This is a genomic window from Salmonella sp. WC3, from assembly GCF_042932255.1.
Classification (GTDB): Bacteria; Pseudomonadota; Gammaproteobacteria; order Enterobacterales; family Enterobacteriaceae; genus Salmonella; species Salmonella enterica.
Window position 1 is genome coordinate 2,813,059 of sequence record NZ_CP170629.1, and the last position, 922,746, is coordinate 3,735,804.

Sequence of the window (922,746 nt, forward strand, 5' to 3'; positions counted from 1 at the left end):
AACACCACGAAACTCTATCTCGATGAGCGTGATGATAAAGCTTATATGATGCTCTAATACTCCAATTTTCGTTGTGAAATAAATGTTAAATTTAATTTGATTGTGATATAACCAAAAAGACCGGAATACAGAAATTCGGAAAAATTTCGGAAAATTTCGGAAAACGGATCGTAAGCGATTGTTTTATAAGAAAAATAAAAAGAGACCGAATACGATTCCTGTATTCGGTCCAGGGAAATGGCTCTTGGGAGAGAGCCGTGCGCTAAAAGTTGGCATTAATGCAGGCTAAATCGCCTTGCCCTTTAAGAATAGATGACGACGCCAGGTTTTCCAGTTTGCGACGAAGGTGATTGAAAAAACCTGGCGTTTTGTCTGTCATCAGAGATAAAAAAACCGTAAGCCTTTTCGTGAAGGTTTACGGTTTTTTATTAAAAATCAGTCAGCTATTGGATGGATCACAAAGCTTTTGCGCACGTTCGATAAACGGCGCCAGACTCATTTTCTCACCGGGCTTCGCCGGGTTATCGATTTGAATGACGGCAATAGGCTGAGCGCGCGTTTTACCCTCCGCTACTTGCTGTTCGGCAATGGCATTCAAGGGATACTGCACCAGCGTACTGGGGTTGATCACATAGAGCGCCTGGCCAGGCCGACAGGTCAACATGACCTCTTCCCGATTAAACGCCCACTTGTCTTTTCCTACTTCAAAACGACTTACGGTAATCACCTGCGGCGCCGCCAACGCTACGCCCGAAGTGGCCAGCAGAAGCGCCGGAAGGAGTATTTTTTTCATTCGTTATGCCAGTCCATCAAAAAGGTTCGAGGGTTGCAAACAGGCTGACGATCGCCAGAACTATGCCTCCAACTCCCCATTCAATTTGCGCCATCCTGACAAACCATAGGTCAGTCCGGGGATTTTCCAGTCGCATACGTGGTACGAGAACATACCGATTCGTCAACGCAATTGCTACCATAAGCACGACCAGCGCACATTTTAACAAAAGCAACTGTCCATAGGTGGTCTGCCAGATAGCGGTAAATCCCGTGATAAATAGCGTGTTGCCAATGCCTGTGAGCAATACGCCCGCCACAAAAAAGTGACCATAACGAGAAAAACGCATCATGGCGCTAATAGCATGTTGACGCCAGCGTCCCTGAGCCATGCGCATACAATAAACCACTGGCAACAGCCCACCAAACCAGGCAGCGGCACAGAGTAAATGCAGAGCATGGTTAATCTGCTGTAATGTTCCCGCTACACCGTCGCGCATCGTCGCATGTCCAACGCCTGCCAGCAGGATAAACTGAGCAACGGTTAGAATAAGAAGCCGTCGTTGCATTTTTACCGGCGCAATGACTACCACCGCCAGCGTGACCAGCGCGAGGATAATTTGCCATATCCAGACCGCGCCAAAGCGGGTTTGCAGTACCGCGCCCCACACCGAGACGGAAAAAACATCGGGCCAGCCGCCGCCCATCAGCCCGCCCTGAATCGCCAGCATAAAAGCCGCGCTGATAACGCTCCAGGCGGCGGCATGTCGTTGCAGATGTAAAAATCGATGCGTCATTAAACGACGAATTGGTGCGGGTGCCAGCCAGGCGCCGTAAAGCGCGCAGCCGTAGACCAGCATCACACTAGCAAAATGAATAAATCGGAGAGTTATCCAGACGAATGTCAGCATCATTTATTTCACGCTGAAGGTGTATTTCCCTTTTGTTTTATGTCCATCCACCGACACAACGTGCCAGTCTACCGTGTAAGCGCCAGATTTTAACGGCTGCTCAAGCGGGATAATCAACTGCGTTTTATCCTGTTCATTTCGCTTTGCCGGGCGCGTTTTGATGAGCTCTTGCTGAGGGCCAGTAATGGTTGCGCCGCTGAACCCTGGCTCAATCCCTTCAGAAAAGTTCAGGGTCAGCGCCTGTGGCGAGGCCGTAACGGCAGCATTCGCCGCTGGATACTGATGCGTCAGGTGCGCATGTGCCCAGGCCGCTGGCGTCGCAAATGTCGATGTCAGCAGCAGTAAAGCTAAACGTCGCAATCGTGCAGAAGAAGCCATATTCACTATTCCTTTTTGTTATACCTACGTTACAAAGAATAACCTTCAACAATCAATGAGTCGAGGATCATCATTTCCATCTTGCCATTACCGCGGACTCTTAGTACCTTCTGGCGGCAACAAAAAAGGAGACACGTATGAAAACAAATCTGGCTCAGCTTGAACAAGCGGAAATGGATAAAGTCAATGTGGACCTGGCGGCAGCCGGGGTGGCATTTAAAGAGCGCTACAATATGCCAGTTGTCGCGGAGGCGGTCGAACGTGAGCAGCCAGAGCATCTACGCGCCTGGTTTCGTGAGCGGCTGATTGCCCATCGTCTGGCTTCCGTATCACTATCCCGACTCCCTTACGAACCCAAAGTTAAATAAAAATTATATAACGTTACACTTCCTTACATGCAGACGACTACATTATAAGGCGATTCTTAACCTATGCTTTTTAGAATGGCTGTAGAGACTATGAAAAGGAAGTCATTATGTCCTCCTGGAAAATTGCTGCTGCGCAGTATGCGCCCCTGAACGCCTCGCCGGCGGAGCATGTCGCCCATCATCTGGAATATATTGAGCTTGCGGCTCGTCAACAGTGCGAACTGCTGGTCTTTCCGTCGCTGTCGCTATTAGGCTGCGACGAAAGAAATAAACCGTTGCCCGCCCCGCCTGACGAGGCGCTTTTACAGCCGCTCACTCATGCGGCCGATACCCACCATATGACTATCATTGTGGGTATGCCTGTTGAGCATAACTGCCGCTTCGTAAAAGGCATCGCTATTTTTGCCCCATGGCTAACGTCGCCGCTCATGTTTCACAAAAGTCATGGCGCCTGTATTGCCAGGCAGCGAAGCGCTATCAACGTGGTGGATGAGCAGCCAGAAGGTGGTGATATAGATCCCTCATTTACGTTATTCACAACCAGTCAATGTCTTAACGAACCTGAACTCCATGCTTCTACCTCACGCTTACAACGTTTTTCGCATAAATATGCGCTGGCCGTACTGATGGCCAATGCCTGTGGCAGTAGCGCTCTGTGGGATGAAAGCGGGCAACTTATTGTTCGTGCCGATTGCGGTTCGCTATTACTGACGGGCCTGCGCACAACGGAGGGTTGGCAAGGCGATATCATTCCATTACGCTAAGGTCTTTCGGTGAGGAATGAATCATGTTGCGGATTATAGACACGGAAACCTGCGGGCTGCAGGGCGGGATCGTAGAGATAGCCTCTGTTGATGTCATTGATGGCAACATTGTCAATCCCATGAGTCACCTGATACGCCCCGATCGCCCTATTACGCCGCAGGCGATGGCGATACACCGTATTACCGAAGCCATGGTCGCCGATAAGCCGTGGCTTGAAGATGTCATACCGCTTTATTACGGTAGTGAGTGGTATGTCGCTCACAATGCCAGTTTCGACAGACGCGTATTACCTGAATTGCCGGGTGAGTGGATCTGTACCATGAAGTTGTCGCGACGCCTGTGGCCGGGAATAAAATACAGCAATATGGCGCTCTATAAATCGCGTAAACTAAGCGTACAAACGCCGCCGGGGCTGCATCATCACCGGGCGCTTTATGATTGCTATATCACCGCCGCCTTGCTGATTGATATTATGCGAACCACCGGCTGGACCGCGGAAGAGATGGTCAATATCACGGGCCGTCCTGCGCTGTTAACCACTTTCTCGTTCGGTAAATACCGCGGTAAGGCGGTATCTGAAGTCGCAAAACGCGATCCGGGCTATTTACGCTGGCTTTTTAATAACCTTGATAATATGAGCCCGGAACTTCGCCTGACGCTTAAACACTACCTGGAAGATGTTCAGGCTGGCGAGCAACGCAGCAATGGAACACCACAATAACCCGCGACGCTCACAAGCCGTTGCGGGCGCGCGTCTATGCGCTATGTAAGGTTCCCTGCGCCAGGCCGATTAAAAAGGCGAACTCCAGCGCGACGCCTTCGTAGGATTTAAACCGCCCCGACTTACCACCGTGCCCGGAGTCCATATCCGTACATAGCAGCAGCAGACGTTGGTCCGTTTTTAGCTCGCGTAATTTTGCCACCCACTTCGCCGGTTCCCAGTATTGCACCTGGGAATCGTGCAATCCTGTCGTCACCAGCAGGTGCGGATAGTCCTGCGCTTTGACATTGTCATAAGGACTATAGCTTTTCATATAGTCATAATACTCAATATCCTGCGGGTTCCCCCACTCTTCAAACTCTCCTGTCGTTAGTGGGATCGACTCATCCAGCATCGTGGTTAATACATCAACAAAGGGTACCTGGGCAATAACGCCGTGGAAAAGCTCGGGGCGTTCGTTGATAGCGACGCCCATTAGCATTCCGCCCGCGCTCCCGCCCATCCCATAACACAGCGACGGTGAACCGTAACCCAGTTTTAATAAGGCATCGCAGGCATCAAGATAGTCATTAAAAGTATTCCGCTTTTTGAGGAATTTGCCATCTTCATACCACTGCTGCCCCAGCTCACCGCCGCCGCGAACGTGTACGATTGCGTAAACAAAGCCACGATCCAGCAAGCTCAGTCGGCTGCTGCTGAAGTCGGCGTCAATACTGGAACCGTAAGATCCGTAGCCGTAAACCAGAAGCGGATTTTGCCCTTTACGAAAATACTTCTGATGATAAACCAGCGATACTGGCACTTCGACGCCGTCGCGTGCGGTGATCCACAGGTGTTCGCTCTGATAACAGCCAGAATCAAACCCAGGCACTTCCGTCTGTTTAAGTACCCGTCGTTCTCCGGTATCCATATCCAGTTCAAACAAGGTATCTGGCGTCGTCATTGAAGAATAGCCGTAACGCAGCCGGGAGGTCTCAGGTTCGGGATTATAGGCAAGCCACGTCACGTAAGCCGGATCGTCAAAGGCAATGCCTATCACTTCACGGGTTTTACGGTTAATTTGCCGCAGGCTGGTAAGCCCCCGTTGACGCTCTTCGACCACTAACCAGTCGGTAAACAGGGTAAACCCTTCCAGCATAATATGCTCGCGCGGAGGGATCAGCTCTTCCCAGGCGTTTTCATTGCGCACGCGGGTACGGTACAACCCAAAGTTTTTACCGTTCCGGTTAGAGCGCAGGTAAAACTTATGTTGATAGTGATCGAGACTATATTCGTGGTCTTTGCGGCGCGGTAAGAATGAAAACGGCTCGGCATCGGCCAGTTCCGCGTCAAGTAATAGCACTTCGCTAGTGGTGGCGCTGGCAAGATGAATTACCACATAATGCTGCGAAGTGGTTTTATGCAGGCTGACATAAAAGGTATCGTCTTTCTCCTCATATACCAGTTCATCTTGCGATGACGGAGTGCCAATCGTGTGCCGCCAAACCTGATAGGGCAGCAGCGTCTTCTTATGCTTACGCACATAGTAAAGGGTCAGGGAATCATTGGCCCAGACAAATTCAGGCGCAACGTTATCCAGCAGTTCCGGATACCAGTTACCGCTTTCGAGGTTACGAAAACGCAACCCATACTGACGACGGGATAAATAATCTTCTGCCAGCGCCATGATGGTATTATCCGGCGTAATGGCAAGCCCGCCGAGCGTATAAAATTCGCTGTGCGCGGCCCGCTGGTTCGCATCGAGCAAGGTTTCCCACACATTCCACTCTTCGCTTAACGCCGATTGTCGTTGATAGATGGCATATTCGCAGCCGGGTTCATAGATATAACGGTAGCGATAGCCGTTTTTCACATACGGAGCGGAAACTTCTCTGGGCGGGATACGATCGATAATTTCTTTTAGAATGCGGTCCTGTAACGCCTGCTGAGAGGACATGACCTTCCGGCCATACTCATTTTCCTGATGCAGGTAATCAAGGACTTCCGGCTGCGAGCGAGTGTCATCTCGCAGCCAGTAATAATTATCAATGCGCGTATCGCCATGTACGGTCATGGCATAGGGAATTCGATTGGCTTTTGGCAACATGTCGTTTTTTCTTTTGCGTTAATATTTGTTATATATCACGCGGCAAACATAGCGGCGTAGCATGGTAGTCCCGGTCGCTCACCTCGGTAAGCGCCTGAGATGTCACTGCTTCGCCGCTATCCTGCAACATGAATGACGTAAACTATCCATCCTATAAGGGTGGCAAAAGACACGCATGATGCAAGCGAAACATGTTACTTAATGGCAGGTTATCAGCCTGGTAGCGCCTGTTTTTGCTGCTGCAAGTCCTGCTCGATACCGTCCCGAACCTCCTGAGGAATTTTTAGTGCGTCTCCTAACGCATTCAGATAGCTACGTTCCATAAAGTGGTCAATATCAATGGCGGCGCAGCTCAGGAAGTAGATTTCCAGAGCTTCTTCTTCATTGCGAACGCCCTGTGCCAGACGTTGTGGATCAAGCGGCTGCTCAATAGCTTTCTCGATAAACACACGCCCTTGCTCTTCCACACCTGATTCTCGCAGTTGGTGCTCAATCGCCGCGCGTTCTTTGGCATCAATATGCCCATCGCTTTTTGCAGCAAAAACCAGCGCCAGGATCAGTCGCTCAGTGCGAACATCCAGCGGCGTACTTTGGCTGCCGAATTGCGGCTCCCCCTGATGCGCAGCGCGTACTTTATCTTTGTACTTATTCCACAATACGGAACCCGCCACCGCGCCGCCGCCCACCAGCAAAGCGCCAGTACCGTATTTGGTTAATAATTTGCGCGAAGACTTATTGGCGACCAACAGTCCAGCCAGACCGCCCAGCGCGCCGGGAACCAGCAGTTTATTTAACCCCTGTTCACCGGAAGGCGATGCAGAAGCGCCTTTTTGCCCAAGAAGTGATTGTAATTGGTTCAACCAGTTAGCCATAGTACCCCTCAAATACAGACCAATAATGGTCAAGCGTACCTGAGGGGATGTCAGGAATTGTCTGTTCCGGCAAAAGAAGCGCAAATTACGCTGCTAGCGGGGCTTATATTCCGCCTTGCCGGCTTTGCAATCAACGATGACCTGATAATGAATATCGGCGCTTTTACCGCGAACAGTTAGCGGAACTGTCCATTTATCATTTTGACCTACAACGTCCTGCACATTAACCCACGCGACCGGGTCAGCCTGCCCGACCTTTTTTTGGTCGTCGGCCCACCGCACGATACGATTTTGCTGGTAGTCGCGCTTCACGCTTGCCGCAATCCCGGCGGCATCCAGCCCTTCACACTGCGGAAACTTAACCGATTTACTCTCGGTGGATGCCGCAAATGCCGATACGCTGGCGGATAACAGTAGCAGGCTCAACAACGCTCCTCTTTTATTCATACTTTTCTCCTTAGCACAATGATTCAGGAAAAGCATGGTACAAAACGCCGGGAGCGCAAGTACGGGTTCAGGCGGCTTGCTTTTTCGTTTTACTCGCGGCGTCCTTTTCAACCGCCTGCGGAGAAGGCAACTTACCGGTTTTGAGGATAGTACTTAACACCTCTTTATGTTCCGCCAGCCACAGCGACAACGCCTCGCGCTGCCCATCTTCCAGCACGACTGGCGACTGCTCAAGCCAGGTATCAAGAAGATCGGCAGTATCGAGCATTTTGTCCCAGGCGTCTGCTTCCTTTTTACTGGTAAATGACATCTTCTCCTCACCCTCGCGAATGACTACGTATTTAACTTCAACCGCCATTTTGCAGCCCCTTATTTACCTGTGTTTATATACAGTATATTGCAAGACAGCAAGAAAAGCAATCTATTCGAAAAGACATACGCAAACGTTTTCGTATATACTGCGCGCAGGTAAATAAGGGGACAGAAATATGACGCTATTAGGCACTGCGCTGCGTCCGGCAGCAACGCGGGTGATGTTATTAGGGGCAGGTGAATTGGGAAAAGAGGTGGCGATTGAATGCCAACGCCTGGGGATCGAGGTTATCGCCGTCGATCGCTATCCTGATGCTCCCGCCATGCATGTGGCTCACCGTTCACACGTCATTAATATGCTGGACGGCGAGGCGCTACGTCATGTGATTACAGAGGAAAAACCGCATTATATCGTGCCGGAAATAGAAGCGATCGCCACCGATACGCTGCGTGAGCTGGAGGACGAAGGGCTGAATGTCGTGCCTTGCGCCCGTGCAACGCAGCTCACGATGAACCGCGAAGGGATCCGTCGCCTCGCCGCAGAAGAATTAGGTCTGCCGACATCGACGTATCGCTTTGCCGACAGTGAGGCCAGTTTTCATGACGCGGTAGCCGCAGTGGGTTTTCCTTGCATCGTCAAACCGGTCATGAGCTCTTCCGGCAAAGGCCAGAGCTTTATCCGCTCGGCCGAACAGCTCGCGCAGGCATGGGAATATGCTCAACAGGGCGGACGCGCTGGCGCGGGTCGCGTGATTGTGGAAGGCGTGGTTAAATTTGATTTTGAAATTACGCTGCTCACCGTTAGCGCCGTCGATGGCGTGCATTTCTGCGCGCCGGTCGGTCATCGTCAGCAAGATGGCGACTATCGCGAATCCTGGCAGCCACAGCAGATGAGCGAACTGGCGCTGAAGCGGGCGCAAGAGATTGCGCGTCATGTGGTACTGGCGTTAGGCGGTCATGGTCTGTTCGGCGTTGAACTCTTCGTCTGTGGCGATGAAGTCATTTTCAGCGAAGTCTCCCCTCGCCCGCACGATACCGGAATGGTGACGTTGATTTCTCAGGATCTTTCTGAGTTTGCGCTGCATGTGCGCGCCTTTCTGGGAATGCCCATAGGCGCTATTCGCCAGTATGGTCCCGCTGCCTCGGCCGTGATTCTGCCGCAGCTTACCAGTCAAAATGTGACGTTTGATGATGTACACGCGGCGGTAGGGGCCGGAGTGCAGGTACGGCTGTTTGGTAAGCCTGAGATCGACGGCACCCGTCGTCTTGGTGTAGCGTTAGCGACAGGTGAAAACGTTGAAGAAGCGGTGATAAGAGCGAAAAAGGCCGCCAGCCGCGTGACGGTAAAAGGCTAATGCGCCATCGCCTGATGGCGACGTTAGCGCATTTTTATCAGACCTGACTGATCGCCACTCGTAAGCCCGATAAGCAAGCGCCATCGGGCATTTAACGGCTTACTGCTTCGCGCCTTCTACCGCTTCGCGCGCCAGTTTGGTGATGCGATCGTAATCACCCGCTTCCAGCGCGTCGGCCGGCACCAGCCAGGAACCGCCGATGCACAACACGCTTTTCAGCGCCAGATAGTTACGATAGTTTGCCGGAGAGATGCCGCCGGTTGGGCAGAAACGTACCTGAGAGAACGGACCGGCAATCGCCTGCAACGCTTTAGTGCCGCCATTCGCTTCCGCCGGGAAGAATTTGAACTCTTTCAGACCATAGTCCATGCCCAACATCAGTTCAGAAACGGTGCTAATACCGGGAATCAATGGGATAGTGCCTGCCGTCGCGGCTTTCAGCAGTGGCTCAGTCAGTCCCGGGCTAATCGCAAACTGCGCGCCCGCTTCCGTCACCGCCGCCAACTGCTGCGGATTGAGAACGGTTCCGGCGCCGACAATCGCTTCCGGCACGTCTTTAGCGATAGCGCGAATAGCATCCATCGCGCAGGCCGTACGTAAAGTCACTTCCAGAACGCGAACGCCCCCGGCCACCAGCGCTTTAGCCATCGGCACCGCGTGCTCCAGTTTATTGACTACAATGACCGGGACAACCGGGCCGGTGGTCAGGATTGCTTCTGCACTTGTTTTCCAGTTTTTCATCGGAATTCTTCTCTCGCCTGATTACTAGTGTGTCATCTTAAAAAGTGATACAGGTTGCGCCCTGCTCCGCACCCGACAGCTTTTCGCGCAGCGCGCCAAACAACTCACGCCCCGTTCCGACGCGCGACGCGCTCAGGTCCGGAATATGAGGCTGACGAGCGGCAAGTTCCGCCTCGTCGACCAGCAGAGTTAACTCACCTGTCTGCCCATTCACGCGAATGATGTCGCCATCGCGCACTTTTGCCAGTAAGCCGCCATCGTAGGCTTCCGGCGTTACGTGGATAGCTGAAGGCACTTTACCCGAAGCGCCTGAAAGTCGTCCATCAGTAACTAACGCGATTTTGAAACGGCGGTCCAATAATACACCAAGTGGCGGCATGAGTTTATGTAATTCTGGCATTCCATTCGCTTTTGGTCCCTGATGACGCACGACAACGACACAATCCCGGTCAAGCAGGCCCGCGTCAAACGCAGGCAGCACATCATGCTGACTTTCAAATACCATGGCAGGCGCTTCAATGATCTGGTTTTCAACCGGTACCGCAGACGTCTTCATTACTGCGCGCCCCAGATTACCGCTTAGCACCTTAGTACCGCCGTGAGGAGAGAACGGCTTATCAAAAGAGGCAATGACATCGTTATCCAGTGACCTTTCCGCGCCTTCACGCCAGTCCAGCTCGCCGTTGTTGAGCCAGGGCTCCAGCGTATAGCGTTTCAGGCCGAAGCCTGCGACAGTATTAACGTCTTCGTGCAGCAATCCGGCATTGAGCAGCTCACGCATCAATACCGGTACGCCGCCCGCCGCCTGGAAGTGGTTAATGTCCGCCGGACCGTTCGGATACAGACGCGCCATCAACGGAACCACTTCCGACAAATCCGAGAAGTCATCCCAGTTGATCAGAATGCCCGCCGCGCGCGCCATTGCAACCAGATGCATGGTGTGGTTGGTGGAGCCGCCGGTAGCCAGCAGCGCGACAATGCCGTTCACCACGACTTTTTCGTCGATCATTTTACCGAGCGGCATCCACGTATTGCCGTTGCCGGTAAGACGTGTTACCTGACGTGCGGCAGCGGCAGTCAATGCCTCGCGCAGCGGCGCATCCGGATGCACAAACGAAGAACCCGGCAACTGCATTCCCATAAACTCCACCACCATCTGGTTGGTGTTGGCGGTGCCGTAAAATGTACAGGTGCCCGGCGCATGGTAAGAGGCGGCTTCCGACTCCAGCAGCGCCATTCTGTCTACTTTTCCTTCCGCATATAGCTGACGAATACGGACTTTTTCTTTATTCGGCAGGCCGCTCGCCATCGGGCCTGACGGAACAAAAATCGCGGGTAAATGACCAAAAGAGAGCGCGGCCATCGCCAGCCCCGGAACGATTTTGTCGCATACGCCGAGGAATAACGCGCCGTCAAACATATTGTGAGAGAGGCCTACTGCTGCCGACATCGCTATCACTTCGCGGCTGAGTAATGACAACTCCATGCCATCCTGCCCTTGCGTAACGCCATCGCACATTGCCGGTACGCCGCCTGCGACCTGACCTACCGCATTCACGGAATGCAGGGCCTGACGAATAATCTGCGGATAATGTTCATACGGTTGATGCGCAGAGAGCATGTCATTGTAGGAGGTAATAATGGCGATATTATTGCGCAACATACTTTTCAGCGAGGCTTTGTCCTCTGGCTGACAGGCGGCGAAGCCATGCGCCAGGTTGCCGCAGGCCAGTTGAGATCGGTGGACCGTGGCGGTTTTCGCCTGCTCAATGCGGGCAAGATAGGCTTCTCGGGTCTGCTTCGAGCGTTCGACAATACGCTGTGTTACGCGTAACAAATTAGGATTCATAGAGGCTCCTGAAATTTATCTGTCCGGCTACCGGGTTTACCATGCGTTTCATCAATGTGGAAAGACAGTGAAATACATGATGTCCGGTGATAATGGAGCAAAATCGTTTCAGGCAGTGTAATAAAAAAAGCCTCGCAGGTGAATCCACACGAGGCTTAAAAGTGCAAAAATGATTCTACAATCTGTGTTAGATCATGTTACCGGTAAAATACCACCTAAGAGTGAGTGGCAAATTTACTCAAACTCATTCCACGAACGACCGTCACGGGTAATCATCGCCACGGACGCTACCGGTCCCCAGGTGCCCGCCTGATACGGCTTCGGCGCGTCGTTGTCCATCGCCCATGCTTCGGTAATGGAGTCCACCCACTTCCAGGCTTCTTCCACTTCGTCACGGCGGACAAACAGCGCCTGAATGCCACGCATCGTTTCCAGCAGCAGGCGCTCATATGCATCCGCCAGGTGCGTCTGATTAAAGGTCTCGGAGTAGCTCAGATCAAGCTTCGTGATCTGCAGATTATGCTTATGATCCAGCCCCGGTACTTTGTTAAGCACCTGAATATCTACGCCTTCATCCGGCTGCAGGCGAATCGTCAATTTGTTCTGCGGCAGGTCTTGCCAGGACTCTTTAAAGAGATTCAGTTCAGGCGTCTTGAAATAAACCACGACTTCAGAGCACTTGGTTGGCAGACGCTTGCCGGTACGCAGATAGAATGGCACGCCCGCCCAACGCCAGTTATCGATGTCGACGCGGATCGCGACGAACGTTTCGGTGTTGCTGCTTTTATTCGCGCCCTCTTCTTCCAGATAGCCCGGCACCTTTTGACCCTGCGCAAAGCCAGCGGTGTATTGACCACGAACCGTTTTTTCACGCACGTTGGAGCGATCAATACGGCGCAGCGATTTCAACACTTTGACTTTTTCATCGCGAATACTGTCGGCGCTCAGGTCAGACGGCGGTGACATGGCAATCATGCAGAGAATTTGCAGCAAGTGGTTCTGGATCATATCGCGCATCTGACCGGCCTGGTCAAAGTATCCCCAGCGCCCTTCAATCCCCACCTCTTCCGCTACGGTAATCTCAACGTGATCGATAGTGCGGTTATCCCAGTTATTAACGAATAACGAGTTGGCAAAACGCAGAGCCAGCAGGTTGAGAACCGTTTCTTTGCCCAGATAGTGGTCGATACGATATACTTGGCACTCTTCAAAGTATTCGCCGACCCGATCGTTAATCTCACGCGAGGTCGCCAGCGAAGTACCCAACGGTTTCTCCATCACGACACGCGCCGGTTTGGCGTTGAGTTTAGCCTCCCCTAACCCTTTGCAAATAGCGCCAAACGTGCTGGGCGGCATCGCAAAATAGTTAATGGTGGTACGGTTTTTTTGATCCAGCATATCGCCCAGGCGACTGAACGCAGGCGTATCGTTAACGTCAAGATTACAAAAATCCAGACGGCCGCTCAGCGTATCCCACAAGCCTTCATCAATTTTTTCCTTCATGAAGGTTTCCAGCGCCTCACGCACGACGTGGGTATAAGCTTCTTTATCCCAGTCCGCGCGCCCCACCCCAATGATCCGGGTATCCGGATGGATCTGGCCGGCTTTCTCAAGCTGATACAGGGAAGGCAGCAGTTTCCGGCGCGCCAGGTCGCCTTTCGCGCCGAAAATGACCAGGTCACATGCCTGGGCTGTTTGCGTTACCGCCATGTCATTCTCCTCAGTTAATCTCCTGGTACTTTAGCCAGGATATCGTTGTAATTTTATTACACAGCACTGTACTGCTTTTACGAGATTACGGAAACCGTAAACGCCTTTTCATAGGTGAACCGGCGTTTGATTGGCAATATAATCGGCAAAACGCCTAATAAAATTGTCGCTTTTCCACACAAGCTGGAACTTAAAATCCGACGTCGGTCATGTAATGAAAAAAAACGACACCTTTTTTAGCCATTTTGCCCCCTTTGACAGCCTCCAGGAGTAATATCTAACAAAACGCGCTCGGTTTCGCGCATCATTGAAATCGCTAATACCCATGAGCCTTGCTAATCATGAATATGCTGGAAAAAGTCCAGTCTCAACTGGAACATTTAAGCAAATCTGAACGAAAAGTCGCCGATGTTATTCTGGCCGCCCCAGGCAGATCGATTCACTTAAGCATTGCCATGCTGGCCCAGGAAGCTAACGTTAGCGAGCCAACGGTGAACCGTTTCTGTCGCAGCATGAATACCCGCGGCTTTCCTGATTTTAAACTGCATCTGGCGCAAAGTCTGGCAAATGGCACCCCCTATGTTAATCGCAATGTGGATGAAGATGACAGCGTTGAGGCCTATACAGGAAAAATCTTCGAGTCCGCCATGGCCAGTCTCGACCATGTTCGTCAGTCGCTGGATAAATCGGCCGTCAACCGCGCCGTCGATTTACTGACCCAGGCAAAAAAAATCGCCTTTTTTGGCCTTGGTTCCTCCGCCGCGGTCGCGCATGACGCCATGAATAAGTTTTTTCGCTTCAATGTGCCGGTGATTTACTCCGACGATATCGTGCTGCAACGGATGAGCTGTATGAATTGTAACGATGATGACGTCGTCGTGCTCATTTCGCATACTGGCAGAACCAAGAGCCTGGTGGAACTGGCGCAGTTGGCGCGGGAAAACGATGCGATGGTGATCGCCCTGACCTCCGCTGGAACGCCGCTGGCGCGCGAAGCCACGCTGGCCATTACCCTCGACGTACCGGAAGATACAGACATTTATATGCCCATGGTCTCTCGACTTGCTCAGCTGACCGTGATAGATGTGCTGGCAACGGGATTTACTTTGCGTCGCGGGGCGAAATTCAGAGATAACTTGAAGCGTGTCAAGGAAGCGCTCAAGGAATCGCGTTTTGATAAAGAATTACTCATCAGGAGTGATGACCGCTAAAAGCAATAACAATGTTCTACCCTTTTCGTCATCCGGGGACGTTCATTTTATACCGTTAAGGTTTCAGAACGACCGGATCAATGTTCACGCAACACCAAGTTGTTTTAGTCAACGGAGTATTACATGTCCAGAAGGCTTCGCAGAACCAAAATCGTTACCACGTTAGGCCCGGCAACTGACCGCGATAACAACCTTGAGAAGGTTATCGCCGCGGGCGCAAACGTAGTACGTATGAACTTCTCTCACGGCTCGCCGGAAGATCATAAAATGCGTGCTGATAAAGTCCGTGAGATTGCCGCCAAATTGGGGCGTCATGTGGCTATTTTAGGCGACCTGCAAGGGCCAAAAATTCGCGTTTCCACTTTTAAAGAAGGCAAAGTGTTCCTCAATATCGGGGATAAATTTCTGTTAGACGCTAACCTGGGTAAAGGCGAAGGCGATAAAGAAAAAGTCGGCATTGATTACAAAGGGTTGCCGGCAGACGTCGTTCCTGGCGATATCCTGCTGCTTGACGATGGTCGAGTGCAGTTGAAAGTGCTTGAAGTCCAGGGCATGAAAGTCTTTACCGAGGTCACCGTCGGCGGCCCGCTGTCTAACAATAAAGGCATTAACAAGCTCGGCGGCGGGCTTTCTGCTGAAGCGCTGACCGAAAAAGATAAAGCCGATATTCAAACCGCTGCGCTGATAGGCGTTGACTATCTGGCCGTATCCTTCCCGCGCTGCGGCGAAGATCTGAACTATGCACGCCGCCTGGCGCGCGACGCCGGCTGCGACGCGAAAATTGTGGCTAAGGTCGAACGCGCCGAAGCGGTATGCGATCAAAACGCCATGGACGATATCATTCTGGCCTCTGACGTTGTGATGGTCGCACGTGGCGACCTGGGCGTTGAAATCGGCGATCCGGAGCTGGTTGGTATCCAGAAGGCGCTGATTCGCCGTGCGCGTCAGCTAAACCGCGCAGTCATCACCGCAACGCAGATGATGGAGTCGATGATCACCAACCCGATGCCGACCCGTGCGGAAGTGATGGACGTGGCGAACGCCGTCCTAGATGGCACGGATGCGGTTATGCTGTCTGCCGAAACCGCAGCCGGTCAGTATCCTTCTGAAACCGTTGCCGCAATGGCGCGCGTCTGCCTGGGCGCAGAAAAAATCCCCAGCATCAATGTGTCTAAACACCGTCTCGACGTGCAGTTCGACAACGTTGAAGAAGCTATTGCCATGTCTGCGATGTATGCGGCAAACCATCTGAAAGGTGTTACCGCGATCATCACCATGACGGAATCCGGTCGTACCGCGCTAATGACTTCCCGTATCAGCTCCGGCCTGCCGATTTTCGCCATGTCGCGCCATGAACGCACGCTGAACCTGACCGCGCTCTACCGCGGAGTAACGCCAGTGCATTTTGATAGCGCGGCTGATGGCGTTGTCGCGGCGCATGAAGCTGTTAATCTGCTGCGCGATAAAGGGTATCTGGTTTCCGGCGACCTGGTTATCGTGACTCAGGGCGATGTCATGAGCACCGTCGGTTCAACCAATACCACGCGTATTTTGACCGTTGAGTAAAACTCCTCCACGCCTGTTCATCAGGTAGTACAGGGTTTGTCAGCATAAAGCCTCTCTTACGAGAGGCTTTATTTATTTGATAGGATAAAGATCTTTACGCTTATACGGCTGAATCTCGCCTGGCTTGCGGGTTTTGAGCAGCTTCAGGATCCAGGTGTACTGTTCCGGATGCGGGCCGACAAAAATTTCGACCTCTTCGTTCATCCGTCTGGCGATAGTGTGGTCGTCAGCCGTGAGCAGATCGTCCATTGGCGGGCGAATCTGGATAGTCAGGCGATGCGTTTTACCATTATACACCGGGAAAAGCGGTATCACGCGTGCGCGGCACACTTTCATCAGCCGACCAATCGCAGGCAGCGTTGCTTTGTATGTCGCAAAGAAATCAACGAATTCACTATGCTCCGGGCCGTGATCCTGGTCCGGCAGGTAGTAACCCCAGTAGCCCTGACGAACAGACTGAATAAAGGGTTTAATCCCGTCATTGCGCGCATGCAAACGTCCGCCAAAACGCCGACGCACGGTGTTCCAGATATAGTCAAAAACCGGATTACCCTGATTATGAAACATCGCCGCCATTTTTTGCCCCTGAGAGGCCATCAGCATGGCTGGAATGTCGACGCCCCAGCCATGCGGTACGAGAAAAATGACTTTTTCGTCGTTACGACGCATCTCCTCGATAATCTCCAGACCTTCCCAGTCAACACGCTGTTGAATTTTTTTCGGACCGCGCATCGCCAACTCAGCCATCATCGCCATTGCCTGCGGCGCGGTGGCGAACATCTCATCGACAATCGCTTCGCGTTCAGCTTCGCTACGCTGCGGAAAGCACAATGACAGATTAATTAGCGCCCGGCGACGAGAACTCTTCCCCAGCCGTCCGGCAAAACGCCCCAGCGTCGCCAGCAAAGGGTCGCGGAATGATGCCGGTGTTAATGCGATCCCCGCCATTGCCGCCGCGCCCAACCAGGCGCCCCAATACCGCGGATAGCGAAAGGATTTTTCGAATTCAGGGATATACTCACTATTATTTTTTTTGGTTTCCATGCTTTTCCAGGGTCTGCTGACGCGAAAAGGAATTGTGAATAGTGTAGCGACGTCTGCGTCTCACACAAAACAAAAAAGCCGGCACACATCGCGTACCGGCTCTGTCAGCGCATTTGTTAATCGAAGCGCAGTTGCGGCAGAACCTCTTTCACCTGTGCCAGGTATTCACGACGATCTGACCCCGTCAGACCTTCCGTGCGCGGCAATTTTGCTGTCAGAGGGTTAACGGCTTGCTGGTTGATCCATACCTCATAATGCAGATGCGGCCCTGTGGAACGCCCGGTGTTACCAGAAAGCGCAATACGATCGCCACGTTTCACTTTTTGCCCCGGTTTCACCAGCAGCTTACGCAAGTGCATGTAACGTGTGGTGTAGGTGCGTCCATGACGAATCGCAATGTAGTAACCGGCAGCGCCGCTACGTTTAGCGACCACGACCTCGCCATCCCCCACCGACAGCACCGGCGTACCCTGCGGCATCGCAAAGTCAACGCCACGATGCGGCGCAACGCGTCCAGTAACCGGGTTCAGACGGCGCGGATTGAAATTGGAGGAGATGCGGAACTGTTTGGCGGTCGGGAAGCGTAAAAAGCCTTTCGCCAGGCCAACACCGTTACGGTCATAGAATTTACCGTCAGCGGCGCGAATGGCGTAGTAATCTTTACCATCGGAACGCATCCGCACGCCCAACAACTGACTCTGTTCACGCTTGCCATCCAGCATCTCGCGCGACATCAGAACCGAAAATTCATCGCCCTTTTTCAGCTTGCGAAAATCCATCTGCCACTGCATGGCTTTTATCACTGCGCTGATTTCGCTGCTGGTTAAACCGGCCTCTTTCGCGCTGGCGACAAAGCTACCCCCTACCGTACCTTTCAGCAGACTGTTAACCCAGTCCCCCTGCTGCATTTCACTGCTCATTTTAAAACCGTTGGCAGTGCGATCGTAGGTACGCGTTTCACGGCGGGAGACTTCCCATGTCAGACGCTGTAAATCGCCATCGGCGGTCAGTGTCCAGGAAAGCTGTTGGCCAATTTTCAGATTGCGCAGCTCCTTATCAGAAGCGGCAAGTCGGCTAATATCGCTCATATCGATGCCGTACTGATTCAAAATGCTGCTTAACGTATCGCCTGTGGAGACGACGTATTCATGGACGCCGACTTCGCCTGCGGTTTTATCGTCCAGCTCATCCTGAGGAATAGCTTCATCTTCCTGCGCGGCCTGATCGATGGGTTCGCTGGCCTCCGGTAAGAGGGAACGAATCTCGCTTTTCTCCAGTTCAATAGTTTTAACGGTTGGTGCGGATTCTGGGTGGTAAACATAGGGCCGCCATACGGCGACGGCCAGTGTCAGAACGGTAAGTGACCCCAGCATAACGCGGTGGGGTCGGGGCAGATTATTAAATGCCAGGGCGACAGAGCGGGCTATCTGTTGCACGTATTCACTTCCTCGTTAATCTCCTTTCAGGCAGCTCGCATACTGGTTGGCTAATTGGCTTAAAAACGCTGAATAGCTTGTTTTACCCAGTTTAATGTTCGTCCCGAGGGGGTCAAGTGTTCCCATTCGAACGGATGTCCCTCTCGCCACGGCTTCCACGACCGCTGGCCTGAATTGTGGCTCAGCAAAAACGCAGGTTGCTTTTTGCTCAACCAACTGTGTTCTTATTTCATGTAAACGCTGCGCGCCAGGTTGTATCTCAGGGTTCACGGTAAAGTGACCGAGCGGGGTGAGTCCGTAGTATTTTTCGTAGTAACCGTAGGCGTCATGAAAAACGAAATACCCTTTCCCCTTGAGCGGCGCGAGCTCGTTACCGACCTGTTTATCGGTTGCGGCTAATTGTGCCTCAAAATCCTTCAGGTTGGCGTCGAGTTTGGCTCGACTTTGCGGCATAAGTTCCACTAATTTTTCATGGATTGCAACCGCTGTAGCCCGCGCTATCTCTGGGGAGAGCCAAAGATGCATGTTATATTCGCCGTGATGGTGATGTACGTCACCTTTTTCATCATCCGCGCCCTTCATGAGTAACGGTTTCACATCGGCAAGTTGCGCAATGGTAACCTGCTTATTATCAGGAATATTCCTGACCGACTTCTCCATAAAGGCTTCCATTTCCGGGCCAACCCAGACGACTAAGTCCGCGCCCTGTAAGCGTTTTACGTCTGATGGACGCAATGAATAATCATGCTCGGAAGCCCCATCCGGAAGTAATACTTGCGTATCCGTAACGCCATCAGCAATGGCGGAAGCGATGAACCCAAGCGGTTTAAGCGAAGCGACAACGGCGGCGTCGGCAGCCTGGGTTGCACTCCCCCAAAGCGCGGCGGATAATGCTGCGAAAAGAAGCGTATTTTTCTGTAACATAATGCGACTAATCATCGTAATGAATATGTGAAATGTGATATTATAACATTCTATCACTTCTGCAAGCCTAAAATTAACATGACAAGTTTAGTTTCACTGGAAAACGTCTCGGTCTCATTTGGTCAACGCCGCGTCCTCTCTGACGTATCGCTTGAATTGAGCCCCGGAAAAATTTTAACGCTTCTCGGCCCTAACGGCGCGGGGAAGTCAACGCTTGTACGCGTGGTTTTAGGACTGGTAGCCCCTGATGAAGGGGTGATCAAGCGCAACGGGCAACTCCGTATCGGCTATGTCCCGCAAAAGCTCTATCTCGATACCACGCTTCCGCTGACGGTAAACCGATTTTTACGTTTACGTCCCGGCACACAAAAAACGGATATTCTCCCGGCGCTTAAACGCGTTCAGGCCGGACATTTGATTGACGCGCCCATGCAAAAACTCTCCGGCGGTGAGACACAGCGCGTACTGCTGGCGCGTGCTCTGCTTAACAGGCCTCAGTTGCTGGTACTTGATGAGCCGACGCAAGGCGTGGATGTCAACGGCCAGGTCGCGTTATACGACCTTATCGATCAGCTGCGCCGTGAACTCGATTGCGCCGTGCTGATGGTGTCGCATGATCTACATCTGGTCATGGCAAAGACGGATGAAGTGTTATGCCTGAACCATCATATTTGCTGTTCCGGCGCGCCGGAAGTGGTGTCTATGCATCCGGAATTTATCTCTATGTTTGGCCCGCGAGGCGCGGAGCAATTAGGGATTTATCGCCATCATCATAATCATCGCCACGATTTACAGGGTCGTATTGTACTGCGCCGGGGAAATGGTCACTCATGATTGAATTATTACTGCCCGGCTGGCTGGCCGGGATGATGCTGGCGTGCGCCGCTGGTCCTTTGGGCTCATTTGTGGTCTGGCGTCGGATGTCCTATTTTGGCGATACGCTGGCTCACGCGTCGCTTCTGGGCGTGGCGTTTGGCCTGTTGCTGGACGTTAACCCCTTTTATGCGGTAATCGCCGTTACGCTGCTGCTGGCCGCCGGTCTGGTATGGCTGGAGAAACGCCCTCACCTCGCGATTGATACCTTACTGGGCATTATGGCGCACAGCGCCTTATCTTTAGGACTGGTCGTGGTCAGCCTGATGTCCAATGTCCGTGTTGATTTAATGGCTTATCTGTTTGGCGATTTGCTGGCCGTGACGCCGGAAGATCTTATCTCGATCGCTATTGGGGTAGTTATTGTGCTGGCCATTCTCTTCTGGCAGTGGCGCAACTTGCTGTCAATGACTATCAGTCCGGATCTTGCCTTTGTCGATGGCGTGAAGTTACAGCGCGTGAAGCTGCTATTGATGCTGGTAACGGCGTTAACCATTGGCGTAGCGATGAAGTTTGTCGGAGCGCTGATCATTACGTCGCTGCTGATTATCCCCGCCGCAACCGCGCGTCGCTTTGCCCGTACGCCGGAACAGATGGCGGGCGTCGCCGTTGGTGTAGGTATGATAGCGGTTACAGGTGGACTGACCTTCTCAGCCTTTTATGATACCCCGGCAGGGCCATCCGTAGTGCTGTGTGCCGCGCTGCTGTTTATCTTCAGTATGATGAAAAAGCAGGCAAGCTAAGCGTGTGTTGCCCGGTGGCGCTGCGCTTACCGGGCCTACAAAATCGCCCAGGTCTGATGAGCGCAGCGACTTCAGGCGCTAAGGCATCTCTGGCGGCGTGATCCCGAAATGGTTCCAGGCGCGCACCGTTGCCATACGCCCACGCGGCGTGCGCTGCAAAAAGCCTTGCTGAATCAGATACGGCTCCAGCACATCCTCAATGGTTTCACGCTCTTCGCCAATCGCCGCCGCCAGGTTATCCAGTCCCACCGGACCACCGAAGAATTTATCAATAACCGCCAGCAGTAGCTTGCGATCCATATAATCAAATCCTTCCGCATCGACGTTCAGCATATCCAGCGCCTGCGCGGCAATTTCCGCTGAAATAGCCCCGTCATGCTTCACCTCAGCAAAATCACGCACACGTCTGAGCAGGCGGTTGGCTATACGCGGCGTACCGCGCGCCCGACGCGCCACTTCCAGCGCGCCGTCATCGCTCATCTCAAGCCCCATGTGCCTTGCGCTGCGCCCGACGATGTGCTGCAGATCGGGCACCTGGTAGAACTCCAGGCGCTGCACAATACCAAAACGGTCACGTAGCGGGGACGTTAACGACCCGGCGCGCGTCGTCGCGCCAATGAGCGTAAACGGCGGCAGATCGATCTTAATTGAACGTGCGGCAGGCCCTTCGCCAATCATAATATCCAACTGGTAATCTTCCATCGCCGGATAGAGTACCTCTTCCACCACCGGTGAAAGCCGGTGAATCTCATCAATAAACAGCACATCATGCGGTTCAAGATTGGTGAGCATAGCCGCCAGATCGCCTGCTTTTTCCAGCACCGGGCCGGACGTGGTTCGGAGATTGACGCCCATTTCATTGGCAACGATATTCGCCAGAGTCGTTTTACCTAACCCTGGCGGGCCGAAAATCAGCAAGTGATCTAGTGCGTCGCCACGCCGTTTTGCCGCCTGAATAAAGATCTCCATCTGGGAGCGCACCTGAGGTTGGCCGACATATTCCGCCAATAACTTCGGGCGAATGGCGCGATCGGCGACGTCTTCTGCGATCGTGGCGCCTGCTGAAATCAGGCGATCTGCTTCTATCATCCTTTACCTCATAACGCGGCGCGTAACGCGTCGCGAATCAGTGTTTCACTGCTTGCATCCGGACGGGCGATCTTGCTTACCATCCGACTGGCTTCTTGCGGTTTATAACCCAGCGCCACCAGCGCAGCAACTGCTTCTTGTTCTGCATCTTCCGAGGTTGGGCTGGCCGGCGACGTCAATACCAGATCGACCGCTGGCGTAAAGAGATCGCCATGTAGCCCTTTAAAGCGGTCTTTCATTTCGACAATCAGCCTTTCGGCGGTTTTCTTGCCGATACCCGGCAGCTTCACCAGCGCACCCAGTTCTTCGCGCTCAACCGCATTCACAAACTGCTGCGCCGACATGCCGGAGAGGATCGCCAGCGCCAGCTTAGGCCCGACGCCATTCGTTTTAATTAGCTCTTTAAATAGCGTGCGCTCTTGCTTATTGTTGAATCCGTACAGCAACTGCGCATCTTCACGCACCACAAAGTGGGTGAAGACGATTGCCTCCTGCCCGGCCTCCGGCAGCTCGTAAAAGCAGGTCATAGGCATATGTACTTCATAGCCTACGCCCCCTGTCTCCAGCAGCACGATCGGGGGTTGTTTTTCGAGAATAATGCCTCTGAGTCTGCCTATCACATGACGCTCCTGCGTAAAGGGCTGAAAAGATAATGCACTATCATAAAAAAAGACTGGATGTTTATCCAGATGAAAAACACGTTATTCGCCTATCTCAATGGCCTTCCCTTCGAATCGGTCGCGCAACACCACCGGGTGCCGCCGCGCCCCATGATGTGGAGATATAATAAGTGTCTATAATAAATATAATTCAATAACATTTTCTGTAAGAATAATAAATAAAAAGTCCAGATACGCATTATCACTATAGCTTGAATTTCCTCCGGTGAAAGCACATCCTTTATAAACATTTTTAATCATCTTGTTATTTAATCATTCAGGACAGAAATTCAATGTTATTGAAAAATATTGTCATAGGTGCATTAATGGCTATTCCTGCGCTGGCGTCAGCTAATAGCCTCACGGAAACACGGGAAAGAATGGCCATTGAGCAACAAGCTATCGCCTATACTGTCAGCCAAAAGTGGGACAAGCTGGACGCTATGTTTCAGGAATACAATACCGGATTCCCGACAACCAGCGGCGGAACTCATAAACTGTTTATCGCATGGGGAGGGATCTATAATCTTTTTTCAGTAGATGTTTCCGACAATGGTATTTCTGGCGTGGCAAAAGAGTGGCTTAAAGCAAACCCCAAATCCACGGGTGCAAGGCTGCTGCAAGCAATGGTTTTTGATGCTAAAGCCGTGAATTTACGCGGTGAAGGTGCGGCCAGCACGGTGGACTCTGATATATGGCCGAAATATAAGAAGCTGATGATTCAGGAAAAAGAGTATCTGTTAAAGAACAAAGATATTGCCGACAAAGATGTGACCTGGTATCAGGAAATGGAAATGGTCGCACGCAATCTTGAGGATAAAGAGCTGCTCTATAGCACTTTGGAAGAAGCCAGCAAAAAATATCCCGCCTATCAAAATATTTATATCGAGGCCATGGTCGCTCGTTTGCCTAAATGGGGTGGCTCTCCGGAAGAAGTCGAAAAAATCGCCAGAATGGCCGCAGAAAAAAACAAAGATCAATCGGGACTTTCTTACTACGCTTATATCTGGAATAATGCAATCTATTATCAACCTGAATTAATGGCTTTACTGAATAAACGTCAGATTGTCTCCTGGGACGATATGCTGCAAGGTTGGAGAGATCGCTACAAACAGTACCCATCAACCCGCACGCTTAATAATATTCTGATAACTTCCTGCATTGCCCGCGATAAAGACTCCTTTGTGAAAGCAGATAAAATGATTCAAGGGGAAACGGAGCGGGATACCTGGCCACAAGGGTTAAATTATCGGGAATGCCAGCAGTCCTTCCAATAATTGCCAGATTACCATCACAGTTTAATGCATAGCATTAATTGAATTAAGCCGCCTCAGCCGTTATATGCAGAGGTGGTTTAATGGAAAATGTCCTTCAACCTCTGGACCATGAACGAGATAAACGGTACCGTTGTTAATCACTTCCTTACCCTTTACAAGAATAATAATCAGCGATTGATGAACAGTACAAACTCGATATTTTTTTGACATTGTAACCTAACCTTTTGCACTTTCGCCTCCTGTTCCCCCTGGCGCTTAATATAACGCAGAGTCAGCCAAATATTTGCGCCAACCACTCTTGCCAGATCACACCTCAAATGCCTATTAAAAACAAAAGCAATATGCATGAAGAGAAACACAACCAGACAATAACATAGACTCAAAAAAAATATATGGCGATACAAACAATTATATAATATGGAAAGGACAGTCCACTTATTCCCTGCATTCGTCTATTTTCCCTTTCACTTTCACCTCTGGAAAGAGGTAAAAACATTATCACCGTAAATTATAATATTCATGATGGATATTTATTGATAATAATATCTTGTCATTATGTGAGTATAATGCTAATTATCCAATAGCGTAAAATAAAGGATATTATTTTAGGTAATAATGGAACGTGAACATGAAAAAACATTATCCTGTCCAATATGAAACCGGGGATATCGTCTTTACCTGTATAGGTGCCGCGCTTTTCGGCCAGATATCCACCGCTTCACAGTGCTGGAGCAACCATGTTGGGATTATTATTGGCCATAATGGTGATGACTATCTGGTGGCGGAAAGTCGCGTCCCCCTCTCAACCGTCACCACGCTGTCACTATTTATACAACGTTCAGCCGGACAACGTTACGCCGTTCGCCGTCTGCGCGGCGGCCTGACGGTCGAGCAGAAACTCGCCATCATGGAGCAGGTTCCCGCCCGGCTGAATAAGTTTTATCACACGGGGTTTAAATACGAGTCATCGCGCCAGTTCTGCTCGAAATTTGTGTTTGATATCTATAAAGAAGCATTGTGTATTCCGGTAGGCGATATTGAGACATTCGAAGAATTACTTCACAGCAATCCTGATGCGAAACTCACCTTCTGGAAGTTCTGGTTTTTAGGTTCAATCCCGTGGGATCGTAAGACGGTGACGCCAGCCAGCCTGTGGCATCATCCCAACCTAGATGTAATCTATCAGAGTCACTCTCAGGGGCATCTTCCCGAAGAAGCGGCATAACGCCCTGATATTTCCACTCGCGAGTATATCCTGACAGGCCGATACGAGGCCTGTCAAATGACTGACAGATATATTGTCTCTCCCGCCTCCCAACGTGCATTAGCGCGCCAGAGGAACGTATCCAACGTCAGCAATCAACCTTTGCCCTTGCTCGCTCAAAAACCAATCGATAAATTTTTGCGATTGCCGCGAGGGTTTTCCAGCGGAAACCATATATACATCAATAGTGTAAGGATATTTTCCATTGCGAATATTTTCGATGGTCGGCTCGATGCCATTCACCGCCAGCAAGCGCAAATCAGGGCTATGGTGAAGCTGCGTAGCATAATAGCGGAAGGTATACCCCAGAGCATTGGCGCTGTTCTGGTAATTTGCCACATTACGCAGCAATCCGATCATATCGTGAACGGATTCTGTTTCCAGCGGCTTGCGAAGTTTATCCTCGCCCATCACCGCAGCCAGCATAATCGTCTGGCTACCCGATCCCTTTGGCCGCTGATAGGGGTAAATACGCGCATCGTTGCCGCCGACTTCCAGCCAGTTGTTCACACGCCCGGAATAGATATCGCGAATCTGTTTTTCACTCAGTTGAGTCAGCGGATTATCCTTATGCGTGACAAAAACAAAAGCCTCGCGGGCAATGGGATAGAAGTGTAAATCAACGCCCTGCGCCTTCGCGCTGGCTTTTTGCTCGGCGGAAGGCTCAGCGACAAAAATGATATCCGCTTCACCATGAATTAACTTCTCCCAAGCACCAGGTGTCCGATCGCAGCGAACATATTTCCACACGCTGTCTACATCCAGGTTGTGATACAGCGCCTGCGCTGCCGAGGCGTACACCGGATAAACTGCCGTTGCGCCATTCAGTCGCGGCCAGTCGTTTTCCAGCGATAGCCCAGGTGATGCGCTCAGCGCCGTCAGTTTATTATCGGGGGTAAACGGGTCATATGTGCCAGGCTCAAAAGATTCCGTTATTTCCCTGGCCGGATCGTTAACCACTCGTCGCTCGCGACGATCATAAGTTTGCCAGGCCAATAATCCGCTAATGGCAATTGTCATTGCGGCAATGAGCAGAACAATACTTCGCCATCCGGTGACGTTTTCCAACTTATTATTCTGCCGGACGGTGATAAAACGCATGATGGTATACGACAGGAAGCCGACAAATGGAATCACTGGGGCAATGATCACCCTTGACGATGATATCTCATAAAATTCCGTCATTAAAGCCGATTTGATCAAGGCAGAATAGAGTCCAAACCACTGTATCCCGTGATAAAACACGCTACTTTCGAAGTCGCCGTCAGCGACGATAATCATTATCAGCCAAACGGTAAGAGAATAGAGAATCAGTAATAAGGCAGGTAAAAAACCAGGAATAAAACGCTCGCGTTCATCGATAAAGCGACCGCGAATACCGCCAGTCGCACAACCCACAAGAATGGTGGCCATCAGCGTGGCGATAAGCCCATAGATATCGCCAGCAATATTAAAAATAATGTTAAAGATACTGAATATTATTGCTAATATCGGCAACACCACGACCAGCAGCACGATTTCTGCCAGCCAAAATTTTATCGACTTTATTATCGCCATAGTACGGGTCTCCCTGACCCTGCATTTACATCAGCGCATTCTCCCACGCGCTAAATTCAGCCGCGATTCGCTCATTTGCATCGCGTTCTGGCTAACATGGCAATGCGTAATGGCGATAGCCAGCGCATCTGCGGCGTCTGCCTGCGGGTTAGCGGGGAGCTTCAGCAACGTGCGCACCATATGCTGTACCTGGCTTTTTTCCGCGCTACCAATACCGACGACAGTTTGCTTCACCTGACGTGCCGCGTATTCAAACACAGGCAGTTCCTGATTGACCGCGGCGACAATCGCGACGCCGCGCGCCTGTCCCAGCTTGAGGGCTGAGTCGGCATTTTTCGCCATAAACACTTGTTCGATAGCAAAATAGTCCGGCTGGAACTGCGTGATGATTTCCGTCACGCCTGCGTATATGAGCTTCAAACGAGACGGCAAATCATCGACTTTGGTGCGAATACATCCGCTGCCCAGATAGGTCAGTTGTCTGCCTACCTGGCGGATAACGCCATAACCGGTAATGCGCGAGCCGGGGTCAATACCGAGAATAATCGACACGCTATCCCCCCTGCTCGCAGGCGTTTAACAGCACCATTACAGGGTCGCCGCCACCTCATCAGAGATCTCACCGTTATGGTAGACTTCCTGGACATCGTCACAGTCTTCCAGCATATCGATTAGACGTAGCAGTTTCGGCGCGGTTTCCGCATCCATATCCGCTTTGGTTGACGGGATCATGGACACTTCGGCGCTGTCCGCTTTCAGACCCGCCGCTTCCAGCGCGTCACGCACTTTGCCCATCTCTTCCCAGGCAGTGTAAACATCAATCGCGCCATCATCATAGGTCACAACATCTTCCGCGCCAGCTTCCAGAGCGGCTTCCATGATGGTGTCTTCATCGCCTTTCTCAAAGGAGATGACCCCTTTCTTACTGAACAGGTACGCCACTGAACCATCGGTACCCAGATTACCGCCGCACTTGCTGAAAGCATGACGCACTTCCGCTACGGTACGGTTACGGTTGTCACTCAGACACTCAATCATAATGGCCGTGCCGCCAGGACCATAACCTTCATAGATGATGGTTTCCATGTTTGAGTCTTCATCACCACCCACACCGCGAGCGATGGCACGGTTCAGAGTGTCGCGGGTCATGTTGTTGGCCAGCGCTTTATCTACGGCCGCGCGCAGACGCGGGTTGGCATCCGGATCGCCGCCGCCCAATTTAGCTGCCGTTACCAGTTCACGAATAATTTTAGTGAAGATTTTACCGCGCTTGGCATCCTGCGCAGCTTTACGATGTCTGGTGTTGGCCCATTTACTATGACCTGCCATAAATATTTCCTCAAAAAAAGCGCGCCTTTTCAGGCGACGTTAATGACAAACTCTTCAATCGCTTGCCGGTTACTCCAGGACTTGGTAAGCGCCGCCGCGTCAGGCGCATCAAGCCACTGGTACGTCAGATGTTCAGTGAATATCACCTGCCGCTCATGCGGTAACGCAAGGCAGAACCAGAATTCTGTATTGTGCATGACGCCCGGCGCATAGCGATGACGTAAATGTGAAAAAATTTCAAACTCCACCGTACGTTGGCAGTCGATTAAGGTCAGTTGCTCTGCCACAACATCAATCGTGACCTCCTCTTTGACTTCACGTACGGCGGCCTGCAACGCGGTCTCCCCTTCTTCTATGCTGCCAGTCACTGACTGCCAAAAATCCGGGTCGTCGCGTCGCTGCAACATTAGCACCCGTTTCGTATCCTGCGCGAAAATAACCACCAGGACCGAAACGGGGCGCTTGTACACTTTATCCTTCACGCGACCTCGTTGTTGGCTGTTGGGTGACGCCGCGCATTGATGAGACTCCCCCTTGCGGGCCGCCGCGATATCACGCGAATGATGTCGTGTACATTGTTCATATCAGTTATTCTCGGCTTTCTTCACAACCTGAATCCCCAACTCCGTCAACGCTGCTTGGTTGGCGAAACTCGGCGCTTCGGTCATCAGACACGCGGCGGCGGTCGTTTTCGGGAAGGCGATAACATCACGAATATTGTCGGTGCCGGTCAACAGCATAGTCAGACGGTCCAGACCAAACGCCAGGCCCGCGTGCGGCGGCGTACCGTATTTCAACGCATCCAACAGGAAGCCGAACTTCTCGCGCTGCTCCTGCTCATTGATACCGAGAATACCAAATACGGTTTGCTGCATTTCACCGTTGTGAATACGCACCGAACCGCCGCCCACTTCATAGCCGTTAATCACCATATCGTAAGCGTTAGCGACGGCTTCTTCCGGCGCAGTTTTCAGTTCAGACGCCGTCATGTCACGCGGGGCGGTGAACGGATGGTGCATCGCGGTCAGACCGCCTTCGCCGTCGTCTTCGAACATCGGGAAGTCAATCACCCACAGCGGCGCCCATTTGTCTTCGTCGGTCAGGCTCAGGTCTTTGCCCAGTTTCAGACGCAGCGCGCCCAGCGCATCAGCAACCACTTTTTTGTTATCTGCGCCGAAGAAGATCATGTCACCGTCCTGCGCGCCGGTACGTTCAAGGATAGCGTCGACGATGTCGGCGGTCAGGAACTTGGCCACCGGACTGTTAATCCCGTCCAGACCTTTCGCGCGCTCGTTAACTTTGATATATGCCAGGCCTTTCGCGCCGTAGATCTTAACAAAGTTACCATAATCGTCGATCTGCTTACGGCTAAGCTGTGCGCCGCCAGGCACACGCAGCGCTGCCACGCGGCCTTTCGGATCGTTAGCCGGGTCCGCGAAGACCGCGAACTCTACCGATTTCAGCAGGTCAGCGACATCTACCAGCTCCATCGGGTTACGCAGGTCTGGCTTGTCGGAACCGTAGCGACGTTCCGCTTCGGCAAACGTCATGACCGGGAAATCCCCCAGATCCACGCCTTTCACTTCCAGCCACAAATGGCGCACCAGCGCTTCCATCACTTCGCGCACCTGTGGCGCGGTCATGAAGGAGGTCTCGACGTCGATCTGAGTAAACTCCGGCTGACGGTCAGCACGTAAGTCTTCATCACGGAAGCATTTGACTATCTGATAGTAACGGTCGAAACCGGACATCATCAGGAGCTGTTTGAACAGCTGCGGCGACTGCGGCAGCGCGTAGAATTTACCTTTGTGCACGCGCGAAGGCACCAGATAGTCGCGCGCGCCTTCCGGCGTGGCTTTGGTCAGCATCGGCGTTTCAATATCAAGGAAACCGTGATCGTCCATAAAACGACGCACCAGGCTGGTAATTTTGGCGCGAGTTTTCAGGCGCTGCGCCATTTCCGGGCGACGCAAATCCAGATAGCGGTACTTGAGACGCGCCTCTTCGGTATTAACGTGGTTAGCGTCAAGCGGCAGTGAGTCTGCGCGGTTGATGATAGTGAGAGAGGACGCCAGCACTTCAATTTCGCCGGTCGCCATATCCGCATTGACGTTTTTCGCGTCACGCGCACGCACGGTGCCCGTAACCTGAATGCAGAACTCATTACGCAGTTCAGAGGCCAGCTTTAACGCGTCCGCACGATCCGGATCGAAGAACACCTGCACAATACCTTCGCGGTCGCGCATATCGATAAAGATCAGGCTGCCAAGATCACGACGACGGTTGACCCAACCACACAGAGTCACCTGCTGCCCCACGTGGGACAGACGTAGCTGTCCGCAATATTCTGTACGCATGAGATATCCCTTAACTTAGCCGCAGGCGGATTATTGCCTGCCATGCAGGCGACGAAGTCGCAGCTTTAGCTGTATGTCACAACTGGATGAAAAAAGGCGGCTATTATACTGGAAATTCTGCCGCACGATAAGAGTCAATCCAGCATGGGAGCGATAACTTGCCCGTTTCATGCGTTATCGACACTTGGTTCATACTGACTGTACCCAGGTTTTTCACGCGGGTATTGCGTATGCTCACAAAAATTAACAATATTTGTCACCGCTTTCCTCTTTAATCGCGCTTAAGGTGTAGTGAAATACGCTATTTTTAGGAGAGTGATTATCATGCTGAAACTCAACGCGACCACAACCGCCCTGGTGGTTATTGATTTACAGGAAGGAATTCTTCCGTTTGCCGGCGGCCCGTATACGGCAAATGAGGTGGTCGCCCGCGCCGCGCGGCTGGCGGAAAAGTGTCGTGCCAACGGCTCGCCCGTGGTTATGGTACGCGTCGGATGGTCTGATGATTATGCCGAAGCGTTAAAACAGCCGGTGGATGCCGCAACGCCTGCGCACGCGTTGCCGGAAAACTGGTGGACCTGGCCTACGGCATTGGGTAAAAAGGACAGCGATCTGGAAGTGACTAAACGCCAGTGGGGCGCGTTTTACGGCACCGACCTGGAATTACAACTTCGCCGCCGGGGTATCGACACCATCATATTGTGCGGAATCTCAACCAATATCGGCGTCGAATCCACAGCGCGTAACGCCTGGGAGTTGGGATTTAACCTTATTATTGCCGAAGATGCCTGTAGCGCCGCCAGCAGTGAGCAGCATCAGAGCAGTATGACGCATATTTTCCCGCGCATTGGCCGGGTACGCAGCGTAGAGGATATTTTAAACGCCTTATGATCTACATTGGCTTGCCGCAATGGTCGCACCCGAAATGGGCGCGGCTCGGCATCACCAGTCTGGAAGAGTATGCCCGCCACTTTAACTGCGTGGAGGGCAACACCACGCTTTACGCGCTGCCGAAAGCGGAAATTGTCGATCGCTGGTATGCGCAAACTACGGACGATTTCCGTTTTTGCTTTAAATTTCCCGCCACCATTTCTCACCAGGCCGCGCTGCGCCATTGCGACGATCTGGTACAGGCGTTTTTTACCCGCCTGGCGCCGCTGGAAACGCGTATTGGCCAATACTGGCTGCAGTTGCCCGCCGCCTTTGGACCGCGCGATCTCCCCGCCTTATGGCAGTTTCTTGATGCGCTCCCCGCCACGTTTACCTATGGCATAGAAGTTCGTCATCCGTGTTTTTTTGACAAAGGTGAGGATGAACAGCGGCTCAATCGCGGGTTACACGCGCGCGGCGTAAACCGCGTGATCCTGGATAGTCGTCCGGTACATGCCGCCCATCCCCACAGCGAGGCCGTCCGCGACGCGCAGCGAAAAAAACCCAAAGTTCCGGTACATGCTGTCGTGACGGCCAGCCATCCAATGGTGCGTTTTATCGGTAGCGATAATATGGCGCAAAACCGTGAATTTTTCGCCGCCTGGTTGCAGAAACTCCCGCAGTGGCGGCAGACCACCACGCCTTTTCTGTTTTTACATACTCCGGATATCGCGCAGGCGCCGGAACTGGTGAATACGCTTTGGCATGATTTACGCAGCGTCTTACCGGAAATCGGCACTGCTCCGTCCATTCCACAGCAATCTTCTCTTTTCTGAAAATGCCCCCTATCATAGACAGTGCCATCAGCCATTTTAAAAGGGAGTTTGTATGGTAAGCGCGCTGTATGCCGTTTTGGGTGCGTTATTATTAATGAAGTTCTCTTTTAATGTCGTTCGCTTGCGAATGCAGTACCGTGTCGCCTATGGCGACGGCGGTTTTAGCGAATTGCAAAGCGCCATCCGTATTCATGGCAACACGGTGGAATATATTCCTGTCGCGCTGGTGCTGCTGCTGTTTATGGAAATGAACGGCGCCGAAACGTGGATGGTGCATATCTGCGGCATCATTTTAATCGGCGGTCGGCTGATGCATTATTACGGTTTTCACCACCGCCTGTTCCGCTGGCGGCGGGCGGGGATGAGCGCGACCTGGTGCGCATTGTTGCTGATGGTGCTGGCAAACCTGTGGTATATGCCCTGGGAGTTGGTTTTCTCCCTGTATTAGCGCACAATATGCGCCTTTATTTTTCCCGGATGTATACGTTATGTCTCACCGCGACACGCTTTTTTCTGCGCCTATCGCCCGTCTCGGCGACTGGACTTTTGATGAACGAGTAGCCGAAGTTTTCCCCGACATGATTCAGCGTTCGGTACCAGGCTACTCCAACATCATCTCCATGATCGGCATGTTAGCTGAACGCTTTGTGCAGCCGAACACGCAGGTCTACGATCTGGGCTGCTCGCTGGGCGCCGCGACGCTGTCTGTTCGGCGTAATATCCGCCATGAGCATTGTCGCATTATCGCCGTCGATAACTCCCCGGCCATGATTGAACGCTGCCGCCGCCATATTGATGCGTATAAAGCGCCTACGCCGGTTGAAGTCGTTGAAGGCGATATCCGCGATATCACTATTGAAAACGCCTCGATGGTGGTGCTGAATTTTACCCTGCAATTCCTTGAACCTGCCGAACGCCAGGCATTGCTGGATAAGATTTACCTGGGGTTGAATCCCGGCGGCGCGCTGGTACTGTCGGAAAAATTTAGCTTTGAAGATGCGAAAGTGGGCGAGCTGTTATTCAACATGCACCACGATTTTAAACGCGCGAATGGGTACAGCGAACTGGAGATCAGCCAGAAGCGCAGTATGCTGGAAAACGTGATGCTCACCGACTCGGTGGAAACACATAAATCGCGCCTGCGTCAGGCGGGTTTCGAACACAGTGAACTGTGGTTCCAGTGCTTTAATTTCGGGTCGCTTGTCGCGTTAAAAGCCGGAGTTGCCGCATGATCGAGTTTGGTAACTTTTATCAGCTCATTGCTAAAAATCATCTCTCCCACTGGCTGGAAACATTGCCCGCGCAGATTGCCGCCTGGCAACGCGAGCAGCAGCATGGCTTGTTTAAACAGTGGTCGAACGCGGTAGAATTTTTACCGGAAATGACGCCCTGGCGGCTGGATTTACTGCACAGCGTCACGGCGGAAAGCGAAACGCCGCTCAGCGAAGGTCAGCTAAAGCGTATTGATACATTGCTGCGTAATCTGATGCCGTGGCGTAAAGGCCCGTTCTCGCTTTATGGCGTAGATATTGACACCGAATGGCGCTCCGACTGGAAGTGGGATCGCGTACTGCCGCATCTGTCAGATTTAACCGGCCGGACGATCCTTGATGTCGGCTGCGGCAGCGGCTATCACCTGTGGCGGATGATTGGCGCGGGCGCACATCTGGCGGTCGGCATCGATCCTACACAGCTTTTCCTCTGCCAGTTTGAGGCGGTGCGTAAACTGTTGGGTAACGATCAGCGCGCGCATCTGCTGCCGTTGGGCATTGAACAACTCCCGGCGCTGAAAGCATTTGATACCGTCTTCTCGATGGGGGTGCTTTATCACCGTCGCTCGCCGCTGGAGCATCTGTGGCAGTTAAAAGATCAGTTGGTCAACGAGGGTGAGCTGGTACTGGAAACGCTGGTCATCGACGGCGACGAAAATACCGTACTGGTGCCGGGTGACCGCTACGCGCAGATGCGTAACGTCTATTTTATTCCTTCCGCGCCGGCATTAAAAAAATGGCTGGAAAAATGCGGCTTTATTGACGTGCGTATCGCCGATGTCTGCGTCACTACCACCGAAGAGCAGCGCCGTACCGAATGGATGGTTACCGAATCGCTGGCCGATTTCCTCGACCCGAACGATCGCAGCAAGACGGTGGAAGGCTATCCCGCCCCGCAGCGCGCGGTGCTGATTGCGCGTAAACCGTGATGGATTGTCGAATGATCGTTACGTATAGCACCGTTTCTCCAAAATAGTTCAAGTTGCAGCAAGGCGGCAACGCAGCAAATCCCCGGGAACGTAGGTAGCTACGTGACCGGGGTGCGCGAGGCGGCCAACGCTGCTGCGGCTTGAAATATGAAGGAGAAAAAAAGGCCCCTGTTGAATTGGCAGGGGCCTGGTACGAGCAAGCATCATATTGGGCGACATGATGCAACGGTAAAAATCATTTGGCCTGATGGCGAACAATGATTCCTTTCATTTCAGCGACCGCCGCACCCTCTACCCTATAGCGAGAATACTCGTCCGCCTGTATATCGGCAGACATCGATAACCCCTGATTGCGATAGCGCATCGGCGAAGGCAGTAAGACTCCGGCGGAACTGTGTACTTCCCGTACTCCGGCATCGAGGAAATTCTGCAGGTTATTTGCACGAACCCCCGCACCAGCCATAATGATTGGAGCATCCCCCTGGGCAATAAGTTCCATAATTATTGATAAACCTTGCGCCGCATCGGCTTTTTGTCCGGAAGTCAGTACTCTTGCTACGCCTGCGTCAGCCAGATTCTTTAGCGCATTGAAGGGATTAGCGCACATATCGAAGGCGCGGTGGAATGTCACCGCCAGCGGCCCGGCCGCCGCCATTATTTTTTCCATTCGCGACATATCGACATCCCCATCAACGGTCAACACGCCAGTAACCAGCCCGGGAAAAACCAACTCTCTGACGAGGCGAATATCTTCCAGCATGGCGGCAAATTCGCCGTCAGTGTAATAAAAATCCCCGCCGCGAGGACGAATAATCGGATGTACGGGAATCGTAATATGCTCGCGTACGCTGCGTAAGACGCCGAAAGAAGGCGTAAGCCCCCCTTCTTTCGGCGCGGCGCACAGTTCGATACGATCCGCACCGTTTCGCTGCGCGGTGAGCGCGCATTCCATGCTGTAACAACAGATCTCAAGTAACGCCATATTCACTCCGCTCGGCAGGTTAATGGGCCGCCTGTTCGCTGGCGACAATCGCTTCAATCGACCATGGATGAAATTTTACCGTGATGCGGCCATCGGTCACGGCCAGCGTAGGGTTTGGCAAACGTTCATGCTCGCCCTGTGGCGAACTGGTTTTAACCACTATCCCCGGCTGACTAAGCCCCTCATCCGACAACAACGCCAGGGCCCTCGCGTTCAAGGTCTCCGGCTCGCCGGGCAGCACGATTTCAATATGCTCCCACCCCTCGTGTGGATAGCGTTTTTCTCCCGGCCACGGTAATTCGATAACAGAAAACCGCCAGTGTTCCACACATACCGGTTCATGCAGTTTAAACAGACAAATCGGCCTGCCGTTGATGATATTTTCCGACAGTAGCTCACCGCATTGTTCAAAACCGCGACGCCAACGCTCCGCCGTCGTATTCTGGTGACAGCGCAATGAAATGTGATCGGCCTCAAGGGCGCTAATCTGCAGACCAAGGCGAGTGGAAAGTTCTCTGAACGCCAGAGTGAATCGCGGTAAATCTGCGGAAATATCATGCAGTTCATCAATGTGTTGCCAGTTCGCCATATCAGGACGCTCTTCTTGCTGTGAAAACCGCTAATTTACGCTGTTGCGCCCCGGCAACCAACCTTTGATTTGATTGGGCGTTTATTGAATGCTTATGCAGATTATTGTTGCGTATATTTCAGGCGACGCGCCGCGCGCGCAATGCTGACGCCAACGGGCATTTGCAGTATACTCCCGCCCTAATTCTTAAACTGGCGCGGGCAATACAGCCCGCTTCATAAACGTAAGGTATTCCGGTGAATATTCAGGCTCTTCTCTCAGAAAAAGTTAGTCAGGCCATGATTGCTGCAGGCGCGCCTGCAGATTGCGAGCCCCAGGTTCGTCAGTCAGCCAAAGTTCAGTTCGGCGACTATCAGGCCAACGGCATGATGGCAGTTGCGAAAAAACTGGGTATGGCCCCCCGACAACTTGCAGAGCAGGTGCTGACTCATCTGGATCTCAGCGGCATCGCCAGCAAGGTTGAAATTGCCGGCCCTGGCTTTATCAATATTTTCCTCGAACCGGCTTTTCTCGCTGAACAGGTGCAACAGGCGCTGGCCTCCGATCGTCTGGGCGTTTCTCAGCCGACTCGTCAGACAATTGTCGTTGACTACTCCGCGCCCAACGTCGCGAAAGAGATGCACGTTGGTCATCTACGCTCCACGATTATCGGCGATGCGGCAGTACGCACGCTGGAGTTTCTGGGCCATCATGTTATTCGCGCTAACCACGTCGGCGACTGGGGTACCCAGTTCGGTATGCTTATCGCCTGGCTGGAAAAACAGCAGCAGGAAAACGCGGGCGACATGGCGCTGGCGGATCTCGAAGGATTTTACCGCGATGCGAAAAAGCATTATGACGAAGATGAAGCGTTTGCCGAGCGCGCGCGTAACTACGTCGTCAAATTACAGAGCGGTGATGCCTATTTCCGTGAGATGTGGCGTAAGCTGGTTGATATCACGATGACGCAAAACCAGATCACCTATGATCGCCTGAACGTCACTCTGACGCGTGACGATGTGATGGGCGAAAGTCTGTATAATCCGATGCTGCCGGGCATTGTCGCCGATCTGAAAGCCAAAGGCCTGGCGGTTGAAAGCGAAGGCGCAACGGTGGTTTTCCTTGATGAGTTTAAAAACAAGGAAGGCGACCCGATGGGCGTCATTATTCAGAAGAAAGATGGCGGTTATCTGTATACCACTACCGATATCGCCTGCGCCAAATACCGTTACGAAACGCTGCACGCCGACCGCGTGCTCTACTACATTGACTCCCGTCAGCACCAGCACCTGATGCAGGCCTGGACCATTGTGCGTAAAGCCGGTTATGTGCCGGATTCCGTTCCGCTGGAACACCACATGTTCGGCATGATGTTGGGTAAAGACGGTAAACCGTTTAAAACTCGCGCGGGCGGTACGGTGAAACTGGCGGACCTGCTGGATGAGGCGCTGGAGCGCGCGCGTCGTCTGGTGGCGGAGAAGAACCCGGATATGTCGGCTGACGAGCTGGAAAAACTGGCTAACGCCGTCGGTATTGGCGCGGTGAAATACGCCGATCTGTCAAAAAACCGCACCACTGACTATATCTTCGACTGGGATAATATGTTGGCTTTCGAAGGCAATACCGCTCCTTATATGCAGTATGCCTATACGCGTGTGCTGTCTGTTTTCCGTAAAGCGGACATCGACGAGCAGGCGCTGGCGAGCGCGCCGGTTATCATTAGCGAAGATCGCGAAGCGCAACTCGCTGCCCGTCTGCTGCAGTTTGAAGAAACCCTGACGGTGGTCGCGCGTGAAGGTACGCCGCACGTCATGTGCGCGTATCTGTATGACGTCGCCGGGCTGTTCTCCGGCTTCTACGAGCACTGCCCTATTCTCAGCGCCGAGAATGACGCGGTTCGCAATAGCCGCCTAAAACTGGCGCAACTGACGGCGAAGACGCTGAAACTGGGTCTGGATACGTTGGGTATCGAAACCGTAGAACGCATGTAAACGCGCCGTCGTTAACATCATCAGGCCTGACTCCGGGTAACGGACTCAGGCCTTTTTATTGCCACAGCGGTATATCTGTAACAAATCACAAGGAATGACACATTTCTATAGAGAGATGGAACATCTTTTACCTGTGCTGGCGCTGACCGCCCCGTATCATTAGGCGGCGGATTGTTCAGGTACAGGTAATGACTTTTAAAGACTTTGATGCGGAAGAGAAACTCTTCCTGAGACGTGTGATTGTGGCGTTTGGTGTAGTGGTTGTCTGCTTTGGTATCCTGATCTTCAACCTCTATAACTTGCAAATCCGCCAGCACCACTACTACACCACCCGTTCGAATGAGAACGATATCAAGATGCTACCCGTCGCGCCCACGCGCGGCATCATTTACGATCGCAACGGCATTCCGCTGGTGCGTAACGTAACCTGGTATGATATCGCGGTTACGCCCTATAAAATTGCCGATATGGATGCGCTGCTAAAACAGCTCACCCCTATTGTTGATCTCTCCCCCGATGATATCGCCGACTTTCGCCATGCGCTAAAATCCAGTAGCCGCTATCGTCCGGTGGTGCTCAAAAACGCGCTAACGGATGTTGAAATCGCACGCTTTGCGGTCAATCAGTTTCATTTCAACGGCGTCACGATCAATAGCTATCAGGATCGGCAGTATCCTTACGGCGCGGAGCTGGCGCATGTTCTCGGTTACGTGTCAAAGATAAACGATAACGACCTTAAAGCGCTGGATAAAAAAGGGCTGGCAGAGAATTACGCGGCGGACCATAACATCGGTAAACAGGGGATTGAGCGTTACTACGAAAACGATCTTCATGGCAAAACCGGTTATCAGGAGGTCGAGGTGGATAATCACGGGCGTATTGTCCGCCTGCTGAAAGACGTTCCTCCCATCGCGGGTAAGAACATTCACCTGACGCTGGATCTCCATTTACAAGAGTACATTGAAAGTTTGCTGGCCGGGCAGCGTGCTGCCGTACTGGTTGAAGATCCGCACGATGGTTCAGTGCTGGCGATGGTATCTATGCCCAGCTACGACCCGAACCCCTTTGTAAAAGGCATTAGCTATCAGGATTACGGCAAACTGCTGCACGATAAAAATCTGCCGCTGATCAACCGCGTGACGCAAGGGCTTTATCCTCCGGCGTCAACGGTTAAACCCTATATGGCAATGTCCGCGCTGTTATGCGGGATTATTACGCCGCAAACCACCTTCTTTGGCGCGCCAACCTGGACGCTTCCCGGCACGCAGCGGCATTACCGGGACTGGAAAAAAACCGGACACGGTATGCTGGATGTCACTAAAGCGATTGAGGAATCTGCGGATACCTTTTTCTATCAGGTCGCTTATATGATGGGTATTGACCGTATCGACACGATGTTGTCTCAGTTCGGCTATGGCAAACCGACGGGCATCGACCTTAATGAAGAATATGACGGGCTGCTTCCCAGCCGCGCATGGAAACAGCGGGTCCATAAAAAAGCCTGGTATCAGGGCGATACCATTTCTGTCGGCATCGGCCAGGGTTACTGGATTGCCACCCCCATCCAGATGGTAAAAGCGATGGTGGCGCTCATCAACAACGGTAAGGTGATTGCCCCTCACCTGTTACTCAATGAAGAGAGCGGCAAAACGGTGGTTCCGTATCGTCCTTCAGGAACACCGGCACAGATAGCCGATCCGGCGTCGCCATACTGGGGACTGGTGCGTCAGGCGATGTATGGCATGGCGAATGCACCCAACGGAACGGGCTATAAGTTCTTTCACACCGCGCCCTACGGCATTGCGGCCAAAAGCGGCACGTCGCAGGTATTTAGCCTGAAAGAAAATCAGACCTACAACGCGAAAATGATCCCCATTCGCCTGCGCGATCATGTGTTTTATACCGCTTTTGCACCGTATAAAAACCCTAAGGTCGCTATTGCCTTGATTCTGGAAAACGGCGGAAGCGACGGCGTTACCGCCGCGCCCATCATGCGAAAAATCCTTGACCACCTGTTTGATCCACAGGCTGATACCACGCAGCCGGGTCAGGTGCCATAGTCAAATAAGCAAAGCGCCATCAGACAAGGATGCGCCCGGCATATCCGCATACATCAGAAATAGTTACGCAGATATTCCGTCAAACACAGCATAGCCATCGCCTGCCCGTAAGGCATAGAGGTCAACGGAATATGACGGTAAAAATCGAGATCGTGGCCCATGCCAGTGCCAAATGACGTTTGCAGCAGTTCGCCTTCCGGCGAGATATGTTTCACTATCCCCCGAATAGCTTTTTCCGCCACCTGCGCATAGTGCCGTTCGACATAGCGTTTGCGCACCGCTTTAAGAATACCGTAGGCAAAACCCGCCGTCGCCGACGCCTCAAGATAAGAGTGCGGATCGTCAAGCAGCGTATGCCACAAACCGCTTTCATCCTGACATTTCGCCAGCGCGGCGATCTGCGCATTCAGTACCTGGACCAGGTAACGGCGCACGGCATTATTTTCCGGCAAGTCCAGCAGTTCAAGAAAATCCGGGATCACAATGGTCAGCCAACTGTTGCCGCGCGCCCAGCGAGCGTTAGCGAAGTTATGATGACCGTCATAGCTCCAGCCGTGGAACCACAGCCCCGTCTCTTTATCCATCAAATTCTGTACGTGTAGCAGGAACTGATAGGTTGCCTCTTCCACATATTCCGGCCGGTTCAACAGTTTACCGATTTTCGCCAGCGGCAGCACCGTCATCATTAGCGTGTCGTCCCACATCTGCTGATGATTTTCCTCCGCCAGCGTGATGTGCTGCATTCCGCCGTGATCGGTACGGGGCATTTCATTCATCGCCCATTCGGCCCACGTTTCCAGCCACGGTAAATACGCTGGATTACGCGTCTCTTCATAGCGATACGCCAGCGTTAAAAACGGCGCCATCGTATTAACGTTTTTCGTCGTCGCGCCTTCCGCAAAACGATCGGCAAACCAGTCATCAATGATCTTACGCATCGTCTGGTCGCCGGTCTGTTGGTAATAGTGATACATTCCGTACAGGCCCACGCCGTGCGTCCACTCCCATCCGGCCCAGCCTTTAGTATCGATCACGCGTCCGTCGTCCAGTCGCAATAAAAATTCGCCTGTCTCATCTTTAATATTGACCAGGTTATGCGTCACCTTTTGCACCAGGGCTTTTAGTTCATCTCTGGCGATAAAATGCTCAGGCTGACGCAATAGCGGACTGTGTTTGACTGGATAAACCATCATTTGCTTAACCTCTGTGTAATGTCGAATTCAGTGCTGCGTGCAGTTTTACCGCCGACGCAGTCGATTCGCTACAGTAAAAGCTAAGCTGGGCGGAAACCTTTTTGTTTCTGCCATTGCCAGAGCGTAAATGGCAAAAACGCAAAGAGTCCGGCAACCTACCTCACCATTTTATAAAACAGTGTTTCTATTTATTCAAAAAGAGAGTCAGATCTGCTACCTGGCAAAGAAAGGGGCGGTTAGCGGTAGTTCACAATCACCTGATTGCTCCGCACTTTTAACGCCGGGATAAGTCGGCCGCCGCCGGGGACTTCCCAGACAAAGCGGAGCGGCTCGACTGCGGGAACATGAGCAAAACCGTGGGTCGTGCCACTCTGACCATCAAGTTCTACGCAACGGGACTGGGAACATAAACGTACCCGTAAGCCCGCGGGGGTCGGGCCATTCAGTTCATAACGCCAGGCGACCAGCGTCATCACACCGGAAACCGGCTGACGCGCCGACAATGGCGAAGACGATGCGGAGACGCCCCGGTAATTTAAGGTTACGCCCATGCCGCTATCATGCCACGCGCCTTCGCCTGCGGCCTGAACCGTCAGGGGAAAGAGCAACAACGCCAGCCATTTACGCATTATTTTCCTCCAATGGTCGCCGTCATGCGGATATGACGGTTATCGGAAAGCTCAAGGTTCGACAACACCACCAGCTGCGGTAAACTGCGCCGCAAAAAGCGGGACAATAATGGACGTAGCGCATGGTTAACCAGTAATACCGGCGGCGCGCCAAGCATCTCCTGGCGAGAAAGCGCCTCTTGGGTCTGCGCCAGCAGGCGATCCGCCAACCCAGGCTCAAGTCCACCGCCGCCCTGCAATGCCTGAAGCAGCAAACGCTCCAGCGCGGTATCCAGGCCAATCACCTGCACTTCTTCATTACCGGGGAACCACTGTTGCGTAATCGCTCGTCCTAATGCCACGCGTACCATGGCGGTTAATTCATGCGGATCGCTTTGTAACGGCGCATGTTCCGCCAGCGTTTCCAGAATGGTGCGCATATCGCGAATCGGGACTTTTTCCGCCAGTAAGTTTTGCAGGACTTTGTGTAAAGTCGTGAGGGTCACGACGCCGGGGACCAGATCTTCCGTGAGTTTAGGCATCTCCTGAGAGACACGATCCAACAGTTGCTGCGCTTCCTGACGGCCAAACAGTTCAGCGGAGAATTGGCCAATCAAGTGGTTAAGGTGCGTCGCCACAACGGTACTGGCTTCCACGACGGTAAAGCCCTGAATTTGCGCCTGCTCTTTCAGGGCGCTTTCAATCCAGATGGCATCAAGGCCAAAAGCTGGATCGACGGTTTTCTCGCCCGGTAGCGTTCCCGCCGCCGTGCCGGGGTTAATAGCCAGCCAGCGTCCCGGATAGGCGTCCCCGCTGCCGATCTCTACCCCTTTCATCAAAATACGGTAGCGCTCAGGCTGTAAATCCATATTGTCGCGAATGTGGACAACCGGCGGCAGGAACCCCATATCCTGCGCGAATTTTTTACGAATGCTGCGAATACGTCCGAGCAATTCGCCATCCTGTTGAAAATCCACCATCGGGATCAGGCGGTAGCCCACTTCCATTCCCAGTGAATCCTCAAGCTGTACGTCATTCCAGGTAGCTTCGACCACCGAGTTATTTTCCGGCATTTTTACCGGCTGCGGCTCCTCCGGCGCTTTTTCTTCGCGCCCGCGCAGCCACCATGCCAGGCCGAGCAAAGCGGCGGTAAAGAGTAAAAATACCAGGTTAGGCATTCCAGGCACCATGCCAAGCAGCCCCAGCACCGCCGCCGCCAGCAACATCACCCTTGGATTACTGAACAGTTGGCCAACCATCTGCTCGCCTACATCCTGATCGGTACTGACGCGGGTCACGATGACGCCCGCCGCCGTGGAGATAACCAGCGCCGGGATCTGGGCGACCAGGCCGTCGCCAATGGTCAGCAGAGTGTAGCTTTCCGCCGCGCTGCCTATGCTCATTCCGTGCTGCAATACGCCGACCAGCAGCCCGCCGACCACGTTAATGACCATGATGAGAATACCGGCGATGGCGTCGCCGCGTACAAATTTACTTGCCCCGTCCATCGAGCCGTAGAAGTCGGCTTCCTGAGTGACTTCCGAACGCCGTTTTTTGGCCTCGTCTTCACCAATCAGACCGGCATTAAGATCGGCGTCAATCGCCATTTGCTTACCGGGCATACCATCCAGCACAAAGCGCGCGCCGACTTCGGCAATACGTCCGGCACCTTTGGTGATGACCATGAAGTTGATAATGACGAGGATGATAAAAACCACAATCCCGATCGCGAAGTTACCGCCGACCAGGAAATGACCGAACGCCTCTACCACCTTTCCCGCCGCCGCCGCGCCGGTATGCCCTTCCATCAAAATAATGCGCGTTGAGGCGACGTTAAGCGCCAGACGCAGTAGCGTGGTAAACAGCAGGATGGTCGGAAACGCGGCAAAATCCAGAGTACGCTGGGTAAACATCGCCACCAGCAGCACCATGATCGATAGCGCAATATTAAAGGTAAACAATAAGTCGAGGATAAAAGCAGGTAGCGGCAGCACCATCATCGACAAAATCAGCAGAATGAGGATCGGCCCGGCAAGAATTTGCCATTGCGTCGATTTCAGGTTGCTGGGCAGGCGCAGCATCGCGACCAGATTAGCCATCAGTATTCTTCTCGTTCATAAAATCCAGCGCTTCTGGCACCGGAAGGTTCTCAGGTTGTGGAGGACGTTGCCCGCCCGCAAGCCGCCAGCGTTTAAGCTGCCAGACCCAGGCCAACACTTCCGCAACGGCAGCATATAACTGCCCGGGAATTTGCTGACCGATTTCGGCGTGGCGATATAATGCCCGCGCCAGCGGCGGCGCTTCTAAAGTGGGAACCCGATGTTCAGCGCCGATCTCGCGAATGCGCAGCGCTATTAATCCAGCCCCCTTCGCGACCACTTTCGGCGCGCTCATTTTGTTTTCGTCATACTGCAGCGCCACGGAATAGTGCGTCGGGTTAGTGACAATGACGTCCGCTTTCGGCACATCTTCCATCATGCGGCGCTGCGCGGCGGCGCGTTGCATCTGGCGAATTTTGCCCTTAACATGCGGATCGCCTTCGCTCTCTTTAAATTCGTCGCGAATGTCCTGCCGCGACATGCGTAATTTTTTCAGGTGGCTAAAGATCTGGAAAAACACGTCAAATCCCACCATCGGAATCACGCCCAGTACCACCAGTAACGCGCAGAGTCCAACCAGATCCAGCGCATTCCCCATTGCGACGATCGGCGACTCCGCCATCAGGCGCATCATTTGCGGCCAGTGATGCCAGAGATAAAAGCCGGTAACGCAGCCGACCAGCGTGGATTTCAACACCGCTTTTAGCAGTTCCGCGCCGGTCTGCGCCGAAAACATGCGCTTAATTCCCGGCAGCGGGTTTAATTTAGAAAATTTTGGCTGTAGCGACTTACCGCTAAAAATCAGGCCGCCAAGCATAACCGGCGAGATAAGCGCCACCAGCACCACGCCCGCGATGAGCGGTAGCAGTGCCATCATCGCCGCTTTAATCAGCAAAATTATCTGCCCCAGGATCAGGTTAGGATCGTTCACCATACGGTGATCGAAGTGCAGGCCTGCTGAGAGCATTCCCGCCAGCTGCCGCTCTAACGACTCGCCGCCGAACCAAATAATACAAACTCCCACCAGCAATATCAGCAGTGAGGTCAGTTCTCTGGAACGGGGGATCTGCCCTTCTTCCCGCGCTTTTTCAAGTCGGTGGGGTGTGGGGGCTTCTGTTTTGTCGTCGTCGCTCTCTTCTGCCACGCAGCAAACCCTGGATAGATTGATAAGCGAGAATGATGCCAGAACCGCTTTACGCCAATGGGCAGAGTAAGCGGTAAAAAAGGCGGGGTTTATGGCGTTAATAGAGATAGCCGGATACGATAAGAAAGTATCGTATCCGGCCGGGTTGACGGATTCGGACCCGATAAGCGCAGCGCCATCAGGTCAAAAAAGCTTAAAACCCAAGACTGTCCAGCAGGTCGTCCACCTGATCCTGACTAGCGACGACGCCAGCTTTCGAGGTATCCACCTGCGGGCCGTTGAGTAAGCTTTCGTTCTCGCGTTTTGGTCGCGCGCTCTGTTCCGGGATGTTTTCCAGCAGCACCATTAACAACTGGCGCTCAATCTCCTGAATCACGTCCATCATGCGTTTGATCACCTGACCCGTCAGATCCTGGAAATCCTGCGCCATCATGATGTCCAGCAGTTGCGCGTTAGTAAAGCTGGTATGGCCCGGGACATCCCTGAGAAACTGGCGCGTATCCGTCACCAGTTCACGGGCGTCGGAAAGCTCGATCGGATTGTCAAACCACTCGTCCCAACGTTGGGTTAGCGCTTTCGCCTCTTTTTCCATCGCATCCTGATGCGGCTGCGAGGCTTCGACACTGTTTAGCGCGCGTTCCGCCGCCTGCGCCGTCATCTGGACGACGTAATCCAGACGGTCGCGCGCATCAGGGATCGCCTCCGCCGCTTCGGCAATCGCCTGGTCCAGCCCCAGCTCACGCAGGCTGTCGCGCAGCATTCGGGTCAGACTACCGATGCGCGCAATGATGTCTCCTGCTGAACCTTCATCAGCAGGCTTGATAGATGGTTGCATCATCATCGCATCCTCACATGCCCAGTTTCTCAAAGATTTTGTTGAGCTTCTCTTCCAGAGTCGCTGCGGTGAACGGTTTTACGACATAACCGCTGGCGCCAGCCTGTGCGGCGGCGATAATATTCTCTTTTTTGGCTTCCGCCGTGACCATCAACACGGGTAACGCCGACATGGCGCTATCGGCGCGAATGGTTTTCAGCAGCTCCAGGCCATCCATGTTCGGCATATTCCAGTCAGAGATAATAAAACCAAAGCCGCCAGCCTGGAGCTTGTTCAGCGCATCGACGCCGTCTTCGGCCTCTTCCACATTGTTAAATCCAAGCTCTTTTAAGAGGTTGCGCACGATACGACGCATGGTCGAAAAGTCATCCACAACCAAAAATTTAAGCTCTTTATCCGCCATAAAATACTACTCCTGGTTCAAATACGTATCGCCTGTCCGGCACTGATTTTCGCCAGCATCTGCTGGCTTACCTGGCTAAGATCGACCACTTCGCTTACGCCACCCATATTGATGGCCTCGCGCGGCATGCCGAACACCACACAACTTGCTTCGTTTTGCGCAATGGTCCAGGCGCCAGCCTGGTACATCGCTAACATTCCAGCGGCGCCATCGTTGCCCATCCCCGTAAGAATGACGCCTACGGCGTTGCGCCCCGCGTGTTTCGCCACCGAATGAAACAGCACATCCACGGAAGGCCGATGTCGGTTTACCGGCGGGCCATCATGAATTTTGATTTGATAATTCGCCCCGCTACGCGCCAGCTCCATATGCTTGTCGCCGGGCGCAATGTAGGCATGACCTGGCAATACGCGTTCGCCGTCCTCCGCCTCCTTCACGCTGATTTGACAGAGTTTATTCAGACGCTCGGCAAACGAGCGGGTAAAACCAGGCGGCATATGCTGCGTAATAATCACTGCCGGACTGGAAAGCGGCAGCGGTTGCAGCACATGTCGGATAGCTTCAGTACCGCCCGTTGAAGCGCCGATAGCAATCAGTTTTTCGGAACTGAGCAGCGGACCGGCTTTTAAGGCTGCCGGGGCCGCCATCGGTTTATGTGCGGCGATGCGGGCCCGCGCGGCGGTACGCACTTTTTCGGCGATCATCTCGCTATACGCCAGCATACCTTCACGAATGCCAAGCTGCGGTTTGGTGACAAAATCGATGGCCCCCAACTCCAGCGCCCGTAGCGTCACTTCAGAACCTTTCCCGGTCAGCGAAGAGACCATCACCACCGGCATCGGTCGCAGGCGCATCAGTTTTTCCAGAAAATCGAGGCCGTCCATACGCGGCATCTCAACGTCCAGGGTCAATACGTCCGGATTAAATTTTTTGATGAGATCCCTGGCGACCAACGGGTCCGGCGCAGTCGCCACCATCTCCATATCGCTATGGCTATTAATAATTTCAGTCATGATTTGGCGCATTAGCGCGGAATCATCAACTGACAATACCCTGATTTTACTCATGCTTTATCCTTACTTAGCGCATACACCGTCTGTCCGCGCAGGCTAAACTCGCGCACGAGGTTGCTAAAGTTTTCTGAGTGACCGGCAAACAACAGTCCGTCAGGTTTAAGGAGTGGAACAAAACGGCGCAGAATGTCCTCCTGAGTCGTTTTATCAAAATAGATCATGACGTTACGGCAAAAAATCGCGTCAAAGGGACCGGGTACGTTGTACTGCTTTTCCAATAAATTAACGGAGGAAAATTCAACATAATTGGCCAGTTCCTGACGCACGCGCACCAGTCCTTCATGCGGCCCCGTACCGCGCATGAAGTAACGTTGTAGCTGCTGCGGCGATAACGTTTTCAGTTCGCTGAGGCGATAAATACCGCTTCTCGCTTTTTCCAGCACTTCAGTATCAATATCGCTGGCGAATACTTTCCAGCGACCGGGGGCCATCCCTAACGCATCCGCCAGCGTAATGGCGATACTGTAAGGTTCTTCTCCTGTCGATGCCGCCGCACTCCAGACGCGGTACTCGCCGTGGCGGCGACGCGCATGTTCCGCAAGGATGGGAAAATGGTGCGCCTCGCGAAAAAAAGCGGTCAGGTTGGTAGTCAGAGCGTTGATAAAAGCCTGCCACTCAGCGCTGTTTTGATTAGCCTCCAGCATACTGAGATAACGGCCAAAATCATCCAGTCCCAGGGCACGCAGCCGACGGACCAGGCGGTTATAAACCATATCCCGCTTATGGTCGGCCAGCACGATCCCTGCGCGCTGGTAGATTAATTGACATATCCGACGAAAATGCGCGTCGGACAGCGCGAGGCGCTGTGTCATCTGTAACAATACTGACGTTTGCCCGGAGGGCAGAGATGATGTCATAGCGCCTTCTTAATCACATTCAAAGTACAACGGGCGCGCCCTGCGGCAGCGCCATGCTTCCCGTATTACACATTTTTTGCTTTTATCTATGCGAACCAGACGAAATGTATCGGCGGGTTCGCAAATTAATCGAGAACCGACAGCGCACGTCGATCAGAAGGTTTCCCAGTTCGCATCATCCCCGGCGGCTACTGACCGCGGCGTATTGCCGGACTGAGCGTCCACTGACAAACGCATCTCAGGTTTATTTGCCACCAGCGGTCGCGATGCCAGGCGGAAAGCCGATACCGCCTGGGTCAGACGGCTGGCCTGCTCTTCCAGCGCGGCGGCGGCCGCTGCGGATTCCTGAACCAGCGAGGCGTTCTGTTGCGTTACGCGATCCATTTCGGAAACGGCCAAAGCGACCTGATCGATACCCCGGCTTTGCTCATCCGAGGCGGAGGCGATTTCGCCCATGATATCCGTGACGCGCGTAACGGCATTGACGATGTCAGTCATGGTTTCCCCGGCGCTTTCCACCAGCACAGAACCGGTATCGACACGCGAGACGGAATCTTCAATCAACGCTTTTATTTCTTTCGCCGCCTGGGCGCTGCGGCTGGCCAGATTACGCACCTCGCCTGCCACGACCGCAAAACCGCGCCCCTGATCTCCCGCGCGCGCCGCTTCTACCGCCGCGTTCAGCGCCAGAATGTTAGTCTGGAAGGCAATACCGTCGATAACGCTGATAATGTCAGCGATTTTTTTCGAACTGTCGGCAATTTCGTGCATGGTGTTTACTACGCCGTCGACCACTTTGCCGCCATGGCGTGCGGTCTCGGAGGCGCTTTGCGCCAGTTGCGAAGCCTGACGGGCGTTATCGGCGTTTTGCTTCACGGTGGCCGTCAGTTGTTCCATGCTGGCAGCCGTCTCCTCCAGAGCGGAGGCCTGCTGTTCGGTACGGGAAGAGAGGTCGGTATTACCGGCGGCAATTTCACTGGTGCCGGAATAAATCGCATCCGAACCTTCACGAACCTGCGTTACGGTGTCAATCAGCGAGCGTTGCATATGTTCAACCGTTCCCGCCAGTTCGCCAATTTCATTACGTCCTGAGACGGTGAGCGTTTTCGTCAGATCGCCGCTGGCAATTTCACGGATATGAGTAATCACTCGCGCTAATGGGTTAAGCAGGGCATGACGAATGCCGAACCAAACCACCATCAAAATCAGCACCAGCACAACCGCAAGCCCCCCCAGTTGCCATTGCGCAAAACGGTAGTCATGAGCGCTTTGATCAAATGTCTGGCGGTACAGGTTTTCGCTCACCCGGGCGTAATTGCCCAGCGCCTCGCCCAACGCGTTTTGCATTCCCTGGGTTGGCTGGGCGAAGTAGGCATCCATATTGCCATTGTCCAGAAACTGAATAAGTTCGGCTAATGCGGCCTGATAGCGCTGATATTTTTCATCGACGTTCGCGCTGGCCTCCGCCATCGCTGGCAATGGCGTCATGTTTTTGAAATTGGCGTAGTGCGCCGCCGCCTGTGCGAGGGTCGTTTTTGCATTCTGGAGTAAATCCGTTTTGGCGCTGCTCTGCTGGTTAGAAGCGTCCATCATCATGCGTGCGGCGGAGCGGCTCAGGTTAATGCGCGTTTGCAGCATTAAGTCCCATGTCGACGTGAGTTCGCTTTGTTGCTGACGTAATTCGTTAGAAATAACAAAACCTTGCTGGTTATGCTGTAATGAAGAAAACAGCAAACCACCGGAAACAAGCTGTAGCAGTGCGAAAACCCCCAGCACCATCATCAGCATTGTGACAACGCGGATACGGTTAAACATAAGGCACCTTCCTGATAACGAGTTATCAACGTTATCGGCACCTGCGGTGATAACTTTACTTTTGCAAAAAGGAAATACGCTGTTCCGGAAGACGATATTGACAATAACAGCGTCGCAGCGGCGATGTCGGCACAAAATGCAGGGGCTGGGCGCGGGCGATGAAGAGGAACTCTCACCGCTGGCGGAAGCATAACGGTGAATATTGCCGGATGGCGCGACGCCATCCGGCAACGTTATTACGCGACGTGTGATGCTGCGATATCCAGCAGCGCCATCTCTTCGCTGTTAAGCAGTTTTTCGATATTCACCAGAATCAGCATACGCTCGCCGAGCGCGCCCAATCCCGTCAAATATTCTGTTGACAAGGTCACGGCAAATTCTGGCGCCGGACGGATCTGTTCCGCCGTTAACGACAGTACGTCAGACACGCCGTCTACCACTATCCCGACGACACGTTGCCCCAGATTCAGTACGATCACTACCGTATTGTCATCGTACTCAACGTCGCCTTCGCAGAATTTCACGCGCAGATCGACAATGGGGACAATCACGCCGCGCAGGTTAGTCACCCCTTTTATAAAGGCCGGTGTATTGGCGATGCGCGTCACCTGGTCATAGCCACGGATCTCCTGCACTTTCAGGATATCGATGCCGTACTCTTCATTTCCCAGTGTAAACACCAGGAATTCCTGACCTGACGGCTCGCCGGCCAGTTTGCTTACATTACTCATACCGGTCATATTATTCCCTTCTCACTCAATCAGGCGGCTGTGATCGCCATACGTTGTTCGCGGTTTAAACCCTGCAATGCGGAAACATCAACAATCAGCGCGACGCTGCCGTCGCCCAGGATCGTTGCGGCGGAAATCCCCGGTACCTTGCGATAATTGCTTTCCAGATTTTTGACCACCACCTGGTGCTGACCGATGAGCTGATCGACCAGCAGCGCGTAACGGCGTCCCGCGCTTTGCAGGATCACAACAATGCCCTGCGTGGCTTCGGTTTTCGCCCCGTCCACGTCAAACACTTTCCACAATTCGACCAGCGGCAAATACTCGCCGCGAACTTCCAGAACCCGTTCGCCGCCCGCCAGCGGATGAAGATCCTCTTCACGCGGTTGCAGCGACTCCATCACCGCATTCAACGGCAGGATAAAAACTTCCCCCGCCACGCGAACCGACATCCCATCGAGGATGGCCAGCGTCAGCGGCAGCAGAATACGAATCGTGGTGCCGGAGCCTTGTTTTGACTGGATCTCAACGTGACCGCCCATCTCCTGAATGTTACGTTTCACCACATCCATGCCAACGCCGCGACCGGAGACATCCGTGACCTGTTCCGCAGTTGAGAATCCCGGCGCGAAGATCAACATGCCTACTTCATCGTCGGTCATGTTTTCATTCACCGCCATCCCCTGCGACATGGCCTTCGCCAGGATACGCTCACGGTTAAGCCCCGCGCCGTCATCGGTCACTTCAATACAAATATTCCCGCCCTGATGTTCTGCGGAAAGAATCAGATTGCCGACAACATTTTTCCCCGCCTCAAGGCGTTTTTCCGGCATTTCAATCCCGTGGTCGAGACTGTTGCGCACCAGGTGCGTCAGCGGGTCGATAATGCGTTCGATCAGGCTTTTATCAAGTTCAGTGGAGCTCCCCACCAGCGTCAGCTCTACCTGCTTGCCCAGTTTGCCCGCTAAATCGCGTACCAGACGCGGGAAACGGCTGAAGACGTACTCCATAGGCATCATACGAATCGACATCATCGACTCTTGTAAGTCGCGGGCGTTACGTTGTAACTGCCCCATACTGGTAATGAGATCGCCGTGGTTTACCGGGTCCAGCTCGTTAGAACGCTGGGCCAACATTGACTGGGTAATCACTAACTCGCCGACCAGGTTTATGAGCTGATCCACTTTCTCTACCGCCACGCGAATGCTGGTGGACTCGCGTTCACGCGCAGGTTTTTCACGCCCCGCATGATGTTCATGCGCCGCGCTTTTGGCGGCTGGCGCAACGACTGCCGGAGACGCTACCGGCGCTACCTCGGTTTTCTCTTGCACTTTTTCCACGGGCGCGGCGACCACTTTTTCAAAAGCGATCTGATCGGCCTCGATGACAAAACAGAGCACCGCGACAATGTCATCTTCCGCGACGCTGCCATCCAGAGTTGCCGACAGTGAATCCGCCCCCTTAACGACATCCGTCAGAGTAGCCAGATTGCCCAACTCTTCTTCAAGCAGATCGACCTCATTGGCTTTCAACCGTGAAAGTACAATGCGCAGTTTACTCTCGTCACGAGGCGATTCGGTTTCGGCTACGCTCTCTTCCTGGATCGCCGCGCTTAGTGCCGCGGTTTCTACGACCGCCGGCGTGGTTTCGCCTTTCGCCTCCAGCGCCAACTGGCGTAGCGCATTGCAGATATATTCGAAGCTTGCGGCATCCGGCTCTTCGGAGTTTTTACAGGCGTCGAGCTGTTCCTGCATAATATCTTTCGTTTCCAAAAACAGGTTGATAATGTCGGTATTGAGCTGCATTTCACCGCGTCGGGCTTCATCCAGCAGGTTTTCCATTAAATGCGTGGTTTCCTGCAGAATAGTGAAGCCGAATGTGCCCGCGCCGCCTTTAATGGAGTGCGCCGCGCGAAAAATGGCGTTCAGTTGTTCAGCGTCCGGGGACTCCGGCACCAAATCCAGCAGATGCTGCTCCATATCAGCCAACAGCTCGTCAGCTTCATCAAAAAATGTCTGATAAAAATCGCTAATATCCATGCTCACGCTATCACCTCGGTTCCGCTTTTGGCGATGTGGGTACGCTTGCCGGCGGGGCTGCCGCAGGCTGTTGTAATACACTTACCGGCTCATTCTGGCTTTCAGCGTTTTCATGCAAAATGGCCTGTTCCGCCTGTTTGTTTAACACCAGCAGGCTTATACGGCGGTTGATGGCGTCATCAGGACCGCGATCGCTCAGCCGCATCGTGGCGGCCATGCCAACCACCCGTAATACTTTTCCGTTATCCAGCCCGCCAGCGACCAGTTCGCGACGAGAGGCATTGGCGCGATCGGCGGATAACTCCCAGTTGCTATAGCCTTTTTCGCCGTTCGCGTAGGGAAAGTCATCGGTATGGCCGGCCAGGCTAATGCGATTAGGTATACCGTTTAACACTGGCGCAATCGCACGCAGGATATCGCGCATATACGGCTCAACTTCGGCGCTGCCGGTTTTAAACATCGGGCGGTTCTGGCTGTCGATAATCTGGATGCGCAACCCCTCCTGAACTAAATCAATTTTCAGATGCGGACGTAACGCGCGCAGTTTGGGATCGGATTCGATCAGTTGATCCAGATCGCCGCGCAGTTTGTTTAAGCGACTCTGCTCCATCCGTTTTTTCAGCTCGTCGATATTCGGCTGCTTTTCCACTTCACCCTGCTGTTGGGTGTAATCATCGCCGCCGCCTGGTATCGGGCTCTCGCTATTGGCAATCCGATTCCCCCCCGTTACCGCGGTGGCCAACGGCGTACGAAAATATTCGGCAATCTGAATTAATTCTTTAGGGCTGGAGATGGAAATCAGCCACATCACCAGAAAAAAAGCCATCATCGCCGTCATAAAATCGGCGTAGGCAATTTTCCAGGAACCGTGCGCCCCGCCGCCGTGCGGTTTGTGCCTGCGGCGTTTTACGACGACAATGGGATGAGCCTGATTTTTCATGCTTCCTCAGTCGTCTGCTGCTGGTTTGGGTTTCTCACTGCGCGAACGTGTTCTTCCAACTCAATAAATGATGGACGCTCACTGGAATAAAGCGTTTTACGTCCAAATTCCACGGCAATCGGCGGCGCATAGCCGTTCAGATTAGACAGCAGTGTAATTTTTACGCACTGCATCATCTTGGTGGTTTCGGCGCTCTTCTGGCGCAAAACGGTCGCTAACGGTGAAATGAATCCATAAGCCAGTAAAATACCGAGGAACGTACCTACCATGGCATGGGCAATCAGCGCCCCCAACTCCGCTGCCGGACGATCGGCTGAAGCCAGAGCGTGAACCACCCCCATTACCGCCGCGACGATACCAAAGGCAGGCAGCGAATCCCCCACCATCGCCAGACTGTTGGCCGGGACTTCCGCCTCGCTTTCATGGGTTTCAATCTCTTCATCCATCAACGCTTCAATTTCGAACGTATTCATGTTGCCGCTGATGATCAGGCGCAGATAATCGACAATAAAATCAAGCATTACCGCATCGGCCAGAATACGCGGATAACTGGCGAAGATTTCACTCTCTTTCGGATTTTCAATATCGCGTTCAAGGGAGAACATCCCCTGCTGGCGTGATTTGGCCATCAGGCGATAGAGCAACGCCAGCAAATCCATGTACATAGATTTCGTGTATTTCGAACGACGAAATAACAACGGGATCGCTTTCATCGTGCCTTTGATGGCCTTCCCGTTGTTGCCGACAATGAACGCCCCTATCCCCGCGCCGCCAATGATGACCAGTTCAGCAGGTTGATAGAGTGCCCCAAGGTGTCCGCCGGTCATGACATAACCGCCGAAAACTGTACCGATAACCACCAGGTAACCTAATAAGATAAGCACGACATCATCCTTCCGCTGTTGACTATGACAGGATGCGCAGTCGGGCGATTAACGCGAAGGCAAGGCAAAAAAAAGCAGCGGTAATGACTTACCGCTGCTGGAGTGTTTGTCCACACCGTTTCGGTTAAACAGCCTGTTCGATCTGTTCATCCAGCAGTTGTGGAATAATATCGGCAGCATCTCGGGAAAGTTTACGTCTTTTTACTGCGCGGGATGGCGGCTGGCATAAACTACACGCAAAGCTGCCTACGGGCTGATGCGCATGGGTAATAAAGTTCCCACCGCAGCAGTTACAGCTCGACAATTCAAGCAACCCACTTTCAACAAAACGCACCAGCGTCCATGCGCGAGTCAGCGCCAACAACGGCCCTTCAGGCGGTTGCGGACACTGCTCAAGATAAAGCCGATAAGCTTTAATCACCGCATCCACACCGCTGCATAAGCCGGTCTTCAGTAAAAATTGCCAGGCGTTGCAGAACATGGAGGCATGAATATTTTGCTCCCAGGTCATAAACCAGTCTGTCGAAAATGGCAGCATCCCTTTAGGCGGCGGGCTACCGCGTAATTCTTTGTACAGCCTGATGAGGCGACCACGGCTGAGCTGTGTTTCGCTTTCCAGCATTTGTAGACGAGCGCCAAGATTAATCAACTCCATCGCCAACTGTATATCGCGAGCTTCCTGAACAATGCTTTTTTCACTCATTATCATGCCCTTTTCTTACGCGCCGTATCGTCCACTTCATTGAGCAGACGCGTTGAAAGCATGATACCTGTGTGAATCTGCTGTAAGTCATCGACGCGCGAATCCTGAGTCAAACGGGTGATCGTCTGATGATCGTCAAACCGGAAATGACAAACTAACTGGTTCGTCTCCGCCAGTTTGACCATCTGCGGTAGGGTCAACGCGCCCAGTGTGTTTGCCATCTCTTCGTTGATACCGAGGCGGAACATCGCAGATGCTTTGTCCTGGACGATCAAACGCTGTGCAAGGAGTAAATATGACAAATTGATGTCATAAATGTGTTTTAGCAACTCGGATGTATGCATTGTTCCCATCCAGAATAACCAACTTTATTTTTGTGCGACGTAGCCGCACCCCGTGATGTCGCCGGGAAGGCCCGGTAAAAGAAGCAAAAAGGTCAAATGCATAGCAGCGCTCAGACATTGTGGACATTGTGACGTATAACGCAGCTTCCCACTGAGATTCGCCTTACACGTTTACATCAATTTTTACAAATGCCTAAGATTTTTCCTAATTCGACGCAACTCTACTCGTCAGCTTCGTGACATACAACGGAGCGGGACGGCGATTTTAGAAAATATGTGATGTAGATCACATAATTTAACGGAATACTTACGATAAAACCATCAGCATGGCTTTTACTTTGTTTAATTAATAACCTAATGTTCACTTTTTCTATTCCACACTGCTGAATAGGGGTACGTCAACACCAAATTCTTTTTTGTTTCTCTCTGTTAAAATAACGCCAGGATAATAGATAACAGGCTATTATTTCTATTTTAGAAACGATTTTATTTTACCTTTAGTAAACAGTGGCTTAAATATTAAACGTTATTAATTAATCTCGTCACAGCATACGCCCTCCGCTGTTAAAAATAAGCTCATTTGATTTAACTTTTAGCTTTCATTGTTCACCCGTTTAAATGAAGCATCCTGGTGGTGTGTAAAAAGTGTCTTATACCACGATTCTTTACATAAGAATAATTAATGATTAATTATGATATCCTTCACATTAATGTGGCATTAGCGCATTGCAGAAATGCGATAAACAGAGTAAAGCTAAAGCACAATCTCATATTCTTGCAATCAAGGAGCGAGTTATGAGCTACACCCATATTCTTGTCGCCGTTGCCGTCACCCCGGAAAGTCACCAGCTACTGGCTAAAGCGGTCTCTATCGCCCGCCCTGTCCAGGCGAAAGTAAGCCTGATTACTCTCGCTTCCGATCCTGAACTGTATAACCAGTTCGCCGCGCCCATGATGGAGGATTTACGCGCGGTTATGCATGAGGAAACCGAGAATTTTCTTAAGATGCTGGGGGAAAAGGCGGATTATCCGATTGAACAAACTTTCATCGCATCAGGTGAGTTAAGCCAGCATATTTTGGCTGTGTGCCGCAAACACCATGTTGATCTGGTCATTTGCGGCAACCATAACCATAGTTTCTTTTCGCGCGCATCCTGCTCGGCAAAAAGTGTCGTCAGCGCCAGCCAGGTAGATGTGTTGCTGGTGCCCTTAGCGGGCGACTAGTCGCCGCTCGCGATATTTCAGGCCAGCTTAGGGAACGTCGCCACGTTGTTCTGCTGCTGACGCTCAGGGCTACGCGGCGTGACCTCCTTTAGGTCATGAATAAAACGCTCCTGCCAGCGGTTAATGTCATTTTTAACGATCACGTCCAGCATCTCCGCATGACGCGAAATACGCTCGGCAAGGGGCATCGTTAGCGCACGATTGAGCGCCGCCGCCACGTCATCCCGATCGTAAGGATTGACGATTAACGCCGACGTCAGTTCATTCGCCGCGCCGGCAAACTGTGACAGTACCAGTACGCCAGGATTAGCGGGGTCCTGCGCGGCGACAAACTCTTTCGCCACCAGGTTCATCCCGTCACGCAACGGGGTGACGAGCCCGACGTCTGAATAACGGAATATCTTCATTAACAGTTTACGGTCGAAATGCTGATTCAGATAATAGAGCGGCGTCCAGCCCAATTGTCCATATTTCCCATTAATCCGGCCTGCTTCCGTCTCAAGCTGGTGGCGAATATCCTGATATGCCTGTACTTCGCCGCGTGACGTAGGCGCAATTTGGGTATAACGAATTTTTCCCCGATGCTGCGGGTAGTTTTCCAGTAGCGCTTCATACGCCAGAAAACGTTCCGGCAGCCCTTTCGAATAATCCAGCCGCTCAACGGAAAAAATATTCTTCACATTTTTCAGTTCCGCCTTGAGCTGCGCCAGTTTAGGCGGCAACGGCCCGGCAGCCTGCAGAGCAATCTCATCGGGCTCAATACCGATAGGATACACTTCTGTCTGGAAGTCTTTACCCCACGCGATATGCTGCTTGCCGCTGCGAGTCGTGACTCGCGTTTGACTCGAAAGGCTATCCAGAAAAGCCAGGCGATCATTTTCGGTCTGGAACCCCAGCAGATCAAAGTCACACAACTGCTCCAGCAGTTCATCATGCGGCGGTAAAGCGTTAAAAATCTCCGGGGTCGGGAATGGAATATGCAGGAAAAAACCAATTCGGTTGTTCACGCCGCGTTTACGCAGCTCGCTGGCGAACGGTAACAGGTGGTAGTCATGCACCCAAATGATGTCGTTCTCTTTAATGAGGGGCAATAACTTATCCGCTAATAACGCATTCACCCGCATATAGCCTTCCCATGCAGGACGCTGAAACTGTACCAGGTCCAGACGATAGTGGAACGCAGGCCAGAGAACCGCATTGGAAAATTGACAGTAATAATCTTCGTAATCTTGTTCACTCAGGTTAAACGATGCCCAGGTAATATTACCTTTTGTCACCTTTTTTAATGGCTCATCCTCGTTACCTGTCTCGCCACTCCAGCCGAACCACAACCCGCCAGCCGCTTTTAGCGCGCCAAGCACGCCAACGGCGAGGCCGCCGGCGCCGCCTTTATTATCCGGGGGGGCAATTCGATTAGATACTACGACTAAACGACTCATAGCCATCTCTCCTGTTATTCATTACTTGTTGTTCTTGTTGTGGATAATTGATTTGTTCCAGCCAGCGCCAGACATCGGGTACGCTTTCCAGCCGCCATGCCGCCTGGGTTGCCCCGACGCCCACTTTTACGGAAATTCCGCCAGCGTGATTCACCACGCCAAAGCCAGCCTCATCGGTCAAATCGTCGCCCACAAAAACGGGAATCCGTCCCGCAAAGGGCGCCTCCTGCATAAAGGCGGCAATCGCTTCGCCTTTATTGGTTCCCTTAGGTTTGATTTCCACAACACATTTACCAGGCTGCAACGCCAGTTGCGGCCAGTGCTGCGTAACGTGTTGCGCAAGCGCCAACAGCGCCGCTTCATGTTCCGGAGCCTGACGGTAGTGCAGCGCAAACGCCATCCCCTTCGTCTCCAGCTCCGTTCCGGGCAGCGCTACAAGCGTCGAACGTAATAACGCCTCCACCTCACGGACTACCGCTTCAGGAAGGCGCACGATATGGGTTTTACCATTGATGTCACGACGCTCTGCTCCGTGAACGCCAGCGAGCGGAAAGCGAAAAGGCTTCGCCAAAGCATCCAGCTCAGTCATTGAACGCCCTGAAATCAATGCCAGTGCCCCTGCGTTGTGCGCCGCGAGACGGTCTAACAACTGAAGGATTTTATGCGGTACCACTACCTGATCGGGATGAGGCTTTATCTCTGCCAATGTGCCATCAAGGTCAAAAAAATACGCATAGTTCGCAGTGAGTTCGGGGGATACGGTTAACGGTTCTGCCACCCTGGTCTCCTCCTTATCATCATATTGAGATTCACAAACGGTCTCATTAGTCATGTAAGTATAGACAGTGTGACGCTGCTCGCCATTTAGAAAGACCATCGCCAGCCGGGGTAGCGGTTGGCGATGACGTGAAGCTATACTGTTTAGTTGAGTGTTAATTCATCAAATCATACGCTTCGCTTTTTGCTTATAATGGTCGAAGATAACTGCTGCCAGAAGGATTCAGCCGCGAACCACGTACTGTGCAAAAGGTGAAATGTTGAGCAGGTTCATCGCGTTCTCCACCGTTCCTGATATCAGTACGCTCGCCACCACATATGAGATTTTTCCGAGGCCGCCTCTCAGGAAAACGCCCCCTAATACGCACGCAGAAATAACGATTAACTCATAACCCAGGGAAGTCATTGACCTGCTTTAGCGTTTTTTATGTAGGGTAAAATCAAACGATTTTTGTTAGAGAAGACGTAAAACGGTGCACTGTCTTTCATTCATTAGATAAATGCTGATGGCGGGAATAGTTTTAGCGGAAAATGACATAACCCAGAGCGAATTCATCAGCCAAAAGGCAGGAAAGCCAGCCCATTAATCCATAACATCAGCCAGCTAATCCTTATGGCCCTGGGTGAATAACGATTACCAGGGATAATAGATATGTTCAGCCTGTTCGCGAACCGGCGCATCGTCTCCCAGCAGTCTGGCGGAAAGGGTTAGCGCGAAATCAAAGACATGACCCAAGCCTTTGCCGCTAATTAAATTACCATCTTCAACAACGGGCGCATCCACATAGACACCTTCCGGAACCGCTTTCCACAGGTCGCCGGAACAGACATAACGACGCCCCTTCAGCAATCCGTGAGCACCCAGCACCCTTGCCGCCGCGGAACAGATAGGACAAATAAATTTGCCTGCCGCATCATGACGCGCAACGAAAGCGATCACCGCCGGATTAGCCGCCAGATTAGCGCTCCCCTGCGGACCGCCCGGCAGCACTACCGCATCAAAAAGCGCCTGCTGGCGTTCACTCAGCGTGCTGTCCGCAACCATAGGAATATCATGGTAACTCACCACCGCCCGTGATTCAGCACACGCCAGCGTTTCGACGTCGATATGCAAACGTCGCAGAATATCAAGAGTAACAATGGCCTCTGCTTCTTCAAATCCTGGCGCCAACAGCACCGCGACCTTTTTCATTGACTGCTCCTTGTTAACGAGTCACCCATCAAAACTGCGCTTAACCGAATAACGTGCTCGTATGATTAATGACATTAAAAATGATCTACCGCAAAATCGGCTAGTTTATAAAAACAGGCATATTTGCTCTCAACCGTTTATGCGTGTGATATCCAGACTGACTAATGTTTATTTTATTGAAATTAACATACTTGAAAGGCTTAACCCATGATCTGAAATAATGTTTCATAAATTACAAATCTATATAATATCATTTAACTTTCAAATGGTTGCAACTGCTCCTCATCCAAAATCATTACACCTGAAAAAATCACACCGCTGAAAATGTAAAAAAAGATAAACAATTGCATTTAAGGATTTTCTTATTTTTATTGACGCGCTATTCTCATTACCGATCGATAAACAGGAAATGAGATCGCATAAGGGACTGGCGGAACGGAGTTCTTCTGCTAAGAGTATTTATTGTGCATAGAGGTAAGAATGTGACAACGGCCCGTTGCATTCTCGTCTGTCATGCACATCAACACTTTCTGGAAATAAGGATATTGTTATGGCAGCTGTAGGAATGGTTCAAAAGCTCAACACGCCAATGAACCTTGAGTTTTACGCATCAAATCTTTACCTCCATCTAAGCGAATGGTGTTCTGAACACAGTTTAACAGGCACCGCCACCTTTCTTCGTACCCAGGCGCAAGGCAACGTGACGCAAATGATGCGCATGTTTAATTTTATGAAAAACGCCGGCGCCACCCCTATCGTTAAAGCCATTGACGTTCCGGGTGAAGAGCTCTGCTCTCTGGAAGAATTGTTCCAGAAAACCCTGGAGGATTATCAGCAACGCGCCAGCACGCTGTCGCGTCTGGCAGATGAAGCGAAAGCGCTGAATGATGCCTCAACGCTTGATTTTCTCCATACCCTGGAAAAAGAGCAGCAGCAGGATGGCGTACTTTTACAAACTATTCTCGAAGAAGTTCGCAGCGCTAAACGAGCAGGGCTATGCCTGGCGCAAACCGATCAGCATCTCCTTAACGTCGTGACCTATCAGCATCACTGATAGCGGCACCCCGAGCGACAATATTGAGACGTTATTAGCCGGATAGCAACGCGAAGCAGCTTATCCGGCCTACACCGTTTCTGATCTGTTTGCCAGAGGTGGTGCCTGTCGCTACTGGCGTATTATCGGCACATCATGCCAGCCGACAGGCGCGAAACGCCTCTGTCTTGTCTGGGCATTACCCCAGCATCTCACGTACAAACGCTTCTATTTCTTTATTCTGGCCGTTTTCAAACAAACATTGCTGGAAACGCGGCCCTGAAACCGCCGTTTTAACCAGTTCAGGATCGATAGCCCGTAGTGTATCCAGATAATTCTCTTTGACGACCGCGGCCTTAACCTGATTCAAAATGCCCGCATTGCGTACCTGCGGCGCTTTGCGCTCAGGCGGATACCCCTCGCCTTTACGCCCGGTAAACGCTTTTTCAAAGATGAAACGCACGTTCAGCTCAGCGCCCCAGCCAAAGCCTTTCGCAAATGGCAGGGACAACGCATTGCCGTTGTTGATCTGCGCAAACAGAAAAGCATCTGCCGGATCGATGCAATAGCCACAAATGACACCTGGATGAATATTTAACGACATCAGCGCGCCCTGACCGGTGCCACAGCCAGTAACCACAAAATCAACCGCGTTTGCATTAAGCAGAATACTCGCCATGATGCCTAAATGAATGTACGTCAGGTGATGGTCATTTTCGTCGCACATGCCAACGTTAAAAACGGGAAATCCCTTTTCATTGGCGACGGCGCTAAGTTCGTTATAAATGATGGCATTTTTGCTGGCCTGGCTATTTTCCATCATCAGTGCAATTTTCATCGTGTTCCTCCTGAATGCAGACGGTCGCGCCTGCGTAAATCATGACGTTTTGCCCACATTACACATTTGCGAACACACATTCAAATTTAATGAAACCAAGTTTCATTAAATAAAAAGACGCTCACACATTTTCTGTTCCCGCTGTAAATCTCCTGCCGTTACCTTTAATCAAGGCGAATCCGTAAGTTATTCCAGCCATTGACGGTGCAAGACACGAGGTAGCATGGTCTGATACCGAATTGTCGGAGCGATTTTATGAAGCCTCTTATTTTTACTCTTTCACTGCTAGCCCTGACGGGATGCACCATTACTCGACAAGCGCAGGTCAGCGAAGCCAGCCCGATAAGCGGCATCGTGCGCCTGACGTATAACCAGCCGCTATTTTTTACTTCACGGACAGATGACTATGTATCTCACGGGACCGCAACACGCGAATGCCAGCAGATGGGCTATGCCGATGCCGTTTCGTTTGGTCAGCCGGTAGGAACCTGTAGCATTTATGCGGGCTCGTTGTGTCTGAACACCCGATTTACCCTCTCCTGGCAGTGCCGGGGCGTTGCCGTCCCGCAAATCATGCCGCTTTATTATTAAGGCGGCTGGCTTAACGCCGACACCATCTACAATGGAGGAGAGTGCAGGGTCGCTATTGCCAGCATGAAGGTGCTGGCTTTCCTTTATTTTTATACGCTATACACTGGCGTTAATGCGTTTTATTCCCATTCGTATTTTTAATAATTAAATTTAATATTTTACCTTTTGCAAATAATAAAATAACAAATTATAGTGGCGCCACATTACCGTATATCTTTTGCTATTTGTGGAGCGGAACCATGCTGAAAACAGAAATGATCGACAAACTGAATGAGCAAATGAATCTGGAGTTGTACTCCTCCCTGCTCTATCAACAAATGAGCGCGTGGTGTAGCTATCACAGTTTTGAAGGCGCGGCCGCATTTCTTCGTCGCCATGCGCAAGAAGAGATGACGCATATGCAGCGCCTGTTTGACTACCTTACCGATACCGGAAGCCTGCCGCGCATTCATACCGTTTCTTCGCCCTTCGCTGAGTACGCCTCGCTGGATGAGCTGTTCCGCGCGACCTATGAGCATGAGCAGCTTATTACGCAAAAAATTAATGAACTGGCTCATGCCGCAATGACCAGCCAGGATTATCCGACATTTAATTTCTTGCAGTGGTATGTGGCAGAACAGCATGAAGAAGAAAAATTATTCAAATCTATTATTGATAAATTAACGCTGGCGGGAAAAAGCGGCGAAGGGCTTTATTTCATTGATAAAGAACTCTCCACCCTGGATACGCAAAATTAATCCAACACGTCCTTACACGGTGAGACGCGCTCTCACCGTGGCGTATTAATGGCGGCAGATTTTACTCTCATGCGTTGAAAAACCGTCCTCCACCGCAATAAACTTTCCTTTCGCCGCCAGAAACGCGACCAGTTCCGCCGCCGTCATATCTGATGCTGAACAAGTGTGAAATCGTGCCCGCTCGCCAAAGCGCGCTTTTATTGCCGCCTCCAGCAAGGTATGCGTGTACTGCTCGCCAGACTCAATCATCATGTTGAGCACTTCGTGACCATGAATGGAATCCATAACCCCTCCTGAATAAAACTCGTAGCCTAATGTGTCCGTGTACAAGCGACTTTGCGCTAGCGCAGGTTTACGGCGGTTGTCCGCGTCTCCTTCCATATTCGCTTTTATGCCCGGAACTGTAAATTTTACAGTACACCCATTGTAACGACCATTTGACGAAAATAGCGTAATGCCTTACCCTGCGCCGCGGATATCACCGTTCTTTGTTACCGGGGTAGTAGAAAGCGTGAAAAACAGAACTCTGGGCAGTATTTTTATCGTGGCAGGCACCACTATCGGCGCCGGGATGCTGGCAATGCCGCTGGCAGCGGCTGGCGTTGGTTTCAGCGTCACGCTGGGATTGTTGATTGGTCTGTGGGCGCTGATGTGTTATACCGCGCTACTATTACTGGAAGTATATCAACACGTTCCGGCGGATACTGGGCTGGGCTCGTTGGCAAAACGCTATCTTGGACGTTACGGACAGTGGCTTGCGGGATTCAGCATGATGTTCTTAATGTATGCGCTCACCGCCGCCTACATTTCCGGAGCCGGAGAATTACTGGCATCCAGTATTAATAACTGGCTTGGCGCCACGCTCTCGCCCGCTGCCGGGGTGCTGCTGTTCACCTTTGTTGCCGGTGGGGTGGTGTGCGTGGGAACCTCGCTGGTCGACCTTTTTAACCGCTTCCTGTTTAGCGCGAAGATCATTTTTCTGGTCATCATGCTTGCGTTGCTCACGCCACATATTCATAAAGTAAATCTTCTTACGCTTCCTTTACAGCAGGGGCTGGCGTTATCCGCCATACCGGTCATTTTCACCTCGTTTGGTTTTCACGGAAGCGTACCGAGTATTGTGAGTTATATGAACGGCAACATTCGCCGGCTGCGTTGGGTCTTTATGACGGGTAGCGCCATTCCGCTAGTGGCCTATATTTTTTGGCAGCTCGCCACGCTGGGAAGTATCGACTCGCCGACATTCAGAGGGCTACTGGCCAGCCATGCCGGGTTAAATGGCCTGCTGCAGGCTCTCAGAGAAGTGGTCGCTTCGCCACATATCGAACTGGCGGTCCACCTGTTCGCCGATCTGGCGCTGGCGACCTCTTTTCTAGGCGTAGCGCTAGGATTATTTGATTACCTGGCCGATCTCTTCCAGCGCCGCAGTACGGTGTCCGGACGTCTGCAAACCGGGCTGATTACCTTTCTGCCGCCGCTGGCGTTTGCGCTTTTCTACCCACGCGGATTTGTGATGGCATTAGGCTATGCCGGCGTAGCGCTGGCAGTGCTGGCACTGCTCATCCCAGCCATGCTGGTCTGGCAATGCCGTAAACAGAGCCCTCAGGCGGGATATCGTGTGGCAGGCGGCACGCCAGCGCTGGCGCTGGTGTTTATCTGCGGCATTGTCGTGATTGGCGTCCAGTTTTCGATCGCACTGGGGTTTCTGCCCGATCCAGGTTAATGCCAGGCAAAGATTACCGGGCCCGGACGCCGTCCAGGCTCGATAATCGTCACGCTATGACCGTTTACGAACCATTAATGCAGGCAGCACTGCTTAAATTTTTTGCCGCTCCCGCATGGACAAGGATCGTTACGCCCCACTTTCACCTCTGCTTTTATCGGCATCTGTAGCGGCGTCGTGTGCGGATGCGCCATCCACCAGGCATGCAGCTCAAGCGCCGCGATACGGATAGCGTCAACGCTTTTATCGAACGCTTCCGGGCTCATTTTATCCAACAGCGCAAAGTTTTCTTCCGTGCCGTGTAAGGCAATCGCTTCCAGCGCCGGTTTTAGCGTATCCGGCAAGTCAGACCAGTCGGACAGCGACACTCCGCGCATGTAACCAAAGCACCATTCTTCAACAATCGTTAATTCATGGCCATCAACTTCTCGCAGGCCAAACAGCGGCTCGAACTGTTCTGGATAGTCTTCAAGCCGGGCGGCTGTGTCCGCCATGTGCTGGAACACCAGATCCATAAATCGCGTCATTTCTTTTTCAGATGTCCAGCGCGGGACGTACGCGGGTCCCCCCCATATCGCGACCAGCCACTGTTCCGGCTCGATGGGACGCGGAGAGCTTAGTACCGCAGTAATCAGACCGTCCAGCTCCGCGACATCCAAAATAGCCTGATCGGTATTGTATTTCGTCAGCACATCATCCAGCCATTCCAGCTCGTTCTCGTTTAATGGTTCCATTTTCATAACGCTTTTCCTCAGTGATGACTTCCGCCTGTAGGCCTCTTACATTGCAGCGGATAAAAATAATTTTTTTGCAGGCAGTTGGATGGCAACCATCAGGGGCCAGATTAACACGAAATGAGGAGGATTCCGGAAGTTAACGCAACAAAAGGAGGATCAGGGCGCAGATTTTCCGCCAGGAAGCGCTCGCCCCACACAAAAGCGAGAGATGGGTTTCTCGCTATATTATACTCATGCTAACTTATACCACCGCCGCGGACAGATAAAACCGCCCTCTCAAATAGAGCTTATTTTCAGTAAAAAAGTGTTTAATGAGTTCGTCTACCGCTTCTCTGTCAGCAGAAAAGGTTATTTCCATAAACAGCGTATCGTACCCTATTTTGATATTTTTTTTCTTACAGTAAACACGGATCTCATCCTGCACACTCAGCAACGGCAGGCTAAATGTGTATAGCGGTTGCGGTTCTTTTTTCGCCGCTTTCTCAAAAACTTTAGTGACCAGATCCCCAAGATCGCGCTCTGACCGGGCACCGTTATTAAAATGCAATAAATTACGTCTTTTTACCACCCAGCCTCCAGCCAGATACCGCCAACAATAACTCTCACTTCAATGTGTGAGGCACATAATCACATCCAGAATCAGCTCCAGATAGTATTTCAAATAAACAGCCCGCACTATAGCGCATACTTTTTTCAGACACAGTTTACAGGGATACTCTCTTTATATCCACGCGCACGGTTGCCTTAATCATGTCTTCCGCGATAACACAGTTTGTCAACCTATTCTATATAACCAAGCTTAAACAGAACCTTACCAGCCAGTGATATCAGCTCAGGATTTTCAGGATAAAAACGCAGTAACGGCAAAAATACCGCCTCACCGATAATGCTCCGGCTATTAGCATGGTTTGGGCGCAATCCCCAGATATTCTGATAAGTCATCGGCACGACCTGCCCATTCATGGTTGTGTTACCGATATACAGCATAATATGCCCTGGAATATAGACCAGCGTAGTAAACGCTTTTCCGTATCTGGTGAGATAATCGATCCGCATTTGGGGATTTTTATGACTAAGATCGACCACCCGTCCAGCAGCCTCTACCTGCGCGGATGAATGTCTGGGCAGGAATATGCCAAACGGCATTAACAGGCTGCGGACTTCGGCTGAACAATCATTATAAAAGTTAAAATTTCCCCAACCGTAGGGGGCGCCGTGCATTGCTTTCATTAGCACGGCGATATTTTCCGGCGTCATTTTCCACGGCATAGCCGTAAACTCGTTACCGCTTAGCCAGACCCAATGGATAAACGCGCGACCGTTGCTGCCGCGAACTGGCGCCGCAATCAGGAACTGGCCCGCCCGTTGATGTCGGAACGGTAAAATAGTGCCCGGTCGCCCGGTGAAATAATAGACGCCTGCGACATGGACAGAAACCGGCGCGTTGATAAATGCCCCCAGTTGCTTATGAGCAAGCAAAACCCACTGTGTTATAAATTTCTGATCCGTACTGGCAATATCTTCACTATGAACCCAGCCAGTTACCGCTGGTGAAACGACATATTGCCAGCGTTGGTCTTTGCTCTTCGTCAGCGTATAGACCGGCGTACCGGGACGCAGCGAAGACATTTGTAAATTATCAAACGGGTACCCCTCGCCCGCCTGACGGGGATCGTTAAAGAGCGGGTCGTCCGTTGGCAGCGCTCTGACTAAACTTTCTCTGACCATAATACCTCGCCGGGAGGCATGATAGATATTGTCAATCTGCGTATCCGTATTCCCTCTAACCTCCTCTTTCCAGCGAGAGGTATAAAGTCTGAAGTTTTCCCCCCAATAAGCACTGCCGTCGCTAAGAAACTGCTTAATACTGGCATCCCGCGCCTGTGCTGCGTTTTTTTTCAGCAATGCGGTAATATAAAAACCATTCCACGGCGAGTGCGCTTCACTGTCCATTCCGAAATAATGAGATTTTAGTGCGTTAAAGTAGCGTTGTTGGGTAGCATTATCAATAACCGGAATAGTGTAATCAGCCGAGTCCGGAGGTATCCATTTATCAACCGACTGTGAATAATCCGCTAACGGAAAGCGTGTTTTTGTCGGGTCAATATAGCTCCCTGTGAGAATTTCATCTTTGGCTGTTGATCGGTAGGTCGTCTGGTGGCAAGCGGTGAGGCACAATGGTATCAATAAAACGACCCAGGTTTTCTTTTGCATCATCATCTCCGTAAAGCGGGGAAAGCATAATATAGAGACTGACCAAAACCGCCATTCACGAAAACCTGAAATTATCTGTAGTTGACCTGTTATTAAGACAATATTGCAAAACGTGATTAAAGCATGATGCGGATCACATTACCTTATGATGAATATTAGTTCGCTATCTACCTTTAATTAAACTGTGCAGAAAACACCCTGAACAGTTATATACTCGTTTAATTTGCATAAATACTCCACTGACCCGCCCCTGTTTTTTTCAGACAATACATACTGTAGCGCGTCAGTTCTACTTTTTTATATACTCTGCAAAGTCGTTTTCATCGACGTAGCCAATAAAATTACGCGCATCACATGTCGAAGAGGAAAGCTCTCCTGGAAAAGAGTAGGTTACGATTGCACTCTCAGGCTCATACAAAATAAAAAAAAGTAGCAAAGCGCAACCTACAATCCCAATATTAATGAAGCTAATAAATAATTTTGCATTATCGGTATATTTCACTGGCAGACCTACTCTCTTTAATAAAGCAGGCATAAAACATATCAGCATTTTTTATAGAGATTAATGGATTTTATCGGCTGATTTACCCGACGTTTAGTAATTACCAGGCATAAGTTCTTGCGGGTCGGTAGCACATAACTGTTGTACTGGCAGAAATGCCGCTACCGATGTTTTTTACTGTGTATCGCGCTGGAAAGTTCACGCTCGCGGTCGGCATACAAATTGAAGGCACAAAAAAACCACCCGTAGGTGGTTTCACGACACTGCTTATTGCTTTGATTATTCTTGTCTTTCCCATGGTACCCGGAGCGGGACTTGAACCCGCACAGCGCGAACGCCGAGGGATTTTAAATCCCTTGTGTCTACCGATTCCACCATCCGGGCTCGGGAAAAATTGGAGGCGCGTTCCGGAGTCGAACCGGACTAGACGGATTTGCAATCCGCTACATAACCGCTTTGTTAACGCGCCAAATTTTTTTGGCTTTTCAGCCAGCATCCGCTTTACGCCAATGCTTTTAAACTGGAGCGGGAAACGAGACTCGAACTCGCGACCCCGACCTTGGCAAGGTCGTGCTCTACCAACTGAGCTATTCCCGCAGTATCAAGCAACTTTGTTAATCACTTGATTTTGTTATCGTCTGGCAATCAGTGCTGCCGTTCGATGCGTTGCATTCTACTTACCTGACGCACTGAGTCAACGATATTTTTCGTCACTCACGATCGTTTGCTGAAATTTGCGGCGAAACGATCACTGATCAAGCAAATCTCCGCGTGCAGCGCTCAAATATTGCAACATGGACCACAACGTTAGCACCGCTGCGACAAAGAAAAGCGCGATCCCGGCATACTCTACCCAGATATTCGGACGCCACAAGAGCCACGCCAGCGCCACCATCTGCGCGGTAGTTTTGACTTTACCGATCCAGGAGACCGCTACACTACTGCGTTTGCCCAGCTCCGCCATCCATTCACGCAGAGCAGAGATAATAATTTCGCGGGCTATCATCGTCGCCGCAGGTAACGTCACCCACCAGCTATGATAATGCTCGGTGACCAGCACCATGGCGATCGCTACCAGCACCTTGTCGGCGACGGGGTCGAGGAAAGCGCCGAAACGCGTACTCTGGTTCCAGCGTCGCGCCAGAAAGCCGTCAAACCAGTCGGTAATAGCGGCAATACAGAAAATCAGCGCGCTGACCATCGGCGCCCAGGCGAACGGCAAATAAAACACCACGACAAAGAATGGAATCAGGATGACGCGAAACAGCGTGAGCAACGTAGGGATATTAAATTGCATAGTGACGGGTAACTATCTGTTGTCAGTGAAATTACCCCTATGTTGCTACAGTGGCCTCAATGTTTCAACGACCAGAAGATCTTTTCTGCCAGACCTTGCGAAATACCCGGCACTTTTGCAATTTCTTCTACGCTGGCGTTACGTAGTCCTTGCAAACCGCCCATATATTTCAGCAGCATCTGGCGACGTTTAGGCCCAACGCCTTCAATAGTTTCCAGCGTACTGGTATTTTTAACCTTCGCGCGTTTTTTACGGTGCCCGCCGATCGCGTGATCGTGCGACTCATCGCGAATATGCTGAATAACATGTAGCGCCGGCGAGTCCGGCGGCAGGCTAAACCCCTCGCCTTCCGGTTCAAAAAAGAGTGTTTCCAGACCGGCCTTTCTGTCCGCGCCTTTGGCGACGCCAAGCAGCAAAGGGCGATGCTTATCCCAGGGGACATCCAGCTCAGCAAAAACGGCTTTCGCCTGGGCGAGCTGCCCTTTTCCGCCGTCGATCAGAATAACATCCGGAATCTTACTTTCTTCTATAGCCTTGCCATAACGCCGACGTAGCACCTGATTCATCGCCGCGTAGTCATCACCCGGCGTGATGCCCGAGATATTATAACGACGATACTCGGCGCGTAACGGCCCGTTAGCGTCAAATACCACACAGGATGCGACCGTTTGCTCCCCCATGGTATGGCTGATGTCAAAACATTCCATCCGCTTGATCGCAGGAAGTTTTAATACCGCCGCCAGCGCGGTCAAACGCTGCGTGATGGTGGACTGCTGCGAGAGTTTAGTGATTAAGGCCGTTGCCGCGTTGGTCCGCGCCAGCTTGAGATAACGGGCGCGATCGCCGCGCGGTTTTGTCTGGACATGAATACGCCGTCCGGCAAGTTCCGACAACGAATCGGCCAGCAGCGTTTTATCACTCAGATTAAAATCGAGCAGTATCTCGCCCGGTAGCGTGCGCATCTGGCTACCCTGCAGGTAAAACTGCCCGACAAAGGTTTCCACCACTTCGCCCAGTTCCGTACCGCCAGGTACTTTTGGAAAATAGCTGCGGCTGCCCAGCACCTTACCCTGGCGAATAAACAGCACATGCACACAGGCCATACCCGCATCAAAAGCCACGCCGATAACGTCGAGATCGTCGCCCGCATTGGAGACAAACTGTTTTTCCGTGACCCGGCGTACCGCCTGGATCTGATCGCGAATACGCGCCGCCTCTTCAAATGCCAGATCCTGGCTGGCCTTTTCCATCCGGGCAATCAGCTGTGTTAAGACCTGGTCGTCCTTACCGGACAAAAACAACCGGACATACTCCACCTGTTGCGCATACTCCTCCTCGCTGACCAGTCCTGCAACGCAGGGGCCTAAACAGCGGCCAATCTGATATTGCAGGCAAGGACGCGAGCGGTTGCGATATACGCTGTTTTCGCACTGGCGGATAGGGAAAATTTTCTGTAACAGCGCCAGCGTTTCCCGCACGGCATAGCCATTAGGAAATGGGCCGAAGTACTCGCCTTTCGCATGTTTGGAGCCACGGTGCATCGCCAGACGCGGATGGGTATCGCCGCTCAGAAAAATAAAAGGATAGGATTTATCATCACGCAACAACACGTTGTAACGCGGTTGATACAACTTGATGTAATTATGCTCAAGCAGCAGCGCTTCCGTTTCGGTATGTGTTACCGTGACATCAATGTGTTGAATTTGCGCAACTAGCGCTTCGGTTTTACGCGAAGCCAGGTTGCTGCGAAAGTAGCTGGAAAGACGCTTTTTCAGGTCTTTTGCTTTACCGACATAAATAACCGTACCGCCGGCGTCATACATACGATAGACACCGGGTTGGCTGGTAACGGTTTTCAAAAACGCCTTTGCGTCAAATATTTCACTCACTGGCTTGTTAACGTCTCCGCATTACACAGGCCATGGCGGATTGCCAGGTGAGTCAGCTCAACATCACCATGAATGTTTAATTTACTGAACATACGATAGCGATAGCTGTTCACCGTTTTAGGACTGAGATTCAGCTGTTCTGAAATCTCATTGACCTTCTGACCCTTGGTGATCATCAGCATAATCTGCAACTCGCGTTCAGACAAACTGGCGAACGGCGTTTCCGTTTTTGCAGGCTCAATCTGACTGAGCGCCATCTGCTGAGCGATATCGGAGGCGATATAACGTTGTCCGGAATACACCGAACGAATAGCGCTCACCACCTCCTGAGGCGCAGCGCCTTTGCTGAGATAGCCAGCTGCGCCAGCCTGCATCACTTTGGCGGGCAACGGGTTCTCCGTATGGACGGTCAGCATGATCACTTTGATATCCGCTGTCGAGCGGGCAATTTTACGCGTCGCCTCAAGGCCGCCAATACCGGGCATGTTCATATCCATCAGCACGACGTCAACGGCGTTAGTACGGCACCATTTTACCGCATCCTCTCCGCAGCACGCTTCACCGACAACTTTAATGCCCTTTATATCTTCAAGAATGCGTCGTATCCCTGCGCGCACCAGTTCGTGGTCATCAACAAGAAGAACGTTGATCAAAGGAATATCTCCAGAATAGGGATAACGCTACTGATAGTTAATCGCCCTTATATTAGCTGGTTTTATCTCAACTTTGAAACGTAAAAAAACACCGGGTATTCGATTTTGCTCTCGTTTTTGGAAATTATGTTGTACGTCATGTGGCAACTGCCAACGTTGTAGCCCCTTCTGACAGCGCTGTCCCGGGCTGCTATTTCATAATGGTGACAAAAATTTCACGTTCCGCTGTCTAAACACTAATTAGGGAATCAACTTTGTAACAATAATTAACGAGTAAAATACGCGTAATAAACAAAGAATGAAGAAAATATATGCATCACGCGGCAACGTTTATTTTGTGGGTAACCCCTCCGCTTTTTGATCAAAAAACAACCACTGCTATTTTTAGCGTAGCTTATGGTATACTCCGCCGCCTTAACATCTGCTATCGCACATTTTCACTGAAACATAACGAGGAAAATAAATGAGTACGCCTGATTTTTCCACCGCTGAGAATAATCAAGAACTGGCTACTGAAGTCAACTGCCTGAAAGCCATGTTAACGCTGATGCTGCAGGCGATGGGCCAGGCCGATGCAGGGCGCGTGATTCTTAAAATGGAAAAACAGATCGCGCAGATGGATGATGAAGCACAAGCGGCGGTATTTTCCAGTACGGTTAAGCAAATTAAACAGGCTTACCGCCAGTAGTAAAAAACCGGCTGTTAGCATCGCTTTCAGCCGGTTTCGCGTCTGGCGCGAAGCATCGTCAGCAGTCATATCAGACCTGTCGCCGCAGCGTAGCAGGCAATCTGTGTTTTATTGGGCGCATTGAATTTCTTCTGCATGTTTTTCTGATGGAAGTTAACGGTATTTTCAGAAATCGACAGAATAATGGCGATCTCCGATGAGGTCTTCCCTTCCGCCGTCCACTTCAGAATCTCTTTCTCACGTTTACTGAAACGCATCTCAGGCGCCATCACCATGTCGTCTTCAAATCTTGTCAGCGCCGAAAGACTCTCCCGCGCCAGCAGTTGCAACCTCAGCTCCACTTCATCGTAGGTAAACGAGGAGCAGCGTAAACTGCTACGGGAGAAAGATAAAAAGCCCAGCGCCCGGTTCGGCAACATCACACACTGGGTTACGCCTCTGCGTAATCCGAAACGCTGGGCGGCATCCCACATCGCCTGCGCTTCATGAAATAGCACGTCATCCCAATGTAAATGACCCTGCCTGAAATTTTCCGGCTTTAATACCGGATCGATCGCAAAATAGTTTTCGGACTGGTAATGCGTTACCCACGCCGGAGGATAAGTGGTACGAAGCGATATTTTAGGCCGGGTAAAGGGGACGGGATGACGAACACACAGGGCATAATAATCAAATTCCAGCCGCTGTGTCTGATATTGCAATTCAGTATAAACATCCTCTGCTGCCGCCATCTCCTGAAAGCGTAACAACATTGCGCGTCGCCAGGTGAAGAAATCATTTTCCTGCATATTTTATGGTCACGCCTTTGATATTGATAATCATTATTATGAATAGCTTAAATTAACACATAAATAGTATTTATATATAAGAAATATCGGACGAAACGTAGAATACTTGAGCGGCATTACAGTTTTTTGGCTTCCGCCAGAGAGCGAGGTTAATAATCTGGCAGAATGACTTCATAATTATTCATTGCGCTCGCCCGAGGCGCGGCTAATTCGGGCGAGCGTTGAAAAGGTATTATTTCACTAAAAATTTCTCAAGGAACTGGCGGGTACGCGGATGCTGAGGCTCGGCGAACAAGGTTTTCGCCGGCCCCTGCTCGACGATTTGCCCCTGATCCATAAATATTGCCCGGTCAGCCACGTCACGCGCAAAGCCCATTTCGTGAGTAACGATCACCATCGTGCGCTTTTCCTGCGCCAGCTGGCGAATCGTATTAAGCATCTCGCCGACTAATTCAGGATCAAGCGCCGACGTGGGCTCATCAAACAGAATCACTTCCGGGCGCATCGCCAGCGCGCGCGCAATCGCTACGCGCTGCTGTTGCCCGCCCGACAGGCGGCGCGGATAACGGGTCTCTTTACCGGCCAACCCGACTTTGGCTAACAGTTCCCGCGCCAGCGCCGTCGCCTCGGCTTTCGGCTCTCCCTTTACAATCACCGGACCTTCAATGATATTTTCCAGCACGGTACGATGCGGGAACAGGTTAAAACTCTGAAAGACAAAGCCGACATGCTGACGTAGCTGGCGAATCAACCCTTTTTGCTGGCTGAATGGGCGGGCGGTATCGATGATAATATCGCCCACTTTAATGGTGCCCGCTTTCGGTTGTTCCAGCAGGTTAATGCAGCGTAATAACGTTGTCTTCCCTGAGCCGCTCGGGCCGATAATGGCGACGACTTCTCCGGGCTTTACCTCAAGGTCGATACCGTGCAGCACCGTTTGACCATGAAATTTTTTGACCAGGTTGGTGACTTCGATCGCACTCATTTTGGCTCTCTCTCCTGGCGGTTAAGCTGGTTTTCAAAATAGTTTTGCAGTGCCGATAAGACGGTCGCCATTACCCAGTAGATTAACGACGCGGCCAGATACATGGTAAACACCTCCAGCGTTCGCGAGGTAATTAACTGCGCCTGGCGGAACAACTCCGGCACCTGAATCGTCGCGGCGAGCGACGTATCTTTCACCAGGCTGATAAAGCTGTTGCTCAACGGCGGAAGCGCGACGCGGGCCGCCTGCGGCAAAATAGCGCGGCGTAGCGTTTGCCACGGCGTCATGCCAATGCTCGCCGCCGCTTCCCATTGCCCCTTGTCGATAGCCGAGATCGCCGCGCGCAGCGTCTCGGACGTGTAAGCCGCGGTATTGAGCGATAAACCAATCATCGCCGCCGGGATAGGGTCCAGCTCAATCCCAAATTGCGGCAGGCCGTAATAGATCATAAATAACTGGGCGATAAGCGGCGTACCGCGAAAAATCGAGATATAAAAGCGCGCCAGCCAGCGAACCAGCCATAGCGGAGACATCCGCATCAGCGCCAGCACAAATCCCAGCAGCAGACCAAAAAACATACCGCCAATACTCAGTTGCAGGGTAAAGACGGCGCCTTTAAGCAAATACGGCAGCGATTCAATAACCAGTTGGATACTTTCTTGCATTCGCGTTGATTACCTGGAGGTTATACATGAGGATGGTAGGCAAACAGCGCAGGCGCCCCACCGGTGTGAATAAAGAGAATCGGCCCGTCATCGTTAAAGCGTTTCTGGCTGATGCCGTCTATCAGACCCGCCATCGCTTTGCCGGTATATACCGGATCCAGCAACACCCCCTCCAGGCTCGCCAGCAGTTTCACCGCCTCCATCCCCGCGTCATTTGGCACGCCGTAACCCGGGGCAAAATAGTCATCCCATAAATGAATATCCGCCGTCGCCGTCAGCGCCAGCTGACCGGCAATAGCCTGCTGCAAGGCAATTACTTTGGGTTTCTGCTCGGCGACAGAACGTGAAACGGTCACGCCAATCAGTTCGACATCCGGCATCAGATGTTCCAGCCCGACAGCTAACCCGGCGTGCGTTCCGGCGCTGCCGGAGGCCACCACCACCGAAGAGAGCCCGACGACCTCTTCACACTGCTGGGCGATTTCCAGGGCGCTCTCTACGTATCCCATTGCGCCCAGCGCGCTGGAGCCGCCGACCGGAATCACATAGGGCCTGAACCCTTGCGCTTCAATACGCGTCGCCAGCGTTTGCAGCTGCGCATCCGGATCGGTTAGCGCATCGCACATCTCAATTTGCGTATTAAATAAATCCAGTAACAGGCGATTACCATTCGTCAGGTAATTTTCCGCGGTGGTACCGATTGGATTTTCCAGCAAAGCGACGCAATGCAGCCCCAATTTGGCCGCGACCGCCGCCGTCTGACGGACATGGTTCGACTGAATCGCCCCTGCGGTTATCAGCGTATCCGCCCCTTCTCGCAGCGCGTCGGCCACCAGAAACTCCAGCTTGCGCAGTTTATTGCCGCCCATTGCAATGGGCGTAACGTCATCGCGCTTAATGTAAATCTCACGGCCAAGATAATCAGACAATCGCGGCAGGTATTCGAGCGGGGTCGGCGCGCCAATAAGCTCCAGGCGAGGAAAGCGCGTTAAGTGATGTAGTGGCATTGAGCCTCCGGTAACGTTGTGGTGTGTTCTTTTTATTATGCACGTTGATCCAACGGAAATAAAAAAGGCGCCGATTCACGCGCCTCCGTTTGCTGACATAGTATGAGGTTGATATTGCCCGGCGGCGCTCTGCCTGCCGGGCAACGTAGAGCATTATTGGGTCACGTCAGCGCCAAACCATTTTTCAGAGAGCGCTTTTAAGGTGCCATCTTTTTGCATTTCCGCAATAGCGTTATCTACCGCCTTCAGCAAGTCTTCGTTGCCTTTACGTAACGCAACGCCGGACTCCTGACGCGAAAACGCATCACCGGTGACGGCCAGCGTACCTTTGGTTTTTTTCACCAGATCCAGCGCCGCCAGACGATCGACTAAAATCGCGTCAATACGGCCTACGCGTAGATCCTGGTATTTTGTAGGATCATCGTCATAAGTACGGATATCCACGCCCTGAACATGTTGACGTAGCCACTCTTCATAGTTAGTCCCCAGCCCAACGCCGACTTTTTTGCCCTGCAGATCGGCAGCCGTTTTGATCGTGCCTTCATTGCCTTTTTTCACCAGCGCCTGAACGCCGGAGACAGTATAAGGCGTAGAGAAGTCATATTTTTTCTTGCGGACGTCTGAAATCGTGACCTGGTTTATCACCACATCAATGCGTTTAGCGTCCAGTGACGCCAGCATTCCGTCCCATTTGGTTGGCTTCAACGACGCTTTAACGCCCAGATGTTTTGCCAACGCCTCGGCGAAATCGACTTCAAAACCGGTTAATTTGCCGTCTTCGCCCTGAAAGCTAAACGGCGGATAGGTACCTTCCAGCCCTACCAGCAGCGTGCCGCGTTCTTTAACTTTGTTCAGCAAACCCTCATCGGCAAAGCTCTTCGCGCTCATTCCCGCCACCAGCGCTACAGCCATTACTCCCATCAGTGCCTGACGTCCCAGCAGTGCTAATTTCATAGTAACCCCGAATATTGCCGTTAATGACCATAGACTGTGTCCCGCCATGGCGCATCGTCACGTCTCGCGAACCTTTGGGGGACTCAGCCTAATGTAGAAGGTTTGCCACGTTTCACCAACACGACTCTGCTACATCTTATGCTTTTTTAATATATATCAGAACTGGCGGTAAAGGGGGATTTCTGTCTGGGCGCAATCTGCTGATGCGCTTTATATTGCTGGTATTTACGTAGTGCGATACGGTAATTATTGGTGCTGGTTTCCGGCAACCATGGCGCCAGGCTTTCATCGAGAAAACCGTCCTGCAGCAGATCGTGGGAAATGTTTTGCTCGCTGAGGTAGTTGCCAAGACGTCGTAAACGCACGACATATTCCCGCACCGTGCCATGGCTCATCTCGGTTTGTTCAAACAAATACTGCTTGAAACCGATAATATCGAAAAAATCACTCTGCTTTTTGCAGTGCAAATCGCCGCAAAAGCGACACAGCGCCACCCACTCCTTCTGCTCCCGCTGCCAGGCAGCGTCGTCAAGTAGCATATCCAGCTGTGAAATAGCGATTTTATTAACGATCTTGCCACGGCGAACCAGCGTAATGCGGTCGAGCAGTTTGTGACAATGCGCGCAATGCGTCTGGCTGTGTTTAAAGTCTTTAAGATAGCGGCTCAAGGGCCGCCTTTTAGGTTGCTGCACCGTCATGAGAACTCCTGGTAGTCTATACGTTGTGCGGCACTTTTCGGGTGCGACCATGCGCGACCTATAACTTACCCAGTTTGGTGCGTAATCGTTTGATGGCCTGACTATGCAACTGGCTGACCCGCGATTCGCCGACTTCCAGTACCGCGCCAATCTCTTTGAGGTTGAGCTCTTCCTGGTAATACAGCGTTAACACCAGTTGCTCGCGTTCCGGCAGCGATTCAATCGCGTCCATTACCCGCTGTCGCAGGTCGCCCTCCAGCAGTTGATGTAACGGGTTTTCCTGTTGATGTTCTTCAGTCACCAGTTCGATGCTATCGCCATGCTCTTCCCGCCACTCATCGTAAGAGAAAAGTTGGCTGTTGTTGGTATCGAGCAACATCTGACGATACTCCGCAACAGGGATGCCAAGACGTTCCGCCACTTCGGTTTCCGTCGCATTACGCCCCAGTTCCTGCTCCAGTTGTCCCATCGCCTGCGCCACTTCGCGGGCATTACGCCGGACGCTACGCGGCACCCAATCGCGGCTGCGTAATTCATCCAGCATCGCCCCACGAATACGCTGCACTGCGTAAGTGGTAAATGCCGTTCCTTGCAAAGCGTCATATCGGTCGACCGCATTTAATAACCCGATGCCGCCCGCTTGTAGCAGATCGTCCAGTTCCACGCTCGCCGGCAATCGCACCTGCAGGCGCAATGCTTCGTGACGCACCAGCGGTACATAACGCTGCCACAGCGAGTGTTTATCCATTACACCTTCAGCGGTATACAGTGAATTCACGATAAACAGCCCTGCGTTAAATGAGTTATCGGCATGATTATCCGTTTCTACAGAGGGTTCTATCGAAGGAATAAGGCTATAAAAGAAGGGTTATTTCACTTATGTAACCTGTAGCACCTTTTTAGCGGCTCAAAGAGCAGAATAAAATCAGCCAGATAGGATAAACGGGATGCGCAAGCGCCCACCCCGAATAAAACTATGTCAGAAGATGAATCATCGACAGATCGTCGCCAGTACGCACCGTTTCTATATGGCGATGAAAATTCTTCGCCACCTCGCTGTTATGCTGGCTGCGGGAGTGAAAGCTATACACAATATTGGTAACGTCATCCCACTCAAGCCGCCCGCGCTCATGCACGCTGGCTGCCGTTAATAGCTTAATAAAGGCATATTCCGCCACGATAATATACAGCGCGCGTAACGGGTCGACATTCGGCTGGTTGGGGAAATTATTTTCCCAAATTTTATAGAGAATTAAATTTCTGAAGGCCCAATTCTTCTGCTGCTCATCCGCCTGTAAACAGCGCGCTAATGAGGACTCAATATCGCTAACCTTCTGCTCCATTGAAATGCCCTCTTCCGCCGTCAGCACCCGCAGAAGGCACTGGATGTAGTGATCGAGGATAACACTGCCACGATTAAGCGGGAGCGAGCGGAAATAGTTCTGCATCTGCAATACCAGCGAGGTTTTTACCTTGCTATCCGGCGCGATATTCATCAACTCCTGCGCCAACACGCCGGTCTGCAACTGTTCAAGTAACGCGGCATACACCTGTTCCAGTTCGCCCAGCGCGGCATCATCAATTTTGGCAAATTTCTGTGCATACATGACGAATTTAATCAACGCATAGAGCGCGGCTTCTGTACTGCTGTTGGCATGGTTGATCAGACTCAGGCAAAACAGATTGAGTAACTTTTGCTGCGCTGGGAATAACGGCGCAGTATTGAATGTCTGCTGAATGATTGTTTTTTCGCTGAGTGCCATTGCGTCAGGATCGTTTAAAATGCGGGACGTCACCTCCGGGCAGGCAAGACTCAGAGAGTTACGCACCTCATTTTTGTAGGTATGATGCGCCCGCGGGAAAGAGGAACAGGTATGACTTAATGCCTTTGCGCCTAACGTTTTTTGCACCCGGCACAGACGGTCCTCATCCAGATAAGGGCAATTCCCCAGCGCCGAAGGCAGCTTAATTTCCCCCCAGTGGCTGTTGTTCTTTTTCAGCAGGATAATATGGTCTTGCGCGATGGTACGAATCGCCGTGTCTTTACTGGCGAGATACTTTTTGACCGTCGTCTTATCCAGCGTGATTTTCCAGCCCTTACAACAGTGATCGCGGCAGGCCGAGCCAGAACAGGAAAAGTGGGTGACAAAGGCAGGTTCAGTGACGGTGATTTCTTTCATTACACAGGCTCCGGAATTAAAAAAGGCAGCTTTCGCTGCCTTGATTGTGTACCACGTGTCGGTGAATCAATCGCCGGATTAACGCAGTAAAGAGAGGACGTTTTGCGGAACCTGGTTCGCCTGCGCCAGAACGGAAGTACCAGCCTGCTGCAGAATCTGCGCGCGAGACATGTTGGAGACTTCGGTCGCGTAGTCGGAATCTTCGATACGGCTACGGGCAGAAGACAGGTTATTTACGGTATTGCCCAGGTTGGTGATAGCGGAGTTGAAACGGTTCTGTACCGCACCCAGGTCAGAACGCAGCGCATCAACCTGCGCCAGCGCGGCATCAATTTTAGCCAGCGGGTTTTCAGTGGTTGCAGCAGCCGCTTCAGCCAGCTCTGGCTGTGCTTTAAAGTTGTGACCAGCGGCTTTGCTGGCATTGTAGGTTTTACCGTCGATAGAAACAACTTCAGTTTTACCGTCTGCGCCACCCAGTTGGTTTAGTGCAGTTTTAGTGTTGCCGTCTTTATCGGTATATTCAGTGGTGTTAATGCTGAACGATCCATCTTTATTTTTTGTTGCAGCATAAATATCAGCCCCAACTTTAACACCGAAACCGCCATCAATAGTCTTACCGTTTTTATCCGTATAAGACATCTTAACCATTTCAGCAGTATCAGCGCCGGTCACATGGGCAGCAGTCAACTGAGCCTGGATAGCAGCTGGAGCAGCCACAGGTTTTTGGACTTGAGTAACTTCAGTAATACCTGTAGGAGTTGTAGCCTCTTTGGTGGTAGCCGCAGTCATTGTGACTGCACCATCATCAGCAACATTAACTTTATAGAATCCGCCTTTGTTGGTTTGATCGGTCGCATCGGTAAATTCTACTTCAACATAATAATTTTTAGAGGTGCTGTTATAGTAAACCTTACCATCCTTAATTGAACCAGTATCAGTTGTAGAACCGGTTCCGGTTTTGAGGCCAGCACCATCAAGTGCAGTAGTGCTTAATGTAGCCGAAGGCGTGACTGCTTCGCTCTTCACATCATATTTTTTCTGCACATTCAGCGTATCCAGACCCAGGGTCTGAGAGTTGATCTGCTTCAGATCGATATCGATGGTTTCACCGTCGTTGGCACCAACCTGGATGGTCAGGGTGTTGTCCTGCGCCAGGACTTTCACGCCGTTGAACTGAGTCTGGCCGGATACACGGTCGATTTTGTTCAGGCGCTGGGTGATTTCAGCCTGGATGGAGTCGAGGTCAGACCGGGAGTTGGTGCTGTTAGCAGACTGAACCGCCAGTTCACGCACACGCTGCAGGTTGTTGTTGATTTCGTTCAGCGCGCCTTCAGTGGTCTGCGCAATGGAGATACCGTCGTTAGCGTTACGGGAAGCCTGAGTCAGGCCTTTGATGTTCGCGGTGAAACGGTTAGCAATCGCCTGACCTGCCGCATCGTCTTTCGCGCTGTTGATACGCAGACCGGAAGACAGACGCTCGATAGCGGTACCCAGAGCGGACTGGGATTTGTTCAGGTTATTCTGGGTCAACAGCGACAGGCTGTTTGTATTAATGACTTGTGCCATGATCTTTTCCTTATCAATTACAACTTGATGTTATTGGGCTGTTGCCCACGGTTTCTCACCGTACCCCTTGTATCGTCACCTGAATTTCGAACTTTAGAAAATTTTTCACTTCCCCCGATCTTTTTCTTAGGCGGCGAAATAGCCGCTTTATGCATCATTATTCCGCGCATTATTTTTGCAAAATTATCATTAAACTTTGCCTCCAGATTGCCGATAACGCGCTTAACTACTGTTTGCAATCAAAAAGGAAGAAGGCATGGCTTCAATTTCATCATTAGGTGTGGGATCAAACTTACCGTTAGACCAGTTGTTGACAGACCTGACAAAGAACGAAAAAGGAGGCTTAACGCCAATTACCAAACAGCAGAGCGCGAATTCGGCAAAGCTAACCGCCTATGGCACATTGAAAAGCGCATTAGAAAAATTCCAGACGGCAAATACCGCGTTAAATAAAGCGGATTTATTTAAGTCTACCGTGGCGTCCAGCACGACAGAGGACCTCAAAGTCAGTACTACCGCAGGCGCTGCCGCAGGGACTTATAAGATTAACGTAACCCAGCTTGCCGCCGCACAGTCGCTGGCGACAAAAACCACCTTCGCGACCACCAAAGAGCAGTTGGGCGATACGTCGGTCACGTCCCGGACAATTAAAATTGAACAGCCGGGGCGTAAAGAGCCGCTGGAAATTAAGCTGGATAAAGGCGACACCTCCATGGAGGCGATCCGTGACGCCATTAATGACGCCGACAGCGGTATCGCCGCCAGCATCGTTAAGGTCAAAGAGAACGAATTCCAGTTGGTGCTTACTGCCAATAGCGGTACCGACAATACGATGAAGATCACGGTGGAAGGCGATACAAAACTTAACGATCTACTCGCTTATGACAGCACCACCAATACCGGCAATATGCAAGAGCTGGTGAAAGCAGAAAACGCGAAGCTGAACGTAAACGGCATCGACATTGAGCGTCAAAGCAATACCGTAACCGACGCCCCTCAGGGAATTACACTCACCCTGACGAAGAAAGTGACCGACGCGACCGTGACGGTAACGAAAGATGATACCAAGGCGAAAGAGGCGATTAAATCCTGGGTGGATGCCTATAACTCGCTGGTGGATACTTTTAGCTCATTAACTAAATATACCGCCGTTGAGCCGGGCGAAGAAGCCAGCGATAAAAACGGCGCTCTGTTAGGCGATAGTGTGGTTCGTACTATCCAGACCGGGATTCGGGCACAATTTGCCAATAGCGGCAGTAATTCTGCGTTCAAAACAATGGCGGAAATTGGCATCACCCAGGATGGGACTTCCGGCAAACTGAAGATTGATGATGATAAGCTGACCAAAGTACTGAAAGATAACACAGCCGCAGCGCGTGAGCTGCTGGTGGGCGATGGTAAAGAAACGGGGATCACCACCAAAATTGCCACCGAAGTGAAAAGTTATCTGGCGGATGACGGCATTATTGATAATGCGCAGGACAACGTTAACGCCACGCTGAAAAGCCTGACGAAACAGTACCTGTCCGTTAGCAACAGCATCGATGAAACCGTTGCCCGTTACAAGGCCCAGTTTACCCAACTGGATACCATGATGAGTAAGCTGAATAACACCAGTAGTTATTTGACCCAGCAATTTACAGCTATGAACAAGTCCTGATAACAGAGGTCACCATGTACACCGCGAGCGGTATCAAAGCTTATGCGCAAGTCAGCGTGGAAAGCGCCGTGATGAGCGCCAGCCCGCATCAGTTGATTGAAATGTTGTTTGATGGCGCGAATAGCGCTCTGGTGCGCGCTCGCCTGTTTTTAGAACAAGGCGATGTTGTCGCGAAAGGCGAAGCGTTAAGCAAAGCCATCAATATTATCGATAACGGGCTGAAAGCCGGCCTCGATCAGGAAAAAGGCGGTGAGATTGCGACGAATCTTTCCGAGCTATACGACTATATGATTCGCCGTTTACTGCAGGCTAATTTGCGTAACGACGCTCAGGCCATCGAAGAAGTGGAAGGGTTACTCAGCAATATTGCAGAAGCCTGGAAACAGATTTCACCGAAAGCATCTTTCCAGGAGTCTCGTTAATGACCTCAACCGTGGAGTTTATCAACCGTTGGCAGCGTATTGCGCTGCTCAGTCAATCGCTGCTTGAACTTGCGCAGCGAGGTGAATGGGATCTCTTACTGCAACAAGAGGTCTCCTATCTGCAAAGTATTGAAACGGTGATGGAAAAGCAAACTCCACCGGGCATTACGCGAAGTATTCAGGATATGGTCGCCGGATACATCAAACAAACGCTGGATAATGAGCAGCTCCTGAAAGGGCTGCTGCAACAGCGACTGGATGAACTGAGTAGTTTGATCGGACAATCCACCCGCCAAAAATCACTCAACAACGCTTATGGCCGTCTCTCCGGTATGTTACTCGTGCCAGACGCGCCTGGCGCCTCATAATATTTTCCCGTCTCGTATGAAAATTCTTCCATACTCCAGAGGTCGGCTAAACGACTTCTGGAGCACGGAAGATGAAAAACCCCACGTTATTGCAGTACTTCCACTGGTATTATCCCGACGGCGGTAAACTCTGGTCTGAGCTGGCGGAACGTGCTGATGGGCTGAATGATATCGGTATCAATATGGTCTGGCTACCGCCCGCCTGTAAAGGCGCCTCCGGCGGATATTCCGTAGGCTATGATACCTACGACCTGTTTGACCTCGGCGAATTTGACCAAAAAGGAACTATCGCGACAAAGTACGGCGATAAACGCCAGTTACTGACGGCGATAGACGCGCTCAAAAAAAATAATATTGCGGTGCTGCTCGACGTCGTCGTGAACCACAAAATGGGCGCAGACGAAAAAGAACGTATTCGCGCTCAGCGCGTGAATCAGGATGACCGCACGCAAATCGATGACAACATCATTGAATGCGAAGGCTGGACGCGCTACACCTTCCCTGCCCGCGCGGGCCAGTATTCCAACTTTATTTGGGACTATCACTGTTTCAGCGGCATTGATCACATCGAGAATCCCGACGAAGACGGCATTTTTAAGATCGTCAATGACTATACCGGCGATGGCTGGAACGATCAGGTTGATGATGAGCTGGGTAATTTCGACTATCTGATGGGTGAAAATATCGATTTTCGCAATCACGCGGTTACGGAAGAGATTAAATATTGGGCTCGTTGGGTCATGGAACAAACCCACTGTGACGGCTTTCGCCTGGACGCGGTAAAACATATACCCGCCTGGTTTTATAAAGAATGGATTGAGCATGTACAGGCGGTTGCACCAAAACAGCTGTTTATTGTCGCAGAATACTGGTCGCATGAAGTGGATAAACTGCAAACGTACATCGAACAGGTCGACGGGAAAACCATGCTGTTCGACGCGCCGTTGCAGATGAAATTTCACGAGGCCTCGCGCCAGGGCGCGGAGTATGACATGCGCCACATATTCACCGGCACTCTGGTAGAAGCCGACCCTTTTCATGCGGTGACGCTGGTCGCTAACCACGATACACAACCGTTACAGGCGCTGGAAGCGCCGGTAGAACCCTGGTTCAAACCATTGGCCTATGCGCTGATCCTGCTTCGTGAAAACGGCGTACCGTCAGTGTTTTATCCCGATTTATACGGCGCCAGCTATGAAGATAGCGGCGAAAATGGCGAGACCTGTCGGGTCGACATGCCGGTGATTAACCAACTGGATCGGCTGATCCTCGCTCGTCAGCGTTTTGCGCACGGTATACAAACACTCTTTTTCGATCATCCTAACTGTATCGCCTTTAGTCGCAGCGGTACTGAAGAGAATCCAGGCTGTGTGGTTGTACTTTCCAATGGCGACGACGGTGAAAAAACCCTCCTGCTCGGCGACAATTACGCTAACAAGACCTGGCGTGATTTTCTGGGAAACCGCAGTGAGCATGTTGTAACTAATGATCAAGGCGAAGCGACGTTCTTCTGCAACGCAGGCAGCGTCAGCGTGTGGGTCATTGAGGACGTATGATGAGCGTTCCCGGCGGCAGAGCGCTGCCGGGAAGCGAAATTACGGCAGCGGCGTCGGCAGCGGCGTTTTTTCTAACGCGGCGGCGCACTCCGGCGTCGGACGAGCGACCCGTTGCAGCGTCATGCCATCATATTCCAGGGTATTCCCGTCGCGCTCAATCTCATAGAGCTCACGCTTAACCGTAACATTGGTTAAGTCATCGGAGAGCATGGTCAGCTTGCCCGGCAGAGCAATAACGCGCTGCCACTGGCGGCAGTCCAGCGTATCGCCTTCTTTAGTCACCACCAGGCTGGCGATAGCTTCAGGGCTCACCAGCTTACGTTGCGGGCCTTTTGACTGCCAGTACCCTTCCAGACCGGCCGGCGCGGGCGTTTTCACCACATCATTATAGTTTTCCACCTCGGCGCATCCGGCCAGAACCAGCAATGCGCCAACGATCGCTACTTTTTTCATCATTCATCCTGCATCAGAAGAAAGAGGAATTGTGGCATTAAAGCCCTGACGCCGCCAGCCTTTCCAGGCGCTGGCCGCAATTTGATCCAGTCGGTATTACCGCTTATTAGGTGTAGGCAAATTCTGTGATCGGTGTAGTATGCGCACTTCTTGTTTCACACCTTCTGAGTTCAGAGGCTAAACACATGTCATGGCAACACTTCAAGCAAACCTGGTTAATTAAATTCTGGGCGCCGGCCCCTGCGGTGATCGCAGCCGGTATTCTCTCTACCTATTATTTTGGCATCACCGGCACGTTCTGGGCCGTGACGGGCGAATTTACCCGCTGGGGCGGGCAAATTTTGCAGCTTTTTGGCGTTCATGCCGAACAGTGGGGCTACTACAAGCTGATTCATCTGGAAGGTACGCCGCTGACGCGTATCGACGGCATGATGATCCTCGGCATGTTCGGCGGCTGTTTCGCCGCGGCGCTGTGGGCCAACAACGTAAAACTGCGTATGCCGCGCAGCCGAATCCGTATCGTACAGGCGGTGGTCGGAGGCATGATCGCTGGCTTCGGCGCGCGTCTGGCGATGGGGTGTAACCTGGCCGCCTTTTTTACCGGAATCCCGCAGTTCTCCCTACATTCGTGGTTCTTTGCGCTGGCGACCGCTATCGGCTCCTGGTTCGGCGCCCGCTTTACGTTGCTGCCGATATTTCGCATACCGGTGAAAATGCAAAAGGTCTCCGCGGCTTCGCCACTGACGCAGAAACCGGATCAGGCAAGACGGCGTTTCAGGCTCGGTATGCTGGTCTTTATCGGCATGATTGGCTGGGCGTTATTAACGGCAATGCATCAGCCGAAACTGGGGCTGGCGATGCTGTTCGGCGTCGGGTTTGGGCTGCTGATCGAGCGCGCGCAAATCTGCTTTACTTCGGCCTTTCGCGACCTGTGGATCTCCGGACGCGCCCATATGGCGAAAGCGATTATTTTCGGCATGGCGGTCAGCGCCATTGGTATTTTCAGCTACGTGCAGTTGGGCGTTGCACCTAAAATTATGTGGGCTGGCCCGAATGCGGTCATTGGCGGACTGCTGTTCGGTTTTGGCATCGTGCTGGCGGGCGGCTGCGAAACCGGCTGGATGTACCGCGCCGTAGAAGGCCAGGTGCATTATTGGTGGGTGGGCCTCGGCAATGTCATCGGTTCAACCATCCTGGCTTACTACTGGGATGATTTCGCGCCCGCGCTGGCGACCAGTTGGGATAAAGTTAACCTGCTGAATACCTTTGGTCCGCTGGGGGGTCTGCTGGTCACCTACCTGTTATTATTTGCCGCGCTGATGTTAATTATCGGCTGGGAAAAACGTTTTTTCCGCCGTGCGGGGCTGACGCCTGCTAAGGAATCTGTATGAAAAATATCGTCCCTGATTACCGTCTGGATATGGTTGGCGAACCTTGCCCGTACCCGGCGGTCGCCACTCTGGAAGCGATGCCGCAGCTAAAAAAAGGGGAGATCCTGGAAGTGGTGAGCGACTGTCCGCAGTCCATTAATAATATTCCACTGGATGCGCTCAATCACGGTTATACGGTGCTGGATATCCAACAGGATGGCCCGACAATTCGTTATCTGATTCAAAAATAAGCGCATACTCCCGCTGTACGTTACGGCGGGAGACCTTTTACGGCATAACCGGCAAAAATCTACAACGCATAAAAGAAATCAGACAAGGTCGTCTTGTGCGCCGTGGCATAAATCTATTATATAACGTATACCGTTTTAATTTTGTCTGAGCCGATGAAAAATCCAGGGTTATTTTAATCAAAACATAAAACAATTATTATTTTCCGTCTACGCCATAAAAGACTATCAGGTATTTATATTTTTACTCACTGACATCATCAGGTGATGATTTATTTATGCACAGCAGAAGCCAAAAAAATGATAAAAATTATTTTCATCTCCATTATTGGAGTCGTCTGTCTTGCCGCTGCCCGTTATTCACCCGTCACAGTGGCCAATGCACATCCGAGCGCCATTGCCCGCTGTCTCGCTGATAATCTGTCCCCGTATGGGTATATACTGGATCTCCATGAAACAGATATTCCAGGCATTAATAAAGAATTTACCGTGTATTATCGCAACGGCGCATATATTGCAGGAACATTCTGGATTGCAAACTCAATGACAATAGCGTCAGAACGAATAGTAGGAATGAATGGCGTCAGTAAACAGGCGTACCCTATTTTTAATAAGTCCCTGCAACAATGTGCAACCCGCTTATCAATAAAATGAGCGCGCCTCGCAAAAAACAAGCCCACATAATCACGCACTGGTTGCATGGGCGTCGCGTCCCCGTCGCTGACGTAGGTAAGCGCCCGGGAGTTCGCTGTGGATGTGTTGTCAGCCCTGGCTTAAACCTGCATAGACATCACTTCCTGATACGCGGCGACCAGCTTGTTGCGCACCTGAATCCCCATTTGCATGGAGACGGACGCTTTTTGCATATCGGCCATCACGTCATTAAGCGCAATGCCCGGCTCACCCAGAGTGAATTTTTCCGCCTGAACGCGCGCCGCCGTCTGTCTGTCGCTAATACGATCCAGCGCAGCATGTAGCTGGCCGGCAAAACTCACCGTCGACTGCGAGTGCGTGTCTTGCCCGCGCGCGGCCATCGCCGTCGCCTGTAACTGGCTAATAACCCCTTCAATCCCCTGTATTGCTGCCATGCTATTCCCCTGGATGATTTTTTACGCAGCAGAGATTACCAGTTTGTCAATAAGATAAAGGCGTTAAATAACGATAAAAAACCTCGGTTTTTAGCGCATAGAAAAATTCGAAACCACAAATAATGAGACCGTCAATTTTTCGAGTTTGCTGACCCGGGAGTGAGTCTTGTTCCACTTTGCAAAAAACGCCGTCCACGATCAGTCACGAGGTGCGAGATGAGTGCGACTGCATCGACTGCAACCCAACCTAAACCTCTCGAGTGGCTTAATCGCCTACGCGCGAATCCCCGAATTCCGTTAATTGTGGCGGGTTCCGCCGCCGTGGCGATCGTCGTTGCGATGGTGCTGTGGGCCAAAACGCCCGATTACCGCACGCTATTTAGCAACCTTTCCGATCAGGACGGCGGCGCGATCGTCGCGCAGTTGACCCAGATGAATATCCCCTATCGCTTTGCCAATGGCAGCGGCGCGATTGAAGTGCCCGCCGACAAAGTGCATGAACTGCGTCTGCGTCTGGCGCAGCAGGGGCTGCCTAAAGGCGGCGCGGTAGGCTTTGAACTGCTTGATCAGGAAAAATTCGGTATCAGCCAGTTCAGCGAGCAGGTGAATTATCAGCGCGCGCTGGAAGGTGAACTGGCCCGGACGATCGAGACGCTGGGTCCGGTAAAAAGCGCCCGCGTTCACCTGGCGATGCCAAAGCCGTCGCTATTTGTGCGGGAACAAAAATCCCCTTCCGCCTCCGTCACCGTCACACTGGAACCGGGCCGGGCGCTGGATGAAGGACAAATTAGCGCCGTGGTACATCTGGTTTCCAGCGCTGTCGCCGGTTTGCCGCCAGGAAACGTCACTCTGGTCGATCAATCCGGTCATCTGCTCACGCAATCCAATACCAGCGGTCGCGACCTTAATGACGCGCAATTAAAATTTGCTAATGATGTGGAAAGCCGCATCCAACGCCGTATCGAAGCCATTCTGTCGCCTATCGTCGGGAACGGTAATGTTCACGCTCAGGTAACCGCCCAGTTGGATTTTGCCAATAAAGAACAGACGGAAGAGCACTACAGCCCGAACGGCGATGCGTCGAAGGCCACTCTGCGTTCACGTCAGTTGAATATTAGCGAACAGGTAGGCGCGGGCTATCCCGGCGGCGTGCCTGGCGCGCTGTCGAACCAACCAGCGCCGCCTAACGAGGCGCCGATCGCCACGCCGCCGACCAATCAACAAAACGCGCAGAATACGCCACAAACCAGCACCAGTAACAACAGTAACAACGCTGGCCCGCGCAGTACACAGCGTAATGAAACCAGTAACTACGAAGTGGACCGCACCATTCGTCACACCAAAATGAATGTGGGCGATATTGAGCGCCTCTCCGTGGCCGTCGTGGTGAATTACAAAACGCTGGCGGATGGCAAACCGCTGCCATTGACCGCCGATCAGATGAAACAGATCGAGGATTTAACCCGTGAAGCGATGGGTTTTTCTGATAAACGCGGCGATACGCTAAACGTGGTGAATTCACCGTTTAGCGCAGTGGATAACACCGGCGGCGAACTGCCCTTCTGGCAACAGCAGTCCTTTATCGATCAGTTGCTCGCGGCAGGTCGCTGGTTACTGGTGCTGGTGGTGGCCTGGATTCTGTGGCGCAAAGCGGTACGTCCGCAGTTGACGCGCCGCGTTGAAGAAGCGAAAGCGGCGCAGGAACAGGCACAGGTTCGCCAGGAAACCGAAGAAGCCGTGGAAGTACGCCTTAGCAAAGACGAGCAGCTCCAGCAACGCCGAGCTAACCAGCGTCTGGGCGCCGAGGTGATGAGCCAGCGTATTCGCGAAATGTCAGACAACGATCCGCGCGTGGTGGCGCTGGTCATTCGCCAGTGGATGAGTAACGATCATGAGTAATCTTAGCGGTACCGATAAAAGCGTCATTTTGTTGATGACCATTGGCGAAGACCGGGCGGCAGAGGTGTTTAAACACCTCTCCACCCGCGAAGTGCAGGCGCTAAGTACGGCGATGGCTAACGTGCGTCAGATCTCCAACAAACAACTGACGGACGTACTATCAGAGTTTGAGCAAGAAGCGGAGCAGTTCGCCGCGCTGAATATCAACGCCAACGAATACCTGCGCTCCGTACTGGTTAAAGCGCTGGGCGAAGAACGCGCCTCCAGCCTGCTGGAAGATATTCTGGAAACGCGCGATACCACCAGCGGTATCGAAACGCTCAACTTTATGGAACCGCAGAGCGCCGCCGACCTGATTCGCGACGAACACCCGCAGATTATCGCCACCATTCTGGTCCACCTTAAACGCAGTCAGGCCGCCGATATTCTGGCGCTGTTTGACGAACGACTGCGTCATGATGTGATGCTGCGTATCGCGACATTTGGCGGCGTACAGCCGGCGGCGCTGGCGGAATTGACCGAAGTGCTGAATGGCCTGCTCGACGGTCAGAACCTGAAACGCAGTAAAATGGGCGGCGTAAGAACCGCGGCGGAAATTATCAACCTGATGAAAACGCAGCAGGAAGAAGCGGTTATTACCGCTGTGCGCGAATTCGACGGCGAACTGGCGCAGAAAATCATCGACGAGATGTTCCTGTTCGAAAATCTGGTGGATGTGGACGATCGCAGTATCCAGCGTCTGTTGCAGGAAGTGGATTCCGAATCGCTGCTGATCGCTCTGAAAGGCGCCGAACCGCCATTACGCGAGAAGTTCCTGCGCAATATGTCCCAGCGCGCCGCCGATATCCTGCGCGACGACCTTGCCAACCGTGGCCCGGTTCGTCTGTCTCAGGTGGAAAACGAGCAGAAAGCGATTCTGCTTATTGTGCGTCGTCTGGCGGAAACCGGCGAAATGGTGATTGGCAGCGGCGAGGATACCTATGTCTAATGAATTGCCGTGGCAAGTCTGGACCCCCGACGATCTCGCCCCGCCGCCAGAAACGTTTGTGCCGGTTGAGGCTGATAACGTGACCTTGACAGAAGATACGCCGGAGCCCGAACTCACTGCCGAACAGCAGCTGGAGCAGGAGCTGGCGCAGCTAAAAATACAGGCCCATGAACAAGGTTATAACGCCGGGCTGGCGGAGGGACGGCAAAAAGGACACGCGCAGGGATACCAGGAAGGGTTAGCGCAGGGGCTGGAGCAAGGACAAGCCCAGGCGCAGACGCAGCAGGCGCCGATTCATGCCCGTATGCAGCAGTTAGTGAGCGAGTTTCAGAACACGCTTGACGCGCTCGATAGCGTTATCGCCTCACGGCTGATGCAAATGGCCCTGGAGGCCGCACGTCAGGTCATCGGCCAAACGCCGGCGGTGGACAACTCGGCGCTGATTAAACAGATCCAACAACTGTTGCAGCAAGAGCCGCTCTTTAGCGGCAAGCCGCAGTTGCGCGTGCATCCGGACGACTTACAGCGGGTGGAAGAGATGCTGGGCGCCACGCTCAGTCTTCACGGATGGCGGTTACGCGGCGATCCAACGTTGCATCACGGCGGGTGTAAAGTCTCTGCCGATGAGGGCGATCTGGACGCCAGCGTCGCTACTCGCTGGCAAGAGTTGTGTCGCCTGGCGGCGCCGGGAGTGCTCTGATGACCACGCGCCTGACCCGCTGGCTTACCGCGCTCGACAACTTTGAAGCCAAAATGGCGTTATTGCCGGCGGTGCGTCGTTATGGACGTTTAACCCGCGCCACTGGCCTGGTACTGGAGGCCACCGGTCTCCAGCTTCCGCTGGGCGCCACCTGCATTATTGAGCGCCAGGACGGCCCTGAAACCAAAGAGGTGGAATCGGAAGTCGTCGGTTTTAACGGCCAGCGTCTGTTTTTAATGCCGCTGGAAGAGGTCGAAGGCATTCTGCCCGGTGCCCGCGTTTACGCCCGTAACGGACATGGCGACGGTCTGCAAAGCGGCAAACAGCTACCGCTCGGCCCGGCCCTGCTTGGTCGGGTGCTGGATGGCGGCGGTAAACCGCTCGACGGACTGCCTGCGCCGGATACGCTGGAAACCGGCGCGTTAATCACGCCGCCGTTTAACCCGCTACAGCGAACGCCAATCGAACATGTGCTGGATACCGGCGTACGCGCTATCAACGCGTTGTTAACCGTAGGGCGCGGTCAGCGTATGGGACTCTTTGCCGGTTCCGGCGTTGGTAAATCGGTTCTGCTTGGCATGATGGCGCGCTACACGCGGGCGGACGTGATTGTCGTGGGACTTATCGGCGAACGTGGCCGCGAAGTTAAAGATTTTATCGAAAATATTCTCGGCCCCGACGGTCGCGCGCGTTCGGTGGTGATTGCCGCCCCGGCGGATGTTTCGCCGCTGCTGCGAATGCAGGGCGCCGCCTATGCCACCCGCATCGCCGAAGACTTTCGCGATCGCGGACAGCATGTGTTGCTGATTATGGATTCGCTGACGCGCTATGCGATGGCGCAGCGTGAAATTGCGCTGGCAATCGGCGAACCGCCAGCCACCAAAGGTTATCCGCCCTCGGTGTTCGCAAAGCTGCCGGCGCTGGTCGAGCGTGCCGGTAATGGCATCCATGGCGGCGGCTCTATCACCGCGTTTTATACCGTGTTGACCGAGGGGGACGACCAACAAGATCCCATTGCCGACTCGGCACGCGCAATCCTCGACGGGCACATTGTCTTGTCCCGCCGTCTGGCGGAGGCCGGGCACTATCCGGCCATTGATATCGAGGCGTCAATCAGCCGGGCGATGACCGCGCTCATTACCGAGCAGCACTATGCGCGGGTACGGCTATTTAAACAGTTGCTTTCCAGTTTCCAGCGTAACCGCGATCTGGTCAGCGTCGGCGCTTATGCCAAAGGTAGCGATCCAATGCTTGATAAAGCCATTACCTTATGGCCGCAACTGGAAGCGTTTTTACAGCAAGGCATTTTTGAACGGGCCGACTGGGAGGACTCTCTGCAGGCGCTCGATTTAATTTTCCCGACGGTGTGATAAAGCAGGAGGGCGACGATCATGGCACAACATGGCGCTCTGGAAACACTCAAAGATCTGGCCGAAAAAGAGGTAGATGACGCGGCGCGTTTACTGGGCGAAATGCGTCGCGGCTGCCAACAGGCGGAAGAACAGCTCAAAATGCTGATCGATTATCAGAATGAGTATCGCAGTAATTTGAACACCGATATGGGCAACGGCATCGCCAGTAATCGCTGGATCAACTATCAGCAGTTTATTCAGACACTGGAAAAGGCGATAGAGCAGCATCGCCTCCAGCTTACGCAGTGGACGCAAAAAGTCGACCTGGCGCTGAAGAGCTGGCGTGAGAAAAAGCAGCGACTTCAGGCCTGGCAAACCTTACAGGACCGACAAACCGCGGCAGCGCTGTTAGCTGAAAACCGCATGGATCAGAAAAAGATGGATGAATTTGCTCAGCGTGCAGCAATGAGGAAACCCGAATGATCACCCTGCCCCAACTGATCACCACCGATACCGACATGACCGCGGGTCTGACGTCAGGAAAAACCACCGGTTCAGCCGAGGACTTTCTGGCGCTCCTGGCGGGCGCGTTAGGCGCAGACGGCGCACAGGGCAAAGACGCCCGCATCACGCTGGCCGATTTACAGGCGGCAGGCGGCAAGTTATCGAAAGAGCTACTGACCCAACATGGCGAGCCGGGCCAGGCGGTGAAGCTTGCCGACCTGCTGGCGCAAAAAGCGAATGCGACGGATGAAACGCTTACCGATCTGACACAAGCGCAGCATCTACTGTCTACGCTAACGCCATCGTTGAAAACCAGCGCTCTGGCCGCATTGAGTAAAACGGCGCAGCATGATGAGAAAACGCCCGCGCTGAGCGATGAGGATCTTGCCAGTCTGAGCGCCTTATTCGCCATGCTGCCCGGACAACCTGTCGCGACGCCTGTCGCCGGAGAGACGCCGGATGAAAATCACATCGCCTTGCCGTCACTGTTGCGCGGCGACATGCCATCGGCGCCGCAGGAAGAGACACATACGCTCTCTTTTAGCGAGCATGAAAAAGGGAAAACCGAGGCGTCGCTTGCGCGCGCCAGCGACGATCGCGCCACGGGTCCAGCACTGACGCCGCTGGTGGTTGCTGCCGCCGCGACCAGCGCGAAAGTGGAGGTGGATAGCCCGCCCGCGCCAGTAACGCATGGCGCGGCAATGCCGACGCTCAGCAGCGCCACGGCGCAACCGCAACCGCTACCTGTCGCCTCAGCCCCGGTACTCAGCGCGCCGTTAGGCAGCCATGAATGGCAGCAAACGTTCAGTCAGCAGGTCATGTTATTTACGCGTCAGGGACAGCAAAGCGCGCAGCTTCGATTGCATCCGGAAGAGTTAGGTCAGGTGCATATTTCGCTCAAGCTGGATGACAATCAGGCGCAGCTCCAGATGGTATCGCCGCACAGCCATGTCCGCGCCGCGCTGGAAGCCGCCCTGCCCATGTTGCGCACTCAGTTGGCGGAAAGCGGCATTCAGTTGGGACAAAGCAGCATCAGTAGCGAAAGCTTTGCCGGACAGCAGCAGTCTTCATCGCAACAACAGTCTTCCCGCGCCCAACACACGGACGCGTTTGGCGCTGAAGATGACATAGCGTTAGCGGCGCCGGCCTCGCTTCAGGCCGCCGCGCGCGGCAATGGCGCAGTGGATATCTTCGCCTAACGCCAGAGGTAGCATGATTATCCGCGTCTTTTCCACGCTTTGTCGTGGACAGGACACGGGATAATCAGCCAATAAGCAGTACCGAAACAGGAAGCCCGTATCAGATGACTGACTCCGCGATTAACAAAAAGAGCAAACGCTCGATTTGGATACCTTTGCTGGTGTTGATTACCCTCGCCGCCTGCGCGACCGCCGGTTATAGCTACTGGCGTATGCAGCAGCAACCGACCACGAACGCTAAAGCGGAACCGGCTCCGCCGCCCGCGCCGGTATTTTTTGCGCTGGATACGTTTACCGTCAATCTGGGCGATGCGGATCGCGTGTTGTATATCGGCGTGACCCTGCGTCTGAAAGACGAAGCGACGCGCGCGCGATTAAATGAATATCTGCCGGAAGTGCGCAGCCGTCTGCTGTTGTTGTTTTCCCGTCAGAATGCCGCCGAGCTCTCAACAGAAGCTGGCAAACAAAAACTGATTGCCGCCATTAAAGAGACACTGGCCGCGCCGCTCGTTGCCGGACAACCAAAACAGGTCGTCACTGACGTGCTTTATACAGCTTTTATTCTGCGGTAACGATATGGGCGATAGTATTCTTTCTCAGGCTGAAATCGATGCGCTGTTGAACGGCGACAGCGACACCAAAGACGAACCCACTCCCGGTATCGCAAGCGATAGCGATATTCGCCCTTACGATCCCAATACCCAGCGTCGCGTCGTGCGTGAACGCTTGCAGGCGCTGGAGATTATTAACGAGCGTTTCGCACGCCAGTTCCGGATGGGATTATTTAACCTGCTGCGCCGCAGCCCGGATATTACCGTGGGTGCCATACGTATTCAGCCGTATCACGAATTTGCGCGTAACCTGCCGGTACCGACCAACCTGAACCTGATCCACCTGAAGCCGCTACGCGGCACCGGGCTGGTGGTGTTCTCGCCGAGTCTGGTGTTTATTGCCGTCGATAACTTGTTCGGCGGCGACGGCCGTTTTCCGACCAAAGTCGAGGGCCGCGAGTTTACCCATACGGAACAGCGTGTCATCAACCGTATGCTGAAACTGGCGCTGGAAGGCTATAGCGACGCATGGAAAGCCATTAATCCGCTGGAAGTGGAGTATGTGCGTTCCGAAATGCAGGTGAAATTTACCAATATCACTACCTCGCCGAACGATATCGTCGTCAATACGCCGTTTCATGTGGAGATCGGCAATCTGACCGGTGAATTTAACATCTGTCTGCCATTTAGCATGATCGAGCCGCTGCGTGAGCTGTTGGTGAATCCGCCGCTGGAAAACTCGCGCCATGAAGATCAGAACTGGCGTGATAACCTGGTACGCCAGGTTCAGCACTCTGAACTGGAGCTGGTGGCCAATTTTGCCGATATTCCGTTACGTCTTTCCCAGATTTTGAAGCTGAAACCCGGCGATGTACTGCCGATTGAAAAACCCGACCGCATTATTGCTCATGTGGACGGCGTTCCGGTACTCACCAGCCAATATGGCACCGTAAACGGACAGTATGCGCTACGCGTAGAACATTTGATCAACCCAATTTTGAATTCGCTGAATGAGGAACAGCCCAAATGAGTGACATGAATAATCCGTCCGATGAGAATACTGGCGCATTGGATGATCTGTGGGCTGACGCGTTAAACGAGCAAAAAGCGACCACCACTAAAAGCGCCGCCGACGCGGTTTTCCAACAGCTTGGCGGCGGCGATGTCAGCGGTGCTATGCAGGATATCGATCTGATTATGGATATCCCGGTCAAACTGACCGTAGAGCTGGGCCGCACGCGAATGACCATTAAAGAACTGCTGCGTCTGACGCAGGGGTCGGTCGTCGCGCTGGACGGGCTGGCGGGCGAGCCGCTGGATATCCTGATTAATGGCTACCTGATTGCCCAGGGTGAAGTGGTCGTCGTGGCGGATAAATACGGCGTACGTATCACCGATATTATTACGCCATCCGAGCGTATGCGTCGTTTGAGTCGTTAATGATGAAGACAGAAGCCACGGTTTCTCAGCCCACCGCGCCAGCCGGATCGCCGCTCATGCAGGTGAGCGGCGCATTAATTGGCATTATTGCGCTCATTCTGGCGGCGGCCTGGGTGATTAAGCGTATGGGATTCGCGCCAAAAGGAAATAGCGTCCGGGGACTGAAGGTGTCAGCCAGCGCCTCGCTTGGCCCGCGCGAACGCGTGGTGATTGTCGAGGTCGAAAATGCGCACCTGGTACTGGGCGTGACCGCCTCGCAGATCAACCTGCTGCACACCCTGCCGCCCGCGGAGAATGACACGGAAGCACCCGTTGCCCCACCGGCGGATTTCCAGAACATGATGAAGAGCTTACTCAAGCGTTCCGGGAGATCCTGATGCGCCGTTTGTTATTCCTTTCTCTGGCGGGTCTGTGGCTTTTTAGTCCCGCCGCTGCTGCGCAACTGCCGGGGCTTATCAGCCAACCATTAGCGGGCGGAGGCCAAAGCTGGTCATTATCCGTCCAGACGCTGGTTTTCATCACCTCGCTGACGTTTCTGCCGGCGATTTTACTGATGATGACGAGCTTCACGCGTATCATCATTGTTTTTGGCCTGTTGCGTAACGCGCTGGGCACGCCCTCGGCACCGCCAAATCAGGTGTTACTCGGGCTGGCGTTGTTTTTGACCTTTTTTATTATGTCGCCCGTCATTGACAAGATTTACGTGGACGCTTACCAGCCGTTTAGCGAGCAGAAAATTTCTATGCAAGAAGCGCTGGATAAAGGCGCGCAACCGTTACGCGCGTTCATGCTGCGCCAAACCCGCGAAGCCGATCTGGCGCTGTTTGCCCGTCTGGCCAATAGCGGTCCGTTACAGGGACCGGAAGCAGTACCGATGCGTATCCTCCTGCCCGCTTATGTCACCAGCGAATTAAAGACGGCGTTTCAGATCGGTTTTACGATTTTCATCCCTTTTTTGATTATCGACCTGGTGATCGCCAGCGTATTGATGGCGTTAGGGATGATGATGGTGCCGCCAGCGACAATCGCCCTACCGTTTAAGCTGATGCTGTTTGTGCTGGTCGATGGTTGGCAATTGCTTGTGGGGTCGCTGGCCCAAAGCTTTTACAGTTAGAGGCGCAAAATGACTCCTGAATCCGTCATGATGATGGGCACCGAGGCGATGAAAGTCGCTCTCGCCCTGGCTGCGCCGCTGTTACTCGTCGCGCTGATTACCGGCCTCATTATCAGCATCTTACAGGCCGCGACTCAGATTAATGAAATGACGCTGTCGTTTATCCCTAAAATCGTCGCGGTATTCATCGCAATTATCGTTGCCGGCCCGTGGATGCTCAACCTGCTGCTGGACTACGTACGCACTCTGTTCAGCAATTTACCTTATATCATCGGATAAACAGAACGATGATTCAGGTTACAAGCGAGCAATGGCTATACTGGCTGCATCTCTATTTCTGGCCTTTGCTGCGCGTACTGGCGCTGATTTCAACGGCGCCCATTCTCAGCGAGCGCGCTATTCCCAAGCGGGTAAAGCTGGGGTTGGGAATAATGATTACCCTCGTTATCGCGCCGTCGCTACCGGCAAACGATACGCCGCTTTTTTCTATTGCCGCCTTATGGCTGGCGATGCAACAAATTCTGATCGGTATTGCGCTGGGATTTACCATGCAATTCGCCTTTGCGGCGGTGCGTACCGCAGGTGAGTTTATCGGTCTGCAAATGGGGCTTTCCTTTGCCACCTTCATCGACCCGGGCAGCCACCTGAATATGCCGGTTCTGGCGCGTATTATGGATATGCTCGCCATGCTACTGTTTCTCACCTTTAATGGCCATTTGTGGCTTATTTCGCTGCTGGTCGATACCTTCCACACCCTGCCCATCGGTAGTAACCCGGTGAACAGTAATGCATTTATGGCGCTCGCCAGGGCCGGAGGGCTCATTTTCTTAAACGGACTGATGCTGGCATTGCCGGTCATTACCCTCCTGCTTACGCTCAACCTGGCGCTGGGGCTATTAAACCGCATGGCGCCGCAGCTCTCGATATTTGTTATCGGTTTTCCGCTTACCCTCACCGTCGGCATTATGCTGATGGCCGCGCTAATGCCATTAATTGCGCCGTTTTGCGAACATTTATTCAGCGAAATTTTCAATTTGCTTGCTGATATTGTTAGCGAGATGCCGATAAATAATAACCCATAATTTTTATCCTGTTTTACTAAGGTTTATCCGAAAATAAATTTTAAAAAACATTCACCAGGATATATCCGCTGCCCCTTATTTGTTTTTACTTCACTCACATAACGCAACATTCACTTTACTTTAAGATGATTCCTGGCAAATTATATGTAACTTTACGGGATAGTAAGTTCGCCTGAAAAACCGCGTAAGCGTTGTCTAAGGTGACTATTCGTGTTCCGTCTGATTATGGTGAGTTATTCAGGTAAGGGGAATTATCGTTACGCATTGAGTGAGGGTATGCCATGTCAACGATTATTATGGATTTATGCAGTTACACCCGGCTAGGGTTAAGCGGGTATCTGGTCAGCAGAGGGGTGAAAAAAAGGGAAATCAACGACATCGAAACCGTTGACGAACTCGCTATCGCTTGTGGCGCGCATCAGCCTTCGGTGGTGTTTATTAATGAGGACTGTTTTATTCATACGCCTTCAGACAGTCAACAAATAAAGCAAATCATTAATCAACATCCTGACACGTTATTTATTGTTTTTATGGCAATTGCTAATGTGCATTTTGATGAATATTTATTAGTAAGAAAAAACTTATTGATTAGCTCTAAATCGATTAAACCTGACTCGCTGGATACCCTTCTTGGCGATATTCTGAAAAAAGAGTCGGGTATTTCAGGAACCATAAATTTACCAACATTGTCGTTAAGTCGAACTGAATCCAGCATGTTGCGAATGTGGATGGAAGGTCAGGGAACCATTCAGATTTCTGACAGAATGAATATTAAAGCAAAAACAGTATCCTCCCATAAGGGGAATATAAAAAGAAAGATAAAAACGCATAATAAACAAGTGATCTATCACGTAGTGCGGCTGACAGATAACGTCACTAACGGCATTTTTGTTAACATGCGCTGAGACATCCGGACTGGCAATGTATCTCCAGTCCGGCTCAATTAGTCCTGCTCCGCCTTCTCGACAAAAATACCATCCTGGTGACCTGACTCATTGAAGAACCAGATGCCGAGCGGGTAATCCTCCAGCGAAACCAGGTACATTGTGCCTTCACTAAATTCTTCCACTGCCAGTACCACGCCCGGTCGGCGGGGACCGCCGTCCGTTTTAACGGTTACCCGATCATTCACCTTCATCATTTTCCTCCTGTCGCTTTGTGCCAGTGTAGAACAATTTTCTGCGTCTGACAGCGCCTTGCCGGCGTGTTTGCTGGTTTTCTCAACGGTCTATACTTAGGCTGTCAGGAACCCGTGAGGTAGTGAAGATGAAAACGGCAAAAGAGTACAGTGATACGGCCAAGCGCGAAGTGAGCGTCGATGTAGATGCGCTACTGGCGGCCATCAATGAAATCAGCGAAAGCGAGGTTCACCGTAGCCAGGAAGATCCTGAGCGGGTGAGCGTAGACGGACGGGAATATCATACATGGCATGAATTAGCTGAAGCATTCGAGCTGGATATTCATGATTTTAGTGTAACAGAAGTAAACCGTTAAAAATGGCCGAAAAAAATCCCGGCCCTACGGGTCGGGATCAAACTTGCTTATGCAAGAAGCACTTGAAAATTCGTTACACCAGGAAATCTGATGTGAGATTTACCTTATCTGCAATTTTTTTGCATGACAAGTAAATGTTTTTTACATGAATGATTAAGCACGCTAATAGTCCGGTAGCAAAAGTGTGACAACGCATGTGCTGCCTGGAAGCGACGGGATCGGTTCCAGTTAGCGTTCGACTTCTTTCGGGTGTGCTTTAGGACTTTTCCTGGAAATAAGCCCGCCGTTGCAACGGAAAATGAGGAAAAAATGCTCTCAATCCATGACCCCTTGCTGATTTTTACCGATCTGGACGGCACATTGCTGAACAGCCACACTTTTGAGTGGCAGCCCGCGGCTCCCTGGCTTACACGCCTGCATGAAAGCGGCGTGCCCGTGATCCTCTGTAGCAGTAAAACCGCGGCTGAAATGCTCCAGCTCCAGACGACGTTAAATCTACAGGGACTGCCGCTGATTGCGGAAAACGGCGCGGTGATCCAACTGGACGTTCATTGGGAAGACCATCCCAACTATCCCCGCCTGATAGCCGGTATTTCTCACAACGAAATCCGCCTCGTCCTGCATAAATTGCGTGAAAAGGAACAGTTTAAGTTCACCACGTTTGATGACGTTGACGATCAGGTGATAAGCGAATGGACGGGCCTAAACCGGGCACAGTCTGCCCTAACCCGTCTGCATGAAGCGTCGGTGTCGCTGATCTGGCGCGATAGCGATGAACGCATGGCGCAGTTTGTCGCCCGTTTAAATGACCTGGGACTGCAATTTGTCCATGGCGCCCGTTTCTGGCATGTGCTGGACGCCTCCGCTGGTAAAGATCAGGCTGCCAACTGGCTGATTGAAGCATATCGTCGGCAGTGGCGCGCGCGTCCTCTGACGTTGGGACTAGGAGACGGCCCCAATGATGCGCCTTTACTGGATGTGATGGATTATGCGGTTGTCGTCAAAGGGATAAATCGGGAGGGCGTACATTTGCGTAACGACGATCCTCAGCGCGTCTACCGTAGCCAGAACGAAGGGCCGGATGGCTGGCGCGAAGGAATGGACTATTTCTTTTCCCGCTCCTGAGTCGCGTCGCTGGCGCAAATACGGTTACGTCCGGACTGTTTGGCGTAATAAAGCCGTTTGTCGGCCAGCGACTGCAACTGCTCAAAATCATAGTCGCCGTATTCCTCCGCGCTACTGATCCCCATTGACGCGCTGATACGAAGCGTCGTGCTTTTCGTCACCAGAATCTCTTTGTCATTAATGCGCTGGCGTATGCGTTCGGCAATCTGCAGCGCCTGCGCTTTCGTCGCGCCGGGCAGCACGATACAAAACTCTTCGCCCCCTACCCGTCCGGCGATGTCGTGCGCTCGAATGGTGCTGCCAATGAGCCCAGCGGCATGGGACAACACGCGATCGCCTGCCTGATGACCAAAGCGATCGTTAACGCTTTTAAAATAATCTAAATCCAGCTGTATCACAGAAAATGGCTGGCGGGCTTCCCGGTAGCGCTTTGCCAGCCTGGACGCTTTTTCAAACAGCGCGCCACGGTTATATAGCCGGGTCAGCGGATCGTGCCATGCCTGCCATTGCAGCGAATTTTGCAGAACAAACATGTTTTTGACCATATGTCGAATAACGCCCCAGGAGATCAACAGCATCGCCGTAAAAAGCACCCATAACAGCGTCAGCGCGATACTAATACTGCCAAAATTCCCTTGTATGCCTTCACGTAATGTATGCACGCGCAGCAGGATGCCATCAAAATGATCCAGCCGCTCCCAGCTTACATAATGCGTTCCTAAACGCAGCCCGCCCAGGGTATCTTTTTCTATTTCACGCGCCAGTAAGGCGCGCTCACGGTCATTTAACGTATTCGCGGTTTGTTGTTCCGACGCGGAGTCCGTCAACAAACGGAGATGGTTATCGTATAGCTGATATTCCCCTTCAATATCCTTTTCGGCCGCATCGCGCAGGAACCGCTGTAATGACGCGACGGGAATATCCATTGCCAGTACGCCATACCAGTAATTATCGTGATCCAGCGGTAGACTGGCTGTCACTTTTTTCTGCTCGTCAGTAACATAGGGCTGTGCGGAGGTAAACCACCGCACGCCGCGCTGTGAGTTACGCCGTTGGCTTTGCTCGATAAACCATGGCTGAGTCACGTACTGATAGTAACGGGAGACAATATCGCTACCGCACGCCGTAGGGAGAGTTGAGAGGTAAAACCCTGAGCGAGAAACATACATCGTCTCCAGCGCCAGCATGGCTGATGAGCGCGCCAGACGCGCCAGATACCCTAACTCCAGCGTGGCGGTTAATTCATTTGCCAGGTCACGACTCTCCCGCGAAAGAAGCGTCGTCCGGGCGACAAATTGATCGGAAACGCCATATAACGGCAATGTCCGCCGCTTATCCAACTCCAGTTGCCAGAAATGTCTGACGCGTCGTTGCTCAAACTGCGTCACCGCGCTTTGCAATGCGGAAAAAGCCAGCGGCGCCACCAGCGCTTCATGCATACCGTTGCGTAAAAAGATCAACCTGTCCATGTTGAATTGCAGTTGGCGGTCAAGGACATTCGCGACGCTCCCCAGATGATTGCGCTGACTGGCGACATACGCGTCTTTCAGTATCATCACTTCCCGCCAGGTAAGTAGCGTCGAGAACAGCATCACGATCAGAAAACAGGTGTTGACGACATGACCGGGACCAAAACGCCGCGCCAGCTTTTTAAACCAGCCTTGATTGTCTAACAGTGTTTCGTGCGGCACCCTGGTAACTCCTGGTTATTGATACAACTCCCCCTGATGGCTTACGGTAGCCAGACCTCATCAAGGGATACCACTCAATCCTGGCATAACCAGGTAGCAGCATGTCGCAGCGCGACGACTCTTTTTCTCCACAGCAAAACGCCCGGCATTAACCGGGCGTTTTGTCATCGGGCTTCGTCCCGCACGCGCCTTTCCTTGCCTGGCACGAGCTCATTCTCATGGAATGCCTCCCGCTTTACGCCAAAACCATCATACCAGCGACACTCTACCATTCCGCTGGAATAACCGGTGACGATCATCCGGGGCCCACCCTCTTTCACGGTAACTTCCTCACTGACAGAGAAGACCATACCTGCCTCCTGTATCAGATGAAACGCTTTCACCTTAGACGAGGATGGACAATTTTGCATAATTCATTGTAGAAAATCAGTGCGAAACACCGCGAATTTTCGCCACACCTTTCACCAGCGCCACCACAATGGCGCCGATAATAAAGCCGAGCACCAGATTCAGCCCCGCAGGGATCGTATGCGCCATGAAAGCCCCCTGCTGCTGCGCAAAATGTTCAATGGCATGGTGTAGCGGCGCAATACCGTGTACGACAATTCCGCCGCCAACCAGAAACATCGCCAGCGTACCGACAATGGATAATGCTTTCATTAACCAGGGCGCGATAATCAGTAATCCTTTACCGACGCCCTGCGCCAGCACGCTACGCTTTTCCGCCAGCCAGTACCCCATATCATCCAGTTTGACAATAATACCCACCAGGCCATACACGCCAATGGTCACAACCAACGCAATCCCCGCCAGTACCAACACCTGATTAAGCAGCGGCGCCTGCGCGACAATCCCCAGGGTAATGGCCACAATTTCAGCGGACAGAATGAAATCGGTACGGACCGCCCCTTTTACTTTATCTTTTTCAAAGGCCAAAGGGTTTTGCGCAGCCAGCGCCTCAAGACGTTTTTGCCGCTCCGCCGGGTCTTCTTTGTGTTTTCGCGCCTCAAAGGTATGCAGGACTTTTTCTACCCCTTCAAAGCAGAGAAACGCGCCGCCTAACATTAATAAAGGCGTAATGGCCCACGGGATAAATGCGCTTATCAACAGCGCCAACGGCACCAGAATAACCTTGTTGATTAATGATCCTTTCGCCACGCTCCATACCACCGGCAGCTCGCGATTAGCGCGAACGCCGGTCACCTGCTGCGCATTGAGCGACAGGTCATCCCCCAGTACGCCCGCGGTTTTTTTCGCGGCCAATTTGCCCATTACCGAAATATCGTCCAGCAGCGTGGCGATATCGTCGAGTAATGTCAGTAAGCTACTTCCTGCCAAAATGATTTCCTCGGTCTTTTCTTCTAAGACGTTAAGTATGTAGCAAAATGCGCAATGCCGAAACCGGCGGCGCGGGTCAACGCCTTTTTATTCCAAAAGGACAATTATAATGCTCGCCAGCATAATAATTTTGACGTTTACTATATTCACCCTTTTTATTTCACCGTGAGTGATTATGCGTTTCCGGCAGTTATTACCTCTTTTTGGCGCGCTTTTTGCCTTGTACATCATTTGGGGGTCTACCTATTTTGTTATCCGCATAGGCGTTGAAAGCTGGCCGCCGCTAATGATGGCAGGCGTACGTTTTCTCTCGGCGGGGATGTTGCTCATGGCGTTTTTGCTGTTGCGCGGCGAAAAACTTCCGCCGCTGCGCCAGACCATCAACGCCGCGCTGATTGGCCTACTGCTGCTGGCGGTGGGTAACGGTCTGGTGACGGTGGCGGAGCATCAAAACGTGCCATCGGGCATTGCTGCCGTCGTGGTCGCCACTGTCCCGCTATTTACGCTGTGCTTTAGCTACTTTTTTGGTATTAAAACGCGCAAATTAGAATGGGTGGGGATTGCCATTGGACTTGCCGGGATTATTCTGCTGAACAGCGGCGGCAACTTAAGCGGCAATCCGTGGGGCGCGATTTTGATCCTGATAGGTTCGATGAGCTGGGCATTTGGTTCCGTTTACGGCTCGCGCATCGCCCTCCCTGTGGGCATGATGGCGGGCGCGATTGAAATGCTGGCGGCGGGCGTGGTATTGCTTTGCGCGGCGTTTCTTTCCGGCGAAAAGCTCGCCACGCTGCCTGGTTTATCGGGGTTTATGGCCGTCGGCTACCTGGCGTTGTTCGGTTCTATTATCGCCATTAATGCCTATATGTACCTGATTCGCAACGTCAGTCCGGCACTGGCGACCAGCTACGCCTATGTGAATCCGGTTGTCGCCGTGTTGCTTGGCACTGGCCTGGGCGGTGAGAGGTTATCGCCCGTTGAATGGGCCGCGCTGGGTGTGATTGTGTTTGCCGTAGTGCTGGTGACTCTGGGTAAGTACCTGTTTCCTGTCAAGGCGGTGGTCACGCCGTGTAAAACGGAAGATTCACGCCAGTAGATGAATCCCCTGGGTGTCGATCTGCGCGCTGGCGCCGCCGCCGCAGATCCACTCTTCCAGGCGCTCCGCCAACGCCGCGTCGCTCAATTTCGCTCGCCCGCGCAAGGCGCACTCCCAGACGATCAGTACCCGCCAGCCAAGCGCCTGTAAACGCTGAATATCGCGCTCATCGCGCTCAACGTTCTTACCGATTTTTTCCAGCCAGAAAGCCGTTCGCGTGGCCGGCACTTTGAACAGATAACAGTGGTGATGATGCCAAAAGCAGCCGTGAGTAAAAATCACACAATCATAATCATTCACCACAAAGTCCGGCTTGCCCGGTAATGTCGCGTCCTGAGTATGAAACGTAATCCCCTGTGCGCTTAACAGGCCAGCAAGACGTTTTTCAATAGCCGTATCGCGGGTCGCTATCGCGCGCATATTTTTACTGCGCGTGGCTTTATCGTGAACGTCCGCCATCTACCGTCTCTCTCTGACGCAACGTCACCGCCTGGTGAATTTTGGGTTCCAACAGCTTTGCTACCGCAGCAAATACCGGCACCACCACGGAGTTGCCAAACTGGCGATAGGCCTGCGTATCCGAGACAGGTATCCTGAACTGGTACGTTTGCGGCGCCTCAAATCCCATTAAACGCGCGCACTCTCTCGGCGTGAGTCGGCGGGGACGATGTTGTTGGTTGCCAGCATCGTCGAAATTCACTTCGCCTTTCGCCATATCCCAACCACGATCGATCAGAATTTCGGCACCATCTTTGTAGTAGCGAGCAGATAACGTGCGCGCCACACTTTCCGGATTGTCAGGATAAACCATGCCATAGCCAAAACCGTTTCCCCGCGCCTGGTGCTTTTTCGCGTAGCGATATAAATATTTCCACAGCACCGGCGTCAGGATATATTTGGCTTCGACGACGGGCTCCAGCAGTTCTGCCAGCGTCGGACGGCGCGGTGGATAACAACGGGCGATATTGCGTAACGTAAAATCGGTTTTCAGGTTTAAATCGCGACGGAATCCCACCAACACAATACGTTCCCGATGCTGAGGAAGAAAGTGCTGCCCGTCGATAATTTTCGGATCGTCCGGGCCATTGTCAGCGGCATCCGCCACGTCATATCCCAGTTCATCGAGCGTTTGCATAATAATGCGGAAGGTGTTGCCCTGGTCGTGACTTTTAAGGTTTTTCACGTTTTCCAGCACAAACAGCGCGGGGCGGCGGGCGTCGATAATTCTTACGACATCAAAAAATAACGTCCCCTGAGTCTCGCAGGCAAAGCCGTGGGCGCGGCCCAGCGCATTTTTCTTGGAAACGCCCGCCAGAGAAAATGGCTGACAGGGAAAGCCCGCCAGCAGGACATCATGTTGCGGAATATGCTGGCGAATGTGTTCCGCCGCCTCATCATCGCTGACCCCTTCCCGGTGGCTCAATGTGATATCGCGGATATCTTCATTAAAGCGATGTTGCAGCGGATCGCAAAAATAGTTCGCTTTATATGTCCGTACCGCGTGCTTATTCCATTCGCTGGTAAACACGCACTGTCCGCCTATCGCTTCAAATCCGCGGCGAATACCGCCGATGCCCGCGAAGAGATCGATAAAACGAAAGGCGTAATGTGGATGATGCGCTGGCGGCGTCGGCAACTCTGTTTTAAGACAGGTGAGTTCATTGTCGCTCAAACGATGCCATGCCGCGTTCATCATTACGCGCTTTAAGATGGCCGGGCTCCAGTGCTGTTCGCCCAGGCCGTTAAGGTGCGCCACCAGCGTTTTAACATCGTAGATTTCCAGCAATTGACTCAGCATCGCCTGGATCTCGCTTCCGGCGTCGTCGGCGATGAGGTTCCGGGCGTGTGTTACTGAAATATTTTCCTGCATACATTTAACCGGCCAAAAATAATTGCCGACAGACTAACATAAAATGACGCGGTTTACGTTTCAGCGGCAGGGGTTACTGATGCGTAGCAAACATCTGGATGACCGCCTCATCCCGTGTTTCATAGTCGCCTTTCAGCTCAGCGCTCAGTTTCGCCATGTACGACACCAGAAAATCCGCATTACGCTGCGCCAGGCACTTGCCCCGTTCAGTCTGCATCGTCAGCGGCAGTTTCAGCAGTTTGGTTTGAAAATGGTCGAGCGCGAATTGCTTATCGTTAAGAGGCCGTCTGTCGGCAAAGGGATCGTCGGCATCAAACAGCGCGACGCCCAGCGCGCCGGAAACCGCGAAGACCCGCGCCAGACCAATGGCGCCCAACGCCTCCAGCCTGTCTGCATCCTGCACGATTTTTGCCTCTGGCGTGGTAGGCGCAATTTTTGCGCTGAAGCTATGCGCTTCGATAGCATGACAAATGCCCGCCAGTTTTTCTGCCGGAAAGTCAGGAAAATCCCGCAGAAAAATACACCGGGTTTCTGCCGCCAGAATGGAAGAACGATGCCGCTGCGGATGATTTTTCGCCAGGCTGACGATGTCATGGAAATAACATGCCGATAGCACCACCAGCCAGTCGACAGGACTGTTTTCCCCCAGCGTTTGCGCGGTTGCCCAAACACGACGAAAATGAAAGATGTCATGGGCGGCATCCTGTTCCTGGTGGTGGTGACGTAGCCAGTCTTCAAACTGCGATTGCCAGTATCCTGAGTCCATACGCCCTCTCTTTATAGCAGACCATTTTTATTACATGCCTGAGCACAGGGTTCGCTATCCTGACATATCCGCCACCACTTTACATCCTTGCGTGCTTGCGCGTTTCTGGCTTAGTGTCGGCGGGATACCCCCTGTTTTTGCGAGGCCGGGTGTACCAGGCAATACTCCCCAGAATAAGCCAGACGACGCCCAGCGAAAGCGCGTTAAGCCATTTTTCCGTTGCGCTGCCAGGAGTGCTGATTGGGCCGAGAACCGGCTCGGTTTGTATGGCGGACATCAGCCACACGCAACGCGCCATCGCCCAGATGAAGTAGCCGCAAAAGGTATAAAAAACCCATAACGCTAATTTACCGCCTATGCTACGGGTGGCGTTGTCCTCCCTAGTACTCAAACTTTACTCCGCTTTTGTGATGTAAGTCATAGGACATTAATTACATTATAATGTGATATTAATCACATTTCGACCATGGAATACCTCATCCACCTGTTCTGGCTATTCATTCCACAAATAGTTTATTCTCAGTTAATGTTACGTCTGGCGCTGAACCTGCTGTTAAATAAGGGAATGGTGATTGAATCGCACTCTGATGCAGAATAACCTATAACCAGAACAACTTATTTTTACGCACCGCGATAGCGTTTTATTTTATCAGCATTAAATGTCAGAATGATTCGGTTATTAGCCTTTTATCATTTATTTTATCATTACCCACATTACCGGCATTTATGCCGGTTTTTTTTATGCCTTTTCATAATCAAAGCATCAAATACATATAAAAAACAAATTATATTCACACCAACAGCCATCAAATCAAAACACATAAACCATTGATAAAAAATGATAATTATAGAATATATATTCTTAATTACTTATATGGCCTGTATTATAAAAAACCAAACAGAAACAAATTGAAATATTTTAAATACCTTTGTTATATGTTATTTTTTAAATTCCATGAACTTCATAGAATAGTATCAATTTGTAGTTTTGTTGAAGTGGCTACATGTTCATATAAATTATTATCATAAGGGAATACATAATGAACAGAAAAGTTCTGGCACTGCTTGTCCCGGCGTTATTAGTGGCAGGCGCAGCAAATGCGGCTGAAATCTATAATAAAAATGGCAACAAACTCGACCTGTACGGCAAAGTTGATGGTCTGCGTTACTTCTCTGACAATGCAGGCGACGATGGCGACCAGTCCTACGCCCGTATTGGCTTTAAAGGCGAAACGCAGATCAACGATATGCTGACCGGCTATGGTCAGTGGGAATACAACATTAAGGTGAACACCACCGAAGGCGAAGGTGCAAACTCCTGGACTCGTCTGGGCTTTGCCGGTCTGAAATTCGGCGAGTACGGCTCTTTCGATTATGGCCGTAACTATGGTGTTATCTACGACATTGAAGCCTGGACCGATGCGCTGCCGGAATTCGGCGGTGATACTTATACCCAGACCGATGTCTATATGCTGGGCAGAACCAACGGCGTTGCTACCTACCGTAATACCGACTTCTTCGGTCTGGTGGAAGGCCTGAACTTCGCGTTGCAGTACCAGGGTAATAATGAAAATGGCGGTGCTGGTGAAGGTACAGGTAACGGCGGCAGCCGCAAACTGGCCCGTGAAAACGGCGACGGTTTCGGTATGTCTGCCTCCTACGACTTTGACTTCGGGTTAAGCCTGGGTGCGGCCTACTCTTCCTCTGACCGTACGGACAATCAGGTTGCTCGTGGTTATGGTGATGGTCATCATTACTATGACAATAGCTATGCCGGCGGTGAAACTGCCGAAGCCTGGACCGTAGGTGTTAAATATGACGCCTATAACGTATACCTGGCGGCGATGTACGCTGAAACCCGCAATATGACCTCTTATGGAGACAGCGACTATCACTCTGCAGACGGTAAGTTGGGTGGCGGCGGTATCGCTAACAAAACCCAGAACTTTGAAGTGGTTGCGCAGTATCAGTTCGATTTCGGTCTGCGTCCGTCCATCGCCTACTTGCAGTCTAAGGGCAAAGATTTAGGCGGCCAGGATATGGATAGCCGTGGTAACTATCGTTACACCGACAAAGATCTGGTTAAATATGTTGACGTCGGTATGACTTACTACTTCAACAAAAATATGTCCACCTACGTTGATTATAAAATCAACCTGCTGGACGAAGATGATGACTTCTACGCAAACAACGGTATTGCAACCGATGATATCGTAGGTGTTGGTCTGGTCTACCAGTTCTAAGACGCTTTATGTTATTCAAGCCCGTGCTTAGCGCGGGCTTGTTATTATAGGGCAAGAATTAAATAACGGATAACGGCGCAAAGACAGGTGACCTGGCTTCATCGGATAGATGAGGACAACGTCGCTTTTTTCAGGCGCTGTCTGCAAGAGAAATAACACCTTTGGGGAAAGGTAAATGCCACTATAGATGATGGATGTCAGCGTCTATAGATGATAATCATCCGGGCATAAAAAAGCTCCTGTACGGAGCTAATATGAATTATTTTCTAAAATCTGGCGGAACCTGTCCTGAGCGAATGTATAATCCAACATTATCAAAAGTGATCATGGTTGACTTACAAAAAATACATTTCGCGCCAAACGGGTTTTGCTCAGTAACATCGAATGTCGATGTTCTGTATTGTGAACCATGGCAACATGGACACCGGAAGTGAATTTTATTAGTAATATTAGTTGCCTTAAAGCGCCACAACGTTGACCGTTGATGGACCTTTTGGTCCCTGTTCTACTGAAAACTCCACTTCCTGATTTTCATTCAGAGTGCGGAATTCATTACTTTGAATGGCTGAAAAATGCACAAACACATCTTTGCTGCCATCTTTAGGCGTAATGAAACCAAAGCCCTTTTCAGGGTTAAACCATTTTACTAAACCAGTGATTTTCGTCGTCATAATATTGTTACCTTTTGAATGAGCCCTTGGGCGAAATGGCCTGAAGAAAATTATCAGAGAGAAAAAAACCTAAAGGAGATCTCAAGAGGAACAAATGATGAGAAATATTACAATCACTACTTCAGATAAGTTTGTATCAAACCGCACAACCATTAACGCATGGTTAACTGAACATAGCAAGCTTTAGTTTTGTTAAAAAAATATTAATTGTTTTTTAGCATTATCACACTGATTGCCATACTCTTTTTATCCATGCCCATCGCTACGGCTGAAACCTGGCGTAAATAAGTGACGTCTCATAACGCCTACCTGGCAATAAACGCGCCACATTTCCTGATGTCGTAAACCAGGATACATGCGCCTCATCGTGAGAGGTTCCTGTGATCTTGTGCGACCAAAACCGGTTAGAGAACGGGGATGATTTGGCAACTATCTCATGCATTGATCGCACAAGTTACTTAACACGCAGTAGATCAGAGTATCTTGTGGTGTACCGAGGCGAAAGCATTTCTCGCTTCATAGCCCACTGTTGCGACATCCCCTGCCCGGCGAAGTACAGCGTCCCCTTCCCGTCTTTTGCGTTAAGATGGTCCAGTACTTCCATCAACTTCGCACTACCGGCGCGCGGCGCATTATCGTCGAAAAGGTTGAGTTGCGCTACGCCCTGACTGAAGAAGTCACCCAGCATCACCCCCGCTTTCTGGTAGCGATGGCCGTCGCGCCAGATTTTATCCAGGCATTTCACAGCCGCATTGATAATGTCGCGTGAATCCTGCGTGGGGGTGAGAAGCGTCACTGCGGCGCTGTTACCGTAGTAGGGCTCGTTCAGGGCAAAGGGGGATGTTTTGACGAATGTTGAGATGAAACGGCAGTACTGGTGCTCGCCGCGGAGTTTTTCTGCCGCGCGCGCAGCGTAGCTGTAAACAGCCTGGCGCATTTCCTCATAGTCTGTGACCCGCTCGCCGAAAGAGCGGCTACAAACGATTTCCTGCTTTGCCGGCGCAAACTCTTCAAGCTCCAGACATGGCTCTCCGCAAAGCTCTCTCACGGTACGCTCCAGCACGACATTGAAGTGTTTCCTGATGATCCAGGTACTTTGTTCAGAGAGATCGAGAGCAGTCTTGATGCCCAGAGCATTGAGCTTCTTACTGATGCGCCTGCCGACACCCCAGACATCCTCTACGGGTATCAGGGCCAGCAGCCGACGCTGGCGATCGATGTTCGATAGGTCAACCACCCCGCCGGTCTGGCGCTGCCACTTTTTCGCAGCATGGTTAGCCAGATTGGCAAGGGTTTTCGTCTGGGCAATGCCTACACCGACAGTCAGGTGCGTGCGCTTCAGGACCGTCGCTCTTATCTCGCGCCCGAAATCTGTCAGATCCCGGCAGTTTCGTACCCCCGTCAGATCACAAAAAGCCTCATCAATGCTGTAAATTTCTACCCGCGGCACAATCTCCTCGAGTGTGGTCATTACCCGGTTCGACATATCAGCGTAAAGCTCGTAATTACTGCTGAAGCAAACAACACCGGATCGCCGGAAGCGTTCTTTCTGTTTGAAGTATGGCTCACCTGGTGCGATACCGAGCTGTTTCGCCTCGGCGCTACACGCGATAACGCAGCCATCATTGTTTGATAACACCACCACCGGTCGGCCACATAAATCAGGACGAAAGACCGTTTCGCAGGAGGCGTAAAAGCTATTAACATCGCAGAGCGCTAACATAATCAACTGACCGCTTTAATGATAAAGGTCACCACCCCGAATATGTCGAGCGTGTCTTCACTGCCGACAGGTATAGGTCGATAGGCGCCGTTCATGGGGATTAACTGCACTGTCGGGCGCAACTGCAACCGTTTTACGGTGAACTCTCCTTCAATTGCCGCAATTACAATGTCACCGTGGTCAGCGTTCCGTGAGCTATCCACCACCAGCAGGTCACTGTCGCTGATGCCTGCTTCAATCATTGAATCCCCCGAGGCTTTGACAAAATATGTTGAGCTGGGATGAGAAACGAGCAACTCATTAAGATCGATACGCTGCTCAATGTAGTCCGCCGCGGGGCTGGGGAATCCACACGGCACTAAGTAACTGAAAAATGGGAGAGGAATAATTTCGCGCAACTCTGTAGGTCTGAAAAATTCCATAATCCATACCTCGAATACTGTTTTTATATACAGTAGTATTATTTAAACATGCGCGCAAGATACTGGAGTCGCTGCGGCTGTTGAAATCTTCGTCGCTTCGTTTGTAAGTTTCTCTCTCAGTTCAAATTATGCGTTTTGTAAATTTTCCGGTTGTATTGTCATGTGTGCATATTTAAGCCAGTCTGGAGGCCACATTTTCTGTACAGCGTCGACAGCCCCGCAGCGTAAGTTATCGCCACGCGCCAGCGCGTTTCCCTGACAGCAATTAATCTTTCGCCCTGCGCCCATGTCTACAGGGGAACATGTCGGGCAACAGGCCGGGTGCGACGATTACCGAGGACGACGGCGTTAAATCGCCGCTAGTGACATCAATATTAATCCAGATGGGAGACGGCGAAAGAGCGGGGCAGAAAACCAGGAGTTGACTTATGATCGAAAAGTAAAAATAACACTATCCTTGGCCCCCTCTTCTGGCAGAAAAAGCATAAGATGGCGATACGTTTTTCACGTAATATTCTAACAGAATATTCTAAGTGTATGCTAAGTGTGAGACTGATCGCTGAAAGAAGATGAGCTAAGTGTTTGAATTGTGGCGGAGAGAGGGGGATTTGAACCCCCGGTAGAGTTGCCCCTACTCCGGTTTTCGAGACCGTCCCAATATTCTTATTTAACATTAACTTATCTAATAACATGAGAAAAAAGTAGCATTTTTGTACGCAGTATTTTCAGAAAGTTAGCCTACTTATCAAAATCATTTTCTCACCATGATAGACTGTTTCTTAAACAAAACCATCCCCTTTATTGACTTCCCACAACAACATGCGTCATAACATCTTTGTGGCATCAGGTGGTTTCCGTCCTTAATCAGTTATGGGATTCCTACAGGTTCACCGGATGCCACAACCTTCCCTCATGCTTTTAGTTAGCGCGGTAATCCCGTTTTTTAACTCACTTCCGATCAGCCGATAACAGAATCCAGTACAGCCCGTGTGTCGACAGCGCCACATCATAAATAATCGCTACTGGCTGGTTTCTCCGACCAGTCAGGATTTGAGGTGTCAACCCGGTTTACCAATACCCTGTATTTTTTCCATTCGTCGAGTTGCGCTTTCTCATCATCTGTTGCGATTCCAGGATCCTGACTCTTCTGTGAAAAATTTTAGCTTAGCTGATTACTGCCCACAGTGTGTTTCACTGTATAAGAACCGAATTATTATCAGTAATATTTATATGCTTGTTGAAGTAATATACAGCATATACCAATAAAAATCAGATTGTTTTTGCGTCGGATGATGCTTCAATTGACCTTAATCACAACTTATCATAACAATCAGTTGCTTATAAATATTCTCAAATAAATGTATATTGCCATCAATAAAAGGTTCATACTGTTTTATGATTCAACCTGACTATTATCACAGCATATTAAAGCCAGTAAAATCAATCTGTTGTAACTCATAAATATTTTTCAGGAGTCGACCATGAACACTTTAGACATATCATCATACCCACCTAACTTACTTTCAGATATAGAGATTATTTATGGTAAAGCGTTACTGCAGCTCATCCTGGAGTCTAAAAAAATCAACAGCGAGAATCTTATCTCTCAGTTAAAACATGAACAAAAAGAGCAGCAATGGCTCGAAGATAAAGAACCATTATCTACTGCGCTGAAAATACTGGATAAATCATGAAAAGCAGCATAACATTGTCATCTTTACTTGTACTCACAGTTATAATAACAGGATGCTCGTCAGGTAAGAGTAAAGATGATTATAGCCAGGTGGATGGAATATACTTCTGGGGCCAAGATATAAGCGCATTTCAACCATGCCACACACGCCAGATATACTGGCTTAACGGAGAAAAAACCACACTGAGAAGCTTAAAAAAGCATCACAGTACAAATAAAAATGTCTATGCATCCCTGATCGTGCATAACGATGGATACCAGGACAAAGGGTCTTCAGGCACTTATGATGAAACTCTTATGCTTGAGAAAATTATTAGTACAGACAACAGTAAAAACCACGCTGATTGTCTGAACTTTATAATTCCCAGTAAAAAACACAAAGTTACATCCAAAAATGAACTTTCCAGATAAAAAACTGTCAAAGCAATATACATAATAAAATGTACTTCTGAGGATATATGGACAATACACTGATAATAATTTCCCTGCTTATCATATTCAGTATTTTTAGCTATGCTGTAATCAAAGTAGGAATAGGCATATCAAATAATCCAGACAAAACTGATGAGTAAAAACAAACATTTCCTGAATTAATGTCTCTACCTTACCATCAAAAAATTAACAATATTTTGAGGAACATTTCTTAATGAAATCAAAAGATACCCTAAAGTGGTTCCCCTCTCAACTTCCTAAAGTTCGTATTATCCTGGGTGATGCAGTAGTGGAGGTGGCGAAACAGGGCAGGCCTATCAATACCAGGACATTGCTTGATTATATCGAAGGGAATATAAAGGCCAAGGCATGGCTGGATAATAAAGAATTATTACAAACAGCAGTATCAGTTCTTAAAGAAAACCAGGATGCGAATGGGAAGATATAATATATTCAAAAAGGAGATAACCCAGACAGAATTTCGCCGTCTGACCATCACTCATTTATTACTTCAGGCTAGTGTATTTTATTGACTCTAACCTGTTTTTTCACAACGTCATATCACTGGCTTACAGGCACATCAGGCCAGTCAGGGGAAGCTGTATCCACACGGTTAACCATTACGCTGTAGAGTTCCCAGGCGTCCAGCCGTTTAATCTCCTCATCTGTGGCAATTTTTAGTTTTACTGCCCGCGCCAGTGGTGCAATGGCTGATTCAGCCTCAGCCAGGCGGCGAACTTTTTCAGCCTCCGCCTTTTTACGCAGCTCTTCCGGCGAATGAACCCGTTGAGCAACTTTACCGTCCTGATATAACCACATACCATCACCACGACAATCATCAGGACAGTCAGCAGCGGCTATTTCCGCAACAGACATATTAACCGGCCACAGCATTGATACAGCATATGTGTTTCCTCGTTGCGGGACTGGCTTATTAACAACACCCCAGATAACCCCCTCATGGTCGTACATGATTTTTGCGGTATCATCAGAAAATAATGACTGACATTCATACCAGTCCTGCCCGTCTTCCGATTCCAAAAAAAATGCACCTATATTTATTTCGGACTGCGTTTTACCCCTGTTTACGGGCGCGTCAATAAGTCTGAAATTTTTAATATCCTGATATTTTTTCATTATGCCGTTCCCCCTTGTACGGTATACCACTGATTCCCGACTCGTTTTTGCAAAGGCGCATAAGCAATACCATCAATATTTTCGCCCTGATAATCTTTCCAGACGGAGGTAACTACATATCCGGGAGTGTTAGGCCAGGAACCTGCATTGTTCCAGGTAGTCACTGATGTGCCAGCCCCTAACTGAACATCTGCGACGAAATTATTATTAATCCACAGACTCAGCCAGCTATTCCCCCAGACAGAACCAAAGATGTCGCCGTTATTCTGATAGATGGCCCCGCCTGCACGAAGCGTGTTAGCGGTGATATCGCCATTGACCGTAAAGACAATCGAACCATCAGGATTTCGCTGGCTGTACAGATGCCATCCCTGATCGTCGTCCAGTTCAATAACTGTTGGCCTGTTTGCATCGCCCCATAAATTAAACGTGGCTGTCATTGTCGAATTATTATTGCTCGTCAGTGAAAGCCTTTTTCCGTCACCTGCTCGTATGCCACCATTAGTGAGAACATCTACTGACATGTGTAACCCGGAATTATCGATATAACCGACCCGGGCATTATTGGCGTAAATACCCAGAACGCCGTCGCCATCCTGTTTAAACCCGGTATCGTTATCACCGAGCACAATTGAATTACCGCCCAGCGCATTGTCAGTACCAATGCCTAAAGACCCATTCAGTCGCCCTCCATTAACTGACAGTGCCTCAACGTCACCGGCTGTGGGTTTCATCAGACTATTAAACAGTGTATATGTCTGACCGCTGGTTGAGTTTCCCGGCTGAACTGATGAATATTCAGGCGTACTGTGCAGCGTGACATTTGCATTACCGGTGTAATCATATTGCGCAATTAACCAGTACGCATACTGGCCGATATTAATATAAATATCGTAGGTGTCGCCTGATGTATTAACCCATGCGACCTCGTTAGCAGCAGCAGGCGAGCGTCTCCACAACGTGGCAGTTATTCCAACAGGTGAACCATTACCGGCACGCAATACCAGTTCGCTGATTGCCGCCTGTTCAGGTGAACCAGCGTTAAACCCCGCCCCACCGTACAGTTTAATCACCGCAGTTGATGTAGCCTGCGGCATTACAACCGTGGCGATTTTGAACCAGCCTGATTCGCCAAGTGTAATGGTGGTTGACGTTACCGCACCGATGGTTCTCGCAAATTGTTTTTTGTCAGGAATATCGCCGCCGTTCTGCGATTTTTGCAGGGCCCCTGCAGCGAGATTTATCGTTTCTCCTAAACCAACGTTCTGGAGAAACAGCGGCTTATTCGGGATGTCCGCGCCATTCTGATTTTTTTCAAGACGGGTTTTAACCTGTTCATCGATCAGCCTGCCAATGGCGGCGTGAAGCTGCGTATGTTCGCCTTTACTGAGTGGTATGCCGGCGGCTTCAATAACAGTACAGACCTCTTCCTGGACTGCATCCCACATATCACTGTTGAGATCCGTTGCGCGGCGGCCCGTGGCGGGATCACCATTCGTAAATCCGTTTTTTCCCTGACCAAATTTATCTTTTTGCGCGGTGGGCGTATCAATTCTGTGCATTCTCTTTTCCTTCCGGATAAGCAAAAACAACAACCGTATGTGACGGACAAAGCTTATCAATCACACATTCAGCAACAGTATCGCCCCACGTTCTGATCGCAGAATCGCAGGTGCTTGTACAGGTCTGCCAGCTGATGTTCGCATCAGCCGGAATATTCACACGCCAGTAGTAACGCCAGAATTCCCCCCATTCAGGATCGGGTGTGCTGTCGAGATTCTGAAACTGCTCAATGGTGGCAGCGGTATACCCCAGCGCATCAAGCTGTTCCCGATAAAACCTCTCGTTTATACCGCCGGCAACATTCGCCTTTGCATCCAGACGTTGCTGGCGCTGCTGTAATGTCTGCACGCCTTCCGGTGCACAGGAATCAGGCAGGCCATACAGCTGTTCATAACGGTCTATGAGTTCCGTAGTTCTGGCCGGGTCAATTTCAGCCATCAGTTCATCCGCTCTCTGATGTACCCGGTTCAGCGACGGCGCCAGCCCTTCAATCAGTGGATTTTCTCCGTCCCAGGCAGGCCCTTCCGGCAGAAGGTGATAAAGTAACTGCGTATATTCGTCCTGTAATGCCATAGTTATCCGTTCTCCCCGGTATAGGTGGCCCAGGTTATATTCCCCAGGACAGGAAGTTCAGTTTTTCCCAGTACCACATCTGCCGTCGGCACACGCAGCTGATGTGCCACTTCCCCGGTCGCCAGGCTTATCGCCTCGCTGATTCGCGAAACATAAATTTTTCCGGACGGCGCGCCATCACGCAGCATCAGCGCATTTAGCTCCGCAATAATGGCAGTACGAATTTCCGGTGTATCTTTGGCCAGTGCGACTGTTACCGGAATGCTTTTTTCAGTGGCAGCGAAAACAAAGAGTCCGCCGCCAGCAACAGGTGCCAGCGGCAAAATATGGTCACGTACAGCCTTAACGAGATCGTCGCCAGGAGCCGGATTAACCGGGTTACTGGTAGCCACCATCACACCAACGGTGCCGGTCCCCTTATAATGGCGGAATGTCCACGCACGGGTTATTCCTGCGACTTCCTTTGCCCAGATGACGTAATCAGGATCAGCGCCCCCCTGGGGTATCCAGTAATAGCGCTCCATGACGCGCGCGCGCCACGTTTCAGGCTCCTCTGTATCAGCCCCCCCGGTCAGAGTGTCAGCGTAACCTGTAGAAGGAATACCAGTAATCGGCGTGCCAAGGCGTAACGCCGTACCATCGTCAGTATTACCGGCAGTTCCCGCCACATCAGCAATAACCGGCACACGTAACAGGCCGCCGGAAGCTTTCACCGTCTGCAGGGTCGTGAATGTAACCTGATCATCCCGCTGAATCTGTGTACCCGCGGGGATCTCCGGCGTTCCGGCAATACCATCCCAGCGTGCAAATCCCTTCGCAGATACGGCATTTTTCCTGGGACAACGCTTAATCCTCGCGTGACGGTAAAGCCAGTCCTCATCACACATATCAGGCAGCATATTCCGGGCCAGATAATCGATATAACCATACAGCGTATGTACGGCAGCAGCCTGTACCCGGCTGTAAACCTCGGCATCCATGCGACGTAACACAACATCCTGCTGAAAACGGGTCAGTAAATCGCTGCGAATGGTAGCAATCAACTGAGGAAGTTCAGGACGTGCAAATTGACTGTCAGCCATTAAGTTCGCTCCATATATCATCGAATGTAATATTGTGAATTACCCCGTCCCGCTGATATATCGTCACGCCAGCTGCCAGGGTATCTGTTCCTGTGCGTTCAGATGTCACATCAATACGTGCCGCCACGCCATCGTCTGTCATCCACGCCAGCGCCTGCTGCATGTATTCGCGGGCATCCTGCGGCGTTTTATTGGTGAGTTTGCGGCGTTTCAGCAGGTAGAGGCGGGAACCGATGCGGTCATTCTGAACAGCAGGCCAGGTGTCCCCCCACCAGCCGTATGGCTGTGGGGTCCTGTCATCCCGCTCCGCCCGGCGCCAGGTAAAAAGAGAAATCACCACTGCCCGCGTCAGAAGGTCGAGCGAAGCCGTGGCATCATTACGGATTCCATTAACATAAAGGATCATGATGTCAGCTCATGGGTTGGACAGGCTTATCGGTTATACCGCCGCCATCGCCATTTTCTTTATGGGTATGACCGTTATAGGTCGTGCGCATTTCAGCCATCGTTTTTCCACTGCTGTCACAGTTGTCCCTGATATCGCCAGTGGATTCGATCGGCATTTCAAAACGTGCTTTAGTGGCATTCGTGAAAATAACTGGCTTTCCGCCGCCATTTACCACTATTCCGGCGCGGGTTAATGTGACCGACTGCCCCTGATCGTCATATAGCGCGACTTCCCCGCGCGCCAGGCCTTTCAGTCTGAAGCGGCGGTCAGCCACAACCACAGCCACTCCGTGCGAACGGTCACCGCCGGGAAACAATACCACCGCTTCTGCGCCATTCTGTGCTGCAGAAGTGAAACCGTAAGGTTCAAGATGCTCCACATTTTCTTTTTTTTCACCGGCAATAAGTTTCAGTCCGGCAGTCTGGCATTTTCTGACGGTATCAATCGCGGTAATGACGGCGCGCGTTACCATGTTCTGAAGAGGATGGTTAGCCATCAGAAATCCGCCTCCTCACTGACTTTTTTCTTCGTTTTCGGCCTGAATGGTTCAGGAAGATAAGCATCCGCAGGCCCCACCCGGATTTCGGTCAGGGTGCCGTTATTGTCCTGACTGTACGTCACTTCGGCGATCACCAGCGTTTCATTGTCAAAACCGTTCAGCGGGTCATACACCACCACGGCCTGATTCGGTTTCCACAATTCGCCATTCCCCTGTCTCCATCCCTGTACGGTATAGGTGGTTTCCAGCGTTTTCGCCGCACGCTGACGGGCTTCAAATTCACAGCGGGATTTGCAGCTGTCAGTCGTGGCAGTACCTGACTGCTGAATGGTGTGGGGACGATACCGCGTGACGCCTGCATCACCAGTACTCTGCCGGATAGCAGCAATGGTTGCCTCGCCGAAATCGTCATCCGTACCAGGACGCTGCCCCGTAACCAGATAACTGGAGAAACGCTCGCGAACACTACGCTCGGTATCACAGGAAAGAATATTCTCGCCAAGTACCAGAGCCGTGGCTGCTTTCATACTGCCCGGCCTGCCGAGAACCAGCCGTCCCCGTTCGTCGTCATATGCCAGCGCCTGAGCCTGTCCAAGCAGCCTGTTCAGACAGTCCACAACCGTTTCACCATGTTCCGGCTGAGCCTCAATAACGGCGGCTGCCGGCGCGCCGGCATCAACAACGTCCACGCCGAATGGCCGGGCAAGTGCGCTGGCGATCAGGAATAAATTTTTCCCGTTATGCTGTGCAGGTGATGCAGAACAGTCGATAAGATCTGCCGTTTTGCTGCGCCCGACAATGCCCGTCATAATGGTCTGCGCATCATAACGTAGCGGTAACGCCTCAACCCAGCCGGTAATAACTAAATCATCGCCAATGAGTACCTCTACAGCGTCACCATTTTTTACTGGCGGTACGTCTTCTCCACCAGGCCACTGCCGGGTGATCGAGACATTAAAGTCCCGGGCAATACGGTCAATGCCCGCACTTATCCGTACCGACGTCCATCCTCCCCAGTCTCGCCCGTTGACGCGTAAAAAAACCGTATTATTCATCGTACCGGAACCCTCAGCGGCTCAACCGGGATAAATCCCGGATGGGGAACGGGATTACGAGTGAGGATGTCAGATTCCCGCCCGGCGTCGTCATACCAGGCTGCAGCCAGTACCAGTGCAGGCAGAACATCATCAGGCGTTCGCAATGCAGTACGTTCAACCTGTGCCAGTCGTGCAGAAATATCGCGATTGAGATCCGTCCGCATAACGGAAATTTGCTGGAAAAGCACATCATCCCGGATACGCAACTGCTCCTGGTCAATCGCAGCATTGAGCGCGGTCCGGATAGCTTTCAGATCTTCATAATTCGGTGGAGAGCTGCCATTACCGACTGTCTGTACACCATCCAGCGCCGGGTGCATGACAGTGATAATGTCTGAGTCACGGCCTGTTCCTGCAGGCTGATTTACGCCCCGGACACCAGGTACATCACACGGCTGCTTCAGTGTTGTCACGGCGTGGACGGCTGTGCTGATGGCTGTTGTCCTGATGGCGGCTGCGATCATATTGCGTTGCATTTTCTGTTTCGCAGCAGATCCGGAGTCAGTGGGCCAGGTGCCACGGGGGGAAAGACCGGGATCAAGGGTGATACCTGACATCGTTTTTATCATCGTGACCAGATCCGATGTACTGCCTCTGAGCCTGTCACCTGAGCGCCAGGCTTTTTGCAGTGCGTTAACGAAATCACTTGCGGCGCTCGGTGGCATCAGAATGACAGACAAATCCCCCTGTAACAGCCGCATTGCGGCAGACACGCCGGAGTCAACCATCCTGAAAGCATCGGCAACATCGCCCAGCATGGAGGCAGCATCGGCAATGACATCGTTCTGGATAAAATCAGAAATACCTGACAACGAGAATGTGGAAAACATACTGTCAATCGCATCGTCGAAAAGCCCGCCTGATATTTCCAGGCGCTTCGCCGTTGCCATTCCTGCCACCGGAAAAGAAAGTTCACCACTTTCCACAAACTGAAAGGAGACACGACACATGCGCCCTTCTGTACTGCTGTGAGTGATCCTGACCTGTCCGTCAATGCTGCCCTGCATTTCGCCATACTGCGGATGGACCAGCGTACCAGGGCCTGCGGTTTCAATGGCACCAATAAGACGATCCCGCCTGTCTGCGTAATCATCACCGACAAGATAAGCATTTATCGTCAGGCGGCGCGTGGCGCGACCTAAATCCTCCGTCCAGGGCTTATCCCTGTTCGGATATTCATGTACCTGTACGCGGCGTCCAAAGGTGCTTTCATCATCTTCAACGGAGAAAGGCACTCCACGAAATGATGCATCACGCAGGCGCCCGCGCCAGCCAGTTGAGGAGAAAAAAGCCATATTTACCCCATAAGAAAACCTGCCGGAGCAGGTTTATCGTGATGTACGAAAGGGTGAGTAACCCACATCATGGCTGATGTTCATCAATGGATTACCGGATTTCGGTATATCAGTCACACGCATACCTTGTGGTGCATTCTCAAATGTCACTTTGAGTTCACTGCGCTGCGTTGATGGCGGGACAGCTCGCTCGAGTACGCCAGAACGCCGGGTCAGTGGCACATAAGGTTGATAACGCCCCTGCGGAATCGGGGTGTCCATACCAAGAAGCTCTTTGAGTCTGGGAATAAAACCGTTATACCCGCGTTCACGCTCCTTCGTTTGCAGCTTCTGTACAGCGAATGCGCCAGCATCCATACCCGCATCCTTCGCCCCCTGCTCCAGATCCTTAAGCTCTTTAAAGAGTGACACCGCCACGCCAATTGTCAGCGTCATGGCCCCCATCCGGCCAATTTTACCCAGCAGGCCGGAAAGCCGTCCGGCCAGCAGGACGGACTGCTGCAGGGCACCAATGGTCCTGACGGTAAAAGAACCAGCCATAACCAGACCAACCCCTTCAATCACCGTCTCCCATCCGCCCATCTCCTGCGCAACGTTATCGACCTCCTGCCATACCGCCTTAATCACCGGAGCAACATCGTCCCAGTTCTCAATGATCAGCATAGCGCCGGCCACCAGCGCCGCAATGGCGACTTTCGCCGGAGAGAGATTAATGACACTGTTCAGGATTTTGACAGCCCGGGACAGGCTGCCAATGGATACGCCAACAGCCAGCAGCGCCGCGCCGAACTTCGCCGCAGACTGAACCAGTTCAGGATTCGCGCGAACGAATGTCCGGAGCTGCTCCAGGTAAGGCATGACCGCTTCTGCAGCTTCGTTAATGGCGGGCAGGAAGGTATCGCCCAGCGTTACCGAAATCGCATTGACGCTGTTTTTCAGCAGAACCAGCTGGTTTTCTGTTGTGGCCGCGCGGGATGCGTATTCCTTCTGCATCGAGCCGCCATATTCCTGGGCATCAGCCACACGATCAAAATTGGTGCGTAACAAATCCAGGTTGGTCAGCAGCGGGGCAATCGCGCTAAGTGACTCCTTGCCAAACAGCGCATTCATGACGGCGGCCTGTTTAGCTTTTGGCACTTTCGCGAGCGAGTCCAGCACCTTCAGCATGGCCCCGCGCGAATCCTTTTGCATATCCTCAGCGAGTTTCCGGGGATTCAGCTTCAGGAAAGCCATAGCCTGTTTCTGGGCTTTGGTTGCCGAATTACCTGCGGTTAACGACAGCATGAAGTTTTTGATACCAGTGGAGGCTATCTCCGATTCAACCCCCATCCCGGCAATGGTGGCTCCCATCGCGGCAATTTCGCCGGATGCCACTCCGGCAACACCGCCAAGCGGACCAATCCGCGTCACGATATCAGAAATTTTCTTCGCATTTGCCGGGCCGGTATTCCCCAGATAGTTGATTTTATCGGCCAGGACAACCACGTCTTCCTGCGTCAGTTTGAACGCTGTCCGCCACTGCGCCATCATCTGACCGGACTCTTCGGCAGTGGTATCAAACGCCACACCCATTTTCACTGCATCGTTCGCAAACTGCATCAAATCGCCGCGGGCAATGCCTGCCCGCCCGCCGCCACGATCTCTGCAATTCCCTCCGCCGCCATCGGTAACTGTGTGGACAGCGTCAGGATATCGTCACTCATCTGCGCGAATGCTTTTTTATCATCCAGGCCGTCAACCACCTTCCGGATGTCAGCCATTTTTGACTCAAAGCCGATCGCAGCATTCACGGGCAGCGCCAGCGCCCCAAGAACAGCGGTCCCGGCAGCAGCAGCACCGATCGCCAGCCCGGCCATTTCTTTCTGAAATCCCTTCAGTTCCCGCTGCATCCCTTTCAGCGGACCCGATAACTGGTCAACGGCAGTGATAATGGCCTTTAACTGGAAACTGTCAGCCATGCTTCATTTCCTCATTGATACGGACAGCCTCCGACTCCAGCTCCAGAAAATCGGATATCACCGCCCGCCGGAGCTCCAGGGGGTTTATTCGCCAGAAGTATGCGGTGTTGTAGACCCGCTTTCTGAGTCCTCCTCCGTCTCCGACCGGGTAAAAAAATTGAGGATCAACATACAGGCTTTGAAAATATCCAGTTTTGCCAGTTGCGCTGCCGAGGAGCGTGGAATACCTGCCAGCACAGGGATATATTTCAGCGCAACCGAACTGTCCAGCCGGACGCCGCCGTCACCGGAAACGGTGAACGGAAAACCAATGGCTTCGATTTCATCGTAGGACGGTTCGCGCAGCTCCAGCACATGAAGCTTTTCGTTATGCGCCATAATCGGCTTTTTGAGCACAAGTTCTTTTATCACTGGTAAAATCCCTCCTCACCGTGGAACTCAAGATCCACGGTGCCCTCTTCCGGGTTATGGTTGGCTTCGCCGTGCAGCCAGGCGTTTGAGAGAACATACACCTGACCATTTGCCAGCTCTGATGTGATGGTCATAACATCAGAAGACGTAATTTTATCGACCGGGAAGCTTTTCGGCACTTTGGCGGTCACCTTCGTATACGGTGCCCGGCTGGTTTCCTTGTAGTCAACGGAACCATCCAGGCCAATCACGTCGTCACGAACTTTGGTGTTCATGGGGACTTCAATCCCTCCGGTTACCGACAGTTGCTGTCCGTCGATTTTGAAATACGTTGTTCCCGCAATTTTTCCCATTATGCAGCCTCCTCGCTGTACTGCAGACGGAACTGGTTAAGCACTGCAAACACACGTAACTGATTGACATAATCAGGCGGAAACAGCACATCCAGGCGGTTCGAATCGTTCGCGTTACGCTCCACTATCAGATGTTGCTGGAACAGATCGAAGTTTTCCACGATGCCTTCCCGCTCCATCTGGCGATATGTTGATCCCAGCTCACCACGGATAACGGCAGGCGTGACAATGGCCTGACCAGGCCCGAAACGCGTACCATCATTGGCAAGTTTATGGCGCCCGTATTTACTGGTAATAACAGATTTCAGACGGCGCAACACATAAGCACTGGTATGCAGCGTCTCGCTGTCAAGGTAGCTGTTATCCGCCACACCATACGCATTTTTCCTGTACGTCGTGATATCCCGCTGAATACGCAGCACGCCGCTTTCCACATACGCCGTTGCCACACCGTGGGAAAGTAACGTCTGCTGTTCAGTCGTCGTGAAGCGTTTGCCTTTCGGTGCCGGCAGCATGTCCACCAGTTCCCCGGTCTGGGTCGGGCGCGCCGGATCGTTACGGATAAAAACCGCAGCACGGGCAGTACGGCTTGCAGCCAGTTCATCAGCAGGCGTCTGGGTGTCTTTCTCATAGCCCGCCAGGGTGATGTGCTGCAGGTTAAACTGGTCACCCGCGGCCACAAGCTCCGACAGAGTCCCCGTCTTCGCCGTATAAACGTGACCATACAACTGCCGGACATAACTCCAGCGACCGCTGGAATCATTCATTTCAGTTGCCATCGTGTTCACCGATGCCGTGTCGTTAAACGGAAGGCCGATATAATCGAACGGCTCATCTCCCATCGCTGCCACCGCGTCGTTAAGAGCTGGCGCACCGGCCCCCTTCACGCCGCTGGCAACCGTAATATTCACACCCGCCGGTAACACCTCCCCACCGCCAAAGCCGTAATAATTGAGAGTGACCGGAATTTCATTTCCATATAACCCCTTGTGGCGCGCAGTCAGTGTCACCACCCCCGCTTCTGATGTTGCCGTAAAGGGAAGATCAGGGTTTGCATTGACCACATCCTTAATGCTCACAGCCACCGCCGCAGCGTCATCACCGCTGGTCACGGGAGCCTGAACGCGGGTTCGGCCGGTATAGACATTCACCGTTCCGGTTTCCGTCGCTTCGCCAGTTACCGTCAAAGCGACGGTTGCTGCCGCGCCTGTGGATTCAGGTACGGCAATGACATACAGTTCGCCAAATGGATCGGTCTTACGGTACGCCCCGACCATACGGGCCAGCTGGCTTCCGGCACCGCAAATCTGACGGGCATAATCAACCGATGACACCAGAACAAGACTGTTGACGGCAATTGACGCATCATTGCTGGCGTGACCAATCAGCAGTGATGCCCCGCTGTCCCGGGCGGTATTTGCCGCCGAGTTATCCATCTCGGCATAAAACAGCGGAGCCTGTGTATCTGACGGGATGGAATTAAAACTAATCGCCATTTGTTTTCACCTTTTTATTCATGCGCCGGACATCACCAGCGGCCTCGCGGCGCAGCCAGTAGTTATTCTCATCAACATTTCGACCTCCTTCAGGTAAAAGGTCGCCACGGGCCGGATCGGGAACCGATCGCCCTTTTGCGGGTTTCACAAACATGGTTTATTCCTGAAATGTAATTTCGGTGTGGTGCTCGATGTCGCCATCTGGCCCGGTACCGGGTTCGATAAAATCAACATCAATACTGAGCGTTTTAAGGTCGGGCAGGCCGTCCAGATCATCCTGCTGGCGGGTGTCTGTTTCGGTAATTTCATACTTCACCGTGAAGTCGAACTGGTAATACAGTTCGTGGCGGTTCAGATCGAGAAGCATCCCACCCGCATACTGAATTTCATGCGCCTGCGGATCCGGCTCCCACCCCAGCAGCGCCTTCCAGATTTCCTGCCTGACGTCGTGAACTGCGTCGTAAGAAGCCCACTGCCCTTTTTCATCCCGTTCGTTGCTGAGTACCACGATGACGGAAAAACCCTCCGTCAAATCCTGCCAGTAGTCGGTCTGCGATTTCTGCTCGCCAGTAACATCTTCTGACGGTACAACATACGCTGCCGGCAGTTTCAGCTTACCGGCATCAGGAATGGCTTTAAACTGTGCGGCCCCCCCCACGCGGTTCTCAAAACGCGGACAACGGGCACGCAGTGCGGCAATAACGGGGGTCAGTCTCACTTTTTACTCCTTCTTTGTGGACGCAGGGATTTCCGGAGCTCGCGGGACAGTATGTAACGGGTCCAGCTGCGGCGTCGTTCCAGTACCTCCGCCATATAGTTGTTGCGGGGAGCAATTTTCCAGCCGCTGCCACCGGAGGCCTCCCGGTGATGCCCTTTTTTACGTTTTGCGCCGCGCCGTACACCGTAAAACAGAAATGCAGGGTAAAATGCGCCTGAGATCGGGCGGTTCCCTTCCCCGTTCTTCTGATTAGGGGCAATTTTCACCATCAATCCAGGACGGCGACTGGATGCCCGCGGAACGTAATACCCGATGGAGCGTGCCAGTTTTCCCGTTCTGTATGAAGGATTATCGCCGGGTCCGGAACGCCCCCGCTTCATGACCAGGCGGCGGGCATCACGCATATGTACCTGCCCGATACTGACAAACGCCCGGCGCAAACGCGCCCGGTTAAAAACAAGCGTTTCCGGTTGTTCAAAATCAACGTGTAAAAACGCTTTGTTCTGCATAGCCCTCTCCCCGTTCAGTGCCCAGTTCCTCGCATTCGAGTAACAGGAAACGACGTTTGCTGTTCAGGTCGCGTATGCGCCGGATGCGGTAAACCTGCCCGTCGCAGAACACTTCATGATCGGCGGTAATATTCCGGCGCCAGCGGATCGTGAAATAGTGCGTCACGATTTTTTCCGTCTGTACGGAGCCCTGATAGGCCGCCGCTCCGGGCTGGGCCATCTTCGCCCAGGTGCGGATTTCCTCCGGATACGAGGGGGACACGCCAAAATCATCATTCGGCTCATCCACACGCAGGCGAATCGTAACTCGCCGGTTCAGCTCACCGGGATCTGGCAGAAGATAAGTTGCACTGGTATTTACCGGGCTGTTTCTTGCTGAACGCATCCCCCCTCCTTCTACAGGCCGTAAATGCGATATGGTTGTAACAAGGCTTCAACCGCAAAAGGAGTTTCTGAAATCTCCCCCATCCCGGCTGGTTCACGATTTTCGTACCAGAATGCCACTAACAATAACAATGCAGCTCTCACGTTGTCCGTAAGCAACAGGCTGTCAGGATCTTCCCGAAAGCCATCATCCTCACTGGTCATATACAGCTTCCGGCGTGTCCATTGTTCAACATAAGCCACAGCTGCCCCTGTATAGAGACGCAATAACTCATCATCGTCAGTAATGTCAGGTTCCAGACGTAAATGCTGTTTCACTATATTCAAACCCAGCATTACCTTTTGACCTTTTTATCCGCTTTAGTATTCGGCTGTTCCGGCTGTTCCGGCTGTTCCGGCTGTTCCGGCTGCGCAGAATTATCGACCTCAATCAGATGTGCATATCCTTTATTAATCAGTTCGCGTCCGTGCTGCTCAATGGTTTCGAATACCGAGCCTTCGGTAACCACGTCGCCGTTTATGTACAGCGGCTTTTGTGCAATTATTTTCATAGCTCACTCCCATAAAAAAGCGGCCCGCAGGCCGCAGCAGGTTTTATGCGCCAGCAGGTGCCGGGACAGTGAAGGAACCATAGATGAATGCTTCCGGACGTTTGACTGCCAGTGCCAGACGCTCTTCACAACGAATTGAGATCATGTTTTTCTCAAAATCGTCGGCGTTTTCAGTGGAAATAACCACATTGGCATCCTCACGATCAAAAATCTGCGCACCAGCGTTAAATGCACCTGTCAGGAATTTTCCCTGGAAAGCAGCTGCTTCGGTGGCAACAACCGGAAGCCCCCACAGCGTCGGGCCCGTCAATGCCGCCGGGTTCGCTAGGATATAGCGCCCCAGGGTGTCTTTAGTCAGTTCGATTTTCGCCCAGTCCATGAAGTGCAGAACATGTCCGGATGCAGGGAAGCGGGCAAGTTGAGCCTGAAGCATTGCCAGGCGCAGATCGTCAATACCGTTCTGCTGCTCAACGGCAAATGCCGCGCTATAAGCCGTTGCCTGCAGCACGATGCCATGAAGGTGTGCGCCAGTGCCATCGCCGAACAAAATCTCCTGCTCTTCGACATACTTGAGGCCGTAACGCATTTCAGCATCAATCATGGACTGCAACTGAGCGAAGTCGTCCAGAATCTGCTTGAATGCCTTGAACATGTGTGCGATGGTTGTCACAGGAGTGATTTTCGGAGTGAACTCAATATTGCTGTACGGCTTGGCCGTATTCTCCGGAACCACTTTTGCAGCATTGGTAAAGCCGGTCTGCTGCACCCAGAAAATAGCCGGTGATCCAGTTCGCCCAGGCGCGATTAAATCTCGAATAAATAACCGCTGCTTTGGCGCTACATCAATACCTGGCAGTCTTTGTGGCTCAACAATACCTTCAGGAACGTCACTGGAGATCAGCGCAGCTTTTACAGGAACAGAAATACGCTTGTTCCCTTCGATGCTGGACGAAAGAACTTTAATGGCTTCTGCAGAAATAACCTGCTGGCCGACAGTCTCAACAACCATTTTTGCGTTTGCAAGTGGCATCTGCGCAACATGCTGCTCCAGTTCGCCCAGCGCAGCCTTTAGGGTTTTTTCGGCTTCTTTGAGTGCATTAAACTCGGTCGCCATTTTGTCTACGGTTTCTTTAGTTTCCGCTGACAATTTACCGTTCTTCTTCGCCTCAGTCAGAGCCTCTTCCGCTTTGGCGTTAAATTTGCCTGTTGCTTCTTCAATGCTGGCGGTAACTTTTTTCAGAATTTCATTTACTTCAGACATAAAAGGTCCTTATTTGACTAACGCAGCGAGGGCGTTTTCAAGAGAATTGATGATTTCAGGTTTTATTTCTTCGGCAGCGCCCCGGCGTGCCGTCATGGTTGGTGGCAGCGCCAGACATGCCACCGGACAGGGCTTTAATCAGTTTCCGGCGTTCAGATCGCGGAGTGTTGGTCTTTGCCAGCAACGCATCGAGCTTACGCAACGCTGCAGCAGGAGTTTCGTCACCGTCACTTACGGCATCAGCAGAAAGAAGGCTGTCGGCCAGACCTTTCTCCACGGCATCGCTACCGCCGATGTAGCTTTCGGCATCCATCAGTTTTTGCACTGTGGCCATATCAAGCCCGGAGCGTGCGGCGTAAATGTCAGCCATTGCGTTATCAAACGGTTCGAGAGAGGCAGATAATTCAGCAAAGTCATGCCGGTTACCCATTGCCACCACCCAGCAGTTGTGGATCATCAGGAAGGCCCCACGACCAATCTGAATATCATCCCCGGCCATCGCGATAACAGAGGCGGCGCTGGCGGCAATGCCCAGCACCTTGACCGTAACTTTCCCCTGGTATTCACGCAGCAGGTTGTAGATGGCCAGTCCTTCGAACATGTCGCCGCCCGGAGAGTTAATATTCACCGTGACGTCAGCGCCATTCATCACACGAAGCGCACCGGCAATGCGTTTCGCCGTCACCCCTCCGCCCCAGTAGTCCTGCCCGATAACATCAAAAACAGAAATGCTGTTATCGTCGGTGGCCGCAGCTTTGATCCCGCCGTTCCAGCGGTCCAGTGCGGAAGGAAGGGTTTCACAGGTAACGCGCGCACAGGGGCGCCCCGCCGGCGCTGCCGGAAGTTGTTTCTTGCTCATAAGGAAAGTGCTCCTAAGCGGCCTGTTTCAGCGGAGATTGTTCGTAAGGAATATCGGGGAATACATGGTTATGCAGCTCTCTGACAGCGAGCGCCTGAACTGCAGGGTTGACGCTTTCGAGGTTTTTCAGCTGCGTCAGGTTGAGTTGAACGGTGTAAATGTCCCCCCCCCTTCAATCGGCGGCATATTTTCCAGACGGCGAACATCGTTTCGCGACATCCAGCCATTCTGAAGCGCGCTGGTATAGTAAGCCGCACGGCCAGCGCTGTCAGCGCGCAGCAGTCCTTCAACGGAGAACTCCGCGAACACGTCATCATCGCTATCGAGCAGGCACCGGCCAATTTCCTGTTCAATATTCACCAGCAGCGGTCGAAGAGTGTGCGTCAGGAACTGGAGGTTCATCCCTTCAAGACTGGATGCCCAGCTACTTTGTTTAGTGGTATGACCGACCATGAAAGGAGGAACGCGAAACCAGCGGCAAATTTCCTCGATACTGAAGGAACGGCTTTCCAGCAATTGTGCCGCTTCCGGATTCATGGTGACATTCTGGTATGTGAGTTCATTTTCCAGCACCATCAGTTTTCCGGCATTTTTTGAACCGATAAAAGACTGAAGGTTTTGCCTCAGACGATCACGCTGCTCTTTGGTCAGCGCATTTTTTGAAGAAAGAAACCCTGTACTCTGAAGGCCATTTTCAAAGATTTTTGCCACGGCTTCATCCACCGACATTGCCGCACCAAACACATCGATGCCCGTCATCGCAGGCATCATGCCACATACACCATCCAGACCGAATCCACGGATATGCATAATCCGGTTTACAGGTATAATTCTCTGTTTTCCGTTCTCAGTATATGAGTACTGCAATTGCCCACTATCCAGTCGTTTTACTACCATGTTCTGTGGTAACAGCGGAACCAGCGATACCAGTTTTCTGCCGATAAACAGTTTTTCAACAAATGCATTTCCCCGCAGACAGATACTGGCGACCACCATCAGCATAAAACGTGACGGCGTCATTTCAGGATTGGGGCGCCGGCAAAGCACCTGGTAAGCAGGATTATCAGAAGCCAGTTTTCGGGAGCCATCAGCCTGCCGCTCGTAGATTTTCAGCGGTAACGTGGAAACCGATTCACTCAACAGCCTGACACAGGCCCATACAGCAGACAGGCGGATAATCTTATCAGCCGTCACAACTTTTCCACTGCTGCTGGTTCCGAACCACTCGCGCCAGAACTCGCCGTTAGTCAGGCTGACGGGGACGCCCAGCCAGTTTAAAAGGGCGCTTTTTATTCGCCCGGGGTGTTTATTATTCGCCATCAGATACCCACTATGATTGGATCATCAAAGAAACCATCAACATCGCCATCATCAGTGACATCCTCTTCTGATGCACCTATTGCCATAGCGGAAGCCACCACGCCATCAATACGTCCGGTACTTTTTTTCTTGGCAAAAATGCGGTTTTCTTTCTGATCGGCTTCGGTTACTGCGGAAGCTGCATTCCAGCGCAGGCAGGGATTAGTTTTAATAACGACTGCACCATCATCCAGCATCTGCTCAAATAGCTCGATAGAATGCGGCATCCACAGACCAGAATCTTTTGCCTTGTAGTAGCCCTGCCCATGCGGGATCAGCGGCACTGATACTGAGGCTTCGTCCAGTTCCGGCTCAAGGTATTTAATACGGTACTGATCGAAGGCAATGGCTTTGATGTCGAACTGCATTGCAAGATCTGCGATACGTTCAGCAACAAAACCATACTTCACGGCTTTACCTGGTGTGGTGTGGATGTATCCGTCCCGTTCCCATGCGTCATATGGAACCCGGTCTGTTTTCGCCCGGTCTGTCAGAGTGTCTTTTGGCGTCCAGAATTCCACCACCAACTTTCTCTTTTTCGGAAAGAACAGAGCCAGTGCTGTGAGATCCCGGCTGCCTGAAAGATCCAGACCGCCATAGCATTCCTCGCCCCGCAGCTCCTGCAGGTCGAAATCCTCCTCGCATCCCATCCAGACATCACTGCTCATCCAGGGATTATCAGCATCCACCCACTGGCAGAAGTTCAACCGCCGGACAATGCTTTCCTTCGACGGCATTCCGCGGGCCTGCGTGACCTGCTCACGCAAATAGCGCTCAGTAAAGGTGTGTCCCAGCGAAGGGTTAGCCTTTTTCCAGCAGGTCTCGTCCTTAAAGGGATCTTCCCCTTCGTCCAGCGAACAGATAAAAGAAAAGAAGCTGTCATCGTCAACTGAACCTTCAGCAACCTTGCGACCATATTCGTGATAGTCATAACAGACGCTGGTTTTATCATGGCCACTGTTAGTTATCATGAAAATCAGCGCCTGCCGGCGGCCTTTCGTTCCGGCGCGCATCATTTCCACGACCTGGTTATTTTTATGTTCGTGAATTTCGTCTATCAGAGCACAATGCGGGCGTGGCCCTGACTGGCCGTCGTCTGAGCTGATAGGCCGGAAAAAAGAACCGGTCTGCAGAAAAGCCAGATTCCACTCTTTCCCGGCACCGCCTGATTTGTTAATCCGCTGTGCCAGTGCTGGCGACTGGTCAACCATCGCCACAGCATCGCGAAACAGTATCATGGCCTGGTCTTTTTTCGTGGCGGCCGCGTAGACTTCCGCGCGTGGTTCCTTGTCGGCGACAAGGCAGTAAAGAGCGATACCAGCTGCAAGCGGTGATTTACCTGACCCCTTACCGGATTCGACGTACACCATACGGAACCGGCGATAGCCGTCTGAGTTTTGCCAGCCAAATATAGACCCCACGATAAAGCACTGCCAGGGTAACAGATTGAACGGCTTGCCTTCGTGTTCGCCGCCGTTAAGTTTCAGCACTTTCGCGAAAAAGTCGATGGCACGCTGCGCTGTTTCCGTATCCCATACCAGACCGCGGGCATGGCAGGACTCCAGATCCTTCAGGTGACGCTTGCAGGAATTGCGGATATCAGGTCCGGCAATTTCCTTACCGGACGCCACATCCATCGCATAACGAGTGGTGGGGTCAACCGAAGAACTGGTTGAGCGGGTCTTCTTTCTCTTCTCCACCATCAACTTTCACCTTTGTTCTGGCGGCCGGGGTGAGACCGAATTCGACCAGGTAACTTTTAAACCGTCGATCGGCATCAGCCAGCATCGCAACAGCCGGGTTCGCCTTAATCAAAAATCCCCCTTCAGTCTGGACTGTATAAGTTCTCCCTTCGTCCGCGATCGTCAGACGAAGCTGAAGGATATCTGCATAGATATCGCAAAGACGCTCCAGCGCCAGTGAATCGGCAACTGTAAGAATACCCATGCCATCAAGTAAAACTGTGAGCCTGCCCCACGCAACTTTTCCCCAGTCGCTAAGATGTGCTGGCGGGCTGGGGATTTCTTTTGCTGGTTGGGGTTCTTTATCGTTGAGTTTACGTTTGCCCGGGTTGCCGGTAACCACTTTCAGGTGGGTCGGTTTCGGGCGCCGTCCTGCCATCGGAACCTCCCGGAAAAAAACTTTTCATTTCGCGGTTGTGCACACAGAGGGGGGCGGGCGGTCACGCAGGCACAAAGCTGTGAACTTTTAACCCGCCCACCTCCTTCATAGCTGCCACACATATGAGAATTGTTATCGTCTGAACCAGTGCGATGCACGGTCAAGTGGAATACCGTTCTCGTCACAGCCCACGACGACACCACGTTTCTCCATTCGTTGTTTCGTAGAGTCGTGGTGCTGCTTACACAACCCCTGCCAGTTCTTCCGGCTCCAGAATAGCTTTTGTGCCTTCGCTATCGCTTCGGCGTTTCCACTATTCAGCGCCTCTTTCAGTTTGTGCGGAATGATATGATCGACCACCGTTGCCGCCGTCACTCTTCCCTGCTCATGACACATGGCACACAACGGATGAGTACGAAGGAACAGGAGGCGCTCCTGGTCCCATTTGCTGCCGTAGATACGGAGCTCTTTTTTCACATCCGCCCCTATGTGTTGCGGGGCTCCCCGGTCCGGTTTTGTCATGTGGATACCTTGTTGTATAGTCGTCACCATAAACCGCATGGAGAAATGATATGGCTGTCAAAATATTCAGAAGCGATCATCAACCAGCCAGCGAATTAGCTTACCGTAACTGGCTTCGTGATAACCCTGATGGATTTGTCGTGAATGCCTTAAAGAGCGCCAGTGGACAGAACACGAAAAGTGATAAGCGCTTTACCCGAATTCACCGGGCCAAATGTAAAACAATTAATCCGCTGCTGAGTTCAACGGAAAAATCTGGCTTCACCACAGGGCGATACCAAAAGCTTTGCGCCATAAATTTTGACGCCGTTAATAGCGAGGCCCGGATAGTTACTGGCCTGCCGACCATTAAACCATGCCGCTGCGTCAAATGAAGTTACGTTATTATGATGAGTCTGCCCATGGTGATGGCAATAGAAAAGGCCGCCATAATATGCGGCCTTTGGTTACTATCAGCTAACAGATAAAACACAACCCTCAGGAGCCACCTGGAAGAGTTATACCTAACCGGATAGCTGGCAACCTCTGCTTTATACTGGTATTGGCTGGCAGAGGTAAAATAAGAGTAGTTTGTTTTATTTTATCCACATTGATATATCAACGATGATGGCAGTTATTCTTATAAATAGAGAATTGTTTAATCATTCGACTACAAAGGCAGCATTATATCCTGTCAATACTGGGTTATTTTCATGAGGTGTGCCAGTTTTTAACGTCTGGTTACGCTGCGTTGATACATGAGATCTTTTTCTTCAGTACCATGGTATGTGACATACGTCCGTATATCCCCTTATAGGACATTTTGTGCTCTTTATGACACCCCGCAGGCCGGAACCGTAACCGTCCTGTGGGAATTTTTTATCTGCACTGCGTCCGGATGTACTCCTGCAAATACTTCAGTTTTTCCTGATCGCTGATGATTCCGGCGCGGATATCGAGAACGTTTTGTCCAGCAACTGGAGAGAGTTCGACGGTGGCAGCATTGCCCACGCGGCGGGTACTGGCGGTTTTGGTTGTGGTTGGCACTGTACAGCGTCCTTCGACACGCACCCGGCCACCAGCAGCAAGGAGGCGCTGCAAATCAGTATTCCTGTTTTGTGCATCAGCTAGTTCCTTTGTGTATTTTGCATCGAGGGCGGCAACGTCACGCTGGCGCACCTCCATATCGCTGATAGTCTCGTTCGCCAGCGTCAGACTATGACTGGCGGTATCACGCTGCGATTTATACTGAATGGCGTTGTCGCGGTAATGGTCTGTTGTCCATGCAAGTACAGCAATCAGCAAAGTCACTGAGAGTTGCAACCAGTATTTTTTCAGCAATACAGGTAACAGATTCATACCAGCACCGATTTTGCTTTTTCAAAGCGCTCTCGCCTGTCACCGATGCCGTTCTGCCCTCCGTTAATGATCTGCGTAACGCGCACCAGGTCGCCGGAGTATTTCAGACACCCTCTAGTCACAAAAAACCACGCTGCGGAACGGGCGGCATGACGATCCAGTTCAAGCTGTCCCGGATTCGCCACCAGATCCAGTTTCAGGGCAACGCCGCATCTGGTGTAATTCTCCAGCCCGGTAATCTGGATAAGCCCACGCCCGCGATACTTCCAGCCATCTCCGGCGTCTTTGTTACCCATGCGGCCACCGTAAACTAGATTGGCTATTTGCGGCTGGTGGGCCACCTGCTTACCATCGACACGCCCCAGCATTTCACACTGATACGGCGTCAGGCGTTTACCAAAGGTTTTCATCAGCCCATCTACCGAGTAGTTGAAGCTCTCGACCAGCGAGGTAAAACCAGCAGATTCATGCCCAACTTGTGCAATGAACATAGCCTGATCGTTAACTGCTGTAATACCAAACTCTTTCATTGCCGCAGTAATATGCGGATACCAGCGCGCGGCCAGTTCGGAGCTGATACCAGCCGCCTGCTGAAATTGGGATTCATTCATGATTAAACCTGTGGGGGGTTGCCACCGCCAAAGCGGTTACTGAAATACGTTGAAATGATGGTGCTGATTTTCTTCACGCCGATAAATCCGATAGTGCCGCCAATGGCTATTGTCAGACTTTTCGGCACATCAAAATAATCCAGCGCAGAAACCGCCGTCAGGGTCAGAGAACCACACAGCAACCCTTCAAACAGCGTTTCTTTCCAGCTGCTGCCGTTATAGACCATGCGGAAAAACGCAACAACGATTGCCATAACAACGCCGCCAATGGGTACGTCTCCCCGCCACCAGCTTTGAAAAAGTTCGCTCCAGCTGTCCCACGAATGGGGATCAAAGTGCATTTTCATGACCTCCCCCTGTCCGGGAGACTAATTACCCGGGTATCGGGTGAGTGGAAAAAGAAAAGGCCACGCGAATACGCAGCCTGTAATATAAGATTTATATATTCAGCGGCACTCCATCCAACAAACCACCCACGGTTGTACGGATTTTAACGGAGTGCTTTTGGATGAGCGCTGAGCCCAGTGGTCAGTATTTTTACACAGCAATTTTGCAAAAAACGGCACCCATTCAAACTCAGGCCGCTTTCAGTCACTATGGTAATCCCATCATCTCATACTGAAAAACTTTTACTGGAGCGGTCAGCGGAAATCAGACCTCGTGCCTACAGCTTAGAAATCTGTCCGGGTGAGCCAGTGGCGGTCGGTTGTTACGGTGCCGGGTGCCTCCCGGTGAACCACATACCAGTCGACATGGTTCGCGAGGAACATATATTAGACTGGTCGCCCCGCCGCTCAGGGGGATTCACCATAACTGTGTTTTTATCGGCTTACTAAAGTAAAACTTTAACAGCAGACATCCTCCACGCTCTAAGAAACAAGAAGGTCTACTGCACTACGGATAAAAGTTTACATAAGTTTTGATTAAGGCTATGTTCTTTACAGGAACATTTGTAGAACCTTATATCTCTTTGGCATTATTTTGCGACGATACAGGTGCCCGCTCTCTGTAGCGGGCTTTTTTTCGCCTGTAAAAAAGGCCCACCGAAGTGAGCCTTTGGGACACGCTATATTTGTTATCAGTATGCTGCAGTGCCGGGTGCCTCCCGGTGAATCTTTGGCTGGCTATACCGTGACTCGCGTGGCAAATAAACAGCTATTTCCATTGAAAACCAGTTACGCCCCACCGCACAGGGGGATTCACTGCAACCGCAATAACATAACGTGATAATTTACCACGTTTATTATTTTAAGAATTATCTGCTCACGTCTGGCAACAATGACCTGTAGATTGTGTTCCGCTGCACAGGCCCCTCAGTTATAAAGCGACCTTTGCCCGGCTTTATGAGGGGTAAACAAAAGCAATATCTGTGTAATTCCCGAGTGTCTTTATAGTAGTTGCTGCCCGCTCACTCCGGTGAGCGTTTTTTTACCAGAAATGCTAAATCATCTGAGAATAAATATGCCCCGATATTATAAAATCAGCCGCTCCTGGGAAGGCAGGAGATACATATACAGGAATGATGTCCTTCTGGAAGCCATTGTCACTTCAGATACAAATCAGAATACAGAGGAAACACTGATTCAATGGTTAAATGACCAAGAAAAGGGAACCACTACCGTCGATTATAAAAATATCACGTGCTGGTATTACGGTGGAGTGTGGCTGCATTATCTCATTAACAATGATGCACTGTCTTTATATATGCATTCAAGCGGTGAAGACGCTTTTGATTCGATCCATTTCTGTGCCCGTGAAATAGCAAGGATATTCTATAAAAATCATCCTGGTATTAATATCCGTTGGATTGAGCATCCACATAAACGCAACAATCTGAGACAAACATCAATAAACAGTGAGCCATAAAAACCCCCACCAGGCGGCAGGGTTTCGATGATTCATTTTGTTCAGGTACAACTTCACATGATTAGAAGCATACACGATAGTTTCGGACAAAATCAAGCTATATGTCGTGAAAATACTAAATTTTGTTGAAATCATCGCTAAAACTGGTCGCATTCTGAAAAGCAGCATCAGCCTTACGCTCTTCCCGGTAACAAATATCCACCAGCACCTCCAGGAATGGTTTCCAGTTGCGGGTCCATGTTCTGACATGTAATTCCGGAACTCGCCTGAGAATCGCTTTATATGCAGCCGTAGAGGGTACCGGAGAAAAACCATTTCCGGAACAGCGCTCACAGGTTTTGAACACCGGCACACCTCTTTCTTTTGTCGCCATGCGGTCGAGCACCTCCCCTTTTCCACCGCAACGGCACCGGGCGCTTATTGCTCCCTTACCGTCGCAAGCCTCACAGACTGCCGGCACTATCTCCGTTACCTCCGTCCATTTCTCCCAGTCAGACGGGCGGACAGCGCGGGAGTGGCTGGCCCAGTATGGTGCTTTCCCCCACGGGTAAGAAACTTTGCGGGTTGTCTGCGTTCGGGTAATTCGCCCGCTGCCTTTGCAGGTGTGACATGTCACGCTGGTAGCTGCCGAACGGGAATACTCAGCAAAGGCAAACTGCGCCAGTACCAGCATACACCAGCCAAATTCACCACCTGCAGCTTTGCGCACGTTCTTCGGTGCAGTATCCATCGCGTGACGCGCCAGCGCCTGAACCGCCAGTTGCTCATCCGTTTTGCTGATCCCGGCCTTTCCGAAGAAAGCAGCCAGGCCGAAGCGCGCACGGCTGCTGGTGGTACCAATAGCCGCCATTACATCTGTACCGGTGAGACGATCCGGAGAGGTTCCTTTCACGTCGTCGCTGATGTGCATTCCCTGAGGGCTAAAGTGTTTTAGTGATGCCTCCAGTTTCATTCTTCACACTCCCCTACCAAGTTAAACATCACCGCCGCGCCGTGGTTTTCCATGTACTGGCCCTTTTCACTTGCAAGGAACCAGCGGCACACCTCCTCGGCTTCAGCACGCGTCACGGGTTTGATGGTTGCCAGCAATCTTTCGAGATAACGCTCACGGTCATACACTGTTTTATGATGTTCAGAATAACCATATCCGTTACCGAGTTCCCTACCAGCAGTGTGGCGAACCATTTCACCAGACTTACCAACTTCAGAAGGATTAATCATTAAGCGTTCTCCATTTACGCCAGCACGCCAGTTGCCAGCGCGCGCTCGATAAAACGAAATATCAACTCCAGTTGAGAGCCGTATTTCTCTTCGAATGCCACGGTGTCCGCATGTAACTCATTGTGATGCGTTCTGCACAACGGCAGCACAAAGAGGTCATGCGCCTTTGTTCCCATCCCTCCCTGACCGTGGCCTGTCAGGTGGTGCGGATCATCCGCCTGCCTCCCGCAGCACGCGCACGGCTGGGATTTAACCCAGCGGGTATATCTTTCATTGATCCATCGACGGCGTTTCGGACGTAACATGAAGCTTTCCGGCGATTCCGGATCAACCCTGAGTGCCAGTACCTTTTTCGCCTTATCCTGTACAATGCTGGTGGCCGGCACCGAGGGGACAATTTCACTTTCACGGGTAGCTGACTGGACAATTGCCTTCGGCATCCTTAATGCTTTTCTCGCAGCGCTCTCCGGTAAGACTTCTGCCAGGTCATTGCGTACCATCCACCAGCACAGTTCCGGGAGCGTGACTGCGTGCATATCGTCAAAACCCAGATCACGACAAACAACCGATAAAACCCATTTTGTCGTGTTCTCCACAGCTATTGATTCCAGCCGTTCCGTAAACTGTTCGCGCAGCAGGTTATCGCAGTGCCAGCACAGTCGGATTGCCCCCGGGGCGTGGCGCATGGTTGTCATCTGTTCGCTGTGCCAGACTGAATGCGGCCACTGACAGCCATTCCCCCGGAGTAGCCAGCTTTCCAGACTATCGAGACCACCAGCACGATAGATAACCGACTCATTACGGAACACATCACGAACAGCAGGATCATCCGCCAGCGGCTGTGATACCGCCGGGACCGCGCCGCAGGCGAAAGATGAATATTGTTCCGGCTCTGGTTCAAGCAGAACACGCCCCTGCATAAACAGGGGCATCAGTTCCGATCCCGGCCTGAACAATACAACGCCCATACGAGGAGCAATTTCAGGGGTCAGTAACGCTCTCACGATCACCTCAATGAACGGTATCGAGCAGCTTCAGCAGCTCAGGGAATTTGGACTCGAAGAAATGCGGTTGCGTCTCGCGAGGGTTTGCCGGGCTGGTGATGTTTTTGCCGAACATGCAGCCTTTCGCCGTCAGCGACCAGAATTTTTTAATGCCGTTAATCGCGGAGCGACTGTAACGCTCACGATGTTCAACAACACCCAGCTTTGCTAACTGCTGATACGCCTGATTAGCCGTCATCCGGATACCATGCTGTTTTAACAGCGCGCTCAGTGCCAGTGTCGGGCGGCTTGAACCATCCGGCGCGCCAGCCGGAGCATCAATGGCATATTGTGGCGCCAGGTTAGGTAGTCCCACTGCCTCCTGGAGTTTCTGACACGCGCCCAGTACCGATGAATTGGACAGGTTTAACTCTTTGCGCATAAAACCCAGCAGAATCACCCCCGCCTGCATCTTATCGGCAGCCATACCAGAAGATGTTTGTGGCGCACTGGTAATCCGATCGAACGTGCGGATCACCTTGAGATGGAAAGACGGGCTGATCCACATTGCATAAGCAAACACCAGTTCTTTGCATACGTATGTACCTTGTTCAGCACCACCGCGAACAGTATTTACTGGAGCGATACCCAAACTTCGGGTATCACTACCGCCCTGAAAAAAGCTAACAGATTGATTTTGTTCCGAGGGTGGAATTCCGCCCTCGGTGAAAAGTTGCTCAATCAGCTCACGGGTTTGCTTATTATCAAGCCAGTACTTCGGACGGTATTTCTGCTCTCCACCCGCAGCCCGGTGCAAATCGTTAAGACAATAGCGCCCATGAACGTCGCGGCGAACTTCGATACCATCAATGACCATTAAATTATTCATGCTTCTTTCTCCATGTTCAGGCGGCTGCACCCGCCCCTGTTTCAAATTTCGTGATCGTGATTTCTACCTTCCCCTTCGGGAAAACGGGTCCCCACTCCAGCAGCATTCTCTTTACCTGGCTGTCGTCCTCCCAGACTCCTGCGTGGGTCAGTGCGTCAAACAGCGCCTTGTTGTAGTTGTCCAGATCCCTGATCCGCTTGTCTGGCGGATACAGGATAATTTCTACCGCTGCCGGGGCTGTTGAAGGTTTTGGCAGACGGCGTAACTGCTCAATCACTGCCGCGCACGCCTCGCTCTGATACTTCCGGCCGCTGGCGCTGACCATGTGACGACCTTTAAGCGATCCCTTATTCGGAGCCCGCCAGTAGGTGTTAACGCTGGGTGGAAATGGCAATGTCAGTTTCATGCCGCCCCCTACAGAATCGCCACGAGATCTTTCGCTGTCTCGCGGGTACTGCCCTTACTCGATATTGAGCGGCGGGCGCTGATATAGCGGATTTCGAAGCCGTGCTGTGAGTACAGGTCGATAACGCGCGGCGCGGTGGAATTGCCGATCACAACCCTGGCGCCGCGCTGATGAGCGGCAACGCAACATTCCGCCAGCGCGATATGATCATCCCAGGTAAATCCACCAGCGGCGTAATGAGTAAAACCAGCCGTGCCGGGCATCGGTTCGTAGGGTGGATCGCAGTACACAACATCACCCTCCCCCGCCAGCGCCAGCGTCCGGCGAAATCCCGCCGCCATGAATACGCAGTTGTGCGCCATTCTGGTAAATGCCCTGATTTCTTCTTCCGGGAAATAAGGCGACGGGTATTTGCCCCAGCCGACATTGAACTGGTTATTGCGGTTGTACCGGATCAGGCCATTGAAGCAGTGACGGTTAAGGAAAAGAAAAGCGGCGGCGCGTTCCGGACCGTCCATCACCTGAGCATTGAACTCTTCCCGTAACGCCATATAGCTTTCGGCGTCATTGAGGCGGTCAAACATTACCCTGGCGTGCCTTATCACCGTATCCGGTACAACAGCCAACATCTGGTACAGGTTGATAAGGTCGGTATTCACATCGGCCAGCAGGAAGCAGGCGTGTTTGTCTGAGTTGAGAAACACCGAGCCACCACCGACAAACGGTTCAATCAGGCGCATCCCTGCCGGAATGATCTGGTACAGATCGGGTAACATGGAGTATTTACCGCCAGCCCATTTCAGGAACGGGCGGCGCCAGGAGCGCGAAGCGGATTCATCAACAGATATCGTTACATCACTGCTTTCAATACAAACGGATTCACTGGTCATTCCACATTCCCCACAAATCGCCCTGCCAGATAAATCTGTTCACCCGGTCTGACCGGCTTTTTGCAACTATCAAGGCACCTCTGGCGCTGGCGCAAAAATGCTTCGCGCTCGCCAGTCAACTGGCTTTCGCTAAATGCCTCCAGCCACACCGCTGAGGCGCGCTTAAACAACCCTCTGGATTCCAGGTCTTCAGCGAGGCTTACCAGCTTTGCCAGCACCATCGGATCACCCGAACCTGTGCGACCTGACCTTTTCTGTCGTAGCGTCAAAATCACTGCCTCGTCCTTGCCTGCGTAATAGCGAAATACATCTCCATCCAGGCGGCGGTTAACACGCTTACACCGATACAACTTGCTCGCTGAACGCTGCACATCAAAGCGTGCGTATTCAGGAAAAGCATCGGCAATCTCATTTGATGTCAGCCCCGGATTAAGCTCGATAAACGCCTGCACTTTTGCTAACAGACTCATCCTCTGAATCCCTCCGGAATCGTTGTATCAACCGGACCAAAAGCCATCACATCGCGTTTCTTCGCCCCCCAGTCAGCGCGTTTAGGCCGTCCCTTCTGATCCCAGCGGGTAGCGCTTTGCAGATAGCTCTCGAATTTCTTCGGACCGAACAGCGTTTCCGGGCGCATGTACTGGTACTGCTCGTCGTTCTCGTGCCAGTGCTCATGCTTCAGGTCGATAACCAGTTGCAGGTCTGCAACGCTGTACCCCTCACGCAGTCGGGCACGGATGTTTTCCAGGGAGGTTTTTGACTTCTGATACCGGGAGCCACTTACCTGGTTCAGGTGGGTTAAAACCTCAATCGCCTGATCGGTGATCATCACTTCGGGGTCAGGTTGCGCCGCAACCGGACAAGAAGGGGTTTTACTCTCCTGTGTAATCTCCTGAGTAGTCTCTGTGTAATCTCCTGTAGGAAAGATTGTGGGATCGCCACATGCTTGTTCGTTGGGTTGCCCCGTACTTGTTTGCGGTGTTTCCACATTCTTGTTTGCGGCATTACCGCAATCTGGTTTGCGGGGTTGCACCAATCCAGATTGCGGGGTTTCCACATTCTGGAAGTCCCGCAATCTGGTTTTCTCCTGAGCGCCCTTTTTCACTGGCTTCGCCGTTTCCAGCAACAGCGCTTCAAGCCGTTCGGTGTTGATGCGGTAGTACATGGTGGCAGGTACACCGCGACGGGCTTCTTCCAGTACACCAAGTGCTACCAGACGTTTACGTGCTGTTTCCTGTTCGTCGCGGGTTAGCGCCGTTTCACTGGCAATATCAGCCTGTGTTTTGTACATCCAGCCGCCATCCATCCGGTTATGCCAGTAAACAAGCTGGGACAGGAATACTGCCGCAACCGGGCCAGCTTTTACCTTCCCGGCTTTCAGTTTTGCAAAAGCAGGGTTGTAGGCGATGGGGCGATCGAGTAATTGAATAAGGGAACTCATGCAGCACCTCCGAGATGCTTCATGTTTTTGCCGGAACGAAAGGCAATAAGCGGCATGTTGACGCGGTAATTACGCCCAAGAGGCTCACAGACAACCTTCTGACATTCGCGATCGACCAGGCTAATACGCAGAACGTACCCTTCTGGTGTGCTGTACCACTGTCCTGGACGAGGGCAATGAAAACGTTGGCTGGTGAACCGTTTAAAAATATTCCGGATCATTTGCGCCCCCTTACCTCTGAACGGTTCAGTGTCATATTGATAAGGCTCTCAAGCGCCGCAGCGTCATTGATGCGGTCGTACAGGCTTACGGCCAGCGGAGATTCCACTTTTTCCAGCATGGGATAAAGCTGCTGTAACCAGACCTGATGAATGGATGAAATGTAGGAATAGAGAACGCTGGCATTATGTGCTGCATCGCTCAGCACCGACGGCTTTGAAAGCTGTTTCTCCATCTGGTTAAAGGCATTGATGTATGCCTCTTTGAACTGGGCAGCACGTTTACCCGTGAAACCCATAGCAAGGAAAGCAAATCCGTCGCGGGTTATTTGATAGCAAGGTAGTTTGCGGCCAGATGCGTCGGTGTAATCACTCACCGCAAAATTGCGGGCAGTAAACTCAGGAGAGCAATCAAGTGCGCGGATCTTTTTCAGAACATCGTCATGACGTTTGGTGAAGTAGTCGGCAACAGCAAGGGAAGAAGTAACGGCTTGCCCGTTAATAACACTGATTTCAGGTTGAGCGAGAGTTGGGACTGTAGCCATGATGGCCGCCTCCGATAACTTGGATGTGACTCCACCACCGGAAACGCCAATTTCACTGGTGGTGAACTGAGCAGGGTTGGCGTAACCGGCGTTATCGGAAACCGGCGCACCTTTCGGTGCCCCCACCCAGCCCACCATAATTTGGATATAGCCGAGCTGCGACAATAAAAAAGACGCAGGCGCGTCATTTGTCGCCGATAACAATTCCAGGACGCCAATCCCGGCACCCGCTTTATGAGGTGCCTGAACAGTGTAACGTCCCGGAATTGCAGAATCAATGTGTTCCTGGCGCTTCACACTCAACAAAATCACGCCTGAATTTCCACAAAGGGCTAAAACACTCATGCGGATAGCCCTTGCGCAGATAGATAACGCGCTCAGTTTCTGGTTCCCAGCGAATGACATGGACATAAAGTCCCCTTCCATCCCGAAACCAGCGGTTAAGTTCCTGCACGAGTCATCCCCCACGGTCAGGCTGTGTTCCCTGTGGTTACGCACGACCAGGCTATTTGGTAATCTGCATTCATGACGCAACGGCCGGTACTCATACATCCCCGGTTGTTGCGACAAACGGTTATTTACCGTTAAACTGTTCATGCGTTGGTTTTCTCCATAAAATTTGACGCCACGGCGCCCGGAGCTGCACACTCGCGGGCGTCACCCTTTTCTGGCGCGCAAAAAACTCTGTATACCAGTGTCGAATGCTGTTGCAGCTTTGCGATCGCCTGATACAACTCCTCATCAATCACGGCTTTTTCATGTGGCTCAATAACGCCATCTTCGATAACTACCCTGATTTGCTGGGAATAACTGGTGATCTGCTCAATCGCTTCCAGCAGGCGCTGATTAATATCTGCGTTATCCACTTCTTCCATATCTGCCAGCGGAACAAAAACGCCACCTGATGCCCTGGCTACTGAATGTGCCAGGTGATAGGTTCCTCCGGCACGTTGCAGTACCAGCGCCCACCCAATCGGGAAGATCTGATCACCACCAGTACGCAGGCGGTTAAACAGAGCATCTTTGGTGACATCCAGCCATTCCGCAGCTTCTTCATAACCGCCATGCAGACTGGAAATCGTCTTTTTAATCGCAGCCACCAGCCAGCGGGGCTGCTTTTCAACTTTCCATTCAGGTTCATGTCCCACGGATCTACTCCTTCTGCTGTGGTGGCGGTCAAATCGCCGAATCACTAAGCTGATATCTGTTTGGATACAAAATTTGCATCTCGCTAATTTCTCCGGCGTAAAATTGAGCCAGGCGCTCAGCAAGCTCTGTTGAAGGAGCCTGCTCGCATCTTTCAACCCGGCTTAATGTTGCAGGATCAACCTGAACCCCTTTAGCGACGTGCTGTAAAGTATAGCCATGCGATTTCCGCAATTTTCTCAATGATGATTGCATAAAACCTCCTTCTTTTGCGTATGTCGCATGTTATTTCATATAACAAACTTGCGCAAGTTGATTTGCATAATGCGCAAAAAATTAATGTAATGAACGCATGAATATAGGAAACCGTGTCAGACAACTTCGCCGCGCGAAGAACATGAAAATTGCTGAGCTAGCAGAAGCCATCGGCGTGGATGCCGCAAACATCTCTCGTCTGGAGACTGGCAAGCAAAAGCAATTCACCGAACAAACACTTTCTAGGCTGGCTGACTGCTTAGGTGTTGATATAGCAGAACTCTTTACCTCAGACCCAAAAGGAAATACTGTATGTAAACACAGTGATATAAGGAAGGATTCAGCTAACGTGAAGGATTTGTTCCGTATCGAGATACTGGATGTCAGTGCAAGCGCCGGTAATGGACTCATTCAGGGCGGTGATGTTATCGATGTAATCCATGCTATCGAATATAACAAGGACAAAGCATTAGCTATGTTTGGCGGGCGCCCTGCCGCTGAGCTTAAAGTGATTAACGTGCGCGGTGACAGCATGGCGCCAACAATTGAACCGGGAGATCTTATTTTTGTCGATATAAGCATCAACCAGTTCGATGGTGATGGCATCTATGTCTTTGGCTTTGATGATAAAATATACGTAAAAAGGCTGCAGATGATCCCCGATAAATTATTGGTGATATCTGATAACACTAACTACAGGGAATGGAGTATTACCAAAGACAACGAGTGCAGGTTCGGCGTTTTTGGCAAGGTTCTGATAAGCCAGACGCAGTCACTCAAACGACACAATTAATAGAAAGCGTCGACAAGGCCACCATTATGGTGGCTTTTTTTTTGACTCAAAATTGCATATATCGCAATTTTATACTTGCGCAATGTGCAATTTAAAGGTAATTTGCATTCATAGAGCAGCGAACAGGCAGGACGCCCACGAAGTAGCCGCCGGTGGCATACGAATGACCGGATGAGTCGCAATGATGCATTACACAGGAGTTCAGATGAATAACTACTACACATGCTCCTTCTGCGGGGCCAATGAAATGGATGCAAAAAAAATTATCGCTAAAGGCGGTAATGCTGATCCAGCAATCTGTTCTGAGTGCGTTGTTCGCTGCGTAGGTGTTCTGGCAAATACCAGTACTACCGAAAGCACAAGAAGTACGGAAATGAATAATGCTGCCAGCATCGAATTCTGGCAGCTGATAACAGCTCTTTCAGAGATGGCTATTTCTTCTCTAAAAGCTGCTCAAGAGATGGGAGACGAAGAAAGCGCCTGTTTAATAGCCAAAAAACTGTCAGTTAAGTTCGATTATGCGCCTTGTCGAGAAACTGTTTAATCAGGTCAGCAAACTCAGATGCACTGCTCTCTCCTGAGTTATTTAACGCATCACAAACGGCATAAGGCTTGTGCTCCAGCGGAATTCTGGTAACCAAAAGGGCCACCGCAATCTTTAGAGCACGAACATCAGCGGCAAGGCCTTCATTGGAAGAATCACTATTCAACGTAGTTTCTAAAATAGGCATAAAAAATCCTTTAAAGCTGTGGGGCTTATAAGGATACCACCGAGCCTGATGTGGTGAAAAGACAGGCACACAACGATGAGAGTATTGACGAGCAAGGCATAAGTGCTGGTTCGATTCCAGACAGACCTCTTTAGTGAGGTGGGTTGGGCAGAGAAAAGGTCCGTTCAATTCGGACACCGGTAATGCTCTCATCGTTGTGGTGAATGCGGCTCAGCGCACGCGGGTAAGGTTGAAGCTGACAGTCGATCCTCTGTAGTTAAGCACCCGTCTGGCGTGCAACCTTCGCCAGATACCGGGAGGCACCCGGCACCACAATGTTATTGCTGTGTGAAGTCTTGTCGGCGTCCGGCTCTTCCAACAACAGGAGGAAGGCGACAGTGTTCTGCCGTGACGCCGACCTTTTTACACAACAGAAAAGAGCATCTCCGCGCGACGGGCTCATTACCCAATCCACCCGGAAAGCTGTTACAGCAGGTGCTCTTTTCTGTTTTGTGGAGAAACCAACTGGCGGTGGCAACCGCCATCTTGAGGGGTTAACGATGAATGATGACCGCATGACCGTAGTGCCCGACTTTCTGGGCGAACTGGATACCGGAGTGTTCATGAACAAAATCGCGGCAGCGCTGAATACTGTCGGATTAGGCGTTCTGAATAACGGCAATAAAGGCAAGGTAGTGCTCACCTTTGATTTTGAGCGCATGGGAAATTCAGTCGAAGAGAAGCGCGTCAAAATTAAACACAAGCTGCAGTACAGCACTCCGACGCCGCGCGGTAAAGCGTCAGAAGAGGACACAACAGAAACCCCAATGTGGGTTAACAAGGGCGGAAAGCTCACCATACTGCAGGAAGATCAGGGTCAACTGTTCAGTATTAAAGGCACTACTGACGGAAAGCTTAAAGCGGCTCAGTGAACCGCAGCTAACCAATTCACTGCCACCACTTCGATCATTAGTTAATAAGGAATTTTTATGTCTCAGTTAGACAGCGGCACTTTTCAGCAGGTAAAAGACCTGGTTCTTTCTGGCTATCACCTGAACGATATTCAGGGGCTGGCTTGCCCGACAGCATTATTGCCTGCCGGGACAGGTGTTGAAAGCCTCGAACGCTTTGCTCTGGAGCGTTTCCGCTTCCGCGGCGCCATGACTACCACCAGCATTGAAGACTTTGTCCGTTATTCAAAGGGCTATGCCAGTGCAACCGAAAAAGCACGCTGCTTTATTGATGCTGACCATATGACAGCTCGCTCAGTTTTCAATATTGGTACGCTGGATAACCCCGGTCATGCAGACAACGTTGCTTCTATCACGCTGAAACAGACTGCACCATTCCGCGCCCTGCTCCAGATCAACGGGGAACGCCTGAAACAAAAACAGATCGCCGAATGGCTTGAAGACTGGAGCGATTATCTCCAGGCGTTCGATTCTGACGGTAACACAATGCAGATTTCACAGGCTGCCCAGGCTGTTCGCCGCATTACGATCCAACAGGCAACCCAGCAGGATCATGAAGATGGCGATTTCAGCGGTAAGAAATCCCTTATGCAAAGCATTGAGGACAGCAGCAAAGACGTTATGCCGGTGGCTTTTGAGTTCAAATGTGTTCCGTATGAGGGTCTCGGTGAACGTGCGTTCAGCCTCCGCAACAGCCTCCTGACCGGTGATGAACCTCGCTTTGTTCTGCGTATCGTACAACTGGAAGCGCAGGAAGAAGCGATCGCCAATGAATTCCGCGACCTGCTGATCAGCAAATTCGACGGTGAATCAGTAGAAACGTTCATCGGTAACTTTAAAGCGTAATTGCTCTGCATTAAATCCCCGGCGCCGCGGGGATTTATTGAAGTGTAATTCTGTTAATTATCGCCACTAGGCGAGGGATTCGCACAACCAAAATTCACGCGGTGCAGCGCGAAATAAATTATAAGGAGAACCAACGATGAGTTTTATTCAAACACTTTCAGGTAAACAATTTGATTATCTCAGCGCAACTATTGACGACATTGATATTGAAGATATCGCCGTGGCGCTTTCCAATATTTGCCGCTTCTCCGGACATCTCCCTGAATTTTATAGCGTGGCGCAGCATTCCGTACTGTGCAGCCAGCTTGTATCACCGGAGTTTGCCTTTGAAGCCCTGATGCACGACGCAGCCGAAGCGTATTGCCAGGATATCCCTGCCCCATTAAAAGCGTTACTGCCTGATTATAGCGAGATTGAGAAACGTACCGATCAACTGATCCGCTTTAAGTTTGGCTTGCCACTGGAAGAAGCCAGCGTAGTGAAGTATGCAGATCTGACCATGCTGGCAACTGAACGCCGCGATCTGGATATTGATGACAGTATTCCCTGGGTAATACTGGAAGGTATCCCCCCGACAGATTTATTCGAAATCTACCCACTTCGCCCCGGTCAGGCTTTCGGCCTGTTTATGGCCCGCTTTAATGAACTGATGGAGCTACGCCAATGTGCTGCATAAAAGATAAAGAGTCTGTAGTGAAGGCAATCAGATCAAGACGTTTGTGGGAGCGCGTTGAAGGCGGTGCAGCATGACAGTCCATACATTGAAGCAATGCCGCCCGGACCAGGAAGAAACTGAGTATTTATGGAAGCTGTTTCATGCTGCACAACGTAATGATGCTCGCTGGCACGGTAGTGAAATCAGCATTATCGCCGATAAGCTATCCCGGACGGATTTAGATCGTAACCAAAAATTGTTCCTTCTCCGCTCCTGGCAAGTGCTGGTAGACGACAAAGGTGGATTCGGGTGCTTTATGGGTGCCTTTGATACTTACGTCTACAACATGCAAGACCCGGATGATGACTGCGTAGCGTGGAAGCCTGAACTTAGCAACCTGCTGTGTGACGGGCAATTGTTGGACGTGGTTATCGATGCTTATCAGTCTGCTCGGCAGCGCATAGCAGAACTGGAGGCGCGGACGGTCAACCTGTCAAAACGCAGCGTTGGCGAAGTCATGCACATGAGCGGATTCAGCCGGGATTATGCCGAGGGTTGGTGTGCTGGTAATGACAATGCGATACACGAAATACGCACCGCTGGCATCAAGGTTAAGGGGGAGTGATATGGCTACTTTGACGAAACAGGAAAAAGCCTGGGTAAAGAAACTCAATAAGCTACTGGCGGAGTGTCCCTCAAATCGGATCGCGTTTGCGACGACTGGCGATTGTGAAGTATCGCTGTTTGATGTGACTCGCTATGACGAAATTTTTGATGAAGTAGAGAAGGGGAAAAGCGAATTTATCCCTTCCGCTATGCGTATCGGCGCAACCTTTAATGAGTGCCTGACATTTCCTAACCAGGTTGAAAGCACGGCAGGCTGAGGACTAACCCATGACCACTATTACCAAAGAATGGCTACAGCAAACTATCGCTGAATTTGAAAACACTCGCGACGATATTCCGTTTGGTCTCGACGATGATGACGCCAAAATTTTGTTGGTGTTGAAGCGGGCGCTGGCATCGCTGGATGCTGAGCCCGTGCGATACCTGAATAAATTTTCCGGTACATGCGTGACGTTAGAGCAGCAGTCAAACGCTGCAGATGATGTTGCCGTGTATATACCGCTCTACACAGCACCGCCAGCGCCGGTAGTGCCGGAAGAGGCTTACAGCGACGACTGCCCTGACTTATACGCCAGTCAGCCGGAAGCTTGGGCTGCTGGCTGGAACGCTTGTCGCGCTGCCCTGCTTCATGGTGCCGAACCTGTAAGCCAAACTTACGAGTTGCCACAAACGCAGTTTGAGCAGGTTGCTGACCTCTACGAAATGCAATTTGATGATGGGCGCACCTGCGCATTCCACACAGATGGTGCAAAAGCTGCTCAGTGGTTGCTCGCATGCGATGGTAATAAGGTGCAGGAATACGTCAGGCTTGAGCGCTATCATGAGGCTCTTATTGGCAACTCTCCGGTAATTCCGGATGATTGGGTTATGGTGCCGAAGAAACTAACTGCTGAGAACGGTGCCAAGAGTTTGCTATCCGGTGAGTTTTTAGAAACTACTTTTATAAGCTTTCCTGAATGCTTGGCCGACGAAGAATGCGAAAGCTGCGACGGCAGCGGGCGAATTAAAATTGAGGTTCCTGTCAGCTGGACGACGATTAAGGCTATTTGGAATAAAGGCGTTGAACATTTTCGTAGCAGCACCGCAACAGGGGACAACTAATTTATGAATAACTTGATGATCGACCTTGAAACTATGGGTAAAAAACCTAACGCGCCTGTTGTCTCCATCGGTGCTGTGTTCTTCGATCCGCAAAGTGGTGAAATTGGACCTGAGTTCTATACCGCCGTTAGCCTTGAAAGCGCAATGGAACAAGGTGCCGTTCCTGATGGCGATACCATTCTATGGTGGTTAAGACAAAGCCCGGAAGCGCGAGCGGCTATTTGCGCTGATGCAGTATCTGTTACGACCGCGCTTATTGAGTTCAATGACTTTATCACCTGTCACGCCGACGATTTGAAATACCTGAAGGTATGGGGTAACGGTGCCAATTTCGATAACGTTATCCTGCGTGGCGCTTTCGAACGTGCAAGCCTCCCCTGCCTGTGGAATTACCGGAACGATCATAACGTCCGCACGATGGTTACTTTGGGTCGTGCAATCGGCTTCGATCCCAAACGTGACATGCCGTTCGAAGGCGATATGCACAACGCGCTGGCTGATGCCAGGCATCAGGCGAAATACGTTTCAGCTATCTGGCAGAAACTGATCCCGCCCACCAGCAACAATATCTGATTTAAACCGGGTGCAGCCGGTTAGATGGAGAAGCAACTCATGAGCGATCGCTTCCTGACTGAGGAGGAACTGGAAGATGCTACAGGAGCAAGCCAGAAGTCACTCCAGAAAGAAGTATTAACGCTGAACGGTATTTATTTTATAGAACGCCGGGACGGTTCAATCAGAACAACCTGGTATCATATAAATCACCCAGTTTCGCGCCTTCTTCCACCAGCAGGGTATCAGCCTGTACCAGGCATGAATTTTGACGCTATAGAGAGTTAACATGGGTCGCAAACGTGCGCCCGGTAATGAGTGGATGCCAAAGGGTGTATTCTTTCGCCCTTCTGGTTACTACTGGAAACCGGGAGGATCAACAGAAAATATAGCTCCAGCTGATGCAACTAAAGCTGAGGTCTGGGTGGCTTACGAAAAAAAAGTTGAGGGTAGAAAAAACAGAATTACATTCACACAATTATGGCGAAAATTTCTTGCCAGTGCCGATTATGCTGATCTGGCCCCAAGAACGCAGAAAGATTATCTGGCACATGAGAAATATATACTTGCCGTATTTGGTGATGCCGAAGCTAAAGCAATAAAGCCAGAACATATCCGGCGTTATATGGATGCCCGTGGGCAAAAAAGCCGTGTCCAGGCGAATCATGAACACAGCTCTATGTCGCGCGTATTTCGTTGGAGTTATCAACGTGGTTATGTTCCTGGTAATCCTTGCGTTGGTGTGGATAAGTTTCCTAAGCCTCAACGCGATCGATATATTACCGATGAAGAGTACAGAGCGATATATAATAACGCAACGCCAGCCGTCAGGGCTGCAATGGAAATAGCTTATTTATGTGCTGCCAGAGTTTCTGATGTATTGAAAATGAACTGGAATCAAATACTGGAGAAAGGAATTTTTATTCAGCAAGGAAAAACCGGAGTTAAACAAATTAAATCCTGGACAGATCGCTTACGTGATGCCGTTGAAATATGTCGTGAATGGGGAGAGGAAGGCCCTGTTATCAGGACTATGTATGGCGAGCGTTATTCTTATAAAGGATTTAACGAGGCGTGGAGAAAGGCGCGAAAGGCTGCGGGGGATGATCTGGGACGTCCTCTTGACTGCACTTTCCACGATCTAAAGGCAAAGGGGATTTCAGACTATGAGGGAACGGCGAAAGACAAGCAGAAGTACAGTGGCCACAAAACCGAATCCCAGGTTCTTGTTTACGATCGCAAGGTGAAAATGAGCCCAACCCTGGACAGGAAGCGTTGAGCTTTTCGATGTGCGCCAGTAAAAATTCTGGCGTTTTTTTCTCACCGAATTTTCTCATTTTTTCTCAACGTGATTTTCATCACTATAAGAAAATCACGTAAGTGCTTGAATAGTGGCGGAGAGAGAGGGATTCGAACCCTCGGCGGAGTTACCCCCGCAACGGTTTTCGAGACCGGTCCGTTCAGCCGCTCCGGCATCTCTCCGTATATTGCAATGATGCCAGGTAATTTGGCATTTTAACAGACCCTATTCGGGTAATTTTGTTCAAGTGACGAGTTTACGAGCAAAACGATGATTAAGTGGCCCTGGAAAGCACAAGAAATAACCCAGAACGAAGACTGGCCGTGGGATAATGCGCTGGCTATACCTCTTCTGGTAAACCTCACCGCGCAAGAACAGGCTCGGCTTATTGCGCTAGCCGGACGTTTTTTGCAGCAGAAAAGACTGGTAGCGCTACAGGGATTTGAGCTCGACTCGTTAAAAAGTGCACGTATTGCGTTAATTTTTTGCTTACCGATCCTGGAGCTCGGTATTGAGTGGCTTGATGGTTTTCATGAAGTGCTCATTTATCCCGCGCCCTTTGTGGTAGATGATGAATGGGAAGATGACATAGGTCTGGTGCACAGCCAGCGTGTCGTACAGTCGGGGCAAAGCTGGCAACAAGGGCCCATCATTCTGAACTGGCTGGATATCCAGGACTCGTTCGATGCTTCGGGTTTTAATCTCATTATTCATGAAGTCGCGCACAAACTGGATATGCGTAATGGCGATCGCGCCAGCGGCATCCCTTTCATCCCGTTGCGCGATGTGGCTGGCTGGGAACACGATCTCCACGCGGCAATGAATAATATTCAGGATGAAATCGATCTTGTTGGCGAAAGCGCTGCCAGTATAGATGCCTATGCCGCCACCGACCCTGCAGAATGTTTTGCCGTGTTGTCAGAGTATTTTTTCAGCGCGCCAGAACTGTTTGCTCCACGTTTCCCGGCGCTATGGCAGCGTTTTTGCCAGTTCTATCGCCAGGATCCTTCTCAGCGCTTACGGGTAAGCGCTGCCGAAGGCGACTACGGCGAGGAATCCGAACATTAATTCCTCACTTTGTGGGTTAATTAACCAATTGAATTGGCGCGTTAATTTTACTGTTGACACGTTATAGCCGGCCCAGTATTATGCGCCTCGTTGAAACAATTCCTCTGTAGTTCAGTCGGTAGAACGGCGGACTGTTAATCCGTATGTCACTGGTTCGAGTCCAGTCAGAGGAGCCAAATTAAGGAAAGCAGACGTTTACTGACGTCTGCTTTCTGCATTTATATCAACCGATTATCCCTTTCGTCAGGTTCACTCTCGTTCACTAAAAACCACTCGAAGCCATACCCTTTTGCTGGTAAAGCTGGTTCGATTTGCGTTTTACCAGCACGCGGAGGGAACCGTCATGTCACTGACTGATACTAAAGTAAAAAATGCCAGACCAGCGGAAAAGGCCGTCAAGCTCGCTGACGGGTTTGGCCTCTATCGATTCAAAATACTGGCAGTCAGGCTATCGCTTTAATGGCAAACAGAAGGTGTTTTCTATTGGGGTTTACCCTGCGGTTTCTCTTGCTGATGCCAGACAACGCCGTGACGAGGTCAAAAGGCTGCTGGATCAGGGGATTGACCCGAACGCAAAAAACAGGCTGATGAAAAAATCCTTCAGGAAAAGCGCGATAAAACCCGCTCGTTCCGTGTCGTCGCCAAAAGCTGATGCACCATAATTCTGCCTATGATATTGACGGAAATCTTTTCGCCTGCACCAGAAATTTATCTGCCATTTCCGCTACCGGCGTCAGACTGCCTGTATCAACCATTTTCACAAAATATTTCACGTCTAAAGTTCATTCTACTCCCTGCCCTTAATCTCTACGGCGTTATGTCTCAGAATTATTTGCCAAGTGCCTGCCAGTTTTTCACGTTTCATCAGACGCTGGTACATAGCCATTGCGGTAAGGTCACAGCATTTGACTTGTGCAATTACAGACAAAGTTGCGCCATGCCGGAGCAAAGTAGGAATTAGATCAAAACTTCAACGCTTTGTTGTTTTTGTCAGCAAACAAACGCGCAACCTTATTTCCCCCTTTGACAAGCCGATCGCACATCGTTACTATGCGCCCCGTTCACACGATTCCTCTGTAGTTCAGTCGGTAGAACGGCGGACTGTTAATCCGTATGTCACTGGTTCGAGTCCAGTCAGAGGAGCCAGATTTTAGTTTCGGGACATCCTGGCGAGTCCGGAGACGTTTAAAAAACAAGAAATTATCTTTACCCGGTTGATCTGATAAGGTTTGCCGGTTTTTTTGACATCCATAGTTTTTGGGGCTTAATCGGGCCTCACGGTTCGTTGAGTAAATGGAGCCCCCTCCTATGGCATTAACCGATACCGCTGGCGGCACGCAGACCGATCCGGGTACAGGAAAACCGTCAGAAAATCCACCCGCCGCTCCCAATAAGCCCACTCCACCGAAAGAAGAAACGCCGCCCGGCGCGCCGGAGAAATACGCGTTCACCGCCCCTGAAGGTCAGGAACTCGATACCAGCGCGCTGGCGCAGTTCGAACCAGTGGCGCGTGAACTGAACCTGACGCAGGAGCAGGCGCAGAAGCTGGTGGACGTCTATCCGAAAGTGCTGGCGGGAGTGCAACAACAGCAAGCGGAGTCATGGCAGAAGCAAACAGAAGACTGGGCTGCGGCAGTTAAAGCCGATAAAGACATTGGCGGTGACAAGCTGGCGTCTAATCTTGGCGCAGCTCAGCGGGCTATCGACACGTTCGGTACCAAAGAACTGAAAGAGTATCTCGATGGTACCTGCGCCAGATCTCTGGTCAATGCTGCACCGTGACGGAAGCGATTCCACCCGGCACCTGTTACCACATCAGCGCCTTTTACTTTACGGGCTGCGGCCTGCAAAGACGTCCGGCTTTGCTGCCGCGTGACCGTCAATCTGCGCCAGAATCCGCGATCTTTCGCGCCCGGCACTCAACCGGTGCGTCACTTTCGTCGCGCAAAGCGACAAAGTGACGCACAACCACTACACCGCGCCATGCCCCTGTTTTCAGGGTTCCGGCGTTCATTCCCGAATCTGACACGCCTTTTTGGGGCCGCTGTCAGCAAGAAAGAAGAGAAAAAGATCGATACCGAGGGAGGGGCTGATGCCCCGGAGAATTTCTGCTCACGCAGGCAGCCTGTACCGCGTACAGGCTGAAACTCCCTATACCTCAACAAACTGCCACTCCGGCGTAAAGGTATCGTTCTGGCGCAGCCAAAGAGCATACGCCGGAGACTGTTCGTGTTCTCAAAATCATAGGAGAAGTGTATGGGCAAGTTAGGTGGTGAAATGAAGGCACTGGCAAAGCACTGTGGCGGTAGCCATAAAACGGTGAACGATTGCATTCATATCGTGCAGCGTTTCGATCACCACTTACGGGCTTTGAACGTCCATATCCAGCGGGTTGCGCAGATTAAGGTGCGCCACATTGAAAGCTATATTCATGAAAGGTTGGCGCAGGGGATCGGCAAACGCACGCTGCAAAATGAAATGGCCTCGCTGCGCGCTGTTCTGCAACAGGCCGGGCGTAAACAGGTGGCAGAGCATGAGTGGCTGACTAATAAATCGCTGGGTCTGGCTGGTGCATCGCGCAGCGGGACGCGACAGGCGATCACGCCGGAACATTATCATCATGTTCTGGAGACGGCCCGCATGAAAGATCCGGGACTGGCGGCGGCGCTGGAACTGGCGAGGCTGATGGGCTTACGTTCACAGGAAGCGGTGCAGAGCGTGCAATGGATCTGGGGCATGGGGACGGGCGTGGGCGGTATGTGGCGCAGGTGTATGGGCAAATTTGACAGCTGGCTAAGAGCGAGCAGCGGATGGAGCAGGTTACCACCGTTCACAGTTAGTGAAAGACTGGGCGGAGGTGGTAAATATCAGGCTGCATTACCTTCCCCCTTACAGTCCAAACCTGAATCCGATAGAACGAATGTGGAAATTAATGAACGAACATGCCCGGAATAATCGCTACTTCAGCAGTACGCGAGAGTTCAGGGACGCAATATCTGTCTTTTTTAACCAGACGCTGCCGGATATAGCGGACTCACTGACATCCCGAATTAAAGATCACTTTCAGGTGCTCACTCCCGCATCTTGAGGTTTATTGGGTATATAATCGTTAATAATCATCAGCGCGTTATTATCAAATTAAAAACAACGCGCTCGTAATACTTAAATTATTCTTACTGGTAACTGAAGAAAACTCTCTCCTGCCAGAATATGCTCCTCGCATCCTTTACATTAACTCTTTGTTTCTATAGCATGAAATAAGTTTCAGGGAGTTATTATTCATACAAGGAGAACATCTTGAAGAAAATATTCATAACAATTATAGTTTCATTATATTGCGCGAATATATGTGCAAAACAATCCCCCAGTACAGAATCCAAACCCGTTAATTTTATCGCCCAAATTGAAAATATCGATTTTAATAAAACCGCCATTAGCAGTGACCTGAAACTTTTACTCGCCGACCGTTATTATTTTAAAGATAAAACACCCTGTAATACTAATACCCTTTCTGCGCGCGCAGAATCAATGGGACTGACGACAGAAGAATATATTAATAAAATACGCAGTTTAAGACCGGCTATTCTCGATGACCGTTATTTTTACCTGACGGTCGATCAGTGCGATGCTGGCGGCACGCCCATGCTGACTGGAATCGAGCTATGTACCGAAGCGCTGTGCGGTGCCGAATACATGAAAAGATCGTCTGACTTGTGGCTGGATGATGAACTGCAACCGACGGTTAAACGTCAGGCAACAACAGTAGTCCATATGCCCCTCCCCTATGACAAAGAGAAAAAATTATGGAAAGTCACCGGCTGGTATCTGGAATCCTCAGAAGAAACAGGGGAGGTGATGCAGAGTAAACAGATAGCCTTTGAAGGCTATACCAACGAAGAAAACTTCGCTAACCGACAACGTGTTTCTGTATTTAAATCTTTCTATGAAAGCGGCAATCTCAAAAATATTTATCATTATAATGCGCAAAATAAGCGTGACGGAAAAGCTGAAACTTACTTTGATGAAAAAGACAAAATAGCGGAAACGCTGACGTTTAAAGATGGTCAACCCGAAGGGGAATACATCGTATACCATGAAAACGGAGCCGTTGAAAGTAAACGTTACTTTGCCCAAGGTAAAATTAAAGATGGCGAATGCCCACATTTTTATGATAACGGCGTTTTAAAACAAAAACACAGCTATTTAAATCAGAAACTGGAAGGCCCGGCATTTGAATATTTCCCTGATGGGAAAATAAAGGGGAAATATTCATACAGAAAAGGCACCATTGTCGGCACCAGTACGGAATATTATTCTACCGGTAAAATTCGTGGTGTTTACCACAGAAATAACCAAGGTGAAAACGACGGAACGTTCGAACAATACAGTGAAGAGGGCAAACTCCTTTCTAAAGCGACTTATAAAAATGGCAAACAGCTTTCTGCTCAGAGCTGGTATGGAAATGGGCATCCCAAAGAAGAATCCTCTTTTGATAGTGAAGGCCGTAAACATGGTGCGGTCAAAGAATGGTTCAGCAACGGAAAGCCTGCCTCATCCAAAATGTATAAACATGATGTGTTAGACGGGGATTCCGAAAAGTGGTACGAAAATGGTCACCGCGAATCAGTCTATCCCTATAAAAACGGTATGCTAAATGGGGATGCTAAGCACTGGAATGAACAGGGCAAACTCACCTATACCACCGAATATAAAGACGATAAAAAGCAGGGAGCCGATCGCCGCTGGAGCGAACGTACCGGTAAACTTGTTGAAGAGGTTATGTTTGCTAATGATGAAAGAAACGGCCTGAAAAGAGAGTTTAACGATCGTACGGGTAAGGTCTTAAGTGCGCTGCCCTATGTCGATGGCGACAAGGAAGGTACAGAAGAAGCCTATGATGAAGACGGCATAAAATACATCCGTTGTTACCACAACGATGAAGAGCTTTCAGAGCTATATGCGCCGACTGACGTCACCAATAAGGCAAAGCAGGGTGACAGCACTGCGCAATATCATTTAGGTAAGTATGAGTTTGAATGCACAAACTACGATGCGGCGATGAAATGGTTAACTCAGTCCGCAGAGCAAAATCATCCCGGCGCGCTTCTCTTTTTGGCCTATGCGTACAACGACGGTGATGGCGTAGCGCAAGACAGCAAAAAATATCTCTCCTATTTATTCAAAGCGGCAGAGCTTGGCGAAAGTGATGCGCAGTTAGAAGTGGGATATTTAAATCTTATCGGCGAAGGAATGCCGAAAAACCTGCCGGAAGCCTATAAGTGGATTAAAAAATCCGCTGACCAGGGAAATGCTCAGGCGCACTATAACCTTGGACTCATGTACAGGAATGGTGATGGCGTTGAGAAAGACCTCAACAAAGCCAAACTTCATCTTACAGCGGCGATAAAAGGCGGCGTCAAACCTGCACTGGCAGCCTTAAAGGAATTAACGCCTCAAACTAAGTAAATATGACTTTGCTGTAAAGAGGCTATTCAAACGGAACTGAAAGGATACACGTTGCTATGAAATTTAAATTCGCCACATTACTCACAGCCGCCACGGTTTTTTACTCTTATCAGAGCGTTGCACAAAGTCAGCAATCGCCTGATGTCTGGTCAGTTGTCGAACAGAAACTGCAAAATGCCGTCCCTTTAAATGAAAACACCACTTTTAAATCGCAGGCAGCCTGGTTTGAATTACACAGGGAACTGTTTATGTACGGCCCGATGAGCCGTGCGGATGCATTACTGAAAAAGCTGGACACACAATCGAATGATGCGAAGTTTTCGCTAAACCATGAGGCCTCGTGGATCGCTGAAAATAATAGCCAGGATGCCGCGATGGTTTTCCTGTCCAAAATTGGTCTCGATAAACCGTCGAGCATTACCGCCTACGAGAGCTACGTTGATGGCTGGGTTAATCGCAAACAGCCTGAAAAAGCCTTAGCCCTTCTTAGCAAAAATGCCGACGCGAGGAATTTTTATTTAGCCACGGTTTTAAAATCCTGGCACTCAGATCCTGATAAAACCGCCTCTATTTATAATGAAAATTACGCTGATAAAATTGTTGTTCCTTATACTCAGCTAAAAATGCTGCTTATTATTGCGAAGCAGTACCATGCCAAGGGCGACACCGCAAAGGCGTTGGTTTACGCAGATAGCGCGCTGAAAATGTTTGATACGGCTATTGCTCAACAACCGAGTGCTGAAGCCTACCGTTATCAGGAGTATCTCGACCTGATGGAGATCTATTACGCCACGGGTAATAAAGAGAAGGCGATGGCGTTGTCTGCGAGATTGCGCAAAGCAACCGACAATAAAGGAAGCTATTTCCAGTATTCATTACCGGGATTGCTCTCTTTTTATAAGAAAAACGAGCTGACACAGAATTATCAGGAGACGCTTTCAACCTATGTGACGCAGGCCGATAAAATATTCAATTTTGCCCCTTCGCCGCGCATTGAAATGGAGCTGATTGATTTATTAAGCAAGCTTGATGATGTTGCGCTGATGAATAAGCGTATCGATTTGCTGATGAGCGCGCCGGAATATACCTGCTACGACGACAGGTATTGCTACGAGTACAAAATCAAAGCGCTGAAGAATCTCTTTCAGCATAAGCAGAATGCTGTGGCGGAAAAGCATATCGCAACCCTCTCCGCCGAGGCGCAAACCCTGACGTTCGCCGAATGGGAAGATGCAACAAATGAAATGGGTGAAGTACTCAAAGAAATTGGTCATCCTGAGGCAGCGCAAAAATTAGCCGTCAGCGCCGAGGCGATTTACCTCAGCCAAGCAAAAGCCTGGCCTGATGAAGATATGTCGCGTTCCTTTCAAAGACTTGCGGAGCTTTACAGCTATGGCAACGACACGGTGAATGCCAAACGGGTGTTACACCAGCACGTTCCCTCTCTCGAAGAGGAGGCGATGATCGACCACTACATGAATGCAAAACAGTGGAGTCAGGCAAGGGAATTGATGATTAACGCAGATAGGGTCGATAATAAAAACCTGATGCTGTTACGCCAGATTTGTTCTGAAAACACGCCCGAGTGTCAGGAACATATTACCTTTACGCTGAAAAAATTAACCACGCAGGCGTCGATTACCCGCCAGGACGACACCGGTAATCAGCAGCTTTATCAGATTGGGAATATTTTTCACAGATTGGGTATCATACCGGGAGCGGAACAGCAGGCGCTGATTCAGGCGTTGTATAACAAGGCCGCAGAGCCTAAAAAAGCCACGCCTTAATCGATTTACCCGCCCGGCCACCTTTCTCACATGCGGGAAGGCGGCGGGCGGGAAAAATCAATCGCGGAAGTTTTTGAACTGGAACGGCTGGCCCAGATTGCCGCCGCGCATCAGCACCATCGCTGCCTGCAGATCGTCGCGGGATTTACCGGTCACACGCACTAACGTAAATTCGAATCCAAACCCACAGAGATTACCGCAAGATATTAATGTTGACCCAACACCGCCTGCCGGAAGACCCGCGCTGGAACGCCCTGCACGAGGAGTTCAGCTTTGACGACGACGACAACCTGCTGGGCATGAACATGCCGCCCGAAGGTGGCGAGCATCAGGCGAAAGTCAAAGGCGACCGCCTGCTGCTACAGGGCAGACCACCACTATGAGTACGACGAGTTCGGCAATCCCATCGCTGACCGCTGGGGCAAGGCGCAGTGCCGGGAGCACCGATTTGAATGGAACGGCGAGCACCGGCTGGTGCGCTTTACCGACGTGCGCCACTATGATGATGAAGGCTTTCCGCGCCACTCGTGGCGCTATGAGTTCGATAATGGCGTGACCACCCTATATCCCTGTCCGACGCGAAAATCCTCAGTATCAAGCCTTCTGATAACCCCTTTAAGCTGATCGATTCTCACGGTCGGTATCTGCTTGTTAATCCGGGCTTGTGGGTCAGGCGCTCAAGGAGCGTGAAGTGTGGCGCAATGTTTTCGCCTTCCGGCGCGTTTCCTGGCATAGACGCGGTTATCGGCGACAGGTATCCGGCGATGGTGATGAAGCTCGCGGCACAATAAGGCCTTAGCGGGATGCAGAATCGCCTCCCGCTAAGGCTTCATTCAGCCGCTTTCCATATCACATAAATACGCCTCTTCCACTCCTGTCCGGCAGCAGGCGACAGCTCATTTCGTTAGCGAAACGGTGGCTCATTAAACGTGCGTAATTTACGTGAGTGCAAACGATCACCTTCTGCGCGTAGTAAATCAATAGCACGAATACCAATTTGCAAATGTTCTGAAATAGCCCCCTCATAAAACCGGTTTGCCTGCCCGGGCAGTTTAATTTCACCGTGTAAAGGTTTGTCAGAAACACAAAGCAGCGTGCCGTAAGGCACGCGGAAGCGATAGCCCTGGGCTGCAATCGTCGCGCTCTCCATATCAATCGCGACCGCGCGGCTAAGGTTGAATCGCAGCGCCGATGCGGAATAACGAAGCTCCCAGTTACGATCATCCGTGGTGACGACCGTTCCCGTGCGCAGTCGCTGTTTCACCTCTTCACCGGGCATTCCGCTAACCGCTTTGGTAGCGTCGTACAGCGCACGCTGTACTTCCGCAATGCTTGGAATAGGAATATCAGGCGGCAGAACGGCATCCAGCACATGATCATCGCGTAAGTAGGCATGGGCCAGCACATAATCACCAATCGCCTGACTTTCTCGTAACCCTCCACAGTGCCCAATCATAAGCCAGACGTCAGGCCGCAACACGGCCAAATGGTCGCAAATCGTTTTAGCATTTGAAGGGCCGACACCGATATTTACCAGCGTAATCCCCTGCCCATCTGCCGTTACCAGGTGCCAGGCGGGCATCTGATGCTTCTTCCAGGCCAGATCGGAAATAGCCTCTTCCGGCGCTTCCGTTTCTGCCGTGATCCAAATTCCGCCGGCACAGGAAAGCGCGATATAGGGACTGTCAGGATCAAGAATTTGGCTGCATCCCCAGCGCACAAACTCATCGACATAGCGGGTGTAGTTGGTAAACAAAACGAAGGGCTGAAAATGTTCAACCGGCGTACCGGTATAGTGCCGTAACCGGGCCAACGAGAAGTCAACACGACGCGCGTCGAAGTGCGATAGCGGATAGAATTCGCCGGGGTGGAACAGACCGTCTGCCGTCTCATCGCCAATCTGCGCCAGTTCTGTGGTAGGAAAATGGCGCGTTAGCCCGGCGCTCATAGAACGATCCAGCGTCAGAGCCGAGCCATCGATCACATAAGGATACGGGATCTCATGGTGCGAGGCCTCTACCGCAATATGCGCGCCATAATCATGGTAAACGAGGTTAAGCTGTTCCAGAAGATAAGCGCGAAATAGCGCAGGCCGCGTAACGGTAGTGGTATAACAGCCGGGATGAGTAAAGCGTCCAAAAGCGCGTGTTTTAGGCGGGTTCGGTGTCGCGCCATCCCAGCTTACAGACAGCGAAGGATAAACAAACAGTCCGTTAAGCCTGGCGTGGGGATCGGGCAGCGTACCGTTATCAACATAGTCAGCGATGGCTTCACGGAGCGCGTTAACCGACTGCTCGTACAGCTCCTCCAGGCGATCCAGCGCCTGCTCGGGCGTCAGGTTTGTGCCTTTATTTTCCATATTATTCTCCTTAGCGTTCACAGGTGAGGCACGTCATTCGATAGTATGACAGCAAATGAGGAAACTAAAGGGGTTAGCGTAAGGGTGGCGACAGTAAACATGAACCCTTTAAAAAGAAAAGAGAACTATCTTAGCGCCACCATCATCGCTCAAAAAGAAGGGTACTGGTACAGCCATTTGTTAAGTTCATTACAATTAGTCATATAACCATTTCCCGGCTTTTGCTGACTCGATCAGCATGCTGATAGTGAAATCTGGGACGGGTACAGGTTCCGTTTTCTTGAACGGATGCCATGAAAAAGGGTGATTAGGAAAATAGGTTTCTATTCTGAAGTTACCTCGCTCGACATTGAGTTTCTCGAAGAATTTATTCATGAGATCTTCGGCTTCAAGTTCATCAATGCTCAGATCAGTATCAAGGTCAATCTCTGGTGTTAATTCCACTTGCTTAATGTTGAACAGATATGTGCCAGCATAAGGCCGTACAAGCTCGTAAACTTGCTGTTCAATATTGTCTACCATAACTTATCATTGCCCCGAGCAATGGTATTGTAGTCGCGTATAGTGCGATATGTTATTTGTGACACATCTGCGGCAAGGATAATTTCCCCGATCAAAGGAATGAAACGTCCAACAAACGGCGCAATGTTACGAACCATAACACGTCTGGCTGTCCACGGGGTGTAACCGCCTAACCATGTCGGAAGGGATATTCCAAAGGGAAATTTTGACTTTTTAAACACTGCACGTGCAGTACTGGACGCGTATGATGTGCCTTTAGTCGCTCCAGCGGGTTTCGCCCTTGTCCAGAGATTATTACGACCTGATGCCAGAGCAACAACAGCCCCGAAATCTGCAACACCAATCCCAAACTGGCTTGCGGTATTCTCACAGAAAATCATAACAGAAGTTCGGCAGCAGTCAGATTGGATTTTCCTGCATAGAAGTATGTTCCATTTAGTTCTTCTACTGTATCCATTAGAAACTCTATAGTTACTATTTTGGTTTACTTATTGTACATCCTTGTTTCGAATGAAAGAAATCAATCTTTTGGGAAAGAACGGATCAAGATCACGGGAAATATCTGAAATCAGATGAAAGAGACAGTCGCGATTCCCACCAGGGGCATCACCTGGCAAGCTTGTGTGATCGCTCCGTTTGAACCGAACACATCTATATGTCAGCATACTGATACGGGTTTGATCTTGCGGATAGCGGTATCGGTTAATGCCATAGGTGGGGGCTCCATTTTCTCAGCGAACCGCGAGGCCCCGATTAAGCCCCTAAAAACTATGGATGTCAAAAAACCCGGTAAACCTTCTCAGGTCAACCGGGTAAAGATAATTTATTGTTTTTTAAACGTCTCCGGACTCACCAGGATATCCCGAAACTAAAATCTGGCTCCTCTGACTGGACTCGAACCAGTGACATACGGATTAACAGTCCGCCGTTCTACCGACTGAACTACAGAGGAATCGTGTGAACGGGGCGAATATTAACGAGGTGCCCCTGGCTTGTCAAAGCCTGTTTTCACAAAAAAAGTTCGTTTGCTGCTTTATTCCACACTTCGGTTAAAATTCACCGTTTCCTGATGATTTTCACAGCAAAAAGCGCTTACTCCCTCTTTACGCGCGGGTATCTCCACAGCCAGCGCCCGCTTATCAGACGCCAGTAAAACAGTGCGCCACGCACGGCCCAGTCAAGAAACATCCTCAGCCAAACCCCTACAACCCCCATACCCAGCACAATACCAAGCGTATACCCTGCCACAACGCGACAGCCCCACATCCCCAGCATCGATACCCACATCGCAAATCGCACATCGCGCGCGCCTTTAAAACCCGACGGCAACACCCACGCGGCCGCCCAAATTGGCATAAAGGCAGCATTAAGCCAGAGCAGAACTTTCACTACCTCTTTTACGTCCTGCTCCTGGGTATAAAATGAGGCAAACAGACCCGCAAACGGCGCCGTCCCCCAGGCAATTGCCGTAAGTACGATAGTCGACATCCAGAATACATGGCGCAGTTGACGCTCTGCCTGACCAATTTGCCCGGTACCAAGACGCTTACCGGTGATAATAGTCGACGCCGAACCAAGGGCGTTACCCGGCAGGTTGATAAGCGCCGCCACGGAAAAGGCAATAAAGTTACCCGCAATAACGTTAGTGCCCATTCCGGCGACAAACATTTGCGTCAGTAGCTTGCCACCGTTGAACAGCACTGATTCAATGCTCGCCGGAATACCGATACCCATCACTTCCCAGATAATGCCGAAATTCAGCGGCTTCAGATAGCTTTTCAGCGGAATGCGCAGCGCCGGATTAAAACCAATCATCAGCACCCAAATAATCGCTACCGCGCCGATGTAGCGCGAAATGGTTAATCCCAGCCCCGCGCCGGCAAAACCCAGCCCTTGCCAGGAGAAAGCCCCGTAAATCAGGATGCTGCTGATAATAATATTGAGAATGTTCATCCCGCCGTTAATCATCAACGGGATTTTCGTATTCCCTGCCCCACGCAGCGCGCCGCTACCGATTAGCGCAATTGCCGCAGCCGGATAACTCAGCACCGTCAGTTCAAGGTACGTTAACGCCAGCCCCTTTACTTCTGGCGTCGCCTCGCCTGCGACAATATTAATAATTTCACTGCCGAAATAATGAATGACCACTGCCAGCACAACGGCAAATAGCGTCATAATCACCAGCGACTGGCGCGCCGCCGCCCTTGCGCGTCGCCTGTCGCGCTTGCCGAGGCTAAAGGCGACCACCACCGTAGTACCAAGATCGATAGCCGCAAAAAAAGCCATAATTACCATATTAAAACTGTCGGCAAGCCCCACGCCCGCCATTGCTTCCTTGCCCAGCCAACTGACGAGAAAAGTACTGAGCACGCCCATTAGCAAAACACAGGTATTTTCCAGAAAAATAGGGATAGCAAGTGGGGTGATTTCACGCCAGAACAACACTTTGTAGCTCTTGCGTTTGGCATACCAGGGCGTACGGACGACAGCCTGGCGTAAGGCAGTGGAGACGTTCAAAATGGACCTTAAAGAAGAGAGTTGAAACCACATTTCAATAATGAGCGAGAAATCGTAAGGCTGCAAAGCTTTTTGCAGAAAAAATGTCTGCAAATGCAACAAAGTGATGAGATAACCCGCAATCGAATCTGTAAGAGGTTAAATGGGGTTTGACAAAAATTTTTCCGCCGCTAATATACGACCCCACACGATTCCTCTGTAGTTCAGTCGGTAGAACGGCGGACTGTTAATCCGTATGTCACTGGTTCGAGTCCAGTCAGAGGAGCCAGATTTTAGTTTCGGGACATCCTGGCGAGTCCGGAGACGTTTAAAAAACAAGAAATTATCTTTACCCGGTTGATCTGATAAGGTTTGCCGGTTTTTTTGACATCCATAGTTTTTGGGGCTTAATCGGGCCTCACGGTTCGTTGAGAAAATGGAGCCCCTGCCATGACACTCACTACTAATACAGATACTCCAGCCCATGAAAACCAGCAATGTGGCAGGATATTTAAAGGCCAGACCTGCCTGCGCTAATGTTGACCGGCATTCCGGAACGGCGCTCCAGCACCTCATTAACCCGCGAAGTATCAACGTCATCCCCTTTGATAAACGTGCGCAGCACTGGCGTAACGGGCAATGGAACTTTTTTGTCTGACTCAAATTCAGCACGGTTACGAGAAAGCGGTTCGTGTACCTCCAGCCAACGACTGCCATCCGGCTCTACCGAAAATTTAACGGGCCTGTCGATAATCTGAACGCGGGTTCCTACAGGAACATGGTCGAATAAATATTTAATATCGTCATTGCGTAAACGGATACAGCCCTGACTGACGCGAAGGCCAATGCCAAAGTTAGCGTTAGTGCCATGGATGGCATATAACCTGCCGATATATATTGCGTATAGCCCCATAGGGTTATCCGGCCCCGCAGGCACCATCGCGGGCAGCGTTTTTCCCTCTTTAGCATATTCCCGACGCGTATTAGCCGTTGGCACCCAAACCGGGCCATCTTGTTTGCGTTCAACCGCAGTTACCCAGTTGCGCGGCGTTTCACGGCCAGCCTGACCAATACCAATAGGTAGCACCTCAACCGTATTCGTGCCTGCGGGATAATAATAAAGGCGCATCTCGGCGACGTTTACCACAATACCTTCACGAACGGTGTCAGGCAGAATCAACTGCTGCGGCACTACCAGTGTGGAACCAGACTGAGGTAAAAACACATCCACGCCGGGATTCGCTTCAAGCATATTACTCAGCCCCTGACCGTAGCGGGCGGCAAATGACTCTAAGGGCTGAGTATTGTTCTGCGGTACGGCGATTGTGACAGGCTGTCCTACCAGACGACTGCCTTCGGGCGGCAACGGATAGCTTATAGCCAGCGAGAAATGGCTTACCAACAAGACGAAAAACGGAAAAAAAGGTGTGATACGACGCATTATATCCCTTCCTTTGTCGCGGCAGGTGTGCGTTAAGTATAGCTTTTTTCTCACATGGCTGGTGTTGTGCGCCCGGGTTATGTTGCGTTTGCGTTCCCCTCCGGCAGGACAATATTACTGGCCGCCAACTCCCCCATGTTGTGGAACATGGCGCACGCGGCTTCCACGATCGGCATCGCCAGCGCCGCGCCGCTTCCTTCACCTAACCGCATCGCCATATGCAAATAGGGTTCCATAGACAAATGCGCGAGCGCGATGCGGGCGCCCTTTTCCGCCGAAAAGTGCGACGGGATCAGATAAGGTCTCACCGCAGGCGCAATCTGACAGGCCGCCAGCGCTGCCGAGTAGGAAAGAAAGCCATCCAGCAATACGGGTAAGCCACACCTTGCCGCGCCAAGCATCACGCCGGTCATCCCGACCAGATCAAAACCACCCACCTTCGACAACACATCAATGCCGTCGCGCGGATTGGGCTGATTAATCGCAATCGCCCGCCGCACGACGTCCACTTTATTATCGATGCGGGAAGGCGGAAGATTCGCGCCAATCCCCACCACCTCTTTTGCATCACTTCCTGTAAAAACGCTGACCATCGCGGCGGCTGGCGTAGTGTTCGCCATTCCCAGCTCCCCTACGCCAAATAAGGTCACGCCGCGTTGCGCCAGGTCGCAGGTGTAGCGGGAAACCTCCAGCAAAAGCGCCTCAGCCTGCAAGCGACTCATCGCCGGGCCAACGGCAATATTTCCGCAGCCGCGCGCGACGCGCATATTAACTACGCCAGGAATAGGTTCGGCATCAATACCGACATCAATGACATGCACCTTCGCACCGGCCTGAGCGGCAAGCACGCATACGCCGGTTGTTCCCCGCGTCATATTCGCCGCCTGAATCGCCGTCACGATTTTGGGCGAAACCGCTACGCCTTCATCCCAGACGCCATGGTCGGCGCACATCACCAGCACCGCCTTTTCACCTACCTGCGGCGTACCGTTAAGACCCGGCATACCCGCGAGCTGAACGGCTAAGGTTTCCAGTCTGCCCAGGCTGCCCGGCGGTTTGAGCAGGCCGTCAATATGTTGCTGCGCACGCGCCATCGCCTCGGCGTCCGGCGCAGGAATGTCACGGAGTAAAGCGTGTAGTGTCTGCATAAGATGTCTCGTCCGTAATAATCGGCTCATAACAGAGCCAGCAGAAAGATCAATTCACCAAGTTCGATCGCCGCGCCCAGCGTATCGCCGGTTTGACCGCCAAGCGTACGTTTAAGCAACTGGCCAAGGATGAAAATCGCCGCGCATGTGACCACCATTGCGGCCAGTCCTTGCATACCAGGCAGTAATACCGTGGCGATGATTATCGCCAATCCCAGAGTAATGCAGGTTTGCCGTCCGCTGACTTTACCGATAAATACATTGCCAAGCCCCTCTTCACGGGCGTAGCGATGACGGTACATCAATAAAACGGCGCTGCCGCGTCCGGCCGCACAGGCCGCTGCCAGCGCCGCCAACATTGGCGTTCCACGTAACGCCAGTTCGCTGACCACCAGAATTTTTATCAGGAGCACAAAAATAAGCGCCAGCCCGCCATGGGTTCCCAGACGACTATCGCGCATAATCTCCAGCATTCGCTCACGGCGGCGCGCGGAAAAAATGCCATCGCAGGTATCGGCCAGCCCATCCAGGTGAAAACCACCGGTCAGCAGCGCCAGCGCCAGAATACAGAACAACGCCGCTAGCGGAATACCGCACCAGGGTTGTAGGAGGATGAAAATCAGGCCGCTTACGCCCCCCAGAATCAACCCGATAAAGGGAAACATCACGATCCCACGCGAATACTGCTCGAAATCCAGTCCCTGCGACCAGCGTGACGGCACGGGCAAGCGGCTAATAAAAGCGAGCATGGCCCAAAACAGCTTACTCATTTAATTTTGACTCCAATACCTGAGACCACCAGCCAGACCTCATCCGCCGCTGCCGCCAGTCGTTGGTTGACCCGACCGGCAATATCACGAAAATGGCGCGCCAGACGGTTTTCCGGGACGATCCCCATTCCCACCTCATTTGTCACCAGTACCACTTTCGCCGGGCAGCGCTGGCAGGCTGCAATTAAAATCTGAATTTCATCGTCAATGGCGCGCTCCATCGCCGCGTAATCCCACTGTTCGGGATCGTTCTCGCCTCCCAGCGCAAACAGCAGATTCGTCACCATGGTGGTAATACATTCCAGCAAAATCGCGTCGTCAGGGGCAAGATCCGCGGTAATCAACGTATCAAGATGCCGCCAGCATTCTGCGGTCCGCCAGTGTGCCGGCCTGCCATCTTTATGATGCTGAATTCTCGCCGCCATCTCGTCATCAAGAATCTGCGAGGTGGCGATATACAGTACCTGCGGCGCATCGCCAATTAAGGTTTCAGCATGACGGCTTTTACCACTACGCGCCCCGCCCGTCACCAGAATCATCATACCGGCTCCTGATGTTGTTGCATGATGTTATAAATTTTATCAATATCAATATGTTGCCGCATCGCTTCCGCCAGCAGATCAAATTGCCGCGCTTTATGCTCCGCATAACAAAAAGTCGTTTCCCACGGCGCAAGTCCTTTTCGCGCCCGTAACCCATTGACCACCGCACGGGTAAACGCATCGCTGTCAAACAGGCCGTGAAGGTAAGTGCCAAACGCCAGTCCGTCGGCGGTGACCGCGCCATCCGCCACAGAGCATCCATTTTTCTGTAACGTCATGGCCGTACAGCATCCTTCCTGCAGCACCGTTTCCCCCATGTGGATTTCATAACCGCGTACCGGTAGCCCCGCCGCGGCAGCCAGCCAGCTGGGCAGCTCGCCTGACATTGTCGCGTTAACCTGCGTCGTGATTTTATCCTGTGCAAAGCGAGTGATCGTATTAAGCAGCCCCAGGCCCGGCTGCGTACCCAGCCCCGACTCCACCTCATCCACAATAGTGTCGCCCAGCATCTGGTAGCCACCGCAAATTCCCATCACCGGCACGCCCTGCCGATGTGTCTGCAATACCGCATCCGCCATCCCGCTTTCGCGCAGCCAGGCGAGGTCGCTCAGCGTATTCTTACTGCCCGGCAGGATCACCAGATCAGCGTCAGTCAACGCTTCCGGGCGGCGAATATAGCGTATGCGCACATCCGGCTGCGCCGCCAGAGCGTTAAAATCCGTAAAGTTAGAAATATGTGGCAGTTGCACAATGGCAATAGTGATATCACGGGGGGCGTTACCGCGATATTTATCGTTTTGCAGCGCGACGCCATCTTCATCTTCCAGATCCACATCCAGCCATGGCATCACTCCCAGGACCGGGACGCCAGTAAGCGATTCGATTTGTTCGATACCGGAATAGAGTAGCGCCACGTCGCCGCGGAATTTGTTGATAATGACGCCCTTTACTCTGTCACGCTCCTGTTTATGCAGCAGCGCCAGCGTGCCATAAATAGCGGCGAATACGCCGCCCCGGTCGATATCCGCCACCAGAATAACCGGACACTGGGCCATTTCCGCCATTCCCATATTGACGATATCGCGATCGCGCAGATTGATTTCCGCCGGGCTTCCGGCGCCTTCCAGCACAATAACGTCATATTCCTGCGCCAGACTGTTATAAACCGCAAGGATTTTCTCACGCAAACGCGGTTTATAGTCATGGTAACTAACCGCATCCATATTGGTCGCCACTTTCCCCATCAGCACGACCTGCGCCTGGCGATCGCTGGTCGGTTTGAGCAGCACCGGGTTCATACGCACATCTGGAGTGATCCCCGCGGCTTCCGCCTGAAAAATTTGCGCCCGCCCCATCTCTTTACCATCCGGCGTAATACCAGAATTAAGCGCCATATTTTGCGATTTAAACGGCGCGGTACGCAGACCATCCTGATAAAAAATGCGGCATAAACCCGCCGCCAGCACACTTTTGCCGACGTCGGATGCCGTCCCCTGCAACATAACTGCCTGCGTCATGACGCCTCCCTGAATGCGCACTTTTGCATTCGATGAAAAAACTCCGTTTCTGTTTTACACAGCGGCAGTCCCAGTTGAGTATGAAGTTTGACCAGCCAGGGCTGGGTTAGCCCCGCTTGTTCCATCGCTTCCGTACACACGAAAACCTCGCCAGGCGCGCCATGCGTCAGGATCTGGCCCTGGCGTAATACGTATACGGCATCGCTAATTTCATAAATAAGATCGATATCATGGCTGGAGATAATGACATGATTGCCCTGCGCCACAATCCGCCTGATGATAGCAATCATCTGAGTGCGCCCTGCGGGATCGAGACCAGCAGTGGGTTCATCCAGCAATAGATAGCGCGCCTGTAGCACCAGCGCTCCGGCGATAGCCACACGTTTTTTTTGCCCATGACTCAAACACTGAATGGGCTGATGGCGAAAATGTTGGGCGTCAACCAGCGTTAGCGCCTCGTCGACGCGGCGCGTGATTTCCGCCTCCGGCACCCCCAAATTACGTAAACTAAATGCAATATCGCTATCGATATCAGTATAAAAAATCTGCTGTTCAGGGTCCTGAAAAACCGTCGCAACTTGCTGGCGCAGCGCCAGTAGTCCGCGCTTGCTGTAATCCAGCGGTTTTCCCTGCCACAACACGGCCCCTTTTTGCGGACGCAACAAGCCGCTCAGGTTCATAAAAAGCGTAGACTTCCCACAGCCGTTCGCGCCCACCAAACCGGTAACAGGCGAAAGCGAAAAATCCAGATTTAACCCTTTAAGTACCGGCTCATTCTGATAACGAAACCACAGGTCTGAAGTGGCAAGCATAATAGTCCTTACAGGTGAAAATCACCCTGATACAGTTTGATATCCAGCGTGGTGGTCATTTGCTGATAACGCATTAACACCCGCGTAAACAGGAGTCCAGCCAGCATCGCCAGAGATCGATAGCCGTTCGGCAGGCTGCAATAACCAAAACGCAGCGTTTGCGCACGACGGATTGCCACCGCCTCATCCAGAAGAATAAAGAGAAAGCGCCACGTTAACAGGATTTGCTCGGTAAGCAGGCGTGGAATATGCGCGCGCTTAAGCAAGCTAATTAACTGCGGAAACGGTAGGTTCATCACCAGCCACAACGTCGCGGACAGCGCCGTCAGGCTACGCCAGAACGTTTCATTCGCCGTAACCACGCCCGCACGGGTAATCCCGATCCAGTACGGCCCAACAGATATGCCAGCCAGCAGCATTTGCGGCTCGCGGCTGATGCTGAAGATAATCGTTATCACGCCGACCAACAAAAATCCAAAAGGTATCGCCATCCATCGACACCAGCGCCAGAGGGATATGCGCAATAGCCAACAGCTCAATCCGGCAATGATCAGCAGCTCAATGCCCTGCCCTACAGGCGGCAGAATAAACGCCAGTATCATCATCGCCAGCCACAGCAAAAACTTGCGCTGCGGCGCAACGTGTGCCCAGCGGCTTTGATAGCTGAGTCGATCAAGCCCGGTCATCACGGCGTTGTTTACCTTTGCAATACCCCAGGATATAAAAAATCACCGCCGCGCCAAGAGAGCCCTGAAGGGTAAACAGCAGGCTTTCAATTTCACCGCTGGCAGGTTCATATAACGGCTGAAACCAGGGTTTATACTGCGGCGCAATAGCCTGAATCTGGCTTTCCGCTTCGCCGTCTGAACCGCCATATTCACCGCCATGGTTAATAAAAAACGGCAGAATCACCAGAGCCACCACCATCGCTAACAACATCAACGTTTTTTTCATTTTAATGTCCTTGTACGGTAATCACTTGCCGTTTGGTTAACTGGTCATAAATCATGACGGTTAATAAACCTTCAGCAATGGCGACAGGAATCTGTGTGAGGCAGAAAATCCCCATAAACTTCACAACAGACCCTGTCGCTCCGGCATGGGGATCGGGAAACGCAACGCCAAACTGGACTGAAGTCACAAAATAGGTCGCCAAATCCGCCAGCATCGCGCACAGAAAAACGGCGACATCGCGGCGCAGTCCGGCACGGCAGGCCATTTTCCACACCAGATAACCGACAACCGGGCCAATCACCGCCATCGACATTCCGTTTGCGCCAAGCGTCGTCAGGCCGCCGTGCGCCAGCAATAGCGCCTGAAACAACAGCACAACCGCGCCGAGAATCGCCACCACCCCGGGCCCGAACAAGATAACCGCCAGACCAACGCCGGTCGGATGTGAACAACTCCCCGTTACCGACGGAATTTTGAGCGCGGACAGGACAAAAATAAACGCGCCGCACAGCGCCAGCAGTACCTTCTGATGATTATCCTCCTGCACAATACGCCGTAAGCGCACCAGCCCATACCACAAGCAGGGTAAAAACAGTAACCACCAGGCCAGCGCCCACACTGGCGGTAAAAAGCCCTCCATGATATGCATCGCAAACGCCTGTTGCGGGACAACCATCAGCAATAGCGCTGCAGCCAGTCCACTGAAAGACAACCGTCGAAGCTGCTGTTCAAGTTTCATTCTGCATACTCCCACTGTTTATTGACCAGAATGGTCGAAAAATAGGGCAACGGTCGATCATCGTTGACCTCGTGGAGATGGCGCCAGCACTGCTCGCCGGGCAGCGTGGCCTCGGACATCATTAAGGCGCATTCCAGCAGGCCAGCCTGCGCCAGCAACGCTTTAATACGAACGAACCGGCCATACACTTTCATCAGCACCAGGCTATCATGCTGTTGTAGCGCCTGGGCTATTTCCGCTTCCGGCGCGGTACAAGAAATAACCGCCAGCGATTGCTGTTCTATGGCGAGCGGCATTTTCGCGCGGGCGGCTATCGCGGCGAAGGACGTGACGCCGGGGACAATCTCCAGCCACTCCGGGCAGCCGATACGCTGGAGTAAAAAAATCCAGGTACTGAATAGCATCGCATCGCCTAGGGTAATAAAACCGACCTGTTTACCCGCTTTCACCTCTGCGGTAAGCGCGGCGGCAACCTCGTTCCAGACCGCTTCTTTCTAGGCGCCGTCAGCGCTCATAGGGAAATGGCAACAACGTACTTCCGTCTGCTCGCCGAGATAGTCGCGCACAATCGACAGCGCCAGACTATCGCCCCCCTTACGACCGGCGGGCGCATACAGAATGTCCAGCGAGCCAAGAATCCGCGCTGCGCGGACGGTTATCAGGTCGGGCGCGCCTGGCCCGGTGCTTAATGCGTATAATTTACCGTTCATGCCGCCTCCTCTACCGCCATGTTCAGCGCCTGGTGCAAATGCGCGACAAACATCGCCCGGATAGCCGGGTTTTCTCCCAGCCCGCTCAGCCACGGCGTCGCCGGAATGCCCGCCGCGTTAAAGCGCATTTTCCATGAGTCGCCGTCGTCTGAAGCCATATCATTAATGGCGTGATCGCCCGCCACCAGCATTAATGGCATCAAATGTACGCCGGTGACGCCTTCGTCACGCAGGCTGTCGATCAGGATGTCGACCTCCGGGTAGCTTTCTACGGCGCCGACGCGCGCCGGAAAGCGCTGCGCGGTCATCATATGATCGAGACAGGCATAAGCTGCGAATGCGTGATGGCTGGCGCCGTGGCCCATAAAAACGACTTTCTCCGTTTGTCTGAGCGATGGCATCTGTTGTCGCAACGCCTGCATTAGCTGCACATAATCGTTATGGCTGCTCAGCAACGGCACGCCCAGCGTCAGGCGAGTGAATAACGGACGCAAGAGTTGTACCTCACGGACAATTTTTTCATATTCGTCGCCGTTAATAATGTGCAACGACTGAATCGCCACGTCCTGATATCCCTGTGCGGCAAGCTTTTGCAAAGCCTGTAATGGCGTATCGATGTCGATACCGTCACGCTGGCGAAGCTTGCGAATGATCATTCCGGAAGTGAAGGCGCGAAACAGGTCGCGATCGGGACAGGACGCCGCCAGATCACGTTCGCACGCCACAATGTTTTTTTCACAGGTGTCGTGATAGCTGGTGCCAAAACTGACTACCAGAAGCGCTTTTTTCATTTTTACTCCTTAGCTGCGGCCAGCCAGCGCGATAAACGCTGCGCAAAGGCGGCCTGGCTTTCCAGTAACTCATCACCCGTCACAAGCGGCGTCGGGCGCGCAATAACGATGCAGGGAATGCCCGCATCCAGACAGGGCTGAACTTTTTCCTGATATCCCCCCTCCGCGCCGGACGCTTTGGTAATGACTACGTCGGCCCGGCACTGGTGGTAAAACGCGGCGTTAAAATCAGCGCTGAACGGCCCACACAGAGCGAAAATTTCTCCAACGCCGAACCCCAGTTCGCTGCAGCGTTGAATCACCTCCGCCACGGGCAGTACGCGCGCCAGCAACGTTTTTTCCGCCAGCCCGGCACGCCAGACGGCCAGATCTTTACTGCCGGTCGTCAGTAACACGCGCGGACCAAAACGCCTCGCTATCTCGCAGGCATCGGCAATACTGCGCGCCGTATAGAGAAGCGGATGCGTCAGATTGCTAAGCTGCTCCGGGCGCTGATAACGACTTAACAACACGCCCGCCGTTTCACAGGCGCGAAGGAGGTTATGGCTGACCATTTCTGCATAAGGATGCGACGCATCTATTACCCAGCGAGTACGATTTTCTTTTAGCCAGTCGACCATCTGCCCGTATTCCAGACGACCACAGCGCACCTGTCCTTTTATGTCGCCAGCCAGATCGTTTCCGGCTGGCGTCGCCACGGATAAGGTGTATGCGACGTTCGCCGCATCCAGTTGTCGGCATAACGCGCGCGCATCACTGGTGCCGCCCACCACCAGCACCACCCCCTCATTCACAGCGTGTAACCTCGCGGCGTTACCATCAGCCCATCCTGAACATAGGTCGTTTTATTACCGACGATGACCAGACTGGTCATATCTACCGGTTCAAAATTCATATCGCCGAGCGTAGTCAGCCATTTTTCCTCTTTCTTACGTCCGGCGGACTTCACCACGCCAACCGGCGTTTGCGCGCTTTTACTGGCGGCAAGCAGGTCAAACGCGCGCGCCAGATGCCCTTCGCGCCCGCGGCTGCGCGGGTTGTAAAAACAGATAACAAAGTCTGCCTCTCCGGCGGCAACGATGCGTTTTTCAATAACCGGCCACGGGGTCAGCAGGTCGCTGAGGCTGATATGACAGAAGTCATGCATCAGCGGCGCGCCCAGTAAAGAGGCGGCGGCGATGCTGGCGGTCATGCCTGGAATGAGCCGCACCTCGACGTCCAGTTTTTGCTTGCCGACCAGTTCCAGCACCAGCCCCGCCATGCCGTAAATACCGGCGTCGCCGCTGCTAATCAGCGCGACGTTATGCCCGGCCTGCGCTAGTTCAATAGCCGCCTGGCAGCGTTCAATTTCCTTACACATGCCGGTCTTGATCACCTGTTTGTCGCCAGTGAATGCTTTAACCAGATGGGTATAGGTTTTGTAACCCACGACGATTTCCGCCGCCTGAAGCGCCTCAATCGCCTCCATCGTCATCATTGCCTGCGAACCGGGGCCAATACCAATTACGCTCAACATCAGTGTGCAACTCCTAAAGTAATAGTGACGCCCTGTTCTCGCAGGGTCTCGCCTAACAATTGTCCCTGGCTTAATAACCACGCAGCCGGGCCGGATACGCTGCCAACGCCCACCGTTTTTCTGACGAAGCCAGAACCGGGAAAATGGTGTTCGAATTCGCGCAACGCTTCGGCGGTAAAGGTTTTAAAAGGCACGCGGCAGCAGGAGGCGAGCTGAATAAGCCCCGGCTCCCCTTTTTTGAGCGTGACGCTGCCAATCGCTTTTAACGCCAGCGGATCGAGTTTCTGCGCTTCAAGCTGACGCGCCAGTAATGTCGCTAACAGGGGAAATGGCGTATCGCGGCGACAGCCAATTCCCGCCACCACACGCTGGGGCACCAGTTTCCAGTGCAGTACGGGAAGCTCAGGGAGGTCATTACGCAAAGAGACGCAGATAAGCGCATCCAGCTCAGGCAACCGCTGCAAATCATCAACAGGGATAAAACCGCGAATATCGCACTGGCCGATCTCTTCCGTTAGTTCGGCATCCCACCATAACCCCACACGTTGATGACTGACCAACATCTGGTTAACGGTTTTTACCGCCGTGCGAAGATCGGTCATGCGGGCGTTAAGCTGGAAAGCTAAGGTGTCCAACGCGGACATCTCATTGACATCCGTTGCCGTGGTAATCACCGGATCGGCGCCTAACATTCCTGCCAGGTAGCGCGTCAAGGCATTGGCCCCGCCCGCATGACCGGAAAGCAGGCTAATGACATGCTGACCACGTTCATCAATGACGACCACCGCCGGATCGCTGAACTTGTCGTTCACTAACGGCGCCAGGACACGAACGGCAATGCCGGTCGCGCCGATAAAAATAAGCGCGGTATAAGTGGTAAAAGCCTGCCGGGCGGTATTAGCGAATCCGCCATCGAAGGGAATAAATCCCTCTTCCCGCAGTTTTTCACTGGTAAAGCAGGTTAACGGCAGCATCGCGGCGAGTCTCTTTGCCAGCGCCACGCCGCCGGGCGTCAGGCAAAACAACGCAATGGATTCAGGCTTTACGGTATTCATGGCTAAAGTCCGCTGCATAAAGTCTTGAGTAGTGATACTCCTTACCCAGAAAATTCCCGACCAGGATTAGCGCCGTCTTACGGATGCCAGCATCACGTACTTTGTCGCTAATATCCGCTAACGTGCCGCGAACGGTCTGACTTTCCGGCCAGGTAGCCTTATAGATGACTGCGACAGGCGTAGTTGCCGGATAACCGCCGGCAATGAGACGTTCCGCCACCCGATGAATACGCTGAACGGAGAGATAAATCGCCATTGACGTCTGGTGACTGGCGAAAGCCTCCAGTTGTTCGCGCGCCGGTACTGGCGTACGCCCTTCCAGACGGGTAATAATGAGACTCTGCGATACCTCCGGTACGGTATATTCCACACCCAGCTCTGCCGCAGCGCCGAGAAACGCGCTGACGCCAGGCACTACCTGCCAGTCGATACCGCGGCAGGTTAACTCTTCGCCTTGCTCACGCACGGAGCCGTACAGCGAAACATCGCCCGTTTGCAAACGCACCACCGTTTTTCCCGCTTTCACGCCCGCCGCCATCAGCTCGATAATCTGCTCAAGATGCAGTTCGGCGCTGTCGTAGCGTTCTGCCTGCGCGGGGCAGTAATCCAGCAGTTCGGTATTGATCAGCGAACCGGCATAGATAACTACCTGCGCCTGTTGCAGCAGGCGGTAGCCTTTAAGCGTGATCAGCTCGCGATCGCCCGGCCCGGCGCCGACGAACCATACACAGCGTGGATCAAATGTCTCTGACATGGTTTTCTTCCTTCTGACAGGCGATAACAAAAACAGGATTGTTCGGTTTGAAATAGTGCCCCGCCCCCAGCGGCGTTAACGATGAAAGCTGAAGCTGTACACAGTCCATTCGACATGCGCCGATGTGCGCAAGATGCGCCATCGCGCTATGAAGGTTTTCCTGCAAGATAAAGGTCATCACCAGACGGCCACCGGGATGCAGATGGCCCATCGCCCAGTCAATCAGCGCCGTCAGATGCCCGCCGCTGCCGCCCATAAATACCGCATCGGCTTTCCCGGTTATGGTCATTGGCGCTTCGCCAGGGAGAATATCGATATTGCCGCAGGCAAAGCGCTGACGATTCTCATCAAGCAGCCGTAGCGCGGCAGGATTACGCTCGATAGCCGTCACCTGCAACGAAGGAAATTGCAGCGCCGCTTCAATTGAGACGCTTCCCGTTCCCGCCCCGACGTCAATCAGGTGACTGGCGCGGTGGAGCTCAAGTTTCGACAGTGCCAGCGCCCGTACCGCCTCTTTGGTCATTGGCACGTTCTCGCCGCGCAGAAAAAGCTCATCTTTCATCCAGGATCACCACTGCATTCATTTCATAGTCGGCGTTGACCGCACTGACGGGTAGCCAGTGGATCCGCTCATTTTCCATCGCCAGATTTTCACCAATCACCATTAAGCGATGCCCTTTGCCCCGCGCGACCAGTTCCCGCGCGATTTCTCGCGGCCCGCAGCGGGCATCCGTGACCATCGCCACTTTGCGATGGCTCGCCAACTGATCGAAGCTGACGCAACGACCGTGGCTACTGGTCAACCACATGTCATTCATATCAATTCCAGCCTGTGCGCACAGATACTGTACGGCGCTGATGCCAGGGATAATGCGAACCTGTTCGATACCAAAATGCGCCACCAGGCGTGTACCGATGCCATAAAACAGCGGATCGCCGGAGGCCAGCACCACGATCCCTTTATCCCGACGGGTGGCAATCCAGGACAACAACGCGCCAATATCCGCGCCCAGCGTAAATCGTTCGCCGCCAAACGCCGGAAACTGCGCCAAATGCCGTTTACCGCCTGCCAGCGCATCGGCGTGGTCTATCGCTTCCAGCGCCGCAGGGGTCATCAAATGCCGTCCGGCGGGCCCCATTCCCACGACCGTTAGCATTGCAGCTCCTTAGCAATCTCGTCGACGGGACGATTACTGCCGAGAATATGGTTATCAAAAGAAAACAGGATGGCGTCGCAGACAGGCGGCGTTTTGGTAAAACGCAGCATCTGCATGACTCGCAAACAAATACGCCTGGCAAGATGGTTATAGATATGCCCGAAGCCATATGCTTCAATGTGCTCCATTGCCGCTTCAGTGGTATCGCAATCGCCGACCAGGGTGAGTAACTCCAGCGGCGCGCCCAGTAAAGCTAAATGCGCGACCAGCGTTTCCATGCGCGCATCGGCAATATGGCTATGGGTATGAAAGATCCCGGCGGCAATTTTGATCAGTTTTCCAGGATGCCCCACCAGCACTATCTGGCAAAATCCCAGCCGTACCGCCTCTTCAATCATGTAGCCGACAAAATTGCTCATGGTGACGACCGCCTGTGTGTCGACGCCCATTTGTTCGCGAACAAACCGTTCGCCGTGGTTGCCCGGCACGAGTATCACCCGCGTTAATCCTGACGCCCGTTTGATCTCCAGTTCCAGCGATAGCGAGCGTTTCCAGCTTTCTTCCGACATCGGTGTCACAATGCCGGTAGTGCCAATAATGGAAATGCCGCCAAGAATGCCAAGCCGCGAGTTATACGTTTTTTGCGCCCGCGCTTCGCCTTCCGGGGCAAAAATCTCCACATCGGCCCCACGCGCTGGGCCTATCGCTTCGCGCACCGCAGATTCAATGGTATGACGCGGCGTACGATTGATGGCAGCGCTCCCGAGCGGTAGTCCAACCCCTTTACGCGTTACCGTACCAATACCTTCGCCGCCAGTGAGCGTAACGCGGGCAAAAATCAGCATTCCGTGCGTGGCATCCACATCATCGCCGCCATCTTTACGAATTGCGGCTATCGCCTGCTGGCCTTCAATGTGCGGCGACTCCACGTTCAGGCATAGCGTGACGCCCGACGGCGTGACGATGGAGACCTGATGAATCAGATGTTGACGTAATACCATCAGCGAGGCGACTTTTGCCGCCGCCGTCGCGCAGGAACCGGTGGTATATCCTTTACGTAACGCTTTACCGTGGTGCCAGACCGGCGCGTCAAAAGAAAGCTCGCTCATCAGGCCTCCCGGAGGTGATAGAGCAACGCATTGACGATAGCGGCAGCCACGTTACTGCCGCCTTTACGCCCTAACGCGGCAACCGCGGGGAAATGGCTATGGGTGAGTGCCTCTTTGGACTCCGCCGCGCCGACAAAGCCTACCGGTACGCCCACCACGCCGCTCACCGTCACGTTATGTTCAAGCAAACGGAACAGGGCCGTCGGCGCATTACCGAAAACAAAGAGCTTGTTTTTCTCCTCCTCGGCGATAGCGATATCGACGGCGGCCATTGAACGGGTAATCCCCTGCGTTTGTGCGGCGCGCACCACGCGCGGATCGCTGATATAACAGCGACACTCGCCGCCAAACGTCGCCAGTAATCTTTTATTAATGCCGGACAGCGCCATCGTGGTATCGGTATAAATAATGCACGGATGGCGTAACGCATCACAAAGCTGCTCCAGCGCATCGGCAGAGAACCACAAAATGTCCAGCCAGTCGAAATCGGCGGTGGTATGAATAACCCGCTTGATAATGGCCTCATGGAGCGGACTGGCGAAACGGTAATCAGGACGCGTTTCGCGAATAATGTCGCTAATAATGGTGAAACTGTTGGCCTCAATGGTTTGGGGCTGCTGGATATAATGCATACTGTCGTCCTCAGGCCACGCCAGATAACCCGCACCGCGCCGCAATAAACAGCGCCAGCGCCAGGGTTGAAGCGACCCACATCAATCGAATCGTTCGGGAAATATCGTCCACGGAAATATCGCGCTGCGCGTCGCCTATCCAGGGCTTGTCCACACGCTCGCCAAAGTAGTTATTTGGGCCGCCGAGCTGGATACCTAAGGCGCCGGCCACACACGCTTCCGACCAGGCGCAATTTGGGCTACTGTGGTTATAACGGTCACGCCAGCCAATACGCAGCGCCCGCCAACCACTCAGGCGACACAGTCCTGCCGCAATGCCCAGCAACAGCCAGCTCAGTCGGGCAGGAAGATAGTTCGCTACGTCGTCCATACGGGCGCTGACCATACCAATCGCCCGGTATTTTTCATGTTTGTAGCCCACCATTGAATCCAGGGTATTGACGGCTTTGTAGGCCATCGCCAGCGGCGCGCCGCCGAGAAAGAGGAAAAAGAGCGGCGCGATAATGCCGTCAACGGTGTTTTCTGCAACCGTTTCCACCACGCCGCGATTGATCTGCGCTGGCTGAAGTTGCGACGTATCGCGCCCGACGATCCAGGAGAGTTTTATTCGGCTTTCCGCAAGGTCGTTCTCCCGCAACGGTCGTTCAACCTCCTGCGCGGCGCGGGCCAGAGAGCGTCCGGCCAGCGTGGTAAAGATCATCCAGACTTCGACGCTCCAGCCAAACCAGGGGTGAATCCGCTGCGCCAGCGCCAGTACGCCCCATGCCACGCCCCAGGTCGCCCCGACAACCACAACCCACATTACGCCGCCGCCAATCCGCAGCGCTTTATCGCCGGGACAATAGCGACGCACAATACGCTGCACAAACGTGATTAAACGACCTATCCAGCGTACCGGATGGGGCCAGTGTTGAGGGTCGCCGATGATAAAATCCAGCCCCCAGGCGATACACCAGGCAAGGATCGTCATAATACGCGCCTCGCCGCCGCCAGCCAGTGCTGCAACATTTCCAGACGCTGGGCGAAATGGACGTGCAGATAGCTGGCAAACGTGTTGCCTGTCTGCCAGCCGCCAGTCCATTCCTGTAACACGCGGCCATCGCGAACCTTACGACAGGCCATAACGGCGGGTGTTTCGGGAATAAAATCTGAGTAGTGAAATTCATGGCCGCGCACTATCTCGCCAGGCACCGCCAATAGCGTTGGCTGTATAGCCTGCGCCTCACAGTAACCAAAGCGGGTAAGTCGCTTACCCATTTTGCTGTGACCGGGGATAATATTCGCCATCTGATGAATTTCCCCACCGCTATCCTCCAGAGTGCTCCCCAGATACATCAGACCACCACACTCCGCGTAAATCGCCACGCCGCGCTGATGCGCCGCCCGCAAATGTTTTAACATCGCCGTATTTGCCGCCAGATCCGCGGCGTATAATTCAGGATATCCACCGCCCAGCCAGATCATCTGACAATCAGGCAATGCGCGGTCATGCAGTGGGCTGAAACGCACAATGTTAACGCCGGCGCGCTCCAGCAAATCGATGTTATCGGGATAATAAAAGTTAAAGGCCTCATCATCCGCCAGAGCAAGCGTCAGCCCTGCCCCCGCTGTGTTATCGGGGCGCTCAGGCCACATTCCCGTCGGAAGCGCTGATAACACGCTCAGCGAGAGTAGCGCATCCACATCCACTGTTTGTTCCAGCATGGCGGCAAAATCATGCCATGATTGCTGATTGACGAGGGATTCTCTGGCGGTAATCAACCCCAGGTGGCGTTCAGGTAATGCGACGCCGTCGCAAGGAGGGACATACCCCAGTACCGGCAGTGAGCAATAATGTTCAATGGCATTTTTGAGGAGCTGATAGTGGGCGTCGCTAGTGACGCGATTCACAATCACGCCCGCGAGGTTGAGGGTCGGGTCGAAGTGCTGAAATCCCATAACGGTAGCCGCAAGCGACGTTGAAACAGCCTTGCCGTCCACCAGTAGGATGACCGGGCAACCAAGCTGTTTGGCCATCGCGGCTGTGCTGCAGTAATTGAGGTCGACGCCATAGCCGTCATACAGCCCCATGACCCCTTCAATGACAGCGATATCCGCCTGCCGCATTTGTTCGCAAAATAAGGCGTTGAGAACAGGAGGAGGAAGCATGAAACTGTCAAGATTACGGGACGCCACGCCACAGATAGCGGTATGCCAGCCGGTATCAAGGTAATCTGGCCCAACTTTAAACGGCTGTACGCGCAGCGCGCGTTTTTGCAGCAGCCTCAACAAACCAAGCGTCACCGTGGTTTTGCCGCAACCGCTTCCTGTGCCTGCAAGAATAAATGCGTGATGCCTTGCCGCCATTACCCTGATCCTGTTCAGGGTGGTAGGGGTATACAGGTACGCGCATGTTCAGTCTTTCGACTGTACGCGTCTTCGCAACCCACTTCCCACCGAAGTTGTTGGTTATCACCGACAGGCAGGTCTTCTGGCTTAGCGTCCTCCTCGCCCGTCCTTCCCAATCTTGCGATCAGTGGTCTTTACGGGGTCGTCAGCATCACAGCAGCGGGGGCTGCGGGGGATTTTCACCCCCTTCCCTACCACAAATGTGGCAAACCTGTTGGTTTACGTTATGGCTGTACGGCACACCCATAACGGCAATTAATAATGTGCTACGTTTTACATTTCTGTGAGCAATAGCCTGAGCGGTTGCTCATCTGACGTTAATCTACTCATCCTTATCGGTATATTGACGATAAAACGTATCGACAAAGCGTAATAAAACTTATCTTTCCTGACACTGTACTTCATCACAAAAATAAAAACTGGTGCAGTTTATGCCTTAAATTTTATTATTTTGTTGCGCTATGACAATTTATTGTTACACCAGATAAATTTTCTTTCTGAAATGATTAAGATACAAAAGACTATCAAAAATCGGCAATAGCAAAATATTGCTATTCATAACGATGGAGGATGAGAATTCTCATTTATCTGCTGGCGATAAGCCTGCGGCGTAACCTGATAGGTCTGGCGGAAGACTTTGCAAAAATAACTGGTTTGCGAAAAGCCTAAATTACGCGCAATACTGGCAATACTCCAGTCACTATGGCAAAGCAATTCTCTGGCGCTAACCATTCTCTGGCGGTTCACCCACGCATTAAATCCGATTCCCTGATATTTTTTGAATAGCTTACTGAAGTAATAGGGGCTGAGATAGACATGTGAGGCGACATCCTCAAGACGAAGATCGTCGGACAAATGCGCATCAATATAGCGAAGCGCTTTTTTCATTTTACTGTCATGCGGAGTGGGACCACGAGTGGTTTTATTTGCCTCCGATTGCTGCGGATTGTCTTTGATAACCACGAAATTGAGCTGTTTTTTCAGGCAATTCTCAACTATCAGTTTAAGAAGATCGGCGGAAGCGATAACGCGTGAATAGTCCATCTCTGGCACATTCCGAAATTCATTCAAGAGCTCAGGATCAGCCTGCCAGCGATCGTCGACATTAAGAATGTTTACCAGCTCCACGTCATTACTTAAACGAACCTGCCCGCATAAAACAAAGCCAACTAAATGCCCTGCGATTACCAGCGGAATAGAAAAATCCGTTAGACCGGCATGACAACGATAAATACAGGGTTGATCGGACTTCGATGCCTCCAGTCCCCCGCAGCGATCGCTCATACGACAACGTGTACTATGCTGGGGATGCTGCCGCATCAACTGACAAAACGGCGTGAAATTGAATAGCTCAGATATTTCATCACCATGAATATTGACAACCACAACCGCCAGACCGGTGGCTTGTGCAAAATCCTGTGCGATTTTATTAATGAGTTCTGAGTTCAGAGCGCTCGCAGAAATCATGATAAAACCCCTCAGTTAATTTATTGTTATAAACAAAACACATTATTTACATTCACTTTTTATTAGCATTATCCTGGCCCTGATAAAAAGTACAATGACAATATCAAAAGTCTCCCATTGCTGGGAGACGTTTTGATCAGTTCGTGAAAGCAGATCACGAAATTATCTCACCTGTTTTTACGATACATCATTGCTGTGAATCTGGTTCGCATTTTCTTACAGTTCACAGCGGTTACAAGGTAAATTCTTACCAATAAAATAGCGATATATGGCTGCTCCGGCACAGGCGCCGATAACAGGCGCGACAATCGGCACGATAAAATAAGGGATCTCTCGCCCACCGCTCATCGCCATGTTCCCCCACCCCGCTAACCATGTGAACAGTTTGGGACCGAAATCACGCGCCGGGTTCATTGCAAAACCGGTAAGGGGTCCAGTAGACGCGCCGATAACGGCAACCAATATCCCAATAAGCAAAGGCGAAAGCGGCCCTTTAGGAATGCCATTGCCATCATCCGTCAATGCCATGATCATGCCCATCAGAATCGACGTAATGACCACTTCCACCAACGCAGCCTGCCATACATTTAGCGCTGCGGCCGGATAGGTACTGAAAATGCTGGCTAATTGCAAACTTTCGACGCTACCGCGCACCATATGATGCGCAGTCTCAAATTCAGTAAAAAGGCTACTATAAAGCACATACGCCAGCAGAGCGCCGCCAAAAGCGCCGGCAAACTGGGCAATAATATAAGGCAATACTTTCTGTTTGGGGAAGCAGGCAAACAGCCACAGCGCAATCGTCACCGCAGGGTTAAGATGTCCGCCGGAGATTCCGGCAGTAAGGTAAACGGCCAGTGAAATTCCAAGCCCCCAAATAATGCAAATCTCCCATAATCCGAGGCTGGCGCCTGCGACTTTGAGCGCGCTCAAACAACCGATACCAAAAAACAAAAAGAGTCCGGTGCCTAAAAATTCCGCACCACATTGCGCCTTTAGAGAATCATTCATGTGACACCTTCTGAGCAAAGTTCGTGTCCTGGCCAGCGCAAGTTTCGGCTGGCGGTAGAGTACAGCTAACCTCACTATAAAAAGTGCCGCCTGTAAATTGTTGGCAACCTGCGAACCTGTCTCCCGGAAAAATCGTGTTGCGATAGCAAAATTTTGCTTTTCCGATATTTTTAGCAGCCCATCATACGGAAGATTCGAGCTATAAAATACGCCTGTGAAAATAATAAAATATTGCACAAGCCAACTTATCAATTTCGAATAAGCATCACATTTTGCGTCTTTCACCATATCAAATAAAAATACTCTCGTCACTAACAAAAATGTAAAAATGAAATAATAAAAACAAAATAATCATATAGACAATAATAAATTAAATGTAATTTATCAATAAGTTATAAAAGCAAAAGACAATTTAGTCATATTGCTTTCCCATTATTTTCTGATGCTCAACAGCAAGTCAGCCATTCTTTTTCCTCGCATCTTCTTATAGTCCCAACTATCGGAACACTCCATGCGAGGTCTTTATGCAACAAGAAGCACTAGGAATGGTAGAAACCAAAGGCTTAACCGCAGCCATAGAGGCCGCTGATGCAATGGTTAAGTCAGCCAATGTGATGTTAGTGGGCTATGAAAAGATTGGCTCCGGGCTGGTAACCGTCATCGTGCGCGGCGATGTTGGCGCGGTCAAAGCGGCCACCGATGCAGGTGCCGCAGCCGCACGCAACGTGGGTGAAGTGAAAGCCGTACACGTCATCCCACGCCCTCACACCGATGTAGAAAAAATCTTACCGAAGGGAATTAGCCAATGAGCAGCAATGAGCTGGTGGAACAGATCATGGCGCAGGTGATTGCCCGTGTGGCAACGCCGGAACAACAGGCCATCCCTGGTCAACCCCAACCTATACGAGAGACGGCTATGGCAGAAAAAAGCTGCAGTTTAACGGAATTTGTCGGGACCGCCATTGGCGATACCCTGGGCCTGGTTATCGCCAACGTCGATACCGCCCTGCTGGACGCGATGAAGCTTGAGAAGCGCTATCGTTCCATCGGCATTCTCGGCGCCCGCACCGGCGCAGGCCCGCACATTATGGCGGCGGACGAAGCGGTGAAAGCCACCAATACCGAAGTGGTCAGCATTGAGCTGCCGCGCGATACCAAAGGCGGAGCGGGCCACGGTTCGCTGATTATTTTAGGCGGTAACGACGTGTCCGACGTCAAGCGCGGTATCGAAGTCGCGCTGAAAGAGCTGGACCGCACCTTCGGTGATGTTTACGGCAACGAAGCCGGACATATCGAGCTGCAGTACACCGCTCGCGCCAGCTATGCGCTGGAAAAAGCGTTCGGCGCGCCGATTGGCCGCGCCTGCGGCATTATCGTCGGCGCTCCGGCTTCCGTCGGCGTACTGATGGCCGATACCGCGCTGAAGTCAGCCAACGTTGAAGTCGTGGCGTACAGCTCTCCGGCGCACGGCACCAGCTTTAGTAACGAAGCTATTCTGGTGATTTCCGGCGACTCCGGCGCGGTCCGTCAGGCGGTGACCTCCGCCCGCGAAATCGGCAAAACCGTCCTTGCGACCCTCGGTTCTGAACCGAAAAACGATCGCCCGTCCTACATCTGATACCCACGAGGCTGATTCATGAGATCGAAAAGATTTGAAGCACTGGCGAAACGCCCTGTGAATCAGGACGGCTTTGTTAAGGAGTGGATCGAAGAAGGCTTTATCGCGATGGAAAGCCCGAACGACCCAAAACCGTCGATAAAAATCGTTAACGGCGCGGTGACCGAGCTGGACGGAAAACCGGTTAGCGAATTCGACCTGATCGACCACTTTATTGCTCGCTACGGCATCAACCTGAACCGCGCCGAAGAAGTGATGGCGATGGATTCGATCAAGCTGGCTAACATGCTGTGCGATCCTAACGTCAAGCGCAGCGAAATCGTTCCGCTGACCACCGCCATGACCCCGGCGAAAATTGTTGAAGTGGTTTCGCATATGAACGTCGTCGAAATGATGATGTCGATGCAAAAAATGCGCGCTCGCCGCACGCCGTCTCAGCAGGCACACGTCACAAACGTCAAGGATAACCCGGTGCAAATTGCCGCCGATGCCGCCGAAGGCGCATGGCGCGGGTTTGACGAACAAGAAACCACCGTTGCGGTAGCACGCTACGCGCCGTTCAACGCCATCGCGCTGTTGGTCGGCTCTCAGGTTGGTCGTCCGGGCGTACTGACGCAGTGCTCCCTGGAAGAAGCCACCGAGCTGAAGCTCGGCATGCTGGGCCACACCTGCTACGCCGAAACCATCTCCGTTTACGGCACCGAGCCGGTCTTCACCGACGGTGACGATACACCATGGTCGAAGGGCTTCTTAGCCTCTTCCTACGCCTCTCGCGGCCTGAAAATGCGCTTCACCTCCGGTTCTGGCTCCGAAGTGCAGATGGGCTACGCCGAAGGCAAATCCATGCTGTATCTGGAAGCGCGCTGCATCTATATCACCAAAGCGGCTGGCGTTCAGGGTCTGCAAAACGGCTCCGTAAGCTGCATCGGCGTACCGTCTGCCGTGCCGTCAGGCATTCGTGCTGTGCTGGCGGAAAACCTGATCTGCTCTTCGCTGGATCTGGAATGCGCCTCCAGTAACGACCAGACCTTCACCCACTCCGATATGCGTCGTACCGCGCGCCTGCTGATGCAGTTCCTGCCAGGTACCGACTTTATCTCCTCTGGTTATTCCGCGGTGCCGAACTACGACAACATGTTCGCCGGTTCCAACGAAGATGCGGAAGACTTTGACGACTACAACGTTATCCAGCGTGACCTGAAAGTGGACGGCGGTCTGCGCCCGGTTCGTGAAGAGGACGTTATCGCCATCCGTAACAAAGCCGCCCGCGCGCTGCAGGCCGTGTTTGCCGGAATGGGACTACCGCCGATTACCGATGAAGAAGTTGAAGCCGCGACCTATGCCCACGGTTCGAAAGATATGCCGGAGCGTAACATCGTCGAAGACATCAAGTTCGCCCAGGAAATCATCAATAAAAACCGCAACGGTCTGGAAGTCGTTAAAGCGCTGGCGCAGGGCGGGTTTACCGACGTGGCCCAGGACATGCTCAACATCCAGAAAGCCAAGCTAACCGGCGACTATTTGCACACCTCCGCCATTATCGTCGGCGACGGACAAGCGCTCTCTGCGGTTAATGACGTCAATGACTATGCCGGTCCGGCAACAGGTTATCGCCTGCAGGGAGAACGCTGGGAAGAGATTAAAAACATCCCTGGCGCTCTTGATCCCAACGAGATTGATTAAGGGGTGAGAAATGGAAATTAATGAAAAATTGCTGCGCCAGATAATTGAAGACGTGCTCCGCGATATGAAGGGCAGCGATAAACCCGTCTCGTTTAATGCGCCTGCGGCATCCACAGCACCACAGACCGCTGCGCCTGCGGGCGACGGCTTTCTGACCGAAGTGGGCGAAGCGCGCCAAGGTACTCAGCAGGACTAAGTCATTATCGCCGTCGGCCCGGCATTTGGCCTGGCACAGACTGTTAATATCGTCGGCTTACCGCATAAGAGCATCCTGCGCGAAATCATTGCCGGTATTGAAGAAGAAGGTATCAGGGCGCGCGTGATTCGCTGCTTTAAATCTTCCGACGTGGCGTTCGTCGCCGTTGAAGGTAACCGCCTGAGCGGCTCCGGCATTTCCATCGGCATCCAGTCGAAAGGCACTACGGTTATCCACCAGCAGGGACTACCGCCGCTCTCCAACCTGGAGCTGTTCCCGCAAGCACCGCTGCTGACGCTGGAAACCTACCGTCAGATTGGTAAAAACGCCGCCCGTTATGCGAAACGCGAATCACCGCAGCCGGTCCCTACGCTGAATGACCAGATGGCACGCCCGAAGTACCAGGCAAAGTCGGCCATTTTGCACATTAAAGAGACCAAGTACGTCGTGACGGGCAAAAACCCGCAGGAACTGCGCGTGGCGCTTTGATAAAGGATAACTCCATGAATACCGACGCAATTGAATCGATGGTCCGGGACGTATTGAGCCGCATGAACAGCCTGCAGGGCGATGCGCCAGCAGCGGCTCCTGCGGCAGGCGGCACGTCCCGCAGCGCAAAGGTCAGCGACTACCCGCTGGCGAACAAACACCCGGAATGGGTGAAAACCGCCACCAATAAAACGCTGGACGACTTTACGCTGGAAAACGTGCTGAGCAATAAAGTCACCGCTCAGGATATGCGTATTACCCCGGAAACCCTGCGCTTACAGGCGTCTATCGCCAAAGATGCGGGCCGCGACCGGCTGGCGATGAACTTCGAACGCGCCGCCGAACTGACCGCGGTACCGGACGATCGCATTCTTGAAATCTACAACGCCCTTCGTCCGTATCGTTCAACGAAAGAAGAGCTGCTCGCTATCGCCGACGATCTCGAAAACCGTTATCAGGCAAAGATTTGCGCAGCTTTCGTTCGTGAAGCGGCAGGGCTGTACGTTGAGCGTAAAAAACTCAAAGGCGACGATTAGCTTTCTCTAAGTAATTCGAGATGCATTGAGGCGGCAAGTGAGTGACAAATTCGTCTGGAACGAATTTGAACAGCCATAGGCTGGCTTTAGTGAGGGACAGGGATGTCCCTCATAATCCCGATGAGCTTACTGTAGTAAGTGATTCGGGTGAAAGAACGCAGCCAACAAAAAGGCAGTTTGAAGTACGACGAGAAAAAGGATATACGATGCGATATATAGCTGGCATTGACATCGGTAACTCATCAACGGAAGTCGCACTGGCGCGGCAAGATGAGACTGGCGCACTAACGATTACGCACAGCGCGCTGGCGGAAACGACCGGGATCAAAGGCACGTTGCGTAACGTGTTCGGCATTCAGGAAGCGCTCGCCCTCGTCGCAAAGCGCGCGGGGATCAATGTCAGCGATATTTCGCTCATCCGCATTAACGAAGCCACGCCGGTGATTGGCGATGTGGCGATGGAAACCATTACCGAAACCATCATCACCGAATCGACAATGATTGGCCATAACCCAAAAACGCCGGGCGGAGCAGGCCTTGGTGTGGGTATCACGATTACGCCGGAGGAGCTGTTAACCCGCCCTGCGGACTCGTCCTATATTCTGGTGGTATCGTCAGCCTTTGATTTTGCTGATATCGCCAATGTTATCAACGCCTCAATGCGCGCCGGATACCAGATTACCGGCGTCATTTTGCAGCGCGACGATGGCGTACTGGTCAGCAACCGGCTGGAAAAATCGCTACCGATTGTCGATGAAGTTCTTTACATCGACCGCATTCCGCTGGGGATGCTGGCGGCGATTGAAGTCGCCGTGCCGGGAAAGGTTATCGAAACCCTCTCTAACCCTTACGGCATCGCCACCGTATTCAACCTCAACGCCGATGAGACGAAAAACATCGTCCCGATGGCGCGCGCGCTGATTGGCAACCGTTCCGCCGTGGTGGTTAAAACGCCATCCGGAGACGTCAAAGCGCGCGCAATACCCGCCGGTAACCTGGAGCTGCAGGCTCAGGGTCGTACCGTGCGCGTGGATGTTGCCGCCGGTGCCGAAGCTATCATGAAAGCGGTGGACGGCTGTGGTAAGCTCGACAACGTCACCGGCGAGGCCGGGACCAATATCGGCGGCATGCTGGAGCACGTACGCCAGACCATGGCCGAGCTAACCAATAAGCCCAGCAGCGAGATTTTCATTCAGGATCTTCTGGCCGTTGACACCTCGGTTCCGGTGAGCGTCACCGGCGGTCTGGCCGGGGAGTTCTCGCTGGAGCAGGCCGTCGGCATCGCCTCGATGGTGAAATCAGACCGTCTGCAGATGGCGATGATTGCCCGTGAAATTGAGCAGAAGCTCAATATCGACGTGCAGATCGGCGGCGCTGAGGCTGAAGCCGCCATTCTGGGCGCGCTGACCACGCCGGGTACCACCCGACCGCTGGCGATCCTCGACCTCGGCGCGGGCTCCACCGATGCCTCCATCATCAACCCTAAAGGTGAAATCATCGCCACCCATCTCGCCGGGGCAGGCGACATGGTCACGATGATTATTGCCCGCGAACTGGGGCTGGAAGACCGCTATCTGGCGGAAGAGATCAAAAAATACCCGCTGGCTAAGGTCGAAAGCCTGTTCCACTTACGCCACGAGGACGGCAGCGTCCAGTTCTTCCCGATGCCGCTGCCTCCTGCGGTGTTCGCCCGCGTCTGCGTGGTGAAACCGGACGAACTGGTGCCGCTTCCCGGCGACTTAGCGCTGGAAAAAGTGCGCGCCATTCGCCGCAGCGCCAAAGAGCGCGTCTTTGTCACCAACGCCCTGCGCGCGCTGCGTCAGGTCAGTCCAACCGGCAACATTCGCGATATTCCGTTCGTGGTGCTGGTCGGCGGCTCGTCGCTGGATTTCGAAGTTCCGCAGCTGGTTACGGATGCGCTGGCGCACTACCGCCTGGTCGCCGGGCGAGGAAATATTCGCGGTGGCGAAGGCCCAAGAAACGCGGTGGCCACCGGCCTGATTCTCTCCTGGCACAAGGAGTTTGCATATGGACAGTAATCACAGCGCCCCGGCCATCGTCATTACCGTTATCAACGACTGCGCCAGCCTCTGGCACGAAGTGCTGCTGGGTATCGAAGAGGAAGGCATCCCTTTCCTGCTTCAGCATCACCCGGCTGGAGATGTCGTTGACAGCGCCTGGCAGGCGGCGCGCAGCTCGCCGCTGCTGGTCGGCATTGCCTGCGATCGACACTCGCTGGTCGTGCATTACAAGAATTTACCCGCATCGGCGCCGCTTTTTACGCTGATGCATCATCAGGACAGTCAGGCCCATCTTAATACCGGTAATAACGCGGCACGGCTGGTCAAAGGGATCCCTTTCCGGGATCTCCATGCTTAATCACAGGAGAACGGCAGTATGAATAACGCACTGGGACTGGTTGAAACAAAAGGGCTGGTCGGCGCCATTGAAGCCGCCGATGCAATGGTTAAATCCGCCAACGTACAGCTGGTGGGCTACGAAAAAATTGGTTCTGGCCTGGTTACCGTCATGGTTCGCGGCGATGTCGGCGCGGTTAAAGCAGCCGTAGATGCCGGCAGCGCGGCGGCAAGCGTCGTGGGTGAAGTGAAATCCTGCCACGTTATCCCGCGTCCGCACAGTGATGTTGAGGACATTTTACCGAAATCAGCCTAATCGATGGCGAATAAGGAGCACCGCGTGAAGCAATCACTGGGATTACTTGAGGTTTGTGGTCTGGCACTGGCTATCAGCTGCGCCGATATCATGGCGAAATCCGCTTCTATCACGCTGCTCGCCCTCGAAAAGACCAATGGTTCAGGCTGGATGGTGATTAAAATTACCGGTGATGTGGCCTCCGTGCAGGCGGCCATCACCACCGGTGCGCATTTCGCCGAACAGCGGAATGGCCTGGTGGCCCACAAGGTTATCGCCAGGCCCGGAGAAGGGATCCTGCTCGCAGAGGCTCCCTCCCCCTCCGTCATAGAACCTGAGCCTGAAGCGTCAGAGATGGCCGATGTCGTTTCTGAAGCGCCAGCCGAAGATGCCCCGCAGGAATCAGAACTGGTCAGCTGCAATCTGTGTCTGGATCCAAAATGTCCGCGCCAGAAGGGCGAACCTCGTACGCTTTGCATTCATTCCGGCAAGCGAGGTGAAGCGTAATGGATAAAGAGCTTCTGCAATCAACGGTCAGTAAAGTTCTCGACGAGATGCGCCAGCGGCCTATTCCGCTGGGAGTCTCAAACCGTCATATCCACCTGTCCGCACAGGATTATGAGCGGCTGTTTCCCGGCCATCCCATCAGCGAGAAAAAAGCGCTGCTGCAGCCGGGACAATACGCCGCGGGGCAAACCGTCACTCTGGTGGGACCGAAAGGGCAGCTCAAAAATGTGCGCCTGCTCGGCCCGCTGCGCTCGGTAAGCCAGGTGGAAATTTCGCGTACCGATGCGAGAACGCTGGGGATTGCCGCGCCGCTGAGAATGTCCGGCAACCTGAAGGGGACGCCGGGCATCCGCCTGGTCAGCCCCTTTGCCGAACTGGAGCTGCCTTCCGGGGTTATCGTCGCGCAGCGGCATATCCATATGTCGCCGCTTGATGCGCTGATCCTGCGGGTTTCCCACGGCGATATGGTCTCCGTGGCGATTGAAGGCGACGATCGCGGGCTCGGGCTGATTTTCAACAACGTGGCGATTCGCGTTTCACCGGACATGCGCCTCGAAATGCACATTGATACCGATGAAGCCAACGCCGCTGGTGCCGATAACCCACATGCCTTTGCCCGGCTGGTAGGCCCGCGATGAACGGCGAAACCCTGCAGCGCATTGTCGAGGAGATTGTCTCCCGGCTGCAGCGCCGTGCCCAGAGCACGGCGACGCTGAGCGTTACGCAACTTCGTGATGCCGACTGTCCAGCGCTGTTCTGTCAGCACGCGTCGCTGCGCATCCTGCTCGTCGACCTGCCGCTGCTGGGTCAGCTTGCGGATGCAGAAACCGACGATGCCGCCGCCCGGAAAATTCACGACGCGCTGGCGTTTGGCATCCGCGTACAGCTCAGCCTGCACAGCCAGTTGCTGCCGGTTATCCCGGTAAAAAACTGGCTCGTCTGCCGCTGGTATTCACCGACGAGCACGGACTGCCGCTGGTTCTGCATGCGGGTTCGGTGCTGAGCTATCGCGATGTCGCGCTGCTAAGCCGGGGGCGTCTGGTTGTCCACCGCAAATGCATCGTGACCGCCATGGCGCGTGACGCGGCCAATGCGCGGAATATTCAATTAATTAAGCAGGAGTAAATCATGCATCTGGCACGAGTCACGGGCGCGGTTGTCTCCACGCAAAAATCACCTTCTTTGATTGGGAAAAAGCTGCTGCTGGTGCGTCGGGTCAGCGCCGATGGCGAACTCCCCGCCTCGCCCACCTCCGGCGATGAAGTGGCCGTGGACTCCGTCGGCGCGGGCGTCGGCGAACTGGTTTTGCTCAGCGGCGGCTCCAGCGCCAGGCACGTTTTTTCCGGGCCAAATGAGGCCATCGACCTCGCCGTTGTCGGCATTGTAGATACGCTTTCGCGTTAAGGGGCGGTTATGGCGATTTATACCCGAACAGGTGACGCTGGCACCACATCACTGTTTACCGGCCAGCGGGTGAGCAAAACCCACCCGCGGGTTGAAGCCTACGGCACGCTGGATGAGCTGAACGCCGCGCTGAGCCTGTGCGCCTGCGCCGCTGCGGATGAAAATCACCGCACCTTACTCGAGGCCATCCAGCAGCAACTTTTTTGGTTTAGCGCAGAGCTGGCCAGCGACAGCGAGCAGCCGTCGCCCAAACAGCGCTACATCAGCAGCGAAGAGATTTCGGCCCTGGAAGCCGCTATCGATCGGGCAATGGCCCGCGTCGAACCGCTGCACAGCTTTATTTTACCCGGACGCTGCGAAGCCGCGAGCCGCTTACATTTTGCCCGCACGCTGGCGCGCCGCGCCGAACGCCGTCTGGTTGAACTGGCAACTGAAGTCAACGTACGCCAGGTGCTGATGCGCTACATCAACCGCTTATCGGACTGCCTGTACGCCCTGGCCCGCGCGGAAGATAGCGATGCGCACCAGGCCAACATCATCCGCGAAGTTAGCAAGCGCTATCTGGCTGCCAGCCAGCCGACCCGCAGCAAGGAGACAACGCCCGTGGCCCTCTCATTCCACGATCTGCACCAGCTCACCCGCGCCGCCGTTGAACGCGCGCAGCAACTGCAGGTTCCGGTAGTCGTCAGCATCGTTGACGCGCACGGCACGGAAACTGTGACCTGGCGGATGCCGGACGCCCTGCTGGTCAGCAGCGAGCTGGCGCCGAAAAAGGCCTGGACCGCAGTGGCGATGAAAACGGCGACCCATGAGCTGAGCGATGTCGTTCAGCCGGGCGCCGCGCTTTACGGTCTGGAAAGTCATTTACAGGGAAAAGTGGTCACCTTTGGCGGCGGTTACGCCCTGTGGCGCGACGGCATATTAATTGGGGGTCTTGGCATCAGCGGCGGCAGCGTTGAGCAGGACATGGACATAGCACAGACCGCCATCGCGGCTATTAACGTGGGAACTCATCAATGAATACTTCTGAACTCGAAACCCTGATTCGCACCATTCTTAGCGAGCAATTAACCACGCCGGCGCAAACGCCGGTCCAGCCTCAGGGCAAAGGGATTTTCCAGTCCGTGAGCGAGGCCATCGACGCCGCGCACCAGGCGTTCTTACGTTATCAGCAGTGCCCGCTAAAAACCCGCAGCGCCATTATCAGCGCGATGCGTCAGGAGCTGACGCCGCTGCTGGCGCCCCTGGCGGAAGAGAGCGCCAATGAAACGGGGATGGGCAACAAAGAAGATAAATTTCTCAAAAACAAGGCTGCGCTGGACAACACGCCGGGCGTAGAAGATCTCACCACCACCGCGCTGACCGGCGACGGCGGCATGGTGCTGTTTGAATACTCACCGTTTGGCGTTATCGGTTCGGTCGCCCCAAGCACCAACCCGACGGAAACCATCATCAACAACAGTATCAGCATGCTGGCGGCGGGCAACAGTATCTACTTTAGCCCGCATCCGGGAGCGAAAAAGGTCTCTCTGAAGCTGATTAGCCTGATTGAAGAGATTGCCTTCCGCTGCTGCGGCATCCGCAATCTGGTGGTGACCGTGGCGGAACCCACCTTCGAAGCGACCCAGCAGATGATGGCCCACCCGCGAATCGCAGTACTGGCCATTACCGGCGGCCCGGGCATTGTGGCAATGGGCATGAAGAGCGGTAAGAAGGTGATTGGCGCTGGCGCGGGTAACCCGCCCTGCATCGTTGATGAAACGGCGGACCTGGTGAAAGCGGCGGAAGATATCATTAACGGCGCGTCATTCGATTACAACCTGCCCTGCATTGCCGAGAAGAGCCTGATCGTAGTGGAGAGTGTCGCCGAACGTCTGGTGCAGCAAATGCAAACCTTCGGCGCGCTGCTGTTAAGCCCTGCCGATACCGACAAACTCCGCGCCGTCTGCCTGCCTGAAGGCCAGGCGAATAAAAAACTGGTCGGCAAGAGCCCATCGGCCATGCTGGAAGCCGCCGGGATCGCTGTCCCTGCAAAAGCGCCGCGTCTGCTGATTGCGCTGGTTAACGCTGACGATCCGTGGGTCACCAGCGAACAGTTGATGCCGATGCTGCCAGTGGTAAAAGTCAGCGATTTCGATAGCGCGCTGGCGCTGGCCCTGAAGGTTGAAGAGGGGCTGCATCATACCGCCATTATGCACTCGCAGAACGTGTCACGCCTGAACCTCGCGGCCCGCACGCTGCAAACCTCGATATTCGTCAAAAACGGCCCCTCTTATGCCGGGATCGGCGTCGGCGGCGAAGGCTTTACCACCTTCACTATCGCCACACCAACCGGTGAAGGGACCACGTCAGCGCGTACTTTTGCCCGTTCCCGGCGCTGCGTACTGACCAACGGCTTTTCTATTCGCTAACTGAGGTCGCGATGAATACCTTCTCACTACAAACGCGGTTGTACAGCGGTCAGGGCAGCCTGGCGGTGCTCAAGCGCTTTACCAATAAGCACATCTGGATAATCTGCGATGGCTTTCTGGCGCGCTCTCCGCTGCTGGATACCCTGCGTAACGCGCTGCCCGCAGATAACCGCATCAGCGTATTTAGCGAGATAACGCCGGCCCCCACCATCCACACAGTGGTTCAGGGCATTGCGCAAATGCAGGCTCTGCAACCGCAGGTGGTGATCGGTTTTGGCGGCGGCTCGGCAATGGACGCGGCGAAAGCGATTGTCTGGTTTAGCCAGCAGAGCGGGATCAACATCGAAACCTGCGTGGCGATCCCGACCACCAGCGGCACCGGCTCGGAAGTGACCAGCGCCTGCGTAATTAGCGACCCGGATAAAGGCATCAAGTATCCGCTGTTCAACAATGCGCTGTATCCGGATATGGCGATCCTCGACCCGGAGCTGGTGGTCAGCGTACCGCCGCAGATTACCGCCAACACCGGCATGGACGTGCTGACCCACGCCCTGGAGGCCTGGGTGTCACCGCGCGCCAGCGACTTTACCGACGCGCTGGCGGAAAAAGCCGCCAAACTGGTGTTCCAGTATCTGCCCACGGCGGTGGAAAAAGGCGACTGCGTGGCGACGCGCGGGAAAATGCACAATGCCTCAACGCTCGCCGGGATGGCCTTCAGCCAGGCGGGGCTGGGGCTTAACCACGCGATAGCCCACCAGCTTGGCGGGCAGTTTCATCTGCCGCATGGCCTGGCCAACGCCCTGCTGTTAACCACGGTTATCCGTTTTAACGCCGGCGTTCCGCGCGCCGCCAAACGCTACGCGCGGCTGGCCAAAGCCTGCGGTTTTTGCCCGGCAGAAGCCAATGATATCGCGGCGATCAATGCGCTGATTCAGCAAATCGAACTGCTTAAGCAACGCTGCGCCCTTCCCTCACTGGCCGTTGCGCTTAAAGAAGGAAGATCCAACTTTTCCGCACGCATTCCGGCGATGGTGCAGGCCGCGCTGGCGGACGTTACGCTGCGCACCAACCCGCGCCCGGCCAGCGCCGAAGAAATTCGTGAACTGCTGGAGGAACTGCTATGAGCACCGCCATCAACAGCGTTGAAATGTCCCTTAGCGCCGATGAAATTCGTGAGCACGTCCGCGCAGCGGGCGTTGTCGGTGCGGGCGGCGCAGGTTTTCCCGCTCACGTCAAACTACAGGCGCAGGTAGAGATTTTTCTGGTGAACGCCGCCGAGTGTGAACCGATGCTCAAGGTTGACCAGCAGCTAATGTGGCAGCAGGCCGCGCGTCTTGTCCGCGGCGTACAGTACGCCATGACGGCGACCGGCGCGCGCGAAGGGGTGATTGCCCTGAAAGAAAAATACCGCCGGGCCATCGACGCCCTTACCCCGCTACTGCCCGCCGGTATCCGCCTGCATATTCTGCCGGATGTTTATCCGGCGGGCGATGAGGTGCTGACTATCTGGATGGCAACCGGTCGTCGGGTCGCCCCTGCCGCGTTGCCTGCCAGCGTCGGCGTGGCCGTCAATAACGTGCAAACGGTGCTCAATATTGCCCGGGCGGTCGAGCAGCAGTTTCCGGTCACTCGTCGCACGTTGACCGTGAACGGCGCGGTCGCCAGACCGTTGACCGTTACTGTTCCCATCGGCATGTCGCTGCGGGAAGTACTGGCGCTGGCGGGCGGCGCAACGGTCGACGACCCTAGTTTTATTAACGGCGGCCCGATGATGGGTGGCCTGATTACCTCTCTTGATAATCCGGTGACGAAAACTACCGGCGGCCTGCTGGTGCTCCCCAAAAGCCATCCGCTTATCCAGCGGAGAATGCAGGACGAGCGCACGGTGCTTTCCGTCGCGCGCACCGTCTGCGAACAGTGCCGACTGTGTACCGATCTCTGTCCGCGACACCTGATCGGCCACGAACTCTCTCCGCACCTGCTGGTGCGGGCGGTGAACTTTCACCAGGCTGCCACGCCGCAGCTGCTGCTGAGCGCCCTTACCTGCTCGGAATGCAACGTTTGCGAAAGCGTGGCCTGTCCGGTGGGGATCTCGCCGATGCGCATCAACCGCATGTTAAAACGCGAGCTACGGGAGCAAAACCAGCGCTACGAAGGGCCGCTGAATCCGTCCGACGAAATGGCGAAATATCGCCTGGTGCCGGTGAAGCGGCTGATCGCCAAACTGGGACTAAGCCCCTGGTCCCAGGAAGCGCCGCTGGTTGAAGAAGAGCCGTCAGTAGAAAAAGTCACTTTGCAGCTGCGCCAGCATATTGGTGCCAGCGCAGTACCGACTGTTGCCGTCGGCGAGCGCGTGACGCGCGGGCAATGCGTTGCCGATGTCCCGCCTGGCGCGCTCGGCGCCCCCGTTCACGCCAGCATCGACGGCATTGTTTCGGCCATCAGCGAACAGGCCATCACGGTTGTAAGAGGTTAACCATGTCTCAGGCTATAGGAATTTTAGAACTCACCAGCATCGCCAAAGGGATGGAACTCGGCGATGCCATGCTGAAAAGCGCCAACGTTAATCTGCTGGTCAGCAAGACCATCTGCCCGGGGAAGTTTTTACTGATGCTTGGCGGCGATATTGGCGCTGTCCAGCAGGCTATTGAAACCGGTACGTCGCAGGCCGGCGAGATGCTCGTCGACAGCCTGGTGCTGGCGAATATTCATCCCAGCGTACTTCCGGCCATCAGCGGCCTGAACAGCGTCGATAAGCGCCAGGCGGTAGGTATCGTCGAAACCTGGAGCGTAGCGGCCTGCATTAGCGCCGCAGACCGGGCGGTGAAAGGCTCAAACGTCACCCTGGTGCGGGTGCATATGGCCTTCGGTATCGGCGGTAAATGCTACATGGTGGTGGCGGGCGACGTTTCTGACGTCAATAACGCCGTGACGGTTGCCAGCGAAAGCGCGGGCGAGAAAGGGTTGTTGGTTTACCGTTCGGTGATCCCACGCCCGCATGAAGCCATGTGGCGACAGATGGTGGAGGGATAATGGAAAGACAACCGACAACGGATCGCATGATTCAGGAATACGTGCCGGGGAAACAGGTCACTCTCGCGCACCTGATTGCCAATCCGGGGAAAGATTTATTTAAGAAGCTGGGCCTGCAGGATGCGGTGTCCGCCATTGGCATCCTTACCATCACGCCGAGCGAAGCATCTATTATTGCCTGCGATATTGCTACCAAATCCGGCGCGGTGGAGATTGGTTTTCTTGACCGCTTTACCGGCGCGGTGGTGCTGACCGGCGATGTTTCCGCCGTGGAATATGCCCTCAAGCAGGTGACGCGCACCCTGGGCAAGATGATGCAGTTCACCACCTGCTCGATCACCCGGACGTAATCCAATGAAGCGTCTGATGTTTATCGGCCCCAGCCAGTGCGGCAAAACCTCGCTGACCCAAAGCCTGCGTGGCGAAGCGCTCCATTATAAGAAAACCCAGGCCATTGAATGGTCGCCGATGGCTATCGACACGCCGGGCGAATACCTGGAGAACCGCTGCCTGTATAGCGCCCTGCTGACCAGCGCCTGCGAGGCCGACGTTATCGCCCTGGTGCTGAACGCCGACGCCCAGTGGTCGCCCTTTTCTCCGGGGTTTACCGCCCCGATGAACCGCCCGACGATTGGCCTGGTCACCAAGGCCGATCTCGCCGACCCGCAGCGTATTTCGCTGGTTGCGGAATGGCTTACGCAGGCTGGCGCACAGCAGATTTTTATTACCAGCGCGCTGAATAATTCGGGTCTCGACGCCGTGCTGGATTTTCTGAATTCGAAGGAACCTTTATGTCTTACAAAATAATGGCCATTAACGCCGGCAGCTCATCGTTAAAATTCCAGCTGCTGGAGATGCCGCAGGGCGACATGCTCTGCCAGGGGCTGATTGAGCGTATCGGTATGGCGGATGCGCAGGTGACAATTAAGACGCACAGCCAAAAATGGCAGGAAACCGTCCCCGTTGCCGATCATCGCGATGCGGTAACGCTGCTTCTGGAAAAGCTGCTGGGTTATCAAATCATTAACAGTCTGCGGGACATTGACGGGGTGGGCCATCGTGTGGCGCACGGCGGTGAGTTTTTTAAAGACTCGACGCTGGTCACGGATGAAACGTTAGCGCAAATCGAACGTCTTGCTGAACTGGCCCCGCTTCACAACCCGGTAAACGCGTTGGGTATTCACATTTTCCGTCAACTGTTGCCTGATGCTCCTTCCGTAGCCGTGTTTGATACGGCATTTCACCAGACGCTGGATGAACCCGCCTATATTTACCCGCTTCCCTGGCATTATTATGCTGAACTGGGGATTCGCCGTTATGGCTTTCATGGCACTAGCCATAAGTATGTCAGCGGCGTTCTGGCGGAAAAGCTGGGCGTACCACTCAGTGCATTACGGGTGATTTGTTGTCATCTTGGAAACGGTAGCAGCGTCTGCGCCATCAAGAACGGGCGTTCGGTCAATACGTCGATGGGCTTTACGCCACAGTCAGGCGTGATGATGGGCACCCGTAGCGGAGATATTGATCCCTCTATTCTGCCGTGGATCGCCCAGCGCGAAAGCAAAACGCCGCAACAGTTGAATCAGTTATTAAATAATGAGTCAGGCTTGCTGGGCGTTTCTGGCGTGTCGTCTGATTACCGCGATGTCGAACAGGCAGCCAATACCGGTAACCGGCAGGCTAAACTCGCTCTCACTCTGTTTGCCGAACGCATTCGCGCCACCATTGGCAGCTATATTATGCAAATGGGAGGACTGGATGCGCTGGTATTCACTGGGGGCATTGGCGAGAACTCAGCGCGCGCCAGATCGGCGGTGTGCCATAATTTGCAATTTTTAGGCTTAGCCGTTGATGAAGAGAAAAATCAGCGTAATGCAACATTTATCCAGACGGAGAACGCCCTGGTGAAAGTCGCTGTCATCAACACCAACGAAGAGTTAATGATCGCACAAGACGTTATGCGCATTGCGCTACCGGCCACGGAAGGGCTTTGTGTACCAGCCTGAGAGGTTTATACGACGCATTGCGGCAAGTCATGGTAATAACGCTTTTACCATGACACTATGCGCGCACACTATTCGTACCTGAAAGGTGATAACGTGGCTGTTGCGCAATGCCCCGCCTCATGCGGGGAACTTATCCAGGGATGGATTCTGGGCAGTGAGAAACTGGTCTCCTGCCCCGTTGACTGGTACAGCACCGTAGCAGTCACGGCTGCGCCGCCGTTGGTAAACGAGCGTCCATTGTCGCGGGCGATGGTGGAGCGAGTTCTGGCGCACTGGCAGTATCCTGCGCACTGGAGTAACGAGATTCGCGTCGATGTGCGTTCGTCAATTCCCGTTGCCAAAGGCATGGCCAGCAGCACCGCAGATATTGCCGCTACGGCGGTGGCAACGGCGCATCATCTTGGCCATTCGCTGGATGAAACCACCCTTGCACAGCTTTGCGTCTCAATCGAACCCACTGATAGCACCGTTTTTCATCAGTTAACGCTGTTTGATCATAATAATGCGGCCACGCAAATCGCCTGCGAGCCACCGCCGCCAATCGATTTGCTGGTACTGGAAAGCCCGGTCACACTGCGCACGCAAGATTACCACCGTCTCCCTCGCCAGCAGAAATTAATAGCAAGTTCACCAACCTTGCAGCAGGCCTGGAATCTGGTGCAGGAAGCCTGTATAACACAAAATCCGCTCCGACTGGGTGAGGCGGCTACGCTTAGCGCTATCGCCAGCCAGACGCTGTTACCTAAGCCGGGCTTTACCGCCCTGCTATCGCTGGTCGAAGAGTGTGATTTATACGGATTGAACGTGGCGCATAGCGGTAGCGTGGTGGGTCTGATGCTGGACCGGAAACGTCATGATATTGCGCGTCTGAAAGATAAGCTGGCAGAGAAAAAACTTACCCGACACTGGCCAAAACAACATTTACTCAAGATGGTCACTGGCGGGGTCAAACTGCAGTGAGAGCCTGATATACGCTCCCACTGCCGTAGCGCATTATTCAGCTTTTACATCGGCGTGTTTCATTTCGCCCATCGCTTTCAGCTTTTTGGAAATGTCGCGACGCTCTTTGGAGATTTCGGCATTTTTAATGATGTAATCATCAACGCGATCTTCATAGTCGCTTTTCATGCTGGCGATGATACCCTGAATCGCCTCAACGCTCATACCTGGCTTGATGTAGTCGCTCAGGTTGTCCAGCAGCAGCACACGCTTCTGGTTGTCACGGATCTTCTTCTCAATGTCCTGAATTTCACGCTGCAGTTTATTTTTACGACGGAACAGACGAACAAACTCCAGCACGTCCTGGAAAGAAGGCTTGGTTGTTTCCATTTTTACACCCCTGATAATGTGAGATTCGGATTCGTTAAGCAACTGCTAGTGGATAAACATTACGTTTATCCCCGTCATACTTCAAGCCGCCAGAGGAAACACCGTTACGTCGCCGTCTGGGGAAACCTGAAGGTTCGGGGATAAAATCGTTGCCAGTAGCACTCATTTTATCCTTATATTAGTATCATACTCTTAATCTTTGCTGAATCGAAGCAGCAACAAATTCATTCACCCCATCTGCTTTTTATTTGCGCAAAGCCCGGCAGATCAAATGTGAAAGCAGTTCCAACTGTCGGGCAGTTTCCATACTTAGCCAAACATAGCCGTGGATGGGGGTTTCAGCCACCGCGTCGCCCTGCTGCTCGTTCATTAGCTGCCGCAACTCGGCAGCAATATCATTCAGTTTACCGGTGTTTGCCAGTACCGGCTGCGGGTTGCCTTCAAACAACGCGTGGGCGATCGTTAGCAAGGTTTGCTGCGTCATCTGCTGGGTTTCACGCAATGTGTGCGCGTTAAGCATCACAAAATGGCTGGCGCGCGTCGCCCAGTGGGCATTGATTTGTAATTCAAGCATACAAACCAGGTTGCGGTTGATGGTCTGAATGGCCTCGAAAATAGATTTTTGTATCCGGGTTTCTTTACTGGCAGGCGTTATCAGCCCGCGCATTTTGACGACATCGTTCAGCAACCGTTGCAAATGTTTATCCAACCGGGGGCGCTCCAGCAAATTCGGCGACAGCGCTGCCTGATACACCCGATTATACGCCGTGACGCAATGAGCCAGTTGGATGCGCCAGTGCAAAAAGGCGCGCTGGGGCCAGATGCCGGTAAACAACATTGCCAGTAGCGACCCCAAAATCACATCCCCGCCACGCCATAATGCCGTATCCATATCACCAGCGGGAGCGCCGACAACAACGGCAAGCGTTATGCCTATCAGTAGCGCCTGATACGGTTTTTTCCCTAAGGCCAGCCAGCCGCACAAAAACATCGCTATCGCACACCACACCAGCATCAGCGGTAAGGAAAAGAGCTCCAGGCGTAACGCCACCAGCCCTAACGCCGCGCCCAGGATCGTACCGCCTATGCGCTCAAAAGCACGAGGCACTACATTTCCCCAGAATGAGATGGGCCCCATAATCACCACTAACGTGATTAGCGGCCATGTGCCCTCGGGAATAGAAAACAGACGAACCAGCAGAAAGGTAAGAATGAACGCCAGGGCGATACGTATGCCATGCACGATGCGATAATGACGGTACAACCGTATTTCAAAAGGGCTTAATGACTTATCGGCACGCACGCTTGCGCTCCTTACGGGAATGGCAAAAAATGCATTGTACCTGCTTTATAGCAAAAATAGCGCACTGGCGGACGGAACACATTATCCGTCCGCTCTTTTCAGACAGGAAACCAGTCGATCACTTCCGCTGTACTGGAATATACATTTCAATATCCCAGTATCCATCTTCCATGCCGTTATTCAGATAGGTTTCAAAACAGGGCGCAGAGGCTATCTGATAAGCGCTATCCTGCTCCAGGACGTCAAAAAACCGTTCCCACGGCTTCGCAAAGTCACGGTCTTCCACACGCGCGACAGCAGTGGCATATTCGCCGCCTTCAATGGCGGTCACGATTACGCCTTCGCTATTGTCCGGCAGGATGAAATTCTCTGCCACGGACACCACGGTATCGCAGCGGAGTTTTTCCGCAGGTACGACATCTGGATTGTCGTAATAGACGGCAATCCATTCAACTGGCACGATCCGCTGTCGATCCACCCACGTCATCAGTTGTTCAAAACCCTGCTTCACGGTGTGTTCCCATGGACCGACCATGTGGAAGCCGGCTATCTTGCGTTTTTGTTCCTGCCTGATTTCGTAATCCATGCTGCCTCCGTTACTTTATCATGCTGTATGTATATACAGTATAATTGCGGCATTTTACGGTCACAAGGACAGAGTGATCATTTTGTGAGCAACCTCGCACTCCCGCCCTTTTGACACTTCAGGTGACGGTGAACGGTATGTGACAACGGCTTACGCTTTATGCTGAAAATAGTCGCTCAGACGAGAGAACATACCGCCTTTACCCACCGATTCCAGAGTGACCAGCGGCCACTGAGCGATCAGTTTATCTCGATCGTAGAGCTCTATTTCACCTACCCGCTGATGAGCGGCGATTGGCGCCTCCAGATCTTTTCTATCCAGCACATATTTTGCTTTGATATGCGGAATTTCCGCTTTAGGCAGCGCCATCCAGAAGTCCTGTTCCGTACCCAGCGCAATCTTTTCTTTATCTCCATACCAGATTAGCTCGCTGCCCACTTTTTTACCGCTGTGCAAAATCTGCACCGTCGCAAAGTTTTGCTGGCCCCACTGCAACAGTTTTCGCGCCTGTTCCTCACGGCCTTTCGAACTTTTCGCCCCCATCACGACGGCGATAAGTCGACGCTGCCCGTCCACCGCCGATGCGATAAGATTAAACCCCGCCCCCGATGTGTGTCCGGTTTTAAGCCCATCAATATGCATGGTCTTATCCCACAACAAGCCGTTGCGGTTCTGCTGTGTGATGCCGTTCCAGGTCAGGCTCTTCTCGCTGTACATGTGATAAAATTCAGGTTCACCGTGAATAATCGCCCGGGAGAGTACGGCCAGGTCATACGCGGAGCTATGTTGTCCCGGCGCATCCAGACCGTGGACGGTTTCAAAATGGGTATCCCGTAAATTGAGTTTTTTCACATAGCTGTTCATCATCGCCACAAACTGCGGCTGCCCGCCCGCGATATAATCCGCCAGCGCCACACAGGCATCGTTACCGGAATCCACGATTAAGCCACGGCTTAAATCACGCACCGACACGCGATCTCCTTCTTTTAAAAACATCAACGAGGAGCCGACAAACACCGGATTATCCTTCGCCCAGGCGTCGCGCCCAACGGTGACGATATCGTCAGGGCTGATACGATGACTATCGATGGCGCGATCGACGACGTAGCCCGTCATTAGCTTGGTAAGGCTGGCGGGATTACGTTGCTGGTGTTCATTACCGGCGGTAAGAACCTGTCCCGTAGTGTAATCCATCAACACCTAGGCGCCTGCATCAATGGCTGGCGGTTGGGGAGCAAAACTTACGGCATCGGCCGCAAGCGCAGGAGAAAGGTGCATCGCGAATAAAGAAGCGGCAATAAACAAACGGCGTTTCAACAGCATGTCCTCAGGATGGTCTCAATTTGCCGTTCTTTTTACGGAAGTTCAGTTAAACAAACATGGATAAATTGCAAGAAAATGTGACACAAGGCACATTTTCTTGCTGACATTATTTTATGGATACGCTCAGACGGCGGACTTATCCCCGCGCGGCGCGGTACGATGACGATGATAGCCGTCAACCATGCTACGGAAAATTTGTCCCGGCGTGTCGCCAAGAGTACACAGATAGAGATGCGCGCAAATAAACAGTAAGCCGATGATAGCAAGCGCCATATGCAGCACCAGCATCACAGGGCCCAGACCCGCAACCTGCGGATAGAGACACAGCAAACCGGTGATGATTAACAGCGGTACCAGCGCGTACATAATCGCCAGATATGCCAGTTGTTGCAGTGGATTGAACTTATTCTGCTCTGTTGCCGCGAACGGATGCGCTTCCCCTTTCATAATGCCAAAAAGGTAAAAACGCGTCTGGCGTATGCAGCGCGTTACCAGTCCGGAAAAATTTACCCGATAGTGACGCCCGTTACCTGTGGTGAGGTTGATCAGCACAAACCCGACCCAGAAAGCCAGTAAGGCAAAACCACACCAGGTATGCACTTGTACCATTAGCGCTACAGGGCCGAGAGAAAAATGACCAAATAAACCGCTTAACAGTAATAAAACAAACAGTAACGCATTTCCCCAATGCCAACGGCGAATCGCCAGCGAGTAGAGATAGTCACGATGCTCTTCGCCGCCTGCCGTTTTTGGCGCCAGCATCCGGCGCAATAACGCATGGATAACCAACCCAACAAGCATGAGCAGCACCACGACGCCTGCGTAAATTAACCACAGCGGCCAATAATCTGGCGCATAATGTAGTTCCGCTCCCCAGATAGTATTCATGCTTTACCCTCCTGATGGACTTCTTTACGACGGTACAGACTGACCGCGCCGCTACGCGCCTCCTGCTGGCGATAGACCTCTTTCTGACCGACCCAGCGCTGGATCTCGCTCTCATCCAGTCTGCCGAATTTCAGCGCGTCCGTTGGGCAAACGGATACGCACGCCGGAGACTGGCCAGCCGCCAACCGCGTGTCGGCGCAGAAGTTACACTTGTCGGCGACACCGGTTTGCGGATTCAAATAGCGCACATGGAAAGGACACGCGGCAACACAATAATCGTAGCCAATACAGCGCGATTTATCCACCTGCACGATCCCGTTTTCATCACGATATGACGCTCCGGTAGGACAAACGCTGACACATGGCGCATTTTCACAGTGCTGACAGGAGACGCGGACAAATTGAAAATGGGTTAGTGCGTTGGATGCCTGTTCAGGGGCGCGAATTTGTACCTGTACGCGGCTAAATCCCTCCGGTACGTCATTAAGCACTTTGCAGGCAACGGTACACGCCTGGCAGCCGATACAACGTTTTTCATCATGCAGCATGACGTACTGATTCGTTAAATGATTCATGGTTCCCTCCTCCCTCATGCCCGGCTCAGCGTCACGCCTGCGGTATGCACTACCGTACTGGATACCGGACTCGTCACGTGCGGCAGTAAATTTCCGCAGTGGATACCGTGTGTCGTCGCCGCCGTTTTGGCCCCAGCTTTAGCGCCAAATCCCATATAGACAAAAAGCGTGTCCGGGCGGATACCGGGCGTCACCAGCGCCTTACCTTTCTCTTTACCCGTGGCATTTTCCAGCCAGATCTCATCGCCGGTCTTAATGCCTTTTTCTTGCGCCGTTTGCGGATGAACCCAGACCGCGTTATCCCACATTAGCTCGCTGAGTAAAGGTACGTACTGCGTCGCGCCATTGGTATGCACGGCCACCTTGCCCTGAATGAAGTAAAGCTCATTCTCTTTTTTCAGCGCAAAGTCACGAACGCGCGGAACGCCGTAGCTAGGGAGCAATTCCTCCAGGGTTGCGGAATAAAGTTCGATTTTGCCGGAGGGCGATTTGAAGCGAAGCTGTTCGCCATAGGTGTTGTCACTGTCCGTCGCGATAGCGCCGGGGTAACGCGCCGTAAACTGACGAACGGATTCTGGTTCGCGTAATAGCAGCGGAACGCCCCATTCGAGATACCCTTTCTGTCGCAGTTCCTTCGCTAAGGCATGGTCGCCGTTCAACTGATAGAGTTGGCGCGTCTGCATATCCTGCCACGGATAGTACTGCCCTAATCCCAACTGCTCGCCAAGTTCTTTCCAGATTTGCCAACTCGGACGCGCCTCGCCAATCGGCTCTACGACCTGTTGGCGCAGAGCGTAAGCCGGGTGCAGTCCCGACATATCGGATACCTCTTCGTCCCGTTCGAGATAGGTGCATTCCGGCAGCAGATAGTCGGCATATGCCGCGCTCTCGCTCAAATAGACATCGCAGCTGACCACCAGATCCAGTTGCTCAACGGTTTTTACCAGGTCCGAACGACAGGTGACGGTCTGGAAAGGATTATGCCGCGACATAATCCACGCCTTTATCGGGTAAGGCTTCTGGGTTAACGCCGCGTCAATAATGCTTTGCACCACGCCGCCAGCGGCGATATATTTAAACTGCGGTGCGACCAAATCGATGCGTTGCGCCGTCGGTTTCGGCATATTTTTAATGTTGAGTTTCGCCAGCGTTGGCGCGACCTTTTCTCCGGCCAGTTTATTGTAAACAGACGCGTTTTTTTTCTGATATAGCCCGCCTTCGCGCTCAATATTACCGAGCAGCACATTAAGCGTAAAAATCATACGCCGCATATTAATCTCTTCCTGCGAGAACGTCGCGCGATGACCAGGACTGACAATAGCGTGAGGCGCGCAGGCGGCCAGTTCGCGTGTCACCCGGACAATAACGTCGGCTGGGACATCGGCCTGCGCGGCGGCCCATTCCGGCGTCGTCTCTTTTACCGCCTGTGCTAACTGTTCAAATCCGCTGGTATAACGCTCAACAAAAGACGCATCGTAGAGCTGTTCATCAATCATGACGTGGCACATCGCCAGCAGAACCGCTAAATCCCCCCCCGGGACGAATAGCGTGCCACTCATCCGCCTTGCTGGAAAATATCGACAAACGCGGATCGAAGCTCACCATTTTGGCCCCCTTCTCCTGCGCGGTCATTAACTCATGGGTATCGGCAACTTCAATCCCTTCATACAAATTGTGGCCAAACGAAACCAGATAGCGCGTGTTAGCGATATCCATCGCCAGATCGCCGCCCATCATCACTTTTGCCGCAATGGCTTTCCCGGCAGGGCATGTTGAGGCGTGCGTAAAGGTATTAGGCGAACCAAAGGCCGTAGCCAGATGGAAAAGATGGCTAGAGAGCGAGCCCGATTTGGAAGAGAAAGCCACGCTCTCGGGGCCATGCTGCGCTTTGATGGCATTCATTTTCGCCGCGATTTCCTGGTAAGCCTGTTGCCAGCTAATCACCTGCCATTCACCGTCGCCGCGTGGCCCGGTGCGTTTCATAGGTTTTACAATCCGTTGCGGGTCATTGACCAGGCTGACGCCGCTCCCGCCCCTGGCGCATATGCGCGTCCCCTGCTGCGGCGCAGAAGGATTGCCCTGGATAAAAACGGTCTTGTTATTGACTACCTGCGCCTGAATAGGGCAACGAAAGGAACACATTTCGCACAAGCTTGGCGTTAGCGTGGTTTTACCGTTAATGCCGGCAATCGGGTTGCGCGCCAGCGCCCCGGGCGGAAAAGCGCCCAGCGCGCAGGCAGAGCAGCCGATGCCTACCCCCTGCAAAAAAGAACGACGACTAATGCTCATATAACCTCCTGTTATTAGATATAGCTGAAGATTATATTTAATTTGTATTATGAAATGTCGGCTTCAATCACAATTTGAAATAGTTGTTAAAATGAGCATGTCAACACGATAACACCTTTTATTTTATAAATATTTTACATTTCCTGAACACGCACATGGACTGTCATTGAATAATCAGCAGAATTACCAAACAACCCGCTGTTAATTATAAAAATGATACAATTCCAATAACACGTAATAATATTTAAAAGAAAACGATTATTTCCTGAAAAGCGATTTCACGCGCTTTACGCAGTTCTTTCTCATACGCGCCGGAACGTCCGCCGACGATATCCCGAATGCCGGTGAAAAACGCTGGTTGAGCATCGAAGCGGGTTTACTTTTGCGTGCACACGGGCTTCGTTACCCGACCCGCTCCCTTATGCCTTGATTTTTCCGCAGATACGTCAGCGTCCCACAATACGGTGACATGATGACAGGATGGACACTTTCTGAAAGAAACCTGCCAGATAACATGGTGAATTGTGATCTTCATCGCCATACCGACATATGAAGCTTACTTTTAAGGCGTTAAAAATCCAGACCGTTTTTCCATAATGATGTTGATAAGGAATTCTAATGAAGATATCATCAGGCGCAATTAATTTTTCTACTATTCCTAACCAGGTTAAAAAATTAATTACCTCTATTCGTGAACATACGAAAAACGGGCTCACCTCAAAAATAACCAGTGTTAAAAACACGCATACATCTTTAAATGAAAAATTTAAAACAGGAAAGGACTCACCGATTGAGTTCGCGTTACCACAAAAAATAAAAGACTTCTTTCAGCCGAAAGATAAAAACACCTTAAACAAAACATTGATTACTGTTAAAAATATTAAAGATACAAATAATGCAGGCAAGAAAAATATTTCAGCAGAAGATGTCTCAAAAATGAATGCAGCATTCATGCGTAAGCATATTGCAAATCAAACATGTGATTATAATTACAGAATGACAGGTGCGGCCCCGCTCCCCGGTGGAGTCTCTGTATCAGCCAATAACAGGCCCACGGTTTCTGAAGGTAGAACACCACCAGTATCCCCCTCCCTCTCACTTCAGGCTACGTCTTCCCCGTCATCACCTGCCGACTGGGCTAAGAAACTCACGGATGCAGTTTTACGACAGAAAGCCGGAGAAACCCTTACGGCCGCAGATCGCGATTTTTCAAACGCAGATTTCCGTAATATTACATTCAGCAAAATATTGCCCCCCAGCTTCATGGAGCGAGACGGCGATATTATTAAGGGGTTCAACTTTTCAAATTCAAAATTTACTTATTCTGATATATCTCATTTACATTTTGACGAATGCCGATTCACTTATTCGACACTGAGTGATGTAGTCTGCAGTAATACGAAATTTAGTAATTCAGACATGAATGAAGTGTTTTTACAGTATTCAATTACTACACAACAACAGCCCTCTTTTATTGATACAACATTAAAAAATACGCTTATACGTCACAAAGCCAACCTCTCTGGCGTTATTTTAAATGAACCGGATAATTCATCACCTCCGTCAGTGTCAGGGGGCGGAAATTTTATTCGTCTAGGTGATATCTGGCTGCAAATGCCACTCCTTTGGACTGAGAACGCTGTGGATGGATTTTTAAATCATGAGCACAATAATGGTAAAAGTATTCTGATGACCATTGACAGCCTGCCCGATAAATACAGTCAGGAAAAAGTCCAGGCAATGGAAGACCTGGTTAAGTCATTGCGGGGTGGCCGCTTAACAGAGGCATGTATCCGGCCAGTTGAAAGTTCGCTGGTAAGCGTACTGGCCCACCCTCCCTATACGCAAAGTGCGCTTATCCGCGAGTGGCTCGGGCCTGTTCAGGAACGTTTTTTTGCCCACCAGTGCCAGACCTATAATGACGTTCCCCTGCCGACTCCTGACACATATTATCAGCAGCGCATACTGCCTGTGTTGCTGGATTCGTTTGACAGGAACAGCGCCGCCATGACCACTCACAGCGGACTCTTTAATCAGGTGATTTTACACTGTATGACAGGCGTGGACTGCACTGATGGCACCCGCCAGAAAGCTGCAGCGCTTTATGAACAGTATCTTGCTCACCCGGCGGTGTCTCCCCACATCCATAATGGGCTCTTCGGCAATTATGACGGCAGCCCGGACTGGACAACCCGCGCTGCAGATAATTTCCTGCTGCTTTCCTCCCAAGATTCAGACACGGCGATGATGCTCTCCACTGACACGCTGTTAACAATGCTAAACCCTACTCCTGACACTGCATGGGACAACTTTTACCTGCTGCGAGCCGGAGAGAACGTTTCCACCGCGCAAATCTCTCCGGTAGAGTTATTCCGTCATGACTTTCCGGTGTTTCTCGCCGCATTTAATCAGCAGGCCACGCAGCGACGCTTTGGGGAGCTGATTGATATCATCCTCAGCACTGAAGAGCACGGGGAGCTGAACCAGCAGTTTATTGCCGCCACGAACCAGAAACATTCCACCGTGAAGTTGATTGATGATGCCTCAGTGTCGCGTCTGGCCACCATTTTTGCCCCCTTGCTTCCTGAAGGCAAACTCAGCCCGGCACACTACCAGCACATCCTCAGTGCTTATCACCTGACGGACGCCACCCCACAGAAGCAGGCGGAAACCCTGTTCTGTCTCAGTACCGCATTCGCACGCTATTCCTCCAGCGCCATTTTCGGCACTGAGCATGACTCTCCGCCGGCCCTGAGAGGCTATGCGGAGGCGCTGATGCAGAAAGCCTGGGAGCTGTCTCCGGCGATCTTCCCGTCCAGCGAACAGTTTACCGACTGGTCCGACCGTTTTCACGGCCTCCATGGCGCCTTTACCTGTACCAGCGTTGTGGCGGATAGTATGCAACGTCATGCCAGAAAATATTTCCCGAGTGTTCTGTCATCCATCCTGCCACTGGCTTGGGCCTAGTCCAGCCTCAACCCGCATGAAATTAAGGGACACAGCGTTGTGTCCCTCTGTACATAGACCCGTTTTAGTCCATGCATTTTTTGAGATCCCGGCCAGATTGCCCCTGGCCTAAATTCCATACAGTACTAAATCAGAATCAGTAATTTCAGATGGACCGGAATATGGTTTACCATAGAGGGAGCGTAGTTTAGTGTCGCTGATGGTCATTTTAGTATTTTGTACTCAATGATTTTAATGTTTATGTACTCACCATCGCATGTACGAACATTAGCAACAATATCAATTGGTGTACAAATACAATCAATCAACGACAAAATAAAAGAATAAAATATTTCATATACAGATAACATCAGGCGTGTACATCAAGTGACAGTTAAAAACGACAGCATACAGAGCACATTCCTCTTCCACGATTACGAAACCTTCGGTACGCATCCGGCCCTCGACAGACCTGCGCAATTCGCCGCGCTCCGTACGGATAACGACTTCAACGTTATCGGCGAGCCGGAGGTGTTTTATTGCAAACCCGCCGATGATTATCTACCGCAGCCCGGCGCGGTGCTGATTACCGGCATCACGCCGCAGGAAGCGCGTGAGAAAGGAGAAAACGAAGCCGCTTTCGCCAGACGCATTCATGCGCTGTTTACCGTTCCTAAAACCTGCGTTGTGGGCTACAACAATGTGCGTTTTGATGATGAAGTCACGCGCAATATTTTTTATCGCAACTTTTACGATCCCTATGCCTGGAGCTGGCAGCATGATAATTCACGTTGGGATCTATTGGATGTCATGCGCGCCTGTTATGCGCTGCGCCCGGAGGGAATTAACTGGCCGGAAAACGACGACGGCCTGCCCAGCTTTCGTCTGGAACATTTAACCCAGGCGAACGGGATCGAACACAGCAACGCGCATGATGCGATGGCGGATGTCTACGCCACTATTGCGATGGCGCAACTGGTGAAAACACGCCAGCCGCGGCTGTTTGATTATCTTTATAGCCACCGCAGTAAACATAAACTGGCGGCGCTGATTGACGTCCCGCAAATGAAGCCGCTGGTGCATGTCTCCGGCATGTTTGGCGCGTGGCGCGGTAATACAAGCTGGGTCGCGCCGCTGGCGTGGCATCCTGAAAACCGTAACGCGGTGATCATGGTCGATTTAGCAGGCGATATTTCTCCTCTTCTTGAGCTGGACAGCGACACCCTTCGCGAGCGGCTTTATACGGCCAAAGCCGATCTTGGCGATCACGCCGCAGTGCCGGTAAAGCTGGTGCATATCAATAAATGTCCGGTACTGGCGCAGGCGAATACCTTGCGCCCGGAGGATGCCGACCGGCTGGGAATTAACCGCCAGCATTGCCTGGATAACCTGAAAGTGTTGCGTGAAAACCCGCAGGTTCGCGACAAAGTGGTGGCGATTTTCGCCGAAGCCGAACCTTTTGCCGCCTCGGATAACGTTGATGCCCAGCTCTATGATGGTTTTTTCAGCGATGCCGATCGCGCAGCCATGAAAATCGTACTCGAAACCGAGCCACGTAACCTGCCCGCGCTGGACATTACCTTTGTCGATAAGCGCATTGAGAAGCTGCTGTTTAATTACCGCGCACGCAATTTTCCCGGTACGCTGGATGACGCAGAGCAGCAGCGCTGGCTAGAGCATCGCCGTCAGGTGCTGACGCCGGAGTTTTTACAACAATATGCCAATGAATTGCAGATGCTTTCTCAGCAGTATGCGGAAGATAAAACGAAGCTGGGGTTGCTGAAATCACTGTGGCAGTACGCAACTGAGATTGTGTAATTGACCAATGCCTGACGAGCATTGTTAATCCAGAGCGGATAAAGAGTGACGCCGCCATCCGGTAAACATGCTGGATGACAAACAAAAAACCGGAGGCACTGCCTCCGGTTTTACTATTGCCGATAATACGCGCGATTACGCGACGTCTTCGTACTGTGGAACCGGGTTGCGGAAGCTTTTAGTTACGCACGCCAGATAAATCAGCCCGATACCCGCCCAGATCAGGCCCAGTACCATTGAGCTCTCTTCCAGGTTAACCCACAACGCACCAACCGTGAGCGCGCCGCACATGGGCAGGAACAGATACTGGAAGTGATCTTTCAACGTTTTATTACGCTTCTCACGGATCCAGAACTGCGAAATCACCGACAGGTTAACAAAGGTAAACGCGACCAGCGCACCAAAGTTAATCAGCGCCGTCGCCATCACCAGGTCAAAATTAATCGCCAGCAGCGCGATCGCCCCGACCAGGATGATGTTCATCGCTGGCGTACGCCATTTCGGATGAACGTAACCGAAGAAGCTTTTCGGGAATACGCCGTCGCGCCCCATTACGTACATCAGGCGCGCTACGCCTGCATGCGCCGCCATACCGGAAGCCAGTACGGTGATAGTAGAGAAGATCAGCGCGCCCACCTGGAAGGTTTTACCCGCCACGTACAGCATGATTTCCGGCTGAGACGCATCCGGATCTTTAAAGCGAGAGATATCCGGGAAGTACAATTGCAGGAAATAGGTTGCAAAGATGAAGATCAGGCCGCCAATCAGCGCGGTCAGAAAAATCGCACGCGGGATCACGCGCTCAGCATCTTTGGTCTCTTCCGACAGGTTACTGATGCCGTCAAAGCCGGTAAAGGAGAAGCACAGGATCGTCGCTCCCGTAATCATCGGGATAACGTGCGCATCGCCGGACCAGAACGGACGGGTGCTCGCCAGCGTACCGGCGCCTTCGCCTTCAAATACGCCATAAACCACCATGCCCAGAATGACCGCAATCAGCACCACCTGTAGCACTACAATCACGGTGTTGAAGTTAGCGACCGATTTGAGGCTGCGCAGGTTAAAGGCCGTCATAAAGGCCACCAGCGCCACGACAAACACCCATGACGGAATGGAGGGCACCAGCGCTTCAAAATAAATTTTCGCCAACAGAATGTTGATCATCGGCGCGAACAGATAATCGAGCAGAGAAGACCAACCCACCATAAAGCCAACGGTCGGGCTGATGGATTTCTGGGCATAGGTGTACGCCGAACCCGCGGAAGGATAGCGACGCACCAGTTTCCCGTAGCTCAACGCCGTAAACAGAATCGCGATTAACGCGAATGCATACGCCGTCGGTACGTGACCGTCAGTGAGGCCTGAAACGATACCAAATGTATCGAACAGCGTCATCGGCTGCATATAGGCAAGACCCATCATTACAACCGGAACTAACATAAGCGTTTTACGTAATTCCACGCGAGAGGTGTTTGGAGTAACGTTATGCGACATGGTCATTCTCCTTTACGGCGAATGCCGTCGCGTAAGCAAAAAATTGCCCCATTTTCTGGATTCCTCAGCGACAACAACTGTCGATTTTTAAGTAAGTATCTATCCGGTACGAAGCCCGGCCTCTTGGTATTGAATGATGTGTTTGAAGCAAAAAAATAACCGACGCGTATTAAAACGTCGGTTAGTGTCATTTTTTGCAAGCGGCGTATTCTGCCCTAAATTGAAGTGAAATGACAAGAGAATGCGAGCGCGTTCAAAAAATTATTTTTCATAAGCGATTGATTTTTAAACCGGCGATTTTGCATACACCCCAGCAATAGCATTATTTGCTAAAATTTCATCCCGCCACCAGCCGCTGGCCAGCCCGGCGGTCTGTTCATTCCAGCCAACCCACACCGGTTCATAGACGATTTGCGCCACAACTTTCTTCTCTATAAGCGCGCCGCTTTCCAAAAATCGCTGCGCCAGATAACGCGGTAAATAGCCGCATCCCAGGCCGCTAATTTGCAGCTCCAGCTTGGTTTTAAAATCAAACACGGTAATCGCTTCCTGAGCGTCGAGCAGTTCAGACCCTATTGATCGCGAGGAATGGACGCTATCGCCAACCACAATCGCGCGAAAACGTTTGATCGTCTGGCGGCTAAGCGGTTCCTCTTCATGAACCAGCGGATGATGTGGAGCGACAGCAAACACCAGTTCAAGATCGCCCAGTCTTGCAAAGCCAAAGCCGGTGTCAGGCGGCGGCGCGCGCATGGCGCCAACAATAATATCCGCCCTTCCCTGCGTCAGCGTCTCCCATGAACCGCCGAGAACGCCATTGACAAATTTAAGGCGCGTCACGCTGTGGCGTTGATAAAAAGCGTCGATAAGCGGGGCCAGAAGAGAAAAGGGAAAGGTATCATCCACACCGATGACCAGTTCGTTCTCCCAGCCTTCATGCAGTTTAATCGCCTGCTTTTCCAGCTCGCGAACGGTGTGCAGCACTTCACGGCCTTTTTCCAGTAGCATCTTACCGGTTCGCGTAAATCGTGCGCGATGCCCGCTACGGTCGAGCAGTTGGATATTAAGATCGTTTTCCAGCTTATGAACGGTATAACTGAGGGCGGACGGCGTTTTAAATAATTTTGCCGACGCCGCCGCGAAGCTGCCTTCTTTTTCTAACGCATCAAGAATAATCAGAACGTCCAGCAGTGGTTTCATACTCGTCCCCTTGCGCTATATGGCGACCACCTGCTGGACAGCGACTCACTCCATCGGCATCACCAGCGGATCGGGATATTGATATTCAAATCCCAGCTCATTACAAATCCGGCTACCGTCGATAATCTTCCCTTTGCCGTTGTCCGGTGCGTCACGAAAATGCGGCGGCGCCATTCCCAGCAAGCGCGTCATTTGCGGATAAAACACGTTGCGGGCTGGATGCGCCGGCGCACATATATTATAGATGTGCCCCCCTTTTGGCGCCTGTAGCAAGAGGGTAATTGCGCCAACCACGTCTTCAAGATGCACCAGATTGACCCCGTGTTGACCATCCGGCGCGGTTTTTCCGGCAAAGAAACGACCGGGATGGCGTCCAGGCCCGACCAACCCCGCCAGCCGCAGAATATCTACTGACGTGCCCGGCAGATTATGCAGCCAATCTTCCAGTTCCTTCAGGGTACGCCCGCTGGCCGTGACCGGATTACGCGGCGTATTCTCTTTCACCACGCCTTGCGCATCGCCGTAAACAGACGTCGAACTGGTAAAAATAATACGCGGGATACGATAAGCCAGCGCGCTGTCGACCAGCTCCTGCATCGCCTGCAGATAAAAATCCTCTCCTGGACCGCTACGGCGCGCGGGCAGTGTTATCACCAGCGCATCGACATCCAGCAGAGCGTCAAGATCGTCCGCCTCACAGACCAGCTCCGGCTCCAGACGCAGCGGATAGCTTTCAATTCCACTCATACGGGCCGCTTCCACCCCGTCAAGGGTGGTTTTGCTGCCGGTAACCTGCCAGCCTCTCGCTGCCAGCGACATTGCCAGCGGCATGCCTAACCAACCTAAACCGACAATTGCGACCTTTTTCATCCATTTTCTCCTGACTTTAACGCCTTATACATAAGGCTACGCCAGCCCGCCGTGACTGACAATTCATACTATAAATGCGAAATGAAAAAAGCGCTTGCTTTAAGGCGTAAAAGTGGTTTAGGTTAAAAGGTATCAAATGAATAAGCATTCATCGGAATTTTTATGACACGCGTTCAATTTAAACACCACCATCATCACCATCATCCTGACTAGTCTTTCAGGCGATGTGTGCTGGAAGACATTCAGATCTTCCAGTGGTGCATGAACGCATGAGAAAGCCCCCGGAAGATCATCTTCCGGGGGCTTTTTTTTGGCGCGCGATACAGACCGGTTCAGACAGGATAAAGAGGAACGCAGAATGTTAGACAACACCCGCTTACGCATAGCTATTCAGAAATCAGGCCGTTTAAGCGATGATTCACGAGAATTGCTGGCCCGCTGCGGCATAAAAATTAATTTACACACTCAGCGCCTGATTGCGATGGCGGAAAACATGCCGATTGATATCCTGCGCGTGCGTGATGATGACATTCCGGGTCTGGTGATGGATGGCGTGGTCGATCTCGGCATTATCGGCGAAAACGTGCTGGAAGAAGAGCTACTCAACCGCCGCGCGCAGGGCGAAGATCCACGCTATTTAACCCTGCGCCGTCTTGACTTCGGCGGCTGCCGTTTATCACTGGCAACGCCGGTTGACGAAGCCTGGGACGGCCCGGCGGCGCTGGACGGTAAACGTATCGCTACCTCTTATCCGCACCTCCTCAAACGCTACCTCGACCAGAAAGGCGTCTCTTTTAAATCGTGTCTGTTAAATGGTTCTGTCGAAGTCGCGCCGCGCGCGGGGCTGGCCGACGCTATCTGCGATTTGGTCTCTACCGGCGCGACGCTTGAAGCTAACGGCCTGCGTGAAGTCGAAGTTATCTACCGCTCTAAAGCCTGTCTGATTCAGCGCGACGGTGAGATGGCACAGAGCAAGCAGCAGCTGATCGATAAATTGCTGACCCGTATTCAGGGCGTGATTCAGGCGCGCGAATCGAAATACATCATGATGCACGCGCCAAGTGAACGCCTGGAAGAGGTTATCGCCCTGCTGCCAGGCGCTGAAAGGCCGACAATTCTGCCGCTGGCGGGCGAGCAACAGCGCGTGGCGATGCACATGGTCAGCAGCGAAACGCTGTTCTGGGAAACCATGGAGAAACTGAAAGCGCTTGGCGCCAGCTCGATTCTGGTACTGCCGATCGAGAAGATGATGGAGTGATCTGACGCCTGATGGCGCTGCGCTTATCAGGCCTACGTAATGCGTTGATATTTTGGGTTCTGTAGGCCAGATAAGGCGGAACCCTGTGATGGAGTAAAGACCATGAGTTTCAATACCCTGATTGACTGGAACAGCTGTAGCCCTGAACAGCAGCGTGCGCTGCTGACGCGTCCGGCGATTTCCGCCTCTGACAGTATTACCCGGACGGTCAGCGATATTCTGGATAATGTAAAAACGCGCGGTGACGATGCCCTGCGTGAATACAGCGCTAAATTTGATAAAACAGAAGTGACAGCGCTACGCGTCACCCCTGAAGAGATCGCCGCCGCCGGCGCGCGTCTGACCGACGAATTAAAACAGGCGATGGCCGCTGCCGTCAAAAATATTGAAACGTTCCATTCCGCGCAGACGCTACCGCCTGTAGATGTGGAAACCCAGCCAGGCGTGCGTTGCCAGCAGGTTACGCGTCCCGTCGCGTCTGTCGGTCTGTATATTCCCGGCGGCTCGGCTCCGCTCTTCTCAACGGTGCTGATGCTGGCGACGCCGGCGCGCATTGCAGGATGCCAGAACGTGGTTCTGTGCTCGCCACCGCTCATCGCTGATGAAATCCTCTATGCGGCGCAACTGTGTGGCGTGCAGGAAATCTTTAACGTCGGCGGCGCGCAGGCGATTGCCGCTCTGGCCTTCGGCAGCGAGTCCGTACCGAAAGTGGATAAAATTTTTGGCCCCGGCAACGCCTTTGTAACCGAAGCCAAGCGTCAGGTCAGCCAGCGCCTCGACGGCGCGGCTATCGATATGCCTGCCGGGCCGTCTGAAGTGCTGGTGATCGCCGACAGCGGCGCAACACCGGATTTCGTCGCTTCTGACCTGCTCTCCCAGGCAGAACACGGTCCGGATTCGCAGGTGATCCTGCTGACGCCTGATGCTGACATTGCCCGCAAGGTGGCGGAGGCGGTAGAACGTCAACTTGCAGAACTGCCGCGCGCGGACACCGCCCGGCAGGCCCTGAGCGCCAGTCGTCTGATTGTGACCAAAGATTTAGCGCAGTGCGTCGCCATCTCTAATCAGTATGGGCCGGAACACTTAATCATCCAGACGCGCAATGCGCGCGATTTGGTGGATGCGATTACCAGCGCAGGCTCGGTATTTCTCGGCGACTGGTCGCCGGAATCCGCCGGTGATTACGCTTCCGGAACCAACCATGTCTTACCGACCTATGGCTATACTGCTACCTGTTCCAGCCTTGGGTTAGCGGATTTCCAGAAACGGATGACCGTTCAGGAACTGTCGAAAGCGGGCTTTTCCGCTCTGGCATCAACCATTGAAACATTGGCGGCGGCAGAACGTCTGACCGCCCATAAAAATGCCGTGACCCTGCGCGTAAACGCCCTCAAGGAGCAAGCATGAGCACTGAAAATACTCTCAGCATCGCTGACTTAGCCCGTGAAAATGTCCGCAACCTGGTACCGTATCAGTCCGCCCGCCGTCTGGGCGGTAACGGCGATGTCTGGCTGAACGCGAATGAATTCCCGACAGCGGTGGAGTTTCAGCTCACCCAACAAACGCTTAACCGCTACCCGGAATGCCAGCCAAAGGCCGTGATTGAAAACTACGCGCAATATGCTGGCGTAAAGCCGGAGCAGGTGCTGGTCAGCCGCGGCGCGGATGAAGGGATCGAGCTGGTGATCCGCGCCTTCTGTGAACCGGGGAAAGACGCCATTCTCTACTGTCCGCCCACTTACGGTATGTACAGCGTCAGCGCCGAAACCATTGGCGTAGAGCGCCGGACGGTTCCCGCGCTTGAAAACTGGCAGCTGGATCTACAGGGGATTTCCGACAACCTTGACGGCACAAAAGTGGTATTCGTTTGTAGCCCCAATAACCCCACCGGGCAACTTATCAACCCGCAGGATCTGCGCACGCTGCTGGAGTTGACACGCGGTAAAGCGATAGTCGTCGCCGACGAAGCTTATATTGAGTTTTGCCCACAGGCCACGCTGACAGGCTGGCTGGTTGAATATCCTCATCTGGTTATGCTGCGCACATTGTCGAAAGCTTTTGCGCTGGCGGGTCTGCGCTGCGGCTTTACGCTGGCTAATGAAGAGGTGATCAACCTGCTGTTAAAAGTGATCGCCCCTTATCCGCTTTCTACGCCAGTGGCGGATATCGCCGCCCAGGCGCTGAGTCCGCAGGGAATAAACGCAATGCGCGATCGCGTGGCGCAGACAGTGCAGGAACGTCAGTATCTGGTGAATGCCCTGCAACAGACCGCCTGCGTAGAACACGTCTTTGACTCTGAAACCAACTATATTCTGGCGCGGTTTACCGCCTCCAGCAGCGTGTTTAAATCCTTATGGGATCAGGGCATTATCTTACGCGATCAGAATAAACAACCTTCTTTAAGCGGCTGCCTGCGGATTACGGTCGGCACCCGCCAGGAAAACCAGCGCGTCATTGACGCCTTACGTGCGGAGCCAGTATGAGTCAGAAGTATCTTTTCATCGACCGGGACGGAACCTTGATTTCCGAACCGCCAAGCGATTTTCAGGTAGACCGCTTTGATAAACTGGCCTTTGAGCCAGAGGTGATTCCCGTATTGCTGAAGCTGCAAAAAGCCGGTTTTAAGCTGGTGATGATCACTAACCAGGATGGACTTGGCACGCAAAGCTTCCCGCAGGCGGACTTCGACGGACCGCACAACCTGATGATGCAGATTTTCACCTCTCAGGGCGTATGCTTTGATGAGGTGCTGATCTGCCCTCACCTGCCCGCAGACGATTGCGACTGCCGCAAGCCCAAAGTGAAGCTGGTGGAGCGTTATCTTGCGGAACAAGCGATGGATAGCGCTAACAGCTATGTGATTGGCGATCGTGCGACCGATATCCAGCTCGCTGATAATATGGGCATTACTGGTTTACGCTATCACCGTGAAACGCTGAACTGGACGATGATTGGCGAACAGCTAACGAAACGCGATCGTTATGCGCATGTGGTCCGCAACACCAAAGAAACACAGATTGATGTCAGCGTCTGGCTGGATCGCGAAGGCAACAGCAAGATTAATACCGGCGTCGGCTTCTTTGACCATATGCTCGATCAAATCGCCACCCACGGCGGCTTTCGCATGGAGATTACCGTTAAGGGTGATCTCTATATCGACGATCACCACACGGTAGAAGATACCGGACTGGCGCTCGGTGAGGCATTAAAACTGGCACTCGGCGACAAGCGCGGTATCTGCCGTTTTGGCTTTGTACTACCGATGGATGAATGTCTGGCGCGCTGCGCGCTGGATATTTCCGGTCGTCCGCATCTGGAATATAAAGCTGAATTTACCTACCAGCGTGTGGGCGATTTGAGCACAGAGATGATTGAACACTTTTTCCGCTCACTCTCTTACACGATGGGCGTCACTCTGCATCTCAAGACTAAAGGTAAAAACGATCACCACCGTGTCGAAAGTTTGTTTAAAGCCTTTGGTCGGACGCTACGCCAGGCTATTCGCGTGGAGGGCGATACATTACCGTCCTCGAAAGGAGTGCTGTGATGAACGTCGTCATCCTTGACACCGGCTGCGCCAATTTAAGCTCGGTAAAATCCGCCGTGGCGCGCCACGGTTACACCCCGGTGGTCAGCCGCGAAGCGGAAATCGTATTACGCGCTGACAAACTCTTTCTGCCCGGCGTCGGCACGGCGCAGGCCGCTATGGATCAACTGCGCGAACGTGAACTGATCGACTTAATTAAAGCGTGTACTCAGCCGGTACTGGGTATCTGCTTAGGGATGCAACTGCTGGGTCGTCGCAGCGAAGAGACGCGCGGCGTGGATCTGCTGAACATTATCGAACAAGACGTGCCGAAAATGACCGACTTTGGTCTGCCGCTGCCGCACATGGGCTGGAATCGCGTGTATCCGCAGGCGGGCAACCGGCTGTTTCAGGGCATTGAAGATGGCGCCTATTTTTACTTTGTTCACAGCTACGCGATGCCGGTCAACCCGTGGACTATCGCCCAGTGCAATTACGGCGAGCCGTTTACCGCGGCGGTACAGAAAGATAATTTCTTCGGCGTACAGTTCCATCCGGAACGTTCGGGCGCGGCGGGCGCACAGTTGCTGAAAAACTTCCTGGAGATGTAATGATTATTCCGGCATTAGATTTAATTGACGGCACCGTGGTGCGTCTCCACCAGGGCGACTACGCCCGGCAGCGGGATTACGGTAACGATCCCCTGCCCCGTTTGCAGGATTACGCCGCCCAGGGCGCCGGGTTGCTGCATCTGGTAGATCTGACCGGCGCTAAAGATCCGGCTAAGCGACAGATACCGCTGATTAAAACCCTGGTCGCGGGCGTGAACGTGCCTGTTCAGGTCGGCGGCGGCGTGCGTACCGAAGAAGACGTTGCGGCATTACTGAAAGCTGGCGTTGCCCGTGTGGTCATCGGTTCAACGGCGGTGAAATCCCCTGACGTGGTGAAAGGCTGGTTTGAACGTTTTGGCGCGCAGGCGCTGGTACTGGCGCTGGACGTTCTCATAGACGAACACGGCAACAAGCAGGTGGCGGTTAGCGGCTGGCAGGAAAATTCCGGCGTCTCGCTGGAACAACTGGTGGAGACCTATCTCCCCGTCGGTCTGAAACATGTACTGTGTACCGATATTTCTCGCGACGGCACGCTGGCGGGCTCTAACGTGTCGCTGTATGAAGAGGTATGCGCCAGATATCCGCAGATCGCCTTTCAATCCTCCGGCGGTATTGGCAATATCGATGATATTGCCGCCCTGCGCGGCACCGGCGTGCGCGGCGTGATTGTCGGACGCGCTCTGTTAGAAGGGAAATTTACCGTTAAGGAGGCCATCCAATGCTGGCAAAACGTATAATTCCGTGTCTGGATGTTCGTGATGGTCAGGTGGTGAAAGGCGTACAGTTTCGCAACCATGAGATCATTGGCGATATCGTTCCGCTGGCCAAACGCTATGCCGACGAAGGCGCGGACGAACTGGTGTTCTATGACATTACCGCCTCCAGCGATGGTCGCGTAGTCGATAAAAGCTGGGTGGCGCGCGTTGCCGAGGTGATCGACATTCCGTTTTGTGTAGCGGGCGGTATCCGGTCAATTGACGACGCCGCCAAAATTCTTTCTTTCGGGGCGGATAAGATCTCTATCAACTCCCCGGCGCTGGCTGACCCAACGCTGATTACCCGTCTGGCTGACCGTTTTGGCGTACAGTGTATTGTCGTCGGGATTGATACCTGGTTTGACGACGCCACGGGGAAATACCATGTTAACCAGTATACCGGCAATGAAAACCGTACCCGCGTGACGCAGTGGGAGACGCTGGACTGGGTGCAAGAGGTACAACAGCGCGGCGCGGGGGAAATCGTCCTGAATATGATGAACCAGGACGGCGTGCGTAACGGTTACGATCTGACGCAGTTGAAAAAAGTCCGTGACGTTTGCCGCGTGCCGCTGATCGCCTCCGGCGGCGCGGGCACGATGGAACACTTCCTTGAGGCATTCCGTGATGCCGATGTCGACGGCGCGCTTGCCGCCTCCGTTTTTCACAAGCAAATCATCAATATTGGCGAATTAAAAGCGTACCTAGCAGGCCAGGGCGTGGAGATCAGGATATGTTAACAGAGCAACAACGCCGCGAGCTGGACTGGGAAAAAACCGATGGCCTGATGCCAGCCATCGTGCAACATGCGGTATCCGGCGAAGTATTGATGCTGGGCTATATGAACCAACAAGCGCTGGACAAAACCATTGAATCCGGCCATGTCACGTTCTTCTCACGCACGAAACAGCGTTTATGGACCAAAGGCGAAACCTCAGGCCATGTGCTGAATGTCGTCAGCATTGCGCCAGATTGCGACAACGATACACTGCTGGTGCTGGCAAACCCTGTCGGGCCGACCTGCCACAAAGGTACCAGCAGCTGCTTTGGCGACGCCAGCCATCAATGGTTATTCCTGTATCAACTGGAGCAGCTACTGGCAGAGCGCAAAACCGCCGATCCGGCCAGCTCTTACACGGCGAAACTGTACGCCAGCGGTACTAAACGTATTGCACAAAAAGTTGGCGAAGAAGGTGTAGAAACCGCGCTGGCGGCCACCGTCAATGATCGTTTTGAATTAACCAATGAAGCGTCTGATTTGATGTACCACCTGCTGGTGCTGTTGCAGGATCAGGATCTCAACCTCACCACCGTGATCGACAATCTTCGTAAGCGTCATCAATAAGCGTAAAAAAAACCAGGCAATGCCCGGTTTTTTAGTGAGAAATTTTACCTTTCGTAGCCGGATAAGGCACTTGTGCCGCCATCCGGCAAAGAAGCTTACAAGGCTTTTGGCTTATAGCTACGTAGCGCATTGCGCCCCAGCACAATCCCGGCGCCGATCATCCCGCCCAGCAACACAGCCAGCACGAGGGTAATGGCTTTTTTCGGGCTATCGCGACGGACCGGCAGCGTCGGCTTCATCACATAACGATAGACGTGCACCGTATCGGCAGTCACTTTCAGATTTTTAATGTCCAGCAGTGTCTGCTTCGTCTGGTAATAGGCCGGAGAAAAGACCAGTGGACGCGTCGCTTCGTTCTGTATCATCGATTTTAGCGCATCGCTCCCCAGCAGGAACATCGTGTCCTGGGTAACATCCTGGGTTTGCTGAATCTGCGGCTGCGTGATTTTGGCCTCATCCGCATAGCGCAACGCTTCTTCGATTTGCTTAATACGCAGATCTTTTTGCTCCTGCGCCACAACTTCCTGCGTCTCAAGGGACTCCTGCAACGTTTTGGTTTGCAGCGTGATGTTATCTTTCAGGTCAACTTCCAGTTCCTTAGCGACCTCTTCATCCACCTGTTGGATATATTCCGCCAGCCGACGCTGCGCCCCTTCAGCGGTAGTGCTCACATAAGAAACCGAGAGCGGCAGCGTCTGCCCCTTTACCGACTGTTCAATGGTGAGCTTTTCCCGCTCTTTCTGATTATCCAGCGCTTCCGATAATGCGGAAAACGCAGAACTAAAGCGGCTTATAAAATTCGCCTGCACTTCAGAGATTTTGGGGGCATTCCCGCCATACAAGACGTTGAGCGCGTTGGTATAGGTGGCAACCTGCGCGGCATCAGGTTGGGTAATAATCGCCGTGGATGTCCATTTTTCTTTGGCTATCATCAGGTAGCCTACGGCCAGCAAAATGGCGATAATAACGGCTACAATAATGGTCATCTTCCCACGCCATAACTGTAGCAATAACTCAATCAAATCAATCTGTTCCGGATCGTTCCCACGCCCGGAAGACGTATTACTATCCACTGTCATAGATACCCTAACTAAAAAAAGGATGAAGCTGGAGACAGTGTAGTCATAAAGCAAATATATGCCATAGGATTAATGATAAAAATCAGACATTATTTCCATATGGTCAATAAATCATCGGGACTCATCAGCCCCGATTGCCTTATTAATCACTACCGAAAAGATCGCGGGTATACACTTTTTCAGCAACATCCAAAAGCTCTGCCGCCATCCTGTTGGAAATAATGACATCCGCCTGCTGTTTAAAGCAGTGCAAATCACGTTCAAGACGTGAGTTAAAGAAAGTATCTTCTTCCATTACCGGCTCATAGATGATGACCTCTACGCCTTTCGCTTTAATGCGCTTCATAATCCCCTGAATCGATGAGGCGCGGAAGTTATCGGAGCCACTCTTCATAATCAGGCGATAAATGCCCACCACTTTAGGCTTTCTGGCGAGGATAGCGTCGGCAATAAAATCTTTACGCGTACGGTTTGCTTCAACGATAGCGGAGATAATATTATTAGGCACCGACTGATAATTGGCCAGCAACTGTTTGGTATCTTTTGGCAAACAATATCCGCCATAACCAAAAGAGGGATTATTATAATGATTGCCAATACGCGGGTCGAGGCACACCCCTTCAATAATTTGTCGGGTATTTAATCCTAACGTTTCAGCATAGCTGTCTAATTCATTAAAATAAGCGACTCGCATAGCGAGATAAGTATTGGCGAAAAGTTTAATAGCTTCCGCCTCAGTGGAGTCCGTAAACAGCGTTGGAATCTCCTGTTTAATAGCGCCTTCCTGGAGTAATGCGGCAAATTCTCTGGCGCGCTCAGACTGTTCCCCAATCACGATACGGGAGGGATAAAGGTTATCGTAAAGGGCTTTACCTTCACGTAAAAACTCCGGAGAGAAAATGATATTTTCTGTCGCAAACTTCTGACGCATTGCCGCCGTGAAGCCAACCGGCACCGTAGACTTAATAATCATCACGGCTGCGGGGTTGATGCTGCTCACATCCTGAATGACCGATTCCACACTGGACGTATTAAAATAGTTGGTTTTGGGATCGTAATCCGTAGGCGTAGCAATGATGACGTAATCTGCATTCTGGTACGCATCAAACTTATCCAGCGTTGCCCTGAATCTGATGTTATCTTCCTTTAAAAATTGCTGAATTTCTTTATCAACAATCGGAGATATCCGATCATTTAACAGTTCAACACGGGAAGGAACAATGTCTAACGCCACCACATCATGATGTTGTGCAATAAGCAAACCATTAGACAAGCCAACATACCCCGTCCCGGATATCGTGATTTTCATTATTCGCTCTCAGAATTAACTTAATTATGAATCATGATGTATTTCGCATCCTGATAAGATATTAAAGTTTTAACGCCTGAGTATATAAAGTGCAACGCAGACGAAAACAATTCAGATTATCTTCATTACGATAAACACAGATTATTAAGTTAATATTAAGTAAAAGCGATAAATCAATAAGAATAGAGATAAAAAAAAGCCCGGCATTAAACCGGGCTTAAACATTTTGCAGAAATTATTCCAACCATTCGGTATGGAAAACACCTTCTTTATCAGTACGTTTATAGGTGTGCGCACCAAAGTAGTCACGCTGCGCCTGAATTAAGTTAGCTGGCAGTACTGCGGCGCGATAGCTGTCATAGTAGGCCACTGCCGCAGAGAATGTCGGCACCGGAATGCCGTTCTGCACCGCGTAAGCCACAACATCACGCAGCGCCTGCTGGTACTCATCAGCAATTTTCTTGAAGTAAGGCGCTAACAGCAAATTGGCAATACCAGCGTTTTCTGCGTAAGCATCGGTGATTTTCTGCAGGAACTGAGCGCGAATGATACAGCCCGCACGGAAAATCTTAGCAATCTCGCCGTAGTTGAGATCCCAGTGATATTCATCAGACGCGGCGCGTAGCTGCGAGAAGCCCTGCGCATAGGAGACGATCTTGCCAAGATACAGCGCGCGACGCACTTTCTCGATAAATTCAGCTTTGTCGCCTGCCGGCTGCGCTTTCGGCCCGGAGAGCACTTTAGATGCGGCAACACGTTGCGCTTTCAACGAAGAGATGTCACGCGCAAAGACGGATTCGGTAATCAGCAACAGCGGTTCGCCCAGATCCAGCGCGCTCTGGCTGGTCCATTTACCGGTCCCTTTGTTGGCGGCTTCATCAAGAATGACATCCACCAGGTAGTTTCCGTCTTCATCTTTTTTAGTGAAGATGTCTTTAGTGATGTCGATCAGATAACTGCTCAGCTCGCCGTTATTCCACTCAGTAAAAGTGTTCGCCAACTCTTCATTGCTGAGGTTCAGGCCGCCTTTCAGCAGGGAGTAAGCTTCAGCGATAAGCTGCATATCGCCATATTCAATACCATTGTGGACCATCTTGACGTAGTGACCCGCACCATCGGCGCCGATATAGGTCACGCACGGTTCGCCATCTTCCGCCACAGCAGCAATCTTCGTCAGGATCGGCGCCACCAGTTCATAGGCATCTTTCTGACCGCCAGGCATGATAGATGGCCCTTTCAGCGCGCCCTCTTCACCACCGGAAACACCGGTACCGATAAAGTTAAAACCTTCCGCAGACAGCTCACGATTGCGACGGATTGTGTCCTGGAAGAAGGTGTTACCGCCATCAATAATGATATCGCCTTTTTCCAGATACGGTTTCAGCGAATCGATAGCTGCATCAGTACCTGCGCCCGCTTTCACCATTAACAGGATACGACGAGGCGTTTCGAGGGATTCAACAAACTCTTTCACCGTGTAATAAGGCACCAGCTTTTTGCCGGGATTCTCGGCAATCACTTCTTCGGTCTTTTCACGGGAGCGGTTGAAAACGGAGACGGTATAACCACGGCTTTCGATGTTGAGCGCGAGGTTGCGCCCCATCACTGCCATACCGACGACGCCGATCTGTTGCTTGGACATTACATACTCCTGTCAGGTGTGGAAACCCTGCCACAAACGGTCATGGCAGGTTAAAGGTGAATAGTATGTTAACTCAAAGGTATGATATTAAGGTAGCGATTGATGCGTTCAGATTTTACGCAGGCTATTTTATACAATTATTATTCAGTACTTCTCGGTAAGCTTAATACGCACCATCTCGCCGCAAAACAACTTTCGCTGTTTTAAACAGAATGGCAATATCATTCCAAAGCGTCCAGTTTTTAACATACCAGGAATCAAAATAAACACGAGTGTCATAATCAACATCATTACGCCCACTCACTTGCCATAGACCTGTCATGCCCGGCTTTGCCATCAAATAATAATCAACATCATCACAATAACGCTCCAGTTCATCCGAAACGATAGGTCGTGGTCCAACCAGGCTCATATCACCTTTTAGTACATTAAAAAGTTGTGGCAACTCATCAAGGCTAGTTTTACGTATAAATCGACCTACAGCTGTGATTCGAGGATCATTTTTCAGTTTAAAATCTTTCTCCCATTCAGCCCTGGCAATAGGATCGTTAGCCAAAAGTTCTTTTAGTACCTCTTGAGAATTCATAACCATAGAACGAAATTTGTAGCATGGAAAAAGTTTTCCATGCCGACCTACTCGCTGGTGACCATAAATAGCCGGACCACCATCTCGAGTAACTTTATACCACAGATAAATCATAAGTGGTGATGCAATTATAAGAATCATTATTGAACAAACAATATCAAATGTCCGTTTGAGAAAACGGGACGACCTTTTAGCCAAGTTATTTTGTATCCTTAATAACATAACTTCATGGCTAAAGATAAAAGACATATCAGTATTATATAATGGCAATCCTCTAAACGAGGGGACTACAGTAACAGAACGACAATGATGTTTTGAAAGTTCACGTAGCCAAAAATGTGTTTTCTCCAACTCGGTGTATTCATAAGCAAGGATATAATGGACATCACCTGTACGATTTAAATCCCAAATAATCTCAGTATCCTTTATCACCGGCAACATATTTATTTCAGCATCTGACGCATCCGTATCAAAAAAAGCGATAACATCAAACCCCATCATCTCCTCACTTTGCAGCGCAGAATATGCACCACGAGCATTCTGTCTGCTCCCCAGGATGATAGTTTTTTTCTTCCAGATACCTAGCTTGTTCAATAAATGCTTTGTAAGTGCGCGAAAAAAAGGCACCAGGATTAGGGCAAAAGTCCAACAAAACACCCAGACATAGCGTGAAAACTGCCATTTTGTAAACGCTATCAGAGCCAAATCAAATATAGCAAAAATAACGATCGTACGAAAAATTTCTTTTAACTCATACCAAAATGGCTTGCGGTATGTATAATGTCGCAAACGAATCCAAAACCAACCGACACATACTACTGACAAAATAAAATGCGTAATAACTCTTGTATCTAATTGGTCTTGAGGAATAAATCGCTGTACTTGATCAAAAATAAAATAGACACATCCTAATGAAAACCATAAGGCTAAATTAAAAAAAATCAAATCCGATATAGCCAAAAAAATTTTACATAGCTGTGGATTATACTTATTATCAATATTATCCATTTAATCCTCACCCTCTGACCGTGCATAATATAAATAAAATAGGCATATTAAGTAAATAACATTCAATTTTTTTACAGCAAGCATCGTTTTTTAATATTAGCAAGCGTTGTATTTACAAGATCCTGAGCTCTATTTAATAAATTAGCTTCTGCATAGCAGCGTAACTCAGGTGCATTACCAGAAGCGCGCAAATGCACAATACATCCATCACGTAAAGTAATTCGCATACCATCTGTCATATCTGTAGAAATTGCACCTTCATTCTCCAAACCAATATAGCTTAAGAGGTTGCTCAGATTTTCTCTGCCCATACTAATTAAGGATTGACTTTTATCAGTTGTAATCCCCTGTAATCTGTCAGAATGGGTGTAACGAGTTGGGAGTTCATTGACTAAAGCGCTAATGCTGGTATTCCTACTTTTGTAAAGCAGCATTATTGCTGGTAATACAGCATCACGAGTTGGTAAGGCATGAAGATTCTGCTCGTTAATACAGATGTCGCTTCCTAATAAAAAACCGCCATTGGCTTCAAAACCGACAATACGACTATAACTCCGCGATAATTCATTAAAAGCTTCGATAACATAAGGCGAGCCAATTTTTGTAAGCTTAACATGTTTAAAAAAGCGGCCAGAAGAAATTATGCTGTTACAACTAACAGGAATAGCGACGGCTTCTGCATCCAATGCAAGTGAACATAATAGACCTAGTATATCGCCTCTTAGCCACTCACCGGCCTCATCAGCAATAAGAGGGCGATCACCATCCCCATCTGTCGAGAATATGGCATCTAAATCGAACTCTTTAGCCCATGAGCGAGCTTTTTCCCGATCCTCTTTGCTTACAGCCTCTGTATCTATAGGTACAAAATTATCGCTTCTACCCAAGCTAACGACTTCAGCCCCCAATGCAATAAATAAAGGCTTATAAAGATCACGCCCAGCGCTTGAATGTTCGTAAATACCAATACGCTTATTTTTCAGGAATGGAGTAGAAAATAAAGATGTATAACGAGATATATAATTAACAGCAGCCATTTCTGAAACTATGAGTTCTTTAAGCTCTAAATGGCTGCACGTATCTTCAACACTAAGGATCGCAGCCTCATCATGTTTCGTGATTTCACCATCAGGACGATAAAACTTGAGGCCGTTCCGCTCGAATGGAATATGACTTCCCGTAACCATTATCGCAGGCATATTGTCAGACATAGACTGAAAGGCCAAAGCTGGGGTTGGTACCACTCCATAAAAAATACAGTTAACGCCTTTATCCGCCAATGCAGCAGCACACGCCTGAGCCATCCCATAACTACTTGGACGATTATCTATTGCCAATGCTACGGTATCAAAGGAAAAATGTTCCTGCATAACGGCAATAAATGAAACCGTAAAAGCAGCACATACCTGAGGTGTAAAATCTTTTACAAGACCGCGAGCCCCACTCGTTCCAAACACAATACCTGATGAATAAATAACATCACGGCTATTATTAACTACGTTCATTAGTCCACTCCTTCGAAAATCCAGAACGTTGTTCTAAACGAATAATATCATCCTCACCAAGATAGGTACCTGATTGAATCTCAATTAACTTCAGGGGGATCATTCCAGGATTTTCCAGCGCGTGAATAGTATTCGGAGGAATAAATGTTGATTCATTTTCAGAAACCATATAAATCTGCTCTCCCTTTGTAACACGAGCAGTCCCGGATAATACTATCCAATGCTCAGCCCGGTGGTGATGCATCTGCGCCACAAATTTCTCACCCGGCTTAACAGTGATACATCGAACGAGGTAATTTTTGCCGCTATCAATCACATTATATTTTCCCCAGGGGCGGAAAACTTCTTGATGTTGTTTATATTCGTTCCTATCATTCCGTTTTAAATAATCGACAATTTTTTTAACATCTTGTACTGTATCTTTATTAGCCACCAGTAAAGCGTCTGTTGTTTGAACAATGACAAGATTGCTTACACCAATCGCACTTATAAACATATCTTCGGAATAAATGTAATTATCATTACAAGCATGTGCGAAGATATCTCCTTTTAAAACATTTCTCTGATGATCTTTATTCGATATATCCCAAAGTGAGGACCAGGAACCCACATCCGACCAGCCAGTGCTCATTGGTATCACCACCGCATGCTGTGTGTGCTCCATAACTGCATAATCGATAGAATCACTCGGGCATGACATAAACTCTTCTTTATCAATACGAATAAAATCAAGATCGGGATTTATATGTCCTACCGCCTTTTCACAAGCTTTATAAATTTCAGGTGATAAATACTTTAATTCGTTTAAATAAGAGCTTGCACGAAATAAAAACATACCGCTATTCCAGTAATATTTCCCTGATTTGAAATAGTCACCGGCGGTATCGATATCCGGTTTCTCCACAAATTCAGCCACTGCATAAGCGTCATTTCCTATCAACTCACCACGACGAATATATCCATAACCCGTTTCAGCATGCGTTGGAACAATACCAAAAGTTACAAGCTTACCATTTGCAGCGTATTCTTCAGCATGTCTGACAGCTTTCGTAAAAGCTATTTCATCCTGAATCACATGATCTGCAGCAAGAACCAACAAAAGAGGATCAGCATTATCAGCATTCTGGAGCGCACAAAACGCGGCAAGAGCGATCGCTGGTGCAGTATTACGGCCTACCGGTTCGAGAATAATATTATTTGCTAACTTGTCAATTTCACGGAGTTGTTCAGCGACTAAGAAACGGTGTCTGTCATTGCAAATGACAACGGGTTCTTCTGTAGAAAGTGAAGCTAATCGCTTTATAGTATTTTGCAGCATTGATAGTTTACCTTCAACGCTTAGAAACTGCTTCGGATGATATTCGCGTGAAAGCGGCCATAAACGGCTACCTGTGCCGCCAGCCATAATTACGGGAAGAAAAGACATTTATTTTATCTCTTTTGACGAAGAATATTGGATATTATTCCAATAACTCTTGTACATGCTAAAATAGCGACATGTAGACAACGGTAAAGATTGCCAATGCTTGCCTAATTTGTAACCCAAGAATTTAGCAAAGGTTGTTAATAAAGCTCTTGGAATCCAGAACGGTGCATTTTTAAGCAGGAATTGAATCTCTGATTTTACGAAGCGGAAACCCTCACCACCGGCTCCGCCAAAGTCACGCTGAATCCACGGAGAACAAGCATGAAATACACCAGTATCAAAATATCGTTGAAACTCTTCTCGCGGGGTATAATTATGGGAGTGTCTTACCACCGCTTCAGCGCAGTAGGCGATCTTATAACCCGCCTGAATCATCTTAGCCGCCATAAACATATCCTCGGCAAGAATTGTATGTTCAGGAAACCCACTTAACTCTTCAAAAACGGAACGGCGATAGGCAGCAAAAGAATTGGACATAAATACAGTTTTAATACCCAATTTTTCTATATCTGCCTTACTTTTAACAATAGATTTTGAACTATAATTAAAATTTCTGGCATGCACTGCAAGGGGATTAGCATCTTTATGAGGAAGTTGTCTACCACAAACCGCTGCTATCAATGGATCTGAAAAATAATAAACCAAATTTTTAATTGCATCCGAATCCGCGAGAATTGCATCTTGCGTTAGAAAAATTATAACATCAGCGTCCAGAGTTTTTGCAACTGCTAAATTTCTGGTTCCTCCATGATTAAAATCTTTAGAGTCAATATTAAATATTGATATATTTTTCAGGTCTGAGGCTAACGGAACCGTTTCATCTTTAGAACCTGAGTCTATAACAATCAATTTATCCGGATATATAGTTTGCTGCTTAATCGCATCCAGAACATTAGGCCAAAGCGACCCTGCATTATATGTGGGAATAATTAATGTTATTTTCATTTATTTTGATTCCGCCAACCAATTGCCAACCATCTGCTTCATATTATCAAAGTCATACCGTGCGACATAGTTGTTAAATCGGGAAATTGCATCAGGCAACTGCTCTATATTTTTAATTGCACTCTGCCAGCTTTTTTCATCATCCGGATTCACATATAATGCACCATTGGTTAACACTTCATGAAATACTGGTATATCGGACACTATAACTGGAGTATTTGATGCCATCGCTTCAATAGGAGGTATACCAAAACCCTCATCAATAGATGGATAAACAAGCGCGTAGGCTTTAGAATATAAAATCTTTAATTCATTAAATGAGACTTCATGTAAAAAAGTCACTTTATCTTTTAGCTCCAGATCAACGACCATTTGTTGGAGAGACATTGCATAGTCAGTACGACCACATACAATAATTAAATTATAAGAGTCAGACCAAACTTTTTTATTTTTTATGAATGAATGAATATTTTTATGTGGCCAACTTGCACCAACAGCTAAAAAGTAATTCTCTTTTTCTTTTTTTTGTATAAAATCAGATTTATTAACACTATTATAAATTACTGATATTTTCTCACTATCTACATTATAAGTTTTAGCAATGCTATCTTTAACGGTATAAGATACCGTTAAAACATGCTTACATCGCTTAACGGACATTTTTAATAAAAAGCGAAAATACACTTTCTGAATAAAACTATCTGGATAATAAAAAGGTCTTATATCATGTACGGTTATCGTTTGGTTTCTCAGTAAGGGGATAGTGTGATGTGTAGTACACACCAATTTTTTATTACCAAACTTAATTAAAACCCTCAGCGCAAGCCAGTAACTATATACATACCATACTAATGGTCTAAGTCGCGATGTTTTTGATGTGTTGCTAACAATATTCGGAACAGTAACTACTGCATAACCGAGCTTTTCAAAATAATCAGCGTGTACCTTGCTACAGATTATTGCGTCAACATCAGCTATTTCTCGCAGTGCCGTTAAAAATTTAATCGAGTATTGCCACATTCCCGTACCACTTTTACCTAAACGTGATAGGTTTACGATCATTGAATAGCTCTCCGTTTTTCCATACGCATCTTTAAAGCAATAATCATAAGGATAAATAATATTACGAAGCTTACACTAGGTGTAATTCTTAATAATAGAGTTAATGTAATACCGGCAGTAAAACACTACAAAAACAATCATAAAGAAATATATTATTATACTAACATTCCCAGAAAAAAAACATCTAAGTAGTTAAGCTATCCAAATTTATTTATATATATCAAATATGATTTTTCATTAAAAAGAAAAGTCAGTAACGTAAATCTAGCTGAATCCAGAAAGGTTAAATCTACATTTAATCTCAATATAATAACTTACTACTACTTAATTATCCGTTTAGTAAAATTCTTAAGCACGGTAATATTTTTCACTGCATATGCTAGTTTCCCAAATCGAAGTACAGTGTTAATCATATTTTTATTACAACCTAGCTTTGCATAAAATTCAGATAAATCTCTTTTTTCATCACTATTGCCATAACATGCCATAGCCAAAGTTGTATATAACCATGGTCTCTCTTTTAGCAAAACATTTTCAAATGCTCGTTTTAAAGATATATTTTTACTGTAAAAATCATTAGCTAATTTTAAATATGCAATAAAATCAATTAAAATTCGTCTGGCCTTTCCTTTCTTCTCGAAACTATCATTATCTCCTCGGCATATTACGAGTGGTTTTGATATATAATGCAAAAGGCACCCTGGCGTATTAAATACGCTCATCATGATAAATACATGAGGATAGGAAGTACCAATATAGGACGCATCAAAATCAATGGCATCCCATCGTTCTTTTTTTACTATTAAAGAACTTAGATAGCTAAATACACCACCAATAGATAAGCATCTACTGAGATAGATTTCCCTATCTAAATTATTATTAAACACATAAAGTTCATCATCTGTTCTGAGCCAAGAACGATGAGGATTTCTAATTTCAACTAAATCACACCCGGTCTCTTTTCTGTCACATAAATATATATCTGCTTGAGAATCGAGATAAGTTTGTAATATCGCCAACGAGTCTTTCGCAAGAGCATCATCACTGCCAAATATCCAACAATAATCCCCATTCGCAAGGGATACTGAAGCAAGAAAATTCCTATCTGGCCCAAGGTTAACGCTATTACGCCGATATATTATTGGGAAATTATAATTGTTCCTCCAAACATCAATCATTTCCTCTGTACCATCAGTAGAGGCATTATCTGATATACATATCTCAATATCTAAATTAAATTTTTCCTGATTATTTATACTATTCAACAACTCTTCAAGATATTCTTTTCTATTATAAGTTGGAATACAAAATGATATAAGCATATGATTATCCCTTATTTGCCTTAATTAAGTAAGTTAGTGGAAGCCCCCAAAAAACAGTTAAAGCAAAAGATATAATCAAGCCAAGCAGCACTCCACTGATTCCAAGCGTACTAGAAAAATACCATTGTGCTATTCCACCAATTATTGCTTGTAGTGGTACTAATATCCAAAGTATTTTTAAATAATTCATACTTTGCAATAACATTGCATAAGTGTCACACCAAACGCGAATACAGAAATATATGCCAATTAACAAAAAAGATAAAATAGAAACTTGATAATTAATATCTTTGGCTATTACTGAAAATATCTGTTCTTTAAATAAATAAATAAATATTGTACATCCAACAACATATAGTGAGCCAAGCAAAATATTGACACCTATCATTTTGTTAAGTTTTTTCCATTGCTGTTTGACTCTCAATTCAGCACATATAGGCCATAATGCTTGCAAAATAGCAGTATAAATAAAAAAGACTAAACCAAAAATTTTCATCGTTACTGTATATTGAACAATATCAGCAGGAGTTAGCCTTTGAGAAATGACCATATAATCTGTTTGAAGCACCACTATCGATAATAAAGTAAAAAGAAAAAACCCTGAAGATCTACGTAAAATTGCTATATAATGAGATTTTGTTGTTTTAACATGATAAAGCTTTATGTATCTATATACAATATAGCACAATGAAATCATACCCACTGGAAGATACAGGACTATTAGTGATAATTTTATGTCAACTGAGATCCCCCTATAGTATATATATAGCAAGCCGAGCATACCTATCATATAAGATAATGCGTTTAATAGATTAGCTTTCCACCCGACCAATTCGGCAAAAAGTATTTTATAAGCAATAGCTCCGATTCCAATAGAACTGAAAACCAGACATGAGGTAAAAAAGAGCATTCTGGTTTTGTCCTGTAATATCTCATGAAAAGAAGAAAGATATTTAGCGGAAATTACCCCAGAAAAAATATAAAATAAAGCAATAAAAAAAATAATAGCTATAAAGCTTAGATGTAATGCTGATTTAATATATGCATCATAACTTTTGTTTTTGGCTCTGCATTCTGATATATAATTTTGCAGTCCTGTACCTATGCCAAAATCAACAGCGCTACACCATACTAATAAACCAGTTAACAAACTAAAGATTGCATATTTCTCTTCACCTAGTATAGAAATAAGATATGAAATACTTGCTAACTGCACCCCGGCAATTATTATTTTGGATAACCATGATGAACCTGCAACAATTAAATGACTCGGAATTTTTAACAATTGAACTTTCACTATGCAATTAAACGACTTAGTTTTTACAACATAACGCGACTAATTTGTTAACGATTTATTTATTAAAAGATCATGAAAATCTCATAACCGTTTCAGTAGTTCTTCAATTCCTTTTTTATAATCGAAATTTGGTTTCCAGCCCATTGCTTTTAAATTTTTATTATTTGCTACAGAGAACATTATTTCATTATCTCTTTGCTCTATCGCACCAAATTCAAATATACTCGATGAACCTGGCATCATAGTATTTTGCAAATAAACCAGAAAATCTTTCAAACTTACCCCAGCACCAGTTCCAACTTGATACTCAGTATATGAAGGTACTTCTTTTCTATTTTCTAATATAGTTAAATAAGCATTTACCACATCATCTACAAAAATAAAGTCTCTTATCTGTTCGCCTGTTGTACATTTCACGCAACTCTGTTTTTTATTTAAGCAGTCGATAATGTATGGAATAAATTTATTTTCACCATCCCCAGGCCCATATACATGCTCTAATCGCATGTTTACAAATGAAATGTCATGCATATTAGCATAATAATGCCCAATTTCATCAAAGTGTCTTTTAGTAATTATATAAGGCCGCATATGTTGATAATTAAAATCTTTCTTGGCAAAAAAACTATCTGTATTTAAAAAGATATCCGCCCGATATTTTATTGCCAAATCAAGAAGCTTTAATGGTTTTATAACATTTGCATCTTCAATATTTATGAGAGATGATGTTTTATGCCCATATTCTGTTGCCAAATGAATGATACCAATTAATGCAGAATCAATTGATAACTCCTCGACTAATAATTCGATATTATCCCAACTGCACCATCTAACATTAGCTAATGCATTACTATTATTTTTTATTACATCTCGAGTGATTGCGACAACTGAAATCCCCGATTTTTTTAGCGCTTCGAGTAAATGCTTACCAATAAAGCCGGAAGCCCCACTGACAATTACATATTCTTTCAAAAAGGTCATCGCAATCACCAGATAGAATAAATTGAATTAGAAATTCAAACCAAAGAACTCTTCAAACTTGCTAACTACATAATCTAAATGCTCTGTAGTCAAGCCTGGATAAATACCAATCCAGAACGTTTGATTCATTATACGGTCGGTATTTGTCAACTCACCCACTACACGATATTTCACATTAGCAAAATACGGTTGGCGAATCAGATTTCCAGCAAACAGTAAACGTGTACCGATTTTTGCTTCATCAAGGAATTTCACCAGTTCGACACGGTTAACACCGCTAGTTTCTTTCAGGGTGATAGGGAAGCCAAACCAGGATGGATCTGATTTCTCTGTTGCTTCTGGTAATTCGAGGAATTCAGTGCAAGATTGCAAGCCCTGTTTCAGATAGGAAAAGTTAGCTTTACGCTGCTCTACAAACTCTTCTACGCGCTCCAACTGAGCCAGACCACATGCTGCCTGCATGTCCGTGATTTTGAGATTATATCCGAGGTGGGAATAAGTATATTTGTGATCATAGCCTTGAGGAAGTGATCCCAATTGCTGACCAAAACGTTTACCGCAGGTGTTATCGCATCCTGGCGCACAATAACAATCCCGGCCCCAGTCACGGAACGACTCAATAATTTTCTTCAGTTCACCTGACTTGGTGAATACAGCACCGCCTTCACCCATTGTGATATGGTGAGCCGGATAAAAACTAACGGTTCCGATGTCACCAAAGGTACCTACCATCTGGCCTTCATAAGTCGTCCCAAGGGCATCACAGCAGTCTTCAATCAACCATAAGTTATATTTATCGGCAATCCGACGAACTTCACTCAGGTTAAATGCATTACCGAGTGTATGAGCGATCATTATCGCTTTTGATTTCTCAGTAACTGCAGCTTCAATGAGAGAGGCATCGATATTATATGTCGGGATATCAACATCCACGAATACCGGTATTAAACCATTCTGGATCGCCGGGTTAACTGTAGTCGGGAAGCCAGCAGCGACAGTAATAACCTCATCACCAGGTTTGAGAGCTCGCTCGCCTAATTTTGGGGAAGTCAGCGCAGTCAGTGCCAGCAAGTTTGCCGAAGAGCCAGATGTAGTCGTTAAAACATGAGGAACCCCAATAAATTCCCCAAGTTTTTTCTCAAAGGCATCATTGAAACGACCAGTAGTTAGCCATCCATCAAGAGACGCCTCAACCATCAATTGTAACTCTTTGGCACCAATAACCTTCCCGGAAGGAGGCACAACGCTTGTACCTGCAACAAAAGGTTTCGGGCTCAATGCCACATTCGCATACTGAGCGACAAGCTGAGAGATTTGCTCACGCAGGTTATTTGCTGTCATTACTTTGATTCCTTAAACTTATTTTCTTAACGAGTAGTTGCAGACATATAGTCGCTGATTTCACGCTTTGAACAAATCAACATATCTTCGCCGCGAATCCATGCTTTATGCCATTTTACGATGCGACCAAGTGTTTCAGTCAATCCCCAACGCGGATGCCATCCTAATTGCATATTTGCTTTAGAGCAATCCAGTTTCAGGTAATGTGCCTCATGAGGATGATTCTCACCATCCAGTAACCAGCTTGCATCATCACCCCAAAGCGTGACCATCTTGTCAACAATAAATTCGACCGTCTTCGCATCTTCATCACGCGGGCCGAAATTCCATCCTTCAGAAAACTTAGCACCTTCTGTATATAAGCGTTGCGCCACCACAATGTAACCAGAAAGAGGCTCCAGTACATGCTGCCAGGGACGGATAGAATATGGGTTTCGAATAATAACCTGCTGGTTATTTTCAAATGAGCGCAGAATATCGGGAATTAAACGGTCTTTAGCCCAATCGCCTCCGCCTATGACATTACCAGCCCTCACAGACGCCAAACCAACGCCATGTTGCTCATAATTTGCAGGATTGAAGAATGAGTTCCGGAATGCAGACGCGACTAATTCTGCACAACCTTTACTATTAGAGTATGGATCGTACCCTCCCATGGGTTCGTTCTCACGATAGCCCCACACCCACTCACGATTGTCGTAGCACTTATCACTGGTGATATTTACGACTGCCTTTATGTTACCTACTTGCTTAACTGCTTCAAGCAAATGGACAGTACCCATAACATTTGTTGAGTATGTTTCGATTGGCTGTTCATAAGATAGGCGCACTAAAGGCTGGGCTGCCATATGGAAAACAATTTCTGGCTTAAATTCTGCAATAGAATTGCGCAGCTTTTCAAAATCACGAATGTCGCCAATATGAGATTCCATAAGATCATTAAGACGCACTATCTCAAATAAACTTGGAACAGTTGGCGCATCAAGTGCATAGCCTTTTACAATTGCACCCATTTCAGTCAGCCATAGCGAAAGCCAGCTTCCTTTAAAGCCAGTATGGCCGGTAACGAATACACGTTTACCTTGCCAAAAATTTTTATCAATCATCTACTTACTCCCAGGTTTTCCACGGAGCTTTACCTTTTTCCCACAGCCCTTCGAGGTAAACTTTATCACGTAGGGTATCCATCGGCTGCCAGAAACCTGGGTGTTCAAAAGCCATTAACTCCCCCTGTTGTGCCAATGTCATTAATGGCTCTTGTTCCCAGGTTGTTGCATCGTTATCGATGAGATCGATAACCGATGGATTCAACACAAAGAAACCACCATTGATCATTGCCCCATCGCCTTTCGGTTTTTCCTGGAATGACCGGACCTGACCAGCTTGGATATCTAATGCGCCAAAGCGTCCTGGTGGAAAAGTAGCTGTTAAAGTCGCTTTCTTACCGTGAGCCTTATGGAAATCGATAGTCGCTTTGATATCAAGGTCGGCAACGCCATCACCATAAGTAAACAGGAAAGCCTCGTCATCTTTTACGTATTCAGCAACACGTTTCAGACGACCACCAGTCATTGAAGAATCACCCGTATCAACCAATGTGACATTCCATGGTTCAACACGTTTATGGTGAACTTCCATACGGTTTTCAGCCATATGGAATGTTACATCTGACATGTGAAGGAAGTAGTTCGCAAAATATTCTTTAATCACATATCCTTTATAACCACAGCAGATAATAAAATCCTTGATACCATGCACAGAATACATTTTCATAATGTGCCAAAGAATAGGCTTGCCACCAATTTCTACCATCGGTTTTGGTTTTACAATTGTTTCTTCACTTAGTCTGGTACCAAGTCCACCAGCCAGGATGACCGCTTTCATAAATTATCCTCAATATTATTTAGATGCGGTAAATGCATCAGAATAGAAATGTTCTACAGAGAGATTTTTCATCATAAAGTCCTTTTTACTGGCATCGATCATCACAGGTGAACCACATGCATATATATCGAAGAACTCTAGAGAATCAAAATCATCCATCACGGCATGATGGACAAATCCCTTTCTTCCCCCCCATTCGGCATCATCACCAGAAACAACAGGGATATAATGAACGTTGTCGTGCTGTTCACTCCACTGCTGCGGTAATGCAGAGTAAAAATCTTTACTATATTGCATTCCCCAGTAAATGTAGATCTCACGACGACATTTTCCCTGAATGAGATGCTCAACCATTGATTTAACTGGAGCGAATCCAGTACCGCCTGCAAGGAAGATTATAGGTCTGTCACTTTCACGAATAAAAAATGTTCCGCAAGGCCCTTCAATGCGCATAAGAGTATTTTCTTGTAACTCCCCAAAAATGAGCGAACTCATCTGACCATTGGGAACATTCCTTACATGCAACTCAATACCATTCGACTCATCACTATTAGCGATAGAATAACTGCGAGTTACACCTTTATAATGTAAATTGATATACTGCCCTGGAAGGAAGCCAATTTTTGCTGTTGGTGGTGTGCGTAACTTCAAAGTCATAACATCGCCTGAAACCAGTACAGCACTATTTACCTTGCATGGGACAATTTTTTTTGTCTGTCCAGCTAGTTCAGGAAAAAAATGCGCATTTAGCTCAAGGGCGGTTTTAGGTTTACAGCAGCAGGTTAGTATTTTATCACCCTGTCCCAAAATATTACCTTTGGAGTCAACAACTTCTCCCGCCAACAAATCGGACTCACAGATACCACAATCACCCGCTTTGCAGCTATGTTCAAGATGGATGCCAGCCGATAGCGCAGCATCGAGGATTGATTCATCCTCTCTACCGGAAAATTCAATATTTGATGGAAAAATCTTAATAATATGAGACACGATGCTTACTCTGTTAACAAGGCTTGATGCAGTAAAGGTGCTGCAGCATCTTTTGCTGAAAGCTCAGGCAGCTGAGAAAAAGGCCATTCAATACCTATTGTCTCATCATTCCATAAAATGCTACCTTCCGATGAAGGTGAGTAATAATTAGTTGCTTTGTACAGAAACTCTGCATACTCACTAAGAGTAACAAAACCATGAGCAAAACCTTCTGGAATCCAAAGCTGTCGCTTATTCTCAGCAGATAGATTTACGCCAACCCATTGACCAAAAGTAGGCGATTCTTTTCGGATATCGACCGCAACATCAAAAACCTCACCGACAGCACAACGAACTAACTTCCCCTGTGCATTTTCTCCTCTCTGAAAATGTAGCCCTCTGAGTACGTTCTTTTTGGATTTTGAATGATTATCTTGAACAAATGTAACTTTACGTCCAATCAACTCTTCAAAGGTCTGCTGGTTATAACTTTCAAAAAAGAATCCCCTCTCATCGCCAAAAACTTTAGGCTCTAAGATCAAGACATCTGGTATTGCTGTTTTAATCACAATCATCACTTATAAACCTTTCACCATCTTCAGCAAATATTTGCCATAATCATTTTTTGATAATGGCCCGGCCAGTTCTATAACCTGTTGTGCATTTATAAAATTTTTACGAAATGCGATCTCTTCCGGGCAGGACACTTTTAGCCCCTGGCGTTCTTCGATGGTTGCAATAAAATTACTGGCCTCTATCAAACTCTGATGCGTCCCTGTATCCAGCCAGGCATAACCGCGCCCCATCATGGCGACAGACAATCTTCCCTGATCCATATAGATACGGTTAATATCCGTGATTTCTAACTCACCGCGAGCGGAAGGCTTAAGATTTTTCGCCATCTCCACCACGCTATTATCATAAAAATACAGCCCCGTTACCGCGTAATTACTCTTCGGTTGTAACGGTTTTTCCTCCAGACTAACGGCTGTGCCACTTTGGTCAAACTCAACCACACCGTAGCGCTCCGGATCGTTTACATGATAAGCAAAGACGGTAGCACCACTTTCTTTATTAACGGCAGCTTCCATTAACTTTGGTAAATCATGACCATAGAAGATATTGTCACCCAGTACTAATGCACAATCATCATTACCAATGAACTCTTCACCAATAATAAACGCCTGTGCTAAGCCATCCGGGCTTGGCTGTACTTTATATTGAAGATTCAGCCCCCACTGGCTGCCGTCTCCCAGCAGTTGTTGAAAACGCGGCGTGTCCTGTGGCGTACTGATGATCAGGATATCCCAAATGCCTGCCAGCATAAGCGTGGAAAGGGGATAGTAAATCATCGGTTTATCATAAATTGGTAGCAATTGCTTACTTACCGCCATGGTCACCGGATAAAGACGGGTGCCGGAGCCCCCCGCTAAAATAATGCCCTTACGCGTTTTCATTTCCATTTCTCATTCATAGAAAATGCCCTGATGGGCATTTAAATTTATCAGATGGTTGTCGTCGTAAACATTTCAGTCAGCATGCGCTTAACTCCTAATTCCCATTGCGGCAGAATAAGGTCAAAATTACGCTGAAACTTTTCAGTATTGAGACGCGAATTGCCTGGTCTGCTCGCCGGCGTCGGGTAGGCGCTGGTCGGCACAGCATTAAGCTCAGTCAGCGCAAGCGTTATCCCTGCTTTGCGCGCCTCGTCAAAGACTAAGGCCGCGTAGTCATGCCAGGTTGTGGTTCCCCCGGCAACCAGATGGTAAAGACCTGCGACTTCTGGATTCTTTAACGCCACACGGATCGCATGCGCCGTACAGTCAGCCAGTAATTCCGCACCGGTCGGCGCACCGTACTGATCGTTGATGACTGAAAGTGTCTGACGCTCTTTCGCCAGACGAAGCATTGTCTTTGCGAAATTATTGCCCTTACCTGCATAAACCCAACTGGTGCGGAAGATAAGATGCTTAGGGCAGTTATCCTGCAGGGCCTTTTCTCCCGCTAGTTTGGTCTTGCCATAGACATTCAGCGGCGACGTAGCGTCCGTTTCCTGCCATGGGATATCGCCGGTACCAGGAAATACATAATCGGTTGAATAATGCACTACCCATGCGCCAGTTTCGTTGGCTGCTTTAGCGATGGCTTCCACACTGGTGGCGTTAAGTAACTGCGCCAGTTCTGGTTCAGACTCTGCTTTATCTACTGCAGTATGGGCTGCTGCGTTAACAATCACATCGGGACGAAGCTTACGAACGGTTTCGGCAACGCCTTTCGGATTGCTAAAATCACCGCAAAACTCTTTTGAATGGACATCCAGGGCAATCAGATTCCCCACTGGTGCCAGAGAACGTTGTAACTCCCAGCCTACTTGCCCTGTCTTACCAAAAAGTAAGATATTCATTACTGGCGTCCTTCATAGTTCTGTTCTATCCAACTCTGATACGCCCCACTTTTAACATTGTTTACCCATTGAGTATTTGCAAGGTACCATTCCACTGTTTTACGAATACCGCTTTCAAAGGTCTCCAGCGGTTTCCAGCCTAATTCGCGGCTAATTTTACCTGCATCAATGGCATAACGACGATCATGGCCCGGACGATCCGCGACATAAGTGATTTGTTCACGATAAGAAGTCGCTTTGGGTACAATCTCATCCAGCAGATCACAGATGGTAAATACCACATCGAGATTTTTCTTCTCATTGTGTCCACCAATGTTATAAGTCTCCCCTGCCTTGCCTTCAGTCACTACCATATGAAGCGCGCGAGCATGATCTTCTACATATAGCCAATCGCGAATCTGATCCCCTTTGCCATAAATTGGCAAAGGCTTTCCTTCCAGTGCGTTCAAAATGACCAACGGAATCAGTTTTTCAGGGAAGTGATAAGGGCCATAGTTATTAGAACAATTGGTAACGATCGTTGGTAGACCATAGGTACGCCGCCAGGCACGGACTAAATGATCGCTGGATGCTTTTGACGCAGAATAGGGGCTACTTGGCGCATATGCCGTCGTTTCAGTAAATAACGGCAGCATAATGCTGTTTTCAACTTCATCAGGATGCGGTAAATCGCCGTAAACTTCATCAGTGGAAATATGATGAAAACGAAAATTATTTTTTTTATCTTCGCCAAGCGCCGACCAGTATTTACGCGCAACTTCAAGAAGTACATAGGTGCCGACGATATTGGTTTCAATAAATGCTGCCGGCCCGGTAATCGAACGGTCCACATGACTTTCCGCAGCCAAATGCATCACCGCGTCCGGCTGGTACTGCTCAAAAATACGCGTTATTTCAGCGGAATCACAAATATCCGCGTGTTCAAAATTGTAGCGATTACTTTCAGAAATATCAGAAAGGGATTCAAGATTACCGGCGTAGGTTAATTTATCAATATTAACTACAGTGTCCTGTGTATTCTTAATAATATGGCGAACAACAGCTGATCCAATAAAACCTGCCCCGCCAGTAATAAGTATCTTCACTTTTCTATTCCATAAGGCGTATTTAATGTGGTATTTAATTTGCCAATAAAAATTAATTGCTCAAGTCGTTACACACGCTACCGCCCCTGGCTCATCAGCTACCAGTGCACTGCGTACATATCGACTTGTTGCAAACCTCGCCCAGCAGGGCAAAGCTCACTAAAACTTAAACGCTAATTGTCTTATTAATTGCATCCGGAAACAAGGATTAATCTTATAAAATCAGCATTAAAATGCTCCAGATAACCCCTTGTTACTTAAGCCCTTTATACAAAACTAAAACGGCAGTCAACACTCGTTTCAGCCAACTTGCCGCTTCGAATGTTCACTGCCGTTATTATGTTTATCACCAACCATTTATCACGGTTGTTAATACTTATTCATGCAAAAGCTGCTCTATGCTCTTACGGAACTTCGCTCCTTCTTTCAGGTTGCGCAGCCCGTACTTCACAAATGCCTGCATGTAGCCCATTTTTTTACCGCAGTCATGGCTGTCACCCGTCATTAGCATCGCGTCAACCGACTGTTTTTTCGCCAGTTCAGCAATGGCATCGGTGAGCTGGATGCGGCCCCAGGCGCCCGGTTCGGTTCTTTCCAGTTCCGCCCAGATGTCGGCTGAAAGCACATAACGGCCTACCGCCATCAAATCGGAATCCAGCGTCTGCGGCTGATCCGGTTTTTCGATAAACTCCACAATCCGGCTGACTTTGCCTTCATTATCCAGAGGTTCTTTCGTCTGGATAACGGAATACTCCGATAAATCACCTTTCATGCGCTTCGCCAGCACCTGGCTGCGACCCGTTTCATTGAAACGCGCCACCATCGCCGCAAGGTTATAGCGCAGCGGATCGGCGGTAGCATCATCGATAATAATATCCGGGAGTACCACAATGAAAGGGTTATCGCCCACGACCGGACGCGCGCACAGAATAGAGTGCCCCAGCCCTAACGGCTGCGCCTGGCGAACGTTCATAATCGTCACGCCCGGTGGGCAGATAGATTGCACTTCCGCCAAAAGCTGGCGCTTAACGCGCTGCTCAAGAAGTGATTCAAGTTCATAAGAGGTGTCGAAGTGGTTCTCAACGGCGTTTTTAGACGCGTGAGTCACCAGCACGATTTCTTTGATCCCTGCAGCCACAATCTCATCGACAATGTACTGAATCATTGGCTTGTCGACGATCGGTAGCATCTCTTTTGGGATTGCCTTGGTGGCAGGCAACATATGCATACCCAAACCCGCTACCGGTATAACTGCTTTCAAATTCATCATTGTTTCTTCCACCTGTAAAATGGTTGCTGAATTATAGCTCTTTAGCTTGTTTTCGCCAGCATGAATTACTCTGCTGCCAGGGATAATGATGGCACGCTCTACATTACGTCTTAGTCGGCACCATAACATTAAGTATGAACAACTTTTTCCCAGGAATTTTCGTAAAAATAGCGGTACTTACCCTCCCCGCTTCGGCAGCGAAAAATTCACTGCTTCGACATTCACGGTTTGGTGATTAATCCTGTCGATATCCACGGAACTCTGCCCGTTTTCATTGATGGCATGAACATTAGCGAGGGAAAGCAGCGTGTCCTGGCGGGCCATAAATTGACCACGGACATCTTTACGCAAATCGAAATGCATTTTTAACGCCGGGCCAATCGCTGAAGTTTGCATCACGTTGATATTACGCAGAAAGAGGTGCTGCGGTTGATTATGCAGTTCCAGCGTAGCACGCGTCATCCGTACATTGGTGATGACGACAAAAGAGGGGGTGTTGCCGGAGGAAATTTGAATGCCGCGTAATTTATAAGCAACCTGGCGATTATCCAACCGAATAGCGTTTAATTTAAAGTTTTGCGGAATTGACAGGTATTTTCCTTTAACGACGCCATAGCCGATGAGCATCCCGGCACTATTCGTCATATCAATATTATCAATGACGAAATTATCACAGCCATAAATTGCGATCGTTGCGTTATCAATACCCGCATTTTTACTGAAATCGGGCGTGATGTTTTTGGCTTTGACATTGCGAATGACGAAATGTTTGCCATTTTCTACGTGCACAAGCTGTCGGCAATCAGATCCGGTAATATTGGCCACCACAAAGTTTTTTACTGCCTGGTCTTCAGGATAACTGTTGTCATAGGTGCTACCCGCCAGCCCGATGCCGATCCCCCAGTTGATTTTGCCATTGGTACAATCAATGCGTTCGATGACATGATCGGAAATCAGGATGTCGCGGTCGTGAATCGCGACATTCCACTCAATGGCGTCCCCCTGTAAATCGCTAAAGCGGCTATGCGTAATCCGCGCGCCATCCATTTGGTTATGAAATCCCTGGCGGAGAATGGCGTAGTTGGCGTGGGTAACGGTGATGTCATCGATAATGAGATTACGCATCACCTGCGGTTCCTTACCGCCGATGAAAATTTGCGCGACGGGGCCAAAGCCGCTCATCGTCACGCCTTTAATCACACAGTCCGACCCGCGAACATCCAGCGTCACATTGTGCAGACTGCCGCCCTGCTCCCCCACCACCTGACACCCGTCCTGCAAAATAAACCGTCCCCGGCCATTCCCACGCACCGCGCCCTGTACCCGCAGCGTTTTTCCCGCCGGAATCGTTATCGCCGCATTGATATTTTCACACACCCATCCTAGCGGCACGACCACAGTCTGTCCGTCGCCGAAGGCCTGTTTGAACGAGGCGATACCGTCATCCGCCGGATAATCCTTAATAACGACAGTCTGGCGAGGTTCACGCGCCTGTACCGGCAAGGCGCGCAGAAAAGGAAGAACAGCAAGCGCGGAACCTGCCGTCAGGAGGGTACGTCGGGAGAACTTATTCACGGGCATACAACCTCGTTTATATCGTTTGTAGCAGGCTGGCTAGCTGGCGATTAATCGCCTGCTGATTAAAATCTTGCGCCACTTTTTCACGGGCGCGCGTGATCACCGACTCCAGCGTGTCGTGGTCAATCCGGCTGAACTCAGCGAGTCGGGCCGCCAGCGCCTGCGCATCGTTTTCCGGCACCAGCCAGCCGGATTTGCCGGCCTCCACCAGTTCCGGAATACCACTATGCACGGTAGACACCACGGGAATCCCCACCGCCATCGCCTCCATCAGCGCTACCGGAATACCTTCCATATCGCCATCCGTACCGGTAATCGACGGCAGCAAAAAAACATCGGCGTCATCCAGCATCGCCTTCACTTCATGGCTCGGTTTAAACCCCGGCATCTCAATGACATCCTCTAGCTGATACTGCTCGATGAGCGTGCGCAGCCGACGTTCCCACGGGCCAATCCCCAGAATGTGGTAGCGAAACGCCACGCCCTGTGCTTTCAGTTGCCGACAGGCTTCAATCGCCACATGCAGGCCTTTTTTTTCTGTCAGGCGCGCGACGGAAATCATCTCCAGAGGCATCCCTGGCGCTTTCACCGAACGATGGGTAAAACGCGTCATGTCGACGCCCATGCGCGAAACGGCAATCTTTTCCGGCGGACAGCCCATACTTTTCAGGCGACCGGCCCACAGTTCGCTGATGGGCAGCATCAGATCGCCACGACGAAACAACTGCTGATACTCCGGCGTGTAATGACTGAGCACTTCGCGGCTGGAAATATCAATCCCGTGGAAAATAGTCACTATTTTGCCGCGAAGCACGCCCAGTTCGCGTAGTTTGGCCGCCGTCACGCCCGCCGGACCAAAGTGTGCGATAAACACATCCGCCACAAAAGGCTGGCTCACCTGCGCGCAAATCGCGGAAAGGATCAAATTGCGTGATTCATCGCCATAGCGGGTAAAATTGAGCGCTTTCCAGGTCGCCGCCCGATGCAGCCCCGGCAGCGTTTTACATGCCCGGTAGCGCAGTTTCGCCAGCCGTCCCTGGGGCTCATCCTGTAACCAGCGGGTTTTCGCCGCCAGGCCATACTTCTCCCAGGCGGCGTGAGTATGTTGGGTATCGCCTTTTTGTAACGCGACAATCTCCACCTCATGGCCCATATCAATAAACGCAGTAATCTGATTCAGCACAAAGGTTTCCGATGAGAGTGGAAATTTCAGCAGAAAAAAGCTGACTTTCATTGCGCCTCCCGAATTCTGTCGAGAACAGATTTGATCATCGTGAACCCTTTCGCCCGCTCCTCGGTGACGGCGTTAGCCACTTTTGCCTTTAGCGCAGGCAATTGATTGAGCGTATCGGCCACCACGCTTTGTAATGAACCGTTCAGCAAGTGACGGATATCGATGGCCAATTCCGCCAGGCCTAGCTGCTGCATAATCCCGGCGGATTTATGTTCATAATTAATGGCGATGGCGGGTGTGCCAAAATTCATGGAGATAATGGCGGAATGCAGGCGCGTCCCGATGGTCAGTACGCAGGAGGCGAGGATCTTTCCGATTTCCACGTCATTGAGTTCGTCCATCGCGATATGGAAATTCTCTGAGTCGTTTACATACTTCGCCATCCGTAACGCAACCATCCGGTCATCGCGGTTATAGCGATCGATACTGGTGCAGGTTGACAGCGCCAGTACCTGATAACCGTCCGCAATCAGGCGATTCACGACCTGGGCAAATGCCTGCTCATAGGCCTGCTGAGTGGTGCCCAGGCGTTTATCAAACGGCTCCAGATCGCGCAACGTAATCGCGACGGTTTTGCGGCGCGCGGTGACGTCCAGCCAGTGCTGCACAGCATAACTGGCAACAAACTCGTCGTGACGGCGTTCGACTAACCAGGCGGTATCCACCCCCTGCTCCACTTTCCGGGTATCGATCTGCGCGGCGGTCATCAGATCGCGGCTGACGGTTTCACGCAGGATCAGCGCACTGGTGCGCCCAAAAACATAATTGGCGAGCTGGTTAAAGTCAGGGTTCTGGAAAGGGCCGACGCTATGTCCCACCATATAAATTGGTTTGTTCGCCATAAACGCGCACAGCGGATATTCAAAGTGAGTCAAACCGTATAAGTCGACATAGTTTGAACCGCCCACCTGAATGACGGCGTCATACTGCGCAATAAATTGCGCGAATTCGGCAAATTCCGGCGCGATAGCAAAATTACGCAGCGATCCTTCCTGGGCGACTTTAGACAATAAAATTTTATGCTGAAAACGACGGCGTAATACTTTTTTCACCCGACCGTTAAGCCCTGCCGCCGCCTGCTGTTTCTGGCTTAACTGATACAGCGGGTCGGCAATAATCGGGCGCCCCTGCAACCAGGCGGAACTCACCGGGAAACGGCTCATCACATCCATCTCCGCCTCTGGCGCCTGTTGACGGATGGCATCAAGCAAACCGCGCATAATGGCGCTATCACCACGGTTGCCGCATGTGTGGTTGCCTAAAATTAATAATTTCATAAATAGCCTCTTATATCCCCGTCATCCGACACGTAATAACTTTTTCAGTTTTGCACTGCCAACAAGCTGATTTTTTATTTCCATCACCAGCGCATTGCGTGAAAAAATAATCATTAAAATAAAACTCAAAATACCGACCATAACCTGTAGTGCGAATACCCCCGACAACGGTAGATAACCGTCGACCAGCTTTCCTGCGCCGTAGCTGGTAATAAATGTTGGCAATGAGAGATAAAACGGTAGCCACAGGCTGAGAATATACTGACGATAGCTGGAGCCGAGTACCGGCTTAATCATCACGAAATAGCTCAGAATGGTGTTGATGATTTGCACCACCAGGAACCCCAGCGTCACGCCAATCGCCCCCGCCAGATGGCCGCCAATGAGAATTGCCGGGATAAACAGAAACGTTTTAAAGACGTTGAACTTAAAGCTGATATCCACGCGCGCTTTCGCCATCAGCAGCGAACCAATCGGGTTGCCGACCGAGCGCAACAGCCCCACCACGCACAGCAATTGCAGGATCGGGATAATTCTGTTCCACTTCTCGCCAAACACTAACGGCACAAAATTGTTCGCCACTACCATCAGGCCCAACAGCGCGGGAAAATTGATAATTCCCACCACGGAAAGCAACTTATAGAAGTTGACGCGCAGCTTCTCGGTATCGTCCTGGATTTTGGCGAATGCCGGAAATAGCACGCGAGTAATGATGGGGTTAAGCTTCGCCGGCGGCACAACAGCCACGTTGTACGCGAGGTTATATCCCCCGGCGACGCTTGCGCCGAGAATTCTCGCCAGTACCAGCGTCGATAAATTCGTGTTGATGTAATTGACGATACTGTCCGCCGTCAGCCACGCGCCAAAACGCAGGTTCGTGGACACCGATGCCAGCGAAAAATGCAGCCCCGGACGGTAAATCTTGCGGCCAAAGAAACCAAACAGCAGCGTTCGCACCGCGCTGTTCACCAGATAGCCGAGAATCGCGGTTAGCGCCAGCGGCCAGTAATGGGCGCTAATCACCGTAAAGGTGAACCCCGCCAGCACGGAGGTCGTTTCGATCATGCCGATCTTATTGAACTCCAGCTCTTTTTGCATCAGAGCGCGGAACTGCTGCCCGTGAGGGATCACGATAAACGCCAGCGACAACGTTTTGATTAACGGCGCGAGATCCGGGTTATGCAAAACATGGGCAATCGCATCGCTCAGCCAAAAGACCACCGCAAATACCACAATCCCAAGCCCAACGTTTAGCCAGTAAAGCGTGGTCAGCTCCAGATGCCCAATCGTTTTACGCTGGATAATCGAGTTCGCGATGCCAAAGTCCGAGATCGTGTCGGCCAGCGCGATAATCACCAGCGAGACGGTCAACAGGCCAAACTGGTGGTTGTCGATGATCCGCGCCAGCACCGTCATCTGAATTAACCCCAGACCGATAATCACTATCGTGGCGATAGCCGACCATTTAGCGCCGCTGATCGTTTTTTGTCGTAAACTCATTCTTTTCTCCAGAACCTGTTCACAAGGCATCATTGGCGCAGCCAGATTGAATACGGACAGCGCGGAAAAACCGGAGCGTACACGCTGCCCTGGTGCAATATGGCAAGTAAAATAGCCTTGTGGGTCAGGTTCTTAATACGCCGCTTTATTAACAAACCCTTTAAAAATCGTCAGAAAAACGATTTTGATATCGAACCAAATACTCCATTCGCGGATGTATTCCAGGTCGAATTCCACGCGTTTTTCCATTTTCTCCAGCGTATCGGTCTCACCGCGCCAGCCATTAATTTGCGCCCAGCCGGTGATGCCCGGCTTCATCTTGTGGCGTAGCATGTAACCTTCAATCAACTGACGATACTGTTCGTTGTGCGCCACCGCGTGAGGACGAGGACCGACGATGGACATCCCGCCAGTTAATACGTTGATAAACTGCGGCAATTCATCCAGCGAGGTACGACGCAAAAAGTTACCTACCCGGGTGACGCGCGGATCGTTTTGCGTCGCCTGGGTAACGACCTTATCGTTCTCCATCACCTTCATTGAGCGGAACTTCCAGACCTTGATCGGCTTGCCGTCCATCCCGTAGCGCGTCTGACGGAAAATCACCGGCCCGGGCGAGCTCAATTTGACCGCCAGCGCAATGCAGCACAGTACCGGTGAGATGAGCAGCAGAATCAGCGACGCCAGCACGATATCTTCTGCCCGTTTAAGCAGACGGTTAATCCCTGATAGCGGCGTGTCATACAGCGGAACGACCGGAACGCCGCTCATCTCCTCCACGCGCGAGTGGAGAATATTAAAGGTGAACACATCGGGAATAAGGATCACCGAGCAGGTGGTGTCGGCCAGCTCGCGCACCAGTTTTTTCACCATGGCGCCGTCGCTCATTGACATGGCGATATAAACATTGTGAATTCGCGAGGCTTTCGCATCGTCAATTAACTGCTCGAAGTTCCCGGCCCAGTCAGCAGAGACGCCGCCCGGTTTAGGATCGTGATAGACGCCCACCACCTCAAAACCCAGCCACGGCTCATTACGGAAGCTATCCAGCAACGCCTGGCCCGCAGGCAAATCTCCGGCGACGGCGACCCGGCGAGTGTTATAACCACGATTGCGTAGCCAGCCCGCGCCAAAACGAATAAATGAACGGCATAACACTAAGCCCAGGCTGGACAGCGCATACCAGGCCAGCCAGGTGGCAAGGCGGTTGTCAAAGTCATCATTAAACGCCACCAGACCGGCGCTGAAGATCAGGCTCAGCGTCCAGTTTTGCAGTAACAGCGTTAACTCTGTCGACATTTTGACGCCGCGCCAGGAGCGATAAAAATCGGTTATCCCGCCCAGCATTTGAAAAACAACCAGCGTAATCAGCGCCACCAACAGGTGCATGTACAGGAATGGCAGTCCACTGACTTCACAGATGAACCACAGCCCGCCAAACATGATGGTGATATCTGAAAAGCGTTGCACCATAGAGATTAACGATGCATTGGTTTTGGCTCGTTCGCGCTTTTTTAGATTTGTCATCGTTGTTCCTGTGATTGGCCCCTTACCCGCAGGCGGTAAGGGGAGATCTGACGTTACTGATTCAGCAGCGCCAGCAGAGTGCGTGTTCGCGCTTCCATCAGCGGAATATCGCCGCGTGATTCCACATTCAGGCGCACCACCGGTTCGGTGTTTGACGAGCGCAGGTTGAAACGCCAGTTGGCGAACGACATGCTGAGACCGTCCGTGCGGTCCACTGCCTGCGCCTCTTCCGCGAAGTGCGCTTCCACCCGCGCCATGGCCGCCGCCGGCTCCGCCAGCCTGCTGTTGATTTCCCCGCTCGCCGGGAACGCCGCCATCCGGTCGCGGACCAGCTCACCCAGCGACTGCCCCTTCAGGCACACCAGCTCCGCCACCAGCAGCCACGGGATCATCCCGCTGTCGCAGTAGGCAAAATCACGAAAATAGTGATGCGCGCTCATTTCCCCGCCATAAATGGCATCCTCCGTACGCATCCGCTCCTTGATAAAGGCGTGCCCGGTTTTTGACATCACCGGCGTCCCGCCCGCCGCCGCCACCACTGCCTCCGTGTTCCAGGTCAGGCGCGGGTCGTGGATAATCTTCGCCCCCGGGTGTTTTTCCAGAAACGCTTCCGCCAGCAGCCCGACGATGTAGTACCCCTCGATAAACTGCCCTTTCTCATCGAACAGGAAGCAGCGGTCGAAGTCGCCGTCAAAGGCGATGCCCATGTCCGCCCCGTGTTCAATAACGGCCTTGCGGGTGTCGTCGCGACACTCCGGCAGCAACGGGTTGGGAATGCCGTTCGGGAAGGTGCCGTCCGGGGTGTTGTGGATTTTGATGAACTCCACCGGCGCGCCCAGCGCCTTCAGACGCGCTTCGATGGCGTCAATGACCGGCCCCGCCGCCCCATTGCCGGAATTCACCACCAACTTCAGCGGGGTGAGATTGTTAACACTGATATAGCCGAGCAGGTGGTCGATGTAGGCGTCGCGCAGGCTGATTTGTCTGTAGCTGCCGCGCGCGGCCTCGTTCACCGGCGGGAAATTGCCCGCTTCTGCCAGACGCTGAACGTCGCGCAGACCGGTGTCGCCGCTTATCGGGCGGGCGCCCTCGCGCACCAGCTTCATACCGTTGTAGTCCATCGGGTTATGGCTGGCGGTCACCTCAATACCGCCGTCCACGCCGAGGTGGAAGGTGGCGAAGTAAATCTCTTCGGTGCCGGACATACCGATATCCAGCACGTCGACGCCCGCGTCCTGTAACCCTTTTGCCAGCGCCAGCTTCAGCGCCTCGCTGGTCAGGCGTACGTCGCCGCCCAGCACGATGGTTTTCGGTTTTAAATATTCGCCGTAGGCGCGGCCAATCCGCCACGCGATATCTTCATTGAGCTCTTCGCCCAGCCTGCCGCGAATGTCGTAGGCCTTGAAACAGGTTAATTTTGTCATGTTCTTACCCTTCTTCAGGCAACAGTTAGCCCTGACCGTAAATGGCCAGCATCGTTATTGTTATTCATTGCCGGATGGCGCGTTGCGCTTACCGGGCATAATTGCAGGCGTCAGACCCGACCGTAACGGTCCTCGAACCGCACCACGTCGTCCTCTTCGAGATACGAGCCGGAACGCACTTCAATTAAATCGAGCGGTATTTTTCCCGGATTTTCCAGGCAGTGAGTCGCCCCCAGCGGAATATAGATGGACTCGTTTTCACCGAGCAGCTTAACCTCGCCGTTGATGGTGACTCTGGCGGTCCCCGCCACCACCACCCAGTGCTCGGCGCGGTGATGGTGCATCTGCACCGACAGTCCTTCCCCCGGCTTGACGGTAATGCGCTTCACCTGATAGCGCTCGCCCGCGTCGATGGAGTCGTATTTGCCCCACGGACGGTAAACCTCGCGGTGCATGTGGTGCTCATGGCGTCCGTCGGCCTTGATCTTCTCCACCACCTTTTTCACGTCCTGCACCGCGTGGCGATCGGCAATCAGCACGGCGTCTTTGGTCTGCACCACCACCAGATCCTTCACACCGACGGTGGTCACCAGGCCAGATTCGGCGTAAACGTAGCTGTTTTCCGTTTTATGGCTGATGACGTCGCCGTGGTGGACATTTCCCTCCGGGGTGTGGGCGCTGATTTCCCACAGCGAGGACCACGAGCCGACATCGCTCCAGCCCGCGTCCATTGGCATCACCACCGCGTCCGCCGTCCGCTCCATCACCGCGTAGTCAATGGACTCTTCCGGACAGGCGAGGAAGGCCTCTTCATCCACGCGAATGAAGTCAAGATCCGGATCGACGCCGCGCATCGCCTGTTCACAGGCGGCCAGAATATCGGGGCGGAACTTTTTCAGCTCTTCCAGATAGCGTCCGGCGCGGAACAGAAACATGCCGCTGTTCCAGTAGTAATCGCCGCTGGCGACGTAGGCCTGGGCGGTTTCCAGCCCCGGCTTCTCAACGAACTGCGCCACCTCAAAAGCCACCGCATCCGTCGCGCCCGGCACGACATCACCGCGCCGGATATAGCCATAGCCGGTTTCCGGCAGATCCGGCACGATACCGAAGGTCACCAGTTTGCCCGCGTCGGCATAGGGCATGGCGCCGCGCACCGCGTCGCGGAAGGCCTCTTCATTGGCGATTGCATGATCCGCCGCCAGTACCAGCATCAGCGGATCGCAGTCCGTATGCTGGCGCGTCGCCGCCAGCGCCGCCAGCGCAATCGCCGGCGCGGTATTGCGCCCGGCGGGCTCAAGAATAATGTTCTCCGTCAGCTTATTGAGCTGGCGGAGCTGTTCGGCAACGATAAAACGGTGCTGTTCGTTACAGATCACCACCGGGCTTTCGCACTCCACGCCGTTCAGACGGCAAATGGTGGTTTGTAGCATGGTGAGATCGCCTTTCAGGCACAGAAACTGTTTTGGATAAAGCACGCGAGAAAGCGGCCACAATCGGCTACCGGAGCCACCGGCCATCACAACCGGGTAAAGTTTTGTCTGACGCATTATCATCCCCGAATATCTGCAATAAATTGGCGTAGCACGTTCTCTTTATTGAGCGTGCGTTCGGCGTATTCACGTGCCGTCGTGTTGTTTTTCGGCATGGCGAGCGCCTGGCTAATCCCGTTGACCAGCGCGTCGGTCGACTCCGGTTCCACGCAAACGGCGATGCCCGGATAGCGCGCGCAAAGTTGTCCTAATTCGGTGTGCGGCTCAGCGGTAATCACCGCATTACCGCCGACCGCCAGAATGTTAGTCAGCTTGGAGGGCAGTACCGCATCCGCCGCGCCGCGCTTTTGCACCACCAGATGGCAGTCGCCCATTTTCAGCAGCGCGGGTAAGGCGTCGTAAGGCTGCAGCGGGAGGAATTTAATATTTGCCAGGCCGCGTTCGCGGGCCATGTTCTCCAGCCGCGCCTTGCCGCCCCCCTGGCCGACAATCGCAAAAATCAACGGTCGATCGCGTAATCGTTCCGCGGCGTCAATCACCTTTTCCAGCCCTTGCTTTTCGCCGATATTGCCGGAATAAAGCACAATTTTTTTGCCCTCTGGCAAGCCAAGCTGCTGACGCAAAGCCGTCACGTCAGCGTCATTAACGTCCTGAAAGCGCGCCACTTCCGACCAGTTCGGAAAAAAGAGGATTTTTTCCGCCGCGACGCCCTTTTCCCGCGCTTTATTCATCATGGAGCGAGAGATGGTCGAAACATTATCAACGTTACGCAGCGCGCTGCGTTCAAAGGCCGTCGCTAACCGCGCTACGCTGCCGCGCTTGCCTTTTCCCGCCATTCCTAAGCCGAGCATGGCATCCACTTCGTAATCCTGAATATGCAGAACGGTACGCGCGCCGGAGAGTGTCGCCAGCAGGCGCATTCCCGGCGTACAAAAGAGCGTCGGTACAACGCCGATAATCCGATCCGGCTTCCAGCGACGCTGCGCCATCAGTGGGAAAAAACTGCTCAATGCAAAGCTCCCCAGATGAAGCAGTCGTTTTAAGGTGGAGGGCTGTTTCGGCACATACAGCGGGCAGCGCCAGACGGTAGCCTCGCCCTCTTCCCGGCGATAGCGCCAGGCGGAATAGCGCTCACCGACCTTCCACTGCGGGTAGTACGGCGGCGCAGTAATGACCCGCACCTCATGGCCTTCCTGCGCCATCCACGCCACCATTTCGCCGGTATATTTGCCGATACCGGTCAGTTCCGGCGAATAGTTAATGCCATAGACCAGGATCTTCATAGGCCCACCGCCGGCGCGTCAGGAAGGAAGTAGGCCCGACTGTTCTCATGAACATTGTCGCTTGCCAGAAGCTGTTCCGGCGTCAGCCAGCGGTAACTGCCATGCTGGGCATCAGGCAGGCGTAAATCGCTCTCCGTCACGCGCAGACGAAAGCCGAGCACGATGTAGTGAGTTGAAAAATCCTCACCGGAAAAGTTGTCGTCATAGAAGTGCTGCCAGACGCCATAAAACGTCCCTGCCGCCAGCGGCAGACGCACGCCCAGTTCCGCCTGCGTCAGGCGTGCAAAGGCGGCCTCCAGCGTTTCGTCTTTGCACACCCGCCCCCCCGGCACAAACCAGTAGCCCTGCGCCGGACGGTTGAGACGCTGGCCCAGTAAAATTTCCCCCTGGCCGTTTTCCACGATGAAATCGAGGGAGATGAGGGGCGTGGTCCGCACCACGGCGGCGAAATCTTCCTGACGTAAAAACATTGTCACCCCCGGAACCGGTGCTGATTCTCAAGGAACCACTGGTAAGTACCGGCAAGCCCTGCCTCCAGTGAAATTTCGTGATACCAGCCAAGCTGATGCAGGCGCGTGACGTCGAGCAATTTACGCGGCGTGCCGTCCGGCTTCGTGGCGTCGAACACCACCCGGCCCTGGTAACCCACCACCTTTGCGATAGTCTGCGCCAGCTCGCGGATGGTGCAGTCCACGCCAGTGCCGACGTTAATGTGCGACAGCATCGGAGCGGTGTTCTCCTGCCACACTTCGCGCGCCAGCTCCATCACGTGAATGCTGGCCGCCGCCATATCGTCAACGTGCAGAAATTCGCGCATCGGCGTGCCGCTGCCCCACACCACCACCTCCGGCGCGTGGCTCTGCGCGGCCTCATGAAAGCGGCGCAGCAGCGCCGGGATCACATGTGAATTGTCCGGATGGAAATTGTCATGCGGGCCGTACAGGTTGGTTGGCATCACCGAACGGTAGTCGCGACCGTACTGCCGGTTGTAGGACTCGCACAATTTAATCCCGGCGATCTTGGCGATGGCATACGGCTCGTTGGTCGGCTCCAGCGTCCCCTGCAGCAGCTCGCTTTCCGCCATCGGCTGCCTTGCCAGTTTCGGATAGATACAGGACGAACCGAGAAACAGCAGTTTGTTCACGTTGTGCAGGTGCGCGGCGTGAATAATGTTGCTCTCTATCATCATGTTTTCATAGATAAAATCCGCCGGATATGTGTTGTTGGCGACAATGCCGCCCACTTTCGCCGCCGCCAGATAAACCTGGTCGATACCCGCCCCGGCAAAGAACGCCTGTACCGCGCGCCCGTCGAGCAGATCCAGCTCATCGCGGGTGCGCAGCACCAGTTCCACGTCGCCGCGCGGCGCAAGCTGCCGTACAATGGCGGAGCCCACCATCCCGCGATGGCCCGCCACAAAAATTCGTTGCTTGTTCATTCTCAGGACTCCAGCGCGATGGCCACCTCGTAACCGTGAGATTTCAGCAGTGAGTGTTTTTTCGCGGCCTCCAGATCGTTCGCCACCATCTCGGAGACCATCTCCGACAGGGTGATTTCCGGTTTCCAGCCCAGTTTCTCATGCGCTTTGGACGGGTCGCCCAGCAGGGTTTCCACTTCCGCCGGACGGAAATAACGCGGATCAACGGCCACAATCACATCCCCCGGTTTCACGCCCGGCGCATCGTGTCCGGTAACGGATACCACGATCCCTTTCTCATTAATGCCTTCGCCTTCAAAGCGCAGTTTTATCCCCAGTTGCGCCGCCGCCAGCTCCACAAACTGGCGTACGGAATACTGCACGCCGGTGGCAATCACGAAATCTTCCGGCTGCTCCTGCTGTAACATCATCCACTGCATCCGCACGTAATCTTTCGCATGGCCCCAGTCGCGCAGCGAGTCCATATTGCCGAGATACAGGCAGGACTCCAGCCCCTGGGCGATATTGGCGATGGCGCGGGTGATCTTACGGGTGACGAAGGTTTCGCCGCGACGCGGGGACTCATGGTTAAACAGAATGCCGTTACAGGCGTAAATACCGTAGGATTCACGGTAGTTGACGGTGATCCAGTAGGCGTACAGTTTCGCCACCGCATAGGGGGAACGCGGGTAAAACGGCGTGGTCTCTTTCTGCGGGATCTCCTGCACCAGACCGTACAGTTCAGAGGTGGAGGCCTGGTAGAACCGCGTTTTCTTTTCAAGACCGAGGAAGCGAATCGCCTCCAGCAGGCGCAGCGTGCCCATCGCATCCACATCGGCGGTATATTCCGGCGACTCAAACGACACCGCCACATGGCTCATCGCGCCCAGGTTGTAGACCTCATCCGGCTGCACTTCCCGTAAAATGCGGGTCAGGTTGGAGGCGTCGGTCAGGTCACCATAATGCAGATGAAATTTCGGGTTGCAGCTGTGCGGATCCTGATAAATATGGTCCACGCGCTCGGTATTAAACGATGACGCGCGGCGCTTAATACCATGCACCTCATACCCTTTTTCCAGCAGAAATTCTGCCAGGTAAGACCCATCCTGTCCGGTTACGCCAGTAATGAGAGCGACTTTTGACATTTTCATTTCCTCAAATAGTCCCGTTAGGGAGTAACTTTCTGAACGCGCTGGCGTGTTACCACTGCGGGATTGCCCCGACAAATCGCATTTGCCGGTAATGATTTAAATACGCTGCTGCGCGCGCCGACGACGGTGCCATGACCTATCATCACGCCGGGCGCGACAAAAACATCGGTTGCCAGCCAACATTTTTCGCCAATAACAATCGGCGCGGCGTTAATATCGAAATGGGCGCTGGTATAATCATGGCTACCGGTACACAAATACCCTTTTTGTGAAATGACCGCATGTGCGCCAATATTAATTTCACCCAACGTATATAACACCGCGTCGTCGCCTACCCAGGCATAATCGCCGACGGTTAATTTCCACGGATAGGTAATTTTTACTGACGGTCGAATAACCACATTCTTTCCAATTTTGGCGCCAAACAGACGCAGCAAAAAGGCTCGCCAGCGATACAATATTTGCGGCGACCCGGCGAATAATGTCGCCTGTACCGCCCACCATAATTGTACTTTTAGCGCATTAGCGCCGCGGAACCCTTTCGGCACCGTAAAGCCGCTAAGATCCTGCATAATAACTCCCGGTGATTAGACTTTGTTATACCGCGCTTTTGTTTTACCCGTCGTTTTCAGACGTAATAAATAGGATAATTGCGCCCAAAATCCTGGCACACGTAATATTTTTCGCTGTACGTTTTTTGCATCCTGACATAATTCCAGATTATTCGAGGTTGACACGCCGCCCATTGAAAATTCAGATACCAGTCCGTTAATTCGCCGAAAAGGATAGCCTGCTTTATAGAGACGGGCCGCCAGCGCATAATCTGAAGAGACATGATATTGCAGATCATAAGGATACTTTTTTAACGCTGCCGTCGGGAAAAATATCGCCTGATGGCTGGCTGGCAAACTATGGTAGATATAATACCCGGGTTTAGCCTTCCGGCGTATTTTATGCCCGCCGCCGAAATCCAGCAGCGCGTCGCCAATATACATCGCCTCGCCCTTTTGCCGCGCCAGTTGCCGGACAAACAGAGCGGCATCATCATGGAACGCATCCCCGGAATTAAGAAACAGGGTATAGCGCCCCTGCGCCAGCGCAATGCCTTTGTTCATGGCATCATAAATACCGTGATCCTTTTCACTGATAAAACGCAGGTTAAACTCACCGTGACGTTTTTGCAGAAATTCGCGCGTGCCGTCCTCCGAACCGCCATCCACTACGATCCATTCAAATGACAGGCCCGGATCGCGCGCCAGATTGCGCAGCGAGCGCCAGGTTTTTACCACCCCTTCGTAATTGCGAAAGGCGACGGTAACGACGCTTAAAAACATGCAACCACCCCGTTATGAAATTTTTAACGCCTTGCGCAAAATGAACGGACAGACGATTAAAAAAGCATATTCCGGGCTAAATATTGAACCGGTAAAAAACAGCGACACCGGCGTAAAAAGATAGAGCTGCACCCGAAAATTACGATTATCGCCAAACGCATTTAGCGCCATTTTTAAAACTTTCCCCATATACCACAGCGTCATTAGCACTGCGAACCAGGAAAAATAAATAATCAGCAGATACAATCCATTGTCTATGGTTTTCCCGACATCCGCACCGTTAAAGATTCCGAATGATGCAACATATTCATAAAGTGAGCCAAATCTGACTACACCATCAATATGGGTCAAGGAATATCCGACCATGACTAACGGGCCCACAATACGATAATAAGAAGATGAGCCTTCCGTCCCTAAATCGCCAAGTCGTGTCGCGATATAAGGAAATGCAATAATTACCCCAACCAAAAACAGGGTTAATGAGACCAGCGCCAGTGGAAGTTTTTTCTTTATCGCATCCTTATTCAAATATTGGAACGCCCACTCCAGAAGGTAAAACAGGATAAAGGTCATTACCCCTGAAAATGATCCTGATAATATTATCCCTGCCAGAATCATAGCATCGCTTTTCGGTGTTTTGATACCAAACTGTTTGATGCTCAGCCAAATTGAGATTAGTGCCAAAGCGAAAAATGCCGGTTCAAAATAAAGCGCAGTGGTACGCTTACCGCCAAATTTTATGAAGTTCAGTACATAGCTATTACTGTAAATGAGATATTTCGAAATTCCTTCCATAATACTGCTGCCGCCGGTAAGGATAATTTGCGCCATCTCAACCGCGGCGAGCGCGACCACCATACCCACCACCAGATAAAAAAAACGCAAAATCTTTCGGTGGTTATGCGCGGAAATGGTTTTGAATCGGATACTCCAGACCATCCCGATAATGACCACAATATAGACAAACAGCATTGTGGACGTGACATATTTACCGGCATTCAGCGACTGGCCGAACAGGAAGTTAAATGCCGTAAGCCCCGCGCCGATGCCTAAGGCGATCATCAATTTTTTTACGCTAATGCGTTCCACAAATAACAGCAGCAACAGCGGTAAAAAAGTGACGATGGTAATGGGAAAGCTTTCCCCCAGTTGGGCAATCTTGACATTGACCAGTAGGTAGATCAGCGGCAGCAGCAGATAGCTACAGATTCTGATAGAACGAGACATACTCCTCCAGCATCTGTTGACCGCTGTACGCGACGCGGCTACGCATACGAAAGGCGTCCAGCGTTGCGCCAAACACCGCCTGAGCAATCTCTGGCTTACGCCGCTGCGCCAGGCGCAGTACATCTGTAGCGGCAAAGGTCTGGCCGCCGGATTTCGCCAGCACCTCCTGCGCCGCCTCGCTGTGGGTAGCGAGCACCGGTACGCCGATCGAGAGCGCTTCACACAAGATCAGCGGATAGTTATCGACCCGCGAGCTAAAGACCAGCGCATCCATCTCATTGAGCGCGCTCATTAATTTACGCTTATCGGTTTCAAAACCGTGATTAACAACGTTTTGGCCGGTAAAAGGCGAAAATTTACCAAAGGTATGCAGTTCAATTTTTTCGCCCAGCGCCATCATGTCGTGTACCAGACGCTGGTCAGTTTTGCCGTCATAACGCAAGTCATGCGCCACAATGGCGATCCGCGGTTTGCCCGGATTCAGCGGCACAGGTGATAGCTGCGCGAGAATCGCCTCGGTCGCCAGATCGATACCGTTGTTAATAATCTGGCAGCGCCCCGCGCCATAAACGCTGTTAAAGGCCTCGGCCACGTGCTGGCTCGGCGAAATAAACTGGCAGCCCAGCCGCAGCATGTCCCGAAAGCGCTGACGTTTGCCGCCAATAAGCTGGTGCGCCCGATCCACCCTGACCGGCGGATAATTGCTTAGGGTCGGGCATTTTTGGCAGCCGTTTTTCCAGCCCTCGCAACCGTCGGTGAAGGCGCAACGCCCGGTAACGCTCCAGTGATCGTGCAGCGTCCAGACCAGCGTGACGTCTGGTTTTTGCGCTTTGACTTTTTCGCAAAACGTCACGATGTCCGCCAGGTTTAGCCAGTAACTGTGGAGAACATGAAAATGCAGCACCAGCGGGCCGGATGTCTGGATAACCGTGCGGTAAAGATTGTCGAGATTGCCAAACAGATCGCGATTCAGGAAACGAAACAGCGCGATATTAGCGATTGCCGTGCCGCGCGGCGTCTGTTTTATCACCTGCGGATAACGGTGGTGGCTGACGCTTTTTTTTCCGCCTTTGCCATAACCATAGACAAAACGCGACGTCAGCCCTTTTTGCAGCGCCCGCAGATGGAGATCCAACGCCACTCCCGCCGCGCCGCCTTCCGCCAGCCGTACATTAAATTGCAGAATATTCATGTGCTGACCTTCACCCGTGCTTTTTCTCCCACCACCAGCGCATGGTCCGGAATACTGTCAAGCACCACGCTACCCGCGCCAATCGTGACGTGATTACCGATAGTAATATCGCCAAGCAGGATGACATTCGCCCCCAGCTCAACGCCGTTACCAATCACCGGACAAGCCAGGCTGTCCGCGCCGCGATTGCCAATGGTGACGCCGTGGCGAATGGTAAAATCGTCGCCGGCGACGACATGTTTGTTGATCACTACCGCGTAACCATGATGGATAGTGAACCGCCGACCAATGGTCACGGCGGCCTGGATTTCATACCCGAACAGGCATTCCGTGATCACGCGATACAGCACCAGCACCGGCGCGGCCCACAGATTATTCAGCACATTCTTTTTGCGCCAGACGGAACAAAAATGAGCGATACGGTAGGCCAGCACCATGCAACAGGGGCGTAAGCTCCAGCTATTCGCGCGTAAGTCTTCCAACATCGTTATCGCCCCCGCAGCCCGGCCGCCAGGCGTTTGCTGTTACGCACGGAGAGCAACGTCAGCAACGTGCGCCAGGTCATTCGCTTATTGCGAATTTGGTACAGGGTAAAAAGCTGGTATTTTTTGCTGGCGCGATCGAATTTATCTTTGTGCTTACGATAAAAATGGAAATAGCCGGAGAACTTTTTCGGCGAAGAGGTAATCTGCATCTCGCCGTGGTTGATATGTAAAATTTGCGTCGCCTCTTCGACTTTCCACGGTTCGCCATACTCCACCACCATGCGCAGAAAAATGTCGTAGTCCTGCGCCGCCTTGAGTTCGGTATCGAACAAACACGCTTTAAAACGCCAGGCCCAGGTAAAAACCTGATTGCCAATAATATTGCGCTTGTAGAATAAGCGGCGCGAATAAGGAGATTTCGGATACAGCGGCAGGCTGGCAGGCTGAGAGTAGACCTCGCCCTCGCACACATAGTCGTTGGCATACAAAAAGGCGTGTGTAGTTAACTGGTGTTTATGGGCCAGAAACACGCTCAGACGGTTGGGCGTCCATTCATCGTCATCATCAATACCGGTAATATAGTGTCCTTGCGCCTGCATAATGGCCTGATTGCGTACCGCGCAGGCGCCAGTATTCATGGCGTTATGAGTATAACGAACGCGCGGGTCGTTCAGCTCCTCAACAAATTGTTGTAGCTGCTGATAAGACGAGGAGCAATCATCCACGATGATCATCTCCCAGTGACGGTAGTCCTGACGTAGTACTGATTTAATCGCCCGGATAGCCAACTGCTGCCTGTTCCAGGTTGGCATATAAATTGAGATCAGCGGATTGTCTGTTGTCATGCTTATTCCCCAGATAGTTTTGCCGCATGGCGCTACGCTTGTCCGGCCTACAGTCACAGGCCGCGCCATCCGGCACGCCTTATTTTTTATTTGGAATCTGACTGGTATTCATACTCGTAATAGCCATAATCTTGGTAGCCCGTCGCCCGGCGGAAAATGGAGTTGAGAATGACGCCTTTGACCTGAATGCCATTCTGGTCAAAACGGCTCAGACTGGTTTCCACCTCTTTTAAAGTGTTGACGGCATAACGCGCCACCATCAGCGTCGTCCCGACGTGACGACCCACAATCGCGGCGTCCGTCACGGCCAGAATCGGCGGCGTGTCGATTAATACCAGATCGTAGCGGCTGCTTGCCCAGGCGATCAGCTCGCCGAAGCGCTCGCTCATCAGCAGTTCCGATGGATTAGGCGGCACCTGACCGCGCGGAATAAGATCAAAATTAGCGATCGCCGTGGGTTTCGCGCAGGAGGCTATCTCGCCTTTGCCCGCCAGAATGTCAGATAAGCCGTCCACGTTATTGGTGCCGAGCAGTTCATGGGTGTAGCCCTTGCGCATATCGCAGTCGATCAGTAATACCCGTTTATGCGTCTGGCTGATGACGGCCGCCAGGTTGGCGCAAACAAAGGTTTTACCGATAGAGGGGCTGACGCCTGTGAGCATGAGTACATTATTTTGCGCCTGCATCATGGCGAAATGCAGGCTGGTGCGCAGGCTGCGAATCGCCTCAATCGCCAGATCGGTCGGATTGCCCACCGCCAGCAGTTGGCTCTGCTTGTAACGCTTAATCCCTTTAATGGTTTTGACGCTATCGCGCGCTTTTTGCCATTCCGACAGCGGAATACTGGCATAGACGCTGATCCCGTGCTCCTCCAGCGCCTGCGGGCTTTCGATACCGCGATTAAACAGCGAGCGCAGCAGCACGCCGACAATCGATAACATTAATCCCAGAATAATGCTGCCGAGAATAATCAACGCCTTTTTCGGCTTCAGCACGCCCGGCTGGGTAATCGCCGGGTCAACGATGCGCACGTCGCCAACGGTGCTGGCTTCGGTGATTTTCAGCTCCTGCTGTTTATTAAGCAGTTGCATATAAACCTGCTGGCCGGACTCCACATCACGGGTCAAACGCACAATCTCCTGCTGGGTTTTCGGCATTGCCGTCACCCGCCCGTTCAGTTTGGCTTTTTCATCTTCCAGCGCTTTACGTTTTTCCAGCAGGGTGCGGTAAGCCGGATGCGCTTTGGTAAAGAGCTTGGAAATTTCCGCCTCTTTAAACGTCAACTCATTCAACTGGGCGTCGATATTAACCATCGAATCGAGCACCGCCTTCGCCTCCAGCGGTAAATCCACCGAGTCTTTATCCTGGCGGAAAGCGTTTAGCTTGTTTTCCGCCACATCCAGACGGCTGCGGACTTCCGGCAGTTGTTTTGCCAGAAACGCCAGGCTCTTCCCCGCCTCTTCAGATTTCCGCGCAATATCCTGTTGCAGATAGTTACGGGTAATACTGTTGAGAATGTCGCGGATCTGGTCGCGATCCTCTCCCGTGAACGTCAGGCTCAGAACGCCGGTATCTTTGCCGGTTTCCGTTACGGTGAGGTTATTTTGCAGGTTATTAATCATGCCAAGCGTTGAGAATTTACTCACCGTAAATTCTGTATCAGGACGGGCGTCAATCGCCTCTACCCGCATCGTCACGCCGTCTTTATTGAGTGGCTGGCCCACAACGCCCTGCGCGCTAAATCCGCCGTCGCTAACCAACTGATAACGTTTGTCGCCCAGCACTTTGAGGGTGAAGATCTGTCCGCTCATCGTCTCTGGTCGGGTGAATGTCGTGACTTTCACCATTTCATTGTGACGCCCCATCAGCCGTTCCCACCCGGCGCCAAAGAGCGGAAAAGTGTTTTTGGTGACGGCAATATCCAGATCCAGATCGTCAACGGTCTTCCCCAGCACCAGGCGCGATCGAATGAGCTGAATTTCCGCATCGGAAGCCGGCGGCTTATTCGCTAATGCGCTGTTGATATCCTGTACCAGCGAATTACCGGCGTTTTGTTCAATCTGCACCAGCGCATCGGCGCTATAGATGGGCGTGGCGAAGAACGTATAAATTACCGCGCACAGCGCAAATATGGCCGTCGTCCCCAACACCCACCAACGCGCTTCAATCACCGTTCCGACCAGACGCCCAATATCGATTTCATCGCTACCCGTAGCCGCCGCAGATTGTTTTACTTTTTCTGTCATGGTTTTCCCTGCTCTGCATTCAGTGCCTGCGCCCACTGGCGGGCAGACCTTTCCAGTAATGTGTACACCGCCTCAAACGCATCGCGGCTTTTGCGATACGGGTCCGGTATTTCACGCTCGCTGTCCCAATGACCAAACAGCATTACCTTGCCGCGCATTTCCGGCGCAATGTCGCACAGGGCGGCGATGTGACGTTTCTCCATCGTCAGAATCAGGTCATATTCCCGGCACAGACGCGCGGAAATTTGCCTTGCGCAGTGATTTTCCAAAGACAGATCGTGGGCGCTCGCCACGCTCGCCACCGCAGGATCGGCGCCTTTGCCGACCAGCGCGCCTAACCCGGCGGACGCTACCGTCAGCGAAGGATGAAAGCGCTTTAGCAAACGTTCTGCCGTCGGGGAACGGCAAACATTCCCCACACAGACCACTAAGATTTTGTTAAACATAACGATTACCAGGAATGAATGTCGCTGGCCGTATCCGTCATATAACGGACACCGCTAATGGTCGGCAGCAACTGATTGATCAGACGGTTCCAGCGAGCAACCGGCGCGGTCGTGACGTACACCACATCGTAAGGCTGAAGTCGGAATTCCGTCGCCATCACTAATGACGTGGCGTCAGACACATCAAGCTGGTAGATATTGGCGATCTTGCCGCCGCGTTCCCCCTCGCCTTTCAACGGACGAATCACAAAAATGCCGCTGGCGTTGGAGGTGGTCAGATCGATGCCTTCCGCATTGCCCAATGCTTCGGTGAGCGTCATGCCGCTGAAATCCATTTTGAGGGTGCTCTGTTTTTTCACTTCGCCCATGACAAAGACTTTCAGATCGTCATTGCGCGGCACATACAGAATGTCGCCAGGGTAGAGCAAGCGGTTCTGACTAAGATCGCCATTTTGCATCAGCGCCTGTAGCGAAATGCGCTGTTCTTTGCCGTTGTGCGTCAACACGACGTTGCGCCAGTCCGCCATATCGGTCAGGCCGCCCGCAGCGTTAATCGCATCCAGGACGGTTAGCGGTACGTTAGTAATGGCCTGCTGACCGGATTTATTCACCTGGCCGGAGATATACGCTTTTTGCGAGCGGAAAGCGGCGATATTGACATCCACCTGTGGGTCCGCGATGTACTTCGCTAAACGCCCGGTAATATCGCTGCGAATCTCTGACAAAGTTTTACCGACGACGCTAACCTTGCCAATGTAGGGATAAAACATGGTGCCGTCCGGCTGTACCCAGTTGCCGGTATCGCTTGAGCTACGGTACTGGCCCGCTGGCGTGGTCAATTCCGGGTGATCCCAGACGGTGACATTCAGCACATCGCCAGGCCCGACGCGATACTGATAGCTGGCGATCTCCTGGTCCAGCGACATATTCGGTTGCGCGACATTGGGCCGCGGGCGTAATTGCTCAACCAACCGTGGCGTCAGCGGATACACATTGACCATCCGGTCGAGATCAAAGTCAGCGTCTTGCTGTTTGATCACATCTTTCCCCATCGTAGACATATTGCTGCCCGGAAGTACTGTGCAACCACTTATCAAGCTGAGCGACGCCAATAATGGCATCAATTTCATTTTGGATTTCATCATTGATTATTTATCACTTTGGCAGAGTCATTATCCTGTGCAATTTAAATAGCGGCTTCGTCCGTGCACATTTACCTTTCAGTTAATAGCAGAGAAAATTAACTGGCATCATTCTGAAAAAAAATCAATTCATCCGCAGGCTATTGACAGAATAATAAAGGCTTATATTCAGGCTTTCAGGCACGCTACCGCCCCTGGCTTCTTAGCTACCAATACACTGATTATTCTAAATTTTCGCATTCCCCTCCGATTTCATCCTCGTTCAGATAAAAATCTTCAGCGAAATAAAGGTTACGTATTAATAGTTTTCTCGATGTCGTGACAGGATATTTAAGCGCGCTATCTTAATCCTGCAAGAATTGTTGCAGCTAACCTAATGACAGGCAAGGTAACAAACCCGCCATTCTATATTTTTAAGATTAATATTAAATGAATTAACAGATGATTTTAGGATTTTATTGATGTTGACAATATTTATTTACTCCACTCCACCTGCGATATTTCCTAAATATATTCTTGACATTATTTAGTTTCTGACAGAAACATTACGGCTATTTTAAAGTTATTTTATAGCCGAGTAACAAAGATAAATTGCGCTGCGGCATTGCATTTTTCCGCCGTATTATCCATGATCGAATTGTGACAATTGTCATATTACAGAAGGTATTGCTCTTACTATGGAATGGATTGCCGATCCGTCAATCTGGGCCGGACTGGTAACGTTAATCGTTATCGAACTTGTTCTCGGCATTGATAACCTGGTCTTTATTGCCATCCTCGCTGAAAAACTACCGCCGGGGCAGCGCGACCGCGCGCGCATTACCGGCCTGATACTGGCGATGATCATGCGCCTGCTGCTGCTGGCGTCAATCTCGTGGCTGGTCACCTTGACTAAGCCGCTCTTTAGCGTACAGGCGTTAAGCTTCAGCGCCCGCGATCTGATTATGCTGTTCGGCGGCTTCTTCCTGCTCTTTAAAGCCACCATGGAGCTCAACGAACGGCTGGAAGGGAAAGATAGCGCCAACCCTACCCAGCGTAAGGGGGCGAAATTCTGGGCGGTGGTCGCGCAAATCGTGGTGCTGGACGCTATCTTTTCTCTCGACTCCGTGATTACCGCCGTGGGGATGGTCGATCACCTGGCGGTCATGATGGCGGCAGTGATAATCGCCATTAGCCTGATGCTGCTCGCCAGCAAGTCCCTGACCCGATTTGTGAACAACCATCCCACCATTGTCATTTTGTGCCTTAGCTTCCTGCTAATGATCGGCTTTAGCCTGGTGGCGGAAGGGTTTGGTTTCCACATTCCGAAAGGGTATCTGTACGCGGCTATCGGCTTCTCGGTGATGATCGAGGCGCTCAACCAACTGGCTATTTTTAACCGCCGCCGTTTTCTTTCCGCTAACCATACGCTGCGCCAGCGCACAACGGAGGCCGTGATGCGGCTGATTAGCGGTAAAAAAGAGGATGCCGAACTGGATGCGGAAACCGCCGCGATGCTGGCAGACCATGACGACAGCCAGATTTTTAATCCGCAGGAGCGCAGGATGATTGAGCGGGTGCTGAATCTCAACCAGCGCACCGTAAGTAGCATCATGACGTCGCGTCACGATATCGAGCATATCGATCTCAACGCGCCGGAAGCGGAAATCCGCGCTCTGCTGGAAAAGAACCAGCATACGCGTCTGGTCGTGACGGGTGAAAATGAACAGGAAGATTTACTCGGCGTCGTCCACGTCATCGATCTGTTGCAACAATCGCTGCGCGGCGAACCGCTCAACCTGCGGGCGCTGATTCGCCAACCGCTGGTTTTCCCGGAAACATTGCCGCTGCTGCCTGCGCTGGAGCAGTTCCGTAACGCCAGAACCCATTTTGCCTTTGTCGTAGATGAGTTTGGCTCGGTTGAAGGCATTGTGACATTAAGCGATGTCATGGAGACTATCGCCGGTAATCTGCCGAATGAAGTCGAGGAAATTGACGCCCGCCACGATATTCAGAAGAACCCGGACGGTTCCTGGACAGCAAACGGCCATATGCCGCTGGAGGATTTGGTGCAGTACGTGCCGCTACCGCTGGATGAAAAACGGGAATACCATACGATTGCCGGATTATTGATGGAATATTTGCAACGCATACCGCAAACCGGTGAAGAGGTTCAGGTGGGCGATTATTTGCTGAAAACATTGCAGGTAGAAAGCCATCGAGTGCAGAAAGTGCAGTTAATTCCGCTGCATAACGGCGAGCCAGACCAGGAGATGTAACGTCTGTTCGCCTGCCCCGGCCTGCTTACCAGGCAGGCCGGAGGCGCGTTAGCCTCGCCATCCGGCTCTGCCCTTTGGCCAAAAACTACAGCTTATTCAGCAGCTTCTTCACATCTTTACCGTTGCGGGTATCTTTATTGCGATCCGCCCAGTCATTGAGCCGACGCTTCGCCTCATCCTGTAAATGCTTACGCAATAACTGATCCACTTGCAGGGTATAGTTCAGCTCCTGCCACTTGCCATAGACGCGCAACGGCACTGGCGTCTCTTTCAGGAAGGTGATCAGGTTGCTATCGCCGTTCCAGCCGCCCAGCACACGCAGATTAAATTGTGTATCACAGCTCTGCTTAACCAGATCCAGCGTTCCGCTGCCGGTTAACGCCAGCATAGAAGATTGCCCGACCATGTCGTCGAGCGTCAGCGTGCCCTTATTTAGCGTCAGATCGGTCGTGAAGCGATCCAGTCGGGTCGCGTTGTCCATATTTTCCTGCGACTGCTGCGCGTCGCCGCCGCTTCGCTCTACGGCCTGCTGCACCAGTTGCTGGAAATTCATTCCTTCGAGGCGCGTATTGCTCATGTCAACATGCGCTTTTCCTTTCCAGCTGTGGCGAAATGCCTCCGCGTCAATATCCGCCCCGGAGAAATCGCCAACCAGCGACATCTTACCGGTCAGGCTAATCGGATAATTGAAGGCTTTCAGGATAGTCCCAATCTCAACATGGTTGAGGCGAGGGTGGAATTCGATGCGCGGACTGGCGGTGCGGGCGTCCAGCGTGCCGGGCAGCGACATCTCTCCGTCGGCCAGTTTCCCCTGCAACTCAGTAATATCCAGCAATCCGGCCTGATTAGACATCTTCGTCGAAACCTGGGTAAAGTCCATTCCCCGCCAGCGAACTGAATCCGCCTGTAAAGCAATCTCCGCCGTAAAGCTTTGCAGCCCCTGATAAGGCGGCGCACCAACACGCGACGCGATAACTGGCCTGGTCAGGGGGAGCGTATTTTGCCCCTGCGACACCGCGCCGCCTGTCTGCGCCACGGCGCTATGATGCGGCAACAGGTTGTCCAGATTAAGCTTGCTGGACTGGAGGTCAATTTGCCATTCCGGCTGCTCCGCCAGCGTTACCTGAACGTGTCCGGTCAGAGAACTGTCATTCGCCGTTAAATTTAAGTGGTTAAATGAAAGACGTTTTTGCGCTTCCTGCCACTGAGCCTGCAGTTGTCCCTGCCCCTCAATCCCCTGCGCCGGTAAATCCGCGCCCTGCAATTGCCAGCGCAGTTGCTCAATACCCGCGGTTAAATTATGCGGATAATCGGAAGCATCCACCGTTCCGCTGAACGATAAAGCAAGATCCCGCTGATCGCGGTTCACGCGTCCCGAAAAATCAAACGTGCCGCGATGCTCGGCATCTTGTTCCATATTCAGACGAATATCGCGCACCGTGACCTGATCATCATTTTCATGCTGGAAAACCAGCACGCTGTCGGCAACGCGCAGGCTACGAATATCAAACGACCAGCCGCGATCTTCCACTATGTCCGGCAAGGTATTATCTTTCGGCGCGACCGGCGCATCATCGCTGCGTACCGCTTCCGTTTGCGGCGTCAATTGAATCACCCCGCCTTTCAGCATCACCTGCTTAACATGAAGCTGATGACTCAATAGCGGCCATAAAGCGACATCCAGGCGCATATTGTCAGCCCGCACCAGCGGTTCGCTGGCGCCTCGCGCCGTTAGCGTCATTCGCCCGGAAAGGATGCTGAGTTGCGGCCATACGTGCCAGCGCAGCGGCCCGTCCAGTTGCAACTGATATTCACTACGCGCGGCAACCTGCTGCACCATATAGGCGCGGAAATCATTCGGATTGACCAACAATACCAACGCAGAGAATCCGGCCACCAGTACGACCAGGAGAATCATCAGCGTCGTCAGAAATCGTCTCATGCTACCCTCAATGGACCGGCAGTATTGCGCCGAATGGCTCAGTCTTTATCAATCCGGCTGGCAACAGCGCCCTGCTGATCGCGATATTTGGCATCCTGACGGCGGTTATAAGGCCGCGCCGCCGGGCCGGACAGCGGCTCAAAGCTCAGCGCGCCGATGAGCATACCCGGACGCAACGCCAGCGGCAGCTTCCCGGAGTTGTAAAACTCAAGCACAATGCAGCCCGACCAGCCGGGATCGATACGGTGCGCCGTCACATGTACCATCAGCCCCAGACGCGCCAGCGAGGAACGACCATCCAGCCAGCCCACTAAATCCGGCGGCAGGGTAACGGATTCAAAGGTGACAGCCAGCGCCAACTCGCCCGGATGCAGATAAAATGCCTCGCCGTCCGGCAAAACGATTTCATCGCTCATCACGCGATCCAGCGCCGCGCTGACCTCATCTTTCGGCCCGCTCAGATCGATAAACGCCGCCGTATGGCCACGGAAGGTTCGAAATTTATTGCCAAGACGTACATCGACCGTCGCGCCATTAATGCGCTCTACGGGAGGTCGCGGGGTGATAGACAAACGGCCTTCATCCAGCCAGGCTTCAATATCTCGGTCGCATAAACGCATGGCACTTTCTCCTTTCGCGCATCAAGCCCTTAAATCAAGCACATCAAGGGCTAACCAGGTTATCACTGAACGGTACACAATTCGCCAGATTTATTCAAAGAACTGGCTGATTTTCGCTTTCAGAATATCAATAGCGATGCGGTTTTTACCGCCGCGCGGCACGATAATATCCGCATATTGTTTGGAAGGCTCAATAAATTGCAGGAACATCGGACGCACCGTTTTCTGATATTGCGCCATCACAGAATCCATTGAGCGACCACGCTCGTTCACATCGCGTTTGATACGGCGCATCAAACAGATATCCAGCGGCGTATCGACAAAAATAGAGAAGTTCATCTCTTCACGCAAACGCGCGTCGGTCAGTAACAGAATACCTTCAAGAATAATCACTTTCTTCGGTTCTACGCGAACCGTTTCCTGCATACGGGTATGCTCAACATAACTGTATACCGGTAATTCAATCGCCGAACCGCGCTTGAGCGCCTGAAGATGCTGAAATAGCAGGCTGTGATCCATCGCATTCGGATGGTCATAGTTAGTTTTTACGCGTTCTTCCATCGACAGATGGCTTTGATCTTTGTAATAACTGTCTTCGGGAATAACGCCAATATGTTCGTCACCCACTTGTTCACGCAATTCGCGGTAAAGGGTACTGGCAATAAGACTCTTGCCGGAAGCCGATGCGCCAGCGATACCGATAATGACGCACTGATGAGACTGATCAGTCATAAATTTAGCGACCTGATTAACCTGGATGTAAGGAAGGGGGCGCCGAAACGCCAAACGCGGCAATTATAGGGATTTCAGCAGCGCGATACCAGTCCGGCGCTATGCCACGGTGAATTTGTTGGCGGCGCATTCGACGTCGCGACGTAAAAGCGTTCAGTTTTAACGCGGGCAGCGGTTTTATCGACCCGTCTGGAGGAGGAATACGCCGGGAGCCACAATTTATATTCAGCCAGCGTATAAATCATTACGCGTTTATACTAGCATAATCACAGAGTAAACTGACGCGTCCGGTATTCCGCGACGTTACCGGCGATTCGGATAGAGTGGTAATGAGTAAACCATCCCAACATGTTTTCGTTACCGTCCCCCACCCGCTATTGCGTCTGGTCAGTTTAGGCCTGGTCGCGTTTGTCTTTACGCTCTTTTCGCTCGTATTATCGCGTGTCGGCACCCAACTCGCGCCGCTGTGGTTCCCCACCTCCATTATGATGGTCGCGTTTTACCGCCATGCGGGCCGTCTGTGGCCAGGGATCGCGGTCGCCTGCTCGCTCGGCAGCATCGGCGCCTCACTGACTTTATTTCCTGCCGCCTCGCTTAACTTTAGCTGGACGGCAATAAATATTATCGAGGCGGCCACTGGCGCGATACTGCTGCGAAAACTGCTCCCCAGCTACAACCCCTTACAAAATTTGAATGACTGGTTTCGTCTGGCTATCGGCAGCGCCGTGATTCCGCCGCTACTCGGCGGCCTGTTATTTTGGCTAATAGCGCCGGAAGCGGTCGCCTCGAAAGCGTTTCTGATTTGGGTATTATCGGAAGCCATCGGCGCGCTGACGCTGGTGCCGTTAGGTTTACTGTTTAAACCACACTATCTGTTGCGTCATCGCGACCCGCATCTGTTGCTGGAAACGCTATTGACGCTGGTCATTACGCTGGCGCTAAGCTGGCTCGCTATGCGCTATATTCCGTGGCCGTTTACGTGCGTTATCGTCCTGTTGATGTGGAGTGCGGTGCGCCTGCCGCGAATGGAGGCGTTTTTAATTTTTTTAGCTACCGTTATCGTGGTCTCGCTCATGCTGGCCAATGACCCCACGCTGCTCGCCACGCCGAAAACCGACGTGATGGTCAATATGCCGTGGCTGCCTTTTTTAATGATCCTGCTGCCTGCCAATATGATGACGATGGTGATGTACGCGTTTCGCACGGAGCGTAAACATATCACCGAGAGCGAATCCCGCTTTCGCAACGCGATGGAGTATTCCGCCATTGGTATGGCGCTGGTCGGTACGGAGGGTCAGTGGCTACAGGTCAATAAATCTCTGAGCCATTTTCTTGGCTATAGCCAGGATGAATTACGCACGATGACATTTCAGCAATTGACCTGGCCGGAAGACCTGAATAACGACCTTGAACAGCTAAACATGCTGGTGCGCGGCGACATCAACAGCTATTCCATGGAAAAACGCTACTACACCCGCAACGGCGATGTCGTCTGGGCGCTGCTGGCCGTCTCACTGGTTCGTCATAAAGACAATAAACCTCTCTATTTTATTGCTCAGATTGAAGACATTAACGATCTCAAGCAAAGCGAGCAGGAAAACCAGCGGTTGATGGAACGTATTACACAAGCGAACGACGCGCTGTTTCAGGAAAAAGAACGGTTGCACATCACGCTTGACTCTATCGGAGAAGCGGTGGTGTGTATTGATGTCGCGATGAATATCACCTTTATGAACCCGATCGCCGAGAAGATGAGCGGCTGGCGGCAAGAGGATGCTTTAGGCGCGCCATTATTAACAGTTCTGCGCATTACGTCAGGTGATAAGGGGCCGCTGCTGGAGGATATTTATCACGCCGCTCAGTACGCTTGATGGCGATAAGATTGGTTCGGTTCTGGTTATCTAGGACGTTACCGAATCACGAAAAATGTTACGCCAGCTCAGCTACAGCGCAACGCATGACGCCCTCACCCAACTTGCCAACCGCGCCAGTTTTGAAAAACAGCTTCAACAGCGCCTGCAAACAATACAGGAATCGCCTCAACATCATGCGCTGGTGTTTATCGATCTGGACCGTTTTAAAGCGGTTAACGACAGCGCGGGACATGCCGCCGGCGATGCCTTATTGCGCGAGCTCGCGTCACTGATGCTCAGTATGCTTCGATCCGGCGATCTCCTGGCCCGTCTGGGTGGCGATGAGTTTGGCCTGTTGCTGCCGGATTGTAATAGTGACAGCGCGCGCTTTATCGCGACGCGGCTTATCAACGCCATTAATGAATATCACTTTATGTGGGAAGGACGCCTGCATCGGATCGGCGCCAGCGCCGGGATCACAATGATAAATGAACATAACTGCCAGCTCACAGAGGTCGTGTCTCAGGCCGATATTGCCTGCTACGCCGCGAAAAATAGCGGTCGAGGCCGTCTGACCGTGTACGAACCGCAGCACGCATTAACCTCCTCAAAGGGAATGATGCCGCTGGAAGAACAGTGGCATATGATTAAAAATAACCACCTGCTGATGCTTGCCAGAAACGTCGCGCCGCCGCGTACGCCGGAGGCCACCAGCTTTTGGCTGGTCTCACTCAGGCTGTGGACCAGCGAAGGGGAAGTGATGGAAGAGCGCGCGTTCCGGGCAGGGTTAGCCGACTCCGCGCTGCATCACGCGCTTGACCGACGGGTATTCCATGAGTTTTTCCACCATGCGGCGACCGCCGTCGCCAGCAAGGGATTAAGCGTTGCGCTGCCGCTGTCCGCCGCAGGATTATACAGCGCGACCCTTATTGATGAGCTGCTGGAACAACTGGAGCATAGCCCACTACCGCCACGGTTATTACATCTGATTATCCCGGCTGGCGTTATCGTTAAGCAGGCGCAGACCGCCGCTGCGACTCTGCGAAAACTGCGGCAACGCGGCTGCCAGGTGATTCTCAGCCATGTCGGGCGCGATTTACAGCTGTTTAATTTACTGACCCCGCATATCGCCGATTATTTACTGCTGGATAGCGACCTTATCGCCAACGTTCATGAAAGTTTAATGGATGAAATGCTGACCTCGATCATCCAGGGACACGCCCAACATCTGGACATCAAAACGCTCGCCGGGCCGGTACAAAACCCACAGGTGCTGGATACGCTCTCCCGTATTGGCGTGGATCTGATTTATGGCGACACTATCGCTGAAGCGCAACCGCTGGATTTGTTACTGAATACCAGTTACTTCGCTATCCATTGACGGTTGCCAGCCGTGGGTATACCAGATATGCAGTAGCGCGTAGGAACGCCACGGTTTCCAGCGCTCCGCGTAGCGACGGATCTGCGCGGCCGTCATCCCGGCAAAGCGCTGCTTAATTAAGTAATCATCGGGTAAAAAGATATCTTTTGCCTGCCAACCGCGCAGGGCGAAATAGTTCGCCGTCCAGCGGCCAATTCCCGGAAACGTTTGTAAATTTTTAACGCTCTGCTCAATATCCGGCGGCGCGGCGAGCGCCAGTTTTCCCGCCAGCGTCGCCTGCGCCAGATGAATCAGCGCTTCGGCGCGCCGCAGAGGCATCCCCAGAGCTTTAAGCGCCAGCGGATCGGCCAACGCCAGCGTTTCCGGACCGGGAAAACAGACATAATCGGGCGCATCCGGCAACGCCTCGCCATAGCGGCGCGCCACTTTCGCCGTCAACCTGGCCGCCATCGCGACACTCACCAGTTGCCCCAGTATCGCCCGCACGCCTTGTTCAAACGTATCAACCGATCCCGGTAAACGCAGCCCCGGTCTGTCCTCGCCCAGTGGCCCCAGCACGGCGGCAACCTGCGCGGGCTGGCAGTCAAGATCAAACAGACGCGAAACCTTCGCCAAACACGCCGGCGCGACGGGAAGTAATCCGGCGCTCACGCTGACCTGCACAGTGTGGGTGGGCAGATGGGGGCTCACGCTGATCAGTCCGCGATGCTCGCCCACCACCAGGCTGCGCGCATAAAAGCCCTCGCCTACCGTTTCCACGCCGTCCACCGCACGCGCGGCAAGAAAGCCCAACATCCACGACCAGTCGTAAGGCGGCTGCCAGCTCAGGGTAAACATACTTTTCTCCTTTATTTGACCTTTCAGCATAAACGCTAATCGCACGTAACGCCTTGCTTTCATATTCCAGTTGTCGCCGCGACGACATTTCGCTAAAGTCACGCCCCTTCTTCACTGGCATGGGGATTTTAAGGTGTTTATCGGATTTGATTACGGTACGGCAAACTGCTCGGTCGCCATTATGCGCGACGGGCATCCACAGTTGCTGACAATGGAGAATAACAGCGCATTACTGCCGTCTATGCTGTGCGCGCCGACGCGCGAAGCGGTGAGCGAGTGGCTGTATCGCCATCATGATGTGCCGGCAACGGACGAAGAAACCCAGGCGCTGCTACGCCGCGCGATACGCTACAACCGCGAGGAAGATATTGAGGTTGGCGCGCAAAGCGTACAGTTTGGTCTGGCGTCGCTGGCGCACTATATTGACGATCCCCAGGAGGTCTGGTTTGTCAAATCGCCGAAATCCTTTTTAGGCGCCAGCGGCCTGAAACCGCAGCAGGTCGCGTTGTTTGAAGATTTGGTCTGCGCCATGATGGTACATATTCGTCATACGGCGCACAGCCAATTGCCGGAGGCCATTACCCAGGCAGTGATCGGTCGCCCGATCAACTTTCAGGGACTGGGCGGCGATGACGCGAACCGCCAGGCGCAGGGTATTCTGGAGCGGGCGGCAAAACGCGCCGGTTTTCAGGAGGTGGTATTCCAGTACGAACCGGTCGCTGCGGGCCTGGACTACGAGGCTACGCTGCGGGAAGAAAAGCGTGTGCTGGTCGTGGATATTGGCGGCGGCACCACCGACTGTTCCATGCTGCTGATGGGGCCGCAGTGGCGTCAGCGCGCCGATCGTGAAAACAGCCTGTTGGGGCACAGCGGTTGCCGCGTGGGCGGAAACGATCTGGATATCGCGCTGGCCTTTAAAAATCTGATGCCTTTGCTGGGCATGGGCGGCGAAACCGAAAAAGGCATCGCCCTGCCGGTGCTGCCGTGGTGGAACGCCGTGGCGATTAACGACGTCCCGGCGCAAAGCGATTTTTACAGTAGCGCGAATGGTCGTCTGTTGAACGATTTGGTTCGCAACGCGCGTGAAGCAGACAAGGTCGCGTTGCTGCTCAAGGTCTGGCGTCAGCGGCTTAGTTACCGCCTGGTACGCTGTGCGGAAGAGAGCAAAATCGCCCTTTCCGGCCAGGCGGATGTTACGGCGAGGCTGCCATTTATCAGCGACGACCTGGCGGTCGCTATCAGCCAGCAAGGACTGGAAGCGGCGCTGGATCAACCGCTGGCGCGTATTCTGGAACAGGTGCAACTGGCGCTGGACAGCGCGCAGGAAAAACCGGATGTCATCTATCTGACCGGCGGCAGCGCCCGTTCGCCATTGATTAAAAAAGCGCTTTCCGAACAGCTACCGGGTATACCCGTCGCTGGCGGCGATGATTTCGGCTCCGTCACCGCAGGACTGGCGCGCTGGGCGGAGGTCGTTTTCCGCTAAGCGCCTCGCAAGCCCAGCGCTGATGGATTGACATTATTCTTGATGTGGCTTAACGTCAGGAGTGAGGGTAAGGGAGGATTCCTCCTCCCCCTGGTGTCTTAGTAAGCTGGTAGGCTAATCACTAAGAGTATCACCAGTATGATGACTACCTTCATCATAACCCTTTCCTTATTTTGGCCCCTTCCTCGGGAGGGGCTTTCCCGTTTCAGCGTCCTGCTGAAATCGGTGGCTTACCTTCATTGCCGTGCCGCCACTTTACCGCACTCCGGCGCGTTAACGATTTTCACCGATGAGAGTTGCGTAGCGCCTCGCAAAGCGAGTCGCCATTCAGAATAATCCCGACCGTGTTCCATAATTCCTCCATTTTTCTCCCTTCCCTGCTGACTACAATAGAGGAAGCAACATTCCGCAAAACGTTTCAGGATGAGAAACTTATACCGATGAAAGGCAGTAATACTTTCCGCTGGGCAATAGCGATTGGGGTTGTAGTGGCCGCCGCCGCATTCTGGTTCTGGCATAGCCGTAGCGAAAGCCCGACCGCCGCGCCGGGCGTCGCCGCGCAAGCGCCGCATACCGCCGCCGCAGGTCGCCGCGGTATGCGCGACGGCCCTCTGGCGCCGGTACAGGCCGCGACCGCGACCACGCAGGCCGTACCGCGCTATCTGAGCGGGCTGGGTACCGTGACCGCCGCGAATACCGTTACGGTGCGTAGCCGCGTGGATGGTCAACTCATCGCCCTGCACTTTCAGGAAGGTCAGCAGGTCAACGCAGGCGATCTGCTGGCGCAAATCGATCCCAGCCAGTTTAAGGTCGCCCTGGCGCAGGCTCAGGGACAGTTGGCGAAAGATAACGCTACGCTGGCGAATGCGCGTCGTGATCTGGCGCGCTATCAGCAACTGGCAAAAACCAATCTGGTTTCCCGTCAGGAACTGGATGCGCAACAGGCGCTGGTCAACGAAACCCAGGGAACCATTAAAGCGGATGAAGCCAATGTCGCCAGCGCGCAGTTACAGCTCGACTGGAGTCGTATCACGGCCCCGGTCTCGGGACGCGTGGGTCTGAAACAGGTGGATGTCGGCAACCAGATTTCCAGCAGCGATACCGCAGGTATTGTCGTCATTACGCAAACGCACCCGATTGATCTCATTTTTACTCTGCCGGAAAGCGATATCGCGACCGTGGTTCAGGCGCAGAAAGCGGGGAAAACGCTGGTCGTAGAAGCCTGGGATCGGACTAACTCGCACAAATTGAGCGAAGGTGTGTTGCTCAGTCTGGACAACCAGATTGATCCCACAACGGGAACTATCAAAATTAAAGCGCGCTTTACCAATCAGGACGATACGCTGTTCCCCAATCAATTTGTGAACGCCCGGATGCTGGTCGATACCGAACAAAATGCCGTTGTGGTGCCTGCCGCGGCGGTGCAAATGGGCAATGAGGGCCACTTTGTGTGGGTGCTGAACGACGAAAATAACGTCAGCAAGAAGCGGGTAAAAATCGGTATTCAGGATAACCGAAACGTGGTGATCAGCGCTGGCTTGTCGGCAGGCGATCGCGTCGTTACCGATGGTATTGATCGGCTGACGGAAGGCGCAAAAGTCGAGGTCGTTGAGCCGCAAACCACCGTGGCGGATGAAAAATCCCCTTCCCGCCATGAAGGTCAAAAAGGAGCGCGCGCCTGATGCAGGTATTACCTCCGGGCAGCACGGGCGGCCCCTCGCGTCTGTTTATTCTGCGCCCCGTGGCCACCACTCTGCTGATGGCGGCGATTTTACTCGCCGGGATTATCGGCTATCGCTTCCTGCCCGTCGCCGCTTTGCCGGAGGTCGACTACCCCACTATTCAGGTTGTTACGCTCTACCCTGGCGCCAGCCCGGATGTCATGACCTCCGCCGTCACCGCGCCGCTTGAGCGCCAGTTCGGCCAGATGTCAGGACTGAAGCAGATGTCGTCGCAAAGCTCCGGCGGCGCGTCGGTGGTAACGCTACAGTTTCAGTTGACGCTGCCGCTGGACGTTGCCGAGCAGGAAGTACAGGCGGCGATTAACGCAGCCACCAATTTATTGCCTTCCGACCTGCCGAATCCGCCGATTTATAGCAAAGTCAATCCGGCGGACCCGCCGATTATGACGCTTGCCGTCACCTCAAACGCGATGCCAATGACTCAGGTAGAGGACATGGTAGAAACCCGAGTGGCGCAGAAGATCTCGCAGGTCTCCGGCGTCGGACTGGTGACGCTTGCCGGCGGGCAGCGCCCTGCAGTACGCGTAAAACTGAATGCTCAGGCTGTCGCCGCGCTCGGTCTGACCAGCGAAACGGTCCGTACCGCAATTACCGGCGCCAACGTCAACTCGGCGAAAGGCAGTCTGGATGGCCCCGAACGGGCGGTGACGCTTTCTGCTAACGATCAGATGCAGTCTGCCGACGAATACCGCAGGCTTATCATCGCGTATCAAAACGGCGCGCCGGTACGGTTGGGCGATGTCGCCACCGTCGAACAGGGGGCGGAAAATAGCTGGCTCGGCGCATGGGCGAATCAAGCGCCGGCTATCGTGATGAACGTTCAACGCCAGCCCGGCGCCAATATCATTGCGACAGCGGACAGCATTCGCCAGATGCTGCCCCAGCTTACCGAAAGCCTGCCAAAATCGGTGAAGGTCACGGTCCTGTCCGATCGCACCACCAATATTCGCGCTTCCGTGCGCGATACCCAGTTTGAACTGATGCTGGCGATCGCGCTGGTCGTCATGATTATCTATCTGTTTTTACGTAATATTCCCGCCACAATTATTCCCGGCGTCGCCGTACCGCTGTCGCTTATCGGCACCTTTGCGGTGATGGTGTTTTTGGATTTTTCCATTAATAACCTGACGCTGATGGCGCTCACTATCGCCACGGGTTTCGTGGTGGACGATGCGATTGTGGTGATCGAGAACATCTCGCGCTACATCGAAAAAGGAGAAAAACCGCTGGCGGCGGCGCTCAAAGGCGCGGGCGAAATCGGCTTTACCATTATTTCCCTCACCTTTTCACTGATTGCGGTGCTGATCCCGTTGCTCTTTATGGGCGATATTGTTGGTCGACTGTTCCGCGAATTTGCGGTGACGTTGGCGGTAGCGATTTTAATCTCCGCCGTCGTCTCTTTGACGCTCACGCCCATGATGTGCGCGCGTATGCTCAGCCAGCAGTCTCTGCGTAAACAAAACCGCTTTTCCCGCGCCTGCGAGCGGATGTTTGACCGCGTGATCGCCAGCTACGGACGTGGATTAGCGAAAGTGCTCAACCATCCGTGGCTTACATTGAGCGTGGCATTCGCCACGCTCCTGCTCAGCGTTATGCTGTGGATAGTCATTCCGAAAGGGTTCTTTCCGGTACAGGATAACGGCATTATCCAGGGAACGCTGCAGGCGCCGCAATCGTCATCGTATGCCAGTATGGCGCAACGTCAGCGCCAGGTGGCGGAGCGGATATTACAGGACCCGGCGGTGCAAAGCCTGACGACTTTTGTTGGCGTAGACGGCGCTAACCCCACGCTGAATAGCGCGCGCCTGCAAATTAACCTCAAGCCGCTGGATGCGCGTGATGACCGCGTGCAGCAGGTGATCTCCCGGCTGCAAACCGCCGTGGCGACGATTCCCGGCGTGGCGCTGTATCTCCAGCCGACGCAGGATTTAACCATCGACACGCAGGTCAGCCGCACGCAGTATCAGTTTACCCTGCAGGCCACGACGCTCGATGCGCTCAGCCACTGGGTGCCAAAACTGCAGAACGCGCTACAGTCGTTACCACAGCTTTCCGAGGTAAGCAGCGACTGGCAAGATCGGGGATTAGCGGCCTGGGTGAATGTCGACCGCGACAGCGCCAGCCGTCTGGGTATCAGCATGGCGGATGTGGATAACGCACTCTACAACGCGTTCGGACAACGCCTGATTTCAACGATTTATACCCAGGCGAACCAGTACCGTGTCGTGCTGGAACATAATACCGCCAGCACGCCGGGCCTGGCGGCGCTGGAGACGATTCGCCTGACGAGCCGCGACGGCGGCACCGTACCGCTCAGCGCGATTGCCCGCATTGAGCAGCGCTTCGCTCCGCTCTCCATCAATCATTTAGATCAGTTCCCGGTTACGACATTTTCGTTTAACGTGCCGGAGGGCTATTCGCTCGGCGATGCGGTGCAGGCGATTCTCGATACGGAAAAAACGCTCGCCCTGCCAGCGGATATTACAACGCAGTTTCAGGGCAGTACGCTCGCCTTCCAGGCGGCGCTGGGCAGCACCGTCTGGCTTATTGTCGCCGCCGTGGTGGCGATGTATATCGTGCTCGGCGTGCTGTATGAGAGTTTTATCCATCCGATCACGATTCTCTCAACGCTGCCTACGGCGGGCGTCGGCGCGCTACTGGCGCTGATCATCGCTGGTAGCGAGCTCGATATTATCGCCATTATCGGCATTATTTTGCTGATCGGCATCGTGAAGAAAAACGCCATCATGATGATTGACTTCGCCCTCGCCGCTGAACGCGAACAGGGGATGAGTCCGCGCGACGCTATCTTCCAGGCCTGTCTGCTGCGTTTTCGACCGATTCTGATGACCACGCTGGCGGCATTGCTCGGGGCATTGCCATTAATGTTGAGTACCGGCGTTGGCGCGGAATTACGTCGCCCGTTGGGGATCGCGATGGTGGGCGGCCTACTGGTCAGCCAGGTATTAACTCTGTTTACCACACCAGTGATTTATCTCCTGTTTGACCGCCTGTCGCTGTACGTGAAAAGTCGCTTTCCGCGCCATAAAGAGGAGGCGTAGATGCGCTTTTTCGCCCTTTTCATCTACCGCCCGGTCGCCACCATTTTGATTGCCGCCGCCATTACGCTGTGTGGCATTCTGGGCTTTCGTCTGCTGCCGGTCGCCCCGCTGCCGCAGGTTGATTTCCCGGTGATTATGGTTAGCGCCTCGCTGCCGGGCGCCTCGCCGGAAACCATGGCTTCGTCAGTGGCGACGCCGTTGGAACGCTCTTTGGGACGCATTGCAGGCGTCAATGAAATGACTTCCAGCAGCTCGCTCGGCAGTACGCGCATTATTCTCGAATTTAATTTCGATCGTGATATTAACGGCGCGGCGCGCGACGTGCAGGCCGCCATTAACGCCGCGCAAAGCTTGTTGCCAGGCGGAATGCCCAGCCGCCCGACTTATCGCAAGGCCAACCCGTCCGACGCGCCGATTATGATTTTAACGCTCACCTCGGAGAGCTGGTCACAGGGCAAACTGTATGATTTCGCCTCTACCCAACTGGCGCAAACCATCGCGCAAATTGACGGCGTCGGCGATGTTGACGTCGGCGGCAGCTCCCTGCCCGCAGTACGTGTAGGCTTAAACCCGCAGGCGCTCTTTAACCAGGGCGTCTCGCTGGATGAGGTCCGCGAAACGATCGACAGCGCCAACGTACGCCGACCGCAAGGCGCAATTGAAGATAGCGTCCACCGCTGGCAAATCCAGACCAACGACGAACTGAAAACCGCCGCCGAATATCAGCCGCTGATTATTCACTATAACAACGGCGCGGCGGTACGCCTGGGCGACGTCGCCAGCGTCACCGACTCGGTGCAGGATGTCCGTAACGCCGGGATGACGAACGCTAAACCCGCTATTTTGTTGATGATCCGCAAGCTGCCGGAGGCCAACATTATTCAGACGGTCGACGGCATCCGGGCAAAACTGCCGGAACTGCGGGCAATGATCCCCGCCGCTATCGATTTACAAATCGCCCAGGATCGTTCGCCGACGATTCGCGCGTCGCTGCAAGAGGTAGAAGAGACACTGGCTATCTCTGTTGCGCTGGTGATCCTGGTGGTGTTTTTATTCCTGCGCTCCGGGCGAGCCACGCTAATTCCCGCCGTCGCCGTTCCCGTTTCGCTCATCGGCACCTTCGCCGCCATGTATCTGTGCGGCTTCAGCCTCAACAATCTGTCGCTGATGGCGCTGACTATCGCGACCGGATTTGTCGTTGATGATGCCATTGTGGTGCTGGAAAATATCGCCCGCCATCTGGAGGCGGGAATGAAACCTTTGCAGGCGGCATTACAGGGTACGCGGGAAGTCGGGTTTACGGTCATCTCCATGAGTCTGTCGCTGGTGGCGGTATTTCTGCCGCTGCTGTTAATGGGCGGCCTGCCAGGGCGATTATTACGGGAATTCGCCGTTACCCTCTCGGTGGCGATTAGCATATCGCTGGTGGTCTCGCTCACGCTGACGCCGATGATGTGCGGCTGGATGCTTAAATCAAGTAAACCGCGCACCCAACCGCGTAAACGGGGCGTTGGCCGTTTGCTGGTCGCCTTGCAACAGGGTTACGGCACGTCGTTAAAATGGGTACTTAACCATACGCGTCTTGTCGGGGTGGTTTTTCTTGGCACCATTGCGCTGAACATCTGGCTTTATATCGCCATCCCTAAAACATTCTTTCCGGAGCAGGACACCGGCGTGTTGATGGGCGGTATTCAGGCTGACCAGAGCATCTCTTTCCAGGCCATGCGCGGCAAGCTGCAGGATTTTATGAAAATTATTCGCGACGATCCGGCGGTGAATAATGTCACTGGTTTTACCGGCGGCTCGCGGGTGAATAGCGGCATGATGTTTATTACGCTGAAGCCGCGCGGCGAGCGCAAAGAGACGGCGCAGCAAATCATTGATCGACTGCGGGTCAAACTGGCAAAAGAACCCGGCGCCAGGCTGTTTCTGATGGCTGTACAGGATATTCGCGTCGGCGGGCGGCAGGCTAACGCCAGTTACCAATATACGTTGCTGTCTGACTCTCTGGCGGCGCTGCGCGAGTGGGAGCCGAAAATACGCAAAGCGCTCTCGGCCCTGCCGCAACTGGCGGACGTAAACTCCGATCAGCAGGATAACGGCGCGGAGATGAACCTTATCTACGACCGCGACACCATGTCACGGCTGGGTATTGATGTTCAGGCCGCAAACAGTCTGTTAAATAATGCTTTCGGCCAGCGGCAAATTTCCACCATTTATCAGCCGATGAACCAGTATAAAGTGGTGATGGAAGTCGATCCGCGCTATAGCCAGGATATCAGCGCGCTGGAGAAAATGTTTGTTATCAACAGCGACGGAAAAGCGATCCCCCTCTCTTATTTCGCCCAATGGCGGCCCGCCAATGCGCCGCTGTCGGTGAACCATCAGGGACTTTCCGCGGCGTCCACGATTGCCTTTAACCTGCCGACCGGAACATCGTTATCGCAGGCGACGGAGGCCATTAATCGCACTATGACGCAGCTTGGCGTCCCCCCGACGGTACGCGGCAGTTTTTCCGGAACGGCGCAAGTGTTCCAGCAGACCATGAATTCGCAGCTTATTTTGATAGTGGCGGCGATCGCTACCGTCTACATTGTGCTGGGGATACTGTACGAAAGTTACGTCCATCCGCTGACCATTCTCTCTACTCTGCCATCGGCGGGCGTTGGGGCGCTTCTGGCGCTGGAGCTCTTCAATGCCCCTTTCAGCCTAATCGCCCTGATAGGGATCATGCTATTAATTGGCATTGTGAAGAAAAACGCCATTATGATGGTCGATTTTGCGCTTGAAGCGCAACGAAGCGGCGGCCTGACGCCGGAACAAGCCATTTTCCAGGCCTGCTTGTTACGCTTCCGTCCAATAATGATGACCACGCTGGCGGCGCTGTTCGGCGCACTGCCATTGGTGTTATCTGGCGGAGACGGTTCGGAATTACGGCAGCCGCTGGGGATAACCATTGTCGGCGGTTTGGTCATGAGCCAGCTCCTGACGCTCTATACCACGCCGGTGGTGTACCTCTTTTTCGATCGTCTGCGGCTGCGTTTTTCGCGTAAAAATAGCAAACCGGTAGTAGAGATATGACAGAACTTCCTGACAACACCCGCTGGCAACTCTGGATTGTGGCATTCGGCTTTTTTATGCAGTCGCTGGATACCACCATCGTCAACACTGCGCTGCCCTCCATGGCGAAAAGCCTGGGGGAAAGCCCGCTGCATATGCACATGGTAGTGGTGTCATATGTTCTTACCGTCGCCGTGATGCTCCCCGCCAGCGGCTGGCTGGCAGACAAAATCGGCGTGCGTAATATTTTCTTTGCCGCCATTGTGCTGTTCACGCTGGGTTCGCTGTTTTGCGCCCTTTCCGGCACGCTTAATCAACTGGTATTAGCGCGGGTTTTACAAGGCGTAGGCGGCGCGATGATGGTGCCGGTCGGACGCCTGACGGTCATGAAAATCGTGCCGCGCGCGCAATATATGGCGGCGATGACCTTCGTCACCCTACCGGGACAGATCGGGCCGTTACTCGGCCCCGCGCTGGGCGGGGTGCTGGTGGAATATGCTTCATGGCACTGGATCTTTCTGATCAATATCCCGGTGGGAATTGTCGGCGCTATGGCGACCTTTATGCTGATGCCAAACTACACCATAGAGACCCGGCGCTTTGATCTGCCGGGGTTCCTGCTGTTAGCTATCGGCATGGCGGTACTCACGCTGGCGCTGGACGGTAGTAAAAGCATGGGGATCTCGCCCTGGACATTAGCCGGACTTGCTGCGGGCGGCGCAGCAGCCATTCTGCTCTATCTCTTCCATGCCAAAAAAAACTCAGGCGCGTTATTCAGCCTGCGATTGTTCCGCACGCCCACGTTTTCACTGGGGTTGCTGGGCAGTTTTGCCGGGCGTATCGGCAGCGGTATGCTGCCGTTTATGACGCCGGTCTTTTTGCAAATTGGTCTTGGTTTTTCACCGTTTCATGCCGGTTTGATGATGATCCCCATGGTGCTGGGCAGCATGGGAATGAAGCGGATTGTGGTGCAGATAGTTAACCGTTTTGGCTATCGTCGGGTTCTGGTGGCGACCACGCTCGGACTGGCATTGGTTAGCCTGTTGTTTATGTCGGTCGCGCTGCTCGGCTGGTATTATCTCCTGCCGCTGGTACTGCTTTTGCAGGGAATGGTGAACTCGGCGCGCTTTTCTTCCATGAATACCTTAACGCTAAAAGACCTTCCCGATACGCTGGCCAGCAGCGGCAATAGCTTATTATCGATGATTATGCAGCTCTAGATGAGTATTGGCGTCACTATTGCCGGAATGCTGCTGGGTATGTTTGGCCAACAGCATATCGGGATAGACAGTAGCGCCACACATCACGTCTTTATGTACACCTGGTTATGTATGGCGGTTATTATCGCGCTACCGACGATAATTTTTGCCCGCGTGCCGAACGATACACAGCAAAACATGGTCATTTCACGGCGTAAAAGGAGCCTGTAATGAAAGTCTGGCGGCCCGGAATCACCGGCAAGCTGTTTCTGGCGATTTTCGCCACCTGCATCGTGCTGCTGATCAGTATGCATTGGGCCGTGCGCGTCAGTTTTGAACGCGGATTTATTGACTATATCAAACACGGCAACGAGCAGCGGCTACAAATGCTGGGCGATGCGCTGGGCGACCAGTACCAGCAACACGGCAACTGGCGTTTTTTACGCAACAACGATCGCTTCGTTTTCCAGATTCTGCGTTCATTTGAGCATGACAACGACCGGGATAAACCCGGCCCCGGTATGCCGCCGCACGGTTGGCGCACCCAGTTCTGGGTCGTCGATCAAAATGGCCGGGTGCTGGTCGGCCCACGCGGTCCGGTGCCGCATGACGGTACTCGCCGCCCCATTCTGGTCAATGGCGTCGAAGTCGGCGCGATTATCGCCTCGCCTGTCGAGCGGCTGACGCGCAATACGGATATTAATTTTGATATGCAGCAGCGGCGCGCCAGTTGGATGATCGTGGCGTTATCAACGTTGCTGGCCGCGCTGGCGACATTTTTGCTGGCGCGTGGCCTGCTCGCCCCGGTCAAACGGTTGGTCGAGGGTACGCACAGGCTGGCGGCGGGGGATTTTACCACGCGCGTGACCCCAACCAGCGCCGATGAGCTGGGAAAACTGGCGCAGGACTTTAACCAGCTTGCCAGCACGCTGGAAAAAAACCAGCAGATGCGCCGCGACTTTATGGCGGATATTTCCCACGAACTGCGCACGCCGCTGGCGGTATTGCGCGGCGAACTGGAAGCCATTCAGGATGGCGTTCGCCAGTTCACGCCAGAATCGGTTACCTCGCTACAGGCGGAAGTCGGTACGCTTACCAAACTGGTTGACGACCTGCATCAGCTGTCGTTGTCTGACGAAGGCGCGCTGGCTTACCAAAAAACGACCGTCGATCTTGTTCCCCTGTTGGAAGTCGCTGGCGGCGCGTTCAGAGAGCGCTTTACCAGCCGGGGGCTAACGCTACATTACGCGTTGCCGGATAGCATGACCGTCTTCGGCGACCCGGATCGCCTGATGCAACTGTTTAATAATCTGCTGGAAAACAGTTTGCGCTACACCGACAGCGGCGGCGGCCTGCATATTTCCGCCGAACAACGCGACAAATCATTATTCCTGACCTTTGCCGATTCTGCACCGGGCGTCAGCGATGAGCAGTTACAAAAGCTTTTTGACCGTTTTTACCGCACGGAAGTGTCCCGTAACCGCGCCAGCGGCGGTTCTGGACTGGGGCTGGCGATATGCGTCAATATTGTACACGCGCATAACGGTCATCTTCACGCCGCTCATTCGCCTTTTGGCGGGGTTAGCATTACAGTAGAGTTACCGCTGGATCGCGATTTACAGAGAGAAGTATGACTGAATTACCCATTGATGAAAACACGCCACGCATTTTGATTGTTGAAGATGAACCCAAGCTGGGTCAGCTGCTTATTGACTACTTACGCGCGGCGAGTTACGCCCCCACGCTCATCAATCATGGCGACAAGGTACTGCCGTATGTGCGTCAAACGCCGCCGGATCTAATCCTGCTGGATCTGATGCTGCCGGGTACCGATGGTCTGACGCTATGCCGGGAGATTCGCCGTTTTTCCGACATCCCCATTGTGATGGTCACAGCCAAAATTGAAGAGATCGACCGGCTGCTGGGGCTGGAAATCGGCGCCGATGATTATATCTGTAAGCCTTACAGCCCGCGCGAAGTCGTGGCCCGCGTGAAAACCATTTTGCGCCGCTGTAAACCACAGCGCGAACTCCAGCAGCAGGATGCCGAAAGCCCGTTAATGATTGATGAAAGCCGCTTTCAAGCCTCCTGGTGTGGTAAAGCGCTGGATTTAACCCCCGCTGAATTCCGTCTGCTAAAAACCTTATCGCTTGAACCGGGTAAAGTTTTTTCCCGCGAGCAGTTGTTAAACCACCTCTACGACGACTACCGTGTGGTGACCGACCGTACCATCGACAGCCATATTAAAAACCTGCGCCGTAAACTGGAATCGCTGGATGCCGAACAGTCATTTATACGCGCGGTGTACGGTGTAGGGTATCGCTGGGAAGCGGATGCGTGTCACCTGGTATAATGATTATTGGCATAACAATAACAAGGTCGTAAGACGATATTTTCCGCCAACGCTATTCTGGCGGAATTAACACACAGTCCTCTTTCCTTTGGCCGAGCGGTATCCCGAAAACCATGACGAACGCGATCGGGGACAATAAATTATTTGGCCGCTCTTTTTAGTTTACCGATATACTGTGAGTAGTTTTTTAAACTTATTGCGCATTAATTCATTAAGTGAATCTAAAAATACATAAACATAATACCAGCTTAATTATACATGGATTTTTATGACAGAAACGTCATCTCACCGCTATAAACCACGCAATATAATAAATGCGCCAAATGTAAAATCGTCTATTTTTTCCCGGAGCCAACAACGCGGCGACAGCGAGAATATCCAGCGCTGGTTAAGCAACCATTTTTATCGTTGGATCATTGGTGACTTTCCCCATGTTTATCCTGTGCGCTCCGTCGCCGATTATGCCGTTTATTTTAGCGCTGATGCAGAAATCCCCGCCTGGCTGGCGCCAAAGCTGGGTGGCGATGAGCGCTTTTACTACCTTAACGTTCAGCACCCGCAACTTGTGGCAATGGAAAGAGATTTAGTGGAATTTCTTTCGCGTCAGGAAGGAACGCGGCTGGAAACTAAACTGCAGCGCATCAACTGCTTTACCGTGCTGGCAATGCGCGAAGCGGAGCATCAAAAAATGCAGCGCCTGCGTGAACAAGGTTGGTATCCCTCCAACAGCGAGGCGCTAAAACCGGTGATGGCGGTGAATAACGGTGTACTGGTTGAGCTTGGTGCAACAAACCCCGGCCTGCGCAGTGAGATGGCGTATGAATCCTGGCATATGCAACACTGCGTCGGAGATTTTGATAATAAAGGCGCGCTTTCCGGCGGCTACGGCGATTACTACGCCCGGCAAATGGAACAACAAAAACTTCGCCTGTTCAGCCTGCGCGACGACAATAATATTCCCCACGTCACAATAAGCCTGGTGGTTGGTAATAACGGCCTGAGTATTGATCAGATTAAAGGTAAGCAAAATCGCCATCCTATTAAGAAATATGCTAACGATGTTTTATCTCTATTACGCCATCTGCAACCACTTCCTGAGCGCCACGCCGATTGCGAAGGGATGGGAATAGTTTATGAATCGACGCCGGAATATTCAGGTTGGAAATTTATTACGCATATTCATGACCTCAATTTTCTGCTCAATGTGCTGCATGACAATTTTCATTTAATGGAGCACTTCCCTACGCCTCCGGTGGCTTTACAGTGGCTGCTGCTGCACAGCGCCCCGGAGGCGCTGCGCTACCTTCAGGTTGTTGATCCTAACGTGGCGACGGCTGCGGAAATGCTGTTTCCACGACATGAATGGCACCCTACGCTTGCCGGAAAAAACACCAGTAGCGAACCTTTCGAAATTGAAAGCCTGACGCTACAAACCACGCGCTACCTCCCTGTCATCAAGGAGGTGCAATAATGTTCTGGATTGTTCTTATTATAGCCGCCCTATTTTTTAGCTGGCGCAACTACAAAAAAAACAAACCGCTGATTGCGGCCCGTATCGCCGAGGAGAAAGAAAAAGATCGTCTGAAGGATCTGCGTCGCGATACCCGACGGCGGCAATGGGCGCTGGCGCTAGCTGATATCCTCGCCCGGCGCAACGGGCTACCGATCAAAGGCGTTGAGCTGGTCTTCAAACTTGACGATGACAAACGCCGCTATCTGGCGCAGCAGGTAAAAAAAGAGCTGGGCTTGAGCGAAAACCTCGACGGCGCGGCGTTACGCCACAAGGTTGAGGATATCTTACGCCGCTGGCCTGCGGGCATCGGCAGCTCGCCGCGCACGTTTTATCATCATCTGGCGGCCCAGGGCCAGGTCCGCGACGCGCTGGCTTTCGACTGCATGCGCACCGCCTTTCTGACCCGCTGTATCGCCGGGCTCGGCTGGTGCGACGTACATCAGGCCTGGCTGGTGTTATTACTTAACGCCCAGCGCGCTCAGGACTGTTTTGATTCCTGGGAGGATTACGCCACCGCCTACGTTCGCGCCCGCCGGGTATGGCTCACGCTACGTGACACGCCAACAGCGCTTGCCGGACGGGATTTACAGGAAGCCACCCATTATTTGCAAGACCCGGTCAGCCGCTGGCGACAACTGCCGTGGAATGAATTCAAAATTTTCGAGCCGATTTAAAGGACGCTTTATGGAACAGGATGATCGTCTGCTCAACGCTATGTTTGAGATGTGCAACCACAAAAATCCCCTCAATGACGGGCAACGCGAATGGCATATCGCCGATATTCCCGGCCTGCTGCGCGAAGAACGCTATGACGAACTGGACGAACGCTACAACCAGGCGCTGACGGAGAGCTTTACCAGCCGCGAAGCGGAAAAGCGCTATTTCTTCGCCTGGAATCAAATGGACAACCCTTTTTACGATATGGACACGCTGGTTGAGGCTGGGCCGCAAGGATTAGCGCTGATCAAAAACTGGCAGCGCGCTCGTCCCCGCTCCACTCACGCCTGGCTTGCCGAGGCGCAATACTGGAATCACCGTGCGTGGCTTTACCGCAGCTATGGCTGGGCGAGAGAAACCACCCGAGCGATGTGGATCTGCGCCGCCGCCTGCAACGAACGGATGGTCATCGCCGCGCTCAATGCTATCGACTGTGAACCGCGCCAGTGGATGGCGGCGGCCCTGACCAGCACCAACTCAAAAGTCTTCGGCCAGCCCGACTGGCTGGTTGAGTTCCTCGTGGGCGCGGATGTTGCCGGGCAGCCATTAATGGAAGATCTGGCTGAATATCATCGCCATTCACCGCAGGAGGTGGACGCTCTGATGGCCCATTCCGGGCTGTCGTTTGCCGACGCGGTTTGCCCAAATTTGCCGCGCCCGTCCGTGCTGCCGGAGTGCAATGACTATGCCGGGCAAAAATACTGGCTCGCCGTCTGCCTGGCTATTTTCCCGACGGCATTTTACGTGCTGGATGAATATATCCCGTTTCGTATGCCACGCTGGAGAGGGTCTCACGAGGAAATCCGCGAATTTCTGGAATCAAGCGTATGCGATCACCTTTCTGCCGCAGAACGTGAACATCTGGAGCTATTAATCTGGTGGGACGATCACCGCGATCTGCGCATTAAAGAGGTTGACTCCCCGGCAGAACAGAAACGCATTATCGCCAAAGCCGAAGAGATTAGCCTGCGAGCGCATATCCAGGAATCTCGCCACAACGCGCTGGAGTGGCTGCGGGTCTGCTATAGCGATCTGGACGATAATGACGCGCTCTGGCGAACCCTTCAGCGTTCGATCGTGGAAAAAGTTAAACTCAACAATTACTTCTCTGATGACACGATAAAGTTCGCCCTGCGCGATTTTCCTGACACCTGGTGGATGTATAATTTTCTCTGTCAGAATGCGCAGCAAACGGAATTCGCAGTGCCGAAAATCCGTCGTGGCTACTTTCAGTACGCCGGGCTATTGGGTTTCGAAAAGGATGAGGCGCAAGGCCTCACCTGGCTCGATAGCGTCGCCGACATTCAATATAACCATAGCTGGCGGGCGGCGATTAAAAATTTCAACTGGTTCGGGCTCCCGGAACATTTCGTGCCCCTGGCAGAGCTGGGCGCACAAAGAAATATACCCGCCGCGCTAAACCTGCTGGGCCTTGAACACAATAATAAAGAGAACAACGGCCTACTACCTTACGATCCTGCCATCGCGTTAGGGTATTTTCAGCGCGCGGCGGAGATTTTGCACCGGCAGTTAGCGCTGCGCGAGAGCACTCCGTACAAATTAATAGATAACGGAGGCTATACCGACTATGAAAATGACCTGCAAAATATTCATTTCAGCATCGGCGTCTGCAACCAGCGTCTGAGTAAACAAGAACCTGATACCGAAAAACGTTCCGCTTATGAAAAAGAACTACTCGATAATCTCTGGCTGGCGCATCAGTTCGGGCATAAAGAGGCCTGGGGCTTGTTCCTGCTGAATATTTTTGAAGTGAAGGATATTACGCTGGCGCATAAGCATCTGGAACTGGTGCAACAAGAGGCCAACAAAGGCACGCTACATGCTATGGTGACCCTATCGCGCCTGCACGGTAATAAACACGATCGAACGCTGTTTAATATGAAGCTAAGCGCACGCTGGGCGCATTTTGCCTTCACACTTTACCCGGATAATGAAATCGTTATGGACTGCCTGGACCACCTGCATTTCGATTCTTTCTGGAAACGCTTTCGTTTCGCCTGGTATACCGTCCGTATCCCGAATTCAGAGCTGCCGGGACAGGTCAACTCAATGGTGTAAGGTGGTGATAATACAAAGAAAATCTCTATTTCTTTGCGCCCTGCTTCTACTCTGCGCCACCGCCAGGGCTGAAATTACGGAGCAGCAGATCGAGGCCGACTGCGCAAAAATTCCAGTTTTGGCCAGCCAGGGCGAACAGCTTTACAAGACCCAAAAGTATGCCAAAGCGCGCGACGCTTTTGAACAGCAGGCCGCATGGAGCGAAAGCTGCGCCCTTGACGACAGCGCCATCGCGACGGCCTACAACAACGTGGCGCTAACCTGGATACGCGAAGGCGAATGGCGTAAAGCCCGCGCCTGGCTGATGCTAAGGCCGAATGATAGCAAGTCGATCTACAACCTGAAACTGATCAAAGATAAGCTATCGGCCCTGCCGCCACCGGTTTTTGCGGCGGGTGAACACTGGCGCTATGCCGGGCGCGCCTCTTGGAACGTGCTTAGCGTGAAGGCATTACCCACCCCATCACGCTATCAGGTTAATTTTCAGGGTTACTGGTTCGGTTTAATGGGGATCTACTTCGGCCCCAATATCGGCGAGTTCTCCGCAACGGTAACGCTGGAAAACGATAAAACCATCGTGGCACTTCGGGAAGGCGATGATATTCACTGCGACATTTCGCTGGCTTTTTCTTCTGAAACCATTGATGCCAGCACCGATACGTTTGTGGACTGCGGTTTTGGCGCAAATGTCCGCGCCGACGGGCACTATCTGCGCGTTGAATAAATCTGGCGCGGAAACTGAAATTTTATGATTAACCTGAGATCAGTTGAAATTAACAATCTATTTATAATTCTCATAACGTTCCTCATTCTTTCCTGATATCCATATGACATTAACACCTCCATTACAATTATTAATGTCGTAAGCATGGTATATTTAACGCTCGCTTCTTTTTTTTACCCTGTGATACTTCATTTCTGGATATCAATTTGAACCGACCATTTTCCATTTGATATTGTTCCTTTATATAAATCTGAGGCGCCTGATCTTTAAACTTTATAGTTACAAGATGACCATCTTTGCTGTCTTCATACCACCTATATATAACATAACTATCAATGCTTATTGTGTAATCCTGACGAATGACAAAATCAGAAAAACGCACGATATCTTCATAAGCAAAAAAGCTACTAAGCAATAAAGCATCCACCAGGTTTCCTTTTGCATCATAACTATTTATTTGTACATTAAGCAATGACGTATCAGACTCTCCAATTTTATTATAAATTATCAATTTGTAAGTATTACCATCATGTTCAAAGTACCCTAATTCATAATAACGGACACCATCACCAATATACGGAGAAAGAAAATTCTCACCTTTTACCGGCACCTTAATTTCCTGTTGATTAAATAAGTTAGTTTTCTCTTTATATTCACTTGGTAATTTTAACTCCATTACATTATCATCGGAATTAATATCTTTATAATAACAAGCCAATTGTGCAAACTGCGTAGAAGCAACGCCTTACTCTTTTGAATATTACAACCAACACTTGTTAAAATAATGCCAAACAATATGGCCGAACGCAGTAAACATAAAGAAAAAGTTAATCTATAACTATTCATAGTCGGCATTAATATTGGGTTATATGTAGAAAACTATATAATAAAATATTGTCATCATGCATTATTGTATTTTTCAATTAAAAAACTCATGATATGATTGCTAAATAAGCGTCAATTATTAAGATGTGCAGATGACGGTGTTGATACCAATTTTTAGCGTTTTTGCTGTATCGCGCACGTCAGCACCATTAAAGGCCATATCAACAATGTGATCTTTGACGCCGGGCTTACGGGCTTCACAGGTATAAGACAACTGGAAAACGCGTCTACATGACCGGCAACGAAAGCGCTCGTGCCGGGAAGAACTATGACCATGACGATAAATTTCATCTGAATGACAACAGTAACCATAGAAAACCTAAAATAACAGTACATTACCATAAACTCTATCGATTGAAGGCATTACCCCTGCATCCTCCACAAAACGTTGCCCCGGAGGATGGAGTCGTTTACAAAACACCACATTATTCACACTTTATTCTTTCTGTACTATTTAAAGAACTTCCAAACTCATAAAAATCGTTCATATTAGTGATATAATCATGATAATTATCATCATTTAATTCACGTTCCTTCTGCATAACCAACGAAAACAATTCGCTGTCAGACTTAACATCATAGCAACCATGAACTGACATCACAGATAACAAATATATAATTGTCATTTTTTCAAAAGAGCTATTTGTGGTGGAAAGTTTGTCTCTCAATAGAGGAATAGCCTTCGATCCCATAGGGGCAATACCATCAGCCATCCATAATGGATATGGTCTTTTAGCACGCGTACCATAATAATAAAAATCATACCTTTTATCTAAAGGCAATCCCTTCATATACACCAAAACATCCTGGATAGAGTGCCCGTTGAGGGTACTCCTGACATATTCAGGAATGGAAGACTGGCAAGCTGTTATCGCCGCAACGAATGATATGACCATAATTATATAGAAAAATTTTTTTGACATAAATTATCACCTGCATCAGTTATTTTTTTCATATCAGATTTTATTTTATTCCCTGTCGCATAGGCATCCTTTTCAAAACCAATATTTCAAAGTCAGAAGAAATGCACGGCACGATAAGAACATTAGCTGGTATCTGACAATCAATCACTATCACTAAATTTGCGTCATTACCGGATTCTACATATTTAAATAAATACCGTCATGGTGTTCCAAAATTCCTCCAAGCCAGAGCATGTTCCTTAGATTTTACTCCCAATAACCCCTCTATTTCCCCCCATAAATATTGATTGGCGTCTGTCGATGTAACTATTGCCTCAACAAGACCTGTTGCTATGGCAGTGGCTAATTCATCATTATCTGAAGTTATTCCATCTTCAATATATTTAAATAATAACTCTTTTTTAACACAATCAAGTTCAGAAAATATCGCTACCAAAGACTTACCAATCTGCGAAAATAGCATAATCAACGGTGACTCATCAGGAATCCAATACTCATTAACGAACCCAATTGTTTCTGATATAGAGTCCGAAAAAGAACTAAATTTATCCACATAGTCAGCAATAATTTTATCCATTACTCTCCCCTTAAAGCTCGCTGTAAATCTTTCAATATATTCTCTGCCGCCGACCTTCTCACCAGTAGACAATTCATAAAGCACAGCGTCCGCAGTGCTTCTGCAAATAGTCCCGTTTTAGTTCAATGCATTTTTTGAGAGCCCGGCCAGATTGACCCTGGTTGAGTTGTATCCATTTCTTGTTTGGACCAACATCCCCCCCCCCAATGCTCTACTTTTCCATCAGAATATGGTCACAGTGGCAAAGGTGGAGTTTTCTCTCCGGCTCATGGTGTGGCTCCAGTTGCCCCGTCATCTGCTCCGGCGTCAGCCCGTCCCTCTTGACTAAAATTTACACAACCCATTGATAATAAAAAATATTTACATCATAGCTAATTCTTTAATTTTTTCAGTTCTTGTAGCTTGTTTTGAGCACCTATATCACCATTTTTTGAAGCCAATCCCATCCAATAAATAGCTTTGTCCAAATCATAATACTTTGAAAAGTCTGGGTTTGTATTGGATAAATAAATACCATAATTATATTGAGCTATGATATTTCCTTGAGATGCAGATATCTTCAAATACCTTAATTGTTCGTCAATGTTATTTATGGTGAAGCAATAATATTGATATAATCGAAATGATGCTTCCGAGTCTCCATCTTTCGATTTGTTTTCAAGCTCGAATTTTTGCTCATCCGTTAGATTATAGATGGTGGAAGTGGATTCCGACCTCCATTTATTATCGTCTTTAGACTTAGCCATTTTGCCACCAAATGTGTAAAATGATACTATTAACATTATAAATATAATAACAAATCGCATTTATTTCCTCATCATATAAATTTATTTTATATCTCCTGGTTTCTGAAGCGTTCCAGTGGTCGTTGATACGGGTTTAATCCCTCCATAAACCCTATCGGATCCTGCGTAATATATCTTCCCTGCCCCGGATTATAGTAACGGTGCCGATTATAATACAGCCCCCGATTCCTCATCATATTGCTGCCTCGGCAGCCGTATCAGTTGTTCCAGGTGATCCGGATTTTCCTGGCCCAATTGGTTTTCCCATTCATCATACTCCCCGCGCCACGCCACCGTATTGTCCGGGGTAATCAGCGCCCCCGCTAAACCCTGGACGATTTTCCCGCCCTTCATGGTCATGTCGTTCTGGCGCGCCGCTAGTTTTCCGCTCATCACTCAATTCCTTTTATTATTTAATTTGATGTGAGGAATAAGGTATGTACGTATTTATCACTTGTGATACTCCTCGTTTTTTATCATTTTCCCCACCAAAAAAAACCATTGAACATATCCACCAAATAAAAACCACCCCCATATTGCCACTGTCAAAACATATTCACTGTGAATGGTTGTAAAAATAAAACCAAAAGACAATAAAAATAAAAACAAAACAATAGCAAATATTATTCCTGTCGGAAATGATATTATTACCATCCCATACATCATAATACTATTCAGTTCACTTATATCGTAATTTGAATCTAACTGAGAAAGTCTAAGTAAAGAAACACATAATATAGAGATTGACATTGTTATCCAGATCATTTTTATACTTCTAATAAAGTGTTTCATTATAACACTCCAGTTAAAATAAATCTCATAAGCCGTCCTGCATTATTCCCGGAACATTTCATCTGACATATTTTTAAAGTATCATTAGACCAATCCTGACAATTATTGACCAATCCAAATTTCATCGGGAACATCCAGTCGGGTAATACGGTATAAAAAGGCCTTGCTCCTTTAAGTTTTTCTTTTAGGCAGCTTTAAATACAATCATTATCTGGTTCGACCGATTCGCACCGGCTAGCACCTTCTCTCGTATCGTTGCTCGCTTTTCCTGGTCCTAACATTCCATCAGTTGGCCATTCTCCTCGTTGATCCTGACTACCACAAACATATCCATTTTCCCCGTCAGGAACACAAAGATATTGATGATATAAAGGATTACCCCATATATCAGGGCCACTAGTTTCACCCGTACCTCCTAGTGAATGCAATGGTTTAGTACATTTTAGTGTTTCCAATCCTAATGGATCTATATCTGTGACCGGATTCAGCGGATATTTATAAAGGTTTCATCCCCCGGCTAATCCGATAGGATCCTGCGTGATATATATTCCCTATCCCGGATTGTAATAACGATTCCGGTTGTAATACAGCCCCGACTCCTCATCGTATTGCTGCTCCGGCAGCCGTATCACCTGCTCCAGGTGCTCAGGGTTTTCCTCACCCGACAGGTTTTCCCATTCATTAAATTCTACTAACTTATACAATACTTCTATTAACGCCGATTAACATCTGCGATAGTCTCTAATAACCACGATAATATAGGTGGTTTTTACCTACTGGTCACGATGCATGCCTCTACTGGCTCTCCTCGTTTGCTGCGTTTTTTCATCACGTAACTTTTCGATAAGGGCATCGACATCACGATCAAAGTGTGATGACTTTTTTATATATCGAATGATATCTTCCGATAAAAATTGGTCGGGATCAATAAGTGCCAACCTAACTAATTTCATCAATTCATCTTTAGATGGTTTCTTCTTTAACCACCAATGAAACGCGCCATTCCGATCATGATCCGAACTATCCTCATGACCAACCTCATATCCATTAAGTTGTTTTAAAAACAATAAATCAGGATACATATCAAGGTCTAACCACTCCATTGGAAAAGACATTAATGTTATAAACTCTATTTTGTTCATAAACCACCTTATTAAACAGGATCCGCACCAGTATATTTAATTTCTCCACCTAACCTTTCGAATATCTCACACATCGACACATCCCCACGCAAACACCCTTCTCAAGCAGCCCCCTTTGATATATATTGTAATAGTAAAAGGTCAGCACTTAATAACTTACCAAATTTAAAAATCATCTTCTGCCTGGCAGATAGAATTTTCTTACTTGCATCAGATAGTTTTCTACAAAATGAGCTTTGTTCCTTTGTCATTTTAGTTGAATCTGCTTCAGAAAGAGGTTTCCATGTATCGGTACTTACACGAGGACCATCATTTTTCGCTAAGTGAATATGATCTGGAGCATGGTCAGGCCGAGATCTGTGGCCTCTGGGCCAGGGCTCGCATGTACCGAAGTAGAACCATTAGCCCCAGGGATACCTTGTCCAATGTTAACCAGCCCCAAAGGGTCACTTCTGCTAATCGGATTTAGTGGATACTGGTACAGGTTCCATCCTCCCATCAGCCCAATCGGATCCTGCGTGATGTACCTTCCCTGTTCCGGATTGTAATAACGGTGCCGGTTGTAATACAGCCCCAATTCCTCATCATATTGCTGCCCCGGCAGCCGTATCACCTGCTCCAGGTGCGCCGGGTTTTCCTCACCCGACAGGTTTCCCCACTCACCATATTTCCGCACGTCGACAAAGTTATCTTAAATATCAGATCAGTCATGCCTATAGATTGTGTACCATGCGAAACATCGAGCCAACCTATCTGGAATATATGGAACATGATCTTTTACCCATTTTTCTATATTTTTTTCCTCTGATATTTCAGCCGCACCACTCCATATTGTGATAAAATCATCCTTAAACTCATCTCCAGAATAAAAAACAAACGCCTCATCGGCACCATATGTTTCTATATAGACGATTGAACTATTTTACTCTTTAAAAAATTCAAGTATATTTAATCGTTCTGTTTTTAGTTGCCTTTTGATATTATTTTGCAAAGAATCTCTTTGTGCAGCACTCAATTTATCAGACATATTAGTACATGGTGTTTTTGCAAATGAAAAACCACAAGCCAGGCAAAATACTAACGTACATTTAAGTATATTTATTCTTATCCATCTCATTATCTCACATCCCCAAACTTCATATTCACCCGATTTTTATTATTTCAAATAAGCTCTTGACATTTCCCCTTCTTATTCTGCAATCATCCTCGTTCATCGCTACATCCAAACGCCAGTGCAATTTATTTTCCACATCCCAATGACTTCTCATCACATTAGCAAATTTTTCTGCTGTTAAATCCGCTGAACTTATATAAAATCTCACCAACATTTCCGGTTCTTTCTTTCCGCTATGTTTCTCTGAACGAAAGAATACCGCCACACATAGCTTTTTTAACCCTTCCATTCAAATGTAAAATCAATTATCTCATCAGGAACATCACTGACAATATGAGTCATATGTTATTTAACATTCAATGAGAAATATATCTCTTTGTAATCTTTAAATAAGGGTGAATCCCCTACGCCCATAAAAATGAACATTATTTTTGTTGGTGGTAATGCCACCTCTGCCTGAAGGCACTGATCTATCAGGGAAAGACCATAACAACCATAACTCAAACATTAATTTATGAATTTAGTAATAACGCAACATTGATCTGTAAAATCCAGCACTGACTTGTATTTAAAAAGTCGTATTTAACGTGATAAATATACGACTCCTGGTTATTTTATTCTTTATCCCGGTGTGTACAAAAATATACTTTCATACTCTCGTCATGATGCTGAAGGTTAAATTTAATTCATTTTAAAAGGCTAACACCAGGATAAAGATCTACCTCGTTACCAAATCAATTTGCCACCACCACCTATATAACTCCGGCCTGGATATGGAAGTATAAACATGTCATCACATTTTTCCCTGGAACCCCCCCAGTATATCGTTTCCTTACCATCGGACCATTCTGCCGTGGCAGCAGCATTAATAGAAAAATGCCACTTTTTCTTATTATAAATCAACTCACCCGTTATTTCACAGGGAAACCAGAGCCAAAATCCAGTCATGGTATCACTCATTTCCTTATATTTATCACTTAACGAAAATATTTTTTCTATCTGACTTGCATTTAAAACCCATTTATTGCATAAGTTTCTATCCCCAGGCTCTTTATTATAAGGACTCATATAATGGGACTGATTTATTTTTAATATCTTCATATCAGCAAAACAATAACTCACAGAGGATAAAAATAGAATCACAAAAATAATCACATTATTCGCTTTCATATTAACACTCTATCCAGGTCGAACGCATACCTTTGTCGTTTAGTCGAGCGGCGGCGGGCATATAGTTTTCCTCATTATATATTGATGTAATTTTGTATCATTGCAATTATAATATTAAAGTTACCTTGCTCAGTTTAGTAAAAAAGCAGAATATGTTTGACGTCAATATTATCCAACGCTTCTATGAAGAAGTACAAATCCAAAATAACAGTTTGCACTTGCTTTTTGATTAAATAATGAGAAACTTTTACCTGACTTGTTCTTTGCCTAATTACTACAAATCCGTGAGTTTGTACTCGATTTTACATTATTGTCGATAGTCAGGAATTATTGATATACAATTCAGTAAATTTGACAAATTCGTTTCAGAATGACCTTGCTTTTATGTGGACTTCATTCATTTTTCAAGCCGTCTCATATAATGTTTTCATGCAAATTTTCTTGTCATACACATTGAAAACATATAACAAAAATATGTTCACGACATATCCAATTAATATTTAATACCATCATCAACTTCATTATCATAATTTATGAAATATAGAATTATTTTAGTGTGATACGTTTGAGTGGCAACCACTTACCAGGCTGAGAATATGAAAACATTTTTCCTTTTATATAATATGCTTTTCCTTTATTGCTTATCTCAAATTGCGGTGATGGATATGGACATGCATTTTCCTCGTCGCCGTTATAGTATAATGCCAAAACATCAGAATTGATTTTTAAAGAGTAGTCACCAATGCATGTTATCCCCGCATGCCAGGTTGTCATGGATAAAGAAGCACGATTATTTTTACTATCTATCTTTAAATTATATTGTAAAAAAACCTGACTCCCATCATTTAACTGCTCGCCAAGTTCCTCGACTCTAAAGTTACCATCCCATTGAGTTTGAGTAATCGCAAAAGTATTTGCGCTCCATAAGCAAGAAAAAATAAATAGATACTTTATAAAATCGCCCATACCACTAACCCCTGATTTAATATGTAGAAGGTATCAATTCAGTATTCAGCATTGCCACACTATACACAAAATCACTCAAGTTGCATCAAGGCGGCAAGGATTTGCTATTGCGCAATGCGTAAAAAATATCAAGAAAAATATATTTTCATAATAAAATCTACTAATAAGTAGATTCAATGGATTCCATCTTATCAATACGTAATTATCATTTTCTGTTCAACTTCAACCTGATTTCCTCTTAGTACTGAGTATCGTCTGCGATCGTTAATTCTACATCTGATGATATCTCGTTAAAAAATAACGCTACCGCCATACCCTGGTTTACAAACCTGCACCCCCTAAGATTACTCTCTTATCTGCATTAAGAATATCATTGTGTTTTTTTTCGGAATATATAAAGATTCCCCATAGTGGATACATAACGTGAGCCAAATTAGTTAAAGACGTAATCACTGACGCTATAATAAGTCAAATGACCTTTAGTATTTTCTTTAATGCATGTTGCCGAGGTAATTTCAAGTTTATTTTTAGTGAATTAGTTTAATATTCAAGAAATGCTTTATTTAAATCCTGAATATTGGGGGCAGTGTCATAACATCCTGATAGCAGAAAGATATAAATAAGCAGCTATTTACCCTGATTAAACATATATGCCTCACGCACTACAATCTTCCGTGACCAAATCCAGCAGCGTTAAACTCCACCCTTTGCCCAAGCCATGAAGCTCGCTCAGATGAAAAATCAAACCATCACCCCATTCTTTCGGCACTGCCACCACTCGCTCTGATTGCAGCTCAAGCCGCCTGGCGTTTGCTATACGGGTATCCGACGCCTGATCCCCACTATCCACTCCATTCACCATGCTAAACGTCAGCAGCGCATTATTAGTACCGGTATAGCTGACAAAAAAACCGGCGTGATCCCATCCCTTTTCACAAACGTATTCAACCTCCGTGTGGTGATCAAATTCGTTATCCACAGGAATATGCTCTGAAAACCAACCTACCTGCCCCAACAGGTAGTTAAAACCGGGTATCGGCTTATTAATATCAAAACTTTTCATCCACTTATAATCAACCCCAGCCCCAATTCGGTACAGCACATACATCCCAACTTTTTTATCAATCAGGGCATTAATTTTCGCGTTGTCTCGCTGCTGAAAAGCGATAATCACCTGTCTTGCCGTCTCTTCAAACGACGGAGCGGCACAAACGGGATGCGCGACCATTCCCAGCAGACTCAACGCGATGGCCGTGCGGCTCATTTTCATCATTGGCTCTCCATTAACATCCTGTGTTCTATTAGCGCCAATATACTCTCGCAATATTTACTCGGCCTGTCCGTAAGCGTACAATGCCCGCCCTTAAAGTGAGGACTCTCCTCAAGCCGCCTCATCAGGTGAGGCGGATCTGACCTGTCATCAGAACGAGAAAATGATGTTTAAACCAGAACTTCTTTCGCCGGCGGGAACGCTGAAAAATATGCGTTACGCTTTCGCTTACGGTGCCGATGCCGTCTATGCGGGCCAACCACGCTACTCTTTACGCGTGCGTAATAACGAATTCAATCACGAAAATTTGCAGCTTGGCATCAACGAAGCCCACGCGCTCGGAAAAAAATTCTACGTGGTGGTGAACATCGCCCCGCATAACGCCAAGCTCAAAACCTTTATCCGTGACCTGAAACCCGTCGTCGAGATGGGCCCGGATGCGCTGATCATGTCCGATCCAGGGTTGATTATGCTGGTACGCGAGCACTTCCCGGCAATGCCGATTCACCTGTCGGTACAGGCTAACGCCGTAAACTGGGCGACGGTAAAATTCTGGCAGCAGATGGGGCTGACCCGTGTGATTCTCTCCCGCGAACTGTCGCTGGAAGAGATTGAGGAAATTCGCCAGCAGGTGCCGGATATGGAAATAGAAATTTTCGTCCACGGCGCGCTATGCATGGCCTATTCCGGCCGCTGCCTGCTTTCCGGCTACATCAATAAACGCGATCCGAATCAGGGCACCTGCACCAATGCCTGCCGTTGGGAATATAACGTGCAGGAAGGAAAAGAAGACGTTGTCGGCAACATCGTGCATAAGCACGAACCGATTCCGGTACAGAACGTTGAGCCGACGCTCGGTATCGGCGCGCCGACGGATAAAGTGTTTATGATAGAAGAGGCCCAAAGACCGGGCGAATACATGACCGCGTTCGAAGACGAGCATGGCACCTATATCATGAACTCAAAAGATTTGCGCGCTATCGCCCACGTGGAGCGCCTGACGAAAATGGGCGTCCACTCGCTGAAAATCGAAGGCCGCACCAAATCCTTTTATTACTGCGCCCGTACCGCACAGGTCTACCGTAAGGCCATCGACGACGCCGCCGCGGGTAAACCCTTCGACCCTACGCTGCTGGAAACGCTGGAAGGTCTGGCTCATCGCGGCTATACCGAAGGTTTCCTGCGTCGCCATACGCACGACGATTACCAGAATTACGAGTACGGGTACTCCGTTTCCGAACGCCAGCAATTTGTCGGCGAGTTCACCGGCGAGCGTAAAGGCCAACTGGCGGCCGTGGCGGTGAAGAATAAATTCTCCGTTGGCGATAGTCTGGAGCTGATGACTCCGCAGGGAAATATCAATTTCACCCTAGAACAGATGGAGAACGCCAAAGGCGACGCTATGCCGGTGGCACCTGGCGATGGCTATACCGTCTGGATGCCCGTCCCGCAGGACGTTACGCTGGATTACGCACTATTGATGCGTAATTTCTCAGGCGAATCAACGCGTAACCCCCATGCTAAGTAGTTAATTGCGGTTATTTTTTCATGGCGGGAAGATTCTTAGAAATTGATCACATACCGCTTCGCTCAATGCGGGTATTATTCAACGCGCTGAAAAACATAACCCATAAATGCTAGCTGTACCAAGAACCACCTCCTTGGCCTGCGTAATCTCCCTTACGCAGGCTTATTTTTTGCGTATAATCAATAAAAAAGTGGTACTTCCCGCCATAGCCAACATTGACCACACTAACCAAAGCGCAAATGGGCGCTTAGGTTTACAGACCTCCCCTATTCATGGCCAGCCAGCAAGTCACAATCCTCCCCGCATCCGGTCGGACTCAGGACTTAGCATTCTGACTTTTACGTTTAACATCAGTGAATTAAATCAATAACTGCTTTGTGAGAACTTACACAAAAAGTTTCCAGATTATTAAATTAAGGTTAAAAACTGATAATTTAAGCGTGTAAAGGTATGGCACGTTTTAATGCCGCTTTTACAAGGATTAAAATAATGTTTCCCGGATTAGAGGTTTGATTTCATGTCAAAGTAATACTCAAACCATCGCACCTACGCTCAGTCCACCTTCATCAGGCCATGTAAGTTTTGCTGGGATTGATTATCCTCTATTGCCACCAGATCACCAAATCCCCTTCCCACCGTCACGTATAATCGGTATCCAGAGTTATTCCTTTATCCTGTAAAATGTGATACAGATTCTCCATTGATCTAATAACTACCTCAATTTCACATTCAAGTTTCTCTACAGAACTTTCATTTAGTGAGAAGTTGAGAGCCAATAATAATGATTGTGAGTTATTATCATAACACAAATGTGGTCCATTATTCTCTGCAAACCATAAATTAGCATTGAGAAATTCAAAAGCAAGATTATTATTATCCGGAGGTCTTCCGCAAAAACCGTATATCATTATATACTCACTGTTAGTGCTTGTTAGTAAGATACGGTAACGGTTATCTATAATAAATGAGCATAATCTGTTTTCGTCAAAGACAATTGAATCGGTATTTAATTTTAGTGAAAACTGTCTTAATAAGCGATCGGCTCTTGAATACATAACACCCCATACTCTATCTAAAGCGTTCCTATATAAGTCATAAGCCTCTGGTCTGGACGCTTAACACCCCGTGTCATCGTCGGAATTCGTCTTTTCCCTATGACTTGCTGTGTTTGCTCATTTATGGCCAGGCTGGCCGGGTTCTGATGCCATTTGCGCTAAGGTATAGTCCGGCGCATATTCCCATCATACCAATTCCCCCCATGCCAAACGATGCGCCTAAAACCGTCAGGGCGGTAGTATATGCAGTACCACTACTGACACTGGCGACAGCCCCTGAGCATACCCCACTGAAAACACCTGTAAACAATGCCGTGGTTCCCAGGCACATTAAACATCTGGGTTTATTGCCGTAAGCGTTAAAATCAACGATTTCAGCTACCGGTTTTTCGTCATTACCCCGTTCAGAAGGAGGGAGCAATGGCGTTTGCGCATTCACGCCTGAAGTGACATTCATATAAACCTCTTCATGCACATGCCTGTTTATGTTTATGAGAAAAGCGATACATCAGGCAACGGTACGACTATAGGACACCGCGCTAAGCCATCATCTAAATAGGTTTTATTTGATATATAGTAGCGTGCTTCTAATAGTGCGCCGTGTTTCTGCTAAAGAGTCTAAAGAACATTTCGATTTTATGCTATTAAAAAGTATGTTTGGTAATAAATATCAGGTTTTTATCTGATATTATGGTGTTTGAAATTAATACTGATAACTGACGTATGTTCGTCTTGTTAATTCTCCGTTTCGTTATCAAAGGCGCTATATCGGAAAGCGTCTGACTACCCCTTGTGATTTCCTTGCACTCTCACAAGCGCTACTCAATGCGCATACCGGCATCTCTCTTGTCGCCATTTGCCTTAAACCATGCTTCGCTTACCGCTGCGTACAGCAGGAAGAAAAACGGTAAAGCAATAAGTGCGCAACATTTCAATTTTCATCCTGTTCTGACCTCGCTTTTTCATTTCTGCTATACACTTTCTGGAGATTGTTGTTCAACCTATTAAGGCATAACGGATGGCTAACTTTCCCGCCAGCTTACTGATCCTCAATGGCAAAAGCGCTGATAACCAGCCGCTACGTGAGGCCATTACTCTACTTCGCGACGAAGGCATACAGATTCACGTTCGGGTAACCTGGGAAAAAGGCGACGCGCAGCGTTACGTTGATGAAGCCCGTAGACTGGGCGTTGAAACGGTGATTGCCGGCGGCGGAGACGGTACCATTAATGAAGTGTCGACCGCGCTCATCCAGATCCGCGACGGCGTAGCCCCTGCACTGGGCATTTTGCCGCTCGGCACTGCCAACGATTTTGCCACCAGCGCCGGTATTCCTGAAGCGCTGGACAAAGCGCTGAAACTGGCGATTGCCGGAAACGCGATGGAAATTGATATGGCCAGGGTCAATGATAAAACCTGTTTTATCAATATGGCGACGGGCGGTTTTGGCACCCGCATTACCACCGAAACGCCGGAAAAACTTAAAGCCGCATTGGGCGGCGTCTCCTATCTTATCCACGGTCTGATGAGAATGGATACGCTGACCCCTGATCGCTGCGAAATACGTGGCGAAAACTTTCACTGGCAGGGCGATGCGCTGGTGATCGGCATCGGCAACGGTCGTCAGGCCGGCGGCGGGCAGCAATTATGTCCCACCGCGCTGGTTAACGACGGACTGTTACAGCTACGGATTTTTACCGGCGAAGAGCTGCTGCCGGCGCTGTTTTCCACACTCACGCAGTCAGATGACAATCCGAATATTATTGACGGCGCCTCAGCGTGGTTTGATATTCATGCGCCGCATGAAATCACGTTCAATCTGGATGGCGAACCACTCAGCGGCCAAGAATTTCATATTGAGGTGCTGCCTGGCGCATTACGCTGTCGGCTGCCGCCAGACTGCCCGTTACTACGTTAATAACACCTGTCGCTGGCCGGATGCGTTCACATCCGGCTTTTCTTCGTTGAACTCAGGCGATGGTGACTTTGCTATCCAGATAGACATCCTGTACGGCGTTAATCAACTTCACGCCATCAGCCATCGATTTCTTAAAGGCTTTACGTCCCAGAATTAGCCCCATTCCACCGGCTCGTTTGTTGATCACCGCGGTACGAACCGCGTCGCCGAGATCAGTGTCGCCGCCGTCCGCGCCGCCGGAGTTGATAAGCCCGGCGCGTCCCATATAGCAGTTCGCCAACTGGTAACGTACCAAATCGATCGGGTTATCGCTGGTCAGTTTGCTGTACACGCGGTCATCGGTATAGCCGAAGTTGACTGCTTTATAACCGCCATTATTCTCGGCCATTTTCTGTTTCACAATATCCGCGCCAATCGTAGCGGCCAGATGGTTGGCTTGCCCCGTCAGGTCAGCGGATACATGGTAATCAACGCCGTCTTTTTTAAAGGAAGAATTACGCAGGTAAGCCCACAATACGGTCACCATACCCAGCTCATGCGCACGCTCAAAAGCGGCGGAGATCTCTTCAATCTGGCGACGAGACTGTTCCGAACCGAAATAGATCGTCGCGCCTACCGCCACGGCGCCCATATTGAACGCCTGCTCAACGCTGGCGTACAGGGTCTGATCGTACTCTGTCGGATAGCTCAATGTTTCGTTGTGATTCAGTTTGACCAAAAACGGAATACGGTGCGCATAGCGCCGTGAAACCGAGGCCAGTACGCCGTAGGTAGAGGCCACGCAGTTACAGCCGGCCTCAATCGCCAATTCAACAATGTTTTTTGGGTCAAAGTAGCGCGGGTTGGCCGCAAAAGAGGCGCCGGCGGAGTGCTCCACTCCCTGATCGACGGGCAGTATCGAAAGGTATCCTGTTCCCGCCAGGCGTCCAGTATTATAGAGCGTCTGCATATTACGCAGAACGGCTGGTGGACGATTATTGTCAATCATCACCCGGTCAACGTAATCCTTGCCGGGTAGATAAAGCTGATCGGAAGGAATGGTCATACAACGATGCTGTAAAAGGCTGTCGGCGTCTTTGCCAAGCAACTGCGCAATATCAGTCATAGCTATGCTCCCGTAAGTTCCGATAGGGTATCGGAAGATGAATAGTCCTGCCCCGCAGATTGCGGGTCGCAATAAGCCTGGTACTGACCGACCATTTTTGCCAACTTTAGCGCATTTTTTCGGCGCTATCTGCTGACTCGATTCACGTCCGAAAAAGTGTTAGATCGGTCAAAATTAATGCTCAATGGTATTTAAAAGGTATTATTAAATGGTATTGTCATGGCGTACCTTACCTGTCATGAAGGATTCAAAAATGAAAACGACCTTTAAACTGTCGTTCATGATGTTCGTGGAGTGGTTTATCTGGGGCGCCTGGTTCGTCCCCCTGTGGCTATGGCTAAATAAAAGCGGGTTTTCCGCCGGTGAAATAGGCTGGTCTTATGCCTGTACCGCCATTGCGGCGATCCTGTCGCCGATTCTGGTCGGCTCCGTTACCGACCGTTTTTTCTCAGCGCAAAAAGTCCTGGCGGTACTGATGTTTGCAGGCGCCGTGCTGATGTATTTCGCGGCGCAGCAAACCACCTTTGCCGGATTCTTTCCGCTGCTTCTGGCCTATTCATTGACCTATATGCCGACCATCGCGCTGACAAACAGCATTGCCTTCGCTAACGTACCGGACGTTGAACGCGATTTTCCACGCATTCGCGTTATGGGAACCATTGGGTGGATTGCCTCCGGCCTCGCCTGTGGATTCCTGCCGCAAATGTTAGGCTATAACGATATTTCCCCCACCAACATTCCACTGCTCATAACCGCCGCAAGTTCAGCGTTGCTGGGCGTATTTGCGTTCTGTCTGCCAGACACGCCGCCAAAAAGCACCGGCAAGATGGATATTAAAGTGATGCTGGGGCTGGATGCGCTGGTTCTGCTGCGCGATAAAAACTTTCTCGTTTTCTTCTTCTGTTCCTTCCTGTTTGCGATGCCGCTGGCCTTCTACTACATCTTCGCTAACGGCTATCTGACAGAAGTGGGAATGAAAAACGCCACCGGCTGGATGACGCTCGGCCAGTTCTCTGAAATCTTCTTTATGCTGGCGCTACCCTTTTTCACTAAGCGCTTTGGTATTAAAAAGGTATTGTTACTTGGTCTTATTACCGCCGCGATCCGCTACGGCTTTTTTGTCTATGGCGGCGCGGAGACGTACTTCACTTACGCCCTGCTGTTCCTCGGTATTTTGCTGCACGGCGTAAGTTACGATTTCTACTACGTCACCGCCTACATTTATGTCGATAAAAAAGCGCCGGTTCATATGCGTACCGCTGCGCAAGGGCTTATCACCCTCTGCTGTCAGGGATTCGGCAGCCTGCTGGGCTATCGTCTCGGCGGCGTGATGATGGAAAAAATGTTTGCTTATCCGCAACCGGTTAACGGTCTGACATTCAACTGGGCGGGCATGTGGACGTTTGGAGCAGTGATGATTGCCGTCATCGCGCTACTGTTTATGATTTTCTTTCGCGAATCGGACAAAGAGATCACTGCTATTGACGATCGCGATATTGCGTTGACACAAGGGGAAGTAAAATGAAAGCAGAACGTATTCTCGGTGCTCTTTACGGGCAAGCGTTAGGGGATGCGATGGGAATGCCCTCTGAGCTGTGGCCGAGAACACGCGTCAAAGCGCATTTTGGCTGGATTGACCGCTTTCTGCCCGGGCCATGCCGCCTGCTATTTTAACCGCGCGGAGTTTACGGATGATACCGCAATGGCGCTCTGCCTGGCCGACGCGCTACTCGAATGCGAAGGCAACATTGATCCCGAGATTATTGGGCGTAACATCCTCGCCTGGGCGGAACGCTTTGATGCGTTCAATAAAAATGTACTCGGCCCGACGTCAAAAATTGCGCTGAACGCGATTCGCGACGGCAAACCCATCGCGGCGCTGGAAAACAACGGCGTGACTAACGGCGCGGCCATGCGCGTTTCGCCGTTGGGCTGCCTGTTGCCGCCAACTAACCTGACAGCCTTTATAGCAGAAGTAGCGTTAGCCTCCAGCCCGACGCATAAATCCGATCTGGCGGTGGCTGGCGCCGTGGTTGTCGCCTGGGCCGTCTCGCGAGCGGTTAACGGCGACACATGGCAAAGTATTGCCGACTCGCTCCCCGCCGTCGCCCATCAGGCGCAGACAGCGCGTATTACAACGTTTAGCGCCTCGCTATCGGCACGTCTGGAACTGGCGCTAAACATTGTCCGCCACGCCGACGGCGTCGAATCTGCCAGCGAACAGCTCTATCAGATCATCGGCGCGGGAACCAGCACCATTGAATCGGTTCCCTGCGCTATCGCCATGGTGGAACTGGCGAATACCGATCCTAACCGCTGTGCCGTGCTGTGCGCTAACCTCGGCGGCGATACCGACACTATCGGCGCGATGGCTACCGCCATTTGCGGCGCGTTGCACGGGGTAAGCGCCATTAACCCCCAGTTAAAGCAAACGCTGGACGAGGTTAATCAGCTGGATTTTGCGCGCTATGCCGTTGCGCTGGCGAGCTATCGTCAACGGCGGGAGGCACTATGAACGGCGCACGGTTGCTGACATTATTACCGACCCTGCATACCCGGCGTCCGCTCACCGTTATCGGCGCGGCAGTGATCGATATCATTGCCGACGCCTGGACGTTGCCGCGTCGCGGAGGCGATATTGAACTGCAACAACAGAGCGTCAATGTCGGCGGCTGTGCGCTGAATATTGCCGTGGCGTTGAAACGACTGGGGATTGACGCCAGCAATGCGCTGCCGCTGGGCCAGGGCGTGTGGGCGGAGAGGATTCGCCGCCGTCTGGCAAAAGAGGGATTATCCAGCGTGATTGACGCGGTTGAAGGAGATAACGGCTGGTGTCTGGCGTTAGTCGAACCGGATGGCGAACGCACGTTTATGTCTTTTAGCGGCGTGGAAAACCAGTGGAATGCGGACTGGCTGTCGCAGCTCAGGACACCGCGGGGCAGTCTTGTCTACCTGTCCGGCTATCAACTGGCCTCGTCCTGTGGCGAGCCACTGATCCAGTGGCTGGAAACCGTCGACGATGTAACGCCTTTTATCGATTTTGGCCCGCGAATCGGTGATATTACAGACGATGCAATGGCGCGCATTATGGCCTGCCGGCCCACCGTCTCCCTCAACCGCCAGGAAGCCATCATCGCTGCGGAACGCGCCGGGCTTGCGACCGATACGCGCACTTTCGGCGAAGCATGGGTAAAACGCTTTTCCGCGCCGCTGGTGGTGCGCCACGATAAAGACGGAGCGTGGTATTTTAGCGCGCAATCTTCCGGCGTTGTGCCAGCGTTTCCGGCAACCGTGGTGGATACCATCGGCGCGGGCGACAGCCATGCTGGCGGCGTGCTGGCAGGACTGGCGTCAGGCTGGCCGCTCGCGGATGCCGTACTGCTGGGAAATGCGGTGGCAAGCTGGGTGGTCGGGCATCGCGGCGGCGACTGCGCGCCCACGCGCGAGGCGCTACTCCTCGCACACAAAAACGTATAGGTCGCTACGACAATAACTGATGCTGTATTCAATAGGCCGCTGCTGCTGATCGAGCGCCACCTGCTTAATCACCAGCACCGGCACTTTACCATCCATTTGAATATGCGACTGAAACTCATCATCCGGCATCCGGGCGCTGACGCGGGATCGGGTACGCTGAGGGTAAATGTGCTGGCGACGAAAATAGTCATACAACGAAATGCCAATCGCGTCGACATCATGAATCAGATGCGCGGGCACCCAGGACTCTTCAATCGATACCGCGTCCTCATCAACATAACGAATGCGTTTGAGTAAAAAGACGTCGCTGCCTGCGGGGATCGCCAGATGCTGCGCGACCTCATCCGGACAACTTACCACGCGTTTGTTAACCCATAGCGTATCCGGTTTTTTGCCGCGCAAGACAACCTGCTGAGAAAATCCCCGCGCCTCTTTCAGGGAATATTCAAAGATATTATTGATTTGCGTACCGTAACCACGGGCGCGCGTGACGACACCCTCTTCTTCCAGCGCCTGCATCGCTTTCCGTACCGTGATGCGCGAGACGCCGGTAAGCTGGCTGAGATCGCGTTCGCCAGGCAAAATATTACCGTGCTCAAGAATACCGCTGCGCACGGCATCCTTTACCGTCTGGGCGAATTTCATGTATAGCGGCGTATTATCCGCCGCTGAAATTCGTTCATTCAGTTGCGCGATGAGCCGGGTATGCGCTTGTTCCATTTATCTTTCCTGACGACGGGTCTGTAGGCAGTATACTACCACCACGCGTGGAAATGATGTACCGGACCAATGCCCTTCCCCACTTCCAGCGTGTCCGCCTGCGCCAGCGCCGCCGAAAGCCATGTCTTCGCCTCGTTTACCGTCTCTCCCCAACAGTGATGCCGGGGCCGTAACGCCGCCAGCGCCGCCGACAGCGTACAGCCCGTTCCATGCGTATTTTTGGTGTTCACACGCGGCGCGCTAAAACGTTGCTCGCCCTCACGGGTAAAGAGCCAGTCCGGGCTTTGCGCATCCTCTAAATGCCCGCCTTTCATCAATACCGCTTCACACCCCATCGCCAGTAACGCCCGCCCCTGCGCCAGCATCTCCTGTTCCGTACGCGCATGGGGCGCATCCAGCAACGCTGCGGCTTCCGGCAAATTAGGCGTAATCAGCGATACCTGCGGCAACAGCCGGACGCGTAATGTTTCTATCGCAGAGGGCGAGAGCAACGGATCGCCGCTTTTCGCCAGCATCACCGTATCCAGCACCACATTACGTACATGATGGCGCTGTAGTCGTTCCGCCACGGCCTCGACAATATCGGTTTCCGCCAGCATCCCGATTTTCGTGGTATCAATGCGCACATCGCTGAACACGGAATCAAGTTGAGCGGCGACAAAGTCCGGCTCTATCCGGTACACCGACTGTACGCCACAGGTATTTTGCGCCACCAGCGCGGTGATGACCGAACAGCCATATGCGCCCAGCGCGGAAAAGGTCTTGAGATCCGCCTGGATACCGGCCCCGCCGCTGGGATCGGTGCCGGCAATCGTCAGCGCGTTAATTCGTTGCATTGGCCGCCTCCACATCCAGATGATAGAGCGCATCAAGAAAAGCCGGGATGAAGCTGCCCGGTCCTTCGCTACGCTCTGCCGCGGCCTGTCCAGCCAGTTTCATCCAGCAGCAGGCCGAAGCGACATTGTCCAGCGCGGCGCCCGGTAACGCGCAACTGGCGGCGACGACCGCCGACAACGCGCAGCCGGTGCCTACAATGCGAGTCATTAACGGATCGCCGCCGGGAATGCTCAGCGTGCGCTGACCGTTAGTGACGTAATCTACCTCTCCGGTAACCACAACGATGCAGTCTATCTGACGCGCCAGCGCCTGCGCCGCAGGCAGTGCGGCCAACGCCGCCTCGGTGGTATCTACGCCGCGTCCGCCCAGCGCCATGCCGGATAACGCCAGGATTTCCGAGGCGTTGCCGCGTATTGCCGCCGGGCGCAGGGACAAGAGATCCAGGCAAAATCGCCGACGAAATTCCAGCGCGCCCACCGCGACAGGATCAAGGGTCCACGGCGTTTTGGCATCATAAGCGCTTTCTACCGCCGCACGCATCGCGTCAGCGCGTGAGGCGGTTAAGGTTCCGACATTAACCAGCAAGGCGTTGGCGATGGCGGCAAACGGTCTGGCCTCGACAGGATCAATCACCATGGCGGGTGAAGCGCCCAGCGCCAGCAGCGTATTGGCGGTAAATGTTTGTACGACGTCATTCGTCATACAGTGCGTAAGCGGGGAGTGCGCGCGAAAGTGTTTTAACGTATGCGCCGCAAGCGTGCGGCAGTGCAGGTCAGGCTGCATGGTTCAGCTCCTGCCCGCGTGAAGAAGGGACACGAGCAGTGTCAGACTTCCCTACGCTGGCATTATCCAGATCAGGTGGTACGGGTATTTCTCAGCCTTCACAAAGAAGGGCACCCCGAGTCGTCAAGCCCCGCCGTGTTAAGCGGGGGTTTCGCTATTAAGCATACTGTCTGCGCCAGACAATGTAAATTTACAGTCAGCGGCGGACGATAATTTCAGCGTTATCAGATAGTTCTCAAAACCTATTCGGTTCTGGCAAACTTGCTGGCGGATATGTTGCTGCACGACGCTTTCGTTTACACTTTTTACGAAAAGGGGCGTGAGATAACAAAATAGCGCTTGTCAGATACGTCACCAGCAGAAATGATACACACGATGTTAACTGACCCGCATATGTGGAGGGTAAAAGTATGAAAAGTAAGTTGCTGCCTTGCGCGCTGTTGCTTGCAACCAGTTTTGCATGGGCCGCCCCCGCGACAACGGGCATTGATCAATATGAGTTAAAAAGCTTTATCGCCGACTTCACCCACTTCAAGCCCGGCGATACCGTTCCGCAAATGTACCGCACCGATGAGTATAATATTAAACAGTGGAAATTACGTAATCTGCCCGCGCCAGATGCCGGTACTCACTGGACCTATATGGGCGGCGCGTATGTACTGATTAACGATACCGATGGAAAAATCATCAAAGCCTATGATGGCGAGATTTTTTATCATCGATAAAAAAAGCCCCCTCATCCAGAGGGGGAAATACAGCCCCATGTTACTTTTTTATTAGCCCTTAATCACTCTATCCCCTTCAAACCTCCTTTTTGTTGACTGCCTTCACTACCCGATTCGCTCTGGATCTCGCCCTTTTGAAACTACCGCATACCACATTAAAATTTATTGCAGAAAGATTGTCATCCCGGTCACTTATTATTGTAAGTGACCGGAAGTTCATTCACCTATCGCGCCATATATCTTAAATGTTTTTCATATATATTAATCGTATTTCACATAGATCAGCGCAGTCGCTTTTAGATCGCCTGGTTTTATATTGTCTCGGTCATAAACATAATAACTGGCGATAATAGGGATTGTTATCATATCACTGTTGAGCGGCGTGCCTACTTGATCCACTTTCCATAACGTTGAAGCATTACCCTGCTCTGCTGTATTTGAAATATTCACCGTTTTTCCACCACTCTCCAGTATAAATCCGACGCCATTATTCACAGCACCACGCAACACAGAATAGCTATCTGGTATTAAATCACTGCTGGAGAGATAAACCGTCATTTTACGCGATGTTTGTTTAGCATTACCAAAAAGATTATCACACTGGAGTCGAATATTATCCGCGGCATTTTTGTTGCTGACCTTGCCTGTGTTATATAATTCAGAAAGCGCAATATTCGGTAGCGTGATCGTCAGATCTTCAGGTTTGCAGGTTGTCTGCTTGCGATCGTAGGACACAAACAGATCAAATGAATATAACCCTGCACCTCTAAGATAACTATTATAATCTGCGGCACAGGCATTCCAGCCTCTTCCTGCTAGCAGGCACCCTAAAAACCGCAAACCGGCCGTAAACTGAGTTGCAGAAGAAGCGCTTGTTATTGATACCACCCCGTTGATTAGGACACTGTTCCCACTACCGGCAGAAATATTTACATTCGCCCCAGAGGAAGCGGGTTCAACCGTTACCGTATAGCCCGTTGTAAACGGCATTGTGAGAGTATTATTATCTGCCCAGGCGATTTTTAACTTCAGTTTTACTGTATCATTGTATAATCCCACGATGATATCGGAAGGATCCATACTCGTTATCTTATAAGTCCCTGAACAAGTTGTATCGTTAAAATTATGGCTATAAGTTGCGGACTGATTAGGGTTAATCGTAAAATCCTCACGAATAATTAAATTATCCTGATAAGTAATCTCTCCCGTACAGGCTGCGTATGTTTCAGGTAAAATCAATAACATCACGATAAAAAGAAAGAGTTTCATTTCACCACCTCACCACTACCGACAAATATAAACTTTACTTTCATCAACCGTTTTACCAAAGGTGATTGAACATGAAAGCCCCTGCTCTTTATCTACTGGTACACTGACTTCGGGCGGAATATCATTCGTTCGAATAAATAGCTGACTACCTTGTCCAACAATGCCCACATTATGACCATGATGATCTACTACATCATAACCAAAAATAAGAGGCGAGCCATCAGGACGCTGCGCTTTAATAAACCATGGTTTACGCTGGTCGGTATCAAAATTCACTAGCACGACGGCCCCTCGGTACGGGGCGGCAACTTTACGGTTACCGCGTAATTCCGTTTCACTGCTACTTTGCGACACATCAAGCATAAGATGGTTTTCGCGATATGGCGTAAGGTTGTCATAAACCACCGTTCCTTTTTTATTGGTGGTCCGATATTTTTGGCCGTTAACGTAGGCTCCTTCAAGTCCCGGAGCCTGCATAATCGTAAAGGTATCTGAAAGCCGGCTGGATAAATTCAACCCGCCACTCCAGGCTACAACCCCACCGGAAATACTTCCGCCGGTCTGAGTATAATTGGACGACTGGCTGTAACTACCATTAAGCGTTGCAACGGGCGTATTCCAGGTTAAATTCGTCCCCGCTGTGGTCTCACTATCCTGTCGCTGATGACTAACATTCACGCCGTAATTAAATTGATCGCGACTGCCTGCCGTACCGGTTAAACCAATATTGTTTGAGGTAAATCCATCATCATCAAAGGTCGTCGAGTTCGACACATTCAGATGACGCCGCGGGGTAGTAATACCGTCCCCCCAGTCAAAGGGAATTGAAATAAACAGGTTAAAACGTTTATCTTCATTATGATCCTCGTCGTAAGTCTGACTGGCGGATAACGTATAATTACTTTTCTGGAACGTATTGGAATAGCTTATTTGATAATCTTTACTGGTGCCGCTACGTCCCCAGTAATCACGCCATAATGCACTCAGTGATACTGCGCCCCATCCTTCTGGCAAGGATTGGCTCACATTAGCTGAAAACGTATTTTTACGCCCAAAATCGTTTTGATAATAATCAGCAATATCGTATACATCATTCTTATCGCGACGATAGTTATTTTTATTATTGGCCCAGACATGATCGTTAAATGTGCGGTAATCCTGTGATGAATACCGATACGCAGCCAGACCAAACCGAGTTAATGTTTGGGTCAGGTATTTATTATAAGCAATCTGATAACTCTGACCATCAAATACATCGCCATTATCCTGTTTACTGTGCGCTCGCGTAGCGTCAAGCGAAATGGCGCCAATCCGGGTATTCCACCCCGTGCCGAGGGTAAACGCATTATAATGGTTCGATAGCATCGTACCGCCATAAAGCGTCAACAGGTTATTAAGGCCATACTGATAACTGATTTGTGTAAAATCGGCCTGATTATCGGCGCCTTCAATATGACTACGGCCGGCGGAAAAATCATACTTAGAGACGCCAGGCTGCAACATGTTCGGTACGGAAGCGTAAGGCACCAGCCAGGTATTTATCGAACCATCCGCCTCACGCACGGTGACATCAAGATCCGCGCCACCGCCCGCGAGTTGCAGATCCGCAATGGAAAAGGGGCCAGGAGGAACCTCTTTCTGATAAACAACGAATCCGTTCTGTTCGATGGTTACCAAAGCGTTAGTCTGTGCAATCCCCTGCACCAACGGCGTAAAATTCTGTTTCGAGTTTGGCAACATTTGCATATCGCGGAACAGGCGAACGCCGGTAAATCTCACAGAATCAAAAATCTCTGACGAGGTATACTGATCCCCGGCGCGTAATGTGCCGAGGAGCTCAGCGATACCGCGCTCCAGATACAATGTGTTGCTTTTCCACTCACCGCTGCTGCCATCGGTTTTATTAAATGTGGTATCCGCATGCGCTTGCCAGCCCAACAGATTGAAACCGCTATTGAACCGAACGTAAGTACTTTCACTACTGCCAGAATTCTTATAGTCACTGTAATACTGGCTGGCATAGTAAGAAGTATAAAATGCATTGATGCCGCGATCCCAGTTTTCAGGCAATACATAACCCGCCTCGACCTCATTTACATAGGCCTGGGGAACGCTCAAATCCAGCCGAAAAACGCCAATATTAAAAGTATAGCCACCGCTTCTCACGACATCTTTTAACGCAATACAATCCGTTGCTCCCTGCGGTTGCAGACCATCGCTTATCACTCCAATATTTTTCAACAACTCAGTTGAAATACACGTGCTACCGGGTTCATCGGCAACAATGATATCGTATTTACCTCGCCATTGATTGTTGACATAAATATCCAGTTCGTACTGTCCCGGAATTGGCTTATTCTCATCCAGATGGAAATTTGTTATTTTTTGATCTCTCATTCCCCCCACCATAAAATGGGTATCAAACGTTTCCGTCGCGATAGCCTGCGTTTGCCAGGTAAACAGAGTCAATAAAACAAGCGAAGCGATGGGCGTCATCCTTAGCATGATGAACTCCTGTTTATTTTACATTGATTTTGCTACTAATATAGTTACCATTATCATCAATAATTGTTACTTCATACTGGCTTGTTGACGCATATTTCATGTTAATATTTTGCGTCGATAGCGGTGGCAGCATGATAGTTTGATCATTAATCTTAGTATTTCCTGCTTTTACATCCGTCACGGTAATCCAGTTTGCAGTATCATTTTTCATGATGACAGTTTTATTACTGCGAAATAAACCAATCCGCTGAAAACTGTCTTTGGTTACGGCGGCAATTCGACTGGGGCGCCATATTAATTTTATTCGATTCTGCATTGCGAATTTAAGCACATTTTTACCGGCGTTTTCCTGGCTGTTTGGTGGAATATCAAGCACATTCAGATAAAACAGACTTTCTTTGTTGTCCGGTAAGCTATTAGGCATTTTCTTGATTTTGATCTGCTGACCAGACTCAGCGGCAACGCGCGCCACTGGCGGCATCAGCATAAATGGCACCTGAATTTTTTCTGGCGGTAATGAAGTGTTACCGTCATCAATCCAGGACTGTACCAGCGAAGCTTGCTCGCCCTGATTCACCAATTGTACAACGACTTCTTTCTTCTCTGCCGGGTAAATCACACGCGTACCATAAATAACAATACCAGCATGCGCAGGCAAAATTATGGCAGATAATAATACTGCAGATAATATTTTCATATTTACACGGCCTTGCTTATAAAAAACCGGCGACGAACGCCGCCGGTTGAATAAATTAGTCAGTAACAACCGTTAAAGTCAGTGTTGAGCTAACATCACCAGAAGCAACATCACCGTCTAAACGCGCATAGCGTGCTAAAAAAGTCAGGTCGTATTCACCGCTGCTATTTGGATCTAGTGTCACCCCCGTCTCTGGATCAATCTGATTATCCGTACTTCCGTAGTAAACCGCAAAACCGACACCTTTGGCAGACCCGTTGTTAAATGTGATATCGCGGCTGTCAAATTGCGTTGAAGAGAAGGTAATACGCGGCGCTACACCCTGTTGACATTTTATTTTCAACGGCATCTGAGTTTGATTAGTTACTGCGTCATAAATCTGACCCGGGGTTAAATTAATTATTTTATCCGCACCAATTTCATTCAGTCTAATTTCAGCGGTGTTCGTACCCAAAAATTGGCAGGTAGTACCAACCACCTTTCCGTTAATATTCAGAGCGCCTGAATCATACTCATCAGCAGCAAAAACCCCAGCGCTCATAAATACAGCAGACAATACAGAAGCAGCAATAAGTGAACGTTTCATAATCTCTTCCTTAATGAAGTAATTTCTATTTGTTAAGAGTTATTAACCCTTGCAACGAAAATTCTCATAGACAGGAAGTTATCGCAATGTAAACAAGATGTTTTGTTGATTTAAAACAATTTACAGATTGCAATATAATTGCAACAAATAATCATTGCTTATCATTATTTTGTAAACTTATTAATTTCCGAAATTTACTGCCCTTAAATATAAACACAACAAATAAAAAAGCCCATATCATTGATATCAATGATATGGGCCTGCGGAATTAATAAGAATTAGTCGTAATGATTAACAACAATCTGTCGGGTGCTATCACCAGGCACCGTGTATAGCTGCGTTGTCACACCTCTCATCGGCGTAGCGGCGGGTGTTTGCAGAGTTGAAACGTGGATAGTGTTGCCGCAACGCTGCTGCAACTGTGCGTTTACCACTTCTGTACTGCACGTTGGCGCGGTCACTTTTCCACTGATGGTTAATGTTGCGGTGTCGGAGGCAAAAACAGGTACGCTTATCCCATAAGCCGAAACTATAATTCCCATCAGCAAATATTTTTTCATAGTGAGTAATTGTTCCTCTGGTGAACGTCAAACAGTATGCAGGCCGTCCTGATGAGCAGTATGAACGTATCGATACCTTAAAACCAATTGAAAAAATAAATCAGTAGGATAGGTATGATCAATTCAAATAATGTTTTTGCCGATTATTTCAGATAAACACCTGTCTGTTTAAGCAGGAATTAACAATGCGGGGGCTATTATTTTATTAATACATTCACTGCATCAATATATATTAATGCAGTGAATGTCATATTCTCTTTGGAATACGTCAGGAGGATTACACCGCGCGGAAGGCGATTTCTCCCGGAATCACTTCACCCTGCCAGTAAAGCTGTGCCGCAACGCGATCGGCCAGTTCGCGATAGATCGCGGTAAATTCGCTCTCCGGACGGCTAACCACCGTCGGCGTACCGCGATCGAGATCTTCACGCAGACTAATATGCAGCGGCATCTGACCCAGAAGCTGAGTATGGTATTTTTCCGCCAGCTTCTGCGCGCCGCCCGTGCCGAAGATCGGTTCGTGATGGCCGCAGTTGCTACAAATATGCATACTCATATTTTCCACAATGCCGAGCACCGGCACTTCCACCTTCTCGAACATCACGATACCTTTTTTGGCGTCGATTAGCGCGATATCCTGCGGCGTAGTCACCACCACCGCGCCGGTAACAGGAATGTTCTGCGCCAGCGTTAGCTGAATATCCCCGGTTCCCGGCGGCATATCCAGTACCAGATAATCCAGATCCGGCCACAGCGTCTCCTGTAACATCTGCATCAGCGCCTTACTGGCCATTGGGCCGCGCCATACCATCGCGTTATCGTCAGTCACCAGATAGCCGATCGAGTTGGTCGCCAGGCCGTGAGACATAATCGGCGCCATATGCGTACCGTCTGGCGATGTTGGGCGCTGATCTTCTGCGCCAAGCATGGTTGGGATCGACGGACCGTAAATATCGGCATCGAGAACCCCGACCTTTGCGCCTTCAGCCGCTAACGCCAGCGCCAGGTTTACCGCCGTGGACGATTTACCCACCCCGCCTTTACCGGAGCTCACGGCAATGATGTTTTTCACGCCATTAATGCCAGGCTGATTTTTGACGCGTTTCAGCGTCGCAATGTTGTACGACAGTTTCCAGTCGATCGCTTTTGCGCCCGTAATACGTAACAGATCGGCGCTGCATTGCTCTTTTAATACCTCAAACGCGCTGTTCCAGACGAACGGCATGACCAGCTCAACGTGCAGCGTATCATCCATCCAGGCGACGTGGTGCAACGCCTTAAGCGTGGTGAGGTTATGCTTCAGGGTTGGGTGCTGAAAATTCGCCAGCGTCCCGGCGACCATCGCTCGCAGGGTATCTGGTGATTTGGCCTGGGATTGTTCGTTCATCCCGACTCCTTTTGTAGTTCTGAAAAATACGATTGTAACTTTGTAGTTTACTCCAGCGGTAACAATTATTCATTTACGGATAAATGCCCTTATCGATTGGCGCAGTAATTACCATTTTGGTACTATCAAAGCCCTTTTTTACAACAGAAGAAGTAATACCCACTATGACTCAAGTCGCGAAGAAAATTCTGGTAACGTGCGCGCTGCCGTACGCCAACGGCTCTATCCACCTCGGCCATATGCTGGAGCACATCCAGGCTGATGTCTGGGTCCGTTACCAGCGAATGCGCGGCCATGAGGTTAACTTCATCTGTGCCGATGACGCTCATGGCACGCCGATCATGCTGAAAGCGCAGCAGCTTGGTATTACACCGGAGCAAATGATCGGTGAAATGAGCCAGGAGCACCAGACCGATTTCGCCGGTTTTAATATTAGCTACGACAACTACCACTCAACGCACAGCGACGAGAATCGCGAGCTGTCCGAGCTGATTTATACGCGCCTGAAAGAGAACGGTTTTATTAAGAACCGCACCATCTCTCAACTCTACGATCCGGAAAAAGGCATGTTCCTGCCGGACCGATTTGTGAAAGGCACCTGCCCGAAATGTAAATCCGCAGACCAGTACGGCGATAACTGTGAAGTGTGCGGCGCGACCTACAGCCCGACCGAACTTATCGAACCGAAATCCGTGGTGTCCGGCGCGACGCCGGTAATGCGTGACTCCGAGCACTTTTTCTTTGACCTGCCGTCATTCAGCGAAATGTTGCAGGCGTGGACCCGCAGCGGCGCGCTGCAGGAGCAGGTGGCGAACAAAATGCAGGAGTGGTTTGAATCCGGCCTGCAACAGTGGGACATTTCCCGCGACGCGCCGTATTTTGGTTTCGAAATCCCGAACGCGCCGGGCAAATATTTCTACGTCTGGCTGGACGCGCCGATTGGCTATATGGGCTCCTTCAAAAATCTGTGCGATAAGCGCGGTGACACGACCAGTTTTGATGAGTACTGGAAAAAAGACTCCGATGCCGAGCTGTACCACTTTATCGGCAAAGACATCGTCTATTTCCACAGCCTGTTCTGGCCTGCCATGCTGGAAGGCAGCCACTTCCGTAAGCCGACCAACCTGTTCGTTCACGGTTACGTGACGGTGAACGGCGCGAAGATGTCTAAGTCTCGCGGCACCTTTATTAAGGCCAGCACCTGGCTGAAACACTTTGACGCCGACAGCCTGCGCTACTACTACACCGCGAAGCTTTCTTCACGCATTGATGACATCGACCTGAACCTGGAAGACTTTGTCCAGCGCGTCAATGCCGATATCGTCAATAAAGTAGTCAACCTGGCATCCCGTAACGCCGGTTTTATCAATAAGCGTTTCGACGGCGTGCTGGCGGCTGAACTGGCCGATCCGCAATTGTATAAAACCTTTACTGACGCCGCTGCGGTGATTGGCGAAGCATGGGAAAGCCGTGAATTCGGTAAAGCTATCCGTGAGATTATGGCGCTGGCCGACATCGCTAACCGTTATGTTGACGAGCAAGCGCCGTGGGTGGTGGCTAAACAAGAAGGCCGCGACGCGGACCTGCAGGCCATTTGCTCAATGGGCATCAACCTGTTCCGCGTGCTGATGACGTATCTGAAACCGGTACTGCCGACGCTTTCTGAACGCGTTGAAGCCTTCCTGAACAGTGAGTTGAACTGGGATGCCATCGAACAGCCGCTGCTCGGTCACAAGGTCAACACCTTTAAGGCGCTCTACAATCGCATCGACATGAAGCAAGTTGAAGCGTTGGTTGAAGCGTCTAAAGAAGAGGTGAAAGCCGCAGCCGCGCCGGTTACAGGCCCGTTAGCCGACTTCCCGATTCAGGAAACCATCACCTTTGACGATTTCGTCAAAATTGACCTGCGCGTAGCATTGATTGAAAACGCCGAGTTCGTGGAAGGCTCCGACAAATTGCTGCGTCTGACGCTGGATCTGGGCGGCGAGAAGCGTAACGTCTTCTCCGGCATTCGTTCCGCCTACCCGGACCCGCAGGCGCTGATTGGCCGCCAGACGGTAATGGTCGCCAACCTCGCGCCGCGTAAAATGCGCTTTGGCGTCTCCGAGGGAATGGTGATGGCCGCAGGACCTGGCGGGAAAGATATCTTCCTGTTAAGCCCTGATGACGGCGCGAAGCCTGGCCAACAGGTGAAATAAGCAACAAGCCGGAGCATGCTCCGGCTTTTTTAACCGCTTAATCCTGACTGGCATATCACCCCATCCGCGTGTTTTAACTTTTTCCTTAATAAGCAATAGCGCTAAGACTCCATATCCGGACTGCTAAATAACGGCTAAAAGTCATATTCTATCTCTCCCTGATACATTGCTATTATTGGGTTAAATTAATTCATTGAAATTATTTTAAAAGCCCAATCATTATATAAAATGGAGTTTTAGATGAAAATTTCTGGCAAGTTATTGTCCGCGGCTTTGGCTTCCGTACTGGTGTTCTCTCTTGCTGGCTGTGGCGATAAAGAAGAATCAAAGACCTTTAACGCAAACCTGGCGGGGACAGAAATTTCAATTACTTACACCTATAAAGGTGACAAAATCATTAAGCAGACGTCTGAAAGTAAAATCAGCTATGCCACTGTAGGCGCTAAAACGAAAGAAGATACCGCCAAAATTCTCGATCCGCTGAGCGCGAAATATAAAAATATCGCCGGAGTGGAAGAAAAATTAACCTATGAAGATACCTATGCCCAGGAAAACGTCTCTGTGGATATGGAAAAAGTGGACTTTAAAGCGTTACAGCAAATCTCAGGGACAATGGTGTCCGGCGATACCAGCAAAGGTATCAGCATGAAACAAACCCAGACGCTGCTGGAAGCTGCTGGTTTTAAAGAAGCGAAATAACTGGCAGGCATAATGTATTGCATCGACTGATAAAGTCGCTCAGGGCGCTGCTTCGGCAGCGTCTTTTCTTTATGAATTCCGAAAAAAGACAGCCTCGCTGTAAGTCCCCTCGCCAAAGCCTATAATCCCTGAATTCCTGGCCACACCAATACTTAACGACAAGGAATTGTTATGCAGGTTCTACGTCTTATGGCACTGCCACTATTCGCGCTCTCTCTATCGGTTAGCATAACTGGCTGCGATCAGAAAAACGATACTCCCCAGGAAAAGCAAAATAACATGACAGCGTTTATCAAGAAGATAGCCGCTAACAAAGAGTCAGAGGAAACACAACGCTATGCAGGTAATCTCAACGGTATTGAAATCAAGTTAACCTATTACTACAAAGGGGATATCGTTTTACGTCAAATATCTGAACATAAAATACTTTATAAAACCCTGAAAGCCAATAATAAAGAAGAAGCACAAAAAATGCTGAGTCAAGTCGGCGAAGCTTATCAGGGTATGCCGGGTTTGACTGAACGAATCGACTATTATGATAGCTATGCTACGGAATATGTGGATATTGATTTTACCCAGGCAAAAATAAGCGACCTCTGTAAATTGCCAGGATCATCAATTGACAACTGTTCCGCGTACTATCTGTCAATGATTCGCTCGCAGAAACTGTTGGAAGAGAGCGGGTATCATAGAATCAATTAGTATAATAATGCGTTTTCCCGGTCAGACAGGACGCTGCCGGGAACAATACCGCAGAATTACTTCGCCGCGTGTTCACGGGCCGCCAGACCGCGCAGAAAATAACGCATAAACTGATCGCCGCATTCGCGGAAGTTCTTATGGTCCGGCGCGCGCATCATCGCGGTGATCTCTGGCATTGAGACACGAAACAACTGACCGGTAAGTATCGCCAGGATATCATCTGTTTTTAGCGAAAAGGCAATACGCAGCTTTTTCAGCACAATATTGTTGTTGATACGACGTTCCGCCGTCAATGCAGGCGCCGCCTCATCTTTGCCGCGTTTTTCATAAATGAGGCCATTGAGAAATGAGGACAACACGATATCCGGGCAACGCTGAAACCCCTCTTCCTCTTCTTTGCGCAACCAGATTGCAATCTGCTCCGGCGTAGCATCAACGTTACCCAGCGCCAGGATACGCGCCAGATCGGTATTATTAGCTTTTAAAATGTAGCGCACGCTACGCAGAATATCGTTACTCAGCATGAGGCCTTCGGTCGTTTCTATGGCAAAACGATATTCTAACAGTCTTTTACAGGCCAATCGCCTCTTTTACACTTTTCAGATAGCGACGGCTTACCGGCACCGTCAGGCCGTTGCGTAAAATCAGCTCTGCCTGCCCATTATCCTCCAGCCGAATTTCCTGCAAATGGGCCATATTCACCAGAAACTGACGATGACAACGCAGTAGCGGCGTCCGGCTTTCTAGCGTGCGCAGCGTCAGCTCGGTAAACCCCTCTTTCCCTTCACTGCTGGTCACATAAACGCCGCTCATACGGCTACTGACAAAGGCGACATCATCCATTTGCAACAAATAGATCCGGCTGTGTCCGGTACAGGGAATGAATTTAAGCGCCTGCTGGTTTTCCGGCAACAACGAAACATCCTGTTTACTGCGCTCCTGACGCAGACGATGTAACGTTTTTTCCAGCCGTTTCTCCTCTATCGGCTTGAGCAGATAATCAAAAGCGTGTTCTTCAAAGGCTTTGATGGCGTATTCGTCAAACGCGGTTAAAAAAACGATATACGGGCGGTGTTCCGGGTCAAGCATTCCTACCATCTCCAGTCCACTGATACGCGGCATCTGAATATCCAGACACAGCACATCAGGTCGCAACTTATGTACAGCGCCAATCGCTTCTACCGCGTTCGCGCACTCTCCCACAATCTCAATGTCATCCTGCCCCTGGAGCAAAATCCGCAGATTTTCCCGCGCTAACGGCTCATCATCCACAATCAGCACTTTAATCATGCGTCCTCCTCCAGTGGAAGTCGTAATGTAATTCGGGTAAAACAGTCCGGCTCGCAGGCCACGCTAATACCATAATCATCGCCAAAGTGTTCGCGCAGACGTTTATCCACCAGACTCATCCCCAGCCCGCTACTGCCGGCGGAAGGCTGATACAGTCCCGCATTATCTTCAATATCTAACATCAAATGCTGCCCTTCGCGCCGGGCGCGAATAGCGACGTTGCCGGTATCAAGCAGTTGCGACGTGCCATGTTTAATGGCGTTCTCAACAATCGGCTGTAACGTAAACGCAGGCAATTTCTGACGTGAAAGCGTCGATGGAACATCAAGCTGTACCTGCAGACGCGACTGAAAACGCGCTTTTTCAATTTGCAGATAAGCGTTCACGTGTTCAATTTCATCCGCCAGCGTGACGATTTCCGACGGGCGTTTTAAATTTTTGCGAAAAAAGGTCGACAAGTACTGCACCAGTTGGCTGGCCTGTTCGCTGTCGCGGCGAATCACCGCTTTAATGGTATTGAGTGCATTAAACAGAAAATGCGGATTCACCTGCGCGTGCAACAGCTTGATCTCTGACTGCGTCAGCAACGCCTTCTGCCGTTCATACTGTCCGGCCAGGATCTGCGCGGATAAAAGCTGCGCAATACCCTCTCCCAGGGTGCGGTTAATTGAGCTGAACAGTCGGTTTTTCGCTTCGTACAATTTAATGGTGCCCATGACTCGCTGATTTTCGCCACGCAGCGGGATCACCAGCGTCGAGCCGAGTTTACACTGCGGGTGGAGCGAACAGCGATACGGCACTTCGTTGCCATCGGCATAAACCACCTCTCCGGTTTCAATTGCTTTCAGCGTATAACCTGATGAAATGGGTTTGCCCGGTAGATGGTGATCGTCGCCAATACCAGTAAAAGCCAGCAGTTTTTCGCGATCGGTGATGGAGACGGCGCCGATATCCAGCTCCTGATATAACACCTGCGCCACCTTCATACTGTTCACTTCGTTAAATCCCTGACGCAGAATCCCCTCCGTTGACGCGGCGACCTTCAGCGCGGTAGCAGAAAATGCCGAAGTATATTTTTCGAACATGGCGCGCTTATCGAGCAAAATACGCATGAACAGCGCGGCGCCAACGGTATTCGTCACCATCATCGGCGCGGCAATATTACTGACCAGATGCAGGGCATCGTCAAACGGCCTGGCTATCAGTAAAATGATCAGCATCTGCACCAGTTCGGCAACACACGTAATTGCTCCCGCCGTCAGCGGGCTAAACACTTTGTCCGGGCGTCCGCGACGTATGAGAACGCTGTGTACCAACCCTCCCAGCAGCCCTTCGACGATGGTGGAAATCATACAGCTCAGCGCCGTCATGCCGCCCATAGAATACCGATGTAACCCACCGGTCAGGCCGACCAGCCCGCCGACGACCGGCCCGCCGAGTAGGCCACCCATCACCGCGCCAATCGCGCGGGTATTGGCAATCGAATCTTCGATATGTAGCCCAAAATAAGTGCCCATAATGCAGAAGATAGAAAACGTGACGTAACACAGAAGCTTGTGCGGCAGACGAACCGTGACCTGCATAAGCGGGATGAACAGGCGCGTTTTACTCATTAGCCACGCAATGACCAGAAACACGCACATCTGCTGAAGCAGCAGCAACACCAGATTAAACTCGTACATACCCGCAAACCACACTTCAATTAAAAGCGCGTAACATACATTGAGTACGATTAACTTTCTTTGAACTGTTGCATAAAAATATGAATTCGTGAATACGATCACTTAAACGCCGCGCCGCAACCCGCTACTTCGCGTTTTAATGCATAAAAAACAGGCAAAACTTCCTGGTTCCTAAAAGAGCGTCTAAAGTTAAACTGGGACCTCGCGAGCAAGGGTGAAACGATGGCGCTTTACACAATTGGTGAAGTGGCTTTGCTTTGTGATATCAATCCTGTCACGTTGCGCGCGTGGCAGAGACGTTATGGACTTTTAAAACCACAGCGAACGGATGGCGGTCATCGTCTGTTTAACGATGCCGATATCGACAGAATCCGCGAAATCAAGCGCTGGATAGATAACGGCGTCCAGGTCAGCAAAGTCAAAGTGCTGCTCAGTAGCGACAGTAGCGAACAACCTAACGGCTGGCGCGAACAGCAGGAGATCCTGCTGCACTATCTGCAAAGCAGTAATCTGCACAGTTTACGGTTATGGGTCAAAGAACGCGGTCAGGATTATCCAGCCCAAACATTGACCACTAACCTGTTCGTCCCGCTGCGGCGACGATTACAGTGCCAACAACCCGCCCTTCAGGCGCTGCTCGGCATTCTTGACGGTATCCTGATCAACTATATTGCGCTCTGCCTGGCGTCTGCGCGTAAGAAACAGGGAAAAGATGCGTTGGTGATCGGCTGGAATATCCATGATACCACCCGCCTGTGGCTGGAAGGTTGGGTCGCCAGCCAACAGGGATGGCGAATCGACGTGTTGGCGCATTCGCTTAGCCAGTTCCGCCCGGAACTTTTTGACGGCAAGACGTTACTGGTATGGTGCGGAGAAAACCAGACGCTGGCGCAGCAGCAGCAACTCCTGGCATGGCGCGCCCAGGGACGCGACATTCATCCCCTTGGCGTTTAAACAGCAGCTAACAAATTCGCTTTAATGTATACTCCTTTTATTAACATAAGGAGTACATAATGCGCGTAGCGAAAATCGGGGTGATCGCCCTTTTCCTGCTGATGGCTATTGGCGGTATCGGCGGCGTGATGCTGGCAGGTTACAGTTTTATTTTGCGTGCCGGGTAAGCGCGCGCGTCAGCCTTTCAAACAGGCGATCGATAATGATCGCCGCCAGCGCCACCAGCAGCGCCCCCTGGATAACATAGGCCGTATTAAAGCCGCTAAGCCCGATAATGATCGGCGTGCCTAACGTACTGGCCCCCACCGTTGAAGCGATGGTCGCCGTACCAATATTGATAATCACCGAGGTTCGGATGCCCGCCAGAATCACCGGCGCGGCCAGCGGCAGCTCAACCTGATACAACTGTTGGCGACGGCTCATTCCCATACCGCTGGCAACGCTCATCACGCTGGCAGGCACCGCGCCCAGCCCGGCCAGGGTCGCCTGCAGGATGGGCAACACCCCATACAGGATCAAGGCGATAATGGCCGGTTGCTGACCAAAACCCATGACGGGTACCGCGATCGCCAGTACCGCGACCGGCGGAAAGGTCTGCCCGACGGCGGCGATAGTCTCCACCAGGGGACGAAACTCTTTCCCACTTTCTCGCGTGACCGCAATCCCTGCGCCGACGCCCACCACGACGGCAAACAAACTTGAGATGCCCACCAACCAGAAATGGGCGAGCGCGAGGGCGGCAAAACTCTCCTGTTGGTAGACCGGGCGCGGTAAATCGGGAAACAGCGCGGCGAAGAACGGCTGGCTATAAGGCAATCCAAACAGCAGAAGCAAGAACAGAACAATAAGCCAGAGAAGCGGATCACACAGTCGTTTCACGGGGGGACGTCTCCGAAAGCAGATCGCGGAAATGGAGCGTACCGCAGGGCTCGCCCTGCTGATTCGCCACCGGCAGGACGTCGCACCGACGGGCGACAAACATCGATAGCGCATCGCGTAGCGTCATCTCTTCCACCAGCGCGTCGCCGCTGAGCTGTTCATGCCGACGTACATAATCGCCTACGCTACGTAACGAAAGCAGCCTTACGCCCAGCTCGCTGCGGCCAAAAAATGCCTGCACGAAATCATTTTCCGGCGAGGTCAGCATAGAAAGCGGCGATCCCTGTTGGATAACGTGGCCCCCGTCCATCAGCACCAGATGGTCGGCGAGGCGTAGCGCCTCGTCGATGTCGTGCGTCACCAGTACGATGGTGCGCCCCAGCAGCTGATGAATGCGGGCCATCTCCTGCTGCAATGCGCCGCGCGTTACCGGATCAAGCGCGCCGAAAGGCTCGTCCATCAGCAATACCTGCGGATCGGCAGCCAGCGCCCGCGCAACGCCGACCCGCTGCTGTTGCCCGCCGGAAAGCTGATGCGGATAGCGATCGCGCAGCGCGCTTTCCAGACCCAATAATGCCATCAGTTCGTCAATACGATCGTTAATCCGTGCACGCGACCACTTTTGTAGTTGCGGTACGGTGGCGATATTTTGCGCCACCGTCCAGTGGGGAAAAAGGCCGATAGACTGAATGGCATAGCCCATGCGACGACGCAGTTCAAGCACCGGCAGGCTGCGGATCTCTTCCCCGGCAAAACGGATCGTTCCGCTATCATGCTCTACCAGCCGGTTAATCATCTTCAGAGTGGTCGATTTTCCCGAACCGGAGGTGCCAATTAACACCGAAAAGCTGCCTTCGCTAAAGTGCAAATTGAGGTCGCTAACAGCCTGTTGATCGCCGAAGGTTTTACTGACATGGTTAAATTCAATCATCGGTTGCTCCCTTCAAAAACGCGATCCATAAATCAAACAGCGCGTCGATCACTACCGCCAGCGCAATCACCGGAATGACGCCCAACAGGACTAAATCAATGGCGCTGCTCAATAGCCCCTGAAACACCAGCGCGCCGAAACCTCCCGCGCCAATCAGCGCGGCGACGACGGCCATTCCCACTGTCTGGAGCATTACTACCCGCAGGCTACGTAAAAAGACCGGCAGCGCCAGCGGCAGTTGCACATGCCTGAAGCGCTGGCCGCTACTCATTCCCATTGCTCTTGCGCTCTCCAGCACATCGCGCGGCACCTGATTGAGCCCGGCGACCACGCCGCGCACCAGCGGCAATAACGCATAGAGCACCAGCGCTATCAGTGCAGGCGTCATGCCGGTTCCCGCGACGCCGAATGCGGCAAGCCACGGAAACTGTTTCACCAGCCCGGCCAACGGCGCAATCAGCAGGCCAAACAGCGCGACGGAAGGGATAGTCTGGATCACATTCAGCACGGTAAACACCGGCCCCTGGCGTGAGGCGGAAAAATAACACCAGACGCCCAACGGTAGTCCGATCGCCAGCGCCGGCAGCACCGTGCCCGCCAGTAACATCAAATGTTGCACCAGCGCGGCATCGAAAACATCCTGGCGATTGGTATACTCTTTCAGAAGCGAGAGGTTGTCGAACGTGCCTGAAAACAGCAGCGCCAGCGGGACAATGACAATTTGCGCGTGCAGCAACCAGCGCCACAGCGGCCCAGTGGTAATACGGCGGATCGCATCGCTACAGGCCAGCAGCATCAGACCGAGGCCCAGCCACAATCCACTTCCCAGACTGGTACGCGCCAGCGGACTGCCCTCCTGCGCCAACTGGGTCGCCGCCCTGCCGACTCCCCACAGCATGACAATAAAAAGCGTCTGCGCCATCATCAACGTCAGTACGCTACCGCGCTTACCGGGTACAAAGCACAGCGTAAACAGCGCGCATCCCGCGCCAGTCAGCATCCAGATGGTCGCCGGCCAGATCTCCCATAACTGGCGCCCCTCGCCGCTCACCAGACGATTCGGGGCGTAATTAATGAAAGGCAGCGCGACAGCAAGCAAGGTCAGAACAACCAACAGCAACAGCACACGATTAACCGTGATTTTTTTGGCAGTATCACTCACAGATTACTTCACCCACCCTTTTTGTCGGAGGTAATCTGCGGCGACTTTTTTCGCATCCAGCCCTTCTACGGCGATTCTGGCGTTCAACTGTTGCAGCGTTTTCTCATCAAGGCTGGCGAAAACAGGCTGCAGACAGTCGGCTATCTGCGGATAGGCCTGTAACACCGATTCACGCACTACCGGCGCGGGGGCATAGATAGGCTGGACGCCTTTCGGGTCGCTCAGGGTTTGCAGACCCAGCGCGGCGACCGGGCCGTCGGTGCCATACGCCATCGCGGCGTTAACGCCGGATGTTTGTTGCGCGGCGGCTTTGATCGTGACCGCCGTATCGCCGCCCGCCAGCGACAAGAGCTGGTTCTGATTCAAGGTAAAATCATAGGCTTTTTCAAATGCCGGCAGCGCATCCGCCCGTTCGATAAATTCCGCAGACGCCGCCAGTTTAAAAGTGCCGCCCTCTTTCAGATAACGGCTGAGATCGGCAAGCGAGGAGAGTTTATTTTTTTCAGCGATGTCCTGGCGTACCGCGATGGTCCAGGTGTTATTTGCCGGCGCAGGCGTCAACCAGACCAGCTTATTCTGCTCCGCATCCAGTTTTTTGACTTTCTCAAAGCCTTGCTTTGCATTTTTCCATGCCGGATCGTTTTCATCTTTAAAAAAGAACGCCCCGTTACCGGTGTATTCCGGATAGATATCCAGCTCTCCGGCGGTAATCGCGCCACGAACGACTGGCGTCGTCCCGAGCTGAATTTTATTGACCGTTTTAACGCCGTGGCTTTCCAGTACCTGCAAAATCATGTTGCCGAGCAGTGCGCCTTCGGTATCAATCTTTGACCCGACCGTCACGGGCGATGCCGCCTGTAGAGGTAAACTCACCGTCGCCAGCAACGCCAGCGAACTTACCCATAGCTTTGAGATCGTCATGATGCTTTCCTCATCCTTTTACGGCCTTTTTCAGAGACTTGAGAAAAAAGCATAGTTGAAAAGTCTGCGTTTAACCTGGGATTTTCCGGCAGTTTAAGTGACGTGGCAGGCAATAAAAGGGGGGACAGGAAAAGTCATTGCCAGACAGGGCGCTGCTATCGCGCCCTGTTGACGGCAGGCTTACAGTAGCTCGAACGATCCTTGTTTAACGCGAGCGGAATCCACGCCGATAAAGACGTTGAACTTGCCGGGTTCCGCGTCATATTTCATCTGCTGATTCCAGAACTTCAACGCCTCGATATCAATCGGGAAACTCACGGTTTTACTTTCGCCGGGCTTGAGGGTGATTTTTTCAAAGCCTTTTAATTGCTTCACCGGGCGGCTCATTGACGCCGTGACATCCTGTAAGTACATCTGGATGACCGTAGCCCCTTCGCGTTTACCGGTGTTCGTGACCTCTACGCTGGCCGTGACTTTGCCGTCGCGTTGCATTGTCGGTGAGGAGAGCGTGACGTCAGACACCGTAAATGTGGTGTAGCTCAGACCGTAACCAAACGGATAGAGCGGGCCATTCGCTTCGTCAAAATAACGTGAGGTGTATTTGTTTGGCTTTTCAGGATTATACGGGCGTCCCGTATTGAGATGGCTGTAATAGACCGGAATTTGTCCCACCGAACGCGGGAAGGAGATCGGCAGTTTGCCTGACGGGTTGTAATCGCCAAACAGCACATCGGCAATGGCGTTGCCGCCTTCCGTCCCGGCAAACCAGGTCTCCAGAATCGCATCGGCCTGTTGATCTTCTTTTACCAGCGCCAGCGGTCTGCCGTTCATTAATACCAGTACCAGCGGCTTACCGGTGGCTTTCAGAGCGGTGATTAAGTCGCGCTGACTCTGCGGAATGGTGATATTGGTACGGCTGGAGGCTTCATGCGCCATCCCCTGCGACTCGCCTACCACTGCGACCACCACATCGGCCTGTTTCGCCGCCTGCACCGCCTCATCAATCATCGCCTGCGGTGAGCGCGGATCGATTTTCACCGCCTCTTCATACAGGTTTAAGAAATCGACGATGTCTTTATCGTTAGTGATATTCGCCCCTTTGGCATAGAGGATCTTCGCCCCGTCGCCGACGGCATTTTGAATACCCGCCAGCACCGTCACCGACTGATTCGCGACCCCAGCAGCAGACCAGCTTCCCATTACATCACGTTGACTGTCGGCCAGTGGCCCAACAACGGCAATGGTGCCCGATTTTTTCAACGGCAGCGTTTCCAGCCGGTTTTTCAGCAGTACCACACTTTCCCGCGCCACTTCCCGCGCCTCATTACGATGCAGGCGGCTTTCGGCATTGGTGTCCACCGGATCGCTCTCTTTCGGCCCCAGATGGCTATAGGGGTCGTTAAACAATCCCATGTCATATTTTACGTTGAGCACATGGCGTGTCGCGTCGTCCAGTTCCGCCATCGTCACTTTGCCCGACTTAATCAGACCCGGCAGATATTTGCTGTAATACTCATCCGCCATGCTCATATCCACCCCTGCCTTTAGCGCCACGCGCACCGCATCTTCCGGGTCGGCCGCGGTACCGTGTTTAATCAGTTCTTTAATAGCGCCGTGGTCGGAAACGGTAATTCCCTTAAAGCCCCACTCATCGCGCAGGACATCTTTCAATAGCCAGGAATCTGACGTCGCAGGCGTGCCGTTCAGCGAGTTCAGCGCCACCATCACCGCGCCGCTCCCCGCATCCAGCCCCGCTTTGTACGGCGGCATGTAGTCATTAAACAGACGCTGGGAACTCATATCCACGGTGTTGTATTCTTTACCGCCTTCAACGGCGCCATAGGCGGCAAAATGTTTCACGCTGGTCATCACCGAATAGCGGTCCGCCGGGCTTTTGCCCTGCATCGCTTTCACCATGGTTTCGCCCATGATAGAGGTTAAATATGTATCTTCGCCAAAGCCTTCGGAGGCGCGTCCCCAACGCGGATCGCGGGAGACATCCACCATCGGCGCCCAGGTCATATTCAGGCCGTCGTCCGCCGCTTCATACGCCGATACGCGTCCTACGGTTCTTACCGCATCCAGATTAAAAGAAGAAGCCAGACCGAGGCTTATCGGGAAGACGGTTCGCTGGCCGTGTACCACGTCATAGGCAAAAAAGAGAGGAATTTTCAGGCGGCTCAACGCCATCACCTGATCCTGCATTTGACGGATATCCTGGCGGGTGACGGTATTGAAAATCGCCCCTACCTGCCCGTATTTGATCATCTCGCGAATCGCTTCTTTCGGGTTATCAGGGCCGACGCTAATCAGACGTAACTGACCAATTTTTTCATCGACAGTCATTTTCTTGAGTAAATCCGTGACGAACGCGTCGCGCGCTTCGGGCGTCAGCGGGTGATTGCCAAACAGGTTTTCCGCCAATGCTGGCTGCATCGCCAGACTCACAGCAACACCTACTGAACATAACCATTTCATGTTGAGTCTCTCTTTATCTTTATCCCGACGAGGCGGTAAAAACAGAATAAAAACCGCAGTTTGCCATAAGCCTAAACGCGAGAGGAGAAGAAAGCGAAGGTTATTCTCCTAATTTTCCGCACAGTCGAATACACAACCGCCAGCAAATGGTATCAAGGCGGCAAATGAATACCACCAACACAGAAACAATTTGAATGAGAAAGCGTATTGTCATACAAAGCGCTATGCTTAACGCTGATATTTTGTCCCACCACAAGGAGTGGAGAATGTCTTCCATAACAATGACTGATAATAAAACGTTCCTGAATGAGCTGGCCCGCCTGGTAGGCCATTCTCACCTGCTGACAGACCCCGCCAAAACCGCCCGCTATCGCAAGGGTTTCCGTTCCGGTCAGGGCGACGCGCTGGCCGTTGTTTTCCCGGGTTCATTACTGGAACTGTGGCGTGTGCTCAACGCCTGCGTTAACGCTGACAAAATTATTCTGATGCAGGCCGCCAACACCGGTCTGACGGAAGGCTCCACGCCGAACGGCAACGACTACGATCGCGATATTGTGATTATCAGCACCCAGCGGCTGGATAAGCTGCACTTACTGGATAACGGCCAACAGGTTCTGGCCTGGCCCGGTACGACGCTCTATGCGCTGGAAAAAGCGCTTAAACCGCTGGGCCGTGAACCGCACTCGGTGATTGGTTCGTCGTGTATCGGCGCGTCGGTCATCGGCGGCATCTGTAATAACTCCGGCGGCTCGCTGGTGCAGCGCGGCCCGGCCTATACCGAGATGTCGCTCTTTGCCCGTATTGACGAGCAAGGCAAACTGCAACTGGTCAATCATCTGGGTATCGATCTTGGGCATACGCCGGAGCAGATCCTGAGCAAGCTGGATGATGAACGGATTAAAGATGAGGATGTGCGTCACGATGGTCGTCATGCGCACGATCACGACTACGTGACGCGGGTACGAGATATCAACGCCGATACGCCCGCCCGCTATAACGCCGACCCGGACCGTTTGTTTGAATCTTCCGGCTGCGCCGGAAAACTGGCGGTTTTTGCCGTTCGCCTTGATACCTTTGCAGCGGAAAAAAATCAGCAGGTTTTCTATATCGGCACCAATCAGCCCGCGGTACTGACTGAAATCCGTCGGTATATTCTGGCGAACTTCGACAATCTGCCAGTGGCGGGAGAATATATGCATCGCGATATCTACGATATTGCGGAGCAGTACGGTAAAGATACCTTTCTGATGATCGATAAACTCGGCACCGACAAGATGCCATTCTTTTTCACGCTAAAAGGCCGAACCGATGCGATGCTGGAAAAAGTAAAATTTTTCCGACCGCATTTCACCGACCGCGCGATGCAGAAATTCGGCCATCTGTTTCCCAGCCATCTGCCGCCGCGAATGAAAAACTGGCGCGATAAATATGAGCATCATCTGCTGTTAAAAATGGCGGGAGACGGCGTCGCAGAAGCGCAACGCTGGCTGAATGAATTTTTTAAATCCGCTGAGGGCGGTTTCTTCACCTGTACGCCGGAAGAAGGCAGCAAAGCCTTCCTGCACCGCTTCGCCGCTGCTGGCGCAGCGATTCGTTATCAGGCCGTACACGCTGATGAAGTGGAAGATATTCTGGCGCTGGATATCGCTCTGCGCCGCAACGATACCGACTGGTTCGAGCATCTGCCGCCGGAAATCGACAGCCAACTGGTACATAAACTCTATTACGGTCACTTTATGTGCCACGTTTTTCATCAGGACTATATCGTGAAGAAAGGCGTCGACGTCCATGCGCTGAAAGCGCAAATGCTGGAGCTGTTGCAGGCGCGCGGGGCACAATACCCGGCGGAGCACAACGTTGGACATCTGTATAAAGCGCCGGAAACGCTGACGCGTTTTTATCGGCAAAATGACCCAACCAACAGTATGAACCCCGGTATCGGCAAAACGAGTAAGCGGAAATTCTGGCAGGAAAATACGCCCGACGAAACGCATTAACACCGTGCGGTTTACCGTGAAGCCCGGCGGCGCGATGCCTGCCGGGCCTGCGGCGACTTAATCGTTCTGTGCGGTTTGCGCCCCGGCACTGGCGCTGGCTGCCGCCATTTGCGCGGCTTTTTGCTTTTTATAGCTCAGCGCGGCAGCCGGAACGGGCATGACTTTACCGGTTTCAATCCATGTACGCAGGCGACTGGCGTCCGCAAAGTGGGTATATTTGCCGAACGCGTCCATGACCACCAGCGCGACCGGTTTGTTATTGATCACGGTACGCATCACCAGGCAATGCCCCGCCGCATTGGTAAAGCCGGTTTTCGTTAACTGGATATTCCAGTTATCACGGTAGACCAAATGGTTGGTATTGCGAAACGGCAGCGTATACGCCGGATGCGAGAATGTCGCCATATCTTCGCGCGTGGTGCTTAGCTGGCCAATCAGCGGGTATTGCTTCGTGGCAATCAGCAATTTTGTTAAATCCCGCGCGGTCGAGACGTTATGAATCGACAGCCCCGTCGGCTCAACGAAGCGGGTATGCGTCATGCCCAGCGCTTTCGCCTTCGCATTCATCGCTTTAATAAACGCGTTATAACCGCCAGGATAATAGTGCGCCAGGCTTGCCGCCGCACGGTTTTCGGATGACATCAACGCCAGCAGCAACATATTTTTGCGGCTAATTTCGCTGTTCAGGCGCACGCGGGAGTAAACCCCTTTCATTTCCGGCGTCTGGCTGATATCGACCTTCAGTATTTCATCCAGCGGCAATCGCGCGTCGAGCACGACCATCGCTGTCATTAATTTGGTTATCGAGGCAATCGGACGCACCAGATCCGGGTGGTTCGAATAGATCACTTTATTGGTGTTGAGATCAACAATCATTGCGCTACCGGAGGCAATCTCAGGTTGAGACGCCGCGGTTGTCGCTGCCGTTTTCGCCACAGCCTGCGGGGCAAAAGGAACGGCCAACATCAGAGCAAGGCTCAGGAATGAAGCTCGGAATTTCAGCATGATGAGATTTCTGATAATGATTCACGCGCGTCGTAACGCACACCGCCTGAGCTAAGATTATACTCAAGCTAGCAGTGGCATCATAGCGGCACGCCAGCGTTGCCGCTACAGAAGAATCGTCAGCAAATGCTGCATTGCTGGCTTTTGCGCCAGCCCTTTTTCGCATCAGAACAGGCGGTAGCCGTATCCCCACAGGATCACGGTGATCGCCAGTAGCACCTCCAGGACCAGCACGCCGATAGCGAGCGTCGAACTGGAGAAGCTTAATCCTTCCTCTCTATTAATGTTAAGGAAAGTCGGAATACCCAAATACAGCAAATAGCCGGTGTAAAAGAGCGCGACAGCGCCGACCAAAGCGCATAGCCATACCAGGGGATAGAGCGCCACCAGACCACTTAAAAACAGCGGCGTCGCGACATAGCCGGCAAAAACCATACAGCGCGCAAGCGATGGCCGTTGCGGATAGTTTCGCGCCATCCACCAGATGACGCGTCCCATCACCGCGACGCCCGCCAGCATCACGCCGTAGAACAAGACCGCCAGCGCAAAAGCGGTAAACAGCGAGAGTTGTAACACGTTGCCGTCGCCAAAATTCCAGCCGATTTGCGTCGTGCCGATAAAGGCGCAGACGACGGGAATCGCCGCCATCAGCAAAACATGGTGCGTATAGTGATGCGAAACGGTTTCGTTTTCGCTTTTGATCACCTGCATTTCCCGATCGGGATGGGAAAAAAGCCCCCATACATGGTTCATACTGCCCCCTTCTGCTGCCTCAGATGCCAGTATGTTCAAGTATAATTCAGTTTCTGGTTATTTTATGAGCAATGGCAAAATAGTCTCCGGCAAAACGTCGGCTTTGCCGCGCACGCCTCTTGCCAGGGTGTATGCTTAATGCCGGAGGTGGTTTACGCATGGATATCAACACGCTTATTACGCATTATGGCTATGCGGCGCTGGTTATCGGCAGTATGGCCGAAGGTGAAACCGTTACCCTGTTGGGGGGCGTCGCGGCGCATCAGGGATTACTCAAGTTTCCGCTGGTGGCGGCGGCCGTCGCGCTGGGAGGGATGATGGGCGATCAGCTACTTTACCTGTTAGGACGATGCTATGGCGGGAAGATCCTGCGTCGTTTCCCGCGTTATCATACGAAGATTCGTCGCGCGCAGAAAATGATCCAACGCCATCCGTATCTGTTTGTGATCGGCACGCGTTTTATGTATGGCTTCCGGGTGGTTGGCCCGCTGCTGATTGGCGCCAGCCGCCTGCCGCCTAAAATTTTTCTGCCGCTGAATATTGTAGGCGCGCTGATCTGGGCGCTGCTGTTTACCACGCTGGGATATCTTGGCGGCGAGGTGATCGCGCCATGGCTGCACGACCTCGATCAGCATCTCAGGCACGGGGTCTGGCTGATTCTGGCCATCGTCCTGGTAGTGGGCGTGCGCTGGTGGCTGAAAAGACGCGGCAAAGCGGAGGCCCGTTAAACCCGATGGTATCCGGATGGCATAACGCCGCCATCCGGCACCCGGCGTTTATTTTGCGTTGAATTGCGGATTCGCCAGCATAAACCCGCCGTCGACAATCAGCGACTGACCGGTGGTATAGCTTGCTCCTTCCGAACACAGCCAGGCGACGAGGCTGGCTATTTCATGCGTAGAACCCGGTCGGGCAATAGGGATCGAGGGTTCCGATCCCGGCTCAATGTCGCTGTCATCCATATCATTCATCGGCGTGGCGATAGCGCCTGGCGCGACGGCGTTGACCAAAATATGATGTTCAATCAGTTCCAGCGCCATGGATTTAGTCAATCCGCCCAGCGCATGTTTCGCCGCGGTATAGGCGCTGGCTTGCGGAAGCGGCGTATGCTCATGGACGGAGGTGATGTTGATAATGCGCCCTCCCTCTCCTTGTTTAATCATATGCCGGGCGGCGATCTGCACGCAGAGAAACGCGCCATCGACGTCCACGGTAAAAATTTGCCGCCACTGCGTAAACGGCATATCAATAAACGCGGATTTGGTCATCGCCCCGGCATTATTGACCAGCACGTCAACGCGCCCCAGGCGCTGAATAAGATGTTCAATGGCCTGCGCGCCCTCGGGTAACTGGCTCAGGTCAAGATGAATGGTCTCTGCCCGCACACCAAACTGCGCCGCTTTTTTCGCCGTCTCCTGCGCGCCGCGTTCATCGGAATGCCAGGTGATACCAATATCAAAACCGTTTTGTGCTAATAACAACGCACACGCTTTGCCAATTCCCGAATCTGATGCCGTTACAATTGCGACTTTGGTCATATTCCTCTCCGGATGAATCATACACAGCCTAAGTATAGGAACCCTGTCTGAATCATCCGGAAAAATCAGGAATGATAACCGCCGCCCAGCGCGCTGGTAAGCTGAATGGAGGCATCCAGCCACTGGCCCTGCAACAGCAAGCCGTTACACTGCTCGCGTAGTGCCGGGATTTTGGCCTCGCTCACGCAGGAACCCGCAATAATACCGGCATTAAAGCGCTCTTGCGCCAGACCGACCACACGCTTCGCGTCATGCTCAATCTGCTGCTGATGCTGATTTTTCTGCGCCAGCGTCTCTACCTGACTGGCGGCGCGCGCCACATCATTAACCGCATCTACCACCGCTTTGTTGTAGTTGGCGATAGAAAGGTTGCTTTGCGCTTTGGCGATATCGAGGTTGGCATTCAGCCTGCCGCTGTCGAAAATCGGCAGCGTCAGCCCGCCGGTAATGCCATATTGCTGTGCGGAATGGCGGAACAGATCGCTCAGATGTAACGCATCCTGCTGTAAAAAAGCCATCAGATTGATATCGGGATAAAACGCGGCCTTCGCGGCGTCAATGCTGCTCAACGAGGATTCAATGTACCAGTGCGCGGCCTGTAGATCCGCCCGGCGCGCCAGCAACGAATACCCCAGTTGCGACGGTAACTGGCTTTCAACGGCGGGGAGACTCACCTGACGCAGCTTGAGCGCCGCCGATTGCGTATTGGTTAACGCGCTGAGCCGCGCTTCAATAACCTTCATTTTACCGTTAACGTCATTCAACTGCTGCTGGGTTTTGCTGGCGTCGATATCGGTCTCGACCCCTTCAACAGAAGAAGTAATGCCGTGTTGATACAGCTCCCGGTTTACCGTCACCACGTTTTGCTGCTCATGCTCGATTTGCATCAGCACATTTTTCAGCGCCGCCTGCGTCTGCCACTCCCAGTAGAGTCGCGCCACGCCGCTTGCCAGCAGTTGTCGGGTCTGCTCCTGCTCCGCTTCGCGCGCTTTGACCGCCCCGATCCGCGCGGTAACTTCAGCGCGGTTTTTCCCCCATAAATCCAGATCCCAGCCCGCCGTCAGGCCGAATGTACCGTTGGTATACCACGGCCCGGTCGTTCCCGCCGCGGGGTCGGTAATCGCGAATGGCCCCATCAGCCCTTCCGCGGACATTCGCTGGCGCTCAATGTCGGCAGAAAAGTCGAGCTGCGGGCCGTCCTGCGCCTCAACCGCTTTCGCCTGCGTTTCCGCCAGTTGAATACGCTGTTCAGCCACCTGCATATCCGGCGAATGCTGTATGGCATTATCGATCAGCGCGTCAAGCTGCGCATCGTGATACGCCTTCCACCACTGGCTATCCGGCCAACCGTTTTTCAATGCCGCCGGCAGGCTGGAATCCACATAAGAAGAGGGCGTCTGCTGGGTCAGCGACTGGCGGGTATCGTGCATAGGGGCGCAGCCCGCCAGCAAAATAAAAAGCGGTAAGCTCGCTGTCGCGGCAAGGAAAGAATTACGATTCATGGAGGTGTTCTGATAAAAAAAGGTGCGCAGAGAGTACGTCTTACGGCGATCTATTTTTTAGTTACGCGTGGCAATACATCATCAGACAACAAAAGACATATTTTGAAATTTATATGATTAGCAAATAATTTCATGCAATACATTTTTTTGATGTGATATTTCAGTATAAAGCCCCACTAACTCGTTAATAAATGAACAATTTTGCTGCAATACCCGCCAGCAGCCTTCATGAGTTAAACGTCGCCGCGCCCAACAAGGCAGCAGATGGCTTAATACTTTCCTATACTTTGTTTGTATTTACCAATAAAGGGACAAACAATGAAAATTCTTTTATGGGCAATCTTAATTATTTTTCTGATTGGGCTGTTGGTGGTAACGGGCGTGTTTAAGATGATTTTCTGATTCCTGCGCCGGGCAGTGATAGTATCTGCCCGGCACACGTTCTGGACGCTGTAGAGATTAGATTTTAATAGCCTGAATCGCCCGCGCAATCTCGGACGAACGGTTTAACGCCCGAATCGACTGAAAGAGTTCCGTCGCCTCAATATATTCCTTACGTAAATATCCCAACCACTGTTTAATACGCGCGACATGATATAAACCGGTATCGCCCTGCTTTTCCAGTCGGGTATATTTTTGTAATAACGTCACCACTTCCGGCCACGGCATACGCGGCTCGTTATACTTCACCACCCGGCTCAGGTTAGGAATATTTAACGCCCCACGGCCGATCATCACCGCATCGCAGCCGCTGGTCGCCATACATGCCTGCGCGCTCTGCCAGTCCCAGATTTCGCCATTCGCGATAACCGGAATAGTCAGACGCTGGCGTATTTCGCCGATCGCCTGCCAGTCGATATGCTCGGCGCGGTAGCCCTGCGCTTTGGTACGGCCATGCACCACCAGTTCACTGGCGCCGGCCTGCTGCACCGCATCGGCGATTTCAAATTTTCTATCGCCGCTATCCCAGCCGAGACGCACTTTTACCGTCACCGGCAGATGCGACGGTACCGCGGCCCGCATCGCTTTCGCGCCCTGATAGATGAGTTCGGGATCTTTGAGCAATGTCGCGCCGCCGCCGCTGCCGTTCACCACTTTTGACGGACAGCCGCAGTTCAGGTCCACGCCATACGATCCCAACGCCGTCGCCCGCGCGGCGTTTTCCGCCAGCCACTGCGGATGCTGACCCAGAAGCTGAATACGCACCGGCGTGCCGGACGGCGTGCGGCTGGCGTGATGCAACTCCGGGCAGATGCGATGAAACACTTTTACCGGCAGCAGCTGATCCACCACGCGCACAAATTCGGTGATGCAGAGATCGTAATCATTCACTTCGGTCAGCAGCTCGCGCACTAACGCGTCGAGCACGCCTTCCATCGGCGCCAGTAAAACACGCATATCGGTATCCACAGCAAAAAAAGAGGCGCTATCATAACGCCTCTCTGCGATGAGCAAAACTTTTTGCCGGGTGGCGGCGCAAACGCCACGCTACGTCACGTAAAGTGCTCAACGCGGCTCAAGACAGTTATCTTCTTTCCAGCCGTACAGCCATTCAATACCGCGATAAAACGCCTCCTGCGATTTCCTTTTCCACAACAGATTACGCACCTGACGCTCCACCCCGGCGGCGTGATAGAGACGCCCCATCTCGCGGGTAGACCAGACGATACGCGCCGTGCGGGGAATACGCACCGACTCATACAGCGCAAATGCCTGCTGCGCGTCGCCGTCGCAGCGTTCCAGCGCTTTGCCTAGCGTGACGGCGTCTTCCAGCGCCATACAGGCGCCCTGGGCCATATATTGCGCCACCGGATGCGCGGCGTCGCCCACCAGAGTGATACGCTCGGTTCCCCATTTTGCGACCGGCTCGCGATCGGCGGTCGACCAGCGGCGCCAGGAGGTCGGCTTATCCAGCATCTGGCGCGGGCGGGGATGAATGCCGGCAAAATAAGAGAGCACCTCTTCTTTACTGCCGTCTTTCACGCCCCACTCTTCTTGCTGGCGGCTGTGGAATGTCACCACCAGATTGTACTGTTGACCTCCGCGTAGCGGATAATGGACCAGGTGACAATGCGGGCCTGCCCAAAGCACCGGTGCGTTAATACGTAAATCGTCCGGCATATCGTCGCAATCAATCACCGCCCGATAAACTACATGCCCCGTTACGCGCGGCGCATCGCCGAGTAAACTTTGCCGCACGACCGATTTAACGCCGTCGCAGCCCACGAGAATATCCGCCGTCCAGCTATTTCCCTGCTCATCAAACACCGTAACGTCATCCGGCGTCTGGCGGATATCGACAATATGGGTCGAGGTACGATACTCCACGCCAGGGTGCGTCAGCACCGCTTCCCATACCGTTGCATGAATATCTACCCGGTGAATTACCGCATACGGCCCGCCAAAATGGTCGCGGAACGCCTGTCCGGTTTCAATGCATACCACTTCTTCGGCATTCACGGCATCCATCATGGTAATGTGATCGGTAAACACCGCACGCTGGCGGGCAACATCGCCCACACCGAGACTATCCAGCGCCGAAAAAGCGTTCGGCCCAAGCTGAATACCCGCGCCAATCTCGCCAATTTCGTGCGCTTTTTCCAACAGCATGACTTTTATTCCCTGGCGCGCCAGCGACAGCGCGGTCGCCGCGCCGCCGATTCCGCCACCTACAATAATTGCGCTTGTCACGTGAGTCATGGTCATTCTCCTTTTCAGGCCGGGATTTTATCTTGTTGATTTTCCGGCGCGGCGGCAATAAACGCCGGTAGCTGTACGCAGGCGTCATAAACGGCTTTACAGCGCGGATAGCCTGATAAATCGCAGCCCATCCTGAGCGCATTCGCCCACTGAGGAATCAGGCAGCAGTCCGCAAGGCCTGGCGCGTCGCCCACGCAGAATCGTCCGGACTGACTTTTACGCAATAGCTGCTCTACCGCGCTTAACCCTTGTTGTATCCAGTGGGCGTACCAGCGTTTTTTATCCTCCTCGCTAACCTTCAGCTCATCGGTCAGGTAGCGCAACACGCGCATGTTATTGATTGGGTGTATATCGCAGGCGATAGCGTAGACAATTTCCAGCGCCTGGCTGCGCGCCGGGTCGCTCGTCGGCAGCAGCGGCGTTTGCGGAAAATGTCGGTCCAGCCAGTCGACGATGGCCAGTGATTGCTCCAACGATTCGCCGTCATCAGTGACCAGCGTCGGCACCAGGCCTACCGGATTCATCCGTCGGTAGGCCAGCGCATTCTGCTGGCCGATACGAATATTGACGCCCACTGTCTGGTAATCAATCCCCTTTAACGCCAGCGCAATACGTACACGATAAGACGCCGAACTATTAAAGAAACTGTACAGCTTCATCGTTCACCTCAGACAATTTTCACAGCAATCGGCGTCAGACCTTCTACGTTCCCGGTGATGACATCTCCTTTCACCACTGCGCCCACCCCCTCTGGCGTACCGGTGAAAATCAAATCGCCTGGCTGCAATTCAAAAAAGCCGGACAAATAGCTGATGGTTTCATTCACCGACCAAATCAGATGACGAATATCGCTGCGCTGATGGTCTTCGCCGTTAACCTGTAGCCAAATAGGGGCGTTATCCACATTATGCGTTTCAGCGGCTTTGTGTAATGGCGCAATGGGCGCGGAGAGATCGAACGCTTTGCCAATTTCCCACGGGCGTCCCATCTGACGCATTTCCATCTGACGATCGCGACGCGTCATGTCCAGACCTGTGGCGTATCCCCAGACATATTCATGGGCTTTTTCCAGCGGGATATCGCTCCCCTTTTTACCAATCGCCACCACCAGCTCAATTTCATAATGGTAGTTATCGGTCTGCGCCGGATACGGCAGTTCCAGGGTATCCCCCTCCGCTACCGGGACGACAGCGTCCGCTGGTTTACAAAAGAAGAACGGCGGTTCGCGATCGGGATCAAAGCCCATTTCACGGGCATGGGCGGCATAGTTGCGACCCACGCAGTAAACGCGACGTACCGGAAACTGCTCATCACTGCCCGCCACGGGTACTGTCACCGGGGCCTGCGGCTGGAATACATATTTGGTCATGTTCTCTCTCCCTAATTAATAACGTGCTTCGCGGAACAGCCCCAGGGCTTCCTGAACCGGCTTGTCCGAAAAGCTGAATAACACCGTGTCTTCGCTGCTGCGAAACGACACCTCATGCCAGGTCGGCGCCACAAAAATGTCTTTTGCGGAAAAATGAAAAGTTTCGTTGCCGATAGTGACCTGCCCTGCCCCTTCAACGACGTGGTAGATAGTGCTGTCGGTGCTCCGCGCCACACGCGAGGCAAAGCCTTTTGGCAGCAGTTGCAGGAACGCGCCCATCGACGGCATCGGATAACCGCCGGTGACGGGATTAACGTAACGCAGCTTGTAACCTTCCCACTCATCCGGATCGCCCATACGGGTCAGATCGTGCAGCGCCTCGCGACTGCGGTCGTAACGGTAGTTGAAAATCGGCGACGAGTTCCCGCGCTGGTGGCGCAGCGGCAGCATATTCGCTGCATAGCGCGGCAGATAATCGCCCTCTTTTCGCGTCACCGGCTGCTGATCTTCGGGATAGTCTTCCGCAAACCCACAGCCCAGGAGGTTGACTAACGGCAGATCCAGACCATCCAGCCATACCACTGGCTCTGACCCCGGATTACCATGATCGTGCCAGCGCCACTGCGGCGTCAGGATAAAATCGCCGGTATGCATTGGCGTGCGCTCGCCGTCCACCGCGGTAAATGCGCCTTTACCTTCGACGATAAAACGCAGCGCCGACTGGTTATGGCGATGACTCGGCGCGACTTCGCCGGGCAGGATCAGCTGTAAACCAGCGTATAAGGTCGCCGTGATCGACGACTGACCGCGCAATGCCGGATTTTCCAGCACCAGCACCCGGCGGATCGCCTCTTTCGCGCCAATGACATTGCCGCTTTCCATCAGTAGCGGACGAATTTCCTGATAATTCCAGTAGGCCGGCGCGCAGTTGGCGTTTGGCGTCTGCGGTACCAGGTGATGTAACGATTCCCACAGCGGCGTCAGATTCTGCCCGGAAATATGCTGGTAATACTGCTGACGGCTATCTTTTACGTTCTGATTTATTTCAGACATGGAGATTCTCCTTATTCGTTTACGACGCTGGCACGCGGCAGGTCGTCAGGTACAGAAATCGAAAGGCGGACAACCACCGTCAGCAGGGTAAGCATTACCGCGCTGATAGCCGCCGGAATAGCAATGACAAAAAACAACGTATCGAAAGAGAAATTGAGGGCCATCATCATGCCGCCGGAGAGCGAACCGACAATCGCCCCGCAGCGTCCAATGGCGTTCGACCAGCTCACGCCCGTCGCCCGGCTTTGGGTGGGGTACAGCGTCGCCGTCAGAGCATTCAGCCCGACCTGGGAACCGCTAATACCGATGCCGGTACCAAAAATCGCCAGCGCCATCAGCCAAAGGCCGTTTTCGCTCAGGCCTATCATGACAATGCAAACCGCGCCCAGCGCATAGCTCACCGCCAGTACCCGGAACGGGTTAAGCCGGTCCATCAACACGCCGAGTAACAGCGCGCCAAGCGTGCCGCCAACCTGGAATGCGGCAGTCACCCACGACGCCTGTTGCAGATCAATACCGCGATGGTTAAGTAACGTCGGCATCCAGCTGGAAAGCAGATAGATAATGAGCAGGCTCATAAAGAACACCACCCATAACATCAGGGTAATGACAAGCTGTCGCCCGGCAAAAAGCTGGCGAATACTGCCTTTGGCGATGGCTGCCGTCTCATGCAGAAAGAATTGCGTATCGTGATAGCGCTCGCCGGTAATGGCGCTGACCGTCCGGGCGACAACGGCTTGCGATAGTTGGCGACGTACCTGCCAGCGGGGAGATTCCGGCAGCGCGAACAGCAGGCCGAAAAACAGCATCAAAGGCAAGATGCCGCCTAGCGCCAGAATTCCGTGCCAGCCAATCAGCGGCACCAGTTGCGCGCTCACAATCCCACCCATCGCCGACCCCAGGGTAAAACCGCAGAACATCAGCGTGACCAGCGCTCCGCGTCGACGAGCGGGAAGGTATTCCGACGTCATGGTGATGGTATTCGGCATCGCTCCGCCCAGTCCCAGACCGGTTAAGAAGCGCAGCAACACCAGGGTTTCTATATCCGGCGAGAAAGCGGAAAGCAGGCTCAATGCGCCGAATAGCGCCACGCAAAGCTCAATGACCCGCTTGCGGCCAAAGCGATCCGCCAGCGGCCCGCATAGCAGCGCGCCGGCCGTAAGCCCCAGCAGCCCTGCGCCAAACAGCGGCGCAAGTTCGCTGGCGCTTAGCTGCCAGTGGGTACGAATATCCGGGGCGATGAAGCCAATCGCGGCGGTGTCGAAACCGTCGAGCATAACCACCAGAAAACAGCAGATGATAACGCGCCACTGCATTTTGCCGACGGCGCGGCATCAATAAGGGCTTGTAGATCACGTCGTTGAGTCATAGCTAATGCCTCAGTGCAGGGAGATAGATGTTGTTTTTATGTTTGCTATGTTACGAGTTTGTAGAGTGAGCGATAAAATGTACAATGGCTTTTCAGGCAGAGACATAACCTGGAGGTTATAGCGAATGGCGAACTGGGCGCAGAAATTGAAATTACATCACCTGCAAACGCTGGTTGCGCTGGGCGAACAGGGCAACCTGACGCACGTCGCCCGGATGATGAATATCTCCCAGCCGGCGCTATCGAAGTGGTTATCTCAACTCGAAGATGAGATAGGCATCACGCTTTTTGAGCGCCACAGTAAAGGGCTACGCCCCTCGGAAGGCGGTAAATTACTGCTCCAGCACGCCCAGCGCCTAATTAACGATCTGGAGCGTTCACAGTATGAAATCGCCCGTTTCAAGCAGGGCGGCCTGGTTGGCAGCCTGAAGATCGGCTGTTCGCCCGTGGCGACTGACTGCGTATCACAGGCGATTCTGAGCCTGCTTAACGAAATGCCGACGCTGCATCTGAATATTGAAGAGAAGGTAATGACGCCGCTGCTGCACGATTTGCTTGCCGGTCAGGTGGATGTGGTGGTAGGGCGTGTCGGCGGCCGCGCCCTGCAACTGCCGCTTAATTATCAGGTACTTTATACCGAGCCGGTCTGCTTTGTGGCGCGTCCGCACCATCCGCTGGCCGCGCGAGCGCAGATCGCCTGGAGCGATCTGGCGCACTGGCGGTGGATAGTCTGGCCAACCGGCACCCCTATTCGCATCAGTATTGATAACGCCCTCGTCGATAATGGCGTCATGCTCCCGGAAAACACCATTGAATCGGCGTCAATGAACGTCAGCACCAATTTGCTGCAAAGCAGCGATATGATCTCTATTCTTTCTTTACGGCTGGCGCAACGCTATGCCAGCCAGGGGCAACTGGCGATTTTAAACTTGCCAAAAATTGAGCAAAAAGGCAGCGTAGGGATGTTCTGGCGTAAGAATGAGACGCCGTCTTTGGCCCTGAGTCGCTTTTTGTATTTTTTAGCCCAGGTTTAGCGCCGCCGACCAGGGGCATTGCCCGATGTTCCTGCTGTCTATACCCACTATGCTAAGAATTCATGATGTGATCGGTAGCACGTTTTAACGTTTAATTGTATGATGAATCCATCTCATCAAGGGCTTTAAACATGAGTAAGTCACTGAATATTATCTGGCAATATATACGCGCTTTTGTATTGATTTATGCCTGTTTGTACGCAGGCATTTTTCTTGCATCACTGCTTCCTATCACTATTCCCGGCAGCATTATCGGGATGTTAATTCTGTTTGTATTGCTGGCGCTGCAAATTCTGCCGGCAAAGTGGGTTAACCCCGGCTGTTATGTGCTGATTCGTTACATGGCGTTGCTGTTTGTGCCAATTGGCGTTGGGGTCATGCAATATTTTGACTTACTGCGCGCGCAATTCGGCCCGGTGGTGGTCTCTTGCGCTATCAGTACGCTGGTCGTTTTTGTGGTCGTAAGCTGGAGTTCACATCTGATACACGGTGAGCGTAAAGTGGTTGGGCAGAAGGGAACGAAAAAATGATGACATATATCTGGTGGTCGTTACCGCTGACGCTGGCGGTATTTTTCGCCGCCCGCAGACTGGCGGCGCATTTTAAAATGCCGTTGCTGAATCCTCTGCTGGTGGCAATGGTAGTCATTATTCCTTTTCTGTTGCTGACCGGTATTCCCTACGAGCACTACTTCAAAGGCAGCGAAGTACTTAACGATCTGCTGCAACCGGCGGTGGTGGCGCTGGCCTATCCCCTTTATGAACAGTTGCACCAGATTCGCGCGCGTTGGAAATCCATTATTAGCATCTGTTTTGTCGGCAGTCTGGTAGCGATGATTACCGGGACATCCGTTGCCTTGCTGATGGGCGCAACGCCTGAAATCGCGGCATCGGTACTGCCTAAATCCGTGACTACACCTATCGCGATGGCGGTGGGCGGCAGCATCGGCGGCATCCCTGCGATCAGCGCGGTATGCGTAATTTTTGTCGGTATTCTGGGCGCGGTGTTTGGCCACACGCTGTTAAACGCGATGCACATCCGTACTAAGGCCGCACGCGGGCTGGCAATGGGGACCGCCTCACATGCGCTCGGTACTGCGCGCTGTGCCGAGCTGGATTACCAGGAAGGCGCGTTTAGCTCCCTGGCGCTGGTGATCTGCGGCATTATTACCTCGCTGGTAGCGCCCTTTTTGTTTCCGCTCATTCTGGCGGTAATGCGCTAACGACGGGACAAAAGACCGGGTTAAAATTTGCGATACGTCGCGCATTTTTTATTTAAGTTTCACAAGTTGCATAAGCAATGAGATTTAGATCACATATTAAGACATAGCAGGCCCGTAAACTACGGTTCCATTACATTGTTATGAGGCAACGCCATGCATCCACGTTTTCAAACTGCTTTTGCCCAGCTTGCGGATAATTTGCAATCAGCGCTGGCCCCTATCCTGGCGGACCACCATTTTCCCGCCATGCTGACCGCAGAGCAGGTCTCGACGCTTAAAAATACGGCGGGACTGGACGAAGACGCGCTGGCTTTCGCACTGTTACCTCTGGCGGCGGCCTGCGCCCGTACCGATTTGTCCCATTTTAACGTCGGCGCGATTGCGCGCGGCGTTAGCGGCAACTGGTATTTCGGCGCGAATATGGAGTTCCTGGGCGCCACCATGCAACAAACTGTGCATGCTGAACAAAGCGCGATTAGCCACGCCTGGCTACGCGGCGAAAAAGGGCTCGCCGCCGTCACCGTTAACTACACGCCTTGCGGCCACTGTCGCCAGTTTATGAACGAGCTGAACAGCGGTCTGGATCTGCGCATTCATCTGCCGGGCCGCGCGCCGCATACGTTACGCGATTATCTGCCTGACGCTTTCGGGCCAAAAGATCTGGAGATCAAAACGCTGCTGATGGACGAGCAGGATCATGGCTTTACGTTAACGGGCGATACGCTAACGGGCGATACGCTAACGCAAGCGGCGATTACGGCAGCCAATAAGAGCCATATGCCTTATAGCCACTCACCGAGCGGCGTGGCGCTGGAATGTAAAGATGGCCGTATTTTCACCGGCAGCTATGCGGAAAACGCCGCCTTTAACCCTACGCTTCCCCCGCTGCAAGGCGCGCTAAACCTGCTGAGTCTCAATGGCTATGACTATGCGGATATTCAGCGCGCGATTCTGGCGGAAAAAGGCGATGCAGCATTAATTCAATGGGATGCCACCGCCGCAACGCTGAAAGCGTTAGGTTGCCATAATATTGACCGCGTGCTTCTCGGCTAAGCAAATGTGCCGGATAGCGACGCACTGGCGTCTTATCCGGCCTGACTCTCCTCTCCCGCGACCCGATACAAGGGAAATCATGCTGAAAATCTCCGCAATCAGACGGCGGTTTCTTGCGCTACGTCTTCGGGTACAGTAGCCTGATCGTACTTTCATCCTGGTATCGAGTTTCCTGCATGTTAAAGCGCGTGTTTTACAGCCTGTTGGTCCTGGTAGGCTTGCTGCTGTTGACGGTGCTTGGCCTCGATCGGTGGATGAGCTGGAAAACAGCGCCCTATATCTATGACGAGCTACAGGATCTCCCCTACCGCCAGGTTGGCGTCGTGTTAGGGACAGCCAAATACTATCGCAAGGGTGTCATTAATCAGTACTATCGTTACCGTATTCAGGGCGCGTTAAACGCTTACAATAGCGGTAAAGTCAATTACCTGCTGCTCAGCGGCGACAATGCCCTGCAAAGCTATAACGAACCGATGACCATGCGCAAAGACCTTATCGCGGCGGGCGTCGATCCTGCGGACATTGTGCTTGATTACGCTGGCTTCCGTACGCTTGACTCCATTGTGCGTACCCGCAAAGTGTTTGATACCAACGACTTTATTATCATCACTCAGCGCTTCCACTGCGAACGCGCCTTGTTTATTGCGTTGCATATGGGCATTCAGGCGCAGTGTTACGCGGTACCTTCGCCCAAAAATATGCTGACAGTGCGCCTGCGCGAATTTGGCGCCCGCTTTAGCGCGCTGGCGGATCTCTATATTTTTAAACGCGAACCGCGTTTTTTAGGCCCGCTGGTACCTATTCCCACGCAGCATCAGGTGCTGAATGACGCCCAGGGATATCCGGCCGTTACGCCGGAACAATTGCTTGAACTGGAAAAGAAAAAAGGGAAATGATCATGGATGTACAGACGATATTTGTCATATTAGCCTTTCTGCTACTCCCGCTTTTTTGCTTCCGTGAGGCCTGGAAAGGCTGGCGAACCGGCGCGGTAGATAAAGTTGTCAAAAATGCGCGAAAACCGGTTTATGTCTATCGCCATGCCGATCCCGTACAATATTGGTCTTATCTTTTTCTTTATACCGGTTGCGGTTTTTTATTTACTGGAATGATTATTTATCTTCTTTTTTATCGTTAATCTATTTATTATCCCTTTAAAATTGAGAATAGTTATTATTATGATATAAGGAACAAATGCTGTTTTGCATTCTGGTTTCATTTTTTTGTGAATTCTTTCACAGAATACCCTTCTTTCAATGCTTAGGCTGGCGGTAGATTTTGGATCATTAAAACGCGTTATTTGCGTTTCGCCTTAATTTATTCAAGCATTAAGGAAGATTATATGCCGCAACAAAATTATCTGGATGAACTCACGCCTGGTTTTACGCCATTACTGGCAATAAAAGAGGCTTCACGTTGTTTATTATGTCACGATGCGCCCTGTAGTCAGGCTTGCCCGGCGCAAACCGATCCGGGGAAATTTATTCGTTCTATTTACTTTCGCAATTTTAAAGGCGCAGCGGAAACTATCCGGGAAAATAATGCGCTTGGCGCCGTCTGCGCCAGAGTCTGTCCGACGGAAAAATTATGCCAGCGCGGATGTACACGTTCCGGAATAGATAAACCTATTGATATTGCACGCCTGCAACGTTTTATTACCGATTTTGAACAGCAGACTGCCATGCAGATTTATCAGCCCGGGAGTAAAATACGCGGGAAAGTAGCGATTATTGGCGCGGGTCCGGCAGGTTTGCAGGCAAGCGTGACGCTCACGCATTTAGGCTATGACGTCACCATTTACGAAAAACAGCCGCAGCCCGGCGGATGGCTGCGTCACGGCATCCCGGCATTTCGTCTGCCGCAAAGCGTTCTCGATCAGGAAATTGCCCGCATTGTAGAAATGGGCGTCAATATTAAATGTAATTGTGAGGTGGGCGGGTCGCTATCGCTTGCGCAACTCAAAGCCGAATATCGCGCCGTGCTGATGACCGTCGGGATGTCCTGTGGTTCTGATTTACCGTTATTTGAGCAAGCCAATCACGTAGAGATTGCCGTTGATTTTTTACAGCGCGCCCGTCAGGCCGACGGCGATATTAGCGTTCCGCGTAGCGCATTAATTATTGGCGGCGGCGACGTAGCGATGGATGTCGCCAGTACGTTAAAAATTCTCGGCTGTCCTTCCGTCACCTGCGTGGCGCGGGAAGAATTAGCCCAATTTCCCGCCAGCGAAAAAGAATTTACCAGCACGCAGGCATTAGGCGTATCGATTATTGATGGTTTTACGCCTGTCGCCGTCAGCGGAAATAAAGTGACCTTCCACCATGTACGCCACTCAGGAGAACTGACGCTGGAAGCGGAAAATATTATTTTGGCCGTGGGGCAGCACGCGCGACTGGATACCTTTGCGGAGATAAAAGCGCAGCATAATATTATCGACACGCACAATTATCAAACCGACGACCCGGCGATCTTTGCCGCTGGCGATATTGTTAAAGGCGATAAGACCGTCGTTTATGCGGTAAAAACCGGAAAAGAAGCCGCTCAGGCTATTCATCATTATTTAGAGGAGGCCTGCTCATGTTAACAAAAGATTTGTCTGTTACCTTTTGCGGCATTAAGTTTCCCAATCCGTTTTGTCTTTCTTCTTCTCCGGTAGGCAACTGTTATGAGATGTGCGCCAAAGCCTATGATACCGGCTGGGGCGGGATCGTTTTTAAAACCATTGGTTTTTTTATTGCCAACGAAGTCTCTCCACGTTTTGATCACCTGACGAAAGAAGATACCGGTTTTATTGGTTTCAAAAACATGGAGCAAATTGCTGAGCATCCGCTGGAAGAGAATCTGGCCGCCATTCGACGGCTAAAACAGAATTATCCGGATAAGATGCTGATTGCTTCCATCATGGGGGAAAATGAGCAGCAGTGGCAAGAACTGGCGCGTCTGGTTGAAGAAGCCGGCGCGGATATGATTGAGTGTAACTTCTCTTGCCCGCAGATGACCTCGCACGCCATGGGAAGCGATGTAGGGCAAAGCCCGGAGCTGGTTGAAAAATACTGCCGCGCCGTAAAACGCGGTTCATCTTTGCCAATGCTGGCGAAAATGACGCCGAATATTGGCGATATGTGTGAAGTCGCGCTGGCCGCCAAACGCGGCGGAGCCGACGGTATCGCCACCATCAACACCGTGAAATCCATTACTAACATCGACCTGAACCGCAAAATCGGGATGCCGGTGGTTAACGGTAAATCCAGTATCTCCGGTTATTCAGGAAAAGCGGTGAAACCCATTGCGCTGCGTTTTATCCAGCAGTTGCGAATGCACCCTGAACTGCGCGATTTCCCGATTAGCGGTATCGGCGGCATTGAAACCTGGGAAGACGCTGCCGAATTTCTGCTGCTGGGCGCGGCGACCCTACAGGTGACGACAGGCATTATGCAATACGGTTACCGCATTGTAGAAGATATGGCGAGCGGCCTCAGCCACTATCTGGCCGATCAGGGATTTGCCTCATTACAGGAGATGATCGGGCTGGCGAATGGCAATATTATCCCGGCGGAAGACCTGGATCGCAGCTATATCGTCTATCCGCGGATTAATCAGGAGAAATGCGTCGGCTGCGGACGTTGCTATATCTCCTGCTATGACGGCGGCCATCAGGCGATGGAGTGGGATGAACACAGCCGCACGCCGCATTGCAATACGGAAAAATGCGTCGGTTGTCTGCTGTGCGGTCATGTCTGCCCGGTCGCCTGTATTGATTTAGGCGAGGTCAAATTTAAAAAAGGCGAAAAAGAGCACGCGTTAACGCTGTAGCTCGCGGTATGAAGCCCGGCGCGCAGTTTCGCTGCGCCGGGTTATCTGATAAGCAAGGCAATAGGTCTGGATAACTACTTCTTACGCGCGTATTTCAGCGAGTCCAGCGCCACGGCGAAAATGATAATGCCGCCTTTGATAATGTACTGCCAGTACGGGTTTACCCCGATATAGGTCAGGCCGTAGTTGATGACGGTAAAGATAATGACGCCGGTCACCACACCGAAGACCGTACCCACTCCGCCGCTAAATGATACGCCCCCGACAACGCACGAGGCAATCGCATCCAGTTCATACATAAAGCCGAGGTTGTTGGTGGCAGAACCAATACGCCCTGCTTCCAGTAAGCCGCCGAAGGCATAAAACACGCCGGAGAGCGCATAAATCATCAGCAGGTTCAGCGCCACGTTTACGCCAGAAACTTTTGCCGCTTCCGGGTTGCCGCCAATAGCAAAAATGTTTTTACCAAAGCGGGTCTTATTCCACAGCACCCAGACAAACGCTACCGCAATCAGGGCGTAAAAGGTGATGTAGGAGAGCCGGAAACTGCCCATCGCCACAAAGCCCTGCGCAAAGGTGGAAAAGCCGCTGTCAAAGCCGGAAATGGGCGAAGCGCCGACAAAGTCATAGTAAAGGGAGTTGATCCCATAAACGATAATCATCGTGCCAAGCGTGGTAATAAACGGCGTCACGTTCAGGTAAGCAATGATGATACCGTTCACCAGGCCAATCACCGCGCCAATCGCGCAGACAATCAGGATGACCAGCGCAATCGGCATGGTCGCCATTTCCGGAAACACTTTGTTGGCGTTTTCCATTGATTGCAGTAATGTTGCCGCCACAACCGCCGCCAGCCCTACCTGACGCCCCGCCGACAGGTCTGTCCCCTGGGTGACGATGAGTCCCGCCACGCCCAGCGCGATAATAATACGTACCGAAGATTGCGTCAGAATATTACTTAAATTCAGCAAACTTAAAAAAGTCGGGTCCTGGAAAATAATAATCGCCAGCAACACTAAAAGAACGACGTAAATTCCGCCCTCTTTCAGCCAGGTCAAAAAGCTTTTCTTGTTTAACGCACTCATAAGGAGCCCCTGATCTTAAAGGTGCAAAGAAGCAAGACGCAAAATTTCGTTTTGCGTTGTTGTTTTAGTATCGACAATGCCGGAAACGAGACCGTTACTCATCACCAGGATACGATCGGTAATCCCTAACAGCTCCGGCATTTCAGAAGAGATAATGATGATCCCCTTGCCTTTTTTCGCCAGTTCCGCAATAAGCTGATAAATTTCAAATTTTGCGCCGACATCAATGCCGCGGGTCGGTTCGTCCAGCATTAATATTTCCGGCTGCGTCAATAGCCAACGACCAATGATCACCTTTTGCTGATTGCCGCCGGAAAGTGAACCAATTTGCGTGCGATGCCCCGGCGTTTTTACCCGCATGGAATCAATAACCCATTGGGTGTCGCTTTTCATCCGGGAATTATCCAGTAACCCCACTTTATTTTTATAATTACGGATATTCGAAATTAATGAGTTAAATCCGATATCCAGATAGGCATAAATTCCGGTGGAACGACGCTCTTCCGTCACCAGCGCAAAACCGTGGTTAATCGCTTCGTTCGCAGTGTGATTATTAATTTTCTTGCCATGTAAAGTGATTGTCCCGGACGACTTCTCACGAATGCCAAACAGCGTTTCGACGATATCGGTACGCTTTGCCCCAACCAGACCGGCAATGCCCAGAATTTCGCCCTTGTGCAAATCAAAGGAGACATCGCGAATGGAAGGCTGGCGCAGCGAGGTCAGGTTACGTACCTCCAGAATCACGTCGCCCGGCTTATTTTCTTTATCCGGGAAACGCTGGTTCAGGGAACGCCCGACCATCATCGCAATGATCTTATCCATATCCAGCCCTTCCAGCGGCTGGGTGGCAATCCACTGACCGTCGCGCAAAATAGTAATTTCATCGCACAATTGAAAAATTTCTTCCATTTTATGCGAGATATAAACAATACCACAGCCGCGTTCTTTCAGCTTGCGAATAATCGTGAACAGATGATTAACCTCTTTCTCAGTTAACGATGAGGTCGGTTCATCCATAATAACGATCTTAGCGTTATAGGAAAACGCCTTCGCAATTTCGATCATCTGCATTTGCGAAACGGATAACGTTCCTACGCGCGCGCGCGGGTCAATATCGATATCCAGTTCATCAAATATCGCTTTGGTATCCTGGTACATTTTATCCTGGTCGACAAACATACCTTTGGTGGGATAACGTCCCAACCACATGTTATCCATGACCGAACGTTGTAATACCAGATTTAACTCCTGGTGTACCATCGAAATCCCATTCTCCAGCGCTTCTTTCGCCGAATGGAAGTCCACTTCTTTTCCCTGAAATACAATGCTGCCGGAATCTTTTTGATAAATACCGAAAAGACATTTTAATAATGTTGATTTGCCTGCGCCGTTTTCACCCATTAATGCATGAATAGAGTGCGGACGAACGTTTAAGTTGACATTATCAAGCGCTTTCACGCCGGGAAATGATTTGTTAATGCCACGCATTTCCAACAAATATTCACCCGACGACGGAGAGATCGTGCTGCCCATAATGATACCCTGTCGGCCTTTTTAATTATGACTATCCGCGCCGGATGGCAAAAGAAATACGTTATCCGGTCTGCGGCACGTCACCCTTCCACGGTTTCAGGGCGCAACAAAATTGCGCCCACAGACGGAAAAGTTATTTTTGGGTAAATTCGCTCAGATTATCTTTGTCCACGCCGACATAAGGCACGCGCACGATTTTGTTCTCAATCTTCCAGCTGGTGCCGTCAGCCGCGCCCTTGCCTTCGGCGAGGTTTTTCGCCAGATCGAATGTCGCTTTCGCCTGATTGTTGGCGTCATTCAGTACCGTACCGGCCATCGCGCCCGATTTCACCAGCGCCAAAGCTTCCGGTAACGCATCGACGCCAAAGACCGGAATCGACGATTTATTATGCGCTTTCAGCGCCTCTACCGCTCCCATCGCCATCGCATCGTTATTCGCGATAACCACTTCAATCTTGTTAGCGTTCGGGCCAGACAGCCAGGCATCCATCTTATCTTTTGCCTGCGCGGTATCCCACATGGCGGTGTCTAACGCCAGTTGCTCGGTCTGAATACCTTTATCATTTAACTCTTTCACCACATACGTCGTACGGGCTTCAGCATCCGGGTGCCCCGGCTCGCCTTTCAGCAGAACATACTGAATTTTACCGTCTTTATTCAGATCCCAACCCTGATTCGCCTGCCAGTGTTTGGCAATCAAGTCGCCCTGAATCACACCGGATTCTTTAGAGTCAGTCCCGACATAATACGCCTTGTCATAGCTGTCCAGCGCTTTGCGGGAAGGCTCTTTGTTAAAGAACACCACCGGCACATTTTGCCCGCGCGCTTTCTCAATCACCGTACCGGCGGCTGCCGGGTCGACCAGGTTAATCGCCAGAGCTTTAACCCCTTTCGCCAATAAAACGTCAATTTGATCATTCTGTTTGGACTGATCGTTTTGCGAGTCATTCATCAGTAGCTGAACATCCGGCGCGGATTTGCCATCTTTTTCAATAGCCTTACGCACCACGGACATAAAGTTATCGTCATATTTATAAATCGTCACGCCAATACGAGTATCAGCCGCGTGTGCGTGCGCGCCGAATAACAGACTTGCCATCACGGCAGAAAGGGTCAGTACCTTCTTATTCATGGTAGCTCCGGTTTTATTATATAGGGTATAGCGTAAAAAAATGCCCGGCTGTTCAGCACGTTAACGCGTGTTACTGAACGCCGAAGCGTATTTAGAGCCTATCTCACCAGGCGTTATTGGCGCAGCCAGTTTGGACACGGAAAGCGCGCAAAAACCGGAGCGTACACGTAGTACGTGAGGTTTGACTCGCTACGCTCGCCCTTCGGGCCGCCGCTAGCGGCGTTCAAAACGCTAACGCGTTTTGGCGAGCACTGCCCAGGTCCAAAATGGCAAGTAAAATAGCCCTAATGGGATAGGCTCTTATTCAACTCTTTATTTTTGTCCGGTAGTCGCGGGATATTGTGATAACGGTTTTTATAAGCGAAATACCCCAGCAAAACTGACAACTAACTGTTACACATTAGTTACAGTGCGACAAACGTTGTCATCATAGCTATCACAATGTTAATAAACTGTGAATTTACTCACAGATTGAAAACGGTTACATGCGGGGCGTAATCAGTTAGTGATCAGTACCGCATTCTGTCGCCATGCCACCGAATGGCGCCGCACCAGGGTCGGCATAAAGCAGTGCGTCGCCGTGATATCCAGCGTGCCTGCGGCCCCCTGTAACGCCAGCTCGGTCGCGATTTTCGCCATAGAAGCAATAGGATAGCGCACGGTAGTCAACTGAGGATCGGTATAACGAGCAATAGGGATATCATCGAAACCGATGACAGACAGATGCAAGGGAATGGCGATGCCGTTATCTTTTAACGCCGTCAGCGCGCCCGCCGCCATGTTATCGTTATAGGCAAATACCGCCGTCAGTTGCAGATTGCGTCCCAGCAACTCAACCATTGCCGACTCGCCGCCCTGCATGTCCGGCGTGCCGGTGCCTATCCAGCTCTCCGACGCAGCAATCCCCTGCTCTTGCAGCGCGTGTAACCCCCCTTCTCTGCGCATCGCGTCGTCTTCAATACGGTGGCTGGAGGCCAGGTAGCCGATGCGTTGATGTCCATTATTCAGCAACATTCGGGTCGCCATTCTGGCGCCGATCACATTGTCGAGACAAACACAACGATGCGCATAACCCGGCACGATACGGTTAATCAGCACCATACCGGGGATCTGATCCATAAAGTCGCTCAGCTCGCGATCGGTTAAGGCTTTTGAGTGAACAATCAATGCGTTACAACGCTGACGGATCAAGACTTCAATCGCATGGCGCTCTTTTTCCGCCTCATGATAACTGTTGCTAATGAGAACATATTTCTGGTGCTGCTGCGCGACCAGATCTACGGCTTTCACCAGAGCGCCGAAAAAGGCATCGGAAACATCCATGACCACGACGCCGATGGTGTCGCTCACCTGGGTGGCCAGCGCTTGCGCATTCGCATTTGGCCGATATCCCAGCAGGGTGACGGCCTGCATAACGGCGTCACGGGTGTCGGGACTGACCAACGCGCTGTTATTCAGTACGCGGGAAACGGTCGCTACAGACACGCCAGCCTGGCGCGCTACATCACGAATGGTGATCATATTCACTGCCCTGTTTGAGTTCAAAAATGCTCACAAATGCCCCGTTAACAGGCGGCTATTTTGTCAGCACCCTGCCCAGGACTACGTGAGAAACATCACAGGGATGGAAACGGTTACAGCGATTTTGTTAATGAATGTGATTCAGATCGTTATCTGAGCGATCCTGACGCGCGCAACGTGAGTTGACGCCATAACCACTCGACCGGTCCCTGTCGCCAGAAACGTAGCCAGATGACGGAAAAGAGAAGGTTTATTGCCCATACCGGAACGACAAAGAACAAGATTTCCAGCCGATTGAATTCCATAAATAAGCCAAACTGATAAAACAGCGTGGTACAGATGATCGTCTGCAGCAGATAATTGGTCAGCGCCATTCGCCCTACGCAGGCAATGGCAAGCGTCAGTCTGCATCGGCTAAGCTGCGGCCAGAAGCCAAACATCAGCGCGGCATAGCCCAGCGTTTGCAACGGCGCGCTCAGTTCGCGCGGCGCCTGCAATAAGAAGGCGCACCAGCGGTACGCCCAGTCCAGCCGCCATTGTAAAATGACCGCAGGCAGGTTGATCATTAGCCCTAACGCCACCAGCAGAGCCCCGGTACGGCGATAGTGCCGCAGACTGTACTGACCTTTCAGCCAGCCGCTACGCATTAGCGCGGCGCCCAGCAGCATCATACCTGCCAGTTGCCAGCCATACTGCGCGCCGAGCGCCAGTAAACTATTTGACAGCATCTCTGCCCGGTTGCTGATAGCCTCCATGCCGCCGTTCAGCTTCCAGTATTTTTCATACAATATTGCCGACGCATCCGGCGTCCAGGCGCGGCTGGTTTCGCTACTCGATACCACGCCCAGCAGCAGTAGCACGCCAATCCCGACCAGATAAAGGAGTATGCCGGTATTGAACAGGCTTTTTACCGAAGGCGCGTCGCGTACCAGTCGCCAGCAAATTAATCCGACCAGACCGTAGGCCAGCAGAATGTCGCCGTCCCAAAAGAATAACGCATGGATAAAACCTAACAGTACCAATAGCGTCAAGCGCGATTGAATCCACTGTTTACCACGCGGAAGCAGCATTTGTAGCCCCGCGCCAAACAACAACGCGAACAGCGTAAGAAACTTAGCCTGCGCCACAATATCGAGAATCGCCCAGGACCAGGCGTCTTCGGGAACGATCGCGCCGTACCAGGCGGGATTGAGATAAGCCGCCTTCGGCAATCCAAAGGCGCTAATGTTAAGAAGCAGGATACCGAGGATAGCGACGCCACGTACAAAATCCAGCGTGACATTACGCTCCATCGTCTCCGCCTTAATCATGGATGATGGCGAACGGCACGCAGAAACTCCTGGCGCGTATTCTGGCTGGACTTAAACAATCCGCCCAGCGACGTCGTCGTCGTGGCGCTGGTTGCGTCACGAATACCGCGCGCTTTCACGCAGTAATGCACCGCATCAATCGATACCGCTACATTATTGGTGCCGAGCAAGGTTTGCAGCGCCGTCAGAATTTGTTGGGTCAAACGTTCCTGAACCTGCGGACGCTGGGCGAAGAATTGCACGATGCGGTTAATTTTCGACAGGCCGATCACGGAATCTTTGGGGATATACGCGACGGTCGCTTTGCCATCAATGGTCACGAAGTGATGTTCACAGGTGCTGGTCAGCGTGATATCGCGGACGGTGACCATTTCATCCACCTTCATTTTATTTTCAATGAGGGTAATTTTCGGGAAATTAGCATAGTCGAGGCCAGCGAAAATCTCGTCAACGTACATCTTAGCGATACGATGCGGCGTTTCCATCAGACTGTCATCGCTCAAATCGAGATTCAGCAACTGCATAATCTCAGTCATATGCCCTGCGATAAGGCTTTTTCGCGTTTCATTATCCAGTTCATCCATAGGCGGGCGCAGCGGCGTTTCCAGCCCCCGGGCAACCAGCGCGTCATGAACCAGGGCCGCTTCTTTACTGAGTGATGGCATTAATCGTGTTCTCCTGCAGGTGTGGCGCCTCTGCCCTGCATGGGGCAAAGTTTGTCAATATTGTGACAGTGTGATTATTGTGCGTGAGGTAGCGCACATAATCCAGTATTCACGCCCATAATTGTTGAAATTGTCGCTGCCTTTCATGACATCTTTTCCGGTGCGAGAATGATGGCAGGACAAAGGGCATATTTGTTAACGCAACGTTATTTAAATGATGAAGCATGTTTATGTATTACGGAAGTGAAAGTTACTCACAACGCGGTGAATAATCTGTATTATGAAGAATCTGCATACCTTATCAGGTTCACCATAAAAGGAGCCCCCGCATGGAAATGCTCGAAGAGCACCGATGTTTTGGCGGCTGGCAGCAGCGCTGGCGTCATCATGCCGCCACGCTAAACTGCGCCATGACATTCAGCATTTTTCTTCCGCCGACTCAGGATAATGAACCGCCTCCGGTACTGTACTGGTTGTCCGGGTTGACCTGCAATGATGAGAATTTTACCACCAAAGCAGGCGCGCAGCGTATCGCAGCAGAACTGGGCATTGTATTGGTGATGCCGGATACCAGTCCACGCGGTGAACAGGTCGCCGACGATAGCGGATACGATTTAGGCCACGGCGCCGGGTTTTATCTCAATGCCACACAGCCGCCCTGGGCCAGCCATTATCGCATGTACGATTACCTGCGCGATGAGCTTCCGGCGCTTATCCAGACACAGTTTAACGTCAGCGACCGTTGCGCCATCAGCGGGCACTCGATGGGCGGCCACGGCGCATTAATCATGGCGCTGAAAAATCCGGGCAAATACACCAGCGTCTCTGCTTTTGCGCCTATCGTCAACCCCAGCCGCGTGCCGTGGGGAATCAAAGCGCTTACCGCTTATCTCGGCGAAGATGAATCAGCCTGGACTGAGTGGGATAGCTGCGAATTAATGCTGGCCAGCCAGCCGCAGGACGCCATTCCTGTGCTCATCGATCAGGGCGACAGCGATCAATTCCTCGCCGATCAACTTCAGCCCGCCGTACTGGCGGAAGCCGCGCGGCAAACCACCTGGCCGATGACGCTACGAATCCAGCCTGGCTACGATCATAGCTATTATTTTATTGCGTCCTTCATCGAGGACCATCTGCGCTTTCATGCCCGGTATTTACGGGACGAGCGTGAGACGTCACCAACATAATGAATTTTCCAGCGCCGCGCTGTAATTCACCTCCTCCGACTGCGGCGCGGAAGATTTATTATTTAAATCCGCGGCCTGCTGGCGTACCTGAAGGCGGCCGCTGCCCTCTCCACCTTCATAACTTTCGTGAAAATTACGCAGCTCGGATTCAAACAGCACCGCATCAAGATTATGCAACTTATCCAGCGCCCGCAGGAGAGAAATTAACGTATCAAGATTGAGCCCTCCCCCCTTCTCGATACGCTTGATGGTGGCAATGCCAACGTGCGCGCGATCGGCAAGCTGCTGCTGGGTTATCGAAAGAGACAGGCGCGTCTCCTTTAAGCGGGCGCACAACGACAGGATAATCTCGTCGTTATTCATCGTATTGTATTTCACGCTGTTACCCTCTCTTGCGCGGCTGAATTTTCCCCAGCGAACCATGATACGTTTCACGGTATTTAGCGCTCATGTCTTTACCGGTCTCGTACATCGCAGCAATGATCTCATCGAGCGAGATACAGGGTTCACTTACGCGACTCATCGCCATCGTCGCCGCGTTTATCGCTTTCACGGCAGAGATGGCATTTCTCTCTATGCAGGGAATTTGTACCTGCCCGCCCAGCGGATCGCAGGTCAATCCCAGATGATGTTCCATGGCAATTTCAGCGGCGCTCAGCGTTTGCTCCACGGATGCGCCCATCAGTTCAGCCAGGCCCGCCGCCGCCATTGAGCACGCCACGCCGATTTCCCCCTGACAGCCAACTTCAGATCCCAGAATAGAGGCGTTTTGTTTAAACAATATCGCGATAGCGGCGGCGGTCAGGAAGAAACGGGTCAGAGCACCGGGCTCCAGCGGCGTGACAAATTTATCATACCAGCAGAGCGCTGCCGGAATGATGCCGCACGCGCCATTGGTTGGCGCGGTAACAATCTGTCCGCCGCTGGCATTTTCTTCGCTTACCGCAATCGCGAAGGCATTGACCCAGTTCAGCGCGGTTAAAAAATCGCTGGCGGAGCGGTTAGCCTGTAACGTCTTATGTAACGCACAGGCGCGCCGCGGTACCGGGTAATACCCCCTCAGTATGCAGGCCGCGATAAACCGCCTGCTGCATCACGTCCCATATTTGCGCCAGATAATTCTGCAACATCTGTGGCGAGTGGCGGCACAGCTCATTTTTCATCATCAGCGCCGCCACGGACAGGCCGTTACGCCGACACAGCGCCAGCAACTGCGCGGCATGACTAAATTCAAAGGGCGACACTGTACGCAAAGGAAGCGATGGCGTCAGCGGCTCGCCATGTTTGCGAACCTGTCCGGCGCCGGTCGAAAACCAGGTCTCTTCATACACCGTGAAATAATCATCTCTGGCGCGAAACGTCATGGCATAAGGATGGCCTGGATGCGCCTGGTGATTGGCGATAATCTTGACTTTTATCGTGATTCCGCCCGCGTCGGAGAGCGGGAGTTCGATTTTGTTTTCATTTTCCGCACGCTTAATCACCGCCATATGCGAACGGAGATCGACATTCTCCGGCTGGCAACCCAGCAGCCCAAGATAAAGGGCGGTATCCACATTGTGGCACTTGCGGCTTAACGATAACGCGCCATACAGCTCGATTTCAATTTCCCGAATTAGCGGCAACGTCTCTTGTTCTCTGAGCAATGAAATAAAGTGACAGGCGGCGCGCATCGGCCCTACGGTACGTGAGCTGGATGGACCTATTACTATTTTGAATATATCAAGGCAACTCTCCATCGTTATATCAATCCTTTCAGTGTCATTCGCGTTCAGTTATAAATAACATCCTCGCACAGTTGGCATATCAAAAGTGATACCTTTTGTGTCTGAACTTTACCTGGTATCAAAAACAACGCTTTTTTAGCCCTTTTCTGGCTGTGATATCTGTGATAGCACGAGATTCCACGCCGCAAAAGAGCCATTATAATACCCGTAAATTAAGGGAGTTATCATATGAGCATTATTTATTTTATTACTACACAGGATATCGATACGTTTCAGAAAAAATTACAGGAAACGTTATTTAATGCCGTCACCATGCCGTTTCCGCTATTATTTGATAAACGTTATGCCGCGCTTATCAATACCGCTTATTTAAAGCTTACGCTGCCAGCGGAATGTCTGACGCCTGAATTTTATCGCTATTTACGCGAACTCTCATTGCAATGGCAGTTTGATTTTTTTATTAAGCCGCAGCCACTGCCTGCTAACGGTATTATCGCGTTTGATATGGACTCGACATTTATTGCGGAAGAAGGCGTGGATGAAATTGCCCGCGAGCTTGGCATGTCGACGCAAATCACCGCCATTACCCAACAGGCGATGGAGGGCAAGCTTGATTTTAACGCCAGTTTTACCCGACGTATCGGAATGTTGAAAGGCACACCGAAAGCAGTGCTGAACGCCGTATGCGATCGCATGACCCTTTCGCCAGGCCTGTTAACTATTCTGCCAGTCATCAAGGCCAAAGGATTTAAAACCGCGATTATCTCCGGGGGACTGGATATATTCACCCAGCGTCTAAAAGAACGGTATCAACTGGATTATGCCTTTTCGAATACGGTTGAAATACGCGATAACGTTCTGACGGATAACATTACCTTGCCGATTATGAATGCCGCAAACAAAAAACAGACGCTGGTTGACCTGGCTGCCCGGTTAAATATTGCCACGGAGAATATTATTGCCTGCGGTGATGGCGCCAACGATCTGCCGATGTTAGAACATGCTGGCACCGGTATTGCCTGGAAAGCGAAGCCGGTTGTACGGGAAAAAATCCACCATCAGATTAATTATCACGGTTTCGAATTGCTTCTTTTTCTTATTGAAGATGAATTATAACGCGACTCACCTCGCCGGAAGGGAATTTTAAAATGAGTATAAAAACATTTATTTTCAGCCAGCCCGATAAGCCGATTGTAAAAGAGAAAAAAGAGATAGACCAGACCTATAAAAAATTTCGTTTTGAGATTATCGCCTCGGTCTTTATCTCTTATGCCGTCTTTTATCTTACCCGTAAAAACTTCTCCGCCGCGATGCCGGCCATGCTGACGGAAACGTCGCTGACCGCAGAAGACTTCGCCATTATGTCTTCTATTTTTTACATTCTTTATGGCGCGATGAAGTTTGTCGGCGGGATGCTGGTCGATAAAATTAACCCGAAAGCCATGACCGGCCCGGTGCTGATTGGCGTGGGGATTGTAAATATTCTGTTCGGCTTTTCCGACAGCGTGGCGGCATTCTACGTGCTGTACAGTCTCAACGCGATATTACAGGGCACCAGCTTTCCGCCGATGGCGAAAATTATGGCCTCGTGGTTTTCGAAAAACGAACGGGGACGCTGGTGGGCTATCGTTGAAGCGGCGCACAATATCGGCGGCAGCCTCGCGCCGCTGCTGACCAGTTTTGCTATCGCCTTTAGCGGTAGCTGGAAAATGGGGTTTTATGTTCCCGGCGCCATTTCGCTGCTGATGGGGATAGTGGCGCTATTTACCATTAAAGATCGTCCCGGTACGTTAGGTTTGCCCAACGTGGGGCAGTGGCGTAACGACCCGACGGAACTGGCCCAGGTCAAGGCCAGCCCGGTCAACCTGAGCTTCTGGCAGATTTTTGTGAAATATATCCTGACCAATCCACTGGTATGGATCATTATTATCGGTGATATGTCGGTTTATATTGCGCGCACTATTCTTAACGACTGGCCGCAGATTTACTATTCGCAGGTTCACGGCTGGAGTCTGATAAAAGCGAACTCGATTATTTCCTGGTTTGAGGCGGGCGGACTGGCAGGTGGGTTGCTGGCAGGCTACTTGTCTGACTTTATGTTCAAAAGTAACCGCTGGATGACCGGGTTAATCTTCGCGTTAGCGCTGTGCATATGCATCGTGCTGGTGCCGCTGGTTCAGGATACCTCTTACACCCTCACCGCGATTCTGTTCACCATCATGGGCTTCGCCTTATACGGACCGCATATGCTTTTTGCCGTCGGCTGTCTGGATGTGACCCATAAGGATGCGGCGGGATCGATTACCGGCTTTCGGGGATTGTTCAGCTATGTCGGCGCGGCAATGGCCGGTGTGCCGGTAATTATGGTGAAAAATAGCTGGGCGTGGTCGGGCGTTTATATCTATGCGGTGATCGCCATTCTGCTAACGACTCTGTCGCTGGCGCTGCTCTCCAGGCTGCATCGGTTATAACATTCTGGCGACAGCGGCAAAACGCGGCTGTCGCCAGTCTCTGTCAGAAACGGTAATCCACCGCCATAAAGTAACGACGTCCGTCTTCGGTATAACCGTAGTCGTCGCGTTTGAGATCTTTATCGCCCACGTTCAAAACGCCCGCACGCAGTTTAACGTTTTTCGTCGCCTGCCATGCCGCGCCGGTATCCCAGACCACGTACCCGCCCGGCGTTTTCGCCGTTGCGCTGTCGGCCCGCTTACGCCCGGTATAATTCCCTGATACGTAGAATGACCAGTCTTCGAGCTGCACCGGTTTCCAGTCCAGCGTACCGTTCGCGGTGTGGAACGGCAGATCGGAAAGCGGCTTGTTCCCGCCATTACTGACGTCGCGTCCGTCGTTATAGGTGTAATTCAACGACAGTTTCCACGCCTCGTTAAACGGAACTTTCAACTCGGTTTCCACGCCCTGAATACGCGCTTTATTCACGTTGTAATAACGGAAGACCGGAACGCGCTGTCCCCGACTGTTGGTTTCGAAACCGACAAAGTTGGAATAGCCGGGCGCGGCGTTAACGTCAGGGGTACGACTAATGCTGATGCGATTGTCCACATCGTTACGGAACGTGGTAACGCTCGCTTCCACGCCCTCCAGTATGCCTTCTTCGCCCCGGTAATAAAGGCCGAGCTCCCAGCTTTCACTGGTTTCAGGTTTCAGATCCGGGCTACCGACAATGCGGCATCCGCCACGGCAGGAGTTGGTCGCCCAGTCCGGACTTAATTGCAATAGCGACGGCGCTTTAAAGGCCGTGGCCCACCCACCTTTCACCGTCAGGGTATCCGTTGCGTTATAAACCAGATAAGCACGCGGGCTCCAGTGATCGCCATAGGTTTCATGGTCATCCATACGAATACCGGTGGTCAGCGCCAGCGGTTCGAAGATGCGCCACTCATCTTCAAGGAACAGAGCATACTGGCTGGCGGAGGTTTTTGTACTGGAACCGCCGGTCAGGTTCACCGCATCGCTCAGTTTATCGTGACGCCATTCGCCGCCGAAGGTGAGGAACTGGTTGACAGACGCTAACGGCAGAACGTATTTCCCGTCAATCGAATTGCTTTCTGACGTGATAGGGCTACTGTTGCCGGGGTTTTTGTTTTCCACTTTTTCGCCGTAGAATTTGAGCTCGCTATTGCCGAGATCCCAACGTCCGTTATGGCTCAACGCGTAGTTTTGCCGTTCCAGACGATTTTTATCCAGCGAGTCGGAGTCCCGGTCCTGGCGATCAAAACCGTAGCCTGCGGTAACGTCATGATTTTCGTTTGGTGTCCAGGCAAACTCGACGTTTCCATCGCGGCTGGTAAATCCTTCAATGCGCGGCGTTTCACCCGTAGCGGTGGTGGCGGAGCTCTGCTGCTCGTCTTTTTCGCGTTTCGCCAGACTACCGTAGGCTTTCATTCCCAGCACGCCGTCGATCAGCGGACCGCTGGTAAAGAACTGACCGTTATAGGTATCGCCACGGTCGCGATGTTCCTGAATAGTGGAGTCAACCGTGACGCTGCCGTGCCATTTCTGACCAATTTTTTTGGTGATAATGTTGACCACGCCGCCCAGCGCATCGGAGCCATACAGCGAGGACATGGGGCCACGCACCACTTCAATACGTTCGATAGCGTCAACCGGTATCCAGTTCAGATCAAAATCATTATGGCGGAAGACCGCGTTACGGGAGTTAACGCGCTTACCGTCGATCAGGATCAGCGTATAACTGCTGTCCAGACCACGAATACTCACGCCTTTACGGTTATCCCCTTCGTTAGTGAGCTGTACGCCCGGCACCTCTTTCAGGACATCTTTCAGGTTTTGCACGGGCCTGCGCTGTAAATCTTGTTGGGTAATGACGCTGATACTTGCTGGCGCATCTTTCAGATTTTGTTCGATGGCGGACGCGGTAACGACCATAGTTTCACCATCATCCGTTGCCGCGGCAACCGGCCAGGCCAACGTAACTGCGGACATACAAAGCCCTACCCGAACGAAAGGGTTAAACCTAAACATTCCATTTCTCCATGAGGTAAATACGACAAAAAAAATCGGTTATCGCTCACAACGCATTACGTTTCGCCTGCGATAACGGTTATCACGGCGAACTCTTTTTATGCAGGCGAGTCGGGCTCATTAGTGACGGTCGCGCCCGAATCTTCATCCTTTCTGATTTCGAGCGTAACGATAAAGCAAACGATAATAATTATCAATTTAATTGTTAATAATTATGTCATTTGAACCAATCATAAAGAAAAAACAAAAAACCCTCTCGAATGAGAGGGTTAGAAGGGTCAGGTCCAGGCAGTCCGTGCCGGATGGCGGCATAAAGCCTTATCCGGCCTATGACGAGAATACTACGTTACTTTTTAACGCGTTCCGGGAAGTGCATTTCGCTATAGCGCACGAAATGCGTACCTTTTATCAGCTTGTAGCCGAACCAGATAAGCAGGAACAGCGGAATACCGATATAGGTCGCCGCGACACCGCCCCAGTCGATGGTATCTTTCAGGAACGCTTCATAGTTCTGCCCCAACGTAATAATCAGGCACAGTACAAAGGCGAAAATCGGCCCCAGCGGGAAGAACCCGGAACGGTACGGCAAATCATTCACATCATACCCTTGTATCACGTAACCGCGACGGAAGCGATAATGGCTAATGGCAATCCCCAGCCAGGCGATGAAGCCCGTCATACCGGAGGTGTTCAACAGCCACAGATAGACCGTCTGGTTGCCGAACATTGAGGTCAAAAAGCAAAGACCGGCAATCACGGTGGTGGCATAAAGCGCATTGCGCGGTACGCCGCCGCGGGACAATTTCGCAAAAATACGCGGGGCCTTACCGTCACAGGCCAGGGTGTAGAGCATACGGGTCGAGGCATACATCCCGGAGTTACCCGCAGACAGTACCGCCGTCAGGATAACCGCATTCATTATCGCCGCCGCAGACAACAAGCCCGCATGCTGGAACACTAAGGTAAACGGACTGACGCTAATGTCTTTGACGTCGTTACGCAGCAGGTTTGGATCGGTATAAGGAATGATCAGGCTGATAATCAAAATCGCGAAAACATAAAACAGCAGAATACGCCAGAACACCTGACGCACCGCGCGCGGAATATTCTTCTCCGGGTTTTCAGATTCCCCGGCGGCAATACCAATCAGCTCAGTTCCCTGGAAAGAGAAGCCCACGATCATCGCGACGCCAATCATTGCCGCAAAACCGCCAGCAAAAGGCGCATCGCCCGTCGTCCAGTTGCTCCAGCCGACCGGCTCAACACCTTTAAAGATACCGATAATCATCGCTACGCCAACGATGATGAAGATAATAACGGTCGCGACTTTAATTAACGAGAACCAGTACTCCGCTTCGCCAAAACCGCGCACGGAAATGTAGTTCAGCAAGAAAATGACGCAGAGGAATAGCGCGCTCCAGATCCAGCCCGGCGTGTCCGGGAACCACCAGCCCATCACCAATTGCGCGGCAACCAGGTCAACAGCGATAGTCACCGCCCAGTTGTACCAGTAGTTCCAGCCCAGCGCGAAACCAAAGCCTTCTTCCACATAGTTCTGACCATATGTCGCAAACGAGCCAGATACTGGCATATAGGCCGCCAGCTCGCCAAGACTGGTCATCAGGAAGTAGACCATCAAACCAATCAGAATATAAGAAAACAGCGCGCCGCCTGGCCCCGCCTGAGAAATTGTCGCACCAGATGCAACGAAAAGACCTGTCCCGATGGAGCCGCCAATGGCAATCATCGTCAGGTGACGCGCCTTTAATTCGCGACGTAGCGCGGGCGCTTCTGTGGTTTTAGTTTTGGAACCCATGTGAAAATGCTATCCATCCAAAAAATGAGGCGCGATTGTAACAGACGAAATACTATCCTTCCGACACAAATGCGCGGTTATAAGAGACCTTCATGACCGGCCACGGATTATAAGTAAAGCAGAGAATAACGTATACGTAAGCGGATACTAAAAATGGCGATGCCGCCCGGGCAGCCCTCCTCTTCACCTTTATTCACAGTAACTCAAAAAACGCTGCAACGCGTTAGAAAGATGTTTCTGCCGATGATGAACACGCCACAACGTGCGCACCAGGCGCGGTAACGGCACCGCGACTTCGCCCAGGGTTCCCGCCTGAAGTTGTTCAGCAATCACCCGGCGCGATAAACAGCTTATCCCCAGTCCATGACGTACCGCATGTTTGATCGCTTCTGAATTCCCCAACTCCATCGCCATATGAAAGCGCGGCAAATGCGACAACAGCAAATAATCGACAATTTCCCGCGTACCGGAACCGCGCTCGCGTAAAATCCATGGGGATGCCGCAAGCTGTTCCAGCGTCACCGGCCCCTGCGTCAGCGGCGAGGACGGCGCGGCAAAGACCACCAGCTCATCTTCCAGCCACGGCTCAGAAATAATCTCTGTACTGTGACATGGTCCTTCAATCAGGCCGATATCAACCCGAAAATCCAGCACCGCGTTAATCACGTCCTGGCTGTTTCCCACGCTGAGTTCCAGCGGTAAGGCCGGATAATGCTGGCGATAGCGGGCAATCATGGCGGGTAAAATGTAATTGCCGATGGTGCTACTGGCATAAACCCGTATCGCGCCGTTATCTTCACGAAATAGCTGCTCAATTTCTACCGCTTGCTCCAGCAACGCCAGCGCGCGCGGGTATAACAAGCGCCCATGTTCGTTGACCACCAGCCGTTTCCCCACCCGATCAAACAACTGTACGCCGAGCTGACCTTCCAGATCGGTGAGCGCGGCGCTAACGGCGGACTGCGATAATGACAGCATGACCGACGCCTGGGTTGTTGAACCGCTTTTCAGTACTTCAGCAAACACTTCAAGTTGTCGTAGCGTAATATGAATAGTCGTATCCCACCGATAGCGTTTCACTTACCACTTATAAAGATTAATTATAAATATATAATCAATTTTATTTTTAAACCAGATCACCGTAACCTTATTGTCCATATACAGGAGAAGGTTATGACAGAACTCACCTTGCAGAATCATCGTCGTACAATGTGGCATTTTATACCGGGGCTCGCTCTGAGCGCCGTCATTACAGGAGTCGCCCTGTGGGGCGGCGCTATCCCTGCCGTTGCAGGCGCGGGGTTCAGCGCCCTGACCCTGGCTATCCTGCTGGGTATGGTTATCGGGAATACCGTCTATCCACAAATATGGAAACAATGCGACGGCGGCGTGCTGTTTGCAAAACAACATCTGCTGCGTTTAGGGATTATCCTTTACGGCTTCCGCCTTACCTTTTCACAAATCGCCGACGTGGGTATTAGCGGTATTGTGATTGACGTATTAACGCTTTCCAGCACGTTCATGCTGGCCTGCTTCTTAGGCCAAAAAGTCTTTGGTCTGGACAGGCATACCAGCTGGCTGATTGGCGCCGGTAGCAGTATCTGCGGCGCGGCGGCGGTACTGGCGACAGAACCGGTGGTAAAAGCGGAAGCCAGTAAGGTTACTGTAGCCGTCGCGACTGTCGTTATTTTCGGCACCATCGCTATTTTCCTTTACCCGGCAATGTATCCGCTGCTGGCGCACTGGTTCAGCCCGAAAACTTACGGCATCTATATCGGCTCAACCATGCATGAAGTCGCGCAAGTGGTCGCAGCGGGTCACGCCGTTAGCCCGGATGCGGAAAATGCGGCAGTTATCGCTAAGATGCTGCGTGTCATGATGCTGGCGCCGTTCCTGATCATTCTGGCGGCACGCGTTAAACAGCTTTCACCGGCGACCGGCGCGGAAAAAAGCAAAATTACCATTCCGTGGTTTGCTATTTTCTTCATCGTAGTGGCGATCTTCAACTCTTTCCACCTGCTGCCGAAAGCCGTGGTGGATATGCTGGTGACGCTGGATACGGTGCTGCTGGCGATGGCAATGGCGGCGTTGGGTCTGACCACTCACGTTAGCGCATTGAAAAAAGCGGGGGCGAAACCGCTGCTGATGGCGCTGGCATTATTCGCCTGGCTGATTATTGGCGGTGGCGCCATTAACGTCCTAATCCATAGCCTTATCGCATAAATTATTACGTTTCACGCCTGTTAACCCGTTATCATAGCGTTCGTAATGAACCGTTAGCGGGTTTAACAGGAGTCTTTTATGAAATACATCGGAGCGCACGTCAGCGCTGCTGGCGGTCTGGCTAACGCCCCTGCCCGCGCGGCTGAAATTGGCGCAACGGCCTTTGCGCTTTTCACAAAAAACCAGCGTCAGTGGCGTGCCGCCCCCCTTACTCCCCAGGTCATTGATGACTTTAAAATCGCCTGTGAAAAGTATCATTTTTCAGCGGCGCAAATCCTTCCCCACGATAGTTACCTGATTAATCTGGGCCATCCGGTCAGTGAAGCGCTGGAAAAATCACGCGATGCCTTTCTCGATGAAATGCAACGCTGTGAACAACTCGGCTTAACCTTGCTTAATTTTCATCCCGGTAGCCATCTGATGCAGATTGCACAGGAGGATTGCCTGGCGCGGATCGCGGAATCCATCAATATTGCCCTCGCGCAGACCGAGGGCGTTACGGCGGTTATCGAAAATACAGCCGGTCAGGGCAGTAATCTGGGGTTTGAGTTTGAACAGTTAGCCGCCATCATCGACGGCGTGGAAGATAAGTCGCGCGTTGGCGTCTGTATCGATACCTGCCATGCCTTTGCCGCCGGATACGATCTGCGTACGCCAGAGGCGTGCGAAAAAACGTTCACCGAATTCGGGAAAATTGTCGGATTTCAGTATTTGCGCGGAATGCACCTGAACGACGCCAAAAGCGCCTTCGGTAGCCGCGTTGACCGTCATCACAGCCTGGGTGAAGGCAATATCGGCCACGATGCGTTTCGTTGGATTATGCAGGATGGGCGTTTTGACGGTATTCCGCTGATACTGGAGACCATCAATCCTGATATCTGGGCGGAAGAGATTGCGTGGTTAAAAGCCCAGCAAATTGCCGAAGCGGTGGCCTGACGCTCAATGTTCTTCAGGCAATAAAAAAGGCAGAGCGCGCTCTGCCTTTTTTAGCGTGTTTCTCTTACGCCGCTTTTGCCGCGACTTCCGTCTCCGGACGTTTCAGGACGGCATAAGCCAGCCCTGCCACCAGCGTACCGGCCACAATTGCCAGCAGGTATCCCAATACCGGCGTAATTGCGCCTGGGATAAGCAGAACAAACAGACCGCCATGCGGCGCCATCAATTTTGCGCCTACCGCCATAGAAATGGCCCCGGTCAACGCGCCGCCAACGATACAGCACGGCAGTACACGCATCGGGTCGCGCGCCGCAAACGGAATAGCGCCTTCAGTGATAAAGCACAGCCCCAGCACCAACGCCGCTTTACCGCCTTCCTGCTGCGCTTTGTCGAACTTACGACGCGCCACCATCGTCGCCAGACCCAGCGCTAACGGCGGTACCATACCTGCGGCCATGATCGCCGCCATCGGCGCGTAAGTTTGCGTACTCAGCAGACCAACGCCAAACGCATACGCCGCTTTGTTCACTGGGCCGCCCATGTCGGTACACATCATCCCGCCGAGAATCGCGCCCAACAGCACTGCGTTTGCGGTTCCCATGGTTTGCAGCCAGTGGGTGAGCCCTTCCAGAATCCCGGCAACCGGTTTACCGATCAGGTAAATCATTGCCAGCCCCACCACCAGACTGGAAATTAACGGGATGATCAGGATTGGCTTCAGCGCTTCCATACTTTGCGGAAGTTTCAATTTGGTACTGATAAGCTTCGCCATATACCCGGCAAGGAAGCCGGCAATGATCCCGCCGATAAAACCGGAACCGGTGCTAACCGCCAGCATACCGCCAATCAGACCTGGCGTAAGGCCTGGGCGATCCGCGATGGAGAAAGCGATATAACCCGCCAGTACCGGCACCATCAGCGCAAACGCCGAACCGCCGCCAATCTGCATCAGCGCCGCCGCCAGCGTGTCCGGCACCTTAAAGGCTTCAATACCAAAGGCGAAGGAAAGCGCAATACACAGTCCCCCGGCAACCACCATAGGCAGCATGTAAGAAACGCCCGTCAACAGATGCCGGTATGCGCCAGCGCTCTCTTTCTTTCCTTCGGTCGCCGCTTGCGATGCCTTACCCGCCGGTTGATACGGCGTCGCTTCCGCTACGGCTTTATCCAGCTCCTGCGCCGTCTTTTTCAGCGCCAGGCCGGTCGACGTGCGGTACATCGGGAGACCGGCAAACTTCGCCAGATCCACTTCGATATCCGCCGCCACAATGACTAAATCCGCTTCCGCCACCTCTTCCGGGGTGATAGCATTGCCAGCCCCCACGGAACCACGCGTTTCGACTTTTACCCACCAGCCGAGTTTTTTCGCTTCTGTTTCAATGGCTTCAGCCGCCATAAAAGTATGGGCGACGCCGGTCGGGCAGGCCGTTACCGCGACCACGCGTTTCGGACCGCCGCTCGCCGCAGGAGCAACCGCAGCAGGAGCGCTGTAAGGGGTCGCATGGCTTTTGGCTTCACTCAGAAACAGTTCCGGATGCGCGACGGCGCGACCAATATCCCCCAGCCAAACCTTTTTGCCGTTCAGAGCATTGTCGTTCGGCAGAGATTCGCCCAGCACGATCGCCAGCTCAGCATCATTCGGATTATCGATAATTTCCAGATTTGCTTTATGCGCCGCCGCTCCAAGCAGGGTTTTCGCCATGTAAGCGCGAGCCTGGCCGAGATTAGCGTCAATTATCAGCAGCGTTTTCATTATGCCTCTCCTGCTGTCAGTTAAACGGTTGTAAGTCGACGCGCGCCATCATTGCGGCCAACTGAGGACGATCGGTAATACCCACATTGCTCTGGCTGACCGCCAGCGCGGCAACCGCCGTCGCCAGACGCAGCGTATGTTCGCTGGACTCGCGCATCAGCAGGCCGTAAATCAATCCGCCAACCATGGAATCGCCTGCGCCGACGGTACTTACCACGTCAACCGCCGGTGGTTTAGCGATCCATTCTCCTGAGGCGTTAACCCACAGCGCGCCTTCCGCCCCCAGCGAAATCACCACATGAGCGATACCCTGTTCGCGTAACGCGTGCGCCGCATCAATTACATCTTTCATTTCCGGGAGCTTACGACCCGCCCAAATTTCCAGTTCGCGGCGATTCGGTTTCACCAGCCACGGCGCAGCTTTAAGACCGGCGACTAACGCTTCACGGCTACTATCAAAGATAATGCATGGACACTGGCTGCGCAGACGCGTCATCCAGTCGGTGAACGCTTCCGGACTCACGCCAGCCGGTAAGCTACCGCTGACGCAGACCATATCGAACTGGCCCAGCCAGCTCAGGGAGTCGTTAACAAAGCGTTCCCAGTCTGCGGGGGTCACGTCAAAGCCGGAAAAGTTGAAGTCTGTCACTTCGCCATCTTTTTCCGTCAGCTTCACGTTGATGCGGGTCCGGCCCTGAACCACCTGAAAGCGGTTAGCGATGCCCAGTTCGCTGAACAATTGCTGAAAACCGTCCTGGTTATCTTTACCGAGAAAACCGCCGACGGTGACGTCGATGCCTAAGTCTTTCAGCACCTTGGCAACGTTAATGCCTTTGCCCGCCGCGTGCAGACCCGTGGTTTTCACCAGGTTCACTTCGCCGCGTTCGATTTCAGGGCAAAACCCAACCAGATCGTAAGCCGGATTAAGGGTAATGGTGGCGACACGCCTGCTCATTATACGCCCTCCCCGAGACCGGCGGCGATCGCATCGCCAATCGCTTTCAGCGCCTGTTCAGCATCTTCACCCTGCGCGGTAAAGCGCAGACGATGGCCTTTCTTCACGCCTAATGCCACCACTTTCATCAGACTACGTCCGTTTGCCGGTTTGCCGGTTCCATCAAGGTTTGTCACGGTAATTTCACTGTTAAATTGTTTAATCGTATTCACCAGCATGGTGCCCGGACGGGCATGGAGACCATGCTCATTACGCACTACAAATTCCGCGCTCAGTACGTCATCCGTCAGCGCATCATCACTGGTCAGCAACGCCAGCAGCGTCGCGGCGTCAGCGCTCAGCAGACGATCGGCTTTATTGTTCAGCAACAGGTCGCCGAGGCGTTTTAGCACGGCAATCGGCTGCTCATCGTTCATCGCGACAGTGACTAATAAGGCTGCTTTTTCACCCTCTACGTCAAACGCCTGGGTCGCACGGCTTACCGCAACAGCGCTGCGCAAATTGCCTTCCGCGCTGTCGTTCAGCCAGATGCCTTGTCCCAGATTCATCGGACTATCGTTAATCGTTTTTGCGACGAACGCCGCATCAACCGCTCCCGCCTCTTTCAGACGCGCCGCATTTAGCGCCTGCAATGTGACCAGCGAGCTGGCGATGACATCCAGCGTCATCGTCTCGTTATCAAGTTTTAATTGTTCACTTTGCTTCTCGCCCATCAGCAATGCGCGCAGCTCTTCCGCCGTTGTCGCGGATTTCAGCTGTTCAGCCACGGAGTCATCGCTCAGCACATGCGTCAGCTGACGCAGCAGGCCGAGGTGTTCGTCCGAACTGGCGGCAATACCAATCGCCACGTAGGCGACCTGGCCTTCTCCCCAGGTAACGCCCTGCGGAAATTGAAAGACCTGGACGCCGGTTTTCAGCACCTGATCGCGCGTGTCTGTTGTGCCATGGGGAATCGCAATACCATTGCCAAGAAAGGTCGAGGTTTGCTGTTCGCGCGCCAGCATACCGTCAACATAGCCGCCCGCCACATTCCCCGCCTGCGCTAACGCGGCGGCGATTTGCCGAATGGCCTCTTCTTTATTTCCGGCCTGCTCGCCCGGATGAATGTCCTGAACCGATAACTGGAACATGTGTCTCCTCTCCTGCTGAATTGAAACGATTCAGCCACTATGAGAAAAAAAGCGCCAATCTGAGTTATCAAAAAAACCAGATCTCGCTGAAACGTTTCAAGAAGTCTGGATCTTTCTGCTTCAGCACGCAAGAAAAGTTACCGGTTTTGTAGCAATTTTTTGAGGTGAAGCACATTTTTTCTCCAACAGACCCTCAATAGCTGACGCATAAAAGGCTTCAGCTTTTTTCTTTCAGCTTGCGTCAGCACGCCCTGGTAACAAACTGGAATGCTATTTTGATTTTTCGTGTCGATTTTGATTCAGACGCCTGTTTATTTTCTGACGGGCAGCGTAAACTCCGCCTCTCTTCACACCACTGATATAGAAACATGCACAACAGTCCCGCCGCCGCTGCGCCCAAATCGTTTGACCTGACGTCTACCGCCTTTTTGATCGTCGCTTTTCTCACCGGTATTGCCGGTGCGCTACAGACGCCGACGCTCAGTATTTTTCTGACGGATGAGGTTCACGCCCGCCCCGGCATGGTGGGATTCTTTTTTACCGGCAGCGCGGTTATCGGCATTATCGTGAGCCAGTTTCTGGCGGGTCGCTCAGATAAAAAAGGCGATCGCAAAAAACTGATCGTTTTCTGTTGCGTGCTGGGCATGTTGGCCTGCGTGTTGTTTGCCTGGAACCGCAACTACTTTATTTTGCTGTTCATCGGCGTCTTTCTCAGTAGCTTCGGCTCTACCGCCAACCCGCAGATGTTTGCGCTGGCCCGAGAACATGCCGATCGTACAGGTCGTGAAGCGGTGATGTTCAGCTCAATCCTCCGCGCCCAGGTCTCGTTGGCCTGGGTCATTGGGCCGCCGCTGGCCTATGCGCTGGCGATGGGTTTTAGCTTTACGGTGATGTATTTGAGCGCGGCGGTAGCTTTTATCGTCTGCGGCGTCATGGTGTGGTTCTTTTTACCGTCAATGCGCAAAGATGCGCCGCTGGCAACCGGCACGCTGGAAGCACCGCGTCGTAATCGCCGCGATACGCTGTTGCTGTTTGTCATCTGTACGTTAATGTGGGGAACTAACAGCCTGTATATCATTAATATGCCGCTGTTTATCATCAATGAGCTGCATCTTCCGGAAAAACTTGCAGGCGTGATGATGGGCACCGCCGCCGGGCTGGAGATTCCCACAATGCTGATTGCAGGTTACTTCGCCAAACGGCTGGGAAAACGCCTGTTAATGTGCATCGCCGTTGTCGTCGGACTGTGCTTTTATGCGGGGATGTTGCTGGCGCACGCACCGGCAACGTTGCTCGGCTTGCAGTTGCTGAACGCGATTTACATCGGCATTCTTGGCGGGATTGGCATGCTCTATTTTCAGGATCTCATGCCAGGCCAGGCGGGTTCAGCCACCACGCTGTATACCAATACCATTCGCGTCGGCTGGATCATTGCCGGTTCGTTGGCGGGAATAGCCGCAGAAATCTGGAATTATCATGCGGTCTTCTGGTTTGCGTTAGTTATGATTGTCGCCACCATGTTCTGCCTAGCGCGTATTAAAGATGTTTAACTTGCAAGCCTGATACTTTTACTCTTCGACACATTTCAGCGCAGAGTTTATCTCTGCGCAATGTTCATGCGCGGTCATTCATTGTCTTTTTCTCAATACGATATTCTGTTAGCGCCCTCCTACATAAAAGACCGGTTATTGAGAAAATTACGCCCATCAGTCCGCAAAGGACCAACACCAGCCGCATCTTATATTTTGGTGTAACAGCAACATCTATCACTTCAATGTTAGCATTATTTTTAACCGCCTCCGACAACAATGATAGCTTTGCATATGTTTCCGTTTGTAACATATTTTTATGCACGCTATAACGTTTAATGTCACCGTCATCGATATACCATGCTGCCATTTTATCGACACTATTTTTCAGGGTGGAAATAATATTATTGACGCTTTCTTCCCTCTCCTGCGCCTTAAAAAGGACAAGCTGATTTTTCGCGTCAAAACTTATTTTATTTTTATAGTTCGCAGGCAAGAAACGGCTAAACTGGTTAAGGATAACCGTTGTTTTACATTGAATATCATTAGTATAGCCACATAACGCATAGGTAGCAGGCGTATCCAGATTAGGTTTGATCGTAATACTCACAACCTTTGTATCATGCTGCACGCTCACAAAAACATAGCCAATGGCGACAAAAATAAAGGTAGCGATCACGATACTTAGCCATTTTCTTATAAGGAATAAGGAAACGTCGACTAAATCAATTTCACTATTTTCTCCCCGCATTTCACATCCCTTTTAAAACGCTAATAGTCAACCCGAATACTGAAATAACAAAAAGCAACACCAGCGTAAAAATAAACGCCCTGGCTGCGAACGTATATTTCTTCATAAGATAAAACCCACACATAAGAATTCGAGTATTTTAAAGGAAAATAACAACACATTCACACTGGTTATATCGATCGGTAAATACATCAATGATAGGTATAAACTATCAAATTCATTATATCGATCGTTATAAATAATTAAAATCGATCAAAATTCCTCTTTTTAATAGATAAAAGCTATCATATGAATAAAATTGATCGTTTTTGTTTTATGTGACGGTTTATTCGGTACACGTTCAGGCACCAACGGGGTTGAGCGGCGACATCTACCGCTTCAGAAGCCACGAAATAAGGGAATCATGTATTACGCTATTTAATGGTAAAAGGAGGTAATTTGAGGCGCAGCTTTTGCAGACTATTTCGGGATATAACGTAAGCCCCTGCACATTTATCAAAAGCGGCTTAGATCATGGTAAGGTTTTCTGTTCGAGTTCCAGCAAATAAATAATGGCCTCTTCCCGGGTCGTTAAACACATGTCCCCTGTCGGTTGCAAACCAGAGCACACTTTTGGGCGTAAAGGCGAGCCAAAGATAAGGCACAAGTTATCTTCCGAAAGCTGCACGCATCTGGTATTCATCGGCTTGCCATTCGGCATTCCGGGTATCGGCGACGAAATTGAAGGCGCAATACAGCAAGCACCACAACCGCTACGACAGTCCATGCTCAGCCCCTCTATTTATAACCAAATGAAAGATAACAGAATTTGTCCAAAGAAAAATCCAGATTTAAAATGTGGACGTCATCATGATCAGGCCTGTCCTCAGACATTCCGAAGACAAGGCTGGAAACAGAAGGGACAACACAGCACACTTCCCCCCTCCGGGCGACATGCCATCGCGTATTCTCGTTGAACGCGGAGCGGAAAGCGGGCGAACAGTATCACCTTTTTTGCACCAGCAAAAGTGACAATTCCACTTGCCTGGACGGCCCGCCGCGAGTAGTTTTACGCGATATTTTAGATAATCTCTACAACAGGATCTCCTCGATGCCAAGAGCGAACGAAATCAAAAAAGGTATGGTACTGAACTACAACGGCAAATTGCTGATTGTGAAAGATATCGACATTCAGTCGCCTACCGCCCGTGGCGCCGCCACACTGTATAAAATGCGTTTTTCCGATGTCCGCACCGGTCTGAAAGTGGAAGAACGTTTCAAAGGCGACGATATCGTTGATACCGTCATCCTGAGCCGTCGCGGCGTTGACTTTTCTTATGTCGATGGCAACGAATATGTGTTCATGGATAAAGAAGACTATACGCCGTATACCTTCACCAAAGATCAGATTGAAGAAGAGTTGCTGTTTATGCCTGAAGGCGGAATGCCGGATATGCAGGTTCTGACCTGGGACGGCCAACTGCTGGCGCTAGAGCTTCCGCAGACCGTGGATCTGGAAATCGTCGAAACCGCGCCGGGTATTAAAGGAGCGTCCGCCAGCGCACGTAACAAACCCGCGACATTAAGCACCGGTCTGGTGATTCAGGTTCCCGAATACCTGAGCGCAGGTGAGAAAATCCGCATTCATATCGAAGAGCGCCGTTATATGGGGCGCGCGGATTAAGTTTCGCATTTTTCGGCTGCGCCCCAGGGCGCAGTCTGACCCTTTTCTTTATTGACTGTTCTGCACCAGGCAAGAGAAACGTTAAAAATTTAACATTTTCTGCTCTTAAGATGGCAGAAGCACGACTTCGTCAACTCAGCGCTTCTCTTTTTCACGTTTATTCGCCAGGATTATTAAAGTTGTTATGTTGTATCAATATTCTGGAGCTGACGTGACCAAAACCAATCTTATTACTGGATTTCTCGGTAGCGGAAAAACCACCTCTATCCTTCATTTATTAGCTCATAAAGATCCGGCTGAAAAGTGGGCCGTCCTGGTCAATGAATTTGGCGAAGTGGGTATTGACGGCGCTCTGCTTGCCGACAGCGGCGCACTGCTAAAAGAGATCCCCGGCGGCTGCATGTGCTGCGTCAACGGATTGCCTATGCAGGTGGGGCTCAACACGCTGCTGCGCCAGGGCAAACCTGACCGGTTGCTGATTGAACCAACCGGACTGGGGCACCCAAAACAGATTCTGGATTTATTAACTGCGCCGGTTTATGAGCCGTGGATTGATTTACGCGCCACGCTCTGCATCCTGGACCCTCGCCTGCTACTGGACCAACAGAGCGTCGCCAATGAAAATTTCCGCGATCAGCTCGCCTCAGCCGATATTATCATCGCCAATAAAACCGACCGCGCCACGGCGCAGAGCGATGCCGCCCTGCAACAGTGGTGGCGACAGTACGGCGGCGATCGTCAACTGATTCATGCCGAACATGGACAGATAGACGGTAAGCTTCTGGATTTACCGCGACAAAATCTGGCGGAACTGCCGGCCAGCGCCGCGCATTCTCACACTCATGCCAGTAAAAAAGGACTCGCCGCGCTAAATCTGCCCGCCCAGCAGCGCTGGCGACGCAGCCTCAATAGCGGACAGGGTCATCAGGCCTGCGGCTGGATTTTCGATGCCGATACCGTGTTTGACACCATTGGCCTCCTCGAATGGGCGCGTCTGGCGCCGGTGGGCCGGGTGAAAGGCGTTATGCGCATACAAGAGGGGCTGGTACGCATCAATCGCCAGGGCGATGACCTGCACATCGAAACACAGAGTGTCGCGCCGCCGGATAGCCGGGTTGAACTTATCTCAAACACAGAAACCGACTGGAATACGTTACAGACGGCCTTGTTGAAGCTTCGTTTAGCGACGCACGCGTAAGGTTGCCACCGTTTAAAAACTATGGCGAAATGACGATGAAAACCCGCTATTCCTTGATAATTCTGCTTAATGCCGCCGGTCTGGCGCTGTTTTTGTCATGGTATCTTCCCGTCAATCACGGTTTCTGGTTCACCATTGATTCCGGCATATTCCACTTCTTTAACCAGAAACTGGTGGAAAGCCACGCGTTCCTCTGGTGGGTCGCTATTACCAATAATCGGGCGTTTGACGGCTGTTCGCTGCTGGCGATGGGCGGACTGATGCTCAGTTTCTGGCTAAAAGAAGACGCGTCGGGCCGGCGGCGCATTGTGATAATCGGATTGGTCATGCTGCTAACAGCGGTGGTGCTTAACCAACTCGGTCAGGCGCTGATCCCCGTCAAGCGCGCCAGCCCAACGCTCTCTTTTGAGCATATTTATCGCGTCAGCGAGTTGCTGCATATCCCGACAAAAGACGCGTCAAAAGACAGTTTCCCAGGCGATCACGGTATGATGCTGCTGATATTTTCCGCCTTTATGCTGCGTTATTTCGGCAAAACGGCGGGGATTATCGCCCTTATTATATTTGTGGTTTTCGCGTTTCCGCGCGTTATGATTGGCGCTCACTGGTTCACCGATATTGTGGTCGGGTCACTCACGGTTATTTTGATTGGCCTCCCCTGGTGGCTGATGACCCCGCTCAGCGACCGGGCGATAGCGCTTTTTGAGAATTATCTTCCGGGCGGGAATAAACAAATTTTAAACAAATAACCTATGTAATTAACATTACCTTCAGCGATAGTTTTACATCGTTGAAGGTAATTTATGATGATATTTCCCCAGCCCATCATTTTTCGGTCATATTATTCCTCTTCAAAATGAACGGGTTGCACGATTTTTAAACGATTTGCGCTTAATTTGACCCGTGCTGATAGTTCACTTTTCGTATCATAAATTCTTATAAAAAATCACGCGAAATCGCTCGCAATGACAGCAACAATCGGGTAATCTCAAACTCGTTTTGCCTCGCCAGATAATTATTCTCATTGCGAATAAATTTGTGCGTTCCGCCACAGATTTGTGCACAAAGAATTGTCTCAAGCTGTGCAGGTAATTAGTCTCATCACGTTTGGCATTTTTATAACGATATTTATCGTTAAGGACTTCAAGGGAAAACAAACAACATGGTCAAATCTCAACCGATTTTGAGATATATTTTGCACGGGATTCCTGCGATTGCAGTTGCGGTTCTGCTTTCTGCTTGTAGCACAACCACCAATACCGCAAAGAATATGCATTCTGAGACGCATGCTGTGGGCAATAGCGATAGCTCTTCACTGCAAGCCTCTCAGGATGAATTTGAAAATATGGTGCGTAACCTCGACGTTAAGTCGCGGATTATGGATCAGTATGCTGACTGGAAAGGCGTGCGTTACCGCCTGGGCGGCAGCACCAAGAAAGGCGTCGACTGTTCCAGCTTTGTACAGCGCACCTTCCGTGAACAGTTTGGTTTAGAGCTTCCGCGTTCAACCTATGAACAGCAGGAAATGGGCAAAGCGGTTTCACGCAATAACCTGCGTACGGGCGATCTGGTTCTGTTCCGCGCCGGTTCCACTGGTCGTCATGTCGGTATTTATATCGGCAATAACCAGTTTGTCCATGCGTCTACCAGTAGCGGCGTCATTATCTCCAGTATGAACGAACCGTACTGGAAAAAACGCTACAATGAAGCGCGTCGAGTTCTGAGCCGCAGTTAATCTTCATCAGGCAGCACCTCCCTTGGCTTACCTGATGAGACGACATAAAAAGCACTGCTTCGGCAGTGCTTTTGCTTATTATCCCTTCTGAACCCGTTTTGCCGAATGGCGACGTGTGGCGTCTTATCCAGCCTACAACACACGAACGTAGGCCTGATAAACATAGCGCCATCAGGCATTCAGGTCGTTTCCCCCAACGGCTACTGCGACAATACGCTTTCCTGCGCATCACAGAAAAGCATGACTATCCGGGGTAATCCAGGCTATAGTCTTATAAATCAACCAGTTTAACCGGCATCCGCCTTTTCAGGTCACACCAGGAATTATGCTAACACGCGACTCCTCTTCCGGTCGGAAAATCCTGCTTACCTGTATCATTACGGGGATAGCGGCAGCATTACTTATTGGTAGCCTGCAATTTTTCCTGTCGTGGCATAAACGGGATGTTAAATACAATACGCTCCTTTCTGATGTACAACATTACCTGGCCAGCTATTTCGCCGACCTGAAAGCCACCACCGATATTCTTCAACCGTTGACGATCAACACCTGTCAGCAGGTTGGCGCAGAACTCACCTCAAGAGCCGCTTTTAGCCTTAATGTCCGCGCCTTCTTATTGATTAAAGATAAAAAAGTGTTCTGCTCTTCCGCCACTGGCGCCATGAATATGCCGCTTCAGCAACTGGTACCGGATATAGATATCCGCAAAGACGTTGCTATGGCGATTCTGCCCGGCACGCCAATGATGCCCAACAAACCGACAATGGTGATTTGGTATCGAAACCCATTATTAAATGACAGCGGCGTATTCACATCGCTGAATATTAACCTGACGCCCTACTTACTCTATACCACGCGCCAGGATGATTTTAACGGCATCGCGCTGATTGTCGGCAATACCGCTCTGTCGACCTTTTCTTCGCGTCTACTGACCGTCGCGGAGCTGCCGGGCACGCCATCACGACTGGCAACTATCAACGGCCTGCCGCTTAAAATACGGCTTTATGCCGATAGCTGGACCTACAATGACTTGTGGTATGCGTTGATGCTGGGCTGCATTAGCGGCATCGTAGCAGGGTTTATCTGTTACTTTATCTATGCCCTCCGGACGCGACCGGGCAAAGAGATTTTAACGGCGATCAAACACGAGCAGTTTTATGTGGTTTATCAGCCCGTCGTCGATACTCGTACGCTGAGCGTCACCGGGCTTGAAGTCTTACTGCGCTGGCGTCACCCTACGGCAGGAGAGATTCCGCCGGATGCCTTTATCCACTATGCCGAAGCGCAGCAACTTATCGTACCGTTAACGCAGCATCTGTTCGAGCTGATCGCCCGCGACGCGCCCACGTTACAGAAGGTGATGCCCGTCGGTGCCAAATTTGGCATTAACATCGCGCCGGAACATCTGCACAGCGACAGTTTTAAAGAGGATATGCACCGGCTCAGGGACGCCCTGCCCGCGCACCATTTTCATATCGTGCTGGAAATCACTGAACGCGATATGCTCCAGCAGTATGAAGCGGCCAAACTGTTCGAATGGCTGCATTCCGCCGGGTTTGAAATCGCTATAGATGATTTCGGTACAGGCCATAGCGCCCTGATTTATCTGGAGCGATTTACTTTAGATTATCTGAAAATCGATCGCGGCTTTATCCAGGCGATCGGTACGGAAACTGTCACGTCTCCGGTTCTGGATACCGTGCTGACGCTCTCCAGACGCCTGAATATGCTGACGGTGGCCGAGGGCGTTGAAACGCCGGAGCAGGCCCGTTGGCTACGCGATCACGGTGTTAATTACTTGCAGGGGTACTGGATTAGCCGTCCTTTACCCCTAAAAGATTTCGTGCTGTGGATGTCGGCGCCTTCCGTGCCTGAATGGTAGTCCCCTTACGGTTTTAACGGATTCACATCAGACGCAACGTCACTTATTATTCAGCGAAACGCCTGCCGGTTTGCAGCGGGCAATACGATAAGGAAACCGCCTTCAGATGATTGCGCGCGTAATGCTTCTGCTTGTCGCACTGGTTAGCGCTGGCGCCCAGGCCCAGGAAATCAAAGAAAGCTACGCTTTCGCCGTACTCGGCGAACCTAAGTATGCTTTTAACTTTGATCACTTTGATTATGTGAATCCTGCTGCGCCGAAAGGCGGTCAGATGACGCTTTCCGCCATTGGTACGTTCGATAATTTCAATCGCTATTCGCTGCGCGGCAATCCCGGCGTACGTACCGAAGCCCTTTACGATACGCTTTTTACCACTTCGGATGATGAACCCGGAAGCTATTATCCGCTGATTGCCGACCATGCCCGCTATGCAGCCGACTATTCCTGGGTGGAAATCTCGATTAATCCCCGCGCTCGTTTTCACGATGGCACGCCCATTACCGCCCGCGATGTGGCCTTTACCTTTCATAAGTTTATGACCGAAGGCGTACCGCAGTTCCGTCTGGTCTATAAAGGTACTACCGTGAAGGCGATTGCGCCTTTAACCGTGAGAATTGAGCTGGCGAAGCCTGGTAAAGAAGACATGCTTAGTCTGTTTTCATTACCGATCATGCCCGAAAAATTCTGGAAAAATCACAAACTTAGCGATCCGCTTTCAACGCCGCCCTTAGCCAGCGGGCCATACCGGATTACTCAGTGGAAAATGGGCCAGTACATTGTCTATTCACGCGTCAAAAACTACTGGGCGGCTAATCTGCCGGTCAATCGTGGACGTTTTAACCTCGACACTATCCGCTACGATTACTACCTTGATGACAATGTCGCTTTCGAGGCGTTTAAAGCGGGTGCATTTGATCTACGGCTGGAAAACGACGCTAAAAACTGGGCAACGCGCTACATCGGTAAAAATTTCGATAATCATTACATCATTAAAGAAGAGCAGAAAAACGAGTCGGCGCAGGACACACGCTGGCTGGCCTTTAATATTCAGCGCCCGGTATTTAAAGACCGGCGGGTACGTGAAGCTGTCACCCTGGCCTTCGATTTTGAGTGGATGAATAAAGCGCTGTTCTATAATGCCTGGAGCCGAACCAACAGTTACTTCCAGAATACCGAGTACGCCGCCAGAAATTATCCTGACGCCGATGAGCTGGTATTACTCGCGCCGATGAAAAAAGATCTTCCTCCTGAAGTCTTCACCCAGATCTATCAGCCGCCGGTCTCTAACGGCGACGGCTACGATCGCGAAAATCTTCTTAAAGCTGACGCCTTGTTGACGCAGGCCGGATGGGTGATCAACGGACAGCAACGGGTCAATAGCGTCACCGGTAAGCCTCTGACGTTTGAACTTCTCCTTCCTGCCAGCAGTAATAGCCAGTGGGTTCTGCCCTTCCAGCATAATCTTCAGCGTCTGGGCATTACGATGACTATCCGTCAGGTTGATAATTCTCAGCTCACCAACCGGATGCGCAGCCGCGACTATGACATGATGCCGAGGCTATGGCGGGCGATGCCCTGGCCCAGCTCCGATCTACAAATCTCATGGGCGTCGGAATACATTGACTCCAGTTATAACGCTCCCGGCGTACAAAGCCCGGTGGTGGATAAACTGATCGCGCAAATTATCGCAGCGCAGGATGATAAAGCGAAACTGGTGCCGCTGGGACGGGCGCTGGATCGCGTGCTGACCTGGAACTATTACATGCTGCCGATGTGGTATATGGCGCAAGACAGGCTCGCCTGGTGGGATAAATTCTCCCATCCGGCGATTCGCCCGGTATATACCATCGGGTTAGATACCTGGTGGTATGATGTCAACAAAGCCGCCAAACTACCGGCAGCCAGGAGGTAGTAAGAATCAATGGGCGCCTATCTTATCCGCCGTCTGTTACTGGTGATCCCCACGCTATGGGCCATTATTACCATTAACTTTTTTATCGTGCAGATCGCTCCCGGCGGCCCTGTCGATCAGGCGATTGCCGCGATTGAATTTGGCCAGGGCGGCGCGTTGCCCGGCGCCAGCGGCGAAGGCGTTCGCGCCAGTCATGCGCAAACCGGCGTCGGCAATATCAGCGACAGCCATTATCGCGGCGGCCGGGGACTCGATCCGGAGGTGATCGCGGAGATCACCCATCGCTACGGCTTCGACAAACCGCTGCATGAGCGTTATTTCAAGATGCTACGGGACTATCTCTCTTTTGACTTCGGCGACAGTCTGTTTCGCAGCGCATCCGTACTGACGCTAATCAAAGACAGCCTTCCCGTCTCCATTACCCTGGGATTATGGAGCACGCTGATTATTTATCTGGTGTCTATCCCGCTGGGGATTCGCAAAGCCGTCCATAACGGCAGTCGCTTTGATGTGTGGAGCAGCGCGTTTATCATTATTGGTTATGCGATCCCCGCCTTTCTGTTTGCTATTTTATTAATCGTCTTTTTTGCCGGCGGCAGCTACTACGATATTTTTCCGCTACGTGGCCTAGTCTCCGCCAACTTTGACACATTACCGTGGTACCAGAAAATCACCGATTATTTGTGGCATATTACGCTGCCGGTGTTGGCGACCGTCATCGGCGGTTTTGCCGCCCTGACGATGCTGACGAAAAATTCGTTTCTCGACGAGGTGCGTAAACAGTATGTCGTTACCGCTCGCGCTAAAGGCGTGAGTGAAAAAAACATTCTCTGGAAACATGTTTTTCGTAACGCCATGCTGCTGGTGATCGCCGGGTTTCCCGCCACTTTTATCAGTATGTTTTTCACCGGCTCGCTGCTAATTGAAGTCATGTTTTCACTCAACGGCCTGGGGCTGCTGGGTTATGAAGCAACCGTTTCGCGCGACTATCCGGTGATGTTCGGCACGCTTTATATCTTTACCCTGATTGGCTTATTACTGAATATCCTGAGCGATATCAGCTATACGCTGGTCGATCCACGCATTGATTTTGAGGGACGATAATGCCGCGATTAAGCCCGGTCAATCAGGCCCGCTGGGCGCGTTTCCGCCATAATCGCCGGGGCTACTGGTCACTATGGATTTTCCTGATCATGTTCAGCCTGAGCTTATGCGCGGAACTGATTGCTAACGATAAGCCATTGCTGGTGCGCTATGAAGGCCAGTGGTATTTTCCGCTGGTAAAAAATTACAGCGAGCGCGATTTCGGCGGCCCGCTGGCGACAACGGCGGATTATCAGGACCCCTGGCTACAACGGCAGCTTGAGAATCGGGGCTGGGTGTTGTGGGCCCCCGTACGCTTTGGTGCCAATACCATTAATTTTGCCACCACGCAGCCTTTCCCCTCCCCGCCTTCGGCGAAAAACTGGCTGGGCACCGATGCGAATGGCGGCGACGTTTTCGCCCGCATCCTGTACGGCACCCGCATTTCTATTTTATTCGGCCTGATGTTAACGATTTGCTCCAGCGTCATGGGCGTACTGGCGGGCGCGCTACAGGGCTATTATGGCGGCAAAGTCGATTTATGGGGGCAACGTCTCATCGAAGTCTGGTCGGGGATGCCGACCCTGTTTCTGATTATTTTACTTTCCAGCGTAGTGCAGCCTAACTTCTGGTGGCTGCTGGCCATAACCGTACTGTTTGGCTGGATGAGTCTGGTGGGCGTGGTGCGCGCCGAGTTTTTACGGACCCGCAATTTTGACTATATCCGCGCCGCGCAGGCGCTTGGCGTCAGCGATCGGGACATTATCCTGCGCCATATGTTGCCTAATGCGATGGTCGCTACCCTGACATTTTTACCGTTCATTTTATGTAGCTCCATCACCACCCTGACGTCGCTGGATTTTCTGGGATTCGGTCTGCCGCTTGGCTCCCCTTCTCTTGGCGAACTTCTTTTACAGGGGAAAAACAACTTACAGGCTCCCTGGCTGGGGATCGCCGCCTTTCTGTCTGTCGCCATTCTGCTATCGCTGCTGATTTTTATCGGCGAAGCGGTACGCGACGCCTTTGATCCTGCTAAGGCGGTATAAGATGACATCTCCATTGCTTGCGATTGAAAATTTATCGGTAGGTTTCCGTCAGCAACAGCACGTGCGCCCTGTCGTTAACGCCATTTCGTTACAGGTGAACGCCGGGGAAACGCTGGCGCTGGTCGGCGAGTCCGGGTCAGGAAAAAGCGTGACGGCGCTTTCCATTCTGCGTCTTTTGCCTACCCCTCCCGCCGTCTACCTCTCCGGCGATATTCGCTTTCACGGCGAATCATTGCTTCATGCCAGCGAGCAGACGCTACGCGGCGTGCGCGGCAATAAAATCGCCATGATTTTTCAGGAACCGATGGTTTCACTTAACCCACTGCATACGCTGGAAAAACAGCTCTATGAAGTGCTGTCGCTCCATCGGGGAATGCGTCGGGAGGCGGCAAGAGCGGAGATGATCGGTTGTCTGGATCGGGTCGGTATCCGCCAGGCGAGCCAGCGTCTGCGCGATTACCCTCATCAGCTTTCCGGCGGCGAACGCCAGCGCGTCATGATAGCCATGGCGCTGTTAACACGGCCGGAATTACTGATCGCCGATGAGCCGACCACCGCCCTCGACGTCTCCGTACAGGCGCAGATTTTATCTCTACTACGGGAACTCCAGCGCGAGCTTAATATGGGATTACTGTTTATCACCCATAACCTCAGCATTGTAAAAAAACTGGCGGATTCAGTAGCGGTAATGCAACACGGCAAGTGCGTAGAGAACCAACGCGCCGACACGCTGCTCTCCGCGCCGACCCATCCGTACACGCAAAAACTACTCAACAGCGAACCCACAGGCGATCCGGTTCCGCTCCCCGCCGGGCAGACGCCGTTGCTGGAGGTGGACAGGCTGCGCGTCGCCTTCCCGATCCGCAAAGGCATTCTGAAGCGCGTCGTGGATCATAATGTGGTGGTTAACAATATCAGTTTCACCCTGCATCCAGGCGAAACGCTGGGTCTGGTCGGCGAGTCAGGATCGGGAAAAAGCACCACCGGTCTGGCGCTGTTACGGCTTATCCGCTCCGAAGGCCGCATCGTGTTTGACGGTCAATCGCTGGATACGTTAAACCGCCGCCAGCTTTTACCTGTTCGCCACCGTATCCAGGTCGTATTCCAGGACCCGAACTCATCGCTAAACCCGCGTTTAAACGTATTGCAAATTATCGAAGAAGGCCTGCGCGTCCACCAGCCTACGCTTTCAGGCGCGCAGCGCGAACAGCAGGTGAAAGCGGTCATGATGGAAGTCGGCCTGGACCCGGAAACGCGGCATCGTTACCCCGCTGAGTTTTCCGGCGGCCAGCGTCAACGTATCGCCGTCGCCAGGGCACTGATTTTAAAACCGTCGCTTATTATTCTGGATGAACCGACCTCATCGCTGGATAAAACCGTTCAGGCGCAGATTCTTGCCCTCCTGAAATCGCTCCAGCAAAAGCACCGTCTGGCCTATATCTTCATTAGCCACGATCTGCATGTAGTACGCGCGCTGTGCCATCAGGTTATTGTGCTGCGGCAGGGGGAGGTGGTTGAACAGGGGCAATGCGAGCGCGTGTTTACCGCACCGCAACAGGCCTATACGCGTCAGCTACTCGCGTTAAGCTGACGCCTAAAAAGGATTATTGTTAGAAAAAGGTTCCGCTATCGCCACGCCGAAATTTTTCAGCCGACAGGTGGCGGCAAACTCATCCTGACGATTAACGAACAGGCACGGTTCCCCTTCGCACTCCAGCACGGAGCAAGGAACTTCAATATCGCTTAGCGCCTGACTGAGCTTATGCATCACTGACCACGCGCTATCGCCTGCCGGACTCAACAGTTTAAGCGCCACCAGACTATTCTCGGTGCTCTGCCCGTTTTGCGGAATCGGTTCAACCTTTGACCCCGCAAAACCCGCCGACCAGCGATAGTTTTGCGGCAGACGGTGAACAATTGAGAGCTGTAATGTATTCACTTTCTTTCCCCGGAAGCACAATTACTTCACAATTTACTTACATTTATATTAACACATCATTGACAACCCGTCCTTAAACAGATTGCTAACGCCCTTCTCTCCGTCAGTGGCTCTACAGCAAGCGGGAGTTAAAATAGTTTTACCGACGCGGAGATAGCGGCGGGCTATATGTACCCGTTTCTGCGATCTAACTCAACCTTTTTAACTACAATGATGTGACTTTTTACATAAATGGATTTTACATAAAATAAACATAAATGAGGAAAATGATGAATTGGTAATTGATATACATCAACTATGAAAGCCGTTTGGCTTTGCCATCGTGTAGCGGATAGCGTCCCCCAACGCCGCCTGCGCATTCTTCGGCGCCATTGAGGGACAGCGCGCCCGTCACCGTTTTTTGGGACGGCTGGCGTAGAGATAAAACAGAATGGAACAGGCGGCGCAAAGCGCAATCGACCAAATCATCGGCCACGCACTGGTAAAGGTAGCCAGCGACAGCAACGCGCCGACGATAGCGCCAATACCAAAGCGGAAAGTGCCCGCCAACGAAGACGCCGTTCCGGCCATATGCGGAAACTCATCCAAAATGACCGCCATCGCATTGGACGAAACCATCGACACACAGCCGACAAACGCCGCAACGCCGACCACCAGCGCCCAGAATCCAATGCCCATCAGCGCGCTGAAAACCATCCACACCGCCATCGCAAACTGAATCCATAGCCCGGCCCGAAACATGTTTAGCGCCCCTACCCGTCTGACAAAACGGCTGTTGATAATCGTCATCACAAACAGAAATACGATGTTCAACGCGAAGTAGTAGCCGAAATCCTGCGGCGGAACATGATTAATTTCGATATAAACAAACGGCCCCGCGCTCAAAAAAGAGAACATACCGGCAAAACTAAACCCGCTCGCCAGCATATAGCTCAGTACGCGTTTGTGGCGAAACAACGCGGCAAAGTTACCTATTGTGGTACGAATATGAAAAGGCTGACGCCGCTCAACGGGCAGCGTCTCTTTAATCAGAGCAAAGATCATGACTGACGCCAGAATCGCCGCAATGGCCAGTATCCAGAAGATATAGTGCCAGCTTAACCATACCAACACCCAGCCGCCGACAATGGGCGCCATTAACGGCGCTATCGTAGTGACCAGCATGACAAATGACATCATGCGCGAAAACTCTTCCTTTGGATAAATATCCCGCATCAGCGCATTGATGACGACGCTTGCCGCCGCGGCCGCCAAACCGTGAAAGAAACGCATCACGATCAGTTGATAGTCTGCGCCAACGCACAGGCGACCGCCGCAGCAGCAAATACCAGCGTCCCGCCCAGGATGACCGGCTTACGCCCGAGGCTATCCGCCATCGGTCCATAGATAAGCTGACCCAGCGCAAACCCCAGAATATAGGTGCTGAGCGTCATCTGCGCGCTACCGGCAGGCACGCCGAATTGCGCAGAAATCACCGGCAGCGCAGGAAGATACATATCAATCAACAGCGGCATTAACATGGCCAACAGGCCAAGGATAAAGACAATGGCAAAGGAAGAGTGCTGCCGGGTGGTCACATCGAACTCCTGAATTTAACGAGATAGTTAGCCGACGCTGGCGATTTCTTCTTCAGTCAACGGGCGGTACTCGCCGGGAGCCAGATTCTCATCCAGCGTAATGGCGCCAATCCGTTCGCGGTGCAGTTCCACAACGCGATTGCCTACTGCGGCAAACATCCGCTTCACCTGATGATAACGGCCTTCGCTGATGGTCAGACGGACCTGCACAGGCGTTATCACCTCCAGCGTAGCGGGTTTAGTGAGATCTTTTTCATTATGCAACTGCACGCCTTTCGCAAATTGCGCTATCGTATCGTCGGCCACCGGCGACTCCAGGGTCACCAGATAGGTTTTTTCACAGTGATGGCGCGGCGACGTAATGCGGTGCGACCACTGACCGTCATCTGTCATTAACACCAGACCGGTAGTATCGATATCCAGACGTCCTGCGGCATGCAGCTTATACGCCACCGGCTCATCCAGGAAATACAGTACCGTTGGATGATCGGGATCATCGGTTGAACAAACGTATCCCTGCGGCTTGTTAAGCATAAAATAGCGTGGCCCGTGTTGCTGCGCTAAGGGATTGCCGTCATACGCAACCGCATGTTCCGGGAGCAGTTTGAAGGCCGCATTTTTAATGATGTCGCCATCGACGGTAACGCGGTTACCACGAATTTCACGCCCGGCAATAGCGCGGCTGACGCCAAGCTGCTGAGCGATAAATTTATCAAGTCGCATGTGTGTGATTTAGCCTGTAATAATACGGAAATCGGGCATTCTACCCGAAAAAAGGGAATTGCTATCCGCTCAGTATAGCGGGCTAACTATATCCCTCAAGGGAAATGATTCATGGCATACTATTCCCGGAACCGTTTAACGTAGTGAGACCATGATTTTTACACTCCGCCCCTACCAGCAAGAAGCCGTAGACGCCACGCTCAGCCACTTTCGCCGCCACCGTACGCCCGCCGTGATTGTTCTGCCGACCGGCGCAGGTAAAAGCCTGGTGATCGCCGAACTGGCGCGCGTCGCCCGCGGACGGGTACTGGTGCTGGCGCATGTGAAAGAGCTGGTCGCGCAGAACCACGCCAAATATTGCGCGCTGGGGCTGGAAGCGGATATTTTCGCCGCCGGACTCAAACGTAAAGAGAGTCAGGGCAAAGTCGTGTTCGGCAGCGTACAGTCGGTGGCGCGTAATCTTGACGCCTTCCAGGAGGAGTTTTCGCTGTTGATTGTCGATGAATGCCACCGCATCGGTGACGATGAAGACAGTCAGTATCAGCAAATCCTCACTCACTTGAGTAAAGTTAATCCTCACTTACGTCTGCTTGGACTCACCGCCACGCCTTTTCGCCTCGGAAAAGGCTGGATTTATCAATTTCATTATCACGGTATGGTGCGCGGCAACGACAACGCTCTGTTTCGCGACTGTATTTATGAACTGCCGCTGCGCTATATGATTAAACACGGCTATCTGACGCCGCCTGAGCGGCTTGATATGCCAGTGGTCCAATACGATTTCAGCCGCCTGCAGGCCCAAAGCAATGGGCTGTTCAGCGAAGCCGACCTGAACCGCGAGCTGAAAAAGCAGCAGCGGATTACGCCGCACATCATCAGCCAGATTATGGAATTTGCGCAAACGCGCAAAGGCGTGATGATTTTCGCCGCCACGGTCGAACATGCGAAAGAGATTGTCGGTCTGCTTCCGGCGGACGACGCGGCGCTGATTACCGGCGATACGCCAGGGCCCGAGCGCGACGCGCTGATTGATAATTTCAAGGCGCAGCGTTTTCGCTATCTGGTTAACGTCTCGGTGCTGACCACCGGCTTTGACGCCCCACACGTTGATCTCATCGCGATTCTACGTCCCACGGAGTCAGTTAGTCTTTACCAACAAATTGTCGGGCGTGGTCTGCGCCTTGCGCCGGGAAAGACCGATTGCCTGATTCTTGATTACGCAGGCAACCCGCACGACCTGTATGCCCCGGAGGTCGGTAGCCCGAAGGGAAAAAGCGATAACGTCCCTGTCCAGGTATTTTGCCCGGCCTGCGGCTTTGCCAACACCTTCTGGGGGAAAACCACTGCCGACGGCACGCTGATTGAACACTTTGGCCGTCGCTGCCAGGGCTGGTTTGAGGATGACGACGGCCATCGCGAGCAGTGCGATTTTCGCTTTCGCTTCAAAAACTGCCCGCAGTGTAATGCCGAAAACGATATTGCCGCCCGACGCTGCCGGGAATGTGACGCCATTCTGGTCGACCCGGACGATATGTTAAAAGCGGCGCTCAGGCTCAAGGATGCGTTAGTCCTGCGCTGTAGCGGAATGACGATGCAGCATGGGCAGGATGAGAAAGGCGAATGGCTGAAAATCACTTACTATGACGAGGACGGCGCGGATGTCAGTGAGCGCTTCCGCTTGCACACGCCCGCCCAGCGTACCGCTTTCGAACAGCTATTTATTCGCCCGCATACCCGCACGCCCGGCGTTCCTTTACGCTGGATCACGGCGGCGGATATTGTCGCGCAGCAGGCGCTGTTGCGGCATCCCGATTTTGTGGTCGCGCGGATGAAAGGCCAGTACTGGCAGGTGCGTGAAAAAGTGTTCGACTATGAAGGCCGCTTCCGCCGGGCGCACGAATTACGTGGTTAATTGTACTTTTCATTGATGTAACGGCGATTTGAGTATAGAATCCCGCCCGCCTTTGCATACGCAAAGCAGATCACTTACCTGTTGCTGGGTCGCCTGTAGCAGGAATTATTAAAGAGAGATTTAAATGTTTACTATCAACGCAGAAGTACGTAAAGAGCAGGGTAAGGGTGCGAGCCGCCGCCTGCGCGCCGCTAACAAGTTCCCGGCAATCATCTACGGCGGTTCTGAAGCCCCGATTGCTATCGAACTGGACCACGACCAGGTGATGAACATGCAAGCTAAAGCTGAATTCTACAGCGAAGTTCTGACCCTCGTTGTTGACGGTAAAGAAGTAAAAGTTAAAGCTCAGGCTGTACAGCGTCACGCTTACAAACCGAAGCTGACTCACATCGACTTCGTTCGCGCGTAATCGCCTGGAAGTTGAATAAATATCCTCCGGCATAGCCGGAGGTTTTTCAGATGCGCCTGTAAGGCTCTCTTACCAGCCGCGCCCTAACAGGCGCATACGATCTGACATTTGCATCAAACTTCGTTACTTACGGCCCGTAAACGGGCTGCCCGGATAAGGGATCGATAATTGCTCACCCATTTTATCCTCTTCAAGCTGGTGCTTTATGTATTCCCGTATCTTCGCCGTGTTCTTACCCACCGTATCGACATAGTACCCTCTGCACCAGAACTCCCTGTTCCTGTATTTGAATTTTAGATCCCCAAACTGCTCGTAAAGCATCAGACTACTTTTACCCTTCAGATATCCCATGAAGCTCGACACACTCATCTTCGGCGGGATCTCCAGAAGCATGTGAATATGATCTGCACAACATTCCGCTTCCAGGATTCGTACGTTTTTCCATTCACACAATTTTCTTAATATGCTGCCTACTGCCCTACGCTTCTCTCCATAGAACGCTTGTCTTCGGTATTTGGGCGCGAAAACTATGTGATATTTACAGTTCCATCGGGTGTGCGCTAAGCTCTTTTCGTCCCCCATTGGGACCCCCTTTTGATTTCTTGTTGAACTTTTGCAGTTGCCAGACCGCAAGATGTTTTAACAAATCAAAAGGGGTTTTAATAACTGGCTTAAAGCTGAAAGCTTTCCGGAACCCCCAGCCTAGCTGGGGTTTTCCATAGACAAGAAAAACCCCGCTCCGGCGGGGTTTTTTTATGCGTTTAATTGAATTTGACGACATGCAGAGCAACGAGAACCCACTTTGCTTTTCTGCTTTCTTACACCTCGCCACATTCAATTAGCGCCTCCCCTAATCGAGGATCTGTAGTTTCCGACGCGGTATTCATACCTTTAAGCCGATTGAATAATGCCCGTTGACGAACGCTGGCACTTTCCGGTTTCCATGGCAAAATTCGTATTGGTATCGTTTGTCCGTCATTCAACGCATCAAATACCTTTTCATTGGTCAGTAAGTCGCCGCAGCTCCATGTCTTGCTATCAAACTGAAAATCAAATAAGACATGGAGTTCCAGTTCATCTACACGCACTTGACGCTTTGCATTATCGATGCGTATTTCCACCTTCTCTTTATGCGTCAAAGTTGCATCAAGATTGAGTCCATACCGTTTCAACTGCCCCTTGTCGTAATAGTAACGTATGCTGGACCAGGTTGATTTAAAAGCAAATCCAGTAATGAATAAACCACTTAACAAGAACAGCGGGCATATGAACAAGCTCAGTAACCAGTTGGTGCCATAAGTATAAAACAGTACCAACGAGAGAACGGTGAACACCATGCCGAGCATCAACATCATCAAAAATGCGACAATGTGCGCATACAAAACCTGCCGAAATAAACTGAAATTAACAGGCGGCCTCTGACGTATTCCTTTACTCACTACGGCGTCCTTTTATGTCGTATGCCTTTATTTCCCGCCCGACGTGCGTCGCTGCAACTGATCGCGCAAATTCGGCGGCGTCCCTTTGATAGTCAGGGTATCGGTCGCCGGGTCCCAGAAAATCCGCTCGCCCAGTAGCATCGCATCAAAGTTAATCGTTAACCCGCCGCCGCTGCCGGCATATTTGGTTAACTGGCGTAGCGTACTGCGATCTGCCGGGAAGCTCTCTTCCAGCTCATAGCCTTTTTCGGCGGTAAATTCGCTGAAGCTGACTTCACTGACGCCGGAAAGCTCTTTAGACAGCGATTCCAGTTCAATCTCTTCCCCGGCTTGTAATTGCTCATTGCAGTAGCTGTACACCTGCTGGCGCACGTTCTGACGTTCTGCTTTATCCAACTGCGCTTCTGCGGTGAAATCATCCACTGCCTGCAACAGGCCGCGATTCTGCGCTTTGGCGTTCAACCCTTCGCTGGCGCCGAGGAAATCCATAAAGAAGTCAGCAACCTTGCGCCCTACCCGACCTTTCAGGAACGTCAGATAGCGGGTCGATTGCGGATTAGTTTCCCACTCGGTAAGATCGATACGCGCCACGATATCCGCATGATTGATATCAAGATAATGCGTCGGGTTAATGTCCAGATTTTCATTGACCCGCATACTGCTCAGGTTGTTCAGTACCGTAACCAGCAGATACTCCACCGCCAGGTAACGATAATGGCAGAACAATACAATGCCGCCGTCCGCAAAGGGATATTTCGCCAGTTCGTCACGCAGGCGTCCGGTCGCCGCCCGGCTAAAGGCAAGAAAATCTTCTTCCCCCTGACGTTGCAACCGCAGCGCTTGCGCCAGTTCACTCTCTTCATTAAACAGGCCATACGCCTTATTCTTGGCGCTATAGACCCGATGCAGTTCAGCCACCATCTCGACAACGGTGGTTGTCGGCTCCAGCAATGAATCGCGCAAGACCAGCTCAAGATTTTGCTCATCGCGCTTGATAAGCTGGTGCAGGGCAATCTGGTTGATATCCAGACTCATGATAAACTCTCCTTTAAGACCGGGCGGTATTCAACCACCGCCTGCCGGAAGACGCAAGCAATCGCCCTGTCATTTCAGGCGTTATCCGTAACGCGAATGATTTAGGGGATAAAAATGCAGAAAAAAAACTGTTGCTACGGTAATATGTTGCCCTTTCATGAACAAACAGATTTTGATTTATGCCACAACTCTCCCGCTATAGTGATGAACATGTTGAACAACTGCTGAGCGAACTGCTCAGTGTACTGGAAAAACATAAGGCGCCGACCGATCTTTCCCTGATGGTGCTGGGAAATATGGTCACCAACCTTATCAACACCAGCGTTGCGCCGGCTCAACGCCAGGCGATTGCGAACTCTTTTGCCCGCGCCTTGCAGTCTTCGATTAGCGAAGACAACGCGCACTAAAAAGCCGACTCCGGAGAAACAAGCGACAGGTATGGTAACTCATCGTCAGCGCTACCGTGAAAAAGTCTCCCAGATGGTTAGCTGGGGGCACTGGTTCGCTCTGTTCAATATACTGTTGGCTACGTTGCTCGGCAGCCGTTACCTGTTTGTCGCCGACTGGCCGACAACGCTTGCGGGTCGCATATACTCCTACCTGAGCATTGTCGGGCACTTTAGCTTTCTGGTGTTCGCCACCTATTTGCTTATTCTTTTTCCGCTCACGTTTATCGTGATGTCCCAGCGGCTGATGCGGTTTTTATCAGCCATTCTGGCGACCGCAGGTATGACGTTGTTGCTTATCGACAGCGAAGTCTTTACCCGTTTTCACCTGCATCTTAACCCCATTGTCTGGGAGCTGGTCATCAACCCTGACCAGAACGAAATGGCGCGCGACTGGCAGCTTATGTTTATTAGCGTGCCGGTTATCTTATTGATTGAGATGCTATTCGCGACATGGAGTTGGCAAAAGCTGCGCAGTCTCACGCGCCGCCGCCATTTCGCAAGGCCGCTTGCGGCATTCTTTTTCGTCTCCTTTATCGCATCGCATCTTATCTACATCTGGGCAGACGCTAATTTTTACCGGCCGATTACCATGCAGCGGGCAAACCTGCCGCTCTCTTATCCGATGACGGCGCGACGTTTTCTTGAAAAACATGGTCTGCTGGATGCGCAGGAATATCAGCGCCGTCTGGTAGAGCAAGGCAATCCGGAAGCGGTCTCCGTTCAGTACCCGCTCAGCAATTTGCACTATCGCGATATGGGCACCGGTCAGAATGTGCTGCTCATTACCGTAGACGGCCTGAACTATTCTCGCTTTGAGAAGCAGATGCCGGAGCTGGCTACATTTGCCGAGCAAAACATCGACTTCACCCGTCATATGAGTTCAGGGAATACCACTGATAACGGTATTTTCGGCCTGTTCTATGGCATATCGCCAGGCTATATGGATGGCGTGTTATCCACCAGAACCCCTGCGGCGCTCATTACCGCGTTGAATCAGCAAGGCTATCAACTGGGACTGTTTTCTTCGGATGGCTTCGCCAGCCCGCTTTACCGTCAGGCATTACTGTCCGATTTCTCGATGCCGGCAGCGCAAACGCAGTCTGATGCGCAAACGGCCAGCCAGTGGATAGACTGGCTTGGGCGCTACGCACAGGAAGATAACCGCTGGTTCTCATGGATATCGTTTAACGGTACTAATATTGATGACAGTAACCAGAAAAATTTTGTTAAGCGTTACGCCAGTGCCACCAGCGACGTGGATGCGCAAATCAATCGGGTTCTGAACGCGCTGCGAGAGGCCGGTAAATTCGACAATACTGTCGTGATCATTACCGCAGGACGCGGCATACCGTTGACGCCGGAAGAAAATCGCTTCGACTGGTCGCAAGGTCATCTGCAAGTACCGCTGGTGATCCACTGGCCGGGGACGCCTGCGCAGCGTATTAATGTGCTTACCGATCATACCGATGTGATGACCACGTTGATGCAACGCCTGTTACATGTCAGCACGCCAGCGAACGAATATTCACAGGGCCAGGACATCTTTACCGTTCCACGTCGCCATAACTGGGTAACGGCGGCAGACGGCAGTACGCTGGCAATCACGACGCCGCAAATGACCCTGGTGCTCAATAATAACGGTCATTATCAGACCTATGACTTACACGGCGAGAAGATCAAAGATCAGAAGCCGCAGCTCAGTCTGCTGCTGCAAGTGCTAACAGAAGAGAAACGTTTTATCGCTAACTGATTAATTATAAATCAGTTAGCACCGTTTCCCCTTGCATTCGCGTTGGAAAGAGGTAGTATTAGCACCCACAAGTCGGCACGTAGCGCAGCCTGGTAGCGCACCGTCATGGGGTGTCGGGGGTCGGAGGTTCAAATCCTCTCGTGCCGACCAAAATTCCCCTTAAAAGCCAGCCTGCCAGGGCTGGTTTTTTTATATATCCAATTTGCAAATGGTGAAATGATGGTGAAATAGCTATCGAAGGTCACTGCAAATTGACTTCAAGCTCCCTCCAACGCGAAAAGTTGAACAGATGACTTAAATACATTGATTAGTCATCCTTAACCAGTAGAATCCGCCACGACTGGTAACTATTCAATACACGCACTATCGAACGATCGCCAGTTTGCCGCAGCCCGTTCTTGCATACAATGTGGCTGCGGCACACCATCACATCAGAAATTTGAAAATCAGGGTAAACCTGTCACTTAACCTGAAGCAGGTCTTCATAGCGGGTGGTATATCGGGATGACAGTATGTTTCTCTTCATAGCCCACTGTTGCTGGATACCCTCCCCGGCAAAGTACAGCTTTCCCCAGCCCTTCTTTGCATTCAGGTGATCCAGTACTTCCATCGGCTTCTCGCTACCGGCGCGCGGCGCGTTATCATCGAAAAAGTTGCGCCGCGCCCTGACTGAAGAAGTCTCCCCTATTTCACCTGTACATCATCCGTACTGTCTGATGTTGTTCGTCCGGGAATATCTTTGTCGCACCGCACCTCATTCACCTGGTGCATCAGTTACGACGCCACTGAACGTTCAGATAGCTCCCCAGCATCTCCTCCACAAGAGGTCGCAGGCCATCCAAAAATGTCTTTTTCGCGCTCTCCATCGCTCTTGCTCCGATAGTGCGCTCTGCATCGGTATTACCGACCAGCCCAGACGGTCTCAGCTCTGTGTCAGACAGCATCCGGTACGTTTCCTCATAATCCGATATTTGCTTTTCACGAAGCGCGTTAACGCGTTCCGGCGCTTTGCGCTCCAGCACTCTGTGTAACGGCCCCCACTGCAGTATCCACTCCCTGAACTCGCTTTTTTCAGCGGCTTTCACCTGAAGCTCCGCGTCCTGAAGGTCTGTAACCGTCACGCCGGATACGTCAAAGAAACGCATTTCTGACGTCACGCTGGTCAGCCCGAGTGATTTCTTCAGCTTATTCTGATACGCCAGCCAGACCTCAATTTCATCAACGAGAGCCAGCGTTCTGACCTTTTCCCGGGCAATCTGTTCCAGTTTTCCCAGACGGAACATCTCACGCCCCGTGGCAACCAGCGCCGCGAGATCGTTATCGTATTGCCCTTTTTCTGCATTATATACCAGCTGTACGTTCTTCATCTGGTGCAAAAAAATGTGACCCGGTCCTCGCAGCTTGAGGTTGCCTCTGTTGCCATAGCAAAGGTGTTTGCTCTCAACGCCTCATCTTCAGCCAGTTGTGCCAGCCAGGACGATATCTGTGCCTTAAACCCCGCGTCCTTTATGAAGTTTTCCGTCTCACTCAGTCTGTCCAGGAAGAGGCTGAAGGCGTCGGCGTTATCTTCCTGTCCGAACATATGCCATCTGTCTGCAGGAGCCGGTTCCCCCTTCCGGGCAGGCACCAGCCAGTCAGCGGCCGCCAGGTGCAGTGCCCGAGTTTCCCGGGGGGCGGAGGCTCCCGCCATATCGAATCGTATTATGGGGCCTGAATAGCCAGGCGCGCTGGTGATCTCCCGCAGCGCCTGCAAAGTACGTTCAGACAGTGGGTTCCCTTCCAGATTTACGGTTGTCTCTGAAGACAGATGAATGAGACTTTCCGGCAGGCGGGTCAGCTGGTTACGATAGACCGACAGCGACAGTAGTCCTGACGGCAGCATCGGCAGGCTGGTCAGCCGGTTACCAGATACCATCAGCTCCTTCAGTTCTGACGGCAGCACCGGCAGACTGGTCAGCCGGTTACCAGATACAATCAGCTCCTTCAGTCCTGACGGCAACGCCGGCAGGCTGGTCAGCCGATTATTATAGGCCCACAGCTTATATAATTCTGACGGCAGCGTCGGCAGGCTGGCCAGTTGGTTATCAGATACCGACAGCTCCTGTAGCCCTGACGGCAACGTCGGCAGGCTGGTCAGCTGGTTATTATAGGCCCACAGCTTACATAATTCTGACGGCAGCGCCGGCAGGCTGGCCAGTTGGTTATCAGATACCGACAGCTCCTGTAGCCCTGGCGGCAACACCGGCAGGCTGGTCAGTTGATTACCAAAGATCCACAGCTTACATAGTCCTGACGGCAGCGCCGGCAGGTGGGTCAGCGGGTTACTAAAGATCGACAGTTCCAGTAGTCCTGGCGGCAGCACCGGCAGGCTAGTCAGCTGGTTACCAGAGACCTCCAGCGTCCGCAGTTCTGGCGGCAGCGCCGGCAGGCTGGTCAGATTATTATCAGGAATAACCAGTGTGGTAATATGCGCGGGTAAACAGTCTGGCAAGGTGGTAAGACCTGATTCTCCCACGTTAAGCACTGCATTGCCATTATTCAGGCAGGCACGCATTTTCTGTACCACTGCTGCACGGCCGCGTGACTCTTCTGCGGGTGCAGCCCTTCTCCACGCTGACCAGACAGCATCATACTCTGCTGGCGTCTGTGGAGCCGTTGTTGCAGGGAGGAAGGATGTCCTGAATGTCCCGGATGCCCCTTCCGCGTGTCCTGTGCCCTCCTCACCCTGTGCTGTGTCCAAGGTGAGGCGATGTGTTTCACTGTACCCCTGGCAATTTACGGTATAGTTCCCGGCATCATCAAGGGTGACTGACAATATCTCCTGACTGTCTTCATCCAGAATACAGAAGTAATTTTCCCCGTGCTGGCCGGAATGAATGCTTTCCTCCCATCCGGCATACGCGAGCGTCCTGAGCAGTTCAAATCTGTTGATCACATCCTCCCGCGTCGTTCCGGCCGGCGGGTGACAAATCGCCCAGATGCACTCCAGCGCTTCAGTCTGGTGCGTTGAGCAAAAAAATTCCTTCATTTTTTCCCAGGAACTCATTTCAGGGGGGGTATCAGACCAGGCAATACGATAAATGCGACGGTTACTGATGGTGGCGGGAAGACATCCGCTTCCAATATGAAAGGGCATAACAAAAAACCTTTATAAATTTACATATAGTATCTGTCCGGCAGACATCATCTCTTCCTGGTCTTAATTTCACAATAAGGTTATCGGCGGATTCATGGTCGTCCTGCCATGGCGGGCTTCAGAAGGTGCAGAAGAAAAATCCGTTATGATGACCGGATGGCGGGACTGTCATTTTACAGCTAAAGTGTCGATTTTTCAGGGTCGCTTTCCACGATGACCAGATCATCCGGTATCAACGCCCGGGCGTTCAATTTTGGCAGGCAGAAGTCACCCGGCAGAAATTACTTAACGATTCAGATAATGCCATTAAGGACTGGCGCATAGAATTAACGCTGGGGATTATCAGTAATGAAAATAAAGCGGCTTTAATTCTGTGGATGAATGATATCAATGTTCTTAAATCGCTGGACTTAACAGGTGTTTCAGATGAGGCCACCTTCACAGCAATCAGGTGGCCTCCATTACCACAGTAACGACTACTGGCTGGTCTTTCCGGCCAGTCAGGTTTTGATGTGTCCACCCGATTAACCAGAACGCTGTATTCCTCCCATACCTCCAGTCGCTTCTGCTCCTCATCAGTCGCGATACCCAGCTTTACTGCACGCGCCAGTGGCGTAATAACGGCTTCGGCTTCTTCGAGCAGTTTTTCCTTTTTCGATTCTGCCTGCCTGCGCAGCTCTTCCGGCGAATAAACCCTTTGAACGACTTTACCGTCTTTAAACTGCCAGCAGCATGAATATCAGCGCGACGGTTTTCATCCGTATCAGGCAACTCTGCAACGCTCTGGCCAGCAGGCCACAGCCCGGAAACATCACGCGTAATACACGTAATAACATCGTTATCGTCGTAGGTAATTTTCAGCGTGTCTGCTGAAAATAATTGCTGGCACCCATACCAGTCCTGACCATCCTCTGATTTAAGATACGCCGCATCGGCGAATAATATGTCATCTGGTTCCGGTGCATACGGAATGAAATTTTTAATATTTAAAAACTGTTTGTTCTTTTTATTTTTTTTCCGCTGTCATAATTACTCCTTCTTATACACTTGGGGCTGTCACCCACGTATCACCAACCAGATACTGAATGGGACGTTGTCACCCGAATAGTCATCGCGCCACGCACTCCCATTACCTCAATCACTGCGCCAGCGAGACAGATATTACCGCAGCCAGTATCCGTGATGATTTTGTTATAAGCGTAAGACCAGGAGCCACGACACATCCAGTAAGGGTGATTGAATGCGCCCTGAGACTCCAGCCAGACGATAAACTCCGCCGTCGTCCACGGATTATCATCACAGCCGATAGTAACTGCGCCATCAAACGCTCGCGCGGCACCGATACGACGCACAAACAAATCCTTGTCCGGAATATCGCCGCCATTCTGTGATTTTTATAATGCATCGGCGGCACGACTTATGGTTTCTCGCAAACCAACGTATTCGATAAGACCGTCAACGCTTTTTCCTGACAGCGCCGTCAGGGTTTCGTCCAGCGGCTGCTTGCCCGCCAGTTTATTCAGTACCGTGGTGGCAAAGTTCGGATCATTTCCCAACGCGTCAGCCAGTTCCTGCAGGGTGTCCAGTGGCTCCAGTACGGAACCAACCAGCGCGGCAATCAGTTTGCGGACAAACTCCGCGTTTGTTGTCTGAAGCCCTTTAGCATCGCCTGGCGGCGTCGGTGTGGTCGGCGTTCCAGTGAATGCCGGGCTGTCCAGCGGCGCTTTGGTCCGTACCTCACCCATAACGGTTTTTACCGCCTTTGGTGTGGCCGCCAGCGCTTCGCTGTCACTGTCCGTGGCACTGCTTAATTTAACGATACCTTTTTTCGTCAGGCTTGCATCTTCCAGGGAAATCACGTCTGCGATATCCTCGGCCCGTTTCGCGGCCTCTTCGGCTCTGGTTGCCGATTCTCCGGCTGCAGCTCTGCTTTGCGCTGCCAGTGATGCGCTGGTATCAGATGCGGCGGCGTGGGTGGATGCCTACGATGCTGATGACGAGGCGGCTGCCGCCGTTCTGGCTGTGTCAGCCGACGCCGCGCTGGCTGATGCCTCCCCGGCTTTTGTGGTCGCCGTACCTGCGCTGCTCTCCGCAGATGCTGCGGATGAAGCTGCCGACCAAAATTCCCCTTGAAAACCAGCCTGTCAGGGCTGGTTTTTTTATGCCTACAATTAAAAAGTTAGCTGATGCCAGAGACGTTATTTTGCATGAACTGATTTTGCATGAACTGATTGGACATCTTTCCTGTGCAGTGGTCACAGTAAAGTCAATGCAGGCAACTAACGTAAACCATGTTTGTACTAAAACAGAAAAAGCGCATCTACACCCTATACTGGAAAAAATGTTTGCAGTGGCAGGTAAATGAGTAAGCAATCTGTCGCAGCAATAATAAAACGTTCTGGTAAGGTAAACGGCCTACCACGCCTTTGTCGCTAACAATTAGCCTCCCTGTCGCCATAGGGTCGATAACGATCGGCTATTCACAACACGTTTTGTAGACAACGTACGGTGATTAATTACTCCTTCAGCCAGCAACTCGCTAATTGTTATTCAACTTCAGAAATTATAACTAATTGAAGCACCTACAAAATTATGCCCTGAATTTTTATCCGTAAGTGATCCATTCGAGAAATGCCGGATATAAGCTTCTGTAGAAAAAGCCCCAAAGTTCCAGCCAAGAAACGCTTTTTCTCCAAAGGTAAATGCAGAATTGACACGCATATCATCTCGCGACTTAGATTTTATATAAGCCCCCAGACCAATACCGGTATAGATACCAGCGAAATGAACCAGCGCCACATCCTTCGAGATACCCAATACGCCCTGGTTATATTTATTGCAGGGAACGCTGCCAGAATGTTTACTGCAATCATCGCTACCCTTAGCCTTAAATCCTCCTAACTCCAGATTATTTCTTGCCTGTAAAAAGAAAAAATCGCTGGGTTCACTGTATGTCAGAAAAGCCGTATATAAGTGCTCAACCCCTCCTCTTCTTATACTTTCTCCCGCAGCAAAAGAGATCTGATGCTTGTTGCCCTTGCCAAAAAAAAACATTATCATTAGCAGAACATGCGAATGCACAAGGTAATAATAGATATATAAATATTCTCTTCATATACACTCCACCACCATTTCAATGTCAATAGTTATTTTTAACCGGCTAACATATTTAAAATTTTCTACGCCACGCTTACGCTCACAGAAACGGCTGATATAGCATCCACACTACGTTCTCCCCTTGAGTCGCCCCAACGGGTGCTCAAAACGCCGCGAGTGTTGTTCAGGCACATCCAGGATAAGTTATAAGTGAATGACACTCATTTCTGACCACATTTTCATTTATGATAAGAATATCGTCAGAATCTCTTTATCGCATAAAAATACCTCTGCTATTGACTTAATATTTAATTTAACAGATGTCGCGGTTTATTCGTTCTGCTCAGATGTATATCATTGACATTAATAAAACCATAAATAAATTCAGTTAAAATAATTTGTTAATAATGACAAGCTTTAGACGCTATGACTTTTAATAAGGAATTTCCTGCCAGTAAAGATAGTCTGGACTTACGGGTGCAAGGGCGCAGCAACATATGCCACACTTCTGTTATGTCACATTGTCCGAAAAAAGCGTCCAGACCAGTATTCAACTTCAGGGAGTATTCTGTTTTCTCTCACAACGGGTTGTTTTATCCTTTCTATCGTTCAGCTAATTACTCGCCTGTCACAGGTTTTACTACTTACCCATGCACTAATTAGGGTAAAATTTACGCGCTTGACAATGTGGCAAATCTGGACGATTTCCGCGCTGAAAACAATAATCATTCTAATAAAACTCAGGAGATACAGCATGCCTGAAGTAACACCTTTTCAGGTGCTTATTGTGGACGACCATCCACTTATGCGGCGAGGTATTCGTCAATTACTGGAACTGGACCCGGCTTTTCATGTCGTTGCCGAAGCGGGTGACGGGGCGAGTGCGATCGATCTGGCGAATCGCATTGAGCCCGATCTGATCCTGCTGGATCTGAATATGAAAGGTCTGAGCGGGTTAGATACCCTGAACGCGCTACGCCGGGATGGTGTGACGGCGCAAATTATTATTCTTACCGTCTCGGATTCCGCCAGCGACATCTACGCGCTGATCGACGCCGGCGCCGACGGTTATCTGCTCAAAGATAGCGATCCGGAAGTGCTGCTGGAGGCCATTCGCAAAGGCGCTAACGGCGGTAAAGTCTTTAGCGATCGGGTCAATGAATATCTGCGTGAGCGCGAACGGTTTGGCGCGCAGGAAGATCCCTTTAGTATCCTGACCGAACGAGAGTTAGATGTCTTGCATGAGCTGGCGCAGGGGCTTTCTAACAAACAGATTGCGTCAGTACTGAATATTTCTGAGCAGACGGTTAAGGTGCACATTCGTAATCTACTTCGCAAGCTAAACGTGCGCTCACGCGTCGCGGCGACCATTCTATTTTTACAAACACGCGGAATACAGTAACAAGCCAGGCCCGATGGCGCCACGCCACCGGGCCGTCAGGGCATTATTTCTCCTGCGCCAGCCGGATACTGCGCTCTATCACCGCCCGCCGGGCGTCACCCGCCGGCAGCAGCTTCAGCATCATCTCCCAGGCCGCCACCGCCTCGCCAAAGCGCTGCTGCTCAAAGGCGCTGAACGCATACAGGCTTAACACCCGGATATCCGTGTGGTCGCGGCTCACCAGCCGGCGCAGCAGCTCCCCGCCGCGGCGGTTATCCTCCGGGTCGGACGAGCGCGTCAGCGCCTCCGCGTAGCCCAGCGCCGCATCGCTGTTTTTCGGGTCCAGACGGTAAGCGTTCGCATAGGCCCCGGTGGCGGTACCGGCATTACCCAGTACCATACCGGTGCGCCCCAGCATGAGCCAGCCCTCAACATTGCCGGCATCATTCTGCAGGCGGGTGCGCAGCCCCAGCGCCAGCCGCGCCATCTCCTCCTCATTCAGCGGCTGCGCCTGCGGGTCCAGCGCCCGCGCCAGCAGTCCCGGCGTCTGCGCCGTTGCCTGCTGCCAGGCCCTCACCTGCGGATAGCTGCCGGTCAGGGCGTAGCTGCCGGCGCCGACCGCCAGCGCAATGACGGCCCCCGGCACGTAAACGCCCCACCCGGCGCGCGCGCCGCAAACCGGGGTGTCCGCCGGCAGCGGCTCCCGGCGCAGGCGCACCCGCCGGCGCGTCCGGGCGACGATTATCCACCCGCCCGCCACGATGGCGGCCAGCGGCAGCACCCACAGCAGCACCGTCAGCGGGGTCAGCGGCGGGTCGTAGGTGACAAAGTTGCCGTAGCGCGCCACCATATAATCGATGATTTCCTGGCGGCTCTTCCCCTCCTGCATCAGGTCATACACCCTGCGACGCATGTCGGTGGCTATCATCGCGTTCGAGTCCGCAATGCTGTTGTTCTGGCATTTCGGGCAGCGCAGCTGCTCCGTGAGCTGGCGGAACTGCTGCTCCTGCGCTTCATCTTTAAACGGCATCACGTCGGTGGTTGCCCGCGCTGACCCGGCGATAACCAGCGCCAGCATCAGCATCACCATGCCCGGTAACAGTCTCATTGCGCCGCCTCCCGGCTGTATCTGTCCCACAGCGGTTTCAGTTCACTTTCCCATACCCGGGCATTCAAATCGCCCGCATGGCGGTAGCGGATAATCCCCCTGCCGTCGATGAGGAAGGTTTCCGGCGCGCCGTACACGCCCAGGTCCAGCCCCAGCATCCCGTCGCTGTCCGATAAACTCAGCGCATACGGGTTGCCCAGTTCCTTTAACCAGGCCACCGCCTTCGCCCGGTCGTCCTTATAGTTCAGCCCCACCACCCGGATACCCTGCGCGGCCAGCCGGTTCAGGTACTGATGCTCGGCGCGGCAGGTCGGGCACCAGGTGGCCCAGACGTTAAGCAGCACCGGTTTCCCCTGCGTCAGCACCTCCGCCTCATAGTACTGACCCGGTGTCTCCAGCGATTCCAGGCGGAACGCCGGCACCGGCTTCCCGGTCAGCGCCGATTCGAGATTCGTCGGGTCATCCCCCTGCGCGTTGCGCGTCAGCTGCCACAGCAGCGCCGCGGCAATCAGCAGAAAAATCAGTAACGGTAATAACAGTACGTTGCGTTTCATCCGGCCTCCGGCAATGGTTTACGGCGGCGGTAGCGCGGGTCCGCCAGGCACAGCAGTCCGCCCAGCGCCATCAGCAGCCCCCCGGCCCATATCCAGCGGACAAACGGTTTGTAGTACAGGCGCACGGCCCACGCGCCGTTGTCCAGCTCCTCCCCGAGCGCGGCGTACAGGTCGCGGGTCAGCCCGCCGTCAATCGCCGCCTCGGTCATCACCATCCGGCTGGTGTTGTAGAGCCGTTTCTCCGCGTGCAGCACCGCCTCCGGCTCGCCGTGGCGCGTCACCCCGATGAGGGCCACCCCGCCGCGGTAGTTGGGGCCGGTGATGTCCCGCACCTCCCGGAAGGTGAAGCGGTAGTCGTGAATGGTCACGCTGTCGCCCGCCCGCATCCGCACGTCACGCTCCACGCTGTAATTCTGGCTGAAGGCGATGCCGGTAATCGTCACCGCCAGCCCGAGGTGCGCCGCCACCATTCCCCAGTAGCTGAGAGAGGTTTTCGTGCCGCGGGACACGCGCTGTACGGCTTCGGCCACCGCCAGCACCGCAATCCAGCAGGCCATCGCCATCCCCACCGCCGTCATGGCGATGATTTTATCTTCCAGCAGCCATGGCAAAAGTACCGACAGCACCAGGGTGGTGACAACGGCAGCCCACAGCAGTTTCCTGATGTTACGCGGCCGGTCCCGACCCCAGCGCACCAGCGGCCCCACCCCCAGCAGCAGGGCAAAGGGGACCATCAGCCAGGTGAACATGGTGTTAAAGAACGGCTCCCCCACCGAAATGCTGCCCAGCCCCAGCTGTTTGTGCACCAGCGGCAGCAGGGTGCCCAGCAGCACCACCAGCATGGCGGCCATCAGCAGGACGTTGTTGCCGAGCAGCAACGACTCGCGCGACCACAGCGCGTTGTTCACCCGCGAACGCACCCTGTGCCCGCGCACGGCGAACAGCAGCAGCGAGCCGCCGGTGACCAGCACCATAAAGGCGAGGATAAACATCCCGCGCGCCGGGTCGGAGGCGAAGGCGTGCACCGACACCAGCACCCCGGAGCGCACCAGGAAGGTGCCCAGCAGGCACAGCGAGAAGGCGCAGATGGACAGCAGCAGCGTCCACGCCTTGAAGCCGGCGCGCTGTTCGGTGACCGCCAGCGAGTGCAGCAGGGCGGTGCCCGCCAGCCACGGCATAAAGGAGGCGTTCTCCACCGGGTCCCAGAACCACCAGCCGCCCCAGCCCAGCTCGTAGTAGGCCCACGCCGAGCCGAGCACGATGCCCAGCGTCAGGAACACCCACGCCGCCAGCGTCCACGGGCGGGCAAAACGGGTGAACGCGCTGTCCAGACGCCCGCTCAGCAGCGCGGCGATGGCGAAGGCGAAGGCCACCGAGAAGCCGACATAGCCCATGTACAGCAGCGGCGGGTGGAAAATCAGCCCCGGGTCCTGCAGCAGCGGGTTCAGGTCACGCCCCTCCACCGGAAAGGCCGGCAGCGTGCGGGCGAACGGGCCGGAAGTGAACAGGATGAACGCCAGAAAACCGGCGCAGACCATCCCCATCACCGCCAGCACCCGGGCGACGATATCCGCCGGCACCTGCCGGCTGAACACCGCCACCGCCAGGGTCCAGCCGCTCATCAGCAGCACCCACAGCAGCAGCGAGCCCTCGTGCGCCCCCCAGGTGGCGGCCACCCGGTACCACACCGGCAGCTGCGTGTTCGAGTTGCCGGCGACATAGGCCACGGTGAAGTCGTTAACCACAAAGGCGTGTACCAGCACGAAAAACGCGCCCGCCACGCAGATAAACAGCAGCCAGGCGAACACCCCGGCCGACGCCATCATCCGCGCGTCGCCGCGCGCCACGCCCCACAGCGGGTAAACGGACAGCAGCAGCGCCACGCCGAGCGCCAGGCACAGCAGCGCGTGGCCGTATTCAGGCATCATGATGAGGTGTCCTTATCAGCGCGTTGCGGGCGGCGGTGGTTTTCCTGCATCGCCTTTTCCACTTCCGGCGGGGTGTAGTTCTCGTCATGCTTGGCCAGCACCTCGTGCGCCAGGACGTGGTTGCCCTTCTCCAGGATGCCCTGCACCACCACCCCCTGCCCCTCGCGGAACAGGTCCGGCAGTATCCCCTCATAGCTCACCGTCACCGCCCCCTCGGCGTCGTAGAGGCTGAAGTTCACCTTCAGCGAGTCCGGGTCGCGCCTGACGCTGCCGGGCATCACCATCCCGCCGACGCGCAAACGCTGGCCCGCCGCCGGCAGCTGCTGCGTCTCGCGCTTGCCGTAGAGGATTTCGCCGGGGGTATAGAACAGGTCGATATTCGCGCGCAGCGCGTACAGGACCAGGGCGGTGGTCAGCGCCAGGCCCGCCAGCACCGCGCAGACCACCCATAGCCGGTTTTTACGTCGCAGGTTCACGCGGCCTCCTGTTGCGCCTGTGCGGCACGCATCCGCGCCTCGCGCGCCCGCTGCTGCGCCACGCCGCGCAGAATGGCCCGGCGCTGCAGCACCGTGTGCAGCGCCAGCAGCGCCAGCGGCGCCACGGTCATCGCCACCGCCAGCCAGACAAAAAAGGCGTACCCGCCCATGGCGAAAAAATCGCTCCACGATGAAAATGCCGGACTCACCGGTGCCCCCTTTTCAGTATCAGTTCGCTCACCCACGGGCGGCGTTTTTCCATCAGTAAAATCAGGTTGCGCATCCGCATCAGCGAAAGCGTCATAAAGAGCAGCAGGAAGCCGGCGATGGCCCAGCGCAGCGGCGAGCGCATCGCCGGGTCGATACTCTGCTGCATCCGCGTCGAGCCCTGGTGCAGGGTGTTCCACCACTCGACGGAATAGTGGATAACCGGCAGGTTCACCACGCCGACCAGCACCAGAATGCCCGCCGCGCGCCCGGCCATTTTACGGTCGTCAAAGGCGTGCCACAGGGCGATGACCCCGGCGTAGAGAAACAGCAGCACCAGCTCCGAGGTCAGGCGCGCGTCCCACACCCACCAGGTGCCCCACATCGGTTTGCCCCACGCCGCGCCGGTGACCAGCGCGATGAAGGTGTACACCGCCCCCACCGGCGCCATCGCCGCGACGGCAAGGCTGGCCATTTTCATCTGCCAGACCAGCCCGGTGAACGCCGCCACCGCCATCGCCGCATAGATACCCATCGACCAGATGGCCGCCGGGACATGCAGGTACATAATGCGGTAGCTCTCCCCCTGCTGGTAGTCCGCCGGGGCGAAACCAAAGCCCCGGACCCAGCCGGTGGCCAGCGCGATGATGCCGGCCGCCGCCAGCCACGGCACGAGCCTGCCGCAAATCTGATACAGCCGGGGCGGCGCCGCCAGCTGATGAAGGGTTTTCCACATAGTCGTCACCTGACCTCCTGAAACCAGTAAAATGTCCGTCGTGCCGGGGCGCTACTGCGTACTGATGCGCAGCGCCGCCGCGGTGGCGAACGGGCTTAACGTCGCGCTGCCCGCCAGCAGCGCCCCCAGCACCGCCAGATAGCCGTCAACGGGTAAATGCATCGATGCCGCATCCATCGCCGCGGCGGCGAAAATCAGCACCGGGACACTCAGCGGCAGCACCAGAATGCCCAGCAGGACGCCGCCGCGCCGCAGGCCGGCCGTCAGCGCGACGCCCGGCGCGGCGAGAAACCCCAGCGCCGGCGTGCCGAGCAGCAGCGTCAGCGCCATGATTTTCCAGCCGTACACGTCCATCCCCAGCAGCAGCGCCACCAGCGGGGAGAGCATCATCAGCGGCAGGCCGGTCACCGCCCAGTGGGCCAGCACCTTCGCCAGCACCACCGCCGGCAGCGGCACCGGCAGCAGCATCAGCTGCTCCAGGCTGCCGTCCTGCAGGTCGTCGCGAAACAGCCGCTCCAGCGCCAGCAGCGAGGCCAGCAGCGCCGCCACCTGGATGATGCCCGGCGCGATACGCGCCAGCAGCTGCGGCTGCGGCCCGACGCTTAACGGAAACAGAGTGATGACCATCAGGAAGAACCACAGCGGGCCGGCGATGTCCGCGCCGTGGCGGAACGCCACGCGCAGTTCGAGACAGAAGACACGCCACATCACAGCCCGGCCTCCCCGCCGGTCAGCACCAGGCGGCGGACGGTGTCCGCGGCCCCCGGCAGCGGCTGGTGGGTGGTGAGAATGACCATCCCGCCCTGCGCCGTGTGCGCCGCCATCCGCCGGGTGAGGCGCGCCACGCCGTTAACGTCAATGGCGGTGAACGGCTCGTCGAGCACCCACAGCGCGGCGCGGGTCAGCCACAGGCGGGCCAGCGCCACCCGGCGCTGCTGCCCGGCCGAGAGCCGGGCGACCGGCACGTCCTCAAATCCCGCCAGCCCGGCCTGCGCCAGCGCCTCCGGGAGACGCGCGCCGTCGCCGGGGTGGAAAAAGTGCAGGTTCTCCCGCGCCGTCAGGCGGGATTTAATCCCCGGCTGGTGCCCTATCCACAGCAGGCTGCGATGGAAGCTGTCGCGCACGCGGCGCAGGGGCTCGCCCTGCCAGTACACCTCCCCGCCGTCCGGGCGCGCCAGCCCGGTCAGCAGGCGCAGCAGGGTGGTTTTTCCGGCGCCGTTGCCGCCGGTGACCTGCACCCACTCCCCGGCCTCCACGGTGAACGACAGCCCGCGAAACAGCGTCCTCTCGTCCCGCTCGCAGTACAGATCTCTGGCTTCAAGCATTCCCACTCATCAACGTCCTGTCAGAAACCTGGTTTAACATCACGCATATCCGGCAGTTTATGCGCGATCCCTTTGTGGCAATCGATACAGGTCTGTCCATCTTTTACCGCCTGATCGTGCATTTTCGCCGCGACGCCTTTTTGCGCGGTCAGATCCATAAAGTCGAAATTGTGGCAGTTACGGCATTCCTGCGAGTTGTTGTCTTTCATGCGCCGCCACTCATTTTGTGCCATTGTCAGGCGATGAGCTTCAAATTTCTGCGGTGTATCTATCAGCCCAAATACCTTCGCGTACAGCTCTTTACTGGCTTTGATCTTACGGATCATCTTCGGCCCCCACTCATGCGGCACATGGCAGTCAGGACAGGTGGCACGAACGCCGCTACGGTTGTTGTAGTGGACGGTTTCCATATACTCCTCATACACCGTGTTGCGCATTTCATGGCAGCTAATACAAAACTCTTCGGTGTTGGCCTTTTCCATTCCGGTATTGAAGCCGCCCCAGAAGATGATGCCGCCGATAAAACCGATTAACAGCAGCGTCCCCAACGCCAGGCGGCTGGGGCTGCGCCACCATCGCCAGACGCGCTTTATCCAGCCGGGTTTACGGTTAGAATTTTCCATAATGACCTCTTATTTCCCGTAACCTTGCGAGGGGGTAAAGGTATTGTCGATAATCGGCGCGGTATCAGACTGCGGTACGTGGCACTGCAGGCAGAAATAACGACGCGGCGCGACGTTGCCCGACACTTTACCGTCGCTGTCCATAAAGTGCGTCGGACTGATACGCGGCGCGCCCGTCGTACGATAACTTTCCACGCCGTGGCATTGCAGACAGCGGTTGGTATTGGTCGTCACCTGGTAGCCCTCGACGCTGTGCGGGATCATCGGCGGCTGGTTGACGTAATTTAGCGGCATACGTTCCTGCTCTTTCGGCATACGAATCGCCCCTTCCTGCGTCCCGGATACTTCCGGCGACTGGCTCAGATCCACTCCGTTTGCCGCCCAAACCGCACCACTTACCACCAGGGCAAGCGTGGCCATCCATTGACACAGCGCTTTCATCAGGTCATGGCTTTTCATTGTTTCGCTCCCGAACTCCATCGCATTTACACTTCATCCTTCGAGCTGCCTCTTTGTTGGCTGCGCTCGAAAATCCCAGTCACATCGTTATCTATGCTCCTGGAGATTTCCTCGCTTACCGCCGCGATGCATCCCGAATGATGTTGCGTATCGTTATTGTAAAAACATCCTCAGAACAGACATCCACGCAGCGACCGCAGGTCATGCAGTCGCGGTGAGTGACCTGCGCCGGGCTTTGCTCATCCAGCACCGGCGCACGTAGCACATGCGGTTCCGGGCAAACATGAAAACAATCCATACAGCGATTACATTTCTCACGTTTTTTGGCCGTCACGGTCACTACGCCTTTACTGCCCAGCACGCCATACAGCGCGCCCATCGGGCAAATATGGCCGCACCAACCGTGCTCAACGACTAATAAATCAAATAAAAACAAAGCAATAATCAGCAACGCGCCGCTACTAAATCCCATAACCAGACTACGGCCTAACAGCGACACGGGATTAATCCATTCCCACAGCAGCGTGCCGGTCAAGGCCGAACCGATTAACACCACCACCAGAAGGACGTACCGTATATGGCGTGGAATCGTCGCAGACTGGTTCAGGTCAAATTTCCTGCGCATCCAGTTAGCCAAATCGGTAACGGGGTTTAGCGGGCAAACCCAACTGCAAAATAATCGCTTTCCCGCCAGCGCATACAGCACAGCGATAATCACTGCTCCCGTCAGCGCCACGGTAGCGGGAAGATGTCCACTGGCGAGACTTTCCAGGGTAATCAGCGGATCGGTCAACGGGAGGGTATCGAACAGCAAACTACTGCTGTAGTTGCCATGCAAAACCCAAAAGCCCAGCCACGGGCCGCTGAGAAACATCCCCAGCACCATAAACTGGCTGATACGGCGTAACACCAGCCAGCGGTGGCTACGCCACCAGCCTTTTTTCGCCCGCGCTTCTCGCCCGGCGTCGCGTTTACGATTTGCCATCTTTCCCCTCCAGCCAGCCGAAGCGGTAATGGTGTCCTAACTCCCCTTTCGCCAATGACAACGGCAACACTTTTATCGCTGGTTGCTCCAGTACGCAGACTTTTTCGCATTTGCCGCAGCCGGTACAGGCGTCGCTGTGTACGGTGGGCAGAAAGCGCGCATGTTTGCCGGTGCGCATGTTGCGATCCAGTTCCAGCGTGATGGCCTCATCGATTTTCGGGCATTCGCGGTAACAAACGTCGCAGCGCAGCCCCTGAAAGTTGAGGCAGTTTTCCTGATCCAGCAGCACCGCCAGCCCCATGCGCGAGTCATCAATGGAGGCGATATCTTTATTCAGCGCCCCGCTGGGGCAGACTTTGGCGCACGGAATGTCTTCACACATTTCGCAGGGGATGTCGCGAGCGACGAAATAGGGCGTACCTGCCGATAGCCCGGAGGCCAGCGTCGCCAGTTTTAGCGTGTCGTATGGACACACCTGAACGCACTGCCCGCAGCGCACACAGGCGCTGGCGAAGACATTTTCATTCAGCGCGCCAGGCGGACGCAGCCGCACGCCCGTTGCGCGCGCGGTTTGCTGTTGCAAGCCCAGCGCCACGCCAACCGCCGCCAGCCCGCCCGCAGTGCGCACAACATCACGCAGGAAGCGGCGGCGGCCATTTTGGGGTTTCGCTGTACGGGACATAACGCGTTACACCTTCGCCAGCTTAACGGCGCACTTCTTGAAGTCCGTCTCTTTAGAGAGCGGGTCCGTCGCATCCAGCGTCAGGTTGTTCACTAGCTGAGCGGCATCGAAGAACGGCATATACACCAGTCCCTGCGGCGGACGGTTACGTCCACGCGTTTCGACAATCGAAATCACTTCGCCGCGGCGGGACGACACTTTAACCTTATCCCCACGACGCAGATCGCGCGCTTTCGCATCCAGCGGGTGAATAAAGACCACTGCTTCCGGGAAGGCGCGATGCAATTCAGGCACGCGGCGCGTCATACTGCCGGTATGCCAGTGTTCCAGCACGCGACCGGTGGAAAGCCACAGATCGTACTCGTTGTCCGGCGACTCCGCCGCGGGTTCAAATGGCAGCGCGAAGATCACCGCTTTGCCATCCGGTTTACCGTAGAATTTGTACCCTTCCCCCGCTTTTACATACGGGTCGTTGCCTTCGCTGTAACGCCATTGCGTCTCTTTGCCTTCGACGACCGGCCAGCGCAGACCGCGCGCGTTGTGGTAATCGTCGAACGGCGCCAGATCGTGCCCGTGGCCACGTCCAAACCAGGCGTATTCTTCAAACAACCCTTTTTGCAGATAGAAGCCCAGCTCACGAGACTCATCGTTTAACTGATCCTCTTTCAACTCGCTCAACGGGAATTTGCTGACCGCCGGCGTGGCGAACAGAACGTCATACAGCGTTTTGCCGCGCAGCTCCGGCTTCTGGGCCAGCAACGCCTCCGGCCAGACCTCCTCGGTTTTAAAACGACGGGAGAACTGCACCAGTTGCCAGAGGTCGGATTTGGCTTCGCCCGGCGCTTTAATTTGCTGACGCCAGAACTGCGTGCGGCGTTCGGCGTTGCCGTAAGCGCCTTCTTTCTCAACCCACATGGCGGTCGGCAGGATCAGATCAGCAGACAGCGCGCTCACCGTCGGGTAAGGATCGGAGACAATGATAAAGTTACGCGGATCGCGCCAGCCCGGCATCCGATCTTCATTGATGTTCGGCCCGGCCTGCATATTGTTATTACACATTACCCAGTAGACGTTCAGCTTGCCGTCTTTCAACGCGCGATCCTGCGCCACCGCGTGTAAACCCACTTTTGCCGGGATAGTGCCAGCGGGGATCTGCCAGTGTTTTTCGCAGATATCACGGTGTTTTTCGTTCGTCACGACCATGTCTGCGGGCAGACGGTGTGAGAAGGTTCCCACTTCACGCGCCGTACCGCAGGCGGAAGGCTGGCCGGTCAGCGAGAAAGGACCGCAGCCAGGCTGGGAGATTTTTCCGGTCAGCAGATGGAGGTTGTAAACCAGGTTATTCGCCCACACGCCGCGGGTATGCTGGTTAAAACCCATCGTCCAGTAAGAGATCACGCGCTTATTCGGATCGGCGTAGAGCTGTGCCAACTGTTCCAGTTGATCTTTCGGCACGCTGGTCATTTCAGCGGTCTTGTCCAACGTATATTCCGCCACGAAGGCTTTATACTCGTCGAAGCTCATCGGCTCGGAAGCGTCGGAGCCCGGATTCTTCGCCGCTTTTTCCAGCGGGTGCGTCGGGCGTAAGCCGTAGCCGATATCCGTCGCCCCTTTACGCAGATTCACATGCTTTGTGAAGAAATCCTGATTTACCGCGTTGTTCTGAATAATGTAATTCGCGATATAGTTAAGGATCACCAGATCGCTTTGCGGGGTAAAGACAATACCGTTGTCCGCCAGTTCAAAGCTGCGGTGCTGGAAGGTGGAGAGGACAGCAACCTTCACGTTCGGGTCGGACAAACGGCGGTTAGTGATGCGCGACCATAAAATCGGGTGCATCTCCGCCATGTTGGACCCCCACAGCACAAACGCATCGGCCTGCTCAATATCGTCGTAGCAGCCCATCGGTTCATCCATGCCAAAGGTGCGCATAAAGCCCACCACCGCCGAGGCCATGCAGTGACGCGCATTCGGGTCGATGTTGTTAGAGCGGAAACCAGCCTTGAACAGTTTCGCGGCGGCATAGCCTTCCCAGATGGTCCATTGACCCGATCCAAACATGCCGATCGCTTCTGGTCCTTTCTCTTTCAGGGAGGTTTTAAACTTCTCCTCCATCACATCGAAGGCCTGTTCCCAGCTCACCGGCGTAAACTCGCCGTCTTTGTGATAGCTGCCGTCTTTCATGCGCAGCATCGGCTGCGTCAGACGATCTTTACCGTACATGATTTTGGGAAGGAAATAGCCTTTAATGCAGTTCAGACCACGGTTGACCGGCGCGTCGGGGTCGCCCTGGCAGGCGACCACACGGCCCTGCTGCGTTCCCACCAACACACCGCAACCCGTTCCGCAAAAACGGCACGGCGCTTTATCCCATTTGATGGCTTCCTGCTGCCCGACAACGGCGCGGGCGACGCCCGGCACGCTCAGACCGGCAGCCGCCGCAGCGGCCGCAACGGCGTTAGCTTTCATAAAGCTACGACGACTGAGTTTCATGGTGTTTCCTCACCTTGCTCATCCTGCTGGTGATAAACCAGCGACACCGCCAGTACGCCCTCGACATTGCGTACTGACTCAATTGTTTGCATCAGCGTTTCACTCTGATCTGCTTCCGCCACCACGATCAGCTGCCCGCTTTCAACGTCGCTTAACGCGACTTCGCAACCCGACAACGTGTTCAACTGTGTGCCAATGGCGGCGATGTTCTGACTTTTGGCCTGCACGACCAGGCTACAGACCTGCCAGTTAGTGCGCATGGTGGTTCTCCGCTTTGATGGCTGACACGGGACAGATAGCCACACACGCCCCGCATCCGTTACAGGCCTGCGAGTCAAGCTGCGGCTGGTAAATGCCGGATAGCGTGGGACGAAAGGTAATGGCCATAGGTTCACAACTGTCCTGGCAGCGATGGCATTCAACCGATTGCCTGGCGAGGCAGTTTTCCGTGAGCGTAAAAACCAGATCCCAGGCCCTGGTGTGGCGCGGAAGAAAGAGAGATTCGGGACAGGCCTGCGCACAGGCATAACAAAAGCTGCACTCGCCCCGTTTGAAATCTACGCTCGGATATCCCCCCGCCCCTCGCTGCAGGATGTCGGCCTCACACGCCTGGATGCAGGCGTCGCAACGCAGACAATGTGCGAGAAAATAGGTCGTTTCTCTGGCCCACGGCGGAAGAATCCCATTGCTGGCGTTGCGCCAACTGCCGGTCAACATGCTTCGACGGGATAAATCAACCATGATATCGCCCTTCCATAACGACACGCTTCCATAGGGAGTGAATGCCAATAAAAACCGTACAATTTATGAGTAGTTATTTTTGTAAATAAGATATTTCAGGATGTGTAAGAGATGCATACCCCGATAGAGGTAAATGCTGTTGCTGGATCAAAAGAGTGCCGGGTAAAGACCCGTAAACGTGCTTTTTCTCACATTTCAATGAGTTATATAGATACTTATATAACGAAAATCACTAATAGTTGATAATTTCATTTACGTTATCAATATCGGAATATTCCACTATATAAAAAGACACTATTTTATTAATAATCTTGAAAATATGAGTAAATACAGATTAATAGATAAAATAAATATGTTAATCTGTCTCCCATGCATACCGAAAACAGCAGAAAGGAAATACTGTGAACAATCAAATGAAGATGTTTGTCCCTGCCGTCGTCTTCGCCGCCCTCGCCAGCGCCTCTGCCTGGGCTAACAATGGTGATACCGCCCAGCCGCTGGAAAAAATCGCCCCCTATCCGCAGGCGGAAAAAGGAATGAAGCGGCAAGTGATAACCCTTACCCCTCAGCAGGATGAATCTACCCTCAAAGTGGAACTGTTGATTGGTCAAACGCTGAATGTGGATTGTAACCAGCATCGCCTCGGCGGCACGCTGGAAACAAAAACGCTGGAAGGCTGGGGCTATGACTATTATGTCTTTGATAACGTCACCTCTCCGGTATCAACCATGATGGCCTGCCCTGAAGGTAAGAAAGAGCAAAAATTCGTCACCGCCTGGCTGGGTGAAGACGGGATGGTGCGCTACAACAGCAAGCTGCCGATCGTGGTGTATACCCCGGCGAATGTGGACGTGAAATACCGCATCTGGAAAGCGGACGCTAACGTACAGAACGCCGTCACGCGATAATGTTACGCTGCCCGGTCACACTTACCGGGCATCTGAACACGCCGACTCACGCAGCGCTCCGGGGTTCTTTTCAAAACACGTCTGGAAATCCGCTCGCCCGATGCCTGGTGGCGACGCGTAGCATCTTATCAGGCCTACCCGCGTGCGGACGTAGGGCTGCCATCAGGCGGTTCATCCGGCCATTACGCAGTACGCGCAACCGCATCACGCGAGGCGGCATCACGTTCGTCGCCGGTGAGTTCGGTTAGCTGTCCGTTGCGCATTTCAAGCAGACGATCGGCGTGAATAAAATAGTGATCATCATGGCTGATGGCGAAAATGGTTTTGCCCATTTCCTGCATTAACGGCAACAGCACCTGATAAAACTCCCGGCGGAAATGCGGGTCCTGATCGGCGGCCCACTCATCCAGCAAAATAATATCGCGCTCTTCCGCCAGCGCCAGCAGCAGCGCAATGCGCTTTTTTTGCCCTTTCGACAGTTTAAGATTCAAAATGCGCCCATCGTTTAGCTCCAGCTTGTGCGTCATTTTCAGATGCTCAAGCCACTTTTCGACCAGAGCGGGATTGGCGGGTTTCCCCTGCGGCCCCAGCAGGCGGTCGAATAACCACACATCGGTGAACACCGCAGAAAACAGTTTGCGATAATCTTCCGGCTGCCCGGCGGCAATAGGTTGACCATCAAGTAAAATCGTTCCCGATTGCGGCTGGTATAAACCGGTCAATAACATGGCCAGCGTCGATTTCCCGCTACCGTTGCCGCCAATTAAAAACAGCAGTTCGCCGCGGTGAATCGTCAGGTTGATGGGCCCCACGGAAAACGCGTTATCCTGATAGTAGAAAACCACGTTGCGCAGCTCCAGCGTCTTCCAGTCGGGAAAGGCTTTCGGCTGTGGAAAATCAGGCTTATACGGGGCGAGCGCGAATTTATTCAGTTTATTAAACGCCACCTGGGCGGTCAGTAGGGTTGGCAACGCCCCCACCGCAGACAGCAGCGGCGTGCGCAGGAACAGCAACGTCAGTGAATAGGTCGCCGCGACGTTGGTATCCGCCCAGCCGAGACTATTCGCCATCCAGAAGACCAGGCCTATCGCTCCTAGCATCATGATATTCGACCAGTTGACGGCGCTCAGGTGAAAAGTATCGGCACGGATAATGTGATGACGGTACTCTTTGGCATCCGGGGTATAACATTGCTGAAAAATCTGCTCCGCACGCTCGCGGTTTAGCGTCAGCTCTTTGCGTCCTTCCAGCACCGTCTGATAGTCGTTGTACAGCTTATCTTCGGTCTCGCGCAGGGTCGCCATATGCTGGTAAACCCGCGCCACCAGCACAAATCCGCCCCAGATAGTGACCGCCATCCAGATAGCCGTAACCAGCAGCATTTTTGTCGATAGCATCGCCAGATACGCCGCCGAGCCGACGGTGAGGATAATGCCCTGCACCAGCTCAGGCAGACGCACAAAGGCGATAGTAATATTGCGAATATCGCTGGTCAGACCGGCCAGTAAAGAGGCGCTGCCCAGTTGCTCAATGCGTTCAACGTGCGTATCCAGAATGCGCTTGATAAATTCGCTGCGCAGGCGGTAAACGAAATGGTGTCCCAGAGTGGTGAGCGCCAGTTGGGAACCTAATGTGACGACCATTAGCAACAGGAGCAGACCGAGAAATTCCGGCAGCACCATGACGGTGGTGTCCACCGTTTCAATCAGGCGCTGATTGATAAACGCGATCAGGCCAATCCCCAGCGCCGCGCTGGCGAGGCTCAGCGCCATCACGCTAATAAATGGCCAGCGGTACTGCCGCCAGACAAGAATAAGAAGTTCCATGCATACAACCCGGACCGATAATAACAGCCCGCAGTTTAACTAACTCCACCTGCACGGCAATAATAATTCTTATTTTTATTCTTTTTCAGCCGCCTGGCGGAAGGTGAGATTGTAACGAAATTCACCGGTCATGGGATGAAAGCCCGCTTTAAGCGGCTGGATACCATGATAAAACAGCCGGGACTCGCCGCCCCAGACCACGATATCGCCATGCTCCAGTAAGATCCGCTGGAGCGGATCGCTGCGACGCAGGCCGCCAAACTGAAAAACCGCCGGCCCCCCCAACGAAACTGAGACAATAGGCGCGCGCAGATCCGGCTCGTCTTTATCCTGATGCAGCGACAGTTTTGCGCCGGGCGCGTAGCGATTGATCAGGCAGGCGTCCGGTTGGAAGCTCGCATACCCTGCCGCGATTGCCGCCTGACGACATACGCTGGCAAACGATAACGGCAGCGCAGGCCAGGGTTTATCGGTCAACGGATCGCGCACGGCATAACAATAACCGTGACGATCGGTGGTCCACCCTAACGCGCCGCAGTTGGTCATCGCCACCGACATGGTGTAGCCGCCCGGCGTCACCATCTGACGAAACGGAGACTGACTGGCGACAAACCCGATATCGTCTAATAGCGACTGCGCCGCGCGAAACGCAAAGCGGCGCAACACCACCGCGCCAGGCGCCAGGGGCTCTTGCCAGGGCGCTTCATCAGCAAATAGATCCAGCATTGCTACTCCTCTTTTTGCGCTTCTCGCTTTAATAGCTGCGCTTTTCGACGCACGCCCCAACGATAACCGGAGAGCGCGCCATCGCGACGCACGACCCGATGACACGGGATCACCATCGCCAGTTTATTCGCGCCGCACGCGCTGGCGACCGCGCGTACCGCCGTGGGTTTGCCGATAGTCGCGGCAAGCTGTTGATAGCTTACGGTTTCGCCGCAGGGAATTGCGCATAACGCGCCAGACCTGCTGTTGAAACGCGGTTCCCTGGATATCCAGCGGCAACGAGAGCAGCACATCGCGTGTGTTGATAGCCGCGACAACCTGCCGCACCCGTTGCTGAAAAAGCGCGTCAGCAGGTTCGTGGCGGGCCGCCGGGAACAGGGTGTGTAATTCAGCCAGTAGCGCGTCGTCGCTATCACCGGGGAGAATCGCGCAAATCCCCCGCTCGCTCTCCGCCACCAGGCACCGTCCGTAAACCCAGTCCGTCAGCGCATAGCGAACGGAGACATTATCGCCGCCTTTGCGAAACTGTTTTGCCGTCATGCCCAGCGTCTGGTCGGCATGACGGTAGTAGCTACTGCTATCCGGGAAGCCAGCGCGGTAAATAGCCGCCGTGATCGGCTCTCCTTTCGCCAACGCCTCACGCAGCCGCCGGGCGCGCCACGCCTGCTGCCACCCTTTCGGCGTCATTCCGGTGCTCACTTTAAACAGACGGTGCAGATGAAACGGGCTCATCGCCACCGCCTGCGCCAGAGACGCCAGCGTTACCGGCGTCTCCTGCTCAAGTAAACGGCAGGCGCAGGCAATCTTATCCAACCGCCGTTGCTGCGCGCGCGCATTATCCGGCTGACAGCGCTTGCAGGGGCGAAAACCGGCGTCCAGCGCCTGCTCCGCGTTGGCAAAAAAGCTAACATTTTTACGTAATGCCCGCTTCGAGCGACAAGAAGGACGGCAAAAAACGCCGGTGGTTCGCACCGCAAAAACGAAACGCCCATCCGCGCTGGCATCGCGCGCCTGCACCCGCAGCCAGCATTCATCATCGGTAAGTAACGCTTTTTTCATCATAGACTCCTTCATTAAGCATAGTGCTTGCTTACATGCAGTGTGTCCGTAAATCCGCCCACAAAAACCCGTAATCTTGCGTTTTAATTCTTATCGCTCACCAGGAACGTTTTGAACTGCGGCGACATCCAGGTTTTAAAGCCTTCACCTTCTTTCATGATCATAAAGACCGCCAGCCCTTCCCGCCGCACGACCTCTTGCGCCTTTTGCGTACCGAGCACCATCAGGCCGGTGTCCCAGCCATCCGCTTCCAGCGCCGTTGGCGCAATGACCGTAACCGATACCAGGTTGTGTTCAATGGGGCGCCCCGTTTGCGGATCGATAACGTGCGAGACGCGCTTGCCATCCAGCTCATAATAGTTACGGTAGCTGCCGGAGGTGCTGATGCCATGCCCGTTGATATCCACAATCGCCTGCACCGCGTTTTCCCGGTCGGTCGGCTTCTGAATCGCGACGCGCCACGGCTGCCCCTGCGCATTCATCCCGCGACTGCTTAATGCGCCGCCCACCGAGACCAGATAACGCGCAATGCCCTCCTGCTCCATCAGACGCGCCAGATGATCCGCCGCATAGCCCTCCCCGACCGTGGAGAGATCAACATAAAGATCCGGCAGATCTTTTTGCAAAAACTGATGTCCAGCCCTGTCGATAACCTGCAAATGTTGCAGGCCTGTTTTCGCTTTTGCCGCATCGATTTGTGCTGGTGTTGGGATATGCAGCGGCTGCCGATCCGGTCCAAACCCCCACAGATTGACCAGCGGGCCCACGGTGATATCCATCGCGCCATCCGTCTTCGCGCCAATACGCAGCGCCGAGGTCACGATATCCGCCATGGCTTCGCTGACCGGCCAGGGCGCAAGGCTGCGTGAATGGTTAAAACGCATTAGCGCGGAGTCATTTTTATAGGTAGAAAGCAACCAATCATCAGCATCAAGCTGAGTCTGGATTTTAGTCTGTAACTCTGCGGCACGTTTCGCATCGATACCAACCACGCTCACCCGCCAGAGGGTCCCCATCGTTTTACCTTCCAGCACCTGAGCGGCAGGTGACGCTGTTGTCGTTTCGGGAGCCTCATCGCAGCCCATAAGTAAAAAAGCCGCCGCCAGACACACGGCCCGGCAAAAAGTCATTTTCATCGCTGTTTATCCTCATTCGAATGGACGCAAGCGTATATCAAAACGTCGTATTTGTACGCCGGAATAAGGCATGAAAAAAGGGCCCGCAGGCCCTTTAGCAACATCTTTTGCTGATTAGAACTGGTAAACCAGACCCAGCGCTACGATGTCGTCGGTGTTGATGCCCGCATCGCGGGTAAAGTCGTTTTTATCCAGCAGGTTGATTTTGTAATCAACATAGGTGGACATGTTTTTGTTGAAGTAGTAAGTCGCGCCGACATCAACATATTTTACGATGTCCTGGTCGCCATAGCTGGCGCCGTAGCCGTTGCTGATGTCCTTACCTTTAGACTGCAGGTAAGCCACAGACGGACGCAGACCAAAGTCGAACTGGTACTGAGCAACCACTTCAAAGTTCTGCGCTTTGTTGGCAAAACCGTAAGAGGTGGACGGGTTGCTACCGTTAGAGGTACCAAAACGGGTTGCGTTATAGGTCTGAGAATACTGCGCTGCCAGATAGATGTTGTTCGCATCGTATTTCAGGCCGCCGGTGTAAACCGTGGCGCGATCGCCGTTACCATACAGGCGAGCGTTAGCGGTGTTGTTCTGATCGGCAGTACGTTTAGACGTGGTGATAGCGCCACCGACAGAGAAGCCTTCGCCGATTGCATAAGTCAGCGATCCGCCGTAACCGTCACCGTTCTGGTTCAGCAGGCTGCGACCGTTGGTGTTTTCACCGCTCACGCTGCCGTTTTTGCCCTGATACTGCAACGCGAAGTCCAGGCCATCCACCAGGCCGAAGAAGTCGGTGTTACGGTAGGTGGCATAGCCGTTACCACGCTGCTGCATAAAGTTGTCAGCGCCGTAGGTGTCGCCGCCGAACTCCGGCAGAACGTCGGTCCAGGAGGTCACGTCATAGGTTACGCCGTAGTTACGACCATAATCGAAGGAACCTGCGTCAGCGAATTTCAGACCCGCAAACGCCACACGCGTCCAGGAGTCGTTGCTGCCTTCAGTCTGGTTGCCCTGAATCTGATATTCCCACTGGCCATAACCGGTCAGCTGATCGTTAACCTGCGTTTCGCCTTTGAAGCCGATACGCATGTAGGTCTGGTCGCCGTCGCTGCCTTTGTCGTCAGAGAAGTAGTGCAGGCCATCAACTTTACCAAACAGGTCTAATTTGTTGCCGTCTTTATTATAAATTTCAGCCGCATTCGCTGCGCCCGCCACCAGCAGAGCTGGTACCAGGAGGGACAGTACTTTAACTTTCATGTTATTAACCCTCTGTTATATGCCTTTATTGCTTTTTTATGCCACTGCTTACTGGTTAACCCTCATTAACCAGTCGGCAAGTCCATTCTCCGCAAAAATACAGAATAATCCAACACGAATATGATACTAAAACTTTTAAGATGTTACAGTTATCTACATAGATGTTTCAAAATATGAATTTTACGGAACTTTTTTAAAGCAAAAATCAAGTAAAAATAAGCACAAATAGACAAAATATATTCACGAAACTTTTAAAATCAACGGGTTAAATTGATGAAATTCATAGCACTGAATGATAAAACAGAATCTTCATTCGCAACTAAAATAGTGACCGCTATCATCATTAACTTTATTTATTACCGTCATTCACTTCTGAATGTCTGTTTACCCCTATTTCAACCGGATGCTTCGCATTCGGTTTTTTTTACCCTTTTTCAGACACACCCGGCTGATTTATGCTACCTGCCTAAAACTATCACGGTTATCCACTACCCTCCCCTGCTCGACCGTTCGTAAGACATTAGCAAATAATTTCTTGATATTTAGTGCTAAACATTTATAAGTAGTCTTTATATTTGTACCGTTCTGCGAAGGTTGTACGCTTTTCCCGTCCCGCCGACGGAGCGCGTGTTAAGTTGCCCGGCATGACGTAAGAGTCTGGAAATTCATTCATTACCCTTTATACTGCCCTTCACCTTCAGCGTTGCTTTTACAGGTCGTAAACATAAATGAGTCAGTCTGACACAACGGTCTCTACCCGATTCTCCCTTCTACCGGGAAGCATTACCCGTTTCTTCTTATTGCTGATCATTGTGCTGCTGGTAACGATGGGCGTTATGGTACAGAGCGCCGTCAACGCCTGGTTGAAAGACAAAAGCTATCAAATTGTCGATATCACCCACGCTATTCATAAACGCGTGGATACCTGGCGGTATGTTACCTGGCAAATTTATGACAACATCGCCGCGACCACTACGCCATCGACAGGTGAAGGACTTCAGGAAACGCGTCTGAAGCAGGATGTGTATTATCTTGAAAAGCCGCGACGTAAAACTGAAGCGCTGATTTTCGGTTCCCATGACAGCGCCACGCTGGAAATGACGCAGCGTATGTCAACCTATCTGGATACGCTGTGGGGCGCGGAAAACGTGCCGTGGTCAATGTATTACCTCAACGGACAGGATAACAGCCTGATTCTTATCTCTACCCTACCGTTGAAAGATCTCTCTTCCGGCTTTAAAGAGTCCACTATTGGCAATATCGTCGATTCCCGCCGGGCAGAGATGTTGCAGCAGGCGAATGCGCTGGATGAGCGCGAAAGTTTCTCCTCATTGCGAAAACTGGCCTGGCAAAACGGTCACTATTTTACGCTGCGCACGACCTTCAATCAGCCAGGACATCTGGCAACCGTGGTGGCGTTTGATCTGCCCATTAATGATTTAATCCCGCCGGGAATGCCGCTGGACAGTTTTCGGATAGAGCCTGACGCAACCCAGGCGACGGGGCGAAGCAGTGAAAAGGAAGCGCCAGATAGCGTCACGATTAGCTTTAACGGTTCAAAAATTGAGATCTCCTCAGCGCTTAACTCTACCGGAATGCGCCTGATCTGGCAGGTACCGTTCGGTACGCTTTTGCTTGATACGTTGCAAAATATTTTGCTGCCTTTACTGCTGAACATCGGGCTGCTGGCGTTGGCGTTATTTGGCTACGCCACGTTCCGTCATCAGCCGGGACGGTCGACGGAATCGACATCCGGCAACGCGGCGAATAATGAGCTTCGCGTCTTACGCGCCATTAATGAAGAGATCGTTTCTCTGCTGCCGCTGGGTCTGCTGGTCTACGATCAGGAAGGCAACCGCACCGTGATCAGCAATAAAATCGCCGATCATCTGTTGCCGCATCTTAACCTGCAAAATATTACCAGCATGGCGGAACAGCATCAGGGCGTGATTCAGGCGACAATTAATAACGAACTGTATGAGATCCGTCTGTTTCGCAGCCAGATCGCTCCCCGCACGCAGATCTTTATTATTCGCGATCAGGACCGGGAAGTGCTGGTGAATAAGAAGCTTAAACAGGCGCAGCGTTTGTATGAGAAGAATCAGCAGGGCCGCGCCGCCTTTATGCAAAATATCAGCAACACGCTTAAAGAGCCCGTACGCCAACTGGCGGTTAACGCCGCGGCAGTCACCACGCCGGAAAGCCTGAAACTGGCGGATCAGGCGGATGTATTGGTACGTATGATCGATGAAATCCAACTGGCGAATATGCTGGAAAATGACGCATGGAAGAGCGAAGCAACGCTGTTCTCCCTGCAGGATCTTATTGACGAAGTCGTGCCGGAAGTGCTGCCCGCCATTAAGCGTAAAGGGCTGCAACTGCTGATTAATAACCATCTTAGCGGCAACGATGAACGCTGGGGCGATCGCGACGCCCTGCGCCGGATTTTGCTGCTGTTGATTCAGTATGCCGTCACGACGACTGCTATGGGTAAAATTACGCTTGAAGTCGAGCAGGATGAATCTATCGCGGAGCGTCTGACTTTCCGTATTCTGGATACGGGCGAAGGTGTAACGTTAAACGAGATTGATAATCTGCATTTCCCGTATATGAATGAAACGCAGGGCGATCGTTACGGCAAAGCGAATCCGCTCACCTTCTGGCTGTGCAATCAACTGGCGCGCAAACTGGGCGGTCATCTCAACATTAAAGCGCGAGAAACGCTGGGCACGCGCTATACCGTTCATGTCAAAATGCTTCCTCACGATCAGCATACTCAGGTCGAAGAGCGCCTGCTGGACGACGTGAGCGTGATGGTCGATGTGACGTCCAACGAGGTTCGCGCGATTGTGCTGCGTCAGTTAGAAAACTGGGGCGCCACCTGCATCACGCCGGATGAAAGGCAGATAAGTCAAGAATATGATCTCTTTTTAACGGATAATCCGTCTAATCTTACTGCCTCGGGCTTGCTTTTAAGCGATGATGAGTCAGGCGTGCGGAAAATTGGCCCGGGTCAGTTGCGCGTCAACTTTAATATGAGCAATGCTATGCAGGAAGCTGTACTACAACTTATCGAAGAGCAGCTGGCGCAGGAAGAGATTCCCGCCTCCCCGCTCGGCGGAGATGAAAATGCCGAGCTTCATGCCAGCGGCTATTATGCGCTATTTGTAGACACAGTACCGGATGATGTTAAGAGGTTGTATACTGAGGCGGCAACCAGCGATTTCGCTGCGCTGGCCCAAACGGCCCACCGCCTGAAAGGGGTGTTTGCCATGCTTAATCTGGTACCCGGCAAGCAGTTATGTGAAACGCTGGAACATCTGATTCGTGAGAAAGATGCTCCAGGTATAGAAAAATATATCAGCGACATTGACGCCTACGTCAAAAGCTTGCTGTAGCAAGGTAGCCCAATACATGAACAATATGAACGTAATTATTGCCGATGACCACCCGATTGTACTGTTCGGTATTCGCAAATCACTTGAACAAATCGAGTGGGTGAATGTTGTCGGCGAATTTGAAGATTCCACAGCATTGATCAACAACCTGCCGAAATTAGATGCGCATGTGTTGATCACTGACCTCTCCATGCCGGGAGATAAATACGGCGATGGGATCACCTTGATCAAGTACATCAAGCGTCATTTTCCGAGCCTGTCTATTATCGTTCTGACCATGAACAACAATCCGGCGATCCTGAGCGCCGTGTTGGATCTTGATATTGAAGGGATCGTACTCAAACAGGGTGCGCCAACCGATCTGCCTAAGGCGCTGGCCGCGCTGCAAAAAGGCAAAAAATTCACCCCAGAAAGCGTTTCTCGTCTGCTGGAGAAAATCAGCGCAGGCGGTTACGGCGATAAGCGCCTGTCGCCAAAAGAGAGCGAAGTATTACGCCTGTTCGCCGAGGGCTTCCTGGTCACCGAAATCGCCAAGAAGCTCAACCGCAGCATTAAGACCATCAGCAGCCAGAAGAAATCGGCGATGATGAAACTGGGCGTAGAGAATGATATCGCGCTGCTCAACTATCTCTCTTCCGTCACCCTGAGTCCGACAGACAAAGAATAAATCGCTTTACGTTACCCAGCCTGATGGCGCTACGCTTATCAGGCCTACCAGTCGACTCATCTTTTGCAGGCCGGACAGGCGACGCCGCCATCCGGCATTTTTTATGCCCGCGTTTTACGTACCCGCTCGGCATACACCGCCAGCGTCTGTTTCAACACATCCAGCGTCACAGGCTTCGACAAACAGCTGTCCATACCGGACTCCAGGCAACGTTGTTTCTCTTCCGCCAGCGCGTTCGCCGTCACGCCGACGACCGGCAGCGTCAGCCCAAGCTGACGGATACGCTGCGTCAGGCGATAGCCGTCCATGTTCGGCATGTTCACATCGCTCAGAACAATATCGATAGCATTTTTACTCAGCACATTCAGAGCGTCCACGCCATCATTGGCTGTCTTACACTGATACCCCAGCGATCCCAGTTGATCGGCCAGCAAGCGGCGATTGATCGGATGATCGTCAACGACCAGAATCATCATGTCGTCATTTGAATCTGCGGTTTTATCCGTCGTCGGCAATGCGCTGGAAAGCGCTTCACTATCCAGCTCAATACTATAGATACGCGCCAACAGCGCGGGCAACTCATGCACCGACGCCACACTATGCACCCACTCGCCCGGCGCTCTTTCCAACGGAATCCCGATATGACGGCGGCAAAAGACGACCGCCGCCCTCCCCTGCCAGGTATGCTCCAGCGCGTCATCGACAATCAAAATATCGTCCGCGGCGGGTTCTTGCCCTTCATAACGCTGCGTATGAACGCCGCTACGCGCCAGACTGGTCTCAATAAACTGGCACAAAGAAGTATTGCGCACCGCCAGCCAACAGCAGGTTCCGGCGAGTCCTTCCACGCTCTTTTTCACAGGGTATTGCGCGCCATAAAGCGGGATGCGCAGCGTAAACTGGCTTCCCATGCCAGGCTCCGAATCGACGGAAATATCGCCGTCCATCATGCTGATCAATTTTTCGCAAATCGCCAGCCCCAGACCGGTCCCCTGAAAGTTACGCTGTACGCCGGTTCCCACCTGGAAGAAGGGATCGAACAGGCGAACCACCTCTTTTGCCGGAATACCGACGCCGGTATCCCGCACGCGAATGCTGAGATAATCCCCATCACAGCGCACATGCAGCACGATGCAGCCAATATCGGTAAACTTAATGGCGTTGCTCAACAGGTTTGAAATAACCTGCTGTAAACGCATCGGGTCGCCGTTCAGCGATACCGGCACGTCAGGCTCAATAAAACAATACAGACCGAGCTGCTTACGCACCACCAACGGCAGATAATTGGCGGTGATATGGTTCATCACCTCTCGCGGTGAAAATTCGCGCGGCTCAATCTTTAGCTGTTCCGACTCAATTTTCGAGAAGTCGAGAATGTCGCTGATAATTTTCAGCAACAGACTGGAGGAGTTATTCATCGCCGTGACCAGACGTTCCACGCCTTTTGGCAGCTCTTTGGTTTGCAGCAGATCGAGATTGCCAATGATACCGTACAGCGGTGTGCGCAATTCATGGCTGACCGTCGCAAGGAACATGGATTTAGACTGGCTTGCCTGCTCCGCCGCCTGCGCCATCTCTTGCAGCGACTCTTCCATTTTGACGCGCGTACTCACATCTACCAACACGCAAATCGCAACGTTTTCATTGCGATAGCGGGAATGGACGAAGCTAATTTGCAAATTGGTATTATTGCTGGTCAATACATCGACGAAGTTAACCTGCTGGCCGCAAATGATTTGCGTCAGGCGCTGTCTGTCTTCATGCGTGAGCATGTTCAGGTAGGTGTGCGCCAGTTCGTTACTCAGAATATTGACACCATCAATAGTGCGCAGAATACAGATCCCCACCGGCGCGGAGGCGACGATTTTACGGTTGAACTGTTCATGCTCTTCCAGACGCTGGGCATCGCTCTCCGCCGGAATGAAAATTCGCCGCTCATACATCCGCGCAAGCGTAAACAGCCCTGCACCCACCAGCACGTTCAGCAGGATAGCGTTCAGGATAAGAATACGAATACGCTCCAGGACTAAATCTACAGGCACAGAATAGACAATACTGAGCGAGGATGGCGGCAGGCTTTTTTTGAGTACCAGTTCGCGAAAACCTGGCGTATAACCAAACCAGGAGCGCTCCTGCATCCAGCGCGGCTCCGCTTTAATATTGCCGTCAGGACCGGTCAACGAAATCAGCGAATGGCCGTTCTCATCAATAATAGTGACGCCCATCGGCAAACTGCCGGGCGTGAAAAAATTTTCCATACGGATGGACTGCTCAACGCCCAGCAGCGCCTGCAGACGATTGGCCAGATACACCGGCGTCAGCGCATAAAAGTAGCCCACGCCCTGACGCGCGCCCTGGCTTATCCAGAAAAGGTTATTCCCACTTTCTTCCTGCGGCGCGTTGCGGTATTTCATAATCCGCTCATGTAACGCTTTTAACGCATCATCGCGCTCCACGGGCATTTCACGCAGGCCGAAATTCGCCATACAGAGGTTATCGCTGCCAATCAGGAAAACGCGGTTAAGATCATACGCCGCTGAAAAGTTGTCGCGCCAGTAACGCATAAACCATGCCAGCGACTCCAGCGATCCGCGCCAGGCGGAGCCCATCGCCGCACAGTCTGAGTCGGCAAATAGCGGTTCAAAGTCCGGCACCACCATTTTGTCATCACGCGCACGCGACGACATGACGCCGTTTTCCGCCGTTAAACGGTTCTCGGCGATATATTTGAGCTCTTTCATCACGTCCGACGTGCGCTGGATAAAACGCTGCGCCTGATCGGAGCTAAGGTTGAACTCCTGACGAATTTCAGACTCCCGCTGGAGCAGGGCATTGACGATGTAAAACACCGAAACAAAGGCGATTAAGAGCCAAATGAGTAACGCTAACGCTCTGAATAAGTAGCGCGAGACTTTCAGCGTAGTTCGAAAGGAAGCAAGGTATTTCAAAGGGGCGAAGCTCCGCCTCAGGATGTAAATAGAGTGTGACTAAGGTAGCGGTAAATGACGTAGCCCGCAACGGCAAAGAAAAAGGGCCGGATATCCGGCCCTCGCACAGCAATAACATTACTCGTCAGCGTCATCCGCAACGTCGTCATCGCTTTCCGCTTCCGGGGCGATATCCTCATCCCCTTCCGCCACGCTGCCGTCGATAGCGTCGAGTTCTTCGTCATCTACCGGTTCAGCAACGCGTTGCAGACCCACCACGTTTTCATCTTCCGCCGTGCGGATAAGGATAACGCCCTGGGTATTACGTCCCACTACGCTGATCTCGGACACACGGGTACGCACCAGAGTACCGGCATCCGTGATCATCATGATCTGGTCGCAATCGTCTACCTGTACCGCACCGACAACGGAACCGTTGCGCTCGGTCACTTTGATAGAGATAACGCCCTGCGTCGCACGAGACTTGGTCGGGTACTCGTCCGCTGCGGTACGCTTCCCGTAGCCGTTTTGCGTTACGGTCAGAATAGCGCCTTCGCCGCGTGGGATGATCAGAGAGACGACTTTATCGTCTCCCGCCAGCTTAATACCGCGCACACCGGTCGCGGTACGCCCCATCGCACGGACGGCGTCTTCTTTGAAGCGCACCACTTTACCCGCGGCCGAGAACAGCATGACTTCGTCAGAACCAGAAGTCAGGTCAACGCCAATCAGCTCGTCGCCGTCGTTGAGGTTCACCGCGATAATACCGGCGGAACGCGGACGGCTGAATTCGGTCAGCGCCGTTTTCTTCACGGTACCGCTGGCGGTCGCCATAAAGACGTTGACGCCTTCTTCATACTCACGAACCGGCAGAATCGCGGTGATACGTTCGTTGGCTTCCAGCGGCAGCAGGTTGACGATCGGACGACCGCGCGCGCCGCGGCTGGCTTCCGGCAGCTGATAGACCTTCATCCAGTACAGACGGCCCCGGCTGGAGAAGCAGAGGATGGTGTCATGGGTGTTAGCCACCAGCAGGCGGTCGATAAAGTCTTCTTCTTTAATACGCGCGGCAGATTTACCTTTCCCACCACGACGTTGCGCTTCGTAATCCGTCAGCGGTTGGTATTTGACGTAACCCTGGTGAGACAGCGTCACGACAACATCTTCCTGGCTAATCAGATCTTCGATATTAATATCGGCGCTGTTGGCGGTGATTTCGGTACGACGCTCATCGCCGAACTGATCGCGAATTAACTCCATCTCTTCGCGGATCACTTCCATCAGGCGATCGGCGCTGCCCAGAATGTGCAGCAATTCAGCAATCTGCTCCAGCAGCTCTTTGTATTCGTCGAGCAGTTTTTCATGCTCCAGGCCGGTCAGTTTCTGCAAACGCAGATCCAGAATCGCCTGCGCCTGCTGTTCAGTCAGGTAGTACTGACCGTCACGCACGCCAAATTCTGGCTCCAGCCATTCCGGACGCGCGGCGTCGTCACCGGCGCGCTCCAGCATCGCAGCAACGTTGCCCAGATCCCACGGACGCGAAATCAGCGCCGCTTTCGCTTCCGCCGGCGTTGGCGCACGGCGAATCAGTTCGATAATCGGATCGATGTTGGCCAGCGCAATCGCCAGAGCTTCAAGGATATGCGCGCGGTCACGGGCTTTACGCAGTTCAAAAATAGTACGGCGCGTCACCACTTCACGGCGGTGGCGCACGAACGCTGAAATGATATCTTTCAGGTTCATGATCTTCGGCTGGCCGTGATGCAGCGCCACCATGTTAATACCGAAGGAAACCTGTATCTGGGTCTGGGAGTAGAGATTATTAAGCACCACCTCGCCCACCGCATCGCGTTTCACTTCAATCACGATGCGCATCCCGTCTTTGTCGGATTCGTCACGCAGCGCGCTGATGCCTTCCACGCGTTTATCTTTCACCAGCTCGGCGATTTTCTCGATCAGGCGCGCTTTGTTCACCTGATAGGGAATTTCATGCACGATGATGGTTTCACGGCCCGTTTTCGCGTCAGCTTCAACTTCCGCGCGGGCGCGGATGTACACTTTGCCACGACCGGTACGGTAGGCTTCTTCGATACCACGACGACCGTTGATGATCGCGGCGGTCGGGAAGTCCGGACCCGGAATATGTTCCATCAGCCCTTCAATGCTGATGTCTTCGTTGTCGATATACGCCAGGCAGCCGTTAATCACTTCCGTCAGGTTGTGCGGCGGGATATTCGTCGCCATACCTACTGCGATACCGGAAGAACCGTTCACCAGCAGATTCGGAATTTTGGTCGGCATGACGTCCGGAATTTTTTCCGTACCGTCATAGTTATCCACGAAATCCACCGTCTCTTTTTCGAGATCGGCCATCAGTTCGTGGGCGATTTTCGCCAGACGGATCTCCGTATAACGCATTGCCGCCGCGGAGTCGCCGTCAATAGAACCGAAGTTACCCTGACCATCCACCAGCATGTAACGCAGCGAGAATGGCTGCGCCATACGAACGATGGTGTCATACACTGCGGAATCGCCGTGGGGATGGTATTTACCGATTACGTCACCAACGACACGGGCAGATTTTTTATAGGCTTTGTTCCAGTCATTGCCCAATACGTTCATGGCGTAAAGTACGCGACGGTGTACCGGCTTCAGGCCATCTCGGACATCCGGCAGCGCACGGCCAACAATGACCGACATCGCATAATCCAGATAGGAGCTCTTCAGCTCTTCCTCAATGTTGACCGGTGTAATTTCTCTCGCAAGGTCGCTCATCTAACCGCTATCCCTCTACTGTATCCCGGATTCAAAGGTCGCAAATTATAACACATTCGCCCACGTACTGGTAAACGGAATGCAGCCAGACAATGCTTTATTCGGGTGCCGCATGCTCTCTTCATTTATAAGCGTGGTCTCGGCGTTTATCGGCGATCGGCTTCAGAGGCGACACAGAGGAGATCTGGGCCTGGCCAGGAAGAGGCTGGAAAATCAATACCTCCCGTGTATACCCGTCATACTTCAAGTTTCATGTGCGTTGGCGGCAAGTTACTCGGCCCATCCCTGGGCCTCGCCCCGTCGGGGTTAGCGCAAGCGCTGTTCAAGACGGTTAACCATTTTATCCTGCAACTCGAATTATTTAGGGGATATGCCGGGAGGCATAAACCATAATCAGTATCACCAGATGCTATTTAATCACATAGGCCAGGTATTCTTTCACTACCTCATCGTTTAATTCCTGACCCAATCCGGGCTGTTCCGGCGCGATATAATAGCCATTTTCCGGCTGATAATCGTGGGTACAAAGTTCCCGAATAGATGCTTTCATCGCATTGGTATGATGTTCATGAATAATAAAGTTGGGAATTGCCGTTTCCATATGCAGCGCGGCTACCGTGGAAACAGGACCGCCGCAAACATGCACCTGTACAGTGGTGTCATAAATATTAGCATAGTCACAGATTTTCTTTCCTTCGGTAATTCCGCCGCAGAGACACAAATCAGGTTGCGCTACGGCAATAGACTGCTTCTCCAGTAATTCCCTGTATCCCCATCTTGTGTAGGAACGCTCGCCAGTGGCGATTGGAATCGTTGTTGAACGGGAAACTTTCTGCATATTATCAGAATTTAATGGATGGATCGGTTCTTCATAAAGAAAGATACGATACTTTTCTATCGCCTTCGCAAATTGAATAGCTGAGTTTGTACCGAGAAGAGAATGGATTTCTACGATAATATCAGCATCATCCCCCATTGCTTCACGCATAGCGGCAATTCGCGCTTCCCCCATTTTTAATTGATCGGCCAGTAACAATCCTGAATAGTTACGATTTCTATTCTGAAAAACACAGTCATCGCCATTACGATCGATTTCGAGTGGATCCACTTTAATCGCATCATATCCATCGTCAAGAGCCGCACGCGCCGCCTCAGCATATTCCTCAGGTGTCACTAATATCTGGCGTTTATCCCCCCAACCAAATTGTAACTGACTAGCATAGGTTCTTAATTTTTCATTAGTTTTCCCGCCAAGGAGCTGATAAACAGGTACACCTAAATATTTACCTTTGATATCCCAAAGAGCAATATCAATAGCGCTCATTCCGGCATAAAAAACGTTCCCGCCCCCCATCCCCCAAAAAGTCTTTCTGAAAAAGAACTCCCAAATTTTTTCGATATTTAGTGGATCTTCACCCACAATCAATGGCGCCAGATCTCTGATGATCCCTACGCCAGCTTTAGCGCCTGCGCCATAGGCCAGTCCTACTTCGCCAATACCACTTAATCCTGAGTCGGTATTCACCCGGATAAGTACTGGATTATAGGAGGACATCGTTTGATCTCTTTTTTTTAATTCACAGTCAAAAACTTCAATAGACGTAATTTTCATAATTTCTCCATTTATCAGGTTCGTGATACAACATTTGTTTGTTGGCTTTTTTCTTTTTTCACATCAATTTTCATTAACGCCAAAACGGCTACCGCAGCGAAGCAAAGTATTGCCTCTACAATAAATATTCCTGTCGCACCATAATGAGTAGAAACGAATCCCAGTGATTTATTAATCAGGAATCCGCCAAGACTTGAACATGAGTTAATAAACGCAATGCTGATAGCCAACCCTGACGGCGACAATAATGCAGAAGGCAGCGCCCAGTAAGGTCCGTAATAGCTGAGGATCCCAACACCATAGAACGTTAGCCCCAGCATTCTCAGCGACATTGAGGGGACAAGAGCAATCATCAGAAAACCACAGCCTGCCAGAAACATGGGTAATGCAGCATGCCATTTTCGTTCATTCTTTTTATCGGAATGCCAGCCCCACCAGGGCATGCTGAACATAGCGAAAATAAACGGAATACTCATGATTAAACCAACGTCAGTATCCGTAAAATCAGCTGAAAATCCCTTCACCAACCCCGGCAACCAGTAGTTTGCCGCCAGAGCAGCCGCCTGAATCAACATGTAGGCGAAAGAAAGCTGAAGCAAAACTGGATTTTTGATTACGGAAAGAAAGGATGAGTTGGTATTTTTATTTAATGCAGCTGCGGTTTCATTGTCAGTACGTAATTTATTAACTAAGGCCGATATCTGCTGTGGCGTAAGCCATTTAGCCTTTTCTGGACTGTCAGGCAGTAAATAAAATGTCAGGATGCCAAGGAATACGGTAGGGATACCTTCAATAGCAAAAAGCCAGCGCCAGCCTTCATAATCCGGGGTATTCAAATGCTCGATGATCCAACCAGACATCGGTGCAGCCAATACCGATGCAACAGCAATAGATAACATGAAGAAACTATTGACTTTTCCGCGTTCACGAGCCGGGAACCAGCATGCAAGATAATAAACCATGCCCGGGAAAAAGCCAGCTTCAAATACCCCCAAAAAAATGCGAGCCAGCAAAATATGTTGAGTATCTTTAGCAAAAAAAATCAGCCCTGTTACCGCTCCCCAGCCGATAATAATGGAACTAATCCATTTTCTTGCACCAAGCTTTTGCAAGCCAATGCTACTCGGAATTTGAAAGATTAAATATGATATGAAGAATATAGAAGAAATATTAGCGAAATCCTCAGGCGTAATACCGAGAGATTCATTCATGCGTAATGCAGCAAACCCAATATTGACACGATCCATATAGTTAAAAAAGTAAAGAATAAAGGCCAAAGGAATGATTTTCCTTTTTACAATACGAATTGCATCGTATAAATTTTCTTGTGGACTACTCATTTTGCATCACCTTTTATGATTCAATGAATAAGGGTATTGACCGGAATCGATGTTACGTAAAAAACAATACAATTCAAAAGCTAATGTGTCATATCTGATATATCAGCAAGCAAACTTAATGAAATATACAACAACAATAAAGTATGTAAATTTTCTTATATCTGATATATTAGATCCGTTAATTTTGAATAAATTAATTACAATGGAGCCGGGTTTAACCATGGAGGAGAAGAAAATGAAAAATAGATTAAAGCGTGACTTTAGTCACATATCAATTGAAATACCCAAATCCATCACCCAGGTGATTAAAGAGAAAATAAGGGAGATGATTATCCATGGCGATTTCGATCTTGGGCAAGCGATCAGTGAAAATGAACTATCAAATATTCTGATGGTAAGTAAAACACCAATTCGTGAAGCTTTTATTTGGCTGAGCTATAATGAAAACTTAGTCAACATCATTCCCCGCAGTGGGACATTTGTTTTTTCTGTCACCGACGAGGATATCAATGATCTCATCAAAATGAGGGTTATCCTTGAACAGGGCGCGATTCGTGAAGCGATGGAGAAAAATGCTAACAATGTCATAGTCGAATTAAGCAATATTTTATCGAAGTCAGCAAAAATTAATGCAGAGCGAGATACGCAAGCTTACCTCAAACTGGATCATGATTTTCATTATGTTTTTGTGAAATATGCCGATAATAAATACATTTCACAAGCACACCTGTTGATCTCAGCACGTTTATTGGCAATTCGCTACAGACTGGATTTTACCGCTGAATATATCACCAGCTCTAACCGTGGACATGCCACTATTTTGGATATGTTAAAAAATAACAACGTCGAGGGCGTCTGTAATTTTATCACGCACCACATCGGTAGCGGTTTTACAGAACGCGCAAGAAAACTTCTTGCGCTGAAAGCGTAATAAAGACGGCAGTAGATATAACGCAGCGACTTTGCACCTGCTATACTGCCCCGATAGATCAATAGCGGAATCTCATGTACTCATGAACACTGAAAAACCGTCGGTAGCTCACAACGTTGACCATAATGAAATCGCCAAATTCGAAGCCGTCGCGTCGCGCTGGTGGGATCTGGAGGGCGAATTCAAGCCATTGCATCGCATCAACCCTCTACGCCTTGGCTACATTACTGAGCGCTCAGGCGGCCTGTTTGGTAAAAAGGTACTCGACGTCGGCTGCGGCGGCGGCATTCTGGCGGAGAGCATGGCGCGCGAAGGCGCTACCGTTACCGGGCTGGATATGGGCTTTGAGCCTTTGCAGGTCGCCAAACTGCATGCGCTGGAAAGCGGCATCGAGGTAGAGTACGTGCAGGAGACGGTTGAGGAACATGCGGCAAAACACGCCCAGCAATACGACGTCGTTACCTGTATGGAAATGCTGGAGCACGTTCCCGATCCGCAATCGGTCGTCCACGCCTGCGCCCAACTGGTTAAACCCGGCGGCGAGGTGTTCTTCTCAACGTTGAACCGCAATGGAAAATCCTGGCTGATGGCGGTCGTCGGCGCTGAGTATATTCTGCGCATGGTGCCAAAAGGCACGCACGACGTGAAGAAATTCATTAAGCCTGCTGAACTGTTAAGCTGGGTAGATGAAACCGTCCTGAAAGAGCAACATATCACCGGGCTGCACTACAACCCGATAACTAATACTTTCAAACTCGGTCCCGGAGTAGACGTTAACTACATGTTGCATACCCGCGCTCAAAAAGCCTGACATCAAAGAATTTTCCTATAAGGGTTGCGTTAGATCATCGGGCGCAACCTTTCTCTTCGATGAAGAAATCAGCATTCGATCAAATTTTGATTTTTTTTTATGAATTGTTGACATCCTCTCCAGGCCTTATCAGACGCGCATTTAGCGATTCTTACGCTTTTGCAACCGCAATTTAACGCCAAAATCAACTCTTGTACTCAAAAGAATCCCTACTAGAATACTCACCATATAGCGTTTCACTTATCGATTACCCCCTATATATAGTATTTATCCACAGAGTTAGTCACAACGTGGCGTTGTGGATAAGCGGGGGGATATTTTTCTTTCACGGACAGGTAAACAGGTAGAAAACCACATGAATCAGAGTCTGCTGGTGACAAAGCGTGACGGCCGTACTGAGCGCATCAATCTCGACAAAATTCATCGCGTGCTTGATTGGGCGGCAGAAGGACTGAATAACGTATCGGTTTCTCAGGTCGAGCTACGCTCGCATATTCAGTTTTATGATGGGATTAAGACCTCCGATATCCATGAAACTATCATTAAGGCCGCCGCAGACCTGATCTCTCGCGATGCGCCGGATTATCAATACCTGGCTGCGCGTCTGGCGATTTTCCACCTGCGTAAGAAAGCCTTCGGCCAGTTTGAGCCGCCCGCACTTTACCACCATGTGGTAAAAATGGTTGAGCTTGGCAAATACGACAATCATCTGCTGGAAGACTACACGGAAGAAGAGTTCAAGCAGATGGATTCGTTTATCGTTCACGATCGCGATATGACCTTCTCCTACGCTGCCGTTAAGCAGCTGGAAGGGAAATATCTGGTGCAAAACCGCGTGACCGGCGAAATCTATGAAAGCGCACAGTTCCTCTACATTCTGGTAGCGGCCTGCCTGTTCTCGAACTACCCGCGTGAAACGCGTCTTGACTATGTAAAACGTTTTTACGATGCGGTCTCTACGTTCAAAATTTCGCTGCCGACGCCCATCATGTCCGGTGTGCGTACCCCAACCCGTCAGTTCAGCTCCTGCGTACTGATCGAGTGTGGCGACAGTCTGGATTCCATCAACGCCACCTCCAGCGCGATTGTGAAATACGTTTCTCAGCGCGCCGGTATCGGTATCAACGCTGGCCGCATTCGTGCGCTGGGCAGCCCGATTCGTGGCGGCGAAGCCTTCCACACCGGCTGCATCCCGTTCTACAAGCACTTCCAGACGGCGGTGAAATCCTGTTCGCAGGGCGGCGTGCGCGGCGGCGCGGCAACCCTCTTCTACCCGATGTGGCATCTGGAAGTGGAAAGCCTGCTGGTGCTGAAAAACAACCGCGGCGTGGAAGGCAACCGCGTACGTCACATGGACTACGGCGTACAGATCAACAAACTGATGTATACCCGCCTGCTGAAGGGCGGCGACATTACGCTGTTCAGTCCGTCGGATGTACCCGGGCTATACGATGCGTTCTTCGCCGACCAGGACGAATTCGAACGCCTGTACGTGAAATATGAACACGACGACAGCATCCGCAAACAGCGTGTGAAAGCGGTCGAACTGTTCTCGCTGATGATGCAGGAACGCGCCTCTACCGGTCGTATCTATATCCAGAACGTTGACCACTGCAATACTCACAGTCCGTTCGATCCGGTTGTCGCCCCGGTACGCCAGTCTAACCTGTGTCTGGAGATTGCCCTGCCGACCAAACCGCTGAACGATGTCAACGATGAAAACGGCGAAATTGCGTTATGTACGTTGTCTGCATTCAACCTGGGCGCCATTAAAACTCTGGACGAGCTGGAAGAACTGGCTATTCTGGCAGTACGCGCTTTGGATGCTCTGCTCGATTATCAGGATTACCCGATTCCGGCTGCCAAACGCGGCGCAATGGGCCGTCGTACGCTGGGCATTGGCGTGATTAACTTCGCCTACTGGCTGGCGAAAAACGGTAAACGTTATTCCGACGGCAGCGCCAATAATCTGACGCATAAAACCTTTGAAGCCATTCAGTACTATCTGCTTAAAGCGTCCAACGAACTGGCGAAAGAGCAAGGCGCCTGCCCATGGTTCAACGAAACCACCTATGCAAAAGGCATTTTGCCGATCGACACCTACAAAAAAGATCTGGATGCGATCGTCAACGAACCGCTGCACTACGACTGGCAACAGCTGCGTGAGTCGATCAAAACCCACGGTCTGCGTAACTCCACGCTATCGGCGCTAATGCCGTCGGAAACGTCGTCCCAGATCTCCAACGCCACCAACGGCATTGAGCCGCCGCGCGGCTACGTCAGCATCAAGGCCTCGAAAGACGGTATTTTGCGTCAGGTCGTGCCGGATTATGAGCATCTGAAAGACGCTTACGAACTGTTGTGGGAGATGCCGAACAACGACGGTTATCTGCAACTGGTGGGTATCATGCAGAAGTTTATCGATCAGTCGATTTCCGCCAATACCAACTACGATCCGTCACGTTTCCCGTCAGGAAAAGTGCCGATGCAGCAACTGCTGAAAGATTTGCTCACCGCGTATAAGTTTGGCGTGAAAACTCTGTACTATCAAAATACCCGCGACGGCGCGGAAGATGCGCAGGACGATTTGGCGCCTTCTATTCAGGACGATGGCTGCGAAAGCGGCGCTTGTAAGATCTGATGAATAGTGCCGGGTAGCGCTATGCTTACCCGGCCTACGATTGTACGGTTTGTAGGCCGGATAAGGCGCTTGCGCCGCCATCCGGCGCTCATCCCATAAAGGATTCACTTCAATGGCATACACCACTTTTTCACAGACGAAAAACGATCAGCTCAAGGAACCCATGTTCTTTGGCCAGCCGGTCAACGTTGCACGCTATGACCAGCAGAAATATGACATCTTCGAAAAACTGATCGAAAAACAGCTCTCTTTCTTCTGGCGTCCGGAAGAGGTCGACGTCTCCCGCGATCGTATCGATTATCAGGCGTTGCCGGAGCACGAAAAACATATCTTCATCAGCAACCTCAAATACCAGACGCTGCTGGATTCCATTCAGGGACGTAGCCCGAACGTCGCCCTGCTGCCGCTCATTTCCATCCCGGAGCTGGAGACGTGGGTAGAGACCTGGGCGTTTTCTGAGACGATTCACTCACGATCCTACACCCACATTATTCGTAACATCGTCAACGATCCGGCTGTCGTTTTTGACGATATCGTGACCAATGAGCAAATTCAGAAGCGCGCCGAAGGGATCTCCGCCTACTACGACGAACTTATTGAGATGACCAGTTACTGGCACCTGCTCGGTGAAGGCACCCATACCGTTAATGGCAAAACGGTTGTCGTGAATCTGCGTGAGCTGAAGAAAAAACTGTATCTGTGCCTGATGAGCGTGAACGCGCTGGAAGCCATCCGCTTCTACGTCAGCTTCGCCTGCTCTTTCGCATTTGCCGAGCGTGAACTGATGGAAGGCAACGCCAAAATTATCCGTCTGATCGCCCGTGACGAAGCTCTGCATCTGACCGGCACGCAACATATGCTGAACCTGTTGCGTAGCGGCGTGGACGACCCGGAGATGGCGGAAATCGCCGAAGAGTGTAAACAGGAATGTTATGACCTGTTCGTGCAGGCGGCGCAGCAGGAAAAAGAGTGGGCGGACTATCTGTTCCGCGACGGTTCGATGATCGGCCTGAATAAAGATATCCTGTGCCAATACGTTGAATATATTACTAATATTCGTATGCAGGCGGTGGGGCTGGATCTGCCGTTCCAGACCCGCTCCAACCCAATCCCGTGGATCAATACCTGGCTGGTGTCCGATAACGTTCAGGTCGCGCCACAGGAAGTGGAAGTTAGCTCTTATCTGGTCGGACAAATCGATTCGGAAGTCGATACCGACGATCTGAGTAATTTCCAGCTCTGATGGGACGCGTCACGCTGCGTATCACTGGCACACAGCTGCTGTGCCAGGATGAACACCCTTCGCTGCTGGCCGCGCTGGAATCGCATAACGTTGAGGTGGAGTATCAGTGCCGCGAAGGTTATTGCGGCTCCTGTCGTACCCGACTGGTTGCCGGCCAGGTTGACTGGATTACGGAACCTTTAGCGTTTATCCAGCCGGGAGAGATTTTGCCCTGCTGCTGCAGGGCAAAAGGCGATATCGAAATCGAGATGTAACTCAGTGCAACTCGCTGGTGGAAACCAAAGGCATCACGCCACGTTTTTTCATCTGCACGGCATACAGTGCGCCAGCGAGTACCACCAGCACCACGCCAGCGACATAAATCATACGATAGCCAACCGACTCAACCATCATTCCCATGATAAAGGCGCCAATCGCCATTCCGGCGTCCATCGCGTTAAAGAACAGTGAATTCGCCACGCCGATTTTATGCGGTTCAACCGAGCTAATAATTTGCGTCTGGAAAACCGGCGTGACCGAACCGTAGCCGATACCGATGAGACCGCCGGAAATAATCATTATGATGCTGCCATTGGTGTAACCCAACGCCACCAGACCGATGGTAAAAGCCAACAGGCATGGGAAAACAACATATTTCGGCCCTTTTTTATCACAAATATTCCCGGTGAAAGTACGGCATATCATCAGGAAAATCGCGTAGCACAGCAGGAAATTACTGGCCGCCGCCATTAAATCCAGCTCACGCGCATACAGCGCCAAGAAAGCCGACACGCCGGCATAGGAGAAAGTCATAAAAAAGGTGACCAGCGCAAAAGGCAGGGCGGCGCGGTCAAACATCGCGGCAAAACCCAGATTCGGTTTCGAACCATCGGCATGACGAATTACCGGAGGGACCGTCACAATCAGGGAAAGCACAATCCCTAACGCCGCTACAGCGGAACAAAGCCAGAATGCGGCAGTGAACGCGTCCCAGCGGGCCATATTCAAACCGATCCACGGTCCTACGACCATCGCCAGGCCCATCGCTAAAGAGAAAAAGCTGATGCCCTCTCCACGTCGGGAGGCCGGAATTAACCGCGCTGAAATAGTTCCTTTTACCGTGGTAATAACACCAAACGTAATCCCATGAAGTACGCGGATAAAGAGCAGCGACTCGATAGAATGGCAAACCGGATACAGCGCGGTAATCACCAAAAAAGCCAGAGAAGAGAGCACCAGAATCTTTTTATTCGAATATTTTCCCACCCATTGTCCGGCAAATGGCCGAATAACAATTGCCGCGGCCAGGAAACATGTCACTAACAGCCCGGCCTTATCTGCAGAAGCATGCAGGCGGTCAGCGATATAAATGGGTAATAAAGTTAGCAGTACATAAAAAACAAAAAAGATAATAAAACTGACTATGGTGATTGCCCAAAAATCCTTCGTCCATAATTTTTCTTTCATTCTTAACGACCCGCTCAGATGGCGCACGCAGGCAACGCTCAGCTCAACTGAACACCTATCAGGTGCGTCAAAATGTGATGTATTCGATAGAATCACAGTATAAACAAGTGCACTCTATTAGAGAAATTAATCGTTTTAATTATATTGATTAGGTTTTACTAATGACACTAACCCAAATCCACGCCCTGCTTGCCGTACTGGAGTACGGCGGATTTACCGAAGCCAGCAAACGGCTATACATGACGCAATCCGCCGTCAGCCAGGCCATCTCCGCGCTTGAGGAGGAGCTCGGCGTTGACATATTGATTCGTGAGCGTCGTAAAGAGATTGAGCTTACCGCCGCCGGTAGCCGCATCGTCAGGCACTTACGCGCGATCCAGCGCGACGTCAACGCGGTAAAAGAGATTGCCGAACAAGAAAAAAAGAACCCGGCCCGTACGCTACGGATTGGCTGTTTTCCCAGCGCCTGCGCCTGCATTTTACCCGGCGTCATTCGCTATTTTGAAAGCCATCATCCAAATGTAAAAATTATCCCTTATGAAGAGAACAGTACGGCTATTATTGATTCGCTGCAGGACGGAAGTATTGATGCCGGTTTCGTTCCTTTTCCGGTCAACGGTATGTATTGCGTCCCCATTTACCGGGATAAATTCACCGTAGTGGTGCCTGAAAATCATCCCCTGGCGGCCAATAGTACGGTAACGGTCGAAGAACTGATGGACGAACCACTTATTGTCAGTAAAGGTCGTTATGAATTAAGCATTATGGCGTTGTTTAAAGAAAAGGGTATTGAGCCGATATTTAAATATGAATTTAACCATCCCGATACTGCGCTGAATTTTATTCGCCAGGGATTAGGTATCGCCTTATTGCCAGAATTAACCTTAAAAGCCACGACAGGAAAATTATGCTCCGTGGCGCTGGAACCCACCTTTTATCGACAAATTTCCCTGTTAGCAAAAGAACCGCCGGTAGAAGGAAGTCCGTTATTTTTATTACAAAAATGTATGGAAACACTGACCGATGAGGGGTTGCTATAAAACAACCCCGCCTGATGGCATTGCGTTTACCAGACTTACGCTGGCAAACGTTGCGCCAGGCCGGATGAGGCGTTTATGCCCTCATCCGGCGCGTCACTTCGACTATGGCAAACCTTTAGTCATTTTTTTGCAGGAACATAACCGCCTTATCCGGGAAGTCAGTGAACAGCCCGTCGACGCCCGCCTTGTTATACAGGATGTCGTACAACTGATTGACGTCTGTGGCATAGTCCGGCAATTGATCGGCACGCACAGTGTAAGGATGCACTACCATCTTATTCTGATGCGCGTCTTGCACCATTCCAGTCAGCTTGATATTCCCTTTCGTTGAGCCTTCCGCAACCAGCATATGGTAATCCGGACCAATACCGTCCGCATATTCCGCCACCTGCTTCATAGCGCCCGGCTTAAACATCCAGTCGTAGTTGTAATTTACCCAACGACCGTCCGGCTGTTTCTGCTGTGTTTCATTCCAGTCGGTATACGCAATAAGTTGAACCAGATTGAGATCCATCCCCATTTTGGGTTCCAGTTCATTCTTAATACGTTTCAGCTCAGCGACATCAAAACACTGCAAATAGACATTGTCCTGCTTGCCGGTGTAACCATACTTCTTCAGCACTTCCAGCGTTTTCGCGGCAATATCTTTCCCTTCCTGATGATGGAACCACGGCGCTTTAATTTCCGGATAAATACCGATATTTTTACCGGTAGAGTGATTTAATCCCTGAACGAATTCAATTTCCTCTTCAAAGGTATGAATGCGGAAATCAGATTTTCCCATCGGGAAACGGCCCGGATAAGTTTGTACTTTTTTGCCGTTTTCAATATCAAACCCTTCGGTAAACTTCAGGGATTTAATTTCATCCAGCGTAAAATCGATAGCGTAATAGCGCCCATCTTTACGCGCCCGGTCCGGAAAACGGTCAGCGACGTCAGTCACCCGGTCAAGGTAGTGGTCATGGAGGACGACCAGATGGTCGTCCTTTGTCATCACTAAATCCTGTTCCAGATAATCTGCCCCTTGCGCATACGCCATCGCTTTCGCCGGTAGCGTATGCTCCGGCAGATAACCGCTGGCGCCACGGTGGGCGATAACGACTTTTTCAGCCGCCACGGCGCCGCTTCCGATGGTCATTCCTGCCAACATTAACGCCACGCTAAGGTTTTTCAGTGTGGTTTTCATGTTATTAGCCTCCGTTGCGTTTTAACTGCAGCTCATCATGATGGCGTTTTTCACCAATCATCACGACCACCAGCAGGATTACCGCCAGAATGCTGCCGCCAATCATCACCATAAAACCGCCATCCCAACCGAAGAAGTCAACGGTATAACCCACAATGGCGCTTGCAGCGACGGAACCGCCCAGGTAACCAAACAGACCGGTAAAGCCCGCCGCCGTACCCGCCGCTTTTTTCGGCGCCAGTTCCAGCGCGTGCAGACCGATCAACATTACCGGGCCGTAGATCAGGAAGCCGATGATAATCATACAAGCCATATCAACGTTCGGGTTCCCTGCCGGGTTCATCCAGTAAACGATGGTCGCGATAGTCACCAAGGTCATAAAGAATACGCCGGTCGCGCCACGGTTGCCGCGGAAGACTTTATCCGACATCCAGCCACACAGCAGCGTGCCCGGAATACCCGCGTATTCATACAGGAAGTAGGCCCAGGAGGATTTATCCAGTGCGAAATGCTTCACTTCTTTCAGGTAGGTCGGCGACCAGTCGAGGATGCCGTAGCGCAGCAGATAAACAAACACGTTGGCGATAGCGATGTACCACAACAGTTTGTTTGGCAGTACGTACTGCATGAAGATCTGCTTCGCAGTCAGCTCTTCTTCCGCTTTTTCGTTGTAGTCGTCCGGCTGGTCGTTTTTATACTCTTCGATAGGCGGCAGACCGCAGGATTGCGGCGTATCGCGCATCATTGCGAAAGCGAACAGCGCCACCACAATCGCGCCAAAGGCTGGCATATAGAGCGCCGCTTTCCAGTCGTTAAACCACGCCATCCCCAGCAGGAACAGCAGTGGCGGGATCCCGCCGCCGACGTTATGCGCACAGTTCCAGACCGACACAATGCCGCCGCGCTCTTTCTGCGACCACCAGTGAACCATCGTACGTCCGCACGGCGGCCACCCCATCCCCTGGAACCAGCCGCAAAGGAACAACAGTACAAACATCACGGCGATGCTGGATGTCGCCCACGGTACAAAGCCCATAAACAACATGACTGCTGCGGCCAGAATCAACCCTGCCGGCAGGAAAACGCGCGGATTCGAGCGATCGGACACCGAACCCATTATAAATTTCGAAAAACCATAAGCGATGGAAATCCCGGACAGCGCAAAGCCCAGATCGCCGCGTGAAAAACCCTGTTCTACCAGGTAGGGCATCGCGAGGGCAAAGTTCTTGCGCACCAGATAATACGCGGCATAGCCAAAGAATATCCCCAGGAAAATCTGCCAGCGTAATCGGCGATAGGTCGGATCAATCTCCGCCGCTGGCAAGCGCGCTTTATGCGGCGCTGGTTTAAAAATACTCAACATATTGTAGCCTCCGTGGCCCGTATTTTATTTAGAGGTAAACACCGCAGTTTGTTCAAACAACCCCGCTGCTCCCAGTGTGGCCGCGATGTTAAGTAAAGATACGTCACGTTAATGTGAATTACAGCACATATTGTTACAGTTTTATGACCAATGTTCAGAAAGGCGCACGAAATCACGTTTCATTTTCGAATGGTGAGCGATCATGCGCGAAATCAAACATTCCATATGATTTGTATGGCTAAATGATAAAAAACGAACTGTGAGGAAAAACAATGAAAACTCGCGACTCGCAAGCAAGTGACGTGATTATCATTGGCGGTGGAGCAACAGGCGCAGGGATCGCCCGCGACTGCGCGCTGCGCGGTTTACGTGTCGTTCTGGTGGAGCGGCATGATATAGCGACCGGTGCGACCGGGCGTAACCACGGGCTGCTGCACAGCGGCGCTCGTTATGCGGTTACCGACGCGGAATCCGCGCGCGAGTGCATTAGTGAAAACCAGATTTTAAAACGGATCGCCCGCCATTGCGTCGAACCGACGGATGGTCTGTTTATTACGTTGCCGGAAGATGATCTTGCGTTTCAGGCCACCTTTATTCGCGCCTGTGAAGCGGCAGGCATTCGCGCTGAAGCCATCGATCCGCAGCAGGCTCGCATCATCGAACCTTCCGTTAACCCTGCGCTCATCGGTGCGGTAAAAGTGCCGGATGGCACCGTGGACCCTTTCCGCCTTACCGCCGCCAATATGCTGGATGCCAGAGAACATGGCGCAATCGTGTTAACGGCGCATGAAGTGACCGGGCTCATTCGTGAAGGCGCAACGGTCTGCGGCGTCCATGTGCGCAACCATCTCACTGGCGAAACCCAGACGCTTCACGCGCCGGTGGTGGTCAATGCGGCAGGTATCTGGGGGCAACGGATCGCCGAATACGCCGACCTGAGTATTCGCATGTTCCCGGCGAAAGGCTCGCTGTTGATCATGGACCATCGGATCAACCAGCATGTCATTAACCGCTGCCGGAAACCATCGGATGCCGACATTCTGGTACCTGGCGATACGATTTCACTGATCGGCACCACCTCTACCCATATTGATTACAATGAGATAGACAGCAACCGCGTCACCGCAGATGAAGTCGATATCCTGCTGCGTGAAGGGGAAAAACTGGCCCCTGTCATGGCGAAGACGCGTATTCTACGCGCGTATTCCGGCGTCCGCCCGCTGGTGGCCAGCGATGACGATCCCAGTGGTCGTAACGTCAGCCGCGGTATTGTGTTGTTCGACCACGCCGAACGCGACGGGCTTGAAGGCTTTATTACCATTACCGGCGGGAAGCTAATGACTTACCGCCTGATGGCGGAATGGGCGACCGATGCCGTGTGCCGCAAGTTGGGCAATACTCGCCCCTGCATCACGGCGGATACGCCGTTGCCTGGTTCAAAAGAGTCTACGGAACATACGCTGAAACGCATTATCTCGCTTCCCGCGCCGCTACGCGGATCGGCGGTTTATCGGCATGGCGATCGCACGCCGGGGTGGCTGAGTGAAGGCCGCCAACACCGTAGCCTGGTCTGTGAATGCGAGGCCGTCACGGCGGGGGAAGTGCAGTATGCCGTCGAAAACTTAACCGTGAATAGCCTGCTGGATCTGCGCCGTCGCACCCGCGTAGGGATGGGCACTTGCCAGGGCGAACTGTGCGCCTGCCGCGCGGCCGGGCTATTGCAGCGTTTTAATGTGACGACCGCGGCGCAATCTATTACGCAACTCTCTGAATTTCTGAATGAGCGCTGGAAAGGCGTACAACCTGTCGCCTGGGGAGACGCGCTGCGCGAAAGCGAATTCACGCGCTGGGTTTATCAGGGATTATGCGGTCTGGAGAAGGAGCACCAGGATGAAATTTGATACGGTTATTATGGGCGGCGGTCTCGCCGGTTTGCTGTGCGGACTGCAACTCCAGCAGCATGGATTACGCTGCGCCATCGTCACCCGCGGACAAAGCGCGCTGCATTTTTCCTCCGGCTCGCTGGATCTGCTCAGCGCCCTGCCCGACGGCCAACCGGTGACCGACATTACCGCCGGACTTGATGCGCTGCGCCGCCAGGCGCCTGAACATCCTTATTCGCGTTTGGGCGCGCAAAAAGTCCTTATGCTGGCGCAACAGGCGCAAACGCTACTTAACGCCAGCGGCGCGCAGTTATACGGCGACGTACAGCAGGCGCACCAGCGTGTCACGCCGCTTGGCACATTGCGTTCAACCTGGCTTAGCTCGCCGGAAGTACCGGTCTGGCCGTTATCCGCACAGCGAATTTGCGTCGTCGGCGTTAGCGGATTACTGGATTTCCAGGCACACCTTGCGGCAGCGTCGCTGCGCCAACGCGACCTCAACGTGGAAACCGCAGAAATCGACCTTCCGGAACTGGACGTACTGCGTGATAACCCGACGGAATTTCGCGCGGTCAATATTGCGCGTCTGCTTGATAACGAAGAAAAATGGCCACTGCTGTACGACGCGCTGTCGCCAATAGCGACAAACTGCGACATGATCATCATGCCCGCCTGTTTCGGGCTGGCGAACGATACGCTGTGGCGCTGGCTTAACGAACGTCTGCCCTGCGCGCTCACGCTGCTGCCGACGCTGCCGCCATCGGTGCTCGGTATTCGTCTGCACAATCAGCTCCAGCGCCAGTTTGTCCGTCAGGGCGGCATCTGGATGCCGGGCGATGAAGTGAAGAAAGTCACCTGCCGTCGCGGTACCGTGAGCGAAATATGGACCCGCAACCATGCCGATATCCCACTGCGCCCGCGTTTTGCCGTACTTGCCAGCGGTAGCTTCTTTAGTAGCGGTCTGGTTGCCGAGCGCGAAGGGATCCGCGAACCTATTTTAGGGCTCGACGTACAGCAAACGGCCACCCGCGCCGAATGGTATCAACAACATTTCTTCGACCCACAGCCCTGGCAGCAGTTTGGCGTCGTGACGGATGACGCCTTCCGCCCCTCCCTTGCGGGCAACACGGTAGAAAATCTGTATGCAATAGGTTCTGTGCTGGCGGGATTCGATCCTATAGCTGAGGGATGCGGCGGCGGTGTCTGCGCAGTCAGCGCCCTTCAGGCCGCGCACCATATCGCTGAGCGTGCAGGAGAACAGCAATGAGCGACACACGTTTTGAAAGTTGTATTAAATGTACGGTGTGCACCACCGCGTGCCCGGTCAGCCGCGTTAATCCTGGCTACCCTGGCCCTAAACAGGCCGGACCGGATGGCGAGCGCCTGCGTCTGAAAGACGGCGCACTGTATGATGAGGCGCTGAAATATTGCATTAACTGCAAACGGTGTGAGGTCGCCTGTCCGTCGGACGTGAAGATTGGCGATATCATCCAGCGCGCCCGCGCGAAATACGATACGACGCGCCCGTCATTGCGTAATTTTATTCTCAGCCATACCGATCTGATGGGCAGCGTTTCAACGCCGTTCGCGCCGGTGGTCAATACCGCCACCGCATTAAAGCCAGTGCGCCAGTTGCTTGATTACGCGCTCAAAATCGATCATCGCCGCACCTTACCAAAATACTCTTTCGGCACCTTCCGCCGCTGGTATCGTAGCGTGGCGGCGCAGCAGGCTAAATACAAAGATCAGGTCGCCTTTTTCCATGGCTGTTTTGTGAATTACAACCATCCGCAGCTCGGAAAAGATCTGATTAAGGTGCTGAACGCAATGGGTACTGGCGTACAGTTACTGAGTAAAGAGAAGTGTTGCGGCGTACCGCTGATCGCTAACGGTTTTACGGATAAAGCTCGCAAACAGGCTATCAGCAATGTGGAGTCGCTACGCGAGGCGATTGCCGTCAAAGGTATTCCGGTCATCGCCACGTCATCCACCTGTACGTTTGCGTTGCGCGATGAATATCCTGAAGTGCTGGATGTGGACAACGCCGGGCTGCGCGAACATATCGAGCTGGCCACCCGCTGGCTATGGCGCAAACTGGATGCCGGGAAAACGCTGCCGCTTAATCCTTTGCCGCTGAAAGTGGTCTACCATACGCCGTGTCATATGGAAAAAATGGGCTGGACGCTTTACACGCTTGAACTGTTGCGGCAAATTCCGGGGCTTGAATTGACGGTACTTGATTCACAGTGCTGCGGCATTGCCGGTACGTATGGATTTAAAAAGGAAAACTATCCGACATCACAGTCCATCGGCGCGCCGCTGTTCCTCCAGATTGAAGAGAGCGGCGCCGACATTGTCGTCACCGATTGTGAAACCTGTAAGTGGCAAATTGAGATGTCTACAAGCAAACGCTGCGAACACCCCATTACGCTACTGGCCCAGGCGCTCGGCTAAGTAAATAGCGCCGGAGCCCCTCCGGCGCTATTACCCTACTCACCAGGGACGATTTTCCATCAGACATATACCCTTCATACTTCAAGTTGCTTATGTGTTGGCTACGGATTATTTTGGGTATAAACGCGGATGTCTCTTTGCAATAACCTGCCCTATTTGGTTAACCATGACCGCTAACCCACGGTGGCATGACAGATAACGACGTTACTGTTTATAGAGCAATATCTCTTGTATCGCCGCGTTACCAGCCTCCTTTAAAGAGGGGGATAACTGAATATCTCCAATAATAATTGAGTGTTATGTGAATAATAATAAAATCAGGTCTATGCCTGATTTAATATATCTCCCACTAACAATAATATTTTTACAAATAATTATACATGACATCATATTCGTTACTTTCACCTACTAGGAAACAGAGCAAAATGAATATATGTGTAAATTCACTTTACCGATTGAGCACACCGCAATTTCACAGTTTATATTCAGAAGATGTGAGCGATGAGGCGCTTGCGTTGTTGATTGGCGAAGTAGAGAACGGTAATCAGAATTGTATTGATCTGTTATGCAATCTTGCGTTACGCAACGATGACCTGGGACATAAAGTTGAGAAATTACTTTTTGATCTCTTTAGCGGAAAAAGATCGGGATCACCAGATATAGACAAAAAATCAATCAGGCTTGCCTTGTATTACATCAAATCGCCAATAACGATATAACAAAAAATAATACTGAGTGGAAAAAGCTACATGCCCCTTCCAGATTACTTTATATGGCCGGTTCAGCGACAACCGACCTTTCTAAAAAAATAGGAATAGCACATAAAATTATGGGCGACCAGTTCGCTCAGACAGATCAAGAACAGGTAGGAGTTGAAAATCTTTGGTGTAGTGCGCGAATGTTGTCGTCAGATGAGCTGGCAGCTGCAATGCAAGGTCTGGTTCAAGAATCACCTTTTCTCTCGGTAAACTATCCTATTGGGCTGATTCAGCCTACCACCAAAGAAAATATATTAAGCACTCAGCTACTTGAAAAGATTGCTCAATCAGGATTATCTCACAATGAAGTCTACCTGGTAAATACAGGAGATCACTGGCTTCTCTGTTTATTTTATAAACTTGCAGAAAAAATAAAATGCCTTATATTTAATACTTATTATGATTTAAATGAAAATACTAAGCAAGAGATTATAGAAGCAGCAAAAATTGCAGGCATATCAGAAAGCGATGAGGTTAATTTTATTGAAATGAATTTACAGAACAATGTACCCAACGGCTGTGGTCTATTTTGTTACCATACAATTCAACTCTTATCGAATGCCGGACAAAACGATCCTGTTACCACACTACGAGAATTTGCGGAAAAATTCTTAACGCTTTCAGTAGAAGAACAAGCACTATTTAACACCCAAACCCGGCGGCAAATATATGAATACAGTCTCCAGTAATGGTGAGTACTTAGAGCCTATCCCATTAGGCTCTTATCCTGAAATGATGCTCTGCGAAGAATTTATAAGTATATAAGGATGGGAAGGCCAGGCCTTCCCACTAAAAGTTCTATGCCGTCAATGATTCAACCACGTCTATCCAGCCATGCTCGCTGGTAATGTCCTCGCCATTAAGCCAACGGCGCAGCATATTTAGCGCCATCACCGCACAAACCTCCTGACGTATTGCCAGACTATACCGATAGGCGCTAAAACGCATGCGTAAGGCATACGTGCCATCCGGCATTTTTCTCAATAACTACGTTTTGCCGTGCTTACTGACTGAACAGATTTAAACATCGCCAACCTGCTGTCCAGCGCCTCGGTGTAGAGCATCGTATCTACCCCGACCGCGACAAAATTCGCGCCCCACGCCAGACATTTCTGCGCAATTGCCGGATCGACCGCCAAAAAACCCGCCGCTTTTCCGGCGGCGCGAATACGATAAATACACGATTCAATGATTCGCTGCACTTCCGGGTGTCCGGCATTATCGGGGTAACCCAATGAAGCAGAGAGATCTGCCGGACCGATAAAGACGCCATCAATGCCTTCAACCTCCAGAATCGCGTCAAGGTTTTCCAGCGCCACTTTGCTTTCAACCTGCACCAACAGGCAGAGCGACTCATTGGCCTGTGCCATATAGTTGTCGATTCTCCCCCAGCGCGCCGCACGCGCCACGCTCGCGCCAACGCCTCGTTGCCCCAACGGCGGGTATCGGGTAGCGGAAACGACCTGGCGCGCCTGTTCTGCGGTGTCAACCATCGGGATCAGTAGCGTTTGCGCCCCGATGTCCAGTACCTGTTTAATGAGCGCTTTACTTCCCTCGATCGGGCGAATCACCGGCTGGCTGGCGTATGGGGCGATGGCCTGTAACTGATGATACAAGTCCTGCACCGTATTAGGCGCGTGCTCGCCATCTATTAACAACCAGTCATAACCCGACGTCGCCGCAATCTCCGCCATATAAGAGGTGGTTGAACTGAGCCACAAACCAATTTGCGTATCCCCTTTACGTAATCCTTCTTTAAAAGGATTTGATAACAATGCGTTCATAGCGATCCTTACAACGTAGATAAGATTAATGATGCGTAGCGCCGGATTGCGCCACCGGACGATTAACGCTCAGCGTGAAGATAATTAATGAGCCAATGATGGCGACTCCGGCCAGCGTCAGCAGGCCCGCCGCATCGCTGGCAAACAACGTTTCCGCTTTTACGCGCAGAATTGGGGCAATAAAACCGCCCACAGCGCCAAACAGATTAACGAAACCAATTCCTGCCGCCAGAGCCGTACCGGAAAGTAGCTGCGTCGGCATGGTCCAGAATACGGGCTGAACGGCAATAAATCCTACTGCTGCAACACAGAGCGCCAGAATAGCGAGCACCGGAGAAACCAGACCTGACAGGCCAATGCCAATACCCGCAGCCAGTAACGTCACTGCCGCAACGTTACGGCGATCGCCGGTACGGTCGGAGTAGCGAGGAATAAGCCATGTGCCAAGCAAAGCCGCCACCCAGGGAACCGCTGTTACCACCGAAGCGGTAAAGCCCACTTTAGTGCCCAATAGCGCGGCAACCTGGGTCGGCAGGAAAAAGATGAGTCCGTATACCGCCACCTGAATCGTCAGATAAATAATAGCCAGTTGCCAGACGCGTCCATTACGCAGCGCATCCGCAAGCCTTGACGTGACCTTTTTCTCTTCTTCGCTCGCCAGTTGCCTGATAAGCGCGTTCTTTTCTTCCAGGCTAAGAAAACGCGCCTGCTGCGGAGTGTCATCAAGCCAGAAAAAGGTGAATATCCCTGCGCCAATCGCCAGTAGGCCTTCGATAACGAACATCCAGAACCATCCCGGGTGCCCCATAAAACCATGCATCTCCAGCAGAGCGCCGGAGAGCGGCGAACCCAACGTTAACGCCAGCGGCGCGCCCATATAAAATAGCCCCATAATGCTGGCACGGTTACGCTGCGGGAACCATTGTGAAGTTAGATAGATCATGCCGGGGAAAAATCCAGCCTCCGCCGCGCCCAATAGCGTGCGGATTATCAGAAATTTTGCTTCACTATCCGCCCAGGCCATCGCAGCAGAGAGAAAGCCCCACAGCAGGGTAGTCGTGCCGATCCAGGTTCTTGCGCCAAATTTGCGCATCAGCAGGTTAGCCGGTACGCCAAGGAAAGCGTAAACCACAAAGAAAATACCGGCCCCTAGCGCGTAGGCTTCATTACTTAGCCCGGTATCTATCTGATAGGTCTCTTTGGCAAAACCAATATTTGAACGATCCAGAAACGCCAGTACATACAGCGCCAACATAAAAGGAATTAAACGTGCGCGGTTTTTCTTCACTACGCCGTCAAGTAAAGTGATGCTCATAGCAATATCCTCAACAGGATGAGGGCGTTGCCGTACAAAGGCAACGCACGAGTTATTAGTGGCTATAAGGGCGTTTCAAGTGACAGTCACGGTTAAGCTCGACGCCGAAGCCCGGCTTATCCAGCACTGATTTATGGATGCGTCCATTCACCGGCACCGGCTCATCCAGGAGAATCGGGTCAAATTGCGGACGCAGGGTGGAGCAGTCCGGGCTGGTCATCAGGAACTCGCTGAAAGGGGTATTAGTGAAAGTAATAACTGCATGGTGCGAATAGACAGACGAACCGTGCGGCACCACCAGTTGCCCGCGCGATTTGGCAAGCGCGGCGATCTCAACCAGCGTGGTTAATCCGCCGCACCAGCCAACATCCGGCTGCATAATATCAATGCCGGTTTCTGCCAGAGTGCGGAAGGATTGCAGCGTACCATGGTGTTCGCCGCTGGTAACCATCATCCCTGCAGGCGCGTTGCGTTTTAATTCGCGATAGCCTTCATACTGCTGCGGCGGCAGACACTCTTCAATCCATTTGAGATTAAATGGCGCACAGGCGTGAGCCAGTTTAGTCGCATAGTTCACATCCTGACTCATCCAGCAGTCGAGCATCAGCCAGAAATCCGGCCCGCACTTTTCACGCATATCCGCCACCATCGCGGCATCTTTACGGATCCCCGCATCACCATCGTGCGGTCCCCAGTGAGTCGGCATTTTACCGCCGATAAAGCCCATTTCTTTAGCCAGATCCGGGCGTGCGCCGGTGGCGTAAAACTGAATTTCATCGCGCACCGCTCCGCCCAGCAATTTATAAACCGGCAGCCCAACCACCTTGCCAAACAAATCCCACAACGCCAGATCCACACAGGAAATCGTGTTCATCACCAGACCGCCGGAACCGGAGTAGTACATGGTCGCGCCGAGCATCTGATCGTGAATAAGTTTGATATCGCTTACGCATTTGCCTTCAATAAACCGGTTAAGATGTTTTTCTACGATAAAACAGCCCATCTCCCCTGCTGTCGAAACGGCGAACCCCGTCTGCCCATTTTCCGCCTCTACTTCGACAATCAGCGTCCCTAACACGTTGATCCCAAAAGACTGACGAGACTGCTCATAGTCGCGATATTTGCTCATGGGAGTGGCGATATGGTCATCAATCCAGTGATTTCCTCCCTGGTCGTGATAATCCCCGCCGCCAGCCCCTTTCTCTGCGGTAGCGCCCCCAATAAACCAGGCTCGAACGTGTTTAATTTTAGGAAGAGTCATAATATTCTCCATTTTAAGATGCGAGTGAGTCGAAGGGACTTTTCCATCCCAACAGGCGTGAAATATCTTTGGCACAGGCAATAGCTTTACCGGCCAAATAATCTAGATTCTCTTCGTTGATTTGCAGGCGCGTGCCGACCACTGAAATTGCCGCGGTCAGTTCGTTTCTGGCATTAAATACCGGTGCGGCAACGCAGCGGACATCCGGATAATCCTCCCCGTTATCAAAGCTCCATCCTCGCTGGCGAATGCGTTCCAGCTCATCATTCAATTGTTGCGGCTCGATGATGGTGGTCAGCGTGGCTCGCTCCCATACCAGTTGTTCAATAATGGCTTTGCGTACGGCGGCCGGCTGCCATGCCAGCAGGCATTTGCCGATGCCGGAACGATAAAGAGAGAGGCTTTTCCCCTCATGCGAGCGCACGCTGATAGTGGATGAGGATTCCACTTTCAGTATGTAATACGCATTTTCGTGGTCGATGATCCCCAAGTGACACAGCAGCCCGGTTTCATCCATCAGTTGTGTTAGACGAGGACGCGCCAGCTCCCGCAGATCCATCTTGCTGAGCGCATGACCCGACAATTCAACGAGCTTAGTCCACAGGCAGTAGTTATCCTGATGATCGAGGCTAATAAATCGCTGACGTTTTAATTCATTCAACAGCAGGTACGCGGTGCTTTTTGGAATACGCAGCGTTTCAATAATGATTGCCGCGCTGCATGGGCCAATACGCGCGATCAAATTGAGGATGTCGATTGCGCGAGTAAGAGCCGGGACTTTACTTGATTCCAACATATTGGACTCCAGTCTGAGACACTGGAATCAGTGTGAAAGGTCAGTAGGGAAAAAATTGTGAAGCGTGTCAAAGCTTATCCGCCTTCCAACGGAGTGGAAGGGTTAACCATATAAATGTGAATTAACGCACGTATTACTTTGTATTCAGTACAATTGGCTGGACAAAAAAGCAGATGATATTGCCGGATAATGGCATAGCGGCCTTATCCGGCTCACGATGTCGTTCCCATCGCAGATAAGAGAAAGGGATTATGATGTCAATGATTCAACCACGTCTATCCAGCCATGCTCGCTGGTAATGTCCTCGCCATTAAGCCAGCGGCGCAGCATATTTAGCGCCATCATCGCGCAGACCTCCTGACGTATTGCCAAGCTATACCGATTGGCGCTAAAACGCACGCGTAAGGCATACGTGCCATCCGGCGTCGCCAGCGCGAAATTAAGATGTTCGTTTTCCAGCCCCGACACGGCCAGCGCCAGACCGGCATAATGATTGCTGCGCCGTTCTGTCGTCCAGTGCGCCGTTTGCGCCAGCGTCTCTTCCTGAGAAGGAACGACTTCGCTGGCAAGAACAGGCGCCCCGGCGCGGGAAAGCTGTAGCGCCAGTAAGCCGCTGGTGTATTGCTCGCTCAACGTCAGACTCAACTGCCTTTCCTGCAGGCGGCGGGCTATTTGCGCCGGCAGGTTTTCCGTACCTTCAAAAATCAGGTTCTGCCCGGCAACCCGTTTGACCTCTGGCCATAACGCCAGCATCGCCTCCCGTTGCGTAGCCGGGCCGGTCAATTTCAGTTCAATGATCGGCATTGATGAGCGATACCCCATCGTCACGCCGGACGGCAACGGCAGTGAATCGAGACGCTGCGCGAGGTCACTTTCTGAACGTCCAAAAGTCGTTAACCGCAGGCAAAGCGGCGGCTCCGGCAGCGAAAAACGCGCGCGTAACCGCGGTAAGATTTCCTTCTCCACCATAACCTTAAATTCAGACGGTACGCCGGGGGTGAAAAACATCAGGCAGCGGTTGAGCTGTAGCGCAAATCCACAGGCAGTGCCGACCGGATTATTAATAAACTCCGCGCTGGCAGGCAGTTCCGCCTGTTTACGGTTGCTCGGCGCCATCACGCGGCCACGCTGCTGAAAGTAGCGTTCCATTTCGGTCAGCCACGCCTGGTGCAGTACTAATCCTTCGCCTTTTGCCGTTGCCGCGGCGAGCGCGCTTAAATCATCGCTGGTCGGCCCTAACCCGCCATTAACAATCAAAACATCAGCATGTTGACTGCGTTCACGCAAGATAGCGACCAGACTGTCCAGATTATCGCCTACCGTATTTCGCCGTGATAACGGAACGCCCTGATGAAAGAAAAAATCAGCCAGCCAGGCGGCATTGGTGTCAACGATTTGTCCGTGCAACACCTCATCCCCGGTGGATAGCATTTCCACATTTAGCATTGTGTTCTCCTGCTCTTATGATGAAAACACTATAACGCAAAGAGGAATAGGACGTGGAAAGAAGAATGACGGGAAAAGGAGGAATATGGCGCGACGATTGCCGCGCCGTTAGCATCAAAAGCTGGCGTTTACGCCAACATAAGGGCCGTCAGCAATCGCATTATCGCGGTTGCCGTCTTTACCCGCCAGGTTCAGGTAACGATAACCGGCTTCAATGCTCAGCGGGCGCATAATGGTGAAACGCGCGCCTGCATTCGCTTCTTCATAACTGTCGATACCGCTGGACAGCGAATCTGGTGAATAATAATACTCGCCGAACAGACGGAAGCTGTTGCCGATTTTCCATTGTAGCCCACCGCCGACAGCCGCCGCATAGCCTTCATCGCTGTCTTTCGGATTGGTATAAATACCTTTACCGCCGACCGTCGCCAGCAGCGGCCCCACCGGAATGTTCAGCCCCAGACCCACGCCCGCAGCATCGCCATCATCATCGTTGTGCATCCAGTTGCCGCTTAGCGCCAGTCCCGTCGATTCCGTACCAAAACCCACGCCAATGTTGGTGTAATCTTCGCCCGCCTGGCCGCTAATACTGATGGCCTGCGCCGATGCAGAAACGAACAGCATTCCGGCAAAACCTAATAATATGCTTTTTTTCATTTTTACCCTTTCCAGCAAGCACATAAAGAAAAACTCCCCAAAACGGCAGAATTGTACTGCCAGACGCTGAGGAATCAATGCACTAAGAAACCATTCCAAAAACATATTGTAACGAAATACTACTTTCGCCATGACGCATCATTGCGCCATCACATGGCGACGCCTGCATCAACAAAATTAACAAAAAACGCAGTCTGCGTTATCGCTTCCATTTTTCACAAAGAATTTCGCAGAATGATTTGTTAAGCTGATGGCCTGGTGGTTTAAGGAAGCGACTTATGCGTCAACGAACTATAGTTTGCCCATTAATTCAAAATGATGGCTGTTATCTGCTGTGCAAAATGGCCGACAACCGCGGCGTCTTTCCCGGTCAGTGGGCGCTGTCGGGCGGCGGGGTCGAGCCAGGCGAACGCATTGAAGAGGCGCTGCGTCGGGAGATTCGGGAGGAACTCGGCGAACAACTGATTCTGAGCGATATTACGCCGTGGACCTTCCGCGACGATATCCGCATTAAAACCTACGCTGATGGCAGACAAGAAGAGATTTATATGATTTATCTCATCTTCGACTGTGTTTCCGCTAACCGCGATATATGTATTAACGACGAATTTCAGGACTACGCCTGGGTCAAGCCAGAAGAACTGGCGCTGTATGATTTGAATGTAGCGACACGCCACACATTAGCATTGAAAGGGTTATTATAATGACGACAGCCGCTTCAGGCTGTCTTTACGCTTTTAACATGCGGCTAGCCGGGAACAAATTCACCATCTAAAAAGAGTTTTCCGTTTTCCGCATGCATAACGAGCGCATTAAGATAGTCCGGATCAAACTTTACGCCGCGCTTATTTTTTGCAATATACGTCAAACAATGATTATGGGTAAAAATGACTATATTTTTATTCTGCGACTTTTTCAGTAACGTATTGATTGAAGCATAAATACCGCTGCCGCAATCCATCATTTTTTTATCCACCGTAAGCGACCTGCCCGCAGAAAACCAGGTTGCCGACTGGATGGTGCGCACCGTATTACTGGAATAGAGATTGTAATTTTGTATATCGGCACTGAAGGCTTTACCCAGCGCTCTGGCATCTTGCGCACCCTTGACCGTAATCCCCGTGCTGTCTGACAGGCAGGTATTATCGGAACGATCGCACCGCTCGGCATGGCGGAATAACACGACTACCGGATGCTGCTTCGCCAGCGCCGCCAGCGCTTTACCGTTAATCTGCGGTAGACCGTTACCGCTCCAGGCATGTTGTGAGGCCAACCCAGCGATAATAACCAACGCCCCCGCCAGAATCGCGAAATAGCGTTTGTTTTTAATAAAGCGTAGGGTAAATGCCAGCACATTAACCTCTCAGGCAGACAGTGCAGCTAACTTAATAGCAATACAATTAAAATGAAATTCCGCGACGGAAGACCAGGCCAGAAACATAAAAACAGCTTTTGGGCATGCATAAAATGCCTTAAACTTTCGGCGAAAGCAAAGCATAATTCCGTTAAAAATTATCTTTTTACTTCACCTTAATTTCTTAATGTTAATTTAATCTTCATCCAGTAGGGTTCAGCTAAATGCGTTAAAAAATAAGCCCTTTTCTATTGCCGAAATATTTGAAAAGCGGCTTTCAATGGCTGAAGGAAAAATGATGTCGGACTTTTTGCCTTTCTCCCGTCCGGCGATGGGCGCGGAAGAGCTCGCTGCCGTTAAGACCGTACTGGACTCAGGTTGGATAACAACCGGCCCGAAAAATCAGGAACTGGAAGCGGCATTTTGTCGGCTAACAGGCAATCAATATGCCGTTGCCGTCAGTTCAGCCACTGCCGGTATGCACATCGCGTTGATGGCGCTGGGCATTGGTGAAGGCGACGAGGTCATTACACCGTCAATGACGTGGGTTTCTACGCTAAATATGATCGTTTTACTCGGCGCGACCCCCGTCATGGTCGATGTCGATCGCGATACGCTGATGGTCACGCCTGAACATATCGAAGCCGCGATTACGCCACAAACCAAAGCAATTATCCCCGTCCACTACGCTGGCGCGCCCGCCGATCTGGACGCTATTTACGCTCTTGGCGAGCGTTATGGCATCCCGGTGATTGAAGACGCGGCGCACGCGACAGGAACCAGCTACAAAGGTCGCCACATTGGCGCCCGGGGCACCGCGATTTTCTCCTTCCACGCCATTAAGAACATTACCTGCGCTGAAGGCGGTATCGTCGTCACGGATAACCCGCAATTCGCCGATAAACTGCGCAGTCTCAAGTTTCACGGGCTTGGCGTTGATGCCTGGGATCGACAGAGCGGAGGACGCGCGCCACAAGCGGAAGTCCTGGCGCCGGGCTACAAATATAATTTGCCCGACCTCAACGCCGCTATCGCGCTTGCTCAGTTACAGAAACTGGATGCGCTTAACGCTCGCCGCGCCGCCATCGCAGCGCAGTACCACCAGGCAATGGCAGACCTGCCTTTTCAGCCTCTGAGCCTTCCGTCGTGGGAACATATTCACGCCTGGCATTTATTCATTATCCGGGTCGATGAAGCCCGCTGCGGTATTACCCGGGATGCTCTGATGGCATCGCTGAAAACGAAAGGCATCGGCCCAGGGCTGCATTTCCGCGCCGCGCATACGCAAAAATATTATCGCGAACGTTTCCCAACGCTCACGCTGCCTGACACCGAGTGGAACAGCGAGCGGATCTGCTCATTGCCGCTCTTTCCGGACATGACCGAGAGTGACTTTGATCGGGTCATTACCGCCCTTCATCAGATAGCAGGACAATAAGCATGTTTGACGCCGCCCCCATAAAAAAAGTCTCGGTGGTTATTCCTGTCTATAACGAACAGGAAAGCCTGCCGGAATTGATAAGACGCACCACCACCGCCTGCGAGAGTCTGGGCAAAGCGTGGGAGATTTTATTGATAGATGATGGTAGCAGCGATAGCTCGGCGGAGCTGATGGTTAAGGCGTCCCAGGAGGCCGATAGCCATATCATCTCTATTTTACTCAACCGTAACTACGGTCAACATGCAGCGATTATGGCGGGGTTTAGCCATGTAAGCGGCGATCTTATCATTACGCTGGATGCCGATCTGCAAAACCCGCCGGAAGAGATCCCGCGCCTGGTGGCGAAAGCCGATGAAGGGTTCGATGTGGTAGGCACCGTGCGCCAGAACCGACAGGACAGCCTGTTTCGCAAATCGGCGTCAAAAATCATTAATCTACTGATCCAGCGCACAACGGGCAAAGCGATGGGCGATTACGGCTGCATGTTACGCGCCTATCGCCGCCCTATTATCGATACTATGTTGCGCTGCCATGAACGCAGCACCTTTATCCCTATTCTGGCCAACATTTTCGCTCGTCGGGCTACCGAGATCCCGGTGCATCACGCTGAACGTGAATTTGGCGACTCTAAATACAGTTTTATGCGTCTCATTAACCTGATGTATGACCTGGTGACCTGCCTGACGACGACGCCGCTGCGCCTGTTGAGCCTGCTGGGCAGCGTTATCGCCATCGGCGGGTTTAGCCTGTCGGTATTGCTTATTGTACTTCGCCTGGCGCTGGGGCCGCAGTGGGCGGCGGAAGGCGTATTTATGCTCTTTGCCGTCCTGTTTACCTTCATCGGCGCGCAATTCATCGGTATGGGGCTGCTGGGCGAATACATTGGTCGCATTTATAACGATGTCCGCGCCCGCCCCCGCTATTTTGTTCAACAAGTTATCTACCCGGAAAGCACGTCGTTTACTGAGGAAAGTCACCAATGAAAGCCGTTATTTTTGCCTATCACGATATGGGATGTCAGGGCGTGCAGGCCGTACTGGATGCCGGGTATGAGATTGCCGCGATTTTTACTCATGCCGACAATCCTGCGGAAAACACCTTTTTTGGCTCCGTCTCCCGGCTGGCGGCAGGATTAGGGATTCCGGTTTATGCGCCGGATAACGTAAATCATCCTATCTGGGTCGACCGCATCGCTGAGCTTGCGCCGGATATTATTTTTTCGTTCTATTACCGCAACCTGTTAAGCGAAGAAATTCTGCACCTCGCCCCGGCTGGCGCGTTCAATCTGCACGGTTCTCTATTGCCTGCCTATCGTGGCCGTGCGCCGCTAAACTGGGTTCTGGTTAACGGCGAAAGCGAAACGGGCGTAACGCTGCATCGTATGGTCAAACGTGCCGACGCCGGAGAGATTGTCGCCAGTCAACGCGTTGCTATTGCGCAGGACGATGTTGCGCTTACCCTGCATCATAAGCTATGTCAGGCCGCGCGCCAGTTGCTTAATAGCATCCTGCCCACCATGAAATGCGGCGATATACCTTCTGTTCCCCAGCGTGAGTCTGACGCTACATATTATGGTCGCCGCAGGCCGGAAGATGGCCTTATCGACTGGCACAAACCGGTTTCCACGGTGCATAACCTGGTGCGGGCGGTAGCCGCCCCCTGGCCCGGCGCGTTCAGCTATAACGGCTCGCAAAAATTCACTATCTGGTCTTCCCGAATTTGTCCGGATGCGCAGGGCGCGCTTCCCGGCTCGGTAATTTCGGTCTCTCCGCTGCGGGTCGCCTGCGCCGATGGCGCGCTGGAGATTATTACCGGCCAGGCCGGAGACGGCATTACTGTACAGGGCTCGCAGCTTGCACAGACGCTTGGTCTGGTGGCGGGCGCGCGTTTGAACCGTCCACCAGCGACCAGCGGTAAACGTCGCATTCGCGTTCTCATCCTCGGCGTCAACGGTTTTATCGGCAATCATTTGACCGAACGGTTACTGAATGAAGAGAATTACGAGGTCTACGGTATGGATATCGGCAGCAACGCCATTAGCCGATTCCTGCTCCACCCACGCTTTCATTTCGTGGAGGGAGATATCAGCATCCACTCAGAATGGATCGAATATCATGTCAAAAAATGCGATGTCGTACTGCCGCTGGTAGCAATTGCAACCCCGATTGAATACACCCGCAACCCGCTGCGCGTCTTTGAACTTGATTTTGAAGAAAACCTGCGGATTATCCGTTATTGCGTGAAATACCGTAAACGCGTGGTTTTCCCGTCTACCTCTGAAGTGTACGGCATGTGTACGGACGCCTCTTTTGACGAAGACAAATCGAATCTGATCGTCGGGCCGGTGAATAAGCCGCGCTGGATTTACTCCGTTTCCAAACAGCTTCTCGACCGGGTGATTTGGGCTTATGGCGAAAAAGAGGGATTGCGCTTCACGCTTTTCCGTCCCTTTAACTGGATGGGGCCGCGGCTGGATAGCCTGAACGCGGCGCGTATCGGCAGTTCACGCGCGATAACGCAGTTGATTCTGAACCTGGTAGAAGGAACGCCGATCAAGCTTATCGACGGTGGTCAGCAGAAGCGCTGTTTTACCGATATTCGCGATGGGATCGAAGCATTATTCCGCATTATTGTGAATGATGGCGATCGGTGCGATGGCAAAATCATTAATATCGGCAATCCTGACAACGAAGCCAGTATTCAGGAACTGGCGACGCTGTTGCTCGACAGTTTTGATAAGCATCCGCTGCGCTGCCATTTCCCACCATTTGCCGGTTTCCAGGTCGTCGAAAGCCGTAGTTATTACGGCAAGGGTTATCAGGATGTCGCACACCGGAAACCCAGTATCGACAATGCCAGGCGCTGTCTGGGCTGGGAGCCGTCTATTGCGATGCGTGATACGGTTGAAGAAACGCTGGACTTCTTTCTGCGCAGCGTAGATGTCGCGGAACGCGCATCATGACGAAAGTCGGTTTACGCATTGATGTTGATACCTTGCGAGGAACGCGTGAAGGTGTTCCCCGGCTGCTGGCGACATTGCATCGCCACGGCGTTCAGGCCAGCTTTTTCTTCAGCGTCGGGCCAGACAATATGGGACGCCATCTTTGGCGTCTGATAAAACCGCGATTTTTATGGAAAATGCTACGTTCAAACGCCGCCTCGCTCTACGGTTGGGATATCCTGCTGGCCGGCACCGCCTGGCCGGGAAAAAATATCGGCAACGCTAATGCCGGGATTATTCGTGAAACGGCAACATACCATGAGACGGGACTACATGCCTGGGATCACCATGCGTGGCAGACTCACAGCGGCCACTGGAGTATCCGCCAGCTTGAAGAAGATATTGCGCGCGGCATAACGGCGCTTGAGGCCATTATCGGAAAACCCGTCACCTGCTCAGCCGCGGCCGGCTGGCGAGCGGATGGGCGCGTTGTTCGTGCGAAAGAACCGTTCAACCTGAGGTATAACAGCGACTGCCGTGGAACCACCTTATTCCGTCCGCTACTGATGCCGGGCCAGACAGGGACGCCGCAAATCCCGGTCACCTTACCCACGTGGGATGAGGTTATCGGCCCCGCCGTTCAGGCGCAGTCGTTCAATACCTGGATTATTTCCCGTATGTTGCAGGACAAAGGCACGCCGGTATATACCATCCATGCGGAAGTCGAAGGTATTGTCCATCAGCCGCTGTTTGAAGATTTGCTCGTTCGTGCACGCGATGCGGGGATCACCTTTTGCCCTCTGGGCGAACTGCTGCCGGCATCGCCTGAGTCTCTGCCGTTGGGGCAAATTGTACGTGGACACATCCCTGGCCGTGAAGGTTGGCTGGGGTGTCAACAGGCAGCGAGCGCCTCATGATGAAATCGATACGCTATTATCTGGCTTTCGCCGCATTTATCGCGCTCTACTATGTTATTCCTGTCAATAGCCGCCTGCTCTGGCAGCCGGATGAAACGCGCTATGCCGAAATAAGTCGGGAGATGCTGGCGTCTGGCGACTGGATCGTGCCGCATTTTCTGGGATTACGTTATGTTGAAAAACCGATAGCCGGTTACTGGATAAACAGTCTGGGTCAGTGGCTTTTTGGCGCTACCAATTTTGGCGTGCGGGCTGGCGCTATTTTGACGACATTACTGGCCGCAGCGCTGGTGGCGTGGCTGACGTTCCGCTTATGGTGGGATAAACGTACCGCGTTGCTCGCCTCCGTTATCTTTCTCTCCCTCTTTGCCGTTTACAGTATCGGGACGTATGCGGTACTCGACCCGATGATCGCCCTTTGGCTTACGGCCGGGATGTGTTGTTTCTGGCAGGGGATGCAGGCCACGACCCGAATGGGCAAGATTGGGATGTTTTTGCTACTGGGCGCAACCTGCGGTCTGGGTGTATTAACTAAAGGCTTCCTCGCCCTGGCCGTACCGGTGGTGAGCGTGTTGCCGTGGGTCATTGTTCAGAAACGCTGGAAGGACTTTTTGCTTTACGGCTGGCTGGCGGTCTTGAGCTGCTTTGTGGTTGTCCTTCCCTGGGCGATCGCCATTGCGCGACGCGAAGCCGATTTCTGGCATTACTTTTTCTGGGTGGAACATATCCAGCGATTCGCCATGAGCGATGCCCAGCATAAAGCCCCTTTCTGGTACTATCTGCCGGTACTGCTCGCGGGAAGTTTACCGTGGCTGGGGTTACTGCCTGGCGCGCTTAAACTGGGCTGGCGCGAGCGAAACGGCGCATTCTATTTGCTCGGATGGACGATCATGCCGCTTCTCTTTTTCAGCATTGCGAAAGGGAAACTGCCCACCTATGTTCTTTCCTGTTTCGCACCGATAGCGATACTCATGGCGCGCTTCGTCCTGCATAACGTAAAAGAAGGCGTCGCCGCGCTGCGTGTCAACGGCAGGATCAACCTGGTGTTCGGGTTAGTCGGGATCGTCGCAGCGTTTGTCGTCTCCTCATGGGGCCCGCTGAAATCGCCGGTGTGGACGCATATCGAAACTTATAAAGTTTTTTGCGTCTGGGGCGTCTTTACTGTTTGGGCGTTTGTGGGCTGGTATAGCCTCTGTCATAGCCAAAAATACCTATTACCCGCGTTTTGTCCGCTGGGACTGGCGCTGCTGTTCGGCTTTTCCATCCCCGACAGGGTGACGGAGTCCAAACAGCCCCAGTTTTTTGTCGAAATGACCCAGGCGCCTTTGGCATCAAGCCGCTATATTCTTGCCGACAACGTGGGCGTCGCCGCCGGGCTGGCCTGGAGTCTGAAACGAGACGATATTATGCTCTACGGACACGCGGGCGAACTCAGGTATGGCCTTAGCTATCCTGATGTGCAGGATAAATTCGTTAAAGCCGACGATTTTAACGCCTGGCTCAACCAGCATCGTCAGGAGGGCATTATTACGCTAGTACTTTCAATAGCCAAAGATGAAAACATCAGCGCTCTTTCCCTTCCCCCTGCGGACAATATTGATTATCAGGGGCGTCTGGTGTTAATTCAGTATCGGCCTAAATGATCGGCGTCGTTCTGGTGCTTGCCAGTCTGCTCAGCGTTGGCGGTCAGCTCTGCCAGAAGCAAGCGACACGGCCATTGACGACGGGCGGACGCCGCCGCCACCTGATGCTGTGGCTGGGCCTGGCGCTGATATGCATGGGCGCAGCGATGGTGCTGTGGCTGCTGGTGCTACAAACCCTGCCGGTGGGAATTGCTTACCCGATGTTGAGTCTGAATTTTGTCTGGGTCACGCTGGCGGCCTGGAAAATCTGGCATGAACAGGTTCCGCCCCGCCACTGGTTGGGCGTCGCATTGATTATCAGCGGCATTATCATTCTGGGGAGTGCGGCATAATGGGCGTAATGTGGGGACTGATAAGCGTTGCGATTGCCTCCCTCGCCCAGTTGAGTCTGGGATTCGCCATGATGCGGCTGCCATCGATAGCGCATCCGCTGGCGTTTATTTCCGGGCTGGGCGCTCTTAATACCGCGACCCTGGCGCTATTCGCCGGTTTGGCGGGGTATCTGGTTTCCGTCTTCTGCTGGCATAAAACATTACACACGCTCGCGCTCAGCAAAGCCTATGCGCTGCTGAGTCTCAGCTATGTGCTTGTCTGGGTAGCCTCAATGCTGTTACCCGGTTTGCAAGGCGCTTTCAGCCTAAAAGCGATGCTCGGCGTATTATGTATTATGGCGGGGGTAATGCTGATTTTTCTGCCCGCCAGATCATGATGGCTTGCGCGTCAACCGCTGCCATTCGTCGCAGGAATAACAGCGTGCATCAACGATTTTTAAGGTCTGGTGTTTTTCCCGATTAATACAATACTGCGCATCCTGTAAAGGCGACAGGATATCGCCGGGACTCAGTAATATCATGGAATTCGCCTCGGCGATCATTTTTAGCGAACCGCCGCTATCGCACAGCACCAGAACATGGCACGCCCTCTTTTTGACATAATGCGATTTCTTAACCAACCATTCCATAGCGCCCCCGTTTCACGCTGATTGTTCATAACACGTTACACATCAACGGATAAACAAAACGGCAATAGCGATGGAATGGTTGTATATTAACCTAACATTAATTTTTACAGATCTTACACACCCACTGCTGGAGCGCACGGCGAGATATTTTAATCCCTCCGTTTTTCAGTTCTGACGGCAGCGTCAACCAGCGAACCGGCTGTTGAAAACGCGCCAGCTTATCGCGAACCCATTCAGCGAGGTTCACGTCTCCGGCCTGCGATGCATACTCCACAACCGCAACGGGACGATGGCCAAACTCTTTATCTTCTACCGGCACGACAAAGGCTTGTTGCACCAGCGGATGCGCGTTAATAACGCGTTCGACTTCCTCCGGCTGAATGCCTTCGCCGCCGCTAAAGAACAGGTTGTCCAGCCGCCCGGCGATGGTTAGCCTGCCGTGGTTCAGCTCGCCGCGATCGCGCGTGGCAAACCAGCCTTCGTCATTAACCAGCGGGATCAGTTTGCCATCACGCCAGTAACCTTCCGCCATACTGGCGGCGCGCAGCCAGACTTCATTATCGACGATTCTGATCTCTCTGCCGGGAAGCGGCGCGCCAATATCATCCGAACCATCGGCCTCTTTGGCGCATACCGTAGACGCGAACTCCGTGAGCCCATACCCGCACCAGCAGCGAATCCCTTGTTTGCTGGCCTGGTCGGTGAGTTCAACCGGAATCACCGCGCCGCCGAGCAAAACGGCTTTCAGCGTCACCGCCGCCCGATTCGCCAGCAACCGCCATAGCTGCGTCGGCACCAGCGAAGCATGAGTACACCCTGCCAGCATCTGCTCCAGCGGTTGCTTATCGCGTACCGTCATGCGCGCCCCGGCGAAGAGCCAACGCCACATAATACCCTGCCCGGATACATGAAACAGCGGCAGCGATAGCAGCCAGTCATCCTGAGGGCCAAACGGCATTAGCGAAAGCACCCCCTGCGCGCTGGCAAGATGCGCCTGGCACGTATGTACAGCCGCTTTTGGCAATCCTGTGGAACCCGATGTCAGCGTCATGGAAACCAGACGCTGCGGTTGCCAGTCCACAGCATACGCCGCTGTGCTCTTTTGTATCTGCAACGCGGTTAATCCGGAAAACGCGTTTTCGCCTTCCAGTGTCAGCGCAAAACGCAGCGTTAACTTCGGCACCAGCGCCTCCAGCAACGTCTGGGGCAACTGCGGATTGACGGGCAGAACCCGCGCGCCGCACTGCATCAGCGCAAGCCATGCCAACAGAGTGCGCGGCTGATTCCCGGCGCGCAGCAGGACACCGTCGCCCTCGCGTACGCCCTGCGCGGCAAACCCGCCCGCCAGCGCATCAATACGCTCACAGAGGGCGCGCCAGCTTAGCACTTCATCGTTCAGGCACAGAGCGGGCGCCTGGCTGCGAACCTGACGCCAGTGGCGCCACGGCCAGTCCGTGAATGTCATAACAGTCGTTCCAGCTCCTCACGCTTCAGACAAGGCAACGCGCTACCGGGCCAGGGGCGAATCTGTTGCGCCTGCATCAGATGCAAGGTATCCAGTCCGGGCAGCGTTCCCGGCGTCAACCAGGCGGCAATCCGCGCCAGTTGCGTCAGGCCGAGGCTGGACTCGATCGAAGAGCTGATAACCACCGTCAGTCCCAACGCATGGGCGGCAGCGACTTGCTCACGCACTTTATCAAGCGATCCGGTCAGAGTAGGTTTGATAACCACAGCCTTGACGCCCTCTTCGGCTTCAAAGGTGAAATCCGCTTCGCGCAGACTTTCGTCCCAGGCAATCGCGATGCCGGTTTCACGGGCAAAGGCGCGGGAATCATCCCACGTCTTACACGGTTCTTCGAGAAAGGCGATACGAGCGCGGTAGTCTGGATTAACATACTTTGCGAACTGTTGGGCTTTTAGCGGCGTCCAGGCGCGATTCGCATCCAGACGCAGATGCAGATCCGGGATCGCCTCCAGCAGCAAATTAACCACCATGCCGTCGCGTACCGCTTCATAGAGACCTACTTTGACCTTAGCGATTTTCTCGCTGGGCATATCGGCAAGCCGCAGCACCAAATCGTCAGGATCGCCAGTGCATAACGGCGCAGCGCGATAGTCCGCCGCCTCCGGCAAGACGCCAGTCAGTTCCGCCAGCGCGCAGCTTGCGCCAAACGCGACCGAAGGCATCTCGGGTAATCCCTCGCTCCCCTGAAGCCAGTCGTTCACCCACGTCAGAAGCGCCGTCTGCGCCTCTTCCCACGTTTCCTGACTGAACCCCGGCAGCGGGGAGATCTCTCCCCACCCTTCACGCTCGCCGTCACGCAGACAAACATACAGCCCGTCGCGAGTTTTTAACCGCCTGTCGCGCAGAACCACCCCCGCGTCCATGGGGATCTGCCAGCGGTATACCTGCGCGCTACGCATTATGGGTTCCGTTTGAATTTGCTGAAGTCAGGCTGACGCTTCTGGTTAAAGGCGTTACGGCCTTCCTGCCCTTCTTCCGTCATGTAGAACAGCATGGTAGCGTTGCCCGCCAGCTCCTGCAGCCCGGCCTGACCGTCACAATCGGCATTCAGCGCCGCTTTCAGGCAACGCAGCGCCATCGGACTGTTTTGCAACATTTCGCGGCACCAGCGCACGGTCTCTTTTTCCAGATCCGCCAGCGGCACAACGGTGTTAACCAGCCCCATGTCCAGCGCCTGTTGCGCATCGTACTGGCGGCACAGGAACCAGATTTCACGCGCTTTCTTCTGACCAACGATACGCGCCATATACGAAGCGCCCCAGCCGCCGTCAAAGGAGCCAACTTTCGGACCAGTCTGGCCGAAGATGGCGTTTTCCGCCGCGATGGTCAGGTCACACATCATGTGCAGCACATGGCCACCGCCGATGGAATATCCCGCGACCATCGCGACAACCGGTTTTGGACAGGTGCGAATCTGGCGCTGGAAATCCAGCACGTTCAGGTGATGCACGCCGGAGTCATCCTGATAACCGCCGTAATCGCCGCGCACCTTCTGGTCGCCGCCCGCGCAAAACGCTTTATCGCCTTCGCCGGTCAGAATAATCACGCCCACGTTGTCGTCGTAACGGGCATCCGCCAGCGCCTGAATCATCTCTTTGACGGTCAACGGACGAAATGCATTGCGCACCTGCGGACGATTAATAGTGATTTTTGCAATACCGTCGGTGGATTTTTCATAACGAATGTCGGTGTAACCCTCCGAGCAGTCGTGCCATTCTACCGGTGCGTAAAGCATTGTTTCATCAGGATAGATCATAGTGTGTCCTTTAGTCAGAGACGCAGAATCTGAGCCAGACTGTCTACCACGCCAGCGGGGTTTTCCCGATGTGCGTTGTGTCCGGCGTTACGAATGACATGGCATGTCGCCGCCACTTCCTGCGCCAGGGCGCGGAATTTGCTGTCGCGTTCGCCACATAAATAATAAAACGGAAATGCCAGCGCGTTGAGCGCCTCGCGTAAATCCGGCTGGACGGCAAGCGATGTCGCCTCCAGCATCGCAGTCAGCGTTTCGCCGTTATTCTGGCTACGCAGCGCCGTTAGCGCCTGTCTTTGCTGCGCCGTCAGCGAGGCGAACACCGGCTGCTGATACCAGTCGTGAAAAACCTCAGTCAGGGGTTCACGACGAAAACGCTCTGCCCAGCGCCCGTCGGACAGTCGTCTTTCAGCGCGCGCCTGTTCATTTTGCAGCCCCGGATGACCGCCTTCAACCACCAGGCCGCACAGGCCGGGTATTCCCTGGCAGGCTGCCATCATCGCCACCCGGCCGCCAAGAGAGTATCCTACCAACCAAAACTTTAGTATGTTGTAACTAATTAACGTAGCGCGCAGTAATCTGATGACATCGGCAAATCCGTCGACCGGAATAGCCGCAGATCCGCCATGTCCCGGTAAGTCAATATAGAGCCGCGAACAGCCGTGAAACTGTTCGCCAACCGGCTGCCATTCGTGGCAATCGCCAGAAAAACCGTGCAGGAAAACCAGCGAGGGCGTCCCAGGCTGTCCAGGCATGTGCTGCGCGTGCAACATCATAGATGGCTTACCTGAGCCAAAAGTTGCTGCAACGTCTGCGCGCCGTCCGTATCGTTTACCACCAGCTCAATCACCGTTGTCGCCGGGGTTCGCCACGCGCCAGCCAGCGCAGACTCCAGTTCTTCCCAGTTTTCCGGGCGATGATAGCGCAGGTTAAACATGGCGGCCGCATGGTCAAAATGGACGTTTTGCGGCATCAAATAAAAGCGCTCACGTTTGCTTTGCGGCGTCGGCAGCAGGGAAAAGATCTGCCCGCCGTTATTGTTGACCACAATCAACACAAACGGCGCGGATACCTGACGTAGTAACGCCAGCGCGTTAAGATCGTACAGCGCGGATAAATCGCCGACGATAGCCAACGTCGATTTGGCGCTGGCGCGCTGCACGCCCGCCGCCGTGGAAAGCAGGCCGTCAATGCCGCTCGCCCCGCGATTGCTGTATACCGGATAGCCAGCCGGCAACTGTGACAGCGCGTCGATCAGACGCACCACCAGACTATTGCCCACGAACAATTGCCCCTGCTCCGGCAGATAGTCGCGGATACGGTGCGCCAGCTGCGCTTCGCCAAAGGTGTCTCGCTGCGCGACCACCCGTTGCCACGCCAGTTCTGCCAGACGCGGGATCTCTACACACCACGGTTTACGTTTTTCCGCCGGATGCATCTCCAGCCAGTCGGCGATTTTCGCTACCAGTCTGCGTCCACGATGGTGCGCCGGGTCCAGACGACCTTCAATATTGTCGATTACCCAGTACTCTTCCGGCTCGCAGGTTGCCTGCCATTGCAGTAAGCGTTTTCCGGTAAGGCTACTGCCAAGCTGGACGACAATCTGCGCCTGCTGCAGTTCGGTCACCGCTTTGGCGTTGCCGAGCCACAGGTCGGCGCACGGCAGCGGCTGCCCGGTTTGCGACAATACGTCGCCAATTAATGGCCATCCCAGAGTTTGCGCCCACTGCGCCACTTTTTTGCCTTCTTCCGCGCTCATACGCCCGGCGACAACGACGCCGCGTTTTTGTCGCCAGAAGAACCAGTCGCGCTGTTTGTCGCTTTCCAGTCGACGCGCTTCGCGCAGCCAGGGCTTTTCATCCTGCCACCAGTCGCCGAGACGCTGCTGCCAGACCAGACCGGTGTCATTCATATCGCCATACAGCGGTTCGGCAAAAGGACAGTTAATGTGCAGCGCGCCCGCATGAAGCATGGCGAGCGCATTGTCGATGGTCGACACCAGCCAGCGCGCCGGAATATCCTGCGTGGGACGCGGCAACGACAGAGTTTGGGAGGGGTGCGAGGCAAACATCCCCGCCTGACGGATCGCCTGGTTGGCGCCGCAGTCAATCAGCTCCGGCGGGCGATCGGCGGTAAGTAAAATGAGCTTCTCGCCCGTCAGACCCGCCTCAATCAGCGCCGGATAGAGGTTCGCCACGGCGGTACCTGAAGTGACAATAACGACAACCGGCTGTTGGCTGACTTTCGCCAGCCCTAACGCCAGATGACCAAGCCCACGCTCATCAAAGTGCGTATGGTGAATAAAAGCAGGATTCTCTGCCGCCGCCAACGTGAGCGGCGTGGAACGGGAACCAGGGGCGATACAAACATGCCTGACGCCATGACGGGTTAAGGCTTCCAGGATGACCGCCGCCCAGCGCCGGTTAAATGCACTTACTGACATGAGTTTGTCCGGTATCAATCATTGGGACTAAGTATAAAGAGCTGCAAAAATGGATTATTGATATGGGTCGGGAATATGTGACTCATTACGCATCCATCTGCAATAAGGTACGTAACCCGGCCGCTTTATTATCTATTTCCTGCCATTCCTGTTCCGGATCGGAGCCGCGGACGATTCCCGCGCCGGCATACAATCGCACCACATTGGCCGTCACTTTGGCTGAACGTAACGTCACGCAAAACTCACTTTGCCGCGTGGAGAGATAGCCTGCCGACCCGGCATACCATTCACGTTCGAACGGCTCATGTTGTTCTATAAAACAACGCGCGGGTTCACGAGGGATCCCGGCGACCGCTGCGGTAGGCTGTAACTGGTGCAGGCAGAGCGTGTCGTCCGCCTGATTAAGCGCCGTCCAGATACAGCGGCGCAAATGCTGTACCTTGCGCAGTCTGAGCACCTGCGGCGGCAGCACATCCAGCGAGTGGGTGCAGTTTTGCAGTCGCTGGCAGATGTCTTCGACAACCAGCATATTTTCTCGCTGGTTTTTATCGTCTTTCATTAACCATTCGCCAAGCTGCCAGGCTTTATGGTTATCCGGATGGTTCGCCACCGTCCCGGCCAGAGCTTCGGTACGCAGCGCCGTTTCACGCCGCCGCCAGAGCCGCTCCGGCGATGATCCCAGAAAGGCGGTATCGGCGGAAAAGGCCATAAAAAAGTGGTAGCAGTTGAGATTTAAACGACGACTGGACGCCATCATCGCGGCGGCATTGACCGGACGGGAGAATTGTAAGTCGGTGGCCCGCGCCAGCACAACTTTATCAAACGCCTCTTGCGCAATGGTGTAGGTAGCCTGCTGAATCAGCTTCACCCAACCGTCTTTGTCCGGCCAGTGTTGTTCGCTCGTGAGCGAAAGGCGCAGCGCCGGAACAGGCTTAATACCGACCAGAGAAGCGAGAAACGCTTTCGCCAGGCGCGCATCATCACGTAGCGAAACGTCACTGTGCAGATGTAAGCGTAAGGTCGCCGTACCCCCGCTACGTCGCCACTCCAGCCTCGGCAGCAATAAGTAGCCCTCTTTCGGCTCGAACGCATTCAGCCCCCAAATACGCAGGTCAGGCTGCGCGTGCTGACGTAAAAACCGTTGCGCCAGATCGAGCGATGAAAAAACGGTGATTGCCCCGAGAACGGCAGCTTCTTCGTCGCCATTGCGCTGTTGCCAGTAGAATTGCGGAAAGGATGACTGGCTGGCCAGCCAGCTCAATGCATCGAAGGCATCGTTTAAAGGGAAAGGCGCATCGAAAACGCAAAGCCCTGGCGTCGCCGGTATCTCCTGCGATAGCTGACGCGTCAGATTTTCCAGCGCAGTAGTAATAGAATGCACGCGGCCCCTCCCTGTTAAAAACCCCACATTATACGGGGTACTGCCCTAAAAAAGCAGTACCTCATTTAGGGAGGGTTGCAATTCTGTTCAGTAGGGGGATTTAGCGCCGCGCCAGCAGCAGTCCAAGTACCAGTCCTACCGCCGCGCCTACGCCAATACCCTGCCAGGGTTTTTCATGAACGTAGTCATCCGCTTTATAAACGGCCTGCTTTGCCCGGTAATAATAGCTATCCGACGCATGGCTTACGCGGTTTTTCACCTCTTCCAGCGCTTGTTCCGCGCGGGCTTTCAGCTCAATGTATTTTTGATCGGCGGGATCGCCTGAGGAACGTAAAATCTCTTCCAGCGTTTCGCTGAGCAAAGTCAGATCATCATCAACACGTGATTCACCAAATTGATATGACATTCTCATTCTCCGTTGTGTTAACACCTGCTCCTAACTATAGTCAACGGTTTCGGTTTATGCCTGATGAACCTCCCGCGCCATTCCCCGGTGCGGAATGCCGTCTTCGTCATAAACATCGGTAACCGGAATAAAACCAAACCGCGCATAAAAAGGTTGTAGATGCGCCTGCGCCCCCAGATATAGCGGCTTATCCGGCCAGTGCCGCCCACAAGATTCCAGCGTTTTCGCCATTAATTGCTGGCCCAGTTTCGCCCCTCGCCAGGCATCGCTGACGATCACCCGGCCAATGACAACCGGTTCTGATTCGTTATCACTTTTCAGAATCCTCGCATACGCCACCAGCTCACCCTGATGCCAGCCCAGAATATGCCGATTGTCGCCGACTAAATCATCGCCATCCACATCCAGGTAAGGACAGCGCTGTTCTACCACAAAGACTGCGCAGCGCAATTTGAGTAACGCGTAAAGTTGAGGAACGGTAAGTTCGCTATGGTGGAGATCCTGCCAGTCAATCATGATGCGCTCCTGTGTTGTGGTAATCTTGGGTTAAACGATAACCAAACGTGTATGGACAAGATGGAATTAATTTTTTTAGGTACGTCCGCAGGCGTTCCCACGCGCTCACGCAATGTAACGGCAATTTTATTACATCTGCAACATCCAACGCAGCCGGGAGTGTGGCTTTTTGATTGCGGCGAAGGGATACAGCATCAAATGCTTAATACCGCGTTTCATCCCGGTAAGCTTGAGCGCATTTTTATCAGTCATCTTCACGGCGATCATCTGTTTGGCCTGCCGGGTCTGCTATGCAGCCGGTCGATGGCGGGGAATCCCCATCCGCTAACCGTATACGGACCTCAAGGCGTGCGTGAGTTTATTGCAACCACACTGCGCCTTAGCGGTTCATGGACCGATTTTCCGTTGCAAATTGAAGAAATTAGCGCGGGCGATATTCTTGACGACGGTCTGCGTAAAGTGACCGCGTTCAGGCTGGAGCATCCACTGGAGTGCTACGGATATCGCGTTGTTGAACATGACAAGCCTGGCGCGCTGAATGCCAGGGCGTTAAAAGCCGCAGGCGTTACGCCCGGCCCGCTGTTTCAGGCGTTGAAGGCAGGAAAAACCGTCACACTTGCCGATGGAAGGCAGATCAATGGCGCCGACTACCTTGCTCCCGCCGTGGCCGGGAAATCAGTGGCGATTTTCGGCGATACCGCGCCCTGCGAGGCCGCCCTCGCGCTGGCGCAAGGCGTGGATGTGATGGTCCATGAAACCACGCTGGATGCGTCAATGGAGGAGAAAGCCAACGCTCGCGGACACAGCTCCACCCGTCAAACCGCGACGCTGGCGCGGGAAGCTGCCGTCGGTCGGCTGATCATGACCCATATTAGCTCACGCTATGACGATAAAGGCTGTCAGCGCTTACTGGCGGAATGCCGCGCTATTTTCCCGGCGACGGAACTGGCTTACGATTTTTCTGTTTTCCCGGTTTAGCGCTCCATTTTTTGTCCTCATTGCCGATAACACTAAAAAAGGCAGGCTTTCATAATGAGGTTAGGATGGACAATTTTCAGAAAGATATTGATGACAGGGCCAATTTAACCCTGTCCAACCGTTTTGAACTGCTGTTATTCCGTCTTGGTACATCGCTGCATGAACAGAAGTCAGAGCTGTTCGGCATCAATGTATTTAAGCTGCGCGAAATCGTACCAATGCCCGCCTTTACGCGCCCGGCAGGCATGAAAGCGCCGCTATTGGGCATGGTCAATATTCGGGATCAGGTCATTCCGGTGATTGATTTGCCAGCGGTAGCGGGCTGCAAGCCGGAAACCGGGCTGAATATTTTGCTGATCACCGAATATGCGCGCAGCGTACAGGCATTTGCCGTCGAGTCGGTGGAAAATATTATGCGTCTTGACTGGCAACAGGTGCATACCGCCGAGAAAGCCGTCAACGGTCGCTACATCACCAGTATTGCCTGCCTGGATGATAACAAAGAAACCAACAACCTGGCGCTGGTGCTCGACGTTGAGCAGATCCTTTATGATATTGTCCCCTCCAGCCACGATCTGCGCGCCACCAATCTAAAGACCAATAAATTTTATATTACCCCAGGCGCGGTAGCCATTGTGGCGGAAGACTCCAAAGTCGCCCGCGCGATGCTGGAAAAAGGGCTGAACGCAATGGGAATTCCGCATCAGATGCATGTGACCGGCAAGGATGCATGGGAGAGAATCCAGCAACTGGCGCAGGAAGCGGAGGCCGAAGGTAAGCCAATTAGCGAGAAAATCGCGCTGGTCCTGACAGATCTTGAGATGCCGGAGATGGATGGCTTTACGTTAACGCGTAAAATTAAAACCGATGAACGGCTGAAAAAGATCCCGGTCGTTATTCACTCTTCCCTTTCCGGCAGCGCCAACGAAGATCATATACGTAAGGTGAAGGCCGACGGCTACGTGGCTAAGTTTGAGATTAACGAACTCTCTTCGGTCATTCAGGAAGTGCTGGAGCGCGCAGCAACAAACAGCCAGGGACCACTGATCAGCCGCAAAAGCGCCTGACGCTTAGTGAGACAAGCCTTCCGCCAGTTTTACCAGTTTAATAAACTCCGCGCGATAGCCTTGTCTATCTTCCCCGCGCGCCTGTTCACCCCATTTAATAATTTGCGGCCAGGTCGTATCTGCCAGCGTTTCTGAGCCACGCAGTTTTTGCCCGAAAGCCGCTACCGCCGCGCGGAAACGAAAATCTTCAGAGGCGCCAGCAAAGATCGGCATCTTTCCCATAACGACCGGGAACTCGGCTAATGTACTTTCGCTGCCCTGCGGCGCTTTCCAGCGCAATTTGATCCACGCCAGCTCGCTTGATTTTGTTGTCTTTGAGGCGGCTTTGTTCTGAGCGTAGCGCAGTTTATCCACCGAGGCTTTCTGCCCGTTAAGCGTCAGTTCAAAGAATAGCGTGACGTGTTTACCCGCGCCGATATCACCGGCATCAACCTTATCGTTATTGAAATCCTCGTCGCGCAGTTGGCGTTTTTCATAACCAATCTGCCGGTACTCAGTCACCCACTGCGGATTAAATTCGATTTGCGATTTTACATCTTTGGCAACGGTGACCAGCGTTTGATGCATCTCATCCTTGAGGACTTTTTGCGCCTCAGAGAGGGAGTCGATGTAGCTGTAATTGCCGTTACCCACATCAGCAATTCTCACCATCATGGCTTCGTTGAAATTGTCATCGCCGACGCCCAGCGTAGATAAGGTAATACCTTTCTCACGCTCTTTTTTTACCAGCGCTTCGATGTCTTTGGGATCGGTAATACCGAGGTTAAAATCACCGTCGGTGGTCAACAAAATGCGGTTAACGTCGCCTTTGATAAACCCTTTTTCGGCCTGCTCGTAGGCTAGCCGTAATCCCGCTTCACCACCGGTACTCCCGTAAGCATCCAGATTATCAATTGCCGCTTTAATCGCGGTTGTGTTATTTCCCGCTGTAGACGCCAGCGCGACGTGAGTGCCGCCCGCGTAGGTCACAATCGTGATGTTATCCTGCGCACGCAGATCGTTCACCAGCAGTTTTAGCGCCGACTGGATCAACGGCAGGCGTTCCGCTGGCTGCATAGAGCCGGAAGTATCAATGAGAAAAACCAGGTTGGCAGGTGGTAGATCTCTGGTCTGCATGTCCCGGGCCTGAACATCAACTTTTAATAGCGTACGCTGCGCGTTCCACGGCGAGGGAGCCAGTTCGTATTTAACCGCAAATGGCATCGGTATACAGGCCGCAATGGGTTTAGTGTTATCCTGCTTATCCGCAACGGGCTGAGGCGCGGGAAAATAATTGAGCATCTCTTCTACCCGCACGGCTTCCGGCGGCGGCAGTTGTCCCTGATTCAGAAAGCGCCGCACGTTAGCGTAGCTGCCAGTGTCTACATCCAGACTAAACGTGGCGAGCGGCGCCTGACTTACCTGTTTAATTGGATTTTCATCGTAGTGTTCGTAACGCGCGGTCCCCATTACATTACCGCCTTGTGCAGCGAACGCTTTTGGTGCCGCGGCACGTGTCTGCATTACATATTGCGGTGCTTCGGCTGTTGCCAGAGATGCCGCTTTGGCATCTGCCAGGGCTTTGGCTTCAGCATATTCGGCTGCTTTTTTCGCAGCCTGTTGGGCGGCCTCGGCTTGTCTTTTCTGGACAGTGTCATCCCCGGCCTGAGCGCTATTTTCTTTCTGGATAGTCCGCTTCTGTTTTAACTCAGCCGGATTATTTCCCTGCGGGTCGGAGGGCTCCGGCCCACAGCCCGAGAGAATAACCCCACCCAACAACAGCATTAATGTTTTTCCGTTAAGCATACAAATTCCTTTTCAATTATATTCGGGTAATTCTCTGCAGATGTCCTGCATTATATTCCGCTTTACTTTTATTATCAGCATGACGAAAGTAGAAAATAATATTACCTGCGTTAATAACCACCCATAATAAAAAAGATAATTATATTTTTGAGACAAATAATATTTACGTTTAAGATGACAGGCTTAATCAGTTGCTGCCGTTCGACCCACAGATTCTGCATGAAGAACACTATTTACAGTGACCGATTTACCAAAAGTGAATATATAAGATGGGGGACTATCTGCACTGTGCCCTCGCCAGCACTTCCTTTTACAACCCGCCAAACAGCAATCCATTAAGCCGTGCCAATACTCACGTTATTGATGGAAAGATATTATATGCCGCCGTCACACGAAATAATGAACTGAGCGCGATCGGACGCCCTGAAAAACGCTGACAGAAATACGCTTCAGATCAAATTTTTCCCATTGAAGTCGATGAATAAACATTTATCCGGGAAACGGGTCACGAAAACAGTTGGGAGAGTTGTTCCACTGCCTGATGCAAGAAATGGACAAACTGCTGAGTTTTTATCAGCGATCCTGAGAAATGACAGTCACGTTATAATTTTTATAGCGGAGTAATGGGCCATATGTTTAACACTTCGACAATTATTGTGAATTACCCATATGAAACCGCTGGCGCTTACGGAACCGCCCAACATCCGGCTCTTCGTTCGTCGGGACGTGTTGGGTATGAATTTGGGTTAGCTTCGCTCCACCCAACCTACGCCACTAATACAACGTTGATGCCGGATAGCGGCTACGCCTTATCCGGCATCTGGTTCTGTGTTCGTTGGAAAAGTGTTGGGTTTCGGCTACGCCTCACCCAACGAGTCTATGGTCTCTATGCGTCACAGGTTTTCATAAGTTGGATGCAATCCAACATTTAGAGGCTCCGGTGTTGCTCATCAGCCTCAACCGCCGATAAATCGGCGGTTATTGACATCATCAACGCGGCATTACATCAGCGGCATAGCCAGTTGCACAAGGCTAATCAGCGGCTGCGGCCAGACGCCCAGTACCAACACCAGCAACGCGGAGATCAGCACCACGATACCGCCTGCGCTGTACTGCCAGTTTGTCGGCGCGTCGCGTCCCGGTTGCTGCGGCGCGTGCAGGTAGAGACTCACCGCAACGCGCAGGTAGTAGTACAAACCAATCGCGGAACCCACCACCACGGCGGCGACCAGCCACCACAGGCTGGCCTGAACGCCGACCGCCAGCACGTAGAATTTGCCGATAAAGCCCAGCGTCATCGGGATACCTGCCAGCGACAGCATCATCACCGTCATCACCGCGGCAAGAACCGGGCGGTGCCAGAATAGACCACGGTAAGAGTACAGAGAATCCGCATCCGGGCCGCGGAACGGGCTGGACATCAGGCTGACCACGCCAAACGCGCCGAGGCTGCTGAACAGATAACCGGCCAGGTAAACGCCTACCGCTTCCATCGACATCTCGCCGCTCTGCAGGGCAATCAGCGCTACCAGCAGATAGCCGAGGTGAGAAATAGAAGAGTAACCGAGCAGACGTTTGATGTTGGTCTGGCTCAGCGCCATCAGGTTACCGAAGATGATAGAGGCAAAGGCGATAATGCCCAGCACCACGCGTACCGCTTCGCTGTCGCCTACCGGCGCATAGAGGAACAGACGCATTACCACGCCGAAGATAGCGATTTTGCTCGCCGTCGCCAGGAAGGTGGAAACCGGCGCAGGCGCGCCCTGGTAAACGTCTGGCGTCCACAGGTGGAACGGCACCAGAGAGAGTTTAAAGCCCAGACCGACAATCATCAGGCCAAAGCCCGCCAGCAGCAACGGCTCGTGCAGCATACCATCGCCGAGGCTCTTACCGAGCGCTTCGAAAGACAGGTTGCCGGACTGCGCATAGACCAGCGCCATCCCGAACAGCAGGAAAGACGAGGCGGCGGCGGAGAGGATGGTGTATTTGATACTGGCTTCCAGCGAGCGTTTCTGGCGGAAAGCATAACCAATCAGGCCGAACAGCGGCAGTGAGATTAGTTCGATACCGAGGAACAGCGCCGCCAGGTGGTTGGCGTTTGCCAGCAGAATTCCCCCCAGGCTGGCGATTAACACCAGCAGGTAGAACTCTTCCTGGTTATCGTTATAGCCTTCAAGCCACGGGTAGGCAAAGGTGCAGGTGGCGAGGCTCGCCAGCAGCACCAGCCCGGTGTAGAGCATCGCAAAGCCGTCAACGCGCATTAGCGGCGTGACGTCCATTGCCCCAGCCTGGCCGACAAACCAAAGCGAAACCAGAGCAGCGTTAAGCCCAATGACCGACAGCGTGGCATTGAGGAAGTGATTGCGTCGCCACGCAATGGAGAGCATCACAACCACCACCGTCAAGCCGACGATCAGCAGCGGTAGCAGCGCAATCAGGTGTTGTGGAGTTATTGTCATGGCGATTTACGGCCTTGTAGTAGTAACGGAATTAACAAACCACTGCTGGATGTTGCTCATCGCAGAATGCGAGGTATCCAGAATCGGCTGCGGATAGAAGCCAAGCAGTACCAGAAGCACCACCAGCAACAGAATGATAAACAGCTCGCGCAGCGACATCCCTGGCAGTTCCTGGCTGGCAATCTGGCTCTTCGCTTTACCAAAGTAAGCGCGATGCAGCATCGCCAGCGAGTATACAGAGGCGAATACCAACCCAAAGGTGGAGATCACGGTAATCATCGGCACCACCTGGTAGCTGCCGAACAGAATCATAAATTCGCCGACAAAGTTACCGGTGCCCGGCATCCCGAGCGTCGCCACCGCAAAGAACATGGACAGCGCAGGCAACCACTTCATCTTGCCCCACAGGCCGCCCATCATACGCATGTCACGCGTATGCAGACGTTCGTACAACTGGCCACACAGAATGAACAGACCGGCTGCGGACAAACCGTGCGCAATCATCTGAATCACCGCGCCCTGGTACGCCAGTTGGCTGCCGGTGTAGATAGCGATCAGCACGAAGCCCATGTGGGAAACGGAGGTATAAGCAATCAGACGCTTGATGTCGTATTGGGTAAAGGCCATCCACGCGCCGTAGAAAATGCCGATAACGCCAAGCCACATAGCGATCGGCGCAAACTCCGCCGACGCGTTCGGGAACAATGGCAGGGAGAAACGCAGCAGACCGTAAGCGGCGGTTTTCAGCAAGATACCGGCCAGGTCGACGGAACCGGCGGTCGGCGCCTGGGAGTGCGCATCCGGCAGCCAGCCATGCAGCGGTACCACCGGCATTTTCACCGCGAAGGCGATGAAGAAGCCCAGCATCAGCAGATATTCCACACCGTGGGACATCGGCGTGTTCAGCAGCTCTTCATAGTTGAAGGTCCACACGCCGGTCGCGTTGTAGCGCACAAAGACCAGCGCCAGGATGGCAATCAGCATCACCAGACCACTTGCCTGGGTGTAGATGAAGAACTTGGTCGCCGCCGTGATACGCGTTTTCCCGTCAGAAGCTTTGTGGCCCCACAGCGCTATCAGGAAGTACATCGGCACCAGCATCATTTCCCAGAAGAAGAAGAACAGGAACATGTCGATGGCCAGGAACACGCCGATAACGCCGCCTAAGATCCACATCAGGTTCAGGTGGAAGAAGCCCTGATATTTTTCGATTTCTCGCCAGGAGCAAAGCACCGCCAGAACGCCGAGCAGGCCGGTCAGCACCACCATTAGCAGCGACAGTCCGTCGAGCGCCAGATGGATAGAGATGCCAAAACGCGGGATCCACGGCAGGACAAATTCAGATTGCCACTGCGGAATACCGGCGGATTGCGTCAGTGAGTAGCCGCCCTGCAACCACAATTGCAGACCGAGCGCCAGCGTCAGCCCCATGGTAATCAGCGCTATCCAGCGCGGCACCTTCACGCCAAAGCGTTCGGTCTGCCAGCACAGAAAGCCGCCGATAAAGGGAATTAATATCAACCAGGGTAATAACATAGCTAAGTATGTCCCTTATGTTTACTCCTGCTCAGGCTATCTCACTCGTCAGCCCAAATCCTGCCAGTGCTCACACAAAACGCAGCGCGTTTTGAACGTCCGTAAGGACGGCCCCGTAGGGGTGAGCTTCGCGAATCATCCTCACGTACTTCAGTACGCTCCGGTTGCTGTGCGCTGGCGGTATCCGGTCTGACTTCGCCGATGACGCCTGTACTTCAGGAACAGATTTTCAACGAATTCTAAAAATTATTTTTGGGTTTGTAGGCCGGATAAGCACTGCGCCATCCGGCAGTCGTTCATCCAGCCAACAAACTCAACGCAGTACCATCAATAGTGCCAGCACAACGACAGCGCCGATGCTCATGGATGCCACATACCAGCGCAAATAACCGTTCTCGCTCAATACCAGGCCTTTGCCTGCAAAACGGGAAAGGATAGCCGGAATGTTCATCAACGCATTAAGCGGGTCGCGCTTCAGCAGCCAGGCGATACCGAGGAATGGCTTGACGAATACTTTGTCGTACAGCCAGTCAAAGCCCCAGGCGTTATACCACCAGGTGCCCAGCAGACGGCCCGGCGCGCTGTTGGCGATCGACGTCACCAGCGTACGTTTACCCAGCCACAGCCATGCGGCAATCAGGATGCCGGCAATCGCCACTACGCCAGAGGTAATTTCCAGCGTCATGACGCGACCATGCGCCAGTTCAGTTGTCTGCGGCAGCACCCCCTGCAGCGGCGGCACAATCAGCGCGCCAACAAAGGTAGACAGAATCATCAGGACAATCAGCGGCAGATGGTGGGTAATCCCCTTCCCTGCATGAGCATGAATTTGTTCTTTACCGTGGAATACGATGAAAATCATCCGGAAGGTGTACAGGGAGGTCATGAATGCGCCGACCAGACCCGCCACCATCAGATTGATATGACCGTTCGCCATCGCCCCGGCCAGAATCTCATCCTTACTGAAGAAGCCCGCAGTGACCAGCGGCAGCGCCGACAGCGCCGCGCCCCCCACCAGGAAGCAGGCATACACCAGCGGAATGGACTTACGCAGACCGCCCATCTTAAAGATGTTCTGTTCGTGATGGCAGGCCAGAATTACCGAGCCGGAGGCCAGGAACAGCAGCGCTTTAAAGAAGGCGTGCGTCATCAGGTGGAAAATCGCCGCATCCCACGCCTGCACGCCAAGCGCCAGGAACATGTAGCCAATCTGGCTCATGGTGGAATAGGCCAGCACGCGTTTGATGTCGGTCTGCACCAGCGCGGCGAAACCCGCCATGACCAGCGTAATCGCCCCGATAATGCCCACCAGATGCAGAATTTCCGGGGTCATCAGGAACAGGCCATGCGTGCGTGCGATCAGGTAGACACCGGCGGTCACCATGGTAGCGGCGTGGATCAGCGCGGAGACCGGCGTCGGACCGGCCATCGCGTCGGCAAGCCAGGTCTGCAACGGTAGCTGCGCAGATTTACCGACCGCGCCGCCCAGCAGCATCAGCGTCGCCCACATCAGCATGTTGTTGCCGTCAGCAAAGTGCGCTGGCGCCAGCTCGACCATTTCGCGGAAGTTCAGCGTGCCCAGTTCGTTGTAGAGGATGAACAGCGCGAAGGCGAGGAACACGTCACCGACACGGGTCACCACGAAGGCTTTCATTGCCGCCGCGCCATTCTTCGGATCGCTGTAATAGAAGCCGATCAACAGATAAGAGCACAGGCCCACGCCTTCCCAGCCGAGGTACATCAACAGCAGGTTATCGGACAGCACCAGAACAACCATGCTGGCGATAAACAGGTTGGTATAAGCGAAGAAGCGGGAGTAACCCTCTTCCCCACGCATGTACCAGGAAGCGAACATGTGGATCAGGAAGCCGACGCCGGTGACCACAGAGAGCATGGTCAGCGACAGGCCGTCCAGCACCAGGTTAAAACCGATGTTGAAGTTACCGACCGACATCCACGTCCACAGCGGCTGGCTGAACGCCTGTTTGCCGTTGGCGAAGAAATCCATCCCGACAAACGCTGTCACCAACGCCGCCAGACCAACGGAGCCCACGCCAATGGTCGCGGAGAGATTTTCCGACCAGCGTCCGCGAGAGAACGCCAGCAGTACAAAGCCAATCAATGGCAGAATAATGGTTAAGGCAAGCATGTTCATCCACGCATCTCACTTACTGAATCGATGTTCAGGTTCTGGCGACGGCGATGGAGTTGCAGCAACAGCGCAAGTCCAATACTCGCTTCCGCAGCCGCAAGGCTGATGGCGAGAATGTACATCACCTGACCATCGGTCTGGCCCCAGTAGCTCCCGGCGACCACAAAGGCCAGCGCGGAGGCGTTAATCATGATTTCCAGCCCAATCAGCATAAACAGCAGATTGCGGCGGATAACCAGACCGGTTAAACCCAGGACGAATAAAATCGCAGCGAGGATCAGTCCATGTGTTAAGGGGATCATGCGCGCTCCTCCGTTTTTCTTTTCGCGCGGTCATCGGCGCGGTTGCTTAGCACTTCGCCCGCACGCTCTTCACGACCGACGTGGAACGCCACCACCAGGCCTGCCAGCAGCAGCATAGACGCCAGTTCGACCGCCAGAACATAAGGCCCGAACAGCGTAATGCCCACCGCTTTCGCGCTAATCGGCGTGCCGTCGATGCCCTGGTCGTTAACGCCCAGAATGGCGTACACAATGACCGCCAGCATAATGGCCGACAAAACCGCCGGACCAATCCACACCTGCGGCTTCAGCCACTGGCGTTCCTGTTCGATTTCGCTGCCGCCGAGGTTGAGCATCATCACCACGAACACAAACAGCACCATGATGGCGCCTGCGTAGACGATAATTTCCAGCGCACCGGCAAAGTAAGCGCCCAGCGAAAAGAACACCCCGGAAATCGCCAGTAGCGATATCACCAGATACAACAGCGCGTGTACCGGATTGGTATGGGTGATCACTCGCAGGGTCGCGAGGATGGCTATCAGGCCACAGATATAAAAAGCGAATTCCATTGCCCTCTCCTTACGGTAACAGGCTCTTGACGTCGATAGGCTTGGCTTCGTTCTCTGCTTCGCCTTTATCTTTGCCGTCGATTGCCATACCCGCCATCCGGTAGAAGTTATATTCCGGGTATTTGCCCGGACCGGAAATCAGCAGATCCTCTTTTTCGTACACCAGATCCTGACGTTTGTATTCGCCCAGTTCGAAGTCCGGGGTCAACTGAATCGCCGTGGTCGGGCACGCTTCTTCGCACAGGCCGCAGAAGATGCAGCGTGAGAAGTTAATGCGGAAAAATTCCGGATACCAGCGGCCATCTTTGGTCTCCGCTTTTTGCAGAGAGATACAGCCTACCGGACAGGCTACCGCACACAGGTTACAGGCAACGCAGCGCTCTTCACCGTCCGGGTCGCGCGTGAGCACGATACGGCCACGGTAACGGGGCGGTAAATAGACCGGCTCTTCCGGATACATCCGCGTTTCGCGTTTGGCGAACGCATGCAGGCCGATCATCCAGATACTGCGTACCTGAGTGCCGAAACCTACTAATAATTCTTTTAAGGTCATGGTCTTTGTGTCCCTTATTGCGCCTGCCACAGAATGACAGCCGCCGTTACCAGCAAGTTGATGAGCGTCAGCGGCAGGCAAACTTTCCAGCCGAAGGACATTACCTGGTCATAACGCGGACGCGGTAACGACGCACGAATCAAAATGAACATCATCATGAAGAACGCGGTTTTCAGCGCGAACCAGACGAATGGCGGTAAGAACGGGCCATGCCAGCCACCGAAGAACAACGTTACCATCAGCGCGGAAACGGTGACGATGCCGATGTACTCCCCCACGAAGAACAGACCGAATTTCATACCGGAATATTCGATGTGGTAACCGTCCGCCAGTTCCTGCTCGGCTTCCGGCTGGTCAAACGGGTGACGGTGACAGACCGCTACGCCCGCGATGGCGAAAGTAACAAACCCAAAGAATTGCGGAATCACGTTCCACAGATGCGCCTGGTTATTGACGATATCGGTCATATTAAATGAACCGGCCTGCGCCACCACGCCCATCAGGGAAAGACCAAGGAACACTTCATAGCTCACCGTCTGGGCAGACGCGCGCATCGCGCCCAGCAGCGAGTATTTGTTGTTGCTCGACCAACCGGCGAACAGCACCGCGTAAACCGCCAGACCGGCCATCATCAGGAAGAACAGAATCCCGATGTTTAAATCGGCCACCACCCAGTTAGGGCTAACCGGCACAATGGCGAAGGAGAGCAGCAGCGAAGTAAACGCGATCATCGGCGCCAGGGTAAAGATGACGCGATCCGAGAATTTCGGGATCCAGTCTTCTTTAAAGAACATCTTGATCATATCCGCGACCAGCTGGAGCGAGCCACCCCAGCCAACGCGGTTTGGTCCATAACGGTTCTGGAACAGACCCAGCAGACGACGTTCGCCAAAGCTCATGAAGGCCCCGCAGGTGACGACCACCAGCAGAATCACCACCGCTTTGAGAATGCTCAGCAGGATCTCAATCAGATCCGGTGTAATCCAACTCATTGTTGCGCCTCCCGCAGATCCTCAAGACGCGCGCCAGCCAGAACCGGCGCGATGCCAGGCATACCCATCGGCAGCCCTACCTGCCCTGCCGCTAATCCTTCAGAGATTTCAACCAGCAGCGTCACCGTATTGCCATCGTAGCTAAAGGAGACGCGCGTCCCGGCATTGACGCCCAACTTCGCGGCATCCGCCGGGTTAAGTTTGATATACGGCTGCGGCATACGGCTCTGGAAGACCGGAGAACGCTGAGACAATTCGTCGCTGCCAAACAGGTGGTAATACGGCGCAATACGCCACTGACCGTCCTGCGCCTGGAAGCTTGCCGGCACGGTAGTGAAATAATCCAGACCGCCCTCAGTCGCTTCAATCAAACGCACGCCCGGATCGCCGTGACGCAGTTTGCCGCCCACTTCATCCTGGAATTTGTTCCACGCCTGCGGAGAGTTCCAGCCCGGCGCCCAGGCGAACGGAATTTCAGATCGCGGGGCTGTCGGTTGGTTATTCCCTTCCATTGAGAAGGCGAACATGGTGTCTTTATCCTGCGGCTGACGTGGTTCATGCACGCTGATATTGGCGCGCATCGCCGTACGACCGCTGTAACGATGCGGTTCGCGCGCCAGCTTCTGCCCACGAATGCGGAAGGTCGCATCCGGCGCGGCGTCCTTAATGCCGGCAAATTGCGGCATGGCGGCAATGACCGCGTCGATCACGTGGTCAAGCTGAGTCCAGTCCACTTCGCGGTTTTCGACGGTGCTGTGCAGCGAATGCAGCCAGCGCCAGCTTTCCAGCATAATCGTCTTGTTATCGTAGTAGGCCGGATCATAAACCTGGAAGAAGCGCTGCGCGCGGCCTTCGTTGTTGATGACCGTACCATCGCTTTCGGCGAAGCTTGCCGCGGAAAGCACCAGATGCGCGTTTTCCATAATCGCCGTGCGCTGATGGTCAACCACCATCACCAGCGGCGCTTTGGCGAGCGCGGCGTTCACGCGCGTAGCGCTTGCATGACAGTGGAGATCGTTTTCCAGCACCACCACCGCGTCCGCGCTGCCGGTTTCCAGCTCGCCCAACGCATCGTCAAGCGAACCGCCGCCCATCATACCCAGCCCCATGCTGTTCACGGAGCGGGCAATCATAGTAATACCGACGTCGGCGCCACGGCCTTTCAGCGCTTTCGCCACGTTGGCGGCCGCCTGAATCACCTCACTGCTACCGGCGTTAGTGCCGGAGATAATCAGCGGTTTTTTCGCGCCGGCCAACGCCTGCACAATGACATCAATTTTGTTTTGCAAGTCGCTGTCGATACCGTCAACCGCAGGCGCTGTATTGTCCAGCGCATGGGCAATCGCAAAGCCCAGACGCGCCTGATCTTCTACCGGCGCGCGATAGGTCCAGGCGGCGATATCATCCAGACGGGTGTCGTCCACGTTGGTCACGAACAGCGGATGTTTGGCACGCTGGCCGATGTTAAGGATGGCCGCAATCTGCCAGTCGGCCACTTTCTGCGCCGCCGCCATTTCACGCGCTTTACCTTTCACCGCCTGACGTACCGCCAGCGCAACGCGCGCGCCGGTCTGGGTAACGTCTTCGCCCAAGACCAGTACCGCGTCATAAGATTCGATTTCCCGCAGCGCCGGGGTGTAAATGCCGCCTTCACGCAGCACTTTCAGCGCCAGTTGCAGACGTTCCTGCTCGCCGCGCGCGATACCGGTGTAGAAGTTTTCCGCACCAACCAGTTCACGCAGCGCAAAGTTGCTCTCAATGCTGGCGCGTGGCGAACCGATACCGATCACTTTCTTCGACTGGCGCAGAATATCCGCCGCGCCCTGCATCGCCTGCTCGGCGTTGAGGGTGATGAAGTCGTCGCCACGGCGCTGAACCGGCTGACGCGGACGGTCTTTCAGGTTCACATAGCCATAGCCGAAACGACCGCGGTCGCAGAGGAAGTAGTGGTTAACGGTACCGTTGTAACGGTTTTCGATACGGCGCAGTTCGCCATAGCGCTCGCCCGGGCTGATGTTACAGCCGATGGAACACTGCTGGCAGATGCTCGGCGCAAACTGCATGTCCCATTTACGGTTGTAACGCTCGGAGTGCGTTTTATCGGTGAAGACGCCGGTCGGGCAAATCTCGACCAGGTTACCGGAGAATTCGCTTTCCAGCGTACCGTCTTCCGGACGCCCGAAGTAGACGTTGTCATGCGCGCCATAGACGCCCAGATCGGTGCCGTCGGCATAATCTTTGTAGTAACGCACACAACGGTAGCAGGCGATGCAGCGGTTCATTTCGTGCGAGATGAACGGCCCCAGATCCTGGTTGCGGTGGGTACGTTTGGTGAAACGGTAGCGGCGGAAACTGTGACCCGTCATCACGGTCATATCCTGAAGATGGCAGTTACCGCCCTCTTCACAGACCGGACAGTCGTGCGGGTGGTTAGTCATCAGCCACTCCACCACGCTTTCACGGAACTGTTTCGCTTCTTCGTCGTCAATAGAGATAAAGGTACCGTCGGTGGCTGGCGTCATACAGGACATCACCAGGCGACCACGCGTATCTTCCGCGTTTTGGTATTGCTTCACCGCACACTGGCGGCAAGCACCGACGCTTCCCAGCGCCGGGTGCCAGCAAAAATACGGAATATCAAGGCCGAGGGACAGACATGCCTGTAGCAGGTTGTCCGCGCCGTTGACCTCGTATTCTTTGCCGTCTACATGAATCGTAGCCATTAGCATGCTTCCAAATTAAAAATCGTTAACTCACCAGCGCTCTTTGAGCAGGTTCGGCTGAATACCATTGATTAAATGGGTATTGCTGAACGGCTGCTTGATGCCAGCTTCGAATTCTTCGCGGAAATACTTAATTGCGCTTTGCAGTGGCTCAACCGCGCCCGGCGCATGCGCGCAGAAGGTTTTACCCGGTCCGAGGAAACGACACAGTTGCTCAAGTGTCTCGATATCCCCCGGCTGGCCTTCGCCACGCTCCAGCGCGCGCAGAATTTTCACGCTCCACGGCAGCCCGTCGCGGCATGGCGTACACCAGCCGCAGGATTCGCGGGCAAAGAACTCTTCCAGGTTACGCACCAGCGATACCATGCCGATTTCGTGGTCTACCGCCATCGCCAGCGCAGTGCCCAAACGGCTGCCTGCTTTACCGATACTTTCGAACTCCATCGGCAGGTCAAGATGCGCCTCGGTCAGGAAGTCGGTTCCCGCCCCGCCCGGTTGCCAGGCTTTGAATTTCAGGCCATCGCGCATACCGCCCGCGTAGTCTTCAAGGATCTCGCGCGCGGTGGTGCCGAACGGTAATTCCCACAGGCCCGGATTCTTCACGCGGCCCGAGAAGCCCATCAGCTTGGTACCCGCATCTTTGCTTTTCGAGATGTTCTGGTACCACTCCACGCCGTTGGCGAGGATTGCCGGGACGTTGCACAACGTTTCGACGTTATTCACACAGGTCGGTTTGCCCCATACGCCGGAGGTCGCCGGGAAGGGCGGCTTGGAGCGTGGGTTCGCGCGGCGGCCTTCGAGGGAGTTAATCAGCGCCGTTTCTTCACCACAGATGTAACGCCCTGCCCCGGTGTGGACAAACAGTTCAAAGTCGAACCCGGTGCCCATGATATTTTTGCCAAGCAGCCCGGCCTCGGTGGCTTCAGCAATCGCACGGCGCAAATGTACAGCCGCTTCGATATATTCGCCGCGCAGGAAGATGTAGCCGCGATACGCTTTCAGCGCGAACGCGGAGATCAGCATGCCTTCCACCAGCAGGTGCGGCAGCTGTTCCATCAGCAGACGGTCTTTATAGGTGCCCGGCTCCATTTCATCGGCGTTACACAGCAGGTAACGGATGTTCATGGATTCATCTTTCGGCATCAGGCTCCACTTCAGACCGGTGGAAAAGCCCGCGCCGCCGCGCCCTTTCAGACCGGCGTCTTTTACCTGGCTGACGATTTCATCCGGAGACAGGCCGGTCAGCGCCTTACGCGCGCCTTCGTAGCCGTTTTTGCTACGATATTCATCCAGCCAGACCGGCTGTTTGTCATCGCGCAGACGCCAGGTCAGCGGATGGGTTTCGGGAGTACGGATAACGTTTTTCATTTATACCGCTCCAGTAGTTCAGGAATGGCTTCCGGGGTCAGATGGCTGTGAGTATCCTCATCAATCATCATGTTCGGCCCTTTATCGCAATTCCCCAGGCAGCAGGTCGGCAGCAGCGTAAAGCGACCATCAAAGGTCGTCTGCCCCGGTTTGATGTTGAGATTTTTTTCCAGCGCGGCCTGAATCCCCTGATAGCCGGTGATATGGCACACCACGCTGTCGCAGTAGCGAATCACGTGGCGACCGACCGGCTGACGGAAGATCTGGCTGTAGAATGTGGCGACGCCTTCGACGTCGCTCGCTGGAATACCCAGCACATCGGCAATAGCGTAGATCGCGCCGTCCGGCACCCAGCCACGCTGCTTCTGAACGATTTTCAGCGCTTCAATGGACGCCGCACGCGGGTCTTCGTAGTGGTGCTTCTCGTGCTCTATCGCTTCACGCTCTGCCGCACTCAGCTCAAAAGCCTCGGTTTGTGGTTGTTGATTCTCGTGCATAATTAGCGGTCCACATCTGACATAACAAAATCGATACTACCCAGATAGACAATCAGGTCGGAGACCAGGCTACCGCGGATCGCCGAGGGAATCTGCTGCAGGTGCGCAAAGCTCGGCGTGCGCACGCGGGTACGGTAGCTCATAGTGCTGCCGTCGCTGGTCAGGTAGTAACTGTTAATCCCCTTCGTCGCTTCCACCATCTGGAAGGACTCCTGCGCCGGCATCACCGGGCCCCAGGAGACCTGCAGGAAGTGGGTGATCAGGGTTTCGATATGTTGCAGCGTGCGCTCTTTCGGCGGCGGCGTGGTCAGCGGGTGATCCGCTTTGAACGGCCCTTCCGGCATGTTATCGAGGCACTGCTGAAGAATGCGCAGACTCTGGCGCAGCTCTTCCACTTTCAGCATCACGCGGGTATAGCAGTCGGAAACGCCGCCGCCCACCGGCACTTCAAAGTCAAAGTTTTCGTAGCCAGAGTATGGACGCCATTTACGTACGTCGAAGTCGATCCCGGTCGCGCGCAGCCCTGCGCCGGTGGTGCCCCACTCCAGCGCCTCTTTCGCGCCGTAAGCGGCAACGCCCTGCGAACGCCCTTTCAGAATAGTGTTACGCAGCGCGGCTTTCTCGTAAGAATCCAGACGCTTCGGCATCCACTCAAGGAACTCTCGCAGCAGGCGATCCCAACCGCGCGGCAAGTCGTGCGCGACGCCGCCGATACGGAACCAGGCCGGGTGCATACGGAAACCGGTAATGGCTTCCACCAAGTCATAAATTTTCTGCCGGTCGGTAAAGGCAAAGAAGACCGGCGTCATCGCGCCGACGTCCTGAATAAAGGTCGAGATGTACAGCAGATGACTGTTAATGCGGAACAGTTCGGAGAGCATCACGCGGATGACGTTCACACGATCCGGGACGGTGATCCCTGCCAACTTTTCTACCGCCAGCACGTACGGCATTTCATTGACGCAACCACCGAGGTATTCGATACGGTCGGTATAGGGAATGTAGCTATGCCAGGACTGGCGCTCGCCCATTTTTTCGGCGCCGCGGTGGTGATAGCCGATATCCGGCACGCAGTCGACGATTTCTTCACCGTCAAGTTGCAGGATAATACGAAACGCACCGTGCGCAGACGGGTGGTTCGGGCCGAGGTTGAGGAACATAAAGTCCTCGTTGTCAGTCCCGCGCTTCATCCCCCAGTCTTCCGGCTTAAAGGTCAGCGCTTCCATTTCCAGATCCTGCTTGGCTTTGGTCAGCTCAAACGGGTCGAATTCGGTCGCGCGCGCCGGATAATCTTTACGCAGCGGATGGCCTTCCCAGGTTTGCGGCATCATGATGCGCGTCAGGTGCGGGTGGCCTTCGATATCAATACCAAACATCTCCCAGGTCTCACGCTCGTACCAGTTGGCGTTAGGGAAAAGTTTAGTGAAGGTCGGCACGCGCAGGTCGTTTTCAGACAACGCCACCTTGAGCATGATATCGCGATTACGCTCAATGGAAATCAGGTGGTAGAAAACGGAAAAATCCGCGGCGGGTAACCCGTCACGGTGCGTACGCAGGCGTTCATCCATGCCGTGTAAGTCAAACAGCATGACGTAAGGTTTCGGCAGTTTCTTTAAGAAATCGCCAACCTCCAGTAGTTGTTCACGCTTGACCCAAACAACGGGGATACCGGTGCGGGTCGCCTGAACGGTAAAGGCATCCGGCCCAAAACGGTTGCGCAGTTCGCCGATAACCGGATCATCAAGATGATCGCGGGTACTCCATGCAGCGTCTTGCGCGGTTAAGTCGGTCATATTGTTCACCATTGCAAATGGTCCGTGGTGGTCGGCAGTGCTTCGCGCTATTAAAATAGTGGTTAGCGAAGTGAAGTGCTGCTGCCGACAGGCGCAAATTAAATCTCGTCCGGGGTACGCAGGTTCGTGACGGCAATACGCTCGCCGCGTTTACGTTCGCGTTCTGGCTGCATATTGGCGCGATACACGCCCTGATCGCCCACCACCCATGAGAGCGGACGGCGCTCTTTGCCAATCGATTCTTGCAGCAGCATCAACGCCTGCATATACGCTTCCGGACGCGGCGGACAGCCAGGGATATACACATCCACCGGGATGAACTTATCAACGCCCTGCACTACCGAATAAATATCGTACATGCCGCCGGAGTTGGCGCAGGCGCCCATAGAAATGACCCATTTTGGCTCCAGCATTTGGTCATACAGACGCTGAATAACCGGGGCCATTTTGGTAAAGCAGGTACCGGCCACCACCATCAGGTCAGCCTGACGTGGCGACGCACGCAGCACTTCCGCGCCGAAACGGGCAACGTCATGCACTGCGGTAAAAGAGGTCACCATCTCTACATAGCAGCAAGAAAGGCCGAAGTTGTAGGGCCAAATTGAGTTTTTACGGCCCCAGTTAACCATGTCATGCAGTTTGCCCATGAACACGTTTTTGTTAACTTCCTGCTCCAGGGGGTCGGTTACGATCTCCTGTTTTTGCAGGGGGTAACGGTCATTCTCACCGTTAGGATCTATGCGGGTGAGCGTATAATCCATCTTAATGCCTCGCGGTTAGCGTTGACGATTAGCGATACTGTTCGTTTCCGGGTTCATACGCTCGCGGCGTGAACGCGCGGGCGTCCAGTCCAACGCGCCAATACGCGCCAGATAAACCAGACCAGCCAGTAACACAAAAATAAAAATTGCAGCTTCCACAAAGCCAACCCAGCCGCTTTCGCGGATAGAAGTTGACCATGCGAACAGATACAGCGCTTCAACGTCGAAGATAACGAAGAACATGGCTACCAGGTAAAACTTGGCAGACAGGCGTAAGCGGGCGGTGCCGACCGAGTCGATACCTGATTCAAACGGAACGTTCTTGTGCCTCGCGCGTGCGCGACCGCCCAAAAACCAACCGCCTACCAGCATCAGGCAGCACAGGCCAATGGCAACGATAAGAAAGATAGCGAATGCCCAGTGATGAGCGATGACTTCAGTGGATGTTGACATACTCATTGCTTACTCATCAAAAGTAGCGCCAGTTTCTCTGCTCTTTACGGCAGATGGGCGCCACATCGATTCATGGGGAGGAATAAAAAAAAACCCTACAATTACTGTAGAAAATGATAAAAACAGCTAATTGATGTGGTTTTTTACTCCTTTCTATAACCTTTTGTCAACTTTAACAAAAGTTCCTTCACATTAATTTACATCAATTCATCACCATTAACATTAAGTGCCATCCTGGAGAAAATGACTCTTCGGCCAGGGGGGATTTTATGTTGTTGAATCGTGTCCGTTGTGAAGCAAAAGAAATAACACACACCTATTTTGACAGGAATTTGTGAAGATGCCTCCCCCTAAATGGGAGTATTTTCTTGATCTGTGACACGCTTTTGTTAATTCACCCCCTAAAACAGCAACAATTTCTCTAGTTTTTTAACATGCAAATTCATAAAATGGATGCTCTGGTTATTTTTTGCCCACATTGAACTGCGAATTGCTACTGGCTGATTTACCGCAACTTTTACAATTTGTGCGGTTAAGCGCGTACAGATGGGCACAAAAAAAGAGCCACTGAGCGTTTTTTCATCGCCAGCGGCTCTTTTTTACATTTACGACTTAGCGCCTTTTGCCTGCGAGCTACTCAAAACCCCCTTCCACCATCAGCGGATCATCTCCGCCCTCTGCAGAAAACTGGTTGTAATGCCATGGGTTTTGATAGCTTTCCATCGCATGGAAAATCACCATCGCCAGCTCGTTCTGGCTATTGGGATCGCGGCACAACAGATATTCCGTATCCGGCAAAGGCGGTAATCCGTCTGCGGCGCCCAGCACGCGAAGGTCGGGACTCATCATTTCGACAGGTCGAGCCGTTACGCCAAGACCGGCTTTAACGGCCGCGCGTACCGCCGGTAATGTAGACGCCACATAGGCCAGCCGCCAGGGAATACCCGCTGCATTTAGCGTCTCCAGCACCATATCGCGGAATGGACTGGGATCGTCCAGCAGGACTAGTGGTACGGGCTCTCCCCCTTGCAAAACATACTCAGCCGCACAATACCAATGGGTGGGCGAGGTCCGCAAATTCAGACAGTCCAGCGAATGAGGTTGGTTAGTCGTCACCACCAAATCTACTTCCTGCGATTTAACCATGTCCACCATATAGGCGTTGCGTTTTACCCGTACATCAAGCGCGAGTTTCGGATAAACCGAGCTGATTCGGCTAAGCAAAAAAGGCAGGATAGTATCAGCTGATTCATCAGAAGCGCCGATTGTTAACACTCCCTGAAGATTACTGAACATTAATGATGAACACGCCTCATCATTAAAACGCAGGATTTTTCTGGCGTACCCCAGAAGCTGGATACCGTGTTCGGTCAAAAGTTTGTTACGGCCATGGCGGGCGAACAATTCCTTTCCCACGAGTTGCTCAAGACGCTGCATTTGCTGACTGACCGCAGACTGAGTACGACATACCGCCGCCGCGGCGAAGGTGTTCAGATCGGCAACGGCCACGAACGTTCTCAGCAGATCGAGATCGAGGTTAATTATCGGACGATTTGCATTTATCATAATTTTTCACTTACTGGCGGGTCATATCGGGCTGACCTGGTTAATGCTGTGCATTCAGAAACAAGCAATTCCATTTGTAATGTGCATCCTTCGCAGTACCGCCTGGTTACCCAGGTAAATGTTAGAATGTAATTGAAAATACGACCAAAACACTTCTCTTACTTACTGATATAATACCAAATGCAACTGATCGGGATATATCAAAGAGAATGTGTCATACCTTTAGGCGTCTACAGATTTCTGCTAATGATGGACGTGTAAATCTTGTAACAGCGTCAAATAGTTTACCGAGACGCACAGATACAAAAACAATATATTGAACAATAGGTTATGTATAAAATCGCGTCATGATAATTAGCAGACAACGCAGACTACGCCCCCGTTTCGGATCATTATCTTAACCTAAAACCGCTATATTTATAAGTATTATTACGAATAATCTTAACCTGGGATATGTTATACTAATCGGACCAGAAAGATATTATTACGACTTTAGTAAATGCTTTTTAAATATTAAATAATAATTAATTAAGATTTCTACCATTCATTAATTATACTTAACAATAGTTTCACACCCCCCGCCGCCGGAAAGGTCTAACCTTCTCATTTTACCTTTAATACTCAGTATTTCCGAAATAGCCGACGCGACACTAATGATGAATGCTTATCTCTCATAAAACAGATAATTTCTGACAACATAAAAAACCACATTACAAGCAATCACATAGAACAAAACACTATACATACAGACAAAAATAGAAAATTCATCTAACCAAATGATTTTATGAAGTTTTAAACAGTACGAAAGCGCGTTAAAAATAAACAAAATCTTCTTCTGTTCACTCTTCAAAACTCACCGTCGTGGGAGTACATTGTTTCGTGCTGACTTCCACGGCAGGGAGTGGCAATAACAGCTAAAAGGTCAAGATTCATGTCCCCCATTGAAAAATCCAGCAAACTCGAAAATGTCTGTTATGACATTCGTGGCCCCGTTCTGAAAGAAGCGAAACGCCTTGAGGAAGAAGGTAATAAAGTTCTTAAACTGAATATCGGCAACCCCGCCCCCTTCGGATTCGAAGCGCCGGACGAAATTCTGGTCGATGTCATTCGTAATTTGCCGACGGCGCAAGGATATTGCGACTCGAAAGGGCTTTATTCTGCCCGTAAAGCGATTATGCAGCATTATCAGGCCCGTGGAATGCGCGATGTAACCGTGGAAGATATCTATATCGGTAACGGCGTTTCCGAGCTGATCGTTCAGGCGATGCAGGCGTTGCTTAACAGTGGCGATGAAATGCTGGTTCCCGCGCCCGATTATCCGTTATGGACAGCGGCGGTATCGCTCTCCAGCGGCAAGGCGGTACATTATCTTTGCGATGAATCTTCCGACTGGTTCCCGGACCTTGACGATATCCGCGCCAAAATCACCCCACGTACGCGTGGTATTGTCATTATTAATCCAAACAACCCTACTGGCGCCGTCTATTCTAAAGAATTGTTGATGGAAATTGTCAACATTGCGCGCGAGCATAATCTCATCATCTTCGCCGATGAAATTTATGACAAGATTCTCTATGACGATGCCAAGCATCACTCTATCGCCGCACTGGCGCCTGATCTGCTGACCATCACCTTTAATGGGTTGTCTAAAACCTATCGCGTCGCCGGCTTCCGCCAGGGCTGGATGGTGCTGAACGGGCCGAAAAAACATGCGAAGGGCTATATTGAAGGGCTGGAGATGTTAGCCTCAATGCGCCTGTGCGCCAACGTCCCGGCGCAACATGCTATTCAGACCGCGCTCGGCGGCTATCAAAGCATTAGCGAATTTATTCTGCCGGGCGGTCGACTGTATGAACAGCGTAACCGAGCCTGGGAGTTGATTAACGATATTCCCGGCGTTTCCTGCGTAAAACCGCGCGGCGCGTTGTACATGTTCCCCAGGATCGACGCTAAACGTTTTAATATTCACGACGACCAGAAGATGGTGCTGGACTTCCTGCTACAGGAAAAGGTGCTGCTGGTGCAAGGTACCGCCTTTAACTGGCCGTGGCCGGATCACTTCCGCATTGTGACGCTACCGCGTGAAGATGACCTGGAGATGGCCATCAACCGCTTTGGGCGTTTCCTCTCAGGTTACCATCAATAATCTTAAATTCAGGCTACTTCGGTAGCCTGAATTGCATCTTCATCCGCCTCCCCGCACAATGAAGTCTGCCGCAGTGAAAACAAAAGGTAATCTATGAAGCAGAGCCATTTTTTCGCCCATCTCTCCCGCATGAAGTTGATTAACCGCTGGCCGCTGATGCGTAACGTGCGTACGGAAAACGTCTCCGAACATAGTCTGCAGGTGGCGATGGTCGCCCATGCGTTGGCGGCGATAAAAAACCGTAAATTTGGCGGTCAGCTCAATGCTGAACGCATCGCGCTTCTGGCGATGTATCATGATGCCTCGGAAGTACTGACCGGCGATCTGCCGACGCCGGTAAAATATTTTAATTCCCAGATAGCCCAGGAATATAAAGCGATCGAAAAAATCGCCCAGCAAAAGCTGGTTGATATGGCGCCGGATGAATTACGCGATATTTTCGCACCGCTTATTGATGAGAATGCCTGGAGCGAAGAAGAACAGGCAATCGTAAAACAGGCCGATGCGCTTTGCGCCTACCTGAAATGCCTGGAGGAGCTCTCAGCGGGAAACAATGAGTTTGGACTGGCAAAAACGCGGCTGGAAAAAACGCTGGAATTACGTCGCAGCCAGGAGATGGACTATTTTATGGCGGTGTTCGTACCAAGTTTCCATCTCTCTCTTGACGAGATAAGCCAGGATTCACCGCTTTAAACGGTTTTGCCGGATGGCGACGTCAACGTCTTATCCGGCCTGGACGTAGCGTGATATCCGTAGGCCTGATAAGCGTAGCGCCATCATGCCTTTTCCTGTCTGGGGTTAAAACGGAAACAACATCGGAATCATCACAATACAAACCGCCATCACAATAAGCGTGAACGGCACGCCAAGCTTCACAAAATCGCTAAAGCTATAGTTTCCCGGCCCCAGAACCAGAGTATTGACCGGCGATGAAACCGGCGTCATAAAGGCGGCGGATGCCGCCATCGCCACCGCCATCGCAAACGGATAGGGCGACACCCCCATCGATTTCGCCGCCGCCAGCGCAATCGGCGCCATCAGCACCGCCGTTGCCGTGTTAGAAATGAACAGTCCTATGACGGCGCACAGCACGAACAGGCATCCCAGCATCATATACGGCCCATAGCCGCCGCCGATATCCATTAATCCTTGCACGACCAGAGAGACGCCGCCGGTTTTTTGCAACGCCAGCGCAAACGGCATCATACCCACAATCAAGATAATACTCGGCCAGTGGATCGCTTTATACGCGCTTTCAGCATCAATACAGCGAAATTTCCCCATCAGCAGGCAGGCGATAATCGCCGCGATCGGGTTGGGAATTTCATCGGTCAACATCAGCGCCACCATCAGTACCAGGCAGAAAATGGCGTGCGGCGCCTGGCTGTGCGCAGGAGAGGCTTCGCTGACCTCGACCGGCATATTCAGCACCACAAAGTCGCGGCCTTTTTGCCCCAGCAGGCTGATTAACTTCCAGTTCCCCACAACCAGAATGATATCGCCCATCAATAACGGTTCATCGGCCAGCGATCCTTCCAGCGCGACGCCGTCGCGTTTCAGGCCGACCACATTCAGCCCGTAACGTGTACGGAAGGCGATTTCACGCACCGACTTGCCAATCAGTTCAGACTCCGGAATAAGCGAAATTTCCGCCATCCCGACATCCAACGCCTGATCGGAAAAATATTCTCCACGCAATACCATCGGTTCCAGCAGTTGCTCGGCGCAGAACTCTCTGAGGTCAACCTCCGCCGCCGACATATCAATCAGCAGAACGTCGCGAGCGCGAAACTCCGATACGCCGTTCACATTGACGATAACCCGCCGAAAGCGCCGCCAGCGTTCAACGCCGATGACATTGGCGCCGTAACGTTCGCGCAGTTTAAGGTCGTCCAGCCGCTGTCCCACCATTGGCGAACCGGGGCGAATCGCCAGACGGCGAGCGCGCCCCGTCAGACGGTACTCGCGGATAAGATCGCGGAAAGTGCGACGCTTACCGGCCTGTTGTCCGGGCGCATCGCCTTTTAGCATGAAGCGCATCACCAGCATATAAACAATGCCGAGCGCCAACACCACTATCCCCAGCGGCGTCACGCTAAAAAAGTTGAACCCGTGCAGGCCTTCACGCAGCAGTTCACTGTTAACCACCAGGTTCGGCGGCGTCGCCACCAGCGTCATCATTCCGCTGATAAGCCCGGCAAAACTCAGCGACATCATCAGGCGCGAAGGCGAGGTTTGCATATGCATAGAAACGCTAAGAACAACGGGGATAAAGATCGCCACCACGCCGGTTGAACTCATGAAAGCGCCAAGTCCGGCGACGGTGATCATCAGTAAAACCAGCATTTTGATTTCACTGCTGCCCGCCATTTTAACCAGCCAGGTACCGACCACCGTCGCAACGCCGGTGCGCACGAGGCCGTCGCCAATAATAAATAAGGCGGCGATAAGAATGACATTCGGATCGCTAAAGCCGGAGAAGGCTTCCGGAAGGGTCAAGGTACCGCTAAGGACAAAAGCAACAATGACGAATAAAGCCACCGCATCCATACGTACTTTGCCCGTCGCAAACAACACGACGGCAATCGCCAGTAAAGAGAGAACCCAAATCAATTCACCGTTCACAACATATCCTTGTCAGATGAGAAGATAACGCGATTCTGCCATAAATATGCCCCGCCAAAGCGGGGCGATATCATGATCAGGTCTTTCTTAACACCACCACATCGCCGTTTGGTTGTTTAGCGACCGATAATTGCGTCAGGCTATCCAACGCAAAATCAACATCCGCCAGACGCGGCGTGTCGGCCGGCGCATTGACCGCAATGACGTGGCAGCCCGCAGCCAGTCCGGACAGCACGCCAGCCGGGGCATCTTCTACTACGACGCACTCCTGAGGGGCCAGGCCAAGCAGTTGTGCGCCCAGCAAATACGCATCCGGCTCCGGTTTGCCGCGTTTGACTCGTTCGGCGGTGACAAACACCTCTGGCGCTGGAAGGCCCGCGACCTGATGGCGCGCACGCGCGACCGGCATTGAACCGGAGGTGACGATAGCCCACGGAATGCCCGCTTTATTCAGGTGATTGAGTAAATCGACTGCCCCCGGCAACGCGGTGATCCCTGCGTTTTCAGTGGCTTCTATTTGCTCCAGGCGCGTAAACTCAGCGGCAATTTCCGCCTCCGATTTACCCGCCATAAAATGCCGCAACGAGGTGATCGCCTGTTTGCCATGAATAAAGCCCAGCACCTCATCATGAGCAAGGTTAAAACGATCGGCCCAGCTACACCACGCGCGTTCGACGGCAGGTAATGAGTCAACCAACGTTCCATCCAGATCAAACAGAAAACCTTTACACTGCACGCGAGCCTCCTCAGGCATTAATGATTTGATTGATTTCATTCGCGCTCAGGTGGTACTGACGCGGGCAGGCATGCCAGACATTCAACATCCGCTGGTATTTTTCCCACATCGGCGTCTGGGCATTAAAGCCGTGTGTCCCGGCGTCAAAGTGAGTGTAGCGTCCTTCTATATTCACCATAAAACGGACATAGCCGAGGTAGCGCGCTTCCGTCGCGGCGTCAAACCCCAGGAAGGTGACGCGACGTTCGTCGATGGCTTGCGTATCTTTGAGGTTGGTCCAGGAGACGTGCAGCGCATGATACATCTCCATAATATCGATGATGGTACGACAGGTCTCTTCCGTCAGCTCGCCAAACTCGCGATCCAGCTCGCGCATCTGCAGGCCGTAGCCGCGTTCAATAATTGTTTGTAAGCGACGGTAACGCTCGGCGTTGGTGGGATCGAGCATCGTCATCATTTTGTACTGGTTAGACAAAATCAGACGTTGCGCGTTGGTCATTTCCATTTTGAACTCCTGTATCACGCTATGGCGATGAAAAAAAGAAGGCATTGGTATGCCTTCTTTTATATGCGTAATCCGGGGTCAATTACAAATCATCCAGGAAAGTTTTATCCAGTTGTTTGAAGGCACGCTTAAGCGTGTCAGCTAATGCCTGGTAATCCGGCTTTCCTTCTACCGGCGCCAGCGCTTGTCCAGCCTCCTGCAATTTACCGCGAACTTCGTAAAACCAGTTGAGGATTGAAGGCGGCAATGGCGTCACGGAACGTTTCCCTAACCACCATAATCCCTGCATGGGCAAGCTCAGGGCGAACAGAGCGGTCGCCACGGCCGGGCCTAACTGACCGCCCAGCGCTATCTGCCAGCATAATGTAAAGACGGCGACAGGCGGCATAAATCGTATGGCATAGCGCGTCATACGAATGACGCGGTTTTCGACGAAAACGGGCGCCAGCCGCTTTTCCATCGGCCACGTCTTCGCGTAGTGCTGCCCCCGGCGAAATAAGCTAAAAAAATTTACGGAGCGATTATCCGGTGTCGACATGGCCTACCTCAACTTCACATATAAAATTTAAAAAATTTGTGCAAAACAACAACTGCGAGGGACAACGTTCAAAACATTTTGTCTTCGATACCCACTATCAGGTATCCTGTGTCGGCCTGTCAAAGGCCGGTAGTTTAAAATCATTGAGTCGTCAATATTACACATAGTATGCCATTGGCTGAAAAATACGCAAAATGGCATAGACTCAAAGGTATTTCTTCCATCATGCCCAAAAAAACTCCTGCGCATGATGTTAATCATAAATGTCAGGGCTATCATGCGCTACGCTCTATGGCACACTGACGTTTTTTTAGCCACGTATCATAAATAGGTACTTCCATGTCGAGTAAGTTAGTACTGGTTCTGAACTGCGGTAGTTCTTCACTGAAATTTGCAATTATTGATGCAGTTAATGGTGATGAATACCTTTCTGGTTTAGCCGAATGTTTCCATCTGCCAGAAGCACGCATCAAATGGAAAATGGACGGCAGTAAACAAGAAGCGGCTTTAGGTGCAGGCGCCGCTCACAGTGAAGCGCTGAACTTTATCGTTAACACTATTCTGGCACAAAAACCAGAACTGTCTGCGCAGTTAACTGCTATTGGTCACCGTATCGTACACGGCGGCGAGAAGTATACCAGCTCCGTAGTCATTGATGAGTCCGTCATTCAGGGCATCAAAGATTCCGCCTCTTTCGCACCGCTGCATAACCCGGCTCACCTGATTGGTATCGCCGAAGCGCTGAAATCTTTCCCGCAGCTGAAAGATAAAAACGTTGCAGTATTCGACACCGCCTTCCATCAGACCATGCCGGAAGAATCTTACCTGTATGCCCTGCCGTACAGCCTGTATAAAGAACACGGCGTTCGTCGCTATGGCGCACACGGCACCAGCCACTTCTATGTAACTCAGGAAGCGGCAAAAATGCTGAACAAGCCGGTAGAAGCACTGAACATTATCACCTGCCACCTAGGCAACGGCGGTTCTGTTTCCGCTATCCGTAACGGTAAATGCGTGGATACCTCTATGGGTCTGACCCCGCTGGAAGGCCTGGTCATGGGTACCCGTTCCGGCGATATCGACCCTGCGATTATCTTCCACCTGCACGACACTCTGGGCATGAGCGTGGATCAGATCAACAAAATGCTGACCAAAGAGTCCGGTCTGCTGGGTCTGACTGAAGTGACCAGCGACTGCCGTTATGTTGAAGACAACTACGCCACCAAAGAAGACGCAAAACGTGCGATGGACGTTTACTGCCACCGCCTGGCGAAGTACATCGGTTCTTACACCGCTCTGATGGACGGTCGTCTGGATGCAGTCGTGTTCACTGGCGGTATCGGTGAAAACGCCGCGATGGTTCGCGAACTGTCTCTGGGTAAACTGGGCGTGCTGGGCTTTGAAGTCGACCACGAACGTAACCTGGCGGCCCGCTTCGGCAAATCTGGTTTCATCAACAAAGAAGGTACCCGTCCGGCGGTGGTGATCCCAACCAACGAAGAACTGGTTATCGCGCAAGACGCGAGCCGTCTGACTGCCTGATTTCACACCGCCAGCCTCGCTGGCGGTGCTGTTTTGTAACCCGTCCCCAAAAGACGGTAACGAAAGAGGATAAACCGTGTCCCGTATTATTATGCTGATCCCTACCGGAACCAGCGTCGGCCTGACCAGCGTCAGCCTCGGCGTCATCCGTGCTATGGAACGCAAAGGCGTTCGTCTGAGCGTCTTTAAGCCTATCGCCCAGCCTCGCGCTGGCGGCGATGCGCCTGACCAGACCACTACTATCGTTCGCGCGAACTCTACCCTGCCGGCGGCTGAACCGCTGAAGATGAGCCACGTTGAATCTCTGCTCTCCAGCAACCAGAAAGACGTGCTGATGGAAGAGATCATCGCGAACTACCATGCGAATACCAAAGACGCGGAAGTGGTGCTGGTTGAAGGTCTGGTTCCGACCCGTAAACATCAGTTCGCTCAGTCTCTGAACTATGAAATCGCGAAAACGCTGAATGCGGAAATCGTTTTTGTCATGTCTCAGGGTACCGACACGCCAGAACAGCTGAACGAGCGTATCGAACTGACGCGCAGCAGCTTCGGCGGCGCGAAAAACACCAACATCACCGGCGTTATCATCAACAAACTGAATGCGCCGGTTGATGAACAAGGTCGTACTCGCCCGGATCTGTCGGAGATTTTTGACGACTCTTCCAAAGCGCAGGTGATCAAAATCGATCCTGCTAAACTGCAGGAATCCAGCCCGCTGCCGGTTCTGGGCGCGGTGCCGTGGAGCTTCGATCTGATTGCGACCCGCGCTATCGATATGGCGCGTCACCTGAACGCCACCATCATTAACGAAGGCGATATCAAAACCCGCCGCGTTAAATCCGTTACGTTCTGCGCTCGTAGTATTCCGCATATGCTGGAACATTTCCGCGCAGGATCATTGTTAGTGACCTCCGCTGACCGTCCGGACGTACTGGTCGCAGCTTGCCTGGCCGCGATGAACGGCGTAGAAATCGGCGCCCTGCTGCTGACCGGCGGCTATGAAATGGACGCACGCATTTCTAAACTGTGCGAACGCGCATTCGCCACCGGTCTGCCGGTCTTTATGGTGAACACCAACACCTGGCAGACTTCGCTGAGCCTGCAAAGCTTCAATCTGGAAGTCCCGGTTGATGACCATGAGCGCATCGAGAAAGTTCAGGAATACGTCGCGAACTACGTTAACGCTGAGTGGATCGAGTCGCTGACCGCCACTTCCGAGCGTAGCCGTCGTCTCTCTCCGCCGGCGTTCCGCTACCAACTGACTGAGCTGGCGCGTAAAGCCGGTAAACGCGTAGTGCTGCCGGAAGGCGACGAACCGCGTACCGTCAAAGCGGCGGCAATCTGCGCTGAACGCGGCATCGCCACTTGCGTTCTGCTGGGCAACCCGGATGAAATCAACCGCGTCGCGGCATCTCAGGGCGTTGAGCTGGGCGCAGGTATTGAAATCGTCGATCCGGAAGTGGTGCGTGAAAGCTATGTCGCTCGCCTGGTTGAGCTGCGTAAGAGCAAAGGCATGACCGAACCGGTTGCCCGCGAGCAGCTGGAAGACAACGTGGTGCTCGGCACGCTGATGCTGGAGCAAGACGAAGTCGACGGCCTGGTTTCCGGCGCGGTTCATACCACCGCCAACACCATCCGTCCGCCGCTGCAGCTTATTAAAACGGCGCCGGGTAGCTCCCTAGTCTCTTCTGTGTTCTTTATGCTACTGCCGGAACAGGTTTACGTTTACGGCGACTGCGCAATCAACCCAGACCCGACTGCAGAGCAGCTGGCAGAAATCGCGATTCAGTCTGCGGATTCCGCCATTGCCTTCGGCATCGAACCGCGTGTGGCAATGCTCTCCTACTCCACCGGCACCTCTGGCGCGGGCAGCGACGTAGAGAAAGTACGTGAAGCGACGCGTCTGGCGCAGGAAAAACGTCCTGACCTGATGATCGACGGTCCGTTGCAGTACGACGCCGCGGTCATGGCTGACGTAGCGAAATCCAAAGCGCCGAACTCACCGGTTGCGGGTCGCGCTACCGTGTTCATTTTCCCGGATCTGAACACCGGTAACACCACCTACAAAGCGGTACAGCGTTCTGCCGACCTGATCTCCATCGGGCCGATGCTGCAGGGTATGCGCAAGCCGGTGAACGACCTGTCCCGTGGCGCACTGGTTGACGATATCGTCTATACCATCGCCCTGACGGCAATCCAGGCTTCTCAACAGCAGCAGTAACAGTAAAAGCTAATGCCGGATGGCGGCGTGAACGCCTTGTCCGGCCTACAGGTGAAATACCGTTGTAGGCCGGATAAGACGCGTTAGCATCGCCATCCGGCATTCTGCTATTTACCCTGCAAAGCGGAATTTTTTGCTTAACTGCGCTGCATCAATGAATAACTATTCCCTTCTTCTCATACTTAGCCTCTTTGCTTTGCAACAGGGATAGTCCGTCATGTCTGTCGTTACAGAATCAAAAACAGCCAGAAAATGGGCAATGCCCGATACGCTGGTCATCATCTTTTTTGTCGCCATTTTAACCAGTATCGCCACCTGGGTCGTCCCCGTTGGGATGTTTGATAGCCAGGAAGTGCAGTATCAGGTCGATGGTCAGACAAAAACCCGCAAAGTCGTCGACCCGCACTCTTTTCGCATTGTGACCAACGAGGCCGGGGAAGCGCAGTATCATCGAGTACAATTTTTCACTACCGGCGATGAAAGACCAGGGCTGATGAATTTTCCGTTTGAAGGGTTAACATCCGGATCGAAATTCGGCACTGCCGTCGGCATCATTATGTTTATGTTGGTGATTGGCGGCGCATTCGGCATCGTGATGCGTACCGGCACCGTGGATAACGGCATTCTGGCGCTTATTCGCCACACGCGGGGCAACGAAGTCCTGTTTATTCCTGTGCTATTTGTCCTCTTTTCGTTAGGGGGCGCCGTATTTGGCATGGGCGAAGAGGCGGTCGCCTTTGCAATTATCATAGCCCCGCTGATGGTCAGGCTGGGCTATGACAGCATTACCACCGTCCTGGTGACCTATATCGCCACCCAAATTGGCTTTGCCAGTTCGTGGATGAACCCGTTTTGCGTAGTCGTCGCCCAGGGGATTGCCGGCGTGCCGGTACTTTCCGGCTCCGGGCTGCGTATTGTGGTCTGGATTGTCGCCACGCTGATTGGGCTGGTTTTTACGCTGGTCTACGCCTCACGCGTGAAAAAGAATCCGCTGCTGTCCCGCGTCCACGAATCCGATCGCTATTTCCGCGAACAGCAGGATGAAGTCGTCCAGCGCCCTTTCACCTTCGGTGACTGGCTGGTACTGCTGGTCCTGACCGGCGTAATGATTTGGGTCGTCTGGGGCGTGATTGTCCACGCCTGGTTTATTCCGGAGATCGCCAGCCAGTTTTTCACCATGGGCGTGGTGATCGGCCTCATTGGCGTTATCTTCCGCCTCAACGGTATGACGGTCAACGTGATGGCGTCCTCATTCACCGAAGGGGCGAGGATGATGATCGCGCCCGCCTTGCTGGTGGGTTTTGCCAAAGGCATTCTGCTGCTGGTCGGCAACGGCGAAGCCGGGGAACCCAGCGTGCTCAATACGTTGCTTAACAGTATCGCGCATGGCATCAGCGGGCTTAATAATGCTATCGCCGCCTGGTTTATGCTGCTCTTCCAGGCGGTATTTAATTTCTTTGTCACGTCCGGTTCGGGCCAGGCGGCGTTAACCATGCCATTACTGGCGCCGCTCGGCGATCTGGTCGGCGTTAACCGTCAGGTGACTGTTCTGGCCTTCCAGTTTGGCGATGGCTTCAGCCATATTATCTATCCGACATCGGCCTCGCTGATGGCCACGCTGGGCGTGTGCCGGGTCGATTTTCGCAACTGGCTGAAAGTGGGGGCGTCGCTACTGGGACTACTGTTTATTATGTCCAGCGTGGTCGTCATTGGCGCGCAGATGATGGGATATCATTGATCCAAAATGCCGGATGAGCATCAGCGCCATCCGGCAATATCTCCATGATTAAAGCAGTGATTTCGCGGCTTCTACAATCGCTTCGGCAGTGAGTCCGTACTCTTGTTATAAGAAATCCTGCGTTCCTACCTGCCCATAACGCTCTTTGACGCCAACACGGCGCATCGGCACCGGGCAGTTTTCCACCAGCACTTCCGCCACCGCTGACCCCAGTCCATTATGGATGCTGTGGTTTTCACACGTGACGATACGCCGCGTTTTTTCCGCGTAGTTTTTCACCAACATGCGATCGATAGGCTTTAAGGTGAACATATCAATGACTGCGGCGCTCACGCCTTCCTGCTCCAGTTGGCGCGCCGCCTCCAGCGCCTCCGCCACCATAATGCCGTTGGCGATAAGCGTAATATCATCGCCCTCGCGCAGTACGTTGCCCTTGCCAATGGTAAAGGTAGAGCCTGGCGCATAGATACTCCGCGCCTGCTTACGGATGGTACGCAGCCAGTAAAAACCGTCCAGGTCCATTAGCTGGCGTAAAATATCCGCGAACATCACCGCATCCGTCACCTCCAGTACTACGGAGTGCGCCAGCCCGCGAACAATCCCCATATCTTCAAAAGACATATGGGTGCCGCCGTTATGGCACGCTGTCACTCCGGCATCGGAGGCGATCACTTTGACGTTGTTACGCTGATAATCCAGCGCCATGAAGAGCTGATCAAAACAGCGACGGCTGGCAAAAGCGGTAAAAGTATGCACAAACGGTTTGCGACCGGTCAGCGCCAGCCCCGCCGCCGTGCCAATCACATTCGCCTCCATAATACCGCAGTTAATGACATGCTGCGGGTAGTCACGCGCCACGCTGTCCATCGCCATTGAGCTCATTAAATCAGCCTCAAGCGCAATAATTGGGCTTCCGGCCTCAATCTGCCCGGCGACAAAACCGGCGTAAACTTTGCGCATTTCGATATCGTCTTTAAGCCCTGCGGGCGCAAGCTTAATCATGCATGACCTCCAGTTGATGAATGGCCTCATTGAGCGTCTGCTTCATGCCATCCGTCAGGCGTAAGTGGTGAGAATTCGTTAACTGCTCCAGGCATGGCACCCCCTGCCCTTTAATGCTGTCAAGGATCACTACCCGTGGCCGGGCATCAGCGGGCGGCACAGGCTGAACCACCGCCAGTAGTCCGGCGATATCATCACCTTTGACGGTGACGACATCGAAACCAAACGCGCGGAATTTCCCTTCCAGATCGAACGGATTGATAATCTCCTCCAGCTCACCGTCAAGCTGCTGTTTGTTCCAGTCAATGAAAACGGTCAGATTATTCAGGCGGTGGTGGGCAATAAACTGAAACGCCTCCCAGCACTGCCCTTCATTCAGCTCCCCATCGCCGACAATGCAAAATACCCGGTTGGGTCGCCGCGCCAGTTTATGCGACAGCGCCATACCGCCCGCAATAGAGATGCCCTGTCCCAGTGAGCCGGTCGTGGCGTCCACGCCGCGCGTTTTTAGCCGATCCGGATGGCTGGGAAGACGGGTGCCGTTCTGGTTAAGCGTATTCAGCTCTTCGCGCGGGAAATAGCCTTTAATCGCCAGGGTACTGTACAACGCGGGGCCCGCATGGCCTTTCGACAGCACGAAGTAATCGCGCTCCGGCCAGTCCGGGTCGGCAGGGTCGATTTTCATCACCGCGCCGTACAGAACCGCCAGCGTTTCCACTACCGACATGCTGCCGCCATAGTGACCAAAGCCAAGATGGTTTAAGGATTTGAGCGTGGCGACGCGAATGTCGCGCGCCAGTTGGGTGATTTCGGTTACGTTCATTCTTTCGCTCCGCTATTTTCCTGCACTTCGGCAGTCGCTTTTTTGTTTTTGGCCAACACGTTGTACGCCACCAGTAGCGCGAATAGCGCCACCACCAGCCCCGTGATAGCCATCGGCGACAGATAACGCGCCAGGTTGCCCAGCAAAATACCGATTACGCCAAAGTCAGCATCCGAGAACGTGGTATTGGCGAAGCCGATCGCGCCGAGAACCGGCAGTAACAGCACTGGCAGGAAAGTGATTAATAGACCATTAGCAAATGCGCCGATCATCGCCCCGCGGCGACCGCCGGTGGCATTGCCAAAGACGCCTGCGGTCGCGCCGGTAAAGAAGTGCGGCACAACGCCTGGCAGGATTAACACAAGCTTCATCTGTCCAAGCAGGAACAGCCCCACCAGCCCACCGAGAAAACTGAACAGGAAGCCAATCAGTACCGCGTTAGGGGCATAGGGATACACCACCGGGCAGTCCAGCGCCGGACGCGCGTTTGGCACCAGTTTTTCTGAAAAGCCGGTAAAGGCCGGAACAATTTCCGCCAGAATCAGACGGACGCCTTGCAGAATGATGAATACGCCGGCGGCGAAGGTGATTGCCATGATAATGGCGTACACCAGATAGTTTTGCCCGCCGCTAAACGTCGCTTCGACATACTCACGCCCTGCGCTGACTGCCATGATCAGATAGATAATCATCATGGTCAGCGAAATCGAGATAGAACTGTCGCGTAAAAAACTGAGGTTTTTCGGCAGGTTCATCTCTTCCGTGGAGCGGGAGCCTTTACCACACAGGCTGCCAATCCAGCCGGAAAGCACATATCCCAGGGTACCGAAGTGACCAAACGCAATGTCATCGGTACCGGTAATCCGCCTCATATAACGTTGGGCCAACGCCGGGAAGAAGGCCATCACCAGCCCCAGGATTAGCGATCCGGTGAAGACCAGCCCTACGCCCTCAAACCCCGCCACGGTCAGGATTACGCCAATCATACAGGCCATATAAAAGGTGTGATGCCCGGTCAAAAAGATATATTTAAGACGCGTAAAGCGCGCCACGACAATATTGGCCACCATACCAAATGCCATAATTAACGCCGTGGACGCGCCATATTTTTCCAGCGCGATTGAGACTATCGCTTCATTATTAGGAATAATGCCCTGAATATTAAAAGCGTGTTCAAACATCCCCCCTAGCGGGTTTAATGAACCCACCAGTACGGTTGCGCCACCGCCAAGCACAATAAAGCCTAAAATGGTTTTAATCGTGCCTTTCACCACATCGGAAAACGCTTTTTTCTGCGCCACCAGACCAATCAGCGCAATTAACCCTACAAGCACCGAGGGCACTTTTAAAATATCAACAACAAAATTCAGCGTTTCAAGGATAAACATATCCACCTCGCCAGCAATAATTATTGTTTAGCGAACCATGCGCGCAGCTGCGTTTCCAGTTCGTTGATGTCGATGATGTTATTGATCACCACCAGTTGGCTTTCCGGTACGCTGGCGCTGGCCGCGATATCTTTGGCCATTACAAAAAGATCGGCAGCCCCGGGCGTGGCCGATGAGAGATCGGAGTGTTCCACTTCAGCGTCAATATTGAGTTTCTTTAATACTTTTTTAATGTTCATTTCTACCATAAAACTACTACCCAGGCCGGAACCGCAAATTGCCATGATTTTCATTATTGTCACCTTTTAAAAGTAGAGTTGGTCTGCATCACGCACGGGCGTAATGTTATTTACCGCAAGAAAATGAAATAAAATCAGAAACGGTCAATAATCGTTTTAATGTCCTCCAGGTTTTTTGCCTGATGTAATTTTTCCATATCTGCATCACTGGAAAATAATTCCGCCAGCGCCGATATCATTTCGATATGACTGTGCTTATCAGGCGCCGCCAGCATAATAATGATGTCAACCGGATCGAATTCGTCTGCGCCAAATGAAACGCCGCGCTGTAGTTTCAGTAACGATAAACCTAACCCTTTCGCCCCCTCTTCCGGCCTCGCATGCGGCATCGCTAACCCTGGCGCTAATACATAATATGGCCCAAGCTTTTGGTGCTGCTGAACAATCGCCGTAATGTATTCCGGTGCGATAACACCTGCGTCCAGCAGGGGTTTGCCGCAAATTTCCAGCGCCTGCGGCCACGTTTCCACGCTCTCCTGTAGCGTGATGGTTGCGTCAGATAACCAGGTTCCCAGCATGTTATTCGCCCCCACGGTGTATGAAATTATGAACAAACTTTATTCAAGCCATTCGATATTAGCTGCGATCGTTATCACAAAGATAGCGCTACCAGCGACTATTACTCAGAATTGTGATAGCGCTATCAAATTAAAATCATGGTGTGAAATCACAGCAAAAAAGCGGATTTAAGGCGTATACTGCCAGTCATGCGAAGCAAAGAACGACAATAAAAAAGCATCTCAACATGTTGTAATGACGCAGGAATTTGTATGTCGATACCCCGTAAACGGCGCAGTACCGGTAAAGTGACTATCGCCGATGTAGCCCAACTTGCCGGTGTAGGCACGATGACCGTATCACGAGCCTTACGCACACCGGAACAGGTCTCTGATAAACTCCGGGAGAAAATCGAAGCGGCAGTGCATGAGCTGGGCTATATGCCCAATCTCGCCGCCAGCGCGCTGGCGTCTGCCTCCTCGCACACCATCGCGATGGTCGTACCGAACCTTACGGAAGCGGGGTGTTCTGAAATGTTCGCCGGGCTGCAACAAATTTTACAGCCCGCAGGCTACCAGATAATGCTGGCGGAATCGCAGCATCGCGTGGAACAAGAGGAGAAGCTGCTCGAAACGCTGCTGGCCTCCAACATTGCCGCGGCGATTCTGCTTAGCGTCGAACATAGCACTACCGTGCGCCAGTGGCTGAAAAATGCCTCTATCCCGGTGATGGAGATGGGCGCGATTCGCAGCGATCCTATTGATATGAATATCGGTATTGATAACGTTGCGGCAATGTATGAGCTGACGGAAATGCTGATTCAGCGCGGTTATCAGAATATCGGGCTGCTATGCGCCAATCAGGAGCAGTGGATTTTTCAGCAACATCTGCACGGCTGGTACAAAGCGATGCTTCGCCACCATATGTCGCCAAACCGGGTGATTAATGCCGCCTTGCCGCCCAATTTTTCTACCGGCGCGTCGCAACTGCCGGAGTTTTTACTGGCGTGGCCGGAGCTGGACGCGCTGGTATGCGTATCGGATGAGCTGGCCTGCGGCGCGTTATACGAGTGCCAACGACGGCGGATCAAAGTTCCGGACGATTTAGCGGTGGTCGGGTTTGGCGATAGCGATGTCAGCCGGGTCTGCCAGCCGCCGTTAACCACCATGGCCGTACCGCACCGTAAGATTGGCAGTGAAGCCGGACGGGCGCTGTTGGAAAGGTTAAATCAGGGAAACTGGAGCGATCGAAAATCCATCGCCTCCAGTTTATGTATGCGGGAAAGCTGCTAAAACGCTTATTCCGTCTCTTCCGGTTTCTCCTGAAGCGCAGCTTCGTTTTTGGCGTTGCGGGTCATCCACAGCGCCAGCGCTTTGAGCGAGTCCGGCGTAAACTCATCACAGCGCGCGGTGATCTCCTCCGGAGTCAGCCAACACACTTCGCTGACTTCATCTTCCTGAAGCGCGAAAGGCCCGTGGGAAACGCAGCTAAACAGCGCGCCCCAAACCCGGCAATGTTGGTCTTCAAAGTAAAACAGACCGTGTTCGGCAAACGGCACGCCTGCAATACCCAACTCTTCTTCCGCTTCGCGGCGGGCAGATTCCAGTAGCTGCTCATCAGCCTGGACCACGCCACCTGCGGTAGCATCTAACATACCGGGCAAAAAATCTTTTGTTTCGGTACGACGCTGCACCAAAATTTTACCCATACCATCATGAACGACGATATACGTCGCACGATGCCGTAAGCGTTGCGCACGCATCTGTTCCCGGCTGGACTGTGCAATGACTTCATTGTCTTCATTCACAATATCCACCCATTCCGTACTTGCCAAACGACGCTGTTCCACCATCAGGAAACCTTCTTATTTCTGGCGCTCTTACGGCGCATTTACGTTTGTGAGGTAAATTACGAGTTAATTGCAACCTGCGCAATGATACTTTGATCATTGAGTGCGATTACGCTCAACACATTATCATCCAGAATACCGTAGCTTGCCGCATACCCGCCTTTCGGGATGCTCACTGACCCAGGATTAAAGTGATACAGTCCTTCCTGCTGTTGCGCCACCGGCAGATGCGTATGACCATAGACCAACACATCGCCAGTATGCAGAGCGGGCAGATGCGTCGGCCCGAAGAGGTGCCCATGCGTTAAAAATAGCCGCCTCTCTTGCGTCAATATTTGCTGCCACGGCGCAGTTATCGGGAAATGCAGCAGCATCTGATCCACTTCGCTATCGCAGTTGCCGCGCACGGCAATGATTTGCGTCGCCACCGCGTTCAGGCGTTCGGCGACCTGGGCGGGCGCATAGCCTTCAGGCAGCGCATTTCGCGGCCCGTGGTTAAGGACATCGCCTAATATCACCAGCCAACGCGCGCCGCTTTGCGCGAACCGCTCAAGCACGCGTTCCGTGGCGGGTAAAGAACCATGAATGTCCGATGCGAACATCAGTTTCATCGCTCACTCCTCGTTGTGAAAAACGGCGTTATGATACTGGAATATGAATAGATTTTCAGCCTGAACGCTTCGAGGAAAGCGCAATAAAACGCTGTACGGAAGCACGCTGCCACTGGAATGTCGCATACGCCGCCAGCGACGCCGGCACGTCATCGCCATGCAGCGCCAGACGATTGATCATCAATGCCAGATCGGTATCGGCAATGCACCATTCACCAAATAAATTTTGCGTCCCCTGCCCCAATAGCGCTTCAGCCGTCGCAAACAGTTTTGCCGCGCTGGCTTTTCCAGCCTCGCTTAGCGGCGCTTTTTTCGCCCCGGCAAACACCACGTCGGTAGGCCGTTCTTCGCGAAGCGGCAGTAAATCGCTGCGTAGCCACGCCTGAATCTGTCGCGCGCGGGCGCGTTTTTGTAAATCGTGCGGGTAGATACGCTCCCACTGCGGCGGCGCGAAACGCTCCTCCAGGTATTCCGCAATAGCGGACGACTCGCTCAGCTCAAAATTGTCGGCCTCAAGCACCGGTACGCGCTGCGTCAGCGTATATCCCCGCCAGCCAGGTTGCAGATGTTCTCCCTGGTCCAGATCGCGGGTTTTCAGAGTAAAGGAAAGCCCTTTTTCTTGTAATGCCACCCAGGCGGACAAGACGTAGGGAGAGAAAAAGTTCGCATCCGACCACAGCACAATAACAGGCTTACTCATAATGTCCTCTTGAGGGCGTATTAAGTTTCTTCCCAAAATATAGCGTCTTTCGCCTGCTGTCACCTGATGAAAACTCACACACATCAGGAGGCTTTCTATACTTAATTCAGCCCAGACTCTTTACGCACATGCAGGAGCCAAAATGATTGACCTTTACTACGCCCCCACGCCCAACGGGCATAAAATAACGCTGTTTCTGGAAGAGGCGGAGCTGGCGTATCGTTTGCTAAAAGTAGATATCAGCAAGGGCAATCAGTTTCGCCCTGATTTTTTGGCTATCTCTCCCAATAATAAAATTCCTGCCATCGTCGATCACGCCCCGGCAGACGGCGGTCAACCGCTTAGTCTTTTTGAATCCGGCGAAATTCTTCTCTACCTGGCGGAAAAAAGCGGCAAACTGCTTAGCGGGGAACTGCGTGAACGCCATACCACGCTGCAATGGCTGTTCTGGCAGGTCGGCGGGTTAGGGCCGATGCTGGGCCAGAATCACCACTTTAACCATTTTGCGCCGCAGGCCATCCCCTATGCGATTGAACGCTATCAGGTTGAAACGCAACGCTTATACAACGTCCTGAATAAACGCCTGGAAACCTCCCCGTGGCTGGGCGGCGACCACTACAGTATTGCGGATATTGCCAGTTGGCCGTGGGTTAACGCACATCAGCGTCAGCGAATCGATCTTGATACCTACCCGGCGGTGTATAACTGGTTTGAACGCATTCGCACGCGTCCTGCGACAGCGCGCGCACTGTTACAAGCGCAACTGCACTGTAACAGTACGAAAGCGTAACGCGGTGGCATACATCATGTATGATGTAGAGGTGTATACACGGAAAAAACCTGCGTCCGGCACCCTTATTCGTATTAAAAACCTGACATTAGGGAAGAGGAAATCCTCCCTACTCTGGAGGTCATATGCAGATTCTGATTACCGGCGGTACGGGCCTGATAGGGCGTCATCTCATTCCCCGGCTGTTAACACTGGGGCATCAGGTGACGGTTGTTACGCGCAATCCCGATAACGCGCGTCAGATTCTCGATTCCAGAGTGACATTATGGAAAGGGCTGGCGGAACGTGAGCACCTCAATGAGATTGATGCCATCATCAATCTGGCGGGCGAACCGATTGCCGACAAGCGCTGGACCTCGCAACAAAAAGAACGGTTGTGCCAAAGCCGCTGGGCTATCACGCAAAAGTTGGTGGATTTAATTCATGCCAGCGCTACGCCGCCCTCGGTGTTGATATCCGGCTCCGCCACGGGCTATTACGGCGATCTGGGCGACGTTGTCGTCACTGAAGATGAGCCGCCGCACAACGAATTTACGCATAAACTTTGCGCCCGCTGGGAACAGATTGCCTGTCGTGCGCAGAGCGACCAGACCCGCGTCTGCCTGCTGCGTACCGGCGTTGTCCTGGCGCCGCAAGGCGGGATTCTGGGGAAAATGGTTCCGCCGTTTCGCCTCGGACTCGGCGGTCCGGTGGGTAATGGTCGGCAATATCTGGCCTGGATTCACATCGACGATATGGTCAACGGCATCCTGTGGCTGCTGGATAACGATCTTCGCGGTCCCTTCAATATGGTCTCGCCGTATCCCGTCCATAATGAGCATTTTGCTCATGCGCTGGGTCGCGCGCTGCGCCGTCCGGCGATTATTCGCATTCCGGCGACGGCAATTCGCTTATTGATGGGAGAGTCGTCAGTGCTGGTGCTGGGCGGACAGCGGGCGCTGCCAAAACGGCTTGAAGCCGCCGGGTTCGCATTTCGCTGGTATGATTTAGAAGAGGCGCTGGCGGATGTGATTCGCTAGTTCCTAAAGCGCCGTATCCTGCCCGGTAAGCGATGCGCCGCCGGGCTTCTTTTATTTCAGCGAGCCTTTCAGGAATTGCTGTAAACGCGGGCTTTGCGGATTGCCGAACACCTGCTCCGGATCACCCTCTTCTTCAATTTTCCCCTGATGCAGAAAAATAACGTGCGAAGAGACATGGCGAGCGAAGCCCATTTCATGCGTGACCACCACCATCGTTTTGCCTTCTTCCGCCAGTTGTTGCATGATGCGCAACACTTCGCCGACCAGTTCAGGATCGAGCGCCGAAGTGGGTTCATCGAACAGTAAAACGTCAGGTTCCATCGCCAGCGCGCGCGCAATAGAAACGCGCTGCTGTTGGCCACCGGAGAGATGAACGGGATATTTGCCCTGAGCGCGCTCATCAATCCCCACCTTCGCCAGATATTTCAACGCCCGCTCGCGCGCGTCGTGCTTGCTTAATCCCAGTACCTGAATCGGCGCTTCCATCACATTTTCCAGCACCGTCATGTGACTCCAGAGGTTAAAGTGCTGAAACACCATCGTCAGGCGGGTACGCAACAAGCGTAGCTGATTTTTATCCGCCACTTTGAGCTGCCCGTCTTTGTCGCGCACCAGATTAATGTTCTGACCGTTCACGATAATCGCGCCTTCGCTCGGTTTTTCGAGGAAGTTAATGCAGCGCAAAAAAGTGCTTTTACCGGAGCCGGACGAGCCGATGATGCTAATCACATCTCCGGCGCGGGCCTGCAGCGATACCCCTTTCAGCACTTCATGACCGCCGTAGCGTTTGTGCAAATCGATAACGTGTAATTTATTTTCTGACATCATGTTACTCGAATTATTTAGAGGACACGTGCTGCAACCAGCGTCTTTCCGCCCGACGGAACAGGCTTATCAGGACATACGAAATGAGTAAATACAACACGGCGGCAATGCCAAACGCGGTAAACGGCTGGTAAGTCGCTGAGTTAATATCGCGGGCGATTTTCAACAAATCCGGCACCGTCGCGGTAAACGCCAGCGCCGTAGAGTGCAGCATTAAAATCACTTCGTTGCTGTAGGCAGGCAAGGCGATGCGTAATGCCGACGGCAAAATAATGCAGCGATACATTTTAAATGACGAGAAGCCATAGGCCCGTGCCGCTTCAATTTCACCGTGCGGTACCGAACGAATCGCCCCCGCGAAAATTTCCGTGGTGTACGCGCAGGTATTCAGCGTCAGCGCCAGTACGGTACAGTTCAGTCCACTGCGGAAAAACGCGTTAAGAAGATCGGTGCCTTTGACTATCTCCAGCGTATACATCCCCGAATAGAACACCAGTAGCTGTACGTACAGCGGCGTGCCGCGAAAAATATACGTAAACAGCCAGATGGGAAAACGGATGAATTTATTACTGGAAACGCGACCTACCGCCAGAATCACCGCCAGAAGACCGCCCATCACCACCGATGAAATTAACAGCCACAGCGTAATCGCCACGCCGGTAAAACGATAGCCATCCGTCCACAGCAGGGATTTCCAGTACTCCTGAATGATCTCAATCACAAATCGGCCCTCTTCACGCCCACGGAATAGCGACGCTCAAGTAAGAGCAGCACACCATTGGAAACGGTGGTAAATACCAGGTGGATAAGTCCACAGACCACGGCAAAATAGAAAGGCTCCCAGGTGCTTTTACCGGCAAGCTGCGTGGCTTTGACGACATCTTCCAGGCCCAGCAGCGACACCAGCGCCGTCGCTTTGAGTATCACCTGCCAGTTATTGCCGATCCCCGGCAGGGCGTAACGCATCATCGCCGGGAACATAATCCGCCGGAAGGTTTGCCCGTGGGTAAAACCAAAGGCCGTCGCCGCCTCGATATGGCCTTTCGGCACCGCCATAAACGCGCCGCGAAAGGTTTCGGTAAAATAGGCGCCGTAGATGAAACCAAGGGTGATAATACCGGCCACCATCGGATCAATATCTATCTGGTCGATACCCAGCGAATCGGTCACCACGTTAAGCGCGATTTGCAATCCGTAAAATATCAGCAGCATTAAGACCAGATCCGGCACCCCGCGAATCAGGGTGGTGTACCCTTCAAAAATAAGCCCCGTTACCCGGTTTTGCGAAAGCTTCGCCCCCGCGCCGACGAGACCAATAAGCACGGCCAGCACCACGGAACTGAGCGCCAGTTCCAGCGTGACGATCGCGCCCTGTAAAATTACGCCTGAAAACCCGTACAACATGCAGCCTGTCCTGTTGTGTGTGGTGAAGTAAGAAGCCTCTTTTGCATTTTTGCCTCACATCACGCCGGATGGCGGCTGTGCCTTGCCCGGCCTACGATGCTCCGTAGGCCTGACATGCACAGCGCCATCAGGCAATGCAGACAGTCAACATTCTTTGGGCTTTATCTGCACCGACGGTGATTAACCGCCATAAACATCAAAATCAAAGTACTTTTTCGCCAGCTTTTCGTAAGTACCGTCAGCACGCATTTCAGCAAAGGCTTTATTCAGCGCTTCGCGCAGCTCGTTATCTTCTTTGCGCAGCCCCATACCGGTTCCTACGCCGAATAACTTCTCATCTTTCACCGCCGGGCCGCCGAATTTATAGTCTTTTCCGACGGGCTGTTTAAGGAAACCTTCGCTGGCCGCGACCTCGTCCTGGAACGCTGCATCAATACGACCAGCCGTCAGATCGGAATAAATGTTGTCCTGCCCCTGGTAAGAGACGATCTCAATCCCTTTCGGCGCCCAGTGCTCATTGCCGAAGGTCTCCTGCGTCGTCCCTTGTAGCACGCCGACGCGCTTGCCTTTCAGCGACGCGACGGTCGGCTGAATATCAGAGTTCTTCGCCACCACCAGACGGGAATCAGCGGCGTAAAGCTTGTCGGTAAACGCGATTTCCTGCTGGCGCTTTTCAGTGATGGACAGCGAGGACATGATGGCATCAATTTTCTTCGCTTTTAAAGACGGAATCAGCGCATCCAGCGGGTTTTCCACGAACGTACACTGTGTGTTGATACGTTTGCACAGCTCTTTGGCCAGATCGATATCAAAGCCGACCAATTCACCTTGTGCATTTTTGGATTCAAACGGTGCGTATGTAGGATCGGTACCGATACGAATCTTTTGTGGAATAGCGGCAAATGCTGCGGTAGCGCTGGAAAATGCCAGCACCAGAGAAAGGGATAACGCCAGTTTTTTCATAACTATCCTCAACAGACTGTCTTTCCAGGAGATCTTTACAGATCCGATGCGACTATCGTGCCATTAATCAGGCCGACAAGGCAAAGCATTCTACCTTGTCAGCCGGTTTATTTTGCATAAAAATCGATTAAGTATGCATTTATGCGCCTGTTCCGCAACGGCTTATGCACCAAAAAGGTGCAAAACATCTATTTTGCACCGTGATAGTTCCCCAGCGCGGCGCGTTATCCCCTTCCCTCAATCGCCGTAAACATTAAAATCGAAGTACTTTTTGGCCATTTTGTCGTAAGTTCCGTCCTGGCGCAGTTCGGTCAGCGCTTTATCAAACGCGGCTTTTAGCTCGGTATCGTCTTTGCGCAGCCCAACCCCCGTCCCGTCGCCAAAATATTTTTTATCCTTCACGGAAGGACCGGCAAACGCATACTCTTTGCCCGCTGGCTGCTTCAGGAAACCTTCGCTGGCGGCGACTTCATCCTGCAATGCGGCATCCAGACGACCGGCGGTTAAATCGGAATAGATAAGATCCTGGTTGGCATAAGCCACCACATCCACACCTTTAGTGCGCCAGTTATCATTGGCGTAAGCCTCTTGCGTGGACCCTTGCAGCACGCCGACATGCTTGCCTTTCAGCGATTCCAGCGTCGGCTGAATGGGAGACCCTTTTGCCGCAATCAGGCGTGAATCCGCCGCGTAAAGTTTGTCGGAAAACGCAATTTCTTGCTGGCGTTTATCAGTGATAGAGAGCGATGAAATAATGGCATCAATTTTTTTCGCTTTTAGTGAGGGAATAAGCGCATCAAAGTCGCTGGCGACCCAGGTACATTTCACCTGCATACGCTTACACATTTCATTACCGAGATCGATATCAAAGCCAATAAACTCGCCTTTGGCATCTTTTGATGAGAAAGGCGCGTAGGTGGTATCTGTTCCAATACGAACCGTTTGTGGGAGCGCGGCGTAACTGGCCGCCGTCGCGCCCAGACCTATCAGCAAAGACAAAGCGAGAACGGTCTTCTTCATACATACCCCTCAAGTGGCGTCATTTTCTTATGTTTTACGTGGCGTTGTGTGTTTGCAGACTTTTTCATGCAGGTCTTATGCCATTTTCACGTCAGCAAAACGATTCGACGTTAAATTTGTTAATAAAACGTTGCAATATTGTCCTGATGTTGAAGATAGCAGGTATGACGGTTGAACCGCAGCGTTTCGGCGGCTTTTAACGAATTAAATGTTGAGGATATGATCGCGGTTACAAAATTGCCCTAAAACAGGGCAACAGGGACAATAATGCACGCTAAACAGACAACGCTATGCGCCCTGCCAGCGAACAAAAAGATCGTGCGGAAGGGGGATATCAAACTGATCCAAAACTCGGTTAACCGTTTGATTTATAACATCATCTAACGTCTGAGGAAGATGATAAAAAGCCGGAACCGGCGGCATAATCACCGCGCCTATCTCAGCGGCCCGGGTCATTAAACGCAAATGCCCGATATGCAGCGGCGTTTCGCGCACACACAGCACCAGAGGTCGCCGCTCTTTTAATATCACATCCGCCGCGCGGGTAAGCAGTCCGTCAGTATAACTGTGGACAATCCCCGACAGCGTTTTAATCGAACAAGGCAGGATAACCATTCCCGCCGTCGGGTAAGAGCCGGAGGAAATGCTGGCGGCAATGTCGCGCGCATCGTGCGTCACATCGGCCAGCGCCTGCACCTCGCGCAGCGAAAAATGGGTCTCCAGCGCCAGCGTTTGCCGGGCCGCCTGGCTCATCACCAGATGCGTTTCCACGCTATCGACATCGCGCAAAATTTGTAATAAGCGCACGCCATAAATCGCTCCGCTGGCGCCGCTAATTCCTACAATGAGTCGTTTCATGTTCTCTTACCGTTTACGAGTGCCGTTCATCCCACTGTGTTACGTAATCGGCTCAAAGTGGGTCTGAAGAGATACCATGACAAAAGAATCCCTATCATAAAAGCCAGCTCAACCAACATTATCACTACCCCCTGCTCACTAAACCAGGTGCCGACCATAATGGCAAAATTGGTGATAATGACAAATCGGGCCGTCCAGGGGAAAAGCGGCGATCGATAGCGTAGCAAATCGCTGGCGTACGTTCCATTACGCACCGATTGTCGGAAACGATACTGGCACCATCCGATGGTTATCCATGCCAGGCAACCCACCTGCCCGGTACTGGCGATCAGATATAAATAAAATTGCTGTGCGGGAATATAGCGGGTCAGCAACGACACCAACGCCAGCAAGGCCGTGATTAAAATAGCATACACCGGCACGCCGCCGCCGTTCGTTTTACCAAAGCAGGCTGGCGCAAAGCGATCGCCCGCCATAGACCACAGCATACGCGAACTGGCGTAAATGGCCGAGTTAGCGGCAGAAACCGCGGCGGAAAAGATCACCAGCGTCATCAGCGTATCCGCCCCCGGAATGCCCGCGTGGGAGAATACCCATACAAAGGGACTTTGTCCATTTGGCGTCAGTTCATGCGGATAGACCAGCGCCAGCACCGCAATCGCCAGGCCGTAAAACAAAATGATTCTGAGACCGATCCCCAGGATCACTTTCGGTAAAATAATGTGCGGCGATTCGGTCTCCCCTGCCGCATTTCCTACCAGTTCCACCCCCTGGAAGGAGTAAATCACGATCGTCATACAGACCACAATTTGCTCCCAACCGTGGGGAAACCACATTCCGTCTGTTTTTAACGTCGGGTGCCAGTCACTATGGCCCATTAGCGAGTAGATCATGACCCCGCCCGCGCAAATAAACAGCACGATCGCGAAAACCTTAATGGCCGAAAGCCAGTATTCGCATTCGCCAAAACTTTTTGCGGAGGTGAGATTGATGGCCGTCAGGATGAGCAGAATCGCCAGGCAGAACATATATACCGGAACCGCGGGGAAAAACTGGTGAGCAATAAACCCTGCGGCAGTGAGGTCGGCCGCAAGGGAAAAGACCCAGCTAAACCAGTAAAGCCAGCCAATGGTATAGCTCCAGCAAGGTGACGGCATAAACATCAGCGCGTAATGTTGAAATGAACCGGAGTGAGGAAAGGCGCATGATAATTCGCCAAGACACATCATCGTCGCCAGCATAATGCTTCCGGCAAACAGATAGGCCAGTAAGGTTCCCGCCGGCCCGACGCTGCTTAACGGTTCGGCAATGCCGATAAATAAGCCGGTGCCAATCGTGCCGCCCAACGACATCATCAGCAGATGCCGCTTCTTCAGGTTACGCCGCAGACCGCCTTCGGGCTCTGCTGGCGGTGGTTGTTGCAGGGTATCCATCGTTACTCCCTGTCTTGTGTGAGGTCAAAGATGCCGCCGCGACATAGCCGCGGCGGTTATGCGTTAACGCGTAAACCTCCAGGCGACGCCTTTGGTCTGGCAGGCCATTAACAGGCCCGTATAATCCAGCTCAAAGCGAACCACATCGCCTACTTTTAGCGACTGACGACAATCTTCAATATCCACCAGCGTATGATCGCTGGTTTGCCCTAAGATAGTGATAGCGTCGTCGCATGGCACACAGTTATCCGACGGCACATCCTGGCGACCAAACGCCAGCAATGCGCGTCGGCGTATGCCACGATCGACAAAGGTTTTACTTTGCAAAAAGGCATCGACGCCCAGCACCCCGACCGGGACGGTAGGTTTACTGTTCAGTTCGATGATTTCCGCTTCCAGGATATACATATCGGAACAGGCTTTATCGACCGGTTTTGCGGAGTGGTGAAATTCATTCAGGTATTTCATGTCCACATATTCAATGCCGAATTCATGCAGTCCGCCGATGCGCAGATGATTCAGTCCCTGCGGCCAGATACCTTTATCCAGCAGGTGATAGCTGGTGCAGTTTCCCGCAGAAAGCCGCCGGACAGGAATACCGCTGTCAGCTTCCAGCCGGGCGGCCAGCGCCAGAAAATCCTCGCCATTTTTTACCGTTGGCAACACGGTGCCGTAACAATTAAAGTTGGTGCCCAGTCCATATAATTCCAGACCGGGCAGACCAGTAATCAGAGTCACGGTCTCAAGAATGCATTGATATTCACCAAACCAGATACCCTCGCGTAAATCGCCCATATCCACCATCAGTAATACCTGATGCGTTTTCCCCTGGCGTTGGGCTTCTTGCGATAATGCCCGTAATACCACCGGCTCGCTATTTAAACTAATATCCGCGTAGCGCACCACATCTTCGATTTCACTCAGACACGGACTGCGTAACAGGCAGGTCGTACATCCTGTCTCGCGTATTTTTTTCAAATTATAGGTTCGTGATTCAGCGATAACGGTAATTCCGCCGTTGAACACCGCCTGCGCGGTTTCCACGCAGCCGTCAAAAACTTTATTGACAGCCATCACGTCAATACCGCTACTTGCCAGCAGAGCTTTTTCCGTGCGGGCGTTTTCTTCCAGCTTGCGTAGATTTATTTCCAGAACTGGCATATACATTTTATTTTCCTCCCGCCATGCTTAAACGGGCATTACGTTTCTGCGCCCGATGGTAAATGTACTCCGCGACGACAACCGCCAGCACGGCTCCGCCAATAATTTTCCCGGCGTACTGGAAATATCCGCCCATATCAATTTGAGAAGGCGGAATAAATAACAGCGCAACGGCAAAGGCGATAGAAAGAAAGCCCAGCGCGGGTAAAATAGCCGGTAAAACCTTGCCCGGAATTTTAAAACTTCTTGGCGTATCCGGCTGAGTCTTACGTAAACGCCAGAACGCCGGGAACATCACCAGGTAAGGAATAAAATAGGTGATGGTCGTTAGCGCCGTTAACATCCAGTAAGCCGCCGCAACGCTTGGCGAAATAAAAGTCGAAAAACACAGGACCGTGACAATAATCGCCTGTACAGTCAAGGCAAAGGCGGGCGTTTTCCACACCGGATGTAATTTGCCGATTCGGTCCCCCAGCAGATTATCTTCACGCGAAGCTTCCTGGAGCATATAAATCGGCCCCACCAGCCAGGAGTTAATCTGCCCGAGAGCGCCAAAAAACATACAGATGGCCATAACAGGAATTAACCACGGCATATGCAGCGTGTCCGCAGCAGCATGCATAGCCTGCATGACGCCTGCCACAATGTCGGTTTTCCCGGCGGGTAAAAGCGTGTTTAGCGCCCAGGTACCGACCATATAGATCCCAACGATAACGGCAGCGGAGACGGCCATCGCTCGCGGAAAATCACGCTGTGGATTACGGGTACGCCCGGCAATCATCGGGGCGACCTCCAGTCCGGCAAACGCAAACATCATGCTGGATAAGAAAACGATCGTATCCCAGTGTCCGAGATCCGGAATCCAGTTTTTCGCTGTAGTGTAGTCCGTCTGCATCTGGTGTCCGGTACATAGCCATATCACCGCCAGTAAAATGAGGATGGCGGAGGGAATAAATACGCCGCACCAGGCGCTGATGCTATTAATAATTTTTGTCCATTCCATCCCGCGGATATTCATCAGCGTTAATAGCCAGAAAATTACCGCGGAACCAATACCGATAAATGCTTTATTTTCCGCCAGGCCGCCGCCGATCATATAGCCCAACGCGGTAAAGCCGAATTGCAGCATTAATGGGAAAAACAGTACGCAGGAAAAGAGAAAACAAACCACAACAATCCATGCAATACGTTTACCAAATGCCTCTTTAATCCAGACAAATATCCCGCCATCTTTCGGCCAGCCGGTTGACAGCTCGCCGCATACCATCGCTAAAGGAAAAAACAAGCAGAATGCGGCGATCACCCATAACAACATGGCCGATGCCCCGTAAGGCGCCACGTTAGGGATTTGCCGCAAACTCAGAATAGCGATGACATTCATAAAGACAATGTCTTTGATGCCAAGTAAGCCAGAATTCGTGTTACTCATGGCCATCTCCTGTTATGCATTCAGGCATCACTGCCCTCTTCTTATCATCTGACGACGGGCTTCAGCATGAAACTGAAGCCCAAAACAGTATTAATAAATGTCGTACTTGACCATATCTTCGTAACTGTCTTCCCGACGAATCAGACGCGTCTCACCATTTTTATCGATCATCACCACGCCCGTGCGCGGACGGTTGTTATAAACGGTTTGACTTTCAATGGTGTATGCCCCCGCATCAAGAAACGCGACAATATCGCCAACATGAGTCTCCTTCGGCAGTAAAAACTCTTCGCCTTTCGCCCCCATGTGGAAATAATCTCCGCCATCACACAGCGGCCCGGCTAATTTTATCCAGGCGTCGTGCGCTGCCGTCATGCGAGAGGCGTTATAGACATAAAAGAACCAGTCAAAATGCTGGCTGTCAGAGAGTACGCTGTAACCAGCGTCGACAAATTTCCATTCAACGTGGCATTCCACATTGCCGTTAAGATCGTAATTTGTTTTACGTTTTTCGCAGGAGACTTCCGTCAGTAAAACCGCCGCCGACCCGGTCACTTTACGTCCGGGTTCAATACATATTTCCACATCGGTACGCCATTTATGCACTTCGCGAATGACCGCATCGGCAAAATCCTGGGCGGTAATACCGGCATACATATTATCTTTTAACGGGTCGCCATTCTCGTCGTCATATTTATAGGGAACCGGAATTCCGCCGCCCACGTTGATCAAATCAAATTTAATACCAAGCACCTCTTCCAGGCGACGGGATTCATCCACCAGCACTTTAGTCGCTTTTGCGAAAGGCTCTGACTCCGGCACCTGATCACCCACATGCATATGCAAGCCGCGCAAATGCACATAAGGCATCGCCAGAATGCGGCGGCAGGTTTCTTCCGCCTGTTCCAGGTCGAGACCTGACTTCGCATGGAAAGCGGTAACCAGTTCCGCATGCGTCGCCGAGGGAACATTCGGCTCTACGCGGACGCAAACATTGGCGACTTTCTTCAGCTTGCGAGAGATGGCATCAATATGTTCCAGCTCATACAGGCTATCAACATTAATAAGATACAGATCGTTAGCGATGGCATATTCCAGATCGGCAGGCTTTTTCACCACGCCGTTGAAGACGATCTGATCGCCGCGAAAGCCTATCTCCAGGCACTTGCGAACCTCATATTGTGAGTTTGCCTCCGCGCAAATTCCGGCGTCACGAATGGCTTTCAACACCCCCATGACCGAGCAGGTTTTTGACGCAAAGAAGGTTTTGGTATTTTTATGCGCCGCAAATGCCTGCTGGATTTCATGAATGTTACGAATAATCTCCGGCTCAGAAAACACATAGAACGGCGTGGGGTACTAGCGCGCCAGAGCGTCCAGATCGACCCCTTCAAAACACAAATGACCGTCTTTGTGCTGGAAACGGCGATCGCCGTTGATTACCTGCTCACGTAGCTGGTTGTAATTCTGCATAATCGAGTCAGTCATAACGCCCTCTGCTTAATGTTTATGGTAAAAATCCGCATTCTTTACAGGGATAAAGCAAAAGGCATGCCACTATTTTTTATCAAAATAATCAATTACTTATAAAAATAAACTTTTTCTCATTTTCGTCATTGAGTTTGCTATTCATCACAACGACGAAAATTCGTCACTTTTATAATGACAACATGAACAATAGATATGAGGAATGCATATATGGCATCCACCAATCAGGAGCTGGCCTCGGCGCTCAGGATGTTTTCCCGCTTTTTCGATTTGATTCATCAGCCGTTGGCCGTCATTAATGAGCGTGGTGAATACGTTTACTACAATCAGGAAAGCGCGGATCTGGACGGCTATAGTATTGAACGGGCAATGGGAAAACATATGCTGGATGTCTATCCGGGCATGAAAGAGACGCAAAGTACGATGCTTTCATCGTTAAAAAAAGGCGTGGAATACATTGGCCATTATCAAATTTATTACAATGCGCGAGGCCAGGCCGTTGACTATCAGCACACCACCGCGCCGCTCTATGCAAGCGATGGCGGCATGGTCGGCGTTATCGAAATCGGCAGGAATATGTCCGGCGTCAGGCGGCTCCAGGAGCAGGTGGTAGAACTGAACCAACTGCTGTATGCCGATCACCATGAGAAGCACCATGCCATTATTACCGAAAATCCGGAAATGCTCAGTAATATCGCCAAAGCCAAACGGCTGGCCGCCAGTAATATTCCGGTGACGATTGTCGGGGAGACGGGAACGGGTAAGGAGCTATTTTCCCGCCTGATACATCAATGCAGCAAGCGGGCGAATAAGCCATTTATCGCCCTGAACTGCGGCGCTCTACCGCCTACGCTTATCGAAAGTACGCTTTTCGGCACCGTGCGCGGCGCCTATACCGGCGCGGAAAATAGCCAGGGCTATCTGGAACTGGCAAACGGGGGAACGCTCTTTCTTGATGAGCTGAACGCCATGCCGATAGAGATGCAAAGTAAGCTGCTGCGATTCTTGCAGGATAAAACCTTCTGGCGGCTCGGCGGACAACAGCAACTCCACTCTGATGTCAGGATCGTTGCCGCCATGAACGAAGCGCCCGTCAAATTAATTCAACAAGAACGTCTGCGGGCAGATCTTTTTTATCGGTTGAGCGTCGGAATGTTGACGTTACCGCCGCTGCGCGCCCGCCCGGAAGATATTCCCTTACTGGCGAATTATTTTATTGATAAATACCGTAATGACGTGCCGCAGGACATTCACGGATTAAGCGAGACGGCGCGTGCTGATCTGCTCAATCACGCCTGGCCGGGTAATGTCAGGATGCTGGAAAACGCGATTGTACGCAGCATGATCATGCAGGAAAAAGACGGGCTGCTCAAACACATCATTTTTGAACAGGACGAGTTAAATTTAGGCGTACCGGAAACCGCGCCGGAAAATCCCCTTCCCTCGTCACCCGATCCGCAGTATGAAGGGTCGCTGGAGGTACGAGTTGCTAACTACGAAAGGCATTTAATAGAAACCGCGCTGGATACGCATCAGGGGAATATTGCCGCCGCGGCCCGCAGCCTTAACGTATCGCGCACCACGTTACAGTACAAAGTACAAAAATACGCTATTCGCTTCGGCGTGGTGCGTAATTGACATCGGCCAGCGGCATTGCGCCGCTGGCAAAGCCATTAGCCTTCGTTATGCATTTCCAGGTTTTCCATTTCGTTCTGGAACAGCACCGCTTTGGCGTCGTCATTACGTAATGAATCCAAGAAGTCGAGGTATTGCTGGTCTACGTCTTTGGTGACATATACCCCGTTAAATACCGAACATTCAAACTGCTGGATATCCGGGTTTTCCGCGCGTACGGCTTCGATCAGATCGTTCAGATCCTGGAAGATAAGCCCGTCTGCGCCGATGATCTGACGAATCTCATCCACCTCGCGACCATGCGCGATCAGCTCATTGGCGGTCGGCATATCAATGCCATAGACGTTGGGGAAACGAATTTCCGGCGCGGCGGACGCCAGATAAACCTTCTTCGCGCCGGCTTCCCGGGCCATCTCGATGATCTGCTCTGATGTGGTGCCACGCACGATGGAATCATCCACCAGCAGGACGTTCTTATCGCGGAATTCCGCGCGATTAGCATTGAGCTTACGGCGCACGGATTTACGGCGTAGCTGTTGGCCCGGCATGATAAAGGTACGTCCCACGTAACGATTTTTGACAAATCCCTGGCGGTACGGCTTGCCGAGAATACGGGCAATTTCCAGTGCGATATCGCAGGAGGTTTCCGGGATAGGGATCACGACGTCGATGTCCAGATCTTCCCATTCACGAGCGATTTTTTCGCCAAGTTTGGTGCCCATATTCACACGAGCGCTGTAGACGGAGATCTTGTCGATAAAGGAGTCCGGGCGAGCAAAATAAACGTACTCGAACAGGCAGGGATTACTGACCGGGTTATCCGCGCACTGGCGCGTGAACAGTTGCCCCTTTTCGGTAATATAGATAGCTTCGCCCGGCGCGACATCGCGCAGGAATTCAAAGCCCAGCGTATCCAGCGCCACGCTTTCAGAAGCGACCATATACTCCGTACGACCATCGCCAACGTCACGCTTGCCCAGCACTAACGGGCGAATGCCGTGCGGATCGCGAAAAGCCACCATACCGTGACCGATAATCATCGCCACGCAGGCATAGGCGCCGCGGATTTGACGGTTAGTCGCGGCAATCGCGGCAAAAATATTGTCGGCTTCCAGCGGATAGTGACGGAAGTTGTCGAGCTCGCTGGCGAAAATATTGAGCAGGATTTCGGAATCGGAGGTGGTGTTGATATGGCGGCGCTTTTCTTCAAACAGCTTTTTACGTAGCTCGTGCGCATTAGTCAGGTTGCCATTATGGGCCAACGTGATGCCATACGGCGAGTTAACGTAAAAAGGTTGCGCTTCCGAAGCGCTGGAGCTGCCTGCGGTAGGGTAGCGTACATGGCCGATCCCCATGTTGCCCTGCAAACGCTGCATGTGGCGAGCTTCAAAAATATCGTTCACCAGCCCGTTTGCCTTACGCAAGCGGAAGCAGTTATTCGCATCAATGGTGATGATACCGGCAGCATCCTGACCACGATGCTGGAGCACTGTTAACGCGTCATAAATCGACTGGTTGACCGGCATAACACCGGCGATACCGACAATACCGCACATACGTCATTTTCCTCGTTAAGCCACATCTCAGAACCTGTTACGTCCTGGGCAAGAAACTCGACGAGCTTTGCAGATAGTCAAAGAACCATCTGATGATGAAGCTGAACTGCGGGATGAGCTGCGATTTGCTCCAGTCTTCGCTTTTCGACAAGCCGGTAAAGGTATCAAGGAAGAACAGAATGGCGGCGACAATCAGCGCGCCTCGCAGTGCGCCGAAACAGATACCCAACACCCGGTCAGTTCCCGACAGGCCGGTCTTTTCTACTAGCTGACCTATCACAAAATTCACGATAGCGCCGACGATAAGCGTCGCGATAAACAGTACCGCGATAGCAATCCCATTACGAACCAGTTCGTCTTCAAAGCCCGTAAACCAGACAGACAGGTAAGTGTAGTAGTGACTGGCGACAAAGAAAGCACAACCCCACGTCACCAGCGATAACGCTTCACGAACAAAGCCGCGGATCAGGCTAACCAGACAGGAAAAAGCAATCACCGCGATAATGGCGTAATCAATCCAGACCATAGATGTCCCACGATTTTACGCCCTGTCGTCCTGTTCGGGGCGCATTCTAACAGAAAAAGAAAACGTTTGCGTAGGGATTTCCTTCCCACGCGTAAATAAAAATGGCGCTGAAAAAATATTCAACGCCATCACACTTTTTATCTCTTCGGGCACGACCAGAAGAGCTGCCATCGGCCTGATAAGCGCAGGATACCAGGTTTATTCCTTCTGCCGGATGGCGACGTAAACGCCTTATCCTGCCTACAGAACTTCGGCTATTTACCAGGTGAACACCGTAGGCCTTAACGCTGCGCGCTCAGGCAAAACGCGCCTTAGTTCGGGCTATATCCCATCACCACGCCGCTTAACCCGGAAATCTGCTTGAGCTCGCCAAGCGATCCTTTCATCTTATCTTTCGACGCATCCGGCCCGACGAGAATACGGGTTATTTTACCCTGTACCGGCGTTGAGGGGGAAGTATAAACCCGGAACCCGGCGGAACGAAGCTTGCCGACTATCTCGTTGACTTTATCCGCATTTTTCAGCGCGCCCAACTGTACGACATAGGCTTTGCCGGTCGGCGCAGGTTTATCGTCGGCGACTGGTTGCGGCGCGGGCGTCGGCGTGGAAGCGGCGACAACCGGCTGTTGCGGTTTAGGCTGCGGCTTCGGCTTTTCAACCGGCTTCGGTTTAGGCGTCTCCGCCGGTATCGGATCAAGCTCAACATTGTTAGACGCCATGCGCGACGGGTCCAGCGATGGCGCTGCCGCATCTCCCGCCCGCACCTCTTCAGCCGCCCCTTCCGGCGGCTGTGTCGGCAGCGCCTGCGTTGCGGCCGGCATCATATCCGGCTCATCACGGTCGCCAGGCTTCGGTACCAGTGGAATCGCAGCAAATTCATCCTGATAATGCTTTTTCTGTCCGTCCAGCAGACCGGGAAGCACAATAACCCCCAGCGCGACTAACACAATCGTGCCGACTAAACGATTCTGAAACTTACTCGCCACCGATTCTCCCCGCGTCTATCACTTCCATAACATGTGCGACGGTGTGGAACGATCCGCACACCAGCACGGTATCTTCTGGCTGCGCCGCGTCGATAGCGGCCTGCCATGCCTGCGCGACGCTATCATAGACATTCCCTTTCCCCAGATGTTCCAGAAGTTGTTCCGCCGTCGCGCCGCGCGGCCCCTCTAACGGAGCACAATACCAGTCGTCAACCACGCTTTTCAACCAGGCTAACGTGCCGGCGATATCTTTATCATGCAGCATACCAATCACCGCAAGCACGCGCCCGCGTTTCGGCAACATTTTCAGACGACCCGTCAGGTATTCCGCCGCGTGAGGATTATGGGCAACATCAAAGATAACGCGCGGCGACTCACTCACGATTTGAAAACGTCCCGGCAAGGTAGCCTGCGCAATACCGTCGCGAATCGCCTGCTCGTCAATGTTCAACCTGCTGGCGCGCAGCGCGGCCAGGGCGGTGGCGGCATTCGGCTGGGGAACCTGCGGCAACGGCAGTCCGGCAAGCGTGCCGTCGCCATCGGTAAACGCCCAGTGGGTCGCTGCCACCTCATAACGCCAGTCAACGCCGCGACGCCGCAACAGCGCGCCGGTCTCCTGCGCGACATCCGCGATGGTTGCCGGCATTTCCGGTTCGCCGACGATAGCGGGTTTTTCCGCACGAAAAATCCCGGCTTTCTCGCGGCCGATACTTTCGCGATCCGGCCCCAGCCAGTCAGTATGGTCAAGCGCGATGCTGGTAATTACTGCTACATCGGCATCCACAATGTTCGTGGCGTCCAGGCGCCCGCCCAACCCGACCTCCAGAATCACCACGTCAAGGTTAGCCTGTTTAAACAGCCACAATGCCGACAACGTACCATATTCAAAATAGGTCAATGAAATATCGCCGCGCGCCGTTTCTATTTCCGCAAAGGACGCGGTATGCGCGGATTCCGCTAATTCTTTCCCCTGCACGCGCACGCGCTCGGTGTAACGTACCAGATGAGGCGAACTATAGACGCCCACACGGTATCCCGCCGCGATTAACACCGACTCCAGCGTGCGACAGGTCGTACCTTTGCCGTTGGTTCCCGCAACGGTAAAAACGAACGGCGCAGGCTTGAGGATGTCCAGACGCGCTGCCACCTGGCTTACGCGCTCAAGGCCTAAATCGATACTCTTGCTGTGCAGGTTTTCCAGATAAGAAAGCCACGAGGCCAGGGGCGACGCAGCTTGAGGTATAGATTTGTTTTTCATTGATTCCGCTGCTTCTTTACGGTGAAAAGCAAAAGGGCAGAGCCTGCGGCCCTGCCCTTTTCAGTTATCAGGCCTCAGACTCCTGATCCGGCGCCGGAGGCACCACCACGCCTTCACGCGGGGCGTCCGGGTTCGGCGCGGGCAGATTCATCAGCTTCGCCAGAATGCTCGCCAGCTTCAGGCGCATTTCCGGGCGGCGGACTATCATATCAATAGCGCCTTTTTCGATCAGGAACTCACTGCGCTGGAATCCTGGCGGCAGTTTTTCGCGAACGGTCTGTTCGATAACGCGCGGGCCGGCGAAGCCAATCAGGGCTTTTGGCTCGGCGATGTTGAGATCGCCCAGCATCGCAAAACTGGCGGAAACGCCGCCCATTGTCGGATCGGTCAATACCGAGATGTAGGGCAGACCACGTTCCTGCATTTTAGCCAGCGCCGCCGAGGTTTTCGCCATCTGCATCAGCGACATCAGCGCTTCTTGCATACGCGCGCCGCCGGAAGCAGAGAAACACACTAACGGACAGTTATCTTCCAGCGCCTGTTCAACGGCGCGAACGAAGCGTGCGCCAACGACAGACCCCATTGAGCCGCCCATGAACGCGAATTCAAACGCGGCGGCGACAACCGGCATACCGTGAAGCGTCCCTTTCATGACCACCAGCGCGTCTTTCTCGCCGGTTTCTTTCTGCGCGGACGCCAGTCTGTCTTTATATTTTTTGGAGTCGCGGAACTTGAGCACGTCTTTTGGCTCCAGCTCGCTACCCAACTCCACAAGGGAACCTTCATCTAACAGGCTATGCAGGCGATTGCGCGCCGACATGCGCATATGATGGTCACACTTAGGACAGACCTCAAGATTACGTTCCAGCTCAGCGCGGTATAAAACCTGACCGCAGCTATCACACTTGGTCCACACCCCTTCAGGAATGCTTGCCTTGCGGGTGGGAGTAATGTTGCTTTTAATTCGTTCAATCCAGCTCATTGGTGACCTTTCTGCCTGAACCTTAGTCAGCTTTATTATAAGGGGCGCATAATGCCATTTTTGCCCCCAACAGACCATGAATGTTGCACATTAAAACATAACAGCCCGAAACTTTGGATAAAAAAGTGGTCGAACCGCTGAGTTACTTTCTATTTTGCGGCACGCGACGCAGCGCGCTTATGCCGGACAATCTCAATGACGCCAGGTAATATCGAAACCACGATAATCCCCACAATCAGCAGCTTAAGGTTATCCTGAATCAACGGTATCGTACCGAAGAAATAACCGGCGTAGGTAAAGAGCAGCACCCACAGCAGCGCGCCGATGACGTTATAGGCGGCAAAATGCCGATAGGACATGTGCCCCATCCCTGCCACAAACGGCGCAAAGGTTCTGACGATCGGCACGAAGCGAGCGAGAATGATAGTTTTACCGCCGTGTTTTTCATAAAACTGGTGGGTTTTATCCAGATAACTGCGGCGGAAAATTTTCGAATTCGGATTACTGAACAGTTTTTCGCCGAACAGTCGACCAATCGTGTAATTTACCGCATCGCCGACAATTGCGGCGATCAGCATTAACGCCACCATGACATGCACATTGAGATCGTTGGTTTCCAGCGAAGCCAGCGCCCCGGCGACAAACAGCAGCGAGTCGCCCGGCAGGAACGGCGTGACGACCAGGCCGGTTTCACAAAACAGAATCAAAAACAAAATAGCGTACACCCAGACGCCGTACTCCGCGACCAGCTCCGCCAGATGCACATCGATGTGCAGAATAAAATCAATAATAAAGTAGATCAGGTCCATATTTGTCTTTGCCTTTCTACCCGACACGTTTCGGGTGTGCGATTCGGATTAGTCCGCCAGAAATAGCGGGCCCATTGGCGGTTTTGGAAGGTCAAACCGGTCAGGGTAATCCACCGCAACCAAATATAGCCCTTCCGCCTTCGCCGTTGCCGCCGCCAGCGTTCTGTCCCTGGCCGCTAACAGCTCTGCGATCCAGCTCTCCGGCTGGTTGTGAGCGCCTACTTCCAGCAGGCTGCCGACAATATTCCTGACCATATGATGAACAAAGGCATTCGCTTTGATATCGACCACCACATAAGGGCCGTGGCGGGTAACGTTGATGTGCATCACATTACGCCACGGCGTGCGCGACTGGCACTGCACCGCGCGAAACGAGGTAAAATCATTTTCGCCAAGCAGACACTGCGCCGCGCGATGCATCCGCTCTGCATCCAGCGGCTCATAGTAATGCGTCACGCCTTTTGCTAACACCGCAGGACGCAGTCGATGATTGTAGATGATATAGCGATAACGGCGAGCCGTAGCGCTAAATCGCGCGTGAAAATCATCCGGTACAGTTTTCACCCAGCGCACGGCAATGTCACCAGGCAAATTCGCATTTACCCCCAGCGTCCATGCCGCATCTTTGCGCAATGCGGTCGTTTCGAAATGGACAACCTGCCCGGTGCCGTGAACGCCGGCATCGGTACGCCCGGCGCAGAACACGTTAATAGGTTCATTTGCCACCTGCGAGAGCGCTTTTTCCAGCTTTTCCTGCACGCTGCGCACTTCATTCTGACGCTGCCAGCCATAATACTTGCTGCCGTCGTACTCAATACCCAGCGCAATTTTATAGACCGGCGATGATTGCTGTCCGGACATCAGTACAGATACTCCTGCACCAGCTTCTCCGCAATTTTAACGGCCATCAGCGCGCCGCCGAAACGCACGTTGTCCGCCACTGACCAGAACTGAATTTGTTCCGGCATACCGTAATCATTATGCACACAGCCAATAGAAAGCTGTGGATTGCCGGAAGCGTCGCCCACCTGCGTCGGGTAATCCGTCTCTTCTGACAGTACGATATCTTCACCGCGGGAAAACGCCTCGCGCGCCTCTTCCGCCGCCAGCGGACGGAGCGCTTCAAAGCTCACCATCTGCGCATGGCCATAGAACACCGGCGACTGCACGACACTGGCGGAGATCATCACGCCATCGTCCTGCAAAATTTTACGCACTTCATCGACGATACGACGTTCCTGGCGCACGCTGCCTTCACGATCCGGCAGCAGCGGCAGCATATTGAACGCTAACTGGCGGCCAAAGAAATCATCTTCATCAATCGGTATGCCGTTAAGCAGCTTCGCACTCTGTCCAGCCAGCGCATCGACCGCTTTTTTCCCCTGTGCGGACGCTGATAACATACTGGTGACGGCGATGCGCGACAGTCCCCCCTGATCGATTAACGGCTTGAGCGCCGCCAGCAGTTGACTGGTCAGACTATCGGCGACCGCAATCACGTTACGGTTGCGGTAATCCGCCAGTACATACGGGTTAACTTCCGGCACGACCAGCGGCACATCAGGCTCCAGCGCGAACAGACCGCTGGAATCTATCACCAGGCAACCTGCATTGGTCGCGTCGTCTATCCAGGCAGCCGATGCCTCTGCGCCGGCAACGAAAAACGCCAACTGCGCCTGCGTCCAGTCAAAATCCGCCGCATCCTGGACAATGACCGACTTGCCACCAAAACGGAGGTGCTCGCCCGCGCTTTCATGACGCGCCAACGCATAAATTTCACCGACCGGGAACTGGCGTTCAGCCAGTGTTTCAAGCAGGGCTTCGCCTACGGCGCCCGTTGCGCCCAGAATGGCAATGTTCCAGCCTTCAGACATGGTGATTTACTCCAGAAATACATAAGCGTCCCTGTCGCATTATTCGACAGGGAGCATTAAGAAGACATTAATGTGCCGGGTGATGAACAGCGTTAAAACCTAGCTTACACAGCAAGGCGGCTGCCGTTTCGTCGTCACACATCACGTATAAAGACGACCATTCACGGCGCTCAAGATAATTTTTACGCAATTTATCAAATTCACCCGGAATTCCAGCGACTTTACGCAGCGGCGCATCGTCGCGGCGCACATCATACACCAAATGCGCCAGTCTTTTCAGCGTCGGTTGATCCAGCGGGCCATGAAGCGTAATACGACCAAACTCAGGCGCAGGCAGTAATGTCTCCAGCGCGACATGCTGCTCGCGGCCGATAAACGCGCTATACGCCTCAAAGACCTGGGTGGTGCCGCGCGCTTTGCCTTCCAGCGTATAGCCGGCAATATGCGACGTGCCGATATCCACAGCTTCCAGTAGCGCGACGTTAAGATCCGGTTCGCCCTCCCACACATCAAGCACCACGCTCAGCGGCTGCCCGGCATTAAGTCGCGCCAGCAACGCGGCGTTATCCACCACCGGACCGCGGCAGGCGTTAATGAGAATGGCGCCGGGTTTCAGTCGACGGATCAGCGTCTCATCGGCCAGATGCAGCGTTTTGTACGGTCCGTCTTTATAGAGCGGCGTATGGAAAGTCAGGACATCCGCTTCCTGCACCAGCTCATCCAGCGTACGAAAATCACCCTCGTCCCCGCGTGCGGCGCGTGGCGGATCGCACAGCAACGTGCGGATACCCAACGCTTCAAGCCTGGTCTGTAGCCGGCTTCCGACGTTACCCACGCCGACAATCCCTATAGTGCGATCGCGTAACGAAAAGCCGTCACGTTCGGCCAGCATCAACAGCGCGGAAAACACATACTCCACCACGGCGATAGCATTACAGCCGGGCGCGGCTGAAAAACAGATGCCCGCCTGCTTCAGCCATGCCTCATCCACATGATCGGTGCCTGCCGTAGCAGTACCAACGAAGTTAATCGGCGTGCCGCTCAGCAGCGATTCATTCACTTTCGTGACCGAACGCACCATTAACGCATCGGCATGGTTCAATTCTTCAACGGGGATCGGGCGACCCGGCACTGCCTTTACCTCACCCAGGCGGCTAAATAATTCGCGGGCGTAAGGCATATTTTCATCAACGAGAATTTTCACGACTGTCGTACCTGTTTGAGAACGAGAGTTAACCGGACAAGTGTGCCATAATCTGGCCGCCAGGCATATATTGCTCAGATTTATGGTTAAAGGATAATTAATTATGCATCCCATCTCCGGCGCCCCTGCACAGCCTCCAGGCGAAGGGCGTAATCCTCTTTCCGCTGCGAGCGAGCAGCCGCTTTCCATGCAACAGCGTACGGTACTGGAAAGGCTGATCACGCGCCTGATTTCACTGACCCAGCAGCAAAGCGCGGAAGTATGGGCCGGAATGAAACACGATCTGGGGATAAAAAATGACGCGCCGCTACTGTCGCGCCACTTCCCCGCCGCTGAACAGAATCTTACCCAGCGTCTGGGCGTAGCGCAGCAAAATCATGCCAATCGTCAGGTGCTTTCACAGCTAACAGAGCTGCTTGGCGTCGGGAATAATCGTCAGGCCGTCAGCGACTTTATCCGTCAGCAATACGGTCAAACCGCGCTTAGCCAGCTTACGCCCGATCAACTCAAAAACGTGCTGACGCTCCTGCAACAGGGGCAGCTTTCCATTCCGCAGCCGCAGCAACGTCCGGCAACGGATCGGCCATTATTGCCTGCTGAACATAATACGTTGAATCAGTTGGTGACGAAGCTGGCGGCCGCGACCGGCGAGTCAAACAAACTTATCTGGCAATCAATGCTGGAACTCTCCGGCGTGAAAAGCGGCGAGCTCATTCCGGCAAAACAGTTTACCCATCTGGCGACATGGCTACAGACGCTGTCACTACAACACGCGCCTACGCTACATACGCTGCAGGCTGCGTTAAAACAACCGCTGGAACCGGACGAACTCACAACGATCAAAGAGTATGCCCAACACACTTATCAAATTCAGCCGCAAACGGTGCTGACCACCGCCCAGGTGCAGGATTTACTTAACCATATTTTCCTGCGTCGCGTAGAGCGGGAGGCGGATGAGCTCGAACCGCTCTCTATTCAACCCATCTACCGCCCGTTTGCGCCGATGATTGAAACCGTGAAAAATCTGTCTGCGCGACCAGGCCTGTTGTTTATCACGCTAATAATTGTACTGGCGCTTTTCTGGCTGGTTTCTTAACCGCGCCGGAACGATAATATCGTCACCAGGATGCCAACCACCGCGGAGATCGCTCCCGCGAGGAATACGGAAGGATAGCCGTATGACGTGGCCAGCATGCCCGCCAGCGGGCCGGTAACGCCGTAGGAGATATCCTGAAACGCGGCGTAGCCGCCGAGCGCCGTACCGCGTACCTGTGCAGGTACGCGTTTCACAACCTCCACGCCCAGCGCCGGGAAAATCAGTGAACACCCTGCCCCGGTGAGCGCCGCGCCTACCAGCGCTATCCAGGCCGTCGGCGCCAGCCACAAGAGCAGCAACCCTGCCGTCTCAACCAGCAATGAGACAACGGCGACCTTCACGCCGCCAAAGCGGTCCGGCATCCAACCGAACAATATGCGCATCAGTACAAACGCACCGCCAAACGCGGTCAGGGTGAATCCCGCCATCGTCCAGCCATTGCTGACAAAATAAAGTGAAATAAACGTACCGATGACGGCAAAGCCCACGCCCTGCAATGCCAGGCCCAGGCCCGGTTTCCAGATAAGCCCGACCACGCTCCACAGTGAAGGTCGCTCCCCCGTATACGCAGGCACTTTACGCACGGTGCCGTTGAATGCCCAGGCCAGCAGCGGTAAAACCATCGTCGTCCCCGCCAGCGCCGCGAAGCCAAAGTGGCTATGGATCAGCAAGCCCAACGGCGCACCGGCCGCCAGCGCGCCGTAAATCGCCATCCCGTTCCACGACATCACCTTACCGGAACGCGTTGGGCCAACCAGCCCCAGTCCCCAGGTCAGGGTTCCGGTCAGCAGCTGGCTTTCGCCAAATCCGAGGATCAAACGCCCGACAATAAGCAGCGCGAATTTTATCGGCGCGGAAACCGGCAACAGCGCGGCCAGGAGCCAGGCGGCGCCCGCCAGCCCGCAGGCAAACATCCCCTGTAACGCCGATCGTTTAGCGCCATATTGATCCGCCAGCCGTCCGGCATAGCCGCGCGTCAGTACCGTCGCAAAAAACTGAATGCCCACGGCGATCCCAACCATCGTATTGCTATAGCCCAGTTCGTGATGGACAAAAAGCGGAATGACCGGTAACGGCAGGCCGACCGTCATATAGGTCAGGAAAACCGCAAAGGCGATGCGGAACAGCGAAAAATTCGCAGACGGGGTCGTTGTTTTTTGGCTAACTGCTGTCATGCATTACTCCAGAATGCAGAGTAAGGCGGGGGAATGCCACGCCCCCCTCTACCTGAACGTCAGGATTAAGGTGCGTTGGATAACGTTAAACGCTTACGCATTATCGGAAGGATAATGTAGAAAGTGAAGTCTGCCTGTGAGACGCGAAACTTGTCAACCTTGAAATTGCAGCCAGGGTATCAACGTGGCGGCGTGTCATCAAACAGAAAGGGAAAGACCGCTTTCATCCCTCTCACCTTAAACCGTCCGGTCACCTGCTTGCGCTGTTCTGGCGTCAGTAACCTGAACATCATCTCCCAGATATCTTCAGGCTCCGCTTCCTGTAAGGAAATGGGTTCTGGCGTCGGTTCCTCTCCGCTGTCGTCCAGATAACGATGAACATAGAGAGGGAAAACAGATATATGAAACTCCTCGGCCTTTGATTTAACACGCTTACGCCTGACCCCCGCTTTCCCTTCACTGTACTTATATAAACGTTCGCGAACCGCAGGCTCGCTTCCCGGAAACCCCGGTAAGCCAAGACATTCCTTAACCGTGAACCATTCCTTTGCCATCGGTTTCTTTCCTTTCCCCTGATGAAATAAAAATATTTCTTCTTTTTCGCGAAATTTTGCTTTCTTTCTGGCACTATTCTTAGCGTGAAAAAGAAAGTAACTTCCTTTTCCATGCGCTAATTTTCATCTTAAAAATATCGGCGCCGATAACACATCTTCTTAGGATTACAGAATGGAACCAAAAAGCCAAGACTGGCATCGTGCAGATATTAAAAGTGCACTGGAAAAAAGAGGTATTACGCTCAGAGATCTTTCTCGTCAGGCCGGTTTATCACCTGATTCACTGCGCAATGTCTTTACCCGCTCCTGGCCGAGAGCTGAACGGATTATTGCGGACGCGCTGGGCATCACGCCGCAGGAGATCTGGCCGTCGCGCTATGGCGATATGCAAATAAAAAATGATGCCAATACCGCAGGATAATATTTAATGTTGAATAAATTAGCCCTAACTTATCAATCTCAACAATTAATAAATATTTAAACTTATTCTATTGAAAATAGTAATAGCACGATCTGTCATGCTTCCCGAATCAAATACTGTTAAAGCATTACGTCATTGCTATTACGTATTTTATTAACAGGAATCATTATGAGTTGGGATAAAAGAGTGGCGGTTAATTATGCCAAAACGCATGCAGGTTCTCATTCTCAAGGCCGGTGTGCGGAATTTACCCGAAAGGCAATTCAGGCGGGCGGTATCACGCTGGGGCATACGTATCATGCGAAAGATTATGGCCCAATGTTAAGAAGCGCCGGATTCACCGCCATTGGTACCTATGAAATGCCGCGCGAGGGTGACGTCATCATTATTCAACCTTACGCTGGCGGAAACCCGAGCGGTCACATGGCGATATACGATGGCGCAGAGTGGTATTCGGATTTTAAACAACGCGATATGAGGGCCTGGCTACCGGGCAGCCAGGCCCTCATATACCATCTACAGGAAGAATTAATGAAAACGTTCTCCCTTGTCGCGCTTATCCTGTTGCTTTGTAGTTGCTCCACGCCTCATCACGACAGTACGCAGGCCGTGAAGCAGTTCTATACCTCATGGATGACGACGTTCACGAACGATGTGAATCCCCCTGACGACACCACCGCCTTAATGCAACGTTACGTTGCTAAAGAGGTTATTCATCGCCTGGCGCTAATACAGTCCCTTTATGAACAGGAGATTGTGGGGGCAGATTATTTTATGTATGCGCAGGACTATGCGCCAGAGTGGATTCCACAGTTACGGGTTGGGAAGGCACACCCTTTCCTCGGCGGAGAAAAAGTGGATGTTCTGTTGGCTACAGAGTCAACGCCCATCCACCTGGAAGTTTATACCCGTTGGGAAGAGGGACGCTGGAAAATTTACCGCGTTCGGGATGCTGACAGGGGTTATGAACAGCCGATTTATGACGCAGGCGCCATCACCCAGTCTGAGGCCTGGTCAGCGAAAGTCGCGCCGGAATATAAGAAGCATTAAAAAAGGGAACCGCCATCGGTCTCTTGTTCGTACCGGAGAGGTTAAAGCGCCTCTTGCATCAGGCGCTTATTCCGTCGCTGAAAACAGTAAGCCGAAAATAACCCAGGCATTATTTAAAATATGAAGTATTATCGGTATCATTAACCCTCGACTTCTCATTCGAACAACGCATAATATCGATGAAAAAACAAACAGATAAACAAAAGTCACCGCAAAGAGATATTGTGTATGCATAAATGCAAAAGCGAGTGAAGTAATAATAATACCGGAAGCTCTTGAGTACCGACCCCAACCGATACTGCTGTTTAATAAAAACCCTCTGAATATAATTTCCTCCGCCACAGGAGCCAGAAAGCACATCGCCAGAGTGTTAAGAAATTTATGAAGAAAAAATTGCCTTGATAACTCGGCCATCCAGGGTTCCGGGCCACTAAAAGCATTGTAGAGAACGGTAAGGCACACCAGGGCCAGCGCCGGAACAAAACACTCCACGAATGATAAGCGACCCAATGATAAAAACGGATAATACTTTGAATAAATACTCCAGGCGGCAATCGCATAGACAAAAACAATACTATATATAAAAGGCGCAGCCAGACCTCCCAAATAAAGCCAGGCATAGGAAGGCGAAAATGAGGCAAAAACAAAAATGCCGAACAAACCAAATAAAACAGCCACACAACTCAAACTATGCCTAATTTTATCTAATGTATTAGTTGTCATTTATATAATATCCATATAATTTGTTGTTCCCTGAATGAAAAAACAGGTCGCATTAGCGACCTGTTTCATTGTTGATACTACAACGTAATAGTCAGGCTTACAACTTACGCATCACCAGCGTGGCGTTGGTGCCGCCAAAACCGAAGCTGTTAGACATTACGGTAGTCAGTTCACGCTCGGTCGTTTCGGTCACGATGTTCAGACCCGCAGCCTGCTCATCCAGCTCTTCGATGTTGATACTCGGCGCGATAAAACCGTGCTCCAGCATCAGCAGAGAGTAGATGGCTTCCTGCACGCCAGCCGCACCCAGCGAGTGGCCGGTCATCGCTTTGGTCGCGGAGATAGCCGGGCTGTTATCGCCAAACACTTCACGGATTGCACCGAGTTCTTTCACGTCGCCTACCGGCGTGGACGTACCGTGAGAGTTCAGGTAGTCGATCGGCGTGTCTACGCCGTGCATCGCCATCTGCATGCAACGTACTGCGCCTTCACCAGACGGAGCAACCATGTCTGCGCCGTCGGATGTTGCGCCGTAACCGACGATTTCCGCATAGATATGCGCGCCGCGCGCCAGAGCGTGTTCCAGCTCTTCGACAACAACCATACCGCCACCGCCCGCGATGACAAACCCATCACGGTGCGCATCATAGGTACGGGACGCTTTTTCAGGCGTATCGTTATATTTGGTGGACAATGCGCCCATCGCATCGAACTCACAGGCCATTTCCCAGCACAGCTCTTCGCCGCCGCCAGCAAAAACGATGTCCTGTTTGCCCAGTTGGATCTGTTCAACCGCATTGCCGATACAGTGTGCGGAGGTCGCGCAAGCGGAACTAATGGAGTAGTTCACGCCATAAATTTTAAACGGCGTAGCGAGGCAGGCGGAAACGCCGGATGCCATTGCTTTCGTCACCACATACGGGCCCACGGCTTTCAGACCACGCGGGCTACGCATGGCGTCTGCGCCAAAGACCTGGAATTTCGGGGAGCCGCCGCCGGAACCTGCAATCAGGCCGACACGCGGGTTATTCTGATAGACTTCCGGCGCCAGACCGGCGTCGGCCACTGCCTGCTCCATAGACAGATAAGCATAGATGGAGGCGTCGCTCATAAAGCGCACGACTTTGCGGTCAATGAGGCCAGTGGTATCCAGTTTTACGTTGCCCCATACCTGGCTACGCATGCCGGCGTCCTTCAGCTCCTGAGAGAAAGTGATCCCTGAACGTCCTTCACGCAGAGATGCCAGGACTTCCTGCTGGTTATTACCGATGCTGGAAACGATGCCCAGGCCAGTAATCACTGCACGTTTCATTCAATACCTCTGTAATTCGCACTATTTTTAAGTTTCGATTGGCACAATAGCGTACACTTGTACGCCGAACAAGTCCGATCAGCCATTTAATACGGAAATTTGCGCCATCAGGCACACATCGTTAAGATCGCGATACCGCCCGTCAGACGAGTAACTTACGTGAAACAATACGCCATACAACCCGCCACACTCGAATTTAACGCTGAGGGTACACCTGTTTCCCGAGATTTTGATGATGTCTATTTTTCTAATGACAATGGACTCGAAGAGACACGCTACGTTTTTCTTGGCGGCAATCGTCTTACGGAGCGATTTCCCGTACATTCACATCCATTATTTATAGTCGCGGAAAGCGGTTTTGGCACCGGACTCAACTTCCTGACGCTGTGGCAGGCGTTTGACAGCTTTCGTTCTGCGCACCCACAGGCGACGCTGCAAAGGTTACATTTCATCAGTTTTGAGAAATTCCCGTTAACGCGCGACGATCTGGCGCTGGCGCACCAACACTGGCCGGAGCTCGCGCCCTGGGCAGAGCAGCTGCAGGCGCAATGGCCGCTGCCGCTCCCGGGGTGCCACCGACTATTGCTGGATCGGAGCCGGGTGACGCTGGATTTGTGGTTTGGCGATATTAATGAGCTGACCGACCAACTGGACGCCACGCTGAATCAAACAGTCGACGCCTGGTTCCTCGACGGTTTTGCCCCGGCGAAAAATCCGGATATGTGGACGCCAAACCTGTTTAACGCGATGGCGCGGCTGGCGCGGCCCGGCGCAACGCTGGCGACGTTTACCTCGGCGGGTTTCGTCCGTCGGGGATTACAGGAAGCCGGTTTTACCATGCAAAAACGCAAAGGCTTCGGACGTAAACGCGAGATGCTTTGTGGAGTGATGGAACAACACCTCATGCCGACCCTTTCCGCGCCCTGGTTTTACCGCAGCGGAAGCGAAAAACGTGAAACGGCGATCATTGGCGGCGGCATCGCCAGCGCGCTGTTATCACTGGCGTTACTGCGTCGCGGCTGGCAGGTGACCCTCTATTGCGCGGACGACCAGCCCGCCCAGGGCGCTTCCGGTAATCGACAGGGCGCGCTTTATCCGCTCCTTAGCAAACATGACGCCGCCATTAATCGCTTTTTCCCGACCGCATTCACCTTTGCCCGTCGCCTGTATGATGCCCTGCCCGTCTCTTTTGATCATGACTGGTGCGGCGTGACGCAGCTCGGATGGGATGAGAAAAGCCAGCAGAAAATTACCCAGATGCTGTCCCTGGCGCTGCCCGCCGGACTGGCCTCGGCGCTCAATGCCGAAGAGGCGGAACAGGCGGTTGGCGTGACGACACGCTGCGGAGGAATTACCTATCCGGCAGGCGGCTGGCTGTGCCCGGAACAATTAACTCGCGCAGTCATCGCACTGGCGACCGAACAGGGTTTACAAACGCGCTTTTGCCATACGCTCACGTCGCTCGTTGCGCAGGAGTCGCGCTGGCAACTGCGCTTTACGTCAGGTGAAACCGCCAGCCATGAGACCGTCGTTCTGGCGAACGGCCATCAGATTAACCGTTTTGATCAGACCCGGCCGCTACCGGTGTATGCCGTCGGGGGGCAGGTCAGTCATATTCCCACCACCCCCGCCCTCTCGGCGTTGCGTCAGGTGTTATGCTACGACGGCTATCTGACGCCGCAAAATCCGCATAATCAGCAGCACTGTATTGGCGCCAGCTATCACCGGGGTGACGAAAGCACCGTCTGGCGCGAAGAAGATCAGCGTCAGAACCGACAGCGTCTGATTGACTGTTTTCCGGATGCGAAATGGGCCACAGAGGTTGACGTTAGCGGCAACAGCGCCCGTTGCGGCGTGCGTTGCGCCACCCGCGACCATCTGCCGATGGTGGGCAATGTCCCGGATTACCACGCCACGCTGACGCATTACGCCGATTTAGCCGATAACAAAACGTCGGCGGCGCCTGCGCCTGTGTATCCGGGTTTATTTGTGCTTGGCGCACTGGGATCGCGTGGTTTGTGCTCAGCGCCATTATGCGCAGAAATTCTGGGGGCGCAGATGAGTAACGAGCCGATTCCACTGGATGCCGGTACGCTGGCGGCGTTAAATCCGAATCGGTTATGGGTGAGAAAGTTATTGAAGGGAAAAGCGGTGAAGTAATGGGTCAGTCAATAGCGGAAGGCGGCAAGCGTCGCCTTCCGGCCCACGGCGTTATTGTTTTGCCTTGTCGAACAAATTGTCCCACATCGCTTTGACTAACGCCTGATCGCGCGGCGACAGTTCGCCGGCGCCGATCGCTTTCTCCAGACTTTGGCTAACGTTGGCATAGACCGCCTCAACGGAGTGGTCATCACCGCTCTCCAGCTCGGCAATGGCTAACGTCAGGTGGCCACGCAGGTATCCACTGGCAAAAAGCTCATCGTCGCTGGCGTGCTCTACCATATCGTCAATTAATGCCAGAATGCGTGATTCAAACTCCGCGATCATCTTCTTTCCTCATTGTAAACGTGGCGCTGGCTTTAATTAAGCGCTTCCGGCCACGGGAACTGTTCCGCCTTAAGTTCGGGCGTGTGATAGTAATTCTGTAGCGCTTTGATGAAGCGGGCCGGACGTTCAGGAATGCCCTGCTCCAGATACTCCATTACCTGCGCATGAACCCGGCGCTGAAACGCCACGCGATCCGGCTCAATATCGCCTTCCAGATTGTCGCAACTGACGTTAAAGGGATACCCCGCCGCCACGCAAAACAACCAGTCGAAAGCCTGTGGCTTCACCTCGACGTCTTCAAATTGACTTTGGGTCTGCGCGTCGCGTCCATCCGGGCAGTACCAGTAACCAAAGTCAACCAGTTCGCGGCGCGCCTTACCGGCGATACACCAGTGAGAAATCTCATGCAGCGCGCTGGCGTAAAACCCATGCGCAAAGACGATGCGGTGGTACGGTACCTGCGCGTCAGCAGGAAGATAGATCGGTTCGTCGTCGCCTTTAATCAGACGGGTATTAAATTCTTCGGCAAAGCAGCCGTTAAAAATCTCAATTAACTGTTCGTAATGGTGCGTATTGTTCATTAGTTCATCCCCAACCAGTGGAGGATCTCCTGTCCGTGGCTATCATAAAGTAACCTGGCGCTCATTACCGCCGAGACAATAACGATCATCGGTCTGATAAGTTTTTGGCCTTTGCTCAACACCAGACGCGACCCCATTCGCGCCCCTAAAAACTGACCAACCAGCATCACGAAGCCCGTCGCCCAGATCACTTTGCCGCCGATGATAAATAACAGCAGGCCGCCAACGTTGGAGGTAGCGTTAAGCACTTTGGCATGTGCCGTGGATTTCGCCAGGTTATAGCCACATAAGGTGACAAACGCCAGAGCGTAAAACGACCCGGCGGCAGGCCCGAAAAAGCCGTCGTAAAACCCGACGCATCCCCCGGCTATCAGCGCGAACGGTAATCCATACAGGCGGCGCTGGCGATCTTCCTCGCCCAGCTTCGGCATCAATAAAAAATAGAGGCCGATGAAAATCACCAGGATAGGCAAGATCTGGCGCAAAATATCCGCCTGCACGTGCTGCACCAGCAGCGCGCCGCTCATCGAGCCAATGAACGTCATCAGAATATTGAGCTTTTGCTCGGCCAGGTTTACCACTTTACGGCGAATAAAATAGAGCGAAGACGAGAGGGAGCCGCCGCACGCCTGTAATTTATTGGTCGCCAGCGCGTTTGCCGGCGACATCCCGGCGGCCATCAGCGCAGGAATAGTGAGCAGCCCTCCGCCCCCGGCGATAGAATCGATAAATCCTGCCAGTACGGCGACAAAAAACAGCACCACCAGCAGCAGCGGGGAGACCATAAACAGATCATAAAAATTGTCCATCAGAGTACATGCTCATCCAGTAGCGCCTGGCAGGAAGGCGGCAACGGCGGCGGTGTCTTCTTCTCAGGCTTTGTGGTGCCAGGTTTTGGCGGTTCGAACCAGCTTTGCAGTTCAGCGCCGCATCCATCGCCCGGCGGGGGTAAAGGTTGATCTTCGCACTCCAGGCTGTCGGCAGGGCAGCGTAAACGCACGTGCATATGCGCGCGATGCTGGAACCAGGGGCGTACTTTACGTAGCCAGTCACGATCGTTTCCGGCATCGAGGCAAAGCTGTTGTTTAATAGCCGGATTGACGAAAATACGGGTGACGTCATTGTCTTGTGCCGCCAGTTTGATCAGACTGGCGATATCCGACGACCAGCGCGACGGCACGACGTGTTTACCGTCGCGGGACACCAGATCTAACGCCTGCGGGCGCAATAGCTGCGCCTGGCTCCAGCGCGTTTTCGGCAACTGCAAGAAAATATCCACATCAAGCCCGGTCTGATGACTGGCGTGTCCGCCATTAAAGCGGCCTCCGGCAGGCATCCCCATGTCGCCTATCAGGACGGTTCCGAGCCCCCGTTGCTGCGCCTGATGACTCAACCGCTGGATAAACATGACCAGATCCGGGTGGCCGAAATAACGGCGCTGATCGGTGCGCATCACCTGATAATTATCGGACTGTACCGGCAACGTGTCGGCGCCGATGATGCATCCGTTGGCAAAGCTACCGATAGACTGGGCGGCGCCGGGGACAGGATGGGTTATTTTCTGCCACGGCGTCGCCGCCAGGCTGGCGCTACTGACAAACCATGCCAGCAGCGCAATCGCGGTTTTTTTCATTTCTTACCAGCGTGGAATCTCTGTCTTTACATCCGCATTCTGTGCCCGATGGCGCAGCAGGTGATCCATCAGCACGATCGCCAGCATGGCTTCTGCGATCGGCACTGCGCGAATCCCCACACACGGATCGTGGCGCCCTTTGGTGATCATTTCGACTTCTTCACCCATCCGGTTGATCGTACGTCCCGGCACGGTAATGCTGGAGGTAGGTTTCAGCGCCATATGCGCCACAATGTGTTGCCCGCTACTGATGCCACCGAGGATGCCGCCAGCGTGGTTGCTCTGAAAACCCTGCGCCGTGATTTCATCGCGATTCTGGCTGCCGCGCAGCGCCACCACGTTAAATCCTTCGCCGATCTCCACGCCTTTCACCGCATTAATGCTCATCAGCGCATGGGCGATGTCCGCATCCAGTCGGTCAAATACCGGTTCGCCAAGCCCTGCCGGCACGCCGCTCGCCATCACCGTCACTTTCGCGCCGATGGAGTCACCCTCTTTTTTCAGCGCGCGCATCAGTTCGTCCAGCGCGTCAAGTTTGTCTGCATCGGGGCAAAAGAACGGATTAAGCTCAACCTGACGCCAGTCTTTAATCTCCAGCGGAATATCGCCCATCTGGGTCAGGCAGCCGCGGATTTCGATGCCGAACTTTTCCGCCAGGTATTTCTTGGCAATCGCCCCTGCCGCTACGCGCATCGCGGTTTCACGCGCGGAAGAACGTCCACCGCCACGGTAATCGCGCAGGCCGTATTTCTGCTCATAGGTGTAATCCGCGTGTCCCGGACGAAAAACATCTTTAATCGCGCTGTAGTCCTGCGAGCGCTGATCGGTGTTTTCAATCAGCAGGCCAATGCTGGTGCCGGTCGTCACGCCATCAAACACGCCGGAGAAAATTTTTACCTGATCCGGTTCGCGGCGCTGGGTAGTATAGCGCGAGGTGCCGGGGCGGCGTCTGTCGAGATCGTGTTGCAGATCGGCCTCCGTCAACGGGATGCCGGGCGGCACGCCATCGACGATACACCCAAGCGCCAGCCCGTGTGATTCGCCGAAAGTGGTTACGCGAAAGAGTTGTCCAATTGTGTTTCCTGCCATCACGGCTCCGTTATCGTTGTTGTCGTTTGCGTGTTTTAATCTTTATAAATGTTGAAATGTTCACGGGCCGCGAGCAACTGCGCTTTGGTCAACATAAAAACGCCATCGCCGCCGTTGTCAAACTCCAGCCAGGTGAACGGCACATCCGGATACTGCTCCATCAGATGTACCATGCTGTTTCCGACTTCACAAATCAGAACGCCATCATCGGACAGATAATCCGGCGCATTTCCCAGGATACGACGGGTCAATTTGAGGCCGTCAGTGCCGGACGCCAGCCCCAGCTCAGGTTCGTGGCGATATTCGTTCGGCAGATCGGACATATCCTCCGCATCGACATAGGGCGGGTTAGTGACTATCAGATCGTACTGAACTTTCGGCAGATCGCGGAACAGATCGGAACGGATTGGCGTCACGTGATGGATAAGACCGTGTTCTTCAATGTTATGCTCGGCGACAGCCAGCGCATCCGGCGAAATATCGACCGCATCAACCTCTGCGTCCGGGAAAGCATAAGCACAGGCGATGGCGATGCAGCCGCTACCGGTACACATATCCAGAATATATTTCGGCTGTTGGCTAATAAGGCCGGCAAAGCGGTTATTAATCAGCTCGCCAATCGGCGAACGCGGCACCAGCACGCGCTCATCGACATAAAATTCGTGGCCGCAGAACCAGGCTTTATTGGTCAGGTAGGCGACCGGGATACGCTCGTTAATGCGACGAATCACTCGCTCGACAATGCGGTGTTTTTCGCTGGACGTCAGCCGCGCGGTCCGCATATCCTCCGGAATATCCAGCGGCAGATAAAGAGACGGCAACACCAGTTGTACCGCTTCATCCCACGGGTTATCGGTACCGTGTCCATACCAGATATTCGCCGCGCTAAAGCGGCTTACCGCCCAGCGCAACATGTCCTGAATGGTATGCAGTTCACTTACTGCTTCATCGACAAAAATTTTATCCACGTATTCCTCCAGGGCATGCTCGCATTAAATTCGGCGGCTAGTTTGCCACGAAGACAGGGATAAATCAGCATTGACGCGGCGGGAGAATACGAAAAATCCGTTTTGACCGTTCGGATATCCTCCGGGTCGGGTAAACTAAGGCAAAAGATCAGACGAGACCCACGAATGAAAAAGAAAACATCGCTCAGCGAGGAGGACCAGGCGCTGTTCCGTCAGCTGATGGTCGGCACCCGAAAGATTAAACAGGATACTATCGTCCATCGGCCGCTGCGCAAGAAAATCACGGAAGTCCCTACCCGAAGGTTAATTCAGGAACAGGCGGACGCCAGCCACTATTTTTCCGATGAGTTCCAGCCGCTGCTCAATACGGAAGGGCCGGTAAAGTATGTCCGTGAAGATGTCAGCCATTTCGAGCTAAAAAAAATGCGCCGCGGCGACTATTCGCCAGAACTGTTTCTGGATTTACACGGCTTAACGCAGCTTCAGGCCAAGCAGGAACTGGGGGCGCTGATTGCCGCCTGCCGTCGGGAACATATTTTTTGCGCCTGCGTCATGCATGGACACGGTAAACATATTCTGAAACAGCAAACGCCGTTATGGCTGGCGCAGCATCCGCATGTGATGGCCTTTCATCAGGCGCCGAAAGAGTACGGCGGCGACGCCGCGCTGCTGGTGTTGATTGAAGTGGAAGAGTGGCAACCGCCCGAATTACCCTGATGCGGAATTGCCGGATGGCGGCGCAAGCGCCTGATCCAGCCTACGAACAGCCAACGCTGTCGTAGGCCTGATAAGCGAAGCGCCATCAGGCAGCAAAGATTAAATCGCTTTCGCCATTTTCAGATTGCAGGGACTCATTTGCCAGTTGAATGTCCCCTTGCCGCTTTCATCAAGCGTAACGTTGGCAATTGCGGACGTCGTGAACATCGGCGGCGTTTCGCCCGGACAAAGCTCAGATACCAGGTATCCGACCAGAGGTAAGTGAGAAATCACCAGCACCGATCCGATCTCTTCATTGGCCAGCGCCTGGAGGTAGGCGCTGACCAGACCGACATCGCCACAGGGCGTTAGCTCCGGCAGGACATCCACCTGAGCCGGCAGATTCATACAATCGCCGACCACATCTAACGTCTGTTCGGCCCGAAGAAACGGACTCACCAGAACACGTTCGATATCCACTTTTTGACCTTTCAGCCAGTTCGCCATCAGGCGAGACTCGTCACACCCACAAGGGGTCAAGGGACGAACCGAATCACTGGCGGCATCGAGGGCTGCGTCGCCGTGACGCATGATAAAAACTTGCATATTGCACCGCTTTTGTTAACCAGTTTCACCAACACGCTTACCACATGCCCCTATTGGCTGCGGCAAAAATGCGGTGGCCGGCATTGTGCCTTATCCATTCACTGAATGAAACGCTGTTTTTTACCTCAATGGCGTAAGTATAGTCAATCCTTGATTATTATTTCGCCACTAAGGAGGCATTCAGTGCGGATTCATATTCTCTTTGACCTCAATTTCCCTGGTCAGTTTCCCCATTCGTCCAGAAATGCTCCCTGCGCTCCGCCATGCGCACTAATTGTTCACAAGGCGCGTAACGAGGACCGTAAAGTGCGGCCAGGCGCTGTAATGTCGCCACCATTTCACCCGGCCCGAGAGCATCCATATAGCGGAACGGGCCACCGAGAAACGGCGGAAAACCGATACCAAACACGGCGCCAATATCGCCATCGCGCGCGCTGCGAATCACTTTTTCGTCGAAACAGCGCGCCGCTTCGTTAAGCATTAACATGACACAGCGCTCTGCCACCTGCTGCGCAGACAGTCGACTCTGCCCTTGCACGCCAATAAGCTTATAAATAGCAGGGTCAACCTGTTTTTTGCTTTTACGCCCTTTTTCGCCATAAAGATAGAAACCGCGACCATTTTTTCTACCTTTGCGATCGTCATTCAAAATTGAAGCGACAACATTTGCAGGCGCGCTAAAACGTTCTCCATACGCCGCCTCAAGCACAGGAATAATTTTAGTGCCCGTGTCGATTCCTACCTCATCCAAAAGTTGGATTGGCCCCACCGGAAAACCAAATTTTACCAGGGCGGCGTCAATATGTTCGACGCGTTCGCCTTCAGTCAGCATCCGAATCGCCTCATTGATATACGGCGCAAGAATTCGGTTAACATAAAACCCGGCTTTATCACTGACGACTATCGGGGTTTTACCCTGTTTTTTCGCCAGCTTAACGGTCGTGGCGATGGTCTGCGCGGAAGTAGACGCATGAGGAATAACCTCAACCAGCGGCATTTTTTCGACCGGGCTAAAAAAGTGCAATCCAATCACCTGTTCCGGTCTGGCCGCATTCGCCGCAATATCGCCAATCGGCAGGGAAGAAGTATTGGAGGCAAAAATGGTGTGAGCAGCGCAATTTTGCTCCACTTCCGCCACCATCTGTTGTTTTAACGGCAGATCTTCAAACACCGCTTCAATGACCAGATCACGATGACTGAAACCACGGTAATCGGTCGAACCTGATATCAACGCCAACTGTTTATCGCGTTCGCTGGCTTTGATATGGCGGCGGCGTACTTTTGTTTCAAGCAGATCCCAGCTGTACTTCAGAGCATGATTGATCCCCTGAGTATTTATATCCTTAATTCGTACTGGCAAGCCGCCTTTACAGGCCGTAACCCAGGCGATACCGCCGCCCATTAACCCGCCGCCTAAGATGCCCACGCTGTTCAGCGGGCCGGGCGGCGCATCGCTACCGGGATCTTTTTTCACCTCGGTACTGGCAAAGAAAATAGCGCGCAGCGCCTGCGATTGAGGCGTCATCGCCAGCTCACCGAAAGCGCGCGCTTCCGCGTCATAGCCGCTACTGCTGCCCTGCGCCAGTCCAGTTTCAATCACATCAATGATCCGCTCCGTCGCCGGATAATTACCCTGCGTTTTTTGCGCCGTCTTTTTACGCACCAGGCGAAATAACAGCGCGCGTCCCAACGGCCCCGCCAGGATACGTTCCCGGACCGGTAATGTCCGCTGCGCCAGACGTTCTTTTTTAGCCAGCTCGACAGCCGCTTCCAGTAAAATGGTTTGCGGCACCACATCATCAACCAGCCCGGCTTTAAGCGCCTGTCTGGCGCGAAGCTGTTTACCTGTCAGGATCATATCCAGCGCGGTACTGACCCCCACCAGCCGTGGAAGTCGCTGCGTTCCGCCCGATCCCGGTAAAAGCCCTAACTGTACCTCCGGCAGTCCGAGAACGGTTTTAACGTCGTCGGTACAGATACGCCGATGGCAGGCCAGCGCCATTTCAAGACCGCCCCCCAGGCAGGCGCCGTGAATGGCGGCGATAACCGGAACAGGCAACGCCTGGATCTCCGCCATCAGTTGTTGCCCCTGACGCGCCAGCGTTTCCGCTTCCTGCGCGTTTTGGCAGTGACCTATCATGTTGATATCAGCGCCAGCAATAAAGTTATCTGCTTTGGCTGAGATAAAAACAACGCCCTGCAACGCTTTATTTTCCCGGATCTGCTTCAGGATGGCGCGTACCTGCGCGGCAAACTCCGCTTTCAGGGTGTTCACCTTTTCTCCAGGGACATCAATAGCGACAACCGCGACATTATCCAGACGCACGTTAAGCATAAAAGCTGATGTGGTAGTCATTATTCCGCCTCCAGAACCATCGCCGCGCCAAGACCGCCAGCCGCGCAGGCCGTGACCAGGCCAAAACCTCCGCCCCGACGCCGTAATTCATGCAACGTTTGGGTTATCATCCGCGCGCCCGTTGCGGCAAAAGGATGCCCGTAGGCGATTGAGCCGCCGAGCACGTTGAATTTAGCGTCATCCACCTCCCCTGTCGCCTGCGCACGACCAAGCACCTCACAGGCAAATCGTTCGCTGCCCAGCAGTTGTAAGTTCGCCAGAGTCTGAGCGGCAAACGCTTCATGCATGTCAAAAAGCGTCAGATCGGCCATCGTCAACCCGGCCCGCTCCAGCGCCAGCGGCGTTGACCAGGCCGGCCCCAATAGCATGTCCTGCCAGACATCAATAGCGGTAAAGGCGTAGCTGCGCAGATAACCAAGCGGGCGCAGCCCCAGCTCTTTAGCGCGGGATTCGGTCATCAGAATAACGGCGGCAGCGCCGTCGGTCAGCGGTGTACTGTTGGCGGCAGTTACGGAGCCATGTTTTCTGTCAAAAGCGGGACGCAGTTTAGCGTAGTCCGCCAGCGTGGAGGCGCCGCGAATGTTGTTGTCTTCTGCAAAGGGGTTTTTATACGGCGGCACATAGGTCGTCATCACTTCTTCCGCCAGTTTGCCCTCCGCCCATGCCTGCGCGGCGCGCTGATGTGAACGATGCGCCAGAGCGTCCTGCTGTTCACGCGTAATACCATACGTTTTCGCCATCTGTTCGGCGGTATCGCCCATGCGCAGACCGGTGGAATACTCAGCAACGGCGGGAGGAACGGGCAGCAGGTCGCGTAAGCGCAGACGAGAAAAAAGCGTCAGCCGTTGGCGGGTCGTCCGGGCTTTATTGACATCAACCAGTACCCGCGCCAGGGCTTTACTCACGCCTATTGGCAGTACCGACGACGAATCTGCGCCGCCAGCGATACCCGCGCGTATCGTGCCGGCCATCAGGCTTTCCGCCACATTCGCTACCGCCTGAAAACTGGTGGCGCAGGCGCGGCTTACGCTATAGGCATCGGTATGAACATTCATCCCCGTACCCAGCACAATTTCGCGCGCAATGTTGGGCGCTTCCGGCATTTGTACTACCTGACCAAAAACCAGTTGCTCAATGGCATCGGCTGGAATTTCACTGCGCGCCAGCAGCTCGCCTACCACCATCTTGCCGAGATCAACAGCGGGAATACCATGAAATGCAGTGGCCTGACGAGCGAAGGGGGTTCGTAACCCACTGACAATAGCAATGCGATCGCCCTGGCGGGTGACCAACGGTAAAGCCTGACGCATAGTACTCCCCTGTAAAAAAATAAATTAGTGGTCTGACCTGATCACAGTCTTAACCAATTTTTTACATTTAGCCAAGCAGAGAGAAAAGAAAGTGGGAGCTAAGGCACAGTGAAGGGAAGCGACAAAAAAAGAAAACGCCTCCGCCAGATGATGACGGAGGCGTCGTGAATGAACGGATTAACGCAGGCCGAGCTGGAAGATCAGCGTTTCTGCTTCGCAGGCGAAAACAAAATCAATATCCAGACGAACGCCTTCGGATTCCTCGGTAAAGGTTGGCGTAATTTGGCAAGGTTCAGACTCCACGCTACGCGCTTTTTCGGTTAACGCCGCCAGCGTCTCTTCAGCCTCTGCGCGGGTAGCGAATACGCGGCTGTATGACGCGGTGCAATCGGAGTTGTCCATGATGGTTCCAACGTCCATACAGCAGCAAACCGGGGTTTCATCAGCACTGCATTTACTCATTGTAGATTTCCTCTGTATTTGCACCCAGGGTGCCAGATAAACGATGGGGATATTTTACGCTCCCGGCATTCGCCTCTCCAGTCGTTAATGGTGGGAAACGCGTTAAGTGACCGAAATCACACTTAAAAATGATCTAAAACAAAAATCTCGCGATCGGGTGACCGTTAAGCCCGCCGATTTTGCCAGCCAGATCTCGTTTCTAAGATCACAATTGAAAAAACTTATAAACATACTTGCAACATTCTAGCTGGTCAGACCTATACCCTCGCCACTGGTCTGATTTCTAAGTCGTACCGCAGACCCTACACTTCGCGCTCCTGTTACAGCATGTAACATAGTTTGTATAAAAATAATCAATGAGGTTATGGTCATGAGCCAGAAAACCCTGTTTACAAAGTCTGCTCTCGCAGTCGCAGTGGCAATCATCTCCACCCAGGCCTGGTCTGCAGGCTTTCAGTTAAACGAATTTTCTTCCTCTGGCCTTGGCCGGGCCTATTCGGGTGAAGGCGCAATCGCAGATGATGCGGGTAACGTTAGCCGCAACCCGGCGTTAATTACCATGTTTGACCGCCCGACGTTTTCAGCGGGCGCGGTTTATATTGATCCTGATGTTAATATTAGCGGGACATCGCCATCTCGTCGGACGTTAGATGCGGATAACATCGCGCCGACGGCCTGGGTGCCGAACGTCCATTTTGTCGCCCCGATTAACGACCAGTTTGGCTGGGGGGCTTCTATTACCTCTAACTATGGTCTGGCGACAGAGTTTAACGACACATACGCCGGCGGCTCGGTTGGCGGTACGACCGATCTTGAAACCATGAACCTGAATTTAAGCGGCGCTTATCGCTTAAATGAGGCCTGGAGCTTCGGCCTCGGCTTTGATGCGGTATACGCGCGTGCAAAAATCGAACGTTTTGCGGGCGATTTAGGCCAGTTGGTCGCGGCACAGAATCCGGCGCTGGCGCCGGTCGCGGGTCAGATTCCCAGCGACACCAAGATTGCCCACCTGAACGGTAATCAGTGGGGCTTTGGCTGGAATGCCGGTATCCTTTATGAACTGGATAAAAATAACCGCTACGCGCTGACCTACCGCTCGGAAGTCAAAATTGACTTTAAAGGCAACTACAGTAGCGATCTTCCCATCGCTATAAACCGATTTAACCTGCCTATCCCAACGGCAACCGGCGGCGCGACGCAGTCAGGCTACCTGACGCTGAATCTGCCAGAAATGTGGGAAGTGTCCGGTTATAACCGTGTGGCGCCACAGTGGGCCATCCACTATAGCCTGGCCTATACCAGCTGGAGCCAGTTCCAGGAATTGAAGGCAAAATCGACCGCCGGCGATACGCTCTTTGAGAAGCATGAAGGCTTTAAAGACGCTTATCGCATTGCGTTGGGTACCACCTATTACTACGATGACAACTGGACGTTCCGTACCGGTATCGCCTTCGATGACAGCCCGGTACCAGCGCAAAACCGTTCTATCTCTATTCCGGACCAGGACCGTTTCTGGCTGAGCGCCGGTACGACTTACGCCTTTAACAAAGATGCCTCTGTCGACGTTGGCGTCTCTTATATGCATGGTCAGAGCGTGAAAATTAATGAAGGCCCTTATCAGTTTGAATCTGAAGGGAAAGCCTGGCTGTTCGGTACTAACTTTAACTACGCGTTCTAATCTCTTTCTGAAACGGATCAAAAAGGTGAGCATTGCGCTCACCTTTTTATTTACTGCCGTTTATTCCGAGTCGATCTCTTTGAGTTCGTCCTGAATCGCCTGCGCGTTCGGGTTTTCCTGCGGCTTGAGTTTTCCGCCATTGGCGATAAAGTCATGACGCTGGAAGTACGCCTCGCGCACCATAATATAAGGATCGGAAGACTGGCGCAGCAAACCATCGGAGTCCAGCAACTGCGCGCGGGTTTCTATCCCTTCGATAGTCCATTTTCCTATGGACATTGGCCAGGTCAACCACGAGAGCACCGGATACAAGGTATCCGCCATATCCCCGCCATCTTCACGCAGCGTGAAGCTGCCGTAGAACGGAAGTTGCATATAAGGCCCATACCCCACGCCATAATGGCCCAGCGTACTGCCAAAGCGATGCGGTTCAACGCGCTGCAGCTTAGGATTCGCCATTCCCGCGACGTCAATAAAGCCGCCCATCCCTAATAAGGTGTTCAGGAAGAAACGGGTGAAATGCACCATACCCTGATAAGGATCGCCCTGCAGGAAATAGTTCACCATGATCGCCGGTTCTTCGAGGTTGCCGGTGAAATTACTTAAACCGTTACGCGCAGGCTGTGGAACATAATCACGCCAGGCGACCGCGACCGGCCGAACAACATACGGGTCCAGCACATTAAAGTTGAAGTTGTACATGGTGCGGTTAAACCCTTCAAATGGGTCTGAACGCCCCTGCTGTTCTGTACCGGAACTCGCACACCCGACCAGCAGTGTGGTTCCCAGCGCCAGCGCCGACAGGCGAAGCTTCATAGATGTCTCCCTGTGAATTATGGCTATCGCTGATTGCCATCCATGACGGAACGCTACCGTATCCGCCTGTTTAGGTGTGAGCGATTTTAACAGCACGTCAAACGATGTCTATATGCGCGATCTCATTGCTCTGAGCATAGCCTGGTAACGCAACAACGTGACGGCCCTATTCTAACGAAACAGATAAAAACGAGCGTGATCATTTTTATTTTTTCGGAGAATGCCCCGGCCTGGGTAAATGAAAAACCGCTACGCTTTATTAATATGTGTTAATCAGCAGAGATCATCATGGATAGCCTTAACGACGATAAAATTAACCGGCACAGCAGTGACCTGGAAGTTGAAAGCGAAGAAAAACAAAGCGGTAAAGAGATTGAAGTGGATGAAGATCGTCTTCCTTCCCGCGCCATGGCGATTCATGAACATATTCGCCAGGATGGTGAAAAAGAGATGGAACGCGATGCGATGGCTTTGCTCTGGTCAGCCATTGCCGCAGGACTTTCTATGGGGGCATCACTCCTGGCGAAAGGGATTTTCCACGTGCAGCTTGAAGGCGTTCCCGGCGGCTTTTTACTGGAAAATCTCGGCTATACCTTTGGTTTTATCATTGTCATCATGGCCCGCCAGCAATTATTTACTGAAAATACCGTTACTGCCGTATTGCCGGTAATGCAAAATCCCACTCTGAGTAACGTTGGCCTGCTGATGCGCTTATGGGGCGTAGTCTTATTGGGCAACCTTATTGGCACCGGGGTTGCGGCGTGGGCATTTGAATATATGCCTATATTTGATGAAGAGACCCGCGACGCCTTTGTCAAAATTGGTATGGAGGTCATGAAAAATAGCCCAACGGAGATGTTTGCCAACGCGATTATCTCTGGCTGGATCATCGCCACAATGGTATGGATGTTTCCTGCAGCAGGCGGGGCAAAGATTGTGGTCATTATTTTGATGACCTGGCTTATCGCGCTGGGCGATACCACCCATATTGTCGTCGGTTCCGTTGAAATTTTGTATTTGGTTTTCAACGGCACGCTGCCCTGGAGCGACTTTCTCTGGCCCTTCGCCCTTCCCACACTTGCCGGAAATATCTGCGGCGGCACCTTTATTTTCGCATTAATGAGCCACGCGCAGATCCGCAACGATATGAGCAATAAGCGTAAGGAAGAAGCGAGGCTACGCGGCGAGCGCCTGGAACGGGAGCGGAAAAAAGCGTAAAAACAGCGCTGAGTGGCGACGGTTTAACCAGTCAGGCGGCGCTACACTTACTCCGGCGAATAAAAAACGCTATACTGGCGCCGCGTTGTCCCCTTAGTTAAATGGATATAACGAGCCCCTCCTAAGGGCTAGTTGCAGGTTCGATTCCTGCAGGGGACACCATTGATACCCAGGACATTCTCTTCTTGCTGCATAACCTTTCGAGCGGTTCCCCTTTCATGTTGCTTTTATTGCCCCTATGCAATATCACCGGACATGCCATACGTTCAGCAAAAAGTCGTCATCGGCCGGTTATGACCGATGACATCCCGATGTGGTCTAGAAGCGGTACTGCAACCCCGCGGTAACCGTATAGTTATTATTAGCTATACCTGCGGCATCGCCACCAAAATACGCCGTATCACCGCTGGTTTTATCTATGATTTGCGTACCGCCCTTACCTTCTTCATATTTACTGTAAGCGAACTCAGCAAAGATTTTTGCATTACTGGTAATATAATATCCGGCGTCAATAGAAGCGCCATAATATCGTGAATTTTCCGTTTTTTCGCGGAAGGTAAGTTTGCGCATGTAGTGTTCGTCATTATCATGCGCATTTACCCAGTCGCTGTATTTAAACAGTACATTACACTCAAAGTCATTAATACGATAATCACCCGCCAGCCCGATATAGGGCATTTCGAAACGCTGGCTATAACCTATGCCGCGCACGCCATGAGGAAAATTACCAATATATCGACCATTATCATAAATATAAGACCCGCCTCTTGCCGTCCAGCTAAAACGGGTTTCCTGATAGCCCGCTGTTACGCCCGCCTTGTAGTTATCGCCCTGCAATAACCAACCTTTCACGTTCAAATCGTATTCATTAGCATAGTTGACGCTGGTGTCCGGATGAATTGAACGATCGGTCCAGCCTGGCTGCTCACTGCTCATCCAGTCATGGTCAACCATATGACCCGATCCCGACGCCAAAGACGTCCAGCCGCGGGCGTCCAGCGTCATGAACGAATAGGGTTCCCATGATAAATCCCCCTGCAACGTGGCGACATTTTTTATTTTCCAGTCCAGTTGACTCAGCTTCCGCCCGGTGTCGGTATCATAAACCAGCTCCCTGGATTTACCATTTAACACACCCACGGAAAGGGATGTCGTGACGCTATCAGGAGAGACGTCCGGAATAAATAAGGTAGACTCCGCATAAACCGACTCAGAAAATACGGCGATCATCATTACTGCAATAGCATGTTTTTTCATTTCTCTTGTCCTCATATTCAGATGTAATCTGGAGGGGTGATGAAGTTTTCATCTTGTCAAATCGTCGGACAAGAGTACATTTATTACGCCAGAGAACTTGACGCATTTTTACCTTATATTGAAGTTAAGAAATAGAATTTGATGCTCAGGTGAATAATAAGCAATCTATAATCATAATGGAATGATTTACCATTACGGTGATGTGACGTTATCTGGCTAACGACATCGTTGCTGTTGTTGTCAGCCAGATTGAAAGTAACTGTAATATCAGAATTTATAATGCTCTTTACTTAGACCATATTTTTTCATGCGCAGATAAAGTTTTTTACGGGGAATTTGCAGATACTCCGCCACTTCATTAATTCGTCCCTGATGAATATTTAATGCTTCGGTAATAATTTGTCGCTCATACTCTTCAACGCGCCGATCAAGCGGGCTCGGCTCCTGAAGAAGCAACTGCGGGTTGACCGTTTCCGCCAGCGGCAGCACGCCAACAGCAAAAAGCTCTGCCGCATTAGCCAGTTCGCGCACATTGCTTGGCCAGGCGCGTCGCATTATTCCTTTCAGTAATTCCCCCGCTATTTCCGGCACTGGATGATTGAGTCGCAGGCAGGCTTTTCGAAGATAATGGCGAAATAACGGCTCGATATCATCCGGTCGCTGAGAAAGAGACTGGCAGGCGATTTGGGTCATGGCGAAACAGTAGTAAAGCTCGGCCGCAATCTGGTTAGCTGCCGCCTGCTCCACCAGCGAAGCGCTGCCAACGCCCACCAAACGAAAAGGCCGATGCTCCAGGCTTTGTAAACGCGCCAGATGGTGCTGCTGTTCGCGTGTCAGATATTCGGGATGACTCAACACCAGCGTGCCTCCTTGCGCCTGGTCGATGAATGTCTCCAACTGCCCGGCATTCTCCGGCGTAAGTTCATAGCGTACAAACGGCCCTTTCGCGTTACGCCCCAGTTGATGGAGATAACGGGCGCCAGTCATACGTCCAGTGCCATGCTCACCATAAAACCATACGGCAATGTCCGTTTCCGCCAGTTGTTGTAACCGTTGTCGAAACTGATTCATCCACTCGCTGCGCCCAATCAGTTCAACCTGTAACGTCTGCTGGCAATATTGCCGCCGTGCAATGACCGACCGGCGCTGGCGTAGCGCGTCTTCAATTAATATCAACAGCTTGCCCGGATCGACGGGTTTTTGCAGAAAATCCCAGGCGCCCTTTTTCACCGCATCAACCGCCATCGGTACATCGCCATGTCCGGTAATCAATAAGATTGGCAGTTGATCGTCATCCTGATGAAACAGCGTCATAAGATCGATACCGGAACACCCCGGCATACACACATCGCTCAAAACGATCCCCTCCCAATCCGCTTTTACCCACTCTTTGGCCTCGAAAGGATGGGTAAAGCCACGCACGCGGTAGCCTGCCTGCTCAAGCATTTGGGTATAGGCGTCAAGTACATCAACGTCATCATCAATCAGCAAAATAGAACATTCATCATTCAACATCATCGACATCCGTTACCGAGAATTGCAGCACCACGCAAGCGTTACGCGTCAGCGTCGACGCCAGACGCAGGTCGCCCTTCATTTGCGCCATCAGCGACACGCTAATCGACAGCCCAATACCCAACCCGACAGCTTTACTGGTGGTAAACGGCTTGAGTAAAGAGGGCAACAGCGCCACAGGCCAGCCAGGGCCGTTATCTGCAATATAAACCTCCAGCGCCTCTCCCTGCGTCTGCCACGTCACCGCGATCACCGCATCATGCGAACAGGCGTCAAGCGCATTCGCCAGCACATTCACCAGAACCTGCTGAATACGCACTTCATCGCCGCTAACCCATACGGTGTCGGTTGGCAGTGAAAGCGCTCCCTGCCGGGATTGGTGGCGCATGGCCAATAACTCCCATGCCGCCACGAAGGTTTGGCGCAGATCAACGGGATACAATGGCGTTTCCAGCTCCGCCCGGCGGGTAAACTGCCGCAGCGAACGGATGATGGCGTCAATCCGGTTAATGAGCCCTTCCGCTTTGGTGAGCGTATTTCTCGCCTGTCCGCTCTGACCTTGTTCAATCGCGCGTCCCGCCGTAAATAAATACATTGAAAGCGCATTCAGCGGCTGGTTAATTTCATGCGCCAGCGTGGTCATGGTCTGGCCGACTACCGCCAGTTTCGCCGTCTGAATCAACTCATCCTGCATGGCGCGCAGGTCGGCTTCTATCTCTTTGCGCTCGGCGACCTCTTGTTCAAGCTGCCTGCGTTGCATATTGAGCTGGCCCAGCGTATGACGTAGCAAACGGGCTATCCGCCCTAGCTCATCGCGCCCGTAAACCGGGATAGTCGAGTCGGTTCTTCCCAGCCCTATCTGTACCACAGCCTGATTAAGCGCGGTAAAACGCTTTACCAGCCGGGAACGGATAAAATAGTGGTTGAGTCCCCAGGCCAGCAGCAACGCCAGGAGCGTTGCCACTAAAATAAGCCCGCCGCTAACGCGAACAATCTGTTCCAGGCGTTGATTGAACGTCTGCATTTGCTGGTGACTACTACCTAACTGCGCCTCAAGCAGCGTGCGAAAGCGCCCTAGCGTAGCCTCTCTGGCGCGGCTGGCGTCCAGTAAGGCTTTTTGCGCCGCAACATAATCGCGCATGGTATCGGGCATCTTATTTTTTACCATCCCGATTTCCAATAGTTCGTCGATGGTTTGCCGCAGCGTGATCGTACTGGGCCAGTCATCCAGCGCACGAATATTCTCATCCGCCGTTTTTTTTAGGTTTTCCAGATAGCGAATATGGGTCTCCACCAGCATCCCGTCATTATTGCCGGACTTGAGCTCATTCAATCTGTCGCGCAGGTCATCAACAATCTGATTTTCAATTCGCGCCAGGGTATATACCTGCTGCTGCTCGTTCTGCACCTCGCGCGAACGTTGCAAATACTGTGCTGCATCGCCCTGATTCGCCTCAATTTGATCGAGTAGCGTCCCTTGCTGCCAGGTAAAATCCTGTACCAGCGAATTTAGCTCCGTGGTGAAATCATCATGGAGCCAGTCGATGCGAGCGGAAAGCTCACTGACTTTCTCCCGCACCAAAAACATGTTGTAGAGGGCGTTGTCCAGCTCCGCCAGCAAGGTCCGGCTATCCTGTAAAATGACGGCCAGTTGCCGGCGCTCAGCAAGCTGAAGCCCCTGACTGAGACGCTCAATCTTATCCAGATGCTGAATAATCTGCGTACGTAACTGCAAACGTACCGTCGTGTTCGGCGCCAGCAAAAATTCATTGAGTTGATCCACGGCCAGATTCAGGTTCCCCTCAATTAAAAAAGCGGAGTGGATGCGAGGAAAATATTCATCAAGCGAATAGCGAACCTGCGAACTTTGCTCATGCCAGGAATAAAGGCTGACCATACTGACAATCAGCGTCAGTAATGCGCCCGTTAAAAATGCGCCCCGTAAACTGTTGCTGATACTGAGCTGACGAAGCCGTTGCAATAATCTCCCCTTCATTTCAGCTCTTCCAGTTTGTGAATCGCCAGCCGCTGATTGTTCAGAAACCAGATCTGCCACTCCATCATTTTTTGTTCGGCAAAGCTTTTATTATCAAACTGCGCCAGCCAGGTTTCATCCTCACTGCTTGCCGCATCCACCGGGACGCTGGTCAATAAAGCTCTGATTTCAGGTAAGGGGCGTTTAAGCCGCGTTTCTGCGCTGTGCAACGCTCGCCATGCATCTTTAAGCTGCGCGAGACGAAAACTGATCGCGGTATCAAACATGCGTTGTACCAGTTGCTGACGCTTCAGGATCAGACGATAGTTCAACGGCGGCTGGGCCATCAAACGCTGTTGTTGCGCGGCGCGAGGATTATCGGCGCTAAGCGGTGCGACGGGATACTTACCGGTATTCGCGTCAGCCAGTATCCTTTGCCCTTTCGGACTTAATAAGTAATGAATAAAAGCACGCGCTTCGTCTGCATGACGGCTGTTTTTCAACACCGCGACGTAAGTGGGCGACACCGCAGAATACGGGAAATAGGTAAAAGCAAGATTAGGATCGTTAAGTAGCAAATTAGCATAGTTATCAATGACCGGCCCGGCAACGCCAAGCCCGCTTTTGATTTTATCCGCTACGCCGAAACTGCGAGAGGAAATCGTGACCAGATTACCCGAGATTGCCAGCAGCGTCGCCCACCCTGCCGTCCAGCCTTTTTGCTGCAACAGCGACGCCACCATCAAATGATTGGTGTCTGAGCGTGACGGACTGCTCATTAATAGAGCGCCCTGGTAACTGGGCAGGCCCATATCCTGCCAGTCGGCAGGCGGCGGAAGATGGCGCGCAGCGAGCGCTGAACGATTGATCAATAGCCCAAATCCGGATACCGCTACCGCCACTGAAGTTGAGCGGATAGAACGCGGCACCAGCTTCTGGCTGGCGGCAGGCGCGCTATCCAATAGCGCCAGCTTTTGGTGCTCCTGAAGGTGTTGCAACAGCATGGGGGATGACGTCAGGATCAGATCGACATTTTCCGCATTCGCCGTATCAAGTAATTGCTCTAAAGAACCGCTGGTACGGTTGAGCGTACGAATCATGACGGAACCCGGCTCCGTCTGCCAGCGCTGGATAATCCAGGCGGTCGCGCTGGGTGAAAAGGTCGTTGCCATCACCAGCTCGCGGCTGTACGCCTGGCAAGAACCGAACATTGCCGCCAGCCATAGCGTAAAAGCGCCCACTCTGGCGAAACGACTACAGCATGAGAAAAGTCGATTTGTGATCCCGTTCATAAATATCGATATCACATAAAGAAAATATTGAGACAAAACTTACCCTTTTATTTCTGTTGGCATCCAGAACAACGTTATTTGAATAATAACGGGTCCGTCGCCCGAAAACATCAATAAAGCGTATCAGATCACTGGCAGCAAATTTGTTAATATCCGCACATGCTAACGATAAAACGGCCATGCCAATAATTAAAGTTTCACCACACCCTTCAGGATGGGTCAAAAATAACCTTTAAATTCACCCAATTGAGTCAATTTTGACACATTTCTTCGACTTGAATTTTATTGTCACTCCTTTCACTCTACCGACAAAACCTCCTGATGTTCATCTCACTATAAAATACAGGTGACTCCATGTTAACAATATTAAAAACAGGGCAATCGGCGCATAAAGTCCCACCGGAAAAAGTCCAGGCCACATATGGTCGATATCGTATACAGGCATTGTTAAGCGTATTTCTGGGATATCTCGCTTACTATATAGTCAGAAACAATTTCACATTATCGACGCCTTATTTAAAAGAGCAATTGGATCTCAGCGCTACGCAAATCGGCCTGCTGAGTAGCTGTATGCTTATTGCTTACGGAATCAGTAAAGGCGTAATGAGCAGTCTGGCGGATAAAGCCAGCCCAAAAGTCTTCATGGCGTGCGGTCTGGTACTCTGCGCGATTGTTAACGTTGGGCTGGGATTCAGTAGCGCATTCTGGATATTTGCCGCTCTGGTGGTCTTCAATGGCCTTTTTCAGGGCATGGGCGTCGGCCCCTCGTTTATTACTATTGCAAACTGGTTCCCTCGTCGGGAACGCGGACGCGTAGGCGCCTTCTGGAATATCTCGCATAACGTTGGCGGCGGGATCGTCGCGCCTATCGTCGGTGCGGCTTTTGCGATATTGGGCAACGAACACTGGCAAAGCGCCAGTTATATCGTTCCGGCCTGCGTCGCCGTCATTTTTGCCTTAATTGTTCTGGTCTTGGGAAAAGGTTCGCCACGCGAAGAAGGTCTTCCCTCACTGGAACAGATGATGCCGGAAGAAAAAGTCGTACTGAAAACGAAGAATACGGCAAAAGCGCCGGAAAATATGAGCGCATGGCAAATCTTCTGTACTTATGTGCTGCGCAATAAAAATGCCTGGTATATTTCGCTGGTGGATGTCTTCGTCTATATGGTGCGGTTTGGCATGATTAGCTGGTTGCCTATCTATCTGTTGACAGTAAAACACTTTTCAAAAGAACAGATGAGCGTCGCGTTTCTCTTTTTCGAGTGGGCGGCGATTCCCTCCACGCTACTGGCAGGCTGGCTGTCAGATAAACTGTTTAAGGGCCGCAGAATGCCGTTAGCCATGATTTGCATGGCGCTGATTTTTGTCTGTCTGATCGGATACTGGAAAAGTGAATCTTTGCTGATGGTAACGATTTTCGCCGCCATTGTAGGTTGTCTGATTTACGTCCCGCAGTTCCTCGCGTCCGTACAGACAATGGAGATAGTCCCCAGCTTTGCCGTAGGTTCCGCCGTCGGTTTACGTGGGTTCATGAGCTATATTTTCGGCGCCTCGTTGGGCACCAGCCTGTTTGGTGTAATGGTGGATAAACTTGGCTGGTACGGCGGATTTTATCTTCTGATGGGCGGCATCGTGTGCTGCATTCTATTCTGTTACCTCTCCCATCGCGGCGCGCTGGAACTGGAACGCCAGCGCCAGAATGCGTTACATAATCAGGACTCACTGCAGCTTGCGGACGCGCAATAAACGATTAGCCTTCCCGGGGAACAGAAGCGCCGACATTGTCGGCGCTATCTATTCGCTGACATCGTGTATACCCAAAATAATTCGAGTTGCTTAAAAGCGGCAAGGGAGTGAGTCCCCAGGAGCATAGATAACGATGTGACTGGGGTGAACGACAAATCTGCCGGGAACAGATTTGAACGTCGCGTGCGACGGCCGTCAGGGCGAGGCCCATCGATGGGCCGAGTAATCCGTAGCCAACACATCAGCAACTTGAAGTATGAAGGGTATGTACTGACTAACGCTTACCGTATCCCACCATAAAGCGAATAATTAACCCACATGCCGGTGCGAGAAAAAGCAATAATCCGCTAACGATGTCATCGCCATCCTGCAACCATACATTGAGTAAATAAATCAGCGCGGCAAGGATAACCATTCCCGTAAAAGAAGAAACCGCAGAAAAAGCCCCCATCACCTGACCGATATAGCCACTCACGGCAAGTATACTTATTGCAAGAAATGTCCATAAATAGATCATCTATAATACCTCCTGTCTATGGCAAGGCTTCCATATAGCCTTACGGTCCCTCTCACTTCTCCTTTAAGATAAACCTTATCAGCCCGTCATTTCCATAACATTTATCCCACATTTTATTTTTTTAATCATTTTTCAATGACCTTCGTCTGAAATAAAATTATCACTGTAAAAACAATGCATTAAAAATAATGATTAGCTTATTTTTGCTACGGGAGAAATATTTACGCTTCTTGATAAAGAATTTCTGGGCGCGAGTAAATAACTGGTGGTACATTAGCCTGCCTGGCGTTCATGCCCTCGTGGTTTAGTACTGACTTAGTTTTACACTCCTTACGGGAACCATTGTCGTACATGATGGCCTAACTATACGTAAATCATTCAAGTTACCCTGATGAGCTTACTCAAGTAAGTGCTTCGGATAAGCGAACGCAACTTGAAGGATGATGCGTATTTCAGAGTGTACCGCTGCGGATAATGACTCTTCTGCGATACATTATTTTCGTATCTACAGAAGGTATTTTATGTTTCCTCAAAGCAAATTTTCACGCGCGTTTTTGCACCCGCGCTACTGGCTGACGTGGTTTGGCGTTGGCGTCCTCTGGTTACTGGTGCAGCTTCCCTACCCGGTTTTGCGTTTTCTGGGCACCCGCACCGGTAAACTGGCGCGCCCCTTCCTGAAGCGACGTGAGTCAATCGCCCAGAAAAATATTGAACTCTGTTTTCCGACCCTCTCCCGGGAAGAAAGGGAAAAACTGATCGCCGAGAATTTCCACTCTCTTGGCATGGCGCTGCTTGAAACGGGCATGGCCTGGTTCTGGCCTGATAACCGGGTTCGCAAATGGTTTGATGTGGACGGGCTGGACAACCTTACCCGTGCGCAGGCGCAAAATCGCGGCGTAATGGTCGTTGGCGTGCATTTTATGTCGCTGGAATTGGGAGGCCGGGTAATGGGTCTCTGCCAGCCGATGATGGCGACCTATCGTCCGCATAACAATCCGCTCATGGAGTGGGTGCAGACGCGCGGTCGTATGCGCTCAAATAAAGCGATGATCGGCAGAAACAATCTGCGCGGCATTGTGGGCGCGCTAAAAAAAGGGGAAGCCGTTTGGTTTGCTCCCGACCAGGACTACGGCCCTAAAGGCAGCTCCTTTGCGCCATTTTTCGCGGTTGAAAACGTCGCCACCACCAACGGCACCTATGTACTGTCCAGGCTGTCTGGCGCCGCCATGTTGACCGTTACAATGGTAAGGAAATCCGATAACTCGGGTTATCGTCTGTATATTACCCCTGAAATGGAAGGTTACCCGGCAGATGAAAATCAAGCCGCTGCCTATATGAATAAAATTATTGAGAAAGAGATCATGCGCGCCCCGGAGCAATATCTCTGGATCCATCGCCGTTTCAAGACTCGCCCGTTGGGGGAAGCGTCACTCTACATCTGAAAAAGGCCGCAAGGCCTTTTATTTTGGCATTTCGCATTGTCATAATATTCATATCGTAAATTACTCATTCCTGCTTTTAGCGATAAGTCTCCTGTTTACAGGCGATTTTTTACTGTGTCGGCGGCGTCGCTCAATAGCGATTCATCACTGTCAGAAATTAAACTGTCGCCGATTCCCGACACTTGTAAGTTACTAAAAGTAAATAAGAAAATGCCTCTTGTTTCACCTCATTTTTAGGCGTACATTAGCGCCGTCTGGAGCGATGACGCGCAGAATTCTGAGGTGATGCAGGCGGTCGAAACACGAATAATTCTCAATTTCGTATTGTCCGGCATCAACTCTCTATAATCAGGTAAGTGTAAGTTCATTTAGGCGTACGACAGGTACGCGGAGAGATGAAACGTGAAATATTTCTTTATGGGCATTTCATTTATGGTCATCGTTTGGGCCGGTACTTTCGCCCTGATGATTTAAAAGTACAATGCAAAGAAAAACAGGAGCCATGAGGCTCCTGTTTGCTTTTCTACTCCGTGCTCGCTTCAACGGGTTTTGGATGTGACGGCAGCACGCCATCGGCGCGGAACATCGCTTTAATCCCTCTGACGGCCTGGCGAATGCGGTCGCGATTCTCTATTAATGCAAAGCGTACATGGGTGTCGCCATAATCACCAAAGCCTATCCCTGGAGAAACGCAAACCTTCGCCTCATTCAGCAGCTTCTTGGCAAACTCAAGCGATCCCATCGCCGCATATTGCTCCGGGATTTTCGCCCAGACGTACATTGAGGCTTTCGGCATTTCAACCATCCAGCCCGCCTCATGCAGCCCCTTCACCAGCACATCGCGACGACGTTTATACTGCTCGGCGATATCGCGCACGCACTGCTGATCGCCTTCCAGAGCGGCGATAGCCGCCACCTGAAGCGGGGTAAAGGTGCCATAATCGTGATAACTTTTAATGCGCGCCAGCGCGCTGACCAGGGTTTTATTGCCCACCATAAACCCAATACGCCAGCCCGCCATATTATAGCTTTTCGACAGTGTGAAAAATTCAACCGCCACGTCGCGCGCGCCGGGCACCTGCATAATGGATGGCGCTTTCCAGCCGTCGTACACGATATCGGCATACGCCAGATCGTGCACCACCAGCACATCATAACGTTTAGCCAGAGCGACCACTTTTTCAAAAAATTCCAGTTCGACGCACTGGGCCGTAGGGTTAGATGGAAAACCCAAAATCATCATTTTCGGTTTCGGATAACTTTCGCGAATAGCGCGCTCCAGCTCGTTGAAGAAATCCACCCCCTCGACCAATGGAACCGAACGCACCTGCGCCCCGGCGATAACGGCGCCATAGATATGAATCGGGTAACTGGGGTTCGGCACCAGTACCGTATCGCCATGATCCAGCGTCGCCAGCATTAAATGCGCCAGTCCCTCTTTGGAACCGATGGTCACAATCGCTTCGGTTTCCGGATCGATATCGACATCATAACGTTCCTGATACCAGTGAGAAATCGCGCGGCGTAAACGCGGTATGCCGCGAGACGTGGAATAACCGTGCGTATCCGGACGCTGCGCGACGGTGCAAAGTTTTTCGACAATGTGGGGAGGGGTTGCGCCATCAGGATTACCCATACTGAAATCAATAATATCTTCACCGCGCCGACGCGCAGCCATTTTGAGTTCAGCGGTGATGTTAAAAACATAGGGCGGAAGGCGATCGATACGCGTAAAGCGACGTTCAGGGCGGAAGTCAGCCATAATATCCTCAGATTAACGTTAGCGCCCGGACCGTCCGAGCGACGCTGCCACGATGGTGGCTCCTTTAGAAAATAGCCTGAAAATTTTCTTCCTGTCGAGAGGCTAATGAAAATATTTTTTAGCGACGAAAAAAGAGGAACAAGCGTAAAAATTTACCTTTTAAGCATGTCAGTTATAGCATCAAACAAATCATATTATTAACAACTTGATATCATTGAATTTACCTAATGTGGTGCAGCCGACGATAATTTCCTGTCAATAAACCTTATCTCAAATAATCCCCTTTTGATTTTGTGGTTTTTCCTCTTTAACCAAAATCCTTACTAATGATAATGGTATTCGATCATGTCATATTGCGGTATTTTTCAGGGACATTTCCCCGAAAATGAGGATCCTTTCCAGCAAGATGCCGCGATGAAACCGTAAATAAGGCAGCGAACCGGATACGTATAGTAAAATAAATCCCTGTTTTCGCCTGACTAACCGCCATGACATGATGACTCAACGCGCTGGTGTTTGACCTTTCGCTCAGCAAAAGTAAAGTGAAATAATTCAGTCAGTTGAAGCATTCATGCACAGGAAAGGCAATGAAAAAAACCGCGTGAGGCACGCGGTTTGAGACTGACAAGAGAATGTTTAATTGCCTGATGACGCTGCGCTCATCAGGCCTACAGATGACACACTTTTGTAGGCCGGATAAGGCGTTTATGCCACCATCTGGCTTATAGAATATGACCTAATGTCTGGCGCAGATGCGCGCCGGAGCCTAACAAGCCAGGATTATCATGGACAATCAGATAGACCGGAATACCGTGTACATAATCTTTAAAGCGGCCTTTATCTTCAAAGCCACCACGGAAGCCGGACGCTTTAAAAAATTCCAGGAAGCGCGGGACAATACCGCCAGCGATATAAACGCCGCCAAATGTCCCCATGGTTAACGCCAGATCGCCGCCAAATCGCCCCATGATGACGCAAAAGAGCGATAACGCGCGGCGACAATCGATACAGCTATCCGCCAGGGCGCGTTCGGTAATATCTTTCGGGCGCAGATTTTCCGGCAGACGGTTGTCGGACTTAACAATCGCCCGGTAAAGATTCACCAGCCCCGGGCCAGACAGCACGCGCTCGGCGGAAACGTGGCCAATTTCGGCGCGCAATATTTCCAGAATCATAGCTTCTTCTTCGCTATTAGGCGCAAAATCGACATGCCCGCCTTCGCCCGGAAGGCTAATCCAACGCTTATCCACATGCACCAGATGCGCCACGCCCAAGCCGGTTCCCGCGCCATACACCGCAATAGGTTTGCCGTCTACCGGTTCGCCGCCGCCGAACTGAATTAAATGCTCTTTTTTCAGCATCGGGATCGCCATCGACACGGCGGTGAAATCGTTGATGATTTCCAGATGGCTAAAGCCGAGATTTTTTTTCATTTCCGCAATAGAAAAAGCCCAGGTATGGTTAGTCATCGCTACCCAGTCACCGGTAATCGGGCAGGCTATGGCGATACAACCATCTTCCACGCTGACGCTATGCTCATCGAGATAAACGCGCACCACGGCCTCAAGACTGGGATAATCCAGGCCGGAATACGTTTTGGCCTGCGAGATTTCTCCACTGGCGATATCACACAGGGCAAGACGCGCATTCGTGCCGCCTACATCTCCTACTAAAGCATACTTTGTCATTCTTCTACTGCTCCGCTAAAGTCAAAATAAGTCTTTGTCACACTGTAAATTCATGGGGGCATAACAACAACGGCCATCAGGCTGACTGCCTATAAATATAGATCTTCATCACAGAATTACTTTCTTGTTTCAGCACCAATTGCAGCAATGCCGTCGGGCAGGCTGTGCAAAATAGGTATACGACCCCGTGTAAGGAAGAGATTATGTTCCACCCGCGTGCCCGAACGATGCTGCTGCTGTCGCTCCCCGCGCTGATTATTGGCGTAGCGTCAAGCCTGGTTTTAATCGCTGCGATGAAAGTCGCGTCGGTTTTTCAGCAATTTCTTTGGCAACGACTGCCCACCAGCATCGGCATCGCTTATGATTCGCCGTTCTGGATAGTGGGTATGCTCACGCTAACCGGGATCGTGGTGGGTTTGATTATCCGTTACAGTCCCGGACACGCTGGCCCCGATCCGGCCATCGAACCGTTAATCAGTATGCCGGTCTCGCCATCTGCGCTGCCCGGGCTGCTTCTCGCCTTAATCATCGGCCTTGCTGGTGGGGTAAGTTTGGGGCCAGAGCATCCGATAATGACAATAAATATCGCGCTGGCGGCGGCTTTCGGCTCCCGCCTGTTTCCGCGTATCACGGCGTTAGACTGGACGATTCTGGCCTCAGCGGGCACCATCGGCGCGCTGTTCGGCACGCCCGTCGCCGCGGCGCTGATTTTTTCGCAAACGCTTAGCGGCTCTAACGATATTCCCATGTGGGATCGCCTGTTTGCGCCGTTAATGGCGGCAGCGGCGGGGTCACTCACCACCAGCCTGTTCTTTCATCCGCATTTTTCGTTACCCATCGCCCATTACACGCAGATGCGGCTGGTGGACATTGCCAGCGGAGCGATCGTCGCGGCGATCGCCATTGCCGCCGGGATGGTCGCCGTCTGGTGCCTTCCGCGTCTGCATGAGTTGCTGCACCGCCTGAAAAATCCGGTCCTGATTCTCGGCATTGGCGGTTTTATACTGGGCATCCTGGGCGTCATTGGCGGGCCGCTTACCCTGTTTAAAGGCCTGGACGAAATGCAACAAATGGCGTTTAGCCAGACGTTGGGCGCGGGAGATTATTTTACCTTAACCGTCGTCAAACTCGCCGCGCTGGTCATCGCGGCGGCGAGCGGCTTTCGCGGCGGGCGCATTTTTCCGGCTGTGTTTATCGGCGCGGCGCTGGGGCTCATGCTCCATGCCCATGTTGAGGCCGTACCCGCGGCGATTACCGTCTCCTGCGCGATTCTTGGCTTAGTGCTGGTAGTGACGCGCGACGGCTGGCTCAGTCTGTTTATGGCGGCAGTCGTCGTACCGGATACCAATCTGCTGCCGCTGCTCTGCATTGTGATGCTCCCCGCCTGGCTATTGCTGGCGGGAAAACCGTTGCTGGCCGCCAACCGTCACGAACCCTAATCCGGCGCAGCGGGGGCCATTATCCCCCGTTGCGGGCTTCCAGCGCCCGGGTCACGGTACGCAGTAATTCCGGCAGATCGGCTTTTGGCAACATCACTTCAATAAATGACAGACGTTGTGGGCGCGCCAACCGTTCGAGGACCTCTGCCAGTTGGATAGCCTGCGTCACCCGCCAGCACTCCGCCTGTTGCGCCGCGTTTAGCGCCGGTGGTATCTGCGTCCAGTTCCAGCTCGCGATGTCGTTATACCGCTGGGCCGCGCCGTGAATGGCGCGCTCTACGGTATAGCCGTCATTGTTGAGCAGCAGGATGACCGGCGCCTGCCCGTCGCGTAACATCGAGCCCATCTCCTGAATCGTGAGCTGCGCCGCGCCATCGCCGATAATCAGAATCACCCGCCGATCGGGACAGGCGGTTTGCGCGCCAAACGCGGCGGGCAAGGAATAGCCGATAGACCCCCACAGCGGCTGTACCACAACTTCCGCGCCGTCAGGAAGCGACAGCGCGGCAGCGCCAAAAGCTGCAGTCCCCTGGTCGACAAGGATAATATCGCCGGGTTTGAGATACTGCTGTAAGGTTTGCCAGAAGCTTTCCTGGGTCAGTTCTCCTTTATCAATCCGCACTGGCTGTCCGGCGGAACGCGTCGGCGGCGGCGCAAAAGCGCATTCCAGGCACAGTTCGCGCAGCGTAGACACCGCCTGCGCCATCGGGAGGTTGAACCAGGTTTCGCCGATGCGCGACGCGTAAGGCTGAATCTCCAGCGTGCGTTCCGCCGGCAATTGTTGGGTAAATCCGGCCGTAAGGGTATCGACAAAACGGGTGCCGACGCAGATAACCCTATCAGCGTCCTCTATGGCCTGACGCACTTCTTTGCTGCTGGCGCCAGCGCTATAGGTGCCAACGAAGTTCGGGTGCTGTTCATCAAAAAGCCCCTTCCCCATCAGTAGTGTCGCATGAGCGATGGGCGTTTCCGCCATCCAGCGCTGCAACAGTGGTCGTAAACCAAAACGCCCGGCAAGAAAGTCGGCCAATAGCGCAATACGCCGACTGTTCATCAGGCACTGACGGGCGTGGTAACGAAAAGCCGTCTCCACGCCGCTTTGCGCTTCATGCACGGGCAACGCCAGCGCCTGCGTAGGTGGGATGGCCGTTTTTTTCGCCACATCGGCGGGCAACATGATGTATCCTGGCCTGCGTGCGGCAAGCATTTCACCCAACACGCGGTCAATCTCGAAACAGGCGTTCTGTTCATCTAATATTGCGCTGGCAGCGGATATCGCCTGACTCATGCGATAAAAATGACGAAAATCGCCGTCACCGAGGGTATGGTGCATCAATTCGCCACGCTGCTGCGCAGCGCTACAGGGCGCGCCGACGATATGCAAGACCGGGACATATTCCGCGTAACTGCCCGCGATACCGTTAATAGCGCTAAGTTCTCCCACGCCAAAGGTGGTGAGTAGCGCTCCAGCGCCCGACATGCGCGCATAGCCGTCCGCGGCATAAGCGGCGTTCAGCTCATTGGCGCATCCCACCCAACGCAGGGTCGGGTGGTCAATCACATGGTCAAGAAACTGCAAGTTATAATCGCCCGGTACGCCAAAAAGATGGCCAATGCCGCATCCTGCCAGTCTGTCCAGCAAATAGTCGGCCACGGTATAGGGGTTTTGCATGACAGCTTTCCTTCTGACGTTGATATTATGTTGAGTATTAAGGAATGCCGATGGCTGTCCAGCACGGTGGGGATGAAAGCCTGGAAAACAATGTTTACAGCGGCAAACAGTAAAAGCCGGATACCGCCTGGCGAGTGTAACCGTATACACTATTTATTCACGCCACAAGGGGAAAGGTCATGATTTATCAGCCCGATGAGAATCGTTATCACACAATGGAGTATCGTCGCTGCGGACGCAGCGGCGTCAAACTTCCCGCTATTTCGCTGGGGTTATGGCACAACTTCGGCGATACGACACGGGTAGAAAATAGCCGGGCGCTGCTGCAACGCGCGTTCGATCTGGGCATTACCCACTTTGATCTCGCCAATAATTATGGGCCGCCGCCGGGCTCCGCAGAATGCAATTTTGGCCGCATTCTGCAGGAAGATTTTTTACCGTGGCGTGATGAATTGATCATCTCCACCAAAGCGGGCTACACCATGTGGGATGGCCCTTATGGCGACTGGGGTTCACGGAAATACCTTATCGCCAGCCTCGATCAAAGCCTGAAACGTATGGGGCTGGAGTATGTCGATATCTTTTATCACCATCGTCCCGATCCCGAAACGCCGCTTAAAGAGACGATGAAAGCGTTAGATCACCTTGTGCGCCACGGCAAAGCGTTGTACGTGGGGATCTCTAACTATCCTGCCAATCTGGCCAGACAAGCTATCGATATTCTGGAGGATCTCGGCACGCCTTGCCTGATTCATCAGCCTAAATATTCGCTTTTTGAGCGTTGGGTAGAGGACGGGCTGCTGGCGCTGTTGCAGGAAAAAGGCGTCGGCAGTATTGCCTTCTCGCCGCTGGCGGGCGGGCAGCTCACTGACCGTTATCTGAATGGCATTCCGGAAGATTCCCGCGCGGCGAGCGGAAGCCGTTTCCTTAAACCAGAACAGATTACCGCCGACAAACTGGAAAAAGTTCGCCGGTTGAATGAACTGGCCGCGCGACGGGGCCAAAAATTGTCTCAGATGGCGCTCGCCTGGGTGCTGCGTAACGATAACGTTACCTCGGTACTGATTGGCGCCAGCAAACCGTCGCAAATCGAAGACGCCGTAGGAATGCTGGCCAATCGCCGTTTTTCGGCGGCGGAATGTGCAGAAATTGACGCTATTCTGGAGGGCCGGTTTTAGCAAAAAATGCTCTCCTTCATGATTTAAGAGTTAAGGCGATGAAACAAATCTTTACTGCTTTGTAATATTGCATTAACAGGCCGGCGACGGCTCGATCGTGAAGGAGAGAAAGTATGTTCAGGTCACTGATTCTGGCGGCAGCCTTGCTGGCTTTTACACCGCTTGCCGCGAATGCGGGCGAAATCACCCTGTTGCCCTCAATAAAATTACAGATTGGCGATCGCGATGATTACGGTAACTACTGGGACGGTGGTCGCTGGCGCGACCGGGATTACTGGCACAACCATTATGAATGGCGTAAAAATCGCTGGTGGCGCCATGACAACGGCTATCATCGCGGCTGGGATAAGCGTAAAGCGTATGAACGCGGTTATCGGGAAGGCTGGCGCGATCGCGACGATCATCGCGGGCGAGGCCGGGGTCACAAACATCATCACTAAGCCTCCTGCTGAATAACAGCCCGATGACGCCCACGCATCGGGCCTGCTATCTTTCTGTCTTTATGACAATCCCATCACCGTTCCAACCAGCAACCAGATATTCAGGGCGACGACCAGCACGACAATTATCCAGCCAATCTGTTTTACTCGCCGCGTGTTCACCAGCTCGCCCATTAGCGTAGCGTTACTGGTGAAAATCAGGAGCGGCACCAGCGCCAGCGCAATACCAAAACTCAGCAGCACTTGGCTCATCACCAGAATTCGGGTAGGGTCCAGCCCCATCAAAATCACAATAAATGAGGGCAGCATGGTAATGGTGCGCCGTACCCACAGCGGAATGTGAAAACGGACAAACCCTTGCATCACCACCTGCCCCGCCAGAGTCCCTACCACAGTGGAGGAAAGCCCTGCCGCTACCAGACTAAGACCAAACACCGTTGCCGCCGCATGGCTTAGTAACGGTTCCAGCGTCAGGTATGCCTGATCGAGGTCGGCGATGCCGGTGTGGCCGCTAAAATGAAACGCCGCCGCGGCGGTCGCCATCATTGCCAGATTGACAAAACCGGCAATCGTCATGGCAATAGCGACATCCCATTTCGTTGCTGAGTACCGTTGTTGCCGCGTTCCGCCGTGCAGATGCTGTGTTAATGACGAGTGCAGATAAATCACGTGCGGCATAATCGTCGCGCCAAGCACGCCGGCGGCTAAGAATACGGCTTCCGGGTTCGGCAGCGCCGGGATAACCATTCCTTTGCCGAGCTGCGCCATATCAGGCTGAGAGAAAAACAGTTCCACAATGTAAGCGGCGGCGACAAAAAGCAGTAAACCGCCGATGACTTTTTCAAGCGGTTTTTGACCGCGGCGCTGTAACATTAAAATCAGAAACGTCGCGATACCGGTCAATACCGCGCCCTGTAATAAAGAGACGCCCAGGATCAGCTTAAAACCTATTGCTGCGCCGATAAATTCAGCTAAATCGGTGGCCATCGCGATGATTTCCGCCTGTACCCAGTAAAACCAGACTACCGGGCGCGGATAATGGTCGCGAATTTGCTCCGCCAGGTTCTTGCCCGTGGCGATTCCGAGTTTTGCCGAGAGGATTTGAATCAGCATCGCCATCAGGTTCGCCCAGACCACCACCCAAAGTAGCTGGTAGCCAAAGCTGGCGCCGGCCTGAATATTGGTCGCGAAGTTACCGGGATCGATATAACCAATCGCGGCAATGAACGCAGGTCCCATTAATGCGAGCCTTAGCTTGCGCGCCGCCCGTCCGCTGCTATTCTCTACGCGATTGTCAGTCATCTTTTGCCTCAAAAACATAGCCTTTGCTATGTTTCATGCTATGTTTATTGATAATGATTATCAAGTGCATTTCAATGGGTACGGGTGATTACTTTGATAGTGTGAAACGATAGACCGATACGATGACGACCTGTATCAGAACAGTTTGGCTTAACATTACAAGATTAGCACACTGATATAACTTTTCATTTTCATATTCAGTACAGTAAAAGTGTATTACAGATCACTAATTTTGAATCTCGTCACAGGTCCTTATTATAGTGTGTGTTGGATCTCGTTTTCTTTACGGCTGTTGCATAGAATGTGCACGAAAATTAAACCTGCCTCATATTTGGAGCAAATATGGACCGCGTCCTTCATTTTGTCCTGGCGCTTGCCGTTGTTGCGGTACTCGCACTGCTGGTTAGCAGTGACCGTAAAAAAATTCGCATTCGTTATGTCATTCAGTTACTTGTTATCGAAGTATTACTGGCCTGGTTCTTCCTGAACTCGGATGTTGGCCTTGGCTTCGTAAAAGGTTTCTCCGAGATGTTTGAAAAACTGCTCGGATTTGCCAACGAAGGGACAAACTTCGTCTTTGGCAATATGAACGATCAAGGTTTGGCGTTCTTCTTCCTGAAAGTATTGTGCCCGATCGTCTTTATTTCCGCGTTGATCGGTATTCTTCAGCATATCCGCGTTCTGCCAGTGGTCATCCGCGCTATTGGTTTCCTGTTGTCCAAAGTAAACGGTATGGGCAAACTGGAGTCTTTTAACGCCGTCAGCTCGCTGATCCTCGGCCAGTCTGAGAACTTTATCGCTTATAAAGATATCCTCGGCAAAATGTCCCGTAACCGCATGTACACCATGGCAGCGACCGCAATTCGGTTTCATCGCGCTGATCGCGGCGCTGAACGCGCTGTTCGCAACTGTTACCGGTTGGTTCGGCTACAGCATCTCCTTCCAGGGCATTCTGGGTTACATCTTCTACCCGGTCGCATGGGTAATGGGCGTACCGTCCAGTGAAGCGCTGCAGGTAGGAAGTATCATGGCGACCAAACTGGTTTCCAACGAATTCGTGGCGATGATGGATCTGCAGAAAATCGCCTCTACCCTCTCTCCACGCGCTGAAGGCATTATCTCCGTCTTCCTGGTGTCCTTCGCGAACTTCTCTTCCATCGGTATTATTGCGGGCGCGATTAAAGGCCTGAACGAAGAGCAAGGCAACGTGGTTTCCCGTTTTGGTCTGAAACTGGTTTACGGTTCTACGCTGGTGAGCGTACTGTCCGCCTCTATCGCGGCGCTGGTACTGTAAGTCTGCGTTTAATGTAGAAACCGGGGAGCTATCCCCGGTTTTTTTATGCCGCTTATTTGCCTAACGGGCGCGGGCGGCCAATCAGATATCCCTGCAAACTGTGTACGCCAAGCTGCAATAGCAGATCGCGCTGCGCAGGCGTTTCAACAAACTCAGCCACGACGCTCAACGATTTCGCTTTCGCTAAATCAGTGATGGATTTCACGATCATCGCATCCAGGGAGTCCGTCAGAATATCTTTTACGAAACAGCCGTCGATTTTAATGATGTCCGCCTTGAGGCGTTTTAGCCGTTCATAGTTTGCATAGCCGGTGCCGAAATCATCAATGGCGATTTTTAGGCCAAACTTACGCAACTGGTTGATATTGTGCATACTGATTTCGGAATGAGAGAAGGCCTGTTCTTCAGTAATTTCGATGATGACCGAAGCAGGCGGGACGCCATAGCGTTTAAAAAGCTGCATAATGCGTGACGCCGTCTCTTTTTGCAGCAGCGTCAGCGGCATCAAATTAACCGAGAAACGCGCCCCCTGCTCCGCCGAAGGATGCGCGGACAACCATTGCAGGAGCGCTTCCATCACCTGCATATCAAACCGTACGCTCAGGTTAAACTGGGCGATAAGCGGAATGAACTGATTGGGCATCATGATACCGTCGTCGCACCGAAGCCGCGTCAGAATCTCGTCATACCCTTTTCCCTGCGAGTCGCGAATGGGTTGCGCATACAAAACCAGCGCGCCGCGCTCCAGCGCCTGACGGATTTTCTGCAACCGCAGCACCCGTTCCGTCGTCTGCCCGGAAGCGGCTTCAATACTCTGGGTCAGTGCAAGCACCCGACGGTGCGAACAGGATTGCTCCGCCAGCCAGCTTAATTGCCCCAACAGCGGTTGCAAGGTTTCCTGGCGACCATCGAATGTTCCCCACGATGCGCCGTATTCCATGTCCAGACCGGTATTGTTCCAGTAAATTTTGCGGTTATTAAGCACATTGAGCATATATTGCAGGCGGGCTTCCGTCTCCGGTCCCGTCAATACCAGCAATAACTCACTGCCCGGCAGATGGAAAATTTTCTCCTTTTCCAGCAGCAGCGGCTGCAACACGCGAAACACCTCGCGTTCGCAATGCACGCGCATCTGCATACCGTAATGACGGCTCAGAAATTCCAGGTTTTCCATGCGTAGATAACACACGCTTTGCCCGGCATCCTGTAAAAGAAACTGCTCCAGCGCACGCAGGTTAGGCAGTTGCGTCAACGGATCGGTTAATGCCTGCGAGTGCCACTGTCGATTCAACCATTCGCTACGCTGATTAATCCGCGCCATGTACAACAAACAAATACTAAAAGAAATGAGAACTGAAAGGATAAATGCCAGCGAATATTCTGAGCCCACGCCCTGCAGAAAATTGCGGTTATAGCTAAGCAGGAATAGCGCAGTGAGAGCCCAACTAAAATTCAACAGCGGATAGCTGATTTTCCCCACGCCGATGGTAAATCCAATGAACAGAACTGGCACCAGATAGCCAGCAATATACTTTGTCTCGAAAGGCGTACACAGCACCGCTAATAGCGTCGCCAGAGTGGCAAACCAGAGAAGCGTAAACAGGCGTTTTTCTTTGGCGAGATAAGGAGCGACATCCCTCCGCCAGAAAATACGAATATAGTGCGGGCTGACTATCATCCGCAGCGGATAATAGAAAAAGAGGGTAAAAATAAGCGCGGCAGAAATCAGACTCAATAAATCAACAATCGAGAAAATAGCGGTGCCGGTGCCAAAGAAGGTAGAGATTGTCACCGGGAAAGCCAGGTAGTGCCCCGCCAGATGCATACTGATTTTTATGCCAAACGGCGTCATTAACCCTAACCAGAAAACGCGTAGCCAGATGCCTTGGTTGGGTATTCCGTAGCGCCAGCGCGCGCCCAGCTGCCAGCGTACGATAGCGCAAACCAGCAACACGGGAAACGTCTGGCAAAATAGCAGCACCATCGCCTGTGGCAGAGGTAAATGAAAATTCCATTCATTAGTCAACATCATTCCGCCTACCATCGGCGCGACGCCACGGCGGCCAAATAAAAACAGCACGGAAAACATGACGCAGAGCGGTAGCCAGGCCAGAAAGATATAGCTGGAATCAATTGTGGCGCGGGGAGAAATGAGACGAGATAGCAGAATAGCCGGAACGGTCAGGCAGAAGGCCAGTAAGAATATTTTTATATTTTTTAATACGTTACACTTATCCGGCATTGCTTTAATGCTCACATCATTATATAAGGCGCATGAATAATAAGTATATTCGCATTATGAAGCAATCTAACAAAAGCTCATATTGACCGCAAAAGCAGCGGCAAACAAACGCACCTGAAGAGCAGATCAGAGGCCATAAATTTTGTGACAAAAAGCAAAAACCCCCGCTTTTCAGCGAGGGTTTGAATGTTGGTGGAGCTAAGCGGGATCGAACCGCTGACCTCTTGCATGCCATGCAAGCGCTCTCCCAGCTGAGCTATAGCCCCACTACGTAAAGCTTGTCGAGTTGACGGGCGGCATCATATGAATTCCCTCGGCATGTGTCAACGGCAAAATGAACTTGCCGAATTCAATCGCTGAAAAAGCATTCAAATAAAGGACATTGCGGCACAACTCGCATTCAGTAGTTAAACACGTCACGGTTTCGACTAAAATGGTGCTATAAAATGAACCACTAATTAACCCCACGACTATTCAGGGAATCGTTATGTTCAAGGAACGGATGACGCCAGAAGAACTCGCTAATCTCACCGGTTACAGCCGACAAACCATCAATAAATGGGTACGGAAAGAAGGCTGGGCAACATCGCCCAAACCTGGCGTCCAGGGCGGTAAAGCCCGTCTGGTTCATGTAAACGAACAGGTTCGTGAATATATCCGCAGCGCTGAACGTTCAGTTGACCATCACGCAGACACATTTATGCCTGCCAGCAACGCATCGCTTGAAGCGCTGCTCATGACGCTTGCCAAAGAGATGACCTCATCCGAGCAGAAACAGTTTACCTCTCTCCTCGTGCGTGAAGGGATTACCGGTTTGTTACAACGCTTAGGGATACGCGATAGCAAATAATATGAAAAGATTACGCAGTAAAATGACCACTGAAGAGCTGGCTGAATGCCTCGGCGTGGCCAGACAAACCGTCAATCGCTGGATCAGAGAACAACACTGGAAAACCGAAAAATTTCCCGGCGTCAAAGGCGGACGCGCAAGACTCATCCATATTGATGCCAGCGTGCGGGAGTTTATTCTCAATATTCCGGCTTTTCGCAAACTGCCTGCGTTTTATCAGGCGGAAGAGGCTTTCGCAGAATATGCGAACGCGGCGCACAGTCACGCTTATCGACAAATTATTGATGCCGTTGAAAATATGTCTGCTCAGGAACAGGAAAAACTGGCGCTGTTTTTATCGCGGGAAGGTATTCGCGGATTTCTGACGCGTTTAGGTATCAATGAGGCGGACTAACAAAGAATAAACGGCAGGCGTCTGCCCTGCCGTTTATTCTATTTCAGCTGGCGTTACTGCTGACTTTCACGCTCGGCGATAAAGCCTAGCGCTTTGTTGATACGCTCAATGCTGCGGGTTTTACCAATCGCATGTACGGTGACATCCAGCGCAGGCGACTGCCCGGCACCGGTCACAGCCACACGCAGCGGCATCCCCACTTTACCCATCCCCACTTCCAGCTCATCCGCCGTGGCCTGAATCGCGTGGTGGACGTTTTCTGCTGACCAGTCCGTAATCTCCGACAGCTTGTCGCGCACCACTTCCAGCGGCTGACGCGCCACCGGGCGGAGGTGTTTTTTCGCCGCATCGGCGTCAAACTCGCTGAAGTCTTCATAGAAGTAGCGGCAGCTCTGCGCCATCTCTTTCAGAGTTTTGCAGCGCTCGCCCAGCAACTTCACCAGTTCAGCAAGCTGCGGGCCGTTACGGGTGTCGATATTTTCCTGCTCGATATGCCACTGCAAATGCGTCGCCACATATTCCGGCGCCAGCGTATTGATATAGTGGTGGTTCAGCCACAGCAGTTTATCGGTGTTGAACGCGCTCGCAGACTTGCTCACCGCACCGAGGGAGAACAGCTTGATCATCTCTTCGCGAGTGAAGATTTCCTGATCGCCGCTGGACCAGCCCAGACGCACCAGATAGTTCAGCAACGCTTCCGGCAGATAACCGTCATCGCGATACTGCATCACGCTCACCGCACCGTGACGTTTAGACAGCTTTTTACCGTCGTCGCCGTTAATCATCGACACATGCGCGTACATCGGCACCGGCGCGTTTAACGCTTTCAAAATGTTAATCTGGCGCGGAGTATTGTTGATATGGTCTTCGCCACGAATCACATGGGTAATTTCCATATCCCAGTCGTCAACCACCACACAGAAGTTGTAGGTCGGCGAACCGTCGGTACGACGAATGATCAGATCGTCCAGTTCCTGATTGCTGAATTCGATCGGGCCACGGATCTGATCATCAAAAATAACGGAACCGTCCTGCGGGTTAGCAAAGCGCACCACGCATGGCTCATCGTCGTCATGATGTTCGTGACTGTGACGGCAACGCCCGTCATAACGCGGCTTCTCGCCTTTCGCCATCTGCTCTTCACGCAGTTGCTCCAGACGCTCTTTAGAGCAGTAGCATTTATAGGCTGTTCCCGCCTCCAGCATCTCGTCAATCACCGCGTTATAGCGTTCAAAACGTTTGGTCTGGAAATATGGGCCTTCGTCCCATTCTAGGTTCAGCCAGTTCATACCATCCATGATGGCTTCAATGGCTTCCGGCGTGGAACGCTCAAGATCGGTGTCTTCAATACGCAGCACGAACTCACCGCCGTGGTGACGTGCGAAAAGCCAGGAATAAAGAGCAGTACGCGCGCCGCCGACGTGCAGATAACCTGTCGGGCTAGGCGCGAAGCGAGTTTTGATTTTCATGAAATGGCCTTACGTTTATAAAGATGCCGACAACCGGCAAATCCTGGAAAGATGAATAGCCTTGTATTCTATCACTGTGGCTTGATTCCTCAATGTTGATCCGGTCAGAACACTGCGCTTTGCTATTTCCGTATAGAAATCATGCAGTGCGGGGTAATTCACGATCGTTTTGTTTAATTTTACGACGAACAAACAAAAACTTTAGAAAATGCGTTGACTCATTTTCAACTCTCCCTATAATGCGACTCCACACAGCGGGGGTGATTAGCTCAGCTGGGAGAGCACCTCCCTTACAAGGAGGGGGTCGGCGGTTCGATCCCGTCATCACCCACCAACTACTTTATGTAGTCTCCGCCGTGTAGATAAGAAATTGAGAAGTGGGTGATTAGCTCAGCTGGGAGAGCACCTCCCTTACAAGGAGGGGGTCGGCGGTTCGATCCCGTCATCACCCACCACTTCGGGTCGTTAGCTCAGTTGGTAGAGCAGTTGACTTTTAATCAATTGGTCGCAGGTTCGAATCCCGCACGACCCACCAATGTAAAAAGGCGCCCTAAAGGCGCCTTTTTGCTATCTGCGATTTATAAGATTCGAACCTGCCGCAGGTTCGGGTCTTGCCTGATGCGCTGCGCTTATCAGGCCTACAGACGACACTGCACACGTAGGCCGGATAAGACGTTAATCGCCATCCGGCACAGACGACACCGCACACGTAGGCCGGATAAGACGTTAGTCGCCATCCGGCACAGACATCATACCGTCAACGCCGCCACCAGTTTCTCCAGTGCTGGCGTTGCCTGCTGCTGGTCATACACAATATACAAATCCGCCGGAATACGTTCCTCTAACGGACGGAACACCACACCCGGCCAGCTCATTTGCGCATAGCCATCAGCCATCAACGTAATCCCGATCCCCATACTGATCATCGCCAACACCGTTTGCGGCTCAACCACTTCCCGAATAATCATTGGCGAGAAACCCGCCTGTTGGCATACACGTTGTAAAAATCCCCAATCAGAATGTACGGAAGGCAACGTAACAAAATATTCATTGCGCAACGCCGACAGCGGCACAGAATCTCTGGATGCCAGATCGTGATCTTCCGGAACTGCAACCATGAATGCAGATTCATGCAAACGTATGCTGGTAAAACCGACTGCCGGTTCGATAGCCATACGCCAGATCCCTGCATCAAGTTCCCGACGCTCTAACAACGCCATTTGCATACCTGGAGACTTTTCGCGAAAAAGTACTTCAACATTGGGATTTACTTTCAAAAAGTGACGCATCGCAGGACGCATTCTTCCCCACAGCGCCGTACCAACCACACCCAGTTCAATGCGCCCCGCTTCACCGCGACCAATCTGCTCCACTCGCGCCAGCGCCTGATTTGCATTGGCTAACAAGCGACGTGACTCCTCCATTAAAACTTTCCCGGCATGGGTTAATGCAACGCTGCGGGAATGACGAATAAACAGCAATGTACCCAGTTGCTGTTCAAGTTCTTTGATATGGATACTCAAGGGAGGTTGTGACATATTTAACCGGGCAGCAGCCCGGCCAAAATGCAATTCTTCTGCAACAGCGAGGAAATAACGTAATAGCTTTAGATCAATACGATGGGCTCGTTCCATCACTATCGCACTCCAGGAATAAGGGATAACGTCTGGAATTTACCATATTACCTAGTAAAAAATAGATTTAACGACAAGATACCCAATATACATAAATACAATAGATAATACCCCGGGTAAAACATTTGGTGCGGGAATAGGTATACGGCATAAAGTAAAAAATGCGCCAATACCAAATCCAATACCGGAGGAGAGAATAATTTCTTTCATACTGTGTCCTTGTTCATAAAAATGGACTGGCGAACATCCTCTCGCCAGTCAAATAAAATTAATGTGCTAATGATTTGGTCGACAGTTTTTCTGGATGGTGCTGATATTTAAAGAACAATGCAAAAATAACGGCCAATGCCAGAGCGTAGGCGGCAAAAACCAGCCAAATGGTTTGCCAATCTTTTACACCATCAATAGAAAAATAATCCACGGCCATACCGCTTAAAAGAGACCCAATCCACGCCCCCACGCCGTTAACCATGGTCATAAATAGCCCCTGCGCGCTGGCGCGAATACTTGAGTCCACCTCCTGCTCTACAAATACTGACCCTGAGATGTTGAAGAAATCAAATGCGCAGCCATAAACAATCATCGACAGCAGCAGTAGCACAAAGCCAAACGGGGATGGATCGCCAAAGGCAAAGAAGCCGAAACGCAACGTCCACGCCAGCATACTCATCAGCATTACCGTTTTAATACCAAAGCGTTTAAGGAAGAACGGAATGGTGAGGATAAAGCCCACTTCCGCCATCTGCGAAACTGAAAGCAAGATAGAGGGATACTTCACCACAAAACTATCGGCAAACTCAGGATTACGGGCAAAATCATGCAGGAACGGATTACCGAAGACATTGGTAATTTGCAGCACCGCCCCCAACATCATCGCAAACAAAAAGAAGATTGCCATGCGTGGATTTTTAAACAGAACAAAAGCATCCAGTCCGAGCTTACTGACAAGCGTGGTGTTCGCCTTCTTCTCGGCTACCGGAATTTTCGGTAACGTCAGCGCATACAGGGCCAGCAATAACGATGCGCCAGAAGCGATGTATAATTGCGCACTGCTCAGTTCCAGCCCCATCAGGCTCACCGTCCACATCGCAACAATAAAACCTATTGTGCCGAAAACGCGCACGGGCGGAAATGACGTTACCGGATCCTGACCTGCTTTCGCCAGACAGGAGTACGAAACGCTATTGGGTAATGCAATCGTTGGCATATACGCCATCGCATTAACCAACATCACCCAGAACATCGTCTGGGGATCGGTAACGGTGGTGGCGTACAATAACGCCCCCGCGCAAACCAGATGGCAAAGCATGTAGGCTCGCTCAGCGCGCAGCCATTTATCAGCAATGATCCCCATAATGCCCGGCATGATAATCGCTGCCAACCCTTTTGAGCTGTAGACCATACCGACATTCGCGCCGGTAAAATCCAGAGTGTTGATCATGTAAGAGCCCAGGGTAACCAGCCAGCTCCCCCAGATAAAATATTGCAAGAACGACATGACTTTTAAGCGGGACGTAATACCCATTTTTTATTCCTTGCCGTGAGATAAAGCCCCAATACGGGGCCGTAGTCATTGTGGTTAGGCCAGCTTACGTAAAAAGCCGCAAATCAGATTTATAAAGTTCTGCCGGGAAAGTTCAGCCGCCGCCAGCGTTTGCGCATGGGAGAGTTTTACATCGCCCAGCCCTTCCGCCAGATTGGTGATCGCTGAGACGGCAACAACTTTGAGACCACAATGACGTGCGCTAATCACCTCAGGGACAACGGACATTCCGACCACATCGCCGCCAATAATCTGCATCATGCGGATTTCTGCCGCCGTTTCGAAGTTCGGACCCGGATAAGAAACAAATACGCCTTCAGTGAGGGGGAATCCCTCCTCTGCCGCAACGGACTGAAGCATGGCGCGATAATCTGCGTCATAAGCATTAGCCAGCGAGAAGAAGCGATCGCCATAACGATCATCGTTTGGCCCCACCATCGGCGTACCGGGCATCGTATTAATGTGATCGCTAAGCGCAACCAGGCTACCCGGCCCCACTTCCGGACGCAGAGATCCTGCCGCATTGGTGCAGAACAACACTTCACAGCCCAGTAATTTCAACGTGCGAATGGCATCGGTCATCACCGCCATTCCACGCCCTTCATAAAAATGTCCGCGGCCTTTCATACAGGCCACCGGAACCCCCGCCAGATGGCCGAGCACCAGTTCACCAGCATGGCCGTGTACGGTGCTGACGGGAAATCCCGGCAATTTCTCGTAAGAAATGGCTACCGCATCTTCGATTTGATCCGCCAGAGCACCCAACCCGGAGCCTAAAATAAACGCGACGCGCGGGGTAAATGCCGGTTTATGTGCATGAATAATATCAACACAATACTCAGGATTATGAGAAAAAATAGCGTGAGGCATAAGTTTCCTTGTTCTATCGGATTTAATTTGACTCCTTTTTATAACGACCATCGCCCCTTGCTGACCAATACACTTTTCACGTGTCATCAATAGCCATTTAATATCGATAGATTTAGATCGCTTCTGTATTAATACAGAGGGAAAACAGTATTGGTTTTTGCTTGCACTTCATATTAACAATATGCCGCTTTCATATTTATAAATTGCCTCTTTTTAATTAACCCATTAATAATTATCGGCATAGGGAAATATGCTATGAAAAAAATTCTTACTCTAACGCTTTCTTCTTTACTCATTATTCCCGCACTCACCCATGCGGAATTTAAAGGCGGGTTCGCCGATATCGGCCTCCATTACCTCGACTGGACATCAGACACCACGGAAAAAACCAGTAAAAAATCCCATAAAGATGATTTTGGGTACCTGGAACTGGAAGGCGGAGCGAATTTTAGCTGGGGAGAAATGTACGGGTTCTTCGACTGGGAAAATTTTTACAATGGCCGCCACGCTAAACCAGGCAGCGAACAGCGTTACACCTTTAAAAATACCAACCGTATTTATCTGAGCGATACAGGATTAAACCTCTATCTCCATGCCTACGGGACGTACGGTTCACCTCATCGCGCTAATTTCCATGATGACATGTTTCTCTATGGTTTAGGCTATAACTTCACGGGTAACGGTTACTGGTTTAAACCCTTCTTTGCCAAACGTTATACCGATCAGACCTACTACACAGGCGATAATGGTTATGTATTAGGTTGGGTGGCCGGCTATAGCTTCTCGTTGGGTAGTGAGAAATTCAGCGTAACGAACTGGAATGAGTATGAGTTTGACCGCGATGCGTCCTACGCTGCGGGCAATGGCGGGAAAGATGGCATTAATGGCGCAGTAGCGCTGTGGTGGAATGCGACTCCTCACCTGACCGCAGGAGTACAATATCGTTACGCTGATAATAAGTTAGGAGAATCCTTCCTGCAGGATGGCATTATTTATTCCATCAAATACCTGTTTTAACACACAGCCCTGTCAAAAATGGCAGGGCAAGACCGCACCTCACACACGGACAGATAGATATTTATAGCTGATACAGCGGATCTTTCGCCCTCGCGGCGGTTAATTCGCTGGCCTGAGTACGCACCACGTCCCACAACGCCTGCGCCGCCGTGGAGAGCGATCGGTTTTTTCGCCGCGCCAGCATGAGCTGCCTTTCAACTACGGGCGTCAGCCGTTTAACCTGTAAGTGGCTGCCCTGCGGGAGCGGTAACGCCAGCGCGGGCAGCACGCTGATGCCGATTCCCGCTTCCACCATTGGAAACAGCGTGGCCGGGTGACCAATCTCCTGCACGATATCCGCCTCAATAGCAAAATGGGCCAGCGCCGCATCAATCAGCGGTCGACTGCCGGAAGCATAATCCTGTAAGACCAGCGAGGCCTGTTTAAGATCCTGCCAGCTTACCCATTCCTGATGCGCCAGCGGATGATCCTGGCGACACAACAGTAAAAAAGGCTCTGATAAGATGGCTTCACACTGTAAATCCACCGCTGCGCCGGGATCGATAACGATGCCAAAATCCACTTCACCCTGGCGGATGCTCTCCAGCACCCACTGCTGCGGACGATCGTGCAATACAAAATCAATAGCGGGATAAAGTGAATTACTTTGGGCAATGCATTGCGGAATAAGATGCGCAGAAATGGTTTGGCTCGCGGCAACGCGCACGGTGCCGGTTAATTGTGTCCCTACTCTGCCTGCATCGCGCAGTATGCTGTTCAGTTCATCAAGCACCCGCTCCAGACGCGTCGCCAGTTGTTGCCCCGCCTCGGTCAGCACCACCTCACGCGTGGTGCGATCCAGCAGTCTGACGCCGGTTTGCCGCTCCAGCTCTTTTACGCTATGACTGACCGCAGACTGGCTCAGTCCAATCCTGTCCCCTGCCCGACTGAAACTTTTGGCCTGGGCGACGGTAATAAAAATACGCAGTTGACGCAGTGAATAGTTCATCGACTAGATTCATATATAGATGCAATAAATCAATTTTATTTCTCAAAGCGAAAAACGCAAAATAGCTGCACCGACTTTCAGGAGTTTTTATGAAACTTTTTCGTATCCTTGACCCTTTCACGCTGACACTTATCACCGTGGTACTACTGGCCTCTTTTTTCCCGGCGGAAGGCGGCTTTGTGCCTGTCGTTGAAGGCATTACGACAGCGGCCATCGCTCTGCTGTTTTTTATGCATGGCGCGAAGCTTTCGCGTGAAGCGATCATCGCTGGCGGCAGCCACTGGCGGTTGCATCTGTGGGTCATGTGCAGCACTTTTGTGCTCTTTCCTGTCCTCGGCGTACTGTTTGCCTGGTGGGCGCCTGTCAATGTCGACCCTATGCTCTACAGTGGCTTTCTGTATCTGTGTATTTTGCCCGCCACCGTGCAGTCTGCGATTGCGTTTACTTCACTCGCGGGCGGTAACGTCGCGGCCGCGGTGTGCTCAGCGTCTGCGTCCAGCCTGCTGGGCATTTTCCTGTCGCCGCTGCTGGTCGGTCTGGTAATGAATATTCATGGCGCGCAGGGCAGTCTGGAAGAGGTGGGCAAAATTATGCTGCAACTGCTGCTGCCTTTTGTGCTGGGACACCTGTCTCGCCCGTGGATCGGCAATTGGGTCGCGCGCAACAAAAAGTGGATCGCGAAAACGGATCAGACCTCTATTCTGTTGGTGGTCTACTCGGCGTTCAGCGAAGCGGTGGTCAACGGCATCTGGCACAAAGTCGGCTGGGGATCGCTGCTGTTTATCGTCGTGGTCAGCCTCATACTGCTGGCGATCGTCATAGCCATTAACGTCTTTGTCGCCCGTAAATGCGGCTTCAATAAAGCCGACGAAATCACTATTGTCTTCTGCGGTTCGAAAAAAAGCCTGGCCAACGGGATCCCGATGGCCAATATTCTGTTTCCGACGTCAGTGCTGGGTATGATGGTATTACCGCTGATGATCTTCCACCAGATCCAACTGATGGTCTGCGCAGGGCTGGCGCGGCGCTACAAACGCCAGACCGAGAAGTTACAGGCGCAGCAGGAAAGCCGCGCCGCGAAAGCTTAAAGCGGGCGTTTCAGGGGCTGTACCAGTTGCGTCAGCCCCTCGGTTTTAATCAGCAGCGTGATTTGCATCAACTCCCCTAGTTTACCCGCCGGAAATTGATCTTTACGGGCAAACCACAGCAAATACTCTTCCGGAAGGTCGATCAATCGACGTCCCTGATATTTGCCAAAGGGCATCACGGTGTTGGCGATTTCAACCAGCTGCTCTTTTTCCATCTCAGGCACCCAGTAAGCGGATCATTTCCGCTTCATCAATCACGGTAATACCCAGTTCCTGCGCTTTGGCCAGTTTGGAGCCCGCCGCTTCACCGGCAATCACCAGATCGGTTTTCTTCGATACGCTGCCTGCCACTTTCGCGCCCAGCGCCGCTAAACGCGCTTTAGCGTCATCGCGGGACATCTGGCTCAGGCTACCGGTTAGTACCACGGTTTTACCGGCAAACGGGCTATCGATCTCTTGCACATTAATGACTACCGGCGCGGGCCAGTGAACCCCTTCCGCCAGTAGCTGCCCAATCACGTCACGATTGCTCTCTTCGGCAAAAAAGTTAAAGACGTGCGTAGCGACCACAATCCCCACGTCGGGTACTTTCTGCAACTCGTCAATGGTAGCGGTCTGCAGCGCCTCCAGCGTGCCGAAATAAGCCGCCAGCCCCGCCGCCGTCGCTTCACCCACTTCACGGATGCCCAGCGCATAGAGAAAACGCGCAAAAGTCGTCGCTTTGGCTTTTTCCAGCGCGTTTACAACATTTTGCGCGGACTTTGGCCCCATTCGGTCCAGGCCGGTCAGTTTACCCGCCGTCAGACGGAACAGATCCGCTGGCGTATGGACATACTCCCTTTCCACCAGTTGGTCGATGATCTTATCGCCCATCCCGTCTACATCCATCGCCCGGCGCGACACAAAATGTTTCAGCGACTCTTTACGCTGCGCGCCGCAAATCAGCCCGCCGGTACAACGGGTAACGGCTTCGCCTTCAACGCGCTCTACGTCCGATCCGCACACCGGACAGTGCGTTGGAAACACAATCGGACGCGTCTCTTCAGGGCGTTCGGACAGAACCACGTTGACCACCTGAGGGATCACATCGCCTGCCCGACGGATAACCACCTTATCGCCAATGCGCAAGCCAAGTCGCTCAATTTCATCGGCATTATGCAACGTGGCATTGCTGACCAGCACACCAGCCACCTGAACCGGTTCCAGACGCGCCACCGGCGTAATCGCCCCAGTGCGCCCGACCTGAAACTCAACATCGCGCACAAAAGTCATCTGCTCCTGAGCAGGAAATTTAAACGCCACCGCCCAGCGCGGCGCGCGGGCCACAAAGCCCAGCTGTTCCTGCAAAGCCAGCGAGTTGACCTTAATCACCACGCCGTCGATATCAAAACCGAGCGTGGGGCGATCTTTTTCGACGTTGCGATAAAAATCCAGAACCGCCTGGGGAGAATCGCACAGCGTCACGCGATCGCTGACCGGTAACCCCCACGCTTTAAATTGCAGCAAACGTCCCAGATGCGTATCCGGCAACTCGCCGCCTTCCAGAATACCGACGCCGTAGCAGAAAAATGTTAGCGGTCGCTTCGCCGTAATACGCGGATCGAGCTGACGCAGCGAGCCCGCCGCCGCGTTACGCGGGTTAGCAAACACTTTGCCGCCAGTGCGGCGCGCGTCTTCATTGATCTTTTCAAACCCGGCCTGCGGTAAAAATACCTCTCCGCGAACTTCAAGACGCGCCGGAATGTTATCGCCGTGCAGCTTTAACGGAATGGCGCGAATCGTGCGCACGTTTGAAGTGATATCTTCACCGGTGGTGCCGTCGCCACGCGTCGCTGCGCTCACCAGCACGCCGTTTTCATACAGAATGCTGACCGCCAGGCCATCCAGCTTTAGCTCGCAGCACCAGATGACATTTTCCGTGCTTTTTAGACGATCCTGCACTCGCTTGTTAAACGCCAGGAAGCTTTCTTCATCAAATACGTTATCGAGCGACAGCATCGGTACTTCATGGCGAATCTGGTTGAATGCCGTCAGCGGCGCCGCGCCAACGCGCTGCGTGGGCGAATCCGGCGTGATAAGGTCCGGACGTTGCGCCTCCAGCTCTCGCAGTTCCCGCATCAGGCGGTCATATTCGGCGTCGGGAATCTCTGGCGCATCCATCACATGATACAGATATTCATGATGGCGAAGCGTGGTTCGCAGTTCTGTCAGTTGTTGTTCGATTGGTTCCATATCACACCATCAATGATAAAAAACCCCCGACAGGCGGGGGTTACGTTAAAAATGTCACACCTGCGTTAACCTCAGGCGTTAGCGTCCATCACCTCGCGGATGCGGTCCTGATATTCGCGCAGTTTCTGCGGCGTCATCATCCGACGCTGGTCATCCAGCACGACGCCACCGACCTCATCAGCGATATGCTGCGCGGATTGCAGCATCAGCTTGAAATTCTGCAGCGCATCGCCGTAAGACGGTACCTGCATAAAGATAGTGACGCCAGGCGTAGTGAAGTCCGTCATTTCAGGATCGAACGTTCCCGGATTGACCATATTCGCGAGACTGAACAAGGCCGGGCCGCTGCCGTCCGGGCTCAAATGACGATGGAAAATATTCATATCGCCAAATTTAAAGCCTGACTGCTGAATACTGTTCAGTAACACTTCACCATTAAGCTCGCTGCCATGATGGGCCGCGACGTTCATAATGATGACCGCCTCTTTACGCTGCGGTTTTTCCACAACCGGCGCTTCTTCCACTACCGGTTCCGCCTCAACCACAGGTTCCGCAGGCTGGAAGGTTTGCGCTGATGGCGGCGGCGCGGGCTGCGCAACAGGCTGCGGCGCTTGCGACGGCGGTGCAGGCTGCTGTTGCGGCGGCTGTACCGGCGGCGCAGATGGCTGAACCTGCTGAGGCTGCGGCGCAGGTTGGACCGGTTGCTGAACCGGCTGTTGCATCGGCGCTTGCGGCTGCGGCGGCGCCGCTGGACGCGGTTGCGCAGACGCATAAGGCGGCTGGTACTGGTGTTGCGGCGACTGACGAGGGGCATCATGCTCCTGCGACTGGCCGGGGGCATGATTTACGCGGTGAACACGAACTTCACCCACGCCTTCGTCTTCTTCGACATCGTCGTCATACGAGTCGTCGTCGCGTTTCGATTTCATGCGTTTTAGTGGACGATCGCGGAACATAGAAGATCGTTCTTTACGGCTGGTCCAGAAACCATGTACCAGTAAAGCGATTATGGCGATCGCGCCAACAATGATTAATATCAGACGCAAATCCTGCATCATTATATTCTCTGTTGTTCTAACACCTTGCCACCACGGCAAACATTTACTCACTAAGAGTATTTGCCGATTACGTCAAGTGCAAGTGTACTGTTGGCTTTCGCAGCATAAAGATGAAGGAAAATGTGCTTTTTGCTGTTTTTTCGAACATTTCCGAACTATCCACCGTCTGATAACCGGGTAAGATATCCCACGTTTACCCAGGGCTTTAAGAAAAAGGAGTATGTCCTGAATATGGTTTCATCATCCACAACCGTACCACGTAGCGGCGTCTATTATTTCTCGCAAGGATGGAAGTTAGTCACCCTACCGGGAATCCGCCGCTTTGTTATTTTACCTTTGCTGGTCAACATTGTGCTGATGGGCGGCGCATTTTGGTGGCTGTTTACCCAGCTTGACGCCTGGATACCTTCGTTGATGAGTCATGTGCCGGACTGGCTGCAATGGCTGAGCTATCTGCTGTGGCCGATTGCGGTTATCTCTGTTCTGTTGGTCTTTGGCTATTTTTTCTCTACCCTCGCCAACTGGATCGCCGCGCCGTTTAACGGCCTTTTAGCCGAACAGCTTGAGGCGCGGTTAACCGGCGCCACGCCGCCAGATACCGGCATACTCGGCATCATGAAAGATGTACCGCGCATTATGAAACGTGAATGGCAAAAGCTGGCGTGGTATCTGCCGCGCGCTATTGTGCTGCTGGTTCTCTATTTTATTCCTGGCATTGGCCAAACCATCGCGCCGGTGCTGTGTTTTTTGTTCAGCGCCTGGATGCTGGCGATCCAGTATTGCGACTACCCGTTTGATAACCACAAAGTGCCGTTTAAAACGATGCGCGCCGCGTTGCGCACGCAGAAGGTGGCGAATATGCAATTTGGCGCGCTCACCAGCCTCTTTACGATGATTCCGGTGCTTAACCTGTTCATTATGCCTGTCGCCGTCTGTGGCGCGACGGCAATGTGGGTTGATTGCTGGCGTGCTAAGCACGCGTTATGGAAATAACGTAAAAATGTATAAATAAGAGATGGCTTATGCTGTCTCTTATTCCATACTGATAACCATTATTTCCCATCAGCATATAGATATGCGAAATCCTTACTTCCCCATATCTGGCTGGAAGGTATGCTGGGAAGGTATCCCAATTTCATACAGTTAAGGACAGGCCATGAGTAAGATTTATGAAGATAACTCGCTGACTATCGGTCATACGCCGCTGGTTCGACTGAACCGTATCGGTAATGGACGCATTCTGGCGAAGGTGGAGTCGCGCAACCCGAGCTTCAGCGTCAAGTGCCGTATCGGCGCCAATATGATTTGGGATGCCGAAAAGCGTGGCGTACTGAAACCTGGCGTGGAACTGGTGGAGCCGACCAGCGGCAACACCGGTATTGCGCTGGCGTATGTCGCCGCCGCGCGCGGTTACAAACTCACCCTGACCATGCCGGAAACCATGAGCATTGAACGCCGCAAGCTACTCAAAGCATTAGGCGCGAATCTGGTGCTGACCGAAGGGGCGAAAGGGATGAAAGGCGCTATTCAGAAAGCCGAAGAAATTGTCGCCAGCGATCCGCAAAAATATCTCCTGCTCCAGCAGTTCAGCAACCCTGCCAACCCGGAAATCCATGAAAAAACCACCGGCCCGGAAATCTGGGAAGACACCGATGGTCAGGTGGATGTGTTTATCTCCGGCGTCGGCACTGGCGGTACGTTAACCGGCGTCACGCGTTATATCAAAGGGACGAAGGGTAAAACCGATCTTATCACCGTTGCGGTAGAACCCACTGACTCCCCGGTTATTGCCCAGGCGCTGGCTGGTGAAGAAATCAAACCGGGCCCACATAAAATTCAGGGCATCGGCGCAGGCTTCATCCCGGGCAACCTGGATCTGAAACTGATTGATAAAGTGGTTGGCATCACCAATGAAGAAGCCATTTCTACCGCGCGCCGTCTGATGGAAGAGGAAGGTATTCTGGCGGGAATTTCTTCCGGCGCCGCGGTTGCTGCAGCGCTTAAGCTGCAGGAAGATGAAAGCTTTACCAATAAGAATATTGTGGTTATCCTACCTTCATCAGGTGAGCGTTATCTGAGCACCGCGTTGTTCGCCGATCTCTTTACTGAGAAAGAACTGCAACAGTGATGCCAGCATGTTAAAAACGCGTAAAAAAGCACCTTTTTGGGTGCTTTTTTGTGGCCTGCTTCAAACTTTCACCTCACCTGGCATTGATTCACCCTGCCGGAACTGGTATTTAACCAGACTAATTATTTTGATGCGCGAAATTAATCGTTACAGGAAAAGCGTTAGCTGAATCGATTTTATGATTTGGTTCAAATCTTCCTTTCGCGGCATAATGTTTAATGACGAGCGAAACGTCAGCGGCCATAAGTTGCCAGCTAAGTTGCCAGCAACGGATTGCGTAGAACACCTTTTGTGTCGCGTCCCGTTTACGCCGGCGCTAACAATACAGGCTAAAGTTGAGCCGCCAGGCTAGACTTTAGTTCCACAACACTAAACCTATAAGTTGGGGAAATACAATGTTCCAGCAAGAAGTTACCATTACCGCTCCGAACGGTCTGCACACCCGCCCTGCTGCTCAGTTTGTTAAAGAAGCAAAAGGCTTCACTTCTGAGATTACTGTGACTTCCAACGGCAAAAGCGCCAGCGCGAAAAGCCTGTTTAAACTGCAGACTCTGGGCCTGACTCAAGGCACCGTCGTCACCATCTCCGCAGAAGGTGAAGATGAGCAGAAAGCGGTTGAACATCTGGTCAAACTGATGGCGGAACTCGAGTAAGTTTTTTTCCGGGTTCTTTTAAAAATCAGTCACAAGTAAGGTAGGGTTATGATTTCAGGCATTTTAGCATCCCCGGGTATCGCTTTCGGCAAAGCACTGCTGCTGAAAGAAGACGAAATCGTCATTGACCGGAAAAAAATTTCTGCCGACAAGGTTGATCAGGAAGTTGAACGTTTTCTGAGCGGTCGTGCCAAGGCATCTGCGCAACTGGAAGCGATCAAGACAAAAGCTGGTGAAACGTTCGGTGAAGAAAAAGAAGCCATCTTTGAAGGGCATATTATGCTGCTCGAAGATGAGGAGCTGGAGCAGGAAATCATAGCCCTGATTAAAGATAAGCACATGACGGCTGACGCAGCCGCACATGAAGTTATCGAAGGTCAGGCCACTGCCCTGGAAGAACTGGATGACGAATACCTGAAAGAGCGTGCGGCTGACGTACGTGATATTGGTAAGCGCCTGCTGCGCAACATCCTGGGTCTGGCCATTATCGATCTGAGCGCGATTCAGGAAGAAGTTATCCTGGTTGCCGCTGACCTGACGCCGTCAGAAACTGCACAGCTGAACCTGCAGAAAGTGCTGGGCTTCATCACCGACGCGGGCGGACGCACGTCTCATACCTCCATCATGGCGCGTTCTCTGGAACTGCCAGCGATCGTAGGTACCGGTAGCGTCACCTCTCAGGTGAAAAACGGCGACTATCTGATTCTGGATGCCGTAAACAACCAGGTTTACGTCAACCCGACCAACGATGTTATTGAGCAACTGCGCGCCGTCCAGGAGCAGGTTGCGACCGAGAAAGCGGAACTTGCAAAACTGAAAGATCTGCCGGCAATCACGCTGGATGGACATCAGGTTGAAGTTTGCGCCAACATCGGTACCGTTCGCGACGTTGAAGGCGCTGAGCGTAACGGCGCGGAAGGCGTTGGTCTGTATCGTACTGAATTCCTGTTCATGGATCGCGACGCGCTGCCGACGGAAGAAGAGCAGTTTGCCGCCTATAAAGCGGTCGCTGAAGCGTGCGGCTCGCAGGCGGTTATCGTCCGTACCATGGACATTGGCGGCGACAAAGAGCTGCCGTACATGAACTTCCCGAAAGAAGAGAACCCGTTCCTGGGCTGGCGCGCCGTGCGTATCGCCATGGATCGCAAAGAGATCCTGCGTGACCAGGTTCGCGCGATTCTGCGTGCCTCCGCTTTCGGTAAATTGCGCATTATGTTCCCGATGATCATCTCTGTTGAAGAAGTTCGCGCGCTGCGCAAAGAGATTGAAATCTACAAACAGGAACTGCGTGACGAAGGTAAAGCATTTGACGAAAGCATTGAGATTGGCGTGATGGTGGAAACACCGGCTGCGGCGACAATTGCGCGTCATTTAGCCAAAGAAGTTGATTTCTTTAGTATCGGCACCAATGATTTAACGCAGTACACCCTGGCAGTTGACCGTGGTAATGATATGATTTCACACCTTTACCAGCCAATGTCACCGTCCGTACTGAACTTGATCAAGCAAGTTATTGATGCTTCTCATGCAGAAGGTAAATGGACTGGCATGTGTGGTGAGCTTGCAGGCGACGAACGTGCTACACTTCTGTTGCTGGGGATGGGTCTGGACGAATTCTCTATGAGCGCCATTTCTATCCCGCGCATTAAGAAGATTATCCGTAACACGAACTTCGAAGATGCGAAGGTGTTAGCAGAGCAGGCTCTTGCTCAACCGACAACGGACGAGTTAATGACGCTGGTTAACAAGTTCATTGAAGAAAAAACAATCTGCTAATCCACGAGATGCGGCCCAATTTACTGCTTAGGAGAAGATCATGGGTTTGTTCGATAAACTAAAATCTCTGGTTTCTGATGATAAGAAAGACACCGGAACTATTGAGATTGTTGCCCCGCTCTCTGGCGAGATCGTCAACATCGAAGACGTGCCGGATGTAGTTTTTGCTGAAAAAATCGTTGGTGATGGCATCGCTATCAAACCAACCGGTAACAAAATGGTCGCCCCTGTTGACGGTACCATCGGCAAAATCTTTGAAACCAACCATGCGTTCTCTATCGAATCCGATAGCGGCATTGAGCTGTTCGTTCACTTCGGTATCGACACCGTTGAGCTGAAAGGCGAAGGCTTCAAGCGTATTGCTGAAGAAGGTCAGCGCGTGAAAGTTGGCGATCCGGTCATCGAGTTCGATCTGCCGTTGCTGGAAGAAAAAGCCAAGTCTACCCTGACTCCGGTTGTTATCTCCAACATGGATGAAATCAAAGAACTGATCAAACTGTCCGGTAGCGTGACCGTGGGTGAAACTCCGGTTATCCGCATTAAGAAGTAATTCTTGCCGCAGTGAAGAATGGCGCCTTTGGGCGCCATTTTTTTTGCCTGTACTTGCGCCGCCATCCGGCGATGGTGTGGCGCACTGCCTGATGGCGCTACGCTTATCAGGCCTACAAGGTTGCGAACATTTCAGCGCCAATCCACGGGTTACAACTGCGAGGTCACCGGGCGAAAGCACTTCTCGCGCATCAGGATCTTCATCCCATCCGGGCCACTCTCCAGCATCCTGCGTTCGGAATCGGACACTTGCAGCTCGCACTGATAGCCGCCAGTGATGCCAAACATCGCTCGCGCCACGCAGATATCTTCCAGCGCGTCCAGCCCGCTCGTTTCAAAATGCCCCACGATACGCCCCTGCTGGCGAACTACCAGCCGATAACTCTTCATCGCGCCTCCCCTGCCGGCGGCAGAATTAACTCATCACAGCCACACTGCTGTGTCCAGGTCATCACCTCCAGCACGCGCTGCGCCGCATCTTTTGCCGCGGTCGTCAGTTTTTTTCCCTGCACAATACCGCTGACCAGCTCGGCGCAGAAGAGATCTCCCGTCCCTTTTAATTCCGTCGCCACCCGCGGATGGGCAAAGACCTCCACGACCTGCGCAGTAACGACCGCAACCGTTATGGTCTCCAGAGACTCGCCCGGCGCGCTGGTGATAACCACCCATTTCAGCGTATCGGAAAGCAGCGATTGCGCCGCCGCCACCGCCTCTTCCAGCGTGCGGCACGGTTTACCACTCAGCATCTCCAGCTCAAATACGTTCGGCGTTAGCCCCTGCGCCTGCGGCAACAAATGTGTGCGATAAGCCTGCGGAATTTCCGCCTGCACATACATTCCACTGTCGGTATCGCCAATGACCGGATCGACAAGAATACACACCTCCGGATGCGAAGCCCGGATCGCCATTAGCCACTTCGAAAGCAAGACAATTTGGTCTGCGCTGCCCATGTAACCGGTGGTAATCGCTTTTAATTCACGTAGCGCATCGCGCTCATTCAACGCCGTAAGGTAGCCTGCAAACCACTCGGCGGGAATAATGCCGCCATAAAAGGTTTTATAGTGCGGCGTATTGCTGAACAGCACCGTCGGGACCGCCGTCACGCGTAGTCCCTGCGCTTTAATGGCCGGAACAGCGATACTGTTGCCTACGCTGCCGTACACGACCTGTGACTGGACGGCGACGATATCGGTCTGTAATGCCCGATGGTTGTCGTCGAAGAGCACTGACTGAATATCACTCTCTTGTCCCATAAAATTTTCCTCTCGCTGGACAGCAGGCTACCGCCTCATTATCATTATCATTATCATTATCATTATCATTATCATTATCATATGCTAAAATTCATTTTGTCATAGGTCAATAATGATCGACGGAAAAACCGCTAACGAAATTTTTGACAGTATCCGTCAACACATTATCGCCGGCACGTTACGGGCGGAGGATTCGCTCCCGCCGGTACGGGAGCTGGCAAGCGAATTAAAGGTGAACCGCAATACCGTCGCAGCGGCGTATAAACGGCTGATAACGGCGGGACTGGCGCAAAGTTTAGGCCGCAATGGGACGGTGATTAAAGGCAGTCCGTCTCCCGTAGCGCTGGAAGGCGGCGATCCGCATACGCCTCTGCACGACCTTTCCGGCGGCAATCCCGATCCGCAGCGTCTGCCTGACCTTAGCCGTTATTTTGCCCGTCTCAGCCGCACGCCGCATCTCTACGGCGATGCGCCCGTTTCCCCTAAACTACACGCTTGGGCGGCGCGCTGGCTACGGGATGCCACCCCCGTCGCAGGCGAAATTGATATCACCAGCGGAGCTATCGACGCCATTGAAAGACTGCTTTGCGCGCATCTGCTGCCGGGCGACAGCGTCGCGGTGGAAGATCCCTGTTTTTTAAGCAGTATCAATATGCTGCGCTATGCCGGTTTTAGCGCCAGCCCGGTCAGCGTAGATAGCGAAGGAATGCAGCCTGAAAAGCTGGAACGGGCGCTAAATCAGGGCGCGCGGGCAGTGATCTTAACGCCGCGCGCGCACAACCCTACCGGCTGTAGCCTGAGCGCTCGCCGTGCCGCTGCGCTGCAAAATATGCTGGCGCGTTACCCTCAGGTACTGGTCATTATCGACGATCACTTCGCCCTGCTTTCTTCGTCGCCCTGGCAGCCGGTTATTGCGCAGACAACGCAACACTGGGCGGTGATACGCTCCGTTTCCAAAACCCTCGGCCCCGATTTACGTCTTGCTATTGTCGCCAGCGACAGCGCGACCTCGGCAAAACTTCGGCTGCGGCTAAATGCCGGTAGTCAGTGGGTCAGCCATCTGTTACAGGATCTGGTCTACGCCTGCCTGACCGACCCTGAGTATCAGCACAGGCTGACGCAAACGCGGCTGTTTTACGCCGCCCGGCAACAAAAACTGGCCCGCGCCCTACAGCAATATGGCATCGCCATTTCTCCCGGCGACGGCGTGAATGCCTGGCTCCCACTGGACACCCATAGCCAGGCTACCGCGTTTACGTTGGCAAAATCCGGCTGGCTGGTACGTGAGGGAGAAGCCTTTGGCGTAAGCGCGCCGTCTCACGGTCTACGTATCACGCTGTCGACATTAAATGACAGCGAGATCAACACGCTGGCGGCTGATATCCATCAGGCGCTAAATCGCTAACAGGAGAAAATAACGTGCGAGTTCATTTTGTTGTCCATGAGTCGTTTGAATCCGCTGGCGCTTATCTGAAATGGGCTGAAGATCGCGGTTATACCATTTCATGGTCGCGCGTCTATGCCGGAGAAGCGCTACCGCCCAATGCCGATGAGTTCGATATGCTCGTGGTATTTGGCGGTCCGCAGTCGCCGCGCACCACCCGCGAAGAGTGCCCGTACTTTGACTCTCGCGCCGAACAGCACTTAATTAATCAGGCGATTACGGCCCGGCGAATGGTTATCGGCATTTGTCTTGGTTCGCAGCTCATTGGCGAGGCGCTGGGCGCCGCTGTGTGCCAAAGTCCGGAAAAAGAGATTGGTCACTACCCTATTACGCTCACTGAAGCCGGTCTGCGGCATCCGCTTATCACCCACTTTGGCTCCCCGTTAACCGTCGGCCACTGGCACAACGATATGCCAGGACTCACCGATCAGGCGACCGTGCTGGCCGAAAGCGAAGGCTGTCCACGTCAGATAGTGCAGTACGGCAATTTTGTCTACGGCTTCCAGTGTCATATGGAATTTACCGTCGAGGCGGTTGAAGGATTAATCCAACATTCGCAGCAGGAGCTGGCTGACGCGCAAGGGAAGCGTTTTATCCGCTCGGTTGCCGAGATGCGCGCATGGGATTACCAGCAAATGAATGAAAAGCTGTGGCGTTTTCTGGATGAACTCACGCTGGCGCACTCACAGAAATAACCACACCAGGAGTGCAACTTATTACCCGGCTAACGGTCTGAGGTGCAGTGATTATCGCATGAAAAAGGATTTTACCATGAAGAAAATTGTCTGCGCCGTCGTTGCGCTCCTGCTAACCCTCCCCGCCTGGGCGAAGCTAAACGCCCACGAAGAAGCGCGCATTAACGCCATGCTGAATGCGCTGGCGCAGAAAAAGGATCTGACATTCGTTCGTAACGGTGATGCGCATAACTGCGAGGAAGCCGTATCGCACCTGCGCTTAAAACTGGGTAACACGCGCAATCGTATCGACACCGCCGAACAGTTTATCGATAAAGTCGCGTCGTCGTCGTCCATCACCGGAAAACCCTATATCGTTAAAATTCCCGGTAAAAGCGATGAAAACGCGCAGCCTTATTTACATGCGCTTATTGCGGAAACGGATAAGAATGTTGAGTAAGAAAAAATCATAATGCCAGGCGTGTTACTGTGGTTTTTTAAAGGCGTTATCGCGCTTCTGTTAGCGTTTGCTGTAGGGTTAATCGTTTACTATTATCTGGAAATTCGTCCCATAGCCCAGACCGCATTACAGAGCGCCTCTTTCTGGTTGTCCGAATCGCCGCAGACGCGTTTTTTGCGCCGCGCTACGGCCAAAATACACCCCAAATCTTATACTGCCAGATTGCTCTATACCCAAGCCGGCGTGGATGGGCATTTCAGGACCGCGATCTGGGTGTTCTGGTTGGACAGCCTGTACCGCGACGACGAGCTGTATGCCATGATGCTGGCGCAAGCGTATTATGGCCGGGATTCGCAGGGTAACGCGGTTTACGGTACGAAAAATGCGGCGTTAACGTTATTTCACGTACCAGTGACAGAGATGACCTGCCAGCAACAAGTACAACTGATTTATATGTTTAAAGCGCCGTCACTTTACCGGCCTGGTTCAGCCAGGCTGGTAGAAAGCAGCAAGCATTACATGACGCTTTGCCAGGAACAAATACAACAATAAGAACAACAGACGAGCTTTTATTATAAAAGGCGGCGGTAATGCGCTGGCGCACATAGAAAATCGGCAGGATATTCCCGCCTGTCAAAGGCGCCGTTGCCTGTGTTTATCCCAATCAGCTGAACCCATTAGTTTAAATCCCTGCCCCCTGGCTGAAATGCTCTTCACCAAACACGCCGGTCGAAAGGTAACGGTCGCCGCGATCGCAGATGATCGCCACCACTATCGCGCCGGGCGTGGCTCGTGCGACGCGTAACGCGCCCGCTACCGCGCCGCCGGAACTCACGCCGCAGAAAATGCCTTCACGAACGGCCAGTTCACGCATGGTGTTTTCGGCATCATTCTGATGAATATCCAGCACCTCATCTACCAGCGAGGCGTTAAAAATGCCCGGCATATATTCCGCAGGCCAGCGGCGAATGCCCGGAATACTGCTGCCCTCTTCCGGCTGTAGGCCAACGATGGTGACCGGTTTTTCCTGCTCGCGCAGAAAACGCGACACGCCGGTAATGGTGCCGGTGGTGCCCATGCTGGAGACAAAATGGGTGATTCGACCTGACGTTTGCCGCCAGATTTCCGGGCCGGTGGTGGTGTAGTGCGCATATGGGTTATCGGGGTTATTAAACTGATCGAGCAGTTTACCTTCTCCACGTTCAGACATAGCGAGCGCTAAATCGCGCGCCCCTTCCATTCCCTGCTCTTTAGTGACCAGAATCAGCTCTGCGCCACAGGCCCGCATTGCCGCCCGACGCTCCTGACTCATGTTGTCTGGCATCAACAGCTTCATGCGATAACCTTTCAGCGCGGCGATCATCGCCAGCGCAATGCCCGTGTTGCCGCTGGTCGCTTCAATCAGGACATCGCCCGGTTTAATTTCCCCGCGCTTTTCCGCCTCGACAATCATCGATAGCGCCGCGCGATCTTTCACCGATCCTGCCGGATTATTGCCTTCCAGCTTAACCCAGATTTCACTGCCGTTATCCGGCGCCAGACGTTGTAATTTGACCAGCGGCGTATTGCCGATGGTTTGTTCTAATGTATTCACGTTTTCAGCTCGTAAAAAAGCCCGGTATGCGTAGCGCCACCGGGCGATAACTATACAAATTAACCTATCAGGCCGATTGCGCCAGAGCAAGTTCCTCTTCACGCGTTTCAATACGCTGGTCGCCGTTATACAGACGCGCTTTTTGCAGTCCAACAAACAAACGCTCGCCGCGAACCGGAACATCCTCACCCGCCATCACCACCGTCAGCGGATCGTGATACCACCCCAGCGGCTGTACCACTAACTGTGTATAGTGACCTTTCGGGCTGGCCTCAATGACCTGTACTGGTAGCGGAGAATCCAGGCTGGTGCGGCGGCTAATATCCACCTCCCACGGACGCAGGAACAGATCGACCGGCCCCTGGTACGCGGGCGTATAACCCAGCGGCCAGCGATGCGCGCCAACGTAAAACTGCCCGCCGCGGACGGTGCCTGTCAGGCGGTTCACCTCGCCCATAAACTCCAGTACGAAGCGGGTTGCCGGTTCACGCCACACTCGATCCGGCGCATCAGCCTGTTCGATATTGCCCTGACTCATCACCACCACCCGATCCGCCACTTCCGTCGCTTCTTCCTGATCGTGGGTGACAAAGACGCTGGTGAATTTCAGTTCTTCATGTAACTGGCGTAACCAGCGACGTAACTCTTTACGTACCTGGGCATCCAGCGCGCCAAACGGTTCATCCAGCAGTAGGATTTGCGGTTCCACGGCAAGCGCGCGCGCCAGCGCCACGCGCTGTTTTTGTCCGCCGGAAAGCTGGGCGGGGAAGCGATCCGCGAGGTGCGCCAGTTGCACCATCTCCAGCAATTGCGTCACTTTCGTTTTAATCGCCGCCGCAGTTGGGCGGTCGCGTCGCGGCAGCACCGTCAGGCCAAAAGCGATGTTGTCAAACACCGTCATATGGCGAAACAGCGCATAGTGCTGAAACACAAAACCGACTTTACGCTCACGCGCGTGCAGGCGGCTAACGTCCGTACCGTGGAAACGAATATGGCCGCTGGACTGATGTTCCAGCCCGGCAATAATGCGCAGCAGCGTCGTTTTACCGGAACCTGACGGCCCCAACAAGGCAACCATCTGGCCGGAAGGAATATCCAGCGAGATATCATTCAGTACCTGAGTGCGACCAAACGATTTCTTAATTCTGGCGATCTCAATGCTCATGATTTTCCTCCTGTTGCGCGCGTTTTTCCTGATTCTCCAGACGCCATTGCAACATGCTCTTCAAAAACAGGGTAATAATCGCCATTAGCGTCAACAATGCGGCGGCGGTAAAGGAGCCGACGGTGTTGTAGTCCTGCTCCAGTAATTCAATCTGTAACGGTAGCGATAACGTTTCGCCGCGAATCGAGCCGGACACCACCGACACCGCGCCAAACTCGCCAATCGCGCGGGCGTTGGTTAATACCACGCCGTAGAGTAGCGCCCAGCGAATATTCGGCAACGTCACGCGGCGAAACATTTGCCAGCCGGATGCGCCCAGCAAAATAGCCGCCTCATCTTCCTGACTGCCCTGGCTGAGCATTACTGGCACCAGTTCGCGCACCACAAACGGACAGGTGACAAAAATAGTGACCAGTACCATCCCCGGCCAGGAGAACATCATTTGTAAATTATGCTCATCCAGCCAGCCGCCCAACGGGCCGTTGGAACCATAAAACAGCAGATAAACCAGACCGGCCACCACCGGCGAGACGGCAAAGGGAATATCCAGCAGGGTCAGCAGTAGCTGACGTCCGGGGAAGTTAAAGCGCGTCACCAGCCACGCCAGCAGAATGCCGAACACCAGATTCACCGGCACTGCGATCAAGGCAATCAACACCGTCAGCCAGATGGCGTGCAGCATGTCCGGATCGGCCAGATTTTGCAGTACCGGCATTAACCCTTTGCTGAACGCCTGCACGAAGATGTAAATCATCGGCACCAGCAGGATAAACGCCGAAACCAGCATCCCGACGCCAATCAAAAACCATTTTCCCCAGTTAATGCGGGGGACGTCGTATCGCTTCAATTGAGTCACTTCCGCCATTAATGACCTACCACACGTCGACCAAAGCGACTTTGCAGAGTGTTAATTGAGAACAGCAGCAGCAAGGATGCCGCAAGGATCACCGAGGCAATGGCGCTGGCGGCGGGGTAATCAAACTCCTGCAAACGCACAAAAATCATCAGCGAGGTCACTTCTGTTTTCCAGGCGATATTTCCGGCGATAAAAATCACCGCGCCAAACTCGCCCAGGCTACGGGTAAAAGAGAGCGCCACGCCGGCAATCAGCGCAGGCGACAGCTCAGGCAGCACGACTTTGCGAAAACTTTGCAGCCGGGTGGCCCCCAGCGTTTGTGCCGCTTCTTCATATTCCGGCCCCAACTCTTCCAGTACCGGCTGGACGGTGCGCACCACAAATGGAATGCTGGTAAAGGCCATCGCCACCGCAATACCGAGCCAGGTATAGGTCACTTTGATATCAAACTGCGCAAGAAACTGACCGTAGAAACCGTTCACTGAGAACAGCGAGGCCAGCGTTAACCCCGCTACCGCTGTCGGCAGCGCAAACGGCAGATCCATCAGCGCATCCAGCAACGTGCGCCCTAGAAAACGGTAGCGGGTTAAAATCCACGCCATCAGCAGGCCAAACACGCCATTAAAAATCGACGCTACAAATGCCGCCAGTAGCGTCACTTTATAGGCAGCCACCACCTGAGGGTTGGTCACGACATCCCAGTATTGCGCCCAGCTCATCTGTGAGAGCTGCATCACCAGCGCGCTCAACGGCAACAGTAGGATCAGGCAGACAAACAGCAAACTGGTGCCGAGGCTTAACGTAAAGCCGGGCAGCACGCGTCGGGAAGAAACGGCAAGCATTACTTACGCCCCGCCGCCAACAGTTTGTCCAGCTCGCCGCCGCTGGCAAAGTGCGTTTTCATCACTTCCGGCCAGGAACCAAACTTTTCTTCCACGCGGAACAGTTCGGTCTGCGGGAATTTATCTGCTTGCTTGCCCATGATTTCCGGGTTATTCACGCGGTAGTAGTAATGGGTGATGATGGTCTGCGCCTGCGGGCTATACAGCCAGTTCAGGTAAGCTTTGGCGGCTTTTTCTGTGCCGTTGGCCTGCACGTTTTTATCCACCCAGGCAACCGGGAATTCAGCAAGAATGTTCGTTTTCGGGATCACCACTTCAAATCCCTGGGCTTCATATTGTTTGCGGATATTGTTCACTTCCGACTCAAAACTAATCAGCACATCGCCCAGACCACGCTCGGCAAAGGTAGTCGTAGCGCCGCGACCGCCGGTATCAAACACTTCGACGTTTTTCAGGAACTGGGTCATAAACTGTTCGGTTTTGGCTTTATCGCCGCCGTCCGCGTTATCCGCCGCGCCCCATGCCGCCAGATACGTGTAACGGGCGTTGCCGGAGGTTTTCGGGTTAGGGAAAATCAGCTTCACGTCGGAACGTACAAGATCGCTCCAGTCGTGAATATTTTTCGGGTTCCCCTTGCGCACCAGGAAGCCCATCGTGGAATAGAATGGCGAACTGTTGTTCGGCAGACGGCTTTGCCAGTCGGCAGGGATCAGTTTGCCTTTATCATGGAGAATCTGTACATCGGTCACCTGATTGTAGGTCACGACGTCTGCCTTCAGTCCCTGCAAAATCGCCAGCGCCTGTTTTGATGACCCGGCATGAGACTGCTTAATCGTCAGCTTATCGCCGCCGTTATCCTTCGCACATTGTTGCTCAAACGGTGGGTTAAGGGCGGCAAACAGCTCGCGGGAGACATCGTATGAGCTGTTCAGCAGTTCCGTCGCCTGTACCTGACCGACCAGTAACAGAGACGCCGCCAGCGTCAGAGCATTTTTTTTCAGGAAGTTAACGGCCATTGCGCACCCTTATAAATTTAATGACTTTCTTATGATCATCATATTTATAACCAGCGCTAAAGGAGTAACGGTTTTATATACCGTTTGTTGATTTGAAAGTTGAAAAGGGAATAAGAGAATCCCTCCCCACGCGGCGCGGGGAGGAGACCGGCATCAATCAGACGCCTACGCTTACGCTTTCAGGCAGGGTACTGCCGCCATCAATGACGTTTTGCGTTCCGGTAAGATAGCTGGACTCATCGGAAGCCAGAAATGCCGCCAGTTCCCCTACTTCCAGCGGATCGGCAAGGCGGCGTAGCGGAATGGCTTTTGCCATTTCCGTTAATACCGACTCCGGATCGTCAGGATTAGACTGACGGGCAATGCTTTCCGCCATCGGCGTTCTTACATAACCGGGGCAAATGGCATTCACGCGAATACCGGACTGCGCATACTCTACCGCCAGCGATTTGGTTAAACCGACAATGGCGGCTTTTGACAGCGCATAGGCCGTTTCACCCGGGTCCGCCACCATATCTCCCGTGACGGAAGACATCATCACAATGCGGCCATCTTTACGTTTAATCATCTCCGGCAGGACGGCTTTGGTGACGTTCCAGACACCTTTAATATTAATATCAATGTGGAAATCGCGATCTTCTTCACTCATATCGAGGAAGTTGCCCAGACGGCACACGCCAGCGTTATTCACCAAAATATCAATTCTACCTTCAGTCTCTTTGGCGCGCGCAACCGCCGCCTGCACCGAAGCAAAATCTCTGACGTCAGCCTTAACGGCAGTACAGCGATGTCCGCGCCCGCCCAGCTCATCCGCCAGCTTTTCAATCTCATCGGAGATATCCAGCAAGATTAAGTTCGCGCCGTGGCGTGCGAATACGCGAGCGATCCCTTCGCCAATGCCCTGCGATGCGCCCGTAATCAATGCTGTCTTGCCCGTGAGTTTACCCATTTTCAATGTCTCCTTTTGAATATGGAGTCTTACACTCCATTAACACTGAAAATACAGTAATAACAAATAAGTGCTGAGGAATAGCTCACTAATTCAGGTAAATATTAGGTAAAAAAATCCCCGCGGAGGCGGGGATGGGCATTTTCATGCTGTTTCATGCTGTTCTGCCTGATGGCGCTGCGCTTATCAGGCCTACCAATCGTAGGTCGAATAAAGCGTTTGCGCTGCCATCCGACAGGGTTTTACCTTATAGCGCTAACAGGCGATCCAGCGACGGCGCAAAATAGTAGCCGCCAGTCACCGGTTTGGTGAAGCGCAGCATCGCGTCGCGTTTACCGTCGGTATCGCCGAACATACTCAAAAGCTGCTGTTCGATATTGTGCAGACGTGCGCAGTAAGCGCAGAAATAGAGACCATGAGTACCGCTGGCGGTGCCGTATGGCAGGCTCTGGCGTACAATCTTCAGCCCTTTGCCATCTTCTTTGAGATCGACGCGGCTCAGGTGAGACGTTGCCGGACGCGCATCGCCATCAATCTCTTCATTGGCTTCTTTGGTACGCCCGATCATCATCTCCTGATCGTGAATACTCATCCGGTTAAGTTGCTTGAGATTGTGTTCCCAACGCTGCACGAACACATAACTGCCGCCGGCATCCACGCCATCTTTGATCACCGCCACTTCACGACGCGTCTCTTCGCCCGCCGGGTTCTCTGTCCCGTCGACAAAGCCGCTCAGATCGCGTTCTTCCACCCAACGGAAGCCGTGAACTTCTTCTTTCACGTCGATACAGTCGCCGAAGGCTTCCATCGCCGCCTGGGCAACAGAAAAATTCACATCGTGGCGCAGGGAAAGGATATGGATCAGCACGTCATACTGCGTGGCCGGCGCCAGCCCTTTACCATAAGGAATAAAATCTTTCAGTTCTTCCGCCCCGACGCCGCCGCTCAGAGCGCGCCAGGTGTTGTTGCCAAACGCCACAACGGCCCCAAGATGGGCGTCCGGAAATTTGACTTCGAAGGTCGCCAGTTTATCGGCAAATGTTCTGCTGGCCGCGCGCAGGGCGTCCAGGTCGCCTTTCACATTGGCTTCAATCCAAATTGCCGCACGGCAATGTTCCGGCAAAATGCCACTTTGAACCTGAGACATGATTCCTCCTGAAAATGAGAATGCCACGCAGTCGTGGCATTAATGGAGGCTATTTTACCTTGTTTTTAAGCGAAGCGGTTTGTTCAGGCGCAAATTAACGACGCCAGATAATTTTGCGCACGTCCCAGTTTTTTAAGACGTCATCAGGAGGCATTAAGCCTTCCGGTCCGCTCCACTCGCCGGAGAAAACATAGCTAATATGCTGACTTCCCTCGGCTTTACATTCGACGCTGGTATGGCTATCGCTGGAAACCGGCTCGCAGTGACCAAAAGCTTTGCTGTAAAGGTCGCTAAACGGCGTACCGATTTTGCCCCCCGCGGCGGTTGGGATATCGCTGTTCAGCACATCAATACGGCTCACGGTTCCCTGCTCGCCGTTGATCACCATCGCGACATTGTCGCCCTTCATCGCTTCGAAAAAGCGCACCACGTTGCCGTTATCGGTTTTCATACCGCTACGCAGGCGATAATCGCCATCTAATGCCCCTGCAATAGCCGGCTCTTCCAGCGGCGTGGCGGCGGTCAGCGCTCCCACGCCTTGCTCAGTGACTTCTGTCGAGGAACCAAACCAGCTCCACGGATTTGCGGCAGACCAGTTGACCGAGGAGAGCGTCGAGCAGCCGGTCAGCGCCAGCGGCAGTGCGAGTAAAGTCAAACGCAGCGATTTCATCTCACTTCCTTTCTTTTATTAATTAACGTTGGTTGGAGTGCGGGTTCGCCAAAAAGTGCCGTTATTCTTTCTCAAGGGAAAAACAGGCACGCAAACGTTGATTGGTTAACAGCCAGATCAGCGCGACGATGTCCGCCAGCAGCAGCGCCAGCCCGACGCCGTTGACCGGGTCGCCACCCAGCCACATCACCGGCAGCCAGCACAACGACACCAGTTGAGCGAGGATCAGGAGTCCGCGTAGCCAGCGCCACACACCAGGAACCGCTTCACGCCGCCCGCTGAGTAAAAACGCCACTACCGCCGGAACGCCGGGCAACAGCCCCAGCCAAAAATTATCATGGTCGGGATAAAAAAAGTTTAACAAAGTATTACCCTGTCCACGGGATGAACCGGCAATGACAAAGAGTACCCAGGCGCGCGCCTGAAGTAGCAGTACGCACCAGAACAGAAACGGCAGGCGTAAACGTCCGTTTACATCATAATCGGCTGGATGAAACTCAGTACTCTTCATCTTCAATCAGGCGTTTACCCAAACTTAGGGCGTCAGAATGCTCATACCCCAGACGTTCATACATGCCCAGCACAACGTCGTTATCATCGCGCACCATAATTTGGATTTTCGGACACCCGCGGGCGATGAGTTTTTTTTCCAGCCGGTTAAGCAACGCATTCGCAATGCCGCGCCCGCGGAACTCCGGGTGAACGCCCAGGTAATACGCCGAGCCGCGATGCCCGTCATAACCGCCCATTACCGTACCGACGACTTCGCCGCTAACTTCCGCAACGAGGAACAAGCTGACATCGTGATTCACCTTGCGTTCAATATCCATTTCAGGATCGTTCCATGGACGCAGCAGGTCGCAACGCTCCCAGAGGGTAATCACCTCTTCGAAATCTTCCTGGCGAAAAACGCGTATTTCCATGGTATTCGTTGCCTTTTCGGGTGGAAAAACCAAGATTATGGCGCAAACATCTGATTCAGCCAATATCTGACGCGATGTAGCGGAAAAAATGGCATAATGGCGATGTGTCACGTATTGAAATGAAAAGTAAAACAATTCTCATCACCAACCGTCGTAACGGATTACGCGATACGATATAACATCTTGAACTTAATTTTCACAACTCAGGCCGTATGAGCACTTTTAAACTCCTAAAAACTCTCACTTCGCGCCGCCAGGTACTCAAAACAGGTCTGGCGGCCCTGACGCTGTCAGGTATGTCGCACGCAATAGCCAAAGAAGAAACGCTAAAAACCAGTAATGGTCACAGCAAACCCAAAACCAAAAAAACCGGCAGTAAACGGTTGGTGATGCTCGACCCCGGACACGGCGGCATCGATACCGGCGCGATTGGCCGCAACGGTTCTCAGGAAAAACACGTCGTACTGGCAATTGCCAAAAACGTGCGCGCTATTTTGCGAAATCACGGAATCGATGCGCGTTTAACCCGGACAGGGGATACCTTTATTCCGCTGTACGATCGGGTGGAAATCGCCCATAAGCACGGCGCGGATCTGTTTATGTCTATTCATGCCGATGGTTTTACTAACCCGAAAGCAGCGGGCGCTTCCGTTTTTGCGCTTTCCAACCGCGGGGCCAGTAGCGCCATGGCGAAGTATCTCTCCGAGCGTGAAAACCGCGCGGACGAAGTGGCGGGTAAAAAAGCCACTGACCGGGATCATCTATTACAACAAGTTTTGTTTGATCTGGTGCAAACCGATACGATTAAAAACAGTCTGACGCTGGGTTCGCATATTCTCAAGAAAATCAAACCTATACATAAATTACACAGCCGCACTACCGAACAAGCGGCTTTTGTGGTGCTAAAATCACCGTCAATTCCGTCGGTACTGGTCGAAACCTCGTTTATTACCAATCCGGAAGAAGAACGCCTGCTGGGCACAACGGCGTTTCGCCAGAAAATCGCTACGGCGATCGCCAACGGCATCATCAGTTATTTTCACTGGTTTGATAACCAGAAAGCGCACACGAAGAAACGGTAATCATGAAACCCGATGCACATCACGTAAAACAGTTTCTGCTACGCCTGCAGGATGATATTTGCCAAACGTTATCCGCTGTGGATGGCGCAAACTTTGTCGAAGATAGCTGGCGACGCGAAGCGGGCGGCGGCGGACGCAGCCAGGTATTACGCAACGGCGGGATTTTCGAACAGGCGGGCGTTAATTTCTCTCACGTTCACGGCGATGCAATGCCCGCGTCCGCCACCGCGCATCGGCCAGAACTCGCCGGGCGTAGCTTCGAAGCGATGGGCGTATCGCTGGTGGTGCATCCGCACAATCCGTATATTCCCACCAGCCATGCTAACGTGCGCTTTTTTATTGCCGAAAAACCGGGCGCCGATCCGGTGTGGTGGTTTGGCGGCGGGTTCGATTTAACGCCCTACTACGGCTTTGAAGAGGATGCCGTTCACTGGCACCGCACCGCCCGCGACCTGTGCCAGCCGTTTGGCGACGATGTGTATCCGCGCTATAAAAAGTGGTGCGACGACTACTTTTTCCTCAAGCATCGTAACGAGCAGCGCGGTATCGGCGGCCTGTTTTTTGACGATTTGAATACGCCGGATTTCGACCACTGTTTTGCTTTTATGCAGGCGGTCGGTAACGGCTACACCGAGGCGTATTTACCGATTGTCGAACGACGCAAAGCGATGGTCTGGGGAGAGCGGGAGCGTAATTTTCAACTTTATCGCCGCGGTCGCTACGTGGAGTTCAATCTGGTATGGGACAGAGGCACCCTGTTTGGTCTGCAAACCGGCGGGCGCACTGAATCTATCCTGATGTCGATGCCGCCGCTGGTGCGCTGGGAATACGACTGGCAGCCAGAAGCGGGTAGCCCGGAAGCGGGTAGCCCGGAAGCGGCGCTGAGCGAGTTTATTCAGGTACGCGACTGGATTTAACTTATTTATAAAGTAAAACAATGCAAACAAATACACGGAAAGTAGTAACCAGTGACGCCAAATGGCATCCCCATCTGGGTATAAGTTTTATTGGCTGCCTGCTTGCCATTACACTAGAAATATATTTTGAAGAAAGAATATTCATCCCTCATAGCGGAGGGGTGAGCTTCGGTCTGATCGTGCTTCTGGTTATCAATATGGTGACCATCCCTGTGGTCATGGCCCTGATAGCATTACTCTGCTTTATTATTCATATTCCGCGTAAAAGCGTTAACTGTATCTTGCTATGCCTACTGTCATGTATTTTGACGATAGCCGGTTTGTTTATCGCCTATCCGGTTGGCCGTTGAATAAAAGCAGGCTCGTAGAAATAAACGAGTTCATTGTAGATAAAGAATTCGGATAACCGCCCGCTGCCGTTATCATTAGTAAAACAGTACAGTAAGCACTCGTAGAATTTGCAGTGGAGCACTACCGCATGGACGAGCGTATTCCTTGTAAAAACCCGCAATGCTCACACTTCATCCTGCCAGCAACGGCTGCCCGCACGGAGGGCTATTGTATGCCCTGCGTCCAGGCGCGCTATCGGCAAGAGCAGGAAGAATATATCCGGAAAAACAGAAAAACGATCGACGCGTTCAGTGGCATTACCAACCCTGTTGAAATGCTTAAACTCGTTCATGAACCCCGGGAACACGATCCGTTAATCGAGTGGATTCCCTGCCCCATTCCGACCGATGAGCTTTACAAAAAGCTCTCCGATGATGAAAGCCGCGACATGGTCGATTATGCAGAAGAATTATTTGATTCCGGATGGCAGGAGGAAGCTCAGGAAATTGCGCTGTGCCTGGCGGCATTTACCCGGGCCAATCTGGATAATTTCCTGCGCCAGGTAATAAATGAAGAAGAACTGGAGCTCTCTTCACCCCTACCTTTTCACCGTGCGCCGCCTGACGTACGCGACGCGCTTTTGCAGAAGGTGGAAACCGATGACGAAAACCGTGACGGCATTCTTTGCGCCCTGGCCTGGATTGGCGATGAGGTTGTCGTTGAGCATTTTAACCGCTGGCGCCAGGAACCACCTGCGTGGAGTGCTTCACTTCATATCCTCCCTCATCGCTATGCTCACCAGGCGGGATGGGAGCTCACTGAAAATGGCCGCAGGCGCGATCTTTACTTTACGCAATGTACCCATCTGGTAAAACAGGCACCTGAACAGCCTGCCGTTTTTCGCGCCGTCGCAGAATATGGTGAAAACTGCCCACACTGTTCCCTGCCGCTAATCAATCTGTTTGAGGTTGCGCCGAGCGCCGTCGGCCTCAGCACGCAGGGTTGGCCCGGTCAAATTCGTATTCTGACCTGTCAGTGTTGTACGGCATATAACACCGTTTTCGCCACCGTCGATCCACAAGGCCAGCCGCGATGGTGCGAAAAAAATGCGCTCTCGACGCTGGCGGTGGAGAATTCCTCTGACTGGATAACGCTACCGCTTGATGTTCTGCACCCCGGGGAATCCCGTTTGCCGCTATTCGCTGCTGAAATATTTTTACCCACCACCTTCTCACAGCTCGGCGGCCATCCCGCATGGGTTCAGGATGCAGACTATCCCACGTGCCCAACGTGCGCGCAAACGATGATGTTTCTTGCGCAGCTAAGCTATGAAGATATCGAGGAAGAGGAATATGCGGAAGGAATGCTTTATGGGTTTATCTGCCCCTCCTGCCAAACAACGGCAACGTCTTATCAGCAAACATAAACGCTCATCCTCATGATCTGATGACAAAACTGTTTTGCACGTTGTGCGCGCGGTTCCCCGGAGGCGGCGCTGGCGCGCCTTGTCCGGGCTACCAACCACAGACGGCAGCGAATCCGTAGGCCCGGTAAGGCGCCAGCCGCCACCGGGCAATTCCCGACACGCGCACGTTATCAGCAACCGGAGAGCCTACCCATCAATATCAAGCCCATTGCCGCATCCGTTGATGCAGCGTCAACGACGGTTTTTCGGCAAATAATTGCTGATAATCGGTGGCAAATTGCCCCAGATGCCAGAATCCCCACTGCATCGCGGCATCTTTGACCGTGGCGCTCTGCGACCACGGGCTAATCAGTTCCCGGCGTACTGCGTTTAAGCGAATACGTTTCAGCCACGCATTGGGGCCAATGCCCAAAATGGCGTGAAACGCATTTTGCAGCGTGCGACGGCTTACGTGTAGCTGGTTACATAAGTCGAGCACCGTCAGCGGCTCCGACATATTTTCCAGCACATATTCCCGCGCCCGCGACAGTAGCCTACGATATCCCTGATGGCTGATGCTCTCAGCGCTATGAATCGGCTTCGCCTCTTCCAGCATCGTGCCCATCGCCAGCAACAAATTATCACTCAAGACCTTACGCACCGCAGGTTGATGCAGGGTTTCAGGACTCTCGCTGAAGGTGGCCAGCGCCTGCTGCACAAAACCCCACAGCGCCGCTTTATGCTGCTCTTTTACCTCCAGAGCTAACTGGTTACGTAGCATATGCAGCACCCTTTCCGGGTTATGCAAAAACGTGGCCTGACGGGAAATAACATCTTCCGAGATAACGACGCCCAGAATGGTGTAATCATCCGGCGTACTCAGTTCAAACTCGGTGCCTCCCGGTCGGGTGGCAATCTCGGCGCTGCCGAGCCCCTGCGCGCCGATAAATCCCTGTTCGCCGCGCGTCGCCGGAATACCAAACCAGAAAGAGTTTGGCCAAACCAGACACGACTGACGCAGCGCCAGGCCGGTGTATTCACGGAACACCTGAATCTCATCAAGCAGGATTTCCGTGAACTCGCCATGAAATTTACCCGGGTGTAACTGATCGTAGATCTGCTGCCAGGCGGTGATAGTCAGAGCATGTTCATAGACATCCGTCGTCCGTCGCTGATGAACATTGTCCACCTCGACTCTGGGCGTAAGTTTAACGTCTTCGGGTAACGCTTCATGATAAAGATGGTGCAAATTCGCTGTACGGGTCTTTTTCATGATCTTCTATGCCGGACGCCCGCCAGGACGCCCGGCCCTCCGACAGATTAATTTTTGATGCGATAGCGACTACTGCGTTTACGCAACGCTCCGTCAGAAAAGAGTTGTTCCAGCACGTTTCTGGCCTGCTCCAGCGGCCAGCCAAAATGCGCGGCCACCTCTCCCGCCGTCATTCCCTGGCGTACTGATGCCAGCAGCGCCAGTAACGCTTCGGCGAACTCAGGCGTTGCGGGTACCTGGGGCGCTTTCTCAGTCGGCATTGTCGCACGCGCAAACCCGCCAATCAGCCACTGGGTGTCCTCTTCCGGGCGACCAATTTCTTTGCGGCTAATCACACGACCTGTGCGCTGCGCGGCGGCGCTTCCGGCATCCAACGCCGCACGACACGCCGCCAGATCGCCCTCCACCACCAGAGTGAGCCTGCCAGGGTCGAGCACTTGATGACTGAGCAAACGCACGTTGGCCGCTTTCAGCATGGCATCCGCCGCATCGACGGCGGCGACCATTCCGTCCACTTCCAGTAATCCCAGGGCATTGATCATTGGCAACCTCCGTTACGCACGCTGGACAGGGTTACGAGCGATATCCAGCACGGCGTCGGTAAAGGCGTTGCAGGCGGCTTTACACGCGGCCTGGCTTCCCGTTAAGAACGCGGCCGAATAGTTGGTTTCCGACGGCGGCGGCACGTAAGTCACCAGTTGAACGTCAGCGGATTTCATCGCCGCGTCAATGCCGAATGTCGCTTCCAGCGGCGGCGCCACCAGATAGGCCATCGGATCGCCCAGCGCGATACCTGCGGTAGACGAGAGGTACGAGCCGGTACGCGAAACCACATGCGCCAGGAACGCGGTATTTTCCGCATCGTTCGCCCACTGGAACGCCGCGCCGTTTTCAATACTGGCAACCATCGCATCCAGACCGGCGCGCACTTCCGCCGGGTTCGGTCCGCCCAGCATAATCAACACCTCACCGGCGGTCGGCGACGGCCCGTGAGCCGCCCCGGCATAGAGGGAGCGGCCATAGACCACTTCCACCATCGCCTGTTTTGTCGCTTCATCAGCGGCAATATAGGTCACATCATCAGAATCTGCCGTGATGAGTCCGAGGCTACGTATATGTGGCGGTAATTTAAGTTCCCGCGCAAAGCCGTCATTCACGGAGGCAATCACGCGCATGGCAGTCACTGAAGGTCGAATCAAATCTAATGCAGGCATGATGTCTCCTTAACGGGTCATGTTAATGCCGGACGCTTTCTGCTCCAGCATCCGTTTGGCCAAATCCACAATCACGGCGGCAGCTTCTACTGGCGGCGTCCCCCCCTGATGAATGTTTGAAATACAGGTTCTGTCGGCCTCGACGGTGGTCGCCACGCGCGGGGAATAGACGGCGTAGCAGGAGAGGCTTTCCGACTGCCCCAGCCCCGGACGTTCGCCCACCAGCAGGATGACGACCTTCGCGCCGAGAATTTCGCCAATCTGATCTTCAATCTTCACGCGGCCATAGCGCACAAAGAACGGCGTGCCGACGTTCAGCCCGGCCTGCTTCAGACCGGCAAGCAGCGGCGGCAGGATCTCTTCATAGTTGGCAGTGATCGCATCCGTAGAGAGGCCATCGGAGACCACTACCTGCACATCCGGGTTCATCACGCACTGCGACTTCAGCGCGTCAATGGCTTCCGGGCTCAGGCGACGCCCCATATCCGGGCGCGTCAGGTACAGGTTTTTGTCGCTGATTTCCGAACGCACTTCCAGCAGCCCTTGCGCTTTTACCCACTCTTCCGGCACTTCTTTGAGCACGGTATCTTTCGAACGGGAGTGATCCGCCAGGAAGCGCAACAGCGCCTGGGTGCGCGGACGCGGCCCGGCACGCCCCGTACAGACGCGTGCCGCAGTACTGCGACGCAGTTCGGTCAGCACGTCCGCACGATGCGGATTCTCGACGCCAATCCAGGCTTTTGCCTCTGCGGAACCTAAATCCAGCGCGCAGCTTTCGGTCACCGTCGGCGCGGCGCACTGCGGCTTTGCGCCTTCCTGCGTTGACGGCGCGACGGGCTGCGGTACGTCCTGTCCCATTGACGCCATCACGCTACGTACAATTTCTTCAATCTGTTTTTGATCCATGGTGTTATCCCCGCGTCATCAGAAGAATAGTGACGGATCGCCCGCCCGTTTGGTCAGACGACCGTTTGCCATAATGCCCATCGTTTCCAGCCAGCGTTCAAACTCCGGCGACGGCCGTAAATTCAGCAACTGACGGACGGTGGCGGTATCGTGGAAAGCGGTAGTCTGGTAGTTGAGCATGATGTCGTCGCCGAGCGGCATCCCCATGATGTAGTTACAGCCGGCAGTGGCGAGCAGAATCATCAGGTTTTCGTTAAGGTTCTGGTCGGCGTCGGCATGGTTGGTATAGCAGCAGTCGCAGCCCATTGAGATGCCGCTCAGCTTGCCCATAAAGTGATCTTCGAGACCGGCGCGGATAATCTGCCTGTCGTTGTAGAGATACTCCGGCCCGATAAAGCCCACCACGGTGTTCACCAGGAACGGATCGTAGTGGCGAGCCAGCCCGTAGTTACGCGCTTCCATCGTCACCTGGTCGGCACCAAAGTTCGCGCCAGCAGAGAGCGCAGACCCTTGCCCAGTTTCAAAGTACAGGCAGTTTTCCCCGGCGATGCGGTTGAACTCCGCCCCCACGGCCCGCGCTTCATCGAGCATAGCCAGCTCGACGCCGAACTCTTTTAAGCCCTTCTCGCTGCCGCAAATGCTCTGGAAAATCAGTCCGCCCGGCGCGCCGCGGCGAATCGCTTCAATCTGGGTGGTGACGTGCGCCAGCACGCAGCCCTGGGTCGGAATATTGAATTTATCGATAACGCCGTAAACGGTGTCGAGCACGCGGGTCAGGTTCTCCACGTCATCGGTCACCGGGTTAACGCCGATCACCGCATCGCCTGCGCCGAAAGAAAGCCCTTCGTAGATTTGCGCGGCGATACTCTGTACATCGTCACGGGTATCGTTCGGCTGCAAACGGCAGCTAAAGGTGCCCGGAATACCGATGGTGGTATTGGCTTTTTTGATCACCGGCATTTTCTTGCCGCCGTAGATCAGGTCAGCGTTGGAGCAGATTTTCGCTACTGCCGCCACCACTTCGGAGGTCAGGCCTTTGCGGGTAAACGCGATGTCGTCCACGGAGGTTTCATCGCTCAGCACGTATTCACGCAGTTCGCTGATGCTCCAGTTTTTAATCCGGTTATAGGCCGTTTCGTTGACGTCGTCCTGAATCAGGCGCGTCACGCAGTCCTCTTCATAGGCAATCACCGGATTGTTGCGGATATCCGCCACCGTCATTTCCGACAGTACCTGTTTTGCCGCTACGCGCTCCTGCGAACTTGCCGCGGCAACCCCGGCCAGCACATCCCCCGAACGCAGTTCGTTGGCTTTAGCCAGTACCTCTTTTACATCCTTAAACTGATAAACATTGCCGAACAATGTGGTCTTTAGTTTCATAAGTCGTTCCCTCAGGAAGGAAATGCGAGTGATTTCACCGTCACCGGCACAACCGATCCGCCAAAAAGAGGCGTACCAATGTCGATATAGTCTCCCGCCCGCACGACCACCTCATCGATGACCGCCAGCGGAAGTTGCGGTAACTGTGGGCGCAATAACATGCCCAGCGCTTTACCAAAATCCTGCTCGGCCACCACCAGCAGGGGATGTGGATTGGGATAACGCGCGACAAAAGCCGTCAGCGCGTTGATGACCGTGAGTAATGCGGCGTAACGCACCGGAAGCGTGGCGGGAAGCGCCAGCACGTAAGCGTCGGTTTGCGGGTCGAGATCAAGCTGGAGAAGCGCCTGCCGCCAGGCGTTCACCAGATCGGCGTCATCCTGCGGGATCGCCACCGGCAGGTTGCGCAGCGGCAGTTGGACGTCTTCCAGCCAGATAGTACTGCCGGAAAGCGAGAGCGTATGGGCCCCTGCGCCAATCACCGTGGCGCGTACGGTTTGCGCCGGAAACTGCACGTTCATCTCGCGCAGACGCGGGTGCTCATGCAGCGCGGTCGCCAGCAGCGGTCCAATGTCAGAAAAGCAGAACGGATCGGCAGGCTGATGGCGATAGCACTCGCCCACCCCGCCGGAAAGAGTGATCACCTCCGGCGTAATATCGGCGGGCAGCAGCCCGGTTTGCATCAGCGATTGCGCCAGCGGCGAAAGCGCGCCGGTGATAACCTCGACGATGAGATCCGCCATCCGCCGCGCCACCTGCCCCAACTGTGCGGCAGCTAAGGCGCGAGCATCAGTACCCGAACCGAATACCTCATCGATAATCATCTGCCCCGGCTGATGGGCATAAACCACGCGCCCCTGAGCGTCGGTTTCCAGCAGGCGACCACCGACGTTAAGGCAGGCGGTGCCGCTGACTTTTCCCGCGTCAAACAGCGCGTAGTTAGACGTGCCGCCGCCGATATCAATATTCAGCACCCGGCACATCCGCTGCTCAGACAAGCTTTGCGCTCCGGCGCCGTGACCGGCAATGACCGATTCCAGATGCGGCCCGGCGCTGGCGACCACAAAGTCGCCCAGCGACTGCGAGAGCGCCATGACCGCCGGACGGGCGTTGCGGGTTTTGGCGCTTTCGCCGGTGATAATGATAGCCCCTGAGTCCACCGATTCAGGCGCGATGTCTGCGGCCTGATACTGGGCCAGAATCAGCGCTTTAAGTTCGGCCTCTTTCAGACCGCCCTGCTTATCCACGGGCGTAAAGAAGACCGGGCTTTGCCAGCTAATGTCGCGTTTGATGAATTCGTAGCGCGGCACCTGCGACACCGCCGCACGGTTAACCAACTCCAGGCGCGAGAAGATCACCTGCGTGGTGGTGGTGCCGATATCGATACCGACGCTCAGTAGCTGGCGAGTGTTCACGATTGCGCCTCCGCTTCGGTTTTCACCTGGGCGGCGTCATCTTTCGGCACCAGCATCATCGCCACGCCAATCGCCGTCACGCCGCCGATCAGCTTGCCGACAATCATCGGGAAGATCATGGCGTTCATGTTGGCGGCGGCGAAGCCTAAATGGTCGCCCAGCGCGAACGCCGCAGAGACGGCAAATGCGCAGTTAATCACTTTGCCGCGGGTATCCATCTGCTTCATCATGCCGAACATGGGGATATTGTTCGCCAGGGTCGCTACCATGCCTGCCGCCGCAATATTATTTACGTTCAGCAGTTTACCGACATTCATCAACGGTTTTTCAAACCAGCGGGTCAGTAACAGCACCATCGGATACGCGCCAAGCAGCACGCAGGAGATAGAGCCGATCACTTCAATGGCGCGCATCACTTCGCCGGGTTTGTCGCCTGGCGCCATAAAGATCGGGTCGAGTCCCGGAATCAACTCCCAACCCAACAGGAATTTAACCACCGCAGCCGCCAGACCGATGGTGATCAGCGCCACCAGAAATTTGGCGAAAATCTGGAAACCGTTGATCATTTTTTCCGGAATGAACTTCAGCCCCAGCGCTACCAGCACCGCGACGATCAATACCGGGATCATGTTCATCAGGATCAGCGCGAAGGTAAACTCCACTGGCTGACCATTGATCTGCACGCCTGAGTACATGGCGATCAGTCCCCCCGCAATGCAGCCAATGGGAATGGTGACGATACCCGCGAGTACGCCAAGCGCCAGGTAGCGGCGGTCAGACGGTTCGATAATGCCGAGCGCCACCGGAATGGAGAACACAATGGTCGGCCCCATCATCGACCCAAGTATTAACCCTGAGTATAGCCACGCCGCGACATCACCGCCGGCCAGCTCTTTGGCGAGGAAGAATCCGCCCATATCACAGGCCAGCAGCGTACCCGCGAACATGGATGGGTTCGCGCCCAGCATTTCGTATACCGGGATAATAACCGGCCCCAGTACATGCGCCAGCACCGGCGCCAGCGCGGTCATACCGACCATCGCCAGCCCCAGCGCGCCCATCGCCATAAAGCCCTCTTCAAACTGGCCGCCAGACCCCTCGATACTCTTGCCGAATTTACCGAGGAAGCGCGCCGACCCGCCGAACTGCGACAGGATTCTGTCCACGGCGGCAATCAGCATAAAGAACATCATGATGTACATGATGATTTCGTTAATTCCCATAGCCCCTACTCCCTGTCATTTTTGATTTGTAAATCGGATAAGACGTTTACGTCGCCTCCGGCATTAACGCCGTGTTATTGCCGGATGGCGGTGCGAGCACCTTATCCGGCCTACAGGCATTACCCGGCAGCCGCGTACAGGTCGATAATCTGTGCCTGTGTGGCGGTGCGTGGGTTACTGCGCAGACAAATATCCTCCAGCGCGGCTTGCGCCCACGCGCTGTAGTGTTCGGGTTTGGCGCCAGCGTCAGCCAGCCGTTTGCTCTGCCCCACTTCGGCAATCAGCTCGCTCACCGCCGCAATTGCATCGCGATCGTCCGATTTCTTATTGGTTAACGCCCGACCGATTTGACTGAAGCGCTCGCGGCATACCATCCGGTTAAAGCCCATGACCGTCGGCAGCAGCATGGCGTTGGCCTGGCCGTGCGGAATATGCAGCGCCGCCCCTGGCTGGTGCGCCATCGCATGACACAGCCCCAGACCAGCGCTGGAAAAGGCCATTCCCGCCATACAGGAGGCCAGTAACATATTTTCACGCGCCGCCAGATCGTGGCCGTAACCCACGGCTTTCGGCAGCGATTTGCCAATCATCGCTATCGCGCCAATCGCCAGGCTGTCGGTAAACGGCGTGGCGTTGAGCGCGCTGTAGGCCTCAATCGCATGCGTCAACGCATCGATACCGGTCATCGCCGTCACGTTTGGCGGAACGCCTTCGGTCACGGCAGCATCAAGAATCGCCACGTCCGGCATTAGTGACGCGTGCGCCAGCACCTGCTTGCGCCCGCTGACCGCGTCGATAATCACCGTCACGTTGGTGGTTTCAGAACCGGTTCCGGCGGTGGTCGGCACCGCAATCAGCGGCAGACGCGGGCGTAATGTACTGCGCTCGGTCATGGCGCTCAGCGTCTGGTCAGGGTTAGTCACCAGCAGGGTGACCGCTTTCGCCGCGTCCAGCACCGAACCGCCGCCAAAGGCCACTACGCCGTCGCACGCCGCCTCACGCAGTTGCGCCACCGCCGCGCAAACATCGGTGATGCACGGCTCGCCTGGCGGACACGGCCAGACCGTCATCGCCACGCCTTTCATCGCCAGGCTGCGTGCCAGCGGCGCGGTCATTCCCGCCTGATGCAGGAAGCTGTCGACCATCACAAACAGATGGCTTACGCCTCGCGCTTGCGCTTCCTGGCCGCAGGCGCCGAGCGCCCCAAGTCCGCACAGCGTGACCGGCGGTACGCTGAACGTTTTCACCCGTTGCAGATTCAGGGTGTCGAATGCCTGAAACAGCGCCGTCTGTAGTTCAGCTTGCATAGAGTCCCTCCGCTTTCGCTCTCCCGCTGTTAGCTATCGCCAGCGGGGTCATAAACAGGCTGTGCTGCGGTAAATGCACCTGTAACTCCGGGAAACGCTGGCGAAATAACGCCTCCACGCCCGGCTGCATACAGGAACCGCCCGCCAGCCATAAATCAGCAATTCCTTGCCCTTCAATGTGGCGAGCAACGATTTCCGCCATCTTTTCGTACACCGGCTTCACTACCGGCCAAATCTCCTGCGCATTGCTGCGCTTGTACTGTTCCGCCTCTTCCAGGGGAATACGGCGGTTGCCCGCCAGCGTCAGGGAGATATGGTGCCCGCCAGTGGCTTCATCGGCGGAGTAAGTCACCTTGCCCTGTTTGACAATGGCAATGCCGGTAGTGCCGCCGCCAATATCCACCACGCCTGCATTATCAAGCGCCAGCAGATCCGCTACCGCCGTCGGTTCATCCAGTACATGGCTGACTTCTAACCCGGCAGACTCCAGCACGTTGATCGAAATACGCGGGTCGGTGCCTGGCGGAAACGAGGTCGCCGCGTGGGTAAAGCGGCAGCCGAGCTGCTGTTCAAGGGTGTCGAGATGGCGGCGCACGAGGGTGACGGCGCCGAAGAAATCCCAGACGATGCCGTCACGCACAACGTCGGCCCAGTCAAGGCACACCGCCACCGGCTGGGCGTTGCCGTCGACCACCATCGACACCACGTCGCAGGTGCCCAAATCGACGCCCAGCCACAGCGGTGTATCGCTGGCGGCGGGCGTCTGGTTACACAGGGCCGCCGCTTTTTGCAGTCTTGGGGTGAGCCAGAGTTGTTCGTCGTGCGCCATGAGTCATCCCTTATACAATGCGAAACGCATCCACCAGCACGCATCGACGCAGCCGCACAAAGGTACGCGCGCTGGTCACCCCTTCGCCGGTTGGCGTAGTGATAGTCATGGTGGTCCAGCCTTCTCCGCCCAATCCAAGCCCGGCAATGCACGGCCCGTTTTTGACGAAAATGCTGGTGTCGATGGCGTTCGCCATCTGGTTCATGTTGTCGATATTGCGCGAGTGCATCGCCGCCGTATGGTGGCAACCGCCTTCAAGCTGAACCGCCAGGGCGATGGCTTCTTCGACGTTGGCGACCCGCACCACCGGCAGTACCGGCATCATCATTTCAGTAACGGCAAACGGATGGTTGGCGGGCGTTTCCACAAACAGCAGGCGCGTTTGATCCGGGACGTTCAGGCCGATGGCTGCGGCGATCTTGCCCGCGTCACGACCGACCCAGTCACGGCTGACGGTGCCTTTGCCGCGTTCATCGATATTCTTCAGCAGCACCGGCTGGAGCTGTTCGGCCTGAGCGGCGGTCAGTTTCACCGCGTGCTGACCTTCCATCAGACGCATCAGCTCGTCGGCGACGCTATCCACCACAATCAGCACTTTTTCGTCGGCACAGATGATGTTGTTATCAAACGACGCGCCTTTGACGATGGATTGTGCAGCGCGCGGCAGGTCGGCGGTCTCATCCACCACCACCGGGGGATTACCGGCACCGGCGGCGATCAGGCGTTTATTAGTATGTTTACGCGCCGCGTCCACCACCGCTTCGCCGCCAGTCACCACCAGCAGGCCAATACCGGGATATTTGAACAACCGCTGGGCGGTTTCGATATCCGGGTTCGCCACGGTGACCAGCAAATTTTCCGGGCCACCGGCGGCGACCACCGCCTGATTGAGGAGAGTGATTGCCCGCTGAGAGACCTTTTTCGCCGCCGGATGCGGGGCAAACACGACGCTGTTGCCTGCGGCAATCAGGCTGATGGCGTTATTAATCACCGTCGCCGCCGGATTGGTGGACGGCGTGACCGAGGCCACCACGCCCCACGGCGCATTTTCAATCAGCGTCAGGCCGTTATCGCCGGTCAGCACCTGCGGAGATAAACACTCGACGCCCGGCGTGCCGCGCGCCTGCGCCACGTTTTTGGCAAATTTATCGTCAACGCGTCCCATGCCGGTTTCGCTGACGGCAAGTTCCGCTAATTCTCGGGCGTGTTTTTCGCCCGCTTCGCGAATGGCATGAACAAGCTGGCGCATCGCCACGCTCTTCAGCCCCTGCTGGGCCCGTTTTGCTGCCGCCACTGCGTCATCCAGGGAGGCAAAAACGCCCATCTCATGAACAGTACTGGCCGGCTGGCTGCTGTCTTTCATTTTCAGCAGTACCGCTTTCACCACCTGTTCAATATCCTGTTGATTCATGATGTTCAATCCTATTTATGGAAAACCACTTTCCCGCCAGCCACCACTTCATCGACGATGCCAATGACGCACAGATCGACCGGTGATAATTCGCTGCGATGCGCCTGGCGTGCGGAACTGCCGCTGACCAGCAGTACCCACTCTCCGGTTCCCGCCCCGATACTGTCGATGGCGACGGCACACTGCCCGTCGGGGTTGCCCTGGGCATCGATCATTTCCACCATCAGCAATTTGTCATGCGCCAGTCCCTGATGGCGGACGGTACATACGATTTGTCCTGTGACGACTGCCAGTTTCATATCCGCCTCCATGGATTGCCCGTTGGGTCGTAGGCCTTGAATCTGCGCACCATCAGGCAATGGCGCGCATTCATGCCGGATGGCGACGCTGCGCGTCTTATCCGGCCTACCATCAAATGTTGCTGTCGCCTTTGAAGCTGATCGGGAACACTTCTTCCAGATCGCCGTGCGGGCGTGGAATCACGTGTACAGAGACCAGCTCGCCAATGCGCTGCGCCGCAGCGGCGCCAGCATCGGTTGCGGCTTTGCACGCCGCCACGTCGCCACGCACCATGGCCGTACACAGGCCACCGCCAATCTGCTTCACGCCGACCAGCTTCACGCGTGCGGCTTTTACCATCGCATCTGAGGCCTCAATCAGCGCAACCAGGCCCCGGGTTTCAATCATTCCTAATGCTTCCATCGTGTTTTCCTCTCATTAAAGGGGTCCAGAACGGGACCGTTCATTCAACCAGTGTGTGTAAGCTGCGTTCGCGGCTCACGTCAGCCTGGCGCGGCACGGCTGCCACCAACGCCAGTTCGATAATTTCCTGCACGCTACAGCCTCGGGAGAGGTCGTGAAGCGGCGCGGCAAGCCCCTGAATTAGCGGCCCAACAGCGCGATAGCCTCCCAGACGCTGAGCGATTTTGTAGCCAATATTGCCCGCCTCCAGCGACGGGAAAATCATCACGTTGGCGCGGCCTTGCAGCGGGCTGTCAGGCGCTTTTTGCGCGGCGACCTCCGGGACGAAAGCGGCGTCAAACTGCAATTCACCGTCCACAAGCAGTTGCGGCGCACGTTCGCGAACGAGCTCTGTCGCCTGCTGCACGTTGGCGACATTGGGGTGACGGGCGCTGCCTTTGCTTGAAAATGACAGCATCGCCACGCGCGGCTCTTCGCCGGTAATGGCCCGCCAGGTGTCGGCGCTGGCGATAGCGATATCCGCCAGCTGCGCCGCCGTCGGCTGCGGCACTACGCTGCAATCGGCGAACCCTAATGCCGTGCCGGCATACTGCGGCAGCATCAGGAAAATAGACGACAATGTTTTGCACCCGGGTTGCAGGCCAATCACCCGCAGCCCTGCGCGCAGCACATTCGCCGTTGACGACAGGTTGCCTGCGATACACACATCAGCCTCACCGGCGCTCACCATGGCGGCAGCGAACATCAGCGGGTCGCTAAGCTTTTCCACTGCGTCCGGCGGCGTTTTTTCTCCGGCACGGGCAAGCCAGCGTTGCGCAAAACGCTGGCGCATACTCAGGTTGCTGTGTGGGTCGATGACCTGAATGCCATCCATCGCCATACGATGACTCAGGGCAAACTGACGCAGCGCAAACGGACTGGCGACCAGAACGGGGCGAGCCAGACCGTACTGTTGCAGGTAATGCGCCGCTTTCAGCACGCGTTCGTCCAGCGCATCGGGAAAGACGACTCTGGCGGGGGCGCGTACCGCTAGTTCGCGGGCGCGTTCAATGATCATGGCTTCTCTCCCAACCGTTGTTGAATTTGGGCGACCGTCAGCGGATGTTTCGCCACGCTCAAAATCATCATCACGTAAACCGTGCTGGAGAGACGGTTCAGCGCCTGTAAAATGTCCGGGCGCAAGACCTCAAAACTACGGGTAATAAACACTTGTGCGGCGAGGGTTTCCGTTTCGCGGACTTTGGTTCGCAGCAGATTAAGCAGCGCCGCATCGCGACCGTGGCTGGCCTCCGGCACCAGGTGATCGTGGTCGAGATAGCGCAGCGGCTGGTGGGAAAGCCGATGCAGCTCATCCTCGTTCAGCCCGACGATAGACTGCGCCGCCAGTGGTTCATCTATAGCGTCGGCGCGCATAATGTTGCCCAGCCGCGAGCGGATATCGAAAAGCCACGGCTGCCAGGGTTCCGCCAGTTCGATTTGTAGCCACACGGTCAGCGCGATGGCGCTGTCGAGCGCGGCGCGAAAGCCGAGGCGCGGGTCGCTTTTGGCGACCATTTTGTCCGCCGTCAGATGGGTCAGCGTATCGGGCTTTTTCACCACCGGCTGGCGGCACAGTTCACAGCAGGCCTGTGGGTGCGTATCGCTACTGGTTAAGCCATGTACCGGCTGCGGCTGCTGTTCGTCATCATCGACAAACAGCCGGCCTTGCGGATCCAGAAACTTAATGCGCAGGCGACGACTTTCCAGCAGTTCCCGGGCCGAGGGCGTCAGGCGGGCATCAGCGGGCAGATGGATTTCCGATCCTTCGCTGAGCGTGTGATTCGCTCTGAGCCACGTTTCGGTGATGAAATCGTTCATACGGATTGCCAGTTCGCAGGCCAGGCGACGTACAGGAAGCGCACGGACGTTGGCGTGCCAAATTCAATGCTGGAGCCTTTAGGGATGAACATGACATCTCCGGCTTTGGCAATCATGGTTTCGCCTTCATGGCGTACATGCAATTCGCCCTCAAGCACCATGTCGATTTCGTCGTAGTTCAGCGTCCACGGGAAAAAGGCGTTGTCCCACTGCATAAACCCGGCGGCCATGCTGCTGCCGTCCTGCTCTGTAACCAGATCGGTTAAGCCGACGCAGTGCGGTTCGGCGCCGTCGAAGCGGCCAAATTTCACGCTGCTGCCGTCAATGACTTTCACGCCGCCTTTACCCGTGACGGAGGTAAAGCTCGGCTGCATCGTCCCCAGTTCCAGCGACTGCTTTTCCTTCAGCACTTTTTCCATCAACTGCGCCACCAGGCTTTCAGTAAACTGCCCTTCCGGGAGCTGCGCGATGATGGCTTCCCGAATGCGCTGGCTTTCGCTTTTACACGCCTGCGCCGATGTGGATGCCGGGACGGACTCGTCGCATTCGGTAATCGTGAAGCCCAGTAGTTCCGCCACTTCGCGAGCCTCCGGGGTAATAATGCTGGCGCGCAGCACTACCGACATCGCCTGTTCGCCGCGGGCGTGGGCCGCACGAATATCGTTAGCTGTGATAAGTTTTTTCACCTGCCTCTTCCTCCTGTTCACTGAGAGCCGCCAGATAATCCACCAACTGCCGCACGCTTTGCGGGTCGTGGCCGTTGAGCTCGAAAATCGGCTCCCGGAATCCAATCTCGCAAAGCAACTGCCGCGTAGCGGCGACGTCGGCATCCGGCATGTCCGTTTTGCTGATAACGGCGATATGTCGTTTACGGGTTCCAACATCCAATAACCCGGCAGGTAAGCGACTTTCTTTATCGTTTGCCGCGTGGACATAAATCAGCGTGTCCACATCCTGCAACGTGGTAATTAAGGCGTGATACCAACGGGGATGGCTAAAATATTCACCCGGCGTATCGATATCGCCATGATCATTAAATTCCACGGCCTGCGTTTTTCTGGCGAGGGAATAATTTCCCCGTAACACGTTAAAAAGCGTTGTTTTTCCGGCACCGACCGCGCCGACAAAAGCAATACGTTTCATTACCGCCACCAATTAACTTTTTGTTAACTCACACAGGGTAAAGTTTAATAATCGCCCCAGCCCGCTGACCGTCTGTAATAGCGCTTCTTCTACTGCGCCGACGGTGCCATAAATCACCAGCGCGCCGCTAAATCTATCGAGAAAACCGATGTGTACATCCGCAGCCTTCATCGCTAAATCGCCAGCGATCATCGCCGTTTCCCCCGGCGTTAAAGTCATAATGCCAATCGCGCCAGCATCGGGAACGCCGATCTTTTTCGCCAGTTCTTCACCAGGGTGCGCAATGAGATGCGCCAGCGTGACCTGTTTGCCCGGCACAAATTCCTGAATAATGCGTTCTTTATTCATTGCTCACCGTCTCCACTGAAACTGCCGTCATCGTGGCAATTTTTTGTCGGAGTAAATAACAAAATTCGGCAAGGTGATGTAAAAGGTGAGGTAGATCACTAAGAGAAAGAAAATAAAAGTGACTTCTGTCGAAGGTGTTAACGATAAATATCGTGGTGCATCACATTTTCAGGCGACATTCTGAATTTAAGCCTGTTCCGCAATAAATACTTACCGACTATTCTTTGTATTACTACCATTGATAAAAATAATGCGTATCACTCGCTTTGTGCATAGTACAGATTCAGTGAAATAAGTAGGGGTAAGCGCAACAGGTTCCAGAATATCCCCACCCGAGCCTTTCATGCCATGGCGAAGCCCAGCGGCGCATAAAAAAAGCGCAGGAGAACCTGCGCCAGAAGAGAGAGTAATGCGTTATTAAAGCGGCGTGGTTTGCGCTTCAACTACCGCTAACGCCACCATATTCACGATACGGCGTACAGAGGCGATCGGCGTTAATACATGTACCGGTTTAGACACGCCCATCAGGACCGGGCCGACCGTGACGCCTTCGGAACTGGAGACGCGGAGTAAGTTGTAACTAATGCGAGCGGCTTCCATATTCGGCATCACCAGAATATTGGCGGCTCCCTTCAGCGGGCTATCCGGCATCCGGTCATTACGAATACCTTCCACCAACGCCGCATCACCGTGCATCTCACCGTCAATCATCAGATCGGGCGCTCGTTCGCGTACCCGCTCAAGGGTTTCGCACATTTTGCTGGCGGACAGCGAATTTGAGGAACCAAAGTTAGAGTGCGACAACAGCGCGACTTTCGGCTCAATACCAAAGCGGCGAACGGTTTCCGCCGCCATTACGGCGATCTCCGCCAACTGTTCCGGCGTGGGATCTTCGTTAACATAAGTATCGGCGATAAAAGTGTTGCCGCTTGGCAGCAGTAAGGCGTTCATCGCCCCTGCCGTATGCACGCCGTCACTGTAGCCAAAGACGGCTTTCACGACACTGAAATGCTCATGGTAGTCGCCGATGGTGCCGCAGATCATCGCATCCGCTTCCCCACGCTGCACCATGATCGCGCCAATGGCCGTATGGTTGCCGATCATCGCACGCTGCGCCTGTTCCTGAGTTACCCCGCGACGCTTCATGATCTGGTAATACTCGCTCCAGTACTCTTTGAAGCGCGGATCGGATTCATTATTCACGATCTCGAAATCAACGCCCGCTTTGATCTGTAGCCCCAGTTTCTGGATACGCATTTCGATCACGCTCGGACGTCCGATCAGGATGGGCTTCGCCAGCCCCAGGGTTATCAACTCCTGGGTTGCGTGCAGCACGCGCGCCTCTTCCCCTTCCGGCAGCACTACGCGCTTCGGATCTTTGCGTGCCTGCGAGAAGATCGGCTTCATGAACAGGTTGGTTTTGTAGACAAACTCGGTCAGTTTATCGATATAGGCATCAAAGTCAGCAATCGGGCGCGTCGCCACGCCGGAATCCATTGCCGCTTTCGCGACCGCCGGAGCGATTTTGACAATCAGACGCGGGTCAAACGGTTTCGGAATAATGTATTCCGGCCCAAAGCTCAGGTCCTGATCGCCATAGGCCGAGGCCACCACTTCGCTCTGTTCGGCGTGCGCCAGCTCGGCAATCGCACGGACCGCCGCCAGTTTCATCTCTTCGTTGATCGCCGTCGCGCCGACGTCCAGTGCGCCGCGGAAGATAAACGGGAAGCACAATACGTTGTTCACCTGGTTCGGATAGTCGGAACGACCGGTACAGATAATGGCGTCCGGGCGCACTTCTTTCGCCAGCGGCGGCAGAATTTCCGGTTCCGGGTTAGCCAGCGCCAGAATCATTGGCGCGCGGGCCATTTTCTTCACCATCTCCTGAGTCAGCACTTTCGGGCCTGAACAGCCGAGGAAAATATCCGCGCCGTCAATGACCTCATCCAGCGTGCGCTTGCCGCTGTCGTCTACCGCATAGGCCGCTTTGGTCTCCGCCATATTCGGCTCACGGCCTTTGTAAATAACGCCCTTAGAGTCGCACACCACGATGTTGTGCTTTTGCATCCCCAACGCGACCAGCAGGTTCATACAAGCGATTGCCGCCGCCCCTGCGCCGGAGACGACCATCCGCACGTCGGAAATATTTTTCTCTACGACTCGCAGGCCATTAAGAATGGCGGCCGTACTGATGATCGCCGTTCCGTGCTGATCGTCATGGAAAACCGGGATGTTCATGCGCTCGCGCAGTTTCTGTTCAATATAGAAACATTCCGGCGCTTTAATGTCTTCGAGGTTAATGCCGCCAAAGGTCGGCTCCAGCGCTGCGACCACATTGATAAATTTGTCCGGATCAAGCTCATCGACTTCAATGTCAAACACATCAATGCCGGCGAATTTTTTAAACAGAACACCTTTGCCTTCCATGACCGGCTTGCCGGCCAGCGCGCCAATGTTGCCTAACCCCAGCACCGCTGTACCGTTGGAAATGACCGCGACAAGGTTGCCGCGCGCGGTGTATTTGTAGGCTGCCAGCGGATCTTTTTCGATTTCCAGGCAAGGCGCCGCCACGCCTGGCGAGTAAGCCAACGCCAGATCGCGTTGGGTGGCAAGGGGCTTAGTCGGAGAAACCTGAATTTTACCGGGTACCGGAAATTCGTGGAAATCAAGGGCGCTTTGTTTTAACTGCTCATCCATCTTGTTGTTCCTTTCACGTATCGTTCAAAAAGTGACGCGGCCTGGTGCGCCGCACATTATCACCGTACTGCGCAACACAAACTTTGAAGGTCTGCAAACTATCACGACGCAGCGCAAGAGTTTGTTATCAACTTATAACGGCCATGTTACCTGCTTATACCAGCAATACCATGCCTGTCTGCTATGCTTTTTGGTTATGTAGTGTATCAATCTTTCAGAAGTGTGAATCAACACACTCATCTAACACTTTACTTTTCAAGGAGTATTTCCTATGAACCAGCTAGACGGCATCAAACAATTCACTACCGTCGTCGCCGACAGCGGCGACATTGAGTCCATCCGCCACTACCAGCCGCAGGATGCCACGACAAATCCCTCTTTACTGTTAAAAGCCGCCGGGCTTGAGCAGTATGGTCATTTGATTGAGGATGCGATTGCCTGGGGGAAAAAACACGGCGGTACGCAGGAACAGCAGGTTGCGGCAGCCAGCGATAAACTGGCGGTTAATTTTGGCGCGGAAATACTGAAAAGTATTCCCGGTCGCGTCTCCACTGAAGTCGACGCGCGGTTATCGTTCGATAAAGAAAAAAGTATCGAGAAAGCACGCCATCTGGTGGATCTCTACCAGCAGCAGGATGTTGATAAATCACGCATTCTGATCAAGCTCGCCGCGACCTGGGAAGGTATTCGCGCCGCCGAACAGCTCGAAAAAGAAGGCATTAATTGCAACCTGACGTTGTTGTTCTCTTTTGCCCAGGCGCGCGCCTGCGCCGAAGCGGGCGTCTATTTAATCTCTCCGTTCGTGGGCCGAATTTACGACTGGTATCAGGCGCGTAGTCCACTGGAGCCGTATGTCGTGGAGGAAGATCCCGGCGTGAAATCGGTACGCAATATCTACGATTACTTTAAACAACATCGCTATGAAACCATCGTGATGGGTGCAAGTTTCCGCCGTACTGAGCAAATCCTCGCGCTAACCGGCTGCGATCGACTGACTATCTCCCCTAACCTGCTTAAAGAGCTGAAAGAAAAAGAAGAACCGGTGATCCGTAAACTGGTGCCTTCCTCGCAGATGTTCCACCGTCCTACGCCAATGACGGAAGCGGAGTTCCGCTGGGAACATAATCAGGACGCGATGGCCGTAGAGAAGCTGTCGGAAGGTATCCGTCTTTTTGCCGTTGACCAGCGCAAACTGGAAGACCTGCTTGCCGCCAAACTATAAACCTTGCATGGAGTGATTTATGTCCCGTAAAGACCTTGCCAATGCGATTCGTGCGCTGAGCATGGATGCCGTTCAAAAAGCCAATTCCGGGCACCCCGGCGCGCCGATGGGGATGGCGGATATCGCTGAAGTGCTATGGAACGATTTTCTTAAACATAACCCCACCGATCCGACCTGGTATGACCGTGACCGTTTTATCCTTTCCAACGGTCACGCCTCCATGCTGCTCTATAGTCTGCTGCATTTAACCGGTTATGACCTGCCGCTGGAGGAGTTAAAAAACTTCCGTCAACTGCACTCTAAAACGCCTGGTCACCCGGAGATTGGCTATACGCCCGGCGTTGAAACCACCACCGGGCCGCTGGGCCAGGGGCTGGCGAATGCCGTCGGGCTGGCGATTGCCGAGCGTACGTTAGGCGCACAGTTCAACCGGCTGGACCATGAGATTGTCGACCACTACACCTATGTCTTTATGGGCGACGGCTGTCTGATGGAGGGGATCTCGCATGAGGTGTGTTCGCTGGCTGGTACGCTGGGACTGGGCAAACTGATCGGCTTTTACGATCACAACGGCATCTCCATTGATGGCGAAACCGAAGGCTGGTTTACCGACGATACCGCCAAACGTTTTGAAGCCTACCACTGGCATGTCGTACATGACATTGACGGGCACGATCCGGAGGCGGTGAAAAAAGCCATTCTCGAAGCCCAGAGCGTAAAAGACAAACCTTCGCTAATTATCTGTCGGACGGTGATAGGTTTTGGCTCGCCGAATAAAGCCGGGAAGGAGGAGTCGCACGGCGCGGCGCTGGGCGAAGAAGAGGTGGCACTGACCCGCCAGAAGCTGGGATGGCATCATCCGGCGTTTGAGATCCCAAAAGAGATTTACCGCGCGTGGGATGGCCGTGAAAAAGGCGAGAAAGCGCAGCAGCAGTGGCAGGAAAAGTTTGCTGCTTATGAGAAGGCTTATCCTGAGCTGGCCGCGGAGTTTACCCGCCGGATGAGCGGCGGACTGCCGGAGGCATGGGAATCCGCCACGCAAAAATTTATTAACGACTTGCAGGCTAATCCGGCCAAAATCGCCACCCGTAAAGCATCGCAAAATACGCTCAATGCCTACGGTCCCCTGTTGCCGGAACTGTTGGGCGGATCGGCGGATCTGGCGCCGAGCAACCTGACTATCTGGAAAGGTTCGACCTCGTTGAAAGAGGATCCAGCAGGTAATTACATCCACTATGGCGTGCGCGAATTCGGCATGACCGCCATTGCCAACGGCATCGCCCACCACGGCGGCTTTGTACCGTATACCGCCACGTTTTTGATGTTTGTCGAATATGCGCGTAACGCGGCGCGTATGGCGGCCTTAATGAAAGCCCGGCAGATTATGGTCTATACCCACGACTCCATCGGTTTGGGCGAAGATGGCCCGACGCACCAGGCCGTGGAACAACTGGCGAGCCTGCGCTTAACGCCAAACTTCAGCACCTGGCGTCCCTGCGATCAGGTTGAGGCGGCGGTCGGCTGGAAGCTGGCCATTGAACGTCAGCACGGGCCGACGGCGCTGATTCTCTCGCGGCAGAATCTGGCGCAGGTGGAACGCATGCCGGAACAGGTGAAAGCGATTGCCCGCGGCGGTTATATTCTCAAAGATAGCGGCGGCAAGCCGGATATCATTCTGATCGCTACCGGATCGGAAATGGAAATTACCCTCCAGGCGGCGGAAAAATTGACTGGCGAGGGGCATAACGTTCGCGTGGTGTCGTTGCCTTCAACGGATATTTTCGATGCGCAGGACGAGGCATATCGCGAATCAGTGCTACCGGCGCACGTGACCGCCCGCGTCGCGGTGGAAGCCGGTATAGCCGACTACTGGTATAAATATGTTGGCCTAAAAGGCGCAATTATCGGCATGATGGGATACGGTGAATCCGCTCCGGCTGACAAACTGTTCCCGTATTTTGGCTTTACCGTGGAAAATATTGTAGAAAAAGCCCGCCGGGTGCTAAACATCAAAGGCTAAGGCGAGCGTTAGCAACACAGACTTTGCACAGTCTGCAGACCTGTTCTGTAGGCTGTGCAAAATTACTTCGTAGACTCAGGCGCATCTGACTGCCCGATGACGACCTCATCAATGGATTTATGGCACATCAGGCAAAAGGCCTTTTTTTTATGCGCCTGTAATGTTGAATCCCATGCCGCTGATCCGCCTTCTTTATTCACTTTCTCTCTTATCGCCGCCAGCCGATCTATTTCATAATAAGCGCTCAGGCAGCCACAATGGGGGCATAATACGGGGCCATTATTTATTTTCATACTATTTCCTGCTGTGGTGAGGCTATCGGGTAAAGTAACAATCCTACCGTAACGTAGCAATCTCTATACCATAAATGAAACCTCAATAGGTGTATCCCTATTCTGAAAAGGGGATAACAACCAGGATTCAACGCGTGATCCACAGCGTAGGCCAGGCATCCGGCCCGTGCCAGCTATCGCAGCTCGGTTCTTCGGCATAACGTACCAGACGAAAACGATCGCCATCATAGCGCCAGCGCGTCTGGATACCACAGTCGGTTAACCCCCGCCCTTTCGCCAACGTCACCAGTTCGCGCGTTTTCTCGTCAAAGAAGGCGTTCATCAACTCCATGTCATTACTTTCGACGCCGCGATTAAACGGCAGCCGCAAACGTACGGCGCGCGAGACGAGCGTTTTTTTGCGTGAAACTACCCAGGCGAGATCAATAGTGTTATAGGCGCCGGCTTCGCAGTTAACAATCAATAACGCTTTATCATCCGTCAACGCGCTGACCTGCGTCTCGCGACGCAGCGGGTCAAGCGAACAACGAATGCCGTTTACCCGCCATGCTGCGTAGTCCAGCAGATCGTCGCGTTCTTCCTCACTCAGCGGTACGGGCGTTGGATTAATCACGGCGATCCCCTTTAATGCCGGCGCCGGGGGCACGCTGAGCGGCGGTTCGTTTCCTTTTTCAATCCAGGCGGTTTCGCTGCCCACACGTTTTTGTTGCGCGTCGATAAACAGTAATGCCGCTTTTAATCCCGCCAGCGAAAGCGTCTGAACGCCGTTTTTTAAGGTGATGGCCTGCGCATCCTGAATCGTCTGTAAAAATGCGGTGATGGTGGCAGGATCGCCGGTCATGAGATGCCAGGGCGACACGCGCCAGTGTGGACTGTTGAACGAAAGCGGTTTGCCATCCAGCAATAAGCGAGGCGCAATTGCGGCTTCTTTAGCGTCGGGCGGCGCCAAACCGCCGCGGTCGATACGCAGTACCGCATCGGTACGCGCCCCGGCGCTGCGGCTTAATGTCATCACCAGCCCATGATGTTCGCCAGTATTGCGCGCTACGCAAAAATTTTGGTTATTGCAGGTGACCTGCCAGTCGGAAAAAGTCCGTTGCGCTGGCGCAGCCCACAGTAGCTGGACCGGCAACAGGCCAAACAGACAAAAAAGAATAACGCGGTAGCGCATGAACGGAACAACCCCAGATTCAGAACAACACAGCTAAGGCGGTATCTTCCTTGCGCGCCTCAGGGTTCTCAATCAGATTTATCGGATTGGTCTTTTTTGTGTAAAGAAATATATTTCTTTTTTTTCAGTCCATTAGATGAGACGTCTGTAAATAGTTAAGCAATAACACGGTCTTACCGTCCCGAATCTCGCCTGAGCGCACCATTTCCAGCGCCCGGGAAAACGGCAGTTCAAGCACCTCAATCTCTTCGTCCTCCACGCCGCCGCCGATGCTGGCACGCTCGCTATCATGATATTCGGCAATGAAGAAATGAATCAGCTCCGTGACGCCGCCTGGCGACATATACAGCTCAAATATCTTGCGTACCTCACCAACGTCATACCCTGTCTCTTCAATGGCCTCTTTACGGATACAGACCTCCGGCTCGTCGTTATCAAGCAGGCCAGCGCAGGTTTCAATTAACATACCATCTTGATTACCGTTGACCCATGTCGCCACGCGAAACTGGCGAACCAGAAGCACGGTTTTTTTAGTTGAGTTGTAAAGCAGAATGGTTGCGCCATTCCCGCGATCGTAAACCTCACGCTTGTGACGGATAACCTCGCCATTACGACGGGTCAGGTCATAGGTAATGTTGCGCAGAGTAAAATAATTATCAGAAAGAATTTTATCCTTAATAAGCGTAATGGTTTGCGACATGCTGGCTCCAGGGTGTAAAAAGAGCATTAATATTACGCCGTGAGGTCGGTTTTGTCTGCTGAAGGGTTAATCCTTAATGCCGACTGAACGGACGTACAGCCATATTTTTCTGTCACTGCCATGACTATATTCTGCTTCTCCGGGCCGCAGAGTCCATGCTCGCGATATGATTTGACGGCCGGAGTGAGACTGAGGGAATCATCATGAAATTTACTCTCGTTGCGACGGTTCTACTGACGTTTTCCCTTTCAGCTTTTGCCGTTGAGTATCCGGTATTGACCACCGCGAGCCCTGATCAGGTGGGGTTTGATAGCCAAAAACTTCACCGACTTGATGGCTGGATTCAAAATCAAATTGATGCCGGATATCCCAGCATCAATCTTCTGGTGATAAAAGATAATCATATTGTTCTACAAAAAGCCTGGGGCTATGCCAAAAAATATGACGGTTCCACGCTGTTAGCCCATCCCATTCGGGCGACCACTAACACGATGTATGATCTGGCTTCAAACACAAAAATGTATGCCACTAACTTCGCATTGCAAAAACTAGTGTATGAAGGAAAAATAGATGTCAATGATTTGGTATCAAAATATATCCCCGGCTTTAAGGATATGCCTGGGGATAAAATAAAAGGCAAAGATAAACTCCGCATTATTGATATTCTTCATCACGTCGCGGGCTTTCCTGCCGACCCACAATATCCCAATAAAAACGTCGCCGGTAAATTATTTTCACAGAGTAAAAGCACTACTCTGGAGATGATTAAAAAGACACCGCTGGAATATCAACCTGGGTCGAAGCATATCTACAGCGACGTGGATTATATGATTCTTGGTTTTATCATTGAATCGATAACGGCAATGCCATTAGATCGCTACGTCGAAACCACCATTTATAAACCGCTCGGATTAAAACATACCGTCTTTAACCCGCTGATGAAAGGCTTCACGCCGCCGCAAATCGCCGCAACGGAACTACATGGCAACACGCGTGACGGCGTGATTCATTTCCCCAATATTCGCACCAATACACTATGGGGCCAGGTGCATGATGAAAAAGCCTGGTACTCAATGGGCGGCGTTTCAGGACACGCCGGACTGTTTTCTGACACCCATGATATGGCTGTGTTAATGCAAGTCATGCTCAATGGGGGCGGCTACGGTAACGTGAAGCTATTCGACGACAAAACGGTTGCGCAGTTTACTCGCCGCTCGCCAGAAGACGCTACCTTTGGTCTGGGGTGGCGCGTTAACGGCAACGCCTCAATGACCCCCACGTTCGGGGTATTAGCCAGTCCGCAAACGTATGGACATACCGGATGGACCGGCACGCTGACGTCTATCGATCCGGTTAATCATATGGCGATTGTGATTTTAGGTAACAGGCCGCACTCGCCGGTAGCAAATCCTAAAGTGAATCCGAATGTTTTTGTCAGTGGGTTATTACCTGCGGCGACGTATGGCTGGATTGTTGACCAGATATATGGTTCCTTAAAATAAAAATTAAGAGCCTATCCCACCAGGCGTTATTGGCGCAGCCAGTTTGGACCTGGGCAGTGCTCGCCAAAACGCGTTAGCGTTTTGGCGAGCACTGCCCAGGTCCAAAATGGCAAGTAAAATAGCCCTAATGGGATAGGCTCTAAGAAGGGATTCTGATAGCGTCCCTTCCTTCAATTTACACTCTATTTTCAATACTAAGATTGACCTTATCAGGCCCGTTAAACGTCGACCCGACGGGAAAATGTTTATCGCAGGGCGTTCAGCCCTGCGAGCGTCAACATTTCTGCAAACGGAGTAAGGTTAGCCAATAAGTTTAAGATTTTTTATCACTCAATCATTTAACCGTTCCAGGCCTTAACCGGCCTACAAATACGCTTATTTAGCTAACCAGTCGAGTATCCCCTGCGCGGCATGTCGGCCTTCTGCCATCGCCGTCACCACCAGATCGGCGCCGCGCACCGCATCGCCGCCGGCGAAAATTTTCGGGTTGGACGTCTGGTAACGAAACTCGCTCTCGACGCTGGCGGCAATACGTCCCCAGTTATCCACCTTCACGCCATGCGATTCCAGCCACGACATACCATGCGGATGAAAACCAAACGCCATAATGACCGCATCCGCCGGCATCACGAACTCGCTGTCCGGTACAGGTACCGGGCGGCGTCGCCCCTGACCATCCGGTTCGCCAAGCCGCGTACGCAAAAAGCGAATACCGCTGGCGCGCCCGTGCGTATCCAGCACCAACTCAACTGGCTGAACGTTAAATTCAAAGTTCGCGCCCTCTTCCCGCGCGTTTTTCACCTCTTTTTTCGACCCCGGCATATTGGCCTCATCGCGGCGATAAGCGCAGGTGACGTTAGCAGCGCCGTACGTACGCAGTCCATTGCGGTGTCACCGCCGCCCAGCACAACCACGTTAAGGCCCGCAGTATCAATAAACGGCTCGTCAGGCAACGCCGGAAGCCCCATCACCTGTTTGGTATTGGCGATGAGGAATGGCAACGCATCATATACCCCCGGCGCATCTTCATTCGGTAAATCAGCCTTCATGGAACGATAGGTTCCAACCCCAACAAAGACGGCGTCATAACTCTCCAGCAGCGTCTCCAGAGAAATATCTTTCCCTACTTCGCAGTTAAGCTCGAAACGAATCCCCATCGCGCTGAAGATTTCCCGACGGCGCGCCAGCAGAGATTTATCCAGTTTGAAAGCCGGAATACCAAAGGTGAGCAAACCGCCGATTTCCGGATGGCGATCGTAGACGGTGGCGCTTACGCCATGGCGCGCCAGCACGTCAGCGCAGGCAAGACCTGCCGGCCCCGCGCCGATAATCGCCACGCGCTTATCGCTCTTCTGTACGTCCGACAGGTCGGGACGCCAGCCTTTGCTCAGAGCGCGATCGGAGATATAGCGCTCAATGTTGCCGATGGTAACCGCGCCATACTCATCGCGGAGTGTACACGCGCCTTCGCATAGCCGGTCCTGCGGACAGACGCGCCCGGTAATTTCCGGCAGGCAGTTGGTCTGGTGAGAAAGCTCTACCGCCGCATCAATATCGCCAGCTTTCACCAGTTCGATCCACTGGGGAATATGGTTATGCAGCGGACAGGTCCATTCGCAGATACTGTGTTCCCCGCATGTGAGGCAGCGGGACGCTTCACGCTCCGCCTGCGCGGCGCGAAACGGCAGATAAATTTCCTCAAAGGTGGTTTTACGCGCTTCAATCGCCAGTTTATCCGGTTCGCCGCGCGGCGGCGTCGCCTGCATACGCTCGACTTTGCTGCTTGCTGTCCCACTGTGTTGTGTATCCACGGTATGCCAGGGGCGAATCTCCTGCCGGGCGGTACGCAGCCGTCGCGTTTTAGCCAGACGGGTCAACGAGTCTTCGGTGACCAGTTGCAGCGCATCCGCCGGGCAATTTTCCACACAGGCCGGGCCCTGTTCACGTCCCTGACACAGATCGCATTTATGCGCGCTGGCTTTGAACTGGTTTGGCGCGACGGGCGTCAATACCATCTGCATGGTGCCGAATGGGCAGGCGACGACGCAGGATTTACAGCCTATACACTTCTGCGCATTGACCTGCACGCTGTCGTTAATATGCGCGATCGCGCCGTTCGGACAGCTACGGGCGCAGGGCGCATCTTCGCAATGGTGACATGTGACCGCGCTGCGCTGGTGCTGATGTTTGATGACAGTAATTCGGGGCTGATAGCGCTGTGGCGTCAGGACATGTCGCTCATCATTGTGAGCCATTACGCAGGCGACCTCGCAGGCATGGCATCCCAGACACTGCTGGCTATTGGCCATAATAAAACGATTCATGGCGTCCTTCTGTTTTGGTTGCAAAAACCTTATTCTTTATATGAGGATTGTTATTAACTGACGAAGGCGGGGTCGGCAATGTTCATCTGCCCAGGAAGCACAACTATCTGTCCAGAACCTGTGGCAGATCAATTTATTTCAAAGCAAATGAAATTGCGGTTCAGCTAAATGCGGGGAGTACCAGTGTGACGGTTAAACGCCCGGTCTCGGCCAGTCTGGCTAAGGCTTTTTTCTATATTGTGCTGTTGTCTATTCTGTCCACCGGCAGCGCATTACTGACGCTGACCAGCAGTTTACGGGATGCCGAAGCGATCAATATCGCCGGTTCGCTACGAATGCAGAGCTATCGGCTGGGTTACGATCTGCAAAGCCGTAGCCCGCAGATTAATGCGCATCGTCAACTTTTCCAGCACGCGCTCAACTCGCCGGTACTGCAAAATCTCAACGCCTGGTATGTGCCGCAGGCGGTAAAAACTCGCTACGCGCGCCTGCACGCCAACTGGCTGGAGATGAATAGCCGCCTACAGGACGGCGACATTGCCTGGTATCAGACCAATATCAACAATTACGTCAATCAAATTGATCTCTTCGTTCTGGCGTTACAGCATTACGCCGAGCGTAAAGTCATGCTGGTCGTCGCCATATCGCTGGCGGGCGGTATCGGCATATTTACGCTGGTCTTTTTTACCCTACGACGTATCCGCCAGCAGGTCGTTCGTCCACTGAATCAACTGGTCACCGCCAGTCAGCGTATTGAGCATGGTCAGTTCGCCCCGCTGCCGCTGGATACCAGCTTACCCAATGAGCTGGGATTATTGGCGAAAACGTTTAGTCAGATGTCGAGCGAGCTGCATAAACTTTACCGTTCGCTGGAAGCCTCGGTGGAAGAAAAAACGCACGATCTGCACGAAGCGCACCGCCGCCTGGAGGTGTTATACCAGTGCTCCCAGGCGCTGAATACCAGCCAAATCGACGTCCACTGTTTTCGCCATATTTTGCAAATTGTCCGTGAACATGACGCCGCCTGGTATCTGGAGTTAACCGTGGGCGATAACTGGCGGATTAGCGAAGGCGCGCAAAGCCCCGACCTGCCGATGCAAATGCTGCCAGTGACGATGCAGGACACGGTCTATGGCGAACTCCACTGGCAAAGCCCCAACGTTAATGCCTCTACGCCGTTGCTGAACAGCGTCTCCACGATGCTGGGGCGTGGTTTGTACTTTAATCAGGCGCAAAAACACTTCCAGCAACTTTTGTTAATGGAAGAACGCGCGACAATTGCCCGTGAGCTACACGATTCGCTGGCGCAGGTACTTTCTTATTTACGTATTCAGTTAACGCTTTTGAAGCGCGCCATTCCAGAAGATAACGCCGGCGCGCAAAGCATCATGGCGGATTTTTCCAGAGCGCTGAACGACGCCTACCGTCAGCTTCGCGAGCTACTCACCACGTTCCGTCTGACGTTACAGCAGGCCGATTTACCCTCCGCATTGCATGAGATGCTGGAAGATTTACAGAGTCAGACCCCGGCCAAACTCACGTTGGATTGCCGTTTACCCACGCTGGCGCTGGATGCGCAAATGCAGGTGCATTTGTTGCAAATTGTGCGTGAAGCGGTCCTGAACGCCATTAAACACGCCAACGCGAGCGAAATCGCCGTGAGCTGCGTCACCGCGCCTGACGGCGATCATACCGTTTATATTCGCGATAATGGCATTGGTATCGGCGAACCGCATGAGCCTGCCGGACACTATGGTCTGAATATAATGCGTGAGCGCGCGGAGCGCCTTGGCGGCACGCTGAATTTTTCGCAACCCTCCGGCGGCGGCACACTGGTCAGTATCAGTTTTCGCTCCTCCAACAAGGAAGAGAGTCAGTTAACGTAAAGAACGGCAAATCGCCGGAAGGCCAGATGTCAGGCTTTCCGGCGTTGGCACAAAAAGTATGCTGTAAAAGCGCATGATAATTTACATTATCTCCTTTATTTCTCCACGTTTGGCTCGTAGCTTGCCGCTACAGTGAAGCAGTTCAAATCTATAACGATATGTAGAAACACGAGGTTCCCCTTTAATGGCTAATTTTTTTATCGATCGCCCCATTTTTGCCTGGGTGCTGGCTATCCTGTTGTGTCTGACAGGGGCGTTAGCCATTTTTTCTTTACCTGTTGAACAATATCCCGATCTGGCACCGCCCAACGTACGTATTACCGCGAATTATCCGGGAGCGTCGGCGCAAACGCTGGAAAATACCGTAACCCAGGTTATTGAGCAGAATATGACGGGCCTCGATAATCTGATGTACATGTCATCACAAAGTAGCGGCACCGGACAGGCGACCATCACCCTGAGCTTTATTGCGGGAACCGATCCTGATGAGGCGGTTCAGCAGGTGCAAAACCAGTTACAGTCCGCGATGCGTAAACTGCCGCAGACGGTACAGGATCAAGGCGTCACGGTACGCAAAACGGGCGATACCAATATTTTGACCATCGCTTTCGTCTCTACCGACGGTTCTATGGACAAGCAGGATATCGCCGACTACGTCGCCAGTAATATTCAGGACCCGCTCAGCCGCGTCAACGGCGTCGGCGATATTGACGCTTATGGTTCACAGTACTCTATGCGTATCTGGCTCGATCCTGCCAAATTGAATAGTTTTCAGATGACCACGAAAGACGTGACCGATGCAATTGAGTCGCAGAATGCGCAAATCGCCGTCGGGCAGCTTGGCGGTACGCCTTCGGTCGACAAGCAGGCGCTGAACGCCACCATTAATGCGCAGTCACTGCTGCAAACGCCGCAACAATTTCGCGATATCACCCTGCGCGTTAATCAGGACGGTTCCGAGGTCAAACTGGGCGATGTCGCCACCGTGGAGCTGGGGGCGGAAAAGTATGACTACCTCAGCCGTTTTAACGGCAATCCGGCTTCCGGTCTTGGCGTTAAGCTGTCCTCCGGCGCGAACGAAATGGCGACCGCGAAGCTGGTGCTGGATCGCCTCAACGAGCTGGCGCAGTACTTCCCTCACGGCCTGGAATACAAGATCGCGTATGAAACCACCTCCTTTGTCAAAGCCTCGATTATCGATGTGGTCAAAACGTTGCTGGAAGCTATCGCGCTGGTTTTCCTGGTGATGTACCTGTTCCTGCAAAACTTTCGCGCCACGCTCATTCCGACGATCGCCGTGCCGGTAGTATTAATGGGCACCTTCTCCGTGCTTTATGCGTTCGGCTACAGTATTAACACATTAACCATGTTCGCGATGGTGCTGGCGATCGGGCTCCTGGTCGACGATGCCATCGTGGTGGTGGAAAACGTCGAACGTATCATGAGCGAAGAAGGGCTCACGCCGCGTGAAGCGACGCGCAAATCCATGGGACAAATCCAGGGGGCGCTGGTCGGTATCGCGATGGTGCTGTCTGCGGTATTCGTGCCGATGGCGTTCTTTGGCGGTACCACCGGGGCAATTTATCGTCAGTTTTCTATTACTATTGTCTCGGCAATGGTGCTGTCGGTGCTGGTCGCCATGATCCTGACGCCAGCGTTGTGCGCAACGTTATTAAAACCGCTGCACAAAGGCGAGCAGCACGGGCAACGCGGATTTTTCGGCTGGTTTAACCGTACCTTCAATCGTAATGCCGAACGTTATGAGAAAGGCGTAGCGAAAATTTTGCATCGCAGCCTGCGCTGGATTCTGATTTATGTTCTGTTGCTTGGCGGCATGGTGTTCCTGTTTTTGCGCCTCCCCACCTCCTTTCTGCCGCAGGAAGATCGGGGCATGTTCACTACGTCTATCCAGCTACCGAGCGGTTCTACGCAACAGCAGACCCTGAAAGTCGTTGAAAAGGTTGAAAACTATTACTTCACCCATGAGAAAGACAACATTATGTCGGTCTTCTCGACGGTCGGTTCCGGCCCTGGCGGGAACGGGCAAAACGTCGCGCGCATGTTTGTTCGCTTGAAAGACTGGGACGCGCGCGATCCCACCACCGGCTCCTCGTTCGCCATTATTGAGCGGGCGACAAAAGCATTTAACCAGATTAAAGAAGCTCGCGTCTTCGCCAGCAGCCCGCCGGCAATTATCGGTCTGGGCAGCTCCGCCGGTTTTGATATGGAATTACAGGATCACGCCGGAGCAGGCCATGACGCGCTGATGGCCGCACGAGATCAACTCATTGAGCTGGCCGGGAAAAACAGTTCCTTGACCCGCGTGCGCCACAACGGCCTGGACGACAGCCCGCAACTGCAAATTGATATTGACCAACGGAAAGCGCAGGCGCTGGGCGTATCGATTGACGATATCAACGACACCCTGCAAACAGCCTGGGGGTCGAGCTACGTCAACGACTTCATGGACCGGGGCCGCGTGAAGAAGGTCTATGTTCAGGCCGCAGCGAAATATCGTATGTTGCCGGATGATATTAATCTTTGGTATGTCCGTAACAAAGAGGGCGGCATGGTCCCCTTCTCCGCCTTCGCCACCTCGCGCTGGGAAACCGGATCGCCGCGTCTGGAACGCTATAACGGCTATTCGGCGGTAGAAATTGTCGGAGAGGCCGCGCCGGGGGTCAGTACCGGGACGGCGATGGATGTCATGGAGTCGTTGGTGCATCAGCTACCGGGCGGTTTTGGCCTGGAATGGACAGCCATGTCTTACCAGGAACGGCTCTCCGGCGCGCAGGCGCCTGCGCTGTACGCTATTTCGCTATTAGTCGTCTTCCTGTGTCTGGCGGCATTGTATGAAAGCTGGTCGGTGCCCTTCTCGGTGATGCTGGTTGTGCCGCTCGGGGTCATCGGCGCGTTACTCGCCACCTGGATGCGCGGGCTGGAAAACGATGTTTACTTCCAGGTGGGGCTGTTGACCGTTATCGGCCTCTCGGCGAAAAACGCGATTCTGATTGTGGAATTCGCCAACGAAATGAATCAGAAGGGACACGCGCTGTTAGACGCCACGCTGTACGCCAGCCGCCAGCGCCTGCGACCGATACTGATGACTTCGCTGGCGTTTATCTTTGGCGTATTGCCGATGGCCACCAGCACCGGGGCAGGCTCGGGTAGCCAACATGCTGTCGGAACCGGCGTGATGGGGGAATGATCTCAGCAACCGTTCTGGCTATCTTCTTTGTACCCCTGTTTTTCGTGCTGATACGTCGCCGCTTCCCGCTGAAGCCGCGCCCGGAATAAGATCCCGGCCAGCCTGATACGAGGTGTCGGGCACAAAAAAGGCGACTTTCGTTGAGTCGCCTTTTCTTATCCTCTATGGGAGCGCGGTGCCTTCCAGGCATTTATTTACGAAGCATGACTTCGATAAAATCTTTCCAGTTCCCCAGTTCACGTTCAATCATAATAGCCTCTCTTATTATTATGGGTATTCTACGTAGTTAGCGGTATAGAGAGAAGTTCATTTAACCGATTGTTGCGATATCCTCTGGTTATGCTATCTATGATATTACTATGGCGCTGTAGCCGTAAATTTTATGTGACTTACTGCAATATTTAGCAACATTAATACCTTTTCTACTACTTTATCAAATTGGGTTAAAAAACAAACAATTGCATATGCACAAAATAGGATTTATTCCACGAAGTATAAACAAGCCACATCTGGAACGTTTTGGAATCATTATTCACATTCACTCAACAATGTTATATTGATTGCCGATCAGTGCTGGATAAATAACCATAAACGGCCACACTTATTATCCCGCAGACGATACTATTGATTATTTATTCGAATTTCGCGTTAAAGGATTCAATATGATTACCCTCTATGGCATTAAGAATTGCGACACGATCAAAAAAGCGCGCCGTTGGCTGGAGGAGCATGGCATTGATTATCGTTTTCACGATTACCGTGTGGATGGCATAGACCTCCCTCTTCTTAATACCTTTATTGCCGAACTCGGCTGGCAGCCTCTACTGAATACGCGCGGCACAACATGGCGCAAACTGGATGAAGGCCACCGCAGCGGGATTACCGATGCCGACTCCGCCGCTGCTCTCATGGTTGAACAGCCGGCAATCATCAAACGCCCATTGCTCTGCGCGCCCGGGAAGCCTATGCTGCTTGGTTTCAGTGAATCCCGTTATCAGCAGTTTTTTGATGAGGTGTAGTCTATGTCGTGCCCGGTTATTGAGCTGACACAGCAACTTATTCGTCGCCCCTCCCTGAGTCCGGATGACGCAGGCTGTCAGGCATTAATGATTGAACGCCTGCGTAAAATCGGTTTTACCATTGAGCATATGGATTTTGGCGACACGCAAAATTTTTGGGCATGGCGTGGGCGTGGCGAAACGCTGGCGTTCGCCGGGCATACTGACGTCGTACCGGCAGGCGATGTCGATCGCTGGATCAATCCGCCGTTTGAGCCTACGATTCGCGACGGAATGTTGTTCGGTCGCGGCGCGGCGGATATGAAAGGTTCACTGGCGGCCATGGTGGTGGCTGCTGAACGATTTGTTGCGCAGCATCCTCATCACCGGGGCCGCCTCGCGTTTTTGATTACCTCTGATGAGGAAGCCAGCGCAAAAAATGGCACCGTAAAGGTGGTTGAAGCGCTGATGGCCCGTCACGAGCGGCTGGATTACTGTCTGGTCGGCGAACCCTCCAGTACCGAAATTGTGGGCGATGTCGTCAAAAACGGACGTCGCGGTTCTCTCACCTGTAACCTCACTATTCATGGCGTTCAGGGGCACGTCGCCTATCCGCATCTGGCGGATAACCCTGTTCATCGCGCTGCGCCTTTTCTTAATGAACTGGTCGCTATCGAGTGGGATCGGGGCAATGACTTTTTCCCGGCCACCAGTATGCAGGTAGCCAATATCCAGGCAGGCACCGGCAGCAATAATGTCATTCCCGGCGAACTGTTCGTGCAGTTTAACTTCCGTTTCAGCACGGAACTGACCGATGAGATGATCAAAGAGCGGGTACATGCGCTGCTTGAGAAGCATCAGCTACGCTATACCGTAGACTGGTGGCTTTCCGGCCAGCCGTTCCTGACCGCACGCGGCAAGCTGGTGGACGCGGTAGTAAACGCCATTGAGCACTATAATGAAATTAAACCGCAATTACTGACGACGGGCGGTACGTCCGACGGACGTTTTATCGCCCGTATGGGAGCGCAGGTGGTAGAACTGGGGCCGGTGAACGCCACCATTCATAAAATTAATGAATGTGTGAATGCCGCCGATCTCCAGCTACTGGCCCGTATGTATCAACGCATTATGGAACAGCTCGTCGCCTGATGAGCGTTCCGGTAAGAGGAAATAAGCATGGACTGGCTGGCAAAATATTGGTGGATTCTGGTATTGGTGTTTCTGGTAGGCGTACTGCTGAATGTGATCAAAGATCTCAAACGCATCGACCATAAGAAATTCCTTGCCAATAAACCTGAGCTGCCCCCGCATCGCGATTTTAACGATAAGTGGGACGATGAAGACGACTGGCCGAAGAAAGATCAGCCGAAAAAGTAACCGGATATCATGCCGGACAGGTATCGCTATCCGGCATGCTCCCCACCGCCGGGCATTACGTCGCGCAAACGCTGCGTTCGTCCGGCATCCAACGCAATCAGCGCCTGCGCCGCCTGCGCACGCTGCAACGCCAGCAGAGCTTTACGGCCTGAAATGCGTAGCCGGGCGCACAGTTCGGCATCGCTGGCTTTTTCCTCCAGCCGCCCTCTCAGCGCCGGTAATGGCAATGCGCTGTATTGCAGTAAACGATGCAGGCAACCTAACGATGTCAGTAGCGGGCGGTGCGCGAACGCAAAGCCGACCAGCTCACGCCAGTCTTCATCATTAAGCGCCTGTTCGTCTAACGCCGCCAGCGGTATCGCCTCGCCGTTCCACTGCGTCAGGATGTCCGCATCGCGGCGCAAACGCCGGTGTTCCTGCTGCGCCAGCCGTTTTCCCGCGTCGCTCAGCGGCAATAACGCCATCGCCGTATAGCAACCGCTGCTCGCCTCCCGATGGTTGCCCATCCGTACCAGTACAAAGCCGCAGCGTTGCCAGAAACGCCACAGCTCCGGCGTATAGCCGAAGCTGACGGAAAGATAATCACACTGCGCCGCCTGCATGCACGCGCAGGCAATCAACTGCTGACCGATGCCTTCACGCTGGCGAGCGGGGTGCACTGCGATACGGCTTACGCGACGCCCAACCAGCGTCGCGGCTAAAGGGTCGCTACCGTGCGCCGCCAGCGACTGCGCCACCAGATTCCCACGCGGCCGCCGGAAACCGCACCATACAGCCTGACTGAGTTCTGCGGATAACCCACCCTCTTCGACCAGCCAGAGGGCGCCCGCCACACGGTTATTCGCCGTAGCCTGCAAGAAATGCTGTCCTGGCGCATCCATCATTCGGCGCAGATCCAGCGGCGAAGTACGATAGTGCGCCCCCGACAGTAACTGATACACAGCCCTCGGCAACGCGGGCGTCTTCCCCCAGGCCTGTTGGTAAAACGCCGAGATTGCTATCGCGCCATGTGGCGCCTGCGCAAACGCTTCATCGTCGAATATCAGCGCCTCGCTGACGATATTTTCCAGCGGGCATTCTGGCGCCCAGCGGACAGGCTGACGAAGCGTGAAGCGGTGAAGCTGCGGAAAACGGGCGCAAAACTTAAGTAAAAAACCGCGTCCGGTGCCTTCGTAGCCCTGAACGGTGGTGGTGAGTAGTATGCGGGGAAAGCGCGAAACCAGTTGCAGCAGCAGCGGCGTGGGGATTGCCGCCGCCTCATCAACCACCAGCCAGTCGGCTCTTGCCCCGCTCGCCAGCAACGCATCCGGCGCCATAAAGCAGAACCGCTCACCGGCAAACGCTGCCAGGATATCCGTTGCCGTTTTCGCCGGTGCGGTCACGATAGCCGTGCCCGCCATCCGGGAGATGAATTGCCCGGCCAGCGCCGATTTGCCGCGCCCACGGGGGGCAATCACCGTCGCCACGCCGGGCGGCATTTCACGTAAACGCGATAAGATAGCCGCCTGCTCCGGCTGCGGCTCGCCGGTGGCGGGTCGCCAGCGTTCACGGGAAGGATAAGATGGCCAGCAAAACGGCTGGCGCTGTCGCCACAGCAGCGTTTGCGGATCGCGGGAGAGAGTCCGTTTAAGATGCTGTGCAAACTGCGGTGTAGGGATAGGCTGCGCGCAGTCGCTCCAGCGCAGTGAATCGGTATCAGGCCGGCTTTCCCACGTCTCATACGGCGGCATCAGCAGAAGCAGCCAGCTTCCGGCCTGCAAGGTCCCGCTCAGGGCGGCAAACGCTGCGGCGTCAAAGCCCTGCCAGGCATCAAATATCGCATGACGGAATTCACGGCCCAACAGCGTTTGTAACGCCTGTGGCGTACAGCACGGCTGTGCGGGCGCGTCAGGCGCGACCCACAGCCAGTCACCGGGCAATGCAGCGCGTATCGCCTCGGCCCGCTCCCGGCACCACGCCGCATCGCCGCTGATGACCAGTAAACGGCGAATGCCTTCCTGTGTCATTTGCGACGTTAACGCCCGTAGCGCATCGATATCAGACATCCCTGCCCCGGTTTATCAAAAGTTTTTGCCAAACGTATTACATTGCGCCGGGTCACCGCTGTCAAATCCACGCTTAAACCAGCTGTAGCGCTGTTCTGAGGTGCCGTGGGTAAAACTATCCGGCACGACGCGCCCCTGCCCCTGTTGCTGTAAGCGATCGTCGCCGATAGCCTGTGCGGCATTGAGCGCCTCTTCCAGATCGCCCGCCTCCAGTACGCCTTGCTGCTGCATACTGTGTCCCCACACGCCGGCAAAGCAATCCGCCTGTAGCTCCATGCGCACCGAAAGGCGATTCACCTCCGTTTGCGACGCGTTTTGTTGTAACTGGCGTACTTTCGGCTCAATACCTAACAGTTTTTGTACGTGGTGGCCGACTTCGTGGGCGATGACATAACCCTGGGCAAAATCACCGTCCGCGCCCAGCTTATTTTTCATATCATCGTAAAATGAGAGATCGATATAGACGGTGCCGTCCGCCGGGCAGTAAAACGGCCCCATCACGGACTGACCCGCACCACAGCCGGTGCGCGTCATACCACGGTACATCACCAGTTTTGGCTGCTGATAGCCGCGCCCCATTTTTTGAAAGAGTTGCCCCCAGGTATCTTCGGTCGTCGCCAGAATCACCGAGGTAAATTTTGCCGCTTCATCATCATTGGGGCTTATCGAACGCGTCGACTGCTGCTGCGAAACCGGCTGACCGGTCAACAGACCGGTTAAATCCACCCCATAGTACCCTGCGACCAACACCACCACCAACAGAATGATGCCGCCTTTCCCGCGCGGAAGACGAAAGCCTGGGCCACCCAGCGAGGGGCCGCCTGGCCGATTACGTCTGTCCTCTACATTGTTGCTTTCACGACGCCCTTGCCAGCGCATAATCACCTCATTCTCTCTTTGTTATACAGATGATCGTAGGCGGTCAGGCGCAGGATTACCACAGGTAAACGCTATCAGAATGAGGAAAGGATGATACCGGAGAGCGGTTGCCCCCCGGTCAGAAGCGGAATTAATCTAATTTCACGCCCAGGCGATGCGCGACGGCTTCATAGGCTTCAATCAGACCGCCCAGACTCTGGCGGAAGCGGTCTTTGTCCATTTTGTCCAGCGTCTCTTTATCCCACAGGCGGCTGCCGTCCGGCGAAAACTCATCGCCCAGCACCACTTCGCCTTTATACAGGCCAAACTCCAGTTTGAAATCCACCAGGATAAGACCCGCGTCATCAAACAGTTTTTTCAGTACGTCGTTGGCTTTGTAGGTTAGCTCTTTCATACGCGCCAGATTTTCCTGACTTACCCAACCGAACGTTTCACAGTAGGAACTATTCACCATCGGGTCGTGCAGCGCGTCGTTTTTCAGGAACAGATCGAATATCGGCGGGTTAAGCTCCATGCCCTCTTCCACGCCCAGACGCTTGACCAGCGACCCAGCCGCACGGTTGCGCACCACACATTCAACCGGCACCATCTCCAGCTTCTTCACCAGACACTCGGTATCAGACAGCAAACGTTCCATCTGGGTCGGGATGCCCGCCTCGGCCAGTTTGGTCATAATGAAATGGTTGAATTTGTTATTTACCATGCCTTTGCGATCAAACTGTTCAATGCGCGCGCCATCCCCTGCTGACGTATCATTGCGGAATTCGAGCACCAACAGGTCCGGGTTTTCCGTGCTGTATACGGTTTTCGCTTTACCACGATACAACTCAGCTTGCTTTTGCATCTTTAACACTCCTGGGTGTGAATTAACGATAAGTATTCATTTCCTGCTACGCCTGCCGGAGACGTCGGCCTGTAATTGTGGTGCGAAATAGCGGTTAAATCGCGTTTTTGTACCGACGCACACGTTTGCGTATCTTATCAGAAAAAAGGGCCGGATTACTCCAGCCCTGTTAAATTACTTGTTGAACGCTGCCTGGAAGACGGCAACCAGCGCGTCGTTCTGGCTTTGCGTCAGAGTATGCCCCTTAGGATCGATAAACTGCAAGCTGCTGCGGTTATCTAAATCGCCGACCTGCAATTTATAGTCTCCGGATGCCAGGCCCGGGTCGCTAGCGCCCAGATCCCGCCAGTCGCTGTCAGACAACGGTTTGTACGTTACCGCCATGCTGCCCTGAGAGCGAGTGCTGTCGGTGACTTTCATGCCCACTTTTTCCAGCGCGGCCGGGAGGCGTTGCCACACGAGGTTGAACGGACCGCGAACGACCAGCATAGGTAAACCGGTATCATCAGCGGCGCTCTGCACATCCATCGTTGCGGCGGAACGGTTCTGCGCGGCATTTGCCGCATCCGTAGCGGTCTTATCCAGACCGGCGGAAATGACGTTCATCATTTCCGTGCTATAGCGCTGCAGCGACGCCGCGTCAGCGACCGGCTTGCCAGCCTGTTCCAGATTAACCAGTTTTACCGTTACCGCCTGCTGATAGCCCTGCGGCTTCACCGAGATTTGATAACGTCCACGATACTGTTCGTCTTCATCCAGGCGGTTCCAGTTCACCCAATCGGTCGTCAGGGTCTGGCTGGCATCGTCACGTTTTTCAATCGGATAATTTTTCGCCTGAATCACGCTGACGACTTGCGGCCACAGCGTGCTGCTACGACCATTTTCCACCAATAGCGTAGCGGTATCGCCAGAGAACTGGGTACGCGCGCCGCTCACTAACGCTAACGGCTGCGCTGGCGGACGGATATCCAACGCCTTACCAACCGCGCCGCTCCCCTTCGTGACCGGAATAACGTAGTCGCCGGTCGTTATCGGCAGGATCATTCCTGCCGGGGCGTGAAGTTCAGCAAGCGGCGCAGCATCCAGATAGGATTCATCGCCGCTTACCTGGCGCTTGTAGCGCGAATCGGAACTACAGGCAGCGAGCAGCAAAACAAGCGAAACACCCGCAACCTTCGCCAGGCGCGACTTTTGTACTGAGTAAGCCATCAAATCTCCCTAAACTTTACAGCAGGCCAGCATGCTGAAGCGCTGCTTTGACGATGTCACGACCATGGTCCGTGATAGGCGTCATTGGCAGGCGCAGCGTGTCGGTCGCCACAAGACCCAATGCCTTACATGCCCATTTCACCGGGATAGGATTGGGTTCGACAAATAGTTTGTTGTGTAACGGCATCAGACGCTGGTTGATAGCGCGCGCCTCGGCAAATTGCCCTTCCGCCGCCAGTTTGCACATGTCAGCCATCTCGCGCGCCGCTACGTTAGCCGTAACGGAAATCACGCCATGACCACCCAGTTGCATAAAGTCCAGCGCAGACGCGTCATCGCCGCTAAGCAGAATAAAATCGTCTGAAACCAGCTCTTTGATCTGGTGAACGCGGGTTAAGTTCCCTGTCGCCTCTTTGATAGCGATAATATTTTTTATTTCCGCCAGACGACCCACGGTTTCCGGCAACATGTCGCAACCGGTACGGGACGGCACATTATACAGAATTTGCGGCAAGTCAGTGTGTTCCGCGATGGCTTTGAAATGCTGGAACAAACCTTCCTGCGTGGGGCGATTGTAGTACGGCGTTACCGTCAGGCAGCCTACAATACCGCTATCGTTAAAACGCTGCGTCAGGCTAATCGCTTCCGCGGTCGCGTTTGCGCCCGTGCCGGCGATAACCGGAATACGTCCGTCAGCCAGTTCCAGCGTCATCATCACGACATCGCCATGTTCATCATGGCTTAGCGTGGCAGACTCGCCGGTAGTGCCAACCGAAACAATCGCCGAGGTACCGTTGGCGACATGATAATCAATGAGTTTTTTCAGGCAAGACCTACTGACGTTACCTTTCTCATCCATCGGCGTAACAAGCGCGACAATACTTCCCGTGAACATGGGCCATCCTCTGTGCAAACAAGTCTCTCAATGGTACGTTTGGTATGGCAATAAAAGCAAGCGACCAAAGCCGTTCTGATTGTTGTATGCAGGTTTTTTTTATGGTTTCCTTAAGATTACCTCACCGCTCAAAGGAATAACTGGTTTGACACCGTCATCACAACACTATTTGGTTATCACTGCGCTGGGCGCCGACAGGCCCGGTATTGTGAATACCATTACTCGCCATGTCAGCAGTTGCGGCTGTAATATCGAAGACAGCCGACTGGCGATGCTGGGCGATGAATTCACGTTTATTATGCTGTTGTCCGGCACGTGGAACGCGATTACCTTGATTGAATCGACATTGCCGTTAAAAGGCGCGGAGCTGGATCTGCTGATTGTGATGAAACGGACGTCCGACCGCCCCCGCCCGGCAATGCCCGCGACGGTATGGGTTCAGGTTGAAGTCGCCGACTCCCCGCATTTAATTGAGCGATTCACCGCGCTGTTTAATAGTCATGAAATGAATATTGCGGAGCTGGTCTCCCGCACACAGCCGGCTGAAGGTGATAAAGCTGCGCAATTATTTATTCAAATCACCGCACATAGCCCGGCGTCGCAAAATTCCGCAAATATTGAGCAAGCCTTTAAAGCACTATGTACAGAACTCAATGCGCAAGGCAGTATAAACGTCGTCAATTACTCACAACATGATGAACAGGATGGAGTTAAGTAATGAATCCACTGAAAGCCGGTGATATCGCACCGAAATTTAGCTTGCCGGATCAAGACGGGGAACAAGTAAATTTGACCGACTTCCAGGGACAGCGCGTTCTGGTTTATTTCTACCCAAAAGCCATGACACCCGGCTGTACCGTGCAGGCCTGCGGCTTACGCGATAACATGGACGAGCTCAAAAAAGCAGGCGTGGACGTGCTGGGCATCAGCACCGATAAACCTGAAAAACTCTCCCGTTTCGCTGAAAAAGAGCTGCTGAACTTTACCCTTTTGTCCGATGAAAACCATCAGGTGTGTGAACAGTTCGGCGTCTGGGGCGAAAAGTCGTTTATGGGCAAAACGTATGACGGCATTCACCGCATCAGCTTTTTGATTGACGCTGATGGTAAGATTGAACACGTCTTTAATGATTTTAAAACCAGCAATCACCATGATGTGGTGCTGAACTGGCTGAAAGAAAACGCGTAAAAGCCTCAGGCCGCGCTGATGTGCGGCCTGGAAAGGGAATGCGCCGTCAGACTTGCCGCGCCAGACGCCATATCGCCGCCACATTGCGCGCCGACAGGCTCAGGTTATATTCCGCCTCATGTAAGGCTTCCGGCAGCGTAACGATATGCGACAAAATCGACAGCGCCGCATCGATACCCTGCTGATACACAACGTGATGATCGTGTTGCAGCCCACCGGCGAGCGCGATAACCGGTTTATGATACCGCTTCGCCACTCTGGCGACGCCAATCGGCGTCTTGCCGCAAATACTTTGGCTGTCCAGCCGCCCTTCTCCGGTAATCACCAGATCGGCATCTTTAACCGCCTGCTCAAGCTGTAGCGTTTCCACGACAATCTCTACGCCGGCGCGTAATTCCGCATTGAGCAACCCTAAAAGCGCGGCGCCCATTCCACCTGCCGCGCCCGCGCCGGGAGCATTAATCACCTCACGCCCCGTAGCCTGATAAATATGTCGGCCCCAGTTTTCCAGCGCCGCGTCCAGGGTGTTCACCATTTCCGCTGTCGCCCCTTTTTGTGGGCCAAAGATGGCCGATGCGCCCTGGGGACCACACAACGGATTGTTGACATCGCACGCCACGGTTATCGATACCTTACGCAGCAATGGGTGACAACCGGACAGATCGACAGAGGCCAGCGCCGCCAGCGCCTCGCCGCCCGGAGAAAGCGAGCGCCCCTGTTTATCGCGCAATATAACGCCAAGCGCCTGCATCATCCCCGCGCCGCCGTCATTCGTCGCACTGCCGCCAATTCCCAGAATAATACGCTTTACGCCACGCTCCAGCGCCGCGACGATTAACTCGCCGGTGCCGTAGCTGGTGGTATTAAGCGGGTTGCGCAATTCAGGCGAAACGTGATGCAGCCCGGATGCCGCCGCCATTTCAATCACGGCGGTATCGCTATCGCCCAGCATTCCCCAGCGCGCGGCCACCGGTTGCCCAAGCGGGCCTTGTACCCACTGGTCAACATAACGCCCGCCGCTGGCCTCCACCATTGATTGTACGGTTCCTTCCCCGCCATCCGCCATGGGCACTTTAATGTAGTCGGCGTCAGGATAAATTTCGCGGAACCCCTTTTCTATCGCCTCAGCGACCGCCATTGCGGACAAACTTTCTTTAAATGAATCAGGAGCAATAACAATTTTCATAGGGATTATCCTGCAAAACCAAAGAAACCGAACATCAGAGTAGAAATAAAGGTAATGGCTAACCCCACCAGCGTTTCATACGGCATTAGCTTTAAACGTTCATGAATTTGCATATTGACGCTGCCGCCCGTCGCGTGGAAAAAGCTGCCGTGCGGCAGATGGTCCAGCACCGTGGCACCCGCATGGATCATAGCGGCTCCCGCCAGGGCGGAAACGCCAAGTTCAAGTAACGTGGGAGAGAAAACGCCGGACGCCACCGCCATTCCCGCTGTGGTTGAGGCCGTCGCCATTGACATCATGGCGCCAGACACGGGCGCCAGCAGCCAGGACGGCAATCCCGAAGCGGTGAGGCCATGAATCAGGACATCTTTAAGTTCAGAATTAGCGATAATGCCGGCCAGCGTACCGGTTCCCAGCAACATAATAGCGACAGGCGCCATACGCATCAGACCGGCGACCATGTACTGGTTACAGTGGCGCGCGCGTCCCATCAACAGCAGACCGACCAATCCCCCTACGGGCAGGGCAATTAACGGGTCAATGGAAATGCCGGCAAACGGACGGAGAGAAAGCAGGAAAATAGCGACCAGCGGCGCGCTAATCGCCACCAGAAAACCGGGTCTGGCGACGGAGTCATCATGGTGAGTCACTTCATGATCGGCGACGCCCGCGCCTTTATTATTCAGCCGTTTCGCTAACAGATAGGCGATAATAAGCCCAACGATGCCCGGAACCACGCCCGCCAGCATAATAGAGGTAAGAGGAACATGAAACACATCAGAGGCGGCAATAGCGTTCGGGTTGGGTGACATCACGTTACCCGCTTTGCCGCCGCCAACCATCGCCAGCAGAATAGCGCTTTTTGACAGGCCTGCATTACGCGCAATCGACAGCGCAATCGGCGCGACGGTAATCACCGCCACATCAATAAATACGCCGACGGCGGTCAAACATAGTGTGGCAATGGCTAATGCCAATAATGCCCGGGTTTCCCCCACTTTGCGGACAATCGTCTCAGCAATCGTATTCGCCGCCCCGGACTCAATTAATACGCCCGCCAGTACGCCTGCGGCCAGAATACGCAATACGGCATTAACGATGCCCTGCGCGCCTGACACCATCAGCGACACGGTTTGCAGAAGATCGGCGCCGCCAATCAAACCGCCGACCAACGCGCCCGCCATCATGCCGTAGGCTGGCGACACTTTTCTTAAAATTAATACGATGGCCACAACCAATGCGGCAATGGCTCCCAGGGTGGATATCGACGTCATATACTGCGCCTCCTTTAACATGGAGCGCGCAGTATGGAAAAACCCGCCTAAAAATCCGCTGGAGCTTTCAACAAATTTCGATTCGACCTGGCAGCGGTAACTTGTCGGACGGTACAGATTCGGCCTGGAGCTCCATACCGATATAAAGCCAAAGCGTACTTTTTAACTCGTTGATTTTTATGTGCGTAATATCCTCACAGCGCTGTAAGCGATAGCGCAATGTATTCACATGAATATGCAATGCTTTGGCCGTTTGCGTCAGGTCACAATTATGTTCAAACCAAGTCCGCAGCGTCTGTTGCAATACGCCTTTCGCGTCATGTTGCGCCAGTTGCAGCCACAGACGCGATAACTCCTGCACTTGCCAACTTTCAGACAGCCCGCTTAGCAGCGCGGGAAGCGCGTGGTCATGATAAAAAAATGTACTGGCTGCGCAGCTTTTGTCTTTTCGCCATCGCCTGCGTGGCTCTCGCTGTGAGCAAAGATCGGTGCAATCCCGTCTCGCCGGCAAAATAGCCCCCAACCAAAATACGGCTAAAGCCCGATGATGCAGCCCATGATTTAAAAATCTGCAATTCGCCCATTTCCTGGCGGGTATTCCACTTTCCCTCTTTTAACGTGATAGGCTTAATAATGATTAATTCATTAAATTCGGTAAACGTCACCAAATGGTTACGCGCGTGATTCTCGAAATAATCCATTACATTGCGCAGCGCTTCGCGATCCGGCTGGGAAAGTTCAATAATCAGCACCACTCTGGGAACCGCCAGATCAATACCCAGATAGACCGCCATGGAGCGCAACGACTCTGTTGAATTTTCTCGCAAAATCAATTGGTTGATCAGCTCTTCGCGATAGCGTTTATCCCATTGTCGCTGTTCGATCAGCACCATATGCTCGATCACCAGCTCCGCCGCCATTTTAACCAGCTCGGCATACGCGCGAACCTCCTCCGGCTCGCCGGTAATGCCGACCACGCCGATAAGCTGTTCATGAAAAGAGATGGGAAGATTAATGCCGGATCGCACGCCTTTAAGCTGATTGGCGGTAGCGGAATCAATTTCTACAATACGGTTTTCCTTCAGCGCCAGAATGGCCCCTTCGTGACGCTGGCGAAGCCGCGAAGGTTCGCCAGACGCGATAATGACGCCATGCTCATCCATGACGTTTACCGAGTAAGGAATAATTTTCATGGCTCGCTGTACAATTTGCCGCGCGGTATACCCTTTCAAGTAATGTTTTCTCAACACACTCATTCCCTGTTTCGTTATCGCTTCACATTAAAAAAACAATCTCGCATCAATGATGTCACTTATTAACGAATTTCTCAGAAGAATGCTTAGGCTAAGTCACCAAATTTTGGCGGCTTTACAGCGAGAATTTTGTAGATTCCGACAATAAAAATGCCGCAACACGGTGCGGCATTAAAAAAAAGAGCGGCTTTCTAAGCGCTTGTCCCTCATCAGGCGTGCGCAAAATGGCGGCAGGGCACTATGATGTCGTTCACGCTTTACAACTTTTGTACTGACCGCTCAGGATGAGGCATCCGTCACCTGACCATCCGGCCAGGCATGGACAACGGCTTTAATCAGCGTCGCCAATGGAATGGCGAAAAACACCCCCCAGAATCCCCACAGACCGCCGAAAATCACCACTGACAGAATAATCACCAGCGGATGCAAATTCACCGCTTCGGAGAAAAGTACCGGTACCAGCAAATTGCCATCCAGCGCCTGAATAATCAGATAAACGGCAAAACAGCTCCAGAATTCCGTCCCCAGACCAAACTGAAACAGCGCGACGCCCACCATCGGAATTGTCACCACAAAGGCGCCGATATAGGGGATCAGGACCGAAAAGCCCACCAGTACCGCCAGCAGTAGCGAATAGTTGAGGCCAAACAACAAAAAGCCCAGCCAGGTCGCCACGCCCACCACTACCATCTCCAGCACTTTTCCGCGGATATAGTTGGTGATCTGCTGATTCATCTCATTCCACACCTGCCCCGCCAGCCCGTGATTACGCGGCAGCACGCGGCGCACGGCATTCAGCATCTGCTCTTTATCTTTTACCAGGAAAAAGACCATCAGCGGCACCAGCACCAGATATACCGCCAGCGTCAGTAGCCCGACTAACGAAGCCAGCGAATACTTCACCACCGAATCGCCCATGTTAAGCATCCGGGTACGCATGTTTTCCGCCATCGCATCAATAATGCCCGCATCCATCAGCGCCGGATAGCGTCGCGGCAAGGTCGCGGCGAAATCGGACAGTTTATTCAGCATACCGGGCATATCACGAATCAGGTAAATACCTTGCTGCCAGGCAATCGGCATCACCACAAACGCCATTAATAACAAAATACCGACAAAGAGGATAAGGACAATGGAGGCTGCCCAGCGCCGGGAACAGCCAATCGCCTGCAGGCGCGCCGTCGGCCACTCCAGCAGGTAGGCCAGTACGATAGCGACCAGCAGCGGCGCTAACAGGCCGCTAAAGAAAAAGAGGATGCTAAAACCAGCCACCAGAATGACCAGCAAGGCAATCGCCTCCGGGTCGCTGAAGCGACGGCGATACCATTGTATTAACATTTCGAGCATAAAACCCTTCCCAGAACTCAACTGCGGGATTGTGATGCCGAATTGTATCGAAATGTCACAAAAAAGACTTCGCTTTTTATCGTTGATTCAGGAAACTAAAATAGTGAGTCTGTGCTCATCACAGTTACACTTATGAAGTGTCGGAGCGTGGAACGATATTTCACGACGTTGGTCAAAGGGCTATCTCAAAACAACAGGATAGAGGTTATGTTCAGGCAGTTGAAAAAAAACCTGGTGGCAACCCTCATTGCAGCATTGGCTCTCGGTCAGGTCGCGCCCGCATTTGCCGACCCTGCCGACACGCTGCCCGATATGGGAACCTCGGCAGGAAGCACGCTTTCTATCGGACAAGAGATGCAAATGGGCGACTTTTATGTACGCCAGCTACGCGGTAGCGCGCCGTTAATCAACGATCCGCTGCTGGTGCAATACATTAACGCGCTGGGGATGCGTCTGGTCTCGCACGCCGACTCCGTCAAAACGCCCTTCCATTTTTTCTTGATCAATAATGACGAAATCAACGCGTTCGCGTTCTTTGGCGGCAATGTGGTGCTGCACTCGGCGCTTTTTCGCTACGCGGATAACGAAAGCCAGCTAGCTTCAGTCATGGCGCATGAAATCTCCCACGTGACGCAGCGCCACCTGGCGCGCGCGATGGAAGATCAAAAGCGCAGCGCGCCGCTTACCTGGGTGGGCGCGCTGGGTTCCATTTTGCTGGCCATGGCCAGCCCACAGGCCGGTATGGCGGCGCTAACCGGTACTCTGGCGGGAACGCGCCAGGGAATGATAAGTTTCACCCAGCAAAATGAGCAAGAAGCCGACCGTATTGGTATTCAGGTACTGCAACGCGCCGGATTTGACCCACAGGCGATGCCCTCTTTCCTCGAAAAACTGCTCGACCAGGCGCGTTACTCCACGCGTCCGCCTGAAATTTTGCTCACTCACCCCTTACCGGAAAGCCGCCTTGCGGATGCCCGCAACCGTGCCAACCAGATGCGCCCGGTCGTGGTGCAATCTTCCGCCGACTTTTATTTCGCCAAAGCGCGCGCCCTGGGAATGTACAATTCCGGACGTAACCAGCTCACCAGCGACCTGCTGGATCAGTGGTCTAAAGGCAACGTGCGTCAGCAACATGCGGCGCAATATGGCCGGGCGTTGCAGGCGATGGAAGCGAGCAAGTACGATGAAGCGCGCAAAACGTTGCAGCCGCTATTAAGCGCGGAACCGAATAATGCCTGGTATCTTGACCTCGCCACCGATATTGACCTGGGGCAGAAAAGAGCCAACAACGCGATTAATCGCCTGAAAAATGCCCGCGATCTGCGCGTTAATCCTGTGCTGCAGTTAAACCTCGCCAATGCGTACCTCCAGGGAGGCCAGCCGAAAGCGGCGGAAACCATTCTGAATCGCTACACCTTTAGCCATAAAGATGACGGTAACGGCTGGGATCTGCTTGCTCAGGCCGAAGCCGCGCTGAACAACCGCGATCAGGAGCTAGCGGCGCGCGCTGAAAGTTATGCGCTGGCGGGACGACTGGATCAGGCAATTTCACTGCTCAGTAGCGCCAGCGCCCAGGCAAAACTGGGTAGCCAGCAACAGGCGCGTTACGATGCGCGTATCGACCAGTTGCGCCAGTTACAGGAACGCTTCAAGCCATACACGAAAATGTAATCGCCGTTTATTAGCCGGATGGCGTCACAAGGAGAACTCATGACCGACACGATTAAAATCTACCATAACCCGCGCTGCTCGAAGAGCCGCGACACGCTGAACCTGCTGAAATCTAACGGCGTGGAACCGGAAGTGGTGCTTTATCTGGATACGCCCGCCGATGCCGCCACCGTGCGTGAACTGCTGCGTATGTTGGGCATGTCCAGCGCGCGCGAACTGATGCGCCAGAAAGAAGATCTCTATAAGACGCTTCACCTGGCGGACAGCCAGCTGAGTGAAGAGGCGTTAATCCAGGCGCTGGTTGAACACCCTAAACTGATGGAGCGCCCCATTGTGGTGGCAAATGGTCAGGCGCGCATTGGCCGACCGCCTGAGCAGGTGCTGGACATCCTCGGTTAACCGTTGAACGCCGCCGTCGCGGCGTATTACAGTTTCAGGATCTCTTTGACAAACGGGATCGTCAGTTTTCGCTGGGCAGTGATCGACGCATGATCGAGCTGATCCAGCGTCATAAACAGCGTACGCATTTCGCGATCAAGACGTTTGAGCAAAAACCGCCCGACATCTTCCGGCAGTTCAAACCCCCGTAACCGGGCGCGCAACTGTAGCGCCTGAAGTTTGTCTTCATCGGAAAGAGGCTGGAGTTTATAGATTTGCCCCCAGTCCAGACGGGAAGCGAGATCGGGCAAGCCCAGATTTAACTGTCTTGGCGGACGATCGCCGGTGATCAATAACCGCGTCTTACCGGACTCCAGAATGCGGTTATAGAGATCAAAGATCGCCATCTCCCACAGTTCATCGCCAGCGACACACTCAATGTTATCAATACACACCAGCGAGAGGTGTTCCATACCGTCGAGCACTTCCGGCACAAACCAGGTGCGTTTATCGAGCGGGACATAGCCTACCGCATCTCCACGCTGCGACAATTCAGCGCAGGCGGCGTGCAGTAAATGGCTGCGGCCCGCGCCTTCACGCGCCCAAAGGTAGATATATCCACTATGTTCCTGGCGCAACACGTTTTGTAACGCGGCCAGTAGAGAGGCGTTATCCCCCGGCCAGAAACTTGCGAAAGTTTCGTCGTCAGGAAGATAAAGTGGCAAAGAGAGCTGTGCCGGTGTGTTCAGAGATACCTCAACCCAGGATGACATAAAATCGCGCTGAGTTTACCACATAATTCCCGTGAGATAGAACCGGGCAGCATCGCTGCCCGGCAACCCGTTACTGATGCGGGGGCTCCGCATCATTTGCCTCCAGTACCACTTCTTCCGGACGCAACAGGCTAATCAGTTTAAAAATCAGGCTCAGGCAAATCCCGACGATGGTCGCCAGCGCCATCCCTTTCAATTCTGCCGCGCCGATATGCACTTTCGCGCCGCTCACGCCGATGATCAAAATCACCGAGGTGAGGATCAGGTTTTGCGCTTTATTGTAGTCGACTTTCGATTCGATCAATACGCGAATCCCCGACGCGCCGATAACGCCGTACAACAGCAGCGAGACGCCGCCCATCACGGGTAACGGGATAATCTGAATCGCCGCCGCCAGTTTGCCAACGCAGGAAAGCAGAATGGCGAAAATCGCCGCGCCGCCGATAACCCAGGTACTGTAAACGCGGGTGATCGCCATGACGCCGATATTTTCCCCATAGGTAGTATTCGGCGTGGAGCCGAAGAAACCGGAAATGATCGTCGACAGTCCGTTAGCGAACATCGAGCGGTGCAAACCGGGATCGCGCACTAAATCTTTTTTGACGATATTCGCCGTCACCACCAGATGACCGACATGCTCGGCGATCACGACCAACGCCGCGGGCAGAATCGTCAGGATCGCGAACCATTCAAAACGCGGCGTATAGAAGGTCGGCAGCGCAAACCAGTGCGCCTGGGCAATCGGCGTGGTATCGACCACCCCCAGCGCGAATGACAGCGCATAGCCCGCCAGCACGCCGATCAAAATCGGAATGATCGCCAGGAAACCGCGAAACAGTACGGAGCCGAACACCGTCACCGCCAGCGTGACCATGGAGATAATAATTGTTTTCGTGTCCGGCGACTGCCCTTGCGCAGGCAGTAATCCGGCCATCCCCGCCGCGACGCCAGCCAGCTCCAGACCGATGACGGCAACGATTGCGCCCATTGCCGCAGGCGGGAACATCACATCCAGCCAGCCGGTGCCCGCTTTTTTAACGATGAAAGAGACCAGACAGAACAACACGCCGCACATAATAAAACCGCCCAGCGCCACTTCATAACCCAGCGGCAACAACAGTAATACCGGGGAAATAAAGGCAAAGCTCGATCCGAGGTAGGCAGGAATTTTACCTTTGCAGATAAAGAGATACAGCAACGTTCCGATACCGTTAAACAGCAGCACCGTCGCGGGATTGATATGAAACAGAACTGGCACCAGCACGGTCGCGCCAAACATAGCGAAAAGGTGCTGTAAACTAAGCGGGATTGTCTGTAAAAGCGGCGGTCTTTCACTCACCCCGATAGCACGGCGCGTCATAGTGTTTTCCTCTAAGTGTGTTTGTTATGAGTGGTTTTATTCAAAAAAAAGCCGACTCTTAAAGTCGGCTTTTAATTATTTATTCACTTATTTGGTACCAAAAATCTTATCGCCGGCATCGCCAAGCCCCGGAATAATGTATCCGTGCTCGTTAAGCCCCTGATCGATAGAGGCGGTGTACAGTTCAACGTCCGGGTGCGCTTTTTCCAGCGCCGCAATGCCTTCCGGCGCGGCGACCAGCACCAGCACCTTAATGCTGCTACAGCCTGCTTTTTTCAGCAGGTCGATGGTCGCGATGACAGAACCGCCAGTCGCCAGCATCGGGTCGACGATCAGCGCCATGCGCTCATCAATGTTCGATACCAGTTTCTGGAAATAAGGTACTGGCTCAAGCGTCTCTTCGTTACGGTACATCCCGACTACGCTGATACGCGCGCTCGGTACATTTTCCAGAACGCCTTCCATCATGCCCAGACCCGCGCGCAGAATCGGCACAACGGTAATTTTTTTACCTTTGATCTGGTCGATTTCCACCGGGCCATTCCAGCCTTCGATGGTGACTTTTTCCGTTTCCAGGTCGGCTGTCGCTTCATACGTCAGCAGGCTGCCTACTTCTGAGGCGAGTTCACGAAAGCGTTTAGTGCTAATGTCGTTTTCACGCATCAGACCCAGCTTGTGTTTGACGAGTGGGTGTTTGACTTCCACGATCTTCATACTCTTCTCCTATCCTCAGATGACTGGCAACCACAAAAAAAATCGCCGGATTATACCGCTTTTCCTCTCTGACGCAACACAATGTATGCTTGACCTGGATCAACCAAAAGCGCTGATAGCGGAAAAGTGAGTATAAATCACTCACGTTGAAACAGGCGATAAAGGCTAACAACCGTTTGAATATTAGCAATTTTAAGGGTGAATGACCTGTCCCGACCGCCTGTCGTAAACCAAGTGCTGGATATCCTTTTCTTTTTTACCAACAGGGAAATTTTCAAGCAGCGACCGAAACCATGCAAAAAAAATCGCCCGGATAACCAGGGCGCAGACCACGCTCGCAAACGTTTGCTTTCCCTGTTAGAATTGCGCCGAATTTAACTTTTACCGCAAGAAAAAACGTGGGGAACCAGGCAGTGACCGATAAGACCTCTCTTAGCTATAAAGATGCCGGCGTCGATATTGATGCGGGTAACGCTCTGGTTGATCGAATCAAAGGCGTAGTGAAGAAAACTCGCCGCCCGGAGGTTATGGGCGGTCTGGGCGGTTTCGGTGCGCTGTGCGCGTTGCCGCAAAAATATCGTGAACCGGTACTGGTTTCCGGCACTGACGGCGTAGGTACCAAACTTCGCCTGGCGATGGACTTAAAGCGTCACGACGCTATCGGTATTGATCTGGTGGCAATGTGCGTAAACGATCTGGTCGTTCAGGGCGCGGAACCGCTGTTTTTCCTCGATTACTATGCCACGGGTAAACTGGATGTCGATACCGCCGCCAGCGTGATCAACGGTATTGCCGAAGGCTGCCTGCAATCCGGCTGCGCGCTGGTCGGCGGCGAGACGGCGGAAATGCCGAGCATGTATCACGGCGAAGATTACGATGTGGCGGGTTTCTGCGTCGGCGTAGTCGAAAAATCAGAAATCATCGACGGCTCCCGGGTTGCCGAAGGCGACGTGCTGATTGCACTCGGCTCCAGCGGCCCGCACTCGAATGGATATTCGCTGGTGCGGAAAATTATTGACGTTAGCGGCTGCGACCCACAAACCACTCTGCTGGAAGGGAAGCCGCTGGCCGATCATCTGCTTGAACCGACCCGTATCTACGTAAAATCGGTTCTGGAACTGATTGAAAACGTCGATGTACACGCTATCGCCCACCTCACCGGCGGGGGCTTTTGGGAAAATATTCCGCGCGTTCTGCCGGAGAATACCCAGGCGGTAATTAATGAGTCGTCCTGGCAGTGGCCCGCCATCTTTACCTGGCTGCAAACCGCCGGTAATGTCAGCCGACATGAAATGTACCGTACCTTTAACTGCGGCGTCGGCATGGTGATTGCGCTCTCCGCTCCGGAGGCGGACAAAGCGCTTGCTCTGCTAAACGAGAAAGGTGAAAACGCATGGAAAATCGGTATCATCAAAGCCTCTGATTCCGAACAGCGTGTGGTTATTGAATAATGAATATTGTGGTGCTGATTTCCGGCAATGGAAGCAATTTACAGGCGATTATCGATGCCTGCGAAGCGAAGAAAATTAAAGGCACCCTCAGGGCAGTATTCAGCAATAAGGCCGACGCGTTCGGCCTTGAACGCGCCAGAGAAGCCGGTATTCCGGCGCAAGCGCTGACTGCCGATCGGTTTGACAGCCGCGACGCCTTCGATCGCGAGTTGATTCGCAAGATAGACGCGTATGCGCCCGATGTGGTCGTGCTGGCCGGTTTTATGCGTATTCTGAGTCCGATGTTTGTCGCGCATTACTACGGGCGTCTGCTGAACATTCACCCTTCCCTGCTGCCAAAATATCCGGGGTTGCATACCCATCGCCAGGCGCTGGAAAACGGCGATGAGGAGCACGGTACTTCGGTACATTTCGTGACAGACGAACTCGACGGCGGCCCGGTCATTCTCCAGGCGAAGGTGCCGGTTTTTGCCGACGACAGCGAAGATGATATCACCGCACGCGTACAGACTCAGGAACATGCGATTTATCCGCTGGTGATTAGCTGGTTTGCGCAGGGGCGTCTAAAGATGCGCGATAACGCCGCCTGGCTGGACGGGCGTCGTCTGCCGCCGCAAGGTTATGCGTCTGACGAATAATACGTCATCGGACAGGACTGCGTCTGCTTGCCGGATGGCGGCATAAATGCCTATCCGGCCTACTCTTTTCCCTTCCTTTATGCTATCAGTTTATTGTCATATTTTTCTGGCGCAGTTGGACATTAACGCGTAATGCTCGCCATAATCATCAGGCAGTGTCCCGTGAATAAAACGGAGTATAGGTAGTAATGGGTCAGGAAAAGCTATATATCGAGAAAGAACTGAGCTGGTTAGCATTTAACGAACGCGTGTTACAGGAAGCGGCGGACAAATCCAACCCGTTGATTGAGCGGATGCGGTTTCTGGGAATCTATTCTAATAACCTCGACGAGTTCTACAAAGTGCGTTTCGCTGAACTGAAACGACGCATTATTATCAGCGAAGAACAGGGTTCAAATTCTCATTCACGCCATTTGTTAGGCAAAATTCAGTCTCGCGTGTTGAAAGCAGACCAGGAGTTCGACGGCCTGTACAACGAATTACTGCTGGAAATGGCGCGTAATCAAATCTTTCTGATCAACGAGCGTCAGCTCTCGGTGAACCAACAAAGCTGGTTGCGCCACTATTTTAAGCACTATTTGCGCCAGCATATTACCCCGATTCTCATTAACCGGGAGACGGATCTTGTTCAGTTTTTAAAAGATGATTACACCTATCTGGCGGTGGAGATTATCCGCGGCGACACCATCAACTATGCGCTGCTGGAGATACCGTCCGACAAAGTCCCACGCTTCGTTAATCTGCCGCCGGAGACACCGCGCAGACGCAAGCCGATGATCCTGCTGGATAATATTCTGCGCTACTGCCTGGATGACATTTTTAAAGGGTTCTTCGACTATGACGCGCTTAATGCCTATTCGATGAAAATGACCCGCGATGCCGAATATGACCTGGTGCATGAGATGGAATCCAGTCTGATGGAGCTGATGTCTTCCAGCCTGAAGCAGCGCCTGACCGCTGAACCTGTGCGCTTTGTCTATCAACGCGATATGCCCGCCGCGCTGGTCGACGTACTGCGGGAAAAACTAACGATCTCCCGGTATGACTCAATCGTACCCGGCGGGCGCTACCACAATTTTAAAGACTTTATTAATTTTCCGAATGTCGGTAAAGCCAACCTGGTCAATAAACCGTTACCGCGGTTACGCCATCTTTGGTTTGATAAAGAGAAGTTTCGTAACGGTTTCGACGCGATTCGTGAACGTGATGTGCTGCTCTATTATCCTTATCACACCTTTGAACATGTGCTGGAACTGCTGCGTCAGGCGTCGTTTGACCCAAGCGTGCTGGCGATCAAAATCAATATTTATCGCGTAGCGAAAGACTCGCGCATTATTGACTCGATGATCCATGCCGCCCATAACGGCAAAAAAGTCACCGTGGTGGTGGAGTTGCAGGCGCGCTTCGATGAAGAGGCAAATATTCACTGGGCCAAGCGGTTAACCGAAGCGGGCGTCCATGTTATTTTCTCTGCGCCCGGGCTAAAAATTCACGCCAAACTCTTCCTCATCTCACGAAAAGAGGGCGATGACGTGGTGCGTTATGCGCATATCGGCACCGGTAACTTCAACGAAAAAACAGCGCGGCTGTATACCGATTATTCGCTGCTGACCGCCGATGCGCGCATTACCAATGAAGTGCGTCGGGTCTTTAATTTTATTGAAAACCCCTATCGCCCGGTCACTTTCGATTATTTGATGGTTTCTCCACAAAACTCACGGCGTCTGCTGTATGAGATGATCGATCGTGAAATCGCCAATGCCCAGCAAGGCTTACCGTCAGGGATTACCTTAAAGCTTAACAACCTGGTTGATAAAGGGTTGGTCGACAGGCTATACGCCGCGTCGGGTTCGGGCGTCCAGGTCAATCTGCTGGTACGCGGTATGTGTTCTCTTATTCCGCAACTGGAAGGCATTAGCGATAATATTCGCGCGATTAGCATCGTGGATCGCTATCTGGAACACGATCGAGTTTATATTTTCGAAAACGGCGGTGATAAGCAAGTTTGGCTCTCTTCAGCTGACTGGATGACGCGTAATATTGACTACCGTATCGAAGTCGCTACGCCTATCCTCGACCCGCGGCTTAAACAGCGCGTCCTGGATATCATTGACATTCTGTTTAGCGACACGGTAAAAGCGCGTTTTATCGATAAAGAACTCAGCAACCGCTACGTACCGCGCGGCAATCGCCGTAAAGTCCAGGCGCAGCTGGCAATTTATGACTACATCAAATCACTCGAGCAACCAGACTAACGCTATGCCAATTTACGATAAATCCCCTCGTCCGCAGGAGTTCGCTGCGGTCGATCTCGGCTCAAACAGCTTTCATATGGTCATTGCCCGCGTGGTTGACGGCGCAATGCAGATTATCGGGCGTTTAAAACAGCGCGTCCATCTGGCGGACGGGCTGGGCGCAGATAATAAACTCAGCGAAGAAGCCATGGAACGGGGGCTTAGCTGTCTGTCGCTGTTTGCTGAACGCTTACAAGGTTTCTCCCCTTCCAGCGTCTGTATCGTAGGCACCCATACGTTACGTCAGGCGCAAAATGCCGCTGATTTTCTCAAACGCGCGGAAAAGGTTATTCCCTACCCGATAGAGATTATTTCCGGTAACGAAGAAGCGCGCCTGATTTTTATGGGCGTAGAACATACGCAGCCGGAAAAAGGCCGCAAGCTGGTGATCGATATCGGCGGCGGGTCAACAGAGCTGGTCATTGGCGAAAACTTCGAACCCAGGCTGGTTGAAAGCCGTCGTATGGGCTGCGTGAGCTTCGCGCAGCTCTACTTTCCCGGCGGCGTTATCAATAAAGAAAACTTCCAGCGCGCCCGAATGGCGGCAGCGCAAAAACTGGAAACCTTAACCTGGCAGTATCGTATTCAGGGTTGGAACGTGGCGATGGGCGCTTCCGGTACGATTAAGGCCGCTCATGAAGTTCTCCTGGCGCTGGGTGAGAAAGATGGCTTCATTACGCCGGAGCGCCTCGATAAACTGAAGTCAGAAGTGTTGAAGCACCGCTCCTTTAATGCGCTCAGCCTGCCGGGTCTGTCTGAAGAACGAAAAGCGGTCTTTGTGCCGGGCCTGGCGATTCTGTGCGGCGTTTTTGATGCTCTGGCTATCCGCGAGCTTCGCCTTTCCGACGGCGCGTTGCGCGAAGGCGTGCTGTATGAAATGGAAGGCCGCTTCCGCCATCAGGATGTTCGCAGCCGTACCGCAAAAAGTCTGGCCAATCAATACAACATTGACAGAGAACAGGCCAGACGCGTGCTGGAAACCACCATGCAGATGTACGAGCAGTGGCAGGCCCAGCAGCCAAAACTGGCGCATCCGCAGCTTGAAGCGTTGCTCCGCTGGGCGGCAATGCTGCATGAGGTTGGACTGAATATTAATCACAGCGGTTTACATCGCCATTCGGCTTATATTCTGCAACACAGCGATTTGCCCGGCTTTAATCAGGAGCAGCAAATGATGATGGCGACGCTGGTGCGTTACCATCGTAAAGCCATAAAACTGGATGATATGCCCCGCTTTACGCTGTTTAAGAAAAAACAGTATCTGCCGTTAATTCAGCTACTTCGGCTGGGCGTATTACTGAACAACCAGCGGCAGGCGACCACTACGCCGCCGACGCTGCGACTAACGACCGATGACAGCCACTGGACGTTATGTTTTCCGCATGACTGGTTCAGCCAGAATGCGCTGGTACTGCTTGATCTGGAAAAAGAACAGCAGTACTGGGAAGCGGTAACTGGCTGGCGTCTCAATATTGAGGAAGAAAGCTCGCCGGAGATCGCCGCGTAAATTGTGAGCCAGACGCCGCGCCGCGGCGTCTGTCTTTACTGAATCTCAGATAATAGCTGCGGCTCGCCAATTAAATATCCCTGAAGATAGTCGATCCCCAACGAGAGCACGACGCTTCGTATTTCTTCGCTCTCGACATACTCCGCGACGACCTGCATATTTTTCATTCGCGCTAAATGACAAATAGAAGCCACAATCTGATAATCGAGACTGTTTGACACTATATTGCGAATAAAACTGCCATCAATTTTAAGAATATCGGCGTCAACGTTTTTCAGCCGCGCATAGCTGGCGTAGCCAGTACCGAAATCATCAATCGCTATCTGACAGCCAAACTGCTGTAGCTGTCCCAGCGTCAACTGCGCCTGCTCAGCATTGGTGAGAGAGTTGCTTTCCGTTACCTCAAAAACCAGTTGCCAGGGTTCAACCTGATATTGCGTAAGCAACTGCTTAACTTCTGCAGGGAAACGAGCGCGGCATACCGATGTTGGCGACAGATTAATGGCAAAACGATGCGCGGGCATATATTCCCGGCTGGCCGCCATAAACCGCAGCGTGTTTTCAATCACCCAGAGATCGATAGCGGAAGACAAACCAAACTCATGCGCCACGGGTAAAAAATTGTCCGGGTTGATAACGTCGCCGTTGTCATCCCTGAGTCGCAGTAAAATTTCATGGTAAACGTCCCCACGAACGCCGAAAATAGGCTGCGCCATCAGGAAAAAATGATCGTGCTCCAACGCCTGTTGCAGCCGATTCATCATCGCAATTCTGCCCTTCAAATCGCGCTGCAGGTGCATTGCGCCGCTGTAAATCCTCCGGCGCGTTAGTCGTCAACGAAAGATCGGAACTGGTGCTTAATTCGCCCAACAGCAGATAAAGGTGGCTAACCGGAGAACGCACGCAGCAGTAGCTCACGCCGACAGGCGGCTGTAGCGGCAGTCCATCCCAGATAAACCGAAACTGCTTAATATGTTTATCCAGCGCTTCAATACGCTGCTGATGCGACTCTGTATTAAGACGCAGCACCAGGTCGTGCCCTGACATCTGGTAGACGCACTCATTTGAGGCCAGCATCGGCGTAATCCAGTGAGAGAGCTTTTGCTTATACTGGATGCGTAACATGACGCCATAATTTTTACCCAATAGCTCCAGGCCCGGCACGTGTAAAAAACAGATCGTAGACCAGGGCGCATTTTGGAGCGCGCGGTTTAACGCACGTAAATTGGGAAGATGTACAACCGGGTCAAGATAGGCCAGCCGCCGTGCGCGACCACTCACTACGCGCTGGCGCGTGGCCAGTACAGACATATAATTAACAATAAAAGAAAAAACCAGATAGCTCGAAGAGGTAATCGCTAATTGCGTATCATAACCTGAATACCAGGGCATATAACGCTGATAATAATGAATCGACGTAATTAGCACGACGGCCCAGATAATTGAAATAAACTTATAGCCATAGCGCATCGCACCCCACAGCATGACCGGCAATAATAACGAAAGCGTATAGTTGGTACTAAATATTGAACTATTATCAGTCAATGGCATACACAGTATAAACATTAGTGTAGTCAATACGGCCAGCCAAATAACGATCTCTTTTTTAGTGGCCTTGCTATCAATCTGTAGCTTTAATTGCTGATAATACCCCCGCAGGTGCAGCGGATTGCGGAGAGTACGAATAATAAAATAGCACAATGGCACGCCGACAAGGTTACCGACCAGTAACGCCTGGTAATTAATCAGCGTGTTGATATTAAAGGGCATTACCCCCATCAGGCTGGCTTTGCTTTCGTACATGCCAACAAAAGCGGCAAACTGGTAGATGACCAGAAATAATGTTGCAGAACAAAATACCTGCCAGAATATTCGTTGAAACAGCAGGTGGGCGTCGCCGTGGGAAACATTGTTTCGCCGGGGGGAAAAGACACGATAGCCGCCCCAGCTTAGCACGATAGTAATGATAAAGTGCATCGTCACAGAAAGGGTTTCATACAGCCCTGTCTGCGGGTATCTGCGCCAGAAGATAGCAAGCACAATGCCCGGCAGTGCTGCCCAGCCGAAAAAGAGCATCAGGCTAAGCATAAAAGCTAACGGCAGGTAAAAAAGAACCACATTTCCAGTGCTGGTAAGCGCATAAGTATTTGCGCTACTTAAAACAGGTAGTAAAATCGAAGGAAGGATGAGCGGTAGTCCCCACCATTTATCTCTGATATTTATATAAGTTTTATTTAGTTTCATGGATGCTCAGCAGAACCCCCCAATCCCAAAGGGGCGTTAACAGACAGGCATCCCACCTGACTTTAAATTGATGATGCGATATACATCACACGATAGTCATCGATTGTAATTATTAAACAAAAGTAACATTTGATTTAAGTCAATTATTACCTTTCTCCTGCAGCCTTTATTCGCCTTTTTATTCTTTGTTATCATTAATTTATTATTAATGTAAATACTAAAATTATCTTCCATAACAATATAAGATAAATCAACTGACGCAATTTTACATTAAGAGGAATTGACCATCGGTTCGCAGTATGCCTTAATGTAGAGTGAACGCAGGCTTGTTACGTTCTTCGCCTTGATAATACCCTTGAAGAACCCAGCCTGATCCCGCCCATACCGCTGGGCCAACGTTAAGGAACCCTTTGTGAGTCAGGCCAACAGTATGCGAAAACGACATCGATTTAACACTCGCATGACCCGTATCGTACTGCTTATCAGTTTTCTCTTCTTCTTTGGACGTTTCGTCTACTCTTCTATCGGCGCCTGGCAGCACCATCAGGATAAAAAAGAAGCGCAACAGTCATCGCTTTCTGTCACCACGCCGGGACAACGTTAAGCTGTTATCCGTTAAAAAGCCCGCGCAAGAAAAAGAAGCTTTAGCGTTAACGCAAAAAGACAACCCACTCAATGGGTTCAGGCCATGATCAGACGCTTAAAGAGCAACCGCGGGATATCCTGCCTGGGTGATAAGATCACATGCGCGGTTACTAAGATTCCCTTGACCGAATACAAAACCCGATAGCCTTCAGCGTGGTTAAACTCCCGGTAGCTGGCACAAGTTCAGGGCAAATCTGGCATCCCAGCGGGCACTGACGTACGGTACTCTCAAACTGTGTAAGTATCTCTGCGATAGCCGGATGCGGCTCAACCTCAACGCACTTAAGGAAACCCGCTATTGTGTCGATGCAGTGCTTTACCGTAAACGTATACTCAAAGGTCACCTGCGGCTCCGACCTATCCGCCAGAGTCAATGCGAAATCAGGAAGATAACCATCGTGGGAGGAGAATAAGGTGACCAGTCCTATACGTCAGAATTTGTTTTGTAAAGAGCCACCTGGGATCAGATTACCAACGTTGACAGGCAAAACCATCAACTCATTACAGCTAAGCTCAACGAATAATTTAGGTCGTTTCGTTGGTCGTAATGTACCCTGGCTCGGTTGGGTTATGACATTCACTACGATTTATGATATCCAGCGTGATATTAAAGATACATTTAATCGTGTGGCGGTTCCTAAAGATCGCATTCAGTGGACGTGCTTCTAATGAGAGATATTGAGAAAGAAATTATCGATTTTATCGATCAGGAATATAACACTAAAAAGTACTTTCTCTGTGGGCCAAAGCGAACCATCACGCTTGATACCAGTATTAGGGATGATCTAAAACTCGTTTTTGAAGATAGTGAAGAACTTCTACAAGAGTACTTCAAGCGTTGGAATGTAGATTCAGAAGGATTTGACATACTCAACTATCTGAATCCAGAGTACTTTGGAAGTAAAGAGCCTGATCCGCGTAAGCCACTAACAGTTGGTATGCTCGTTGAAAGTGCTAAAGCTGGACGTTGGTTATATAGTTGAAGAATAAAGTTACTATATTTTAAATACCCCTTATTTGGGCTGAATCGCCACGGATAACCTGGACACTTCTGAGTCGTTGGTAGATCTTTTTCTTTATCCGTTCACGCTTCAGTAGCTGGAAAAAGCTTTCTGCAACCGCATTGTCATAACAGTTGCCACGACGGCTCATACTGCCTTCCAGTCCGTGCGATTTCAGCCATTCATAGCGGGTGTACTGACTACCCTGATCAGAATGAACCAGCACCTGTTTTTGGGAATGACGTCGCCACACGGCCATCAGAAGCGCATTCAGGACAATATCTTTTGTCATTCGTGGTTGCATTGACCAACCGATAACTTTGCGCGAGAACAAATCAACGACCACGGCAAGATACAGCCAACCTTCGTGGGTTCGTAATTACGTCAAATTTGCCGTCAGGAGCTGTGCGCTACACAGAAAATGCATCTATGCACATAAATAAAAACCCTCTGCAAAAACAGAGGGTTAAATTCACTTTTACCTGTTCATGAAAACACAGGAAGGATTATCGGCTTATTCCCACTCAATGGTAGCCGGTGGTTTACCGCTGATGTCATACACCACACGGGAAATCCCGTTGACTTCATTGATGATGCGGTTGGAAACACGACCCAGGAAATCATACGGCAGATGCGCCCAGTGCGCGGTCATAAAGTCGATGGTTTCGACGGCACGCAGGGAGACCACCCAATCGTACTTACGACCATCGCCCATGACGCCAACGGAGCGTACTGGCAGGAAGACGGTGAACGCCTGGCTGACTTTGTCGTACAGATCCGCCTTACGCAGCTCTTCAATGAAGATAGCGTCCGCGCGACGCAGCAGGTCGCAGTACTCTTTCTTCACTTCGCCCAGTACGCGTACGCCGAGGCCCGGCCCCGGGAACGGGTGACGGTACAGCATGTCGTACGGCAGGCCCAGCTCCAGACCAATCTTACGCACTTCGTCTTTGAACAGCTCTTTCAGCGGTTCAACCAGCCCCATCTTCATCTCTTTCGGCAAGCCGCCGACATTGTGGTGAGATTTGATGACGTGCGCTTTACCGGTTGCAGACGCCGCAGATTCGATAACGTCAGGGTAAATGGTGCCCTGCGCCAGCCACTTCACGTCTTCCAGTTTGAGCGCTTCTTCGTCGAACACTTCTACAAAAACACGACCGATGATCTTACGCTTGGCTTCCGGATCGTTCTCGCCAGCCAGCGCGGACAGGAAGCGCTCTTCTGCCGGTACGTGAACGATATTCAGGCCAAAATGGTCGCCAAACATGTCCATCACCTGCTCGGCTTCGTTCAGGCGCAACAGGCCGTTGTCGACGAAAACACAGGTCAGATTTTTACCGATGGCGCGGTGCAGCAGCATCGCGGTGACGGAAGAATCCACGCCGCCGGAGAGACCGAGGATCACTTTATCGTCGCCTACCTGCTCGCGAATGCGCGCCACGGCGTCGTCGATGATCTTCGCCGGCGTCCACAACGCTTCACACTGGCAGATATCGCGTACAAAACGCTCCAGCATGCGCATACCCTGGCGGGTGTGAGTCACTTCCGGGTGGAACTGTACGCCGTAGAAGCGTTTTTCTTCGTTGGCCATAATGGCGAACGGACAGCTCTCGGTGCTGGCGACGGTCACGAAGTCGGACGGAATCGCCGTCACTTTATCGCCGTGGCTCATCCACACGTCCAGCAGCGGTTTGCCGTCTGCGGTCAGGGAATCTTCAATACCGCGAACCAGCGCGCTGTCGGTCAGCACTTCGACCTGCGCGTAACCAAATTCACGCTCATTAGAACCTTCTACATGACCGCCAAGCTGCATCGCCATGGTCTGCATCCCGTAGCAGACGCCAAATACCGGCACGCCTGCTTCAAAGACATACTGCGGCGCGCGCGGGCTGTTTTCTTCGGTAGTGCTTTCCGGGCCGCCGGAAAGAATAATGCCGCTTGGGTTGAAGTCACGAATTTGTGCTTCTGTCACATCCCACGCCCACAGTTCGCAGTAAACACCCAGCTCACGCACGCGGCGTGCAACCAGTTGAGTGTACTGAGAACCGAAGTCCAGAATGAGGATGCGATGCTTATGAATGTTTTCCGTCATTGACGCTTATTCCGAGGCAAGTGAAACAGATTAAATAAATCGCCCGACGCGAAGGTCGGGCGAAGAAAATCAGGAGCCCAGACGGTAGTTCGGGGACTCTTTGGTGATGGTCACGTCGTGAACGTGGCTTTCCTGGATACCCGCACCGCTGATACGCACAAACTCCGCTTTAGTACGCAGTTCGTCGATGGTAGCACAACCGGTCAGCCCCATACAGGAGCGCAGGCCGCCCATCTGCTGGTGAATGATCTCTTTCAGGCGACCTTTATAGGCTACGCGGCCTTCGATACCTTCCGGCACCAGTTTGTCGGCGGCGTTGTCGCTCTGGAAGTAACGGTCGGAGGAACCTTTGGACATCGCGCCCAGCGAGCCCATCCCGCGGTAAGATTTGTACGAACGGCCCTGGTAGAGTTCGATTTCGCCCGGGGATTCTTCGGTACCGGCCAGCATAGAGCCCACCATTACCGCGCTCGCGCCTGCGGCGATGGCTTTGGCGATGTCGCCGGAGAAACGGATACCGCCGTCAGCGATAACCGGAATCCCGGTGCCTTCCAGCGCTTCCACCGCGTCAGAAACAGCGGTGATCTGCGGAACGCCCACACCAGTCACGATACGAGTCGTACAGATAGAGCCAGGGCCGATACCCACTTTCACCGCGCTGCAACCGGCTTCCGCCAGTGCGCGAGCGCCTGCGCCAGTGGCGACGTTGCCGCCGATGATTTGCAGGTCAGGATATTTAGCACGGGTTTCACGGATACGTTGCAACACGCCTTCAGAGTGACCGTGAGAGGAGTCGATCAGCAGTACGTCAACGCCTGCCGCCACCAGCGCGTCAACGCGCTCTTCGTTGCCCGCGCCTGCGCCGACCGCCGCGCCGACACGTAAACGGCCCTGCTCATCTTTACAGGAGTTTGGTTTACGTTCCGCTTTCTGGAAATCTTTTACGGTAATCATGCCAAGCAGATGGAAGTTATCATCAACGACCAGCGCTTTTTCTACGCGTTTTTCGTGCATTTTTGCCAGCACGACTTCACGGGCTTCGCCTTCACGAACGGTCACCAGACGCTCTTTCGGTGTCATGTAGACACTCACCGGCTGGTTCAGGTCAGTCACAAAACGCACGTCACGACCGGTGATGATACCCACCAGCTCGTTATCTTCAGTCACCACCGGATAGCCCGCGAAGCCATTACGCTCGGTCAGAGCTTTCACTTCATGCAACGTGGTGGTTGGCAGGACGGTCTGCGGGTCGGTCACTACGCCGGACTCGTGTTTCTTCACGCGGCGAACTTCTTCCGCCTGGCGCTCGATGGACATGTTTTTGTGGATAAAACCAATGCCGCCTTCCTGAGCCAGGGCAATTGCCAGGCGCGCTTCCGTCACGGTGTCCATCGCCGCAGAAAGCATAGGAATATTCAGACGAATAGTTTTCGTCAACTGCGTGCTGAGATCGGCAGTATTCGGCAAAACGGTGGAGTGAGCGGGAACAAGGAGGACGTCGTCAAACGTCAGGGCTTCTTTAGCGATACGTAGCATGGGCAATATCTCACCTGGGAGGTTAATAAATATTGCCGCGGCATTATACAGAACGTAATCGGTTGCATCTACATTTTTTTGCAAATAGTGCTTGCGATCCCCCGTGAGCAGGTTACTATTGATTGAATAACCTGCTGATTTAGAATTTGATCCCGCTCACATGTTATCCTCTCAAACTTCCTCAATTTTTACCGTAAGCCGCCTTAACCAGACGGTTCGTCTGCTGTTAGAACAGGAGATGGGACAGGTATGGATCAGCGGCGAGATTTCTAATTTCACGCAGCCTGCGTCGGGCCACTGGTACTTTACGCTCAAAGACGATACCGCTCAGGTGCGCTGTGCGATGTTCCGTAACAGCAACCGCCGGGTGACGTTCCGTCCGCAGCACGGACAGCAGGTGCTGGTACGCGCCAACATTACGCTGTACGAGCCGCGCGGCGATTATCAAATCATCGCCGAAAGTATGCAGCCGGCTGGCGAAGGCTTGTTGCAGCAGAAGTATGAGCAGCTAAAAGCCAAACTCCATGCCGAAGGCTTGTTCGAACAGCAGCATAAACAGCCGTTGCCCTCCCCGGCCCACTGCGTGGGGGTGATCACCTCGAAAACCGGCGCGGCGCTGCACGATATTCTCCATGTGCTGAAGCGTCGTGACCCATCCCTGCCCGTTATTATCTATCCAACCGCGGTACAGGGCGACGACGCGCCGGGGCAGATCGTTCGTGCTATCGAACTGGCGAACGCGCGGGGCGAGTGTGATGTACTGATCATCGGGCGCGGCGGCGGTTCGCTGGAAGATTTGTGGAGTTTTAACGACGAACGCGTGGCGCGGGCGATTTTTGCCAGCCGCATTCCGGTGGTCAGCGCCGTCGGTCACGAAACGGACGTCACGATAGCTGATTTTGTCGCCGACCTGCGCGCGCCGACGCCATCAGCAGCGGCAGAAATTGTCAGCCGCAACCAGCAGGAGTTGTTGCGTCAGATCCAGTCCGCCCAGCAGCGTCTGGGCATGGCGATGGACTACTACCTCGCCAACCGCAGCCGTCGTTTCACGCAGATTTTTCACCGTCTGCAACAACAACATCCGCAACTGCGTCTGGCCCGTCAGCAAACCGCGCTGGAACGTCTACGCCAACGGATGGGATTTGCGCTTGAGGCCAGGATTAAGCAGGCCACTCAGCGTCAGCAGCGCGTAAGCCAACGCCTGAGCCAGCAAAATCCGCAGCCGCGCATTCACCGCGCGCAGTCGCGCATCCAACAGCTGGAATATCGTCTGACGGAGAATATCCGCTCACGGTTAAGCGAACAGCGCGAACGCTTTGGCAACGCGGTTACGCATCTGGAGGCGGTAAGCCCGTTAGCCACGCTGGCGCGCGGCTATACGGTTTCGACGACAACGAACGGCAAGGTGCTGAAAAAGATCAAACAGGTCAAAGCAGGCGATATCATGACTACGCGACTGGAGGACGGCTGGCTTGAAAGTGAAGTCAAATCCGTCACGCCGGGAACGTAATCCAATATTCCCCCACCCTCGGCAGCGCAATGTTGGGTTTCGGTTTCGCCTCACCCAACCTACGCGCCACGTCGGATAAGGTGTAGCCGCAATCCGACGCTCAACCGATTTGTCATTCGCCTCAAAACCGGGCAGGGAATACCCGCCCGGTTTTGTCGCTCACTTACCAGTTATAGCGCAGATTCAGGCTACCGTTCAGATCGCCAAAGTCATTGCTGCCAGTCTGCCCGGCAACCTGAGCGCGAACGCTCCACTGCTTATCGATATCTGCCTGCAGACCCACTTTCAGCTCCGCACGGTTAGCCGGAAGATCCTGTTTCACCGTGGCATCATCAAACGATACCGACACATCATCGCTGGTGTGCAGCCAGTTAGCTTCAGCAAACGGCTGGATAACCGTACGGCTGCCTTTGTACAGCTTGCCGTCAACACGCAGACCCAGGCGCGTTGTCCAACTGTCGCCATCCTGACCGTCGATCCGGGTGCCGTAGTTATCCTTCACGCTATCCGCTGAGTAGTTCTGCCAGACAACCTGCGCCTGCGGCGTCAGACTGACGGTATTGCCGTTGCTAAGCGCAATATCGTATCGATAACCGGTTTCCAGCGAGACAGCGTTAGCGGTTGAATCGTAAGATTCAGAACCCGCATCACCGCTCTCTACGCTGTTGTTGTAGAAACCATATTGGTACCAGCTGTCGACATACGCGCCGCTATGCGTTTGGGCATCGGCAAACCAGGTGGCATAAACACCGAGGTTGTAGCCGTCTACGTTGCCGCTACTGGTGAACTGGCTACCGTCCGCGCCACGGTTACCGGTGCTGTCGGTATCGGCGTTGATGTAGCTCGCCATGACGCCAACGGTAACGCTCTGCTGGCCGTTGCCCCAGGCCAGAATGTCGCCGCCTAACTGGAACTGGGAGTAGTTGCTGTCCATATCGATATTGCCGCTGACAGCCTCGGATTCCGCTTTACCCGCTTTGAAGCGCGCCCATACGCTGCCATCGGCATTACGATACTGGCTGCCCTCGCGGTCATAGAGGGTCTGCATTTGCAGGTTGCGCGCCATCCACTGGTTGCCCATGTACGCGCCGATATCCGCACGGTACTGTGGTGCGACATCGCCGCCGTCGTCCGGAGGCGTGACATTACCGCCATCGCCGCCGTCGTCCGGAGGCGTGACATTACCGCCATCGTCACCGCCATCCGAAGGCGTGTCATCACCGCCGCTGTCGTCATCATCAGACTGTGCTTTTGACGCCAGATACCAGTCGTTGTCACTTTCATTCCAGTACAGACGGTAGGTATAGAGACCGGCGTTAACCTCATTTTTTAGCTCAAACGCATCGCGGGTCGATACGCCGCCAACATCCACCACTTCGATACCGTTAGTGGTCTGTGCTCCATCGCCGATGCCGTTGATGTACAGATCGGTGGTGCCGGAGGCATCGCCGGTAATCACCAGCTTATCGGTCGCCGAATCATCGTCGCCCAGGACGGTATTCAGATAAAGCGAGCCGCCGTTGCCGGTGTAATTGCCATCAACATAAAGCGTATTGCCCGGCGTGCTGGAGGTGCTGCCGCTGGCGATCGTCCCCATGTTGACCAGATCGCCATTGAGGGTGAAGATAGCGCCTGTCTCCTCGCTGTCGCCGAAGACCAGCGTCCCTTCATTGGTCACCTTACCGTTAACGGTCGTACCATTGCTGCCGCCGAAGGTCGCCCCAGAAGCGACGTTCACCGCCTGCTGGCTGCCCACTTCGCCAATCGTACCGTCTCCGGCCAGCCACAGCGTGCCTTCCTGTACGTTAGTATCGCCGGTGTAGGTGTTCACGCCGCTCAGCGTCAGTTTACCCGCGCCCAGTTTGGTCAACGTTTTACCATCCCAGTCGCCGTTGCCGGTTTTATCGCCCAGTACGCTGGTGACTTCAAAGCTATCGCCTGCGCCCAGAGTGAAGGTGCCGTGTGCTGGCGTCGCTGACGTGGCGGTCGCATTCCAGCTCAGCCCTTCGGTAAGCAGATATTCTGACGCATCTTCAGGATTGATTGTCCCGGTTACGGTCAGATAGTCCGGCTTGTCAGTGAGGTTCATCGTCAGGCTGGTAAAGTCGCCGCTGATATCGCTGGTCATATCCATCAGTTTAAAGGACTGGAACTCCGCGTCGGAGGCGCGCGATTGCAGGCTGGCGTCGCTGACGACCAAATCGCCGCCAAGCGTGGCGCTGCTGCCGGTAATCAGCGGTTGCACTGAGTCACTATTCAGCTCAACGTTCAGCGTACTGCCATCTTGCTGAATTAACGCGCTGTCGCCGAGATCCAACGAGGTGCCGAGCGCCAGTTGGGTCGTCGCGCCGCTATGAGTGGTGATGCCGCCCACCGCGCTGACTTCACCGTCTGCGTCCAGCACCAGCGTGGCATTATTGTCTACCAGACCGGTGCCCAGCGCCGTCGTACTGGCGGCGACCAGCGTACCTTCATTGATGGTGGTGCCGCCGCTGTAGTCGTTGTCGCCAGAGAGGATCAGCGTGCCTGCGCCTTCTTTGGTCAGCGATTTACCGTCCCATCTGCTACCCGGATCCAGCGTATCGTCAACGTCTGTCAGTGTAGCCGCAACGTTAAAGCTGCCGTCAGGGTCGCTCAGGGTAAAGGTGCCGTGGGCGTCGGTAGTGGCGTTGTCTCTGTCCGCATACCAGGAGAGGGAGGCCGTCAGATCATAGTGGGTGTTGTCCGTTTCATCGACTTTTCCGTCGATAGTCAGGAAGTCAACATCTTCTCTATTCATTCCCGCGACGGTCAGATTGTCGAAATCGGTCGTAATGGCGCTGTCGCTGTCAATCAGCGTGTAGGTGTATGCCTCAGGCGTCCAGCTGTCTGTAACGCTGCCGATGCCGGTAACGTTCAGCGTGCCGCCCAGCGTGACGCTGTCGGCGGTAATCATGGCATCGTTGGTGGCCGCACCGAGGTCAATACTTAGCGTACTGTCGTCTTCCTGAGTGAGCTGGCCCGCGTCAAGGGTGCTGCCCGCCGCCAGCGCGGTCGTGGTGCCGGTATGGGTGGTGATGTTCGCAAGCTCGAATGCGCCGTTGGCATCCAGCATCAGCGTACCGCTGTTGTCGACATCACCGCCGCTCAGCGCGTTAACGTTGGCGGCAATCAGCACACCGTCGTCAATGGTGGTGCCGCCGGAGTAATCGTTATCGCCGTTTAACGTCAGCTCGCCTGTGCCGGTTTTCACCAGCGAACCGCTGCCGGAAAGCGTATTTTCCAGCTCGCCCTCGCCGACCTGAAGCACGCCGCTGTTAGCGATAGCGCCAGTGCCCAGCGAATCCGCATGGTCAGCCGTCAGCGTACCGCCGATAATGGTGGTGCCGCCGGAGTAACTGTTATCGCCGCTTAACGTCAGTTCGCCCGTACCGGTTTTGACCAGCGAACCGCTGCCGGAAAGCGTATTTTCCAGCTCGCCCTCGCCGACCTGAAGCACGCCGCTGTTGGCAACAGCTCCGGTACCCAGCGAATCCGCATGGTCAGCCGTCAGCGTGCCGCCGGTAATGGTGGTGCCGCCGGAGTAATCGTTGCCGCCGCTTAACGTCAGCTCGCCGGTACCGGTTTTCACCAGCGAACCGCTGCCGGAAAGCGTATTTTCCAGATCGCCTTCGCCCACCTTAAGCACGCCGCTGTTATCGATATCGCCGCTGCCCAGCGAATCCGCATGGTCAGCCGTCAGCGTACCGCCGGTAATGGTGGTACCGCCGGAGTAAGTGTTGTCGCCGCTTAGCGTCAGCTCGCCTGTGCCGGTTTTCACCAGCGAGCCGCTGCCGGAAAGCGTATTTTCCAGCTCGCCTTCGCCGACCTGAAGCACGCCGCTGTTAGCAACAGCCCCGGTACCCAGCGAATCCGCATGGTCAGCCGTCAGCGTACCGCCGGAAATAGTGGTGCCGCCGCTGTAAGTGTTATCGCCGGTCACGATCAGCTCATCGCTACCGCTTTTGACAATTTGGCCCTCGCCGGTCACGTTGTTATCCAGCGTGCCCTGGCTCAGCGCAAGCGTTGCGCTTTCTGCAATCGTCACATCGCCAGTGCCGAGCGCGGCGGCGTCTTTGGCGGCCAGAATGCCGCCGTCAATTTCAGTATCGCCGTAGTCGTTGCCGGTGTTGCTGAGGATCAGCGTGCCGTCGCCTTGTTTGGTTAGCTTGCTGCCGTTCCAGTTGGAGGTCGCCGTGGTTTCGTCCAGTTCGCTGGTGACGGTAAAGGTACTGCCTGCATCAACGGTAAAAGTGCCATGCGCAGCGCGCGCAGAATTTGCGCCCGCGTACCAACTCAAGCCCGTAGACAACTCGTAGTTGGTATTATCATTCGCATCAACGCCCGCGTTGATCGTCAGATAATCCGGCATAGCGGAGGTGTCAGCATCCAGTGTTACGCTGTCAAAATCGGTAGTGATTGCGCTTTGTGAATCAATCAGCGTGATCGATCCAAAGTGTTCGTCGGTTTCGGGCGCGACAAAGGTGGCCGTTGAGCTAAGGTTCAGCGTCCCGTCCAGCGTGACGTTGGCGGCTTTGATAATTGGCGCGCTGTTGGCGGTATCCAGCGTCGCGTTTATCTGGCTGTTATCCTGTAAGGTCAGGGTATTGTCCACCGTCAGCAGCGTACCTGTCGAACCGCTCGCGTTGCCCAGCGTAATATCGCCGTCGTTGGTCAGATTGCCGACGGTTGACGGGTCGGTCATGTTCCACTGGCTGGTGTCGTCGAGCGACAGCGTAGTAAACATCGCATCTACACTACCGGTTAACGTGGACCCCTGGCTTAAAGAGAGCGATGACGATGACATGTCACTCTGAGCAACGTCACCGATCAATGTCGTATTGTTGGCCTGAATTACCGCCTTGCTGCCAAGCTTGATCACTTCCGGCGCTTCAAATGTGCTGTCGGTCAGCACGATAGGAGCGTTAATCGTCGTGCCAGTGTCCACATGCAGCGCAATCGTGTCTGAATTAACCTGTGCTTTGTTGACCGTCAGCGCGTTGAGATCCTCATACCCGTCGAGTTTTCTTTTGCTGGTTATAAAGATACCGTCGCCGTCGGCGTTGATGGTGGCGCCGTCGATCCTGGCGTCCGACGCCAGAATATACACGCCCGTACCGGCAGAGGTAATGTTGCCGCCTGTAATATCCAGGGTAGTGGCGTTATTGGCCTGTACCGCCGCGCCGCTGGCATTGGTATGTGTTATGGTCGCGTTGGTGAGATTAAGAGCGGCCTTATTGGTACCCTGGATGGTGCTCATCGTACCTGCAGAGCTGACCGAGCTATCAGACAGGTTCAGGGTGGAACCCTCGTCTGTCGCGGTGTTTCCGGCAACAACGTTTATCTGGCCTTGCGCCAGGGTGATTGTGCTACCGTCCAGCACGTTCAGCGTACTGCCTTGTTGCACCTGCGCGCTGCTGCTGTTAGCTGCCTCAACGATGGTACCGTCCAGCGTTGCTTCTGAACCCGTATACAACGTCATTACGCCGAAATTGCCGTCAATTGTTAGCGTACTGTCCGTTAACGTCAGTGTGCTGCCATCCGCTGCGGAAATACCCTGGGTATAAATACCCGTAGTGGTTATCTTCGCGTCGGTAAGCTCAAGGATAGCGTAATGATCCAGCGAAATGGCGTTGGAAACATACTTACCGCCATCCGGATCATCAGCCCCGCCTCCGCTTGTTTCAATGACGAGCCCAGTCCCTGTGACCGTGGTGGGCTGCCAGCCGACGGTGGCGACACCCGAGACATATAGCGCCGCGCCTTCATCGGTGCCCGAATAGCTCATCGGCGGCGTTGACGCATCCAGAACGTGGGTCTGCGCATCAGCATATGATACCTGATTGTCGGCCATGGCCAGCGGGCTGAAAAATCCGAGCGCTGCAGCCACGGCGCAAGCCAGCGCCGCGCGCGTTGCTTTTATTATTTGTCCATATTCGGACTTTTTGTTTAGGGAATGGATTTCACTCGCGCATACTTGCGCTTTAACTTTGCTGTGGCCTCGCGCCAGTTCTGAAGCCACGACATACATATTTCGCACGGCGCTCCAGACAATACTGTAAGTCCTGTTCAATTTTTAAATTTCCCTTTAATAACGTTCACGAAGCAAACTGGATTTTGATTGGGCTACAAATAGCCTTTAAATGCTACATTATCAATGAGTTAAATAATAAATAACAAAAATACAGCTCTATGAATGGTTGCAATCACCTGAAACAATATATTATCCAAGCCAAATTATTAACTAATTTCAAAGCTTATTTCAATGCCAGGTCAATTTCTGGTTGATTTATAATTGATATAAATACATTCATCCATTTAATAAATATTTATATCGTGAATAACATTTAATAACTTCATATATTGAAATAAATAAATGCGTGAAACAAAAAGGTGTGATTATCATGCGACACCTGGCGTTATTTTAAATATACTCGTCATACTTCAAGTTGCATGTGCTGCGGCTGCGTTCCCTCACCCCAGTCACTTACTTTAGTAAGCTCCCGGGGATTCGCTCGCTTGCCGCCTTCCTGCAACTCGAATTATTTAGAGTATATACGTAGCGCCAGATGCCGGGTTGCAGAAGGGAGACGGCGCTTTTACACACGCGTGGCAAACGGTGGTGACGCCAATTAGCAGAACATATACTTTTCAATGAATGCTACTTTCACTTTTTCATGAAGCTCAATTGAATGTGAAAAGCAGATTATTTTCGTGCCAGACGCATAATACGTTACTCCACGCACGTCGCATAACCCGCTGTGCCTGCCGGCTTAATGGCGCAGTTTTGACTCTTGGTATTCTCATCTACGCCGCAATACATGCCGCCGCTCGAGGTTGATTTAGATAAATAGGGATAGCCCAGCGTCGGCCAGCCTAACGAGCTAATTGAATGATACAGCGTCAACAGGTCGTTATTATCCGGTGCTTTGCTAAGGCTACCGCACTGTTTGGCAATATCCCATTTCGTGTTGTCCACCGTATGCGCCATCGCCCAGTACTCGTTATTTGCATGCACTCCGTTGGTAAATACTGGCGTCACGCCTGACAGCATCTCAGCCTGAAGCCACGGACGATGCAGCGTTTTTCCGTTGACGGATGTCGTATCCGACATATTTCCCCAGAACAACGCTTTATCCGTATCCGGGCTGGTAAGTACCATAAAAATCACATCCAGCGATGCGTGAAGAGTCGTATTGTCCGTCACTTTCACCGTGAGTGGCGTTTTCAACCCCAGGCTTTTATCCTGATTAAGCGTAAACGTTGCCGTACCGTCGCTGCCGGTAGTGCCGGTAAAGACAATCCCGGTGGTGGTCATACTTTGGCTGGCGCTTGCGGGAGTCAGCTCTTTAAGCATGAGATCGTCTGCTCCGGCATCCGCTGCCACGTCGCCATCCGTTATCACCATACCTGCCCGATTTTTCGAATCGCCACGTGACAACGTAAAACCGACGTTGGCGACCGGGTTACCGCTGCTATCTTTTACCGTCACCGTTAACGGCATCGCGCTTCCCTTCGCCACTACTGCCGCATTTTTCGCGCTGTCCATCGCCGTCGAGGTCAGCGTAATACTGGCAGGAGTAGAAGTACGCGGCTCGACCAGACACACCTGAGCGCCGGTGGCAGTCGATGAACTGGCGGTGCCCTTACCGCCGCTATTCAGGTTTATAAATTGGTAATATCCGGTATTCGGCGCACGATCCGCCACCCACCAGGATTTGTTCCCCGCCACCGGCCAGCCGTAGTTTGTACCGATTGCGCCGTTAGGATTGTCGCCATACAACGTTTGCAGATCGCCTGACAACGGCTGGTATTCCGCATCACAGCCGGTTGCGCCCGCTTTTTCAGTGTTCGCTGCGGTGACTAAGGGCCATGTTTCATTGTTAACCAGGTAAGTACCGCTATTCGACGTCATCTCCACCGCCAGCAGCGGACGCCGGAACTTCACGCCCGCGCTGTTGGTCACGGTTTCCGGCATGTGTCCCCAGTATTTGGCTTTATCGCTGTCCGGGCTGGTAATGACGGTGAAAATGACGTCCATATCGCTAACTGTCAGCGGATCGTCGACAAGCATCGCCTGCAGCGGTGTTCTCAGGCCACGGGAATCATCCTGCGTCACTTTGAGTTGCGCTTTACCATCCTCATCCGTAATGCCATACCAATAACTTGTGCACGAAGATACCGTGCAGTTAAACGTCATTGAGCCCGTAGACGGCGCAACCGATGTGAGTACCATGCCTCCGCCGGAACTGCCATCAACGACACCCGCCCGGTCTATCGAAAGCGTTCGTCCCAAACGGATAGCGGTATTGGGCTGCGGCGTGCCGGAACCATCCCTCACAGTGACGGTCAACGGCAGGCTCTCGCCCTTCTTCGCCACTGGAGCGCCTTTATCCGCATCCATGTCGCTGGAGGTGAGTTCTATCGACAAGTCCCGGCGCTTTGCCAGACAAAGCTGCGCCGTGGCGGTATTGGCTTTGGTTGTCAGCGTATTATTATCGCTGAGTCTGACATACTGGAACTGACTGTCTGAGTGCGTGGCATCCGGTACTGAGTTACCCGCCCCCCAATATTTTCCTGATGCCACCGGTAGGCCAAGCGTTGTCGTGAGTGCGCCATTGGGATAATCGGTATATAGCGTCTGTAAATCATTTACCGTCGGCAACCCCAGCCGATCGCACGGGCTGGCGGTGTCCTGATACATATTCGGATAACGGCTCCAGGTATACCAGGTCTCGTTATTTTCCGTATAACCCGACGTGTCCGCCGTTGAAGAAAGTTCAGCGCGCAGCAGCGGTCGCTTAAATTCCCCCCCCTTACTGTTGGTAAAGGTTTCCGGCATATGGCCCCAGTATTTGGCCTTATCGCTGTCCGGGCTGGTCACTACGGTAAAGATTGCGTCTTTGCTGTCTGTCAGGTTGCTGCCGTCCATCGTGGCGGCGCTGATAGTGGTTTTTAAACCGGCGGTACTGTCCTGCGCAAGGGTAAATGTCACCTGTCCCTGGGCATCGGTTTGCGCATACAGATATTTCGCCGAGGTATCCAGCAGGTATGTCGCCAGGCCGGACGGCATCACATTACGCAGCGTAATATCGTCTGTGACGCTTGAGGACGATGTGGCGCTGTTGGCGCGATTGTACGAAGATCCGCGGCTGATTTTCACCATCACGTTTTTCATCGGCTGACCTGCGGCGTCTTTCACGTCGATGGTGGCGGCCATCTGCTCGCCCTTCTTCGCCTTTGCGCTTCCGGTGGTTTCATCCTGGCCTGCCAGCGTCAGCGTCAGGCTGGCGGCGGCGCTGCGCGGCGAGGCAAGACAGGTCTGCATGTAGTACATCGAGGTGCTGGTCGTCGTTTTGACATCATTGCCGTCGTTAAACAGGTTGACCGCCGCGTAGAGCGACTGCGTGCCGTCTGACGATATCACGTAATCCCCCGCCCACCAGTAGCGGCTGACGTTGTTGTTGCCTGAACTGGTCATCGGCCAGCCGTTACGGCTGCGCATGGCGTTATCCGGGTATGTCCCGTACAGCGTCTGGAGGTTGGCTACGGTCGGCAGCGCGTTGCGCCCACAGCCGCCGCCGGTGCCGTTCCAGGCTTTATCGACGGTTATCATGCCCCAAGTTTCGCCTTTGTCGTAGTAGCCGTTGGCGATGGTCAGCGTTTTGCCGGGCGTAGCGCTAAACTCGCTGGCCAGCAGCGGACGCCTGTACGCCACGCCGCTGCTGTCGGTCAGCGTTTCCGCCATATGGCCCCAGTAGTTGGCCTTCGGCGTGTCCGGACTGGTGACCACGGTAAAGATGACTGGCAGCGGCGCGCTCGTTACGCCGTTGTGTTCTATCGCCGCCGTCAGCGGCGTTTTAAAGCCCGCGCCGCTGTCCTGGCTGATATTCAGCGTCAGCGTGCCGTCGGCGCCCGTGGCGGTGTAATAGTTAGCGCCGCTGCTACGCCCGTCGCTGTGGTTTATCTGTATATCCGCCGCCGCCGAGCTATTCACCTCCTGATTCGCGCGCCCGACGCTGTCGCCGCGCGTAAAGATAACCGGCGTGTCGGCGGCCGGGTTGCCCTGGGCATCCCGCGTGGTGATGATGACCGGGATGGTCTCGCCGACTTTCGCTTTGGCGAATCCGTCGCTGTCGTTATACACAGGCGAAGTGAGCGTTATCTGCGTCGCCGCCGGATGGGCGTTTTGCAGGCAGACAAAATAGAGTTGTTCATTCCACAATAGCGAACCGACGCCGCCGTCGCGCAGATTAATCGACTTAACGTAGCGGTTTTGCGTACTCCGGCTCAAATCGACGGTGCTGTCCTGGTAGTTTTTACCATCCAGCGGCCAGCCCTGCTGGGTATTCATGGCGCCGCCGGGCCTGGCGTCGTACAGCGATTGCATATCGGCAAGGGTCGGCACGTATCCCGCGCCGCAGGCGTCGTTCGCCATTTCAAAATCGACGATTCCCCACGCTTCGTTGTTTTCCGTATTGTCGCCGTGGGTAACGCCGCTGGCGATTTCAGCCGATAACAGCGGGCGCTTAAACACCTCGCCGTTGGCCGCCGTCGTCGTTTCCGGCATATGGCCCCACATTTTGGCTTTGTCGCTGTCCGGGCTGGTGACCACGGTAAAAATAGTATCGATGCTGGCCGTCGCGCTGGCGTTATTGTACAGCGCCGCCGTAATCGCGACTTTCGTCCCGTGGGCATCCGGGCGGGTGACGTTGATGATTTTGCTGCCGTTTTCACCGGTCATACCGCCGATTTGGGTGGCGCTGTCGTTGAGCGAATCGCCGTCAATCACCACCGCCGAGACGATGCCGTCGCCGCTACCGGCGATATGTTTCTCCCCCTGGCGGGTATAGCCGTCGCCGCGGCTTAACACGAACGGCGCTTGCGGCAGCGGATTGCCGCTGGCGTCTTTTACCGTCACTTTAAGCTGGAGCGTATCGCCCTTTTTCACCTTCACCGCGTGTTCGCTGTTTGCGTTATACCACAATGCCGCATCCACCGGCTCAATGGTGATAGACGCCGCCGTCGGATTTTTGCTGACCAGACAGCTCACGTAGTCCGACGCATCGCCGGAAGCGGTATAGCCGCCCGCAGCCAGTGATACCGCCTGCCATGTAGCGGCGCTGGCGAAGGTGGAAGACCAGTAGTCATACGTCGTCGGCCAGCCGGATACGGTGTGGATTTTATTGCCGTCGCTGGAGGCATACAGTGCGGCAAGCTGATCGGCGCGCGGCAGATGGCCGGCCTCGCAGCCCCCGGCGTTGGGGTTATTCAGCGCGTCGGCGTGGCTGACGCGCGCCCAGGTTTCGTTATCCTGCTCCTGGGTACGGGTGGCGGCAGTCGCTTCCGCCGCCAGCTTTGGCCGCTGGAATTCCATACCACCCACGGTGAGCGTGTCCGCCATATGGCCCCACATCTGCGCCTCCGGCGTATCGGGGCTGGTGGGAACGGTAAATTTCACGCTGCGGTTGATGGGCGTGGTAATCAGTGAGTTGACCGGCAGGACGCTCAGCGGCGTCAGCAAGCCCACGCCCTGCGGCTGTTCAATCACCAGCGTGGCGTTGCCCTCGGCATCGGTCATGCCCTGGTACGTCATCGACGCCTGGGAAGAGCCGAAAGGCGTTCCGCCCATCACCAGCGTTCCGTCGCTGGGATCGGTAAAGCCCGTGGTGGCGTTGGCGCGATTTTTGCCGTGCGCCAGAGTGACGGTAAAGCTGGCGTTGGGCACGCTTAACCCATTCAGCGCATTGACGGAATGGACGTTCATCGTAATTTTTTCGCCCACTTTGGCTACCGCATTACGTAACGACTCGTTGCCATCAAAGTAAACGTCCAGACTGGTCACCAACTCATTGCCGGAGCAGGAGAGATAGTTCGGTTCGGCGCCGCTGAACATGCTGTCCGCGCCGGTCGCCAGGTTGACGTGCGCGGTGGTGGAACCATCAGTATCCGCCGCGATATAGCTGTGTTTCTGCGTCGGCCAGCCGTAGGTCGTTTCCATCGCGTTACCGGAATGGGCCTGATACAGCGTATCCAATAGCAGTTGCCCCGGCACCTGGCCGGTACCGCACTGGTTCGTCGCCGCCGTTACCGAGTTAAACGTCGCCCAGTATTCGTTATTCTCAAATTCGGAACCGGTATCCTGCGCGGCCTCTTCTGCCAGCAGCGGGCGTTTGTAGATATTGCCCGCTTCCACCACGCCCTGCATATGGCCCCACATGCGCGCCTGCGCCACGTCCGGGCTGGTGACGACGGTAAAAATCACGTTCTGCGTCGCTTCCGTGCCGTCGAACAGCACCACGCGCACCGGGGTTAATACGCCCGCACCCTTATCCTGAGTCAACACCAGCGAGAACTGACCGTTGGCGTCGGTGACGCCATGATAGTGGCCGTCGCTGCCTGCCAGATTGGTGATAATTACCGGATCATCCGTCCACTGATGCCCGCTATCAATATCAGCGTTCTTTTGATTCTGGCGATTTTGCTCGTCGCCCAGGTAGACGTTAAAGTAGCGATAAGGCAGCGGTTTATTGGTGGCGCTGTCGGTGACGGTGATCTTCATGTTGATCTCTTCGCCCACCTTCACTTTCGCCGCGTTGACCGTTGAATCAAAATTATCGGCGCTAATCACTAATTTCGGCGTGACCGCAGGCGGGGCTTTATCCACGCAGCTAACCAGCGATTGCGTGGCGTCCGGCATCTGCGTGAGGCTGCGGCTGCGCATATCAATGCTGATATGGTCAGTGGCAGTCGATCCCTGGGAGGAGGACCAGTACTCTTCATCACCGGATGTCAGCCCTACCGGCCAGCCGAGGGTGGTGGCCAGATCGCCGCGCGCAATTTTTAACCCTTCCAGTTGGCGTGCATCCGGCAGAATATCGCAGTGCGCGTCGGCGTGACCCCAGTTGAACTGCGCCCAGGTTTCATTGTTGATGCTGGCGGTGCGGTCTTCACCGTCGGTTTCCGCCGCCAGTTTGGGGCGGTAAAAGGTGTAGCTTGCGCCGTCCACCGTGGCGGTGGACGTCTCTGCCATATGACCGTACATGTTGGCGCTGCTGCTGTCCGGGCTGGTGAGGGTGGTAAAAATCACGTCCACGCTGGCTTTCAGCGCTGGCGCGCTCGACGGGTGCGCTATCAGCGGCGTTTTAACGCCCGGGCCGTTCGCCTGGGTGACGACCACGGTCGCCACGCCCTCGGCGTTGGTCGTACCGTGATATTCCGTGGCGGTGGTGGTCAGTTCGGTGTTGCCGACGCGCACCGGCGCGGCATTGTTTACCACGCCCTGGCGGTTTTGCGCGTCGCCGCGGGTAATCACGAAATCAACGTTGCCCTCCGGTTCGCCGCCGCAGTCTTTGGTCGTTACCGTCAGCATGATGCTTTCGCCCGCTTTGACCTTCGCGGCGTTGAGCGACTCATCCAGATGATCGGCGGCGAGCGTTACCGGGTCGCCCACGGCGGGCGCGATATCCACGGCAAACTTTTGATCAAGCACTTCGACCGCCGTGTTATAAGGCACGCCGGTGCGGGTAAGCAACCACAGCGGCGGTATGGCGGTTGAGGTATCCAGTTGCGACCAGACCACCAGATGGCGGCCCGCCAGATTCTGCGCGCAGAAACTTATATTGCTGACGGGTTGTGGATCAAGCGGCGTGTCCGGCGTGGCGGCGTCGGCCCACACCAGCGTGACGGTGGGCGCGCGTTCAGCCTGCCAGACCAGCGGCGGCACGGCGAAGATATCGCCTTCGGTGTCGTGCGGATTGGTTAAGGTCAGCGCGCTGCCAGCATCACTGGTGCTGAACTGGCTGGGCTTCGCGGAGTAGTCAACAGGATTCGCCGCATCAGAGCGCAACTGCACGCTGCCCTGATATACCGGGATCGTTACACTGTCGGCCTGAGGCGGAGTGCCATTAATAGCCGCAGTTTGCTCAGTGAGTTCCTGCCATGCGCCGCTGCTTCGCACGGCCTGCGCGAAGAAAGGCGTTAAACTGAGGGCGCATAGCAGCAGCCAGGGTAAAAAACCGACACACTTTTTCGATTTCACTGACGTACCTGAGAAAAGTCCATTTCGTTGCAGTTCATTCCATGAATACAAAAACGTAAAAATACATCGCTACCGGAACAGCGCCAGCTACAAGGGATACCCAAGTTGGGCGCCGCAAAGCGTCACCCAACATTCAAACGAGCTCCCGGCCCCATTCCCCATTCACTACGGCACCCGGCACGAGCCTAAGCCCGAGGTCGTCGCTTTTTCACGAGTACAGGTTGTCTGGCCGGTCGTTTCGTTAAATGAACAGTAGTACTTATTGCTTTGACCTTCATCTTGCGACACATAATCCCAGGACGATGTCGTCGGCCATTGCAACGTGCCGATAACACTCTGCAACGCTTTCAGATCGTCCAACGAGGCCATATTTTCCTGCGATCCGCAAATATGTGTCAGCGATGTTTCCACGTGTTCGGACTGATAATAATAGTTCGTCCCCCAGAATTCATTATTAAACGGCCAGGTATCCCGGGGCGCGGCAGAGAGCTCGGCTTTCAGGTACGGGCGGCGCAGCGTAACGCCGTTCACCTGCACGGTATCCGGCATATGACCCCAGTATGACGCATACGGCGTGTCCGGGCTGGTTTGTACCGTAAAGATTGCATCCACGCTCGCCGCCTCATCAAATTGATTCGCAAGCGCCGCCGTGACAGACGTTTTTAACCCCAGCGATTTATCCTGAGTTAACGTAAACCGCAACTTACCGTCATCGCCGGTGAAGCCAGACCATTTTGTGCTGAGGCCATTCTGGTTATTAAACGCCACTGCCGTACCCGCAGGTGCAACCGGCGTCAGCATCATATTCGCCGGCGAAGTTGTAAACGGAACCGGCTCGCCAATCACGCCTGGTTCAATGTATTGCTTATCCACCGCACCGCGCGAATAAGCGTAATCACGCGTCAACAGTACGGCCACCCCGGCCTGCGGCTGCCCGGCGTCGTTAGTCACCGTTACCGTCATCGGTATCGTTTCGCCTTTTTTCGCCACGGCCGCCGATTTATCGGCGTTCCATGCGTCGGAAGAGAGCGCGATATTCAGCCCGCTGCGCGATGTTGTCAGGCAGAGTTGTAAGTAGTAGTTACCCGGGTTTTCCGACATGCTGTAGTTTTTCCCCGTCTTGAGATCTTTATACTGCCAGTAAAGGGTTGAGCCTTTCAGCAGGCTATCCCCCGCCCACCACCGCTTCCCGACGGGCAATCCAATATCGGTCGCCACCTTGCCGCTTGGGTGATCGTTGTACAGCGCAGTGAAATCATCTATCGCAGCCATCTGGTTCATCGGACACCCGCCGTAATTGCCGGTATTAAAACTATTCACCATGATCCAGTTTTCATTGGTTTCGAAATAGGTATCCGTGTGCGCCTCCGATGAGGGCTCGCCTGCCACCAGCGGGCGCTTAAACTCCGCACCGTTGCTGGCGGTGAAGGTCTCCGGCATATGGCCGTACATGTTGGCCTTATCGCTGTCCGGGCTGGTGAGGACGGTGAACACCACCGGCAGCGATGAGGTCGCCGTCGGCGTATCGTTCAGATTCGCGGTCAGCTGGTTTTTCAACCCTATGCCGCCGGGTTCGGCAAGCGTCAGGGCCAGCGTACCATCCGCGCCGGTGGCGCCGGTCAGAACCGATGTGGCATAGTAAAACTGTTGCTGCGCACCGGTGAGCGGCGTCACCGTCATGTTGGTGGCGTTGGTGGTGTTAAATTTATTATAGTCGGTGTTGCGCGCCTTCCCGGCATCGCGTTTAAGCGAAAAAGTCGCATAAGGCACCGGGTTGCCCATCGCATCGGTAGTGGTGATGAGTAGCGGGATCGACTCGCTGTTTTTCGCCTTTACCGCCTGAATAGCGTCATCCATCGCCTGCGGGGAGGTGAGGGTAATCTGCGTGGCCTGCGGCAGCGGCGTCGTGGCGCAAATTTGATACTGCCAAGCAGTGCTGGTCGCGCTGTTTTCTGACCGACGCGAACCATCAGCCAGATCGACTGCGTAATAGAAGTCAAGTTTTGCCCCGCTGGAAAATGACGTCGAGTTCGATCCGCTCCAGTAAGAATAGTAGACCGGCCAGCCCTGGGCGGTATTTATCGTTCGGCTCGGGTATTTGCTGTAGAGCGAATCCAGCGCCTCAACGGCAGGGTAATAGCCCGCCGCGCAACGGGCCGGATTGGCCCCTTCACTGGCTGGCCCATGAAAAACCGCCCAGGTTTCGTTGGTTTCTTGCTTAGACGCAGTATTGTCCGTACTGGACAGCTCAGCGTACAGCAGCGGGCGCTGGTACACCGCGCCATCCGCCGCCGTCAGCGATGGCGCCATATGCCCCCACATGCGGGCGACGCTGACATCCGGGCTGGTGACGACGGTAAAGATAGTGTCGATGCTGGCACTCACGGCGGCATTTTCATACAGCGTCGCGTTAATCGCGGTGCGGGTGCCGTGGGTGTCCGGGCGGGTGACGCTGATGATACGGGTGCCGTCAGTGCCGGTCTGCGACCCCATTTTGGTGGTGGTCCATGCCAGCGATTCGCCGTCGATCACCACGGGCGTCACGATGCCTTGCAGATCGTCACCGTCCTGAGCGGTATACTTTTCGCCCCGGCGATCGTAACCGTCGCCGCGGGTGAGCACAAACGGCGCTTCCGGGATCGGGTTACCGCTGGCGTCCTTCACCGTCACCTTGAGCTGCATCGTCTCGCCCTTTTTCACTTTGACCGCGTGGACGTCGCTGCCGTCGTACCACTGCGACGGATTGACTGGTTCAATGGTGATGGACGCCGCCACCGGGTTATCGCTGGCCAGGCAGCTGGCGTAAATCGAGACGTTGCTGTTGGCAAATTCACTGCCGTTCGTCAGCGCGATCAGTTTCCAGGTGGTGGCGCTCTGGTAGGTGGACGACCAGTAGTTAAGATAGGTCGGCCAGCCCTGAATGCTGTGAATCTTGCCGCCGCTGTTGGCGTTATACAGCGCCTCAAGCTGGTCGATGCGCGGCAGGAGGTTCGCCGCGCAGCCGCCCGCATCCGGGTTGCCCACCGCGTCGCTATGGGCCACGCGCGCCCAGGTCTCATTGCTCTCGTCCTGGGTACGCAGCGGGTTGCTCACTTCACCCGCCAGTTTGGGCCGCTCAAAAGTCCAGTCGCCCACGGTAATCGTGTCGGCCATATGGCCCCACATTTTGGCCGCTGGCGTATCCGGGCTGGTGATGGTGGTGAAAATGACGGCGGTTTCAGCCGTAAGCGCCGGAAAGTTGACCGAGCTGACAACCAGCGGCGTTTTGACGCCGGGGCCTTCCTTCTGGGTGACCACCACCGTGGCGTTGCCGTTGGCGTCAGTGACGCCGCGATATTCCGTTTGGGTGGTCGTGAGCTCGGTATCGCCAACGCGAACCGGGTTGGCGTTATTGACCACACCCTAGCGGTTTTCCGCATCTTTACGGCGGATGACAAACGGCGCGTTGCCTTCGGGCGTGCCGTCGCACGCTTTGGTGGCGATGGTGAGGGTGATGCTTTCCCCCACCTTCACTTTTGATGCCTCAAAGGCCGAATCAACGTGATCGCCGCTGACTGTAACCGGCGTGTCGGTGGCCGGTTTAATGTTGAGCGCCACTTTCGGGCTTAACAGCGGAATGGTCGCATAATTCGGCACCCCGGTATTCGTAAAGAGCCACAGCGCGGGAACGTTGGTTTCATCTTCCACCTGCGCCCAGGCCACCAGCTGTCGCCCGGCGAGGTTTTGGGCGCAAAAGGTCAGGTTCGGAACCGGCTGCGGCGAGAGCGGCGTATCGGGCGTGGCGGCATCGGCCCATACCAGACCCATGGCGGGCGGCTGGCGGTTTTCCCAGGCGATGGTGGGCGGATCGCTAAAGAGATCGCCTTCGGTATCGGTGGAATTGACCGCCCGCATCGAGGTTGAGGTAGCATCCGCGCTAAAATCGCGCGGCATGGCGCTGAATTCAATATCGTGGGTTTTGCTCGGGTCAAGCAGCGTACTTCCCTGGTAAAGGGGGATAATAGCGCCGTCGGCCAGCGGCGCGGTGCCGTTAACCGCACCGGTGACTGAGTTCAGCTCTTGCCAAGTTCCGCCCTTCAATAGCGCCTGCGCAGGTGCGATCGACACTGCAAACATGATCAGTAATGTCAGTAAGAAATGTACAACTTTATTCACTTGCCGATTCCTGTCCATGAGCGATAGCCACCCGTTTTCATTCTCTGTCGTAATTCAACCCACTTTGCTTAGCGCGCGGCTAAGCAAAGTGCGCGGAAAATACCACTCCCCGCGGGGAGTGGTATGTTGAGGACAACTTATTTGCGTTTGTAGTCGATGGACAGACCAAAGCCCTGGACACCGTCGCTACCCACGGTAACGCCGCCGTCTGCTCCCTCGAACGCCGTTTTCGCTTCGGCGTTGGTGACAGGGATGACAAGGTCTTTATCGTTCCAGCTTTCGTTGACGATACCGCCGGTACCGGTACCTGCAATTTTACTGGTGCCGACGAATTTCCAGCGGTAGTCATACTGGCTGGTAACGTCTTCACCAGTATCATAGGTGCCGTTGCTGTTCTTATCGCTCCACAGCAGCACTTTATAGGTAGTGTCGGTTTTGAGCGGAGTAGAGGTACCCAGCAGGTTGGTGGCTGAGCCAGACTCATAGATAACCACATGGACGTTTTCATCCACCACCGGACCTTCCGGAATGTCGTCGCCATCCGCACCACCGCCCGCATCGGTCGACAAGTCTTTCAACAGCAGTTCGGTTGCCACGGCAGGGTCACCGGTGGTAGTGGTTGGCGTGATTTTGATACCGATATAACGATCCGCATCAGCGGCCTGGATTTCATAACTGTCACCAGTACCAAGATCTTTGGGGTCGCTGCCATTCTGATCGCTAAAGCTCACCCATTTCACGGTGGCTTTAGTTGCCGTGTTGTCGGTGTCCAGGTCGCCTTCCGTATCGCCAATCGCCCAGTTCACCGTGACCTTATCGCCAACGTGGAACTGCTTATCGCCTTCGGTCACAATTTTACGATCGCCGCGATCGATAGTTACCGTTACGTGATCTTTGTCGGTATCCGCAGTTTTATCCGCCGCACGGGTAATCCACGGCACCGTACCCTGAATGGTGCCCGTCTGTTCAGAGACAATCTGCCACTGCCCCGATTTCAGATTACCGTTTGCCGCCACCGCTGGCGCGGCGCAATACCCGGCAACTACTAATGCTAAAGCGACCTTCGTCAGCCGCCGTTTTACTGTTGCTTGCATTCAGACTCTCCTTTTTCTCAAAATTCAGCGGCTGGCTGGTCAGCCACAACGCTGACGCTATTTCTGACTATACGTAACGCGTATGCCGTAACCCTGAACGCCATCTTCCACATTGGCGGCAAACTTCTGCGCCGCCTCTTTATTGGTTACTGGCAGGACAAGATCTTCATTCATGGTGTTGGCCAGCGCGCCGGTATGTCCGTTTGTACTCTGCCCGGTAAACTCCCACTGGTAGTCGTACAGCGCCATCTCTTCTTCCGTGAGCTGCTCGGACATCTGGAATATGCCGTCTTTATTTTTGTCGCGCCACAGCAGGAAACGGTAAGCATTATTGACCGTAGGGTGCTTATCTTCTTTGCCGATAAGGTTGACAGGGTTGGCGGCTTTGACCTGATAAATCACCGCATTCAGCGCGCTCAGGTTGTCGCCGATAAAAGTGACATCAACGTAGTTACTGTCGCCATAGGCGTCTGCTTTCGCCTTCCAGCGGAAAGTGCCTGGCAGGGTGCTGGAAAGCGTCACCGTCCCCGCTTCTTTGTCACGACTGGCAATAAACACGCAGGGGGTTTCCGTGGTGCAGGGCGTCTGGGCCAGGGTGACTTTTTTATCATTGCTGTCGTACAACACGGGCGTCATGGCATCGTCCACCAGTTCGTTACCATTGCGATCCGTGGAGTCGCCAAAGGAATCGGTGATCAGCAGATCCATCACCACGCCGTCTTCGCCATCGGCCAGCGCGCTGGCTTCATGGCTGTGATCGCTGCGATCGGTATCGGCAATGTTGTCGACGATCAGCTCAATTTTGCGATCCTGCTGGACGGTGATTTCCACCACGCCGGAGTTCTGCTTATTGCCCTTTTCATCTTCCAGCGTCATGCGTACTTTCCAGGTGTTCAGGGCGGTGCGCTGCTCTTCGGTATCGGCATTAACCCAGGCAGGAAGCACCAGATTCCAGCTGTTATTGTTGCCTTCGGTTAACGCATTAGCTTTTACCACCGGCATCACCAGCGTACGGGCGGCGTTGTTTTTCGCCTGCCAGGAGGCAGAAATAATTTTGTAATGGTGGTTAATCAGCGCGTTGACAATCCATTTGCACTTTTCCAGACCAACAGCGGCCTCAGGCGTATCTTCAATCACGCATTCCGGGTGTTCATTGGTGGCGTCAGCCTTCAGCCACAACGTGACATCCAGCGGATCTTTCTCGCGATATTCGAGAATGATGAAATTGTTACGATCGACAAAATCGGTGCGGCTGCCCATTAAGGAGTGCTGAATTTTAACGTTTTCCGGATCGAGCTGCGCCGCCAGCGGCGTGCCTATCTGGTAGTTCACGGTCGCGTTAACGCTAAAGTCGTTACTATCGCCAGTACCGGCTTTGTAATCCGTACCAACCGTGACCAGCGGTACCGGCGTATATTCCAGCCCCAAAGTGACGGCATGAGGATCTTTTTGCAGATTATCGGTGCCAAACAGCGCTACTTCATCGCCGTAGTACTGTTCGTAAACTAATTTAGCGCCAAGCTGCGGATAAAACGGCAGCCAGCTTTCCATGCGGAAATCCCAGCCGCGCGCGGGTCGTTCTTCATAAAAGTCGAAATCTTCGGAGTCTTTCCAGTCAGAAAGAGGATGGTAATAGTTGCCGGAGAATTTCAGATAATCCGTCCAGGCTTCGGTTCCCAGACCTAATCGACGGTGACCGCGCGTAAAATCGTAGTCATAGAATGCGTTGCCGCCAAGCAGCCAGTTGCCGACGTTCTGGCGAACGCCAAGCCCAAAGTTACCAATGGTGCGGTCTTCCTTACGCTGAGCCGAAATCTGGCTAAAGAAAAGCGTGCTCTGGTTGTCATACCAGGGAATAAAATAATCCAGCGAACTGCCGTCCAGATCGCCGCCTTCGCCCACGGACAGGCTGGTACGGATCTTGCCATAAGGTGACATTACACCTTCAAGATATGACTGTGCTGAGGAAGTGATTTGGTTTTGCAAATAGCTACGCGCCTGGGATTCCAGCGCTTCCGGGGTGAGATTATCAAAGCCCTGGGTGGCGGAATTAATAAAGTAGTCAGCGCCCTGTTCTTTAAAGGACTTTCCTTTATTTTCCTGTTCTTCTTTTTTCGCGGATTCGCTGGCTAAATCAGGCAGGGAGGAGTGGCTTTCATCATTTGCAGATGCAGAGTTATCTGCGCCAGAAGCCGCAACTGAGACTCCAGACACTAATAGCAAAACCAGAATGCGAATCCTTCGCACCATATGATATCCCTGTCGTTAAATAAACACGCCTCTATGAAAAGATATTATATGGATGATTCAGATGGAATCATAACTAACAGGCCTAAATATATTCCTAAAAAGAAAAGTTTAATATAAAACAGATTTATAATATTGATATAATAAATAAAAAGAAAGCTGTTATTTATTTCTAATATTAATTTTCGGGAATAATATTCCCTATAAATAGTTGAATCAATAAAAAGAATAAAATAACCGCCGGGCAGGATACTATGCTGATATTACGGGAGTATCGAATAACGCTTTTGCCCTTAGCCGGATAAGACGTCGGCGCCTCTGCTCTGCGGCGCAACGTCGACAGCGGTTTTATTGATCGGAAATGACGAAGTTAACCCGTTTTTTTGAAATTAAACCATGACCGTTCTGGCAAAAATAGTCCACTGCGCCGCAGGCTTTCAAAACCTGTAACGGCTGGCGGCAGTCAGGACACATTGCCTGTAACGAGAAATCTTTAGCGCATGTCTCGCAATGCGCTGTATCGCCATTGCGCTCCAGCGCGTGATGGCAAACGGGGCAGGTTATTTCCATAACATTCTCCTCAGGCGCGTGACTTACTTTTACTTGAAAGGCCTGATAGCGCAGCGCTTGTCAGGCCTGGAATATTACTGAAAAAGCATTACTTGCTTTTCTTGATATGTTTCATCAGACGCTTACGTTTGCGCATTTGCGTTGGCGTCAGTGTGTTACGCTTGTTCGCATACGGGTTCTCCCCTTCTTTAAACTGAATGCGAATCGGCGTCCCCATCACTTCCAACGACTTGCGGAAGTAGTTCATCAGATAGCGCTTATAGGAGTCTGGCAGATCTTTTACCTGGTTGCCGTGAATCACCACAATCGGCGGGTTATAGCCGCCAGCGTGGGCATATTTCAGTTTTACACGGCGACCACGCACCAGCGGCGGCTGATGATCTTCCACCGCCATCGTCATGATACGGGTCAGCATCGCAGTGCTCACCCGGCGAGTGGAACTGTCGTAAGCCTCGCGTACGGACTCAAACAGGTTGCCGACGCCGCTGCCGTGTAGCGCAGAGATAAAATGGACGCGGGCAAAATCAATAAAGCCCAGACGGAAATCCAGCGTCTCTTTCACCTGCTCTTTGACTTCCTGGCTCAGGCCATCCCATTTGTTGACTACGATAACGAGTGAGCGCCCACTATTGAGGATAAAGCCCAGCAGAGACAAATCCTGGTCGGAGATCCCCTCGCGCGCATCGATAACCAACAGTACGACGTTAGCGTCTTCAATCGCCTGCAACGTTTTAATCACCGAGAACTTTTCTACCGCATCGGTGATTTTTCCGCGCTTACGCACCCCCGCCGTGTCAATCAGCACATATTCCCGTTCGTCGCGTTCCATCGGGATATAAATGCTGTCGCGAGTGGTGCCCGGCATGTCGTATACCACCACGCGCTCTTCACCGAGAATACGGTTAGTGAGTGTGGACTTACCTACGTTCGGGCGACCAACAATCGCCAGCTTTATCGGCAGGCTTTGCGGGTCAAAATCATCTTCCGGCGCTTCTTCACCATTTTGTTCCGCCTCGAACTGCGCCCAGTATTCCGCGTCTTCATCCACCTCTTCCTGCGGCGCGACATCATCCATCCACGGCAGAAGCACATGTTCCAGTAGGCTCAATACGCCGCGACCATGTGAGGCGGCGATAGGGTAAATTTCGCCTAATCCCAGCGAGTAAAAATCGACAACCGCCTGCTCGGGATCGAGACCATCCGTTTTATTCGCCACCAGGAAGGTCGGTTTTTCACGGGAACGTAGATGTTTGGCAATCGCTTCATCCGCCGGCATCAGGCCAGCGCGCGCATCAACCATGAATAACACCACATCCGCTTCTTCAATCGCCAGCAGCGACTGTTCCGCCATCCGCGTTTCGACGCCGTCTTCGGTGCCGTCAATACCGCCGGTGTCGATACAGATAAACTCGCGGCCTTCAACCTCCGCACGACCGTACTTACGGTCACGAGTCAGACCCGGGAAATCCGCAACCAGCGCATCTCGGGTGCGGGTCAGACGGTTAAATAGCGTGGATTTTCCGACGTTAGGGCGCCCGACAAGCGCGACCACAGGTACCATGTTTAAAGCCTCATTAAAAAAATCATCAGACAACGCGCGCATTTTGCGCCATTGTTAAAAACAGGAAAACGGCCCCTACACCAAGAGCCGTTTTTTAAAACGCACAACCGTGACGATTAACGCGTAATCGCGTAGACCGTACCGTCTTTGGCCTGGATGAGCAGTTTACCATCCGCCACCGTCGGTTCGGTCAGGAAACCGGAACTGTCTACTTTTTGTTGGGCCACAAAACGCCCGTCATCAACATTAATCCAGTGCAGATAACCTTCGCTATCGCCGACGACTAAATCACCATTATACAGCACCGGGGAGGTCAGCAAACGGTGCAGCAGATCGCTTTGCGTCCACAGCGTTACGCCGCCGTCAGTGGTCAGCGCCAGCACGCGATCGTTCTGATCGACCAGGTAGATACGGTCGCCGTCGACGATAAAGTCATTGACCGAACCCAGCTCGCGTTTCCACATAATCTGACCGCTGCGCAGATCCAGCGCCGTTAAGTTACCATTATACGCCAACGCGTAAACGACGCCGTTTACCACAACCGGCGTGGTATCAACGTCGCTCAGACGGTCAATTTCCGTTGGGCCAGTGGCCTGGGAGATACGCTGTTGCCAAATCATCTGGCCTTGTTGCATCAACACGGCGCTGACGCGGCCATTGTCGCCACCAACGATAGCCGCGCCGAACGCGGTTGCCGGCGCAGATTCCCCGCGCAGCGACAGCGAAGGCATATCCAGGTTCACCGTCCATTTAATGGCGCCATCCGCCTGATTTAGCGCCTGCAACTGACCGTTGCTGGTATGGATAAGGACGATTCCATCACTGACAACCGGACGAGACAACGCTTCGCCTGCGACCTTCGTCTGCCATGCTGTAGTGCCGTCGCTGGTATTCAGCGCATAAACCTCGGCCTTTTCACTGCCGATATAGACGTGACCGCCCGCAACAGTGACGCCGCCGGACAACAGCGCGGACGAACGAGAGAACCAGCCGTCTTTCTCGCCCAGATTCACAGACCAGATCTCTTTGCCATCATCCGCATTGAGCGCTTTTACCACGCCCGCGCGATCGGCTGCATAGACCACGTTATCTGCCATTACCGGATGAAGGTTAGAATAAAATTCGCCAATTCCGTTACCGACAGAGGTGCTCCAGACAGTGGTCGGGGTAAACTGGTTTTCAACCTGCGGTAATGGAGACATCTTGACGACATCTTCTTCGCCGCTAAACAGTGAACAGCCGCTGAGCAGGGTAACGGAAAGCAACCCTGGCAGAAGTAATTTACGCAATTGCATCGGGTCCCTCTCAGATGGACAAATTATTGATTTTCATCTGCATCATTTCGCTCAACGCCGGAGAAGCATCGCTATTGACGCCCGCTTCCCATGCGCTGCGCGCGCCTTTTTTATCACCCTTACTCAGCAACGCTTCGCCGCGCAAATCAGCGACAATGGCTGTCCATCCTTCGCCTTTAACGGCATCCAGAGTTTTCAGCGCGGCGTCGGCTTGCTTAAGCTGCAACTGAACGCGAGCGAGACGCAGATTAATCACCGCTTTGAGATTTTCATCGCTGGTGGCCGCCAACCCCTGCTGCAACTGGGCTTCGGCTTTTTTAAGTTCATTCTTATCCACAAACTGCTGCGCCAGTTCCATAGACGCCAGCGCACCATAGGTGTTTTTATTCTCAGCCGCGAATTTTTCAGCGGCGGGAATGCTATCCGGCTTATCGGCGCTTACCGCCGTCACCGCATTTTGATACGCCAGAGAAGCAGCACGCGCGGACTCCGTCTGATGGCTGCTCCAGTAACGCCAGCCAACCAGCGCGCCAACCCCTAAAATCACTCCGACAGCCAGCGCTTTGCCGTTTTCGGCAAAGAAGCGTTTAATCGCATCCACCTGGTCGTGTTCGTTCTCGTAAATTTCCACGCTGTCCTTCTCCTTAGCCCAATAAAGTGCGCAAATGCGCGGCAACGCTGTCCTGCGCCACTGCCGTTTGCTCACCGGAGCGCAAATCCTTCACTACAACAGTCCCATCAGCGACTTCAGATTCGCCAAGAACCAGTGCAATACGGGCGCCCCACTTATCGGCGCGGGCAAACTGTTTCTTAAAGTTGCCGCCGCCGTGGTTTGTCATTAGCTTCACGCCTGGCATTTCATCGCGCAGCCGCTCCGCCAGCGTCATTGCCGCAGACTGCGTTTGTGCGCCGGCAGCTACCAGGTATATATCGACAACAGGAGAGGCAATAAATTCCGGATTAACTGCCTGAACTAACAAAACAAGTCGTTCCAGGCCCATCGCAAAGCCCACTGCCGGGGTAGCGCGACCGCCCAGTTGTTCCACCAGACCGTCATAACGACCACCCGCACAGACAGTGCCTTGTGACCCCAGACTGTTTGTTACCCATTCAAATACGGTGCGGTTGTAGTAATCCAGACCGCGTACCAGACGCTGGTTGACGGTGTAGGCAATCCCCGCCGCGTCCAACAATTTACACAGGCCGGCAAAGTGCTCGCGTGAATCGTCATCGAGATAGTCGCCGAGAGCGGGCGCGTCGTTGAGCAGCGCCTGCACGTCCGGATTTTTTGAATCCAGCACGCGCAGCGGATTGGTATACATACGGCGTTTGCAGTCTTCGTCCAGCGTCTCTTGATGCTGTTCGAGGAACGCGACCAGCGCATCGCGATAGTTCGCACGCGCCTCTAAGGAACCAATAGAGTTCAGCTCCAGGCTAACGTGTTCAGCGATGCCCAGCGCGCGCCACCAGCGTGCGGTCAGCATAATCAGTTCCGCGTCGATATCCGGGCCTTGTAAGCCAAAGACTTCGGCGCCTAGCTGATGGAACTGACGGTAGCGACCTTTTTGCGGACGCTCATGACGGAACATCGGCCCGATATACCACAAACGCTGTTCCTGATTGTACAGGAGACCATGTTCGATGCCGGCGCGTACACAGCCCGCCGTACCTTCAGGGCGCAATGTCAGGCTATCGCCGTTGCGATCCTCAAAGGTGTACATCTCTTTTTCAACCACGTCAGTAACTTCACCGATCGCGCGTTTGAATAACGGGGTCTGCTCTACAATCGGCAAGCGGATTTCACTGTAACCGTAGCTGCCGAGCACGTTTTTGAGTGTGCCTTCAATGCGCTGCCAGATGGCGGTTTCGCCAGGCAGATAATCGTTCATGCCGCGAATGGCTTGAATGTTTTTTGCCACGTTTATTCTCTTTCTGAATATAAAAATGAACCCTCAGCGCTTCCCCGAACGAACCGGGAGCCATGCGGGTTCAATCATACACGGGAAGCGCGCCGCTTCCCATCACGTTCTTATTTTTCAACCTGCAGCACGTCAATCCGACGCGCTTCATCAAGTTGACTTGCTTTCGCGCGAATACGGGATTCAAGCTGCGCGATCATATCGTCGTTATCGAGTCTGTCCTTGCGCACGCCGTCTTCATACAGGCCGCTTTTCTTATTGCCGCCCGTCACGCCCAGCGTCGATACCAGCGCTTCGCCCGGTCCGTTCACCACGCAACCGATGATCGAGACGTCCATCGGGGTGATGATATCTTCCAGACGCTGCTCCAGCGCGTTCACCGTGCCGATAACGTCGAACTCCTGGCGAGAACAGGTCGGGCAAGCGATGAAATTGATGCCGCGCGCGCGAATGCGCAGCGACTTCAGAATATCGAAACCGGCTTTGATCTCTTCCACCGGGTCGGCCGCCAACGATACGCGCAGCGTGTCGCCGATACCTTCCGATAACAGCAGACCTAAACCGATCGCCGACTTGACCGCCCCGCTACGCGCGCCGCCCGCTTCGGTGATCCCCAGATGCAGCGGCTGATCGATCTGTTTAGCCAACAAACGATAAGACTCAACGGCAAGGAATACATCGGACGCTTTTACGCTCACTTTGAACTGATCAAAGTTGAGACGATCGAGATGATCGACATGGCGCATGGCTGATTCCAGCAGCGCCTGCGGCGTCGGCTCACCGTATTTTTCCTGCAGATCTTTTTCCAGCGATCCGGCATTTACGCCGATACGAATAGGGATGTTTTTGTCGCGCGCGCAGTCCACCACCATACGAATACGTTCTTCGTTACCGATATTGCCGGGGTTGATACGCAAGCAGTCAACGCCGTATTCCGCCACCTTCAGCGCAATGCGGTAGTCGAAGTGAATATCGGCAACCAGCGGGACGTTAACCTGCTGTTTGATAAGCTTGAACGCTTCGGCGGCGTCCATGGTCGGTACAGAAACACGAACAATATCTGCGCCAACGCGCTCCAGCGCTTTGATCTGATTAACCGTCGCTTCCACGTCAGTGGTACGCGTGTTAGTCATCGACTGGACGGCGATGGGGGCGCCATCGCCAATCGGCACATTCCCAACGTAAATACGTGTCGATTTTCTACGTTGAATCGGAGCCTGGTTATGCATGAAAAACCTCCCGCGTTACCCGTCTGTTACTGCGCCGGTGTCGGTTCGGCATTAAGGGTCAGACGCGCAACCTGATTAGTTCTGATAAAGCGGCTCAGATCGACAGGTTTTCCTTGATACTGGATCTGCACCGCGGCCGGCGCGCCAATTTTAAGTTTATAAGGCGCCTGACCGGTTAGGTTTAAATTACCATCTTTACGCTGCATACCGCTAAACAGCTTCTTACCCGTGGTGTCAGTGACTTCGAGCCAACAGTCAGCGGTAAAATTCATCACCAGCGCGTTCGGATCGGCAGCAGGCGCCGCTACGCCAGCCTGACTGGTCGGCAGCGCGGACGGCGTCTCCGTTGCCGCTGGCGCGGCAGATGTCGCAGCCGTATCGACATTCGCCTGCGAAGGCGCGACTACCGTATTTTGCGTCGCCGCCGCCGTTGGCGCTGGCGTTTGCGTTTGCGTCGCCGCCGTCGAATCAACCGGCGTCGCAGGCGCCGGAGCCGTTTGCGCTGGCGTCGTATCCTGGCTTGTCACGGCACCGGTGTCCAGCGGTACGCTTTGGCCGCTGTCTTTATCTGCGTTCAGTTCAGCCGTGCTTTGATCGGCCATTGTCGTGATCTCTTCCTGCTGCGCCTTATGGTTCTGCCACCACCAGGCGCCGGTCAGCCCTACGACCACAAACAGTACCAGCCAGGTAAAAGACATTAACCAGCCGTCGCGTTTTTTACGACGCTTTCCTAATGAGAAACTCTGCATCGGGGCGACTTTAGCGGCGCGCAGCGGGGCCTGCTTTTCCAGCCCCGGCAGCAGTTCCTCTTCTGGAACATGCACCAGACGCGCATATGAGCGGATATATCCGCGCAGGAAGGTTGAAGCAAGATCGGACGGCGCCTTATCTTCTTCAATATCGCGTACCGTAGAAACCTTCAGGCAAAGTCGCTCAGCGACAGCCTGCTGGCTGAGTCCGAGTTGTTCACGGGCATTGCGCAGACGAACGCCGGTGGTTTGTGCTTCATTTTGGTCGTGCGTGGCTTCAGTATTCATTCGCTACAGCTACAGGTACGTGTAAATTAGGATTCAGGCGCCGACGAGCCGTAATGCCCGCCCACACCGCGAAACATCAGGTTAGTTAACCTTAGTCAGACAGTATAAGCCTGTCAGGCCGCAGATGACAAAACCGCTAAGACACAAGGCTAAACTCTTGTTGCACCATTACATACTGCCTTAAAGTCGACAAAAACGCACCGTTATTATTGACCAGACAAGTACAACGCCAGACATTATTCAACTGACATTGCGCCACGGTATAATGAATGCCCCGTGGCGCAACTGCTATCAAATAGCCTTGATGTCAATCACCTCTCCCTGCATACGCTTACGCAGGGTACGTTTGGTACGGTCAATCACATCGCCAGCCAACTGTCCGCATGCCGCATCAATGTCATCGCCACGCGTCTTGCGTACGATGGTCGTGAAACCATAACTCATCAGAACTTTAGAAAAGCGATCGATACGGCTGTTAGAGCTGCGGCCATACGGCGCGCCAGGGAACGGGTTCCACGGAATCAGATTAATCTTACAAGGCGTCTCTTTTAGTAGCTCCGCCAGTTGATGCGCGTGTTCAGTGCCGTCGTTAACGTGGTCAAGCATCACGTATTCAATCGTCACGCGCCCCTGATTGGCGTTGGATTTCTCCAGATAGCGGCGAACCGCGCCCAGGAACGTTTCGATATTGTATTTTTTGTTGATCGGGACGATTTCGTCGCGAATAGTGTCATTCGGCGCATGTAAGGAGATAGCCAGCGCGACATCTATCATATCGCCCAGTTTATCCAGCGCAGGCACTACGCCGGACGTTGAGAGCGTGACACGACGTTTGGACAGGCCGAAACCAAAGTCATCGAGCATAATTTCCATCGCCGGTACGACATTGGTCAGGTTAAGCAATGGCTCGCCCATCCCCATCATGACCACGTTGGTGATCGGACGCTGGCCGGTGACTTTGGCCGCGCCGACGATTTTCGCCGCACGCCAGACCTGACCGATAATTTCCGATACGCGCAGGTTGCGGTTAAAGCCCTGCTGCGCAGTTGAACAAAACTTGCACTCCAGCGCGCACCCTACCTGTGAAGAGACACACAGCGTAGCGCGGTCGTCCTCCGGGATGTAGACCGTTTCAACGCGCTGATCGCCGACAGCAATCGCCCACTTAATGGTGCCGTCTGAGGAACGCTGCTCTTCAACGACCTCCGGCGCGCGGATTTCCGCGACCTCTTTTAATTTGCCGCGCAACACTTTGTTGATGTCGGTCATCTCATCAAAATTATCGCAGCAATAGTGATACATCCATTTCATCACCTGATCGGCGCGGAAAGGCTTTTCACCTAAGTTTTTAAAAAACTCGCGCATCTGCTGACGGTTGAGATCCAGCAGGTTGATTTTTGTTTCGTTGTTAAGAACTACCGGGGTACTGCTTTCAGGTGTGACAATTTGTTCAGACATATGCTATTCCGGCCTCGTTATTACACGTTATGGCCCCTGGAGGGTTGAAAAAAGAAACGCCCCGGTAAGCTTACTGCTCGTCCGGGGGCGCTGCATTGTACAAATTCTGGCGTAAGGATGCCACGTCTGCACGCGGCATTAGCAAAAATAATATTTGAACCGATAATTTATCGCCAACGCATTTACAGCGTGAAAGACGAAGGAGATTAACGGGTGCGCGGGCACACTTCGCCTTCACCGAAGAAAAAGGCGATTTCGCGCTGCGCGGATTCCAGCGAATCCGAACCGTGGGTGCCGTTTTCAGTTAAGCTATCAGCGTAGTCGGCGCGCAGCGTACCCGCCAACGCGTTCGCCGGATTGGTGGCGCCAAGCAGATCGCGATGACGCTGTACCGCATTTTCACTTTCCAGCACGGATACCACGATAGGGCCAGAGGTCATGAACTCCACCAGACCGTCAAAGAACGGCTTGCCGTCGTGCTCAGCATAGAAGCCGCGCGCCTGCTCAACGGTCAGGTGCAGCATTTTAGTGCCAACAATTTTGAACCCTGCAGCTTCAAAGCGCGCAAAGATGCTGCCAATAACGTTTTTTGCCACCGCGTTGGGTTTAATGATGGAAAAAGTCCGTTCAATAGCCATGTTTACCTCTGAAATATGTTCTGTTGTTATGTCAGGCGCGGATTATAAAGAGCATCCCATCAATTGCCTATGGATGCAGGTAACATTTTTTTAAAATAAAATGAGCATTAGCAACAAAAGTTAAAGGCGCACAGCAAACTCAGGGGACTGACACAGCACGCAGTGCGTGTGTTCAGGCGTGAGAGCATGAAAAGTACGTTTGCAGCTTTCGCAGGTGAGCGTATACGCCGCACTATGCCGCGTTGAGGCGGGTTCCACGTCAAACCGCAGCCGCAGCGCCTGATGCGGACATACCGCCGCACAGCCGCCGCATCCCGTACAACGCGCCGCCACTATCGTCAGGGTATTGTCGTCAAACTGGATAACGTTCTCCGGGCAGCTTCGCCAGCAGGCGCCGCACATCCTGCACTCTTGCGGACTGATTTCGGGTACGCATTCGCTGAACGCGGAAAACGCCTGTCTGAGACTCCGTTTCCCCGGCTCGACGGCGCACGGGGTAATGGCGTCGCGCGGAACATGAAACAGAGTGCGCCGCGAGGCGTTAATCTCCGCGCCGACAACGTGTTTGAAAGACCAGCCCGGCTCGCCGTAGCGGCGCAGCGCTAAATTTAGCCCCGCCAGCGCCATCAGCCACTGCGCCGATCGCTCCACCGCAATATCAATAAAGCGAATACCGTACTGGCTGTGCCAGAGAAGCAGTTCATCGACCGTTGGCGCCTGTAGCGAAAACGGCCCCACCAACGTATCCCCCTGCACAAAGCGTTTAACCGGTTTGATACCGGTAATGGCGTCAACAGGACAGACAAACAGACAGTCGCCACAGGCTATGCAGCGCGTCGTATCTATGCTGACCTGCCCCTGCGCCAGCGAAAACGCCTGCGCCGGACAAACATTGGCGCAAGCGCGGCAGGAAGAAAAACGAAAGCGACGACGGACGCAAGCCTGCGTCACGTCTACCGCCGGATCGATCGTCAGGTTAACCATCAGCCAATACTAAAGAAGACGTAGCGCAGCATAATCTCGCCGATAAGCAGCAATACGCTGCCCGCCACCAGCGTCCCTCTGGCGTTTCGCAGACCGCCTGCGGCAAAGCAGAGCATTCCCGCCGCTGAGACACACCAGCCGAGAAGATAGACGTCACGCAACTGCGCCAGCGCCTGTAGCGGATGATGCGGGAAAGTGACGACCGTCGTATCCACCGCATTAATATCCGCCAGCCATAGCGGCTGCATGATCAGGCGAATCAGCACCATCAGTGCGACCACCACCACAGCGCAGCGCATTGCGGCGCCAGCGTTGCGCAGATAAGCCAGCGCAATGACTACCGAGCCGATAATGCCTGACGTGCCAAAGAACAGCGCCAGCGTGTTGCTATGCTGCCAGGTCGCCACCGAGGCATGGATATAAACTTGGGCCATGCAGAATACATCCACCAGCCCGAACGCTGCCGCCAGCGCCAGCAGCGGCTGCCAGCCTGGCTTTCGGAAAAACAGCAGCACAACCCCCAGTCCCAGCGCCGCCAGATAAAGGCTGGCAAAGACGATTTCGCGACTCAGCCACGAACTGGCGACATGACGTAACGCGTTTAGCGCATTCAGGGGATAGCCCATGTGCAGCGCTGAAGCAAGCAGCCCCACGCAGGCCAGTACAAACGCCCCCGCCATCGCGGGAAGCGCGCCGCGTGCAGGCACGCGTCCCCCTACGACGTACTGGCGGCCCAACGCCAGCCACAGAGTCACGCCCACGGACCCTTGCAAACAGAGCGTAAAAATCAGCAGCGGTAACTCATGCATGGCGTTTACCCTCTTTTTCTGCGCCCTGATGCGCTTTGACAACCAGATTAGGTTTGGTTATGGATGAATCTGGCAGCCCGTTAACGTCGCATACGCTACCGTACTTCGCGCGCAGTTCATCAATCGGACCAAACTTGATGGCCTCCAGCGGACAGGTCGCAACACAGACGGGCAGTTCACCTTTCGCCAGTAAATCAACGCACATGTCGCACTTGGACATTTGGCCGCTCTGCTCGTTAAGCTGCGGCGCGCCATAAGGGCAGGACCAGGCGCAATAGCCACAGCCGACGCATTTGTCGGTATCAACGCGCACGATGCCGTCGCCCGGGCGTTTATGCATAGCGGTAGTCGGGCAATTTTTGGTGCAGACAGGGTCCGCACAGTGATTGCAGGAAATAGAAAGCGTATAAGCAAATACGTTATTGCTGACCCCGCCCTGCCCGGTCGGGATGAAACTTCCGCCCTTGACTTCATAGACGCGGCGGAAACGACGGCCTACTTCCAGATTGTTTTTGTCTTTGCAGGCCACCTGGCAGGCTTTACAACCGGAGCAGCGTGAGGAGTCGATGAAAAATCCCAGTTGTTTATCGCTCACCGGCGGGTAATGTGTAAACTGACTCATGCTTTAGCCACCTCCACCAGCATGGTTTGATGTGAATTTCCTTTCGCCAGCGCGGTAATACGGGCCGAGCTGAGGACGTTCGCACAGCCGCCTTTATCAATACCGTTCTCATCCGGCTGCCACCAGGCGCCGGCCTGCATCGCGACAACGCCAGGAATAATGCGCGGCGTCACTTCCGCCGGGATTTCGCAAATCCCGCGTGAGTTATGAATACGCACCATGTCGCCATGCGCAATGCCGCGCGTTTGCGCATCCTGCGGGTTGATCCACAATGTCTGCTGCTGCACTTCAATCAGCCACGGGTTAGCGTATTGCGTTGAGTTGGCGCGGTTTTTTCCTTTCCACGTAATTAACTGGAGCGGAAAATCTTTCGCCAGCGCATCCTCCGGGCCTTCATGCGCGGGAACGTAGTGCGATAACGCCGGGATTTCCGGATGCTGCATGTCGTACAGGCGCTTCGAGAAGATCTCTATTTTCCCTGACGGCGTCGGGAACGGATGATTTTCCGGATCGCGAATATTGTCTTCAAAGGCGATAAATGGCGCGCTTTTGAACAGATGCTGACGGGTCTTTTGCAGCGTGGCGAAATCCGGCAGATTTTCGTCCGGCATCGCCAGGCGCGTCTGTTCCCAGATGTGTTCAATCCACGCTTTCTCATCGCGCCCCTGGCTAAATTCATTCTCAATGCCTAATTTCGCCGCCACCTCACGTAGCCAGTCGTAGTCGGAGCGCCGCTCAAATTCAGGCTCGATCAGTTTTTCAGAGAGTATCAGGTAGCTTGCCGTGCCCCAGGTTTCACCGATGTTCCAGCGTTCCATAAAGCTGGTTTCCGGCAGCAGTAGATCAGCGTATTTCGCGCTCGGCGTCATAAACAGATCGCTGGCGACAATAAACTGGATCTTTGATTCATCCTCCAGTACGCGTACCGCCTGGTGCAGATCGGGGTTCTGATTCGCCAGATAGTTCCCGGCCAGCGAGAACAGAATACGGATGTTACTGTCCAGCTTATCGGCATCTTTCAGCCCCATATCCGGCGTCACTTTGCTGGCGTCGTCTGCGGCCTGCACCCAGTTCATCACCGAAATTTTGGCTTTTACCGGGTTATCCGGCATCTCCGGACCCGCGGCAAATTTACGGTTAGCGCAGCCGCCGTAACCCGCAGCCCAACCGCCTTTGATGCCGACATTACCGGTAATGGTCGCCAGTAGAGTCGAGCCGCGCGCGGTGCGCTCGCCGCAGTTGTGGCGCTGTGGTCCCCACCCCTGAATCAACGCGGCGGGTTTGGTATTCGCGTAATCACGCGCTAACTGGCGTATGGTTTGCGCCGGCACATGGGTGATCTTTTCCGCCCACTCGGGGGACTTAACGACACCGTCTTTGGCGCCGGTCAGATACGCCACCAGCGATTCGTTAGCCGGTACGCCTTCCGGCATTGAGTCTTCGTCAAAACCGATAGCGTAGCGCGCAATAAATGCGCGATCGTGCAGATTCTCGCTGATGATGACGTACATCATCGCGTCCATCAGCGCATTGTCGGTGGTGGGCAGCAGCGGGATCCACTGATCCGCCAGCGACGAAACGGTGTCGGAATAGCGCGGATCGACCACAATAAACCGCGTACCGTTCTGCTTCATCTTCTGCAGGAAATAGTTGGTATGACCAAAAATGGTCTCCGTCGGGTTATGGCCCCACAGAATCACCAGTTTGGTCTCCAAAAGCGTATCCAGCGAACTGCCGCTGGCGGCAATGCCGTAAGTATAAGGCGTCGCGGCCGCCGTATTGCCCATACTCACAGAATGGTAGCTTTCGAGATAGCCGCCGGTCAGATTCAGCAGGCGACGCGCCATTTTATCGCCGGAAAAGGTGCCGCCGGAAACGGCGGTGCCAACATGAACATAGCGCGAAGCCGGGCCATATTTTTCAGTAATCGATTTTAAATTATCGGCGATTAAGGTTGTCGCTTCATCCCAGGAAATTCGCTCGAATTTTCCTTCACCGCATTTTCCTACGCGCTTCATGGGATATTTAAGTCTGTCAGGATGATAAACAAATTTACGGTATGCGCGTCCACGAACACAGGCACGCATCATCGGCATTTGCGCATCCAGCGCATTATCCGGTCGCGTTGAAATTCGCGTCACGATACCGTCACTAATATGCGCCCGAATATCGCATTTGCCCCCGCAGTCAAAAGTGCTGCATGTCTGAACGACTTTTTCCGCAGGCCTGTTTTCAGTTGCCGTCACAGCGCGCGCCTGAGCGGTAGCTGGCGAGGAGACAAACGGTAACGCAATAAGCGCGGAGCTGGCCTGGATAAAGTGGCGGCGAGAAATAGCGGGCTGTTCGCCATTTCCCTGGCTTTTTATATTTTTCATGATCCGACTCGTCAAATAAAAACCCATTCTCACGTTTTTATGCGCTGGTTCTCTTGATATTTATCAAGCTCCCTCATTAAGGGTAATTCCGGAAAAATTAATAATTCTCATTAACTTTAAATTAAATGAAATTCATAATTTATTCTGAAGAGTTGTTAACGTATTAATTCAAAATTAACCGCTGCAACCTGACCGGACTCATCCATTACGACAAGTTGATAACGTCCAGCGATATTGAGTAATAAAGAAAGGCGATTATTTTCGCCATTAACAGGTTCGCCATTTAAAAACCACCAGCGACGCCCTTTACCGCCGGTAGTCGAGACGGGCAGCGTAACGTTTTCCTGGCCTGGCAATTGCCTGATCACCGCGCCATCCCTCACTCCTGACAGCATTAACGGCGCGGCATCACTGCCCTTTAGCGGCGGACAGTGGTCGGACGCCGCGGGCAAGCGGGCGCTACGTCTTTCCGCAGGCGGCAGCCACGGCTCCAGCGGCCGCGGCCAGACGATAAACGTATGCGCACGCGCCAGCGGACAGTCGGCAGCGACACGCCGCCCCGTATCATCCAGCCAGACCGGGAAACGAATACCGTTGATGTCTTCCTGCTCAGGTAACAGCAGCGTGGGCGGCTGGCTGTCATCGAGAAGCCATGTCGCCAGGCGGCGGCGACAGTTGCTGTCTCCGGCAGGCAGAGTCTGTCCGCCCGGCCAGCAAATGACGCCGCGGCTTACCGCCTGCGGACGCGGATCTTCCGGCAGGCGTCCCGTATGCGCCAGTAACAGATTATTGACCTGATTAAGCAATGGCACCGCGCTGGCAAAACCAAATTGCCCCACCACAGGCGTGCCGTCGGGTCTGCCTGTCCAGATGCCGATGATATAGCGCGCGTTAACGCCAATAGCCCACGCATCGCGATAGCCGTAGCTGGTGCCGGTTTTCCATGCCAACGGCACAATGCGCGGCAGCGCATTATCCGGTAAGGGTTGCGCTTCATCCGCCATAATCCGCCGAATGATCCACGCCGCTCCCGGCGACATTAATGGTCTTTCCGACAGCGGATCGTCCGGCTGTAACCGTAGTTTCGCCGCTTTCCCATGACGAGCGAACGCGCTGTATGCCGCCGCCATCTCGTCAAGCCGCGCGCCCGCGCCGCCCAGAATCAGCGAAAGATTGGGCGCCGCGCCAGCAGGCAAATATAGCGGCAGGCCGACGTTACGCAGTTTTGCCGCAAATCGTTTCGGCCCATAGGCTTCAAGCACCTGAACGGCTGGCAGATTCAGCGAGCGTACCAGCGCGTCGCTTATGCTGACCGGGCCGTGAAATCCGCTGTCGAAGTTTCCCGGGCGGTAATCTCCGGTGCGGCGCGGAACGTCCTGTAATAATGATGCGGGATGGATCAAGCCGTCATCCAGCGCCAGACCGTACACAAAGGGTTTGAGTACCGATCCCGGCGATCGGATCGCCGTTACCATGTCGACATGACCAAAACGGCTGTCGTCATTAAGGTCTACCGATCCTACCCAGCCGCGCACGCTCATATCGGTATGATCGACAACGATCATCGCCAACGAACTGCGTGCAGGCAGCCGCCCTTTCCATGCCCGCGCCAGATCTTCCAGTTGCCGCTGCAATCCGGCGTCCAGCGTGGTCACAATTTTGTCGTTCTGGCTTTTACTCAACATCATTCGGGCAAAAAGCGGCGCCAGTTGCGGCATTTGGCGCGGCGCCAGCCAGACCGGTTCTTCACGTGACTCACGTACCGTTTCGGCAGGCCAGACGCCCTGCGCCGCCATCCGATCCAGTACTTTATTTCGTGCCGCTTCGGCTCTCGCAGGCCAGCGGTCGGGGCGTAGCCGGCTCGGCGCCTGCGGCAATACGGCCAGCAGCGCCGCGTCAGCGTAGCTCAGGCGCGCGGGCGGCTTGCCGAAGTAGGCCCAGCTTGCAGCGCCAATACCCTGTAGCGTGCCGCCGAACGGCGCGCGGTTCAGGTACAGCGTCAGGATATCGCGCTTGGACAAATGCCATTCAAGCTGGAGGGCGCGCCAAAGCTGGCGGATTTTACCGCCGAACGTGCGCGAATGCGGGTCCAGCAGTCTCGCCACCTGCATAGTCAGCGTACTGCCGCCGGAAATAACGCGCCCGGCGGTAAGATCCTGCCATGCCGCGCGCGCGACGGAGAAAGGGTTAACGCCAGGGTGCCGCCAGAACCAGCGATCTTCGTAATTGATTAGGGCCTCCAGGTAGCGGGGAGAGACCTCTTCAATCGTCACCGGATAACGCCAGATCCCCCCGGCGTCGGCAAAGCGCCACAGCGGCGTACCGTCATGGGCGACCACGACCCGCGCAGGATGGACCTCATTGAGCGGCAGCGGCCAGAGTTTATCCGCTGCCCATAACGCCAGGAAAATAAAAAGCGGCGCGCCCGCCAGCCACAGCCAGCGGCCACGTTTACCACGCCAACCGTTCATTTAAGGCGTCACAATCAGCAGCCCCTCGCTCGCGCCGGTTGCCCGCCACTGAGGCGCGTACATCGATTCCACCTGCGGTTGCGCAAGCTGGTACGTCCCCGGCGTTACCGCGCGCGCCAGGTAGACCAGCGTCACGGGCTGGCCCTCATTGACAACGACGGCAGCCACAAACCGATCGTCGCGGAATTCCATATACTGAATATCCGCCTGCTGCATCTGATTAAGCAGATTTTGCACTTCGCTACCGCTCTCCGGCAGGCTGGCGCTGCTGTCAGCCAGATTCTGGTTTTCCAGCTCCAGCCCGGCCGGGAGCAGGTCCACCACCAGCGCATCCGGCACATTGCGATCGGCCACTACCGTTAACCAGACCAGCACCAGTTCGCCGCTACGCAACGAGGACAGCGATTTGCGCTGACCATCGGTCCCCAGTATTTGTCGTTCAATCTGCAAAACGTTGCTGGCAGGCTCAGGCGCAGATGAGGGATAGCCGCTGCTATCCAGACGCAGCCATAGCGGCTGGCTACCGGTGTTCGTCACCTCAAGGGCGCCCAACTGGTCAGCATCCAGATTACGGGTCAGCGCCTTGTCGCCCGACAGCGGCTGCGCCTCTAACGAGGTCTGCGCCTGCCAGGCGCCCGCGCTGGCCTGTCGCGAATGCGCGGCGAGGAACAAGGCATTGTTCTCCTGGGTAGAGAGCCAGCGCTGACCGAAGGCCTGCTCAGAAAGCGAGCTTAATAGCGCGTTTTGCGCGTCCGGTCTGAGGTTGTTCTCTTCCAGTAACGACAACATCAGAGCGTTATCGCGCAGAGAACTGCCGTAATCCGCTATCCATTGCCGTTCGTCCTGACGCGGCGTATTCAGAGCCAGCGTAATGGCCTCTTCGCCGCGTCTGGCATCACCCATCGTGTTTAACGCGATGCCCAATTGCATCAGCGGCAGTCCTGAAGCCGCCTGACTACGGCGCTCCCAGATTTCGCGCAGCGCGCCGAGCGGCGCTTTCTGCTGGCGCGCCAGTACCAGCGCGGCGTAAGCCTGAGCGGCAAAAGTACTGGCCTGAGTATTATCGCTATAACGAATCAGCATCGTGCCGGGATCCTGCAGATAGCGCAGCAGTCGCTCATTGCCCCGGTTAATGGCTTCCGGCGGGACGCTATATCCCTGCTCGCCCGCGCGAATGAGGAAATCCATCGCGTAGGCCGTTAGCCAGGGCTCTTCCGCCCCATTTTCATCCCATAGCGCAAAACCGCCGTTATCACGCTGCATCTGTAGTATCCGGGAGATGCCGATATCCACCGCGGCGCGCCGTTTTTCATCGCTATCGCCGGTAATACCGAGCGACTGCAATTGAGCGGCATTGGTATACAGCGCCGGGAATAACCCACTGGTGGTTTGTTCCAGGCACCCGTACGGATATGCTTTCAGCTCGCGAATGTAGCGCGCCAGATTGAGCGGCGGTTTTCCGCTTAACAGCAGTTGTCCCTGTAACGTGGCTGGCGAGACGTTTGCCAGATGCTGCTCTGGTACATGCCAGCTCTCTCCCGGCGCCAGCGCAATGCCGCTATTTACCGTTTGGGCAGGCCAGGCCGGACGCACGCCGATTTGCCACTGCTTATGCTGCGCGCCGAGGGTTTCTCCCGGCAGATTCAGACCGCTAATGGTCGCCTGGATTTCGCCTTCGCCAAAACCTTCCAGCGCGCGTACCGGAACGAATAAGGTGGCGCGCACGCCCGGCGCCAGGTTGACCGGTTGCGGCTGCTGGCTAAGCAGTTCCAGTAACCCACTGGCGGCGAGCGCAATATTCAGCGTCTGCGGGCGGTCGGTCAGATTGGTGACGTCCAGCACCAGTCGCGAAACATCCCCTCCCGCCAGAAAACGCGGCATATTCAGCTCGGCAATCACTGGCGCGGCGACAACGACTTTGCTTTCGCCGCGACCAAAATCGTCCGCTGTCCATGCCTGCGCCATAACCCGCAGTTCGCCGTTAAAGTCGCCAATCGGCAGCGTTACGACCCCTTCGCCCTGCTCATTGAGCGTGATCGGCTGCGCCTGCTGCGCGATGATATTGACATGGTTTACCGGCGGTTTTCCGCCGCGCTTAAGGTCGTCGCCATCGCCGCCAAAACGCAACGCCGCCAGCCGCCCCTGCCCTTCAATGACCTGGCCGTAAATATCGTAGATATCCGCACCGTAGCGTTTTTGACCGAAGAACGCCTGCCACGGGTCCGGCGTCGCGTAATCGGTGATGTTCAATACGCCGCTATCGACCGCGGAGACCAGCACGTTGATCTGTTTTGGCATTTCGCCGTGTTTAACGCTGGCTTTAACCCTGACGGTGAGCGGCTGATTCGGGCGCATTTTAGCCGGGCTTTCCAGCGCCAGATCGAGGCGGCGGTTGTCATCCCCCAGCGGTAGATGTAGTAACCCCACGGCGCGTTTTGGCGTCGCGGAACGAGATTTATCGCCGGGACGCACCACCAGCGTACTGAGATAGAGATCGTGGCGATTCCAGGTTTTATCCACCGGAATCGTGAGCTCCAGCCCCTGCGCCGGCACGTCGATCGCCTGCCACCACAGCGGACCATCGCTGGACTCCACCATCGCATAACCTTTACCGGCGACCGGCGCGGCGATATGCAATTTCATGGTATCGCCTGGACGATAATTCGCTTTATCCAGTTTGAGGGTGACGCGATCCGGACGCGCCGCGCCGCTACCGTCGCTGTTATCCTGCCAGCTATAGCCGGCCCAGAAACGAACGCTGCTGACCGTCTCATTCGGCGCTTTGACCTCCAGACGGTACGCGCCCCATTCCACCGGGAAGCTGACTTTTCCGGTTTCATCCGCGTTCAGATCCAGCGTCTGCTCGCCCTCCACCAGATCTTTTTGATCAAACTGCGACTGCCAGCCTTCGCTTTCCGACCAGTTCCAGTAATAGTCGCGACGCTCGCGGATGAGCCGCACCTGTAAACCGGACACCGCTTTTTTCTCGCCCTGCGCGTTGGCGTAAACAATATCGAATGCGGCGTTGCTGTCTTCGTCGACAATCGGTTGATTAACGGTGGTATCCGTACGGTAGTCGTATACCGCTTTGGCGGCGAACTGTGGACGAATTCCCGGTAACGTATCGGCAGGCCAAATCGCCTGCTCTACGCGACGAGTGACCGGACGACCGCCAGACTCCAGCAGGCTGGCCTGTAGAATTACCTGCAGCGGCGAATGCGCTTCTTGCCACTGGCTGGCAGCACTCACTTCACCACGTCCGCCTTTATCCAACGTCAGTTGAACTTCGTCCAGGCTGCGCGAAAGATTCTCTTCGGCAATATTGCCGAACTGGAAGCCAGGCAACGCCGCGACAGCGTCGCGCAGCGGACGCAGGAAAAGTTGCCCTTGCAGGGTATTGCCGTTAGCAGGCGCGCCATACAAGTAATAGCCGACAACGGAGAATTTCACCTCATCCGCAGGCGCCAGCGGTGTTTTTTGCGCCGTCAGGTTGAGCGCCATCCGCTCCGGCATAAAGTCTTCCACGTGGAAATCCCAACTCCGCAGCAAATTATCGCCGGTGTTGGCGCGGACATGCCACAAGCCGGTCGGCGCGTTGATATCCAGCGGATAATTCAAACGGTATAGCCCGTTTTCCGGCTGGCTGACGACGGTACGCATCACCTGTCCGTCTGGTTTTACCACTTCCAGCTTAACGGGTTGATCGGGCAGCGTTTTACCGTCGCTATCGCGCAGTAATCCGTTGAGGATAACCGTTTCGCCCGGTCGGTAGAAATCGCGCGGGCCGAACATAAAGAACTGCTTGCTGTAGCCGGGCGCGCCAGCGACATTAAATTCCGACAGATCCAGAGCCGGAAGCGTGAGATCGAGCAGCGTGGTCTGCTCCTCTTTACGCGCCAGTAATAGCGCCGCCGCTTTATCAGCTTCCAGTTGCACATGTCCCTGCGCGTCGCTCGTCGCCTGCGCCAGCGTCTGACCTTTATCATTCAGAAGAACGATCTCAATTCCCGACTGCGCCGCGCCGTTTTCCAGGCTTTGCGTAAAGATATCCAGACGATGACGATTATGGTAACGGTGCGCGGACACGCCGATATCGCTAAGGGTAAACAACGTAGCGGCATTACTATAGTTGTAGTGTCCAGCCTGATTCATTACCGCCACATATACGCCCGCCTGTTGCAGCGGCTTAATATCGCTTAATGGCAACAGCAGTTTCTCACGCGTATTGCGCGCCGGATTAAGATCAAAACGACCGGTATAAACCAGATCCGCCATTTTCAGCAGATTGTCGGACTCCCAGTTAGAGAGAGAACTACGGTACTCCCACTGGCTGACAAATGACGCCAGCGATCCGGGCTTAACGCGGAAAAAGTTCACATCAACGTGGTTGACGTTAAGCGCCATGACCGGCAGTCCTTCCGCGATTTTCCCCGGTAGCAGCGATCCCCGGCTGGCAAAGCCGACGCTGGGCTGGACATCACGCGTGGTAATCGTTTTTTCATAAGACTTGCCGAAGGTGGCGTTATTCAGCGCTTTAACGGCGGGATCAACCGTGACCACCAGCACGCGTTCAGGTTCCAGATGACGTAACCTTAGCTCTTTTAAATTTGGCGCCAGCTCCCATGCGCCGTCAACGCTGCCGCTTTTCTTATCAACCACGTGAACCACACGGGAGAAATCCTGTTCAGGATCTAAAGGAATTGAAAACGTCAGCACCAGCGTCGCCGCGCCGTCAAGCTGCGCTTCGGAGGCGTCTAATAGCGTGAGCGCTTTGCCCTGGCTTTGCTGCGCCAGCTTTTGTAGCTGTGCCGGGTCTTGCGCGGGCGAGGGCTGCGCTACGGCTGGCGCTTCGCTTTTAGTCGTCGGGGCGGTTTTATCGTTGTTATCGCATCCCGCCAGCGCCAGCATGATCATGCAGGCCACCACGCGTAAATGTTTCATCTTTCATCCCTGGCCTTAACGGCCTGTCAGCAACGGTTGATGAGATATTATGCGCGAGAAATTTTATTGTGTAAGTCCGTATTACTGTGATGATGCGAAAATTTTACGCAGAAATGTGGTTTCGCCAGCCAAAACAGCCTCTTCTACTTGTCCCTTTTCGGGAAACGTCCGACAATTTGATCATAATCAGGTAACAATGGAGATGCCCATGACCACCGCCTTTTTTGTCGCCGCCGACTGGCTTGCCGAACATATTGATGATCCGGAAATACAGATTCTTGACGCCCGTATGGCGCCGCCAGGACAGGAACATCGTGATATGGCGGGCGAATATCGCGCCGGACATATTCCGGGCGCGCTGTTTTTTGATATTGAAGCGCTTTCCGATCGCGCATCGCCGCTGCCGCATATGATGCCGCGCCCGGAAGCGTTTGCGATGGCCATGCGTGAACTGGGTGTTCGTCAGGATAAACACCTGGTCATATACGATGAAGGCAATCTGTTCTCCGCTCCGCGGGCATGGTGGATGCTGCGCACGTTCGGTGCCGAGAAAGTGTCCATTCTGGCGGGCGGACTGGCGAGCTGGCAGCGCGACGAATGGCTATTGCGCGAAGGCGAGGAGGCGCATGAAGGAGGCGAGTTTGAGGCGAAATTCACGCCGCAAGCCGTGGTGCGTCTCACCGACGTATTGCTGGCAAGCCATGAAAAAACCGCGCAAATTGTTGACGCGCGTCCGGCGGCGCGTTTTAACGCTCAGGCTGATGAACCGCGTCCGGGGCTGAGGCGCGGACACATTCCTGGCGCGCTAAACGTCCCATGGACGGAACTGGTGTATGAGGGCGAATTAAAGACCACTGACGAACTGAATGAGGTTTTTTTCAGCCACGGCGTGAGTTTCGACAGACCGATTATCGCCAGTTGCGGTTCCGGCGTGACGGCCGCGGTCGTGGTGCTGGCGCTCGCCACGCTGGATGTGCCTGACGTCACGCTTTACGACGGCGCGTGGAGCGAATGGGGCGCGCGTACCGATTTACCGGTTGAACCCGCTTAATATCCGCCATGCCGGATAGCGCTCACGCTTATCCGGCCTACCGTTCAGGCTGATGTAAAACGATCTACAGACATTGTTTTTATTCAGCTCTTTTCTGCTGTCCTGCAAACGGGCATTATTTTCTCTTAATAAAATCCTATTTTTTATCGGTAAATACTTTACGCCGGGTATAAGGAGTATCATCACCGCTGTTTTGGTTTTCACCGGGAAATAACTCCTGTAAATATAATTTTTAAGGATGGAAAATGGATATTTCACTCGCTAATTTAATTGAGTTGGTTAAAAAGGTTAACCGTAATAAGGTACCTACTCCTATGCCTGCCGAGGAAATAAGTCGTCTGCGAGTGCGTAAGTATCGCGATCCGCAAAATACGGAAACCACTGAGTTACCTGAAAGCCTGAAGGCGCTACTGGCCTACGACCGCGATCTACTTAGCAATTATAATATGCCTGTGATTGAAACATTACAAAGATCTATTGATAAAGAGGGAGTAATTCATTCTTACTCCCCTGATGAAGAGGCGTATTACGGCGTTGGCATGGATAGCTCAGGTATTGATATTGAAGATCTGATGCCTGTCTGGAGTAACGATCCCCGTCTTCCGGCATTAATTCGTATCGATCATGTCGGCGATCAGGCCATTTTTATCTATATCACAGAACGGGATGCCAACGGCGAATACCCTATTGCCCGCATGGAACGTAATGAATTCTGGCTGGCGGAGTCTTCCCTGGTGGAATATCTCTATAATATTATTTCGGGCGCTAAAGACATTGGCTTTACCGAAGAGGATTTACATCTTTCGCAATGGAAGGCACAGCAAAAAATGAATGAAAAACGCGATGCCGCTTTACTTGACCTAGAGGATTATCATGAGGCGTTTTGGGCAAAACTGGACGCGCTCGGCGATTAATCGACACGATGTCGGATGGCGCTCACGCTTATCCAGCCTACCGTTCAGGCTGATTTAAAACGAATCTACATAAATTCGGTTTAAGCAGGCCACAAAAAAACCGCTCAATTGAGCGGTTTTTTTGTGCTGGTCCGGTTCGCGGCCTTTCCAGCAGGCTTTGTTGCCATAGCAACGCAGGCACACCGTAGGGGATTAATACTCCCTTTTAAGGGAGCAAATGTCAATATAATTTATCAGGAAACTATTCAACATTTGAGGTATTATCTTTCCCGGCCCTTTCCGCCGTCTCGCAAACGGGCGCTGGCTTCAGGAGAGGATAACCCATGGCCGTAAGCGCAGGCACACCGTAGTGCCTGCTATCACGGCATTATCGCCAGCGGTGCTGCCGTGATGCGGTCTTCGCAAGGACCGCAACATGAAGGTACGATGCTTTTGTGTCGTGCTTCTTGTTTCTGGCACGTTGTGTCTTCACGCAGACAGAAGCTACCCAGGTAATTCTGTTCCCGTAACTCTCAACGTCCAGAGCAGGTAAGCCAGGAGGCCGCCCTGTTGGGCGGCTTTCTTTTCTTCAGATGATGCGGTTCTATTTAAAATCGCGCAGGAACCCGCCCCAGCGGCGCTCGTAGAACGGCGCGATATGCTCAGTGATAAAGTGGCTGATACCCTGCTCGCCCTTCCTCACCTGACAAATATCGATCGGTTCGTCACCCGGTAACGTGTCGGTCGCCACATTGCCCGCTGCGTGAATGATCTCTTCAATATCGCCGTCAGCCTCAATGCCAATCAGCAGATTGGGTTGGGCGTCCGCATGTTCTTTAATCGCGCAGAGAAATGCGCGTTTCACCGGTTTGATGGTTTTAAACAGCGTAGTGAGGGAATCAATCATCTGCGACGGCGGCTCGGCCACTTCGGATAAAATAAGCGACTCGCCGCCTTCCAGCACTTCCTGCGTACTTAACGGACTGCCTTCCTCAGCGAGAAGCAGGCTGATTTCACGCGGCATAAACTCTTTGCCGGTCGGCAATTTAGCGTTGAGGAATAACGTTTCGCCAAGCGTCATTTCAAACAGCGTGCGCGCCGGCATCACCACAAACGCCTGTTCGTCTTCCACGGCCTGCTGCAGCGCCTCCAGAGAAGTAAAGAAGGGAATGACGGTCGTGCCGTCTTCTTTTTCCCAGTGCTGCAAATCCAGAGCGCTGTCTTCCACAATCGCCTCGCCTTCGGCAGCGCTGCCCGGCACCCAGACGGTGGACTCCAGTAAGGTACGGAAAAATGCCGGACGATACGCGGGCTCAGTCGCCGCTTTCTCCAGCAAGATTTCTAATTCATTTTTAGTTTCGGACATAGGAATCACAAATTATGTATATGGGTTGTAGGCCTGATAAGACGCACGGCGTCGCCATCAGGCAAAATGCCGGGTGGCGCTTCGCTTACCCGGCCTACAAAAACACCGTTCAGGCGGTCAGCAGATTCGCGATGGTGCGCACACCCAGACCGGTTGCCCCGGCAGCCCACTGCTCAACCGGCGCTTTGCGATAAGTGGCGGAACAGTCAATGTGCAGCCAGCCTTCGCGGTAATTTTCAACAAAGTGCGACAGAAAACCTGCGGCGGTGCTTGCCCCGGCGGGATAAGCCGCGCTGCCGGTGTTGTTCAGTTCCGCAAAGTTAGACGGCAGCTGGTTACGGTGGAACTCCGCCAGCGGCAGACGCCAGAACGGTTCATTTTCTTGCGCCGCGCTGGTCAACAAGCGCCCCGCCAGCGTATCGTCAAAACTGAATAGCGCATGGTAGTCGTTACCCAGCGCCGTTTTCGCCGCGCCGGTTAACGTCGCCATATCAATGATTAGCTGCGGGTGTTGCGCGCTAGCGTCAATCAGGCCATCCGCCAGCACCAGTCGCCCTTCCGCATCGGTATTCATGACTTCGACATTCTTGCCATTACGGTAGCGAATAATGTCGCCCAGTTTAAACGCATTGCCGCTGATCAGATTATCGGCGCAGCACAGGAACAGTTTTACGCGTTTATTCAGCCCACGGGTAATGGCGAACGCCAGCGCGCCCGTTACTGTCGCCGCGCCGCCCATATCGGGTTTCATTGAGTCCATAAAAGCGCTTTGTTTGATACTGTAGCCGCCGGAGTCAAAGGTGATACCTTTACCGACCAGGCAGGCATAAACCGGCGCATCTTTGTCTCCCGTCGGGTTGTAATCCAGCGCCAGCAGTACCGGTGGACGCTCAGAACCACGGCCTACGGTATGCAGCCCCATATAGTTCTGCTCGCGCAGATCTTCGCCTTTGGTGATACGGTAAGTGACGCTATCGCACGCGACGCTGCACAGCAGATCCACCGCGCGCTGCGCCAGTTGCTCCGGCCCAAGCTCTTCCGCCGGAGCATTAATGGTGTCGCGCACCCAGTCAATAATGGTCAGGCGGTTATCCAGTTCCTGACGTTGGGCATCGTCTAAATCCGGCCACATTACGGTACGGACGCCTTTTGGTCCTTTGTAACCCGCCCAGAATGCCCAACAACGCTCGGTATCCCATCCTTCGCCTGTCAGCGCGACCTGTTTTATTCCCAGGCCGTCGATTTTACGCGCCGCACGCTGGATCAATCCCAGATCGTCTTTACCGTTAAGATGCAAGGTAATACCGTCGTTATTAATACTGTAAGTGGCTTTATCGCCCCAGCGCGCATCGGCAGGCTGCGTGGAAAGCGTAATTTTCATGGCTTCTGTCATTGTTATTTTCCTTATTAGCAAACGGGCCGCCGTAGGGCAGCCCGTTATTTGACTTACTCTGCTTCATCCAACCAGACTAGCAGAATCGCCTCCAGAATTTTTTCATTGGATGCGTTAGGGTCGTCGTCAAAATCGTCCAGTTCGCAGATCCACTGATGCAGATCGGTGAAACGAACGGTTTTAGGATCGACATCAGGATATGCGTCGTATAACGCTTCGCCGATCTCGCGGCTATCGGTCCACTTGAGTCCCATACTACCCTCTGTTAATGCTCACGCGCATGGTTGATTGTGTAACGTGGAATTTCGATAACCAGATCGTCGTCGGTAACGCGGGCCTGGCAGCTCAGTCGACTTTCCGGCTCCAGCCCCCACGCTTTATCCAGCATATCGTCTTCTTCTTCCGAACTTTCCGGCAAGGAGTCGAAGCCTTCACGTACAATACAGTGACAGGTGGTGCAGGCGCACGATTTCTCACAGGCGTGTTCAATCTCGATGCCGTTGCGCAGCGCAACGTCAAGAATGGTTTCACCGGTCTCAGCTTCCAGAACTGCGCCATCCGGACAAAGATCCTGATGAGGCAGAATAACAATCTTCGGCATGTTAAACCTCGTCTACGGAATGGCCTTTCAACGCGCGACGAACCGACTGGTCCATGCGGCGAGCGGCAAATTCCTGGGTTTGTTTATCTACGTTTTTAATGGCTTGTTCTATGGCGTCAACATCATCGCCTTGTGCGACCGCGCTCAAATGTGCGGCGGCATCATCAATGCATTGACGTTCTGCGGCGCTTAACAGCGCGGCGTCGGCAGTTAGCGCGCCGGTCAAACTTTCCAGCACGCGCGCGGCTTCGACTTTTTGCTCCGCCAGCATACGCGCTTTCACGTCCTGCTCGGCAAAACTCATGGAATCCTTGATCATCGAGGCGATTTCGCTATCGGTCAGGCCATAGGAAGGTTTGACCTGAATGGAGGCCTCGACGCCGGTGGATTTTTCCATTGCGGTGACGCTCAACAGGCCATCGGCGTCTACCTGGAAGGTCACACGAATATGCGCCCCGCCCGCCGGCAGCGGCGGAATCCCGCGCAGCGCAAAACGCGCCAGCGAGCGGCAGTCCTGCACCAGTTCGCGTTCGCCCTGCATCACATGGATAGACATCGCGGTCTGACCGTCTTTGAAGGTGGTGAAATCCTGCGCGCGCGCCACCGGGATAGTGGTGTTGCGCGGAATGACTTTTTCCACCAGGCCGCCCATCGTTTCCAGCCCAAGAGAGAGTGGAATCACGTCCAGCAGCAGCATTTCGCTGTCCGGCTTGTTGCCGACCAGAATATCGGCCTGAATCGCTGCGCCGATAGCGACCACTTTATCCGGGTCGATAGCGGTTAACGGCGTGCGGCCAAAAAATTCGCCCACCCGCTCACGCACCAGCGGTACACGGGTCGAACCGCCGACCATGACCACTTCCAGAACGTCCTGGGGCTCAACGCCGGCATCTTTCAATGCGCGACGGCAGGCCAATAGCGTGCGCTTAACCAGCACGGAAATGAGATCGTTAAACTGCTCGCGAGTGATCTCCCCCTGCCAGCCCGCAACGTTAACGCGAACAGTATCGGCATCGCTTAAGGCGATTTTCGCCGCAATCGCGGCATCCAGCAGTTCGCGCTGAACGCGATTGTCGCTACGATCGGCAATTCCCGCCTGCTCGCGAATATAGTCCGCCAGCAGATGGTCAAAGTCATCGCCGCCGAGCGCAGAATCACCGCCCGTCGCCAGCACTTCAAACACCCCGCGGCTCAGGCGTAAAATAGAGATATCGAAGGTACCGCCGCCGAGATCGTAAACAGCAATAACGCCTTCTTTGCCTGAGTCCAGACCGTAGGCAATCGCCGCCGCCGTCGGTTCGTTGAGCAGGCGCAGCACATGCAGGCCAGCCAGCCGCGCGGCGTCTTTCGTCCCCTGACGTTGGGCATCATCGAAATAGGCGGGAACGGTAATCACCACGCCATCCAGCTCGCCGGAGAGCGATTCGCTAGCCCGCGCGGCCAGCGCTTTGAGAATATCAGCCGATACGCGTACCGGATTGAGCAATCCAGCCGACGTGTCAATCATCGGCAGCCCATTAACGCTTGCCTTAAACCGGTAAGGCAGATGCGGATAGCGCGCCTGGATATCCGCCAGCGAGCGTCCCATCATGCGTTTCACAGAGCTGATAGTGTTGGCCGTATCCTGCGCGGCATTGTCACGCGCAGCGTAACCGACCGTATGGCCCTGCTGCTGATAGTGAACCACTGAAGGCAACAGGTGGCGCCCTTCGTGGTCAGGCAGAGTTTCCGCCTGGCCGCTGCGAACCGTCGCAACCAGAGAGTTGGTAGTGCCTAAGTCGATGCCCGCCGCCAGACGACGCTGATGCGGCGCGGCGCTCAGACCAGGCTCACTAATTTGTAATAAGGCCATGTTAGATTCCAGTTAAAAATCGAGCAGCTTTTCTTCGAGTTGTTCTGCGCTGCTTCGCAGTTTATCGAGAAACCGCAGTTTGCGCACCGTATCCGCCGCCGCGTCCCACGCGGCGTTGTCCAACTGTTCCACCATTTGCTGAAGACGAGCATCAAACATCTTTTGTACGCGTTTGATGAAGCTTTCCAGCCGCACGTCGTCTTTTGATTGTTCGATATCGTCCAGCTCTTCGCGAAGCGTGAGTTGTTCCATCAGAAACGCGGTGTCGCGTACCGTATGTTGCTCGCTGGCCAGATCGAACCCGTGTAAGGAGAGCAGATACTCCGCGCGCGTCAAAGGGTGACGCAGCGTTTGCCAGGCCTGGTTGATCGTGGCGGATTGCTGGACGGCGGCAAGCTGCTGCGCCTGAGTGCCGTTGGCAAATTTGTCAGGGTGATACTGGCGTTGCAGATCCTGAAAACGAAGGCTCAGCGCCTGGGTGTCAATCTGATAACGGGCTGGTAAGCCAAAGAGGGTGAAGTAATCCATAACATTCTCAGGGATAGCCTGTCAGAACAAACCCCACACGCAGGCGACCACGGTGGGGTTATACCTTCTTACTTCGCGCCGCAGATGCGTTGTCTGCGCGGGTTCCCCCAGTCATTTACTCAAGTAAGCGCCTGGGGATTCACTCGCTTGCCGCTTTTCTACAGCACGAATGCTCGGTATAACAGCGGAACACGGTTACACGTGGAAGCTTTCGCCGCAACCACACTCATCTTTCACATTCGGGTTGGAGAATTTAAACCCTTCGTTCAGACCTTCTTTTACGAAGTCCAGCTGTGTACCGTCCAGAAATTGCAGGCTCTTGCCGTCAACCACTACCTTAACGCCTTTGTCTTCAAACACGGTGTCTTCCGCCGTTGGCTCGTCAACAAATTCCAGTACATAAGCCATACCTGAGCAGCCGGAGGTTCTCACGCCCAGACGCAGACCAAACCCTTTACCACGGTTGGCCAGGAAGGTATTAACTCGCGCTGCTGCACTGTCGCTAAGTGTAATCGACATAACAAAACCTCAATGTTAACGTTCTATTTTATTTCGCTTCGCGTTTGCTTTTGTAATCCGCAATAGCGGCTTTAATCGCGTCTTCCGCAAGAATAGAGCAGTGAATTTTCACCGGCGGCAGCTCCAGTTCGTCTGCAATGTCGGTGTTTTTAATCGCCTGCGCTTCGTCCAGGGATTTCCCTTTCACCCACTCCGTTACCAGAGAGCTGGAGGCGATAGCGGAACCGCAGCCGTAAGTCTTGAAGCGCGCGTCTTCAATGATACCTTCATCGTTAACTTTAATCTGCAACTTCATGACGTCGCCGCAGGCCGGCGCGCCAACCATGCCGCTTCCCACGTTATCGTCGTTGTTGTCAAACGACCCTACGTTACGCGGGTTCTCATAGTGATCGATTACTTTTTCGCTGTAAGCCATTATAAATTCTCCTGATTCCGATACCGATTAATGATGTGCCCATTCGATGCTGTTCAGATCCACACCCTGCTTGTACATTTCCCACAGTGGAGAAAGGTCACGCAGGCGGCCAATGGATTTACGAACCAGATCAATGGTGTAGTCGATCTCTTCTTCAGTGGTAAAACGACCTAAAGAGAAACGGATAGAGCTATGCGCCAGCTCGTCATTCATGCCCAACGCGCGCAGCACGTAGGACGGTTCCAGACTGGCGGAGGTGCAGGCGGAACCGGAAGAGACCGCCAGGTCTTTCAGCGCCATGATCAGCGACTCGCCTTCAACGTAGTTAAAGCTCACGTTGAGAATGTTTGGCGCGCCCTGCTCAAGGTCGCCGTTCAGGTAAACTTCTTCAATATCTTTGATGCCGTTCCACAGACGGTTACGCAGACCGCGCAGACGGGCCATTTCGGTCTCCATCTCTTCTTTCGCGATACGGTAAGCTTCGCCCATGCCGACGATCTGGTGGACAGGCAGAGTACCAGATCGCATACCGCGCTCGTGCCCGCCGCCATGCATCTGCGCTTCAATGCGAATACGCGGCTTACGACGCACATACAGCGCGCCAATGCCTTTCGGACCATAAATTTTATGACCGGAGAAGGACATCAGATCCACTTTCAGTTGGCTCAGATCGATAGGCAGTTTGCCCACGCTCTGGGTGGCATCAACGTGGTAGATGATACCGCGCGCGCGGCACATTTCGCCGATGGTCGCGATATCCTGCACCATGCCGATTTCGTTGTTCACGTGCATGATGGAAACCAGAATGGTGTCGTCACGCATCGCTGCTTCGAGCTCGTTGAGATCGATGATGCCGTTGCGCTGGGGCGCCAGGTAGGTCACTTCAAACCCTTCGCGCTCAAGCTGACGGCAGGTGTCCAGCACCGCTTTGTGCTCGGTCTTGCTGGTGATGATGTGCTTGCCTTTTTTCTGATAAAAGTTGGCAGCGCCTTTAATCGCCAGGTTATCGGACTCCGTCGCCCCTGAGGTAAAGACGATTTCACGCGGGTCGGCGCCGACCAGTTCAGCAATCTGGTTGCGGGCGATATCGACGGCTTCTTCAGCCTGCCAGCCGAAACGGTGTGAACGAGACGCCGGGTTCCCAAAGGTTCCGTCCAGGGTCAGAAACTGCATCATTTTCTCGGCAACACGCGGGTCCACCGGCGTGGTTGCGGAGTAGTCGAGATAAATCGGTAATTTCATTGCTCTTAAACTCCGTACATCACTCAATGCAAGGAATCAGGCAACCGGCTGGATGTACGACCGTGTTGACGGGACGTCCGCGTCCCGGCCTGATTCTGAATTCTTTTTTACGCTTCATCCTTCAGACGACCGCGGCATTCACCGCATGAGGCCGCCAGAAGAGATGGCGTAATATTTTAATTAAGCGCGTAATTTAACGTCGATAGCGTCCTGCGCACGACCACTGGCGCGCGGCGCGTCATGCGTGTGCTGGCGACCAGACACATCCAGAACTTCCTGGTTATTCACCAGCTCGCCTAAGGTAATATTGTTGAGAAAGCCGGTCAGGCGATCGCTTAAATCACGCCACAGCGCATGGGTCAGGCATTTATCGCCGCCCTGACAGCCGCCTTTCCCCTGGCAACGGGTCGCGTCAACGGATTCATCAACCGCGCTGATCACTTCGCCGACCGCGATACTGCCAGCATCTTTACCCAGCAGATAACCGCCGCCCGGCCCGCGTACGCTGGAAACCAGACCGTTTTTACGTAAACGGGAAAATAGCTGTTCCAGATAAGAAAGGGAAATCCCCTGACGTTCAGAAATATCAGCCAACGGTACCGGGCCCGCTTCGGAGTTGAGCGCAACGTCTAACATTGCGGTCACGGCATAACGCCCTTTAGATGTCAGTCTCATGTCTTACTTAACCTCAAACTCGCCCCTGCCCGGGGTTTTTTATTGTAAAATGGGGGTATTGCATAGCAGGGACAAGTCTGACATTCCCGAGTAATTTGGTCAACTATTTACTTGAGTAAATTAGTCAGGTATTTAGCGTTCCGTGCGATATTGACGCGGTTACTTGCCTTTATTCTGCTGCTCAATAGACGCCAGAATCCCACGCAGAATATTCAACTCCTGGCTTTCCGGGCGGGCGCGGGTAAACAGACGGCGCAATTTATTCATCACCTGCCCCGGATGGTTTTCGCGAATAAAGCCAGTGGAGAGCAACGTTTGCTCCAGATGGCCGTAGAAGCGTTCAAGATCGTCCACCAGCGGATACGGCGTCTCTTCATGATCTGCCGCGTCGCCGTTTTCCTGCGTCGCCAGCCAGGCCATGCGGACTTCATACGCGATGACCTGTACCGCCATCGCCAGATTCAACGAGCTGTACTCCGGGTTAGCGGCAATAGCGACGTGATAATGGCATTTTTGCAACTCATCGTTAGTCAGCCCGACACGCTCACGACCAAAAACCAGCGCAACCGGCGTATTTGCCGCTTCCGCCACGCTTTTTAAGCCGCACTCGCGCGGATCAAGCATCGGCCACGGCAAAGTGCGGGAACGGGCGCTGGTGCCGACCACCAGGCTACAGCCAGCCAACGCTTCATCCAGCGTATCGACGATCTGCGCATTACCGATCACATCGCTGGCGCCTGCCGCCAGGGCGATAGCCTGGGAGTCTGGTTTCACCAACGGGTTTACCAGCCACAGGTTAGTTAAGCCCATGGTTTTCATAGCGCGAGCCACAGAGCCCATATTGCCGGTGTGGGAGGTTTCCACCAGCACAATTCGAATGTTTTGCAGCATTGTCTTTCTTCAGCTAAAGATTATTCTGACATCTTACCATAAAACCAAGACAGATTCCGATCTCGCTGCTATACTCTGCGCCGTTTTCCCGTTCTTTAACATCCAGTGAGAGAGACCGATGCATCCGATGCTGACCATCGCCGTGCGCGCAGCGCGCAAGGCGGGTAATGTAATTGCCAAAAACTATGAAACTCCGGACGCTGTAGAAGCGAGCCAAAAAGGCAGTAACGATTTTGTGACCAATGTAGATAAGGCCGCTGAAGCGGTAATTATCGACACCATTCGCAAATCTTACCCGCAACACACTATTATCACCGAAGAAAGCGGTGAGCACGTTGGCACAGATCAGGATGTTCAATGGGTTATCGATCCGCTGGATGGCACCACCAACTTCATCAAACGTCTGCCACACTTCTCTGTTTCCATTGCTGTACGCATTAAAGGCCGTACTGAAGTGGCTGTCGTTTACGATCCGATGCGTAACGAACTGTTCACCGCCACCCGCGGTCAGGGCGCGCAACTGAACGGCTACCGTCTGCGCGGCAGTACCGCTCGCGATCTGGACGGCACTATCCTCGCTACCGGCTTCCCGTTCAAAGCCAAACAATACGCGACCACCTACATTAATATTATCGGCAAGCTGTTCACCGAATGCGCCGATTTCCGCCGCACCGGTTCCGCCGCGCTGGATCTGGCCTATGTGGCTGCAGGTCGTGTCGATGGTTTCTTTGAAATTGGCCTTCGTCCGTGGGATTTCGCCGCAGGCGAACTGCTGGTTCGTGAAGCGGGCGGTATCGTCAGCGATTTCACCGGCGGTCATAACTACATGATGACCGGTAATATCGTGGCGGGGAATCCGCGCGTCGTTAAAGCCATGCTGGCGAATATGCGCGACGAACTGAGCGATGCGCTGAAGCGCTAAGTCTCTTCGGCGGATGGGGCCACTCATCCGCCGTGCCTTTTCAGGCGTTTTTCCTAAACACAGCCTCATCGCTTTACTTGCCTGCATGTTTTTGTACGATCGCTCCCTGCTCCGCTATTGGCATAAAGCGGCAAGGAAGCGAACATGACCCTTCAACATACCCGACGCATCGTCAAATCCCTTTTTATTCTGTTTATCATTGTGGTCTGTATTTATCTGCTACCCCGCGTAGCGATCAATGCCTTTTATTACCCGGACAATAAAGTCTATGGGCCAACCCCTGCCGAAGCTGAATCCATTACCTTTACCGCCAAAGATGGCACGCATCTGCACGGCTGGTTTATTCCCACTGCTTTCGGCAGGCCGGAAAACGCCGTCGCGACGGTGATTCATGTCCATGGCAACGCCGGAAATATGTCGGCGCACTGGCCGTTAGTCAGTTGGCTGCCAGAACGCAACGTAAACCTGTTTATGTTTGATTACCGTGGTTTTGGCGAATCGGAGGGTACCCCATCACAAGAGGGGCTACTGGACGATACGAAAAGCGCGATAGATTATGTGCGGCATCGCGCCGACGTTAACCCCGAGCGCCTGGTACTGCTGGGGCAGAGCCTGGGCGGCAATAATGTACTGGCCGCCGTAGGCCACTGCGTAGGCTGCGCAAATATGCGCTACGCCGACCAGGCGGGGATACGTGCGATTATCCTCGACTCAACGTTTTTATCCTATTCCTCCATCGCCAACCAGATGATCCCGGGCAGCGGCTATTTGCTTGATGACCGCTATAGCGCGGATCGCAATATCGCCAGCGTCAGCCCCATTCCGGTATTGATTCTTCATGGCACGGCAGACCATGTTATTCCCTGGCAGGACAGTGAGAAATTGTATGCCCTCGCCCGGGAACCCAAACAAAAAATCTTCATTCCTGACGGCGATCACATTGATGCTTTTTCCGGACGTTATGCAAACCTTTACCGTGATGCAATGATTAAATTTATTCAGACCGCGCTATCCGCTAAATAGCGCGACGCTGTATATATGCATATTTTATGATTAAGAATATATTTATTATACCGATAGTAAAAACCATTTTTTCCCGTTAGCGAAGGCGGTGGATTAGCGCTAGCGTAACAGTAATATTCAACTGATTTTTATAACAATTTATTTTCATTTGTTTTTCCTGAATATTACTGTGGAGTATGTGATGGCTATCAAAATTACGCCTGACGAGTTTAGTTTGCTTATCCAGCGATTAAACAAAAAATGGCGCGTGTTTGCCCCGTCCGCAGAGTTTCGCGGCGGACGTTTTTCCGACACTGACAACATTATTTATCAACGGATTAGCGGCTGGCGCGATCTCATCTGGCACGAGAAATCGCACATGTCGCCGAATACCATTATCGCCCCTATCACCGAAACGCTCTTTTATTTCGATAAAGACACCATTCAAATTGCCGAGACAGACACTTCCCCGATAATCATCTTTGCCCGCGCCTGCGACATTAACGCCATGTCGCGGCTGGATTATATGTATTTATCAAATGGGAATAATTCCGATTACAGTTATCAACTGCTACGGGAGCATATTCGTTTCGTCCTTATTGAGTGTGAAGAAAGCTTCGAAAATTGTTTCTGCGTCTCAATGGGTACCAATAAAACTGACTGTTATAGCGCCGCCATGCGTTTTAGCGATGAGGGCGCGCTTGTCAGCATCCGCGATCCCTTTATCGAGGCGGCGATACAAGGGCTGGGGCAGGAGGCTGACTATACCCCCTCTTTCGTCAGCGAAAACCGGGAAACCGTCGTCACGCCGGACAGCGTTTGCCGCGATCCGCAAAAAATTCGCGACATTCTCACCCGCCATCCGCTATGGGACGCCTACGACAGCCGCTGCATCAGTTGTGGCCGCTGCACTACCGGGTGCCCAACCTGTACCTGCTATAGCGTCTTTGACGTCGCCTATGATGAAAATCCGCAGCGCGGCGAACGCCGTCGCCAGTGGGCAAGCTGCATGGTGCCGGGCTTTAGCGACATGGCCGGCGGTCATGGTTTTCGCGAAAAACCCGGCGAGCGTCTGCGCTACCGCGCCCTGCATAAGGTCAATGACTACAAAGCGCGCAACGGCATTGAACATATGTGCGTCGGCTGCGGCCGCTGCGACGATCGCTGCCCGCAATACATCAAATTTTCTTTGATTATCAATAAAATGACCGCTGCCGTTCGGCAGGCGCTGGCAGAGGAGGCATAACGCATGTCACATTGTTCCTGTCATGATAAACCGCAGCACAGTTTGCTGCCTGCGGCGTACCGCATCCTCAGTATTACTCGCCACACGCCGCTGGAGTGGAATTTCCGCGTGGCCGTCGATTTTCCCGCGCACTGGGGGCAATTTGTTGAGGTGTCGCTGCCGCGCGTCGGCGAAGCGCCCATCTCCGTTTCCGACTACGGCGACGGCTGGATAGATCTGCTGATTCGTAATGTCGGAAAAGTGACCAGCGCCCTCTTTACGCTGAAAGAAGGCGACAACGTGTGGCTACGCGGCTGCTATGGCAATGGCTATCCGGTCGATACGCTGCGCCATAAACCCTTGCTGGTTGTCGCAGGCGGCACGGGCGTCGCGCCGGTGAAAGGTTTAATGCGCTATTTCGTTGAGAATCCCCAGGAAATTGGTCAACTGGATATGATTCTCGGCTATAAAAATCGCGATTGCGTGCTGTACAAAGAAGAAATGGCGACGTGGCGCGGCAAACATAATCTGGTGCTCACGCTGGATGAAGGCGAGGCTGATGACCGTTACCAGATTGGTCGGGTGACCGATCGGCTTGCCGACATGACGCTTAGCGATATCGACACCATGCAGGCCATCGTCGTTGGGCCGCCAATAATGATTACCTTTACCGTAAAAATGCTGCTGCAAAAAGGGCTCAAGCCGGAGCAAATTTGGGTGGACTACGAACGCCGGATGGCCTGCTCCGTCGGGAAGTGCGGCCACTGCCGTATGGGCGAAGTGTATGTCTGCACCGACGGCCCGATATTTAACTACGCCGTCGCGCAACGTTTTGCCGATTAAGGAGAACATCATGAGCATTGATATTGATATCATTAAAGCCCGTGCGAAAAACGAATATCGCCTGTCAAAAGTGCGCGGCGAAGCCATGATCAGCGTCCGCATTCCCGGCGGTATTTTGCCTGCGCATTTGCTAACGGTGGCGCGTGACATCGCCGAAACCTGGGGCAACGGACAAATTCACCTCACTACCCGCCAGAAGCTGGCGATGCCGGGTATCCGTTACGAAGATATCGACAACGTGAACGCCGCGCTGGAGCCGTTTCTTCGCGAGATTGAAATAGAACTGTGCGACGTCCAGGTTGAGGATACCAAAGCGGGCTACCTCGCTATTGGCGGGCGAAATATTGTCGCCTGTCAGGGGAACCGCATTTGCCAGAAAGCCAACACTGACACGACCGGTCTGTCCCGTCGTCTTGAAAAACTGGTCTATCCCAGCCCTTATCATCTCAAAACGGTCATCGTTGGCTGCCCGAATGATTGCGCGAAGGCGTCAATGGCAGATCTGGGAATTATTGGCGTGGCGAAAATGCGCTTCACTGCCGATCGCTGTATCGGCTGCGGCGCCTGCGTGAAGGCCTGTAGTCACCACGCGGTAGACTGCCTGGCGCTGAAGAACGGCAAAGCGGTCAAAGAAGAGTCCGCCTGTATCGGCTGCGGCGAGTGCGTGCTGGCCTGTCCGACGCTGGCCTGGCAACGTAAGCCGGATCAGCTCTGGCAAGTCCGTCTGGGCGGACGCACCAGTAAAAAGACGCCGCGCGTCGGCAAGCTCTTCCTCAACTGGGTGACTGAAGATGTGATAAAGCAGGTGATCGTTAACCTGTATGAATTTGAAAAAGAGATGCTCGGCGGAAAACCGATCTATCTACATATGGGCCATCTGATCGACAAAGGCGGCTACCTGCGTTTTAAAGAACGGGTACTGCGCGGCGTTCAGCTCAATCCGGAAGCGATGGTCGCCGAACGCATTTACTGGGCCGAAGACGAATCCGTCGCGCGGATGCATCTCAAACCCGTCGGGCACTAATCAACCACGCCATGGCCGCAGCCCGCCCACAGGCTGCGGCACGCTAAACCACATGACCAACGCCGCAACAAGCAGTATGACCCCTCCGGCCAGCGCCAGCGTTGACCAGCCTACCTGCCGCCATAAAGCCGGCGCTTTGTTTCCACTGAGTTTCACCGCCAGAGCACGAAAAGTGTGTACCAGCAGCGCCAGCGAGGTAATCGTTAGCGAGGTTCCCGCCGCCATTGCCAGTACCGACGCCATTCCCCAGCTAAAAACGCCAATCACTTTACTGAATAACAGCACCATTATCGCGCCGGAACAGGGCCGCATCCCCATAGACAGTACGATCATGAGTCGCGCGCGCCAGTCATCGCCGCTATGCAATTGTTCCTGCGTCGGTAGATGCTGATGTCCGCAGCCGCATTTTTCATGGTGAACATGGCGCGGCGTAAAAGCGATAAAGGCAGGTTTACGTAGCAGCGCGCGTAACCTTTTTATGGCCCGCCAGCACAGCAAGATGCCCAGCCCGCCAACTAACGCATAGCTCCCCTTTTCCATCCAGAAACCGCTCAGATGGAGCTGCCTGGCCGGAAGTTGCAATACGGTCAGCACGCCCACCACCAACCCGATAGCCACGAACCCCTGTAATAACGCGGCGGCGAGGGTTAACACGATACTTGATTTCAGCTTCGAAGGATGCGTCGCCAGCCATGTCGCGATCACCACTTTGCCGTGTCCCGGCCCCAGCGCATGAAGCACGCCATACATAAAACTCAGCAGAAGCAACGATCCGCCCGCCCGCTCAGGATGCGTCGCCACCGCATTAAGCAGCGCGCTCAACTGCTGATTTACGTCCCGCTGCCAAAGAGCGCTTTTCAACATCACCTGCGGCCAGGCCTGCCATATCCACAGACCGCCAACCAGCATTAGCAGCAGGAATAACGCCAATGGCCACAGCGAGAGCCAGCGTCGCCCCGGAGTGCGTTGAGAAAAAATTACTGACATTGCAAGGTCACCGTTTGGGCAAACTGTTTACCTAAATCCATATCCTCCGGCGGCGCGTCCTCTTTATCCAGCGACTGGGCGAAACGTAGCATCTCTTCGCCGGGCGCAGGAGTATAAACCTGAATCCGACACTTTTCGCGCAGCGGTTCCGGCATCGTGATATCGCTGTCCTGGTCATAATGCATATCGACATAATAAGAGGGATCAAACGTTGAAAAGGTATAAGTCTGTCCGCTTAACGGCTGCGGTTCAGCCAGCGGTAGCGTAAAGGTCAATACCGCCTGATGCGCGTCACGCGTCATACCGTATTCTGTCGGCCTGTTTTTAAACTTCACTTTCGCGCCATTGCGCCACACTTCTGTAAAGTAGTGCTGCCCAAGTACGTTAGCCATCACTTCCGCCGCCAACTTTTTCCATATTTCTGACCCCGGTGCCGCGTTTCCGGCGTCATACAGCAGATCTGCGGACGTCAGCGCGTCCATTGTCCAGCGCATTTTTAACGCCACAAATTGCTCATTTTCACTGACCACCTGCGTTTGCAGACGGATGAAGCTGTGCGGATGCGCCGCCGCCACGAAAGATAAAACGGCAAGAAATAGTGTTAAGGCGCTGCGTTTCACTGGCTTCATCTGTTCCTCGCGATAAAAATTCTGTGACACTCCTCAGCATTCCTGGCCTAAAAGCACGCTTATCACATTTTTCACACGCAAACTTTAGCTATCCTTACCAGACAAACTAACGGGAGACCTGACAGATGATGCCGACAATTGCCCCACCATCTGTACTTTCCGCTCCCCAGCGCCGCTGTCAGGTATTGCTGACGCTTTTCCAGCCGGAGCCAATTGCCACGGTGGAAATCTTCAGCGCGCTTAATGGCGTTGATGATGATACTGCCCGTGAGGATATCACTGAGACAAGTCTGGAGATCCAGCGCTATCATCGCCTTGCCATCACAACATGCCAGAACGGTTGCTATCGGATCGAAGGTACAGCACTCGATCAGCGCCTTTGCCTTTTACACTGGCTCAGGCGCGGCCTGCGTTTATGCCCGACCTTCGTCACGCAACAGTTTACCCCGGCCTTAAAAAACGCGCTAAAGCAGCGCGGTATCGCGCGTCCGCTGTATGACGATATTAATCTGCACGCGCTCATCAATCTGTGCGCCCGCCGGTTGCAAAAACCATTTGAACATCGCGACGTGCAGTTCCTGCGCCTTTTTTTACAGTATTGTCTGCTACAACACCATGCCGGCATCACCCCGGAATTCAACCCTGTGCAGCAGATTTGGGCGCAGTCGTGCGCGGAATATCCACTCGCCCAGGAAATTGGTCGTCACTGGCAGCGCCACGTGATGCAGGCCGCACCGCTCAATGAAGCGCTGTTTATGGCGTTACTGTTTTCAATGATTCGCCTCCCCGACCCGATTCGCGACACGCATCAACGGGCGCAGCAACTGCGACTGGAGGTGGCGCGGCTGGTGCTGCGCTTTCGAGAAAAAGGGAACGTACGCTTCAGCGACGAACAAGGGCTTAACGATCAGCTCTATGTCCATCTCGCCCAGGCGCTGAACCGAAGTTTATTCACGATTGGCATCGATAATACGCTTCCGGAAGAGTTCAACCGTCTTTATCCGCGTCTGGTTCGCACCACACGTGAGGCGCTCGCCGGGTTTGAAGCCGAATATGGTATCCACTTTTCCGAGGAAGAGACGGGGCTGGTGGCAGTGATTTTCGGCGCCTGGCTGATGCAGGATAACGATTTGCATGAGAGACAGATCGTATTGTTAGCGGATAAAAATGATGCGCTGGAGACGCATATTGAGCAGCAACTGCGTGAACTGACCCTATTGCCGCTGAATATCAGACGGATATCGCTCCAGGCGTTTCAAAAAGAGGGATGCCCGCGCGGCGTAGCGCTGATTGTTACCCCTTACGCCACGCCGCTACCGCTCTTCTCACCGCCATTAATTCATGCGGATCGCGCCCTCACAGAGCACCAACAGCAGCAGATCCGCAAGATCCTGGAATCATGACGCGGCAACCACTTTGGGCCGAAGGAAGATAGCGGGCAATGCCACCAGCGCCATAATCCAGAATACGCCGCCGCCCAGATGTTGATACAGAAAACCGGCAAATACCGTCATAATCGCGATACTGCCGCCCATCGCCACAGCGGAATAGACGGCCTGCAAACGAATCACCTCGCTTCCCTGACGCGCAGCGATATAGCGCATGGCGGCCAGATGGCAAACGGTAAACGTGCCACAGTGCAGGATTTGTATCACAATCAGCCACGGCAACGCCGTACTCCAGCCCATCAGTCCCCAGCGTACCACGCCGCACACAGCGGAAAGCAACAGCAAGTCGCGGGCGCTAAACCGGCGGAATAGCTTTTTACTCAGGGCAAAAATGATCACTTCCGCCACCACGCCCAACGACCATAAATAGCCGACCGCCGATGCTGAATAGCCAGCCCCCTGCCAGTAGATGGCGCTAAAACCGTAGTAGGCGGCGTGCGCCCCTTGCAGCAAACAGACGCAGGCGAGAAAACGCCAACTTTGTGCCACCAGCGTACGCCAGGCGGGCCAGCCTGCGCTCTCCTGCTGACGGCTTTCCCCTTGCGGCGGCACGCTGGGACGTAACAACATACCCAGCAACATCGAGGCGACGCCGAGCGTCAGTAGCGCCAGAATCGCCTGGTAATCGTATAAACTCACCAGCTTACCGGTCAGCGCCGACCCTATCACGAAGGCGATGGACCCCCACAGCCGCACCCGACCATAGTCCAGGGTAATTTGCTTTTGCCAGGTATTGGCCAGCGCATCGGTCAGCGGCACCAGTGGTGAAAAGAAGAGGTTAAACCCAACCATCACCACCATTAGCCACGCGACATGCGTTCCTGCCCAAAATGCCAGCGCAAATACCAGCGTCAGCAATGCCAGTACGCGCAGCGCGGAGAGCAACCGCGAAGGATCGCTTACGCGAGGCGCAATGAGCAGACTACCGAGAAAACGCGCGACCAGACCCACGCCCAGCAGAAGACCGATGGTTTCCGGCGTTAGCCCAAGACCTTTGAGCCAGACGCTCCAGAAGGGCAGAAAAATACCGTAACTAAAGAAGTAGGTGAAATAACTGAGCGCCAGCCAGCGCGTGGAATGCAATGCCATGATTCCCTCCCGTTTGGAGGCGATAGTCTGGCGGTAAACGGTTGCGCTGGCAAGGGTAACATAAGGTTAACAGGCGGAGGGAGAAGTTCAAACGGCAACGCCGCCGGATAATGACTTCCGGCGGCGTCACGTTATGGCGCATAAGTAATGCCCGACAGACGCAGCGCCATCGGGCCATTTTCACAACACAAGCGCTTATGCGTAAACCGGGAAGCGTGCGCAGATATCCAGCACTTTCGCTTTCACGCGTTCAATGGTTGCTTCATCATTGATGTTGTCCAGCACGTCACACATCCAGCCAGCCAGCTCTTTCACTTCCGCTTCTTTGAAGCCGCGACGAGTAACCGCCGGAGAACCAATACGGATACCGGAGGTCACGAACGGGCTCTTAGGATCGTTCGGCACGCTGTTTTTGTTCACGGTGATGTTAGCACGGCCCAGCGCGGCGTCAGCTTCTTTACCGGTCAGGTTTTTATCCACCAGGTCCAGCAGGAACAGGTGGTTCTCAGTGCCGCCAGACACCACTTTGTAGCCGCGGTTCAGGAACACTTCCACCATCGCTTTGGCGTTTTTCGCCACCTGCTGCTGGTAAACTTTGAACTCCGGCTCCATCGCTTCTTTCAGCGCTATCGCTTTACCCGCGATCACGTGCATCAGCGGGCCGCCCTGCGCGCTTGGGAACACGGCGGAGTTCAGTTTTTTATACAGCTCTTCATCGCCGCCCTTCGCCAGGATCAGGCCGCCGCGCGGACCCGCCAGGGTTTTGTGGGTGGTGGTGGTGACCACATGCGCATGGGGAACCGGGTTCGGGTAAACGCCTGCGGCAATCAGGCCCGCCACGTGCGCCATGTCGACAAACAGGTATGCGCCGATGCTGTCAGCGATTTCACGCATTTTTGCCCAGTCAACCACGCCGGAGTAGGCAGAGAAGCCACCGATAATCATCTTCGGCTTGTGCTCTTTGGCCAGCTTCGCCATCTCGTCATAGTCAATTTTACCGGACTCATCGATACCGTAAGGTACGATGTTGTACAGTTTACCGGAGAAGTTAACCGGGGAGCCGTGAGTCAGGTGGCCGCCCTGCGCCAGGTTCATACCCAGAACGGTATCGCCCGGCTGCAGCAGCGCGGTGTAAACAGCGAAGTTAGCCTGAGAACCGGAGTGCGGCTGCACGTTAGCGTAGTCGGCGCCGAACAGTTCTTTCGCGCGGTCGATAGCCAGCTGCTCAACGACATCAACGTATTCGCAACCGCCGTAGTAGCGCTTGCCCGGATAACCTTCAGCGTATTTGTTGGTCAGCTGAGACCCCTGCGCCTGCATCACGCGCGGGCTGGTGTAGTTTTCGGAGGCGATCAGTTCGATGTGCTCTTCCTGACGTACTTTTTCCTGCTCCATAGCCTGCCACAATTCGGCATCATAATCGGCAATGTTCATTTCACGCTTTAACATCCGCATCTCCTGACTCAGCTAACAATAAAATTTGTGCCTGAAAAGGCAGTCCGTGGGACTTCGGCCAACAGTATAACCGAATCATTCTTCGATAACAGGTCTTGACAAAGGTTTTTACGCAAACGATTACCTATGCGTCAGATAAGGGTTTCCTGAACGAGAGCCTGACGAATTTCAACGGATTTCTTTTCAGCTTTGTGATGCAGATTTTTCACGTTGTTACCTCCATAACGTAAAGCAGAGAAGATCCATTTACAATGCAAGGGTATTTTTATAAGATGCATTTGATATACATCATTAGATTTTCACATAAAGGAAGCACGTATGCTTGACGCACAAACCATCGCTACAGTAAAGGCCACCATTCCCCTGCTGGTTGAAACAGGACCGAAACTGACCGCCCACTTCTACGACCGTATGTTTACGCATAACCCGGAGCTCAAAGAAATCTTCAATATGAGCAACCAGCGTAACGCCTCCCAGCGTGAAGCCCTGTTTAATGCTATCGCGGCCTACGCCAGCAATATCGAAAATTTACCGGCGTTGCTGCCGGCGGTAGAAAAAATCGCGCAGAAGCACACCAGCTTCCAGATTAAGCCGGAGCAGTACAACATCGTCGGGACGCATCTGCTGGCGACGCTGGACGAAATGTTCAACCCAGGCCAGGAAGTGCTGGACGCGTGGGGCAAAGCCTATGGCGTACTGGCTAACGTCTTTATTCATCGGGAAGCCGAGATTTATCACGAGAACGCCAGCAAAGACGGCGGCTGGGAAGGCACGCGCCCCTTCCGCATCGTTGCGAAAACCCCGCGTAGCGCACTGATCACCAGCTTTGAGTTTGAACCGGTCGACGGCGGTACGGTGGCGGAATACCGTCCCGGGCAGTATCTGGGCGTCTGGCTGAAGCCAGAAGGTTTTGCGCATCAGGAGATCCGCCAATATTCACTGACCCGTAAACCCGATGGCAAAGGGTACCGTATTGCCGTGAAGCGTGAAGACGGCGGCCAGGTATCAAACTGGTTACACCATCACGCCAGCGTAGGCGATGTGGTACATCTGGCTGCGCCGGCAGGTGACTTCTTTATGAATGTCGCCGCTGATACCCCCGTTTCGCTGATTTCCGCTGGCGTCGGCCAGACGCCGATGTTAGCGATGCTCGATACGCTGGCGAAAGAACAGCATACCGCGCAGGTGAACTGGTTCCACGCGGCGGAGAACGGCGACGTCCATGCGTTTGCCGACGAAGTGAGCGAGCTGGGCCGTACACTGCCGCGTTTCACTGCCCATACCTGGTACCGCGAACCGACCGAGGCCGATCGCGCCCAACGCCTCTTCGACAGCGAAGGGCTGATGGATTTAAGCAAACTGGAAGCCGCGATCAGCGATCCGGCAATGCAGTTCTATCTTTGCGGCCCGGTAGGTTTTATGCAGTTTGCCGCAAAACAACTGGTTTCACTTGGCGTGAATCACGAAAACATTCATTACGAATGCTTCGGCCCGCATAAAGTGCTGTAATTGCAAGAAATCCTCTGAAAAAACGGGCGTTATCGTTAAGGCGAACGCCCGTTTTCCTCCCCGTTCCCCTGCTTATTGCGCTGCTTTTTATGCCTTTCTTTTACAAAAAAGGGGAATAAAAAAAGTCTGTGCAAATCGTGTTATTATTAACGTTTGACTTAGCTCGTTAGGGCATCTTTTTATGCAGCAACCTGTTGTACGCATTGGAGAGTGGCTGGTTACACCTTCTGTTAATCAGATCAGTCGTCAGGGACGCCAGATTACTCTTGAACCACGGCTGATCGATCTTCTGATGTATTTTGCGCATCACCCGGATGAAGTGTTAAGCCGGGATAACATTATTGATCATGTCTGGATGCGCACCATCGTGACCAACCATGTTGTCACCCAAAGCATTTCTGAACTACGCAAATCATTAAGAGATGGCGGAGACAGCAATGCTGAATACATCGTTACCGTACCTAAACGCGGCTATAAGCTGACGGCGCCGGTTATCTGGTGCGAAGAAAATAGCGATGAGATCGATAATTCATCAACGTCGCCGCCGCCGCCGATCGCAGCGACGAATGCAGAACCGACGGAGGGGGTTACTGCCGCTACGCCTGTGCTGCCCGCCTCTTTGCAAACGCCGACTAAAAAGGCGAAAAAGCCGCGTATCGCCGCTTTCTGGACGTGGGTGATGTTCCTGCTCTCGCTGGCGACGCTGGTGGTGTTTATCGTGATGTCGGTGGTAGATCATAATGCCGCGGTAACAAAAACGCGGTTATTACTTAACCCACGAGATATAGATGTTCGTTTTGAAGGCGGCAATTCCTGTAATAACTGGGTCTCGCAGGAGTCCTACGCCATCGGTCTGGGCGGCTTAATCACCGACCTGCTGAACACCTACTCGACTTTTATGGTGCACGATAAAACCAATTACCGGGTCAATGAGCCAAGCAGCTCCGGTAAGACGTTAACCATTCAGTTTGTCAATCAGCGCCACTATCGGGCGCAGCAGTGCTTTATGTCTGTAGTGCTCATTGATAACGCCGATGGTTCAACCATGCTGGATAAGCGTTATTTCGTCACCAATACTAACCAGTTGTCCATCCAGGATGATCTGTTTAATAGCCTGTCTTTCGTTTTAACACAGCCCTGGCCTAATCGTATGCGAGAACAACTGGCCCTGTTCAGAACGCCGCAAAATACCGCGCTGATGCGTTTTTATGAGGCGCGCCAGCTTATTCTGAGCGGCGATGCGCAGGCGCTAGGTAAAGCCAGCGATATTCTGAATGGCATTATTAAGGAAACGCCTGATTTCAACTATGCCTATGAATATAAAGTGCTGGTAGATGTATTACGGCAATCACAACAGCCGTTTGATAAAGAACAAGTGGCTGCGCTGAACGAAGAGTTTAAAAAAATAGATCAAATTCCGGGCGTTGAGAAAACGTCTGTTTATTATAAAATCAAGACCGTTGATCTTTTGGGCAAAGGTGATATCGATGCAGCGTATGAGGAAATCAATAAAAGCATCGAGCTTGAAATGTCGTGGTTTAACTATGTCCTGTTGGGGAAAGTTTACGAAATGAAAGGTGAGAATCGTCTGGCCGCTGATGCCTATCTGACCGCCTTTAATTTACGTCCAGGTGAAAACACGCTGTACTGGATCGAAAATGGCGTATTTCAGACATCCGTTCAGAAAATTGTCCCTTATCTGAATAGTTTTCTGGCAGAAGATTAAATTTAACGCTGAACCATGACAAATAAAAGCGAAAAGATATTAAATTTTTCGCTTTTATTTTGTGAAAAACATGTTGCCAAAAATAGCTTATGTTAATTTTGGCAACATATTCATTGCAAAGATATGTAAATATAACTCTTTGTAATTAAACGATGTTTATCCTTTCATGATATTTTCTATGATATTTATATGTTAATTCAAAAAAAAATCAATCTATCAGTTTTTTCATGTTTGTGTTTATTTCACTTTTTCTTTAGGACTTATCTCAACCCATTCGTTAATCTTGTCGACAGTTGAACGGGCACGCAGCATATATGAAGCATAAGCCCGGTTCTTAAAAATACAGCTCAGGAGAAATGAACATGAGTTCCGTCAAAAAGATCGGGCTATTTGCCTGTACTGGTGTCGTTGCCGGTAATATGATGGGGAGCGGGATTGCATTATTACCCGCCAACCTTGCCAGTATTGGTGGCATTGCCATCTGGGGCTGGGTAATTTCTATTATTGGGGCAATGTCGCTGGCTTATGTTTATGCGAGGCTGGCAACCAAAAACCCTCAACAGGGTGGCCCTATCGCTTATGCTGGGGAAATATCTCCGGCGTTTGGTTTCCAGACCGGCGTTCTTTATTATCACGCAAACTGGATTGGTAACTTAGCCATCGGCATTACCGCTGTTTCTTATCTTTCTACGTTCTTCCCGGCATTAAATAATCCAATACCGGCAGGTATTGCCTGTATTGCTATCGTCTGGCTGTTCACCTTTATTAATATGCTGGGCGGGGCCTGGGTCAGCCGCTTGACAACGATTGGCCTATTCCTGGTGCTGATCCCGGTAGTCTTGACCGCAGTCGCCGGCTGGCATTGGTTCGATATCGCGACCTATCACGCAAACTGGAACACGTCTACGACGACCGACTCTCACGCCATTGTTAAAAGTATTCTGCTCTGCCTGTGGGCGTTCGTTGGCGTTGAGTCTGCCGCCGTCAGCACCGGCATGGTGAAAAACCCGAAACGCACCGTACCGCTGGCAACCATGCTGGGTACCGCGCTGGCAGGCATCATCTATATCGCCGCGACTCAGGTTATAGCCGGGATGTTCCCAGCTTCCGTTATGGCCTCTTCCGGCGCGCCGTTCGCTATCAGTACCTCCACGATTCTGGGTGGCTGGGCTGCGCCGCTGGTTTCCGCCTTTACCGCTTTCGCCTGCCTGACGTCTCTGGGCTCCTGGATGATGCTGGTCGGCCAGGCTGGGGTTCGCGCCGCCAACGACGGCAACTTCCCGAAAATTTACGGTGAAATGGATAAAAACGGTATTCCGAAAAAAGGTCTGCTGTTGGCTGCGGTGAAAATGACGGCGCTGATGATTCTGATCACCATCATGAACTCCAGCGGCGGTAAAGCGTCCGACCTGTTCGGCGAACTGGCCGGGATTGCCGTACTGCTTACCATGCTGCCGTACTTCTACTCCTGTGTTGACCTGATTCGCTTCGAAGGGTTCAACATCCGTAACTCGGTAAGCCTGATTTGTTCTGTACTGGGCTGCGCATTTTGCTTCATCGCACTGATGGGCGCCAGCTCCTTCGAACTCTCCGGCACCTTTATCGTCAGTCTGATCATCCTGATGTTCTACGGTCGCAAAATGCACCAGCGCCAGAACAACGACAGCGACAACAATACGGCTGAAGCGCTTTAACCGCTAACTCCTTTTTCTCAAAGCCCCTTTCGTCACCTGCTATAGCGTAGCGGGAGGGGCCCACTTTACCAGGAACAAGACTATGAACGTTATTGCTATCATGAACCACATGGGCGTCTACTTTAAAGAAGAGCCTATTCGTGAACTGCATCGTGCACTGGAAGGTTTAAATTTCCGTATCGTCTATCCAAACGACCGAGAAGACCTGCTGAAGCTGATTGAAAATAACTCCCGCCTTTGCGGCGTCATTTTCGACTGGGATAAATATAACCTTGAGCTTTGCGAAGAGATTAGCAAGCTGAACGAGTATATGCCGCTGTACGCCTTCGCCAACAGCTACTCTACGCTGGACGTCAGCCTCAACGATCTGAGAATGCAGGTTCGCTTCTTTGAATATGCTTTAGGCGCCGCAGCCGATATCGCGGCGAAAATTCGCCAGAATACCGATGAATACATCGACAATATTCTGCCGCCGCTGACAAAAGCGTTGTTCAAATATGTGCGCGAAGGGAAATATACTTTCTGTACGCCTGGCCACATGGGCGGGACCGCTTTCCAGAAAAGCCCCGTCGGCAGCATCTTTTATGATTTCTTCGGCCCGAACACGATGAAATCCGATATTTCGATTTCCGTTTCCGAACTGGGTTCACTGCTGGACCACTCCGGCCCGCATAAAGAAGCGGAAGAGTATATCGCCCGCGTCTTTAACGCCGAACGTAGCTACATGGTGACGAACGGCACCTCTACGGCGAACAAAATCGTCGGTATGTACTCCGCGCCGGCAGGCAGCACGGTACTGATTGACCGTAACTGCCATAAATCGCTGACCCATCTGATGATGATGAGCGACATTACGCCGATTTATTTCCGCCCAACCCGTAACGCCTACGGTATTCTTGGCGGTATTCCGCAAAGCGAGTTCCAGCACGCCACTATCGCTAAACGGGTAAAAGAGACGCCTAACGCAACCTGGCCGGTCCACGCTGTTATTACTAACTCAACCTATGACGGTCTGTTGTATAACACTGACTACATCAAGAAAACTCTGGATGTGAAGTCCATTCATTTTGACTCCGCCTGGGTGCCTTATACCAATTTCTCCCCTATTTATCAGGGTAAATGCGGTATGAGCGGCGACCGTGTAGAAGGCAAAATCATTTATGAAACCCAGTCCACGCATAAACTGCTGGCGGCGTTTTCACAGGCATCCATGATTCATGTTAAAGGCGACATTAACGAAGAAACCTTTAACGAAGCCTACATGATGCATACCACCACTTCTCCGCACTACGGTATCGTAGCGTCTACTGAAACCGCAGCGGCGATGATGAAAGGTAATGCGGGTAAACGCCTGATTAACGGCTCTATTGAACGTGCGATTAAATTCCGTAAAGAAATTAAACGCCTGAAAAGCGAATCTGACGGCTGGTTCTTTGACGTATGGCAGCCGGAACATATCGATGGAGCTGAGTGCTGGCCGCTGCGTTCAGATAGCGCATGGCATGGCTTCAAAAATATCGATAACGAACACATGTACCTCGACCCGATCAAAGTCACTATCCTGACGCCGGGGATGAAGAAAGACGGTACGATGGATGAATTCGGTATTCCGGCAAGTCTGGTCGCCAAATATCTCGATGAACGCGGCATCATCGTAGAAAAAACCGGTCCATACAACCTGCTGTTCCTGTTCAGCATTGGTATCGACAAAACCAAAGCTCTGAGCCTGCTGCGCGCGCTCACTGAATTTAAACGCGCCTTTGACCTGAACCTGCGCGTCAAAAACATTCTGCCGGCACTGTACCGCGAAGCGCCTGAGTTTTATGAAAATATGCGCATCCAGGAACTGGCGCAGAATATTCATAAACTGGTCGAACATCATAATCTGCCGGACTTAATGTACCGTGCGTTTGAAGTGCTGCCGAAAATGGTGATGACGCCGTATACTGCGTTCCAGAAAGAGCTGCATGGCGAAACGGAAGAGGTGTATCTTGAAGAGATGGTTGGACGCGTCAACGCCAACATGATCCTTCCTTACCCTCCGGGAGTGCCGCTGGTGATGCCTGGTGAAATGATCACCGAGGAAAGCCGTCCGGTACTGGAATTCCTGCAAATGCTGTGCGAAATCGGCGCCCACTATCCGGGCTTCGAAACCGATATCCACGGCGCCTATCGTCAGGCAGACGGACGTTACACCGTTAAGGTGCTGAAAGAAAATACGAAATAAGTACCAAAGGGAAGTGGCTTGCCACTTCCCTTTTTTCACGCAGCAAGGAGACTTTATGAAAACACCCTCACAACCGCGCGCGATTTTTTACATCGTGGCGATTCAAATTTGGGAATACTTCAGCTTTTACGGCATGCGTGCCTTACTCATCCTTTATCTTACCCACCAGCTTGGTTTTAATGACAGCCACGCGATCAACCTCTTCAGCGCCTACGCCTCTTTAGTTTACGTTACCCCTATTCTTGGCGGCTGGCTTGCCGACCGCCTGCTTGGCAACCGCGTGGCGGTTATCACCGGCGCCTTATTGATGACGCTGGGTCATGTGGTATTGGGCTTAGAATCTAATTCAACGCTGAGTTTATATGCGGCGCTGGCCATTATTATCTGCGGCTACGGCTTGTTTAAATCCAATATTAGCTGTCTGCTGGGCGAACTTTACGCCCCTGATGACAACCGCCGCGACGGGGGATTCTCGCTGCTCTACGCCGCCGGGAATATTGGATCGATAGCCGCGCCGATCGCCTGTGGTCTGGCGGCGCAGTGGTATGGCTGGCATGTCGGCTTTGCGCTGGCGGGCGTCGGAATGTTCATCGGCCTGCTCATCTTTTTAAGCGGTCATCGCCACTTTCAGCAGACGCGCGGTGTTAATCGCCCCGCGCTGCGGGCGGTTAAATTCGCCCTTCCAACCTGGGGTTGGCTGGTATTAATGCTGTGTATCGCGCCGGTATTCTTCACCCTCCTGCTGGAAAATAACTGGTCTGGCTATGTGCTGGCCATTGTCTGCGTCTTCGCGGCGCAACTTATCGCCCGTATTATGGTTAAATTTCCCGAACACCGTCGCGCCTTGTGGCAAATCGTTCTGTTAATGATCACCGGCACTCTCTTCTGGGTTCTGGCGCAGCAGGGCGGAAGTTCGATCAGTTTATTCATCGACCGTTTTGTCAACCGCCACTGGCTGAACATGACCGTCCCCACCGCATTGTTCCAGTCGGTCAATGCGATTGCGGTGATGGCGGCGGGCGTGGTGCTGGCGTGGCTGAGCAGCCCGAAAGAGAGCGCCCGCTCGGTGCTGCGCGTCTGGCTTAAATTTGCCGTGGGACTGGTATTAATGGGCGGCGGTTTTATGCTGCTGGCGCTAAACGCGCATCAGGCCCGGTTAGACGGGCAGGCATCAATGGGAATGATGATCGCAGGGCTGGCACTGATGGGCTTTGCAGAGCTGTTTATTGATCCGGTCGCGATGGCGCAAATTACCCGCCTCAACCTGCCTGGCGTCACGGGCGTGCTGACCGGTATTTATATGCTGGCGACCGGCGCGGTCGCTAACTGGCTGGCTGGCGTCGTCGCGCAACAAACCACGGAATCGCAAATTAGTGATACGGCGGTAGCCGCCTACGGACACTTTTTCTCGCAAATGGGCGAGTGGACGCTAAGTTGCGTGGCGCTGATCGTCGCCATTGTCGGCCTGAGATGGGTTTGCACCCGGACTACATCGGCGCTACCGCAGGGCGATTAAACGGTGGTTCGCTGCCCACAAGGAGGAGACGGGCAGCGAATCGGCACATCAGATAGCCGCGTCGTCTTCTTCGCCAGTACGGATACGAATAACGCGGGCGACATCAAAGACAAAGATCTTACCGTCGCCGATTTTCCCCGTCTGCGCGGTACGAATGATGGTATCAACACAGGTATCCACGATATCGTCAGGCACAACGATTTCAATTTTTACCTTCGGCAGAAAATCCACCATATATTCCGCGCCGCGATACAGCTCGGTGTGGCCTTTTTGACGGCCAAAACCTTTGACTTCAGTGACCGTCATGCCGGTAATACCTACCTCGGCCAGCGCTTCACGGACATCGTCCAGCTTGAAGGGTTTAATAATCGCATCAATCTTTTTCATGCTATTCCTTGAAAAGGTCGCCTGTGTTTTGATCGGTTAAACGTAACATATTTCGCACTACTTTACGGCATGAAAACTACTCTTTGAAATCATTCGCATCCAGTTCGTGACGGGAGAGTAGCTTATAGAATTCCGTGCGGTTGCGCCCCGCCATCCTTGCCGCGTGCGTCACGTTACCTTTGGTAATTTGCAGTAACTTGCGCAGATAGTTCAGTTCAAATTGGTTTCGCGCTTCGGCAAAAGTTGGCAGCGCGGTGTTTTCGCCTTCCAGCGCCTGCTCGACCAACGCATCGCTGATCACCGGCGAAGAAGTTAACGCCACGCATTGTTCAATGACGTTGACCAGTTGGCGCACGTTGCCCGGCCAGCTTGCCGTCATCAGCCGTTTCATTGCATCAGTAGAAAAGGCGCGAACAAACGGTTTATGCCGCTGTGCCGACTGTCTGAGCAGATGATTAGCCAGCAGCGGAATATCCTCGGTACGCTCCGCCAGCGCCGGAATTTTCAGGCTCACGACATTCAGCCGGTAGTACAAATCTTCACGAAATTCGCCCCGCGCCATCGCCTTCGGCAGATCGCGGTGCGTCGCGGAAATAATTCGCACGTCGATATCAATATCGCGATTACTGCCCAGCGGCCTGACTTTGCGCTCCTGTAACACCCGCAGCAGCTTCACCTGTAACGGCGCGGGCATATCGCCAATTTCATCCAGAAACAGCGTGCCGCCTTCCGCCGCCTGGAACAACCCTTCACGATTGCTCACTGCGCCGGTAAAGGCGCCGCGCGCATGGCCGAATAATTCGGACTCCAGCAACTGTTCCGGCAACGCGCCGCAGTTGATGGCGACAAACGGCTTGTTACTGCGCGGGCTGGCATTATGAATCGCCTGTGCGAAAATCTCTTTCCCGGTGCCGCTTTGTCCGTTAATCAATACGCTGACATCCGACTGCGCGACCATGCGCGCCTGTTCAAGCAGTCGCAGCATCAGCGGGCTACGGGTAACGATAGCGTTGCGCCAGCTATCGTCCGTCGCGGGAGCGGACTGCTCCAGCGCTTCATCTATCGCTTTATATAACGCGTCTCTGTCGATCGGCTTCGTCAAAAAGCTGAATACGCCCTTCTGGGTAGCGGCCACCGCATCCGGAATAGAACCATGCGCCGTCAGAATAATAACCGGCATTCCCGGCTGTACTTTCTGAATTTCTGTGAACAGTTGCATACCATCCATTTCGTCCATGCGCAGGTCGCTTATTACCAGATCCACTTTTTCCCGATGCAGTACCCGTAGTCCTTCCTGGCCGCTCTCTGCGGTCACTACGCTGTATCCTTCACTGGTCAGGCGCATACCGAGCAATTTCAGTAATCCGGGATCGTCATCGACCAGCAGCAGGTGCGCCGGTTTACGGCTTATCATGGCGTTACCTCATCTTGTGACGGCGACGGCGCCGCGCCATCTCCAGACGTCGCGGGTTTGTCATTCGTATGCGGCGTATCGGCGTTGTAATTCCCTGCCGGTTTTCGTGTCGAAAGCTGGCGCTCAATATCGGTTAAACTCTCCAGCTTACGGGTGGTAAGATCGAGCTGCGTTTGCAAGGCCTGTTGCTGCTGGCGCAGCGCATCCAGCTCACTATCTGACGTTTGCTGGAGTTTGCTATAACGCTGACGTTCGGCAGAAAGCGCCAGTTGCAGCGCCTGACCGTCATGCCAGATTTGGTAGACGGGCCGTACCTGAGCCGGTATTTGCGCGCTTAACGCCTCCAGGCGGGTCACTATGGCGCGCCGCTCCGGCGGCGTAATTTTTGCGTCCGCCAGTAAGATCCCGCGCCTGAAGGCATTTTGCCAGTTATCATCCGTCAACGCGCGCGCCTCTGCGCGCGACTGAACCGGCATCAGACGATCGGCGCAGTCAATCGTGCGTAGCCAGTACAGCGGATTCGTCTCCACCGCCTGCCCGCGTAGCGACCAGATATCCGCGCACGCCGTCGGGAGATAATCCGCCAGTTGATAATGGGGGAGCGTGTCCTGCGCTGCGCTACCGGGCAGTTGCTGTGAAGCATGGGGAACACATGCGGTCAGCGCCAGACACGATATGCCCACCGGTATTCCCCACCGCAAAAGGCATCGTTTAATAGTTTGGACGAAAACGTGTGACATACGCACCAAGCTTAAATTCATATTAGTGTTTGTCAGATGCAGGCAGCGGCAGCGAGATGCGAAAACAGACTTCCTGCGCTTTGTCATCCACCAGTTGGATCTCTCCCTGCATTCGACGAATACAATCTCTGGCGATACTCAGCCCTAACCCACTGCCTTTTACCGCCCCTTTTCGCTGGTGGCTTCCCTGGAAAAAAGGCTCAAAAATCATTTCTCTTTCGGTTTGCGGAATCGGCTCGCCGCTATTAACCACATCGATATAAACCGTGGAGCCCTGAGAGCGACTACGGATACAAATGTTACCGGATTCAGCGCCATAGTGCACCGCGTTGGAATAGAGATTATCCAGCACGCTCATCAGCAACATGGGCTCTGCTATGCAGCGTTCGGCCTCCAGGTCGACATCGGTATGCATCATTTTAGCGCGGGCAGGCAAACTGTGGGCGGAAACCACCATATCCACAAGCGGTGCGATATCGACCGCTTCCAGCTCTGTGGCACTGTCTACCAGTTTCCGGTTGTAATCAAGCAATTGCTCAATCAATTTTTGTAAATTACGACTGCTGCCATCCAGAATATCGACCACCTCTTTTTGCTCCGGCGTCAGCGGCCCAACCACCTGATCGGCCAGCAGCTCTGTCCCCTCGCGCATACTGGCCAGCGGGGTTTTCAGCTCATGGGACAGGTGACGTAGAAACTGATGGCGCTGGGATTCCAGCCACGCCAGACGCTCACTCAGCCAGATAATGCGCTGCCCCACCGATCGTAATTCACGCGGACCGGTAAAGGTGACGGTATTCCCTAAAGAACGGCCTTCGCCCAGGCGATTAATCATCCGTTCAATTCCTTTTACCGGCCCGATAATCATGCGGGTAAAAAGTAGCACCATCGCCAGGCTCACCAGAAATAGCACCAGCGCCTGCCAGCCGAAAAATTGTCCGCGCTCGGCGATTTCTTGTTGTAACTGCTGCCCGCGCGAGTAAACCACAGTACGCGTCGCCTGCACCATTTCCGTATTCGCGTTGGCAAAGGCCTCCAGACGCGCGGCCGCTGCCGCTTCCGGGCCGCTATCTTTACACTGCAATTGCGCCAGCGCGTTTAAATCCTGGCGTAACGCCTGATACAACTTATCATCCGGCAATACGCCGGCATGGGCATACAGCATATCGCTATAGCGCTTACGCTGGCTTTGATACACTTTTGCCAGCGTCGGATCGTCAAGCACGCAATACTGTCGGTAGCTTCGCTCCATCTCCAGCGCGACGTTGGTCATCGCCTCGCTGCGCCGGGCGTCAATAAGCGTGCTGCGGTTAATCACCGCAGCCTGATCGCTTAACGCGTTAAGGCTTTGCCACGCCTGCCAGGCCAGAACCAGCAACGGCAGCAGGATCAGCAAAAAGGCCAGCATGACCAATTGTCGTAAAGAACGGGGGAAAACAGACCAGCGCTTCAACGTGTCGCTCACATAAAAGAAGAATAAAAAAGATGCTAACCGAGGGAAGCGCCAGATACAACAAAGCCGGGCTAAACCCGGCTTTGTTATGGAATAAGGCGGTGCCTAACTCGACGTTTCGCCCGGAGGTTGATAAAGCTACGCTATTATCAGAAGTTGGACGGCAGGCACCTTGTTGTGCGTCATTCGAAGTTTATGTAGCGCGTCCCTAAGGGGCTGACATAAGAAGGTGAATGAGCCACTGGTTATCATTATGCAGTAATTGTGCCAGGTTGCAAAACAATTAATTAACATGATGATTTTAATATATTTTATAACTTAACCTCACTCTGGCGCTAACGAGCAAAACTTAAGCAATATGTCGCCAAAAGGCAACACTAAACACCATCACCTTAATATTAATCGAAAAACAATGAGTTAAGTGTCACCTTTTAGCGACACTGTATTTAGGGTGATGTCGGCATTTCGCGACACCACCCAAATACGGGACGGCGACGAATGGAACTACCCTAGCTGCTTACGCGCATTACGGAAGATACGCATCCACGGGCTATCCTCGCCCCAGTTTTCCGGGTGCCAGGAGTTGGCGACGGTGCGGAATACACGTTCCGGATGCGGCATCATAATCGTCACCCGACCGTTTTCGGTCGTCACCGCCGTGATGCCGTTCGGCGAACCGTTCGGGTTAGCCGGATAGGTTTCGGTCACCTTACCAAAGTTATCAACGTAGCGCAGAGCGACCAGGCCTTTGCTCTCAAGCGCGGCAAGATGCGCATCGTCACGCACCTCAACGCGCCCTTCCCCATGGGAAACCGCAATCGGCATCTGTGAGCCTACCATTCCTTGCAGCAGCAGCGATGGGCTTTGCGTCACTTCCACCAGGCTGAAGCGGGCTTCGAAGCGGTCAGAATGGTTACGTACAAAACGCGGCCACAGTTCGCTGCCCGGGATCAGCTCGCGCAGATTCGACATCATCTGGCAACCGTTGCACACGCCCAGCGCCAGCGTCTGCGGACGATGGAAGAAGGTTTCGAATTCGTCGCGCACCCGATGGTTAAACAGAATGGATTTCGCCCAGCCTTCGCCCGCCCCCAGCACGTCGCCGTAGGAAAAGCCGCCGCAAGCCACCAGCGCATGGAAATTGCCCAGACCGATACGACCGCCCAGCAGGTCGCTCATATGGACGTCAATCGCGTCAAAGCCCGCACTATGGAACGCCGCCGCCATCTCCACGTGAGAGTTCACCCCCTGCTCGCGCAGTACAGCGACTTTCGGTCGTGCGCCTGTCGCAATGTACGGCGCGGCGATATCTTCATTAATATCAAACGACAGCTTCACGTTGAGGCCCGGATCGGCATCATTCGCTTTCGCCTCGTGTTCCTGGTCAGCACATTGCGGATTGTCGCGCAGACGCTGCATCTGCCAGGTGGTTTCCGCCCACCAGACACGCAGCGTAGTGCGGCTTTCGCTGAATACCGTCTGGTCATTAGCGGTAATTACAAAGCGATCGCCAGCCAGGGCCTGACCAAGGTAGTGGACGCAGTCAGCAAGGCCGTACTGCGCCAACAGCGCTTCGACCGCGTCTCTGTCTTCAGCGCGTACCTGAATCACGCCGCCCAGCTCCTCGTTGAACAGTGCGGCCAGATGGTCATCGCCCAGCGCGGCGATATCGACCTGCACGCCGCAGTGGCCGGCAAAGGCCATCTCGGCCAGCGTCACCAGCAGACCGCCGTCGGAACGGTCGTGCCAGGCCAGTAATTTACGCGCAGCGACCAGCGCCTGCATGGCGTCATAGAAGCCTTTCAGTTGCGCGACGTCACGCACGTCCGCGGGTTTGTCGCCAAGCTGACGATAGACCTGCGCCAGCGCCGTTGCGCCCAGCGCGTTGTGGCCCTTGCCAAGATCGATCAGCAACAAGGCGTTATCTTCCGTTGACAGCTGCGGCGTAAGGGTGTGACGCACGTCTTCCACGCGGGCAAACGCGGAAATCACCAGCGACAGCGGCGAGGTCATTTCGCGCTGTTCGTTGCCTTCCTGCCAGCGGGTTTTCATCGACATCGAATCTTTGCCCACCGGAATCGTCAGGCCAAGCTGCGGACAGAGTTCCTCTCCCACCGCTTTAACCGCGTCATATAAACCGGCATCTTCGCCAGGATGACCGGCTGCCGCCATCCAGTTAGCGGAAAGCTTGATGCGCTTGATATCGCCAATCTGCGTCGCGGCAATGTTAGTCAACGCTTCACCGACGGCCAGACGGGCGGAGGCGGCAAAGTCCAGCAGCGCCACCGGCGCGCGCTCGCCAATCGACATCGCTTCGCCGTAGTAGCTGTCGAGGCTGGCGGTAGTGACCGCGCAGTCAGCCACCGGGACCTGCCACGGGCCAACCATCTGGTCACGCGCCACCATACCGGTGACGGTACGGTCGCCAATAGTGACAAGGAAGGTTTTTTCCGCCACGGTCGGCAGATGCAGAACACGATTTACCGCGTCGGCAATCGTGATATCCGCGCGGTTCAGCGCATCGCCTTTCGCCTTCAATGTTTGCACATCGCGGGTCATTTTCGGCGTTTTGCCCAGCAGGACATCCAGCGGCAGGTCGATCGGCTGATTGTCGAAATGGTTATCATGCAACGAGAGATGCTGTTCTTCGGTAGCGTCGCCAATGACCGCATACGGCGCGCGTTCGCGCTTACACAGTTCATCGAACAGCGGCAACTGGTCAGCCGCGACCGCCAGTACGTAGCGCTCCTGGGATTCGTTACACCAGATTTCCAGCGGGCTCATGCCCGGCTCGTCGCTAAGAATGTCGCGCAGTTCGAATTTCCCGCCGCGCCCACCGTCGCTTACCAGCTCCGGCATCGCATTGGAGAGACCGCCCGCGCCCACATCATGGATAAACAAGATTGGGTTGGCGTCGCCCAACTGCCAGCAGCGGTCGATCACCTCCTGGCAACGACGCTCCATTTCCGGGTTATCGCGCTGAACAGAGGCAAAATCGAGATCCGCATCAGACTGGCCGGAAGCCATTGACGATGCCGCGCCGCCGCCGAGGCCGATATTCATCGCCGGGCCGCCAAGGACAATCAGCTTCGCGCCTACGACGATCTCGCCTTTCTGCACGTGATCGGCGCGGATATTACCGATCCCGCCCGCCAGCATGATCGGCTTATGGTAGCCGCGCAGCTCTTCGCCGTTGTGGCTGTTCACTTTCTCTTCATAAGTACGGAAGTAACCGGTCAGCGCCGGGCGACCAAATTCGTTGTTAAACGCCGCGCCGCCCAGCGGACCTTCGGTCATGATATCCAGCGCGGTGACAATACGTTCCGGCTTGCCAAAATCCTCTTCCCACGGCTGTTCAAAGCCCGGAATACGCAGGTTGGAAACGGAGAAGCCCACCAGCCCGGCTTTTGGTTTCGCGCCACGCCCGGTGGCGCCTTCATCACGAATTTCGCCGCCGGAACCGGTCGCCGCCCCCGGCCACGGAGAGATGGCGGTTGGGTGGTTATGCGTTTCGACCTTCATCAGAATGTGCGCGGGCTCCTGATGAAAATCGTAACGGCCGGTATTGTGGTCGGCGAAGTAGCGCCCCACCGCAGATCCTTCCATCACCGCGGCATTGTCTTTATAGGCAGAGAGCACATAGTCCGGCGTGGTTTCGAAGGTGTTTTTAATCATTTTAAACAGCGACTTCGGCTGCGGTTTACCGTCGATAATCCAGTCGGCGTTAAAAATCTTGTGGCGGCAGTGCTCGGAGTTCGCCTGGGCGAACATGTACAGTTCGATATCGTTCGGGTTGCGCCCCAGTTTGGTAAACGCCTCCTGCAAATAGTCGATTTCATCTTCCGCCAGCGCCAGACCAAGACGCAGGTTGGCGTCAATTAACGCCTGACGGCCTTCTCCCAGCAGATCGACACTGGAAACCGGCGCAGGCTGATGGTGGATAAACAGTTTTTCCGCATCGGTTAAAGAAGAGAACACCGTCTCCATCATACGGTCGTGCAGCTCTGCGGCCACTTGTCGCCACTGTTCCGCCGTCAACGTCGAAGCCTCGATATAGTACGCTACGCCGCGCTCCAGACGATCAACCTGTTGCAGGCCGCAGTTGTGGGCGATATCCGTTGCTTTTGAAGACCAGGGGGAGATGGTACCAGGACGCGGTGTGACTAACAGGAGTTTACCCGCCGGCGTATGGCTGCTAAGCGCCGGGCCGTATTGCAGCAGACGGGTAAGCTGCGCCTGCTCGCTATCATTTAACGGGGCGTTCAGGTCAGCAAAATGGACATACTCAGCGTATATATTGTGGACCTGGAGGTTGGCAGCCTGAAAGCGCGCCAGCAGTTTATTGATACGGAATGCAGACAGTGCAGGCGAACCACGCAGAATTTCCATCATAAGTCTCTCGTCTTCTAAGCTTCGGTGTGCGCAAGGGGGGAAACGGCCGTCATTATAAAGAATCTGACGCGCCGACGAAACCGTTTGCGTAGAAATAAAATCACCGCTTTTTCTTGTCATACGGTGCGGCTATCGTTGCGAATAAGTTGCCAACTGGCGCATTGTTACGCAAAATGCCGCTCATTAGTGACTTATCTATTGCAGCAAAACATCTTTTTCAGCCCGAGGCAACGCACGATCCAGAGAATTAACTAATTGAAAAAATTAAAGATTAATTATCTGTTCATCGGCATATTGACGCTGCTGCTGGCAGCAGCCCTTTGGCCCTCAATCCCCTGGTTCGGTAAAACCGAAAACCATATCGCCGCGATTCAAGCCCGGGGGGTACTGCGCGTCAGTACGATCGACTCGCCATTAACCTATTCCGTTATCAACGGTAAAAAATATGGTCTGGACTATGAACTGGCGCAGCAGTTCGCCAACTATCTCGGCGTGAAGCTGAAAGTGACGGTGCGCCAGAATATCAGCCAGTTGTTTGACGATCTGGATAACGGCAATGCCGACCTGCTCGCGGCAGGGCTGGTCTACGACAGCGCGCGCGTTAAAAACTATCAGCCCGGCCCCATGTATTATTCGGTTTCGCAACAGCTCGTCTACCGGGTCGGACAATATCGCCCACGTTCGCTGGCGACCGTTAACGAGAATCAGCTTACCATTGCGCCAGGGCACGTCGTGGTCAATGATTTACAACGTTTAAAAGAGACAAAGTTTCCCGACCTGAGCTGGAAAGTGGATGATAAAAAAGGCTCGACGACGCTGCTGGAAGAGGTCATCAGCGGCAAACTGGATTACACCATTGCCGATTCAGTGGCGATCAGTCTGTTTCAGCGCGTTCATCCCGAGCTGGCCGTGGCGCTGGATGTCACGGATGAACAGCCCGTGACCTGGTTTAGCCGACTGGACGACGATAATACGCTCTCCGCCGCGCTGCTCGATTTTTTCAATTCGATCAATGAAGACGGGTCGTTGGCGCGGATCGAAGAGAAATATCTGGGACATGGCGATGATTTCGACTACGTTGATACCCGCTCTTTCCTGCGAGCGGTAGATAACGTCCTGCCGGAGCTGGAACCGTTATTTAAAAAATATGCCAAAGAGATAGACTGGCGCCTGCTGGCGGCGATTTCTTATCAGGAATCACACTGGGACCCGCTGGCGACCTCGCCAACCGGCGTGCGCGGCCTGATGATGCTGACTAAAAATACCGCCCAAAGTCTGGGGCTGACCGACCGTACCGATGCGGAGCAAAGCATCAGCGGCGGCGCTCGCTATCTTGAAGATATGATGGCTAAAGTTCCCGAAACCGTTCCGGAAGACGAGCGTATCTGGTTTGCTTTAGCCGCCTACAATATGGGTTATGCGCACATGCTCGACGCCAGATCGCTGACGGTAAAAACCAAAGGCAATCCGGATAGCTGGACCGATGTGAAGCAGCGTTTGCCTCTGTTAAGCCAAAAACCGTATTACAGTAAGCTAACCTACGGTTACGCGCGTGGACATGAGGCTTATGCTTATGTGGAAAATATCCGTAAATACCAGATAAGTTTGGTGGGGTATTTGCAGGAAAAAGAAAAGCAGGAAGCGGAAGCTATGAAACTGGCGCAGGATTACCCGGCGGTGTCGCCGGAGGAGCTGAATAAAGCACCCTTCCCCTTCCTGTCGTTTTTATCGCAGTCATCAGGCTACCTGACGCATTCGCCGTCTTTACTGTTTACGCCGCAGAAGAAAGAAGAAAAATAGCGCGATGGTCTTATCGGATGGCGACGCGCAACGTCTTATCCGGCATTGCGCTATACTGCCGGCCCCGCGCCTTCCGCACGGTCGGCTTTCTTCAGAGCTTTAATTTCCTGACGACGCATACGGAAAAAATCACTGAGCAGCGTCGCACATTCATCGCGCAACACCCCTTCAATAATGTCGACCCGGTGATTCATTCCCGGATGGTGCAGCACATCAATTAGCGATCCGGCCGCGCCGGTTTTTGCATCGCGCGCGCCAAAGACAACGCGTCCAATGCGGCTATGCACCATAGCGCCTGCGCACATCACACAGGGTTCCAGCGTGACATACAGCGTGGTATCCAGTAACCGGTAATTCTGCAATACCAGACCGCCCTGACGCAGCGCCATTATTTCAGCATGCGCAGTAGGATCGTGGCGGCCAATGGGTCGGTTCCAGCCTTCGCCAATGACGCGATGGTTATGCACCAATACCGCGCCAACCGGAACCTCGCGTTCGTCCCAGGCGCGTTTCGCCAGCGTCAGCGCGTGGCGCATCCAGTATTCGTGATCTAATTCGACATCAGACAAAGAGGTAACTCCGGTAATGAAAGCGGGCGGCATTATACACAGACGCTATGCGTTTCACTATTCGAGCTGCTGCAGCTCGCCGTGCGGCGTCACCCGCCAGCGATGCTGGCAAAAATAAAGCAGCGGGTTATCCTGTTTGCTGTCGCTGTAGCCGCTATAAAGACGCAGCGGCGTACCGATTTTACGTTCCAGTTGCGCGACTTTTTCATGGCCCAGACAGCGCACGGTTAATACCCAGCCGCCATACCGTCGCGCCATCTGGCTGGCGATGAGGTTAACGCGCGGCAGCCACGGCGTATCAAAATAGACTTGCTCTACCAATGATTGCGGAGAACCGGTAATAAGCCAGATATCCGCGTCAGAGCTCAATAGATAGGTGGTCAGACGCTCCTGTACAACCGGAAACGCCGTGACGTTAGCGCGAAACCAACGGACAAAATCCGCCTGATGCGCCTGCAAACGCGTTTCGCTATGGCCAAAAGTACAGCCCCACAATAACAGACTCATCGGCCAGCGGGCCGCACGCCCTTTTACCAGTAAACCGATACCGATAATGGGCAACAGCGGCAGTACGAGCAGCGCATTTAGCGGCTGACGGCGCAGCAAATAACGCAGAAAACTGCCGAACATATCCTGTTGATGTAACGTTCCATCCAAATCAAAAAAGACGACACGACGCTCGTGGCTGACCAAACCTTACTCCTCTGGATCATTGAACCCCAGCAGCCAGGTAAAAATAAACCCGGCAATTACCGCTATTAAATAGCCTAACAGATAGAACAGGACTTTTCCGGCAACAATTGTTAATGCCAGCGGCAAACCGGAAATACCAAAGGTAATTACCGTCGCCACTTTCCAGTAGCTGATCAACGCCCCGCCTACCGCGCCGCCGAGGCAAGCGCCAATAAATGGCTTACCCAATGGCAGCGTGACGCCAAAAATCAGCGGCTCGCCAATCCCCAGCAGTCCGACAGGAAGCGCGCCTTTAATCACCTTTTTGAGTCGCGCATTGCGGGTTTTCATCAGTACGGCAATGGCCGCGCCTATCTGACCAACGCCCGCCATCGCCAGGATGGGAAACAGCGCGTTATAGCCGTGCGCTTGCACCAGCTCCACATGAATAGGCACCAGCCCCTGATGCAGCCCGGTCAGTACCAACGGCAGGAAGGTTCCGGCTAACACCGCGCCCACCAGAAAACCGCCGCGATCGATAGCCCAGGACGCGCCGTGAGCGATAGCGTCTGAAATCCAGCCGCCAAGCGGTTGCAGAGCGAAAATCGCTACCGCGCCGGTGATAACAGTCGTCAATAAAGGGTTAAGAATTAACTCCAGCGACCCCGGCAGCAGCTTACGGAACTGGCGCTCAATCCAGCACATTAACGCTACCACCAGCAGGACGGCGATGACGCCGCCCCGTCCCGGCTGAAGCGCCTCGCCAAAGAGCGTAATCTGCGCCAGTTGCGGGCTGGAAAGGCTCCCCGCCATCACGCCGCCTAACGCCTGCGATCCGCCAAAAACTTTCGCGGTATTGACGCCAACCAGAATGTTCATGATAGCGAACACCGCGCTACCAAATATCCCCATCAGGCCCAGCAGGTTAGGATAGTGGACGGCAACATCGCCAACGATATCCGGACGTTTAAGAATATTGATAATGCCGGTAATCAAGCCGGATGCGATAAAGGCAGGGATAAGCGGAATAAAAACATTCGCCAGCTTACGCAACGCATCGCTCATCGGCGCTTTATACTTCGCTTTCGCCTCGGATTTGGTACGCGCCATAGCATCGTCCGGCTTTACATCACCTGCGGCAATCTGCACGCGCATCGCATCAACCACCTGTGCAGCCTTCCCCGGCCCAACGATCAGCTGATGTTGCTCCCCTTGCTTTACGTATCCACTGACGCCAGGCAACGCTTTTAAGCGCGGAATATCCAGTTGGCTGTCGTCCTGTACCTCCACTCTGACTCGCGTCATACAGTTTTCCAGGCGCAGAATATTTTGCTCTCCGCCGATACCACGTAAAATGTCGCTGGCGAGCGCTGCCGTCTTATCCATACACACCTCTTTAGTGTTCTAACGCCGCCCTTAAAAAGCCCTGATGAGCGGCGAGTTTTTCCCTGGCGGCTGCAGCATCCAGCCCCGTAAGCGCCATCAAAATGGCGGGCTTAACCTCAAAATCGGTCTGTTCCAGCAACGTTTCCGCCTCTTCACGACCTATCCCGGTCGCTTCAACGACCATCCGACACGCGCGATCGACCAGTTTGACGTTGGTGGCTTTCATATCCACCATCAGGTTCTGATAGACCTTGCCAAACTTCACCATCGCGCCGGTAGAAATCATATTGAGCACCATTTTCTGCGCGGTGCCGGATTTCAGCCGCGTGGAGCCGGTAAGCGCTTCCGGCCCGACAACGGGCGAAATAGCGATATTAGCCTCCCGCGCAATAGGCGAATCTGGATTACAGGAGACGGCAACAGTGGTACAACCGGACTGTCGCGCATAGCGCAGGCCGCCAATCACATAGGGTGTACGACCCGACGCCGCGAGCCCCACGACCAGATCCTGTTCTTGCAGATTTAGTGCGACAAGATCGTCTTCGCCTGCCTGTTGGCTGTCTTCCGCGCCTTCGACCGCTTTCAACAACGCGCCCGGCCCGCCGGCAATCAGCCCGACGACCAGACCGTGCGGAACGCCAAACGTCGGGGGGCATTCTGAGGCATCCAGTACGCCAAGCCGACCACTGGTGCCCGCGCCCATATAGATGATACGTCCGCCAGACTTCAGCGCCGCCGCCGCGGCATCAACCGCACGCGCAACGTCAGGCAGAGTGGCTTTTACTGCTTCCGCTACCAGCGTATCCTGTTCATTAAAACGCTTAACTAATTCAGGAGTAGGCAACGCATCCAGATCCATCGTTTTCGGGTTACGGGTTTCAGACACTAAGGTACCAAGATTCATTTTTGTCCCTCTGGAATTTTTAATTCATAATAAGCGTCCATGATGGAATAGAATATTCCCCCAGGCGAGTGAAATTTCGTTTTGTCGTCGCCATCACGTTTCGCAGGAGCTGCCCATGAACTGTTTGATTCGTATTCGCCAGCGTTATCCGGATCTCGCGCAAAGCGACAGGAAACTGGCGGATTATCTGCTCGCGCAACCGGATACGGCGCGGCATCTGAGCTCGCAGCAACTGGCGGCCGAAGCGGGCGTCAGCCAATCCAGCGTAGTCAAGTTCGCGCAAAAACTGGGGTTTAAAGGGTTTCCGGCGTTGAAACTGGCTATCAGCGAAGCGTTGGCCAGCAATCCTAATCCGCATTCCGTTCCCGTTCATAACCAGATTCGCGGCGACGATCCGATGCGCCTGGTCGGGGAAAAATTAATTAAAGAGAATATGGCGGCGATGCACGCCACGCTGGACGTTAACAGTGAAGAAAAGCTGTTAGAAAGCGTCACGATGCTGCGCCACGCCCGCCGTATTGTGATCACCGGGATTGGCGCCTCTGGGCTGGTGGCGCAAAATTTTGCCTGGAAGCTACTGAAGATTGGCATTAACGCGGTGGTTGAGCGCGATATGCACGCCCTGCTGGCGACGGTGCAGGCGCTGGCGCCGGAGGATCTGCTGCTGGCGATCTCTTATTCCGGGGAACGGCGCGAGCTGAACCTGGCGGCGGACGAAACATTACGCGCAGGCGCGAAGATCCTGGCCATTACCGGTTTTTCTCCCAACGCCTTGCAGCAGCGCGCCACCCGCTGTCTGTATACGATTGCTGAAGAGCAGGCGACGCGCAGCGCCGCTATCTCCTCGACACATGCGCAAATGATGTTGACCGACTTACTGTTTATGGCGCTGGTACAACAGGATTTAGAGCGGGCGCCGGAGCGTATTCGCCATAGCGAGGCGCTGGTAAAAAAACTGGTTTGAAATGGCTCTTCCGCCTCATGCAGAAGAGCCATCAAGTTTATTGCGCTTCTTTAGCGTGAATCAATTGCGTCAGGAGTGTGTTAACCGGTACGGCAATATTGTTCTGAGCGCCGATTCGCGCAATCGCACCATTTAAATAGTCGATTTCAGTCAGTCGGCCTTTATGTAAATCCTGATGCATAGAAGGATAGTGGTGGCCGCTCTCACGCGGATCGAACACTTTCTTCACCGTATTCATCACCATTTGCTCAGTCAACGGAATATTCTGGCTGGCAGCAACTAACACAAACTCATCAACTACCGCTTGCGCTAAATCTAAAGCACCAGGCCGCTGACCAAATCCGCCGACATTACAATCCAGTAGCGCGCAATAGGTGTTCATTACGCTATTAAAGGCTGCTTTCTTCCAGATCGATAATAATACGTCAGGGCTTATTTCAGCATTCAATCCAGCGCTATTAAGGGTGGCAATGACCTTAGCCTCTTGAGCCGAATCCTGGCTGGCAATCGGCTGCAGTTCAATCGTTCCGGTACCGGTGGCCATAATATGCCCAGCCCCCTCCAGTTCGCTGGACCATAACGTCACACCCGCATAGATTTTCTGCCGATCGACATATTTCTCCAGCGTTTCGATATTTCCCAAGCCGTTAGATAAAATCATCACGACCTTCGCGGCTGGCAGTAATGGCTTGATACGCTGTAACATGCTATCCAGCTGCATTGCTTTGGTAAACAGAATAACCAGCTCAAACTCCCCCTGGGATTCATCAGCCAACATAGCAGGGATGGGGTAATACTTCTGAGTCGTTTCCGTTTCGACAAACAACCCCTTGCTACGAATAGCGTCGACATGCTCCTGCCAGCTATCGATAAGCGTCACGTCGTGCCCGGCCTCCAGCAGCATATAGCCAAAACGACACCCCATAGCGCCTGCACCTGCGATTGCAATTTTCATTTTTATTTCCTTATTATCTGATTAATGAATTTTGGCTAAAACCGTTGCGACATATTTTTTCGTTATCAGGGTCAACACGACTCCAATAAGCAATAGCACCGTTGTCAAAATAAATACTGTATTGTAGCTTCCGGTATATTTTGCAATAGCGGACGTTACATAAGGAGCAATAACCGCACCGACGGCAAAACCAAAATACATAAAGCCGTAGTTTAGCCCCTGGTTACGCATACCAAAATTCTGGCTGGTCAAACCAGGGAAGATAACTAATATACCGGCATAAGCAAAACCCACGCCCAGAGCGCTGAAATAAAATACCGAAGTATTGCCATTGAAGAAAAATAACAGCAGCATACACAAGCAGGTAAAGAGGTAAACAATAACCAGCGTATTATAGCCGCCTAATTTATCGGTTAACCCTCCCCAGAACAGGCGACCGATCGAGTTAAATATCGAGACCAGGCTAACGACTAATGCACCGGACAGTAAACCGTACTGCGTCATACCAATTTGCGCAGAACTTGAGCTAATTACCATCCCAGAGAACACGCCCAGCGCCAGAATCATAAACAGCAGCCAGAAGCGCAGATCTTTCAGCATGTGCCGATAGTCTTTATCCAGTGGCGACGCTTTAATTCCTCCGCTATCTTTTGCTGGCGCGCTACGAATAAAGAACTGGACGATAAAAATAACCACCAGATAAACAATACCCAGATATAACAACGCCCGACTAACATCGTGAGTTTGCGCCATAAAATATTCGGCCAGGCGGGTGCAAAGTAGCGTCCCGACGCCAACACCCGCCAGTACGATACCGCTGGCCAGACCGCGACGGTCAGGGAAAAATTTCAGAATATTATTAAGATTACCCGTAAAAGCCAGGCCCGATCCCAACCCGGCAATGACGCCGTAGGTTAAAAACAGCATGGGCAAATTATCCACAAACCCGGACAAGATAAAACCTAAAGAAAACAGGATACCGCCGATAACTATCGCCTGCTTTCCTTTACCATTGTCGATCATTCTCCCGCCCCAAATCATCGGTAAAGGAATGATCCCCATGTTGATAGAGAATGCTAACGCCAGCGTAGCCGGATCCCAGTGATATTGCGCCATGAGTGGTGTTTTGAAATAGCTAAATGCGTAGACGCCCCCGAGCACAAAATTGATGCACACGTGAGCGGCAAGCATTCCCCAGCGGTTGATTGATGCCGACATAATTTTCCCTTTTTAAAATGCACTGATCACAGTTTAAAAAAAGCAAAATAGGCAAACAATTTGGTATTTTTTATAATCGTTATAACAAAACCCAATCGATTGGCATTAAATTTTAATGAATATCAAACAACTACACTCCTTCCTGATATTGTGTGATGAATTACATTATGGTCGGGCAGCCAGTCGCCTATTTATCACTCAGCCATCATTAAGTCAGCAAATCAAACAACTTGAGTCATCACTTAAAACAATATTATTTAAGCGAAAAGGCAGAGGAATTAAATTAACAAAAGCAGGCATTATTTTGCAACGACACGCTAACAAAATAATGCTGGATTTAAAAAATGCCGAAAATGAACTTCTTCCCTATCAGGATCAACAGCGCGATACTATTTCAATCGGGGTGTCAGGCAGCTACCTGGTCCTGCCCGCTTTTCGCAACTTTATGGCGCACCATCCGGAAATATCTTTAAATGTTAAAGAGTTCTCAACTGAGCAAACCATTAAAAAGCTGACGGATAGCGCCGTTGATATTGGCATTGTTTATCGAACAGCGCTCCCTGCCCAGCTAAGCTCGACCATGCTGTTTGAAGATGAAATTATCGCTGCAATCCCACTTTCTCATCCTCTGGCGACACGCGAACGTCTGCATCTAAAAGATTTAAACGACCAGCCCATTATCGTGCTTAATGACTCTCTGCTATTAAGAGGGATCATCACCACAGAATTTAATAACCGCAAAGTCGTTCCTAACGTCATCTGCGAACTGGATAACCACTACTCATGCCTTGAGTATGCCGAAGCGCAGATTGGCATCGCATTTATTACCCGCTCGCTAACCCATTTATCGACACCCAAAAATGTTCGCCTGGTTTCACTGGACATCCCCGCATTCTTTATTCCTGTCATGCTGGTGCACAGTAATGACCTTTCACTGGATAACGCAACCATCTGCCTGCTCAAGCAGATCAAAAATTTTTACACTGTAGATAACAAATCAGCGCCAGAAAAGAGCTGGCCCGAGTAGAAAATAGGCGTATAATGCCCGCCCGATTTGTGTTGTTTCTGAGAATTTCCTGATGGCGCTGTTAATCACCAAAAAATGTATCAATTGCGATATGTGCGAGCCGGAGTGCCCGAATGAGGCGATTTCAATGGGCGACAGCATTTATGAGATTAACAGCGACAAATGCACCGAGTGTGTAGGCCATTACGAAACGCCGACCTGTCAGAAAGTCTGCCCGATCCCCAATACGATTTTGCAGGATCCCGCCCATGTCGAAACCGAAGAACAGTTGTGGGATAAGTTTGTTCTGATGCATCACGCAGATAAATTGTAAGCGGGTTAACGCACTTCCAACGCAACAATGCCTGATGGCGCTATGCTTATCAGGCCGACAATATATCGGCCTGTAGGTCAGATAACGTGTTTACGCCGCCATCCGGCAAATCTAACTTTCCAGAATGACCGTAGCGCAGGCGTAATGGCGTTCATCGGCCAACGTGACATGCATGTGCGCCACACCGAGTTTTTCCGCCAGCGTTAACGCCTCGCCCCACAGCCGCAAACGTGGTTTTCCCAGCTCATCGTTAAACACTTCGAACTGATTAAACGCCAGACCGTTGCGGATGCCGGTGCCAAAAGCTTTCGCTGCCGCCTCTTTGACCGCAAAACGCTTGGCGAGAAAACGCACCGGCTGCTGATGCGTCTCCCAGATAGCCCACTCGTTGTCACTGAGCACACGCCTTGCCAGACGTTCGCCGGAACGGGAGATCACTGCCTCAATGCGGGCAATCTCTACAATATCCGTTCCCAGGCCGAGAATCGCCATTAGCCGCGCGCTTCCAGCATCAAACGTTTCATTTCAGCCACCGCCTCTTTCAGCCCCGTCATCACCGCCCGACCAATAATGGCATGACCGATATTGAGCTCGTGCATTTCCGGCAGTGCGGCAATAGCTTTGACGTTATGGTAGGTCAGGCCATGACCCGCATTTACTTTTAGCCCCAGACGGGCCGCCAGGGTCGCGGCGCTGGCAATACGCGCCAGCTCTTTTGCCTGTTCCGCATCGGTTTCTGCGTTGGCGTAGCAGCCGGTATGGATTTCGATAAACGGCGCGCCGACTTCCGCCGCCGCGTTGATTTGCGCTTCATCGGCATCGATAAAGAGCGAAACCTGGATGCCAGCCGCCGCCAGGCGCGCACAGGCATCACGCATTTTATCGCGCTGTCCGGCCACATCCAGGCCGCCTTCGGTGGTGACTTCCTGGCGTTTTTCCGGTACCAGACAACAGAAATGCGGCCTGGTTTCTACGGCGATCGCCAGCATCTCTTCGGTCACCGCCATCTCCAGATTCATACGCGTATGCAGCGTCTGACGCAGAATGCGCACATCGCGATCGGTAATGTGGCGACGATCTTCGCGCAGGTGTACGGTAATGCCGTCCGCGCCTGCCTGTTCAGCAATAAACGCCGCCTGTACCGGATCCGGATAGTCGGTGCCGCGCGCATTACGTAACGTGGCAATGTGGTCAATATTGACGCCTAACAGTAATTCAGCCATGACAATCCTCGTTAATCTTTCTTCGTTTTTACTGTGCGTTTGGGCATAAATTGCCGGAACAGCTCCCGGCTTTTTAACGGTTTTCCCCCAAGATACGGCTTTAATGCCATACGGGTAAAGCGTTTAGCGGCACGCAGAGTATCTACATCCGGAAATTCCCGCGCCTCCAGCGCTTTCAGGTGCCGTCCGGTAAAGGTGTTGTTATCGATGACGACGCTGGCGAAAAAGCCTTTTTCTTCGCGGTAACGGTAGGTCATGGTGTCATCCACCCGTTCGCCGCTGCCTGCACAGTGGGTGAAATTGACGCCATACCCCAGATGACCCAGCAACGCCAGTTCGAAACGTCGCAACGCCGGTTCAGGCGAGCCGGTGGTTCCCGCCAGCGCCTGAATACAGTTCAGATAATCAAAAAAGAGTTCGGAGAAGCGCGTTTCATATTCCAGTACGCGAGAGAGGAGTTCGTTGATGTACAGGCCGCTATAGAGCGTAATACCGCTTAACGGCAGCGCCAGAGAAACTGCCTCGGCGCTGCGCAGGGTTTTCACCTCGCCGCGTCCGCTGTAGCGTAGCAATAACGGCGTAAAAGGCTGTAACGCGCCTTTCAGATTGGAACGTTTAGATCGCGCGCCTTTGGCGACAAGGCGCACGCGCCCCGATTCTTCCGTGAAGACGTCCAGCATCAGGCTGGTTTCGCTCCAGGGGCGACTGTGCAAGACAAATGCGCGCTGCCACCCTTCCACGCTGTGTTAACTCACAGATCGTCTACGTAACCGAGACTGCGCAGAGCGCGTTCGTCATCGGCCCAGCCGGATTTCACTTTCACCCACAGTTCCAGGTGTACCGGCGCTTCAAACATCTCCTGCATGTCTTTACGCGCTTCAATACCAATGGTTTTGATTTTGGCGCCTTTGTTGCCAATCACCATCTTCTTCTGCCCTTCGCGCTCGACGAGGATCAGCCCGTTGATATCATAGCCGCCGCGTTCGTTGGTAACAAAACGTTCAATCTCAACGGTAACGGAATACGGCAGCTCGGCGCCGAGAAAACGCATCAGCTTTTCACGAATGATTTCAGACGCCATAAAGCGCTGAGAGCGATCGGTGATGTAATCTTCCGGGAAGTGATGAATCGCTTCCGGTAAATGTTTACGCACGATACCGGCAATGGTATCGACGTTCATACCCGTTTCAGCAGAGATCGGTACGATATCAAGAAAGTTCATCTGGCTTGCCAGGAACTGGAGGTGCGGCAGCAAATCGGCTTTTTCCTGCACGTTATCCACCTTGTTAACGGCGAGAATAACCGGCGCTTTGCCATCGCGCAGTTTGTTCAGGACCATTTCGTCGTCCGGCGTCCAACGGGTGCCTTCCACAACGAAAATCACCAGCTCAACGTCGCCAATCGAACTGCTCGCCGCCTTATTCATCAAACGGTTAATGGCGCGCTTTTCTTCCATATGCAGTCCCGGGGTATCGACATAAATTGCCTGATACGGGCCTTCGGTATGAATACCGACAATGCGGTGGCGCGTGGTCTGCGCTTTACGGGAAGTGATTGAAATCTTCTGCCCAAGCAGTTTGTTCAGCAAGGTGGATTTGCCAACGTTCGGACGTCCGACGATGGCAATAAATCCGCAGTAAGTTTTGTCAGTGCTCATTCCAACTCCAGTTTTTTCAGCGCCTGTTCGGCGGCAGCCTGCTCCGCCTTACGACGGCTGGAACCCGTGCCAACCACCGGTTCGCTCAGGCCGCTGACCTGGCAGTGGATAGTAAATTCCTGATCGTGCGCCTCGCCGCGTACCTGCACAACCAGGTAAGATGGCAGCGGCAGATGGCGACCCTGCAAATACTCCTGCAAGCGCGTTTTAGGATCTTTTTGTTTATCGCCCGGGCTTATCTCATCCAGACGGGTTTTATACCAGTTAAGGATTAACTGCTCGACGGTCTGGATATTGCTATCGAGAAATACTCCGCCGATTAACGCTTCCACGGTGTCCGCCAGAATGGACTCCCGACGAAATCCGCCGCTTTTTAATTCGCCCGGCCCTAAACGCAGGCACTCGCCTAAATCAAATTCACGGGCTAATTCCGCCAGCGTATTACTACGTACCAACGTGGCGCGCATACGGCTCATATCTCCCTCATCCACCCGTGGGAAACGGTGATAAAGCGCGTTAGCGATAACGAAGCTCAGGATTGAATCGCCTAAAAACTCCAGGCGTTCGTTATGTTTACTGCTGGCGCTGCGGTGAGTTAATGCCTGCTGCAACAGCTCCTGATGATTAAAAGTGTAGCCCAGCTTCCGTTGAAGCCGATTAATTACGATGGGGTTCATGCGATACCAATAAATGAATGCGTCAACAATCCAGCACACGAAACAGACCTGATACACGTTATCTGTCCTGCCGCATCGCTGCAGCGGAAAGAAGGTTGTCTATAACCAACGCTGTTTCGTGTGCCGTGGCGACCAAACGGCGCCAACCTAAAACTTCGGGGGAATATTCTATACACAACGACAGGGGATGTCGTTAGTCTGAGGGAATTTATCCAGGAAATAATTCACGCTGCCGCTAAAAAGACGGCAGCGTGAACGATCATTTCGTCACAGTTAGTGAATACCGCCGATACGACTCAGGCGTACGCCTGTCGGCCACTCCCCTTCCTGCTTGTCAAAGCTCATCCAGATAGCGACCGCTTTACCGACCAGATTCGCTTCCGGAACAAATCCCCAGTAACGGCTATCCGCGCTGTTATCGCGGTTGTCGCCCATCATGAAATATTGCCCCGGCGGTACAACCCAGGTCGCCAGCGGTTGTCCTGGCTGTTGGTAATACATGCCCAACTGATCCTGAGCTATCGGCACCATCAGGATGCGGTGGGTCACATCGCCTAACGTCTCTTTACGTTCGGTCAGGCGAATGCCGTTTTCTTTTGTCTCGTTTAGCGGAACCTCAAAGAAACCGCTGGTCGCTTCTCCGCCGTTACGGCGGGCAAAAGTCTGTACAAAATCGCTCGGCTCAACGTTAGAGTAGGTAACCGGCAGCGCATTTTCGCACGCCTGACCGGAGCTACAGCCAGGCTGAATCGTCACCTCTTTCGCAACCGGATCATAAGTGATTTTATCGCCCGGCAAACCGACGGCGCGTTTGATGTAATCTAACTTAGGATCTTCCGGATATTTAAATACCACAATATCCCCGCGCTTTGGATGACCGGTTTCAATCAGGGTTTTCTGGTAGATCGGATCTTTAATGCCGTAGGCAAATTTTTCCACCAGAATAAAATCGCCGATAAGCAGTGTCGGCATCATTGAGCCTGACGGGATCTGAAAGGGTTCATAAAGAAATGAACGAACGATCAGAACGATCGCCAGAACCGGGAAAACCGACGCCCCGGTCTCCAGCCAGCCCGGCTTAGGCGCCACTTTATTGAGCGTAGCGTTATCCAGCGCATCTCCCGACGCCGTTTGCGCGGCAGCCTGGCGCGCCCGACGTTTTGGCGCGAAAACAAACTTATCAACGCACCATAAAATGCCCGTCACCAGTGTGGCTATCACCAGAATCAGGGCAAACATGTTCGCCATGCCAACTCCTTAGGGATTATTTATTGTCTTTACCGACATGCAGAATGGCGAGGAACGCCTCCTGAGGCAGCTCGACGTTACCGATCTGCTTCATGCGTTTCTTACCTTCTTTCTGTTTCTGCAGCAGTTTTTTCTTACGACTGATATCACCGCCGTAGCACTTCGCCAGCACGTTTTTACGTAACTGTTTTACCGTCGAACGGGCAATAATATGCGTACCAATCGCCGCCTGAATCGCGATATCAAACTGCTGACGTGGGATCAAATCTTTCATCTTCTCCACCAGCTCGCGACCACGGCTTTGCGAGTTATCACGGTGCGTGATCAGCGCCAGCGCATCGACACGTTCGTTGTTGATTAACACATCAACACGCACCATGTCGGAAGCCTGGAAGCGCTTGAAGTTATAATCCAGAGACGCATAGCCGCGCGACGTTGATTTCAGACGGTCAAAGAAGTCGAGCACCACTTCCGCCATCGGGATTTCATAGGTCAACGCGACCTGGTTACCGTGATATACCATGTTAGTTTGTACGCCGCGTTTCTCAATACACAGCGTAATAACGTTACCTAAATAGGCTTGTGGTAACAGCATATGACACTCGGCGATAGGCTCGCGCAGTTCATAAATGTTATTCAACGGCGGCAGCTTGGAGGGGCTATCAACATAGATAGTCTCTTTCGCCGTTGTTTCTACTTCATACACCACGGTCGGCGCAGTGGTGATCAGATCCAGATCGTATTCGCGTTCCAGACGCTCCTGAATGATCTCCATGTGCAACAGGCCGAGGAAGCCGCAGCGGAAGCCAAAGCCCAGCGCCGAGGAGCTTTCCGGTTCATAAAACAGTGAGGCATCGTTCAGGCTCAGCTTGCCGAGCGCGTCGCGGAAACTTTCATAATCGTCGGAGCTGACCGGGAACAGACCTGCATAGACCTGCGGTTTCACCTTTTTAAAGCCCGGCAACGCTTTTTCCGCTGGGTTACGCGCTGAGGTTAAGGTATCGCCAACCGGCGCGCCGAGGATATCTTTAATGGCGCAGACCAGCCAGCCTACTTCGCCGCACTTCAGCTCGGTACGATCAACCTGTTTTGGCGTGAAGATCCCCAGGCGGTCAGCGTTGTAGGTCTGCCCGGTGCTCATCACTTTAATTTTGTCGCCTTTACGCATGGTGCCGTTTTTAATACGCACCAGCGATACCACGCCTAGGTAGTTATCGAACCAGGAGTCAATAATCAGCGCCTGCAGCGGGCCGTCCGGATCGCCTTGCGGCGGCGGGATATCGCGCACCAGGCGTTCCAGAACATCCGTCACGCCGATACCCGTTTTGGCGGAGCAGCGTACCGCGTCCGTCGCATCGATACCGACAATGTCTTCGATTTCTTCCGCCACACGCTCCGGATCGGCGGCCGGCAGGTCAATCTTGTTAAGCACCGGCACCACTTCAAGATCCATTTCCATCGCGGTGTAGCAGTTCGCCAACGTTTGCGCTTCTACGCCCTGGCCGGCATCCACCACCAGCAGCGCGCCCTCGCAGGCGGCTAACGAACGGGAAACTTCATAGGAAAAGTCAACGTGTCCCGGCGTGTCGATAAAGTTCAGTTGATAAGTTTCACCATCAGACGCTTTAAAATCCAGCGTCACACTCTGGGCTTTAATAGTAATACCGCGCTCACGCTCAAGATCCATCGAATCAAGTACCTGAGCTTCCATTTCACGGTCAGACAGGCCACCGCAGATTTGGATAATACGGTCAGACAGCGTCGATTTACCGTGGTCAATGTGAGCAATGATGGAGAAATTTATTATGTTCTTCATAAATATGAATTTTTTAACTCGCTATGCTGATAAATTTTTCTTGATGGACACAGCGGTGGACATTCCACAATAACTACCCCATCAACGACTGGCGTGCATATTACACTGTAGCTTTGAAATCGTCAGCATACGATCTGCTGATCAACATACGATGTTACATCACAATAGAGGTCTATACGATCTATAAACCTATAAACACGGTTACAGTCAGTCCTGACTAAACAGCAGCCGGCCTACCGCAGTCACGTTCTTGCAGACAACGTGACTGCGGTAATCCATCCCACCGGATTGTCTTCAAATTCTCCATGTTGCTGAATCGGCTAACAGCTTCTTAAACGATCGGTATTAGGCTAGGTTCTAAATCTTGCCTGAATGAAAATAAATGTAATAATGATAGCTTGGTATTGACATATAGATTGAAAAAGCGCATGAAAATAGGATTCCAACCAGCCATATTGCAATATGCATATACAAGTAACGAGGCGACATCAAACCTTGAGTTATTAAATAAATGGAGAATAGAATCCCCAGATATTGAGAAGGAGGAGCGTAATAGTATTTACGACAAAATAATAGCAGCAAATCATACCGGGAGCTTATCAATTACTGCTCATCATGTTACCTCTATTCCGGTATTTCCTGATAATTTATCCGAGTTGAATTTATCTTCATGCTATACACTGGAGTCTATTCCAAATCTTCCTGATGGGTTAAAAAGTTTAACTATATCTGGAAATCAGACCATTAAAATTTCATATTTCCCAGATAGCTTAGAGTCACTATCTATAGATATGCAGGCATATGAAGAAAATTATACTTTCCCCGCATTACCTTATGGATTAAAGAGTTTTACTGCGTGCTATGGTAAATTTTTGCCTCCCCTTCCTCCGCATCTATCTTCTTTGTCATTGCAAAATTTCCCTGAAATATTATGTGCTGAGTTACCATATAAATTAGATAAATTAGACTTACAAAATTGCCCTTTCTTGCCATTAATGAAAATGTTACCTGAGGGGTTAAAAGAACTAAGTATTGAACTTATACAAACAGTTCCCGGTACTGTTATAGATGATATTTTGCCTGATAAGCTAAAAAAATTAAGTATCAACTTTTGTGATAATATTAAACTTCCAGTTAAGCTTCCTGTTAATTTAAAGTCTATCAATTTATCCTCAAGGACCCCTATTGTATGGGAAATACCAACCTGCAATCTGCCTGCACATATAGATATTAGTACCGATGGTTATGTTAAGCTTAATCCTGAATTTCTTACCAGGAGTGATATTACCTTTAGTAACAAACCTGCAGGAGATGCGTTAAGTTTTCAGCCTGGAGATGTGGTTTATGGTTTATGTAAGGCAAGAGATCGAGTAAATACTTTAGTTAATTCGTTATATTATTTTTCAAAAAAAGATATTATTATTCAAAATACATTAACAGATGCGGTCTGGGACAGGAAGAATAGAGCCGTGTTTAATAAAGATGAGAAGATAGCAGAAAGATTGAATGATGTTCAGAGAGGGACTTTTTTTAGAGAATTTTTATCTCAACATAAAAAATACAATATTACCGAAGATAAATATTCAGACTTATCCAATGAGGAGTGCTGGATAAAAACAAGTAAAGCCGGTCTTGAATTCCAAACACGATTAAGGGAACGGTCAGTTATTTTTGTCATTGACAATTTAGTTGATGCTATAAGTGATATCGCAAATAAAACAGGAAAGCATGGTAATTCTATTACAGCACATGAGCTAAGATGGGTATATCGGAATCGACATGATGATCTGGTAAAACAAAATGTTAAATTTTTTCTTAATGGTGAGGCTATTTCACACGAAGATGTTTTTTCATTAGTTGGTTGGGATAAATATAAGCCTAAAAATGGAGTCTGATATTTAACGTATGATTCATAGAAATCGTTGACTTTAAAAATAAAATATGCAATTAATATATTTATATATAGAGCAGTCCTATTGGAGTTAAGAATATATACTACCCCTAACTCTAGACTACATGCCAACTTTACTTAGTATCATATTTTCTTGCTACATATCTGTTTGGCAAGGGTATGAATAAAAAAACAAGATTAATTTAATTGATATCGCAACAGATAAGCACTTGCATTTATCTTTAAACTTTTTTATGGTCAACCAGATTTTTCACCATCTGCGCACGTTTATTCGGGCATGCGTTGAAAACCTGCAAAAAAGAAAAATATCGATGCTTATTATTTTTTCTTTAAGTAAATTTTCGCTCAACAAACTTAATTGTTTATTCAATGACGATGAAGCGTGAACTATGCTGGAAATGAAGGAAGTCAACAGTAAGGATAGTCTGAATATTCACGGGTGATATTATGAGACATCGTATATTTTTCCCATTGCTTCTGGTGTTGTCGGCTACAGCCTTTTCGGCATCGGCGATGGCCGCCAGTGATACAAAACCCCCACCAGATAATACAAAATCCGCCTCCAGTGGACTGCCGCCAATACCCGCCCCATTTATTCGTCCCCCCTGGTGTGACAACTGGCCACCAGATATAGAAAAACCACCAGAGTGGTGTCAGATTTGTGGTTGTTAATTTTTTACAGAAGGCTGTAACAACCATATCAGTACTGATGGTATATCTGGTTATTATGCTTCATCAGTTCCTCCTGAACTGAATATTACTTCAGGCTGGTGTATTTTATTAATGCCAGCCTGTTTTTTCACAACGTCATATTACTGGTTTACAGGCACTTCCGGCCAGTCAGGCGCAGATGTATCCACCCGGTTTACCATTACGCTGTAGAGTTCCCATGCCTCCAGTCGCTTCTGCTCCTCATCAGTCGCGATACCACGCTTTACTGCACGCGCCAGTGGCGCAATAACTGACTCTGCCTCAGCAAGAAGTTCCGCTTTTCTGGCTTCAGCCTGTGCAACCAGCTCTTCAGGTGTATATTCGCGATGCTCAACCAGTACCGGGCCTCCTTTCCTGTGTTCAATATATTTTCCGTCCACCTGGCCCTGCATAAGCTCTCGGTAATGCTCATCTGTCAGGGGAATTAAATCGTCAGGGTAATTATCGGATTCGGTATCCGGTTGCCAGAAAAAACCTTTTTCTTTAAAGCTGTAATAATATTCGCTCATTGATATTTATCTCCCAATCGCAAACCAGGCTACAGGAAAATTATTGACCAGATTGGCCATTCCTGATGACTTGGTGGCGGCAAAAAACTGACTGTTGCTCACCGGGTATCCGAATGCGTTATCCACCTGGGTGCCCTGAGCGTTGGTATTGGTTACAAAAACGGCAAAGCAACCAACAGGGAAAGCGCGCGGGAAATTGTAGGTTCCGTTTGAGTTACCAAGTGTTCCCCACTGCATTATAAATCCCGTGCTGTCGTCCAGAATCCAGCCCCAGTCCTGAATGCTGCCGGTATTTTTACGGGCGAAAGTCTGGTTAACATAATCAATGGTGGCGCGGGTGTTGATGTTGTTGTCACGAATTGCCAGTTCACTATTGATCCAGTCAATCGTTCCACGGGTATTTAGCTGATTAGTAATCCAGATACTCAGCCAGTTATTCCCCCACACGGAACTAAAAATGTCCCCATTAGTGGTCATGCGCGCATTATCGAAATGAATATCAGTGAGCATGTGTAATCCGTTACCATTGATATAACCCACTTTGGCACCGTTACAGTAAATATCCAGTACGCCATCCGCGCTGCCGATAAATCCACTGTCACTGTCACCGATATTTATACACGGTGTGCTGCCGTCAAAAACGCCGGTTCCGATATTGCCAATACTCACGCGTTTTGTTGGGTTAAGCGTTTCCTTCATGCCGAGGTGTTCAATAAATGAGGCTTTATCGGGAATATCGCCGCCGTTCTGCGATTTTTGCAGGGCGCCAGCTGCTTGCTTTGCTGTTTCTCCCAAACCGAGGTATGTGAGAATATCCGCAATGCTGGCTTTTCCGATGATGTCGCGCCCAACAGAAGTAAGATCTGTCTGTCCGGCTGTATCATCCCCCGTAAAATACGGGAGTTTATCTGCACCGGTAGCCAGACCAGCGAGCGCCGTTAGCGTGGCATCAAGAGTCTGAAAATCCTTACCGAACGCAGCGGACATTTTGGCGATAAAGCCGCTCAGGTCACCATCATCGAGTACATCCCTGTCCGCTCTTGCTGGCTGTGTACTGTGCCAGTGCTGCAGCGATGAAGCTCGCCTGACGCAGCGCTTTATTTACCTGTGCACTGGATGCCTTTCCCGCAGTAAAACCAGACAGGAGCGCCGGCAGCGCTTCCCAGTCAGGCTGTGATGTAACATTAGCACCCTTACCCGTCGCAAACGGTTTAAAATCATTTTTAGCCATCAGAGTAATGTCCCCCATGAACCGGCATCAAACCCGCTGATATATTCGTTATCCATATCAAACCCAAAAAACCTGTTTCCTTCAGAAGGCGTTTCCACCGAAGGTATTTCAATACTTCCGCCCCATACACCAGCGGCCTTTACCGTCAGATACCCTTGTCGTATAGCAGCAATAAGTTCGAGAGAGACCGATGAAATATCTGTTTCAGGAAAAACCCAGATACCTATGGTCATATCCTGGTTATCGACGATCTGCATCTTCAGACCGGCCCCGTCCAGTGCGGCGTCAAGAATGGGAGGCAGGGAGTCGTTTCTTCCGTCCCAGTTGTTAATTGCTATCTTCGTTTTTAGAACGATGCGATAGGTTTCATCGCTCAGCGAGGTATAACCCGAATCCGGATCATATGGCCCCTGCCAGACGCCCTGGTCATATCCAAGTCCGTCAGTGTCCCAACTGAAATAGACACCGCTTATTGGCTGGCTTACAACCCGGCTTAACCCTATCCACTGGCCGAGAATATCGAGTTGTATTCCTGTCGCATAATCAATATCAAAAGCGCTTATTAGCCCATTTATTGCGGCTGAGATTTCAGCTAACGGCCTGGTCACTAAATCGATGTGTTCAACGAATTTAGGTTTTGTCGCATGATAGTTAATAATTAAGTCCGTATATTTGCTCATGCTGCCACCGTAATAATAATATTTTCCGGCTTACAGGAGGCAGATTCGTCGTAAGCAATATTAATATTCGCCGCAGCAACAGCTTCCGGAGATTTGCCGATCAGCAGCTCCTGAATATCGTAATAGCGTGCATTTCCACCACTGACGACCCCAAGGTTAGCAGGAGAATAAATCCGGCTCAGCAGTACCTGATCACCAATCATCAGTCTGTTAATGTAATCCGCAACAGCCTGCTGAATCTGCACACCTATCTGAGAGGTGTACCCGGCAAAAACTTTTAAGGTGATTTTTCCGTAAACAGGGACATCAGTTGGTCGCGAAAAACTGATTATGTGAGGATTGCCATATTTATCCGGTACGGTTACGGATGTTTTCCCCCAGGTCCGGACCCCCTGCCCTTTATTTCCCCGGATGGTTCTGGCTATTTCGGTCACATCACCACCATCAACAATGGCCGAGATGGAATGCGGAGGAAGCCCGTTACCGTCAGTCTTTCCTGTATCATTTTCATAGAGCTTGTGGCGCGTCACACCAGCAATATTAGCGATCGCCCCGTCCACACCTTCAAATGGTGTGATGGATGGTATCGCGACACTCTGCCCCTGCCTGATGCGCAGTTCTGCGTCCGTTTCTGCAGGTGCGCCAACGGTGGCCGCTGCCGGGTTGGCTACTGACGTCCAGCCACGGGTCGGTGTATTGATAGTGGTAATCGCCCCGGCAGGAGCTGCAACCGCTCCGCTTTTGGAACAAATTGCAGTTGCCGTCACGGTGCCATCAACACCAATCACCACTGAAGCAGGAAGACGCCATATCACATTATTAGTGTCTTTCACGGTGCCGTTCGTAATGGTTGTTCCTGCGGTGCCAGTGAGCAGTAAATCCACGGTAGAGTTCGTTGCACCTTTGCGCGCGATACCGTTAATTTTTACGTTACTGGTCAGCGCTGCGCCGTAACCCGTAGCAGGTGAGAAGCAGTTATAGACGGAAATGGCTGTGTTATTGGCATCGTGAATAGCAAGCGCCACCAGCGCCACCATCTGGCCGTCTTTGCTGTCCGGCTCCAGATAAGCGTCACTACCATAAATCTGCTGGAAATAGCTCGTCAGGGTATCGAGTATCGTCTGGCAATCAGGCGCACTGATCCCCTCAGCGGTTACCGTTGCCGATAAGCCGAGTGTGTCCAAATTGAGGGCCATTTATGCCTCGCTGGTTACTGTCGTTGTTCCGTAGATAGTGTCGATTTCAGCGAAGAACTGGACGCGGCGCGTCGTCGTGTTCACTGTGGTATTGAAAGAGAGGATGGATTTCACGCCCCGCGTTTCGAGGATGCGCTTGCGGATCGCCAGATTGTAGGTTTCCGGCTTTTGCTTACCGAGCACAGACTGAATCCATGGTGTTCCCTCTGTCTTATCGAGGAACCACTGCCCGTACCACAATGCGAATCGTGTTTTTACCGCCTGCGCGACAGCTTCTGGCGAGTTAATCAGCCAGGTGTCATCACCACTACCAAAAGTGTAATCACCTTCTCCGTCTTCACGTCTGTACCGCATTAGTTAGGCGCTCCTGTATTACCACCGCCAGTCTGTACCCCGCCGTGGGTATGCGTCATCAGGCTCTTACCGCCAGCCGTTACATCGTTTGTCACCGTGACAGGACCGAGCATCGTTGCGCTACCGCCGCCCTCCCCCATCCCCTGCGACAGATTGCCGTTAATGGTTACGTCACCGTTTAGCGTAATGGTGGGTGATGTGATCGTGGTTCCGCCTTCTGCAGTAGCCGTCAGCGCGCCGGGGGTTTTAACAGTAACGTTATGGCCTGCGGCCACTTCCACAAAAGCAGCCCCATCCTCGGTACGCAATTGCGCGGCGCTGGTGCTGATTCCGCTTATTTTCTGCGCCTGAGACTGCGGCCCTACGATACAGAACGCATCCGATAAATCATGCACCCGATCGTCGACAGGCTCCTGTACCCCGCCGTTCTGCCAGCAGAAATCGATGCAGCGATCGGCAAAAATCACCAGACATTCATCACCAGCTTTAACCGGGAACGTTAGCGTGCAGCCACCGCCGCGAGGAAATACCACGGGCACATCCACCAGCAGTGGTAATGTCGTCGACTGGCTAACGCCATTCGAATCCGGCTCATAGCCTTTGATAGCGGGTTGAACAACTGCGGTTACGGTGTCGGGATCAAATGACTGGACGATGCCAGGCATTGAAACTCGCAACGCAGACATGATAGAGCTGGCAAGCCTTGTATCAGCCTGTTCTTTACTGCCGAGTTGAGAGGAAAGTGAAACTGGCATATTTTCTCCAGACATAAAAAAACCCGCTCGACGGCGGGCTTGGTATTAATTATCTGTTAGTAATTAAGCTACATCAGCACCATGAATAAGATGGCGTAAGGCTTTTACGCCCTCAGCGTTATAGCGAAACGCTTCGACCTGCTTACTGGAGTGCGCGGATTTATCAAGGAAGAACTTGCCGTACTGCTCAGTTTTAAGGTTGTTTGCGTTAGCGATGCGACCGATTTTATTGGCGCTGACACCTATTTTCTCACCCGCTTCCGCTGCGGTGTAGTAATGCTCTTCAATCACCGGCAAGGGGATCGCGTCATAACCGATAATCGGATTAATCAGCGAAGCCGCCAGCGTCTGGTGGGACATAGGGTCAAGACGGGGCAGCATCACCATCAACTCACGAGCGGATGCGATATTTTTTTCCAGCGCCAGCGCTTTCAACTGTTCGGCCTTTGCAAGACGGTATTCAGGAAGACCGGAATTACTTTGCGCAGGAATCTGGATGGTTTGCATATCTTCCAGTTTATCGACCAGTGAGCGACGCACCGCTTTTGATTCACGAGCGGCCACTCGAAGGGCTTGCTTAATTGACATAACAACTTTTTCAGAGGTTGTTTTGTTTGCTTTTTGAACTACGAAAATTTCGTAGTGCTCACCTTCAAGCTCATCCTTAATGCGTCCAATAAAGTCGTTGTTGCGGACTTCTTTTTCACCGCACTGTTTACGAGCCTGATTTACCATCTCAAGCAGGTACTGGCTATCAATGGTTTTATCCGTGACAACAGATCCGAGGTTTGCTACATTCTTAGAAGTCATTCGACATTCCTTATATGATGATAGGGTTTGTGACATAGGCCGCCAGCAGCAACTGGCGGTTTTTCTTTTTGCTACGATAAAACCTGTATTGCCCCCATTATTCCTTTTGCTACCTCATCTCTTGGGGCCACTATCCATCCCTTCTTCCTGAAATAGCTGACAAATGCATCAAATGACATGACTACCTGATCTTTATTCAATGGGTACGTATTGATGACGTCCCCTTTGGTATCAAGGTAAAGCATTACCCTCTGATGAAATTTGGTTGGTAGACGATCGCTCCCTGCGGAACCCACTTCCCGATCTAGGATATCCAGAACCCAGCGGCGGAATTCTTTGGCTACTGGAGTATTGGCGAACATGGAGATAAGGTGAGCACCGCGAAGGGAGAAAACGCGTACCGGAATATCTACCGCCCCAGTTTTCCTAACGACACTCATTTTGAGGGTCGTTGACATGCTTTCTGTAAACTCGTCGTGATATCGGCTATAAATCTGAGTTACTGCATCTGATTTTTTGTAACCCAATGCCTTAGCTAATTCTGATGAGGTAAGCCAGATTTGATTTTCATGGCTTACCTGGTTAAAAGTGACGTTGTGGAATGTGAGTTCATTTTTCTGTACACTGTTCATGTCGATATTTCCTAGCCTGGAATCATTTGACACCGAAGCCCTGACTGTTCGAGCAGTTGGGGCTTCACTGTTTTACACCTGCAATAAACCATCTTCTTTCAAACTCCGTTCGATGCGCTTAATCACCTCGCTATTCAGTGAACGCCCCTCCTCTTTAGCTGCTTTCTTAATAATCTCTTTCAGTTGCTCAGGGAATCGAATCCCTGTTGGTGCGATATTACGTGCGTTTTCCATCATCCCTCCAATATATTGGCTACATCATGTAGCCATCAATAAAATACTACATCATGTAGCTATCATGTCAAATGAATTTTAACTACATTATGAAGCTAGTTTTGTGCGAGGAATCACTATGAAAGGTGCAAGCTTGATCGCCCCATTCGGTCTGCGCATGCCGGAAGAGCTAAAAGAGAAAATTGCAGAGCGAGCAAAATCTAATGGGCGCTCCATGAACGCCGAGATTGTTCAAATACTTGAAGACACTGTGACGTGCGAGCAATTACTTGATGGATTTATGCTGGATGATGCAAAACGATCCGGCGGAGTTCAGTCTCTCAGCAAAAATGAACTTGAAGAAATGATGGAGAGAATTGTCAGGAAAGCATTGAGTGAATTTACACTATCTCTAATTGATCAAGGCGGTAGTGTCGAAGGCAAAAAGCCCACCTGAGTGGGCTCACTTCACCTTCCGGCAGTCATACGTCCAGAACTCTCGCGGCTCGTCCATATTTTTGCGGATAACTTCAACGTTGAGGATCGGCTTGCCATTTCTGGCCACAAAGTCCATCCCTAACCAACGTCCATTACCCGGAACCATCCATTGGATGTTCACATTGTCATAATCCCCTTTTTGTTTGAGAAAGGTGATTTTCTGTGTCTCCGGTTTCTGTCCATCAATCCTTGCAAGTCCGTCTTGCGCTTTCCAGTTGATCGTGAATGGTCCGCACCCGGTATCAGCAAAGGAAGTGAAGGAGATACAAACAAGTAAAGCTGCCAACAATAGTCTTTTCATGTGTATTTCGCCGCATCAATCCCTTTCGAGTTAAGCAATTCTTTGCCACCTTTAGCCAGGCAAAGCAGGTCCATATACCACGCCTGCCCGCGAGTGTCGCCAGTATAATCGATGCTGCCCACAATGTAATCACCATCAGTATTAATGCTGGCAGGCTGTGACATGCCGGGCAGGCCGTTAACGTAGAGATTACCGTCGCTTTCCGATTCATCCAGCCGTGCTGGCGATTGCGCTATCTGGTCATTACTCAAAGAGGCCCGGTAGACAGATGCCTGATCCAGACGAATAAGCCCCCCCAGCTTAATGTTTGGATTAATCAGGCATCTGACGTTTACGCCTGCACCCATTGTTTGCTGAGGCATACCGATTAGCCCTGTATTGGCATTCAGCACCGTAGCGACACCGATATAGTTATCTTCCGGCACAATGTTGACCTGATTATTCTCATACCACCAGTTAGCGTTACACTGTCCGGCGATATGATTCATCAGCCTGGCTGTGCTCTGATAGACAACCCGCCCACGGGGGAAGACCATCTCAGGCATGTCAGGAACTGCACCTGATTCGATACCATAAGGCCCGAATGATTTCATGCCAAGGCTGAAAAGATCACTGTACTTCCATCCGGCAGCCACTGTGGTTTTCACACTGGCGTTCAGGTGGCCTTCCCAACTGTCGATACACTGCAACATAATCCAACTGTCTGTCGCATTATCTTTCCCGGTGACAGTGAAACGGATATCTCCGTTGAATATCATACCAACGTTTTCATCGGGATAATTACCCGTTGCATCCGGTTGTCCCTTATATCCGGCTATAACCTGTATACGCGAGAATTCCTTCTGCATAATCCGGTTCTGAGTGGTAGGGGACAGGTTATAAACCTTAAAATTTCCAACGAATCCATTAAATATGGTCGCAGGCATTTTCTGAATATTGAAAGTGACTTTAAGCTCAGAAATTTTTATCCCGTCGCCCTTATCGTCAACCAGCAATAATTCAAAGTGACGCATCCAGTTTTTTGACATTGTTACTCCGTGAAGACATAGAGGTGTGAGAACGTTCCGAGATCGAATTGCGTCGGGTTTTCCTGCCCTGCCACATCGCAGAGTACCACCAGCGAAAACCCGAGATTCATATATCGATACTGCGCCAGCAGGTCAGCCCCCGTAATCATCGGCATACCTGAGATAATGGCGGAACCATTGCTGTCAGCAAGATCCAGAACCCAGTACTCTCCGCGCCAGATGACATACAGGTGATAAACCGTACCGTTAATTGTGGTGGCAAAAGTCTGATTATCAGCGACCAGTGGGATTTCTACGGCCTCCATGAATCACCTTCCCAGAAATAAATTGCTCAGATACCCATCGACAGTGGTGACACCTTTTTGCGCCATCTGTGGCAGCGATTTCAGAATGGAATTATTCGGCGGTACCGTGGTTTTGGTACCTGTATTCTGCACAGCAGACGTCCCTACTCCCTCGGTCATATTGTTTTTCGAGGCAACCCTGATTGACTGCGTGGAGGTAATAATCACCTCCCTGAGGGTAAGGGTCGCCAGAAGCACATTCTCACTACTCTTGTCAGTCGTCACCGCCAGCGTTTTTATCAACATATTGTTGTAAATACGCTTGCCGGTTGTTACATCGAAAGGAATACGATCCCGCTGCAGGTTAAGCAGCTCCTGATACAGTTCTTTCGGGCTCAGCCCCAGTGAAAGACCAATAGCGGAAGTATCAGCAAAATCAAGCAGCGATCCGCCTCCGGAAAATCCGGTTTCCATCACAACTTCTGAAGGTCGCCTGAATGCGTGTTCTGATATGTAACCAGCGCCCTCACCACTGGCACCAGCATTCGTGGGTTGTTCAACCGGATGTTCCGTAATTTCCAGAGCGTCAGTATGCTTTTCGGTAATAACCACATCAGGAATAATTATTCCTATCGAGCGGGTTCGCTGCTGCAGCAAAACAGATAAAAAATCCATTACGCAGGTCCTTTCAATTGCTGTACCGCCCTGGCATTCACAGCACCCTGCTTGTCAGCGATCAGGTTAGCCGCCTCCTGAGGGTTGTTCACGCCGTGGACATTTATAACAGTCTGCTGGTTGAGGCTGCCGCCAGCGGCCTGATACGCCAGCGGGCTGTTCCAGTTTGAATACCCTTCTTTGCGCGCCATCGACTGCATCAGCGCGGCCATAGTTTCCGGGTTGGCGAGGTTCAATACAGTGTTCGGTGAAACGCCCATCCATTTTGCAACATCCTGCGCATACTTTTTCGGGTCGTTGTTGTCACCAGCCGGCGCCCAGGTACTGACAATATCCTGAATGGTCTGTAATGCCCGCCCGGTTGTTTTCCCTGTAAAGTAGCGCATAAGCTGGTTTTTCATCGCCTCCCAGCCCTGAAGGGCGGACTCGAAGAACCGGAAGCCGTTACCGCCCACCGGGCGAATGTTACCGGGGTTATTGTTGCGATCTGCAAGAGTGCCGCCACCGGGGATATCTGGCTGGATGTTGGAACCATACACTACGCCGTTACTCTGTCCCTGCCGGATAACTTTACCGGGTCCCCCGTGCAGCCAGTCCATCCACGCAGGCCATTCACGAACCTCACTGACATCCCTGCGTCCGATATCTGTTTTTATACCGATAGCGGTTAGCGTGTCGCCGATAATTCGCTTCGTATAACTCAGTGAAGATTTTGCGCTATCGGCAATATTCTCTCTGTCGCTGACAATATAGCCTGCGTAAAGCCCCCACAATTTTAGCCAGGGTGGGATCGGAAGACCGGAAATTTTCCCGAAAGCACCAAGAACTTTGGATACCCAGACACCAGCGATAAACGTTCCGAGGATTTCGAGCGATTTTTGCCAGCCGCCTACGCTATCCTTAAGTTCGAGCAGGTGATCACGGAGCCAGACCATCGCATCCTTCGCTTTGTCTATCGCTGGCTGCCATTTTTCCCAGTCAATAAGACTGTTACCGCCTTCTTTCCATGTTTTGTAGTCCTCCCACAAGAGACCGAGCGCCACGATCAGGCCAGTAATCAGCCCTACAGGTGACATCCAGAAAGTAGAGTTAAGTATCCGCATGGCGACAACCAGACCACCGATAACCTCTATCAGGGTTTTCGTTTCTTTATCCAGTTTTCCCCACCAGTCGATAATATCCCCTACACCTTCAACAATTCGAAACGCCACGCGACCGACGATATCCCCCAGCCAAAGAATCCCCTTCACAATCTTTGTGATAGTGGTTTCAATTTTGGGGAAATTTTCGAGTATGCGTTTGCGAAGATTATCAATCGAACCAGCCATTCCTTCAACAAGGTTGGAACCGATTTTGTCTCGGGCCATACCCGCCATTTCACCGAATGCCTTCAGTGAAGTCATAAACCGATTTGACGACACAGCGGCCTGATCCGCATTGAAGCCAATCGCCTTTGTCATTTCAGAATACTGAGCGCTGAATTGCCCGATCCCGCGACGCATCGCCATAAGGGTATTTTCATCAATGCCCAGCATCTGCGCATACTGGTTAGCCCGGTAATACGGCATGCTGCTGAGCTTCTGACCTACACCCGTAAAAATGGCGGCCATATCGCGCATATTCCCGCTGGCATCACGGGTCTGTACACCCAAGCGGTTCAGAAAGCCTTCCGCGCCGGGATTATTACGCACAAACCGGGAGAGGCTTTCCAGCGAAGTCCGCGCCGCGTCCACACTACCGCCCACCTGCGAAACTGCGTAGCCAATCGACTGAATCCCCTGAACCGTCGCGCCGGTGCGTTGAGATGCCCAGTAGAGATTATCCAGACCGGAGGCAATTTTCGCCGTAAACGCAACAACGGACAGCGCCGCACCTTCCACCGCCAGCCCTGTTTTTATGGCATTTGCGGTGACGCCAGCAAGAACAGATTCAAATTTCTCGTATCCGGCTTCATCAATACCAAAGCCAAGGGAGACCAGAAAATCTTTAATAGTCTCAGCGTTCATTATCCTCTCTCCATTTCTCAATACGGCGCTGGTTGTCAGCCTTAACGGCCAGATGGTCATTCATCAGCGCGATATCGCACAGATCGACAGACCCATCCTTCAGCGCGTAATAAGGGATTAACCCGGCATCAACCGGATCGAGGAGATAAGACAGCCCGTCAGGCAGGCTGTTAAGGATTAATCCTGAGACTGCCCCGGCGTCGCGCTGGTAGGGTTCACGGGCAAAAAATTTCCCAGAGAATCGGCGACCACCCGCGCCACCAGCTGGAGCATGGTCAACAGGTCGATATCGTCAAACATCAACTGACCGCTGTTAAATACCGGGGTCCATCCACCCATATGTTTGCGTGACACCACAGCCAGGCAAGGATGAATAATCGCGTTGGTGTCTTCTTCGGTCAGGGAAGACAGTTCCTCAGCGATGCGCGGAAGCAGGTTTTCAAACACCGGCTTAAGCGCATCAAACTTAGCGCTGTCGATTTTGCCATCCGCAGGCAGAAGGGAGCGAATGCTCCCGAAATCTGACATCATGCCCGCCAGTACCGGCAGCAATTTACGGGTGACTTTCAGCTGGTCAAAAACGCTGAGTTTCGCCACGCGATAATCGTGGCCTTTGACTGAACATTCCATCTGTTAAAACTCTCCGAGTACCTGGTCGATTTTGCCGCAGTCAAATACCCAGGGCATCGTATTACCGGCTTTAGCGTTGGCGTTATCCGGCTGTTTCTGGAACGCCACACTGCGCGCCGTGATGATGTCTCCGCTCACCTTATTTCGGATCACAATGACGTTGTTTCCCCAGGTACCTGAGGACTGACTCTGTGCGTTATACGCCAGCGACAGTTTTTTGTTTGTCGGCGAGGTCTTCAGCAGATTGACAGTTACCGTACCGCTTTTATCCGCGTGCAGGCTGTGCATCACTTCGCCGTCAGCACCGATGGTCATGGTGTTTTTGGGGCCGCCCATTGCAACGGTGATCCCCTCCTCTGAACTGGCGGAACCGTAGCCCAGGTCAATCTCGCCAGTCGGGCCGGAGAGGGACGCCGTGACGTCCATAAAACTGTAAGTTGAACCCATATTTATTTCCCCTTAGCGAACGACGTTGATCTGAACATCAGCGAAATGCACTGCGCCAGCCAGCTTACAGGCCACCTGAATAACCGGTGCCTTACGTGCTTCGCGGTCTGCCTGCGCCTGCTCGGAAATCGGCTGCGCGTAGACGTAATACCCTTTTGTCAGCGTATCGCCGGAATCCAGTTGCCCGATTGGGCCACCGTTCCAGACGCCGGCAGCCACCAGCCCGTTCGTCACGGACTGATCCATAGACTGCTCAACATTGGACAGAAGACGTGTAACACCCGCATCGGTCTGAGGCACTTTGGTTGTACTGGTGTACAGCAGGTTATACAGGTTGGTCTGAACGTAGTTCTGCAGCCAGTCGAGCCCGTGGCGCTCATCAAAGAAATCACCGCTGGACATGACGCCCTGCTGCAGGATTGCCGTATCGTTCTGGTAATACACAAACACGTTGCATTTTTTGGCATCCAGCGCCGCCGCCTGATCAGTCGTCAGAGTTTCGTAAGTGATCCCCGGCTCCTGTTTAAATTTCAGGGTAATGGTGGTATTGCTGCCGTTGAAATTCACCGTAAACGCGCGGCCAAATGCAGACAGCGCAGCGTACTTGCTGCTGGAGGAATACTGTAGGAACGTGCGCCTGTATTTTGCCGCCTTCAGCTTGTAGGCCAGATCCCCGGTTGAAGTGGCGTCAACGGTGGCGGGATCGCTGGTGGTAATTGCCAGAATGCGGCTGACGCCCGAAGCTTCTACGGCTGCAGCAACTTTCAGCCAGTCGTCATCTGCAATATCCTCTTTGTCTGCAATACCGAGACCATACCAGTTGGTGTAGCCCATTACGGCGTTAACCGCATCCATCAGATTTTCAGCAGCACCCGCCTCACCCGTTGCCAGTGTCTTAGCCCAGCGACCTACATATACTTCTTTAGGGCGTGGTGATTGCGAGAAATAGACTGTTGCTGCTTCATATTCGGGGCTGTCCACGCCGAAATCAGATCCGATGTCCTCCTTTGAGGAGTAGAGGCAAAGACGCTCTTTCACCGGAATTACCGTGGATGTCCCGAGAATAAGCAGTGAACCAAAATTTCGACCAGTAGCCGCGCGCGGCCCAATGATCACGTCGACATTAACGACGTTTGATACAGGTAATCCCTGCAGCATAATTTAATCTCCGAAGAATGAAACTGGTGCATCCACCAGCGATTTAATGCCGTACTCGCGTACCACCTTGCGACGAAGGCGCACAGTAATGTCGTAACGGCGAACCCACTGCTGGTTGATAATTTCCGGGAAAGGGGTCAGACCGGTGTAGTCCCCCATGGACAGGCCAAGCGCGTTCAGTTCGGCGTTGTTTTGCGCAACAGAAATACCATCGCGAAAACGTGACGCAAACGTCATGCCCGCCGGGCCATAAAATGACGCCATGCACTCAAAGGTTTCATGTCGCCAGAGCTGCGCGCCCTCTTCAGTCTGGTTAGTGAATGCGGGGCTGTTATCTATGGGCCATCCGGTAACGCCGAACGCGCACCAGTTCGTTTCAACTGGCAGCAGTGGCGGTTGATCTTTCTGCCAACGCGGGCGAACCATCCCAGCAGGCAAGCCGGAAACGTTGCGTACCCACTGGCTTAACAGCCTGTCGAGCGCCTCGTCATAATCCGGATCGCCGCTGACAGGTGTAAGCCATCCCGGCTCCGTACTGGAATTATTGCTCAACGGGAAATCCTCCATCGAACGGCAGCAGCTCGCAATGCGCCTGTACAAAGCCGGCGCCATATGCGGTGTACGGGTCGACGAATGTCACACGATAATCACGGTTCTGATACGTCACGATATCGGCATCACGGCCAGTCTGCCCCTGCGTGAGTCGCTCAGTCGTCACGATAAGGATTGCTCCACTGATAACCTGCCCGGACTGCATGCGGCGGTTTTCCAGTGAACGGTCAACGGTAACAACCCCGGCAAACTGCGTTTTAACTTCGCTGTCGCTACCAATCCCGTCTTCGTCCACTGTCTGTACCCGACGCGTTACCCAAAGGTTGAAGTCACAAAAATCCGGGTCGAAAAGAACATCGGTTACATCAAGAGTCGGCATCTTTATCCCTCACTACATGGGTTATTGAGGCGAGATATTTGCCAGTATCGTAAAGAGGCTTAGCCAAAGTGGTGCCCGGAGATTCACCAGCAGCACGCCGCGCAAGTTCCGCTTTCGCACCTTTACGCCCACGGCGCGCGCGCGCTTCAACGGTGCTATCTGCAAGCGGAGTAAAATTGGCAGCTTTGATGTGATTTTTCACCCCTCTTGCAGCCACTGTACCCGCGCGGTTGAGTGCTCTTTCCGCTCCCGCCGCATTACCATCAAGCGCAGCCTGTGCCGCAGCTTTAAGCTGTGGCATCGTCTGGTCTTCAACTGATTTAACGCCGGGTACAAGATGCGGACGTGGTGGGATGTTTTGTGCAGGTGAACCGTATTCGTTGATATACCCAATCCCGGCATTACCGAACGGCACATCATCCCGATCGCTGTCTTCCGCAGGGATACCGACCAGCACATCCTTTTTGGTTAGCGACTTTAGCGCATCCAGTATTGCCTGAGCGTTATCAACCCTCGTTGTTACACCGCTTTTGAAACTCATAGCTGGCGTCCCCCCGCACCGAACATCGTAATCAGCTGATAAAATTCAGCGCCATACCGGGTGTTATTCCAGAAGCCTGCGTCAGGGTTTAGCGTCGCGCTGGTGTCATAGCTGACGCTTACCTTGTCAACGGACTTGGAGGACTGCACACCATTGGTTGAACCGCCCGGACCGCCAACGAGCATTGCCCGGCTATCTGCCGCCCATAACGTCATGTAGTGAGCCAAAAACAACTCAGCAAAGTACGGAAACAACGCTTTGCCGGTGACGTTTTCGCTCAGCAGCACATCGGCCAGATTCAGACGAAACTGGATTTGTGCTTCGGGATATCTGGCAGGGTCAGCAAACTGCGGGAAGTCGCGGCGAAAATCACTTACTGTTGGCAGGCTTTGATTCTTTGGCATCTTTCGCCCCATTACCGCCAGTCCGGGCGGAAGTAATCTGCGCCTGCAGGCTGTCGTTCTGCTCCTGCAGCTTGAGCAGAGCGTCTTTCAGATCGGCAATCAGTTTATCTTTATCGGCAATCTGCGCCTGAAGGCTGTCAATAACGGGTTGCTGGTCATCAGTTTCATTCGATCCGCTTTCGGAAAGCTCAGCGTGCGCCCGGGTAAACCAGTGCGACGCGACCTCTTCTGGTACGTTATGCCGTCCCCGGCCAAACTCCTGTTTTGACTGATCGCCGAGCGTCAGCGTAAACGGGGTGTGAACATGGATGGTAACCAGCTTTTCTTTCGCCATTTTTAGTTTCCTTCTGGCCCCTTTCGGGGCCGTTCTGGTTATCAGATACCGTCCACGTAGGACAGGGTTTCTTTGTACACTGGCTCAACCGCACCGAGCTTGCCGTAGTAGGTCGCAATCTGGTACAGACCACGATACTGAACAGGAACGCTTTGCAGCGGAACCAGTGGATAGCGGACGTATTTCTTATCGTTGGTGTAGGCGACCATACGGTCTTTACCGCCAACCCCGCGCCCTTTTAGCCATTTGACCGCTTTGATTTCCAGCGGAACGCCGTTCTGGTGGAAAGCGATAGTGTTCACAGCCAGATAGGTCAGCAGTGACTGGTTACCCGCTTCGGAAACCTTACGGCTCGCCAGCAATGAATACTGCTCTGGCGGAATGCGCAGATCAGAAGGCACAACGGAATAACCGGATGCTGCCCAGGCATTCGACAGAATGCTGTTTACGCTGTCGAGGATCTCATCGTTGGTGGAGTTAGCCCAGGTCTTCGTCGCGTTGTTCAGCGTCACACCAACGAGATTCGTCAGACCTTTCAAACCAAGCGCTTCGTCTCCGACGTAAACCTGTTCGTCGTTATCCATCTGCCATTTAAGCTGCATCCCGTCGTACTTCTGAGTGTCGATCGGACGGCCTACTTGCTGTGCCGCAGCCAGCTCAACAACAGTCCATCCCAGCTCCATCCCCCAAAGGTTCAGCGGATTGCCGTCTTTACTGATATCAACATTAACGCCAGCAATGGCAGTTGAATCTTTGCCTACCCAGTTTTTACCATTCGGATTAGCGCCAGAACCCGCCACGCCAAAACTGGTATTCGTCCAGCTGGAAATGTCATCTGCGATAGAGACGTCTTCGCGCAACTGGATATCACGTGTCCAGGTATAACCCACCAGTGGCAGATTCAGCCCCTGGTCGAGTCGCTCCAGCTCCCCGATGAGAAAGGCACCGGAGCTATCAACGGTTGCCTGATCAAAAGTAATCATTCGTCTGTTCCTTAAATCTTCCAGGAGATTTCTGCGTTGCCGTTAGCGTCACCGGCCCCCGTAAAAAAAGCATCAGGTAACGCGGCTGTTTTGCCTGTCACCTCTGCCGCCGTGATCCCACCAAGCGGAACCGGGATGGAAGCATCGGCTGATACCACGATGTACACCACGCCCCCTTTTTTAACGGACGAAGCATCAGCACCCACGTTTACCGTCATGTACCCACGCTTCATGGCGTCGCCCGGGAAATTCTTATCAGTACCCACCTGGCGAACCATGTCTGGCTGCGATGTGGTCGGATACGGACGAACGTAGATACCCTTCACCTTGTCGACGGTGTCACCCTCCGCCAGCGGCACGAAAAAACCGTCAGCGTCGTATTTGCCAGCCAGACCATACGCTGCGAAGGCGTTATCGGATTTAAGGATCACCGGTTCGACGGTTAAGTCCTGCGGGCGAGAGATAGCCCCGGCAATGCCAACAGGCATCCGGTACAGATATGCAGTCATTGGATTATCCTTTGCGGTTAGACCAGAAGTCGGCGTTTTGTTTGTTCAGGGAAGCGATGCTGGTCATGCCCATGCCTGGACGTTGTGCATCGCCCGTGGTGCTGCGGGTGTTTCTCCCCTTGGCAATCTCAGATACGGCGTTAAACGCCATATCAACCGATTGTTTAGGTAATTTGCGGATATCAGCGTCACCGACAACCTGGCGAACCAGTGTTTTGTCTGCGGCCGCCAGCACATCACGTTTAAATGCGGTCGGTTTCACCTTACGGCTCAGATCGATACCCGGGATAATGACTTCAGCGCGATAGGCAGAATCACCAGTAATCGTGGTTTCCTCTTCGTTGTCCTCGCCGTCGCCGGTCGGGTCTTTCTTATCTTTATCATCAGGGGTGTCAGCATTATCGCCTGTTGCCGTTCCTTCCAGCTTAGCCAGTAGGGCCTTGAGCAGGGTTTTGATATCGTCCTCGCCGTCGCCGGTCACATCTCCGCCCATCTCCGGCTTTTTGTCCGGCAATGGTTGTTGTGGTGAAAGGTTAATGTTGAGATTGACGCCGCCCGGCAGATCACCTTCATCCCCCGTTACAGCCGCTGGCGCTGAGTCCAGCAGTTCGTTCATGGTGTCCGAGTCACCTGTTTTGATGGCCGTGCGCATGCGGGTCCACCAGCTTTTCTTTTGATTTGCCATTGTGTCTCTGTCTCCAATTGCACAACGATTTCCGGCTCTGCCTTTGGGGACAAGAGCCACATGGTTTCCGGTAATATCGACCTGCTCAGCCTTACCCGGCTCAGCCTGTTCATATTCCGCGTCATAGCCACACGACACTTCGCGCAGACCATCTTCGATAAGCTGAATGGCGCTTTCGTCTTTGACGATAAGGTCAGCCAGCATCAAATCAGACTGCTCACCAGTCCCGCGCCGGACATTCTGAAGATGACCGACCGCAAGCTCTTTCCAGTTCTCGGGATTGACCAGCCGGACGTTCCCGTTTTCATCCTCCGGATGCAGGATCGTGATGCTCATCCCTTCGAAGGAGGCAAGCGTGGCCGGATGGAATACCTGCTCAGGAGAGCGCGTTACGACTATCTCACCGAACTTGTCAGGCTTGAGGTTTGGCAGATCAGCAGCGCCGTAAAGCTGCTTACCCGTTCGACCTATCGGCACGTCTCTGCACAGCAGCGAGCCGTCAGCCAGCTGATAGCGGGTTTCCCCCAGCCGGGTATTGAAAAAATATTTCATGTTTTACCTGCGATTCAGGCGAGATAAGAATGAGGGTTGGGGAAGACGATTTCTTTATAACAGCGGCAGTTCGGGAGCTCGCCAGCGTGACCGGTCATGCCGTCAAGCGTTGGGGGTCGTCCCCATTCGACAAACTTCCCTTCCATCTCCCGATGAGAATGCCGGACGTCGCCATCTTCGGCTGTACGCCAGATATAACCATTCGAGCCGATTGACAGCGCTCGCGCCTGATCGAGCGCGCCGGTTGCACGTCCAAGCTCGGTACGGGCGATAAGGTCAGCCCTGGACTTTGCTATATCACCCGATGCTGCAATTTCTTTAGCAAAATGCTCCGCTCTCCCACCGGTCACAACAGCTTCAATCGCCCGATTCTGGATGTCGTATACCCTGTCAGCAGCCTCGAGGGGTAGCGATTTAATGTACTTAACCTGTTCGGCAACGATGGATTTCATCACCTGCCCTGGCGGGGCATTGCTCACCAGATTGCGTAGTTCACGACTGATGGTTTTGCTGTGTTTCCGCCACTGCTCATCATTCTTGCGCACAATGTCGGCGGTAAAGTTCTCAGCAACCTTCGTCGCCCACACGGCGTTATAATTTCGCTGTAGCGCTCCAGGGCTTCCATGATTTCGGTGACGCTATCATTTGAACCATCGTAGTGCCCATTTACGATATCCCCGACCGCCCGCGCTATCTGCCGTAGGCTCGTTCGATATCGGATCTCCGCCTGTCGGCTCTGGCGGTTTGTCGACAAGTTCGCCGATGCCTGGTGGCGCTTCGTCTTCGGCATTCTCGATATCCTCGTCGGTAATGGATGCACCGATGCCAGTAACATCGGAGTTCTCACGCAGGTCGGTCATAGCGGCTTTGGTTGTCATCAGACCTGCATCCAGCGCATTGACAATCGCCGTGGTGGTATTCACAGCCACCGTTGAGCGGTCCACATCTGACATCTGCCATAGCGGGTTAAACTCAAACGTGAAATCGTCCGGCAGCGGCTTACCGAGCTCCGAACGATGCATAATGTCCAGCACCCGGCGCACTGGCAGGCGTAAGCGACGCTCCTGCAATGAACTGACCCGGTCATAATAGTTGGCAAGGTCTGCGTCACCCGTTGAGAAACCTTTAGGGGACTGCCCGAAGAGGCGCACCAGTGGAATGCCAACAGCACCGCTAATCTGCTCGGCGAACTGCGAAAGAATGTCATCCAGACCGCTGAAACTGTACTGGTGGGTTTCGAAGGTATCCTTGGCATCCATTAGCGTCATGCCTTCATTGCTCTGAAACTGGCGGATCAGATCAATGTTTTTCAGCAACGCCTCGAATGCCGGGCCGCCCAGTGCAATAAGCTCACGGAGTTTTTCCACTTTGTAGGTCCGCAGATGCGCTTTGTAGACCAGCTGCGCCGCACCGACAGTGGCGCTGTCGAACGCAGTAAGCCGATCCCAGATACGCTCTACAACCGACATGCCCCATTCGTTCTCGGTCATCTTCTGCTGGAATGGCAGCGTCACCCCATCGAAGCGAATCAGGCGGCTATGGTGAATACGCCAGGCGGGGATGCCCGTTGCGGTGGTCACCACATCATAAAGCTCAGGCTTGCCGAGATTCGGCCCCATTTCTTTAATGCGGCGGGTCAGTACCGGGTTAATCATCCAGCGGTCAAGCGGAAGAATCCCCTTAAACTTGCCTTCACCAATGGTTTCGAGCCGTAGCGGGGTCATGGGCGCCTGACCTTCTATCATGATGAAGCCCACCGCGCCGCCGTAGAGACGAGACCATTTCAGTACGTCGTTCAGCGCATCCCAGATTTGCAACTGATCCAGTTGCGCTTCGAGAGTGCCACGGTCTTTTGCGTCAATCTCAGAAGTGATGCGAATGCCTTTGCGGGTCATGTCGTCGGGGATAGCATCTACCGCTTCACCGATGAGCCAGGATGAGCGATAGGACCATTCCACCAGCATACGGTTGCGGCTGGTGAAGTTCGCCCGGTAGGTCGATGCGGAGTGCTGGTTAGGCGTCTGCATCCCCACGCGGGCGACAAAGTTCTCGTAGCCGTCGGCCGTGGCCTGCACCGTTCGTCGCGAGGCTTGTTTGTTTCGTGCCATCAGGCCTGTCTCCCTAGCAGCTCCCAGATATTGAGGGCTGAATTCATTGGCGCGTAGCTGATCATCACCGAGTCGGCGAGGTTCGGCGACCTGGTACCGTCAGGCTGTTTATCCACAACGATTTTCCCCACGCCGTTAATGGAGTAGGTTGGCTGCGAAAGCTCGATGATGAGTTTGTCTTTGCTCTCCATCGTGCTGCTGATGGAGATAATTTCGTCCGGGTTGTAGGCCATACCCTCAACAACGGCGCGGTAGGTATTCCGGAAGAGCTTGCGTAAGTACCACCAGCTCTGTGCCTTGGCGTTGGCGAAGAAATCCTTGTTCAGGCGTGCGGCCTACCCATTGTCGCCCCGTACGGCTTCGTCATCAGGATCGAATACCGCGCCGCTACCACGAAACGGTGTGGCAAGTACTGGCGGCCTGCGGGCGGCTTTGCGTAACTCGTTAATGGCGCGCGCATCGCCGCGAACGCCAGCCCCCAGGCCGTCCTCGTCGAAGCGAAACTCTTCGAGATTATCCTGTTCACAAAAGCCGAAGACCTTCTCAACAGACTGGTAAATGTCGCTGCCCACGCCGGACCATTCCCGCACATTCTCCAGAAGGAAACCGTGACGGGTTGAAAAGGCGTTTTTGTCCCGACCTTCGTCGGCGACGTCCATCGCCCCCAGTCGTTTGCCAGTTGGCTGGATGCCCAGCCTGATATGTGCATCAACAGCAGCCTGTACCCAGTCTGAGGGGATCAGGACACCTTCCGCTGATGCGCTGTAGTTCAGGTCAAGCTCCTGCGCCACTACCACCGGATTGTCGATTTTCTCGCATTCCCTGCGATACCACTCATCATCCTTACGGGGGTCGCTGCGCCAGTGGAATGTGAATACCGGTATCTTTCCGCCGTGGCGTTTCTGCGCAAACGGGTTCGCCATGCCGTTGACCGAACTCAGGTCAATACGGCAACGGGTGGTTTGCGATAACGCCGCATCAATCAGTAGCGGGCGTTGCAGAAATGCAGCCTCATCCACCAGATAGAGTGTGGTTCGGTCACCACGTCCAATATTGTCACCAGCCTCGCCCTTGATGACCGCGCCTGTCTCAGGAAATTCAACACGCATGTACGGTGCATGCTTCTTCTCATTCCACGACCCACGAAACTCGACGGGCAGCGTCTCTACAAACTTGCGCGCCTTCCAGAACAGCGCCTTAGGGTCACCAGTACTGTCGACATATTCCTCTTTACGGGAACCGAAGCCGATGACCATCTCTTTGTTAAACAGGCAAAGCGAGCAGGCCATCCCGATCGCCGTCCAGCTCAGCCCCATTTCACGGGATTTTTCGGTGATACCGTTCTCCCGCTTGCCCCAGCGTTCCATAATCCAGTGAATCCACTCTTCCTGTTTCGGGAATAGCAGAAAAGGGATGGTGACCGGCAGGCCATAATCGATATTACGCGGGTCCGTCGTCATACCCCAGTCGATGATGAACTGAGCCGGGTTAGTACGATAAAACTGCTTCAACGCGGGAAGCATCTCAGGATGCTGGCGAATGCGCTGTAAGCGTTCCATCCGCCATTCAAACACCATCTGGTAATCTGGATGTTTGAAATCGAAGGAGAATGGTAACGGCATAATTAACCCATCATTTTTTTGTATAGCTCCGCTGCCTGATCAGTTGTCAGATCAGTATTTTTTCCTGGTAGAGGCGTTTTTTCTGGTTCACTGACAGCACCTATACTCCATGCTTCTCTCTCCAGGCCGATCAACGTTTTCAGGCTGTCGCTCAGGTCTTTCAGAGATTTCACACGGGAAGGCAAACTGATGACTTTTTGATAAGTTTCATTGAGCCGGTCACGGCCTTTATCGTCAGGATCGAACATGATGTCACCCAGTTGCTCCAGCACCACCACATCAGCACACTGCGCACCAAGTTCATCAAAAAGCGTGTTTGTGAGTTCCCGGGCCCGGCGAATATCGCCCCGGTGCTCCATGCGTACCGAGGCTATTACCTCCGCTGTGGCCTCTATCAGTACGCGTTCTGTAAGTTCCGTTTTGGTGCGTACCGTTTTGCGTACTTCCTGTTTGCGTACCAGATCGTCAGCCTTTTGCTGAATCCTGGCGTTAAGATCACGGGACCAGTCATCACGCTTTGCACGCTTGCGGATAGCACCTTCACTAATACCATGATGTGACGCAATTTCACGGAGGGACATCACTCCGGCCCGGTATGCCGTCTCGATGGCCTCCCAGTCCGGTTTTGCCATATTTTCTCCAAAAAAAACCGCCCTGAGGCGGTTAAACTTTGTTGAATGCAATGCACTGTATCCAGAGGTTTTCTCTCAGCCTCTGTTTTTCAGCCATTAAGGATTCGAATATTTCATGCGAGGATTGTTCACCATCGCAATTGTAGACTTCACCATACGAATACGCCGGTAAGTGCTCCCATGTGGTTGCATCGTAAGCATTCCACGAAAAAAACCATTGCTCTTTATGTTTCATATTTCCTCCCTAACAGGAGGAGCTATTGTGCATTATCGCAGACACTCAAGGAATGCCTGCTGTAATACTTACTTACGTAACCGTTCCAGCAAATCTTTTTCAAATATCCCGGTACTTTTACACTCCACCGGCTTCACCTTATCGTTACCGTCGGCAGTATCCAGTCCGGCAGTGCCTGTCACCATTACCGAAACATTACTGCCTTCACCGGCACTCCAGACCTGCGCGACGATACGGTAATGCTCCTGGATATTTTGTGTCTGCGGTAACAGTGAACAGTCCAGATACAACGAACTCAGTTCCGGGTCATCCCCTGTACCGGCGATAATACCTGTGGTCTGGTCGTTAACACTGGCTGTGATGGCCTTCTCCCTGAAATACAGCGCCACGGCATTCAGCAACTCATCCGGTTTACGGTTACCGATGAATAAGGTTGATATCTGTTCGCTCATCCCTGGCTGCTGCCCGGCCTGGCTGTCCTGCTGTTGCTGCCCTCCTGTTTTAACCGGACCATACACAGTAATGCAGCCGCCAAGACAAAGTGCGGCAGCGGTGGCTAATATACGGCGCATAGTCATTACCGATAATAAAGCGTTGTACACCCGGCGAGGGACACACATACCAGGGCCAGTACGAATAATTTTGCCTTCATTAATTTTCCTTGTTATCAGGTTTCAGTTCTGCCCGGTCACTTTGTCCCAGGTACGTTCGCATGTGCTTCCGGCGACATAACGCTCATCAGCCTCTTTTGCGAACTTTCCCGCCAGATCGTCAGCTTCGCCAAGCAACTGGGCGAGCAGTATTCCGGTCTCGGCTTTTGCCTGGCTTGCTGCGGCAAGAGCGGAAAGCCTGCCGGTTTCACTTCCTGCAAGTTGCCGTTGTACTGCTGCGAGCTGCTGTTGCAGCCCACCGCGAGCACGCTCAGCAGCATCAGCATCGGCCTGTATTTTTGCCAGTTCTTCATCAGCTCTTTTCTGTTCTTCATCTGCGGCGTGCTGGCGACGCTGCTCTTTCGCTCTTTCGGTTACTTCACGCTGCAATACGGTGGTCGCATCAGTAAGGTCTCGTTGCGCCCACTGGAATTTCCAGGATGTATCCGCCTTCTGATAACCTCGTGAATAACACCAGTACGCACCAGCACATAACAAAAAAGCCACCAGCAGTATTTCTGCTAATGGCTTCCAGAATTTTTTAAGCAATTTCAGCAGTACTATCATACGAGCACCGATTTTGCTTTCTCAAAGCGCTCCCGCCGATCACCGATGCCGTTCTGCCCTCCGTTGATGATCTGCGTTACACGGACAACATCACCTGAATACATCAGACAACCACGTAATGTGAAATACCATGCAGCAGAACAGGCTGCATGCTTCTCCTGTGTCAGCAACTCTGGTGTGCTGATCAGATCAAGCTTCAGCGCCGCACCGCATTTAGCGTAGTTCTCGCGACCGGTGATTTGAAGCAGGCCACGACCACGATATTTCCAGCCATCATCATGGCTGTTATTCCCCATGCGGCCACCGTAAACCAGATTGGCTATTTGTGGCTGGTGGGCAACCTGGCGACCATCAATACGCCCCAGCATTTCGCACTGATACGGCGTCAGACGTTTACCAAACGTTTTTTTCAGCGCCTCCACCGAATAATTGAAGCTTTCCTTCAGAACAGTAAATCCGGCTGATTCATGTCCCGTTTGTGCAATAAACATGGCCTGATCCAGTGGCGCAGTGATACCGAATTCGCTCATTGCCGCCGTAATATGTGGATACCAGCTCGCAGAAAGCTCGGCGCTGATACCAGCCGCCTGCTGAAATTGTTGTTGATTCATCAGTGCCTCAGTGCATCGACCAGACGCGCCACATTACCGCGAGCCCACAGCACAGTGGCGCAGATAAGGATATTCACCATCACCACCAGCCAGTGGGATGATTCATATAAACCAAAAACAAACCGGAAAGGGACGCTGGCATATACCAGCACCATGACATAGGCCAGTAACGAAATCAGGGGACGGTGTGTCGCATCACCGCGTCGGTAAAACATCAGAACGATGACTATCACCCCACAAATTACGGCATTCAGAACTGCAGAAGGGTCATTTGCTACCATTTGCTCCCCCTCCCCTGATACGAGAAAGAATACTGAACAGGCTGTTCAGATCCTGACTGTTAAGAAAAGTGAGAAACTTTATACACATTGCAGAAATAATCACTGCGCCAAGTGCATCCAGTGGTTTTTCATAATGCGTTATTGCCGCAAGCTTAGTACCTATCAACCCGGCGCCAAGCACTCCCACAATAAATGATGTAATAAAATAAGCGACCAGCCTGATGCGTCCGATGTTGGTTGCCGTGGCGACATAAAACACCGCGCCGGCAAAAGCACCGAATACCACACCATAATCGGTTCCGGTTGCCAGACCGAATACACTGGCCCCCATTAATCCACCAGCCAACACTGTCGCACTGGATACAGGTTCGGACATTCATCCCCCTCTGGTTATGTGGGTCCTCTCAGTTATGAGGGGAAATAAAAAAGGCTGCCTGATGGCAGCCCTGATAAGGTTTAAGTCATTTAAACTGGCGGCTGTAACGGCCCAGACAGTACTTCTGCTTCACCGTTATGGCAGATATCATCACCCCTTGTCAGATGCCAGACACCGACAATAAGCTGTCCTGATTCCAGATCGTCAACTGTGTCATTCGTATAGTATGCCACCTGAGCAACACCGTTATGCTGAATCCAGTAATACCCTTCTTTCATTCACACCTCCGCAAGACTAAGCAAATAGTATAAGGCGAAGCAGAAAATGCCGCGGTGCAAGAAGCCACAACTCAAATCCTGTTGTACAGGCTGCTCTTTCCAGTCATAGCCTCACCACCGATAGCTCGGATGGCGCAGTGTGAAGTAGGAAGGCCGCCCGGTGGATTAACAACAAAACTCAGAGGGATTATTCCGGACGGCACAAACAGAAAAGCCCCGGCAATCACCGAGGCTTAAATTGTTGCCGGTTACCGCTCCGGCGCGATCAGCAAAAGCTATCGCGGTATCAGATTGTGGTCCTGCCTGTGTGAGCTTTGCGGTCGGCTGGAACATGTAGACTCCGCATCACTCCCCGCACTTTGTCTTATTGGCGTCGGGAATCCATAAAAGAAAACCCCGCCGAGGCGAGGTTCTTAATTCTTGTAACGTCACAGGCATAATAACCCATCGTTGGAATCAGGTTAGCCATTTTCCGTTAAGTTTGCAATAGCTAAATTATTTTGGTCATCGAGTCACGTTTCCCAGAACCTTTTCTGCATACGATTCCTCAATATGGCAATGCTCCACCAGCCGATCGAAAAACAGTTTATAGTTGTACCGCCATACCATTTCCGTTACTCCTAGTGCTTTAAAAATCTCGGTATCTTTGAGACGTGGGTAGCCTCTTCCCTTGCATCTTGGGCATTTTTTATAAACCGGCACGCCCTGCAACTCAGATTTTTTCTTATCGAGAATTTCTCCGCGTCCCCGGCAACGACATTCATTTTTCACATGGCCTTTGCCATCACACGCCTTACACACTACGCGTACCTGCTCACGAACTGATTTCCACACCTCCCAGTCGGACGGAGAAATACCTTTCGTATCTTTTACCCATTTTGGTGGCTTACCATCTGGGTAGGTAACCTTGTTCGTGAAAACCTCAGCATCAATTAATTTAGCACCATGACAGTTACTGCACGTCACCAGGCTGGCCGCGCTGAGGGAATAATCGCGAAATACATAACGCGCCATAGTGTCGAGAAATTTTGAACGCTTACCCTCTTCCATTTTCCGTAATGCCCCATACCGTTCTGCACGCTGCTCTGCTAATAGCCTGATATAGGCGATGATATTTTCAGAAGATAAAACCCCAGCTTTTGCAAGATACAATTCAATACCCACTGCGGCTTTTGCAGTAAGTAGCCCGAGTGATGCCATTACGTCAGTAATAGTCAGCGTATCAGACGTTATTCCGCATGGTACTGCGCCGGGCATCATGGATTTAGGTGAAAAATATTTCGGTAAGGACTCAAGATTCATTTCGATGCTCCCGTTTTGCTTCAATGCGGACGTAATTACGAAGAATGCGGTATGCCACAGGCAAAGATCCCCGGTATCGATAAATTCGGAGACGCAACCAGCGCATGCGGAGTATCTCGATCAGTTCTGGTTTCATGCTGCATGTTCCTGCCGACGTGCGCGGCGCTTCTCCAGCGCCCAGGCTTTGCGGGTGAATATGGATTTGATGCGTTTCAGGTACGGGATATCGAAACGACGTGGCGCATTGTCAGATTCAAGACGCTCCACCCTTTCCAAGCCTATACGCCTGATGAGGCGTATTCGGTATTCGACCGCATTACCGCTTAACTGCCGGTTGCAGCGCGTGCAGGCCGAATGAACGTTGAATACGTTGAATTTGAGATGTGAGGCGGCACCGCGCGAGCGGTAATGGCTTGCATCGATGGCGCTTCCGGTCAGGAAATTGCTTTTACCAACCAGCGGCGCATCGCAGCTAATGCAGGGTTTACCTTCATCCCGTATCCTGATGTAACGGTTAAAGGCGGCCTGCGCCTCTTTATCCCACTGAGCTTTAGTTTTGAACGACTCACGCTTAGCCTGGCGGCGCTGGCGTTCGGCTTTATCCGCCTGGTGTTTCTCCCTGATACGCCTGGCTGCGGCTTTAATCTTTTCTTTGGCACGCAGTTCCAGGGCATAGATAGCGCCATGTTCAGGACAGCACCAGACAACGTTGCTGTAAGCAGGATGAAACCATTCCCGGCAAACTTTGCACTTACGGCGCGGTAATTTAGCCATGTTCACCCCCAGACCTTTTGGCGTAAGGATTTTGGCGTCCGCACCCGGTGTGCATATTCAGGTAATTTCGCGCTGACAGTCCAGGTAATGAAGTCAGGGTTCAGGCTCTTTTCTGTCCTTACGCCCCGCTTCTGATAATCCGATACCAGCGTGTCGGCCTGCTCGGTTGTGCAGTCGTGATGATGGAACCAGGAGTATTTCATCGCCATCACCCCGCAAAGCTCATGAGCTGGGCGGCGGCGTTCTCGGCCTCGCGCTGAGTACGAAATGTACGTGATAAAATCCACCGCCAGAGCACATCAAGCGCGGATTTATACAACTGCTGAAATTCGACCTCATCCATGCTGGAAAAAGCGATGCTGCGGGGATGTTTGCGAAGGGTGCCGTCCGGTAGCTGGATGGCGTCATAGTGACCAGCCTCAACCGTCACCCATGCGCGGTAGGCATCGAATGATTTACACAGGCTAATCCCGTTTGTTACCCGGCGGTTTGCAATCTGTTCCAGATACTGTTCAGCCGCATCCAGTAATGCGCCCTCATTCCCGCCATATGCAGCGAGAAACTTTGCATAACCGTTTACCAGTTTGCGTTCATTGGCAGAAATGGCGCCGCCGGTGGGTTCCCAGTATTCAAACCCAAGATTAAGCAACGCGAAAAAGCGGCGATGGAATGCAGGATTCCTCACCTGACGGAACTCAGCCACCAGCACGGCGCCGAGTTTGATTTTTGATTGCAGAATATCACTGGTCTCCGGCGTTGCGGGGATCAGAATTCCAGATGACTGCTTGATGAGTTGTAATTCGTGCGCCATGGTGTTCTCCGTGGCGCAGCAGGTGCAGGTTGTTCAGGCCTACATTTGAAGTGTATCAAAGCAACGGGTAATTCGATAGCCTGCCTTTTCTAACATTTGCGTAAATAATGTTGGAGTTCCAACTATGTCATCAGGATGAAGGGGAACAAAAGATATCTCGTCACCACGACGATACATCAGAGCGCGTCCGCTATCCGGAATACTACCGAACCTTGCCACTACACAATGATCGTAACAACGTATAACCGCATACCCTGATTCTGGTAAGTCTTCTAACATGTAACCCCCCGTCACACTGACTTTATTTCTGGAAACGTCTGCGACTCCACGATGCTTAATATGCATAAAACCAGTCGTCAGCGCTTTCCCACGTTTCCTGCAGAATGCTCTGTATACGTTTTTTATCGCCATCAGCAGCACCGACGATACTCAGACCATCCTGACTGCCTCGACGGATGGTTAAGTTGCAGTTTTCATACTGATTCTGGAGACGGGTAATTAATTCTTTTTCAAGCGCAGGAACGGCACCTTCCGGAAGCTGTTTTGTCCGGCTGATAACAAGTTCAATTCTCATAATTCCCTCTACATTTAACTACTGTATATAAACACAGTATACCTGTTAGAAAGAATATTCAAGAGGTGAATAGCACTTTTTGCAAAAGCTAGCATGTTGTTTCATATCAGATTTTAGGCGAAAAACCCGCCGCAGCGGGTTAAGATAAAAGAAATCCCCGCGAGTGCGAGGATTGTTATGTAATATTGGATTTAATCATCTATATGTTTTGTACAGAGAGGGCAAGTATCGTTTCCCCCGTACTCGTGATAATAATTTTGTACGGCATCAGTCATTTCTCGCGCATTGCAAAATGGGGATTCGTCTTCGTTAGACTTATAAACCTTCATTGAATATTTGTATGCCGACTCTATATCTACACCTTCATCTACATAAACACCTTCGTGATGCCTACATAGAGACAAGACACCGGATCTGCACAACATTGATAACGCCCAATCTTCTTGATCAGACTCTAACTCATTGATACTCATTTATAAAGTCCTAGCAGTGCATATGGTTTCAGCTAAACGATATCAGTAATGTTTATGTAAAGAAACAGTAAAATGATACCTAGCCTGATGTTAGAGTACGGTCATCATTTGATACTACCAGTGCTGGCGGTGCGATGTAGAACTTCGTTCCCAGCGGCAACCGCTTCATCGCTTTTTATCCCTTAATGATGCGGTAAGTATATTCCCCACCAAGGTCTACAATTCCATCCATAACAAGACCATGCCGCTTCTCTGAAACTTCACCAATAGCCTCCTCTTCGAGCGATGCCAGCGCGATACGAGCAATCTGGCGAATTTCATCGTTAACATTAAACATGCGCGGGTCATTGGCGTATTGCTCAATGCGTTCTTTGGTAATAGTGGTCATGGGTTAGTCCTTCACAAAAATAATCCAGTGGGTTTTATCGTTCTTGCCGGTGCGCTGGCCAATAATTGGTTTCACGTCAGTAAGCGCCAAAATCTGGCTAACCGGAATCTGCGTTTCGTTCCATTTGAAAATGAGAACGCCGTGTGCCCTCAGCACCCGAAACGCCTCTTTGAATCCGGCGCGGAGGTCAGAACGCCATGTTTTTTGTTGAGTCTCCCGTACTTTTTGCCCATCCAGGCCGTTTGGCCGACACGTTCCAGGTGAGGCGGATCAAACACCACGACCGGAAACGACGCATCAGCGAACGGTAGCGCACGAAAATCAGCAATGAGGTCAGGACTGATGACCAGGCGGCGACCGTCGCACAATATATGCTCCTCGGCGCGGATATCGGCGAATACGGCGCGTTCATCGCGCTTATTAAACCAAAACATGCGCGAGCCGCAGCACATATCCAGAATAGATTGCGATTCCATCACGACTCCTTAACCTTGATGCCAGCGGTGCGTATTTCGTGTATCGCATTATTATTACCAGCACACCAACCCTCGGCATAATCCCGGCTGAATCCGCTCATGTGCATGACTTCTCCAACGCTGAGTTTTGACAGGTTGACCTTCCGCGCCTCCAGTTCTGCCACCCGGCGAGCCTCACGGGTTGCAATTCCCGCGTATTCAATCAGGCGTTGGTCCAGTTCGGCTATGAGGCGTTCTGCTGTATCCAAATCCTCGCCTAACTTCTGCGCCATCCGAAACCAATTGGCGCGCTGTTCCTCTTTGGTTTCCAGCTCATCCAGCAGCGCCAGCATGGTGGCGGGGTTGGCTGCGGCGATAAATTCCGCGTCACGTTTCTCAACAGTATGGGCCAACGTCACTTCTTCACCGCAAAGAGAAAATGGCGTTACCGTGATGCCATTGAACAGTGATGAGGTGCGGCGCCAATTCCCCGGCGTAGCCCTCTCAGCCACTTCACGAAGCGCCCGTTTGTCGATGTTGCTCATTGGGCTCCCCCCTTGTTGATGCTCATTTTGGATGCTCCATAAACCTGCATTACCGGGCTTTTCTCCAGCACCGGCAGCGCTGAAAATCCCGTTACCTGACTACTGCTGTATCGCCTGAGGTCATAATCAATCACCGCACGCTGGTCTCGGAAAATGCCGCAGCGGCCATGACGAATGAAGCCGCCTCGCTCCAGCGCGATACGTAGATATTTCTCCGCCGTGGTTCGGTGCACGCCAAAAATCGCAACGACGTCGTTCGTCGTGATGCGCCCCTGCTCTTTCACCAGACCGATAATCCGCTCAAGAATAATCATCCGTTCGCTGTGTGTTTTAGGTCGGGCCATTTTTAACCCCTTATTTCACAATCCGGAGGTGGCTAACGTTTTTCCGGTAGCTTTCCCAGTCAAAATTCACCCACATCCCTCCGTCCATCTGGAGGCGATCGATAACCCTCGCGCCCAGTGAATCCAACAGCCCCTCGTGGTTAAGATTCGTCAGAACGCCAACAGGTCGCATCGATGAGAGACGGCGATCGATAACCTGATTGAGAATGACCTTCTCACCACTGCTCCCGCGCTGAATACCGACTTCATCCAGTACCAGCAGGTCAACTTTGCAAAGGTCATCAAGCAGGGACGCTTCTGATTGCCCACCGTCGTAGCACTCACGAACCCTGAGCATCAGGTCAGGAATGGTTACCACCAGAACGCTATGACCGCCGGCCAGCAGATGATTTCCGATTGCCGCCGCAAGATGGTTTTTCCCGGTTCCCGGACCACCGCTGAACACAAAGCTCGCAAATCCACTACCGAAGTTCTGGGCATAACTTTTTGCCATCGTGTACGCTTTTCGCTGCCCCTCCCCGCTTACTTCGTAGTTAGCAAACGTACAGCTACGATGGAGATCCTGAATGCCAGATCGCCCGAAAATCTTCTCGGTGCGGGATTTCTGATTCATCCTGTCAAGCTCTTCACTGCGTTTACGCCCTTCGGCTTCCTGCCATGCCCGCCACTCATCAGCAGTCGAGAATTTCGGCTGCACACTGGCTGGGATAATTCTTTTCAGGCGATCAAGCGCACTGCCAGTACCGATTACGTTTTTCATCGTTACCCCCTGAATCCGGTAGGAATGGTTTTGTCTGGCGCAGAAATGTGGTTCACATCTCTGCCAGCTCTTCGGTCGTTGAGAGCGAACTTCGGTTTGAATAGTCCCTGGTAGCCGTTGGCAATGCTTGTGTTGATGACGTTTACCGGATCGTGGCCTTCATCCAGGCACTCCTTCAGAAGCCTGAAAGCTTTTGTTACCGTCAGTTCGGTTTTTATGGGCTTTCCGGATTGCTGGCGGTATGTGACCCATTCGTTCCACGACGCAGCATTCAGCCATTCGGGAACAGGAATACTCAACGGATCAAACTTCACTTTTCCCTTAGGGGGATTAAAGGGGGTTAGATCTTTTATATTTGTCTTTGGAATAATGTCTTTGGTGTTCCCTGTTTTCGGGGATGCCCTTCCCCCTTTTCGGGGATAACTATCCCTGGTTTCGGGTACAGAAATAATCCATGTGGCAATTTCATCATCAGGAAAAGACACCGGACATTTTGAGCAATGTGGCTTGGAATAAGCCCATTTATCCAGGTTTGTATTAATCCCTATGTATCTTGTTTGACCAATACGGCGCAGGATAATGATGTTACGATAGGCAAGACTCAGCACCGCTTCGGATACATGCTTTACCTTCAGTGTTGTCTTATCTGCAATGAGGCTGTTGGCAATACGATCTGATTTTTTCGACCAGCCATAAGTCAGCCGGATAATCGCATTCAAAACACGGAACTCACGCCCCGATAGTTCAACGATACACAAGGCGTCCTGGATCTGATTAGCTAAACGTAAATAGCCATTTTCCAGATCAGCCATACGGCACTCCTGTTGCGTCGGTATCGGCGCAGGGAATTTGTATATTTCAGCGGTATTTGACATACTCATCTCCGCAATTACCTACCGTTTTTGCACCAGAAAGCCGTTGGTGACCCCTCACCGCGGCTTTCGCCTTTTTGGTTGCTGTCATTTTCAGTCCCACCCCAGCGCATCCGGCCTGGCTCGTTCAGCCTTTAGCCCGGCATCAGCGAGAATCTCTACTGCTGTGAGATAGTTTCTGGATACCAGTACCGCCTCCGGTGGCGCGGCCTGAATCCCAAGAAAAGCCAGCTCTTTCGCCATGTTGCAGAAATATCCCTCAGCTTTACGCCTGCTGACTGTCGACTCGCTGATGCCCATATGCTCGGCGTATGATTTCTGCCCTACTGATGCAAGCCGGTTGAGCAGAACACTCTCTATCTCAATCGGGTTGATTTCTGGTGGGTCTAACTTTCGTGCAATTGCGTTCTCCATGGGTAAATATCCTCTATGGTTATTTGGCTGATGCCTCTTGGCTTGGTAAGCCATCGGTTGGGTTTGGGTAGAGATCAGGACGCAGTTCGTGTGGGGTGACTTTCCAGTCAATAGCTCTTGCCACTCGAACTACAAGTTCGCCGGGAACTTTGTTTTTAAACCAGCCGTTAACGGTCTGAGCACGGCGACCAAGTCGGCGTCCCAACTCAGCCTGGCTACACACGGAAAGGATCTTGCGTTGAACAGTTACTTTCATTGGTCGGTCTCATTGAGTGAAGATACAACCAATTATTCAAATTTAATCGATACTGTCAAATTATTTCGATAGCCATACCTACAGAAAAAATCTGTATAATGAAACCATGTAATTGTGCGAGAACGAAAAATGAACTTTGGAGAGCGTTTACAAAGAGTGCTTAATGAGACTGGGATCACCCAATCTGAGTTAGGTCGTAGAGTCGGCGCTACCTCTCAATCAGTTAATGGTTGGTGTCAGTCCGGCATTCTTCCCCGAAAAGATATCTTAGAGTTGTTACCTAAGGCCACGGGTAAGCCGTTGTATTGGTTCTTCATGGAGGATGATGAGGAATCGGATGTGCCTGAACGTCTAACACAAGGTGGTCCAACAGATCTCAATGACCGACAAAAGCGGCTCTTAGAAATATTTGATCAGCTACCGACTGTTGAACAAGACCGTTTTATTGAGCTGGCAGGCGCCAGACTTCAAGAATTAGACGATTTCATGGCTGAATACCAAAGACGCAGAAAAATCGAGCCTCCTTCTCGCTAAACCAGCTTTAAAACTACTAACCGCCTTAACTGGCGGTTTTTTTATGTCATTAATTCACCCACATCTCGCTTTCTTAATCTTCCCTGTAAAATCAATCATCAAATTTAATTGACATATATCGATTGAATCGATAATACTTAACCTATCAAACGCAGCAACGAGTCATCAAGGCAGGACGCCCACGAACTAGCCGCCCGGGGCATACGAAGACCGGAATGAGGTGGAAAAGTTAACGCGCAGAAGGTGATAAACGTTCCGCTGGCCGGCGATAAGGCAAACGAGGGTGAGAATGATTGATTTCGCACGTAAACCAGCTCGACAGCAGGCCGTCCCGCTCAACCGGATTGAGGTTTTAATCCGCCGCCTCTGCTACCTGCTGGCGCAGAAAGGAGATCCGGATGCTTAAACAATGCGGTTACTGCCGCAAATCCATTGATGAAGGCAAAGAAGTAAAAAACACCCTTCTCTATCTCAACGGCTCGCAACTGGCGCGCAAAGAAAAGGAATATTGTTCCAGGCAGTGCGCTGAATACGACCAGATGGCGCACGAAAGTTAAATAGTAGTTCCGAAATATGAAATGAAAAATTCGCCATTAATTTGGCGTGGCTTCCTACACCCTGAATTTAAGACTGGAGAAATTATGGAAATCGTAAAAATAGAAATGAACCTGAAAGCAGTTAATAAGAGCATTGCTTTATTCAATTGCGAAAAGAAAGTCTCAGGCGTTATTCACTCAAATTCAACTGGCGAAACCACTGTGATTCTCGACGGTGGATATGTACTCGGAAAGTTCGACTGTCCTCATTGTGCTGTAGAAGCCATTTCGCTGCTCACAGTCAAGGTAAGTGATGGAGAACAAGCAGGGTTTGGTAATTACCGAAGTTACAAGCTTGATTACTCAGAAAAATTTTATCAGACCATCCATTAAGAAAACGCCCACCGAAGCGGGCGTGCCCTGTCCGGTCCAACCGACCAAAGCGAACCGGACCTAACAACCAGATATATCGGGGTGCTGTTAAGGCACCTCCATTCTACACGAATTGAGGACAAAACAATGAGTGGAATTAATCCTGTATTTTTAGTCCGCAAAGCAAAGAAATCATCAGGCCAGAAAGACGCTGTACTCTGGTGCAGTGATGATTTTGAAGCGGCAAATGCAACACTGGATTATCTTCTGATTAAATCCGGTGCGAAGCTGAAAGATTATTTCAAAGCTGTCGCTACTAATTTCCCTGTCGTTAACGAGCTGCCGCCGGAAGGCGAACTGAGCCTCACTTTCTGCGATTACTATCAACTCGCTAAAGACAATATGACCTGGACGCAAATCCCCGGCGTCACCCTGCCATCATCTGAAGCCGCCGCCGCGGCGCGCCAGCATATCGTCGATGGTGTTGATACCGAAACAGGCGAAGTGCTGGAAGACCACACCGAAAATTTTGGTAACGAAAGCAACAGCCCTGCCCAGGCAACAGCCCCAGCCCCCGAGCTGACTGTTGTCGCAACTATGCCTCTCCGTCACCGCGTTCTTGCTCAGTACATAGGTGAAGGTGAGTATCTTTATCACGTCGACGCCTCCCAGAAAAAAGAAATTCTGCGTCTCGAAATGGACACCGATAATTCATATGTCCAGAACCTGCTGCTTGCCGCCGAGAATGTTGAAGCGTTCAAGAAAGCCATTGAACATGACATTCACAAAATAGTGAATGCCGTTAAAAAAATATTCCCTGTCGATGGAAAAACTCCTGAACTGGCGACTGTTATCCAGTTCCTTAAAACATGGTTCGAGACGGAGCATATCGATCGCGGTTTGCTCGTTAAGGAGTGGGCGAAAGGCAACCGTGTATCGGCTATTCAACGCACTGAAAGCGGCGCCAACGCTGGCGGTGGCAATAAGACTGACCGTAACCCTGATTACGAACATACTCTCGATACTCTGGACGTAGAGATTGCAATGGCCACTTTGCCTATGGACTTTAATATCTATGAGCTACCTGGCAGCGTTTACCGTCGCGCAAAAGAAATCGTAAAGAAAAAGGAAAGTCCGTTCAAAGAATGGTCCGCAGCACTTCGCGCAACGCCCGGTATCCTGGATTATTCCCGCGCCGCTATTTTCGCGCTGATCCGAAGCGCGCACCCTGAGTTTTATCACTACCCCGGACGCCTTCAGGGGTATATCAACGCCAACTTAACGGAGACTGATCACGAGAACCCCACCGAGGAAGCTCTCACGGCTGCCCGACACACTCCGGAAAAAGACGCGGTAGAAGAAGCCAACCGACAGCTTGCCGCCGCGCGCGGTGAATATGTGGAAGGCATCAGCGACCCGAACGACCCAAAATGGGTGAAGACCGGGACAAGCCAGCCGACCACCGAACCTGAACTGGTTAAAAATGTTGGCAACGGTATTTTCGACGTGTCCGCTTTAATGCAGAACTCATCAACTCATGGCACAGAAACGAATCCGGAGACCACCAGCAATGTGCAGGTTCAAAAAGCTGACAGTGATGAAAAACAGGCTGGTGATGCGGTGCAGGCAGGCGAAGGCGATCTGGGTACTGGTAAAGAAGCCGTTACCGTAGAGAACCAGAATCAGGCTGAGACGCACCAGAACAACGATTCTGTGAGCCAATCTGAACCTGAGGCGCAACAAAACGTACCGGAATCGCAACAAGAAGAGCCAGAAGCAGCCTGGCCGGAATACTTCGAGCCGGGCCGCTATGAAGGTGTACCAAACGAGGTTTACCACGCCGCCAACGGGATCAGCTCAACTCAGGTGAAAGATGCTCGCGTGTCGCTGATGTACTTTAACGCGCGTCACGTAGAGAAGACTATCGTCAAAGAGCGCTCTCCAGTGCTTGATATGGGCAACCTGGTACATGTTCTGGCTCTACAGCCGGAAAACCTCGAAGCGGAGTTCAGCGTAGAGCCGGAGATCCCTGAGGGTGCTTTCAACACCACCGCCACCCTGCGCGAGTTCATCGACGCGCACAACGCCAGCCTGCCAGCGCTGCTGAGTGCTGACGATATCAAAGCGCTGCTGGAAGAGTACAACGCCACCCTGCCGTCGCAGATGCCGCTTGGAGCTTCGGTAGATGAAACCTATGCATCGTATGAGCAGCTTCCCGAAGAATTCCAGCGCATTGAAAACGGCACCAAACATACAGCCACGGCGATGAAAGCCTGCATCAAAGAGTACAACGCCACCCTGCCCGCGCCGGTTAAAACCAGCGGCAGCCGTGACGCGCTGCTGGAGCAACTGGCAATAATCAACCCTGACCTGGTCGCTCAGGAAGCGCAAAAATCGTCGCCGTTGAAAGTCTCTGGCACGAAGGCCGATCTGATTCAGGCCGTGAAATCAGTCAACCCGGCAGCGGTATTCGCCGACGAATTGCTGGATGCGTGGCGGGAGAACACCGAAGGGAAAGTGCTGGTCACCCGCCAACAGCTCAGCACCGCGCTGAACATTCAGAAAGCCCTGCTGGAGCACCCGACCGCCGGCAAATTGCTGACTCACCCAAGCCGCGCTGTCGAGGTTAGCTATTTTGGGATTGATGAGGAAACCGGGTTGGAAGTTCGGGTACGCCCTGACCTTGAGCTCGATATGGGCGGCCTGCGCATTGGCGCCGACCTGAAAACTATCAGCATGTGGAACATCAAGCAGGAAGGCCTGCGTGCGAAGTTGCACCGGGAAATCATCGATCGGGACTATCACCTGAGCGCGGCCATGTACTGCGAAACTGCGGCGCTGGACCAGTTTTTCTGGATTTTCGTCAACAAAGACGAGAACTACCACTGGGTCGCCATCATTGAGGCGTCTACCGAGTTGCTGGAACTTGGCATGTTGGAATACCGCAAAACAATGCGAGAGATAGCAAACGGCTTCGACACTGGTGAATGGTCAGCGCCTATCACAGAAGACTACACCGACGAACTGAACGATTTTGATGTGCGCCGCCTTGAAGCGTTGCGCGTACAGGCATAAGGGGAAAATCATGGAAAACACAAATATTGTTACCACTGAGCAGCAGGCACCAAACACCATTTCTGCCAGTAACGCAATTTTTAACGTTCAGGCACTGGGTCAGTTAACAGCTTTCGCTAACCTGATGGCAGACTCACAGGTGACGGTACCGGCACCCTTGCAGGGAAACCAGCCGACTGTATGGCTATCGTCATGCAGGCTATGCAATGGGGCATGAACCCTTACGCTGTGGCTCAGAAAACACACCTGGTTAACGGTGTTCTTGGTTACGAGGCACAACTGGTCAACGCAGTAATCGCAAGCTCCAGTGCCATTCATGGCCGTTTTCATTACCGCTATGGGGGTGACTGGGAGCGCTGCACCAGGACACAGGAAATCACACGCGATAAAAACGGTAAAAATGGGAAGTACACCGTCACTGAGCGCGTTCGTGGCTGGACGGATGAGGACGAGATCGGCCTGTTCGTTCAGGTTGGTGCCATTCTGCGAGGTGAATCTGAAATCACCTGGGGAGAACCTCTTTACCTCTCCGGCGTTGTTACCCGCAATTCTCCGCTATGGGTTTCAAACCCTAAACAGCAAATTGCCTATCTGGGCGTTAAATATTGGGCTCGCCTGTACTGCCCGGAAGTGATCCTCGGCGTGTACAGCCCTGATGAGGTTGAGCAACGAGAAGAACGCGAGATTAACCCTGCTCCAGTCCAGCGCATGAGCGTACAGGAAATCACCAGCGAGGTTAGCACCAGGACCAGCGCGCAGGAGTCGGCAGCTAACGTTGATGCTGTTGCCGACGATCTTCGCGAACGCATTGATACAGCAAGTTCCGTTGATCAGGCAAAAGCAATCCGTGCGGATATCGAATCACAGAAAGCGTTGCTGGGTACTGCGCTGTTCACCGAATTAAAAAACAAAGCAGTGAAGCGCTATTACCAGGTCGATGCACAGAACAAAGTCGAGGCAGTGATCAACTCAATTCCAAACCCTGGCGAACCGGAAGCCGCAGAGATGTTTGCTAAAGCTGAAAGCACGCTTGGCGCTGCTAAACGTCATCTTGGCGACGAACTGCACGATAAGTACCGCGTCACCCTGGACGATATGAAACCGGAATACATCGGCTAATTGCATCGGGAGGGGTTACGCCCTCCCGCCTGAGGAGGTTTTATGCGCCTAATAAATCGCAGTAAGCAATCGCCATTGGGCCGTCGCGCATGTGATGTTGCACTGGCGGCGCATCATGAAAAGTTCGGCGATTACGGCAGACAAAAGCACGTTACCAATTACACCGTTGTAGTGGATGGCGTAAAGGTGCCTGTTGAAGTAGTTAACCGGGCCACCAGCTACGTAGCCACCGCAATGATCGGCGTCCGGAAACTTAGAAATCTGCCAGCACAGGCAAACTGAATATTAGCGATGGCCCGCTGCGGGGCCACTGGAGAAAACGATGAGCAAAAAAATTAGAGACTTTGAATTGATGAGCACCCGCGAAATTTGCTGCCAGCTCAGGATTTCTTCCAGGACGCTGGAGCGTTACCGTAAGCGACCAAGCGACAACAACCCATTCCCGGAGCCTGACTGTTCATATATGGGTGGCTCCAACAAATGGATTAAAACCAAAGTCAATGAGTGGCAGGTCAGGGAAATGTCACGACCAACACGCCGTCCAATGTCGCATCTGAATCTGCCCCGTGACAACAAAGGTCGACTCATCCGGTCTGACGTGGCGTGAACTCCAGAACATCGGGCTCGATGATGCTCATCAGTCGGGCCCACCATTTACTATAAGCTTCTCTCATTTCTTCGATATAGGTGTATTTGTCGTACACCGACCACACTCCAGGCAGTTTGTGCCCGAGCATCATCTCAGCAATATGTGGTTCAGTCAGCTCGGAGAAATTCGTTCGCGCAGTTCTGCGTAGATCATGGATCGTAAAGTGCGGAACCTGCTCGTTATAAGCCTTCAGCATGAACTTAACAAGGTTGCTGCTGATGCTCATATGAAAGCCTTCGCTCATCGGCTTGTCTGCATATTTTGAGAAAACAAAACGGCCTGGCGCCAGCTCAATGGCTCGTTGTATCAGCGGGAGCATTTCAGGGATGATCGGGCGGATTATCGGCTTCTTACTTTTCCGTCCCGTTTTATGATTTTCCCACGGTACGGTCCAGACGCCCTCCTCAAAATCGAAATGCGAAACTTCAGCCTGACGGAGTTCACCGACCCTGCACGCCCATATCAGGGACAATTTATAAAGGATCTTGTTTCGCTCAATAAGGCGGGAATCCTCAATAGCTCGCCAGACAATCGCAATTTCTTTGCGATCCAGTGTTCTCTCCCCCATTTTCTTCTGAATACCAAAATCACGACCGGACATTTCAGAAAGTGGGTTAACCTCAAGCAACTGGCGCTTCACTGCCCATGAGTAGCACTGCCGACCGTTACTAATTACTCGCCGGGTGATCTCAGTGTATCCCTGCGCCAGTCGGTCCAGAACTGTAAGCCAGTTGTGCAGCGTCAACTGATGCGCCGGATACTTACCCAGCTTAGGGAATACATGCAGCTCAAACGAACGCAGTATTTGATCGGATGTTTCTTTCTGAACGCATACCATCGCATGCCATTCTCTGAAAAGTTCCTCGAATGTGTACTGGCTGTTGATTTTAGCTTTATCGAGGCTTTGCCTGATCCGCGGATTTTCTCCCCGGGCAAGAATGGCGGCCCACTTAGTTACCTCTTCGCGCGCGGCCTTCAACCCGAATTCCGGGTAACTGCCGATCGTCATCTTGTCCTGCTTACCCAGGAAACGGAATCGGTAGAAAAAAGTGACGGCGCCCTTTTTGGAAATGCGCACCCACAGACCGTCCCGGTCTGCCTTCTCCTCAACTTTATCGCGTTCGCGCCCGAGGCACGACTTTAGATAACTATCTGAAATAGCCATGATTTATCCCTGCATGTGTCCATCAGAACGGAAGATTCTGTGTCCATCATAGGATATGGACGCACTGGTGGACACAAAAACCATGACTCATGATGTCGTAGGTTGACTGTGCATGCAACCAGTATCATTTTTGTGAGCGCTTATTTTGCGGGGATCTTGAGAGGATTTTGTCGTATGTTTGCGGAGGGTGGCGGGGTATCAATTATCGATGTGAGCAATGATCGAAAAGTTACGTATGTTCTTCATAGAGATAAATTATTATGCCTTACGCCTGGTTGACCAGACTTTAGAGGTCGCTGTTCTGAGCTTAACGTCTGTTTTAACTGAAACGCCGCATTCTACACTACAACGCTAAGGCGAGGAAATGTTCATAGTGTAAGGAGAGCGGGAACTGGAAAACGCCTCGCTTTTTTCCTGTAAAACACCGCAACGCAGGAAAAGCGCATGCTTATCGGGACAACAACCCAACGCGGCAGGTGTACCGTTGGGCAAAACGTTTACTGGCGCGTTTCGATTGAGGTAGTTTCGACGCGAACAAGGTCCGGCGGGAGGGCAACGTTTAAAATCACCGGCTGCCAGGCGTCGCGCTCCGCCAGTTTTCGGGAATAGCCGCGGGCAACCAGAAAACCGCCCACGCCGCCCAGCACGGCCCCGCTTAATGCGGCAAGGTCAGATCCAAACAGCATCTGAAAAAGCGCCGCACAAAGAAATAGCCCCGCTAAAGGCGACATATAGACCAGCAACGCCGAACCTAAAAGGCTTTTTTCGGCGATGCCCAACTCGACTTTCTGCCCCGGCGCCAGCGGCTCCGCGCTTGGCACAACAATGGTATGGGTGGTTTGCGGCCCTAATTTATTCAGCACGCGACTGCCGCATCCCGCACGGGAGGCGCAGCTGCTGCATGACGCTTTAACGTCGCAGCTCACCACCGCCTGACCATTCTGCCAGGAGACAACGGTTGCCCACTCTTTAATCATTGTACTGCCCTGAATTTGATACTGTCGGCAATGCGCTTCGCCGTTTGCGGCGGAAGCTCGCCGACAATGGTGATTTCCGCGTTGTCGCGAACGCTGCTATAAACCGTTCGGCGCCCGGTGCGCAGCATCTGATCGCTGCTGTTTTGCGTCGCCCGGTTCACATTGACGGAAAAGCTAAACAGACCGTCAGAATAAAGCCGCGATTCGATAGGCAGGTTATCCATCGTCGGCAACGGACGACGGCTGCTGGAAACTTCGCTAAAGCCTTGCGGCACCCAGGATGGACTCCAGTTAAATTTCGTTTTTTCGCCACCGGGAACAGAAAGCAGCGGCGGCAGATTCGCCTTCGCCAGCGCCTGCATGTTGCTGCCGATATCCTGACTCACCGTGAACGCAATAACGCGGAACTTCTCCAGCGTCTCGCCATCGCGATCCAGCAGATCAACACGCATCGGCAGTTTGGTGTCCATGTCCATCCAGACGATATAGCTGTAACGCGTACCATCGCGCGCCACAACGCGGATAACTTCGCACAATCTGTCTGCGATACGGGTGCGTCCGACAGAAATAAAGTCGTAGTAAGGCGCCAGGCGCTTAAAGTCGGTGTAAATCAGGGAAGGCAGAGAATCGACAATATAATCACCGTTCAGGGTGAACGGCTCAAGGCCCGGTTCAAAATAACTGATTTCATTACCACGCTGTACGACCTCCCGGCGGGGACCGTCCAACTGTAGCAATTGCGCAAGCGGGCGACCATCCAGGCGTGCGTGTCGATAACGTAGAGATTCAACGCCTTGTTTCGTGATGCTGACGAATGACAGCTCGTAATTCAGTGACTGACTGGCGATGTTCATCTGCTGCAATAACGCCCCGGACGCAGGGTCGGCCGAGGCGTTTGCAGAGAAGAACAGGCTAGCCGCCACAAGGGACATGGCAAACCAAAGTTGCTTCATTACTGCGATTGCGTTCCTAAAGTTTGGATTCCTGGCACCTGTACCGCGGCTTGCTGGGTTTGCGCCTGCTCAAACTGAAGCTGTTCGGAGTGCAGTCGGCGCTGCAGTTCATAGTCCTGCAACATGGCATTAATGCGACGACGCTGCTCCTGTACCTGCTGTTGCTGACTGCCGACAGGCGCTGCTTCAGAAGGCACTCCCAGACTTACCGGGCTGGCTTTCCCCATCATAGGCAGGGTATTGAAAACCGGCGTTTCAGGTTGTTGGGATGTTTCAGATTGCCCATTATAGTGCTGGACACCGACGATAACTGCAAGTGAAACGCACGCCGCCACGCCCATTTGGGTAAGCTGCGCCGCCCACGGACGCACTTTTTTCCAGAACGGCATTTTCTGCCATTGCTGCGGAGCGGGTTGGGCCTCAGGGATTAATGGCGACACCTGACGTACTGGCTCGTTTTCAATAGCGGCCATCACGCGAGCGGATATATCGAAATGGAGAACGTCAGGCGTATCCCCCCGCATTGAATCGCGGATCAGGTGATAACTCTCCCAGGTTTTCTGCATTTCCGGGTCGTGCGTAAGCGCTTTGAGCAGCTCACTATCCAACGTTTCGCCATCCATCAAAGCGGAAAGTTTTTCTTTCTGCATGCCTAATACCTTTTCCAGTATCCCGCTATCGTCAACGCCTGATAAGCGGTTGAACTTTATTATCAATAGCTTCCCGCGCCCGGAAGATACGTGAACGCACCGTCCCCACCGGACAATCCATGATAGCCGCTATCTCTTCATAGCTCAGGCCATCCAGCTCCCGTAAGGTGATTGCCATACGTAAATCTTCCGGGAGGGACTCAATAGTTCGGAAAACTATCTGTCTCAGTTCTTCTGACAACATTAAGTTCTCAGGGTTCGAAATTTCTGTCAGCGCGCCGCCGCTTTCAAAGTTTTCTGCTTCAATCGCGTCTACATCACTGGAAGGCGGACGACGCCCCTGCGCAACCAGGTAGTTCTTCGCGGTATTGACCGCAATGCGATACAACCAGGTATAAAAAGCGCTATCCCCCCGGAAAGAATCCAGCGCGCGATAGGCCTTAATAAATGATTCCTGTACGACATCGGGAACGTCGCCCGATGGCACATAGCGGGAAACCAGACTCGCCACTTTATGCTGGTAGCGCACTACCAGTAAGTTAAAGGCTTTCTGATCTCCCTTCTGGACCCGTTCAACCAGGACCTGGTCCGTTAACTGCTCGCTCATCCGAGGTAATGTCTCCCCAAACCAAATTTCCACGCGCTTTCGAAACGCCACTCCATAAGCCGCACTATGAGCAAGCAACAGGTTAGAGTGTCTATGTTTCGTAAAGTTCCGTTACGCATTTGTTTTTGTTTGTCATGTTGTAGACAGGTCTTATCTTCCATTATAAGTCTACAGATGCTGAACAACGCACTATCTGTACAGAAATGCCCATTTCGTCGTTTGCAGAGTAACCTAACAGCATCTTTATTTCACTACAAAATCCGACGCTAACACCCTGCCCTATAAAATATTTTTTGCCGTTTATCTCTCGCCGTATTTTTATTTTATGTTTAATAAGCACAACACTTTTGAAATCATAACGTGCTTTTTAGCGCCATATAGTGCTAATCTGCCACAACCATGTTTAGTAAATTAAACAATAACCATGATGACAACTCCTGAACTGTCCTGTGATGTGTTAATTATCGGCAGCGGCGCGGCCGGACTCTCGCTGGCGCTGCGTCTGGCTGAAAAGCATAAGGTTATCGTCCTGAGTAAAGGGCCGGTGAGCGAGGGCTCCACGTTTTATGCGCAGGGCGGTATTGCCGCCGTGTTTGATGAAACCGACAGTATTGCGTCGCATGTCGAAGATACGCTGATTGCCGGTGCCGGAATTTGCGATCGCCACGCGGTGGAGTTTGTCGCCAGCAACGCCCGTACCTGCGTGCAGTGGCTTATCGATCAGGGCGTCCTGTTTGATACGCATGTCCAGCCAAACGGCAAGGAGAGCTATCATCTCACGCGTGAAGGCGGCCATAGCCATCGCCGTATCCTTCATGCCGCTGACGCTACCGGAAAGGAAGTCGAAACCACGTTGGTCAGTCGGGCACAAAATCATCCTAATATTCAGGTGCTGGAACGCAGCAACGCCGTTGATTTAATTATCTCCGATAAAATGGGTCTGCCGGGGCCTCGCCGGGTCGTCGGCGCCTGGATCTGGAATCGCAATAAAGAGTGGGTTGAAACCTGTCATGCGAAGTCGGTGGTGCTGGCGACCGGCGGCGCCTCAAAGGTGTATCAATATACTACTAACCCGGATATTTCCTCCGGTGACGGTATCGCGATGGCCTGGCGCGCAGGCTGTCGGGTCGCTAATCTGGAATTTAACCAGTTTCATCCCACCGCCCTTTATCACCCGCAGGCGCGTAATTTTCTGCTTACCGAAGCGCTGCGCGGCGAAGGCGCATACCTTAAACGTCCGGACGGTTCACGGTTTATGCCGGACGTTGACGAACGCGGGGAACTGGCGCCGCGCGATATTGTCGCCCGCGCTATTGACCATGAGATGAAACGACTCGGCGCAGACTGTATGTTTCTCGATATTAGCCACAAGCCTGACGATTTTGTCCGCCAGCACTTCCCGATGATCTATGCGAAACTGCTCGATTTGGGGATGGATTTAACCAAAGAACCGATTCCCGTTGTTCCTGCCGCGCACTATACCTGCGGCGGCGTGGTCGTCGATGATTATGGTCGTACCGATGTAGACGGCTTATATGCCATTGGCGAAGTCAGTTACACCGGCCTGCACGGCGCTAACCGTATGGCGTCCAACTCGTTGCTGGAATGCTTAGTGTACGGCTGGTCCGCAGCAATGGATATCGACAGGCGAATGCCTTCTGTCCACAGCGTTGACGTCCTTCCCGCCTGGGATGAAAGCCGCGTGGAGAACGCCGATGAGCGGGTGGTGATTCAGCATAACTGGCATGAACTGCGCCTGCTGATGTGGGACTATGTGGGCATTGTGCGCACGACGAAACGGCTGGAGCGCGCCCTACGGCGTATTACCATGTTGCAACAAGAGATTGACGAGTATTACGCCAACTTTCGCGTCTCGAATAATTTACTGGAGCTGCGCAATCTGGTGCAAGTGGCCGAACTGATTGTGCGTTGCGCGATGATGCGTAAAGAGAGCCGGGGGCTGCACTTTACGCTGGATTATCCGCAACAACTGGCTGAATCAGGCCCATCGATCCTTTCGCCGTTAACGCCTCACATAAACAGATAAAATGCCTGGGTCAGCGCCGTATAACTTTCAGAATAATGCTGGTCTGACCCGCGAATTACTAATCTGTCGCTAAAGCACTCCCCGGCTTGCGGGGAGAATGCGAGCAAAACCCGGTGCGGCAAGCGCGCTTCGTTTTCCGCAACGTCAGTACGTAATCGCAAATGCCATCCCATGTTGAGCGCTTGCTGCGTAAAAGCGTTACCTATTTGTTCCGGCAAGACTACGCAAAAAAAGCCGTCTTCGGTAATACAATCCGCCGCAATAGCCAATAACGTCTGGTGATCCAGCGTAGCGGTGTAACGCGCCTGCTCCCGCTGCGGCGTGGCGCATTCCACACCGGGTTCGTAATAAGGCGGGTTGCTGATAATAAGATCAAAGCGTACCGTCTGGCGAGGCGCCCAACGCTGAATATCGTCAGTATGCACCGTTATTCGATGCGGCCAGGGAGAGTGAGCCACGTTTTCCTGCGCTTGCATGGCAGCCCCGGCATCCAGTTCCACGGCGTCAATAGGCACATTGTCATCCGTCCGCTGCGCCAGCATTAACGCCAGCAGACCGCTTCCAGTACCGATATCCAGAATTCGCTTTACATCCGCGACCGGCGCCCACGCCCCGAGTAAAATACCGTCAGTTCCCACTTTCATCGCACACCGATCGTGTGCGACAAAAAACTGTTTAAACGTAAATCCGTTACGACGAAGAACGGAGCCAGACTGAGACATGTAAAAACAACCTTGCAAAAAACGGCGACAGCGCCGAGTGAAAACAATACCTGAGAAGGGATATCCATACAAACAGATGAAGATTGCGGCCGTAACGTCTATAATCAGCGCCCCACACAGAGGTAGAACATGACTGTAACGACTTTTTCCGAACTTGAACTCGACGAAAGCCTGCTGGATGCCCTCCAGGATAAAGGTTTCACTCGCCCGACCGCCATTCAGGCTGCCGCCATTCCGCCTGCGCTCGATGGCCGTGATGTACTCGGTTCTGCGCCGACAGGCACCGGTAAAACGGCGGCATATCTGCTGCCGGCGTTGCAGCACCTGCTCGACTTTCCGCGTAAAAAATCGGGGCCGCCGCGTATTCTGATCCTGACGCCAACCCGCGAACTGGCTATGCAGGTTGCCGATCACGCTCGTGAACTGGCTAAGCATACTCACCTGGATATCGCCACGATTACCGGCGGCGTGGCCTATATGAACCATGCTGAAGTGTTTAGCGAAAACCAGGATATCGTGGTCGCCACGACGGGCCGTCTGCTGCAATATATAAAAGAAGAGAACTTTGACTGCCGGGCGGTTGAAACACTGATCCTTGACGAAGCTGACCGGATGCTCGACATGGGCTTCGCTCAGGACATTGAACATATCGCTGGTGAGACCCGCTGGCGTAAACAAACGATGCTGTTCTCCGCCACGCTGGAAGGCGATGCGATTAAAGATTTTGCCGAGCGCCTGCTGGAAGACCCGGTTGAGGTTTCCGCCAATCCGTCAACCCGCGAGCGCAAGAAAATTCACCAGTGGTACTACCGTGCCGACAATTTCGAACATAAAGTTGCGCTGTTGAAGCACCTGCTAAAACAAGACGATGCAACCCGTTCTATCGTGTTTGTACGTAAACGTGAACGCGTCCATGAACTGGCTGAAACGCTGCGTCTGGCAGGGATCAACAATTGCTATCTTGAAGGTGAGATGGCGCAGATCAAACGTAACGAAGGTATTAAGCGTCTCACCGACGGTCGCGTTAACGTGCTGGTCGCGACCGACGTCGCGGCACGTGGGATTGATATTCCTGACGTCAGCCACGTCATTAACTTCGACATGCCGCGCAGTGGCGATACCTATCTGCATCGCATTGGTCGTACAGGCCGTGCTGGCCGCAAAGGCACTGCAATCTCGCTGGTAGAAGCCCACGACCATCTGTTGCTGCTGAAAATCGGTCGCTACATCGAAGAGCCGCTAAAAGCGCGCGTCATTGATGAGCTTCGCCCGACCACGCGTGCGCCCAGCGAAAAGCTGACCGGCAAACCGTCGAAAAAAGTGCAGGCGAAACGCGCCGAGAAGAAAAAAGAGAAAGAAAAAGAGAAGCCGCGCGTGAAGAAACGTCACCGCGATACAAAAAATATCGGTAAGCGCCGCAAGCCAAGCGGTACAAAAATGCAGGAGCAATCCAGCGAAGAGTGATGATAATGCCGGGTTCGTTAACCCGGCATTTTTTTATCTTCCACGGTAAAACACGCCTCCATACACTGTATAAATATCTGCATTGCCGGGCTGACCGCTTTCCCGGCATGATGGGCGCACAGCGCCATGATCGATAGCGACGGCGCGCCAAACGGCAGCTCTTTCAACTGACCGGTACTAAGTTCTCGTTCAACGGTAAAACGTGGTAAAAAGCTGATGCCCAGGTTAGCAGCCACACACTGTTTAATACTTTCAATACTCCACAGTTCAATGGTGTTTTCCAGCGTAATCCGCCTCTGCCGTAGCGTACTTTCAAATAGCTGGCGGAAGACACATTGCGGTTCATTGATGATGAAGCTGCAGGGGATATGCTGATCTGGCTGCGTAAAATCAGCATCCTGTAGCAGTGGAGAGGCCACCAGCGCCAGCGACTGCTCCCCCAGTTGCTGCATCGTGAGCGCGTCATCATTACCTACGCGATAAAAAACGCCCAGATCGACCTCGTCATTCAGCAACGCATCACGTATCACATAGCAATTCAGCGACTGTAGCGACAATTTGACATTCGGCGCTCGCAGCTTAAAACGTTGTAGAACCTGCGGCATTTTGTACGCCAGTAAGGTTTCACCTGTCGCCACGCGCAGCTCTCCGCCGGGTTCCGCATCCTGCCTTGCGGCTTCACGAATCAACTCCATCACACGCGTCAGTTCATGGATATGCGGCATCAGCTTTTTCCCCTCAGTGGTCAGGCACATTCGGCGCCCTATTTTCTCGAACAGTTGCAGGGAAAACTCACGTTCAAGCTGTTGAATATGAAAAGTTACCGTCGACTGAGTGCAGCACAGCTTTTGCGAAGCCCGCAGAAACGAGCCCTCTTCCACTACCGTTTTCAGCGTAATAAACCGACGCAGATCCATAACCACCAACCTATCGAAAATCTCGAATTCAGAATTAAAAAACATTCATTTTTTTAAATATTTCATATCGGGTACTGTCTGCTAAAACAGAGGAGATGACAAGTGACACCAATGCTTTTAAGCGCTTTCTGGACTTATACATTAATCGCCGCCCTTACCCCCGGCCCTAACAATATTCTCGCGCTTAGCGCAGCAACTGCACATGGTTTTCGGCAGAGTATTCGTGTACTGGCAGGTATGAGTCTGGGATTTTTGGTCGTCATGCTGCTGTGCGCCGGGATCGCGTTTTCCCTTGCGGTTATCGATCCGGCAATCATTCATTTGCTCAGTTGGGTGGGGGCTGCGTATATCCTGTGGCTGGCGTGGAAAATTGCCACCAGTCCAGCGGCAGATGAGAATGTCAGACCAAAACCGGTTGGCTTTTGGGTAAGCTTTGGCCTGCAGTTTGTGAACGTCAAAATTATTCTGTACGGCATTACCGCTCTGTCTACATTTGTTTTACCGCAAACGCAGGCGCTGAACTGGGTCATCGGCGTCAGTATATTGCTGGCATTGATCGGCACGTTCGGTAATGTGTGCTGGGCGCTGGCGGGACATCTGTTTCAGCGGGCGTTTCGCCATTATGGTCGCCAGTTAAATATCATTCTGGCGTTACTGCTGGTGTACTGCGCGGTGCGGATTTTTTACTGACCCAAATAAAACAAAAGCGGAAAAGGCCCGGCCTCTTCCGCTTGTTATTACCGGATAAGCCTTACAGGCTTTCGGTAAAGGTACGAGCGATAACGTCGCGCTGCTGTTCCGGCGTCAGGGAGTTAAAACGCACCGCATAACCAGAAACACGAATAGTCAGCTGCGGGTATTTTTCCGGATGCTTAACCGCATCTTCCAGAGTTTCACGACGCAGAACGTTAACGTTCAGATGCTGACCACCTTCAACGCGTACTTCCGGTTTAACTTCCATCGGAATTTCACGGTATTCAATCTCGCCCAGTTTGCTGACAGCCACAACTTCATCTTCAGCAAAGCCGGATTTTGCAACGATGCAGCGCGCTTCGCCTTTTTCGCTGTCCAGCAGCCAGAAGGAATTCAGCAGGTCGTCGTTAGCGGCTTTAGTAATCTGGACACCTGTAATCATGTGATGCCTCCCCAGGCAAAATTATTTGATTTCGGTCGGCCTAATCCCGGCCAATTGGTAAAACCATTGTTGCTTGAGTGTATATATACCCTTCGATCACCCTTCATTCTTTGATTTAAATCAATAAAAACCACACCATAAAAAGGGTGATGAAGAGAATTTATTGTTTTACATCAACTTACACCATTCAGACCTATAAATTTTTTACATAAATTTTCAACTATCTTTTGTAGGTAACCGTTTTTGTAGCACGCAGGATTTTGCACTGCAGAAAGAAGCAGTTAAGCTAAGGGAACTGGAAATTCGCAGGAGAGCGAGATGGCGACTGAGTTAACCTGGCACGATGTGCTGGCTGATGAGAAACAGCAACCTTACTTTATCAATACGCTTCACACTGTTGCTGGCGAGCGTCAGTCGGGTATCACGGTCTACCCGCCGCAAAAAGATGTGTTTAACGCCTTTCGCTTCACAGAACTGGGCGACGTTAAGGTGGTGATCCTGGGACAAGATCCTTACCACGGCCCCGGCCAAGCACATGGTCTGGCGTTTTCCGTGCGTCCTGGGATCGCTCCCCCGCCGTCATTAGTGAATATGTACAAAGAGCTGGAAGCCTCCATTCCCGGCTTTGTTCGCCCCGCGCACGGTTATCTGGAAAGCTGGGCACGCCAGGGCGTACTGTTACTGAATACGGTGCTCACGGTACGGGCAGGCCAGGCGCACTCTCATGCCAGCCTGGGGTGGGAAACCTTTACGGATAAAGTGATAAGCCTGATTAACCAACACCGCGAAGGGGTCGTCTTCCTGCTGTGGGGCTCGCACGCCCAGAAAAAAGGCGCGATTATTGATCCACAGCGCCACCATATTCTGAAAGCCCCGCATCCCTCGCCACTCTCTGCGCACCGTGGATTTTTTGGCTGTAACCATTTTGCGCTAACGAACCAATGGCTGGAACAACACGGCGAGAAAACTATCGACTGGACGCCAGTATTACCGGCTGAGAGTGAATAACGTTGGCGACTCGCCGTTTTATCGCCCGAATAACGGCGCGAAAGCGCCTTGTCTGACCGGGCGGCAGGAAGTACATAATCGGCCCGGCGCGCGTTGCGTCACCGGGCTGCAGCCCTTACGCTTTATTCTGTCGCCACCACTCGGCGAGCAGTACGCCTGTCGCAACCGACACATTCAGGCTTTCCACGTTCCCGGTGCCGTTAATTTTCACGCACAGATCGTCGGGTTCGCGCGCCGCTTCCGGCAGGTAGTCATATTCACGGCCTAAGACCAGCACCATCTTTTCCGGCAGGGTCGTACTAAAGAGCGCCTGACCGCGATCGCTGGACGTCGTCACCACGGTGTACCCCGCCTGACGAAAATCATCCAGTACGTCAACAATGCTTTCACCAGTGATCGGCTGGACATGCTCCGCCCCGCCTTCCGCGGTACGAATCGCCGCGCCGGACTCCAGCAACGCCGCATCCTGTACCACCACGCCTTTCACGCCGAAGTGCGCGCAGCTACGCATCATGCCGCCCAGATTATGCGGGTTAGCGACATCTTCCAACGCCAGCACGCAGTCTTGATCCGCCGCCTGCTTTACCCATTGCTTAACGGTCGTACCGTTACGCTTTTTAATCAGGAAACACACGCCACCGTGGTGCTCGGTGCCGGAAGCTTTTGCCAGTTCGGCTTCATCCACCACATGGTAGGCTTTACGATTCGCCGCCATCCAGCGCAGCGCCTCTTTAAAACGCGGAGTCACGCTTTGGATAAACCATGCGCGCACGATGGCGTCAGGACGGCTCTGGAATAGCGCCTGGCAGGCATTTTCGCCGTAGACGCGCGTCTCTTCCGCACGCTGGCGACGCAAAACTTCAGGGTCGATAAAACTTTTACCGCTAATACCACCATGATCGACTTTCTCAGGCGTTTCATCGCCTGGCGCGCGGGACACGGTGCGCCACGGCGAAGTTTCATGTTTACGGTCACGGCTCTGATTATTTCGCTCATCACGGGCGGGGCGACGTCCACCGTCAGTGCGAGACTTTGCTGGGCGGCCTCCCTCTTTCCCGGTACGCGGGTTATGGGTGCGTTTATCAGAGTCATCATCACTACGGACATACATCACTTTGACTTTGCCGCTTTTGTTTTTTAATTCATCGTTCATGCTTTTCTCCACCAGCGCTGCGCGAAGCGCGAAGATTACCCGATGTGCATCCGGTTAGCCATGATTTCGTTTAAAAGCTTGCGACTATTGTACTCATTGAATAAAACACATTGTTGTTTAGCACAGACTCCTCGATAATATGTAACATTATAGAAACATCCCGCGCGTAGCGGGACGTCTTCCGACGTATTCAGAGATTAGCTATGAACACCGTTTGTACCCATTGTCAGGCCATTAACCGCATCCCCGACGATCGGCTTCAGGACGCGGCAAAATGTGGACGCTGCGGTCATGAGTTGTTTGACGGAGAAGTCATTAATGCGACCGGCGAAACGCTGGACAAACTGTTGAAGGACGATCTTCCAGTGGTGATCGACTTTTGGGCCCCCTGGTGCGGCCCTTGCCGTAACTTTGCGCCAATCTTCGAGGATGTCGCAGAAGAGCGCAGCGGTAAAGTCCGTTTCGTCAAAGTGAATACCGAGGCGGAACGGGAACTCAGCGCCCGTTTCGGTATTCGCAGCATCCCGACGATTATGATTTTTAAACATGGACAAGTGGTCGATATGCTTAATGGCGCAGTGCCTAAAGCGCCTTTCGACAGCTGGCTGAACGAAGCGCTGTAAACGCCACGGGGCGCATCTTGTGCCCCGTTTTCACCTCTGCCACAATAGCGTTTTTCTCCGCAAACGCTTTCTATGACCAATAACGCTGTCCTTCAGTTACGCGCCGAACGGCTTGCGCGCGCTACACGCCCTTTTCTTGCCAGAGGCAATCGGGTTCGCCGCTGTCAACGCTGCCTGCTGCCGCTAAAATCTTGCCTGTGTGATACGTTAACGCCTTCTCAGGCGAAAAGCCGTTTTTGTCTGGTCATGTTTGACACTGAACCGATGAAACCCAGTAATACCGGCCGGCTGATAGCCGATATTTTGCCGGATACCGCGGCGTTTCAGTGGTCGCGTACCGAGCCGCCGCAGGCGTTGCTGGAGTTGGTACAGCATCCGGATTATCAACCGATAGTGGTCTTTCCTGCGTCCTACGCCGGCGAAGCGCGCGAGGTCATTTCCACCCCGCCCGCCGGGAAACCGCCGCTGTTTATTATGCTGGACGGCACTTGGCCCGAAGCACGTAAAATGTTTCGTAAAAGCCCTTATCTGGATCATCTGCCGGTCATTTCCGTCGATTTATCGCGTCTTTCAGCTTATCGTCTGCGTGAAATCCATGCCGAAGGGCAATATTGCACCGCCGAAGTCGCGATAGCGTTGTTAGATCTGGCGGGAGATACCGAGGCGGCAACCAGTTTAGGTGAACATTTTACCCGTTTTAAAACGCGCTATCTGGCAGGAAAAACACAACATCCGGGAAACGTCACAGCATAAAATAGCGAAAGCGTTTAAAATTATCCGGTCACTTCTGTGTAAGGGAAACCGGTATGAGCCAGCAAGGACTGGAAGCGCTACTGCGACCAAAATCGATCGCGGTGATTGGCGCATCAATGAAGCCCCACCGCGCGGGTTACCTGATGATGCGTAACTTGTTGGCGGGCGGATTCAATGGCCCCGTCCTTCCCGTGACGCCCGCCTGGAAAGCCGTTTTAGGCGTCATGGCCTGGCCGGATATCGCCAGTCTTCCTTTCACACCCGATCTGGCTATTTTATGCACTAACGCCAGCCGTAACCTGGCGTTACTGGACGCGCTTGGCGCGAAAGGGTGTAAAACGTGCATTATCCTTTCTGCTCCCACGTCGCAACATGAAGAACTTCTTGCCTGTGCCCGGCATTATAAAATGCGTCTGCTGGGTCCAAACAGTCTTGGGCTTCTCGCGCCGTGGCAAGGGCTGAATGCCAGCTTTTCTCCCGTCCCGATTAAACAGGGCAAGCTCGCTTTTATTTCCCAGTCTGCCGCAGTTTCCAATACTATTCTTGACTGGGCGCAACAGCGTGAAATGGGCTTTTCCTACTTTATCGCGCTGGGCGATAGCCTGGATATTGATGTCGATGAACTACTGGACTATCTGGCGCGCGACAGCAAGACCAGCGCGATTTTGCTCTATCTGGAACAGTTAAGCGACGCCCGCCGTTTTGTTTCCGCCGCCCGTAGCGCTTCACGTAACAAACCGATTCTGGTGATTAAAAGCGGCCGAAGCCCGGCAGCCCAGCGTTTACTTAATACCAGCGCGGGAATGGACCCTGCGTGGGATGCGGCCATCCAGCGCGCAGGCCTGCTGCGAGTCCAGGATACGCACGAGCTTTTTTCCGCCGTCGAAACACTGAGCCATATGCGTCCGCTACGCGGCGACAGACTGATGATTATCAGCAATGGCGCCGCGCCTGCCGCGCTGGCGTTAGATGAGTTGTGGTCGCGTAACGGCAAGCTGGCGACGTTGAGCGAAGAGACCTGCCTGCAACTACGGCAGGCGCTTCCCCCGCACATAGATATTGCCAATCCGCTGGATCTGTGTGATGACGCCAGCAGCGAACATTACGTCAAAACGCTGGATATCCTGCTCGCCAGTCAGGATTTTGACGCGCTTATGGTTATCCACTCTCCCAGCGCTGCCGCGCCGGGTACGGAAAGCGCCCATGCTCTGATCGAGACGATTAAGCGCCACCCCAGAGGCAAGTTTGTTACGCTGCTGACAAACTGGTGCGGCGAGTTCTCGTCTCAGGAGGCAAGACGGCTATTCAGCGAAGCCGGATTACCAACCTACCGTACGCCGGAAGGCACGATTACCGCGTTTATGCATATGGTGGAATACCGGCGTAACCAGAAGCAACTGCGGGAAACGCCAGCGTTGCCGAGTAACCTGACGTCCAATACCGCTGAGGCGCATAATCTGTTACAGCGGGCGATTGCGGAAGGCGCCGCCTCACTGGATACCCATGAAGTACAGCCGATTTTACACGCCTATGGGCTGCACACGCTCCCAACCTGGATTGCCAGCGACAGCGCTGAAGCGGTGCATATCGCCGAACAGATAGGCTATCCGGTAGCTCTCAAGCTGCGCTCGCCCGACATTCCGCATAAATCTGAAGTTCAGGGGGTCATGCTTTACCTGCGGACCGCAAGCGAGGTACAACAGGCCGCGAACGCCATTTTTGATCGTGTAAAGATGGCCTGGCCGCAAGCGCGGATTCACGGTTTGCTGGTACAAAGCATGGCTAACCGCGCCGGCGCGCAGGAGCTTCGTGTGGTGGTCGAGCACGATCCGGTGTTTGGTCCTTTGATTATGTTGGGTGAAGGCGGCGTAGAGTGGCGTCCGGAAGAGCAGGCTGTCGTCGCGCTGCCGCCGCTCAACATGAACCTGGCGCGCTATCTGGTGATTCAGGGCATTAAACAGCGGAAAATTCGCGCCCGTAGAGCGCTGCGTCCGCTGGATATTGTCGGTTTAAGCCAATTGCTGGTCCAGGTTTCAAACCTGATTGTCGACTGCCCGGAAATTCAGCGTCTGGATATCCATCCGCTGCTGGCTTCCGCCAGTGAGTTTACCGCGCTGGATGTGACGCTGGATATTGCCCCGTTTGATGGCGATAACGAAAGTCGACTTGCGGTACGCCCCTATCCCCACCAGCTTGAAGAGTGGGTGGAGATGAAAAATGGCGATCGCTGCCTGTTCCGTCCTATCCTGCCGGAAGATGAGCCCCAACTGCGACAATTCATCGCACAGGTCACCAAAGAGGATCTTTACTACCGTTATTTCAGCGAGATCAACGAATTCACCCATGAAGATTTAGCCAACATGACGCAGATCGACTACGATCGAGAAATGGCCTTTGTGGCCGTGAGGCGGATGGACAACGCTGAAGAGATCCTCGGCGTAACGCGCGCGATCTCCGATCCTGACAACGTAGATGCCGAATTTGCCGTATTGGTGCGTTCAGATCTCAAAGGGTTGGGTTTAGGACGCCGTTTAATGGAGAAATTGATTGCCTATACTCGCGATCACGGATTGAAGCGGCTGAACGGTATTACGATGCCAAACAATCGCGGCATGGTCGCGCTGGCCAGAAAACTGGGATTTCAGGTCGATATTCAGCTCGAAGAGGGCATCGTGGGATTGACGCTGAATCTGGCCAAATGTGATGAATCGTGAGTAATGTACTGGAAATGTTGACCACTTTAACGGGTACTGATGTTATTATTGCTCGCTTATGTCGTCTGCATAGCACAGAGGACCCTTCAATGAACAGAGAAGAAATGCACTGTGATGTTGTCAAAATTTAAGCGTAATAAACATCAACAACACCTTGCCCAACTCCCTAAGATTTCTCAGTCAGTTGATGATGTAGATTTCTTTTATACTCCTGCTACTTTTCGGGAGACACTGCTGGAGAAAATCGCCAGCGCGACGCAGCGTATTTGTATCGTTGCCCTGTATCTGGAACAGGACGATGGGGGTAAAGGTATACTCGACGCGCTCTATGCGGCTAAACGGCAGCGTCCTGAACTGGACGTGAGGGTGCTGGTCGACTGGCATCGCGCGCAACGCGGGCGCATTGGCGCAGCGGCCTCGAATACCAATGCAGACTGGTATTGCCGACTGGCGCAGGAAAACCCCGGCATTGATGTCCCGGTTTACGGCGTACCGATTAATACGCGAGAAGCGCTTGGCGTACTGCATTTTAAAGGCTTTATCATTGATGATAGCGTCCTGTACAGCGGTGCCAGCCTGAACGATGTCTATCTCCATCAGCATGATAAATATCGCTACGATCGCTACCAGCTGATTCGCAATCGGCAAATGGCAGACATCATGTTTGACTGGGTGACGCAAAATCTGATGAATGGCCGTGGTGTGAATCGTCTGGATAATACCCAGCGTCCGAAAAGCCCGGAGATTAAAAACGATATCCGCTTATACCGTCAGGAGCTGCGTGATGCGTCATATCATTTTCAGGGTGACGCTAATGACGAGCAGCTCTCCGTTACGCCGCTGGTCGGGCTTGGCAAATCCAGTCTGCTGAACAAAACCATTTTCCATCTCATGCCCTGTGCGGAGCATAAGCTCACCATTTGTACCCCTTACTTCAATCTACCAGCGGTACTGGTGCGGAATATTATTCAGCTACTGCGCGATGGAAAGAAAGTCGAAATCATAGTTGGCGATAAAACCGCGAATGATTTTTACATTCCGGAAGATGAACCGTTCAAGATCATTGGCGCGCTGCCCTATCTCTATGAGATTAACCTGCGCCGCTTCCTGAGCCGTTTACAGTATTACGTCAATACCGATCAGCTTGTGGTGCGTCTGTGGAAAGATGACGACAATACCTATCATCTGAAAGGGATGTGGGTAGATGATAAATGGATGCTACTCACCGGCAACAATCTGAATCCCCGCGCCTGGCGTCTGGATCTGGAAAACTCCATTCTGATCCACGATCCTAAGCAGGAGCTTGCCCCTCAGCGGGAAAAAGAGCTGGAACTTATCCGAACGCACACAACCATCGTAAAACATTATCGTGACCTGCAGAGCATTGCCGACTATCCGATAAAAGTGCGTAAATTGATTCGCCGTCTGCGCCGGATCCGCATCGACAGATTAATTAGCCGTATCCTGTAATCGAAGCCCCGTCCTGTACGGGGTTTTCTCTTAGGAGTGAACTGGTGCGCGTGTTGATTCCTTTTACGGTGTTGTTTCTCTCCGGGTGCAGCCATCTGGCTAACGACCGCTGGAGCGGTCAGGATAAAGCCCAACATTTTATGGCATCAGCGATGCTATCGGCAGCCGGTAATGAGTATGCGCGTCACCAGGGAGTAAGCCCTGACCGCAGCGCAGCGATAGGGCTGATGTTTTCTTTGAGTCTCGGAGCCTCAAAAGAACTCTGGGACAGCCGCCCGGAAGGCAGCGGCTGGAGCTGGAAAGATTTTGTCTGGGATGTCGCTGGCGCGACAACCGGTTACGCTATCTGGCAAATGGCGCGATACTAAAGGCGCAAGCCCTTTCCTTTACGGTGCAACATCAGCGAAACCAGGAAAGCCAGAATGGCCATCGCGGTAACATACCAGAAGAACGAACTCTCCATACCGACAGATTTTAGCGACAGCGCGACATATTCCGCAGAGCCGCCAAATAACGCGTTTGCTACCGCGTAAGATAAACCGACGCCCAGGGCGCGAACCTGCGCCGGAAACATCTCCGCTTTCAGGATCCCGCTAATCGAGGTATAGAAACTCACAATCAATAGCGCGCACATCACTAAAGCAAATGCGGCATAAGGCGACGTCACATTCTGCAACGCGGAGAGAATTGGAACGGTGAAAAGCGTCGCGAGCGCGCCAAAACATAGCATAGAAGTGCGCCTGCCAATCTTATCGGATAACGCGCCGAATAACGGCTGTACCAACATGAAAACACACAGCGCGACCGTCATAATGCCGCTGGCGACATTGGCATGCATACCTGCTGTATTTACCAGATATTTCTGCATATAGGTGGTGAAAGTATAAAAGCACAGCGAGCCTGCCGCGGTGAAACCAAGCACCATCAAAAAGGCTTTGCGATTACGCCACAAACCTTTCAACGAACCGGCTTCTTTTAATGCGCGAGTCTCATGCTTCGAGGTTTCATCCAGCTGGCGACGTAGCCATAACGCCACAACCGCCAGCACGGCGCCCAGCGCAAAGGGAATACGCCATCCCCAGGCACGAAGTTCAGCATCTTCCAGAACCTGCTGCAAAATCACAACGACCAGCAATGCCAGTAGTTGGCCATCGATAAGCGTAACGTACTGAAACGAGGCGAAAAATCCCTTACGACCTTCAAGCGCAACTTCACTCATATATGTCGCGCTGGTCCCATACTCTCCCCCTACCGAGAGCCCCTGAAATAACCTTGCAATAAGGAGCAGCGCCGGCGCCCAGGTGCCGATGGTATCGTAACCAGGTAAGCAGGCAATCACCAGCGACCCCATGCACATCATGCACACCGAAATCAACATTGAGGCTTTGCGCCCGCGTCGATCTGCAATGCGTCCAAACAGCCAACCACCGATAGGCCGCATTAAAAAACCGGCGGCAAAGACGCCTGCCGTTTGCAAAAGCTGAGTAGTGGTATTACCAGAAGGAAAGAAGATATGTGCAAAATAGAGCGAGCAGAAAGAGTAGACGTAGAAATCAAACCATTCCACTAAGTTTCCGGAAGAGGCCCCCACGATAGCCCATATGCGTCGCCGCATCTCCGGAGCCTCAGCGTTGTTTTTATCTATACGCTGAATAATTTCTGCCATACTGTTCTCCTTGTTGCCAGGCTTAATCGGCCTTTTATTTTGGAGATTCAGATTACGCGAGACCCAAAAGTAAATAAAGTGTTAATTATTTGTTTGCTAATTTTTATCCCCACCGTGCCTGATGCTGGCGTTTCCGTTTCAGATAGTCTTCGTCCTGACGGATTTTATCCCACCAACCTTTGAAAACCGTTGCCGCCGCGGCCTTAATAGGATCATTACCCCGTGTATTCAGGCTGCCGTCTTCTGCATACTTTTTACCGCCTTTATAGTTAGCGTATCGCCTGGCGCGGGTGTATCCCATCTGAATAAATTTACGCGCCATGTCCATACCAACGAAATCATCCTGCTGCCGGTAAGCTTCGAACAACTGGTAGATCTGTTCTGCGGATTTCATCGCCGATGCTTCATCTTTATAGCGCCAGAAAGGAAGAATTTCGCTTTTGTAGGGTTCAACCAGTAGCACCCCCTGCTCGCCTCGTCCAACCTGATACAATTCAGGCTGCTGGCGGAAGTCAATGCTGGAAAAGTCCTGCTGGTAGTTAAAAGGTTTGATAGCCAATGAAAATCCTCACTGCTTATATAAGCACGTGTAAAGGATAGTTCATCGTTAACGATTGGGTGGGATGTACTCTTGTCGGTTCTACAAGAACACCAGCTTCGTAGGCGGGATAATTCCTGTAGGCCGGATAAGGCGGAGCCGCCATCCGGCAGAAACAGACAAAAACAAAAGGCCCTGTCTTCCGACAGGGCCCTTCGTTTTATTTGATGCCTGGCAGTTCCCTACTCTCGCATGGGGAGACCCCACACTACCATCGGCGCTACGGCGTTTCACTTCTGAGTTCGGCATGGGGTCAGGTGGGACCACCGCGCTAGTGCCGCCAGGCAAATTCTTTGTGCTCTGTACGCAATTCTTTATCGCATCAGCGGCGTTGCCTGCGCTCGTAAACTCAGTCACATACTTCTGTATGCTCCTTCCTTTCCTTCGCTTGCCGCTGCGCAAATTATTGCGTACTCAACTCTGAATCTGAGCTGAAAATCGTCTCTCATCCGCCAAAACATCTTCGGCGTTGTAAGGTTAAGCCTCACGGTTCATTAGTACCGGTTAGCTCAACGCATCGCTGCGCTTACACACCCGGCCTATCAACGTCGTCGTCTTCAACGTTCCTTCAGGAGACTTAAAGTCTCAGGGAGAACTCATCTCGGGGCAAGTTTCGTGCTTAGATGCTTTCAGCACTTATCTCTTCCGCATTTAGCTACCGGGCAGTGCCATTGGCATGACAACCCGAACACCAGTGATGCGTCCACTCCGGTCCTCTCGTACTAGGAGCAGCCCCCCTCAGTTCTCCAGCGCCCACGGCAGATAGGGACCGAACTGTCTCACGACGTTCTAAACCCAGCTCGCGTACCACTTTAAATGGCGAACAGCCATACCCTTGGGACCTACTTCAGCCCCAGGATGTGATGAGCCGACATCGAGGTGCCAAACACCGCCGTCGATATGAACTCTTGGGCGGTATCAGCCTGTTATCCCCGGAGTACCTTTTATCCGTTGAGCGATGGCCCTTCCATTCAGAACCACCGGATCACTATGACCTGCTTTCGCACCTGCTCGCGCCGTCACGCTCACAGTCAAGCTGGCTTATGCCATTGCACTAACCTCCTGATGTCCGACCAGGATTAGCCAACCTTCGTGCTCCTCCGTTACTCTTTAGGAGGAGACCGCCCCAGTCAAACTACCCACCAGACACTGTCCGCAACCCGGGTAACGGGTCCACGTTAGAACATCAAACATTAAAGGGTGGTATTTCAAGGTCGGCTCCACGCAGACTGGCGTCCACACTTCAAAGCCTCCCACCTATCCTACACATCAAGGCTCAATGTTCAGTGTCAAGCTATAGTAAAGGTTCACGGGGTCTTTCCGTCTTGCCGCGGGTACACTGCATCTTCACAGCGAGTTCAATTTCACTGAGTCTCGGGTGGAGACAGCCTGGCCATCATTACGCCATTCGTGCAGGTCGGAACTTACCCGACAAGGAATTTCGCTACCTTAGGACCGTTATAGTTACGGCCGCCGTTTACCGGGGCTTCGATCAGGAGCTTCGCTTGCGCTGACCCCATCAATTAACCTTCCGGCACCGGGCAGGCGTCACACCGTATACGTCCACTTTCGTGTTTGCACAGTGCTGTGTTTTTAATAAACAGTTGCAGCCAGCTGGTATCTTCGACTGACTTCAGCTCCGTGAGTAAATCACTTCACCTACGTGTCAGCGTGCCTTCTCCCGAAGTTACGGCACCATTTTGCCTAGTTCCTTCACCCGAGTTCTCTCAAGCGCCTTGGTATTCTCTACCTGACCACCTGTGTCGGTTTGGGGTACGATTTGATGTTACCTGATGCTTAGAGGCTTTTCCTGGAAGCAGGGCATTTGTTGCTTCAGCACCGTAGTGCCTCGTCGTCACGCCTCAGTGTTAAAGTGAACCGGATTTACCTGGAACACACACCTACACGCTTAAACCGGGACAACCGTCGCCCGGCCAACATAGCCTTCTCCGTCCCCCCTTCGCAGTAACACCAAGTACGGGAATATTAACCCGTTTCCCATCGACTACGCCTTTCGGCCTCGCCTTAGGGGTCGACTCACCCTGCCCCGATTAACGTTGGACAGGAACCCTTGGTCTTCCGGCGAGCGGGCTTTTCACCCGCTTTATCGTTACTTATGTCAGCATTCGCACTTCTGATACCTCCAGCATGCCTCACGACACACCTTCACAGGCTTACAGAACGCTCCCCTACCCAACGAACGTATCCTTAAACCGACTCGACTTTGTATACGCTTTGACGTCGCTTCGCTCCGTCAATCGTAACCCGCTGAATCGCTTTAAGTGATACGTTCGCTGCCGCAGCTTCGGTGCATGGTTTAGCCCCGTTACATCTTCCGCGCAGGCCGACTCGACCAGTGAGCTATTACGCTTTCTTTAAATGATGGCTGCTTCTAAGCCAACATCCTGGCTGTCTGGGCCTTCCCACATCGTTTCCCACTTAACCATGACTTTGGGACCTTAGCTGGCGGTCTGGGTTGTTTCCCTCTTCACGACGGACGTTAGCACCCGCCGTGTGTCTCCCGTGATAACATTCTCCGGTATTCGCAGTTTGCATCGGGTTGGTAAGCCGGGATGGCCCCCTAGCCGAAACAGTGCTCTACCCCCGGAGATGAATTCACGAGGCGCTACCTAAATAGCTTTCGGGGAGAACCAGCTATCTCCCGGTTTGATTGGCCTTTCACCCCCAGCCACAGGTCATCCGCTAATTTTTCAACATTAGTCGGTTCGGTCCTCCAGTTAGTGTTACCCAACCTTCAACCTGCCCATGGCTAGATCACCGGGTTTCGGGTCTATACCCTGCAACTTAACGCCCGGTTAAGACTCGGTTTCCCTGCGGCTCCCCTATTCGGTTAACCTTGCTACAGAATATAAGTCGCTGACCCATTATACAAAAGGTACGCAGTCACCCCACCACTAAGCCCCCTCTGCTTCTTTTGAGGTTGAACGTCGCTTTCGCTCCGTTAACCGTATCCTCAGCAAAGGATGCGTATGTGGAGTTCACCACTGGCTTAGTGGTGGGGCTCCCACTGCTTGTACGTACACGGTTTCAGGTTCTTTTTCACTCCCCTCGCCGGGGTTCTTTTCGCCTTTCCCTCACGGTACTGGTTCACTATCGGTCAGTCAGGAGTATTTAGCCTTGGAGGATGGTCCCCCCATATTCAGACAGGATATCACGTGTCCCGCCCTACTCATCGAGCTCACAGCACATGCGCTTTTGTGTACGGGGCTGTCACCCTGTATCGCGCGCCTTTCCAGACGCTTCCACTAACACACATGCTGATTCAGGCTCTGGGCTCCTCCCCGTTCGCTCGCCGCTACTGGGGGAATCTCGGTTGATTTCTTTTCCTCGGGGTACTTAGATGTTTCAGTTCCCCCGGTTCGCCTCATTAACCTATGGATTCAGTTAATGATAGTGTGACGAGTCACACTGGGTTTCCCCATTCGGGTATCGCCGGTTATAACGGTTCATATCACCTTACCGGCGCTTATCGCAGATTAGCACGCCCTTCATCGCCTCTGACTGCCAGGGCATCCACCGTGTACGCTTAGTCGCTTAACCTCACAACCCGAAGATGTTTCTCGCGATTCATCATCGTGTTGCGAAAATTTGAGAGACTCACGAACAACTTTCGTTGTTCTGTGTTTCAATTTTCAGCTTGATCCAGATTTTTAAAGAGCAAATATCTCAAACGTGACTCGTAAGTCAGTTTTGAGATATTAAGGCAGGTGACTTTCACTCACAAACCAGCAAGTGGCGTCCCCTAGGGGATTCGAACCCCTGTTACCGCCGTGAAAGGGCGGTGTCCTGGGCCTCTAGACGAAGGGGACGTATCAGTCTGCTTCGCAAGACGCCTTGCTATTTACTTTTCATCAGACAATCTGTGTGAGCACTGCAAAGACCGTTTCTTTCAGGTAAGGAGGTGATCCAACCGCAGGTTCCCCTACGGTTACCTTGTTACGACTTCACCCCAGTCATGAATCACAAAGTGGTAAGCGCCCTCCCGAAGGTTAAGCTACCTACTTCTTTTGCAACCCACTCCCATGGTGTGACGGGCGGTGTGTACAAGGCCCGGGAACGTATTCACCGTGGCATTCTGATCCACGATTACTAGCGATTCCGACTTCATGGAGTCGAGTTGCAGACTCCAATCCGGACTACGACGCACTTTATGAGGTCCGCTTGCTCTCGCGAGGTCGCTTCTCTTTGTATGCGCCATTGTAGCACGTGTGTAGCCCTGGTCGTAAGGGCCATGATGACTTGACGTCATCCCCACCTTCCTCCAGTTTATCACTGGCAGTCTCCTTTGAGTTCCCGGCCTAACCGCTGGCAACAAAGGATAAGGGTTGCGCTCGTTGCGGGACTTAACCCAACATTTCACAACACGAGCTGACGACAGCCATGCAGCACCTGTCTCACAGTTCCCGAAGGCACCAATCCATCTCTGGAAAGTTCTGTGGATGTCAAGACCAGGTAAGGTTCTTCGCGTTGCATCGAATTAAACCACATGCTCCACCGCTTGTGCGGGCCCCCGTCAATTCATTTGAGTTTTAACCTTGCGGCCGTACTCCCCAGGCGGTCTACTTAACGCGTTAGCTCCGGAAGCCACGCCTCAAGGGCACAACCTCCAAGTAGACATCGTTTACGGCGTGGACTACCAGGGTATCTAATCCTGTTTGCTCCCCACGCTTTCGCACCTGAGCGTCAGTCTTTGTCCAGGGGGCCGCCTTCGCCACCGGTATTCCTCCAGATCTCTACGCATTTCACCGCTACACCTGGAATTCTACCCCCCTCTACAAGACTCAAGCCTGCCAGTTTCGAATGCAGTTCCCAGGTTGAGCCCGGGGATTTCACATCCGACTTGACAGACCGCCTGCGTGCGCTTTACGCCCAGTAATTCCGATTAACGCTTGCACCCTCCGTATTACCGCGGCTGCTGGCACGGAGTTAGCCGGTGCTTCTTCTGCGGGTAACGTCAATTGCTGTGGTTATTAACCACAACACCTTCCTCCCCGCTGAAAGTACTTTACAACCCGAAGGCCTTCTTCATACACGCGGCATGGCTGCATCAGGCTTGCGCCCATTGTGCAATATTCCCCACTGCTGCCTCCCGTAGGAGTCTGGACCGTGTCTCAGTTCCAGTGTGGCTGGTCATCCTCTCAGACCAGCTAGGGATCGTCGCCTTGGTGAGCCGTTACCTCACCAACTAGCTAATCCCATCTGGGCACATCTGATGGCAAGAGGCCCGAAGGTCCCCCTCTTTGGTCTTGCGACGTTATGCGGTATTAGCCACCGTTTCCAGTAGTTATCCCCCTCCATCAGGCAGTTTCCCAGACATTACTCACCCGTCCGCCACTCGTCAGCGAAGCAGCAAGCTGCTTCCTGTTACCGTTCGACTTGCATGTGTTAGGCCTGCCGCCAGCGTTCAATCTGAGCCATGATCAAACTCTTCAATTTAAAAGTTTGATGCTCAATGAATTAAACTTCGTAATGAATTACGTGTTCACTCTTGAGACTTGGTATTCATTTTTCGTCCGGGGACGTTAAGAATCCGTATCTTCGAGTGCCCACACAGATTGTCTGATAAATTGTTAAAGAGCAGGTGCGACGCGGCTTTCAGCTCACCGTCGCGAGGTGGCGTATATTACGCTTTCCTCTTTTTGAGTCAAGCCTTTATTTTCGCTTTCCTCACAGACTTCTTAACGAAGCCTTCCTGACCCGGCGGCCTGTATGCCGTTGTTCCGTGTCAGTGGTGGCGCATTATAGGGAGTTATTAGAGCCTGACAAGACCTAAATGCAAAAAAAAGCTCAACCGTTCACTTTTCAAACAACATTTGAACCAAAAGCCTATTTTCGCCTGGTTTTTAAACAAAAACGAGCCCGTCAGGGCCCGTTTTATTCAAATTTGTGACTTACTGCACTGCCACAATACGATCATCATTGGCTTCAAGGCGAATCACTTTGCCAGGAACCAGTTCACCAGACAGGATTTGCTGCGCCAGTGGGTTTTCGATCTGCTGTTGAATAGCACGTTTTAACGGACGCGCCCCGTAGACCGGATCGTAACCGTTGGCGCTCAACAGTTTCAGCGCCTCGTCGGAGATATGGATTTCATAACCACGTTCTTCCAGACGTTTGTACAGACGCTGCAGCTGGATCTGAGCAATAGAAGCGATGTGTTGCTCACCTAACGGATGGAATACCACAACTTCATCAATACGGTTGATAAATTCCGGACGGAAGTTTTGGCTAACCACACCCAGCACCATCTCTTTCATTCGACCGTAATCCAGTTCGCCAAAGCGCTCCTGAATGAGATCGGAACCGAGGTTAGAAGTCATAATGACCACCGTATTACGGAAGTCGACCGTTCTCCCCTGCCCGTCAGTCAGTCGACCGTCGTCCAGCACCTGCAACAGAATGTTGAATACATCCGGATGCGCTTTTTCCACTTCATCCAACAAGATGACGGAATAAGGGCGACGGCGCACCGCTTCCGTCAAATAACCGCCTTCTTCATAGCCGACATATCCTGGAGGCGCCCCGACCAAACGAGACACGGAGTGTTTCTCCATAAACTCAGACATGTCGATACGCACCATCGCGTCGTCGCTGTCGAACATAAAGTTAGCCAGCGCTTTACACAGTTCGGTTTTACCGACCCCCGTCGGCCCCAGGAACAGGAAGGAACCAATCGGACGGTTCGGATCGGACAGCCCAGCACGGCTACGACGTATGGCGTTCGATACTGCTTCAACGGCTTCATTCTGCCCGATCACACGGCTGTGTAACTCTTGTTCCATACGCAACAGTTTTTCACGTTCGCCTTCCAGCATTCTGGAAACCGGAATACCGGTCCAGCGCGCCAGCACTTCGGCAATTTCCGCATCCGTTACTTTGTTACGTAACAGACGCATGGTTTTACCTTCCGACTGGGTCGCGGCTTCCAGCTGTTTTTCCAGCTCCGGAATTTTGCCGTACTGCAGTTCAGACATTCGCGCCAGGTCGCCAACGCGACGCGCCTGCTCGATGGCAATCTTCGCCTGCTCCAGCTCCGCTTTAATAGTTTGCGTACCAGAGAGCGACGCTTTTTCCGCTTTCCACTCTTCTTCCAGCTCAGAATACTGGCGCTCTTTGTCGTCCAGTTCTTCGTTGAGCATATCGAGACGTTTTTTACTCGCCTCGTCAGACTCTTTCATCAACGCCTGCTGTTCCAGTTTGAGCTGAATAATGCGGCGGTCGAGTCTGTCCAGCTCCTCCGGCTTAGAGTCAATCTGCATACGAATGCTGGATGCCGCTTCATCGATGAGGTCGATAGCTTTATCCGGCAACTGACGGTCGGCGATATAGCGGTGAGATAATGTTGCCGCCGCCACAATCGCCGGGTCAGTGATCTGCACATGGTGATGCAGCTCGTAACGTTCTTTCAGGCCACGCAGAATAGCGATGGTGTCTTCCACTGAGGGTTCTGCGACAAACACTTTTTGAAAACGACGTTCCAGCGCCGCGTCTTTTTCAATGTACTGACGGTATTCATCCAGCGTGGTCGCACCCACACAGTGCAGTTCACCACGCGCCAGCGCCGGTTTCAGCATGTTACCGGCATCCATGGCGCCATCAGCTTTACCTGCGCCAACCATGGTGTGCAGCTCGTCGATAAACAGGATGACGTTGCCTTCCTGTTTCGCCAGATCGTTCAGCACGCCTTTCAGACGCTCTTCAAATTCGCCGCGATATTTCGCCCCGGCCACCAGCGCGCCCATATCCAGCGCCAGCACGCGACGGCCTTTCAGGCCTTCCGGTACTTCACCGTTGATAATACGTTGCGCCAGCCCTTCAACAATGGCGGTTTTACCTACGCCTGGCTCACCGATTAACACCGGGTTGTTTTTAGTACGACGTTGCAATACCTGAATGGTACGGCGAATTTCTTCATCACGACCAATTACCGGGTCAAGCTTACCTTGTTCAGCCCGCTCGGTCAGATCGACGGTATATTTTTTCAAGGCCTGACGTTGGTCTTCAGCCCCTTGATCGTTCACGCTTTCACCTCCGCGCATCTGTTCAATTGCCTGAGTGATATTGGCCGTGGTCGCACCGGCTGATTTCAGCAGATCGGTTAACGTGCCGCGAGACTCAAGCGCCGCCAGAACAAACAGCTCTGACGAAATAAAATTGTCCCCCCGTTTTTGCGCCAGCTTGTCGCAAAGGTTCAGTACGCGTACCAGTTCCGAAGAAGGCTGTACGTCGCCGCCGGTGCCTTCCACCTGCGGTAAACGGCTCAGCGCCTGATCGATAGCAGTGCGCAACTGACCAGCATTAATACCGGCGGAGGTTAATAAAGGACGTATCGATCCCCCTTCCTGGTTCAGCAAGGCGCTCATTAAATGAAGAGGTTCGATGAATTGGTTGTCGTGCCCCAGCGCGAGCGACTGGGCATCGGCAAGAGCAAGCTGGAATTTGTTAGTAAGACGATCCAGACGCATAACTCCTCCCATAACAGGTCAAAATTGCTACTGGAGATTAAATGAGGTCATCCCTCAATTATTCAAGGTGAATGACCTGAATTATGTGAAAAGAAAGTTACCCGTACCGGATCGTCTTGATTCTTTAGGTTATATCAGCCAAATAAAACTTGCCATACGACCTGTCGTCTTGTCGCGACGATAAGAGAAGAAAGTCTCACTTTCGCTAAAGGTGCAGCGATCCCCGCCATAGACATGTTCAACGCCGGTATTCGCCAGACGTTGGCGTGCAAGCTGATAAATATCCGCCAGAAATTTTTCCCCGTGCGGCAAAAATGCGCTATCGGCTTGCGCATCTTTTGCTAAAAATGCGTCACGCACTTCCGGCCCCACTTCAAACGCGGTCGGGCCGATCGCCGGACCTAACCAGGCGATGATATTTTCTGGTTTGTCAGCAAAGCAGGTGACAGTTTCCTCCAGTACGCCTTCACATAATCCGCGCCAGCCCGCATGAGCCGCCGCCACTTCTGTTCCCTCACGGTTACAGAATAGCACAGGCAGGCAGTCTGCCGTCATTACCGCGCAGACGGTTCCTGGCGTATTGCTGTAAGACGCATCCGCACGTTTGGAGGCATAAGGTTCTCCGGTAAGCCTCAACACATTTTTACCGTGAACCTGTTCAAGCCAGACAGGTTTCGAAGGCAGATTGCCCGCCGCAAACAGACGCTTGCGGTTCTCTTCAACATGCTCCGGGTTATCGCCGCAATGCGCGCCCAGATTCAGCGAGTCGTAAGGCGGTAAACTCACCCCGCCAATACGGGTAGAACTACAGGCTGCGACGCCTTTCGGCAGCGGCCACTGCGGGACAATCAGTGCATTCATAACCAGTCCACATCATCTTTATGATCTTCAAAATCGGCGCGCATCGCATCGATAAGGTCCACCATATCTTGTGGAATCGGCGCGTGCCACTCCATTTCGATACCCGATACAGGATGGTAGAGACGCAGCATCGTTGCATGCAGCGCCTGGCGGTCAAACTTACGCAGCGTGGAAATAAATTCTTCCGATGCGCCTTTCGGTGGACGTGGACGACCACCGTAGACCTGATCGCCCACTAACGGATGCGTAATATGCGCCATATGCACGCGGATCTGGTGCGTACGCCCGGTCTCCAGACGCAACCTAAGACGCGTGTGCACACGGAAATGTTCCATAATGCGGTAGTGGGTCACCGCCGGTTTGCCCATAGGATGCACCGACATATGGGTACGTTTGGTCGGGTGACGACTGATGGGTTCATTCACCGTTCCTCCCGCCGTCATATGTCCGATCGCGACCGCTTCATATTCGCGGGTGATCTCGCGCAGCTGCAAAGACTCCACCAGGCGCGTTTGCGCCGGAACGGTTTTGGCCACCACCATCAGCCCCGTCGTGTCCTTATCCAGACGATGCACAATGCCCGCGCGCGGAACATCCGCAATCGGCGGATAATAATGTAGCAACGCGTTCAGTACCGTACCGTCCGGGTTACCCGCGCCAGGATGTACCACCAGATCGCGTGGTTTGTTGATAACCAGAATATCGTCATCTTCATAAACAATATCTAACGGGATATCCTGCGCTTCAAAACGAATCTCTTCGTCGATCTCCGCATCAATAGCCACCCGCTCGCCGCCTAACACTTTTTCTTTTGGCTTATCGCAAAGTTGACCATTGACCAACACGCGCTGATTCAAAATCCATTCTTTTATACGCGAACGTGAATAATCCGGGAACATTTCGGCCAAAGCCTGATCTAAGCGTTGACCGAGTTGGTTTTCGGAGACCGTTGCGGTGAGTTGTACTCGTTGTGCCATATACAGCTTCTTCGTTTAACGTTGGGTTTTACGGCTTTGCCGTTTAATATAGTGTGCTATTGTAGCTGGTCTTAACCGGGAGCAGGAACAGAGAATCTCCCGTAAAACATTTTGAGGAAAGTCAAAACGTCATGACGCGCATGAAATATCTGGTGGCAGCAGCCACGTTGAGCCTGTTTCTGGCGGGTTGCTCGGGTTCAAAGGAAGAGGTGCCCGATAATCCGCCGAATGAAATCTACGCGACTGCTCAGCAAAAGCTGCAGGACGGTAACTGGAAACAGGCAATAACGCAATTGGAAGCATTAGATAATCGTTATCCATTCGGACCGTATTCTCAGCAGGTGCAGTTGGATCTTATCTACGCCTATTACAAAAACGCCGATTTGCCGCTAGCGCAGGCCGCTATCGATCGTTTTATGCGTCTTAATCCAACGCACCCTAATATTGACTATGTCATGTACATGCGCGGCCTGACGAACATGGCGCTGGATGATAGCGCGCTGCAGGGTTTCTTTGGCGTCGATCGCAGCGATCGCGATCCGCAACATGCGCGGGCGGCGTTCAATGACTTTTCGAAACTGGTACGCAGCTATCCTAATAGCCAGTACACCACCGACGCCACTAAGCGTCTGGTATTCCTGAAAGACCGTCTGGCGAAATATGAATATTCCGTCGCAGAGTACTATACCGCGCGCGGCGCATGGGTTGCGGTCGTAAACCGGGTAGAAGGTATGCTACGCAATTATCCTGATACGCAGGCCACGCGCGATGCGTTGCCGCTGATGGAAAACGCCTATCGTCAGATGCAGCTGAATGCGCAGGCTGACAAAGTCGCGAAAATTATTGCCGCTAACAGCAAAAACACCTGAAGCAATACCAACAAGCAAAACGGCAGCCGGAAGGCTGCCGTTTTTTTATTCGATATCTGATGCAACAGAAATGATTTCACTGCAACGCATCCAGTCAAATATGGCCTGCTTTCAGCCATTCCTCAAGTAAAAGATCGCTTCTTCCTGCGATGCCTCACAAAAAGTTCGCCTTGACAAAAAGTGACAAAATAATGTGATTTACATCACGCATTTTGACATTAAGAACGGTATGCTGGAATCACCAAGACGGGAAAGACAAGAGGTAAAATTTATGGCAATGAACATTACCAGTAAACAAATGGAAATTACTCCGGCAATTCGCCAACATGTCGCAGACCGTCTCGCCAAACTGGAAAAATGGCAAACTCACCTGATTAATCCTCATATCATTCTGTCTAAAGAGCCACAGGGCTTTATTGCTGACGCCACCATTAATACACCGAACGGACATCTGGTCGCCAGCGCAAAACACGAAGATATGTACACCGCTATTAATGAATTGATCAACAAGCTGGAACGGCAGCTCAATAAAGTGCAGCACAAAGGCGAAGCCCGTCGTGCCACCGCATCGGTGAAAGATGCCAGCTTCGTCGAAGCAGAAGAAGAGTAGTCCCTTACATTGAGTGTATCGCCAACGCGCCTTCGGGCGCGTTTTTTGTTGACAGGATTAAAACAGTACGGGTACTGTACTTACGTACACAAAGGAAACAGTTATGAAGCTAACCCGGTTTTTCTTCGCATTCTTTTTTATCTTCCCCTGACCGGGAGGCGTTTCGTCATGTGATAAAGAATGCGAAGACGAACAAGAAGGCCTCCCCCACCGGGAGGCCTTTTTTATTGATAACAAAAAAGGCAACACTATGACATCGGAAAACCCATTACTGGCGCTGCGAGATAAAATCAGCGCTTTAGACGAAGAGTTACTGGCCTTACTGGCAAAACGACGCGCGCTGGCGATTGAAGTGGGACAAGCAAAACTACTGTCGCATCGTCCGGTTCGGGATATCGATCGTGAACGCGCGCTGCTGGACAGGCTCATCCATCTCGGTAAAGCCCACCATCTCGACGCACACTACATTACCCGGCTGTTCCAGCTTATCATTGAAGACTCCGTGCTTACTCAGCAGGCGCTGCTGCAACAACATCTGAATAATACTCACCCTCATTCGGCACGTATTGCGTTTCTTGGGCCGAAAGGCTCCTATTCTCATCTCGCGGCGCGCCAGTATGCTGCACGCCATTTTGAGCAATTTATTGAGAGCGGCTGCGCAAAATTCGCCGATATTTTTCATCAGGTCGAAACCGGCCAGGCCGATTACGCCGTGGTTCCGATAGAGAACACCAGCTCCGGCGCTATCAACGATGTGTACGACTTATTGCAACACACCAGTCTGTCAATTGTCGGTGAGATGACCGTCACTATCGATCACTGCGTGCTGGTTTCCGGCGCTACGGATCTGAATACCATCGAAACGGTGTACAGCCATCCGCAGCCGTTCCAGCAGTGCAGTAAGTTTTTGAGCCGCTATCCGCACTGGAAAATCGACTATACCGAGAGTACGTCGGCAGCGATGGAAAAAGTCGCGCAGGCAAACTCTCCGCGCGTCGCAGCGCTCGGCAGCGAGGCAGGCGGCATGTTGCACGGTTTACAGGTGCTGGAACACATCGCCGCAAACCAGACGCAGAATATCACCCGCTTTCTGGTACTGGCGCGCAAAGCCATCAACGTTTCCGATCAGGTTCCGGCAAAAACCACTCTGTTAATCGCCACCGGGCAGCAAGCTGGCGCGCTGGTCGAAGCGCTGCTGGTGCTGCGTAACCACAATCTCATCATGACGAAACTGGAGTCGCGCCCCATTCACGGCAATCCGTGGGAAGAGATGTTTTATCTCGATATTCAGGCGAACCTGGAGTCGCAGGTAATGCAAAGCGCGCTAAAAGAGCTGGGCGAGATCACGCGCTCAATGAAAGTGCTTGGCTGCTATCCCAGCGAAAACGTCGTGCCGGTAGAACCTGCCTGACGTTCAATAAAACGGCTTTTCTTCATCCCTGCGACGGCTACCTGCAGGGTGAAGATGGCGCCGGAGAGCGGATAATCCGCCACTTCCTGAGCAGACATATTTTCTCTGGTAGTTGTAATAAACAGCGTTTTCATATCTGCGCCGCCAAAGCAACCCATCGTCGGACAACGTACCGGCAACCGGTACTCTTCCAGCTGCTCTCCTTGCGGTGAGAAACGCGCCACGCGCCAGCCGTCAAACATCGCGCTCCAGTAGCACCCTTCGCTATCCATCGCCGCGCCGTCGGGAAGTCCTTCTCCTTCGCCAAAATGGCGAAAAAGTTCACGCTTGCCCGGTTCGCCATGCTTATCAAGTAACGTGCGGTATATCACGCCATTCGGCGTATCGGAGGTATACATCCACTGGTTATCCGGGCTGAACGCCAGGCCGTTGTGTCCCTGGATATCGCACTGGATCACTTTTGCCGTCAGGTCATGATCGATCCGCATCAGCAACGCGCCATTATAGTCACCTGGCGCCCAGAACGTTCCGGCATAAAAACGTCCATCGCCATCAGTGCCGCCATCGTTGAAACGCGCCAGTTTCGTATTAGAGGGATTGTCGCAAACCTTACGCTGCAATAATCCATTTTTATCGGCCAGCCAGATAGCATGACGCATGGCCACAATAAATCCGCCCTGCTCACGCAAGGCAAAACAGCCCACCTCTTCCGGAAACGCCAGCACGCTATGCGTCCCGCTCGCCGGATGGTAACGATGGATCTCCTGTTCCAGGATATCGGTCCAATACAGCGCGCTTTCATCCTCGCTCCATGTGGGGCATTCTGGTAGATGTCCGACATAATCAAATAAAACGTACGGCGTAGTTATAACGGTTCCTTAAACGAAAAAAGCCAGCAAAGCTGGCTTTTAGTATAGATGTCATCATTATGGTCGGCTGTCATTCGCCTGACGCAATAACACACGGCTTTCATTCTGGAAGCGTCTGGCATAATCGCCAAACCAGCGTTCAACTTTGCGAAAACTGTCGATAAAAGCCTGCTTATCACCCTGTTCCAGTAACCCGATAGCATCGCCAAAACGTTTATAGTAACGCTTGATAAGCGCCAGATTGCGCTCCGACGACATAATAATGTCCGCATACAGCTGCGGGTCCTGGGCGAACAGACGCCCGACCATCGCCAGCTCCAGTCGATAAATCGGCGATGAAAGCGCTAGAAGCTGCTCAAGCTGGACGTTCTCTTCCGCCAGATGCAGCCCATAAGCGAAGGTAGCAAAGTGGCGCAACGCCTGGATAAAAGCCATGTTCTGATCGTGCTCGACTGCGCTAATTCGATGCAACCGCGCGCCCCACACCTGGATTTGCTCAAGAAACCACTGATACGCTTCCGGTTGACGCCCATCACACCAGACCACCACCTGCTTCGCCAGGCTCCCGCTGTCCGGGCCAAACATCGGATGCAAGCCCAACACGGGGCCATCATGGGCCGCCAACATTGCCTGCAACGGACCGCTTTTCACCGATGCCAGATCGACCAGAATACAGTCGGACGGCAGGGGCGGCAGTTGCGCTATGACCTGTTCAGTAACATGAATCGGCACGCTGACGATCACCATTCCGGCATCGGCGACAATGTCCCTGGCGCGCGGCCAGTCCTGTTGTTCCAGAATACGGACCTGATAGCCCGACAGCGTGAGCATTTTTTCAAACAGACGCCCCATCTGTCCGCCGCCGCCCACAATGACGACCGGACGCAGAGAAGGACAAAGCGTTTTGAACCCCTTATCATTTTCGCTGGAGTAAGATTCACGCATTACCCGGCGCAGGACATCTTCAATGAGATCGGGCGGGACACCGATCGCTTCTGCTTCCGCCCGTCGTGAAGCCAGCATAGAGGCCTCACGCTCCGGCACGTAAATAGGCAGGCCAAAACGGCTTTTCACCTCGCCGACTTTGGCAACCAGTTCCAGGCGCTTAGCCAGTAAATTCAACAACGCTTTATCGACATCATCTATTTGATCGCGTAACGCGGTCAATTCAGCAACCATAACAACCTCTTATGCGACGCGCACCGCCAGCTGGCCGCTCAAATCTTTATGAATTTCACGTAACAGGGCATCGGTCATCTCCCAGCTAATACAAGCATCGGTGACGGAAACGCCATACTTCATTTCGCTGCGCGGCTGTTCGGAAGACTGGTTACCCTCATGAATATTACTTTCAATCATTAAGCCAATGATTGAACGATTGCCATCTTTAATCTGCGCAACCACAGATTCGGCAACGGCTGGCTGGCGGCGATAATCTTTATTGGAGTTACCATGACTGCAATCTACCATCAGCGAAGGACGTAGTCCCGCCTGTTCCATCTCTTTTTCACACTGAGCGACATCTGCCGGGCTATAGTTTGGCGCTTTGCCGCCACGCAGAATCACATGGCCATGCGGATTTCCCTGGGTTTGCAATAACGCAACCTGACCGGCCTGGTTAATGCCAACAAAACGATGAGGTTGCGCAGCGGCGCGCATGGCGTTAATCGCTGTCGCCAGACTGCCATCCGTGCCGTTTTTAAAGCCGACCGGCATAGAAAGACCAGACGCCATTTCGCGGTGGGTTTGCGATTCGGTTGTGCGCGCGCCTATCGCCGACCAGCTAAACAGATCGCCCAGGTATTGCGGGCTGTTCGGATCCAACGCTTCGGTCGCCAATGGCAACCCCATATTCACCAGTTCCACCAGTAGCTGACGCGCTATTTTCAACCCGGCTTCCACATCAAATGAGCCATCCATGTGAGGATCGTTAATCAGCCCTTTCCAGCCGACGGTAGTCCGCGGCTTTTCAAAATAGACGCGCATTACCAGATAGAGGCTATCGCTGACCTCTGCGGCAAGGGCTTTAAATCGACGGGCATATTCCAGAGCGGTTTCAGGATCGTGAATAGAACAAGGACCGCATACCACCAACAGACGCGGATCGCGCCCGGCAATAATGTCAGAAATGATTCCCCGGGACTGCGCTATCTGCGCTTCCTGCGCCAGGCTCAACGGAAAGGCCGCTTTAAGCTGCTCCGGCGTCATTAATACCTGTTCATCGGTGATACGTACGTTATTCAGCGCGTCTTTTTGCATGATGGCGATCCTGTCTTTTCTTGTTTGCGATAGTTGATCCTCCACGAGGATGTTTAAACCATACCACAAAAAGTAAAGATTTCAATCCATATTACGTAAAATAAACTTTACACCATGCGCAATCGTCGATTAAACCCCTCCATTTCGTATCAAAAACTTTACACAACAAGTGAATTATTTTATTCCCAGCCTCAGAAAAACGGTAAAATGAGCGATGCTCGCCATTTTTTGATTATTTTTTCTCCGCACGCATAATTTTACTTTCTGATATAGGGTGATTAATACCATTATCACAAGAATTTAATATCAGGGACGCCACTTAAATTATTCATATTATCAATAAGACATAATGACGATATGGCAAAATAATGTTATTTTGCTACAAACAATCACGGATGTATTTTAATGCTTTACGACTGAAGATGGTGGGGACTTGTTAATGCGTTTTTCTCACCGATTTATCCTTCTGTTATCGCTATTATTAGCAAGCTTGCCTCTGTATGCTCAACGCGTCACGGAAGAAGAGAAATCCGTACGCGCCATCGTCTCCGGTATCGTCAGTTATACACACTGGCCGGCGTTATCCGGGCCGCCAAGGCTATGCATATTTTCATCTGCGCGTTTTGTCAGGGTACTTAGCGAAGAGGCTGACTGGGCTTTCCCTTATCAACCGCTTGTCATCCGTACCACACAGGAAGCCCTGAGCGCCCGCTGTGATGGTTTTTACTTTGGCAATGAATCGCCAGCTTATCAGGTGGAGTTAACGCGTCATTATCCAGTTAATGCCTTGTTATTAATTGCCGAGCAAAATACCGAATGTATTATTGGCAGCGCATTTTGTCTGATCATTAACAATGATGAAGTCAAATTTTCCGTCAACCTGGACTCCCTCTCGCATAGCGGCGTGAGAGTGAATCCAGAAGTATTAATGCTTGCACGGAATCAAAAGCATGAATAAGGAATTTTCTCTGTCCAGACCAACATTTAAACGCACACTACGGCGGATTAGTATAATCAGCGTGCTGCTTACAATGACATTGATCTGGCTATTAATTTGCGTTGCGTCTGTCCTTACGCTCAAACAGTATGCGCAAAAAAATCTCGATTTGACCGCCGCCACAATGGCCCATAGCCTTGAAGCGGCACTGGTATTTTCCGATAACGCGGCCGCAGCGGAAACGCTCGCCACACTGGGACGCCAGGGACAATTTTCAGCGGCGGAGGTCCGCGATAAAAATGGCCGTACTATCGCTTCATGGCGCTATGATGCGCGAGCCGCAGACGATAAGCTCATCGGCTTAATTAGCCACTGGCTTTTTCCATTGCCGGTATCGCAACCCGTCTGGCACAACGGCAGGGCTATCGGCGAAGTACGGCTTGTCGCCCGCGACAGCCTTATTGGTCATTTTATCTGGCTATCGCTGGCAGTGCTGACAGGATGTATTCTGCTGGCATCCGGCATTGCCCTGCTGCTCACGCGTTATTTACACAATGGCGTTGTGGATGCGCTGCAAAATATTACTGAAGTTGTACACGACGTTCGCACTAACCGAAATTTTTCACGCCGGGTACCTGATGAGCGTATTGCGGAATTTCACCTGTTTGCGCAGGATTTCAATAGCCTTCTGGATGAGATGGAAGAATGGCAGCTACGGCTTCAGGCTAAAAATGCCCAGTTACTACGTACCGCGCTGCACGATCCGCTGACGGGGCTTGCCAATCGCGCGGCATTTCGCAGCTGTATTAACGCGCTGATGAAGGACAATTCCGCTCGTAGCAGTTCGGCATTGTTATTTCTGGATGGCGATAACTTTAAATATATTAATGATACCTGGGGACATGCGGCAGGCGACCGCGTACTTATAGAGGTTGCCAAAAGATTAGCGGAATTCGGTGGTAGCCGTTATCAGACTTACCGACTCGGCGGCGATGAATTTGCGATGGTGCTTTACGATGTACATTCGGAATATGAAGTACAACGTATTTGCGCAGCGCTATCCCAGGCGTTTAATCGACCTTTTGAACTGCATAACGGCCAGCGGATAACGATGACCCTGAGTATTGGCTTTGCGCTGACATGGGAACATGCCACTGCCGAAAAACTACAAGAACTGGCCGATCGAAATATGTATCAGGCTAAACACCGGCGTGCGGAACGCTCGCTAAACTAAGGAACGGGCCAGGCCGTTTCTGACTCAGCGTTGAGACCACAGACCCAGACTAATCATGCAACCGTCTATGGCGTGGAGCAACCCCATAAAAAAGGGGCCAGCGTAATGCCAGCCCCTTCTTTTCTACAAGCTTTCGGATGTTGCGAAAGCGCGTTCTTAGTTAAGACGCTCTTTGATACGAGCCGCTTTACCAGTACGCTCACGCAGGTAGTACAGTTTAGCTTTACGAACAGCACCACGACGTTTAACAGCAATGCTGTCAACTACCGGAGAGTGAGTCTGGAAGACACGCTCAACGCCTTCGCCGTTGGAAATTTTACGAACAGTGAATGCAGAGTGCAGACCGCGGTTACGAATAGCGATAACCACGCCCTCGAATGCCTGCAGACGTTTCTTGGTACCTTCAACAACCCATACTTTCACTTCCACGGTATCGCCCGGACGGAAGGAAGGTACGTTCTGCTTCATCTGCTCTTGTTCAAGTTGCTTAATAATGTTGCTCATAATTTAATCTCTTATCCTGGGTAAACTGATATTTGGGGGCCTATGCCATCCCATCATGTTTATGCTGCTGTTGTGCGTGTTCTGTTTTGAACTCCGCCAGCAACCTTGCTTGCTCTTCAGTCAGAGCCAGGTTTTCCAGAAGTTCAGGTCTTCTAAGCCAGGTTCGGCCCAGCGACTGTTTCAAACGCCAGCGACGTATCTCGGCATGGTTTCCCGACAGCAATACTGGCGGTACTTCCATCCCCTCTAACACTTCAGGGCGCGTATAGTGCGGACAATCCAGCAACCCACCAGCAAACGAATCTTCGATTGCTGATGCCTCATGCCCCAGAACCCCCGGTATAAACCGGGCGACGGAGTCAATCAGCGTCATTGCCGGTAGTTCGCCACCGCTGAGAACGTAATCGCCAATTGACCATTCTTCGTCAATTTCGGTCTGAATTACGCGCTCATCTACGCCTTCGTAGCGACCACACACCAGAATAAGCTTCTGATTCGTGGCCAGCTCGCTAACGCCCGCTTGATCAAGCTTGCGTCCCTGAGGCGACAGATAAATCACTTTAGCGCCTTCACCTGCCGCGGCTTTTGCTGCGTGAATGGCGTCCCGCAAGGGTTGCACCATCATTAACATCCCTGGTCCGCCGCCGTAAGGACGATCGTCCACGGTACGGTGCCGGTCATGCGTGAAGTCGCGAGGACTCCAGCTTTGGATGTTCAGCAGGCCATTTTTTACTGCCCGGCCAGTTACCCCGTAATCGGTAATTGCGCGGAACATTTCAGGAAACAGGCTAACGATGCCAATAAACACAAGCCAATCCCCATAACGCCATTTATTACCGTTTATTCGGTGGTTTAAAAACCAGGATCCCAGTCTACTTCGATAGTACGAGTAGCGAGATCGACTTTCTTGATAACCTGCCCATCGAGGAACGGTACTAGTCGTTCCTTGATACCAAATGCATCTTTCAGGTTCGCCTTAATGACGAGAACGTCATTCGACCCGGTTTCCATCATGTCGATAACTTTACCGAGATCGTAGCCTTCAGCGGTGACTACCTGGCAGCCCATCAGGTCTTTCCAGTAGTAGTCTCCCTCCTCAAGCGCAGGAAGTTGCGAGGAATCCACGACAATTTCGCAATTTGTCAGAAGATTCGCGGCATCTCGATCGTCAACGCCTTTCAGCTTGATGATCAGATCCTGATTGTGGTGCTTCCAGCTTTCCAGCTGTACCTGCTGCCACTGACCCGCCTTCTGGATAAACCAGGGCTGATAGTCAAAAATGCTTTCGGCGTCTTCAGTGGAGGAAAACACTCTGAGCCAACCACGGATACCGTATGAAGAACCCATTTTCCCCAGTACAACCGGTTCAGCGGGTACTTGTGCGGCGAGTTGCTTGCTCATCATGACCACCGTGACAGATTAAGCTGCTTTTTTTACTTCTTTGATCAGCGCCGCAACGCGATCGGAAATGGTTGCGCCCTGGCCAACCCAGTGAGCGATGCGATCCAGATCCAGGCGGGTGCCTTCTTCTTTTTCGCTAGCGATTGGGTTGAAGAAACCAACGCGCTCAATGAAGCGACCGTTGCGTGCATTACGGCTGTCGGTGACAACAACCTGGTAGAACGGACGCTTTTTAGCGCCGTGACGAGCTAAACGAATAGTTACCATAACATCCTCTTGTGTGAATAAAACAACCGGGCCCCATCGAGGAACGGAGCCCGGCGTCATATTAAAAGCCCGAAAATTTTACTGATTTCTGGGAAAAAAGCAATCAACATGTGATGAAGCTTGATTCCAGGGCGTGACCGTTGCAGCCAGTTTGGCGTCGGCGTGCGCGCAGAAAGCGGAGCGTACACGCAGTACGTGAGCATTTCGAGCACACTCCGGCGTCAAAATGGCAAATAAGGTAGCCCGATATATTTATCTACCCGGGAAGCCTGGCGGCATCATCCCCTTCATACTCCGCATCATCTTCGCCATCCCGCCCTTCTTCATCTTCTTCATCATGCGCTGCATGTCGTCGAACTGTTTCAGAAGACGGTTAACGTCCTGCACCTGCATCCCACAGCCCTGCGCGATACGACGCTTGCGGGAACCTTTGATGATTTCCGGCTTCGCGCGTTCTTTCAGCGTCATCGAATTGATGATCGCCTCCATACGCACCAGCACCTTGTCATCCATCTGCGATTTAACGTTGTCCGGAATCTGCCCCATGCCCGGTAATTTGCCCATCAGACTGGCCATACCGCCCATGTTTTTCATCTGTTTGAGCTGTTCCAGGAAGTCGTTCAGGTCGAAACCGTCGCCTTTCTTCAGTTTGGTCGCCAGCTTCTCAGCCTGTGCGCGGTCAACTTTGCTTTCGATATCTTCGATAAGAGACAGTACGTCGCCCATGCCGAGAATACGCGAGGCGATACGATCCGGATGGAACGGCTCCAGCGCGTCGGTTTTCTCGCCGACACCGAGGAATTTAATCGGCTTGCCGGTGATATGACGAATAGAGAGCGCCGCACCGCCACGCGCATCACCATCAACTTTGGTCAGCACCACGCCGGTCAGCGGCAACGCTTCGTTAAAGGCTTTTGCGGTATTCGCCGCATCCTGACCGGTCATCGCATCGACGACAAACAGCGTTTCTACTGGCTTGATAGAAGCGTGGACCTGTTTGATTTCGTCCATCATCGCTTCGTCAACGTGCAGACGACCGGCGGTATCCACCAGCAGCACGTCGTAGAATTTGAGCTTCGCTTCTTTCAGCGCGGCGTTGACGATATCAACCGGTTTCTGGCCGACATCAGACGGGAAGAAATCCACGCCAACCTGCTCAGCCAGCGTTTCGAGCTGTTTGATCGCCGCCGGGCGATAGACGTCGGCAGAGACGACCAGCACTTTCTTCTTGTGCTTCTCGCGCAAGAATTTCCCCAGCTTACCGACGCTGGTGGTTTTACCCGCCCCCTGCAGACCCGCCATCAATACTACGGCTGGCGGCTGCGCAGCTAAATTCAGCGTCTGGTTCTCTTCGCCCATCGCCGCAACCAGTTCGCTACGGACAATCTTGACGAACTCCTGCCCTGGGGTCAGGCTCTTGTTAACTTCATGACCAACCGCTTTCTCTTTTACGCGATTGATGAACTCACGCACTACCGGCAGCGCAACGTCAGCCTCCAGCAGCGCCATGCGCACTTCGCGCAGCGTCTCTTTAACGTTGTCTTCAGTAAGGCGCCCACGGCCACTGATATTGCGCAGCGTGCGCGACAAACGATCGGTTAAATTATCAAACATTGTCTCTCGCCTGGGGTGGAAACGGTTGGTCGCCGCAGCGACACAGTTACAGAATTTCGCCACAGTATACCATGAAGCCGTCTTTGTTGTTATGCAACGGTTGGAGCTGCGGTCACGTAACGCTATACTGCTTCTCTTTCTCACTGGTCAACTGTCGACACAACTATGCCCGTTTTTGCTTTACTTGCCCTTGTCGCCTACTCCTTCAGCCTCGCGCTGATCGTTCCCGGACTGTTGCAAAAAAACAGAGGCTGGCGGCGTATGGCTATTCTTTCTGCGGTCATCGCGCTGGTGTGCCATGCTGTCGCGCTGGAATCGCGTATTCTGCCCGGCGGCGACAGTGGACAAAACCTGAGCCTGCTGAATGTCGGTTCGCTGGTCAGTCTGATGATCTGCACGGTGATGACCATTGTCGCGTCGCGTAATCGCGGCTGGCTACTTCTGCCCATTGTCTATGCTTTTGCGCTGATTAACCTGGCCTTCGCCACGTTCATGCCTAATGAATATATTACGCATCTGGAAGCGACCCCAGGCATGATGGTGCACATCGGTCTGTCGCTTTTCTCTTACGCGACGCTGATAATCGCCGCGCTGTATGCGCTACAACTGGCGTGGATCGACTATCAGTTGAAGAACAAAAAGCTGGCGTTTAGTAATGAAATGCCGCCATTGATGAGCATTGAGCGCAAAATGTTTCATATCACGCAGATTGGCGTCGTACTGCTGACCCTTACTCTGTGTACCGGCCTGTTTTACATGCATAACCTGTTCAGTACTGAAAATATTGATAAAGCCGTGCTCTCTATCGTGGCATGGTTTGTCTATATCGTTCTGCTGTGGGGGCATTACCATGAAGGCTGGCGGGGTCGGCGGGTCGTGTGGTTTAACGTCGCAGGCGCGGGTATTCTGACGCTGGCCTATTTTGGTAGCCGCATATTACAGCAATTTGTAAGCTAAGCTTTTAAAGGAGTTTCCCCTGGAACACATCTCCACCACCACGCTGATTATCATATTAATCATCATGGTGGTCATCTCGGCCTATTTTTCCGGTTCCGAAACTGGAATGATGACGCTAAACCGTTACCGTTTACGCCATATGGCGAAGCAAGGTAATCGCTCGGCAAAACGGGTAGAAAAATTATTGCGTAAACCCGATCGACTGATAAGCCTGGTGCTGATCGGCAATAACCTGGTCAACATTCTTGCCTCGGCGCTCGGCACGATTGTGGGTATGCGGCTTTACGGCGACGCCGGCGTGGCTATCGCCACCGGGGTACTGACGTTTGTCGTGTTAGTTTTTGCTGAAGTCCTGCCCAAAACTATCGCCGCGCTCTATCCGGAAAAAGTGGCCTATCCCAGCAGCTTCCTGCTGGCGCCGTTACAGATACTGATGATGCCGCTGGTGTGGTTACTTAACACCATCACCCGCCTGCTGATGCGTCTGATGGGAATTAAAACGGACATCGTGGTCAGCGGGTCGTTAAGCAAAGAGGAATTACGCACTATCGTGCATGAATCCCGTTCGCAAATCTCTCGCCGCAATCAGGATATGCTGCTGTCGGTTCTCGATCTGGAAAAGGTCAGCGTGGATGACATCATGGTGCCGCGTAATGAAATTATCGGAATCGATATCAATGACGACTGGAAGTCTATCGAGCGGCAGCTTACCCACTCGCCGCACGGACGCATTGTGCTCTATCGCGATTCGCTGGATGACGCCATCAGTATGCTGCGCGTGCGTGAAGCCTGGCGGTTAATGGCCGAGAAAAAAGAGTTCACCAAAGAGATGATGCTGCGCGCCGCCGATGAAATCTATTACGTCCCGGAAGGTACGCCGCTCAGTACGCAACTGATTAAATTTCAGCGCAATAAAAAGAAAGTCGGACTGGTCGTCAACGAATATGGCGATATCCAGGGGCTGGTCACCGTGGAAGATATTCTCGAAGAGATCGTTGGCGACTTCACCACATCGATGTCGCCCACACTGGCGGAAGAGGTCACGCCGCAAAACGACGGTTCGGTCATTATTGACGGTACCGCCAACGTCCGGGAAATCAATAAAGCGTTTAACTGGCACCTGCCGGAAGATGACGCGCGCACCGTCAACGGGGTGATTCTGGAGGCGCTGGAGGAAATTCCGGTTGCTGGCACGCGCGTGCGCATTGAGCAGTACGATATCGATATTCTCGATGTACAGGAAAATATGATTAAGCAGGTAAAGGTTGTACCGGTAAAGCCGCTGCGCGAGAGTGTGGCGGAGTAACACAATGGCGAACTCCGGTTCGCCTTTTTATCGCCGTCTTTTAAGATTCCATCAATTCCTGCCATTTACTTAACAATGCAATAATGTCTTTTCAGGCATTCAGAAAGGATATTGATGTTATGTCAGAAGATTATGTAATTGAATGGGATAAGAATTTTACAGACGACCTCAACGTCGTCGCTAACGTTTTTTTATCGCACAACCCAACCTTATGGCCCACTATTTTCTCTCAACTTTCGACGCAACCTGAAATCTTTGAAGACGAAGATGAAGACGAATATGGGTTGCAGGACGTCCTGGATTGTAGCGGTGGCGATCTCGGAAATAACGAGCTGGCACAGGCATTTTTACAAGTTCTACGCGGCGAAGGATTTATTCACCTCGTTGACTGGAAAGGTGAAGATGAAGAAGGCGAACTGGCTAATTTTGCTGCAGATCGCTTTTATGAACTCACAAAAAACCTGACGGCCTCTGAGGAATTAAGGAGTCTTCTTGTCGAAATAACCCAAGAGGATGAAATCTCCGATGTCTGTGAAGCCGGAGACCGTTACCTTGACGAGATCTTTGAACGCATCCAGACCGAACTCAATAAGAGGGGCTTCCAGATTTTTGATCTGAATGAAGGATCTGACACCTATAATGTGGTCGTTCTGCCAATGAGCGAATATAAAAAAATAGAGGATTTCAACACGCCGTGGCTGGAAGTGCAGGATTTTTTAAGCTAAAAAAATGGCCGACTTTACATCGGCCATCAGACTTTTACTTCGCCTTCGCTACAGTCACCATCGCCGCGCGAATGGTACGACCGTTCAGCGTATAGCCTTTCTGCATAATACCCAGCACATTGCCTGCCGGAACCTCTTCCGACTCCACCATCGCAATCGCCTGATGCACGTTCGGGTCCAGCGGCACGTTGGTCTCAGCAATCACTTCCACGCCGAACTTACGCACCACATCCAGCATAGACTTCAGCGTCAGCTCAATCCCTTCGACCATTGCCGCCATATCCGGATTGGCTTTGTCTGCGACTTCCAGCGCGCGATCCAGGCTATCGATGACCGGCAGCAATTCGTTGACGAACTTCTCGAGAGCGAATTTATGCGCTTTTTCGATATCCTGTTCAGTACGACGGCGCAGGTTTTCCATTTCCGCTTTGATGCGCAACACGGTGTCGCGTTCGCGAGTCTGGGCTTCTGCAAGCTGAACTTCCAGATTCGCAATTTTTTCATCGCGCGGATCCACCTGCTCAGCAGAATCGTTTGGTTCAACTGCCTCAACCTCTTCGTGCTGATCCATGATAATTTCTTCCGGGGCTTGCCCCTCAGGCGTTTTCTGTTCTTTACTACTCATGAATTTCTCCGCGTTTTTTTTCGCATTCATCTCGCTAACTTCGCTTATTATGGGGATCAGATTCAGGGTTTCAAGGGAAGTACTCACATTGTCATCAATCTTCGCTACAAGGACCTCAGAAAAATGAATAATCATTTCAAGTGTATCGGCATTGTGGGGCATCCGCGTCATCCCACCGCACTCACGACACATGAAATGCTCTACCGTTGGCTATGCGCTCAGGGTTATGAGGTCATTGTGGAGCAACAAATCGCCCACGAATTACAGCTAAAAAATGTGCCAACCGGCACGCTGGCGGAAATTGGTCAACAGGCGGATCTGGCGGTAGTTGTGGGCGGCGACGGCAATATGCTTGGCGCAGCGCGTACGCTGGCGCGTTATGACATCAATGTGATTGGCATTAACCGCGGTAATCTTGGCTTCCTGACCGATCTCGATCCGGACAACGCCCTGCAACAATTATCTGATGTGCTGGAAGGGCGCTATATCTCCGAAAAACGTTTTCTGCTGGAAGCGCAGGTCTGCCAACAGGACCGCCAGAAGCGTATCAGCACAGCCATTAATGAAGTAGTGCTGCATCCGGGAAAAGTGGCGCATATGATCGAATTCGAGGTTTATATTGATGAAACCTTCGCTTTTTCACAGCGCTCTGATGGTCTGATCATTTCTACGCCGACCGGCTCCACCGCCTATTCGCTCTCCGCAGGCGGCCCTATTCTGACCCCTTCACTGGATGCCATCACCCTGGTGCCGATGTTCCCGCATACCTTGTCGGCGCGCCCGTTAGTCATTAACAGCAGTAGCACGATTCGTCTGCGTTTTTCGCATCGCCGTAGCGATCTGGAAATTAGCTGCGACAGCCAGATAGCGCTGCCTATTCAGGAAGGAGAAGATGTGCTGATTCGCCGCTGCGACTACCATCTCAACCTGATACATCCCAAAGACTATAGCTATTTCAATACATTAAGCACAAAACTCGGTTGGTCAAAAAAATTATTCTAATTTTACGTTAGCCTCTTTACTGTATAAAAAACCAGTTTATACTGTATTTAATTACAGTCATGGTTTTTCATACAGGAAAACAGCTATGTTGGCGCAACTGACCATCAGCAATTTTGCTATCGTTCGTGAGCTTGAGATCGATTTTCAGAGCGGAATGACCGTCATTACTGGTGAAACCGGCGCGGGTAAATCTATTGCGATTGATGCCCTGGGTCTGTGTCTGGGCGGTCGCGCTGAGGCCGATATGGTCCGTACCGGAGCGACCCGTGCCGATTTGTGTGCCCGCTTTGCGCTGAAAGACACGCCTGCGGCATTGCGCTGGCTGGAAGAAAACCAGCTTGAAGAAGGTCGCGAATGCTTACTTCGCCGCGTTATCAGCAGCGATGGCCGCTCACGGGGCTTTATTAACGGCACCGCTGTGCCCCTGTCTCAATTGCGCGAGCTCGGTCAGTTGCTGATTCAAATTCACGGCCAACATGCGCACCAGCAGCTTACCAAACCCGAACAGCAAAAATCGCTGCTGGATAGCTATGCCAACGAAGCCGCTTTAGCGCAGCAGATGGCTGCTCGCTACCAATTATGGCATCAAAGCTGCCGCGATCTCGCCCATCACCAGCAACAAAGCCAGGAACGCGCCGCGCGCGCGGAACTGCTGCAATATCAGTTAAAAGAGTTGAACGACTTTAATCCGCAGGCCGGCGAATTCGAGCAAATTGACGAAGAGTACAAACGGCTGGCCAACAGCGGGCAGTTGCTTACGACCAGCCAGAACGCTCTGGCGCTACTAGCGGACGGCGAAGACGTTAACCTGCAAAGCCAGTTATATAGCGCAAAACAACTGGTTAGCGAGCTGGTAGGTATGGACAGCAAGCTTTCCGGCATCCTGGATATGCTGGAAGAAGCCACTATCCAACTCACCGAAGCCAGCGATGAATTACGCCACTATTGCGAGCGTCTGGATTTAGACCCCAATCGCCTGTTTGAGCTTGAACAGCGCATCGCTAAACAAATTTCGCTGGCGCGAAAACATCACGTCAGCCCGGAAGCGCTGCCGCAGCTTTATCAGTCACTGCTCGAAGAACAGCAGCAGCTCGACGATCAGGCCGATTCGCTGGAAACGCTAACGCTGGCGGTTAATAAGCATCACCAACAAGCGCTGGAAACGGCGCAAGCGCTGCATCAACAGCGTCAGTTTTACGCCCAGGAGCTGGGGCAGTTGATCACTGAAAGTATGCATTTACTTTCGATGCCGCACGGTCTGTTTACTATCGACGTGAAATTTGATGAGCATCATCTGAGCAACGACGGCGCCGATCGCGTGGAGTTTAAAGTGACGACAAACCCGGGTCAGCCGCTGCAGCCTATCGCTAAAGTCGCGTCTGGCGGTGAACTGTCGCGCATTGCGCTGGCTATTCAGGTGATTACCGCGCGCAAAATGGAAACGCCGGCGCTAATTTTTGACGAGGTCGATGTTGGCATCAGCGGCCCAACCGCCGCCGTGGTCGGTAAACTCCTGCGTCAGCTTGGCGAATCCACTCAGGTGATGTGCGTCACTCACCTGCCACAGGTAGCCGGGTGCGGTCACCAGCACTTCTTTGTCAGTAAAGAAACAGACGGGGCAATGACCGAAACCCATATGCAACCTTTGGATAAACGTGCGCGTTTACAGGAACTGGCCCGCCTGTTGGGAGGAAGTGAAGTTACGCGTAATACGCTGGCAAACGCAAAAGAACTGCTGGCGGCGTAAACTTTTTTATCTCCCGAAGGTCTGAGTTCACAACAAAAACGCCGTAAGACCCGACAGCAAAAGGTTTTAAAGTGATGAAAGGTCTATTATCATCGGCATATTAATATGAGCCACGTACTGCTCAGGCCCGAAAAGGAACCCAATCACTATGCGCTGTAAAACGCTGACTGCTGCCGCAGCAGTACTCCTGATGTTGACCGCAGGCTGTTCCACTCTGGAGCGAGTGGTTTACCGACCTGACATCAATCAGGGGAACTATCTTACACCTACGGATGTCGCCAAAGTGCGTGTTGGTATGACGCAACAACAGGTTGCGTATGCTTTAGGCACGCCGATGATGACCGATCCTTTTGGTACGAACACCTGGTTTTATGTCTTCCGCCAGCAGCCAGGACATGAGAACGTGACGCAGCAGACTCTGACGCTCACCTTTAACAGCAGCGGCGTGTTAACCAATATTGATAACAAACCGGCGTTGACGAAGTAATTTTGTGATACCGCCTGATGAGGTTACGTTCATCAGGCCTGCAAACCTCTCCCCCGCCATTTGGTACGAATTTGCCTGATGGCGCTACGTTTATCTGGCTTACAGGCACGCCTGTGCTTCAGGTGTGGTACGGCTTTCACACCGTTATCCGGCAAAAGAGGCTAATTATCTGCCAGCCGATTTTTCGGCACGCTGGCGGCGTAATGCTTTTGGATCGGCGATTAAGGGACGGTAAATTTCAACCCGATCGCCATCCTGCACCGTATCGGTGAGTTTTACCGGACGACTGTAGATACCTACTTTATTTTTCGCCAGATCGATATCCGTGCGCAATTCCAGCAAGCCGGAAGCGCGAATCGCCTCTTCGACCGTCGCGCCCTCCTCCAGTGTTACGCGCTGCAAATACTGCTTTTCCGGCAGCGCATAAGCCACTTCAACCACAAGTTTATCCGGCACGGTAAACCTCTTTGGCGCGAACCGTAAACGCCTGCACCATGTTGGACGCTAACTCTTTGAATATACGACCAAACGCCAGCTCAATGAGTTTATTGGTAAACTCAAAATCAAGCTGAAACTCAATGCGGCACGCCTCGGGGCTGAGCGGGGTAAATTTCCAGCCGCCGATCAGCTTTTTAAAGGGGCCATCCACCAGATGCATCAGAATACTCTGGTTACGCGTTAGCTGATTACGCGTCGTAAACGTCTTGCTGATACCCGCCTTCGACACGTCAACAGCCGCCGTCATCTGTGCTGGCGATGACTCCAGGACGCGACTACCAACACACCCAGGCAAAAACTGGGGATACGATTGCACGTCATTCACTAACTGATACATCTGTTCCGCACTGTAGGGGACTAAAGCAGTCCGACTAATCTGAGGCATAGCAATTCCCATCAACATAAATCGTGTAAATAATACCACTTATCAGCGAGTAAAAAAAATGCTGTCCCCAACCGTCATGCCTTAATTGTGCGTGCATAGCCCAACTCATGCTAAGATAGATTTTTGCACCTCATCAGGACGTAATGGGGTGTTTTCGATATCAGATTACCTATGAATTCACGACACTTATGACGAAGAAAAAAGCACATAAACCGGGCTCAGCCACCATCGCGCTGAATAAGCGCGCCCGGCACGAATACTTTATCGAAGAAGAGTTCGAGGCTGGTCTCGCCCTGCAAGGCTGGGAAGTAAAATCTCTGCGCGCAGGAAAAGCCAATATCGGCGACAGTTACGTTATCCTCAAAGATGGCGAGGCCTGGCTGTTTGGCGCAAACTTTACGCCGATGGCGGTCGCCTCGACACATGTCGTATGCGACCCAACCCGAACCCGCAAATTGTTGTTAAATCAGCGTGAGCTTGATTCGCTGTATGGCCGTATTAATCGTGAAGGTTATACTGTCGTCGCGCTTTCTCTGTACTGGAAAAATGCCTGGTGCAAAGTGAAGATCGGCGTGGCGAAAGGTAAAAAACAACATGATAAACGTTCCGATCTTAAAGAACGTGAGTGGCAACTGGATAAAGCACGCATTATGAAAAATGCAGGCCGATAATAGACATTTTTTGTGACCAGCTTCTCAGTATGAAGCTGGTCAATGTTCATATCTCATGCATGCCTCGAAAATATATTCTCTGTGTCTGACGCTTATCAATAGCAATAAATACCACAACAAGAATATATTCTTTGTTTAAAAAATTTTTATAGCCTAATAACACAATACTTCAAATGATTTTTATAAAATTTAATATTGCTGAATACCTTCACAAAAAGTATTGTTTTTATGTTAAAAGAGAAAAAGAAGAAAAAATTAAAATTCATTATAAAACATAAAGATAAATAAAAAATTATCATGCATTGTTAGCCCACTCCACCTCTACTTAACACAAACTCCGTTATATTTCAGACGCACTAACACCTTTATCAATAGATCTTAATTTGCAGAAAGATTTTTTTCTGACTATATCATCTAATACGAAAGCACTAGTCAGGCACAAAAAACAAAGGGTTATTCGGCGAGAAAACCAGACCTCCACCTACGCTCATAAAAAAGAATATGGCTACGGAAATTCATCTCTCACGATGAACGGGAAGGCTCGTCTACGCATTTTGCCCTGAACGTCGTGCCCGTTAATTAATACACAGAGCAAATCCATCAGGAGCTAATTTATGCGTCTACTCGCCGTGGTTTCGAAATTGACTGGCGTCTCCACCACTGTGGAATCCTCAGCGATCACTCTTAACGCCCCGTCAATTGTTAAATTATCAGTGGCCCGGGAGGAAATTAGTCAACTTACGCGCATTAATCAGGATCTGGTGGTGAGGCTCCATTCCGGCGAAACGATCACGATTAAAAACTTTTACGTTACCAACGATCTGGGCGCAAGCCAGTTAGTACTGGCGGAAAACGATGGCACGTTATGGTGGGTAGAAAATCCTCAAGCCGGGCTACATTTTGAACAAATCGCTGATATTAATGAGCTGCTGGTCACTTCCGGCGTTTCCCATGAAGCAGGCGGCGCCGTTTGGCCGTGGGTACTGGCTGGCGCGGTGGCGGCTGGCGGCATTGCCGCTATCGCGTCTTCCGGCGGCGGCGATTCCCACCATCATTCGGATGGCGATAATCCGCCCCCCGATAACACCAATCCTGACGGTAATCCCCCTGATAACAGCAATCCCGGCGGCAGTACCCCCAACGGCAATACTCCAGGTAGCAGTAATCCTGTAGATACTACCCCGCCTCTCGCTCCCGGCGAATTATTGATTTCAGCGGACGGAAAAACGGTAAGCGGGCAAGCCGAAGCGGGCAGTACCATTACCATCAAAGATCCCTCAGGCAACGTCGTTGGCGAGGGCAAAGCGGATAGCGACGGTAAATTTAGTATTGATCTGACAGCGCCACAGCTTAGCGGCGAACAACTTACCGTGACCGCGACTGACGATGCCGGCAATACCGGCCCATCCGCAACCATTGATGCGCCCAACATTCCTCTCCCCGATACACCAGCTATCACCGCCGCTATCGATGATGCCGCTCCCCTCACCGGCACGCTGAGCAATAATCAGTTTACGAACGACAATACCCCCACGCTGGAGGGCACCGGCAGCGCTGGCACAGTCATCCATATTTACGCCAATGGTCAGGAAATAGGCTCCACAACGGTTGATAGCAGCGGAAGCTGGCGTTTTGCCATTACCAGCGCGCTAGCGGATGGGGAAAATCATTTCACCGCCATTGCGACTAACGTTAAAGGCGAAAGTAGCGAATCAGCCCGCTTTACACTGACTATCGACACACTCAGCCCCGATGCCCCACGCGTTGAACTGATTGCCGATAACACCGGTTTGCTCACCGGGCCGCTACAGAATAATGACCGGACTGACGAGGCAAAACCGCTATTTTCCGGGCAGGGAGAGGCAGGCAATACCATCACGATTAAAGAGGGTTCAACCGTTATCGGCAGCGCTACCGTAGACGAAAATGGGCGCTGGACCTTTACGCCGACTACGCCGTTAAGCGATGGCGAACATACCTTTACCGTCGAACAAAGCGACAAAGCCGGAAACACGAGCCGCGTGACGACAACGCCTACTATCATTGTGGACACCACACCGCCGGACGCCGCTACCATTGATAATGTCGCGAAAGACGGCACAACCGTTAGCGGCACCGCTGAAGCTGGCAGTACCGTGTCGATCTATGACCCGGCGGGAAATTACCTGGGCTCCACGATTACCGGAGAAAATAACCACTTCAGCATCACGCTGAATCCAGCCCAGACCCACGGCGAGCGTCTGGAAGCGCGTATTCAGGACGCCGTCGGTAACATCGGCCCCGCCACGGAGTTTACCGCTTCTGACTCACAGAATCCTGCCCAGCCGACTATCCTTACCGTGACGGATGACGCTGGCACCGTTACCGGGCTGTTGAAAAATGGCGATACCACAGATGATAACCGCCCAACCCTCAGCGGTACTGCTGAACCAGGCAGTACGATATCGATTAACGATAATGGCTTTCCTGTACCGACCTTTCCGCCCATTGTCGCTGACGCTGACGGCAAATGGAGCTTTACCCCCTCGCTGGCGCTTGCCGATGGCGACCATGTCTTTACCGCTACCGCGACCAACGATCGCGGCACCAGCGGGCAGTCCGTCTCCTTTACCATTGATATCGACACGCAGCCGCCGGTGCTGGAAGGCCTGGCGGTTAGCGACGTCGGCGACAGACTCACCGGCACTACGGAAGCTGGCAGCACTGTGGTTATCAAAGATAGCCTGGGAAATACGCTCGGTAGTGGAACGGCAGGCGACGACGGTACCTTCTCAATAGGTATTAGCCCGGCGAAAATTAACGGCGAAACATTAAGCATTAGCGTTACCGATAAAGCCGCGAATAGCGGTCCGGTAGAAACGCTGAACGCGCCGGATAAAACTGCGCCTGCGGCACCGGACTGTCTTACCGTGGCGACCGACGGTCTGTCCGTAAGCGGTCAGGCGGAAGCCGGGGCAACGGTCACTATCCGCGACAGTAGCAACACCGTACTTGGCAGCGCCGTCGCTAATGGCAACGGACAATTTATCGTTCCGCTGAATACGGCGCAGACTAACGGCCAGGCGCTTATCGCTACCGCCACCGATGTCGCGAAAAACGAAAGCGCCGCCGCGACGGTTATCGCGCCGGACAGTACCGCGCCGGAAATGCCGAAAAACGTGGTAATTAGTGAGGATGGCACCAGTATCAGCGGCACCGCCGAACCGGGTAGCGCCATCACGATCGCCACGCCGGACGGCAAGCCGCTTGGCAGCGGCAAAGCAGATGGCGAAGGTCATTTTACCCTTCCCCTCGTCCCCGCACAGACCAACGGCGAACAGGTTACCGCCACCGACAGCGCCAACAACGTCAGCCCGCCAACCACAGCGCAAGCGCCCGATATCACCGCCCCGGATAAGCCCATTATCACTCAGGTGCTGGACGATGTTGAAAGCTTCACCGGGCCGCTGGTTAACGGACAAACCACCAACGACAACCGTCCCACCCTTAGCGGTACGGCGGAGGCCGGCGCGCGTGTCGAAGTCTTTGATAACGGCGTTTCACTGGAACTCGCCACGCTACAGCCCAACGGTGCCTGGACGTTTACGCCGTCGCAAAATTTAGGTGAAGGCGCGCATCGACTGACCGTAATCGCAACCGACGCTAAAGGCAATGCCAGTCAGGCCGCGTCATTCGACCTGGTGGTCGATACGCAATCGCCGCAGCAACCGGTAATCACCTTCATTACAGATGATGCGCCGGGTATTCTCGGTAGCGTCGCGCATCTGGGGCTCACTAACGACAGCACGCCAACGATTAATGGTACAGGTGAACCGGGTTCCACAGTACACCTGTATCAGAATGGCGCCCGGATAGCAGATATTATCGTCGGTAATTCCGGCGTCTGGAGCTACGCTTACACCACGGCCTCGCCACTGGCGGACGACACCTACACCTTTACCGTGACGGCCAGCGACAGTAACGGCAACACCACGCCTTTTTCGACCGATTTTACGATTACCATTGATACCCAGGCCCCTGCCGCCCCCGGCGTTATCGGCGTAGCTAACGGCGACGGAAATACGATTGATACCAATCAGATTACCCAGGAATCCCAGCCCCGGTTGAGCGGTAGCGGCACCGCAGGCGACACAATCATCCTTTACGATAATGGCAATGCCATAGGTCAGGCGCTGGTCGGCACGGACGGGCGCTGGCAGTTTACGCCGCCTGCCGCGCTGGGCGACGGCGACCACCATCTGACCGCTCGCGCCAACGATCCGGCGGGGAACGAAAGTCCCGAATCCCTCAGCTTTACCCTGCGCGTCGATACCCAGGCGCCGGATGCGCCGCAGATCGTGTCAGCCGCCATCACCGGCGGAGAAGGCGAGATGCTACTGGCAAACGGCAGTATTACCAATCAGCGTATGCCGACCCTCAGCGGCACCGGCGAACCCGGCACCATCATCACCCTGTACAATAACGGCGTAGAACTGGCTACCGTCCAGGTCAATCCACAGGGTAGCTGGACCTATCCACTAACCCGTAATCTGAGCGAAGGGTTAAACATCCTGACGGCCACCGCCACGGATGCCGCAGGCAATAGTAGCCCCACCTCCAGCGTTTTCTCCGTTACCCTTGATACCCAGCCTCCAGCGCAGCCTGACGCGCCGCTAATCAGCGATAACGTCGCGCCGGTTATCGGCAACATCGGCAATAATGGCGCAACGAACGATACCACGCCGACCTTCAGCGGCACGGGAGAGATCGGCAGCACGATTATTCTCTACAATAATGGCAGTGAAATTGGTCGCACAACGGTAGGCGATAACGGAAGCTGGAGCTTTACGCCTGCGGCACTGACGCCAGAAACCTATACCATTACCGTCACGGAAACCGATATAGCGGGCAATATCAGTCCACCTTCCGCCTCAGTCACTTTTACGCTAGACACCACTGCGCCCGCCAATCCAGTTATCACTTTTGCCGAAGATAACGTCGGCGAAGTCCAGGATACTATTGTCAGCGGCGCAACCACTGACGACAATACACCAGTCATTCACGGCACTGGCGACATCGGCAGCATTATTACGCTCTATAACGGCAGCAGCGTTTTAGGCGTAGTCACCGTCGATGAGACCGGCACATGGACGCTGCCGGTGACCAGCGCGTTGCCGGATGGCGTCTACACCCTGACCGCCATTGCCGCCGATGCAGCCGGAAACAGCAGCGGCGTATCGAACAGCTTTACCTTCACCGTCGACACCGTTCCGTTGCAGCCGCCCGTCGTCAATGAGATCCTCGACGATGTTGCACCAGTGACCGGGCCATTAACCGATGGCGCCTTTACTAACGATCGGACGCTGACTATTAACGGCAGCGGCGAAAACGGCAGCACCGTCACGATTTACGACAATGGCGTGGCAATCGGGACGGCGCTCGTCACCGACGGGGTCTGGACATTCAATACGCCCGAATTATCAGAAGCCAGCCATGCGCTAACCTTCAGCGCGACTGACGATGCTGGAAATACCACGGCGCAAACCCAGCCGATCACTATTACCGTGGATATCACTGCCCCGCCCGCGCCAACGATCCAGACGGTGGACGACGATGGCACGCGCGTCGCCGGACTTGCCGATCCTTACGCTACCGTTGAAATTCACCATGCCGATGGCACCCTGGTCGGCAGCGCTGTCGCTAATGGCACCGGTGAATTCGTCGTTACGCTCAGTCCGGCGCAAACCGATGGCGGTACGCTGACGGCAATTGCTATCGATCGCGCGGGGAATAACGGCCCGGCTACGAATTTTCCCGCTTCCGACAGCGGTCTGCCCGCCGTCCCGGCCATCACGGCGATTGAAGATGATGTCGGGAGCGTACAGGGGAATATTGCGGCGGGCGGCGCCACGGACGACACCATGCCGACGCTGCGCGGCACCACGGATATCGGCTCTACCGTTGAAGTTTTCATTGATGGCGATTCGGCAGGCTTTGCCACCGTTGACGCCAGCGGGAACTGGATCTTTGAGATCGCGACGCCATTAAGCGAAAGCACACATTACTTCACCGTCCAGGCAACCAATGCGAATGGCCCGGGCGGCCTGTCCGCACCGGTCGGGATCACTGTCGATCTTAGCGCGCCGGCGCAACCGGTTATTACCAGCGCAACGGATGATGTCCCCGGCATGACCGGTACGCTGGATAACGGCGCGCTCACCAATGATTCACGCCCGACGCTCAACGGAACGGGAGAAGCTGGCGCCACGATCCGCATTCTGGATAACGGCGTAGAAATCGGTTCCGCCACGGTAGATCAAAGCGGCAACTGGCGCTTCACCCCGAACGCGCCGCTAGAGAGCAACGCGCACATCTTTACCGCCGTGGCGACCGATCCCGCTGGCAATAGCGGCCAGCCTTCGGACGGCTTTACGCTGAACATTGACGCGCAGGCGCCAGATGTGCCGGTTATCACGTCCGTGATTGACGATAACAATCAACCGACCGTTCCGGTGTTACCGGGGCAATCCACCGACGATCGGCAGCCAATACTGAACGGAACTGGCGAACCTGGCGCGACAATCACCATTTTTGATAACGGTACGCCGCTTGGCACGGCTCAGGTAGGCGAAAACGGTAGCTGGACCTTCCCGGTGCCCCGCAATTTGTCAGAGGGAAGCCATAATCTGACGGTTAGCGCTACCGATCCGGCGGGCAATACCAGCGCGGTCTCCGCGCCGTGGACGATCGTGGTCGATATTACGCCTCCGGCGATCCCGGTTCTCACCTCCGTCGTGGATGACCAGCCCGGAATTACCGGCAACCTGGTTAGCGGGCAGCTAACGAACGATGCGACGCCCACCCTGAACGGGCGCGGAGAGGCAGGCGCGACGATTAATGTCTATCTTGACGGTAATCCCGCGTCCATCGGTACCACGACGGTGAATAGCGACGGCACGTGGAGTTTCACGCCGCAGACGCCGCTTGCAAACGGTAGCCACACGTTCACCCTTAGCGCCACCGATCCGGCGGGTAATAGCAGCGCGGTGTCCAGCGGATTTGTGCTGACGATTGACGCCACACCGCCCGCCGCGCCGGTTATCGCCAGCGTGGCAGATAATACGGCGCCGGTAACGGGCATCGTCCCCAACGGCGGCTCGACGAACGAAACCCGACCAACACTCTCGGGTACCGGTGAGGCGGGTACAACCATCTCGATTTATAATGGCAGCGCGCTGGTCGGTACGGCGCAAGTTCAGGCCAACGGTAGCTGGAGCTTTACACCGTCTACCTCGCTGGGCGCGGGCGTCTGGAACCTGACGGCGACAGCAACCGATGCGGCAGGCAATACCAGCACCGCGTCCGAAATACGCTCGTTTACTATTGATACCACGGCTCCCGCCGCGCCTGTTATTGATACGGTCTACGACGGTACGGGCCCCATTACCGGCAATCTGAGTTCAGGACAGATCACAGACGAGGCGCGCCCTGTCATTAGCGGCACCCGTGAAACCAACACAACTATTCGTCTCTACGATAACGGCACGCTGCTGGCTGAAATTCCCGCCGACAATAGCAGTAGCTGGCGCTACACGCCCGACGCCTCGCTGGCGACGGGCAACCATGTAATTACCGTCATTGCCGTTGATGCCGCAGGCAACGCCAGCCCCGTTTCGGACAGCGTTAATTTCGTCGTCGATACTACGCCGCCGCTGACGCCGGTAATCACATCAGTCAGTGACGATCAGGCGCCAGGCCTCGGCACGATCGCGAACGGCCAAAATACCAACGATCCTACGCCAACCTTCAGCGGCACCGCAGAAGCCGGCGCCACGATCACGCTCTATGAAAATGGTACGGTCATTGGCACGACAACGGCTCAGCCTGACGGCGCGTGGAGCGTCTCCACCTCAACGCTGGCAAGCGGAACGCACGTCATCACCGCCGTCGCCACCGATGCCGCAGGAAACAGCAGCCCGAACAGTACGGCTTTCACCCTGACGGTCGATACCACCGCGCCGCAAACGCCAATCCTGACGTCCGTGGTGGATGACGTCGCGGGTGGGGTCACAGGAAATCTCGCTAATGGTCAGATAACCAATGATAACCGCCCCACGCTGAACGGCACTGCCGAAGCGGGCAGCGTGGTCAGTATCTATGATGGCGACACTCTGCTTGGCGTCACCTCGGCTAACGCGAGCGGCGCGTGGAGCTTCACGCCGACGACAGGGTTAAACGACGGCACGCGCACATTAACAGTGACCGCCACCGACCCGGCAGGCAACGTTAGCCCGGCCACCAGCGGTTTTACTATCGTGGTCGATACCCTTGCGCCAACGGTTCCGCTTATAACCAGCATCGTTGATGATGTCCCGAACAACACCGGTGCCATTGGCAATGGACAATCGACCAACGACACACAGCCGACGCTCAACGGTACTGCGGAAGCCAACAGCGCGGTAAGCATCTTCGATAATGGCGCGCTGGTCGCGACCGTGAACGCCAATGCCAGCGGCAACTGGAGCTGGACGCCAACCGTCGCGCTCGGCCAGGGAAGTCACGCCTATAGCGTTAGCGCCGCCGATGCGGCTGGCAACGTTAGCGCCGCTTCGCCATCGATAACGATTATCGTGGATACCATTGCGCCCGGCAACCTGGTCATCAATGCTACCGGTAATCGCGTGACGGGCACCGCGGAAGCAGGCAGTACAGTGACGATTACCTCTGATACTGGTGTGGTACTGGGAACCGCCACCGCCGACGGTACAGGCAGCTTCACCGCCACACTCACGCCCGCGCAGACCAATGGTCAGCCGCTACTGGCATTTGCCCAAGATAAAGCAGGCAACACAGGCATTGCCGCCGGATTTACCGCGCCCGATACGCGCGTGCCGGAAGCACCGATCATCACCAACGTAGTGGATGATGTGGGTATTTATACCGGCGCTATCGCCAACGGTCAGGTCACTAATGACGCACAACCCACATTGAATGGTACCGCTCAGGCGGGCGCCACGGTGAGCATTTATAACAACGGGGCGCTGCTCGGCACCACCACGGCGAACGCCAGCGGAAACTGGAGCTTTACCCCGACAGGTAATTTGACCGAAGGCAGCCACGCCTTCACCGCCACCGCGACTAACGCCAACGGTACAGGCAGCGTCTCCACCGCCGCGACGGTGATTGTCGATACGCTGGCGCCCGGTACGCCGTCAGGTACGCTCAGCGCCGATGGCGGTTCACTTTCCGGACAGGCAGAGGCAAACAGCACCGTAACCGTCACGCTGGCGGGCGGCGTGACGCTCACCACCACCGCCGGCAGCAACGGCGCATGGTCTCTCACCTTGCCGACAAAACAAATTGAAGGTCAGCTCATTAACGTGACGGCCACTGACGCTGCGGGTAACGCCTCCGGCACGTTAGGCATTACCGCGCCGGTTCTGCCGCTGGCGGCAAGGGATAACATCACCAGTCTTGATCTGACCTCGACCGCCGTCACCAGCACGCAAAACTATTCGGATTACGGCCTGCTGCTGGTTGGCGCGCTTGGCAATGTCGCCTCGGTTTTGGGTAACGATACCGCTCAGGTTGAGTTCACCATTGCTGAAGGTGGTACGGGCGACGTCACCATCGATGCCGCCGCAACGGGAATCGTGCTTTCGCTGCTCAGTACTCAGAAGATTGTGGTACAGCGCTACGACACCAGCCTCGGCGCCTGGACGACGATCGTCAACACCGCCGTTGGCGACTTCGCGAATTTGCTTACCCTGACCGGGAGCGGCGTTACCCTGAACCTGAGCGGCCTGGGCGAAGGCCAGTACCGGGTACTCACTTATAACACCAGTCTGCTCGCTACCGGGTCATATACCAGCCTGGATGTCGATGTACACCAGACCAGCGCAGGTATTATTAGCGGGCCAACCATCAGTACCGGCAACGTCATGGCTGATGATACCGCGCCGACGGGCACCACGGTCACCGCCATCACCAACGCCAACGGCGTCAGTACGCCGGTCGGCGCGGGCGGCGTGGATATCCTGGGGCAATACGGCACGCTGCACATTAATCAGGATGGCAGTTACACCTACACGCTGACTAAGCCCACGGCGGGATACGGACATAAAGAGAGCTTCACCTACACCATCACCCAGAATGGCGTCGGTAGCAGCGCCGCGCAACTGGTTATTAATTTGGGTCCCGCGCCTGTACCGGGCAGCGTGATAGCGACAGACAATAACGCCTCGCTGGTCTTTGATACTCACGTTAGCTACGTCAACAACGGCCCCTCGACACAAAGCGGCGTCACGGTATTAAGCGTCGGACTTGGTAATGTACTGAACGCGAATCTGCTTGATGATATGACTAATCCGATCATCTTTAACGTTGAAGAAGGCGCTACGCGAACCATGACGTTACAGGGAACCGTCGGCGGCGTCTCACTGGTTTCCACGTTCGATCTGTACGTTTATCGCTTCAACGATGCCATTCAACAATATGAGCAGTTCCGGGTGCAAAAGGGCTGGATTAACACCCTGCTGTTAGCCGGACAGTCCCAGCCGCTGACCCTGACGTTGCCTGGCGGCGAATACTTGTTCGTGCTGAATACCGCCAGCGGCATTAGCGTCCTCACTGGCTATACGTTGGCGATTTCCCAGGACCACACCTATGCCGTTGACAGTATCACCGCCAACACCACCGGCAACGTACTGACCAATGATGTCGTCCCTACGGACGCCCTCCTCACTGAAGTAAACGGCGTGGCGATTGCGGCGACCGGCACAACGGAGGTAAACGGGCTGTATGGCTCGCTCATCATTGACGCAAGAGGCAACTATACCTACACGCTGAAGAACGGCGTCGGCGCCGACAGCATTAAAACGCCGGACAGCTTTATCTATACGGTCAAAGCGCCAAACGGCGATACCGATACGGCCTCGCTCAATATCACGCCAACCGCCAGGGCGCTGGATGCGATTAATGATGTCAGCGATACCCTCAGCGTCGCCACGCTTCAGGATACCGCTGCCTGGCTGGACTCCAGCGTCGGCAGCGCCAGTTGGGGGCTACTCGGCAAATCGGGCAGCGGGAGCGGCACCTTTGACGTTGCAACGGGCACCGTACTTAAAGGCGCGTCACTGGTTTTTGATGTCTCCACGCTCATTACGCTGGGCAATCTGAATATTAGCTGGGCCATTCAGGAGAACGGGACCGTCATACGCAACGGAACCGTTCCGGTGGCGAATATCACGCTGGGCAGCGCGACGGTGACCGTTAACCTGAGCGGCCTGGAGCTGGATGCCGGAACGTACACGCTTAACTTCACCGGCACCAATACCCTGGCCGGGGCGGCGACAATCACGCCACGCGTCATCGGCACCACCGTCGATCTGGATAATTTTGAAACGTCCGGAACGCATACCGTTCCCGGCAATATTTTTGACGGCAGCGATGCGGCGGGGGCGATGGATCAGCTTAATACGGTGAATACCCGCCTGAGCATTAGCGGGTATAACGGCAGCGCCGCCACGCTGGACGCCGCGGCGAATACCACCAGCGCCACGATTCAGGGACATTACGGCACATTGCAAATTAACCTTGATGGCGCCTACACCTACACCCTGAATAATGGCGTCGCGATGTCGTCCATCACCAGTAAAGAGGTCTTTACCTATCAACTGGATGACAAGATGGGTCATACGGATAGCGCCACATTGACCATTGATATGGCGCCGCAAATCGTCAGTACCAACCAAAACGATGTTCTCATCGGCTCAGCCTATGGCGATACGCTGATTTACCACCTGTTAAACGGCGCGGACGCGACCGGCGGCAACGGCGCCGATCGCTGGCAAAACTTCTCCACCGCGCAGGGCGACAAGATCGATATCCACGAACTGCTGACCGGCTGGGATCACCAGGCGGCGACGCTGGGTAACTTTGTGCAGGTTCATACCAGCGGTGCCAATACGGTGATATCCGTCGATCGCGACGGCGCCGGTAGCGCGTTTAAATCCACTGACCTTGTCACGCTGGAGAATGTGCAGCTCACGTTAAATGATCTGTTGCAGAACAACCACCTGATAACCGGCGGTTGATAAAAAAGCCCCGAACGCCACGACGTTCGGGGCAACAAGCGGTGATATTTAAAAGGGATAAACTATGGGAAGAGTCGCGCCTGTCGCCATCGTACTGGCATTTGCTTTGTTTCATCACCAGCCCCGGGGCGCAGAAGCGCTGCCAATTATCACATCCGAAGGATTAGCAACGGACCAGATGCTTCCTTCGCTGGATGGCTCCGCCGCTGAGTTGCCGCTCAGCGCCGCCGTGCCGGGCAACCTGACGCTCAATGACGCGGTCAATCGCGCCGTTAACTGGCATCCTTCTATTCGCGAAGCCATCGGCAAACTGCTCGCACAGAATGAACAAATAGAGGTCGCCAAATCGAAATATTATCCGCAAGTCAGCGCTGGCGTGAACAATGGGTACAGCAATACCTACACCGATCACGGGTATAGCCCCTCGCTAGTGCTGTCGGTATCGCAAATGCTTTATGACTTCGGCAAAGTGGCAAGCCAGGTTCGCGCCGAAACCGCAGGCGCAGCGCAGCAACAGGCCAATGTGTTGCTCAGTATTGATACCGTCGCGCACGAAACCGCCAACGCCATTGTACAAACGCAGAGCTGGCAGCAAATGGTAGAAGCGGCGGAAGAACAGCTCGTCGCGCTGGACAGCATCGGTAAACTTATCCGGCAGCGCAGCGATGAAGGCGCTACGTCGCTCTCTGACGTGGTGCAAACCGAAGCCAGAATCGAATCCGCCCGCTCGCAACTGGCGCAGTATCAGGCCAATCTCGATAGTGCGAAAGCCTCACTGATGAGCTGGCTGGGCTGGAATTCGCTTAACGGCATCAATAATGACTTCCCGGCGAAACTCGCTCGCAGCTGTGAGACGGCGACTCCCGACGATCGACTGGTGCCCGCGGTACTGGCCGCCTGGGCGCAGGCCAACGTTGCGCGGGCGAATCTGGACTATGCCAGCGCGCAAATGACGCAGACGATTTCGCTCGAACCTTCTGTACAACATTATCTTAATGATAAATATCCCAGTCATGAAGTGCTGGATAAAACCCAGTATTCCACCTGGGTGAAAGTTGAGATGCCGCTTTACCAGGGCGGAGGGCTGACTGCCCGACGCAACGCCGCCAGCCATGCGGTAGACGCGGCTCAGTCGACCATTCAGCGCACCCGGCTTGATGTCCGCCAGAAACTGATGGAGGCGCGCAGCCAGGCAATGAGTCTTGCCAGCGCGTTACAAATCCTTCGTCGGCAACAGCAGCTTAGCGAACGTACGCGCGAACTGTATCAGCAGCAATACCTTGACCTCGGTTCCCGCCCGCTGCTCGACGTGCTTAATGCGGAGCAGGAAGTTTACCAGGCGCGTTTTGCCGAACTGCAAACGGAAAGCCAGTTGCATCAGTTACAACTGAACTGTCTGTATAACACCGGCGCGCTTCGTCAGGCGTTCGCGTTAAATCATCGCAGCATTCAATCCGTGGAGATCCAGCCATGACCCGCGCCGCCCCCGATGTAGAAGAGGTACTCAGTGAGCGCGCGCTAAGCCAATGGGCGCAGGCCATCAGCCATGTCGCCGGTCATTATCGCGTTGCCTGTTCTCCCGGTTCAATTCAGGCCAACGCCCCGTGGTTTAGGGGTAAAAGCAGAACGACCGCCTTAACGCAGCTCGCGCGGCAGGCGGGTTTATCCTTTCATGCGCCGGACATAGACAAAACGGCATTTAGTCAGTGGCGATTGCCGTTGGTTGTCGAGCTCCGGGACGGGCAGTTATTGGTCATCGAACATGTTAATGGCGAAGATGCGGTAGACGTTTTTGTGATTGAAGAAGAGGGTCAGCGTAACCGCCTGACGCTCAGCGAGTTATTGCCGGAGATCCTCTATGTTGCCGCGCTACGCCCGCTATCGGCGCTCAAGGATAGCCGCGTCGACCGCTATATCTCCCGCTTTAAACCTGACTGGATGCGCGAGCTGGTTCTGCAGGATATTCGCCCTTATTTACCGGTAATGGTCGCCGCCTTTCTGATTAACGTGCTGTCGCTGGCCGGGATTGTGTTCTCTATGCAGGTTTACGATCGGGTGATCCCCGCTCAGTCATATCCTACCCTGTACGTTCTCTCCTTCGGCGTGCTGGTAGCGGTGCTGTTCGGTTTTCTGCTGCGTGAAGCGCGTACGCACATTATGGACGTGCTCGGTAAACGCGCCGATATGCGCATTTCCGATCGGGTATTCGGTCATGCGTTAAGGCTGCGCAACAGCGCTATTCCCCGTTCCACAGGCAGTTTTATCTCGCAGTTACGCGAACTGGAACAGATCCGCGAGATGATTACCTCTTCAACGCTGGCGACCATTGTCGATCTGCCTTTCTTTTTCCTGTTTATGATAGTCCTGGCGATTATTGCCCCACCGCTGGCATGGATAGCGCCCGTGGCGGCTCTGCTGATGATCCTGCCGGGCGTCGCACTGCAAAAAAACTGGCTGTCCTCGCCAACCAGGCCGCCCACGAAGCGACGCTACGCAATGCAGTCTTGGTCGAAAGCGTTCAGGGGCTGGAAGATATTAAACTGATGCAGGCGGAGAACCGCTTTCTTCAGCAGTGGAATAGCTATATCCGTATTACCGGCGAGTCGGGTCTACGCACCCGCAAACTCACGCAAGGGCTTATCAGTTGGGGGATGTCGGTACAAAGTCTGGTGTATGCCGCAGTGATTATGTTCGGCGCGCCGATGGTCATTGAAGGCAGTATGACTACCGGCGCCGTGGTCGCCGCGTCGATGCTCGGCTCGCGGATGATCGCGCCAATGGCTAACCTGTGCGGCGTGCTGGCGCGCTGGCAGCAGGTGAAAGCGGCGAAGATGGGTCTCGACAACATTATGCAACTGCCCACCGAGACACAGCATGACGATAGCCTGATACACCGCGACATCCTCCACGGGCATTACTTCTTTGAAAACGCTCAGTTTCGTTACCATAACGACGATCAACGCATACCGTTGCGCCTCGTGCGTCTGGAGATCATGCCTGGCGAGCGGATTGCGATACTGGGGCGTAACGGTGCGGGTAAATCCACACTTTTACAGGCGATGGCGGGTGGCCTGGAGATGATTCAGGGAGAGGCCCGGCTTGATAATCTCAGCTTGTCGCACATCGATATGGCGGATTTACGCCGCAACATCGGCTTTCTTAGCCAGAACGCGCGGCTTTTCTTCGGCACCCTACGAGAGAACCTGACGCTCGGCGCGCCGCACGCCAACGATGAACAGATTTTTGACGCGCTCGAAGTCAGCGGCGGCGCCGTCTTCGTCAGGCGGCTGGCAAAAGGGTTGGATCATCCCATTATGGAGGGTGGTAACGGCCTGTCCGGCGGGCAGCGTCAGTCCCTATTGCTGGCGAGAATGCTGCTGCGCTCCCCCAATATTGTGCTACTTGATGAACCCAGCGCCTCGCTGGACGAGCATACGGAACGAGAGTTTATTCAGCGGTTACATCAGTGGCTTGGCAACCGTACCCTGGTCGTCGCGACGCACCGGGTACCAATACTGGAGCTGGTTGAGCGTGTCGTTGTCCTGAAAGAAGGGCAACTGGTGATGGATGCGCCAAAAGCGCAGGCGCTTAACGCGGATCGGATGCAAAGTCACCGTCGGGAGTGGAAAAATGAAAACCAATCAGCATGATGCCGCGATGGACGATTTCGATATTCAGCGTGAACGGGCGTTTTCCGGCGCGGGTCGTATTGTTCTGATCTGCTCACTGTTATTTCTCATTTTCGGCATCTGGGCGTGGTTTGGCCGACTGGATGAGGTTTCCACCGGTAACGGGAAAGTGATCCCCACTTCACGCGAACAGGTTCTGCAGTCGCTGGATGGCGGCATTCTGGCGCAGTTGACGGTGCGGGAAGGCGACAGAGTTCAGGCTAACCAGATTGTCGCCCGGCTTGATCCGACGCGTCTGGCATCCAATGTTGGTGAAAGTGCGGCAAAATATCGCGCTTCACTCGCCTCCAGCGCACGGTTAACCGCGGAAGTCAACGACTTACCTCTCGCCTTCCCCGCTGAGCTGAACGGCTGGCCGGATCTGATTGCCGCAGAGACGCGTCTCTATAAAAGCCGCCGCGCGCAGCTGTCCGATACCGAAGCCGAGCTACGGGATGCGCTGGCGTCGGTTAATAAAGAGCTGGCCATTACCCAGCGTCTGGAGAAAAGCGGCGCGGCCAGTCATGTTGAAGTGCTGCGCCTGCAACGACAAAAAAGCGATTTAGGCTTAAAAATTACCGATCTGCGCTCACAATATTATGTGCAGGCACGCGAAGCGTTATCAAAAGCGAACGCTGAGGTCGATATGCTCTCCGCCATTTTAAAAGGACGCGAGGATTCCGTCACCCGCCTCACCGTGCGTTCGCCGGTACGCGGCATTGTTAAAAATATCCAGGTCACGACGATTGGCGGCGTGATCCCGCCTAACGGCGAGATGATGGAGATAGTGCCGGTAGACGATCGTCTGCTGATTGAAACCCGCCTTTCGCCGCGTGATATCGCCTTTATTCATCCCGGCCAACGCGCATTGGTTAAAATTACTGCTTACGATTACGCCATTTACGGCGGGCTTGACGGCGTGGTGGAGACCATTTCACCGGACACCATTCAGGATAAAGTGAAACCGGAAATTTTTTACTATCGCGTATTTATCCGCACCCACCAGGACTATCTACAAAATAAATCAGGACGCCGTTTTTCGATTGTTCCAGGCATGATCGCCACGGTGGATATCAAAACCGGTGAAAAAACCATTGTCGACTATTTAATCAAACCGTTTAATCGCGCGAAAGAAGCGCTGCGCGAGCGGTAAATCGTTGAAGATAAGAATATACGGGGGCTGGTCACGCGTGTCACAAGTCTGTTATACTTACCTTACACATTGGGGCTGATTCTGGATTCGACGGGATTTGCGAAACCCAAGGTGCATGCCGAGGGGCGGTTGGCCTCGTAAAAAGCCGCAAAAAATAGTCGCAAACGACGAAACCTACGCTTTAGCAGCTTAATAACCTGCTTAGAGCCCTCTCTCCCTAGCCTCCGCTCTTAGGACGGGGATCAAGAGAGGTCAAACCCAAAAGAGATCGCGCGGATGCCCTGCCTGGGGTTGAAGCGTTAAAACGAATCAGGCTAGTCTGGTAGTGGCGTGTCCGTCCGCAGGTGCCAGGCGAATGTAAAGACTGACTAAGCATGTAGTACCGAGGATGTAGGAATTTCGGACGCGGGTTCAACTCCCGCCAGCTCCACCAAAATTCTCCATCGGTGATTACCAGAGTCATCCGATGAAGTCCTGAAAGCCCGCATGGCACAAGCCCTGCGGGCTTTTTTGTGTCTGTCCTTGTCCGAGAACATCCGGCTAAATCCGGTGATTATTGGTATACGTTTAGGTATACGGTAGGATGTATACCTAAAAGCGTATACCAATTATGGAAGGAATCCAGACATGGCGCGCATCACACGCCCCCTCACTAACAACGAGATCCTTAAAGCTAAACCGCGAGAAAAAGATTTCACTCTGCATGATGGGGACGGTCTGTTCTTACTCGTGAAAGCATCTGGTAAAAAGCTCTGGCGCTTCCGATACCAACGTCCGGTAAGTAATAGCCGAACTAATCTGAGTCTCGGCTCATACCCTGCCCTTACACTCGCAGCAGCTCGCCAGATACGCGACCAACATTTGGCCACACTTGCGCAGGGGATGGATCCACAACAACAGCAAGAGCAAGAGCAAGAGCAAGAGCAAGAGCAAGAGCAAGCATTAGAGCAACGTCAGATTGAGCTGGATAGTATTTTCTCAACTGCGGCCGCCAACTGGTTCAAAATGAAGAGCAAAAGCGTCACTGAGGACTACGCGAAAGATATTTGGCGTTCTCTAGATAAAGACGTATTCCCAGCAATAGGCGCGATACCTGTTCAGGAGATTAAGGCCAGAACGATAGTTGAAGCATTGGAACCAATCAAAGCGCGTGGTGCCTTAGAGACGGTTCGCCTCCTAGTGCAACGTATTAACGAAATCATGATTTACGCAGTCAACACTGGTCTGATAGACGCGAATCCGGCATCAGGGGTTGGAATGGCATTTGAGAAACCCAAAAAGCAAAACATGCCGACGCTTCGGCCAGAGGAATTGCCGAAACTAATGCGTTCTCTTGTTATGTCCAATCTTTCTGCTTCGACTCGCTGTCTTATTGAGTGGCAGCTCCTGACCCTAGTGCGCCCTTCTGAGGCTTCTGGTGCTCGGTGGGTCGAGATCGATCTCGATGCCAAACTCTGGACGATTCCCGCCAAACGCATGAAGGCTAAGCGTGAACACATTGTCCATTTGTCACCTCAGGCTTTAGATATTTTGGAAGTTATGAAGTCTGTTAGTGCCATCGTAAACATGTCTTCCCCAGTAGAAATGATCCCAAACAGCCAATGAATAGTCAGACAGCTAATGCCGCTTTAAAACGGATTGGATTCGGAGGTAAGCTTGTGGCACATGGGTTACGTTCAATTGCAAGTACGGCTATGAATGAAGAAGGTTTTAGCCCTGACGTAATTGAAGCAGCTTTAGCACATAGCGATAAAAATGAGGTAAGACGCGCATATAATCGTTCAACCTATTTAGAACAACGAAAAGATTTGATGTCTTGGTGGGGAACTTATTGTCACTCCGCTTATGCAAAAAGTCTTTCTTAAATCATACTTCCAAATTGATTTTCATTAAAATTAATGAATAAGAAAGTTGATAGTTCTTCCATTCCCCATCGACTTTCCCTGATTCATTATGACAACCAGAAATAGAACTAATGCCTTACAAAAAAATAATCAAAACTTATGATAATGGATTTTCGATATCAACATCTGCTCCCTGCAAAACTTTTTCTGCGACATGCAATGGAATAAAAGACTGAATATAAAAAATGAATAATCTAAAGTGTAAGAATGCTAAAAGCGATAGAACCACAATAAAACCTAGTAATTCCAGCACCCCATTTTTCATTACGCCTATAACAATAGAAAAAACAATTGCAGTTAAATATTCTATATTAATGGTTAAACATCTTAATCTTATTTTCTTTTTATCAAGATCAGATGTAATATCCTTAGAAAGATAGTAGTTAACTAACTCATTGTTTGTTCTTATCTTTTCATATCTAGCGTTCAAGTCTTGAGTAAACTTCGCTATATCATATCTTTTTATTAGTTTATTAAAAATAATTCCACTAGTCTTTTCAAAAACGATAGTATTTATTGCTGTCAGGGCAACACAAAAAATTAGCTGTAAAAGCGTAACTTTACTTATAAGCCCATCTTTAAAATCAAATAAATCGCCTACTTTGACGCTTCTCAACTCAGTTAACAAAGAATGTTCGGTAACATTGTATGCATATGTAGATATAATAAACACAAACAGTATGACGAATCTATGCAAGGGGTACTTAGACACAATTTCATCAATATATTTCTGCTGAACTGTTTTCGCTAACTCTTCCATCATAACAACCTAATAAAATAAACATCACCAGACATTGGATCAAATGCGCCATATTCAATATAAGGACACCCTATAAACTCCATTTCTGTCTGATATTCAAAAAAAGGAACTGCCCCTTGGAAATCAGCAGGGTTTGTGAAATATAAATTAGCTATTGATTTATTTTCAACGTTAATTATTTTAGCGCTATTATTATACCTATCCATTTTGGAAATAATCACTTTAAATGCTACTGGATCTCCGAGATTTTTCTGTGCTACAACCTTGTGAAAAGCAGTAGCCTTTGCCTTATCAAACTCATATTTCGCAGTTTTAGTCCCTTCAAAATAAAGCTCAAGAGTGCTATCACCAGCATGAGATGCTCTAATTAATGATAGTATTTGATCTACTTCGCGAACTATTGCCCGGTCACCATATTTTCTAACTTGTTGTTTGTCAGGAGCAGCTAATAATTGCTGATAATTAATTTCCTTAAGTACTCCGCTAGCTAGTTGCGCCTTTCTTGTTTCAACGGACTTCTCTACCACTTCTGCATTATTTTTAGCATTGTTTTTAGCATCATCGACGGCTCCATCTATAGCAGTCATTACACGATCAATTACTTTTTGCGTTACTTTATTCTGAGTGAGAAAATCAATTACATATCCGCCTTCCTTAGGCTCCTGAACAAGTAATTCAACATCATCGTAATAAGATTGCTGCATTCGAGCATATTTGCGTAATTGCCCTTCGTGCATTTCGAGATAAGCGCGATCCAAAGAGTTTTGTAGATGGGTAAACGATTTAGCCAAAGTACGTAGAGAAACTTGATGATTTGTTGCTATGTCACCATCGAAATGCAGCTGGACCTTTGCCATAAAAAACTCCGTATATAAGATTCACCCCAATAATCATAACATTTCAGACAAAAATCAATATGTTAATGTTAGCAAATTAAAGAAAGTGTGGAATCTCTCAAATATTAAATTAATTAGAATTAAAACTATTACCAAAAGAAATTAAATTCACATGTATTAGTGTTATTTCGAATAGCGCGCAATGCTCTCCCCGCGACGCCTGCCCGCTTAAGGGACCGCTTTTAATGCAGGTGCAAAGATGGTCTCAGGCCGCGCCACGACTGGCGCTGGTCTGGTATGCCGGAGCGAGGAAACACATGCAAAACCATGCACCTTATGGATGCATGGCTTATTTGGTTAAAAATGACGGAATTTACGGGGATTTTTTGACAGGCTACTGCGCGGCCAGTCCGGCGCGTCGACGGGTGTAAATCATGTTCTGTGCAGGGGTGAATTTTTCATGATTATCATCCTGCGAAGGCGCGTCAGGCCTGTATCCGATGGCCGTTAAAATGTCGTTATCCTGTGCAGAATAATTAATTTCATTTCCTGCGGCCAGCCAGACGGAAAGGGTTTCACGGAGATATGCCATCGAACGGTCAAGCGCGCGGTTTTTTATCATCGCGGGCTGGTTCTTAATCCCCATCAGTTCTGGTGCCAGTGCGGCGGTCAGCTCCGCGCCGTTCTGCTGCATAAAATCATGCAGCCGGTTACGGATGCTGATGCGCTGTACTTCCTCATACGAGAAGATGTAGCGACCGGCGGCCTGATTAACCTCCCATTTTTTTACGTCAATCAGGTCACGCAGCGACTGTAATCTGCGGGAGCCTGATGCGTTGTCATCCAGCAATAATTCCTGATATTCCTGCTCTGCGGCGGTCAGTTCGGCTTTCCGGTTCAGCCAGGCCGTTTTGTTCGTCTGACAGGCGTCATAGGCCTGCCGTAAGGTCAGGGTGGTCACGGATTGTCTCTCCTGATTAATGGCGGAACGGCGAGCTGTAGCAGCCTTTTACCCGACGGGGTGCTACGGGGGCTGTCGGCACCGGCGCGGGTTTCTCATCGACGACAGGCGAACGTATTGTAAGTATCACTTCAAAGATGGACTCATGCGTTTTGAATGTCGCCGAGCAGTGCACATTCTGGCACTGCAGGTAACTCTCTTTGACGCTGTCAGACATATAGCGGCTGGTACGAACGTGGGCCGCCGTGCGGCAGAATGGGCAGCTCTTTCTTGAGGTGACCGGGCCGGGCGGGAGCGAAAAAAGTATTCTGGCCGAAATTGCGACCATGCTTGCCGGGGAAGATAATGCCGCATCGGCCCCCATCGAAACGCTGGAATCACCGCGCGAACGCGCCGCGCTGATTGGCTTCTCGCTGATTCGTCTGCCTGAGCAGGAAAAGTGGAGCGGTGACGGGGCAGGACTCAAGGCCATCACCGGCGGTGATGCTTTATCGGTCGACCCGAAATACAAGGATGCGTACTCCACCCATATTCCGGCGGTGATTCTGGCCGTGAACAATAACCCGATGCGCTTTTCCGACCGCAGCGGCGGTGTTTCCCGTCGCCGGGTGATCCTGCATTTCCCGGAACAGATTGCCCCGAAGGAACGCGACCCGCAGCTCAAGAACAAAATCGCCCGCGAGCTGGCCGTGATTGTGCGCCAGCTAATGCAGAAGTTCAGCGACCCGATGACCGCCCCCCCTGCTCCAGTCACAGCAGAACTCCGACGAGGCGCTCAGCATCAAGCGCGACGCCGACCAGGCATTTGATTTTTGTGGCTATCTGGAGGCACTGCCGGAGCCTGACGGTATGTATATTGGCAATGCCAACATCATTCCGCGTCAGTCGCGTCTGTATTTGTATCATGCCTATCTGGCGTATATGGAAGCCCACGGCTACAGGAATACCCTGAGCCTGACTATGTTCGGTAAGGGGTTGCCAGCCATGCTGAAAGAATACGGGCTGAATTACGCCAGGCGGTGAACAAAACAGGGGATGCAGACGAATCTTGCGCTCAGGGAGGAAAGTAACGACGACTGGCTGCCCCGGTGCGACGAAACCACCGCAACATAACCTACCCGGACCGGCATCAGCCGGTCTTTTTTTATCTGAAATCCTGGAAGGTGAACAGTAAAGCGTTCACTGCTCACGGACCGTTAACCATATATCACATTGAAATTAAAGATAAATAATGGCGTGTGAACAGTTTTCCGTAAAAAAAGTTTTTTCATTACCTGGCCTCGATTTCATCACAGATCCAATGCCTAAACATACCCCCTGCAGTCTACCAATCGCGATCTATTGAATCAATTTCACTCGGGGAAAACTGTGTTTTCTACTATCGATTTCCAATTCTTCAGTTGTGAAATTGCCTCACTCAAACTTTGAGTCTCATGGGCCGGTTCGGCATAAGAAAGACTTAAAATTGTCGTAAGACACATAGTGGAAACTGGTACACCATCATCAGACGGGTTTCTGATACTATTTAAATATTGAAAAACGGCCGTTGATATAGCTTCGCTATAGTTTTCTTTAAGTATTTTAAGGAGTGGGCGAATCACGTCAAGAACAGCTTGTCCATATTCTAAAGCCTGCTCCTCACTCGGAATCATTCCTTTATGAATGACCCCATTACGAAATTTTATTTTATTATTATTGAGCAAAGTGGGTTTACAACCTAATTCCAATAGATGTAGGAATATGAATGCACCTAGTTGTCTTTCTGATTGATTTGAAACTTCTTTCCATGCTTCAACCACTTTCGATTCACTGATACCTTTCGAAATGCATACTACTTTTATGAAGAACTCATAGAATCTTTCCAATGAAGAAGTAAATGATGAAACTGCCTCTCGATAGTAACCATCGATGATTGCATATGCGCCAATATCGAAAAGAATTTCGAATTTTTGTTGTTGTAAAAACGTGATGGAGGTATGCCCTTTAAGGCACATCATTTCATATCTGCCATCCTCTCGGAATCCAACTGACGACAAGTTCGTAATCATAGGAAGAGAGCTTTCACTAGTGCCAATCATTTGATTTGTAATGAATTCCTTCAAACACACTGGACATGAGGATTGTAGTTTCATGCCTAACCCACTGTAATTAGTGGAAATTACTGGTATACATCCATTTTGGGTAAAAGACAATTCTTCCAGCGAGAATGCAAAAGTGAACAGTAAAGTGTTCACTGTTCACGGACTGTTCATCATGTATCAAATTGAAATTAAAGATAAATAATGACGAGTGACCAGTGTGAAAAGTTTTCCGTAAAAAAGTTTTTTCTTATGTGATCTATTCAAAAACAATTTTGCTTAACCACAGAAAACATTGCAACAAATCGCCATTGGTATACGCTTAGGTATACAAATTAAAGCTGAATTGGCAAATCAACAATAAAAAAATTAGGTTGAAAATAGTATTCAGATTCCGCCAGCTCAATGAAGTTCACTAAGCCCGCACAGCACAAGCTCTGCGGGCTTTTTTACATCTATTGCCGCCTGGTGAAGATTGCTGAGAGCCTCACGGGCATTGACGTCAAATGACGCAATGGGTGACAGGGCAAAACGCCAAAAGTCTCACCAATAACTCCCGAAAGAATTGGAATACGAGAGTCAAAGAAAATGGAACATTCACTGAGAGTCCAGCCTGGCTGGGGCAAAGCTCTCAGTCAGACTGTCGAGCATAAAGATAAGCAGTTGCCCGTGAGACGCCAGGATGTTGGGCTACGGTATCCATAGATTTGCGAAGCTTTAATGATCAATTCTTTTCTGTCAACTGCTTTAAGCGTCCTGGCCGTAGTGGCACGAGCAGCGGCGAAACTATCTATGCGCTGTCGAATGGTCTCTGTTCCTCCAGGAGCAATATTTTCTCACGGAATTTTTTATTACCGTAGGCGTTATTCAGCGTAATCCGAAGACGTGATCCTGCTCACCCAGTCAAACATAACTTGCATATGATTGCCATTGGATGTCCTCACACCAACCTGACACGCATTTACGCCTGTCGTTTTGCCAGTCAAAACCTGTCCATACTTCATATAGATTTTGATACCGACTCCCTGTTTATAGCACTTATTGCAAATCGAGA

837 protein-coding genes, 15 tRNA genes, 3 rRNA genes, 1 other RNA gene, 65 pseudogenes, 2 riboswitches and 2 other annotated features (2 of these 925 cut by a window edge) are annotated in these 922,746 nt (G+C 52.5%); of the genes and pseudogenes, 317 read left to right on the forward strand and 604 right to left on the reverse strand.

Features of this window, described 5'->3' with window-relative positions:
* Window positions 1-57 carry the final stretch of a tyrosine-type recombinase/integrase gene (locus ACFK9X_RS13685; RefSeq protein ID WP_017466154.1) on the forward strand. It extends 1,023 nt beyond the left edge of the window, so the window shows 57 of its 1,080 coding nt (coding positions 1,024-1,080); the start codon falls outside the window, past its left edge; its stop codon occupies window positions 55-57.
* A 382-nt stretch (window positions 58-439) separates the two neighbouring features.
* On the opposite strand, the gene ACFK9X_RS13690 is transcribed toward ACFK9X_RS13685, so the two are convergent.
* Genes ACFK9X_RS13690 through yobA form a run of 3 tightly spaced genes read right to left on the reverse strand, consistent with a single transcriptional unit; the run spans window position 440 to window position 2,060 of the window.
* Window positions 440-793, reverse strand: coding sequence for a YebY family protein (locus tag ACFK9X_RS13690; protein ID WP_000722368.1), 354 nt, complete (start codon window positions 791-793; stop codon window positions 440-442).
* Between the two features lie 16 nt (window positions 794-809).
* On the reverse strand, window positions 810-1,685 hold the full coding sequence (gene copD, locus ACFK9X_RS13695) for a copper homeostasis membrane protein CopD (RefSeq protein ID WP_151116745.1): 876 nt from the start codon (window positions 1,683-1,685) through the stop codon (window positions 810-812).
* Complete coding sequence (gene yobA, locus ACFK9X_RS13700; protein WP_151116747.1) at window positions 1,686-2,060, reverse strand: CopC domain-containing protein YobA; 375 nt, start codon at window positions 2,058-2,060, stop codon at window positions 1,686-1,688.
* Window positions 2,061-2,197: 137 nt separating this feature from the next.
* Between yobA and ACFK9X_RS13705 the strand changes: the two genes are divergently transcribed.
* The 3 genes from ACFK9X_RS13705 (at window position 2,198) to exoX (ending at window position 3,914) form a co-directional block, all read left to right on the forward strand.
* Window positions 2,198-2,428 carry a DNA polymerase III subunit theta gene (locus ACFK9X_RS13705; protein WP_000856224.1) on the forward strand — a complete coding sequence of 77 codons (231 nt, stop codon included), beginning with the start codon at window positions 2,198-2,200 and terminating at the stop codon, window positions 2,426-2,428.
* 107 nt (window positions 2,429-2,535) lie between these two features.
* The gene (locus ACFK9X_RS13710) at window positions 2,536-3,192 is read left to right on the forward strand and encodes a carbon-nitrogen hydrolase family protein (RefSeq protein ID WP_000100249.1); all 657 of its coding nucleotides are present in this window, start codon (window positions 2,536-2,538) and stop codon (window positions 3,190-3,192) included.
* Window positions 3,193-3,215: 23 nt separating this feature from the next.
* Complete coding sequence (gene exoX, locus ACFK9X_RS13715; protein ID WP_151116749.1) at window positions 3,216-3,914, forward strand: exodeoxyribonuclease X; 699 nt, start codon at window positions 3,216-3,218, stop codon at window positions 3,912-3,914.
* A 34-nt stretch (window positions 3,915-3,948) separates the two neighbouring features.
* Here exoX and ptrB read toward each other — a convergent pair whose 3' ends face one another.
* From ptrB to yebG, 4 genes are all read right to left on the reverse strand, one after another.
* Window positions 3,949-6,000 (reverse strand): oligopeptidase B, encoded by a 2,052-nt coding sequence (gene ptrB / locus ACFK9X_RS13720; RefSeq protein WP_000936997.1) that lies wholly within the window; start codon window positions 5,998-6,000, stop codon window positions 3,949-3,951.
* Window positions 6,001-6,212: 212 nt separating this feature from the next.
* Complete coding sequence (locus ACFK9X_RS13725) at window positions 6,213-6,872, reverse strand: tellurite resistance TerB family protein (RefSeq protein WP_000024707.1); 660 nt, start codon at window positions 6,870-6,872, stop codon at window positions 6,213-6,215.
* Between the two features lie 93 nt (window positions 6,873-6,965).
* A complete protein-coding gene (gene yebF, locus ACFK9X_RS13730; RefSeq protein ID WP_001042123.1) occupies window positions 6,966-7,319 on the reverse strand; it encodes a protein YebF in 354 nt (117 codons plus the stop codon).
* A gap of 67 nt (window positions 7,320-7,386) precedes the next feature.
* Entirely contained in the window at window positions 7,387-7,677 is a 291-nt protein-coding gene (yebG, locus tag ACFK9X_RS13735) for a DNA damage-inducible protein YebG (RefSeq protein ID WP_000257723.1), read from the reverse strand.
* A 130-nt stretch (window positions 7,678-7,807) separates the two neighbouring features.
* Here yebG and purT point away from each other — a divergent pair, with 130 nt between their 5' ends.
* Window positions 7,808-8,986: a formate-dependent phosphoribosylglycinamide formyltransferase gene (gene purT, locus ACFK9X_RS13740; RefSeq protein WP_000173416.1), complete on the forward strand. Its 1,179-nt coding sequence runs from the start codon at window positions 7,808-7,810 to the stop codon at window positions 8,984-8,986.
* 99 nt (window positions 8,987-9,085) lie between these two features.
* Here the strand turns inward: purT and kdgA are convergent, their stop codons facing one another.
* From kdgA to zwf, 3 genes are all read right to left on the reverse strand, one after another.
* Window positions 9,086-9,727, reverse strand: a complete 642-nt coding sequence (gene kdgA, locus ACFK9X_RS13745) for a bifunctional 4-hydroxy-2-oxoglutarate aldolase/2-dehydro-3-deoxy-phosphogluconate aldolase (protein WP_151116750.1) — start codon at window positions 9,725-9,727, stop codon at window positions 9,086-9,088.
* A gap of 37 nt (window positions 9,728-9,764) precedes the next feature.
* Window positions 9,765-11,576 (reverse strand): phosphogluconate dehydratase, encoded by a 1,812-nt coding sequence (gene edd, locus ACFK9X_RS13750; RefSeq protein WP_020839279.1) that lies wholly within the window; start codon window positions 11,574-11,576, stop codon window positions 9,765-9,767.
* A gap of 234 nt (window positions 11,577-11,810) precedes the next feature.
* Complete coding sequence (gene zwf / locus ACFK9X_RS13755) at window positions 11,811-13,286, reverse strand: glucose-6-phosphate dehydrogenase (RefSeq protein WP_000301711.1); 1,476 nt, start codon at window positions 13,284-13,286, stop codon at window positions 11,811-11,813.
* 341 nt (window positions 13,287-13,627) lie between these two features.
* On the opposite strand from zwf, the gene ACFK9X_RS13760 reads away from it, so the two are divergent.
* Together ACFK9X_RS13760 and pyk are read left to right on the forward strand one after the other, a co-directional pair.
* Complete coding sequence (locus ACFK9X_RS13760; RefSeq protein WP_001056719.1) at window positions 13,628-14,497, forward strand: MurR/RpiR family transcriptional regulator; 870 nt, start codon at window positions 13,628-13,630, stop codon at window positions 14,495-14,497.
* A gap of 123 nt (window positions 14,498-14,620) precedes the next feature.
* On the forward strand, window positions 14,621-16,063 hold the full coding sequence (gene pyk, locus ACFK9X_RS13765; protein WP_000091156.1) for a pyruvate kinase: 1,443 nt from the start codon (window positions 14,621-14,623) through the stop codon (window positions 16,061-16,063).
* A gap of 72 nt (window positions 16,064-16,135) precedes the next feature.
* Here pyk and lpxM read toward each other — a convergent pair whose 3' ends face one another.
* The 3 genes from lpxM to znuA form a co-directional block, all read right to left on the reverse strand.
* The gene (lpxM, locus tag ACFK9X_RS13770) at window positions 16,136-17,107 is read right to left on the reverse strand and encodes a lauroyl-Kdo(2)-lipid IV(A) myristoyltransferase (RefSeq protein ID WP_151116752.1); all 972 of its coding nucleotides are present in this window, start codon (window positions 17,105-17,107) and stop codon (window positions 16,136-16,138) included.
* Between the two features lie 116 nt (window positions 17,108-17,223).
* Complete coding sequence (mepM, locus tag ACFK9X_RS13775) at window positions 17,224-18,543, reverse strand: murein DD-endopeptidase MepM (protein WP_001184032.1); 1,320 nt, start codon at window positions 18,541-18,543, stop codon at window positions 17,224-17,226.
* A 15-nt stretch (window positions 18,544-18,558) separates the two neighbouring features.
* On the reverse strand, window positions 18,559-19,467 hold the full coding sequence (gene znuA, locus ACFK9X_RS13780) for a zinc ABC transporter substrate-binding protein ZnuA (protein ID WP_151116754.1): 909 nt from the start codon (window positions 19,465-19,467) through the stop codon (window positions 18,559-18,561).
* 78 nt (window positions 19,468-19,545) lie between these two features.
* Here znuA and znuC point away from each other — a divergent pair, with 78 nt between their 5' ends.
* Together znuC and znuB are read left to right on the forward strand one after the other, a co-directional pair.
* Window positions 19,546-20,301, forward strand: a complete 756-nt coding sequence (gene znuC / locus ACFK9X_RS13785; RefSeq protein WP_000203023.1) for a zinc ABC transporter ATP-binding protein ZnuC — start codon at window positions 19,546-19,548, stop codon at window positions 20,299-20,301.
* Complete coding sequence (znuB, locus tag ACFK9X_RS13790; RefSeq protein WP_000571508.1) at window positions 20,298-21,083, forward strand: zinc ABC transporter permease subunit ZnuB; 786 nt, start codon at window positions 20,298-20,300, stop codon at window positions 21,081-21,083. The genes znuC and znuB overlap by 4 nt, the downstream gene beginning before the upstream one ends.
* 78 nt (window positions 21,084-21,161) lie before the next feature.
* On the opposite strand, the gene ruvB is transcribed toward znuB, so the two are convergent.
* Together ruvB and ruvA are read right to left on the reverse strand one after the other, a co-directional pair.
* Window positions 21,162-22,172, reverse strand: coding sequence for a Holliday junction branch migration DNA helicase RuvB (ruvB, locus tag ACFK9X_RS13795; protein ID WP_000568508.1), 1,011 nt, complete (start codon window positions 22,170-22,172; stop codon window positions 21,162-21,164).
* A gap of 8 nt (window positions 22,173-22,180) precedes the next feature.
* On the reverse strand, window positions 22,181-22,792 hold the full coding sequence (gene ruvA / locus ACFK9X_RS13800) for a Holliday junction branch migration protein RuvA (RefSeq protein ID WP_000580335.1): 612 nt from the start codon (window positions 22,790-22,792) through the stop codon (window positions 22,181-22,183).
* A gap of 419 nt (window positions 22,793-23,211) precedes the next feature.
* On the opposite strand from ruvA, the gene ACFK9X_RS13805 reads away from it, so the two are divergent.
* Both ACFK9X_RS13805 and ACFK9X_RS13810 read left to right on the forward strand, forming a co-directional pair.
* A complete protein-coding gene (locus ACFK9X_RS13805; RefSeq protein WP_151117944.1) occupies window positions 23,212-24,108 on the forward strand; it encodes a DUF4034 domain-containing protein in 897 nt (298 codons plus the stop codon).
* Between the two features lie 628 nt (window positions 24,109-24,736).
* Window positions 24,737-25,333 carry a YebB family permuted papain-like enzyme gene (locus tag ACFK9X_RS13810; RefSeq protein WP_151116756.1) on the forward strand — a complete coding sequence of 199 codons (597 nt, stop codon included), beginning with the start codon at window positions 24,737-24,739 and terminating at the stop codon, window positions 25,331-25,333.
* Between the two features lie 99 nt (window positions 25,334-25,432).
* Here ACFK9X_RS13810 and ACFK9X_RS13815 read toward each other — a convergent pair whose 3' ends face one another.
* The 5 genes from ACFK9X_RS13815 to aspS form a co-directional block, all read right to left on the reverse strand.
* Window positions 25,433-26,929, reverse strand: a complete 1,497-nt coding sequence (locus ACFK9X_RS13815; RefSeq protein WP_151116758.1) for a PstS family phosphate ABC transporter substrate-binding protein — start codon at window positions 26,927-26,929, stop codon at window positions 25,433-25,435.
* Window positions 26,930-26,959: 30 nt separating this feature from the next.
* Window positions 26,960-27,481, reverse strand: coding sequence for a crossover junction endodeoxyribonuclease RuvC (ruvC, locus tag ACFK9X_RS13820; RefSeq protein WP_000022510.1), 522 nt, complete (start codon window positions 27,479-27,481; stop codon window positions 26,960-26,962).
* Between the two features lie 36 nt (window positions 27,482-27,517).
* Complete coding sequence (locus ACFK9X_RS13825) at window positions 27,518-28,258, reverse strand: YebC/PmpR family DNA-binding transcriptional regulator (RefSeq protein ID WP_000907242.1); 741 nt, start codon at window positions 28,256-28,258, stop codon at window positions 27,518-27,520.
* Between the two features lie 29 nt (window positions 28,259-28,287).
* Window positions 28,288-28,740 carry a dihydroneopterin triphosphate diphosphatase gene (gene nudB / locus ACFK9X_RS13830; RefSeq protein ID WP_000653695.1) on the reverse strand — a complete coding sequence of 151 codons (453 nt, stop codon included), beginning with the start codon at window positions 28,738-28,740 and terminating at the stop codon, window positions 28,288-28,290.
* Window positions 28,741-28,842: 102 nt separating this feature from the next.
* Window positions 28,843-30,615, reverse strand: a complete 1,773-nt coding sequence (gene aspS / locus ACFK9X_RS13835; protein ID WP_151116760.1) for an aspartate--tRNA ligase — start codon at window positions 30,613-30,615, stop codon at window positions 28,843-28,845.
* A 324-nt stretch (window positions 30,616-30,939) separates the two neighbouring features.
* Between aspS and ACFK9X_RS13840 the strand changes: the two genes are divergently transcribed.
* Genes ACFK9X_RS13840 through cmoB form a run of 5 tightly spaced genes read left to right on the forward strand, consistent with a single transcriptional unit; the run spans window position 30,940 to window position 34,521 of the window.
* Complete coding sequence (locus tag ACFK9X_RS13840; protein WP_000916144.1) at window positions 30,940-31,506, forward strand: hydrolase; 567 nt, start codon at window positions 30,940-30,942, stop codon at window positions 31,504-31,506.
* Entirely contained in the window at window positions 31,503-32,321 is an 819-nt protein-coding gene (locus ACFK9X_RS13845; protein ID WP_151116761.1) for a DUF72 domain-containing protein, read from the forward strand. The genes ACFK9X_RS13840 and ACFK9X_RS13845 overlap by 4 nt, the downstream gene beginning before the upstream one ends.
* Window positions 32,322-32,373: 52 nt before the next feature.
* On the forward strand, window positions 32,374-32,769 hold the full coding sequence (locus ACFK9X_RS13850; RefSeq protein WP_151116762.1) for an MAPEG family protein: 396 nt from the start codon (window positions 32,374-32,376) through the stop codon (window positions 32,767-32,769).
* A gap of 40 nt (window positions 32,770-32,809) precedes the next feature.
* Window positions 32,810-33,553, forward strand: coding sequence for a carboxy-S-adenosyl-L-methionine synthase CmoA (gene cmoA / locus ACFK9X_RS13855; RefSeq protein ID WP_000019611.1), 744 nt, complete (start codon window positions 32,810-32,812; stop codon window positions 33,551-33,553).
* Entirely contained in the window at window positions 33,550-34,521 is a 972-nt protein-coding gene (gene cmoB / locus ACFK9X_RS13860) for a tRNA 5-methoxyuridine(34)/uridine 5-oxyacetic acid(34) synthase CmoB (RefSeq protein ID WP_000569034.1), read from the forward strand. Before cmoA ends, cmoB begins: the two co-directional genes overlap by 4 nt.
* Before the next feature lie 235 nt (window positions 34,522-34,756).
* Here the strand turns inward: cmoB and cutC are convergent, their stop codons facing one another.
* Window positions 34,757-35,503, reverse strand: coding sequence for a copper homeostasis protein CutC (gene cutC, locus ACFK9X_RS13865; protein WP_151116764.1), 747 nt, complete (start codon window positions 35,501-35,503; stop codon window positions 34,757-34,759).
* Window positions 35,504-35,522: 19 nt separating this feature from the next.
* Complete coding sequence (locus ACFK9X_RS13870) at window positions 35,523-36,092, reverse strand: VOC family protein (protein ID WP_000024794.1); 570 nt, start codon at window positions 36,090-36,092, stop codon at window positions 35,523-35,525.
* A gap of 236 nt (window positions 36,093-36,328) precedes the next feature.
* Here ACFK9X_RS13870 and argS point away from each other — a divergent pair, with 236 nt between their 5' ends.
* The gene (gene argS, locus ACFK9X_RS13875) at window positions 36,329-38,062 is read left to right on the forward strand and encodes an arginine--tRNA ligase (protein ID WP_001025359.1); all 1,734 of its coding nucleotides are present in this window, start codon (window positions 36,329-36,331) and stop codon (window positions 38,060-38,062) included.
* A gap of 188 nt (window positions 38,063-38,250) precedes the next feature.
* On the forward strand, window positions 38,251-40,122 hold the full coding sequence (gene mrdA, locus ACFK9X_RS13880) for a penicillin-binding protein 2 (protein ID WP_023214473.1): 1,872 nt from the start codon (window positions 38,251-38,253) through the stop codon (window positions 40,120-40,122).
* Between the two features lie 53 nt (window positions 40,123-40,175).
* On the opposite strand, the gene ACFK9X_RS13885 is transcribed toward mrdA, so the two are convergent.
* The 15 genes from ACFK9X_RS13885 to flhD form a co-directional block, all read right to left on the reverse strand.
* Window positions 40,176-41,315 carry a glycoside hydrolase family 105 protein gene (locus ACFK9X_RS13885; RefSeq protein ID WP_000989908.1) on the reverse strand — a complete coding sequence of 380 codons (1,140 nt, stop codon included), beginning with the start codon at window positions 41,313-41,315 and terminating at the stop codon, window positions 40,176-40,178.
* Window positions 41,316-41,551: 236 nt separating this feature from the next.
* Window positions 41,552-41,944 carry a flagellar protein FlhE gene (gene flhe, locus ACFK9X_RS13890; protein WP_151116766.1) on the reverse strand — a complete coding sequence of 131 codons (393 nt, stop codon included), beginning with the start codon at window positions 41,942-41,944 and terminating at the stop codon, window positions 41,552-41,554.
* Entirely contained in the window at window positions 41,944-44,022 is a 2,079-nt protein-coding gene (flhA, locus tag ACFK9X_RS13895) for a flagellar biosynthesis protein FlhA (protein ID WP_151116768.1), read from the reverse strand. The genes flhe and flhA overlap by 1 nt, the downstream gene beginning before the upstream one ends.
* Window positions 44,015-45,166: a flagellar biosynthesis protein FlhB gene (flhB, locus tag ACFK9X_RS13900; protein WP_151116770.1), complete on the reverse strand. Its 1,152-nt coding sequence runs from the start codon at window positions 45,164-45,166 to the stop codon at window positions 44,015-44,017. Before flhB ends, flhA begins: the two co-directional genes overlap by 8 nt.
* Window positions 45,167-45,359: 193 nt before the next feature.
* Window positions 45,360-46,004, reverse strand: coding sequence for a protein phosphatase CheZ (cheZ, locus tag ACFK9X_RS13905; RefSeq protein WP_000983586.1), 645 nt, complete (start codon window positions 46,002-46,004; stop codon window positions 45,360-45,362).
* 10 nt (window positions 46,005-46,014) lie between these two features.
* A complete protein-coding gene (gene cheY, locus ACFK9X_RS13910) occupies window positions 46,015-46,404 on the reverse strand; it encodes a chemotaxis response regulator CheY (RefSeq protein ID WP_000763861.1) in 390 nt (129 codons plus the stop codon).
* 17 nt (window positions 46,405-46,421) lie between these two features.
* Window positions 46,422-47,471 (reverse strand): protein-glutamate methylesterase/protein glutamine deamidase, encoded by a 1,050-nt coding sequence (gene cheB, locus ACFK9X_RS13915; RefSeq protein ID WP_151116771.1) that lies wholly within the window; start codon window positions 47,469-47,471, stop codon window positions 46,422-46,424.
* Complete coding sequence (gene cheR, locus ACFK9X_RS13920; RefSeq protein ID WP_000204362.1) at window positions 47,468-48,334, reverse strand: protein-glutamate O-methyltransferase CheR; 867 nt, start codon at window positions 48,332-48,334, stop codon at window positions 47,468-47,470. The genes cheB and cheR overlap by 4 nt, the downstream gene beginning before the upstream one ends.
* Window positions 48,335-48,487: 153 nt before the next feature.
* Window positions 48,488-50,149: a methyl-accepting chemotaxis protein II gene (tar, locus tag ACFK9X_RS13925; protein WP_151116772.1), complete on the reverse strand. Its 1,662-nt coding sequence runs from the start codon at window positions 50,147-50,149 to the stop codon at window positions 48,488-48,490.
* 236 nt (window positions 50,150-50,385) lie between these two features.
* Window positions 50,386-50,889 (reverse strand): chemotaxis protein CheW, encoded by a 504-nt coding sequence (cheW, locus tag ACFK9X_RS13930; RefSeq protein WP_000147295.1) that lies wholly within the window; start codon window positions 50,887-50,889, stop codon window positions 50,386-50,388.
* A 20-nt stretch (window positions 50,890-50,909) separates the two neighbouring features.
* The gene (gene cheA / locus ACFK9X_RS13935; protein ID WP_151116773.1) at window positions 50,910-52,925 is read right to left on the reverse strand and encodes a chemotaxis protein CheA; all 2,016 of its coding nucleotides are present in this window, start codon (window positions 52,923-52,925) and stop codon (window positions 50,910-50,912) included.
* A 4-nt stretch (window positions 52,926-52,929) separates the two neighbouring features.
* Window positions 52,930-53,859 carry a flagellar motor protein MotB gene (gene motB, locus ACFK9X_RS13940; RefSeq protein ID WP_000795653.1) on the reverse strand — a complete coding sequence of 310 codons (930 nt, stop codon included), beginning with the start codon at window positions 53,857-53,859 and terminating at the stop codon, window positions 52,930-52,932.
* Complete coding sequence (motA, locus tag ACFK9X_RS13945; protein ID WP_000906312.1) at window positions 53,856-54,743, reverse strand: flagellar motor stator protein MotA; 888 nt, start codon at window positions 54,741-54,743, stop codon at window positions 53,856-53,858. The genes motB and motA overlap by 4 nt, the downstream gene beginning before the upstream one ends.
* A gap of 124 nt (window positions 54,744-54,867) precedes the next feature.
* Complete coding sequence (gene flhC, locus ACFK9X_RS13950) at window positions 54,868-55,452, reverse strand: flagellar transcriptional regulator FlhC (RefSeq protein ID WP_000605987.1); 585 nt, start codon at window positions 55,450-55,452, stop codon at window positions 54,868-54,870.
* Entirely contained in the window at window positions 55,449-55,790 is a 342-nt protein-coding gene (flhD, locus tag ACFK9X_RS13955) for a flagellar transcriptional regulator FlhD (RefSeq protein ID WP_001518146.1), read from the reverse strand. The genes flhC and flhD overlap by 4 nt, the downstream gene beginning before the upstream one ends.
* A gap of 682 nt (window positions 55,791-56,472) precedes the next feature.
* Here flhD and ACFK9X_RS13960 point away from each other — a divergent pair.
* Both ACFK9X_RS13960 and uspC read left to right on the forward strand, forming a co-directional pair.
* Window positions 56,473-56,589, forward strand: coding sequence for a hypothetical protein (locus tag ACFK9X_RS13960; protein ID WP_151116774.1), 117 nt, complete (start codon window positions 56,473-56,475; stop codon window positions 56,587-56,589).
* On the forward strand, window positions 56,586-57,014 hold the full coding sequence (uspC, locus tag ACFK9X_RS13965) for a universal stress protein UspC (RefSeq protein ID WP_000122606.1): 429 nt from the start codon (window positions 56,586-56,588) through the stop codon (window positions 57,012-57,014). The genes ACFK9X_RS13960 and uspC overlap by 4 nt, the downstream gene beginning before the upstream one ends.
* A 17-nt stretch (window positions 57,015-57,031) precedes the next feature.
* On the opposite strand, the gene otsA is transcribed toward uspC, so the two are convergent.
* The 4 genes and pseudogenes from otsA to ACFK9X_RS13985 all read right to left on the reverse strand — a co-directional run bounded on the left by otsA (window position 57,032) and on the right by ACFK9X_RS13985 (window position 60,422).
* Window positions 57,032-58,453 carry an alpha,alpha-trehalose-phosphate synthase gene (gene otsA, locus ACFK9X_RS13970; RefSeq protein WP_000089042.1) on the reverse strand — a complete coding sequence of 474 codons (1,422 nt, stop codon included), beginning with the start codon at window positions 58,451-58,453 and terminating at the stop codon, window positions 57,032-57,034.
* Window positions 58,428-59,231 carry a trehalose-phosphatase gene (gene otsB / locus ACFK9X_RS13975; RefSeq protein ID WP_000840114.1) on the reverse strand — a complete coding sequence of 268 codons (804 nt, stop codon included), beginning with the start codon at window positions 59,229-59,231 and terminating at the stop codon, window positions 58,428-58,430. Before otsB ends, otsA begins: the two co-directional genes overlap by 26 nt.
* A gap of 222 nt (window positions 59,232-59,453) precedes the next feature.
* Window positions 59,454-59,636: pseudogene (gene araH, locus ACFK9X_RS13980) on the reverse strand (L-arabinose ABC transporter permease AraH); the annotation flags it as partial.
* A 228-nt stretch (window positions 59,637-59,864) separates the two neighbouring features.
* Window positions 59,865-60,422 carry a DJ-1/PfpI family protein gene (locus ACFK9X_RS13985; protein ID WP_000754796.1) on the reverse strand — a complete coding sequence of 186 codons (558 nt, stop codon included), beginning with the start codon at window positions 60,420-60,422 and terminating at the stop codon, window positions 59,865-59,867.
* A 550-nt stretch (window positions 60,423-60,972) separates the two neighbouring features.
* Here ACFK9X_RS13985 and ACFK9X_RS13990 point away from each other — a divergent pair.
* The gene (locus tag ACFK9X_RS13990) at window positions 60,973-61,476 is read left to right on the forward strand and encodes a non-heme ferritin-like protein (protein ID WP_000741707.1); all 504 of its coding nucleotides are present in this window, start codon (window positions 60,973-60,975) and stop codon (window positions 61,474-61,476) included.
* 178 nt (window positions 61,477-61,654) lie between these two features.
* Here the strand turns inward: ACFK9X_RS13990 and ACFK9X_RS13995 are convergent, their stop codons facing one another.
* Window positions 61,655-62,293, reverse strand: a complete 639-nt coding sequence (locus tag ACFK9X_RS13995; protein WP_000684804.1) for an RpiB/LacA/LacB family sugar-phosphate isomerase — start codon at window positions 62,291-62,293, stop codon at window positions 61,655-61,657.
* Between the two features lie 255 nt (window positions 62,294-62,548).
* Between ACFK9X_RS13995 and ACFK9X_RS14000 the strand changes: the two genes are divergently transcribed.
* Window positions 62,549-62,884 (forward strand): YecR-like lipofamily protein, encoded by a 336-nt coding sequence (locus ACFK9X_RS14000; protein ID WP_000803229.1) that lies wholly within the window; start codon window positions 62,549-62,551, stop codon window positions 62,882-62,884.
* A 239-nt stretch (window positions 62,885-63,123) separates the two neighbouring features.
* Window positions 63,124-63,621, forward strand: a complete 498-nt coding sequence (ftnA, locus tag ACFK9X_RS14005) for a non-heme ferritin (protein ID WP_000920611.1) — start codon at window positions 63,124-63,126, stop codon at window positions 63,619-63,621.
* 45 nt (window positions 63,622-63,666) lie between these two features.
* Here the strand turns inward: ftnA and ACFK9X_RS14010 are convergent, their stop codons facing one another.
* Window positions 63,667-63,906 carry a YecH family metal-binding protein gene (locus tag ACFK9X_RS14010; protein ID WP_079947201.1) on the reverse strand — a complete coding sequence of 80 codons (240 nt, stop codon included), beginning with the start codon at window positions 63,904-63,906 and terminating at the stop codon, window positions 63,667-63,669.
* 226 nt (window positions 63,907-64,132) lie between these two features.
* On the opposite strand from ACFK9X_RS14010, the gene tyrP reads away from it, so the two are divergent.
* The gene (tyrP, locus tag ACFK9X_RS14015) at window positions 64,133-65,344 is read left to right on the forward strand and encodes a tyrosine transporter TyrP (protein WP_151116775.1); all 1,212 of its coding nucleotides are present in this window, start codon (window positions 64,133-64,135) and stop codon (window positions 65,342-65,344) included.
* A 74-nt stretch (window positions 65,345-65,418) separates the two neighbouring features.
* On the opposite strand, the gene ACFK9X_RS14020 is transcribed toward tyrP, so the two are convergent.
* From ACFK9X_RS14020 to uvrY, 10 genes and pseudogenes are all read right to left on the reverse strand, one after another.
* Window positions 65,419-66,084 carry a YecA family protein gene (locus ACFK9X_RS14020; protein ID WP_000781521.1) on the reverse strand — a complete coding sequence of 222 codons (666 nt, stop codon included), beginning with the start codon at window positions 66,082-66,084 and terminating at the stop codon, window positions 65,419-65,421.
* 238 nt (window positions 66,085-66,322) lie between these two features.
* Window positions 66,323-66,649, reverse strand: a complete 327-nt coding sequence (locus ACFK9X_RS14025; protein ID WP_000240837.1) for a glucose-6-phosphate dehydrogenase — start codon at window positions 66,647-66,649, stop codon at window positions 66,323-66,325.
* Between the two features lie 212 nt (window positions 66,650-66,861).
* Entirely contained in the window at window positions 66,862-68,301 is a 1,440-nt protein-coding gene (locus ACFK9X_RS14030) for an SH3 domain-containing C40 family peptidase (RefSeq protein WP_151116777.1), read from the reverse strand.
* A 212-nt stretch (window positions 68,302-68,513) separates the two neighbouring features.
* Window positions 68,514-68,845 (reverse strand): annotated as a pseudogene (locus ACFK9X_RS14035) (hypothetical protein).
* A gap of 249 nt (window positions 68,846-69,094) precedes the next feature.
* Window positions 69,095-69,181, reverse strand: a tRNA-Leu gene (locus tag ACFK9X_RS14040).
* 11 nt (window positions 69,182-69,192) lie between these two features.
* Window positions 69,193-69,266 (reverse strand) — tRNA-Cys (locus ACFK9X_RS14045).
* A gap of 52 nt (window positions 69,267-69,318) precedes the next feature.
* Window positions 69,319-69,394 (reverse strand) — tRNA-Gly (locus tag ACFK9X_RS14050).
* Window positions 69,395-69,545: 151 nt separating this feature from the next.
* Complete coding sequence (gene pgsA / locus ACFK9X_RS14055) at window positions 69,546-70,094, reverse strand: CDP-diacylglycerol--glycerol-3-phosphate 3-phosphatidyltransferase (RefSeq protein WP_001160192.1); 549 nt, start codon at window positions 70,092-70,094, stop codon at window positions 69,546-69,548.
* A 56-nt stretch (window positions 70,095-70,150) separates the two neighbouring features.
* Window positions 70,151-71,983, reverse strand: coding sequence for an excinuclease ABC subunit UvrC (uvrC, locus tag ACFK9X_RS14060; protein WP_151116778.1), 1,833 nt, complete (start codon window positions 71,981-71,983; stop codon window positions 70,151-70,153).
* Window positions 71,980-72,636, reverse strand: a complete 657-nt coding sequence (gene uvrY, locus ACFK9X_RS14065) for a UvrY/SirA/GacA family response regulator transcription factor (RefSeq protein ID WP_000611323.1) — start codon at window positions 72,634-72,636, stop codon at window positions 71,980-71,982. Before uvrY ends, uvrC begins: the two co-directional genes overlap by 4 nt.
* Window positions 72,637-72,947: 311 nt before the next feature.
* On the opposite strand from uvrY, the gene ACFK9X_RS14070 reads away from it, so the two are divergent.
* A complete protein-coding gene (locus ACFK9X_RS14070) occupies window positions 72,948-73,103 on the forward strand; it encodes a hypothetical protein (RefSeq protein ID WP_000546186.1) in 156 nt (51 codons plus the stop codon).
* Window positions 73,100-73,324 (forward strand): DUF2594 family protein, encoded by a 225-nt coding sequence (locus ACFK9X_RS14075; RefSeq protein WP_000106483.1) that lies wholly within the window; start codon window positions 73,100-73,102, stop codon window positions 73,322-73,324. Before ACFK9X_RS14070 ends, ACFK9X_RS14075 begins: the two co-directional genes overlap by 4 nt.
* A gap of 65 nt (window positions 73,325-73,389) precedes the next feature.
* On the opposite strand, the gene sdiA is transcribed toward ACFK9X_RS14075, so the two are convergent.
* From sdiA to ACFK9X_RS14120, 9 genes are all read right to left on the reverse strand, one after another.
* The gene (sdiA, locus tag ACFK9X_RS14080) at window positions 73,390-74,112 is read right to left on the reverse strand and encodes a transcriptional regulator SdiA (protein WP_001157167.1); all 723 of its coding nucleotides are present in this window, start codon (window positions 74,110-74,112) and stop codon (window positions 73,390-73,392) included.
* A gap of 232 nt (window positions 74,113-74,344) precedes the next feature.
* A complete protein-coding gene (gene tcyN / locus ACFK9X_RS14085) occupies window positions 74,345-75,097 on the reverse strand; it encodes an L-cystine ABC transporter ATP-binding protein TcyN (RefSeq protein ID WP_151116780.1) in 753 nt (250 codons plus the stop codon).
* Complete coding sequence (tcyL, locus tag ACFK9X_RS14090; protein ID WP_001158234.1) at window positions 75,094-75,762, reverse strand: cystine ABC transporter permease; 669 nt, start codon at window positions 75,760-75,762, stop codon at window positions 75,094-75,096. The genes tcyN and tcyL overlap by 4 nt, the downstream gene beginning before the upstream one ends.
* Window positions 75,763-75,782: 20 nt before the next feature.
* On the reverse strand, window positions 75,783-76,769 hold the full coding sequence (gene dcyD, locus ACFK9X_RS14095; protein ID WP_001128188.1) for a D-cysteine desulfhydrase: 987 nt from the start codon (window positions 76,767-76,769) through the stop codon (window positions 75,783-75,785).
* A 153-nt stretch (window positions 76,770-76,922) separates the two neighbouring features.
* The gene (gene tcyJ / locus ACFK9X_RS14100; RefSeq protein WP_000761636.1) at window positions 76,923-77,723 is read right to left on the reverse strand and encodes a cystine ABC transporter substrate-binding protein; all 801 of its coding nucleotides are present in this window, start codon (window positions 77,721-77,723) and stop codon (window positions 76,923-76,925) included.
* Window positions 77,724-77,869: 146 nt separating this feature from the next.
* Window positions 77,870-78,421 carry a flagella biosynthesis regulatory protein FliZ gene (fliZ, locus tag ACFK9X_RS14105; RefSeq protein WP_000218080.1) on the reverse strand — a complete coding sequence of 184 codons (552 nt, stop codon included), beginning with the start codon at window positions 78,419-78,421 and terminating at the stop codon, window positions 77,870-77,872.
* Between the two features lie 58 nt (window positions 78,422-78,479).
* Entirely contained in the window at window positions 78,480-79,199 is a 720-nt protein-coding gene (locus tag ACFK9X_RS14110) for an RNA polymerase sigma factor FliA (RefSeq protein WP_001087453.1), read from the reverse strand.
* 196 nt (window positions 79,200-79,395) lie between these two features.
* The gene (fliB, locus tag ACFK9X_RS14115; RefSeq protein WP_000659220.1) at window positions 79,396-80,601 is read right to left on the reverse strand and encodes a flagellin lysine-N-methylase; all 1,206 of its coding nucleotides are present in this window, start codon (window positions 80,599-80,601) and stop codon (window positions 79,396-79,398) included.
* 78 nt (window positions 80,602-80,679) lie between these two features.
* Window positions 80,680-82,167 (reverse strand): FliC/FljB family flagellin, encoded by a 1,488-nt coding sequence (locus ACFK9X_RS14120; protein WP_151116782.1) that lies wholly within the window; start codon window positions 82,165-82,167, stop codon window positions 80,680-80,682.
* 256 nt (window positions 82,168-82,423) lie between these two features.
* Here ACFK9X_RS14120 and fliD point away from each other — a divergent pair, with 256 nt between their 5' ends.
* From fliD to amyA, 4 genes are all read left to right on the forward strand, one after another.
* Window positions 82,424-83,827, forward strand: coding sequence for a flagellar filament capping protein FliD (gene fliD / locus ACFK9X_RS14125; protein WP_151116784.1), 1,404 nt, complete (start codon window positions 82,424-82,426; stop codon window positions 83,825-83,827).
* A gap of 14 nt (window positions 83,828-83,841) precedes the next feature.
* Window positions 83,842-84,249, forward strand: coding sequence for a flagellar export chaperone FliS (fliS, locus tag ACFK9X_RS14130; RefSeq protein ID WP_000287764.1), 408 nt, complete (start codon window positions 83,842-83,844; stop codon window positions 84,247-84,249).
* Window positions 84,249-84,617, forward strand: coding sequence for a flagella biosynthesis regulatory protein FliT (gene fliT / locus ACFK9X_RS14135; protein ID WP_000204899.1), 369 nt, complete (start codon window positions 84,249-84,251; stop codon window positions 84,615-84,617). The genes fliS and fliT overlap by 1 nt, the downstream gene beginning before the upstream one ends.
* 71 nt (window positions 84,618-84,688) lie before the next feature.
* Window positions 84,689-86,173, forward strand: coding sequence for an alpha-amylase (amyA, locus tag ACFK9X_RS14140; protein WP_151116786.1), 1,485 nt, complete (start codon window positions 84,689-84,691; stop codon window positions 86,171-86,173).
* Between the two features lie 39 nt (window positions 86,174-86,212).
* Here the strand turns inward: amyA and yedD are convergent, their stop codons facing one another.
* On the reverse strand, window positions 86,213-86,626 hold the full coding sequence (gene yedD / locus ACFK9X_RS14145; RefSeq protein WP_000754694.1) for a lipoprotein YedD: 414 nt from the start codon (window positions 86,624-86,626) through the stop codon (window positions 86,213-86,215).
* Window positions 86,627-86,811: 185 nt separating this feature from the next.
* On the opposite strand from yedD, the gene yedE reads away from it, so the two are divergent.
* The 3 genes from yedE (at window position 86,812) to ACFK9X_RS14160 (ending at window position 88,898) form a co-directional block, all read left to right on the forward strand.
* On the forward strand, window positions 86,812-88,017 hold the full coding sequence (yedE, locus tag ACFK9X_RS14150; protein ID WP_151116788.1) for a selenium metabolism membrane protein YedE/FdhT: 1,206 nt from the start codon (window positions 86,812-86,814) through the stop codon (window positions 88,015-88,017).
* Window positions 88,014-88,247 carry a sulfurtransferase-like selenium metabolism protein YedF gene (yedF, locus tag ACFK9X_RS14155; RefSeq protein ID WP_052975288.1) on the forward strand — a complete coding sequence of 78 codons (234 nt, stop codon included), beginning with the start codon at window positions 88,014-88,016 and terminating at the stop codon, window positions 88,245-88,247. The genes yedE and yedF overlap by 4 nt, the downstream gene beginning before the upstream one ends.
* Window positions 88,248-88,511: 264 nt before the next feature.
* Complete coding sequence (locus ACFK9X_RS14160; protein ID WP_151117946.1) at window positions 88,512-88,898, forward strand: hypothetical protein; 387 nt, start codon at window positions 88,512-88,514, stop codon at window positions 88,896-88,898.
* A gap of 119 nt (window positions 88,899-89,017) precedes the next feature.
* On the opposite strand, the gene fliE is transcribed toward ACFK9X_RS14160, so the two are convergent.
* Window positions 89,018-89,332 (reverse strand): flagellar hook-basal body complex protein FliE, encoded by a 315-nt coding sequence (gene fliE / locus ACFK9X_RS14165; RefSeq protein ID WP_000719037.1) that lies wholly within the window; start codon window positions 89,330-89,332, stop codon window positions 89,018-89,020.
* A gap of 216 nt (window positions 89,333-89,548) precedes the next feature.
* Between fliE and fliF the strand changes: the two genes are divergently transcribed.
* The 14 genes from fliF (at window position 89,549) to rcsA (ending at window position 101,066) form a co-directional block, all read left to right on the forward strand.
* Window positions 89,549-91,231 (forward strand): flagellar basal-body MS-ring/collar protein FliF, encoded by a 1,683-nt coding sequence (gene fliF, locus ACFK9X_RS14170; protein WP_020839261.1) that lies wholly within the window; start codon window positions 89,549-89,551, stop codon window positions 91,229-91,231.
* Complete coding sequence (gene fliG, locus ACFK9X_RS14175; RefSeq protein WP_000067735.1) at window positions 91,224-92,219, forward strand: flagellar motor switch protein FliG; 996 nt, start codon at window positions 91,224-91,226, stop codon at window positions 92,217-92,219. The genes fliF and fliG overlap by 8 nt, the downstream gene beginning before the upstream one ends.
* Window positions 92,212-92,919 carry a flagellar assembly protein FliH gene (gene fliH / locus ACFK9X_RS14180; protein WP_000064163.1) on the forward strand — a complete coding sequence of 236 codons (708 nt, stop codon included), beginning with the start codon at window positions 92,212-92,214 and terminating at the stop codon, window positions 92,917-92,919. Before fliG ends, fliH begins: the two co-directional genes overlap by 8 nt.
* Window positions 92,919-94,289: a flagellar protein export ATPase FliI gene (gene fliI / locus ACFK9X_RS14185; RefSeq protein ID WP_000213257.1), complete on the forward strand. Its 1,371-nt coding sequence runs from the start codon at window positions 92,919-92,921 to the stop codon at window positions 94,287-94,289. Before fliH ends, fliI begins: the two co-directional genes overlap by 1 nt.
* Window positions 94,290-94,310: 21 nt before the next feature.
* Window positions 94,311-94,754, forward strand: a complete 444-nt coding sequence (gene fliJ, locus ACFK9X_RS14190; protein ID WP_000046981.1) for a flagellar export protein FliJ — start codon at window positions 94,311-94,313, stop codon at window positions 94,752-94,754.
* Window positions 94,751-95,974: a flagellar hook length control protein FliK gene (gene fliK / locus ACFK9X_RS14195; protein ID WP_151116790.1), complete on the forward strand. Its 1,224-nt coding sequence runs from the start codon at window positions 94,751-94,753 to the stop codon at window positions 95,972-95,974. The genes fliJ and fliK overlap by 4 nt, the downstream gene beginning before the upstream one ends.
* Window positions 95,975-96,078: 104 nt before the next feature.
* Window positions 96,079-96,546 carry a flagellar basal body-associated protein FliL gene (gene fliL, locus ACFK9X_RS14200; RefSeq protein WP_000132169.1) on the forward strand — a complete coding sequence of 156 codons (468 nt, stop codon included), beginning with the start codon at window positions 96,079-96,081 and terminating at the stop codon, window positions 96,544-96,546.
* 4 nt (window positions 96,547-96,550) lie between these two features.
* On the forward strand, window positions 96,551-97,555 hold the full coding sequence (gene fliM, locus ACFK9X_RS14205; RefSeq protein ID WP_000502811.1) for a flagellar motor switch protein FliM: 1,005 nt from the start codon (window positions 96,551-96,553) through the stop codon (window positions 97,553-97,555).
* The gene (gene fliN, locus ACFK9X_RS14210; RefSeq protein WP_001282115.1) at window positions 97,552-97,965 is read left to right on the forward strand and encodes a flagellar motor switch protein FliN; all 414 of its coding nucleotides are present in this window, start codon (window positions 97,552-97,554) and stop codon (window positions 97,963-97,965) included. The genes fliM and fliN overlap by 4 nt, the downstream gene beginning before the upstream one ends.
* Complete coding sequence (gene fliO / locus ACFK9X_RS14215) at window positions 97,965-98,342, forward strand: flagellar biosynthetic protein FliO (RefSeq protein WP_151116792.1); 378 nt, start codon at window positions 97,965-97,967, stop codon at window positions 98,340-98,342. Before fliN ends, fliO begins: the two co-directional genes overlap by 1 nt.
* Window positions 98,342-99,079 (forward strand): flagellar type III secretion system pore protein FliP, encoded by a 738-nt coding sequence (gene fliP, locus ACFK9X_RS14220; protein WP_001253411.1) that lies wholly within the window; start codon window positions 98,342-98,344, stop codon window positions 99,077-99,079. The genes fliO and fliP overlap by 1 nt, the downstream gene beginning before the upstream one ends.
* A gap of 9 nt (window positions 99,080-99,088) precedes the next feature.
* Window positions 99,089-99,358 carry a flagellar biosynthesis protein FliQ gene (fliQ, locus tag ACFK9X_RS14225; protein WP_000187355.1) on the forward strand — a complete coding sequence of 90 codons (270 nt, stop codon included), beginning with the start codon at window positions 99,089-99,091 and terminating at the stop codon, window positions 99,356-99,358.
* 8 nt (window positions 99,359-99,366) lie between these two features.
* Window positions 99,367-100,161, forward strand: a complete 795-nt coding sequence (fliR, locus tag ACFK9X_RS14230) for a flagellar biosynthetic protein FliR (RefSeq protein WP_151116794.1) — start codon at window positions 99,367-99,369, stop codon at window positions 100,159-100,161.
* A gap of 281 nt (window positions 100,162-100,442) precedes the next feature.
* Window positions 100,443-101,066 (forward strand): transcriptional regulator RcsA, encoded by a 624-nt coding sequence (gene rcsA / locus ACFK9X_RS14235; protein WP_000103974.1) that lies wholly within the window; start codon window positions 100,443-100,445, stop codon window positions 101,064-101,066.
* 38 nt (window positions 101,067-101,104) lie between these two features.
* Here the strand turns inward: rcsA and dsrB are convergent, their stop codons facing one another.
* Window positions 101,105-101,299, reverse strand: a complete 195-nt coding sequence (gene dsrB, locus ACFK9X_RS14240) for a protein DsrB (RefSeq protein WP_000867218.1) — start codon at window positions 101,297-101,299, stop codon at window positions 101,105-101,107.
* A gap of 128 nt (window positions 101,300-101,427) precedes the next feature.
* Between dsrB and yodD the strand changes: the two genes are divergently transcribed.
* Window positions 101,428-101,655, forward strand: coding sequence for a YodD family peroxide/acid resistance protein (gene yodD / locus ACFK9X_RS14245; protein ID WP_000844798.1), 228 nt, complete (start codon window positions 101,428-101,430; stop codon window positions 101,653-101,655).
* 309 nt (window positions 101,656-101,964) lie between these two features.
* Window positions 101,965-102,780 carry a mannosyl-3-phosphoglycerate phosphatase-related protein gene (locus ACFK9X_RS14250; RefSeq protein ID WP_151116796.1) on the forward strand — a complete coding sequence of 272 codons (816 nt, stop codon included), beginning with the start codon at window positions 101,965-101,967 and terminating at the stop codon, window positions 102,778-102,780.
* Here ACFK9X_RS14250 and dgcQ read toward each other — a convergent pair.
* From dgcQ to ACFK9X_RS14265, 3 genes are all read right to left on the reverse strand, one after another.
* A complete protein-coding gene (gene dgcQ, locus ACFK9X_RS14255) occupies window positions 102,759-104,471 on the reverse strand; it encodes a cellulose biosynthesis regulator diguanylate cyclase DgcQ (RefSeq protein WP_151116798.1) in 1,713 nt (570 codons plus the stop codon). The genes ACFK9X_RS14250 and dgcQ overlap by 22 nt on opposite strands.
* A 164-nt stretch (window positions 104,472-104,635) precedes the next feature.
* A complete protein-coding gene (locus ACFK9X_RS14260; protein ID WP_000232161.1) occupies window positions 104,636-104,821 on the reverse strand; it encodes a YodC family protein in 186 nt (61 codons plus the stop codon).
* A 76-nt stretch (window positions 104,822-104,897) separates the two neighbouring features.
* Window positions 104,898-105,815, reverse strand: a complete 918-nt coding sequence (locus tag ACFK9X_RS14265) for a DUF808 domain-containing protein (RefSeq protein WP_085983315.1) — start codon at window positions 105,813-105,815, stop codon at window positions 104,898-104,900.
* Between the two features lie 169 nt (window positions 105,816-105,984).
* Here ACFK9X_RS14265 and yedA point away from each other — a divergent pair, with 169 nt between their 5' ends.
* Complete coding sequence (yedA, locus tag ACFK9X_RS14270) at window positions 105,985-106,905, forward strand: drug/metabolite exporter YedA (RefSeq protein WP_001212264.1); 921 nt, start codon at window positions 105,985-105,987, stop codon at window positions 106,903-106,905.
* Here the strand turns inward: yedA and ACFK9X_RS14275 are convergent.
* The 4 genes from ACFK9X_RS14275 to drpB all read right to left on the reverse strand — a co-directional run bounded on the left by ACFK9X_RS14275 (window position 106,894) and on the right by drpB (window position 109,932).
* Window positions 106,894-107,364, reverse strand: coding sequence for a very short patch repair endonuclease (locus tag ACFK9X_RS14275; RefSeq protein WP_000785978.1), 471 nt, complete (start codon window positions 107,362-107,364; stop codon window positions 106,894-106,896). The genes yedA and ACFK9X_RS14275 overlap by 12 nt on opposite strands.
* Window positions 107,345-108,775: a DNA cytosine methyltransferase gene (locus tag ACFK9X_RS14280; RefSeq protein WP_001157308.1), complete on the reverse strand. Its 1,431-nt coding sequence runs from the start codon at window positions 108,773-108,775 to the stop codon at window positions 107,345-107,347. Before ACFK9X_RS14280 ends, ACFK9X_RS14275 begins: the two co-directional genes overlap by 20 nt.
* Window positions 108,776-108,848: 73 nt before the next feature.
* Window positions 108,849-109,541: a phosphohydrolase gene (locus tag ACFK9X_RS14285; RefSeq protein ID WP_151116800.1), complete on the reverse strand. Its 693-nt coding sequence runs from the start codon at window positions 109,539-109,541 to the stop codon at window positions 108,849-108,851.
* Between the two features lie 79 nt (window positions 109,542-109,620).
* On the reverse strand, window positions 109,621-109,932 hold the full coding sequence (drpB, locus tag ACFK9X_RS14290; RefSeq protein WP_072216807.1) for a cell division protein DrpB: 312 nt from the start codon (window positions 109,930-109,932) through the stop codon (window positions 109,621-109,623).
* Window positions 109,933-110,581: 649 nt separating this feature from the next.
* Between drpB and ompS1 the strand changes: the two genes are divergently transcribed.
* Entirely contained in the window at window positions 110,582-111,784 is a 1,203-nt protein-coding gene (ompS1, locus tag ACFK9X_RS14295) for a porin OmpS1 (RefSeq protein WP_151116802.1), read from the forward strand.
* A gap of 259 nt (window positions 111,785-112,043) precedes the next feature.
* Here ompS1 and ACFK9X_RS14300 read toward each other — a convergent pair whose 3' ends face one another.
* From ACFK9X_RS14300 to ACFK9X_RS14320, 5 genes and pseudogenes are all read right to left on the reverse strand, one after another.
* A complete protein-coding gene (locus ACFK9X_RS14300; protein WP_024131109.1) occupies window positions 112,044-112,232 on the reverse strand; it encodes a hypothetical protein in 189 nt (62 codons plus the stop codon).
* 10 nt (window positions 112,233-112,242) lie between these two features.
* Complete coding sequence (locus ACFK9X_RS14305; RefSeq protein WP_151116804.1) at window positions 112,243-112,455, reverse strand: cold shock domain-containing protein; 213 nt, start codon at window positions 112,453-112,455, stop codon at window positions 112,243-112,245.
* 454 nt (window positions 112,456-112,909) lie between these two features.
* On the reverse strand, window positions 112,910-114,178 hold the full coding sequence (locus tag ACFK9X_RS14310; protein ID WP_151117948.1) for a Y-family DNA polymerase: 1,269 nt from the start codon (window positions 114,176-114,178) through the stop codon (window positions 112,910-112,912).
* A 2-nt stretch (window positions 114,179-114,180) separates the two neighbouring features.
* Window positions 114,181-114,600 carry a translesion error-prone DNA polymerase V autoproteolytic subunit gene (locus tag ACFK9X_RS14315; protein ID WP_151116806.1) on the reverse strand — a complete coding sequence of 140 codons (420 nt, stop codon included), beginning with the start codon at window positions 114,598-114,600 and terminating at the stop codon, window positions 114,181-114,183.
* Between the two features lie 1,006 nt (window positions 114,601-115,606).
* Window positions 115,607-115,750 (reverse strand): annotated as a pseudogene (locus tag ACFK9X_RS14320) (tail fiber assembly protein); the annotation flags it as partial.
* 331 nt (window positions 115,751-116,081) lie between these two features.
* Between ACFK9X_RS14320 and ACFK9X_RS14325 the strand changes: the two are divergent.
* The 4 genes from ACFK9X_RS14325 to ydfK all read left to right on the forward strand — a co-directional run bounded on the left by ACFK9X_RS14325 (window position 116,082) and on the right by ydfK (window position 117,173).
* Window positions 116,082-116,294, forward strand: a complete 213-nt coding sequence (locus ACFK9X_RS14325) for a hypothetical protein (protein ID WP_001093793.1) — start codon at window positions 116,082-116,084, stop codon at window positions 116,292-116,294.
* Window positions 116,291-116,704, forward strand: a complete 414-nt coding sequence (locus ACFK9X_RS14330; RefSeq protein ID WP_000842532.1) for a hypothetical protein — start codon at window positions 116,291-116,293, stop codon at window positions 116,702-116,704. The genes ACFK9X_RS14325 and ACFK9X_RS14330 overlap by 4 nt, the downstream gene beginning before the upstream one ends.
* 47 nt (window positions 116,705-116,751) lie before the next feature.
* Window positions 116,752-116,865, forward strand: coding sequence for a YnaM/YnfT family protein (locus tag ACFK9X_RS14335; RefSeq protein WP_122815478.1), 114 nt, complete (start codon window positions 116,752-116,754; stop codon window positions 116,863-116,865).
* Window positions 116,866-116,939: 74 nt separating this feature from the next.
* Window positions 116,940-117,173, forward strand: coding sequence for a cold shock protein YdfK (gene ydfK, locus ACFK9X_RS14340; RefSeq protein WP_000836773.1), 234 nt, complete (start codon window positions 116,940-116,942; stop codon window positions 117,171-117,173).
* Window positions 117,174-117,286: 113 nt separating this feature from the next.
* Here the strand turns inward: ydfK and ACFK9X_RS14345 are convergent, their stop codons facing one another.
* The 24 genes and pseudogenes from ACFK9X_RS14345 to ACFK9X_RS14460 all read right to left on the reverse strand — a co-directional run bounded on the left by ACFK9X_RS14345 (window position 117,287) and on the right by ACFK9X_RS14460 (window position 136,876).
* On the reverse strand, window positions 117,287-117,892 hold the full coding sequence (locus ACFK9X_RS14345) for a tail fiber assembly protein (RefSeq protein WP_022742744.1): 606 nt from the start codon (window positions 117,890-117,892) through the stop codon (window positions 117,287-117,289).
* The gene (locus ACFK9X_RS14350) at window positions 117,862-119,424 is read right to left on the reverse strand and encodes a hypothetical protein (RefSeq protein WP_000554735.1); all 1,563 of its coding nucleotides are present in this window, start codon (window positions 119,422-119,424) and stop codon (window positions 117,862-117,864) included. The genes ACFK9X_RS14345 and ACFK9X_RS14350 overlap by 31 nt, the downstream gene beginning before the upstream one ends.
* Complete coding sequence (locus ACFK9X_RS14355; RefSeq protein ID WP_001207832.1) at window positions 119,411-119,998, reverse strand: YmfQ family protein; 588 nt, start codon at window positions 119,996-119,998, stop codon at window positions 119,411-119,413. The genes ACFK9X_RS14350 and ACFK9X_RS14355 overlap by 14 nt, the downstream gene beginning before the upstream one ends.
* Window positions 119,999-120,000: 2 nt before the next feature.
* Window positions 120,001-121,080 carry a baseplate J/gp47 family protein gene (locus ACFK9X_RS14360; RefSeq protein WP_151116808.1) on the reverse strand — a complete coding sequence of 360 codons (1,080 nt, stop codon included), beginning with the start codon at window positions 121,078-121,080 and terminating at the stop codon, window positions 120,001-120,003.
* Window positions 121,073-121,486, reverse strand: a complete 414-nt coding sequence (locus ACFK9X_RS14365) for a phage GP46 family protein (protein WP_000605055.1) — start codon at window positions 121,484-121,486, stop codon at window positions 121,073-121,075. The genes ACFK9X_RS14360 and ACFK9X_RS14365 overlap by 8 nt, the downstream gene beginning before the upstream one ends.
* Window positions 121,487-121,490: 4 nt before the next feature.
* Window positions 121,491-122,024 (reverse strand): phage baseplate assembly protein V, encoded by a 534-nt coding sequence (locus tag ACFK9X_RS14370; protein ID WP_151116810.1) that lies wholly within the window; start codon window positions 122,022-122,024, stop codon window positions 121,491-121,493.
* The gene (locus tag ACFK9X_RS14375) at window positions 122,024-123,082 is read right to left on the reverse strand and encodes a phage baseplate assembly protein (RefSeq protein ID WP_001066632.1); all 1,059 of its coding nucleotides are present in this window, start codon (window positions 123,080-123,082) and stop codon (window positions 122,024-122,026) included. The genes ACFK9X_RS14370 and ACFK9X_RS14375 overlap by 1 nt, the downstream gene beginning before the upstream one ends.
* Window positions 123,079-124,419 carry a DNA circularization protein gene (locus tag ACFK9X_RS14380; protein ID WP_151116812.1) on the reverse strand — a complete coding sequence of 447 codons (1,341 nt, stop codon included), beginning with the start codon at window positions 124,417-124,419 and terminating at the stop codon, window positions 123,079-123,081. Before ACFK9X_RS14380 ends, ACFK9X_RS14375 begins: the two co-directional genes overlap by 4 nt.
* A 33-nt stretch (window positions 124,420-124,452) precedes the next feature.
* A pseudogene (locus tag ACFK9X_RS14385) lies at window positions 124,453-126,377 on the reverse strand (phage tail tape measure protein).
* A gap of 84 nt (window positions 126,378-126,461) precedes the next feature.
* The gene (locus ACFK9X_RS14390) at window positions 126,462-126,788 is read right to left on the reverse strand and encodes a phage tail assembly protein (protein WP_000588852.1); all 327 of its coding nucleotides are present in this window, start codon (window positions 126,786-126,788) and stop codon (window positions 126,462-126,464) included.
* A complete protein-coding gene (locus ACFK9X_RS14395) occupies window positions 126,785-127,141 on the reverse strand; it encodes a phage tail tube protein (protein WP_000515953.1) in 357 nt (118 codons plus the stop codon). The genes ACFK9X_RS14390 and ACFK9X_RS14395 overlap by 4 nt, the downstream gene beginning before the upstream one ends.
* Window positions 127,141-128,637 (reverse strand): phage tail sheath subtilisin-like domain-containing protein, encoded by a 1,497-nt coding sequence (locus tag ACFK9X_RS14400; RefSeq protein WP_151116814.1) that lies wholly within the window; start codon window positions 128,635-128,637, stop codon window positions 127,141-127,143. Before ACFK9X_RS14400 ends, ACFK9X_RS14395 begins: the two co-directional genes overlap by 1 nt.
* Entirely contained in the window at window positions 128,627-128,791 is a 165-nt protein-coding gene (locus ACFK9X_RS14405) for a DUF2635 domain-containing protein (protein WP_023233175.1), read from the reverse strand. The genes ACFK9X_RS14400 and ACFK9X_RS14405 overlap by 11 nt, the downstream gene beginning before the upstream one ends.
* 3 nt (window positions 128,792-128,794) lie before the next feature.
* On the reverse strand, window positions 128,795-129,355 hold the full coding sequence (locus tag ACFK9X_RS14410) for a hypothetical protein (RefSeq protein WP_151116816.1): 561 nt from the start codon (window positions 129,353-129,355) through the stop codon (window positions 128,795-128,797).
* Entirely contained in the window at window positions 129,352-129,864 is a 513-nt protein-coding gene (locus tag ACFK9X_RS14415) for a hypothetical protein (RefSeq protein ID WP_001179802.1), read from the reverse strand. Before ACFK9X_RS14415 ends, ACFK9X_RS14410 begins: the two co-directional genes overlap by 4 nt.
* On the reverse strand, window positions 129,836-130,249 hold the full coding sequence (locus tag ACFK9X_RS14420) for a phage head closure protein (RefSeq protein ID WP_001255650.1): 414 nt from the start codon (window positions 130,247-130,249) through the stop codon (window positions 129,836-129,838). Before ACFK9X_RS14420 ends, ACFK9X_RS14415 begins: the two co-directional genes overlap by 29 nt.
* A gap of 11 nt (window positions 130,250-130,260) precedes the next feature.
* On the reverse strand, window positions 130,261-130,584 hold the full coding sequence (locus tag ACFK9X_RS14425) for a head-tail connector protein (RefSeq protein WP_000901160.1): 324 nt from the start codon (window positions 130,582-130,584) through the stop codon (window positions 130,261-130,263).
* A complete protein-coding gene (locus ACFK9X_RS14430; protein WP_047643298.1) occupies window positions 130,584-130,799 on the reverse strand; it encodes a hypothetical protein in 216 nt (71 codons plus the stop codon). Before ACFK9X_RS14430 ends, ACFK9X_RS14425 begins: the two co-directional genes overlap by 1 nt.
* Before the next feature lie 43 nt (window positions 130,800-130,842).
* Entirely contained in the window at window positions 130,843-132,060 is a 1,218-nt protein-coding gene (locus tag ACFK9X_RS14435) for a phage major capsid protein (RefSeq protein WP_151116818.1), read from the reverse strand.
* 9 nt (window positions 132,061-132,069) lie between these two features.
* Window positions 132,070-132,919 (reverse strand): annotated as a pseudogene (locus ACFK9X_RS14440) (head maturation protease, ClpP-related).
* A gap of 13 nt (window positions 132,920-132,932) precedes the next feature.
* Window positions 132,933-134,239, reverse strand: a pseudogene (locus tag ACFK9X_RS14445) (phage portal protein).
* Window positions 134,239-135,981, reverse strand: a complete 1,743-nt coding sequence (locus ACFK9X_RS14450; RefSeq protein ID WP_000229716.1) for a terminase large subunit — start codon at window positions 135,979-135,981, stop codon at window positions 134,239-134,241. Before ACFK9X_RS14450 ends, ACFK9X_RS14445 begins: the two are co-directional and overlap by 1 nt.
* Window positions 135,935-136,399: a phage terminase small subunit P27 family gene (locus ACFK9X_RS14455; protein ID WP_000919034.1), complete on the reverse strand. Its 465-nt coding sequence runs from the start codon at window positions 136,397-136,399 to the stop codon at window positions 135,935-135,937. The genes ACFK9X_RS14450 and ACFK9X_RS14455 overlap by 47 nt, the downstream gene beginning before the upstream one ends.
* Window positions 136,400-136,531: 132 nt before the next feature.
* A complete protein-coding gene (locus ACFK9X_RS14460; protein WP_191964503.1) occupies window positions 136,532-136,876 on the reverse strand; it encodes an HNH endonuclease in 345 nt (114 codons plus the stop codon).
* Between the two features lie 95 nt (window positions 136,877-136,971).
* On the opposite strand from ACFK9X_RS14460, the gene ACFK9X_RS14465 reads away from it, so the two are divergent.
* Entirely contained in the window at window positions 136,972-137,295 is a 324-nt protein-coding gene (locus ACFK9X_RS14465) for a hypothetical protein (protein WP_000268746.1), read from the forward strand.
* A 484-nt stretch (window positions 137,296-137,779) separates the two neighbouring features.
* Here ACFK9X_RS14465 and ACFK9X_RS14470 read toward each other — a convergent pair whose 3' ends face one another.
* The 16 genes and pseudogenes from ACFK9X_RS14470 to ACFK9X_RS14545 all read right to left on the reverse strand — a co-directional run bounded on the left by ACFK9X_RS14470 (window position 137,780) and on the right by ACFK9X_RS14545 (window position 148,730).
* A complete protein-coding gene (locus ACFK9X_RS14470; protein WP_001050823.1) occupies window positions 137,780-138,259 on the reverse strand; it encodes a lysis protein in 480 nt (159 codons plus the stop codon).
* Entirely contained in the window at window positions 138,256-138,870 is a 615-nt protein-coding gene (locus ACFK9X_RS14475) for a glycoside hydrolase family 19 protein (RefSeq protein WP_001005904.1), read from the reverse strand. Before ACFK9X_RS14475 ends, ACFK9X_RS14470 begins: the two co-directional genes overlap by 4 nt.
* 2 nt (window positions 138,871-138,872) lie before the next feature.
* Window positions 138,873-139,217 carry a phage holin, lambda family gene (locus tag ACFK9X_RS14480; RefSeq protein WP_001668825.1) on the reverse strand — a complete coding sequence of 115 codons (345 nt, stop codon included), beginning with the start codon at window positions 139,215-139,217 and terminating at the stop codon, window positions 138,873-138,875.
* Window positions 139,218-140,851: 1,634 nt separating this feature from the next.
* The gene (locus tag ACFK9X_RS14485; RefSeq protein ID WP_001668823.1) at window positions 140,852-141,688 is read right to left on the reverse strand and encodes an antitermination protein; all 837 of its coding nucleotides are present in this window, start codon (window positions 141,686-141,688) and stop codon (window positions 140,852-140,854) included.
* Window positions 141,685-141,918: pseudogene (locus tag ACFK9X_RS14490) on the reverse strand (hypothetical protein); the annotation flags it as partial. The gene ACFK9X_RS14485 and the pseudogene ACFK9X_RS14490, both read right to left, overlap by 4 nt.
* Before the next feature lie 53 nt (window positions 141,919-141,971).
* Entirely contained in the window at window positions 141,972-142,961 is a 990-nt protein-coding gene (locus ACFK9X_RS14495; RefSeq protein WP_151116822.1) for a DUF968 domain-containing protein, read from the reverse strand.
* 7 nt (window positions 142,962-142,968) lie between these two features.
* Window positions 142,969-143,829, reverse strand: a complete 861-nt coding sequence (locus ACFK9X_RS14500; protein WP_001061460.1) for a KilA-N domain-containing protein — start codon at window positions 143,827-143,829, stop codon at window positions 142,969-142,971.
* Window positions 143,830-143,845: 16 nt separating this feature from the next.
* Complete coding sequence (locus ACFK9X_RS14505; protein ID WP_151116824.1) at window positions 143,846-144,235, reverse strand: RusA family crossover junction endodeoxyribonuclease; 390 nt, start codon at window positions 144,233-144,235, stop codon at window positions 143,846-143,848.
* Window positions 144,236-144,243: 8 nt separating this feature from the next.
* Window positions 144,244-145,125 (reverse strand): Dam family site-specific DNA-(adenine-N6)-methyltransferase, encoded by an 882-nt coding sequence (locus tag ACFK9X_RS14510; RefSeq protein WP_118998777.1) that lies wholly within the window; start codon window positions 145,123-145,125, stop codon window positions 144,244-144,246.
* Window positions 145,122-145,595, reverse strand: a complete 474-nt coding sequence (locus tag ACFK9X_RS14515; RefSeq protein ID WP_000054228.1) for a PerC family transcriptional regulator — start codon at window positions 145,593-145,595, stop codon at window positions 145,122-145,124. The genes ACFK9X_RS14510 and ACFK9X_RS14515 overlap by 4 nt, the downstream gene beginning before the upstream one ends.
* On the reverse strand, window positions 145,592-146,566 hold the full coding sequence (locus ACFK9X_RS14520; protein WP_151116826.1) for a conserved phage C-terminal domain-containing protein: 975 nt from the start codon (window positions 146,564-146,566) through the stop codon (window positions 145,592-145,594). The genes ACFK9X_RS14515 and ACFK9X_RS14520 overlap by 4 nt, the downstream gene beginning before the upstream one ends.
* On the reverse strand, window positions 146,563-146,787 hold the full coding sequence (locus ACFK9X_RS14525) for a hypothetical protein (protein WP_000620702.1): 225 nt from the start codon (window positions 146,785-146,787) through the stop codon (window positions 146,563-146,565). The genes ACFK9X_RS14520 and ACFK9X_RS14525 overlap by 4 nt, the downstream gene beginning before the upstream one ends.
* Window positions 146,784-147,734 carry a Rha family transcriptional regulator gene (locus tag ACFK9X_RS14530; protein ID WP_337194576.1) on the reverse strand — a complete coding sequence of 317 codons (951 nt, stop codon included), beginning with the start codon at window positions 147,732-147,734 and terminating at the stop codon, window positions 146,784-146,786. Before ACFK9X_RS14530 ends, ACFK9X_RS14525 begins: the two co-directional genes overlap by 4 nt.
* Window positions 147,688-147,783: pseudogene (locus ACFK9X_RS14535) on the reverse strand (DUF4222 domain-containing protein); the annotation flags it as partial. The pseudogene ACFK9X_RS14535 and the gene ACFK9X_RS14530, both read right to left, overlap by 47 nt.
* A 139-nt stretch (window positions 147,784-147,922) precedes the next feature.
* A complete protein-coding gene (locus tag ACFK9X_RS14540; protein WP_000509735.1) occupies window positions 147,923-148,477 on the reverse strand; it encodes a YmfL family putative regulatory protein in 555 nt (184 codons plus the stop codon).
* 28 nt (window positions 148,478-148,505) lie between these two features.
* Window positions 148,506-148,730, reverse strand: coding sequence for a helix-turn-helix transcriptional regulator (locus tag ACFK9X_RS14545; RefSeq protein ID WP_001191959.1), 225 nt, complete (start codon window positions 148,728-148,730; stop codon window positions 148,506-148,508).
* Between the two features lie 97 nt (window positions 148,731-148,827).
* Between ACFK9X_RS14545 and ACFK9X_RS14550 the strand changes: the two genes are divergently transcribed.
* Together ACFK9X_RS14550 and ACFK9X_RS14555 are read left to right on the forward strand one after the other, a co-directional pair.
* Complete coding sequence (locus ACFK9X_RS14550) at window positions 148,828-149,523, forward strand: S24 family peptidase (protein ID WP_042826881.1); 696 nt, start codon at window positions 148,828-148,830, stop codon at window positions 149,521-149,523.
* Window positions 149,524-149,728: 205 nt separating this feature from the next.
* Window positions 149,729-150,067, forward strand: coding sequence for a ClpX C4-type zinc finger protein (locus tag ACFK9X_RS14555; RefSeq protein ID WP_001067432.1), 339 nt, complete (start codon window positions 149,729-149,731; stop codon window positions 150,065-150,067).
* On the opposite strand, the gene ACFK9X_RS14560 is transcribed toward ACFK9X_RS14555, so the two are convergent.
* Window positions 150,030-150,254: a hypothetical protein gene (locus tag ACFK9X_RS14560; RefSeq protein WP_151116830.1), complete on the reverse strand. Its 225-nt coding sequence runs from the start codon at window positions 150,252-150,254 to the stop codon at window positions 150,030-150,032. The two genes, ACFK9X_RS14555 and ACFK9X_RS14560, sit on opposite strands and share 38 nt — an antisense overlap.
* Before the next feature lie 539 nt (window positions 150,255-150,793).
* Between ACFK9X_RS14560 and ACFK9X_RS14565 the strand changes: the two genes are divergently transcribed.
* The 9 genes from ACFK9X_RS14565 to ACFK9X_RS14605 all read left to right on the forward strand — a co-directional run bounded on the left by ACFK9X_RS14565 (window position 150,794) and on the right by ACFK9X_RS14605 (window position 156,264).
* Entirely contained in the window at window positions 150,794-151,165 is a 372-nt protein-coding gene (locus ACFK9X_RS14565) for a hypothetical protein (protein ID WP_079810063.1), read from the forward strand.
* 57 nt (window positions 151,166-151,222) lie between these two features.
* The gene (locus tag ACFK9X_RS14570; protein WP_151116832.1) at window positions 151,223-152,050 is read left to right on the forward strand and encodes a YfdQ family protein; all 828 of its coding nucleotides are present in this window, start codon (window positions 151,223-151,225) and stop codon (window positions 152,048-152,050) included.
* 136 nt (window positions 152,051-152,186) lie between these two features.
* Complete coding sequence (locus tag ACFK9X_RS14575; protein WP_151116834.1) at window positions 152,187-152,726, forward strand: HD family hydrolase; 540 nt, start codon at window positions 152,187-152,189, stop codon at window positions 152,724-152,726.
* Window positions 152,727-152,796: 70 nt separating this feature from the next.
* Window positions 152,797-153,330 (forward strand): hypothetical protein, encoded by a 534-nt coding sequence (locus ACFK9X_RS14580; protein WP_151116836.1) that lies wholly within the window; start codon window positions 152,797-152,799, stop codon window positions 153,328-153,330.
* 1 nt (window position 153,331) lies between these two features.
* On the forward strand, window positions 153,332-153,589 hold the full coding sequence (locus tag ACFK9X_RS14585) for a hypothetical protein (RefSeq protein ID WP_000224241.1): 258 nt from the start codon (window positions 153,332-153,334) through the stop codon (window positions 153,587-153,589).
* 10 nt (window positions 153,590-153,599) lie between these two features.
* Window positions 153,600-154,433, forward strand: a complete 834-nt coding sequence (locus tag ACFK9X_RS14590) for a hypothetical protein (RefSeq protein WP_000208069.1) — start codon at window positions 153,600-153,602, stop codon at window positions 154,431-154,433.
* Between the two features lie 3 nt (window positions 154,434-154,436).
* Complete coding sequence (locus ACFK9X_RS14595; RefSeq protein ID WP_151116838.1) at window positions 154,437-155,006, forward strand: 3'-5' exonuclease; 570 nt, start codon at window positions 154,437-154,439, stop codon at window positions 155,004-155,006.
* 39 nt (window positions 155,007-155,045) lie between these two features.
* A complete protein-coding gene (locus ACFK9X_RS14600; protein ID WP_001527041.1) occupies window positions 155,046-155,273 on the forward strand; it encodes a DUF4224 domain-containing protein in 228 nt (75 codons plus the stop codon).
* Between the two features lies 1 nt (window position 155,274).
* Window positions 155,275-156,264 carry a tyrosine-type recombinase/integrase gene (locus tag ACFK9X_RS14605; RefSeq protein ID WP_000532847.1) on the forward strand — a complete coding sequence of 330 codons (990 nt, stop codon included), beginning with the start codon at window positions 155,275-155,277 and terminating at the stop codon, window positions 156,262-156,264.
* A 113-nt stretch (window positions 156,265-156,377) separates the two neighbouring features.
* On the opposite strand, the gene ACFK9X_RS14610 is transcribed toward ACFK9X_RS14605, so the two are convergent.
* Window positions 156,378-156,467: transfer RNA gene (locus ACFK9X_RS14610), tRNA-Ser, on the reverse strand.
* 88 nt (window positions 156,468-156,555) lie between these two features.
* Here ACFK9X_RS14610 and mtfA point away from each other — a divergent pair.
* The 5 genes and pseudogenes from mtfA (at window position 156,556) to ACFK9X_RS14635 (ending at window position 159,135) form a co-directional block, all read left to right on the forward strand.
* Entirely contained in the window at window positions 156,556-157,353 is a 798-nt protein-coding gene (gene mtfA / locus ACFK9X_RS14615; protein WP_151116840.1) for a DgsA anti-repressor MtfA, read from the forward strand.
* Between the two features lie 100 nt (window positions 157,354-157,453).
* Window positions 157,454-157,529: transfer RNA gene (locus ACFK9X_RS14620), tRNA-Asn, on the forward strand.
* Window positions 157,530-157,696: 167 nt separating this feature from the next.
* Window positions 157,697-158,002 (forward strand): annotated as a pseudogene (locus tag ACFK9X_RS14625) (Arm DNA-binding domain-containing protein); the annotation flags it as partial.
* A gap of 421 nt (window positions 158,003-158,423) precedes the next feature.
* Window positions 158,424-158,499: transfer RNA gene (locus ACFK9X_RS14630), tRNA-Asn, on the forward strand.
* Between the two features lie 162 nt (window positions 158,500-158,661).
* The gene (locus ACFK9X_RS14635) at window positions 158,662-159,135 is read left to right on the forward strand and encodes a peptidase (protein ID WP_001219015.1); all 474 of its coding nucleotides are present in this window, start codon (window positions 158,662-158,664) and stop codon (window positions 159,133-159,135) included.
* A 97-nt stretch (window positions 159,136-159,232) separates the two neighbouring features.
* On the opposite strand, the gene ACFK9X_RS14640 is transcribed toward ACFK9X_RS14635, so the two are convergent.
* On the reverse strand, window positions 159,233-159,367 hold the full coding sequence (locus tag ACFK9X_RS14640) for a hypothetical protein (protein ID WP_263641773.1): 135 nt from the start codon (window positions 159,365-159,367) through the stop codon (window positions 159,233-159,235).
* 242 nt (window positions 159,368-159,609) lie between these two features.
* Here ACFK9X_RS14640 and ACFK9X_RS14645 point away from each other — a divergent pair.
* The 4 genes and pseudogenes from ACFK9X_RS14645 to ACFK9X_RS14660 form a co-directional block, all read left to right on the forward strand.
* Window positions 159,610-160,077: pseudogene (locus ACFK9X_RS14645) on the forward strand (phage integrase N-terminal domain-containing protein); the annotation flags it as partial.
* Between the two features lie 85 nt (window positions 160,078-160,162).
* Window positions 160,163-160,441: pseudogene (locus tag ACFK9X_RS14650) on the forward strand (transposase); the annotation flags it as partial.
* A gap of 683 nt (window positions 160,442-161,124) precedes the next feature.
* Window positions 161,125-162,819 (forward strand): SEL1-like repeat protein, encoded by a 1,695-nt coding sequence (locus ACFK9X_RS14655; protein ID WP_151117949.1) that lies wholly within the window; start codon window positions 161,125-161,127, stop codon window positions 162,817-162,819.
* A 56-nt stretch (window positions 162,820-162,875) separates the two neighbouring features.
* The gene (locus ACFK9X_RS14660) at window positions 162,876-164,606 is read left to right on the forward strand and encodes a hypothetical protein (RefSeq protein ID WP_151116842.1); all 1,731 of its coding nucleotides are present in this window, start codon (window positions 162,876-162,878) and stop codon (window positions 164,604-164,606) included.
* Between the two features lie 57 nt (window positions 164,607-164,663).
* Here ACFK9X_RS14660 and ACFK9X_RS14665 read toward each other — a convergent pair.
* Window positions 164,664-164,768, reverse strand: a pseudogene (locus ACFK9X_RS14665) (DUF520 family protein); the annotation flags it as partial.
* Window positions 164,769-164,815: 47 nt separating this feature from the next.
* On the opposite strand from ACFK9X_RS14665, the gene ACFK9X_RS14670 reads away from it, so the two are divergent.
* A complete protein-coding gene (locus ACFK9X_RS14670) occupies window positions 164,816-164,989 on the forward strand; it encodes a hypothetical protein (RefSeq protein WP_000957535.1) in 174 nt (57 codons plus the stop codon).
* Between the two features lie 521 nt (window positions 164,990-165,510).
* Here the strand turns inward: ACFK9X_RS14670 and ACFK9X_RS14675 are convergent.
* Window positions 165,511-166,965, reverse strand: a complete 1,455-nt coding sequence (locus tag ACFK9X_RS14675; protein ID WP_000428191.1) for an AMP nucleosidase — start codon at window positions 166,963-166,965, stop codon at window positions 165,511-165,513.
* Window positions 166,966-167,010: 45 nt separating this feature from the next.
* Between ACFK9X_RS14675 and ACFK9X_RS14680 the strand changes: the two genes are divergently transcribed.
* The gene (locus ACFK9X_RS14680) at window positions 167,011-167,172 is read left to right on the forward strand and encodes a hypothetical protein (protein ID WP_031626865.1); all 162 of its coding nucleotides are present in this window, start codon (window positions 167,011-167,013) and stop codon (window positions 167,170-167,172) included.
* On the opposite strand, the gene ACFK9X_RS14685 is transcribed toward ACFK9X_RS14680, so the two are convergent.
* From ACFK9X_RS14685 to ACFK9X_RS14700, 4 genes and pseudogenes are all read right to left on the reverse strand, one after another.
* On the reverse strand, window positions 167,161-167,487 hold the full coding sequence (locus ACFK9X_RS14685; RefSeq protein ID WP_000228159.1) for a DUF1493 family protein: 327 nt from the start codon (window positions 167,485-167,487) through the stop codon (window positions 167,161-167,163). The genes ACFK9X_RS14680 and ACFK9X_RS14685 overlap by 12 nt on opposite strands.
* Window positions 167,481-167,944, reverse strand: a pseudogene (locus ACFK9X_RS14690) (STM2901 family protein). The gene ACFK9X_RS14685 and the pseudogene ACFK9X_RS14690 overlap by 7 nt, the downstream one beginning before the upstream one ends.
* A gap of 419 nt (window positions 167,945-168,363) precedes the next feature.
* Window positions 168,364-168,439: transfer RNA gene (locus ACFK9X_RS14695), tRNA-Asn, on the reverse strand.
* 140 nt (window positions 168,440-168,579) lie between these two features.
* Complete coding sequence (locus ACFK9X_RS14700) at window positions 168,580-170,037, reverse strand: EmmdR/YeeO family multidrug/toxin efflux MATE transporter (RefSeq protein WP_151117950.1); 1,458 nt, start codon at window positions 170,035-170,037, stop codon at window positions 168,580-168,582.
* Window positions 170,038-170,196: 159 nt separating this feature from the next.
* On the opposite strand from ACFK9X_RS14700, the gene ACFK9X_RS14705 reads away from it, so the two are divergent.
* Window positions 170,197-170,272 (forward strand) — tRNA-Asn (locus ACFK9X_RS14705).
* A 222-nt stretch (window positions 170,273-170,494) separates the two neighbouring features.
* On the opposite strand, the gene ldtA is transcribed toward ACFK9X_RS14705, so the two are convergent.
* The 23 genes and pseudogenes from ldtA to pduF form a co-directional block, all read right to left on the reverse strand.
* Entirely contained in the window at window positions 170,495-171,424 is a 930-nt protein-coding gene (gene ldtA / locus ACFK9X_RS14710) for a L,D-transpeptidase (protein ID WP_001252817.1), read from the reverse strand.
* A 77-nt stretch (window positions 171,425-171,501) separates the two neighbouring features.
* Complete coding sequence (gene cobT / locus ACFK9X_RS14715) at window positions 171,502-172,572, reverse strand: nicotinate-nucleotide--dimethylbenzimidazole phosphoribosyltransferase (protein WP_001193983.1); 1,071 nt, start codon at window positions 172,570-172,572, stop codon at window positions 171,502-171,504.
* A gap of 26 nt (window positions 172,573-172,598) precedes the next feature.
* Complete coding sequence (gene cobS / locus ACFK9X_RS14720) at window positions 172,599-173,342, reverse strand: adenosylcobinamide-GDP ribazoletransferase (protein ID WP_151116844.1); 744 nt, start codon at window positions 173,340-173,342, stop codon at window positions 172,599-172,601.
* Window positions 173,339-173,884, reverse strand: coding sequence for a bifunctional adenosylcobinamide kinase/adenosylcobinamide-phosphate guanylyltransferase (gene cobU / locus ACFK9X_RS14725; protein WP_000973193.1), 546 nt, complete (start codon window positions 173,882-173,884; stop codon window positions 173,339-173,341). The genes cobS and cobU overlap by 4 nt, the downstream gene beginning before the upstream one ends.
* The gene (locus ACFK9X_RS14730) at window positions 173,881-175,401 is read right to left on the reverse strand and encodes a cobyric acid synthase (protein ID WP_151116846.1); all 1,521 of its coding nucleotides are present in this window, start codon (window positions 175,399-175,401) and stop codon (window positions 173,881-173,883) included. Before ACFK9X_RS14730 ends, cobU begins: the two co-directional genes overlap by 4 nt.
* On the reverse strand, window positions 175,398-176,213 hold the full coding sequence (locus ACFK9X_RS14735) for an energy-coupling factor ABC transporter ATP-binding protein (RefSeq protein WP_151116848.1): 816 nt from the start codon (window positions 176,211-176,213) through the stop codon (window positions 175,398-175,400). The genes ACFK9X_RS14730 and ACFK9X_RS14735 overlap by 4 nt, the downstream gene beginning before the upstream one ends.
* 8 nt (window positions 176,214-176,221) lie before the next feature.
* Window positions 176,222-176,899: an energy-coupling factor ABC transporter transmembrane protein gene (locus ACFK9X_RS14740; protein WP_086811906.1), complete on the reverse strand. Its 678-nt coding sequence runs from the start codon at window positions 176,897-176,899 to the stop codon at window positions 176,222-176,224.
* On the reverse strand, window positions 176,886-177,167 hold the full coding sequence (locus tag ACFK9X_RS14745; RefSeq protein ID WP_000753212.1) for an energy-coupling factor ABC transporter substrate-binding protein: 282 nt from the start codon (window positions 177,165-177,167) through the stop codon (window positions 176,886-176,888). The genes ACFK9X_RS14740 and ACFK9X_RS14745 overlap by 14 nt, the downstream gene beginning before the upstream one ends.
* Before the next feature lies 1 nt (window position 177,168).
* Window positions 177,169-177,906: a cobalt ECF transporter S component CbiM gene (gene cbiM / locus ACFK9X_RS14750; protein WP_151116850.1), complete on the reverse strand. Its 738-nt coding sequence runs from the start codon at window positions 177,904-177,906 to the stop codon at window positions 177,169-177,171.
* Window positions 177,903-178,616, reverse strand: a pseudogene (locus ACFK9X_RS14755) (cobalt-factor II C(20)-methyltransferase). Before ACFK9X_RS14755 ends, cbiM begins: the two are co-directional and overlap by 4 nt.
* The gene (locus ACFK9X_RS14760; protein WP_000709784.1) at window positions 178,613-179,407 is read right to left on the reverse strand and encodes a sirohydrochlorin cobaltochelatase; all 795 of its coding nucleotides are present in this window, start codon (window positions 179,405-179,407) and stop codon (window positions 178,613-178,615) included. Before ACFK9X_RS14760 ends, ACFK9X_RS14755 begins: the two are co-directional and overlap by 4 nt.
* Window positions 179,408-179,409: 2 nt before the next feature.
* Entirely contained in the window at window positions 179,410-180,201 is a 792-nt protein-coding gene (locus ACFK9X_RS14765; RefSeq protein ID WP_151116852.1) for a cobalt-precorrin-6A reductase, read from the reverse strand.
* On the reverse strand, window positions 180,198-180,923 hold the full coding sequence (locus ACFK9X_RS14770) for a precorrin-3B C(17)-methyltransferase (protein WP_000953638.1): 726 nt from the start codon (window positions 180,921-180,923) through the stop codon (window positions 180,198-180,200). Before ACFK9X_RS14770 ends, ACFK9X_RS14765 begins: the two co-directional genes overlap by 4 nt.
* On the reverse strand, window positions 180,923-181,978 hold the full coding sequence (gene cbiG, locus ACFK9X_RS14775) for a cobalt-precorrin 5A hydrolase (protein WP_001098919.1): 1,056 nt from the start codon (window positions 181,976-181,978) through the stop codon (window positions 180,923-180,925). The genes ACFK9X_RS14770 and cbiG overlap by 1 nt, the downstream gene beginning before the upstream one ends.
* A complete protein-coding gene (locus ACFK9X_RS14780; RefSeq protein ID WP_151116854.1) occupies window positions 181,959-182,732 on the reverse strand; it encodes a cobalt-precorrin-4 methyltransferase in 774 nt (257 codons plus the stop codon). Before ACFK9X_RS14780 ends, cbiG begins: the two co-directional genes overlap by 20 nt.
* Window positions 182,716-183,294, reverse strand: coding sequence for a decarboxylating cobalt-precorrin-6B (C(15))-methyltransferase (locus ACFK9X_RS14785; protein WP_023245098.1), 579 nt, complete (start codon window positions 183,292-183,294; stop codon window positions 182,716-182,718). Before ACFK9X_RS14785 ends, ACFK9X_RS14780 begins: the two co-directional genes overlap by 17 nt.
* On the reverse strand, window positions 183,284-183,889 hold the full coding sequence (locus ACFK9X_RS14790; RefSeq protein ID WP_000958844.1) for a cobalt-precorrin-7 (C(5))-methyltransferase: 606 nt from the start codon (window positions 183,887-183,889) through the stop codon (window positions 183,284-183,286). Before ACFK9X_RS14790 ends, ACFK9X_RS14785 begins: the two co-directional genes overlap by 11 nt.
* The gene (gene cbiD / locus ACFK9X_RS14795) at window positions 183,883-184,998 is read right to left on the reverse strand and encodes a cobalt-precorrin-5B (C(1))-methyltransferase CbiD (RefSeq protein ID WP_151116856.1); all 1,116 of its coding nucleotides are present in this window, start codon (window positions 184,996-184,998) and stop codon (window positions 183,883-183,885) included. Before cbiD ends, ACFK9X_RS14790 begins: the two co-directional genes overlap by 7 nt.
* Window positions 184,998-185,630 (reverse strand): cobalt-precorrin-8 methylmutase, encoded by a 633-nt coding sequence (locus ACFK9X_RS14800; protein ID WP_000558988.1) that lies wholly within the window; start codon window positions 185,628-185,630, stop codon window positions 184,998-185,000. Before ACFK9X_RS14800 ends, cbiD begins: the two co-directional genes overlap by 1 nt.
* Window positions 185,631-185,640: 10 nt before the next feature.
* Entirely contained in the window at window positions 185,641-186,600 is a 960-nt protein-coding gene (gene cbiB / locus ACFK9X_RS14805; protein WP_122070888.1) for an adenosylcobinamide-phosphate synthase CbiB, read from the reverse strand.
* Window positions 186,597-187,976: a cobyrinate a,c-diamide synthase gene (locus ACFK9X_RS14810; protein ID WP_151116858.1), complete on the reverse strand. Its 1,380-nt coding sequence runs from the start codon at window positions 187,974-187,976 to the stop codon at window positions 186,597-186,599. Before ACFK9X_RS14810 ends, cbiB begins: the two co-directional genes overlap by 4 nt.
* A 96-nt stretch (window positions 187,977-188,072) precedes the next feature.
* Window positions 188,073-188,248, reverse strand: a riboswitch (cobalamin riboswitch).
* A gap of 325 nt (window positions 188,249-188,573) precedes the next feature.
* Window positions 188,574-189,485 carry a regulatory protein PocR gene (gene pocR, locus ACFK9X_RS14815; protein ID WP_000622326.1) on the reverse strand — a complete coding sequence of 304 codons (912 nt, stop codon included), beginning with the start codon at window positions 189,483-189,485 and terminating at the stop codon, window positions 188,574-188,576.
* A gap of 216 nt (window positions 189,486-189,701) precedes the next feature.
* Window positions 189,702-190,496 carry a propanediol diffusion facilitator PduF gene (gene pduF / locus ACFK9X_RS14820; protein ID WP_151117951.1) on the reverse strand — a complete coding sequence of 265 codons (795 nt, stop codon included), beginning with the start codon at window positions 190,494-190,496 and terminating at the stop codon, window positions 189,702-189,704.
* Window positions 190,497-191,020: 524 nt separating this feature from the next.
* Here pduF and pduA point away from each other — a divergent pair.
* The 21 genes and pseudogenes from pduA to pduX all read left to right on the forward strand — a co-directional run bounded on the left by pduA (window position 191,021) and on the right by pduX (window position 207,991).
* The gene (gene pduA / locus ACFK9X_RS14825; protein WP_001183618.1) at window positions 191,021-191,305 is read left to right on the forward strand and encodes a propanediol utilization microcompartment protein PduA; all 285 of its coding nucleotides are present in this window, start codon (window positions 191,021-191,023) and stop codon (window positions 191,303-191,305) included.
* Window positions 191,302-192,114, forward strand: a complete 813-nt coding sequence (gene pduB / locus ACFK9X_RS14830; RefSeq protein WP_000097497.1) for a propanediol utilization microcompartment protein PduB — start codon at window positions 191,302-191,304, stop codon at window positions 192,112-192,114. The genes pduA and pduB overlap by 4 nt, the downstream gene beginning before the upstream one ends.
* Before the next feature lie 18 nt (window positions 192,115-192,132).
* Window positions 192,133-193,797, forward strand: a complete 1,665-nt coding sequence (pduC, locus tag ACFK9X_RS14835; RefSeq protein ID WP_151116860.1) for a propanediol dehydratase large subunit PduC — start codon at window positions 192,133-192,135, stop codon at window positions 193,795-193,797.
* A 10-nt stretch (window positions 193,798-193,807) separates the two neighbouring features.
* A pseudogene (gene pduD / locus ACFK9X_RS14840) lies at window positions 193,808-194,482 on the forward strand (propanediol dehydratase medium subunit PduD).
* 14 nt (window positions 194,483-194,496) lie between these two features.
* A complete protein-coding gene (pduE, locus tag ACFK9X_RS14845; protein WP_001090597.1) occupies window positions 194,497-195,018 on the forward strand; it encodes a propanediol dehydratase small subunit PduE in 522 nt (173 codons plus the stop codon).
* Window positions 195,019-195,224: 206 nt separating this feature from the next.
* Window positions 195,225-197,057: a propanediol dehydratase reactivase alpha subunit PduG gene (gene pduG, locus ACFK9X_RS14850; protein ID WP_151116862.1), complete on the forward strand. Its 1,833-nt coding sequence runs from the start codon at window positions 195,225-195,227 to the stop codon at window positions 197,055-197,057.
* Entirely contained in the window at window positions 197,047-197,397 is a 351-nt protein-coding gene (gene pduH / locus ACFK9X_RS14855) for a propanediol dehydratase reactivase beta subunit PduH (protein ID WP_151116864.1), read from the forward strand. Before pduG ends, pduH begins: the two co-directional genes overlap by 11 nt.
* An 18-nt stretch (window positions 197,398-197,415) precedes the next feature.
* Window positions 197,416-197,691 carry a propanediol utilization microcompartment protein PduJ gene (pduJ, locus tag ACFK9X_RS14860; RefSeq protein WP_151116866.1) on the forward strand — a complete coding sequence of 92 codons (276 nt, stop codon included), beginning with the start codon at window positions 197,416-197,418 and terminating at the stop codon, window positions 197,689-197,691.
* A gap of 3 nt (window positions 197,692-197,694) precedes the next feature.
* The gene (gene pduK / locus ACFK9X_RS14865) at window positions 197,695-198,177 is read left to right on the forward strand and encodes a propanediol utilization microcompartment protein PduK (RefSeq protein WP_001284379.1); all 483 of its coding nucleotides are present in this window, start codon (window positions 197,695-197,697) and stop codon (window positions 198,175-198,177) included.
* Entirely contained in the window at window positions 198,177-198,815 is a 639-nt protein-coding gene (locus tag ACFK9X_RS14870; RefSeq protein ID WP_151116868.1) for a phosphate propanoyltransferase, read from the forward strand. Before pduK ends, ACFK9X_RS14870 begins: the two co-directional genes overlap by 1 nt.
* Window positions 198,812-199,302 (forward strand): annotated as a pseudogene (gene pduM / locus ACFK9X_RS14875) (propanediol utilization microcompartment protein PduM). Before ACFK9X_RS14870 ends, pduM begins: the two are co-directional and overlap by 4 nt.
* 3 nt (window positions 199,303-199,305) lie before the next feature.
* Window positions 199,306-199,581 (forward strand): propanediol utilization microcompartment protein PduN, encoded by a 276-nt coding sequence (gene pduN, locus ACFK9X_RS14880; protein WP_000549825.1) that lies wholly within the window; start codon window positions 199,306-199,308, stop codon window positions 199,579-199,581.
* Between the two features lie 9 nt (window positions 199,582-199,590).
* Window positions 199,591-200,601 (forward strand): two-domain cob(I)yrinic acid a,c-diamide adenosyltransferase PduO, encoded by a 1,011-nt coding sequence (pduO, locus tag ACFK9X_RS14885; RefSeq protein ID WP_001029486.1) that lies wholly within the window; start codon window positions 199,591-199,593, stop codon window positions 200,599-200,601.
* Entirely contained in the window at window positions 200,598-201,992 is a 1,395-nt protein-coding gene (gene pduP / locus ACFK9X_RS14890) for a CoA-acylating propionaldehyde dehydrogenase PduP (protein ID WP_001097680.1), read from the forward strand. The genes pduO and pduP overlap by 4 nt, the downstream gene beginning before the upstream one ends.
* Before the next feature lie 11 nt (window positions 201,993-202,003).
* Window positions 202,004-203,116, forward strand: coding sequence for a 1-propanol dehydrogenase PduQ (pduQ, locus tag ACFK9X_RS14895; protein WP_001677377.1), 1,113 nt, complete (start codon window positions 202,004-202,006; stop codon window positions 203,114-203,116).
* On the forward strand, window positions 203,113-204,468 hold the full coding sequence (gene pduS / locus ACFK9X_RS14900; protein ID WP_151116870.1) for a cobalamin reductase PduS: 1,356 nt from the start codon (window positions 203,113-203,115) through the stop codon (window positions 204,466-204,468). The genes pduQ and pduS overlap by 4 nt, the downstream gene beginning before the upstream one ends.
* 2 nt (window positions 204,469-204,470) lie before the next feature.
* Window positions 204,471-205,025, forward strand: a complete 555-nt coding sequence (pduT, locus tag ACFK9X_RS14905; protein WP_000075778.1) for a propanediol utilization microcompartment protein PduT — start codon at window positions 204,471-204,473, stop codon at window positions 205,023-205,025.
* Window positions 205,025-205,375 (forward strand): propanediol utilization microcompartment protein PduU, encoded by a 351-nt coding sequence (gene pduU, locus ACFK9X_RS14910; RefSeq protein ID WP_151116872.1) that lies wholly within the window; start codon window positions 205,025-205,027, stop codon window positions 205,373-205,375. Before pduT ends, pduU begins: the two co-directional genes overlap by 1 nt.
* 4 nt (window positions 205,376-205,379) lie before the next feature.
* Window positions 205,380-205,832 carry a propanediol utilization protein PduV gene (gene pduV, locus ACFK9X_RS14915; protein ID WP_000826271.1) on the forward strand — a complete coding sequence of 151 codons (453 nt, stop codon included), beginning with the start codon at window positions 205,380-205,382 and terminating at the stop codon, window positions 205,830-205,832.
* Window positions 205,817-207,031, forward strand: a complete 1,215-nt coding sequence (gene pduW / locus ACFK9X_RS14920) for a propanediol utilization propionate kinase PduW (RefSeq protein WP_021000477.1) — start codon at window positions 205,817-205,819, stop codon at window positions 207,029-207,031. The genes pduV and pduW overlap by 16 nt, the downstream gene beginning before the upstream one ends.
* 93 nt (window positions 207,032-207,124) lie before the next feature.
* On the forward strand, window positions 207,125-207,991 hold the full coding sequence (gene pduX, locus ACFK9X_RS14925) for an L-threonine kinase PduX (protein ID WP_038390105.1): 867 nt from the start codon (window positions 207,125-207,127) through the stop codon (window positions 207,989-207,991).
* 33 nt (window positions 207,992-208,024) lie between these two features.
* On the opposite strand, the gene ACFK9X_RS14930 is transcribed toward pduX, so the two are convergent.
* The 8 genes and pseudogenes from ACFK9X_RS14930 to ACFK9X_RS14965 all read right to left on the reverse strand — a co-directional run.
* Entirely contained in the window at window positions 208,025-208,360 is a 336-nt protein-coding gene (locus tag ACFK9X_RS14930; protein ID WP_000450405.1) for a DUF496 family protein, read from the reverse strand.
* 244 nt (window positions 208,361-208,604) lie between these two features.
* Window positions 208,605-209,663: an FUSC family protein gene (locus ACFK9X_RS14935; RefSeq protein ID WP_001200854.1), complete on the reverse strand. Its 1,059-nt coding sequence runs from the start codon at window positions 209,661-209,663 to the stop codon at window positions 208,605-208,607.
* Window positions 209,664-209,781: 118 nt separating this feature from the next.
* The gene (sbmC, locus tag ACFK9X_RS14940; RefSeq protein WP_000384326.1) at window positions 209,782-210,249 is read right to left on the reverse strand and encodes a DNA gyrase inhibitor SbmC; all 468 of its coding nucleotides are present in this window, start codon (window positions 210,247-210,249) and stop codon (window positions 209,782-209,784) included.
* Between the two features lie 150 nt (window positions 210,250-210,399).
* Window positions 210,400-211,572, reverse strand: a pseudogene (dacD, locus tag ACFK9X_RS14945) (serine-type D-Ala-D-Ala carboxypeptidase DacD).
* 123 nt (window positions 211,573-211,695) lie between these two features.
* Window positions 211,696-212,460 carry a thiosulfate reductase cytochrome B subunit gene (gene phsC, locus ACFK9X_RS14950; protein ID WP_001092553.1) on the reverse strand — a complete coding sequence of 255 codons (765 nt, stop codon included), beginning with the start codon at window positions 212,458-212,460 and terminating at the stop codon, window positions 211,696-211,698.
* Window positions 212,457-213,035 carry a thiosulfate reductase electron transport protein PhsB gene (gene phsB / locus ACFK9X_RS14955; RefSeq protein ID WP_151116874.1) on the reverse strand — a complete coding sequence of 193 codons (579 nt, stop codon included), beginning with the start codon at window positions 213,033-213,035 and terminating at the stop codon, window positions 212,457-212,459. Before phsB ends, phsC begins: the two co-directional genes overlap by 4 nt.
* Before the next feature lie 14 nt (window positions 213,036-213,049).
* Window positions 213,050-215,324: pseudogene (gene phsA / locus ACFK9X_RS14960) on the reverse strand (thiosulfate reductase PhsA).
* A 259-nt stretch (window positions 215,325-215,583) separates the two neighbouring features.
* Window positions 215,584-215,676, reverse strand: a pseudogene (locus ACFK9X_RS14965) (heavy metal-binding domain-containing protein); the annotation flags it as partial.
* 266 nt (window positions 215,677-215,942) lie between these two features.
* On the opposite strand from ACFK9X_RS14965, the gene sopA reads away from it, so the two are divergent.
* A complete protein-coding gene (gene sopA / locus ACFK9X_RS14970; RefSeq protein WP_023210270.1) occupies window positions 215,943-218,291 on the forward strand; it encodes an SPI-1 type III secretion system effector HECT-type E3 ubiquitin transferase SopA in 2,349 nt (782 codons plus the stop codon).
* A gap of 129 nt (window positions 218,292-218,420) precedes the next feature.
* Here the strand turns inward: sopA and ACFK9X_RS14975 are convergent.
* A pseudogene (locus ACFK9X_RS14975) lies at window positions 218,421-218,498 on the reverse strand (hypothetical protein); the annotation flags it as partial.
* Window positions 218,499-218,657: 159 nt separating this feature from the next.
* Here ACFK9X_RS14975 and sbcB point away from each other — a divergent pair.
* Window positions 218,658-220,088: an exodeoxyribonuclease I gene (sbcB, locus tag ACFK9X_RS14980; RefSeq protein WP_000216699.1), complete on the forward strand. Its 1,431-nt coding sequence runs from the start codon at window positions 218,658-218,660 to the stop codon at window positions 220,086-220,088.
* A 135-nt stretch (window positions 220,089-220,223) separates the two neighbouring features.
* Here sbcB and plaP read toward each other — a convergent pair whose 3' ends face one another.
* The 4 genes from plaP to ACFK9X_RS15000 form a co-directional block, all read right to left on the reverse strand.
* A complete protein-coding gene (plaP, locus tag ACFK9X_RS14985; RefSeq protein ID WP_151116876.1) occupies window positions 220,224-221,582 on the reverse strand; it encodes a putrescine/proton symporter PlaP in 1,359 nt (452 codons plus the stop codon).
* Window positions 221,572-221,634 (reverse strand): membrane protein YoeI, encoded by a 63-nt coding sequence (gene yoeI / locus ACFK9X_RS14990; RefSeq protein ID WP_096335044.1) that lies wholly within the window; start codon window positions 221,632-221,634, stop codon window positions 221,572-221,574. Before yoeI ends, plaP begins: the two co-directional genes overlap by 11 nt.
* A gap of 233 nt (window positions 221,635-221,867) precedes the next feature.
* Window positions 221,868-222,782 (reverse strand): LysR family transcriptional regulator, encoded by a 915-nt coding sequence (locus ACFK9X_RS14995; RefSeq protein ID WP_000803316.1) that lies wholly within the window; start codon window positions 222,780-222,782, stop codon window positions 221,868-221,870.
* Window positions 222,783-222,827: 45 nt separating this feature from the next.
* Entirely contained in the window at window positions 222,828-223,652 is an 825-nt protein-coding gene (locus ACFK9X_RS15000) for an SDR family oxidoreductase (RefSeq protein ID WP_000754712.1), read from the reverse strand.
* A 162-nt stretch (window positions 223,653-223,814) separates the two neighbouring features.
* Here ACFK9X_RS15000 and hisL point away from each other — a divergent pair, with 162 nt between their 5' ends.
* The 9 genes from hisL to hisIE all read left to right on the forward strand — a co-directional run bounded on the left by hisL (window position 223,815) and on the right by hisIE (window position 231,147).
* A complete protein-coding gene (gene hisL, locus ACFK9X_RS15005) occupies window positions 223,815-223,865 on the forward strand; it encodes a his operon leader peptide (RefSeq protein ID WP_001364200.1) in 51 nt (16 codons plus the stop codon).
* Window positions 223,841-223,964: a sequence feature (His leader region), on the forward strand. (Overlaps the previous gene by 25 nt.)
* Window positions 223,965-224,010: 46 nt before the next feature.
* Window positions 224,011-224,910 (forward strand): ATP phosphoribosyltransferase, encoded by a 900-nt coding sequence (gene hisG / locus ACFK9X_RS15010; RefSeq protein WP_000886604.1) that lies wholly within the window; start codon window positions 224,011-224,013, stop codon window positions 224,908-224,910.
* Window positions 224,911-225,012: 102 nt separating this feature from the next.
* The gene (hisD, locus tag ACFK9X_RS15015) at window positions 225,013-226,317 is read left to right on the forward strand and encodes a histidinol dehydrogenase (protein WP_151116878.1); all 1,305 of its coding nucleotides are present in this window, start codon (window positions 225,013-225,015) and stop codon (window positions 226,315-226,317) included.
* Window positions 226,314-227,393, forward strand: coding sequence for a histidinol-phosphate transaminase (gene hisC, locus ACFK9X_RS15020; RefSeq protein WP_151116880.1), 1,080 nt, complete (start codon window positions 226,314-226,316; stop codon window positions 227,391-227,393). Before hisD ends, hisC begins: the two co-directional genes overlap by 4 nt.
* Complete coding sequence (gene hisB, locus ACFK9X_RS15025) at window positions 227,390-228,457, forward strand: bifunctional histidinol-phosphatase/imidazoleglycerol-phosphate dehydratase HisB (RefSeq protein ID WP_000080044.1); 1,068 nt, start codon at window positions 227,390-227,392, stop codon at window positions 228,455-228,457. The genes hisC and hisB overlap by 4 nt, the downstream gene beginning before the upstream one ends.
* Window positions 228,457-229,047, forward strand: a complete 591-nt coding sequence (hisH, locus tag ACFK9X_RS15030; protein ID WP_001103591.1) for an imidazole glycerol phosphate synthase subunit HisH — start codon at window positions 228,457-228,459, stop codon at window positions 229,045-229,047. The genes hisB and hisH overlap by 1 nt, the downstream gene beginning before the upstream one ends.
* A complete protein-coding gene (gene hisA, locus ACFK9X_RS15035; RefSeq protein WP_151116882.1) occupies window positions 229,047-229,784 on the forward strand; it encodes a 1-(5-phosphoribosyl)-5-[(5-phosphoribosylamino)methylideneamino]imidazole-4-carboxamide isomerase in 738 nt (245 codons plus the stop codon). The genes hisH and hisA overlap by 1 nt, the downstream gene beginning before the upstream one ends.
* Window positions 229,766-230,542, forward strand: coding sequence for an imidazole glycerol phosphate synthase subunit HisF (gene hisF / locus ACFK9X_RS15040; protein ID WP_000880128.1), 777 nt, complete (start codon window positions 229,766-229,768; stop codon window positions 230,540-230,542). The genes hisA and hisF overlap by 19 nt, the downstream gene beginning before the upstream one ends.
* The gene (hisIE, locus tag ACFK9X_RS15045) at window positions 230,536-231,147 is read left to right on the forward strand and encodes a bifunctional phosphoribosyl-AMP cyclohydrolase/phosphoribosyl-ATP diphosphatase HisIE (protein ID WP_000954852.1); all 612 of its coding nucleotides are present in this window, start codon (window positions 230,536-230,538) and stop codon (window positions 231,145-231,147) included. The genes hisF and hisIE overlap by 7 nt, the downstream gene beginning before the upstream one ends.
* Window positions 231,148-231,242: 95 nt before the next feature.
* Here hisIE and wzzB read toward each other — a convergent pair whose 3' ends face one another.
* The 40 genes and pseudogenes from wzzB to ACFK9X_RS15245 all read right to left on the reverse strand — a co-directional run bounded on the left by wzzB (window position 231,243) and on the right by ACFK9X_RS15245 (window position 277,063).
* On the reverse strand, window positions 231,243-232,226 hold the full coding sequence (gene wzzB, locus ACFK9X_RS15050) for an LPS O-antigen chain length determinant protein WzzB (protein WP_023207309.1): 984 nt from the start codon (window positions 232,224-232,226) through the stop codon (window positions 231,243-231,245).
* A 142-nt stretch (window positions 232,227-232,368) separates the two neighbouring features.
* Window positions 232,369-233,535 carry a UDP-glucose 6-dehydrogenase gene (ugd, locus tag ACFK9X_RS15055; protein WP_151116884.1) on the reverse strand — a complete coding sequence of 389 codons (1,167 nt, stop codon included), beginning with the start codon at window positions 233,533-233,535 and terminating at the stop codon, window positions 232,369-232,371.
* A 235-nt stretch (window positions 233,536-233,770) separates the two neighbouring features.
* Window positions 233,771-235,177, reverse strand: coding sequence for an NADP-dependent phosphogluconate dehydrogenase (gene gndA / locus ACFK9X_RS15060; RefSeq protein ID WP_151116886.1), 1,407 nt, complete (start codon window positions 235,175-235,177; stop codon window positions 233,771-233,773).
* A 163-nt stretch (window positions 235,178-235,340) separates the two neighbouring features.
* A complete protein-coding gene (locus tag ACFK9X_RS15065; RefSeq protein WP_151116888.1) occupies window positions 235,341-236,771 on the reverse strand; it encodes an undecaprenyl-phosphate galactose phosphotransferase in 1,431 nt (476 codons plus the stop codon).
* A 71-nt stretch (window positions 236,772-236,842) separates the two neighbouring features.
* Entirely contained in the window at window positions 236,843-238,276 is a 1,434-nt protein-coding gene (gene rfbK, locus ACFK9X_RS15070) for an O-antigen biosynthesis phosphomannomutase RfbK (RefSeq protein WP_151116890.1), read from the reverse strand.
* Window positions 238,263-239,702 carry a mannose-1-phosphate guanylyltransferase/mannose-6-phosphate isomerase gene (locus ACFK9X_RS15075; RefSeq protein WP_151116892.1) on the reverse strand — a complete coding sequence of 480 codons (1,440 nt, stop codon included), beginning with the start codon at window positions 239,700-239,702 and terminating at the stop codon, window positions 238,263-238,265. The genes rfbK and ACFK9X_RS15075 overlap by 14 nt, the downstream gene beginning before the upstream one ends.
* Window positions 239,703-240,647, reverse strand: a complete 945-nt coding sequence (rfbN, locus tag ACFK9X_RS15080) for an O antigen biosynthesis rhamnosyltransferase RfbN (RefSeq protein WP_151116893.1) — start codon at window positions 240,645-240,647, stop codon at window positions 239,703-239,705.
* Window positions 240,648-241,709, reverse strand: coding sequence for a glycosyltransferase family 1 protein (locus tag ACFK9X_RS15085; protein ID WP_001521643.1), 1,062 nt, complete (start codon window positions 241,707-241,709; stop codon window positions 240,648-240,650). It lies immediately after the preceding gene.
* Window positions 241,710-242,029: 320 nt separating this feature from the next.
* Window positions 242,030-243,031, reverse strand: coding sequence for an abequosyltransferase RfbV (rfbV, locus tag ACFK9X_RS15090; RefSeq protein ID WP_000908622.1), 1,002 nt, complete (start codon window positions 243,029-243,031; stop codon window positions 242,030-242,032).
* Between the two features lie 4 nt (window positions 243,032-243,035).
* Complete coding sequence (locus ACFK9X_RS15095; RefSeq protein ID WP_151116895.1) at window positions 243,036-244,328, reverse strand: MATE family efflux transporter; 1,293 nt, start codon at window positions 244,326-244,328, stop codon at window positions 243,036-243,038.
* An 81-nt stretch (window positions 244,329-244,409) separates the two neighbouring features.
* Window positions 244,410-245,309, reverse strand: coding sequence for a CDP-abequose synthase (locus tag ACFK9X_RS15100; RefSeq protein ID WP_000143399.1), 900 nt, complete (start codon window positions 245,307-245,309; stop codon window positions 244,410-244,412).
* Between the two features lie 27 nt (window positions 245,310-245,336).
* The gene (gene rfbH / locus ACFK9X_RS15105) at window positions 245,337-246,650 is read right to left on the reverse strand and encodes a lipopolysaccharide biosynthesis protein RfbH (RefSeq protein ID WP_151116897.1); all 1,314 of its coding nucleotides are present in this window, start codon (window positions 246,648-246,650) and stop codon (window positions 245,337-245,339) included.
* Window positions 246,651-246,676: 26 nt separating this feature from the next.
* Window positions 246,677-247,756, reverse strand: a complete 1,080-nt coding sequence (rfbG, locus tag ACFK9X_RS15110; protein WP_000565903.1) for a CDP-glucose 4,6-dehydratase — start codon at window positions 247,754-247,756, stop codon at window positions 246,677-246,679.
* Window positions 247,757-247,760: 4 nt separating this feature from the next.
* Window positions 247,761-248,534 carry a glucose-1-phosphate cytidylyltransferase gene (rfbF, locus tag ACFK9X_RS15115; protein WP_000648783.1) on the reverse strand — a complete coding sequence of 258 codons (774 nt, stop codon included), beginning with the start codon at window positions 248,532-248,534 and terminating at the stop codon, window positions 247,761-247,763.
* Window positions 248,531-249,524, reverse strand: a pseudogene (locus ACFK9X_RS15120) (CDP-6-deoxy-delta-3,4-glucoseen reductase). The gene rfbF and the pseudogene ACFK9X_RS15120 overlap by 4 nt, the downstream one beginning before the upstream one ends.
* Window positions 249,525-249,529: 5 nt before the next feature.
* On the reverse strand, window positions 249,530-250,081 hold the full coding sequence (gene rfbC, locus ACFK9X_RS15125) for a dTDP-4-dehydrorhamnose 3,5-epimerase (RefSeq protein ID WP_000973709.1): 552 nt from the start codon (window positions 250,079-250,081) through the stop codon (window positions 249,530-249,532).
* Complete coding sequence (rfbA, locus tag ACFK9X_RS15130; RefSeq protein ID WP_151116901.1) at window positions 250,082-250,960, reverse strand: glucose-1-phosphate thymidylyltransferase RfbA; 879 nt, start codon at window positions 250,958-250,960, stop codon at window positions 250,082-250,084.
* A gap of 47 nt (window positions 250,961-251,007) precedes the next feature.
* Window positions 251,008-251,907: a dTDP-4-dehydrorhamnose reductase gene (gene rfbD / locus ACFK9X_RS15135; protein WP_001023661.1), complete on the reverse strand. Its 900-nt coding sequence runs from the start codon at window positions 251,905-251,907 to the stop codon at window positions 251,008-251,010.
* On the reverse strand, window positions 251,907-252,992 hold the full coding sequence (rfbB, locus tag ACFK9X_RS15140) for a dTDP-glucose 4,6-dehydratase (protein WP_024158618.1): 1,086 nt from the start codon (window positions 252,990-252,992) through the stop codon (window positions 251,907-251,909). Before rfbB ends, rfbD begins: the two co-directional genes overlap by 1 nt.
* A gap of 376 nt (window positions 252,993-253,368) precedes the next feature.
* Window positions 253,369-254,262 (reverse strand): GalU regulator GalF, encoded by an 894-nt coding sequence (gene galF / locus ACFK9X_RS15145; protein WP_151116903.1) that lies wholly within the window; start codon window positions 254,260-254,262, stop codon window positions 253,369-253,371.
* Between the two features lie 177 nt (window positions 254,263-254,439).
* Window positions 254,440-255,843, reverse strand: coding sequence for a colanic acid biosynthesis protein WcaM (gene wcaM, locus ACFK9X_RS15150; RefSeq protein ID WP_151116905.1), 1,404 nt, complete (start codon window positions 255,841-255,843; stop codon window positions 254,440-254,442).
* A 10-nt stretch (window positions 255,844-255,853) separates the two neighbouring features.
* Window positions 255,854-257,074, reverse strand: a complete 1,221-nt coding sequence (gene wcaL / locus ACFK9X_RS15155; protein ID WP_151116907.1) for a colanic acid biosynthesis glycosyltransferase WcaL — start codon at window positions 257,072-257,074, stop codon at window positions 255,854-255,856.
* Window positions 257,071-258,351: a colanic acid biosynthesis pyruvyl transferase WcaK gene (gene wcaK / locus ACFK9X_RS15160; RefSeq protein ID WP_000770904.1), complete on the reverse strand. Its 1,281-nt coding sequence runs from the start codon at window positions 258,349-258,351 to the stop codon at window positions 257,071-257,073. Before wcaK ends, wcaL begins: the two co-directional genes overlap by 4 nt.
* Before the next feature lie 21 nt (window positions 258,352-258,372).
* Window positions 258,373-259,851, reverse strand: coding sequence for a colanic acid undecaprenyl disphosphate flippase WzxC (wzxC, locus tag ACFK9X_RS15165; RefSeq protein WP_151116909.1), 1,479 nt, complete (start codon window positions 259,849-259,851; stop codon window positions 258,373-258,375).
* A gap of 132 nt (window positions 259,852-259,983) precedes the next feature.
* A complete protein-coding gene (gene wcaJ / locus ACFK9X_RS15170; RefSeq protein WP_000183155.1) occupies window positions 259,984-261,378 on the reverse strand; it encodes an undecaprenyl-phosphate glucose phosphotransferase in 1,395 nt (464 codons plus the stop codon).
* Window positions 261,379-261,431: 53 nt separating this feature from the next.
* On the reverse strand, window positions 261,432-262,802 hold the full coding sequence (gene cpsG / locus ACFK9X_RS15175; RefSeq protein ID WP_079788457.1) for a colanic acid biosynthesis phosphomannomutase CpsG: 1,371 nt from the start codon (window positions 262,800-262,802) through the stop codon (window positions 261,432-261,434).
* 110 nt (window positions 262,803-262,912) lie between these two features.
* The gene (gene cpsB, locus ACFK9X_RS15180; protein ID WP_000605946.1) at window positions 262,913-264,355 is read right to left on the reverse strand and encodes a mannose-1-phosphate guanyltransferase; all 1,443 of its coding nucleotides are present in this window, start codon (window positions 264,353-264,355) and stop codon (window positions 262,913-262,915) included.
* Entirely contained in the window at window positions 264,352-265,575 is a 1,224-nt protein-coding gene (gene wcaI / locus ACFK9X_RS15185; RefSeq protein ID WP_000699632.1) for a colanic acid biosynthesis fucosyltransferase WcaI, read from the reverse strand. Before wcaI ends, cpsB begins: the two co-directional genes overlap by 4 nt.
* On the reverse strand, window positions 265,572-266,045 hold the full coding sequence (locus ACFK9X_RS15190; RefSeq protein WP_001574640.1) for a GDP-mannose mannosyl hydrolase: 474 nt from the start codon (window positions 266,043-266,045) through the stop codon (window positions 265,572-265,574). The genes wcaI and ACFK9X_RS15190 overlap by 4 nt, the downstream gene beginning before the upstream one ends.
* Before the next feature lie 2 nt (window positions 266,046-266,047).
* A complete protein-coding gene (locus ACFK9X_RS15195; protein WP_001041686.1) occupies window positions 266,048-267,013 on the reverse strand; it encodes a GDP-L-fucose synthase in 966 nt (321 codons plus the stop codon).
* 2 nt (window positions 267,014-267,015) lie between these two features.
* A complete protein-coding gene (gene gmd, locus ACFK9X_RS15200) occupies window positions 267,016-268,137 on the reverse strand; it encodes a GDP-mannose 4,6-dehydratase (RefSeq protein WP_000048165.1) in 1,122 nt (373 codons plus the stop codon).
* A gap of 23 nt (window positions 268,138-268,160) precedes the next feature.
* On the reverse strand, window positions 268,161-268,715 hold the full coding sequence (wcaF, locus tag ACFK9X_RS15205; RefSeq protein WP_001153601.1) for a colanic acid biosynthesis acetyltransferase WcaF: 555 nt from the start codon (window positions 268,713-268,715) through the stop codon (window positions 268,161-268,163).
* Window positions 268,716-268,730: 15 nt separating this feature from the next.
* Window positions 268,731-269,477, reverse strand: a complete 747-nt coding sequence (gene wcaE, locus ACFK9X_RS15210; RefSeq protein ID WP_000480128.1) for a colanic acid biosynthesis glycosyltransferase WcaE — start codon at window positions 269,475-269,477, stop codon at window positions 268,731-268,733.
* 12 nt (window positions 269,478-269,489) lie between these two features.
* Window positions 269,490-270,704, reverse strand: a complete 1,215-nt coding sequence (wcaD, locus tag ACFK9X_RS15215) for a colanic acid polymerase WcaD (protein WP_000091397.1) — start codon at window positions 270,702-270,704, stop codon at window positions 269,490-269,492.
* Entirely contained in the window at window positions 270,679-271,896 is a 1,218-nt protein-coding gene (gene wcaC, locus ACFK9X_RS15220) for a colanic acid biosynthesis glycosyltransferase WcaC (protein ID WP_001023837.1), read from the reverse strand. The genes wcaD and wcaC overlap by 26 nt, the downstream gene beginning before the upstream one ends.
* Window positions 271,893-272,381, reverse strand: coding sequence for a colanic acid biosynthesis acetyltransferase WcaB (gene wcaB / locus ACFK9X_RS15225; protein ID WP_151116911.1), 489 nt, complete (start codon window positions 272,379-272,381; stop codon window positions 271,893-271,895). Before wcaB ends, wcaC begins: the two co-directional genes overlap by 4 nt.
* A 2-nt stretch (window positions 272,382-272,383) precedes the next feature.
* A complete protein-coding gene (gene wcaA, locus ACFK9X_RS15230; protein ID WP_000205692.1) occupies window positions 272,384-273,226 on the reverse strand; it encodes a colanic acid biosynthesis glycosyltransferase WcaA in 843 nt (280 codons plus the stop codon).
* Window positions 273,227-273,312: 86 nt separating this feature from the next.
* Window positions 273,313-275,472 (reverse strand): tyrosine-protein kinase Wzc, encoded by a 2,160-nt coding sequence (wzc, locus tag ACFK9X_RS15235; protein ID WP_023261719.1) that lies wholly within the window; start codon window positions 275,470-275,472, stop codon window positions 273,313-273,315.
* A complete protein-coding gene (wzb, locus tag ACFK9X_RS15240; RefSeq protein WP_151116913.1) occupies window positions 275,469-275,918 on the reverse strand; it encodes a low molecular weight protein-tyrosine-phosphatase Wzb in 450 nt (149 codons plus the stop codon). The genes wzc and wzb overlap by 4 nt, the downstream gene beginning before the upstream one ends.
* Before the next feature lie 5 nt (window positions 275,919-275,923).
* Window positions 275,924-277,063: a polysaccharide export protein gene (locus ACFK9X_RS15245; protein ID WP_079840085.1), complete on the reverse strand. Its 1,140-nt coding sequence runs from the start codon at window positions 277,061-277,063 to the stop codon at window positions 275,924-275,926.
* A 674-nt stretch (window positions 277,064-277,737) separates the two neighbouring features.
* Between ACFK9X_RS15245 and ACFK9X_RS15250 the strand changes: the two genes are divergently transcribed.
* Window positions 277,738-279,318, forward strand: coding sequence for a TerC family protein (locus ACFK9X_RS15250; protein WP_000454713.1), 1,581 nt, complete (start codon window positions 277,738-277,740; stop codon window positions 279,316-279,318).
* Between the two features lie 85 nt (window positions 279,319-279,403).
* Here ACFK9X_RS15250 and asmA read toward each other — a convergent pair whose 3' ends face one another.
* The 3 genes from asmA to udk all read right to left on the reverse strand — a co-directional run bounded on the left by asmA (window position 279,404) and on the right by udk (window position 282,612).
* Window positions 279,404-281,260, reverse strand: a complete 1,857-nt coding sequence (gene asmA / locus ACFK9X_RS15255) for an outer membrane assembly protein AsmA (protein ID WP_151116915.1) — start codon at window positions 281,258-281,260, stop codon at window positions 279,404-279,406.
* A 38-nt stretch (window positions 281,261-281,298) separates the two neighbouring features.
* Window positions 281,299-281,880, reverse strand: a complete 582-nt coding sequence (gene dcd / locus ACFK9X_RS15260) for a dCTP deaminase (RefSeq protein ID WP_001234783.1) — start codon at window positions 281,878-281,880, stop codon at window positions 281,299-281,301.
* Between the two features lie 90 nt (window positions 281,881-281,970).
* Window positions 281,971-282,612 carry a uridine kinase gene (udk, locus tag ACFK9X_RS15265; protein ID WP_000132082.1) on the reverse strand — a complete coding sequence of 214 codons (642 nt, stop codon included), beginning with the start codon at window positions 282,610-282,612 and terminating at the stop codon, window positions 281,971-281,973.
* A gap of 329 nt (window positions 282,613-282,941) precedes the next feature.
* Here udk and ACFK9X_RS15270 point away from each other — a divergent pair.
* A pseudogene (locus tag ACFK9X_RS15270) lies at window positions 282,942-285,846 on the forward strand (MASE1 domain-containing protein).
* On the opposite strand, the gene alkA reads toward ACFK9X_RS15270, so the two are convergent.
* Window positions 285,814-286,683 carry a DNA-3-methyladenine glycosylase 2 gene (gene alkA, locus ACFK9X_RS15275; protein ID WP_151116917.1) on the reverse strand — a complete coding sequence of 290 codons (870 nt, stop codon included), beginning with the start codon at window positions 286,681-286,683 and terminating at the stop codon, window positions 285,814-285,816. The pseudogene ACFK9X_RS15270 and the gene alkA overlap by 33 nt on opposite strands.
* A 133-nt stretch (window positions 286,684-286,816) precedes the next feature.
* Between alkA and yegD the strand changes: the two genes are divergently transcribed.
* The gene (gene yegD / locus ACFK9X_RS15280) at window positions 286,817-288,169 is read left to right on the forward strand and encodes a molecular chaperone (protein WP_000469628.1); all 1,353 of its coding nucleotides are present in this window, start codon (window positions 286,817-286,819) and stop codon (window positions 288,167-288,169) included.
* 98 nt (window positions 288,170-288,267) lie between these two features.
* Here yegD and ACFK9X_RS15285 read toward each other — a convergent pair whose 3' ends face one another.
* Complete coding sequence (locus ACFK9X_RS15285) at window positions 288,268-288,327, reverse strand: type I toxin-antitoxin system Ibs family toxin (protein ID WP_105887528.1); 60 nt, start codon at window positions 288,325-288,327, stop codon at window positions 288,268-288,270.
* 282 nt (window positions 288,328-288,609) lie between these two features.
* On the opposite strand from ACFK9X_RS15285, the gene mdtA reads away from it, so the two are divergent.
* From mdtA to ACFK9X_RS15335, 10 genes and pseudogenes are all read left to right on the forward strand, one after another.
* The gene (gene mdtA, locus ACFK9X_RS15290; RefSeq protein ID WP_000678816.1) at window positions 288,610-289,851 is read left to right on the forward strand and encodes a multidrug efflux RND transporter subunit MdtA; all 1,242 of its coding nucleotides are present in this window, start codon (window positions 288,610-288,612) and stop codon (window positions 289,849-289,851) included.
* Window positions 289,851-292,973: a multidrug efflux RND transporter permease subunit MdtB gene (gene mdtB / locus ACFK9X_RS15295; RefSeq protein ID WP_001197797.1), complete on the forward strand. Its 3,123-nt coding sequence runs from the start codon at window positions 289,851-289,853 to the stop codon at window positions 292,971-292,973. Before mdtA ends, mdtB begins: the two co-directional genes overlap by 1 nt.
* Window positions 292,974-296,054 (forward strand): multidrug efflux RND transporter permease subunit MdtC, encoded by a 3,081-nt coding sequence (mdtC, locus tag ACFK9X_RS15300; protein WP_151116919.1) that lies wholly within the window; start codon window positions 292,974-292,976, stop codon window positions 296,052-296,054.
* A pseudogene (locus tag ACFK9X_RS15305) lies at window positions 296,051-297,463 on the forward strand (MFS transporter). The gene mdtC and the pseudogene ACFK9X_RS15305 overlap by 4 nt, the downstream one beginning before the upstream one ends.
* Window positions 297,463-298,866 carry a two-component system sensor histidine kinase BaeS gene (gene baeS, locus ACFK9X_RS15310; protein WP_000870081.1) on the forward strand — a complete coding sequence of 468 codons (1,404 nt, stop codon included), beginning with the start codon at window positions 297,463-297,465 and terminating at the stop codon, window positions 298,864-298,866. Before ACFK9X_RS15305 ends, baeS begins: the two are co-directional and overlap by 1 nt.
* Window positions 298,863-299,585: a two-component system response regulator BaeR gene (gene baeR / locus ACFK9X_RS15315; protein WP_000137852.1), complete on the forward strand. Its 723-nt coding sequence runs from the start codon at window positions 298,863-298,865 to the stop codon at window positions 299,583-299,585. Before baeS ends, baeR begins: the two co-directional genes overlap by 4 nt.
* A 268-nt stretch (window positions 299,586-299,853) precedes the next feature.
* Window positions 299,854-301,056, forward strand: a complete 1,203-nt coding sequence (locus tag ACFK9X_RS15320) for a PcfJ domain-containing protein (RefSeq protein WP_151116922.1) — start codon at window positions 299,854-299,856, stop codon at window positions 301,054-301,056.
* Window positions 301,056-301,772 (forward strand): DUF1266 domain-containing protein, encoded by a 717-nt coding sequence (locus ACFK9X_RS15325; RefSeq protein ID WP_000498586.1) that lies wholly within the window; start codon window positions 301,056-301,058, stop codon window positions 301,770-301,772. Before ACFK9X_RS15320 ends, ACFK9X_RS15325 begins: the two co-directional genes overlap by 1 nt.
* 10 nt (window positions 301,773-301,782) lie before the next feature.
* Window positions 301,783-303,894: a DUF4034 domain-containing protein gene (locus tag ACFK9X_RS15330; protein WP_151116923.1), complete on the forward strand. Its 2,112-nt coding sequence runs from the start codon at window positions 301,783-301,785 to the stop codon at window positions 303,892-303,894.
* Between the two features lie 4 nt (window positions 303,895-303,898).
* Window positions 303,899-304,618 (forward strand): tetratricopeptide repeat protein, encoded by a 720-nt coding sequence (locus tag ACFK9X_RS15335; RefSeq protein ID WP_058107178.1) that lies wholly within the window; start codon window positions 303,899-303,901, stop codon window positions 304,616-304,618.
* 130 nt (window positions 304,619-304,748) lie between these two features.
* On the opposite strand, the gene ACFK9X_RS15340 is transcribed toward ACFK9X_RS15335, so the two are convergent.
* From ACFK9X_RS15340 to ACFK9X_RS15410, 15 genes and pseudogenes are all read right to left on the reverse strand, one after another.
* The gene (locus ACFK9X_RS15340) at window positions 304,749-305,294 is read right to left on the reverse strand and encodes a hypothetical protein (protein WP_058108601.1); all 546 of its coding nucleotides are present in this window, start codon (window positions 305,292-305,294) and stop codon (window positions 304,749-304,751) included.
* Between the two features lie 294 nt (window positions 305,295-305,588).
* Window positions 305,589-305,789: pseudogene (locus tag ACFK9X_RS15345) on the reverse strand (IS1-like element transposase); the annotation flags it as partial.
* 139 nt (window positions 305,790-305,928) lie between these two features.
* Window positions 305,929-306,426: a hypothetical protein gene (locus ACFK9X_RS15350; protein ID WP_225321142.1), complete on the reverse strand. Its 498-nt coding sequence runs from the start codon at window positions 306,424-306,426 to the stop codon at window positions 305,929-305,931.
* Window positions 306,427-306,625: 199 nt separating this feature from the next.
* Entirely contained in the window at window positions 306,626-307,003 is a 378-nt protein-coding gene (locus ACFK9X_RS15355; RefSeq protein WP_151116925.1) for a hypothetical protein, read from the reverse strand.
* Between the two features lie 371 nt (window positions 307,004-307,374).
* Window positions 307,375-307,809, reverse strand: coding sequence for a sel1 repeat family protein (locus ACFK9X_RS15360; protein ID WP_024158441.1), 435 nt, complete (start codon window positions 307,807-307,809; stop codon window positions 307,375-307,377).
* Between the two features lie 26 nt (window positions 307,810-307,835).
* A pseudogene (locus ACFK9X_RS15365) lies at window positions 307,836-308,121 on the reverse strand (RHS repeat-associated core domain-containing protein); the annotation flags it as partial.
* Between the two features lie 117 nt (window positions 308,122-308,238).
* Complete coding sequence (locus ACFK9X_RS15370; RefSeq protein WP_024158440.1) at window positions 308,239-308,580, reverse strand: hypothetical protein; 342 nt, start codon at window positions 308,578-308,580, stop codon at window positions 308,239-308,241.
* Between the two features lie 506 nt (window positions 308,581-309,086).
* A pseudogene (locus ACFK9X_RS15375) lies at window positions 309,087-309,269 on the reverse strand (RHS repeat-associated core domain-containing protein); the annotation flags it as partial.
* An 84-nt stretch (window positions 309,270-309,353) separates the two neighbouring features.
* Window positions 309,354-309,722, reverse strand: coding sequence for a hypothetical protein (locus ACFK9X_RS15380; RefSeq protein ID WP_017466204.1), 369 nt, complete (start codon window positions 309,720-309,722; stop codon window positions 309,354-309,356).
* Between the two features lie 319 nt (window positions 309,723-310,041).
* Window positions 310,042-310,392: pseudogene (locus tag ACFK9X_RS15385) on the reverse strand (RHS repeat-associated core domain-containing protein); the annotation flags it as partial.
* A 481-nt stretch (window positions 310,393-310,873) separates the two neighbouring features.
* Window positions 310,874-311,172: pseudogene (locus ACFK9X_RS15390) on the reverse strand (ISAs1 family transposase); the annotation flags it as partial.
* A gap of 390 nt (window positions 311,173-311,562) precedes the next feature.
* The gene (locus ACFK9X_RS15395) at window positions 311,563-312,006 is read right to left on the reverse strand and encodes a hypothetical protein (protein WP_151116929.1); all 444 of its coding nucleotides are present in this window, start codon (window positions 312,004-312,006) and stop codon (window positions 311,563-311,565) included.
* A gap of 546 nt (window positions 312,007-312,552) precedes the next feature.
* On the reverse strand, window positions 312,553-312,972 hold the full coding sequence (locus ACFK9X_RS15400) for a hypothetical protein (RefSeq protein ID WP_000502181.1): 420 nt from the start codon (window positions 312,970-312,972) through the stop codon (window positions 312,553-312,555).
* A gap of 433 nt (window positions 312,973-313,405) precedes the next feature.
* Window positions 313,406-313,603 (reverse strand): annotated as a pseudogene (locus ACFK9X_RS15405) (hypothetical protein).
* 24 nt (window positions 313,604-313,627) lie between these two features.
* Window positions 313,628-314,245, reverse strand: a complete 618-nt coding sequence (locus ACFK9X_RS15410) for a hypothetical protein (RefSeq protein WP_001618915.1) — start codon at window positions 314,243-314,245, stop codon at window positions 313,628-313,630.
* Between the two features lie 163 nt (window positions 314,246-314,408).
* Between ACFK9X_RS15410 and yegQ the strand changes: the two genes are divergently transcribed.
* Window positions 314,409-315,770 carry a tRNA 5-hydroxyuridine modification protein YegQ gene (gene yegQ / locus ACFK9X_RS15415; protein WP_001517981.1) on the forward strand — a complete coding sequence of 454 codons (1,362 nt, stop codon included), beginning with the start codon at window positions 314,409-314,411 and terminating at the stop codon, window positions 315,768-315,770.
* Window positions 315,771-316,220: 450 nt separating this feature from the next.
* Window positions 316,221-316,399, forward strand: a pseudogene (locus ACFK9X_RS15420) (non-LEE encoded effector protein NleB); the annotation flags it as partial.
* A 9-nt stretch (window positions 316,400-316,408) separates the two neighbouring features.
* On the opposite strand, the gene ACFK9X_RS15425 reads toward ACFK9X_RS15420, so the two are convergent.
* On the reverse strand, window positions 316,409-316,825 hold the full coding sequence (locus ACFK9X_RS15425; RefSeq protein ID WP_001540404.1) for a CesT family type III secretion system chaperone: 417 nt from the start codon (window positions 316,823-316,825) through the stop codon (window positions 316,409-316,411).
* Window positions 316,826-316,946: 121 nt separating this feature from the next.
* On the reverse strand, window positions 316,947-317,282 hold the full coding sequence (steD, locus tag ACFK9X_RS15430; RefSeq protein WP_001533113.1) for a type III secretion system effector SteD: 336 nt from the start codon (window positions 317,280-317,282) through the stop codon (window positions 316,947-316,949).
* Between the two features lie 561 nt (window positions 317,283-317,843).
* Here steD and yegS point away from each other — a divergent pair.
* On the forward strand, window positions 317,844-318,743 hold the full coding sequence (yegS, locus tag ACFK9X_RS15435; RefSeq protein WP_151116931.1) for a lipid kinase YegS: 900 nt from the start codon (window positions 317,844-317,846) through the stop codon (window positions 318,741-318,743).
* A gap of 52 nt (window positions 318,744-318,795) precedes the next feature.
* On the opposite strand, the gene fbaB is transcribed toward yegS, so the two are convergent.
* On the reverse strand, window positions 318,796-319,848 hold the full coding sequence (fbaB, locus tag ACFK9X_RS15440) for a class I fructose-bisphosphate aldolase (RefSeq protein ID WP_000129590.1): 1,053 nt from the start codon (window positions 319,846-319,848) through the stop codon (window positions 318,796-318,798).
* A gap of 253 nt (window positions 319,849-320,101) precedes the next feature.
* On the opposite strand from fbaB, the gene ACFK9X_RS15445 reads away from it, so the two are divergent.
* From ACFK9X_RS15445 to ACFK9X_RS15455, 3 genes and pseudogenes are all read left to right on the forward strand, one after another.
* Window positions 320,102-321,373 carry a nucleoside permease gene (locus tag ACFK9X_RS15445; RefSeq protein WP_000858692.1) on the forward strand — a complete coding sequence of 424 codons (1,272 nt, stop codon included), beginning with the start codon at window positions 320,102-320,104 and terminating at the stop codon, window positions 321,371-321,373.
* Window positions 321,370-322,363 (forward strand): annotated as a pseudogene (locus tag ACFK9X_RS15450) (ADP-ribosylglycohydrolase family protein). The gene ACFK9X_RS15445 and the pseudogene ACFK9X_RS15450 overlap by 4 nt, the downstream one beginning before the upstream one ends.
* Complete coding sequence (locus ACFK9X_RS15455) at window positions 322,360-323,325, forward strand: PfkB family carbohydrate kinase (protein WP_151116933.1); 966 nt, start codon at window positions 322,360-322,362, stop codon at window positions 323,323-323,325. Before ACFK9X_RS15450 ends, ACFK9X_RS15455 begins: the two are co-directional and overlap by 4 nt.
* Here ACFK9X_RS15455 and ACFK9X_RS15460 read toward each other — a convergent pair.
* Genes ACFK9X_RS15460 through thiM form a run of 3 tightly spaced genes read right to left on the reverse strand, consistent with a single transcriptional unit; the run spans window position 323,299 to window position 325,665 of the window.
* Complete coding sequence (locus ACFK9X_RS15460; protein ID WP_000434062.1) at window positions 323,299-324,045, reverse strand: GntR family transcriptional regulator; 747 nt, start codon at window positions 324,043-324,045, stop codon at window positions 323,299-323,301. The two genes, ACFK9X_RS15455 and ACFK9X_RS15460, sit on opposite strands and share 27 nt — an antisense overlap.
* Before the next feature lie 35 nt (window positions 324,046-324,080).
* Complete coding sequence (gene thiD, locus ACFK9X_RS15465) at window positions 324,081-324,881, reverse strand: bifunctional hydroxymethylpyrimidine kinase/phosphomethylpyrimidine kinase (RefSeq protein ID WP_151116935.1); 801 nt, start codon at window positions 324,879-324,881, stop codon at window positions 324,081-324,083.
* Window positions 324,868-325,665: a hydroxyethylthiazole kinase gene (gene thiM / locus ACFK9X_RS15470; RefSeq protein WP_024158931.1), complete on the reverse strand. Its 798-nt coding sequence runs from the start codon at window positions 325,663-325,665 to the stop codon at window positions 324,868-324,870. Before thiM ends, thiD begins: the two co-directional genes overlap by 14 nt.
* Window positions 325,666-325,696: 31 nt before the next feature.
* Window positions 325,697-325,793, reverse strand: a riboswitch (TPP riboswitch).
* A 282-nt stretch (window positions 325,794-326,075) separates the two neighbouring features.
* Here thiM and rcnB point away from each other — a divergent pair.
* Window positions 326,076-326,390 carry a Ni(II)/Co(II) efflux transporter accessory subunit RcnB gene (rcnB, locus tag ACFK9X_RS15475; protein WP_000837534.1) on the forward strand — a complete coding sequence of 105 codons (315 nt, stop codon included), beginning with the start codon at window positions 326,076-326,078 and terminating at the stop codon, window positions 326,388-326,390.
* Between the two features lie 261 nt (window positions 326,391-326,651).
* On the opposite strand, the gene ACFK9X_RS15480 is transcribed toward rcnB, so the two are convergent.
* The 6 genes from ACFK9X_RS15480 to apbC form a co-directional block, all read right to left on the reverse strand.
* Window positions 326,652-327,659 (reverse strand): putative fimbrial-like adhesin protein, encoded by a 1,008-nt coding sequence (locus tag ACFK9X_RS15480; protein ID WP_151116937.1) that lies wholly within the window; start codon window positions 327,657-327,659, stop codon window positions 326,652-326,654.
* 15 nt (window positions 327,660-327,674) lie between these two features.
* Window positions 327,675-330,164 (reverse strand): fimbrial biogenesis outer membrane usher protein, encoded by a 2,490-nt coding sequence (locus ACFK9X_RS15485; protein WP_151116939.1) that lies wholly within the window; start codon window positions 330,162-330,164, stop codon window positions 327,675-327,677.
* 13 nt (window positions 330,165-330,177) lie between these two features.
* Window positions 330,178-330,861 carry a fimbrial biogenesis chaperone StcB gene (gene stcB / locus ACFK9X_RS15490; protein ID WP_151116941.1) on the reverse strand — a complete coding sequence of 228 codons (684 nt, stop codon included), beginning with the start codon at window positions 330,859-330,861 and terminating at the stop codon, window positions 330,178-330,180.
* Between the two features lie 55 nt (window positions 330,862-330,916).
* Window positions 330,917-331,447: a fimbrial protein YehD gene (gene yehD, locus ACFK9X_RS15495; protein WP_151116943.1), complete on the reverse strand. Its 531-nt coding sequence runs from the start codon at window positions 331,445-331,447 to the stop codon at window positions 330,917-330,919.
* A 278-nt stretch (window positions 331,448-331,725) separates the two neighbouring features.
* Window positions 331,726-332,007, reverse strand: a complete 282-nt coding sequence (locus tag ACFK9X_RS15500) for a YehE family protein (RefSeq protein ID WP_000760404.1) — start codon at window positions 332,005-332,007, stop codon at window positions 331,726-331,728.
* A 277-nt stretch (window positions 332,008-332,284) separates the two neighbouring features.
* On the reverse strand, window positions 332,285-333,394 hold the full coding sequence (apbC, locus tag ACFK9X_RS15505) for an iron-sulfur cluster carrier protein ApbC (RefSeq protein WP_001005424.1): 1,110 nt from the start codon (window positions 333,392-333,394) through the stop codon (window positions 332,285-332,287).
* A 164-nt stretch (window positions 333,395-333,558) separates the two neighbouring features.
* On the opposite strand from apbC, the gene metG reads away from it, so the two are divergent.
* From metG to ACFK9X_RS15520, 3 genes are all read left to right on the forward strand, one after another.
* Window positions 333,559-335,592 carry a methionine--tRNA ligase gene (gene metG / locus ACFK9X_RS15510; RefSeq protein WP_021294257.1) on the forward strand — a complete coding sequence of 678 codons (2,034 nt, stop codon included), beginning with the start codon at window positions 333,559-333,561 and terminating at the stop codon, window positions 335,590-335,592.
* A gap of 240 nt (window positions 335,593-335,832) precedes the next feature.
* Complete coding sequence (locus ACFK9X_RS15515; protein ID WP_151116945.1) at window positions 335,833-336,291, forward strand: YehR family lipoprotein; 459 nt, start codon at window positions 335,833-335,835, stop codon at window positions 336,289-336,291.
* A gap of 171 nt (window positions 336,292-336,462) precedes the next feature.
* Window positions 336,463-336,993 (forward strand): YehR family lipoprotein, encoded by a 531-nt coding sequence (locus ACFK9X_RS15520; protein WP_151116947.1) that lies wholly within the window; start codon window positions 336,463-336,465, stop codon window positions 336,991-336,993.
* Window positions 336,994-337,049: 56 nt separating this feature from the next.
* Here the strand turns inward: ACFK9X_RS15520 and ACFK9X_RS15525 are convergent, their stop codons facing one another.
* From ACFK9X_RS15525 to ACFK9X_RS15535, 3 genes are read right to left on the reverse strand one after another with little or no spacing between them, the layout of a single operon-like run.
* A complete protein-coding gene (locus ACFK9X_RS15525; RefSeq protein WP_000950413.1) occupies window positions 337,050-337,517 on the reverse strand; it encodes a DUF1456 family protein in 468 nt (155 codons plus the stop codon).
* A 46-nt stretch (window positions 337,518-337,563) separates the two neighbouring features.
* Window positions 337,564-338,283 (reverse strand): two-component system response regulator BtsR, encoded by a 720-nt coding sequence (gene btsR / locus ACFK9X_RS15530; protein WP_151116950.1) that lies wholly within the window; start codon window positions 338,281-338,283, stop codon window positions 337,564-337,566.
* Window positions 338,280-339,965 carry a sensor histidine kinase gene (locus tag ACFK9X_RS15535; protein WP_151116952.1) on the reverse strand — a complete coding sequence of 562 codons (1,686 nt, stop codon included), beginning with the start codon at window positions 339,963-339,965 and terminating at the stop codon, window positions 338,280-338,282. Before ACFK9X_RS15535 ends, btsR begins: the two co-directional genes overlap by 4 nt.
* Before the next feature lie 222 nt (window positions 339,966-340,187).
* Here ACFK9X_RS15535 and mlrA point away from each other — a divergent pair, with 222 nt between their 5' ends.
* Window positions 340,188-340,919: an HTH-type transcriptional regulator MlrA gene (mlrA, locus tag ACFK9X_RS15540; protein ID WP_001240418.1), complete on the forward strand. Its 732-nt coding sequence runs from the start codon at window positions 340,188-340,190 to the stop codon at window positions 340,917-340,919.
* A gap of 59 nt (window positions 340,920-340,978) precedes the next feature.
* Window positions 340,979-341,086, forward strand: a complete 108-nt coding sequence (locus ACFK9X_RS15545) for a protein YohO (RefSeq protein WP_001261696.1) — start codon at window positions 340,979-340,981, stop codon at window positions 341,084-341,086.
* Here ACFK9X_RS15545 and ACFK9X_RS15550 read toward each other — a convergent pair.
* From ACFK9X_RS15550 to bglX, 5 genes are all read right to left on the reverse strand, one after another.
* A complete protein-coding gene (locus tag ACFK9X_RS15550; RefSeq protein WP_000824854.1) occupies window positions 341,067-341,798 on the reverse strand; it encodes an ABC transporter permease in 732 nt (243 codons plus the stop codon). The genes ACFK9X_RS15545 and ACFK9X_RS15550 overlap by 20 nt on opposite strands.
* On the reverse strand, window positions 341,782-342,729 hold the full coding sequence (locus ACFK9X_RS15555; RefSeq protein ID WP_086811969.1) for an ABC transporter ATP-binding protein: 948 nt from the start codon (window positions 342,727-342,729) through the stop codon (window positions 341,782-341,784). Before ACFK9X_RS15555 ends, ACFK9X_RS15550 begins: the two co-directional genes overlap by 17 nt.
* On the reverse strand, window positions 342,722-343,891 hold the full coding sequence (locus ACFK9X_RS15560; protein WP_151116954.1) for an ABC transporter permease: 1,170 nt from the start codon (window positions 343,889-343,891) through the stop codon (window positions 342,722-342,724). Before ACFK9X_RS15560 ends, ACFK9X_RS15555 begins: the two co-directional genes overlap by 8 nt.
* Before the next feature lie 3 nt (window positions 343,892-343,894).
* Window positions 343,895-344,812, reverse strand: a complete 918-nt coding sequence (locus tag ACFK9X_RS15565; RefSeq protein WP_151116956.1) for an ABC transporter substrate-binding protein — start codon at window positions 344,810-344,812, stop codon at window positions 343,895-343,897.
* 180 nt (window positions 344,813-344,992) lie between these two features.
* Window positions 344,993-347,290: a beta-glucosidase BglX gene (gene bglX / locus ACFK9X_RS15570; RefSeq protein WP_151116958.1), complete on the reverse strand. Its 2,298-nt coding sequence runs from the start codon at window positions 347,288-347,290 to the stop codon at window positions 344,993-344,995.
* A gap of 266 nt (window positions 347,291-347,556) precedes the next feature.
* Between bglX and dld the strand changes: the two genes are divergently transcribed.
* The gene (gene dld / locus ACFK9X_RS15575; protein WP_021000511.1) at window positions 347,557-349,287 is read left to right on the forward strand and encodes a D-lactate dehydrogenase; all 1,731 of its coding nucleotides are present in this window, start codon (window positions 347,557-347,559) and stop codon (window positions 349,285-349,287) included.
* Window positions 349,288-349,344: 57 nt separating this feature from the next.
* Here the strand turns inward: dld and pbpG are convergent, their stop codons facing one another.
* Entirely contained in the window at window positions 349,345-350,292 is a 948-nt protein-coding gene (gene pbpG, locus ACFK9X_RS15580; protein WP_000911555.1) for a D-alanyl-D-alanine endopeptidase, read from the reverse strand.
* 165 nt (window positions 350,293-350,457) lie between these two features.
* Entirely contained in the window at window positions 350,458-351,045 is a 588-nt protein-coding gene (locus tag ACFK9X_RS15585; RefSeq protein WP_001017057.1) for a Yip1 family protein, read from the reverse strand.
* 158 nt (window positions 351,046-351,203) lie between these two features.
* Between ACFK9X_RS15585 and ACFK9X_RS15590 the strand changes: the two genes are divergently transcribed.
* Window positions 351,204-351,773, forward strand: coding sequence for a DedA family protein (locus ACFK9X_RS15590; RefSeq protein WP_001523476.1), 570 nt, complete (start codon window positions 351,204-351,206; stop codon window positions 351,771-351,773).
* Between the two features lie 48 nt (window positions 351,774-351,821).
* On the opposite strand, the gene ACFK9X_RS15595 is transcribed toward ACFK9X_RS15590, so the two are convergent.
* On the reverse strand, window positions 351,822-352,583 hold the full coding sequence (locus ACFK9X_RS15595; RefSeq protein WP_151116960.1) for an SDR family oxidoreductase: 762 nt from the start codon (window positions 352,581-352,583) through the stop codon (window positions 351,822-351,824).
* A gap of 65 nt (window positions 352,584-352,648) precedes the next feature.
* Window positions 352,649-354,085 (reverse strand): multidrug resistance outer membrane protein MdtQ, encoded by a 1,437-nt coding sequence (mdtQ, locus tag ACFK9X_RS15600; RefSeq protein ID WP_151116962.1) that lies wholly within the window; start codon window positions 354,083-354,085, stop codon window positions 352,649-352,651.
* Between the two features lie 318 nt (window positions 354,086-354,403).
* On the opposite strand from mdtQ, the gene yohP reads away from it, so the two are divergent.
* Window positions 354,404-354,487: a small membrane protein YohP gene (gene yohP, locus ACFK9X_RS15605; protein ID WP_000698460.1), complete on the forward strand. Its 84-nt coding sequence runs from the start codon at window positions 354,404-354,406 to the stop codon at window positions 354,485-354,487.
* A 57-nt stretch (window positions 354,488-354,544) separates the two neighbouring features.
* Here the strand turns inward: yohP and dusC are convergent, their stop codons facing one another.
* The 6 genes and pseudogenes from dusC to ACFK9X_RS15635 all read right to left on the reverse strand — a co-directional run bounded on the left by dusC (window position 354,545) and on the right by ACFK9X_RS15635 (window position 360,576).
* Window positions 354,545-355,483, reverse strand: coding sequence for a tRNA dihydrouridine(16) synthase DusC (gene dusC / locus ACFK9X_RS15610; protein WP_001264839.1), 939 nt, complete (start codon window positions 355,481-355,483; stop codon window positions 354,545-354,547).
* Window positions 355,484-355,591: 108 nt separating this feature from the next.
* Window positions 355,592-356,785, reverse strand: a complete 1,194-nt coding sequence (locus tag ACFK9X_RS15615; protein WP_151116964.1) for a 3-hydroxybenzoate 6-monooxygenase — start codon at window positions 356,783-356,785, stop codon at window positions 355,592-355,594.
* Between the two features lie 14 nt (window positions 356,786-356,799).
* Entirely contained in the window at window positions 356,800-357,444 is a 645-nt protein-coding gene (gene maiA / locus ACFK9X_RS15620; protein WP_151116966.1) for a maleylacetoacetate isomerase, read from the reverse strand.
* Window positions 357,445-357,452: 8 nt separating this feature from the next.
* On the reverse strand, window positions 357,453-358,154 hold the full coding sequence (locus tag ACFK9X_RS15625) for a fumarylacetoacetate hydrolase family protein (RefSeq protein ID WP_000170626.1): 702 nt from the start codon (window positions 358,152-358,154) through the stop codon (window positions 357,453-357,455).
* A gap of 15 nt (window positions 358,155-358,169) precedes the next feature.
* Window positions 358,170-359,207 (reverse strand): gentisate 1,2-dioxygenase, encoded by a 1,038-nt coding sequence (gene gtdA / locus ACFK9X_RS15630; RefSeq protein ID WP_001289857.1) that lies wholly within the window; start codon window positions 359,205-359,207, stop codon window positions 358,170-358,172.
* 11 nt (window positions 359,208-359,218) lie between these two features.
* Window positions 359,219-360,576 (reverse strand): annotated as a pseudogene (locus ACFK9X_RS15635) (MFS transporter).
* Window positions 360,577-360,701: 125 nt separating this feature from the next.
* On the opposite strand from ACFK9X_RS15635, the gene ACFK9X_RS15640 reads away from it, so the two are divergent.
* From ACFK9X_RS15640 to preA, 8 genes are all read left to right on the forward strand, one after another.
* A complete protein-coding gene (locus tag ACFK9X_RS15640) occupies window positions 360,702-361,610 on the forward strand; it encodes a LysR substrate-binding domain-containing protein (RefSeq protein WP_000024658.1) in 909 nt (302 codons plus the stop codon).
* Between the two features lie 131 nt (window positions 361,611-361,741).
* Window positions 361,742-362,140, forward strand: coding sequence for a CidA/LrgA family protein (locus tag ACFK9X_RS15645; protein ID WP_000045719.1), 399 nt, complete (start codon window positions 361,742-361,744; stop codon window positions 362,138-362,140).
* On the forward strand, window positions 362,137-362,832 hold the full coding sequence (locus ACFK9X_RS15650) for a CidB/LrgB family autolysis modulator (protein WP_000989296.1): 696 nt from the start codon (window positions 362,137-362,139) through the stop codon (window positions 362,830-362,832). Before ACFK9X_RS15645 ends, ACFK9X_RS15650 begins: the two co-directional genes overlap by 4 nt.
* Window positions 362,833-362,985: 153 nt before the next feature.
* Window positions 362,986-363,885, forward strand: coding sequence for a cytidine deaminase (gene cdd, locus ACFK9X_RS15655; RefSeq protein ID WP_151116971.1), 900 nt, complete (start codon window positions 362,986-362,988; stop codon window positions 363,883-363,885).
* A gap of 176 nt (window positions 363,886-364,061) precedes the next feature.
* Window positions 364,062-364,781: an outer membrane permeability protein SanA gene (gene sanA / locus ACFK9X_RS15660; protein WP_151116973.1), complete on the forward strand. Its 720-nt coding sequence runs from the start codon at window positions 364,062-364,064 to the stop codon at window positions 364,779-364,781.
* On the forward strand, window positions 364,778-365,023 hold the full coding sequence (locus ACFK9X_RS15665; RefSeq protein ID WP_000605187.1) for a DUF2542 family protein: 246 nt from the start codon (window positions 364,778-364,780) through the stop codon (window positions 365,021-365,023). The genes sanA and ACFK9X_RS15665 overlap by 4 nt, the downstream gene beginning before the upstream one ends.
* Before the next feature lie 204 nt (window positions 365,024-365,227).
* Entirely contained in the window at window positions 365,228-366,469 is a 1,242-nt protein-coding gene (locus ACFK9X_RS15670; protein ID WP_151116975.1) for an NAD(P)-dependent oxidoreductase, read from the forward strand.
* A complete protein-coding gene (gene preA, locus ACFK9X_RS15675; protein WP_151116977.1) occupies window positions 366,463-367,698 on the forward strand; it encodes an NAD-dependent dihydropyrimidine dehydrogenase subunit PreA in 1,236 nt (411 codons plus the stop codon). The genes ACFK9X_RS15670 and preA overlap by 7 nt, the downstream gene beginning before the upstream one ends.
* Window positions 367,699-367,772: 74 nt before the next feature.
* On the opposite strand, the gene mglC is transcribed toward preA, so the two are convergent.
* The 6 genes from mglC to folE all read right to left on the reverse strand — a co-directional run bounded on the left by mglC (window position 367,773) and on the right by folE (window position 374,947).
* Window positions 367,773-368,783, reverse strand: coding sequence for a galactose/methyl galactoside ABC transporter permease MglC (gene mglC, locus ACFK9X_RS15680; protein WP_151116979.1), 1,011 nt, complete (start codon window positions 368,781-368,783; stop codon window positions 367,773-367,775).
* 15 nt (window positions 368,784-368,798) lie between these two features.
* The gene (gene mglA / locus ACFK9X_RS15685) at window positions 368,799-370,319 is read right to left on the reverse strand and encodes a galactose/methyl galactoside ABC transporter ATP-binding protein MglA (protein ID WP_000535914.1); all 1,521 of its coding nucleotides are present in this window, start codon (window positions 370,317-370,319) and stop codon (window positions 368,799-368,801) included.
* Window positions 370,320-370,452: 133 nt separating this feature from the next.
* Window positions 370,453-371,451: a galactose/glucose ABC transporter substrate-binding protein MglB gene (gene mglB, locus ACFK9X_RS15690; protein WP_001036943.1), complete on the reverse strand. Its 999-nt coding sequence runs from the start codon at window positions 371,449-371,451 to the stop codon at window positions 370,453-370,455.
* 498 nt (window positions 371,452-371,949) lie between these two features.
* Window positions 371,950-372,972: an HTH-type transcriptional regulator GalS gene (gene galS, locus ACFK9X_RS15695; RefSeq protein ID WP_151116981.1), complete on the reverse strand. Its 1,023-nt coding sequence runs from the start codon at window positions 372,970-372,972 to the stop codon at window positions 371,950-371,952.
* Window positions 372,973-373,121: 149 nt separating this feature from the next.
* Window positions 373,122-374,264, reverse strand: a complete 1,143-nt coding sequence (gene yeiB / locus ACFK9X_RS15700; RefSeq protein ID WP_151116983.1) for a DUF418 domain-containing protein YeiB — start codon at window positions 374,262-374,264, stop codon at window positions 373,122-373,124.
* Between the two features lie 14 nt (window positions 374,265-374,278).
* Entirely contained in the window at window positions 374,279-374,947 is a 669-nt protein-coding gene (folE, locus tag ACFK9X_RS15705) for a GTP cyclohydrolase I FolE (RefSeq protein ID WP_001139611.1), read from the reverse strand.
* 329 nt (window positions 374,948-375,276) lie between these two features.
* Here folE and fghA point away from each other — a divergent pair, with 329 nt between their 5' ends.
* Window positions 375,277-376,134 carry an S-formylglutathione hydrolase gene (gene fghA / locus ACFK9X_RS15710; RefSeq protein WP_000425491.1) on the forward strand — a complete coding sequence of 286 codons (858 nt, stop codon included), beginning with the start codon at window positions 375,277-375,279 and terminating at the stop codon, window positions 376,132-376,134.
* On the opposite strand, the gene ACFK9X_RS15715 is transcribed toward fghA, so the two are convergent.
* Together ACFK9X_RS15715 and ACFK9X_RS15720 are read right to left on the reverse strand one after the other, a co-directional pair.
* The gene (locus ACFK9X_RS15715) at window positions 376,123-376,512 is read right to left on the reverse strand and encodes a helix-turn-helix domain-containing protein (RefSeq protein ID WP_020839215.1); all 390 of its coding nucleotides are present in this window, start codon (window positions 376,510-376,512) and stop codon (window positions 376,123-376,125) included. The two genes, fghA and ACFK9X_RS15715, sit on opposite strands and share 12 nt — an antisense overlap.
* Window positions 376,513-376,516: 4 nt before the next feature.
* Window positions 376,517-377,873 (reverse strand): annotated as a pseudogene (locus ACFK9X_RS15720) (L-serine ammonia-lyase).
* A gap of 216 nt (window positions 377,874-378,089) precedes the next feature.
* On the opposite strand from ACFK9X_RS15720, the gene serB reads away from it, so the two are divergent.
* Together serB and ACFK9X_RS15730 are read left to right on the forward strand one after the other, a co-directional pair.
* Complete coding sequence (gene serB / locus ACFK9X_RS15725; RefSeq protein ID WP_000022914.1) at window positions 378,090-378,977, forward strand: phosphoserine phosphatase SerB; 888 nt, start codon at window positions 378,090-378,092, stop codon at window positions 378,975-378,977.
* 32 nt (window positions 378,978-379,009) lie between these two features.
* On the forward strand, window positions 379,010-380,332 hold the full coding sequence (locus ACFK9X_RS15730; RefSeq protein ID WP_000023807.1) for an MFS transporter: 1,323 nt from the start codon (window positions 379,010-379,012) through the stop codon (window positions 380,330-380,332).
* Between the two features lie 43 nt (window positions 380,333-380,375).
* Here the strand turns inward: ACFK9X_RS15730 and cirA are convergent, their stop codons facing one another.
* The 3 genes from cirA to yieE all read right to left on the reverse strand — a co-directional run bounded on the left by cirA (window position 380,376) and on the right by yieE (window position 385,236).
* Window positions 380,376-382,367, reverse strand: coding sequence for a catecholate siderophore receptor CirA (gene cirA, locus ACFK9X_RS15735; protein WP_000488255.1), 1,992 nt, complete (start codon window positions 382,365-382,367; stop codon window positions 380,376-380,378).
* A gap of 346 nt (window positions 382,368-382,713) precedes the next feature.
* The gene (lysP, locus tag ACFK9X_RS15740) at window positions 382,714-384,183 is read right to left on the reverse strand and encodes a lysine-specific permease (protein ID WP_000534999.1); all 1,470 of its coding nucleotides are present in this window, start codon (window positions 384,181-384,183) and stop codon (window positions 382,714-382,716) included.
* Between the two features lie 189 nt (window positions 384,184-384,372).
* Complete coding sequence (gene yieE, locus ACFK9X_RS15745; RefSeq protein WP_000548316.1) at window positions 384,373-385,236, reverse strand: DNA-binding transcriptional regulator YeiE; 864 nt, start codon at window positions 385,234-385,236, stop codon at window positions 384,373-384,375.
* Window positions 385,237-385,356: 120 nt separating this feature from the next.
* On the opposite strand from yieE, the gene ACFK9X_RS15750 reads away from it, so the two are divergent.
* Together ACFK9X_RS15750 and nfo are read left to right on the forward strand one after the other, a co-directional pair.
* Entirely contained in the window at window positions 385,357-386,406 is a 1,050-nt protein-coding gene (locus ACFK9X_RS15750; RefSeq protein WP_151116985.1) for a YeiH family protein, read from the forward strand.
* Window positions 386,407-386,484: 78 nt separating this feature from the next.
* Complete coding sequence (gene nfo / locus ACFK9X_RS15755) at window positions 386,485-387,342, forward strand: deoxyribonuclease IV (protein WP_023204025.1); 858 nt, start codon at window positions 386,485-386,487, stop codon at window positions 387,340-387,342.
* 64 nt (window positions 387,343-387,406) lie between these two features.
* On the opposite strand, the gene fruA is transcribed toward nfo, so the two are convergent.
* Genes fruA through fruB form a run of 3 tightly spaced genes read right to left on the reverse strand, consistent with a single transcriptional unit; the run spans window position 387,407 to window position 391,180 of the window.
* Complete coding sequence (fruA, locus tag ACFK9X_RS15760; RefSeq protein WP_151116987.1) at window positions 387,407-389,095, reverse strand: PTS fructose transporter subunit IIBC; 1,689 nt, start codon at window positions 389,093-389,095, stop codon at window positions 387,407-387,409.
* A gap of 16 nt (window positions 389,096-389,111) precedes the next feature.
* On the reverse strand, window positions 389,112-390,050 hold the full coding sequence (fruK, locus tag ACFK9X_RS15765) for a 1-phosphofructokinase (protein ID WP_000091249.1): 939 nt from the start codon (window positions 390,048-390,050) through the stop codon (window positions 389,112-389,114).
* A complete protein-coding gene (gene fruB, locus ACFK9X_RS15770) occupies window positions 390,050-391,180 on the reverse strand; it encodes a fused PTS fructose transporter subunit IIA/HPr protein (protein ID WP_151116989.1) in 1,131 nt (376 codons plus the stop codon). The genes fruK and fruB overlap by 1 nt, the downstream gene beginning before the upstream one ends.
* A gap of 368 nt (window positions 391,181-391,548) precedes the next feature.
* Between fruB and setB the strand changes: the two genes are divergently transcribed.
* On the forward strand, window positions 391,549-392,730 hold the full coding sequence (setB, locus tag ACFK9X_RS15775; protein ID WP_151116991.1) for a sugar efflux transporter SetB: 1,182 nt from the start codon (window positions 391,549-391,551) through the stop codon (window positions 392,728-392,730).
* Between the two features lie 64 nt (window positions 392,731-392,794).
* Here setB and ACFK9X_RS15780 read toward each other — a convergent pair whose 3' ends face one another.
* The 3 genes from ACFK9X_RS15780 to ACFK9X_RS15790 all read right to left on the reverse strand — a co-directional run bounded on the left by ACFK9X_RS15780 (window position 392,795) and on the right by ACFK9X_RS15790 (window position 394,226).
* Window positions 392,795-393,460: a GNVR domain-containing protein gene (locus ACFK9X_RS15780; protein ID WP_151116993.1), complete on the reverse strand. Its 666-nt coding sequence runs from the start codon at window positions 393,458-393,460 to the stop codon at window positions 392,795-392,797.
* Window position 393,461: 1 nt separating this feature from the next.
* Window positions 393,462-393,584, reverse strand: coding sequence for a membrane protein (locus ACFK9X_RS15785; protein ID WP_001519564.1), 123 nt, complete (start codon window positions 393,582-393,584; stop codon window positions 393,462-393,464).
* A 387-nt stretch (window positions 393,585-393,971) separates the two neighbouring features.
* A complete protein-coding gene (locus tag ACFK9X_RS15790; protein WP_001523448.1) occupies window positions 393,972-394,226 on the reverse strand; it encodes a YkgJ family cysteine cluster protein in 255 nt (84 codons plus the stop codon).
* 324 nt (window positions 394,227-394,550) lie between these two features.
* Here ACFK9X_RS15790 and yeiP point away from each other — a divergent pair, with 324 nt between their 5' ends.
* The 9 genes from yeiP (at window position 394,551) to yejF (ending at window position 405,570) form a co-directional block, all read left to right on the forward strand.
* Entirely contained in the window at window positions 394,551-395,123 is a 573-nt protein-coding gene (gene yeiP / locus ACFK9X_RS15795; RefSeq protein ID WP_151116995.1) for an elongation factor P-like protein YeiP, read from the forward strand.
* A gap of 211 nt (window positions 395,124-395,334) precedes the next feature.
* A complete protein-coding gene (locus ACFK9X_RS15800) occupies window positions 395,335-396,321 on the forward strand; it encodes a GTP-binding protein (RefSeq protein WP_000169350.1) in 987 nt (328 codons plus the stop codon).
* Between the two features lie 29 nt (window positions 396,322-396,350).
* Window positions 396,351-397,070, forward strand: coding sequence for a phosphatase PAP2 family protein (locus ACFK9X_RS15805; RefSeq protein ID WP_000178091.1), 720 nt, complete (start codon window positions 396,351-396,353; stop codon window positions 397,068-397,070).
* A gap of 413 nt (window positions 397,071-397,483) precedes the next feature.
* Window positions 397,484-398,056, forward strand: coding sequence for a bifunctional murein DD-endopeptidase/murein LD-carboxypeptidase (mepS, locus tag ACFK9X_RS15810; protein WP_151116997.1), 573 nt, complete (start codon window positions 397,484-397,486; stop codon window positions 398,054-398,056).
* 325 nt (window positions 398,057-398,381) lie between these two features.
* On the forward strand, window positions 398,382-399,938 hold the full coding sequence (locus tag ACFK9X_RS15815) for a cyclic di-GMP phosphodiesterase (RefSeq protein ID WP_000957746.1): 1,557 nt from the start codon (window positions 398,382-398,384) through the stop codon (window positions 399,936-399,938).
* Between the two features lie 106 nt (window positions 399,939-400,044).
* Complete coding sequence (locus tag ACFK9X_RS15820) at window positions 400,045-401,850, forward strand: extracellular solute-binding protein (protein WP_151116999.1); 1,806 nt, start codon at window positions 400,045-400,047, stop codon at window positions 401,848-401,850.
* 9 nt (window positions 401,851-401,859) lie between these two features.
* Complete coding sequence (locus tag ACFK9X_RS15825) at window positions 401,860-402,954, forward strand: microcin C ABC transporter permease YejB (protein ID WP_000501623.1); 1,095 nt, start codon at window positions 401,860-401,862, stop codon at window positions 402,952-402,954.
* Complete coding sequence (locus tag ACFK9X_RS15830; RefSeq protein ID WP_001137747.1) at window positions 402,954-403,979, forward strand: ABC transporter permease; 1,026 nt, start codon at window positions 402,954-402,956, stop codon at window positions 403,977-403,979. Before ACFK9X_RS15825 ends, ACFK9X_RS15830 begins: the two co-directional genes overlap by 1 nt.
* A 1-nt stretch (window position 403,980) precedes the next feature.
* The gene (gene yejF, locus ACFK9X_RS15835; protein WP_000203619.1) at window positions 403,981-405,570 is read left to right on the forward strand and encodes a microcin C ABC transporter ATP-binding protein YejF; all 1,590 of its coding nucleotides are present in this window, start codon (window positions 403,981-403,983) and stop codon (window positions 405,568-405,570) included.
* Window positions 405,571-405,573: 3 nt separating this feature from the next.
* Here the strand turns inward: yejF and ACFK9X_RS15840 are convergent, their stop codons facing one another.
* The 3 genes and pseudogenes from ACFK9X_RS15840 to rsuA form a co-directional block, all read right to left on the reverse strand.
* Window positions 405,574-405,918 (reverse strand): YejG family protein, encoded by a 345-nt coding sequence (locus ACFK9X_RS15840; RefSeq protein WP_001094639.1) that lies wholly within the window; start codon window positions 405,916-405,918, stop codon window positions 405,574-405,576.
* Window positions 405,919-406,308: 390 nt separating this feature from the next.
* Window positions 406,309-407,495 (reverse strand): annotated as a pseudogene (locus ACFK9X_RS15845) (Bcr/CflA family multidrug efflux MFS transporter).
* A gap of 27 nt (window positions 407,496-407,522) precedes the next feature.
* The gene (gene rsuA / locus ACFK9X_RS15850; RefSeq protein ID WP_103085191.1) at window positions 407,523-408,218 is read right to left on the reverse strand and encodes a 16S rRNA pseudouridine(516) synthase RsuA; all 696 of its coding nucleotides are present in this window, start codon (window positions 408,216-408,218) and stop codon (window positions 407,523-407,525) included.
* Window positions 408,219-408,369: 151 nt separating this feature from the next.
* Between rsuA and ACFK9X_RS15855 the strand changes: the two genes are divergently transcribed.
* Both ACFK9X_RS15855 and rplY read left to right on the forward strand, forming a co-directional pair.
* Window positions 408,370-410,130, forward strand: a complete 1,761-nt coding sequence (locus tag ACFK9X_RS15855) for a DEAD/DEAH box helicase (RefSeq protein ID WP_000578121.1) — start codon at window positions 408,370-408,372, stop codon at window positions 410,128-410,130.
* A 124-nt stretch (window positions 410,131-410,254) separates the two neighbouring features.
* Window positions 410,255-410,539 carry a 50S ribosomal protein L25 gene (rplY, locus tag ACFK9X_RS15860; RefSeq protein WP_000494192.1) on the forward strand — a complete coding sequence of 95 codons (285 nt, stop codon included), beginning with the start codon at window positions 410,255-410,257 and terminating at the stop codon, window positions 410,537-410,539.
* A gap of 123 nt (window positions 410,540-410,662) precedes the next feature.
* On the opposite strand, the gene tnpA is transcribed toward rplY, so the two are convergent.
* From tnpA to yejK, 3 genes are all read right to left on the reverse strand, one after another.
* Window positions 410,663-411,121 carry an IS200/IS605-like element IS200F family transposase gene (gene tnpA / locus ACFK9X_RS15865; protein ID WP_000502121.1) on the reverse strand — a complete coding sequence of 153 codons (459 nt, stop codon included), beginning with the start codon at window positions 411,119-411,121 and terminating at the stop codon, window positions 410,663-410,665.
* Between the two features lie 236 nt (window positions 411,122-411,357).
* Entirely contained in the window at window positions 411,358-411,978 is a 621-nt protein-coding gene (locus tag ACFK9X_RS15870) for a hypothetical protein (RefSeq protein WP_000033442.1), read from the reverse strand.
* A gap of 27 nt (window positions 411,979-412,005) precedes the next feature.
* On the reverse strand, window positions 412,006-413,013 hold the full coding sequence (gene yejK / locus ACFK9X_RS15875) for a nucleoid-associated protein YejK (protein WP_000050806.1): 1,008 nt from the start codon (window positions 413,011-413,013) through the stop codon (window positions 412,006-412,008).
* A gap of 179 nt (window positions 413,014-413,192) precedes the next feature.
* Here yejK and ACFK9X_RS15880 point away from each other — a divergent pair, with 179 nt between their 5' ends.
* The 3 genes from ACFK9X_RS15880 (at window position 413,193) to ACFK9X_RS15890 (ending at window position 415,362) form a co-directional block, all read left to right on the forward strand.
* Window positions 413,193-413,420 carry a YejL family protein gene (locus ACFK9X_RS15880; protein ID WP_001135904.1) on the forward strand — a complete coding sequence of 76 codons (228 nt, stop codon included), beginning with the start codon at window positions 413,193-413,195 and terminating at the stop codon, window positions 413,418-413,420.
* A gap of 31 nt (window positions 413,421-413,451) precedes the next feature.
* Entirely contained in the window at window positions 413,452-415,212 is a 1,761-nt protein-coding gene (gene yejM / locus ACFK9X_RS15885) for an LPS biosynthesis-modulating metalloenzyme YejM (protein WP_151117001.1), read from the forward strand.
* A gap of 73 nt (window positions 415,213-415,285) precedes the next feature.
* Window positions 415,286-415,362, forward strand: a tRNA-Pro gene (locus tag ACFK9X_RS15890).
* 310 nt (window positions 415,363-415,672) lie between these two features.
* Here the strand turns inward: ACFK9X_RS15890 and ACFK9X_RS15895 are convergent.
* Together ACFK9X_RS15895 and sspH2 are read right to left on the reverse strand one after the other, a co-directional pair.
* A pseudogene (locus ACFK9X_RS15895) lies at window positions 415,673-415,895 on the reverse strand (DUF4113 domain-containing protein); the annotation flags it as partial.
* An 87-nt stretch (window positions 415,896-415,982) separates the two neighbouring features.
* Window positions 415,983-418,348, reverse strand: a pseudogene (sspH2, locus tag ACFK9X_RS15900) (SPI-2 type III secretion system effector E3 ubiquitin transferase SspH2).
* A gap of 257 nt (window positions 418,349-418,605) precedes the next feature.
* Between sspH2 and ACFK9X_RS15905 the strand changes: the two are divergent.
* A pseudogene (locus tag ACFK9X_RS15905) lies at window positions 418,606-418,821 on the forward strand (tail fiber assembly protein); the annotation flags it as partial.
* A gap of 68 nt (window positions 418,822-418,889) precedes the next feature.
* On the opposite strand, the pseudogene ACFK9X_RS15910 reads toward ACFK9X_RS15905, so the two are convergent.
* From ACFK9X_RS15910 to ACFK9X_RS15920, 3 genes and pseudogenes are all read right to left on the reverse strand, one after another.
* A pseudogene (locus ACFK9X_RS15910) lies at window positions 418,890-419,024 on the reverse strand (tail fiber assembly protein); the annotation flags it as partial.
* Window positions 419,025-419,415: 391 nt separating this feature from the next.
* Window positions 419,416-419,700, reverse strand: a complete 285-nt coding sequence (locus tag ACFK9X_RS15915; RefSeq protein ID WP_001252690.1) for a hypothetical protein — start codon at window positions 419,698-419,700, stop codon at window positions 419,416-419,418.
* Window positions 419,683-420,363, reverse strand: a pseudogene (locus tag ACFK9X_RS15920) (phage tail protein); the annotation flags it as partial. The pseudogene ACFK9X_RS15920 and the gene ACFK9X_RS15915, both read right to left, overlap by 18 nt.
* On the opposite strand from ACFK9X_RS15920, the gene ACFK9X_RS15925 reads away from it, so the two are divergent.
* Together ACFK9X_RS15925 and ACFK9X_RS15930 are read left to right on the forward strand one after the other, a co-directional pair.
* Window positions 420,323-420,481 (forward strand): hypothetical protein, encoded by a 159-nt coding sequence (locus ACFK9X_RS15925; RefSeq protein ID WP_001749124.1) that lies wholly within the window; start codon window positions 420,323-420,325, stop codon window positions 420,479-420,481. The pseudogene ACFK9X_RS15920 and the gene ACFK9X_RS15925 sit on opposite strands and share 41 nt — an antisense overlap.
* 28 nt (window positions 420,482-420,509) lie before the next feature.
* Window positions 420,510-420,713 carry a virulence protein MsgA gene (locus tag ACFK9X_RS15930; RefSeq protein WP_001653202.1) on the forward strand — a complete coding sequence of 68 codons (204 nt, stop codon included), beginning with the start codon at window positions 420,510-420,512 and terminating at the stop codon, window positions 420,711-420,713.
* Window positions 420,714-420,904: 191 nt separating this feature from the next.
* Here ACFK9X_RS15930 and pagL read toward each other — a convergent pair.
* Window positions 420,905-421,469 (reverse strand): annotated as a pseudogene (pagL, locus tag ACFK9X_RS15935) (lipid A 3-O-deacylase PagL).
* A 729-nt stretch (window positions 421,470-422,198) separates the two neighbouring features.
* On the opposite strand from pagL, the gene narP reads away from it, so the two are divergent.
* Complete coding sequence (gene narP / locus ACFK9X_RS15940) at window positions 422,199-422,846, forward strand: nitrate/nitrite response regulator protein NarP (RefSeq protein WP_001115497.1); 648 nt, start codon at window positions 422,199-422,201, stop codon at window positions 422,844-422,846.
* A gap of 43 nt (window positions 422,847-422,889) precedes the next feature.
* On the opposite strand, the gene ACFK9X_RS15945 is transcribed toward narP, so the two are convergent.
* The 15 genes from ACFK9X_RS15945 to napF all read right to left on the reverse strand — a co-directional run bounded on the left by ACFK9X_RS15945 (window position 422,890) and on the right by napF (window position 435,142).
* Window positions 422,890-423,933, reverse strand: coding sequence for a cytochrome c-type biogenesis protein CcmH (locus ACFK9X_RS15945; RefSeq protein ID WP_053521161.1), 1,044 nt, complete (start codon window positions 423,931-423,933; stop codon window positions 422,890-422,892).
* The gene (gene dsbE, locus ACFK9X_RS15950; protein WP_114063919.1) at window positions 423,930-424,487 is read right to left on the reverse strand and encodes a thiol:disulfide interchange protein DsbE; all 558 of its coding nucleotides are present in this window, start codon (window positions 424,485-424,487) and stop codon (window positions 423,930-423,932) included. Before dsbE ends, ACFK9X_RS15945 begins: the two co-directional genes overlap by 4 nt.
* On the reverse strand, window positions 424,484-426,415 hold the full coding sequence (locus ACFK9X_RS15955) for a heme lyase CcmF/NrfE family subunit (protein WP_053445614.1): 1,932 nt from the start codon (window positions 426,413-426,415) through the stop codon (window positions 424,484-424,486). The genes dsbE and ACFK9X_RS15955 overlap by 4 nt, the downstream gene beginning before the upstream one ends.
* The gene (gene ccmE, locus ACFK9X_RS15960) at window positions 426,412-426,891 is read right to left on the reverse strand and encodes a cytochrome c maturation protein CcmE (RefSeq protein ID WP_151115165.1); all 480 of its coding nucleotides are present in this window, start codon (window positions 426,889-426,891) and stop codon (window positions 426,412-426,414) included. Before ccmE ends, ACFK9X_RS15955 begins: the two co-directional genes overlap by 4 nt.
* Window positions 426,888-427,100, reverse strand: a complete 213-nt coding sequence (gene ccmD / locus ACFK9X_RS15965) for a heme exporter protein CcmD (protein WP_000074110.1) — start codon at window positions 427,098-427,100, stop codon at window positions 426,888-426,890. The genes ccmE and ccmD overlap by 4 nt, the downstream gene beginning before the upstream one ends.
* Complete coding sequence (locus ACFK9X_RS15970; RefSeq protein ID WP_000266003.1) at window positions 427,097-427,834, reverse strand: heme ABC transporter permease; 738 nt, start codon at window positions 427,832-427,834, stop codon at window positions 427,097-427,099. The genes ccmD and ACFK9X_RS15970 overlap by 4 nt, the downstream gene beginning before the upstream one ends.
* A gap of 51 nt (window positions 427,835-427,885) precedes the next feature.
* Window positions 427,886-428,545, reverse strand: a complete 660-nt coding sequence (ccmB, locus tag ACFK9X_RS15975; protein WP_061378614.1) for a heme exporter protein CcmB — start codon at window positions 428,543-428,545, stop codon at window positions 427,886-427,888.
* Window positions 428,542-429,159 carry a cytochrome c biogenesis heme-transporting ATPase CcmA gene (gene ccmA / locus ACFK9X_RS15980; RefSeq protein WP_080077949.1) on the reverse strand — a complete coding sequence of 206 codons (618 nt, stop codon included), beginning with the start codon at window positions 429,157-429,159 and terminating at the stop codon, window positions 428,542-428,544. The genes ccmB and ccmA overlap by 4 nt, the downstream gene beginning before the upstream one ends.
* A gap of 20 nt (window positions 429,160-429,179) precedes the next feature.
* Window positions 429,180-429,782: a cytochrome c-type protein NapC gene (gene napC / locus ACFK9X_RS15985; protein ID WP_000431778.1), complete on the reverse strand. Its 603-nt coding sequence runs from the start codon at window positions 429,780-429,782 to the stop codon at window positions 429,180-429,182.
* 9 nt (window positions 429,783-429,791) lie between these two features.
* Entirely contained in the window at window positions 429,792-430,241 is a 450-nt protein-coding gene (napB, locus tag ACFK9X_RS15990) for a nitrate reductase cytochrome c-type subunit (protein WP_000835182.1), read from the reverse strand.
* Between the two features lie 115 nt (window positions 430,242-430,356).
* On the reverse strand, window positions 430,357-431,226 hold the full coding sequence (gene napH, locus ACFK9X_RS15995) for a quinol dehydrogenase ferredoxin subunit NapH (protein ID WP_000013533.1): 870 nt from the start codon (window positions 431,224-431,226) through the stop codon (window positions 430,357-430,359).
* Window positions 431,213-431,908: a ferredoxin-type protein NapG gene (napG, locus tag ACFK9X_RS16000; RefSeq protein ID WP_151117003.1), complete on the reverse strand. Its 696-nt coding sequence runs from the start codon at window positions 431,906-431,908 to the stop codon at window positions 431,213-431,215. The genes napH and napG overlap by 14 nt, the downstream gene beginning before the upstream one ends.
* 6 nt (window positions 431,909-431,914) lie before the next feature.
* Window positions 431,915-434,401: a nitrate reductase catalytic subunit NapA gene (gene napA / locus ACFK9X_RS16005; protein ID WP_151117005.1), complete on the reverse strand. Its 2,487-nt coding sequence runs from the start codon at window positions 434,399-434,401 to the stop codon at window positions 431,915-431,917.
* Window positions 434,398-434,661, reverse strand: a complete 264-nt coding sequence (gene napD / locus ACFK9X_RS16010) for a chaperone NapD (protein WP_079968925.1) — start codon at window positions 434,659-434,661, stop codon at window positions 434,398-434,400. Before napD ends, napA begins: the two co-directional genes overlap by 4 nt.
* Window positions 434,651-435,142, reverse strand: coding sequence for a ferredoxin-type protein NapF (napF, locus tag ACFK9X_RS16015; RefSeq protein WP_000228065.1), 492 nt, complete (start codon window positions 435,140-435,142; stop codon window positions 434,651-434,653). The genes napD and napF overlap by 11 nt, the downstream gene beginning before the upstream one ends.
* A 413-nt stretch (window positions 435,143-435,555) precedes the next feature.
* On the opposite strand from napF, the gene eco reads away from it, so the two are divergent.
* Window positions 435,556-436,050: a serine protease inhibitor ecotin gene (eco, locus tag ACFK9X_RS16020; RefSeq protein ID WP_061380659.1), complete on the forward strand. Its 495-nt coding sequence runs from the start codon at window positions 435,556-435,558 to the stop codon at window positions 436,048-436,050.
* Window positions 436,051-436,232: 182 nt separating this feature from the next.
* Here the strand turns inward: eco and ACFK9X_RS16025 are convergent, their stop codons facing one another.
* The 5 genes and pseudogenes from ACFK9X_RS16025 to ACFK9X_RS16045 all read right to left on the reverse strand — a co-directional run bounded on the left by ACFK9X_RS16025 (window position 436,233) and on the right by ACFK9X_RS16045 (window position 442,048).
* A complete protein-coding gene (locus ACFK9X_RS16025; RefSeq protein WP_151117007.1) occupies window positions 436,233-437,876 on the reverse strand; it encodes a multidrug ABC transporter permease/ATP-binding protein in 1,644 nt (547 codons plus the stop codon).
* A 75-nt stretch (window positions 437,877-437,951) separates the two neighbouring features.
* Window positions 437,952-438,602: a DNA oxidative demethylase AlkB gene (gene alkB / locus ACFK9X_RS16030; protein ID WP_114043193.1), complete on the reverse strand. Its 651-nt coding sequence runs from the start codon at window positions 438,600-438,602 to the stop codon at window positions 437,952-437,954.
* A gap of 2 nt (window positions 438,603-438,604) precedes the next feature.
* A pseudogene (ada, locus tag ACFK9X_RS16035) lies at window positions 438,605-439,664 on the reverse strand (bifunctional DNA-binding transcriptional regulator/O6-methylguanine-DNA methyltransferase Ada).
* A gap of 80 nt (window positions 439,665-439,744) precedes the next feature.
* A complete protein-coding gene (gene apbE / locus ACFK9X_RS16040; protein WP_000784307.1) occupies window positions 439,745-440,797 on the reverse strand; it encodes an FAD:protein FMN transferase ApbE in 1,053 nt (350 codons plus the stop codon).
* 114 nt (window positions 440,798-440,911) lie between these two features.
* A complete protein-coding gene (locus ACFK9X_RS16045) occupies window positions 440,912-442,048 on the reverse strand; it encodes a porin OmpC (RefSeq protein ID WP_000865526.1) in 1,137 nt (378 codons plus the stop codon).
* Window positions 442,049-442,776: 728 nt separating this feature from the next.
* Here ACFK9X_RS16045 and rcsD point away from each other — a divergent pair.
* Both rcsD and rcsB read left to right on the forward strand, forming a co-directional pair.
* The gene (rcsD, locus tag ACFK9X_RS16050; RefSeq protein WP_000083201.1) at window positions 442,777-445,446 is read left to right on the forward strand and encodes a phosphotransferase RcsD; all 2,670 of its coding nucleotides are present in this window, start codon (window positions 442,777-442,779) and stop codon (window positions 445,444-445,446) included.
* Window positions 445,447-445,462: 16 nt separating this feature from the next.
* The gene (gene rcsB / locus ACFK9X_RS16055) at window positions 445,463-446,113 is read left to right on the forward strand and encodes a response regulator transcription factor RcsB (protein ID WP_001061919.1); all 651 of its coding nucleotides are present in this window, start codon (window positions 445,463-445,465) and stop codon (window positions 446,111-446,113) included.
* Between the two features lie 101 nt (window positions 446,114-446,214).
* On the opposite strand, the gene rcsC is transcribed toward rcsB, so the two are convergent.
* The 4 genes from rcsC to ACFK9X_RS16075 form a co-directional block, all read right to left on the reverse strand.
* A complete protein-coding gene (gene rcsC, locus ACFK9X_RS16060; protein WP_151117010.1) occupies window positions 446,215-449,061 on the reverse strand; it encodes a two-component system sensor histidine kinase RcsC in 2,847 nt (948 codons plus the stop codon).
* 117 nt (window positions 449,062-449,178) lie between these two features.
* Window positions 449,179-451,815 carry a DNA topoisomerase (ATP-hydrolyzing) subunit A gene (gene gyrA, locus ACFK9X_RS16065; RefSeq protein WP_151117012.1) on the reverse strand — a complete coding sequence of 879 codons (2,637 nt, stop codon included), beginning with the start codon at window positions 451,813-451,815 and terminating at the stop codon, window positions 449,179-449,181.
* A gap of 409 nt (window positions 451,816-452,224) precedes the next feature.
* Window positions 452,225-453,427, reverse strand: coding sequence for a mandelate racemase/muconate lactonizing enzyme family protein (locus ACFK9X_RS16070; RefSeq protein WP_000705587.1), 1,203 nt, complete (start codon window positions 453,425-453,427; stop codon window positions 452,225-452,227).
* A 14-nt stretch (window positions 453,428-453,441) separates the two neighbouring features.
* The gene (locus ACFK9X_RS16075) at window positions 453,442-454,767 is read right to left on the reverse strand and encodes an MFS transporter (RefSeq protein ID WP_000098078.1); all 1,326 of its coding nucleotides are present in this window, start codon (window positions 454,765-454,767) and stop codon (window positions 453,442-453,444) included.
* A 49-nt stretch (window positions 454,768-454,816) separates the two neighbouring features.
* On the opposite strand from ACFK9X_RS16075, the gene ACFK9X_RS16080 reads away from it, so the two are divergent.
* The 5 genes from ACFK9X_RS16080 to yfaE all read left to right on the forward strand — a co-directional run bounded on the left by ACFK9X_RS16080 (window position 454,817) and on the right by yfaE (window position 460,647).
* Window positions 454,817-455,698 carry a GntR family transcriptional regulator gene (locus tag ACFK9X_RS16080; RefSeq protein WP_151117014.1) on the forward strand — a complete coding sequence of 294 codons (882 nt, stop codon included), beginning with the start codon at window positions 454,817-454,819 and terminating at the stop codon, window positions 455,696-455,698.
* An 82-nt stretch (window positions 455,699-455,780) separates the two neighbouring features.
* A complete protein-coding gene (gene ubiG, locus ACFK9X_RS16085; protein WP_151117016.1) occupies window positions 455,781-456,509 on the forward strand; it encodes a bifunctional 2-polyprenyl-6-hydroxyphenol methylase/3-demethylubiquinol 3-O-methyltransferase UbiG in 729 nt (242 codons plus the stop codon).
* Between the two features lie 355 nt (window positions 456,510-456,864).
* Window positions 456,865-459,150, forward strand: coding sequence for a class 1a ribonucleoside-diphosphate reductase subunit alpha (gene nrdA, locus ACFK9X_RS16090; protein ID WP_001076489.1), 2,286 nt, complete (start codon window positions 456,865-456,867; stop codon window positions 459,148-459,150).
* Between the two features lie 112 nt (window positions 459,151-459,262).
* Window positions 459,263-460,393 carry a class Ia ribonucleoside-diphosphate reductase subunit beta gene (nrdB, locus tag ACFK9X_RS16095; protein ID WP_000332026.1) on the forward strand — a complete coding sequence of 377 codons (1,131 nt, stop codon included), beginning with the start codon at window positions 459,263-459,265 and terminating at the stop codon, window positions 460,391-460,393.
* On the forward strand, window positions 460,393-460,647 hold the full coding sequence (gene yfaE, locus ACFK9X_RS16100) for a ferredoxin-like diferric-tyrosyl radical cofactor maintenance protein YfaE (protein WP_000533921.1): 255 nt from the start codon (window positions 460,393-460,395) through the stop codon (window positions 460,645-460,647). Before nrdB ends, yfaE begins: the two co-directional genes overlap by 1 nt.
* Before the next feature lies 1 nt (window position 460,648).
* Here the strand turns inward: yfaE and ACFK9X_RS16105 are convergent, their stop codons facing one another.
* Complete coding sequence (locus ACFK9X_RS16105; RefSeq protein ID WP_151117018.1) at window positions 460,649-461,839, reverse strand: MFS transporter; 1,191 nt, start codon at window positions 461,837-461,839, stop codon at window positions 460,649-460,651.
* Between the two features lie 161 nt (window positions 461,840-462,000).
* On the opposite strand from ACFK9X_RS16105, the gene ACFK9X_RS16110 reads away from it, so the two are divergent.
* Window positions 462,001-462,879, forward strand: coding sequence for a LysR family transcriptional regulator (locus tag ACFK9X_RS16110; protein ID WP_000176719.1), 879 nt, complete (start codon window positions 462,001-462,003; stop codon window positions 462,877-462,879).
* Between the two features lie 115 nt (window positions 462,880-462,994).
* Here ACFK9X_RS16110 and glpQ read toward each other — a convergent pair whose 3' ends face one another.
* Together glpQ and glpT are read right to left on the reverse strand one after the other, a co-directional pair.
* Window positions 462,995-464,065, reverse strand: coding sequence for a glycerophosphodiester phosphodiesterase (glpQ, locus tag ACFK9X_RS16115; protein ID WP_000858952.1), 1,071 nt, complete (start codon window positions 464,063-464,065; stop codon window positions 462,995-462,997).
* A gap of 4 nt (window positions 464,066-464,069) precedes the next feature.
* The gene (gene glpT, locus ACFK9X_RS16120; RefSeq protein ID WP_151117020.1) at window positions 464,070-465,428 is read right to left on the reverse strand and encodes a glycerol-3-phosphate transporter; all 1,359 of its coding nucleotides are present in this window, start codon (window positions 465,426-465,428) and stop codon (window positions 464,070-464,072) included.
* A gap of 272 nt (window positions 465,429-465,700) precedes the next feature.
* Here glpT and glpA point away from each other — a divergent pair, with 272 nt between their 5' ends.
* The 4 genes and pseudogenes from glpA to sseL all read left to right on the forward strand — a co-directional run bounded on the left by glpA (window position 465,701) and on the right by sseL (window position 471,212).
* Entirely contained in the window at window positions 465,701-467,329 is a 1,629-nt protein-coding gene (gene glpA / locus ACFK9X_RS16125; protein WP_000857218.1) for an anaerobic glycerol-3-phosphate dehydrogenase subunit A, read from the forward strand.
* Window positions 467,319-468,578 carry a glycerol-3-phosphate dehydrogenase subunit GlpB gene (gene glpB / locus ACFK9X_RS16130; protein WP_000667148.1) on the forward strand — a complete coding sequence of 420 codons (1,260 nt, stop codon included), beginning with the start codon at window positions 467,319-467,321 and terminating at the stop codon, window positions 468,576-468,578. Before glpA ends, glpB begins: the two co-directional genes overlap by 11 nt.
* Window positions 468,575-469,765 carry an anaerobic glycerol-3-phosphate dehydrogenase subunit GlpC gene (gene glpC, locus ACFK9X_RS16135; protein WP_151117022.1) on the forward strand — a complete coding sequence of 397 codons (1,191 nt, stop codon included), beginning with the start codon at window positions 468,575-468,577 and terminating at the stop codon, window positions 469,763-469,765. The genes glpB and glpC overlap by 4 nt, the downstream gene beginning before the upstream one ends.
* Before the next feature lie 425 nt (window positions 469,766-470,190).
* Window positions 470,191-471,212 (forward strand): annotated as a pseudogene (gene sseL / locus ACFK9X_RS16140) (SPI-2 type III secretion system effector deubiquitinase SseL).
* Window positions 471,213-471,321: 109 nt separating this feature from the next.
* Here the strand turns inward: sseL and ACFK9X_RS16145 are convergent.
* The 7 genes from ACFK9X_RS16145 to ACFK9X_RS16175 all read right to left on the reverse strand — a co-directional run bounded on the left by ACFK9X_RS16145 (window position 471,322) and on the right by ACFK9X_RS16175 (window position 477,782).
* A complete protein-coding gene (locus ACFK9X_RS16145; RefSeq protein ID WP_001112763.1) occupies window positions 471,322-471,498 on the reverse strand; it encodes a hypothetical protein in 177 nt (58 codons plus the stop codon).
* A gap of 5 nt (window positions 471,499-471,503) precedes the next feature.
* Entirely contained in the window at window positions 471,504-472,307 is an 804-nt protein-coding gene (gene yfaU / locus ACFK9X_RS16150; protein ID WP_080153152.1) for a 2-keto-3-deoxy-L-rhamnonate aldolase, read from the reverse strand.
* A 25-nt stretch (window positions 472,308-472,332) separates the two neighbouring features.
* Window positions 472,333-473,622 (reverse strand): MFS transporter, encoded by a 1,290-nt coding sequence (locus ACFK9X_RS16155; protein WP_151117024.1) that lies wholly within the window; start codon window positions 473,620-473,622, stop codon window positions 472,333-472,335.
* Between the two features lie 55 nt (window positions 473,623-473,677).
* Window positions 473,678-474,883: an L-rhamnonate dehydratase gene (gene rhmD / locus ACFK9X_RS16160; protein WP_001530644.1), complete on the reverse strand. Its 1,206-nt coding sequence runs from the start codon at window positions 474,881-474,883 to the stop codon at window positions 473,678-473,680.
* Between the two features lie 13 nt (window positions 474,884-474,896).
* Entirely contained in the window at window positions 474,897-475,679 is a 783-nt protein-coding gene (locus tag ACFK9X_RS16165; RefSeq protein ID WP_151117026.1) for an IclR family transcriptional regulator, read from the reverse strand.
* 249 nt (window positions 475,680-475,928) lie between these two features.
* Window positions 475,929-477,125: a nicotinamide mononucleotide deamidase-related protein YfaY gene (locus ACFK9X_RS16170; protein ID WP_151117028.1), complete on the reverse strand. Its 1,197-nt coding sequence runs from the start codon at window positions 477,123-477,125 to the stop codon at window positions 475,929-475,931.
* A gap of 114 nt (window positions 477,126-477,239) precedes the next feature.
* The gene (locus tag ACFK9X_RS16175) at window positions 477,240-477,782 is read right to left on the reverse strand and encodes a YfaZ family protein (protein WP_001670658.1); all 543 of its coding nucleotides are present in this window, start codon (window positions 477,780-477,782) and stop codon (window positions 477,240-477,242) included.
* A 278-nt stretch (window positions 477,783-478,060) separates the two neighbouring features.
* Here ACFK9X_RS16175 and nudI point away from each other — a divergent pair, with 278 nt between their 5' ends.
* The gene (gene nudI, locus ACFK9X_RS16180; protein ID WP_001249900.1) at window positions 478,061-478,486 is read left to right on the forward strand and encodes a nucleoside triphosphatase NudI; all 426 of its coding nucleotides are present in this window, start codon (window positions 478,061-478,063) and stop codon (window positions 478,484-478,486) included.
* A gap of 44 nt (window positions 478,487-478,530) precedes the next feature.
* On the opposite strand, the gene pmrG is transcribed toward nudI, so the two are convergent.
* Window positions 478,531-479,136, reverse strand: a complete 606-nt coding sequence (gene pmrG, locus ACFK9X_RS16185; RefSeq protein ID WP_023218090.1) for a lipopolysaccharide core heptose(II)-phosphate phosphatase PmrG — start codon at window positions 479,134-479,136, stop codon at window positions 478,531-478,533.
* Window positions 479,137-479,434: 298 nt separating this feature from the next.
* Between pmrG and arnB the strand changes: the two genes are divergently transcribed.
* The 7 genes from arnB to arnF are packed head-to-tail and all read left to right on the forward strand — an operon-like array spanning window position 479,435 to window position 486,787.
* Window positions 479,435-480,574 (forward strand): UDP-4-amino-4-deoxy-L-arabinose aminotransferase, encoded by a 1,140-nt coding sequence (gene arnB, locus ACFK9X_RS16190; protein ID WP_151117957.1) that lies wholly within the window; start codon window positions 479,435-479,437, stop codon window positions 480,572-480,574.
* Between the two features lie 2 nt (window positions 480,575-480,576).
* Window positions 480,577-481,560 (forward strand): undecaprenyl-phosphate 4-deoxy-4-formamido-L-arabinose transferase, encoded by a 984-nt coding sequence (gene arnC, locus ACFK9X_RS16195; RefSeq protein ID WP_000458894.1) that lies wholly within the window; start codon window positions 480,577-480,579, stop codon window positions 481,558-481,560.
* Complete coding sequence (gene arnA, locus ACFK9X_RS16200; protein WP_001749045.1) at window positions 481,557-483,539, forward strand: bifunctional UDP-4-amino-4-deoxy-L-arabinose formyltransferase/UDP-glucuronic acid oxidase ArnA; 1,983 nt, start codon at window positions 481,557-481,559, stop codon at window positions 483,537-483,539. The genes arnC and arnA overlap by 4 nt, the downstream gene beginning before the upstream one ends.
* Window positions 483,536-484,435 (forward strand): 4-deoxy-4-formamido-L-arabinose-phosphoundecaprenol deformylase, encoded by a 900-nt coding sequence (gene arnD, locus ACFK9X_RS16205; protein ID WP_000169758.1) that lies wholly within the window; start codon window positions 483,536-483,538, stop codon window positions 484,433-484,435. The genes arnA and arnD overlap by 4 nt, the downstream gene beginning before the upstream one ends.
* Window positions 484,432-486,078, forward strand: a complete 1,647-nt coding sequence (gene arnT, locus ACFK9X_RS16210) for a lipid IV(A) 4-amino-4-deoxy-L-arabinosyltransferase (RefSeq protein ID WP_151117030.1) — start codon at window positions 484,432-484,434, stop codon at window positions 486,076-486,078. The genes arnD and arnT overlap by 4 nt, the downstream gene beginning before the upstream one ends.
* Window positions 486,075-486,410: a 4-amino-4-deoxy-L-arabinose-phosphoundecaprenol flippase subunit ArnE gene (gene arnE / locus ACFK9X_RS16215; protein ID WP_000580688.1), complete on the forward strand. Its 336-nt coding sequence runs from the start codon at window positions 486,075-486,077 to the stop codon at window positions 486,408-486,410. The genes arnT and arnE overlap by 4 nt, the downstream gene beginning before the upstream one ends.
* On the forward strand, window positions 486,410-486,787 hold the full coding sequence (gene arnF, locus ACFK9X_RS16220; protein ID WP_151117032.1) for a 4-amino-4-deoxy-L-arabinose-phosphoundecaprenol flippase subunit ArnF: 378 nt from the start codon (window positions 486,410-486,412) through the stop codon (window positions 486,785-486,787). The genes arnE and arnF overlap by 1 nt, the downstream gene beginning before the upstream one ends.
* On the opposite strand, the gene pmrD is transcribed toward arnF, so the two are convergent.
* The 9 genes from pmrD to ACFK9X_RS16265 form a co-directional block, all read right to left on the reverse strand.
* Window positions 486,782-487,039 carry a signal transduction protein PmrD gene (gene pmrD, locus ACFK9X_RS16225; protein ID WP_000455132.1) on the reverse strand — a complete coding sequence of 86 codons (258 nt, stop codon included), beginning with the start codon at window positions 487,037-487,039 and terminating at the stop codon, window positions 486,782-486,784. The two genes, arnF and pmrD, sit on opposite strands and share 6 nt — an antisense overlap.
* 97 nt (window positions 487,040-487,136) lie before the next feature.
* On the reverse strand, window positions 487,137-488,504 hold the full coding sequence (gene menE, locus ACFK9X_RS16230; RefSeq protein WP_151117034.1) for an o-succinylbenzoate--CoA ligase: 1,368 nt from the start codon (window positions 488,502-488,504) through the stop codon (window positions 487,137-487,139).
* Complete coding sequence (gene menC, locus ACFK9X_RS16235) at window positions 488,501-489,463, reverse strand: o-succinylbenzoate synthase (protein ID WP_151117036.1); 963 nt, start codon at window positions 489,461-489,463, stop codon at window positions 488,501-488,503. The genes menE and menC overlap by 4 nt, the downstream gene beginning before the upstream one ends.
* Window positions 489,463-490,320 (reverse strand): 1,4-dihydroxy-2-naphthoyl-CoA synthase, encoded by an 858-nt coding sequence (gene menB / locus ACFK9X_RS16240; RefSeq protein ID WP_000640013.1) that lies wholly within the window; start codon window positions 490,318-490,320, stop codon window positions 489,463-489,465. Before menB ends, menC begins: the two co-directional genes overlap by 1 nt.
* Window positions 490,321-490,334: 14 nt before the next feature.
* Complete coding sequence (gene menH, locus ACFK9X_RS16245) at window positions 490,335-491,093, reverse strand: 2-succinyl-6-hydroxy-2,4-cyclohexadiene-1-carboxylate synthase (protein WP_151117038.1); 759 nt, start codon at window positions 491,091-491,093, stop codon at window positions 490,335-490,337.
* Window positions 491,090-492,760: a 2-succinyl-5-enolpyruvyl-6-hydroxy-3-cyclohexene-1-carboxylic-acid synthase gene (menD, locus tag ACFK9X_RS16250; protein WP_151117040.1), complete on the reverse strand. Its 1,671-nt coding sequence runs from the start codon at window positions 492,758-492,760 to the stop codon at window positions 491,090-491,092. Before menD ends, menH begins: the two co-directional genes overlap by 4 nt.
* An 85-nt stretch (window positions 492,761-492,845) precedes the next feature.
* Complete coding sequence (gene menF, locus ACFK9X_RS16255) at window positions 492,846-494,141, reverse strand: isochorismate synthase MenF (RefSeq protein ID WP_151117042.1); 1,296 nt, start codon at window positions 494,139-494,141, stop codon at window positions 492,846-492,848.
* Between the two features lie 100 nt (window positions 494,142-494,241).
* On the reverse strand, window positions 494,242-494,547 hold the full coding sequence (elaB, locus tag ACFK9X_RS16260) for a stress response protein ElaB (protein WP_001519663.1): 306 nt from the start codon (window positions 494,545-494,547) through the stop codon (window positions 494,242-494,244).
* A 54-nt stretch (window positions 494,548-494,601) separates the two neighbouring features.
* Window positions 494,602-495,063, reverse strand: coding sequence for a GNAT family N-acetyltransferase (locus tag ACFK9X_RS16265; protein WP_000568158.1), 462 nt, complete (start codon window positions 495,061-495,063; stop codon window positions 494,602-494,604).
* Between the two features lie 60 nt (window positions 495,064-495,123).
* Here ACFK9X_RS16265 and rbn point away from each other — a divergent pair, with 60 nt between their 5' ends.
* Together rbn and ACFK9X_RS16275 are read left to right on the forward strand one after the other, a co-directional pair.
* Window positions 495,124-496,041: a ribonuclease BN gene (gene rbn / locus ACFK9X_RS16270; RefSeq protein WP_151117044.1), complete on the forward strand. Its 918-nt coding sequence runs from the start codon at window positions 495,124-495,126 to the stop codon at window positions 496,039-496,041.
* A 65-nt stretch (window positions 496,042-496,106) separates the two neighbouring features.
* Window positions 496,107-497,108, forward strand: a complete 1,002-nt coding sequence (locus tag ACFK9X_RS16275; RefSeq protein ID WP_000368558.1) for a chemotaxis protein — start codon at window positions 496,107-496,109, stop codon at window positions 497,106-497,108.
* Between the two features lie 3 nt (window positions 497,109-497,111).
* Here the strand turns inward: ACFK9X_RS16275 and ACFK9X_RS16280 are convergent, their stop codons facing one another.
* The 16 genes from ACFK9X_RS16280 to lrhA all read right to left on the reverse strand — a co-directional run bounded on the left by ACFK9X_RS16280 (window position 497,112) and on the right by lrhA (window position 516,599).
* On the reverse strand, window positions 497,112-498,893 hold the full coding sequence (locus tag ACFK9X_RS16280) for a VWA domain-containing protein (protein WP_151117046.1): 1,782 nt from the start codon (window positions 498,891-498,893) through the stop codon (window positions 497,112-497,114).
* A gap of 1,001 nt (window positions 498,894-499,894) precedes the next feature.
* Entirely contained in the window at window positions 499,895-501,352 is a 1,458-nt protein-coding gene (gene nuoN, locus ACFK9X_RS16285; RefSeq protein ID WP_000156667.1) for an NADH-quinone oxidoreductase subunit NuoN, read from the reverse strand.
* Between the two features lie 6 nt (window positions 501,353-501,358).
* Complete coding sequence (gene nuoM, locus ACFK9X_RS16290) at window positions 501,359-502,888, reverse strand: NADH-quinone oxidoreductase subunit M (RefSeq protein WP_151117048.1); 1,530 nt, start codon at window positions 502,886-502,888, stop codon at window positions 501,359-501,361.
* Window positions 502,889-503,201: 313 nt separating this feature from the next.
* Window positions 503,202-505,043 (reverse strand): NADH-quinone oxidoreductase subunit L, encoded by a 1,842-nt coding sequence (gene nuoL, locus ACFK9X_RS16295; protein ID WP_001056582.1) that lies wholly within the window; start codon window positions 505,041-505,043, stop codon window positions 503,202-503,204.
* Window positions 505,040-505,342, reverse strand: a complete 303-nt coding sequence (gene nuoK / locus ACFK9X_RS16300; protein ID WP_000612687.1) for an NADH-quinone oxidoreductase subunit NuoK — start codon at window positions 505,340-505,342, stop codon at window positions 505,040-505,042. Before nuoK ends, nuoL begins: the two co-directional genes overlap by 4 nt.
* The gene (gene nuoJ / locus ACFK9X_RS16305; protein WP_000393522.1) at window positions 505,339-505,893 is read right to left on the reverse strand and encodes an NADH-quinone oxidoreductase subunit J; all 555 of its coding nucleotides are present in this window, start codon (window positions 505,891-505,893) and stop codon (window positions 505,339-505,341) included. The genes nuoK and nuoJ overlap by 4 nt, the downstream gene beginning before the upstream one ends.
* Window positions 505,894-505,903: 10 nt before the next feature.
* Entirely contained in the window at window positions 505,904-506,446 is a 543-nt protein-coding gene (gene nuoI, locus ACFK9X_RS16310; RefSeq protein ID WP_000172747.1) for an NADH-quinone oxidoreductase subunit NuoI, read from the reverse strand.
* A gap of 14 nt (window positions 506,447-506,460) precedes the next feature.
* Entirely contained in the window at window positions 506,461-507,438 is a 978-nt protein-coding gene (gene nuoH, locus ACFK9X_RS16315) for an NADH-quinone oxidoreductase subunit NuoH (RefSeq protein ID WP_000118515.1), read from the reverse strand.
* Window positions 507,435-510,161 (reverse strand): NADH-quinone oxidoreductase subunit NuoG, encoded by a 2,727-nt coding sequence (gene nuoG, locus ACFK9X_RS16320; protein ID WP_151117050.1) that lies wholly within the window; start codon window positions 510,159-510,161, stop codon window positions 507,435-507,437. Before nuoG ends, nuoH begins: the two co-directional genes overlap by 4 nt.
* Before the next feature lie 30 nt (window positions 510,162-510,191).
* Entirely contained in the window at window positions 510,192-511,529 is a 1,338-nt protein-coding gene (nuoF, locus tag ACFK9X_RS16325) for an NADH-quinone oxidoreductase subunit NuoF (protein ID WP_000800048.1), read from the reverse strand.
* Window positions 511,526-512,026, reverse strand: coding sequence for an NADH-quinone oxidoreductase subunit NuoE (gene nuoE, locus ACFK9X_RS16330; RefSeq protein ID WP_000545038.1), 501 nt, complete (start codon window positions 512,024-512,026; stop codon window positions 511,526-511,528). The genes nuoF and nuoE overlap by 4 nt, the downstream gene beginning before the upstream one ends.
* 2 nt (window positions 512,027-512,028) lie before the next feature.
* Window positions 512,029-513,831, reverse strand: coding sequence for an NADH-quinone oxidoreductase subunit C/D (nuoC, locus tag ACFK9X_RS16335; RefSeq protein WP_000247855.1), 1,803 nt, complete (start codon window positions 513,829-513,831; stop codon window positions 512,029-512,031).
* Window positions 513,832-513,917: 86 nt separating this feature from the next.
* Window positions 513,918-514,580 (reverse strand): NADH-quinone oxidoreductase subunit NuoB, encoded by a 663-nt coding sequence (gene nuoB, locus ACFK9X_RS16340; RefSeq protein ID WP_000386728.1) that lies wholly within the window; start codon window positions 514,578-514,580, stop codon window positions 513,918-513,920.
* 15 nt (window positions 514,581-514,595) lie between these two features.
* The gene (gene nuoA / locus ACFK9X_RS16345) at window positions 514,596-515,039 is read right to left on the reverse strand and encodes an NADH-quinone oxidoreductase subunit NuoA (protein ID WP_000062993.1); all 444 of its coding nucleotides are present in this window, start codon (window positions 515,037-515,039) and stop codon (window positions 514,596-514,598) included.
* 395 nt (window positions 515,040-515,434) lie between these two features.
* Window positions 515,435-515,587, reverse strand: coding sequence for a hypothetical protein (locus ACFK9X_RS16350; protein WP_151117052.1), 153 nt, complete (start codon window positions 515,585-515,587; stop codon window positions 515,435-515,437).
* A gap of 79 nt (window positions 515,588-515,666) precedes the next feature.
* Window positions 515,667-516,599: a transcriptional regulator LrhA gene (gene lrhA, locus ACFK9X_RS16355; protein ID WP_151117054.1), complete on the reverse strand. Its 933-nt coding sequence runs from the start codon at window positions 516,597-516,599 to the stop codon at window positions 515,667-515,669.
* A 931-nt stretch (window positions 516,600-517,530) separates the two neighbouring features.
* Between lrhA and alaA the strand changes: the two genes are divergently transcribed.
* Together alaA and yfbR are read left to right on the forward strand one after the other, a co-directional pair.
* The gene (gene alaA, locus ACFK9X_RS16360) at window positions 517,531-518,745 is read left to right on the forward strand and encodes an alanine transaminase AlaA (protein ID WP_151117056.1); all 1,215 of its coding nucleotides are present in this window, start codon (window positions 517,531-517,533) and stop codon (window positions 518,743-518,745) included.
* A gap of 93 nt (window positions 518,746-518,838) precedes the next feature.
* Window positions 518,839-519,438: a 5'-deoxynucleotidase gene (yfbR, locus tag ACFK9X_RS16365; RefSeq protein WP_000813882.1), complete on the forward strand. Its 600-nt coding sequence runs from the start codon at window positions 518,839-518,841 to the stop codon at window positions 519,436-519,438.
* Between the two features lie 105 nt (window positions 519,439-519,543).
* Here yfbR and ACFK9X_RS16370 read toward each other — a convergent pair whose 3' ends face one another.
* From ACFK9X_RS16370 to yfbV, 4 genes are all read right to left on the reverse strand, one after another.
* On the reverse strand, window positions 519,544-521,370 hold the full coding sequence (locus ACFK9X_RS16370) for an SLC13 family permease (RefSeq protein WP_151117058.1): 1,827 nt from the start codon (window positions 521,368-521,370) through the stop codon (window positions 519,544-519,546).
* Between the two features lie 76 nt (window positions 521,371-521,446).
* Entirely contained in the window at window positions 521,447-522,124 is a 678-nt protein-coding gene (locus tag ACFK9X_RS16375) for a sugar phosphatase (RefSeq protein WP_151117959.1), read from the reverse strand.
* The gene (locus tag ACFK9X_RS16380) at window positions 522,117-522,611 is read right to left on the reverse strand and encodes a YfbU family protein (RefSeq protein WP_000426135.1); all 495 of its coding nucleotides are present in this window, start codon (window positions 522,609-522,611) and stop codon (window positions 522,117-522,119) included. Before ACFK9X_RS16380 ends, ACFK9X_RS16375 begins: the two co-directional genes overlap by 8 nt.
* 82 nt (window positions 522,612-522,693) lie before the next feature.
* Window positions 522,694-523,149, reverse strand: a complete 456-nt coding sequence (yfbV, locus tag ACFK9X_RS16385; RefSeq protein ID WP_000106617.1) for a terminus macrodomain insulation protein YfbV — start codon at window positions 523,147-523,149, stop codon at window positions 522,694-522,696.
* A 339-nt stretch (window positions 523,150-523,488) separates the two neighbouring features.
* On the opposite strand from yfbV, the gene ackA reads away from it, so the two are divergent.
* The 3 genes from ackA to yfcC all read left to right on the forward strand — a co-directional run bounded on the left by ackA (window position 523,489) and on the right by yfcC (window position 528,650).
* Window positions 523,489-524,691 carry an acetate kinase gene (gene ackA / locus ACFK9X_RS16390; RefSeq protein WP_111742278.1) on the forward strand — a complete coding sequence of 401 codons (1,203 nt, stop codon included), beginning with the start codon at window positions 523,489-523,491 and terminating at the stop codon, window positions 524,689-524,691.
* Window positions 524,692-524,767: 76 nt separating this feature from the next.
* Entirely contained in the window at window positions 524,768-526,912 is a 2,145-nt protein-coding gene (pta, locus tag ACFK9X_RS16395) for a phosphate acetyltransferase (protein WP_000086692.1), read from the forward strand.
* 217 nt (window positions 526,913-527,129) lie between these two features.
* A complete protein-coding gene (yfcC, locus tag ACFK9X_RS16400; protein WP_000117932.1) occupies window positions 527,130-528,650 on the forward strand; it encodes a putative basic amino acid antiporter YfcC in 1,521 nt (506 codons plus the stop codon).
* A gap of 105 nt (window positions 528,651-528,755) precedes the next feature.
* Here yfcC and ACFK9X_RS16405 read toward each other — a convergent pair whose 3' ends face one another.
* The 5 genes from ACFK9X_RS16405 to ACFK9X_RS16425 form a co-directional block, all read right to left on the reverse strand.
* Window positions 528,756-529,652, reverse strand: coding sequence for a transketolase family protein (locus ACFK9X_RS16405; RefSeq protein ID WP_151117060.1), 897 nt, complete (start codon window positions 529,650-529,652; stop codon window positions 528,756-528,758).
* Entirely contained in the window at window positions 529,645-530,475 is an 831-nt protein-coding gene (locus ACFK9X_RS16410) for a transketolase (RefSeq protein ID WP_001103267.1), read from the reverse strand. The genes ACFK9X_RS16405 and ACFK9X_RS16410 overlap by 8 nt, the downstream gene beginning before the upstream one ends.
* Window positions 530,472-531,863: a PTS ascorbate transporter subunit IIC gene (locus ACFK9X_RS16415; RefSeq protein WP_001522266.1), complete on the reverse strand. Its 1,392-nt coding sequence runs from the start codon at window positions 531,861-531,863 to the stop codon at window positions 530,472-530,474. The genes ACFK9X_RS16410 and ACFK9X_RS16415 overlap by 4 nt, the downstream gene beginning before the upstream one ends.
* A gap of 20 nt (window positions 531,864-531,883) precedes the next feature.
* Window positions 531,884-532,156 (reverse strand): PTS sugar transporter subunit IIB, encoded by a 273-nt coding sequence (locus ACFK9X_RS16420; protein ID WP_000699818.1) that lies wholly within the window; start codon window positions 532,154-532,156, stop codon window positions 531,884-531,886.
* Between the two features lie 80 nt (window positions 532,157-532,236).
* Window positions 532,237-532,680: a PTS sugar transporter subunit IIA gene (locus tag ACFK9X_RS16425; RefSeq protein WP_000901807.1), complete on the reverse strand. Its 444-nt coding sequence runs from the start codon at window positions 532,678-532,680 to the stop codon at window positions 532,237-532,239.
* 252 nt (window positions 532,681-532,932) lie between these two features.
* Between ACFK9X_RS16425 and ACFK9X_RS16430 the strand changes: the two genes are divergently transcribed.
* Entirely contained in the window at window positions 532,933-533,952 is a 1,020-nt protein-coding gene (locus tag ACFK9X_RS16430; protein ID WP_151117062.1) for a LacI family DNA-binding transcriptional regulator, read from the forward strand.
* 5 nt (window positions 533,953-533,957) lie between these two features.
* Here the strand turns inward: ACFK9X_RS16430 and yfcD are convergent, their stop codons facing one another.
* Genes yfcD through yfcF form a run of 3 tightly spaced genes read right to left on the reverse strand, consistent with a single transcriptional unit; the run spans window position 533,958 to window position 535,820 of the window.
* Window positions 533,958-534,512: an NUDIX hydrolase YfcD gene (gene yfcD / locus ACFK9X_RS16435; RefSeq protein ID WP_000230215.1), complete on the reverse strand. Its 555-nt coding sequence runs from the start codon at window positions 534,510-534,512 to the stop codon at window positions 533,958-533,960.
* 56 nt (window positions 534,513-534,568) lie between these two features.
* Window positions 534,569-535,120: a phosphodiesterase gene (gene yfcE / locus ACFK9X_RS16440; RefSeq protein WP_151117064.1), complete on the reverse strand. Its 552-nt coding sequence runs from the start codon at window positions 535,118-535,120 to the stop codon at window positions 534,569-534,571.
* Window positions 535,121-535,175: 55 nt separating this feature from the next.
* Window positions 535,176-535,820: a glutathione transferase gene (gene yfcF, locus ACFK9X_RS16445; protein WP_023205082.1), complete on the reverse strand. Its 645-nt coding sequence runs from the start codon at window positions 535,818-535,820 to the stop codon at window positions 535,176-535,178.
* Window positions 535,821-535,962: 142 nt separating this feature from the next.
* On the opposite strand from yfcF, the gene yfcG reads away from it, so the two are divergent.
* Together yfcG and ACFK9X_RS16455 are read left to right on the forward strand one after the other, a co-directional pair.
* Window positions 535,963-536,610: a GSH-dependent disulfide bond oxidoreductase gene (yfcG, locus tag ACFK9X_RS16450; RefSeq protein WP_000566563.1), complete on the forward strand. Its 648-nt coding sequence runs from the start codon at window positions 535,963-535,965 to the stop codon at window positions 536,608-536,610.
* Between the two features lie 125 nt (window positions 536,611-536,735).
* Window positions 536,736-537,629 carry a TIGR01777 family oxidoreductase gene (locus tag ACFK9X_RS16455; RefSeq protein WP_001166274.1) on the forward strand — a complete coding sequence of 298 codons (894 nt, stop codon included), beginning with the start codon at window positions 536,736-536,738 and terminating at the stop codon, window positions 537,627-537,629.
* A gap of 51 nt (window positions 537,630-537,680) precedes the next feature.
* On the opposite strand, the gene hisP is transcribed toward ACFK9X_RS16455, so the two are convergent.
* The 10 genes and pseudogenes from hisP to ACFK9X_RS16505 form a co-directional block, all read right to left on the reverse strand.
* On the reverse strand, window positions 537,681-538,454 hold the full coding sequence (gene hisP / locus ACFK9X_RS16460) for a histidine ABC transporter ATP-binding protein HisP (protein WP_001293591.1): 774 nt from the start codon (window positions 538,452-538,454) through the stop codon (window positions 537,681-537,683).
* 13 nt (window positions 538,455-538,467) lie between these two features.
* Entirely contained in the window at window positions 538,468-539,175 is a 708-nt protein-coding gene (gene hisM, locus ACFK9X_RS16465) for a histidine ABC transporter permease HisM (protein ID WP_000569771.1), read from the reverse strand.
* Window positions 539,172-539,858 carry a histidine ABC transporter permease HisQ gene (locus ACFK9X_RS16470; protein WP_151117066.1) on the reverse strand — a complete coding sequence of 229 codons (687 nt, stop codon included), beginning with the start codon at window positions 539,856-539,858 and terminating at the stop codon, window positions 539,172-539,174. Before ACFK9X_RS16470 ends, hisM begins: the two co-directional genes overlap by 4 nt.
* Before the next feature lie 180 nt (window positions 539,859-540,038).
* Window positions 540,039-540,821: a histidine ABC transporter substrate-binding protein HisJ gene (gene hisJ / locus ACFK9X_RS16475; RefSeq protein ID WP_000731868.1), complete on the reverse strand. Its 783-nt coding sequence runs from the start codon at window positions 540,819-540,821 to the stop codon at window positions 540,039-540,041.
* Window positions 540,822-541,058: 237 nt separating this feature from the next.
* The gene (gene argT / locus ACFK9X_RS16480; RefSeq protein ID WP_000754423.1) at window positions 541,059-541,841 is read right to left on the reverse strand and encodes a lysine/arginine/ornithine ABC transporter substrate-binding protein ArgT; all 783 of its coding nucleotides are present in this window, start codon (window positions 541,839-541,841) and stop codon (window positions 541,059-541,061) included.
* A gap of 288 nt (window positions 541,842-542,129) precedes the next feature.
* Window positions 542,130-542,699 carry a UbiX family flavin prenyltransferase gene (locus tag ACFK9X_RS16485; RefSeq protein ID WP_151117068.1) on the reverse strand — a complete coding sequence of 190 codons (570 nt, stop codon included), beginning with the start codon at window positions 542,697-542,699 and terminating at the stop codon, window positions 542,130-542,132.
* Between the two features lie 26 nt (window positions 542,700-542,725).
* Entirely contained in the window at window positions 542,726-544,132 is a 1,407-nt protein-coding gene (locus tag ACFK9X_RS16490) for an amino acid permease (RefSeq protein WP_000380346.1), read from the reverse strand.
* A 63-nt stretch (window positions 544,133-544,195) separates the two neighbouring features.
* A complete protein-coding gene (locus ACFK9X_RS16495) occupies window positions 544,196-545,299 on the reverse strand; it encodes an alanine/ornithine racemase family PLP-dependent enzyme (RefSeq protein WP_151117070.1) in 1,104 nt (367 codons plus the stop codon).
* Between the two features lies 1 nt (window position 545,300).
* On the reverse strand, window positions 545,301-546,722 hold the full coding sequence (locus ACFK9X_RS16500) for an APC family permease (protein WP_151117072.1): 1,422 nt from the start codon (window positions 546,720-546,722) through the stop codon (window positions 545,301-545,303).
* Between the two features lie 90 nt (window positions 546,723-546,812).
* Window positions 546,813-548,210: pseudogene (locus ACFK9X_RS16505) on the reverse strand (diaminopimelate decarboxylase family protein).
* Window positions 548,211-548,420: 210 nt separating this feature from the next.
* Here ACFK9X_RS16505 and ACFK9X_RS16510 point away from each other — a divergent pair.
* A complete protein-coding gene (locus ACFK9X_RS16510) occupies window positions 548,421-549,848 on the forward strand; it encodes a sigma-54-dependent Fis family transcriptional regulator (RefSeq protein WP_000168925.1) in 1,428 nt (475 codons plus the stop codon).
* Between the two features lie 35 nt (window positions 549,849-549,883).
* Here ACFK9X_RS16510 and purF read toward each other — a convergent pair whose 3' ends face one another.
* The 9 genes from purF to pdxB all read right to left on the reverse strand — a co-directional run bounded on the left by purF (window position 549,884) and on the right by pdxB (window position 559,040).
* Window positions 549,884-551,401, reverse strand: a complete 1,518-nt coding sequence (purF, locus tag ACFK9X_RS16515; protein WP_000334205.1) for an amidophosphoribosyltransferase — start codon at window positions 551,399-551,401, stop codon at window positions 549,884-549,886.
* Window positions 551,402-551,438: 37 nt separating this feature from the next.
* Window positions 551,439-551,927 (reverse strand): colicin V production protein, encoded by a 489-nt coding sequence (gene cvpA / locus ACFK9X_RS16520; protein ID WP_000262102.1) that lies wholly within the window; start codon window positions 551,925-551,927, stop codon window positions 551,439-551,441.
* A 311-nt stretch (window positions 551,928-552,238) separates the two neighbouring features.
* Window positions 552,239-552,913 (reverse strand): cell division protein DedD, encoded by a 675-nt coding sequence (gene dedD / locus ACFK9X_RS16525; protein ID WP_000157031.1) that lies wholly within the window; start codon window positions 552,911-552,913, stop codon window positions 552,239-552,241.
* Entirely contained in the window at window positions 552,903-554,171 is a 1,269-nt protein-coding gene (gene folC / locus ACFK9X_RS16530; RefSeq protein WP_000792287.1) for a bifunctional tetrahydrofolate synthase/dihydrofolate synthase, read from the reverse strand. Before folC ends, dedD begins: the two co-directional genes overlap by 11 nt.
* A gap of 67 nt (window positions 554,172-554,238) precedes the next feature.
* Complete coding sequence (accD, locus tag ACFK9X_RS16535) at window positions 554,239-555,153, reverse strand: acetyl-CoA carboxylase, carboxyltransferase subunit beta (protein ID WP_000118383.1); 915 nt, start codon at window positions 555,151-555,153, stop codon at window positions 554,239-554,241.
* A gap of 149 nt (window positions 555,154-555,302) precedes the next feature.
* Window positions 555,303-555,962: a DedA family protein gene (locus ACFK9X_RS16540; RefSeq protein ID WP_000364318.1), complete on the reverse strand. Its 660-nt coding sequence runs from the start codon at window positions 555,960-555,962 to the stop codon at window positions 555,303-555,305.
* A 48-nt stretch (window positions 555,963-556,010) separates the two neighbouring features.
* On the reverse strand, window positions 556,011-556,823 hold the full coding sequence (gene truA, locus ACFK9X_RS16545; RefSeq protein WP_000016631.1) for a tRNA pseudouridine(38-40) synthase TruA: 813 nt from the start codon (window positions 556,821-556,823) through the stop codon (window positions 556,011-556,013).
* Window positions 556,823-557,836 carry an aspartate-semialdehyde dehydrogenase gene (locus ACFK9X_RS16550; RefSeq protein ID WP_001289141.1) on the reverse strand — a complete coding sequence of 338 codons (1,014 nt, stop codon included), beginning with the start codon at window positions 557,834-557,836 and terminating at the stop codon, window positions 556,823-556,825. The genes truA and ACFK9X_RS16550 overlap by 1 nt, the downstream gene beginning before the upstream one ends.
* Before the next feature lie 67 nt (window positions 557,837-557,903).
* A complete protein-coding gene (gene pdxB, locus ACFK9X_RS16555; RefSeq protein ID WP_151117076.1) occupies window positions 557,904-559,040 on the reverse strand; it encodes a 4-phosphoerythronate dehydrogenase PdxB in 1,137 nt (378 codons plus the stop codon).
* Between the two features lie 103 nt (window positions 559,041-559,143).
* Here pdxB and flk point away from each other — a divergent pair, with 103 nt between their 5' ends.
* Window positions 559,144-560,136: a flagella biosynthesis regulator Flk gene (flk, locus tag ACFK9X_RS16560; RefSeq protein ID WP_151117078.1), complete on the forward strand. Its 993-nt coding sequence runs from the start codon at window positions 559,144-559,146 to the stop codon at window positions 560,134-560,136.
* Here flk and ACFK9X_RS16565 read toward each other — a convergent pair.
* Window positions 560,133-561,311 (reverse strand): MFS transporter, encoded by a 1,179-nt coding sequence (locus tag ACFK9X_RS16565; protein WP_000127721.1) that lies wholly within the window; start codon window positions 561,309-561,311, stop codon window positions 560,133-560,135. The two genes, flk and ACFK9X_RS16565, sit on opposite strands and share 4 nt — an antisense overlap.
* A gap of 179 nt (window positions 561,312-561,490) precedes the next feature.
* Window positions 561,491-561,865, reverse strand: coding sequence for a hypothetical protein (locus tag ACFK9X_RS16570; protein WP_001051261.1), 375 nt, complete (start codon window positions 561,863-561,865; stop codon window positions 561,491-561,493).
* Between the two features lie 172 nt (window positions 561,866-562,037).
* Between ACFK9X_RS16570 and ACFK9X_RS16575 the strand changes: the two genes are divergently transcribed.
* From ACFK9X_RS16575 to ACFK9X_RS16585, 3 genes and pseudogenes are all read left to right on the forward strand, one after another.
* Complete coding sequence (locus ACFK9X_RS16575) at window positions 562,038-562,286, forward strand: transcriptional regulator (RefSeq protein ID WP_024157226.1); 249 nt, start codon at window positions 562,038-562,040, stop codon at window positions 562,284-562,286.
* Between the two features lie 168 nt (window positions 562,287-562,454).
* A pseudogene (locus ACFK9X_RS16580) lies at window positions 562,455-562,818 on the forward strand (hypothetical protein).
* Window positions 562,818-563,336, forward strand: a complete 519-nt coding sequence (locus tag ACFK9X_RS16585; protein ID WP_151117080.1) for a YbjP/YqhG family protein — start codon at window positions 562,818-562,820, stop codon at window positions 563,334-563,336. Before ACFK9X_RS16580 ends, ACFK9X_RS16585 begins: the two are co-directional and overlap by 1 nt.
* A gap of 66 nt (window positions 563,337-563,402) precedes the next feature.
* On the opposite strand, the gene ACFK9X_RS16590 is transcribed toward ACFK9X_RS16585, so the two are convergent.
* Both ACFK9X_RS16590 and fabB read right to left on the reverse strand, forming a co-directional pair.
* Complete coding sequence (locus tag ACFK9X_RS16590; protein WP_151117082.1) at window positions 563,403-564,059, reverse strand: CPBP family intramembrane glutamic endopeptidase; 657 nt, start codon at window positions 564,057-564,059, stop codon at window positions 563,403-563,405.
* A 97-nt stretch (window positions 564,060-564,156) separates the two neighbouring features.
* Window positions 564,157-565,371 carry a beta-ketoacyl-ACP synthase I gene (gene fabB / locus ACFK9X_RS16595; protein WP_000817161.1) on the reverse strand — a complete coding sequence of 405 codons (1,215 nt, stop codon included), beginning with the start codon at window positions 565,369-565,371 and terminating at the stop codon, window positions 564,157-564,159.
* Window positions 565,372-565,530: 159 nt separating this feature from the next.
* Here fabB and mnmC point away from each other — a divergent pair, with 159 nt between their 5' ends.
* Complete coding sequence (gene mnmC / locus ACFK9X_RS16600) at window positions 565,531-567,531, forward strand: bifunctional tRNA (5-methylaminomethyl-2-thiouridine)(34)-methyltransferase MnmD/FAD-dependent 5-carboxymethylaminomethyl-2-thiouridine(34) oxidoreductase MnmC (RefSeq protein ID WP_191964504.1); 2,001 nt, start codon at window positions 565,531-565,533, stop codon at window positions 567,529-567,531.
* Window positions 567,532-567,582: 51 nt separating this feature from the next.
* Here the strand turns inward: mnmC and ACFK9X_RS16605 are convergent, their stop codons facing one another.
* Genes ACFK9X_RS16605 through prmB form a run of 6 tightly spaced genes read right to left on the reverse strand, consistent with a single transcriptional unit; the run spans window position 567,583 to window position 572,129 of the window.
* On the reverse strand, window positions 567,583-567,858 hold the full coding sequence (locus ACFK9X_RS16605; RefSeq protein ID WP_000559749.1) for a YfcL family protein: 276 nt from the start codon (window positions 567,856-567,858) through the stop codon (window positions 567,583-567,585).
* A gap of 32 nt (window positions 567,859-567,890) precedes the next feature.
* Window positions 567,891-568,439 (reverse strand): elongation factor P hydroxylase, encoded by a 549-nt coding sequence (locus ACFK9X_RS16610; protein WP_053445754.1) that lies wholly within the window; start codon window positions 568,437-568,439, stop codon window positions 567,891-567,893.
* Entirely contained in the window at window positions 568,439-569,248 is an 810-nt protein-coding gene (locus ACFK9X_RS16615; protein ID WP_000368599.1) for a sulfite exporter TauE/SafE family protein, read from the reverse strand. Before ACFK9X_RS16615 ends, ACFK9X_RS16610 begins: the two co-directional genes overlap by 1 nt.
* The gene (gene mepA / locus ACFK9X_RS16620) at window positions 569,248-570,072 is read right to left on the reverse strand and encodes a penicillin-insensitive murein endopeptidase (protein WP_000750428.1); all 825 of its coding nucleotides are present in this window, start codon (window positions 570,070-570,072) and stop codon (window positions 569,248-569,250) included. Before mepA ends, ACFK9X_RS16615 begins: the two co-directional genes overlap by 1 nt.
* Before the next feature lie 3 nt (window positions 570,073-570,075).
* Window positions 570,076-571,161 (reverse strand): chorismate synthase, encoded by a 1,086-nt coding sequence (gene aroC / locus ACFK9X_RS16625; RefSeq protein WP_151117086.1) that lies wholly within the window; start codon window positions 571,159-571,161, stop codon window positions 570,076-570,078.
* A gap of 35 nt (window positions 571,162-571,196) precedes the next feature.
* Complete coding sequence (gene prmB / locus ACFK9X_RS16630; RefSeq protein ID WP_001619154.1) at window positions 571,197-572,129, reverse strand: 50S ribosomal protein L3 N(5)-glutamine methyltransferase; 933 nt, start codon at window positions 572,127-572,129, stop codon at window positions 571,197-571,199.
* Window positions 572,130-572,294: 165 nt separating this feature from the next.
* Between prmB and smrB the strand changes: the two genes are divergently transcribed.
* Window positions 572,295-572,846 (forward strand): endonuclease SmrB, encoded by a 552-nt coding sequence (gene smrB, locus ACFK9X_RS16635; RefSeq protein ID WP_000730794.1) that lies wholly within the window; start codon window positions 572,295-572,297, stop codon window positions 572,844-572,846.
* 99 nt (window positions 572,847-572,945) lie between these two features.
* Here the strand turns inward: smrB and sixA are convergent, their stop codons facing one another.
* From sixA to ACFK9X_RS16655, 4 genes are all read right to left on the reverse strand, one after another.
* Window positions 572,946-573,431 carry a phosphohistidine phosphatase SixA gene (gene sixA, locus ACFK9X_RS16640; protein WP_001195800.1) on the reverse strand — a complete coding sequence of 162 codons (486 nt, stop codon included), beginning with the start codon at window positions 573,429-573,431 and terminating at the stop codon, window positions 572,946-572,948.
* A gap of 208 nt (window positions 573,432-573,639) precedes the next feature.
* Complete coding sequence (fadJ, locus tag ACFK9X_RS16645; protein WP_000214135.1) at window positions 573,640-575,787, reverse strand: fatty acid oxidation complex subunit alpha FadJ; 2,148 nt, start codon at window positions 575,785-575,787, stop codon at window positions 573,640-573,642.
* Window positions 575,787-577,097: an acetyl-CoA C-acyltransferase FadI gene (gene fadI, locus ACFK9X_RS16650; protein WP_001248122.1), complete on the reverse strand. Its 1,311-nt coding sequence runs from the start codon at window positions 577,095-577,097 to the stop codon at window positions 575,787-575,789. The genes fadJ and fadI overlap by 1 nt, the downstream gene beginning before the upstream one ends.
* 177 nt (window positions 577,098-577,274) lie before the next feature.
* Entirely contained in the window at window positions 577,275-577,559 is a 285-nt protein-coding gene (locus ACFK9X_RS16655) for a YfcZ/YiiS family protein (protein WP_000030904.1), read from the reverse strand.
* Between the two features lie 370 nt (window positions 577,560-577,929).
* Between ACFK9X_RS16655 and fadL the strand changes: the two genes are divergently transcribed.
* Window positions 577,930-579,237 carry a long-chain fatty acid transporter FadL gene (gene fadL, locus ACFK9X_RS16660; RefSeq protein WP_001518618.1) on the forward strand — a complete coding sequence of 436 codons (1,308 nt, stop codon included), beginning with the start codon at window positions 577,930-577,932 and terminating at the stop codon, window positions 579,235-579,237.
* 60 nt (window positions 579,238-579,297) lie between these two features.
* On the opposite strand, the gene mlaA is transcribed toward fadL, so the two are convergent.
* A complete protein-coding gene (mlaA, locus tag ACFK9X_RS16665) occupies window positions 579,298-580,053 on the reverse strand; it encodes a phospholipid-binding lipoprotein MlaA (protein ID WP_000776787.1) in 756 nt (251 codons plus the stop codon).
* A 288-nt stretch (window positions 580,054-580,341) separates the two neighbouring features.
* On the opposite strand from mlaA, the gene ACFK9X_RS16670 reads away from it, so the two are divergent.
* Window positions 580,342-581,271, forward strand: a complete 930-nt coding sequence (locus tag ACFK9X_RS16670; RefSeq protein WP_151117088.1) for a formate/nitrite transporter family protein — start codon at window positions 580,342-580,344, stop codon at window positions 581,269-581,271.
* Window positions 581,272-581,358: 87 nt separating this feature from the next.
* Window positions 581,359-581,433 (forward strand) — tRNA-Arg (locus ACFK9X_RS16675).
* Between the two features lie 156 nt (window positions 581,434-581,589).
* On the opposite strand, the gene pgtE is transcribed toward ACFK9X_RS16675, so the two are convergent.
* The 4 genes from pgtE to pgtC all read right to left on the reverse strand — a co-directional run bounded on the left by pgtE (window position 581,590) and on the right by pgtC (window position 587,229).
* Complete coding sequence (pgtE, locus tag ACFK9X_RS16680) at window positions 581,590-582,528, reverse strand: omptin family outer membrane protease PgtE (protein ID WP_000716014.1); 939 nt, start codon at window positions 582,526-582,528, stop codon at window positions 581,590-581,592.
* Window positions 582,529-582,795: 267 nt separating this feature from the next.
* Complete coding sequence (gene pgtA, locus ACFK9X_RS16685) at window positions 582,796-584,043, reverse strand: two-component system response regulator PgtA (protein WP_000930842.1); 1,248 nt, start codon at window positions 584,041-584,043, stop codon at window positions 582,796-582,798.
* Window positions 584,033-586,039: a two-component system sensor histidine kinase PgtB gene (gene pgtB, locus ACFK9X_RS16690; RefSeq protein WP_000678496.1), complete on the reverse strand. Its 2,007-nt coding sequence runs from the start codon at window positions 586,037-586,039 to the stop codon at window positions 584,033-584,035. The genes pgtA and pgtB overlap by 11 nt, the downstream gene beginning before the upstream one ends.
* Complete coding sequence (gene pgtC, locus ACFK9X_RS16695) at window positions 586,036-587,229, reverse strand: phosphoglycerate transport regulator PgtC (protein WP_151117961.1); 1,194 nt, start codon at window positions 587,227-587,229, stop codon at window positions 586,036-586,038. Before pgtC ends, pgtB begins: the two co-directional genes overlap by 4 nt.
* Window positions 587,230-587,664: 435 nt before the next feature.
* Between pgtC and pgtP the strand changes: the two genes are divergently transcribed.
* Window positions 587,665-589,056, forward strand: a complete 1,392-nt coding sequence (pgtP, locus tag ACFK9X_RS16700; protein WP_000955739.1) for a phosphoglycerate transporter PgtP — start codon at window positions 587,665-587,667, stop codon at window positions 589,054-589,056.
* Between the two features lie 274 nt (window positions 589,057-589,330).
* On the opposite strand, the gene ACFK9X_RS16705 is transcribed toward pgtP, so the two are convergent.
* Window positions 589,331-589,573, reverse strand: coding sequence for a YfdY family protein (locus ACFK9X_RS16705; RefSeq protein ID WP_000639889.1), 243 nt, complete (start codon window positions 589,571-589,573; stop codon window positions 589,331-589,333).
* 521 nt (window positions 589,574-590,094) lie between these two features.
* On the opposite strand from ACFK9X_RS16705, the gene lpxP reads away from it, so the two are divergent.
* The gene (gene lpxP, locus ACFK9X_RS16710) at window positions 590,095-591,015 is read left to right on the forward strand and encodes a kdo(2)-lipid IV(A) palmitoleoyltransferase (protein WP_000484428.1); all 921 of its coding nucleotides are present in this window, start codon (window positions 590,095-590,097) and stop codon (window positions 591,013-591,015) included.
* Between the two features lie 402 nt (window positions 591,016-591,417).
* Window positions 591,418-591,489, forward strand: a complete 72-nt coding sequence (ypdK, locus tag ACFK9X_RS16715; protein WP_010723117.1) for a membrane protein YpdK — start codon at window positions 591,418-591,420, stop codon at window positions 591,487-591,489.
* A gap of 49 nt (window positions 591,490-591,538) precedes the next feature.
* Here ypdK and alaC read toward each other — a convergent pair whose 3' ends face one another.
* Both alaC and glk read right to left on the reverse strand, forming a co-directional pair.
* Window positions 591,539-592,777, reverse strand: a complete 1,239-nt coding sequence (gene alaC / locus ACFK9X_RS16720) for an alanine transaminase (protein ID WP_000763118.1) — start codon at window positions 592,775-592,777, stop codon at window positions 591,539-591,541.
* A gap of 722 nt (window positions 592,778-593,499) precedes the next feature.
* Window positions 593,500-594,465 carry a glucokinase gene (glk, locus tag ACFK9X_RS16725; protein WP_000170380.1) on the reverse strand — a complete coding sequence of 322 codons (966 nt, stop codon included), beginning with the start codon at window positions 594,463-594,465 and terminating at the stop codon, window positions 593,500-593,502.
* 203 nt (window positions 594,466-594,668) lie between these two features.
* Between glk and ACFK9X_RS16730 the strand changes: the two genes are divergently transcribed.
* Window positions 594,669-595,904 carry an ion channel protein gene (locus ACFK9X_RS16730; RefSeq protein WP_000468922.1) on the forward strand — a complete coding sequence of 412 codons (1,236 nt, stop codon included), beginning with the start codon at window positions 594,669-594,671 and terminating at the stop codon, window positions 595,902-595,904.
* A 19-nt stretch (window positions 595,905-595,923) separates the two neighbouring features.
* Here ACFK9X_RS16730 and ACFK9X_RS16735 read toward each other — a convergent pair whose 3' ends face one another.
* On the reverse strand, window positions 595,924-597,576 hold the full coding sequence (locus ACFK9X_RS16735; RefSeq protein ID WP_001180856.1) for an alpha-keto acid decarboxylase family protein: 1,653 nt from the start codon (window positions 597,574-597,576) through the stop codon (window positions 595,924-595,926).
* A gap of 179 nt (window positions 597,577-597,755) precedes the next feature.
* Between ACFK9X_RS16735 and mgrA the strand changes: the two genes are divergently transcribed.
* Window positions 597,756-598,754: an L-glyceraldehyde 3-phosphate reductase gene (gene mgrA / locus ACFK9X_RS16740; protein ID WP_151117090.1), complete on the forward strand. Its 999-nt coding sequence runs from the start codon at window positions 597,756-597,758 to the stop codon at window positions 598,752-598,754.
* Between the two features lie 113 nt (window positions 598,755-598,867).
* Window positions 598,868-599,194, forward strand: coding sequence for a DUF2502 domain-containing protein YpeC (gene ypeC / locus ACFK9X_RS16745; RefSeq protein ID WP_000490091.1), 327 nt, complete (start codon window positions 598,868-598,870; stop codon window positions 599,192-599,194).
* 60 nt (window positions 599,195-599,254) lie between these two features.
* Here ypeC and ACFK9X_RS16750 read toward each other — a convergent pair whose 3' ends face one another.
* Window positions 599,255-600,496, reverse strand: coding sequence for an Nramp family divalent metal transporter (locus tag ACFK9X_RS16750; protein WP_000131734.1), 1,242 nt, complete (start codon window positions 600,494-600,496; stop codon window positions 599,255-599,257).
* A gap of 342 nt (window positions 600,497-600,838) precedes the next feature.
* On the opposite strand from ACFK9X_RS16750, the pseudogene ACFK9X_RS16755 reads away from it, so the two are divergent.
* A pseudogene (locus ACFK9X_RS16755) lies at window positions 600,839-601,790 on the forward strand (NupC/NupG family nucleoside CNT transporter).
* Between the two features lie 52 nt (window positions 601,791-601,842).
* Here the strand turns inward: ACFK9X_RS16755 and ACFK9X_RS16760 are convergent.
* Window positions 601,843-604,032 (reverse strand): sensor domain-containing phosphodiesterase, encoded by a 2,190-nt coding sequence (locus ACFK9X_RS16760; RefSeq protein ID WP_001112944.1) that lies wholly within the window; start codon window positions 604,030-604,032, stop codon window positions 601,843-601,845.
* Window positions 604,033-604,222: 190 nt separating this feature from the next.
* Window positions 604,223-604,298, reverse strand: a tRNA-Ala gene (locus tag ACFK9X_RS16765).
* Between the two features lie 221 nt (window positions 604,299-604,519).
* On the opposite strand from ACFK9X_RS16765, the gene ACFK9X_RS16770 reads away from it, so the two are divergent.
* The gene (locus ACFK9X_RS16770) at window positions 604,520-604,882 is read left to right on the forward strand and encodes a YfeC-like transcriptional regulator (protein WP_086811590.1); all 363 of its coding nucleotides are present in this window, start codon (window positions 604,520-604,522) and stop codon (window positions 604,880-604,882) included.
* 1 nt (window position 604,883) lies between these two features.
* Window positions 604,884-605,276, forward strand: a complete 393-nt coding sequence (locus ACFK9X_RS16775; protein ID WP_000826514.1) for a YfeC-like transcriptional regulator — start codon at window positions 604,884-604,886, stop codon at window positions 605,274-605,276.
* A gap of 53 nt (window positions 605,277-605,329) precedes the next feature.
* Here the strand turns inward: ACFK9X_RS16775 and gltX are convergent, their stop codons facing one another.
* Window positions 605,330-606,745: a glutamate--tRNA ligase gene (gene gltX / locus ACFK9X_RS16780; protein WP_023245213.1), complete on the reverse strand. Its 1,416-nt coding sequence runs from the start codon at window positions 606,743-606,745 to the stop codon at window positions 605,330-605,332.
* Window positions 606,746-607,003: 258 nt separating this feature from the next.
* Between gltX and ACFK9X_RS16785 the strand changes: the two genes are divergently transcribed.
* The 3 genes from ACFK9X_RS16785 to ACFK9X_RS16795 all read left to right on the forward strand — a co-directional run bounded on the left by ACFK9X_RS16785 (window position 607,004) and on the right by ACFK9X_RS16795 (window position 607,280).
* Window positions 607,004-607,079 (forward strand) — tRNA-Val (locus ACFK9X_RS16785).
* Between the two features lie 45 nt (window positions 607,080-607,124).
* Window positions 607,125-607,200, forward strand: a tRNA-Val gene (locus ACFK9X_RS16790).
* 4 nt (window positions 607,201-607,204) lie between these two features.
* Window positions 607,205-607,280 (forward strand) — tRNA-Lys (locus ACFK9X_RS16795).
* A gap of 214 nt (window positions 607,281-607,494) precedes the next feature.
* Here ACFK9X_RS16795 and ACFK9X_RS16800 read toward each other — a convergent pair.
* Genes ACFK9X_RS16800 through xapA form a run of 4 tightly spaced genes read right to left on the reverse strand, consistent with a single transcriptional unit; the run spans window position 607,495 to window position 610,792 of the window.
* Entirely contained in the window at window positions 607,495-608,379 is an 885-nt protein-coding gene (locus ACFK9X_RS16800; RefSeq protein ID WP_000438889.1) for a LysR family transcriptional regulator, read from the reverse strand.
* Between the two features lie 51 nt (window positions 608,380-608,430).
* The gene (locus tag ACFK9X_RS16805; RefSeq protein ID WP_000658727.1) at window positions 608,431-608,589 is read right to left on the reverse strand and encodes a XapX domain-containing protein; all 159 of its coding nucleotides are present in this window, start codon (window positions 608,587-608,589) and stop codon (window positions 608,431-608,433) included.
* A 58-nt stretch (window positions 608,590-608,647) separates the two neighbouring features.
* Entirely contained in the window at window positions 608,648-609,904 is a 1,257-nt protein-coding gene (locus tag ACFK9X_RS16810) for a nucleoside permease (protein ID WP_151117092.1), read from the reverse strand.
* 54 nt (window positions 609,905-609,958) lie between these two features.
* Entirely contained in the window at window positions 609,959-610,792 is an 834-nt protein-coding gene (gene xapA / locus ACFK9X_RS16815; protein WP_017465501.1) for a xanthosine phosphorylase, read from the reverse strand.
* Between the two features lie 255 nt (window positions 610,793-611,047).
* Between xapA and ACFK9X_RS16820 the strand changes: the two genes are divergently transcribed.
* On the forward strand, window positions 611,048-611,809 hold the full coding sequence (locus ACFK9X_RS16820) for an outer membrane protein OmpK (protein ID WP_000722930.1): 762 nt from the start codon (window positions 611,048-611,050) through the stop codon (window positions 611,807-611,809).
* 61 nt (window positions 611,810-611,870) lie between these two features.
* On the opposite strand, the gene ACFK9X_RS16825 is transcribed toward ACFK9X_RS16820, so the two are convergent.
* Window positions 611,871-612,797 (reverse strand): LysR family transcriptional regulator, encoded by a 927-nt coding sequence (locus tag ACFK9X_RS16825; protein ID WP_001109831.1) that lies wholly within the window; start codon window positions 612,795-612,797, stop codon window positions 611,871-611,873.
* A gap of 89 nt (window positions 612,798-612,886) precedes the next feature.
* Here ACFK9X_RS16825 and ACFK9X_RS16830 point away from each other — a divergent pair, with 89 nt between their 5' ends.
* Window positions 612,887-613,885 carry a bile acid:sodium symporter family protein gene (locus tag ACFK9X_RS16830; RefSeq protein WP_000765569.1) on the forward strand — a complete coding sequence of 333 codons (999 nt, stop codon included), beginning with the start codon at window positions 612,887-612,889 and terminating at the stop codon, window positions 613,883-613,885.
* Here the strand turns inward: ACFK9X_RS16830 and ACFK9X_RS16835 are convergent.
* From ACFK9X_RS16835 to zipA, 3 genes are all read right to left on the reverse strand, one after another.
* Window positions 613,882-614,100, reverse strand: coding sequence for a DUF3820 family protein (locus tag ACFK9X_RS16835; RefSeq protein ID WP_001519708.1), 219 nt, complete (start codon window positions 614,098-614,100; stop codon window positions 613,882-613,884). The two genes, ACFK9X_RS16830 and ACFK9X_RS16835, sit on opposite strands and share 4 nt — an antisense overlap.
* 1 nt (window position 614,101) lies before the next feature.
* Window positions 614,102-616,117: an NAD-dependent DNA ligase LigA gene (ligA, locus tag ACFK9X_RS16840; RefSeq protein WP_000433285.1), complete on the reverse strand. Its 2,016-nt coding sequence runs from the start codon at window positions 616,115-616,117 to the stop codon at window positions 614,102-614,104.
* Between the two features lie 71 nt (window positions 616,118-616,188).
* A complete protein-coding gene (gene zipA / locus ACFK9X_RS16845) occupies window positions 616,189-617,175 on the reverse strand; it encodes a cell division protein ZipA (RefSeq protein WP_000983126.1) in 987 nt (328 codons plus the stop codon).
* A 231-nt stretch (window positions 617,176-617,406) separates the two neighbouring features.
* Here zipA and cysZ point away from each other — a divergent pair, with 231 nt between their 5' ends.
* The 5 genes from cysZ (at window position 617,407) to crr (ending at window position 622,282) form a co-directional block, all read left to right on the forward strand.
* On the forward strand, window positions 617,407-618,168 hold the full coding sequence (cysZ, locus tag ACFK9X_RS16850; protein WP_151117094.1) for a sulfate transporter CysZ: 762 nt from the start codon (window positions 617,407-617,409) through the stop codon (window positions 618,166-618,168).
* 163 nt (window positions 618,169-618,331) lie between these two features.
* Window positions 618,332-619,303, forward strand: coding sequence for a cysteine synthase A (cysK, locus tag ACFK9X_RS16855; protein WP_000036904.1), 972 nt, complete (start codon window positions 618,332-618,334; stop codon window positions 619,301-619,303).
* A gap of 395 nt (window positions 619,304-619,698) precedes the next feature.
* On the forward strand, window positions 619,699-619,956 hold the full coding sequence (gene ptsH / locus ACFK9X_RS16860) for a phosphocarrier protein Hpr (RefSeq protein ID WP_000487600.1): 258 nt from the start codon (window positions 619,699-619,701) through the stop codon (window positions 619,954-619,956).
* Window positions 619,957-620,004: 48 nt separating this feature from the next.
* Window positions 620,005-621,732: a phosphoenolpyruvate-protein phosphotransferase PtsI gene (gene ptsI / locus ACFK9X_RS16865; RefSeq protein WP_000623118.1), complete on the forward strand. Its 1,728-nt coding sequence runs from the start codon at window positions 620,005-620,007 to the stop codon at window positions 621,730-621,732.
* Between the two features lie 40 nt (window positions 621,733-621,772).
* Window positions 621,773-622,282: a PTS glucose transporter subunit IIA gene (crr, locus tag ACFK9X_RS16870; RefSeq protein WP_000522253.1), complete on the forward strand. Its 510-nt coding sequence runs from the start codon at window positions 621,773-621,775 to the stop codon at window positions 622,280-622,282.
* A 149-nt stretch (window positions 622,283-622,431) separates the two neighbouring features.
* On the opposite strand, the gene ACFK9X_RS16875 is transcribed toward crr, so the two are convergent.
* Together ACFK9X_RS16875 and pdxK are read right to left on the reverse strand one after the other, a co-directional pair.
* A complete protein-coding gene (locus ACFK9X_RS16875) occupies window positions 622,432-622,671 on the reverse strand; it encodes a hypothetical protein (protein ID WP_000844541.1) in 240 nt (79 codons plus the stop codon).
* Entirely contained in the window at window positions 622,668-623,534 is an 867-nt protein-coding gene (pdxK, locus tag ACFK9X_RS16880; protein WP_000529613.1) for a pyridoxine/pyridoxal/pyridoxamine kinase, read from the reverse strand. The genes ACFK9X_RS16875 and pdxK overlap by 4 nt, the downstream gene beginning before the upstream one ends.
* 112 nt (window positions 623,535-623,646) lie before the next feature.
* Between pdxK and ptsJ the strand changes: the two genes are divergently transcribed.
* The 4 genes from ptsJ to ACFK9X_RS16900 are packed head-to-tail and all read left to right on the forward strand — an operon-like array spanning window position 623,647 to window position 626,664.
* Window positions 623,647-624,939 (forward strand): transcriptional regulator PtsJ, encoded by a 1,293-nt coding sequence (gene ptsJ, locus ACFK9X_RS16885; protein ID WP_080214634.1) that lies wholly within the window; start codon window positions 623,647-623,649, stop codon window positions 624,937-624,939.
* A 14-nt stretch (window positions 624,940-624,953) separates the two neighbouring features.
* On the forward strand, window positions 624,954-625,673 hold the full coding sequence (locus tag ACFK9X_RS16890; protein ID WP_001263757.1) for a GMP synthase: 720 nt from the start codon (window positions 624,954-624,956) through the stop codon (window positions 625,671-625,673).
* Window positions 625,674-625,731: 58 nt separating this feature from the next.
* Window positions 625,732-626,112 (forward strand): YfeK family protein, encoded by a 381-nt coding sequence (locus ACFK9X_RS16895; protein ID WP_000710730.1) that lies wholly within the window; start codon window positions 625,732-625,734, stop codon window positions 626,110-626,112.
* A 12-nt stretch (window positions 626,113-626,124) separates the two neighbouring features.
* Window positions 626,125-626,664: a transglycosylase domain-containing protein gene (locus ACFK9X_RS16900; RefSeq protein ID WP_001119686.1), complete on the forward strand. Its 540-nt coding sequence runs from the start codon at window positions 626,125-626,127 to the stop codon at window positions 626,662-626,664.
* A 130-nt stretch (window positions 626,665-626,794) separates the two neighbouring features.
* Here the strand turns inward: ACFK9X_RS16900 and cysM are convergent, their stop codons facing one another.
* From cysM to ACFK9X_RS16950, 10 genes are all read right to left on the reverse strand, one after another.
* Complete coding sequence (gene cysM, locus ACFK9X_RS16905) at window positions 626,795-627,706, reverse strand: cysteine synthase CysM (protein WP_151117096.1); 912 nt, start codon at window positions 627,704-627,706, stop codon at window positions 626,795-626,797.
* Between the two features lie 67 nt (window positions 627,707-627,773).
* Window positions 627,774-628,871, reverse strand: a complete 1,098-nt coding sequence (gene cysA / locus ACFK9X_RS16910; protein ID WP_000021079.1) for a sulfate/thiosulfate ABC transporter ATP-binding protein CysA — start codon at window positions 628,869-628,871, stop codon at window positions 627,774-627,776.
* The gene (gene cysW / locus ACFK9X_RS16915) at window positions 628,861-629,736 is read right to left on the reverse strand and encodes a sulfate/thiosulfate ABC transporter permease CysW (protein ID WP_000852705.1); all 876 of its coding nucleotides are present in this window, start codon (window positions 629,734-629,736) and stop codon (window positions 628,861-628,863) included. The genes cysA and cysW overlap by 11 nt, the downstream gene beginning before the upstream one ends.
* Window positions 629,736-630,569, reverse strand: a complete 834-nt coding sequence (gene cysT / locus ACFK9X_RS16920; RefSeq protein ID WP_085341476.1) for a sulfate/thiosulfate ABC transporter permease CysT — start codon at window positions 630,567-630,569, stop codon at window positions 629,736-629,738. Before cysT ends, cysW begins: the two co-directional genes overlap by 1 nt.
* Window positions 630,569-631,585 carry a thiosulfate/sulfate ABC transporter substrate-binding protein CysP gene (gene cysP / locus ACFK9X_RS16925; protein ID WP_151117098.1) on the reverse strand — a complete coding sequence of 339 codons (1,017 nt, stop codon included), beginning with the start codon at window positions 631,583-631,585 and terminating at the stop codon, window positions 630,569-630,571. The genes cysT and cysP overlap by 1 nt, the downstream gene beginning before the upstream one ends.
* 157 nt (window positions 631,586-631,742) lie before the next feature.
* The gene (gene ucpA, locus ACFK9X_RS16930; RefSeq protein ID WP_000517460.1) at window positions 631,743-632,534 is read right to left on the reverse strand and encodes an SDR family oxidoreductase UcpA; all 792 of its coding nucleotides are present in this window, start codon (window positions 632,532-632,534) and stop codon (window positions 631,743-631,745) included.
* A 247-nt stretch (window positions 632,535-632,781) separates the two neighbouring features.
* Window positions 632,782-633,681 (reverse strand): porphyrinogen peroxidase, encoded by a 900-nt coding sequence (yfeX, locus tag ACFK9X_RS16935; RefSeq protein ID WP_000084583.1) that lies wholly within the window; start codon window positions 633,679-633,681, stop codon window positions 632,782-632,784.
* A 94-nt stretch (window positions 633,682-633,775) separates the two neighbouring features.
* Window positions 633,776-634,351 carry an RpoE-regulated lipoprotein gene (locus tag ACFK9X_RS16940; protein ID WP_151117100.1) on the reverse strand — a complete coding sequence of 192 codons (576 nt, stop codon included), beginning with the start codon at window positions 634,349-634,351 and terminating at the stop codon, window positions 633,776-633,778.
* Window positions 634,352-634,412: 61 nt separating this feature from the next.
* On the reverse strand, window positions 634,413-634,862 hold the full coding sequence (locus tag ACFK9X_RS16945) for a DUF2919 domain-containing protein (RefSeq protein ID WP_061375752.1): 450 nt from the start codon (window positions 634,860-634,862) through the stop codon (window positions 634,413-634,415).
* Entirely contained in the window at window positions 634,849-635,274 is a 426-nt protein-coding gene (locus tag ACFK9X_RS16950; protein ID WP_000406008.1) for a GNAT family acetyltransferase, read from the reverse strand. The genes ACFK9X_RS16945 and ACFK9X_RS16950 overlap by 14 nt, the downstream gene beginning before the upstream one ends.
* 212 nt (window positions 635,275-635,486) lie before the next feature.
* On the opposite strand from ACFK9X_RS16950, the gene amiA reads away from it, so the two are divergent.
* The 4 genes from amiA to ACFK9X_RS16970 all read left to right on the forward strand — a co-directional run bounded on the left by amiA (window position 635,487) and on the right by ACFK9X_RS16970 (window position 639,029).
* Complete coding sequence (gene amiA, locus ACFK9X_RS16955; RefSeq protein WP_000102880.1) at window positions 635,487-636,356, forward strand: N-acetylmuramoyl-L-alanine amidase AmiA; 870 nt, start codon at window positions 635,487-635,489, stop codon at window positions 636,354-636,356.
* A gap of 2 nt (window positions 636,357-636,358) precedes the next feature.
* The gene (gene hemF, locus ACFK9X_RS16960; protein ID WP_151117102.1) at window positions 636,359-637,273 is read left to right on the forward strand and encodes an oxygen-dependent coproporphyrinogen oxidase; all 915 of its coding nucleotides are present in this window, start codon (window positions 636,359-636,361) and stop codon (window positions 637,271-637,273) included.
* A gap of 20 nt (window positions 637,274-637,293) precedes the next feature.
* Window positions 637,294-637,623 (forward strand): hypothetical protein, encoded by a 330-nt coding sequence (locus tag ACFK9X_RS16965; RefSeq protein ID WP_001194344.1) that lies wholly within the window; start codon window positions 637,294-637,296, stop codon window positions 637,621-637,623.
* Between the two features lie 128 nt (window positions 637,624-637,751).
* Complete coding sequence (locus ACFK9X_RS16970; protein ID WP_000344437.1) at window positions 637,752-639,029, forward strand: DUF1963 domain-containing protein; 1,278 nt, start codon at window positions 637,752-637,754, stop codon at window positions 639,027-639,029.
* A 199-nt stretch (window positions 639,030-639,228) separates the two neighbouring features.
* On the opposite strand, the gene eutR is transcribed toward ACFK9X_RS16970, so the two are convergent.
* From eutR to maeB, 18 genes are all read right to left on the reverse strand, one after another.
* Window positions 639,229-640,281: an HTH-type transcriptional regulator EutR gene (eutR, locus tag ACFK9X_RS16975; protein ID WP_000753665.1), complete on the reverse strand. Its 1,053-nt coding sequence runs from the start codon at window positions 640,279-640,281 to the stop codon at window positions 639,229-639,231.
* Between the two features lie 47 nt (window positions 640,282-640,328).
* Window positions 640,329-640,823 carry an ethanolamine utilization microcompartment protein EutK gene (eutK, locus tag ACFK9X_RS16980; RefSeq protein WP_151117104.1) on the reverse strand — a complete coding sequence of 165 codons (495 nt, stop codon included), beginning with the start codon at window positions 640,821-640,823 and terminating at the stop codon, window positions 640,329-640,331.
* A 12-nt stretch (window positions 640,824-640,835) separates the two neighbouring features.
* On the reverse strand, window positions 640,836-641,495 hold the full coding sequence (eutL, locus tag ACFK9X_RS16985; protein WP_001111056.1) for an ethanolamine utilization microcompartment protein EutL: 660 nt from the start codon (window positions 641,493-641,495) through the stop codon (window positions 640,836-640,838).
* 9 nt (window positions 641,496-641,504) lie between these two features.
* The gene (eutC, locus tag ACFK9X_RS16990) at window positions 641,505-642,401 is read right to left on the reverse strand and encodes an ethanolamine ammonia-lyase subunit EutC (protein ID WP_000372354.1); all 897 of its coding nucleotides are present in this window, start codon (window positions 642,399-642,401) and stop codon (window positions 641,505-641,507) included.
* Between the two features lie 18 nt (window positions 642,402-642,419).
* Window positions 642,420-643,781 carry an ethanolamine ammonia-lyase subunit alpha gene (gene eutB, locus ACFK9X_RS16995; protein WP_000769990.1) on the reverse strand — a complete coding sequence of 454 codons (1,362 nt, stop codon included), beginning with the start codon at window positions 643,779-643,781 and terminating at the stop codon, window positions 642,420-642,422.
* An 11-nt stretch (window positions 643,782-643,792) separates the two neighbouring features.
* On the reverse strand, window positions 643,793-645,196 hold the full coding sequence (eutA, locus tag ACFK9X_RS17000) for an ethanolamine ammonia-lyase reactivating factor EutA (RefSeq protein ID WP_001097509.1): 1,404 nt from the start codon (window positions 645,194-645,196) through the stop codon (window positions 643,793-643,795).
* Complete coding sequence (gene eutH, locus ACFK9X_RS17005; RefSeq protein ID WP_000512359.1) at window positions 645,193-646,419, reverse strand: ethanolamine utilization protein EutH; 1,227 nt, start codon at window positions 646,417-646,419, stop codon at window positions 645,193-645,195. The genes eutA and eutH overlap by 4 nt, the downstream gene beginning before the upstream one ends.
* A 119-nt stretch (window positions 646,420-646,538) precedes the next feature.
* A complete protein-coding gene (gene eutG / locus ACFK9X_RS17010; protein WP_151117106.1) occupies window positions 646,539-647,726 on the reverse strand; it encodes an ethanolamine utilization ethanol dehydrogenase EutG in 1,188 nt (395 codons plus the stop codon).
* A complete protein-coding gene (eutJ, locus tag ACFK9X_RS17015; RefSeq protein ID WP_000929675.1) occupies window positions 647,716-648,555 on the reverse strand; it encodes an ethanolamine utilization protein EutJ in 840 nt (279 codons plus the stop codon). Before eutJ ends, eutG begins: the two co-directional genes overlap by 11 nt.
* Window positions 648,556-648,565: 10 nt before the next feature.
* Entirely contained in the window at window positions 648,566-649,966 is a 1,401-nt protein-coding gene (locus tag ACFK9X_RS17020; RefSeq protein WP_151117108.1) for an aldehyde dehydrogenase family protein, read from the reverse strand.
* A gap of 11 nt (window positions 649,967-649,977) precedes the next feature.
* Window positions 649,978-650,265, reverse strand: a complete 288-nt coding sequence (gene eutN, locus ACFK9X_RS17025) for an ethanolamine utilization microcompartment protein EutN (protein WP_001522340.1) — start codon at window positions 650,263-650,265, stop codon at window positions 649,978-649,980.
* A gap of 112 nt (window positions 650,266-650,377) precedes the next feature.
* Window positions 650,378-650,668: an ethanolamine utilization microcompartment protein EutM gene (gene eutM / locus ACFK9X_RS17030; protein WP_000387716.1), complete on the reverse strand. Its 291-nt coding sequence runs from the start codon at window positions 650,666-650,668 to the stop codon at window positions 650,378-650,380.
* 40 nt (window positions 650,669-650,708) lie between these two features.
* Complete coding sequence (gene pta / locus ACFK9X_RS17035) at window positions 650,709-651,725, reverse strand: phosphate acetyltransferase (protein ID WP_151117110.1); 1,017 nt, start codon at window positions 651,723-651,725, stop codon at window positions 650,709-650,711.
* The gene (eutT, locus tag ACFK9X_RS17040; protein WP_000997656.1) at window positions 651,722-652,525 is read right to left on the reverse strand and encodes an ethanolamine utilization cob(I)yrinic acid a,c-diamide adenosyltransferase EutT; all 804 of its coding nucleotides are present in this window, start codon (window positions 652,523-652,525) and stop codon (window positions 651,722-651,724) included. The genes pta (ACFK9X_RS17035) and eutT overlap by 4 nt, the downstream gene beginning before the upstream one ends.
* Window positions 652,522-653,211, reverse strand: a complete 690-nt coding sequence (gene eutQ / locus ACFK9X_RS17045; protein ID WP_000733867.1) for an ethanolamine utilization acetate kinase EutQ — start codon at window positions 653,209-653,211, stop codon at window positions 652,522-652,524. Before eutQ ends, eutT begins: the two co-directional genes overlap by 4 nt.
* The gene (gene eutP / locus ACFK9X_RS17050; protein WP_151117112.1) at window positions 653,189-653,668 is read right to left on the reverse strand and encodes an ethanolamine utilization acetate kinase EutP; all 480 of its coding nucleotides are present in this window, start codon (window positions 653,666-653,668) and stop codon (window positions 653,189-653,191) included. Before eutP ends, eutQ begins: the two co-directional genes overlap by 23 nt.
* A 12-nt stretch (window positions 653,669-653,680) precedes the next feature.
* On the reverse strand, window positions 653,681-654,016 hold the full coding sequence (eutS, locus tag ACFK9X_RS17055; RefSeq protein ID WP_001031445.1) for an ethanolamine utilization microcompartment protein EutS: 336 nt from the start codon (window positions 654,014-654,016) through the stop codon (window positions 653,681-653,683).
* Between the two features lie 417 nt (window positions 654,017-654,433).
* Entirely contained in the window at window positions 654,434-656,713 is a 2,280-nt protein-coding gene (maeB, locus tag ACFK9X_RS17060) for an NADP-dependent oxaloacetate-decarboxylating malate dehydrogenase (protein WP_151117114.1), read from the reverse strand.
* Window positions 656,714-656,984: 271 nt separating this feature from the next.
* Here maeB and tal point away from each other — a divergent pair, with 271 nt between their 5' ends.
* Both tal and tkt read left to right on the forward strand, forming a co-directional pair.
* Window positions 656,985-657,935 (forward strand): transaldolase, encoded by a 951-nt coding sequence (gene tal / locus ACFK9X_RS17065; protein WP_001072436.1) that lies wholly within the window; start codon window positions 656,985-656,987, stop codon window positions 657,933-657,935.
* Between the two features lie 19 nt (window positions 657,936-657,954).
* A complete protein-coding gene (tkt, locus tag ACFK9X_RS17070; RefSeq protein ID WP_151117116.1) occupies window positions 657,955-659,955 on the forward strand; it encodes a transketolase in 2,001 nt (666 codons plus the stop codon).
* Between the two features lie 62 nt (window positions 659,956-660,017).
* Here tkt and ACFK9X_RS17075 read toward each other — a convergent pair whose 3' ends face one another.
* From ACFK9X_RS17075 to nudK, 3 genes are all read right to left on the reverse strand, one after another.
* On the reverse strand, window positions 660,018-660,248 hold the full coding sequence (locus tag ACFK9X_RS17075) for a hypothetical protein (protein ID WP_000700635.1): 231 nt from the start codon (window positions 660,246-660,248) through the stop codon (window positions 660,018-660,020).
* 127 nt (window positions 660,249-660,375) lie between these two features.
* Window positions 660,376-661,419 (reverse strand): DUF1176 domain-containing protein, encoded by a 1,044-nt coding sequence (locus ACFK9X_RS17080; protein WP_001270671.1) that lies wholly within the window; start codon window positions 661,417-661,419, stop codon window positions 660,376-660,378.
* Window positions 661,420-661,543: 124 nt separating this feature from the next.
* A complete protein-coding gene (gene nudK, locus ACFK9X_RS17085) occupies window positions 661,544-662,119 on the reverse strand; it encodes a GDP-mannose pyrophosphatase NudK (RefSeq protein WP_000084033.1) in 576 nt (191 codons plus the stop codon).
* Window positions 662,120-662,322: 203 nt separating this feature from the next.
* Between nudK and pbp4b the strand changes: the two genes are divergently transcribed.
* Window positions 662,323-663,621 (forward strand): penicillin binding protein PBP4B, encoded by a 1,299-nt coding sequence (pbp4b, locus tag ACFK9X_RS17090; RefSeq protein WP_000673293.1) that lies wholly within the window; start codon window positions 662,323-662,325, stop codon window positions 663,619-663,621.
* Between the two features lie 375 nt (window positions 663,622-663,996).
* Here pbp4b and aegA read toward each other — a convergent pair.
* Window positions 663,997-665,945 (reverse strand): annotated as a pseudogene (aegA, locus tag ACFK9X_RS17095) (formate-dependent uric acid utilization protein AegA).
* Window positions 665,946-666,130: 185 nt separating this feature from the next.
* On the opposite strand from aegA, the gene narQ reads away from it, so the two are divergent.
* Window positions 666,131-667,831 (forward strand): nitrate/nitrite two-component system sensor histidine kinase NarQ, encoded by a 1,701-nt coding sequence (gene narQ / locus ACFK9X_RS17100; RefSeq protein ID WP_023203848.1) that lies wholly within the window; start codon window positions 666,131-666,133, stop codon window positions 667,829-667,831.
* Between the two features lie 184 nt (window positions 667,832-668,015).
* Window positions 668,016-671,128, forward strand: a pseudogene (acrD, locus tag ACFK9X_RS17105) (multidrug efflux RND transporter permease AcrD).
* Between the two features lie 101 nt (window positions 671,129-671,229).
* On the opposite strand, the gene ypfM reads toward acrD, so the two are convergent.
* On the reverse strand, window positions 671,230-671,289 hold the full coding sequence (gene ypfM / locus ACFK9X_RS17110) for a protein YpfM (RefSeq protein ID WP_001386977.1): 60 nt from the start codon (window positions 671,287-671,289) through the stop codon (window positions 671,230-671,232).
* Between the two features lie 412 nt (window positions 671,290-671,701).
* Between ypfM and ACFK9X_RS17115 the strand changes: the two genes are divergently transcribed.
* From ACFK9X_RS17115 to ACFK9X_RS17125, 3 genes are read left to right on the forward strand one after another with little or no spacing between them, the layout of a single operon-like run.
* Window positions 671,702-672,058 (forward strand): ArsC family reductase, encoded by a 357-nt coding sequence (locus tag ACFK9X_RS17115; RefSeq protein WP_000631925.1) that lies wholly within the window; start codon window positions 671,702-671,704, stop codon window positions 672,056-672,058.
* A 3-nt stretch (window positions 672,059-672,061) separates the two neighbouring features.
* Complete coding sequence (dapE, locus tag ACFK9X_RS17120; protein ID WP_001277822.1) at window positions 672,062-673,189, forward strand: succinyl-diaminopimelate desuccinylase; 1,128 nt, start codon at window positions 672,062-672,064, stop codon at window positions 673,187-673,189.
* A gap of 27 nt (window positions 673,190-673,216) precedes the next feature.
* Window positions 673,217-673,417: a YpfN family protein gene (locus tag ACFK9X_RS17125; protein ID WP_000383839.1), complete on the forward strand. Its 201-nt coding sequence runs from the start codon at window positions 673,217-673,219 to the stop codon at window positions 673,415-673,417.
* A 26-nt stretch (window positions 673,418-673,443) separates the two neighbouring features.
* On the opposite strand, the gene tmcA is transcribed toward ACFK9X_RS17125, so the two are convergent.
* The 5 genes from tmcA to dapA form a co-directional block, all read right to left on the reverse strand.
* Window positions 673,444-675,462 carry a tRNA cytosine(34) acetyltransferase TmcA gene (tmcA, locus tag ACFK9X_RS17130; protein ID WP_151117118.1) on the reverse strand — a complete coding sequence of 673 codons (2,019 nt, stop codon included), beginning with the start codon at window positions 675,460-675,462 and terminating at the stop codon, window positions 673,444-673,446.
* A 15-nt stretch (window positions 675,463-675,477) separates the two neighbouring features.
* Window positions 675,478-676,341, reverse strand: coding sequence for a neutral zinc metallopeptidase (locus ACFK9X_RS17135; RefSeq protein ID WP_001267523.1), 864 nt, complete (start codon window positions 676,339-676,341; stop codon window positions 675,478-675,480).
* A gap of 130 nt (window positions 676,342-676,471) precedes the next feature.
* Entirely contained in the window at window positions 676,472-677,185 is a 714-nt protein-coding gene (gene purC / locus ACFK9X_RS17140) for a phosphoribosylaminoimidazolesuccinocarboxamide synthase (protein WP_001171630.1), read from the reverse strand.
* A gap of 174 nt (window positions 677,186-677,359) precedes the next feature.
* Window positions 677,360-678,394 (reverse strand): outer membrane protein assembly factor BamC, encoded by a 1,035-nt coding sequence (gene bamC, locus ACFK9X_RS17145; RefSeq protein WP_000331877.1) that lies wholly within the window; start codon window positions 678,392-678,394, stop codon window positions 677,360-677,362.
* Window positions 678,395-678,410: 16 nt separating this feature from the next.
* Complete coding sequence (gene dapA / locus ACFK9X_RS17150) at window positions 678,411-679,289, reverse strand: 4-hydroxy-tetrahydrodipicolinate synthase (RefSeq protein WP_000494020.1); 879 nt, start codon at window positions 679,287-679,289, stop codon at window positions 678,411-678,413.
* A 145-nt stretch (window positions 679,290-679,434) separates the two neighbouring features.
* Between dapA and ACFK9X_RS17155 the strand changes: the two genes are divergently transcribed.
* Together ACFK9X_RS17155 and bcp are read left to right on the forward strand one after the other, a co-directional pair.
* Window positions 679,435-680,007 carry a glycine cleavage system transcriptional repressor gene (locus ACFK9X_RS17155; protein WP_000189061.1) on the forward strand — a complete coding sequence of 191 codons (573 nt, stop codon included), beginning with the start codon at window positions 679,435-679,437 and terminating at the stop codon, window positions 680,005-680,007.
* Complete coding sequence (bcp, locus tag ACFK9X_RS17160) at window positions 680,007-680,477, forward strand: thioredoxin-dependent thiol peroxidase (protein WP_001068686.1); 471 nt, start codon at window positions 680,007-680,009, stop codon at window positions 680,475-680,477. Before ACFK9X_RS17155 ends, bcp begins: the two co-directional genes overlap by 1 nt.
* 46 nt (window positions 680,478-680,523) lie before the next feature.
* Here bcp and ACFK9X_RS17165 read toward each other — a convergent pair whose 3' ends face one another.
* The 4 genes and pseudogenes from ACFK9X_RS17165 to ACFK9X_RS17180 all read right to left on the reverse strand — a co-directional run bounded on the left by ACFK9X_RS17165 (window position 680,524) and on the right by ACFK9X_RS17180 (window position 685,537).
* The gene (locus tag ACFK9X_RS17165) at window positions 680,524-681,663 is read right to left on the reverse strand and encodes a glycerate kinase (RefSeq protein ID WP_151117120.1); all 1,140 of its coding nucleotides are present in this window, start codon (window positions 681,661-681,663) and stop codon (window positions 680,524-680,526) included.
* 5 nt (window positions 681,664-681,668) lie between these two features.
* Window positions 681,669-682,937: a GntP family permease gene (locus ACFK9X_RS17170; RefSeq protein ID WP_151117122.1), complete on the reverse strand. Its 1,269-nt coding sequence runs from the start codon at window positions 682,935-682,937 to the stop codon at window positions 681,669-681,671.
* A 67-nt stretch (window positions 682,938-683,004) separates the two neighbouring features.
* A pseudogene (locus ACFK9X_RS17175) lies at window positions 683,005-684,193 on the reverse strand (sugar diacid recognition domain-containing protein).
* A 276-nt stretch (window positions 684,194-684,469) separates the two neighbouring features.
* On the reverse strand, window positions 684,470-685,537 hold the full coding sequence (locus tag ACFK9X_RS17180) for an AI-2E family transporter (RefSeq protein WP_151117124.1): 1,068 nt from the start codon (window positions 685,535-685,537) through the stop codon (window positions 684,470-684,472).
* Window positions 685,538-685,744: 207 nt separating this feature from the next.
* On the opposite strand from ACFK9X_RS17180, the gene bepA reads away from it, so the two are divergent.
* Window positions 685,745-687,208, forward strand: a complete 1,464-nt coding sequence (bepA, locus tag ACFK9X_RS17185; RefSeq protein ID WP_151117126.1) for a beta-barrel assembly-enhancing protease — start codon at window positions 685,745-685,747, stop codon at window positions 687,206-687,208.
* A 39-nt stretch (window positions 687,209-687,247) separates the two neighbouring features.
* The gene (gene arsC, locus ACFK9X_RS17190; protein ID WP_000132650.1) at window positions 687,248-687,607 is read left to right on the forward strand and encodes an arsenate reductase (glutaredoxin); all 360 of its coding nucleotides are present in this window, start codon (window positions 687,248-687,250) and stop codon (window positions 687,605-687,607) included.
* A gap of 26 nt (window positions 687,608-687,633) precedes the next feature.
* Here the strand turns inward: arsC and ACFK9X_RS17195 are convergent, their stop codons facing one another.
* From ACFK9X_RS17195 to upp, 3 genes are all read right to left on the reverse strand, one after another.
* Window positions 687,634-688,335: a DnaA inactivator Hda gene (locus tag ACFK9X_RS17195; protein WP_061835882.1), complete on the reverse strand. Its 702-nt coding sequence runs from the start codon at window positions 688,333-688,335 to the stop codon at window positions 687,634-687,636.
* Window positions 688,336-688,429: 94 nt separating this feature from the next.
* Window positions 688,430-689,719, reverse strand: coding sequence for a uracil permease (gene uraA, locus ACFK9X_RS17200; protein WP_000198335.1), 1,290 nt, complete (start codon window positions 689,717-689,719; stop codon window positions 688,430-688,432).
* An 87-nt stretch (window positions 689,720-689,806) separates the two neighbouring features.
* Window positions 689,807-690,433 (reverse strand): uracil phosphoribosyltransferase, encoded by a 627-nt coding sequence (upp, locus tag ACFK9X_RS17205; RefSeq protein WP_000706208.1) that lies wholly within the window; start codon window positions 690,431-690,433, stop codon window positions 689,807-689,809.
* Window positions 690,434-690,846: 413 nt separating this feature from the next.
* On the opposite strand from upp, the gene purM reads away from it, so the two are divergent.
* From purM to ppx, 4 genes are all read left to right on the forward strand, one after another.
* Window positions 690,847-691,884 carry a phosphoribosylformylglycinamidine cyclo-ligase gene (gene purM / locus ACFK9X_RS17210; protein ID WP_151117128.1) on the forward strand — a complete coding sequence of 346 codons (1,038 nt, stop codon included), beginning with the start codon at window positions 690,847-690,849 and terminating at the stop codon, window positions 691,882-691,884.
* A complete protein-coding gene (gene purN, locus ACFK9X_RS17215) occupies window positions 691,884-692,522 on the forward strand; it encodes a phosphoribosylglycinamide formyltransferase (protein WP_001028589.1) in 639 nt (212 codons plus the stop codon). Before purM ends, purN begins: the two co-directional genes overlap by 1 nt.
* A 188-nt stretch (window positions 692,523-692,710) precedes the next feature.
* Window positions 692,711-694,777, forward strand: coding sequence for a polyphosphate kinase 1 (ppk1, locus tag ACFK9X_RS17220; RefSeq protein ID WP_000529555.1), 2,067 nt, complete (start codon window positions 692,711-692,713; stop codon window positions 694,775-694,777).
* A gap of 4 nt (window positions 694,778-694,781) precedes the next feature.
* Complete coding sequence (ppx, locus tag ACFK9X_RS17225; protein ID WP_001123330.1) at window positions 694,782-696,323, forward strand: exopolyphosphatase; 1,542 nt, start codon at window positions 694,782-694,784, stop codon at window positions 696,321-696,323.
* Between the two features lie 35 nt (window positions 696,324-696,358).
* Here the strand turns inward: ppx and ACFK9X_RS17230 are convergent.
* Together ACFK9X_RS17230 and ACFK9X_RS17235 are read right to left on the reverse strand one after the other, a co-directional pair.
* Window positions 696,359-698,567 (reverse strand): annotated as a pseudogene (locus ACFK9X_RS17230) (MASE1 domain-containing protein).
* A 96-nt stretch (window positions 698,568-698,663) separates the two neighbouring features.
* Window positions 698,664-698,801 carry a hypothetical protein gene (locus ACFK9X_RS17235; protein WP_001540598.1) on the reverse strand — a complete coding sequence of 46 codons (138 nt, stop codon included), beginning with the start codon at window positions 698,799-698,801 and terminating at the stop codon, window positions 698,664-698,666.
* Window positions 698,802-698,979: 178 nt separating this feature from the next.
* On the opposite strand from ACFK9X_RS17235, the gene ACFK9X_RS17240 reads away from it, so the two are divergent.
* Entirely contained in the window at window positions 698,980-699,171 is a 192-nt protein-coding gene (locus ACFK9X_RS17240; RefSeq protein ID WP_000075924.1) for a YfgG family protein, read from the forward strand.
* A gap of 77 nt (window positions 699,172-699,248) precedes the next feature.
* On the opposite strand, the pseudogene ACFK9X_RS17245 reads toward ACFK9X_RS17240, so the two are convergent.
* Window positions 699,249-699,392, reverse strand: a pseudogene (locus ACFK9X_RS17245) (hypothetical protein); the annotation flags it as partial.
* Between the two features lie 267 nt (window positions 699,393-699,659).
* On the opposite strand from ACFK9X_RS17245, the pseudogene ACFK9X_RS17250 reads away from it, so the two are divergent.
* A pseudogene (locus ACFK9X_RS17250) lies at window positions 699,660-699,881 on the forward strand (hypothetical protein); the annotation flags it as partial.
* Entirely contained in the window at window positions 699,866-700,195 is a 330-nt protein-coding gene (locus tag ACFK9X_RS17255; RefSeq protein WP_023244201.1) for a DUF1493 family protein, read from the forward strand. The pseudogene ACFK9X_RS17250 and the gene ACFK9X_RS17255, both read left to right, overlap by 16 nt.
* Before the next feature lie 79 nt (window positions 700,196-700,274).
* On the opposite strand, the pseudogene ACFK9X_RS17260 reads toward ACFK9X_RS17255, so the two are convergent.
* From ACFK9X_RS17260 to guaB, 3 genes and pseudogenes are all read right to left on the reverse strand, one after another.
* Window positions 700,275-700,592: pseudogene (locus ACFK9X_RS17260) on the reverse strand (DDE-type integrase/transposase/recombinase); the annotation flags it as partial.
* A 135-nt stretch (window positions 700,593-700,727) separates the two neighbouring features.
* Window positions 700,728-702,305 carry a glutamine-hydrolyzing GMP synthase gene (guaA, locus tag ACFK9X_RS17265; protein ID WP_000138296.1) on the reverse strand — a complete coding sequence of 526 codons (1,578 nt, stop codon included), beginning with the start codon at window positions 702,303-702,305 and terminating at the stop codon, window positions 700,728-700,730.
* Window positions 702,306-702,374: 69 nt separating this feature from the next.
* Entirely contained in the window at window positions 702,375-703,841 is a 1,467-nt protein-coding gene (guaB, locus tag ACFK9X_RS17270; RefSeq protein ID WP_000944174.1) for an IMP dehydrogenase, read from the reverse strand.
* A gap of 160 nt (window positions 703,842-704,001) precedes the next feature.
* Between guaB and xseA the strand changes: the two genes are divergently transcribed.
* Window positions 704,002-705,351, forward strand: a complete 1,350-nt coding sequence (xseA, locus tag ACFK9X_RS17275) for an exodeoxyribonuclease VII large subunit (RefSeq protein ID WP_151117130.1) — start codon at window positions 704,002-704,004, stop codon at window positions 705,349-705,351.
* 163 nt (window positions 705,352-705,514) lie between these two features.
* Here xseA and shdA read toward each other — a convergent pair whose 3' ends face one another.
* From shdA to ACFK9X_RS17380, 21 genes and pseudogenes are all read right to left on the reverse strand, one after another.
* Window positions 705,515-711,442: a fibronectin-binding autotransporter adhesin ShdA gene (gene shdA, locus ACFK9X_RS17280; RefSeq protein WP_191964505.1), complete on the reverse strand. Its 5,928-nt coding sequence runs from the start codon at window positions 711,440-711,442 to the stop codon at window positions 705,515-705,517.
* A gap of 559 nt (window positions 711,443-712,001) precedes the next feature.
* The gene (locus tag ACFK9X_RS17285; protein WP_001667815.1) at window positions 712,002-712,115 is read right to left on the reverse strand and encodes an IS1 family transposase; all 114 of its coding nucleotides are present in this window, start codon (window positions 712,113-712,115) and stop codon (window positions 712,002-712,004) included.
* Entirely contained in the window at window positions 712,103-719,410 is a 7,308-nt protein-coding gene (ratB, locus tag ACFK9X_RS17290) for a DUF823/DUF824 repeat adhesin RatB (RefSeq protein ID WP_151117132.1), read from the reverse strand. The genes ACFK9X_RS17285 and ratB overlap by 13 nt, the downstream gene beginning before the upstream one ends.
* 165 nt (window positions 719,411-719,575) lie before the next feature.
* Window positions 719,576-723,565 (reverse strand): annotated as a pseudogene (locus tag ACFK9X_RS17295) (adhesion domain-containing protein).
* A gap of 137 nt (window positions 723,566-723,702) precedes the next feature.
* Window positions 723,703-724,659: a SinI family autotransporter-associated protein gene (locus tag ACFK9X_RS17300; protein WP_151117134.1), complete on the reverse strand. Its 957-nt coding sequence runs from the start codon at window positions 724,657-724,659 to the stop codon at window positions 723,703-723,705.
* Window positions 724,660-724,716: 57 nt separating this feature from the next.
* Complete coding sequence (sinH, locus tag ACFK9X_RS17305) at window positions 724,717-726,909, reverse strand: intimin-like inverse autotransporter SinH (protein ID WP_151117136.1); 2,193 nt, start codon at window positions 726,907-726,909, stop codon at window positions 724,717-724,719.
* 345 nt (window positions 726,910-727,254) lie between these two features.
* Window positions 727,255-727,476 (reverse strand): zinc ribbon domain-containing protein, encoded by a 222-nt coding sequence (locus tag ACFK9X_RS17310; RefSeq protein ID WP_000406469.1) that lies wholly within the window; start codon window positions 727,474-727,476, stop codon window positions 727,255-727,257.
* A gap of 88 nt (window positions 727,477-727,564) precedes the next feature.
* Window positions 727,565-729,037, reverse strand: a complete 1,473-nt coding sequence (gene der / locus ACFK9X_RS17315) for a ribosome biogenesis GTPase Der (protein ID WP_151117138.1) — start codon at window positions 729,035-729,037, stop codon at window positions 727,565-727,567.
* A 116-nt stretch (window positions 729,038-729,153) separates the two neighbouring features.
* Window positions 729,154-730,332, reverse strand: a complete 1,179-nt coding sequence (bamB, locus tag ACFK9X_RS17320; protein WP_001177072.1) for an outer membrane protein assembly factor BamB — start codon at window positions 730,330-730,332, stop codon at window positions 729,154-729,156.
* Window positions 730,333-730,342: 10 nt separating this feature from the next.
* Complete coding sequence (locus tag ACFK9X_RS17325) at window positions 730,343-730,963, reverse strand: YfgM family protein (RefSeq protein ID WP_000409190.1); 621 nt, start codon at window positions 730,961-730,963, stop codon at window positions 730,343-730,345.
* A gap of 13 nt (window positions 730,964-730,976) precedes the next feature.
* Window positions 730,977-732,251 carry a histidine--tRNA ligase gene (gene hisS / locus ACFK9X_RS17330; RefSeq protein WP_001107141.1) on the reverse strand — a complete coding sequence of 425 codons (1,275 nt, stop codon included), beginning with the start codon at window positions 732,249-732,251 and terminating at the stop codon, window positions 730,977-730,979.
* A gap of 110 nt (window positions 732,252-732,361) precedes the next feature.
* Window positions 732,362-733,480, reverse strand: coding sequence for a flavodoxin-dependent (E)-4-hydroxy-3-methylbut-2-enyl-diphosphate synthase (gene ispG, locus ACFK9X_RS17335; protein ID WP_151117140.1), 1,119 nt, complete (start codon window positions 733,478-733,480; stop codon window positions 732,362-732,364).
* Window positions 733,481-733,506: 26 nt separating this feature from the next.
* A complete protein-coding gene (gene rodZ, locus ACFK9X_RS17340) occupies window positions 733,507-734,517 on the reverse strand; it encodes a cytoskeleton protein RodZ (RefSeq protein WP_151117142.1) in 1,011 nt (336 codons plus the stop codon).
* A gap of 291 nt (window positions 734,518-734,808) precedes the next feature.
* Window positions 734,809-735,975: a bifunctional tRNA (adenosine(37)-C2)-methyltransferase TrmG/ribosomal RNA large subunit methyltransferase RlmN gene (locus ACFK9X_RS17345; RefSeq protein WP_000003206.1), complete on the reverse strand. Its 1,167-nt coding sequence runs from the start codon at window positions 735,973-735,975 to the stop codon at window positions 734,809-734,811.
* A 206-nt stretch (window positions 735,976-736,181) separates the two neighbouring features.
* Window positions 736,182-736,613 (reverse strand): nucleoside-diphosphate kinase, encoded by a 432-nt coding sequence (gene ndk, locus ACFK9X_RS17350; protein ID WP_000963846.1) that lies wholly within the window; start codon window positions 736,611-736,613, stop codon window positions 736,182-736,184.
* A gap of 120 nt (window positions 736,614-736,733) precedes the next feature.
* The gene (locus ACFK9X_RS17355; RefSeq protein WP_151117144.1) at window positions 736,734-737,597 is read right to left on the reverse strand and encodes a 4Fe-4S binding protein; all 864 of its coding nucleotides are present in this window, start codon (window positions 737,595-737,597) and stop codon (window positions 736,734-736,736) included.
* Window positions 737,597-738,406, reverse strand: a complete 810-nt coding sequence (locus ACFK9X_RS17360) for a dimethyl sulfoxide reductase anchor subunit family protein (protein ID WP_151117146.1) — start codon at window positions 738,404-738,406, stop codon at window positions 737,597-737,599. The genes ACFK9X_RS17355 and ACFK9X_RS17360 overlap by 1 nt, the downstream gene beginning before the upstream one ends.
* Entirely contained in the window at window positions 738,399-739,028 is a 630-nt protein-coding gene (locus tag ACFK9X_RS17365) for a DMSO/selenate family reductase complex B subunit (RefSeq protein ID WP_023200121.1), read from the reverse strand. Before ACFK9X_RS17365 ends, ACFK9X_RS17360 begins: the two co-directional genes overlap by 8 nt.
* Window positions 739,025-741,403, reverse strand: coding sequence for a DMSO/selenate family reductase complex A subunit (locus ACFK9X_RS17370; RefSeq protein ID WP_318527139.1), 2,379 nt, complete (start codon window positions 741,401-741,403; stop codon window positions 739,025-739,027). The genes ACFK9X_RS17365 and ACFK9X_RS17370 overlap by 4 nt, the downstream gene beginning before the upstream one ends.
* Window positions 741,404-741,558: 155 nt before the next feature.
* Window positions 741,559-743,874 (reverse strand): peptidoglycan glycosyltransferase PbpC, encoded by a 2,316-nt coding sequence (pbpC, locus tag ACFK9X_RS17375; RefSeq protein ID WP_151117150.1) that lies wholly within the window; start codon window positions 743,872-743,874, stop codon window positions 741,559-741,561.
* Complete coding sequence (locus tag ACFK9X_RS17380; RefSeq protein ID WP_151117152.1) at window positions 743,875-748,815, reverse strand: alpha-2-macroglobulin; 4,941 nt, start codon at window positions 748,813-748,815, stop codon at window positions 743,875-743,877. It lies immediately after the preceding gene.
* Between the two features lie 208 nt (window positions 748,816-749,023).
* On the opposite strand from ACFK9X_RS17380, the gene sseA reads away from it, so the two are divergent.
* On the forward strand, window positions 749,024-749,866 hold the full coding sequence (gene sseA, locus ACFK9X_RS17385) for a 3-mercaptopyruvate sulfurtransferase (RefSeq protein WP_151117154.1): 843 nt from the start codon (window positions 749,024-749,026) through the stop codon (window positions 749,864-749,866).
* On the opposite strand, the gene ACFK9X_RS17390 is transcribed toward sseA, so the two are convergent.
* A complete protein-coding gene (locus ACFK9X_RS17390; protein WP_161126848.1) occupies window positions 749,846-750,070 on the reverse strand; it encodes a hypothetical protein in 225 nt (74 codons plus the stop codon). The genes sseA and ACFK9X_RS17390 overlap by 21 nt on opposite strands.
* 41 nt (window positions 750,071-750,111) lie before the next feature.
* Between ACFK9X_RS17390 and ACFK9X_RS17395 the strand changes: the two genes are divergently transcribed.
* Entirely contained in the window at window positions 750,112-750,780 is a 669-nt protein-coding gene (locus ACFK9X_RS17395) for a DUF5066 family protein (protein WP_151117156.1), read from the forward strand.
* 415 nt (window positions 750,781-751,195) lie between these two features.
* Window positions 751,196-751,312: a small toxic inner membrane protein TimP gene (gene timP / locus ACFK9X_RS17400; protein WP_242617172.1), complete on the forward strand. Its 117-nt coding sequence runs from the start codon at window positions 751,196-751,198 to the stop codon at window positions 751,310-751,312.
* 51 nt (window positions 751,313-751,363) lie between these two features.
* Here timP and sseB read toward each other — a convergent pair whose 3' ends face one another.
* From sseB to trmJ, 11 genes are all read right to left on the reverse strand, one after another.
* Window positions 751,364-752,125, reverse strand: a complete 762-nt coding sequence (gene sseB / locus ACFK9X_RS17405) for an enhanced serine sensitivity protein SseB (RefSeq protein WP_161126847.1) — start codon at window positions 752,123-752,125, stop codon at window positions 751,364-751,366.
* Between the two features lie 109 nt (window positions 752,126-752,234).
* Entirely contained in the window at window positions 752,235-753,518 is a 1,284-nt protein-coding gene (gene pepB / locus ACFK9X_RS17410) for an aminopeptidase PepB (protein ID WP_151117159.1), read from the reverse strand.
* A gap of 53 nt (window positions 753,519-753,571) precedes the next feature.
* Window positions 753,572-753,772 (reverse strand): Fe-S cluster assembly protein IscX, encoded by a 201-nt coding sequence (iscX, locus tag ACFK9X_RS17415; RefSeq protein ID WP_000523621.1) that lies wholly within the window; start codon window positions 753,770-753,772, stop codon window positions 753,572-753,574.
* An 11-nt stretch (window positions 753,773-753,783) separates the two neighbouring features.
* A complete protein-coding gene (fdx, locus tag ACFK9X_RS17420) occupies window positions 753,784-754,119 on the reverse strand; it encodes an ISC system 2Fe-2S type ferredoxin (RefSeq protein WP_001124466.1) in 336 nt (111 codons plus the stop codon).
* A gap of 1 nt (window position 754,120) precedes the next feature.
* Entirely contained in the window at window positions 754,121-755,971 is a 1,851-nt protein-coding gene (gene hscA / locus ACFK9X_RS17425; protein ID WP_151117161.1) for a Fe-S protein assembly chaperone HscA, read from the reverse strand.
* A gap of 12 nt (window positions 755,972-755,983) precedes the next feature.
* Window positions 755,984-756,499 (reverse strand): co-chaperone HscB, encoded by a 516-nt coding sequence (hscB, locus tag ACFK9X_RS17430; RefSeq protein ID WP_000384398.1) that lies wholly within the window; start codon window positions 756,497-756,499, stop codon window positions 755,984-755,986.
* A 195-nt stretch (window positions 756,500-756,694) separates the two neighbouring features.
* On the reverse strand, window positions 756,695-757,018 hold the full coding sequence (iscA, locus tag ACFK9X_RS17435; RefSeq protein ID WP_000028952.1) for an iron-sulfur cluster assembly protein IscA: 324 nt from the start codon (window positions 757,016-757,018) through the stop codon (window positions 756,695-756,697).
* A 28-nt stretch (window positions 757,019-757,046) separates the two neighbouring features.
* Window positions 757,047-757,433 (reverse strand): Fe-S cluster assembly scaffold IscU, encoded by a 387-nt coding sequence (iscU, locus tag ACFK9X_RS17440; RefSeq protein WP_000331704.1) that lies wholly within the window; start codon window positions 757,431-757,433, stop codon window positions 757,047-757,049.
* Window positions 757,434-757,460: 27 nt separating this feature from the next.
* Window positions 757,461-758,675, reverse strand: coding sequence for a cysteine desulfurase (gene iscS, locus ACFK9X_RS17445; RefSeq protein ID WP_151117163.1), 1,215 nt, complete (start codon window positions 758,673-758,675; stop codon window positions 757,461-757,463).
* A gap of 180 nt (window positions 758,676-758,855) precedes the next feature.
* Window positions 758,856-759,350: a Fe-S cluster assembly transcriptional regulator IscR gene (gene iscR, locus ACFK9X_RS17450; protein ID WP_001241346.1), complete on the reverse strand. Its 495-nt coding sequence runs from the start codon at window positions 759,348-759,350 to the stop codon at window positions 758,856-758,858.
* Window positions 759,351-759,509: 159 nt separating this feature from the next.
* Complete coding sequence (gene trmJ, locus ACFK9X_RS17455) at window positions 759,510-760,241, reverse strand: tRNA (cytosine(32)/uridine(32)-2'-O)-methyltransferase TrmJ (RefSeq protein WP_000940032.1); 732 nt, start codon at window positions 760,239-760,241, stop codon at window positions 759,510-759,512.
* Between the two features lie 118 nt (window positions 760,242-760,359).
* Here trmJ and suhB point away from each other — a divergent pair, with 118 nt between their 5' ends.
* From suhB to asrC, 5 genes are all read left to right on the forward strand, one after another.
* A complete protein-coding gene (suhB, locus tag ACFK9X_RS17460) occupies window positions 760,360-761,163 on the forward strand; it encodes an inositol-1-monophosphatase (protein ID WP_000553473.1) in 804 nt (267 codons plus the stop codon).
* Between the two features lie 144 nt (window positions 761,164-761,307).
* Window positions 761,308-762,186, forward strand: a complete 879-nt coding sequence (locus ACFK9X_RS17465; protein ID WP_000174944.1) for an alpha/beta hydrolase — start codon at window positions 761,308-761,310, stop codon at window positions 762,184-762,186.
* 181 nt (window positions 762,187-762,367) lie between these two features.
* Window positions 762,368-763,411, forward strand: coding sequence for an anaerobic sulfite reductase subunit AsrA (gene asrA / locus ACFK9X_RS17470; RefSeq protein ID WP_000985209.1), 1,044 nt, complete (start codon window positions 762,368-762,370; stop codon window positions 763,409-763,411).
* Between the two features lie 3 nt (window positions 763,412-763,414).
* Window positions 763,415-764,233: an anaerobic sulfite reductase subunit AsrB gene (asrB, locus tag ACFK9X_RS17475; protein ID WP_000017587.1), complete on the forward strand. Its 819-nt coding sequence runs from the start codon at window positions 763,415-763,417 to the stop codon at window positions 764,231-764,233.
* Between the two features lie 10 nt (window positions 764,234-764,243).
* Window positions 764,244-765,257, forward strand: a complete 1,014-nt coding sequence (gene asrC, locus ACFK9X_RS17480; protein ID WP_151117167.1) for a sulfite reductase subunit C — start codon at window positions 764,244-764,246, stop codon at window positions 765,255-765,257.
* On the opposite strand, the gene ACFK9X_RS17485 is transcribed toward asrC, so the two are convergent.
* Both ACFK9X_RS17485 and ACFK9X_RS17490 read right to left on the reverse strand, forming a co-directional pair.
* Window positions 765,258-766,244: a nickel/cobalt transporter gene (locus tag ACFK9X_RS17485; protein ID WP_085375902.1), complete on the reverse strand. Its 987-nt coding sequence runs from the start codon at window positions 766,242-766,244 to the stop codon at window positions 765,258-765,260.
* Window positions 766,235-766,873, reverse strand: coding sequence for a DUF1007 family protein (locus tag ACFK9X_RS17490; RefSeq protein ID WP_000805726.1), 639 nt, complete (start codon window positions 766,871-766,873; stop codon window positions 766,235-766,237). The genes ACFK9X_RS17485 and ACFK9X_RS17490 overlap by 10 nt, the downstream gene beginning before the upstream one ends.
* A 125-nt stretch (window positions 766,874-766,998) precedes the next feature.
* Between ACFK9X_RS17490 and csiE the strand changes: the two genes are divergently transcribed.
* Window positions 766,999-768,276 carry a stationary phase inducible protein CsiE gene (csiE, locus tag ACFK9X_RS17495; RefSeq protein ID WP_000982961.1) on the forward strand — a complete coding sequence of 426 codons (1,278 nt, stop codon included), beginning with the start codon at window positions 766,999-767,001 and terminating at the stop codon, window positions 768,274-768,276.
* Here the strand turns inward: csiE and ACFK9X_RS17500 are convergent.
* Together ACFK9X_RS17500 and glyA are read right to left on the reverse strand one after the other, a co-directional pair.
* Window positions 768,271-769,410 carry a 3-phenylpropionate MFS transporter gene (locus tag ACFK9X_RS17500; protein ID WP_151117168.1) on the reverse strand — a complete coding sequence of 380 codons (1,140 nt, stop codon included), beginning with the start codon at window positions 769,408-769,410 and terminating at the stop codon, window positions 768,271-768,273. The genes csiE and ACFK9X_RS17500 overlap by 6 nt on opposite strands.
* 195 nt (window positions 769,411-769,605) lie before the next feature.
* A complete protein-coding gene (gene glyA, locus ACFK9X_RS17505; RefSeq protein WP_000919176.1) occupies window positions 769,606-770,859 on the reverse strand; it encodes a serine hydroxymethyltransferase in 1,254 nt (417 codons plus the stop codon).
* 324 nt (window positions 770,860-771,183) lie between these two features.
* On the opposite strand from glyA, the gene hmpA reads away from it, so the two are divergent.
* From hmpA to dtpD, 5 genes are all read left to right on the forward strand, one after another.
* The gene (gene hmpA / locus ACFK9X_RS17510) at window positions 771,184-772,374 is read left to right on the forward strand and encodes an NO-inducible flavohemoprotein (RefSeq protein ID WP_000883088.1); all 1,191 of its coding nucleotides are present in this window, start codon (window positions 771,184-771,186) and stop codon (window positions 772,372-772,374) included.
* Window positions 772,375-772,555: 181 nt separating this feature from the next.
* Window positions 772,556-774,100, forward strand: coding sequence for a lysine decarboxylation/transport transcriptional activator CadC (gene cadC, locus ACFK9X_RS17515; protein ID WP_151117169.1), 1,545 nt, complete (start codon window positions 772,556-772,558; stop codon window positions 774,098-774,100).
* A gap of 362 nt (window positions 774,101-774,462) precedes the next feature.
* On the forward strand, window positions 774,463-775,794 hold the full coding sequence (gene cadB, locus ACFK9X_RS17520) for a cadaverine/lysine antiporter (protein WP_151117170.1): 1,332 nt from the start codon (window positions 774,463-774,465) through the stop codon (window positions 775,792-775,794).
* A gap of 82 nt (window positions 775,795-775,876) precedes the next feature.
* Window positions 775,877-778,021: a lysine decarboxylase CadA gene (gene cadA / locus ACFK9X_RS17525; RefSeq protein ID WP_001100652.1), complete on the forward strand. Its 2,145-nt coding sequence runs from the start codon at window positions 775,877-775,879 to the stop codon at window positions 778,019-778,021.
* 55 nt (window positions 778,022-778,076) lie between these two features.
* A complete protein-coding gene (dtpD, locus tag ACFK9X_RS17530) occupies window positions 778,077-779,537 on the forward strand; it encodes a dipeptide permease DtpD (RefSeq protein ID WP_069721219.1) in 1,461 nt (486 codons plus the stop codon).
* Window positions 779,538-779,585: 48 nt separating this feature from the next.
* On the opposite strand, the gene glnB is transcribed toward dtpD, so the two are convergent.
* The 5 genes from glnB to purL form a co-directional block, all read right to left on the reverse strand.
* Window positions 779,586-779,924: a nitrogen regulatory protein P-II gene (glnB, locus tag ACFK9X_RS17535; RefSeq protein ID WP_000717694.1), complete on the reverse strand. Its 339-nt coding sequence runs from the start codon at window positions 779,922-779,924 to the stop codon at window positions 779,586-779,588.
* A gap of 76 nt (window positions 779,925-780,000) precedes the next feature.
* Complete coding sequence (glrR, locus tag ACFK9X_RS17540) at window positions 780,001-781,335, reverse strand: two-component system response regulator GlrR (protein WP_024131115.1); 1,335 nt, start codon at window positions 781,333-781,335, stop codon at window positions 780,001-780,003.
* A complete protein-coding gene (gene qseG / locus ACFK9X_RS17545) occupies window positions 781,335-782,099 on the reverse strand; it encodes a two-component system QseEF-associated lipoprotein QseG (RefSeq protein ID WP_076741729.1) in 765 nt (254 codons plus the stop codon). The genes glrR and qseG overlap by 1 nt, the downstream gene beginning before the upstream one ends.
* Before the next feature lies 1 nt (window position 782,100).
* On the reverse strand, window positions 782,101-783,531 hold the full coding sequence (qseE, locus tag ACFK9X_RS17550) for a two component system sensor histidine kinase QseE/GlrK (protein WP_191964506.1): 1,431 nt from the start codon (window positions 783,529-783,531) through the stop codon (window positions 782,101-782,103).
* Between the two features lie 504 nt (window positions 783,532-784,035).
* Window positions 784,036-787,923 carry a phosphoribosylformylglycinamidine synthase gene (gene purL, locus ACFK9X_RS17555; protein WP_151117174.1) on the reverse strand — a complete coding sequence of 1,296 codons (3,888 nt, stop codon included), beginning with the start codon at window positions 787,921-787,923 and terminating at the stop codon, window positions 784,036-784,038.
* Between the two features lie 24 nt (window positions 787,924-787,947).
* Here purL and ACFK9X_RS17560 point away from each other — a divergent pair, with 24 nt between their 5' ends.
* Together ACFK9X_RS17560 and mltF are read left to right on the forward strand one after the other, a co-directional pair.
* Window positions 787,948-788,178, forward strand: coding sequence for a hypothetical protein (locus ACFK9X_RS17560; RefSeq protein ID WP_001667771.1), 231 nt, complete (start codon window positions 787,948-787,950; stop codon window positions 788,176-788,178).
* The gene (gene mltF, locus ACFK9X_RS17565) at window positions 788,179-789,723 is read left to right on the forward strand and encodes a membrane-bound lytic murein transglycosylase MltF (RefSeq protein ID WP_000734248.1); all 1,545 of its coding nucleotides are present in this window, start codon (window positions 788,179-788,181) and stop codon (window positions 789,721-789,723) included.
* 50 nt (window positions 789,724-789,773) lie between these two features.
* On the opposite strand, the gene tadA is transcribed toward mltF, so the two are convergent.
* The 4 genes from tadA to murQ are packed head-to-tail and all read right to left on the reverse strand — an operon-like array spanning window position 789,774 to window position 793,254.
* On the reverse strand, window positions 789,774-790,325 hold the full coding sequence (tadA, locus tag ACFK9X_RS17570) for a tRNA adenosine(34) deaminase TadA (RefSeq protein ID WP_001134563.1): 552 nt from the start codon (window positions 790,323-790,325) through the stop codon (window positions 789,774-789,776).
* A gap of 24 nt (window positions 790,326-790,349) precedes the next feature.
* The gene (gene yfhb / locus ACFK9X_RS17575) at window positions 790,350-790,985 is read right to left on the reverse strand and encodes a phosphatidylglycerophosphatase C (protein ID WP_000253558.1); all 636 of its coding nucleotides are present in this window, start codon (window positions 790,983-790,985) and stop codon (window positions 790,350-790,352) included.
* Between the two features lie 3 nt (window positions 790,986-790,988).
* Window positions 790,989-792,350, reverse strand: a complete 1,362-nt coding sequence (locus ACFK9X_RS17580; protein WP_151117177.1) for a PTS transporter subunit EIIC — start codon at window positions 792,348-792,350, stop codon at window positions 790,989-790,991.
* 10 nt (window positions 792,351-792,360) lie between these two features.
* Complete coding sequence (gene murQ / locus ACFK9X_RS17585) at window positions 792,361-793,254, reverse strand: N-acetylmuramic acid 6-phosphate etherase (protein WP_023209428.1); 894 nt, start codon at window positions 793,252-793,254, stop codon at window positions 792,361-792,363.
* A 115-nt stretch (window positions 793,255-793,369) separates the two neighbouring features.
* Here murQ and ACFK9X_RS17590 point away from each other — a divergent pair, with 115 nt between their 5' ends.
* Window positions 793,370-794,218: a MurR/RpiR family transcriptional regulator gene (locus ACFK9X_RS17590; protein WP_023209427.1), complete on the forward strand. Its 849-nt coding sequence runs from the start codon at window positions 793,370-793,372 to the stop codon at window positions 794,216-794,218.
* A 37-nt stretch (window positions 794,219-794,255) separates the two neighbouring features.
* Here the strand turns inward: ACFK9X_RS17590 and ACFK9X_RS17595 are convergent, their stop codons facing one another.
* Together ACFK9X_RS17595 and ACFK9X_RS17600 are read right to left on the reverse strand one after the other, a co-directional pair.
* Window positions 794,256-795,173: an oxidoreductase gene (locus ACFK9X_RS17595; protein WP_000684036.1), complete on the reverse strand. Its 918-nt coding sequence runs from the start codon at window positions 795,171-795,173 to the stop codon at window positions 794,256-794,258.
* Between the two features lie 21 nt (window positions 795,174-795,194).
* Window positions 795,195-796,391, reverse strand: a complete 1,197-nt coding sequence (locus ACFK9X_RS17600; protein ID WP_001276364.1) for an OFA family MFS transporter — start codon at window positions 796,389-796,391, stop codon at window positions 795,195-795,197.
* A gap of 115 nt (window positions 796,392-796,506) precedes the next feature.
* On the opposite strand from ACFK9X_RS17600, the gene ACFK9X_RS17605 reads away from it, so the two are divergent.
* Together ACFK9X_RS17605 and ACFK9X_RS17610 are read left to right on the forward strand one after the other, a co-directional pair.
* The gene (locus ACFK9X_RS17605; RefSeq protein ID WP_151117179.1) at window positions 796,507-797,418 is read left to right on the forward strand and encodes a LysR family transcriptional regulator; all 912 of its coding nucleotides are present in this window, start codon (window positions 796,507-796,509) and stop codon (window positions 797,416-797,418) included.
* Between the two features lie 52 nt (window positions 797,419-797,470).
* Window positions 797,471-797,731: a YfhL family 4Fe-4S dicluster ferredoxin gene (locus tag ACFK9X_RS17610; protein ID WP_001196291.1), complete on the forward strand. Its 261-nt coding sequence runs from the start codon at window positions 797,471-797,473 to the stop codon at window positions 797,729-797,731.
* A 111-nt stretch (window positions 797,732-797,842) separates the two neighbouring features.
* Here the strand turns inward: ACFK9X_RS17610 and acpS are convergent, their stop codons facing one another.
* From acpS to lepA, 7 genes are all read right to left on the reverse strand, one after another.
* The gene (gene acpS, locus ACFK9X_RS17615) at window positions 797,843-798,223 is read right to left on the reverse strand and encodes a holo-ACP synthase (RefSeq protein ID WP_000986043.1); all 381 of its coding nucleotides are present in this window, start codon (window positions 798,221-798,223) and stop codon (window positions 797,843-797,845) included.
* Window positions 798,223-798,954 carry a pyridoxine 5'-phosphate synthase gene (gene pdxJ, locus ACFK9X_RS17620; RefSeq protein WP_000818964.1) on the reverse strand — a complete coding sequence of 244 codons (732 nt, stop codon included), beginning with the start codon at window positions 798,952-798,954 and terminating at the stop codon, window positions 798,223-798,225. The genes acpS and pdxJ overlap by 1 nt, the downstream gene beginning before the upstream one ends.
* 11 nt (window positions 798,955-798,965) lie before the next feature.
* A complete protein-coding gene (recO, locus tag ACFK9X_RS17625) occupies window positions 798,966-799,694 on the reverse strand; it encodes a DNA repair protein RecO (protein WP_000399380.1) in 729 nt (242 codons plus the stop codon).
* An 11-nt stretch (window positions 799,695-799,705) separates the two neighbouring features.
* Window positions 799,706-800,611, reverse strand: a complete 906-nt coding sequence (gene era, locus ACFK9X_RS17630; protein WP_000102230.1) for a GTPase Era — start codon at window positions 800,609-800,611, stop codon at window positions 799,706-799,708.
* On the reverse strand, window positions 800,608-801,288 hold the full coding sequence (rnc, locus tag ACFK9X_RS17635; protein WP_151117965.1) for a ribonuclease III: 681 nt from the start codon (window positions 801,286-801,288) through the stop codon (window positions 800,608-800,610). The genes era and rnc overlap by 4 nt, the downstream gene beginning before the upstream one ends.
* A 273-nt stretch (window positions 801,289-801,561) precedes the next feature.
* Complete coding sequence (lepB, locus tag ACFK9X_RS17640) at window positions 801,562-802,536, reverse strand: signal peptidase I (protein WP_000002559.1); 975 nt, start codon at window positions 802,534-802,536, stop codon at window positions 801,562-801,564.
* Between the two features lie 16 nt (window positions 802,537-802,552).
* Window positions 802,553-804,352: a translation elongation factor 4 gene (gene lepA / locus ACFK9X_RS17645; protein ID WP_151117181.1), complete on the reverse strand. Its 1,800-nt coding sequence runs from the start codon at window positions 804,350-804,352 to the stop codon at window positions 802,553-802,555.
* A gap of 404 nt (window positions 804,353-804,756) precedes the next feature.
* Here lepA and gogB point away from each other — a divergent pair, with 404 nt between their 5' ends.
* Window positions 804,757-806,247 (forward strand): type III secretion effector GogB, encoded by a 1,491-nt coding sequence (gene gogB, locus ACFK9X_RS17650; RefSeq protein ID WP_151117183.1) that lies wholly within the window; start codon window positions 804,757-804,759, stop codon window positions 806,245-806,247.
* A gap of 270 nt (window positions 806,248-806,517) precedes the next feature.
* Here gogB and ACFK9X_RS17655 read toward each other — a convergent pair.
* The 10 genes and pseudogenes from ACFK9X_RS17655 to ACFK9X_RS17700 all read right to left on the reverse strand — a co-directional run.
* Window positions 806,518-806,676, reverse strand: a pseudogene (locus ACFK9X_RS17655) (hypothetical protein); the annotation flags it as partial.
* Window positions 806,677-807,076: 400 nt separating this feature from the next.
* Window positions 807,077-807,484: a tail fiber assembly protein gene (locus ACFK9X_RS17660; protein ID WP_079786509.1), complete on the reverse strand. Its 408-nt coding sequence runs from the start codon at window positions 807,482-807,484 to the stop codon at window positions 807,077-807,079.
* Window positions 807,485-807,490: 6 nt separating this feature from the next.
* A pseudogene (locus tag ACFK9X_RS17665) lies at window positions 807,491-808,715 on the reverse strand (hypothetical protein).
* Entirely contained in the window at window positions 808,715-809,395 is a 681-nt protein-coding gene (locus tag ACFK9X_RS17670; protein WP_391025011.1) for a DUF2612 domain-containing protein, read from the reverse strand. The pseudogene ACFK9X_RS17665 and the gene ACFK9X_RS17670 overlap by 1 nt, the downstream one beginning before the upstream one ends.
* Complete coding sequence (locus ACFK9X_RS17675; RefSeq protein ID WP_151117187.1) at window positions 809,392-810,591, reverse strand: baseplate J/gp47 family protein; 1,200 nt, start codon at window positions 810,589-810,591, stop codon at window positions 809,392-809,394. Before ACFK9X_RS17675 ends, ACFK9X_RS17670 begins: the two co-directional genes overlap by 4 nt.
* Window positions 810,592-810,945: a hypothetical protein gene (locus ACFK9X_RS17680; protein ID WP_001270643.1), complete on the reverse strand. Its 354-nt coding sequence runs from the start codon at window positions 810,943-810,945 to the stop codon at window positions 810,592-810,594.
* Window positions 810,945-811,700: a Gp138 family membrane-puncturing spike protein gene (locus ACFK9X_RS17685; protein WP_151117188.1), complete on the reverse strand. Its 756-nt coding sequence runs from the start codon at window positions 811,698-811,700 to the stop codon at window positions 810,945-810,947. Before ACFK9X_RS17685 ends, ACFK9X_RS17680 begins: the two co-directional genes overlap by 1 nt.
* Window positions 811,701-811,763: 63 nt before the next feature.
* Window positions 811,764-812,510: a phage-like protein gene (locus tag ACFK9X_RS17690; protein ID WP_046597893.1), complete on the reverse strand. Its 747-nt coding sequence runs from the start codon at window positions 812,508-812,510 to the stop codon at window positions 811,764-811,766.
* Window positions 812,511-812,581: 71 nt separating this feature from the next.
* A complete protein-coding gene (locus tag ACFK9X_RS17695; RefSeq protein ID WP_046597892.1) occupies window positions 812,582-813,142 on the reverse strand; it encodes a BRO family protein in 561 nt (186 codons plus the stop codon).
* A 72-nt stretch (window positions 813,143-813,214) separates the two neighbouring features.
* Window positions 813,215-813,379 carry an Arc family DNA-binding protein gene (locus ACFK9X_RS17700; RefSeq protein ID WP_077929530.1) on the reverse strand — a complete coding sequence of 55 codons (165 nt, stop codon included), beginning with the start codon at window positions 813,377-813,379 and terminating at the stop codon, window positions 813,215-813,217.
* A gap of 115 nt (window positions 813,380-813,494) precedes the next feature.
* On the opposite strand from ACFK9X_RS17700, the gene ACFK9X_RS17705 reads away from it, so the two are divergent.
* Window positions 813,495-813,812, forward strand: coding sequence for an Arc family DNA-binding protein (locus ACFK9X_RS17705; RefSeq protein WP_052746205.1), 318 nt, complete (start codon window positions 813,495-813,497; stop codon window positions 813,810-813,812).
* A 6-nt stretch (window positions 813,813-813,818) separates the two neighbouring features.
* On the opposite strand, the gene ACFK9X_RS17710 is transcribed toward ACFK9X_RS17705, so the two are convergent.
* The 42 genes and pseudogenes from ACFK9X_RS17710 to ACFK9X_RS17915 form a co-directional block, all read right to left on the reverse strand.
* Window positions 813,819-814,154: a hypothetical protein gene (locus ACFK9X_RS17710; protein WP_151117191.1), complete on the reverse strand. Its 336-nt coding sequence runs from the start codon at window positions 814,152-814,154 to the stop codon at window positions 813,819-813,821.
* The gene (locus ACFK9X_RS17715) at window positions 814,151-815,182 is read right to left on the reverse strand and encodes a hypothetical protein (RefSeq protein WP_151117193.1); all 1,032 of its coding nucleotides are present in this window, start codon (window positions 815,180-815,182) and stop codon (window positions 814,151-814,153) included. Before ACFK9X_RS17715 ends, ACFK9X_RS17710 begins: the two co-directional genes overlap by 4 nt.
* Before the next feature lie 2 nt (window positions 815,183-815,184).
* The gene (locus tag ACFK9X_RS17720; protein ID WP_151117195.1) at window positions 815,185-815,487 is read right to left on the reverse strand and encodes a phage baseplate plug protein; all 303 of its coding nucleotides are present in this window, start codon (window positions 815,485-815,487) and stop codon (window positions 815,185-815,187) included.
* Between the two features lie 3 nt (window positions 815,488-815,490).
* Window positions 815,491-816,141: a phage baseplate protein gene (locus tag ACFK9X_RS17725; RefSeq protein WP_151117197.1), complete on the reverse strand. Its 651-nt coding sequence runs from the start codon at window positions 816,139-816,141 to the stop codon at window positions 815,491-815,493.
* Complete coding sequence (locus tag ACFK9X_RS17730; protein ID WP_151117199.1) at window positions 816,141-818,147, reverse strand: lytic transglycosylase catalytic; 2,007 nt, start codon at window positions 818,145-818,147, stop codon at window positions 816,141-816,143. The genes ACFK9X_RS17725 and ACFK9X_RS17730 overlap by 1 nt, the downstream gene beginning before the upstream one ends.
* On the reverse strand, window positions 818,137-818,301 hold the full coding sequence (locus ACFK9X_RS17735; protein WP_023229521.1) for a DUF6889 family protein: 165 nt from the start codon (window positions 818,299-818,301) through the stop codon (window positions 818,137-818,139). Before ACFK9X_RS17735 ends, ACFK9X_RS17730 begins: the two co-directional genes overlap by 11 nt.
* 23 nt (window positions 818,302-818,324) lie before the next feature.
* Window positions 818,325-818,777: a phage tail assembly chaperone gene (locus tag ACFK9X_RS17740; protein WP_151117203.1), complete on the reverse strand. Its 453-nt coding sequence runs from the start codon at window positions 818,775-818,777 to the stop codon at window positions 818,325-818,327.
* A 3-nt stretch (window positions 818,778-818,780) separates the two neighbouring features.
* Window positions 818,781-819,224, reverse strand: a complete 444-nt coding sequence (locus tag ACFK9X_RS17745) for a phage structural protein (protein ID WP_058112535.1) — start codon at window positions 819,222-819,224, stop codon at window positions 818,781-818,783.
* A 12-nt stretch (window positions 819,225-819,236) separates the two neighbouring features.
* Complete coding sequence (locus tag ACFK9X_RS17750; RefSeq protein ID WP_151117206.1) at window positions 819,237-820,382, reverse strand: DUF3383 family protein; 1,146 nt, start codon at window positions 820,380-820,382, stop codon at window positions 819,237-819,239.
* Between the two features lie 3 nt (window positions 820,383-820,385).
* Window positions 820,386-820,949 (reverse strand): hypothetical protein, encoded by a 564-nt coding sequence (locus ACFK9X_RS17755; RefSeq protein ID WP_151117208.1) that lies wholly within the window; start codon window positions 820,947-820,949, stop codon window positions 820,386-820,388.
* Window positions 820,924-821,313, reverse strand: coding sequence for a hypothetical protein (locus ACFK9X_RS17760; RefSeq protein WP_001142488.1), 390 nt, complete (start codon window positions 821,311-821,313; stop codon window positions 820,924-820,926). The genes ACFK9X_RS17755 and ACFK9X_RS17760 overlap by 26 nt, the downstream gene beginning before the upstream one ends.
* Window positions 821,300-821,854, reverse strand: a complete 555-nt coding sequence (locus ACFK9X_RS17765) for a hypothetical protein (protein WP_000008736.1) — start codon at window positions 821,852-821,854, stop codon at window positions 821,300-821,302. Before ACFK9X_RS17765 ends, ACFK9X_RS17760 begins: the two co-directional genes overlap by 14 nt.
* The gene (locus ACFK9X_RS17770; protein ID WP_151117210.1) at window positions 821,851-822,258 is read right to left on the reverse strand and encodes a DUF4054 domain-containing protein; all 408 of its coding nucleotides are present in this window, start codon (window positions 822,256-822,258) and stop codon (window positions 821,851-821,853) included. Before ACFK9X_RS17770 ends, ACFK9X_RS17765 begins: the two co-directional genes overlap by 4 nt.
* Window positions 822,224-822,592, reverse strand: coding sequence for a hypothetical protein (locus tag ACFK9X_RS17775; protein WP_001040702.1), 369 nt, complete (start codon window positions 822,590-822,592; stop codon window positions 822,224-822,226). The genes ACFK9X_RS17770 and ACFK9X_RS17775 overlap by 35 nt, the downstream gene beginning before the upstream one ends.
* A gap of 41 nt (window positions 822,593-822,633) precedes the next feature.
* Window positions 822,634-823,575 (reverse strand): DUF2184 domain-containing protein, encoded by a 942-nt coding sequence (locus ACFK9X_RS17780; RefSeq protein WP_000627464.1) that lies wholly within the window; start codon window positions 823,573-823,575, stop codon window positions 822,634-822,636.
* 11 nt (window positions 823,576-823,586) lie between these two features.
* Window positions 823,587-824,084, reverse strand: a complete 498-nt coding sequence (locus tag ACFK9X_RS17785) for a hypothetical protein (RefSeq protein ID WP_000128058.1) — start codon at window positions 824,082-824,084, stop codon at window positions 823,587-823,589.
* Between the two features lie 4 nt (window positions 824,085-824,088).
* On the reverse strand, window positions 824,089-825,321 hold the full coding sequence (locus ACFK9X_RS17790; RefSeq protein WP_000873182.1) for a DUF2213 domain-containing protein: 1,233 nt from the start codon (window positions 825,319-825,321) through the stop codon (window positions 824,089-824,091).
* A 14-nt stretch (window positions 825,322-825,335) separates the two neighbouring features.
* Window positions 825,336-825,946: pseudogene (locus tag ACFK9X_RS17795) on the reverse strand (phage head morphogenesis protein).
* 16 nt (window positions 825,947-825,962) lie between these two features.
* A complete protein-coding gene (locus ACFK9X_RS17800; protein ID WP_057515245.1) occupies window positions 825,963-827,429 on the reverse strand; it encodes a DUF1073 domain-containing protein in 1,467 nt (488 codons plus the stop codon).
* A pseudogene (locus ACFK9X_RS17805) lies at window positions 827,429-829,051 on the reverse strand (TerL protein). Before ACFK9X_RS17805 ends, ACFK9X_RS17800 begins: the two are co-directional and overlap by 1 nt.
* Window positions 829,052-829,053: 2 nt before the next feature.
* Entirely contained in the window at window positions 829,054-829,683 is a 630-nt protein-coding gene (locus tag ACFK9X_RS17810) for a hypothetical protein (RefSeq protein ID WP_151117212.1), read from the reverse strand.
* A gap of 303 nt (window positions 829,684-829,986) precedes the next feature.
* Window positions 829,987-830,490, reverse strand: a complete 504-nt coding sequence (locus ACFK9X_RS17815; protein WP_079948815.1) for a hypothetical protein — start codon at window positions 830,488-830,490, stop codon at window positions 829,987-829,989.
* A 102-nt stretch (window positions 830,491-830,592) separates the two neighbouring features.
* Window positions 830,593-831,135: a DUF2514 family protein gene (locus ACFK9X_RS17820; RefSeq protein WP_023221872.1), complete on the reverse strand. Its 543-nt coding sequence runs from the start codon at window positions 831,133-831,135 to the stop codon at window positions 830,593-830,595.
* A complete protein-coding gene (locus tag ACFK9X_RS17825; protein WP_023221873.1) occupies window positions 831,132-831,746 on the reverse strand; it encodes a glycoside hydrolase family 19 protein in 615 nt (204 codons plus the stop codon). Before ACFK9X_RS17825 ends, ACFK9X_RS17820 begins: the two co-directional genes overlap by 4 nt.
* On the reverse strand, window positions 831,746-832,027 hold the full coding sequence (locus ACFK9X_RS17830) for a phage holin family protein (protein WP_151117214.1): 282 nt from the start codon (window positions 832,025-832,027) through the stop codon (window positions 831,746-831,748). The genes ACFK9X_RS17825 and ACFK9X_RS17830 overlap by 1 nt, the downstream gene beginning before the upstream one ends.
* Window positions 832,014-832,403, reverse strand: a complete 390-nt coding sequence (locus ACFK9X_RS17835) for a phage holin family protein (protein WP_024157364.1) — start codon at window positions 832,401-832,403, stop codon at window positions 832,014-832,016. Before ACFK9X_RS17835 ends, ACFK9X_RS17830 begins: the two co-directional genes overlap by 14 nt.
* Before the next feature lie 89 nt (window positions 832,404-832,492).
* A complete protein-coding gene (locus tag ACFK9X_RS17840) occupies window positions 832,493-832,681 on the reverse strand; it encodes a hypothetical protein (RefSeq protein WP_023221874.1) in 189 nt (62 codons plus the stop codon).
* Between the two features lie 504 nt (window positions 832,682-833,185).
* Window positions 833,186-833,983 carry an antitermination protein gene (locus ACFK9X_RS17845; protein WP_151117218.1) on the reverse strand — a complete coding sequence of 266 codons (798 nt, stop codon included), beginning with the start codon at window positions 833,981-833,983 and terminating at the stop codon, window positions 833,186-833,188.
* On the reverse strand, window positions 833,973-834,119 hold the full coding sequence (locus ACFK9X_RS17850) for a YlcG family protein (protein ID WP_151117220.1): 147 nt from the start codon (window positions 834,117-834,119) through the stop codon (window positions 833,973-833,975). The genes ACFK9X_RS17845 and ACFK9X_RS17850 overlap by 11 nt, the downstream gene beginning before the upstream one ends.
* Window positions 834,116-834,757, reverse strand: a complete 642-nt coding sequence (locus ACFK9X_RS17855; protein WP_057515225.1) for a recombination protein NinG — start codon at window positions 834,755-834,757, stop codon at window positions 834,116-834,118. Before ACFK9X_RS17855 ends, ACFK9X_RS17850 begins: the two co-directional genes overlap by 4 nt.
* A gap of 2 nt (window positions 834,758-834,759) precedes the next feature.
* Window positions 834,760-834,966, reverse strand: a complete 207-nt coding sequence (locus ACFK9X_RS17860; RefSeq protein WP_001241022.1) for a hypothetical protein — start codon at window positions 834,964-834,966, stop codon at window positions 834,760-834,762.
* The gene (locus tag ACFK9X_RS17865; RefSeq protein ID WP_000929788.1) at window positions 834,966-835,568 is read right to left on the reverse strand and encodes a DUF1367 family protein; all 603 of its coding nucleotides are present in this window, start codon (window positions 835,566-835,568) and stop codon (window positions 834,966-834,968) included. The genes ACFK9X_RS17860 and ACFK9X_RS17865 overlap by 1 nt, the downstream gene beginning before the upstream one ends.
* A 334-nt stretch (window positions 835,569-835,902) precedes the next feature.
* Window positions 835,903-836,142 carry a DinI family protein gene (locus ACFK9X_RS17870; protein WP_001217670.1) on the reverse strand — a complete coding sequence of 80 codons (240 nt, stop codon included), beginning with the start codon at window positions 836,140-836,142 and terminating at the stop codon, window positions 835,903-835,905.
* 191 nt (window positions 836,143-836,333) lie between these two features.
* Window positions 836,334-836,615 carry a hypothetical protein gene (locus tag ACFK9X_RS17875; RefSeq protein ID WP_071530012.1) on the reverse strand — a complete coding sequence of 94 codons (282 nt, stop codon included), beginning with the start codon at window positions 836,613-836,615 and terminating at the stop codon, window positions 836,334-836,336.
* A 178-nt stretch (window positions 836,616-836,793) separates the two neighbouring features.
* Window positions 836,794-836,952, reverse strand: a pseudogene (locus tag ACFK9X_RS17880) (DUF551 domain-containing protein); the annotation flags it as partial.
* Window positions 836,953-837,006: 54 nt separating this feature from the next.
* Window positions 837,007-837,479 (reverse strand): annotated as a pseudogene (locus ACFK9X_RS17885) (class I SAM-dependent methyltransferase).
* The gene (locus ACFK9X_RS17890) at window positions 837,479-838,003 is read right to left on the reverse strand and encodes an ead/Ea22-like family protein (RefSeq protein WP_151117222.1); all 525 of its coding nucleotides are present in this window, start codon (window positions 838,001-838,003) and stop codon (window positions 837,479-837,481) included. The pseudogene ACFK9X_RS17885 and the gene ACFK9X_RS17890 overlap by 1 nt, the downstream one beginning before the upstream one ends.
* Complete coding sequence (locus ACFK9X_RS17895) at window positions 838,000-838,347, reverse strand: DUF977 family protein (protein ID WP_000113623.1); 348 nt, start codon at window positions 838,345-838,347, stop codon at window positions 838,000-838,002. The genes ACFK9X_RS17890 and ACFK9X_RS17895 overlap by 4 nt, the downstream gene beginning before the upstream one ends.
* Before the next feature lie 10 nt (window positions 838,348-838,357).
* The gene (locus tag ACFK9X_RS17900; RefSeq protein ID WP_000800010.1) at window positions 838,358-839,107 is read right to left on the reverse strand and encodes an ATP-binding protein; all 750 of its coding nucleotides are present in this window, start codon (window positions 839,105-839,107) and stop codon (window positions 838,358-838,360) included.
* Between the two features lie 2 nt (window positions 839,108-839,109).
* Window positions 839,110-839,988, reverse strand: a complete 879-nt coding sequence (locus ACFK9X_RS17905) for a replication protein (protein WP_102029592.1) — start codon at window positions 839,986-839,988, stop codon at window positions 839,110-839,112.
* An 84-nt stretch (window positions 839,989-840,072) separates the two neighbouring features.
* Window positions 840,073-840,447: a CII family transcriptional regulator gene (locus tag ACFK9X_RS17910; protein WP_001574095.1), complete on the reverse strand. Its 375-nt coding sequence runs from the start codon at window positions 840,445-840,447 to the stop codon at window positions 840,073-840,075.
* Window positions 840,413-840,649: a YdaS family helix-turn-helix protein gene (locus tag ACFK9X_RS17915; RefSeq protein WP_000869364.1), complete on the reverse strand. Its 237-nt coding sequence runs from the start codon at window positions 840,647-840,649 to the stop codon at window positions 840,413-840,415. Before ACFK9X_RS17915 ends, ACFK9X_RS17910 begins: the two co-directional genes overlap by 35 nt.
* Window positions 840,650-840,778: 129 nt before the next feature.
* On the opposite strand from ACFK9X_RS17915, the gene ACFK9X_RS17920 reads away from it, so the two are divergent.
* The 8 genes and pseudogenes from ACFK9X_RS17920 to xis all read left to right on the forward strand — a co-directional run bounded on the left by ACFK9X_RS17920 (window position 840,779) and on the right by xis (window position 846,892).
* On the forward strand, window positions 840,779-841,183 hold the full coding sequence (locus ACFK9X_RS17920; RefSeq protein WP_001009037.1) for a transcriptional regulator: 405 nt from the start codon (window positions 840,779-840,781) through the stop codon (window positions 841,181-841,183).
* Window positions 841,184-841,433: 250 nt separating this feature from the next.
* Window positions 841,434-841,589: pseudogene (locus ACFK9X_RS17925) on the forward strand (hypothetical protein); the annotation flags it as partial.
* Window positions 841,582-841,740 (forward strand): YdaE family protein, encoded by a 159-nt coding sequence (locus tag ACFK9X_RS17930; protein WP_000917562.1) that lies wholly within the window; start codon window positions 841,582-841,584, stop codon window positions 841,738-841,740. The pseudogene ACFK9X_RS17925 and the gene ACFK9X_RS17930, both read left to right, overlap by 8 nt.
* 21 nt (window positions 841,741-841,761) lie before the next feature.
* Window positions 841,762-842,112, forward strand: coding sequence for a hypothetical protein (locus ACFK9X_RS17935; protein WP_001750116.1), 351 nt, complete (start codon window positions 841,762-841,764; stop codon window positions 842,110-842,112).
* A gap of 126 nt (window positions 842,113-842,238) precedes the next feature.
* Window positions 842,239-845,166, forward strand: a complete 2,928-nt coding sequence (locus ACFK9X_RS17940; protein WP_151116240.1) for a RecE family exodeoxyribonuclease — start codon at window positions 842,239-842,241, stop codon at window positions 845,164-845,166.
* Window positions 845,129-846,285 (forward strand): annotated as a pseudogene (locus tag ACFK9X_RS17945) (RecT family recombinase). Before ACFK9X_RS17940 ends, ACFK9X_RS17945 begins: the two are co-directional and overlap by 38 nt.
* A 42-nt stretch (window positions 846,286-846,327) precedes the next feature.
* Window positions 846,328-846,567, forward strand: a complete 240-nt coding sequence (locus ACFK9X_RS17950; protein ID WP_001237031.1) for a DUF4060 family protein — start codon at window positions 846,328-846,330, stop codon at window positions 846,565-846,567.
* Window positions 846,568-846,607: 40 nt separating this feature from the next.
* On the forward strand, window positions 846,608-846,892 hold the full coding sequence (gene xis, locus ACFK9X_RS17955; RefSeq protein ID WP_151117224.1) for an excisionase Xis: 285 nt from the start codon (window positions 846,608-846,610) through the stop codon (window positions 846,890-846,892).
* Here xis and ACFK9X_RS17960 read toward each other — a convergent pair.
* The 6 genes from ACFK9X_RS17960 to rseD form a co-directional block, all read right to left on the reverse strand.
* Entirely contained in the window at window positions 846,870-848,099 is a 1,230-nt protein-coding gene (locus tag ACFK9X_RS17960) for a site-specific integrase (protein WP_001007939.1), read from the reverse strand. The genes xis and ACFK9X_RS17960 overlap by 23 nt on opposite strands.
* Window positions 848,100-848,596: 497 nt before the next feature.
* Entirely contained in the window at window positions 848,597-849,076 is a 480-nt protein-coding gene (gene rseC / locus ACFK9X_RS17965) for a SoxR-reducing system protein RseC (RefSeq protein ID WP_000589087.1), read from the reverse strand.
* Window positions 849,073-850,029, reverse strand: coding sequence for a sigma-E factor regulatory protein RseB (rseB, locus tag ACFK9X_RS17970; RefSeq protein ID WP_151117226.1), 957 nt, complete (start codon window positions 850,027-850,029; stop codon window positions 849,073-849,075). The genes rseC and rseB overlap by 4 nt, the downstream gene beginning before the upstream one ends.
* Window positions 850,029-850,679 carry an anti-sigma-E factor RseA gene (rseA, locus tag ACFK9X_RS17975; RefSeq protein ID WP_001168374.1) on the reverse strand — a complete coding sequence of 217 codons (651 nt, stop codon included), beginning with the start codon at window positions 850,677-850,679 and terminating at the stop codon, window positions 850,029-850,031. The genes rseB and rseA overlap by 1 nt, the downstream gene beginning before the upstream one ends.
* Before the next feature lie 31 nt (window positions 850,680-850,710).
* Window positions 850,711-851,286 (reverse strand): RNA polymerase sigma factor RpoE, encoded by a 576-nt coding sequence (rpoE, locus tag ACFK9X_RS17980; RefSeq protein ID WP_151117228.1) that lies wholly within the window; start codon window positions 851,284-851,286, stop codon window positions 850,711-850,713.
* The gene (gene rseD, locus ACFK9X_RS17985; protein ID WP_014344135.1) at window positions 851,283-851,447 is read right to left on the reverse strand and encodes a rpoE leader peptide RseD; all 165 of its coding nucleotides are present in this window, start codon (window positions 851,445-851,447) and stop codon (window positions 851,283-851,285) included. The genes rpoE and rseD overlap by 4 nt, the downstream gene beginning before the upstream one ends.
* A 263-nt stretch (window positions 851,448-851,710) precedes the next feature.
* On the opposite strand from rseD, the gene nadB reads away from it, so the two are divergent.
* A complete protein-coding gene (gene nadB / locus ACFK9X_RS17990; protein WP_000989187.1) occupies window positions 851,711-853,333 on the forward strand; it encodes an L-aspartate oxidase in 1,623 nt (540 codons plus the stop codon).
* Here nadB and trmN read toward each other — a convergent pair.
* Entirely contained in the window at window positions 853,318-854,055 is a 738-nt protein-coding gene (trmN, locus tag ACFK9X_RS17995) for a tRNA(1)(Val) (adenine(37)-N(6))-methyltransferase TrmN (RefSeq protein ID WP_000083343.1), read from the reverse strand. The genes nadB and trmN overlap by 16 nt on opposite strands.
* Window positions 854,056-854,184: 129 nt before the next feature.
* Here trmN and srmB point away from each other — a divergent pair, with 129 nt between their 5' ends.
* Complete coding sequence (gene srmB / locus ACFK9X_RS18000) at window positions 854,185-855,519, forward strand: ATP-dependent RNA helicase SrmB (protein WP_151117230.1); 1,335 nt, start codon at window positions 854,185-854,187, stop codon at window positions 855,517-855,519.
* A gap of 17 nt (window positions 855,520-855,536) precedes the next feature.
* On the opposite strand, the gene ACFK9X_RS18005 is transcribed toward srmB, so the two are convergent.
* Window positions 855,537-856,436: a LysR family transcriptional regulator gene (locus ACFK9X_RS18005; RefSeq protein WP_001675040.1), complete on the reverse strand. Its 900-nt coding sequence runs from the start codon at window positions 856,434-856,436 to the stop codon at window positions 855,537-855,539.
* A gap of 102 nt (window positions 856,437-856,538) precedes the next feature.
* On the opposite strand from ACFK9X_RS18005, the gene eamB reads away from it, so the two are divergent.
* Window positions 856,539-857,126 (forward strand): cysteine/O-acetylserine transporter, encoded by a 588-nt coding sequence (gene eamB, locus ACFK9X_RS18010; RefSeq protein WP_024158129.1) that lies wholly within the window; start codon window positions 856,539-856,541, stop codon window positions 857,124-857,126.
* A gap of 61 nt (window positions 857,127-857,187) precedes the next feature.
* On the opposite strand, the gene grcA is transcribed toward eamB, so the two are convergent.
* Window positions 857,188-857,571, reverse strand: coding sequence for an autonomous glycyl radical cofactor GrcA (gene grcA / locus ACFK9X_RS18015; protein WP_151117232.1), 384 nt, complete (start codon window positions 857,569-857,571; stop codon window positions 857,188-857,190).
* Between the two features lie 318 nt (window positions 857,572-857,889).
* On the opposite strand from grcA, the gene ung reads away from it, so the two are divergent.
* Entirely contained in the window at window positions 857,890-858,579 is a 690-nt protein-coding gene (ung, locus tag ACFK9X_RS18020) for a uracil-DNA glycosylase (RefSeq protein ID WP_000179978.1), read from the forward strand.
* Between the two features lie 115 nt (window positions 858,580-858,694).
* Here ung and ACFK9X_RS18025 read toward each other — a convergent pair whose 3' ends face one another.
* Window positions 858,695-859,732 (reverse strand): tRNA/rRNA methyltransferase, encoded by a 1,038-nt coding sequence (locus tag ACFK9X_RS18025; RefSeq protein WP_151117234.1) that lies wholly within the window; start codon window positions 859,730-859,732, stop codon window positions 858,695-858,697.
* A gap of 203 nt (window positions 859,733-859,935) precedes the next feature.
* Here ACFK9X_RS18025 and trxC point away from each other — a divergent pair, with 203 nt between their 5' ends.
* From trxC to ACFK9X_RS18050, 5 genes are all read left to right on the forward strand, one after another.
* Entirely contained in the window at window positions 859,936-860,355 is a 420-nt protein-coding gene (gene trxC / locus ACFK9X_RS18030) for a thioredoxin TrxC (protein ID WP_001098732.1), read from the forward strand.
* A gap of 72 nt (window positions 860,356-860,427) precedes the next feature.
* Window positions 860,428-861,108 carry a tRNA-uridine aminocarboxypropyltransferase gene (gene tapT, locus ACFK9X_RS18035; protein ID WP_000183642.1) on the forward strand — a complete coding sequence of 227 codons (681 nt, stop codon included), beginning with the start codon at window positions 860,428-860,430 and terminating at the stop codon, window positions 861,106-861,108.
* A gap of 53 nt (window positions 861,109-861,161) precedes the next feature.
* The gene (gene pat / locus ACFK9X_RS18040; RefSeq protein ID WP_151117236.1) at window positions 861,162-863,822 is read left to right on the forward strand and encodes a protein lysine acetyltransferase; all 2,661 of its coding nucleotides are present in this window, start codon (window positions 861,162-861,164) and stop codon (window positions 863,820-863,822) included.
* Window positions 863,823-863,936: 114 nt separating this feature from the next.
* Entirely contained in the window at window positions 863,937-865,292 is a 1,356-nt protein-coding gene (pssA, locus tag ACFK9X_RS18045; protein WP_151117967.1) for a CDP-diacylglycerol--serine O-phosphatidyltransferase, read from the forward strand.
* Window positions 865,293-865,336: 44 nt separating this feature from the next.
* Window positions 865,337-865,660, forward strand: a complete 324-nt coding sequence (locus tag ACFK9X_RS18050; protein ID WP_001264478.1) for a YfiM family lipoprotein — start codon at window positions 865,337-865,339, stop codon at window positions 865,658-865,660.
* Here ACFK9X_RS18050 and ACFK9X_RS18055 read toward each other — a convergent pair.
* From ACFK9X_RS18055 to rluD, 9 genes are all read right to left on the reverse strand, one after another.
* Complete coding sequence (locus ACFK9X_RS18055; RefSeq protein ID WP_151117238.1) at window positions 865,657-866,958, reverse strand: MFS transporter; 1,302 nt, start codon at window positions 866,956-866,958, stop codon at window positions 865,657-865,659. The two genes, ACFK9X_RS18050 and ACFK9X_RS18055, sit on opposite strands and share 4 nt — an antisense overlap.
* A 103-nt stretch (window positions 866,959-867,061) precedes the next feature.
* Complete coding sequence (locus tag ACFK9X_RS18060) at window positions 867,062-867,517, reverse strand: DUF4385 domain-containing protein (protein ID WP_000985653.1); 456 nt, start codon at window positions 867,515-867,517, stop codon at window positions 867,062-867,064.
* Between the two features lie 208 nt (window positions 867,518-867,725).
* Window positions 867,726-867,841: ribosomal RNA gene (gene rrf, locus ACFK9X_RS18065) — 5S ribosomal RNA — on the reverse strand.
* A 188-nt stretch (window positions 867,842-868,029) separates the two neighbouring features.
* Window positions 868,030-871,117: ribosomal RNA gene (locus ACFK9X_RS18070) — 23S ribosomal RNA — on the reverse strand.
* Window positions 871,118-871,310: 193 nt separating this feature from the next.
* Window positions 871,311-871,386 (reverse strand) — tRNA-Glu (locus tag ACFK9X_RS18075).
* An 85-nt stretch (window positions 871,387-871,471) separates the two neighbouring features.
* Window positions 871,472-873,013: ribosomal RNA gene (locus tag ACFK9X_RS18080) — 16S ribosomal RNA — on the reverse strand.
* Together the 16S, 23S and 5S rRNA genes with 1 tRNA gene alongside form the textbook arrangement of a ribosomal RNA operon.
* A gap of 455 nt (window positions 873,014-873,468) precedes the next feature.
* Window positions 873,469-876,042: an ATP-dependent chaperone ClpB gene (gene clpB, locus ACFK9X_RS18085; protein ID WP_001235094.1), complete on the reverse strand. Its 2,574-nt coding sequence runs from the start codon at window positions 876,040-876,042 to the stop codon at window positions 873,469-873,471.
* Between the two features lie 129 nt (window positions 876,043-876,171).
* A complete protein-coding gene (yfiH, locus tag ACFK9X_RS18090) occupies window positions 876,172-876,903 on the reverse strand; it encodes a purine nucleoside phosphorylase YfiH (RefSeq protein ID WP_000992639.1) in 732 nt (243 codons plus the stop codon).
* Window positions 876,900-877,880 (reverse strand): 23S rRNA pseudouridine(1911/1915/1917) synthase RluD, encoded by a 981-nt coding sequence (gene rluD / locus ACFK9X_RS18095; RefSeq protein WP_000079130.1) that lies wholly within the window; start codon window positions 877,878-877,880, stop codon window positions 876,900-876,902. Before rluD ends, yfiH begins: the two co-directional genes overlap by 4 nt.
* A 131-nt stretch (window positions 877,881-878,011) precedes the next feature.
* On the opposite strand from rluD, the gene bamD reads away from it, so the two are divergent.
* From bamD to pheA, 4 genes are all read left to right on the forward strand, one after another.
* Window positions 878,012-878,749 (forward strand): outer membrane protein assembly factor BamD, encoded by a 738-nt coding sequence (bamD, locus tag ACFK9X_RS18100; RefSeq protein WP_000197660.1) that lies wholly within the window; start codon window positions 878,012-878,014, stop codon window positions 878,747-878,749.
* Between the two features lie 271 nt (window positions 878,750-879,020).
* A complete protein-coding gene (gene raiA / locus ACFK9X_RS18105; RefSeq protein WP_151117240.1) occupies window positions 879,021-879,359 on the forward strand; it encodes a ribosome-associated translation inhibitor RaiA in 339 nt (112 codons plus the stop codon).
* Window positions 879,360-879,461: 102 nt separating this feature from the next.
* Window positions 879,462-879,587 (forward strand) — a sequence feature (Phe leader region).
* On the forward strand, window positions 879,463-879,510 hold the full coding sequence (gene pheL, locus ACFK9X_RS18110; RefSeq protein WP_010989056.1) for a pheA operon leader peptide PheL: 48 nt from the start codon (window positions 879,463-879,465) through the stop codon (window positions 879,508-879,510). Its footprint overlaps the feature before it by 48 nt.
* 22 nt (window positions 879,588-879,609) lie before the next feature.
* On the forward strand, window positions 879,610-880,770 hold the full coding sequence (gene pheA / locus ACFK9X_RS18115) for a bifunctional chorismate mutase/prephenate dehydratase (RefSeq protein WP_151117242.1): 1,161 nt from the start codon (window positions 879,610-879,612) through the stop codon (window positions 880,768-880,770).
* On the opposite strand, the gene ACFK9X_RS18120 is transcribed toward pheA, so the two are convergent.
* From ACFK9X_RS18120 to aroF, 3 genes are read right to left on the reverse strand one after another with little or no spacing between them, the layout of a single operon-like run.
* Window positions 880,731-881,639 carry an SMP-30/gluconolactonase/LRE family protein gene (locus tag ACFK9X_RS18120; protein WP_151117243.1) on the reverse strand — a complete coding sequence of 303 codons (909 nt, stop codon included), beginning with the start codon at window positions 881,637-881,639 and terminating at the stop codon, window positions 880,731-880,733. The two genes, pheA and ACFK9X_RS18120, sit on opposite strands and share 40 nt — an antisense overlap.
* 57 nt (window positions 881,640-881,696) lie before the next feature.
* On the reverse strand, window positions 881,697-882,818 hold the full coding sequence (gene tyrA / locus ACFK9X_RS18125; RefSeq protein WP_151117246.1) for a bifunctional chorismate mutase/prephenate dehydrogenase: 1,122 nt from the start codon (window positions 882,816-882,818) through the stop codon (window positions 881,697-881,699).
* A 9-nt stretch (window positions 882,819-882,827) separates the two neighbouring features.
* Window positions 882,828-883,898 carry a 3-deoxy-7-phosphoheptulonate synthase AroF gene (aroF, locus tag ACFK9X_RS18130; protein WP_001168062.1) on the reverse strand — a complete coding sequence of 357 codons (1,071 nt, stop codon included), beginning with the start codon at window positions 883,896-883,898 and terminating at the stop codon, window positions 882,828-882,830.
* 439 nt (window positions 883,899-884,337) lie between these two features.
* On the opposite strand from aroF, the gene ACFK9X_RS18135 reads away from it, so the two are divergent.
* On the forward strand, window positions 884,338-884,856 hold the full coding sequence (locus ACFK9X_RS18135; RefSeq protein WP_001212379.1) for a YfiR family protein: 519 nt from the start codon (window positions 884,338-884,340) through the stop codon (window positions 884,854-884,856).
* On the forward strand, window positions 884,849-886,069 hold the full coding sequence (gene dgcN / locus ACFK9X_RS18140; RefSeq protein ID WP_001030985.1) for a diguanylate cyclase DgcN: 1,221 nt from the start codon (window positions 884,849-884,851) through the stop codon (window positions 886,067-886,069). The genes ACFK9X_RS18135 and dgcN overlap by 8 nt, the downstream gene beginning before the upstream one ends.
* 156 nt (window positions 886,070-886,225) lie before the next feature.
* On the opposite strand, the gene rplS is transcribed toward dgcN, so the two are convergent.
* From rplS to ffh, 5 genes are all read right to left on the reverse strand, one after another.
* A complete protein-coding gene (gene rplS, locus ACFK9X_RS18145; RefSeq protein ID WP_000065257.1) occupies window positions 886,226-886,573 on the reverse strand; it encodes a 50S ribosomal protein L19 in 348 nt (115 codons plus the stop codon).
* A 40-nt stretch (window positions 886,574-886,613) separates the two neighbouring features.
* Window positions 886,614-887,381, reverse strand: coding sequence for a tRNA (guanosine(37)-N1)-methyltransferase TrmD (gene trmD, locus ACFK9X_RS18150; RefSeq protein ID WP_151117248.1), 768 nt, complete (start codon window positions 887,379-887,381; stop codon window positions 886,614-886,616).
* A gap of 44 nt (window positions 887,382-887,425) precedes the next feature.
* Window positions 887,426-887,974 (reverse strand): ribosome maturation factor RimM, encoded by a 549-nt coding sequence (rimM, locus tag ACFK9X_RS18155; RefSeq protein WP_000043266.1) that lies wholly within the window; start codon window positions 887,972-887,974, stop codon window positions 887,426-887,428.
* Between the two features lie 18 nt (window positions 887,975-887,992).
* Window positions 887,993-888,241, reverse strand: coding sequence for a 30S ribosomal protein S16 (gene rpsP / locus ACFK9X_RS18160; protein ID WP_000256453.1), 249 nt, complete (start codon window positions 888,239-888,241; stop codon window positions 887,993-887,995).
* 252 nt (window positions 888,242-888,493) lie between these two features.
* Window positions 888,494-889,855: a signal recognition particle protein gene (gene ffh, locus ACFK9X_RS18165; RefSeq protein WP_000460052.1), complete on the reverse strand. Its 1,362-nt coding sequence runs from the start codon at window positions 889,853-889,855 to the stop codon at window positions 888,494-888,496.
* A gap of 165 nt (window positions 889,856-890,020) precedes the next feature.
* Here ffh and ACFK9X_RS18170 point away from each other — a divergent pair, with 165 nt between their 5' ends.
* The 3 genes from ACFK9X_RS18170 to ACFK9X_RS18180 all read left to right on the forward strand — a co-directional run bounded on the left by ACFK9X_RS18170 (window position 890,021) and on the right by ACFK9X_RS18180 (window position 892,843).
* Window positions 890,021-890,812, forward strand: coding sequence for an inner membrane protein YpjD (locus ACFK9X_RS18170; RefSeq protein ID WP_151117250.1), 792 nt, complete (start codon window positions 890,021-890,023; stop codon window positions 890,810-890,812).
* A 19-nt stretch (window positions 890,813-890,831) separates the two neighbouring features.
* Entirely contained in the window at window positions 890,832-892,118 is a 1,287-nt protein-coding gene (locus tag ACFK9X_RS18175; RefSeq protein ID WP_127172650.1) for an HlyC/CorC family transporter, read from the forward strand.
* A gap of 119 nt (window positions 892,119-892,237) precedes the next feature.
* Window positions 892,238-892,843, forward strand: coding sequence for a cytoplasmic protein (locus ACFK9X_RS18180; RefSeq protein WP_151117252.1), 606 nt, complete (start codon window positions 892,238-892,240; stop codon window positions 892,841-892,843).
* Between the two features lie 34 nt (window positions 892,844-892,877).
* On the opposite strand, the gene grpE is transcribed toward ACFK9X_RS18180, so the two are convergent.
* Window positions 892,878-893,468: a nucleotide exchange factor GrpE gene (gene grpE, locus ACFK9X_RS18185; protein ID WP_001518875.1), complete on the reverse strand. Its 591-nt coding sequence runs from the start codon at window positions 893,466-893,468 to the stop codon at window positions 892,878-892,880.
* Between the two features lie 123 nt (window positions 893,469-893,591).
* Between grpE and nadK the strand changes: the two genes are divergently transcribed.
* The 3 genes from nadK (at window position 893,592) to bamE (ending at window position 896,704) form a co-directional block, all read left to right on the forward strand.
* Complete coding sequence (gene nadK / locus ACFK9X_RS18190) at window positions 893,592-894,470, forward strand: NAD(+) kinase (protein ID WP_001525081.1); 879 nt, start codon at window positions 893,592-893,594, stop codon at window positions 894,468-894,470.
* A gap of 85 nt (window positions 894,471-894,555) precedes the next feature.
* A complete protein-coding gene (recN, locus tag ACFK9X_RS18195; protein WP_000880965.1) occupies window positions 894,556-896,217 on the forward strand; it encodes a DNA repair protein RecN in 1,662 nt (553 codons plus the stop codon).
* A gap of 148 nt (window positions 896,218-896,365) precedes the next feature.
* Window positions 896,366-896,704, forward strand: a complete 339-nt coding sequence (gene bamE / locus ACFK9X_RS18200) for an outer membrane protein assembly factor BamE (RefSeq protein ID WP_001203445.1) — start codon at window positions 896,366-896,368, stop codon at window positions 896,702-896,704.
* A gap of 165 nt (window positions 896,705-896,869) precedes the next feature.
* On the opposite strand, the gene ACFK9X_RS18205 is transcribed toward bamE, so the two are convergent.
* Window positions 896,870-897,160, reverse strand: a complete 291-nt coding sequence (locus ACFK9X_RS18205) for an RnfH family protein (RefSeq protein WP_001112990.1) — start codon at window positions 897,158-897,160, stop codon at window positions 896,870-896,872.
* On the reverse strand, window positions 897,150-897,587 hold the full coding sequence (locus tag ACFK9X_RS18210; protein WP_001537508.1) for a type II toxin-antitoxin system RatA family toxin: 438 nt from the start codon (window positions 897,585-897,587) through the stop codon (window positions 897,150-897,152). The genes ACFK9X_RS18205 and ACFK9X_RS18210 overlap by 11 nt, the downstream gene beginning before the upstream one ends.
* A 188-nt stretch (window positions 897,588-897,775) precedes the next feature.
* Between ACFK9X_RS18210 and smpB the strand changes: the two genes are divergently transcribed.
* The 7 genes and pseudogenes from smpB (at window position 897,776) to ACFK9X_RS18245 (ending at window position 917,018) form a co-directional block, all read left to right on the forward strand.
* Complete coding sequence (smpB, locus tag ACFK9X_RS18215; RefSeq protein ID WP_001518569.1) at window positions 897,776-898,258, forward strand: SsrA-binding protein SmpB; 483 nt, start codon at window positions 897,776-897,778, stop codon at window positions 898,256-898,258.
* 614 nt (window positions 898,259-898,872) lie between these two features.
* The gene (gene bapA / locus ACFK9X_RS18220) at window positions 898,873-910,332 is read left to right on the forward strand and encodes a biofilm-associated protein BapA (protein ID WP_151117254.1); all 11,460 of its coding nucleotides are present in this window, start codon (window positions 898,873-898,875) and stop codon (window positions 910,330-910,332) included.
* 64 nt (window positions 910,333-910,396) lie between these two features.
* On the forward strand, window positions 910,397-911,806 hold the full coding sequence (locus ACFK9X_RS18225) for a TolC family outer membrane protein (RefSeq protein ID WP_151117256.1): 1,410 nt from the start codon (window positions 910,397-910,399) through the stop codon (window positions 911,804-911,806).
* Window positions 911,803-913,982, forward strand: a pseudogene (locus tag ACFK9X_RS18230) (type I secretion system permease/ATPase). Before ACFK9X_RS18225 ends, ACFK9X_RS18230 begins: the two are co-directional and overlap by 4 nt.
* 7 nt (window positions 913,983-913,989) lie before the next feature.
* Window positions 913,990-915,153, forward strand: coding sequence for an HlyD family type I secretion periplasmic adaptor subunit (locus ACFK9X_RS18235; RefSeq protein WP_151117969.1), 1,164 nt, complete (start codon window positions 913,990-913,992; stop codon window positions 915,151-915,153).
* Window positions 915,154-915,224: 71 nt separating this feature from the next.
* Window positions 915,225-915,586, forward strand: a transfer-messenger RNA (tmRNA) gene (gene ssrA, locus ACFK9X_RS18240).
* A gap of 194 nt (window positions 915,587-915,780) precedes the next feature.
* Window positions 915,781-917,018 (forward strand): annotated as a pseudogene (locus ACFK9X_RS18245) (integrase domain-containing protein).
* A 136-nt stretch (window positions 917,019-917,154) separates the two neighbouring features.
* Here the strand turns inward: ACFK9X_RS18245 and ACFK9X_RS18250 are convergent.
* From ACFK9X_RS18250 to ACFK9X_RS18265, 4 genes are all read right to left on the reverse strand, one after another.
* Window positions 917,155-917,820: a hypothetical protein gene (locus ACFK9X_RS18250; RefSeq protein WP_085376135.1), complete on the reverse strand. Its 666-nt coding sequence runs from the start codon at window positions 917,818-917,820 to the stop codon at window positions 917,155-917,157.
* Entirely contained in the window at window positions 917,817-918,674 is an 858-nt protein-coding gene (locus ACFK9X_RS18255; protein WP_085376134.1) for a hypothetical protein, read from the reverse strand. The genes ACFK9X_RS18250 and ACFK9X_RS18255 overlap by 4 nt, the downstream gene beginning before the upstream one ends.
* Window positions 918,675-919,047: 373 nt before the next feature.
* Window positions 919,048-919,614 carry a phage polarity suppression protein gene (locus ACFK9X_RS18260; RefSeq protein WP_085376132.1) on the reverse strand — a complete coding sequence of 189 codons (567 nt, stop codon included), beginning with the start codon at window positions 919,612-919,614 and terminating at the stop codon, window positions 919,048-919,050.
* Between the two features lie 16 nt (window positions 919,615-919,630).
* Window positions 919,631-919,942 carry an ogr/Delta-like zinc finger family protein gene (locus tag ACFK9X_RS18265; protein WP_085376131.1) on the reverse strand — a complete coding sequence of 104 codons (312 nt, stop codon included), beginning with the start codon at window positions 919,940-919,942 and terminating at the stop codon, window positions 919,631-919,633.
* On the opposite strand from ACFK9X_RS18265, the pseudogene ACFK9X_RS18270 reads away from it, so the two are divergent.
* A pseudogene (locus ACFK9X_RS18270) lies at window positions 919,857-920,727 on the forward strand (primase-like DNA-binding domain-containing protein); the annotation flags it as partial. The gene ACFK9X_RS18265 and the pseudogene ACFK9X_RS18270 overlap by 86 nt on opposite strands.
* Window positions 920,728-920,966: 239 nt before the next feature.
* Here ACFK9X_RS18270 and ACFK9X_RS18275 read toward each other — a convergent pair.
* The 3 genes and pseudogenes from ACFK9X_RS18275 to fljA all read right to left on the reverse strand — a co-directional run.
* The gene (locus ACFK9X_RS18275) at window positions 920,967-921,746 is read right to left on the reverse strand and encodes a hypothetical protein (protein ID WP_085376130.1); all 780 of its coding nucleotides are present in this window, start codon (window positions 921,744-921,746) and stop codon (window positions 920,967-920,969) included.
* 577 nt (window positions 921,747-922,323) lie between these two features.
* Window positions 922,324-922,528, reverse strand: a pseudogene (locus tag ACFK9X_RS18280) (helix-turn-helix domain-containing protein); the annotation flags it as partial.
* Window positions 922,529-922,555: 27 nt separating this feature from the next.
* On the reverse strand, window positions 922,556-922,746 hold the final stretch of the coding sequence (fljA, locus tag ACFK9X_RS18285) for a phase 1 flagellin gene repressor FljA (RefSeq protein WP_151117260.1). 349 nt of this gene lie beyond the right edge of the window; 191 of the gene's 540 nt are visible here — the last part of the coding sequence; the start codon falls outside the window, past its right edge; its stop codon occupies window positions 922,556-922,558.

Excerpts from the sequence above, each read along its gene's own strand:
- ACFK9X_RS13690 (WP_000722368.1), bottom strand. The coding sequence starts at position 793 with ATGAAAAAAATACTCCTTCCGGCGCTTCTGCTGGCCACTTCGGGCGTA.
- copD (WP_151116745.1), bottom strand. The coding sequence starts at position 1,685 with ATGATGCTGACATTCGTCTGGATAACTCTCCGATTTATTCATTTTGCT.
- yobA (WP_151116747.1), bottom strand. The coding sequence starts at position 2,060 with ATGGCTTCTTCTGCACGATTGCGACGTTTAGCTTTACTGCTGCTGACA.
- ACFK9X_RS13705 (WP_000856224.1), top strand. The coding sequence starts at position 2,198 with ATGAAAACAAATCTGGCTCAGCTTGAACAAGCGGAAATGGATAAAGTC.
- ACFK9X_RS13710 (WP_000100249.1), top strand. The coding sequence starts at position 2,536 with ATGTCCTCCTGGAAAATTGCTGCTGCGCAGTATGCGCCCCTGAACGCC.
- exoX (WP_151116749.1), top strand. The coding sequence starts at position 3,216 with ATGTTGCGGATTATAGACACGGAAACCTGCGGGCTGCAGGGCGGGATC.
- ptrB (WP_000936997.1), bottom strand. The coding sequence starts at position 6,000 with ATGTTGCCAAAAGCCAATCGAATTCCCTATGCCATGACCGTACATGGC.
- ACFK9X_RS13725 (WP_000024707.1), bottom strand. The coding sequence starts at position 6,872 with ATGGCTAACTGGTTGAACCAATTACAATCACTTCTTGGGCAAAAAGGC.
- yebF (WP_001042123.1), bottom strand. The coding sequence starts at position 7,319 with ATGAATAAAAGAGGAGCGTTGTTGAGCCTGCTACTGTTATCCGCCAGC.
- yebG (WP_000257723.1), bottom strand. The coding sequence starts at position 7,677 with ATGGCGGTTGAAGTTAAATACGTAGTCATTCGCGAGGGTGAGGAGAAG.
- purT (WP_000173416.1), top strand. The coding sequence starts at position 7,808 with ATGACGCTATTAGGCACTGCGCTGCGTCCGGCAGCAACGCGGGTGATG.
- kdgA (WP_151116750.1), bottom strand. The coding sequence starts at position 9,727 with ATGAAAAACTGGAAAACAAGTGCAGAAGCAATCCTGACCACCGGCCCG.
- edd (WP_020839279.1), bottom strand. The coding sequence starts at position 11,576 with ATGAATCCTAATTTGTTACGCGTAACACAGCGTATTGTCGAACGCTCG.
- zwf (WP_000301711.1), bottom strand. The coding sequence starts at position 13,286 with ATGGCGGTAACGCAAACAGCCCAGGCATGTGACCTGGTCATTTTCGGC.
- ACFK9X_RS13760 (WP_001056719.1), top strand. The coding sequence starts at position 13,628 with ATGAATATGCTGGAAAAAGTCCAGTCTCAACTGGAACATTTAAGCAAA.
- pyk (WP_000091156.1), top strand. The coding sequence starts at position 14,621 with ATGTCCAGAAGGCTTCGCAGAACCAAAATCGTTACCACGTTAGGCCCG.
- lpxM (WP_151116752.1), bottom strand. The coding sequence starts at position 17,107 with ATGGAAACCAAAAAAAATAATAGTGAGTATATCCCTGAATTCGAAAAA.
- znuA (WP_151116754.1), bottom strand. The coding sequence starts at position 19,467 with ATGTTACAGAAAAATACGCTTCTTTTCGCAGCATTATCCGCCGCGCTT.
- znuC (WP_000203023.1), top strand. The coding sequence starts at position 19,546 with ATGACAAGTTTAGTTTCACTGGAAAACGTCTCGGTCTCATTTGGTCAA.
- znuB (WP_000571508.1), top strand. The coding sequence starts at position 20,298 with ATGATTGAATTATTACTGCCCGGCTGGCTGGCCGGGATGATGCTGGCG.
- ruvB (WP_000568508.1), bottom strand. The coding sequence starts at position 22,172 with ATGATAGAAGCAGATCGCCTGATTTCAGCAGGCGCCACGATCGCAGAA.
- ACFK9X_RS13805 (WP_151117944.1), top strand. The coding sequence starts at position 23,212 with ATGGCCATTGAGCAACAAGCTATCGCCTATACTGTCAGCCAAAAGTGG.
- ACFK9X_RS13810 (WP_151116756.1), top strand. The coding sequence starts at position 24,737 with ATGAAAAAACATTATCCTGTCCAATATGAAACCGGGGATATCGTCTTT.
- ACFK9X_RS13815 (WP_151116758.1), bottom strand. The coding sequence starts at position 26,929 with ATGGCGATAATAAAGTCGATAAAATTTTGGCTGGCAGAAATCGTGCTG.
- ACFK9X_RS13825 (WP_000907242.1), bottom strand. The coding sequence starts at position 28,258 with ATGGCAGGTCATAGTAAATGGGCCAACACCAGACATCGTAAAGCTGCG.
- aspS (WP_151116760.1), bottom strand. The coding sequence starts at position 30,615 with ATGCGTACAGAATATTGCGGACAGCTACGTCTGTCCCACGTGGGGCAG.
- ACFK9X_RS13840 (WP_000916144.1), top strand. The coding sequence starts at position 30,940 with ATGCTGAAACTCAACGCGACCACAACCGCCCTGGTGGTTATTGATTTA.
- ACFK9X_RS13845 (WP_151116761.1), top strand. The coding sequence starts at position 31,503 with ATGATCTACATTGGCTTGCCGCAATGGTCGCACCCGAAATGGGCGCGG.
- ACFK9X_RS13850 (WP_151116762.1), top strand. The coding sequence starts at position 32,374 with ATGGTAAGCGCGCTGTATGCCGTTTTGGGTGCGTTATTATTAATGAAG.
- cmoA (WP_000019611.1), top strand. The coding sequence starts at position 32,810 with ATGTCTCACCGCGACACGCTTTTTTCTGCGCCTATCGCCCGTCTCGGC.
- cmoB (WP_000569034.1), top strand. The coding sequence starts at position 33,550 with ATGATCGAGTTTGGTAACTTTTATCAGCTCATTGCTAAAAATCATCTC.
- cutC (WP_151116764.1), bottom strand. The coding sequence starts at position 35,503 with ATGGCGTTACTTGAGATCTGTTGTTACAGCATGGAATGCGCGCTCACC.
- ACFK9X_RS13870 (WP_000024794.1), bottom strand. The coding sequence starts at position 36,092 with ATGGCGAACTGGCAACACATTGATGAACTGCATGATATTTCCGCAGAT.
- mrdA (WP_023214473.1), top strand. The coding sequence starts at position 38,251 with ATGACTTTTAAAGACTTTGATGCGGAAGAGAAACTCTTCCTGAGACGT.
- ACFK9X_RS13885 (WP_000989908.1), bottom strand. The coding sequence starts at position 41,315 with ATGATGGTTTATCCAGTCAAACACAGTCCGCTATTGCGTCAGCCTGAG.
- flhe (WP_151116766.1), bottom strand. The coding sequence starts at position 41,944 with ATGCGTAAATGGCTGGCGTTGTTGCTCTTTCCCCTGACGGTTCAGGCC.
- flhA (WP_151116768.1), bottom strand. The coding sequence starts at position 44,022 with ATGGCTAATCTGGTCGCGATGCTGCGCCTGCCCAGCAACCTGAAATCG.
- cheZ (WP_000983586.1), bottom strand. The coding sequence starts at position 46,004 with ATGATGCAACCATCTATCAAGCCTGCTGATGAAGGTTCAGCAGGAGAC.
- cheY (WP_000763861.1), bottom strand. The coding sequence starts at position 46,404 with ATGGCGGATAAAGAGCTTAAATTTTTGGTTGTGGATGACTTTTCGACC.
- cheB (WP_151116771.1), bottom strand. The coding sequence starts at position 47,471 with ATGAGTAAAATCAGGGTATTGTCAGTTGATGATTCCGCGCTAATGCGC.
- cheR (WP_000204362.1), bottom strand. The coding sequence starts at position 48,334 with ATGACATCATCTCTGCCCTCCGGGCAAACGTCAGTATTGTTACAGATG.
- tar (WP_151116772.1), bottom strand. The coding sequence starts at position 50,149 with ATGTTTAACCGTATCCGCGTTGTCACAATGCTGATGATGGTGCTGGGG.
- cheW (WP_000147295.1), bottom strand. The coding sequence starts at position 50,889 with ATGACCGGTATGAGTAATGTAAGCAAACTGGCCGGCGAGCCGTCAGGT.
- motB (WP_000795653.1), bottom strand. The coding sequence starts at position 53,859 with ATGAAAAATCAGGCTCATCCCATTGTCGTCGTAAAACGCCGCAGGCAC.
- flhC (WP_000605987.1), bottom strand. The coding sequence starts at position 55,452 with ATGATAATGAGTGAAAAAAGCATTGTTCAGGAAGCTCGCGATATACAG.
- flhD (WP_001518146.1), bottom strand. The coding sequence starts at position 55,790 with ATGCATACATCCGAGTTGCTAAAACACATTTATGACATCAATTTGTCA.
- ACFK9X_RS13960 (WP_151116774.1), top strand. The coding sequence starts at position 56,473 with ATGATTAATTATGATATCCTTCACATTAATGTGGCATTAGCGCATTGC.
- uspC (WP_000122606.1), top strand. The coding sequence starts at position 56,586 with ATGAGCTACACCCATATTCTTGTCGCCGTTGCCGTCACCCCGGAAAGT.
- otsA (WP_000089042.1), bottom strand. The coding sequence starts at position 58,453 with ATGAGTCGTTTAGTCGTAGTATCTAATCGAATTGCCCCCCCGGATAAT.
- ACFK9X_RS13985 (WP_000754796.1), bottom strand. The coding sequence starts at position 60,422 with ATGAAAAAGGTCGCGGTGCTGTTGGCGCCAGGATTTGAAGAAGCAGAG.
- ACFK9X_RS13990 (WP_000741707.1), top strand. The coding sequence starts at position 60,973 with ATGGCAGCTGTAGGAATGGTTCAAAAGCTCAACACGCCAATGAACCTT.
- ACFK9X_RS13995 (WP_000684804.1), bottom strand. The coding sequence starts at position 62,293 with ATGAAAATTGCACTGATGATGGAAAATAGCCAGGCCAGCAAAAATGCC.
- ACFK9X_RS14000 (WP_000803229.1), top strand. The coding sequence starts at position 62,549 with ATGAAGCCTCTTATTTTTACTCTTTCACTGCTAGCCCTGACGGGATGC.
- ftnA (WP_000920611.1), top strand. The coding sequence starts at position 63,124 with ATGCTGAAAACAGAAATGATCGACAAACTGAATGAGCAAATGAATCTG.
- ACFK9X_RS14010 (WP_079947201.1), bottom strand. The coding sequence starts at position 63,906 with ATGGATTCCATTCATGGTCACGAAGTGCTCAACATGATGATTGAGTCT.
- ACFK9X_RS14020 (WP_000781521.1), bottom strand. The coding sequence starts at position 66,084 with ATGAAAATGGAACCATTAAACGAGAACGAGCTGGAATGGCTGGATGAT.
- ACFK9X_RS14030 (WP_151116777.1), bottom strand. The coding sequence starts at position 68,301 with ATGATGATGCAAAAGAAAACCTGGGTCGTTTTATTGATACCATTGTGC.
- pgsA (WP_001160192.1), bottom strand. The coding sequence starts at position 70,094 with ATGCAATTTAATATCCCTACGTTGCTCACGCTGTTTCGCGTCATCCTG.
- ACFK9X_RS14070 (WP_000546186.1), top strand. The coding sequence starts at position 72,948 with ATGCATCACGCGGCAACGTTTATTTTGTGGGTAACCCCTCCGCTTTTT.
- ACFK9X_RS14075 (WP_000106483.1), top strand. The coding sequence starts at position 73,100 with ATGAGTACGCCTGATTTTTCCACCGCTGAGAATAATCAAGAACTGGCT.
- sdiA (WP_001157167.1), bottom strand. The coding sequence starts at position 74,112 with ATGCAGGAAAATGATTTCTTCACCTGGCGACGCGCAATGTTGTTACGC.
- tcyN (WP_151116780.1), bottom strand. The coding sequence starts at position 75,097 with ATGAGTGCGATCGAAGTCACCAACCTGGTCAAAAAATTTCATGGTCAA.
- tcyL (WP_001158234.1), bottom strand. The coding sequence starts at position 75,762 with ATGCAAGAAAGTATCCAACTGGTTATTGAATCGCTGCCGTATTTGCTT.
- dcyD (WP_001128188.1), bottom strand. The coding sequence starts at position 76,769 with ATGCCACTACATCACTTAACGCGCTTTCCTCGCCTGGAGCTTATTGGC.
- tcyJ (WP_000761636.1), bottom strand. The coding sequence starts at position 77,723 with ATGAAATTAGCACTGCTGGGACGTCAGGCACTGATGGGAGTAATGGCT.
- fliZ (WP_000218080.1), bottom strand. The coding sequence starts at position 78,421 with ATGACGGTGCAGCAACCTAAAAGGCGGCCCTTGAGCCGCTATCTTAAA.
- fliB (WP_000659220.1), bottom strand. The coding sequence starts at position 80,601 with ATGAAAGAAATCACCGTCACTGAACCTGCCTTTGTCACCCACTTTTCC.
- ACFK9X_RS14120 (WP_151116782.1), bottom strand. The coding sequence starts at position 82,167 with ATGGCACAAGTCATTAATACAAACAGCCTGTCGCTGTTGACCCAGAAT.
- fliD (WP_151116784.1), top strand. The coding sequence starts at position 82,424 with ATGGCTTCAATTTCATCATTAGGTGTGGGATCAAACTTACCGTTAGAC.
- fliS (WP_000287764.1), top strand. The coding sequence starts at position 83,842 with ATGTACACCGCGAGCGGTATCAAAGCTTATGCGCAAGTCAGCGTGGAA.
- fliT (WP_000204899.1), top strand. The coding sequence starts at position 84,249 with ATGACCTCAACCGTGGAGTTTATCAACCGTTGGCAGCGTATTGCGCTG.
- amyA (WP_151116786.1), top strand. The coding sequence starts at position 84,689 with ATGAAAAACCCCACGTTATTGCAGTACTTCCACTGGTATTATCCCGAC.
- yedD (WP_000754694.1), bottom strand. The coding sequence starts at position 86,626 with ATGAAAAAAGTAGCGATCGTTGGCGCATTGCTGGTTCTGGCCGGATGC.
- yedE (WP_151116788.1), top strand. The coding sequence starts at position 86,812 with ATGTCATGGCAACACTTCAAGCAAACCTGGTTAATTAAATTCTGGGCG.
- yedF (WP_052975288.1), top strand. The coding sequence starts at position 88,014 with ATGAAAAATATCGTCCCTGATTACCGTCTGGATATGGTTGGCGAACCT.
- ACFK9X_RS14160 (WP_151117946.1), top strand. The coding sequence starts at position 88,512 with ATGATTTATTTATGCACAGCAGAAGCCAAAAAAATGATAAAAATTATT.
- fliE (WP_000719037.1), bottom strand. The coding sequence starts at position 89,332 with ATGGCAGCAATACAGGGGATTGAAGGGGTTATTAGCCAGTTACAGGCG.
- fliF (WP_020839261.1), top strand. The coding sequence starts at position 89,549 with ATGAGTGCGACTGCATCGACTGCAACCCAACCTAAACCTCTCGAGTGG.
- fliG (WP_000067735.1), top strand. The coding sequence starts at position 91,224 with ATGAGTAATCTTAGCGGTACCGATAAAAGCGTCATTTTGTTGATGACC.
- fliH (WP_000064163.1), top strand. The coding sequence starts at position 92,212 with ATGTCTAATGAATTGCCGTGGCAAGTCTGGACCCCCGACGATCTCGCC.
- fliI (WP_000213257.1), top strand. The coding sequence starts at position 92,919 with ATGACCACGCGCCTGACCCGCTGGCTTACCGCGCTCGACAACTTTGAA.
- fliJ (WP_000046981.1), top strand. The coding sequence starts at position 94,311 with ATGGCACAACATGGCGCTCTGGAAACACTCAAAGATCTGGCCGAAAAA.
- fliK (WP_151116790.1), top strand. The coding sequence starts at position 94,751 with ATGATCACCCTGCCCCAACTGATCACCACCGATACCGACATGACCGCG.
- fliL (WP_000132169.1), top strand. The coding sequence starts at position 96,079 with ATGACTGACTCCGCGATTAACAAAAAGAGCAAACGCTCGATTTGGATA.
- fliM (WP_000502811.1), top strand. The coding sequence starts at position 96,551 with ATGGGCGATAGTATTCTTTCTCAGGCTGAAATCGATGCGCTGTTGAAC.
- fliN (WP_001282115.1), top strand. The coding sequence starts at position 97,552 with ATGAGTGACATGAATAATCCGTCCGATGAGAATACTGGCGCATTGGAT.
- fliO (WP_151116792.1), top strand. The coding sequence starts at position 97,965 with ATGATGAAGACAGAAGCCACGGTTTCTCAGCCCACCGCGCCAGCCGGA.
- fliP (WP_001253411.1), top strand. The coding sequence starts at position 98,342 with ATGCGCCGTTTGTTATTCCTTTCTCTGGCGGGTCTGTGGCTTTTTAGT.
- fliQ (WP_000187355.1), top strand. The coding sequence starts at position 99,089 with ATGACTCCTGAATCCGTCATGATGATGGGCACCGAGGCGATGAAAGTC.
- fliR (WP_151116794.1), top strand. The coding sequence starts at position 99,367 with ATGATTCAGGTTACAAGCGAGCAATGGCTATACTGGCTGCATCTCTAT.
- rcsA (WP_000103974.1), top strand. The coding sequence starts at position 100,443 with ATGTCAACGATTATTATGGATTTATGCAGTTACACCCGGCTAGGGTTA.
- dsrB (WP_000867218.1), bottom strand. The coding sequence starts at position 101,299 with ATGAAGGTGAATGATCGGGTAACCGTTAAAACGGACGGCGGTCCCCGC.
- yodD (WP_000844798.1), top strand. The coding sequence starts at position 101,428 with ATGAAAACGGCAAAAGAGTACAGTGATACGGCCAAGCGCGAAGTGAGC.
- ACFK9X_RS14250 (WP_151116796.1), top strand. The coding sequence starts at position 101,965 with ATGCTCTCAATCCATGACCCCTTGCTGATTTTTACCGATCTGGACGGC.
- ACFK9X_RS14260 (WP_000232161.1), bottom strand. The coding sequence starts at position 104,821 with ATGGTCTTCTCTGTCAGTGAGGAAGTTACCGTGAAAGAGGGTGGGCCC.
- yedA (WP_001212264.1), top strand. The coding sequence starts at position 105,985 with ATGCGTTTCCGGCAGTTATTACCTCTTTTTGGCGCGCTTTTTGCCTTG.
- ACFK9X_RS14275 (WP_000785978.1), bottom strand. The coding sequence starts at position 107,364 with ATGGCGGACGTTCACGATAAAGCCACGCGCAGTAAAAATATGCGCGCG.
- ACFK9X_RS14280 (WP_001157308.1), bottom strand. The coding sequence starts at position 108,775 with ATGCAGGAAAATATTTCAGTAACACACGCCCGGAACCTCATCGCCGAC.
- ACFK9X_RS14285 (WP_151116800.1), bottom strand. The coding sequence starts at position 109,541 with ATGGACTCAGGATACTGGCAATCGCAGTTTGAAGACTGGCTACGTCAC.
- ompS1 (WP_151116802.1), top strand. The coding sequence starts at position 110,582 with ATGAACAGAAAAGTTCTGGCACTGCTTGTCCCGGCGTTATTAGTGGCA.
- ACFK9X_RS14305 (WP_151116804.1), bottom strand. The coding sequence starts at position 112,455 with ATGACGACGAAAATCACTGGTTTAGTAAAATGGTTTAACCCTGAAAAG.
- ACFK9X_RS14310 (WP_151117948.1), bottom strand. The coding sequence starts at position 114,178 with ATGTTAGCGCTCTGCGATGTTAATAGCTTTTACGCCTCCTGCGAAACG.
- ACFK9X_RS14315 (WP_151116806.1), bottom strand. The coding sequence starts at position 114,600 with ATGGAATTTTTCAGACCTACAGAGTTGCGCGAAATTATTCCTCTCCCA.
- ACFK9X_RS14325 (WP_001093793.1), top strand. The coding sequence starts at position 116,082 with ATGAACACTTTAGACATATCATCATACCCACCTAACTTACTTTCAGAT.
- ACFK9X_RS14330 (WP_000842532.1), top strand. The coding sequence starts at position 116,291 with ATGAAAAGCAGCATAACATTGTCATCTTTACTTGTACTCACAGTTATA.
- ACFK9X_RS14335 (WP_122815478.1), top strand. The coding sequence starts at position 116,752 with ATGGACAATACACTGATAATAATTTCCCTGCTTATCATATTCAGTATT.
- ydfK (WP_000836773.1), top strand. The coding sequence starts at position 116,940 with ATGAAATCAAAAGATACCCTAAAGTGGTTCCCCTCTCAACTTCCTAAA.
- ACFK9X_RS14350 (WP_000554735.1), bottom strand. The coding sequence starts at position 119,424 with ATGCACAGAATTGATACGCCCACCGCGCAAAAAGATAAATTTGGTCAG.
- ACFK9X_RS14355 (WP_001207832.1), bottom strand. The coding sequence starts at position 119,998 with ATGGCATTACAGGACGAATATACGCAGTTACTTTATCACCTTCTGCCG.
- ACFK9X_RS14360 (WP_151116808.1), bottom strand. The coding sequence starts at position 121,080 with ATGGCTGACAGTCAATTTGCACGTCCTGAACTTCCTCAGTTGATTGCT.
- ACFK9X_RS14365 (WP_000605055.1), bottom strand. The coding sequence starts at position 121,486 with ATGATCCTTTATGTTAATGGAATCCGTAATGATGCCACGGCTTCGCTC.
- ACFK9X_RS14370 (WP_151116810.1), bottom strand. The coding sequence starts at position 122,024 with ATGGCTAACCATCCTCTTCAGAACATGGTAACGCGCGCCGTCATTACC.
- ACFK9X_RS14375 (WP_001066632.1), bottom strand. The coding sequence starts at position 123,082 with ATGAATAATACGGTTTTTTTACGCGTCAACGGGCGAGACTGGGGAGGA.
- ACFK9X_RS14380 (WP_151116812.1), bottom strand. The coding sequence starts at position 124,419 with ATGGCTTTTTTCTCCTCAACTGGCTGGCGCGGGCGCCTGCGTGATGCA.
- ACFK9X_RS14395 (WP_000515953.1), bottom strand. The coding sequence starts at position 127,141 with ATGGGAAAAATTGCGGGAACAACGTATTTCAAAATCGACGGACAGCAA.
- ACFK9X_RS14400 (WP_151116814.1), bottom strand. The coding sequence starts at position 128,637 with ATGGCGATTAGTTTTAATTCCATCCCGTCAGATACACAGGCTCCGCTG.
- ACFK9X_RS14405 (WP_023233175.1), bottom strand. The coding sequence starts at position 128,791 with ATGTTTGTGAAACCCGCAAAAGGGCGATCGGTTCCCGATCCGGCCCGT.
- ACFK9X_RS14415 (WP_001179802.1), bottom strand. The coding sequence starts at position 129,864 with ATGCAGAACAAAGCGTTTTTACACGTTGATTTTGAACAACCGGAAACG.
- ACFK9X_RS14420 (WP_001255650.1), bottom strand. The coding sequence starts at position 130,249 with ATGCGTTCAGCAAGAAACAGCCCGGTAAATACCAGTGCAACTTATCTT.
- ACFK9X_RS14425 (WP_000901160.1), bottom strand. The coding sequence starts at position 130,584 with ATGCTGGGTTTGAATATAGTGAAACAGCATTTACGTCTGGAACCTGAC.
- ACFK9X_RS14430 (WP_047643298.1), bottom strand. The coding sequence starts at position 130,799 with ATGAAAATAATTGCACAAAAGCCGCTGTACATAAACGGCGACGTGGTT.
- ACFK9X_RS14435 (WP_151116818.1), bottom strand. The coding sequence starts at position 132,060 with ATGTCTGAAGTAAATGAAATTCTGAAAAAAGTTACCGCCAGCATTGAA.
- ACFK9X_RS14450 (WP_000229716.1), bottom strand. The coding sequence starts at position 135,981 with ATGGTGGAGAAGAGAAAGAAGACCCGCTCAACCAGTTCTTCGGTTGAC.
- ACFK9X_RS14455 (WP_000919034.1), bottom strand. The coding sequence starts at position 136,399 with ATGGCAGGACGGCGCCCGAAACCGACCCACCTGAAAGTGGTTACCGGC.
- ACFK9X_RS14465 (WP_000268746.1), top strand. The coding sequence starts at position 136,972 with ATGGCTGTCAAAATATTCAGAAGCGATCATCAACCAGCCAGCGAATTA.
- ACFK9X_RS14470 (WP_001050823.1), bottom strand. The coding sequence starts at position 138,259 with ATGAATCTGTTACCTGTATTGCTGAAAAAATACTGGTTGCAACTCTCA.
- ACFK9X_RS14475 (WP_001005904.1), bottom strand. The coding sequence starts at position 138,870 with ATGAATGAATCCCAATTTCAGCAGGCGGCTGGTATCAGCTCCGAACTG.
- ACFK9X_RS14480 (WP_001668825.1), bottom strand. The coding sequence starts at position 139,217 with ATGAAAATGCACTTTGATCCCCATTCGTGGGACAGCTGGAGCGAACTT.
- ACFK9X_RS14485 (WP_001668823.1), bottom strand. The coding sequence starts at position 141,688 with ATGAAACTGGAGGCATCACTAAAACACTTTAGCCCTCAGGGAATGCAC.
- ACFK9X_RS14500 (WP_001061460.1), bottom strand. The coding sequence starts at position 143,829 with ATGAATAATTTAATGGTCATTGATGGTATCGAAGTTCGCCGCGACGTT.
- ACFK9X_RS14505 (WP_151116824.1), bottom strand. The coding sequence starts at position 144,235 with ATGAAACTGACATTGCCATTTCCACCCAGCGTTAACACCTACTGGCGG.
- ACFK9X_RS14510 (WP_118998777.1), bottom strand. The coding sequence starts at position 145,125 with ATGACCAGTGAATCCGTTTGTATTGAAAGCAGTGATGTAACGATATCT.
- ACFK9X_RS14515 (WP_000054228.1), bottom strand. The coding sequence starts at position 145,595 with ATGAGTCTGTTAGCAAAAGTGCAGGCGTTTATCGAGCTTAATCCGGGG.
- ACFK9X_RS14520 (WP_151116826.1), bottom strand. The coding sequence starts at position 146,566 with ATGAGTTCCCTTATTCAATTACTCGATCGCCCCATCGCCTACAACCCT.
- ACFK9X_RS14525 (WP_000620702.1), bottom strand. The coding sequence starts at position 146,787 with ATGATCCGGAATATTTTTAAACGGTTCACCAGCCAACGTTTTCATTGC.
- ACFK9X_RS14530 (WP_337194576.1), bottom strand. The coding sequence starts at position 147,734 with ATGTCATTCGCTGGGAACCAGAAACTGAGCGCGTTATCTATCTGCGCA.
- ACFK9X_RS14545 (WP_001191959.1), bottom strand. The coding sequence starts at position 148,730 with ATGCAATCATCATTGAGAAAATTGCGGAAATCGCATGGCTATACTTTA.
- ACFK9X_RS14550 (WP_042826881.1), top strand. The coding sequence starts at position 148,828 with ATGAATATAGGAAACCGTGTCAGACAACTTCGCCGCGCGAAGAACATG.
- ACFK9X_RS14555 (WP_001067432.1), top strand. The coding sequence starts at position 149,729 with ATGAATAACTACTACACATGCTCCTTCTGCGGGGCCAATGAAATGGAT.
- ACFK9X_RS14560 (WP_151116830.1), bottom strand. The coding sequence starts at position 150,254 with ATGCCTATTTTAGAAACTACGTTGAATAGTGATTCTTCCAATGAAGGC.
- ACFK9X_RS14565 (WP_079810063.1), top strand. The coding sequence starts at position 150,794 with ATGAATGATGACCGCATGACCGTAGTGCCCGACTTTCTGGGCGAACTG.
- ACFK9X_RS14570 (WP_151116832.1), top strand. The coding sequence starts at position 151,223 with ATGTCTCAGTTAGACAGCGGCACTTTTCAGCAGGTAAAAGACCTGGTT.
- ACFK9X_RS14575 (WP_151116834.1), top strand. The coding sequence starts at position 152,187 with ATGAGTTTTATTCAAACACTTTCAGGTAAACAATTTGATTATCTCAGC.
- ACFK9X_RS14580 (WP_151116836.1), top strand. The coding sequence starts at position 152,797 with ATGACAGTCCATACATTGAAGCAATGCCGCCCGGACCAGGAAGAAACT.
- ACFK9X_RS14585 (WP_000224241.1), top strand. The coding sequence starts at position 153,332 with ATGGCTACTTTGACGAAACAGGAAAAAGCCTGGGTAAAGAAACTCAAT.
- ACFK9X_RS14590 (WP_000208069.1), top strand. The coding sequence starts at position 153,600 with ATGACCACTATTACCAAAGAATGGCTACAGCAAACTATCGCTGAATTT.
- ACFK9X_RS14595 (WP_151116838.1), top strand. The coding sequence starts at position 154,437 with ATGAATAACTTGATGATCGACCTTGAAACTATGGGTAAAAAACCTAAC.
- ACFK9X_RS14600 (WP_001527041.1), top strand. The coding sequence starts at position 155,046 with ATGAGCGATCGCTTCCTGACTGAGGAGGAACTGGAAGATGCTACAGGA.
- ACFK9X_RS14605 (WP_000532847.1), top strand. The coding sequence starts at position 155,275 with ATGGGTCGCAAACGTGCGCCCGGTAATGAGTGGATGCCAAAGGGTGTA.
- mtfA (WP_151116840.1), top strand. The coding sequence starts at position 156,556 with ATGATTAAGTGGCCCTGGAAAGCACAAGAAATAACCCAGAACGAAGAC.
- ACFK9X_RS14635 (WP_001219015.1), top strand. The coding sequence starts at position 158,662 with ATGGCATTAACCGATACCGCTGGCGGCACGCAGACCGATCCGGGTACA.
- ACFK9X_RS14640 (WP_263641773.1), bottom strand. The coding sequence starts at position 159,367 with ATGAACGCCGGAACCCTGAAAACAGGGGCATGGCGCGGTGTAGTGGTT.
- ACFK9X_RS14655 (WP_151117949.1), top strand. The coding sequence starts at position 161,125 with ATGCCCCTCCCCTATGACAAAGAGAAAAAATTATGGAAAGTCACCGGC.
- ACFK9X_RS14660 (WP_151116842.1), top strand. The coding sequence starts at position 162,876 with ATGAAATTTAAATTCGCCACATTACTCACAGCCGCCACGGTTTTTTAC.
- ACFK9X_RS14670 (WP_000957535.1), top strand. The coding sequence starts at position 164,816 with ATGTTGACCCAACACCGCCTGCCGGAAGACCCGCGCTGGAACGCCCTG.
- ACFK9X_RS14675 (WP_000428191.1), bottom strand. The coding sequence starts at position 166,965 with ATGGAAAATAAAGGCACAAACCTGACGCCCGAGCAGGCGCTGGATCGC.
- ACFK9X_RS14680 (WP_031626865.1), top strand. The coding sequence starts at position 167,011 with ATGACAGCAAATGAGGAAACTAAAGGGGTTAGCGTAAGGGTGGCGACA.
- ACFK9X_RS14685 (WP_000228159.1), bottom strand. The coding sequence starts at position 167,487 with ATGGTAGACAATATTGAACAGCAAGTTTACGAGCTTGTACGGCCTTAT.
- ACFK9X_RS14700 (WP_151117950.1), bottom strand. The coding sequence starts at position 170,037 with ATGTGGTTTCAACTCTCTTCTTTAAGGTCCATTTTGAACGTCTCCACT.
- ldtA (WP_001252817.1), bottom strand. The coding sequence starts at position 171,424 with ATGCGTCGTATCACACCTTTTTTTCCGTTTTTCGTCTTGTTGGTAAGC.
- cobT (WP_001193983.1), bottom strand. The coding sequence starts at position 172,572 with ATGCAGACACTACACGCTTTACTCCGTGACATTCCTGCGCCGGACGCC.
- cobS (WP_151116844.1), bottom strand. The coding sequence starts at position 173,342 with ATGAGTAAGCTGTTTTGGGCCATGCTCGCTTTTATTAGCCGCTTGCCC.
- cobU (WP_000973193.1), bottom strand. The coding sequence starts at position 173,884 with ATGATGATTCTGGTGACGGGCGGGGCGCGTAGTGGTAAAAGCCGTCAT.
- ACFK9X_RS14730 (WP_151116846.1), bottom strand. The coding sequence starts at position 175,401 with ATGACGCAGGCAGTTATGTTGCAGGGGACGGCATCCGACGTCGGCAAA.
- ACFK9X_RS14735 (WP_151116848.1), bottom strand. The coding sequence starts at position 176,213 with ATGCTTGCCACTTCAGACCTGTGGTTTCGTTATCAGAATGAGCCGGTA.
- ACFK9X_RS14740 (WP_086811906.1), bottom strand. The coding sequence starts at position 176,899 with ATGACCGGGCTTGATCGACTCAGCTATCAAAGCCGCTGGGCACACGTT.
- ACFK9X_RS14745 (WP_000753212.1), bottom strand. The coding sequence starts at position 177,167 with ATGAAAAAAACGTTGATGTTGTTAGCGATGGTGGTGGCTCTGGTGATT.
- cbiM (WP_151116850.1), bottom strand. The coding sequence starts at position 177,906 with ATGAAACTTGAACAGCAGCTTCGACGGTTGTCTTTCAGTGGACTGGCT.
- ACFK9X_RS14760 (WP_000709784.1), bottom strand. The coding sequence starts at position 179,407 with ATGAAAAAAGCGCTTCTGGTAGTCAGTTTTGGCACCAGCTATCACGAC.
- ACFK9X_RS14770 (WP_000953638.1), bottom strand. The coding sequence starts at position 180,923 with ATGTTGAGCGTAATTGGTATTGGCCCCGGTTCGCAGGCAATGATGACG.
- cbiG (WP_001098919.1), bottom strand. The coding sequence starts at position 181,978 with ATGAATACCGTAAAGCCTGAATCCATTGCGTTGTTTTGCCTGACGCCC.
- ACFK9X_RS14780 (WP_151116854.1), bottom strand. The coding sequence starts at position 182,732 with ATGTCAGAGACATTTGATCCACGCTGTGTATGGTTCGTCGGCGCCGGG.
- ACFK9X_RS14785 (WP_023245098.1), bottom strand. The coding sequence starts at position 183,294 with ATGAAAGATGAGCTTTTTCTGCGCGGCGAGAACGTGCCAATGACCAAA.
- ACFK9X_RS14790 (WP_000958844.1), bottom strand. The coding sequence starts at position 183,889 with ATGCTAACGGTCGTGGGAATGGGGCCCGCCGGACGGCATTTGATGACC.
- cbiD (WP_151116856.1), bottom strand. The coding sequence starts at position 184,998 with ATGAGCGAGCTTTCTTTTGACGCGCCGGTCTGGCACCACGGTAAAGCG.
- ACFK9X_RS14800 (WP_000558988.1), bottom strand. The coding sequence starts at position 185,630 with ATGCATTATATCCAGCAGCCCCAAACCATTGAGGCCAACAGTTTCACC.
- cbiB (WP_122070888.1), bottom strand. The coding sequence starts at position 186,600 with ATGACGATCCTTGCCTGGTGTATCGCCTGGGGGCTGGATTTTATCATC.
- ACFK9X_RS14810 (WP_151116858.1), bottom strand. The coding sequence starts at position 187,976 with ATGGCGGCAAGGCATCACGCATTTATTCTTGCAGGCACAGGAAGCGGT.
- pocR (WP_000622326.1), bottom strand. The coding sequence starts at position 189,485 with ATGATTTCTGCGAGCGCTCTGAACTCAGAACTCATTAATAAAATCGCA.
- pduF (WP_151117951.1), bottom strand. The coding sequence starts at position 190,496 with ATGAATGATTCTCTAAAGGCGCAATGTGGTGCGGAATTTTTAGGCACC.
- pduA (WP_001183618.1), top strand. The coding sequence starts at position 191,021 with ATGCAACAAGAAGCACTAGGAATGGTAGAAACCAAAGGCTTAACCGCA.
- pduB (WP_000097497.1), top strand. The coding sequence starts at position 191,302 with ATGAGCAGCAATGAGCTGGTGGAACAGATCATGGCGCAGGTGATTGCC.
- pduC (WP_151116860.1), top strand. The coding sequence starts at position 192,133 with ATGAGATCGAAAAGATTTGAAGCACTGGCGAAACGCCCTGTGAATCAG.
- pduE (WP_001090597.1), top strand. The coding sequence starts at position 194,497 with ATGAATACCGACGCAATTGAATCGATGGTCCGGGACGTATTGAGCCGC.
- pduG (WP_151116862.1), top strand. The coding sequence starts at position 195,225 with ATGCGATATATAGCTGGCATTGACATCGGTAACTCATCAACGGAAGTC.
- pduH (WP_151116864.1), top strand. The coding sequence starts at position 197,047 with ATGGACAGTAATCACAGCGCCCCGGCCATCGTCATTACCGTTATCAAC.
- pduJ (WP_151116866.1), top strand. The coding sequence starts at position 197,416 with ATGAATAACGCACTGGGACTGGTTGAAACAAAAGGGCTGGTCGGCGCC.
- pduK (WP_001284379.1), top strand. The coding sequence starts at position 197,695 with ATGGCGAATAAGGAGCACCGCGTGAAGCAATCACTGGGATTACTTGAG.
- ACFK9X_RS14870 (WP_151116868.1), top strand. The coding sequence starts at position 198,177 with ATGGATAAAGAGCTTCTGCAATCAACGGTCAGTAAAGTTCTCGACGAG.
- pduN (WP_000549825.1), top strand. The coding sequence starts at position 199,306 with ATGCATCTGGCACGAGTCACGGGCGCGGTTGTCTCCACGCAAAAATCA.
- pduO (WP_001029486.1), top strand. The coding sequence starts at position 199,591 with ATGGCGATTTATACCCGAACAGGTGACGCTGGCACCACATCACTGTTT.
- pduP (WP_001097680.1), top strand. The coding sequence starts at position 200,598 with ATGAATACTTCTGAACTCGAAACCCTGATTCGCACCATTCTTAGCGAG.
- pduQ (WP_001677377.1), top strand. The coding sequence starts at position 202,004 with ATGAATACCTTCTCACTACAAACGCGGTTGTACAGCGGTCAGGGCAGC.
- pduS (WP_151116870.1), top strand. The coding sequence starts at position 203,113 with ATGAGCACCGCCATCAACAGCGTTGAAATGTCCCTTAGCGCCGATGAA.
- pduT (WP_000075778.1), top strand. The coding sequence starts at position 204,471 with ATGTCTCAGGCTATAGGAATTTTAGAACTCACCAGCATCGCCAAAGGG.
- pduU (WP_151116872.1), top strand. The coding sequence starts at position 205,025 with ATGGAAAGACAACCGACAACGGATCGCATGATTCAGGAATACGTGCCG.
- pduV (WP_000826271.1), top strand. The coding sequence starts at position 205,380 with ATGAAGCGTCTGATGTTTATCGGCCCCAGCCAGTGCGGCAAAACCTCG.
- pduW (WP_021000477.1), top strand. The coding sequence starts at position 205,817 with ATGTCTTACAAAATAATGGCCATTAACGCCGGCAGCTCATCGTTAAAA.
- ACFK9X_RS14930 (WP_000450405.1), bottom strand. The coding sequence starts at position 208,360 with ATGGAAACAACCAAGCCTTCTTTCCAGGACGTGCTGGAGTTTGTTCGT.
- sbmC (WP_000384326.1), bottom strand. The coding sequence starts at position 210,249 with ATGGATTACGAAATCAGGCAGGAACAAAAACGCAAGATAGCCGGCTTC.
- phsC (WP_001092553.1), bottom strand. The coding sequence starts at position 212,460 with ATGAATACTATCTGGGGAGCGGAACTACATTATGCGCCAGATTATTGG.
- phsB (WP_151116874.1), bottom strand. The coding sequence starts at position 213,035 with ATGAATCATTTAACGAATCAGTACGTCATGCTGCATGATGAAAAACGT.
- sopA (WP_023210270.1), top strand. The coding sequence starts at position 215,943 with ATGAAGATATCATCAGGCGCAATTAATTTTTCTACTATTCCTAACCAG.
- plaP (WP_151116876.1), bottom strand. The coding sequence starts at position 221,582 with ATGTCGCATAACGTTACTCCAAACACCTCTCGCGTGGAATTACGTAAA.
- ACFK9X_RS14995 (WP_000803316.1), bottom strand. The coding sequence starts at position 222,782 with ATGAAACCACTGCTGGACGTTCTGATTATTCTTGATGCGTTAGAAAAA.
- ACFK9X_RS15000 (WP_000754712.1), bottom strand. The coding sequence starts at position 223,652 with ATGAAAAAGGTCGCAATTGTCGGTTTAGGTTGGTTAGGCATGCCGCTG.
- hisG (WP_000886604.1), top strand. The coding sequence starts at position 224,011 with ATGTTAGACAACACCCGCTTACGCATAGCTATTCAGAAATCAGGCCGT.
- hisD (WP_151116878.1), top strand. The coding sequence starts at position 225,013 with ATGAGTTTCAATACCCTGATTGACTGGAACAGCTGTAGCCCTGAACAG.
- hisC (WP_151116880.1), top strand. The coding sequence starts at position 226,314 with ATGAGCACTGAAAATACTCTCAGCATCGCTGACTTAGCCCGTGAAAAT.
- hisB (WP_000080044.1), top strand. The coding sequence starts at position 227,390 with ATGAGTCAGAAGTATCTTTTCATCGACCGGGACGGAACCTTGATTTCC.
- hisH (WP_001103591.1), top strand. The coding sequence starts at position 228,457 with ATGAACGTCGTCATCCTTGACACCGGCTGCGCCAATTTAAGCTCGGTA.
- hisA (WP_151116882.1), top strand. The coding sequence starts at position 229,047 with ATGATTATTCCGGCATTAGATTTAATTGACGGCACCGTGGTGCGTCTC.
- hisF (WP_000880128.1), top strand. The coding sequence starts at position 229,766 with ATGCTGGCAAAACGTATAATTCCGTGTCTGGATGTTCGTGATGGTCAG.
- hisIE (WP_000954852.1), top strand. The coding sequence starts at position 230,536 with ATGTTAACAGAGCAACAACGCCGCGAGCTGGACTGGGAAAAAACCGAT.
- wzzB (WP_023207309.1), bottom strand. The coding sequence starts at position 232,226 with ATGACAGTGGATAGTAATACGTCTTCCGGGCGTGGGAACGATCCGGAA.
- ugd (WP_151116884.1), bottom strand. The coding sequence starts at position 233,535 with ATGAAAATCACGATATCCGGGACGGGGTATGTTGGCTTGTCTAATGGT.
- gndA (WP_151116886.1), bottom strand. The coding sequence starts at position 235,177 with ATGTCCAAGCAACAGATCGGCGTCGTCGGTATGGCAGTGATGGGGCGC.
- ACFK9X_RS15065 (WP_151116888.1), bottom strand. The coding sequence starts at position 236,771 with ATGGATAATATTGATAATAAGTATAATCCACAGCTATGTAAAATTTTT.
- rfbK (WP_151116890.1), bottom strand. The coding sequence starts at position 238,276 with ATGAACGTAGTTAATAATAGCCGTGATGTTATTTATTCATCAGGTATT.
- ACFK9X_RS15075 (WP_151116892.1), bottom strand. The coding sequence starts at position 239,702 with ATGTCTTTTCTTCCCGTAATTATGGCTGGCGGCACAGGTAGCCGTTTA.
- rfbN (WP_151116893.1), bottom strand. The coding sequence starts at position 240,647 with ATGAAAATAACATTAATTATTCCCACATATAATGCAGGGTCGCTTTGG.
- ACFK9X_RS15085 (WP_001521643.1), bottom strand. The coding sequence starts at position 241,709 with ATGATCGTAAACCTATCACGTTTAGGTAAAAGTGGTACGGGAATGTGG.
- rfbV (WP_000908622.1), bottom strand. The coding sequence starts at position 243,031 with ATGCTTATATCATTTTGTATTCCAACTTATAATAGAAAAGAATATCTT.
- ACFK9X_RS15100 (WP_000143399.1), bottom strand. The coding sequence starts at position 245,309 with ATGACCTTTTTGAAAGAATATGTAATTGTCAGTGGGGCTTCCGGCTTT.
- rfbH (WP_151116897.1), bottom strand. The coding sequence starts at position 246,650 with ATGACAGCAAATAACCTGCGTGAGCAAATCTCTCAGCTTGTCGCTCAG.
- rfbG (WP_000565903.1), bottom strand. The coding sequence starts at position 247,756 with ATGATTGATAAAAATTTTTGGCAAGGTAAACGTGTATTCGTTACCGGC.
- rfbF (WP_000648783.1), bottom strand. The coding sequence starts at position 248,534 with ATGAAAGCGGTCATCCTGGCTGGTGGACTTGGTACCAGACTAAGTGAA.
- rfbA (WP_151116901.1), bottom strand. The coding sequence starts at position 250,960 with ATGAAAACGCGTAAGGGCATTATTTTAGCGGGGGGCTCCGGCACCCGT.
- rfbD (WP_001023661.1), bottom strand. The coding sequence starts at position 251,907 with ATGAATATCTTACTTTTTGGTAAGACAGGGCAAGTAGGCTGGGAGTTA.
- galF (WP_151116903.1), bottom strand. The coding sequence starts at position 254,262 with ATGATGAATTTGAAAGCAGTTATACCGGTAGCGGGTTTGGGTATGCAT.
- wcaM (WP_151116905.1), bottom strand. The coding sequence starts at position 255,843 with ATGCCCGTGAATAAGTTCTCCCGACGTACCCTCCTGACGGCAGGTTCC.
- wcaL (WP_151116907.1), bottom strand. The coding sequence starts at position 257,074 with ATGAAAGTCAGCTTTTTTCTGCTGAAATTTCCACTCTCATCGGAAACC.
- wcaK (WP_000770904.1), bottom strand. The coding sequence starts at position 258,351 with ATGAAATTATTAATTTTAGGCAACCACACATGCGGCAACCGTGGTGAT.
- wzxC (WP_151116909.1), bottom strand. The coding sequence starts at position 259,851 with ATGAGTTTACGACAAAAAACGATCAGCGGCGCTAAATGGTCGGCTATC.
- wcaJ (WP_000183155.1), bottom strand. The coding sequence starts at position 261,378 with ATGACAAATCTAAAAAAGCGCGAACGAGCCAAAACCAATGCATCGTTA.
- cpsG (WP_079788457.1), bottom strand. The coding sequence starts at position 262,802 with ATGACAAAATTAACCTGTTTCAAGGCCTACGACATTCGCGGCAGGCTG.
- cpsB (WP_000605946.1), bottom strand. The coding sequence starts at position 264,355 with ATGATAATGCGTCAGACAAAACTTTACCCGGTTGTGATGGCCGGTGGC.
- wcaI (WP_000699632.1), bottom strand. The coding sequence starts at position 265,575 with ATGAAGATCCTGGTCTATGGCATTAACTATTCGCCGGAACTGACCGGT.
- ACFK9X_RS15190 (WP_001574640.1), bottom strand. The coding sequence starts at position 266,045 with ATGTTTTTACGTCAGGAAGATTTCGCCGCCGTGGTGCGGACCACGCCC.
- ACFK9X_RS15195 (WP_001041686.1), bottom strand. The coding sequence starts at position 267,013 with ATGAACAAGCAACGAATTTTTGTGGCGGGCCATCGCGGGATGGTGGGC.
- gmd (WP_000048165.1), bottom strand. The coding sequence starts at position 268,137 with ATGTCAAAAGTCGCTCTCATTACTGGCGTAACCGGACAGGATGGGTCT.
- wcaF (WP_001153601.1), bottom strand. The coding sequence starts at position 268,715 with ATGCAGGATCTTAGCGGCTTTACGGTGCCGAAAGGGTTCCGCGGCGCT.
- wcaE (WP_000480128.1), bottom strand. The coding sequence starts at position 269,477 with ATGTTTTTAAGCGTCGTTACCGTCGCCTTTCGCAATTACGAAGGGGTG.
- wcaD (WP_000091397.1), bottom strand. The coding sequence starts at position 270,704 with ATGTCTCGTTCTATCAGAATCTGTAGCTATCTGCTGCTGCCGCTGATC.
- wcaC (WP_001023837.1), bottom strand. The coding sequence starts at position 271,896 with ATGAATATTCTGCAATTTAATGTACGGCTGGCGGAAGGCGGCGCGGCG.
- wcaB (WP_151116911.1), bottom strand. The coding sequence starts at position 272,381 with ATGTTGGAAGACTTACGCGCGAATAGCTGGAGCTTACGCCCCTGTTGC.
- wcaA (WP_000205692.1), bottom strand. The coding sequence starts at position 273,226 with ATGACAACAGACAATCCGCTGATCTCAATTTATATGCCAACCTGGAAC.
- wzc (WP_023261719.1), bottom strand. The coding sequence starts at position 275,472 with ATGACAGAAAAAGTAAAACAATCTGCGGCGGCTACGGGTAGCGATGAA.
- wzb (WP_151116913.1), bottom strand. The coding sequence starts at position 275,918 with ATGTTTAACAAAATCTTAGTGGTCTGTGTGGGGAATGTTTGCCGTTCC.
- ACFK9X_RS15245 (WP_079840085.1), bottom strand. The coding sequence starts at position 277,063 with ATGATGAAATCCAAAATGAAATTGATGCCATTATTGGCGTCGCTCAGC.
- ACFK9X_RS15250 (WP_000454713.1), top strand. The coding sequence starts at position 277,738 with ATGGAATGGATTGCCGATCCGTCAATCTGGGCCGGACTGGTAACGTTA.
- asmA (WP_151116915.1), bottom strand. The coding sequence starts at position 281,260 with ATGAGACGATTTCTGACGACGCTGATGATTCTCCTGGTCGTACTGGTG.
- dcd (WP_001234783.1), bottom strand. The coding sequence starts at position 281,880 with ATGCGTTTATGCGACCGAGATATTGAAGCCTGGCTGGATGAAGGCCGT.
- udk (WP_000132082.1), bottom strand. The coding sequence starts at position 282,612 with ATGACTGATCAGTCTCATCAGTGCGTCATTATCGGTATCGCTGGCGCA.
- alkA (WP_151116917.1), bottom strand. The coding sequence starts at position 286,683 with ATGTTTACCCTGAGCTGGCAGCCGCCTTACGACTGGTCGTGGATGTTG.
- mdtA (WP_000678816.1), top strand. The coding sequence starts at position 288,610 with ATGAAAGGCAGTAATACTTTCCGCTGGGCAATAGCGATTGGGGTTGTA.
- mdtB (WP_001197797.1), top strand. The coding sequence starts at position 289,851 with ATGCAGGTATTACCTCCGGGCAGCACGGGCGGCCCCTCGCGTCTGTTT.
- mdtC (WP_151116919.1), top strand. The coding sequence starts at position 292,974 with ATGCGCTTTTTCGCCCTTTTCATCTACCGCCCGGTCGCCACCATTTTG.
- baeS (WP_000870081.1), top strand. The coding sequence starts at position 297,463 with ATGAAAGTCTGGCGGCCCGGAATCACCGGCAAGCTGTTTCTGGCGATT.
- baeR (WP_000137852.1), top strand. The coding sequence starts at position 298,863 with ATGACTGAATTACCCATTGATGAAAACACGCCACGCATTTTGATTGTT.
- ACFK9X_RS15320 (WP_151116922.1), top strand. The coding sequence starts at position 299,854 with ATGACAGAAACGTCATCTCACCGCTATAAACCACGCAATATAATAAAT.
- ACFK9X_RS15325 (WP_000498586.1), top strand. The coding sequence starts at position 301,056 with ATGTTCTGGATTGTTCTTATTATAGCCGCCCTATTTTTTAGCTGGCGC.
- ACFK9X_RS15330 (WP_151116923.1), top strand. The coding sequence starts at position 301,783 with ATGGAACAGGATGATCGTCTGCTCAACGCTATGTTTGAGATGTGCAAC.
- ACFK9X_RS15340 (WP_058108601.1), bottom strand. The coding sequence starts at position 305,294 with ATGGAGTTAAAATTACCAAGTGAATATAAAGAGAAAACTAACTTATTT.
- ACFK9X_RS15350 (WP_225321142.1), bottom strand. The coding sequence starts at position 306,426 with ATGTCAAAAAAATTTTTCTATATAATTATGGTCATATCATTCGTTGCG.
- ACFK9X_RS15355 (WP_151116925.1), bottom strand. The coding sequence starts at position 307,003 with ATGGATAAAATTATTGCTGACTATGTGGATAAATTTAGTTCTTTTTCG.
- ACFK9X_RS15360 (WP_024158441.1), bottom strand. The coding sequence starts at position 307,809 with ATGCGATTTGTTATTATATTTATAATGTTAATAGTATCATTTTACACA.
- ACFK9X_RS15370 (WP_024158440.1), bottom strand. The coding sequence starts at position 308,580 with ATGAAACACTTTATTAGAAGTATAAAAATGATCTGGATAACAATGTCA.
- ACFK9X_RS15380 (WP_017466204.1), bottom strand. The coding sequence starts at position 309,722 with ATGAACAAAATAGAGTTTATAACATTAATGTCTTTTCCAATGGAGTGG.
- ACFK9X_RS15395 (WP_151116929.1), bottom strand. The coding sequence starts at position 312,006 with ATGAAAGCGAATAATGTGATTATTTTTGTGATTCTATTTTTATCCTCT.
- ACFK9X_RS15400 (WP_000502181.1), bottom strand. The coding sequence starts at position 312,972 with ATGGGCGATTTTATAAAGTATCTATTTATTTTTTCTTGCTTATGGAGC.
- ACFK9X_RS15410 (WP_001618915.1), bottom strand. The coding sequence starts at position 314,245 with ATGATGAAAATGAGCCGCACGGCCATCGCGTTGAGTCTGCTGGGAATG.
- yegQ (WP_001517981.1), top strand. The coding sequence starts at position 314,409 with ATGTTTAAACCAGAACTTCTTTCGCCGGCGGGAACGCTGAAAAATATG.
- ACFK9X_RS15425 (WP_001540404.1), bottom strand. The coding sequence starts at position 316,825 with ATGTATTCAAGAGCCGATCGCTTATTAAGACAGTTTTCACTAAAATTA.
- steD (WP_001533113.1), bottom strand. The coding sequence starts at position 317,282 with ATGAATGTCACTTCAGGCGTGAATGCGCAAACGCCATTGCTCCCTCCT.
- yegS (WP_151116931.1), top strand. The coding sequence starts at position 317,844 with ATGGCTAACTTTCCCGCCAGCTTACTGATCCTCAATGGCAAAAGCGCT.
- fbaB (WP_000129590.1), bottom strand. The coding sequence starts at position 319,848 with ATGACTGATATTGCGCAGTTGCTTGGCAAAGACGCCGACAGCCTTTTA.
- ACFK9X_RS15445 (WP_000858692.1), top strand. The coding sequence starts at position 320,102 with ATGAAAACGACCTTTAAACTGTCGTTCATGATGTTCGTGGAGTGGTTT.
- ACFK9X_RS15455 (WP_151116933.1), top strand. The coding sequence starts at position 322,360 with ATGAACGGCGCACGGTTGCTGACATTATTACCGACCCTGCATACCCGG.
- ACFK9X_RS15460 (WP_000434062.1), bottom strand. The coding sequence starts at position 324,045 with ATGGAACAAGCGCATACCCGGCTCATCGCGCAACTGAATGAACGAATT.
- thiD (WP_151116935.1), bottom strand. The coding sequence starts at position 324,881 with ATGCAACGAATTAACGCGCTGACGATTGCCGGCACCGATCCCAGCGGC.
- thiM (WP_024158931.1), bottom strand. The coding sequence starts at position 325,665 with ATGCAGCCTGACCTGCACTGCCGCACGCTTGCGGCGCATACGTTAAAA.
- rcnB (WP_000837534.1), top strand. The coding sequence starts at position 326,076 with ATGAAAAGTAAGTTGCTGCCTTGCGCGCTGTTGCTTGCAACCAGTTTT.
- ACFK9X_RS15480 (WP_151116937.1), bottom strand. The coding sequence starts at position 327,659 with ATGAAACTCTTTCTTTTTATCGTGATGTTATTGATTTTACCTGAAACA.
- ACFK9X_RS15485 (WP_151116939.1), bottom strand. The coding sequence starts at position 330,164 with ATGCTAAGGATGACGCCCATCGCTTCGCTTGTTTTATTGACTCTGTTT.
- stcB (WP_151116941.1), bottom strand. The coding sequence starts at position 330,861 with ATGAAAATATTATCTGCAGTATTATTATCTGCCATAATTTTGCCTGCG.
- yehD (WP_151116943.1), bottom strand. The coding sequence starts at position 331,447 with ATGAAACGTTCACTTATTGCTGCTTCTGTATTGTCTGCTGTATTTATG.
- ACFK9X_RS15500 (WP_000760404.1), bottom strand. The coding sequence starts at position 332,007 with ATGAAAAAATATTTGCTGATGGGAATTATAGTTTCGGCTTATGGGATA.
- apbC (WP_001005424.1), bottom strand. The coding sequence starts at position 333,394 with ATGAACGAACAATCCCAGGCCAAATCACCAGATACCCTGCGAGCGATG.
- metG (WP_021294257.1), top strand. The coding sequence starts at position 333,559 with ATGACTCAAGTCGCGAAGAAAATTCTGGTAACGTGCGCGCTGCCGTAC.
- ACFK9X_RS15515 (WP_151116945.1), top strand. The coding sequence starts at position 335,833 with ATGAAAATTTCTGGCAAGTTATTGTCCGCGGCTTTGGCTTCCGTACTG.
- ACFK9X_RS15520 (WP_151116947.1), top strand. The coding sequence starts at position 336,463 with ATGCAGGTTCTACGTCTTATGGCACTGCCACTATTCGCGCTCTCTCTA.
- ACFK9X_RS15525 (WP_000950413.1), bottom strand. The coding sequence starts at position 337,517 with ATGCTGAGTAACGATATTCTGCGTAGCGTGCGCTACATTTTAAAAGCT.
- btsR (WP_151116950.1), bottom strand. The coding sequence starts at position 338,283 with ATGATTAAAGTGCTGATTGTGGATGATGAGCCGTTAGCGCGGGAAAAT.
- ACFK9X_RS15535 (WP_151116952.1), bottom strand. The coding sequence starts at position 339,965 with ATGTACGAGTTTAATCTGGTGTTGCTGCTGCTTCAGCAGATGTGCGTG.
- mlrA (WP_001240418.1), top strand. The coding sequence starts at position 340,188 with ATGGCGCTTTACACAATTGGTGAAGTGGCTTTGCTTTGTGATATCAAT.
- ACFK9X_RS15545 (WP_001261696.1), top strand. The coding sequence starts at position 340,979 with ATGCGCGTAGCGAAAATCGGGGTGATCGCCCTTTTCCTGCTGATGGCT.
- ACFK9X_RS15555 (WP_086811969.1), bottom strand. The coding sequence starts at position 342,729 with ATGATTGAATTTAACCATGTCAGTAAAACCTTCGGCGATCAACAGGCT.
- ACFK9X_RS15565 (WP_151116956.1), bottom strand. The coding sequence starts at position 344,812 with ATGACGATCTCAAAGCTATGGGTAAGTTCGCTGGCGTTGCTGGCGACG.
- bglX (WP_151116958.1), bottom strand. The coding sequence starts at position 347,290 with ATGAAATGGTTATGTTCAGTAGGTGTTGCTGTGAGTCTGGCGATGCAG.
- dld (WP_021000511.1), top strand. The coding sequence starts at position 347,557 with ATGTCTTCCATAACAATGACTGATAATAAAACGTTCCTGAATGAGCTG.
- pbpG (WP_000911555.1), bottom strand. The coding sequence starts at position 350,292 with ATGCTGAAATTCCGAGCTTCATTCCTGAGCCTTGCTCTGATGTTGGCC.
- ACFK9X_RS15585 (WP_001017057.1), bottom strand. The coding sequence starts at position 351,045 with ATGAACCATGTATGGGGGCTTTTTTCCCATCCCGATCGGGAAATGCAG.
- ACFK9X_RS15590 (WP_001523476.1), top strand. The coding sequence starts at position 351,204 with ATGGATATCAACACGCTTATTACGCATTATGGCTATGCGGCGCTGGTT.
- ACFK9X_RS15595 (WP_151116960.1), bottom strand. The coding sequence starts at position 352,583 with ATGACCAAAGTCGCAATTGTAACGGCATCAGATTCGGGAATTGGCAAA.
- mdtQ (WP_151116962.1), bottom strand. The coding sequence starts at position 354,085 with ATGAATCGTAATTCTTTCCTTGCCGCGACAGCGAGCTTACCGCTTTTT.
- yohP (WP_000698460.1), top strand. The coding sequence starts at position 354,404 with ATGAAAATTCTTTTATGGGCAATCTTAATTATTTTTCTGATTGGGCTG.
- dusC (WP_001264839.1), bottom strand. The coding sequence starts at position 355,483 with ATGCGTGTTTTACTGGCGCCGATGGAAGGCGTGCTCGACGCGTTAGTG.
- ACFK9X_RS15615 (WP_151116964.1), bottom strand. The coding sequence starts at position 356,785 with ATGACTCACGTGACAAGCGCAATTATTGTAGGTGGCGGAATCGGCGGC.
- maiA (WP_151116966.1), bottom strand. The coding sequence starts at position 357,444 with ATGAAGCTGTACAGTTTCTTTAATAGTTCGGCGTCTTATCGTGTACGT.
- ACFK9X_RS15625 (WP_000170626.1), bottom strand. The coding sequence starts at position 358,154 with ATGACCAAATATGTATTCCAGCCGCAGGCCCCGGTGACAGTACCCGTG.
- gtdA (WP_001289857.1), bottom strand. The coding sequence starts at position 359,207 with ATGTCTGAAATAAATCAGAACGTAAAAGATAGCCGTCAGCAGTATTAC.
- ACFK9X_RS15640 (WP_000024658.1), top strand. The coding sequence starts at position 360,702 with ATGGCGAACTGGGCGCAGAAATTGAAATTACATCACCTGCAAACGCTG.
- ACFK9X_RS15645 (WP_000045719.1), top strand. The coding sequence starts at position 361,742 with ATGAGTAAGTCACTGAATATTATCTGGCAATATATACGCGCTTTTGTA.
- ACFK9X_RS15650 (WP_000989296.1), top strand. The coding sequence starts at position 362,137 with ATGATGACATATATCTGGTGGTCGTTACCGCTGACGCTGGCGGTATTT.
- cdd (WP_151116971.1), top strand. The coding sequence starts at position 362,986 with ATGCATCCACGTTTTCAAACTGCTTTTGCCCAGCTTGCGGATAATTTG.
- sanA (WP_151116973.1), top strand. The coding sequence starts at position 364,062 with ATGTTAAAGCGCGTGTTTTACAGCCTGTTGGTCCTGGTAGGCTTGCTG.
- ACFK9X_RS15665 (WP_000605187.1), top strand. The coding sequence starts at position 364,778 with ATGATCATGGATGTACAGACGATATTTGTCATATTAGCCTTTCTGCTA.
- ACFK9X_RS15670 (WP_151116975.1), top strand. The coding sequence starts at position 365,228 with ATGCCGCAACAAAATTATCTGGATGAACTCACGCCTGGTTTTACGCCA.
- preA (WP_151116977.1), top strand. The coding sequence starts at position 366,463 with ATGTTAACAAAAGATTTGTCTGTTACCTTTTGCGGCATTAAGTTTCCC.
- mglC (WP_151116979.1), bottom strand. The coding sequence starts at position 368,783 with ATGAGTGCGTTAAACAAGAAAAGCTTTTTGACCTGGCTGAAAGAGGGC.
- mglA (WP_000535914.1), bottom strand. The coding sequence starts at position 370,319 with ATGGGCAGCACGATCTCTCCGTCGTCGGGTGAATATTTGTTGGAAATG.
- mglB (WP_001036943.1), bottom strand. The coding sequence starts at position 371,451 with ATGAATAAGAAGGTACTGACCCTTTCTGCCGTGATGGCAAGTCTGTTA.
- galS (WP_151116981.1), bottom strand. The coding sequence starts at position 372,972 with ATGATCACCATTCGTGATGTAGCGCGCCAGGCTGGCGTGTCTGTAGCG.
- yeiB (WP_151116983.1), bottom strand. The coding sequence starts at position 374,264 with ATGGAGCGTAATGTCACGCTGGATTTTGTACGTGGCGTCGCTATCCTC.
- folE (WP_001139611.1), bottom strand. The coding sequence starts at position 374,947 with ATGCCATCACTCAGTAAAGAAGCGGCCCTGGTTCATGACGCGCTGGTT.
- fghA (WP_000425491.1), top strand. The coding sequence starts at position 375,277 with ATGGAAATGCTCGAAGAGCACCGATGTTTTGGCGGCTGGCAGCAGCGC.
- serB (WP_000022914.1), top strand. The coding sequence starts at position 378,090 with ATGAGCATTATTTATTTTATTACTACACAGGATATCGATACGTTTCAG.
- ACFK9X_RS15730 (WP_000023807.1), top strand. The coding sequence starts at position 379,010 with ATGAGTATAAAAACATTTATTTTCAGCCAGCCCGATAAGCCGATTGTA.
- cirA (WP_000488255.1), bottom strand. The coding sequence starts at position 382,367 with ATGTTTAGGTTTAACCCTTTCGTTCGGGTAGGGCTTTGTATGTCCGCA.
- lysP (WP_000534999.1), bottom strand. The coding sequence starts at position 384,183 with ATGGGTTCCAAAACTAAAACCACAGAAGCGCCCGCGCTACGTCGCGAA.
- ACFK9X_RS15750 (WP_151116985.1), top strand. The coding sequence starts at position 385,357 with ATGACAGAACTCACCTTGCAGAATCATCGTCGTACAATGTGGCATTTT.
- nfo (WP_023204025.1), top strand. The coding sequence starts at position 386,485 with ATGAAATACATCGGAGCGCACGTCAGCGCTGCTGGCGGTCTGGCTAAC.
- fruA (WP_151116987.1), bottom strand. The coding sequence starts at position 389,095 with ATGAAAACGCTGCTGATAATTGACGCTAATCTCGGCCAGGCTCGCGCT.
- fruK (WP_000091249.1), bottom strand. The coding sequence starts at position 390,050 with ATGAGCAGGCGTGTCGCCACCATTACCCTTAATCCGGCTTACGATCTG.
- fruB (WP_151116989.1), bottom strand. The coding sequence starts at position 391,180 with ATGTTCCAGTTATCGGTTCAGGACATTCATCCGGGCGAGCAGGCCGGA.
- setB (WP_151116991.1), top strand. The coding sequence starts at position 391,549 with ATGCACAACAGTCCCGCCGCCGCTGCGCCCAAATCGTTTGACCTGACG.
- ACFK9X_RS15780 (WP_151116993.1), bottom strand. The coding sequence starts at position 393,460 with ATGCGGGGAGAAAATAGTGAAATTGATTTAGTCGACGTTTCCTTATTC.
- ACFK9X_RS15785 (WP_001519564.1), bottom strand. The coding sequence starts at position 393,584 with ATGTGTGGGTTTTATCTTATGAAGAAATATACGTTCGCAGCCAGGGCG.
- ACFK9X_RS15790 (WP_001523448.1), bottom strand. The coding sequence starts at position 394,226 with ATGGACTGTCGTAGCGGTTGTGGTGCTTGCTGTATTGCGCCTTCAATT.
- yeiP (WP_151116995.1), top strand. The coding sequence starts at position 394,551 with ATGCCAAGAGCGAACGAAATCAAAAAAGGTATGGTACTGAACTACAAC.
- ACFK9X_RS15805 (WP_000178091.1), top strand. The coding sequence starts at position 396,351 with ATGACGATGAAAACCCGCTATTCCTTGATAATTCTGCTTAATGCCGCC.
- mepS (WP_151116997.1), top strand. The coding sequence starts at position 397,484 with ATGGTCAAATCTCAACCGATTTTGAGATATATTTTGCACGGGATTCCT.
- ACFK9X_RS15815 (WP_000957746.1), top strand. The coding sequence starts at position 398,382 with ATGCTAACACGCGACTCCTCTTCCGGTCGGAAAATCCTGCTTACCTGT.
- ACFK9X_RS15820 (WP_151116999.1), top strand. The coding sequence starts at position 400,045 with ATGATTGCGCGCGTAATGCTTCTGCTTGTCGCACTGGTTAGCGCTGGC.
- ACFK9X_RS15825 (WP_000501623.1), top strand. The coding sequence starts at position 401,860 with ATGGGCGCCTATCTTATCCGCCGTCTGTTACTGGTGATCCCCACGCTA.
- ACFK9X_RS15830 (WP_001137747.1), top strand. The coding sequence starts at position 402,954 with ATGCCGCGATTAAGCCCGGTCAATCAGGCCCGCTGGGCGCGTTTCCGC.
- yejF (WP_000203619.1), top strand. The coding sequence starts at position 403,981 with ATGACATCTCCATTGCTTGCGATTGAAAATTTATCGGTAGGTTTCCGT.
- rsuA (WP_103085191.1), bottom strand. The coding sequence starts at position 408,218 with ATGCGACTTGATAAATTTATCGCTCAGCAGCTTGGCGTCAGCCGCGCT.
- ACFK9X_RS15855 (WP_000578121.1), top strand. The coding sequence starts at position 408,370 with ATGATTTTTACACTCCGCCCCTACCAGCAAGAAGCCGTAGACGCCACG.
- rplY (WP_000494192.1), top strand. The coding sequence starts at position 410,255 with ATGTTTACTATCAACGCAGAAGTACGTAAAGAGCAGGGTAAGGGTGCG.
- tnpA (WP_000502121.1), bottom strand. The coding sequence starts at position 411,121 with ATGGGGGACGAAAAGAGCTTAGCGCACACCCGATGGAACTGTAAATAT.
- yejK (WP_000050806.1), bottom strand. The coding sequence starts at position 413,013 with ATGAGTCTGGATATCAACCAGATTGCCCTGCACCAGCTTATCAAGCGC.
- ACFK9X_RS15880 (WP_001135904.1), top strand. The coding sequence starts at position 413,193 with ATGCCACAACTCTCCCGCTATAGTGATGAACATGTTGAACAACTGCTG.
- yejM (WP_151117001.1), top strand. The coding sequence starts at position 413,452 with ATGGTAACTCATCGTCAGCGCTACCGTGAAAAAGTCTCCCAGATGGTT.
- ACFK9X_RS15930 (WP_001653202.1), top strand. The coding sequence starts at position 420,510 with ATGCCTACAATTAAAAAGTTAGCTGATGCCAGAGACGTTATTTTGCAT.
- narP (WP_001115497.1), top strand. The coding sequence starts at position 422,199 with ATGCCTGAAGTAACACCTTTTCAGGTGCTTATTGTGGACGACCATCCA.
- ACFK9X_RS15945 (WP_053521161.1), bottom strand. The coding sequence starts at position 423,933 with ATGAGACTGTTACCGGGCATGGTGATGCTGATGCTGGCGCTGGTTATC.
- dsbE (WP_114063919.1), bottom strand. The coding sequence starts at position 424,487 with ATGAAACGCAACGTACTGTTATTACCGTTACTGATTTTTCTGCTGATT.
- ACFK9X_RS15955 (WP_053445614.1), bottom strand. The coding sequence starts at position 426,415 with ATGATGCCTGAATACGGCCACGCGCTGCTGTGCCTGGCGCTCGGCGTG.
- ACFK9X_RS15970 (WP_000266003.1), bottom strand. The coding sequence starts at position 427,834 with ATGTGGAAAACCCTTCATCAGCTGGCGGCGCCGCCCCGGCTGTATCAG.
- ccmA (WP_080077949.1), bottom strand. The coding sequence starts at position 429,159 with ATGCTTGAAGCCAGAGATCTGTACTGCGAGCGGGACGAGAGGACGCTG.
- napC (WP_000431778.1), bottom strand. The coding sequence starts at position 429,782 with ATGGAAAATTCTAACCGTAAACCCGGCTGGATAAAGCGCGTCTGGCGA.
- napB (WP_000835182.1), bottom strand. The coding sequence starts at position 430,241 with ATGAAAAGCCATGACCTGATGAAAGCGCTGTGTCAATGGATGGCCACG.
- napH (WP_000013533.1), bottom strand. The coding sequence starts at position 431,226 with ATGGCAAATCGTAAACGCGACGCCGGGCGAGAAGCGCGGGCGAAAAAA.
- napG (WP_151117003.1), bottom strand. The coding sequence starts at position 431,908 with ATGTCCCGTACAGCGAAACCCCAAAATGGCCGCCGCCGCTTCCTGCGT.
- napA (WP_151117005.1), bottom strand. The coding sequence starts at position 434,401 with ATGAAACTCAGTCGTCGTAGCTTTATGAAAGCTAACGCCGTTGCGGCC.
- napD (WP_079968925.1), bottom strand. The coding sequence starts at position 434,661 with ATGCGCACTAACTGGCAGGTCTGTAGCCTGGTCGTGCAGGCCAAAAGT.
- napF (WP_000228065.1), bottom strand. The coding sequence starts at position 435,142 with ATGGTTGATTTATCCCGTCGAAGCATGTTGACCGGCAGTTGGCGCAAC.
- eco (WP_061380659.1), top strand. The coding sequence starts at position 435,556 with ATGAAGATGTTTGTCCCTGCCGTCGTCTTCGCCGCCCTCGCCAGCGCC.
- ACFK9X_RS16025 (WP_151117007.1), bottom strand. The coding sequence starts at position 437,876 with ATGGAACTTCTTATTCTTGTCTGGCGGCAGTACCGCTGGCCATTTATT.
- alkB (WP_114043193.1), bottom strand. The coding sequence starts at position 438,602 with ATGCTGGATCTATTTGCTGATGAAGCGCCCTGGCAAGAGCCCCTGGCG.
- apbE (WP_000784307.1), bottom strand. The coding sequence starts at position 440,797 with ATGAAAATGACTTTTTGCCGGGCCGTGTGTCTGGCGGCGGCTTTTTTA.
- ACFK9X_RS16045 (WP_000865526.1), bottom strand. The coding sequence starts at position 442,048 with ATGAAAGTTAAAGTACTGTCCCTCCTGGTACCAGCTCTGCTGGTGGCG.
- rcsD (WP_000083201.1), top strand. The coding sequence starts at position 442,777 with ATGAGTCAGTCTGACACAACGGTCTCTACCCGATTCTCCCTTCTACCG.
- rcsB (WP_001061919.1), top strand. The coding sequence starts at position 445,463 with ATGAACAATATGAACGTAATTATTGCCGATGACCACCCGATTGTACTG.
- gyrA (WP_151117012.1), bottom strand. The coding sequence starts at position 451,815 with ATGAGCGACCTTGCGAGAGAAATTACACCGGTCAACATTGAGGAAGAG.
- ACFK9X_RS16070 (WP_000705587.1), bottom strand. The coding sequence starts at position 453,427 with ATGAAAATTACGTCTATTGAAGTTTTTGACTGTGAATTAAAAAAAAGA.
- ACFK9X_RS16075 (WP_000098078.1), bottom strand. The coding sequence starts at position 454,767 with ATGAGTAGTCCACAAGAAAATTTATACGATGCAATTCGTATTGTAAAA.
- ACFK9X_RS16080 (WP_151117014.1), top strand. The coding sequence starts at position 454,817 with ATGTTACGTAAAAAACAATACAATTCAAAAGCTAATGTGTCATATCTG.
- ubiG (WP_151117016.1), top strand. The coding sequence starts at position 455,781 with ATGAACACTGAAAAACCGTCGGTAGCTCACAACGTTGACCATAATGAA.
- nrdA (WP_001076489.1), top strand. The coding sequence starts at position 456,865 with ATGAATCAGAGTCTGCTGGTGACAAAGCGTGACGGCCGTACTGAGCGC.
- nrdB (WP_000332026.1), top strand. The coding sequence starts at position 459,263 with ATGGCATACACCACTTTTTCACAGACGAAAAACGATCAGCTCAAGGAA.
- yfaE (WP_000533921.1), top strand. The coding sequence starts at position 460,393 with ATGGGACGCGTCACGCTGCGTATCACTGGCACACAGCTGCTGTGCCAG.
- ACFK9X_RS16105 (WP_151117018.1), bottom strand. The coding sequence starts at position 461,839 with ATGAAAGAAAAATTATGGACGAAGGATTTTTGGGCAATCACCATAGTC.
- ACFK9X_RS16110 (WP_000176719.1), top strand. The coding sequence starts at position 462,001 with ATGACACTAACCCAAATCCACGCCCTGCTTGCCGTACTGGAGTACGGC.
- glpQ (WP_000858952.1), bottom strand. The coding sequence starts at position 464,065 with ATGAAAACCACACTGAAAAACCTTAGCGTGGCGTTAATGTTGGCAGGA.
- glpT (WP_151117020.1), bottom strand. The coding sequence starts at position 465,428 with ATGTTGAGTATTTTTAAACCAGCGCCGCATAAAGCGCGCTTGCCAGCG.
- glpA (WP_000857218.1), top strand. The coding sequence starts at position 465,701 with ATGAAAACTCGCGACTCGCAAGCAAGTGACGTGATTATCATTGGCGGT.
- glpB (WP_000667148.1), top strand. The coding sequence starts at position 467,319 with ATGAAATTTGATACGGTTATTATGGGCGGCGGTCTCGCCGGTTTGCTG.
- glpC (WP_151117022.1), top strand. The coding sequence starts at position 468,575 with ATGAGCGACACACGTTTTGAAAGTTGTATTAAATGTACGGTGTGCACC.
- ACFK9X_RS16145 (WP_001112763.1), bottom strand. The coding sequence starts at position 471,498 with ATGCCGGATGGCACGTATGCCTTACGCATGCGTTTTAGCGCCTATCGG.
- yfaU (WP_080153152.1), bottom strand. The coding sequence starts at position 472,307 with ATGAACGCATTGTTATCAAATCCTTTTAAAGAAGGATTACGTAAAGGG.
- ACFK9X_RS16155 (WP_151117024.1), bottom strand. The coding sequence starts at position 473,622 with ATGAGCATCACTTTACTTGACGGCGTAGTGAAGAAAAACCGCGCACGT.
- rhmD (WP_001530644.1), bottom strand. The coding sequence starts at position 474,883 with ATGACTCTTCCTAAAATTAAACACGTTCGAGCCTGGTTTATTGGGGGC.
- ACFK9X_RS16165 (WP_151117026.1), bottom strand. The coding sequence starts at position 475,679 with ATGTTGGAATCAAGTAAAGTCCCGGCTCTTACTCGCGCAATCGACATC.
- ACFK9X_RS16170 (WP_151117028.1), bottom strand. The coding sequence starts at position 477,125 with ATGCTAAATGTGGAAATGCTATCCACCGGGGATGAGGTGTTGCACGGA.
- ACFK9X_RS16175 (WP_001670658.1), bottom strand. The coding sequence starts at position 477,782 with ATGAAAAAAAGCATATTATTAGGTTTTGCCGGAATGCTGTTCGTTTCT.
- nudI (WP_001249900.1), top strand. The coding sequence starts at position 478,061 with ATGCGTCAACGAACTATAGTTTGCCCATTAATTCAAAATGATGGCTGT.
- arnB (WP_151117957.1), top strand. The coding sequence starts at position 479,435 with ATGTCGGACTTTTTGCCTTTCTCCCGTCCGGCGATGGGCGCGGAAGAG.
- arnC (WP_000458894.1), top strand. The coding sequence starts at position 480,577 with ATGTTTGACGCCGCCCCCATAAAAAAAGTCTCGGTGGTTATTCCTGTC.
- arnA (WP_001749045.1), top strand. The coding sequence starts at position 481,557 with ATGAAAGCCGTTATTTTTGCCTATCACGATATGGGATGTCAGGGCGTG.
- arnD (WP_000169758.1), top strand. The coding sequence starts at position 483,536 with ATGACGAAAGTCGGTTTACGCATTGATGTTGATACCTTGCGAGGAACG.
- arnT (WP_151117030.1), top strand. The coding sequence starts at position 484,432 with ATGATGAAATCGATACGCTATTATCTGGCTTTCGCCGCATTTATCGCG.
- arnE (WP_000580688.1), top strand. The coding sequence starts at position 486,075 with ATGATCGGCGTCGTTCTGGTGCTTGCCAGTCTGCTCAGCGTTGGCGGT.
- arnF (WP_151117032.1), top strand. The coding sequence starts at position 486,410 with ATGGGCGTAATGTGGGGACTGATAAGCGTTGCGATTGCCTCCCTCGCC.
- pmrD (WP_000455132.1), bottom strand. The coding sequence starts at position 487,039 with ATGGAATGGTTGGTTAAGAAATCGCATTATGTCAAAAAGAGGGCGTGC.
- menE (WP_151117034.1), bottom strand. The coding sequence starts at position 488,504 with ATGACATTCACGGACTGGCCGTGGCGCCACTGGCGTCAGGTTCGCAGC.
- menC (WP_151117036.1), bottom strand. The coding sequence starts at position 489,463 with ATGCGTAGCGCGCAGGTATACCGCTGGCAGATCCCCATGGACGCGGGG.
- menB (WP_000640013.1), bottom strand. The coding sequence starts at position 490,320 with ATGATCTATCCTGATGAAACAATGCTTTACGCACCGGTAGAATGGCAC.
- menH (WP_151117038.1), bottom strand. The coding sequence starts at position 491,093 with ATGATGTTGCACGCGCAGCACATGCCTGGACAGCCTGGGACGCCCTCG.
- menD (WP_151117040.1), bottom strand. The coding sequence starts at position 492,760 with ATGTCAGTAAGTGCATTTAACCGGCGCTGGGCGGCGGTCATCCTGGAA.
- elaB (WP_001519663.1), bottom strand. The coding sequence starts at position 494,547 with ATGTCATATCAATTTGGTGAATCACGTGTTGATGATGATCTGACTTTG.
- ACFK9X_RS16265 (WP_000568158.1), bottom strand. The coding sequence starts at position 495,063 with ATGATTGACTGGCAGGATCTCCACCATAGCGAACTTACCGTTCCTCAA.
- rbn (WP_151117044.1), top strand. The coding sequence starts at position 495,124 with ATGGAATTAATTTTTTTAGGTACGTCCGCAGGCGTTCCCACGCGCTCA.
- ACFK9X_RS16275 (WP_000368558.1), top strand. The coding sequence starts at position 496,107 with ATGGACAATTTTCAGAAAGATATTGATGACAGGGCCAATTTAACCCTG.
- ACFK9X_RS16280 (WP_151117046.1), bottom strand. The coding sequence starts at position 498,893 with ATGCTTAACGGAAAAACATTAATGCTGTTGTTGGGTGGGGTTATTCTC.
- nuoN (WP_000156667.1), bottom strand. The coding sequence starts at position 501,352 with ATGACAATAACTCCACAACACCTGATTGCGCTGCTACCGCTGCTGATC.
- nuoM (WP_151117048.1), bottom strand. The coding sequence starts at position 502,888 with ATGTTATTACCCTGGTTGATATTAATTCCCTTTATCGGCGGCTTTCTG.
- nuoL (WP_001056582.1), bottom strand. The coding sequence starts at position 505,043 with ATGAACATGCTTGCCTTAACCATTATTCTGCCATTGATTGGCTTTGTA.
- nuoK (WP_000612687.1), bottom strand. The coding sequence starts at position 505,342 with ATGATCCCCTTAACACATGGACTGATCCTCGCTGCGATTTTATTCGTC.
- nuoJ (WP_000393522.1), bottom strand. The coding sequence starts at position 505,893 with ATGGAATTCGCTTTTTATATCTGTGGCCTGATAGCCATCCTCGCGACC.
- nuoI (WP_000172747.1), bottom strand. The coding sequence starts at position 506,446 with ATGACCTTAAAAGAATTATTAGTAGGTTTCGGCACTCAGGTACGCAGT.
- nuoH (WP_000118515.1), bottom strand. The coding sequence starts at position 507,438 with ATGAGTTGGATTACACCGGATCTGATTGAGATCCTGCTGAGCATTCTC.
- nuoG (WP_151117050.1), bottom strand. The coding sequence starts at position 510,161 with ATGGCTACGATTCATGTAGACGGCAAAGAATACGAGGTCAACGGCGCG.
- nuoF (WP_000800048.1), bottom strand. The coding sequence starts at position 511,529 with ATGAAAAACGTTATCCGTACTCCCGAAACCCATCCGCTGACCTGGCGT.
- nuoE (WP_000545038.1), bottom strand. The coding sequence starts at position 512,026 with ATGCACGAGAATCAACAACCACAAACCGAGGCTTTTGAGCTGAGTGCG.
- nuoC (WP_000247855.1), bottom strand. The coding sequence starts at position 513,831 with ATGGTGAACAATATGACCGACTTAACCGCGCAAGACGCTGCATGGAGT.
- nuoB (WP_000386728.1), bottom strand. The coding sequence starts at position 514,580 with ATGGATTATACGCTCACCCGCATAGATCCTAACGGTGAGAATGACCGT.
- nuoA (WP_000062993.1), bottom strand. The coding sequence starts at position 515,039 with ATGAGTATGTCAACATCCACTGAAGTCATCGCTCATCACTGGGCATTC.
- lrhA (WP_151117054.1), bottom strand. The coding sequence starts at position 516,599 with ATGATAAATGCAAATCGTCCGATAATTAACCTCGATCTCGATCTGCTG.
- alaA (WP_151117056.1), top strand. The coding sequence starts at position 517,531 with ATGTCCCCCATTGAAAAATCCAGCAAACTCGAAAATGTCTGTTATGAC.
- yfbR (WP_000813882.1), top strand. The coding sequence starts at position 518,839 with ATGAAGCAGAGCCATTTTTTCGCCCATCTCTCCCGCATGAAGTTGATT.
- ACFK9X_RS16375 (WP_151117959.1), bottom strand. The coding sequence starts at position 522,124 with ATGCCTGAGGAGGCTCGCGTGCAGTGTAAAGGTTTTCTGTTTGATCTG.
- ACFK9X_RS16380 (WP_000426135.1), bottom strand. The coding sequence starts at position 522,611 with ATGGAAATGACCAACGCGCAACGTCTGATTTTGTCTAACCAGTACAAA.
- yfbV (WP_000106617.1), bottom strand. The coding sequence starts at position 523,149 with ATGTCGACACCGGATAATCGCTCCGTAAATTTTTTTAGCTTATTTCGC.
- ackA (WP_111742278.1), top strand. The coding sequence starts at position 523,489 with ATGTCGAGTAAGTTAGTACTGGTTCTGAACTGCGGTAGTTCTTCACTG.
- yfcC (WP_000117932.1), top strand. The coding sequence starts at position 527,130 with ATGTCTGTCGTTACAGAATCAAAAACAGCCAGAAAATGGGCAATGCCC.
- ACFK9X_RS16405 (WP_151117060.1), bottom strand. The coding sequence starts at position 529,652 with ATGATTAAGCTTGCGCCCGCAGGGCTTAAAGACGATATCGAAATGCGC.
- ACFK9X_RS16410 (WP_001103267.1), bottom strand. The coding sequence starts at position 530,475 with ATGAACGTAACCGAAATCACCCAACTGGCGCGCGACATTCGCGTCGCC.
- ACFK9X_RS16415 (WP_001522266.1), bottom strand. The coding sequence starts at position 531,863 with ATGTTTATCCTTGAAACGCTGAATTTTGTTGTTGATATTTTAAAAGTG.
- ACFK9X_RS16420 (WP_000699818.1), bottom strand. The coding sequence starts at position 532,156 with ATGAAAATCATGGCAATTTGCGGTTCCGGCCTGGGTAGTAGTTTTATG.
- ACFK9X_RS16425 (WP_000901807.1), bottom strand. The coding sequence starts at position 532,680 with ATGCTGGGAACCTGGTTATCTGACGCAACCATCACGCTACAGGAGAGC.
- ACFK9X_RS16430 (WP_151117062.1), top strand. The coding sequence starts at position 532,933 with ATGTCGATACCCCGTAAACGGCGCAGTACCGGTAAAGTGACTATCGCC.
- yfcD (WP_000230215.1), bottom strand. The coding sequence starts at position 534,512 with ATGGTGGAACAGCGTCGTTTGGCAAGTACGGAATGGGTGGATATTGTG.
- yfcE (WP_151117064.1), bottom strand. The coding sequence starts at position 535,120 with ATGAAACTGATGTTCGCATCGGACATTCATGGTTCTTTACCCGCCACG.
- yfcF (WP_023205082.1), bottom strand. The coding sequence starts at position 535,820 with ATGAGTAAGCCTGTTATTGTGCTGTGGTCGGATGCGAACTTTTTCTCT.
- yfcG (WP_000566563.1), top strand. The coding sequence starts at position 535,963 with ATGATTGACCTTTACTACGCCCCCACGCCCAACGGGCATAAAATAACG.
- ACFK9X_RS16455 (WP_001166274.1), top strand. The coding sequence starts at position 536,736 with ATGCAGATTCTGATTACCGGCGGTACGGGCCTGATAGGGCGTCATCTC.
- hisP (WP_001293591.1), bottom strand. The coding sequence starts at position 538,454 with ATGTCAGAAAATAAATTACACGTTATCGATTTGCACAAACGCTACGGC.
- ACFK9X_RS16470 (WP_151117066.1), bottom strand. The coding sequence starts at position 539,858 with ATGTTGTACGGGTTTTCAGGCGTAATTTTACAGGGCGCGATCGTCACG.
- hisJ (WP_000731868.1), bottom strand. The coding sequence starts at position 540,821 with ATGAAAAAACTGGCGTTATCCCTTTCTCTGGTGCTGGCATTTTCCAGC.
- argT (WP_000754423.1), bottom strand. The coding sequence starts at position 541,841 with ATGAAGAAGACCGTTCTCGCTTTGTCTTTGCTGATAGGTCTGGGCGCG.
- ACFK9X_RS16485 (WP_151117068.1), bottom strand. The coding sequence starts at position 542,699 with ATGAAACGACTCATTGTAGGAATTAGCGGCGCCAGCGGAGCGATTTAT.
- ACFK9X_RS16490 (WP_000380346.1), bottom strand. The coding sequence starts at position 544,132 with ATGGATACCCTGCAACAACCACCGCCAGCAGAGCCCGAAGGCGGTCTG.
- ACFK9X_RS16495 (WP_151117070.1), bottom strand. The coding sequence starts at position 545,299 with ATGTATATGCCAGTTCTGGAAATAAATCTACGCAAGCTGGAAGAAAAC.
- ACFK9X_RS16500 (WP_151117072.1), bottom strand. The coding sequence starts at position 546,722 with ATGAGTAACACGAATTCTGGCTTACTTGGCATCAAAGACATTGTCTTT.
- ACFK9X_RS16510 (WP_000168925.1), top strand. The coding sequence starts at position 548,421 with ATGGCATCCACCAATCAGGAGCTGGCCTCGGCGCTCAGGATGTTTTCC.
- purF (WP_000334205.1), bottom strand. The coding sequence starts at position 551,401 with ATGTGCGGTATTGTCGGTATCGCCGGTGTTATGCCGGTCAACCAGTCG.
- cvpA (WP_000262102.1), bottom strand. The coding sequence starts at position 551,927 with ATGGTCTGGATTGATTACGCCATTATCGCGGTGATTGCTTTTTCCTGT.
- folC (WP_000792287.1), bottom strand. The coding sequence starts at position 554,171 with ATGAAAAACAAATCTATACCTCAAGCTGCGTCGCCCCTGGCCTCGTGG.
- accD (WP_000118383.1), bottom strand. The coding sequence starts at position 555,153 with ATGAGCTGGATTGAACGAATTAAAAGCAACATTACTCCCACCCGCAAG.
- ACFK9X_RS16540 (WP_000364318.1), bottom strand. The coding sequence starts at position 555,962 with ATGGACCTGATCTACTTTATTATTGATTTTATTCTGCACATCGATGTG.
- truA (WP_000016631.1), bottom strand. The coding sequence starts at position 556,823 with ATGTCCGGACAGCAATCATCGCCGGTCTATAAAATTGCGCTGGGTATT.
- ACFK9X_RS16550 (WP_001289141.1), bottom strand. The coding sequence starts at position 557,836 with ATGTCTGAAGGCTGGAACATTGCCATTCTGGGCGCAACGGGCGCCGTA.
- flk (WP_151117078.1), top strand. The coding sequence starts at position 559,144 with ATGCATCCCATCTCCGGCGCCCCTGCACAGCCTCCAGGCGAAGGGCGT.
- ACFK9X_RS16565 (WP_000127721.1), bottom strand. The coding sequence starts at position 561,311 with ATGACAGCAGTTAGCCAAAAAACAACGACCCCGTCTGCGAATTTTTCG.
- ACFK9X_RS16570 (WP_001051261.1), bottom strand. The coding sequence starts at position 561,865 with ATGGCAAAGGAATGGTTCACGGTTAAGGAATGTCTTGGCTTACCGGGG.
- ACFK9X_RS16575 (WP_024157226.1), top strand. The coding sequence starts at position 562,038 with ATGGAACCAAAAAGCCAAGACTGGCATCGTGCAGATATTAAAAGTGCA.
- ACFK9X_RS16585 (WP_151117080.1), top strand. The coding sequence starts at position 562,818 with ATGAAAACGTTCTCCCTTGTCGCGCTTATCCTGTTGCTTTGTAGTTGC.
- ACFK9X_RS16590 (WP_151117082.1), bottom strand. The coding sequence starts at position 564,059 with ATGACAACTAATACATTAGATAAAATTAGGCATAGTTTGAGTTGTGTG.
- fabB (WP_000817161.1), bottom strand. The coding sequence starts at position 565,371 with ATGAAACGTGCAGTGATTACTGGCCTGGGCATCGTTTCCAGCATCGGT.
- ACFK9X_RS16605 (WP_000559749.1), bottom strand. The coding sequence starts at position 567,858 with ATGATCGCGGAGTTTGAATCACGCATTCTGGCATTAATTGACGATATG.
- ACFK9X_RS16610 (WP_053445754.1), bottom strand. The coding sequence starts at position 568,439 with ATGAACAATACGCACCATTACGAACAGTTAATTGAGATTTTTAACGGC.
- ACFK9X_RS16615 (WP_000368599.1), bottom strand. The coding sequence starts at position 569,248 with ATGGACAATTTTTATGATCTGTTTATGGTCTCCCCGCTGCTGCTGGTG.
- mepA (WP_000750428.1), bottom strand. The coding sequence starts at position 570,072 with ATGAAAAAAACCGCGATTGCGCTGCTGGCATGGTTTGTCAGTAGCGCC.
- aroC (WP_151117086.1), bottom strand. The coding sequence starts at position 571,161 with ATGGCAGGAAACACAATTGGACAACTCTTTCGCGTAACCACTTTCGGC.
- smrB (WP_000730794.1), top strand. The coding sequence starts at position 572,295 with ATGAAAAAGAAAACATCGCTCAGCGAGGAGGACCAGGCGCTGTTCCGT.
- sixA (WP_001195800.1), bottom strand. The coding sequence starts at position 573,431 with ATGCAAGTTTTTATCATGCGTCACGGCGACGCAGCCCTCGATGCCGCC.
- fadJ (WP_000214135.1), bottom strand. The coding sequence starts at position 575,787 with ATGACTACCACATCAGCTTTTATGCTTAACGTGCGTCTGGATAATGTC.
- fadI (WP_001248122.1), bottom strand. The coding sequence starts at position 577,097 with ATGCGTCAGGCTTTACCGTTGGTCACCCGCCAGGGCGATCGCATTGCT.
- ACFK9X_RS16655 (WP_000030904.1), bottom strand. The coding sequence starts at position 577,559 with ATGAGTAAATGCAGTGCTGATGAAACCCCGGTTTGCTGCTGTATGGAC.
- fadL (WP_001518618.1), top strand. The coding sequence starts at position 577,930 with ATGAGCCAGAAAACCCTGTTTACAAAGTCTGCTCTCGCAGTCGCAGTG.
- mlaA (WP_000776787.1), bottom strand. The coding sequence starts at position 580,053 with ATGAAGCTTCGCCTGTCGGCGCTGGCGCTGGGAACCACACTGCTGGTC.
- ACFK9X_RS16670 (WP_151117088.1), top strand. The coding sequence starts at position 580,342 with ATGGATAGCCTTAACGACGATAAAATTAACCGGCACAGCAGTGACCTG.
- pgtE (WP_000716014.1), bottom strand. The coding sequence starts at position 582,528 with ATGAAAAAACATGCTATTGCAGTAATGATGATCGCCGTATTTTCTGAG.
- pgtA (WP_000930842.1), bottom strand. The coding sequence starts at position 584,043 with ATGTTGAATGATGAATGTTCTATTTTGCTGATTGATGATGACGTTGAT.
- pgtB (WP_000678496.1), bottom strand. The coding sequence starts at position 586,039 with ATGAAGGGGAGATTATTGCAACGGCTTCGTCAGCTCAGTATCAGCAAC.
- pgtC (WP_151117961.1), bottom strand. The coding sequence starts at position 587,229 with ATGTTCGGTTCTTGCCAGGCGTACAGCCGCGAGCTGGTGATGGCAACG.
- pgtP (WP_000955739.1), top strand. The coding sequence starts at position 587,665 with ATGTTAACAATATTAAAAACAGGGCAATCGGCGCATAAAGTCCCACCG.
- ACFK9X_RS16705 (WP_000639889.1), bottom strand. The coding sequence starts at position 589,573 with ATGATCTATTTATGGACATTTCTTGCAATAAGTATACTTGCCGTGAGT.
- lpxP (WP_000484428.1), top strand. The coding sequence starts at position 590,095 with ATGTTTCCTCAAAGCAAATTTTCACGCGCGTTTTTGCACCCGCGCTAC.
- alaC (WP_000763118.1), bottom strand. The coding sequence starts at position 592,777 with ATGGCTGACTTCCGCCCTGAACGTCGCTTTACGCGTATCGATCGCCTT.
- glk (WP_000170380.1), bottom strand. The coding sequence starts at position 594,465 with ATGACAAAGTATGCTTTAGTAGGAGATGTAGGCGGCACGAATGCGCGT.
- ACFK9X_RS16730 (WP_000468922.1), top strand. The coding sequence starts at position 594,669 with ATGTTCCACCCGCGTGCCCGAACGATGCTGCTGCTGTCGCTCCCCGCG.
- ACFK9X_RS16735 (WP_001180856.1), bottom strand. The coding sequence starts at position 597,576 with ATGCAAAACCCCTATACCGTGGCCGACTATTTGCTGGACAGACTGGCA.
- mgrA (WP_151117090.1), top strand. The coding sequence starts at position 597,756 with ATGATTTATCAGCCCGATGAGAATCGTTATCACACAATGGAGTATCGT.
- ypeC (WP_000490091.1), top strand. The coding sequence starts at position 598,868 with ATGTTCAGGTCACTGATTCTGGCGGCAGCCTTGCTGGCTTTTACACCG.
- ACFK9X_RS16750 (WP_000131734.1), bottom strand. The coding sequence starts at position 600,496 with ATGACTGACAATCGCGTAGAGAATAGCAGCGGACGGGCGGCGCGCAAG.
- ACFK9X_RS16760 (WP_001112944.1), bottom strand. The coding sequence starts at position 604,032 with ATGCCGGATAAGTGTAACGTATTAAAAAATATAAAAATATTCTTACTG.
- ACFK9X_RS16770 (WP_086811590.1), top strand. The coding sequence starts at position 604,520 with ATGTTCAAGGAACGGATGACGCCAGAAGAACTCGCTAATCTCACCGGT.
- ACFK9X_RS16775 (WP_000826514.1), top strand. The coding sequence starts at position 604,884 with ATGAAAAGATTACGCAGTAAAATGACCACTGAAGAGCTGGCTGAATGC.
- gltX (WP_023245213.1), bottom strand. The coding sequence starts at position 606,745 with ATGAAAATCAAAACTCGCTTCGCGCCTAGCCCGACAGGTTATCTGCAC.
- ACFK9X_RS16800 (WP_000438889.1), bottom strand. The coding sequence starts at position 608,379 with ATGGAACGAGCCCATCGTATTGATCTAAAGCTATTACGTTATTTCCTC.
- ACFK9X_RS16805 (WP_000658727.1), bottom strand. The coding sequence starts at position 608,589 with ATGAAAGAAATTATTCTCTCCTCCGGTATTGGATTTGGTATTGGCGCA.
- ACFK9X_RS16810 (WP_151117092.1), bottom strand. The coding sequence starts at position 609,904 with ATGGGTATTACGTCCCGCTTAAAAGTCATGTCGTTCTTGCAATATTTT.
- xapA (WP_017465501.1), bottom strand. The coding sequence starts at position 610,792 with ATGCCTCACGCTATTTTTTCTCATAATCCTGAGTATTGTGTTGATATT.
- ACFK9X_RS16820 (WP_000722930.1), top strand. The coding sequence starts at position 611,048 with ATGAAAAAAATTCTTACTCTAACGCTTTCTTCTTTACTCATTATTCCC.
- ACFK9X_RS16825 (WP_001109831.1), bottom strand. The coding sequence starts at position 612,797 with ATGAACTATTCACTGCGTCAACTGCGTATTTTTATTACCGTCGCCCAG.
- ACFK9X_RS16830 (WP_000765569.1), top strand. The coding sequence starts at position 612,887 with ATGAAACTTTTTCGTATCCTTGACCCTTTCACGCTGACACTTATCACC.
- ACFK9X_RS16835 (WP_001519708.1), bottom strand. The coding sequence starts at position 614,100 with ATGGAAAAAGAGCAGCTGGTTGAAATCGCCAACACCGTGATGCCCTTT.
- ligA (WP_000433285.1), bottom strand. The coding sequence starts at position 616,117 with ATGGAACCAATCGAACAACAACTGACAGAACTGCGAACCACGCTTCGC.
- zipA (WP_000983126.1), bottom strand. The coding sequence starts at position 617,175 with ATGATGCAGGATTTGCGTCTGATATTAATCATTGTTGGCGCGATCGCC.
- cysZ (WP_151117094.1), top strand. The coding sequence starts at position 617,407 with ATGGTTTCATCATCCACAACCGTACCACGTAGCGGCGTCTATTATTTC.
- cysK (WP_000036904.1), top strand. The coding sequence starts at position 618,332 with ATGAGTAAGATTTATGAAGATAACTCGCTGACTATCGGTCATACGCCG.
- ptsH (WP_000487600.1), top strand. The coding sequence starts at position 619,699 with ATGTTCCAGCAAGAAGTTACCATTACCGCTCCGAACGGTCTGCACACC.
- ptsI (WP_000623118.1), top strand. The coding sequence starts at position 620,005 with ATGATTTCAGGCATTTTAGCATCCCCGGGTATCGCTTTCGGCAAAGCA.
- crr (WP_000522253.1), top strand. The coding sequence starts at position 621,773 with ATGGGTTTGTTCGATAAACTAAAATCTCTGGTTTCTGATGATAAGAAA.
- ACFK9X_RS16875 (WP_000844541.1), bottom strand. The coding sequence starts at position 622,671 with ATGAAGAGTTATCGGCTGGTAGTTCGCCAGCAGGGGCGTATCGTGGGG.
- pdxK (WP_000529613.1), bottom strand. The coding sequence starts at position 623,534 with ATGGGACAAGAGAGTGATATTCAGTCAGTGCTCTTCGACGACAACCAT.
- ptsJ (WP_080214634.1), top strand. The coding sequence starts at position 623,647 with ATGATCGACGGAAAAACCGCTAACGAAATTTTTGACAGTATCCGTCAA.
- ACFK9X_RS16895 (WP_000710730.1), top strand. The coding sequence starts at position 625,732 with ATGAAAAAGGATTTTACCATGAAGAAAATTGTCTGCGCCGTCGTTGCG.
- ACFK9X_RS16900 (WP_001119686.1), top strand. The coding sequence starts at position 626,125 with ATGCCAGGCGTGTTACTGTGGTTTTTTAAAGGCGTTATCGCGCTTCTG.
- cysA (WP_000021079.1), bottom strand. The coding sequence starts at position 628,871 with ATGAGCATTGAGATCGCCAGAATTAAGAAATCGTTTGGTCGCACTCAG.
- cysW (WP_000852705.1), bottom strand. The coding sequence starts at position 629,736 with ATGGCGGAAGTGACTCAATTGAAGCGATACGACGTCCCCCGCATTAAC.
- cysT (WP_085341476.1), bottom strand. The coding sequence starts at position 630,569 with ATGCTTGCCGTTTCTTCCCGACGCGTGCTGCCCGGCTTTACGTTAAGC.
- cysP (WP_151117098.1), bottom strand. The coding sequence starts at position 631,585 with ATGGCCGTTAACTTCCTGAAAAAAAATGCTCTGACGCTGGCGGCGTCT.
- ucpA (WP_000517460.1), bottom strand. The coding sequence starts at position 632,534 with ATGGGTAAACTCACGGGCAAGACAGCATTGATTACGGGCGCATCGCAG.
- yfeX (WP_000084583.1), bottom strand. The coding sequence starts at position 633,681 with ATGTCTCAGGTTCAAAGTGGCATTTTGCCGGAACATTGCCGTGCGGCA.
- ACFK9X_RS16940 (WP_151117100.1), bottom strand. The coding sequence starts at position 634,351 with ATGAAATCGCTGCGTTTGACTTTACTCGCACTGCCGCTGGCGCTGACC.
- ACFK9X_RS16945 (WP_061375752.1), bottom strand. The coding sequence starts at position 634,862 with ATGAAGAGTACTGAGTTTCATCCAGCCGATTATGATGTAAACGGACGT.
- ACFK9X_RS16950 (WP_000406008.1), bottom strand. The coding sequence starts at position 635,274 with ATGGAAATACGCGTTTTTCGCCAGGAAGATTTCGAAGAGGTGATTACC.
- amiA (WP_000102880.1), top strand. The coding sequence starts at position 635,487 with ATGAGCACTTTTAAACTCCTAAAAACTCTCACTTCGCGCCGCCAGGTA.
- hemF (WP_151117102.1), top strand. The coding sequence starts at position 636,359 with ATGAAACCCGATGCACATCACGTAAAACAGTTTCTGCTACGCCTGCAG.
- ACFK9X_RS16965 (WP_001194344.1), top strand. The coding sequence starts at position 637,294 with ATGCAAACAAATACACGGAAAGTAGTAACCAGTGACGCCAAATGGCAT.
- ACFK9X_RS16970 (WP_000344437.1), top strand. The coding sequence starts at position 637,752 with ATGGACGAGCGTATTCCTTGTAAAAACCCGCAATGCTCACACTTCATC.
- eutR (WP_000753665.1), bottom strand. The coding sequence starts at position 640,281 with ATGAAAAAGACCCGTACAGCGAATTTGCACCATCTTTATCATGAAGCG.
- eutK (WP_151117104.1), bottom strand. The coding sequence starts at position 640,823 with ATGATCAATGCCCTGGGATTACTGGAAGTGGACGGAATGGTCGCCGCC.
- eutL (WP_001111056.1), bottom strand. The coding sequence starts at position 641,495 with ATGCCTGCATTAGATTTGATTCGACCTTCAGTGACTGCCATGCGCGTG.
- eutC (WP_000372354.1), bottom strand. The coding sequence starts at position 642,401 with ATGGATCAAAAACAGATTGAAGAAATTGTACGTAGCGTGATGGCGTCA.
- eutB (WP_000769990.1), bottom strand. The coding sequence starts at position 643,781 with ATGAAACTAAAGACCACATTGTTCGGCAATGTTTATCAGTTTAAGGAT.
- eutH (WP_000512359.1), bottom strand. The coding sequence starts at position 646,419 with ATGGGAATTAACGAAATCATCATGTACATCATGATGTTCTTTATGCTG.
- eutG (WP_151117106.1), bottom strand. The coding sequence starts at position 647,726 with ATGCAAGCTGAACTACAGACGGCGCTGTTTCAGGCATTCGACACCCTG.
- eutJ (WP_000929675.1), bottom strand. The coding sequence starts at position 648,555 with ATGGCGCACGACGAACAACTCTGGCTCACCCCAAGACTGCAAAAAGCG.
- ACFK9X_RS17020 (WP_151117108.1), bottom strand. The coding sequence starts at position 649,966 with ATGAATCAACAGGATATTGAACAGGTGGTGAAAGCGGTACTGCTGAAA.
- eutN (WP_001522340.1), bottom strand. The coding sequence starts at position 650,265 with ATGAAACTGGCAGTCGTCACAGGACAAATCGTATGTACCGTCCGCCAT.
- eutM (WP_000387716.1), bottom strand. The coding sequence starts at position 650,668 with ATGGAAGCATTAGGAATGATTGAAACCCGGGGCCTGGTTGCGCTGATT.
- pta (WP_151117110.1), bottom strand. The coding sequence starts at position 651,725 with ATGATCATTGAACGCGCCCGCGAACTAGCGGTACGCGCCCCCGCCAGA.
- eutT (WP_000997656.1), bottom strand. The coding sequence starts at position 652,525 with ATGAACGATTTCATCACCGAAACGTGGCTCAGAGCGAATCACACGCTC.
- eutP (WP_151117112.1), bottom strand. The coding sequence starts at position 653,668 with ATGAAACGTATTGCTTTTGTCGGCGCGGTCGGTGCCGGAAAAACAACG.
- eutS (WP_001031445.1), bottom strand. The coding sequence starts at position 654,016 with ATGAATAAAGAACGCATTATTCAGGAATTTGTGCCGGGCAAACAGGTC.
- maeB (WP_151117114.1), bottom strand. The coding sequence starts at position 656,713 with ATGGATGAGCAGTTAAAACAAAGCGCCCTTGATTTCCACGAATTTCCG.
- tal (WP_001072436.1), top strand. The coding sequence starts at position 656,985 with ATGAACCAGCTAGACGGCATCAAACAATTCACTACCGTCGTCGCCGAC.
- tkt (WP_151117116.1), top strand. The coding sequence starts at position 657,955 with ATGTCCCGTAAAGACCTTGCCAATGCGATTCGTGCGCTGAGCATGGAT.
- ACFK9X_RS17075 (WP_000700635.1), bottom strand. The coding sequence starts at position 660,248 with ATGAAAATAAATAATGGCCCCGTATTATGCCCCCATTGTGGCTGCCTG.
- ACFK9X_RS17080 (WP_001270671.1), bottom strand. The coding sequence starts at position 661,419 with ATGCGCTACCGCGTTATTCTTTTTTGTCTGTTTGGCCTGTTGCCGGTC.
- nudK (WP_000084033.1), bottom strand. The coding sequence starts at position 662,119 with ATGTCGCAAACCATTACGCTTATTAAGGATAAAATTCTTTCTGATAAT.
- pbp4b (WP_000673293.1), top strand. The coding sequence starts at position 662,323 with ATGAAATTTACTCTCGTTGCGACGGTTCTACTGACGTTTTCCCTTTCA.
- ACFK9X_RS17115 (WP_000631925.1), top strand. The coding sequence starts at position 671,702 with ATGATTACCCTCTATGGCATTAAGAATTGCGACACGATCAAAAAAGCG.
- dapE (WP_001277822.1), top strand. The coding sequence starts at position 672,062 with ATGTCGTGCCCGGTTATTGAGCTGACACAGCAACTTATTCGTCGCCCC.
- ACFK9X_RS17125 (WP_000383839.1), top strand. The coding sequence starts at position 673,217 with ATGGACTGGCTGGCAAAATATTGGTGGATTCTGGTATTGGTGTTTCTG.
- tmcA (WP_151117118.1), bottom strand. The coding sequence starts at position 675,462 with ATGTCTGATATCGATGCGCTACGGGCGTTAACGTCGCAAATGACACAG.
- ACFK9X_RS17135 (WP_001267523.1), bottom strand. The coding sequence starts at position 676,341 with ATGCGCTGGCAAGGGCGTCGTGAAAGCAACAATGTAGAGGACAGACGT.
- purC (WP_001171630.1), bottom strand. The coding sequence starts at position 677,185 with ATGCAAAAGCAAGCTGAGTTGTATCGTGGTAAAGCGAAAACCGTATAC.
- bamC (WP_000331877.1), bottom strand. The coding sequence starts at position 678,394 with ATGGCTTACTCAGTACAAAAGTCGCGCCTGGCGAAGGTTGCGGGTGTT.
- dapA (WP_000494020.1), bottom strand. The coding sequence starts at position 679,289 with ATGTTCACGGGAAGTATTGTCGCGCTTGTTACGCCGATGGATGAGAAA.
- bcp (WP_001068686.1), top strand. The coding sequence starts at position 680,007 with ATGAATCCACTGAAAGCCGGTGATATCGCACCGAAATTTAGCTTGCCG.
- ACFK9X_RS17165 (WP_151117120.1), bottom strand. The coding sequence starts at position 681,663 with ATGAAAATTGTTATTGCTCCTGATTCATTTAAAGAAAGTTTGTCCGCA.
- ACFK9X_RS17170 (WP_151117122.1), bottom strand. The coding sequence starts at position 682,937 with ATGACGTCGATATCCACCCTGGGAGCCATTGCCGCATTGGTTGTGGCC.
- ACFK9X_RS17180 (WP_151117124.1), bottom strand. The coding sequence starts at position 685,537 with ATGCTCGAAATGTTAATACAATGGTATCGCCGTCGCTTCAGCGACCCG.
- bepA (WP_151117126.1), top strand. The coding sequence starts at position 685,745 with ATGTTCAGGCAGTTGAAAAAAAACCTGGTGGCAACCCTCATTGCAGCA.
- arsC (WP_000132650.1), top strand. The coding sequence starts at position 687,248 with ATGACCGACACGATTAAAATCTACCATAACCCGCGCTGCTCGAAGAGC.
- uraA (WP_000198335.1), bottom strand. The coding sequence starts at position 689,719 with ATGACGCGCCGTGCTATCGGGGTGAGTGAAAGACCGCCGCTTTTACAG.
- upp (WP_000706208.1), bottom strand. The coding sequence starts at position 690,433 with ATGAAGATCGTGGAAGTCAAACACCCACTCGTCAAACACAAGCTGGGT.
- purN (WP_001028589.1), top strand. The coding sequence starts at position 691,884 with ATGAATATTGTGGTGCTGATTTCCGGCAATGGAAGCAATTTACAGGCG.
- ppk1 (WP_000529555.1), top strand. The coding sequence starts at position 692,711 with ATGGGTCAGGAAAAGCTATATATCGAGAAAGAACTGAGCTGGTTAGCA.
- ppx (WP_001123330.1), top strand. The coding sequence starts at position 694,782 with ATGCCAATTTACGATAAATCCCCTCGTCCGCAGGAGTTCGCTGCGGTC.
- ACFK9X_RS17235 (WP_001540598.1), bottom strand. The coding sequence starts at position 698,801 with ATGGAAGATAATTTTAGTATTTACATTAATAATAAATTAATGATAACA.
- guaA (WP_000138296.1), bottom strand. The coding sequence starts at position 702,305 with ATGACGGAAAACATTCATAAGCATCGCATCCTCATTCTGGACTTCGGT.
- guaB (WP_000944174.1), bottom strand. The coding sequence starts at position 703,841 with ATGCTACGTATCGCTAAAGAAGCCCTGACGTTTGACGACGTCCTCCTT.
- xseA (WP_151117130.1), top strand. The coding sequence starts at position 704,002 with ATGTTATCCTCTCAAACTTCCTCAATTTTTACCGTAAGCCGCCTTAAC.
- ACFK9X_RS17300 (WP_151117134.1), bottom strand. The coding sequence starts at position 724,659 with ATGCAAGCAACAGTAAAACGGCGGCTGACGAAGGTCGCTTTAGCATTA.
- sinH (WP_151117136.1), bottom strand. The coding sequence starts at position 726,909 with ATGGTGCGAAGGATTCGCATTCTGGTTTTGCTATTAGTGTCTGGAGTC.
- ACFK9X_RS17310 (WP_000406469.1), bottom strand. The coding sequence starts at position 727,476 with ATGGAAATAACCTGCCCCGTTTGCCATCACGCGCTGGAGCGCAATGGC.
- der (WP_151117138.1), bottom strand. The coding sequence starts at position 729,037 with ATGGTACCTGTGGTCGCGCTTGTCGGGCGCCCTAACGTCGGAAAATCC.
- bamB (WP_001177072.1), bottom strand. The coding sequence starts at position 730,332 with ATGCAATTGCGTAAATTACTTCTGCCAGGGTTGCTTTCCGTTACCCTG.
- ispG (WP_151117140.1), bottom strand. The coding sequence starts at position 733,480 with ATGCATAACCAGGCTCCGATTCAACGTAGAAAATCGACACGTATTTAC.
- rodZ (WP_151117142.1), bottom strand. The coding sequence starts at position 734,517 with ATGAATACTGAAGCCACGCACGACCAAAATGAAGCACAAACCACCGGC.
- ACFK9X_RS17345 (WP_000003206.1), bottom strand. The coding sequence starts at position 735,975 with ATGTCTGAACAAATTGTCACACCTGAAAGCAGTACCCCGGTAGTTCTT.
- ndk (WP_000963846.1), bottom strand. The coding sequence starts at position 736,613 with ATGGCTATTGAACGGACTTTTTCCATCATTAAACCCAACGCGGTGGCA.
- ACFK9X_RS17355 (WP_151117144.1), bottom strand. The coding sequence starts at position 737,597 with ATGGTTAACCTGACGATCGATCCGGCGGTAGACGTGACGCAGGCTTGC.
- ACFK9X_RS17360 (WP_151117146.1), bottom strand. The coding sequence starts at position 738,406 with ATGCATGAGTTACCGCTGCTGATTTTTACGCTCTGTTTGCAAGGGTCC.
- ACFK9X_RS17365 (WP_023200121.1), bottom strand. The coding sequence starts at position 739,028 with ATGAGTCAGTTTACACATTACCCGCCGGTGAGCGATAAACAACTGGGA.
- ACFK9X_RS17370 (WP_318527139.1), bottom strand. The coding sequence starts at position 741,403 with ATGAAAAATATAAAAAGCCAGGGAAATGGCGAACAGCCCGCTATTTCT.
- pbpC (WP_151117150.1), bottom strand. The coding sequence starts at position 743,874 with ATGAACGGTTGGCGTGGTAAACGTGGCCGCTGGCTGTGGCTGGCGGGC.
- ACFK9X_RS17380 (WP_151117152.1), bottom strand. The coding sequence starts at position 748,815 with ATGAAACATTTACGCGTGGTGGCCTGCATGATCATGCTGGCGCTGGCG.
- sseA (WP_151117154.1), top strand. The coding sequence starts at position 749,024 with ATGACCACCGCCTTTTTTGTCGCCGCCGACTGGCTTGCCGAACATATT.
- ACFK9X_RS17395 (WP_151117156.1), top strand. The coding sequence starts at position 750,112 with ATGGATATTTCACTCGCTAATTTAATTGAGTTGGTTAAAAAGGTTAAC.
- timP (WP_242617172.1), top strand. The coding sequence starts at position 751,196 with ATGAAGGTACGATGCTTTTGTGTCGTGCTTCTTGTTTCTGGCACGTTG.
- sseB (WP_161126847.1), bottom strand. The coding sequence starts at position 752,125 with ATGTCCGAAACTAAAAATGAATTAGAAATCTTGCTGGAGAAAGCGGCG.
- pepB (WP_151117159.1), bottom strand. The coding sequence starts at position 753,518 with ATGACAGAAGCCATGAAAATTACGCTTTCCACGCAGCCTGCCGATGCG.
- iscX (WP_000523621.1), bottom strand. The coding sequence starts at position 753,772 with ATGGGACTCAAGTGGACCGATAGCCGCGAGATCGGCGAAGCGTTATAC.
- fdx (WP_001124466.1), bottom strand. The coding sequence starts at position 754,119 with ATGCCGAAGATTGTTATTCTGCCTCATCAGGATCTTTGTCCGGATGGC.
- hscA (WP_151117161.1), bottom strand. The coding sequence starts at position 755,971 with ATGGCCTTATTACAAATTAGTGAGCCTGGTCTGAGCGCCGCGCCGCAT.
- hscB (WP_000384398.1), bottom strand. The coding sequence starts at position 756,499 with ATGGATTACTTCACCCTCTTTGGCTTACCAGCCCGTTATCAGATTGAC.
- iscA (WP_000028952.1), bottom strand. The coding sequence starts at position 757,018 with ATGTCGATTACACTTAGCGACAGTGCAGCAGCGCGAGTTAATACCTTC.
- iscU (WP_000331704.1), bottom strand. The coding sequence starts at position 757,433 with ATGGCTTACAGCGAAAAAGTAATCGATCACTATGAGAACCCGCGTAAC.
- iscS (WP_151117163.1), bottom strand. The coding sequence starts at position 758,675 with ATGAAATTACCGATTTATCTCGACTACTCCGCAACCACGCCGGTGGAC.
- iscR (WP_001241346.1), bottom strand. The coding sequence starts at position 759,350 with ATGAGACTGACATCTAAAGGGCGTTATGCCGTGACCGCAATGTTAGAC.
- trmJ (WP_000940032.1), bottom strand. The coding sequence starts at position 760,241 with ATGCTGCAAAACATTCGAATTGTGCTGGTGGAAACCTCCCACACCGGC.
- suhB (WP_000553473.1), top strand. The coding sequence starts at position 760,360 with ATGCATCCGATGCTGACCATCGCCGTGCGCGCAGCGCGCAAGGCGGGT.
- ACFK9X_RS17465 (WP_000174944.1), top strand. The coding sequence starts at position 761,308 with ATGACCCTTCAACATACCCGACGCATCGTCAAATCCCTTTTTATTCTG.
- asrA (WP_000985209.1), top strand. The coding sequence starts at position 762,368 with ATGGCTATCAAAATTACGCCTGACGAGTTTAGTTTGCTTATCCAGCGA.
- asrB (WP_000017587.1), top strand. The coding sequence starts at position 763,415 with ATGTCACATTGTTCCTGTCATGATAAACCGCAGCACAGTTTGCTGCCT.
- asrC (WP_151117167.1), top strand. The coding sequence starts at position 764,244 with ATGAGCATTGATATTGATATCATTAAAGCCCGTGCGAAAAACGAATAT.
- ACFK9X_RS17485 (WP_085375902.1), bottom strand. The coding sequence starts at position 766,244 with ATGTCAGTAATTTTTTCTCAACGCACTCCGGGGCGACGCTGGCTCTCG.
- ACFK9X_RS17490 (WP_000805726.1), bottom strand. The coding sequence starts at position 766,873 with ATGAAGCCAGTGAAACGCAGCGCCTTAACACTATTTCTTGCCGTTTTA.
- csiE (WP_000982961.1), top strand. The coding sequence starts at position 766,999 with ATGATGCCGACAATTGCCCCACCATCTGTACTTTCCGCTCCCCAGCGC.
- ACFK9X_RS17500 (WP_151117168.1), bottom strand. The coding sequence starts at position 769,410 with ATGGCATTGCATTCCACGCGCTGGCTGGCGCTCAGTTATTTCACCTAC.
- glyA (WP_000919176.1), bottom strand. The coding sequence starts at position 770,859 with ATGTTAAAGCGTGAAATGAACATTGCCGATTATGATGCCGAATTGTGG.
- hmpA (WP_000883088.1), top strand. The coding sequence starts at position 771,184 with ATGCTTGACGCACAAACCATCGCTACAGTAAAGGCCACCATTCCCCTG.
- cadC (WP_151117169.1), top strand. The coding sequence starts at position 772,556 with ATGCAGCAACCTGTTGTACGCATTGGAGAGTGGCTGGTTACACCTTCT.
- cadB (WP_151117170.1), top strand. The coding sequence starts at position 774,463 with ATGAGTTCCGTCAAAAAGATCGGGCTATTTGCCTGTACTGGTGTCGTT.
- cadA (WP_001100652.1), top strand. The coding sequence starts at position 775,877 with ATGAACGTTATTGCTATCATGAACCACATGGGCGTCTACTTTAAAGAA.
- dtpD (WP_069721219.1), top strand. The coding sequence starts at position 778,077 with ATGAAAACACCCTCACAACCGCGCGCGATTTTTTACATCGTGGCGATT.
- glnB (WP_000717694.1), bottom strand. The coding sequence starts at position 779,924 with ATGAAAAAGATTGATGCGATTATTAAACCCTTCAAGCTGGACGATGTC.
- qseG (WP_076741729.1), bottom strand. The coding sequence starts at position 782,099 with ATGAATTTAAGCTTGGTGCGTATGTCACACGTTTTCGTCCAAACTATT.
- purL (WP_151117174.1), bottom strand. The coding sequence starts at position 787,923 with ATGATGGAAATTCTGCGTGGTTCGCCTGCACTGTCTGCATTCCGTATC.
- tadA (WP_001134563.1), bottom strand. The coding sequence starts at position 790,325 with ATGCCGCCCGCTTTCATTACCGGAGTTACCTCTTTGTCTGATGTCGAA.
- ACFK9X_RS17580 (WP_151117177.1), bottom strand. The coding sequence starts at position 792,350 with ATGGATAAGACGGCAGCGCTCGCCAGCGACATTTTACGTGGTATCGGC.
- murQ (WP_023209428.1), bottom strand. The coding sequence starts at position 793,254 with ATGAATCTTGGTACCTTAGTGTCTGAAACCCGTAACCCGAAAACGATG.
- ACFK9X_RS17590 (WP_023209427.1), top strand. The coding sequence starts at position 793,370 with ATGAACTGTTTGATTCGTATTCGCCAGCGTTATCCGGATCTCGCGCAA.
- ACFK9X_RS17595 (WP_000684036.1), bottom strand. The coding sequence starts at position 795,173 with ATGAAAATTGCAATCGCAGGTGCAGGCGCTATGGGGTGTCGTTTTGGC.
- ACFK9X_RS17600 (WP_001276364.1), bottom strand. The coding sequence starts at position 796,391 with ATGTCGGCATCAATCAACCGCTGGGGAATGCTTGCCGCTCACGTGTGC.
- ACFK9X_RS17605 (WP_151117179.1), top strand. The coding sequence starts at position 796,507 with ATGAATATCAAACAACTACACTCCTTCCTGATATTGTGTGATGAATTA.
- ACFK9X_RS17610 (WP_001196291.1), top strand. The coding sequence starts at position 797,471 with ATGGCGCTGTTAATCACCAAAAAATGTATCAATTGCGATATGTGCGAG.
- acpS (WP_000986043.1), bottom strand. The coding sequence starts at position 798,223 with ATGGCGATTCTCGGCCTGGGAACGGATATTGTAGAGATTGCCCGCATT.
- pdxJ (WP_000818964.1), bottom strand. The coding sequence starts at position 798,954 with ATGGCTGAATTACTGTTAGGCGTCAATATTGACCACATTGCCACGTTA.
- era (WP_000102230.1), bottom strand. The coding sequence starts at position 800,611 with ATGAGCACTGACAAAACTTACTGCGGATTTATTGCCATCGTCGGACGT.
- rnc (WP_151117965.1), bottom strand. The coding sequence starts at position 801,288 with ATGAACCCCATCGTAATTAATCGGCTTCAACGGAAGCTGGGCTACACT.
- lepB (WP_000002559.1), bottom strand. The coding sequence starts at position 802,536 with ATGGCGAACATGTTTGCCCTGATTCTGGTGATAGCCACACTGGTGACG.
- lepA (WP_151117181.1), bottom strand. The coding sequence starts at position 804,352 with ATGAAGAACATAATAAATTTCTCCATCATTGCTCACATTGACCACGGT.
- ACFK9X_RS17660 (WP_079786509.1), bottom strand. The coding sequence starts at position 807,484 with ATGAGCGAATATTATTACAGCTTTAAAGAAAAAGGTTTTTTCTGGCAA.
- ACFK9X_RS17670 (WP_391025011.1), bottom strand. The coding sequence starts at position 809,395 with ATGAGCAAATATACGGACTTAATTATTAACTATCATGCGACAAAACCT.
- ACFK9X_RS17675 (WP_151117187.1), bottom strand. The coding sequence starts at position 810,591 with ATGGCCCTCAATTTGGACACACTCGGCTTATCGGCAACGGTAACCGCT.
- ACFK9X_RS17680 (WP_001270643.1), bottom strand. The coding sequence starts at position 810,945 with ATGCGGTACAGACGTGAAGACGGAGAAGGTGATTACACTTTTGGTAGT.
- ACFK9X_RS17685 (WP_151117188.1), bottom strand. The coding sequence starts at position 811,700 with ATGCCAGTTTCACTTTCCTCTCAACTCGGCAGTAAAGAACAGGCTGAT.
- ACFK9X_RS17690 (WP_046597893.1), bottom strand. The coding sequence starts at position 812,510 with ATGACTTCTAAGAATGTAGCAAACCTCGGATCTGTTGTCACGGATAAA.
- ACFK9X_RS17695 (WP_046597892.1), bottom strand. The coding sequence starts at position 813,142 with ATGAACAGTGTACAGAAAAATGAACTCACATTCCACAACGTCACTTTT.
- ACFK9X_RS17700 (WP_077929530.1), bottom strand. The coding sequence starts at position 813,379 with ATGATGGAAAACGCACGTAATATCGCACCAACAGGGATTCGATTCCCT.
- ACFK9X_RS17705 (WP_052746205.1), top strand. The coding sequence starts at position 813,495 with ATGAAAGGTGCAAGCTTGATCGCCCCATTCGGTCTGCGCATGCCGGAA.
- ACFK9X_RS17710 (WP_151117191.1), bottom strand. The coding sequence starts at position 814,154 with ATGAAAAGACTATTGTTGGCAGCTTTACTTGTTTGTATCTCCTTCACT.
- ACFK9X_RS17715 (WP_151117193.1), bottom strand. The coding sequence starts at position 815,182 with ATGTCAAAAAACTGGATGCGTCACTTTGAATTATTGCTGGTTGACGAT.
- ACFK9X_RS17720 (WP_151117195.1), bottom strand. The coding sequence starts at position 815,487 with ATGGAGGCCGTAGAAATCCCACTGGTCGCTGATAATCAGACTTTTGCC.
- ACFK9X_RS17725 (WP_151117197.1), bottom strand. The coding sequence starts at position 816,141 with ATGGATTTTTTATCTGTTTTGCTGCAGCAGCGAACCCGCTCGATAGGA.
- ACFK9X_RS17730 (WP_151117199.1), bottom strand. The coding sequence starts at position 818,147 with ATGAACGCTGAGACTATTAAAGATTTTCTGGTCTCCCTTGGCTTTGGT.
- ACFK9X_RS17740 (WP_151117203.1), bottom strand. The coding sequence starts at position 818,777 with ATGGAATGTTCAGTCAAAGGCCACGATTATCGCGTGGCGAAACTCAGC.
- ACFK9X_RS17745 (WP_058112535.1), bottom strand. The coding sequence starts at position 819,224 with ATGGGTTCAACTTACAGTTTTATGGACGTCACGGCGTCCCTCTCCGGC.
- ACFK9X_RS17750 (WP_151117206.1), bottom strand. The coding sequence starts at position 820,382 with ATGCTGCAGGGATTACCTGTATCAAACGTCGTTAATGTCGACGTGATC.
- ACFK9X_RS17755 (WP_151117208.1), bottom strand. The coding sequence starts at position 820,949 with ATGGAGGATTTCCCGTTGAGCAATAATTCCAGTACGGAGCCGGGATGG.
- ACFK9X_RS17760 (WP_001142488.1), bottom strand. The coding sequence starts at position 821,313 with ATGCCGACTCTTGATGTAACCGATGTTCTTTTCGACCCGGATTTTTGT.
- ACFK9X_RS17765 (WP_000008736.1), bottom strand. The coding sequence starts at position 821,854 with ATGAGTTTCAAAAGCGGTGTAACAACGAGGGTTGATAACGCTCAGGCA.
- ACFK9X_RS17770 (WP_151117210.1), bottom strand. The coding sequence starts at position 822,258 with ATGCCAAAGAATCAAAGCCTGCCAACAGTAAGTGATTTTCGCCGCGAC.
- ACFK9X_RS17775 (WP_001040702.1), bottom strand. The coding sequence starts at position 822,592 with ATGGCGAAAGAAAAGCTGGTTACCATCCATGTTCACACCCCGTTTACG.
- ACFK9X_RS17780 (WP_000627464.1), bottom strand. The coding sequence starts at position 823,575 with ATGATTACTTTTGATCAGGCAACCGTTGATAGCTCCGGTGCCTTTCTC.
- ACFK9X_RS17785 (WP_000128058.1), bottom strand. The coding sequence starts at position 824,084 with ATGACTGCATATCTGTACCGGATGCCTGTTGGCATTGCCGGGGCTATC.
- ACFK9X_RS17790 (WP_000873182.1), bottom strand. The coding sequence starts at position 825,321 with ATGAAATATTTTTTCAATACCCGGCTGGGGGAAACCCGCTATCAGCTG.
- ACFK9X_RS17800 (WP_057515245.1), bottom strand. The coding sequence starts at position 827,429 with ATGGCACGAAACAAACAAGCCTCGCGACGAACGGTGCAGGCCACGGCC.
- ACFK9X_RS17810 (WP_151117212.1), bottom strand. The coding sequence starts at position 829,683 with ATGGCAAAACCGGACTGGGAGGCCATCGAGACGGCATACCGGGCCGGA.
- ACFK9X_RS17815 (WP_079948815.1), bottom strand. The coding sequence starts at position 830,490 with ATGCGCCGTATATTAGCCACCGCTGCCGCACTTTGTCTTGGCGGCTGC.
- ACFK9X_RS17820 (WP_023221872.1), bottom strand. The coding sequence starts at position 831,135 with ATGATAGTACTGCTGAAATTGCTTAAAAAATTCTGGAAGCCATTAGCA.
- ACFK9X_RS17825 (WP_023221873.1), bottom strand. The coding sequence starts at position 831,746 with ATGAATCAACAACAATTTCAGCAGGCGGCTGGTATCAGCGCCGAGCTT.
- ACFK9X_RS17830 (WP_151117214.1), bottom strand. The coding sequence starts at position 832,027 with ATGGTAGCAAATGACCCTTCTGCAGTTCTGAATGCCGTAATTTGTGGG.
- ACFK9X_RS17835 (WP_024157364.1), bottom strand. The coding sequence starts at position 832,403 with ATGTCCGAACCTGTATCCAGTGCGACAGTGTTGGCTGGTGGATTAATG.
- ACFK9X_RS17840 (WP_023221874.1), bottom strand. The coding sequence starts at position 832,681 with ATGAAAGAAGGGTATTACTGGATTCAGCATAACGGTGTTGCTCAGGTG.
- ACFK9X_RS17845 (WP_151117218.1), bottom strand. The coding sequence starts at position 833,983 with ATGAATCTTGAGTCCTTACCGAAATATTTTTCACCTAAATCCATGATG.
- ACFK9X_RS17850 (WP_151117220.1), bottom strand. The coding sequence starts at position 834,119 with ATGAAACCAGAACTGATCGAGATACTCCGCATGCGCTGGTTGCGTCTC.
- ACFK9X_RS17855 (WP_057515225.1), bottom strand. The coding sequence starts at position 834,757 with ATGGCTAAATTACCGCGCCGTAAGTGCAAAGTTTGCCGGGAATGGTTT.
- ACFK9X_RS17860 (WP_001241022.1), bottom strand. The coding sequence starts at position 834,966 with ATGGCGATGAAATACTCCTGGTTCCATCATCACGACTGCACAACCGAG.
- ACFK9X_RS17865 (WP_000929788.1), bottom strand. The coding sequence starts at position 835,568 with ATGGCGCACGAATTACAACTCATCAAGCAGTCATCTGGAATTCTGATC.
- ACFK9X_RS17870 (WP_001217670.1), bottom strand. The coding sequence starts at position 836,142 with ATGAGAATTGAACTTGTTATCAGCCGGACAAAACAGCTTCCGGAAGGT.
- ACFK9X_RS17875 (WP_071530012.1), bottom strand. The coding sequence starts at position 836,615 with ATGAGTATCAATGAGTTAGAGTCTGATCAAGAAGATTGGGCGTTATCA.
- ACFK9X_RS17890 (WP_151117222.1), bottom strand. The coding sequence starts at position 838,003 with ATGAGCAACATCGACAAACGGGCGCTTCGTGAAGTGGCTGAGAGGGCT.
- ACFK9X_RS17895 (WP_000113623.1), bottom strand. The coding sequence starts at position 838,347 with ATGGCCCGACCTAAAACACACAGCGAACGGATGATTATTCTTGAGCGG.
- ACFK9X_RS17900 (WP_000800010.1), bottom strand. The coding sequence starts at position 839,107 with ATGAAAAACGTAATCGGTACTGGCAGTGCGCTTGATCGCCTGAAAAGA.
- ACFK9X_RS17905 (WP_102029592.1), bottom strand. The coding sequence starts at position 839,988 with ATGAGTATGTCAAATACCGCTGAAATATACAAATTCCCTGCGCCGATA.
- ACFK9X_RS17910 (WP_001574095.1), bottom strand. The coding sequence starts at position 840,447 with ATGGCTTACCAAGCCAAGAGGCATCAGCCAAATAACCATAGAGGATAT.
- ACFK9X_RS17915 (WP_000869364.1), bottom strand. The coding sequence starts at position 840,649 with ATGAAAGTAACTGTTCAACGCAAGATCCTTTCCGTGTGTAGCCAGGCT.
- ACFK9X_RS17920 (WP_001009037.1), top strand. The coding sequence starts at position 840,779 with ATGAACTTTGGAGAGCGTTTACAAAGAGTGCTTAATGAGACTGGGATC.
- ACFK9X_RS17930 (WP_000917562.1), top strand. The coding sequence starts at position 841,582 with ATGCTTAAACAATGCGGTTACTGCCGCAAATCCATTGATGAAGGCAAA.
- ACFK9X_RS17935 (WP_001750116.1), top strand. The coding sequence starts at position 841,762 with ATGAAAAATTCGCCATTAATTTGGCGTGGCTTCCTACACCCTGAATTT.
- ACFK9X_RS17940 (WP_151116240.1), top strand. The coding sequence starts at position 842,239 with ATGAGTGGAATTAATCCTGTATTTTTAGTCCGCAAAGCAAAGAAATCA.
- ACFK9X_RS17950 (WP_001237031.1), top strand. The coding sequence starts at position 846,328 with ATGCGCCTAATAAATCGCAGTAAGCAATCGCCATTGGGCCGTCGCGCA.
- xis (WP_151117224.1), top strand. The coding sequence starts at position 846,608 with ATGAGCAAAAAAATTAGAGACTTTGAATTGATGAGCACCCGCGAAATT.
- ACFK9X_RS17960 (WP_001007939.1), bottom strand. The coding sequence starts at position 848,099 with ATGGCTATTTCAGATAGTTATCTAAAGTCGTGCCTCGGGCGCGAACGC.
- rseC (WP_000589087.1), bottom strand. The coding sequence starts at position 849,076 with ATGATTAAAGAGTGGGCAACCGTTGTCTCCTGGCAGAATGGTCAGGCG.
- rseB (WP_151117226.1), bottom strand. The coding sequence starts at position 850,029 with ATGAAGCAACTTTGGTTTGCCATGTCCCTTGTGGCGGCTAGCCTGTTC.
- rseA (WP_001168374.1), bottom strand. The coding sequence starts at position 850,679 with ATGCAGAAAGAAAAACTTTCCGCTTTGATGGATGGCGAAACGTTGGAT.
- rpoE (WP_151117228.1), bottom strand. The coding sequence starts at position 851,286 with ATGAGCGAGCAGTTAACGGACCAGGTCCTGGTTGAACGGGTCCAGAAG.
- rseD (WP_014344135.1), bottom strand. The coding sequence starts at position 851,447 with ATGGAAGATAAGACCTGTCTACAACATGACAAACAAAAACAAATGCGT.
- nadB (WP_000989187.1), top strand. The coding sequence starts at position 851,711 with ATGATGACAACTCCTGAACTGTCCTGTGATGTGTTAATTATCGGCAGC.
- trmN (WP_000083343.1), bottom strand. The coding sequence starts at position 854,055 with ATGTCTCAGTCTGGCTCCGTTCTTCGTCGTAACGGATTTACGTTTAAA.
- srmB (WP_151117230.1), top strand. The coding sequence starts at position 854,185 with ATGACTGTAACGACTTTTTCCGAACTTGAACTCGACGAAAGCCTGCTG.
- ACFK9X_RS18005 (WP_001675040.1), bottom strand. The coding sequence starts at position 856,436 with ATGGATCTGCGTCGGTTTATTACGCTGAAAACGGTAGTGGAAGAGGGC.
- grcA (WP_151117232.1), bottom strand. The coding sequence starts at position 857,571 with ATGATTACAGGTGTCCAGATTACTAAAGCCGCTAACGACGACCTGCTG.
- ung (WP_000179978.1), top strand. The coding sequence starts at position 857,890 with ATGGCGACTGAGTTAACCTGGCACGATGTGCTGGCTGATGAGAAACAG.
- ACFK9X_RS18025 (WP_151117234.1), bottom strand. The coding sequence starts at position 859,732 with ATGAACGATGAATTAAAAAACAAAAGCGGCAAAGTCAAAGTGATGTAT.
- trxC (WP_001098732.1), top strand. The coding sequence starts at position 859,936 with ATGAACACCGTTTGTACCCATTGTCAGGCCATTAACCGCATCCCCGAC.
- tapT (WP_000183642.1), top strand. The coding sequence starts at position 860,428 with ATGACCAATAACGCTGTCCTTCAGTTACGCGCCGAACGGCTTGCGCGC.
- pat (WP_151117236.1), top strand. The coding sequence starts at position 861,162 with ATGAGCCAGCAAGGACTGGAAGCGCTACTGCGACCAAAATCGATCGCG.
- pssA (WP_151117967.1), top strand. The coding sequence starts at position 863,937 with ATGTTGTCAAAATTTAAGCGTAATAAACATCAACAACACCTTGCCCAA.
- ACFK9X_RS18055 (WP_151117238.1), bottom strand. The coding sequence starts at position 866,958 with ATGGCAGAAATTATTCAGCGTATAGATAAAAACAACGCTGAGGCTCCG.
- clpB (WP_001235094.1), bottom strand. The coding sequence starts at position 876,042 with ATGCGTCTGGATCGTCTTACTAACAAATTCCAGCTTGCTCTTGCCGAT.
- yfiH (WP_000992639.1), bottom strand. The coding sequence starts at position 876,903 with ATGAATGCACTGATTGTCCCGCAGTGGCCGCTGCCGAAAGGCGTCGCA.
- rluD (WP_000079130.1), bottom strand. The coding sequence starts at position 877,880 with ATGGCACAACGAGTACAACTCACCGCAACGGTCTCCGAAAACCAACTC.
- bamD (WP_000197660.1), top strand. The coding sequence starts at position 878,012 with ATGACGCGCATGAAATATCTGGTGGCAGCAGCCACGTTGAGCCTGTTT.
- raiA (WP_151117240.1), top strand. The coding sequence starts at position 879,021 with ATGGCAATGAACATTACCAGTAAACAAATGGAAATTACTCCGGCAATT.
- pheA (WP_151117242.1), top strand. The coding sequence starts at position 879,610 with ATGACATCGGAAAACCCATTACTGGCGCTGCGAGATAAAATCAGCGCT.
- tyrA (WP_151117246.1), bottom strand. The coding sequence starts at position 882,818 with ATGGTTGCTGAATTGACCGCGTTACGCGATCAAATAGATGATGTCGAT.
- aroF (WP_001168062.1), bottom strand. The coding sequence starts at position 883,898 with ATGCAAAAAGACGCGCTGAATAACGTACGTATCACCGATGAACAGGTA.
- ACFK9X_RS18135 (WP_001212379.1), top strand. The coding sequence starts at position 884,338 with ATGCGTTTTTCTCACCGATTTATCCTTCTGTTATCGCTATTATTAGCA.
- dgcN (WP_001030985.1), top strand. The coding sequence starts at position 884,849 with ATGAATAAGGAATTTTCTCTGTCCAGACCAACATTTAAACGCACACTA.
- rplS (WP_000065257.1), bottom strand. The coding sequence starts at position 886,573 with ATGAGCAACATTATTAAGCAACTTGAACAAGAGCAGATGAAGCAGAAC.
- rimM (WP_000043266.1), bottom strand. The coding sequence starts at position 887,974 with ATGAGCAAGCAACTCGCCGCACAAGTACCCGCTGAACCGGTTGTACTG.
- rpsP (WP_000256453.1), bottom strand. The coding sequence starts at position 888,241 with ATGGTAACTATTCGTTTAGCTCGTCACGGCGCTAAAAAGCGTCCGTTC.
- ffh (WP_000460052.1), bottom strand. The coding sequence starts at position 889,855 with ATGTTTGATAATTTAACCGATCGTTTGTCGCGCACGCTGCGCAATATC.
- ACFK9X_RS18170 (WP_151117250.1), top strand. The coding sequence starts at position 890,021 with ATGCCCGTTTTTGCTTTACTTGCCCTTGTCGCCTACTCCTTCAGCCTC.
- ACFK9X_RS18180 (WP_151117252.1), top strand. The coding sequence starts at position 892,238 with ATGTCAGAAGATTATGTAATTGAATGGGATAAGAATTTTACAGACGAC.
- grpE (WP_001518875.1), bottom strand. The coding sequence starts at position 893,468 with ATGAGTAGTAAAGAACAGAAAACGCCTGAGGGGCAAGCCCCGGAAGAA.
- nadK (WP_001525081.1), top strand. The coding sequence starts at position 893,592 with ATGAATAATCATTTCAAGTGTATCGGCATTGTGGGGCATCCGCGTCAT.
- recN (WP_000880965.1), top strand. The coding sequence starts at position 894,556 with ATGTTGGCGCAACTGACCATCAGCAATTTTGCTATCGTTCGTGAGCTT.
- bamE (WP_001203445.1), top strand. The coding sequence starts at position 896,366 with ATGCGCTGTAAAACGCTGACTGCTGCCGCAGCAGTACTCCTGATGTTG.
- ACFK9X_RS18210 (WP_001537508.1), bottom strand. The coding sequence starts at position 897,587 with ATGCCTCAGATTAGTCGGACTGCTTTAGTCCCCTACAGTGCGGAACAG.
- smpB (WP_001518569.1), top strand. The coding sequence starts at position 897,776 with ATGACGAAGAAAAAAGCACATAAACCGGGCTCAGCCACCATCGCGCTG.
- bapA (WP_151117254.1), top strand. The coding sequence starts at position 898,873 with ATGCGTCTACTCGCCGTGGTTTCGAAATTGACTGGCGTCTCCACCACT.
- ACFK9X_RS18225 (WP_151117256.1), top strand. The coding sequence starts at position 910,397 with ATGGGAAGAGTCGCGCCTGTCGCCATCGTACTGGCATTTGCTTTGTTT.
- ACFK9X_RS18235 (WP_151117969.1), top strand. The coding sequence starts at position 913,990 with ATGGACGATTTCGATATTCAGCGTGAACGGGCGTTTTCCGGCGCGGGT.
- ACFK9X_RS18250 (WP_085376135.1), bottom strand. The coding sequence starts at position 917,820 with ATGATGGAAGAGTTAGCGAAAACAGTTCAGCAGAAATATATTGATGAA.
- ACFK9X_RS18255 (WP_085376134.1), bottom strand. The coding sequence starts at position 918,674 with ATGGCAAAGGTCCAGCTGCATTTCGATGGTGACATAGCAACAAATCAT.
- ACFK9X_RS18265 (WP_085376131.1), bottom strand. The coding sequence starts at position 919,942 with ATGGTCGCAATTTCGGCCAGAATACTTTTTTCGCTCCCGCCCGGCCCG.
- ACFK9X_RS18275 (WP_085376130.1), bottom strand. The coding sequence starts at position 921,746 with ATGAAACTACAATCCTCATGTCCAGTGTGTTTGAAGGAATTCATTACA.